We start from the raw sequence: 919926 nt of genomic DNA on the forward strand, positions 1-919926 counted from the left end.
GCAACTTCTATACCGAGCTCAATCCCATCGAGGCCCGGTATCACGTCGATCTCTGGGGGCGGGACGCCGATCTGGTGCGGGCGGCGCGGGGTCGTCTGGCCATGGTACGAGCGCAGGCCGCCCAGACACGCTTGCTGCTCAGCACGGCCATAGCCCTGCATTATGTGGCCCTGCAGGGGGACACGCAGCTCCTGCGAGAGGAAAGACGGCTGCGTCACTGGCAGAAGGCAGCCCTGCAGGTGGCCGAGCAGGCGTACCGTAGCGGCCTCGAGGATCGCAGTGCCGTGGACGGGGCGAAGGTGACTTTGCAACAATCTTCCCAGCGCTGTGCCGCCCTGGTAGCTGCCATCGCTGCCCAGAAACACGCACTGGCAGATCTGGCGGGGCAGGGGCCCGATGCGGTCATCGACGTGAACGCAGCGGATGCTCGCCAACCCCTGCCGGACGTGGGTGTACCCGCGCAGCTGCCCATGGGGCTTCTCGGTCGACGACCCGATATCGTTGCCGCGCGCTGGGCTGTGCGCGCGGCCGCCGCCCAGGTTGGGGCCGCGCGTGCGGCCTTCTATCCCAACATCAATCTTCGGCTTCTGGCCGGGTGGAACAGCATTCACCTGGCGGATCTCTTTGACCCCGGCAATTTTGCCCACGCCGTCGGTCCCGCCATTACTCTGCCCATCTTTGAGGGGGGCGCGCTCCGGGCTCAGCTGAGGTCGCAGAATGCGGTTTTTCTGGCAGCACAGGACCACTATCGAGCGACGATCCTGAATGCTTTACGGCAGGTGGCCGACGTACTCAGCGAGGCCCAGCGACTGCAGCGCGATGCCGCAGCCTTGCGTGCCCAGTGGCGGTCGCAGCGAAACCAATGGCTCCTGCAGCGCTCGGCCTGGCGCAGTGGTCTGGCATCTCGGCTTCCCAGTCTCGAGGCGCGCATTCAGTTGCAGCGCACCAGGGAAGCAGAGACGGTAGATCGAACCCGGCGCCTGCAGAACTGGGTATTATTGGAATCGGCCTTGGGCGGCGGTTATACCTTGGCCCATGAGCAGCAGACAAAGGAGCACGATGGCTGAAGCAGAAGGGCAGGTACGTCCGTCCCGTTCCCGTAGTAATTTCGCGATCTTTGCCGTGGTTCTGCTGCTGCTCGCGGCGGGCTGGGGTATCTGGTGGATGTTGGTGGGCAGCCAGCGCATCCGCACCAACGACGCCTACGTGCAGGGTAACATCGTCCCCGTACAGGCGCAGACGGAAGCTACCGTCCGCCGCGTCTATGTAGAGGATACCGAGTACGTCCATGCGGGAGCACTGCTCGCCAGTGTCCAGGGCGATCGCAGCTACCTCGCCCTGAAGGCCAGCGAGGCCGCCCTGGGCCGGACGGTACGCGAGTTACGCCGGGAGTTCGCCGAGGTGCAGCGCCTGCAGCACAGCCTCGACGCGCAGAAGGCAGAGTATGCCAAGCTGGGCGAGAATCTCTCACGCTATCGCAAGGCGCAGGCAGGCGGTGCGGTAGCCACCATCCGCATCACCGATACGCAAGCGGACATGCGCGTGTTGCGGGCCCAAATGGGAGCGACACGGGCCAAATTGGCGGCGGCGCTGGCCCTGGTGGGTAACACCAACCTGAGCGACAATCCTCTGGTACGTGCGGCGGTTACCCGGGTGGAGAGCGCTTATCTTTCCTGGGCCCGCCGGGATCTGCGCGCTCCCGTCAGTGGCTACGTGGCACAGCGCCACGCCTACCCCGGTCTGCGGATCCACCCGGGTCAGCAGCTCTTCAGCATCGTACCCCTGCATGGGCTCTGGGTGGTGGCCAATGTCAAAGAGACGGAAATGGCCCAGGTTCGGCCGGGCGATACCGTCCGTCTCACCAGCTATTATTACGGTGATTCGGTTGTCTATCGTGGGGTCGTGGAAGGCTTGGTGCCCGGCGCCGGCAGCGCCTTCTCCATATTGCCGCCAGAAAACGCCACCGGAAATTATATCCACATCGTCGAGCGTGTTCCGCTGCGCATCTCTCTGCCCGCCAAGGCACTGGCGAAGCATCCCCTGCGTCCGGGCTTATCCATGGTGGCACGTATCGACATCGCGGGGAAGGGTAAACGCAGTGTGCTTGCGCCCCTCACCAAGACGCCCGTCGAGGGCTACGAGACTGGCATCTACCGTCGCGAGCTGCAAAGGGCGCGCCAGCTGGCGCAGAGGATCATTGCCCAGAACGCGGGCTGAAGAACCTGCACTGCGCCACATGACCCAATGGGCACACAGCCGATCGACCGCGACAGCGGCACAGAGGGCGCCATTTTGGGAGGACTCCATGGCCTATCCCTCTACATCCAGGCGCCGCCGACCCCGAGAAGCCGTAGGGACCGTTGCTCGGCGTCCGACGGGAAAAGCGGCTCGCCGGTGGGATCCGTTTTCCGGTTCAAAACATCGGTGTCGACAAGGGTGTCCCCGCAAAAACGAGGGAGCCGACGATCATTCTCAGGATGAAGTTGATCACCAAGGCGATGACGACGATCACCGCGGTAAAAGCGATGCTTTTGTCCGCAGGGCACTGGAGGGTCTGCGGCAATGCCAGATAGAGCAGGTAGATGGCGTAGATGGCAGCTATCAGAACGGCGATGGCGCCCAGGGGCGGTATGATGAGCAGAACCCCGGCAATCCAGATCGGAGCGATGGCGTAGGCGACCGTCTTGGTGGCTTGCACGAGATCGGCTGAGCACTGGAAGGATGGGCTCAGTGCCTTGATTATCCAGGATAGCAGAACGACCAGGGCAATTCCCGTCACATAACTGAGGATGGCACTGGTGACCAGAATACCGGTCCCCATGAGCATATAGGGTTTGAGCATCCCAGACATGCGCCCGACCCACCAGAGGCTGCCCAGAAGACCGGCGACGGCAGGCACGGCGGCGAGCCAGACTACCCAGCCCAGATAAAGGCTATTGATGGATGTTGCTTCCCCGGCAATCTGCGCCCAAAGTTCGCGGGGGTTGGTGAACATTAGTTGAATACGTTGAAATATGGAATTCATCGTCTTATCGCTCCTGCCCCGGTGGGGCCTTAAAGTCTAGTATCCCATGGGGTCATCTACAAGTCTGTTTTACGGGGCGAAACCCTGGTGTGAATTTCCGTGACATGACCTTTTCCCACACGCTTGGCCGGCCTGTGGTCCCATGGATTCCGAGGTAGCCCAAGCGCTTTCCCGACGTTTTCAGAATTTGGAGCTTTGCGCGAATCTTGGCATACGCGGATGCCACGACCACATCGGGCCCGGGCTTTAGGCGAGTGTCCGACGAAGGTGCCGCCCAAAAAACTAAACCTTACAATCGCTTCACGGTTGTCGGATTGAAAGGTCTGCTCTAGAGTGGTCGATAACCCGTTGCACGAGGATCCTAGCCATGCCGCACCAGCGTGTATCTTCACAATCCCGCTCCACCTCCCGTCGCCTTTTCCTGCGTGAGCTTGCCGCCGCCGCACTTCTGGCCGGCACCAGCAACTGGGTGCGGGCCGCTCATATGGCGGGAATGTCCATGGCAGCGGGATCCGAATCCATGGGCATGGGGGCCATGGGTTCCATGTTGGCAACGACTCCGATCCTCAGGCACACACCGAGCTTTGCGGGGCCCTTGCCCATCCCGCCTCTGTACGCCGGGCAATCGCGCCGCCGATGGCGTGCGTGAATACCGTCTGGCCATAGCGGCAGGGCAAGCCCAGCTGAGTGCTGGGCTGGCGCCAACCCCAACCTGGGGTTATCGCGGTGCGATCCTGGGGCCAAGCCTGCGCATTCCCCGGGGAGAACCCATACGGATCCTGGTCCACAACGGTCTCGATCAGAGTACCACCACCCACTGGCACGGCGCGCACGTGCCCGGCGACATGGACGGTGGACCGCAGAGCCTGATCGCCCCGGGGCGGACCTGGCACTACCACTACACCATCGATCAGCCGGAGGCGACGCTTTGGTGAGCTATGCTCGAATCTGGTGTACGGGAGGTCTACAACTAGCTTGAGGAGGGTGGCGCACTGTTGCTAGAAAAGGGTTTCTGGATCCGATTCGCAACGAATGAGGAGTGCGCCATGCAAGAGAGTACTGGTTTCGACGGAGGAATGGGAGAGTTGGGCCTGAACATCGAGGGCTTATTGCGGCGGTCCGCGCGCCAGCTGATCCAACAGGCCATCGAGGGCGAGGTGCAGGTGCTGCTGGAGGAGTATGCCGCGGTACGCATGGTCGATGGTCGCCGGGCCGTCGTGCGGAATGGATATCTGCCGGAGCGGGAGATCCTGACAGCGGTCGGCCCCGTGCCTGTACAGGTCCCCAAGGTGCGAGACCGCTCCGGTTCGGGCGTGGTCTTCCGTTCTTCCCTGGTACCGCCCTACGTGCGCAAGTCGCGGACCGTGGCCGCAGCGCTCCCCTGGTTGTACCTGCACGGGGTATCGTCGGGACGGATGCACGAGGCGCTGTCTGTTCTCCTGGGCGAGGAGGCCAAGGGGCTTTCTCCGGCCGTGCTGGGACGCTTGAAAGTCGAATGGGCGCAAGAGCATGCCCAATGGCAGCGCCGGTCTCTACAGGGAAAACGCTACGCCTATTGGTGGGCCGACGGGGTCTATACCCAGCTGCGGGCGGAGGACGATCCCCGGATGTGTCTCTTGGTCATTATTGGCGTGACGGCCGAGGGCAAGAAGGAGGTCGTGGCGGTCACCGACGGTTTACGGGAGTCCAAAGCCTCCTGGCTAGAGATCCTGCGGGACTTGCGCGACCGCGGGCTGCAGGAGGCGCCACTACTGGCCATAGGAGATGGGGCGATGGGTTTCTGGGCCGCCCTGGACGAGATTTACCCACAAACCCGTCATCAGCGCTGTTGGGTGCACAAGACGGCCAACATCCTCAACGAGCTACCGAAGCGCCTTCAGGGGAAAGCCAAGGCCGCCCTGCAGGCGATCTGGATGGCCGACACCCGTGAAGCTGCGGAGAAAGCCTGGCAAGCCTTCGTGCGGGACTACCAGGCCAAATATCCCAGAGCGGTCGCAAAGCTCGAGAAGGACCGGGACGTGCTGCTGACCTTCTTCGACTTCCCGGCAGAGCACTGGCGGCATATCCGCAGCAGCAACGCCATCGAATCGACCTTCGCCACCGTACGGCAACGCAGCAGCCGCACTAAAAACTGTGTCTCTCGAGCCACTTTCCTTGGCCTGAGCTACAAGCTCATCCAGCAGGCAGAGAGACACTGGCGCGGGATTCAGCATCCGGAAAGACTGCGCGAGCTCTTTGCCGGGGTGACATTTGTCGATGGGATGCCTGCCAACGAAACCCGGCTGGATCCTCAACAGGACGCCGCCTGAATCGTGTTAGCAAATGCTCATACACCAATCTTGACCATAGCTCCGCTTTGGTACCACCCGCACCCGAACGGCCGCACCGGACCGCACGTTTACGCTGGCCTTGCCGGACTCTATCTGGTGCAGGACGGTAGCGCGGAGCGCCTCGGCCTACCGCGGTACTACGGTATCGACGACGTGCCGGTCATCGTGCAGGACCGCCTGCTGGATGCACACGATCGCCTCGTGTACATGCCTCAGGTCATGGACGTCATGGGCATGAAAGGCAATCGTTTCCTCGTCAACGGTCGCGAGTCGCCGGTACTCGAAGCGCCGGCGGGATGGCTGCGGCTGCGGCTGCTCAACGGCTCCAACGCGAGGCTCTACAATTTCGCCCTCTCTGGGGATCGGACTTTCTATCAGATCGCCACGGACGCCGGCTTTCTCGAAGCGCCAGTCGCCTTGCAGCGTCTCTTGCTGGCACCGGCGGAGCGTGCCGAGATCCTGGTGGACCTGCGTCACCTCGATGGCAAACGCTTGTGGCTACGCAGCGATTCCGCCGCCGTGGTCCCGAGCCTCAGCACCATGCCCATGGACAGCGATGCCTACGATCGCAGCGTTTTCGATCTGCTGGAGATCCGGGTTGGTCCGGCCCGAGCGCCCGGTGGGCGCCTGCCGGAGCACCTCGCCACCCTGGCGAATCTGCCCGAGATCCAGCGGGAGCGGCATTTCAGTTTGCAGGGGATGATGGGTGGCATGGGCGGTGGAGGGATGGCTGGCATGGCTGCCCTGCGCAAGGCGGCGGCCAAGGCCCCACGCAACGGTCCAGGGGGTATGTCCATGGGCATCGGGAATCTCCCGCTGTTCACCATCAACCATCTAGCCATGGACATGCGGCGCATCGATTTCTCCACCACCCTCGGCAGCACGGAGCTGTGGGAGGTCGTCAATCGGGCGCACATGGCCCACACCTTCCACGTTCATGGGGTGTCCTTTCGCATCCAGAGCCGCGATGGACGTGAGCCGCCACCGTGGGAGCGTGGCTGGAAGGACGTCGTCCTGATTCGTCGCGGTGAGAGCGTGCGTCTGGCGATGACCTTCACCCAGCCCGCCAGTAAAGCCTTCCCCTTCATGTACCATTGCCACATGCTGGAGCACGAGGACAATGGCATGATGGGGCAGTTTACGGTCGTGCGCAGCTGAGTCTCTTGCGGAAAACCGGGTAAAAGGCGTTTGGGTTTTCCCCGGCCGCTGACCGCGCGGGTAACGCTGAAAAGGCCTGGCCTCATCCGAGCCTAAAATTGCGGGCAAGACATGCCGGTGCTAGTCTATGCACGCTTTTACCTTTTGGCCCCATTGAGGATTTTATGGCAGTTGAGCGCACCCTTTCCATAATCAAACCCGACGCCGTCAAAAAAAACGCCATCGGCGCCATCCTGTCCCGCTTCGAGCAGGCTGGCCTGCAGGTGATTGCTGCTCGGATGCTACAGCTGAGCGCTGCCGATGCGGGAGGCTTTTACGCCGTGCACAAGGACCGCCCCTTTTACGGTGAGCTGTGTGCGTTCATGAGCAGTGGCCCGGTATTGGTCAGCGTCCTGGAAGGGGAGGGTGCCATTGCCAAGAATCGCGAACTCATGGGGGCCACCAATCCCAAGGATGCGGCGCCGGGGACCATTCGCGCCGATTTTGCCGAGAATATCGACGCCAACGCCGTACACGGATCGGACAGCGCCGAGACCGCAGCCTGGGAGATAGCCTACTTCTTCTCAAAGAGGGAGTTGTGTCCGCGCTCATGAGCGAACCGCTTGCTACCGCCGGCCCGGTGGGCGCAATGCCCCACCTTCTGGGCTTGGATCGGGCGGGGCTGGTGGCGCTTTTGCAGGAGTGGGGCGAGCCTCCCTTCCGGGCGAGCCAGATCCTGCAATGGCTGCACCAGCGCCAGGTAGACGATTTTGCCGCCATGAGCAACATCAGCAAGGCCTTGCGGGCTCGGCTGATGGCCGAGACCCGCTGGGACGAGCCCGAGGTCATTGCCGATCAGCTGGCCCGCGACGAAACCCGCAAGTGGCTTCTGAGGTTGCCCGATGGTAATGCCATCGAGACGGTCTTCATCCCAGAGGAAGATCGCGGGACGCTCTGCATTTCCTCGCAGGTGGGTTGCTCATTGGCCTGCAGTTTCTGCGCCACCGGTGCCCAGGGGCTCAATCGCAATCTCAGCAGCCACGAGATCGTCGCCCAAGTGCGGGTGGCGCGCCGTCATCTGGGTCTGGATGCGATCACCAATGTGGTTTTCATGGGTATGGGCGAGCCCTTGCTCAACCTCAAGCAGGTGATCCCGGTCATTCGTCTGCTGCTCGACGATTTTGCCTACGGGCTCAGTTCGCGTCGGGTGACGGTGAGCACGGCCGGGGTTTTGCCGGGCCTTGAACAGTTGGGGCGGGAGACCCCGGTCAACCTTGCCATCAGCCTGCACGCCAGTCGGAACGATCTGCGCGACGAGCTCGTTCCCATCAATCGCCACTATCCACTTGCGCAGCTCATGGCGGCCTGCCGAAGCTATCCGCTGCCGCCGCGGCGACGCATCACCTTTGAGTACGTCATGCTGGATGGAGTCAACGACAGCGATGCCGATGCCCGTGCCCTGGTGCGACTGCTGCGTGGACTGCCGGCCCTGGTGAATCTGATTCCCTTCAATCCCTTTCCCGGCAGCCCCTATCGGCGCTCCAGTCTGGCCCGCATCGACGCCTTTCGCGAGATTGTTCTGAGCGCCGGAATCATGACGGTGACGCGGCGACCACGTGGTGACGACATTGCAGCGGCCTGTGGTCAGCTGGCGGGACAGGTCCACGCTGGTCGGCGCGCCCTGGTGCCGATGCCTGCCCGCCGGGTGGAGCTGCGACCATGAGGCGTAGCGCGTGGCGACTTCCCTTGGCGCTGATCCTGGTCGCCGGTACGCTCTCGGGCTGCGGACTTTTTTCCAGCAAGCGCAGTAATCTGGCGCCAGCAGAGCTGGCGGCGCAGGAGGCGCGACAGAACGCCGCCGCGGCGGAATCCCGCGGCCTGCGCGCGCCGCCCACCGACAAGGCTGCCATCTACACGTCCTTGGGGGCCGCCTATCTGCAGGACGGCCATCCGCGGGAAGCCATCCGGCAACTGCAGCTTGCCCTGAAAGAACCGGGCAACCACGGTGAGGCCTACAATGTCATGGCCTTGGCCTATGCCAATCTCGACCAGACCGAGGCGGCCTCCCAGGCCTTTTCCAAGGCCCTGGCGGCGGATCCCAAGAACCCGGAGTATCTGAACAACTACGGCGCCTTTCTAGTGCAGCACAAGGACTACGCCAAGGCCATCCCCTACCTCAAGCGCGCCACGGAAGACCCCTTGTACGCGACGCCTCAGTTTGCCTGGACCAACCTAGGGCTTGCCTACATCGGCCTGAAGGATCAGGCGGCGGCGCGGGCTGCGCTGGCGCGGGCGCTGTACCTGAAGCCGGCCTACCCACCGGCGCTGCAGGTTCTGGCGCAGCTGGATTTTACGGCGGGCGATCTTCCCGCAGCCTACTCCCACGTACGCGAAGTCTTGGCGCAGGAACCCCAGGAACAGCCGGCACTCCTGCTTGCCGGCCGTATTGCAGCTGCCCAGGGGCAGCGACGAGAGGCAGAGGAATATTGGCAGCGCTGTGTCAACGCCAATCCGTATTCGCCGGCGGGCAAGGAAGCGCAGCGTTTGCTTCTGGGAGGAGGGTGACCGTCACGGCATGAGTGCAGATCGCCAGGAAGCCACCGACGATTTCGACGTGTTGCGGCGCGTGCGGGAGCAACGCGGCTGGACTCCTCAGCAGGTGGCCGAGCGTCTGCACATACGTGCCGCGCAGGTAGAGGCTCTGGAGCAGGCCCGCTTCGAGGCGCTCCCGGGAGCGGCTTTCGCGCGCGGCTACCTGAAGAATTATGCCCGCCTGCTGGATCTCGACCCGGAACCGCTGCTGGACCTCTTCGATCGGCGCAGCAATGGCGCCGGACTGAAGCCCACGGATCACGTGTTGCCGGACTCGGAAGATCCCCTACTCGATTACCGTTGGCCCATGCTCCTGGTGTCGCTGGTATTGGCCGCCGCCATTGCCGGTATCGCCTGGTGGCTTTGGGGAGGGGAGGCGGCCGCGCCGGCGACGACAGAGTCGATGTCGGCGGCAGGCCCCAGCACGAGCGCCCCCGCCGCAAGCTCCATCTCCAGCGCAGCGGCCAGTGCTGTGCGGCTGGCGGTGCCGGCGCCGGCAGCCACGGCCAGTGTTGCATCGGTGGCCGCGGCAACTGGCAGTGCCATCGTGGCGCCGTCCCAAAGCGCGGCCACGGCAGCCACGGGCCTCCATTTCGTCTTTACCGGTCGCTGCTGGGTGCAGGTTCAGGATGCACGGGGCCAGACGCTCCTTGCAGAGCTTGCCGAGGCGGGGCAGACCATCGTAGTGGACAAAGGGCTGCCGCCCTACCGGATACTGGTAGGCAAGGCGCAGAACGTCCGGATTTCCTACGATGGCAAGTCGATACCCCTGCCCGTGAATGCCCTGGGTGTTGCGCGACTGCAGGTGGGGACCGCACCGGCCGCCAGCGCAGCCGCCGCGCCTGTGCAGAGTGGCAATGCCGCAGTCGCCGCAACCGCCAGCCCGGCGCGAAAACCACGGCGGCAAACGCAAAATTCCGGTCCTGCCACTGCGGGGATGGATTCGTCGGTGGCCCCGGAGTTATCATCCCCACAGCCCAAAGCGTCAAGCCACGGGGAAACGCCCTCGGGCGAGCTTCACGGCGGCGCGCCCGCTTCCGCACCGGCAGCATCCTGAGCGTAATCACCAGCGAGGTTTGTCATGCACCACGAATCGCCCATCCACCGTCGCCACAGCCGTCAAATCCACGTGGGCAAGGTCGCCATCGGCGGCGGAGCGCCCATCAGTGTGCAGAGCATGACCAATACGGAAACCCGTGACGTGGCGGCAACCGTGGCGCAGATTCGGCGACTCGAAGCCGTGGGAGCGGATATCGTACGGGTCTCGGTACCCAGCATGGAGGCTGCCGAGGCCTTTCGCGCCATCCGCGCGCAGGTGGAGGTACCCCTGGTGGCGGATATCCATTTCGATCACCGCATCGCCCTGCAGGTGATGCGCGATGGCGTGGATGGTCTGCGCATCAATCCCGGCAACATTGGTTCGGTGGACAAGACCCGGCTCGTCGTGGAGATGGCCAAGGATCGCGGCATCCCCATCCGCATCGGGGTGAATGCCGGTTCCCTGGAAAAGGACATTCAGGAAAAGTATGGCGAGCCCACTCCCGAGGCGCTGGTGGAGTCTGCCCTGCGCCACGTGGCCATTCTGGACGAGCTCGATTTTCACGACGTCAAGATCAGCGTCAAGGCCTCGGACGTCTTCCTCGCCGTGGGTGCCTATCGCCTCTTGGCGCAGAAAGTGGACTACCCCTTGCACCTAGGCATTACCGAGGCAGGGGGGTTGCGCTCGGGTACCGTCAAGTCTGCCATAGGCCTGGGTCTGCTGCTCAATGAGGGTATCGGCGATACCATCCGGGTGTCCCTGGCAGCGGATCCCGTGGAAGAGATCCGGGTGGGTTTCGATATCCTCAAGAGCCTGCACCTGCGGCAGAAGGGCATCAACCTCATCGCCTGTCCCTCCTGCTCGCGCCAGGAGTTTGACGTCATCAGCACCATAAACGCACTGGAAGAGCGGCTGGAGGACATTCTCGAGCCCATGGACGTGTCGGTCATCGGCTGCGTCGTCAACGGTATTGGCGAGGCGAAGGAGGCCGATATCGGTCTGGCCGGCGGTGACAAGCGCAGTATTCTGTACTTCAAGGGAAAGCAGGTGGACCGGGTCGAAAATCGGGACATCGTGGACGTGCTTGAAGAGCGTGTGCGCGCGGAAGTGGCCCGCCGTCGCGCCCGCGCCTCCGAGGCCTGACCCCATCCCATGGCCCACAAAGGTTTGCAGGCCGTTCGCGGCATGAACGACCTGTTCCCCGAGGATACTGTTGCCTGGCAGGCTTTGGAGACGATACTGCGTGAGCAGCTCCGTCGCTACGGTTTCGGTGAGATCCGGCTGCCCTTGCTGGAGCACTCGGAACTCTTCGCCCGCGCCATTGGCGACGTCACCGACATCGTCCAAAAGGAGATGTACACCTTCCTCGATCGCAACGGCGATTCCTTGACCTTGCGTCCCGAGGGTACGGCGGGGGTCGTTCGCGCGCTCATCGAGCATGGCCGCCTGCGCGGCACCCAGGCGCGGCTCTACTATGTCGGCCCCATGTTTCGCCACGAACGACCGCAGAAAGGTCGCTATCGGCAGTTCCATCAGCTGGGCGTGGAGATGTTCGGTCTGGCCGATCCCAGCAGCGACGCCGAGCTCATTGCCCTATCTGCCCGCCTTCTGAACAGTATCGGCGTGCGGGCAGAGCTCCAGATCAACTCCCTGGGTACCCCCGAGGCGCGTGCGCATTACCGTGAGCTTCTGCGCCAGTATCTGCGTCCGCAGACGGAGCGTCTATGCCCGGACTGCCGTGAACGCCTGGAGCGTAACCCCCTGCGCGTTCTCGACTGCAAGGTAGAAAGCTGTCGCACCGTGGCGGCGGACGCACCGCGGCTCCTGGAGCATCTGGACTCGGAATCGGCGGCGCACTTCCAGCAGCTGCGCTCCTACCTCGATGTCCTGGGCATCCCCTATCGCGTCAACACCAGCTTGGTGCGAGGACTGGACTACTACCATCGAACGGTCTTCGAATGGGTGAGCGATGCCCTGGGTGCCCAGGGCACCGTTCTCGCCGGTGGCCGTTACGATGGCTTGGTGGAACAGCTGGGAGGGCCGGCGACGCCGGCCTTGGGTTTCGCGGCTGGACTCGAGCGCCTGCTGGCCTTGCGAGCTCTGGCGGGCAGTGCGTACCCCGCAGCTCGGGTGCAGCTCTTTCTGGGGGCTCTGGATCCTCAGGCGATGGCGGCGGTGCTGCAGCGGGCAGAGGCCTTGCGTGTCGGCGGTGTTGCGGTGGTGGTCGGCGGACCGGCCAGCCTCAAGGTCCTGCTCAAGCAGGCGGAGCGGAGCGATGCCCAGATGCAAGCCATCGTCGGCGCGGCGCAGCTCTCCGGCGACGACGCACCGATTCGTCTGCGGGAGCAGGGTGGATCCGGCACTTGGGAGGGACCGTGGTCCGAGCTGGAGTGTGGTTTGCGTTCCCTAGGCGTTGATTTCGGAACGCCGCCTCCGCATACTGAGCGCAATCCGATGGCTACCCGAAGTGTGACGTGACCGGTCCAGAACTCTCCGATTATCTTTATCGCCACCGTAAGTCCCTCATCCTCGTATTTGCGCTCGTCGTGTTGGGCGCTATGGGTTTTTTTGGCTACGCGAAATATCAGCGGCATCAGATGGCCCAGGCTGCGGCGGTCTACAGTGAACTGACGCAGTCCATGGCCGCCAATCAGCTGGCGGCAGCCCAGGTGAGCGCGCAGACCCTGCTTCAGAAATACCCCGACACGCCCTATGCGACCATGGCGCGTTTTTTCACGGCGCGCATGGCGATGATGCAGCACCATGAGGCGCAGGCGCAGGCACAGCTCGAGGCAATCCTCAAGAAGGACCATCTACCCACGGGGATGGCGGGGCTGGCCCGCTTTACCCTGGCCGAGCTCCAGCTCGATCAGGGACAGGCCAAGAAGGCTCTGGACACGCTGGGCGCGCCCGGCACGGTGTATGCGCCCCTCTACTGGGAGCTGCGCGGCGATGCGCACGAATACCTCAGAGCGTGGCCCAAGGCGCGGCAGGATTACCTCAAGGCGGAGCAGGCACTGCCTGCCACCGATCCCTACCGCGCCTATCTCCAATTGAAACTGGCCAATATCGGAGTGCATTCGTGAGCTCGCATCCCTCAACCGCACGCTGGCCTGGGCGATGGATTCTCTTGCCGGTGCTGCTCTTTTCCCTGTCGGGCTGTGGCATGCTCTCCTGGTTCTCGCCGTCGCGGCCCAGTCCCAAGGCCGTTGCGCCTCTGGCGAAGCAGGCCGTGAAGGTGGAGGTGGATACGGATTGGCAGGCCCGCCTCTATGGTACCTGGCGCCTGCAACCCTATGAGACCTCCAATATTGCCGTGGGTGAGGGACACATCTATCTGGTCGATGCTTCAGGACACCTTTTGTGCCTCGACCTGGGTGGAAAGCAGGACTGGATGGTGCGCCTGGACGGGAAGAGCGCGCGTGGTCCTACCCTGGCCGACGGCATCCTCTACGTCGGTACCGACAGCGGCAAGCTGTATGCCTTTTCCGCCAAGAACGGCCGCCGTCTGTGGGTGACGCAGTTGGACTCGGAGGTTTTGAGCCCCATTACCGTGAGCAAGGAGGCTGTCCTAGCCCAGTTGGTAAACGGTCAACTGGTGGATCTCCAGCGTGGCGATGGCAAGCTGGACTGGACCTTTTCCATGAACCAACCGTCCCTGCTCCTGCGTACCCTGCCGGCGCCGGTGGTGCATGGTGACGTGGTCTATGCCGGTTTTGCCGACGGCAATCTGGTGGCCCTGAACCTCAGCAATGGCGCGGAGCTGTGGCGGGCGGCGGTGGCCATACCCCATGGCAACAACGAGCTGGCGCGGATGGTGGACATCGCAGCCAACCCCATCGTGGATGGTGACCGGATCATCGCTGCCGCCTACCAGGGTAACCTCGCGGCTTACGCGCGCAGCGGTGGCAGTGAGGAGTGGTCGGTGCCCATGTCGACCACCCTCACGCCGGTACTGGCGGACGGACACCTCTACGTGGCTCTGGCGGACGGACGGATAGCTGCCGTGGACCCCCATTCCGGCGTGGTCTTGTGGCGCAGCGATGTGCTCAAGGGGCAGTACCTCACGGGTATCACCCACTGCGGCACGGATCTGCTGGTGAGCGACGACGCCGGATCGGTCTACGTCTTTGACCCGCGGTCGGGGCATCGCGTAGGCCAGAGCCATGTCTCTTCCAGCGGCATTCAGAGTGCGCCCGTTTGCCTTGGCCAGGACCGATTCCTCGTGTTGAGCGGCGCCGGTACGCTCTATCAGCTGCACCTGCGTCCGCACTGATCCATGGCCGCCGTCATTGCCCTGGTGGGGCGGCCAAATGTGGGCAAGTCGACCCTGTTCAATCGCCTGACCCGCAGCCGTGAGGCGCTGGTGGCGGACCTTCCGGGGCTCACCCGCGACCGCCACTACGGCGTGGCCCAGCACGGCACCCAGCGTTTTCTCGTCATCGATACCGGTGGTTTCGAACCCGAGGAGCGCGAGGGCCTCGTGGCGGCCATGGCGGCGCAGACGCGTCAGGCCATCGCCGAGGCCGATGCCGTCTGTTTCCTGGTGGACGCCAAAGAGGGCCTGTCGGCTCAGGACGAAGAGATTGCGGCGGAGCTGCGGCGTAGCGGCAAGACCGTCTACCTGGTGGTCAACAAGATGGACGTGCGTGGAGCCGTGGCAGAATTGCCCGAGTTTCACCGCCTCGGGCTGGGTATGCCTTATACCATTGCGGCGTCCCATGGCCACGGAGTAGAGACGCTACTGGATGCCATCTTTGCCGATCTCGCGGTCCCGGAAGAGGCGGCTGCCGAACTTTCCCTATCTGGTCCACGTATCGCCGTTCTGGGTCGGCCCAACGTCGGTAAGTCCACCCTCGTCAATGCCATGCTCGGCGAGCAGCGCGTGATCGTCTACGACGCCCCCGGGACTACCCGAGACAGCATTCGCATTCCCTACGAGCGCGCTGGTCGACCCTACGTCATGATCGACACGGCGGGTATCCGGCGCCGCGCGCGGGTTGGCGAAGGGCTGGAAAAACTCAGTGTGCTCAAGACCCTGGCAGCGCTGAAAGAGGCGGACGTGGTCCTCATGGTGTTGGATGCGCGGGACGGGGTGACGGATCAGGATGCGCACCTGGTGGGGGTGGCGGCGGAACTCTGGCGTCCCATGATCCTTTTGCTCAACAAATGGGATGGTCTGGATGCCCGGGCCCGGCAGATGGCCAAGGCCGCCTTGGAGCGACATCTGGGTTTTCTCTCCTACGCGCCGGTTTATACCATTTCTGCCCTGCACGGCAGCGGCGTCGGCGATCTCTATCCCAGTATCGATCGGCTTTGGCGCGATGCGCGGCGGCATTTTTCCACGGCTGAGCTGAATCGCGTCCTGGCGCAGATCATCGAGAGCCATCAGCCGCCCATGGTCGGTGGTCGCCGCATCAAACTGCGCTATTGCCATCAGGGGGGCGAAAACCCCATCACCCTGGTCTTCCACGGCAATCAGTTGAATCGCTTGCCCGGTGCCTATAAGCGTTATCTCGAGTCGGCTTTTCGTAAGGCCCTCGGCCTCGGGCCCGTTCCCTTGCGTTTACTCTTTCGTCAGGGAGAAAATCCCTACGATCCGCAGGCGAAGAGGCGTGGCTGAAATGCTCCAGAACAAAGCGGCGTGGTGGCCTTGGACACTGGCGGCGCTCCTGTGTTACCTGGTCGTTGCCGTCTTCGGGCGTCTGTATCCTTTGGTCCTTGGCAGTCTCTGGTGGGGCGCCTCTGCCTATGCCCTGTGGGCAGCCCTGGCGCTGGGCGCCATCGCGCGGCGCTGGCCCAAATGGACGGCCTATGGCTGGCGGCCCGCTACCATCCTTCTGGGGGCGCTGCTCTCGGCCCTGGCTATTTTCGTCCGTAACGATGCCCCGAGCCGTCTGCTCATCGACAGCTGGATGACCGCACTCATTGGTATCGCCGTGGTTACCATCATCGCCCGTTTCGTTCCCGCCGCCCTTGCCCGGCGCTGGTTTGGAGGTGAGTCGTCCCATGGACATTCTGCTCATCCGCCACGCTGAGGCGGAGGATGCCCGAGCTCCCGGCGGCGATCGCGAACGTGCGCTCACGGAGCGCGGTCGTCGCGATGCCGCTCTGGTGGCCGCTTCGCTGCGTGTTCTGCTGCCCACGGGACCGGTGGGGCTTTGGTACAGTCCGCTGCGACGCACCCGGGAAACGGCGGAATATATCCAGCAAGCACTTCCTCTCGAGGTCAGCGAGCCGCATGAGGCCATTGCCGAGGGCGATCTCGAGGCTCTGGAGCACCACTGGGAGGGTCTCGGCAGGCAACCGGCTGCGGCCATAGTGGTCGGGCATCAGCCGCATCTGGCGCGTTGGATCGAGACGCTAACGGGAACTCTGGTGGGTGTGCCCAAGGCCTCCGTAACCTGTCTGCGCCGGGCGGGCGCGCGCCAGCGCGGCGAATTGTTGGCACACCTGCGCACCGAAGTCCTGGAGCGCCTCTGCCGGCGCGGCTGATGGGATGTGGCGCCGGTCCTGAGTGCGCGCCTGGCCGGGGTCCCGGGCAAGCCGGGATTCTGCTAATATGGACGGAGTTCCCGTTCGTTCACCTGAAAGGAGAGTACCATGGCAGATAATCAGGCTCCCGACCTCGTCATCATCCTCATCACTGGCCCGGAAAATCCCAAGCGTCTCCCCTCCGCCTTCTTTCTGGCGTCCACCGCGGCGGCCATGGAGCAGAAGGTGGTCATGTACTTCACGGGGCCGGCCACGGAGCTGCTGGCCAAAGGCAAGGCCGAGAGCGTCTTCCCCATGCCCGGCGGCAAGAGCGTGGCGGATTTCATGAAGCTTGCCGAAGACAACGACGTGCAGATCATCGGTTGCCTGCAGTCTCTGGAACTGAACGGCATGACCAAGGACGATCTTGCCAAGGAAATCCCGCTGCTGAATCCCAGTGCCGCCATGCCGACCCTGGGTGCTGCCGGGCGTGTCCTGACCTGGTAGGGTCTGCGCGCGGATCGCGTGAAGAAAAGGCCCGCCTTGGCGGGCCTTTCTTGCATCCGCCTTCGCGACGACAACGTAAAGAAGGTGTTGGTCCACCACGTCGGGAGGAGTCATGGCCGTCCTCAGTTCGACCCATCCGGGTACTCGGGAAGAGCGGTCCCTCAGGGAGGACGGGGCCTATCCGCGCTGGGCCAAGATCCTGCACATGGGTCTCGTTCTCGCGGTGACCTTTGAGCTCTACAACAGCCTGGCGGCCTTGTGGTTCGCGAATTTTCAGTGGTTCCCGCTGCACGTTGCCACCGGTATTTTTCTGACCTTCTGGCTCGTGCTGTGCTGGGCTTTCTATCTTGGCACTCTCTGGGGCCGTGCCCTTTTGTGGTCCTGGTTTTTTCCGGCGCACCTGCCAGCCATCATCCGAGATCTGCGCGCGCTCTTTTTGGGTCGTTTGCCTGCCGCCGGCCCGGTTCCCGGCCTGTCCAGTCTGTGGCAGGGGGTCTTCTTCCTTGGGGTATCCTTCGTCACCTTCACCGGTTTTGCTGCCTGGCTGGTACTCGAGGGGTACATCAGCTGGCCAGGGGCAACGCACCTTGGGCTGCATGCCATGCGTCTGGGCACACCGCTGCTGGCCTATCTCTGGTTCGGTCACGGTTTCATGGCTTTTTTTCATGCCCTGCGGCGTCAACCGCTGTGGGGCATTTTTGCCTTTTGGCGAGGAGCTTGATCATGCCTTTGTCACGGCGTTCATTTCTGACCCATTCCACGGGCCTGTTCTTGGGAGCTGCCAGCGCATCGCTGTGGCTGCCGGCGGCGGCGCGCGCAGACACCATTCCGGTCTTCCCGGAGTACTATACCTACGCCGGCTTCTATCCAAAAATCGAGGCGCAGGACTATCGTCTCAACTGCGATGGCCTCATCGCCGCACCCCGGGTCTTCACCCTGGAGCAACTCTATGGGCTCAGCAAGCACGCCGAGGTGGAAACCTTCCACTGTGTTACGGGCTGGAAAGTGCACCACGTCGCTTGGCGCGGTATCGATCTGGCTTCGTTCCTGGATAATCTGCGGCCGACTGCGGCGGCGCGCTACGTCGTCTTTCACAGCGCCGATGGCGTCTATGTGGACAGCCTGACCCTGGAGCAGGCGCGGGCACCCGGCGTCATCCTGGCGACGCACATCGCCGGACAGCCTCTGCTGCGCAAGGGCGGTTATCCCCTGCGCTTGCTGGTGCCGCAGATGTACGGTTACAAGAGCGTCAAGTGGGTCAATCGGGTGAGTCTCAGCGCGGTTCGTCCCGAGGGGACCTGGGAGCGCGACGGGTACGCAGCCAACGCCTATATTCGCAAGGGGTTCAGCTGGAGCGACCTGCTCTGAGCTATACTCCAGAGTTCGTGCAGGTGCCGACAAGGCCTATTGTCATAAAAGTGTCATAAAAGCTTCACAATAGTGTCATAATCCTCTGCTATCGTGGGCGTCAGGTCCAGGTATTGGATCTGCACACTACACGGTATCGCAACGCTTCTGCACGAAAACTACCTTTGGAGGTTACCTATGTTGTTTCGTTCCAAGAAAGCCTTGTCCCACGCCCTGAAAGGCGCGTTGGTGGTTTCCGCCCTTGGGCTTGCCTCTTTGAGTGCCGTTCCGGCCTCGGCGGCGCCCACCATCTCCCTGCTGGAGACGGGTTCGACCCTCCTGTACCCGCTCTTCAACCTGTGGGTTCCGGTCTACACCAAGATGAACCCGGACGTGCGGATCACCACCCAGGGTACGGGTAGCGGCACGGGTATCGCCCAGGCCATCTCCGGTGTGGCGCAGATCGGTGCCTCGGACGCCTACATGTCCGACGCGCAGGTGAAGGAGCATCCGGACATGCTCAATATCCCCCTGGCCATCTCCATCCAGATGATCAACTACAATGTGCCTGGCCTGAACAACAAGCACCTCAAGCTCTCCGGCCCGGTGCTGGCCGGCATCTACTCCGGTACCATTACCAACTGGGATGATGCCGCCATCGCCAAGCTGAACCCCGGCGTCAAACTGCCCAACCACAAGATCGTGCCCATCCACCGTACCGACGGTTCCGGCGACACCTTCATCTTCACCACCTACCTCTCCGACACCACCCCTGAGTGGGCGCAGAAGGTGGGTTACAGCACCACGGTCAGCTGGCCCAACGTGCAGGGCGGCATCGGTGCCAACGGTAACCCCGGCATGGTCGAGGCGCTGAAGAGCACCCCCTACGGTATCGCCTACATCGGCATCAGCTGGAAGAAACCTGTGGAGCAGGCCAAGCTCGGTATCGCCATGCTCGAAAACAAGGCGGGCAAGTTCGTTCTGCCCACCGTGCCCAATGCCAAGGCTGCGGCGGCGGAGATGGTTGCCAAGACCCCTGCCGATGAGCGTATCAGTCTGGTCTACGCGCCCGGCGCCAAGTCCTATCCCATCATCAACTACGAATACGCCATCGTGAAGAGCGATCAGCCCAATGCCGAAGTGGCAGGGGCCATACGCAAGTTCCTGACCTGGGCCATCAGTCCCAAGGGCGGTAATGCTCCGCACTTCATCGAGGCCGTCAACTTCGTGCCCCTGCCCGAGAGCGTGGTGAAGCTCTCCCAGGCGCAGATCGACAAGATCAAGTAAGGCGCACTCCAGGGCTGGCTTCGGCCAGCCCACCTGCTATCATTACGACACCATTTTCGAGTGCTTATCGTCGCCCGATAAGAGCCGCTCGCCGAGCGTAGGTATTTTCGAGGGGTACCTGTGAAGATTCCGGTATTTCGCACGAGTCTCGTGGCCACGGCCAGCTTCTTGCCTTTGTCCCTCATCGCACTCATTGTCTTTCTGGTCATCTATTCCTGGCCCGCCATCCAGTACAATGGCGTGCATTTCCTGTGGACCAACAACTGGAACCTCGGCAATCTGTATGGTAACCCCGTGGATGTGCACGGGCAGCAGATCATGCCGGGAGCCGCCTATGGCGTCTGGTTCCTGGTGGTTGGAACCTTTCTCAGCTCTTTTCTGGCCCTGATCATCGCCCTGCCTTTGGCGGTGGGGGCAGCCTATTTTCTGGCGGAGTCCCTGCCCAAATGGCTGGCGAGCCCCCTGACCTTGCTGGTGGACCTCCTCGCCGCCGTCCCCAGTGTCGTGTTTGGTCTGTGGGGCTATTCGCTGCTCATTCCCCTCATGGGGCAGAAGGTCTATCCCTGGCTGGCCGATGCCCTGCAGGGCGTGCCCTTTCTAGGGGGGTCTCCCGGCAGCGGCTACGGTCTGCTGACGGTGGCCATCGTCCTGACCTTCATGGTGGTGCCGCTCATCTCCGCCACCATGCGCGACGCCATCGCCTCGGTGGATGCGCCACTCAAGGAGGCGGGCCTCAGTCTAGGGCTGTCGCGCCTGGAGGTGTTCTGGCACATCATCCTGCCCAAGCTGCGCAAGGTGCTGATTGGTGTGTCCATTCTTGCGCTCGGGCGAGCCATCGGGGAGACCATGGCGGTGGCCATGGTCAGTGGCAATGCCCTCAACTACCTACCTAACAACATTTATACGCCCATCTCGACCATGGCGGCTTTCATCTTGACGCAGCTGGAAAGCGCCCTCCAGGACCCGACCAATATGGCCGTAGAGGCCCTGTCGGAAATCGCTTTGGTGCTTTTGGCCATCTCCGTGTTGGTCAATAGTGCGGCCCGTCTCATTTTGTGGATGTCCAAGGTGCGCTGATGAGTATTGTTCAAGCGAAGACGACCGTGGTTCCCGAGTCCGCCTCCCTGAGTAACCGGCGTTTGCGTATCTCCTGGCGTCGACATGCTTTTCGCTTTCTGGGCGGTATTTTTGTTGGCGCGAGTTTTTTCATTGTCGCCTTTGCCTTTCTGTCCATCATCGGGGACGTGCTCATCCGTGCCTTGCCGGCCCTGCACTGGAAACTCTTCACGGAAGTCAGCACGGGGATGGGCGGCGGGCTGAAGAATGCCATCGAGGGCACCATCGTCCTGTCTCTGGGGGCGTTGTTGATTTCGGCTCCCATTGGGATCGCCGCCGGCATCTATCTGAATGAGTACGGCGACAATCTGGGCGGTCGCTCCCTGCGCTTCTTGTCCGACGTGCTGGTGGGGGTGCCCTCCATCGTCCTCGGTTATGTGGGCTACATCACCATGGTGGTGTACCTCGGCTGGCAGTTCTCCGTGGCGGCGGGCATGTTGACCCTGAGCGTGATGCTCCTGCCCTATATCGCGCGGACTACGGAACTGGCCTTGAGTGCCATACCGCCAGCGGTGCGGGAGGCGGGTTTCGCGCTGGGGGCGGGGGACGGGCGCGTGGCTTTCAAGATTCTTCTCCCCGGTGCGGCTCCAGCCATCATGACGGGTCTGTTCTACGCCACGGCCCTTTCCATGGGGGAAACGGCGCCGCTCATCTACACGGCGGGCTGGTCCAACTACATGTGGGACGGCAAGTTCACCAACGAACCCATCGGCTACCTCACCTACGTCATCTGGACCTTCATCAACGAGCCCTTTGCCGAATCTCATCGGTTGGCCTTCGCCGCGGCCTTCTTCATCACCGCTGGCGTGCTGTTGCTCATCCTCACCGGCCGCTGGTTGATGATCCGGCGGCTACGTCGCATGGGCAGTTACGCTGGTTAACTTGTCCGGGCCAATGCCACCCAACGCAGCGGCCCCGATCAGCCAGCCAGAGAATTATCGCTGAGGCATTGCGCGGGTGGGCGTGGTGTGCCTGTGGGCACCCTCGGTCGCTGCACCCATACATTCCCTAAGCGTTTGTTTGGCTATTTTTCGGGGCAATGGGCAGATCCGCCCCTTCTAAGCCGGATGTTGGGCTTGCCTCCGCTGGGGTTTCTGCCTCCGGTGTTTCGCTGTCGTGGGCCTCGGCGCGGTGCAGCAAAAAGGCCTTGAGATAACGCGCCTCGGGTACCGCCGGGGGGTAGGGGTGATCCAGATCCTGGCCGGCCTCGGTCAGGACCCGATAGCTGCCACGGGAAGCGCCCCGGGCGACGGCCTGGAGCAAGGCGTCTCGGCTCAGGTGGTAGGAGCAGGATGCGGTGAAGAGCAATCCGTCCGGGCGGAGCAGACGCAGGGCCAGATCGTTGAGGCGGGCATAGGCGGCGGTGCCGTCCCGTACATCCTTGCGGGACTTGATGAGGGCGGGCGGGTCGAGCAGGATGAGGTCGAAGGATTCGGCGCGATCCCGCAGTTGACGCAGGGTTTCCAAGGCTTCGCCCTCGTGGCCGTGTACCTGGCTCAGCCCATTGCGGCGCGCATTCTCCTCCAGCAAGGCCAGAGCCGACGCCGAGCGGTCCACGGCCAGTACCTCGACGGCGCCCGCGCGCGCCAGGGGCAGGGCAAAGCCGCCCAGATAACTGAACAGGTCCAGCACCCGCCGTCCGGTAGCAAATTTCGTGAGTTCGTGACGGTTGCGGCGATGATCGTAGAACCAGCCGGTCTTTTGTCCCTGCCGCGGGTCGATGAGGAAGCTGCAGCCGTTTTCGAGGACTTCGAGATGCTCTGGAACCGCACCAGCGAGCACCTCGATGCGCTCCGGGAGGCCCTCGATGCTGCGGGCGACGCCGCTGCCCTTGAGGAGGATTCCCAAGGGACGGATGAGTTCCACCAAGGCAGCTACGATGAGGTCGAGATCCTGCTCCATTCCGGCACTCCCGGTCTGCAGCACCAAGTAATCGCCATAGCGGTCCACCACGAGTCCTGGCAGTCCGTCCCCCTCGCCGTGGACCAGCCGGTAGTAGGGCCCGCTGAACAGGGCCATGCGCAGTCCCAGGGCATCGCGCAAACGGCGAAGGTAGAAGTCGACATCGATCTGGGTGTCGGGGTCGCGGGTCAGGATGCGGGCGCAGAGGAGGGCGTGGGGATTGACGTGGGCAAGCCCAAGGGGTTGGCCCCGGTGATCCTCGATGCGACAGACACTGCCCGGTGCGACGGCGACGAGCGGAGTGCGGCTGACGTCCACCTCATTGCTATAGATCCATGGGTGCCCGATGCGTAGCCGCCGGTCCTCGTTCTTTTTCAGGCGTAAAGGGGGAGTGGGGCGGGTCATGAGCGTTCCTGGAATGGTTGTGATCCGCGCATTTTACAGTTTGTGGGGCCTTCCGTATATTGCGGGAAAGTCGACATACATTGGAGAAAGGCATGCCCATTGCCGACCAGATTCGCCCCATTCGCTGGCAGAACGACGCCCTCGAATTGCTGGATCAGCGCCAGCTGCCTGCGCAAGAGCATTACCTGCGTCTGCAGGAGGTGGAGGCGGTGGCGGCGGCCATCCGCGACATGGTCGTACGCGGCGCGCCGGCCATCGGTATCACCGCCGCCTTTGGCATGGCCCTGGCGGCGCGGGCGATTGCGGGTACGGCCGACTGGCGCGAATCCTTGAATCGCAGCGCGGAAGTGCTCAAGCGGGCGCGGCCAACGGCCGTGAATCTGGCCTGGGCGGTGCAGCAACAATTGCACAATGCCGGACTCTGTGACGACGTTACCACGGCAAGTGAAGCGTTGCTGCGCTGGGCGCAGGAACTGCTGGCGCAGGACATCCGCGACAATCAGCGCATGGGCGCCCTCGGTGCCGAGGTCCTGCCGCCGGAAGGGGGTATTCTCACCCATTGCAACACGGGTAGCTTGGCCACCGGTGGCTACGGTACCGCTTTGGGGGTCATTCGCGCCGGTATCGCGGCGGGACGGAACTGGCGTATCTATGCCGATGAGACCCGTCCCTGGTTGCAAGGCGCGCGCCTGACCGCCTGGGAACTGCAAAAAGACGGCATTCCCTTTTCCCTGAATGTCGACGGCGCGGCGGCACACCTCATGGCCCGGGGAGAGATCCAGGCCGTGATCGTCGGTGCCGACCGTATCGCTGCCAATGGCGACACGGCCAATAAGATCGGTACCTACGCTCTGGCGGTACTGGCCCACTACCACGACATTCCCTTCTTCGTGGCGGCGCCTGTGTCGACGGTGGACTTTGCCATGCCCCACGGCAATGGCATCGTTATCGAGGAGCGCCCTGCCGAGGAGGTGCGCCAGTGCGGTGGACGGGAGCTGACCCCCGCCGGGGTCGCGGTACGCAATCCCGCCTTCGATGTCACGCCCGCAGCGCTCATTGCCGCCATCATCACCGAAAAAGGCGTGGTGCGTCCGCCTTTTCTGGAGGGGCTTGCCGCCCTGGGCGGTTGATCCGGCACCGGACTGCGGGATGCTCTGGCCCCGCAGCACTTGGCCGCAGATCCAGAAAATTATATAGTACGGGTATAAACGATCCGGATGTTCGGGGAGCGTAGCGATGGGTGCAGCACGGAGTTTTCTCGGGGCGTTGGTGGTGGCCCTATCCCTTACCGGTTGTGCCCATGTGGCTGTACCCAAGGCTCCGGAGCAGCCTGCTCCCATGGCCTTTGCCGAGCCCCAGCCGACGACGTCTGCAACTACCTCGGCGCGACCCCTCAGCCAGCGACTGCCAACGGGGCAGGTGGTGCGGCCCGCCGGGGACGCCGTCGTCTGGGGTGATAAAGCCCTGGAAAATCACGTCGTGGATCTTGCCTTGTCCCCCGATGGCCGGCAGGTGGCGGTTCTGGGGCGTTTCGACGTCACTCTGCTCGATGCCAGCAGTCACGAAATACTGGCCAGCTATGCCCTGGCGACGGATGTGCAGGGTCTTGGAACCTACGGCGGCGTCGTCTGGAGTAGTGACGGTAGCGAGTTCTATGTGCCCGTGTCGCAAACGGATCGTAAGTTCAAGACGCCGAGCGACGGTGCCATCCTGGGCTTTCGTCCGGAACGGGATGCCCAGGGGCGCTGGCGCCTACCGCTGCCGCGCTTCGTCGCGGTTTTTCCACCGGAGCGGGATCGCCCGGCCTTGCCCACGGCCCTGACATGGGCGGCGGACGGGCGCCACCTCATGGTGGCCCTCAACGGCCATGCCGCCATCGCCCGGGTCGATCCACAGACGGGCAGGATCCAGCGCTTGCCCCTGGAGCAGGGGCGCTGGCCCAGCAGTCTGACGGAAAAGGAGGGTCGCATCTTTGTCAGCGAATGGGCCGGACTGCCGCCCAAGGATCTGCGCGAGACGGGTTTCGGCGGCTGGAACGATTATGCCCTCAAACTGCAGGAATCAGTCCTGGTGGACGGAAAGACCGATGTCACGCGGGAGGGCTTCGTCGAGGTGCTGGATACGCAGGGGCATAGTCTCAAGCGCCTGTCCGTAGGTCTCTCGCCCATTGGCCTCGCGCACCATCCCAAGCGCCCCTTCGTTTACGTGGCCGATGCCGGCAGCGATACGGTGACGGTCATCGACGCCAAAAGTCTCGCGGTGGTGGAGCGCATCCCCATGGGGCTGCCGGGCACCGCCTACGGGGTCGTGCCCACGACCATCCTGCCCAGCGCCGATGGCGAGCACATCCTGGTGGCTCTCGGTCGCCTCAATGCCCTGGCCTGGGTTCGCCTCGCCCGTGGCAGCGGGGGTGATGCTGCTGGGAGCAGCCGGGTGGAGGGCTATATCCCTGTAGGGGAATATCCCACGGGGCTTGCCTGGGCCGACTCCGGGCGGGTGCTGTGGGTGGCCAATCTCGAGGGTTTCGGCCCCTATGCCACCATTGCCAGCGGTTTCGACAAGGCCTTTCGCAGCGATTACCCGCGGCCGGGGGAGCGCGAGGGTTTCAGCACCGACGGCAACTACAATGCCCATCGCCAGCAGAATGTGCTGTCGGTGCTGCCCTGGCCGCCCAGTGCAGCCCAGCTTGCCCAGTGGACCCAAGAGGTGACGGCCGACCGTTTCCTGCGTGCCGCTCAACGGAACGCCGAGGCCCTGCGCGCGGCGCCGCGACCGGGAATCCCGCCTCGGCCCATCCCGGAGCGCTTGGGCGAACCCTCGGTCTTCCGTCACGTCGTCTACATCATCAAGGAAAACCGCACCTACGATCAGGTTTTGGGAGATCTGCCCCAAGGGCAGGGGGATCCCAGGCTCACGGTCTTCGGACGCAGCATCACCCCCAATCACCACGCCCTGGCCGAGGAATTTGCGCTGCTGGACCAGTACTATCTGCCGGCCAAGAGTTCGGCCGAGGGGCACCCCTGGGCGACCACGGCCTTCCTGTCCGACTATGTGGAACGCAATGTGCGCGCCTGGTTCCGGGGGTATCCCCACACCATCCTCGACGCCCTGGTGCCGCCCAAGACCGGCTATCTCTGGGATGCCGCCCTGGCCAAGGGGCTCGACGTGCGCATCTATGGCGAGGCGACGCTGCCGGTGATGGCGCAGAAAAATCTCACCTGGCTGGATCTTTGGCAGTTGCGGGAGGAGCACACCCTGCCGGCCGGGCTCGGCGTGGAGGGGACCATACCTTCCGTACTCCAGCACAGCAACCCGCGCTACCCCGGAGAGGATTATCGCTTTTCGGATCAGCTCCGTGCCGATCTCTTCCTGGAGGATCTGGCGCGTTTCGAGGCTCAGGGAAAGATGCCCAATCTCCTGATTCTCGCCCTGCCCAACGATCACACCGCCGGCATGAAGCCCTATTTTCCACAGCCGCAGGCGATGATGGCGGACAACGATCTGGCGCTGGGGCGCATCGTCGAGGCCCTGTCGCGCTCGCGTTTCTGGCCGGAAACGGCCATTTTCGTGACGGAGGACGACGCGCAGGACGGCTGGGATCATCTATCGCCCTTTCGTAGTCTGGGCTACGTCATCAGTCCTTATTCGCGCCTGGGGCGGGTGGAGCACCACTTTTACAGCCAACTGGACCTGCTGCGCACCATGGAGCAGATCCTCGGAATCGCGCCCATGAACCTCATGGATCTCGCGGCGCGACCCATGGCAGAGCTCTTTGCTGATCGTGCCGACCTGCGGCCCTATCGTCTGCGTCCGGCGACCCTCCCCCTGGATACCATGAACCCGGCAGCACCCTTGGCCACCCAGAGGGCGCCCTACGGCGATCCACTCGGACGTGAACTCTACGGTAAGGCGCTCAAGATGGCGGCACGTATCGATGACCCGGATCAGGATGAGCTCATGAACCGGATGATCTGGTACGCCGTCAAAGGCCCGGCGCCCTACCCAGGTCCGGTGCAAGGAATGGTTACCAAAGACTGAGCTCGACGCAGCTTCGCATTGCCACCCCAGCAGTCGCGCCTGGGGGGGGAACATGGCATACTAACGGGATGCTCTGTGTAGAAGGATAAGCAGCGTCCATGGTGGACTTCGCCAAAGAAACCATCCCCGTCAGCCTCGAAAAAGAAATGCGTCAGTCCTACCTCGATTACGCCATGAGCGTCATCGTCGGTCGGGCCTTGCCGGATGCCCGGGATGGGCTGAAGCCGGTGCATCGGCGGGTGCTGTATGCCATGCACGAGATGGGTAACGACTGGAACAAACCTTACAAGAAGTCGGCGCGTGTAGTGGGTGATGTGATCGGCAAGTACCATCCCCACGGCGATGTCGCAGTCTACGACACCATCGTGCGCATGGCCCAGGATTTTTCCATGCGCTATCCCCTCATCGACGGCCAGGGTAACTTCGGTTCGGTGGATGGCGACAGCCCCGCTGCCATGCGCTACACCGAGGTGCGCATGGCCCGCATTGCCCACGAAATGCTCGCCGACATCGAGCGCGAGACGGTGGATTTTGGACCTAACTACGACGAGAAGGAGGTGGAGCCGCAGGTTTTGCCGGCGCGCATCCCCAATCTGCTCATCAACGGCTCGGCCGGTATTGCCGTGGGCATGGCCACCAATATACCGCCCCATAACCTCACCGAGATCCTCAATGCCTGCATTGCCCTGGTGGATGACGACGATCTGCCGGACAGCGAACTGTTTCGCCTGGTGCCGGGCCCCGACTTCCCCACGGCGGGGATCCTGTTGGGGAACGAGGGAGCCATCGAGGCCTACCGCAGTGGACGTGGGCGGGTGGTCATGCGCGCGCGGGCCGAGATCGAGACGGATGCCAAGAGCGGGCGGCAGACCATTGCCGTCAGCGAGCTCCCCTACCAGGTGAACAAGGCCAAGCTCATCGAGCGCATCGCCGAAATGGTCAAGGAAAAACGCCTGGACGGTATCAGCGACCTGCGCGATGAATCGGACAAATCGGGCATGCGCATCGCCATCGAGCTCAAGCGCGATGCCAATGCCGAGGTGGTGCTGAACAACCTTTACCAGCACACGGCCCTGCAGAGTGTCTTCAACATCAACATGGTCGCCCTGCTGGACGGTGCGCCCCAGACGCTGGGGCTGCGCGATGCCTTGAAGGCTTTCCTGCGGCATCGCCGAGAGGTGGTGACCCGGCGCAGCATCTTTGATCTGAAAAAAGCCCGCGATCGTGCCCACATCCTGGAAGGTCTGGCGGTCGCCCTGGTCAACCTCGATCCCCTCATCGCGCTCATCCGCGCCGCCGCAAGCCCCGCCGAGGCCAAGGCGCAGATGCTGGCGCGGGTGTGGGAGCCTGGCTTGGTGGCTGCACTTCTGGCCGAGCGCGGTGAGCCCTCGGCGGGCCTGCAGGCCGATGGCTATCATCTGTCCGAGGCCCAGGCCCAGGCCATCCTCGACCTGCGCCTGCATCGTTTGACGGGGCTGGAGCAGGACAAGATCCGCGAGGAGTATCTGGGGCTGTTGGAGCGGATTCGCGAGCTTCTGGAGATTCTGGGTTCCGATGCCCGCCTCATGGCGGTGATCCGCGCCGAGCTCGTGGCCATTCGCGACCAGTACGGCGACGCGCGGCGCAGCGAGATCGTTGCCGACACCGGTGTCATCGCCAACGAAGACCTCATCGCCGAAGAGAACATGGTGGTGACCTTTACCCACGCCGGTTACATCAAGGCCCAGCCCGTCACCACCTTCAATGCGCAGCGGCGGGGCGGGCGGGGCAAGGTGGCGACGACCACCAAGGAAGAGGATTTCGTCGAGCGCATGTTCTGTGCCTCCACCCACGCCACGGTGCTGTTTTTCAGCAACCTGGGCAAGGTCTTCTGGCAGAAGGTCTATCAGTTGCCCCAGAGCGGCCGCAGTGCCCGCGGCAAGCCCATCGTCAATCTCCTGTCGCTGGCGCCCAGTGAGGGGATTACCACCGTGCTGCCGGTGCGGGAGTTTCAGGAAGGTCAGTATGTCTGCATGGTCACCGCCCACGGCGTGGTCAAGAAGACTCCGCTCATGGAATATTCCCGTCCCCGTAGTCAGGGAATCAACGCCATCAATCTCGATCCCGGCGATCGCCTGGTGGCCGTTTGCCTTTCCGATGGTCAGCGTGAGTTCATGCTCTTTACGCGCAAGGGAATGGCGGTGCGTTTCCCCGAGGACAAGGTGCGCCCCATGGGGCGTACGGCGCGCGGGGTGCGCGGGATCTCCCTGGATGCCGACGACCGCGTCATTTCGGCGCAGATCGTCGATCCGGATCAGGTCATTCTCACGGCCACGGCCAAGGGTTATGGCAAGCTGACCAATGTCGAGGAGTATCGACGCACCAACCGCGGCGGCAAAGGGGTCATCGCCATTCAGACCAATGCCCGCAATGGACAGGTGGTGGGTGCCTTGGCCGTCAAGGAATCGGATGAACTCATGTTGGTATCCAACGGCGGCACCCTCATTCGCATTGCGGTGCAGGGCATCCGGCGCACCGGCCGCAATGCCCAAGGGGTGCGTCTCATTCAGCTGGCGCCGGATGAGCAATTGGCTGGCCTCGCCCTCATCGCCGACGCCCAGGAAGAGGCCGGACAATGCGACTTTGAGCTGGAGGGAGAATGAGTCGGCGGATCTTCAATTTTGGTGCAGGGCCGGCGCTGCTGCCAGCGCCGGTCATGGCGCGCGTCCAGGAAGAACTGCGCGACTGGCACGGCAGCGGCATGTCGGTGATGGAGATGAGCCACCGCGGCAAGGAATACCAGGGCATAATCCAGCAGGCGGAGCAGGATCTGCGCGATCTGTTGGCCATTCCCGACCAGTATCGGGTGCTCTTTCTACAGGGGGGTGCGAGCCTCCAGTTCGCCATGGTCCCCCTGAACCTGTTGGCCGGACGGACGGCAGCCTATGTCGAGACGGGGGTCTGGTCGCGCAAGGCAAGTCAGGAAGCGCGGCGCTTTGGCCAGGTGGAGATCGCCGCCAGCAATAGCGATGGGGCAGCCGAGGTGCCGCCGCAGGAGCAGTGGCGGCTGCCCCGGGATTGCGCGTACCTGCACATCGCCGGTAACGAGACCATCGACGGCATCGAGTTCGACTTCGTCCCGGAATTGGGCGATATACCGCTGGTGAGCGATGCCTCCTCCCATCTCTTGTCGCGGCCGTTGCCGGTGGAGCGTTTCGGGCTGATCTACGCCGGTGCCCAGAAGAATGTCGGGCCGGCGGGCCTGACTCTGGTGATCGTGCGTGAGGATCTGCTGGGGCGAGCGGACCCGCACACGCCCACCATGCTCGACTACGCCGTGCACGCGCGCGAGCATTCCATGTACAACACGCCGGCTACCTTCGCCATCTACGTCGCTGGCCTCGTATTTCAGTGGCTGAAGGATCTCGGTGGCTTGACGGCCATGGAAAAGATCAACATGGCCAAGGCAGAGCGACTCTATGGGGCCATCGACGATTCCGGAGGCTTTTACCGAAATTCCGTGGCCCCGCGCAACCGTTCGCGCATGAATGTACCCTTCTTCCTGCACGATGCTGCGCTGGATCCCCTGTTCCTGGAAGAGGCACAGGCGGCTGGGCTGCTCCAGCTCAAGGGTCACCGACTATTGGGTGGCATGCGCGCCTCCATCTACAATGCCATGCCCCTGGAAGGTGTAGAGACCCTGGTGGCATTTCTGCGCGACTTCGCTGCGCGCCATGGCTGAGGAAGCCACCGGCCTTCCCGCGGAGCTCGCGCGGCTGCGCGCCGAGATCGATCGGGTGGACGCTGCGATCCTGGGGCTTCTGGGAGAACGTGGGCGGCTGACGGCAGAAGTGGGCAAGATCAAGCACGCCGCCGGAACTACCCAGTACTACCACCCGGATCGGGAAGCCGAGATCCTGCGGCGGGTCATGGCCGAGAATCCCGGCCCCTTTTCTGACCAGCAGGTGGCACGGGTATTTCGTGAGATCATTTCGGCGGGTCTGGCGCTGGAGGAACCCCTGCGGGTGGCCTATCTCGGTCCCGAGGGGACCTTTTCGCAGATGGCGGCGGAAAAACATTTCGGACGCTCGGCGCAGTTCCATCCCGTCTCCAGCATTGCCGAGATTTTCCGCGAAGTGGACAGCGGACAGATCCCCTTTGGGGTTGTGCCCGTGGAAAACAGCACCGAGGGTTCGGTCAACCTCAGTCTCGATCTCATGCTCGACCATCCCCTGCAGATCTGTGGCGAGGTGCAGCTGCGCATCGTCCACAATCTCGTGGGCCGCGGTCCACGAAGCAGTATCCGCCGTGTACACGTCCATTATCAGACTCGCGCCCAATGCCGCCTGTGGCTGGCAGAGCAACTGCCCCACGCAGAGCTTTGCGACGCCCCCAGCAATGCCGAGGCAGCCCGTCGTGCCGCTCTGGATCCCGAGAGTGCAGCCATTTCCACTCGGCGCGCGGCGGAACTCGCGGGGGTGGAGATCCTGGTACCCAGCATCGAAGACCAGCCGGATAATACCACCCGTTTCTGGGTCATCGGCCGTATCGCCACCCGACCCACGGGCAGCGACAAGACCAGTCTCGTAGTCGCCGGAGCCCACCGCGCGGGCAGCCTCCATCACCTCCTGTCTCCCTTTGCCGAGGCCGGGCTCAACCTCACACGGATCGAGTCACGACCAGCCCGTGCCAATATCTGGGAGTACGTCTTCTATCTGGATTTTCTGGGCCATCGTCTTGAACCGCAGGTGGCCGCAGTCCTCGAGCGTATCGAGGCCCAGGCATCCTTCTATCGGTGTCTGGGGAGTTATCCCCGGGCGGTGTTTTGATGCAGGACAATCCCTATCTGGAGTGGGCCGTGCCGGCATTGGCGCAGCTGCGTCCCTATCAACCGGGCAAGCCCTTGGCGGAACTGGAGCGCGAGCTGGGCATCCGCAACGCCATCAAGCTGGCCTCCAACGAAAATCCCTTGGGCCCGAGCCCCCTGGCCCTTGCCGCCATCGACCAGGCTCTGCCCAGCCTTGCGCTCTACCCCGAGGGTGGCGCGCCCCAGTTGCGAGCAGCCCTTGCTGCGGGTCTGGGGGTGGACCCCCGGCAGCTGATCTTCGGCAATGGCTCGGATCAGATCATCGAGCTCCTCTGCCGTTGCTTTGCCGGACCGGGCAAGGAGGTCATCGTTTCCCAGTATGCCTTCGCTGCCTATGCCATTGCCGCCCGCGCCGTGGCGGCGACGGTCCGGGAGGCTCCAGCCCGGGCCTTTGGCCACGATCTGGACGCCATGGCCGGCCTCATCAACGGCCATACTCGGCTGATCTTCATCGCCAATCCCAACAATCCCACGGGTACCTGGTTGCGGACGGCGGAGCTCGAGCGCTTTTTGGCCAGCGTCCCGGCTCACGCCCTGGTGGTCATCGATGAGGCCTATGCCGAACTCATGGAAGACCCCGATTATCCCAGCGCCCTCGACTTTCTGTTGCGTTTCGAGAACGTGGTGGTGCTGCGCACCTTCTCCAAGGCCTACGGACTTGCTGGCCTGCGTTGCGGCTATGGCGTTGCCCGGATGGCCCTCATCGAACTGCTCGAGCGCATGCGCCAGCCCTTCAATGTCAACAGCCTGGCACAGGTGGCGGCGCTGGCAGCCCTGGGTGACCACGAGCACCTGGCGGCCACCCGGGACAACAATCGTAGCGGTTTGCGTGCGCTGCAGCGCGGCCTGCTCGCCCTGGGATTGACAACCCTGCCGGCGGCAGGCAACTTTATCACCTTTTTTGCGCCCGGGGGCGGGCGGCAGGTCTACGAAGCCCTGCTGCGGCGCGGTGTCATCGTCCGTCCCCTAGAGCCCTATGGTCTGTCCGAGTACCTTCGCGTGAGTGTCGGCACACCAGAGGAAAATCAACGCTTCTTGCAGAGCTTGGGCGAGGTGCTTGCATCATGATCGTCATTGTCAAACCCGAGGCCAGCGCGGCGCAGCTGGAACAGCTCTTGAACCGGATTCGCGAGCTGGGCCTGACGCCCATGGTCAGTCAGGGGGCCGAGCGCACCGTGGTGGGCCTCATCGGCGACGAGCGCCTGGTGGGTGATGGCGTTCTCGAGTCCTTGCCCGCCGTAGAACAGGTCATGCCCATCTTGAAACCCTATAAACTGGTCAGCCGAGAGTTCAAAAAGACCGACAGTATCGTCGAGGTGCGGGGGATTCCCTTTGGTGGACCCGAGATTCAGGTCATCGCCGGGCCCTGTTCGGTGGAGACGGCGGAGCAAATGCGGCAAGCTGCCGCGGCGGTGCGGGCGGCGGGCTGCCGTCTGATGCGTGGGGGTGCCTTCAAGCCGCGCACGAGCCCCTATACCTTTCAGGGCGTGGGCGATGAGGGCCTGGATTTTTTCCGTGAGGCGGCAGATGCCTATGACCTGCCCATCGTCACCGAGCTCATGGATGTGCGCAAGATCGATGTGTTCCTGGAAAAGCGGGTGGACGTCATCCAGATCGGCACCCGCAACATGCAGAATTTCGATCTGCTGAAAGAGGTGGGACGTCTGAATGTGCCCGTCATTCTCAAGCGGGGTATGAGCGCCACCATCAAGGAGTGGTTGATGGCGGCGGAGTACATTGCCGCCCACGGTAACCACCGCATCATCTTTGCTGAGCGCGGCATCCGCACCTTCGAGACCCAGTACCGCAACGTGCTGGACGTCACGGCGATCCCGGTGCTTAAAAAGGAGACCCACTTGCCCGTCATCGTCGACCCCAGTCACGCCGGTGGCAAGGCGGCGCTGGTGGCCCCCCTGGCCAAGGCGGCCATTGCTGCCGGAGCCGATGGCTTGCTCATCGAGTCCCACCCCTGCCCCGAAGAGGCCTGGTGCGATGCCGATCAGGCCCTGAGCCCCGAACAGTTGACCCAGCTCATGGGGGAACTGCGCCGGGTTGCCGAGGCCGTCGGTCGTACCCTGTAAGGCGCGGAGCACGCCATTTCCATTCAGTGGTCATATCGCGCCATCGCCATCCTGGGCCTGGGCCTCATGGGCGGGAGTCTGGCCCTGGCGCTACGCCATCGCGGGTACGCTCATCGGCTCTTCGGGGCCGGAGGCAGTCCAGAGGACCTGCGCCTTGCCGCTGCCGCAGAGTACCCGCGGGGGGACGGAACGGCTCCGATTTTTGACCTCTGCCGCGAGGATCCCGCCGAGCTACCTTGGGCGGAAGTGGATCTCGTGGTGGTGGCGACACCACCGGCCACGCTTGCGGAGATTTTCGGGCAGTTGCGGGAGTGGATTTCTGAAACCTGCGTCGTGACGGATCTGGCTAGCGTCAAAGGGGATCTGGTGGCCTCGGGTACCGCACTGCTGGGCGGGCGTTACCTCAGCGCCCACCCTCTGGTGGGCGGCGAGCGTCACGGTTTTGCGGCGGCCACGGCGGAACTCTATGTCGATGCCCTGATTCTGCTGACACCGGGCGGTGAAGAGGTAGACCCGCGTGCCCTCGCGCTGCAGCAGCTCTGGGAAGCACTCGGCTGTCGGGTGCGGATGCTGTCTCCCGGCGAGCACGACGACGCCCTGGCGGCCACCAGCCATCTGCCGCACCTGCTGGCCTATGCCTTCATGGCCAGCCTCGACGACAGTGACGCCCTGCGGGATCTGGGCGGCAGCGGCCTACGCGATTTCAGCCGAATCGCCGAAAGTGATCCCGCACTCTGGACGGATATCCTGCTCCGCAACCGTGAGGCGGTACGCCGGCGCCTGCAGACCTTGCGCCACACCCTCGATCATCTGGACGGTTTGCTTGCGCAGGGAAGCGCCGCTGTTTTGGGGGACATCCTTGCCACGGCGCGAGCGCGTCGGCAACAATTTCGTTTTCCACCTCGTACGTGAGTACCATGGACTATCGTGTCAATCCCGGTGGCTGTTTGCGCGGCCAGATCAGTGTTCCCGGCGACAAATCCATTTCCCACCGGGTCGTCATGCTCGGCGCCATCGCCGACGGTGTGACGGAGGCGGAGGGTCTGCTGGAGGGGGCCGACGTTCTTGCCACCATCGCCGCCTTCCAAAGCATGGGCGTGCACATGGAGGGACCGGACCGTGGCCATCTGCGTATCGAGGGTGTCGGCCTGCGCGGTCTGCGCGCCCCGTCCGACATCATCGACTGCGGCAATTCGGGCACGGCCATGCGCCTGCTGGCGGGACTGCTGGCGGGTCAGGAGTTCAGCTGCACCCTGACGGGCGACGCGAGTCTGCGGCGGCGCCCCATGGGACGGGTACTCGCGCCGCTGGCGCAGATGGGTGCGGCCATCGAGGCCGAGGATGGGCGCGCGCCCCTGCACATCCACGGTCGCCCACTCCAGGGTATCCATTACGACCTACCCGTGGCCAGTGCCCAGGTCAAGTCGGCCATTCTCCTGGCGGGTCTTTACGCCACGGGCGATACCTGCGTGCGTGAACCGGCCCCCACCCGCGACCACAGTGAGCGCATGCTTCAGGGCTTTGGCCAGCCGGTGCGTGTGGAGGGTGCGCAGCGTTGTCTGCGTTCCGCGGGGCATCTGCGCGGGCAGAGCCTGCGTGTGCCGGGGGATATATCTTCGGCTGCCTTCTTCCTCCTGGGTGCCAGCATTGCGCCCAAGTCCGATCTGTTGCTGGAGGGCGTGGGTATCAATCCCACGCGCACCGGTATCGTCGAGATCCTCACGCGTATGGGGGCACGTATCGATCTCCTGCGCTTGCGTGAGGTAGGGGGGGAGCCCGTCGCCGATCTGCGTGTGCGCTATGCCCAACTGCGTGGGATCGACATTCCCACCCGCCTGGTGCCCCTGGCCATCGATGAGTTTCCGGCCATCTTCATCGCCGCTGCCGCCGCCGAAGGCGTGACCCGTATCCGTGGCGCCGAGGAGCTTCGGGTCAAGGAAAGCGACCGCATCGCCGTCATGGCGGCGGGCCTGCGCACGCTGGGTATCGCGGTAGAGGAACTCGCCGACGGTGCCATCATCCACGGGGGCGTGCTCGGTGGTGGTGAGGTGGCCAGCCACGGCGATCACCGCATCGCCATGGCCTTCGCCATGGCCGGGCTCGTGGCCCGGGAATCCGTGCGCATCACCGATTGCACCAACGTCGCCACCTCTTTCCCCAATTTTGCGGAGTTGGCCCGGACGGCTGGCCTGGACCTCGAGGTGCAGACGTCGTGACGGCAGCGGCACCGGTCATTACCCTCGATGGACCCGGTGGTGTCGGCAAAGGCACCCTCGGTCGCCATCTTGCCCGACGCCTGGGTTGGCACCTCCTGGACAGCGGCGCCATCTACCGGGCCACGGCCCTGGCCGCCGTGCGGGCTGGGCTCGCGCTGGACGACGTCGACGGCCTGGCGAGCCTCGCCCGCGAACTCCCCCTGCGCTTCGTGGAGGCCGGGGACGAGACGGAGATCTGGCTTGGTGACGAACGCATCGACACGGCCATCCGCACGCCGGAGGTGGGGCAATGGGCCTCACGCATTGCCGCACTCGCGCCCCTGCGGTCGGCTCTCCTGCAACGGCAGCGGGATTTTCAGCAGGCGCCGGGTCTGGTGGCCGATGGCCGCGACATGGGTACCGTGGTGTTCCCCGATGCGCGACTCAAGATCTTCTTGACGGCGAGTGTCGAGGTGCGTGCCGCGCGCCGCCTAAAACAGTTGATGGAACAGGGAAGTAGTGCTAGTCTAGCCACCATTGCAGCAGAGATCGCCGAGCGGGATCGTCGGGATCGTGAACGCAGCGTCGCCCCCTTGGTGGCGGCTCCCGACGCGCGGATCCTCGATACCAGTGCGTTGAGTGTTGCAGAGAGTTCTCGGGTCCTTGAAGGTTGGGTAGTCGACGCCTTCGGGGAGATTTTCGTCCGCCAGTCCGCTGGCATTTGAGCAGGTTGCGGGGCAGGAGCATCTGTCCCGGCACATGAGGCCTATCGAACCCTATGACCACCCCACAAGCAGAAGTCCTGTCTGAACCCAGTTTTGCCGAGCTGTTTGAACAAAGTCAGAGCACCCAAGGCATCAAGCCTGGAGACCTTCTCACCGGCGTCGTCACCCGCGTGGATAACGATTTCGTCGTTATCGACGTCGGTCTGAAGTCCGAGGGCCCGGTGCCTGCGGAGCAGTTCCGCAACAGCGAGGGCGAACTCGAGGTCAAGGTGGGCGATCGGGTGGAAGTATGCCTGGAGTCCGTGGAAGACGGCATGGGCGAGACCAAGCTCTCGCGCGAGAAGGCGCGGCGCGCCAAGACCTGGGAGGATCTGGAAAAGGCCTTCGAAGAGGGCGCCGTGGTCCACGGGTTTCTCACTGGCAAGGTCAAGGGTGGGTTCACGGTCAGCATTGATGGCGTGCGCGCCTTCCTGCCGGGCTCCCTGGTGGACGTGCGTCCCGTTCGCGATGTGGCCTACCTCGAGGGCAAGGATCTCGAGATGAAGATCATCAAGCTCGACCGCAAGCGCAACAACGTCGTGGTATCGCGGCGCGCCGTGGTCGAGCAGGAACAGAGTGCCGAGCGTGGGGCCTTGCTGGAGAGCATCCAGGAAGGGGCCATCCTCGAGGGCGTGGTCAAGAACCTGACGGACTACGGCGCCTTCATTGACCTGGGCGGTATCGATGGTCTCTTGCACATCACCGACATGGGCTGGCGCCGCGTCAAGCACCCCAGCGAAGTCGTCAGTGCCGGCGACGAGGTGCGGGTCATGGTGCTCAAGTTCGATCGCGAGCGCGGTCGTATCTCCCTGGGCATGAAGCAGTTGGGTGAAGATCCCTGGCAGGACATCTCGCGCCGCTACCCCGAAGGTACGCGGATCTTTGGCAAGGTCACCAACATCACCGACTACGGCGCCTTCGTCGAGATCGAAGAGGGAGTGGAAGGCCTCGTGCACGTCTCCGAAATCGACTGGACCAACAAGAACCTCAATCCCGCCAAGGCGCTGCACCTGGGGCAGGAGGTGGAGGTCATGGTCCTCGACATCGACGAGGAACGGCGGCGCATCTCCCTGGGTATCAAGCAGTGTCTGCCCAACCCCTGGGAAGAGTTCGCCCAGAACTATCAGAAGGGCGATCGGGTGTCCGGCCAAATCAAGAGCATTACCGACTTTGGGGTATTCATTGGCCTCGAAGGTGGAATCGACGGACTCATCCATCTGTCCGATCTGTCCTGGGATCGCCCGGGCGAAGAGGCGGTGCGGGACTTCAAGAAGGGAGACGAGCTGGAGGCCGTGGTCCTCAGTATTGATCCCGAGCGCGAACGCATCTCCCTGGGCATCAAGCAGATGGAGACCGACCCCTTCATCCAGTTCGTCGTCGCCAACGACAAGGGCAGCCTGACGGAGGGTGAGGTCATCTCCGTGGACGGCAAGGGTGCGGTCATCAAGCTGGCAGAAGGCGTGGAAGGATTCCTGCCGGCGCGGGAATACGCGCGCGGCAGTGCGCCCGAGGTGGGGGATCGTATCGATGTGGCCATCGCCAGCATCGACCGCAAGAACCGCACCCTGACCCTGAGTACCAAGGCCCAGGCGGCACGGGAAAGTGGTCACGGCGGCGGTCACGAGGATTCCGCGGCACTGACGCAGCAGTACGCGCGCAGCGCAGCCACCGGAACCACCAGTCTCGGAGATCTGATCAAGGAACAGCTCAAGCGCAAGCAGGAAGAAGAGAGCTAATTCCGCGCCGCACTCCCCGTCTCAGGCCGGCACCTTGCCGGTGTGAGGCGGGGTTTCCGTTCATAAGAGAGCCCATAATCATGACAAAATCGGACTGATCAAGCTCATGAGTGCCCAGTACCCGCATGTCAGCATTCGCGATATCGAACTCGCCACGCGGCACATGCTGGATTACCTCAGTGACGCCCTGCGCGAGAACGAGCGCATCGAGATTCGTGGTTTCGGCAGCTTTTCCCTGCATATCCGACCGGAAAAGCAGGGGCGTAATCCCAAAACGGGGGAACCGGTCTGGGTTCCGGAAAAACGCGTGCCCCATTTCAAGCCGGGCAAGGAATTGCGAGAGCAGGTGGACTATGCCCGTGCCGATGCGCAGCGCTGAGTCCGGGCTCTGAGCGGCGCCGTCGTGGCAGCGTCCTGGTGGCTCGTCTTCCTGGCCGGGGCGCTGGGTATGGCGCTGGGACTGGTGGTTGCGGTTTTCTGGCGTCCGCGACGCGCGCTTCTGGTTCCGGAGGTCTATGTTCAGGGGCTGAACCACCTCCTCAGCGACCGCAGCGACGAGGCGGTAGAAGCCTTCCTGGAGGCCCTGCGTCAGCATCCCGAGAGCACGGACATTCTCATGGCCCTCGGTCGTCTGTTCCGCCGGCGGGGAGAGTTGGAGCGGGCCTTGCGTGTGCATCAGTACCTGCTGGAGCAACCCGGACTGAGTCTCTCGTTGCGTCAGGAGGTGCTGCTGGAGATCGCCCGGGATTATCTCAAATCCGGGATACTCAATCGCGCCGAAAGTATCCTCAAGGAACTGCTGCAGCGTGACGACCGCTACGTGGATGGTCTGCAGGCCCTGGCGGAACTCTACGAACTGGGTGCCGATTGGCCTCAGGCAGTGGCCGTGCGTCGTCGTCTCAAAGCCCTGGGACGTGAGGGTCAAGAAGCCATCATTGCCCTGATCTGCGGCGAGATGGCCGAGGCAGCCATCGGTCGCGGCGACGTGACGGCGGCGCGGCAATACCTGGCCGAGGCTCGGGAGGTGGACCCGGACAGTCCGCGCACGCAAATCATCGAGGGACGTTTGGCCTTTGCCGAGGGAGCCTGGGAGCGTGCCGCAGGGACGTGGGCGAGGCTCCTGGATACGGGTGCCTACCCGGCACTGCTGCTGGTGGTGCGACCCTTCCTCGAAGCCCTGAAGCGCTGCCTCGACCAGCCTTCCTGCCGTAGTTGGCGGGCGCGTCTGCTGGATCGCTTCGACGATACCCTGACGGTTTACCGGGTGGCCCAGGCTTTACTGGAGGTGGATGGCACGGAGGCTGCGCGGGACTATCTGCGTCGCGCCCTGAATGCACGCAAGGGTCTGCCCGTAGTACAACTGCTCTTGCGTCTGGAGACTCCGACTCCGGAACTGCTGCCGCAGTTGGTTCAGGTCATCGGTGATTTACCCATGCCCAATCCTCAGTTTCAGTGTGCGCAGTGTGGTTACCGCACCGGCGAACACCATTGGCGCTGTCCCAGCTGCAGAAGCTGGGGCAGCTTTACGGGCGGAACCCTATGGACATGACACCCCTCATCGTTGCCCTGGATTGCGCCGACGCGCGCACCGCATTGGAGCTGGCCGCAGGCCTCGATCCACGGCGTTGTCGCGTGAAAGTCGGCAAGGAACTCTTCACCAGCGCTGGGCCGGCCTTGCTGGAGGACTTACGGGAACGGGGTTTCGAGATCTTTCTCGACCTCAAGTTTCACGATATACCGCAGACCGTGGCCAAGGCCTGCGCCGCTGCCACCCGTCTGGGGGTGTGGATGCTCAATGTGCACGCCAGCGGTGGTCTGGCCATGCTGCAGGCGGCGCGCGAGGGTGTGGAGGATGCTGCAGGTCCGACGCGACCCAAACTCATCGCCGTCACCGTGCTCACCAGTCTGGACGATGGGGCTCTGGCGGAGCTGGGCTGTCGGGACGGCGTGGACGCCCAGGTGGAGCGGCTCGCCAGCCTGGCGGCCAAGGCGGGTCTGGACGGTGTCGTCTGCTCTGCGCGCGAAGCGGCGCGTCTCAAAGGGCTAGAGCCCGGCCTGCTGCGCGTGACGCCGGGTATCCGCCCGGCGCAGGCGGCTGGTGACGACCAGAAGCGCGTCATGACGCCGGCTCGGGCCCTGGCCGCCGGTGCCGACTATCTGGTGGTGGGTCGACCCATCACGGCCGCCGCCGACCCGGCGCAGGCCCTGGCGGCCCTGCTCGCAGAAATCGAGGGCGCCACCGCCACCCATTTCCATGATCACCCTAGCGAGGAATCCGCATGAGCCACGATGCACTGGCCGCCGACGCCGTCCTGGCACTCTACGAGGAGGATGGCGCTCTGTTACACGGGCATTTCCTGCTCTCGTCGGGTCTGCACAGTGACACCTACCTGCAGTCGGCGCGCGTTCTGCAATACCCGGCGCACGGCGCCCGCCTGGCCAGCGCCATGGTGGCGGGAATTCCGGAGGCCATCCGCAGCCAGCTGCGGGTGGTCGTCGGCCCGGCCATGGGCGCCGTATTGGTGTCCTACGAATGCGCCCGCAGCCTTGGGCAGCGCAGCCTGTTCACGGAACGCGAAAATGGCCAGATGCGGCTGCGCCGCGGTTTTGCGCTGGAGCCCGGCGAAGGCGTCTTGGTGGTGGAGGATATCACCACCACGGGCGGCTCCACTCGCGAGTGCATGGACGCAGTCCGCGCCGCTGGTGGGCGGGTGCTGGCGGTGTCGGCCATCATCGATCGCAGCCCTGGCGGGATTGCAGACTTCGACGGGATACCCTATTTTCCTCTGTTGCGCCTGCCGGTGCAGACCTGGCGTCCGGAGGAGTGCCCCCTTTGTGTCGCCGGCACGCCGGCGGTAAAACCCGGTAGCCGCGCTTTGCGCTGAGCTTCGACCGGCCGTTCCCTCTGTTGAGATCCACGTCAAGGTTTGAACCGAATGCAAAAAAAGGATGAGTATATGACCCTGCGCACCCCGGAAGGGGCCCCCCTGGAGCGTCAGATCCAGATCACCGTCCCCGCCGCCGAAGTCGATGCCCAAGTCACGCAGCGCCTGCGGCAGAAGGCGCGCAGCGCGCGTCTGCCGGGTTTTCGGCCCGGCAAGGTACCGCCTGCCGTCATCCAGGGGCAGTTCGGCTCGGAGGCGCTCATGGAGGCTTTCGACCATCTGATCAACCAGTACTATGTCGAAGCCTTGCGTACGCACTCCCTGCGACCGGTGGCTCGGCCTGAGGTGCAGGTGGACCAGGGCGGTCGTGGTGAGGATCTTATCTTTACGGCCACCGTCGAGGTCTATCCCGACTTTACCCCCGTCGTGCCCGAGGCGGTGGTGACGCGCAAGACCGCAGAGATCCTGGACAGCGATGTGGATGCCACCCTGGACATCATGCGCCAGCAGCGGCGCGACTTTGTCGCTGTGGATCGCCCAGCCCAGAGCGGCGATCGGGTGACGGTGGATTTCATCGGGCGCCGCGGGGGTGAGGTCCTTCCCGGGGGCGACGTAAGCGACTACGGGGTCGTGCTCGGCAGCGGCCGCTTGCTGCCGGAGATAGAGCAGGCTCTGGAAGGTCTGCGGGCAGGGGATGAGAAGCAGGTGGAGGTGACCTTCCCGGCGGATTATCCCAACCCCGAACTGGCGGGCCAGAAGGCGGAGTTCGCGCTGAAGGTCAAGGCGGTGGCAGAACCGCGCCTGCCGGAGCTGGACGCCGATTTTGCCCGAGAACTGGGCATCGAGGATGGTGACGTCGCCACCCTGCGGCGTGAGGTTCGGGAAAACCTGGAACGCGAGGCGCAGCGAATCAGTCGCGTGCAGGTCAAGGCCCAGATCCTCGACCTGCTGGTGGAAGCCAACCAGCCCGAATTGCCAAAGCAGTTGCTGGCCCAGGAGCGTGAGCGCCTGAAGCAGGAACGCAAGGTGCAAGAACTGGACAGCGAGGGCGAGTCCCTTGCGCGGCGGCGTGTGGTGCTGGGTCTGGTGCTCTCGGAGATTGCCCGGCAGCAGAAACTGGTTGCCAGTGCGAGCGCAATGGACCGTATGCTGCGCGATATGGCGGAGCAGTACGAAGACCCCGGGCAGTTCGTCCGCTGGTATCGTCAGGATGAGCAGCGCCTGGCGGAACTGGAGGCCATGGTGCTGGAAGATCAGGTGGTGGAATGGTTGCTGGAGCGTGTTAAAGTGTCGGAAGTCCCCGTCAGCTTCAATCGCCTGATCGGGCGTGAGCCGGAGCCCGCCGACGTCAGCGCGTGACCGGCAGCGAGTATAACAGCGAGAAGGAGCAGCACATGAAGCAGTCCATGCAGGAATCCCGTGCCCCCGAGATCCACAACCTCGGCTACGTGCCCATGGTCATCGAGCAGACGGGCCGCGGGGAGCGCGCCTTCGACATATACTCGCGCCTACTCAAGGAACGGGTGATATTTCTGGTGGGTCCGGTGGAAGACCTGATGGCCAACCTGGTGGTGGCCCAGCTACTCTTCCTGGAAGCCGAGAACCCGGACAAGGATATCGCCCTCTATATCAACAGCCCCGGTGGTTCGGTAACGGCGGGGCTGGCCATCTACGACACCATGCAGTTCATCCGTCCGGCGGTGAGTACCGTATGTATAGGACAGGCCGCAAGCATGGGAGCGGTCCTGCTGGCGGCGGGTGCGGCGGGCAAGCGTTACGCCCTGCCCAACGCCCGTATCATGTTGCATCAGCCCTCGGGCGGTTATCAGGGTGTGGCCCACGACATCGAGATCCACGCCAAGGAAATCCTGCGTATCCGGCAGCGCCTCAATGAGATCCTGGTGGAGCATACCGGGCAATCGCAGCAGCGTATCGAGCAGGATCTGGATCGAGATTTTTTCATGTCTGCCCAGGAGGCCAAGGACTATCACTTGGTGGACTCCGTGATCACGCACCGGGGCGACAACGAAGACGCCTGAAGACAGGCAGGAGTATAGCGATGGCAGGTAAAAACGAAGGTGGTGGCGAGAAGACCCTCTACTGTTCATTCTGCGGCAAGAGCCAGCACGAAGTGCGCAAGCTCATTGCCGGTCCTTCGGTCTTCATCTGTGACGAATGCATCGAACTCTGCAACGACATCGTCAAGGACGAGGTTCTCGATGCCCAGGACGAGCAGGGCGGCAGCAAGCTCCCCAAGCCCATGGAAATCCGCAAGACCCTGGACGAGTACGTCATCGGTCAGGACGCGGCCAAAAAGGTCCTGTCCGTGGCGGTGTACAACCACTACAAGCGTTTGGAGCACGGCGGCAAGGGCGGGCGCGACAACGATGTCGAGCTGGACAAGAGCAACATCCTGCTCATCGGCCCCACGGGCTCGGGCAAGACTCTGCTGGCCCAGACCCTGGCGCGGCTGCTCAACGTGCCCTTTGCCATGGCCGACGCGACGACCCTGACGGAAGCGGGGTACGTGGGTGAGGATGTCGAGAACATCATCCAAAAACTCCTGCAGAAGTGCGATTACGATGTCGAGAAGGCGCAGACGGGCATCGTCTACATCGATGAAATCGACAAGATTTCGCGCAAGTCCGAAAATCCGTCCATCACCCGCGACGTTTCCGGCGAGGGAGTGCAGCAGGCACTCCTGAAGCTCATCGAGGGGACGGTCGCCTCGGTACCGCCTCAGGGTGGCCGCAAGCATCCGCAGCAGGAGTTCCTGCAGGTGGATACCCGGCACATCCTCTTCATCTGTGGCGGCGCCTTTGCTGGGCTCGAGAAAGCCGTTGCCAGCCGGGTAGAGAAGGGCGGTATGGGTTTCAACGCCCAGATCAAGCGGACGGACAAGCAGAACAGCAGCAATCTCATGATGGAGAACCTCGAACCCGAGGACTTGGTTCGCTATGGCCTCATCCCCGAGTTCGTGGGCCGTTTGCCCGTCATTGCCCTGCTGGAAGAGCTGGACGAGGACGCCCTGGTCTCCATCCTCACGGAGCCACGCAACTCCTTGGTCAAGCAATACCAGAAGCTCTTTGCCCTGGAGGGCGTGACCCTGGAGTTCCGCCCCGAAGCGCTGCGCGCCATTGCCAAGAAAGCCCTGACGCGCAAGACCGGAGCCCGTGGCCTGCGCTCCATCCTCGAGCAGATTCTGCTGGACAGCATGTACGAGCTACCCTCTCTGGTGGGCGTCAAGAAGGTGGTGGTGGACGCCGCCGTCGTGGAGAGTGGCGGCAAACCCCTGCTGGTCTACGACGACGCCAGCAAGAAAGATGTGTCTCACCCGGCCTGACCAGGCTGTGGCCGACATTGAAAAATCCCGATGTCGGCCATATCTATAACGAGTCTGGGGATGTCCTGTCCCCACCCAATGAATGGAGTGAGCCATGGCGGATATAGAAAATCGCGGCCTTGAAGGCCTTACGGAAGGAGAATCCCTGCTGGTACCGGTCCTGCCCTTGCGGGATGTGGTGGTATTTCCTTTCATGGTGATTCCCCTGTTCGTCGGCCGGCCCAAATCCATCCGCGCGCTGGAAGATGCCATGGCGGGCGAGAAGCAGGTACTTCTGGTGGCGCAGAAGAATGCCGCCGATGACGACCCGCAGCCGGACAAGATCTATCGCATCGGCACCCTGGCCACCATCCTGCAGCTCCTGAAGCTGCCCGATGGCACCGTCAAGGTCCTGGTCGAGGGGACGGAGCGGGCCAAGATCCAGTCCTTCATCCCCGTCGACGACTTCCTGCGCGCGCAGGTGCAGATCATCCGCAGCGGGACGAGCAACGATCGCGAACTGGAGGCCCTGATGCGTTCCGTCAGTGCCCAGTTCGAGTCCTACGTCAAGCTCAACAAGAAGATTCCGCCGGAGATCCTGGCTACCCTCGCCAGCATCGACGACCCCAATCGTCTGGCCGATACCGTCGCCGCGCACCTCGGGCTCAAGCTCGAGGAAAAGCAGGAGATCTTGGAAAAAGCCGACACCCGCAGCCGCCTGGAGCACCTTCTGGGTATGATGGAGTCGGAGATCGACCTCCTGCAGGTGGAAAAACGCATCCGTGGCCGGGTCAAGCGGCAGATGGAAAAGAGTCAGCGCGAGTACTACCTCAACGAGCAGATGAAGGCCATCCAGAAGGAGCTGGGTGACCTCGGCGAGGAAGGCGCTGGCGAGGCCGATGAGCTGGCACGCAAGATCCAGAAGGCCGGTATGCCCAAGGAAGTGCGCGCCAAGGCCGAGGCCGAGCTCAAGAAGTTGCGGATGATGAGCCCCATGTCCGCCGAGGCCACGGTGGTGCGTAACTACATCGACTGGCTGGTGGCGGTGCCGTGGAAGCGGCGCAGCCGCATCACCAAGGATCTGGCGCGGGCCAAGGCCATCCTCGATGCCGACCACTACGGCCTGGAGGACGTCAAGGAACGCATCCTGGAATACCTGGCGGTGCAGGAGCGGGTAGGCAACAGCCGCGGCCCCATCCTCTGTCTGGTGGGCCCGCCCGGGGTCGGCAAGACCAGCCTCGGTCGCTCCATCGCCCAGGCCACGGGCCGCAAGTTCGTGCGCATGTCCTTGGGCGGCGTGCGCGATGAGGCCGAGATCCGCGGTCACCGGCGTACCTACATAGGCGCGCTGCCGGGCAAGATCATCCAGAGTCTGGCCAAGGTGCAGACCCGTAACCCCCTCATGCTTCTGGATGAGGTGGACAAGATGGCCATGGACTTCCGCGGTGATCCGGCCTCGGCCCTGCTGGAGGTGCTGGATCCGGAGCAGAACGCCACCTTCAACGACCATTATCTGGAGGTGGATTTCAATCTCTCCGATACCATGTTCGTGACCACGGCCAACACCCTGAACATACCGGCGCCGCTGCTGGACCGTATGGAGGTGATCCGCATCTCCGGCTACACCGAGGATGAGAAGACCCACATCGCCATGCAGTACCTGCTGCCCAAGCAGATGGAAAAGACGGGCCTCAAGCCCGAGGAGATATCCATCTCGCAGACGGTGATCCGCGACATCATCCGCTACTACACGCGCGAGGCGGGGGTGCGCAATCTGGAGCGGGAGCTGGCCCGGATCTGCCGCAAGGTGGTCAAGGAGCTCCTCCTGGACAAGAAGCGCAAGAAGGTACAGGTCAGCGAGCGCAATCTGGACAAGTACCTGGGTGTGCGGCGCTTTGACTTTGGCAAGGCGGAAAAGGAAAACCGGGTTGGTGAGGTGACGGGTCTGGCCTGGACCGAGGTGGGCGGTGAACTCCTCAGCATCGAGGCCGTGGTGGTGCCGGGGCGCGGTAAGCTGCTCATCACCGGTAAGCTCGGCGATGTCATGCAGGAGTCCATTCAGGCGGCCATGAGCGTGGTCCGCGCCCGCTCCACGATGCTCGGGATCGCTCCGGACTTTTACCAGAGTCGTGATGTGCACATCCACGTTCCCGAGGGTGCCACGCCCAAGGATGGTCCCAGCGCCGGCATCGGCATGGCGACGGCCCTGGTCTCGGCCCTGACGGGTATTCCGGTGCATGCCAGTGTCGCCATGACCGGTGAAATCACCCTGCGTGGCGAGGTGCTGCCCATCGGTGGTCTGAAGGAAAAGCTCCTGGCGGCACACCGCGGCGGTATTGCCACGGTGGTGATACCTGCAGACAATGAAAAGGATTTGCAGGATATTCCCAAAAATGTCCGCGATGCGTTGACCATCAAACCCGTACGCTGGATCGATGAGGTCTTCAGTATCGCCCTGGAGCGTATGCCTACGCCCTTGCCCGAGGGTAATGAGCCCGGGGCTCTGGTGGGCAGCGTCAACCCCGTGGGCGACAAAAAAGGAGAAGGTTCGGCGACCACCGCGCACTGATCCGGTAAAAGTGGCAGACTCTCTCCGATCGTGGGATCGGAGGGAGTTTTTTGTGGCCGCGCAAGTATCCGTGCGGAATAAAAAGCTTTTCAGGTCCGCCTTTTTTATGCCGGCTTTCTTGACAGGACTTTTTTTTGCCTGCTATAACGTCTCCCACCTTGTGCAGTATACCGTCTCGAAGCGTACCGTGGCCCATAACAGGAGAAAGGAATATGAACAAATCCGAATTGATCGAAAAAATTGCAGAACACGCCGATCTGAGTCGCACGGCAGCCGGCCATGCCCTCGATGCCGCCCTGAAGGCCATCACCGAGGCGCTCAAGGAAGGTGATCAGGTCACCCTGGTCGGCTTTGGTTCCTTTCTGGTGGCCGAGCGGGAAGCACGCAAGGGACGTAATCCGGCGACGGGTCAGGAGATCATGATCGCCGCGAGCCGCACACCCAAATTCAAGGCTGGTAAAGCGCTGCGGGATGCCGTAAACTAGCGCGTCTGGTTGGGGCGGTTAGCTCAGTTGGTAGAGCGTCGGCTTTACACGCCGAATGTCGGGGGTTCGAGCCCCTCATCGCCCACCAAAAACATCGCGGGGTGGTAGTTCAGTCGGTCAGAATGCCGGCCTGTCACGCCGGAGGTCGCGGGTTCGAGCCCCGTCCACCCCGCCATATACCTAAGGCGACCCTTTTGGGGGGCGCCTTTTTTCTTGTCGTGCTTGGCGCTACCATGGCCGGGGCCGCAGAACTGCCGGTCTGCGGCTGGCGTGGAGATCAATGATGCTGGATGCGTTTCGAAAGCTGAGTCAATCCTGGGCCGCAAAGATCGTGCTCGCGGTCATCGCTCTGTCCTTCGTGCTGTGGGGAGTGAGCGGTTACCTCTTCTCCAACGATTCCGGGGAGCAGGTGGTAGCCAAGGTGGACGGGGACAAGATCAGCGCCGCCATCTTCCAGCAGCGGCTGCACGATGCCCGGGAGCACTATGCGCAGGTATTCGGCCCCGAGGCCGCCGCGCAGATGGCCAAGGACCCAAGCTTTGCCCCGGATGTGCTGAACGGTCTCATCGACAACCTGCTCCTTGCCCACGAGGCGCGCAAGCTCGGCCTGCAGGTACCGGACTCGGCACTGGCGCAGAAGATCGAAGGCATATCGGCCTTTGCCGACAAGGGCAAGTTCTCCCGCGCCAAATACCAGGAAGTGCTGCGTGCCAATGGTCTGACCCCGGTGAAGTTCGAGGCCATGCTGCGCGACAGTATGCTGTTGGAGCAACTGCAGGCGGTGCCGCAGATCCTTGCCGTGGCAAGCCGAAAGGATGCGGAGTCCGCCTGGTCCTGGTCGCAGGAATATCGGGATGCGCGCGTCGTACAAATCCCCGTCCGTAGCTTCCTGAAGGCTGCGACCCCGACGGATGCCGAGGTTCAGTCCTATTACCAGCAGCACCAGTCGGACTACGCGCTTCCCGCCCAGGTGGAGGTCCAGTACGTCACCTTTGGCCCCAAGGACTTTGACCAGTCGCATGGATCTGGGACGGCAGCAACGGCGAGTGCGAGCTCCCCGGCGCCCAGCCAGGGATCGCCCGAGCTTGCCTTCGAGAGCCAGATCGAAAACTTCAAGGACAAGCTCTTCAGCGACTCAGGCAGCCTGGCTGGGGTCGCCAAGGCCTACGGCCTGAAGATCGAGGACAGCGGCACGCTCACTGCCGGCAAGACCCCGTCCAGCGGTGTCTTTGCCGACCCCAAGGCCCTCGACCTCGCCTTCAGCAAGGCGGTGCTGGCCGGCAAGAACAGTAGTGCCCTGCGCCTGCCCAATGGCGACCTGCTGGCCGTACATCTGCTGCATTACACGCCGCCACGATCCCAAGACCTGCAAGCGGTGCGCAGTGAAATCGCCGCTACCCTGGCAGAACGAAAAGCGCGACGGCTGGCCAAGGCGCGGGCGCAGGAGTTGCTGGACGCGGCCGAGAAGAGTCGGGATCCCAAGGATCTCGACCCCGACGGTAGCTACCCGGAAAAGCGCTACAGCGATCTGGCGCGCCACTCCGCCGCAGGGCTCGATCCGAGCCTCATGAATGCCATTTTCCTGGCACCGGCTCCCGAAGGGCAGGGCGCGCCGTCCTTCGGCATGGTGGAACAGAAGGTTGGCTACGCCCTGTATGCCGTCACCCGGGTGATCCTTCCCAACCAGGCCTTGCTGAACCCTTCCGTAACCCAGGAAATTCAGCGCTCCCTGGAGGAACAGCGGGCTCGGCTCCTCACCACGGGCTACCTGCAGGCGCTGCGGCATAAGGCGCATATACGCATCCATGAAGACGTACTCAAGCACTTCGAGTAAGGGGCTGGCGCGACGGGCCAGCTCCAGGCTGCGGTCGCTACCGATGGGGGAATCTTGAACCGTGTCGGAATCCTTTGCTGAAGCGCGTCACCGGCTCTTTGAAGAGCGTTACGCCCTGAGCTCCCAGGTCAAGGCCATGCACGTGCTGGAGGAGCTGCGCCGCAGCCACGCCTTCTGCACCCTCTGGTTCGATGGACGGGCCCAAAGTTACAGCACCATACTCCTCGACCGGCAGGAGGATACCCTGATGGTGGATCTGCCGGTGGGTTATGACGGTCGCGTCGCCCCAGGCGTGGAAGTGACGCTTCTGGCGCGCCTAGAGGGAGTGATCACGGGCTGTCGGACGATCCTGCGCGAGGTCAAGGACGATGGTCTCGTCCTCAGCACGCCGGAACAGGTGTATCAGCTGCAGAGGCGCCAGCTCTACCGCGTCCCGCCCGCGGTGGACGATCCCACCGATGTACAGATCCAGCGAGATGGCGCACGGCCGCTGGTCGCCATCATGCAGGACATCAGCGCCGGCGGCCTGCGTATCCTAGCCCCCAAGCCTGAGGACTATCCCTTTCAGGCAGGTGAGCATCTGCCGCGACTGCTTTTTCGTCTGCGCGACAGTGACGAGCTATCGGCAGCGGCGGTGGTGCGTTTTGCCGAGCAGCAAACGGGACACAACGGTGGTGTCGTGCTTGGACTGGAGCTTCAGGAGCTATCGTCGACCATCCGCGAGACCATTGCCCGCTACGTCCAGACCCGGGATCGGGAAATCCTCAAGAGCCTGGGTCTTGGCATGCAAAGTCTGGCTCCGGCCCGCCCGGAATCTTGGTCGCGCCGAGTGCGCCGCTGGTGGCGTGGCTGACATGATCGGGGGTGCGCCGTGATCCTGCTCTCCATAGTGCTTCTGCTGATTCTTGTGGGGCTGGAGCTCTGGTCCTGGCGCTTGCAGCGCGAGCAACGCCAGCGTGCGCATGCATTGGAAGACCGCCTCGATCACCTGGAGCATGCGCTACGGGAGCTGGCCTCGGCGCAGGTGGATCTGCATCGACGCGTCCTCGCGGGCGGTCCGGACGGGGCCGCCAGTCTATCCGTCGCCACGCCCGCTGCGTCGCCCGCCCATGCGCCGCCCGTGCCCCAGGTCGCTGCCGAGCTTGGGGATCCGCCGGCGGGACTCGAAGACGATCGCTTCACGGACGATGAGCGTTACGCCAAGGCGCAGCGTCTGGCCATGGCCGGCGCCTCGGCGCGAACCATCGCCAGCCAGTGTCGCCTCAGCGAAGAGGAGGCCGAGTTGCTGCTGCGCCTGCGCGGAAGGCCATCCGCGGCGGTACCCCTACAATCGTGAGTGCTGCCCCTGTCCCCGGTATTGGTCGCCTTCTGGCGGATCCAGCCGCGGGCCAGCCCTCGGCGGATTACACCAGAACCTTTACCCCGGGTGTGCTGATGGAGGGGCAGGTCCTTGGCCAGCAAGGTGCCAGTACCCTGGTCCGAGTGGATGGTCGTGTGCTGGCCTTCACCCTGCCCGGCAGTTGGGCCGCTGGTACTCGGCTGAGCCTCCAGTATCTGGGTAGTGGGAGCGATGGCCTGCGTTTTTTGCTGCGCACCGCGCCGGCAGCGGATGCTGGGCCAGAGCAGGTAAGCTTGTCCCGCGACGGGCAATCCCTGCAATCTCTGCTGGCCAAGGCGCCGGCGCAACTGCAAAGCCCGGCCCCTCTGCTGGCGCGGCCCCAGATCGATCCTCTGCCCATCGCCGCCGCCCTGCAGCGGGGACTGCAACAGAGTGGTCTCTTCTACGAGAGCCATTTGCTCGCCTGGACACAGGGGCAGTGGTCCCAGGCGGCCCTGCTTCAGGAACCGCAGGGCCAGCTTTCCAGCCTGCTACGCGGCGGCGCCCTAGCCAACCCGGAATCCGGCGCCACCGCAGGTGCAGCCTCTGGCGGCCCGGTGGCCACAGAAAGTTTTGCCGAGGCAAGCCTCCCGCCCGTAACCGCCGTCCTGGCCGGGCGCGCTTCCATGGCGGCGACGGGCATGGCCCAGAGTACCCCAAACGCGGGCCAGAAGGCGGCGGATGCGCTCGCGCGAGCCGTTATGCCCAATGGCTCAGTGGAGCAGGGCACACCGCAGCTTGCCTCGGATACCTACCGCCAGATGGCGTTACTGGCGGGTACCCCGAGCAGCGCTGCCACCAGCCAGAACCTTGTCGCCAGCCACCTCGCGCCGCTGGTGGGCCAGCAGTTGCAGACCTTGGCGCAGCAGCAGCTGCAGTGGAGTGGAGCCCTGTGGCCTGGACAGTGGCTGGAATGGAAGCTGCGCCGTGGTACCGACGAGGCGCCAGGCGAGGACGACGGCGGGGCGAAGCAAACCGCAGCCGAGGCAATCCACTGGGATAGCACCCTGCGCCTGCAGCTGCCGCACCTCGGCGCGGTGGAAGCCCGGCTACGGTTACATGGTCAACGTCTGTGGCTGGATCTCGATGGTGACCAGGCAGCGACGCTGCAGGCCGCCTACGGCGAGTTGCATCAGGCGCTACAGGCTCTGGGGCTCGAGGTGTTCCGTTCGTGAGCAAGCGCAGCCCGCCACGGCAGGCCGTTGCCTTACGCTACCAGGAGGGCGGAGCAGCCCCCCAGGTGGTGGCCAAAGGCCGTGGCCTGGTCGCCGAGCAGATCATTGCCCGCGCCCGGGAAGCCGGGGTCTATATCCACGAATCCCGGGAGTTGGTCAGCCTGCTCGTGCAGCTGGACCTGGACCAGCAGATCCCGCCGCAACTCTATCGGGCTGTGGCTGAGGTGCTGGCCTGGGTGTACCGTCTGGAAGAGCGGCAGCGTGAGCCGGCAGAGCCACCGGCGTGAGGGCCAGGTGGACACTGCGCGGGCTGGACTGCTGCGGTACCACCCGATAGGTCCAATGCAGACTGGGTAGGGCTGCGATGGTCTTCTCTCCCTGCGGCTTTGCCGCACCCTTGGCCGATGCCGGCGCATTCCAGGGGCCCGGCGCACTGTGCGCCACGGTGACGGGGGTACCGTAGTGGAGGATGGCAAAAGCCTGTTGCGCCGCCTTGCGCGGTAACTCCACACAGCCCGCGCTTTGGGGAAAGCCGTAGGCAGCACGCGGGTAGAAGTGAACGGCGCGCCCGCGGTCGAAGTAATTGACCCAGCGGATATCGGGGTCGTCGTAGGGCTGGTAGCGCACCCAGTGGTGGTGGTAGCGGCCAAAATCGATAGCGGCGACGTGAAACCCCGCCGCCTTGGCCGCATCGTAGAGGCGCACCTGCCGTGCCGGCACCGGGATGGGGAAACTGCCCACCATGCTGGTGTGTTCATCTCGGGCGTAGACGGGCCAGGTCCCGTCGGGGGTGCCGTGCAGCACACCGGTGTTGCAATCGCTTTGCAGTACCCAACCCTTGCCGGCAACAAAGATGTGTATGCGCTCCGGCCGCGGAAACTTGGTCACCAGGACCCAGGTCCAGGGCAGGGGATCGGGTTTGCGGGCCGCCAGCAGGGCCATTTCCACCGATACCGGCAGGTCGCGCAGTCCCACCTTGCCGGGCTCTACGGGCAAGCCGTGTTCGTGCTCAAATTGATAAAGTGCCCCCAGGACCAGGGGATTCCAGGGGTCTTGCCAGGAGTCTTGACGGCTCAAGGCCAGCAGCGCCCGCGGCGGCACAAAGTTCCAGGTGTACTGACGCTGCACCTGACCGTTTCGCCCCAGATAGTTTTCCGCGGTGAGTGGCAGATAGCCCAGGCGTATGAGAATGTGGCGGGTTTTGCTGGCCGTCAGCAGAGGCTGGCTCGCTGCCGCGGGCGCAGAGACGACCGCAGCGGTAACCGATGGTGGCGGCAGGCTATTCATAAACAAAGTTTAACATTCCCCCGCGCTCATCGCCTAGTTGCGGTAACCGTGCCGCCCATCCCTCATACCGCCGGCGCCCGGCGCATCCCCTTGCCGAGCTCTGGTGATATACTTCGCACTATTCAGACCCATGTGGGCAGAGCCACCCTGCCCAATCGCAGAGAGCGCACCGACACCCATGACCGCACCTCCCGCAGATCCGCCGCCCGACGGGCAACGCCCGCGACGCAGCCTGTTTCCCTGGCGGGAGGGTCAAGCCAATGCCGCGGTTCAGCGTCAGCGCCAGCTCATGAACCTGCGCGCGGCCCTGGCCTTGCAGATGGTTCAGTCGCCGCGCGATCTGGACATCCTGCAGCAGTTTTGTGAGCTGGTTCTGCAGCACAAGGTCGCAGAGCATGCCTGGATTGGCCGCCCCGATGCCGAGGGCAGTTTCCAGACCCTTGCCGTAGCCGGCTCCCGCAGCATCCTCGGCAGTCTGTCCGCTCCCCTGAATGCCCCGGACGCGCAGGAAAGCACCCCCATCGCCCTGGTGTGGCACGATCAGAAGCCCTACTACTCGCCAGCACTGCCCGCTACCGGTGCCTTTGCCGCCTGGTACGCCCAGTTGCGCCAGTATCGGCTGCAATCGGCGGCCGTGTTGCCCCTGCCGCGTGGACCGCAGAACTGGGCGCTGCTGCTCCTCTTGCACCGCGATCCGGAGGCCTGGACGGGCGATAGCCAGATGCTCCTGGAGGGCGTCGTCCGTGGCCTGAGCGACATACTGGAGGACTGGGATACCCAGCAGCGGCAGATGGTACTTGGCGCTGCCCTGAAATCGGCCCTGGAGGGGGTGGTGCTTTGCGATGTCCAGCGGCGGGTGCTCTACGTCAACCAAAGCTCCTTTCTGATGACGGGGTATCATCAGGACGAGCTGCAGCGTCACGGTATGTCCGTGCTCCAGGGCCCCGAAACCGATATCCAGGAACTGGCCCGCATCGATCGCGCCCTGGCCGAGGGCAATTTTTACGACGGTCGGCTCATCAATTACCGGCGTGACGGCGAGACCTTCTGGAATCATCTGAGTATCGTGCCCATCCGCAACCGCAATGGTGAGTTGACCCACTTCGTTGGCATTCAGCGCGACGTCAGCCGCGAGATCCAGCTCCTGGAGCAGTTGGAGTACGAATCGCGTCACGACTGCCTCACGGGCCTGGCCAACCGGCGCGCCCTGGACGATGAGCTGGAGGTGGCCATGGCGCGGGCCGGGCGCAACGGAACGCAGCTCGCCCTGTGCATGATCGACCTGGATCACTTCAAGCCCGTCAACGATCTCTATGGCCACGAGGCCGGCGACGTGGTGCTCAAGGTGGTGGGCCGCCGTCTGCGCGATGCCCTGCGCCGCACCGATTACGTCGCACGCCTGGGGGGAGATGAGTTCGTCCTGCTCATCGAGGGCTACCACAATCTGGAGGAACTGGGCCTGATCCTGAGCAAGATCGAGGCGGTGGTCAAAGACCCCGTGCAGATTCGCCCGGACACCGTGGTGGGGGTTCGCCTCAGCATGGGCGTGTGTATCTATCCCCACCCCAGGGTCAAGGATATGGCCGATCTCCTGCGTTTTGCCGACCAGGCCCTGTACGCCAGCAAGGCGCGCAAGACCACGCGGCAGCGCTACTGGGTGCTCTTCGATGAGGCCTTGACGGCCCTATCCGACGCCACTACCAAACCCCGCCGCGGTAGCCGCAGCCAGCGCGACCCAAGGCCCTGAGGCCAAGCTGCACGGGTGTTTTACTGCCCCTGTGTGGCCCGCACGGACTGGAGGGTGGGGCGCTACAGGGCCGCGATCTTTTGCAGGGCCAAGGCGTGCCCCCGCGCCGCCGCCTCGCCCAGCCACTTCAAGCCCAGGGCGGGATTGCTGGATACCCCGATCCCCATGAAGTAGCAGCAGGAAAGCCAGTCCATGGCGTCGCTGTCGCCCTTGGCGGCGGCGGCTTCCAGCCAGAGCAGGGCGGTGGCCGCCTGATCCTCCGCCAGGAAATACAGCCCCACCTCGCGCAGGGCGTCGGCGGCGCCACCATCGGCGGCAACGATGGTGGCCATGCGCCCGCCATCCAGCGCAATACTCAGGTGGGGGATGAGGCTCGGCAGTTCGATGAGGAGCTTGACCCCGCCGGCGCCGCGCCGCTCGCCGGCCTTTTCCAGCCCGCGGATATTGCCTTCCTCCGCCCAGCGCTGCAGGGTGCGCACGCTCTTGCCCGTGAGCAGGGCGGCGGTCTGGGTGCTGATGAGGTACTGCTCTGGACTGGCTTTGCTGGGCACGACGCATTTTCGCAGCGGCAACGCCCCCAGTATAGCATGTCGCCCTGGAACCGCGACAAGGCCGAAAAGGAAAAAGCCTGTAAAAAAAGCTGGTTGGGACGGATGACGTCCATCATGGGCGACGCCGTATGGGCGTGCCGCCCTTCAAGGACGTCATTTGGCGTGGGTGGGGGATTTTGGCAATGGGGATCTGGGCGGCGAGAGGGGCCCACGATGCTGCATATTTCCTGAGAGGATAGCAATAAAAACAATGGCTAACGAGTTGACCGAAGCGAGCGCCCGGTAAGTGGCGCTTCTCTGGCACGATAAATGCCTTGGGATGGGCGACCCCGGCATGGTGCCATGGGGCGGGATTTAGGAACACCGAAGGAGACAGCTCATGAGCATGTTGGTCAAGAAGGCGCAGGCCAGCGCCGAAGCCGGTTTCACCCTCATCGAACTGATGATCGTCATTGCCATCATCGGCATCTTGGCGGCCATCGCTATTCCGCAGTATGAGCAGTATATCGTGACCTCTAAGGCGACTACCGTTGCGCAGGACCTGCACCAAATCATCACTCAGGCTTCTGCAGCGCAAGCGGCGGCAGCGGCTGGGCAGACGACAAGTGTCGGTATTCCCGCTAATAGTGTTGCCGGATGTGTGACATTTACCTCAACACCTAGGGAAGCTCTGACCTAGCCTAAAAAGGTGCGCCTTGTCCCCAGTATTGACCTAAGCACGTTGCTATCAGGTCACTTATCCGTCAAATTCCCCCATTTTCTGGAGAATTATTGGATATTGGGCACACCACTCCCTACGCGGCCAGGAGATATCTCCTCAGCATGTACAGATTGGCCAAGGCAAAGAGCGTGGTCAGTTGAGCACCGTTCTTGGCCAGACCCCGATATCTGGTTCGCTGATAACCGAATTGGCACTTCAGCACCCGGAAGGCGTGTTCTCCCCGGGCACGGATCCGGGCAATGGCGCGGTTGTAGCGCTTGAGGGCCGCCAAGCCGGTTTTCTGCCCAGGATAGCGTCGCCGCGCTACCGCGTTCCGTATGCCTCGGGCCACCAGCGTGTCATGCACCTGGGGATAGTCATAGCCCCGGTCAGCGAGGACCACCGACTCCTCTCCGGTAAGGAGCCCCTCCAGCCGCTGATGATCCGGTACCTTGGCCGCCGTGAAGTCCACCGCCTGTACGATACCTTGGAGATCCGTTGCCACATGCGCCTTCATCCCGAAATACCACTGATTCCCTTTCTTGGTGGAACTCATCTCTGGATCCCGCTTGCGGTCTCGGTTCTTGGTGGAGCTCGGGGCGTGAATCAAGGTGGCATCCACGGTCTTGCCTTCCTGCAGCAAGAGCCCTTTCTCCTGCAACACGGACTGCACCTCGGCAAAGATGGCCTGGGCAAGCGCATGGCGCTCCAGTAAGCGGCGGAACTTCAGGATCGTGGTCTCATCGGGAACGAAGTCCCGACCCAAGTCGATACCGACGAATTGACGGAGCAGAGGAACCTCGTACAGGGCCTCTTCCATCCCCGGATCGGAGTAGCCGAACCATTGCTGGAGAAAGTGGATCCGCAGCATCCGCTCCAAAGGCATAGGTTTGCGGCCGCTGCCCCCCTTGGGGTAGTGCGGCTCGATCAAGGCCACAAGCCTGGCCCAGGGAACCACGGCATCCATCTCGGCCAGAAAGCGTTCTCGCTTGGTCTGCTTGCGGCGTCGCGACAGGCTGGGCTCCTCGGCAAAGGTTATCTGTCCGGACATGGATAGCATCTCCTCGCTACTCGGTCAGCCCATTGTATCAGATGGCTAAATCAGAGACTCCCTAGTGGAACAGCAGGCACGGGTGGGTCTGCAAACACGACGTACGTGAGCATATCGCCAACTACTGGTACTTTTAGCGTTAAGGCTTCCTACAATACTTGCTCCACTAATTTGAAAAACGCCATTAATTCCGCGCTGGTAGCGCAGAACATATCGGCTTCTGGCACTACTATTACTGGTACCGTTACCGCCAATGGGAACGTGAGTTACCAGTGATTTGAGGAATGGTTCGCACCCTGGATCATCAGGGTGCGCCTTTCGGACAGTGTTTTGGGCTCACCAGAACGTTTTCGGAAAGGTGGCAGACATGTTCACGTATTCACCTGACAGCATCTCGATTGGGAGTGCGCAGAGGGATTGTCAGGAGGGGTTCACTTTGATCGAGTTGATGATTGCTATCGCCATCATCGGGATACTGTCCGCTATAGCCATACCCCAGTATTTTCGATATATCGAAACAGCCAAGGCGCAGGCGGTAACGGCCAATTTCAAGCTGGCGGTGGGTGCCGTAGCCAACGCCTATGCCGCCACCAATAACGGTGTCGTCAGCAATGTCTACACCACCTTGAATGGCCAGAGCGCTAAGGATATTGCCGACCCCGTCTACGGTCGGGGTACGCCGGCCTTTCTGGTGACGGGTGGGGCGCCGGTCTGCGGGCAGGTGGCCATCACGAGTTCCGTCATCAGTGCCGCGGGTCCGGCCAGTGTCACCCTGACGGTGGGCACGACGGGCTGCAGTGGCAGCCTGGGTACCAGTATCGCCGCGGCCCTGTCCGCCGCCCAGTTTCCCCACGCCGCCAGCAGCGGTGTGGTCGTCCAGCAAAACGGTAGTGTTCAGAACTAGCTTCACCAAAGGAGTCCATGTCATGAATACGCAAGACCGCATCCGTAACCTGCAGCAACGCCGTCGTCACCTTCTGGCCCGTCGGGAGTGCCGTGGCGCGCCCATCGCCGCCCTGGATCTGGAACTCACGGTGGTACGCAGCGAACTCTTGGCCCTCTACGCGAGTCAACGGGCCAACCATGTCGCCACTGCGGTCATCCAGGCGAGCTGAGCCGCTGGCTCCGACCAACCGCGCCCAGGCGGCGTGGCGACGGTGGAGCTTTGCCTGCGATGCGCAAATCCGATTCCCACGGCCGCCCAAAGGGCAAGACGCTGCGCCGCTTTCTGGGTCTGACCCCAAGAGCCGGGGAACAGGCCCGGGAGCGTCAGAGCCATCTGTTGGCGCTGCGCGATGCCCTGGCGCTCCTCATGCCGCCACGGCTGTCGGAGCCGGAGCTCTTGGCGCAGTTCTGTCATCTGGTGCTGGCCCAGGGGGTGGCGCAGCTGGCGGCCATCGTCCGCCCCGATGCCGAAGATCATATAGATATCCTGGCACTGGCGGGCTCCCGCGCGGTCTTGACGGATCTGCCCCATTCCTCCCAGGCCGACAGCCCCGGCGGCAAGACGCCCCTGGCGCTGGCCTGGCGCGAGCAGCGGCCCTTCTACTCCAACCCACTCTTTCAGAATCCCTCCCTGCAGGCCTGGCACCGGCGTCTGGCCGCTTACGGTCTGCGCTCCACGGCCGTCTTGCCCCTTACCCGGCGCGGTCGCCCTTGGGCCTTGCTGGTCTTGCTGCAGCGCGAGGAAGTGGACTGGCCCAGCGACAGCCAGATGCTTCTGGAGAGCATCGCGCGTACCCTCTGCGGTGCCCTGGACGATTGGGAAAATGAAACGCAGCAGACCCTCCTGGGTACGGGGCTCATGGCCGCCTACGAGAGCGTGGTCCTCACCGACGCGCAGCGGCGGGTGCTCTACGTCAACCAGAGTTTTCAACTCATGACGGGCTACGGGCTGGAAGAGGTGAGTCGGCGCGGCCTGCGGGCGCTGCAGGGGCCGGATACGGACGTCCACGAGCTTGCCATCATCGACCAGGCCCTGCGCGATGGCCACGCCTATAGCGGCACCATCCTCAACTACCGGCGCAACGGCGAGCCTTTCTGGAATCACCTCAGCATCGTGCCGGTGCGGGATCGGGAAGGACGCATCGGCCACTATGTTGGTATCCAGCGCGATATCAGCGCCGAAAAGGACCTCATGGTCCAGCTGGAATACGAATCGCGCCACGACCGCCTGACGGGGCTGGCCAATCGTCGCGCCCTGGACGATGAGCTGGAGGCGGTGATGGCGCGGGTGGATCGCTACGGCACGCGCCTTGCGGCCTGCATGATCGATCTGGATCACTTCAAGCCCATCAACGACCTCTACGGCCACGATGCCGGTGACCATGTGTTGCGGGTGGTGGCGCGCCGACTGCGCGACAGCCTCCGGCGCACGGACTATGTCGCGCGCCTGGGCGGTGACGAGTTCGTCTTGCTGCTGGAAGGGTTCAGGACCATCGATGAGTTGGAGCAGTTGTTCCTGAAGCTTGAAGCCACCATCAACGAGACCATCGCCCTGCGCAACCAACAGCTGGTGGGCGTGCGCCTGAGCATGGGCGTCTGCATCTATCCCGAGCACCATGCCCGGGATGCCGGTGAGCTTTTGCGCTTTGCCGATCAGGCTCTCTACCAGAGCAAAGCCTATAAACAGACGCGCAAGCGCTTCTGGACCTATTGCGATGAGATCGCAGCGACCAAAACCCGTTCAAAGCCCACACCATCGGGAATTTCCCAAGGATTACCCTCGTGACAACGGAAGTATCTACGGACCAGGTGCCAATGCCGGACCACGTCAACCTCCAGCGATTGCTGCCCTTGCGGGCCGGACTCAACATGGCCGACTACCATCTGCTTCTGCTGGGGGAGTTCGAGCGGCAGATCGTCGATCTGCTGCCGGAGGATCTGTGTACGGCGGTGGATGCCGAGGCGGTGATCTTTGCCGCTGACCCGGACGACGACGGGCACCGTTTTCGGCTGCTAGGCTGTGATGCCGAGAGCCTGCGCTTTCGCGCAGCGGCGTCCACGCCCTGGCCCAGCTACGGCAAGAGCCTGATCTTTGTGGAGTTGCCGGGGCACTCGGGGATCTATTCCTTTTTCAGCGAGTTCCGCGACCGCGACGAGGATGGGGTCTACCGCTTCAAGATCCCGCCGCTCCTATACCACCGCCCGACGCGCCTGTCGGCACGTCTGCGTTTGGAGGGGGAGGTGCTCATCCGCCGCAAAGGGGGCGTGGAGTGCCGGGGACGGGTACACGATTTCAGTCTCAACGGGGCCAGCTTCTTTACGGATCGTGCCGATCTCTGTCCCGGCGAGGCCTTGCTGGTGGAGTTCGATGTCGTCGACTGCGGCCGCTGTGAGACCGTGGTGACTACGGTGCGGCGCGAGGCGCGCGGTGGGCCCGAGGGCAATCTGGTGGGAGTGCGCCTGATGCTGACGGAGGCGCAGAGGCGGCGGCTGGAATACCTCTTTCACTGTCGTCGCGACCCCGAGCGCTCGCGTACGTGATGCTCAAGCGTGTGGCGACCTGTGTCGTATCGACTAATTAGGTTCCAAGAATGGAACAGGGAGTAAAGCATGGCGACGGCGCTGGGACGTAGCAAGGATAGGCTTCAGGAGGCGAAGGCCACGGAGTTCATCTGGGAGGCCAAGTCCCCCGATGGCAAGCGCGTGCTCAAAGGAGAAATGAGCGCTGCCTCTGCCAACGTCGTGCGCGCCTCGCTACGGCGTCAGGGCCTGGTGCCGACCGTGGTGCGCAAGGTTCCGAAACCCCTCTTTGGCGAGAAGAGCGTCAAGGAGGCCCAGATCGTGGTGATGGTGCGTCAGCTGTCCACCATGATCAATGCCGGAGTGCCGTTGGTGCAGTCCTTCGAGCTGCTGATCTCGGCCACCTCCCAGCCGGGCATGAAAAAGCTGCTCAAAGGCATCCTGAAGCACCTCAATGAGGGCGAGTCCCTGTCCCAGTCGCTGGCCCACTATCCCAGGTATTTCGATAGGCTCTTTGTCTCTCTGGTGCAGGCGGGCGAGCAGGGCGGTATCCTCGATACCATCCTCTTGCGTCTGGCGGACTATCGGGAAAAGAGTCTGGCCCTGAGCAAGAAGGTCAAATCCGCCATGTTTTACCCCGCCGCCATCATCAGCGTGATGATCGTGGTGGTGGTGATCCTGATGATCTTCGTGATCCCCGTTTTTTCCAATCTCTTCAAGAGCTTTGGTGCAACGTTGCCTTTGCTTACACAGATGGTCATCAATCTATCCGATTGGATGAAGGGGCATTGGTACATTGTGGTGCTGCTGCCCATCGCCGCGGTTTGGGCGTTTATCTACCTCTATAAACGCAATTATCGCTTCAAGACGGTGGTGGATCGCTACAGTCTGAAGATTCCGGTGTTGGGCGATATCCTCTTGAAAGGCGCCGTGGCGCGCTTCAACCGGACCCTGGCCACTATGCAGGCGGCGGGTGTACCCATCATGGAGGCGCTGGAAACCCTCTCGCGGGTATCGGGCAATGCCATCATCGAAAAGAGCATTCTGGATGCCCGCGATGATGTGGCCAGAGGCGGTCGCATTACCACCAAGCTCAAGGAAGACGGCATTTTCCCCCTCATGGCCACACAGATGCTGGCCATTGGTGAGGAGACGGGCGCCATCGAGACCATGGCCAGCAAGGTGGCGGACTTCTACGAGAACGAGGTCAACGAGTCCGTCAACCGCCTGTCTACCTTGATGGAGCCGGCCATCATGGTGGTGCTGGGTATCATCGTGGGCACGCTGGTGATCGCCATGTATATGCCCATCTTCAAGATGGGGGCGGTGGTGACCCATGGAGGCTAGGCTGGCAATCCCCCGGCCTTCGGTAGCGGGCTTCACTTTGGTGGAGCTCCTCATCATCATTGCCGTGCTCGGGATTCTGGCGGCCATTGCGGTACCACAATTCAATATCTGGTTGGTTCGGTCGCGGATACAGGCGGCCTCGGGAAATCTGCAACAGGATCTTGACTGGGCCGAGGGTTATGCCATCCGCTCGGGGTATCCGGTTTTGGTGCAGATACGAAGCGGCGGAGCCACGGGCTGCTCCTGGACCCTGACGCCCGCGGCGCCCAATGTTTCTCAGACTGTACCGCAGATGACCGCGGCCAGCTTTGCCAGCCAGTATCCCAACACGAGCTGTGCTGTATTGACGGGGACCACCCTCAGCAGTGTGGTCAATGTCGGTCCCACGGGCATGGTGTACACCCCCAGTGGGACCATCACTAGTGCCGCCGTTACCTTTGGTACGGGCGGTGCCAATGCCAGCAGCTACGGATACTGGCTGGTGCAATTGAGCGGCGCGGGCAACCTGCGCAACTGCGCCACCAGCGCCCCCACCAGCAGCGTGTGTAATCTGCAATGAGCAAAAATATGCCCAGGAATCGTGCTTTCCCGTGTATACGCTCATCGGAGCGGGGATTCAGCCTTATCGAGGCCATGGTTGCGCTGGCCATCTTTGCCATCGGCTCTTTGGGTATCCTCAGCCTTTTTCTGGGGAGCTTCAGCAGTTCGGCGGAGAATCAGAACCTTACCTCAGGCTATGAGATCGCGCAGAGCGCCATCGGGGTGCTGCGCGCCAATGGCAGCAATGCTCTGGCCATGAATGGTGCTACGGTGACGCCTTCGGGAGCCAGCAATGTTGCCCTGGCGCCGGTGGCTTCGGTCATGAGCGCCTATGGCATGGCGCCGCAGGCGCAGGTAAGTCTTACGGTGAGTTCGCTGCTGGGCTCACAACAATGTCCATGCTCGGCAACGGTGTCGGTGAGCTGGGGTGGTGGCGCCCAGACCTATCAGAGTCAGACGGTGGTGGGGTACTGACATGTCCACACAAAACATGGGTCGCGTTGGCGCAGATCGTCTAGCCGAGGCCGGAATCAGCCTGGTAGAGCTGTTGGTGGGGTTGGTGGTAACCAGCTTGCTCGCCATTGCCGTCTTCAGTTTTTTCCTGAATACCAGCCAGGGGATAAGTCAACAGAATGCCTCGGGAGAAATGTGGCAGCGGGGCAGGAATGCCCTGGCCTTGATGCGCCAGGCCATCGAGTCGGCCGGTTATGGCTTGCCGAGCTACAGTCAATGTCCCAATGGCGTGGTTGGTTCTACGACCAACGGTGTCGGAACCGCCGGCGCACTGGTGGCCATTACGGCTTCTACGCAGAGTTCCGGCAGCGGCTACGATCCCTCGACTACGGCGGGGATCAACACCTATGCCTTTTCCACGGTTATTGGCGGCGGTGCTTTTGGTGGTGCGCCCACCACCACGGTCAATTCACAAAGCGGTGTGAACCTCAAGGTTCAGAGTCTCAACAATCTACAGCCAGGCGATTTAGCACTGATTGCTTTGCCCGGTACGGGCGTCTGTGTCTTTGGACAGATGACCAATGTTGCTGGCAAGGGTACGCTCAACTCCGACTGCTCTGTGACGGGCGGGGGCAACTCTCAGGGCAGCAGTGGTACAGTCGTTTTTAACTCTGGGAAAGGCAATAGTGTTTGTTTCCAGGCCAACCCCAATCAGATATTCAGCCAGGTGAATCCGACGACCGGCGGCACGCTCAATTCTGCAGCGTTTCAAGGTGCATCTCTCTACGATCTCGGCGCCAGTCAGTTCCTCTTTGAGACCTTTGCCATCCAGGAGAATCCGGCGGGCAGTACTCCAACTTTGGTCATGACGCAATACACTGGCCTGCAGGCGACACCGCCAACACCGCAGCCGCTGGCCACGGGTGTGGTGGATATGCAGTTGCGCTACGGTGTGGGTAGTAATGGGCAGGTGCAGAACTGGATTCGCCCAGAAAACTATGCGCCCAGCGCGACCCAACAGATTGTGGCGGTGCAGTTGGCCATGCTCATTCGCAGCGATCGCTACCTGCCAAATAGTTTGAGCCCCGCAAGTTTCAATATACTGGGAGATACTTATACAGTGCCCACCCAAAACGGGCCGGGCTGCCTCCAGGGAAACTGCCGGCATTACAGTTACCATTTATTCCAGACGGTCGTGCCCGTACGTAATGGGATTTGGAGCACGCAATGAAGAGCCCGTTTTTGTCCGTAAAGGATTCGTCCGGAGAACGTGGCGCCATTCTGGTCGTTGTCCTGGTGCTGGTTTTTGCCGTCACCTTGGCACTGCTGGCCTATCTGTATCTCAACAACAACAATACCCTTATCGCCAGTAATCTTGCGGTTCAGAACATGGCTCAAGAGGCGAGCGATGTTGGACTGGACGATGCGTCTACCTGGCTCAATCAGCTCCCCACTGTTCCTGAGATTCTGGCGACCAGCAACAGCCAGGCGCTTGCGCCCCGATTTTTCCTCACCATGCCGACGAGCGGTTATCTTGCCAGCAACGTAAATGCAACAACGGCACCAATCCAGCCGCCCACTGACCCCCAGTTTTGGAGTCAGTGCGCCGCCAACAATCAGTGTTACCAGCTACCCCAGCCCGTTACCGTGGGTAGCCAGCAGTTTCAGGTGGAATATGTGATCTTCCCCAATGGCTCGCCTAACCAGCCACTCGCAGGGTACGAGCAAAATCAGTCTCGTGCTGGTTCTGTCAGCGCATACTTTTACGTAGCCTATGTTCACGTCGCCCGGGTCAACGGTGGTGGTTTGGGTGTAACTATCCAAGCGGTATTGCGCAAGGTGCTCGCGTCATGAGAAAACTTTCCCGAAAAATACTGTCGGCGATGCTTGCTGTGGGGCTGAATCTTTTGCCTTTGCAGGGTCTCATCCCACTGGCGGAAGCAGCGGGTGGCCTCAATATACCTAGCAAAGATCAGCCGCAGGTGCTGATTATTCTCGATAACTCTCAGGGTATGGCGGGAGTATTGCAGGGCACCGATGGCCTGTCCGGCGCCATCATGACGGGATCCGGGACAGTCGCAAACAACACGAGTTCCAGTTCACCCACAGCCTATACCGTCAGTAATTTTACGCCCCCGGCTTACCCGACAACACCGGTCAGTAATGGTGCGTCTGTACCCTATACGGTTGCTTGCGGTTCGTCCGGACTTACGGCGGCTGCCCAGTCTGCCTGTGCCACAATTGGCAATGGTGGATATGTTGACAATTCGCCATCTATGCTCAACGCTGCAGAGTCTGCAGTGCAGGGGATTGTCAGCAATCCGACCTACGCTGGCAATATCCAGTTTGGTTTGGCCACCTATCAAACGAGCGGTTCCATTCAGCAGTTTAATACTTGGGTATATTACATGAGTGCCAATAATGGATTTTCATTTGGCAACTCGGAAACGGCGCCTACAGGGTTAATCGCCGTTCCCAATCCGTGCTATGGTTCTGTATCTGGCAATTACTTCACGCGAAATTCTTGCGCCAACATCTACTTTAATCGGAACCTTCCTAATCTTTCCTACAACGCTCAATTATACCAGAGTCCGTATTTATACATTCAGGATACGAGCGACAATCCTATCATTAACGACGTGTTATATGCCAATGGGTTCGGATCGGGAAGCGAAAACTCTGCTGCGGCCTATCCATCCCCCTACAATCTGGGAAATCTACAGGCATACATGCAGCAAAACACTGGGGTAAATTACGGCGCCTACAGCACATCGCTCAGTGCCGGAATGACCCCTACCAGCGCGGGCTATGTTCCACAATCCTTTGAGGTTTGGGAGGCGCAACGGGGCTTTGGTTTCAATGCACCTACCGTTCCCAATGCAGGTAGGATTGTTGTGTCCATCACCCGTAGTAATAGTAATAATGCGGCCGCTATTCGCAATGCGACGGTGCCTGAGGTATTTCTGAAAAACGGGGGTAGTCTACCGAGCAATGCGCCTATCTCGGCAGCTGCCGGTTATTCTCCCGTGGCCGGCGCTTTCACCACAGCACTGCAATACCTTAGCGGTCAGACGAATAATCCGCCGCCGACTACCTGCGGAAAAAAATATGTGATCTTCATTACCGACGGTCAGCCTACGCAGGGACTCGGAGGTAACGTTTATCCGCCCCTGGGGAGCGCGGCAGCTGGGATATTTGGTGTCACGAGCATCACGGCGAGTACTTGGAGTAGCACCAATAACCGAGCAGTGACGGAGGCCATTCAGGCGGTCCAAAATCTGCAAAGTCAAGGCATCAATACCTACGTCCTTGGGGTAGGTTCTGCCGTTAACCCCAACATTCCGGGGACCACGGCCGCGCAGCAGGCTGAGGCCCAGCAGGGTTCCTATGTGCTGCAGGCGATGGCTCAGGCCGGCGGCACCCAAAATTATTATTCGGCAACGACTCAGGCCGATGTACAGTCCGCCCTCAATAACATCATTGCTAATATCCTGGGCAAGAGCGTGGTATCGAGCTACGCGGCACCGCCAACCGTAACTGTGGGGTCGTTGGAGTTCCAACTCAAGAATGTCAATCCGGTTACCGGTCAAGGCGATTTGTTTGCCTATCCCCTGACGGCAAACGGCAGTCTGTCAACCACCCCTGCCTGGACAGCCAATGGGATCATGAATCAGTCCAACCGTCAGAGTGCGCTGTACACGACTCCTGTGGGAGCCACGTCAACCAATGGCGGCTCGCCGCAAGCGCTTACTGCGGTAGCCTCAAGTAATTCAGCTGCATTTGCGATCACCAATACCAATTTATCGGCTGCCACCGTGGCAGGCTATACCATCAACCCCTCCTTCAACAGGAGCTATGGTCAAGATTGGTGTATGAGCATTTGCTAACACGATTCAGGCGGCGTCCTGTTGAGGATCCAGCCGGGTTTCGTTGGCAGGCATCCCATCGACAAATGTCACCCCGGCAAAGAGCTCGCGCAGTCTTTCCGGATGCTGAATCCCGCGCCAGTGTCTCTCTGCCTGCTGGATGAGCTTGTAGCTCAGGCCAAGGAAAGTGGCTCGAGAGACACAGTTTTTAGTGCGGCTGCTGCGTTGCCGTACGGTGGCGAAGGTCGATTCGATGGCGTTGCTGCTGCGGATATGCCGCCAGTGCTCTGCCGGGAAGTCGAAGAAGGTCAGCAGCACGTCCCGGTCCTTCTCGAGCTTTGCGACCGCTCTGGGATATTTGGCCTGGTAGTCCCGCACGAAGGCTTGCCAGGCTTTCTCCGCAGCTTCACGGGTGTCGGCCATCCAGATCGCCTGCAGGGCGGCCTTGGCTTTCCCCTGAAGGCGCTTCGGTAGCTCGTTGAGGATGTTGGCCGTCTTGTGCACCCAACAGCGCTGATGACGGGTTTGTGGGTAAATCTCGTCCAGGGCGGCCCAGAAACCCATCGCCCCATCTCCTATGGCCAGTAGTGGCGCCTCCTGCAGCCCGCGGTCGCGCAAGTCCCGCAGGATCTCTAGCCAGGAGGCTTTGGACTCCCGTAAACCGTCGGTGACCGCCACGACCTCCTTCTTGCCCTCGGCCGTCACGCCAATAATGACCAAGAGACACATCCGGGGATCGTCCTCCGCCCGCAGCTGGGTATAGACCCCGTCGGCCCACCAATAGGCGTAGCGTTTTCCCTGTAGAGACCGGCGCTGCCATTGGGCATGCTCTTGCGCCCATTCGACTTTCAAGCGTCCCAGCACGGCCGGAGAAAGCCCCTTGGCCTCCTCGCCCAGGAGAACAGACAGCGCCTCGTGCATCCGTCCCGACGATACCCCGTGCAGGTACAACCAGGGGAGCGCTGCGGCCACGGTCCGCGACTTGCGCACGTAGGGCGGTACCAGGGAAGAACGGAAGACCACGCCCGAACCGGAGCGGTCTCGCACCTTGGGGACCTGTACAGGCACGGGGCCGACCGCTGTCAGGATCTCCCGCTCCGGCAGATATCCATTCCGCACGACGGCCCGGCGACCATCGACCATGCGTACCGCGGCATACTCCTCCAGCAGCACCTGCACCTCGCCCTCGATGGCCTGTTGGATCAGCTGGCGCGCGGACCGCCGCAATAAGCCCTCGATGTTCAGGCCCAACTCTCCCATTCCTCCGTCGAAACCAGTACTCTCTTGCATGGCGCACTCCTCATTCGTTGCGAATCGGATCCAGAAACCCTTTTCTAGCAACAGTGCGCCACCCTCCTCAAGCTAGTTGTAGACCTCCCGTACACCAGATTCGAGCATAGCTCCTTCAACAGTGGGCAGTATCTAGGGGGCAGAGCGTCTGGCTGGTTCCTGGGTCTACCAAGTTCCGCGCCAGCTGTGGTCTTGACACCCCCAGCCAATGCCGGGCTGCTGAGCAACGGTGGCAGTTACCTCACCTACGCGGCAAAGCACTCCGCTCGACAGAATGCCGTTCTCTTCTCGGATAACGATGGCTTCCTCTACGCCCTGGGCTACAACCAGACCGGCAATCCAACCCTGCTCTGGGCCTGGATGCCGGGCTACCTGCTCCCTAGCCTTCAGAATTACAATACATTTTGGCAGGGTAATAACATGGGACCCTTTGCTACCATCGATGCGAGTCCAGACGGTGGCAAAAACTGGCACACCTACGTGGTCGGCAGTGCCACGGCCAATGGGTTCGTGGTCTACGATCTGCAGCTCAAGGGGACATCTGCGCCCAATTTGGGTTCGGTGGTGGCCCAGTATCAGCAGACGGGCTACTCGCAAACGCTCAGCAGTCCTCCGGTCTTCTATCAGGTGCAGAATGCCGGGCAAAGTAACTATGGGGCTACCTGGGCCATCTACGCCCTCAGTGGTTCATCGGGATCGGCTCTGGGTATTCTCAATGTGACCACCGGCACCTGGATGGTAGATCCCTTGCCCTTCACCAACACCGCCACGCCCTATATCGACAGTAGCGGCAACCTTTTCTTGGGCGACGCTAACGGCAATGTCTATGAGATGAGCGCGGCAAATTTGCAGACCCTGCTCGCGCAGAAGAAGGACACCTCCATCCCCCTGAGCTCCTCCGGATTTGTTGCCATCGGCAATTATGCTCCATGGAGTAGTGGCAGCCTAAGCGCCGCGGTTCAGTATATCGGCGGGACCATCTATCAGGGTTTTAACTACCTGCGCGTTCAAGGTGCCAATGGTATTACGGTGTTCAAACAGAGCAATGGTGTCTGGTCGCCGGTGTGGACTTCGTACACGGGAGGTGCAGGCACTTGGTCCGGTGGTACCCTGACACCATCTACAGGAGGTCCCAATGGTGTCAGCGCTCTCCCGAGCGGCTCTGCCATTACCGATCAGGCACTTCTGGTCGGCGGGCAAGTGATCGTGCCGGTAACGGTACCACCTGCCAGCAGCGATACTTGCGGTGTGTCTCTGGCCGAATATTATGTCTTCCATCTCACCAGCGGTGTTTTTCCGTCCGGGAGCTTTGTTTCAACGAGCGGGGCGCCAATCACCCAAGGTTTTGTCGTGGGTCAGGGTACGGCCTATCGTCCGTCCTTGACGGTGTTCAATGGGCGGGTGTTGCTACAGGGTGGCGCAGCGCGCAACCGTACGGGCGGCACGACCGGATTTCCCGGCATATTGGGAGGTGGCCTACCAGCGGGTGGCCCCATGGCCTGGCGACTGACCCTCAGCCCGTAGCAACACACCTCAGCGCAATGAAAAGGCCCCCGAATTGGGGGCCGTGTTTCTCTCGTCCGCCGATTACTTATTAAATATCTGCAGGGTTTGATCAGAAAGTTAACGGATAGATAGCCAGCCTGCGCTCAGTGGGCGTGTGCCACTTCACCCAGCACCTTGAACACTTCGTTGAAATCCGCCTTGGCGGTTTCTACGAAGACGCCAACGTGGCCCATGGTGCAGACGGTGTAGTCGCCTGCGGAGACGGCGAAGCCGTGGAAGGGAGCCCAGTGCATCTGGCTGTGCTTGCTGAAGTTTTCAGCCTGCATCTTGCCCATCATGGTGTTGGCAGCGCACATCATGGCGACCATGTGCGCGGTTTCGTCGTCGATGTGGCCTTCCTTGGCCAGCATCTTGCCGTCGGCACTGAACTGTCCGGCAGCCACTGCACCCGCCAACTGCATTACCTTATTGAGATCAGCAGACATGATTACCTCCAAGTATAAAAACATCGATTAGACAATAAGTTAGGCCAGTTTCCTGGCCGCTTGAGCAACGCTTATTTAGGAAATCAGGTCAATCTGTTGGAGGGGAGCGTGAGCACACGCCCGTCAGCGCGGCCCGCCGTGAAGTGGAGTCGGTCGCTCTCAGTGGGGCAGGTGGGCAAGGGCGGCTTCGTAGTTGGGCTCGTCTTCGATTCGGGCAACCATCTCGCTGTGTACTACCTTGCCCTGAGGGTCGAGGACGATGACGGCGCGGGCCAGGAGTCCCTGAAGGGGTCCGCCAGCGATCTCCACCCCGTAATCCGCGCCGAATTCCGGGTGGCGGAAGCAGGACAGGGTGTGAACACGCTCCAGACCTTCGGCGCCACAGAAACGTTGCTGGGCAAAGGGTAGGTCGGCGGAAATGCACAACACGCTGCACTCCGGATGTTTTGCGGCGAGTTCGTTGAAACGGCGCACGGAAGCGGCGCAGGTGGGGGTATCGATACTGGGGAAGATGTTCAGCACCCGCCAGCCGGTGAAGCTGTCCAGGGCCTTGTCCTCTAGTTGCGCGTTGGTGAGGGTGGCCGGCTTGGCGGTAGCGCCAGCCTCCGGGAAATGACCCTTGAGGGGGACGGTGTGACCTTTGAGTGTGGGTTGCATCCTTCGGACTCCTTGGGCAGTGCGATGGGTACCGTCTGCCATCCTAACCACTGGCGGCCATTCGGGTCAAAGCAAAGGCGCGCCCGGCTCGGATCGGGCGCTGTGGGGTGGCGGCTGCGCGTGGTCAGAACAGATTTTTGATGGTCTCGATGAGCTTGCTGCCGGAATCCGTGGCACTGCCCTCGCCACTCTCGCTGGAAGCGGTGGCGGCCACGGGCGGATAGGCAGCCAGGTAATCGGCGACGCCAACGGGGCTCGCGCTGCTCTCCGTCGGTCCTGCCACATCGGGTGGCCGGAAAAAGCCGCCCTGGGGTCGGGTGGAGATGGCCGTGCGCATGTAGTGGATCCAGATGGGCAGGGCCTCACGTGCGCCCGCTGCCCAACGGCCCATGCTGCGATTGTCGTCGTAGCCCACCCAGACCGTGGTGGTGATCTTGGGGGTGAAGCCGTTGAACCAGGCGTTGGTTTCGTGGTTGGTCGTGCCGGTCTTGCCGGCAATGTCGTTGCGCCCCAGGCTCTGTGCGGCAACGCCGGTGCCGATCTTGATGACCTGCTGCATCATCTCGGTCATGAGGTAGGCAACCCCCGGTGGGATGGCCGTCTCATCCGGTGGCGGTGCATAGCCCAATGGGCAATTCAGCAGGGAAATCTGGGTACCGTTGGAATTGACGATCTTGCGGATGAGGTAGGGCTTGGGCAGGAATCCGCCGCTGGAAAACACCGCGTAGCCACGCGCCATCTGCAGGGGGGTGTAGTCGCCGGAACCCAGGACCATGGAGGGCACCATCGGGATCTGCTTGGGCGGAAAGCCAAAACGCTGCACATATTGGGCCGCGTAGGGTATGCCGATGTCCATGAGGATGCGGACGCTGGGCACGTTGTGGGAGTAGGCGAGGTTGGCCCACACCGGGATGGGTGTGCTGGAAAACTTATTGCTGTAGTTGGTGGGGCTGTATACCTGACCGTTGGGCAGGGTAATGGACAAGGGCGTGTCGGCGATGAGGCTCTGTGGCGTCAGGTAGTGGTCGTGGCCGGCAGCGAGGAGCGCTGGGGCGTCCATGGCCGCGGCGTAGACGAAGGGTTTGAAGCCCGACCCCGGCTGGCGATAAGCGTAGATGGCGCGGTTGAAGTGACTCATCTCGTAGCTGAAACCGCCGACCAGGGCGGTGATGGCGCCGGAGCGACTGTCGAGACTCACGAGAGCACCCTGTACCTGGGGGATCTGGGTGAGCTGCCAGCCGGCATGGGGGCCGGGTGAAGACCAGACGTTGGCTCCCCATTCCTGCCCGGCACCGGCGGTGCTGGCCTCGACGTAGGGACGCAGCCAGATGAGATCACCGGGATGGAGTACGGCATCCACGCTGCGGGGCTTCGGTGCGCCGTAACGCGGTCGTGCCCAGCTGACGTCCTTTAGGGTCAAGGTTACCGTCTGCTTGCCCTCCAAGGAAACCTGGGCCGATTTGGCGGTGCTGCTCTCCACCACGCCCCAGCGCAGGTTGGCTGGATCCCGCGCGGGCAACATACTGGGACGTTTGCCCTTGAGCGCATCTTGCAGGGCAGCGCCGGATAGGGTAGCAATGGGCCCGCGATAGGCCTTGGGGTCGAGGCTCGATAGGCCCATGTCGTAGTTTTCCAGACCAACGGCCACGGCACGGTTTGCGGCGATCTGGTCCTGAGGCACGATGGTGGTATAAACCTTGAGCCCAGAGCGGAAGGTAAAGTCGCTGCCAAACTGCTGGCTCAGCCAGTCGGCAATCCATTCCGTCACGTAGGGCGCGGAATTGCTGGCGGTGGTGTGGTACTGGGAGAGGATGGGCTCGGCTTCGGCCTTTTCCACCTGGGCGCGGTCGATGTAACCGCGAATCTCCATGCGTTTCAGTACGTAGGCGCGCCGCTTCTTGGCCAGCTCCGGATTGACCACCGGGTTGAGGTAAGAGGGCGCGGGTGGCAGGCCGGCAATGGTTGCCATCTCGCCCAGGGTCAGTTGGTCGACATTCTTTCCGTAGTAGGTACGCGCCGCCGCCTGCACACCATAGGCGCCCTGGCCCAGGTAAATCTTGTTGAGGTAGAGCTCGAGGATCTGCTTGCGGCTGAAGTGCTGGGCCAGTTTGTAGGCGAGGAGAATTTCCGCCACTTTGCGGGTGATGGTCTTTTGGGGCGTGAGGTAGAAGTTGCGCGCAACCTGCTCGGGGATGGTGCTGGCGCCCTGTACCGGCGCCATGTGGATGAGGTCGACCCAGGCCGCGCGCAGGATGCCCGGGAAGCTCACGGGATAGTAGAGGGGGTTTTCGCTATAGAAGCGGGCGTTTTCCGCCGCGATGAACGCTTCCTGCAGCTTGACGGGAATGCGGTCCAGGGGTAAGGCAAAGCGAGTCTGGGGCCCGACGATCTGCAACAGCGAGCCATCGGCGGCGTAGATGCGCAGAGGCTCGTCGGGACGCCACTCCTTGAGTTCGTGCACTGGCGGCAGGGTTTCCCAGATACGGTAGAGGTAAATGCCGACCCCGATGAAGAGGTTGGCGAGAATGAGCAGGACGATGATGAGCACCCAGCGGCCGATGTGGCGCTTGGGTTTTTGCTGGCGCGCAGCAGGCGTTCTGGCCTTGGCCATGTTTCTCCCTTGGTGTAACTGCCTCTTGGCGCTGGAGCGCGTTGCCGAGGACCCTCCAGCCGCCTATGATACCACGATGATTCAGAAGAGTCGCTTTGCGCCCAGCCCCACCGGATACCTGCACCTCGGCAATGCGCGCACGGCCCTCTTTGCCTGGCTGGCGGCGCGGCACGATGGTGGACATTTTCTGCTGCGCATCGAGGACACCGACCGAGAGCGCTCGCCGCAGCAATACGAAGATGCCCTGCTGGAGGATCTGCGCTGGCTTGGGTTGGACTGGGATGAGGGGCCGGATTGCGGGGGTGACTTCGGTCCTTATCGGCAGATGGAGCGGTTGGGGATCTACGGGGAGCTTTACCAGCGCCTGCTGGATGCTCACTTGGCCTACCCCTGTTATTGCACGCCCGAGATGCTGGCGGCTGAGCGGGAAGCGCAGCGGGCGGCTGGCCGTGCGCCGCGCTACTCCGGCCGTTGTCGCGAGCTGGATGCCGCCGCGCGGGCCGAGCTCGAGGCCCTTGGTCGGCAACCCAGTCTGCGCTTTCGGGTGGCGTCGACCGGTCGCCTGCGCGTGGATGACCTCATCTGGGGTGAACGGGAATACTCCCTGGAGGACCTGGGGGATTTCGTCATTCGCCGCAGCGACGGCTCGCCAGCCTTCTTCTTTGCCAACGCCGTCGACGACGCGCTCATGGGTGTCGATCTCGTTCTCCGCGGAGAGGATCACCTCAGTAATACGCCGCGGCAGATTCTGATTCTGCAGGCCCTGGGGATGAAGGCACCTACCTACGGGCACCTGCCGCTGCTCTTGGGCAGCGATGGTCAGCCCTTGTCCAAGCGCCACGGCGCCGCCAGCCTGCGCGATCTGCGCGCAGAAGGCTTTTTGCCCGAGGCCGTGCGCAACTATCTGGCGCGGCTGGGGCACCATTATGGCGAGGCGGATGGTCGACTCCTGACGGACGAGGAATTGCGTCGGGAATTTCGCCTGGATGCCATCGGTCGCGCTCCGGCGCACTTCGATCTGGCCCAGCTGGAGCATTGGCAGGCGCAGGCCGTTCAATCATCGACCACGGAGCAGCTGGCACAATGGCTTGCACCGGTGCTGGACGAGTCCTTGTCGCCCGCCGAGCGTCTCGCCTTTGTGGAACTGATCCGCCCCAATATCCGTTTCCCGGCGCAGGCGCGGGATTGGTTGCAACGCTTTGTGCGTGACCCCGAGCCCGACGAGGAGGCGCTGGACGTGTTGCGGGAGACCCCAGAGGCGTTCTGGATGGTGGCGGCAGCGACCTTCGAGGCGGAAAATGGTGACTGGAAAGACTGGGTCACCGCCTTGCAGGAAGCCAGCGGGCGCCGCGGGCGTGCCCTTTTTCAGCCCCTGCGTGCGGCGCTTACGGGGCGCCTGCACGGTCCAGAGCTTGCCGGCTGGTGCAGGCTGCTGGGGGCGGAGCGCTGCCGGCAGCGCCTGTCCCAGGCAGGGCGCCGAGCACGGGTAGCGGTCTGAGTTTCTGTCCTTTCGAGGTCTGCCATGAGCGAGAGTCTGCCCCCCATCCACATTCACGACAGCATGGAGGGGCGCAAGCTGCCCCTGAGTCTCGTGCAGCCCGGCAAGGTCGGTATCTATGTCTGTGGCATGACGGTCTACGATTTCTGTCACCTGGGCCACGCTCGGGTCATGGTGACCTTCGATACCGTGGTGCGCTACCTGCGCGCGCGCGGCCTGGAGGTGACCTACGTGCGCAACATCACGGATATCGACGACAAGATCATCCGGCGGGCGGCGGAACGGGGCGAAGGCTTGGATAGCCTGACCCAGCGCTTCATTGACGCCATGCACGAGGACGAGGTGGCCCTGGGGTGCATTGCACCCACCGTGGAACCGCGAGCCACCCAGCACGTGGGCCAGATGCTGGAGCTCATCGAGACCCTGGTGCGCCGTGGTCATGCCTATGCGCCGGGTAATGGCGATGTCTACTATGCCGTGCGCAGTTTTCCCGCGTATGGTCGCCTCTCGGGTCGTAGTCTGGAGGAGCTGCACAGTGGTGCGCGTGTGGAACCGGGTGAAGACAAACGCGATCCCCTGGACTTTGCCCTGTGGAAGGCTGCCAAGCCCGGCGAGCCGGCCTGGGATTCCCCCTGGGGCCCGGGTCGACCGGGCTGGCACATCGAGTGTTCGGCCATGTCCCAGGAGACCCTGGGCTGTCGTTTCGATATCCATGGCGGTGGCGCCGACCTGCTCTTTCCCCACCACGAGAATGAGATCGCGCAGTCTCAGGGGGCAGGTTGCGCTTTTGCCCAGCATTGGATGCACAACGGCTTCGTTCGCATCGACGAGGAGAAAATGTCCAAGTCGCTGGGCAACTTTCGTCTGGTGCGGGATCTTTTACCGATCTACGGTGGTGAGGTGCTGCGCTTTTTCATCCTCAACAGCCACTACCGCAGCCCCCTCAATTTCAGTGAAAAACTCCTGGAGCAGGCGCGCTCGGGGCTGACGCGACTGTACACGGCCCTGCGCGAGCTTCCCGATGACGACGGCTCGATCCTGCCCGAAGACTCATGGGGCCCGAGATTTCACAGTGCCATGGCCGACGATTTCCATACCCCGGAAGCGCTGGCGGTGCTCTTTGATCTCGCGCGCGAGATCAACCGCCGCCGCGATGCCGGTGAACCTTTCGCGGCACTGGCGAGGCGCCTGCGCGAGCTGGGCGCGGTGCTGGGTATCCTGCAACGGCGGCCGGAGGATTTCTTGCGCGGCGACGCCGCAGGTATCGATGTGGACTGGATCGAGGGCCGCATTGCCGCCCGCGCTGCGGCACGCCGGGAACGCAACTTTGCCGAGGCCGATCGTCTGCGCAAGGAGCTGGAGGAGTGCGGTATCCTTCTGGAGGACGGGCCCGGGGGCACGACTTGGCGTCAGGCTGGAGGTCGTGGCGGAGTGGCGTGAGGGCAGGGCCCCCTCCAGCGGCCCGGCGGGAGGCGCCCGGTCGCGGGACTCAGGAAAGGGCAGCTTGCCCGTGCACCGAGCCCGGGGCCGACGGCCTCGGTCTCTTAGCCGGTCCCCTGCTGCTCCGAATCCTGGCCTGCGGCGGCGCTACCAGGATGCTCCTCGACCGTCTCCACGACCTGCTCCAATAGGCTTTGTTGTTCACCTGCCACCGTCTGCATGTTGCCGGGACCAGGCTCAACCGAGGTGGAGGCAGTGTCCGTTAGGTTCCGCGCGGTGCCATGCTCTGCGCCTGGGGCAGATGCTTCGGCGGTCTCCGCCAGGGTGTGTGCCGCTGCCAAGGGAATACTGGCAGGTGCCGCGGCGCCGTCGACGGCGGAGGCGGGAACCATCATCTAGTGCCAGTCGTCGGCGCGAGGAATCCGGGTCGCGGGGTAGCGCAGGGCTTCGTCGGCGGGAGGCTCCGGGCTCGATGCGGGGTCACTCCATTCCAAGGCTTCCTTCGGGCGGCGTACCTCTCTCCCCGGCGGAGCGACTTCCAAATCCATTGCCGTGGTCGGGGGCGCTGCATCGGCCTCGTCGTTGCCGTCATGGGGACGCTCGTCCTGCCCACTCTGGCGCCGCGCCCGTGCCCGCCGACCACCTCGGCGTCTGCGCCGACTGCGTCCGGATGGAGTTTCCGTATCCCCAGAAGCTTTGGTCTCCACGTCGCCGCTCACGGGTTCGGCAGCAGGGGGGATGGCCTCCTCGCCCAGGGCGCGGGTAAGGAAGGTCTGGGAATCCACGGGTTCGTAGCGCGACACCAGGGCCCGAACGAAACGAGCAAGGATGCCCTCGCTGGGGGGCGTCGCCGTCTTGGATGCGGATTTGTCCCGCTGCTGTGGGCTTTGGGGCAGCGTTTTTGGAGGCGGCAACACGCTGGGTGGTGGCGGTGCCGTCAGAGGATTGAGCGCCGCCTGGGCCGCCCCGTTCTGGGCTCGGGCCGGGCGGTTGGGCAGGTCGCGCAGGTTGCGGCTGCTGTTGGTCCGTTCGTTGTGGGCCGGCGTCGCTTCCGCCTTGACCCGCTGGATCTCGTAGTGCGGGGTGAGGAGGGCGGGATCGGGAATTATAGTGATGCGGGTGTTGCTCTTGGCCTCCAGCTCCAGCAGCGGGAGCCGTTTTTCATTCAGGAGATAGACGGCCACGTCCACGGGCACCTTGCACTCCACCTCTGCCGCCCCGGCCTTGAGCGCTTCCTCGTGCAACAGGCGCAGCACGTGCAGAGCCGTCCCTTCGCAGCCACGGATCTGGCCCGTGCCACTGCAACGGGGGCAGGGTTCGTAGGAGGCCTCCTCCAGACTCGCGCCGAGCCTTTGGCGCGACATTTCCAGCAGACCGAAACGGGAGATGCGCCCCACCTGCACCCGGGCGCGGTCCAGCTTGAGGGCCTCCTTCAGACGCGATTCCACCTCGCGCTGATGCTTGGGCGATTCCATGTCGATGAGATCGACGACGATGAGACCGCCCAGATCGCGCAGGCGGATTTGCCGGGCGACTTCCTCCGCCGCCTCGAGATTGGTCTGGAAGGCCGTCTCGGCAATGTCCTGGCCCTTGGTGGATTTGCCGGAGTTGACGTCGATGGCAACGAGGGCCTCGGTGTGGTCGATGACGATGGCACCGCCCGACTCCAGACGCACCTCGCGGCTGAAGGCCGACTCGATCTGCTGCTCGATCTGGTAGCGGCTGAAGAGGGGGATGTCGTTGTCGTAGAGCTTCAGCCGATTCAGCACCTTGGGCATCATGGCCGTCATGAACTGCTGGGCCGCCTGGAAGGCACTCTCGTCGTCGATGAGCACCTCGCCGATGTCCTCGGAGAAATGATCGCGCAGGGCGCGCACCACGACGTTGCCTTCCTGATAGATGAGGAAGGGCGCAGGCGCTTTCTCCGCCGCCTCGACGATGGCTTGCCAGATTTGCTTGAGGTACTCGAGATCCCGCTGCAGGGCCTCGAAATCCTGGCCGATACCGGCGGTGCGGGCGATGACCCCCATGTTGTCCGGAATATCCAGCATCTGCAGGTGCTGGCGGATCTGGGTGCGGTCTTCGCCCTCGATGCGACGGGAAACCCCGCCGGCGCGCGGATTGTTGGGCATGAGCACGAGGTAGCGCCCCGCCAGGCTGACGAAGGTGGTCAGGGCGGCACCCTTGCTGGAGCGCTCTTCCTTGTCCACCTGCACGATGACCTCTTGTCCCTCGCGCACCAGGTCCTGGATACGCTTGCGTCCTGGCTGCTCGGGTTGACTGAAGTATTCCCGGGAGATCTCCTTGAGGGGAAGGAAGCCGTGGCGCTCGGCCCCGTAGTCGACGAAGGCGGCTTCGAGGCTGGGCTCGATGCGGGTGATACGCCCTTTATAGACGTTGCTCTTTTTCTGTTCCCTGAAGGTGTGTTCGATATCGAGATCGAGGAGTTTTTGACCATCGACGAGGGCCACCCGCAACTCCTCAGGATGGGTGGCATTGATCAGCATGCGTTTCATTATGTTCTCTCTTCTCCCGCGCTCGACCCCGTTTGGGGGAGCGCAGCGTATATGTATGGGATCGACGGGTGGCCCGACGATGACGACGAGGGGATGGTGCACTCTCACTGCACGGCATCCCGAGTCGAAATATATGTCATAAGAGAATAGAATCGCAAACGCACGGGGCGGGAGGTGAGCATGGTGGACAATGGCGTACGCCATTGGCAGGTAACGGCGGAGGAGGCGGGGCAGAGGCTGGATAATTTCCTGCTGCGGGTGCTGAAGGGGGTGCCGCGCTCGCATATCTATAAGATCCTGCGCAGTGGCGAGGTGCGCGTCAACAAGGGGCGAGCGCGTCCCCACTACCATCTCCACCTGGGCGACGTCCTGCGTCTGCCGCCGGTGCGCAGCGCCGATCCTGCGGCCGTCCCACGCCTCCCGGAACAACTCGCCGTCGACCTGCGCGAGCGGGTGCTCTTTGAGGACGATCGGGTGCTGGTGCTGGACAAGCCTGCGGGTATGGCGGTACATGGCGGCTCCGGCATCCGCTACGGGGTCATCGAGGCACTGCGTCAACTGCGTCCCGATCTGCGGGAGCTGGAGTTGGTCCACCGTCTGGACCGCGACACCTCCGGCTGTCTGCTGCTGAGTAAACGCCGTTCGGCCCTGCGCAGCCTGCATCAGGCACTGCGCGAGGAGGCCATGGACAAGCGCTACCTGGCCCTGGTGGGTGGGCGCTGGAAGGGCGCGGAGCGGGTGGTGAAGCTACCGCTGCGCAAGAACATTTTGCAGTCCGGCGAGCGCATCGTGCGGGTGGATGAGGACCAGGGAAAGCCTGCCCGGACCCGTTTCTATCGCGAGGAGGACCTGGGTATCGCAACCCTCTTACGGGCGGAACTGGATACCGGTCGAACCCATCAGATCCGCGTGCACCTACAGGCCATCGGGCACCCCACTGCCGGGGATTCCAAATACGGTGACGAGACCTTCAATGGGGCCATGCGCGCTCTGGGTTTGCGCCGCCTGTTCCTGCATGCCGCCTTTCTCGCCTTTCCGCATCCGCGGGATGAGCGGATCGTCCGCGTCGAGGCGCCGCTGCCGGCCGATCTGGATGCCGTCCTTCAGCGTCTGCGGGTGGCGGAGCCATGACGGCCACGCGGGCGGAACGCCCCAGTCTTTTGATTTTCGACTGGGATGGGACACTCATGGACAGTGTCGCCCTGATCTGTCGCTGTCTCGAGGCGGCCTTCGCCTATGCCGGGCTGCCCGGCCGTAGTCTGGCAGACTATCGCAGCATCATCGGGCTGGGCCTGGGCGACGCCCTTGCCCGTCTTGCTCCCGAAGCGGACGAGCGGGCGCGCAGCCGCATTCTGGAGGGTTATCGACGCTGTTATTTTGCTGCGGACCCGGAGGACACGCCCCTCTTCCCGGGGGTAGAAGATAGCCTCAAATCCCTGCGGGAGTCGGGCTTCACGCTCGCGGTGGCCACGGGCAAGGCGCGCCGCGGTTTGGATCGCGCTCTCGACGCTCACCCATCCCTACGCCCACTGTTTGCCGCGACGCGCTGCGCCGATGAGAGTCGCTCCAAGCCCCACCCGCAGATGCTCATGGAGATTCTCGCGGCCACGGGCAGAAAGGCCTCAGAGGCGTGGATGATTGGCGATACCGTCCACGATGTGGCCATGGCCCGCGCGGCTGGGATGGCAGCCCTGGGGGTATCCTGTGGGGTGGACGATGTCCATACCCTGGAGCGGGAGGGAGCCTTTGCCGTGCTCTCGGGACCTGCGCAGCTACCGGACTTCATCGCTAGAACCTGAGGCAGTCGAGGCCCACCAGCTTTCTAACCGCGGCTCCGGGCATTGACACGGCCCGATGGGACCGTAATCATGTTATATATGCATATACATAGCGTTCCTCCTCCGCCTGCGCACTTTGCCCGCGGGGATTCGTGATGGAGGCCAGGGCTCATTTCCGGTCCCGTCGCGTCCGTCGCGGTGCAAGCGACCAGTACGCCATCCTCAGGCGATGGGATGTGCGGGTGCGGCGCTGGGCTGCTGGATGGATGGGAACAGCGTGAGTGGCGGAGGCAGGGCGGGGAGCCCGTCGCGAGGCCATGCGGCCAGTGGTGGACATCTGCCTCTGGCGCTGCTCAGCGCACTGGCACTGTTGTTCATACTGGCGCCGTTTTCGGCCCTGGTTTTTGCCACCGACTGGCGCCATTTTCACTTCGTCGTGGGGGATCTGCGCGCCGCTCGAGTTTCCTTCCTTTATAGTACGGTGGCAGTGGTCATCGTCGTCGTTTTGGGCACACCGCTGGCCTGGTGGCTGGCGCACCGGCGCTCCCGCTGGTGGCTGGATGCCTTGGTCCTGATGCCGCTCTTGACGCCGCCCCTGGCGCTGGGCATTCTGCTGGCCTCCTTCTACGGTCCGTACTCCCTGTTGGGCTTGCAACTGTCCCGCCTTGGTCTGCAACTCTCCAATTCCGTTCCCGCCTTCATCCTTGCGCAGATCTACGGGGCCATGCCCTATTTCGTTCTGGCGGCACGAGCCGCCTTCGAGGCAGTCCCCGGGGAACTGGAAGACATCAGCCGCAGCCTGGGCCGCAATGCCTGGTATACTTTCTGGCACGTCACCCTACCGCTGGCCCGGCTGGGACTCGCGGCCGGTATCGCCCTGGCCTGGGTGCGGGCCATGGGCGAGTTTGGAATCGTCCTGATCGTCGCCTACTTCCCCCAGGGCATCCCGGTGAAGCTCTGGGTGAACCTACAAGATATCGGATTGTCGGCGGTCTATCCTCTACTCTGGTTCTTTTTCTTGGTGGCCATCCCGGTCCCACTGTTTCTGGGCCTGTACTCCCGCCGACGCGTGCTGGTCTGATGGTGGATATCTCCTACCGCCTGGCGGAACCCATTGCCCTGCAGATATCCCTACAGGTAGAAGGCTTCACCGTGCTGCTCGGCCTGTCCGGCTCGGGCAAGAGCACTCTGCTGCGCGCCATTGCCGGTCTCACGGCAGCCGAGGGCGAGCCTTACGCCGGCCTGCCGCCCCACCGCCGCAGGGTCGGCTACCTGCCCCAAGGCTACGCACTTTTTCCCCACCTGCGTGCCTGGGAAAATGTAGCCTACCCGATGCCCCGGCAGGGTGCTCGGCAACGCGCCATGGAGCTTCTGGAACGGGTGGGGCTGCGCGAGTTGGCGCAACGCTATCCGGCGGAGCTCTCGGGTGGTCAGAAGCAGCGCGTCGCATTGGCACGAGCCATGGCGCGCGGCCCCGAGATATTGCTGCTGGATGAGCCGACTTCGGCCCTGGATGTACCGACCCGGGACGAGATCCTCGCAGAACTCCTGCGTGAGGTACGGGATTTTGGGGTGCCGGTCCTCGCCGTCAGCCACGATCCACAGCTCTGTCTCTATGCCGATCGGGTGGCCGTTCTGGCGGACGGCGTCATAGCCCAGGAAGGAACGGCGCAGGCCCTCATGGAGAAACCCCGCAACGCGCAGGTCGGCCGCTTTTTTGGTTACGTCGAGGTCGGCCGTGGCCGGATCGCGGCGTTGGGGCAGAGTGCGGATACCGCAGAAGTCGTCGTCGACGCACGGCGTCTCGATGCCCGTCTGGCAGTCCCGAGTCTGGGTGAGGGGAGCCTGGTGCGCCTCGGCTGTCGCCCGACGGAGGTGCGCTTGGCAGGCGAGGGGGCCATCCCACCCGGTTATCAGCGCCTCGAACTCACGGTCCGCAATGCCCACCGAGAAGGATCTTTTTGGCGGCTGGATGGCACTGCCCCCATAAACCTCCCCCTACGCATCCCGCAGGCGCTCTGGCGTGCAGGCCCGCGCCGGCACCTCGCGGTGGATATTGCCAGCAGCGAGCTCTTGCTTTGGTCACTATGAAGAACTCACCGACGGGGCGGGCTACATAGCTGCCGATGCGGACCCAGCGATATTCGTCGTGCCGATGATATCTGACCGAGAGGACAGATTATCGGATGCATATGGCCATTTTGGCTGGTCAGCCTCCTCATGTCTTCTCGGCAGTCCGAAACGCGAATCCTTGCGTAACGCCAAGTTGGCCCGCCGTTAGTCTTACCCAGCCTCTTGTGTTAATGTACCGATATCCGCCGCATTTAGTGATTATAAGTATTATGTTGGACGTCTTTAAGCATCGGGCGATGGCCGTGGTCCTGCCTGACCTGTCATGACCGCTCGTTTTTTCTGTACGGTAGATCAAGTGCCCGAGAAACGGGTACAAAAATCTGGGGGCAATCTGGCGCTGCCGCTGGTAGCGCTTGCCTTGATCTTTGGCTTTGGGCTATTGCAGCCGGCCACAAGCTTTGCGAAACCCATCATTCGCTTGCGCAGCCTTGAATCCCGGATAACCGAAACGCCAAGACTGAAAGAGCAAAATAACGACATTACGGCAGCAAAAGAAAACATCAGGATGCTCAAGGCGGAGAGCTCGGCGATTTTTCAGGGACGAATCAAGGTGGGGCACTACAGTCATTTCAATTACGATGGAATCCCGCGCAACTATATTGCCAAACCAAAAATTGGTTTCAAATATTACTTGTTCGGCGGAAACAAATACCTTAAGCACATAATTGATCGTGCGCAGCCTCGTTATTACCTCGATATATCGAGTTACGATAGCGCTTTTCGAGAAACAAAAAAGGAAGTCGCCAAATATTATTTAAGCTACTGGAGCCATTATGAAGCCGATGCCATGCTGTCGAGAGTGTCAAGAATCAAAAAATACGAGAATAGGCTGTCAAAGCTCTGTCATTCACAGTTCCGACGTTTTCAGTTGACCGTGTATCTGGAGAAGATGCATGCGCAGATAGCGAGGCGAAAACTGTCCGAACTGCTGGGACGAACATTGCCAGCATTCATTCCCCGGCTGCCCGGTCGTGGCGTAGCCGAAAAAATCCATAAGAGCTCGATTTTGCAAAAACATCCGGGCATAGCAGGGCTCATACGTTACTACAGTGATCAGAAGAAACTTGGATGGTTGCGTTTCGTGAACGTAAAATTCAAGGCGTTCCTTCGTCCCTCCTATTATCCCAGCGCAGGTCGCACAAAGCTTGCCGTAATCGGCGGAGTTTATGTAAATATACCTTTTGATATCCTTGGCGCAGAGAGGCACGCAAACGCTCAGCTCGCTGCGCAAAGGGAGAATATTTTGCTCAAATTACAGCAAGACGGTTACAAAGAGAAGGAGCAGGAGCGTATCGAAAAGATTAGAATGCCTATCTATAGCAGAGAGGTTCGGTTCTGGAAGCATCGTGCTGAACACTATTATCGTCGGCTGATACGGCAAGAACCCATGACCCTGGCAAAATCTTCAGAGGCCGGAGAATTGGCAAGAACGCTTGTCCAGTACCGCAAAGCTACATTGAAGTGGATAGCGGCAGCGGCGCATCTTGCACTCATTCGCTTTGGCTAGAGGGCAGTGAGGCGTGTTGGTAAACACGCCTTTTTTCACTGCGAGGCCGTCCAAGCGACGACCTGCCCCGTTTCCGGGTGCGATGGTCTTGGGCTCTTGGTCAGAGCACAAGTTTGCGCCGCCATTGCCCCTGCTCCATCATGGGTGCGAAGAAGAGGTAATATGGGCCGCGATCCAGGTGTGCGAGTACCCCATGGTTGTGGATTTGTCGCAGTTCATAATCCACCATGGCATAGCCGATACCCATGTGCGCCATCTCCGGGGATTCCCACTCCATGTGTACCAGGTACTGCGTTGGCCGTTGACCAGGGATCTGTGGCTTGTCCGGTATGGCCGTCCCGTGGTTGGTGGCATAAGCCGGTGGATTCGCTCCTAAAGTCGCCTTCATCATTCCTTCAGGATCCAATTGGAAGGAACCGATAGCCGATACGCCGAACTGTTTGAGAATCATCCATCCGACCATGCCGGGGATATTCTCCTTCATCCAGGTGAGGGTGGCGACAGCGCCCTTCTCAAAGTCTTTTTCGTGTCCATCCGACACCCAATGATCACCAAGGGCGATACACCGTTGGCTGGCCAGGGCAACTTTAGAAACCGGCTTCTGGGCAGCGAAAGCCGCGCCTAACTGTGCCGGCACGTCCGTCATACCCATGATCCTGGGTAAATCGGAACGTACAATTTCATAATATGGCTCCCACGGCCCTTCGATGACCATATCGAGACAGCTGCCACATAATTCATAAATTTCCTTGAAGTTGTCGTGGTGCATTTCCTCGTGCGATTTGACATCCTGCCACACCGTATACTGATACATTGCCATGGGGTTGATGGTGTCGCGCATGTCCACCGCACCACCGCCATAACGACCGGCCATGGGATGCATACCCGTCTGCAGGAGTTGCTCGAAACCCAGAAAGCCCGGGTGAGAGGCAGTGGTGATACATACCTTCGGGCCTACTTTCATCATGGTTGCGAAACTTTCGGGACGGTTGACGACCTTGGATTGATTGATTGCGACGATAGGATTTTTGTCCACATTGCCTCCAAGCTGATAGCCAAAAAAATTACTTCCCTTTTCATCCTAGGCGCGGTTATTATTTCTGTCAAACCCTTACGTCAAATATTTTTCGCGTAATTCAATATGTCCTTTTTAAATTTTGCTTCCGACTTAAGGATATTCGCAAATTATTACAAAAAGAATAAGAATACCGGCATATATCCTGAGGTCAGGGTGCATTGGAACTTTGCAAGTTCATGGCGGTCTCACTGGCAGTGAATGATTTACAGGCGCTTTGCTCTAAGACGAATCCGGTCTAGAGTGAGTGAGGCGTGACGGTTTGATGCAGTGATACAACAGACAGGAGGATGTGATGAGCAACAAGCCTCATGTAGTGGTTTTGGGGGGAAATTTCGCCGGGCTGGGTGCGGCCCAGAAGATTCGGGAATTTGCCGGCGATGCCGTGCGCATCACGGTCATCGATCGGAAGAATTTTCTGTTGTTTGTTCCGAACATTCCAGCGGAGGTCTTTGAAGGACGCGATCCGGCCAAGACGCTGAGCATGGATCTGCGCTCGACATTAGCAGAAGACGATATCGGTTTTATCCAGGCGGAAGTGCAAGCCCTGGATCCCGACGCCAAGCGGATCGATTTCGTGCCGAGTGAGCGACCGGGAGCGGCGCCGGAGTCCATGCACTACGATTATGTGGTGGTCGCCGTGGGTAATCGCCTTGCTTTCGATCGGATCGAGGGTTTTGCCGAACACGGTCATACCTGCACCGATTTCTACTATGGGAACAAGCTCCGGCATTTTCTCGAGCACGAATATCGGGGTGGCCCGGTGGCCATCGGGTCGGCGCGCTTCCACCAGGGCGATGGCACCAAGGACATCAAACTCTATGGTGGTCATGCCTTCCCGAGTGCCGAGGCCGCCTGCGAGGGTCCGCCCGTCGAGACCATGCTGTCCATGGCTACCTGGCTCAAGGAGCACGGCAAGGGTGGTCCGGACAAGATCACGGTGTTCACACCCGCCAAGCTCATCGCCGAGGATGCCGGTGAGCAGGTCGTGGGCAAGCTGCTGGAGATCGCCTCGGGCATGGGTTTCCATTACCTCAACGAGACCCAAGACATTACCCGCATCACCCACGAGGGCGTGGAATTTGCCAACGGCAAGAGCGTGGAAGCCGAACTCAAGCTCGTTTTCCCGGACTGGGTACCCCACGATTTCCTGAAGGGCCTGCCCATCAGCGACAGCGAGGGATTTGTGGTGACCGACGTCACCATGCGCAATCCCAAGTACCCCAACGTGTTTGCGGCGGGCGACGCGGCGGCCATCACCGTGCCCAAGCTGGGGGGCATCGGCCACGCCGAGGGCGAGATCGTCGGCAAGCAGATTGCCAAGGACGTGGGGCGCATGGCGGCGGAGGAGGCGGACAAGCCGCTGGAGCCGGTGGTCTACTGCATTGGCGACATGGGGGCCAACCAAGCCTTTTACATCCGCTCCAACAGTTGGTTTGGCGGACCCGACCAGGTGCTGAAGATGGGGCACGTGCCGTTCTTGTTGAAGATGCAGTACAAGAACCTCTTCTTCAAGACCCGGGGTAAGATGCCGGAGTGGGGCCTGGACGCTTCCAAGCTGCTGGCGGAGAAACTTTTCGCCGCCTGACGCTGCCTTGGGTCCGCCCGGGAGGCGGCGCAGTCGGTATCCGCAGGCGGACCCGGAGCATCTTGGACCGAGGGGAGGGTCGCAAGACCCTTTCCTTCCGGTTTTGCCTAATCCAAACAGGGAGAATTGCCATGGCAGTAACCGAAGAAAGCCGAGCGGCCCCCAATCTGACAGCGGAACAATGGGCGGGACTCGCGCGCCTGGGGGATCTGGCGCAGGGAATGGAGGCGTTGATGGGTAGCCCCGTCGCGGCGCTGCCCATGCGTCTGGCCGTGCAGGCAGGCGACTGGAACGAGCGCTACGCGCTGGACGAGAGCCTGCGTGAGTTACTGGAGACGGTGCAGGCCCTGCGTGCGGCTGGCGTATTGCGGCTGCTGCGGGAGAATGCGGCATTCGTGATGGAGAGCCTGGACCTTCTGCGTCCCCTCCTGCCCAAACTCCTGGAGATCTTGAAATCCGTGCCGCTGGAGGAGCTCGTGGCGGCGGGGCGGAGCCTTGCCGACCTCCTGCCCAAGGTCCAGGCTTTGATCCACTTTCTCCAGGGTGCCGCAGGTCAGGATCTGGCGCGCGCCCTGCGCCGGGCTGGCGATCTGTGGGAAGAGACCCGCGCCGATGAGTCCGTCGTCGCGACCTTGAAGCTTCTGCGGCGCTTGCAGGAGGACGGCAATCTCGAGCGGCTTGCCGATCTTAGCGAGCAGATCGGACTACTGGCGGAAACCATCGATCTGTCGGCTCTAGTCGGTAATCTCATCGAGGAAAATCGCGAGAATCCGCTGTTGAATAGTTTTGCTGCGCTCGTGCATCTGGGCAATTCCCTCTCCCACGCCCTGGCGGAGAGCGCCGAGCACGCGGCCAAGGGGGATCATCGCGGTGGAATCAGTGGGCTGTACCACATGCTCAAGGACCCGGAGGTTCAGCGCGGTATGCGGGTCGTGGCGGCTCTGCCCGTCTATCTGGAAAAGTCGGGGGTAATCCGAGCCCGTTCCCCTGCGGCAGGATAGTCTAGACTGAAGTGGAGTCTTGGCCACCGAAGAGGTCCCCATGTCCGCGACAGAACCCGCTCCCCATGCGCAAAGTTCCCATCCGGTCTGGGCCACGGCGCAAAAAAGCCTGGTAGGTACCGCCCTGGGCCCCAGTCGCCTGTGGTTTACCATCGGGCGTGGCATTGTCACGGAGGTCTTTTACCCGCGCATAGATGTTCCTGCCATTCGCGATCTGGGTTTTTTGATCAGCGATGGTGACGGTTTCTGGCTGGAAATCAAGACGAATCCCAACTGGAACCAAAGTCTGGCCGACAGTCAGGTACCTTTACCGGTCATCGAGCACCTTCACGAGCGGTTTCGTCTGCGTTTTTCGGTGGTAGCGGATCCCAAGCGGGATGTGCTGCTGTTGGATTACGATCTGGAGGCCGAGCCCTCTCTCCAGTGCTTTGCGCTCTGCGCCGCTCGACTGGGTGGTGATGCGACGGCCAATCGTGCCTGGACGGGGGAGTGGGAGGGCCGGGAACTCCTCTGGGCAGAGCAGGGGCCATTTGGACTCGCCTTGCTCTGTCGCGATGCCGAGGGTAAACCGGCCTACGGGCGCCGCAGTGTCGGTGAGGTGGGCGCCAGCGACCTTTGGCAGGACTTTGCCCAGCACAGTGGCGTCATGACCTGGCACTACGATGCGGCAGGCCCCGGTGAGGTGGCCATGGCCGGAGAGCTTCCTCACCGTGGTACCCTGGCCCTGGGTCTAGGGACGAGCAAGGAGGCAGCGGCCACCAATGCCTGGGCAAGCCTCACCCAAGGTTTCGCTGAGATTCGTGAGCAATATCAGGGTGCTTGGCTGCAGTGGCACAGTATGCACAAGACGCCGCGCGGTTTTCGGCGCCGCTTCTCGCCGGCCATGCAGAATCTTTACCGCCGCTCCAAGAATGTGCTCAAGGTGCACGCCGACCGCACCTTCCCCGGGGCGCTGGTGGCCAGTCTTTCGGTACCCTGGGGTGAGGCTAGCAGTAGTCGTGGTGGCTATCATCTGGTCTGGTCTCGGGATCTCGTGGAAAGCGCCGGGGCGGCGCTGGCGGCAGGGATGGTGGAGGAAGCACGGGAGGTGTTGTGCTACCTCATCAGCACCCAGCAGGCCGATGGCCACTGGTTGCAGAATCAGTGGCTGGGCGGTAAGCCCTTCTGGCAGGGAATTCAACTGGATGAGGCCGGCTTTCCCGTCATCCTCGCGGCACTCTTGCGGGACCAGGGGGCGCTGGGCGAGATCCTGGTCGACGACATGGTGCGCAGGGCGCTGGCCTTCATCCTGCGGGAGGGGCCGACGACCGGGCAGGATCGCTGGGAAGAGGACGCCGGCGTAAACCCCTTCACCTTGGCCGTCGTCATTGCCGCCCTGATCGAGGGGGCTGAGTTTCTGGGGGGCAAGGCGGGTGCCTGCGCGCAGATGGTGGCCGATTACTGGAATGCCCGGCTCGAGGACTGGACCTTTGTCCGCGATACCGAGTTGGCCCGGGTCCACGGCGTCCGCGGTTATTATCTGCGCATAGCACCTGAGGATATCCTGGTACAGGATGGCGCCAAGGACGAATGGGTACAAATCAAGAATCGTGCCCACGATCCTCACCTGCCGGCCAGTGAGCAGGTTGCCACAGACTTCCTCCAGCTGGTCCGCTTCGGCCTACGCACAGCGGACGACCCGCACATCGTCGACTCGGTCAAGGTCATGGATGCGGTGTTGCGCTGCGACACCCCCAATGGACCGGTATGGCATCGCTACAACGGCGATGGCTACGGCGAGCACGCCGATGGCAGCCCCTTCGACGGCACCGGCATCGGACGTGGCTGGCCGCTTTTGGTGGGTGAGCGCGGCCACTACGCCCTGCTTGCCGGAGAGGATGTCCGCCCATACCTGCAGACGATGACGGCCATGACCGGTGTGGGGGGGCTGCTTCCGGAACAGGTCTGGGACCGGGATCCCATCCCCGAAAAGGGGCTTTTCCCCGGTCAGCCCAGCGGTTCGGCCATGCCGCTGGTCTGGGCCCACGGCGAATTCATCAAACTCTGCCATAGCGTCGTTGCCAAGATGCCGGTGGATCGGCCCTCGGCCACCTGGGCTCGCTATCAGGGAAAGCGGCCCGAGTTGTCCTATCGCCTGTGGCGCCTGCGTCAGCGTCCGCGTCGCCTGCGCGTGGGGCAGGAATTGCGGGTGTTGTTGCACCGACCTTTCCGGGTGCACTGGGGAATCAACGGTTGGCGCGAGATACAGGACACCGTCAGCGAGGATTGGGATCTGGGCCAAGTGGCGTTCCTGGCCACAGAGAAGTTGCCTGTAGGTACCGAACTGCAGTGGACCATCCAGTGGCAGGACGACGGTTCCTGGCTGGGCGAGGATTTTTCCTTGAGCGTCGTGGAGGCTGAAGATGCTGAACATTGACCTGCATGGGCGGGTAGCTCTGGTGACCGGTGCCAGCGGTGGCCTCGGTCGGGCCATCGCCACGACCTTGGCGGCAGCAGGTGCGCGGGTGGCCGTCCACTATGGCAAGGACGCCAAGGGTGCGGCGGGCGTCGTCGCAGATATCCGCCAGCAAGGTGGCGAGGCGGAGGCTTTTGGTGCCGATGTAGCCGATGCGAACGCCGTCGCGGATCTCGTCGGCGCCGCGCACCGGCATTTCGGTGCGCTCGATATTCTGGTCAACAACGCCGGGATGGACGGACCGCGCCAATTGGTGGGTGCGGACAAGCCCGACGCCTGGCAAAAAGTCATCGCCGTCGATCTCCTCGGTCCGTACTACTGCGCCCGTGCGGCCGTCTCCCTCATGGAGCAGGCAAGACGGGGGGTGATCATCAATGTCACTTCGGTACACGAGTTCATCCCCTGGGAAGGCTACAGCGCCTATGCCAGTGCCAAGGCGGGGCTATCCATGTTCACCAAGACTCTGGCTCAGGAAACGGCAGACAGGGGTATACGCGTCGTTGCCATTGCCCCCGGGGCCATCCAGACGCCCATCAATGCCAGCGTCTGGGGCAATCCCGACAGCCTCAAGGATCTGGACCAGAAGATCGCCATGGGGCGGCTGGGAAGGCCGGAAGAGGTGGCTCAGGTCATTGCCTTTCTGGCCAGTGACCTCGCGAGCTATATCACGGGTACTACCTTGGCGGTGGATGGCGGCATGCTCATTTATCCCGACTTCCGCCACGGTGGCTGAACACCGAAGCGGATAGCCACCCTCCCGATCTCACCCCAACGACTTCGACAGACCATGGCCCTACAGTGGCCACCGAGTGCAAGGCCCGATCCGTGCCTCCTGGCTATCAGTGAATGGTGGGGTCCAGGGGTAGGTACGAGAAGAATCCGTAGGGCCGTGCCGCCATGAGCAGGGTACGCATCTGCGTGAGTTCGCTATCCTTCCATAGGGCACTGCCCCCGAGGCCCAGATCCAGCATCCCCTGGGGCAGGATGCCCAGGGCGAGATTCCCCAGCAGGTTCTGCACGGAGATCTTTTCGGGAATGGGTAGATAGCGCACATCGTAATGATGAGGCTCGAGTTTGGCGAGCTTGGCGGCCTCGGCTATGGCCTCCTGCAGGCCACCCAACTGGTTGACGAGGCCCATGTGGTAGGCGGCTATACCGCTCCAGGCGCGGCCTTGGGCATCTTTTTCGGCCTGGGCAAAAGGTAGGTGGCGCGCCGTGGCCACGAGACTCACGAAATGGTGGTAGAGGTAATCCACCACGGCCTGATAGGCCTTCTGCTCGCTATCCGTCAGGGGCATCATGGGCGAGGGGTGGGCACCGCCGGCAGGCATGCTCACACCCGATACGGTGATACCCAACTTGTGCAAGGTGCCGGAGTAATCGGGAAAGAGCATGAAGACCCCGATGTCGGCGGTGATGGTGGTGGGCTCGGCGAAGATCTCGTCGGCGCCCGTGGACAGCCAGTAGGCCCCCGAGGCGCCCAGGCTACCCATGGAGACCACCACGGGCTTGCCCGCCTTGCGCAGACGCAGGATGGCCTTGCGAATGGCCTCGGCCGTCGTCACATCGCCGCCGGGGCTGCTGACCTGCAGGACCACAGCCTTGACCGCCTTGTCCTTGCGTAGGGCGTCCAGTTGGGCGACGGTGGGTTCTGTAGCGACGACGCCCGCTTTTTCGACGTCACCCGGTACCAACATACCGTCGATGGGGACGACGGCAATCTGGTGCTGCGGATGGTTCGCCGATGGCGGCACATTCTGCAGAAAAGCGTCGAGGCTGACCCGTTGCAGATCTTTTTCCGGTTGCTGCAGAGCCTTGGCCATTGCAGCCTCAAAATCCTGCTTGTCCCCCAGTCGAGTGATCAGGCCCTCCGACAGGGCTAGCTGCGCAGCATTCCCCTTGCTCGTTTGGATGAGCTCCGGGAGCTGAGTGGCGTAGCGATCCACCTGCGTCACCGGAATGTGACGGCCCTGGGCGATGCCCTCGGCATAGCTGTGCCACCAGACCCTGAGCCACTCCTCGTTTTCTTCCCGCGCTGCGGCGGACATGTCGTTGCGGATGAGAGGTTCCATGGCGGACTTGTACTTGCCCTGGCGGAAACTGTAGACCCTGACGCCGATCTTGTCGAAAAAGTCCTTGAAATAGAGTCCCTTGGTGGTAAATCCGGTGAACAGGACGACACCGAGGTGCGGCAGGAAAATCTGGTTGGCCTGGGCTGCCAGAAAATAGCTGGCCTGACTGTAATTGGGCGCAAAGGCATAGATGGGCTTGCCGCTTGCGCGGAAGGTTTGCAGCGCCTTGGCCACGGTCTGGAGTTGGGTGATACTGCCGCCGCCAAAATCGCTGAGGTTGAGTTCCAACAGGCGAATGTGGGGGTCCTTGGCCGCTGCGTCGATGGCACGGACCAATCGGTGCACCACGACATCCTGAGCTTGGTTTTGGCCCAAACCCGGGAAGGAGTCCGCCCAGGGACTGGCCTCGGCATAGCGCAGGGTACCATGGGGCGCGATCGTGAGGATGCCGTCCTTGGGCAGGGGGGCTACCGGCTGCAGCAGCTTGACCACGACGACGGCAGCAATGACCAGGATGAACAGCGTGAGGAGGTTGAGCAGGGTCAGACGAACCCAGTGCAAAAAGCGGCCGATCCAGAGGAAGGGTTTGCGCCAGCCGGACATCGGGGTCTACCTCCTTGCAGCCATTCGTTTTGGTGGATCTGGGAATCGCCAGGACGCCATCAGCCCACAGCATAGTGGAAGCCGGCAGGAGCGGGCAAGGAAAAGCCCCCTGACGCCATGCCGCCCACGGCGCTTATGCCAGGATTCCTCAGTACCAGGCAAGACGCCTACCCCGTCGTGCCCCCATGCTCTGGTAAAGACGTGCCTACACTGCGCCCGGTCCCGTATTTACGCGGCAGCTCTGGGACATCAAAGATCTGCGGGGCGTTCCTCCGGCGGTGCCATGAATTCCGGCCCGACGGGATCGGGGATGTTTTTCTGGAGGATGTCGTCGATTTCGCGGAGATTATCGGCGTCCAGGTGCCAGCCCAAGGCCTCCTCCAGATTTTCTAGCTGTTCCGGTCGCCGTGCGCCCCAGAGGGCACAGACTACATCTGGCTGATCCAACAGCCAACGCAGCGCAAGACCAAGCAGACTGTGGCCGAGGCGATGGGCGAGGGTGTCCAGCTGCCCTGCCGCCGCCAGATAGTGCTGAAAATGTGGAGCCTGAAACTTGGGGTCGACACGGCGCAGGTCATCCCCGTCGAAGGTGCGCCCCGCGGTCATCTTGCCCGATAATAGACCGCGACAGAGCGCGCCGTAGGCGACGATAGGGATGCGCCGCTCATGACAGAAGGGCAAGATCTCTTTTTCTATTCCGCGCTCAAATAGATTGTAGGGTAACTGGTTGGCGGCGATACCTGTTCCCTGGAGAAATTTCTGCATATCCGCAGGCTGAAAGTTGCTGACTGCGATCTCTCGAATTTTGCCCTCGCGGCGCAAGGACTCCAGGGTTTGCGCCGCTTCCGCAAAATCGCTTTGACGATCGGGCCAATGCACGAAGTAGAGATCGATGTGGTCGATCCCCAGGCGGCGCAGGGAGTCCTCTACCTCCTGCCGCAGTCGCGCCGGGCGGCTGTCGCGGAAGACCTTGCCATCTCGCCAGGTGAGGCCAACTTTGGTGGCAACGTAGGGCCGTTCTGAGACAGGAATCTGACGGATCGCCTTACCCACGATATCCTCGGCGCGGCCAAAACCATAGACGGGGGCCGTATCGATGGCGTTGATGCCAAGGTCCAGGGCGCGATGAATGGTAGCCATGGCGTCTCGCTCATCGCTGCCCCCCCACATCCAGCCACCAATGGCCCAAGTGCCCAGGGCGATCTTTGATACTTGGTGCAGAGAGGCGATATCGGCGTATTCCATAATGGCTCCTCTATCCCGTAAAACACAGTTCGGTATCTACCGTTATCCGGATAACGGTATCCTAAGTATAGCAAAAAAGATGAGGCACCGCTGCCCATCGCTGGACCGGCACCACGCACGACACGCTAACCACCCGGATTATCCCGATCAGAGAATCAAAATACTCCTATATTAGATGTAGTAAAGTACCCTATAATTATTATCTTATATAAAAGAAATCTTTGTTATGAAGCTTATTTTAGGCTTGCTCATTGGACAATGGGACGACTACACTAAAGGCAATCGAAAGCGCGTCATGACGGCAATCGCAAGTGGATATGCGGTATAGGTATGGTCCCCGTGATGCTTTTGCTTTCGGTAGCCGTGTCAAAGTTCTTCGGCTCGTGCAGGTTCGAGGAGTTCAGGTTCAAATCAGGAATGGTCAAAGTCGAGGTGCAACATGAACGATACAATTACATCCTCATCACCAGCCTTTGTGCGGCGTAGTGGTGGTTTCTATTCAGCCCCGCTCTTGGCGCTGCGCGGTTTAGCCGCATTCGCCTTCGTTCTGGCGGCACTACTGGATTTCAGGGATACCATCCACCTGCTGGTATGGTTCTTCTCGATTTATGTATTCTTTGATGGCGCCTACGCGCTGACCGTTGCCGCTGGTCACTCTCCGGGCAGCACGCTCAATCGGATTGCCATTGCTTTCAAAGGGGTCATCGGCATCCTCGCCGGAATCGTTGCCATCTCCCTCTTTTTGCAGGGCGGCTCCATGACGACCATACTCCTTACGGTCTTCGTCTGGGTGGCCCTCGCCGGGGTGATCGAAGGCGTATGGGTGTTCAAGATGGTGAAGAACAAGGAACTCTTGCTCATCGTCGGTTCCGGCGCTTACCTTGCACTGGCCGTTGCCCTGCAGTTCATGTTCGCCGTAGCGCCAAGTGAGGGTACTGCCGTCTATAACTGGATCATCATCGGTTTCTCGGCAGCCTTCGGTCTGGGCATGCTCATCATGAGTTGGCTCCTGCGCCGGGCCATGATGGCCTGACGGGCTGCGGGTTGCCCCATACGCTCCTGGCCTCGATCTATTCGGACCGCCACTGGTTTATCAGGTGCAGGGCGATACGGATGAGGATGTGAGCGCAGAACCACAGTAGGAAAAATCGCAGCGTTGCCAGCAACAGCCCTCCCCACCAGGGGAGGGTTTGTAGCGTTTGGGCGTCGACGGCCAACCAGGGACCGTGCGCCAGCGCGATGGCCAGCGCCAGAGTCAACGCCCACCCCTTTACCGCCGGCCGCAGTGCGCGGCGATCGCTCGGGTTCTCGTCGGGCGGTGTTTTTTTCTTGGCCACGCGCCACCCTGCCAGAGATTACAGGCTCACCAAGACACGCTCGCGCCACTGCAGCCACTGCTGCTGCAGCTTTTGCTCCAGCTTTTGCAACTGGGTTAGGCCACTGGCACTCGCATCCGGTTCTTTTGCGACTTTGGCGACGGCCGCTGCAAGCTGGCGAATCTGTTGCTGCAATTGCTGTATAGCGACCAGTTCCGGGGCCTGCTTGCCACGCTCGCCGGCCATGGCAGCCTGCAGCTCCTGAAAAAACGCATCACCGGAGCCAAGCAGTCTGTCCACACTGCCATCACCATGGCCGAGTAGGGCCGCACGCAGCTGCCAGAACCACAGGGCCTGCGCCATGCCTATCTGGTTGAGGCGCAGGATCAGCGGCATGTCGCTGTGCTCGGGACCCGTCCCGAGCTGTTGCAACTCCTCATCCATGCCAGCGAGTTCCGTGGCCAGACTGGCGTAAGCGCTGCGCAGCGCTTCGGTAGTCCGCTCCAGGGCCTCCAGATGACTGGTCATGAGCTCGGCCGCAGCGTTGTCCTGAGCTCGGGAGAGGACGATGGCGGCCATGTCGTCGCTGGTCTTTTGCGCCGACCGATTGGCCATGCCCAGAACCTCCGCCACGGTCTCCAGAGAATCGCCGCCCCGACGTAGGTGGAGGATGCTGGTACTCACGCCCTGATCAACGGAGGCAGCGCCTTCGCTGATGGCGGCGGCGGAATTCCGGATTTCGCTAGCCGCAGCGGCGGAGCTTTGCGCCAGTTTCTTGACCTCGTCCGCCACCACTGCGAAGCCACGACCGTGCTCGCCGGCGCGGGCTGCCTCGATGGCGGCGTTGAGTGCGAGCAGATTGGTTTGCTTGGCAATCTCCTGAACTTTGAGCGCCAGGTTGGTGATGGTCCGGGTCTGCTGAAGGAAGGCCTGAACCGTTTTCCCCATGGCCACCACGCTCTGCTCGACGAGGTCCATTTCGCCGATGAGCTCAGACAGGCGCTCATTGCCGAGACGCACGTCGCGCACGGTCTCCGCAGCTAGCTCCTGACTCTCTTCTAGCTTGTGTGCCGTTTCTTGGATGGAGGCCAACAAGGCATGACCCTGGGCTTGCAGGGATTGCAGATCCACCTCAGTTTCCCCCAGGTTCTGATCGCAGGTGTGATCCAGGTCGTGGATGGCGCCGAGACGTTCCAGCACCTTCAACAGGCGATCGGTGGTGCGACTGTCGCGCTGCAAGGGTCCGCGCTGCCAGCGGCACAAAGGCAAAAGACTGTTCTGCAGTTCGGGATCTTCGCGAACGAGCGCCGCGGCATCGTCATCGCCGTCGAGACAGGCGAGGAGCAGGGACAACAGAGAGCTGGTATCGGTGGGCATGGTGCGTCTCCTTCAAGATGCTATGGCGCGGACGACTGCCCGGGCAAGATCGTCCGGCGAAAATTTGGCGACGTAGCCATCGGCGCCCACACCGTGGGCATGCGCCTCGTTGGCACTGCCCGAAAGGCTGGAGTGAATGACCACCGGCAAATCGCGTAGGCTCTCGTTTTCCTTTATTTTTCGGGTCAGGGTGAAGCCGTCCATCTCGGGCATTTCCAGATCGGTGAGTACCATGGCAACGCGGTTACGAATGGGGACACCGGCGGACTTGGCGGCGCTAGCCAGTTCCAGGAGCCGGTCCCAGGCCTCACGACCGGTCTTGGTGGCGATGAAGGGCAGGCTCAGCGCCGTAAGTGCCTTTTCGATCTGGTGGCGGGCGACGGCAGAATCGTCGGCGTAGAGAATGACGGAGCCCGGCGGGATCTGCACGGCGCTGTGCGTGCTCAGTTCATCGCCACTGCGAAAACGCGACGGCAGCACCTGCCGAAGAATCTGCTCGACGTCGAGCACCAGGGCGAGACGCGAGGTCTCTTCATCCTCGTCGAGTCGTGCCAGGCTCGTCACCAGGCCACCCACTGCGGCACCTTCGGCGGAGAGCACTCGTGACCATTCCAGACGCACGATCTCGTCTACGTCCTCGACGGCAAAACCCTGTACCGAGCGCTCGTATTCCGTCACCAGCAGAATATTGCGTTCTTCGACCTTGCAGCCCACCACCGCCGGCAAATCGATGACGGGCAGGATCTGGCCGCGAATGTTGGCCACCCCCAGGACGTGTTGTGGTGCGCCCGGCATAGGCGTGATGCGCGGCATGACCAGGGCTTCCCGCACCTTGAACACATTGATACCGAATAGCTCCCGGCTGCCACTGTGGGCATCGTTACCCAGACGGAATACCAAAAGTTCAAACTTGTTGGTGCCCGCCAGCTGGGCACGCTCATCGACATCGCGTAGGACGGGGTTCATGGTTCGGGCTCCAGATATCAAATGGAAAGGGCGCTTCCCACATCCAAGGCCTCGAACCAGTCGAGAAAGCGCTCGACGTTGGCCCCGCTGTAGATGGCCCCGTGCTGTGGGCAGAGGTGGTCGATATCCAGTTTGCGTACCCGCTCTATCCAGTCTTTCTTGGCAGCGTTGGAGGGCATCCACCGACGGTGAAAATACTCGGCGCGGGCGATGTGTTCGGCAAAGGCCTTGCCGGACTGATCGCGGCGATCGACGTAGGGACCGTGTCCGGGGCCCAATAGGGCAGCGCCCACATCGCCCGAGAAAAGCACCTTGGCCTCTGGATCGTAAACGTGGAAATTGGCCGAGGAGTGCAGGTAGTGCGCGGGGATGAATTCCAAACGGCGACCGCCGATGACCAGATCTGCGCCCTCATCGGGAATACCGTGCAAAGGTGCATCCAATGCCCCGTAGTGACGGATGAAGCCCTCCCAGAGTCGCGGCACATGCCACTGAATCTGGGCGTTGCAGGCATTCCACAGGGGCAGACTGGAGGCGATGTCCGGATCCTGGTGAGAGACAAATGCGGCACGCAGACTGCTGGGGGGTAGGATTTCCATGAGGGCTGCGAAAACCTGGGGGAAGATTTCGAAGCCGCCTGGGTCGAGGATGAGCGCTTGACCCTTGGATTCCATGACGTAAACATTGGAATCGATGACCCGGCGCTCCTCCTGGTCATAGATGATCCACCAGCAGTGATCGTGAAACTCAAATACGGGGGCTGCTTTCATAAGCCAGATTCTCCAATTGGGTCTTGTAGCGCCGGATGGCATCGGCGACCGCCGCTACCGCCTCACCCATGTCCCTAGATACGCGCATCAGCGGGGCGCCAACGGCTTCCACCAGTGCGGCCTCGATGCGACCGTTGGTAACCACGTATTCCTGTTCCTCGATACCTTCCAGTAACTTTTCTACCGTTGCCAGAAGTCGGCGGAGGATGAGGTGGGCCTGTTCCTCTTCCCCAAGGATGCGCTCTGTCCAGGCTTTTCGGCTGTCGCTCAGTGACGCACAGCGAGTGCCGCGGATGCCGAGCCGGCGCTCCATCTCCAGAATGCTGTCCTGCAGCCGACCGTGTTGGAGTATGCGCATCTGCACTTCGATGAGCGGAGCGATGTCCGCCTGCAGCCGGGCTGCGGCTTCCCGAAGCCTGGCGGCGCGCTCGCGAAAGGCCTGCGCGACGACGCCGTAACCGGCCAAGGCCTTGCCGTGGCGTTTCACCAGTATCATGGCGTTAAGGGCCCTCCGATCGATGTCGCGCAGGGACTTTTCCATGTCCCGCTGGGCTTGAAAGGAGGCATCCACCAGTTGCAGCACGGCATCCATCTTCATGGCAGGGTCTCCCGCGTGTATTGCACCGTGGCGGCTTCCAGCGCCTTCTGAACGATGCTGGCAGGGTCAAGAATGAGAACCACCTGGCCTTGTCCGGAGATGGTGGCACCCTGATACCAGTTGGGATCCGAGAGAAAATCCAGAGCTTTGACTACCGAATCCTCGGTACCGAGGACTTCGGAAACCAGCAGGAGTCCTCGGTCCGTCAGCACCCCCTCACTGGCTTCCACGCCCAGTCGCAGTGGCCGCTGGTGCAAGATTTGGCCGAGATCCACCAGAGGCACGACGTTATCGCTGTCCACCCGGTAGACGCTCTGCCCCCCCAGGTGATGTTGCCGCCGCGGATCGATATCCAGAAGACCGTTGATACTGGAAATGGGTAGGGCATAGATCTCGCGCCGCAGGCGCAGATAAAGCACCGGTAACACCGCCAGAGTGAGCGGAAATTCCAGCGCTACGGTAGTACCCTGTCCGGCCTGGGTGGTGAGATCGAGACGTCCGCGCAGGGCACGGGTGGTTTCGCGGACTACATCCATGCCGACGCCGCGGCCAGAGATGTCCGTCACCCGCTCGTTGGTGGAGAAGCCTGGCCGAAAAATCAGCTCGATGGCGTCCTGCTCGCTCAAACGTGTTGCCTGCTCCGCTGTAATCAGGCCCTTTTCCACGGCCTTGGCGGCGACCTTTTGGGCGTCGATGCCGTGTCCATCGTCGCTGACCTCGATCCGGACCTTGTCACCAAGATGGACGGCAGCCACGCGAATTCGAGCTTCTCTGGGCTTTCCCAATGCTTCGCGCTCGGCTGGGTATTCGATGCCGTGATCGAGACTGTTGCGCAAAAGATGGGTGAGGGGCGCAGACAGGGCGTCGACAACGGTCTTGTCGATCTCCACCTCCTCACCGACGATTTCCAGACGAACCTCTTTACCCAACTGCCGGGAGGCGTCCCGAACGACCCGCGGTAGCTGTTGAAACAGCCTCTTGCAGGGCTGCATGCGCAGCCGCATGACGGTGTTTTGCAGATCGTTGACGGTGAGGTCCATTTCGCGAGCGATCCGCGCCATATCCTCGTCACCGTCGAGGATCTTGGCCGCCGCCGCCGTCAGGCGATTGCGCAGAAGCACCAGTTCCCCGACCTGATTCATGACGGCATCCAGGCGCTGCGCATCCACGCGCAGGGTACTTTCGCCAAATTCATTGGCTGTGGGGGGCGAATGCACGGCTTTGGCATGGCTTGGTGGCGAAGCGTTTGCCTGCTCATCCCGGACCAGGGCGGCAGGCTCTGGGCTCGGTGCCGGCGATGGGGATGGCGAGGCTCCACCCAGCCCCGGGGCGCCGTCGCCATAGAGCTTATCTAGGTAGGCCTCGAATTCCTCCTGAGAGATCTCGTCCGTCGTCTGACCTTGCTCTTCGCTGGCGTGGGCGGTTTGGAGTCGCCCCAGTGCGGCCGCAAGATCGGCGGTGGAAATTTCGTCACTAGCCGTCGTCGTTGTTCCTGGCGCGGGTGCGTCGGCGACTGCAGGGGTTTGCTGTGCCGCGTTCTGTGCGCGTGCGGCAGTGAGCTCGCGTATGGTCCTGGCCAGTTCCTCGGGTCCAGGGCTTGGCTCCTCTCCCAGGGCCAGGGTGTTCAACATGTCGGCGATGACATCTATGCCGCGCAGGATGCCATCGATGACCGCCGGGGTTACGGCCACAGCATGCTCCCGCAGCCGATCGAGCAGGTCCTCCAGGTGGTGTGCCCAATCCACCAAGGCAGTGGCCTCGAGAAAGCCAGCGCCGCCCTTGAGGGTGTGGAAAGCACGGAAAAGTGACGCCAGAATATTGTCGTCCTGCGGGTCCGCTTCCAGCCGCAAGGCCATATCCTGAGCCTGTTCCAGAAGCTCACGGGCTTCCGGCAGGTAGTCTTCGAGGATTTCCCGATCCACCCTAGATTCCTAGATCGCGCAGAATGGCGTCCACGTCATCCTGTCCCATGGCAACGGTATCGGCCTGCGTATCGTTGACGTCTGTTGGCGCGGCGACACCAGCGTCGGCGAGCAGCAAACGTATTCGGTGCTCCACCATTTGCAGAAGCGCCAGAGCCTGCTGCAGACGCTGACCCGCCAGATCTTGGCCCTGTTGACTCGCCACGATCTGTCGGAACACCGCCTCCAGCTCGTCATAGGCGGAATCTGCAGGGATGTTTCCCTGGCGCAGGTCCCTCAGCAGCGCCTGACCGTGTTCTACGTAAGCGATGGTCGCCAGAGTCTGTTTCCCTGTGAGTTCCAAAGCTTCCCGCAGAGGTTGATGGGCTCCCGATAATTCCGCGCTGGCCCCCAAGCGTCGCAGCCCCTCCCGTAGCAGGTTTTCGGTCCCTCCGAGCAGATCACCCGAGCTTCCGGAAGTCATTGCTGCACCTCCGCCGCCGCCTGTTGCAGGCGGCGAAAAATGGCATCCAGCTTTTCGCGGAGCGTTTCCGCATTGAAGGGCTTGACGATATAGCCGTTGACGCCCGCCTTGGCCGCTTCCAGTATGTTTTCACGCTTGGCCTCGGCGGTAACCATGAGGACGGGTGTATGCCGGAGCCTGGGATCGGCACGGATGGCGCGCAGCAGATCGATGCCCTGCATATTCGGCATGTTCCAGTCGGAAACGACGAGATCGAAGGGCTTCGCCCGAAGCTTCTGCAATGCCTGGACCCCGTCCTCGGCCTCGTCGAAATTACTGAAGCCCAGTTCGCGCAGCAGGTTGCGGATGATGCGCCGCATGGTGGAGAAATCGTCCACCACCAGGATCTGCATGCTCTTGTCTACTTGGTCGAGCCCCATACTGCTCCTGCTCCTCCTCGATTTCCGGTGTGTTGAGCCGGCGTCCACGGGTGATAAGCAACTTCCATTCCCCGTTCTCGACGCACCTTCCTGTCACGCTTTGTAAAAACGACACGAACGTCAAAAAACTGAAGCCGCCCGTGGGCGGCTTCGCTCGGGGCCTCGTTTGCCTCACTGTGGCGGCGACCAATACTGGGGGTAGCCCATATCCCGGGTCAGCTTGTCCTGGTGAATACGGGCGGCAACGGCGGCTGCCGCTTGCCGGTTCGGTAGGGGTCCCACCAGCACCCGATACAGGGCGTTGGCGGGCAGATTGCCAATGCAGACACTGAAGTTGCCTTGACGCAAACGATTGCTCAGGTCTGTGGCCTGACTGAGGCGTCCAAAGGCTCCCTGCTGCGCGTACCAGCCGGCAACGCTACAGGTGGTTCCCGGTAAAGCGACGGACGTCTTCTTGCTGGCCGCAGTTTTCGCGGTATGCTCCGGCGCCGGTGCTTGCATCGGGACTGTGGCAGGAGACGGTACCGTCGTGGTCTTGGTGGCGGGGGAACGCAGTGGACTCGCTGGCTGAGTTTCCGATCCTGCGACGGCGGGCTGCGACGAGGTCGTTGCAGCGGTCCCGCCCACCGCGACCGAGCTTTCGCTAGCCGCCGTAGAGGGTGTGCGCGCGGCGGAGACCGGCGGCAACTTCAGGTATACGCTCGAGCTGGCCGTTCCCTGCGCCGCCCGGACTGGGGGATTTTGACGATGTGGCCAGGCATTGAAGATCCAGATACCCAGCACCAGGAGCATCAACCCCAGTATGGCCCAGCGCAGACCTGCCTGACGGCGCTCCAGAGTCGATTCCCCCTTACGCATTCCCTTCCTCCTCAGCGTCAGCCGCGCTGCTCGATGTTTCCAGCCATTATCGGATCTCGGCCCAGTTTACTCGGATTTTGCGGCGCGACCACCACGATGCTCACACGTCGGTTCATGGCCAGCCCGGCAGCGGTGTTATTGGGTTCGATGGGATGATACTGGCCGTAACCTGCCGCGACCAGATGTTCCGGATTGACACCCTCAGCGATGAAGAGCTCCGTCACCGCCACCGCCCGCGCCGCCGAGAGGTACCAGTTGGAAGGAAACTGCGCCGTGCGGATGGGTAGATCGTTGGTGAAGCCATTGACCTGGATCTGGTAGGGCACGGTTTTGAGAATTTTTGCGATGGCCGCGAGATTTTGCTGGGCTTCGGGCGTCAGCGTGGCTTGGCCGGAGGGAAAGAGTATCTTGGCATTGAGATCGATGACGACGCCCAGTGCGCTGCTGTGTATGGCCACACTCCCGTCGCGTATGAGCGGCTGCAAAAGCTTCTCCATCTGCTTTTGGAGTTGCTGCAAGTCCGTGTTGCTCTTGGGAGCTTGGGCCTTGGGGCTGACCACTCCTTTGGCGACGCTCGGAGTTGCCGCAATCTTGGCGACGGCGGGCAGCGGCGGCAACTTCAGAACCGAAGTGGGGCCCGCGCTCTCGGCTGGATTCTGCACTGGTGTGATACTCATGGGATGGCCGGTAAAAGCGGAGACCAGCGTCTCGGATAGCACCCGGTACTTGCCCTCGTTGACGGAGGAAATGGCATACATGACGACGAAGAAGGCGAAGAGCAGGGTAATGAAGTCGGCGTAGGAAACCAGCCAGCGCTCGTGATTTTCCCACTCTTCCTCTTGCTTGCGACGCGACATATCCGGATCTCCTGTAGGGATGCAACGATGAAGTATTAGACGGTGCTCGGGATTTTTCCAGAACCGCAACCGGTGGATGGCACGAATGCTGCTTTGACACCGCCATCGTCATCGTAGTAGGGAGCCTGGTCATGGATACACATCCGGACTTCATCAACGCCTTGTTCTCGCCCGCTCAGCGGCAGGAAAGGACGCAAGGTCCACGCCTTCTTGCCGACCTGCAGCAGCATCGCCATCTGCAGGCGCTCGTCACTCGGCCCATGTGCTATGCGCAGACGGAGTTGCTGAGTGTCTCTGAGCCCGACGGCCCAGTCATCGATGAGCTGCGTCCCGATGCCGCGCAGGCGGCACTCCAGGCGGGATCGGAACTGCTGTTGTGGGGATTGGCCCGTGGCATTCCCACGGGTATTGCCGTGCGGATGGTGCGCCACGAAGTCTGGCAGGGCTATGGCGCATTCCGTCTGCTGTTGCCGGTACAGATCTACCAATTGCAACGCCGTCAGAGTCTGCGCGCTGAAGCGCCATCGGATATGCGCGTGACCTTGCAGCGCCGGGGCGCGAGGACCCTGGACGGGGTAGTGCGAGACGTCAGCGCGGGCGGCCTGTCCTGCCGTGTCGCGGTACCACGCGACTATCCCCTGAGTGTGGGCGAGGTTTTGGAGGCCGTGCATTTCGATTTTGCGGGCGAACGCCAGGTCGTGCGGGCACAGATACGTCACCTGCAGGGCCCCTTGCGTCACTCCGGCGCGATCCAGCAGGACCTGGGTCTGGCCTTTGCGGCCGCCCCGGCACAACTGCAAGAGCGGATAATCCACTATGCCATGCGCTGCAATCGTCAAGAATTACGCCGCGCCTACCTGTAAGGAGCCATCGTCGTCGCGACGGTATAGTTGTAGGCAGTGGTCGTGCAGGGTCACCGGGAGCCCTGCTGCAGGCTCTGTGGGCAAGCCCCTGGTGGGTGCGCGTTCCAGGATGATCTGGTGGAAACTGTGCCGGGCCGCGTCGAAGAGGAGGGGAGCCTGATGGTGGGCCCGTAACTCCTCACCCGGTGCCTGGGGGAGAATGACCATGACTAGAACCGTGGGATCGACGCTGCTCTGACCCGGTATCTGTTTTCTGTCGTAGGTCAGGCCAAAGTTTAGCGGGTCCGTGAGCAGGAAGGAAACGTTCGCGTCTGCCAGAGACTGTAACCAAACGAAAGGTCCCTGCTCGCGTAGATGCAACAGGGCATAGTCCGTGTACTGTGCAAAGCCCAGAAGGGGCGGATCACTGCGCCAGCGACAGCGCTCCGGAATGCACAGGGGGCCGAAACGGGTAGAGAATGGGGTATTCATGACCTGTCCTCGTGCGGGATGGCTTCCGTGCCGGACTCTGCTGCGGGGATAATCTGCTCCCGCAGCGGGTGCTCCTGAAGCCAGCGGTCCAGATCCGCGGGATTGGTGTGGGCGGCGCGATTGCCCTCACGCACGCTTTCGCGTAGTTCCTCGCGGAGGATCAACAGGTCTCTGCGGCTTTCGATGCCGATGCGAACCTGTCCATCCTCGATCCGAGTCACCACGATACGGATGTCGTCGCCAATACAGATGGCTTGACCACTGCGACGCGTGAGTACCAGCACGTCAGGCGCTGCCCAGATGATGACCCTGGGACGCGGTCATGACCTGGCCGATCCCATCATATAGCGGCAAATCCCCGCCGAAGAGCACTTGCCAGGCGCCCTCATGGAAGCGTCGCAGGGTAGCGATGAGTCGTCCGTTGTGTTCGTTCTGGCGCCGGAGTTCAAGGAGCAGATCCTGTCGGACGCGCCAGAGATCATCGTCGGTGGGGGAAGTGTGCGACCAGCGTGTCGCCGAGCTCTGGAGTTGGTCGTACAGCCGCAGCTTTTCGGCGGAGAGTCGTTCCACCTCGCTCCAATTGCCGTCTTCCAGCGCCTGCCGCTCCTCAACCATCAGGGTCAGCGCTTGCCGAAGCAGGTCGACCTGTCGCTGCAGGCTGGGATCGGGTGTGGTGCTCATGCACCGGAGGCCTTGTTCTTGGGCAACATCTGCAATTGATCCTGACGCAGACCTTTGGCTATCTCGGCGGGTGATGCACGGTAGCTACCCGCGGCGATGGCGGCCTGGATGGCTGCCAGGTCGACCCGGGCGGGCCGGCTGTCGCCCACCTGCAGCGTCTGCGCTGCTGCCGAAAGGGTAACCTGGTCCTGTATCGGCGTGTTGGCGCCAGCCGATCCCTGGGCGCGCGCGGTGCTCTTGTCGCCGGCCGTTCCGGACCGCTTGGCGTCGCCGGGATTCTGCACTTCACTCGGTGTCACAGCACCGTGGTAAGGCGTAATGCTGGTCATGACGGATGTCTCCACTCGGGCTTCACCAGTGTCTACGACACATTGAAGCAAGAACTTGAGTTGAATTCAAAAAAGATCGCTCCTCAAAAGGGCACCCGCACCGTCGCCACGGCAGTGACCGTCCCCCGGACGACGCGACCGGACTGCAGGTTGCGCACCAGGATACTCTGTCCGGGATGGCCGTTTTCTATGGCTTGCGCCAGGGTGGTAATGCGTACCCCGTCACCCTCTGCCACCAGAGTGACGTTGTTACCACCGTGCACCCAGATGGGTGCGGCCAGCATGCTCTGGGTGATGGGCTGTCCGGCCACGGTGCCGAAACGCAGGGTCCGCCCCGTGGCTTCGCTGAGGCTGGACAAAGGCGTGCCAGCCAGGCTTGCCGCATTTCCAGGCATGAGAGCAAGATCGCCGGCGGTGAGCACGGTTCCCGCCGTCAAGGAGTGGGCGGCGACGACGATTTTCTGGCTCTGTACGATCCGCACGGGCACGTAGACGGTCCAAGGCACCGGTTTGGCGCACTGGACCGCAACGGTCTGCGCGGAGTACGGGTCGCCGGTGCCGAAGAAGCTCAGTTCGAGCCGCTGGCAGGAAGGATACTGGACACCCGCGGGGGGGCCGCCCAAGCGCAGATCGGCGGGCGTCGGGTGATTGGGATTCTGTTCCCCGACAAAACGCTCGACGGCCTGGCGAATGGTCGCCGCACTTTCACTGGTGGTCGCGGCGCCAAAGACAGGCCATGTGAGTAGGGTCACCGCCAGACCCATCCAGCGGCAAGCGGAGAACCAAGTCAGCACCTTTCTGTAACCTCACGCACATTCCTGTATCGGTCCAAGCTCAAGCAAAACACGCGCCAGGATTTTTTCTCGACGACGAGGACGCCTGCTACGTTTCGTGCCTGGCCTCGCACGGCAGCGGCAAAGCCTTGCCGCCAGATGCCCCGTTTTTGCCGCCGGACCGGCAAAGCGGCTTTATGACCTCGACATAAGCCCATATCTGCTTGGGCACGCTCCTTGCTATGTCGCTGTAGGTAGTTTTCTGGAGTTCTGCCCATGACGAGCTTATTGGATCAAACGCTGGACCCACTGGCGGATGCCCTCAAGGTAAGTGGTTATCGTCAACAGCTCTTGGCGGCGAACATAGCCAATGCCAACACCCCGAACTATCGGGCTGTGGATATTCCCTTTGCAAAGACCTTGGCAGCCGTACAACGGGGTGCTGAGGGCAGTCTGCCCATGAAGACCGACAGTACTCGCCAGTTTTCGGGCATCGCCCCTGGTCAGAATCTTGCTGCCTTCGTCCAGTATCAGCGCGGCAATGCGGTGGGGCTCGACGGTAACTCGGTGGATATGGATCGTGAGCAGGCGAGTTTTCTGAAGAACAGTATTGGTTATCAGGCGGACGTCACCTTCCTCACGGGCAAGATCAAAACCTTGCTATCCGCCATAACGGGTACCACGCAATAAGTTTCAACGCTTCGGGGGGTGTACGAATGTCTCTATTTTCCGTATTGGATGTTGCAAGTTCTGCACTGACGGCGCAGAGCTATCGGCTGAATGTCGTGGCCAGCAACCTGGCCAATGCGAATTCCGCCACCAGTTCCGATGGTCAGCCCTATCGCGCGCGCGAGGTGGTATTCGCGGCGACGCCGCTGCACTCCGGTCAGGCGCCAGCGGGGGTCGAAGGTGTCCAAGTGGCTGGCGTCGTTGAAAAACCTGGCCCTTTGAAATTGGTATACGAGCCAGGCAACCCCGCTGCCAATGCCGAAGGCTACGTGCAAATGCCCAACGTCAATCCGGTGGATGAGATGGTCAACATGATTTCGGCATCGCGGGCCTATCAAGCGAATGTGAATGTCATGAATACCACCAAAGCTCTGCTACAGAAAACGCTGACCCTAGGAGCATGACATGTCCATCAGCCAACTTACCTCCGCTACCAATCCCTTTTATGCCTCATTGCAGGGTTCTGGCACTACCAGTTCTGGAAGCGCGAGTTCCGGTAGCAGCGGCCTGGCCAGTGCCAGCACCTTCTACAATTTGCTCGTCACCCAACTGACCAATCAGGATCCGCTCAATCCCCTGAGCAATCAGGACCTGTCGGCACAGCTTGCACAATTCAGCGTTGCCAACGGGGTCCAGGCCATTCAATCGTCTTTGACCGGCCTCATGAGCCAGATCAATCAAAATCAGGGTCTGCAGGCTGCCTCGCTCATCGGCAAATCGGTCACGACCTCGGGAAATCGGTTGCAACTTAGTGATGGCTCGGCGACGGCCGCCTACGATCTGGCCTCCCCAGCCAACTCGGTGAACGTGCTGGTGCAAAATACGGCGGGGCAGACTGTGGCAGTGCTGCCCCAAGGCCCCCAGGGCGCTGGTCTGCAAAGCTTCAGCTGGAATGGTCAGGACAATCAGGGCAATCCCTTGCCAGCCGGTGCCTATCAATTTTCGGTGCAAGCGACAGGGGCCAATGGCCAGCCCGTGAGCAGCACGAGCTATATGTCGGGCGTGGTCCAGAGTGTGACCCTTGGCAGCAGTGGGCCAACCTTGCATTTGAGTGGAGTCGACGGTTCTGTCCCATTCAACGCAGTTCAGAACATTCTTTGAGGAGAGGGATCATGGGTGCTTTTTCTACTGCCTTGAGCGGACTGCAAGCGGCCAATACCGATCTGCAGGTGCTTGGAAACAATATCTCCAATGCCAATACGGTAGGATTCAAGAGCTCCAACGCAGAGTTTGCCGACGCCTACGGCGCGGCGCTGGTAGGCTCGGCACCGACCTACGGACAGGTGGGTATAGGTACGCGGGTCATGACCGTAGCTCAGCAGTTTACTCAGGGCAACATTCAAACCACCAATAATCCGCTGGATGTGGCCATCAATGGGAATGGTTTTTTTCAACTGAATTACAACGGCGATATTGTCTATAGTCGTAATGGGCAATTCCAGCTGAATTCCGGCGGGGTGATCGTCGACGGTAATGGTGCCGAGCTTTTGGGAATCCAGGCACAGAATGGAAAGCTGACGGGTGCTACGGGCCCTCTGACCGTCAGTCAAAATGCACTGCCACCGCAAGCGTCATCGGGAATCACGCTGGCCTTGAACCTCAATTCTACCAACCAGAATCTGTCCGGTGCTGCTTTCAATATCAACGATCCCAATACCTATAATTACTCCACCAGCAACACCATCTACGATAGCTTGGGCACCCCGCAGCTGGTAACGACCTACTACCAGTTGGTTTCGGGTGGTACCGGGTCCACCACGGCGACCTCCGGCGAAACCTGGAATGTCTATTACTCTGCCACCGGCACTACGGGCAGCGGGGGAATTACCTCCGGCTCACTCGGTCAACTGGTTTTTTCCAGCACGGGGCAGCTGGTTTCTGGCGGTCCCTTCAATGTCAATCCGCCCCTCAATTGGCAAGATGGGGCGCAAAGCAGCACGCTCAATGTATCCTACAGCGGCAGTACGAATTACAACGCGCCCAATGCCGTAGTGTCGGCTACCACCAACGGTTATGGCGTTGGCCAATTGACGGGACTATCCATTGACCCCGGCGGTAATATCTACGCACGCTACAGCAACGGCCAATCGCAGGTGCTTGGGCAGATTGCCCTGACTCGGTTTGCCAACAACAACGGCCTGCAGAATCTGGGGAACAACTACTGGGCGTCCAGCTACTCCTCCGGATTGCCGTTGAGTGGTGCTCCCGGTAGCACCAACCTGGGGGTCCTGCAGTCCGGTGCGGTGGAGCAGTCGAATGTCAATCTATCTCAAGATCTCGTCAACCTCATCGTCGCCCAGCAGGCCTATCAGGCAAACGCCCAGACCATCAAGACCCAGAATACCGTCGTCCAGACCTTGCTCAGTTTGTGACCGGTAGGTCTCCATGGATACCCTATATATTGCAATGACCGGCGCCAAGGCGATTCTGGAACGCCAGACCGCCACGGCAAACAATCTGGCCAACGCCAATACCACGGGATTTCGGGCGGAAATGGCGCAATTTCGCGCTCTGCCCGTATATGGCCAGGGATTGCCGACCCGGGTGTATACCGCCACCACCGGGGAAAGCTGGGATTTTCGCAGTGGTCCCATCGTGCGCACGGGCCGGGCCTTGGACGTCGCGGTGAACGGTCCGGGCTGGATGGCGGTACAGGCACCCGATGGAAAGGAGGCCTATACGCGAGACGGCAATCTCCAGGTCAACGGCCAAGGCCTACTGGTTACGGCAACCGGGCATCCGGTTCTGGGCGTCAATGGGACGCCCATATCCTTGCCGCCCATGAGTCATCTCACCATTGGCGCCGATGGCGTGATCTCGGGTATTCCGGCCGGTAATCTGCCGGACGGCCTGATGGCCATCAATCAGATCAAATTGGTCAATCCTCCCGCCAATCAGCTGCGCCAGAGTAGCGATGGCCTGTTCGTCAACGTCGATGGTAAGGCCGCGCCTGAGGATGGGAAGGTAGTGCTCGAAAGTGGCGCTCTGGAGGGCAGTAATGTCAATCCCATCCATGCCATGGTCCAGATGTTGCAAGACAGTCGCCAATTCGAGATGCAGACCAAGTTGATGCAGACCATTTCGCAGGATCGGGATGCAGCCAATCAGATCCTGATTCTCTCCTAGGAGGAGTTTTTACCATGATGCGCTCCTTGTATGTAGCAGCAACTGGGCTTGAAGGTGAGCAGACGAAGATGGATGTCATTGCCAATAACCTGGCGAACGTCAATACCACCGGTTTCAAGCAGTCACGCGCTGTGTTTCAGGATCTCCTTTATCAGAATCTACGCCAGCCCGGTGCGCAATCGTCCCAAACGACCCAATATCCCTCTGGGCTGCAATTGGGTACCGGAGTGCGGGTGGTGGCGACGGAGCGTCTCATGACCCAGGGTAATCTCACGAGCACGGGCAATGCCCTGGATCTCGGTATCAATGGGCAGGGGTTTTTCCAGATCATGCAGCCGGACGGCACCATCGCCTATACCCGCGACGGTACCTTCCAGCTCAATAATCAGGGCCAATTGGTCACCAGCAATGGGTATCTCCTGCAGCCGCCGGTGACCATCCCTCCCAACGCCCAGAGTATCACCATCGGCACCGACGGTACGGTATCGGTGGTTCTGCCGGGACAAAGCCAGCCGCAACAGGTGGGGAGCATACAGCTTGCCAATTTCATCAATCCCACGGGCTTGCAAAGCATCGGAGACAACCTGTACCTACAGACGGGTTCATCGGGTGCACCGCAAACGGGACAGCCCACCCTCAACGGACTGGGCTCGGTGCAACAGGGCTATCTGGAGTCTTCCAATGTCAATGTGGTATCGGAACTCGTGGACATGATAGCGACCCAGAGGGCGTACGAAATCAACAGCAAGGCGGTGTCCACCTCGGATTCCATGTTGGGTTACGCCATCCAGAATCTCTGAAGAATCCCGCCCTGGAGGGAACTCGTGAACGCGACACCGTCTGGCTCAGCCGCCTGGCTCCGTGGAATTCTGCAGCTGACGACGCTGCTCTTGGCCGTCCTGTATCTGTCGGCCTGTGCCGAGATGGGTGGCGGTCATCGCAATCTCAAGCCATTGCAGCCCCTCGCCATTCCGGCGGAGCCTGCATCGCTGAATGCCCATCCGGCCAATGGCGCCATCTGGCAGGACGGCACCAATGTCTCCTTGTTTTCGGATAATCGAGCAAACCGGGTGGGTGACCTCATCACCGTGTTGATTCAGGAAAACTCCAGTGCCTCCAACAACACCAACACGGCCATCAATACGTCCGACAGCCTGTCGGCGGCACTCACGAATTTCTTTGGCATCACACCGGCTTTTGGCAGTGTAGCGGGGAAGGCTTTCAGCCCGAGCATGGGTGCTACCAGTGGCCAGAAATACGGTGGCACCGGTGCGACGACCCAGAGCAACACCTTTACGGCTACCCTGGAAGCGACGGTGGTGCGCGTCATGGGTAACGGTAATCTGGTCATCGAAGGCTCGAAGGAAGTCATGCTCAACGGCGGCCATGAGTTCATTCGCGTCGCCGGGGTGGTGCGTGCCGCCGACGTTACCCCCCAGAATACCGTTTACTCCACACAAATTGCCGATGCACGGGTGGAATACAGCGGCGATGGGACCATATATTCCGCCGCCCGCATGCCGTGGCTGGCACGATTCTTCCTTTCTCTCTGGCCGTTCTGAGAGAGGACATGGCTATGCTTGGAATACTTCGTGGTGCCGGGGCGACGCGATCGCTGGCGTTGCGGATATTGCTCCTGGGCGCTCTGGTGGGCTTTGGTATTGCCCCCGTGGCGGCAGAGACGGTGCGCAACCTGGTCTCCGTGGGTGGTGTCCGCAGCAATCAGCTGGTGGGTTATGGATTGGTGGTGGGCCTCAATGGCACAGGCGATCAGGCCACTCAGGTCCCCTACACCACACAATCCCTGCTCAACATGTTTCAGCGTCTGGGGATCAATCTGCCACCTTCCGTTGCCACCAATCTGCAACCCAAGGACGTCGCTGCGGTCATCGTGACGGCGCACCTGCCGCCCTTTGCACAACCGGGGCAGACCATCAACGTCACGGTATCGGCGGTGGGTAATGCCTCCAGCCTCGCGGGGGGTACCCTGTTGATGACGCCCCTCAAAGGCGCTGACGGGCAGACCTATGCCGTCGCTCAGGGGAATATCATCGTCAGTGGATTTGGTGCCAGCGCCAACGGAAATTCGACTCAGGTGAACGTGACCACTGCGGGCACGATTCCCAATGGAGCCAATGTCGAGCGTGCCGTGGCCAGCGGTTTCGATCAGCCCGGTCCATTGCAGTTGCAGCTGCATACCCCGAGCTTTACCACGGCAGCACGCATTGCCGATGTCATCAATCAGCGCCTCGGCTATGGCGTCGCGCAAGCGGTCAACGCCGGGGTGGTACAGGTTCAGGCGCCGGCGGACCCCAATGCGCGCGTCAATTTTTTGTCGATCATCGAAAATCTGTCGGTGGATCCCGAAGCTCCCATTGCCAAGGTGGTGGTGGATGCGCGCAGCGGCACGGTGGTGCTTGGACAGAACGTGACTCTGGGGGCCTGCGCCGTCGCCCATGGCAATCTCTCCGTGACCATCTCCCAAAAGTATCTGGTGAGCCAGCCCAACCCTCTGGGTGCCGGGCAAACGGCGGTGGTGCCGGATACCAACGTCAAGGTGAAGCAGCCTCAGGCAAAGCTGCTCATGTTCGAGCCTGGGGTAACCCTGGAGGCCGTGGTGCGCGCGCTCAATGCCGTTGGCGCAAGTCCGAGCGATCTCATCGCCATTCTGCAGGCCATGAAGGCAGCAGGTGCGCTGCACGCGCAGTTGGAGGTGATCTGATGTCCGGATCTGCTGTCTTGCCTCAGACGACCACCACGGTTGCCGGCAATGCACTGAGCTTTTCCGGCCTCGATCGCTTGCGCGAGGAAGCGCGCGCCCACGACCCTGCCGCCATCCTGGCCGTGGCCAAGCAATTCGAATCGGTGCTCTTGCAGGAACTCCTCTCCAGCATGTCCAAGACCTCCTTTGGGCCCGATCTTCTGGGAGAAAATGCCGGCCCCATGTACCGCTCGCTCTTCAACCAGCAAATTGCGCAGAACATAAGCGAGGGCAAGGGAATTGGCCTAGCCAGTACGCTCGCCAAAGAAATAGGCAGTCGTTATGGTCTTCATTGGGGTCGGACGGAGTCGGGTGATAGAGCGAGTGCTGCGGCGGATGGCACTTTTGCCGCACCAGCGCGCAACCTCGGGCTAGCCTCGCCTACTCCCGAGTCCGCAGCCATGGCCAATGCCCAGGATGTCGCTCAACCCTCTGCGAGCCTGGTTCAGCGCGCCAAGGCCTTCGTCCAAAGGATTTTGCCGGCGGTGCAGAGTGCTGCGCAGCAGCTGGGGGTATCGCCCGTCGCCATTCTTGCCCAGGCGGCTCTGGAGACGGGTTGGGGTAGCCACGCCATGGGCCACAACCTTTTTGGTATAAAGGCGGGGGGTGACTGGAAAGGGGCGAGCGCCAGCAGTTTGACCAGCGAGTTTGTGCAAGGCATGCGCCAGGTGGAGCAGGCGAGCTTTCGCGCCTACGACTCGTTCAAGGCCAGTGTCGAAAACTATACGAACTTGCTGCTGCACAGTCCGCGCTATCGTGAGGCCCTCGGCCAGGGCCAGGATATCGCTGCCTTTGCCAGCGCCCTGCAGGCTGGGGGCTATGCCACGGATCCCCACTATGCCAGCAAAATCGTGGCCATTGCCCAGAGCCCGTTGATGCAGCAAGTCCTGGCACAAACCGATTTGGCGGAGAGTCCTTGAGTTTTCATTACAGCGTGACGTTAAACCGTATGTGGTCCGGTAGGGAGGAATGGTCTCCATGGATGCGGAGAAAGAGGAGCTGGAGACGGTCCTGGCGCTGACGGCGATACTCCGGGATCGTTTGGCGCGGCTCGACGATGCGGCGCTCACCTCCGCATCCGGGTCGGCGCAGGAGGCGGCCTTGCTCCTGAAACTCGGCTCATTTGCTACCCCGCGGCGATCTCCTCCTTCTCCCGCCTTGCAGAGGGCCGTGTTGGAGTTGCAGGAAAAGGTTCAGGGGTTGGATCACCAATTGCGCCTGCGAATGGCGGCGGTGACCGCCGGCCTGAAAGCGCTGGCGAATGGCGTGGATGGACCGTCCAGTCCATCCCGGGGCGTGGGCCGATCATTGGGGAGTGCCTAACATGTCCGGTGTCAGCGGAATTCTCAGCAGCGCCTTGAGTGGCTTACAGGTGGCTCAGGATGCCTTGCAGGTTACCGGCAACAACATCGCCAACGTCAATACGCCCGGTTACAGTCAAGAATCCGTGGTCCAGTCCAGCCTGCCGACGACCTTTCTGGGCGGGCAATACTACGGTAACGGTGCGCAGGTCAGCTCCGTTCAGCGCGCCTACAGCAGTTTTCTTCAGTCCCAGGTCTGGAGTGCCACTGCCCAAGCCAGTGGCCAGAGCACCCTGTCCACTTCTTTGCAAGGATTGCTGGGCACCCTGAGCGGCGGTGCCATCGCATCCTCCATCAACCAATTCTTTTCCGGCGCGGCTCAGGTGGCGGCAAGCCCGGAGAGCGTCCCGGCGCGTCAGGCTTTGCTCAGTAATGCGCAGTCCCTGAGCCAGACCTTCAACTCCCTGGCCCAGCAGCTCGACTTCATCAATACGGGAGTCAATCAGCAGATTTCCCAGTCGGTGCAGGAAATCAATACCCTGAGCAATGGGATTGCCCAGCTCAACAGCCAGATAGCGTCCTTGCAGGGGCAGGGAAACGGTAACCCCAACAGCTTGTTGGACCAACGCGATCAGCTCATCACCGAGCTCAATGCCCAGGTGGGGGTGCAGGTCCTGCCCCAAAGTGGCGGGCAGGTCAACGTCTACCTCAGTAACGGCCAGGTACTGGTGGCCGACAGCAAAGCCTTTTCCCTCCAGACCCAGCCCAATCCTTACGACGGCCAGTCCCTGAACGTGGGCTATCTCGGCCCCAATGGTGGACCCGGCGCCGATATCAGCACGGGACTCTCGGGGGGTGTCCTGGGAGGACTCCTGCAGTTTCGCAGTCAGTCGCTCATACCCGCCCAAAATGGTCTCGGTCTACTGGCCGATGGTCTGGCGGCCTCCGTCAATGCGCAGCAGGCCCAGGGCCTGGACCTCAATGGCAATCCCGGTGCGCCACTTTTCCAACTCGGGGGAGTGCAGATTTTTGCTCACCAAGGCAACACCGGCAGCGCCAGCGTTTCGGGACAGATCCGTGATGTCGCCGCACTGACGGCAGACAACTACATCGTGAGCTACCAGGGCAGCGGGCAGTGGTCCGTGCAGGATCAAAGCACTGGACAGATCTTGAGCAGCTATAGTGGCTCGGGTACTCCGCCATCCGGGACTTTTTCCGTACAAAGCTCGGGGGGCGCGCAGGTATTGTCCTTCGCGGGGGTACAGGTGAGTGTGTCCGGCAACCCAGGCAATGGTGACCGCTTTCTGGTAGAGCCCACCCATCTCGGTGCGGTTTCACTGCAAACGGTGCTGAGCAATCCGGCGCAGATTGCCGCAGCCAGCCCCTATGTCTCGAGCCCGGGTGAGTTGGTGAATGGTGCTTTACAGAACGCCAATCTGGGTAATCTCACGCTGTCCAGTGGGAGCTATGTCTCGACGGCGCCTTCGGGATCGACGGTGGTGTCCGGCCTTGCCAGTTTCCCGACTCCCTTGCAGATTACCCTGAGCTCTGGAGGCAGTTCCGGAAGCTCGGTGAGCTACGTCGTCAGCAGCGGCTCGGGAACGAGTTCCGGTGTAATCGCCACGGGTTCCGTTACCCTGGGCGGGAGTGGAAGCTTCATCGACATTGCCTACCCCGGAACCCCCGGGGGGTACTGGCAGGTAAATCTCTCGGGAAGCATGGCCGCTTCTGGTGATGCCTTTACGCTCAGTCCGGGCGGTCCTGGGAGCAATGGCAACGCCGCTGCCCTGGCGGCATTAGGCACAGACAGTATCCTCGGCAACGGCCAGAGCACCTTCAATGATCAGACGGCGCAGTTGCTGACTCAGGTGACTACCCAGGCCCAACAGGCCCAGAGCAATGCCCAGGCCCAGGGCAACCTGCTCAGTCAGGCCCAGGCGGCCCAGCAGTCGGTGTCTGGGGTGAACCTCGACCAGGAGGCCGCCAATCTCATCCAGTACCAGCAGGCTTATCAGGCGGCGGCCAAGGCCATATCCGTAGGCAACAGCCTGTTCCAGTCCCTCCTACAGGCTTTGTGAGGAGCGAATCATGCGCGTGAGTACCCCCGAGTTCTACCAGAGCAGCCTTTCTGGCCTGCTCAATCAACAGAGCACGCTGAACAATTTGTCTCAGCAGCTTTCCACCGGTAACGTGCTGATCGATCCCAGTAGCAATCCCGTGGCCTATGCCCAAACCTTGAATCTGTCGGCACGTATCGCCAATCTCAATCAGTACCAGCAGAGCAACAATTACGCCCAGCAAAACCTGCAACTGAGCAGCAGTACGCTACAGAGTGTGAGTACCCTCATCAATCAGGTACAGCAACTTGCCGTTCAGATGAACAACGGTACCGTCAATGGCAACGACCTACAGAATGCCGTCACGGCCATGCAGGGCAATCTTCAGCAATTGGTGCAGCTGGCCAACACCCAGGACGCTAATGGGAGCTATATCTTCGGCGGTTCCGAAAGCAATCGCCCGCCTTTCCAATTGCAGAGCAACGGCAGTGTGCAATATCTGGGGGACTCGGCCCAGAAGACACTGCAGATTGGCCCGGGGCTCAGCGTCCCGAGTTCCCAGGCAGGCAATGCTATTTTCATGAATGTTCCGGCGGGTAACGGCACCTTTACGGTGGTGCCCTCGGGCAGCAACTATAGCGCATCCTCGGGAGCTAGTAGCGGTAATGTCGGGACAACCACCTTGGGGCCGGGTGCGGTGGTGGATGCAAAGGCCGCCAACGATTTTTTTGTAGCCCAAGGCGGACAACTGGTAGTTACCATCAGTAACGGTACCTCCGGTCTCACCTATAGCGTGAGCAGCGGTGTGGGTAGTGGGATGGCGAGTTCTGGAATAGTCGCCTCGGGCACCTATACACCCGGTATGAGCATTTCCGTCCCCTCCGCCGGGGGCGCTAGCCCCATGCTCAGTGTGAGCGCGGCGGGTGAGCCGGCACCCGGACAGAGCGCGACATTCACCCTGCAGCCGGCAGGTACGCAAAGCATATTTCAAACCTTTCAGAATCTTATCCAGGCCCTGCAAGCGGGAAGTGGTTCTCCTGGAGCTAACACCCAGCGTGCCCAAGGCATCAGCAACGCTCTAGCAAACCTGAGTCAATTTCAAACCACGCTCCTCAGCACCCAGGCCACCATCGGCAGTGAATTACAGCAGGCGCAAAATGTCAGCAACCTCAACACCAATCTACTGCAGCAGTTCCAGACGACCCAAGGCAATCTGCAGGATGTCAGTTACCCTCAGGTCATAACCCAGTTCCAGCAGAGCAGCACAGCGCTGCAGGCGGCGCAGAAGGCGTTTGTGCAGGTGCAGGGGTTGAGTCTCTTTCAGTATATATGACGCCGTGTTGGTAACGCATGAGGGTGCGAGTAATGGCTGAGCAATACTTGTGGCAGGAACTCGACGCAAATCCCACGGACACAGTTTTGGATGCCTATCACAGCAATCCACGCACTGATCTTTTGAGCCTCCTGAAGAGAGAACCAAGACGAGTGCTGGACATTGGCTGTGCCGGCGGGGCTACTGGTAAACTGCTTATGCAACGATATAGAGCAGTAGAACTGTGGGGTATTGAGGCAAATCCTGCCATGGCCCGGATTGCGGCGCAGCATTACCATCGGGTCATTCCCGAACCGTTCGATAAGGTTGATCTCTGGGCGTATGGACTTGACTCAGAATCAGTTGATACGGTATTGCTCGCAGATGTTCTCGAGCATATGGCCAATCCATGGAAAGCGCTGGTCGCTCTGCGTTCGTGGCTTACCAGCGATGCGCAGATCTTGGTAAGCCTTCCAAATCTGAGAAATGCATGGATATTGGGTCAATTGGCAGCGGGAAGATTTCAATATGAATCCTCAGGAATACTGGATATTACACACCTCCGCTTTTTCACAAGAATTGAGGCAATCAGGATGCTTTCAGAAACGGGTTATAACATTGAGGATGTTCGATATGGCCCGGATCAGCGATTCCTGTCAACTCCGAAGCCATCGATATATCCCTCCGAAGTTTCCGCCGGGGGCATGACCATCCATGTGCAGTCGGAGGAGGAATATGTTGAACTAACGAGTCTGCAGGTATTTATTCGCGCTGGGAAACATCAGAGAGCATTGACAGAGGATTCTTTGTCCGGTACCTCGGATATTAGTGTCTTGCCTTGGGAGGTACTACACCAGGGCTCCGTAAAGGGCTCCAGTGTAGCCGTTCTGCTGCATCTATTTTATCCAGATCTTTGGCCGGAACTTTTTTCCCAGTTGCGCACAATTCCTGGCGCACCCGATCTGTACATATCGCTGTGTTCTGAATCGCGCCATGCACTCGTTGAAATTACGCAAGATTGGCCTTCGGCGAAGGTTATTTTGGTTCCCAATCGCGGGCGCGATATTGCTCCTCGCTTGCAACTGGCCAAACTGGCACAGGCGAGCGGTAGCGAATTATTACTGTTTATCCATGGTAAGCGATCGCCACACCTCAAGGACTTAAAGGAAGAGCATGTTAAAGGTACTTTCCTGGAGCATAGAGACGGAGATCGTTGGCGCCGGGAGCTTATCGGTCCACTTTGCCATAATGCAGCAGAAATCCTAGAGAAGTTTCGGTGCGAGCCACAGCTCGGAATGGTTGGTCCGGCCGGTTTCTGGATAAATTTGATGCCCGACGCGAATTTTTTGCTACTCCAGCAACTGACACAGAAACTGGGCCTGAGCATTTGTTTCGGACAGGATGGATTTTTTGCGGGAAGCATGTTCTGGGCGCGCGTTTCGGCCCTAGCGCCTGTATGGTCTGAGGTTGACCTTTCCTCGCATTTTGAAGACGAAACCGGGAAGCTCGATAAAACCCTGGCCCACGCCTATGAGCGAGTTTTTGCAGCTCAAGTTAGCAGATCTGGTTTCAGAGTGGAGGACAGCGATGGCAAACTTATGCTTGAACCAAGCCCCGACCCCCGTCCTTGGTTGACCGTTCGGCGGTGTCTTGAAGCAGAGCGGGTGTGGTCGCGGGATTGGCATCCTAATAGACAGATTAAGTTGGCTTATGTGTTATTGATTGGTGATAATCGAGGTCTGGAAAAGACGAAGCAAAGTATAGAACAGCAGTGGCTTGCGGTAGGCGATACTGCCTTGGTTCGCGCCGATGAGAGCGGACTGTTGGCTACGTTAAATATGATAGCAGCCTCCGAGGTCTGGGACTGGATCGCGTTCATTGACGCCGGGGATACGCTTTCGGCTGATGCCACGTTTCGTGTTGAACGAGCCATCGCTGATCACCCTGAATGGCAGGTCATCTACAGTGACGAGGACTCGCTCACAGCGGATGGGGAGCATGTAAATCCGCACTGTAAGCCTGACTTCAATATCGACTACTTGCGCAGTCTGCCCTATGTGGGTGGGCTTCTGGTCATTCGACGAGACCTTTTTCTGGAGCTCGGTGGTTTTGATCCGGCGGCGGATGGTGCGGAGGACTACGACCTGGTATTGCGGGCCTGGGAACGTGTTGGGGACGCTGGGATCGGTCATATTGCGGAGGTCTTATACCATCGACGTCAGGGAGGCGGGCATTGTCTGCTGTCCGTCCAGGAGATCCTTGCGGCGAGCAAGGCAGCGCTGGAACGGCATTTGCGGCGTTTGAACATCGCAGCGGAAGTTCTGCCTGGCCCCTTTCCGCCAGCCACCCGCGTGCGCTATCCGCTGACGTCGACGCCCGTGGTCTCCATCGTGATCCCTACACGCAATCAGTTGCCCATGCTGCAGCGTTGCGTAGAATCCGTGATCGAGAAAACGCGCTATCCCCACTACGAGATACTCATCGTCGACAACGATAGCGATGAACCCGAGGCGGTGAAGTATCTGGAGCTTTTGGCGGCCCAGGAAGAAAGTTTCGGTGGCAGGCTACGTGTTATTCGACATCCCGGAGCCTTCAATTTCTCAGCCATGAATAATCGTGCTGTGGACCTCGCACGCGGCGAGTACATCCTTCTGCTCAATAACGACACGGCCGTTTTGCACGAGGATTGGCTGGACGAGATGGTCAGTCAGGCACTGCGTCCGGAGGTGGGTATCGTTGGGGCAAAGCTGCTTTTCCCCGATGGTCGGATCCAGCATGCTGGGGTCATTTTGGGTTTGTGCGGTCCGGCGGAGCATCCCTTCATTGGTCAGCCCGCGGAATACCGCGGTTATTTTGGTCGTGCTATGCTCACCCAGAATCTATCGGCGGTGACTGGGGCATGTCTGCTGATTTCCAAAGCACTGTACCAGGCCGTTGGTGGACTGGACGAGCACGATTTTCGGGTGTCCTACAACGATGTGGATCTATGCCTCAAGGTTCGGGAGCAGGGCAAAAAGATCGTATTTACTCCGTGGGCGATCCTACTTCACGAAGGTTCGGCAAGCCAGCGTGGGGGGGTGGAAAATAAGCCGAATCCGGAGAAAGAGAAACGTTTTGCCGGCGAAAAGATGGCTTTTTACCGCAAATGGTTGCCGCAACTGGCTTTTGATCCGGCGTATAATCGGCACCTGAGTCTTGCGGGCAGTGGATTCCTTTTGGAGGATCAGGCGGCGCTCACCTGGGATCCCGCGTGGCGGCCGCGTCCGCGAATTTTAGTGCATCCGGCCGACCGGGAGGGCTGCGGCGAATACCGCATCATCGCACCCATGCGTGCCCTGCAACGCGCCGGACGGGTTCAGGGGTGGGAGACCATGCGCATTTTCGAGCCCGCAGAAATGGAGCGCTTTTCGCCAGAGAGCATTGTCGTGCAGCGGCAGATGGAATGGCCCCAGATCGAGGCCTTGGAGCGACATAAGGCGCTGAGCAGGGTGTTTCGGGTCTTTGAGATCGACGATCTGATCACCAATCTGCCAGTGAAGAGCCTGCACAAGGCCCATATTCACAAGGATATCGCCAAGCGCTTTCGCAAGGCTGCGGGTCTCTGTAATCGCCTGGTTGTGGCAACGGAACCCCTGGCCGAAGCTTATCGGGGTTTCAGCGACGAGGTCCGAATCCAGCCCAACTGTATCGAGGACGCCATATGGGGTGGCTTGTCCCCCAGGCGGCGGGGTGACAGCAAGCCGCGCGTGGGCTGGGCCGGCGGGATCGGGCACACGGGCGATCTGGAGCTGGTGGCCGATGTGGTCCGGGATTTGTCGAGCGAGGTGCATTGGGTGTTTTTCGGTCTCTGTCCGGATGCCTTGAAGCCCTATGTCCAGGAATTCCACCCCGGTGTGCCCTTGGCCCAGTACCCGGCCAAACTGGCGAGCCTCGATCTGGATCTGGCCATTGCACCGCTGGAGGACAATCCCTTCAATGAGGCTAAGAGCCATCTGCGGCTTCTGGAATACGGGATTCTCGGTTATCCCGTGGTCTGTTCCGATATTTTTCCGTACCAGGGCGACTATCCCGTCTGGCGGGTTGCCAACCGGTATCGGGACTGGATCAAGACCATCCGTGAGGTTCTGGCGGATCGAGAGACTCTTGCATCTGCTGGGGATGTGCTGCGGGAGTATGTGCGCAAGCACTGGTTGCTGGAGTCCCGTCTGGACGATTGGCTCGGCGCCTGGCTGCCGTGAGGCCCGCTAAAGTTTCCGTGCGGTGGTGTCGTTAAGGGGAGTGTAGGGAGGTTCCCTACGGTTTCGGCAAGGATGCCGGCTTATCCCTAAGAAAGGAGCACGACCATGTCTATTTCCGGTATCATCAACACCAACGTGTCGGCATTGAACACCCTCAATGCCCTCAACGGCACTCAGGGCAGCCTCAATACCTACCTGCAGCAGCTGTCCACGGGCAAGAGCATCAACGGTCCCCAGGACAATCCGGCGGGCTATGCCATTGCGCAACGCTTTCAGACCCAGATCAATGGTCTGAATCAAGCCATCTCCAACGGTAATCAGGGCGTTTCGCTGGTGCAGACGGCGACCGGGGCGATCCAGAATCAGACCAGCCTCTTGCAGCAGATTCGCACCACGGCGGTGCAGGCTGCCAACGCCTCCAACACCACTCAGGATCGCCAGGCCCTGCAAGGTGTCGTGAGCCAGTTGCTGGCCCAAGTACAGACCATTGCCACCCAGACCCAGTTCAACGGTCAGAACATCCTGGACGGTACCTTCGCCGGTGCTGCTTTCCAGGTGGGTGCGAACAGCAACCAGATCATCAATGTGTCCGTGGGGAATACCCAGAGCAATGCCATGGGGAATTACACCACGACCACATCCGGCACCATTTACGGCAGCAGCTCTGGTGCTTATGAAATGAATGGTTATGCGGCCGGTGGCGCTTTTACCGTCAGCTCCGGCGCGGTTGGTGCTGGTGGAGCGGGTAATTTCGTCAAAGGCACCACCCTGGGTGTCTCGGGATCGGTTGGATCTGCCGCAGTGACCGTCACCTCTGCCGATGAGTCGGCTTATAGCTTAGCCCAGAGCGTGAATCAGGTTTCGGCACAGACGGGTGTTTCCGCCTCCGCCTACACCAGCACGGCTTTTACTGTGACTACTACGGGCAGTATCAGCTTTACACTCAGTAACGGGAGCAGCGGCTCACCGACCAATGCCGTGAACATCTCCGCTACTGTCACCGACGGTCAGAGCGGCTTGAGCTCTCTGGTCACGGCCATCAACAACCAGGCGGCGATAACCGGGGTTTCGGCCTCGACGCAGACCGTCAATGGCACGCAGGAACTCGTATTGACCCAGAGTCAGGGGCAAAACATCGTCATCCAGGCGAGTTCAGGAGCAGCAACCAGCGGCCTGTCTTCGGGCTCCACGGCCGTGTTGCAGGCCGTCAACGGAACGACTGGTGCATCCATCGGTGGCACCCTGAGTTCCGGTGTCGGCGGCATGCTGATACAGGGTGTCGTGCAGTTCCAGTCCAGCTCCTCCTATGCGATCGGTAATGCCTCCGGTATCGGTTTCAGCTCGCAGGCAGCGTCGCTCAGCGGTTCCGCCATCGCCAATATCAATGTTTCCACGGCAGCTGGTGCGCAGCAGGCCATCTCCATCCTGGATCAGGCCATCAACTACCTGAATCAGCAGAACGGTGCTCTCGGCGCCATTCAGAACCGGATTCAGGCGTCCGTGAGCAACGATCAGACGACGGCAACGAATCTGCAGTCGGCGCAGTCGGTGGTGCAGGATGCCAACATCGCCCAGGCGACGTCGCAGTTGACCAAGTATCAGATCCTGCAGCAGGCCGGCATCTCGACCCTGGCTCAGGAAAATGCCTTGCAGCAGAGCTATCTGAAGCTTCTGCCCTAAGGGTAGTCGGAGTGTCTTTTCCTCCCGACCCTTGGTCGGGAGGATGCTGGCAAGAAGAGGTGTTTCATGGAGCCTTTATCGTTTACGGGGATAAAGACTAATCCGGATGCTGGATCGACCATATCGGCAATGGCGACGGTACGTCCCACACAAACGGCAGGATCTGTCTCTAACGCCGGCAGCGGCACATCGGCTGATGTCAACGGAGCGCAGGCAAGCGGTGATGGTGGACCGAAGTCCAGCGTTCAGCAGGCCATCTCGGCCCTACAGCATAAGCTAGCCCAGGAAAATCCCAGTGTGACTTTGGAAGCGGGTCTGGACCCGACAGGGAACCATCCCAATCAAGTACTTTTAAAATTGAGCGATTCCGTAACCAAACAGGTATTTTACGAATATTACGTACCGGCACAGCAGGTGGTGAAAATGGCGCAGTCCGGAGAGAGCATCCTTCCGGGGACGCTGATGAGTGAGAAAGCCTAAGGAGGTGTGGTCGTGTCTGTGTCCCTGTCGGGGCTGGTCAGTGGTATCGACGTCCAGAGTCTCATCAGCAATCTGAGTGCGGCCTATCAGCAGCCCATTACCCTCCTGCAGAAACAGGAGCAATCGTACCAGACGAGCCTTAGCGCCTGGGGGACCCTGCAGAGCAGCCTGTCCAGTCTGCAATCGGCGCTTGGGGCATTGCAGAATCTGGGTAGCAGCAATAATCGCAGCGTCAGCCTTTCCAACGCTGGAGTAGCCACGGCCTCCGTCACCAACGGGGCCCAGTTGGGCTCCTACAGCCTTAGCAATATCGTTCTTGCTCAGTCCCAGAGTATCTACTCTTCGAGTTTCGCCAGTGCCAGTAACACCGCCGTGGGTACGGGTACGCTGCAGATTCAGGTCGGCAGTGGTGCGGTCAGCAATATCGTCATCAACGGCGGTAACGATACCCTGAACGGGATCGCCAGCGCCATCAATCAGGCCAATCTCGGCGTGAACGCGGCAGTCATCAACGACGGCAGCGGCTATCGCCTCACCCTGACTGGGACCGGGACCGGAGTGAACAACGCTTTCACGGTCGCGGTGAGCGGCGCCTCGGGCTCTCTCGCAGAGCTCAGCTACAGCCCTGGGGCATCGGGGGGGATGACCCTGAGCCAGGCTGCGCAGAATGCCAGTCTCAGCATCAACGGGCTGGCGGTGACCAGTTCCAGCAATACGGTCTCTGGGGCCATTCCCGGTGTGACCCTGAACCTGCAGACGAGCGGTAGCACTACCCTGCAGGTCTCTGCCAGCAATTCGGCCTTTGTCTCGGCGGTGCAGAGTTTTACCTCGGCCTTCAACAAGACCATGGGGACCATCAACCAACTGACCGCATATAATGCCCAGACGGGCTCCGGCGGGCCGCTGTTGGGCAGCGCTGCGGTGCAGGGATTGCGAACGCAGTTGTTGAACCTGATCTCTGGACCTGGCCTCGGCGTGAGTGCCGGCAGCGCGTACAACTCCCTGGGCGCCGTTGGCCTGGGTCTGACCAGCAGCGGCACCATTACCCTCAATACGGGCACCTTGAGTACAGCGCTCAACAGCGACTACCAGACGGTGTTGGGGCTCTTCAGCCAGGCGGGCTCGACCAGTAGCAGCAATGTCCAGTTCGTCTCTGCGAGCGGCAGTGTGCAGGCTGGTACCTACGCCGTAGCGGTCAGTCAACTGGCAACCCAGGCCACCGTCATGGCCAGCAGCCCGGTACCCAGCGGCGGTATTGCGCAGTCCGAGAGCCTGACCATCGGCTCTGGATCCAGTTCCGTGGTGGTCTCGCTGGCCTCCGGCAGCTCTTTGAGTCAGATCGTCAATACCATCAACGCCACCCTGCAGCAGTCGGGTATGACGGGGCTGACGGCGTTGTCCAACAACGGTTATCTGGAGCTGCAATCCAGCGGGTACGGCAGTAGCCAGAGCTTTACCGTGGTCTCCAACGTGGCGGCGGGGGCCTCGGGCACGGGCATTGGCACCAACACCCTGTCGGCTTCGGGCACGGACGTGGTGGGTACGGTCAATGGTCAGGCGGCTTCGGGGAACGGCCAGCAATTGACGGTAACGGGCCCCGGCCCTGCCCTTGGACTGCAACTTCAGATCAGCGGCACCCAAACTGGCAACCTCGGTACCGTCGTTGTGAGCCAGGGACTCTACCAACAGATGCACAGCCTGCTCAGCCAAGCCCTCGATAGCCAGACTGGCTTTGTTGCCGCAGCGCAGAACGGCCTCAATGGGACGATCAACGGGCTCAACGCGCAGATCACCACGCTGCAGCAATCGGCCAGCAACCAGACGGCACTGCTGACCCAACAGTTTGCCGCCATGCAGTCGCAGCTGTCGCAGCTGCAGTCCATTGGCCAGTACATCAACGCATTTTACAACACGGGTTCTAGTTCCAGCAGCAGTTCAGGGGGCTGAGGAGAGATCGCATGAGCGTCGCCGCATCGGCAGTACAGGCATATCGGCAGGTGGGACAGCAGGGTTTGAGCGTGGACAGACGCGTGCTGCTGGGATTGGAGGGTATCCTGGAATACATCCGTCGGGCACGTCTGGCCATGGAGCAAGATGACCTTCTGGCAAAGGCCGAGGCCATGGATAAGGCCTACCAATTGACGGCGCATCTCCTTGCCAGCGTGGATCTGGAGCACGGAGGAGAGATCGCCGTCAATCTCGAGCAGCTGTATCGCTTTCTGCTGGAGCGGCTGGCCCTGGCAAATATCTTTGACGAGGTGAACCATCTCGATGCCTGTACGCCGGTGGTGCAGGACCTGCGCGATGCCTGGCGTGGTTTGCTCGAAAGGGGATGACGTTCTATCCTCCCATCGGGAGGAGACATGGGTATTGCGGCGGTAGAACTCTGTGGGCGTTTCCCTCTGGCGTGGTACAGCGCTCCCGAAGACGATCCGGCCTGCGCCGCGATCATGGACGCTAATCTGGTCTTGCTCAAAGCGCTGCTGCTGGATGGGGATGGCCCGACCAAGGAAGACGATGAGCACGGAGTGCTACCGGCGCTGCACACCAAGATCGATCTGCTGCTGCTCATGATGAGCAAAGGTTTGCGGGGCCTCGAGCCGCTCCCCGAGTCGGTGTACTGCTGCATGGACGCCCAGCAGTTGCGTTGGCGCGGGCAGCCTGCCGGAACGCCACCTTCCCCGGAAGGGCCCGGTGCCCTCGCCCTCTACCTTCGGCCGAACATGGCCATCCCTCTGATTCTGCCCGGTTCTCTCATGAAGGACCTGCCCGGGTCGGAGGGCGATTGGTCCGGGCGGTTTGCCCATCGCTTGAGCGAGACCGTGCAGGAATGCCTGGATCGTCTAATATTCCGGTATCATCGGCGCTCCGTTGCGCGCAGTCGGGAAAAACCCTAAAGATCGGATGGACGGCCCTGGAAACCTCAGTGATTCGGTCGTGACGCAGGACGGCGGACACGATCGACGCAGCATCTCCCGTGAGCGTTGTGGTCTGATCGGGACGAGCACTGCCATGCGCGAGGTCACGCGCGTCCTCGGCAAGGTGGCACAGAGCGACAGTACGGTACTTCTTCTGGGTGAGTCGGGCACTGGGAAGGAGGTAGTCGCGCAGTGTCTGCACCAGCATTCGAGTCGCCGCAACGGTCCCTTTGTCGCCGTCAATTGCGGCGCCATCCCCGCTGAACTCATGGAGAGCGAGCTCTTCGGACACGAGAAGGGCGCCTTCACGGGGGCTCTGGTGGCGCGCAAGGGACGTTTCGAGCTTGCCGAGGGGGGCACGCTCTTTCTCGATGAAGTGGCGGAGATGAGCCCGCAGATGCAGGTAAAACTGCTGCGCGTGCTGCAGGAGCGGCGCTTTGAGCGCGTCGGTGGGTCGCGCAGCCTCCACGCCAACGTGCGCATCATCGCCGCAACCCACCGTAATTTGGAGGACCGGATACGAGAGAATCTTTTCCGGGAGGATTTGTACTACCGTCTGAATGTGTTCCCTGTGGATCTACCGCCGCTGCGCTGTCGCGAAAACGACGTGCGTCTCTTGATGGAATTTTTCCTCAAGCGCCAGGCGGCCGAGACGGGGAACCTGGAGGTCCGTTTGACGGAGGCGGCCTGGCGTGTGTTGCGCGATTACCATTGGCCAGGCAACGTGCGCGAATTGCAGAATCTGGCGGAGCGTCTGAGCATTCTCCATGCTGGTGAAGAGATCGATGTGGAGCAGTTGCCAGAGCGTCTACGCCGCCATGGTGCGGCGAGCCAGGCAGAGCAGGAGCAGCAGAGTCTGAGGGCGATATGGTCCGAGGGATTCTCCCCTCAGCCGGAACTCCCCTTCGATTTGAAGAAGCATATGGAAGCAGTGGAAAAGGAATTTTTGCTGCGCGCCCTGGATGAGTGCGACCAGGTGGTGGCGCGGGCTGCGGAGCGGCTGGGTCTGCGACGCACGACCATGGTGGAAAAGCTCAAGAAATATGCCCTATTGCCGGGGCGTTTCTGACCGTGGGGAAGTCTCCGGCAACGCAGTCGAAGCCCGACTCGGCGCAGCTTCTGGAAGCTTTTTCGCTCTTCAACGAGACCTCGCGCGAACTTACCGAGGCCTATGGTACCTTGCAAGCGGAAGTGGCCCGGCTTGGAGCCGAGTTGGCCTCGGCCAACGCGCGTCTGCGTGCAGAACTGCGTGCCAGGGAGGCCCTGAATCAACGGCTTTCCCTGCTCCTGGAATTGCTCCCAGGGGCTGTCCTCGTTGTCGACGATGCGGGGGCCATCCTGCAGATGAATCCTGAGGCGAGTCGCTTGCTCGGGTCGGACAAGGTGGGGTCGGTTTGGCATGGTCTGGAGGATCTGAGACTGGGAGAGAGTGGTGAGGAATGGCTGCTCCAGCAGCCGGGAAAGCCCATCCGGCGCTTGGCTGTCGCCATCAATGCCTTGCCCGATGAAGGGGGGCAGATCGTGCTTCTCCAGGACGTGACCGCAACCCGGGCGCGGCAGGCGGCGGCACAGCAGCGCGAGCGACTTGCCGCCATGGGGGAGACAATGGCCGGGCTTGCCCATCAACTGCGTACGCCCCTGGCAACGGCGCTGCTCGCCCTCGAGCAGATGTCTTGGGAGCGGGGTCCCGAGCATATACACAAGCAACGACAGCGCGCCCTGCAGCGCTTGCGCGCACTGGAAACCACCATCGACAAGATGTTGCTTTTTCTGCGCAGCGGCGAGGTCGAGGGAGGGCGGATCGGGGTCGCGGATATCCTCGACGGTCTGCGCGAGAACTTCGCAGAGCTGTACCGTCAAAAAAATGTCGACCTGAGGCTACCGACCCTGAGTGCCGACCTTTTCTTGACGGGAAGTCGCGAAGCCTGGATCAGCATACTGGGCAATCTGTTGGAAAATGCCTTGCAATTCAGTCCGGAGGGAGGCACGGTCCGGGTGGACGTGGCGGGTGTGGCAGGAATCCTGCATTGGACCGTTTGCGATGAGGGACCTGGGGTGCCCACGGCCGAGCGGGGGCGAATCTTTGCTCCTTTCTACACTCGCCGTCGTGGCGGTACCGGTCTTGGCCTCAGTATCGTGCGCAATTTCGTGGAGAGCATGGGGGGGAGTATTCAGGTGATGGATACCGCGCAAGGCGCTTGCTTTCGGATTCAGGTGCCCGTCTGGACGCAGCCGGAGCCCATTCTGCGTTCCTCGACTGCACAGGAGCCGCGCTGATGGGTGCGGCGGGGGCGCGGGTATTGCTGGTGGAGGACGACGTCGACTTCGCCGAGGTCTTGGCCGAGGGCCTGGAAGAGGCCGGCATGGAGGTGCAGCAGGCCGCAGACGGCAAAGAGGCGCTGAACCGTCTGCGCGATGGCCAGTTCGACCTGATCCTGAGCGATGCCCAGATGCAGCCCATGGATGGCTACGGGCTTCTGGCAGCCCTGCGTGCGCAGCCAGGTCATCCTCCCGTCGTCATGATGACGGCTTGGGGCACCATCGACGAGGCGGTGCGCGCACTGCAGAATGGCGCCGTCGATTATCTCGTGAAACCCTTTGCCATGCAGGAACTCCTGACCAAATTGCAGCGACACGAGCGCCTGCAGCCGGGTGCGGAGTTGGAGCCCCTGGCCCACTCGCCGGTCATGCTGGAAACGCTGATCAAGGCGCGGCGGGTCGCGCAGACGGAGGCGAGCGTCCTGCTCACCGGTGAAAGCGGCGTGGGGAAAGAGGTGCTTGCGCGCTTCATCCATCGCGAAAGTAACCGGGCACGTGAGCCCTTTGTTGCGGTGAACTGTGCCGCCATTCCCGAAAGCCTTCTCGAAGCCACCCTCTTCGGTCATGAAAAAGGCGCCTTCACCGGGGCAAGCCAGAGCAGTCCGGGAAAGTTTGAGCAAGCCCAGGGCGGTACCCTGTTGCTGGACGAAGTTACGGAGATGGCCCTGCCACTCCAGGCCAAGCTCCTGCGGGTCTTGCAGGAACGGGAGTTGGAGCGTGTCGGCGGTCGGCGCACCATTCGTCTGGATGTGCGGGTCATCGCAACCAGCAACCGCGATCTGCGCCAAGCAGTGAGCGAGGGTAAGTTTCGCGAAGATCTGTACTACCGCCTGCAGGTGATCCCCCTGTGCGTGCCGCCCCTGCGCCAGCGTCGAGAGGATATCCTGCCCTTGGCACAGCGACTGCTTGCCAAACACTGCGAACGCATGGCCATCGCGCCCAAGAGCCTGGATCCCGAGGCGCAGGCGGTTCTGCTCAGCTATCCCTGGCCTGGTAACGTGCGGGAGTTGGACAATGCCCTGCAGCGTGCAGCCATTTTTTCGGCGGATACGGTAATTCGCAGCGACGATCTGGGTCTTGAAATTCGGGGCACGCTGGATGACGCCCGCTCTGAGGGTTCCTCACGTCCCATTCTCGAGGATGTGCGCAGCCGTCAGGAGCAAGAGACCATCGTCAGCGTTCTGCGCGAGTGTCGCGGCTCGCGCAATGAGGCGGCAAGACGTTTGGGAATCAGCCCGAGAACCCTGCGGCACAAGCTGCAGCGGTATCGCGAGATGGGGCGGGATCTCGGCGATATTTAGCACGAATTTTGCTAGCATTTTGCAGTCTATCTTTCTGGGGTATGGGTCATGAGCAGCGTCGAATCTTTGGATGCACTCCTCAGCCAGTTGCGCAACCTGGCAGGTCAGGCACAGGGCCTGAAGGTACCGGCAGCCTCGTCCGCGGGGGCGACGGGTTTTGCCGAGACCCTGAAAGGCATGGTGGAGGGCGTCAATCAGGAGCAGGCGCAGGCGAATCAACTGCAGAATAGCTTCGCCAGCGGTGATCCGGCCGTGAGTCTCAGTCAGGTGATGGTGGCTTCGCAAAAGGCCGATCTTTCCTTCCAGACGATGCTGCAGGTGCGAAACAAGCTGGTCTCAGCCTATCAAGACATCATGAACATCCAGGCCTGAGGCCGAGTCGACGAGGAGCGGATCACTGAGTGACGGCCATGGAAGCTACTCGCCCCGATACTCCGCCCCTATCTTTCCCCGCGCAATGGCAACGCCGTTGGCAGGAGCTGCCTGGCAATCGTCGCTTTGCCATTCTGGCCGTTCTGGCCGCGATCTTTGCCGGCATCGTCGTCACCCTGTTGTGGAGTCGGCCACAGGGCTACGGTGTACTCTACACCAACTTGTCCAACCGCGATGGCGGTGAGGTGATTGCCCAGCTGCAGAAGCTGAACGTTCCTTTTCGCATCACCGACGGGGGCGCCGTCATTTCCGTACCGGCCAACGAGGTTTACGCCACCCGGATGAAACTCGCTGCGGTCGGCCTGCCGCGCGGAGAAGGGGTGGGCTTCGAGATCCTGGACCATGAGCCCATGGGTACCAGCGACTTCGTGGAGCACGTCAATTATCAGCGGGCTCTGGAGGGCTCGCTGGAGCGGACCATCGCCTCGTTATCGGCGGTGGAGCGGGCCAAGGTCCACCTGGCCATTCCCAAGCCTTCGGTCTTCCTCAGTCAGGAGGAGAAGCCAACGGCATCGGTGCTCGTGAGCCTCTATCCAGGGAGAGAGCTGAGCGCTGCCCAGGTGGCGGGTATCGTCCATCTGGTGGCTGCCAGTGTCCCTGGGCTTACCGATAAAAATGTGACGGTGGTGGACCAGCAGGGCAATCTGCTGAGCGCACAGGGCGGCAACGATCTCGGTCTGCAACCGGGCCAACTGGCCTATCAGCGGGCAGTGGATCGCGCTTACGAACACCGTATCGAGCAAATTCTGGCACCCATCGTCGGTGCCGGTGGGGTACGGGTGGCGGTGTCTGCGGACATCGATTTTTCCCACAGTGAGAGCAGTTCCGTTACCTACGGCAATCACCAGATTCTGAGCCAGCAGCAAAACGTCCGGAGCAGCACGGGCGGGGGCGGCCCTTACGGTGTTCCGGGCGCACTCTCCAATCAACCGCCGGGAGTGGCCATTGCACCGTTGACGGCGCCCACCGTTTCAACACTGTCGCCTGGCGATCTCATCGCCCTGGCACCGACCCTGAAGGCTCTGGCGCCCACGGAGAGCAGCAGCGACAGCACCACCAACTTCGATGTCGATCAGACCATTGTCCACACGGTGAATCCGGTGGGTTCCGTCAAGCGCCTGTCGGTGGCGGTTCTGGTGAACGATCGTCTCGAAGGCACTGGTCTGGGGGGTGCGAAGCAGGCAAAACCCTTGACGGCAGCGCAACTCCAGCAGATACAGCAGCTGGTGGAAGACGCCATTGGCTACGACGCCAAGCGCGGCGATACCGTGAAGGTCGTGAACATGCCCTTCAGCGGCACGGAGGCGGTGAGCAGCCATTTGCCCTGGTGGCAGCAGGAGTGGTTTCTGGCCCTGTTGCACGGCACGTTGCGTTACCTTGTACTGCTGTTGCTGGCGATATTGCTCTATTTTGGTTTGATACGTCCCTTATTGCGTATACGCGGTCGGCGTGAGCCCACATTGGCCGCCGATTCCGTCGCCCGGGACGGCGGTCAGGGCGAGGCAGGGGAGGTAGCCGCAGACCGGGGACAACCGGGCCCGACGACGGCTCGGGAACCTGTCTCCATGCCCGCCAATCCCCTGGAGACGGACCTATACGTGGCCCGGCAACTGGTCATGCAGGATCCGGGTCGGGCGGCCCAGGTCGTCAAGGAATGGCTGAGCAGTGAGCGCTGAAGCAGAGGAACTCAGCGGCATCGACCGCAGCGCCATCCTGCTCCTGAGCCTGGGCGAGGACGAGGCGGCCGAAGTCATGCGCCACCTGGGTCCCCGCGAAGTACAAAAGCTGGGCGCCGCCATGGCTCGCCTGTCGCACGTCAGCACCGAGCAGGCGCAGACCGTACTCGCCGACTTTCGATCGCGCCTCGAGCGGCAAACCTCCCTCGGGGTGGGCAGCGATCAATACATCCGCACCATGCTCACCAAAGCCCTGGGGGCAGACAAGGCTGGTACGGTCATCGACCGCATTCTGCACGGCGGTGAGGCTAGTGGTCTGGAGAATCTGAAGTGGATGGACGCTCGCTCCATCGCCGACCTCATCAAGCTCGAGCATCCCCAGGTGCTTGCCATGATCCTCGCCTACATGGAGCCTGAGCAGGCGGGTGAGGTCATCCATCATCTGCCCGAGCGGGTAGTGAGCGAGGCTATGATGCGTCTGGCGAGCCTCGAAACGGTGCAGCCCGCTGCCATCCGGGAACTCAACGAAATCCTGGAAGAGCAATTGTCGGGAGAGTCGCAGAGTCTGCAGGTCGCGAGCCTGGGCGGCGCCAAGAGTGCGGCGGACATCCTCAATCGTCTCGAAACCAGTCTGGCTACCAGTATTCTCGACAAGATGCGGGAAAGCGATGCGGAGTTGGCGGAGAAGGTACAGGAAAAGATGTTTGTCTTCGACGATCTCATCAAACTGGACGATCGCAGCATGCAGATCCTCCTGCGAGAGGTGCCCGCTGATGGCCTGGTGACGGCACTCAAGGGTGCGGCGCCAGCCTTGAAGGAAAAGTTTTTTGCCAACATGTCCAAGCGCGCGGCGGAGATGTTGCGGGACGACCTAGAGGCCAAGGGACCAGTGCGCATCAGCGAGGTGGAGGCGGCACAGAAGGCCATCCTCCAGGTCGCCCAGCGCCTGGATGCAGCCGGTCAGATCAGTCTTGGGGGTGGTAGCGGGGAGGCTATGCTGTGACGGTGAAATCGTTCGGATCGCCGCCGCAGATCATCCCCGCCGAGGGATCCGCATCCGCAAAACGCTGGGAAATGCCCGAATTCAGCGAATCGGCAGTCGCGACGGAGGCCCCTGGCCTGGGTGAGGCGGAACCGCCGGTGGAGGCGTCGGAATTGCGCTTGCCCACCACGGCCGAGATCGAGGCCGTGTACGCCAAAGCGGCGGAGGAGGGGCGAGCGGCAGGCTATGCCGAGGGTCAGCAGTTGGGCAGGCGTGAGGCACTGCAGGCAGCGGCCACGGATATCGAGCGCTTGCGGCAGATTTTGCGAGGCCTCGCGGCACCCGTAGATCGACTCGATGCCGCCGTGGAACAGGCGCTTTTGAGCCTGGCACTGGAGATCGCCCGGCAGGTGATCCGGCACGAGCTGACCACCCAACCCGAATTGATCCTGCCGCTGTTGCGGGAAGCCCTGAAAGCGCTCCCGATTCGCAGTCGTCGGCCGCTGCTGCGCCTGCACCCAGAGGATGTGGCATTGCTGCGAGAGGCCCTGCCGGAGCTGGCCGATGAGGGCGTCGAGACCGTTGCCGACCCGGACCTGGAGCGTGGCGGACTGATCCTTGCGGTGCCTCTGGAGGGAGAACCCGTCGTGCCCGACCGCCGCTGGGGACAGCGCAGTGAGGCAGCCGTAGCCACGGAATTGGATCTGAGCCTTGCGACGCGCTGGCGCCAGGTGCTGGAACAGCTTTTTGGAGATCTGGCACGATGACCCACACGCTCCCGGAACGGCAGGCGTCGTGGGCAGAGTTTCTTGGACAGTGGCACGATCGTTTGCCAAGGACCTTGCCCCCTCCCTTGCCCAGCGGGCGGCTCGTGCGCATGGTGGGTCTCGTGCTGGAGGCGGAGGGGATGGAGGCCAGCGTCGGTAGCCGTTGCCGGGTCATTGCCGCCAATCAGCGGGGCATCGATGCCGAGGTGGTGGGTTTCCACGGCGAGCGCCTACAATTGATGGCGGCAGGGGATACCCATGGCGTGGCCTTAGGGGCGCGGGTTCAACTTTTGCCCGGGGAGGCCCAGGGTAGCGCCAGTCCGGCGCTCCTGGGACGGGTCATCGATGGTCTCGGGCAGCCATTGGACGGTGGCGATGCCGTTCCCAATCGGACTCCCATACCCCTCATGGGAACTCCCCTCAATCCCATGAACCGTATGCCCATACGCCATCCCTTGGACGTTGGGGTACGCAGTATCAACGCTCTGTTCACCGTGGGGCGTGGCGCGCGCATGGGTCTTTTCGCCGGTAGTGGCGTAGGCAAAAGTGTATTGTTGGGCATGATGGCGCGGAATACGGAGGCCGACGTCATCGTCGTCGGCCTGATCGGTGAACGCGGCCGGGAAGTCAAAGAGTTCATCGAGGATATCCTGGGCGAAGCGGGCCTGCGGCGTGCCGTGGTGGTTGCCGCCCCCGCCGATGCCCCGGCCCTTACCCGTATCCGTGGTGCCCATCTGGCCACGGCGTTGGCGGAATATTTTCGCGATCGCGGGCAGCATGTGCTGCTGCTCATGGACTCCCTGACCCGTTATGCCATGGCGCAGCGCGAGATTGCTTTGGCCGTCGGCGAACCGCCTGCCGTGCGCGGCTACCCACCCTCGGTGTTTGCGCGCTTGCCCGCCCTAGTCGAACGCGCTGGCAATGGCGGTCGCGATGGGGGAAGCATCACCGCCTTCTATACGGTGTTGATGGAGGGGGACGATCAGCAGGATCCCATCGCCGACAGCGCGCGCGCGATTCTGGACGGCCATCTGGTTCTGTCCCGCAGTCTTGCGGAGCAGGGCCATTATCCGGCCATCGACCTAGAAGCCTCCATCAGCCGGGTCATGCCGAATATCGTCCCCGCTGCCCAGCTGCAAGCGCTGCACCGGCTCAAGCGCCTTTATGGTCGCTATCGCGAACAGCGGGATCTCATCGCCGTTGGCGCATATTCGGCGGGACTCGATCCCGTGCTGGATCAGGCAGTGCAGGCCTATCCTGCCATTGAGGCATTTCTGCAACAGGATCAGCGGGAGTCCGTCGATCTTGCGCAAGCGCAGGCAGCGCTGGCGGCACTCATGGCACCCTATCTCGGAGGCACCGATGGCACCACGTCCTGACGGGATCCGGTATGGTTCGGTGGACGGATCCCATGAGCCGTGAAGAAACGCTGCTGTCCCTGAGTCGTGCCAGCCAGAATCACGAACAGATGCTGCGCCAGGAGCTCGCTCGCCAACAGCAGTTTCTGGCGGACCTCGGGGCAAAAATGCAGCTTTTGCAGAATTTTCTTGCCCAGTATCGTGCCGAGTGTGCGCGCTTGGAGGGGCAGGGCGTGGAAGTGACGCGTGCTCTGGATATGCGGCGGTTCATCGCTCAACTGGAGCAGGCGATGCAATTTCACGAGTCCTCGCTGCAGGGACACCGGCGGCGGACGGCAGCTCTGCTGGAAGAGTGGAAACGGGCCCGTGGCAAGGAAAAAGCCTTGGCAAAGATCCTCCAGCATCTGCGCGACCTGCAGCAGCATCAGGAGCGTAAGCAAATGCAGAAGGAGATCGAACAATGGGTTGCCCGCAGTGCCGGGCGCGTACACGGATGAGCGCGCGGCGCAGCGGGGTACGGTAATTGCTTAGGAGAGCCTGTCCAAGGTGGTTTTTTCCTGGAGCCAGCTAAACCCATGGAACTGTCTAATATACCGGTTTTGCCGCTGAGTACTTCAGGTTCCTCGACCTCGTCCGTGTTGCCAAAGGCGGGTACCGCGTCCCCGGCTGCTCCGACCTTTGACAGCGTGATGCAGGCGCAGCGCGCTTCTGTGAGCCCAAACTCCGAGGCACCCGCGCGCCCGGAACCTGGAGGCGGAGGGACGGTGCGGGAGGAACCCACGGCCCAGGGTGCGGATCCGCAGGAGAAAAAACCAGAGAACCGCGGGGAGCGCGGCCCGTCCTCCGTCGCTGCAGCGCCACCCAGCGTGGCCGCCGCGGCGTACGCCGCCGGCGCTGAAGGCAAGGACTCGGTGAGGGGGGTAGGGGCAGAGGGAGTGTCCGTTGACCAGAAAGCCGAAAAGACGCCGACAGCCAAGTCGTCGCCGAGTGGAGAGGGTGACGGCAAGGATTTGCCGCCGGCGTCTGCCGCTTTTCCGTTCCCGGCACTGCTCACCCTCGCAGCTTCGCTCTCGGGCGTGAATTACCCGGGCGAGGACCCATCCACGACGACCAGTGCTGGGGATGGTCCCAAGTTTACCGGAGTTTCCACAGGGCAGGTCCTGGGCGGTAACGACGAGCACGCCCAGGAGACCCAGCAGGTTTTGCATACGGCCGTGGGGCAGACCGGATCTCTGAGCAATATGCGGCGGGAGGTGGCCAAAGGCTTGGCCAAGGAGGCGGTGACTCCCGGGAAAGATCCGCAGCAACAACCATTCGAGGCGGGGAGTACTACACGGGTAGCTTCTTTATCCGCAACGAAGGCACTGGCTTCTGCCTCAGGCCCCGCGATCAGGGCCTCGCTGGCCGCGTCATCGCCGATACCGAGCGCTGCTTCCGGGCAGGCGGCGGCTACCACGACCGGCGGTATCGCTGCGACCATGGCTTTGCCGGTGCCCATGGCTCCGGTGTCCGCGGCACCCTCTGCCCCACCGGCCATTCCGATCCCGGTATCGGCACAGGCACCCTGGGGCGCGGCCCTGGGGCAGCAAGTTCAATGGATGCTGGGACAGAATGTGCAGCAGGTGACCTTACAGTTGAATCCTGCGCATCTTGGCCCGCTGGAGGTGCACCTGGATCTGCGCAGCGGTGGCCAGGCCAATGCGCTCTTCATTTCCGCCCACCCGGAAGTGCGTGCGGCCATCGAGGCCGCCGTGCCGCAGCTGCAGCAGAGTTTCGCGGCCATGGGTTTGCAGCTTGGCCAAGCCAGTGTGGATTCCGGCGCCGCATCGAGTCGCCGGTTCAACGATGGTGGAAGATCGTCCCGTGCGGCGGCGATTCGCCTCGATCCCACCGGGGAGCCGGGGACAACGGCCCCAGTGGTGGCGCTCCAGGGGCTGGTAAACACCTTTGTCTGAGCAATGTCGATAATGCCTGGGGTATCGCATCATGGCTGAAGAGATCCTCTCGCAAGACGAGGTGGATGCGCTTTTTCAGGGCATGGCCGGCGGCGAGGTGGAAGTGGAGGCGGAGCCTGCGGCGCCTGTGGGTTCCGTGCAGCCCTACGATCTTGCCAATCAGGACCGGATCGTACGTGGACGTATGCCCACCCTGGAAGTGGTCAATGAGCGCCTTGCACGTCTTTGGCGGGTCAGCCTGTTCAATTTTCTGCGACGCAGTGCGGAGATCTCTGTGGGCCCAGTGCGCCTTGTCAAATACAGTGAATTCATTCGTAGCCTGATGGTGCCCAGCAACATCAATATCGTCCAGGTGAAACCCCTGCGCGGTTCGGCGCTGTTCGTCTTCGATGCGAGGCTCATCTTTGCGGTGGTGGACAACTATTTTGGTGGCGACGGCCGCTTTCATGCACGGATCGAGGGGCGCGAGTTTACGCCTCTGGAACAACGTATCATCAAACGGTTGCTGGATCTCGTCTTCAAGGATTTCAAAAGTGCGTGGTCACCGGTGATCGATCTGCAGCCGGAGCTTTCCCGCTCGGAGGTCAACCCGCAGTTCGTCAGCATCGCCACGCCGACGGAGGTGGTCATCGTGAGCACCTTCAATATCGAGCTCGAGTCCGGTACCGGCAGTTTCCAGATCTGTCTGCCCTACGGCATGGTAGAGCCGGTTCGGGATCAGCTCACGGCCGGAACGACGGCAGACCGTTCCGAGATCGACAAGCGCTGGGTACAGTCGCTCCACGATGAATTGCGGGAGGCCACCCTCGAGCTACGCGTCGAGTTTGCCCGCCTGCCCATCAGTGTCCGCCAATTGCTGGCACTGCGTGTGGGCGACGTCATTCCGCTGGAGAGGCCCGAAACCCTCGTCGCCCGCGTCGATGGGATCCCGGTGTTCCGCGGTCCCTACGGCGTACACGGGGGCAAATACGCCATTCAGTTCCACGAAGCACTGCCGCCCGAGACCGAATCCGGACAAGCCGCGTTGGCGGCCTGGGAGAAATGAGCAATGGCTGACGACGACAACCAGGATGCAGGAACCATGGACGACTGGGCAGCCGCCATGGCTGAGCAGGCGGCGGTCACCGCTGCCGGCAAAACGGACAAGGACACGCCGCCCTCGGCGGAGCCAGTGGCTGCCGCACCGATGCCCGACCTGGAGGAGACCAGCCCGGCGGGGGGCGCGCCGGCGGGGGGCGCGCATGCCAATCTCGACATGATTCTGGACATCCCCGTGAACCTGTCGGTGGAGTTGGGGCGTACCAAGATCCAGATCCGCAACCTTTTGCAGCTGGCCCAAGGATCGGTGGTCGAACTGGAGCGTTTGGCGGGAGAGCCCATGGATGTGCTGGTAAACGGCTATCTCATCGCTCAAGGCGAGGTGGTTCTGGTCAACGATAAATTCGGGATTCGCTTGACGGACATCATCAGTCCGGCAGAACGGGCCAGGAAACTGCGCTGATGGGACGTTCTACCAGCGCCGGCATCGCGCGCCTCCGGTCGTTCCCGTCATCGAGCGTCAAGCTTTCGCTGCGCGATCCGTCAAAAAATCGACTGCGCGGGTTGGTGTCGTCGCCATTGCTGCTGGTGTCGGTTGCCGCCCAGGGAGCGACGATGCCAGAGGTCTTCTCCTGGCGGTCCGGTTTGCAGCTCGTCCTGGCCCTTTTGTTGGTTCTGGCTGTCTTTCTGGTTCTGGTCTGGTTGCTGAAACGCTTCCAGCCGGGACTGACCGGCGGTTCAGGATCGGTCATAAAGGTGGTTGCATCCCTGCCTCTGGGAGCGCGGGAACGCCTCTTGCTAGTGGACCTCCAAGGTCAGCAGTTGCTCTTGGGCGTAAGCCCGGCAGGGATCTCCCTGCTGCAGGTGCTCGAGCAGCCCTTGACCCTTCCGCAACGCAACCTGCCGACGGATTTTTCCGGCTGGTTGCGCCAGTCGATGGAGAGGCGCAAGACAGGCACATGGCGACAAACACCGGCTTCCGAATCCGCAGCAGCAAAGCAGCGCAGCGAATCCTCACCTCCGCCATCGGCGGAATAGCCACCTTTTCCCTTGCTGGACCGACCTGGGCGGCCGGTTTGCCCGCATTGACGGCAAGTCCCGCGCCGGGTGGCGGTACCGAGTACAGTCTCAGCATTCAGACGCTGCTCTTCATGACGGTGCTGGTCTTCCTGCCGGCACTGCTGCTGATGATGACGGCGTTTACGCGCATCATCATCGTCCTGTCGCTGCTCAAACAGGCCTTGGGATCGACCCAGATGCCCCCGAGCCAGGTCATGGTGGGACTGGCCCTTTTCCTGACATTCTTTGTGATGGCTCCGGTGTTCCAGCAGATCAATACGGAGGCCTTGCAACCCCTCAACGATAATAAAATCGACCTGGTACAGGCGATGGCCAAGGCAGAGGGACCCTTGCGCAACTTTATGCTCTCGCAGACCCGTCCCGATGATCTCGCCCTCTTCGTGAAACTCTCCGGCCACAAGGCTCTGGAAAAACCCAGCGATACCCCTCTGAGTCTGTTGGTGCCAGCGTTTATTACTTCCGAGCTGAAAACCGGATTTCAGATAGGTTTCCTGATATTCATTCCCTTCGTCATCATCGATCTCGTGGTAGCAGCGGTGCTCATGTCCCTGGGCATGATGATGCTGTCTCCGGTGACCGTATCCTTCCCGTTGAAACTCATGCTGTTTGTATTGGTGGACGGCTGGGATCTGGTCATCGGTTCCCTGGTTCAGAGCTTTGTCCACTGAGGTAGACAGATGAGCCCTGAGAGTATCGCCAGTATTTCCCAACACGCCCTGTGGACGGCCCTGCTGTTGTCGGCACCACTCCTGGGCGTCGCGCTCGTGGTGGGTGTTCTGGTCAGTGTGTTTCAGGCGGCCACCCAAATCAACGAGATGACTTTGAGTTTCGTGCCCAAGGTGCTGGCCATGGCCCTGGTCCTGATCATTGGCGGACCGTGGATGCTGGGCCTGATCATGCACTTTACCATCCAGCTCTTTCACAATATTCCACACCTCATCAATTCATGATCAGCCTGACCAGCGGACAATTGGAACACTGGATTGGGGCCTTCTTCTGGCCCTTTGTCCGGATTCTGGCGCTGTTGTCCACGGCACCGGTATTCAGCGCCAGTGCCGTACCCATTCAGGTACGGGTGGGCCTAGCTGCAATCATCAGCGTCGCCATTGCTCCGGCTTTGCCGACTCTACCCGCCGTGCACTTTTTGTCTGGGGCAGGGCTCGTGCTGCTGGTGGAACAGATCGTCATTGGCACCGCCCTGGGCTTTGCGGTCACGCTGATTTTCAGTGCCGTGCAATTTGCGGGGTCCGTCATCAGCCTGCAGATGGGTCTTGGATTTAGCAGCTTTTTTGATCCGACCACGGGTGTACAGGTGCCGACCCTGTCCAATTTCCTCAACCTTGCCGTGCTGCTTTTTTTTATGGCACTCAATGGACAGCTCCTGGTTTTGGTCGTGCTGATGCGTAGTTTTACGGTATTGCCGGTAGACCCGAACCTGGTGGTACACGCAACCGCCTGGCACGTTTTAGCGGCGGCTGGAGCCGCGGTGTTTTCTCTGGGAATGGCCATCGCGGCACCAGTCCTGGGGGCGCTGTTTCTGGTGAACATCGCTTTGGGTGTGCTCAGCAAGCTCGCACCGCAGCTCAATCTTTTTGTCGTCGGTTTTCCCTTGCTGATCGGCGTCGGGCTCATCGGCCTTTACCTTCTGGCGCCAGCTCTGGAACTCGTCGTGCGTCAACTCCTCGATCTCGCCCTGAATCTCAGTGGCCGCTTTATGATCTCGGCAGGGGGCTGAGGAATGGCCGAAGAGCAGTCCCAGGAACGCACCGAAGCGGCGACGCCCAAAAAAAGGGAAGACGCGCGAAAAAAGGGGCAGGTTCCCCGCTCCCGAGAGTTGTCCACGAGTGCCTTGCTCTTGCTCAGTGCAAGCCTGCTCTATGGTCTCGGCAGTGAGATCCAGACGATGGCAACGGATTTCCTGCGCGCTGGATTACGGCTGACACCCGCGGTCATGTCGAACCACCAAGACCTTTTGCGTCACCTTGTGCAGATGGCTGGGCTTGCGCTGAGCGATGTGCTGCCTCTATGGCTCGCGCTGATGCTGGTCGTAGTATTGGCCAGTATCGCCCTGGGGGGCTGGAATTTCAGCACAAAGACCCTGATTCCAAACTTCAGTCACCTGGACCCCATAGAGGGAATACAACGCCTCTTTTCTCGACGCGGGTTTCTGGAGCTTGTCAAGGCGGCACTCAAAACCTTGGTGGTGGGTGGCATCGGTGTGACGGTGATCTGGGCACAGCGCGGGGAATTGCTTGGGCTCATCCAGATCAGCCCCAAAAGTGCCATGGTTTCGCTTCTCTCCATGAGCGGTCTGGTTTTTTTGATCATGGCCGTCGGCACCCTGCTTATCGTCCTGTTCGACGTACCTTTTCAGCTCTGGAGCTTCAACGAAAAGCTCAAGATGTCGCGCCAGGACATCAAGGACGAGATGAAGGAGATGGATGGCAATCCCCAGATAAAGACGAAGGTGCGCTCCATGCAGAGGGAAATGGCGCGTCGGCGCATGATGGCGGCCATACCCAGTGCGAGCGTCGTGGTAACCAATCCAACGCACTATGCCGTGGCTCTGCGTTATGTCGAAAGTGAAAACCGTGCGCCCGTCGTTCTCGCCAAAGGTGCTGGTAATGTGGCCCTGCGTATTCGCGAGCTGGCTCAGGAGCACGGTGTGCCGCTGGTAGAGGCGCCACCCCTGGCGCGCGCCTTGTATCACCACGTGGAACTGGAGCAGGAGATCCCGGCACTGCTGTACCGGGCCGTTGCCGAAGTCCTGGCCTATCTCCATCAGCTGCGTCTGGCCCCGCCTGGGCAGGCACTGGAATTGCCTGAGCAGTGGTCGGTACCGCCGGAACTGGATCGAGGGGGTTGATCGTGGATGCCTTCATACGGCTCTTGCAGAAACTGAATTGGCATACGCTGGCAGCACCCGTTCTGGTAATCCTGATTCTGGCGATGCTCATCATCCCGTTGCCCACGTTTTTGCTGGATCTCCTCTTTACCTTCAACATCACGCTGGGACTGATCATTCTCCTCGTCAGCCTGTATATGACCAGGCCACTGGAATTTGCCGCTTTTCCCACGGCACTGCTGTTGACTACCTTGCTGCGCCTATCCCTCAATGTCGCTGCTGCCCGGGTGATTCTGTTGCACGGGCAAAATGGGCCCGGTGCCGCAGGAGTCGTGATCGAGTCGTTCGGTGAGTTTGTGGTGGGTGGCGACTATGCCGTGGGTATCATCGTCTTCGCCATTCTCGTCATCATCAATTTTGTGGTTATTACCAAGGGCGCTGGACGAATTGCCGAAGTAAGCGCCCGCTTCACCCTGGATGCCATGCCCGGCAAACAGATGGCCATCGATGCCGATCTCAATGCGGGAATCATCGATCAGGAAGAAGCACACCGGCGCCGCGTGGAAATCGCCCAGGAGGCCGATTTCTTCGGTTCCATGGATGGTGCCAGTAAATTCGTGCGCGGAGATGCCATTGCCGCCATTCTCATCCTTTTCATAAATCTTATCGGCGGTCTGGTCATCGGCATCTGGCAGCACGGTCTGAGCCTTGGAACGGCGGCACACGACTATACCCTGCTCAGCATCGGCGATGCCTTGGTGGCGCAGATACCGGCGCTGGTCATATCCATTGCCGCCGGCATCGTGGTGAGTTCCGTCAACACCGGGCAGGATCTGGGCCGCCAACTCATCGGTCAGATCTTTCAGCATCGCGATGTACTGGTCATCGTCGCTGCCATTTTGGGTTTGCTTGGCCTCATTCCGGGGATGCCGCATCTCCCGTTTCTGACGGCGGCGGGCGTTTTGGCTGGTGTGGTCTGGTACCAGCGGCGCCGGGCTCAGCAGCAAGCCACGGAAACTCCCGTGGTGGAGACCACTGCCGAGCCCGAGGAAATCGGCTGGAACAGCGTGGAGCCACTGGACCCTCTGGGATTGGAGGTTGGCTATCGTCTCATTCCCCTAGTCGACAAAAATCAGGGGGGTGAACTACTTGCCCGAATCCGGGGGGTCCGCAAGAAATTTGCCCAGGATATCGGTTTCCTGGTTCCGGCAGTGCATGTGCGGGACAATCTCGAGCTCCGCCCTACCGCCTACCGAATCACCATCCGCGGGGTAGACATGGGGGGTGGGGAGGTCTTTCCCGATCTCTTGCTGGCCATCGACCCCGGGAATGTCCTCGGCAAGCTGGAAGGAACGGCAACCCGTGACCCGAGTTTCGGGCTGCCGGCCGTCTGGATCGAGCCGCTCCAGCGCGACAAAGCCTTGGCACTGAACTACACCGTGGTCGATCCTGCCACCGTCATTGCGACCCAGTTGCACCAGATTCTGCAGCAACATGGCGCCGAACTCCTGGGACGGGAGGAGGTGGAGGGCTTGATTTCACACCTCGCAAGTCGCTCGCCCAAGCTGGTGGAGGATGTCATTCCCAAGCTCATCAGTCCAGATCGCCTCAAACGCGTCCTGCAAAACCTGTTGCGTGAGGGCGTATCCATCCGCGATATGCGAACCATCGTCGAAGTTTTGGCGGAGGAGGCGCCCCAGAGTCAGGATGTCGACGAACTGACGGCGACGGTGCGCCGCGCCCTCGGGCCATTCATCGTGCAGGGGTTGTTCCCCGGGCAGAGTGAATTGCCGGTGGCGGTGATCGATGGGCAGCTGGAACACTTGTTGCAAGAAAGTCTGCGTAACGGCAAGGGAGAGAGTCTCGAACCCGGACTCGCCCAGCGTATCCTGGAAAAGGCGAAGGAGCTCATGCAGCAGATGGAGGCAGGTGGATTACCACCGGTACTTTTGGCTATGGCACCCATGCGGGCTTTCCTGGCCCACTTCCTGGCGCGTAGTGCCCCGCGACTGCGGGTTCTGTCCTATGCGGAAATACCAGAAAATAAGAAAATTCGAGTGGTGGCCACCCTTGGCGCCGGATGACTCGCGACCAATAGAGGAAACTGAGATATGAAAATCCGGAGATTCCACGGCGCGACCACGCGCGAGGTACTGGCCCAGATCCGTAGCGCCCTGGGCGCCGAAGCGGTGATTTTGTCCAATCGGGATGTGGCCGGTGGGGTAGAAATCGTTGCCGCCGTGGATTTTGATGACCGCGAGCTACAAGCGGCTGCAGCCACGGCTCCGGAGTCTCGTCAGACACCAGTGCCCGAGAACAAGGCCCAGCAGCGCCAGGATGCGCCAGTGCCGGCAGGGGAGCGGATGTCCACGCAGATGCCCCAGGCCTCGACTCTGGGAGAAGATCTGCACAATCTCCGACAACTCGTGGAAAAACGCTGGGGTCAGCGGCGAAAAGCAACCCCCACGTCCCTCCTGAGTGAGAGTAAAAACCTGGGTCAGTGGGGTTTTTCACCAGACTGGCTGGAAAAGCACGGTCTGCAGAACGCTCTGGACGCGGCCAACACATCTGTGCTCCAGCAGCGCCTGGACCAACTCATTCCCTGCCGACCCATGGGCGATGGCGAGGGCGGTCTGCTCGCCTTGCTCGGACCAACGGGTGCCGGCAAGACCACCACCATCGCCAAGTTGGCCGCCCGCAAGGTATTGCGGCACGGTCCCCATGCGGTAGCGCTTTTCACCACCGATACCTATCGTATTGCTGGGGTGGAGCAACTGGGGATTTATGCACGTATCCTGGGCGTACCCTTGGAAGTGGTACACGATGCCCAGGATCTCCTGCGCGGCTTGCAGAAGTATGAGGATCGCCCGTGGATCTTCATCGATACCATGGGCTTGAGCCCAAGAGACCCACGCCTGCGCCAGCAACTGGAATGGCTCGAAGCGGTTGGTCCGGATCTGCACCGCTACTTGCTGCTGCCGGCAGGACTCGACAGGCGTGGCCTGGGCAGCATGCTCGCCCCGTACGAGCAGCTGTCTTTGAGCGCGGCCATTCTGTCCAAGGTCGATGAAGCCCCGGCCTGCGGCGCGGCCCTGGAATGGCTCGAGCAGCATCACTTGCCGTTGGCGTATTTCAGCGATGGGCAAAAGGTTCCGGAGGATCTGCACGAGGCACGCTGGAGTTATCTCCTCGCGAGCATGGGCGTGGATCCCGACGGCGCCCTGGACTTCACGCCAGCGAGCGCGAGCCGATATCATGATGTCTGAGGGGCGCGAGGGAACTGCCATGGATGGGGTCCAAAGAGCGGATCAAGCGGAGGGCTTGCGAAAAATGCGGAAGGACAACACGGTGCGTGCAATCGCCATTGCCAGCGGCAAGGGCGGTGTGGGAAAGACCAACGTCGCCGTCAATCTAGCCGTCGCGCTGGCGGATCTTGGCTCCCGGCCGCTGCTGCTGGATGCGGATCTCGGGCTGGGGAACGTGGACATACTTCTGGGCTTGAGCCCCCGATTCAATCTGTCGCACGTGCTCTCCGGTGAAAAAACCATGGCGGATATCCTCATCAAGGGGCCCCACGACATCCATATTCTGCCGGCTGCCAGCGGCGTTGCGGGCATGGCCGACCTGGATCTGGGGCAACGCGCGGGGCTCATTGAAGCAGTCAGTAGTTTGGATGCCGATGTGGATCATTTGCTCATCGATCTTGCCGCCGGCATCGCCACCGATGTGCTCACCTTCAGCAGGGCGGCGCAGGAGGTCCTGGTGGTCGTCTCCAACGAGCCGGCCTCCATTACCGACGCGTACGCCCTGATCAAGGTGCTGAGTCGTGACCACGGTCTGCGGCGCTTTCACGTTTTGCCCAACATGGTGGCCGATGCCCGTGAAGGCCAAATCCTCTTTCAGCGCCTGTCGGCGGTGGCGGAACGTTACCTTGAAGTACAACTGGACCTCGCCGGCATCATTCCCTTGGATCCGGCCATGCGCAGCGCCGTGCGGGCACAGCAATGCATCTTCGATCGCTACCCAGGGAGTGCTGCGGCACAGGCGTTCCGGACACTGGCGCACACGGTCCGTGCTTGGCCTCGACGTACCGAGGGCCGGGGGGAGATGCGCTTTTTTCTGGAACGTCTTTTTGCCGATATGGCGCCGGCGCTGCGTGCATGATAGCGCAGCGTGCCTGGGATCAGGATCCGCAGCGCAGCGCCCTGGTCGCGCGCTACGTGCCGCTGGTTCAACGTATAGCGCAGCGATTGCGAGCACGATTGCCAGCCAATGTGGACTTGGGAGATCTTATCCAGGCAGGACTCATCGGTCTTCTGGATGTTCTCGAGCAATACCCTGAGCCCGATGACTCCGACGCCTTTTTGCGCTATGCCACACTGCGTATACGCGGCAGCATGATTGATGAACTGCGCGAGCAGGACTGGTTGCCGCGGCGGGCCCGTGCCAAGGAGCAGCAGGTCAGCCGAGCCATGGCGCAACTGGAGCAGCAGTTGGGGAGACCGCCCAGCGATCAGGAGGTGGCAAAGCACCTGGGCTGGGATCTGGACGATTACCAGAAAGCCATCGCCGACAGTGGTGGTCAGCTGGTTTACCTGGAAGATCTCGCCGCCGACAACGATTCCTTCGTCGGACAGTACCTGCGCGATCGTCACGCAGATATCAGCGAGGTCTTGGGTTCGCTGGAGTTCGATCGGCATCTGCAGGAGGCTATCACGCGACTGCCCGAGCGCGAGCGCCTGGTCCTGTCGCTCTACTATCGCGAGGAGCTGACCTTGCGGGAAATCGGCGAGGTGCTGGAGGTCACGGAGTCGCGCGTCAGTCAGATCGTGCGTCAAGCCGTCCTGCGATTGCGCGCTAGCCTGCAGTTAGGGTCGCTGGGGTAATGGATATCCTGACCCTGTTGGGCTTGCTGGTTGCCTTGGGCGGCATCCTGCTTGGCCAGTTTCTCGAGGGTGGGAAGATTGCTTCCGTCTTGCAGCTTACTGCCTTCGTCATCGTCATCGGTGGCACCACCGGCGCGGTCATGGTGCAATACACGCTGCCGGTTTTTTTACGTTCCGTCAAAATGTTGCCGTGGATCATCAAGCCGCCGCGCAGTGACCCGCAACCCATCATCGCCGAGATCATCGAGTGGAGCACTCTGGCGCGCAAGAACGGGCTTTTGGCCCTGGAAGGGCTAATCGACGGCATCACCGATCCCTTTCTGCAAAAAGGCCTGCAGATGCTCGTGGATGGCACAGAGCCCCACAAGATTCGGGATACCCTGGAGGTGGATCTGGAGGCCCGCGACAGTATGGAAAGGCAAGCTGCCAAAGTCTTCGAATCCGCTGGAGGTTACGCGCCCACCATCGGTATCCTGGGTGCTGTGCTCGGCCTGATTCATGTCATGGAAAACCTGGCCGATCCGGCAAAGCTTGGGGCGGGCATTGCCACGGCGTTCGTTGCCACCATCTACGGTGTCGGGTCCGCCAATCTCTTCTTTCTGCCCGTCTCCAATAAAATCAAGGGAATCGTGCACCAGCAATCGCACCTGCGCGAGATGATCATCGAGGGCCTGGTCGCCATCGCTGAGGGCGAAAATCCCAAGATCATCGAAGGGCGACTTCAGAGTTTTTTCGTACGCTGAGATGTCCCATGGCCGATGATCCACTGACGCCTGCGCCCGGAGTGACGGGACCGGTACAACCGTCCATGCCGCCGGGGCGGCGACGAGAGGAATCTCAGTCTCCCCGACCGTCGCCAAAGCCGAAACGGAAAGATCCGCCGGGCAAGGCGCCGGGACATGGGATCGATGAATACGCCTGTTCAGACTCGATGCCCGACCTTCTCTGCCGCGAGTAGGTCGCGCGTGGGGGCAGGATGTGTCCGCCATCGATCGGCCGAGTGCGGGTGTCCGGCCGTCGCTACGGGTCTTGGGGAAACTCAGTCCTGCTGGGCCAATGCCTGCAATTGGTAAAGCAGTTCCAGCGCTGCCCGCGGACTCAGTGCATCGGGATCCAGATCACGCAGGCGCTGTAGTGCTGGGTGAGGGCTCTCGGCAAAAAGGGATAGCTGGCTTTTGGCGTTGGCGTCTGCGGCCGGTGAGGGTCGGGCGGGATCCTCGAGTTCCGCGAGGTGGCGTCTGGCGTTTTCCAGCACCGTTTCCGGTAATCCCGCCAGCCGGGCCACGGCAATGCCAAAGCTCTGGGTAGCAGGGCCAGGCTCCACCCGGTGCAAAAAAACGATGTCCTTGTCACGGGTCATGGCCGTCAGGTGGGCATTGTGGACGCCCGGGTATTGCAGTTCCGTCAGTTCAAAGTAGTGCGTGGCGAAGAGCGTGTAGGCGCGTTTCTCCGCCAGGCTTTCAAGACAGGCCCAGGCGATGGCAAGACCGTCGTAGGTAGAGGTTCCACGACCGATTTCGTCCAGGAGGACCAGACTGTGGTCCGTGGCCAGATTCAGGATCCGGGCGGTCTCCTGCATCTCCACGAGGAAGGTGGAGCGTCCGCCGGCCAGATCGTCGCTGGCGCCGATGCGGGTAAAGATCCGGTCGATGGGGCCGAGCCGTGCCCGCCGTGCAGGAACCCAGCTGCCGATATGGGCCAAGAGGACGATGATGGCCGTCTGCCGCATATAGGTCGACTTGCCTCCCATGTTGGGACCGGTGAGGAGCAGCAGCCGATGCTCGTCATCAAAGCGCAGGTCGTTGGGCACGAATCCAGCACCCAGCTGCATCTCCACCACAGGGTGTCTGCCCTCATCGATTTCCAGCACCGGCGCATCGCAAAAGCTGGGTGCAGACCAGCGCAAAGCCAGGGCGCGCTCGGCCAGGTTGGCGCAGACGTCCCACTGCGCCACCCGCTGACAGAGCCACTGGAGTTCCCCGATACGCTCGGCAAGTTGCCTCAGGATATCGCCAAAACAGGCGCGCTCCAGGGTCTTGGCGCGACTCTCGGCAGCAAGGCTCTGGGTCTCCAGCTCTTTCAGTCGGGGGTTGCTGAAGCGTTCGGCATGTCTGGTGCTTTGCCGACGCTGGTAATCCGCGGGCAGGGGGCCTGTGTAGCTGCGCGGGATCTCGATGAAGAGCCCCTGCACGCGATTGTACTGTAACCGCAGCTGCGGGATACCGCTGCGCTCGCGCTCGGACTGTTCCAGCTCCACCAGAACCTGTTGCAGGTTTTCGCTCAACTGACGATGGTGATCCAGATCGGCGTTGAAACCGGTACGAATGTAGCCGCCATCGCGCAGCGTCGCCGGCAAATCCTCCTCGAGGGCCTGCTCCAGGAGGCGGCACTGCGCCGACAGATCGGGCCAGGGGAACTCGCCCAGCTCGGACTCCCCTCCCAGCGCCGTCGCCAGCGCCGTTTGCAGTGTCGGCAGTGTCTGCAAGAATTGACGAAGTTGCCCAAGGTCGCGTGGACTGGCGCTGCCCAGAGCAACCCGGGTGACGATGCGTTCGGCGTCGGGCAGGTGGCGTAGCTGCTCCTGTAAACGCAGATGGCCGCGCTGGGCAATCAGGGCAGCGAGGGCGCGGTGGCGTCGATCCAGTATGGGTCCGGGTCGCAAAGGCCGCGCCAATTGTGCGCGCAAGAGCCTGGCTCCCATGGCCGTACGGCAGTGCTGCAATATCTGGTAGAGCGAAGGACCGCCCTCGCGTCCCCCCAGCACTTCCAGGGCGCTGAGACTCTCGCCGTCGAGACCGAGTTCCTCCTCGTCGTTCTCGGGCAGAATCTGCCGCACCTGGTGGAGGGGGCTTTTCAGTCGATTCTCGGCATAGTCCAGTAGGACGGCGGCGGCTTGCAGGCCGATGGGATGCCGCTCGCCGTCGACGATCTGCCCCGGCTGCGAAAAATAGCGCTGCAGGATGGGCTGGGTCTGGCGACGTTCAAACCGCTCCGCCTTCAGAAACGTGGGGGAGGGCAGGCTCCGCGGCAGATCCCGAGGCAGGGAACAGCCCTCGGGCGCCAGGATCTCCGCTACCGGACGCCGTACCAGCACCTCCAGTAAGCGATCCGCACGGACATCCCGGATACCCAGGCGCCCGCCGGCCACGTCCAGGGTGGCAAGGCCCCAACGATCTTTCTCGGGCAGCAGGGCAAGGAGTAGGGCCTCGCGGTCGGCACTGAGGAGAGACGCGTCCACCAGGGTTCCCGGGGTGATGACCCGCCGAATTTCCCGCTCCACCGGTCCCTTGCTAAGGCCCGGGTCCCCAACCTGTTCGGCAATGGCGACGCGCTCGCCGGCCTGGATGAGGCGGGCGAGATAATTGTCGACGCTATGCACCGGTACCCCAGCCATGGGCACCGGCGCACCGGCGCTCTGGCCGCGACTGGTCAGGGCAATGCCCAGGATGGCCGCAGCGCGCTGCGCATCTTCGTAAAAGAGTTCGTAGAAGTCGCCCATGCGAAAAAAGAGCAGGGCGTCGGGGTGCTGCGCCTTGAGATCGTGGAACTGCCGCATCACTGGGGTGTGGGCAGTGCTGGCATCGCCTTTGGCTGTGGACATGGATAGAGTCTTGTCACAAAAAAGACGAAGGGGCAAGGAAAGCCCTTGCCCCCTGACCGGGTCTGTGCAGCACTATTGGCGATTGCCGCCAAAGATCTCCAATAGCGCCATGAATAGGTTGATGATGTCCAGGTAGAGACCAACCACCAGGAGCACCGGCTCCTGAATACCACCGTGAATCATCCGCTGGGTATCGAAGATGATCAATCCACTGAAGACCAGCACCAGCACGCCGGCAATGGCCATTTGCAGGGCTGGGATATGCAACAGGAAGATGTTCAGCAAGGAGACCACTATGGCGACGATCAGACCTGTCAGCAAAAAGCCACCGATATTGCTGAAATCCCGTCGCGTGCGCATGGCGTAGATGGACAGCCCGACGAACATGGCTGCCGTCGTCCCCAGAGCCTCTGCGATGACCGTGGGGCCACCGGGCATCTTGAGATAGACGGCAATGGCAGGACCCATCATCATGCCCATGCCAGCGGCGAAAAGGAAAACCAGGGGCACGGCAAAGGGACTGCGGTGGGCACCGGTATACTGCACCGCAAAGAGTAGGGCAAAGGAGCCGATCATGAGAAGAATCGGGTGCTCGTAGGCAAAGGGAGAGGTCATGCCCACGAGGGAACCGATGGTGGATACCACCAGGGTCGCAGCCAGCAGGGCGTAGGTCTTGCCCATCACCGCACCGATGGGATTGACAGCACTCTGTCCGGCAGGGTTCATGCCATCGGGAAACTGGTAGGGATTCTGATTGAAGTCCATGAAACGTTCCCACAGTTGAAAAACCTATGGATACTATGGGGACTAACACCCCGTTTTGCAAGGTCAGTCTTCACCTGGCAAAGGAAGGCGACCGCTTGTGGCGGGCTGGTGGCATGGCAGGGACGCCGGCAGGTCGCTTTTGCTGGCGATCTTACCCGCCTGGTGACCAAGGCCGAAGGCATCTGCACACCGGAAAGCACACGCTCCGGCGGTGGAGTTCGGTCAGGTACGGCAGTCGTGGAGGATGGTTGCCCCGGAACTGCCGAAGCATTACCCTTCAGGCCTTGATCTGGGCGGGGGTTGGGCGTTTATGGCGGCACTGATTTTTGATACGGAAACCACCGGACGGATCGCTCCGGAACTCATCGAAGCTGCCTGGTTGCGCGTGGGCGAGTTGCGCACGCTCGCGGTAGAAGAGGAATTCGTGCGCCGCTACCGCCCGAGCAAACCCATCGAGATGGGTGCCATGGCGGTGCACCATATCCTCGATGAGGATCTGGAGGACTGTCCGCCGGCATCGGAGTTTTCCCTGCCGGCCGATACCGAATACCTCATCGGCCACAGCATCGATTACGACTGGGAGGTCATCGGTAAACCGGAGGTAAAGCGCATCTGCACCTTCGCCATGAGCCGCAAGCTCTGGCCTGAGGTAGACAGCCACTCGCAGTCGGCCTTGCTGTTTTATTTCAGTAAAGACCGGCGCAAGACCCGGGACAATCTCAAGAATGCGCACTCAGCCCTGGCCGACGTCAAATTCTGTCGCATCATTCTCAATCGCATCCTACTGGCCGTACGGCCTGCCAGCTGGGAGGCACTCTGGGAGTTCAGTGAACGGGCGCGAATCCCCGAAACCATGCCTTTCGGCAAGCACCGCGGGGTACGCATCGTCGATCTGCCCGACGATTATCGCCGTTGGGCCCTGAGCAATCTGACCGAGATCGATCCTTACCTGCGCAAGGCCCTGGAAGGCTGAGGGGGTATCTCGGCGGCGGCCTCGGCCATGGCGCGCAGCAGGGCACGACCGGTGCTCTCGGCGTTGGAGCCAATGGCGAGCATGCCATCTTCGTGACCACGCATCTGCAGGATACACGGTAGTGCGGCAACGGCGACGAGTTCGGCAACGGCTTCCGCCATGGCCGGGGTTCCGTAGGCAATGTCTGCGGCCGTAGCGGGCAAACCCAGACGTGGCGCCGCTCGCCAGAGCTCTGGTGCATGCACGTGGAAGACCCAGGACGCCTCCGGGCGCCGGTCGTAGGCAGCGGCGTGGCTCATGGCTTCCGAGGATGGCCGTGCCGGACCCGTGGCCCAGACCGCATTGGCAGCCAAATCCCAGGATTCCACCCGGCTGTACCCACCAGGTCCCAACTCAGGCAATGCGCCGCTCTGAGTGGCGGTGATCCAGAAGCCCGCGCCATTGCGCCGGCTGAGATTGCCAAAGCCAACCCCGCCATAGCGATCCGGCTCCTGCCCAAGCACTCCCAGCGCCCGAAAACGCCGCCGCCAAGCCTCGAGTTCGGCTATCTCCAAGGCGCTCGCGGCGGAACCTGGACGCCAATACAGCTGAAATTTGGTGACCCCTTCCGCTTCCATCACCTTCGCTTCCCCAGAAACAGGCGCTGCAAGAGACGATACCACCAGGGCGGCGGCCCACCTTCGTCGTCGGCCCGAGCCGGCGCCGTGCGGGTCGGTGGATTGACCTCGGGCGGATAGAGATCCACCAGCGTCGCCCCCCAGGAACTGCGATCCGAGGCCAGGCGAAAATCCTTGACGATGGCCTCTTGCATCAAAATGGTGTGGACGGTGCGCCGCAGTACCCCTTTCCCCTTGCCGTGAACGATACGTAAGTGCAGCACATGTTGCGCGCGGCAGACACGCAGATATTCGCGCACCAGATCCGGCACCTCGCGTGGAGCAAAGGCATGGAGGTCGAGGATGCCATCGATGTTCAGCGGATGCGGCAGGTCGTGGTGCGTGCCCATGGTCTCACAACAGGACGCGTTCGATGCCGCCCTTGCGCGCCGCCGCCAGGAAGCGCTCCTGCCAGTCCTCGCCTACGCGATGGCGGGCTATTTCCACGACGATGTAGTCGGTATCGAGTCCCGTATCCAGGCGATAGCGCTCCAGGCCCTGCTGGCAGGCGGGGCAACTGGTGAGGAGTTTGACGTTGCCGTCCTTGGCCTTGTCGGCGCCGGTGAGGGCGCGAATCCCCTCGTGGAGCACTTCTTCCTTGCGATAGCGAAGTTGGGTGGCGATATCGGGGCGGCTGGTAGCCAGGGTACCCGCCTCACCACAGCATCGATCCGAGGCGCGCACGTCCTGCCCCAGAAGCTGTCCAGCCACTTCCAGCGGTTTGTAGGTCTTCATGGGAGTGTGGCAAGGGTCGTGGTACAGATACTGGACGCCTTCGACACCGTCCAGGGCAACGCCTTTCTCCATCAGGAACTCGTGGATATCGAGCAGACGACAACCCGGAAAGATCTGCTGAAACTGATACTTGAGCAGTTGATCCATACAGGTGCCGCAGGACACGATGACGGTTTTGATGTCCAGATAGTTGAGGGTATTGGCAACGCGGTGAAAAAGCACCTGATTGCGGACGGAAATCTCCTGACCCTTGTCGTCCTGTCCAGCGGCGGACTGAGGATAGCCGCAGCACAGGTATCCGGGCGGCAGGACGGTCTGTACCCCGACCTCGTACAGCATCGCCAGGGTTGCCAGACCAATCTTGCTGAAAAGGCGCTCGCTGCCACAACCCGGGAAATAGAATACGGCCTCGCTGTCCTCCGATGTCTTTGCCGGGTCGCGAAGGATGGGCACCATGCCGGGATCGACCAGGCCCAGCAACTGCCGCATGGTCTGCGCACCCATGTCGGTGGGCAAGGGTTTGCGCAGAAAGTGGATGATCTCGGCGCGTAGGCTCGATTTCCCCGTGGTGGCCGGGGGCGGCGTCTTGGGGATGAGGGGCTGGGCCAGTTCGCTGGCCAGTGCCTGCGCCTTGTAGGCCGTCTGCAGCACACCGCGCCGCAGGAAGTGCACGGTCCGGGCGTCGGAACTGTTGAGATAGGCCATGGCCAGCCGAGTGCCGGCGCTGCTGTGCTTGTCGCCGCGGGCGCGAAGAATGTTACGCATGTGCACCGACACCTCGCCGAAGTCGATGTCGACGGGGCAGGGCGTCAGACACTTGTGGCAGGTGGTGCAATGTTCGGCTACATCCTCCAGAGCGGCAAAGTGCTGCTGGGAAACGCCGCGACGGGTCTGCTCTTCGTAGAGAAAGGCCTCGATGAGCAGGCCGGTGGCCAGAATCTTGTTGCGCGGCGAGTAGAGGAGATTGGCCCGAGGAATGTGGGTCATGCATACCGGTTTGCACTTGCCGCAGCGCAGACAGTCCTTGATCTCACGGTTGAGGGCGCCGAGTTCGCTTGCCTCCAGCAGCAGCGCCTCCTGCTCGACCAGTTGCAGGGAGGGCGTGTAGGCCTGCTCCAGACCGGAACCCGCCTGCAACTTGCCGGGGTTGAAAAAGTCCGTGGGATCGACGCGCTCCTTGTAGGCCGCAAAAGCGGCGACCTTCTCGGGTTCCAGCCAGCGCATCTTGGTGATGCCGATGCCATGCTCCCCGGAGATGACGCCGCCAAGATCCTTGGCAATGCCCATGATCCGATCCACCACCAGATCGGCCTCGTTGAGCATGGCGCGGTCGGAAGACAAGACCGGTATATTGGTGTGCACGTTACCGTCGCCAGCGTGCATGTGCAGCGCGACGAAGATACGACGACGGCGGATCTCGGCGTGGCGCCGGCGGATTTCGCCCAGCACCCCGGTGAAGCGTTCACCGGCAAAAAGCTCTTCCAGGGGTTTGCCCACGGATTCCCGGTAGCTGATGCGCAGATCCCGCTGGAGCAAGAGCTTGAGCAGGCTGTCGTCCAGGTCCACCTGGGCAGCCTCGGCATCGGACAAATGCTCTCGCAGGGCGCGTGCCGGCGCGTCCAGCAGGTCCAGGCAGGCCTGCCAGCGCGCGCGAACGGTATCCAGCAGAGCGAGGGCGGCCGCCCGCTTGGAGGCGACGATGGCCTGTTCTTCCGTGCTGTCCTCGTAGTCCTTGACGCGTTTCAGCTCGGGCAGGTCCCCCTGAAGGTAGTCCACCAGGACGTCGACGATGGCGATCTTGTTGGCAATGGACTGCTCGATGTTGATGCGCTCGATGGCGCGGCTGTATTCCCCCAGGCGGTCCAGGGGAATCACCACGTCCTCATTGATCTTGAAGGCATTGGTGTGGGCAGCGATGGCCGCCGTGCGGCTGCGGTCGGCCCAGAAGCGCCGGCGCGATTCCGGGGTGGTGGCAATGAATCCCTCGGCACCGCGAGCATTGGCCAGGCGAACGATGGCCGAGGCCATGGCGCCCACGGCGTCGCTGTCGTCGCTGGCAATATCCGCCATCAACAGCATCTTTGGACGCTCGCGCCGTGGGGCCTTGTTACTGTACTGAATGGCCTTGAGATAGCGCTCGTCCAGGTGTTCCAGGCCCGTCAGCAGGACATTGGGGTGGGCTTCCACCTGCTCCTTTACCTCGACAATGGCGGCGACGGCCTGATCCAGATCCTTGCCGTAAAACTCCAGACATACCGTGCGCAGGTGCGTGGGCAGACGATGCAGGAGAAAGCGGGCAGAGGTGATGATACCGTCGCTGCCCTCTTTCTGGATGCCGGGCAGCCCACCCAGGAACTTATCGGTGACGTCCTTGCCCAGTCCCGGGTGGCGCAGGCTCCGACCGGGCATCTCGAGAAACTCCGGAGCGCCCAGCGGGGTGTGGCCATCCTCCGCGAAATAGCTCAGGCGGAAGCGGACCGTTTCCTGCTCGTGAATCTTGCCGAGATTGTGGTCGATACGCTCCACCTCCAGCCACTGGCCAGCGGCCGTAAACATCCGCCAGGAAAGCAGATTGTCCAGGGCCGTGCCCCAGAGCACGGCCTTCTTGCCACCGGCATTCATGGCAACATTGCCGCCGATGGTGGAAGCGTCCATGGAGGTGGGATCCACGGCGAAGACGAGACCGGCCGCCTCGGCCCGCTCGGCCACGGCTTTGGTGACCACCCCGGCGCCCGCCACCACACTGGGTACCGAGTGATCGAGACCGGCGGGGGTATACTCCTCGATGGCCGACAGGTACTCCAGCTTTTCCGTATTGATCACCGCGCAACGTGGTCGCAGTGGCACCGCGCCGCCGGTATAGCCCGTGCCACCACCTCGGGGAATGACCGAGAGCCCGAGCTCCCGGCAGGCCTGGACCATGGCGGCAAGCTCATCTTCCGAGGCTGGGTAGAGGACGACGAAAGGCAACTCCACCCGCCAGTCGGAGGCGTCCGTCACATGGGCAACCCGGGCATAGGGACTGAAGTCCACATTGTCCTTGGGACAGACCTTGAGCAGTCGCTTTTCGGCACGCTGGCGTAGTGCTCGTCGCGCGTCGAAATCGGCAATGAAGTCGTGGACGGCGCGCCGTGCCCGTTCCATGAGGCGCTCCACCAGCCGGTTCCCTTGGGCGCGGCTGGCGATATCGTTCAGACGGTGCTCCAGAGCCTCCCACAGGGCTTGGCGGCGCTTGGGGTGGCGGGCCAGATCCTCCTGAATGTAGGGATTGCGGGAGACGACCCAGAGATCACCGAGCACCTCGAACAGCATGCGGGCCGACCTGCCCGTCACCCGCTGCTCACGGAGATCTTCCAGGATGCGCCAGGCCTCTCGTCCCAGGAGCCGCTGGACGATCTCGCCATCGGAGAAAGAGGTGTAGTTGTAGGGAATTTCCCGTACCGTGTCCGCCATGATCACACCCCGACGTTGTCGATGAGGCGGGTACCGCCGAGACGCGCTGCAATGAACCAGCGGCCACCCGCCTCCACTCGGGACAGCGCACGCAGGTCGTCCTCTGCCCGAAATTCCAGGTATTCCACGGCAATACCTGCCTGCACGAGACTCGCCGCAGCGCTTGCTGCCAGATCCGCCGCCATCGCCCCGTGGCTTTGGGCGAGTTCACGCAGGGCCGCAAAGATTCGCGGCGCCAGACTGCGTTCATCGGGTCTGAGGTAGCGGTTACGGGAGCTCAGGGCCAGACCATCCGCGGCCCGCTGGGTAGGGCCCGCCACCACCTGTACGGGCAGGTCCAGATCCGTCGCCATGCGCTGCAACACCCGGTACTGCTGATAATCCTTTTCACCAAGCACCAGTAATTGCGGTTGGCTCATATGCAGGAGCTTGGCAACGACGGTGCAGACCCCCGCAAAATGACCGGGCCGATGGGCACCGCAGAGAACCTTGCTCAGGCTTCTGGCTGGCATGACTAGGCTCAAATCGCGCTTGCCACGGGGGTACATGACCGAATCGTCAGGAGTAAAGATGGCGTTGCAGCCAGCCTCCTGGAGCTTGGCCAGATCCTGATCCAAGGTGCGCGGATACGCTGCGAAATCCTCGCCGCGCCCAAACTGCAGGGGGTTGACGTAGATACTGACCAGAACGTGATCGGCGCGGGTCTGCGCCAGACGAACCAAGGAAAGGTGCCCCTCGTGCAAATTGCCCATGGTCGGCACCAGGGCCAGGGAACCCCGAAGTCCCTGCCGCCAGTGGCGCAGCGCGGCGAGATCGCGGAAAACGGCCATCAGTCCGATGCTCCGGTGGCGGGTGGGAAATGCCCCTGGCGCACGGCATCGGCATAATTGCGCAGTGCGTCGGTGACGATCTCAGCACCCTCCATGAAGGCGCGGGCAAAGCCCGGCGTGTGCTCCGAAAGGCCGAGCACATCGTGCAGGACGAGAACCTGCGCATCGGTATCGGGACCAGCACCAATGCCGATCACCGGCACCGGGCTGTTGCGGGTGATGCGCGCTGCCACCTCCTGCGGTACGGCCTCCAGGAGCAGGAAGGCCGCACCGGCCTCGGCCAGGAGGGCGGCATCCGCCTCCAGACGGGCGGCCTCGTCCGCGGTCTTGCCGGCCCGCCGAAAAGTCCCCCACCGCCGCACGCGTTGCGGAGTGAGACCCAGGTGCGCACAGACATTGATGCCCCGCTGTGCACAAAAAGCCACGGTATCGGCCATTTCCGCGCCGCCTTCCAGTTTGACCACGTCTGCTCCGGCCTTGAGCAGCGCCACCGATGCGTCCCATGCCTGGGCGAGACTGCCCTCGTAGCTGCCCAGGGGAAGATCGGCAAAAACCAGGCAGTTGCCGGCGCCGCGGGCCACCATGGCGGTGTGGTAGCACATGGTGTGCAAATCGACGCCAAGGGTATCGCTCTGTCCCTGCACTACCATGGCGAGGGAATCGCCCACCAGCACCCCATCCAGGCCCGCACGCGCGGCAAGACGCGCAAAGGCGTGATCGTAGGCCGTCACCAGGGAAAGCTTTTTCCCTTCGGCTTTACCTCGCCGCCACACTTCCAGTTTCTTGCTCACCAGTCCTCGCCCAGTTCCGTGATTTTATTCTTGACCATTTCAGTCAGGATTTTAGCATGTTCACTGTCGGCCACAAAATCGCCAGCCACTGTCGACAGATCCAGTACCTGCCCCGGATAGTGCCGCAACCATTGCCGGTAGGCGTCCTGGACGCGAAGCACATAGGCGCGTTGCATGGACGCTTCCCAGGGATCCTGGCGGGCACGGATGCGCTCCAGAAGCACATCCACCGGACTATCCAGATAGATCAGAAGCGGCACACGGGGGGCATTATACGATAATGCGGCACGAATCTCTCGAAATAGGCGCAGAGTCTCTGCCTCGAGGGTCAGCGGCGTGAAGATCCGATCCTTTTCCGGACCGTGGTCAGCAACGTAGAGTCGATCACCTTCCAGACCGTCCCAGGTCTTTCGCCGCTGCATCAGGAAGTACAATTCCGTAGCCAGGACGTGCTGCTGGTGCCGGTAAAAGTCGCCGAGAAAGGGATTGTCCGCCGGTCGCTCGAGAACGGCAGGGATGGCCATGGCCGCGGCGAGAAGGCGCGTGAGACTGGTCTTGCCCGCTCCCATGGGGCCTTCCACCACGATCAGTCGCGCCGCCTTCATTCCTCCTTCCCCCAAAAGGAGGAATACTGCAGGCTCTGCAGGTTCCGGTTTTTGCCCGGGGCAAGGCGCTGGATCGGCTGATCCGCCACTGCCGCAAGAAACTGGGATAGGGGCCCCTGGCCGGGGATATGCCATTCCGGGTCGAATTCGCTGAGGGGCAAGAGCACGAAAGCGCGCTCGTGCAGACGCGGGTGGGGGAGAACGAGATCGGCGCGGGTCACCCGACAACTACCGTGGCTCAGGAGATCGAGGTCGAGAATGCGCGGACCCCAGTAACGTTCCTCGGCACGCTGGCGTCCTGCACGTTGCTCCAGTTCGTGGAGACTGGCCAGCAATTCCGCCGCACCGAGCCGGGTCCACAGAGCAGCCACGGCATTGATGAAAGGTGGCTGCACCACCCCACCGACGGGCGCACTGAGGTACAGCGACGATTGCCAGATCAAGCGACTGCCCGGAAGCTGGGCCAGGGCGCCCAGCGCACGCTCCACCTGACCCATGGGATCCTCGAGGTTGCTGCCCAGAGCGACAAAGGCAAGCACTGCCCGGCGACTCACCGATGGGATGGCTGCGTTTTCTGGCGGCCGATGGCGGCCCAGGCTCTGGCCGGCACCGGTTTCCAAGCGCCGGAAGTTTGTGGACAGCTCAGTGGACGTGACGGGCATGAGCGAAGGGGCGGCTGCGTTATTGCCCAGCAACTAGCCCGTGGTCCCGTTTCCGGAGGCGTCGTCTGCGGCACTGGGGACGCGTGCCAGTCGCGACGGCTTGCGCCGCCGCCGCCGGGGACGGCGGCGTAGGCCGTTGCTGGGCAGGGGGCCGAGGGGCGCTTCGGGAGCCGCATCCTCACGACGCGCCTGTTCCATGAGGGCCTTGCGTCCCTCGCTGTCGGCCTCCTGAAACTCCGTCCACCAGGTCCCCAGTCCGGCAAGCTCTGGGTGGTCGACGAACTCTCCGGATTGCTGGCGTAGCAGAAGGAAATCAAAGGCGGCGCGAAAGCGCGGATGCGCCAGAAGGGCGTAGGGCCGACGTCCACCGCGGCGGGTGAAACGGGGCTGGAGATCCCAGATTTCCCGCATGGGTAAGGCAAAGCGCCGCGGAATCGCCACACGCCCGCGGCTCTCTTCGAGAAGCTCCGCAGCCGCCTGTTGCAGGGCCACGTTGGCGGGTTTGTCCTGGGCCTCCAAGTGCTGCCGCTGTGCCTGCAGCGCCGACCACAGGAGTGCCGCAAAAAGGAACGCTGGGGTAACGGATTTGCCGAGCAGGACGCGCTGATCCGTCCCCTCCAAGGCGAGGCGCAGGAGCTCACGGGCGCTCTCGGCATCCGCTGCATCGAGCACTCGGTCCAGTTGCGGGAAGAGCGCCGCAAACAAGCCCGTGCGTCGCAACAGATCAAAGCTGGACTGGGCATGACCCGTGAGGAAGAGCTTGATGGTTTCCTCAAAGAGGCGCGCGGAGGGTACCTCCAGCAGCAAATCGCGGCAGGGCGCAATGGCGGCCTCGACCGCCGCATCCATCTGAAAACCGAGCTTGGCAGCAAACCGCACGGCACGCAACATGCGCACCGGATCCTCACGGTAGCGCTGTTCGGGGTCACCGATCATGCGCAATCGCCCGGCCTGCAGATCCGTCAGGCCATCGGCAAAATCGAGGATACTGCGGTCGGCAATATTGTAGTAGAGGGCATTGGCCGTAAAATCGCGGCGCCCGGCGTCCTCCTCGAGGCTACCGTAGACGTTGTCGGCCAGTATGCGACCGCTGGCGCTGCGTTCACTGGTCTCTTCGGCGGATTCGCCCTGCCCGCGGAAGGTCGCCACCTCGACGATCTCTGGACCGAACTGCACGTGTACCAGGATGAAGCGCCGACCGATGAGACGGGCATTGCGGCGAAAGAGCTTGCGCACCTGCTCGGGACGGGCATCGGTGGCTACATCGTAGTCTTTGGGCTCACGTCCCAGCAGAAGATCACGGACGCTGCCCCCTACGAGGTAGGCCTGATGTCCGGCCTGGTGCAGGGTATTGAGCACCTGCAAGGCGCCGCTGCTGATCTGCCGGCGCGACAGACAGTGTTCCTCCCGAGGAATGCGCCGTGCCCCCACAGGCACCGCTGGGGCAACTACCATTGTTCCCTCGGGATCGGGTTGCGGTGTCTCGATCGCCGATTGCAGGACCTCGTCCGTGAAGCGTTTCAAGGAAACCAAGGATCTTCTCGTTTGGATGCGGAGCGAATGGGCGCTAGTCTAACCGAAAAACTGGCTACAGTGCAGCCAAAATTGCGGACGATGGCCAACGGCCTCGGGTTCACGGGTGACTGGTCAGGAACGCGCACTTGCGGTTATCATTGGCTCTGCCTTCATGAAATGGGGCTGGGCGGTTTTCCCGGCCCCTTTTTGCTTTGATGGACGATACCTATGCAGCTGATTGGCGAAGCCTTGACCTTTGACGATGTCCTGTTGGTGCCGGCACATTCCGCCGTCTTGCCGCGCGAGGTGGCCATCGGTACGCGCCTCAGTCGGCACCTTAGCCTCAATGTTCCGCTGGTCTCTGCGGCCATGGATACGGTGACCGACGCCGCCATGGCTATCTGCATGGCGCAGGAGGGCGGGATCGGCATCATCCACAAGAACATGACCGCAGAAGAGCAGGCCGCCGCCGTGCGCCGGGTCAAAAAATTTGAAGCCGGGGTCATCAAGGACCCCATCACCACCAAGGCCGATGTCAGCATCCGCGAGGTGCTGCTGCTCATGGCGCAGCACGGTATTTCCGGGGTGCCGGTGGTGGACGGCAATCGGCTCGAGGGCATCGTCACGCACCGCGACCTGCGCTTTGAAACGCGCATGGAGGCGCCGGTACGCAGCGTCATGACGCCGCGCGAACGCCTGGTAACGGTGCCCGAAGGAACCAGCCTCGAGGCGACGAAGGCGCTGTTGCACCAGCATCGCATCGAAAAGATCCTCGTCGTCAACGACCAATTCGAATTACGCGGCCTCATTACCGTCAAGGATATTCGCAAGGCGACGGAACATCCTCTGGCCTGCCGCGATAGTCAAGGGCGCCTGCTGGTTGGTGCCGCCGTCGGCGTAGGGGCGGGCACCGAGGAGCGCGTGCGGGCGCTGGTGGCGGCGGGTGTGGATGTCCTCGTCGTGGACACGGCCCACGGCCACAGCCAGGGCGTTCTCGATCGGGTGCGTTGGATCAAGGAACAATTTCCCGGGGTGGACGTCATCGGCGGCAATATCGCCACCGCCGAGGCTGCCCTGGATTTGGTCGCGGCGGGAGCCGATGGGGTCAAGGTCGGAATCGGTCCGGGTTCCATCTGCACCACGCGCATCGTCGCTGGTGTCGGCGTACCTCAGATCACGGCCATCAGCGATGTCGCCAAGGCCCTGGCGGACAGCGACGTGCCCCTCATTGCCGACGGTGGCGTGCGCTTTTCCGGTGACTTCGCCAAGGCCCTGGCGGCGGGCGCGCACAGCGTCATGGTGGGCGGCCTGCTGGCGGGCACGGACGAGGCCCCCGGCGAGATCGAGCTGTATCAAGGGCGCTCCTTCAAGGCCTATCGCGGCATGGGTTCGCTGGGGGCCATGCAGCAGGGCTCGGCGGATCGCTACTTTCAGGAAAACAGCGCCAATCCCGAGGGTCCGAAACTTGTCCCCGAAGGTGTGGAGGGCAGGGTGCCGTACAAGGGTCCGGCGGCGGGCGTCATTCACCAGCTCCTGGGCGGACTGCGGGCCAGTATGGGATACCTGGGTGCCGCGGATCTCCAGACCCTGCGGCAGAAGGCGCGCTTCATCAAGATCACCCAGGCGGGCGTGCGGGAAAGCCACGTGCACGATGTCCACATCACCAAAGAAGCACCCAACTACCGGGTGGAGTGAATCCCCTACATGTCTGAACGCATCCTGATCCTGGATTTCGGCTCGCAGTTCACCCAACTCATCGCTCGGCGTATTCGCGAAGCGCAGGTGTACTGCGAGATCCACCCCTACAACCTGAGTCTGGCAGCCATCCGCGCCTGGCAGCCCAGTGGCATCGTTCTCTCGGGTGGCCCCAGTTCCGTGGCCGATGCCGATGCGCCGCTGGTGGATGCCGAACTCTTCGCCCTGGGCGTCCCGGTGCTGGGCATCTGCTATGGTTTACAACTCATGACCCACCTGCTGGGTGGGCGAGTGGCCAAGTCGGATCATCGTGAGTACGGACGCGCGCGCCTGGAGATCCTGGAGGCGGAGGGTCCCTTCCAATCCCTGGTTGCGGGAGGTACGGAAGAGGTATGGATGAGTCACGGTGACCGCATCGAGACCCTGCCCGAGGGATTCGTCGCCATCGGCCGCAGTCCCGGGTCGCCCCTCGCCGCCATCGCCCACCGGCAGCGTCGGCTCTTTGGCGTGCAGTTTCACCTGGAGGTTGCCCATACGCCCGCCGGTGCGCAAATGTTGACGGATTTCGTCCGCGGTGTCTGCGGCTGCAACGGCCAGTGGACCATGCACTCCTACTCCGAGTCCGCCATCGCCGCCGTTCGCGCTCAGGTGGGGCAGGGCCGGGTGATATCCGCCCTCTCCGGGGGAGTCGACTCCGCCGTCGCTTCGATACTGGTGCATCGTGCCGTGGGGGAACAGCTGCACTGCATCTTTGTGGACAATGGCCTGTTGCGCTTTGGTGAGGTGGAGCAGGTCAGTCAGGTCTTTCGCCAATACTTCCACATCCCCCTGCACGTCGTGGATGCCCGCGCGCGTTTTCTCGACGCCTTGGCGGGGGTAACGGATCCCGAGCGCAAGCGCAAGATCATCGGTAATCTTTTCATCGAGGTCTTCGATGAGGAGGCCAAGGCCCTGGGCGGTGCCGACTTCCTGGTTCAGGGCACGCTCTATCCCGATGTCATCGAATCCGTCTCCTTCAAGGGACCAAGCGCCACCATCAAGTCCCACCACAATGTTGGGGGACTCCCGGAACGCATGCGTCTGCAGTTGGTAGAGCCCTTGCGCGAGCTCTTCAAGGACGAGGTTCGTGAGTTGGGACGAGAGCTGGGGATGCCCGAGGAAATCGTCCGGCGCCAGCCCTTCCCGGGCCCCGGGCTTGCCATTCGCTGCCTGGGCGAGGTCACCGGGCCGCGCCTGGACGTCCTGCGGCGCGCCGATCGTATCGTTCAGGAAGAAATCCGGGAGGCTGGCTACTACGACCGCGTCTGGCAGGCCTTTGCCGTACTCCTTCCCGTCCGCAGCGTTGGGGTGATGGGCGATGGCCGCACTTATGAAGAGACTCTGGCCATCCGCGCCGTCGAGTCCAGCGACGGCATGACCGCCGACTGGGCACACCTGCCCCACGAACTTTTGGCCCGAATGTCCACGCGTATCATCAACGAAGTCGCGGGCGTCAATCGCGTTGTCTACGATATCTCCAGCAAACCGCCGGCGACCATCGAGTGGGAGTGATCTCCGCGCAGTCGATAGGGTAAATCCCCACGGGTGATCCTGCTCCAGATGCGGGCTACGTCCATGTCAACCACAAGCACGTTGTTTCAGAATATCCATATCCAGAATGCGTAGGTGTCGGCCTTCAATGGCAATGATCCCCGCCTCCCGTAGTCGTCGCAGTACCCGGGACAGGGTTTCGGGCGTGATCCCGATGCGTCCGGCAATGGTTGCCTTCTTGGCCGGCAAGGTGACCCACCCCGGTCTGGCCTCCGCAGTCTGCCCCAACTCCAGCAAATAATTGGCCACCCGGGCGTCTGCGGACTGGACACTGAACTGGCGCAACTCCTTTACCAAAAAGTGTAAACGCATGCTGAGCTGGGCAAGGATGCGGCGCATGAGTTGGGGATTGGCGTCCAGGGTGGCCACCACCGGCGCAAAAGGGATCCGCAATACCCGTACTGCCCCGCTGCAGCGCGCGCTGACTGGGTAGCGACCGCCCATGAAGGCCACCCCTTCGGCAAAGAGATCCCCAGCCTGCATGATTTCGACGACTTTTTCCTTGCCCTCGGCACTGCTGCTGACGAGTTCCACCACGCCCGATTCGAGCCAGAAAAAGTCCGCCGCAGGGCTCTGCTCCACAAAAAGCAGCGCTCCATCCTCCCAATTCTCCATGTGGGTAGATGGCAAAAGCGCATTGAGTAACGCGGGCGGCCAGGCACTGAAAATCGGCTGTTGACGCAACCGTGCGGCCAAGTCGGAAAGTTCCACGCGGGCTCCGGAAGGTTTGCTGGATTCCGGGCCGCATTCTACACGCGCAAGGGCTGCCCCAAAAACTTGACACAGATCAAGGACGCCACCATGCCAGCGGCGCAGACTCGTTCCTGCCGTTTGCGGCAAGGCTAGGCAGCATTACAGGAGCGAACTATGACCATCGACATCGATTTGATCAAAAGCAGCGGTAAGGCCGTACAGGATCTGGGGGTGCAGGTCGCCCAGCACTTTTACGACACCATGTTCAGCCACTACCCGGAAGTCCGCAAGATGTTCCCCGGCGACATGAGCGAACAACGGGTTCGTTTGTTCCATTCCGTCATTCTCATCGCCAGCAACATCGACAATACCGATATGCTGGTTCCCTACCTCAAGGAGTTGGGGGTGGGACACATCCGCTACGATACCCGTCCTGAGCACTATCCCATCGTCGGCAAAAGTCTGCTGCTGACCCTCAAGCACTTCTTGGGACCGGCTTGGACGACGGCCATGGCGGAATCCTGGATCGAAGCCTATAACCTTGCCTCGACCATCTGCATCCAGGCGGCCGCCGAGGCCATGGCCCCGGAGCGTTACGTGCCCCTGGTCCTGGACGATGTTCCCCCGGTCACGCAGTGAGCCCTCCCGCGTAAATCGGATGCGCTGGGTCCAGCCACGGGCCCAGCCCTAAAAACCCAGGAGTTTTTCATGGAACATGAGGTCATTCTGGAGCCGTCCGGGCACCGTCTGCAGGTGCGGGAAGATCAATGCATCGTCGAGGCCGCCCTGGAGCAGGGCGTGGCCATCCACCACGGCTGCGGCAACGGCTCCTGCGGCGACTGCAAAGGACGGATCCTCAGCGGCGAGGGTGTGCAACTCCCGTTCATGCCGCTTCTGCTCACGCCGGAAGAGCGCGTCCATAAGCAGGCCATCCTTTGTAAACTCCAACCCCGCAGCGCCATGCGCATCGAAGCACAGGTGGATGGTGCTACCGAGCTGTGGACCGGGACGGTGATTTCCCTCCAGCGTCTGGCCAACACGGTAATGGAACTACGTTTGCGCTGCGATCGCCCCTATCCCTTTCGCGCCGGCCAATACGCACGGATCGCGGTCCCTGGTCAGGCAGGGCAATGGCGCTCCTACTCCATGGCCAGCCTCCCCGACGAAGGCGAATTGGTCTTCCACATCCGTGCCGTGCCCAATGGGGCTTTCTCCGGATGGCTTTTCGAGCAGGCGCGGGTGGGGGATAGTCTCCAACTGGGTCCTGCTCAAGGGGAATTCATGCTCCAGAGGGATACGGAGCGGCCCTTGCTGTTGGTGGCCGCAGGCACGGGCCTGGCCCCCATCGAGGCTATCCTCAGGGAACGACGGCAACGGTCGTGGACGGCTCCCGTCTTCCTCTATTTCGGTACCCGACGCGTGGAAGATCTTTATCACCTGGACTATCTTCAGGAGCTGGCCATTTCCTGGCCCGATCTCCATCTGGAGGTCTGCTGCTCCGATCCCGCTTTTTCTGGTTTCGCCGGACCCCGGCGTCTTTTGCCCAGCGTAGCTGAGCGTGGTCCATGGTCCGAACACGAGGTCTATCTCTGCGGCAGCCCCGGCATGATCGAAGCCGCGGTGGACCTTCTACTCTCCCACGGCGTTTCCCATGAGCACATCCATTTTGACAGTTTTGCCCCCAGTGCCGGCTGAAATCTCAGGCGATATATGTCAAAGTGCCTGACCTTCAGTGTATGTGCGGTTCCGACTCGTCATGGGTTATTTCGCTCTTCGTCCCCATCCACCCTTCCGCCTGGACCTCACGGTTTGGGGATTGCGCCGTCAGGCCCACAATGCGATGGACGTCTGGGAGCAGGACGCCTACCTACGTACCTGGAACTATGGAGAGACACGGCTGGCCCTGCGCTTGTGGCAAACCCGAGGTGTGGAGGAGCCCATGCTCGAGGGAGAAATTTACGCAGGCCCCGATGACGACCGTGCCATCGCCTGGGTGTGCGAACGCCTGCAGTGGATTCTCGGCCTCGATCGTGACCTGACCCCCTGGTATGTCTTCGCGGCCGAGGACCCGCGCCTGGCGAGCCTCCGCGAGCGTTACCGAGGATTTCGCCCGCCGCGCTTTGACTCCCTCTATGAGGGACTCATCAATGCCGTCGCCTGCCAACAGGTGAGCCTGCAGGTAGGCATCCTCTTGCTCAATCGCTTGTGTCGGGTCTGCGAAGGGGATAGTGGGGGCCTAAATCAAACCCTTCTTTTTCCAACCCCCCAGCAACTTTTGGAGCAAGAGCCGGAGTTATTGCGAAGCCTGGGCTTCAGCCGGCAAAAAGTGCGGGGCTTACGCGCCGTGGCGGAGGCCGCCCGCGCTGGCGATTTGGACGAAAGGGCGTGGCAAGGAATGCCCACAGAAGCGATCCGGGACCGATTGACGCAGATTCCCGGAATTGGACGCTGGTCGGCGGAATATGTGCTTCTACGGGCCTTGGGCCGCCTCGATGTATTTCCCGGCGACGATGTAGGCGGACGCAAGGGTCTCCTACGCTGGCTCGGCGAAGACCCTGAAGGTGCAGGCTATGAGGAAACACTCAGATACTTAGCGCCTTGGTCGCCCTTCGCTGGTATGATCTACTTGCTCATGCTCCTGCGCCGACTCGAGGCCGGCAACCACATCCAGCCTAAGGAGTCCTTCACCCGCTAAACCCCACCGGGTGAGGAGCTCGCCATGCGACGCCGCTGCATGGCGGTGCCCAATTCCCTGGCCGTCTCTGGGTCGAGCAAGGCCTCGGCCAACGGAAAAATCTCCGTGTTCTCGCAAAGCAGGTGCGCCCGATTGCTGGACAGAAAAGGCTCCAGGCGTAGGGGACAAACTACACCCTTAGTCAGTACATGGCGCAAATCGCAGGCAAGGTCGTACCAGTTTTGCTCTAGCTCCGTATGTTGATGGCGCAAACGCTGCAGCGTGCTGCGCAAAGCAGCCGACAAACCGGGGTGAGCGAGCAACCAGGGAAAGAGCGTGGCCTCTTCGTCCATGTGGTGGGCCGGAGCGGCCTCGTCGAAGTAGCGCAGCACACGCATGGCTGCCTGCGCAAAATCCGCATCTGCGCCATGCTGCTCCAGGTGGGTGGGGAGACGTTCCAGCGTAAGCGCATGCCGCAGCATTTTTTCGTGGCAGGCACGCAGGAGCCCAATGGGGTCATGGAAGGATGGCGCTGGTGCAGGAAAAAAATCCATGATGACAAGTTCCTATGGTACAGGGACGGTGCAGGATTGCAGACGACGACAGGACCGTCCTTGACCCGCGTCAAGACCGTGGCGCGATCGCGAAGCCACTGCGTAACCGGGCGCAGTGTGGCTCACGGCGCCGGCAAACTGCGCAGGAAATCCGCCAGAACCAGTGCCCCATTGTGCGCCGTATCGTGGGCGGCGTAGAGCAGGAGCAGGGTATCCCCTTTGAACTGAGAGGTGAGGGCCGATACTGCCTCGGGGTGCGCCTGCAGTTCCGCTAGATACCGTTCGCGAAACTCGACCCAGCGTTCCGGATCGTGGTGAAACCACTGTCGTAACTTCGTTGATGGTGCGAGATCCTTGGTCCAATAATCCAGCGCCAGATCGGTTTTGCGCAGACCCCGGGGCCACAAGCGCTCGACCAAAACCCGATAGCCTTCGGGAAAAGGACGATCGTAGACTCGCCAAGGACGAATTTCCCGGCCACCCATGCGTTCTCTCCCGCCCCTATCCGGGGCCTGTCCCATGCGGATCAGCCCAGTGGCCCGCGCGTTTTTGACCAAGCCCGGCGTCCCCGCAACACGGCAATGAGGCCGGCGATGGCACACCGCGCCAGCTTCCGATCATGAAATTTTTCTTGCATCTTCCGCCTGGATGCAAATCGTCGATGTCCTTCTCCGAGCAGCGGGTAGTATCGTCGAGGCTGTACACATCGTCATGGCTCCACCAGTTCCGCAATGGCCGTTTGCTCCGCGACACTCTCCGTGCTCCTTTCCCTGGGCACTCGAGCAAGGATACTCCAGAGCGCAAGGACCAGAAAAATCCAGGCGGCAAGATAAAAAATCTCATTGAAAGCAAGCATGGCTGCGTGTTGGCGTATGGACTCCGCGAGGATACCGGGCAAATGCGCAAAGTGGCGCTGGGCAGTATTCCAGAAACTCAGATTACTGCCCCGAACCTCCACCAGAAAATGGCGGTGGAGGTCCAAGCGGCGTTCCCACAGAGCCGCCACCAACGGAATTCCCATGGCCTGACCGGTGCTGCGCAGAAGATTCAGCGTTAGGGCTGCGCGTTGTTCTGCGGGTCCGGAAAGTCCCCACAGACCAATGCGTGCCCAGGAGCCAAAGGCCCCGCCAAGACCCAAACCCACCAGCATGGGTGGCTCGGCGATACTGCTTGGTGAAACCGGCAGGTCGTAACTGCAGAGCCAGAAGGCACCTGCGGCCAGAAGGAGCAGAGACGCCACGGCCAGGGGGCGCGGGTCGAATCGCCCAAGGTACCAGTGGGTGAAGGTGGCGCCGACAGGCGCAAAAATGGCCAGGCTCAGAAGTATCTCACCGATAGCGCGGGCACTGTAGCCAAAGCTCAACTGATACTGAACAATGAGCAAGGCCAAGGTACCCTGGAACACCAAGGCGGTCACAAAAATCCCGATGGCCGCCACCCGAAAATTGGCGTAGCGAAAACTTCCCAGATCCACTGCAGGCAAGCGCTGTCGGCGTAGCCACCAAATTGCTGTCAGGCCCAAGACCAGCGTGAGGGCGGCAAGCAGGCGAATCTCCGATGCACGCCACCAGTCGTCCTTGCTGCCAAGGTTGCAGAGCATTTCCAGACTCAGCAGGCTCGCTACCAAGAGGGCGTAGCCCAGCCAATCCATGGACGCCGGCTCCCCTTTGGCCGCGGGCGGTTCCCACAGCCAGATCCCGAGAAAGCTCAGGAGCAGTACCGGTAAATTGAGTGTGAACAGCCAGCGCCAGCCCCAGCTATCCACGATCCAGCCACCCAAAAATGGCCCGAGGGCAAAGGGCGTAATGGCGGCCAAGCCCCACAGGAACAAGCCGAAGCTACGGGCATCGCTGTGGTAGTGGCGGAGGAGGATGTTGAGGGAAAGGGGGATGCTCAGGCCGCCCGCAAGACCGGCGACGATTCGAGCGGCCAGAAACGGCAGGTAATCTCGGGTGGTGGCACTTACGAATGAGGCGAGGAAGATGGTTGCCAGGCAAAAAAGCAGCCCGTTGCGGTCACCATGACGTTGGCTGACCCAGCGTCCAAGGGGCAGACCCAAACCCAGAGCCAAAAAGTAGAGATCTTGGCTCCAATCGCCATAAAGGGGATTGCGTCCCAACGAACCAATGATACGTGGGATCATGGGTAGATAGGCGCCGCCATTGAACAGTACCAGAAAATGTTCGAGGCCAATGGCCACGTTCAGGGCCAAAAAGCGATCTGGAGCAGAGTGTATGCCGGCTAGCCGCCGACGATAGAGGAAACGCACGTTTTGCCGCCGGGAGAAAAACAATGCTCGAAGCCTAGCAAAGGGGTGCCTTAGGCACAATAAACGGAGTGAACGAGATGCTCGTTCATAGGTCCGCGGTGACTCATAATCCGTCGGCCGTCGCAGTGTATATCCAAAAGATAGATGCTATCCGCGATCCGCTGCCGAAGTTCGAAGTGGTTTTCAACCTCTTTACTTTGGCGCAAGCATTGAAGCCAATGCCCATCGACCGGGAGTGGTTGTCCGTCTCCAGATAGCGGAGTGCTTGTATGACTGGTTGGAGTATTATGTTGAACAAAGAGTCTGCTGCATCGTCAGAAATAATGGATGGGGAATGAAAGCAGCGCCAAATTAAGCGTATATTATCTCCCATCATTGTTCTCCAAAACATAATGATTTTCCTGTATTTTTACCCCGCGTCTGCGTAGAGGTAGCGTATAGATGCTGTCTTTCATGAACATGCGACGTACAGCGAAAGCGCTTACAGCAGTGAGTATTGCCGGGAGCAGCGCAGCATAATTTCCAGTCAATTCTATGACCATTATCGGCGCACTCAGGAGAGCGCCAGTGCTGGCAGCAATCATACCTGCCATTCCACATAGGCCTATCGTACCCATTAAGTGCGGTGATAGTACATGCCATTGTGTTAGGCAATATCCGTAAAGCATAGCAATGGCAGCACCAATGAATAACGAGGGTGAGAAGATACCCCCCGATCCACCCGAGCCGATGGTAAGGCTGGTAGCTATGAGCTTCAAAACGAGGAGTATAAGCAAAACGTTGGTATCGGTGAGTGTGCCACGGAGGATATCGCCGGTACCGACATAGCTACCGCCAATCAAATAATAATGTCCGGTAACTGCAAGGCTCAGCAAAAGCAGTAGGCCTACCAGGAACATCCCCAATGCATGACGCACGTACGCATTGGGAAGCAATCGCTCACTAATGTGGGTAGTCGTACTTAAGGTAACAATAAAAATGATGCTCCCGAGGGCTTCTACCAAACCCAAGCCGGCAAAGATGAGTAACGGCATCGTCTGATTCACCGGCGTACTTATGACCGTAGGCAAGAGGTGAAAATTACCAAATACCATTACGGTGACTTGGCTGGCGACGATGGTAGCGACCAAGGTGGAAAGAATAGTCCAGGGCCGCCAGTCCGGCAAAATGACTTCCATGGCGAGAAACCATCCTCCCAGAGGCGCGTTGAACACAGCCGCAATACCAGCACCGATACCACAGCCGAGCAGATGAACGCGGCGATGGGTAGGCAAAACCATGATCGTATCCAGCCAGGAGGTAATGGCTGCTCCAAACTGCATGGCGGGTCCCTCTCTTCCCGCCGATCCACCTGTACCAATGGTTATGGCGGTGGCAAGCGGACGCAGTAAGGCTATGGAGCGTCGCATACGACCCTCACGCGTATGAATTGCCTCCAAGACTTGGCTCACCCCAGCCCCTTGTATTTCAGGGGCATAGTGACGAGCCAGGTAGATCACGATGAGTCCCCCAAGGGCGGGTAGGATGGGTAATGCCCAGCCCCAAATCGAGGGCTCGGTATGCACATTGAGATTCTGGTCAAATTGCAATTTGCCGGTTATCGCGACATTGTGGATAATCGCAACGAGAAAATGGAAGGCGATGGCCCCCAGGCCAGTTAATAGACCGACAAGTGCTCCCAAGAGAACGAGGAACACACCCTCCCTCGCTTGCGGGTAAAGAATACTACCCACGCGCCGTGGGCGGGGCTGTGGCTCTATGGACACGTCTTTCCTGGGTGCATCTTCCGAGGCCGGCAAAAATTTTCATTCATTTTGCCCCCGTAACAGACGGTCTGGCAAACCGGTGTCTGCGAGCACGTCTTCGACGGAGACAATCGCCAGCACATCCTCCGCGCGCGTGAGTCCCTTCCCGTCTCGGCAGAGTAAGGCGATTTCGGTTGCACTGCGGCGAAACTCTCCCACTAATTCATAGAGTTGCACATCACCGCCAACGACGATCCAGTCGGTGCTCGCGAGCTCCAACAAGGGCGTACTGCCGGGGATGTCTCGCCGATGCAGTAGCTCGTTCAGTCTGTGGGCGGCGAGTACCGCTATGGGCTTGCCCTCCCGCACGAGCAGAGCGTGGGGCACACGCGGATAGCGGCTCATTAGTTTTTTCAGATCACTGAGGCGGCGATGGTCGTGCAGGCGCAGAAAGGGTGCTTCGCTGAGGCTGGCTACGCTGCGCATCAGGTAGAGATTGCTGTGGCGCGCTTCCGGGATGTAATGGCCGCGACGCAGTAGCTTGAGAGTATAGATGCTCTCGCGAGTGATCATCCGGCGTATGCCAAAGGCCAGAGAAGCTACCAGAATCAGTGGTACGATGATGTGGTAATCGTTGGTCATCTCAAAAATCATCACCGCTCCGGTGACCGCGGCGCCAGTCGATGCCCCCACCATACCCGCCATGCCCAAGGCAGCACCGGTAGCCAAATGTAGGTGTAGGGAGGGAAACAACAGATCCACGAGCAGAACGAAGGCGCCTCCCACCAAGGCCCCAACATACAGCGAGGGGGAAAAAACGCCGCCGGAGCCACCAGCACCCAGGGTGGTGCTGAAACTGAGAATCTTCAAAAGTGCCAAAAGGAGAAGGAATGCGGGGTTGAGTAGTGTGGAATGGAGCACATCCTGCACCGTAGCGTAACCCACGCCTTCCACGTAGTAATGCCCGGTAGTGATGGCCAGGATGTAGATGGTTGCTCCCACCGCCGCCATGCCCAATATCGCCCGGAGGTAAGGGTGCGGCAGCCACTTTTCCATAAAGTCCTCGGTCCAGTAGAGCATCCGCGTAAAAAAGAGACCGACCGCACCAACGAGGATACCGAGGATGGCAAAGAGCAGATAATTGATGGTATTCATGTGCGCGGTATGCGCGATGATGTTGGGTGGAATGATGAAGGAGGGATAGTTGCCGAGCAGCAACCGGGAGATCAGGGTTGCGGTACCGGTAGCGATCATGACCGGTACCAGGGTACGCGCGCTGATTTCCACCAGCATAAGCTCGACGGCAAAAAGCACGCCACCCACGGGGGTGTTGAAGGTCGCGGCAATTCCTGCACCGGCCCCGGCGGCGATGAGCCCCAAACGCTGCCATTCGGGAAGGCGAATCCACTGCGCCAAAGCGGAGCCAAAGGCGGCGCCGATCTGGATGATGGGACCCTCGCGCCCCACCGAGCCGCCGCTGCCGATGGTGATTGCCGACGCCAGCGCCTTGACCAGTACCACCACCGGACGAATGATCCCGGCGCGATAGTAGATGGCATCCATGACTTCGGGAACGCCATGGCCTTTCGCCTCTGGTGCAAAGTTGCGGACCAACCAGACGACAATGACGCCGCCCAGTACGGGTGCCAGGATAATGCCTGCTCCCCACGGACTGAGGGCACTGTGGTGCAGATCGTTGAAATTGATGTCGAGACGGCCGTAAAAAAAGAAATTGTGCATGAGGCCAATGAGGCGGCGAAAAACGACCGCACCCAAGCCGGCAATAATACCGACGAATATTGCCAATAGAAAATGAAAAAATGGATTTTTCCGCACCCGTTGCCAAAGTATGCGGCGCTCTTCTAAGTCGACCGAGTCGCCACGCTCGGCACGTGACTGCGTAGGAACTATGGTAGACAATGGCTACGCCTGCGTAAGCACGGCATGTGCGCTGGCCTCGTCGAAGATTTTGCTGTCCACTTTGCAATATATGGCCTTTTCATCTACAAAGATGGCAATCTCGGCGACGCCGGGCAGGGCCAACAAGCGTTCTCGAAGCGTGTCGGTAGCGTCGTCGGGCAGAGGAAAAATGCGCGTCAATAAATACGGCGGCCGCTGCATGCCCAGGCTCACCACAAACCAAACGACAAAGATGGCGGTTACCACCCAAAATATGGTGCTGTAATTGCGCGTTTCCGGAATATACAATAAACCGCCCAGGAGGCCACCGCAGAAGGCGCCCAAAAATTCCGAAGAGGTATACACCCCGGTTGCCGTACCTTTGGCGCCGGGGTGACTGAATTTGGCAACCAGAGAGGGCAGACTCGCCTCAAGGACATTAAAGCCCACAAAAAACAGAAAAAGGGCGATAGCGATGATGGCGAGACTTTGTGCTGAACTCGCGAGCAACACCGCCGCGATGATCAGCAAAACAATGGCCAAGAGAAAAACTTCCTTGAGCTTACGTTTTGCCTCACCAACGGCGATGAGCGGAATCATGAACAGAAACGAGAGCAACATGATAGGGAGATAGAGCTCCCATTGGGCAGAAAGCGGCAGAATCGGATGCGCCGGATCGACCAATACCAATGGCAGAACCACAAAAATCGAGGTCAACCCCGTATGCAGTGCAAAGATACCAAAATCGAGGCGACGCAGATTGGGATCCTTCAACACCTGGGAGAGCATTGCCGGATTGAGTTCGGCATCGCGATGAAACTTGGCAGGAACGCTGGGAATGATGAGGTACAGCACCGCAATGGCTAGCAGGGACAATACGGCCGTCGCCCAGAATATTCCAGATACGCCAATGAGGTGCGCGAGGGGCGCTGAGAGCACCAAGGAGATGCTGAAACTGACACCAATCGTGATACCGATAATGGCCATGGCTTTGGTCCAGCGTTCTTCCCGCACGAGGTCGGCAGTCAAGGCAATGATGGCTGCGGCGACGGCGCCAGCGCCCTGGATGATACGACCGATGAGCAGTCCGTCGACACTGGTGGCCACCGCCGCGACAACGCTTCCCGCGGCAAAAATCAGGAGGCCAAGGGCGATGACTGGCTTTCTGCCAATGCGGTCCGAGAGCTTGCCAAAGGGAATCTGAAAGATGGCTTGGGTCAACCCGTAGGCCCCCAAGGCGATGCCAATGAGCGCGGGATGATCCGCCGCCCCCTTGAGGCTGTGGGCGTATACCGAAAATACCGGTAGCACCAGAAACAATCCCAGAAGGCGCAGACCAAAAATACCCGCGAGCGAGAACACTGCGCGACGTTCTCGCTGATCCAGGACAGAGGAGGTGGGAGTTTTCGGCATGGATTTTTCCTGTTTTGCTGAGGACGCGCGGCGTACAGCAGCATCCGTAGAGTCGGCTATTGATTTAGTTGAACTATACCTTCGAGTGTGGCATCATTCAAATCGATATAAATGATATATATATTGATATAGATGATATATGAAGCTGGACGCGGATCAATTGCTTACGCTGCTGACCATTGCTGAGACAGGCAGTATTTCCGAGGCCGCTACTCGCCTGGAACGAGGGCAGCCGGCTGTCTCTGAGCGCATGCGACGTTTGACCAAGGTGGTTGGCGAACCGCTGTACCGACGCGAGTTTGGGAGAATCGTGCTGACTCCACTTGGGCAAATGCTGTTACCCGAGATACAGCAGTTGAGATCGCAATTGGGCAATATCGAAAAAATTCTTGAGCGTCACCGCTCGCTCACTTCGGGTGATTTGCGGATTGCAACCACCAGTCTGATCGCAAAGTATTTCTTGCCTACCTACTTGAAAAGATTTCAGGAGGCGCACCCAAATATAAATATCTACATTAAGAGTGGGGTGACATTCTGGGAGCGTATCAGTCTTTCGGATCTTGACGCGTTCTTTTTTGAGGGTGGTATGGAAATACCCACTATTCCTCAAAGTTTTGAGATCATTCCCTGGATCCGGGATGAGATCGTTGCCATTCTGCATCCTGAGCATCCGCTGGCAAACCAGAGCTCGTTTTGTCTGACCGATCTGGAGAATTTTCCGCTCATTTGGAGGGAGCCATCCTCCGGTGTGCGAAAGATTCTAGAGGCGGCGCTTTTGGAGAAACGAGTGCAACCCATGCACTTGGTAGAGGTCGATGATGTTGATTCGGTGGGCGCGATGACAAAAGCGGGAATGGGTATCGGTTTTATAGATAAATCCGTTTATCTGCAACGGCCTGATTGGGGTCTCTATCACCACCGAGTGTCGGATGCGACTCTTGTTTGGGAGAGTTTTTTGGCAATACCCAGAAAAAGTCTTCGATCTATTGTTCTTGAGAAATTCCTTGAGGCGGTATCGCTTCCTTGATATGCACGAGTTAGGAGTCTTGAAAAGTTCGGTAGTCGTGGTTTCATGTATCCATCCGTCCTTCAATCTCACCGAAATTTCTCCTGCGGGCTCCAAGGCTGTCCGCGATCTTCCAGAGAAACCAAACAAGCCCGTGTGCTGGAAGGCTGGCTATCCACACTTTACTCGATAGGCTCGAGCCACCCGACCTACTTGCCCGGGCGCAACTGGTCGATTCCGCTCTCATCTTCCAGCGTACTGATATCCTGGGTAATTTCCTCGCCGCGGGCGATGGCGCGCAGGATACGACGCATGATCTTGCCGGAGCGGGTCTTGGGTAGGGTGTCGACAAAGTGAATATCGTCCGGACGGGCAATGGGGCCGATGAGTTCCGTGACCTGGGCGCGCAGGGCGGCACCCAGCTCGTCACGGTCATCGCCGACGTGCTCATGCTTGAGGATGACAAAGGCGCAGATGGCCTCGCCTTTGATCTCGTGCGGGATGCCGACCACCGCCGCCTCGGCAACGGCGGGGTGAGCGACCAGCGCCGACTCGATCTCGGCCGTACCCAGACGGTGACCGGAGACATTGAGTACATCGTCGATACGCCCCATGACCCAAAAATAGCCATCGGCGTCCCGCCGAGCGCTATCGCCGGCGATGTAGTAGCGGTCATCGAACTTTTGCCAGTAGGCGCTGCGATAGCGCTCGGGATTGCCCCACACACCGCGGAGCATACCGGGCCAAGGTTCTTGGATGACCAGGTATCCACCTTGGTCCGGACTGTGGATCTCCACTCCCTGCTCGTCCACGATATGCGCAGAGATACCGGGCAGGGGTAGGGCACAGGAGCCCGGCTTGTTTGCCGTGACACCCGGGAGGGGAGCGATCATATGTCCACCCGTTTCCGTTTGCCACCAGGTGTCGACGATGGGACAGCGACCAGCGCCGATCTTCTCTCGATACCAGACCCAAGCTTCCGGATTCAACGGCTCACCGACGCTACCCAGCAGGCGCAGGCTGGACAGGTCGTGGCGCGCCGGCCACTCATCTCCTGCTTTCATGAAAGCGCGGATGGCCGTGGGCGCGGTGTAGAGGACGGTGACCCCGTGACGCGCGATCATTTCCCAGAAGCGGTCGGGACGGGGGTACATGGGCGCGCCTTCGTATAGAAAAACGGTGGCGCCGCAGGCAAGCGGCCCATAGACGACGTAGCTGTGGCCGGTGATCCAACCAACATCGGCAGTGCACCAGTAGACGTCCTCGGCCTTGAGGTCAAAGCTCCACAGGCTCGTCAGCTTTGCCCAGAGCAGGTAGCCGGCGCTGGAATGAACGATTCCCTTGGGCTTGCCGGTGCTGCCCGAGGTGTAGAGGATGAAAAGCGGCTGCTCGGCCTCGAAGCCTTCGGCGGGACAGTCGGCGGGTTGGCCGGCCACTGCGTCCTCCCAGCGGATATCGCGCCCTTCGACGATATCCACGTCCTGGCCCGTGCGCGTCAGGACCACGACGTGCCGGACCTTGTGCTCGTGTTCCCGCAACAATGCCTGATCCACATGACGCTTGAGAGGCACGAGCTTGCCGCCGCGCCATGCGCCGTCGGCCGTGATGAGCAGGGTCGCACCGGTATCCTCCAGACGATCCTTGAGTGCCTCCGCCGAAAAACCACCGAAGACGACGCTGTGAATGGCACCGATGCGGGCACAGGCGAGCATGGCGATGACGGCTTCGGGCACCATGGGCATGTAGATAGCCACGCGGTCGCCGGGACCTATGCCCTGCCGCTTCAGGGCGTTGGCAAAAATGCAGACCTCGCGGTGGAGCTGGGCATAGGTGAGGGTACGGACCTCTCCCTTTTCGCCCTCAAAGATCAAAGCCGCCTTGTGCCGCTGCGCACCGTGCAGATGCACGTCCAGGCAATTGGCACTGACGTTGAGCCTGCCATCGGCAAACCAGCGATAGAAGGGGGCCGCTGAAGCATCCAAACCCTGCTGAAAAGGAGTGATCCAGTGCAAGTGCTCCCGCGCGAGGCGCTTCCAGAAACCCTCCCGATCCTGCTCCGCCTCGGCCTTAAGGGCGTTGAACCGTGCCTCGTCGATGTTGGCCTGGGCAGCAAACTCCGCTGGCACAGGAAAGACGCGGTTTTCGAGGAGGTGCGAGTCGATGGAAGAGGCAGACATGGAAGCTCCCTGGCGATGATGATCAATAGGCTAGGCGCCATCTTACAAAAAGCCACCCGGACGCGCACCTCATCGGTACCAGAGTATCCGCGAATTCTCCAGGGGCACCCGAACCAGGGGGTGCTTTGGGACGATTCTGGGCGTGTAGTCCTCGGCTGGACGCTGCGTCGTCACGTCGCAAAAATAGGTAAAACTGTTGATGGCGCCCGTCAGGGCCTCACCGCGCTCCATGGCGTGTATTTCCGGTTCCGCGGTCCCTTCGCCATTGGCAAAGAGCTGTACCTCGATGGCGTCGGCCTCGAGATCGTCCAGATAGATGTGTACCTGGAAGTGGAGGACCCCATCCCGGGACTGGGCATGTAATTCACCGAAGCGTAAACCCTGCCAGTGGGCAGCCAGTTGGTCGTGCCAGCGACAGATACTTTCGGTCTGGGTACGCTGCTGACGCGCCCTGAGGTACTGCGCCGCCGGCAGGTAGAGCTTCTCGACGTATTCCTGCAGCATACGGTTCGTGCTGAAGCGGGGCGAAAGCTGAGCCATACTCTGCCGCATGCGCGCCACCCAACCGCAGGGGCAACCGCTGTCGTCACGGCCATGGTAGAAAAGCGGCACGATCTCCTCTTCCAGCAAGCGATACAGTTCCTCGGCCTCGCGCCTGTCCCACTCGGGGTCGTGGTCGTGCTCACCACGGTCACCCAGGGCCCAGCCCACCTCCGGGGTGTAGGCTTCGGCCCACCAGCCATCCAGTTCCGAGAGATTGAGCCCGCCGTTGACCAATACCTTCATGCCACTGGTACCACTCGCCTCCCAGGGGCGTCGTGGCGTGTTGATCCAGAGATCCACGCCCTGAACGAGGTGGCCGGCCACCAGCATGTCGTAGTCGGCAATGAACACGACTCGGCCAAAAAGATCCGGATGCTGGCGCAGGAAACGGGTCCATTCCTGAATCATGGCCTTGCCCGCACCATCGCGCGGGTGCGCCTTGCCGGCGATGAGCAACTGCACGGGATAGCGGGGATTACGCAGAATGCGATACAGACGGTCCGGATCCGTAAGCAACAGATTGGGACGCTTGTAGGCAGTGAAACGGCGGGCGAAGCCCAGGGTCAGGGTATTGGGATCCAGAGCCGTGCGCGCTGCCTGGCACTCCTCGGCGGGACGGTGGGCAGCGGCCAGTTGCCGCTGTAGGGCCTCGCGCGCGAAGTGGATCACGCGCTGACGCGCCACACTGCGCAACTGCCAGAGCTCGGCATCGGAGGCCTGCTGGAAGCGCTCGGGCAGGTCGCCGAGGTCGCCGCGCCAGCGATTCTTGCCACAGCGGCGCGTCCATAGGGCATCGGCCTCCGCCGAATCCCAGGACGGCACGTGGACGCCGTTGGTGATGTGCGTGACAGGCACCTCCGCCTCCGGCCAACGCGGAAAGAGGGGCTGGAAAAGGCGCCGGCTCACGGCCCCGTGAAGGGCGCTGACACCGTTGATGAGGATACTGCCGCGAATGGCAAGCCAGGCCATGTTGAAAGGTTCGTGGGGATCGTCCGGATGTTCCCTACCCAAGGCAAGGATGGTCTGGACATCGATGCCGAAGGCCTCCGGCGCACCCTCCACATAGCGCGCCAAGAGCTCCGGGGCAAAGCGGTCGAATCCCGCGGATACCGGTGTGTGCGTGGTAAAGACATTCCCAGCGCGGGTGGCGTTCAGTGCGCAGGGGAAGTCGGTACCGTGATCGCGCATGTGGCTGTAGGCCCGGGCGAGGATGGCAAAGGCGGCGTGGCCTTCATTCAAATGGCAGATTTCCGGTTGAATGCCCAGGCGACGCAAGAGAAACCAACCGCCAACACCCAGACAGATTTCCTGCTCGAGGCGCATTTCCGCGCCGCCCCCGTATAGTTCGGCCGTGATTCCTCGGTCCGCCGGGCTATTGAGGGGGTCGTTGCTGTCCAGCAGATAGAGGGTTACGCGGCCTACCTGCGCTTGCCAGGCGCGCAGGATCACCTCTCGACCAGGAAAGGGGAGGCTTAAACGCAACCATTCGCCATCGGCATCGCGTACGGGGGTGACGGGCAATTGCGTCGGATCGTTGTAGGGATACAACTCCAGTTGGCGACCACAGTCGTCCAGGCTCTGGCGAAAATAGCCCTGCTGCCAAAGCATGCCGATGCCGAGCATGGGAACGCCCAGATCGCTCGCGGTTTTGAGGCAATCGCCGGCGAGAATACCGAGACCGCCGGAATAGATGGGCAGGGCCTCCGAGAGCCCGAATTCCATACTGAAGTAAGCAATCTTCTGAAAAGGCGCTTTGGGATATTTCTGCTCAAACCAGCCCGGATCGGTCAATTCGTTGCGGTGGCGCTGCAGGTGGCCCTCCAGCAGCGCCAGAAAGGCGGCATCCTGCGCCAGTGCTTGCAGCGTTTCACCAGAGATATTCTGCAGGATCAGCCAAGGATTGCGCGTGCGCGCCCAAAGCTCCGGTGCCACCTTTTGCCAGACGGCATCGGCGGCGTAGCTCCAGGACCAGCGCAGGTCCAGTGCCAACTCGGCCAGTCCGGCCAAGGATTCCGGCAATTGCGGCAAGAGATAGCAGGGGGCGATGCTCATGAACACCTCGGATCGTTGCGGGCCAGGGAAATTCAGTAACTCCGGCTGGAAATACGGTGGTGTCGCGTCCTTCTATCGAGCGCGACAGCAAGGGGTTTGCTCGAAGGAACGCTGGCGCGGACGGGCATAACCTCCCCGAGATAAACTTCATACTTAATCTTAGGATTATATCTTAACTTAATGATAACATTGATGTTATTTTCATTAATCCAGGAGCTCATGGGGATCCCTGGGTAGGTCGATTGCGGTGGATTCGAGGTCGATGATTTCCAAGCGATTGGTACCGCCCGGGTGCCCTTGGCTTGGCCCCTGGGTGAGCAGCATGCGACCGCGGACCTTGCCCTGCTGGCGCAGCCAGGCGCGCGCGGCGAACTCCCAACCGGCACTGGGCGAGGCCATGTGCACCCCATGGACGCCGTAGCTGAACGCCAGTTCCTGGCAGACTTTTTCACGGGGACACAGAGCGATGATCCAGGGGCGCAAACGGTAGCGGGCAACGCGCCGAGCGCTGGCTCCCGATTCCGTGGGGGTAACGATACACAGAGGCTTCAGGACTCGGGCGGAATTGGCAGCCTGCAACGCCACCACCGACTCCACGTCCGGCGCCGTTGGCACATCGTCATCGTCCCCGGGCGCGTAGAGCACGCGGGTGTCTTCAACGGCCTGAGCGATGCGCGCCAGCATGCGTACCGCCAGCACGGGATGTTCGCCCATGGCCGACTCTTCCGACAGCATGACGGCGTCGGTCCCGTCGAGGATGGCATTGGCCACGTCGGTGGCCTCGGCGCGGGTGGGTCGAGGCTGCTGCACCATGGATTCCAGCATCTGGGTTGCGGTGATTACCGGCTTGCCGTGGGCACGTGCCTTGCGAATGAGGCGTTTCTGCAGGATAGCGATGCCCTCTATGGGGGTTTCCACCCCTAGGTCGCCGCGGGCCACCATGATGGCGTCGGCGGCCTCGAGAATCTCATCGATACGCTTGCACGCCTGTTTTCGCTCGATCTTGGCAACGATGAAGGGATCGTGTCCCAGTTGTCGGCAATACCTTCGCGCCGCCTCGATATCCTCACGTTTTTCGACAAAGGATACGCTCAGAGCATCGACCCCCGCAGCGAGGGCAAAGGCAGCCAGATCGCGATCGCGGTCGGTAAAGGCACCGCCTTCCAGTTGGACCGCCGGGAGGTTGACCCCTTTGTGGGACAGGAGCACGCCGCCGTTCTGTACGCGACAGAGCCAGTGCCCGTCCTGTTCCTTTTCCACGTTCAAAACGATGAAACCGTCGCTGAGAAAGACGCTGTCGCCAGGGCGCAGAGGGCGGGCCAGGGGCGGCAGCTCCAGGGGAATGTGCAGGGCCGTGCCGCGCGGCAATACGGTGGCAGCGGGAGCCGTACTCCGCAGGCGGTCATTGTGCTTGTCCGGGTTGGCGTCGGGTGGCGCCAGCAGGACGCGATCGCCGCGTTTGAGGCGCATGGGTTCGGGCAGCACACCGATGCGGATCTTGGGACCGGGTAGATCGGCAAGAATGGCCAGGCGACAGGATTCGGCGAGAGCGGCCCGGCGAATGCGCTGGATACGGGAACCGTGCTCCTCTGGCGTACCGTGGGCGAGATTGATCCGCGCCACCCGCATGCCCGCCTGGATCATTTTGCGCAGCGTCGCTTCCTTGTCCGAGGCGGGACCGATGGTGCAGACGATTTTGCTGCGACAGCCGCTCCAGCGCATCACGCCGAACGGACCAGCAGCTTTGCGGCGGTGTCCACGTCCTGATTCTCGACGACGATGGCGTGGATGGCCTTACAAAAAGCGACGGCCTCGGGCTGACTGCGTTGGTGCACGTTGCGCCCGGTGGCACAGCCAGCGGTGTTACCATCGTGGATCTGCCCATACAGACGCTTGAGAAAATCCTCGGCAGAGGTTTCTGCGCCACCGGCACAGACGACCTGAGTGCGTCCCGCCGCCGCCACCGCCTCACCCAACAGTCTGGGATCTTGCACTCCCTGACTGTCGCGGGGCGGGTTGATCTTCACGAAGTCGGCGCCCAGACAGGCGGCAAGGCCCGTGGCCCCGGCCGTAAGATGCGGATCGTGCTCGCGTTCGCCCACTGCCTGCCCGCGCGGATAAGCCCAGATGACCGCAAGCAGACCCAAGGCATGGGCGTCGGCAATGAGCCGTGCCGCTTCCGTCAACATCTGCGCCTCATGGCGCGATCCAGGGTAGATGGTGTAGCCAACTCCCACCACATCCAGGCCGGAGTAGTGAATGAAATCGGCGAGCTGGGCCATGGTCTGCCACTGCAGGCTCAGGGGATCGTGTTCGGGGCCTTTGAGCAGATGGGTCTTGCTGTTGAGCTTGACCAGGTAGGGCACGTCCGGATAGTCGTTGCCGTAGCGCGCGAGAAGGCCCAGCTGTGTCGCAAAACAGCCCACGGGGGCGGCACTGGCGATGCGAAAGAGATGTTCCGGGTCGGCGTCGTCGCTGGCGACATTACCGCCCACGAAGTCGTCGTTGAGGTGTTCCACCTTCTGGTCGCCGGCCATAAGGAAAAGGCGACCGCTCCCTTGGGTGACGCGTTCGTAGTGCGCTTGCCAACGTTTGGCACTTTCGGCGGAAATGCCCGCCGGGGCAGACGGTTTAGAGGGATGCATGGGAATCTCCAGAAAGGCAGGGGTGTTGAAGGGCATAGTGCCGGCGCAGGGCATCACCCGTTGCCGCTACCATGGGGTGCAGAGCGGGGGTCAGGCGCGGCTGGCTACCAAACTGCATGCTGGCCAGATCCGGCGCCGTGGCATGCATCTGGATGGCAAGGCCCATGGTATTGAGCAGTTCCCCCGTGGTCCTGCCGCCCAAGACCTGGGCCCCCAGCAGCTGCAAGGTATTGGCAGAAAATATGAGGCGGCAATAGATTTCGGTAGTATCGGGCATGGCCGCCGGATGATGGTCCGGCATCCGTGCCTCGCCTACCAGGATGGGAAAGCCCTCGGCGCTCGCCTGCGTCTGGGTCATTCCCGCCACGCCGAAGGCCAAGCCGTCGATCTCGCTGGCATAGATGCTGACGGAACCCGCGTTGTAACGCAGCTCCCGCAGACCGTAGAGGTTCATCCCCGCGATGCGACCCTCGGCAGCGGCCTGTGAGGCAATCATGGCGTGGTTGGCCTTGCGTGTAAAATAGTCCTGTTTGTGGGCGCAGTCTCCCACGGCAAAGATGGCCGGATCCTCACGACTGCGCTGGAAGGCGTCGACCCAGACACCGCCGGAACGACTCAGGGTCAGCCCCATATCCTTGGCCAGGGCCACGTTGGGGCGCACACCGATGGCGATGAGCACGGCATCCACCGAAAGTGGCTCCCGATCGGCGATCTGCACTTCGCCCACACGCCGGCCGTCCGCTCCCGGGCGCAGCGCTTCCACCCGTGCCTCGGTGTGGATGTGTACGCCGTGCTGGCGCAGTTGCTTTTCCACGGCCACACAGGCATCGAGATCAAAGGCCGCCTGCATCAGATGGGGAAGCATCTCGATGATGTGCACTTCGATCCCGCGTTTGCGCACCTCGTCGGCAAATTCGACGCCGATGAAACCGCCACCGATGATGGCCAGACGATGTACATCCGGGATGATCTGACTGAAGAGCCGGTCGAGATAGTCGTAATCCTTGCGAATGCTGAAAACGCCATGGAGATCCGTGCCGGGTATAGGTGGGATGAAGTTTTCCCCACCGGTGGCCAGTACCAGGCGCTCCCAGCCGATGATACGACCATCCTCCAGTTGCGCCTCACGCCGTTCACGATCGACGCGCTGGACCAGGCCATTGATGAGTTTGCCCCCGGCGGCAAGCAGCGGTGCACGGCCGGCCATATCCTCCTCGGTACCACCCAGGGTGCCGAAAATGTAGGGGATACCGCAGGGGATCACGGCGTCCGTTTCTGGGCGCAGCACCGTGACTTCCTTGTGCGGCCAGAACTGCGCGGCGGTGATACCGGCCATCATGCCTGCTGGGCCACCGCCGACGATGAGCACATCGGTCTTGCTGCTGTTCATGATCCACCCTCGCGCCAAAATGGTGTTTTCAGTATAGACAGATTCAGATATCCAGAGGCGTCACCTCGATCTGTTGCAACAGGGCGCCCAGATCGTTGTAAGAAAAAATAGCCGTACCCGGTTGTGCTGCGGTACCGGAACCACAGGCGACGGCCAGGCGTAAGGCTTCCTCAGGCCGCTGCCGGCGGGCAAAGGCGGCAACGAGTCCAGCAACCATGGAATCCCCGGAGCCCACCGTCGAGCGCACGGCAATGGCCGGCGCGCGAGCATAAAAACTCCCCGCTGGTCCCACCAGAAGCGCCCCCTCGCTACCTAGGGAGACGCAGATATATTCCACGCCTTGGCGCTGCAGTCTGCGGCTTTCTTCGGCAACGTCTTCCAGACGCGTCAGCTCGCGGCCGCAGAGCAGACCGAGCTCGTAGCGATTGGGCTTGATGATGAACGGTTTTTCGACGATGGCCGTGTGCAGCAGGGTACCGTGAGCATCCACCACACCAAAGCCGCCCTGGGCGCGAATCTCCCGCAACAGCTCGGCATAGATGTGCTCGTCCACCCCCGGCGGCACGGAACCCGTCAGCACGCCGAAGCCCTCCTTGCACAAGCCCAGGAAACGCTCGCGCACGGCAGCCAGTGCCAGCGCCGATACCCGCGGGCCGATGCCAGTCACTTCGTATTGCACCGGCGGCTCGGCCTGAAGGATGGTAGCGTTGATGCGCGTCTCACCCTCCACCTCGACACAGTGGGGATCGTCCAGGTGATGCTGAAGGAGGCGCTGCAGCAGCGCCCCCACATTGCCTGCCACTATGCAGCAACTGTGGGCGCACACCATGAGTTCCTTCAGCGCCCGCGCCACATTGATGCCATTACCGCCGGGATCATAGCGGGTGGTACGCGCATGGGTTTTCTGATCGTCGACGAGCCGGTCCACCTCGTAGGCGATATCCACGGCAGGATTCAAGGTCAGCGTGGCAATGGCTTGACAGGGTCGATCTAGGGTGAGGGCGTCAGCCACGGGCCGGCTCCTGGGTGTGGTGTACCAGGGCCGCCAGGGCGGCGGATACCAATCGGGCACGGGCTGGGTCGGCGCGCGAGGTCAGTATGATGGGTACGCGTGCGCCATAGACGATGCCGCCCAGGGTAGCGCCACCCAGATATTCCAGATCCTTGGCCAGAATGTTACCGGAGACGAGATCCGGTACCAGCAGGATATCGACATCGCCGGATACTGGACTATGAATACCCTTGATACGAGCGGACTGTGCCGATATGGCATTGTCGAAGGCCAATGGTCCGTCCACCAGGACGCCGGCTATCTGGCCGCGATCGGCCATCTTGGCAAGACAGGCAGCGTCCACCGTCGACGGGATTGCCGGATTTACCACCTCCACCGCCGACAGTGCCGCCACCTTGGGCGTTTCCACCTCGAGCACACGGGCAATGGCTGCGGCATTGGCGATAATGGCAGCCTTGGTCATCAGATCCGGAGTGATGTTGATGGCGGCATCGGTGATGAGCAACAGCTTGTGGTAGGACTGCAATTCGCAGACAAAGACATGGGAAAGACGACCGTTACCGCGTAATTTGGCCAGAATGGGGTGGAGAAAGGCGTCACTGTGGATATGGCCTTTCATCAGCGCTACCGCGGCTCTCTGTAGCACGAGATCAACCCCTTTCTCTGCCGCCTGTTCGGCACTGTCGCTGTGGACGATCTGAAAACTCGGACATTGACCAGAGTCTGCGCCCAAGGCACGTAAAAGACCGCGGATGTGCTCACTGTCACCAATGAGGATTGGATCGATGATGTGGCGCGACTTGGCCTCGCAGGCACCGCGCAACACGAACTCCTCGCCAGCATCCACCACCGCTACCGGAATGGCACCCAGGGGCTCCACGCGCTGCAGTAGTTCGTCGAAATGGGCAAAAGCCATTTTTCTCTCCTCGCCAGACCGCAATGGTCACTGACAGTGTAGGCAAGGCCCCGAGCTCCTGCCAGAAAAACCATCGCCAGGGCGTTGGCAATCGACTTCCACAACCAGCCTCTTCCCGCTGGACGCGGCCGCGTTTGACAGCGTCCAGGCTGCGTGCTAGGTTCTTGCCACTTTCATTGGCAGGAGGTTCCCCCGAACTTGGACAGTAGCCCTGGTTCAACGGTCAGCATCTGACTGGGTGTCCTCTGGCAGTTCCTGCCTTGGTCGCCCGGTTCTCGGGTGGCCGTAGAAAATTTCCTGTTTTGTGGTTGGGCCGCGCCTGGCGCGGAATTGTGCCCGCTTCGGTTTTCGCCGAACTCGGGTATTGCGTCTTGAGTCGTCTGGAGAAAATGGCGGTGGATCCGGATCCTGAACCGGAACCCATGGCGGTCGCGGTGGCGGCCGGGGTTCCTGTGGTCAACATCTTGTAAGCGCTCCCTCGGCCCGCGACCGCGCATGCCGATGGGAGCATCGGGAGGCGTCATGCGCTGGTATGGCTGGGTAATGAGGCTGGCACTGTTCTGTGCCGTGTGGCCAAAGGTAGCATTGGCGGCCAACTTTTGGTCGGGGTTTTCGCCGCACGCCCACTTCGCGGGAGAGTTCGTCGGCAACTTTGCCGGTGGACTTGCGCGCGGCGGCACCGGCACGGCCTATTTCGATGGTGGCCTGGATTGGGACAGCACGGCCGCCGGCGCTTACCCAGGCGGCAAGTTCGTCCTCCGTTATCTCGCCGTCGATACCGGCGAGCCCGATCAGCTCTACGTAGGGGATGTGCAGGGGGTGAGCAACCTCACCACCGATTACAACATCAGCCGGCTCTATAAGCTCTATTATCGTCAGAGCCTAGGCCCGGTAACCGCCCGTCTGGGGCTGCTCAACGCCAACGACTATTTCGACACCGTCGGTACCGCTAGCTATCTGCTGTGTCCGTCCTACGGCATCTTCCCCGTCTGGAGCAGCAATCTGCCGGGCTCGAGCACCTACCCCTTTTCGAGCCTCGGCGCGATGGTAGCCCTTGGTGGTGACCATCACCTGCTGGAAGCCGGCGTCTTCGGTGCCGATGCCATGCACCCTTATCGCCAGCCCTTCACCCATGGTGCGCTCATGCTGCTGCAGTACACCCAGGCTGGCAAACTGGGGGCAGGCGACTACACCATCAAACTCGGTGCTTTTCGCAACCGCCAAAACGCCCAACTTGCTCCCCGACTCGGACCGCAGACCAGCGGCTTTTTCGGGGCGATGGAGTATCGCTTCGACGCGCTGGGCCTCAATTGGGGGGCTTTTCTGGTGGGCGGTGGCGCACCCAAGCCTGTCAATGCCGTGCCATGGTATGCAGGGGCGGGGCTGCGTGTGAAAAATTGGTTCCCGAACCATCCCGACGACGTGCTCTCGGCGGGCGCTTCCCGCGTCAGCCTGCGTGGTCTGCCCCATGCCGAAACCAACTACGAAGTGACGGGTATTTTCGCGCTCGGTCCGGGGGTGAAGCTGCAACCGGATCTGCAGGTCATCGTGCATCCGGGAGGTCAGCTGCCCACAGCCCTGGTGGGCATCCTGCGCGTCGATATCGATCTGGTCCAGTGGGCAAAAAGTCAAGGAGTAGCGCTATGAGCACCGTGCTCAAGGACACGCCAGAGGCCTTTCCACAGGGCCCGCAGCGCCTGACGACGGCAGGCTGGATCTGGCTGTATCAGCCCGATCCCGTCAGCATCCAGAGGCTTGCCGCCGAGTTGGATGTGGACGAGGACTTCCTCTTCGATGTCCTCGACCCGGACGAAAATCCGCGCCTGCAGCGGGAGGAAGATCACCTTCTGGGAATCCTGCCAGTACCGGTTCGTCGGGACGAGGACGGTGGCTGGCTGTTGCGGCCCATGGGCTTCATCCTGCAAGAAGAAACCCTGGTCACCATCAGCACCGTCCAATGGACCTTTCTCCAGGATCTCTTTTCGCGAGCGAGCACCGAGGCCGGGTCTGCCGGCGGACAACGGCGTAACCTCCTGCGTATCGTCCAGGCCATCACGGAAATCTACGAGCATGCTCTGGATGACCTGGTCCAACGGATGGCGCAGCTGGAAGATCTGCTGGACAGCACCCAAAGCAACGACGACCTGTTCCGGTTGCTGGAGGTGGGGAAGGCCGCCCTGCAGATGCACGCGGCCCTGGCCGGCAACGTCGCCGTGATCTTCAAGCTCTCGCGCCACCACCGATTGGCCTGGAAAGACGAAGAAAAGCGTCGCCTCAATCTGTTGGTAGCCGATCTGCAGGCAGTACATGAACGTGCCGAGGTGCTCTCCCGGACCATGAACAGCACCATGGACGCCTATGGTGGCATGGTGCAGAACAACATCAACCACGGCCTCAAGGTACTGACCACCCTGGCGCTGGTGCTCTACATCCCCGCCCTGATGGCTACCCTGTACGGCGTCAACCCGCCCATACCTTTGCAGGACAAGCCCTGGATCTTCTGGGTCGTCGTCCTGGGCAGCTTCGCCCTGTCTGGGCTGATGGCTGCGGTATTCCGTTATCGTCTCCGCTGGATCTGAACGCTGGGAGCACACGCCATGTCGGAAACCCTCAAACTCGTCGCCAACCGTAGCAACACCGAGGAGGGCTGCGCCAATTGGCAGCATCGCAACCTAGCCGATGACCAGAGCCTTGCCGCCACAGCAGAGGAATTCCGTCTCAGTGAAGCCTTCCTGCGCCAGTGTCTGGATCCCGACGAGATTCCGCACATCGATCGCGAGGGCGAACACATCCTCCTCCTGCTCCAGGCGCCTTGGATCTACGAGGAGACCACCGCCGCCCTGTTCGTGGATACGGTGCCCCTGGGAATTCTTCTGCATCCGGCAGAAATCGTCACCATCAGCGCCAAGCCCCTGGCCCTCTGGGATCGACTACACCGGGAACTGTGTGATGACGCGGCACCCAAACTGCAGAGAGAGGCCTTTCTCGCGCGTTTCTTCACGGTGCTCGCCCGAGAATTCCTGCATGCCATCGATCGTCTGGAGGCGCAACTGGAAACGGCCAAGGAGCAGCTGCGTCGCTCCCAGAGCAATGCGGAATTCTTCCGCCTGCTGTCTTTGCAGAAGAGCCTCATTTATCTGACGGCAGCGCTGCGCGGCAACCTGGCCACGGGAGAGCGCCTGCTGCATTCCCCGCGCTGGCAAGGCAGTGCCGAGGAGCAGGATCAGCTGCGCGATGCCCTGGAGGATCTGCGTCAGGCACGGGATACCGCCGAGCTCATGGCCAGCACCACCACGAATGCCATGGATGCCTTTGCCGGCACCCTGCAAAACAACATCACCGTCGCCATTCGCGTGGTGACGGCCTGGACGGTGGTCATTACCGTCCCCATAGCCGTGATTTCCATCATGGCCATGAACACGCCCTTGCCCCTGCACGACTGGCCCTATGCCTGGCCTGTGCTCATGGGCGGTTCCTTTGTGGCTTCGGGTCTGCTCTATATCGCCCTACGCCGCAGTCACTGGCTGTGAGCGCAGCTGTTCTGGAGGAGTGACGATGCAGGAAAGAAAACACGACGGCCTGGATGCCGGAGCGGAAATCCCCCTCAGCCCCGATCCCACCGGAAAGGAACGGCGCTGGCTCAGCATATCCCAACCGGAACCGGCAGAACTCGGCCGGCTTGGGCAGCAATTGGGGGTAGACCCGGGCTTTCTGGGTGATACCCTGGATCGGCACGAGCGCCCTAGCCTGCACCGGGAGGGAGAGACCACCATCCTTCTGCTGCGCGTGCCACGAATTTCCTCAGCGCCGCCGGACCCCTCTTGGGAAACGGTACCGCTGGGCATCCTCCTGCAGAAGTGGCAACTCGTGACCATCGAGACCCGACACTTTGGCTTTCTGGAGCAATTACGCGTACGACTCGGCAAGCGCGCCCGTCGCATCCGTCTGCGCGAAGCCATGGCGGAACTCCTGCAGGCCATCGCCCAGGAATACTTGCGCTCACTGCACCAGGTAAAAAAGGGGATGGACACGGTGGAGCACGATCTGCGTGCATCCCAGAACAACGACGACTTCTACCGCATGGTCTCGTTGCAGAATGCCCTGACCCACTTTGCCGCCTCCCTACGCGGTAACATTGGTGTGTTGCAGCGGCTCTTGCAGATGCCGGTCTTCCGGGACGACCAGGAAGATCTTGAGGATGTCGCCGATGCCCTCGTGGACCTGCAACAAGCCCGAGAAATGGCCGAGCTCTACGCCGCCACGCTGACAGATCTTCTGGATGCCTACGTGGGCGTGCTGCAGAACAATATCGCCAACCGCGTCAAGAAACTCACGGCCTGGACGGTGGTTTTGGCCGTATCCCTCATGTCCACGAGTCTTTATGGCATGAATGTGCCTCTGCCCTGGCAGCATTGGCCATATATCACGCCGACCTTGGTGGGTGGGGGCTTCCTCATCGCCGCGGCAATCTACGTCTATTTTCGTCGTCACGACTGGATCTGAGGAGGATGGTCATGAGCGCCTGGTTCTTTCACGACGACCAAGGTTGGCAGGACGTGGACGCCTATGCGGGCCCCGGGGTTTATCTGCTGGATCCCGCCGACAGCCAAATGGCCGCGGTGCTGGACGCCGCCCTAGGTGCCGAGCTGCCGCAACTGGCACTGCCCGTCCAGCCTGGGCGCCGGCCGCCGCGTCTGGTCTTGGCTGCCCACGGCGTGTTGGCTCTGCGCCTGCACGTGGTCTTTCCCCGGCGTGAGCCGGAACTACGGCGCAGCGAGGAGGAGCAGCTGCAGACGCGTCTCGTCTGGGGTCGCGATCATCTGATTCTGGTAGCCCCGCAACAGCACTGGCGGCGCATCGTCCGCGACAGCCTGGAGCTGGACCCCCATGCACCCCAGGACAAGATCCTGCAGAGGATATTGCTGACGGCCATCTACAGTCACGACAGCGCAACCCAACGCATCATCGCGGAGCTACGCGAACTGCGAAACGCCTTACGCAGTTCCCTGAACAACCGGGAGATGCGGCGGATCGTGGTCCTCAATCGTCGTCTGGGAGAACTCGTGGTTTCCATTCGCGACCTGGGCCTGACGCTGCGCAGTCTACGCGCAGAATTGGGCGACGCCGACCCCTTGCGCGACCGTATCGACGAGATTTACGACGAGCAACGGCGCATCGAGGAGATTCTGACCCTGATCTGGGATCGCTACCTTGGAGTAACCAACGCGTACGCCGGTATCATCCAGAACAACGCCCACACCATCATGAAGGTCATGACCGCGTACCTTGCCTTCCTGATGGTGCCCATAGCGCTGATCATGCCCTTCCACATGAACACCGTACTGCCCATGGAGCACTTCCACTATGCCTGGTATGTGCTCCTGCTCTACAGCTTCGGGACCTCGGGCTGGTTCTTTTTCCAGTGGGGACGCAAGCGCGGCTTTTTTCATCTGTGAGGAGTGCGACATGCTTGAGATCGTTCGCAATGCTTTTCTGACGGGTAACGACCGGGCGCGCGACTGGATGAAAATCGCTGCACCCTCGCCCACGGAGTTGAGCCAGGCGGCCACGACCATCCGGGCGGAGGAAAGCTTCCTGCGTCGTCGCCTCCAGGGCGGACCGGTGCGCCCCGTGGTGGAAGACTCGGGCTTTCTGACTTTTCAGATGCTGGTACCGGCCCATGCGGCTCGGGCGGAGGGTGTGGATTTTCACCTGGTTCCCCTCAACATCTTTCTGGTGCCCCACTATTTCGTGACCTTGAGTGCAGAACCCCTCGCTTTCCTCGATACCATCATCCGCCCCGAGGCGCCCATCCGCCGTTGGGAACTCATCCTGCGTATCGCCAAGGAAATCGCGCTACGTTACGTGCATATGGCCAGGGACGTAGCCCGGGAAACCGAAAGTGTCGAGGCAGAGCTCAAGGTGGCACAGCGCCACCACGTCATCTACCGGGCGCTGGCCATCAACGACCGCCTGCTGCAGCTGGACATGGGCCTGCTGCAGCTGGAATACGTCATCGACGAAATGCGCGAGCGCATGCCCAAGGACTCGCCAAGCTTCATGGAGGAGTTTACCGATGCCCGCATCGAGATCCGGCAGGCGCGGGAGCAGGTGGATCTGGAACAACAGACCCTCAACGAAATCATGGATGCCTACACCTACATCATCCACAACAACGTCAACCATATTTTCAAATTCATGGCGGCGTTGATCATCCTCGCCTCCATACCCATCATCGTCTGCGATTCGGCTTCCATGAACGTGCCCTTGGGCAGCTTTCGGACCTCGTCCTGGGGCTTTCCCCTGGATGTCGGTTTCCTGCTGCTGGTAGAGGCCATCACCGCCTGGCTCTTCTACCGCAAGGGCTGGCTTACCCTCGGCTGAGCGCGCCTGGCCGTGGTAGCCTCACAGGCCCGGGATACTGCTGATTCCGCCATAAACGCCCAGGCCCGCGGTGAGGATGCTGACCGCGACTACCAGCCAGAGATACCAGCCACGCAGACGGTGCTCCGGCGGCAGGGCGTAGATGGCCAAGGCGACCAGGAATCCCAGCACCAAAGGCAGCAGCAGCGCATTCATCACCTCCACGGCGATATCCAGGGCGACGAGATTGGGAACCAAGGCGACGGCCAGAGCACCGGCCAGGACGATGAAGGTGTAGGTTCCGTAAAACCAGGGTGCCTCGCGGGGATGATACTCCAGGGAATGGCGAAAACCCGTCACCTCGCCCCAGCCCCAGGCACCGGCCAGCGAGGCGACGATGGCCGCTACCATTCCAGCGCCGACAATGCCCACGGAAAAGACCAGGTAACCCCAGGCACTGCCCAGGAAGGGCACGATGGCCTCCGACAGCTGTTGCACCGTATTCAGGGGAGCGTTGGGATTACGCAGGGCAATGGTGGCCGCGACGGCCACCAGCACCGCGGCCATGACGGCCTGGGTGATGACGGCACCAAAGGCAGTATCCCAACGGGCCTCGCGGTATTGCTCCGGGCGCAGGCCTTTGTCGGCAACGGCCGACTGCTGGTAAAAGACCATCCAGGGCATGATCACGGCGCCGATATTGGCGGCAACCAACATCATGTAATGGCTGTCGGCTACCGGGATCTGCAGGATGTCCCGCCCCATCTCGTGGATGTCGGGATGACTGACGATGGCAATGGCAAAGAACACCAGCTCGAACAGGCCAAGGATCAGAGCGATGCGCTCCACCCGACGGTAGGAACCCGTCCACACGATCAAGAGCAGGGCTGCCGCCGCCGTGGCGATGCCGACAGCGCGCGGCAAACCGTAGAGTTCGCTCACACCCGCCATGCCCGAAAATTCCGTGAGCAAGGCGCCGGTGGTGGCGATGGTCAGACCACTCACCGAAAGATAGGCCCAGCCGCTGCCAAAACGCTCCCGGATCAGCTCGCCGTGACCCTTGCCGGTAAAAATGCCCAGGCGAACCGTCAGTTCCTGAACGATGAAGAGAATCGGCATGAGGATGAACTGCAGCAACAAGAGCCGGTAACCCCACTGCGCGCCACTTTGTGCGGCGGTGATGATACTGCCCACGTCGGTGTCGGCGAGCATGACCACGAGACCCGGACCCAGCACGGCCAGAAAGGTTCTCCAGTGCCGGTGGGGAAGGGACCTGTGGGAATTTTTGGCGGCAAGAACCATGGCGTAGGGCCCGACGTTTTAAATGAGAATGCGAATGATTACCGAACATCTTCTCGGTGTCAAGCCGTCACCGCTGCAATTCTGGCCGTCAGCGACCGCATCGCCACCATCCCCAGGGGTGCGGACAGGCCGGCGAGTTTCTTCCCGTAGTTGGAGAAAATCGGGCCACGCCAGGGAAAGGCAAGCAGCCGCCCTATCCACCCCCAGGATTCTGGTTCCAGAAAATCTGTTGGACACCGGGAATCTGTTCCAGGGCCTGGATTGCCCTGTCCAGTTCATCTTCTTCAATGTGACTGGGCAACAGGGTTGCCCGCATTTCCGTTTCCACCGTGCCGAAGGGACGCATGCTGAATTCGCGCACGGGATAGCCGGCGGCGTCGAGGATATCCGAGGCCTGCTCCTGAATATCGCCTTCGAGACCGCGGCGAACGATGAGAAAGACGGTGGCTGTAGTCTCGGTGCTGTCGCCCGTGGGTAGCCGATTGATCTGGTTGGCTACGGGACGCAAAAGGGTATTGGCGGCCAGGACAAAGGCCGCGGCGATGATGGCCGGCGCCCATTGCCCGGAGCCCGCACAGGCACCCACCGCTGCAGATCCCCAAATGGTGGCGGCGGTATTCAGACCGCGAACGTTGACCCCTTCCTTCATGATGGTGCCGGCGCCCAGGAAGCCGATACCCGAGATGACATAGGCGACGATGCGTGCGAGTTCTGGGTCGCCGCCGATACGCCAGCCCAGATTCACGAAAATGGCGGCGCCCACGGCCACCAACGTGTTGGTGCGCAGACCGGCCGTACGCTGACGCCACTGACGTTCCACACCGATGAGCGCACCGAGAACGAAGGCCAAGGCGAGATCGGCCGTAGTGGCCAGGAGTTCCTGCTGCGCTGCCATCAACATGCTAGACCTCGGGTGTTTTCCCGCCATTATGGCACGGTAAGGATCGAAGGGAAGTGACTGCCATCACAGCTCAGCCCACAAGACGACACTTGTCGCCAGCGGGATGAGATTCAACAGCGCACCGTGTCGGTTGAGCCAAGTCGAGCGCCAGCACAATCCGAGCGTCGTCACAAAACCGACGAAGACCACGATCGGCTTAACGGTGGTCAGTGAATGGACCAGTAGCACCGATGCCATCGCCCAAGCACCCAAGGGCAACGCGGCGATGGGCACTCAGTGATCGGGCAGAATGGCGTGGGGTAGGGCGACCAGAAAGGCCGCAGCGAGGAGCATCCAAAGTGCAGACATCAACCGCCTAGGACCCGGTGTCGAGGGCATGGACGCGCTTCGGCGCGGGTGAAAGCTTAGGCGAAAGAGCGGCCGCGGAGCGCACCATGCCTTGCACGCCCGAGGCTACTCCAGTATAGTTCTGCGCTCACCGAAAGGTGCACGCTCCCATCGTCTAGTGGTCCAGGACACCGGCCTCTCACGTCGGTAACAGGGGTTCGAACCCCCTTGGGAGCGCCATCTGCCCCCCCCTTTTATCTCCGGCCTCGATCTTGTAACTCACGATTGCAAAGAATTTTTTGGGTCCAGGGGTATCCGGTCGACGATTCCGCGCCAACAGGTTCTTCACGGCAACGTCGTCGCTCCCCTCAACAGACGCAATGAGGTTGTTCAGGGCCCGCTGCACATCCGCCACGCTCATGTGCCGAAAAGTCCTCACCATGGATTCCTCGGCTTCGACAGACTCTGAGGTAGCCAGAGTCTTGTAGACACTCTCGATTGGATACCATGGATCGAGGAGGATGTGATGACTAGGAAAGTACCGCCGTACCCAAAGGAGTTGGAGTCTGGGACATAAGCTGTCCCGCGCCAACGGCATACTGGCGGGCTCAGTGGCCAATGCCCGATGTGCTGCTGCGGAGCGTGGGGCCCCAAAGAGCCTTTTCCAGCCGAGGTCGATATCCTGTCGGCCCGTCGCCTTCCACGATTCGCCGCCGAGGGCGATGGTGGCCGATTCAGCAGCGCCCCGATCGTGGCTAGTTGGTCCTTGGCATCCCGTTTGGGAAACTTCTTCCACTCCGTCGGCCGGATGGGCAGGTCCTGCATGCGCCAGATCTTCTTCTCCCTGACGGTCTTCGGTACGTCGCCGGGCAAATGGCGTCTGGCTCCGCCTGCTCCAGAATGTGTCCAAAGGCGTTGGTGATCTCATAACGGCTGGCCTGCAGTCCCAGCCCTTTCCGGATGGCGCGGGCCATGCTGGGCTTTTTGGCAATGATGACGGTGGTCAAGGGTGTGCTCCTCGCTTCTCTGCTTGCGCAGGTATAGCGAGGGGCGCCGGCAATAGTTTGGATTGACAACTGTGGTTGACATGCACCGTGAGTGTCAACTATAGTTGACACATGAAGGAAATCATCAAATCCGATATTTTCGATCGCTGGCTTATCGCACTTCGTGACCGACGAGCCCGAGCAAGGATCGAGGTGCGAATTCGGCGATTGAGCCTTGGTAATCCCGGAGATGTAAAACCAGTAGGGGAAGGCGTATTGGAAATACGGATTGATTACGATCCAGGTTACCACGTCTATTTTATGAGTCGTGGCCCATTGGTCATAGTACTGCTTTGTGCTGGCGACAAAAGCAGTCAGGACCGGGATATTGCCTTGGCCAAGAACATTGCAGCACAGTGGAAGGAGTGACGACGATGGACATCCAATTCAGTCGCTATGACACGGTAGACTACCTTCAGACCGAGGAAGACATGGTGGCTTATCTCGATGCGGTGATGGAAGACGGCGACCCTGCATTGATTGCCGCAGCGCTGGGGGACATAGCCCGCGCCCGCAATCTCAGCCGCCTCGCCCGAGAAGTCGGAATGAGCCGCCAGGGGCTGGACAAGGCCCTTTCGGGCAAAGGCAACCCCAGCTTGGCTACGGTCCTCAAGGTCGCCAAGGCGCTCGGGCTAAGACTGGCCTTTCAAACAGCCAGACAAGGTTAATTTTCCCGAAGGCCCCAGATAGAGAGCAGTGAGCGAACGATTGCGCCAATGCTGGCATCGTCAACGCTGGCGCTAGATGTCGCACAATACCATTTCGCCGAGTACTACTTCAAAATGGTGTTCGGCCTACTAAGGAGTCTCTGATTTAGCCATCTGATAGAATGGGCTGACCGAGTAGCGAGGAGATGCCATCCATGACCGGACAGATGACCTTTGCCGAGGAGCCCAGCCTGTCGCGACGCCGCAAGCAGACCAAGCGAGAACGCTTTCTGGCCGAGATGGATGCCGTGGTTCCCTGGGCCAGGCTTGTGGCCTTGATCGAGCCGCACTATCCCAAGGGTGGCAGTGGCCGCAAGCCCATGCCCTTGGAGCGGATGCTGCGTATCCACTTTCTCCAGCAATGGTTCGGCTACTCCGATCCGGGGATGGAAGAGGCCCTGTACGAGGTTCCCCTGCTCCGTCAATTCGTCGGTATCGACCTGGGCCGGGACTTCGTTCCTGACGAGACCACGATCCTGAAGTTCCGCCGCTTACTGGAGCGCCATGCGCTTGCTCAGGCCATCTTTGCCGAGGTGCAGGCGGTGTTGCGGGAGAAAGGGCTCTTTCTGCAGGAGGGCAAGACCGTGGATGCCACCTTGATTCACGCCCCGAGCTCCACCAAGAACCGAGACCGCCAGCGGGATCCGGAGATGAGCTCCACCAAGAAAGGGAATCAGTGGTATTTCGGGATGAAGGCGCATGTGGCAACGGATCTCCAAGGTATCGTACAGGCGGTGGACTTCACCGCGGCCAAGGTACCGGATCATCAGCGGCTGGAGGGGCTCCTTACCGGAGAGGAGTCGGTGGTCCTCGCTGACCGGGGCTATGACTATCCCCAGGTGCATGACACGCTGGTGGCCCGAGGCATACGGAACGCGGTAGCGCGGCGACGCTATCCTGGGCAGAAAACCGGCTTGGCGGCCCTCAAGCGCTACAACCGCGCCATTGCCCGGATCCGTGCCCGGGGAGAACACGCCTTCCGGGTGCTGAAGTGCCAATTCGGTTATCAGCGAACCAGATATCGGGGTCTGGCCAAGAACGGTGCTCAACTGACCACGCTCTTTGCCTTGGCCAATCTGTACATGCTGAGGAGATATCTCCTGGCCGCGTAGGGAGTGGTGTGCCCAATATCCAATAATTCTCCAGAAAATGGGGGAATTTGACGGATAAGTGACCTGATAGCAACGTGCTTAGGTCAATACTGGGGACAAGGCGCACCTTTTTAGGCTAGGTCAGAGCTTCCCTAAACCCCCGCCTCGCTCCGATGATCGGCCGAAGGGTACCAACCCACAGGATCTGGCGCCAAGACATAAGAGGTTCCCTAGTCCCCGGATTTTTATAAGATTTGCTCATTTTCTCAAGCTTTTTCCCGCTAGCCGAAAAAGAGCACCCCAAAAATCCCCGATATCAACCAATTTTTTATCATCACCGACTTTGCGTATGGCTGCAAAGACGGCATTGGAATCAAGATTCTGGCTCCAATCGGAATGGAACTGTTTTTCCAATTTCAGAGTGTCCCATCCTTTCAATAACACACCCATTTCCCGATTGTCTTCCAGACTGGTCTGGGTAAAATTCTCCGACCCAATGAAGGCCAGATGGTTGCCAACGATCATCTTGGCGTGCATGTAGATGGGTTTCTTGGGCATCAGCCGCACCTGGCAGCCATGCTGCTCCAAGAAAGCCACATCGCGGCGATCCTCGGTACTGATGGTGGCCGGCAAAATCATCCGCAGATCCTTCCCTTTTGTTGCCAAGGCATCGAGGATGGTCTTATAGGGCCCCAATTCTTCGGACTCCACATCAACCGTCCCCGGCTGATCGATGACCTGTAAAAGCTGCGATGCCGAAGTGCCAGGCGAAAGGACCAGAACCCGATGCGTCCAGGCGGGCGCATGCTGGCGGTTCCAATCCGCGTCGAACACCGCTTGCACCGCGCGAACGATCGTCGGATTGGTCGTGTCATACAGATACTCCCGATTCCGGTGGAAAGCCGACCAGTCCATGTTGGCCGTGCCAATCTCGGCCTCGTGGCCATTCACACAATACTTGGCATGGTAGAACCGATAGGCGCCGTCGCCGCTCACGAACCGAGTGGGGACGTAGCGAAAATACGCCCCCGTCGCTTCGATGGCGCGAACTTCCTTTTGCACCTGCCAGGGCTTCATCCCGTAGGGCTTCGGCTCCACCATGATGCGGACGTCCACGCCTCGGTGCTCGGCATCCCGCACCGCGGCCAAGATTCGGCGATCGTCGAGGTAGTACACCCCGATATCGAGTTGATGACGGGCGGAGTCGATGACGTTCAAAATCGGCGCTGGGCCGGCGTTCGGTTCGATATACAAAGGCACGCGCAACCTCTAGGGATCCGGGAAACCTTTTCAGATTTTAGGGGAAGAGCACGGAAAATGCCCTCCTGCCCATAGCACCGATGGTTTCGTCTGTTGCTGGATAGAGGTATAGCCAAAGGGCAGGGCGGAAAGCGCACAAACCAGCGCAGCCCCAGTTTGGCTCAAGAAGATGTGCCCTTGCGACGCTGGTTGTGGCGAATGACTGTGGACTGAACGGCGAGGAAAGGGGAGAGCGACGCGAACCCCTCGGGCGCGCCAACTCAAGAGCCATCGGTAAACTCTCAGAGTTCGTTGCTCAAGAAGACCCTCCGGCGCCCGGCGGCTTTTGCTGCGTACAGTGCCTTATCGGCGTCGATGATGCAGTCCTCCAGTTCCATGCCCGAACGCCACTGCGTGATTCCAGCGCTGAAGGACACCGTAAAGCTCCCGTCTCGGACCATCGTGGGTTGTCTATCCAGCTCGTCCTGCACGCGCTCCAGGACACTGCGGGCCTTTTCTGCGGTGGAGTTGGGTAACAGGGCGACGAGCTCCTCGCCGCCGTAGCGGGCAAAACTGTCCGTCGCGCGCAAGGCGCGGCGAAAGGTTTCGCAAAAGTTGATCAGCACACGATCGCCCAGATCGTGTCCATAACGATCATTGATCCGTTTGAAGCGATCCAGATCCACGAGGGCAAGGACGAGGCTCTGGTTATGCCGCTCTGCACGGGCCTTTTCCCGCCGGAAGACCTCTGCCAGACCGCGACGGTTGAGCGCGCCGGTGAGTGGATCGACGTGCACCAGAGCGCTGACCGTCGCGAGTTCTTCCTCCAGTTCGTGGATCTTGTTCTGGGCCCGTCGCAATTGCTCGCGCGCATCCTTGAGAACAGCCAGGGAGCCGGCCGTCTTTTCGCGCAGGCGCTGACTGGTCTCGAGGACGCCGGTGACGATTCGGCGAATCTGCTGCCAGTCCTCTGCTACTTCCAGGTTTTGCGAATAGACCGCCAGCGCATTCTGTGCCTCGGCACTATCCTGACTGAAGTTCTCCAGGCTCTCGAAGATCAGCGTCATCAGATCGTGCAGGGCACGACGGGCTGCACCAATGCTGGATTGCCGCTGCTCCTGCTGCAAAACCAGAGTCTTCAGACTACCAACCCCAGTTTGCACACGCTGCAGGCGCAAAGGCGGATGCAGGCTACTCTCGAGAATTTCCATCTGTCCCAAAAGCCAACGATCATCCTCGACCAGGCTCTTGATATTGCGCAGAAAAATATGGACGAGTTCAGACAGGGCGGCACTGAGGCGCGCGCCATCGGTCTCCAGTTGGTCGAGGCGTTGCCACAGTTGGCGGCTGCCCTGGAGCAGCTGCTGGAGATCGGGGGCATCTGCATTCAGTTCGGCTTCGAGTTGTCGAAGGATGGGGGCGGCCTCCCCATCCTCGCGCAGGCTCGCGGCGAGCCCCTGAAAAATGCTGCGGCGCCAGAGTTCCCGCCAGGCTTCCTGGGATCCTCGCGCAATCGGATCCTCTTCCACGCCGGCAGTGGCTGGCGGCACCCGGCGCGTGGGCTGCTTTTCCCAATTTTTCACCAAAGCCGTGAGCTTGTGGTACAGGGTGGTGTTGCTACTGTACTTCAAAACCTGCTCTCGGCTCATGATCTTTTGCAGGTGTGTGAGATTTTCCTGGTCGCGCTCCCACTCCCGGAACCAACGACTCAGGAGCGTTGCCCAGTGGTATTCCGTTTCATCGCAGGCATTCGCGGCAGACGTGTCGGCGGCTGTGGCCGAGGTTTCGGATACGGCTTCCGGACCAAGCTTTTCCGTGCAAACCTCGTGGTAAACGCGGGCATAATTCTCCGGAGTTGGTGCCGCCTTGCGATTGGCCAGATGGCGCAGGGTCTCGCGAGCGATCTCGGTGGCGTTTACGGTCGACATGGTGAATCCCGCTGTGGCTTTTTCTATCGGCTTAGAGTAAGCCAGGATCAGCCCATGGAATAGCTGACTACGGCGCGGTTTCTGCCCGTTTCTTTAGCCTGATACAAGGCCTGATCGGCAGTCTTGAGGATAGCCTGCGGATCGCCACCTTTCTGCAGCGGAGCAAGGCCCACCGATACCGTGATGCTGAGGCCAGATCCATCGTCCTCACGCAAACGCTCGATGGCACGGCACAGTCTGTCTGCCATGCCCACGGCACACTGTGGATGCAGTTTCGGAAGGAGGGCGATGAATTCGTCGCCGCCGAAACGATAAAGGCCGTCATAGCGGCGCAGCGACTCGCGTAAACGCTGGGCGACCCGAGTGAGCAACCGATCTCCGAGGAGATGGCCGTGTCGATCGTTCAAAAACTTGAAACCATCGACATCGATCATGGCGACAAAGCAATCCTGGCCACGATCCACCAGCGCCTGCTCGCGCAGCAGATCGCGCTCGAATTGCCGACGGTTGGGAAGGCCCGTCAGTGCATCACGCTCGGCAAGGTACTGGCTGTGCGCAATGACCTGGTCGCTGACCGTCTTTCCAAAGGCGGAAACCTGGCGCAGCGTGCCCTTCGCATCGGGTAGACGACAAAAACTTGACGGATCAGCACCAGCCAACTGGTGCAGGAGATGATGGCACTCGTGTTGCAGCTCGTGCCAGAGCGTTTTGTGTTCTGGCGGTAGTCGCGTTTCTGGATCGTGCAGGGCGGCAAGAAGTCGCCGCTCGCTTTGCCGTGTCGCGGTCAAAGGCGGATCGTCTGCAAGCCACGTCTGCCAGAAATCCTGCCAGGCCCCGTGAAGTTCAAGCAGATCCTCAAAAAACCGCGAACTGTCGTCCGCCAAGCCCATAGACGGCAACTCAGACGACAATAGTTTGGTTCGGACCATGTTCCAACCTCCTATGGTTGGTACATATATAGCAAAAGGCGTGCCCGGCCGGATTCCGAGATGCAGCGAGCCACCCTTCAGAAAAACGGATCGTGTGTCGTAGAACCAGCTGTTGCTGGCCAACAGGATACGTCCATGACCACTCTGTCGCCAAACCGTCCCTGTTCCGCGGGTGTCTCGCCGAGGGCGGGCACGCTGCATTACCTCGCGCTGGACTCCATCGCACGGGTGGTCGAGCGACTTGCGGGCAGCACTGACCTACGTGAGCGTCAACTCCTGCTGCAACGTTTGACGCGCTTGGAGGCGCTCATCTATTGGCAGCTTTTTCACCTGGGAAAGAGCTCACGGCAGGATCTGGCCATCCAGGGCGATCGCCTGCTGCGGCTGCTCCTCCTGCGGCTGGCCCACCTGCGGATTTTTGGTGATTACGGTGTGCTCGGAGAATGTCGAGACATCCTCTCGGCGCTACAGCGTTTTTTGCAGGCATGGACAATGGTTATACCCGATCTTGCGGATTACACCGTCGACTTCGAGCGCCTGTGGTCGGGTCAATGAACCGAGCATACCTCAAGGGGCAGCTGTATCCATCGCGAAACGCTTCGCAGGCCTACACGGTTATGGGAAGATACCGCGCTTTTCAACAAATGGGGCATTGAACAAGGTAAAAAGCCATGGCGGTAAACAAAACATCGGGTAAGGGTAAATGGATTCTCATCGCAATCATCGTGATCCTTGTGCTGCTCCTCGCCAGTGCGGCGGGCTGGTGGTTCCTGCTACGTCCCTCGGCGGCACCCACGCCAGCGCAAATTGCGAAGGAGCGCGAGGCCAAGGTCAAGTTCATCGATCTTGGCTCTTTGGTAACCAATCTGCAAAGCAGCGATGGCAGCACCCACTATATCCAGGTCGAGGTGCAGCTGAAGACCTACGATCCTTCCATAGACGCCAAGGTCAAGGCCCTGATGCCGGAAATTCGCAATAGCATCCTCCTTCTACTGGCCGCGCAGCATGCCGACCAGGTCGGGCAACCCCAGGTGCGCACGGATCTGCTGAACGAAATCAAAAAACGGGTGAACGGCATCCTCGACAGCGACGGCGGCACCTTGCCAGCGGCGCAGACCAGCGCCAAGCAGCCCATCGCGGCTGTCTACTTCAGCAGTTTCGTGATCCAGTAAGGCGCAGCCATGTTTCTGATTCTTGGTTATCTCATCGGCCTCGGCGCCATATTTGGGGGCTTCGTTCTGGAGGGTGGTAGTATCTCCGCATTGATCCAGCCTTATGAGCTGCTGATGATTGCCGGCGGCGCTTTTGGGGCGTTCTTTGCGGCCACCTTCCCGCGCAGCTTCAAAGCGGTTCTGCGAACCCTACCCATGGCCTTGAAGGGTTCCAAATACACCAAGGTAGCCTACCTTGAATTGCTGAGCCTGCTCAACGAACTTTTCTGCGCATTCGCCAGGGTGGCTTGATGTCCATTGAAGGAGATATCGACGATCCCGCTGCCAGTGAACTCTTCAAAAAGTATCCGGTGCTGCTTGCCGACCACAGTGTCCTGGAGTTTCTGACGGACTACCTGCGCCTCATGATCGGCGGCAATCTGGGTGTTTTCGAGATGGAAAATCTCATGGATCTCGATATCGATACCCACCACCGGGAACTGGAAGTACCCGTTCATGCGCTGACGCGGGCAGCCGATGGCATGCCGGCCTTTGGTATCGTGGCGGCCGTGATGGGTGTGGTGCACGTGATGGCTTCCGTAGACAAGCCGCCGGCCGTATTGGGAGAACTCATCGCTGCTGCCTTGGTAGGAACCTTCCTCGGCATTTTACTCGGTTACGCTGTCGTATCGCCCATAGCCTCACGCATTGAAGATCGGGTGGCGGAAGGCACAAAAATGCTGGAGTGCATCAAGGTTGCGCTGTTGGCCACCATGAACGCCTATCCTCCGCAAGTGGCCGTGGAATTCGGGCGTAAGGTACTATTTTCCACGGAGCGGCCAAGTTTCCAGGAACTGGATACCCATTTACGGGAAATGAAGGGTAAGTAAATGGCGGCAAATGAAAAATCCCAGCCCATAGTCATCAAACGCATAAAAAAAACCGCGGGCGGCCACGGGGGTGCGTGGAAGATAGCCTACGCCGATTTCGTCACTGCCCTGATGGCATTTTTTCTGCTCATGTGGCTCCTGGGTTCGACCACCAAGGCTACACTGCAAGGTATTGCGCAGTGGTTCAAGAATCCGGAACAGGTATCGCTCATGGGAGGACCTGGCAGTGGTTCCTCAAACTCGGTGCTCAATGGCGGCGGCAGCAACATCAACAAGACGGTGGGTGAGGTACAACGAGGCCAGAAAAAACAGAGCATGCCTACCAACGAGGCGCCCGCCGATCGGTCGCAGACGGTCGATCAGCGCAACCTCCGGGAGTTGAAGAACAAGTTGATGGCGCAGATCAAAAGCAACCCGGAGCTTGCTGCCTTTCGCCATCAATTACTCATCAGCATCACTCCGGAGGGTCTTCGAATCCAGGTGGTAGACAGCAGTAAACGGCCGATGTTTGCCAACGGTAGCACGGTGCTGGAGCCCTATGCCCGCACCATTTTTTCTGCCATTGCGCCGACGCTGGACGAATTGCCCAATCGTATTAGCATCACGGGACATACGGATGCACTGCGTTACCTGAACGAAGGCAGGGGCTACAGCAATTTCAATCTGTCTGCTGGACGCGCCAATTCGGTTCGGCAGATCCTGGTACAGAGCGGTTTGGCCGAGAACAAGGTATTGCGGGTGGTGGGGATGGGCTCGGCGGTTCTCTTCGTACCCAAGGATCCGGACTCACCATTGAATCGCCGGGTATCCATCGTCGTGCTGAGCCGTGCGGCCGAACAGCGTATCATCCGCGATCAACAGGTTGAAGATTCCGTCGAGAATGCGTCTTCTGCCCAGTCGTTGATCCACGGCGCCCCCAAATAGGCGGACGACCAACATCGAAAGTACGGATGGCCGTATCTGACCGCTAGTGCAAGCGGGGGAGAATTGGTTTATCTTTCTCTCGACATGCGCTCCGATTCCGATGAAGATTCCAGCGAGGCGACAGAGGTCCAGCTAGCGCAGCTCTGCGCCGTTGGCCTCGCGCTGATTCGCTACCCAGAGGTGGTGATCGAAACCGCCAACCCGATTTTTTTATCCCTTCTGGGCGAGCGCAACCTCGAGGCGGTGCGAGGACAGAGTCTGCGCCGGTGGTTCCCGGAGATCCCTCGCTCCGCACTGTTGCAGACGGAAACTTCGGAACGTCCGGGAACACGGCGGTCTTTTTGCCTGAGGCGCCTGCGTTCGGATGGCAGCTGGCAGATCGTCGATGTGGCGGTCTGCCCAGTACACGAATCCCCAAGCGTGCCCAAGGCAGTCTGGACGATGGCGGAGCGGATAAGCGATCCCGCGGGAGGGCAGCCCTGGTGTCCGCAGGAACACCGCGATCCCCTTACCGGACTCTACAATCGCCGAGCCCTCGATGCGCGTCTGGATGCCGATGTGGCAGAGGATCGCGATGTGCTTCTCTGCATCCTGGATCTGGACGATTTTGCCGCGGTCAATCAACGGTACGGTCATGAAACCGCAGACGCGATGCTCCGGGAGGTGGCGCATCGTCTGGAAACCGTCGTACCGTCCCACGCGCTACTTGCCAGATTGGGGGGCGACGAGTTTGCGGTACTGCTGGACCGGGACATGGAATCGCAGGCAGTGGAAGCGCTGTTGTGGAACATAGAGTCCGCGGTGGGTGAAGCGATAGTGCTCGAGGGTGCCGCCTGGTCGTTCAGTATCAGCGCCGGGGTCTGTCACCATCGATCGGGGAGTGGGCGAGGGGCAGAGAGCATTGTCCGCCGCACGGACCAGGCCCTCTATCTCAGCAAAGCCCACAAACAGGATCGCAGCCGCTTCTGGACGGTCTTTGGCGATGGCACGCCGGTTCGCCCCAATCTCTGTCAGATTCTCCTCGGTCAGGGTGCGAGCTATGGTCAAGATTGGTGTATGAGCATTTGCTAACACGATTCAGGCGGCGTCCTGTTGAGGATCCAGCCGGGTTTCGTTGGCAGGCATCCCATCGACAAATGTCACCCCGGCAAAGAGCTCGCGCAGTCTTTCCGGATGCTGAATCCCGCGCCAGTGTCTCTCTGCCTGCTGGATGAGCTTGTAGCTCAGGCCAAGGAAAGTGGCTCGAGAGACACAGTTTTTAGTGCGGCTGCTGCGTTGCCGTACGGTGGCGAAGGTCGATTCGATGGCGTTGCTGCTGCGGATATGCCGCCAGTGCTCTGCCGGGAAGTCGAAGAAGGTCAGCAGCACGTCCCGGTCCTTCTCGAGCTTTGCGACCGCTCTGGGATATTTGGCCTGGTAGTCCCGCACGAAGGCTTGCCAGGCTTTCTCCGCAGCTTCACGGGTGTCGGCCATCCAGATCGCCTGCAGGGCGGCCTTGGCTTTCCCCTGAAGGCGCTTCGGTAGCTCGTTGAGGATGTTGGCCGTCTTGTGCACCCAACAGCGCTGATGACGGGTTTGTGGGTAAATCTCGTCCAGGGCGGCCCAGAAACCCATCGCCCCATCTCCTATGGCCAGTAGTGGCGCCTCCTGCAGCCCGCGGTCGCGCAAGTCCCGCAGGATCTCTAGCCAGGAGGCTTTGGACTCCCGTAAACCGTCGGTGACCGCCACGACCTCCTTCTTGCCCTCGGCCGTCACGCCAATAATGACCAAGAGACACATCCGGGGATCGTCCTCCGCCCGCAGCTGGGTATAGACCCCGTCGGCCCACCAATAGGCGTAGCGTTTTCCCTGTAGAGACCGGCGCTGCCATTGGGCATGCTCTTGCGCCCATTCGACTTTCAAGCGTCCCAGCACGGCCGGAGAAAGCCCCTTGGCCTCCTCGCCCAGGAGAACAGACAGCGCCTCGTGCATCCGTCCCGACGATACCCCGTGCAGGTACAACCAGGGGAGCGCTGCGGCCACGGTCCGCGACTTGCGCACGTAGGGCGGTACCAGGGAAGAACGGAAGACCACGCCCGAACCGGAGCGGTCTCGCACCTTGGGGACCTGTACAGGCACGGGGCCGACCGCTGTCAGGATCTCCCGCTCCGGCAGATATCCATTCCGCACGACGGCCCGGCGACCATCGACCATGCGTACCGCGGCATACTCCTCCAGCAGCACCTGCACCTCGCCCTCGATGGCCTGTTGGATCAGCTGGCGCGCGGACCGCCGCAATAAGCCCTCGATGTTCAGGCCCAACTCTCCCATTCCTCCGTCGAAACCAGTACTCTCTTGCATGGCGCACTCCTCATTCGTTGCGAATCGGATCCAGAAACCCTTTTCTAGCAACAGTGCGCCACCCTCCTCAAGCTAGTTGTAGACCTCCCGTACACCAGATTCGAGCATAGCTCTCAGGGTGCGGTGGAAGTACACTACCAGCCCATTCTCGACACCTTCAGCGGCCGTATCGTTGCCATCGAGGCCTTGGCACGTATGCGCGAAGCAAGCGGCACCATCTACCTTCCGGCACAATTCCTGCCGCAGATGAGCGTCGAAAATGGGGCCGAACTCAGTCGCGTGGTGCTGACTCGGGCACTGTCCGATCTGGCGCGCCTTGACCAAGGCGGATATCGCCTCGGCATATCCTTCAACCTGTCGCCCCTGTCTCTGGATCGCGAATGCGTGAGCTGTTTACGAAAAGTGGTTCAAGAGTCAGGGATCGAAGCACATCGAATAACGGTGGAGATCCTGGAAAGTAGTGATTTCAGTGATATAGATCGGGCTATTGAAACCTTGCGAGAAATCCGGGAATTGGGACTTGAACTCGCTTTGGATGACATGGGCAGCGCCTATGCATCGCTGCTACGTCTAAAGAATCTGCCCGTCGGTAAGATCAAACTCGACCAGAGTTTCGTGAGCTCTCTGGAGCGCACTCCCGAGGATCTCCACATCGTCCGTGCCATTCAGGACCTTGCCGCCGATTTGCGCCTCGATCTGGTTGCCGAGGGGGTGGAGACCGAGGCCGTCCTGGATACCCTGGTTACCATGGGCATTCCTGCAGTTCAGGGCTTTGCCGTCTCGCATCCCTTGACCCTGGAACGACTGCAGGCTTTTTTGCAGGAATTTCACTTTTCTCGTGAGCCTCTGCCGCGCACACTTTTTGGCTTCTATGCGGGCACCATGGCGTCCCATGCCACCATCTGCCGTATGCTGACCATCAATCCTACGGAGCTGAATCTGGAGCACCTGCCGCTGGCCAGTCACTGTCGCGGCCACGCGGTGCTGGAGCGTCTTGGCCACCCCCACGACAGCCCCCTGGGAGTCATGCATCAGCGTTACCACGAGGCGCTGGGGAAGACATCGGAGCTGGGCTTGGGCGCGTGCCACTCCCGGCAGTGGGAACAGATGCAGGAGATCTTTGATACCTTTATGGCCATGGTGCTCTCAGCCTGGCGCCGAGAGCAAAGGGGCAGCAAAGGATGACCGAAGCTCAGGAAACACCACCCACCCTCACGAGGGCAAGCGACCAGACACCGAGCCCGGCGCTGATGTCCGATTTGTTCATGAACTATCCTACGGCGCACACCCTGGTGCGCGATGGCAAGATAATCTTTCTCAATCCAGCAGCCATACGCCTCTTTGGCGGCGTCCATGCCGAGCAATTCATTGGCCAGCCAGTGCTGGACTTCATTCATCCCATGGACCGGGAATACGTCCGCCACAGAATAGCCCTGTTGGGTCCAGACCGACGGCAGAATGAACCCACGGAGATACGTATTCTTACCCTGGATGGCCAGGTGCGCATTCTGGCGACGGCATCGGCGGTAGCCTTTGCTGAAGATGGAGGGCAGGTGATCATTGCCACCGGGATAGATGTCACCTCCTTTCATCGTCTGCAGGACGAACTACGCAGTTCTGAAGAAACCTTTCGACGACTCTTCGAGAACATGCACGATCTTTTCTACCGAACCAATGCGGCGGACGAGCTGACCCTCATCGGACCTGGTGTCGAGCGCGTGTTCGGTTACCGCCAGGCTGAGGTTTACGGTATGCCAGTAGCCAATGCGTACGTAATCCCGGCCCAACGTACACAGCTCTGGGCTCGTCTGAGAAAATATGGAGAGATAAACAATCGCATCGTGAAACTGCGACACAAGGACGGTCACGCCCTGGATATTGCGATCACCGCCAAGATGATTTTCGACGATACCGGTCACTTCCAGGGGGTCGAAGGTCTGCTCCGCGATGTCACGGAAGAGTTACGACTGCGCCGTGAACTGCAGATTCTTGCCACCATCGACAACCTTACGGGCCTACTGAATCGACGTACTTTCCTGGAACAGGCGAATCAGGCCGTGGGGATCGTCTCACGCTATCGAGAGCCGATGGTGTTCCTCATTGTGGACATCGATAATTTCAAGGAGATCAATGATAATCTGGGCCATCTCCTGGGTGACGAGGCGATTCGCAAGATCGTTGCCGCGGGACGCTCCTGCTTGAGGGAAAACGATATTTTTGGCCGACTTGGGGGCGATGAGTTTGGCATCATCCTGCGCCAATGTGAACCCACCGAGGCGCTGCAAATTTGTCAGCGAATCCTGGCGCGCGTACGCGAAGTGCGGATTCGTCTGCGGGGCAAGGGTGCCGATACACATATGTCCGTGAGTCTGGGCGTCACACCCGTCTGCCGTACCGATCGTCCCTTCGCGCGCGCCCTGGCCCGCGCCGATCGTGCCCTTTACCTGGCCAAGAGTAGCGGACGCTGTTGCTGCGCGTATCAAGCACTGGAGGGCAGTCCCGTATTGCCGCTCCAAGCAGCGGACAGCAATCTGGACTTGGGAGCGATCCGAGATCATGTTTGAAATGTCCCCAAAATCCGAAGCCCCATCCATGCTGGAAGGAGACTGGGTAGAACTCGACGGCACTCAGGTTAGCGAGTATCTGTTGGATCTCCGGACGACTGCCATGGGTATCGGCGCCATCCGAAAAAACGACGGATGCCGTTTTTCCCTGCGCATGGCCCGCCTGACGGAAAGCCGGATAGAAATGGTCATCGACCACGTGCCAGCGGGCGATCCCGTGCGCATCACCCCGGGTGAGACGATCTGGTGCTTTGTCTACGCGCAGGAATACGCTCTCAGTTTTGTCCTGATGGTGGAGGACGCTCTCGGCGAAAGCTTCCATACGGGTTATCCTGTCCGCATGTGGATTCGCAAGGATCGTCGCCACAAGCGCTTCATTCCGCGGGTGCCGATGCAGGCGACCTGGCACCGGGAGGGCGCGCCGGACATCACCGGGGATGTCATGGACATCGGTCTGGGTGGCTTTCTCGGCGGCGTCAACGTCGTCACCAAGGCCGAACGCGATCCAGTGCTCAAAGAGGACGATTATGGCCTAGTGCGTCTAAGCCGAGACGAAGGGACGATTTGGTCTGGAGAGGGCGTATTACGGCGAATTTCCTGGGTCGGAGATCGGGACCACGGCGAGTTGTCTGCATTCCTGCTGTTGGGATTTGCTTTCGTCTTCCGCGACGAAAAGGGCATGCGTCAGCTGACGGAGTTCCTGGATGGTTTGCTGGAATCCATGTAACCATTACATTTCTATACATATAGTAGGAAGCGCTACGCCCGTCGATATTCCCGCGCGACGGAAGGGCTGATACACTGCCGCGTCGGCCGCCCCCGGAGTTTCCTCTGCCTGCCTCGCTTTGTCACCGCCAGCCATGATCGCACGCGCGCCCTTGATCCTCGTCTTACGTCTTCTGCTCTCGGCTACGCTGCTGTCCATGGCTTCCTGTGCGCAACAGACGCCGGTGCCGCGGAACCCGCCTGCAGCCGTCACCCCGGTGTCCAAATCGGTGTGCCCTCGGCAGTCCTCGCAGTCCACTGTCCGTGGAGCGCCCCAGAATCGCTATCTCGACCGTATGGCTATCGTCGACGCCCAGAAGGATTTTACCCAGGCGCCCGAGCCCGATTATGTCCTGGATGCCGATTCAGTCGTGCGTTTTCCACGAATCGAACCCATCGGTGTCATTTTTATTGGCGACAGCATTCTCACAGGATGGTCGGGATACTTTGCCAAGGTTTTTCCCAACGCTTTCCTTGATGGTCGGGTCGGTCGTCAGTTCTCGTCCATTCTACCCATATGGAAAGTACTGACGGAGTGTCATACCACGCAGGGTGTGCGTACCGTAGTCGTCGAATTGGGTACCAACGGTGAGGTATCGCCGGCAGATATGGACGCCTTTTTGCATATGGCGGGTGACCGTCAGATTTTTTTAGTGGTCCCTGAAATGCCACGTCCATGGGCGGCGGAAGTGCGCGATCTCTACCTGAAAACCGCAGCTTCCCATCCCAACGTACACCTGATACGTTGGGATCTGCTGAGCAAGGATCATCCGGACTATTACTGGTCGGATCGCGTCCACCCCAATTGGCTAGGGATTCAGGTCATGGTACAGGCCATCGCCAAGGCACTACGCAAAGACTGAGTCATAAAACGCAATCTTATTTTTTTGGAGTCGTCGCGATGTTGTTCCTCGATTATCTGCGTTTCCTGGCTATCTTTGGCGTCATTGCCTTTCATCTGCACGATACCGTAGCCTATGCCACGCCTTGGTTTTCGGGCGGCTATCTCGGTGTCGATATTTTTCTTTTTCTTTCCGGATATTTTATAGAACGATCGCTATCTGGCATTCGGGATCAAGAATTGCTGCCGGCCGGTCGTTATTTCTTCAGCCGGCGTTTGTTGCGCATCATGATACCGATGCTTTTTGTCACTGCCGTGGTTGGTGGATTTTCCTATAGCCAGAATATGCCGCTATGGAAGGACATGCTTTACTCCTCCCTCTTTATTTATAATTTTTATCTGGTCTTTCATCATATCCCTTATTTTCAGGTATACTCTGCTCCACACCCATTCATGGGAATGTGGTTCATTGCCATGCTGGTGCAGCTCTATATCGTGCATTTTCTCCTGTCGCGTTTGGTAGCCAACACCGTTGTCTATCGTCTCATACTGGTGATTCTGGGTGCGGTGACTTTGGTCGGGACCTCGCTGCTCATACAGCAGCATGAGACCAACATGGCCTATGTATTGCCCTGGCATGCCTTCTCCTACATTGGCGGAGCGCTGACCATGGCGCTCATGGGACAACCGGGCGAGACGGTTCGGGATCGCAGTCAGGATCTGGTGGTCTTGGTGACTGTCTTCGCTCTTTTGCTGCTCATGTTGCTCGCGCCCTACCGCGATTTCCTCGTCTACTCCGTGGCTACCGTGGTGTTGACGGCACTGTTCGTCGTGGCGGCACAACAATCCTCCATGCTGCAGGATAAGTCGTGGCCACTACTGGGCAAGCTGGGTGAGATGGCGTACTCGTTGTATCTGTGGAATGTCCCCGTCATTTCCTTTGTGCACTATTTCTACCCCCAGAATCCGGTTTTCGTCAGTGTCTGTCTATCTATAATTCTCATTCTTATTCTCTCGTTGATAACTTATTCTGCCATAGAAATGCCGGTACAAAAATGGTTTGGGAAGGCTCCACGTCATGGAAGCGGCAGCCTTGTCAGTGCACCGGTGATGCTTCTGCTTTTGCTGGCGGGCTGGGGTTGGTACGCGCTGGCCGGTGCCCAATCTCAGAATGTCCATCAACGTGAACAGATGCAGCACGACGCACTGTACCGCGACTATCTCTTGCAGCAGGTAAAGCAGCTTCAGCAACAGGTGCGCGACGCACATCACGCTGCGCGCGTCGCCCGTGAGCTGAGCAAGGAACAATGGGTTCAGTGGCAACCGAGGCCACGTGCCGGTTACCTCTACGACGGCAAGGACCTGCGCGGTAATCCAGAATTTCCACAGAAAAAAGTGCTGTTCATCAGTGATTCCGTTTTGCTTGGTTGGTCTGGCTACGTGGTTCACCAGGTTCCCGACGGCATTCTCGACGGCAAGGTTGGACGTTCCTTTCCGCAAGCAATGCCCGTACTCACAAGCATGCTAAGTCAACCGGAGAATCGCCACATAAAGGATATCGTTGTGGAATTGGGCACTAATGGGTATGTCGAGTGGCCAGAGCTGGAGGCCTTCATCCAGGCGGCTGGAGATCGACAGATCTTTTTGGTAATGCCCAGTGTACCGCGCCCCTGGGCGGCGGAAGTACGACAGACTTATCTGCGCGCCAAAGCGAAATACGGCAACGTTCATCTGATACCCTGGGACGACATCAGTCGTGATCATTTCAATTATTTCGTGGCGGATCAGGTGCATCTCACCTGGGACGGGATCCAGGCGCTGATGCGCGCTATCCTAGAGAGTTTGTGGAAGCACGGATACACCTTGCCGAAGGGTGCGCCCAGAGCCAGCGGCCCGTCGCCTGCGTTAGTACCCACCACCGCAACCCAGAGCAGCGACATGGCCCAAGCGAATCCGCCACGATCGGAAGACACCCAGCTCGACCCGCTCAAGCCCACACTCCCGACGCATCCCACCGCCCTCGTCGCCAGTCAGCACACCAACATTGGGAATCCGAAACCCACGACCACCGAGACACCATCACCTTCCGGGGAATATGATTTTCAAGAACCAATGGTCGCGGCTCCAGCGACCTCGACACCTTGATCTCCCGCGCAGAGGGTACGTCCGCCAATTCTAACGCCCAACTGAATCTCTCGCTGCGTTTTTTGATCGCACCGTCGCGGCGGCGATGGCGATCGTGCTGGACAAAAGGATGGCCGAATGCGTGTGGTGCCTGGTCCCGTATCGGTCTCGCGACAGTTCGGAAAAGGGAAGACTAGTTTCTGTCGCCGCTTTTCGGCAGAACACTGCCTGAAGTCCGGCAAGAAACGAAAAGCGAGGTTCGGAGAGCTATTCTGAGCGCCCGTTTTACTTGGTGCCGGCAAGAGGAGTCGAACCTCCGACCTACTGATTACGAAACAGTTGCTTGAGCATTTTTCTCCTACCCAGCGTTTTAATTTTAGCATATAACATCCTGGTTTCAATAACAAATCACTATTATTAATATATCCTTCAATGGGTTGCTTTGGCCCGCGTTTCTGGCAGAACTAGAGCCAGACTAGTGCCAGAATTGCGCCATGAGCAGCTGATTTGATCAGTTGCTCTATCGCATTATGCCCATCTATATATCATCAGATATAGATGTAACAACCTGATATAAAAATGATATAAGCCGTTCGTTTAACTCGTAGAAATTGTGATAACCGTTCTTGTTTGGGCAGAACTAGAGCCAGACTAGAGCCAGAAAACTAGGTCTAAGCAACTGAGTTTTCATCAACTGCTCTGAAGTTCCCTCCAAAAGTTGGATAGGGAGCCAAGCTCCGGGCTTCTGAACAGGGAGTCGGAGATGAAGGGGAAACGCGAGCAGTACAGGCCGGAGTTTAAGACGGTGATGAAAAAGTCGGTGGTATACTGGGCGAAATGGTACAGCGGGGGTTGGAAAGATGCGTGGAGCGAAGGTAGAGACCCAAGGGTTGTTCAGCTACGTTTCCCCGGAGCAACGGGTGCCCCAAGACCATCCGCTGAGAGCGATCCGGGCTATCGTGGATCGCTCCCTGGCGGAGATGGATAGCCACTTCAGCACGATGTACTCGACCTACGGTCGCCCCTCCATTCCACCGGAGTTTCTCCTGCGGGCGCTACTGCTGCAGGTGTTTTACAGCATCCGCTCGGAACGGCAGCTGATAGAGCAACTCAACTACAACCTGCTGTTCCGTTGGTTTGTCGGTTTGGGAATGGACGACGACGTCTGGGTGCCCACGGTCTTCAGCAAGAATCGGGATCGATTGCTGGATCACGGGACGGTGCGGGAATTCTTCCGATCCGTACTGGAACAGGCCCGCGGCCAGAATCTGCTCTCCGAAGAGCATTTCTCCGTCGATGGCACCCTGCTGGAAGCTTGGGCTTCGCAGAAGTCTTTCCGGCCGAAAGATCCTGAGGACCGTGAGGGCGATGGTTCCGATTTCCGCGGCCAGACGCGCAGTAACGAGACGCACGCCTCGGTGACCGACCCCGATGCCCGGCTCTACAAAAAGGCGCCCGGCGAAGCTTCCCGCTTGGCCTATCTTGGGCATGTGCTCATGGACAATCGCCACGGGCTCATTGCCGGAGAGCAGGTCACCACCGCCGACGGCACGGCGGAAGTCGACGCCGCCGTCCAACTCGTGGACGATCTGGGCGGGAACCAGCGCATCACCCTCGGTGCCGACAAGGGCTATGACCGCCACGGCTTCGTCCAGAATCTCCGGGATCGGAATGTGACCCCTCATGTAGCCCGCAAGCGGAAAGGCTCGGCCATCGATGCCCGGACTACTCGCCACTGGGGCTATGCCATGAGCATCCACGTCCGGCGGCGGATAGAATCCATCTTCGGCTGGATGAAGACGGTGGGAGGGATGCGGAAAACCCGATTCCGTGGCTTGGAACGGGTCGGTCTGCACTTTTCCTTGGTCACTGTCGCCTACAACCTGGTCCGCATGGTGCGATTGGGGGTGGCCTGATGGGAGTACTGCGTCTGGAATCCGAAAATGGCCCCAAAAAAGACTGCAACAGCGGGCAAAACAGGCCTGATAGGGCTGCCTATTCCGCAATTTTTGACCAAATCGGATAGCGCCTCGGCGTTTCTACGGATTTTTTCCGCATCCTCTTAAAGCCAATACTGTTTACTTAGGGAAGCTCTGCACAGCCTGAGCTGGTAGAATGAGGGGGTACGCACAAGGCAGGAGGCGATCATGGCAGGTCAGATGACATTTGCGGAGACAATGGGGCTGTCGCGCCGACACAAGGAGACCAAGCGGGAGCGTTTCCTGCGGGAGATGGACCAGGTGGTGCCTTGGCAGGCTTTGATTGAGTGCATCGCTCCCTACTACCCCAAAGCTGGACCGCGTGGCGGTCGCAAGCCCATGCCGATAGAGCAAATGCTGCGTATTCACTTCCTGCAGCAATGGTATGCCTACTCGGACCCGGGCATGGAAGAGGCCCTGTATGAAATTCCCTTGCTACGGGCCTTTGCCGGTATCGACTTGGGCCGCGACCTGATCCCCGACGAGTCCACTATCCTGCGCTTTCGTCGCCTGCTCGAGCAGCACGGCTTGGCGCAACAGATATTTGCCCAAGTACAGGAGCTGCTGGAAGCCTCCCACTTGATTCTGCAGGAAGGCAAGATGGTGGATGCCACCTTGATTCACGCCCCCAGCTCGACCAAGAATCGAGACCGCAAACGGGACCCCGAAATGCATCAAACCAAGAAGGGGAACCAATGGTATTTCGGCATGAAGGCCCATGTCGCGACGGACACGCAAGGCCTGGTTCAGGCCGTCGAGTTCACCGCGGCCCATGTTCCGGACCATCGGGTGCTGGAAGAGCTGCTGACCGGAGACGAGAAGACGGTGCTCGCCGATCGTGGCTACGATTACCCGCAGGTCCATGAATTTTTGCGCAAGCAGGGGATTCAGGATGCCGTGGCTCGACGTCGCTTTCCCGGCCAGAAGACGGGGCTACAGGCACTCCAGCGTTTCAACCGCCGTGTAGCAAGCATCCGTGCGCGGGGTGAACATGCCTTCCGCGTCCTGAAGTGTCAGTTTGGCTACCGCAAGACCCGCTATCGGGGCTTAGCCAAAAACGGTGCGCAACTGACCACCTTGTTTGCCCTGGTGAACCTCTACCTGGTTCGTAAGGAGCTCTGTTGGTTACGGGCGTAATCCGTCACAAAGACGAAAATCGGGTGATTTCCGTGGGCACCATGCGCTCTTTGGTGTCTCTGGGGAGGAAAAATGAGAATTTTGGTCGCCAAATCGATTTTGCGAGACAAACTCGCCCCAAATCACGACGATTTTACTACCAGTTCAGAGGTTCCCTAGGAGATGCCACCATGTCTGGACAGATGACCTTTGCCGAGGAGCCCAGCCTGTCGCGACGCCGCAAGCAGACCAAGCGGGAACGCTTTCTGGCCGAGATGGATGCCGTGGTTCCCTGGGCCAGGCTTGTGGCCTTGATCGAGCCGCACTATCCCAAGGGTGGCAGTGGCCGCAAGCCCATGCCCTTGGAGCGGATGCTGCGTATCCACTTTCTCCAGCAATGGTTCGGCTACTCCGATCCAGGGATGGAAGAGGCCCTGTACGAGGTCCCTCTGCTTCGGCGATTCGCCGGTATCGACCTGGGCCGAGACTTCGTTCCTGACGAGACCACGATCCTGAAGTTCCGCCGCTTACTGGAGCGCCATGCGCTGGCTCAGGCCTTCTTTGCCGAGGTGCAGTCTGTGTTGCGGGAGAAAGGGCTCTTGCTGCAGGAAGGCAAGACCGTGGACGCCACATTGATTCATGCCCCGAGCTCCACCAAGAACCGAGACCGCCAGCGGGATCCAGAGATGAGCTCCACCAAGAAAGGGAATCAGTGGTATTTCGGGATGAAGGCGCATGTGGCAACGGATCTCCAAGGTATCGTACAGGCGGTGGACTTCACCGCGGCCAAGGTACCGGATCATCGGATGCTGGATAGGCTCCTTACTGGAAAGGAGTCGGTGGTCCTCGCGGACCGGGGCTATGACTATCCCCAGGTGCATGACACGCTGGTGGCCCGAGGCATACGGAACGCGGTAGCGCGGCGACGCTATCCTGGGCAGAAAACCGGCTTGGCGGCCCTCAAGCGCTATAACCGCGCCATTGCCCGGATCCGTGCTCGGGGAGAGCACGTCTTTCGGGTGCTGAAGTGCCAGTTCGGCTACCGACGCACCCGCTATCGTGGACTGGCCAAAAACGGTGCTCAGCTGACCACGCTCTTTGCCTTGGCCAATCTGTACATGCTGAGGAGATATCTCCTGGCCGCGTAGGGAGTGGTGTGCCCAATATCCAATAATTCTCCAGAAAATGGGGGAATTTGAGGGATAAGTGACCTGATAGCAACGTGCTTGGGTCAATATTGGGGACAAGACGCACCTTTTTAGGCTAGGTCAGAGCTTCCTTAGATCACTACGGGTACTGGTGGGCGGCTCGAAAAACCTCATGGCCACTCGGGGTTTGATAGAATAGCGGTAGGCCGGTGTTAATCAGCGTGTAAAAGTGAACAGGTGCAGGTAGGAATCAGCGTCGAAAACTGAACACCTGCTACCCTCTCGGGATTTGGCCCGGAGGAACCTGGAGTGCTTTGCATGGAAACGATTGCCAAGATTCGTCTGCTGTATTTCACCAAGAAGAAGACCGTCAGTGAGATTGCCCGTCTCGTGCGTATGTCGCGCAACACGGTGTACAAGTATCTGCATCATGATGGAGATGTCCCCAAGTACAATCGCCGGTCCTCGGCGAAGCCCCAACTCGGGCCGCAGGAGGCCATTCTGCAGAAGTGGGTGGAGACCGAGTCGCATCTGCCCCGCAAGCAGCGTCGGACGGCGCGCCGACTCTTTGAGGATCTGCGCAAGGAGGGCTATACCGGGGCCTACGATAGCGTCCAGCGCTGGGTGAAGCACTGGCCGTGGAGCATCCGCGCGCGCAGAAGGCCTATATCCCGCTGGTCTTTCGCCCGGGCGAAGCCTACCAGTTCGACTGGAGCACCGAGACCGTCCTCTTGGGCGGTGTGACGTGCCGGGTGAAAGTGGCGCACTTTCGGCTCACCCATAGCCGGATGTCCTTTGTCCGGGCCTATCCCAGGGAAACCCAGGAAATGGTCTTTGCGGCCCACCAAGAGGCCTTTGCCGCCTTTGGCGGGGTGCCCGAGCGGGGGATCTATGACAACCCCAAGACCATCGTCGACGTGGTCTACAGCAAGCTCGTTGAGGGGCAAGATCGGGAGTTCAATCCTCGGTTCCTGTCGCTGATGAATCACTATCTGATCGATCCCACCGCCTGCACGGTAGCCGCCGGCTGGGAGAAGGGGCAGGTCGAGAATCAGGTGGATACGCTGCGCTCGTGGTTCTTCACCCCCACGCCGCGCTTCGATGACCTCGACCAGCTCAATGCCTGGCTGTGGCAACAGTGCCTGGAGCGCGCACAGACCGCGGCCCACCCCGAGCTGCAGGAGCGCAGCATCTGGGAGGTCTTCCAGGAAGAGCAGCCCTCCCTGCGCCCCTTCCGGGCGACCTTCGATGGCTACGTCGAAGTGCGAGCACGGGTGTCCAAGACCTGCCTGGTGACGGTGGATCGGAACCAGTACAGCGTGCCGGCCCAATACGTGGGCCAGTACCTGCAGGTACGACGTTATGTGGACCGTATCCTGGTCCTGCACGAAGGCCAAGGGGTGGCCAGCCATCGGCGGCATATGGGGCGCAATCAGGTCTTCACGGATGTCATCCACTATCTGGATGTCCTGGAGCGCAAGCCTGGTGCCTTGCGTAACGGACGTCCCTTCCAGGAACTGCCGCGCGCCATCGCCGCAGTGCGCCAACGGCTGCACGGCAAACCATTGGGGGATCACGAGTTCGTCACGGTGCTCCTGATGGCTCGGGAATACGGTATCGACAATCTGGAAACAGCCTGCGCCATGACCCTGGAGCAGGGTGCTGTGAATGCCGCGGTCGTGCTGAACGTCATGCATCGTCTGGCGAATCCACTGCCTCCAGCGCCGCTGTGCACGCCGGAAGCCCTGCGTCTGCAAGAGGAGCCACAAGCCGACTGCGCCCGCTATGACCGGTTGCGGGGGAGTGCCTATGTCCACTGACCTGCTGCAATCCCTGCGCGCCCTGCACCTCTATGGCATGGCTCTGGCGGTAGAGGATTGGATGGATCAGCGCCTACCTCAGGATCCCGAGGCGTGGCTGGCACAACTCATCGCCGTAGAGACCCAGGAGCGCGCCCATCGTAGCCTCCTCTATCAGATGCGTACCGCACGTTTCCCGGCCCAGCGCGGCCTGGAAGACTTCGATTTTACCGAGAGTCCCGTGGACCAGAAGGCACTACAGCGGCTTGCTGAGGGTCACTATCTGGGCGCTGCCCACAACCTTATCTTCGTCGGGGGTACCGGGACGGGGAAAACCCATCTCGCACTGGCCCTGGGCCATGCCGCCATCTACCAGGGGCACCGCGTGCGCTGGTTCAACGTCGTCGATCTGGTCAATCAATTGGAGCAGGAAAAGACCCGTGGCCAGAGTGGCCGCCTGGTCAAAACCCTACTGAACATGAACCTCGTCGTTCTCGATGAGCTGGGCTACTTACCCTTCTCTGAGTCCGGTGGCGCCTTGCTCTTTCACCTGATCAGTAAGCTCTACGAGCACACCGCGCTGATCGTCACCACGAACTTCTCCTTCGGGGAATGGGTCCAGGTCTTCGGCGACGCCAAGATGACCACCGCCATGCTCGATCGCCTCACACACCACTGCGACATCATCGAGACAGGGAACGACTCCTACCGCTACAAACAGCGCCGTTCTCTCCCCCTCTGAAACTGTTCAAAATTGGACGCTGACACCTGTTCAAATTTCGCGCTGATTGACAGCCAGTCCACGATAGCGCGTGCGTCGGTAGCCGAATTGGCACTTCAGCACCCGGAAGGCGTGTTCTCCCCGGGCACGGATCCGGGCAATGGCGCGGTTGTAGCGTTTGAGTGCCGCCAATCCGGTTTCTGCCCAGGATAGCGTCGCCGCGCTACCGCGTTTCGTATGCCTCGGGCCGCCAGCGTGTCATGCACCTGGGGATAGTCGTAGCCCCGGTCAGCGAGGACCACCGACTCCTTTCCAGTAAGGTGAATCCCCCCGGTTTTCGTGGAGGCTCTGAAGTGTGAAAAAATGGAGCCATGGATACCATGAAATCGAGTCAAAAGTTTTCGCAGGAAGTACGTTCTCGCGCAGTGCGATTGGTGGAGGAGCATCGAGAGGAGTATCCCTCCCTTGCGGCCGCGCTGCAGTCGATTGCGCCGAAGATTGGTTGCACCCCCAAGACGTTGCGGGTGTGGGTGAATCGAGCCGCAGTAGAGGCCGGCAGCCGGCCCGGATGGTAGCGACCGCAGGTGGGGGAGCGATGAAGGACGCGCCATATCGAGGAAGGATAGATTTTGGGATCGCATGGTCCAATTGCGCTGCAACCGCGGTCATCCAGTAGCAGACGTCCGCAGGAACCAGCAGCTGTACAAATCACGCCCTCCATCCAATCATTAGCAAGGCAATTTCTGGGCTACGGATTCATGGTCAGAAAGCATATTGCAGCATCAAACGATCGTCGATGAAGGTACCGTGATAGTCTGCGTAGGGATTACTATGATCCACCGCCAGACGATTACGTAGGGAAAGTCCCTTCCAGAACCCTCCCGGACTGTAGGTCACGTCGAGGTAGTTGGCATCGACATTGGGCGCATAAGGGGCAGTGATATACATGCTGTAACTGTACTTGACACGCAGTTGCGGCAGTGGATGGATCAAGAATCCAAATTTCCAGGCATGCCCCGGTTGGGATGCCGACACCAGACCGTAATCCATGATACTGGTATACAGCGGATCAGCGCTGTACTGCTGGGTAAAGGGAGAGACGAATCCACCGTTGTACAACTCTGCACCGCCGGCAGAGAACGGCGAGCGGGCAGGGATCGCATTGTAAGCCGCAAAGATGGTGCCAATTGGACTATGTAGTCCCAGCATCCCGCCAAAGATCGTTGCATCCACTGGTCCCGCGTATTGAGCACCGTCCGCCCACTCCCGAGCGTACTGAAAATCGGCAAAGGGTTTCACATCCCAGGAAAGGGTGGGAGCCCCATAGTGCACTGTTCCATAAAACAGGTTGGCAAGATCATAGAAATGATAGAACCAAGCACTGGAGTGCAGCCCATGCCAATGACCAGACAGTCCAAAGGCCAGGGTTCCGTTGAGATGGTCTGGCATACGGGGATAGAGTGGATTCTCATTCAACAGGGTCTGCCGATAATAGTTTTCCTGTATGCGGTTCTTGTAGCGGAACTCTCGCAGAGCAGTGAACCGTAGATCGCGAATCGGTGTGATCTGTACGAGAGCCGCCTGGTAGGTGTTGGGAATCATAAAGGCGTCTGCCGTTCCCATCCAAGGGGTACGCAGGAGCATATCCCCAGCCTTTACCCGCAACCACGGGTTGCGATATTGCAAATAAGCCTGTCCGAGTACGTTCAAACTGTTACGATTGCCCATAAGCAATGCATCGAGATGCACGCCGTTGAGATCGTTTGCGCCCAGGCCATTGGCGGTATAAAACGCTACCCCCGCGTTGAAGCCGTAAAGGGATGCCGTCTGAACTTTGAGCATGCCGCCAAGCGAGTAGGCCCAGCGGTTGGGAACCGAAGAACCAGAAAATATTTGATTGAAATAGTAGTTCCGAATATCCCCGGTTACTGTAGAATTCAGCAAAAACTGCTGAATACTATTGGCTCGAGCCGCCTCTGAAGTGGGAGTTCCTCCGTAGACCAAGGGCGCCGCCAACATCAACGTCGCCATCGTTAACCCGTATAGATGCTTCATTACGACCTCCTCGAACGTCTGTTGTAGAAGTATTGTTTAAGCTCACCAGCGTAAGGCTGGGAAGTTATAACATCGTCTTCACCATGGTAGTGCCGTGGACATCTTCGGAGCAGTCACGGACCATTCCCGTCTCCTCGGAGAGGCAGGGGGCTCGGAACAGCGCGCCGGTCCACATCCCCACAAAGCTACGCTGCGTGACGACGATCCAGAACCCCGCCAGCAGCACCGTGAAAACGGCACCGAGCACGGTCAGCGGGCCAAAATCCGTCACCTCGCCAAGGCCGTAGGTGGCAGCGTCGAACACCCCCAAGGGAAAGGTGAAGCCCCACCAGCCCATGTTGAAGGGCAGACCCTCGCGCAGATAACGCAGGGTGAAGGCGACGGCCATGACCATCCACCACAGGCCAAAGCCCCAGAGCACGAGGGCAACCAGAATACCCGCCAGCTGGCCGAAGTTCGCCATGGAGGCCAGCGGAGTCCCTGCAAAAGCCAGGACATCGGCCTTGCCCAGGGTAAGCATGGCGAAGGCGCCAGTCCCCAAGGGACCCAGGGGTAGCCAGGTGGACACGGCCATGTCGCGGTGGGGAAGCTTGTGCAGGGTCAGGCGAAGCAGGAGGATGGCCAGCACCGCAAGGGCCAGGAGCACGGAGATGCTCCACAGCACGTAACTCACATAGACCACGGGTCGCGCAAGGGCGGGAGACAGGTGCTGGGCCAAAAGGCCGCCGCTGGCCGCACTCACCTCCGGCGGAACGATGGGAAGCAGCCACGCGGCGGTCATCCGCTCGATACTGTGCTCGTGGGCCGTAAACATGAAAAAGGGAATGAGCAAGGCGGAGATCAAGGCCATCAGGACATCGACCCACCACAGGCCCTGGGCAATGGCGAGGGTCTGCGGAGTGATCGGCCAAAAATCCAGCAACCCGTTGATGATGGTTGCAAATCCCATGGGAATGGCGCCGATGAAAAGCGACTGCACCGGATGCTCGAAAAGCTTCGCAAAACTGCGGGGGTAAAACAGCGCCCGCCCCGTGAACAGGGCAGCGAACAGGACGAAGAAGAAGACGTTGACGGCCCAGAGCCCGCGGGCGATCTCCAGCTGTCCCCAGTGGCCATAGGGAAAGGCCGCCAGCATCAACGCGAGGATACCTGTGCCCATGTTGGCGGCAAACCAGTTGGGGGTGAAGTGACGAACGATTTCCCGAGGATCCCGACCGGGGGCGGCGGACAGCAATCGCATGGATGCAGCACTCCCTTAGCGAAGGACTGAGCAGAGCATAGACACTTGCAATACGCCAAGCCAATGACGAATATGGATTCATGAAATTCGTTTATTTTATTTCTGGCATGCTCGCACAGGTTGGTGCATGACGCGTATAGCAAGGGCCTGGAGGACTAAGCCGACGGCCGCTTGAATCGCGGCCAGGCCCCACATTTTCTCTGAGCGCATCGCGTTTTCATGATCGTACGGAGCTGAGGGTGCGCATGAATATCAAAAAAATACATGGCGGCGAACCAGTTGAAGGGATATAGATAGCCGCCTCCTAGCTCATGACTAGTCGGCAGACGACCAGCCTAGTCCGTACGATCACTATCTCGGAAATCATCCGAACAGTTTGCCGACCCTCCGGACCGAGTCACTGTCATTGTCTTTTACAGTACGAGGAACACCTGCATTCTCTACGTACGCGTTACCGAGCAACTCAGTTTCTAACGGGCACCGAACGTTTCGAACTATATACACGACGATGAAGGTTCGTGTTCATCAGTTATAGGCAATTGAAAGCCCGCTGAGGCCGCGATCTTTTATACTAATCCTCATGCCGTCAATTTTTACTGTTATACGCAGTCTAGAGCTCTAATAATAGCTGTCGTTCCGTCCGTAGTATCCGATCTCGCACCAGCAGTAGGTACCGGCGATAGCGCGCCAACTCGGTATCCATTACGATTTTCTGCTGGTCCAGATCTTCGGTGCATCCATCCGGAAGCATTCGGATTACCTTTTCCCAACTTTCCCGGACAATTTGATGGCGTTCTTCCAAGACGTCTAAAAACTCTACCAGGCGGTTTTCCTGGGGTGGTTCCTGGATATTTAGGTGATCGAGTCGACGTGCGTGCATGCCATTATCCCCTGGATTGCCGTATTGCGTCCCCAGGACGATCGCCGGATGGTTAGGCGACGTCCGGGAAGTGAGAGCTTAGTGACCCATGTAGCTCGCCTTCTTGGTATACCGTCCCCGGAATACCCAGATCTGGTACCAGTTGTACAGGATCATTACGGGTACGAAGCCGGTCATGAAGAGGGTAAAGACCGCGATGGAGTCGGCAGGGTTGGCGGCCGCGCTTATCGTCCAGGTATTCGGTACGATGTAGGGGTACATGGTAGCCCACATGGCGAACCAGAGCACAGCGACAACTGCCTCACCCCAGAGCAGTGCGGTAAAGTCGCGCTGCATTGTATGTGCCATCATGGACTTGTACGCGGCAAAGAGAACGACCATCAATACCAGCGCCCAGTTCCACCAGTTGGGTCCGGTCCACTTTGCGGCCGCCCAGGGAAAGATCGCGTAGGACCAGACGATGGTGACGACAATGGTCACCAGGGCAAGATAGGAAAAGAAGGTTGTCCAGGTCTGGGCTTTTTTGTTGATGACATCGCCAGGCTCAAATCGAGCGCATAGATAGAGACCACCAGCCAGACACGCCGCAACCACTGCTCCAAACCCGGTAAAAAGTGAGAAGGGGGTGAGGAATGTCAAGGCATTCCCGGAGAAGTGTGGAATCGGTGAGTCGACAAAAAGGCCAGGTGAATGCACTGCCATTGCCGGCCCGGTACGCATGGGAAATCCTTGCAAGGTTGCACCGAGAGCAAGTCCTGCACCAAAAGGGGCCAGCAGGCTACCGAAGGCGAAAGCCCAGCCCCAAAGGCGTTTACTCCCCGTAGCGTGGACGTGAAATTCAAAGGCAACGGCGCGCGAAATGATACCCCAAAGGGCCAGCATCAGGGGGATCATGAGGTAGTTGAAGGCTGACCCGTAGACTAGGGGAAACGCCCCAAACAGTACGCCGCCGGCTACGACCAGCCACGTTTCGTTACCGTCCCAGATGCCCGCCATGGATGCCATGATCGCCCCGCGCTCCTCCTCATCGGGAGAAAACAGGGCAAAAATTCCAGCACCCAGATCGGCACCATCCAAGCCGATATAGAAGAGAAAAATGAGACAGAGCAGTAGCCACCACCAGGTGGTGAGCGTGGTGGCAATATGCGTAATATCCATCGATAGCTACTCCTTGTGGATACCCCGGAGACACCCGGGGTACGATCGTTACGGTTCCGGATGCAGAATCGGTTTCGCAAAGCTTGGTCGGACCATGCCGCCGCCAGCCTCAACGGAAGCGTCCGTGTCGGAGCTGACGCCGGGCAGCGGACTATCCAGATCGGGTCCTTTCCGGATGACCTTGCTGAAGAAGTACCAGGCTCCCGCCCAGACACTGAGTTCGAAGACGATGTAGCCCGCAAACCACGCGATCTCCTGACCGACACCCATGTGGCTGACGCCTTCATAGGTACGCATGATGTTGTAGACCACCCAGGGCTGGCGTCCCACCTCGCGCGTCCACCAGCCGGTCCAGATAGCGAGGTAGGGCAGGAAGCCACTAAACACCATCAGACGCAGGAACCAGGGGCGTTGCCGAAGTTCCTGAACGGTAAATTTACCGCGCAGCATCAAGAGCGTTCCCCACAGCGCCATGAAGAACAAGAAGAAACCAATGGCCACCATGATGCGGAAGGCGTAGAAAGGCACCCAGACATCGGGGCGATCTTTGGCCGGGAAGCTGTCCATACCCGTTACCTTGCCATTCCAGGTATGCGTTTCCAGCAAGCTCAGCACGTGGGGTATGGTGATGGCGAACACGTTACCGTCGTTTTTGGCATTCGGGATAGCAATCAGATGCCAGCCCGTATTGACTTTGCCATTGGGAAGGTAGGTGTGGTAATGCCCTTCCATCGCCGCAAGGGAGGTTGGTTCGCTATGCGCAACATCCACGCCCAGACTATCACCCAACCAGATCTGAATTGGCGCACAGATCAATAAGGCCAACACAGCAGGTTTGAGCATCTTGATGAAGAGATCGGCATGTCGATTCTTGAGGATATACCAGGAACTGACGGCGGCGAGCACGAAAAATCCTAACAACATCGTAGCCATCCACATGTGCGGGAATCCCCAGATGGCGTTGTCGTTGAAGATGGCATGCCACCAGTTGGTGACCTGAAAAATGCCATCCTTGAGCACCACCCCGTTGGGGGTTTGCATCCAGGAGTTGGCTACCAGGATCCAATAGGCCGACAGACTGGAGGCAAAAGCGACGTTGAAAGTCGAGAAAAGATGCATGCCTTTCCCGATCTTATTCCAGCCAAACACCATGAGCCCGATAAACCCGGCTTCGTACATGAAGGCGGTGATGGTCTCAAACCCGAGAATATTGCCAAAGAATGGCCCTGCGGCTTGCGAGAAAGGTCCATAGAGAATGCCGAAGGCCATCTCCATGGTGACACCGGTAGCGACACCCGCACCAAAGTTTACGATAAATATTTTCTCAAAGAAGCGTTCCAGCCGATACCAGCGTTCATCGCCGGATCGGAGCCAGGCTACTTCGAGCCCAAAGAGAATCCAGGATACGCCAATGGTAAGCGGTGTCCAAAGGATATGCATGGAAGTGATCCATGCAAAGTCCAGCCGACTCAACAGAATCGGCAATGTATTTTCCATAAGCATTCGGGTTGTCCTCCTAGAATACAGAACCCATGTGTCCCGGGCTAAAGAAAGCATGCTTCGTGCCTAACTCTTGTGCTACGATAAAACAATCGGTTAGGCTGAATCGTTGTCAAAACGCAATAACCCTGCTGGGGGCTTTGACCCATATATCTCACCGTTGTAGTTTCTTTTGGTGCGGTGTTGATAATTCGCAATGCGCTTCAGAGTGCTTGCATTCGGACGGATTCGCGTTAGGCTGGTCGGGGTATCGTGGAGCGCACCACTGGAGACGATAGATGTCCGGCTTGCTGACAGACCAGGGTCTGGCCCCTTGTACCACCTGCCCGATCCATCGCTGGAGTATTTTTTCTGGGCTGAACGATGCGGACCTGGAACAGCTTCCCATGGCGGTCCACGATCTCGCCGTTTCTGAGGGTGCCGTACTCAGCGTGGAAGGGCTTCCCAGCGACAAGGCATTTGTGGTCCGGCAGGGAGCGGTCAAACTGGAAAGGGCGGGACCAGATGGGCATCACTTGGTACAGCTACTGCGCAGTGGAGACATCTGGGGATTCGAGGGATTAGATCAACTTCCGTATCGGCACACGGCCACAGCGTTAGAGGCGGCTCGGATCTGCTGTCTGGAAGTAGAGGCCTTGCAGCATTGGTGTGAGCGCGACGCCCGTGTCCGCCAGGCCATACGCCGGCGGCTACAACAGGCCCATCAGGAGACCGAAGATCACTTATTGTTATTACTCTCTTCGAGTGCTGAGGTTCGCGTAGCGGGTTTTTTGTCGCGCTGGTGTCGAGACTATCCCGACGGTCAAAAAATATCGCTCCCGCTCAGCCGGCAAGAAATGGCGAACTACCTTGGCATGTCCAAGGAGCATCTGAGCCGAATCATGGCGAAACTGAAACGCGATGGCGTGGTACGCGAGCGGCACGGTTGGATTCAGGTGAATTATCAGCGCGTGCGCGCAATATATTCTGGTGTGTTACAAGCCACCGATGCCGAGAAGGACAGCTCATGATCACCATCGTTGAGCATTAATCACCTTCGCCATATCGATTGGCCAATTGGTATCGGGTTGGCCGAGATGCTCTGTGGTTTCTTCCCCGCTGATATCCTCGAGGGTACGGCCGGAGGGCTCCTTGAGGCAGAAGGCGGTGAGGAGGAGGCCAGCGAGGGCGAAGAAGAAGGTGATCATGAGGGTGCCGTGGAGGCCGAACTTGGCCAGGAGGATGGGGAAGACCAGGGCACCGAGGAAGGCGCCGACCTTGGCGGTACCGGCGGACAGGCCGTGGCCGGTGGTACGCAGGTTGACGGGATAGAGTTCACCGGCCAGTACGAAGGTGGTGGTGTTGGGGCCATACTCGGCGAAGAAGTAGGACAAACCGTAGAGGACCAGGAAGACGGCGATGGACTGGGTGAGGATGGGGAAGGCGCCGATGAGCAGGAACATCAGGCCCATCATGAAGAAACCCAGCATCTGCAGGGTCTTGTGGCCGACGCGGTCGATGGTGAAGGCGGCCAGGAAATAGCCGGGCACGGCGGCCACGGCAAAGACGATGAGGCTCAAGGCCGTACTCTGGATCACGTCGGCGTGGGGCGCCAGGTGGTGCATGACCATGGGGGTGGAGATGGTATTGCCGTAGTAGGCGTAGTCGAACATGAACCAGGAGCCGGCGGTGCCGAGCAGGGTCAGCCAGTACTTGGACAGGGGCTGCTTGACGACCTTGTCGTTTTTGTTGGCGACGGCGGTGCCGAGGCTGAAGGAAGCCAACTGGCGCTCGGCGGTGGCGCTATCGCCCTTGACGCGGGCAAGCCAGCGTGGGGACTCGGGGAGGGTGCGGCGGATGTAGATGACGGCCATGGCGGGCAGGGCACCGAGGCCGAGCATCAGGCGCCAGGCGGCATCGTGGTTCATGCCGGCGGCGAGGAGGGTGAGGGCGACGACGGGGCCCATGACGAGGCCGATGGCCTGTGCCGAGAAGACCAGGGAGACCATGCGGCCGCGGGATTTGGCGTTGGCGTACTCGGACATGAGGACGGCGGACATGGGGTAGTCGCCGCCAATGCCGAGGCCCAAGATGACGCGGGCGATGAGGAGGACGGTGACGTTGGGGGCGACGGCGGAGAGCAGGGCGCCGATGGTCATGAGGATGGCCTCGAGGCCGTACACTTTCTTGCGCCCGAGTTTGTCGGCGAGGATGCCGAAGAAGTAGGCGCCGGCGAAGGTGGCGATGAGGGAAATGGAGCCGATGAGGCCCACCTCGGAGGCGCTAAGATGCCATTCGGCCTTGATGAGGACGAGGGCGGTACCGATGATGAAGAGATCGTAGGCCGAGGTGAAAAAGCCCATGGAGGCCGCCCACATGGCCTTCAAATGAAACGGACTGAATGGAGCTGTGTTGAGGGTATGGGCAACAGTGTTATCGTGCATTCCATCGGATGCGGATGCCATGAAGAGGCTCCTCGCTTTGTGGTTAACGGGTTGGCTGCATGCGCATACTAACAAATCTATGTGACAGTTTTATGACATAATGATAAAAATATTTTATTGCCTCCGTGGGTATGGGCTATCGAACGCCTCCGCCTGGACTCAGTCAGTTCCCGAACTCTGGGATTGTGTGCTGTGCCCTCTAACGTCCTCTTGCGGAGGTATCTGGATCGCCATGCCGGGGCGTTTCTGCCGATAGTGGGCGCGGTGCTGGCCCGACTGCTGCAGAGGGTTCGGGCATCGATCAATCCGCTGTCCTGTGGCTATGTCCCTCTGGATCTGAACGTCTTTACCCTCGACAATTCCAGTACCCGGAAGGAAGGGATTGGCTGGATCTACGCAGGTTTTGTCGGCTTATGCCCCTATTGCCGTTTACCTGGGGCAGGGGGGCGAACGTTGGCGTGGAACTGTGGGAAGGAACACGGCACAGCGCCGAAGCGAATACAAGACCTTGGACCGCGACCCGCCCAGAACCCTGAGCCTCACCAGGCAATCGATCTTCATATGCATGGACGCCGGCTTTCACAGCAAGACCATCGCCGCGACTCTGGCTCGCTATGCCGACACACATCGGCAGCAAGAAGCGAACCTGGCTTTCCTCATCGAGTGGAAACGGCGCGGCCATGACCTGGATCGGCTCATCGCCGCCAGCCTGGAGGATTAGGAAACCTGCTGGGCACGGCACCGGCATGCACGGGGTCTTCGTCTTGAGGAACGGGACGACGCTTGCAAACAGCAAACAACTCCTGATGCCAGAAAGTAGCCTGGAAGGCTGTGACACGACACTGCCCGAGCGTTTCGCCCCATAGGCCAGCACCGCGATATACACCGAGTGACGAGCGGTACCGTGCCGGGATGGTATGCGCGAAGGTGACGGGTTCGGGTTGAGTGATCGTTAGCTTACGATAGACTGTAGCCTCGGGGGCACGGCCATGACAAGAACTTGGGCGCCTCGAAAAACCCCATGGCCACTCGAGGTTTGATAGAATGGCGGTGGGCCGAATTGCAACGGAGTAGACGGGATGATGGCGCGCAGGACTGCGGTCAAGAACGATCTGTTGGCCGATGAGGGTTACGCCCACAAGGTGGATGCCATCGGTGACCCCTTGCAGAAGATCGAGGCTGTGGTTGATTTCTCTGCTTTGGCGCAGGCCGTAGAGCGGATCTCCCCGCCCCCGGAGCAGCCCAAAGGTGGGCGTCCTCCCTATCCTACTGAGATGATGGTTCGGGTCTTGGTGGTCAAACGCTTGCACGGCCTTTCTGACGAGCAGACCGAGTTTCAACCGCTGGATCGTCGCAGTTTCCGGCGTTTCTGTGGCCTGGAGCACTCCCGCAACATTCCCGACCGGACCACGATCTGGAACTTTGAGAATCGGATCGGAGTGGACGGGGTCAACGCACTGTTTGCTGAGCTGGATCGTCAGATCCGTGCGCGCGGCCTGGAGGCTCGTGCAGGGCAAATCGTCGACGCCACCTTGGTGCCCGCGCCCAAGCAGCATTTCACCCGGGAAGAGAAAGCAATCCTGGATCAGGACGCTATGCCCGCGGACTGGAAGCCCGCCAAGCGACGGCAGAAGGATGTAGATGCCCGATGGACCAAGAAGCATGGTAAATCCCATCACGGCTACAAATTCACGGTGAGTGTGGACCGTAAACACAAATTCATTCGCACTTGGGTGCCCGACACGGCGTGTGTGCACGATTCCCAACATCTGGAAGCGGCGCTCGAGGAGTGGAACACCAGCGCCGAGATCTATGCGGACAAAGGCTATGTCGGTGCCGAACGGGAGGAACGCCTTCGGGAGCAAGGCTATCGCCCGCGGATCCAGCGCAAGGCGAAGCAGGGCAAGCCGCTTTCTGCCTGCCAGGAGCGGCGGAACCGGCGTATTGCCAAAGTGCGTGCGCGGGTAGAGCACGTCTTTGCTGCCATCACCCAGTGGGGTGGTAAGCGTATCCGCACCATTGGTCAGGACCGCGCCAACTTCGCCATGGGCATGATGGTGCTCGTTTACAATATGCATCGCCTGGCCTTTCTGGGGCCGTAATGCGTCCAGAGCTCAGAAAACCGGGCTGAAAAGCCTAAAACAGAGGAGAAACCGGCTCAAAAAGGCCATTTCTGAGCCCCAGGCGGATTCGTCATGCCGCGTGGTCAGTTTTTGGCGGTTGATCGAGGTGCCCACCTGTATGGACGCAACATAGTGTAAGTATGTATTGAACTGCTATACACTTCGCATGGTTTCGAACAATCCTTATCATTTAAGTAGGAGATGTATAGCATGTTGAGAAACATTTTACTCGCTGGTTTTTCTGTAGTTTTGACTGCGTGTTTTAGCGCCCCATCATTCGCGCTGACGGCGTCACAGCTATCGCACATGACCAAAGAACAAAAAATCCAGGCTCAGAAATATTTTAGGGTTCTTCGACGTTTCATGTGGGTAGCCGGAGATCGAGCTTACCCAGGATGAGATAGGCCATATTGATGAAGTTCTTGTGGGTGCGGTAGCCACGGGCCTTGGCCTTGGCAGACTGCAGGAGGCTGTTGAAGCCCTCCAAGATACCGTTGGTGATCTGGCTCTCGAACCAGCGGAGGATGCCATCCCAGTGGTTCATGAGGGTGTAGGTGACTTTGACCAGAGGGGGTAGTCCGCTGGCCTTGGCGTTTTCCATCCAGGCCTTGAGGAGCACAGCGCCCTGGTGGCGATTCTGGATCGTGAAGATTTCTTGGAAGGTCAGGCGGAACTGGTAGGCCTGGGCCGTCTTGAGGTTCTGGTTCTTGAGGAGCTCCTGGAGCTTGGCGCTCTGCTTGGCCGAGAGCTTTCCTGGATTCTTGAGCCAAAGCCAGCGGCTCTTCTTTAGGTCGGGTTGGGAGTACACCTCTCCCTTGCGCACGACGTCCACGGCCTCATTGATGAGCTTCATCAGGTGAAAGCGATCGAAGGTGACCTGGGCGTTGGGTAGGTGTTCTGCGGCACCTTTTTGGAAGGCTGGAGAGAGGTCCATGCTCACCTCCGCAATAGCCTCGGAGTTACCACCATGGGCCTGCAGATCTTCGCAGAACTTCTCAAAGGTCTGAGCATCCTTGCCTGGGGTGGCGAAGAGTAAGCGCTTGGCCGCCAGGTCCACGAACAGGGAGATGTAGTCGTGGCCGCGCCGGCTGCTGGTTTCGTCGACACCGATGGCCTGAACCTCCGACATGTCCACCGCCTCGCGGGCTTTGGAGACATAATGGTCGATCACCCGCCAGAGTCGCTGGTCCGTCTCCCGGACCAATCGGGAAACCGTCAACACCGGCATCTCCCGGACCATGGCCATGACGAGAGCCTCGAAGAGCAGTGTGAATCCTGAGCCTTCCCGCGCCCAGGGGACGGGCACCAAATGCACACCGTGTTCCGGGCACTGGACCCGCGGCACCCGAGCATGGAGGTAGGCCGCATGCTGGAAGAAGTCGAGGTGGCGCCAGACCTTCTCCTGCGTGTCATGGACGGGACAATCCTGACCGCAGACCGGACAAGGGAAGTGGCTACCTCTTGAGAAGTTCACATAGAGGTCCAGGCGCTTCTCCTCCACCGTAAACCGAACCACGTCCACCGCCCACGGTGGAACTAGGCCCAATGCCAGCGTGAACAGCTGATTCCCTTGGTCCATAAATCCCCTCGGCTTGCTGACCGCTCCACTAGGCAATCATACCGCCTTACCCACTCAAAATGTCGAAGAGCCTATTTTAGATCTCACTCATTGTGATTCTCACGGATTTTTAAAAGGTATCATCCTGGACCCTATTGGATACTGAAAAATGCAAAGAAACTCGATTTTACAAAAAACCAGATTGCTCAGGAAGCAAAGCTTAAAGATGGTATGGCAATTAGCACCATTACCGATGACAAAAACTACAGAACGCCTATGCCATATATAAAGAAAATGCAGCGGCCGCACAACCGAAAGCTTCGGTCATAAAACGTGATATTTACAATGTTGGCAAAGCGGAAACGCTTTTGGCTTGGGAGATGGTTCCGTATCATCTGAAAGGGTATTCAATACTCAATCGAGATCAGAAAAATGAATATCGTATACTTGCAAGTGAAGCATGGTCAAAGCATGCTAGCATGAAGAATGACTAGAATCGCGCGAGTGCTTAGGACTGCTCGCATTTGATAAGAATGTTGGCCGCTTCGCGCTTGCTGGGCAGAAGCGGCTCATCTATTCTAACGAGTAATCCTATTCTGGCGTCGACGGACAGCGGATCCCCAGTCGCTGCGTAGGCTTACTCAGGCCGGATCCAGAGCACCAGATATGACGTCCTTATGGGCAGGCTCTTCCTGAACACGGCGCTGCTTGCCGAACCATACATAAAATGCAGGTATAACGTATAGAGATACCAACGAGCCAAAACCCAAGCCAGAAACAATCACGAGCCCAATAGAGAATCGAGCATCCGCGTTTCCCCCAGTAGCAAAAAGCAGCGGGATAGCTCCCGCGATCATTGCGGATACGGTCATGAGGATAGGACGCAACCGCAGAGATGCCGCGTCAATCACAGCACTTCGTTTATCTAGACCTTTTTCCTGCTGTATAGTGCTGGCAAACTGTACAATCAGAATGCCTTGCTTTGCAATCAAACCAATAAGCATCACCATCCCTACCTCAGAGTAGATATTGATGCTCGACACCCCGAGTGCGATAGGCAATAACGCGCCAAAAAGCGCTACCGGAACGGCGGTCAGAACGACCATGGCATCGCGAAACGTGTTGAACTGTGCCGCTAGTAGTAGCAATACCATGAGCAGGGCAAAGGCAAAGGTGATGGCAAGCGTATTCCCTTGATGCACGTATTGGCGGGAAACTCCGGCATAGTGTACTTCAACCCCTTTGGGCAGCATCTGCTTTGCCGTTGTTTTTAAGACAGATAAGGCCTGTCCCAAGGACACTCCTGGTGCAGGATTTGCCTCTATCGTCACTGATGGCAATTGGCCAAACTGGGGTAGATACGTGGGTGCGGTATGGGCCTTTAATGTGACCAGTGTGGACAGTGGAATTTGTGCCCCGGTAGCCGTTGCAATCGTATAGGACTTAAGAAAGTCCGGATTAGCACGGAGAGCGGGGGGAACCTGTGGAACCACACGATAACTGAGTCCCTTCATATCAAAATAATTTACATAGTTGCCGCCAAGCAAGGTCTCTAGGTTCTTGCCTATATCGGCCATGCTCAAACCAAAGGAAGCGGCCATAAGACGATTGATGCGAATCGTATCTATCTGATTGTTGTACTTGAGATTCTTGCAGATAAACGCGAAATCCCCGCTGGCTTTGGCCTTGTCGATGATTTTCCGTGCCAGACCATCGAGCTCATGGTAGTTGCCGGAGGTGCTCGTCAAGACAAACTGCACCGGCAGTCCTACGGCAGATCCTGGTAAAGGCGGCAGGCCGAACGCGGATAATTTCATTCCGGGGACTTGACTCGCAAGCTGTTGTACTTTTTGACGCACCTGCTGCGTCGTGACACCGTCCCGATGCGGCTTCAATACCACACCGGCCATTACCTCGTTATTTAGAAGCATGCCGCCAATACCGACACCGTTGACGGCAAAGCTAACGGCCCGACTATTGACTTTGTCGAAATCGGTCGTGGTAAGGTAGCGGTCGTAGGCATTCATGTACTGCAAGGTTGCTGTGGGCTGGGCAACGCCGTTGACGTAGACGATTCCCTGATTCGCTGGCGGTGCGAGCTCGCTGGGTGCTATCGCGAATAACCCGTAGATTCCTGCCGTGAGTGCGACGGCCAGCACAATGACCGCCGGCCAGACCGTGAGGACCCGCGATAAAGAACGTCCATAGACGCCTTTCAAGCGGTTGAAGGCATGTTCGACCGCGACGGCGATACGACCTTCATGCCCTGGCTTCAAGACGCGCGATGACAGCATCGGTGCCAAGGTGAGCGCGACAATCATGGAAAGGGCCACGGTCGCGACGATAGTCAGGGCGAATTCACTGAACAAATGACCGACCAAACCGCCGATGAAGGCCATTGGTGCAAACACGGCCATCAACGTGGTCGCCATGACCAGGATAGGGCTCGCGAGTTCCTTGGCGCTGGCCAACGCGGCATGTAGCGGTGTCGCGCCATGTTCCATGTGACGATGCACGTTCTCCACAACGATAATGGCGTCGTCAACCACTAAGCCGATGGCGAGCACCATGGCCAAGAGCGTGAGTAAGTTGATGGTAAAGCCCATGGCATGGAGCAGAGTCAAGGCACCGACCATCGCAACCGGTAACGCGACGGCCGGAACGATGAGCGCTCGCCAGGTACCCATGAAGAGATAAATCACCAGTACGACCGCAAGCAGCGCCAGTGCGATGTCGGTGAGCACCTCGTGAATCGAGCTTTGAATAAATTGCGCGCCATTGTAGATGACCTGCTCGTGCATTCCGGCGGGCATGGTCGTCTGTAGCTGTGCGAGCACCGTTTTTACACCCGCGGCCACTTGTAGAGCGTTGCTTCCTGGTGCCTGCTGGATACCTATGTTCACCGCAGGCTTGCCATCGACCAGTACGGAGGAATCGTAGGTCTGCGCTCCCAACGAGACCTGGGCCACCTGATCGAGGTGAATAGGCACACCATCCCTGGTCGCGACAACCAGTTGACCAAACGCTTTCGGTGTGTGCAGGGCGGTAGACGCGCTTAACGAGACGGCGGTGTAGTGACCGCGCAACCGGCCCACCGCCGCGACGAAGTCGTTTTTTTGCAGAGCACTATCGATCTCCGCTGGCGTTACCCCGTATACGGACATGGCGTGCGGATTCAACCAAACGCGCATCGCATAGGTATTACCATTGGGACCTGTGCCGGGGGGCAGGATGGAGGTCAATCCGATCCCCGGAACTCCCTCTATCGCGGGCTGAACGACTCGGGTGAGGTAGTCGGTAATCTGCTGCTGGTTATATCCTTTTCCCTGAAAACTCAGCAGCATCAAGTAGGCGCCTGAACCCGGCATTTCTTCAACGATCGGTTGCATGACCCCTTTGGGCAGCTGATTAAGAACGGTGTTGACCTTGCTCTGAACCTGTGAAAGCGCCGCATTTGGATTCACGCCCATGCGCATGTACAGGGTGATGATGGACACGCCATCTTCACTCACGGCCGTCATATAATTGATACCCGGGGCCTGACCCACAGCTTTCTCCAGGGGTGCCGTGATAAAGGCGTTCACCGTCTTTGGTGTCGCTCCAAAATAGTGCGTTGTCACCGTAACCATGGAACTCTTGGTCGGGGGATACTCGGTAATAGGCATCAATCCCAGGGAGCGAAGCCCAAAGAAAAATAATACCAAAGCAAGACTGATTGCAAGAATGGGGCGGCGAATGAAAGGTTCAGTGAAATGCATCGTCAAATATCCTCTGGATGCGCGTCAAATCTTGGCAGCGTTATTAATACGAACCGTGTCTCCACTACGTAGTTTTACCTGGCCCGCCGTAACAACTTTCTCTCCAGGCTTCAGCCCTGACGTAATGGCCACATCTTCACCAAAATGCGGACCGGTTTTTACCATAACCTGCTTGGCCACAAGCGTATGATTTCTTCCCGCGGTAACAATATACACAAAATCGCCATAAGTATTGAAACTGACGGCTACGGTCGGTACGAGCAACTGCGGAAGCGGCGCACTTTTGGGTACCACGGCGAGTGCAAACATTCCCGGCTTTACCGGCGCGTCCTTAGGTAGTTCTGCGCGGACCTCGAGTGCGCGATTCTTCGCATTCACCTCGTTCGATAACGCCTTTATGGTCGCATCAATACGGTGAACCTTGGAGCCCAGCCGCAGTTTTACCTGGATCGGCATTCCTGGGTGAACCAGGACACTATCTTTTTGCGGCAAAGTAAAGTCCAAATAAAGGTGGTGGAGATTTTCCAGAACCACTGCCGGTTGGTCTTTTTCTAAGTATTGACCAAGATTTACCTTGCGCAATCCGACAAGGCCAGAGAACGGTGCGATTATCTTGGTGTCATTCAGGCTTTCTTGTAAAGCCGTGACCTTTGCGCGAGCTGCCGCAGCGGTATATTTTGCTTTATCCAGGGCAGCCGTAGAGATGCCGTGAATTGCGTATACCTTTTCTGCGCGCTGATAATCGACTTGTGCGAGGCGCGATTCGGCGAGTGCCTCCTGAAGCTCTCCAGGAATTGGGCCGGGATTGAGCTCCACCAGCAACTGGCCACGGTGGACCAGTTGGCCAGAGTGAAATGAGATCTTGGTGACAATACCGGAGGCCTGCGCGCTCAGCATTGCGCCCTGTTGAGCCACCACCTGTCCCACTTCCGTTAACCGCTCCGTCACCGGCTTGCGAATCACATCCGCGACGGATACCGTGACCGGTGGATTGGCAGAAGCTTCCAGTCGCTTCTTCAAGCGTTCTTGTGCCAGGCGATAATACGAACCGACACCAATTGCCAGGAAGGCAATGATCAGGAGAACGAGTATCAGAGCTTTTTTCATGTGCGATTCCCAGGATGATGTTGTACTTGCGTATCGGGGCGTTGGTTGCCGTCTTCGTGCGGTTTTACCTGAAGATCCGGACCCTCGCCCATAGCGACAAAGAGGGCCACGTTGTCGAGATACAGAGTGCTCCGCGCCTTGATGGCCGCGACGGTATCTTCTTGATACGCAATCTCGGCGTTCAGGAGTGCGTTGTAATCGACAACCCCGTCACGATACTTCGCAACGGCGAGTTTCAGCGCTTTTGCTGCAGCCTTTGCCGACGCTTTACTGTGCTTACACGCGGTGTGCGCAGACTGGAGTGCACGGAGCGCGTCAGCGGTTTGGCGAAAGGCATCGAACACGGTGGCGCGGTATCGGTTCGCAGCTTCGTGGTACGCGTCCATAGCGGCCTGGCGCTCGGCGGTCAATGCACCACCTTCATAAATGGGCGCGACGAGGCTGGCGCCCAACGACCACAAGGTGGAGACCGGATTGAAGAACAGCATCCCCGTTTGGGCGGCTTTGCCGATACTGCCGGTGATATCCAGTTGAGGGTAGAGATTGGCGGTCGCGACATCGGCGTTTGCCGAAGCCACGCGAACTTCCGCCCGGGCGGCCTCAATATCCGGACGAGTTTTTAGTAAGGCCGACGGCACGACTACGGGGATGTTTTGGGGAAGATGCAGGCGCTTGAGTGCCGGCAGATTGACGGGACGATTCGGCATACTCCCTAGCAAGGCATCGAGCGCGTGACGCGCCGCTGACACCGATGCTTCCAAGGGAGCGAGGCGCGCCTGCGCGGCGTCGGTGATGGCTTGCTGTTGTTCCACATTCTGCAGGTTCTGATAGCCCAGTTTATATTCGGCGCGCAGCAAAGTGAGCAAACGTTCATCCGCACGGGCTATGTGCTGTGCGGCCTGCAACTGGGCTTGTGCTTGCGCACCATCGATGGCCGCATTCATGGTGGCCGCGATGACGAAAATCTGCGCCTGTCGTAACTGTGCGCTTTGTACTTCGGTTCTCGCTTTGGCTGCATGGACCAGGTCTTCCTGACCGCCGAAGACATCGGGGTTGTACTGCACCGAGACGGTTCCCAGAATCAGGCTGTACAGATTGCCAGGCACCTTGTACTGCGAGCCCCCATCCGCTCCTGTGCGTAGAGCTTTGCTGCGGTCCGCACCGAGGTTTGCACCGATGCTGGGCATCAACCCGCCCTGGGCTGCGGCAACCAGTGCTTTGGCCCGTGCGAGCGATGCCCGATCCGCGGCAAGATCGGGATTGTGTTGAAGGACTTGATCCACGATCCGATCCAGCCCGGGCGACGCAAAGGTGGTCCACCACCGTGCATACGCCTGGTCGGACCAGCGCAAACGCTGTTGCCCGCCGATCTTTTGCGGGAGGGCCTTTTGGGTATACCGCGCCGGCTGCGGTATCGTCGGCGGCGGTAGATGCGGGCCGACTGCGCAACCCGTCAAAGCGGCACCAATGAGCGCGCTTGCAGCAACGCGAGACATCCGACGGGAAGGCTCTGTCGTTCGAAAAATAGCTTGGATTCCGCTCATACCCAAAGCACCTGCGTGGTCGTGCACGTTCCAGCCGCCGTTACACTGGGCAAGGTGTGTGTGGGGATGACGAACGCTAGATGGATCGTGGGCGGGGCAACATCTATGTTGGTCTCGACGGCATTGTTCAATACAGACAACGATTTTCTGCCAGAACGGCCCTTGACGGATCCGATTATTCTGGCGGATGAGATTCTAATGAGACCGTACCAATCCTCATGCAACGCCCATCCTTTACTCCAGTCCATCTGCACAACTCCTATCTAGACCCCGTCGCGCACTCGGGCATGAGCACGTGACCATAGCTTTTGCCATCGCTTTAGCTTGGCATGTGATCGAAAGCATAAGGGAAAGTTGTGTAACAATCTGTCAAAATTGGGCGCTTTTTTGTAACAAATCGTAAAATATGTAACATCCTGGTAGATCTGTTACAAAATACCCTTGCTGGAGGCACGGGTTGATGTTCCTATATATTCGGCTTTGTACTCCTGTGTCGGCCAGCCTGGCGATGGCCACCGGCATCTGCCCGGTAATTGGGCCAGGCTCGAATCAGGTTGTGCGAGGATTACAGCGAACGTGTGGATTACTGTTGCCAGAAAAAGGCTTTTGGATCTGATCAGCAACGGGTAAGGAGAGGGCCGTGGAACAGGGTAATGCCTTTGCGAAGGGAACGGGAGAGTCGGGCCTGGACATCGAAGGGTTGCTGCGGCGATCTGCTCGCATATGGATGGATCAGGCAATCGCGCGGAATGGGGTACCTTCCGGAGCAGGAGATCCTGACGGTGGTCGGCCCCGTGCCCGTACCGATCCCCAAGGTGCGAGACCGGCCCAGTTCGGGCGTGGTCTTCCGTTCTTCCCTGGTACTGCCGTATGTGCGCAAGTCGCGGACCGTGGCCGCCTCGCTCCCCTGGCGGTATCGACACGGGGTATCGTCGGGACGGATGCAAGCGGCGCTGTCCGTCCTCCTGGGCGAGGAGGCCAAGGGGCTTTCTCCGGCCGTGCTGGGGCGCTTGAAAGCCGAATGGGCACAGGAGCATGATCGATGGCAGCGCCAATTCCTACAGGGAAAGCGCTATGCCTACGGGTGGGCCGATGGAGTCTGTACTGACCTGCGGTTGGAGGACGATCCCCAAAATGTGTCTCTTGGTCATCCTTGGCGTGACGGCCGAAGGCAAGAAGGAGGTCGTGGCGGTCACCGACGGTTTACGGGACTCCAAAGCCTCCTGGCTAGAGATCCTGCGGGACTTGCGCGACCGCGGGCCACAGGAGGCGCCCCTACTGGCCATAGGAGATGGGGCGATGGGTTTCTGGGCCGCCCTAGACGAGATCTGTCCGCAAACTCGCCATCAGCGCTGTTGGGTGCACAATGCCGCCAATGAGATGGTTGGGTAAGTAAGGTGGCCGTTTCCAGCCCAACGGTGGAGAAGAGGTGACGCATGGAAATCAAATCTTCCGCACACATTCTGGTGGTTGACGACGATTTACGGCTACGGAGTCTGGTGGAAGCACACCTCCGTCAGGTGGGGTTTACTGTCGACGGAGTGCGTGATGGCCAAGGACTCGATCATAAACTTCACGGGGGGGAGGTAGATTTGATCATACTCGATTTGGGCTTGCCCGATGAGGATGGTCTGCAGATTTGTCAGCGCCTACGCCTGACATACGATACCCCTATCCTGATACTGACGGCCCGTGGGGATGAGGTGGATCGCATACTTGGGTTGGAGATGGGCGCCGACGATTACCTATCAAAACCTTTTCATCCACGGGAGTTAATCGCTCGTGTTCAGGCTATACTGCGAAGAACAAAGCCCATGAACAGGGGTCGCCAGCACGCCGATGAGCCAGAAATATGTATGAAGGGCGCTTTTGTGGTGGACACGCGCCGTCAAAAAATTCTGTGGCGGGGAGAACCGTTAGAGTTATCACAAGCCGATTTTCAGACACTTTCTACGCTTATCAAGCACGAGGGACAACCGCTCAGTCGGGAACGGCTCATGCTTCTGAGTCGGGGCCGAACCTATGCGTCGGATGACCGAAGCATAGACATGCAGATCTCGCGATTACGAAAGCTACTCGATTCCAAAACCGACGGTGCTCAGCACATTCGCACAGTATGGGGTAGCGGATACATGTTTCTCTCCGAACCATGATACGCTTAGGTGGCTGGCCTCGGAGCACATTGGGTCGAACGTTATTGTTGTTGACCGCTCTACTCCTCGTCTCTCAAGGTACCGTGTATGTCCTTTACCATCGCTACGTACTGGACCCCGCCGCTGATCGTTTCGCACAACTGCTTTGGCGAATGACTACCACACTTGAGAACAAGGCATTTACGCAGGCCCGGATTACCGGGTTCGATTATTTACCGCCGAATGATAAACCCGGTCTACCACCAAACGATTACTTTCTTCGACGCACGGCCAATTCTTATCGTCGTATTTCTCCAGGGGCATCGTTCAGGGCAACGAACGATAAAGGTCATCGCGTCTGGATTTGGATTCGCCCAAACCGTAAAGACCAGTGGATTGGATTTCCTATGGGAGCTATGGATTTTGTCACCCAAGGTTTCTTGTTCGCCAAGCTTGGGTTGTTGATGTTATTTACTTTAGTTGGTGCCTGGCTGATTGTGCGCCAAATAAATCGGCCCCTGTCCTTGCTTTCCAGGCAGGCCGTACGTATTGGTAAGGGAGAGGTGCCTGCCGCAACGGAACTGAACCATGCTCCAGTTGAAGTACAGGCTCTAGGGGCAGCCATTCAGCGTATGGCAGAGGATATTCATAGGCTGCACGAAGATCGCAGCCTATTGTTGACAGGAATATCGCACGAATTACGTACGCCGCTATCTCGTCTTTTGCTGACTTTGCATTTGGATGATGCAGAATTGCTGAAGCAGAAGTCGGAAATGCAAGAGGATGTCGCCGAAATGGACGAGGTACTCGATAAGTTTCTCACATTGGTTCGGTCGGGAGAGCATGAGCAACCGGTGATAGCAGAGGGCCAGGCGTGGTTGCGGCGCATGTCCGCTCTGGCACAAACAAAATACCACTTAGATGTGAGATGCCAACGCTTTGACGCAGCCTCCACAGGATCCCCCCTTATAAGGGTTCGACCGTTATCGTTGGAGCGGGTATTTCGCAATCTGTTCGACAACGCGAAAAAGTATGGCAGTGGCGTTCTGGATATGACCATGGAGACGGATGGTTCCGAGGTCCGGTTTCTTCTTGTTGATCGTGGTACGCATCTCGAAGCGCCGATTGTGTACAGAATGAACAGTGGCGAGTCTGCTCGGCAACCCGGACATGGGATGGGAATCGGGTTGATGATTTGTCATCGCATCATGGCATTGCACAAGGGCTCTTTGCATTTCACATCAGAGGATGGGCTGGCGGCAACCATTTGCCTTCCGAGAGTACAAGATGGAGTAACATCGGCACAGAGACAGGAATTCAACGCACGTAAATTGTAACACCTGTTACACCTGTTACAACTTGTTACATAAGCTAAAACTTATATGCAATTGTCTCCTATGGGCCCCGAGTATACTATCCGAAGCGCGGCGTAGTTATGCCCCTAGACAACGTATTAGCGATTCGGAGATTATATATCATGATTAAAAGATATTACGCGATCGGTATTGCCGTTACCGCAACCCTCTTGATTCCGACCGAGGCCCTTGCATCGATCACCCCCGTTCTGCAACCGGGAAACCCGTTCGATCCGGACAGTCCTTTTGCGCGTTTGTACCTACCCCAAAATGCGCCCAAAGGCAAGGATAAGGTAGGTCCCGCGGAATGGACACACGCGTATGGAAGTCCGACACACAATGCCGGATTTTCGGTGAGCGCGCACGCACCAGCCTGGGTCCGACGCGGTGTTCAGTGGAATTTTCCAGAAGCCCGCGCCTGGCCGTTGACGGATCCTACTCCTTTCGGAGCTCAAGTAGACGGCGTTAAGGAAGCACTGCCTGTGCAAACTCAATTTTATGGTAATGCCTTGGGTGTCTCAATGGTTCGCGGCGTTGTCTATGCCGAAAGTGACGACATGTTCGCCTATGCGATTAATGCCAGAACCGGAAAATTGATATGGCGCACTAGCCCTGTTGGCAATAATCTGATGGGTAATCCACTGGTTATTGGTAACCGCGTTTTCCTTTCTGCTGGAAGTGTATCGTTCAACTTTGCGAACGTAGTGGAGTTTAAGACGGATCCAGATAAAGCAGGCCGCGGAAAAGATATAAGCTATAACGGTATCTACTGCCTAAATAGCAAGACTGGTATGCTCGAATGGTACTTTCCGACGGCTGGAGACGCAATGCCGACTCCGGCCTATGCGTATCATTCGTTATACATTAGTACCGGTGATGGTAATGTATATCGCATCAATGCCAGCGATGGAAAGCAAATCTGGAAAACCCACGTGGGTGGTATCGCAAATATGTCGAGTCCCGCTGTTTGGCATGGTCGCGTTTATGTTGGCATGTCCGTGGTTCCCGGCCTGTATGCGCTGAATGCGCGCACCGGCAGTGTGGACTGGAAAGGGGAGATTCCCGGTGCAGTGAACACCGGCATGGGCGACGTGTCGCCTGCTGTGGCTCACGGGATCGTGGTCATGGATGCGGTTGCCAATCCAAAGATTGTGGACGGAAAGCCCACCATGGTGACCCTCGTGCGTGGCTTCAACGCCAAAACTGGAACCGCGTTGTGGACGGACAACATGGGACGAGGCGCAAAGATCCCGGCATTCAAAGGTGGTGTTCCAATGATCCACGGAAATGTCGTGTATGTTGGGTCACCGGTGACCTCGGACTACGATGCCATCAATCTGGATACCGGTAAGGTACTTTGGACCTGGCATGTGCCGCATCCGGGTCCTGCTGGCGCAGCCAGGGGAGCCCCAACCTACTATCAACATATGCTGTACATCTCAACGGGGCCCGATCTATACGTGTTGAATCCAAAAAATGGTCAGGAAGTTGGACATTACCATGTGGGGGGACGGTTTGGAATTGTCAATCCCACTATCGTTGGTGGCACCATTTATCTTGGGAACTCGTGGGATTGGGTCAACGCGGTGCCGGTAAAGGACGTATACTCCGGGTTCAACACGGCCAAAGATTGAGAGGAGACGGACGATGACATCGATCGTAGATAAGGAAATCTCGAAAAATGCACAACCTCACAGCAAACGGAGTTGGTGGATATTGTCGGTAGGCTTATTGGCAGTACGGTTTGTGCAGGGGTGGATTTATTGGGGTGGGGGATCCAGGCGATTCATATACGGTCCACAAAAACTTAATCCACACGATCACTGGATGGCCTATAAGTTTCAAACGGCTATGCCCGGCGCAATTCTCGGGACGCAGCATATTATCGCCTTTTTGCTGCATCATTTTACGCTCTTGTATGCTTGCGTCATTATCTTTAGTGCCGTCGAGCTCGTTTCTGGCCTAATGCTCCTTACGGGATTTCTCACGCGACTGGCCGCATTTTTGACGCTCGGACTTTCGTTTACGCTCATGCTGATGTTTGGTTGGCAAGGTGCTACCTGTATTGACGAGTGGACCATGGCAGCCTCTAATTTCGCTATGGGGATCACCCTCGTACTCCTCGGCAGCGGAGCGTATTCGCTAGATAACTGGGTTGCTCGTAAGAATCCGGTACTGGCGGAGAAGGGATGGTTTCGCTGGCTTGGTGGCAGCACACCATTACCGCTATCCGATGGAGCATTTAAAAAGCTGTCCTTGGTTCTATTCTGGATTGGGGTAGTTTTCATTGTTGGGACGTATTCCTATTACCGTGGCTCTGTTGTAACGCCTTTTCATGGTGATCCCACTGGAGTAAAGGCGCACCACATCGCGTTGACCAAAGGCCGGATCGTGGATCATAAAACCTTGGACGTAACAATGTACGTGGACGCGGGGACTCCGACCGTGCCGGCACATATTATTTGGATTCGGTTGGAGAATGCGGCGGGAAAGACGCTGGACAGGTGGAATGCAAAAACTCTGTCTCACCTGAATCCGAAGGCTATCCACAATATTTTTGCGTACCAGAAGGTTGCTCCGGATCCATTGCTCGGCCTAGAAGCTGGACTTGCGGCCAAGGCGACACTTGAACTTCCACTGGTTAGGCCCTTGAATAATCCTTCGGCCAATTCGCATGACAAAATTGTGATGCAGGGAATTAATGGGGTCGTTTCGACCGGAATGGTCTCCTGAAGAGGTTGCACCGTGTGATTTGAGGGACAGCAATCTTTCCCTCGCATGAGGGATAGTATACTCGACTGGCTCTAGGAGGTCGCTGAAAAAATATTGAAAAATCTCTTTTATTAACCAGGCCCCTAAATATCTAACATCGCGTAGCGTGCTGCGGGATGGTGGAAATAGCGCGCGACTTTCTCGGGCAGTTGGCGTAGCCCGTTCATGAAAGTGGTTGCCTTCTCCAGCAAGCTTTGGGTATCTGTGCTCATGGGGCCCGTACGCAGAGCGGTTTTGAAATCGCGATTGAGATACTCGTCGGGGTTGGACTCTGGCGCATAGGGCGGCAGAAATACGAGCTCAATGCGGTCCTGTTTGTCGGCCAGCCACGCGCTTACCACCTTGGCGTGATGTACCCGCAGGTTGTCCACTACCAGGAAGACCTTCTGCGGCGCGCCGGTGATCAGCTTTTCCAGAAAGGCGATAAAACGCTCCGCATGGATGCTGCCCTCCACGATCTCGAAGGCGATCTCTCCGCGCGGGGAAATTGCCGAAATCATCGACAGGGTGGTCCAGCGTGCCGGATGCTCGAGGATGGGGGTCTGCCCCTTGGGGGCATATCCCCGGACCCAGTGGGCATCCTCTTTGACGGCGGTTTCGTCGCCCCAGTAAATGACCGCACCTTCCTGCAGGGCACGCGCCCGAAGCCTGGGGTACTCCACCTCCAGCCACTGCCGTACAGCTTCCGGGTTCTGTTCCAGCGCCCGTTTGACCGGACGTTGGGGAGTAAACCCCCAGCGCTTGAGATATTTGCCCACCAATCGCACCTGCAAATCGATCCCGAAACGCTCCCGAATCAGTTGCCGGATGGCAGGCCGCGTCCAGAGCGCAAAAGGCATCTGCAACTGCCGTGGATCCTTTTGCACGATCTGGTCCCGAATCCAAGCCTCTGCCGCCAGAGTCAATTTACGGCAAGCCCCAACCGGCCGCCCCCGCGGGCGTTCCTCAAGGCTCTCGGTTCCTTCTCGTTTGGCTCGCGCCAACCAACCGCGAATCGTCGAGGGATGGGCACCAGACACCTTGGCCAAGTCCTCTACTCGCATGCCCGACTGTTGGCGCAACCGCACCACCATCTGCCGCAGTATGTTGCGCCCATCCACCGTCAATTTACGCACATCTACCCGCTTCATGACCCTCAGCATAGCAAACTACTATCGGATATTTAAGGGCCTGGTTAATAATCGGGATATTCGGTCAAAAAACCCCGGGAAACAGGCGCGGGCGCAGCTGTTTTGTTGTATTTCTCAGCTTTTGGTAGCCCTTGGACGGATTCCGGACGCACGAATCCCATCAAGTTGCTCCCAGTCGCGCCATCCGCACGAGGACGTACGCGGTCGCCGTGAGATGGACCGTTAGTGGTGGGTAGGCCGGACCGCCGGGGCGTCCAGCCCCAGGTTCAGGCGGTCCTCATCGTTCAACTCAAGGCTGACGGCCGCCAGTCCAGCGCGAGCCCTCTCATCTCCTTGCGCTGCAGCAGATCGAAAGAGCTCGTACGCGTAGACGAGATTACGCGGCAGCCCCAGCCCCTGGTAAAAGAGTAGACCCAGATTGAACTGGGCTTGCGGGTCTCCCTGGTCGGCGGCAGCGCCGTACCATTTGGCGGCTTCCAGAAAATCTTGGGCAACACCGCGACCCTCCGCGTAACGCACCCCCATGTTGAACTGGGCTACGGGATCACCGGCTAGAGCACGCTGCCGCAGGGCTTCCGGTTCGTCTCTGAGTCCGGCCAACTCCAATAAGTCCAGAGGTTCTCCGTTCCAATCCATCTCGATGCTACCCCCAAGAGCGGCTCTCGGTGCGCACCGAAGCCGGTACTTCGGTCGCCCGGTTCGCACCTACCGACGCCCTCCAAGATAAGGCGATGTGCGTGCTGAATCAAGCAGACCGCCGCTGCGCTGGTCTGGTAGTTTGTGCTGGAGACCGGCACATTCTAATCGTCCACGCCCAGTTTCTGCAAAGGGATGGCCTGTAGATACCCGCTGTTAGTACCAATGAAAAAGGTTTTCCCGAGCGCCACTCCATTTTGTGGACCGTATCCCCCTTGGTGCAGATTAGCGACGTGTATGACCTTTCCATTGGCTCTGTCCAAGGTAAAGAGGTTACCGTTACCCGTAGGCTGAATTACAGTATTTCGCACGATGGTGGGCGCCGCTTTCATGCCCACCTTAAGCGGGGTAGTCCAGAGGATTCGGCCATTGCTAACGTTTATGGCATATTCTCGATGGGTCACCGGGCTGCCCGTATAGATCACCCCGTGGTCAACTGCTGGTACAGCATCCTTGTTTCTGGGCGGTGTCTTCCCGGTACCCAGTGTGGTCGACCAGACCACTTTCCCGGTCGCTATGTCGATGGCCAACTCTTCCGAGTTCGAGACCGACTTTTGTCCTTTGGTCCTGGTCTCGATCTGCCCAATCGCCAGTCCGTCGGCTACCGCCCAGGTACCGTCGCCACCGCTGCTGGAGAAAATATGGGCAGGATGCACTTTCCACAAAAGTCTGCCCGTTGTAGCGTCGAGCGCGTAGATGTTACTTGGATGGGTTCCGCCGACAATGACTACGTTGTTCTGGGGATCTAAGGCGGCGGAAGACATGCTGACAAACGATTGGATGGCGGTCTTCCATTTCAGGGCACCGTTGGCAGCATCCAAGGCGTAGACATGGCCGTCGCCGTTACCAAAGATGAGCATGCCGTGATCGAATACCGCGCTGGGCATGTCCTCTCCCTTTGTCCGGTAGGTCCATACGAGTTTTCCGGTTGCCGCATCGACGGCATCGATTGCCGACACATCGCTGCCCCGGATCACCTGAGCGTCTTTCATGCCGAATTTCCGGGCGTGGCTATAGGTGAATACCGAATTTCCGGCACCCACGAACACCAGCGTTTTACCAGCGACGCGAGCCACTACCGGTGTGGTCATCAACTGGTTGTAGGCGTCGAATGCCCAATCGAGTTTGCCGCTTTTTGCCTGGAGCTTATACAAATAGCCGTTGTCATTGGGCGCAAAGACGGCATGGTCCGCTACAGAAACCCCGATAGGAAACCCCACGAGGTCACGGATGGTGGTGTTATTGAGAACCGCTTTCCGCGCGGCCGCCGCCCCGGGCACCTCAAAGGTCCACGAAACCGCAGGAAATGGTAATTTGATGAAGGCATTATGGCCCGGTTGAAACGCATACATGGGCCACAGTGTGGGTGTTATCCCTGCCGCGGCGGTTGGTACGTACAGGAAACTGCCGGTGATTACCGCGGAAATTAGCCTGAAAATAGTCGGGATCGTGTCCGAATCATGGTAGGTTCCTTGTCCATACAAGTATTCGCTCGTGCGCACTGAAGCATTATTTATGCCCGGCAAAACCCGGAGGACCGCGCCCCATATGGCGCGCAATGGCACACCGGCATGCCGGGTTTATGGGCAATACGGAACAGCGTGGTGCGCGTCTTATGCTTTTCACAGGACGCTCGAATGGCGCGAGATCGGTGCCCCATCCGCCTGTTGATGGCTATGGGTTGCGGGGTCTTCGGGTTCCTGCGAATAGCGGGCCGTATCGCTGCATGAGCATTAATTATTTCTTTAATATTTTCAAGTTCTGAATTTCTTCCGTCTGCATACAGGCGGTTTAGATATTATAAAAAATATCTGGAGTTCGGGGCAATCGTCGTCTATAGGTAAGGATACGTTGACACTGAGGAGTAAGCTATGACGATAGATAAGACCGAAAGACCCGGCAGGTTGACCCTGTTCTCCTGGAAGCTGTTGTTCTTTCGTGGGCTGGCGGCTTTGGGATTTGTTTTGGCCGCGCTTTTGGATTTCCCGGCCACGATGTCGCTGTTGGTGTGGTTCTTCGTTGGTTATGTCTTTTTTGACGGGGTATATTCGGGGTTACGGCTGATGCAACGAGGTACGGGCGTTTGTCCGCGCGTCCTGGTCGGCGTTAAAGCGATCCTGGGTATTGGTGCGGGTTGTGCCGTGCTGGTGCTCGCGTTGCGTGGTGCGCAGGTGCCCACCCTGATCACGATTTTTTCCTGGATTGCACTGGTTGGGGCGGTCGAGGGTTTGTGGGTACTGCGGAATGTCCAAAACAAGGAGCTCGTGCTCATCATTGGTTCCACGGCCTATTTGGCGTTGGCCGTTGCGTTACAAATGGTATTCGCCGTAGCGCAGACCGCCGGGGTCGAAATTTACAGTTGGATCGTCATTGGATTTTCGGCGGCATTCGCTGCGGCAATGTTCGGTATGAGCTGGGCCATGCACCGGAATGCCTTGCATCGTAGTCCATTGGCGGGTAGGGGGACGCGGGCGCCGGTGGCTTAGGGGTCATCGCGCATCCGCTGCGCAGGTCGTTCAAGGCGTCTGGTTGGGTACGTCCCCGACGGGACGTTCGGTGAAGCCGGTACGTAGTGCGCCGTCGCAATCGGTTGAGCGGCGGCGTTTTGCTTTTGCAGCCGGGTGTGGCGCTTGGCGGTACGGCGCAGGGTTTGTTTGGATGCTGGGATCTGGGTTTGGCGACAGGCGAGTTCCGCTCGATGCGGGCTGGCACCGAGGGGGCGGTGTCAATGAGCTATGCTCGAATCTGGTGTACGGGAGGTCTACAACTAGCTTGAGGAGGGTGGCGCACTGTTGCTAGAAAAGGGTTTCTGGATCCGATTCGCAACGAATGAGGAGTGCGCCATGCAAGAGAGTACTGGTTTCGACGGAGGAATGGGAGAGTTGGGCCTGAACATCGAGGGCTTATTGCGGCGGTCCGCGCGCCAGCTGATCCAACAGGCCATCGAGGGCGAGGTGCAGGTGCTGCTGGAGGAGTATGCCGCGGTACGCATGGTCGATGGTCGCCGGGCCGTCGTGCGGAATGGATATCTGCCGGAGCGGGAGATCCTGACAGCGGTCGGCCCCGTGCCTGTACAGGTCCCCAAGGTGCGAGACCGCTCCGGTTCGGGCGTGGTCTTCCGTTCTTCCCTGGTACCGCCCTACGTGCGCAAGTCGCGGACCGTGGCCGCAGCGCTCCCCTGGTTGTACCTGCACGGGGTATCGTCGGGACGGATGCACGAGGCGCTGTCTGTTCTCCTGGGCGAGGAGGCCAAGGGGCTTTCTCCGGCCGTGCTGGGACGCTTGAAAGTCGAATGGGCGCAAGAGCATGCCCAATGGCAGCGCCGGTCTCTACAGGGAAAACGCTACGCCTATTGGTGGGCCGACGGGGTCTATACCCAGCTGCGGGCGGAGGACGATCCCCGGATGTGTCTCTTGGTCATTATTGGCGTGACGGCCGAGGGCAAGAAGGAGGTCGTGGCGGTCACCGACGGTTTACGGGAGTCCAAAGCCTCCTGGCTAGAGATCCTGCGGGACTTGCGCGACCGCGGGCTGCAGGAGGCGCCACTACTGGCCATAGGAGATGGGGCGATGGGTTTCTGGGCCGCCCTGGACGAGATTTACCCACAAACCCGTCATCAGCGCTGTTGGGTGCACAAGACGGCCAACATCCTCAACGAGCTACCGAAGCGCCTTCAGGGGAAAGCCAAGGCCGCCCTGCAGGCGATCTGGATGGCCGACACCCGTGAAGCTGCGGAGAAAGCCTGGCAAGCCTTCGTGCGGGACTACCAGGCCAAATATCCCAGAGCGGTCGCAAAGCTCGAGAAGGACCGGGACGTGCTGCTGACCTTCTTCGACTTCCCGGCAGAGCACTGGCGGCATATCCGCAGCAGCAACGCCATCGAATCGACCTTCGCCACCGTACGGCAACGCAGCAGCCGCACTAAAAACTGTGTCTCTCGAGCCACTTTCCTTGGCCTGAGCTACAAGCTCATCCAGCAGGCAGAGAGACACTGGCGCGGGATTCAGCATCCGGAAAGACTGCGCGAGCTCTTTGCCGGGGTGACATTTGTCGATGGGATGCCTGCCAACGAAACCCGGCTGGATCCTCAACAGGACGCCGCCTGAATCGTGTTAGCAAATGCTCATACACCAATCTTGACCATAGCTCTTGGTGTCAATGATATAACTGCAGAGAATATCGGCTTTCAATAATAGAACTTGCCTGCCCGTGGACCGAGGACAAAACTATCACCGTGTTCAAGCAGCACGTGCTGCAAGCGGAGTCGGCAGGTGCATTTCGTGCCTGTTTGGTGTGTTTTGCGCGAACCCGGAAATAGGAGGTTGTATGCTACTGGAAAACACCATGCCCGTGCTCCTCAGTCGTCTGGACTTTGCCTGGATCACGTCCATGCATATCCTCTGGACGCCGATGACCATCGGTATGTCCTGGCTGCTCTTCGCCCTGGAGATGGCCTGGCTCAAGACCGGTGACGAGCGCTGGTACAAGCTCAACCGCTTTTTCGAAAAGATCTTCATCATCAACTTCGGGGCCGGTGTGGCCACCGGTGTGACCATGGAGATGGCCTTCGGCATCCTCTACGGTCCCTTCTCCCAGGCCGTGGGGCCCTTCTTCGGCAACATCCTGGGCTTTGAGACCATCACCGCCTTCATGTACGAGGCTGGCTTCATCGGCCTCATGGTCTTCGGCTGGGGCAAGGTGAGCAAGGGCATGCACGCCTTTGCGACCTTCAACGTGGGCCTGTCCTCGACCCTGTCGGCCATGTGGATCCTGGTGGCCAACTCCTGGATGCAGAGTCCCAACGGTGTAGTCCTGAAGCATGGCCTGTTTCAGGTGACCAACTGGTGGCACGCCATTCTCAATGACAACTTCGTCTGGGGCTTTCCGCACATGTGGGTGGCCTGCTTGGAGCTGGCGCTGTTCGTCTTCGCGGCGGTCTCTTCCTGGTTCATCCTGAAGAACCGCAATGCCGACCTCTTCACCAAGTTGCTGAAACCCACGCTCCTGGCGCTGCTCATTGTCACGCCCATCCAGATCTTCATCGGTGATACCCTGGGGCGCGATGTGGCCATGACGCAGCCGACCTCCCTGGCGGCCATGGAAGGGCACTACCATACCTACCTGCCCAACGGTAAGGTCAATACGGGCTGGCACCTCATCGCTTTCCCCAACGCCAAGAACGATGGCAACAGCTTCGCCATCACCATTCCCCACGTCCTGAGTCTCTTGGAGACCCACACCTGGAACGGCAAGGTGACGGGCATGGACAGCTTCCCGGCCAAGGATCGCCCCGATGTCTGGGTACCCTTCTATGCCTTCCGGGCCATGGTGGCCATTGGCTTCTTCCTGTTCTTCGTGGCCCTGTGGGGCAACTGGCTGCGCCTGCGTGGGCAGTTCAACGCCCAGGCCCTGCGCAAGCATCCCTGGTTCTTGCGTTCCGTGGTGTTCTCGGGCTTCCTGCCCTATCTCGCCATCTGGTGCGGTTGGTGGACGCGTGAAATCGGTCGGCAGCCCTGGGTCGTCTACAACCTCATGCGCACCTATCAGGGCGTGAGCCACATGTCCGTGGGGCAGGAGATCTTCTGGTTCACGGGCTACATCGTCTTTGAGCTCGTCGTGTGGAGTGGCGCCTGGTACTTCTTCAGCCGCGTCATTCGCAAGGGTGCAGACGACATCGCGCCGTCGGAGTCCTTGTTCCACCATCCGGATGCGGGGGAGACCGATGCCGGTCGGGCAGGAGGCGGCTTTGCCAAGCCCACGTTTGCCAAGCCCACGATGGATAAGAGCCGCTAACCGCGGCGTGGGGCAGTTCCGGTCGGGAGGCATCGGTGAGGTGCCCCCGGCCACACCAGAATACGGAGGAATAGCAAATGGGAATTGCAGGTCAAGTGACGCATATCGTTTCTGCGCTGTCGACGTGGTGGTGGTTACTGCTCTGTCTGATGTTCCTGTTGTACATTGGTCTCGATGGGGCCGATCTGGGCGCCGGGATTTTCGCGCTCTTCTCCAAAGATGAGGAAGAGCGGGGCGCCATCATGGCCTCCATGGCCGGCTTTTGGGACGGTAACGAGACCTGGCTCGTGGTAGCCGGCGGGGTCCTTTTCGGCGCTTTTCCCTTGGTGTATGGATCGGCCTTCAACTACCTCATGATTCCGCTGGCGGTTGCCTTGTGGGCGATCATTTCCCGCGCCATTGCCTTTGAATTTCACGTGCACGCCATCGGCTCCAAGCGGTTTTGGGGATGGATGTTTGCCGGTGGTAGCCTGGTGGCTCCCTTTGGTGCTGGCGTGGCCCTGGGTGCTGCCTTGCAAGGCTTTCCTATGGCCCATGGTATGGCGCTCGAGTCGGTTCCCGGGGCCCATGCCAGCGCTTTCGATGCGGTACCGCACTTCTCGGGCAATGCGCTGAGTTTTCTGTCGCCCTTTTCGCTGTGGACCGGCGTTGGGGCTGTTGTCGCCGCAAGCCTCGCGGGTGGGCTCTATCTCTGCGCCCGATTCCTGCCTGGAGATCCCATTCACCAGCGGGCCAAAGCCTGGACCAGCGGGTTTTCGCTGGTGGCGCTCGCGGCAATCGCCGTAACGCTCATTTGGTCCTACGCCATCTTCCCCTGGGCGGCAGCCAAATGGACCGGTCCCGACTGGTGGTTTTGGCTTGCCTGGCTGGTGATCATCCTGGGGTTTGCCTACAAGTCCATGATGGCCCACGCAGAACAGCGCGACTTTACCGCACTGCTCTGGGGGGAAGGGGTGGTCGCCCAACTCTGGATTGCTCTGTGGGCGACGATGTACCCCTACATCGTGCCCGAAACCTGGACGATCCAGTCCGCAGCGAATCCAGCCAATTCCTTGGCCGTCTTTACCCTGTTTATGACCGGATTCGTCCCGGTGATGATCTTGTACAACTGGTATCAGATCTGGGTTTTCCGCGGGCGTTTCACCAAGAAGAGTGTGTACGGAGGGCACTGAAGGCTGGTGATCTGGTGGACAGTACCGGGCCGTTTTTCCCGGGGCTTCGGAACCCATGGGCTGTCCATCCGGTCGTAGCCTGAGCACACGACGACCCATGTGCACAATCCGTGCTCCCATCCTATCGTTGAGGTGACCCATGCAGTTGCCGTATTTTCGCTTCGATCCGCACAGCTTCATTCTGCGGGACTGGTTGGCGCTGGACCGAACCGTATTGGCGAATGAGCGGACCTTTTTGGCCTATACGCGTACGGCACTGACCTTGGTGCTTGCGGGCCTCACCTTCATTCGGTTTTTCGGTCCCGATTTTTGGGCGATTTTGGGCTACGCCGCCTTGACCGTGGGTGTGGCGTTGTGGCTGCTCGGGTTAAAACGCTATCGCACGATGCTGGAACATTACCGGGCGCTCCTCCCGGAAGAGGAGCGAGCCCTGAGCCCCGAATCCCAACGGCAGGGGATTTCGTGAACGAAACGGAGCAGCGGTCGTGGGTACGTGCGTGATATTCGAAATACGAAAGGCTACATTCTCAGATCGAATTGGCAATATGTAGTCATCTGCACCACAATGCAACCTATATGCAAAGGAGACGTAGTCGATGAGCGAAACGATCACCGTATTTGAGGACCATTCCAAACAACGGATCGAGTATTCGACGTGTTACATGTGTGCCTGTCGCTGTGGCATCAAGGTGACCGTAGAGAATAACAACATTCGTTTCATTCAGGGTAATCGTGAGCACCCAACGAACCGTGGGGTGCTCTGCGCAAAAGGTTCGGCGGGCATCATGAAGCAGAATTCGCCCGCCAAACTGCACCATCCCTTATTGCGCAAGCCGGGGACGGCCCGCGGTGCGGGTGAGTTCGTACCCATATCCTGGAATGAAGCTCTGGATATGCTGACCAAACGGTTGCAACATATTCGCTCCACCGATCCCAATCGTCTCGCTTTCTTCACCGGGCGCGATCAAATGCAGGCGCTCACCGGCTTGTGGGCACAGCAGTTTGGCACACTCAATTGGGCTGCGCACGGCGGATTCTGTTCCGTCAATATGGCCGCTGGCGGACTCTATATGATGCCGTTTGCGTTTTGGGAATTCGGGGATCCCGATTGGGACCGTACCAAATACTTCATGCTGTGGGGAGTGGCGGAAGATCACGCGTCCAATCCCATCAAAATCGCGTTGGAGGGGCTGAAGCGGCGCGGTGCCAAATTCGTTGCCGTCAATCCCGCACGCACCGGGTATCAGGCGATTGCCGACGAATGGGTCGCCATTCGCCCCGGTACCGACGGACTGCTCGCATTGTCCATGGTGCACGTACTCCTCAAGCACGAACTGTTCGATTGGGATTTCCTGATTCGCTATACGAACGCTCCGTTCCTGGTCATTCAGCATCCCGGTCACAGCGATGACGGGCTGTTCTGGCGTACCGAAAGCGGCGAGCCCTATGCCTGGGATATGTGCCAGAAAACGTTTGTGACCGGGACGGATGCGGGCATCGCGCCCTCGCTGTTGGGGGATTATCAAACCCCGGATGGGAAGACGGTCAAGACGGTCTTCTCCGTGCTCGCGGAGAAATATCTGGACGAAGCGTACGCGCCGGAGCGGGTTGCCGAGACCACGGGGGTTCCGGCGGAAACCATCGAACGGTTGGCGCTCGAGATGGCGCACGTGGCGTTCGAGGAGACGATCGAAATCGCCTGTGAGTGGACCGACTGGGCAGGGCGCAAGCACGATCGCTTCATCGGGCGTCCCGTCTCGATGTACGCCATGCGCGGTGTGTCGGCCCACTCCAACGGCTTTCAATCGGCTCGCGCCATTCACCTGCTTCAGATTCTATTGGGCACCATCGACTGCCCTGGGGGCTTCTGTGCGAAGCCGCCGTACCCCAAGCCTGTTCCGCCGCCCATCAAGCCTGCGCAGCACAGCGCGCCGAATACGCCGCTCAAATCCTCTCCCTTGGGCTATCCCACGGCACCCGAGGATCTCGTCATCGACGAACAGGGCCGTCCGAAGCGGATCGACAAGGCGTTTTCCTGGGAATCGCCATTGGCCATTCAAGGCCTCTTGCACATGGTGATCACCAACGCCCACAACTACGATCCCTATCGGATCGATACCTTGATGTTGTTCATGGCGAATATGGCCTGGAACAGCAGTATGAATACCGCAGAGATCCAGAAAATGCTGGTGGCGAAGGATCCGGAGGACGGGGAGTATCGCATTCCGTTCATTGTCGTATCGGATGCCTTCCATTCGGAGATGGTCAACTTTGCCGATCTCGTGTTGCCGGATACGACCTACCTCGAGCGGTACGATACGCTGTCGATGCTGGATCGTCCGATTTCCGAGACAGACGCTGTCTGCGACTCCATACGCCATCCTATCCTAGAGCCCAATCGGGATGTGCGTGCTTGGCAGGAGGTGTTGGTGGATCTCGCCGGGCGACTGGGTTTCCCGGCGTTCGTCAATGCCAAGGGTGAGCCGCGTTATAAGGGGTATAAGGACTTCATCGTGTACTACGAGAAGGAACCCGGTATCGGATTTCTTTCGGGGTGGCGGGGAGAGAAGGGGGACCAGCATCTGCGCGGTGCGCCCAATCCGAAGCAGTGGGAGGCCTACATCGAGCACAAAAGTTTCTTCCAGTATCACTTGCCGATGTCCCTACGCTACTTCCGCTCGGCGAACAAGGATTATCTCGAGTTTGCCGTAGAGGCCGGATATATCCCCGAGGCGAAGCCCATTCTGATCGAGCTCTACTCGGAGCCGCTGCAGAAATTCCGTCTGGCGGGGCTCGGTCTCTACGATGGTCCGCAGCCCAAGGATCCCGTGGACCGGGAGCGTTTGGCGACCTATTTCGATCCTCTGCCGATCTGGTACGAACCGCTGGAGCAGCAGCGAGTCGATGCCGAGGAGTATCCCTTCTTCGCCGTCAACCAGCGGCCGATGATGATGTACCACTCCTGGGACAGTCAGAATGCCTGGCTGCGGCAAATCATCGCGCAAAATTATCTGTACATGAATCGGGAGCGCGGTGAGCAGATGGGCATCAAAGACCAGTCCTGGGTTTGGGTGGAGAGTCACAACGGCAAGATCCGGGTGCAAGTGAAGTTGATCGAGGGGTGTCAACACAACACCGTGTGGACGTGGAATGCCATTGGTAAGCAATCGGGCGCCTGGGGCTTGACCCCCGATGCACCGGAAGCGACTCGGGGATTTTTGATGAACCACCTCATTTCGGAGCTCTTACCGGATAAGCAGGGAGAACGCCGACTGACGAACTCCGATCCCATCACGGGGCAGGCGGCGTGGTACGACCTGCGGGTGCGGGTCTATCCGGCAGCTCCGGGCGAGGAGGGGGTGTGGCCCACATTCCCGACCATCAAACCGCTGCCGGAGGAACCGAAACAGCCGGATCGGTTGCGTTATCACACCCACAATCCGGTCAACCTCAAATCCTGACCGGGATCTGAGGGACCCTGGCTCCCCAGAGGGGAGCTCGATGGAATCATGGAGGTTCGTATGCGATTGGGATTGGTTATCGATCTGGACACCTGCGTGGGCTGTCACGCCTGCGCGGTGGCCTGCAAGGAATGGAATACCAGTGGCACCACGGGTGCGCTCACGGACTACCAGCCCTACGGGGCCAAGCCCTCGGGCGTGTGGTTCAACCGCATTCGCCACTACGAGATCGGCGATTATCCCCACAATAAAACCATCAATTTCCCGATGTCGTGCATGCATTGCGAGAACGCGGAGTGCGTCACGGTGTGCCCGACGGGGGCGAGCTACAAGCGCGCCGAGGACGGCATCGTGCTGGTGGACCAGAGCAAATGCATGGGCTGCAATTACTGCTCCTGGGCTTGCCCCTACGGCGCCCGTGAGCTGGATCGCGCCTCCGGCACCATGAAAAAGTGCACCCTGTGCATCGATCGTATCTACGACATGGAGATCCCGGAAGAAGAGCGACAGCCAGCCTGTGTGCTGACCTGCCCGGCGCACGCCCGTATGTTCGGCGATTTTGACGATCCCGAAAGCCCGGTGAGCCGGGCCGTGCGCGAGCGCGGCGGCTATCAGCTCATGCCCGAACTGAACTACAACCCCAGCAATCATTACCTGCCGCCGCGGGTGCACGCGCCCATCGACACCGAACGCATGCGCCAAAAGGGCTTGCGAGCGGTGAAGGACTGGATCCATCGGGCGGTGGAACGTTAGTTCAGGAGCAATACTATGCATCCGGCACTGGCAGTTATTTTTCTTACCTTGTTTTCGGGTGGGGGCTTTGGGCTGATGGCACTAACCGCCATCGTCAACGATTTTCAGATCGACGGCGGACTCAATCCGTTACAGACCATGATCGCTTTGTTGGTGTCCTTGGCGTTCGTGAGTATCGGTCTGCTCTCCTCCACTGCGCACCTGGCCAATCCCAAGAATGCCTGGCGTGCCTTCACCCGCTGGCGAACGTCCTGGCTGGCGCGCGAGGGGGTGTTCGCGGTGGCCTATTATCCCTTTGCCATGCTCTACCTGATCTGGGTTTTTTTCACGGGGCATCCGGCCGCACTCCCGGGGCTGGTGCTCGCGAATATGGCGGCGTTGATCGGCCTGATCACCATCTTCTGCCAAGGCATGATCTATGCGGTACTGAGAACCATCCGGCAATGGAATACGCCGTTGGTCCCAGCCAACTTCTACCTGATGGGCCTGGCCATCGGTGCCACCATTTTGGTCGCCATCCGGTGGGCCACGGGTAACCCAGCGCCGGCGCTTCTGGGCACGGCCGCAGCGCTCTTGGTCCTTTCCGCGGTCTTCAAGGGAATTTACTACTTTTGGATCAGCCGTCCCGCTGGGCCTACGATTCGCACGGCAACGGGATTCAATCGCCTGAATGTCCGGATCCTGGATCCCGGGCATACCTTTGGGACCTTCCTCACGGAAGAGTTCGGACATACCCTCGCCCCGGCAAGCGCGCACCGTATCAAGGCCCTCATGTACACGATCGCCTATGGGGTTCCCCTGATTCTGCTGGCGACGGTCGCGCAGAGTAATGCGGCGATACTCGCCATCCTTGCGGCGGTACTGGTGGTAGGGGGGATTGGTATCGAGCGCTGGCTGTTCTTCGTCGAGGCCCAGCACGTGATCAACCTGTACCACGGACGGCAGCACTGTTGAGTCGCTTTAAGAGCCAGGAGAAACATCATGACTAGACGCATCACGCTTATAGGTGGCACGGGCTTTTTGGGCAAGCAGCTCTGTCGGGTACTCGCCGGCTCGGGCGATAGCGTTCTCGTCACCAGCCGCAACGTTGCGACACACCGCTCCGCCTTCGCCTCCTTTCCAGGAATTCAGCTCTGGCAAGTGGATCGATACGACGCGCTCACCCTGGCCGACCTGTGCCGTCGCTCCGACGTGATCGTGAATTTGGCCCACATCCACAAGGAGCAACACCGAAGCCGGATCGATCTGCCCCCGGCACGGCGGGGCGATTTTGAGGAGGTGTTCATCGAATTGCCGCGTCGACTGATCCATGCGGCAAGCGGTTGTGGTGGGCTGCATATCCTGCAGATCAGTTGCACCGGGGCGAGTCCGCTGTCGTCCTCGGGTAAACATCGTGCCCAGGGGTTGGGGGAGATCCTGATGGTGGAGGCGAGTCGAGACAGCCAGGCGCAGGGACATTTCACCTACCTCGACGGCCCCAAATTCGTGTGGGGCGATCGCCTGCACACCACGGTGTTACGCCTGCCCGATCTGAGTTCCGGCAATCTTGCGAGATTGGCCGGGGTGGTGGTGGATCGGCTCACGCCCCGATCCGAGGAGGTTGGGCGTATCCTCGAGGCTTCCCCAGAGGGTCGCGTGTCCGTGGTTTATCCCCGTACCTCGGCACAGCCGGTAGCCGCCCATGCGTAGGTTGCCGTACGACGACTTCAGTCGCGCGGAACTCATCTTGCGCGATTGGTTGGCCATGGATCGCACGGTGTTTGCGGGCACCCGGACCTTTCTCGGATATATCCGGGCAGTCGTTACGCTCGTGATCGCGACCACGATATTCGTGGCGGTTTTTCACCGGGAGGCCTGGGATGCGCTGGTGTATGTCGGCTTCCTGGTGGCGGCGGTACTGATGCTGGTGGGTGTCCTGCAGTACCGGGCGATTCGCCAGCACCATCGCGATCTGCAGGCGCTGGAACGCTGTGCAAAACTGGACGCATCCGAACGATGACGGCGAGCACTCACCGGTTTCGGCACCTGGATCGGCATCGGTGGCACATGCACCGCTATCCGGCCACGAAGCTCGTCCTGCGGGACTGGCTGGCGGCGGATCGCACCGCGGCCGGCAACCGGAGGACTTTCTACTCCTATTTACGCACGACGCTGGATTTCAACATCGCCGGGTTGGTGCTGATCCGCTTTTACGGGTACGGCTGGATCATCGTCCTGGGGGTGTGTTTTTTAGCGGCATCGGTGTTCTTGGCCGCTTACGCCGTGCATCGCTTTTTTACGGTGCGCCGACACTATTTTCAATTCCAGCGGGAATTTGCCAACGCTTTTCCCGCATGTCTGGTGCGAGTGGATCATTCGGTCCAAGCTCAGAAGTAGTCACACAGGAGATTAGGCCATGCAGCATATCGATCACGCGCGTGCGGTAGAACGGGCCCGTGCCCTGAACTTGCACAGTCCCCTCGATGCCGCGTTTCTCGCCATTATGGAGCAGATAAGCCCAGTGAAGCCGCTGACCCTCGATGCGGCCGTGGCGGCGCTGGACAACGATCAGATCCTCGAATACGCCGCTTTTCTCTTTCAGAGCCGAACGCACGAGGATCTCGAGCGGCCTTGTCGCAGCCAACCCCCGAGCGCCGAGAGCGAGCGGGAGTGGCTGCTGACCGAGGATCAGGCGTGCCTCGCCCGGAAGATTGCTGCGGTGGCCAGCGACCTCGACAGCTAATCCCGTCGTCCGTCACCGTGGTGCCCGATAGACCACATGGGGTGGTCAAAGGAGAAGTTGTGGCCTACTTTCGCATTCCAGAAGAGACCTCCCTTCTGGTCGATACGGTACTGACGCACTTTCAGCGCACGGCCGCCGAGGACACGCGGGTCGTTCTGATCTGCGTGGACGATGGTGTGCAGGTTGTCTGTGGGCAATCGCAAATCCGTCGCCTGGGAAACAGTACCTGGGACCACGTGCTCGCCGTCTACGATCGCGCCGTCCCCATCGAGTTCGTATGGGAGGATCTCGTGTACTTTCAGCAGCACCGGGAGCAGCGTGCACCGGCCAGCTCCAAGTCGCGCACGCCGGCTACCGAGTCGGCCAGGGTGTTGGTGCATCCATGAGTTCCCTTCTGCGCGATGGCGTCGGCCGCTCCATCACCTATCTGCGGCTATCCCTTACCGAGCATTGCAATTTCGCCTGTCGCTATTGCAGCCCCGAGGAGGGTAGCCCCTATTTTGCCGGCGCGGACCACCTGACACTCACCGAGTACGGACGACTACTCGCGATATTCGGCGGGCTCGGCGTTCAGCACGTAAGACTGACCGGCGGAGAACCCCTGATCTATCCCCGTCTGGCTGGCTTGCTGGAAATGCTTCCGACCTTGGCCATTCCCCAATGGAGTGTGAGTACCAACGGGGTCCTTTTGCCGCGGTGGGCGACGCCGTTGCGGGAGGCGGGCGTGCGCAAGGTCAATATCAGTCTCGACACCCTGGATCCGCAGCGCTTTGCCTGGTTGACCCGTGGCGGATCCTTGGCGAAGGCCTTGCACGGCATCGAGGCCGCTCTGGACGCTGGCTTTGATTCCGTGGCTATCAACGTCGTTCTGCTGGACGCACACAGTGTGACAGAATCGACCCGCATGGTGGAAACCTTTGTACCTCAGGGAGCGCAGGTACGTTTTATCGAGACGATGCCACTCGGGCCCGCCGGGGTCGCGGCAATCCACGCCGATTCGCCTTCCGTCGACGCGGTGCGCGAAGCGCTGGAAAACCGGTGGGGGGCACTCGAACCCGCACCCTCTCCAGACCATCACGGTCCAGCCACGTTCTATCGTTTGCGCCAGTGGCCTGGGATGGTGGGCTTCATCGCTCCGTGGAGCGCCGTGTTTTGCGATACCTGTAATCGCGTGCGGCTGACTGCCTCGGGACGCTTGCACTACTGTCTGGGGCAGGAGCGGGGTTTGGACCTGCGCGCCTTGCTGCGGTCCGGTGCCCAGGACGCGACCATCGCTCATGCGATTGCGGTGGGAATCGCCGCGGACAAACCGCAGCGGCACCACTTCCACGAAGACCTTCGACCCTCGCGCGCCGTGTACATGATGCAGCTTGGTGGCTGAAATCCATGGTGTTGGGCCTATTGAGGACGTGGTATCTCGCGTCCTCTTTTTTTAGCGGGGACGCTGCGTTGACGGCGATACGGAAAGGGTACAGCACATGAGCGTCGATTGGCCCTTGATCCTGGTGGTCATGGGGATCGCCAGCATCATCCTCATCGGTTTTGTGGTCTTCCTGCGGGTGGAGGCGCGCGGCCACCGCGGGCGGGAAAAGGCCCTGCTGATCTGGATCGAGGGGATTAGCGCTGGCCTATTTTTGGGGTTGATCGGGCTGTCCATTTGGGTGCTCGGTCATACCGCCTTGCTGTGATTGGAACGACAGGATAATACGAATGGAACACTTGGATCCCGAACTGCTGCTTACGTGGGCTAAGGTGGCGCGAGCCGGAAACCTCAAAGCCGTCAGTCAGCAACTCTTCATCTCCCAACCCGCGTTGTCGCACCAGATGCGCAAGCTACAGGACTGGTTTGAGGAGCCCTTATATCAGCGCACGACCCATGGGATCGAGCCGACCGTCATTGGACGAAGACTGCAACGGATCGGTGAACAGATCGAAGCCCTGATCCAGGAGGCGCGCCTGCTGCGTCAGCATACCCACGATCTGATCCTGGGAAATCTCAAGATCCTCGCAAGCCAAACGAACGCCGAGTTCATTCTGCCTCGCCTCATCAGCGCGTTTCATGAGGCCTATCCTGCCGTGAACGTGGAGTTGACGACGGTCAATAGCCGCGAAGCATGGGCGAACCGGGCCGAAGCCGATCTGGTGTTCTTAGAAAACTCGCAGAACGTCTTGAAGCCACCGGCCGAGTGGCAACAAGACCATCTGATCGAGACCGAGATCGTCCTGATCGCGCGACCGGATCATCCCCTCGCGCAGCAGGATGTGGTGGCATTGGACGTTCTGCGCGAAGAGACGATTGTTTGGAGAGAGGAGGGGTCGGGCATACGCGAACACGCCCTGAATGCTCTGCACCAGCAAGGGATCTTCCCCGAGGTGCACTACGCACTCAGCGGCCTGTCCGCAGTTCGCGATGCCGTACGGTACGGTTTGGGAGTCGCCTTTGCGTCGGCTCTGGTCTCCCCGCATCAGCAGCAGGATCTTGCCGTCATCCGCCTCTGTCCGGCTATTCCCCATACCTTGAGCATGGTCTATCGCACCCCCGGAAGTACTGCCTTGGAAGCCTTTGTCCATAAAACTCACGAACTGCTGATGGGCTATAAATCGGCCTAGCTGAGCCAAAAGCCCGGATGACGAAAGAAACACGCTGGCCCTGGGGCGGAACGGCACGACAGATATTCGCGCAGAGAATGGCGAGTTTCAATCTTAGCATTTGTCGGCCACGCGAAAAGAGTCTAGTGTTCATTTCGGTATCTTAACCATCGGAATGCACGCTTGGAGGCTATCGTGAAATCGCTTATCGCCGTTGCCGCACTACTTACCGTCAGCTCTGTTGCCTATGCGGACATTACCACCAGTCCAACCATGCCGTATGGTGGACCCATCGGTCAAGACCAAAAACAGGTCAGTTTAAGCTAGTGCTGGCGTCCTCATTCGCAGCGGATTGGCGCTGCCCCACGACCTCCTCGATGACCTTTCGGTCCGCTTTTGGATACTTGTCCACAATACAGGCACCACCGCCCTGCCCAGTCCGATAGACGAGATCGGGAGTGGCGTAGCCCAGCGATTGATGGGGGCGAAGGGTATTGTAGTGCTCGAAATACTCGGTAAGCCCTATCAACAACTCCGGCACACCCGCGTAGGCCTTCAGGTAGATGTCCTCGTACTTCACGGATCGCGCTCCACAAAGACATTGTCCAAGGCTCGGCCACGCCCGTCCATGCTGATCCTCACATCGTGGGCCTTGAGCACGCCGACGAAGGCCTCGCTGGTGAACTGGCTGCCTTGATCCGAATTGAAGATCTCCGGGGCTCCGTAACGCTGTAGCGCTTCTTCCAGGCAATCGACACAAAAGGCCGTGTCCATCGTGTTGCTGATTCTCCAGCTCAAGACCTTGCGGCTATACCAGTCCATGATGGCGACCAGGTAGACAAACCCCTGCTTCAGCCGAACGTACGTGATATCCGTGCTCCACACCTGCCCAGGCCGCTCAATCACTAAGCCCCGCAGCAGGTAGGGATAGACCTTGTGCTCGGGGTGTGGCGTGCTGGTATGTGGCCCTGGCGCCATGCCCGCGAGACCCATCTGGCGCATCAACCGCTGCACCCGCTTGCGATTGACCAGGAAGCCCAGGTTCCGCAAGCAGACCGTCATCCTGCGGCTCCCAAAATAGGGGGTCTCCGTATACAAGGCATCGATGGCGTTCATGAGCTCAACATCCTCCGCGTTGGGCTTCACCGCTTTACGCTGAGCATAAATCGTGGCCCTGGCCACCCCAGCCAACTCACATTGCCGACGCAATGAGATCTGGCCGTGCCGCGCAATCCAGCCCCTACGCACCCCTACTGGGAAAGCCCCGACTTTTTTTGAGCCAGTCCAGCTCAACCTTGAGACGCCCGATCTCGCTATACAGATGCTCTGGGTCACTCTGAGCATCCACGCGCCGCGGTCCCCGCTTGCCGTCAAACAGCGAGCCCGCCTGTTCCTGGATGTGGTGGCCAGGCATTCAGACATAATTTCTTTTGGATAGAGAGGTCCACTACAGGAGTGTAGCGAGCGGCTGCTTACGCTGCAAACCACCCATTCATGCACCAGAGCGTACTGTCAATGCAGCGTGATTATATTCCCATTTGCAGGTCTGTCGATGACTACGGTGAAGTTCAGCCGTTCCAGAACCTGCCGGAGTTTGTCCACGAGGTGATCGCGTGGCACTTGAGCGGCCTCGTAAGCCAGACCGCAGAGCAAATGCTGGGCTCGCCCCTGGGGTTGGATGAAAACATGGAGGGTAGCATCCGCCCCCTCCTTCACCTGGATCTGGCAACCCTCAGCACCCACCCCCGACTCTTCGACCCAATGCTTTGCCGCGGACACAGCCGCAAGGATCATCTCCATCGTGCGTCCTTCTACCGAATCGGGCTCGGCAATATCTCGTTCCAGGAACCATCGCAACGGGGCACAGGCGTCCATGGTATTTGGGGGCCATCCAAGCGCCTCGGACTGCGCGCGAATCAATGTGTCGGGATGGGGCCAAATCGGTATATGTCCCATCGGAAACTCCAATCGCCCGACCAGCAGGTAGACGGTTGGCGTTGTCGTGCGGCCATAGTTCCAGGTATATGGCTCTCTAGCACCCGGGGTATTGAACGTCCAGAGCTGCAAAGGGCTGGCATCCCGTAGCACATATATCGACTGTGGCTTCTGTACCCAGTAGACCTTACCGCCCCGGGGGAGGATCTCCTGTTCTCTGAGCACCCGCGTAAGGGCCTTGCGGTCTGCTCCCCGGCACTCCCCGGTCCAGGGAGCGAGGAAGGGAACGGCGATCAAAAGGCTTTGATAGTCATCTTCGTAATTTTTCGTGCAGGCCATATCCAGAGCGCGGTCCCAGAGAAATTCCCAGATCGCTCTAAGGCCTTCGGCACGGAGCGTTTCGAATACCGTCGTAAAGGCGTGACTGTCCTGATCGACAAGCACCTCATAAAGCCAGTCCAACAAACGGGAAATGTCTGGGCCGGGTTCCAGATTGTCGGACACCGCGTGTGCCAAGGGCATCAGCTCGCCCAATAGTGCTTCCATGCGGGCACTGCGTTTTTTCATGGCAGACTCCCAATATCCGCTCGCCTTACAGGGCGATACGTGGTAGCGGAATCCAGGAAACACATCCCGATTTTCATCTCAGGGCCGGTCCACGGTACGCGATCTGGTCAGACCGCTCATTTTTTGGGATGCCCATGTGCCCTTGTACCCGTTCCAGTGTTAGCATGCGCCTACGATACTCCGGGTGCCGCTGTTGCTAAAGTTCCTGATTCAGCACCAGTGATGCCAATCCCATTTTTCCGCTTTTCTTGATCCAGCCCGAGAGCCATTCGCTCAGCCACTCAAGGGTCTACTGGCTCTCCGGGCACAACCACACTTCGGCACATCCTCCGGGAATCCGCTGCAGGGCTTCGATGTCTTCCGCAATGCTTGCGGCGCTTTCCGGACGAAGGTTCAATCACCGCTTCCCAGGCGCAAGAACCAGAATTCCTGGAACCACAGGAGCCATCGCCCCATAGCTTATACGTGGTCGCGAAGGCTTTCGCCAGTTCTCGTGACGCCTTGCCCGACAGTTGGCGCCCGGGTCATGGCCGCGCCACGAGGAGTAATCCCATCCCTTTCAGAAAAGGGTTATGCCCGGTCTGTTGCCTCGGGCGTCTTTGGCTCCAGATTTTAGCCGAGTTTTCCTATGCCTATCCGTCCCGCGCATCCTTCCAGCCTCCGAGGAACTGTTTCCCCGAAATCGCATCGCCTATTTCTCCAGCACCCCCCCACCCGGTGGTAACAGGACTGCTGGCATCAAGTCTACGCCCCTAGAGGGCACCAGGGTCAACTGCTCGAAGGTAACGTGCCCGAGGGAAGGATGTCAAAATACACGGACGCCACACTGGCGCTCGAGGCCACGGCATCGGTCGAGATAGACGCCGCGATTACCATTTTTTAGCGATCTTCTGATCTTGCCGCTGCGGGTTCCAAGCGACCTTACAGGCGGGCGTTCAATTGTGTGTGCCAGCTTACCAGCGCTCCGGATTTTTGTCTTTGCCGCCTCAGAGAGCGCACGCCACAGGGTATGGTCTTCTCCTTGGTAACGCTGATCTTGGTCTCAAGGGGAATCCGGATGTGACGATGCCCCTGGTTGTACCGAGCGAAAGTTCCATCACGCTTTACGGGGCCGGACGAAGTGGGAGCACAAAGTAAAGCGTCGCGGTCCGGATGAGCGCACCCAATACTATCGCGGAAGGGCGACGGTCCCCCATAATGTTTTTCTTCGAAAGGCATATTTGCAAAAAGCCAAAGTGGGTTTATCCTGACCTTTTTGCCAAAGAAAAGGATGGTTATGCAAATGGAAAGGAAGCGTCATCGCCGGACAGCGGAAGAACGGTTGGCGGACCTGGAAGCCAAACGCCAGCAGACGGAAGCAAAGCTGCGTGAGCAGTTGGCGAAAATCGACGAACAGAAGCGGCGTTTGGCCCAGAGCCCCGCTGTGCGCAAAACGCAGGTGGAAAACCAGAAGCGTTTTGAGCGCGCGGTGCAGAAACTGGCACCGGACCTGGATCACCGGCATTTCATCGCCATCATTGCCGATGCCGTGGATGGTGGTTTCGACGCCGATGCGCTGGCTGAGAGGGGCGAGGCGCTGTTGGCCGAGCACGGCAAGTCCCGGCGTGGTCGTCGGCCCCGTTCGGCGGTAGGATTGTAGCGCAGTTTTTGGGAACCCGGGCGTAAGCACGATATGCCCCCTTCGGGGGGAGAGCTAGGCCGGATCGAGTGCAGACGTCGTGCCAGATCGATCCCTGTGGGTTCCTCCTATTTTTGGCTTTCTGAAATTTGAAGAGGCGATCATGGATATTCAGACAGTCGATCAGCAGTACCAGCAGTTGCAGCAAGAAGCCCAGGGCGTCATGCAGAGTTTGCAGACGCTGGCTGGCAAGCTCAAGGCCGCCGCTGACGGGGGTAACCAGGATGCTCGGGAGTGGCTCTTGGATCTCAAGGAGCTTGCGCTCAACGTCCAGCAGGAGCAGCAGCAGGTGATGGCGGTGATGCAGGCGCTGCATCAGGCCATGCAGAATGCGCAGAGCCAGTGGCAGCCCGGCTATCCGCAGACACCGCAACCGCAGGGATATGGCCAGTCTGGTATGCAGACGAGGCAGGGGGGTGGTTTCCTGTCGAACTTCCTGAATTCCGGCTTTGGCCGCGCCATCGAGCTGGGGGCGGGTTTTGGTATTGGGGATGACCTGATCAACAGTATTTTCTAGGTGAGCTGTCGTTTCACGGAATACGTTTTCTCAGTAAGGTGTCCTGGCTGTCGGTCAGCGTGGAAAAATGAACAGGATGCTTGCCAAATCAGCAATTCATTTGAACACCTTGCTTGATGGGCGATCGGCGGCTCTTTTTGTTATGTATCAAATTAGTATGTCGACGATCGCTCTGCTGGCATGTTTTCACGCCCGGATGCTGACGATTGTTCAACCCATGACGCTCTGATTAATAGTCCTTCGTCTGGTCAGGATATACGCGTGCTTCAAAATCTGCAGGTCTTCGTATCCAACCAGTAGCGCCGAATCGCCGCAGGGAATAAGGTAAAACCAACCATAAGACCCAAGATCTAGGCCAGCTACCGATGATCGGGTTTCGGGAGCGAATGCTTCTCGTATTACGTAATCCGGCATGGTCAACTCATCGACATGTTACCCCATCGGGCGCTCCCAGGGGATGTGTTGCCTTATTACCCGGCTCTGGTCCATCCCATGGAGACCTATTACGTGTCTAAGGAACCTCTGAACTGGTAGTAAAATCGTCGCGATTTGGGGCGAGTTTGTCTCGCAAAATCGATTTGGCGACGAAAATTCTCATTTTCCCTTCCCAGAGACGCGAAAGAGCGCATGGTGAGCACGGAAATCGCCCGCTTTCCGTCTTGGTGACGGATTACGCCCGTAACCAACAGAGCTCCTTACGAACCAGATAGAGGTTCACCAGGGCAAACAAGGTGGTCAGTTGCGCACCGTTTTTGGTCAGGCCTCGATAGCGGGTCTTGTGGTAGCCAAACTGACACTTCAGGACGCGGAAGGCATGTTCACCACGCGCACGGATGCTTGCCACACGGCGGTTGAAACGCTTGAGTGCCTGTAGCCCCGTCCTCTGGCCGGGATAGCGACGTCGGGCCACGGCATCCTGAATCCCCTGCTTGCGCAAAAATTCATGGACCTGCGGGTAATCGTAGCCACGATCGGCGAGCACCGTCTTCTCGTCTCCGGTCAGCAGCTCTTCCAGCACCCGATGGTCCGGAACATGGGCCGCGGTGAACTCGACAGCCTGAACCAGGCCTTGCGTGTCCGTCGCGACATGGGCCTTCATGCCGAAATACCATTGGTTCCCCTTCTTGGTTTGATGCATTTCGGGGTCCCGTTTGCGGTCTCGATTCTTGGTCGAGCTGGGGGCGTGAATCAAGGTGGCATCCACCATCTTGCCTTCCTGCAGAATCAAGTGGGAGGCTTCCAGCAGCTCCTGTACTTGGGCAAATATCTGTTGCGCCAAGCCGTGCTGCTCGAGCAGGCGACGAAAGCGCAGGATAGTGGACTCGTCGGGGATCAGGTCGCGGCCCAAGTCGATACCGGCAAAGGCCCGTAGCAAGGGAATTTCATACAGGGCCTCTTCCATGCCCGGGTCCGAGTAGGCATACCATTGCTGCAGGAAGTGAATACGCAGCATTTGCTCTATCGGCATGGGCTTGCGACCGCCACGCGGTCCAGCTTTGGGGTAGTAGGGAGCGATGCACTCAATCAAAGCCTGCCAAGGCACCACCTGGTCCATCTCCCGCAGGAAACGCTCCCGCTTGGTCTCCTTGTGTCGGCGCGACAGCCCCATTGTCTCTGCAAACGTCATCTGGCCCGCCATGATCGCCTCCTGCCTTGCGCGTACCGCCTCATTCTATCAACTCAGGCTGTGCAGAGCTTCCCTAATTCGTGCAGAAACTAGAGCCAGCAAGGGTTAGAAAAGTTTTTGTCATGTTTTGCCATGTGATGTCATCCGCAGCGCCGGCGCGCGAAAACTAGAGCCAGCTGGGAACATTGTAGCCAGCATCTGGCGTGAGGCGTTGGCAGAACTAGAGCCAGACTAGAGCCAGATAAGCAAAAGGCACTTAGGTAATATTCCTAAGTGCCTGATTTTCTTGGTGCCGGCAAGAGGAGTCGAACCTCCGACCTACTGATTACGAATCAGTTGCTCTACCAACTGAGCTATGCCGGCGTATTGGTGCATTATATCTTTGGCGCCTCGGCAGGACAAGAATCCGCCTCCTTGAACGGCCGAAGTGCCGCGGGGACATGGGCGAGACCAAGGCGCCATGGATGTCCTCACAACGACCTGGCAGTTTCCCCACAAACCCCACAGCAACCATCCAAACACAGAGAAATGTCCGACACTCGATGCCTTGGGATGGTTTGGGTGCATGAAGAGGCCAGCGAAACGCGCGCAGGCCCTGAGTGGGCATTAATGCGCCAGAGCCCCGCATTCAAAGAGGCCGACCGGCACCGAGACCTGGCACCAGTCGGATTCGAGCCGACGAACCGTCCGGGGCATCAGCTCTGCGGAGCAAACTTGATCTGCTGAGACACTTCCATGCGTGAGGCAACGCCCCACGGTAGAAAAATGAGCAGCGAAAGCAGTACCACGATGCCGCTGGCCACGGGCATGCTAAACACCTTCAGTGCTCCCTGACTCCCCAGATAGGTCATCAGAGACAGGAACACAATGTAGGCGATGTACCAGATGGAATTGCTCATTCCTTTCTTTACCCCGCTGAAGTAGCCGAAGACTACGGATAGCAGCAGAACCAGCACGGCAGCGTAAGGCACGGACGGCCAGCCGCTCCAATAGATGATCAAGGACGCCGAAGCAAAAGCCAGTGCCGCGACGACGGTACTGACGGTTTCCGAGCGGAATTTCCCATGCCGGCCTTGCTTGCGTAGAGCAATCATGATGGGCGGATTGATGGCAAAACCGATATAACCGGCGACGACGGCATCGCCGATGAGGTTGTAGATAGAGGGCAGTGGTGCGGCAATAAAGGCGATGATGATACCGATCACCGTCGTAACCACCAAGGACTTGGCCGGAATACCATGGGTATGGCTCAATTCGACCATACGCCTGCTCACGATCTTCGACCTGCCCATGGCAAAGAGAATACGGCTACCCGCTCCCTGATAGATATATCCCGTCACGAAGGGGCCGATGATGACGATAAGTATGACCAAGCCGATGAGCCATGCTGCGTCGGTGTGCTTGGCAATCTGTAGAAAAGGATTTCCTGGAATGGAAGAAAGACCACCCCAGTGCCCGGCTGTGATGTCCAGATGACCCCAGTTGAGCGCAAAGAGCAGCGCGATCCCAAAGAGTACGTAAAGTAGGGTTTGCCCAAAAAGCGACCAGAGAATGGCACCAGGAATAGCCGATGGATACTTCGCCTCTTCGATGTAATCGGGAATCACACGCAAGCTCCCGAAGGCAAACATTCCCAAGGGAATGGCGACAAACACGCCTTCGAGACCGTAGGGTAGGGCGCCCCCGTAGGAGTACATGTTGTGCACATGCCAGAAAGAAATGAAGCCGAAAGCCACCAGAAAATAAATGAGCAGCTTCACGCCACCGAAAAGGTTGGTGCTTTTGGAAAAGGCCTTCACTCCGTAGTAATTGAAGGGAAAGAACAAAAGCATCAACAATACGCCCAATAGACCACCGAGCATGGTCGGGTCACCAGAGCTATTCACAAAATGTGGATAGAAAAAATTCAACCCCATGACCACACCCAGTGCTTCTATGGGGGGAATGAAGAGATACCACAATAGATCAGATATCGCATTGATCATATTGGCGATGGGCCCAAAGGTATAGAGGCTATACCGCGAGGGTCCACCCTCTTCGGGATAGAGCTCATTGAGATCGATATAGGTTAGACCCACGGTGAGATACATCAGCGCACCGATCAACCAGGCCAAAACTACACCTGGCCCTGCCGCTGCAGCCATACCTGCAGTTCCAAAAAGCACACCGGTGCCTACGGCACCACCGATACCGATGATTATCAAATCGAGTTGGCTGAGCTCACGATGCAATCGAGCTTTGGATTGAGCCATGGCTAAACTCCTTCAGATTGTTGGTGTGAGCGCAACAAAAAGGTTGCAGGCGCTCAACATCGTCGTGGTCATCCAAGCTGTTGATAGACCTGCTTGGCGATACACCATCATGCGGCTGAGTGCAATTTTTACTACACCAGCATAAAACTAGCATAGGTTACCGATTACCGCAAGAAAATGCTGATGCTCCTAAATCATGGATGGGCAACCCCATGTAAATCAAAAATATTTATCAAATACGGCGTTTCCAGATCAGACGGTTTTTTTGAGAAGTACTTGTGAGTCGCTCATGGAAGCGCCTGAAGAGTGTGGTGTCGGCAACAGCATTTAAAAGTGAGATCTCCATACCCTCCACAACCGGAGCTCGATGTAAGCAAGTCCAGATGGACTGAATCATGATCGCCCGCAGCGTATTAATGTCTCTTCATACACTGATGCCTTGCGCGAGCCTCGTCGAGACGCTACGATCTCGACGACATCGGAAGCCAGCCGAATGCTTCGCGAGACAGCAGCCGCATGCACATGTTGATGGAGTTCAAACGCCTCCGCAGGTCGGCGGTAGCCCATGACGGTAAGCTCCCACTCGGGCTCGCGGGGTTCGTGGTCTGCCTTGGATTGGCGTGTCCCGCAGCCGCATACGGGGCGATTTTCCAGAAACTGTATCACGATCCCTGGGGCATCGAGCGCGGCGAGGTGCCCAACCGAATTGGTCATCCCTGGACTCGTCTGCCGCGCGACCTGCCCCAAGCGAGGGTACCGAAAGCGACGGCGACAGCGCCAAAGTTCAAGAATCTCTGGAGCCTCACCCAGTACGCGCTCGCCCACAATCCGCAGTCGCGAGAAGCCTATGCGAATCTGCAGGCGGCGGCCGCAGGGCTTGGCGTCGCTGACGCCGCTTATCTGCCCACCCTAAGCCTGCAAAGCACGGCAGCACGATCGGAAGCCAACACCACCGCCGGTTTTTCGATTCCCGTCCAAAACAACGACAGCACCAATCTCACCTTCAGTTACATCCTGCTGGAATTCGGCGAGCGCCGTGCTGCACGCGCGCAGGCCTTGGCCCAGATCTATCTCAACGGTTTCGATTACAACGCGGCCTTGCAGAGTGTGGCGCTGACGGTCACCAAGGCCTACTACACCCTCATCGGTGAGGAGGCTCTGGTGCGCGCCTATGAGCGGACCGTGGCGGAGGATCGCGCCAGCCTCGATGCCGCCAAGATCAAGAGGCATGCCGGCATGGCGACGGTGGCAGATGTGCTGCAGGCACAATCGGCACTGGCCCAGGCACGCGCCAATCTCCTTTCAGCCCAGGCGCAAGTGCAATCGGACCGCGGCGCTCTGGCGGTGTCTTGCGGTCTCGCGCCAACGGCGAAGATCGTGGTGCCGCCCCTGCACACCCATGCGCAACCGCCGACTCTGGCTCCCGGACTGCATCGCCTCATGGCGCAGGCTTTGCGGAACAACCCGTCTATCCGCGCAGCCGCCGCCAACGTGCTGGAGAGCCAGGCCAGTGTGCGGGCCGACGAGGCGGCAGGCATGCCGACACTCAGCTTCCAGGCCAGTGGCGGCAAACGTTTCCAGAACGGACTGCTGCCCTCGGAGAATTGGTCCATTGGGGTCAGTCTCAAGGTTCCGCTGTTCACCGGTTTTCAGGACAGCTATCGCATCAGCGAGGCGCGGGCACAGGAGCGCTCGTCCCAGGCGAGCCTCGACAATGAGGCCGCCACCATTCGCAGTACCGTCTATCAAGACGCACAGCAGCTGGCCGGGGCGCGCACCGCAGCGCAGGCGGCACGTCTGGCCGTGGCCAGTGCACGCGCCTCGCTAGCGGCGGTGCAGGCGCAGTACAAGGTAGGGCTGGCGACGATGATCGACGTACTCACGGCGCAGGCAACGCTGACCACGGCGGAACAAACGGAGATCCAGGATCTGACCACCTCGTATACGGACCTGGCCAATCTTGCCGATGCCTTGGGCTACATCGCCTTGCCGCAAGCACTGGATACTGGGGCGGGCCCGGAAAAGGAGATGCAGCCGTGAGCTTTTGGTCTTCGACGCCGCTCTACCGATCCCGGGGTCGCGGCAGCTTGGCGGCTGCGGCGTTGCTTTTACTCGCTGCTTGCGCCAAATCGGCTCCGCCGCCTGCTCCCAAGCCATTGGATGTGGAGGTCGAGCCGGTGCGCATGGGCAATCTATCCCTGTCGGTGCCTACCCTGGGGACCGCGCAGGCGGTACACACCGTCACTCTGATTCCCCAGATCTCGGGGATATTGCAGCACGTTCTCGTCCACTCGGGGCAGATGGTGCACCGCGGTCAGCTGCTCTTCGTCATTGACCCAGCGCCGGAGCAGGCAGCCCTTGCCGAGGACAAGGCCAAGCTCAAGGGAGCACTGGCGGATCTTGCCTACGAGGAAGGGCAGGTGCGCGCGTATCGACCGCTTTTGCCCAAAGGCTATGTCACCACGCAGACCTACGATCAGACGGTGTCTCAGGCGGAGCAGGCGGCGGCTTCCGTTGCCGAGGACCGCGCAGCCATCGATAGTGCTCGTCTGCAGCTCGGTTACACGCAGATCCGTGCGCCCATCACGGGGCGCCTCGGTATGTTGACGACCAAAAGTGGTAATCTCGTCTCGGCTAACAGCAGCACCCTGGCGACCATCACCCAATTGCAGCCCATCCACATCCAGTTCAGCCTCCCGCAGCGCTACCTGCCGGATTTGTTGCAGGCGGAAAGGTCGGGCAAGGCGCGCGTGCGCCTCTACGGCAACGATGGCCAGAACCTCCTCGGGCAAGCACCCGTGACGGCGGTGGATAACAGCGCCGACAGCAGTTCCGGAACGATATCGGCCCGCGCTACTTGGCCCAACGCCCATTTGCAGCTCTGGCCGGGAGACTACGTCCAGCTGCGTTTTCAATACGCGACCCTGAAGCGCGTGGCGCTGATACCGCGAAACGCCCTGCAGGAAGGGGTCAACGGCCCCTTCGTCTACGTCCTGCGCAAGGACCATGCGCAGATGACCGCGGTGCACTATCTGGGTACCGAGGGGAACCTGGTGGCCGTATCCGGACTGTCGCCGGGAACTTTGGTGATCTACGACATACCAGCGCACCTGCATCCGGGTAGCCTGGTGCGGGAGCTGGCGCGGCCACCCAAAGCCCTGCCACAGGCCCACGAGCATGACCGGCCAAAAGCTGAGGGTGTGGTACCGTGAATCTGTCGGCACCATTCATTCGCCGCCCCGTGGCAACGACGGTGCTGGCCTTTGCCATTCTGATTTTGGGTACCGTGGGCTATTTTCAGTTGCCCGTCGCGCTCTTGCCTAATGTGAGCTTTCCCACGGTGGCCGTGAGTGCCAGTCTGCCCGGCGCCAGTCCGCGCACCATGGCCAATTCCGTTGCCACGCCCCTGGAGCGGCAGTTCACCAGTATCCCCGGCATCAACTCCATGACGGCGGTGAGTCAGAACGGTTCCACCCGCATCACCCTGCAGTTCAACCTTGGGGTATCGGCCACCGCGGCAACCCAGGAGGTCTCGGACGCGGTGGCCGACGCTCAGGGACTCTTGCCTTCGGACCTGCCGCAGCCGCCGAAGGTGCGCAACATCAATCCATCGGCGGCACCCATTCTGTTTTTGGCGGCCACCGCTCCGGATATGCCCCTGTCCCGCCTGGATCGCTATGCCCAAACGCGGGTCGCCACCGAACTCGCCACCATTCCCGGGGTGGCGAGTGTCCAGCTTTTTGGTGCGAAGACCTACGCAGTGCGTATTTACGTCAATCCCTTTGCCCTGTCCAGCCGCGGTCTAAGCCTGCAAGATCTGCAAACGGCCATTGCCGATGCCAATGTGGATTTGCCTCAGGGCACCATCGAGGGGAGCAGGGACAATATCGAGACGGATGTGCACGGCCAACTGCACACAGCAGCCGCGTTCAACCGCTTGACCATTGCCTACGTGCACGGGCACGCCGTGCCGCTGCAAGCGGTGGCCAGGGCCCACAACAGCACCGAGTATAACGAGCAGCAGACGTGGTTTGACACCACCCCAGCCATTGGCATGGCCATCATTCGCGAACCCGGCAGCAGTACGGTGGCCATTTCCAGGGCGGTTCGGGAGATGCTGCCCCGGCTCGAAGCGGCTGCCCCAGGGGGTGCCAAGCTCCACGTGCTTTTCGACGACGCCGATTACATACGCGCCGCCGTCCACGAAGTGCTGCTTACCCTGGCCCTGTCCAGCCTGCTGGTGGCAGGGGTCATGTGGATCTTTCTGCGCCGCTTTTGGGCAACGGTCATCGGTGCGCTGGCCATTCCCTTTTCCTTGCTCGGCACCTTTCTGGTGCTCTGGTTACTGGGCTACAGCATCAACACCCTCACACTTTTGGCCCTGACGCTGGCCGTGGGTTTCGTGGTTGATGATGCGGTGGTCATGCTCGAAAACATCAACCGGCACCTGGACTGGGGCGAGGAGGGGAGGCAAGCGGCCCTGGAGGGGAGCCGCGAGATCAGCTTTACCATTCTCTCCATGACCCTGTCCTTGGCCATTATTTCTCTACCCTTGCTCTTTCTCGGGGGGTTCGTCGGGCACCTGTTCACGGCCTTTGGGGTGACCATTGCCGTGGTGATTCTGGTGAGCGGCCTGGTGGCGCTGTCCGTGACCCCGGCATTGGCAGCGCGTTTCCTGCGCCGCGATAGCGCTGGAGTGGACAGCGGCTTTCAGCGCCTCTTCAACCGCAGTCGCGACGCCTACGTACGCAGCCTGGCCTGGTCGCTGCGCCACAAGCTCTGGATTCTGGGACTGGCCGGGCTTACGCTCGTCGGCTGCTTCGTGTTGACGGCGGCGGTACCCAAGAGCTTTCTCCCGACGGAGCAGAACGGACTCATCAACGTCAATGTCGATTATCCACCCGGAATGAGCTTTGCCGAGGTCAAAAAGGAGCAGGAGGCCATTGCTGCGGCGGTGCGCCGCAACCCGGCGGTCTTGCAGGTGGTATCGTCGGCGGGGCAGGGGCCGGGAGCCTTCGCCGGACCCACGAACGGGCACCTCTTCATCCGCCTCAAAAATGCGTACAGTCAGGATGCCAGCCAGGTGACGCAGCAACTGGAGCGGTCCGTGCGACCCTTCCGCAACGCCGAGATCGTCTTTGTGGGCCAAAAGGGTGCCCAGGCGGGGACGGCAGCGGCCAACGGCGCCTACGTCTATGAGGTGACCGGAACCCGCTGGAGTGACGTGAATCGGGCCGCCCACCGGCTCGCCGACGCCCTGCGCGCCTCGCCGCTACTGCAATCCGTCAACACCGACCTGCACGACCATGACCCGGTGCTGGCCATCCACATCCGCCGGCAAGAGGCAGCGGCTTATGGCGTGAGCAGCCAGGCCATCGAGGAAACCCTGAATCTGGCCTTTGGCGGTCGCAAGGTGGGGACGATCTACGGCTCCGCCGACGAATACGAGGTGCTCATGGAGATCGACCCGCGCTATCAGAACAGCATCGCGGCCATGGACACCCTCAGCGTTCCCAGCAACAGCGGCAGCCTGGTACCCTTGTCGGCTCTCGTGCGCATGCACCTGGCCGCCAGCGCCCAAAAACTGCATCAGCACAACGGGCTCCCTGAGGCCAGTGTGTCCTTCAATCTCGCCCCCGGGCACAGCATCGGCGACGTCGTGCCAGCGGTACAACGCATTGCCCATCGCGTGCTGCCCAATGGCATCAGCGGACAGTTTGGCGGCAATGCCCGTCTCTTCCAGGCCTCATTCAAGGAATTACCCATACTGCTCCTGGCAACGATACTCCTCATCTACGTCGTTCTGGCCATCCTCTACGAGCATTTTCTGCACCCGTTGACCATCCTCACGGCTCTCCCGCTGGCTGCCTTTGGCGCACTTCTATTCCTCTATCTGCTGCATTTGCCCCTGGATCTGTATAGTTTTATCGGCATCATCATGCTCCTTGGGCTCGTCAAGAAAAATGGCATCATCCTCCTGGACTTCGCCATAACCCGCCGACGCGACGGACTCACGGCGGAAGAGGCCATCGTGGACGCCTGCTCCGTCCGCTTTCGCCCCATCATGATGACTACCATTGCCGCCATCCTGGGAGTGCTGCCCATAGCCATCGGCTTTGGTACCGGCAGCAGCAGTCGCGTACCTCTGGGTGTTGCCGTGGTGGGCGGTCTCATCTTTTCGCAGTTCCTGACGCTTTATGTCACGCCGGCATTTTATGTGGTCATGGATGGATTGCATGATCTACCCAAGCGTTTTCGCCGGCCATTGCCGAGCCCGTGATGGGCTCTCTCTTGCCGGTTCTGGATGCCGAAGCCTATCCTTGGGGTAATACCGCGTGACGAGGCAGCAAATAGCATGGATCCCGAGAGCCATTGGCAGAATATATACGCTGAAAAATCAACGAACAGTGTGAGTTGGTTCTGTGCTCACGATACACCGTCTTTGGCGATACTGGATACCCTCCAGCTAAAATGTACTGACCCGATCATCGATATCGGGGGCGGTGCCTCGACTTTTGTTGACGATCTTCAACAACGAGGATTTCGGGATATAACGGTGCTGGATATTTCCGCGACAGCGTTGGACGCGGCGCGGGCCAGACTTGGACCGCAGTCCGGCACAATAAAATGGGTAGTCGGTAATGTTCTTGATATCGACTTGCCCAAACGACACTATCGTCTGTGGCGCGACAGAGCCGTGTTCCATTTCCTCATCGAGGCAAAGGACAGGGCTGCTTACCTGGATCAACTCAAGGGATCCCTCGTCGCTGGCGGTGATATCATCATCGCCACTTTCGCCAGTGATGGGCCGGAACGGTGCAGCGGTCTGCCCGTTGTCCGCTACGATGCAGACGACCTGCACAGGGAATTGGGCAAGGACTTCGCCTTGATGACGAGCAGGAAGATTTTGCACAAAACCCCGGCGGGAAACGATCAATGGTTCACGTATTGTCACTTTAGGCTATCGGGCGGCGCGCACGACGAGCGGTCGGTATAGGAGCCCCACCAAACCCACGGCAAGCCGCGGGGATGGCTCTGGAAACCGGGTGTACTTGTACGTCGCATAATACCTATTATGTTAAATGATAAACACGGCAAAGGCGTAAGGGGTGCTCACGGTACCCTAGACCGTCTTCCCCCATTCGAGCTACAGAGACCCAGAGACCCGCGGACGTCCGGCCGCTTACCGTGGGAACCTTGTGCTACCCTCAGGGTCCACCACTGAAGTTACGGACAACTGTCCTTCTGCCGGGGAGCATGGATGATGCGGATCAACCATTTTCAATATCGGGCTTCACACTGGTGGCATCGCCTGCTCTTGAGTTTCTTTGCCCTTCTCTTGCTCCTGGCGTTTTTCTTTTTCGCGATTTTTGCTTTGATTGCCGTTGGCATCCTAGGCCTGGCATGGAGCGTTCATCTCTGGTGGCGTCACCGGAGCCGAAGAAATTCCGTGCAACAGGATATTTTTGTCAAGGAATATCTGGTCTTGAGAGACAATTCAGAAGCACTTCCCAAAGATGAAGCGGATGGCCGACATTAAGGTAAACGGTTCACTCAGCACTCCGCGCAGCAAACCAGAAAGACCCGGCGACCATCGAGCCAGAGCCAGGCATTCTGTCGCATTGCCCCGGCAAGCCAGCAGGCCGTGCGCGGATCGAGCCCAGCGGCAAAGTAGTGTTGCTCCCACCACGAGGCACAGCCACCCCAGACCGTCACGGGCGCACCGCGGCCTACCCGCCGCAGCCGCCTTTCGAGTTGCCGATCTGCGCGAAGATTCCGCCAGAGGCCCTGGCGCTGGGAGTGGGGATTCCAGGCACCGAGAATCGCGCCATGGCGCCCGTGACACGACCCGCCAATCCTCCAGTTGAGTCTCAGGCTCGGACAGACGTAGCTGGAGCGCTGGTATGCTGAGATGAGTTCAGCCGTGTGGGCCGGCAGCGGAACGGACCGTTTTCGGGTAGTCCTGCGCTGCCAGGGCGAGGGCACGCGCCCATCCTTGCACCAGACGATCCAGGACTCCGCGCAGGGCTGCTCGTGACAGGGAAAAATCATTGACCAGAATCGCGAATACATAGGCCTGCTCGGGTTTGATGTAGAGGATGCCGGCAAGGGAGATGGCATCGGATAGGGTTCCCGTTTTCGCCAAGAGCATGCCGGCGTCCAGAGTGCGGAAACGATGGCGCAGGGTACCGTCACTGCCTGCTTCCGGTAAGGAGGCGGCATACTCTGGCCACCAGGGTTGCTGTGTGGCCCAGTTCAGCAGGCGCACTAGGTCGCTGGCACTGAGCCGATCGTCCCGCGACAGGCCGCTGGCATCCACGAAGCGCGTCTGCCCAGCCAACAGTCCCCGCTCCCGTGCCCAGGTCTCTAGGCCTGCCACTGCCGAACTTCGGGTACCGCTGCGCCCCTGAGCGATGTCGGCCAGCCGCGTGAGGGTCTCGATGTGGGTATTCTGACTGACCTTGTTGATGACCTGAATTTCCTCGGCCAGCGGCGGTGACCAGTGCTCTGCCAGGAGGAGCCTGGCGTGGGTAAGGACCGATGCCTGTTCGGGAATTCCCGACTCCTCCAAGCCCGCATCGCGGTTGCGCGATAGCCCTCGGACTCGAATGTCCCCGGAGACGGCTATGCCCCGCTCCCGCAGAACCTCGGCCAGGGTAATGGCGGCAAACCGCGGTGGATCGGGCTGTGCAAGTCCGGCGACCAAGGTACGTGACCCCGCACGCACGCTTCCGGACAGCCGCCAACCCGTAGTATCGGTCACGAGGCGCACGGGCTCCGTGGGCTGCCTCTTGCCCACCGTGCGCACGGCGTTACGGATGAAACCTTGCGGATTCGGCGTGATCTGCACCGTCGCCAGAGCACCGGGTTTCGCCGCTGGCCGGACGCGCACCAGGACACTGGCATCGTTGATATACAGCCCGTGGATGGGAGCACCGTACCAAAAACGCTGGTCATCCTCTGTCCAGCCCGGTGGCGAGCCTGTTTCTGCCGGAAAGGGGCCGTCCACGGCGACGATGCCGTCTGGTACGCGCCGGACACCCGCCTGCCAGAGTTGTTCCGCCAGCTCCCGCAGGACCACAAGGGAATCCGCCTCGTGCTCCGAGTTACCCGTGTACGGAAACCGGCGAGACGAAAGGTTGGGATCTCCACCACCCACAAAAACCAGTGGACCTTGGAGCGTGCCCTGATCCAGGCCACGCGCCCGCAACTGCGTACATTGCCGTGCGTCGGCGCCAAGGCGGTCAAGAATGTAGGCGGTGCTGAACAGTTTGAGGACGGACGCGGGCGCCAGCAAGGCATCTGGCCGATGGGCTACGAGAGGATGGGAGTCGCCGATTTTCTCAAGAAGCACGCTCCAGCGGCCATCGGTCGAGGCTGGTGGCGCGAGTAATGGCATCGCCTGCGCCCGCGCAACGCCCAAACAGATAACGCACAAAAGGAGCATGCGCAGGTGCCGGAGCACGGGGCTGGGCCCGAGCTTCGCCGGATCATACTGGGGTACACGCATGGAAACAAAACCAGGCATCGCCAGTCTCCTTTGGGCCTCCCTCAGACCCTATGACGGTGTTCCGGGAAAAGATCGCGGGGTAAAAAATAGGCAAGTATGAGACTAGGGAGCGCGGCGATGAATGCCAAGAGAAAAAACGCGGTAAAACCCACTTTGGCTGCCAGAAATCCGCTGAAACTTCCGGCCACCGTGGACGCAACGGACATGAGTGCCGAGCCAATGGCAAAGTGGGTTGCCTCGAAGCGCTTCTGGCAGCGCTGCATCAAAAACACCATGAGCACCGCCGTACCCAGGCCCGCCGCCGCCTGTTCAAAGGCCACCACAAGGCCCACCCAAGGCAGGTCTGGTGTCACCCACGCGAGCCATGCGTAGGCCGGAATGGCGAACGATTGCACCGTGGCCAGGGGCAAAAGCGCGCGGCGCAATCCCCAGCGGGCGATGATCAATCCGCCCAGCAGCGCCCCGCCGATGCCCGTTACCGTACCCAAGGCACCCGTGAGTAGGCCGCGGGCCACCAGACCATAACCCAGATGATTGAGAAAAGGCGTGACCATGGCAAACATCAAGGCGTCGCCGGCACGAAAAAGCAGGATGAAGGCCAGCGCCCAAAGGACGTGTTTCTGCCCAAAGTATGAGCGAAAGGCCTGTACCGTAGCCGTGCGACGGCTTGCGCCGGGTGCCCTGGCAACGGGCCGCGGAAGCATCCAGCGATGAAAGCCGGCAAGCAGCCACAGCATCCCCGCCGCGGTGAGAAAGCAGGCAGTCCAAGATACCCAGCCGGCCAGGACCACCAGCCCGCCGTTTCCCACCAGCATGGCCACCCGATAGGCAGCAACGCGCAGACCGGAGTAGGCCGCCTGCGCATCCACCGGCAAGGTCTGAATGTAATAACCGTCCACGGACATATCGTGAGTAGCCGACAGGAAGGCCATGAGCGCAAAAATCTTGAAGGCGAGATCCAGATCCAGCGTCTGGGCCGGCCATATCAATAGGATGGCCACGGCGCCCAAGAGTAACTCCATCGATACCAGCCAACTTTTCTTATTGCCGAAAAGATCGATGAAGGGACTCCAGAACCATTTGACATTCCAGGGCAGGCCCAACAGGGATAGCAGACCGATGGTCTGGAGGCTGGCACCAGCAAAGGTAAAAAATTGGACGGATACCTGCTGTACCAGGGAAAAAGGCAAACCCTCAGCGTAATAGGTGCTGGCAATCCAGGAGAATTTCTTCAGGCGATCGTGAATGCGCATATCGTAAAATAAAAACCCCCGCCAAGGCGGGGGTTGGTCGCTGGTCGGAGACTCAGGAGGCCTTTGGAGGGGCAATGGGCTTTTGGGCCAGCACCCAACTAGCCAGCTCCTTGGCCTGCTCGGGCGTAACATTCTGGGCCGGCATGGGCATGCCACCCCATACGCCAGCAACACCGTGCTCGATGGCGTGACTGACGGTGGAGAGTGCCTTTGGGTCGCCCTTGTACTTATAGGCCACCCACGCAAAGGCAGGACCAACCACCTTGGCTTCCACCTGATGACAGGCAAAACATCCCTTGGCTTCCGCCAGAGATTTGGCCTTGGCCATCTGATCACTACTCATGCCCGCTGCCACCTTTACCAGGTGACCGCCCCCGCTCTCGGACTGGAATGCCGCAGGCGAGTTGGTCGCGGCAGAGGAGCCAGCGTCGGTGGAGGAACTCGAACTGGTCGCACCGGAATCACTGCGGCCTCCGCTGGACTCGCTCTGCTTTCCCTGACCACAGCCGGCAGCCAGTGCAACCACGCACGACATGGCGAGGATGCGAAGCCAGGACGCCCGAATGTTATCTGCACGAATCATGATGCCCCTCCCTGTTCAGAGGACTCTGACTAGCGTTATCGAAGACCGATTATCAGTCGGAACTGCCGTTGCCGCTGCTGCTGGTCTCGGCGCTGCTGGACGAGCCACTCTCGTCGGAAGAAGCGGAAGATTCCATGGGCGCGGTGGAGCTGGAGGACATATCGCTGGAACTGCTGCTCTCGGTTGCGGCGCTGCCGTTGTCCGAAGAAGCGGCGGAGGAGGAGGATTCGGTGGTGGCGGAACTGCTCGCCGGAGCGCTGGACTCTTCCTTCTTGGCACAGGCGCTGGCCAGAGCGATGACGCCGGCGATGAAGACGACGCGAGCGACGGGCTTGAATTTGGCTACGTCTAACATGTTTACACTTCTCCTTGCACGATGGATGAACAACACAATGGCTACTAAACAAAGGTCGCTGACATACCTCTGAGAAAGAGTAGCACCTTCGGCGCCGAAAGGGGAAGAGTCCTCTGTGCGGATCGCGCAACCCATCTCGGGGCCAGAATGGCCACAAGGGCCCTACCCCGCCTGGACATTGCCGGGCGGACGGGTGTCGCGCAGCAGAACCTCGAGGCTCTGGGCTTGCCTCGTATGCCCCATATAACTACAATCGCATCTGTAACTCGTTATTAATGCGCTCACCCTCCAGGAGGCGACACGATGTCGGACACCCCATCGCATCAGGACTGGGAAACCTTGCACTCCGTAAAGCTGCAGGACCTACGCAGTACCATCTCGCCCGAGCGCTACCGCCGTTCGCCGGCGCGCGCACTGCTTTGGTACGGCATCGATGGAAGCCTTTATCTGCTCAGCATCGCCGGCGCACTCCTGCTCCCCTGGTGGTGGGCACAGATACTGTGCGGTCTGTTTGCGGGTTCGGCGGTGGCATTCATGTTCGTCTGGGCACACGACGCCGCCCATGGCGCCCTCTTCCAAAGCAAGCGCGTGAGTGAGATCCTCGGCACGCTCTTCATGCTGCCATCCCTGAACATGTATCGACTCTGGGCATTTGGCCACAATCGTGTGCATCATGGCTTCACGAGTCTTGTCTCCCTCGACTGGATATGGCGTCCCTGGACACCTGCGGAATACCGCGCCAAAAGCGCATGGCAGCGGCTCCTGTATCGACTGGAGCGCAGTCCCTATGGTTGTGCCCTGCACTACCTCCTGCGGGTATGGTGGCCGGGGATGGTCCGCTTTCGTGCGGATCCCAAAAGCCGGGACAAAGGCGCCTTTTTCCTGGCAAAAATGTCTACTCTTCTGTTTTTTTTGTTGTTCTCTGCCGTGGCGCTGGTACTGTCGGGCTGGCTCGGCTGGTTTGCGGCCATTGCGCTGCCTTTTTTGGTCTTCAATTACTACATTGCGCTGTTCGTCTTTCTTCACCATACCCACCCGGACCTTCCTTTCTTTACGGATAAAGAGGAGTGGAGTCAGAGTATTGGACAGATGTATTGCAGTACCGTGGTACGTTGCTCGGCACTGAGCGAGGCCTTGATCCACGGTATCCTGATCCACGCCCCACACCACGTGGACCCACGTATCCCCTTCTATCATCTGCGTGGCGCCTACGACGATCTGCGTAAACACTATGCCGCCTATCTGCACGAAAGTCGCTTCAGCTTTGCTCTGGTACGAAGGATTTTCCGCCAATGCCAGCTTTACGATTACGAGAATAAGCGGTGGTTGAGCTTCCGCTCGCTGAGACAGTCGGTGCTCACCCCCGGTCTGGCGGAGGAACCACGGGTTGGAGTAGCGACCAACCTGCACTAGTGGAACAAGGCGAGCAAGCGGACCCCTGCCCGAAAGGGCGGGGGCAGCTCTGCGGCCAGAGCCTGGTGGATTGTTCTGGAGGGCGGCGACGCCGCATGACGGACGTTCAGGCAGTACCGTAGTACTGCCGGTACCAGCGCACAAACTCGGCAAGCCCCCGCGCCAATGGGGTTCGCGGGGCAAAATCGACGAGGGCAGCCAGATCGTTCACCTCGGCATAGGTGGCCAGGACGTCACCCGCCTGCATGGGCAGAAGCTCCAATTGTGCCTTGCGACCGAGACACTCCTCCAAAGTCGCAATGAAGTCCAGGAGCGCTACGGGCTGATGGTTTCCGATGTTGTAGATTCTGAAGGGTGCGGCACTGGTGGCAGGATCGGCGGGCCAGTCCACCTGCCTCTGGGGCGGATGATCCACGAGCCGCACGACGGCCTCGACGATGTCGTCGATGTAGGTAAAATCGCGCTGCATCTGGCCGTGGTTGAAAACGGGAATGGATTCCCCGGCCAGGATCTTGCGGGTGAAACTGAAGTAGGCCATGTCGGGCCGTCCCCAAGGGCCGTAGACCGTAAAAAAACGCAGACCCGTGACGGGGATATCGTAAAGATGGGCGTAGCTGTGGGCCATCAACTCCCCTGCCCGCTTGGTGGCCGCATACAAGCTCACCGGGTGGTCGACGGGGTCGTGTTCGCTGTAGGGAAGTCGGCTATTGGCACCGTAAACCGAACTCGAGGAGGCAAACAGCAGATGGTCGACACCTTGATGTCGGCAACCTTCGAGCAGGTTCACAAAACCCAGGAGATTGCTGTCGGCATAGCTGTGGGGATGTTCCAGGGAGTAGCGGACACCCGCCTGGGCGGCCAGATTGACCACCACGTCAAAACGTGACCCCGTAAACAGGCGGTGCAGGTCATCACGCTGGGCAATGTCCAGATGCTGAAAGGTGAAGGCGGGATGTCCTTCCAGCTGGCTCAGGCGAGCCCGCTTGAGGGCAGGATCGTAGTAGTCGTTGAGGTTGTCGATACCCCTCACGGTCCAGCCCTCGGCCAGCAGACGCCGACAGAGGTGAAAACCGATGAAACCAGCGGCTCCAGTGACCAGCAAGCGACCGGGCGTCACTCAGGCTGCTCCTCGAGCCAGGCGATATAGCGGGCAACCCCCTCCTCCACCGTCAACATGGGCGCCTGGTATCCCGCCGCACGCAGTTGACGCGTATCGGCCTCGGTAAAGCTCTGGTATTTGCCGTGCAGACTTTCGGGCATGGGAATGTAACGGATGATCTCAGCCTTCTGGAGCTTCTCCAGCTCCCGAATCGGCCCGTCACGGCGCGCCTCGATCCCGTTGATGACGGCAACCGCCATGGCATTGAAGCTTCGCGCCACACCCGTGCCAACGTTGTAGATGCCCGAGCGCGGGTGGTCGAGAAAATGCAGATTGACGGCACATACGTCGTCTACGTGGATGAAATCTCGACGCTGTTCGCCATCGGCATAACCCCCCGAGCCAGCAAAGAGATGCACGTGCCCATCGAGTCGGTACTGGCGGGAAAAATGCAGGGCGACGGAGGCCATTCGCCCTTTGTGGAACTCCCGCGGCCCGTAGACATTGAAGTAGCGGAAACCATGGACCGGGGCCCGTAACTCCTGCCAATGGCGGCGCAGGTATTGATCGAACTGAAATTTACTGAAACCGTAGATATTGAGAGGGTCTTCCGACTCCCGCGCCTCGGTGAAGCTACCGCTGCGACCATAGACCGAGGCGCTGGAGGCATAGAGCAAGGGCACGTTTGCCTTCTGCGCCCAGTGCAGCAGGGTTTTGCTGTACTCGAAATTGTTCGTCATGACGTAGCGACCGTCGCTGGCCATGGTGTCGGAACAGGCGCCCTCGTGGAAAATCGCCTCCACCGGCCCAAAGCTGCCCGCCTCGAGGCGGGCAAGAAAGGGCTCTGCCTCCAGGTAATCGGCAATGTCGAGTCCAGAGAGGTTGCGGAACTTGTCCGCCTGCTGGAGATGGTCCACCACCAGGATGTCGCGCTCGCCGCGCCCATTGAGAGCGGCCACCAGATTGGCACCGATGAACCCTGCCCCGCCCGTAACGATGATCATAAAGTCGTGCTCCTTTTGCGCTATGATACCAAAAAGACCTGCCCAGGAGACCCCTCAGCCACCATGCCCGACTCCAGCCTGCTCATCGTCGTGGTATTACTGGCAACGACGGTCGTCCTCGTCGGCCTCCTGAAGTGGCTGCGCCTGCCGGCCATCTTTGCCTATCTCTTGACGGGCGTCCTTCTGGGACCGCATGCCCTGGCTTTAGTGCCCGATCTCGAGCGCACACGCCAGTTAGCCGAATTCGGTGTGGTCTTTCTCATGTTCAGCATTGGTCTGGAGTTCAGTCCGGCCCAGTTCATGGCCATGCGCCGTCTGGTATTCGGCATGGGCAGCCTGCAGGTCCTGGCTTCCCTGTTGCTCTTTTTGGCCATTGCCACATTCCTGGGTCTAGGCTGGCGCTCTGGAATCATCGTCGGCGGCATTCTGGCCATGTCGTCGACGGCCATGGTTGCCCGGGTGCTTTCGGAAAAGATGGAAACGGCATCCCGCCACGGCCGTATTGCCATCAGTATCCTGCTTTTTCAGGATCTTGCCGTGGTGCCGTTGCTGGTACTGATTCCCGCGCTGGCCGGGGACCGCGCTGCCCTGCCCGCCGCCCTCGCCCTCGCCGCCTTGAAGGCAGCGGTGATACTGCTGGTCTTATTGGTACTGGGGCGCCCGATCGTTCGCCCCTGGTTTCAGCTCGTAGCTCAGCGCAAGTCCAGTGAGCTCTTTATGCTCAATGTCCTCTTCGTCACCTTGGGACTTGCCTGGATCACGGAGGCCGCGGGACTGTCCCTGGCGCTCGGCGCCTTCGTGGCGGGCATGCTCATCGCTGAAACGGCCTATCGTTATCAGGTGGAAGCGGATATAGCCGCCTTTCGTGATATTCTCCTTGGGCTTTTCTTCATCACCATCGGCATGCTGGTGGATCTGCACCAGATCCTGGCCGATTTTCCCGAGATCCTGGTAATTCTCGTGGCGATCCTGGTGATCAAGGGTATCGTGGTCTGGGCCAGCTGCCGTCTGTTCGCCTTTGAGCAAGGGGTGGCCCTACGCACGGCCCTGGTGTTGGCGCAGGCGGGCGAGTTTGGCTTTGTTCTTCTGTCGCTGGCCAACCAGTTCCGCCTCCTGCCGGCGGCGGTATTGCAGCCGCTTCTCGGTGCCATGCTGCTTTCGCTGGTGCTTGCACCCATCTTTCTCGAACATAACGGTTGGATAGCACAGCGGCTCGTGCGCTCGTACCGGCGCGGGCGCGAGCGTTCGTTGCGGGCGATTCGCAGCCTGCAACTAAAGGAACACGTCATCCTTTGCGGTTACGGGCGAGTGGGTCAGAGCATCGCGCGGGTGCTGGAGGAAGAAGGCATCCCCTACCTTGCCCTGGACCTCGATCCGAGTCGCGTGCGTCAGGCACAGTCTGCGGGCGAGTCCATATTCTTTGGCGATGCCAGTCGGCGCGACGTTCTGCAGGCTTCTGGCCTGGCCGAAGCGCGGGCGCTGGTAGTGACCTTCGGTGATGTGGCCACTAGCCGGCGGGTGCTGGCCGTGGCCTCGGAACTGCAACCGCGGCTACCGCTTCTGGCCCGCGCCCACGACGATAGTCAGATTGCCGCATTGGAGGCCGCTGGTGCCGATGAGGTCGTACCGGAGGTAACGGAGGGTGCTCTGATGCTCGCCTCCCAGACCCTTTTGCAGCTGGGTTTCCCCTTGAGCCAGATCCTTCGCCGTGTGCGTCGTTTTCGCGAGGAACGCTATCGGGTTTTTCGCGGCAGCTTTTGGGGTGGATCGGAGCCGGGCGAGGATCAAGGTTCACCGCGGCTGCTCTCCGTCTCCCTGGGGGACACCGGCTGGGCCATAGGCAAGACATTGGCCGAACTGAATCTGCCGGCACTGGGGGTACAGGTCACGGCCCTGCGTCGTCAGGGGATCCGCGGGCGCGATCCCGCCGACACCATGCGTTTGCGTGCCGACGACGTGCTGGTTATTTTCGGGGATCCCAAAAGTCTGCAGGCGGCCCAGCAGTGGTTGCTGGAAGGCCCAGACGCAGGCGCATTCGTGACGCAAAACCGCGAGTAGGAGGTGTGTCTTGCAGTGGAGCCGTTACCGTCGAGAGGGCGTCGTGGAGTGGGGAGTGTGGCTCGATGAGGAGCTATTTTCCCTGGAATCCCTGGACGATGGCCTGAATCCGTCGCAGTTACTGACCTCAGATCCCGTCGCCCTCCTCCAACATCTGCGCCGGCGACGGAGTGCACGGGTGTGCCCCGTTGCGGTGGAGCGCATCCATTTCCTCCCGCCCACGCAACCACAGAAAATACTGTGTGCCGGCCTGAACTATCGCGATCATGCGCGGGAAACCGGAGCAGAACTGCCAAGTTCCCCCACCTTCTTCATCCGCTTTCCCGACACCCTTTGCGGAAGTGGCGAGGCCATACCGCACCCAGTCCAGTCCGATGCCATGGACTTCGAGGGCGAACTATTGGTGGTACTCGGTCAGGCCGTCCATGGCAAGCTCCAGCGCCATGAGGCTCTCGCAGCCGTCGCGGGCTACGGAATTTTCAACGATATCAGTATGCGCGACTACCAGTTTCGTACGAGTCAGTGGACCATGGGCAAGAACTTTCCCCACAGTGGTTCCTGCGGCGCGCGGGTGACGACCACAGACGAGCTACCCGAAGGGGCCAACAACCTCTATTTGCGTACCGAGGTCAATGGCGACAGGCTGCAGGACGGTAACACCGCCGATCTCATCTTTGACGTCGCCGCACTCATCCAGACTCTGGCGGAGGTCATGCCACTGCACCCCGGCGACCTCATCGCCACCGGAACCCCAGCCGGCGTGGGCTTTGCCCGCAAGCCGCCCCGCTATTTGCAGCCGGGGGATACCATCCGGGTAGAGATCGAGGGACTGGGTGTTCTCGAGAATCCCGTGATACCTGCACGCCTTGACACCGTCGAACGGCCTGCCTAGCTTTAAACAAACGTACTGGACGGTTTGCTAGCTGCCCATGTGGGGGTGATCGATGGCGGAGAAGACGAAACTGGTCAAGAAGGCCCGGGTGGGCGCAGCGGGTGGATGGGGTTCCGTGCGCGGTATCGTTGAAGTCTACGGCGCCGAGCATCCGGTACCGGGTGTATATCGGACCCTGTTTCAGCTCAACAAGCCCGGCGGCACCATGTGTACTTCCTGTGCCTGGGGCAAGCCAGCCAAGCCGGGGCTGTTCGAGGTCTGCGAAAATGGTGCCAAGGCGACCATCTGGGATCTGACCTCGGATCGCTGTACGCCGGAGTTTTTTGCCGAGCACAGCCTTGCGGATCTACGCAGCTGGTCCGACCACGACCTGGAGATGCAGGGTCGTCTCACCGAGCCCTTGCGCTACGATGCCGGCTCCGACCGCTACGTGCGCTGTGGCTGGGATGAGGCATTTGCCGGCATAGGCGCTGCCCTGCGCCGACTCGAACCGCAGTCGGTCGTTTTCTACGCCTCTGGTCGGGCGTCGCTGGAGACGTCCTATCTCTACGCCCTTTTTGCGCGGCTATACGGCCACAACAATCTGCCGGACAGCTCCAACATGTGTCACGAGACCACCTCCGTCAGCCTCAAGGAGCATATCGGTACGCCCGTCGGCACCTGCGTCCTGGACGATTTCGAGCATTGCGACGCCATTTTCTATTTCGGTCAGAATCCCGCCACCAACAGCGGTCGCTTCCTTCACCCCTTACAGAAGGCCGTGCGCCGCGGCTGTCGCCTGATCGTTTTCAATCCCGTGATCGAGAAAGGCTTGCTGGAATTCATCGATCCGCAAAATCCCGTGGAGATGCTCACAGGCACTGGCACACGGCTCGCGCACCAGTACCTTCAGGTCAAGGCCGGTGGCGACATCGCTGCCATAATCGGTGTCTGTAAACACCTGCTGGAACGGGACGAAGCGGCCCTGCAACAAGGCAAGCCAGGTATTTTGGATCGCGCCTTTCTGGAGGAGCACTGCCATCGATCCGAAGCCTTCCTTGCCCAGGTACGTGCCACGGCATGGGAGGACATCGAGGCGCACTCGGGACTCAGCCGCGACGATCTGAGCCAGGCGGCGACGGTCTATGCCGAGGCAGAACGGGTGATCGGGGTGTACGGTATGGGCCTGACCCAGCACGTGCACGGTTCCCAGGCCATTGGAACGTTGCTGAATCTACTATTCTTGCGCGGCAACATCGGCCGCCCGGGTGCCGGTATCTGTCCCGTGCGCGGACACTCCAATGTCCAGGGACAGCGCACCGTGGGCATCTCGGAAAAACCCGAATTGGTACCCCTGGAGCGTCTGGCCGAACTTTTTGATTTTGAACCCCCGCGGGAGCATGGACTTGCCACGGTGGACGCCTGCGAGGCCATTCGCGCGGGTACGGTCAAGGCCTTCGTCGCCCTGGGTGGCAATTTTCTGCGTGCCATCCCCGAGCAGGAGGCCATGGAGCAGGCATGGGTCAAACAGGAACTGACCGTCAGCATCGCCACGAAGCTCAATCGCAGCCATCTTTTTCCGGGCAAGGAGGCCTGGCTCCTGCCCTGTCTGGTGCGCTCCGAGATCGACGTGCAGGCTAGTGGTCCCCAGGTAGTTACCATCGAGGATAGCTTCAGCCACATCCACGTCTCCAGCGGACGGCATCCGCCCGCCAGCCCGCACCTCCGCTCCGAGTTGGCCATCGTGGCCGGGATGGCCAAAGCCACGTTGACACCCAATCCACGCTGCGACTGGGATGCCTGGGTGGCCGATTACGGCAAGGTGCGCGATCTCATCGCCGCTACCTATCCGGAGTTTCACGACTTCAATGCGCGGCTGCAAACGCCTGGAGGCTTCTACCGCGGCAACCCCGCCCGCGAGCGACGCTGGCAGACCGCCAGTGGTAAGGCCGAATTCACCCTGCCCTCGGTACTCTCCTCCCTGGGCATCGGCGACGCACCCGGACGCTACCACCTCATCACCATGCGCTCCAACGATCAGTTCAATACCACGATCTACGGATACAGCGATCGCCTGCGCGGTCTCGAAGGCTCGCGTATGGTGTTGCTAATGAATGCGGACGACATGACGGCAGCCGGTCTGTACGAGGGCCAGGAGGTCAGCCTGGTTTCCGATGCGGGGGACGAAACGGCACGCCAAGTGGATGGCTTGCGCGTTACCACTTTTGCCCTGCCGTGCGGTTGCGTAGGCGGTTACTATCCGGAACTCAACCCACTGATACCCCTGTGGTATCACGATGAACTCTCGAAAACCCCCGCCGCCAAGGGGGTACCGGTCCGTATCCAGATTGGCGGCGTGCACGGGAACGGACGTGCCGCAGCACGGTGAGCCTTTGCCGGCCCCGGATCGTATCGGTTCGACCCAGGCGAAGCGGCCCAGGGCGCCCATGTCCGCGCCCGGGGGAATGGACAGGTGAATCGCGATCCACACATCTCTGGCGTCTTGTGGTCGTCGGCCCACTGCCTGGACAACGACAAGGACCTTGGGATGCACGAGGAGGCTATCCTGGAAGAAGCCGCCGTCTCCATCGTCATCCACGGTGCCGTTTATGGGGTGATGATGCTCACCCCCCACGACCTGGAAGACTTCGTAACGGGATTTCTGTGGACCGAGGATGTGTTGCGCTCGCCCGCAGACATCCTCGCTTGTGAGCACGAGAGCAGCGCCGAGGGTGAGGCCCTTTACCTGCAGCTTCGTGCAGAGGCCGCCGAGCGAGCCGAGACCCGGCGCCGCTGCCTGCCCGGTGGCAGCGCCTGCGGCCTGTGCGGCGTGCCGGACTTTCACGGCTTGCAGCCCTTCCCGCCCATCCGCGACGGCCGGCGGATTTCCTGCACCGCCATCGCGCAGGCTCTGCAGCACCTCTGTGCCGAACAAGAGCTCAACCATCACACCGGAACCGCGCACGCCGCGTGTCTGTGCACGGAAGACGCTGTCATCGTGCGCGAGGATATTGGCCGGCATAACGCCGTCGACAAGGCCATAGGTGCAGCACTGCGGCAGGGCTGGCGAAGCGGCCAGGCGCGCCTGCTGGCGGTCTCCTCCCGCCTCAGTTTTGAAATCGCTCAGAAGGCCTTGAGCTTTGGTATCCCGACCGTGGTAGCCGTGTCCGGCGTCAGCAGCCTCGCCATCCAGCTTGCCCAGAATTGCGGCTTGACCGTCATCGGCTATGCCCGCAATGGGCGCCTGACCGTCTACGCCAATGCCTGGCGTCTTGCCCGATCGAGCAGCCGCCCGGAAGATACGGGTGCGCCCAGCGTACTGGAGATGCCGCGCTGCGCTCGCGGTTGAGGTGCCGCGGCACGCCCTTTACACCGTGTCGTGGATCCTACTCGAGGTAGGTGTAGCCCTTCAGTCCCTCCGCATAGTGGCGAAGAAAGTCTCGGGCCTCATCGGCACTGAGGTTGGTGCTCGCTGCTATCTGCCGGCCAAACCCTTGGGACAGGGATTCTGCGGAAAACTGCACGTAGGCCAGAACCTCCTCGACGGTGTCGCCAGGCACGGGTTCCTGCAGCTGAAAGCCGCCGTCGTCGGTGCAGAGGACATTCACGGCATCGGTATCGCCGAAAAGATTGTGCATATCGCCAAGGATCTCCTGGTAGGCACCCACCAGGAAAAAGCCGATGTGGTACTCCTCACCGCGCGTCCAGGGATGCAGGGGTAACGTCGGCCCCACCCCATCCGCAAAGACGTAGCTGTCGATGCGTCCGTCCGAGTCGCAGGTGATATCCTCGAGTCGACCACGGCGGTTGGGCTCCTTATCCAGGCGGTGAATGGGGAGAATGGGAAAGACCTGGTCGATGGCCCAGACGTCGGGCAGAGACTGAAAGAGAGAAAAGTTGACAAAATATTTATCTACGAGCTTTTCTTCCAGTTCGTCCAGAATCTCACGATGGGCGCGTTTGGCGGGATCCAGCAGCGCCCGCACGCGCCACATCAGATGCGCGTAGCTGTTTTCGGCAAGGGCGCGCTCGGGCAGGCGCAAGAGCCCGAGCCGAAAGGCCTCCTGATTCTCGGCCAGGAGGAACACCGCTTCCTGGTAGATCTCCATGGCTTCGGTGGCACTCGCCCCCGGGAGTCGATCCAAAAGCCGCTGCCATGCGCCCAGGGCCGGACTGCTGCCTTCAAGCACCGGCCGTTGTTCGCCCGGCGCGCGCTCCACATCGATGATGTTGCTGATGAGGACTGCGTGGTGCGCCGTCAGGGCACGACCGGACTCGGACACGATCTCCGGATACGGCAGATGCTCACGCTGGCAGAGCTCGGCGAGTATCCCCACCACGCTCTGCGCGTAATCGCTGACGCGATAGTTCACGGAACAATAGGCGCGGGAGTGGGTGCCTTCGTAATCGACGCCAAGGCCACCACCCACATCCACCACGCGAATGTCGGCGCCCTGGTGGCGCAGCTCTTGATAAAGTCGTGCACATTCGCGCATACCGCCCTGAATATGCTGTATATTCGGGATCTGTGAACCCAGATGAAAATGGAGCAGTTGCAGATTCTGCAAGGCATCTGCTGCACGCAGGTCCTCTAGAAGCTGGAGGATCTCGTGGGAAGACAGGCCAAACTTGGATTTTTCGCCCCCGGTATTCTGCCATTTGCCGGCACCCGCCGAGGCGAGCCGAGCGCGGACGCCGATGCGGGGCTGTACCTGGAGTTCACGGGCAATCCCCAGGATCAATGGCAGCTCCGAGCTTTTTTCCACCACCAGAAAGACCCGTCGACCCAGGCGCTCGCCCATGAGCGCCAGACGGATGTACTCCGCATCCTTATAACCGTTGCAGACGATGGTGGCTTTTTCGGGCGAAAGGGCCAGTACCGTCAGCAATTCCGGCTTACTGCCCGCCTCCAGACCGACGCCGCCGTCGCCCGCCTGCAGGATACTCTCCACCACGCGACGGTGCTGGTTGACCTTGATGGGATAGACAGCGGTGTACGGCGCTGGATAGTTCCAGGCAGCCATGGCCGCGGCAAAGGCCGACTGCAGGCTCTGGACGCGCTGGGCAAGGATCTGCGGGAATCGCAGCAGACAGGGGAGCGCAAGACCTTGCTCACCCAGAGCCGCCACGACATCGCTGAGGCGCACCCCCCGAGCACCCGGCGAACCCTCGGGAAGTACCCGCAGAAATCCAGCCTCGTCGATATCGAAGAACCCTGCGCTCCAGTGGGCGAGATTGTAGAGCTTACGACTATCGGCAACGGTCCAGGCTGGCATGGTGGTGGCTTCCGGAGGTGGCGCGGGATGGGAGCCCACAAGATACCGGACTGGCGCGGAGAATCAAGAAATAGCCGTAAAGTTACGGGTGCCCGGCTTCAGCGATGCTGGGGCGATGCCTTACAGGGCCTCGTTGGCAAAATCCGCCAGACGCGAGCGCTCGCCACGGCGCAGCGTAACGTGCCCGCTGTGCTCCCACGACTTGAAACGGTCCACCACATAAGTCAGACCCGAGGTGGTTTCCGACAGGTAGGGTGTGTCGATCTGGGCAATATTGCCCAGACACACGACCTTGGTGCCGGGCCCGGCCCGGGTGATCAGGGTTTTCATTTCCTTGGGAGTGAGATTCTGCGCTTCATCGATGATAACGAACTTCTCCAGAAAGGTACGTCCGCGCATGAAGCTCATGGACTTGATGCGAATGCGCTTACTCACCAGATCCTGGGTGGCGCTGCGTCCCCAGCTGCCTCCCTCATCGCCACCCCGGGCGAGGATTTCGAGGTTATCCTCGAGCGCTCCCATCCAGGGCTGCATCTTTTCTTCTTCCGTGCCCGGCAAAAAACCGATTTCATCGCCGACGGGTACCGTCGCACGGGTGATGATGACCTCGGAATACTGCTTGTTCTCGAAGATCTGATGCAGAGCCGCCGCCAGGGTCAGCAAGGTCTTACCCGTCCCGGCCGAGCCGATGATGCTGACGAAATCGATGTGCGGATCCATGAGCAGATTGAGGGCGAAGTTCTGCTCCGGGTTGCGCGCGCGAATACCCCAGACGGAATGCCGTTCGCTGCGAAAATCGCTGACCCGCTCGATCACCGCCTGCTGCCCCTCGATACGCCGAACGATGGCGGCAAAGCCCTCCTGGGCATCATCGCTCTGGGGCAAAAACAGAAACTGATTGGGATACCAGTGCTGCGCCGATGGACCCGTGATCCGGTAGAAGCTGCGCCCGGTCTCCTGCCAGGCATCCAGATCGCGGCTGTGGACCTCCCAGAAATCGGGACTGAGTATCTCTACGCCGGTATAGAGGAGGTCGACGTCTTCCAGGGTCTGATCGTTGCGGTAATCCTCGACGCGGATCGCCAGCGTGCGCCCCTTGATGCGCAGATTGATGTCCTTGCTGACCAGCACCACATCCTTCTCGGGGTGACGGTTCTGCAGGGCGAGGGTCACCGCCAGGATCTCGTGATCCGCCTTGCCTCCGGCAAGATCCGCCGGTAGAGCCTGCTCGTAGGCGGCGGTCTGGAAAAAGAGCCGACCCTGGGCGTGCGGCAGGGGCAGGCCTACTTCGAGATCCTCGTGGCCCACCAGGAGATCGTCCAGGGTACGACTGACCTGTCGGACATTGCGCGCCTGTTCGCTGAGCCCCTTCTTGTGCTGATCCAACTCTTCCAGCACCACCATGGGGAGAAAGATGTCGTGCTCCTGAAAGCGGAACAGCGCCGATGGATCGTGCATGAGCACGTTGGTGTCGAGCACGTACAGCCGGGATTTCGGTGCTGCCGTCAGCGAGCTGACCACAGCGGTCATGGCAGGGACTTGACGATATCGAGAATGTGGGCGGCGTGCCCGGCGACCTTTACCTTGCGCTCCATATGGGCAAGGCGTCCAGTACGGTCCACAACAAAGGTGCTGCGCTCGATGCCCAGGTAGGTCTTGCCGTAGTTTTTCTTCTCCTGGATGACGTCGTAGGCCCGACAGACCGCCTCGTCGGCGTCGGTGATCAGCGGAAAAGGCAGCGAGAACTTATCAATGAAACGCTGGTGACTGGCCAGCGAATCGCGTGACACACCGATGACCTCGGCTTCCGCCGCCTGAAACTCGGGATACAGGGCAGCAAAATCTTGGGCCTCGACACTGCAGCCTGGGGTATTGTCCTTGGGATAAAAATAGAGGACCACCTTGCGACCCTGAAGGCTCTTGAGACAGAGCTCGCCTCCACTGGAAACGGGTGCACAGAATTCCGGAGCCGGTTCGCCGACGGTTAGGGATTTTACGGTAGTCATGGTCACTCCCACAGAATCTCTCCTGCAATCTAGCGCGCGCCGCCGTGCCTTGTCCAGCCGCCTGGAAGGATGTCGTCGTCTGCATCTTGGCCCTTGCCCCCACGGTGTTGGCGCGCCTACACTGGGCCATGGCAGACGGTCGGCATGGACAAGGTCCAAAACTCTCGGCAGCGGTCAGGATTCGGGCTTCGGGGAGCCGGGCGACCCGCTGGCGCATCCGCATCCTGCAGGCGCTTCTGGATGCTGGCAAGCCCGTTAGCCATCAGGAGTTGCAGGAAAGTCTTCGCCGGGACACTGGGGAGGTCGTCGACCGGGTGACCCTCTATCGCAATCTCGACTGGTTACTGCAGAAGGGTCTCGCCCATCGCATCACCACCGACGATCGGGTCTGGCGTTTTGGCGTTGCCGACGACGCGGCCCACCCCCCACACCCCCACTTCCGCTGTCTGCGCTGTGGCGAGCTGCTCTGTCTCGCTGATACGCAGTTGCCGCGACCCGAGCTTCCCCAAGGCTATGCCCTGCGCGATGTCGACATGGTCGTCAACGGTATCTGCCCACACTGTCAGGTTCAGGCGACCGTTGGGGACCACGATAGTCGCGACACAACAGCATCGTCACCCGATGCCAAGTCACCTCGGCAGAGGCAGCGTTGACGTTCTCCGGCGTGCCGCAGCTCCGGAACTGCCGTATCCACGACTTGGGAATGGGCGCATCTTCGCCGTCCAGTACGAGCAAGGCATTCTGTCCAATCCGATGCTCGTAACCTGGCCACAGGAGATACTGGTTGCCGTGAATACTGCACTTGCTCGGCTCGCCGGAAAAATCGTGGTAGTACACGAAGGGATGCGTAGGCAGGTAAAAGGATAGCGTAGCACTGTACTGATAGAAGTTGGTCACCACAAAAGCCGGTTGGGCGCGCTCGAGTCGGTCCTGTGCTGCTGCGGCGAGTTCACGCCAAACGCGGGTCTGCTTGAAGGGAACATACCATTTACTGGGCAAGGGTATCCCGAGCCCGTGCAGTTGCGGGAGTGACAGGACCGTGCCGATGAGCACGGCGCAGACCGCGATGGATGCCAGAGCCAGTCGCCGCCAAGGCGCTCGACTCAGGGGACCAGCCGCCCAGATCACCAGGCCAAGGTACGCGGCTATGGGCCAGTTGGCATCCACCTGACCCGAAAAGCTCTTTTGCGCGTAAAAAACCCAGGTGATCAGACTGGTCCACACCAAGATAGCGCCGCGCCCCGTCGGCCAGGAACGCCGCTCTTGCCAAAGCGCCACCACAAACAAGAGAAACGGGAATACACCGAGGATACCCAGTTGTCCGCCAAGAAAGCTCCACCAGGACGACCAGCCGCCCTCTCCGCCAGTAACATTACCCCAGGTGGCGCGCACGGTCGCCCAATGGTGCTGCGCGTTCCACCAGAGATTAGGCGCCAGGATCAAAAGCGCCACGGCCACACCGAGCCAGGGCCAGACGGTTTGCAGATGGCGGCGTCCGGCGCCGTGGCTCAGCAGGTAAAGCAAAACAGCCGCCGGTAGTACGCCCATGTTGTATTTGGCCAGCAGCCCCAACCCCACTATCGCGCCAGCCAGCAACCAAGCCTGCCGCTGCCGGCACACCGAGGCACGCCAGAAAGCCCACAGCGCCAGAAGCCAGAGCAACAGCATGGGCACGTCTGTGGTCATGACCAGCCCACCCAGGAAATAGACAGGAATGCCGGCCATGAACAACGCCGCAAGGCGTGCCGAGTGCAGATCGCCGTGTACTTCTCGGGCAAAGCCGTAGGCCACACCGGCCAAGGCCAGAGCAAACCACGGGGCCAACAGGCGCACGGCCAAAAGACTGTTGCCGGCTACCCAGGTGCTGAAAGCCAAGATACCGGCGATGAGCGGAGATTTGGTGTAGTAGCCCCAGGCGAGATGGCGCGCCCACAACCAGTACTGCGCTTCGTCGCCGGAGATGCCAAAAGGCCCCCAGAGAATGAGTGCGTAGTGCACGATAACGAGCAGGCCGAGAGCCGCCCACAAGAGCGGCGATTCTGCCAGGATGGTCCATGACAAGGCAGCCCGAGGCTGCCGGGCGTTGATGTCGACGCCCTCGTTTATCGTCTGCATGTCGTGTGTTCGTCCACGTATCCCGGGGAGTGGCTACTGAAGGGAGCAAGTCCCAGAATGCATGGGGAGCAAACGCATTACCCGTTGCGGAGCGTTCCCTTGCCCTTGTGCGCCTCTTCCCACCAGGCCTGAAGTTCCTGGAGTCCAACGCAGACCGAAGTATCGCGCTGCATACCTTCGATAATACGGGCCGGCGCATCCGGCTCCCCGAGGCAGTCCAGAACCCGCACCGCACCGGTAAAATCCTGGCCCCGGGTATAGTCCGTCTGCGTTACGACCGTAGTGAGCCCCGCCGCCAAGGCAGAACGCAGGCCATTTTCAGAATCCTCCAAAGCCAGGCAATCCTCGGGATTCGCCCCAAGGGCGTCGAGCACATGCTCGTAGATATCGGGCGCCGGTTTTTTCTGGGGGACGATATCGCCGGCACCGATGTAGTGGAAAAAACTTTCGCCCATTTCCCCCAGGGTGCTCGCCAGAAGCGCCTGGACGTTGTCCGGGGTCGTCGTGGTGGCAATGCCAAGGCGCCAGCCCGCCGCCCGCGCCGCCCGCAACAAGCGCGCCACGCCGGGGCGCAGGGCCACCGCTCCGCTCTGGACGATCTCGACGTACAGAGCGGTCTTGCGGCGATGGATTCGCGCAATATCGGCATCGCTCAACTGCGGGTATTGGGGATGGTCGTCGAGGAAACGACCCAGACGTTCCTTGCCTCCAGTAACCTTGAGGTATCGACCATAGGTTTCCACATCCCACGCAAAGTCGAGGCTCATTTCCGCGAAGGCGCGGTTGAAGGCCACGCGATGGGCGTCCCTCTCCGTGTCGGCCAAGGTACCGTCCACATCAAAGATCAAGGTATTCAGGGGCATATTCTGGCGCCACTCCATTTCTGAGCTCGATTACATTCTGCACACGCCCAGGGCGGTTACCTTCCGTCCGGTCGGTCGAGACGCAGTATAACGGCCATCGCCGGAATTGCCAAAGCCCTAGTTCTCTGTTAAACGTAGCGCCATTTACCGAGAGGACAGGAACCTTTCCATGACCGACCAACGCTCTACTCCCGTCGCATCTCCCTCCAGCAGCCAGCAATTCACTGCCTTCAATCCCTACCAGCCGGCTCCGAATGAGCCCTACATGAGCCCGGCGCAACTGGCCCATTTTCGGAAGATTCTGGAAGACTGGCGTGACGAACTGATGACGGAGGTCGAGCGTACGGTCCAGAACATGCAGGTGGAAAACGTCAACTATTCTGACCCCAACGACCGGGCCAGCCTGGAGACCGACATGGGTTTGGAGCTGCGGGCGCGCGACCGCGAACGCAAACTGATCCGTAAGATCAATCAGGCTCTGGCGCGGATCGATGCGGGCGAATACGGATATTGCGAAAGTTGTGGTGTAGAAATCGGCTTGCGCCGACTGGAGGCGCGCCCAACGGCTACCCTGTGCATCGACTGCAAGACGCTGGAAGAAAAGCGCGAAAAACAGATGGCACAGGACTGATCCTGCCGACCACTGCCACAGGTACCCTCCAGTGGTCCCTGAACGGTGTTGGTAAAGCGTGATCCCGCGCCAGTGAAGCAGAGTACCCGGCGCAGAGCCGGGCTCTTTGCCACTTCCCTACCACGCCAGGCTGCTTCCAACCTTGGTTATGCGAGGCCGAATCGGCATCGCATGTCGCAGCACGGGATCCTTTCGGGACGATATCAATAGGCCGGCAAACTACACCGTTCCGCCGCCGACAAGGCCGTTGCCATGAACACCTCCGGACTGAGATGCTCGGGATGGTATGTCACGCCGAGTTGGGTTTTCCAGCGGTAGAAGGCCCGCAAGTGATTCCGAGAGCCGCGTTCCAACTCGTCGTACACGGCGCGAATGGCCTGCTGGTGGGTGCGTCGCGCCGCTTTCTGCAGATCATCGATGTCCAATTCTTCAATGAGCAGGCCGACTCGGATAGCCTCCTCCGGACTACGTTCGCCTTGTGCTATCAGGGTATCGTACAGGTGCTGCAGCTTCGAATTGTGGAACTGCCCCACCGCCAATCCGGCAGCGGGATCGGGCAGACCGAAATGCTCCAGTAGGGCCAGTATCGCATCCATATGTGCCTGCTCTGAGCCGCTGATATTGGCAAAGGGTTGGATATTCCAACGATCGTAGAGCCGAAGATAGACATCTCGGGCAATTTTCTCCTCTTCCCGCATATGCAGCAGATCCTCCTGCTCTGCCAGGCTTAGCGGCAGGCGGGGACTTGCAGCGATCCGAGCGCGCATGGCGGCCACGTGTTGTTGGCGCTCGGCGTCGCGTTCGGGTGTCTCATCCAAGCCAGTTTCCTGCCTTCTCCCCAATCCTTGACCCTGGGCCATCTCGGGCATGCCTCGCTGTATGCTACTGCGTCTACGTCCTCTTCCCATACCCCGTCCTTGCCGGGAGGTACCACAACATGGCGTATTCATAACTACTCTCCTTTTCCGTTCAATATGTTACAGATCACAGATTGCGAACCTGTTTCAGGGCGTTTTCAAGAATTTCTTCAAGCCGTGCCACCACTTGACGCTGCCCATGGGCCACAGCGACACGTTCGTGGACTGCATCCCGCAGTCCTTGCAGGTGACGACGCATATTTTCCCAATCGTCCTTCGCCAATGCTTCCAGGCGCTCTGCAACGGCCTGCGTAAGCGCTCGATTCTCATCCAGAAAATCTTTGCCACGGTCCGTTAGACTATAGCGCCGCTTGTTGCCCGATTCCGTCACGAGCACGAGTCCCAATTCCTCCAACATCGTGAGCATGGGATAAATCATCCCGGGACTTGGGCTGTATATCCCTCCGGACCGCTCCGTCAGGCGCTTGATGAGTTCGTAGCCATGGCAGGGCTCTCGATCGAGCTCCTGCAAGACCACGAAGCGCAGCATTCCCTGATCCAGGAGCCGACGCCTTCTCCCGCCGCGCCCTTGGCGGCAGCCCTTGCCGGAACACTCACTCCATGGGTCGCTATCCACACCACCTCCAAGCATTAGCCATCCTTAGATACATCTAAGTTCGATATATCGTATAAACTTTCCGCTCCATGTCAAGGGCTGGCCGGCGTCGTCGCAAGGGCGCAAGCTCCCGAACCGACGATGGGCTTCGTCTACTGCCGAGCAATCGGCGCCCATTGCCCTGACTGCCCGTTAGGGTAGAGGTATCGGAGGCAGCGTATAAACCCGGGAGCGACTTTAGGGCCATCGAGATGCTTCTGAAACCGGGATGAATGGCAGAACATATTCTGTTCTGCAAATTATATATATATAAAATAATCGTTTTTACAAATAGATCGGTCGGGTTAGTCTACGGCGGTTTTCGATGCCACCTGGAGTTCCGCATGGACCAATCCTCTCGCTATGCCGATCTTTCACTGAAAGAGGAAGATCTGATCAAGGAAGGCAACCACATTCTGGTCGCTTATAAAATGCAACCCAAGGCAGGCCACGGTTATCTGGAAGCCGCGGCGCATTTTGCCGCCGAATCGTCTACCGGCACCAACGTGGAGGTCTCCACAACTGACGATTTCACTAAAGGTGTCGACGCCCTCGTCTACTTCATCGACGAAGCACGGGAAGACATGCGGATTGCGTATCCGCTGGAGCTTTTCGATCGCAATGTCACGGACGGGCGAATGATGATCGTTTCCTTCCTGACCCTAGCCATTGGTAATAACCAGGGAATGGGGGATATCGCCCATGCCAAGATGATCGACTTCTGGCTGCCGCCGCGAGCCATCCAGCTCTTCGATGGTCCCGCCAAAGATATTTCCGATTTATGGCGTATTCTCGGTCGGCCCATCCAGGATGGCGGCTACATTGCCGGGACGATCATCAAGCCCAAGCTTGGTCTACGCCCTGAACCCTTTGCCGAGGCTGCGTACCAGTTCTGGCTCGGCGGCGATTTCATCAAGAACGATGAGCCCCAGGGTAACCAGGTTTTTGCGCCGTTGAAAAAGACGATACCGCTGGTGGCCGACGCAATGAAACGGGCGATGGACGAAACCGGTCAGGCCAAGTTATTCTCGGCCAACATCACCGCCGATGATCACTACGAAATGTGTGCCCGAGCCGATTTCATCCTCGAAACCTTCGGTCCGGACGCCGACAAGGTGGCCTTTCTGGTGGATGGCTTCGTGGGCGGCCCCGGTATGATCACTACGGCCCGCCGTCAATATCCCGCCCAGTATCTGCATTACCATCGCGCTGGTCATGGCATGATCACCTCCCCGAGCGCCAAGCGTGGTTACACGGCCTTCGTGCTCGCCAAGATCGCCCGTCTCCAGGGTGCATCGGGTATTCACGTGGGCACCATGGGTTATGGCAAGATGGAAGGAGAAAACGACGACCGCATCATCGCCTACATGATTGAGCGCGATGAGTGCCAGGGCCCGGTGTACTATCAGAAGTGGTATGGTATGAAGCCCACCACGCCCATCATCTCCGGCGGTATGAATGCGCTGCGTCTGCCGGGCTTTTTCGAAAATCTGGGCCACGGCAACGTCATCAACACCGCAGGTGGCGGCTCTTACGGCCACATCGACAGCCCCGCTGCCGGTGCCATCTCCCTGCGACAGGCCTACGAGTGCTGGAAGGCCAAGGCCGATCCCATTGAATGGGCCAAGGAGCACAAGGAATTCGCCCGTGCCTTCGCCTCGTTTCCACACGATGCCGACAAACTCTACCCAGGCTGGCGGGAAAAGCTGCAGATACACCAGTAAGGCTACGGGCTATCACCAACCCCTGCCCGATTCGCTGAGCCTCTGCTCGGGACGGGCATGGACCCCGAGGCGGGGCGTAGCTTGCCGCGCTTCTCCTTTTGTCGACGCCATCGCCCCAGCCCTTGGGACGATACTCCATGCGGAGATTCTCAGGAGCCAACGTGACCGATCTATCCGAATATCGCGTCCGCAAGGAACCTTTCTATCAGCCACAGGGTCATGAGGTTTCTCTCTTCGCCGCAGCCTACCGCCGGCGCCTACCGGTCATGGTGAAGGGCCCGACGGGCTGCGGCAAATCACGCTTCATCGAGTATATGGCGTGGCAGCTCGATAGGCCGCTCATTACCGTTGCCTGTAATGAGGATATGAGCGCCAGCGATCTGGTAGGCCGCTACCTGCTCGATGCCGGCGGTACCCGCTGGATCGATGGTCCCTTGACCGTGGCCGCGCGTCTGGGCGCCATCTGCTATCTGGACGAAGTGGTGGAGGCACGGCAGGATACCACCGTGGTCATCCATTCCCTCACGGACCATCGGCGGGCACTCCCCCTGGACAAGAAGGGGGAACTGGTACGCGCACATCCGGACTTCCAATTGGTGATTTCCTACAATCCGGGTTACCAGAGCCTGATGAAGGATCTCAAATCCTCCACCAAGCAACGTTTTGCCGCGTTCGACTTCGCTTATCCCCCGCCGGAACTGGAAACCGAGATCCTGGTTCGGGAAGCCGGAGTGCCGGCCCATGTCGCCGCGCAGCTGGTGTGTATTGGTGGCGTGGCACGGAAGCTCAAGGGGCATGGCCTGGATGAGGGTATCTCGACGCGGCTTCTGGTATACGCCGGCGTGCTGATCCAGGATGGGGTGACGCCGCAGGATGCCTGTCGCATGGCCTTGGTAACTCCCATAACCGATGACGCCGACATCCGTGCCACCCTCGAGCACGCCATCCGCGCCACCTTTGTCTGAAGAATCATGAACAATGGGTTCTCCGAGGCGGCGCAAGAGGTCGTGCGTGCTCAGGCGTGGGAACGCCTGGATACGAGCTTTGCCGAGGTCCGTGCGGTATTTGACGATCTATTCAACGCGGCTCTGAGGATACTCAGCCCAGCGGACATCGATGCCTATATCGAGGCAGCCCGACAGATCGCCAAGTTAGGTCGCGGCTCCGAACCGCTGCTGCTGTTCCTCGAGGCCTGGCCAGAGCTGGCCGGTCTGCTGGGTGGGCACGCTTTGGCGCCGGTGCTGGAGACTATCCAGCGCATGCAAAAGTCACCCAACGGCCGCGCCATCGCTCCCTTCTTGCAAAGTCTGATCCCCGTGGCACGCCGCTTGGAATCCACCGAGCTGGTGCGCGACTACCTGGAGGTCGTCCTCGACCTTATGGTGCAAACCTCGGGGACCATCCACGGCCGGCAGGCCACGATTCCCAGTCCCGTCATGGCCGAGTTCTTCGTCCAGGCCCCGTTGTTGTTGGATCAGGTCTCGCTGACCGGACTTGCTAGATGGGTAGATCACGGAATACGCCACTACGCCAACAATCCAGATCGGCAGAAGGACTATTTCGGCCTGCACTCTGCCGACAGTCATGCCGTGCTTCGACGCGAACGCCACGGCACCTTGCTGGCGGACGTGGAACGGCAGCTTGGTCTGTATTTGCTCGGGCTCTGGGAGGATGTCGCGCCCCTCGTACCCTATTCCAGCGGTTTTCACCAGTTACGCCAGCCCATCCCCTATTACGATAGCCAGGGCTTTCATCTGCCCGATGCCTATGACGACGCTCGTGGGGTGGCGGCGATCGACCGCTATCGCCTGGCCTTGGCACACATGGCCGGTCATCGACGCTGGAGCCAACCCTCCATCGCCGACAATTGGAGTCCGTTTCAACGGCTCACGGTGGAGTGTTTCGAGGATTGCCGCATTGATACCCTGCTGTTGCGCCGGTATCCCGGCCTACGACCAATCCTGCTCGCACTGCATCCCCAACCCGATGAGGACGATTGCAACGATGCCACCACCTCATGCCTGCGCCACCGCTTGGTCATGCTGTCCCGTGCCCTGCTCGATCCCGCGTGCTCCTACCGCCATCCCGTCATTCGGGAGTTCACGGTACGGTTTCAGGCGCTGCTGCGGACTGGTCCCAGCAATAGCAGCGAGATTGCCGCCCTGGCACTGGACTTCGTGACCCGCACACGCTTGCCCAGTGACCAGTTTGCACGCGTGCATTTTGCCGACACCATAGTGGATTATCGGGACGACAACCGCCATTTTTGGCGCTTCATCGAGCCGGAGGGTGGAGAAACATCCACCAGCGATACGTTCAGACCCAGCTCCAGCCCAGGGGAGCAGAGGCTGCCTCCGCGTCACTATCCCGAGTGGGATGAGCACAGCCGTAGCTACCGTCCCGACTGGGTCAGCGTTTACGACTACCTCCATCCCACTGGCGATGCCGCCCTGATCGATGGTCTGCTCCAAAAGCATCGCGTATTGTCCAATCGGCTCAGAAGACTTTTCGATCTTCTGAAACCTCAGGAGAGGGAACGCATCCGCCGCCAGGAGGACGGCAGCGAGCTTGATCTAGATATGGCACTGCGTGCCCTCATCGATTACCAAATGGGGATGGTCCCGGACCCACGCATCAGCCTGAGCCATCACAGCAACGGACGCGATCTAGCGGTGCTCCTGCTGCTGGACCTGTCGCAGTCCCTCAACGAAACCGTTGCCGGCACCGGTCAGACCGTGCTTCAGCTCAGTCAGGAGGCGGTATCGATGCTGGCCTGGGCTGTTGACGGACTGGGCGATCCCTTTGCCATCGCCGGCTTCCACTCCAATACCCGCCATGACCTGCGTTTTCTCCACATCAAAGGCTTCAGCGAGGCCTGGGACGATACCGTCAAGGCACGACTGGCCGGGATGCAGGCGCGTTGGTCCACACGCATGGGGGCGGCGCTGCGCCATGCCACGCACTTCCTCGAAGCACGCAAGACGAGCAAGAAGCTCTTGCTCATTCTCACCGACGGCATGCCTTCGGATGTAGACGTGGCGGATCCACAGCATCTCATTGCCGACGCTCGGCAAGCGGTGCGCGAGCTGGAGCAGGAGGGTATCTACCCCTACTGCATCAGCCTCGATCCCCAGGCCGATAGCTATGTGGCGCAGATTTTCGGAAGGCGGTTTTCTGTTGTCGACCGAATCGAACACCTGCCGGAAAAACTCTCTGAAATCTTCATTGGGCTGACGCGATAAACAATATTGCACAGGATGTGCAGTATTCTATACAATTGGCCCATGGAACAATTGGGACGACAACTGCAGAAACTCCGGGAGGAGCGCCAGCTCTCCCTGCGCTCGCTGGGTGAACTGGCGGGGGTATCGGCCAGCGCCATTTCGCAGATGGAGGCGGGCAAGGTGTCCCCATCCATCGCTACCCTGGAAAAGATCTGCAACGCCTTGGGAGTCCACATCGCGAGTCTTTTCGATGAACCACAAGGCGATCAGGGACCAATCCTGTTGCGTACAAACGAACGGCGACGCGTTTACAGCGCTGACTCCCACGCCAGCATTGAACCCTTGGCTCGGAATTTTGCGGGCAAGAAGATGCAGCCGATCCTCATCAGCCTGGAGCCCGGAGGGGTCTGCGGGGAGCATCCCTACACGAGCGCCGAAGGTGAGGAATTCGCGATGCTCATTGCGGGAACGGCCGAGTTCGAACAGCAAGACAAGCGCTACCAGTTGAGCCAGGGCGATGCCGTCTACTACGACCCACGCCAACTGCACAATTGGCGAAATCTCGGCCAGGATATGGCAGTGCTCCTCATCGTCGTCGCCCAATGACGCTGCCATCTGCTTTGGCCTGGGGCCTGATTGCCGCCGCTCTGGGCCCTGTGGTAACGATCCTCGCGTTTGTACCGGCGTTGGACGCGAAGGCACTGCGACTTGGGGGTTTCCTCACCAGCACGATCATGGCCGTCATCAGCCTCGGCGCGGGGCTCTACGCTTTGTTGCAGCCCGGATCAATCCCTGCCACGACTTTCGGCACCCATATTCCCTGGCAATTCCACCTGGATCCCCTCTCGGGCTTTTTCCTGCTCCTGTTGGGTGTGGTTGGCAGCACCGCATCCCTGCACGCCATCGGTTATTTTCGCGCCACCCAGAGCGGGGAGTTGCGAAGGGTCCTCATCCCCTACCCCATCTTTTTTTCCGCCATGATCCTCGTCGTCCTGGCGGCGGGCGTGTACACATTCATGGTGGCCTGGGAACTGATGGCCTTGAGTTCCACCTTCCTCATCCTCAGCGCGTCCCGGGCAATGGCGGCGCGTCGGGCGGCATATCTCTATCTCCTCATAGCCCATTTGGGCGCACTCTGCCTGTTGGGGGCCTTTATCCTCCTCGCCCGGGGTAATCCCCTGAGCGGCGGGAGCTTTGCGGTTATGGCCGCAGCTCAGCAATCTTTGTCCCCATGGGCGACTCAGGCAATCCTGGGCCTCAGCCTGCTGGGCTTTGGGGCCAAGCTCGGGATGGTGCCTCTGCACATCTGGCTGCCGGAGGCCCATCCCGCCGCACCCTCACCCGTTTCTGCCTTGATGAGCGCTGCCATGCTCCCCATGGCTATCTACGGTCTGTTGCGGCTGGACTGGCAGATTCTGTCGGCCCCGGGCATCGGCTGGGGAGTGATCTGGTTGGCTTTTGGTCTGCTAACGGCTGGTTTTGGGGTACTTTTTTCCACCCTGCAGAGTGATCTGAAACGGCTCTTGGCCTATTCCTCCATGGAGAACATGGGCCTGGTTCTCGTAGCCCTCGGGCTGGGACGGATTTTCGTGGCGGAGGGTTGGTTGAGTCTGGCCGGCCTTGCGCTTTGTGCGGGTCTCTTCCAACTGCTGAACCATGCGCTTTTCAAGAGTCTGCTTTTCCTCGGTAGCGGCAGTGTCCTGCACAGCACAGGCAGTGTGGACATGAATCGCCTGGGGGGGCTGATTCGCTCCATGCCCCAGACCACCCTACTCATGCTTATCGCTACCCTGGCCATTGCCGGTCTGCCTCCGCTCAATGGCTTCGCCTCAGAATGGCTGTTACTGCAGGCCTTTCTTCTCGCTCCTCAGGCTGCCTCGGGGAGCTTGCAGATCGTCTTGCCGCTGGCAGCGGCTGGAGTGGTGTTCGTCTTGGCTCTATCGAGCTTTGCCATGGTCAAGGGCTTCGGTCTGAGTTTTCTGGGACGGCCGCGCTCCAATTTCCATGCCCATGAGGCCAGCCTTTGGGAACGTACAGCAATGGGGTGCCTAGCCCTGGGATGCGTCGTGCTGGGCATACTGCCGGGGATGGTGACCAATGGCCTCATGGCCGTCGGGCGCCTGCTATTACGAAGCGATGCACTCACGCTGCAAAGTCCCTGGGCCCTGACTCCCATATCCGCCCAGCGCGCCAGCTATTTGCCCGGCACCTTTCTGGTGGGCATAACTCTGGCCGTAATCCTGACCTTTTTGCTGGTCTGGTGGCGCTTTGGCCGGCCGCTACGGCGGGTACCCGCCTGGGCTTGTGGGTTTGCCGGCAGTGCAACCTCACGGATGCAGGATAGCCCTGCCGGTTTCAGTCAGCCCTGGCTGCGCATCTTTGCTCCTATCCACAGCGGTCGCCTGCAAACGCGGGAAATACCCGAAAAGCGTGCACCGGAGTGGTTCGTGCACTTCCAGGATCCTTTCTGGCATGGGCTTTATCTACCCATACAAAAAACGGCACTCTTGCTCTCCAAACAATCCTTACGTTTGCAACAAGGCAAAATCACCATTTATTTGCTCTATGCCTTTATTACCCTAATAGTGCTGCTGGCGGTGATCCAATGAACGCTGCCGATTTGACCGTACAGTGCCTGCAGGTATTGCTAGCGATGGCGGTGGCACCACTTTTTGCTGCCTGGCTGCAGATGCTCCGCGCCCTACTGCAAAACCGAAGGCCAGCCGGTCTCAGCCAGGCATATCGAGATCTCGCGCGACTTTTCCGCAAAGAGTCGCTGGTCCCGGAGGACAGTTCCTGGCTCTTTCGCTTCACTCCCTATGTGCTTTTTGGGACCAAAATCATGGCTACTGCCCTGGTACCCATTCTGGCCTTGGATCTGCCCTTGGCCCACGCTGCCGATGTCATTGCCTTGGTGGGTCTGCTGGCTGTTGCCCGGATTTTTCAGGTGCTGGCGGCTCTGGACAGTGGCACCGCGTTTGCCTACATGGGGGCGCGACGCGAGATGATGGTTTCGGCTCTGGCGGAACCGGCCCTGCTGACCACCTTTTTCATTGCCTCCCTGCTGGCCGGTTCTACCTCTCTGTCCGAGATCGCCCGCCATGCCCAATATGGGGCCCTCTCTCTGCATCCGAGCATGGTCTTCGGCGCGACCGCCTTCTTTCTGGTACTCCTCATCGAGAATGCGCGCATTCCCGTGGACAATCCCGCCACGCACCTGGAACTCACCATGATTCATGAGGCGATGCTCCTGGAATATTCAGGCCGCCATCTCGCCCTCCTGGAGTGGGGTGCACAGCTGAAGCTAGTGCTCTATATAAGCGTCGGCATCGCCGTGTTCTTTCCCTGGGGTATGGCCGACCGTCCCAGCCCTTTGGCGCTCGTTCTGGCGGTGGGGATCTTTGCCGCCAAGCTGCTTTTGGCTGCCCCCATCCTGGCACTGGTGGAAACCCTTTTGGCGAAGAAGCGGCTGTTCCGGGTACCGGAGTTTGCGGCCAGCGCTTTTCTCTTTGGCGTAATTGGATTGCTCACCCATTTCATTTTGGGCGCCTGACAGGGGGGTGAGATGACCATCGCGGTGCTCGTTCCTATTCTGAAGTTTCTGGCGGCCTGGATACTCCTCCTGAGTTTCGCCCTACTTGCGCAAAGACGACTTCTGAGTCTTACCCATCTGTTGGCCTGGCAGGGTGGGACGCTCGCCTTGAGCACAGCGCTGGTTGCCGTGCTCACGGGCGATGGGCTGCTTTGGGTCTCAGCAGGTCTAACCTTGCTTCTCAAAGCCCTGCTCATTCCCGCCATCCTTCATCGACTGCTGCGCCGACTGCAAGTTCGGGGGGATGTCGAAATGACTCTCAATGCCACCAGCACCCAATTGCTGGGAATTGTTGTCGTGGTCTTTGCCTTCGCGCTTGCCTCACCCTTGGCCGGCAGCCTGCCGGTGGCCACCCACGGTATGCTGGGAATCGCCTTGGCCAGTTTTCTCATCGCCTTTTTATTAACCAGGCCCCTAAATATCTAACATCGCGTAGCGTGCTGCGGGATGGTGGAAATAGCGCGCGACTTTCTCGGGCAGTTGGCGTAGCCCGTTCATGAAAGTGGTTGCCTTCTCCAGCAAGCTTTGGGTATCTGTGCTCATGGGGCCCGTACGCAGAGCGGTTTTGAAATCGCGATTGAGATACTCGTCGGGGTTGGACTCTGGCGCATAGGGCGGCAGAAATACGAGCTCAATGCGGTCCTGTTTGTCGGCCAGCCACGCGCTTACCACCTTGGCGTGATGTACCCGCAGGTTGTCCACTACCAGGAAGACCTTCTGCGGCGCGCCGGTGATCAGCTTTTCCAGAAAGGCGATAAAACGCTCCGCATGGATGCTGCCCTCCACGATCTCGAAGGCGATCTCTCCGCGCGGGGAAATTGCCGAAATCATCGACAGGGTGGTCCAGCGTGCCGGATGCTCGAGGATGGGGGTCTGCCCCTTGGGGGCATATCCCCGGACCCAGTGGGCATCCTCTTTGACGGCGGTTTCGTCGCCCCAGTAAATGACCGCACCTTCCTGCAGGGCACGCGCCCGAAGCCTGGGGTACTCCACCTCCAGCCACTGCCGTACAGCTTCCGGGTTCTGTTCCAGCGCCCGTTTGACCGGACGTTGGGGAGTAAACCCCCAGCGCTTGAGATATTTGCCCACCAATCGCACCTGCAAATCGATCCCGAAACGCTCCCGAATCAGTTGCCGGATGGCAGGCCGCGTCCAGAGCGCAAAAGGCATCTGCAACTGCCGTGGATCCTTTTGCACGATCTGGTCCCGAATCCAAGCCTCTGCCGCCAGAGTCAATTTACGGCAAGCCCCAACCGGCCGCCCCCGCGGGCGTTCCTCAAGGCTCTCGGTTCCTTCTCGTTTGGCTCGCGCCAACCAACCGCGAATCGTCGAGGGATGGGCACCAGACACCTTGGCCAAGTCCTCTACTCGCATGCCCGACTGTTGGCGCAACCGCACCACCATCTGCCGCAGTATGTTGCGCCCATCCACCGTCAATTTACGCACATCTACCCGCTTCATGACCCTCAGCATAGCAAACTACTATCGGATATTTAAGGGCCTGGTTAATAATGATGATTACGCGGCGCAAGGCGGTCTCCCAGGTTGTAGGTTTTCTTGCCATGGATAACGCCGTCTTTTTTGCCGCTACCAGTGCGACCTTGGGGATGCCGCTCATCGTCGAGCTGGGGGTCGCCCTGGATGCACTCATCGGTCTCGTCATCTTTGGTGTTTTTTTCTTTCACATTCGGGAAAATTTCGAAAGCCTGGATCTGCACTGGCTCGAGCGCCTGCGGGAGGACCAATGATTCTGGTAGGACTCTTGGCTTGGGTGGTGCTGGGTATTCCAGTATTGGCGCTTTGGGGTGATGGAAAGCGCGGCAGAAGGCTGTTCATTCTCATTCAGGTAGGCGTCTTTCTTCTGGCTGTGGCACTGGCCGAGCGCTATCTCGACCTCGGTACACTGACGGCATTTGGCGCGGAACTGCGCGTAGACGTGCTTTCCCTGATTCTGATCCTCCTGAATAGCGTGGTAGGCCTGATGACGGCATGGTTTTCTGCTTCCTACTGGCATACGGAAGTACAACGTCATGACTTTGGCGTTGCCCGCCAACGGCTCTACCACGCCATGTTCCAGAGTTTTTTGGCGACCATGCTCTTGGCTTTGCTAAGCAATAATCTGGGTATTCTCTGGGTAGCCCTGGAAGGTGCTACCCTATCTACGGTGCTTTTGGTAAGTCTCCAGCGCAGCGGCGAGAGTCTGGAAGCGGCGTGGAAATACTTCATCCTCTGCGGCGTTGGCTTGGCCATGGCGCTTTTCGGCACAGTGCTCCTCTATTTCGCTGCTCAACCAGTACTGGGAAGCGGCGCCCAGGCACTGCTCTGGTCCAGCCTACATCAGCAGGCCTGGAGACTGAATGGCACGGCAATGGCCATCGCCTTCGTCTTCATTCTTGTGGGTTACGGGACCAAGATGGGACTTGCTCCCCTCAACAATTGGCTGCCTGACGCCCATGCCGCCGGTCCCAGCACCGTCTCAGCTGCCCTCTCTGGTCTACTCCTCAATGTTGCTCTCTATGCCGTCCTGCGTTTCAAAAGTCTCGCGGATGCAGCCCTGGGAGGCGATTTTGCGGCCCATCTTCTCATGGGCTTCGGGCTTCTTTCGCTCCTTCTGGCGAGTTTGTCCATGCTTCGCCAACACGATGTCAAAAGGCTTTTTGCCTATTCCTCCGCAGAACACATGGGGCTGACGACCTTTGCCTTCGGTCTTGGTGGACCCGTGGCCACTTTTGCTGGAATACTTCACCTAGTAGGTCACAGTCTGGCCAAGTCCTCGGTATTCTTCTCTGTGGGGCGAGCGACGCAGGAGGCACGGTCCCGTGAGTTGGCGGATTTGCGGGGATTTCTAAACAGGCGACCGGTACTCGGCTGGTCCATCCTGCTGTCGGTCCTGGCCATTTTAGGAATGCCCCCAGGGTCTCTATTCTTGAGTGAATTTTTGATTCTGACGGTCAGTCTGGAAAAGGCCTGGATAACCACTCCATTGCTGTTGCTCGGGCTCGGAATGGCATTTGCCGCCATCTTTCGTGCCCTGCTTCCTCTACTCTACGGCGAGGGTGGAGGCCCCTGTAGTGCACTTCCCCTGCGTGGACTGACTCCAGTATTTCTCCAACTGTCCCTGGTGCTGCTCATGGGCATCGCGATTCCCTATCCCCTGGATCCATGGATGCAGGCCGTGGCTGGGGTCCTATCATGATCAAGCCCTCCTGGTTTTCGGAAACCATGGGTTCTTTTTGCCTCATACTGGCTCAGCCCCCCATCTGGCGAGGCCGCCTGGCTGCTGATTATTGGCAGCAACTTGGGCAACGCATTCGACAGCAGGGAGGACGCTTGCTCGGTATCTGGGGCGAGCACCAAGATACTGCTGGGGCAAACATCCATGCCTTTTTCTTAACGGAGTCTGGTTATTTGTGGTGCACATTGCCCTTACCGGCAAACCTGCGCGAATTCCCAAGCTTGAGTTCGGTGTTTCCCACGGCCTGCCGCCAGGAGCGTGCCATCCGTGATCTTCTGGGACTGGAGCCGTTGGGCAATCCCGATATGCGTCCCTGGTTACGCCATGCCGCTTGGCCTGCCAATATACATCCTTTGGCCATGAGCGATATTCCGGAAGATATCCTTAGTTGCGCCGGCGAAATCGATTATTCCTACCGCGCTCCAGCAGGTCAGGATCTTCACGAAATTCCAGTGGGCCCGGTTCATGCCGGGACCATTGAGCCGGGGCATTTTCGCTTTACGTGTCTTGGTGAGCAGATTGTCCAACTCGAAGAGCGGCTGGGTTACTGCCATAAGGGTATAGAACGTCTTTTCGTCGGGCAGCCACCCGATGCCGCGCTCCGTCTGGCGGGACGTGTCAGCGGTGACAGCAGCGTCGCTTACGCTTGGTCCTATGCCATGGCCGTGGAGAGCGTCGCTGAAATTGAGCTTTCGCAGCGAGCCCTAGCTCTTCGTGGGCTGTGTTTGGAGCGCGAGCGGCTGGCTAATCACCTAGGCGATTTGGGCGCCCTTGGTAACGATGCCGGACTGGCGTTTGCACTCACCCAATTACTGGCCATCAAGGAAGAACTACTGCGTGAGAACGCCGAGATTTTTGGGCACCGTTATCTGATGGATGTCGTCCAACTCGGTGGAGTGGCCGTGGACCTCGACGGCAGAGCATTGCAGCATATCGAGCAAAGCAGCAAGGCGTGGCGCCGACGCCTGGAAACGCTGGATTTGCTGCTCCAGGAACATGCTGGTCTGCGGGACCGTCTAGTCGCTACCGGCCCCATCACGGCGGAACGTGCCGCGTACTGGGGCATGGCAGGTCTTAGCGGTCGCGCCAGCGGCCAAGCCTGGGATTTACGGACGCATTTTGCGCCGCCGCCATACGATCGCTATCCCATGGAAATCTCCCTCGCGCGCCGCGGTGATGTGGCGGCCCGTTGGGCTGTACGTTTCGCCGAAGTCTTCCGCTGCCTGCGGTGGCAGGAGAACGTCGTGGCGAATCTACCGGGCGGCAGCCCACGGGTCGCTCTGAAGGCTTTTCCTAAAGATGGTGAAGGTCTGGGAATCTGTGAGGGCTGGCGGGGGGAGGTTTTTGTAGCCTTACGTCTGGAAGATGGACACATTGCCCGCTGTCATCCTCACGATCCCTCCTGGTCTTTGTGGCCGGTCCTGGAGGAAGCGGTTTGTCAGGATATCGTCGCCGACTTCCCCCTCATCAACAAATCCTTCAACCTAAGCTATAGCGGACAGGATCTGTGAAAGGCGATCTGTCCCGAGGAGAATTTAACCAATGTACCGTATTCTCAAGGAAGCTTGGCGTCTGGGGAAATTAGGTGAACGCCATCAGTCCGATTCGTTACAAGGACAAAATCCCTTTTTGCAGAGTGCCGCTATACGTCACGTGGACGCCGGTTCCTGCAACGGATGTGAGTTGGAGATCCAGGCGCTGGGTGGACCACACTACGCGCTTGAACAGGCCGGGCTGCATTTCGTGGCCTCCCCGCGCCATGCCGATGTTCTGTTGGTCACCGGCCCGGTAACTCGTCATATGGCAGCCGCACTCAAGGACACCTATGCCGCCATGCCGCAGCCACGCGTTGTGGTCGCTTTGGGGGATTGCGCATGCGGCATAGGGCCATTCACATCGAGTTACGCTACCTTGGGTGCAGTAGACCGACTACTGCCAGTGCACTTGGCCTGCCCCGGCTGTCCACCGCCACCGACGGCCATTCTCGCTGCCCTGGAGCGCGCCATGATGGAACTGGGCGTAACAAGCCGCAGCACTGCAAAGAGCGATTTGCAGACCAAGCACGATACACATCGATAAAACGCGGAATAGAACTTGCAAAATCTCACCCTTCGCCAGTTGGACATTCTCCGTACATTGGCGCTCACTCACTCCTATACTAGGGCGGCTCGAACGCTGCATCTCTCGCAATCGGCCGTTTACTTGCAGGTGCGCAAGATAGAGGAAGAAATTGGTTTAGCCGTTACGGAACAGATGGGAAAGAAGGTCTTTTTGACCAAGGCCGGGGAAGAAATCCTGGCTGCGAGCCAGCGCATTCATGGCACACTCGAACAACTCTCCCGCGCTCTGGAACACCTGCGCAGGTTGGACGACGGCCAGTTACGCATTGCCGTGACCTCTGCTGCCAATGCCTTTGCTGTCGATCTGATAGCCCGCTTCCTGCAGCAGCATCCCCAATTGCAGGTTATTCTGAACATTGCCAACCGACAAGAAGTTCTAGCCTCCTTAGAACGCAATGACATCGATATGGCCATCATGGGTGAGCCACCGCAGACCCTTGGTCTGGTCGCAATGCCATTTCACCGGAATGACCTCATTGTCATTGCCGCAGCCAGTCACCCGCTCCGCCACGAACTGAATATCCCCCTGCAACGCATTGCCGAAGAGCCCTTCGTTCTGCGCGAACTGGGATCTGGGACGCGCGAGGCCATCCTACGCTTTTTTGGCGAACGCGGCCTGCAACTGCGGCAGAGCCTGGTCATGAACAGCAACGAAGCCATCAAACAGGCAGTGAAGGTAGGAATGGGTCTTGCGGTAGTCGCGCGGCATAGTGTAATCGTAAAAATGGAATCTGGATATCTCTGCAGCCTGTCCGTTGACGGATTTCCCTTGCGGCGCGCCTGGCACCTCGTCCATCGTAAAGGTAAGCAGCTGGCCCCCGCCCCTCGGGAGTTCAAGACCTTCTTGATTGAACATCAATATGTTCAGCATACGGATGGAGCCGAGGAGCTACTTTAGGAAAAATCACATATCATGGCGCCAGTCCTGGTGGATTGATACCCTTTGTCGGCTGATCCCTGAGGCGAGGTGGGCAGGATTGTGGAAACTCTAGGGACTTCATCCTGAGGATCAGAGGAATCACTCACCTCAACTTTGCCACGCCTACTTACACTATGGCTGGTTCGCCTATAATTTTGGCAAAAAGTACCATCGACAACAGATAAAATTCGGGCTTTTCCATGAACCCTTTGGCAATCTTCCCTATGGTTACGATTCTTTCGGGGTAGTCTGGCCTATTATGCCGGGTTTACCGATCATCAGGCGGCAGGGATCGGATATCGCCTGGAGGATGGTCCTTGGCAGGTGAATCTTGGGGCCTTCAAGAACGACAATCTGGGACAGCCCAGCACCTATGCAGGTGGTGTGGCCACGGATGGTTACCACAGCGACAACGGTGGTGCTCTCCGTCTCGCCTACCATTGGCACGGTAGCACAGGAGAGCGTCACGCGGTCTTTTCCGTCGCAGCCAAGGGTGGACAGCTGCAGGCGGGAGATCGCCAGGGCACGCGCTGGGCGGTGACCGCTGCTATGAACGGCACCTGGGGCCCCTGGAACCTCAAGCTACAGGCGGTGGACTACGCCTATAACGTGCCGCGCAACGCCAGCTATGGCGGTGTGATCCTGCCGCGTAGCTCCATCATCGCTGAGAACTACGGTTTCGCCTATCGTATGCCGGCCAAAGGGCAGCTCTACGGTGCGAGCCTCAAACGCAGTTTTTCCGTGCACTGGGGTCCTGTACACACGGTCAGTCTCTAAGATGACTACAGCTATCTGCATGTCGGCACCAGCGGCGGCTTCAAAGACGGCACCGTCACCCGTCCACACCGAGTCGGCGACGTGCAGCTGAATGTGGCCGGCATCGAGTTTGCCGCCAATCCCATTTACGTCTGGGCCGATGTGATCAGCGGTCGCAACGCGACCATGGCCTTTACTGGACCCGACGACGGCGCTTGGCACACCCGCTTCAACCTGGCCATCGGTGCGTATTTCGATAGCACCATCAAAAACTGAGAGACAAGCGGCGGGCAATCCGTAGCGGAATGCCTGCCGTGATGGCTCTCAGTTGTGATGAAACACAGGTTTGTGCACCCGCGCATGGGCGTTACCGTGATCGAGCTCGTGCACGGCTTCCTTGAAATCCTTGAGCAACAATTCGGCAAGATCGCGACTGAAACCTTCGCGAATGACGAGGCGCAGAATAGCGATATCCTCGCAATCCGCGGGCAAGGTGTAGGCTGGCACCTGCCAGCCGCGCCGCCGCAGGGCATCGGAAATGGCAAAGACATCGTAATGGCGGACATCCTGGCGTAGGCGTAGGGCGATGACGGGGATGGTGTCGCCACCACCGATGACCTGGAATATTCCCATCCCTTCCAGGGCCTTCGCCAACCACAGAGCCGTATCCTGCAGATTTTTCAGGATCCGAGTATAACCTTCTCGCCCAAGTCGCAGAAAATTGTAATATTGGCCGACGATCTGGTTACCAGGACGGGAAAAATTCAAGGTAAAGGTGGGCATATCGCCGCCCAGATAATTGACGTGAAAGATCAGTTCATCGGGCAGAAAGTCGCGATCGCGCCAGAGCGCCCAGCCAACTCCCGGATATACGAGGCCGTATTTGTGCCCAGAACAGTTGATGGACACCACCTGGGGTAAACGGAAATCCCAGGCCAGATCCGGCTGCAAAAAGGGGGCAACGAAGCCGCCACTGGCGGCATCGACATGAATGGGCACAGGGCGGCCCAGTTTCTCCGTCAAGGGCACCAGGGCTTCGTGGATAGCCGCGACGGGATCGTACTCGCCGGTAAAGGTCGTTCCCAGAACCGCCACCACGCCGATGGTATGCGCATCCACGGCAGCGACCACGGCCTCTGGCGACAAGGTATAACGGCCTTCTTTCATGGGCAGGTAGCGCGGCTCCACCTCCCAATAACGGCAGAACTTTTCCCATACCACCTGTACATTTCGCCCGAGAACCAGATTGGGTCTTTGTGCCGACTGACCTGCCTTTTCCCTTTCCTGTCGCCAGCGCCATTTGAGTGCCATGCCCGCCAGCATGACCGCCTCGCTGGAACCAATGGCAGAGACACCGACGGCCTTCCCCTGCTGCGGCGCGTGAAAAAGGCGCGCCAGCATGTTGACACAGCGGCTTTCGATTTCTGCCGTCTGGGGATACTCGTCCTTATCGATCATGTTCTTGTCGAAGGTCTCGGCCATGAGGCGTTCGGCCTCCGGTTCCATCCACGTGGTCACGAAGGTTGCGAGGTTCAGACGCGCGTTACCATCGAGCATGAGCTCGTCGTGGATGAGCTGATACGCGGTGCGCGCGTCCATTTCTTTATCCGGCAAGCGATATTTGGGTACGGAGCAATCCATGCTGCGACTGGCAAAAGCCGGCTGTAGCACGCCATCTTCCTCTTGCCACGATTTGACCATGTCCGTTCTCCTGCGTGGGTCTATGGGCGGATGTCCCCTAAACGAAGACACAAAATCCGACCCTGCGTGGAGGCAGAGGTTCCCGACCCAGTGGCTTTATGCAGGCAGGGCGCTGTGCGGGTAACCCCAGGTCTCGTCGCCACGATTCGGGTGCGCCCCAGCGCACATGGGTAACTACCGCTTGGTATCGCCCTGCGCGGACGCCTCAGAGACCCCACTGCGGACCGAAATCGCGGCCAAGATCCAACTGATCCAAGATGCGCGCGACGACGAAGTCCAATAACTCGTCGATACTCTGGGGCCGGGTATAGAACCCGGGACTCGCCGGCAGAATGGTCACCCCCAGACGAGCGAGCTTCAACATGTTTTCGAGATGAATGGCGGAGATGGGGCTTTCGCGCGGGACGAGGATGAGCTTGCGCCCTTCCTTGAGCATGACATCGGCGGCCCGTTCCGCGAGGTTGTTGGACAGGCCCTGGGCGACGGCCGCAAGGGTCCCTCCGGAACAGGGGCAAATGACCAAGGCTTCGGGCGCGTGCGATCCCGACGCCAATGGCGAAAACCAGTCGCGCTCGTCGTAGCAGCGCAGCGTGCCGGTGCGCGGCAGACCGGCACGGAGACTCTCCGTCAGTGCTTCCATGGGCGTTGGCAGCTCCTGACCGAGTTCCTCGCGCCAGACGATGCGCGCTGCCGCTGAAAATACCACGGCCACATCGCAGTCCGCCGCCAGGAGCCGTTGCAGGAGCCGCTGGGCGTAGGGGGCGCCAGAGGCACCCGTTATGGCCACTCCGATGCGCCGAGCCATCTGCCTATCCGCCACCACCGTGCACCGCCGCACAAGTGCTTTGACGCGCTTCCAGGGCGCGGAGCAGACGCTCGTGGATGCCGCCAAAGCCGCCGTTGCTCATTACCAGGATATGATCGCCCGGGCGTGCGCTGGTGGCAACGGCATCCACCAGCATGTCGAGATCCGAAAACACGCGCTCCGGCTGCCCCAGCGCTGCGGCGACATCCCAGGATAAATCCGGAGGCGCGTAGACGAAAACGGCATCGGCTGCGGCCAGACTTTCCGCCAGCTGGCCGCGATGCACACCCAGGCGCATGGTATTGGAGCGGGGCTCCAGTACCGCCAGAAGCCTTCCATGGGGCTGTCGGGCGCGCAGGGCCCGCAGCGTCGCGGCAATGGCCGTAGGATGATGGGCAAAATCGTCGTACACCCGAATGTCCGCCACCCTGCCCCGTTCTTCCAGGCGGCGGCGTACGCCAGCGAAATGCGCGAGCGCGGCGCAGGAGCTCGCCACGGGCACGCCCACGTGGCGCGCGGCAAGAATGGCCGCCAGCCCGTTTTCGGCATTGAAACGGCCATAGAGGTCCCACTCCACCTGGCCCACCGCGCGCCCGTCTTCCAGAATTTGCCAAGCGGAACCCGCGGGATCCTCCAGCTTCAGGTCCCAATCGGCGCCATCGGCGAAGGGAATAGCCTCGGACCAACATCCGCGCGCCAGCACCCGCTCCAGAGCCGGAATCCCGCTGCGATAGAGTACTTGCCCGTTGGCCGGCACCGTACGCAAGAGGTAATGAAACTGGGTCTCGATGGCGGCAAGGTCGGGGTAGATATCGGCATGATCGTATTCCAGGTGGTTGAGAATCACGGTGCGGGGACGGTAGTGGACAAACTTGGCCCGTTTGTCAAAAAAGGCCGTATCGTATTCATCGGCCTCGATGACGAAAAAAGGGCCGCTGCCAAGCCGCCCGGACTCCGGAAAATTCCTGGGCGCGCCGCCAATGAGAAAGCCCGGCGCAAGGCCGGCATACTCCAGAATCCAGGCCAGCATGGATGTCGTCGTGGTCTTGCCGTGGGTTCCGGCGACGGCCAGGATCCAGCGCCCCGCCAGCAGTTCCCGCGTCAACCAGGCGGGGCCAGAGTCGTAGGGAATTCCTTCCGCGAGCACCGCCTCCACGGCCGGGTTGCCGCGCGACAGGGCGTTACCCACCAGCACGAGGTCGGGCCGCGGCGAAGGCAGCGCCTGCTCATACCCCAAGGTCAGCTCGATGCCCGTGGCCGCCAGCAAGTCGCTCATGGGCGGGTAGATGTTGGCATCCACCCCCGTCACTCGGTGTCCTGCGGCCTGGGCGATCCGCGCCAAACTGCCCATGAAGGTGCCGCAGATACCGAGGATGTGGATGTGCATGGCTAGTGCATGGTACCGAGACGGGGTGATTCCAGACGCTGATCGAAAAGCCGATTGGCGAGATCGTAGAGGGCGTTGAAGCGTTCTTGGATTTCCTGATACTGATTGCGCAGTTCCGCTTCGGCAGCCAGTACGGGATGGTCCTCCAGGGCACGGCTCAAGAAGTCGCGGGCCATACCCAGCCGCTCCAGCACCTCGAAATAGGCCCAGGCATCGGGTGGTTGTGCATTGGCCGAACTCAATTCCTGTTGGTAATACCAGACCAGGGCTGCGCGGGTGACGGCGCGTGCTGCCGTAGACTCCTCCAGATCCACCATCTGCCATTCGAGGCTGACCGCGTCCTGCCAGTCCAGATAGCAGCGCCAGCGGCCGCCATGTTCGTCCACCACGTGCTCCAGACGCACGCCCACCCCTTGATCGGCCAGACGGGCGATGAGCCGCTCGGCTTCCTCCCAGTCCTCGGCGTAGGCCGGCGGCGCGCCAACGCTTACCTGTCCCATCACCAGTCGTTCCACGGCCTCCAGAAAATGGCGGTCCAGATCGGCATGGCGAGCGTACTCCAAGGCGTCTTCGGCCTGCATCAGAAGAAGGTTCCTTCCAAAGGACTGCTGGCATTGGCGTAGAGCTTGCGTGGCATCCTTCCGGCGCGAAAGGCGGCGCGCCCCGCCTCCACCCCCAGCCGCATGGCCTGGGCCATGAGCAGGGGATCGCGCGCGGCGGCAATGGCCGTATTCAGAAGTACGCCATCACAGCCGAGTTCCATGGCCACAGCGACGTCCGAGGCCGTGCCCACCCCCGCATCCACGAGAATGGGTACCGTCGCCTGTTCGAGAATGATGCGCAGATTATAGGGATTGCGGATACCAAGCCCAGAGCCGATGGGTGCCGCCAACGGCATCACGGCCACGCAGCCCATGCTGGCAAAGGCCTTGCAGGCTACCGGGTCGTCGGTGCTGTACACCATCACCTGAAAGCCCTCGGCAATGAGCTTTTCGGCGGCGATGAAGGTCTGCCGCATATCCGGGTACAAGGTATCGGCATCGCCAATCACCTCCAGCTTGACGAGATCCCAACCCCCCAGTTCACGAGCCAGACGACAGGTGCGAATGGCATCCTCCGCCGTATAGCAGCCCGCAGTATTGGGCAGGATGGTGAAGCGATCCGCCGGCAGAACATCCAGCAGATTGGGTTCCTTGGGATCTTGCCCGAGATTCACCCGGCGCAGGGCGACGGTGACGATCTGTGCACCCGCTGCGTCGATGGCCGCTCGGGTCTGCGCAAAATCTCGATACTTACCCGTGCCCACCAGAAGACGGGAACGGAAACTGCGTTCACCGATACGAAGTAGATCCTCGTCGTGCATGATTTTTCCCTGAAGGATTGAGCGAGTGGGAGCGGGTCACCCGCCGCCGACGGCGCGAATGATCTCTAGGCGATCGCCTTCGCGCAAGCGCGTTTGGGCGTGGAGACTTCGGGGGAGGACTTCGCGATTCAATTCCACCGCTACGCGCTGGCCAGCAAAGCCGAGATTCTGCAAAAGCTCCGCAACGTCCGTGCCGTCGCGCGCCTCGTAAGCTTGATCGTTGACTGTGACAATCATCCGCAGATGCTAGAACTCCCACCAGAAAGCGTCAAGGGCAAAGGCACGGGATCTTGGGGTGCTCGGTGCCTGAGCCCCCCGCCGCACACAAAAAACGCCCCAGAGGGGCGTTTGCTTTGGGTCCGGAGTCGCTCAGCTCGGCATGGCCGAAATGAACGCGGCAGGGACCGGGAACTCTCCCAGGGCATTGCGCAACACCGCAAAATGCATGGCCTCGTCGCCCTCGATATTGGCGGCCGCATGCGCGAGCTCCGGATTGCTGAACTTGGGAACCACGCTCAGGTATGCCTTGGCCGCACCAATTTCGAGACCCGCCGCAAACTCGAGGACGTCCTTTTGCGTCTTCAGCTTGTCCACCGGGAAGTTCCAGGCGGCGGCGAGCTTGGCCATGGGCTCATTGAGGGGTGCCTTGGGCGCCACCGGCTTACCGCCCAGCTTTTCGATGGTCTCCTGCAGGATGGCGGCGTGGGCCTCGTGGTCTTTCTGGAAGGACAGGGCCACCTTGAGCACCGCTGGCTCCAGCAGTTTGCTCTCAGCCCCGACCTGGTACGCGGCGATGGCCTGATGTTCGGCATTCAGGGCAAAGTTGAGAATATCCAGATCGCCTTTGGGACTAGGCTTGGCCATGGAACCGGCAAGGGCCACACTGGGCAGGAGGCTGCCGGCAGCGGCGAGTCCGAGGGAAAAAAGTGCACTCTTCTTGAAAAAGTCGCGACGGTCGTGGGTGTTCAGCATTTCGGACGACATGGTTTTCTCCTTGTGCATGGACCTACTCCAAATGGGGTGAAAAACCGCAGGGCGCGTCACGGGCCCCGCACATCTTTACGCGGGTGCACCGGATCCGGATGCACTAACCCAAACAAGCCCACCAAATCTCAGGAGCGGACGAGATAGGCCTTGAACAGGATGGGACCGGTGGGCTGCCCCGTGGGCGAGCCTCCGGCGGGCTCCATGGTCACCGCCACCAGTTCCACGGAACGCATATCGATATGATCTGGCGCCGGCAGCACGGGCGATTCACTGGGCGAGGTCGGCAACAGGCCCATGGAGATGGGCTTGTGGTCCGGTACCAGAGCCCAAAGCTGATAACTGCGTCCGCGCGGCAGGGCGACATTTTCCAATGTGCGCAGGCGCATGTCGTGGGCATTGGCCTGGATCACCCAAGTGGGCTTACCCTGCGGGTTGGTGAGTACCGCCATGTAGGGCATCGGTGCCGGCCCAGGCCAGAGCCAAACCACCAGCAAGGCCACCGTCAACGCCGCGCTCAGTGCCGGCCACCAGGACGCCCGCCACCAGGGCCGGGTGGATGACGCATCCTGGATCCGCGACGGCACATGTCCGGGCAACTGCGCTTCCACGGCGTGCCAGACGGCCGCTGGTGCCTCCCGCGTTGGTCCCACCAGGGCCTTGGGCAAGAGTGCATCCTCCCAGCGTGCGACGATGCGGGCAAGCCAGGGCCGCTGGCGTATCAACTGCGCAAACCGCAGCCGCGCCCTTCCCTGCAGCGTGCCCAGCACATAGCTGGCAGCCAACAGTTCGGCAAGCTTCGGAGATTTACGCAGCTCCATGTTCCAGACACTCCCGCAGGGCCAACAGTCCTCGACGAATCCAACTTTTCACGGTGCCCAGCGCCGTCCCGGAAAACTGCGCCACTTCCTCATAGGTTGCGGCACGGTAGAATGCCTGGGATATGGCCTGGCGTTGATCCTGGGGCAGCTGCGCCAGACACTCCTCCAAGAGCCGCCGTTCGCGGGCACAGGGACCAGAGCCGCTGTCGGCCGAAAAATCCGCATGTTCCCAGTCGGGCTCCTCCCACTCCGGCAGATCCTTGGGCAGACGCCGCAAAAAGTCGATGGCCTGATAGCGCACGATGGCCGCTGCCCAGGCCAGCGGTGAGCGCCCCTTCTCGTAATCCGCTGCCCGCAGCCAGATTTTGAGATAGGCCTCCTGAAGACATTCTGCGGCTTTGCCTTCCTCTCGGAGTATACGCAGGGCAACCGGGTATAGATGCGCCGAGCTGCAGTCGTAAAAGCGCTTGAAGGCCTGCTGATCCCCACGGGCAGTGGCGAGCAGCAGCTGCTCCAGCGCTTCCGTATCCTCTGCAGGTCTGCTCATCCCGGGCGAGTTCCTCGTCAATTTGGGTGCATTCGTTTCAGAGCATACCCACTGTCGCCGATCCGCACCAGTCGCATCAGAACCATCTCAGGCGGCGGACAGTCGCTGCTCGAGCCATGCTCGCGCCAGGGCAAAGGCTGCGGTCAACTGCTCGGGATGCTCCGCCCCTGCCTGCGCCAGATCGGCCCGACCACCGCCCTTGCCGCCCATCACCTCTGCCACGGCATGGACCAGGGGTCCCGCCGCTACCCGATCCGTTAGCTCCTTGCTGACGGCGGCAATGAGCGCGACCTTATCGTTTTGCACACCCGCCAGGAGCAGGATGCCATGGGGGATCTGGCTGCGCAGACGATCCACGAGTTCGCGCAGGCCCTTGCCGTCCATGCCGTCGATCTGCTGCACCAGCACGGGTACTCCGGCGATGTCCTCGACAGCAGAAGCCAGCCGCTCCCCTGCCTGAGCCGCCAGTTTCTGACGCAAACGCTCCAGTTCCTTTTCCAGCTGGCGTTGGCGCTCCAGAGTCTGTGCCAGACGCTGATCCAGCTCCGCCGGAGCGACGTGCAGCAGGGCTGCGGCTGCGCGCAGACGCTGTTCGTCCAGCTGCACGGCGGCAATGGCCGCAGCACCGGCAGCGGCTTCGATGCGCCGGATACCAGCGGCGACGCCACTTTCTGCCAAGATCTTGAAACAGCCGATATCACCCGTGGCCTGCACGTGCGTACCGCCGCAAAATTCCAGGGAATAATCGCCCAGACGCAGCACCCGCACCTCCTCGCCGTATTTTTCACCGAACAGGGCCAAGGCGCCCAGGGATTGGGCCTGGGCAATGGGCAGGACCTGGACGTCGGCGACGACATTGGCGCGCACTGCGGCATTGACCCAGTTTTCGAGACTCTGTAGTTGCGCCAGTGTCAGTGGTTCCGGATGGCTGAAATCGAAGCGCAGACGCTCCGGCGTCACTAGCGAGCCTTTCTGCTGCACGTGGCTGCCCAACAGAGTGCGCAATGCCGCATGGAGCAAATGCGTCGCCGAGTGGTGGGCGGCGGTGGCGGCACGTGCGTCGCTGTCCACCTCGGCATGGACGATGTGACCCAGACGCAGTTCGCCAGACTCCACACGACCCAGATGCAGATGCAGGCTGGCCACGGGTTTCTGGGTGTCCTGGACCACAAAGCGCAAGCCCGCGGCATCCGTCAGGAGACCCCTATCGCCCACCTGGCCGCCGGATTCACCATAGAAGGGCGTCTGATCGAGAATCACGCTGCCCGTTTCGCCCGCCCGCAGCACATCCACGCGCTGCCCATCGCGAATGAGTGCCAGTACCCGACCGGCACCGCTGCAGCCGCCGTAACCGAGAAACTCCGTCGCCGGCAGTTCCATGGCAAGATCGTGATACAGCCGATCGGCCTTCACTTCGCCGCTGCCCACCCAAGCGGCTCGCGAGCGCTGGCGTTGCTCGGCCAGAGCCGCCTCAAAACCCGGCATATCCAAAGCGAGACCACGTTCCCGGGCAATGTCGGCCGTAAGATCCACCGGGAAGCCGTAGGTGTCCGAAAGGCGGAAGATGACCTCTCCCGGAATGGGCGCGCCGGGAGCGAGGCCGCCAATGGCCTCCTCGAGCAGCTCGAGCCCGCGTTCCAGGGTTTCGCGAAAGCGCGCCTCCTCGCGCCGCAGATGTCCCTGGATGTCCCGTTCCGCCCGGCGCAACTCGGGGTAGGCCTCACCCATGACGCTCACCAGTGGCGGTACCAGACGATGGAAGAAGATATCGCCAAGGCCCAGTTTGCGGCCGTGACGGACGGCGCGACGGATGATTCGGCGCAGCACATAGCCACGCCCTTCATTGCTCGGCAGGACACCGTCGGCCATGAGAAAACTACAGGCGCGAACGTGATCGGCCAGGACGCGCAGACTCGTATCTGCCGCTGGATCGGCACCATAGACCTTGCCAGAGATGTCTGCCGCTGCCTGAATGAGGGGTTGGAAGAGGTCGGTGTCGTAGTTGTTGTGCACACCCTGGAGTACCGCCGCCAGGCGTTCGAGGCCCATGCCGGTATCGACGGAGGGTTTCGGCAATGGCGTCAGACGGCCGCTGGAATCGCGATCGTACTGCATGAAGACGAGATTCCAGATCTCGATATAGCGATCGCCGTCGGCGTCGGGGCTCCCGGGCGGCCCTCCGGGGATTTCCGGACCGTGATCGTAAAAGATCTCCGAGCAGGGACCGCAGGGACCGGTGTCGCCCATGCTCCAGAAATTGTCCTTTTCGCCACAACGGGAAAAACGTGCCGGGTCGATGCCCATTTCCCGCAGCCAGATGTCTTCCGCCTCTCGATCCTCGGCAAAGACCGTCACCCAGAGGCGCTCTGGTGGCAACTTGAGCACTTCCGTGAGAAAGGTCCAGGCATAGCCGATGACCTCGCGCTTGAAGTAGTCGCCAAAGGAAAAATTGCCCAGCATTTCAAAAAAGGTGTGGTGGCGCGCGGTGTAGCCGACGTTTTCCAGATCGTTGTGTTTGCCGCCGGCGCGCATGCACCGTTGTGCCGACACGGCCCGGCGATACGGCCGCTGCTCCAGCCCCAAAAAGGTATCCTTGAAGGGCACCATGCCGGCGTTGGTGAAGAGCAAGGTGGGATCGTTGCGCGGCACCAGCGGGCTCGAGGGTACGATCTCGTGGCCGCGGGCAGCGAAAAAATCGAGAAAGGCTTGGCGTATGGCTTGGGATCTCATGATGCTTCCAGTCGGGTGGTAATGGAGGATTCAGTCCGCCGGAAATTCCGGGTGGTGGGTACCATAATGCGCTCGGAGGACGGCTGCGATGATCTCTCCGGGAAATCCGCGCGCCTGCAGGAAGCGGGCGCGTCGGCCCCACTCCTTGGCGGAATCCGGAGCCACGCTGCCAAAGCGTTTTTCCAGGGCGACGCTGGCGATCTTGTGCCAATCGGTCTCCGCCACGAGCGATTCGCTGTCCACATCGGCCCCGGCACGCTGCAGATCGTGGCGCAAGCGCCAGGGACCGAAACCACGCTGGCAGGTGCTACGCAAACGTGCTTGCCCAAAACGCAGATCGCTCAGCAGAGCTTGCGCCTCCAGCTCATCGAGAACGGCGTCCACCACGGCCGGGTCGGCACAGGTGCGCTGCAGGAGCCGACGCAATTCCGCCCGCGCATACTCGCGCCGCGCCAGGTGGCGCAGCGCGCAGGCTTCCAGAGTGGCGCGGGAGCAGGGCTCGGCACGGTTCAATCGCCCGCCTCGGCAGCGACGACGGGTCCTTCCTCGGCAAAGGCCAGGGGGTGACCGTTGGCGGCAGCGCGAACCCGCTCTTCGATTTCCTTGGCCATCTCGGGCCGTTCCTTGAGGAATTGGCGCGCGTTGTCCTTGCCCTGCCCAATCCGCTCACCCTTGTAGCTATACCAGGCGCCACTTTTCTCGATGATATCGAACTTGACACCGAGATCCACCAACTCCGACAGGCGCGAGATCCCCTCGCCATAATAAATGGCGAACTCGGCCTCGCGAAAGGGCGGCGCCACCTTGTTTTTTACCACCTTCACCCGCGTGTCGCTGCCCAGGATCTCATCCCCTTTCTTGATGGTACCGATACGGCGGATATCCAGGCGCACTGAAGCGTAGAACTTGAGGGCATTACCACCGGTGGTAGTTTCCGGACTGCCGTACATCACTCCGATCTTCATGCGGATCTGATTGATGAAGATGACCAGGGTATTGGTACGGGAGATATTGGCCGTGAGTTTGCGCAAGGCCTGGCTCATGAGGCGTGCCTGTAGACCGACGTGGGAGTCGCCCATTTCCCCCTCGATCTCGGCCTTGGGCGTCAAGGCTGCCACGGAATCCACGACGATGAGGTCGACGGCCCCGGAGCGCACCAGCATATCGGCGATTTCCAATGCCTGTTCACCGGTGTCGGGCTGGGAGATCAGGAGATTTTCGAGATCCACCCCCAACTTCTGGGCATAGCTTGGGTCCAGGGCGTGTTCGGCATCGATGAAGGCTGCCGTGCCACCACTGGCTTGGCAACTGGCAATGGCGTGCAGGGTGAGGGTGGTCTTACCCGAGGATTCGGGACCGTAAATCTCCACCACGCGTCCGCGCGGCAGGCCACCGACCCCTAGCGCCAGGTCGAGTCCCAGGGAACCCGTGGAGTACACCTGGATATCCTTGACGGCGCTCTGCTCCCCCAGGCGCATGATCGCACCCTTGCCAAACTGTTTATCGATCTGTGACAGGGCGGCGGCCAGGGCCTTGCTGCGATGTTCATCCATGGGTCACTGCTCTCCTATGTGAGGGATACGCCGAAGACCGGACTTCGGCGGCGCGACACTGCGCCGTGTGCTTGCCGCATTCTAACCGAGGCGCTGACAATGACCAATGGAAAGCGCCCCACGCTGCGTGGAGCGTTTCACTCCATCAGCATGGCGATGAGCCTGCCGAGGGCCACACTACCGGCGGCGTACTGTACGGCCCAGCGGTCGCCGGAAAAATGGTGGACGGCGGCACGGCCGGGACCACCACGCCGTCCCCAGGCGATACAGACGGTGCCCACGGGCTTGCCTGGGACGGCGCCCCCAGGACCGGCGATACCGCTGATGGCCAGGGCCATGTCGCCGTGCTCCAGGGCGCCTGCCAGCATCTCCAGAACCACCGCCTCGGAAACGGCACCGTGGCGCGCCAGGGTCGTCGCCGCGACACCCAAAAGACTCTCCTTGGCGGCATTGGCGTAGGTGACGAGGCCCGCACGCAGGACCGCAGAAGAACCTGGCAGGGCGGCAACACGGGCGGCCACGCTGCCGGCAGTGCAGGACTCGGCGGTGGCTAGCGTCACCCCATGCCGCAGTCCCAGTTGCAGCAGCGCCCACTCCGGGGGGGCAAGATCCAGGGCGAGACCCTCATCCCGGCGCCAGTCCTCCCCGGGTAAAACGCCCGGCGCATCGCCAAAAAAACTTTTCGGCATGTCGGTCAAAGGCCAGTGGCGCTGGCCCCACTGCGCCATGGCCGGCCAGTCCAGGGGATCGAGGGCGTGCCGGTGGGGGCCGCCGTCGAGCCAACGCTCGCGCTCCGGGAAATCCCCCAAAGCCAGGGCGAGGCCCGATACCTCGGGCAAATGCTGGACAAGTTCCAGACGCACCCGCCAGCCTGCCCGTTGCCCCCAAGCGGCTAGCCGCTGTGCGGTGGGCAAATGGGCCGGCCGCCAGGGTAGGAAGATACGGGCTTCAGAAGACATGTTGGTGCCCTCCGTGTCCGTCGATTCGGCGAAGCTCTCCGCGCCAGCGCAGCTCGAGCCCCACCTCCGCCGGGGCGATCTCGCCCACGCGCGTGAGCGGTACGCCGGTCTCGCGACCAATCCCACGCAGCGTATCTTCTAGCTCCGGGGGCACACAGAGGATGAGCTCATAATCGTCACCGCCCGTCAGCGGCCAACGCTGCCAGGCCTCCCAATCCTCCCCCAGGGCCGGGCGCAGGGCAACGCTGATGGGCAGGTCATCGACGCAGATCCGTGCACCGACCCCAGAAGCCTGAAGGATGTGGCCGAGATCGGCGACGAAACCGTCGGATATGTCCTGGGCACAGGCCACCCCACAACGCGCCGCTGCCTCCCCCAGGGCCGTCCGCGGTGTCGGGCGCAACCTGCGCTGCTCCAGTGCCCATTGGGCCTGCGTGCTCAAGCCTGCGGGTGGGCGCGCCGGCAAAGCGCGGGCGGACCAGGCGATGTCCAGGGCGGCGGCGGCGTCTCCGATGCAACCACTGACCCAGACACCCTGGCCGGGGCGGGCGGCGTCCCGGCGCATGGGCGCATCGCGCTGGGCGCCCAGCACGGTGACGGTGAGGGTGAGCGGGCCGTCCGTTGCGACGGTATCGCCGCCGATGAGGCGCAGTCCACTGGGCTTGGCCAGGGCGCGCCAACCCGCAGCAAAGTCCTCCACCCAGAGGCCCCAGTCGCAGTTTTGCCCCGCGGGCAGACTCAAATTCAGCAGAGCCCAGCGGGGTATGGCACCCATGGCCGCCAGATCGCTGAGATTCACCGCCAAGGCTTTCCAAGCAAGATCCGTGGCAGCCACATCGGCAAAGAAATGACGACCCGCCACCAGGGTGTCGCTACAGATGGTCACCGGTTCCCGGCAACGCACCACCGCCGCGTCATCGCCCATACCCACGAGCAGGTCGGGATCGGTTTCCCCCAAGGCGCTGCGGAGTACTTCGATGAGGCGAAACTCGCCCGGCTGCATGGTCCATCCTCCTCCCAGACCGTCAACGTTCTCTCGGTAACACCATACCTGGGCCCACCATTTCCCTTGGGCAGGTTTCACCAATTCACTATAGTGCGAGCATGCCGCCGTCCTCCACGCAAACGCAAGTCAGCCCTTCCGTGCCGTCGCCGGTTCGTGGTCGTTTTGCCCCCACTCCCAGCGGTCCGCTCCACGCGGGCTCCGTGCTCGCCGCCATCGGCAGTTACCTGTCTGCCAAGGGAGCTGGAGGACTGTGGTACCTGCGCATGGAGGATCTGGATCGCCCACGCCTGCAGCCCGGCGCCGCCAGCACCATCCTCGCCCAGCTGGAAGCACTGGCCCTGGAATGGGATGGCGCCATTCTCTGGCAATCCCAACATCTGGAGCGCTATGGCGCGGCATTGAACCAGCTCATGGCGACCGGTATCGCCTATCCCTGCGGGTGCAGCCGCGCGGCTTTGCAGCAAAGCGCCGGCAACTGTCCCTGTCTGGAACGGCCGCCAGCCAAGGCGCGCGCATGGCGGCTTCGCCCAGGGCCACGGGCCATGGAAGCTTGGGAGGATCGGTGGCGCGGCCCACAGCATCCCACAGTCCAGCACCCTCCACCCGCCCTGCTGCGCGCCGACCAGATCATCGCCTATGTCCTCGCGTCGGTGGTGGACGACGGTTTTCAGGGGGTAACGGAGGTGGTCCGCGGTGAGGATCTCCTGCCGCTGACGGGGGTCCAGCGGCAGCTGCAAGCCGCCCTGGACCTGCCGCATCCCGGGTACGCCCACCTGCCTCTCATCCGCGATGATCGCGGGCGCAAGCTCTCCAAGAGCGCCGGGGCGCCAGGCGTTGCCGGATCACCGGGTAGAGCCTGGGAATTCTGCCTGCGCTACCTCGGCTGGGATCTTCCCGCCGATCTGATGGGGGCAGATGCCACCACCTGGCGGAATTGGGCAATCCAGCGCCTGCACTGCGGTGCACCGCTCTGGCCGCAGGGTTGAGGCACTCGGCCTGCAGCCGTACCACCCGGAATGCCATTCGCCATTCCAAAAATAATACGTTAGACTATTTAGGTACCATTGTTCCTAATCAGGGAGCTAGCTCAGGTGTCTACCGTTTTGTATGCCGACACGTCTCACAAATGTATCGCTTTTACCGACCTCGTGGAGGGTGACGGTATCCAGGCCAACCAATTCCTCATCGTCCATGAGGGGGAAGGGATGCTTCTGGACCCGGGTGGCAACCTGACCTACAAGCATCTCCTGGCAGGCATGGCCGAGCACTTCTTGCCATCCCACCTGGATTACGTCTTTGCCTCTCACGAGGACCCGGACATCGTTGCTTCGGCCAACGGTTGGCTGCTCATCACCGAGGCCAAGATCCTCATTGCCGAGGAATGGACCCGTTTTCTGCCACATTTTTGTACCAAGGGCATGACGACGGGCCGGGTCATTGGTATTCCCCCTGCTGGCATGTGGGTCGAGCTCGGGGGACAGGAGTTGGCCATCGTTCCTGCCCACTATCTGCACGCGGTCGGCAATTTCCATGTGTACGATCCCATATCGCGCATTCTTTTTTCTGGAGATGTCGGCGCCAATCTGGTCTCCGGCAGTGGGGCGGCAGCGGTCATCGAGGGTACCGCAGCCTTTGCGGCGCATCGGGCAAGTGCCGGGATGGAGGCTTTTCATCGTCGCTACATGGGGGGACGCAAAGTCTGTGCGCTGTGGGCAGAGATGGTGCGCGGCATGGATGTGGAATGGATCGTGCCGCAGCACGGCGCCTCATTCCGCGGCAAGGAAACCGTTGCCGCCTTTCTGGACTGGTTTGCTGAACTCGACAGCGGTCCCGATCTGGTGGATGCCGCTGACTTTCACTATCCGCCACCGCGTTGACGCGCCACCAACTGACCCAAGGAGCCTCCCATGTCCCCGGAAGCGTTCAATTCACTTCATCAACGCCTGCAGAGTATCTGCCCAGAGATTTTGGGTCTTGCCCTCATCGCCGGCGACGGGACCCTCCTCCTGGAAGGCGGGCGTACCGTCGGCGATGCCCGCCTGATCGGGATTGCCGGTGCTGCACTGGCACGTCTGGCCGGGCATATCAGCGATGAACTGGGTGAGTGTCGGGAGCAGGAAATCACGATCCGCTGCCAACAGCACCGTGCCTGCTTCTATCCCCTGAGCAACGATCGCATCCTGATGGTGGTCACGCCGGCGATGGTGGTTCTGTCCGATGCCTGCACTGCCCTGATTTGGGAGATGAACAGAATCTAGCAGGTCTGGTACGGGTCTGCGTCCGCCGCGCTATACTTCCGGCCATGGACCTGCCTGCCCTGATCCCCGCCACGCTACTGCGCCGTTATCAACGCTTTCTGGCGGACTGTCGCCTGGAGGACGGCCAGACAGTCACCGTACACTGTCCCAATTCCGGCAGCATGCGCAGTTGTGCCACACCGGGGCAGCCGGTACTGCTGTCCCATCAGCCGTCCTCACGGCGCAAGTATCCCTGGACCTGGGAGCTCTACTGGAGCGGAAGCAGTTGGGTGTGCATCAACACCCAAAGGCCCAACGCCGTCGTCGCGGAAGCCATCGCAATGGGCAACATCCCGGAACTTGCCGGTTATCCGCTGCTGCGGCGTGAAGTGCCCTACGGGGATCACGCCCGCGTCGACATTTTTCTGGAGGGGTCGGACAAGCCCCCCGCCTATGTGGAGGTAAAATCCTGTACACTCCTGGACGCCGATGGCGTCGTGCGGTTTCCCGATGCGGTCTCCCTGCGTGCGCGACGGCACCTGCAGTCGCTACAGGAAGTGGTGACGGCGGGCGCACGGGGGGTTCTGGTTTTTCTGATAGGGCGGGAGGATGGCCAGGGTTTCGCGCCAGCGGAAAGCATCGATCCCCAATACGCCGAGGCCCTGCGCCGGGCGCGGCAAGCAGGGGTGGAGATTCTTGCCTACCGCACTCGGGTCAGTCCTGATAGAATGATTCTAGATGCGGCAGAGACCCTACTTTTATAGCCGCGCGAGGAGTTATGCATGTTGCGTCGAAGTCAGGAACGCCCCCCCGTACACATTCACAGCCCCGAAGAAGTGGAAAAGATGCGGGTAGCGGGCCAACTCACGGCCCAGGTCTTGAAAATGATCGCACCTTACGTACAGGCGGGCATCAGCACGGGCGAGTTGGACCGGATCTGCCACGATTACATCGTCAACGATCTCGACGCCATTCCTGCGCCCTTGAATTACCAGCCAAGCCCGGAATATCCGCCCTACCCCAAATCCGTCTGCATTTCCCTCAATCACGTGATCTGTCACGGCATACCCGGTGATCGCGTGCTCAAGGATGGGGACATCCTCAACATCGACGTGACGGTCATCAAGGATGGCTATCACGGCGACAGCAGCAAGATGTTCCTGGTGGGCAACGTACCCTTGAAGGCGCGACGGGTGGTGGAGGTGGCGCACGAGAGCATGGTCCGCGGCATCGCCCAGGTACGTCCGGGAGCGACCCTGGGCGATATCGGCCATGCCATCCAGAGCTACGCCGAGGCCCAGCACTGCTCCGTGGTACGCGAGTTCTGCGGGCACGGCATCGGCCGCGTCTTCCACGATGAGCCACAGGTGCTGCACTACGGTAATCCCGGTGAGGGGCTGCGTCTGGTACCCGGTATGACCTTTACCATCGAACCCATGATCAACGCCGGCAAGCGCCACATCAAGGCTCTGCCCGATGGGTGGACCATCGTCACCAAGGATCACAGCCCCTCGGCGCAATGGGAACACACCATTCTGGTCACGGAGGATGGCCACGAGGTGCTGACCCAGTTGCCGGGCGATCCCCTCTGAAGGTGACGGCCACGCGGTCCACGGCGTCCACTACCACCCCGCGCGCCGGGATGGAGCCTATAGCGGCAGTTGCCCCGGTTCGTCCGCCCTTGCGCCAGCGCGCCAGGTTGCACGATGGGATCCTGCGGCAGCTCTGGCGCGACGCCAACGACGGGCGCCAACGTCACGATGCCAGCCTCATTGCCGTAGGTGGCTATGGCCGGGGCAGGCTCTTTCCAGGCTCCGATCTGGATCTTCTGGTGTTGGTGGAGGATGGCGACGATCCCCAACGGGATGCCTTCGTCAGCCGTTTTTTCACCCTGCTCTGGGATCGGGGCTGTCCCGTCGGTCATAGCGTGCGCACGGTAGCACAGTGTCTGGCTGAGGCGCGCGCCGATCTCAGCATCGCCACGACCCTGCACGAGATGCGCTTTCTGGCGGGCTCCAGGGGGCTGTATAGAGCCCTGCAGGCGGACCTGCGCGCGCAACCCCCCTGGGATCCCACGTCCTTTTATGCCGCCAAGATTGCCGAGCAGGATCAGCGTCACCGGCGTTTTTCCGACACGGCCTATCACCTGGAGCCGAATATCAAGGACGGCCCCGGCGGACTGCGCGACATTCACCAGCTGCAATGGCTCGCCGCCCGTCTTTTCGGGCAGGCCAGCCTTGCCCCACTATACCGGCACGGCCTGATGCGGCGGGCAGAATATCGCCAGTTGTTACGCGCTCGGCTTTTTCTGGAAACCCTGCGCGAGCACCTGCACCAGCGCGCTGGACGGGGCGAGGATCGTCTGCGCCTGGAATATCAGGAGGCTCTGGCCGAAGGGCTCGGTTTCCGTGGACACGGTGGACGCAGCGCCGTGGAACGCATGATGCAGCGCCTTTACCAAGTCTTTGCCGACGTGCTACGCGTCTCAGCCATCGTCCAGGAGAGCATCGGTCAGTTCCTGAGCGAGGGGGGTCATCTGCGCGGGAGCTCCGAAACACGGAACGAGCCAGTGCCACCGGAGCCCGTGGCCGTGCCGCTGGTGCAGTTACTGACCCGGCTCGCGCAGGTGGCGGCTCAGGGCGATGGCGATGCGCTGGAGGGCAGCCTCTGGCGCGATGTCCACGCCATCCGGCGGCGTTATCACGCCCGTGACCTGACGGGCAACGCCGAGGCTCGGGCCGTCTTCCTGGAGGCGTTGCGCAACCCGACCCAGGCCACACGCTTTCTGACCCTGCTCCACCAGACGCGGCTCCTGGGACGGCTACTGCCGCCCTACCGGGCCATCACCGGCCTTATCCAGCACGATCTATTTCATGTGTATACCGTCGATCAGCATACGCTTTTTGTCCTAGGAGAGCTGGCGCGCCTATGGCAGGAAGCGGACGATCCCCAGATCCGCAAGGCGCGCCTTGCGGTGCGGCATCCAGAGATTCTGGTGCTGGCCGCCCTATTTCACGACATTGCCAAGGGACAGGGTGGGGATCACTCCAGCAAGGGAGCGGGGCTCGCGCAGCGTTTTGCGCACGCCATGCAGCTGGAGCCGGATGCCGGCGCACTGCTGGTGTGGCTCGTCCACAATCACCTGCTGCTATCCACGGTGTCGCAACGCCGCGACCTCGAGGACCCACAAGTCATCCGCAACGTTGCCGAGCGCATGGGCGATCAGCGTCATCTCGCTTACCTGTTTCTGCTGACCATCGCCGATATGCGCGCCACCAATCCCGAGCTGTGGAACGACTGGAAGGCGAGCCTCTTGCACAAACTCTTCGACGCCAGCTGGGCGGCCCTGGAAGGTGGCGATGCCGTTCTTGCCGATCACGGCCCGGTCATCCGCGCGCGTCAGGAAGCGGTACTGGCCAAACTGGAGCCCGCCGCTCGCGAGCAGATTCTGGAGCTGTGGCAGGAGATGCGCCCCAGCTATTTTCTGCGCTACCGCGCCGACGAACTGCTTTGGCAGGCGCACGAGATCCACGCATACCATGGTCGCGGGTATCTGGTGCGCCTGCGCGAACACCCCGTGGAGGGCAGTGAGATCCTCATCTACGGACCCGACAAGGCAGGTCTGTTCGAGGAAATCACCGCCACCCTGGACCGCCACTCCCTGAACATTCTCGATGCCCGCATCGACACCAGCCACGATGGTCGTGCCCTCGATACCTTCGTGGTCCTCGATGAGTCGCACAGCTACGCGCGACCGGCGGCGGCACAGGAGATACTGCGCCGCGACCTGCGCGCCGTCCTCCATGGTGAGGTACCGCGCAAGCCCCACTTTGGCATGCGCCATCGCGACCTGCGCCATCGTTATTTTGCCGATCTGCCGCTGGAAATCTTTGTGGACAACCACACCCTGGCAGAGGACACCCTGCTGGAGATCCGGGCGCCCGATCGCCTCGGTCTCCTCTACCGCGTCGGCGGTACCCTGCGCACGCTGGGCTTTACCATCTTTGGCGCCAAGGTCTCTACTTTTGGGGAAAGCGTGGAGGATACCTTTTTCATCCGCAACGCCCAGAACCGCAAGCTTCGCGACAACGAGATCGCAGCACTCACCGCCGCACTGCAGGATGCCCTGAGCAGCGACCACGCCGCGGAGGACCACTAGGTATGGCCATGTTCATCAATCCAGCGCGGCGAGCAGACCGCACCCTGGCCCTTGCCGGTATCCTGCGCGCCGCTCAGGAAGTGCAGGACGCGGCCCGCCGGGGAATCCACGACAATAGCATGCTCGGCTCCTGCGTTCAGAGCATCCTGAGCCTCGATGGGCGGGACAGCGCTGCCGTTCTGGGTGGACTGCCGAGCCTGCGGCGCGCATTGCAAGGCCTTTGTCCCCTGCTCCAGCGTGGTCCCGGAAGTGCCGAGGAAGCCGAGCAGATGCGCTATGCCCTGTCCTTGGCCAAGCTGGGCAAGGCCTTGATCCATAATCACGCCGCCACCGAGCGCGTGCGCCGCGGCATCGATGAGGCCCGGCGTCAGATCGAGCATTTCGGCGACGCCATTCACCCCAGTGTGCTTGGCGGCCTGGCCAACACCTACGCCGAAGGCATCGGCATCCTGTCACCACGGATCATCGTCAGTGGCGAGAGTCGTTTTCTCACTCAGGAAGAAGACACCGTGCGCATCCGCGCCCTGCTTCTGGCGGGCGTGCGTGCCGCCGTGCTCTGGCGTCAGGCGGGGGGATCCGTCTTCACGACCTTCTGGGAGCGCAGCGCGCTGTGTCTGGAAAGTCGTGACCTGCTGGCGCATCTGAGTTCCTGAATTTCACTTCACGGCTTTTGCGCAGCCGCCGTGGTGGTTTCATCCTTCAGCTGCCCATAGATCTGTTCGAGAGCGAGGTTTGCGGCTTCGATGGATTGCGCCAGATCCTTGCCATCGTCCACGCCAACCTGGAGCAGGAAGGTATTCATGGCATTCGTCTTGTTCACCAGATTGACCTTGAGGCCCTGCTTTCGCGCGGTATCGAGTATGCGCGCGGAGGGCACGTCGATGGGCAGACCCAGCAATACGGGATAGCTGTCGGGTACGCGGGCGAAATACGACGGACCGTAGAGTGTCACGCCATTCTTTGCTTTCCAATAGGCGGCATCGATGATGCGGTTAGCCTCATCTATCCGGCCATTCAATTCCGTGACGTTCTGGAAACGCAACATGAGATGCAGGGTATTGTTGAAGCCGTTGCGCGACTGGATGAAAATGTCACAGTGCTGGAACAAGGACGCCTTTTTGGCTTCGGTAATGACCAGTTCCATGGGGACATCGGCATTGACCATAGTCTCCACCGGATAGATATAACTGTTGTCTTCATGGGCATACTCCACCAATGCGCTACTGCCCAGAAGCACGGAATTGGGGATACTGATGAGTGCCCCGTCCTGCGTCAGCATTTTGGAGAACAGCGCCTTTATCTCGACGATCTGTCCGACGGTATTGACATTCCACACCCAGGAATTGACATAGACGACATCGCCATAGTTCAGGGCGCCGCTCGCCGTTGCAAAGATTCCCGTGAGCAGATTGGAAGCAAAGGTATGTATGGCAAAGCCGAGGACCACGCCACCAACGGCACTACCAGCCAGTATCCCAGCGATACTGATGTGAAAAATCGAGAGAATGACGGCCAATAATACGATATAGACAGCAATTCTTATGAGCAGGGTTAGACCGTAAAGGTCCTTGCGCGTACGCGCAAAGCGCCTTTCGGCATAGGCCACCAGGTGACTCGCGATCCAAAGACCGATGATCAGGACGATCAGGCTCCAGACAATCTCGCGCACCAAGGGAGCGTAACTCAGATATTGTGGGAAATACTGTTTGAGGGAAAAATTTATGAGAAAGCCTGCAGCAATGACCAGAAGCAGCCCCAGGAGCATCTGCCACAGCACCTTCGTGAACAAATGGCGTCCCTGCCCAGGTGTCTGTACCATTACACCTCCGGATGATTACCTCGCTGCCGATATTTTTAGTCTAGAAACATCGTCGAGAATTGGCAAGCTTGCGTCGGGAAAGATTGACGAGTTGGGAGATACACAACGGATATTATCATCCGGTCGGAATAAAAAGGATTCGCCAGCGCACCAAAAATCGGCGCGAAAATCAGTCCTCCAGGGCCTCGACGTGGATCTTCGGTGCCGCTTGCGGTGCAGGACGCTGCCAGTCGTAATATTGCACTTTACCTTCCTGCGCCATTGCCCGATAACGCTCGAAGGCCCCAAGCTTGGCGAGTTCCCGTTGCAGCTCCAGCTCGGCCTTGGCGAAATCCATTTCCGAATGGCCGCGATGATCCTTGAGCGCCCGTTGGGCTGCGGCAATGCGGCTTTCGCTGAGCTTGGGGTCGATATCCGTGACGCGCAGGCTGTTGTCGGCCAGCACCGTAACGACAGCGGGCTGGACCTCAACCATGCCGCCCTCCAGGAAAAGGATCTGGGGGTGTCCTTCCACAGGCGTTATGCGTAACTCTCCAGCCCGCAAAATACTGATCAGCGGGGCGTGTCCCGGCAGGATACCCAGTTCGCCGAGCATCCCGGGAACCACGACGAACTCCACGAGTCCCGTGAATACCTCGCCGTGTACATCGGCCACATTCAAGCGCATGCTGCGCTTTCCACTAGACATCCTCTCCTCCTTCGGCCAGCAGTGCCAGGAATGCCGCCTCGTCCAACTGGGGAATACCGAGAGCTTGCGCCTTGGCCAGCTTGCTGCCGGGTGCCTCGCCCACGATCACATAGTCCACCTGTGCCGAAACTGCCGATACGACCTTGCCACCTGCGGCCTCTATCTTCTCCTTGGCCGCCTCGCGGCTCAAGTGGGGAAGACTGCCCGTCAACACGAGACGCTTGCCCTGGAGCACGCCGCCTTCCCTTTTTCGGACCTTGGGCCAATGCACTCCCGCAGCCAGCAGGGCCTGAATGACCTCACGGTTGTGCGTCTGGGCAAAGAAATGGAGGATGGCTTCGGCAACCACCGGCCCAACATCGGGAACTTCCTGGAGATCTTCGGCGGACACGGCCATGAGCGTCTCCAGATCACCAAAATGCTGCGCCAGGGCCTTGGCGGTACTCTCGCCCACCTGGTGTATCCCCAGCGCGTAGAGGAATCTGGCAAATTCCGTCTGGCGTGAGCCGGCAATCTCGTCCAGCAGCTTCTGCGCCGATCGGTCACCCATGCGTGGCAAGGCCAGCAAGGTATCCCTGTCCAAATGGTAGAGGTCCGCCACGGTTTTCACGAGCCCCTGCGCCACGAGTTGGGCGACCAGTTTTTCTCCGAGCCCGCGGATATCCATGGCGCGGCGCGAGGCAAAGTGGAGAATGGCGCCCATGCGTTGGGCCGGACAATAGAGACCGCCGGTGCAGCGATGCGCTACCTCATTGGGCAGACGCAGAATTTCCGACCCACAGACGGGGCAGCGGGTGGGCATGCGCCAGGGCTGGCTGGCGGCGGGCCGCCGATCGCGCAGCACCGTGACGATTTCGGGAATGACGTCGCCGGCACGGCGTACCAGGACCGTGTCCCCTACCCGAACATCCTTGCGCCGGACCTCGTCTTCATTGTGCAGGCTGGCGCGACTGACCATCACCCCAGCCACCGATACCGGTTGCAGCTGCGCCACCGGCGTCACCACGCCCGTGCGTCCCACCGACGCGACGATATCCTCCACCAGGGTGCTGGCCTCGTGGGCTGGGAACTTCCAGGCGATGGCCCAGCGCGGCGCCCGCGCCGTGAAACCGAGACGCTCCCGCAGGGCCAGATCATCCACCTTGAATACCAGGCCATCGATCTCGAAGGGCATGCTTTCCCGTCGCGCGGCAAGGTCCGCGTGATACGCCAGGGCCTCGTCCAGGCCGTGGATGGGACGCAGGAATTCCGTCACGGAAAAACCCCAGGTCGCAAAACGTTGCAGGATGTGGACGTGGCTATCCCCCAGCGGTTCTGAGCACTCACCAAAACCCCAGGGGAAAAAGGCCAGGGGACGCCTTGCCGTTATTCGCGGATCCAGCTGGCGCAGGCTTCCCGCGGCAGCGTTGCGCGGGTTGGCAAAGGGCGCCTCGCCGCGGCGCTCGCGCTCGCGATTGAGCCGGCGAAAGGCGGCCACGGGCAAGACTACCTCGCCGCGCAGTTCGATGAGTTCTGGCCAGCCCGAACCCTGGAGTTGAAGCGGAACGTTGTGAATGGTTCGGACGTTATGGGTGACATCTTCACCCTCCACACCGTCTCCGCGGGTGCCGGCCCGCACCAGTCTGCCTCCCTCGTAGCGCAGATTGACAGAGAGGCCGTCGAATTTGGGTTCACCGCTCAAGACCGGGTTGGAGACCTCGGGCAGCGCCCGGCGCAGACGCTCCCACCAGTCCCTAAATTCCTCCTCAGAGAAAACGTTATCGAGGGAGGTCATGGGAATACGGTAGTGCACCGCCCCGAAGGCCGATACCGGGGCTGCCCCTACCCGTTGCGTCGGCGAGTCGGCCACACGCAATTCCGGATGCGCATCCTCCAACGCACGCAGCTCGCGAAGCAGGGCATCGTACTCGGCGTCGCTCATCACCGGTGCGTCGTCGCGGTAATACGCGCGATTCGCAGCCTCCAGCAGCACACGCAATTCCTGCGCGCGCGCCCGTGGGTCGGTCGAAGCGGTCATGATCGGGTCCGTGGCGGCAGGGAACACATGCCATCAGCATAGCGCAAAGGACTTTTACGGTATAATGCCCGCGGCACCTGCCCTTAGGAGACTGCATGGCACTGGCTTTGTTTGACCTGGACAATACCCTGCTCGCCGGCGATTCGGATCACGCCTGGCTCGAATTCCTCAGCGAACAGGGTGTCGTGGATGGCGATACCCTGCGCGAGGCCAACGACCGCTACTACCGGGCGTATCTAAACGGTACCCTGGACATCGAAGCCTTTCTGTCCTTTGTCCTGGCGCCCCTGGCCGAGCATCCGCGCGAGCGCCTGGAGACCTGGCACCGCCAGTACATGGAGGCGCGGATCGCGCCCATGATCACCGATGCAGCACGCGCCCTGGTGGAAAAACACCGTGAGGCTGGCGACACCCTCCTCATCATCACCGCCACCAATCGCTTCGTGACGGGTCCCATTGCCGCAGCCCTGGGGGTACCGGAACTCTTGGCTACCGAAGTGGAGACCGACGCCCATGGTGCCTTTACCGGTCGCAGCCGCGGGGTGCCCTGCTTTCGCGAGGGTAAGGTCCAACGCCTTGCGCAGTGGCTGGACGAACGCGGCTGGGATTGGCACGAGAGCATGGCACAGGCCACCTTTTACAGCGATTCCCACAACGATCTGCCCTTGCTGGAAGCTGTGGCGCAGCCCGTGGCCGTGGATCCGGACCCGGAGCTGCAGACCATTGCCCAGCGCCGCGGCTGGCCGATCCTCCATCTGCACGGTGCCTGCCGGCCCGCGGTCTGAACCGCGACGCAAAGCCCCACCCCTACGGGTGCCGGGCTTGCTGCGCCAGTACCTCGGCCACGCTCACCGGCACCACCCGCGATATGCCGGGATCGGGCATGGTCACCCCCAGCAGTTGCGCCGCCACCTGCAGCGTCAGGTGGCGGTGGCTGACCACCAGAAACTGCGTCTGCTGCGCAAGTTCCGTCAAGAGTGCGCAGAAACGTCCGACATTGGCGTCATCCAAGGGCGCATCCACCTCATCGAGGACGCAAAAAGGTGCCGGATTCAGAGCGAAGAGGGCGAAAACCAGGGCCAGCGCCGTCAGCGCCTTCTCACCCCCGGAAAGCTGCTGCAGGTGGGCATTGCGCTTGCCCGGCGGGCGCGCGCGCAGGAGCAGGCCAGCCAGCAGAGGGTCATCTCCGTCCAGCTGCAGCTCCGCTTCCCCTCCGCCGAAAAGGGTGGCAAAAATTCGCTGCAGGTGTCCGTTGGCCTGCTGCAAGGTATCCTGAAAACGCGCACTGGTTTCGCTGTCCATGGCGGCCATGGCGCTCTCCAGAGCGGCCAGCGCCGTCTCCACGTCGGTAATCTGGGCGGCGAGATCACCGCTACGCGCCTCGGCTTCACGCAGCTCTTCCTCCGCAGCGAGGTTGACGTTGCCCAGGGCGGCAATGGCGCCTTCGATCCGGCCCAGCTCTGCTTCGGCGCTGACGCCCTCGGGGGCGGCGCCCGGATCGTGGCCCAGTTCGTTGGCCAGCTTAGCGGCTTCAGCCGCTAGCGCCTGCAACTGCGCTTCCAGCGTCTCACGCTCGACTCGCGCCGCCGCCAATCCCTGCTCCAGACGGCGCAGCGCGTTGTCGCGGCGCTGAATCTCGCTCTGGGACAGACGCCAGCTTTCCTCCACCGCATCGAGCTCAGCCTGTGCCGCCTGCACGCGCTTGCGGTTCTCGGCACGACCCTGCTCCAGCAGCGCAAGGCGCTCCTTCAGGGGCGGGAGTTTTTTCTGACGCTTTTCGAGATCCTCCGTCAGGTGCGCCAGCGTGCGTTGCAGCTCTGCCTCTTCCGCTTCCCACTCACGTAAGCGCTCCTCGACCGCCGCACGCTGCGCGCCAAGGCGCTCCTTTTCCAGCGCCAGGGCCTGCTGTTGCTGGCGCAGACGGCCCAACAGACTGCGCTGCTGCGCCTGTCGCGCGCGCAGGGCATCTTCCTCCCGACGCAGGCGCTGCTCCCCATCCTCCGTCGGCGCATTGCGACGAAGTTGTTCGAGTTGCTCATCGACGGCGGCCAACTCCGCACTCAGGGTCGTCCGCTCAGACCGCAGACGGGCGAGGTTTGCCTCTGCCTGGCGCTGGGCTTCTTGCTCTGCCTGCACCCGACTGCGTAGGCTGGCCAGCCGTTCCCGTAGGGCGAGTTCGGCCTGCTGTCCCTTGCGTTCTGCCTGTACACAGCGCTGGCGTTCTTGCAGGCGAGCGGCGACGCGCTGCTCCAGCGTCACCAGCTCGCGCTGCAGATCCTCGAGCGCGGTTGTCGCAACGCTTTCTTCGCGCTGCACTAGCTCGAGCTCACGCCGACACTGCAACAAGCTCGTCTCCCCGCTTCCCTCGGCTGGACTGAAGGCTTGGGGGCGCAGAATCTGTCCCGCTGGCGTGATCCAGGCCTCATCGTGGCTGAGCTCGTGTCGCCGGGCCCAGGCTTCGGTAATGTCGCTGGCGCAGCGCAGGCCCCACAGCCATTGGTGGAGGGCAGCGCGCCAGGATTCCGGAATGGTCAGTCGCGCGAGGAGGGCATCTTCCCTGGACCCCGTCGCCGTGCCCAGATCGGCATCGGTATCGGCGAGGATCCAGGGATGCTCCCAGTCGACATCACGGACAGCATCGTCCGCCGCCCGCAGCCGAGCCCCCAGCAGCGGCCCCAGTATGCGCTCCACGGCAAACTCCCATGGTGGGTCCACGCGCAGATGCTCCAAGAGTCCCGTGCCCGGTCGCGCTGGCGTTGGCAGACGCGCCAGGAGACCGGACTGTAGACGCTCCAGGGCCTGGCGTCGGGCGCGCAGTTCCTGCTGGCGGGCACGCTGCTGCCCATGCTGTGCACGGCGGGCCTCCAGCTGCTCCTGATCGGCTTCCAATGCAGCGCTGGCCTCGGCGAGCTCTACGGCTTGTTGCCGCCGTTGCGCCTCGAGCTCCGCCCAGGCAGTCTCCGCGGCGCTCAGCTCCGCCGCTGCCGAGGAATCAGGACGCGGCTCCAATTCCCCGATCCGTCGATGCAGGGCATCCAGGCGAGACGCCAGTTCCCGACGCCGCGCCGTTGCCACTTCACGCTCGCGGCGAGCGTCGGCACGGCGCTCCCGTTCCGCCGCCAGTTTGCGCGCGCTCTCCTCCAGCTCCGTTTCCGTCTGCCGTAAACCGGCGCGGCAGGTCTCGAGTTCGGTGGCAAGGCGCTCTTCTTCGTGGTCGATGGAGGCACAACGGGCTTCGGCTTCCTGGGCCGTGGCCTTGCGCCGGACACTATCCTCGTGCAAGTCGTGCAAGCGTCCCCGTTGCCTCTGCAGGGCCGCCTCCGTCTCCCGGCAACGCTCCTCCTCGTGGCGGAGTTCCTGGGCCAGCGTCGACTCCTCGGCCTGCAGGCGATAAAGCGCTTCCTGCGCCTGGCGCAGATCTTCGCTGCAGTTCTGACGCCGCTCTTGCAGGCCCTCCTGTTGGCGGGACAGTTGGGCAAGCTCCCGCTGCAGGGTAGCTGCCTGCTCTTCCTGACGGCTCATCCGCTGGCAGAGACGCTCGTGCGCCACCGAGGCACCCTCGAGCCTTGCCAGCAACTGCCACCACCGCCAGCGCCTCTGTTCCTGCCACAAGGCCCGCAAACTCCGAGCGGACTCTGCCTGACGCTGCAGGACGGCAATGCGCTCGCCGAGCCCTCCGTGGAGATCGTACAGGCGCTGCAGGTGCTCGCCGGTCTCCTGGATACGTTGCTGACTTTCCCTTCGCCGTTCCTTATACCGGCTGACCCCCGCCGCCTCTTCGAGAATGGCGCGCAGCTCTTCGGGGCGCGCCTCGACGATTCGGCCGATGGTTCCCTGCTCGATGATGGCGTAGGCATTGCTGCCCAGGCCCGTACCCAGGAAGAGATCGGCAACGTCGCGGCGGCGACAACGGGCATCGTTGATACGGTACTGACTATCACCGTCGCGGCTCAGACGCCTTCCCACACGAATCTCCGGAACCGGCGTCCAGGGTGCCGGCGCCTTGGCGGCGCTATTGTCAAAGGTCAGTTCCACCATCGCCTCGCTGGCGGTGGCGCGGCCATCGGCGCCATTGGAGATGACATCCACCATCTGCGCGCCCCGCAGTTGCCGGGCTGAGGACTCCCCCAGCACCCAGCGGATGGCGTCGACGATATTGGACTTGCCGCAGCCGTTGGGTCCGACGATGACCACCGGATTGGCTTCCAGCCGGATCTGGGTGCGTTCGCGAAAGGATTTGAAGCCGTGCAGACGAATGGCGGAAAGGCGCATGGGCGCAGGTTTTTGCTATAGTGGTGGGTTACTGGAGGCTGCATATTGAGGAGAAGTCCGTGCCCAGTCAACCGAGTCGCGAGCTACAGCATTTTGCCAATCCCCACCCCGGGCGGGATTTTCTCATTCACATGGATCTGCCGGAGTTCACCTGTCTCTGCCCGCTGACGGGTCAGCCGGATTTCGCCCACTTCCTGTTGGACTACATTCCCGACGAACGCTGTGTCGAACTCAAGGCGCTGAAAGTCTATCTGTGGAGCTTTCGCGATGAGGGCGGATTTCACGAGGCCATGACCAATCGCATTGCCGACGACCTCATCCGCCTCCTGTCCCCTCGCTATCTGCGGCTGTTGGGACGCTGGTACGTGCGCGGCGGCATCAGTACCGACGTGCTCGTGGAGCATCGCGCTCCCGGCTGGGACAATGCCGCCCTGCTGCAGCAGCTGGGCCCGGCCAGCTTCACCCGGCATCAGCCCGGCTACTAAGGATCTGTGCAACCGCCAGCGACGGCGCCGAGCCGTCGGGTCAACGCGAAAAACGCGCTGGCGCGTAGGGCGTGGGATCGGTGAAGGGCGCCTCACCTCCCATGAGCTGAGCCAACAGGCGACCCGTCGTTGGGCCGAGGGTGAGTCCCTGGTGGCAGTGTCCAAAATTGAGCCAGAGCCCGCTACCCTTGGGGAAAGGCCCGACGATGGGCAGCATGTCGGCGGTGCAGGGCCTTTGTCCGAGCCAGGGTGCCGGGTCCAGGCGCGCTCCCAGGGCGGGATAGAGTCGTCTTGCCGCCGTCTCGGCGCGATCCAGGGCAATGGGGGACGCTGGCGCATCCCTGGGTGCGAACTCGGCGCCCGTGGTCAGGCGCAGCCCCTGGCGCATGGGCGCCAGGACATAACCGGCATCGGCATCCAGCAAGGCCATGGCGGGCTCGGCAGGCGCCGTCGGTGCGTAATGCATGTGATAACCGCGCTTGACGAAAACGCTCGGATGCCAGCCCAGACCCTGGGTGAGGTCGGGCGTCCAGGCGCCCAGGGTCAATATCACATGGGCTGCCGTCAGACGCTCCCGCGCGCCGAGCAAACACCAGCCCTGGCCTTCCGCTTCCAGCGCTGTGGCGGCAAAAGTACGGAATTCGCCGCCCTGGGCCAGAAAATAATCCAGATAGGCCAAGGTCAAGGCATGGGGATCAATTACCGCCAAGGGCTGCTGCCAGTGGATTCCGCCCGCCAGCCCCGCTTGCAAACCCGGTACGCGGGCCTGCAGTCCGGCATCGTCCAGAACGGTGTACTCCACACCAAAGTGTTCCTCTTTGTAGCGTGCCGCCTCGAGCTCGGCTTCCAGGCTGTGGCGATGTCTGTGCACCTGAAGATAGCCGCCGGGACGGAACAGGTGAGTGGCCCCGGCCAAGGCCGCCACGGCCAGATGATCCTCCAGACAGTGGCCGATGAGCGCCGCGTAGTGGCGGGCAATCTGGCGATGGCGCTCGGGCTGCGAATTCCACCAGTACTTCCAGAAGGGAAAGCCCAATCGCGGCAGCATGCTGCTCTGGTAACGCACTTCCGTCGCCCGGTTGCTCGCATAGTGCAGGATGGTCCCGAGGGCGCGGGGAAAAGCGTGAGGGAACACCGCCTCGCGCTGGATGAGACCGGCGTTGCCAAAAGAGGTGCGCTCGCCAGCACCCTGGCGGTCCAGCAACAATACCTGCCATCCGCGCAGCTGTAGCTGCAGGGCGGTACTGACCCCGACAATTCCCGCGCCAACGACGATGACTTCACGACTCATCTGGAATCTCCCCGAACGCCTGCTTTCAGTCTAGCCAAAGACCTGCGCCATGCGCTCTCATTTCAGTGCTCTGGCGATCCTACCCGGTCGCCCGCACGATGATGCGCCCCGCTGGTCACCACGCTACCGTGACGACAATCCCGAAGCAGTGGACAGTCCGCGCAGACGGGACGACTGCGGCAGTAGGTTTTACCGTGTACGACGATGAGGGCGTGCAGCTCTTGGCGCCCACGGACGTCGTTACGACGCAACTGCGCTTCCATACGACTTTGCAAAGCGGCGTAGGACACGCGGGCGTCTGCCCAACCCAGACGTTGGGCCAGACGCTTGGTGTAGGCATCCACCACGCTTATGGGGCGTTGCAGGGCATACAGCAGGATGGAATCGGCCGTCTCCTCGCCCACGCCGTAGACACCCAGGAGTTTGCGGCGCAGGGTGGTGAGATCGTCCCGAGCGCCGAGGTGCTCGGGCCGCCCGAGGCAGCCTTCACGCTGCAGAAAGGCGCAGAGGGCAAGGAGGCGACGGGTCTTGAGGCGATAATAACCGGTACAGCGGAGCAGGGGCTCCAGCACCTCGGGCGGCGTGTGCAGCAAAGCCTTTCCATCCAGGAGCTGGGCCTTGCGCAAGCCAGCGATGGCCTTTTCCACCTGGGTCCAGCTGGTATTCTGGGTGAGGATGGCGCCCACCATGACCTCAAAGGGGCTATCCGCAGGCCACCAATGCTGCGGACCAAAGGCCTGCTGGAGCCGCGCGAGGAGCTCCCGCCAATCCTCAGGCATGCCCGGAACGAGGCCCTCCCTTGCCCCGCTGAAGTTCGGTGCGCAGTCCGTGCCGATGCTGGCGTGATCTGTTGGGCCTGCGATCCTCTGGCCCATGCTCTGCTGCTGCAGTCGCCTGGGGATCCGACCATTGGACGGCGTCCAGCAGAACGCTGCGCTCCGCATCGCTCAATTCTTCAAAGTAGCCCAGCTTCAGATGTCGGGGCATGTCGATGGGGCCGTAACGGATGCGAATCAAGCGGCTGACACTGAGATGGACGGCCGCCAACAGTCGCCGGACCTCGCGATTGCGCCCCTCGGCAAGGCTCACGTGATACCAGCGGTTGCTCCCCTCGCCGCCGGCCTCCTCGATGGCCAAGAAACGCGCAGGGCCATCCTCCAGTTCTACCCCCGCCAAAAGCGCTGCCTTCTGCTCATCGCTCAGGCTGCCGAGGACACGCACGGCATAGACCCGCTCGAGTTCCGCCCGTGGGTGCATGAGGGCATTGGCCAGGTCGCCATCGTTGGTAAAGAGCAGCAGCCCCTCGGTGTTGAGATCCAGCCGACCCACCGCTACCCAGCGGCTTCCTCGCAGGCGCGGCAGACGATCGAATACCGTCGGACGACCTTCGGGGTCCTGCCGCGTGGCCAGCTCCCCCGCGGGCTTATGGTAGCGCAGGACGCGCAGGCGCGGCCGTACCCAAGACGGCACCCGCAGGGGTTTACCGTCCACGGAGAGACGATCCCGGCTGGTGACGCGGTCACCGATGGTCGCCGGGCGATCGTTGATCTGCACCCGCCCGGCGCGAATCCACGCTTCCATCTGCCGCCGTGAGCCCAGACCGTGGCGCGCCAGGACCTTTTGCAGTTTTTCGTCCACCCATCGCTCCTAAAAAGCTGAAGGCCCCGCCGCGAGGCGAGGCCCGAGTGCTGCCCGAGGGTATAGCGACCAGTGCCTCCTCAGGAGGCCTTGCGCTGCTCCATCGGTTCTTCCTTGAGACGGGTGATGCCCATCATCTTGAACAGCACCTTTTCGTAGAAAGGCTCGGACACACCCATCTTCATCTTGCGGATGAAGTACTTCTCGAAGGCCACCTTGGCCAGATGCACCCAGCGTCCGTAAGCAAAGACATCCACCTTGCGGGGTTTGAGCTGGGGCAGAGCAACGAAGGCGGCACCGCGGTCACCCATGTCGGCAAAGCACACGGCGTTCCAGGTGCCCATGGTGCGCTCGCCCTTGCGCCCCTCCATATCCGCCTTGATGTTGTGCACTGCCGCCGAGACCATGGACTCGATCATGTAGCCGGTCTTGGGCGCCCCGGTGGGTACTGGAGTCTGCTCCACGGGCGGGATGGCAATGGCGATGCCGGCCGCGTAGATGTTGGGATACTTCTTGCTGCGCTGATTCTCGTCCACCAGCACGAAACCACCCGGGTTGCACAGACCTTCCACACCCGCCACGGCCGGTACGCCCTTGAAGGCCGGGATCATCATGCCGAACTTGACGGGCAGGGTGAACTCCTTGACCGTCTCGCCCTGATCGTTGACCTGGGTGATGTACATCTGGCCGTTTTCGACCTTGGTTACCTTGCAGTTGGTGTACGCCGTGATGCCCTCTTCTTCCAGGCCGCGCGTCAGGATGCCGCGAGAGTCGCCAACGCCCTGGATGCCCAGATGGCCGATGTACGGCTCGCTGGTCACGAAGGAGAAGGAGGGAATCTTGTCGCGCATGCCACGCTTCTTGAGGTCGGACGCGACGATCATCGCATACTCGTAGGCCGGTCCGAAACAGCTGGCGCCGGGCATGGCACCGATGACGATGGGGCCGGGATTGTCCAAAAGCTCCTGGTACTTGCCGTAGGCCATTTCGGCGTGGTCGGCGGTACAGACCGACTGCACGGGACCCTCGTGCGGATCGGAACCCGGAACGTTCTCGAAGGCGAGCTTGGGACCGGTGGCGATCAGCAGATAGTCGTAATGGACGCTGCTGCCGTCTGCCAGCTGGATTTCCTGCTTTTCCGCATCGATCTTCTCAGCGCGCTGCGGAATGAAGTGGATACCCTTGCGCTCCACGTAGGGGCGGATCGGAAAAGTGATATCTTCGCGCTTGGACCAGCCCACACCCAGCCAGGGGTTGGAAGGAACGAACTGGAAATAATCGTTGGCACTGATCAGGGTCACCTCATGATCCTTGCCCAAAGCATCCTTCATCTCATAGGCCGCCGGCATGCCGCCAGTTCCCGCCCCCAGAATCACCACGTGTGCCATGTCATGCTCCTCAAAGCGTCGATCGTATCGGTCTTGGGTCGGCAAGCCACCCTGCTCTCCCGCGCCAGTGCCAGGCTCACCCACTTCCCAGCGCAACTATCGCCGAGAGTGTACACAGCGTCAAATCAGATTATTGTTCCAACAACATTATCTTATTTTATGAGTTACTGAGGTTATCCGCAGGCAGAAAATCCGGCGCGACCCTGGGTAAATCGTCCAGCGTATTCAGACCAAAATGGCGCAGGAATCGATTCGTAGTCGCCCACAGCGCCGGACGACCGGGGCTGTCGCGGTGTCCGACCACGGTGATCCAGTCCACCTCCTGCAGTTGCTGCAGGATGGGTGCACCGATACTGACACCGCGCCACTGCTCCATCTCCGGGCGGGTAATGGGTTGGTGATAGGCAATGACCGCCAGAGTTTCCATGGCCGCACGGGAAAGTGGGCGTGCCTCGGTCTGCCGCAGGCGGATGAGCAGGGGGTTGTAGCGGGAACGGATTTGCAGGCGGTAACGCCCGCCCGTCTGCACCAGTTCCAGCGGGCCGAAACCCTCCCTCGCGAGGCTCACCAGGGCTTCGTCAAGCCCGTCGGCCGCATTCTCGGCAAACACCTCCGCCAGCTGGGCGTGCGCGAGTCCACCTTCGCTGGCCAGCAAAAGGGCCAGTACGCCTTCCTGCGAGACCTTCGTCACCGACTCACTCCACCCCACTCACCATCCAGGCGCCCGCTTCGTCGCCGGTATCCCAGAGGAGACGCAGCGCACGTTGGCGCAACAATTCCAGGACGGCAAGCAGCGATAGGCCTACCACCATGGGGTCTGCGGCACCATCCGGGAGCAGCTCGGCCAAGGTCAGCGGTCGCAAGGCCGATCGACAGCGCTGCAGCACTTCCAACATGCGCTGGCGCAGGCTCCAGCGCGGGGGGCGTGGCGTCGCAGCAGCGAGCTCGGTCCGCCCTGCCCGCGTGGCTCCACGGGTCTGCAGATCCGCCCAGCAGCGGCAGAGCTGCTCCAGACTGAGGATGGGTATGGGTGGCGGCAGATCCGCCACGTCGAGATTCTGCGCCAGCCAGAAATCCCGGCCTTCCTGGGGAAGATCGGTCAGGGCGCGGGCTTCCGCCTGGATCTGCGCCAGGGACTGCAAGCGTTGCGCCAGCTCTTCCCGTGGGTCCAGGTCCTCGGCTTGCGTGCTCGAAGGCAGAGCCGGCAGAAGAAGGCGGGCCTTGATCTCCACAAGCCAGGCCGCCATGAGCAGATAGTCCGCTGCGAGGGGCAGGTTGCGCCGTTGCGCCTCTTCCAGATAGGCGAGGTATTGTCGGGTGACCTCTGCCACCGGGATGTCGCGGATGTCCATGCGATTGCGGCGGATGAGCCAGAGCAGCAGATCCAGAGGGCCGGCGAAGCGATCGAGGATGAGTTCCAGGGCATCGGGCGGGATGTAGAGACCCTCGGGGATTTCCACCTCGACGCGCTGATCGACGGTGGCCACGGCACTAGCGGGGATGCTCATCGCCCAAGACCAGCCCCATGGCGGCACGCACGCGGTCCAGGGTCCCCTCGGCTCGCTGGCGTGCCCGGACGGCGCCCTGCTTGGCCAGATCGCGTAATTCCGCAGGCCGCGCCGCCCAAAACTCCGCCCGTTCGCGGATGGGTGCCAACTCTTCCAGAACGCTGTCGATGAGGGGACTCTTGCACTCCAGACAACCAATGCCGGCGCTGCGGCAACCCGCCACGACCCACTCCCGCCTCTGGGCATCGGAGTAGACCTGGTGCAGGGCAAACACCGGGCACTTGTCGGGGTCCCCTGGGTCTTGACGGCGCACCCTGGCAGGGTCCGTGGGCATGGTACGCAGTTTCTGGCGCACACTGTCGGGATCCTCGCGCAGGGCTATGGTATTACCGTAGGATTTACTCATTTTCTGGCCATCCAGGCCCGGCATGCGCGCCGCTTCCGTGAGCAGTGCACGCGGTTCCACCAGTATCTCCCGTCCCCGACCCTGCAGTTCACGCAACAGCAGAGCCCGATCGTCGGCCGACAGACTGCAGGCCTCGGCCAGCAGCGCTTGCGCCTCTTCGACGGCCTGCACATCGCCCGCCGTCCGATAGCGTTGGACCAGATCGCGATAAGCACGCGTCCAGGCCTTGCCCATGCGCTTTTCGGCGTCCGCTACGCGCGCCGGTGCATCGGCCTCGCGTCCGTACAGAAAATTGAAACGCCGCGCCAGCTCCCGACTGATTTCCAGATGCGCCACCTGGTCCGCTCCCACGGGCACCTCCTCGGCCCCGTAGAGCAGGATGTCGGCGGTCATCAGCAGGGGATACCCCAGGAAGCCATAGGTGGCCAGATCCCGCTCGCGCAGTTTTTCCTGTTGATCCTTGAAGGTAGGGACACGCTCCAGCCACGACAACGGTGTGAGCATGCCCAGAAGTAGCGCAAGCTCCGCGTGCTGCGGTACCCAGGATTGCAGGAACAGGGTCGCGCGCTCCGGGTCGATGCCCACTGCCAACCACTCCGTGAGCAGATCCCAGCTGGCCTCGGCAATACCTCCTGGGGTCTCATAGTGGGTGGTCAGGGCGTGCCAATCCGCCACAAAAAAATAGCACTCCGCGCTGTTTTGCAGGCGCAACCAATTTTTCAAGACACCGTGGTAATGACCAAGGTGCAGGCGCCCCGTCGGACGCATGCCCGAGACCACCACGGGACTCACGGCATGCCTCCGAGGTGCAAGAACAGTCCGCGCACGACGACGAAGGCCGGCCCCAATACCGTCCACAGGACACCCGTGAAGAGCAGGACGATGAGGATGAGGAATCCGTAGGGCTCGACCCGGCTCAAGGCCATACTCGGCCCCGCAGGCAGCAGACCGACAGCCACCCGTCCGCCGTCCAGGGGCGGAATGGGTATGAGGTTGAAAAGGAAAAGGACCACGTTGATGAGGATGCCCGCCTGTCCCATGAGCTGCATGGGTTCCGAAAGGTAGGCCAAGGGCCCAGGCAGGTGTGCACCCAGCCAGAGGACAAAGGTCCAGATGAAGGCCATGAGCACATTGGCCAGAGGTCCCGCCAGCGCCACCAGCACCATGTCCCGTTTGGGATCGCGCAGACCGGCAAAATTCACCGGTACCGGTTTGGCATAGCCGAACAGGAAGGGCGAGTGCAGCAGGAGCAGCATGCCCGGCAAAAGGATGGTCCCGAAGGGATCCACATGCTTGAGGGGATTGAGAGTCAGGCGGCCCATGAGCATGGCCGTGGGATCCCCGCGCTTCCAGGCGACCCAGCCATGCGCCACCTCATGAACGGTGATGGCGAATAGTACGGGAATGGCCCAGATGGCGAGACCCCGGATGAAACCGTCGATATCGTTCATGATCCGAGTATATCAGTCCAAAGAAGCGCCACCTATAGCCCGAGGGCCGCGCGCAAGGCGCCACCATCGCCCAGGCCCTCGCGGAGGACCTGCGGTGGCCAGACCGTGCAATCCACCACCGTCGAGCAGACCGTCGAGCCTTCGCCGCCCAGCAGGATACCATCCACCCGTTTTTCCATGCGCGCGCAGATGACTTCGGGGTCGTGCAGAGGCAGGTCATCGCCGGGCAGGTGCAGGGTCGAACTCATGAGCGGTTCGCCGAGCTCCGTCAGGAGTGCCCGGCAGATGGCAGAATCGGGGATACGCGCACCGATACTGCGCCGCTTGCCATCGGCGAGCCGACGCGGGACGTCGTGTGTGGCCGGAAGAATCACGGTATACGGGCCGGGCAATAGGCCCCGCAGCAAACGATAGACACGATCGTCCAGTTTGAGATACTCGCTCAGCTGCGACAGATCCGCAAAAAGGAGGGAAAGGTCGTGCTGGATATCCAATTGCCGGATGTGGCGCAGGCGATCCTGCGCATCCTTGGCCCACAGACAGCAGCCAAGGGCATAACAGCTGTCCGTGGGGTAGATCAGCAATGCACCGCGGCGCAAGGCATCCCCTGCCTGGGCGATCAGGCGGCTTTGCGGGTTCACCGGATGCAGCTGCGTGCAGGGTGCCACGATCTCATTCCTCCCTCGGGGGCGGACCGCCCAAACCGGTGGGGGCATGATAGAACATAGGGCCATTGCCGCGCCACGACCGCCATTGCCGCAACCGGAGCGCTCGCTCCTCCTCTGTAGCGGCGGCGTCGAGAGCTTTACCCTGACCCACGCCTTCGGGACCGATTCCGGGCTGTACCTGTTCTTCCTGGATTACGGCCAGCGCGCCGCCGCCGAGGAGTGGAAACGGGTGCAGAATCTCGCCCGAAACCTGCGGCTGGAGCGGGAGCGCTTTGATCTACGGGACTTTGGTGACGCCGTGGGCAGGCTCCGCCCCCAGCGCTACCACGTGCCGACGCCCCACCGCAACCTACTGGCGGTGGCGGCGGCGGCCAACGTTGCCGAGAGCCTCGGGCGCAATACCGTCGTCCTTGGTACCACCGCCGACGACGGACGGACGGATCGCAATGCCAACCGTGCCTTCCTGTCGGCATTGGCTGCCACCCTGAGTTCCTCGGGTCTGTACCTCGCCTTGCCACTCGCCCAGTACCGCAAGGCGGCGGTGATCCGCCTTGGTCAGGACTTGGGCGTCCCTTGGGAAATGTCGTACAGTTGTATCGTGGGATATGAGGCGCAGTGTGGCCGTTGTCCACAATGCATCCGGAGGCGAGAAGCCTTCCGTGAAGCCGGACTCAGTCACCGCGATGTCGTTTACTCCGGTCATTGAAAACCCCTCACATACAGGAGACTATATGACCCCTGCAACACCGCAACCGCGTTGGTCACTGCAGGATATTTCCTTCGACCACATTCAGAAGGAACGCATCGTGCAGGACCAGGACTGGTTCTACCTGCTCGCCGGTGCCTCCTTTGTCGAATCCTTGGCAGATCTGTACGCCCATAACCTGGTCGCCTACTACGACGATAATCCCTCGGCGCAGCACTGGCTTGGCCGGGAGTGGGAACCCGAAGAACTGCAGCATGGACGTGCTCTGCGTGCCTACGTTCTGGCCGTCTGGCCAGATTTTGACTGGGAGGCGGCCTATGCGGCCTTCGAGCGCGCCTATCGCCCCCTCTGTGCCGATGGTCTTCTGGGGCCGACCAAAGCCCTGGAGATGGCCGCCCGCTGCGTGGTGGAGACGGGTACCTCGAGCTTCTACGGGATGATTCAGGCCGCCAGTCCCGAGCCCGTACTGCGCGATCTGGCAGCCCGCATTCGCGCCGATGAGGTGCACCACTATAAGTATTTCTACCGCTATTTTCGCGAGTACCAGCAGCACGAGCGCCTTTCGCGCTGGCGTCTGTTGCGCGAGCTCCTGCGCCGCATAGCGGAGGTGGATCAGGAAGACGGCTTTCTGGCCATCAAGGCGGCCTACGAGACCCACAACCGCGGTCAGACCTTCAGCCGCGCCGATTTCGATGCCTATCGCCGGCGCATGGGCAACTGGATCCAGCGTTACTACCCCTTTGAAATGGCGGTAAAGATGCTGCTGAAGCCCATGGATCTGCCGCGCTTGCTGCAGCGGGCGGCGGTGCCCTTGCTCACGCGCAAGGCACGCAAGGTGCTGGCGAATTAGGTCCGGTTCCAGCAGGGGCAGGAGTGCCGCCACCGGCTCTCGCTGCGGAGGCAGGCGCAGGTTGTGGGAGAGGGCTGTGAACGCAAGGGGAGTACGAATCGGCATCGGCCTTGCCTGGATCGCCCTGCTCCTGTGGGTGGGTATCACTGCGGTCTACGCTGAGAACGCCCAATTCACCAGCGACAGCCTGGAGCTCAAACGCATTCACGAGTCTCTGGCGCACTCCACCGATCCACGGCAGTTGGGGCCCTGGCGCAACGAGGTGCAGGGAATCATCCATCAGGCCAATGTCTGCATCCAGGAAGAGACTGCGGATCTGGACAACATCGACAAAGGCCTCAAGGTGGTCGGTCCCTTTGTGGCGGGAGAGCCCAAGAGCCTGACCCAGCTGCGAGACAGCCTCCTGCGGCAGCAACGTCGCGCCAGCGGCCGGCAGGCAGCCTGCAAGGTGCTCTATGTCGGTGGCAACGACATTCTCAACAGCATCCACAAAAAGGAACTGGCGCTGCGCACGCGCTACCTCTTCCAGCGCGGCGCCGACATCTTTGGACAGTGGCAAGGATTGCGGGCTCTGCCGGCCAAGGTCTGGGACCAAGAGCGGGATTTTTGGCTGTATCACGACGGTAAGCCGATCCTGGAGCAGAGCCCCGTCCAGGGCGCCCTGGGCGTCGGCCTCGCCTTGTATATCGTGTCTGCCCTGCTGCGCCGGCGCAGTCGCCGTCAGCAACGTCATCTCTATCCCTTGGTCGCGCCTTTTGGACTCGGCCTTCTGGCTTGGTCCTTGGGCGTGTTCTATCCCTTGATGGTCCTGCTCGCGGGCGTCTGGACGAGTTTCATCGTGCTCACCTGGGCGTTCAAGGCACTGCTGCGCCACCTGCAGGGCCTGCCGACGCGGGCGCAGCGGGAGGCCGTTCTGCTGCGCGTGCTCTGGCGACCACTGCGCTTCGTCCTGACCCTGGCGAGCTTCATTGGCCTCTACGAGCTGCTGGATCGGCAGGCAAGCCGGGCCGTTCTCGACAATGTGGCCCTGCTCACGGTATTTCATCTCCTCGTGGCCGTTGCCCTGCTCTGGCTGCTGTGGCGAGCGCGGCGCTTCACTTTTTTTCGCCGGCACGTTCTGTCGCAGTTGCTCCTCGTTCTGTCGATCCTGGCGACGGTCGCCCTGGATCTTCTGGGCTACGTCAATCTGGCAGACTTTCTGTTCTTCGGTCTCAGCGTGTCCGTGGTCAGTCTCCTGCTGGCCCTCATCCTCACCTGGATCGTCGAGGATCTATCCGAGAGCGAAAACGACGACTCTGGCGTCATCGGCGACTTTTTGCGCCGGCGCCTGGGTTTCAGTCCTGCCGAAATCATTCCCTGGGTGACCTGGATCAAGGCTCTGTTGTTTGTGGCCATCTGGCTGGGTGCCCTGATAGCGACCCTCTTTGGCTGGGGCCTCAGTCACAGTGGTCTGGCCCTGGTCTGGCATTACTTCGTGCAGGGGTACACCGTCGGGGGAATGCATGTGGAGCCCTTCCGCTGGCTCATAGCCCTCGCTCTGCTCATCCTGCTTTTCAATATCAATAATTGGTTGCAGCGACAGTTATCCAACCGGTCGCGTCTGTTCCGCCACATGGACGTGGGTTCCCGCCATTCGGTATTGGCCATCCTCCGTTATCTCGGCTTTTTGCTGGCCATACTCGTTGCCCTTTCCACGGCGGGCGTAGCCCTGCACAATCTCGCCATTATCGCCGGTGCCCTTTCCGTCGGCATCGGTTTCGGCCTGCAGAACATCGTCAACAATTTCGTCTCGGGCCTCATCCTGCTCCTGGAACGTCCCATCCGCGTCGGCGACTGGGTCAAGGTGGGTAACACCGAAGGAACGGTGCAACGCTTGAGCATCCGCTATACCCTGATCCTCACCTTCGACCGCACCGAGGTCTTCGTCCCCAATTCCGAACTCATATCCGGTCAGGTCACCAACTGGATGTATTCCAACAGCGTGTTGCGCTTGATGATTCCGCTGCAGATCGACCACGACGCCGATATCGACAGGGTACGCCAGATTCTGGAGGAGGTCGGTCGCAAGCATCCTGAGGTTCTGCAGGAAGATGATCCCCGGGGCCTGCCGCCCACCGCCCTGCTCTTGGACGTCAGCCCCAGCGCCCTGGTGTTTTATCTGCGCGTCTACATCTCCGACTGCAATCGCAGTTTCCTGACCCAGACGGAGCTCCGGGCCATGGCGGTGGAAGCCTTGCACCGCAACGGTATTCGCCTGGCGCACCCGCAGCAGGATGTGCATCTGGTGACCGAAGTTGGCGAACGCGGCACCAATCCCTACTCCGTCGCGCCCCCTTCCTGAGGCTCCTGTCCCGGGTTCGGAACGGAAACTGGCGGCTGGCGGCTGCTCTGTCTGGGCGTCCAATCGCCCGTCGGGTCCGCCAGAACGAGGTTGTCGCGGTGGATGACGACGCTGTCGGCGATGGTGGGGTCCTGCTCCAGTTCCGCGCGGCTATGACCCAGGATGCGGCGCATGACGCTGGCATCCAGATCGATGAGACCGCGGGCGATCTCGCGTCCATCCTGGGCACGACAGGCGACCAAATCGCCGCGATGAAATTCCCCCTCCACCCGCAGCACGCCGACGCTCAGCAGACTTCGCCCCTTCTCCCGGAGGGCGCGCACGGCACCGTCATCCAGAATCAGGCTGCCGGGCACGCGCAGGTGATCCGAGAGCCAGCGTTTACGCGCCTTCAGTACCGGTCGCCGTACCCGGAAGAAGGTACCGATGGCTTTTCCCTCAACCAGTTCGGGGAGGATATCGGGGTGGCGACCGTGGGCGATCACCGTCGCAGTACCCGATCGCGCTGCGCGGGCTGCCGCTTTTACCTTGGCCAGCATGCCTCCCGTTCCAACGCCTGAGCCACCGCCTCCGGCGATGGCCTCGAGGCGCGGGTCGCCAGCCGTCACCTCTGCCAGAAAGCACGCATCGGGATCTCTGCGCGGATCGGCGCTGAAGAGACCATCCTGATCCGTCAGCAGCACCAGAAGGTCGGCATCCAGAAGATTGCAGACCATGGCCGCCAGGGTATCGTTGTCGCCCAGTTGGATGGGTCGGTAGGAAATGGCGTCGTTCTCGTTGACCACCGGCAGTACGTTACGATCCAGGAGCACCCTGAGAATGTTGCGGGCGTTGAGATAGCGCTTGCGGTTGCGCAGCTCGTCGTGGGTAAGGAGCACCTGACCGCAGTGCAGCGGCGGATCTTCAGGGCGAGCCACCTGCTGCAGGATCTTTTCGTAGTGGTGGATAAGAGCGGATTGCCCAACGCTGGCTGCCGCTTGCCGGGAAGCGAGATCGCCGGGTCGCTGACTCCACCCCAGCAGGGCCGTCCCGGCACTCACCGCGCCGGAGGACACTAGCACCACCTCCTTCCCTGCGCGGTGCAGGTGGCGGATCTGCTCCATCCAGCGCGCAATCCAGGCGAGATCCAGACCGGTGCCATCGTTGGTCAGCAGACTGCTGCCGATCTTGACCACCCAGCGCTGGGCCTGGGCCTGCACGTCCGCCCGTGGCGTCGGCACTGCCTCGTGCTGGCGCTGCCTCATGGCGCGCCGACACCTTGGCTACCGAGATTGCGCATGTACAACCGTATGGTGCGATCGGATACGGCACTACGCAGGGCCCAATAGAAGATGATCAGGCTCAACAGCGCCACAATCCCCATATCGGGGAAGAAACCCAGCAAACCGATGCCTTGCAGAGACTTGGGACCAATCCACGCAGCCCCCCAGAGCATCAGGAAGTAGGGAATGATCCACCACATATATTCCCAACCCATCTCCCGCAGCTTGGTCTTGCTTAGCCAGCCCCAGAGCGCATAGACGATGAGTAGGACAAAAAGCGTCCCGAAGATGAAATTGAGCGTATGCAGACCCGACCAAAAGACGATCCAGCTACCGGCGACGAAGGCCAGAGGAGCGATCACGGGCGCCAGCGGCAAGCGAAAGGGTCGCTCCAGATTGGGCATGGCCTTGCGCAGTTGGAGAATGGCGATGGGACCGATGACGTAGGACAGGACCGTCATGGAAGCGATATAACCCACCATCTTCTGCCAGGAAGGAAAAGGCAGAAAAAAGACGGCACCCACGGCATAGAGCAGCAGCAGGCTCGTCCAAGGAACGCCGAAGCGATTGACCTTACTCACCCACTGGGGTGCCGCACCAGATTCGGCCGTGGCGAGGGTCACCCGGGAAGCTGTCGCCGTGTAGATGAGGGCCGTCCCCGCCGGCGACACGAAGGCGTCGACGTAGAGCAGCACCGACAACCACGTTGCCCCAACCGCCGCCGCCAGGGCCGCAAAGGGCCCGTTGATGCCCTTGAACTGGAGATTGGACCAGCCACCCTGTGCCAGATCCGAGGGATGCACGGCGCCGATGAAGGCCACCTGCAGAGCCAGATAAATCAGGGCAACGATGAGCACCGAGCCGATGGTCGCCAAGGGAATGTCGCGGCTGGGATTCTTGCTCTCCCCGGCCAGATCGATGGCATGACGAAAACCCAGGAGGCTGAAAATGACCCCGCCTGTTGCCACCGCCACGAACATCCCCTGAAGATCGGCACCACCATGGCCTTGCTGAATCTGGAAGTTGCCTGGGTGCCAGGCCAAGCTGACCAGGATACCGACGGTCAGCAGCGGTACCACGATCTTCCACCAGGTCGCGCCGTTATTGATGCGCAGCACCCAGCGCACCACCAGAAAGTTGATGCCGATGAACAGCCCCAAAAAGACCAGGGCAATGAGAAATCCCCGCGTACTGAGCAATGCCGTATGCGGCTGCAGAAAAATCGGCAGATAATTGTTGGCATAGGTCAGCAGCGCAGTCACTTCGATGGGTGCAATGGTGGCGTAGGACAGGAAAAGAATCCAGCTCCACATATTGCCGACGATGGGCCCATTACCCACACCGGCCAGATGGATGACCGCGCCTGCCTTGGGAATGAGCGGTCCGAGCTCGGCAAACACCAGGGCAAGCAACAGGATGGCCACGGCGCCGATGATCCAGGAACCCACGGCATAGGGTCCGGCAATTTGTGCCGTATAGAGCGGCCCGAACAACCAACCAGAACCAATGGAGGCTCCCACACAGGCAAGAATCAAACCTTGCAGAGTACCTTCTCGACGAAGATAATTCTTGAGCTTTGCCACAAGATATCCTTATTCTATGAAGGGCTTTTAAGAATGACACGATATGGCCTTGCCGTCAACCTCACGATTCTGCAAAGCACAACGGGATACCTGTTTTTATTTCGCAAATACAGAACGTTAATGGATCTGTAAAAATTACATAAAAAATAGGTAAAATCTTTGTAAAATCGTGTAGACGATACCGTGCTCGCGCGCACCGGCGCGCGTACGACCATCAAGATTTAGGAGGAAATGCCGCGAGCCAAGCCAGAAGATCCGGCTCCGATAGCGGGCGCGAAAAATAATATCCCTGGGCGATGGCACAAGACAAATCGCGCAAGAGATCGAGATCGCCTAGCGTTTCGACCCCCTCAGCGACACTGACAAACTTCAGATCCCTGGCCAGATGGAGGATATTCGAAAGGAGAAAGGCCTGACGGGAATCGCGCGCTGCACCATCGACGAAGGATCGATCGATTTTCAGGGTATTGATGGGAAGATTGCGCAAATAGGACAGGGAGGAATACCCCGTGCCAAAATCGTCCAGAGCCACGCCGATAGCATTGTCGCGTAACTGCTCCAGTTGCGTCACCAGCCAGTCGAAATCCGTCAGCAGGCTCGATTCGGTGATTTCGAGCTCAATGAGTCCCCTGGGGATACGGTAATGCGCCCTCCGGGTCTCGATGGCATTCACCAGACTCATGCCGCGGGCGCGCATGAGCTCAAACTGGCGCGCCGAGACATTTATGGCGATGGGCAAGGTCCAGGGCCCGTGCTGCAGCCGCCTGGAAAGAAACGCGAACACCCGGTCCATGACCAGCAGTCCCAGGATTTCAATGGCCCCGGTATCCTCGGCGATGGGGATGAATTCTGCGGGACTGATGGTGCCCAGGGTCGGGTGATGCCAACGCAGTAGTGCCTCACAGCCAACGACACGGTGACCGTGGATATCGACCTTGGGCTGGTATGCCAGTTGGAACTGCTCCGCCTGCGTTTGCAAGGCTTCCTGCATGGCCCTTTCGATTCGGTGCCTTCGCGCAAAACGCTCGGCCATGCGCGCGTCGTAGAGCAGGGCCCGGTTACTCAGGCGATGCGCCGAGGCCAGGGCAAGTCCAGCGGCGCGCAAGGCGGCATTGCTCTGCTGGATGTCGATTCCACTGCCCTCGTCGGTCACCAGCGCATAGCCGCCGCGTCCGTGCAGAACGACGTGGGATCCGTGGAAGGGCAAAGGCGCGAAGATAGTATCGAAAATTCGGTCCACCTCGAGTTCGAGGTCCGCCGTCTGTGGAAAGACTGCAAGAAACGTTTGCCCGCGCCAGACGCCACAGAGTCCGCCCCGCTCACCCACCAGCGACGCCAGCCGTGTGCCCGCTTCCCGCAGCAGGTAATCCACCGATTGCGTACCCTCCAGCAAAATCAACTGGTCGGCATCGCTCAACTCGATGAGGAGAAAAACCAGGGCCTTGTGACCTTCCCGGGTGAGGCTTTCCAGTCCACGACACAGACCATGGCGGTTGAGGAGTCCAGTGATGCTGTCGTGACTGGCGAGGTAGGCGATGTCGTGCTCGCGAGCGGCCAGTGCCTGCTGTTGAGCGCTGATGGTCTGTCCGTAGGCATCGAGCCGCTGTCGCGCCTGGCGATGCAGCAGACGGGTCTGCAGGGCATTGCGAATGCGCTTGAGGGCTTCGTCCAGGTCGAAGGGTTTGAGAATGAAATCCAGAGCGCCGGCGTCCAGGGCGGCGGCCCGGGTCTCCGGGTCTGTCTGTGCCGTCAGCACGATGCAAGGCAAGTAATCCCCATCGGCTATCTGCGTTCGCAGCCGGGCCATGACCTCTAGACCATCCAGTCCGGGCATCCGCATGTCCAGCAGCAAGAGGTCGTAGGGGTGAGCGAGCCAGCGTTCCACGGCTTTCTCTGGTGAGGATTCGACATCCACGGAGCGGAATCCTGCCTCCGCCAGGAGTTCGGCCAGTACCGCAAGATTGGAGGGATTATCGTCCACCACGAGAATCCGAGCCTCGGCCATTGCTTCGGGCAAAGCTTTCGGCTCGAGGTCGTCCAATTCGCTCATGACTGCCCCGAGAGGTCCGGACGAACATCGTCCGAAGCGAGCTGAAGCCCGTCAAAAACGGCATGAACCTGCGCCAGATCGATGGGTTTGGTCAGGTAACCCTGAAAAAGGCCGCTTTCCTCCGCCTGCTGGCGTGCCGGCAGGGTAGCGTCGGCGGAAAGGGCAAGAATGGGGATGGCCGCCGTCTCCGACCATTTCTTGAGGCGTGCTGCCACCTGCTGCCCCGAGATACCCGGCAGATTGAGATCCATGAGGATGAGATCGGGCTGGTGCAAAAGCGCGAGCTCCAGACCGCGCTCGCCATCCGTGGCTCGCAAAAGCCGTAGATCGTCCCGCTCCGCGACGATTTCCTCCATGAGGGCGGCGTTGGCTGGGTTGTCTTCCACGTAGAGCACGAGGCGACGGCGCGGGCCCGACGCAGGGGCAGCGGTAGCAGCATCCGCCAGCGGAGAACGGGCGTCATTCTTCGGCGACGTCCCCGCCTCGGCTCGATGCGCCGGCAGAAAGACGAAAAAGGTCGTACCTTCGCCTTCGCGACTTTCAAACCGGATTTCACCACCCATGCGTTCCACCAGCTCCTTGGTAATCATGAGGCCGATGCCCGTACCTTCGATCGGACCATTTTCCTGGCCCAAACGTTCAAAGGGCCGAAAAAGACGGTGCTGCCGGTCCGCCGGAATGCCGATGCCCGTATCGCTGATGGCTATACCCAGACACACGGGCCGCTCTGCGCGCTCCGGTATCGGCGCCAGGCTGCGGATCAGAACGCGACCGCCGGGACGATTGTACTTGATGGCATTGCTCAGCAGATTGAGCAGGATCTGGCGCGTGCGGGTCAGATCGACACAGACCCACAAGGGATCATCGCCCAAGGTCTCCAACAACTGCACGTCCCGCTCACGCGCAAGGTCCGCCACCATCTCGCTGGTCTCCCGCAGCAGGGCAGCCAGACTCAACACCTCGGGCGAAAAGGTCAGTTCACCCGCCTCGATTCGGGCCAGATTGAGCACGTCGTTGATGAGGCTGAGCAAATGCTGTCCGGCATCGCGAATGTGCTCCACGAAGCCTTGTTGCCGCGGGGAGAGAGGCTCGCGGCGCGAGGTAGACAGGAGCTGGGCAAAGCCCAGAATGGAGTTCAGGGGAGTGCGCAGCTCGTGGGACATGGACGACAAAAATTGCGACTTGGCCTGATTCGCACGCTCCGCCTGCTCCTTGCTCTCCACCAGACGCTGTTCATACTGGCGCTGCGCCTCGCGCTGGCGCAGGGTGACGATCATGATGGCGCAGGTACTGAAGAAGGGTTCCAGCAGGTTCAAGAGGGACTCGTCGATGCCTTCCTCACGGTTCGCCACACCCACCACGCCCACCAGCTCCTCCCCCTGAAAGAGCGGAATACCCAGGTAATTGTGCAGTTCCGGGTGGCCTGGCGGAGTGCCACCGCAGCGCTGCTCATGGCGCATGTCGGGAACGATCACCGGGGCACGGCTACGCATGACGGCACCGATGAGATTATCGGGATTGCAAAAGAGCATGTCCCCAGCCAGCACCTGGGCGTAGAGGGCATCGGACGCGGGACTCCAGGACAGATTGGTGATCGCGTGAATCTTCAGGCAGGGGTCCGGCTTGATCCCAAAAAGCACCTCCCCCAGAAATCCATAGCGTGCGCCCGTCATCGCCAAGAGCTGGTCGAGCATCCGATCCCAGACCATGCGGGAATCCACCTCCCGCAGAAAGGACTGCACCGTCTCATTGAGTCCCGCGAGCAGTTTTTCCTGACTCTCCCGGAGTTGGCGCGCTTCCAGCTCTGCTGTTATATCCTGGGTGATGCCCACCATGGCCACGACCTTGCCGTCGTCGTCGTGGACGAGATCCCCACGAGCGCGCAGCCAGGTACGCGGCCCGTTCCCCTGACGGACCAGGGGATAATCGAAACGAAAGGCACCACCGTCACGCAAGGACTGCTGCAGGGCGGCATCGATGGCCGCATGGTAGGCAGGATCGATGCGCCGACGCAGCTGCGACTGAGGTATCGACCGTGTCTCTGGCGGCAGACCCAGGAGTCGGGCAAAACCCTCGCTGATGGTCATCTCACCATTGGCGAGATTCAGGGACCAGGCCCCCTGACGCGCAAATCGCTCGCCGCGCCGCTGAATGTCCTGGAGGCGATGGAGATCGGCGTTCAAGGCATCGATCTCCGTCATGTCCTGGACGACGACGACGAAGCCGACGCGCTGGCCATCCGGACCCAGCAATGGCGCCATGGTGGTCAGCAGGTGCCACTGCCGTTCTCCCAGGGGCAGCACCAACTTTTCGCGGGCAGGCTTGCCGGTGCTGCGGATCTGCGCCTGAAGCGCACCGTAGGCCACCAGCACCGGGGTGGGGAGCACGGCGCGCAGATTTTCCCGAGACAGCGCTTCGGGGGACTTTCCCAACAGCTGGGCAAAGGCCTTGTTGACCAGGATGAAGCGCTGCTCGTCGTCGATGGCAGCGATGAGGCTCGGCGTGCTGTCGATGACCGTTTGCAGTAGCGCCCGCTCGCGCGTGAGTTCGACCTCACGCGCGCGCAGCTGCGTTAGCAGGCGCTCGGCATCGACCCGGGCCTGCAGGGTGGCAGAAAACTCCAGGGCATAATCCTCCAGGAGCGAGAGCTCGTCACCCTGCCAGGCACGAGAACGAGTGTCCAGGACGCACAGGACGGCCGCCGCGACCTCACCATCCACCACCACCGGCGCACTGGCAAAGGAGCCAACCCCAGCCGCGCGAAAGCCGCTGCTGTCGGCGGCATCCGGCACAGCGTGGTGTGGGCGCCCGTGCAAGAGGCTGTAGCGGCAGACATGCTCCACCGTATCGCGAGCGATGGCCGCCTCTGGGCTGCGGATCAGGTGGAGGATGTCGGTGCCACGCAGGGCCAGTGCCACCTCGGCCACATCGAAACTCTTGCGCACCATCGCCACACCGCGCTGGAGAATGTCGGTGGAGGCCAGATACGCGTTGTGCAAGGCTTGCGCCGCCCCGTACTGAGGATCGGTTTCCTCGATGTTTACGGCGCCCACAAAGTCTCCTCATCACCCGTTCACGGCTCTAGATAGTCGATGTTCGGCGACTTCGCAGGGTTTGGGTCGCTGGTGACGACGACCCCATCAGCAAAAATCCCGGGATGAGGTGGCCAGTTTCCCCAACCAGTGGCTGTAGTCCTCCAGACGATGGGCAATGAGGTGGCGGACCCGCCCTTCCCGCTCCAGGGTACCGCTCACCACCAGCAGCCGTCCCTGCAGGATGGCCCGACGCCAGGGCTCCACTTGGCTAGGCCAGACGATGACGTTGATCCGGTCGCTTTCGTCTTCCAGGGTCAGGAATACCGTTCCGTGGGCCGTAGCCGGGCGCTGACGATGAGTGACGAGGCCAGCGATACGTCTCGCCCCTCCAGCAAAAGCGCGCCCTAGCTCGGCGATGGGACGACACCCCTCTGCCTGCAGGTGCGGTCGCAGGAAATGCAGAGGGTGGGGTCCGAGACTCAGACCCAACTGGGCATAGTCGATACGACACCGTGTCGCCGCCGGCGTTGCCGCCAGTGCCATCTTTGGTTCTGCAGCGGGAGCCAGGGGCAATGGCGTCGCTGCACGCACCGCCGCAACCTGCCAAAGGCTCTGGCGCCGGTCCAGGCCCTCCTCCTCCCAGGCCCCTGCCCGGGCGAGTCGCTCCACCTCGGCGCGGGGGCAGCCCAGTTCCTGCACCAGAGCTACCGGATCCAGGGCACCACCCTGTTCGCGCCAGGCGACGATCCTTTGCGCCACCTCCCGTGGCAAGCCACGCAGCTGGTGAAAGCCCAGGCGCAGCGTGCGCCCATGGGCGCGGCTGTCCCAGACACTGTGGCGGATGGACAGGGGCAGCACCGTCACGCCGCGCTCGCGCGCCTCGCGCACGATCTGTGCGGGGGCGTAAAAACCCATGGGCTGGCTGTTCAGCAGCGCCGCGCTGAAAACGGCTGGGTGGTGGCATTTGAGCCAGGCCGAGGCATAGACCAGGAGGGCGAAGCTCGCGGCGTGGGACTCGGGAAAGCCGTACTCGGCAAAACCCTGAATCTGTTGACAGAGCTGCTGGGCGAAGGTGTCGTCGTAGCCGCGCGCCCGCAGTCCCTCGCGCAGACGCTCCTGGTAGGGGCCAAGATTACCGTGCCGGCGCCAGGCGGCCATGGCGCGGCGCAGACCGTCGGCGGCGTCGCCATCGAAACCCGCCGCCTCCATGGCGATCTGCATCACCTGCTCCTGAAAGATGGGCACACCCAGGGTTCGCTCCAGAACCTTGCGCACCTCCGGGCCCGGATAGTGTACCGGCTCCAGACCTTCGCGCCGGCGCAGGTAGGGATGCACCATGCCCCCCTGGATGGGGCCTGGGCGGATGATGGCCACCTCGATGACCAGATCGTAAAAACAGCGGGGTTTGAGGCGGGGCAACATGCTCATCTGGGCACGCGATTCCACCTGAAAGACCCCCAGACTCTCCCCCCGTTGGAGCATGGCATAGACCGCCGGATCCTCCGGCGGAATATCGGCCAGGGTGCACCCTAGGTCATCCAGGGCCCGGCGCAGCACGCTGAGCATGCCCAGAGCGAGCAGATCCACTTTCAGGATACCCAGGAGGTCGAGGTCGTTCTTGTCCCACTGGATGACCGTTCTGCCGGCCATGCGGGCGGGCTCGATGGGGACCAAGGCATCCAAAGGCTCAGCGCTGAGCACCATCCCACCCACGTGCTGAGAGAGGTGGCGCGGCAGCCCCACCAGAGCATTGGCCACCACCAGCAGACGCTGCACCGCCGGGCTCTCGGGATCGAAACCCGCTTCCCGCAGGCGTTCTGGCCGCAGACGGCGGCCATCCCACCAGGCCAGACCACGCCCGAGGGCATCCTGCTCCGCAGTGCTGAAGCCCAAGGCCCGGGCTGCATCGCGCAGGGCACTGCGCGGGCGATAGTGGCGCACACTGGCGGTCAGGGCGGCGTGGCGGCGGCCATATCGAGCAAAAACAAACTGGATGACCTCCTCGCGGCGCTCGTGCTCAAAATCCACATCGATGTCCGGCGGCTCTCCCCGTTCCCGCGACAGGAAACGGGAAAAAAGCAGATTGCCACGGGTGGGATCCACCTCCGTGATGCCCAAGGCATAACAGAGCACCGAATTGGCCGCAGATCCCCTTCCCTGGCACAGAATGCCCCGACTTTTGGCAAACTGGACGATCTCGTGCACCGTCAGAAAATACGGGCCATACCCCAGTTCGTGGACGATGCGCAACTCTTCCTCCAGTTGCCTCGCCACCTTTCCGGGAATGCCGTCGGGATAGCGCAACCCAAGCCCGGCTTTGGCCAGGAAGCGCAGATGCTCCTCGGGACTGCGCTCCAACGGGCAGGTACCGGGCGGGTAGCGGTACCGCAGGCTGTCCAGAGAAAAGGTGCAGGATGCCGCCACCGCCAAGGTTTCCGCCAAAAGGTTCTGAGGATAGAGGGTATCCAGTTGCGCGCGGGAACGCAGATGCGCCTCACCGTTGGCTGCCAGCGCCCAACCCAGTTCGCTCAGGGGACGGCCCAGACGAATGGCGGTGAGCACATCCAGGAGAAAACGCTCGCGACGCCGGGCCATGGTCACCGCCCCGCAGGCCAGCCCGCGGATCCCCGTCCCTTCCATCCAGCGGCGCAGCCCTGCCAGACGCTGGGAGTGGTCCCCCCGATAACGGAGGACGAGGCCAAGGCGCAGACGCTCCCTCCCCCAGTGCCGAGACAGTTCGGCCAGGATCGCGGGCGGCTCCCCAGCTCGTCCCCAGTCCGGCAAAAGGATGGCCAAAAGCCCTGGGCAAGGAAAAAGATCCGCCCACTCCAGTCGATAATCGCCCTTGCCTGCCCGTCCCCGCGCCAGGCCGATGAGCTGCGCCAAGGCGGCATAGCCGCGGGCATCCTGCACCAGGAGCACGAGCTCCTGGCCGTCCACCAGCCGAAAGCGGCTCCCCAAGATGAGTTTCAGACCCGCCTCCCGGGCCGCAACGTGCGCGCGAGGGGCACTGATGAGGCTGCACTCCTCGGTAATGGCAAGGCCGGCGTAGCCGAGTTGCGCCGCGCGCTCCACCAGCGCCTCCACCGTTGCAGTAGCCTGAAGAAAACTCAGGTTGCTCTGACAGCACAGTTCGACGTAGGCCGGATGGGTCTCAGTCTCAGGCAAAGTAGCCATGCAGAAAAACCCCACCGCGGCGACGATCACGGAAGACCCAGCAGCGCGCGCCATCGCCACGACGCCACAGGAAATAGTCGCGGTCCACATCCGCACCGTCCCACCACCCCCCCTGGATGCGCTCCACCTCGCTGTGGGGACGGACATCTCCGTCTTCCAGAGCCCGGGGTTCGGGCAAGAGCCACAGAGGACGGCGATCCGGACCCTCCCAGGACTGCGGGCGGCCGCGGGCGGGCAGCAGGCGGTAGGCGTGTTCGGGCCGATGATCGGGCCAGGGGCTGAGGATGTACACGGCCTCCGGACCAAGACGGGCCTGCCACTGCTCCAGGAGCCGCTCCTGACGTTCGGCCAGATCCTCCCGCCAGAAATCCCGTTGTTGCCCCTGCCAGGGACAGGTATCCAGCGCCTCGAGCACGATGGTCTCGGCGGCAAAGGTCCAGGGACGGCGCTGCAGACGTCCCTGCCAGAGCTCCAGAAAGAGCTCGCGATCGCTGAGGATTTCCCGACTTTCCAGACAGTCCTCGAAACGTCCCTCCCGGCCTTGCAGGCGCAGTTGCCAACGACGCGCACCAAGTCCAGCCCGCGTCAGCATCTTCTGGAGTTCCCGAAAGAGCCGGGCCAAAGGGAAACGCAAGGCCGGCCAATCCCCCGCCGGCTGCACCAGTTCAAGCTCCCGCCGTGGTACTTCGGGGAAGGCAAAATACGGGCGTGGATCGGGACGCAGGCCCGCCACGATCTGCAGGAATTCTCCCCAGTAGGGACCAAAACGCTGGGCACGCGCCGCATCGTCCAGGGCCGCCAGATCTCCAAGCGTACCCAACCCCAGACTGTACCAGAGCTCCTGGACCCTGGTTTCGGCAGGGAGTGCGCTCAGGGGCAAACGCGGCCAGACCTGCGCCCACTGCTGCCGGCTCACCGTCCAACCGGCCCCGTCCGCTGCTCCCAGGGCCAGCAGCACAGCGCCCGTAGCCGTGGGCGCCGCTCCCCAGCGCCAGCGCGGGCCACCTTCCGCGCGTGCCCGCAGGGCCTCGAGAAAGGCCTGGCGTCCCGCGCGCCAGCGGGGATTGCTGCCCACTTCCACACCCAGGGCCGTTGACCAGGGTTCGAGGATAGCCACCTGCGGTCCCCAGCCGTAGAGCCAATGCGCCCAGTCCCGCAAAAACTCCAGCCGCCGCTGCGGTCGTTCAGGGCGCAGCCGCAGAGCGGGACAGAGGGCCCTGGCCTTGGCCAGACTCATCCCAGGCGCAAGCCCGCAGTGTATGGCCATGGGCCCGCGCTGCTGGAGACGGTGTCGGCCATCCGCCAACACCACCGGAGCCATGCCCTGCTCGTCCTGCTCCCAGAGGCCAGCATCCAGCTCCGGGAAATAGACCGCCACGTAATAGGAGGCCATGGTCACGGCTTCTGGCCATCAGATGGCCAGAGGGAGCTGCTCCCCTTCGGGCAAGGAGACCACTCCACGGCCCGGCATGCCGCCTCGCCTTTTCTGCACCGTGACGGCCACCCCCCGACGGTCGGGATGCAGTTGCAGGCGCAGCGCCGCCCATCCTGCTCCCTGCTGCTCTCCCTCGTTGAAAAAGAAAAAGGCTGCCGTATCCCCTGCTTGCGCAGCCAACTGCAGACGCCGCCAGGCCGTCGTATCCAGGGGTGGCGGCCAGGCCAGCACGGCACTGCAGGTGCCAGAACGCAAGGCACTCTCCAGGGCCCAGAGACGATCCTGCCGCTGCCGTGGGTGGAGGCAGAGCATGCGCTCCAGACGCAGACCAGCAGCGGCCAGGGCCGGAGGATAGGGCAGATAGGGCGGTGTCACCCAAAGGATCCAGCGTTTTTGCTGCTGGCTCAGGCTCGCCAGGACAGGCAGCAAAAGGCGCAGTTCGCCAATGCCCGGCGTGCTGCTGTGGATTTCGGTGATACCTCCCCGCGGCCAGCCGCCCAGCAACCGATCCAGTTCTTCCTGACCCGTCTTCAGGAGTGCAGAGTCACCACCCCGCGCCGTGGCTTCATACCCCGGGCTGTGCAGGCCACGCCAAAGACTCCGCGGATGCTCCCGGAGCAGGGATTCCAATGCTGGCTTCATAGTTTTCCTCCTCGCCGTATGAGGCCTACCACCACTCCTTCCACGCTCAGGGCCTGACGCCCGAGATCCACCTGAATGGGAGCAAAATCCGGATTTTCCGGCAGTAGCCAGAGCCGTTCGCCTTCGCGCTGCCAGCGCTTGACCGTCACCTCATCTTCCAGGCGTACCACCGCTATCTGGCCGTTATGCACCTCCGCACAACGCTGCACGGCCAGCAGGTCGCCATCGAGGATGCCCGCATCCCGCATGCTCATCCCCTGCACCCGCAAAAGAAAATCCGCCTCTGGAAAAAGGCGGTCAGCTGCTGGCAGATAAGCCTCCAGATGCGCTTCGGACAGGATGGGCTGACCGGCGGCCACACGTCCCACCAGCGGCAGACCGTCCTGGGGTAGTGCCTCGGTGAGGCGAATACCGCGCGCCCTGCCGCGCTGCAATTGCAGATAGCCCTTGCGCTCCAGGGTACGCAGGTGGGATTCGGCCGCGTTGGGCGACTGGAAGGCAAAGGCCTGCATCAACTCTACCCGCGTTGGTGGTGCATCGTGTTCCTGCACATAGCGATGCAACCATTGCAGGATCTCTGCCTGCCTTCTGCTCAGTTTTTCCATGGCATCGGATCTCCCCGTTTCTATGCTGTAAATTTATACAGTTTTATGACGGAAAGCAAGACGGCACCAATAGAGGGTGTATCGGGTAGTGGTCCAGACAATGGGATCATCCAGTCCTATACTGGATAAAGGTGGGTCTTACCCACCGGAAGCGAACAGGGCCACACAGAAAAGGAGCCTTCCATGACCAAGACCTGGATACTCGTCAGCAACGGCAGCCACGCCAAGTTCTTTCTCCACCACGGTTGCGGCAAAGGACTGCAACCCTTGGCCGAGCGTCACCACGACAGCAGTCGTCTGAAGGCGGCGGAACTGGTCAGCGACGGTCCTGGACGGGTGCAGCAGAGCTTCGCCCACGGGGCACGGCCGGCTCTGGACGGAAAAAGCTCGCCCAAGGAGCAGGAACTCCAGCAATTTGCCCGCGAGCTTGCCCAGACCCTGCGCGAGGGGCGGGTCAATACGGAATACGACGACTTCGTTCTGGTGGCACCCCCGGCCTTTCTCGGCCTGCTGCGCGAGGCCCTGGACGAGCCCACTATCAAGCTGCAGCGCGCCACCATCAACAAGGACTATATTCAGGCAGATCTAGCGCAGCTGCGCGAGCACCTGGGGCGCGTGCTCTGCGTGTGAGAGCGACGGGGCCCTCAACGGGCCCGCGGCAGACTCCAGTGCCGGTACAAGGCCATGGTACGCAGAAAAAAGGTCAGTGCCGCCCCCGCCAGGGTGCTTTCCAGGGGCGGCAGGCGCAGCGCATCTCCTGCCAGCACCAGAACGCAACCCAGGGCCGCTGCCGAAGCGTAGATTTCGGCCCGCAGTACCACCGGCACCTGGCCGCTCAGAACATCGCGGACCATGCCCCCACCGACCCCGCTGATCACCCCCAACACGGCAGCCATGAAGGGACTGAGGCCAAAAGCGAGGGCCTTCTGCGTTCCCGTCGCCGCAAATACCCCAAGGCCGGCGGCATCGAAGAGCAGCACGGGATGCTGCAGACGGTCAAAGAAGCGATGGAAGAAAAATACGAAGACACCTGCAAAAACCGCCAGGGCGACGCTGTGCCAGTCGGCAATGGATTCCGGCGGAATGGCACCGATGAGCACGTCGCGGACGATTCCGCCAAAGACCGCCGTTACCACGGCCAGGACGATGATCCCGAAAATGTCCAACTGGCTACGCACACCGCGCATGGCCCCACTCACGGCAAAGACAAAGATGCCGATGAGGTTGATGGCGTGCAGGAACAGCACTGGGGCGTCGGTGTGCATGGTCATCCGTGAGAAAACGCGGATTTTAAATAAGTCGTTCCGTCCACCGCAAGAAAAAATACGGAACTTGACTCCGTACCAAGGTACGGCAGGTAGAATGCAGAGTTTATGGGGGGATGACAGCGCAAGACCCGCAGCCGAGTCAGACCCCGCAAGCTAACCCACAGGAGCACTGCGGCATGACCCAAAATCTCGATCTCGGCATCACCGGAATGACCTGCGAGCATTGCGCCCGCACGGTGGAAAAAGCTTTGCGTGCGGTCCCCGGCGTCCTTGCGGCGGAGGTCTCCTGGCCAGAACGCCGGGCACGCATCCAGGCCAGCGCAGATCTCGACCCGGCTGCCCTGGGCCGCGCCGTCACGGCCGCCGGTTACGGTATCGGCGATGGCGACTATCACGGCGGGAGTCTGCACGTCGCCATCATCGGCTCCGGTTCCGCCGCTTTCGCCGCCGCCCTCCGCTTGGTGGAAGGGGGCGCGCGGGTCACCATGATCGAGGCCGGCACCTTGGGGGGCACCTGCGTCAATGTCGGTTGTGTGCCTTCCAAAATCTTCATTCGCGCGGCGCAAACCGCCCACATCCTGCAAGCGCATCCCGTCGCCGGCTTGGAGCATCATCGATCCCGTGTCGATCGCCGCGCCATGCAGGCGCAGCAGCAGGCACGCGTGGAGGCCCTGCGCCAGGCGAAGTATCAGCGGGTTCTGGAGGTCCATCCGCAAATCACCCTGCGCCGGGGACGCGCCCGCTTCCTCGACAGACAACACCTGGAGATCGCTGACGGCAGTGGCAGAAAAGACGTCGTCAGCGCCGACCGCGTGCTCATCGCCACGGGCTCGCGTCCTGCCATTCCGCCCATTCGGGGTCTCGACCAGACTCCCTACTGGACCTCTACCGAGGCGCTGGCTGCAACCGAGATTCCCCGGCGTTTGCTGGTCATCGGCGCTTCCATCGTTGCCCTGGAACTGGCGCAGGCCTTTGCGCGCCTCGGCAGCAGCGTTACCATCCTCGCACGCAGCACCCTGCTGTCGCAACTGGATTCAGAAATCGGAAAAGCGCTCAAGACCATACTCGAGGGCGAGGGTCTGGATATCCGCCTGCACAGCCAGCCCGATAGCGTCCACTACCGCGATGGCCAGTTCCACACCCGGCTCGGCGAAGCGGACCTGATCAGCGATGCCCTCCTGGTGGCCACGGGCCGACGCGCCAATACCGACGATCTCGGACTGGAAGCGCTCGGCGTGGCCTGCAACGCCCAGGGCGCCATCGCCGTCGATAGCGCAATGCGCTCCACCGTTGCGGGGATCTTTGCTGCTGGCGATTGCAGCACCCTACCACAATACGTCTACGTAGCGGCCGCCGCCGGCACCCGGGCAGCGGTCAATATGCTCGGTGGCGATGCTCAGCTGGATCTCGCGGTATTGCCGGCGGTGGTCTTCACCGATCCTCAGGTGGCCACCGTCGGGCTGGATGAGAAAGCCGCCCGCGCCGCAGGGCATCGAGTAACGGTGCGCCGTCTGAATCTGGATCAGGTGCCCCGCGCTCTGGCCAATTTCGACACTCGCGGTTTCATCAAGATGGTGGCCGATGCCGACACGGATCGCCTCTTGGGCGTACAGGTTTTGGCCGCCGAAGGCGGCGAGCTCATTCAGACCGCCGCCGTCGCTCTGCGGGCGGGCTGGCGGATCGAAGACCTTGCCAGCATGCTCTTTCCCTATCTGACTATGGTGGAGGGGCTCAAGCTGTGCGCCCAGACCTTCACCAAAGATGTCTCGGAACTCTCCTGCTGCGCCGGCTGAGGAGCCCATGCACCGAGAACCGCGCAGCACCGCACCACGCTCTTCTGCTAGCGGCGGGCTCAGTATCGGCCAGGCGGCCAGGAGTGCGGGCGTGCACGTAGAGACCATCCGCTTCTACGAGCGCCAGGGTTTGATCACCCAGCCGCGCAAACCGAGCATGGGCATCCGCCGCTATCCCCGTGACATCGTGCATCGCATCCGCTTCATCAAACACGCCCAGGTCCTGGGCTTCAGCCTGCAGGAATGTCGCGAGCTCCTCGATCTGCGCGGCGACGATCCCGCGACCTGCGCCCTCATGCGCCACCACGTCGAGGACAAACTGGCTGCCATCCGCAGCAAACTCCAGGCGCTGACGCAGATGGAGGGTGTCCTGACGGCGCTTCTGGAAGCCTGCCAGCAAGGCCGAGCCGCGGACGACCCCTGCCCTATCCTGAAAGCGCTGGACGCGGACGACGGATTGCCTACTCCATCGGCACGGCATGGGCCAAAGGCCGCCACTGCAGGTGCCGAAACATCTGCAGATAACGCTCCATAACCTGACTTTCCCGATCCAGGACAAAGCGCCAGAAGCCAAAGATGCGGGCAATGGTCATCAGCCGTTCGGCGTAGCGTTCCCAGGTATAGCGCTCAGCCACCCGCGCCAGCGCCGCGTCGGAAATCTCCAGCCAATACTTGGGGCGCTCCCGGGCCGCCTCCAGAAAATCGGCCAGGCGCTCCGCCGTGGCCTCGTGATCGTTGGGATCGATGTGAAAACCGGAGACACCATCTTCGATGATCTCCAGGGGGCCGCCAAAGCGGGTAGCGAAGACCGGCAGGCCCGAACTCATGGCCTCGATGACGGTCAGGCCGAAGGCCTCGAAAAGGGCAGGCTGGACGAAGACCCCCCGGCCATCCGCCACCACCCGGTACAGTTCGCCAGCGACGGTCTTGTCCAGCAGTGCACCGACCCAGCGCAACTGCCCATCCAGCTGGTAATGGTCCATGATCTCGTGCATCCGGCGGATCTCCTCGCGCTCCTCGGCATCGCGGGAGTTACCCACATCCACGTGGCCGCCGATGATGACGAGATTGGCCAGACCGCGCAGGCGCGAGGAGCGTCCATAGAGTTCGGCCAGGCCACTCAGATTCTTGATGCGATCCATACGCGCCATGCTCAGGAGCAGAGGTTTTTGCCGATCCTCCAGCACCCCGCGCCGGTCAGCGCCGGGCTCACGGCCAAAAAGCAGCGACTCGATCTCCGGTTCGAGGAAGCTAGGACGCTCCTCGGTTCGGGCGTATGAAAAGTAAAAACGCGGATCCGCCCCCGGCGAGACGATGTTGAACTTGCTGTCGAAGACGTCAATACCATTCTCCACCCGATACAGACCCGGCAGGGTATAGTCCTGATGCCCCTCGTACTGGCCGATTTCGCGATCGTTACCGGCAATTTCCTGGTAGGTGCTGGTGACGATGATGTCGGCGGCATTCATGGCGATGAGATCGGCGGTGAACTGGCAGGCAAAATGGTGATCCTGCTCGTGATCGCGCCAGTGCAGATCGCTGTAGAGGTACTTGCTCTTTTCCAGGGCGTGGGCGATGTTGCACTGGGTCACCCCAAGGCGCTCACTGAGCAGGGTCGCCACGAGATTGCCATCGGAATAGTTGCCGATGATGAGATCCGGGCGGCTGCCCAGTTCCGCCAGGACCTCCCGCTCCAGATCCTGCGCGTAGCGCTCCAGCCAGGGCCAGATCTTGAAACGGGAAATCCAGTGGGGGTGGATACGGCCATCGGGATAGCGGAAGGGTACGCGCAGAATCTGCACGTTCTCCGCCCCCACCACCGGCTCCAGACGCTGGTCGCAGGTGGTACCATCGGACTCGGGTATGAGGCGGGTAGCGATGAGGATGCGCGGTTCCACATCCACGCCCTGCTGCCGCAGCCGGTTGCGCATTTCCCGTTCCAGGGCGCGGGCCTGATCCAGGATATAGACCACCTGCCCCCCGGTATCGGGCCGTCCCAGCACCTTGTCCTGAGCAAACCAACCGTGGATGGAGACGATGAGGATCCGGGAAATCATGGGAATGCGATCGAGAAAGGACTCCAGCGCAGCGGGCGAGGGGCTGTCCAGGAGGTCCATGAGCAGGCGCATGGTCTCCCGCACGCGGCCCGCCGTGTTCCCCCAGCCCGGGGCAAAGCCACGGCGGCGCATGTCCTCGCGAATCTCCGCCCAGGGCGTCTCCCGCGGCAGGGTGCCGAGGTACTGCACCGTCTGACGCAGACTGTCGAAATCGGTGTTGCCATTGCTGAGCATGAGGTTCTGGCCATCCAGGCGATGCAGGCTGAGAAATTCCAGAATCTGACTGCGGCCCGCGGCCAGATCGCTGAAGATCCGCCCAGCCAACCGCCGGTTGAGGTGGGTCAGCCCATCGCCGATGGTGCTCTCGTCGCGCAGGCGTCGGCTCACGGGCCGAAAATCGCGGAAATCCACGGTCAGAACCGCCTCACCCTCGGCCCCTAGGCCGACAATGCCCTCCTTGGCCTGCAGATAGGCATCGGTACTGAGCTCCTCCAGCGCCAGTTGCTCGCGGTGGATGCGCACATAGATCCAGCGGCCAGGACGTGGACGCCAGGCAAAGACCATCCAGGGATCGCGAAAGATGACCTCCTGGGTGTGCGCGACGAAATCCTCCAGCGGGCCGATACCTTCGGCATAGCCCTCCGGGAGCTGCTCGCGAAAGTCGGCACAGGCCCGCTGCAGGTCCGTGTAGAGCCAAGAGTCGCGCTGACTTGCCACCAGATGGCGGAGAAAGGCATACCAGGAACGGGGGTCGTCCAGAAGCTGCTGGCGTAGGGCTTCAATCATCTTTGGCTCCGGCAAAACGGTAGTGATGGATGCCCTCCAGGATTCCCCCGGCATAGGCAGCCTTGGCAAAATAGACTTCTGCGCGTCCACGAAGTTCGTCGAGCTCCGGCGCGTGGTTGCCCACCACGACACTGCGCAGGCCGCCACCGAGCATGTCCAGGTCGTTACCCGAATCCCCCGCCGTCAACACACAGTCCAGGGGCAGGCCCCAGCGAAAGCACAGGAAGCGGATGGCGTGCCCCTTGGAAGCGCGACTCGGCAGAATATCGAGGTAGCGCTCGTGCGAAACGATGGCTCGGGCAGCGATGCCTTTGCCGCGCAGGGTCTTGAGCAGGACGGGCAGGGATGGCGGTCGCTGCGGTTCAAAGTAGTAGCTCACCTTGAACTCCGACTGCGCCGCCTTCTCCTGCAGACGCAATTCGGCGTGACTGCGCAAAACCTCCACCACCCCATCGCGCCACCAACGATGGCGCAGATGGGCTGCCCAGGCCTGATCCTCGTGCAGTCGCTGACGATAGGTGATCCGGGTGCCGACGTCGGTGATGAAGATCTCCGGGTTAGGTACCCCGTGCTCCACCAGAACCGCCAGAGTCTGCTCCAGGTTACGTCCCGTCGCCACGGCCAGGGCCACCCGCGGCTGCGTCTTCAGCCAATCGATGAGCTGGTGCAGCGCCCCATCATCCCCCACCAAGGTGTTGTCGATATCGCAGACCAGCAGGTAATCGGCCTTGGGCAGGAAGCTCGGACTTTGTTCCAGCACCATGCGTCGGCGCCGCCGCGCCTTGCGCTCGCGATGGAGGATGCGCTCGACCCGGCGCAGATAGGCGCGGGCGTGGGCCTCCCAGCTATAGACCCGCGTTACCCCACGCAGACCAGCGCGGCTTGCCTGCTGCCAGCGCCGCGCATCCGTCAGCAGAGTCTCCACGGCGTGGGCGATCTCCGCCGGCTCCATGGGGTCCACCAATAGCCCATTGCGACAATTCCGCAGGATATCCTGAGGACCCCCATTGCGAGTGGCCACCACCGGCAGACCCGAGGCCGCCGCCTCCAGGAGCGTCAAGCCAAAGGGCTCGGTGAGGGCAGGATTGACGAAGACCCCACGGTACTGACTGGCAAAACGATAGTATTCCGGAATATCCTCGGCACCGTGGGTTTTGGGGATGGCCACACTGCCGTGGAGGTCGTGGTCGTCGATGCCGTGGAGGATGTCCGTGACCACCTCTCGGGCTCCCGCCTCCAGTGCCCCCAGGCGCTCCCTGTGCCCCATCACCAAAACGAGATTGGCTTTTTCGCGCAGCAGCGCCGAACCCGCATACGCCTCCAAAAGGCGTTGCAGATTCTTGCGCCCGTCGGGACGGGCGATGGCGAGGATGGGGGGTTTGCGTGGGTGCTGAAGAAAGCGACGCAAGTGCACTAGCAAGGGCGAGGGACGCCGCCGATCCGATGGCGGCGAAAAACGCGCAAGGTCTACCCCAGGGGGCAGGATCTCGAACCGTGCCCGTTGGCGATTCTCGTAGAGGCCGTATTGACGCTCCACTTCCTGGCGGGTACTGGCAAAAATGAGGGAAGATTCCACCAGAATCTCTTCCTCAGCCTCGATGCGCCGCGCAAATCGGTAACGGCGGTCGATGCTGGCGGCCTTCTCACCCGCCGCCAGAAGACGCTCGCGCTTGTCCCGCCCCAGGGAATGGCCGGTATGGATGAGCGGTATCCCGAGGAGCTGCGCCAGGCGCACGCCCACAAAACCGGCGTCGGCATAGTGGCTGTGCAACCAATCCGGTACCTCGCCCGTCTCGCGCAGCCACTGCAGGGTACGATCCACCAGGGACGGAAGGTGATCCCAGAGCTGCTCCTTGGGCAGGTAGCGGTCGCGCGGCCCAAAAGGGAGCCGGACGATACGCACGCCGTCTCCCAAATCCTCCACGGGCTCGTCGTGGATGGGAGGAAGACGGGGATCGGCAAAGCGGCGGGTGAGCAGATCGACACGGCGCACCCGGGGATCGCGGGCCAGTGCCCGCATCTCCTCCAGAACGTAGGTGATCTGACCGCCGGTATCGGCATCGGCGCCCAGTTCCGGATCGGCACAGACCCGTCCGTGCAGACTCAGCATCAAAACGTAGTAGCCTTCTCGCTCGCCCACGATTTTGCCTCCTTACGCCCTCACTGCTCCTTTGGCTGCTACCCCCAGTTCCGCGACAAAGGCGGGGTAAAAGGACTGTGGATCTTCCGGCAGGGCTCCTTCCAGAGCGCAGACCCTGGCCGCCAAGCCATGGGCCACCTGCAGTGCCTTGGCCACGGTGGCGCCGAGCCTGCGGGCGTAGAGCCACCCGGCGCTGAAGGCATCTCCAGCGCCGACGGTATCCACCACGGATATGGACAGGGCGTGGCTACGGGTCAGGGTCGCCCCGTCCCAGTGCATCGCTCCCTGGGGCCCACAGGTCAGGACGATCTCAGCCACGCCAAAACGCTGCGCCAGGGCCGGCAAGATCGCTTCGGCATCGCCACGCCCCAAGCCAAACTCACGCTGCAGGACACCCAGCTCTTCGTCATTGCATTTCAGGGTGTCGGCACCCTGCAGGAGCTCTGCCAGCCAGGGGCGCTGCCAGCAGCCGTCGCGCAGGTTGATGTCCACGAACCGCCCCCAAGCCCGCGACGCCAGGAAACGCCAGGTTGCACGGCTCGGCCCTTCCTCGCGCAATGCGAGACTACCGTGATAGAGGAGGTAGGACGTTTCCAGGGCCCTTACCCGCAGCTCCTCGTCTGCGTCGATGGCGTCGTAGGCCTGATGCGGCAAGATCTCGAAGCGGTGCATGCCGGTTCCGAGCCGCTGCACCAGAATCCGTCCCGTTGGCAGCTGCGCGTCTTCCTGCAACCAGGCCGCGGCACCTGGCCAGCGCCGCAACAGCCCGCGGATTTCGGCCGCAGGTGCATCCCGGCCCACGCGGCTGATGAAGCGCGCCGTCTCCCCCAATGCCCAAAGGTGACACGCCACGTTGAAGGGAGCGCCGCCCAGGCGCTTTGCGTCGCCAAAATCGTCCACCAGACATTCACCGAATACCCAGATGGGCTGCGCCGCCCGGGTATCGCTCACGACTTGTCCTCCAGCGGCTCCCGTCGCACCACGCGCTGAAAAAACAGATTGTTGGGGATCACGACAACCCGCCCGTCCTCCTGTCTGAGCTCGGTGAACATGAGGTTTTCTTCGATGACCTCACCACTGAGCCCCTCGGGAAAAATCTCGATACGCTGGCCCATCTGCAGGGGTCGCCAAAACCAGATGAAAAATCGCGCGGTGACGTTGCTGACCATGGTCCAGACCGCCAGCAGACCCACTCCGATGACCGCCAGCATACTGACAAAGGTCGTCCAGATGGCCGATACATCCAGACCCCACAGTCGCAGCAATACCACCGCCACCAAGAGCCACAGGAACCAGCCCGTCACCCGCCGCAGGATGGCAAGGTAAGCGCGCGAGACCCGCCGTCGACTCTCCAGCAGAACGAAGAGCTTGGCAAAGATCCCATTGAGAAAGCGCGATACCAGCACACCCAGAGCCAGGAGTACGACGGAATAGGCCAGGTGCATCAGGACCCACTGGCTATCCACGGGCAAGGTGGACCAGAACGACGACACGTTTTCCCTCCCAATTGCTAAAGGACTTCCCGGGCCGCGGCGTGGAGCGCCGCGGCACTACTATTACCTATGGAGTATAACACAAACTAATGACAGGCGCTGATGTGCCTCATGAACGTCCGGCGCGACGCAGGACGTAGCGCGCACCAAGGCTCAGGATCAAGATGAAGAGGACCGTGACCAGGGCGCCGGCCCAGGCCAAGGCCTGGAGATCGGCGTAGGGGGACATGGCAAATTGGTAAATGGCGATGGGCAAACTGGCAATGGGACGGTTGAGATCCGTGGACCAGAACTGGTTATTGAGGACCGTAAAGATCAACGGCGCGGTTTCACCGCTGATGCGCGCCAGGGCCAGCAGGATGCCCGTCAGAATACCCGCCGCCGCCGCCCGGTAGGTAACCCGCAAAACCATTTTCCAGTGGGGTGCGCCCAAAGCCAGGGCGGCCTCCCGCAGGCTCCCCGGGACGAGCTGGAGCATCTCGTCGGTGGTACGCAGCACCACGGGGATGAAGATGATCGTCAGGGCAAAGGCACCGGCCCATCCCGAATAATGCTCCATGGGATAGACCACGATACTGAAGGCAAAAAGGCCGATGACGATGGAGGGCGCGCTGAGCAGGATATCGTTGAAAAAACGGACCACCATCCCCAGTCGTTTACCCCGCGAGAATTCCGCCAGAAAAGTCCCGGCAAGCACACCCAGGGGGGTACCTACGAGGACTGCAAGCCCAACCAGGAGCAGACTGCCGACGAAGGCATTGCGCAAACCGCCGACATTGCCCGGCGCCGGCGTATCCAAACGAAAAAGGGACAGATTCAGCGCCGCAACCCCAAACTTCAGGGTGGTGAAGAGAATCCAGCCCAGGACGAAGAGCCCGGCGAGGGTCACCAGCAGGGACATGGAAAAATGAAAGCGATTCCAGAATCGTCGCCGACGGTAAAGGGTATTCATAGACCAGACTTCCCCTGGGCATTTTCCAGGCGCCACAACAGCAGACGGGCGCCGATGAGGATGATCAAGGTCATGGCAAAGAGCAGAAAACCCAGTGCCAACAGGGAAGATTGGTGCAGCGGCGTGGTCGCCTCGGCAAACTCATTGGCCAGCAGTGCGGCAATGGAATTCCCTGGCTTCAGCAAAGAGGCGCTCAGCTGATGGGCATTGCCGATGACGAAGGTGACCGCCATGGTTTCCCCCAGGGCGCGACCCAGACCCAGAAAGATTCCCCCAAGCACCGCGCTGCGCGTGTACGCCAGCACGACGTGGCGCTGTACCTCCCAGGACGTGGCACCCAGGGCATAGGCCGACTCCCGCAGCATGGGCGGTACCACCGTGAAGACGTCGCGCATGATGGAGGCGATGAAGGGCAAGACCATCACCGCCAGCACGAGGCCCGCCGTAAGCATACCGATGCCCATGGGCGGACCCCGAAAAAAGATACCGATGGCGGGTAAAGTGCCCACGTGGGCCGTGATCCAAGGTTCCAGCTTCGCGAACCAGGGAGCAAAGACGAACAGGCCCCACATGCCGAAAACGATGCTGGGGATGGCGGCGAGCAACTCGATGGCACTGCCCACCGGTCGCCCGAGCCAGGCCGGTGCCAGATTCGTCACGAAAAGGGCGACTCCATAGGCTACGGGTACCGCCACCAGCAGGGCAATGGCCGAGCTGATGAGCGTGCCGGCAATGGGAATCCAGCCGCCAAAAAGTTCGCGCCCGGGATCCCAACGGGCCGTCCACAGAAAGGACCAGCCGAAATGGTGAAAGGTCGGCCAGGATCGCCAAAAGAGCGTGACCGCGACACCCAGGAGTACGAGCAAGACCGAAAACGCCGCAAAGCGGGCGAGATTGCGAAACACGACGTCCCCCACTCCCGAGCGGGGGGATCCAGGACTAGACGCAAGCATGGGAAGACTCCATGGACACGGAAAGGCCGCGTCCTGGCACAGGACGCAGCCCGGAAAAGGCCGGACAGTGGGCACCCACCGTCCGATCCCGCCTCAGACAGGCTTACAGACCCAGCTTACTCTTCCAGTAGCCCTGGATCTGCTTCACCGTCCCATCGGGCAAGGGCACATAGGCCAGCTGTTCCGCCTCACGCTTCGCCTCGGGCGCCGTCAGCGACCAACGGAAGAACTTCACGACCTCCTCATTGGTCGCCTTGGGCGCATCTTCCCGGAGCATGACCCAGGTGGTAGCCGTGATGGGCCAGCTCTCGGCACCCTTCTGGTTGGTCAGGATCAGGTAGAAGTCCTCGGTCTTGCCGTAGTCCGCATTGGCCGCCGCCGCCTGGAAGGTCTTCAGATCGGGCAGGACCACCTTGCCCGCCGCATTGCGCATACGGGTGTAGGCCAGCTTGTTCTCCGAGGCGTAGGCCTGTTCGACGTAGCCTATGGATCCCACGGTTTTCTGGACCAGGGCGGCAACACCCTGATTACCCTTGCCACCCGCTCCCACCGGCCAGGGTATTTCGGTGTTTGGCTTGCCCACCTTTTCGGCCCACTCTGGGCTCACCTTGGACAGATAGTCGGTAAAATTGAAGGTCGTACCGGAACCGTCGGAGCGGTGTACCACGCTGATGTCCAGATCCGGCAGCTTCAGGCCCTTGTTGAGGGCAACGATGGCAGGATCGTTCCACTTGGTGATCTTGCCGAGATAAATGTCCGCCAGGACCTTGCCGTCCAGGACCATCTGCCCAGGCTCGATGCCCGGCAGATTGACGATGGGGGCGATGCCGATGATGATGGCGGGGAACTGGATCAGGTGATCCTTACGCAGCTCCTCGCTGGTCAGCGGCTTGTCCGTGGCCCCGAAGCCCGCCAGCCCGGCCTTGATGTCCTTGATACCCTGGCCCGAGCCACCGCCGCCGTAGTTGGTCTCGACACCGGTCTTTTCCTTGTAGGTGGCGGCCCACTTGGTCAGTACCGGCTGGATGGCCGTACTGCCGGAACCCGTCAAGGTTTCTGCCGCCTGCACCGCTCCCGCCATACCCAGGGAAAGCAGACTCACGCTCAGAGCAACTACTTTGATATTCATGATGTTACGCCCTCTCTATCGGTTATTCGTCAAAGTACAGCGTACAAACTATAGCAGGCGAATATGACAGTATGATGACAGTCGGCAGAAATCGCAGGATGCGGGGGCCTTTGCCCCCCCATGCAAGACGGGTCGCTTTGGGCTAAGATAGCGGCCACTTTGTGCCCGTGGAATACTGCCTGTCATGTCCGGTCACCTTGAGACCCCGGCGCTGCGCCTGCACCGTCTGCGCCGGCACGCTCCACAGCCGCGCGCCACCGCCCTGACCATCGGCAATTTCGATGGCGTGCACCGTGGCCACCAGGCCCTGATTACCGCCATGGATGGGCCGGTGCGCAGCGTGCTGACCTTCGAGCCCTTACCGCGCGAATATTTCCACCGCGAGCAGGCACCGGCACGGCTCAGTTCACTGCGTGAAAAAGCCAGTGCGCTCAGCCGGACCGGGGTCGACGAAATCTACGTTGCCCGCTTCGACGGGGCCCTGGCGAGCCTGAGCGCCGAGGATTTCGTCCGCGAGATCCTCCATCGGCGCCTCGGCGCCCAGAGTGTCCACGTTGGCCACGATTTCCGCTTCGGCGCGGGTCGCCGAGGCGATTTCGACCTCCTGGCGCGCATGGGTCGGCAGCTGGGCTTTCGCGTGCAGGAGCAGCCGCCTTTCTGTCTGGACGGCGAGCGCGTCAGCAGCACCGGCATTCGCCAATTCCTACACGCAGGAAAGATGGACGCGGCGGCTCGGTGGCTCGGCCGACCCTACGCCATCTGCGGGCGCGTGGTGGGTGGCGATCGCATCGGGCGCGAGCTGGGCTTCCCCACGGCCAATATCGATCTGGCGCGCCGTCCACCACCGCTTCGCGGTATCTTTGCCGGCGTCCTGCACACCCCCCGCCAGTCCTGGCCCGCCGCCATCAGTATCGGCCTACGACCTACCGTCGGCGGAAAGCGCCTGCTCCTGGAAGCCCACTGTCTCGATGTGACGGTGGATCTGTACGGGCAACGGGTGGAAGTCCAACTCCTGCACAAATGGCGGGACGAAGCCCATTACGCCCAGCTGGACGAGCTCATTGCCGCCATAGGTCAGGACGTCGCCAAAACCCGCCAATATTTTCTCGATCACCCCGACGCTTTGGGACACCCATGGATTACAAGAACAGCCTGAACCTTCCCCAGACCGATTTCCCCATGCAGGGAAAGTTACCCAGCCGCGAGCCCGAGTTCCTGGCGCACTGGCAGAGCATGGGCCTCTACCAGCGCCTGCAGGAGGAGCGCGCCAACGCCGAGAGCTACATCCTGCACGACGGCCCGCCCTACGCCAACGGCAAGATCCACATCGGTCATGCCGTCAACAAGGTGCTCAAGGACATCATCAACAAAAGTCGGCTGATGGAAGGCATGCGCGTTCCCTACGTACCCGGCTGGGATTGCCACGGTTTGCCCATCGAGGTGCAGGTAGAGAAGGAGTTCGGTCGCCCGGGCGAGAAGTTGAGCCCCGCAGCCTTCCGCGAGGCCTGCCGCGCCTATGCCGAGAGCCAGATTGCCGGACAGCGCGCGGACTTTGAGCGCCTGGGCATCCTCGGCGACTGGCAGCACCCCTACCGGACCATGGATTTCCGCGCCGAAGCCGACATTCTGCGTGAGCTCGGGCGCCTGACCCTGGCGGGTTTCGTCTACCGCGGCGCCAAACCCGTGCACTGGTGCGTCGATTGCGGTAGCGCCCTGGCCGAGGCCGAGGTGGAATACCAAGAACGCAATGATCCGGCCATCGACGTCACCTTCGTCGCCGCCGATCTGCCGCGCTGGCGCGAGCGGCTCCACCTGGCCGCCGACGTCGTCCCGGAAGTGGTCATCTGGACCACCACGCCCTGGACCCTTCCCGCCAACCAGGCCGTGGCGGTGCACCCGGATTACGAATATCGGCTGCTGCGCGAAGGCGGGCGCTGGTTCATCCTCGCCACCGAACTTGCCGAGACTGCCCTGGCCCGCTATGGCCACCCTGCGGTGGAGACCGTCGCCAGCTTCCCCGGCCGCGCGCTGGAGGGGCTCATGCTCCAGCACCCCTGGGAAGAACGGCAGGTTCCCATACTCACGGGCGACCACGTGACCCTGGAAGCCGGCACGGGCTGCGTCCATACCGCTCCTGCCCACGGCGTCGACGATTACCTTCTCGGCTTGCAGCACCATCTGCCCACGGATAGCCCGATGTTGGGTAGCGGTCGCTACCGCGCCGATCTCGGCGCGGGGCTCGGCGGCTTGAGCGTACAGGAGGCCAACGTGCGCGTGCCGGAACTGCTCCACGCCCGCGGGCGCCTCCTGCACCGTGAAAAGATCCACCACAGTTATCCCCACTGCTGGCGCCACAAGACCCCCCTGCTCTTTCGCGCCACCCCGCAATGGTTCATCCGCATGGATGAGGGTGGGCTGCGGCAGCAGGCCCTGGCCGCCATCGCTACCACCCGCTGGATTCCCGAGTGGGGCCGCGAGCGGATCCAACAGATGGTGGCACAGCGGCCGGACTGGTGTATTTCGCGGCAACGCTCCTGGGGAGTACCGGTGGCCCTTTACGCCTGCAGCCATTGTGGTGAGCCCTTGCGCGATGCGGCGCTCTTCGAGCGCATTGCCACCCTCGTCGAGGCCGAAGGTGTCGAGGCCTGGTATCGCCATCCCGACAGCGACTTTCTCCAGGGGGACGAGCGCTGCGCCCGCTGCGGCCACCGCCATTTCGACAAGGTCACCGATATCCTCGACGTCTGGTTCGACTCCGGCTCTACCCACGCCTTCGTCCTCGAGCGGCGACCCGAACTGCGCAGTCCCGCCGATCTGTATCTGGAAGGCTCGGATCAACACCGTGGCTGGTTTCAGTCTTCCCTTCTGGAATCCGTCGCTTCCCGTGGGCGCGCACCCTATCGCGCCGTTCTCACCCACGGCTTCACGGTAGACGCCGAGGGTCGCAAGATGAGCAAATCCCTGGGCAATGTCATCGCTCCGCAGCAGATCATCGACCGCTACGGTGCCGATATCCTGCGCCTGTGGGTGGCCTCCGAGGACTATCGCGGCGAGATACCCATTTCCGACGATATCCTCGCCCGCCTGGGCGACAGCTACCGGCGCATCCGCAACACGGCCCGCTTCATCCTCGGCAACAACCACGACTTCACGCCCAGCCGCGATACCCTTGCCCCAAGCGAACTGCTGGAGATGGATCGCTGGATGCTGGCGCGACTGGGGGATCTGCAGGAGCAGATTCGCGCCGCCTACCACGATTTTCAGTTCGTCAAGGTCGTCCAGGGCTTGCATCAGTTCTGCAATCTGGATCTGGGCGGGCTTTATCTGGATGTGCTCAAGGATCGCCTCTACACCACCCCAGCGCGTTCACGGGCGCGCCGCTCGGCGCAAACGGTCCTGCAGTACATCCTCGAGGCCATGGTGCGCTGGATGGCCCCCATCCTGAGCTTCACGGCCGAAGACATCTGGCAACATATGCCCGAGCGACCCGACGCCAGCGTATTCCTGAGCAGCTTTGTGGAGCTTCCACAGGTAGCCGATGCGGCAGCCTTGGAGACGCGCTGGCAAGGCCTGCGCAGTCTGCGCGAGGCGATCAATACCCTCATGGAACCCCTGCGTCGTGACAAGCGCATCGGTTCGGGTCTGGATGCGCGGGTTCGAATCGATGCGTACGGCGACTGGTTCGCCAACCTGCGTGGTCTGGCGCAGGAATTGCGCTTTTTCCTCCTGTGCTCCGATGTCGAGCTGCGCGAACTCAGCTCGGCGCCCGCTGCGCAGGAGGGTGTACCCGCCGGGCTGCATATCGGTGTGGAGCCCGACACCGACCGCAAGTGCGCGCGCTGCTGGCACCGTCGACCCGATGTTGGACAGCATGCCCTACACCCTGAGCTCTGTGGTCGCTGTATCCAGAATCTTGGGGACGAGGGCGAGACCCGGGAGTTTTGCTGATGCTACGTTACCTTTGGTTGTCCCTGGCCGTCATTGTATTGGACCAAGGCGTCAAGCTGTGGCTGAGTCACATCTGGCGAGTCGGTCAGGGAATCGTCCTCATTCCCGGCCTTCTCGATCTGCGGCTCGTCCACAATACCGGCGCCGCCTTCAGCTTCCTGGCGGGCGCCGGCGGCTGGCAGCGCTGGCTGCTGATCCTCATTGCCCTGCTGGTCGCCGTAGTCATTGTTGCCATTTTGCGACGGCTCAAGGCCGGCTCCCACTGGACCGCCACGGCTTTGGCGCTCATTCTCGGCGGTGCCATGGGCAACCTCATCGACCGCATCCGCCTGGGCTACGTGGTCGATTTCATCGGTGCCCATTGGGGCCACCTCTATTGGCCCTACTTCAACATCGCCGACAGCGCCATCAGTATCGGGGCGGTGATGCTGGTCATCGACGCCTTCCGTCGCCATTGAGTCGATTTTTTTCCGGATCTGTCGTGCGGCGGTGACAAATGCCGACCCCACAGTCGATCCAGCGCCGAGTGCGTCTTTTGCTTTCAAAGGATTAAGCGTATGGCATGGCTTTTGCCTCTGTTAAGCGAGACCCTTTTCGGAGCATGCCATGGACACCACCAACAAACTCCTGGCCGCCTTGCGCAGGGTGCGTAACTTTCCCAGTTACCACTCCTTCATGGCCGAGCACGAACGTCAGCGCATCAAGCGCGACTTGCAGTTGCGTCTCCTGCAGCTGCGCCGGCAGCGGCAGCGCGCTGCTGCGGCTCGCTACCAGGGGATCCGGGCACGGCGGCCCTTCTTTCTGCGCACCCTCTTCCACTGAGTGACAGGCGACCTCGGCGGCAGTCGGTCCCTGGGGACACTAGACCAACTGCCGCTGTAGGTCCTTGGCCCACTCGCCCAGCACCTGCCAGCGACCAACCCACTCCGACAGTGGATAGAGGCTGGCACCCGACATAGCTTGGCGAAATGCAGCGAAATTTCGCTCCATCTCCGCCAGCCCTCCCAGAATCCGACGCAATCTATTGGCATCGTCGCGTTTCTGTGCCTCACCGATGCGCTCCTGTGCCACGATGAGCGCTCGCGGAAAATCCATGGCCAGGCGCAGTACCGCCTCGCGCCGCTTGCGCTCGCCATTCTCGCGATCCTGCAGGCGGCGTACCCGCTGCTGCCACTCGTTGATGAAATCCAGAGTTTGGCGCTCCAGCTCAGCCCGCTGCTTCTCCGCAACCTGCGCCAGCAGTTTGGCGGCGCGGCGACGACGCTCCATGAAAAGGGAGCGCGCCTGGCTACTGAGGCCGAGGGCAAGATCCTGTTCCGCCACCACACCATCGGCAATGAGCAACGCCCCCAGACGCTGGTGTGTGGTACTTTGACGCGCCAGCGCCCTTTCCAGCTGCGCCTCGGAAATGAAGCCGCGGCGCAGCAGAATCTGTCCGATACGGAGCTTTTCGCGGCTTGCCGCGGTGCTCATGGGCTTCAGTCCGCTGACGCGTTACCGGCTCGCCACTTGATACTGCAGCCCATGCACGGCGTAACCTGGCTAGGCGGCGCGCGGTGCTGCAAGAGCGCTTGGACCGCGTTGTCCAGGTCGGCACCGGTTACCGGTTCCGTATTTTTGGGGCGGCTGGAGTCGAATTGCCCGTGATAGAACAGCCTGCCCGCCGCATCGAACAGAAAGATATCCGGCGTGCACACCGCGTGAAAGGCCTTGGCCACTTCCTGACTGGCGTCAAAGAGATAGGGGAAGGTATAACCCGCCCGCTTGGCCTCCGCTGGCATCCGTTCCGGCGCATCCTCGGGGTAGGTTTCCGGATCGTTGGCATTGATGCCCACCACCACTAGGCCCTGCTCCTGCCACGTGCGGGCCAGGGTCCCAAGCTTGTGGGCTATGTGCAGGACGTAGGGGCAGTGGTTGCACAGAAAAAGTACCAGAAGCGGCTTTCCTGCCGCGTCGGCGCTGCGCCAGCGCCCCTCGCCACCACCCACGGGCAGGTCAAAGGATGGCAACGTGCTCCCCAAGGGGAGATCCTTACCGGTCATGGCCACGATACTTCCTCCTCAATCTACGATACAGAGCGTCCTACGGGATTATCCCGGATGCGGCTGCAAGCGCAAGGCCAGGCCGGTCGCGGGGGCGTTGATGGGCTCCATGGTCCAGTTGCCCCGACCGTCCAGCCTCAGGCAGCGCTCGTGGAAGGCGAGCAGGCTGGAGCGATGGCCGACGCTGACGATGGCGGTATCCGGCAGCTGCTCCAGGAGCAGTCCGTAGAGGGCCTGCTCCGCCGGCTCGTCCAATGCCGACGAGGCCTCATCCAGAAACAACCAGGGTGGGCGGTGGATGAGCACGCGGGCAAAGGCCAGGCGCTGCTGTTCGCCGAGAGACAAGGTGTGTGACCAGAGCTTGACCTCATCCAGCTGATCCGCAAGAGTCGCCATGCCCACCAGATGCAGGGCCTGGCGCAACCGCTCGTCGTCCGGGGCGGCCATGCCGAAGGGATAGACGAGCACATCGCGCAGACTACCCATGGGCAGGTAGGGGCGCTGGGGCAGGAAAAGCGGTCGATCGCCGGCGGGCATGGTCACCCGACCATCGCCAAAGGGCCAGATGCCGGCCAGGGCGCGAATCAGCGTGCTCTTGCCACCGCCCGACGGACCCATGATCAATAGGCGCTCGCCACGGCGCAGCGCAAAGTCCAGATCGCGAACCAACTCGCGGCCATTGGGCAGACGCACCGTAAGCCCGTCGACGCGCAGATACGGACCGTCGCGGCGCTCGATGTGGTAATGATTATCCTGGATGCGATGGACCTCCTCCATGGACTGCTGAAAAAAGCGCAGTCGATCCACCACCGCATGCCAATTGGCCAGGCTGCTGTAGCTGCTGACGATGAAGGACAAGGCTCCCTGCACCTGACCAAAGGCCGAGGCGATCTGCTGTAGCCCGCCTATACCAATGGCCTTGTTGACGAAATAGGCGGGCAGGCTGACCAGGATGGGGAATATGATGGCGGCCTGACCATAGCCGGAGCTCCACCAGTTCAGGCGCATGGACCGCCAGATGATGCGCCAGTAGTTGGCATAGACCTCGGCAAAGCGGCGCAGGAAGTGGTGCCGTTCTTCCCCTTCGCCGCGGTACAGAGCGACGCTCTCGCTGTTTTCGCGCAGGCGCATCATGCTGAAACGGAAGTCCGCCTGATAGCGCTCCTGGTTGAAATTGAGCTGGATGAGGGGCTTGCCGATCCTCGCCGTGATGACGGTACCGAACACGGCGTAGATCAGCGCCGCCCAAACCAGATATCCGGGGATGGTAAACGTGTGCCCCTGCCAGGGGATGGTAATCAACGCCGACAGTTCCCAAAGCATGAAAACGAAAGCAAAAAGGGTGGTGATGGAACTCAGCAGACCGATCGCGATATTGAGGGTCATGCTCGTGAAACTGGCCAGATCTTCGCTGATACGTTGATCTGGGTTGTCCGTCCCATCCCCCAGAACCTGCATGTGATAAAAGGTGCCGCGCGCGAGCCAGGCGTCCAGGTATTCCACCGTCAGCCAGCGCCGCCAGCGGATCTCCAACATCTGCGTGAAAAAGGTCTGGGACACCGCAGCGATGATGTACAGGGTGGCCAGACCCAGGAAGATGGCCATCTGGGTCCAGGCTGCCTGCACCTGAAAATGCTGCAGGGCATTCCAGAACACCGCATACCATTGGGTGATGCGGTAGGAGATGAACACCATGAAGAGATTGAGCGCAATGATCAGGGCAAACACCCAGCGCGCCAGCCAGCGCTCGGGCGAACGCGACCAATAGGGTTTGATGATCTGCCACAGATCGCGGAAAAAGGCTCGGTTGAACTGCTGCATCGATCACTCCAAATGCTGGACGACGCCCCCGTGGAGGTCCGAATCGCGGTCCTCGATGGCCCGCTTATTGCTATGCTTGGGATAGGGATCCCTCACGCAAGCAAGGAGCATAACATGGCCGAAACCAAAAACCATTCCCGTCGTCAGTTCATCGGTAGCCTCGCCATCGCCAGCGTCGGTGCCATCGCCGCGAGCGCCCAGGGTGGCGAAATGGGCATGGGCATGGGCATGGGCGGTCCCAGCAAGAACAAGGTCGTCTATCAGCTCAACAAATCCGACCCCGCCTACATCCTCGACATCCTGCACAGCGCCGCCGTGGTCCTCGGTCATTTCAACAACGATGTCGACATCGTCATCGACTGCTTTGGTCCGGGTATCTGGCTGCTGGTCAAGGACGAACACAACAAGCACCACTACGAGGCCTTCATCCGCGAGCAGGTGTCGAGTCTTGCCATGTACGGCGTGGTCTTCAATGCCTGCGAGCAGACCATGAAGACCATCAAGATCACCGCCAAGGAACTCATCCCGGAAGCAAAGCAGGTTTTCAGCGGCGCCGTGGATCTGATGCTTTTGCAGCAGCAGGGCTACGCCTACATCGCCTGGTAGGAATCCGGCCGCTCCTAGAGCCGCCGGTGCTGCCACACCGGCAGGCTGCGGCGTTGGGCCTGCTGCCCATCGAGGTCACATTCGGCCACCGCCACCCCCGGATGCTGGTCCAGGTGGACCAGCACTTGTCCCCAGGAGTCGACGATGGTGCTGCCACCGAAGGTCTCGCGCCCGTTGGCATGACGGCCACCCTGGTCGGCAGCCAGCACGAAGGCTTGGTTCTCGATGGCACGGGCACGCAGGAGCGCATACCAGTGTGCGGCTCCGGTCTGGGCCGTAAAGGCGCTGGGCACCACCAGGAACTCCGCGCCGGCGTAGGCCCGAAAGAGTTCCGGAAAGCGCAGATCGTAGCAGATGGACAGACCCACCACACCCCAGGGGGTGGGCACGGCAACCACTTGCCCGCCAGGGGCGATGGTACGGGACTCTCGATACTGCTCACCCCCCGGCAGATCGACATCGAAGAGGTGCATCTTGTCGTAGCGCGCCCGACAATGGCCGTGGGGATCCATGACCAGCAGGCTGGCGAAGACCCGCCCGTCGGGACTGCGCAGCGGGATGCTCCCACCGAACAACCACAGCCCATGCTGCCGGGCCTGGGTGGCAAGCCACTCCTGGATCTGGCCGGAACCTGCCTCCTCGGCAATGGCGAGTTTGTCGCTCTCGTGCCGCCCCATGAAGGCGAAGTTCTCGGGCAAGAGTGCGAGCTGCGCACCCCGCTCCGCCGCCTCGCCCAGGAGCTTCTGCGCCATGGCGAGATTGACGTCCACCTCGGGGCCGGAACAGAGCTGGACGACCGCGGCCTTGACCATGGTTCCTAGGCGTGCAGGATGGGGACGCGCAGGTAGCCCCATGCTGGCAGTTGCGCGGAGACGAGGCCGTTGGCTAGCCGGAGGACGTTGGGCCGCACGCCATAGCGTGCCGCCAGCTCACTGAGGGTCTCCCCCGGGGCGATGGCGTGTCGTGCCGAGGACCAACGCGAATCGCTGGGGGGCGCCTGGACGAAATGGGCAAGGACGGCATCGCTGATGCTCTGCGCGAGGAGCGCACGAAAATCGGGGTCTCGCAGTCTTTTCTCTTCCTCGGGATTGCTGAGAAAGGCTGTTTCCACCAGCAGCGAGGGTACGTTGGGCGCGCGCAGGACCACGAAATTCGCCTTCTGCACCTGAGCCGCGTGCAGATCCTCCACCTCCGCCAGAGCGCGCAACAGGAGTTGGGCGGCGCGCGTGGCCGCACTGCTGGCCGCGCTGCGACTGAGATCCAGCAGCACGTCGTGTAATTCGCGACTGCCAGCCAATGCCGCGCTGCTGTCCCAGAAATCGCCATTTTGGCTCTGCGCTAACCAGCGTGCGGCACTACTGCTGGCCCCCCGCTCCGAGAGAATCCACACACTAGAGCCGCGGACGTCGCGCTCGGGGAAGGCATCGGCGTGAATGGAAAGGAAAAGGTCCGCCCGCTGCCGTATGCCCAACTGCAGGCGCTGCGCCAGCGGGACGAAGACATCCGTGCGTCGGCTGTACACCACCTGCAGACCGGGTACCGCCTCCAATAGCGCCCCCACCCGTAGCGCGACATCCAGAACCACATCTTTCTCGCGCAGCCCTTTGGCGCCGATGCAGCCCGGATCGTGGCCGCCGTGGCCCGGATCGATGCAGACCACCACCGGTCGCAAACCCTCGGCTCGCGCCCGACCCAGACCAAGCCCAGCCGCAAGGCCAAGGCCCAGCGCCGCGGCCCCGCCACGTAAAAAGCGACGACGGCCTGGATCGCACCTACTGGGAATGGACAAGCAGCCCTCCTAGCTCAGGGAACTCAACGGCTTATACCGACAATCTAAAGCGTTCCCAGAGCAAGTCAAGGGGGTCTAGACCGCAACCCCCTGACGACGCAGCCAAGCTTCGATCTCCGGAGCATTCACCGCACCGGATTGCCGGGCCAGCTCGCGGCCGCCGCGCAAGAGCACCATGGTGGGTATGGAGCGGATCTGGAAGCGCGCAGCGGTCGCTTGGTCCGCTTCCGTATTGAGCTTGGCGAAAAGGCAACGGCCGCGCAGGCGACGTGCCGCCATTTCGAACTGCGGTGCCATGGCGCGACAGGGAGCGCACCACGGAGCCCAGAAGTCCACCAGGACCGGCAGGTCGTTCTTTTCCAGAAAACGCGAAAAAGCCGGACCCGCCAACTCCACGGGATGATCGGGCAAAAGCGGCTTGTGGCATTTACCGCATTTGGGCTCTTCGCCCAGACGTTCTTGCGGCAACTGATTTACGGCACCACAATGTGGACACACTACATGAATCGTCGCCATGTAAACCTCCGAGCTCAGGACGCCTCGGCATCCGCCAGGAGGGCATCGAGACGCCCCTGGCGCTCCAAGGCCGAAAGATCGTCATACCCACCGATATGCCGTTCACCGATGAACACCTGGGGCACGGTGCGTCGACCTTTACTCAGTCTCAGCATCTCCTGGCGCAGCGAAGGACTGTGATCCACGCGCAGGATACGCGGCTGTACGCCCTTGCCACGCAGCAGATTTTCAGCCATGTGGCAGTAGGGGCAGCTACCGGTGGCGTAGATGCGAACGTCCACGGGCGATGCCACTCAGTCCTTTTCCACCGGGAGGCCAGCGCTGCGCCATGCCGCGATGCCACCCTTGAGGCTGTAGACCTTGGTGAAACCGGCCTTCTTGAGGATGCCGGCGGCACGCGCCGAGCGCATCCCGCTGGCGCACTGACAGATGACGTGATGCTCCTGGTGCTTACGCAGATCCGGCAGATACTTACCCACCTCGCCCAGGGGAATGTGGCGGGCGCCAGGCAGGTGGCCGCGCGACCACTCCCCCATTTCCCGCACATCGATCACCACAGCATCGTGGTCGTTGATGAGCCGCACCGCATTCTCCGGCGCGATCTCTTCGATCCCGGCGAGCTTACGGACGATGGGTCCCTTGAACAGGAGCGCCAGAACGGCCAATACCACCAGTATCAGTGGCCAGTGTGCGGACAGATAGCTACCCAGATCGGCCATCCTCTCACCTCCCGCAGACGCGGGCATCGCGCACGCCGAGCTTCAGAAGCATCTTCTCCAGGGGACAGAAACAACTCAGCCCGCTCTGCAAGAGATTAAACCCGACAAACGCGGTAAACGCCAAAAACCACTCGCTGACAAATATCGGGCTGCCGGGGATGCCCAGCGCCAGACTGAGCAGGATGAAAAGTCCGGCAACCACTCGCACCCAACGTTCGCTATTCACGACCGTACCTCCAGTTTTCTTTCCAGACGCCGCTCCCAGAGATAGTACAGCAGCGGAATCACGATCAATGTCAGCATAGTGGAGGCGAAGGTCCCGAAAATCAAGGATACGGCAAGTCCACCGAAGACCGGGTCCGTGACCATGATGGCCGATCCAAACATGATAGCTAGAGCCGTCAACAGAATCGGACGGAAACGCACGGCACCCGCCTCCAGCACGGCATCTTCAAGGGCGTATCCCTCCCGGCGATACTCGACGATGAAATCGATCAACAGGAGAGAATTTCGCACCACCACACCCGCCAGTGCGATGACACCGATCATGGAGGTCGCATTGAAAGGAGTGTTCAGCAACCAATGGCCGGGGAAGACGCCCACCAGGGTCAGCGGAATGGCCCCCATGACGATCACCGGCATGATGAAGGACTGGTAATAGGCCACCAGCATCAGGTAGATGAAAACCAGAGCGACGATGAAAGCGGCGCCAAGATCGCGGAAGACGTCCAGGGTCAGGCGCATGTCGCCTCCCCAGAGGATCTGGTAGTGGGTGATGTCCTTCGGCTGGGCTGGCATGAAGCCCAGATTGCCCGTATGCAGGCGGACGCCGTCCAGGGTCTTGCCGTCGAGCCAATGATTGAGGGATAACACCGCATAGACCGGACTCGAGCCCAACAGGTCGCCGGTCACGTAGACCACCCGATGCTGATCTCGGTCGATGATGGGTTTGTCCTCGTGGGTATCCTGGATCTCCACGATACTGGACAGAGGCACTTCCTTGCCCATGCGATTACGAATCTGCAGATCCAGGATCTGCTGCTTCCAAGCCCGGTCGGCGGGAGGTACCCGCAGGATGATGTCCACCGGCTCCCGCGCATCGGGTACGGACAGGGCGCCGATTTTGGTGCCGGCAATGTAGTCGTGCACCAGCTCCGCCACCTGCGCCGGCGCCACCCCCGCCAGCATGGCCTTGTCCTGCTCCACGTGAATGCGATATTCGGGCACCGTCGCCGTCACCGAGTCGTCGACATTGACCATACGGTAGACCTTGCGGAACTCCGCCTCCACGGATCCCGCCAGCTGACGCAGCTTGTCGTAGTTGGGGCCATAAAGCTCCGCCACCACCTGCGCCCGCACCGGCGGCCCCGGGGGTACCTCAAAGATCTTGATAGTGGTCTGCGGGAAGCGCTCACGCACCGACTTCAGGGCATGATAGACAGCGACGGCAACCGCGTGGGACATGGGTCGCTCATCCCGCGGCACCAGGTTCACCTGGATCTGGGCATAGTTACTGCCCTGGCGCATCATGTCCCCGCGCACGAGACCCGCAAAATCCACGGGTGCAGATCGTCCCACGTAGCTCTGGAAGTTTTCCACGTAGGGATTCTCGGCCAGGACGTCGCCGACGGCCTGCACCACCCGTCCGGTTTCATCCAGAGCCGTGCCCGCTGGCGTGTCCACCTGGATCATGAAATCGCTGACATTGCCCTCGGGCAGCATCTTGACGTTGACCCCCAGCGCGCTGAGCGGACCGTTCATGCCCGAGGGACGAATGAACTGCCAAGCCGGCATGAGCATAGCGAGGAAGAGCAGGATCAAAACGACGATGAAGAACAGGTTGCGCTTAGCGCCAGACTCCAGCAATGGCTTGAATATCCGGATATAGCCCTTCTGCAGGGCATCGCGCTGCTGGCCGTGTTCCGTTTGCGCCCCGGATCGCCGCTGGTGCGCCTCGGCCTTGCGCCGCAGAAAACGGTAGGCGCCCCAAGGCACCACGGTGTAGGCCAGCAACACCGAAGCGATCATGGCGATGGGCACGAAGATGGGGATGGGCAACATGAAAGGACCCATCATGCCGGTGACGAAGGCCATGGGAATGAAGGCCAGGATCACGGCCAGGGTGGCGATGTTGGTGGGATTGCCAATCTCGTTGGTGGCGCGCACCACCCGCTCGGCAAAGGACAGGCGTCCACCACCACCGCTGATATGCCGATGGATGTTCTCGATGACGACGATGCCACCGTCCACCAGCAGTCCCAGGGACAGAATCAGCGCAAAGAGGGTGATGCGATTGATGGTCTGCCCCAGCAACCAGCCAATACCCAGCACCACGCCCAGGGTGAGCGGCACGGTGAGGATGACGATGGCCGCCTCTCGCCAGCCCAGAAAGAGCAGCAGAATCACCGCCACCACGCCGATGGCGATACTGAGGTGCTCAAAGAGGGTACTGACGGCATCATCGGCCCGCGCCCCGTAGTCTCGGGTCAGGGTGACGTGGATACCCTCCGGCACCGCCTCCTGCTGCAGGCGCTGCAGCTTTGCCTTGACCGCGTCGGCCACAGTCACCGCGTTGGCGCCCGGACGCTTGGCCAGGGTGATGGTGACGGCAGGCATGCTGGTTCCTGCCGGCAATCCCAGGGTATTGGCCCGCCCCAGGGTATCGCTGACCGCGGTATCCAGCTCTGCGGGGCCTTCCTCGATGCGGGCGACATCGTGAAGGAAGATGGGACGGCCATCGTGACTGCCGATGATGACGCGACCCACCTGCTGGGCGGAGCCCACCGCCGCGTTGACGCGTAGGGGTATTTCACGATTATTGTGAACGAGGTGACCCGCGGGCAGGATGACGTTGCTGGCTTCGAGGGCCTGGCGAACCTGCTGCAGACCGAGACCAAGGCTGGCGAGCTTACCCGGCTCAAGCCAGACATTGACCGCTTCGGGGCTTCCGCCGATGACCTCAGCGTTGGCCACATCCGGCACACTCTGTAATTGTTCCATCAAGCGCAGCCCGACCTGACGCAATTGTGCCGGACCATAGCGATCGCTGCTCAGGGTGACGGTAACAATGGGCACATCGTTGATGCCGATGGATTTCACCAGCGGCTGCCGGGTTCCCGGCGGCATGCGATCGATGTTGCGACTCAGTTGGTTGTAAACTTCCAGCAGGCTCTTTTCTTCGTTGGCGCCTACCTGGAACTCCACCGTGACGATGCCCATGTCGTTCATGGCATAGCCGTAGGTGTGGTGCACTCCCGGCAGGGAGGCCATGAGCGCCTCCAGAGGCCGGACCACGAGGTTGTGTGTCTCCTGACTGTCGGAGCCCGGTCGCATGACAAAAATCTCCGCCGCCGGCACCACGATCTCGGGATTGTACAAGCGCGGCGTAACCAGTACCGCCAGGGCCCCGAAGAGCGCAATGGCGAGCATGATGAGGACGGTGATCTTGGAGCGGTAGAAGCCCTGTGCCAGCCGACCCGCAAGATTCAGGGACGATGCTCCCTCAGCCATGCTGCGCTCCCGCCGGCACCACGCGACTGCCGTTGATCAGGTCGGCACTGGGGTCCACCACGATGCGCTCCCCCGCTACGAGACCCGCCAGTATCTCCACCTCGGATCCCACCTCAGCACCCGGGCGTACCAGGCGGTAGTGTGCGATGCCTTTGGCATCGACGACAAAGACTCCGGGGATACCGGCACGGTCTAGCAGGGCGCTGCGCGGGACCGAGATACCCTGGCGACTGGGGCTCGGGATCTGCACCTGGACATAGTCGCCCGCCTGCACGGGGCTGTCCGCAGGCAGCGTGAGCTTGACGAGATGCGTGTGGGTCTCGCTATCGGCAACGGCAACGAGGTCCAGCACACGCGCGTCGATGGTATGTCCGTCCGCAAGCACCGGGACGGTCTCGCCCTGCCGCAGAGCGGCAAAGAGACGGCTGCCAACGCTGGCCTGCACCTCCAGGTGACTGGGGTCTGCCAGGGTCAGCACCGGCCGACCCGGAGCCACCAGATCACCATTCTGCAGAAATTTTTCGGTGATGACACCAGCAAAGGGTGCGGTCACGCGGGCGTAGCCCAGATTGGCCTGGGCGCTGGCAATACCAGCACGCGCCGCCGCAGCCTGGGCTTCGGCCATGCGATACTGCGCTTGCACCTCATCCCACTGCTTGGCGGGAATGGCCCCCTGGGCATAGAGATGCTTGAAACGCTCGTAGTTGGATCGCGCGTTGGCGAGATTCGCCTCGGCCTGGGCGAGACTCGCCCGGGCCTGCTGCACCTGACTGTCGGCAGTGGCAGGATCCACCTCGAAGAGGAGCTGACCGCGCTGCACGGCCTGGCCAACGCGCAGATCCAGGTGACGCAGATAGCCGCTGAGGCGCGAACTCAACTGAACCTGCTGCGCCGCGACCACCGTCCCTGGTACCGAACTGTAGCCTTTTTCGGCGCTGCTCTTGAGGGTCAACACCTGGGCCTGGACCGTCGCACCTGCGGTTGGCGCCTCCCTTGGGCTCTTACCACAGGCCGCAAGGCCCAGGGACAGGGCGAGCACCAGCCCGCCCGCTAACCACGGTCTCTTCGCTGCATTCATCCCGTTGCTCCTTCCTGCGGCACGGACGCTCCCGTCACCGCCACTATATGCGCTAGCTCAAGCTTCCCGAGGGCGAGCCATAGGGCTGCACGCTCCACCGCTTCGTCGTAACGTGCCTGCACCAGCTCTGCCCGAATGCGATCCAGCTCTGCCTGGCCGCGCAAGAGGCCCGTCAGGGTTTCGACGCCGTTTTCGTAGCGTAGACGCAGGAGGCGCTGCGCTTCTTCCGCCTGCCGTACGGCGAGCTCCCGACTCTTCACGCGCGCCGATGCCTCGTGGGCGGCACGCCAGGCCTGACCCAGTTGTACCCGCAAGTGGTCCTCGGCCTGCTGCAATTTGGCCAGCTGCAGCTGCACCTTGGCCCGGGCGCTGTCCACCTGACCGCCCCGCGAAAAATCCAGAGCCGCCCAGCTCACCTCGCCACCCACGGTATAGGAGGGCGCGCCATTGCCGATGCCCGTGCCGTTCCACTCCTGGTTGGCCATGGCATTGACGTGGGGCAGGTAGGCAGCACGCGCCACCGTCACCCCCGCCCGCGCGGCCTTGAGCTGCTCACGCAGGGCCTGAATCCCGGCATTGTCTGCCAGGGCTTCGGCCTGCAACTGCTCGAGGGTCCCCTCGGGAAAGGCGGGCATCACCGGCGCTCCCACTTCCAGCCCTTCGGTTTGGGCGCGCCCGATGAGCACCGCCAGATTCTCGAGGGCGTTTGCTTTTTGATCCCGAGCATGGCGAAGCGCCAGTTGCGCCTCCTCCTGATGCACCTCGGCACTCAGCAGATCGCTTTTGACGATGACGCCCCGGGCCAGTAGCTGCCGGGAGGTCTTGACGTAGGCCGCGGCCGCCTGCTGCGCTTTTTCTGCCACCTCGATGGCAGATTGAGCCGCCACCACGCCGTCGTAGGCCTGCAAGAGCGCAAAGATGAGCTTCTGCTGCGCCGCCCGGTCGCCGTTCTGCGCGGCGCGCAGCATCGCTGTGGCCTGATCGATGCCGCCACGGATGGCGCCGCCATTCCAGATGGGAATATCCAGCTGCAGCTTGGTGCCAAAGTTGTGGTAACCACTGGGATGATCGAGATTGCCCGGGGCTATGTCGAGACCGGCGGCGCCCAGATTGGGGTCAAACTGGTTGGCACCAAAGGAGTTGAAGGTGGCGCGCCGCTGCGACAGCTTCATACCGAAGACGGTCAGGGCGTTGTTGGACTGGGAGGCGGAAAAAGATGCCGTGAGCTTCGGCAACAGGTGCCCCCGCGCCGCCGAGACCGCGCCCTTGGCCTCGGCGCTCTCAGCGTGCGCCTCGAGCATTGCCGGATTCTGCTGCAATGCCGCCTTGACGCAATCGGCAAAATCCAGGGCCTGCGCCGCAGGACTCAGCACTGCCGCCAGCAAGACGATGAAGATACGGCGTGCGCCGCGCAATGAACCGGACATGTATACCCTCGCCAGAAAACCGGGTTTCCCGACCTGATGAGCCATAAACGGGGGCGCCATCGGCCCCGCGTGTTAAACTATAATTATATGCTTATACAACTCGAGAGTGAAGCCGTTGGGTCAAACGCCGTGCAGATTGCAGAAAACCTCGGACATCATGGAGATCAGACGCAGTGTCCGGGGGTCACCGACGCGGTAATAGACCTTGTTGGCATCCTTCCGGGCGCGCAGGATGTCCTTCTCGCGAAGAATGGCCAGATGCTGGGAGATGTTGCTCTGGGTGGTGCCGACGGCGGCGACGATATCCTGTACGCTCATCTCGTCCGATCCCAATACACAGAGCACCTTGAGGCGCAAGGGGTGGGCCATGGCCTTGAGTGAGCGGGAGGCCTGTTCGATATCCTCTTCTCGGGTTGGTAGCTGATCCATGATGTGTCCTCTAATTAGCGGATGTTGTTGAGCTTATTGCCAACATGCAAGATCGCCGCGCCGGCCAGATGCTTGTCATGGATGCTCAATCCCCATAGAATCCAACATATGCGGGTGTAGTTCAATGGTAGAACCTGAGCTTCCCAAGCTCATGACGTGGGTTCGATTCCCATCACCCGCTCCAACTTCCCATGGAGTTTGCCCTTCTGACCGCGCGGCCGGGTTGCAGGCTCAGTAGAGCGGTCGATCCAGTTGCGCGAGAATCGCATCCACACGGGCGCGCACGTCGTCCCCCATGCGGATGGGGCGCCCCCACTCCCGCTGGGTTTCACCCGGCAATTTGTTGGTGGCATCGAAGCCGACCTTGCCCCCAAGGCCTGCCACCGGCGAGGCGAAATCCAGGTAATCGATGGGGGTGTTGTCCACCAGCAGCGTGTCGCGCACGGGATCCATCCGCGTGGTCATGGCCCAGATCACATCGGGCCAGCTGCGCGCGTCGATGTCTTCGTCCACGACAATGATGAACTTGGTGTACATGAATTGCCGCAAAAAGCCCCAGACGCCAAACATGACGCGCTTGGCGTGGCCCGGATAACCCTTGCGGATGCGCACCACCGCCAGGCGATAGGAGCAGCCCTCCGGGGGCAGATAGAAGTCGAGGATCTCGGGATACTGCTTCTGGAGCAACGGGACGAAGACCTCATTCAGCGCCACCCCAAGAATGGCAGGCTCATCGGGCGGACGACCGGTGAAGGTGCTGTGGTAAATGGGATCGCGGCGGTGGGTGAGCCGCTCGATGGTGAGAACGGGGAAACGCTCCGTCTCGTTGTAATAACCGGTGTGGTCGCCAAAGGGGCCCTCCACGGCAAAATCGTCCGGATAGATATGCCCTTCCAGCACCATTTCGGCGTGGGCAGGAACCTGCAGAGGTACCAGAGTGGCGTCGGCCAGATCGGTACGGGCACCGCGCAGGAGTCCGGCGAACTGGTGCTCCGAGAGGGTATCGGGAATGGGAATCACGGCCGCCAGAATAGTCGCCGGGTCCGCACCAAAAGCCACGGCCACGGGAAAAGGCTCGCCAGGATGCTGCTTCTGAAATTCCCGCAGGTCCTGGGCCCCACCGCGGTGGGCCAGCCAGCGCATGATGACGCGTCGCGGTCCAAGGAGCTGCTGCCGATAGATGCCCATATTGGCGCGCTTCTTGTGGGGGCCACGGGTGATGGTCAGTCCCCAGGTCAGGAGCGGGCCGACATCCTCGGGCCAGCAGGTCTGCACCGGCCAGCGCGTGAGATCGATCTCATCACCCTGCAGTACCACCTCCTGGCAGGGCGGCTGACGCAGGACATGCGGGGCCATGTGCAACACCTTGCGCAGAGTCGGCAGCTGGTTCCACAGGTCGCGCAGGCCCTTGGGCGGGTCCGGTTCCTTGAGGTAGGCAAGGAGCCGCCCTATCTGCCGCAGATCCTCCAGGGACTCTCCGCCCATACCCAGGGCCACTCGCTCCGGGGTACCGAAGAGGTTGCCGAGGACGGGAATATCGAATCCCGTCGGGTGCTCGAAGAGGATGGCCGGTCCGCCGTGGCGCAGGCTGCGATCGCAGATTTCCGTCATCTCAAGAACCGGCGATACGGGAGTCGCGATGCGCCGCAACCAGCCCCGGTGCTCGAGGTCAGCGAGGAAGGCACGCAGGTCACGATAGCTCATGAACCGATTCTAATCCCTTTCACCCGACCCTGTCGCCTGCATCCTTCAGGCCTCGGGCGGGTCTTCCCGCGCCACCACGAAGGCTGAATCGTCCACGGCGACGGAGGAGGTGGCGCGGATATCGATGGCCTCGTGGCCGCTGATGTACTCCTCGGCGAGGACGGTCAGGCACTCCACCTCGCTGTCCTCGACCGGAGCAAAGCTGGAGAAGCCGAGGTCGGCCAACAGGCGCCGCCCGCCCTCCGCTTCCGTCATGGCGCAGAGAACGCGCACCACGGTTTCCCGCTGTGGCAGCAGACGTGGCCCGGCGCAGAAGGCATGAAAGGCAAAGGCGTCGTCGGAGCGGGCGATGACCCGCAAGCCCTTGCGCACCACACTGCTGGCCGCCTCGAACACTTCGTTGAAGATGAAACCCAGGGACGCTTGCCCCTGCAGCAGGGCCTGGAGCGCCGAGCGATAGCTGCCGGTGAAACGAAAATCGAGGCGCGCGCGATCCACCTCGGCGCGATCCAGGAGGAAGAGACCGACCATGTGCACCAGGGTCTCCGGGCTAGCGGAAGCAATCCGTAGACGCTCGGGAAGATCGGCCAGGCTGTGTATGTCGCTGTCTTCGCGCACACAAAGATAGACTTCATCGTAGTGTTCCCGCGGCTTGACCAAAGGCTCGAATCCGGCCTTCTCGCGATACTGGACCCAGTCGAAGGGATTGGCGTAGACCAGATCGTACTGGCCACGGAGAATCGCTTCCCGACAGGCATGAAAATCCTCGAAGGGCGTAAACCGCATACGCAGGCCCAGATGTTTTTGCAGATAGGTGTTGAGCAGAAACCAGGCGGGTAGATTCTTGCCGGAGTAGTTGGGATCCACCGTCAACGCCAGCGGTTCACCATCGCCGCGCGGCTCCTCAGTATCTTTCATGTGTCCCCTCTCAAATATCGAAATCCACCGGAATTTCTCCGAGGATATTGAGGTGAATGTTGAAGGGAGTCATGTATTTCATGGCCGTCATCATGGAGCCCTTGAATTTCAATTTGCGGGTCATGAGCGCCGCCTTGCCGCTGAGTTCGCCACTCAGAATCTTCTTCCAGTTGTCCAGGGTCGTCCACATGATGAAATCGCGACGCCGACCATCCGAGGGGCCAGCGTAGATGACCTTGCCGGCCTTGCAAAACAGCATGACGTGGGGAATATCGGGACGATCCTCGATATAATATTCCCAGGTCGCATTGAAGTTTTTCAGGTCCTTCTGGATCTCTGGATGGTTATCCCACTGCTTTCCCACCAACCGAATCCACTCGGTGCTCATGAATTTCGCCGCCATCGTCTCACCACCATAATTATATTCGAATATACTTTCGTATAACCCATCTGCCCCACTTCTCCAGAGCATTTAGACGATCTGTGAAAATCCGCCCACCCGCAAGGCATGACGGAGAATGGCCGCGCTGAGCCAGAGTCCGAAGAAGGCAGGCATGTAGGAGATGGTGCCGTTGACCGTCTTTGCCCGTCCCCCGGGGCCGGTACCACTGGTCTGCGCCGGTGCCGCCGGTCGCGGCGCCTCCCGCGAATATACCGTCCAGAAATCCAGGCTTCCGCCAGCCTTGCGCAGCAGCGCGCGAACCTCTCGCGCCAGTGGGCAGCCCTCGGTCTGATTCAGACGCGCCAAGCGGATCTGCGCCGGATCCAGCCGGTTGCCGGCGCCCATGCTCGAAAAAATCGGCAGGTTCAGCGTTTGTGCCGCCAGGATGAGCTCGACCTTGCAGGCGATGGCGTCGATACAATCGGCGAGAATGTCCGGGGACAGCTCTGCCAGCAGTGGGCGCACGTTTTTTCCATCGAGGAAGGTCGCATGACCCTCGACCCGGCAGTCCGGGGCAATATCGGCAATGCGTTCACGCATCACCGCCACCTTCGCACGACCCAGGGAAGAGTGCAGCGCCACCAGTTGGCGATTGAGATTGCTCGGGCCCACGGTATCGTGGTCGATGAGGGTAAGTCGACCAACGCCAGCACGCGCCAGGTTTTCGGCGACGTAGCCACCGACACCACCCAAGCCGGCCACAAGCACGTGGCATTGCGCAAGATAATCCAACGCGTCTCTTCCCAAGAGAATTTCCGTACGACTGAAAGCGGTTTCCATGGCGTCAAACATCCGGTAGCGAGAAAAGGGAGCGCGTGGCGGCAGCGGTGATGGCAGAGAGGCTGTCCATATCGGTGTCGCGCAATGCGGCCAGAGTGGCAAGGACCGAGACGATACGCGCCGGCTCATTGCGCTGGCCCAGGCCATCGGCCGGGGCCTGCCAGGGAGCGTCGGTCTCCACCAGAAAACTACCCTCGGGCAACCGCGCCGCCAACGCGCGCAGCCGTCGCGCGCGGGGGTGGGTAAGCGCACCACCGAGCCCGATGTACAGGCCGATATCCAACGCCTTCTGCGCCTGTACCCAGCTGCCGGAAAAACTGTGGAGGACACCACGCAAGCCAGAGCGGTGGCGCAGGTTTTGCAGGAGATCTTCGGTACTGCGGCGGGCATGAAGGATGACCGGCAGGCCAAGTTCCTCCGCCAGATCCAGCTGGCGATGCAAAAAATCCAGCTGTATGGCCCACGGTGAGGCGTCTGGCCCGCGGTCCAGACCGATCTCGCCCAGGGCCACGGCCGTGCGCAGATACCGACGCAGACGCTGCTCCCAGGACTGGCCCGGGGATCTGTACAAGTCAGCGAGATAGCAGGGGTGGGCGCCAAAGGCGGCAAACCAAGCCGTGTTCGTGGCCGCAAGCTGTGCCAGTCGTTGCCAATGTTGGGGATCGTAACCCGGGAGAATCAGGGCGTCGACACCGGCGGCCACGGCTCTGTTCCAGACCTGCGCACGGTCGGGCGCAAACGCCGGAGCGTCAAAATGGCAATGGCTATCGATGATTCCCTGGACCATGACGGGAGAGTACGGCAAGGGCACTGGGTGGACAACGTTTGCCCCTTGCCCTGGTCCGGGCTTTGCTCTTAAATGGCAGCATGAATCCTGCAACGGCCGAGGTGAGCGAGAACGCGGAGATCGCGATACTGGGCAACGGCCCGGTGGCGCAGAGTCTGGTCCTCGCCCTTGGCGAGCTTGGGCGGTCTTGTCTCCTGGTGGACACCCGTCCCGCGATGGCCCACAGCCCGGAACAGAACGCCGAGAGAACGGTGGCCCTCGCCGCGGGGTCGCGCCGTCTGCTGGACGCACTGGGCGTGCGGCTGGGTGATCCAGGACTTGGCGCCATCGCCCGGGTACAGATCTCTCAGGCGCGTGGAGGCCCCAGGGTAGAGCTCTCTCACCGCCTGTTGGCCATCCCGGAAAAACGCCTCGGCGAGGTGTGGCCATTATCCACCCTGAGTGCAACCATCGCCCAGGGTCTCGAGCGGCTGGGAACGGTGAAGGCCAAGCCCTGGGGACCGCTGCAAGGCTTTTCCTGGCACCCAGACCACGTGGAGCTGCAGTGGCCCAAGGCCAGGATCCAGGCTCGGCTCGTCGTCCTCGCCGATGGCGGACACGGACATCTTGGCCCTCTGCTGGGTCTGCAGCGCCGCGGCTGGGACCATAATCGTCAGGCCCTCGTCGCCCGGGTGCGGGTGGCCAGCGAGCCCAGTGGAGAGCGCTGCGCCTATGAGCACTTTCTGGCCAGTGGACCGCTTGCCTTTCTGCCCGTAGACGCACCCCGGGAATTTTCCCTGGTGTGGAGCCTGTTTCCGAGCGAGGCGGCAGTCCTGCTCCGTGCCAACGATGTGGTCTTCCTGCAGAAGCTCAACGCCGTCCGGCCCCAAGGTCTTGCCGCCGTGACCGAGGTGCATAATCGCGGCTTCTATCCCCTGTACTTCCAGCAGTACACGGCCGCGCCCGAGAGTCGCGTCGTGCTTTTGGGCAATGCCGCCCAGACCCTGCACCCCTTGGCCGGCCAAGGCTACAATCTCGGTCTGCGCGACAGCATCACCCTCGCCGCGCTGCTGCGGGAAAGCCTCGAGCGTGCCGAGGATCCCGGCGCAATCCAGCTGCTCCAGGATTTTCAGCGCATCCGCAGGCGCGATCGGCTGGAGATCATCGCCTTTACGGAGGGTATGAACCGTCTCTTCGGGCTTCGCTCCGCCCCCGTGCATCTGCTGCGCGCCGCAGGTCTGGCGGCATTGCAGATGTCGCCAGGAATCAAGGCCCGCCTCGCGGCGCGCCTTGCGGGTCTGCGTCTGCCTTCGGCCAGTCACATTCCCGACCTCGACGTGGAGAATGCTGCCTATGCCCGAACGTGACCACTATGACTTGGCGGTATCCGGGGCCGGAATGGTCGGTGCCGCCCTTGCCCTAGCACTGGCGCGCGAACACTGGCGAGTGGCCATTGCCGAGCGCCGCAGCGCCAGCGATTGTGCAACGCACGATCCCTACGAGCGCATCAGTCTCATCAATGCCGCTGCCTCAGAGTTTTTGGCGGATCTCGGCATCGATATTGCGCGTCTGGGCACACCCGTGTTGCGGATGCGGGTCTGGGATCACCAATGGCCCGGGAGCATACAACTGGACGCCGAGGATGAGGGTTTGCCCCGCCTTGGCTACATGGTCGAGAACCGAGCACTGGAACAAGCCCTGCACGCGGCTCTCAAGGACGCGGGCGTGGCCATACACTACGCCACCCAATGGCAGGCGGGCCCGCTGCAAGACCATCACCGATTGCTCTACGATGGCCATGGTGAGGCCATCGCCACGACGCTCCTTGCCATTGCCGAGGGTCGTGAATCCAGGCTCCGGGATCGCTGTGCGCCGGCCCCTATCTGGCGTGAGGACTACCGGCAGCAGGCCATCACCGCGACGGTGTGGATGGAAAGGCCGCACACTGGCACCGCTTACCAGCGTTTTCTCCCGACAGGACCACTGGCCGTCCTGCCCTTCAGCGACGACGCTGGTGGCCAGCCGCGGGCAAGCATTGTCTGGAGCGCGCGTAACAGCTTGGCGCGGCGGTTGCTGGCACTGTCGGACGCTGAATTTCTGTGTCGCATGCAGGAAAGTTTTGGAGCCCAGCTGGGGCGCTTTACGGCCGTCGGCAAACGCGGTCACTACCCCCTGTCGGCCCTGCACCTTAGCCGCTACCGCAGCGAGCGTGCCGTCGTTCTGGGCGACAGTGCCCACGGTGTGCACCCCCTTGCCGGGCTTGGCGTCAATCTGGGTTTTCGCGATGTTGCGGCCTTGCGCCAGATTCTCGTCGAGGCGCAGCGGCAGCGCCGGGATTGGGGCTCGGCTGCGGTACTGGCACAATACGAACGCCAGCGTCGTCCCGACAATCTGGTCACGGTACTGACCTGCGGCGCGCTCAACCGGCTTTTCTCCAACCGCAGTGCTGCCCTGGCTGGCCTGCGCGACATCGGGCTCATGGGCAGCAACCTGATTCCACCCGTCAAGGCTTTTTTCATTCGACAGGCCACAGGCCTCTGAGGAGTCCGTCATGCAGAACCGTATTGCCGACAACATTGCCGCCGCCCTAGGCGACACCCTCGCCCGCCTCGGCTCCGTCAAGGAAGACGTGGACCAGCAGCTGCGTGCGGCGGTGGCCAACGCCCTGGATCGCCTGGATATCGTCACCCGCGAGGACTTCGACATCCAGCAGGACCTGGTTGCCCGCCTCGGCGCGCGGCTGGCGGCCCTGGAGGAGCGCGTCGCCCGTTTGGAGGAAGAACAGACCGGCGAAGCCACGCCCTCCGCGCCCAGTGCCGCGGACTGAAGCGTGCCCCTGGCAATCGTTCAGAGTCGTGCGGTTGCCGGCATTCAGGGCGCCGAAGTGGTGGTGGAGTGTGATCTCGGACCGGGTCTGCCCACCTTTGCCGTCGTGGGGCTTGCCGAAACGGCGGTGAAAGAGGCCCGCGACCGGGTGCGCTCGGCCATCCAGAACAGTGGCCTCGATTTTCCGGCGCGGCGCATCGTCGTCAACCTCGCCCCGGCGGACCTACCCAAGGAAGGGGGTCGCTTCGATCTACCCATCGCCCTAGGCATCCTCGCTGCCAGCGGTCAGATCCCCATGGCCGCCCTCACGGCCATGGAGTGCATCGGTGAATTGGCTCTGGACGGTGGTCTGCGCCCGGTGCCCGGTGCCCTGAGTGCTGCCCTGGCGGCCAGTGGTGCGGGCCGGGAATTGCTCTTGCCTCGGGCCAATGCCGATGAAGCCGTTCTGGCCGAGGGTGCGGTCATCCGCGCTGCGGCCACCTTGGCACAGGCCGTAGCCCATCTACGAGGACAGCGGCATCTGCCAGCATGGGAAGCCAGCCATGGCCCGGCGGGGGAACCCGAAGCACTTGCCGAGACCTTGCCGGATATTGCCGATGTGCGGGGCCAGGAGATGGTCAAGCGGGCGCTGGTGGTCGCTGCCCTGGGTGGTCATCACTTGCTTTTGTCGGGTCCTCCGGGTACCGGCAAGAGTATGCTGGCCATGCGCTTACCGGGCCTCTTGCCACCCCTGCAACGGGACGAGGCCATGGAGGTCGCTGCCCTACACAGTCTGCACGGCAGCTTCGAGAGTCGCCACTGGCGACGCCGGCCCTTTCGCAGTCCACACCACAGTGCCTCCGTTGCGGCGCTGGTGGGCGGCGGATCGCGTCCCAAACCCGGCGAGATCAGCCTCGCCCACGGCGGTGTACTTTTTCTGGACGAACTGCCAGAATTTCCGCGGGCCGTCCTCGAGGCCCTGCGGGAGCCTCTGGAAACGGGTGAGATTCACATTTCCCGGGCCAATCGGCATACCTCCTACCCGGCCCGCTTTCAGTTGGTGGCGGCCATGAATCCCTGCCCTTGCGGTCATCTGGGCAACCCGCGGGAGGCCTGCCGCTGCACACCCGCCCAGATTCAGCAGTACCGCGGCCGGCTCTCGGGGCCGCTTTTGGATCGTATCGACATTCAGGTTGAGGTACCCGCTTTGCCCATCGAAGCACTCCAGCAGAAGGAATCGGGCCCGGATTCGGCGTATTGGCGCGAGCGCATCGGTGCTGCTCGTGAGCGGCAGATGCTGCGTCAGGGCTGCCTCAACGGACAGCTCCAGGGCAAGGCCCTGGATCGGCAGGTGACTCTGGCACCGGCAGATCGCAGTTTTCTGGAGCGTGCCGCGCAGAGCCTTGCATTCTCGGCACGCGCCTACCATCGGGTGCTGCGGGTGGCACGCAGCATTGCCGACCTGGAGGCAAGGGACTCGATACACCGGGAAGACCTGGCCGAAGCCATCCAGTACCGCCGCCTGGCTCTGAGCCTTGGGCACTGACGGAGCCTAAACCCCATGATGTTGCTGCGGCGCTTGCCCACTGCCCGCGAGCCGCGTCTCTATATGGCGCTGGAACGCACTTACCTTGGCTACTTCAAGTTCCTCTTTATTGCCATCGGCACGGGCCTCCTTTCCGCACGCCTTGCCGTGCTTTTTCACGCTCTGCACTATGGCCACCTGGCCCATTTTTTTACGGAGCTTTTTCGCCTACTCACCTGGCCCGCCATCATCCTCGTCTTTTTGGTGGGATTCTGGTTCATGACCGACCTCGAACACATCGGTAAAGGAATCACTGTGGCAGCTAAAGAAATCATCGACCCGCGCATCTACATGGCAGCGGAGCGTACCTTCCTCGCGTGGGTACGGACCGGCATCGGCCTCATCGCCTTCGGCTTCGTCATCGAGAAATTCGACTTCTTCCTGGAACAGTTATCGGTGATGTTGCACACCAAACTGACCATGGGCGAGGGCTTCTCGGGCATGGGTATCGTCTTCATCCTGCTGGGCGTCACCAATCTCGTCATCGGCGGTATCAACTTCATCCGTACGGTGCGTAAGGTGGATCAGGGGGAGTATCACATCAACAAGTTTCTGTACGGCCTGTACGGAGTGATTCTCCTGACCATCACCGGCGTGCTTGCGGTCATGATCATTCGCGTCTCGCCCTAGGATGGAGGCACTCAGCGACTGCCGTGACGTCGTCGTAGCAGACGGTGCTGGCGCATCTGCCACAGGGTGAGCAGAGGGCCGCTCAGGGTGAAGAGCAAAGCCGCACCGAAGAGTACCAGGGGTGGGTGAATGGCAATGAGCGCCAAGATCAACACGAAGCCGATGGCCAATGCGAAAGGTACCCGTCCGTGCAGGTCAAAGTCCTTGAAACTGCGGTAACGGATGTTGCTGACCATGAGCAGCGCCAGCAGATAGACGAGCACGAGGGCAAGCACCTCCGCCACGCGCGTCAGCCAGGGATGGCGCTCACCCACGGCAACCCACACCAAGCTGGTCAGCACGGCGGCGGCCGTGGGGATGGGCAGGCCCTGAAAATAGCGCTTCGAAGCACTGTGTACCTGACTGTTGAAGCGCGCCAGACGCAAGGCACCGCAGGCGGTGTAGACAAAGGCGCCGAGCCAGCCGAACTTGCCGTAGTCCTGTAGGCCCCAGAGCAGCACCAGCAGCGCTGGAGCGACACCGAAGGCGATGACATCGGCCAGGGAGTCGTACTCGGCACCAAAGGCGCTCTGCGTACCGGTCATGCGCGCTACCCGCCCATCCAGGCCGTCCAGGATCATGGCTATGAAAATGGCGATGGCCGCCACCCGGAAATGTCCGTGAACGGAGGCCACGATGGCATAGAAGGCCGCAAAAAGACTGGCGGTAGTGAAGAGATTGGGGAGGAGGTAGACGCCCCGGCGTGGGTAATGCGCTTTCACGCCTGGGTCTCGGGCAAAACGGCCAGCCACTGGGCTCCCGAACGCACCTTGTCCCCCAGACTCACCCGCAGCTGGCTACCCAGAGGCAAATAGGTATCGACCCGAGATCCAAAGCGAATGAAGCCGAGTCTTCCGCCCAGTTCCGCCACATCACCCTGACGCAGGTAACACAGAATCCGCCGAGCGACGAGGCCTGCAACTTGCACCACGGTAACATCCTGCCCGAACTCACTCTGCAGCCACAGGGCGTTACGCTCGTTCTCCAGGGATGCCTTGGCCAGAGCAGCGTTGAAGAAGCGCCCGGGAAAGTACCAGACACCCCGCACCAATCCCGCCACCGGTGTACGGTTGACGTGCACATCAAAGACGTTCATGAAAATACTGATCTTGATGGCAGGCCGCTGGAGATAGGGATCTTCCACCTGCTCGATGGCGATGACTCGCCCATCCGCTGGACAGAGTACGCCGCCAGCCAGCGCCTCGGGCAGTGGGCGCTGCGGATCTCGAAAGAACTGGAGGCTGAAAAGGCTGAGCAGTAGCATGGGCAGGCTCCACCACAAACCCGCCAGGCACCAGAGCAGCGCAGTAAGGGCGAGGAAGGCCAGGATGAAAGGCCACCCCTCCAGGGCAATGCCAAGAATCCGAGCTTTCCGGTTCATGGCAAGTCTGGACACATGCAGCGACGCGACCCAGGAGCGAAGGGTACAGGAAGCACTCCGCCCCGACCACGCTGCCCAAGGCCTGCTGACAAACGGGCCCGCATGTGCGAGCTTCCCCTAGTTGCGGGAGCGATCCACGATACGGTTCTGGCCGATCCAGGTCATCATGGCGCGCAACTTCTGTCCCACCACCTCGATGGGATGCTCGGCACCGAGCCGCCGCATGGCCTGCATTCTGGGGGTCCCCGCCTGATTTTCGAGGATGAACTCGCGGGCGAATTCGCCCGTCTGGATCTCCTTGAGAATCTTGGCCATCTCCGCCTTGGTGCGCGCGTCGATGATCCGCGGGCCACGGGTGAGATCACCGTATTCCGCAGTATTGGAGATGGAATAGCGCATGTTGGCAATGCCACCCTCGTACATGAGGTCGACAATGAGCTTGAGTTCGTGGAGACACTCGAAGTAGGCCATCTCCGGCGCGTAACCCGCCTCCACCAGCGTCTCGAAACCTGCCTGTACCAGGGCGCTGACGCCGCCACAGAGCACGGCCTGCTCGCCGAAGAGATCCGTTTCCGTCTCTTCACGGAAACTGGTCTCGATGACCCCCGCCCGCGTGCCGCCGATGGCCTTGGCATAGGCCAGGGCAAGGTTCTTGGCATTACCACTGGCATCCTGATGGATGGCGATGAGGCAGGGAACACCACCACCCTGGGTATAGGTGGAGCGAACCAGATGACCAGGGCCTTTGGGCGCTATGAGAAAACAGTCGAGATCGGCCCGCGGGTGCACTTGCCCAAAATGCACGTTGAAGCCATGGGCAAAGAGCAGTGCCGCACCCTGACGGATGTGCGGGAGGATCTCCTCCCGGTAGAGCCGTGCCTGACCCTCATCCGGCGTGAGCACCATGACGAGATCCGCCGCCGCCACCGCCTCCGGCACATCCCGCACTTCCAGACCAGCCTTGGTCGCCTTCTCCCGCGAAGCCGAATCCGGACGCAGACCCACCACCACATCGACGCCAGAATCCTTGAGGTTCAGAGCGTGCGCGTGTCCTTGGGAACCGTAGCCCAGGATGGCCACCTTTTTCTTTTGGATCAGGGCAAGATCGGCGTCGTTGTCGTAAAAAACTTTCATGAGGTCCTCAGTAGCTGTGACGATGAAAAGGCGATGACGGAATCAGATGCTGCGGGAGCCGCGGGCGATGGCACTGGCGCCGCTGCGCACTACGTCGATGACCATACCCGGGTCCAGGGCACTGAGAAAGGCGTCCAGCTTTTCTCCGGTGCCCGTGAGCTCGATGGTGTAGGAGCGGTCGGTAACGTCGATGATGCGCCCGCGGAAGATGTCCGCCAGGCGCTTGACCTCTTCCCGGTCCGGACCCACGGCGTGCACCTTGATGAGCATGAGCTCGCGTTCGATGTGCGGCCCGTCCGTCAGGTCGTGGACGCGGATCACTTCCACGAGCTTGTTCAACTGTTTCAGCACCTGCTCCATGATTTCTTCGGAGCCACGGGTAACCACGGTCATGCGCGAAATGCTGGCGTCGTGGGTGGGCGCTACGGTCATGGCTTCGATATTGTAGCCCCGCGCCGAGAACAGCCCGGCGACCCGGGACAGGGCGCCGGATTCGTTTTCCAGAAGGATCGAGATGATGTGGCGAGGACTCTGCATATCAGAGGAGAATCATATCCGAGAGGGCGGCGCCGGCCGGCACCATGGGATAGACATTCTCCGTGGGATCCACCTGAAAGTCCATGAACACCAGGCGATCCTTGAGACGCAGGGCCTCGCGGATCACCGGCTCGACATCGGCGGGACGATCGGCACGCAGGCCGATGTGCCCATAGGCCTCCGCCAGCTTGACGAAGTCCGGCAGCGCATCGACATAGCTCATGGCATAACGGCTTTCGTAGAAAAACTCCTGCCACTGCCGCACCATGCCGAGGTAATGGTTGTTGAGACAGGCGATCTTGATGGGCAGACGATGCTGCAGGCAGGTGGAGAGCTCCTGGATGTTCATTTGGATACTGCCCTCGCCCGTGATGCAGACCACCGTACGCTCGGGGTCGGCAAGCTGCGCCCCCATGGCAGCCGGCAGACCATAGCCCATGGTACCGAGACCACCACTGTTGATCCAGCGACGCGGCGCATCAAACCCGTAGAACTGCGCCGCCCACATCTGGTGCTGACCGACGTCGGAGGTGACGATGGCGTCACCGCCCGTGAGTTCGTGGAGCTTCTGCACCACATACTGGGGCTTAATGATGTCCTCGCCCTGCTCGTAGCGCAGGCACTCCCGCGCCCGCCAGGAGGCAATCTGCTCCCACCAGGCCTTGAGTGCGGCCGGATCGAGACGGTGCCCCCCCTCACGCCAGGCCTGGTCCATTTCCGCAAGTACCACGGCCAGATCGCCGACGATGGGAACGTCCACCTTGACGTTCTTGGAGATGGACGAGGGATCCACATCGACGTGGACGATGCGCGCGTGCGGGGCAAAGGCCTCGAGATTCCCGGTCACCCGGTCGTCGAAGCGCGCACCGAGAGCAACGAGAACGTCGCTATGCTGTACGGCCATGTTGGCCTCGAAGGTGCCGTGCATGCCCAGCATGCCCAGAAACTGCGGGTCACTCGCTGGAAACCCGCCAAGACCCATCAAGGTATTGGTAATCGGCGCGCCCAGGTGCCGGACGAAGGCCGTCAAGGCCTCGGCGGCATTGCCGAGGATGATGCCGCCGCCCGTGTAGAACATGGGTCGCTCGGCGCTGGCAATGAGCTGCACCGCCTTACGCACCTGACCAGCGTGCCCCTTGACCGTCGGCTTGTAGGAACGCAACTGGACCTTGTCGGGATAACGATAGACGCAGCGTTTGGCCGTGATGTCCTTGGGGATGTCCACCAGCACCGGACCGGGCCGCCCCGAGGCCGCGAGGAAGAAGGCGGTCTTCAGGGTGCTGGCCAGGTCCGCCACATCCTTCACCAGAAAATTGTGTTTGGTGCAGGGCCGGGTGATACCCACCGTGTCCACTTCCTGAAAGGCATCGTTGCCGATGAGTGCCACGGGCACCTGCCCGGTAATGATCACCAAGGGCACGGAATCCATGTACGCCGTAGCGATCCCGGTGACGGCGTTGGTGGCGCCGGGTCCACTGGTCACCAGCGCCACACCGACGCGGCCCGTGGCCCGGGCGTAGGCATCGGCGGCGTGCACCGCAGCCTGCTCATGACGCACCAGGATGTGCTTTAGCTCCTCCTGCCTGGCCAGTTCGTCGTAGATGTAGAGGACCGCGCCGCCGGGATAACCGAATACGAACTCGACTCCCTCGTCACGCAGCGCGCGCACGACGATCTCTGCACCCGAGATCTCCCGCTCCAGTTCGGCGCTGGAACGATCCATGGTCGTTTGGAGGCCAGTCATGTTCTACTCCTTCAGGAATAAAAATCCGCGAACCCACGCTATGCATTTTTATCCATAAGGTCAAATAAAAAAGCTTTGGCGCCCGCCGAGCGGGGTCTATGCAGACAGCGCCGCAGGGCGCGGTCGGCGCCGCTGGATTCAGGCGCCCCCGCTGTGTAATTGTTCGAGGTAGGTGCGCGCCTGGGCGACCAGATCGGAGGGCAGACCGCGCTTTTCCGCCACCAGCAACCCCAGAGACTGGCCGGCTACGCCGATCTGTAGTTCGTAGGTGGGTTCGAGACGCTGATGGTCGAAACGCATGGAGGCATTCTGCAGTCCTGCGTGCGCCTCGGCAAAGGCCTTGATGGGCGTGAGGTGGGTGGTAACCATCCCACGCACTCCCCGGCGCGCCAAATGATCCAGCACCGCCATGGCCAATGCCGCCCCCTCCTCGGGATCGGTGCCGGTGCCCAGCTCATCCAAGAGGATGAGGGTATGGTCATCCGCCGCCTCCAGAAGCCGCTTGAGCACCTCCACGTGACCGGAAAAGGTGGACAAGGCAAAGGCAACACTCTGCGGGTCGCCCATATCCACGAACACCCGCTGGAAGTTGCCGACTACCGCTCGCCCCGAGACGGGTAGATGCAGACCACAGTGGGCCATGACCGTGAGCAGACCAACCGTCTTCAGCGACACGCTCTTGCCCCCGGTATTGGGGCCCGTGACCACCAGAATGGGGCATTCGGCGTCGATACGGACATTCAAGGGACGGGGCTCTGGCCCGTGCCCTTCGGCGTGGGCGAGGATCAGCTGCGGATGCCGAGCGCCTTCCAGCACCAGTATCGGGTCGTCCACGAGTTCGGCGGGCTGCGCCTGCAGGTGTATGGACAATTGCGCTCCGGCCACCGCCAGATCCAGCCAGGTCAGACTATCCACGAGCTGCTGCAGTGCCTCCAGATGGCCGCGCACCTCGTCCGTCAGCGCCCGCAGCAGTGCCTGATTGTGCTGCTCCACACTCCCGGCCAGCTTTTCCAGGCGGTTGTTGCCGGCCACGAGTTCCATGGGCTCCACCAGAAATCCGTGCCCCCCTGGACCGGCACCGCGACGAACGCCGCGAATCTCTTCGCGAAAGCCGTCCGGTAGGTGCAGACAAAGGCGTTGGCCAGCCCAGTGGGCCTTGGCCCCGTCACTGCGCAGGTGGGAAGCCAGGTCCCGCTGCACTCCTTCGCGTGCCGTCTTCAGTTCGCCGTGGAGTGCGCGCAGCTCCGGCGATGCATCCTCGCGCACGGCGCCGTTGGGCAAGAGCTGGGCATCTATGCGGCCGATGAGTTCGGCAGCACCATCGAGCCGCGCTGCACCGGCGGGCAGGAGTAGCGGTCGCCTCTCGACGAAGGGACGGAGTTCCTTACCAACGCGCAGTACCCGGTGCAGATTGCGCAGGGCAGCGCCGGACAGGGCGGCACCGGGCGTCGCCGCTTGCCGGAGCGCTGCGCGGATGTCCGGCAGTTCGGGCAATACCGGGCCTTCGCCACTTTCAAGCCCCAGGCGGGCAGCACCGATGGCCTGCTGGAGCTGCCGTGCCGCCGCCACGCTGGGAGCCGGTGCCAAATTTCGGGCAGCATCGGCGCCATAGGGGGTGGCGCACAACTTTTCCAACAGCCGTCGGATCCCCTCGAACTCCAGTTTCTTGAGATCGGCTTCCATGCCCTCTCCTCACGAATTGAACAGCGTTTGCCACCATCGCCGCCTTCCCTCGGGAATCACGGGCGGGGCCTGGAGCGCCTGCGGAGCGCACTTCGACAGAATCCAGCCCGGCGGGATGTGTTTGCCACTACTGCCGCAGGAGGCCCCCAGATTGTTGGGATCGTAGATCTTGATGAACTGTGGGTGGTCGCGATCGTCCACATACACGATGCCGAGATAGCGTTCGTGGTGATCGCGCCGCAAAAGCAGATCCATTTCCTTGAGGAAACGGCGAAACGCTTCGGCGGAGAGGGGCTTTTCCGGCACATCCATACCCACGAAGTAGGCGTACCAGCCCTCGCCCTGGGCTTCCAGCCGCGTCACGAAGTTCTCCCAGTCCGACCACTCGCGGATGGCCCAGAGCAAGCCCTCGTATTTTTTTTGGAATTCCGACATCTCTCCCTCGTAGGTTCAGCGCTGGGCGCAATGGCCCGTGAAACCGACCCACAGGTGCCGTTGTTGCGCCTGCTGTCGATGCTCGATGAGATACAGCCCTTGCCAGGTACCCAGCTGCAGGACGCCATCGCGTACCGGAATGCTCAGGCTGTTCTGGGTCAGTACCGTGCGGATGTGTGCCGCCATGTCGTCCGGACCCTCGTTCCGATGACGGTAGCGCGGGTCGCCGTCGGGCACCAGGCGGCCGAGGAAATCCAGCAGGTCACGCTGGACGTCGGGGTCGGCATTCTCCTGCAGGATGAGGCCCGCCGAGGTATGCGGCAGAAAAACCTGCACCCATCCGGCCAGGGCCGCATTTTCCCGTAGCCAGGAGGCGACGCGCCCATCCAGGGGGTACAGACCGCGCCCGGACGTGGCAATGCGCCACTGCACATCCCGTTGCTCCAAAATTGCGGTACTCACGCTTCCCGACCGCCCTTGCCGGCCCGTCGAGCGCGAAAAAAATCCTGCAGGAGGGCTTGGCTTTCACGGGCACCAGGGCCCTCACGCCAACGCAGACGATGGAGCCTGGGTTCGGCGTCGAGCACCCCGAGACGGCTGACCACCGCACCCCCTTTTGGATCGCGGGCAGCGAAGACGAGCTGCGCCACCCGCGCCTGCAGCATGGCCCCGGCACACATGGCGCAAGGTTCCAGGGTCACATACAGGGTCGTTCCCAACAATCGATAATTTCCAAGGGCGCGCGCCGCCTCGCGCAGGACCAGGATCTCGGCGTGGGCACAAGGGTCCTGCATTGCGATGGGGCGGTTGTGGGCACGAGCCAGCAGTGCGCCGCTGGCGCTGAGCAACACGGCGCCAACGGGCACTTCGCCGACCAGGCTCGCGCAGCGCGCCTGCTCCAGGGCAAGGCCCATCCAGTGCCGATCGTCCGTCTCGGCCGCCACCGGTCCACCGGCCACCGTCGCCGCCAAGCTGTCGCAGGGTTCCAGGATCATGGTTCGGAGTTTACGCGCAAAGACGGCACTCGGCCAAACCACCGCCGCGGCGGCACCGGAGGATTCGGCCTTGCGATTTACCTTGACAGGGCAAGGAATGCTGCTAATTTCCCACCCGAGTTGTAAAAAACAGACGTGCCCGAGATCCACGGCCCGCGCGGTGGCGGTCCCGAAGCGGGCGAATGAAGCTCAACCACAGCTTTGAAGGAAGATGACGTGCTGCGCTTGCCCAGTCCTCCGCTGCTCGGTCTGGATATATCTCCCGAGGCAGTCAAAATCGTCGAACTGTCGGCTTCCCGAGGACGTATCCGGGTCGAGAATGCCGATTCCGAAAGTCTACCCGCCGGCGCCGTCAACGATCGCGAGGTACTCGACGTCGACGTCGTGACCCACACCATCCGCAGCATGCTCGAGCGCTCACGCATCCGGACCAAGGCCGTGGCCACGGCCCTGCCCAGCAACGCCGTCATCGTCAAGGTCATCTCCCTGCCCGCCGATCTCAATGACGAGGGTATCGAGGAGCAGATCCGCTTCGAGGGCAGCCAGTACATTCCCTACAGTATCGATGCCGTCAACTTCGATTTCGCCGAACTCGGACCCGATGAGCAGCGCCGCGGCTACAAGCGGGTGCTGCTGGTGGCCTGCAAAAAAGAAACCGTCGAGGATCGCGCGGCCATCCTCGAGGCCAGCGGTCTGAAACCCAAGATCGTCGACGTCCAGCAATTCACCCTCTGGGGCCTTTTTCAGCATCTGGAAGGCCCGCAGGAAAAGTCGTCCGTGGCCTTGCTCGAGGTCGGGAGCCTCACCACCGCCCTCCACGTCTTCGAGGAGGGTCAGCCCATCTATTCGCGCGAGCACAATTTTGGCAGTGGGCGGCTGGCCGAAGAAGTGCAAAGGCGCTACAGCCTCGAGCCCCAGGACGCCCAGCGCATGCTGCGCTTTGGTGGGCTGCCGCAGGACTATCCCAAGGACATCCTGCAGCCCTTCGTTCGCAATCTGGCACAGGAAATCTTCCGGGCCGTGGATTTCTTTCAGGCCAGCATGCCGGACGTACAGCTGGCGACGGTGCGACTCTTCGGCGCTGGTGCCATGCTGCCGCAGCTGGACGCGCAGTTGCAGCAACTGGTGCACATCCCCGTTGCGGCACCCGATCCCTTTGCCGGCATGGAGATGGCGGCACAGGTCAGCCGCCGTTTCCTTGAGGCCGACCGCTCTTCCCTAGCCGTCGCCTGCGGCCTCGCGCTTCGGAGGCTGCCCGCATGATCCGCATCAACCTGCTGCCCTATCGCGAGGCGACCAGGGCTCGCCGCAGTCAACTCTTCGTTCTTGGCCTGGTGGGGGTGTTGCTGCTCGCGACCCTGCTCTACTACGGCATTTACAGCATTTTTGCGGCGCGCGTGGCCAACGAACAAGAGAAGGTCAACTACCTGCAGGGCGTGACCAAGGAACTCGATGTGAAAATCGCCTCCATTGCCGATCTGCGCAAGAAACGCGATGAGCTCCTCGCCCGCGAGGGCATCATCACCCGACTGCAGGACCAGCGTGACCTCGTCGTGCGGCTCTTCAATACCCTGGCCGCCATTACCCCGAAGGGCGTCTTCCTGACCCATCTGCAGCAGACGGGCAGCACCATCACCGTCAACGGGTACGCCCAGGCCAGTGACCAGGTGGCCGCCTTCATGCGCCACATCGAAGGTTCCGGCGTCCTCACCAAACCAACCCTGGACATCATCAGCAAAGCGCAACTGGCCGGGGATACCGTGGAACAGTTCACCCTGCAAATGCAGGTCGTATCCCCCACCGCCGCCACGGACAGCACCGCAAAGGATGCAGGAGCGCACCCATGACCCTCGATGAACTGCGCCACCTCCAGGTGGAGGACATCATGCGCTGGCCGACGAAGACCAAGGCCATTGCTGCACTCGTGCTGATCGTCCTGCTCGGTATCGTCGCCTGGATCTGGTTCATCTCGCCCGAGAACGACCGCTACAACACGCTTCACGCCCAGGAAGAGTCCCTGAAGAACGCAGTGCGGGAAAAGCAGTTGCTGGCGGCGAACCTGCCGGCCTACCAGGCCCAGATCCAGGAGATGAATCTGCGCTTTGAACGCTTCCTGCAGCAGCTACCCAACCGCAGCCAGATCCCCTCGCTGCTGGATGACGTCACCTTGGCTGGGCGGAGCCGGGGGCTGGAGTTTGAACTCTTTCAGCCACTGCCCGAGACCAACAAGGATTTCTACGCCGAGATCCCTGTGAAGATCAAGGTGGTGGGTAGCTACGACGAAATCGGTCGATTCGCCGCAGCCGTGGCGGCCATGCCGCGCATCGTCACCATCAACGACATCGACATCAGCCGTGTGGCCAACACCGGCTCCCCCGCAGCTCGGGCGGCGGCTACGCAAAAGCTCGTGATGCAGTGCACCGCCACGACCTACCGCTATCTGGCGGAGCAAAATCAGCAGACGGAGGGCAAGAAACCGTGAAGACGCGCCTACCTGTCCTGTTCCTGCTCAGTGGTGCGTTGCTGCTGACGGGCTGCTCCCACGAGGATAACCTGGCCAAGCTCAAGGCCTTCGTGGCCGCCGAACCCCACACGGAAGGCCACATCCCACCCTTGCCCAAGATTACACCCTACGTCGCCACCCAGTATGAGAATCCCCTCGGCCGGGATCCCTTTACCAGTTTCTCGGAGTTGCAGCTGCGTGCCGAGGCAGCCAATGCCAGCACCAGCCCTGTACCGGAGCACAAGGGACCGCTGCAACCGCTGGAAAAATACGACCTCGGCAGTCTCACGCTCACGGGTATCGTCCAGACCAGCAACGGCCAGTTCTGGGGCGTGTTCCGTACCCCCGATGGCAAGATCTACCGGGCGACCCTGGGCAATGGCATCGGCGACAAGAACGGCCACATCGTCGCCATCGATGCCAAGAAGCGGCAGGTCGTGGTCGAACAGTTCCTGCCCAACGCCTTTGGTGGCTATCAAAAACAGAAGACCGTGATGCAGATGCAAAGCAATGACTGAGCAGGCACCCAGTCCAGGACGAGGAAAGGATCACCCCATGATGAGCAGAGCAGCCCCCATGCAGCAGCCCAAGATCATCCACCCCAAACGCCCGAGCCTGCGACAGGCCTGCCTGCTGGCCCTGACCCTGGGGCTCGGACTGAGCGGCAACGCCCTGGCCGAAAGCCTCATCCGTTCGGTGAAGGTCCAGCCGGACGCTACCGGCACGGCCATCTTCGTGGACAGCGACAGCCGGCCGGCGTACGACGTCAACAGCTACGACGGCGGCTACCGCATCCGCATCGACTTTGACGATGCCCACTTCCTCTCCTCCGTGGGCAATGTCAATGGCGAAGGGGCCATCCGCAACGTGCTGGTGGAAAACTCGGGTAAGAGTGCCCACCTGGATCTGCTCCTGAAAACACCCCAGGCGGTCATGGTAGAGCCCGCACCCAAGGGCTACCGCATTGGCCTCGTGTCCCTCAAGGAACCGGCGACAGCGGCTGCCGCGCCAGCACAGACGCCGGCCAGCACTGCGCCTCAGGCACCCGAGCCCACGCCGGTAGCCGTCACCAGTGGCACCCAGATCGACAATGTGTCCTTCGAGCGTGGCAAGAACGACTCCGGTGTCTTGAACCTGTCCATAGAGGGGCCCCAACCGCAGATGAATGTCACCCGCGAGCCTGGGCGACTCATCGTGGAATTGCGCGATACGGCCATTCCTTCCGCCTACACCCATCGCTTTGGCGTGACCCAGTTTGGAACACCGGTGGATTATGTGGATGCCTACCCGCTGGGGCATTCCACCCGCCTGGTCTTTGCCATTCACGGCCCCTTCGAGTATTCCGCCTATCAACTCGGGCAGCGCACCATGATTGCCGTGCGCCCGCGCGCCGAAAATAGCGAAGCCAGCAATCCGGAAAAAAGTGCGCGGCTGAGCATGGATTTCCAGAATATCAGCGTGCGCGATGCCCTCCAGGTCATTGCCGACTTCACCCACCAAAATATCGTCGTTTCCAACAGCGTCACCGGCACCATCTCCATCCGCCTGAAGAACGAACCCTGGGAGCAGGCTTTCCGGGTCATCCTGGAATCCCAGGGTCTGGCGGTGAAGCACATCGGCAATATCCTCTGGGTGGCTCCGGCCAGCCAGATCACCAGTCAGGAGGAGGCCGAACTGAAGGCCGCGGCGAGCAAGCGCAAGCTCGAACCCCTGGTCACGGAACTGATCCCCATCAAGTACGCCCAGGCCAGCCAGATTGCCGATCTGTTGCGCGGGTTTTCCAAGGAGATGAACGAGCAAGAGGGACTGAATCCGACCCAAAGCACCGCTCTGGCAACGGCTTTGGGTATCCCCAGCAGCAATCTCATCGGCAATTCCCTGCTCGGCCCGCGCGGTTCGGTGGCCGTGGTGACGCGTACCAACAGCCTGCTGGTGCGGGACACTCCTGAGGACATCGACAACATCAAGAAACTCATTGCCAAGATCGACCGCCCCGTGCCCCAGGTGCTCATCGAGGCGCGCATCGTTCAGGTCACCACCAATGCGGCGCAATCTTTGGGTATCCAGTGGGGTGGGACCTACACCTCCAACGGCGGCGGTGGTGTGATCAATCTATCGGGCACGGGAGCGTCGCAATATACCTCCAGCCAGGGTGGTTCCTATCCCATCGGCGCCACGAGCGGCGCCTCCGGAGGCACCAGCACAGGCAGCGGGATTGGTGTCCCGGCCGTGGTGAATCTGCCCGCCTACGCGCCTGCGGGTAGCGCCCTCACCGGCCTCAATCCGGCATCCCTCGGCTTTGCCCTGGGCACGGCGGCTGGCAATCGTATCCTCAATCTCCAGTTGCAGGCCCTGCAGGCCAGCAACCAGGCCAAGATCATCTCCAGCCCCAAGGTCCTCACCCAGGACAACGAAAAGGCGGTCATCGAGCAGGGTCAGGAGATCCCCTATCAGCAGGCCACCAGCAGTGGTGCCACTTCCGTCTCCTTCAAAAAGGCAGAACTGAGCCTGGATGTCACCCCCCACATTGCCCCCAATGGCAAGGTCACCCTGGACGTGGATGCCAAAAACAATCAGCCCAACTACGCCCAGACCACGCCCTCGGGGGTACCCATCAACACCCAGGAGGTGAAGACCAAGCTGCTGGTGAACAATGGCCAGACCGTCGTCATCGGCGGTATCTACACCGACAGCAAGAGCCACTACGATACCGGCGTACCGGTCCTGAAGGACATTCCCCTGCTCGGCTGGCTCTTCAAGAGCAAGACCTACAACGACTCCCAGTCCGAGCTTCTGGTTTTCCTGACGCCGAAGGTCGTGGGCGGCCAGAGTGAGGACGATCTGGCCGGGGAGGACTCCGGTAACGGCTCCTGAGCATGGGGGATCGGATCGTCCTCATCGGTCCCATGGGCTGTGGGAAATCCACCATCGGGCGGCTGCTGGCCGCCCGCCTGCGTTGTCGCTTCCTGGATTCGGACGCCATCATCGTGCGTCAGACCGGGGTGGATATCCCCACGATTTTCGCCATCGAGGGGGAATCGGGCTTTCGCGCGCGGGAGCACAAGGTCCTCGTGGAACTGTCCCAAAGTGACGAGCGCTTTGTGCTGGCCACCGGCGGCGGCGCCGTTTTGCTACCCGAAAACCGCCCTCTTTTGCGGAGTATCGGTGAAGTCATTCATCTGGACATCAGTATCGACGAGCAGTTGAAACGCATCCGCCACGACCGCAACCGGCCCCTGCTGCAGGTGGACGATCTCCCCACCCGCCTTGCGGAACTGGCGCAGGCACGCGCGCCCCTGTACCGCGAGGTGGCGCACTGGCGAGTGTTCAGCGATGGTCTGCGCGCCGATCAGGTCCTGAACCGGATCCTGCGGCACCGGCGTGAGCGCGCGCGATCGCCATCGGGATCCACACCGCGTCGGTAAATCCGTGCCCGGACTTGCCAGTGAAGCGGGGAAGCCTAACAATGACGGGAATCCATCATCCGTGAGTTTTCCATGCCCAGCCTGCACGTCGACCTCGGCCCGCGCTCTTACCCCATCCACATCGGTTCTGGCCTCCTGGCGGACGCCGAGCTCTTCCTGCCCCACTGCAATTCCGGGCCAGTCGCCATCTTCAGCGACGATCGCGTCGCCGCGCTGCACCTTCCTGCCCTGCGTCGAACGCTGACGGAGGCGGGCAAGCCCTTCATCGAGGTGATCGTCCCCGCAGGGGAGGAGAGCAAAAGCCTGCAGCAGGTGGAATCCGTCTGCGGTCGGCTGCTGGAAGCCGGCTTCGGCCGCGACAGCACCCTGTTTGCCCTGGGCGGTGGCGTGATCGGGGATCTGGGCGGCTTCGTCGCCGCCATCTATCAGCGGGGTATTCCCTTCCTGCAGATACCCACGACGCTGCTGGCCATGGTGGACTCTTCCGTGGGCGGCAAGACGGGCGTCAATCACGCCCTTGGCAAGAACATGATCGGGGCGTTCTATCAGCCGCGCGCCGTCGTTGCCGACCTGGACACCCTGGATACCCTGCCGGAGCGGGAGTTTCGCTCCGGTCTGGCGGAGGTGATCAAGTACGGACTCATCAGCGATCCCGGTTTCTTTGCCTGGCTCGAGGAGCACCTGGACGCCGTGCTGGCAGAGGACTCGGACGCCCTGAGCCACGTCATCGCCACCTCGTGCAAGGACAAGGCCGAGGTGGTGGCGCGCGACGAACAAGAAGCGGGACGGCGCGCCATCCTCAATTTTGGTCACACCTTTGGCCACGCCATCGAAGCCGCCAGCGGCTACGGCCACTACCTGCACGGGGAGGCCGTGGCCATCGGCATGATCATGGCCGCCGATCTGTCCCGGCGACTGGATCTGCTGCGCGAGAGTGAACAGCAACGGATCTACCAGATCGTCGAGGGGGCTGGGCTGCCTACCCTTTGTCCACGCCTGCCGGCGGAGGAATATCTGCGCTACATGCGCGTGGACAAGAAGGCCAAGGGGGGGCAGATCCGCTTCATTCTCCTGCGCGGGATCGGTGCCGCCACCATCACCGGCGATGTGCCGCAGGCGGCCCTGATTCAGACCCTCAACGCCTTCATGGAGCCCTGACATGTCCGCCCGCAACCAGTCCACCACCGAGATCGCCGAGGAAATGGAGCAGCGCCTGCGTATGAACCCGCAAGGCTGTCGGCGCATCGGCAATTTTGGCTTCATAGAGCTCGAGGACAGTTGGGGCGACGAGGCCACCATTCTCAACACCGCCCGAATCAGCACCACCAACAATCGCCTGCATTCCGTGGCGGATTTCAGCGATCGCGACCGCCGCCTGCTCTATCAGCTGCTGCGCGATCAGCACGGCACGCCCTTCGAGACCGTCTATTTTCGCTTCCGCTTCATCGCACCCATCTTCGTGCTGCGGCAATGGGTCAAACACCGCATGTCCAGCTGGAACGAGTTCTCCATGCGTTATCGCAAGCCCATCTCCGAAGCCTATGTGCCGGACCTTGCGGCGCGTAGCGTGGACGGTTTTGCGGTGCTGGATGGCACGGCCATGGCCGAGTACAGTGCCCTGATGGAGCAGCTTTTCCAGTGGTACGAGGCCCAGTACGACAAGGCCTGCGCACGCATCGAACTGGCCCGCGCGGAAGGCCTCCTGCCACCCAAGCAGGGCGGCCGCGATCCCTACCGCGGACGGGCGCGTGAACTTTTGCGCAATGTTCTGCCCGTGGCCACCTACTCCGACGTCTACTGGACCGTGAATTTTCGCAGTCTCATGAACTTTTTCCGCCTGCGCCGTAAGCCCGATGCGCAGTACGAGATCCGCGAGTACGCCGATGCCGCCTACGCGCTTTTTGCGGCACGCTATCCCCTTTTGAGCGAGACCATGGAAAGCGTCCTCAGGGAGCAGGAGCAGCATCTCGCGAGCGAGGCGCCGTGAGCACGGATGGTGGGCCCGCGCCGCGGCGGGCGCCCTATGCCGCACGGCCGCAGCCACAGGGAGGGCGACGCTATCGCGAGGAGCCACCCACGGGCGGTCGTAGCGACTACCAGAGGGACCGCGATCGGGTCATCCATTCCACGGCGTTCCGCCGGCTGGAATACAAGACCCAGGTCTTCGTCAACCATGAGGGCGACCTCTACCGGACGCGCCTGACGCACAGTCTGGAGGTGGGCCAGGTGGGCCGCTCGGTGGCGCGCCAGCTCGGCCTGGACGAAGATCTGGTGGAGGCCATCGCCCTCGCCCACGACCTTGGCCACACCCCTTTTGGCCACGCGGGCCAGGATGCGCTCAATGGCTGCATGGGCGACTATGGCGGTTTCGACCACAACATCCAGTCGCTGCGGGTGGTGGACGTGCTGGAACGGCGCTACGGCGATTTTCCTGGCCTCAACCTGAGCTTTGAGACCCGGGAAGGGATCCTCAAGCACTGCAGCAAGGCACGGGCGGAAAAGCTCGGGGACGTGGGTCGACGCTTTCTGGAGGGCACCCAACCCAGTCTCGAGGCGCAGATCACCAACCTTGCCGACGAAATCGCCTACAACAACCACGACATCGATGACGGCCTGCGCGCTGGCCTCATCGACCTCGAGGAACTCTGTGCGGCCACGCTCTTCGGCGATATTTTTCGCGAAGTCCAGGCGCGTTACCCCCATGCCGACGCCAAGATCCTGCGCCACGAGACGGGTCGCCGACTCATCAATACCTTCATCATGGACCTGGTCCACACGACCCGTGCGCGGGTGGCACAAGCCCAGGTGCAAAACCTGCAGGAATTGCGTGCCCTGTCTGCACCCCTGGCTGCTCACAGCGCGCCCATGGCAGAGTCGATCCGCCAGCTCAAGGCCTTCCTGATGCGCAGACTCTATCGCCACCCCCAGGTTCACCGTCAGGCGGAGAAGGCCAAGCGACTGGTGCGCGACTTGTTCACGGCGTTTTTTAGCGATCCCCGGCTCTTGCCTCTGGACCACCAGGCCCGCCTCTTGGAGGACGACAGCCCTTCCCGACGCGCGCGCGTGGTGGCGGACTACGTGGCCGGCATGACCGACCGCTACGCCATCGCCGAGCACGCCCGGCTTTTCGATCCGCGCTTTGGTACCGATACCCCCTGAGGGCCGGGTATGGAAACCGACGGGCTCCAGTATCGGCGGCGCACCACTCCCATGCCTTCCATCGCGATGTCCTGCCACGCCGGCGTCGACCACCGCTCTACACGCTGCCGTGAACCCTGGGTCAGCCCCTGCGCGCCGGTGTCAGGCCTTGGATGCCTGTCTTGAGCAGGATATACTGATCGACCCTGCGATCATCGTCGCGGGGGTATCCGGCAGCCGGTGAGGACGACGATCATGAGCCTTTACTCCCCCGATTACGAAAAGGATTCTTGCGGTTTTGGCCTCATTGCCCAGATGGACAATCGGGCGAGTCACGCCATCGTCGCCACCGCAGTCCAATCCCTCGCGCGGCTGACCCATCGCGGTGCCGTTGCTGCCGATGGCAAAAGCGGGGACGGCTGCGGTCTGCTGGTGCAGATGCCCCGGGACTTCTTCCGCGCCGTGGTGGCGGAGGAAGGCGGCGCCATCCCCCCGGACTTTGGCGTAGCCCAGATTTTCCTGCCCCAGGACACGACCCGCATCGCCGATTTTCAGGCGAGCTTTGCGACCGAAGCCGGGGATCTTGGCCTCCAGCTCATCCACTGGCGTGCCGTACGCACGGACGACTCGGTCTGCGGGCGCGAAGCCCTGCGCACCCTGCCCTCGGTCTGGCAGGCCTTTATCGGACTACCGGCAGAGGTCGATGGCGCCGAGCAAGAACGCTTGCTCTATCGTTTGCGCCGGCGCGTGGAAAAGCGGTACGCCCAGGATCGGGACATCTTCGTCGTCAGCTGCTCCAGCCAGGTCATCGGCTACAAGGGCATGGTCATGCCGGAACATCTGCCCGATTTTTACCCCGACCTGCGCGACGAGCGCTTCAGTTCCGCTCTGGTCACCTACCACCAGCGCTTTTCCACCAACACCTGGCCGGAGTGGCGGCTGTGTCAACCCTTCCGCATCCTCGCCCACAACGGTGAGCTCAATACGGTACAGGGCAACCGTATCTGGGCGCGGGCCCGGGAATCCCTGCTGCATTCCGAGCTCCTACCCATGGCTGAGGTGCTTCCCGCCGTCGGCGATGGCAGCGACTCCTTCAGCCTCGACAACATGCTGGAGCTCCTGGTACGGGGCGGGATGGATTTCTTCAAGGCCCTGCGCCTGCTGGTGCCACCGGCCTGGCACAACGTCCCGCGCATGGATCCGCGCCTGCGCGCCTTTTACGAATACCAGTCCATGCGCATGGAGCCCTGGGATGGTCCCGCTGGCCTCGTACTCAATACCGGACGGATTGCCGCCTGCGCTCTGGATCGCAATGGCCTGCGTCCGGCGCGCTACGTCATCACCCGCGACCGCGTCATCAATATCGCCTCGGAAGTGGGCGTTTTCCCGTACGACCATCGCGACCTCCTGGTACAAGGACGGGTGGGCCCGGGACAGATGATCGCCGTGGATCTGGAGTCCGGCGAATTTCTGGATAGCCAGGCCATCGATGCCCGGATACAGGATTCCGCTCCCTACGCCGAGTGGCTGCGCGCCCACGCCCGCCACCTCGAAGTGGAGGAAGATCCCGATGTCGTCGCCACCGTGGTGGACGACCTCCTGACCACGGAAAAGGCTTTCGGCGTCACTTTCGAGGAGGAGGATCAGATCATCCGCGTGCTGGCCGAGGGTGGACAGGAGGCCGTCGGCTCCATGGGCGACGATACCCCCATTGCCGTGCTTTCCCGCCAGCCCCGGCACCTCGCGGATTATTTCCGCCAACAGTTCGCGCAGGTGACCAATCCGCCCATCGACCCCTTGCGCGAAGCCTTGGTCATGTCGCTGAACACGGCCATAGGTGCCGAAAGCAATCTCTTCGAGGAGCGCCCAGAGTACGCGCGGCGGCTGGAGGTACACTCGCCCGTGCTCTCGGACGCTGCCTTCCTGGCACTGCTGCAGCAGACGGATCCCGCCTTCCGTAGTCAGACCCTCGATCTGTGCTTTGCATCCGACACCACCCTCGAGGAAGCCGTGCGCACCCTGCGTGCGGCTGCGGTGGCCAGCGTTCGCGAAGGTGTCGTGGTCCTGGTGCTATCCGATGCCAACCTGGGTGCCGATCGCCTCTACATCCCCGCGCTGATGGCCGTGGGTGCCGTGCACCATGCCCTCATAGACGCCGGCTTGCGCAGCCGCTGCAACCTGGTGGTCGCCACGGCCCACGCCCGCGATCCACACCACTTTGCCACCCTCATCGGCTACGGCGCGACGGCGGTCTACCCCTATCTGGCCTATGCCATCATTCGCAGCCTGCGGGAGCGCCACGCCTTCAGCCAACCGGTGACCCTGGCGCAGGCCCTCACGAACTACCGCAAAGGCATCGACAAGGGTCTGTACAAGATTCTCTCGAAAATGGGCATCTCCACCCTCGCCTCGTACCGCAGCAGTCAGCTCTTCGAGGCCCTGGGTCTCGCCCGCGAGGTGGTGGATCTCTGTTTCCCCGGAACCCCCAGCCGCATCGAGGGTGCCGGCTTCGCCGAGTTGGAAGCCGACCTGCGTCGTCTCGTGGCAGACGCCCACAAAGCGCGCAAGGGTCTACCCCTGGGCGGCCTGCTGAAATACGTGAACGGTGGCGAATATCACGCCTACCACCCCGAAGTCGTGCGCAGCCTGCAGGCGGCGGCGCGCTCGGGCCGCTATGAGGACTACCAGGAATTCGCGCGGCTCGTCAACGATCGCCCCGTCACCAATCTGCGGGATCTGCTGGCCATCCGTCCGGGCAAGGCCATTCCTCTGCACGAGGTAGAGCCCATCGAGGCCATCACCCCGCGCTTCGATACCGCCGCCATGTCCCTGGGCGCCCTGTCGCCCGAGGCGCACGAGGCGCTGGCCATCGCCATGAATACCATTGGTGGCCGCTCCAACTCGGGCGAAGGTGGCGAGGATCCTGCGCGCTACCACGACCGGCGCGTGAGCAAGATCAAGCAGATCGCCTCCGGTCGCTTTGGGGTGACCCCCGAGTACGCGGTCAATGCCGAAGAGCTGCAGATCAAGATCGCCCAGGGTGCCAAGCCTGGCGAAGGCGGTCAGCTGCCTGGGCACAAGGTCAGCGGCATCATCGCCCGCCTGCGCTATGCCAAGGAGGGTGTGGCCCTCATCAGTCCGCCGCCCCACCACGACATCTACTCCATTGAAGACCTCGCCCAGTTGATCTTTGACCTGAAGCAGGTCAATCCCGAGGCCTATGTCTCGGTCAAGCTGGTTTCCGAGGCGGGAGTGGGAACCGTGGCCGCGGGGGTCGCCAAGGCCTATGCCGATCGCATCACCATTGCCGGCTACGATGGCGGCACCGGCGCAAGCCCTCTGACCTCGGTCAAGTACGCTGGGGCTCCCTGGGAGCTGGGTCTCGCCGAGACCCAGATCACCCTACGCCGCAATCAGCTGCGTCACCGCGTGCGTCTGCAAGCGGATGGCGGCTTCAAGACCGGCCTCGACGTCGTCAAGGGCGCCCTGCTGGGCGCCGAGAGCTTCGGTTTCGGTACGGCTCCCATGATCGTGTTGGGCTGCAAGTACCTGCGCATCTGTCACCTCAACAATTGTGCCACCGGCGTTGCCACCCAGGACGAGAAGCTGCGCAAGCACTTCCTTGGACTTCCGGAAATGGTCATTCACTACTTCCGCTTTGTCGCACAGGAGGTGCGAGAGATTCTCGCCTCGCTGGGCATGCGGCGCTTCGACGAGTTGGTGGGACAAAGCCAGCACCTGCAAATCCAAAAGGGGACGACCCCAAAACAGGAAGCTCTGGACCTGCGCCCGCTGCTGGCCAACGCCGAGCTCGTGGATGCCGACGCCCAGGTCTGCACCGCGCCACGCAATCCGCCTTTCGATCGCGGCGAACTGGCCGAAAAGATCTTGTTGGATGCGGCTCCCGCCATCGATGGACGCATCGCGACGCGCCTGCACTACCCCATCGACAACACCCAACGCAGCATTGGCGCCCGCCTTGCCGGTGAAATAGCGCGCCGTTACGGCAACAGCGGCCTCCCGGAAGGCTGTCTCGAGATCGATTTCCACGGTACGGCGGGCCAGTCCTTCGGGGCCTTCCTGGTGCCGGGCGTGACCCTGAATCTGCGCGGTGACGCCAACGATTACGTGGGCAAGGCCATGCACGGCGGGCGCATCGTCATCGCTCCGCCCGAGGGGGTGCACTATGCCTCGGAAGCGTCGGCCATCATCGGCAATACCTGCCTCTACGGTGCCACCGGTGGTGTACTCTACGCCGCAGGGCGGGCGGGCGAGCGCTTTGCCGTGCGCAACTCCGGTGCCACGGCGGTTGTCGAAGGTGCGGGCGATCACGCCTGCGAGTACATGACCGGCGGCCAGATCGTCATTCTCGGGCGGATCGGTCTCAACTTCGGTGCCGGCATGACAGGCGGTCTCGCCTTCGTCTATGACCCATTGCAGCGTTTCCCCGACCAGGTCAACGGCGAACTGATCAACAGCCACCGCATCGATACCGAGGCCATGCGCGGGTACGAGGCCTTGCTGCGTCGCCACGTGGAAAACCACGTCCAGTGGACGCAGAGCCGTTATGCCGCTGCCTTGCTCGCGGACTGGTCCAACTTCCTGCAAGACGTCTGGCTGGTGGTTCCCAAGGCGGCACGCCTCGACGTGCTCCTGGAAGAGGCCAGCTGATGGTCTGCCCGTACCCTTGGTCAAGGTGACCCATGAATAACTTTGCCTTTCTCGAAGATCCCCGTAACGATCCCGAAAAGCTCCCGGTGGAAGAGCGGCGCGAGCTCTTCCGCGAGATCTACAAAAGCTTTGATCTGGCAGGCGCGCAGCTGCAGGCGGACCGTTGCCTGCACTGCGGCAATCCCTACTGCGAGTGGAAGTGCCCAGTACACAACTACATTCCCAACTGGTTGCAGCTCATCGTCGAGAACCGCATCGAGGAAGCGGCAGAGCTGTCCCACAGTACCAACACCCTTCCGGAGATCTGCGGGCGCATCTGCCCACAGGATCGCCTCTGTGAGGGCGCTTGCACCCTCAACGAAGAGTACGGCGCGGTGACCATCGGTCATCTGGAAAAATTCATCACCGAAGAGGCCATCGCCCGCGGCTGGCAGCCAGAAAAACCGCGCCTGCCAGCCAACGGCAAGCGGGTCGCCGTGGTGGGCGCGGGCCCGGCGGGGCTCGGCTGCGCCGACATCCTCAACCGCGCCGGTACGGAGGTGGTGGTCTACGATCGGTATCCGGCCGTGGGTGGGCTGCTGACCTTTGGCATTCCCCCGTTCAAGCTGGAAAAGGAGGTGGTCGCTCGCCGTGCGACGCTGCTCGCCAATATGGGCATTCGTTTCGAATTGGGTGTCGAAGTGGGCCGCGATATCTCCCTCGAACGCCTGTTGGCGGACTTTGACGCGGTCTTCCTGGGCATGGGTACCTATCGCGCCAAGACCGGTAATTTCCCCGGTGAAGATCTCCCGGGCGTCATCAAGGCCCTGGACTACCTCATCGGCAACATCGGTCACTTGATGGCGCTGCCGGATCCCATCCACCCCTACCAGAATCTCGCGGGCAAACGCGTCGTCGTATTGGGCGGTGGCGATACCGCCATGGATTGTGTACGTACCGCCATCCGCCAAGGTGCCACGGCCGTCACCTGTGTCTATCGTCGCGATGAGGCGAACATGCCCGGCTCGCGCCGGGAAGTCACCAATGCGCGCGAGGAAGGTGTCCGCTTCCTATTCAACCGCCAGCCCGTGGAAATCCTGGGGGATGCGTCCGGACCCACCGCCGTGCGGGTCGTCCGAACCCAGCTCAGCGAGCCCGACCGCCACGGTCGACGGCATCCGGAAGAGGTTCCGGGCTCCGACGAGCTGCTTCCCGCCGACGCCGTCATCGTGGCCTTCGGCTTCGATCCCTCGCCACCAGCCTGGTTCTCGGATTTCGACATTCGCCTGGACAAGGCGGGACGGGTCATTACCAATGCCCAGTTCCAGACCAGCAACCCCCGTATCTTCGCCGGTGGCGACATGCGGCGTGGCTCCGATCTCGTCGTCACCGCCGTCGACGAGGGCCGGCGTGCCGCCGAGGGTATTCTGGAATATCTGGGCGTCTGACCATGACCTCCCCGGCACCCGCCAACGATCGCTTCTTGCGGGCCTGCCTGTGCCAGCCTGTGGAGCAGATCCCCATCTGGTTGATGCGTCAGGCTGGGCGCTACCTGCCGGAATATCGGGCAACCCGGGCGCGGGCCAAGGACTTTCTGACCCTGTGCAGCACCCCGGAACTGGCTTGTGAGGTGACCCTGCAGCCCGTTCAGCGCTTTCCCCTGGACGCCGCCATACTGTTTTCCGATATCCTGACCATACCCCACGCCATGGGCATGGACCTACAGTTTCTGGATGGCGAGGGCCCGGTGTTCTCCTCGCCCCTGCGCGACACCAAAGCCATACGCGCCCTGCCCGTCCCCGACCCGGAGACGGAACTGCGCTACGTCATGGATGCTGTGCGCCTGATCCGGCACGAACTTGCCGGCCGCATCCCCCTTATCGGCTTTGCCGGCAGTCCCTGGACGCTGGCCTGCTATATGATCGAGGGACGGGGGAGTCGCGATTTTCAACACATCAAGGCGATGCTCTACAGCGATCCCGAGCTTCTGGAGCAACTGCTGGATACCTTGGTGCGGGCAGTGGCCCAATATCTCAACGCCCAGATTCGCGCAGGTGCCCAGGCGGTAATGCTCTTCGACAGCTGGGGTGGCGCCTTGACCAGCGCTGCCTATCGGCGCTTCTCCCTCAAGCCCATGACCCGGATCATCAGTGCCCTGGAGCGTACCGGCAGCGATGGACAGAAGGTACCGGTGATTCTCTTCACCAAAGGGGGCGGCAATTGGCTGGAAGCCATGGCCGACAGCGGCGCCGATGTGCTGGGTCTGGACTGGACCGTGGACATGGGCGAGGCCCGTCGTCGTCTGGGGCCCGCCTTGGCTTTGCAGGGCAATCTCGATCCCATGGCACTCTACGGCAGTCCCGAACTTCTCGTCCAGGAAACCCAAGCCATCCTGGAGAGCCATGGCCCGCAAGCGGGGCACATCTTCAACCTCGGCCACGGCATAACCCCACAAACCCCCGTCGAGCAAGTGGCACGGCTGGTGGAGACCGTACACAACTGGCGCCCCTAGGGTAAAAGATCCTGGCGTTGGGGTCATTCCCCAACGGGATGAGCTGCTAGGGCTTCGTTCGACGTAGTCAGGCCCCTAACCAACAAAGCAGCACCCCTGGACCGCACGGATCAGCGGTGCAGGTGCACTGCGCGCAAAAGGGTCGGATTCAGGCTCCGTGCCCGCGTCGCCAGGAATTCCAGGCATCGCGCAGGGGGTGACGGCGGGATAGCCCGCGCGAGGAGGACAGGTAGGTTACGGACGCCCCCTGCTCCATGCGCCGCAGGGCCTCGGAAATGGCCGCGTGGGTCTTGCTGGCTAGTTGTCTGCGCCCCAGATCGGCAGCCAAGGGCGGACAGAAGGTCAAGCGCAGGGTCAAGGGTGCCGCGGCAGCCAAACGCCACAGATGCCGCAGCAGACTGTCGTCCCCCACGAAGGGACACAGACGATCGGGCTGACCCGGGCGAAGCGTGTCCTCATAGCGCAGGGCAACGGGCACGGTGGGCACACCCGCCGCCGCCGCAGTCTCGAAGGGCGCACCATAAAACTCGCGCACGATCTTTCCGTCGCTCGTGGTACCCTCCGGGAAAATCAGGACGATGCGACCCCGCTCCAGCACTTTGGTGGCTTCCTTGAGCACCCGCTGACTCGCTCGCGCATCCTGCCGGTCAATGAAAAAGGTACCCAACCATTCGCCCATGAAGCCGAAGAAGGGCCAGGACCGCATTTCCCGCTTGGCAACGAACTGACCTGGCGCGACGCTGGCAAGGGCAAGGATGTCCAGATAGGACACGTGATTTGCGGCAACGAGCACGGGAGCCGTGGGAATTTCCCCCTCCACACGCAAGCGGATGCCAAAAATCCCAAGTACTCGCCGACTCCACCAGCGAAAGGCCGCAAAACCCTGGTTATCCGGCTCCGTCTTGCGCGCATAGGTCCACCACGCCAAGGGGAAGGCAAGAACGAGATAAGCGAGAAGCAGTGGAAGGCGCCAGATACGGCGATACGCCTGGGGCCGGGAGCGTCGCCGTACACGGCCGGGATACGGAATGAGTGTGGGCGCCTGGCGCCGACGTCGGATCATTTCTTCAGGCTGTCGACGGGATCCAGGAAACGTTGCTGGTAGCGGGGCGTGATTAGACTGGCCTCGCACCACACAAAGAGGTCGGAACAATGAAATTGTGGATCCCAGAAAGGCTCGCCGCCAATGCGCACACCAGCGCGCAGATAGCCCTTGAGTAGGCTGGGCAAGGTCGCCGGCGCAGCCGTGGATTGCGGGTCGAACCCGGGCACGGCGCGCAGCGGAAACACCCGTTGCTCCGGTACCGTCAGGTGCTTTTCGAGACTGCGGTAGAGGCTTCCCAGTGCTGCGCCGTCGGTACTGTGGATGCTGGCACAACCCATGAGGTAATCGATATCCCACATGCTCATGGCCTCGGCAAGTCCCGACCAGAGCAAGGCGATGACTGCCCCCTGCCGATAGTCCGGGTGCACGCAGGAGCGGCCCAATTCCAGGATACGCACACCCAGTGCCATCAGGCGCGACAGATCGAATTCCGTCTGCGCGTAGTAGCGCCCGACCTTGTGCACCTGCTCGGGCAGGAAAAGTCGATAGGTACCAACCACCTCCTGACGCTGCTCGTCTTCGACGATGAGGTGCTCGCAATGGGGGTCGTACTCGTCCTGATCGAGGCCAGGAGCACCACTCAACTGGGCGCCATATTCGGCGCTGAAGACGCGATGGCGCAGGCGCTGCGCCGCCTCTACCTCATCCTGATGGCGCGCGAGGTAGAGGCGCAGGGAACGCTCGCCCTTACGGGTAGAAAGCTGTGAACCGCTCTGAGACTGGGTGTCGAGCATCGTCGGCTCTCCCTGTGTTATGCAATGACTTTACTATTATGACCCGGAAATATGACAATAGTGCGACATTTTCATGACACTTTGATGACAGTTACCCGGCAAGTGCTTACCCCATAGGATACAGAACTTTTATAGGTAAATTCAAAGCCCACCATCCGTGGCCATCCCCGGGAGGAAAATGGTCACACGATCTCGGCACGCAAAATGGTATGTTCGCGATCGGGGCCCGTGGACACCACCGCCAGGGGACAATTGGCTTGCGCGGCGATGGCCTCCAGGTAGTTGCGGGCATTGCGCGGCAGATCCTCCCAGCGACGCACCCCCGCCGTGGACGTGTCCCAGCCGGGAAAGGTCTCGTAGATGGGCTCGCAGGCCGCCAGGGCCTCGGCCCCGGCCGGGAGATCCTCCTGGGCCACCCCGTCGACCCGATAGCCCGTCGCCATCCGGATCTCGGCCAGACCGTCCAACACATCCAACTTGGTCATGCACAGACCACTGACCCCATTGACGCGACAGGACGCGCGCAGGGCCACAGCGTCAAACCAGCCGCAGCGCCGGGCGCGGCCGGTGGTAGCGCCCACCTCGGCACCCCGTTGCGCCAAGAAATCTCCTGTCTCATCAAAGAGTTCCGTTGGAAACGGCCCGGAGCCCACGCGGGTGGTGTAGGCCTTGGTGATGCCCAGCACATAGCCCAGCTCACCTGGGCCGACGCCGCTTCCCGCCGCTGCCGCCCCGGCCACGGTATTGGACGAGGTGACGTAGGGATAGGTGCCGTGATCGACGTCCAGAAGGGTACCCTGAGCCCCCTCGAAGAGTAAGCGTCCACCCTGGTCCTGTAGGCGACGCAGGCGGCGCGAGACATCCGTGGCCATGGACTTCAGACGGTCGGCATAGCCGAGGTACTGTTCCAGAACTCGGTGAAAATCAACGGGCTCCTGCGCAAAATACTGCTGGAGCACGAAATTATGGTAGTCCAGCGCCTCACCCAGCTTGGCGGCGAAGCGTTCGCGGTGGAAGAGATCGCCCACGCGCAGGGCTCGCCGCGCCACCTTGTCCTCGTACGCCGGGCCGATGCCGCGCCCCGTGGTACCGATCCGCGCCGCCCCCTTGGCCTGCTCCCGCGCCGCATCGATACGCTTGTGATAGGGCAGGATCAGTGGACAGGCATCGGAAATCCAGAGACGCTCCTCGGCATCGTCCACGGCGGCTTTCAGGGTATCGAGCTCGGTGAAGAGGGCCTCGGGATCCAGTACCACGCCATTACCGATGAAGCATTGCACCCCGGGACGCAATATCCCCGAGGGAATGAGGTGCAGAATGGTCTTGCGCGCACCGATGACCAGGGTATGGCCAGCGTTGTTTCCACCTTGGAAACGCACCACGCCCTGACAATGCTCCGTCAACCAGTCCACGATCTTGCCCTTGCCCTCGTCACCCCACTGGGTGCCGATCACCACGATATTCCTCACCATAGGATGGAGGTCTCCACTCACTCAGCCAGCGGGAAAACGAAACTCGGGGGCGTCACCCACCAGAATCCAGGACCCATCGCGTGCCTCGAGCCAGCCATCGTAGCCCTCCTCGGCAGCGCCCGCCTCCGGCCCGGGGCCGCCCTGAACGACGATGTAGCCTTGCGCGCGCAAATCCGATATGGACCGCCAAAGGGCCGTGTCCACGGACGCCGGTGCCCAGATCCGCGGCCCTCTGGCGGGCTCCAGACTATCCCGCAGGAGCGGCTTGAGATCCAGACTGAAGCCCGTGGCCGGGCGCTCGCAACCAAAGCTGCGGCCAATGCCATCGTAGCGCCCACCCTGGGCAAGGGGTTCACCCCGCTGCGGGCCATACACGGCGAAGAGCATGCCCGTGTGATAACGGTGACCGTGCAGTTCCGCAAGATCACATTGGATAGCCAGGTGAGGATAGCGCCCATGCAAGGCTTCCCAGACAAAGTCCAGTTCTTCCAGGGCACGCCGTACCACCGGACGGTGACCTAGCAGGCTCCGCGCGCGCTCGAGGACCTCACGGCCTCCATGCAAACCGGCCAGCACGGTGAAATCCGCCCGTGCACTGGCACGCTCCGGCACCCCCTCCAGCAGCGCGTGCAGATCGGGCCAAGCCTTGCGCTCCACGGCCGCCAGCACACGCGCCTCCAGCGTCTGCTCCAGGCCCAGAGCGGCAACCAGCGAGCGCGCCACCGCCACATGCCCCAGATCCAGAACGCAGCCCTCGGTATCCTGACAGAGGGCGACGCTCTCGATGAGGAGCGACAGGATTTCGAGGTCGCCCTCGGGCCCCGCCACGCCAAAGCACTCCGCCCCTACCTGATAGGGCGCCCGACTGCCGCCCAAGGCATCGGGCAGAGCTCGCAGGACGGTGCCCGCATAACAGAGTCGGCGCTGGTCGTGATCGCGGGACATCTGGGCATCCATGCGCGCCATCTGCGGCGTCATGTCCGAGCGAAAGCCCAACAGACGACTGCTGGCCTGATCCAGCACCTTCCAGGTCTGCAGATCCAGATCGGCGGCGCTACCCGTCAGCAGACTCTCGAGATGTTCCAACATGGGCGGGATGACGAGACGATAGCCCCAGCGCGCAAAGAGGTCCAAAAGCGCCCGCCGGTGCTTTTCCAGCGCCTCGGCCCGTGCTGGGCCCAGATCTTCGAAGCCCGCCGGCAGCAACCAGGCAGGCGAATGACCTCCGATCTTCATCGCGACGTCGACTCCATGCCGTGCTGCAGCACATCAAAGAAACGAGAATTGGCCGGCAATACCAGCACATCCTGGGAACCAAGACTCTGGCGATACGCCTCGAGGCTCCGGTAGAAGGCGTAGAACTTGGGATCCTTGTCCGAGGCAGCGGCATAGATGCCGGCCGCCTCGCTCTCCGCGGCGCCCTTTATGGTCTGGGCTTTACGGTAGGCTTCCGCAAGGATCTGCGCCTTTTCGGCATCGGCCTGGTCCCGGATCTGTGTCGCCTTGGCCTTGCCGCTGGCCTCGATGGCCTTTGCCCGATCTAGGGTGGCCTGCTCCATGGCCGAATAGACGGTGTGCAACTGCGCCTGCGGCAAGCCCACCTTGAGGAGTTGCAGGCCTTCCAGAGCGATACCCTCGGCCTGCAAGGTGCGCGCCAGTTCCTGCTTCAACCCATCGAGGCTCCGTTGCAGTTGCACCGGTGTCATCCGCACGGGATCCGCATCGCGAAATGCATTGGCTGCCTTCTCCTTGAGCAGGTCGTCGATGCGTTTCTCGGCAAGGGCGGCGTCGAGGCCATGCCGATAGAATCGCGCTGGATCCGTCACCCGCCACTGTTCAAAGAAGCTGAGTTCGAGGCGATCGTGCGCGGCACTGGGGACGGTCACGGGTTCGGAACTGCCATTGCGCAGTCGCGTGTCGATGATCTCGATCTTCTGCACGAAGGGCCACTTGAAGTAAAGACCCGGCTCCTGCTCGACTGCCGATTCGTGGCCAAGGTTCAGCACCACGGCAGCCTGGCCGATGTGGAGCACATAGAAACTCGACGACACCAGAAACAGCACCGCGACAACGGCAAGGGTCACGGCACCCCAACCCCAGTTTTTCATGAGCCTCCTCCCGAATTGGACGCCGCGCCATCCTCCGGGCTTGCCCCATGGGAGGTCGTGCTGGCCACCACTCCCCCACTCTGGGTTGGTGCCGCAGCGGCGCTGGCCGTAGGTGGAGTGATCTGGATTATCGCACCCTGCTTGTCGCCAACGATCACCTTGTGGGCATGAGCAAGAATGTCTTCCATGGTTTGCAGGTACAGTTGCTGCGCGATGACCTGGGGATGCTTCTGGTAGACATCCAGCAACGAGAGGAAACGTGCCACGTCGCCCTTGGCCCGGGTCACGGCAGAGTCGCGGTACGCCTGTGCCTCACTGATCATGGCCGCCGCCTCCGTCTTGGCCCGTGGCAGCAGTGCCGCTGCGTAGGACTCGGCATCCCGCCGCTCCAGCTCGGCCTGGGCGCGAGCCTTGTCCACCGCCTTGGCCACCCTGTCGAGGTCGCTGGGCAGGGCCGTTTGCAACACCTGCACCGACTCCAGTTTCACGCCCAGATGATCGGCGCCGATGCGCTGGCGGGTTGCCTGGAGCACGTCCTCGGCAAGGCGGCTGTGATCGCCCTTGAGTAGCGTGTCGAGACTGCGCTGGGCTACGGCTTCGCGCATGGCACTCTCCAGGGCAAAGGCCAGGATCTGGTTGGGATTCTCCGCAGCGAAAAGGTAATGCTCGGGATTTTCGACCCGGTAGCGCAGGGCGTAACGCAGTTCCACGACATTCCCGTCCGCCGTCAACATGCGCCCCGGGCCCAGCTGCTCGCCAGCGCCGCTGTATCCGAGGACCAGACGCCGATCCTCCTGCAGGTTGACGACGGCGACGGATTCGATAGGGTAGGGCCAGTGGTAGTGCATGCCGGCCTTGACCACGCCGACGGGGGCACCGAAACGCAGCACGACCCCTTCCTGCTGCGGATCCAGAGTGTACACACCGGAAGCCAGCCACAGCACCAGTGCCCCCCCCAAGACCCACAGCGGGACCCAGCGCAGGTGCTGTGCGAAGGGTTGCGGGCCGCCACGACCGCCGCCGAAGCGCCCGGCAAACTTGCGCAACTCGCTGGTAATCTTGGTCAGGTTCCACGAGGGTTGCTGTTGACCCGGACGCCGTCCCCAGGGGTTTGGATTACCGCCTTGTTTCCCATTTCCGCCCGGATCGCTCCACGGCATCCCGCTCTCCTTAGCTCAGTGTTCCTCATGCATTGTAGGGGCCGCCCTGCGGCGCTGACAACTGTGCTGACCGTACTCCCGCTGCAATCGCTGCAAGGCCGCGGAATCCAGTTCCACCAGCAACTGATCACGACCCGCCTCATCAAAACGCTCGTCCAGAACCTCGCCCAGGGCGTAGAGCTTCGCCCGCAATGCCCCTTCCTCAGGCCCCAGACTCCAATGCGAGCGCAGACGCGCCGGCGCAATGCGCTCCCGCACCGTCGCTACCAACTCCGACAAACCTTCCCCTGTCACCGCACTCAAGCGCAAGGCCTGGACGGCTCCAGAGGAATCCCGCACCGGCCCGACACGCTCCCCGGTGCGATCCACCTTGTTGTACACCACGAGTCGCGGAACCTCGGCAGCACCGATTTCCGCCAGCACCGCATCCACGGCCGCCATCTGCAGCTCCCGGTCCACGGCGCTGGCATCCACCACGTGCAACAACAGATCGGCGCGATTGACCTCCTCCAGGGTGGCCCGGAAGGCAGCGATGAGCTCCGTTGGCAGATCCCGCAGGAAACCCACGGTGTCGGCCAGAAGCCACTCGCCTCGACCCTTGCCAAACTGCAGTCGGCGCACGGCAGGATCCAGGGTAGCGAAGAGTTGATCGGCCACATACTGATGGTTGGCGGTTAGCCGGTTGAAGAGAGTCGACTTGCCCGCATTGGTGTAGCCGACGAGGGCCACCGTCGGCACCGGCGCCCGCTGCCGCGCCCGCCTTTGCGTGGCGCGCTGCGACTGAATACGTAAGAGCCGAGCCCGCAGAGCGCGGATGCGTTCGCCAATGAGCCGACGGTCCGTTTCCAACTGCGTCTCGCCGGGTCCGCGCAGGCCGATGCCGCCGCGCTGCCGTTCGAGGTGCGTCCAACCCCGCACCAGTCGGGTGCGCAAACGGTCCAGTTGCGCCAGTTCCACCTGCAACTTGCCCTCGTGGGTGCGCGCACGACGGGCGAAAATGTCGAGGATGAGCCCCACCCTGTCCACCACCGGTCGCCGCAGTTCCCGCTCGAGGTTGCGCTCCTGCACGGGGCTCAACGGTCGGTCGAAGAGCACGAGATCGGCGGAGTGCGCGTCCGCCAGCGCCCGGATTTCATCGATCTTGCCCCGACCGATACAGGTCGCGGGATCCAATCGCTGGCGTTGGGCCGACAGGAAAGCAACCACCTCCGCCCCGGCACCTTCGGCCAGGTGGCGAAACTCTTCGCCGTGGTCCTCGCTCTGCTCCGATGCCAGCGGAACGTGGACCAGGACCACCCGTTCGACGTGGGACCGACTGGTAGCGGATTCCAGTGTCAGGCCTCGGCCTCAGGGCTTGCGGCGGCTTCCTCTTCCGGTAGGGGCAAGCGAACGTCGCGGCTGGGCACCACCGTGGAGATGGCGTGCTTGTAGATCATCTGACTGACGTTGTTACGCAAAAGCACGACAAACTGATCGAAGGATTCGATGAAACCCTGCAGTTTGATGCCGTTGACCAGATAGATGGCGACAGGAACGTGTTCTTTACGCAGCAGATTGAGGAAGGGGTCTTGCAGAATCTGCCCCTTTTGTTGTCCGGCCATTTTGGTCTCCTTTTCACTCATGCATTATGGCGCTTATGACGGAAAGTCTCATGACGTTTCCATGGAGCCTTAGACTAACTCAAAAGGCGATGAGACGCCATGGGGCGGAGGGCATTCCGCAACGCCGCCGACTCGGGCTCGCGCAGGCCCCGGCCACCGCACCGGTTACGATTTTGACGTTTGTCGCTTTTCCCTTTAGCTTTAAGATGGCGTCGGGAAGCCGCGTCCGTACACTACCGGCGTCCCTTGCTACCATTACTGACGGGAGAAACAGGTCGCGTGGAAAACAAAAAGGTACCCAACGATCGGGCCCTGCGGGCGCGAGTCAAGCGTCTCGGCAACCTGCTCGGGGAGGTGCTCAAGGAGCAGGCAGGTGACCGCGTCTTCAACGCGGTGGAGCAGTTGCGCCAGGGCTATATCCGCCTGCACCGCCGGGAAGACCCCAAGCTACGCAAGCGTCTGGCCCGCTTCATAGACGCCTTGCCCCAGGACGACCTGGTCCTGGTCATTCGCGCCTTCAATACCTATTTCAGCCTCGTCAACATTGCCGAAGAGGAGTTTCAGCACCTGCAGCGCCGCCGCCTCCTCCAACGCAGTGAGGCACTCTGGGTGGGCTCCTTCGAAGAGACCTTCCGCGCCTTGCAGCAGCAGGGCATCCACTCCGGCCAGTTGCAGTATCTGCTGGGTCAGATCCGTTACCTTCCGGTTTTCACCGCCCACCCCACGGAGTCCAAACGGCGTACGGTGCTCCACGGCCTGCGCCGCATCTTCCTCACCAGCAAGATGCTGGATGACCCAAGCCTGTCCCAGGAAGAGGAAAACGACGTTCTCCGTCAACTGAAGGCGCAGATCCAGATTCTCTGGGAAACGGAAGAGGTGCGCAGCAACCGACCGCAGGTACAGGACGAGGTGGAAAACGGCCTTTTCTACTTTCGCGACAGCCTCTTCAATGCCGTGCCCATGTGCTATCACGCTGCGCGCCGTGCAGTGCGCCGGGTCTACGGCAACCCCAACGTGGATATTCCCGCCTTCATCCGCTTTGGCTCCTGGATTGGTGGCGACCGCGACGGCAATCCCAATGTGACGGCAGCCATCACCGGCTGGGCGCTGCGTACCCAGAGCATGGAGGTACTGCGGGAATATCAGCGGCGTCTGGCCGACCTCTATCAACTCCTGGGCCATTCCAGCCGTTTCTGCGCCGTATCCCCCGTGCTGCTGGCCTCGCTGGAACGCGACGCCGACGATTTTCCAGAACTCGCCGAGTGGGTCAATCAGCGTTTTCCCAGCGAACCCTACCGGCGCAAACTCCGCTACATGATGACCCGTCTGGATCTGCGCCTGCGCCAGCTGGAAAACGGTCAGATTCTCAACGAGGCAGCCGGACCCGGCTACAGCAGTGCGAGCGAGTTCCTCGAGGATCTGCTGCTGGTGCGCGACTCTCTGCGCGGGCACCGCGACCACTACATTGCCGAACACGATGTCCAGAATCTGGTCTGGTTGCTGGAAACCTTCGGCTTCCATCTGGCAGCACTGGATATTCGCCAGGAATCGACGGTCCATGGCCAAACCATTGCGGAACTCTTTCGCGACGTAGCGGGCTTTGCCAACTACCTGGAACAGCCAGAGGAGCAGCGTCTGCTCACCTTGGCCGAGGCCCTGCGCCGTCCCGGTTGTCTGGTCACGGAGACGCCGGAGCTGAGCCCTCTGGCCGCGGAAACCTGTGCGATGTTTCGTTGCATTGCCCAGCTGCGCCGAGAGGTCAGTCCAGAGGCCTTCGGCAGCTACGTCATCTCCATGACCCACGAGGCCAGTCACATCCTCGAGGTGCTCCTCCTGGCCAAGGAGTTTGGCCTGGCCGGCTGGTCGCGCGAAGGGCTGTACAGCGAAATCGCCGTAACCCCCCTCTTCGAGACCATTCACGACCTCGAGCGCATGGAGGCGGTCATGAGCCGGCTCCTGGACGACCCGGTCTACGCCGAAATCCTCCGCAGTCAGGGGAACCTCCAGGAAGTAATGCTCGGCTACTCCGACTCCTGCAAGGACGGTGGCATCCTCTCTTCCAGTTGGTCCCTGTATCAGGCGCAGATTCGCCTGGCGGAGCTTGCCGATCGCCGCCGCATCCAGATCCGCGTGTTTCACGGCCGGGGCGGCAGCGTCGGTCGCGGGGGCGGGCCCACCTACGAGGCCATCATGGCCCAGCCTCCGGATACCGTTCGCGGCCAGATCAAGATCACCGAGCAGGGTGAGGTGCTGTCCTTCAAGTACGCCAACCTGGAGACGGCGGTCTACGAGCTGACCGTGGGGGTTGCCGGCCTCATCCGTGCCAGCGTCGGGCTGGTCCGCCGGGTTGAGCTGGATCGACCAGACTACCTGCAGGTCATGAGCGAGCTCGTGGAGATCGGCGAGGCCGTCTATCGCGATCTGACGGAGCACACCCCGGGCTTCATGGACTACTTCTACGAGGCCACGCCCCTCAACGAAATCGCCCACATGAACATCGGTTCCCGGCCTTCCCATCGCCACCGTGGCGATCGCTCCATGGCCTCCATCCGCGCCATTCCCTGGGTCTTTGCCTGGGCCCAGTCGCGACACGTTCTGCCCGCCTGGTATGGCCTGGGTTCCGCCCTGGCGCGTTGGCGCGGCGATGACCCCGACCGCCTTAATACGCTCCGCGACATGGCAAAACACTGGCCATTTTTTCGCGCACTGCTGGGCAATATCTCCATGGCCATGGCCAAGACCCATCTCGACCTGGCCCGGGAATACGCCGGTCTGCCCCAGGATCAAGAATGCGCCCAGAAGATCTTCGCCAAGATCCGCGCGGAATACGAGCTCAGTCTGGCGGAGCTGCTGACTGCCCTGGACCTCCCGGCCCCCCTGGCCGACAACCCCACCCTCGCCTTCTCCCTGCAGCGCCGCAATGTCTATATGGAGCCCCTCAACCACATCCAGTTGGCCCTGCTGCGCCGCTACCGCAATGAGGATACCCCCCAGGAATTCCGCGAGACCTGGCTCGATCCCCTCCTGCGCACCATCAACGCCATTGCCGCCGGCCAACGCAACACCGGTTGACGGCATGGAACTCATTCTGGCTTCATCCAGCCCCTACCGGCGCGAGCTTCTGGAACGTCTGCGCTTACCTTTTCGCGTCGAGAAACCGCAGGTGGACGAATCGGCACTTCCGGGGGAGCCGCCTCGGGAACTGGTAACTCGGTTGGCCGAAGCAAAGGCGCGCAAAATCGCGGGCACTCAGCCAAGTGCCTGGGTCATCGGCGCCGATCAAATAGCCCTCTGTGACGGTGAGATTCTGGGAAAACCCGGCACCGCGGACAAGGCCCGAATGCAACTCATGCGCATGCAGGGCAAACGCATCGATTTTCTCAATGGATTGAGCCTCATCGGGCCCGATTTCTGCCGCACCCGCTGCGAGGTCTACTCCATCTGGCTGCGTCCTCTGGATGCGGCGAGCATCACCCGCTACCTGGAGGCGGACAAGCCCTGGGAATGCGCCGGGAGTTTTCGCTCCGAGAGCCTGGGCATCAGTCTGGTGGAGCGTATGGCCGGAGACGACCCCAACGCGCTCATGGGCCTACCGCTCATAGCGCTCTGCGCCATGCTGCGCGAGGCGGGTTGGCAACTTCCCTGATCATTGGGGTCGCCACAACCGTCACGACCAGCGGAAAAGCGCGCGTTTCCGATCTTTGATGAGGATGTTTTAACTATCGGAAACTTGGCTGTCATTGGCGGAGAGGGTGGGATTCGAACCCACGGTACCCTTTTGGAGTACACAGCATTTCCAGTGCTGCACCTTCGGCCGCTCGGTCACCTCTCCAAGGCCGCTGAGTGTATCCCAGCGGGAAGTGGCTGGCAATGGCCGGAAAAGCCACGAGAACGGCGGAGATACGCACGCGCTTCCGGCGCCAATGACGCACGTCCCACCAACACGAAGGCTTAGCCCAGGATATGGCCGTCAACGTCGCTCTTTGCGGTTCAGAACCCAGGTCGCAGCGTTCAGATAGAGCGCAATCAGGAGCCAGAAACCGTAAGGCAGAAGCAGCAGAGCGGCGGGGGTTGCGATCGCGGCGAAGACCAGGATGCAGGCCAGCACCAAGAGCCAGAGCAGGATGAGATCCCACAGGGCCCAGAGTGGCCTGTGCAATTTGAAAAACAGCCAGGACCACAGAGCGTTGGCGATGAGCTGCAGGGCGTAGAGTGTCAGTGCCCAGGGACGCAGGGGAGCGTCGTAGTGGACAAAGATTTCGGCCGCAGCCAGGGCCATGAGGACGTACAACACGGTCCAGACCACGGGGAAAACCCAACCCGGAGGCATCAGCCTTGGCTTGCGCAAGCGTTCGTACCAGGCATCGGGCCGAAACAGGGAGCCGGAGCTCGCCACGGCCAGGGTCAAGGCAAGGCTGATGGTTGCCACCAAGGGAAAGGGAAGTACGATCACCGATATCCCCAGACAGGCAGCCCGCCGAGCGAGGCGCTCTCAGATCGCGCCGGAGGATGGTCGAGGTGTGGAGGCTGGGCCCGGAATCGAACCGAGGTACGCGGCTTTGCAGGCCAATTCATACACCCAACACTTTCAATAAGATACTGAATATTTATAGAATACACAGTAATTTAGCTTCCCTGCCGAACCCGAAAGATCCCTTTCATTCCCGCCCGAAGTGCAGCATAAGTGCAGCGCAGAGACCCTGTGCTATTCTACCCATCGCTACCTTATTTTATGAAAATTAGAAAATACTGTTGATCAGATCATCCCCAATGCCAAAACCCGCCCCCAGCTCGATGGCGCGGCCAAAGCCGGAGTTCAGGAAGCTCGACAGGAAACCACTCCCCTGCCCCGGCTGCATTCCAGACTGGCCATATCCCTGCGGCTGCGGTGCCTGCGGATAGCCAGGCTGCCACTGGTTCTGCGCATTCTGCATGGCCTGGTGCAGCGCCTGCATCACCGCCATCACCTGCTGCTGCTCCTGCTGGATGCTGAGTGCGAGTTCCTTGAGATCCAAGAGCCATTCCCGAGCATCCTGGTTGCCGCCGTCAGCGGCGGCCTTGAGCTTGCCAGCCAGCGTCTGCAGGCTCTGCATGACGCCCTGGGCCTCTTGCTGCAACTGCTGGTACTGCTGATCGACCGTCTGGATATCCATAAGGAAGCTCTGACCTAGCCTAAAAAGGTGCGCCTTGTCCCCAGTATTGACCTAAGCACGTTGCTATCAGGTCACTTATCCGTCAAATTCCCCCATTTTCTGGAGAATTATTGGATATTGGGCACACCACTCCCTACGCGGCCAGGAGATATCTCCTCAGCATGTACAGATTGGCCAAGGCAAAGAGCGTGGTCAGTTGAGCACCGTTCTTGGCCAGACCCCGATATCTGGTTCGCTGATAACCGAATTGGCACTTCAGCACCCGGAAGGCGTGTTCTCCCCGGGCACGGATCCGGGCAATGGCGCGGTTGTAGCGCTTGAGGGCCGCCAATCCGGTTTTCTGCCCAGGATAGCGTCGCCGCGCTACCGCGTTCCGTATGCCTCGGGCCACCAGCGTGTCATGCACCTGGGGATAGTCATAGCCCCGGTCAGCGAGGACCACCGACTCCTCTCCGGTAAGGAGCCCCTCCAGCCGCTGATGATCCGGTACCTTGGCCGCGGTGAAGTCCACCGCCTGTACGATACCTTGGAGATCCGTTGCCACATGCGCCTTCATCCCGAAATACCACTGATTCCCTTTCTTGGTGGAGCTCATCTCCGGATCCCGCTGGCGGTCTCGGTTCTTGGTGGAGCTCGGGGCGTGAATCAAGGTGGCATCCACGGTCTTGCCCTCCTGCAGAAAGAGCCCTTTCTCCCGCAACACCGCCTGCACCTCGGCAAAGATGGCCTGAGCAAGCGCATGGCGCTCCAGTAAGCGGCGGAACTTCAGGATCGTGGTCTCGTCAGGAACGAAGTCCCGGCCCAGGTCGATACCGACGAATTGACGGAGCAGGGGAACCTCGTACAGGGCCTCTTCCATCCCCGGATCGGAGTAGCCGAACCATTGCTGGAGAAAGTGGATACGCAGCATCCGCTCCAAGGGCATGGGCTTGCGGCCACTGCCACCCTTGGGATAGTGCGGCTCGATCAAGGCCACAAGCCTGGCCCAGGGAACCACGGCATCCATCTCGGCCAGAAAGCGTTCTCGCTTGGTCTGCTTGCGGCGTCGCGACAGGCTGGGCTCCTCGGCAAAGGTCATCTGTCCGGTCATGGATGGCATCTCCTCGCTACTCGGTCAGCCCATTCTATCAGATGGCTAAATCAGAGACTCCATAATTGCCTCTCCCAATATCCGAAAGAAAAAAATAAGGGGGAACCCGCAGGGATCGATCTGGCACGACGTCTGCACTCGATCAGGCCTAGCTCTCCCACAACAGGGGCATATCGTGCTTACGCCCAGGCTCCCGAAAACTACGTTGTGTTCACGCCGCTGAACGTGGCCGGCGGCCACGCCGCGGCTTGCCGTGCTCGGCCAAAAGCGCCTCACCCTTCTCAGCCAGAGCATCGGCATCAAAACCACCATCCACGGCATCGGCAATGATGGCGATGAAATGCCGGTGATCAAGGTCTGGCGCCAGTTTCTGTACCGCGTGCTCGAAACGCTTCTGGTTTTCCATCTGCGTTTTGCGCACAGCCGGGCTCTGGGCCAAACGCCGCTTCTGTTCGTCGATTTTCGCCAACTGTTCACGCAGCTTGGCCTCTGTCTGCTGGCGTTTTGCTTCCAGGTCCGCCAACCGTTCTTCCGCTGTCCGACGATGACGCTTCCTTTCTGTTTGCATAACCATCCTTTTCTTTGGCAAAAAGGGTATGATAAACCCAATTTGGCTATTTGCAAGTACGAGTTACGAAGAAAAACATTACGGGGGACCATCAGTTTTCTGCGATACTATTCGATGCGTTCATCCAGACTGCGACGTTTTACCTTATGCTCCCACTTCGTCCGGCCCCGTAAAGCTTGATGGAACTTCCCGCTCGGTACAACCAGGAGCATCATCACATTCGGATTCGTTTCGTGACCCGAGATCAGCGTCACCGGGAAGAAGACCATGCCCTGGGGAAGAGCGGCACGCGCTCTCTGATGTGGTAAAGACAACAAAACCGGAGCACTGGTAAGGTGGCGCACGCAAATGAACGCCCGCCTGTAAGGTCGCTTGGAACCCGCAGCGGAAAGTTCAGAAGATCGCTAAAAAATGGTAATCTCGGCGTCTATCTCGACCGATGCTGTGGCCTCGATTTGTGGGTTGGTGTCTGTGTATTTGTCCATCCTTCCTCTCGTGCACGATTCCTTCGAGCAGTTGACCCTGGGGCTCTCTGGCATGATGGCTCCTGTGGTCTGAAGGATTCTGCCCCTGCGCCTCGGAAGCGGTAATTGAATCTTCGTCTGGAAAACGCCGCAAGCAGTGCGGGACCACCAAAGCCCAGAACCGGATTCCCAAAGGAGCCAAATTAACGCTATTCTTGGTCGGTCGGTACATTGTGAAGGCCCAGGCGAAAAGTTCCCAGTCTGAATCCAAAAGGGCTTGGAAACGGTCTCAGGCTCGCTGGTACTGGACCAGGAACTTTGGCAGCAGCGGTATCTGGAGTAACATGGGCGCATGCTAACATTGGAATTGGTACGCGGGCACATGGGCATCCCCAAAATGAGTAGGCCGACCAGGTCACGAACCGTGGACCGGCCCTGAGATGAAAAGTGGGGTCTGCCATGAGAAAACGTAGTGCCCGCATAGAAGCACTATTGAGCGAGCTGATGCCCTTGGCCCATGCGGTGTCCGATAATCTGGAACCCGGCCCAGACATGTCCCGTTTGTTGGTCTGGCTTTACGAGGTGCTTGTCGATCAGGACAGTCAAGCCTTTACGACGGTATTCAAAAGGCTCCGCGCCGACGGCCTCACAGCGGTATGGGAATTTCTCTGGGATCGCGCTCTGGATATGGCCTGCACGAAAAATTACGAAGATGACTACCAAAGCCTTTTGATCGCCGTTCCCTTCCTCGCTCGCTGGACCGGGGAGTGCCGGGGAGCAGACCGCAAGGCCCTGACGCGGGTGCTCAGAGAACAGGAGATCCTCCCCCGGGGTGGCAAGGTCTACTGGGTACAGAAGCCACTGTCGATATACGCGCTACGGGATGTCAGCCCTTTGCAGCTCTGGACGTTCAATACCCCAGACGCCAGAGAGCCATATACCTGGAACTATGGCCACACGACAACGCCAACCGTCTACCTGCTGGTCGGGCGATTGGAGTTTCCAATGGACCATATACCGGATTGGCCCCATCCCGACACCCTGATTCGCGCTCAGGCCGAGGCGCTTGGATGGCCCCCAGATACCATGGACGCCTGTGCCCCGTTGCGATGGTTCCTGGAACGAGATGTTGCCGAGCCCGATTCCGTAGAGGGCCGAACGATGGAAATGATCCTTGCAGCCGTATCCGCAGCAAAGCATTGGGTCGAAGAGTCGGGGATGCGTGCTGAGGGTTGCAAGATCCAGGTGAAGGAGGGGGCGGATGCTACCCTCCATGTTTTCATCCAACCCGAAGGGCGAGCCCAGCATTTGCTCTGCGGCCTGGCTTACGAGGCCGCTCAAGTACCACGGGATCACCTCGTGGACAAACTCCGGCAGATTCTGGAACGGCTGAACTTCACCGTGGTCATCGACAGACCTGCACATGAGAATATAATCACGCTGCATTGACCGCACGCTCTGATGAATGAATGGGAAGTTTGCAGCGGAAGCGGACCTTCCCGCGCAGCTTGATGAGGAGTAATATTGAACAAGGGTGTTCAAAGGCAGGATCTGTGTGAGTAGCAGTGATTAGGCTCGTGTCGGACAGCAAACTATATGTTGGGGCGCCTCGAAAAACCCCATCGCGCCTGTGTTTTTGATAGAATATCGGGCAGTCAGATGGCATTGGGGTAGACGGGATGATTGCGCGACGGGCGGCGGTGAACAACGATCTTCTGGCAGACGAGATCCATGTCCAAAAGGCGAATGCCATCGGTGACCCCTTGCAGAAGATCGAGGCGGTGGTCGACTTCTCTGCTTTGGCACAGGCGGTAGAAAAGATCGCTCCCCGTCCGGAGCAGCCCAAAGGTGGGCGTCCTCCCTATCCTACCGAGGTGATGGTTCGGGTCTTGGTGGTCAAGCGCCTGCATGGCCTCTCTGACGAGCAGACGGAGTTTCAGCTCTTGGATCGGCGCAGTTTCCGGCGTTTCTGTGGCCTGGAGCACTCCCGCAACATCCCCGATCGCACGACCATCTGGAGCTTTGAAAACCGGATCGGGGTAGATGGGGTTACGGCTCTATTCAACGATCTGGACCGACAGGATTCGTGCCCATGGTCTGGAGGCCCGTGCCGGTCAGATCGTGGACGCCACCTTGGTTCCGGCACCCAGGCAACATTTCACGAAAGAGGAGAAGGCGCTGCTGGAACAAGAGGCGGTCCCTGCGGACTGGAAGCCGGCCAAGCGACGGCAGAAAGACGTAGATGCCAGCTGGACCAAGAAGCATGGGAAGTCCCACCACGGCTACAAGTTCACCGTGAGCGTGGATCGCAAGCACAAGTTGGTTCGGACCTGGATTGCCGACACCGCCAAGGTCCATGATTCCCAGCACTTGGAAGCAGCGCTGGACGAGTGGAACACCAGTGCGGAGATCTATGCCGACAAAGGGTATGTTGGGGCCGATCGAGAGGAGCGTTTACTCGGGAGCAAGGCTATCGCCCGCAGATCCAGCGCAAGGCAAAGCCCGGCAAGCCTCTCTCGGCCTGTCAGGAGCGGCGGAACCAGCGCATTGCCAAGGTGCGGGCGCGGGTGGAACATGTCTTTGCTGCCATCACCCAGTGGGGCGGGAAGAAAATCCGCACCATCGGTCAGGCCCGCGCCACCTTCGCCATGGGCATGATGGTCATTGTCTACAACATGCGTCGTTTGGCCTTTTTGGGGGCGTAGTCTGTCCGAGCGGCAGGAAATAGGGCTAAAAAGCCCACAATAGAGGGAAATATCAGCTCAAAACCGACGGATTTGAGCCAGAGAGAGCTTCGCCGTGCCAGTCGGTTGTGTTTTTGGGGGTTAATCGAGCTTCCCCATAGAGACGACGCCTACGGTCTCTGCCGACCGGATTCGCGAATTCGCGCGGCGACGCTTGCGCCCCAAGCAACCTACCCGTACCGACGGCTTGATAGCGCTGCGGGTTCTCGGAGAGAGCCAGGAGCATGAGGGGCGCGTGACCAAACCGCATCAGGTGGACGAGTGGTTGCCGTGGGTACACACCGCCATTGGTAACCTCAAGGCCTTTCTTTTGGGCACATTCCATGGGGTATCCGGAAAATATCTGCAGGAATATCTGAACGAGTTCGTCTATCGCTTCAATCGCCGTTTCTGGGAGCCAGAACTGCCGCTGAGGTTGCTCAATGCCTGTATCGACCACCTCCCCGTCCGGCTGGTTGCTGAGAAAGGTTAACAGGCATGTTTTTATATGCGCACACAGAGGCCGTCACGGTTCCATGCCATGGTGCATGTTTTGCCTTTAGCCTAAGCCCGAACCCCATCCCATCCCCCTTGGCGTACCCCGACATTCGCACCTGCGTAGGCCCTGGCACACTACGGCACCAAGTTCCTGGGCAATGTTGGTTCATTACGCAGGAGACTTAGTATGGAAGCCTTTGAATTCATCCAACAAGCAGAGCTTGCAGCGCAACTCGCCTGGGAAGCCGCGAAGGTCGCCAACCCCGCACAGCTTGGCACCTACCAGAAGCACCCAGACGTTCCCGATAACCAACACCACTATGCACGCGATCTGCTGGCCAGAGGCATGCAGGGCCAGCCCGTGACCTACGATGGCCATCGGCTCGATCCCGAATTCATTCTGGCGGCGAACAACGTCAAGAATTTCTTTGAGTCTGTCGGTTGGGGCGGAACGTCCGTCGCCAGCAGCGAGCCGGCCAGCAAGGAGTGTGCGATGGCCGTATTTCTGAAATACCAGGATCGGGTTCGCGAACACGTCGGTGGGGATTGGGATCTCGGAACCCGTGCCGAGGCCGGCATGAAAAAACTCCTGCATCGCTTCGGTTTGTTTTATACGCCGGACCCGGAGAAACTTGCCGAATTTGTGCGTGAGCGCCTCGATCCCCTCTTTGAGGATGGTACCCGCCTTTCACAACACCGCAGCACGACATCCGCTCCATCCCGATCTGACCCACGAGTCGATCAGCTGGCCCATAGCCTTAGCCATCGATTTGCTCAAGAATCGGCTGATAGGAACACCGCAAACCAGCTCGCTTCCCGGTCCGGATCGTCCTGGGGAATGGGTGGACCTTCCTGATTTTCTCTACGCAAAACCATCTCAATTGCCCATCTGCATACCAGGTGGCACTTTTTTTGACGCTTTTCTTTACCATAGGGCAATCTGTCTGGGTTTGGATTTTCCGGTTTTCCGGGAAATGGCGGGGAGATGCGCCGACTGGTTCACATCCGATGCCGAGCGTATCGGTGTCCGCCACGTCTGGATTGAAGGACTCGACGGCGACCGATGAGTTTCATCGTAGACTCGCTTCCTGGCGGCCTCTTGGATGCGATCGCGGTCTGAGCGTCGGTATAAACAGATCGAGGCTTCAACCATACGGTGTGCCCAATCGACGGCCAGACGATCTTCGGTGGGCTGCATGGCGAGGAAATGCCGATACCACGCCGAATAGGCCGCAACCCAGCTGTCGTAACTATCGCTCGGTTGCGGATTTATGAGACCAAGGCTTGCCAAGATTACAGACCGCCTCGATACTTGAAAGAAACCTCCTGGCATTGCGGGCAGACGAATACTTGAACTGCCAGCTTCTTCTCAAAGGCCTCTTCCCCGTCCTCGGCCAACTGCCCACCGACGAGGGCAGCGCCTGCCCCCAACATCCCAGTCAAACCGCCCATACGGATACNNGTCGCCAGCAGCGAGCCGGCCAGCAAGGAGTGTGCGATGGCCGTATTTCTGAAATACCAGGATCGGGTTCGCGAACACGTCGGTGGGGATTGGGATCTCGGAACCCGTGCCGAGGCCGGCATGAAAAAACTCCTGCATCGCTTCGGTTTGTTTTATACGCCGGACCCGGAGAAACTTGCCGAATTTGTGCGTGAGCGCCTCGATCCCCTCTTTGAGGATGGTACCCGCCTTTCACAACACCGCAGCACGACATCCGCTCCATCCCGATCTGACCCACGAGTCGATCAGCTGGCCCATAGCCTTAGCCATCGATTTGCTCAAGAATCGGCTGATAGGAACACCGCAAACCAGCTCGCTTCCCGGTCCGGATCGTCCTGGGGAATGGGTGGACCTTCCTGATTTTCTCTACGCAAAACCATCTCAATTGCCCATCTGCATACCAGGTGGCACTTTTTTTGACGCTTTTCTTTACCATAGGGCAATCTGTCTGGGTTTGGATTTTCCGGTTTTCCGGGAAATGGCGGGGAGATGCGCCGACTGGTTCACATCCGATGCCGAGCGTATCGGTGTCCGCCACGTCTGGATTGAAGGACTCGACGGCGACCGATGAGTTTCATCGTAGACTCGCTTCCTGGCGGCCTCTTGGATGCGATCGCGGTCTGAGCGTCGGTATAAACAGATCGAGGCTTCAACCATACGGTGTGCCCAATCGACGGCCAGACGATCTTCGGTGGGCTGCATGGCGAGGAAATGCCGATACCACGCCGAATAGGCCGCAACCCAGCTGTCGTAACTATCGCTCGGTTGCGGATTTATGAGACCAAGGCTTGCCAAGATTACAGACCGCCTCGATACTTGAAAGAAACCTCCTGGCATTGCGGGCAGACGAATACTTGAACTGCCAGCTTCTTCTCAAAGGCCTCTTCCCCGTCCTCGGCCAACTGCCCACCGACGAGGGCAGCGCCTGCCCCCAACATCCCAGTCAAACCGCCCATACGGATACCGTGTTCGCCCTTGTCCTCCATGGGCGTTTGACAGCAGGGGCAGGTGGCGTTTTGTACTGCTTGGTGCTCTCCGAATCCAAACACGATGGCCTCCTATTGCTGGTCTGGTACACAAGTATAGCCCGCCGGACATACCGGATTGTTGGCCGGTGGCGCGTAGTACCCGGGCAGTGGAACCTGGTTCTGGGTTTGCTGCCCATGGCCCACGGCATACCCGGCGAGTCCACCGACTCCCGCGCCGATGGCGGCTCCCGCCAGGGGCGCACCGGTCTGGTTGCCGATCACGGCCCCGGCCAATGCACCCAGGAGCGCCCCGCCGCTGGCGTCGGCGGTCGTGGCGTTGCTGGCATAGGGATTGTTGGCACACCCAGCCAGGGCCAAGGTACAAAGTAAGAGAAAGTATGTTTTACGCATGGTGATCTCCTGGTAAAAGATGTTTCGATAATAAAATGATGTTGTTAGTTACTTATCCTCCCTATCCATTCAGTTAATGGTATGCTAACCAGCAAAGATAACAAAACACAAGGAACTCCCATAAAGACGTAATCAAGAAAACCGAGAGGATGACTTGCCGGTAACACTGGTACCCATAAAGCCAGATACCAGTGTTTTGTCGAAAGTAACCATCCACATCCTGCCGTTAAAGGAGTTATGACATAGAAGGATAAAAGAATAAAGATAACTAATACTTTGCTTTTGGAAGAACTGTTACTGGTCATAAGTAAATCCTCACTTTTCCATCTTTACGAGATACCGGCCATGACCCATGCTGGTAATTTTGGCATTACCAGTAATTGTTTCTTCTGACACCTTTCCAATATATTTGCCGGTGTTGTGCGTAGTCACCATCTGCATAAGCACCTTTTCATGCTTTTTTATCGGATGGAAAACTGGCGGTGGTGGCGGGAAAGTGGCATGATTCACCACACTGCCTTCATGACCAAAGAATAACAGAGCGACAAAAGTCAACAAAATCGGCATAGCGATCAATGAGGCCAAAAAGCTGCTTACCCATGATTTTGTGATTTTTATGGTACAAATCAAAAAAGTATAAAATACAAAAACAATCCAGAACGCATCCAAAAAACCTTGCGCAGACCCGACTGGATGAAAAGCGATGAGGCGACCAAGTGAAGGAATCTGATGTGTGAGAGCCACAATCACCAGGAACAGGCCAAAGATCAATATCGTCGCGCCGAGGGCTTCTAACATCCAGCGAAAGATAGACCGCATGGCACCCCATGGTTTTACCCACAGTGGGCTAATCGTGTTTGCTTGCGTTGTCATAGCGAACTCCTACAAACAGAACATATTGAACTTTTCTGTTTTTTCAGGTACAAAAGAACCAGCAAACCAAGGAACGCCCTGATGGAAAACGGTCTACGTTTGCACCCACCCCCGGTCGTGCGGCGGCCCGGGGGATTTCTTTTGCCTCACCCCGCCTGCTTCCGTTCCTGAAGTATCCGCTGCGCGACAAACTCCTTCCAGATGGCTACCAGACGATCCCCTACGGTTTTCACATCCGGGTCTATTCCACCCGATGCTGCTTCCTCCTGCATCATCTGCTGAATATCTTTTTCGTTCTCGATACCTTTCACATCGGCAATCTCCTTGACGGCAGAACCGCCGGGATAGCGCACGGACAGGAGATCCAGCGTATCCTCCAGGCCGAGCTGCGGCGTCAGGTAGCGTTGGAGCGCCCGGTCCTTGGGCGTGGTCGTGTAGGCCCACAATTCCGCCGGGGGAGCCACGTTGAACGCCAACTGCCGGAAATCCCCGCCGGTCTTGGTGCGCCACATGCAGTACACACCAGACCCGCCTTCTGCGCCACCCACGCAATATTTCTTGATGATGCTGGCCTCTTTCTTGCTCAGGGAAAATTTTTCCAACAACGGATTATCTTCATCCCCAAAGGGATTCGTCAGGATGTAAATGCTGGTGGCAATGTTCGCCAAGGTTTTGCTGAAATCGTCCGGCATCTGCGAGGCCAGCATCAAGATACCGTTATTCTTGCGCCACTCGCGCGCATCTTTCTCGATCTGGTTGGTGATGGCTGGCAAACCATTGGTGTTGTGCAGCTCGTCGTACACCCCGAGCTTGGGCGTCGTCAGAATCCGCTCAGCGCGAATCTCGTGGTAGCGACGGTACAGGTCCGGCGCGCTCTGAGCATCCAGCGGGTGAAAGAGAAAATCCTTAGTCAACAGGAACCGGGCCATGAGGTACATGATGCCGGCCTGTTTCTTCCCCGTGTCGGAACGGTCCCGAACCACATGCTCCAGATTGATCGCCACCATGCTGGCCTTGCCGATACTGAAATCGCTGTGACCGGCCAACATCGGCCACCGATCCACCGCTTGCGATACCGACAACGCCACGCGATCCAGAATCCGCATCCCAAGCCGGGGGTGCATCACATTACCAAACTGCGAGGCAATGGCCGGATCTTCGTTGATCACCGTAATGACATCGCTCAAGGTTGGCATGGCAAACCGCTGCGCCGACGCGGCCAGATCGATTTCCTTCTTGCGAAACAGCAGATCCACCACATCCCACCACCGCGTGCGGTTATCGACGGGCTCACCCTGGAGTGCCTCGTCGATTCGCCGGTCTTTTCCCGGAACGTACAGGTGCGGCCGGCTGTTGGGTTCGTCCGCCCGGTACCGGTACACCGCGCCAATGACCGCCTCGGCCACTTCATCGACCATATCTTCTTCTTCGACCCCAGGCCGGCGCACGATCATGACCAGCAGATTGATAAGAAACTCCTTCTGGGAATTCAGGGGATACCGGTATCCGAGCTGCGTATCGAAGGGGTTGATGGTCTTTCCCTGCTTGTGCAGATCAAACCCCAGAATCCGGTCGGTATCCTTGAGGTAGTGCCGCAGCAACTCCATGAGGGCCATGGCCCCATAGCCGACATCGATCATCGCGAGATATGGCAGCTTTTTCTGGGACAGCATGTAGGCAATGATGGCGTTGGCGATCAGTACCGACTTACCGTATCCCGACAGCCCGAAGATCAGCGAGATGAAGCTGTTCTGCACCCTGGAGTCGCCAAAGGCCACCGGCATCGTCTTCCGCTGTAACGACCGCATCCAGAACGTCGCCTTTGCGGGATCTTCCCCGGACCAGGGCGAAGTTGCCATCCCCAGCGGCATGAGCTTGAGCGCGTCCGACAGATTGATGGGGAGCACCGGTATCGAACCCGCAGCGAGAAATCCCGGTTGCGCCAAAAGGTGGGCCTGGATCGGATCGGCCACCATCTTCTGCACCTGTACGCCCCAGATGGTCCGGAATGCCCCCTCCAGCGTACTGGCACGTCGCGCTACCAGCGTTTGCTGGTCTTTTTCGTCCTTCCAGGCCCAGGTTTCGATGACCATCTGCAGGGCACAAACCGGATCGTGGTGATGCAGCTGGGCATCCACCAGATCGACCACGGCATCCTGAATCAGCCCATTTGCCGTCTTGTTGAAAAACTTCATCATCGTGGCGGCAAACTTTCGGGAATTCGCCATGGACATGGCCCCGCCCTGCAATCGCCAGGTAATGCTGAATGGGATGTCCGAGCGCAGATCGTTCAGCAAGGCCGCCAGGGTGGCGTTGTGCGGATCCTTGACCCCCAGAGACACCGCGATGGGCGCAAAAATGGCCTGACCGGAGCGCACGTATCCCCCCCGAAGATTCTCCATATCTTCCGGAAGCACCGCCTCGGCGATCCGGGACGGCAAGACGTGCAGACCGCCTTGGATAAACCGCGGCGAAGGTCGGGTATCCACAGCGAACGGCCTCTGCGGGTCCACCACCGGATCGATACCCACCTGATTCCGCAAAACGGAGACGGCCTCGTCCACGGTCAGCGGGTTCAGTGTCAGGTTGATCAACGGATGCGCAAAGACCGATTCCACCGAGGCCACGGTACCGCGATGCGTCATATCCATGTCGGCCACGATCTTGAACGGATTTTGCCCCTGCTTGAGCGCCCACAGGGGAATGCCGGATTTGCGAATGCGTTCGCCGTTTTCCTTCAACGCCGACTTGACGACGCGATTGTCTATGGCGCTCAGGTGCGTTTCGATGCAGAGAATAGCCCCTTGCGGAACGAAATACTTGGACAGCACCTCGCGCTTGCGCAGAAAATCCGCGAAATCTCGCTTGAATCCCAGTGCCTCCACCTTGTCGGTGATCGCTTCCAGATTCTTGAGAAACTGCTGCCGCGATCGCGTGACATCCCGAAAATACCGAACCGTCAGTACCCGCCCCGGATACTCGAACAGGCTCCCCAACATGCCGCCAAGATGGGATACCATCTGCGTCAGATCGTCCAGGTCCAGCAGGTTTTTCGATCCATCCAGCCAGAAATAGGAGGCGAGACCGCCCCCTTCCAGGACCATCGCCTCACGGGTTTCCTCAAAGGTCTTGACGACACTCCGAAATCCACCCTCGGATTCGGGATCGTATTCGTCCTCGATCTGCTGCGAAAGCACACTCCACTGGTGCTTTCCGTGCAATTGAACGGTTTTTTGCAGCATGGTTTTTTTCCACCTTCTTTGGTAAATGACCCCGGCAGAACCGGGGTCAAAGCGTCATCGCGGGCTCAGGGAATGTTCACCGACTGACTGGTCGTGCCAACAGTAGCCTTGGCACCCTGGGTATCGTTGAAGAAGGTTTTTTGAACCGAACCCGTTAAAAACGGGGCTCCGAACAGTGCCGCCGAGGCCAGTGCGGGGAAGGCGATATGCTTCACCGTGACTGGCCGTCCCTGCTGCTCGTATTCTCCCTTCTTGTGGAGCATGTACCCCGTGTACACGATGGCCACTGTTCCCAAACCGAAACCACCATAGGTGATGAGACCCGGCGTGTAGCTGAAAAACTCGGTTACGTTCTTGACATCTTGAATCAAGCCCGTATTTGCCCAGGCCGGCGAGGTCCCCATCAGCGTCACCGCGACAGCATACCCCACGCGCTTTACCCACCTCCAACTCTGCTTCACCATAACAACCTCCATTCGGACATTCGGGATTCCCCCTGGGCTTGGTGCCGTATCCGTTTTCTCCGGTTTTTCAGAACGGTAGCTGCGTCCCGGCAAGGTGGGCCAAAGCCATGGCCACCCCAGCCACATCGATCAGACCCAATCCCCCCAAGAGGTGGGTCCACGCCTTGCCGTGAAACTCGCCCTGACGCGGATTATTCGTGCCCAGCCGGTACATCATGCGCAGCCCATGGGCAAACCAGATCACCCCCAGGAGCTGCAGAAAGTGCAGGATGTCCACAATGGCGGTGGCCACATCCTGTCCACCCGGACCCGTGTACGCCAGCGGACTGGGCTTGGGCGATCCCGTAAGGGTCAGGAGACTCGACCCCATCAGCCAGGCCATACCCACCAGCGCCGCACCGATCAGAAAGGAAAACACCACACTCTTGAAATCCAGCTTGGGATCTTCCACCGACAACTGCCCAAACCGGAAAATCCGCCACCCACCCATCACCACCATCCACAGGCCTATGCTGATGGAGGCCAGGAAAACCAGCCCCATCAGCGGCGTGATGATTCGACTGGCGTGCTCGATCATCGAAATGGGCGACAGCGGCGTATTCAGTAGCGGCATGACGGTTCCTTTATTTCAAATTTGCAAAAACCCATTTTCAGGGCAGGCAAATGCGGAGCGAGAGCTGGCCACCATGCTATAAGTTCTTCCGTATCCTCACCCAGCAACAGCCAATCCCCGCAATTTCCGATCTCGACCGGCGTCAACCTGGCTCTCGCCTCTCTACCCACCACCAACAGGCACTTTCCGGAAAGCTGTTTCCAGGTACTCGTTTCCGGCTGAACCACCTGCACATTCCCCACTTTCCGCGCCCATGCCGCATCGCTGCTCAACAGTATGGGCGTCCCCTCTGGGTGGTGCCGTATCCAGTTTTTTGCGTAGATTTCCAGAAATCCCGCGAGGGAAGGACCGGGAAACCCTACGAGTATCGCCAGTTCCATGTCACCCAAATCCCTGGCTGGGCAGCGCCGGGCGGGACGGCTGCGCATCCTCTTCCGGGGGCAACCGGTTGGGCTGGCCCCAGGCCGTCTCCGCCAATCCCGAAGGCGGCTTCCCGGTATCGCGAAAATCCGTTACGGAAGGTTCCGGCCAGCCGCCCTCGGACACCGGCTCGGCAGAACCTGCGTTGCGGACGATCTCCTGCGCAAAAGCGGGGATCGGCGGAAAGCTCGGTGGCGCGGATGGCGGACGCCCCCACGGGTCCGACGCTGCGGACAACGGCGGGTTGGCTTCCGCAGGCTTCGGGACGGTCGTTGCTGGCGGTGGCGTCGGGGATTGCGGCACCGAAGGCGGTCGTTCCGGATTGCCCGGCGCATCCAGCCGCACATCCAGCACCCCTTCGTGCGCCAGGCGATACAGCAACTGGTACACCGCCCGGTCCAGGGGATCGGGACTGCTCCCGGTCCGCTGTACCCAGGCCGACAGCAACCGTTCCTCATCCAGCGAAATGTCCATCTTCGCCCTCCCAGACCATTGCCAGCCATCCACCATCCACTTGCCGGAGCGACCCGACCAACGCATCCGTACCGCATACGGCTGGTACGCCAAAAACCCCGTGGTCGCCCGGGTCATACGCTGCACCGCTTCCGCCCAGGCTTCCCCTTTATTCACGGTGCCGTATCCCGGAACCTTCACCCCGGATAACGCCGAAAACCGGCGCAACAGCTGTTGCAGGGCGGAATCCCACAAATGGAGCTTTTGCTCGACCGACAGGGGCTTGGGGCCACCGCCCGGATCGTCCACCCAGAATTTCAGCAGATAAAAGGCCCGATTCCCCCGTACCGGCAGCGGAATCACCTGCATCCTTTGGACACGCACACAAAACCCGGCTTCGGCTTCGGTGAAATCGGGTACCGCATCGGGTTCGCCGATCCAATCCGCCGTGTGCGCCGCTTCCGCCAGCGAACGGCGCAAACGCCGACTACGCCAAGACTTGGGCAGCGCATTGCGGCCCCGCGCCGCCTCAATGGGCCCCAACCGCTCGACGTGTTGCCCAAAATCGACGATGAGGCAATCGGCTCCACGACCACCCGGACGCAATCCCCGTCCCGCCATCTGCAGATAACGCACCACCGACTGGGTACGCCGATGCAGCACCACCGCATCGATTTCCGGCACGTCCAGCCCTTCGGTGAACACATCGACATTGACGAGATACTTGAAATCCCCTGCGCGAAACTTCTCGATTTCCCGGTTCCGTACCGACTCTGGATGCTCTCCATGCAAGACACACGCGGATTCCCCCAAAAGTTCCAGTGCCTTGGCAATGGCTGCACTTTCCGAAAGGCTTTCGGCGAAAACCAGCACCCGGTGACGGTCTTGCGTGAGGCGGACCATTTCGTCGATACGCAAAGCAAAATCGGTTTTTTTGTAGTCCGTTACGTTGGCTGTGGCTATTTCCCCATGCGGTAGCTGCACCCCCGTGGCCGGCAGGGGATGACGGACGGTCGCCAGCGTCGGCGATAACAAAAACCCCTGGGCGATGAGCTCGTCGGGATGAATCCAGCAGGACGCCTTTTGAAAGATGCTTCCTTCCCCAAAAATGGGTACGTGGCGGTTGCCTTTTTCGATGCGCCAGGGCGTCGCCGTCATGCCGACGATGGGCGGATCGCTCCGCGCGGCCAGGGCATCGAGGAAGGTCCGGTATTGCCCGGATTCTTCATTATCCATCCCGACCCGATGTGCCTCATCGACCAACACCAGCGACCACGGCACGTCCCGGATCTCCGGCATTCCGGCCAGGGTCTGGATGCTGGCCACCGTCACCGTACCGGGCTGTGGGCGCTCGAACAATCCGAGCCCGGCACTGACGACCTGAACAGGAACCCCGGCAAAGCGTTCCTGCGCTTGCGTCAGTAATCGGGTGCGATGTGCCAGCAGCAGAAGGTAATCCTGGGGGGACTGCCGTAACCATCGGCTCGACAGCTCCCGCATCACCACGGTCTTGCCGCCTCCCGTCGGGATCACCCCCACCGGGCAGATCCCCGTGCGCGCATCCGCCAGCAAAGCGGAAACCGCTTGCTCCTGGTAAGGACGCAGCACGACGCTCATGCCGGACCCAGGTTTTCCCGGACCGGCGTGGATGCGGAAAGCGCGAGATCCCGTTGCTGGGCCGAAGGCTCAGCCAAAGGCTTCAACCGATAGCGCAGATTCGCCTCAGCCACCGGGATCGTCCGCCATTGCGGAGCCGGCACCGGGGGGAATTCCAGACTCTCCCAGGCCGCTCGGGGCTGGGCATCGACGGCATACCGATCCAGATTGTGGATGGCGGCCACGACCGCATCGGGCAGCTCCTGCACATTCGCCAACAGGACGTTGGTCAGTCCGTTCAGGTACAAGGTTTCGTGCGGCCGCGTACAGGCCACATAGAGCAGACGCCACACTTCCGGCACAATGTCCCCAAATTTGGGTTTATTACCATCGTCGTCCAGTTCAAACGGCTTCTGCACGCCCGCATCCAGCATCACATGGGCAAACTCCAGCCCCTTGCTGCGGTGCATGGTGGACAACACGTAATCCGCATCCTGGCAAAACGCGGATCGCTGCAACAGCTCAATCTCGCGGCGCAAGTCCCCATGCGCGTTTTCCACCATGCTTGTCAGGAATTTGAGATTTTGACCCTCTCTGGTTTCCGTATATTTTTTGAGTTCATCGAAGCTATCAAAAAACTTGAGTTCCGGGTGTGTGGTAAATTCTCCGCGATAAAACTTGCAAGCCGCTTCGAGAAAATCGACGATCTCTTTGGCCTGATCGCCGGCCATGTACACTTTCTTTCCGCGATCCAGGCCAGCAATGGCCGCGCCAACGAGCGGCGCATTACTCCGAAACAGGTAGGCCGTTGGCGAACGGTTTTCGGCAATCCGGTCTCCCAACTCCACCCGCGAATCGTAGTTTCCCAATCCCTTCAGAAAGGCCCGAAACTCGTGTGGTGTTTTTTCTCTTTCATACAGCGCGGTCAAAAACACGTTTCCGGCGTCGGCAACCGCCTGACCAAAACGGTAGGACGACTGCAAAGGCAGCACCACCGTGTCGGGATAGCGCCTTTTGAGCTCCTGCATGGCATCCACCGCACCCCGCCATCCATAGATGCTCTGGTGCGTATCGCCAATGAACACCAGCTGCGCATCCTGCTTCAAAATGCCTTCCATCATCGGCAACGACGCATCCTGCGCTTCATCAAACAGAATATGATCGGCAGGAATCCGGGGGTTTCCCAACGACCAGATTTTCAGATACGCATCGTGCGTGACCTGCATCGTGCCGTTCTTATCGTACATCATGCCAAACAGGGCGTTGGACATCCGTACCGCGGCGTCCATCGCGGTATCAAAGAACCGTTCCGTTCCCCGGCGAATCATGCGCAGGGATATTTTCTCTGCCAGGTCGGAACCGATATGACTTTTGGTGATGGTCTCGTCCGGGGATTGGCAGAAATTGCGAAGAATATCCTGCACCAAAAAGATGGCTTGCGCCTTGGTGATGGACACGTCTTTCAGGGAGTCCACATAATCCAGAAAATCTCGGTCGCGAAGATTCTTCAAATGGCCGTAGAGACTGCCATGCATACGATTGCCATAGGCGGCGCGAATAAGGCCACCCTCGGGATGCTGCCCATTCCAGGCCAGACCGTGCGCGGTATCGACCTTGACGAATCCCGGCAGTTTTTGCTTGGCTTCTTCGGCGTTCTTGCGGTTGAACACGACATACTGCACCGCTTTCCCCTGCAAGGGACCCCCATCGACGGAAAAACGGACGGTGGTGGATTTACCCGTTCCGGCCAGCGCGTTTACCGCAATGTGCCGATGCCCCTCATAAATCGCCTGTAAGATGGCCATTTGTTCTGGATTCGGCTGCATGGGTTCTCCTGGCAATTATCCGTTTCTTGGATTACCCCATAGTAAAAAGGGGTATTCCAAGGAAAAGACTGCGGGATGGTATATCGGGGGATCGTTGCGACCCCCCCCGGTTTTTGCTATCAGGACGGACCAGCGCCCCAGGTGCTCTGACGCTGTGGCGCGGCAGCCTGGGGGCCGTTCGGCGCACCGGCGGCCGGCTGCTGCTGCGCCGCGTAAGGCTGCGCCGGGGCTTGCTGCGCTGGTGCATTTCCCCAACCACCTGCGGCGGGCTGCTGTTGGGCCGGAGCCTGCGCGGGCTGCTGGCCACCCCAACCGCCAGCCACTGGCTGCTGTTGCGCGGGGGCTTGCTGTGCCGGGGCATTTCCCCAGGCACCTTGCGTTGCCGGAGCTTGCTGCTGGCTGGGTGCGGGTTCCTGGAACAAGTACTTCATTTTCTCCCAGTTCTCTGGATTCTGCGATGCGCCCACCGGCATATAGGCTTTCACATCGACATAGCGCGGATCGTCCCGTTGCGGACCCAGCACCACACTCAGGGTACGGCCCATCAAGTTGTCGATGGGGACCGTCTGCTGATTCAGGACCGCGTGTTCCGGAACGCCGGTCGCAATCGCCAGACCCGCCAGCCGTTCCAGAGAAATCGTCCGGTTCTTCTCCGAGACGGCCTCGACATTCAGCAGCTCCCCAACCTCGCGGCCCTTCATTGGTCCTTCGTTCAGGATCTCGAAGTGGAACTTGGCCCCATAACCCGCCGTACCGTTTTTCAGTGCGATGCGCTCGATGTCCTTGATGATCACTTCATAGATGCCCGGTTCAATACGCTCACCGACACCGGTAGACGACTTGTTGATACCGAGGGTACTTACAGGTGCTCCATACGGCATGATCGTTACTCCTTTTCAGTTGAGGAAAAATGTACTAGAGACAGGGGGTGCCTATTTCTTCCCGTACACCCCCTTGGTGCCGTATCCGTTTTGGACGGCTACATCGTGGGTCCACCGCTGCCATTCGGTCGTGCAGAAGGCCAGGAAGCAGGCTGTGCTGGTTGCTGCGGCCTGGGTCCTGTACTCCCCACTGCCGGCCATCCCGATGACTGCACTGATGGAGTCGGCTGTCCCGGCGCAGCCGTATTGCTCGGTGCAGCCGGTTGCACCGGGGCAGCCGTATTGCTCGGCGCGGCCGTATAGCCCGGCGCAGCCGGTGGTACCGCAGGTGACGCGCCCCATCCCGCCGACGCGGGCGCGGGAGCTGGCGGAACAGGTGCTGGTGGTGTGCTCCAGGCGTTTTGCGGCTGCGCAAACCGGGCTGGATCGAAAGGCCGCTTGAAAGCCTCTTTGATGGCGTTTTCCACCGCCACCCACGATAAAGGCAGCTCCGGCGGAAGATCAAAACGGTTCTTGGCGTCGAACGAGGCGCTGGGCGCGGTACTCAAAATGCGCGTACCGTCCGTCTGCATCTTCAGCAGCTTTCCGTCTTTGTCCATGATCGGGAAGGCCTTCAGCTGCGCAAAACCGACGAAATCCGCCCAATCCCGTAAAACTCCAGCCGCCCGCTTGTCCAGCCGCATCGTGAAAATGTCCCGCATCCCATTGATCGGGTCCGGGATCGTCCTGGCCTCGGTCTGCGCTATCAGCAAGACATTGGCGTTCAACTCATAACGAAACCGCTCCATGAGGTTGCGAAATTCCTCAAACTTCTGCTTGAACAGGTCGTACCCTTTTCCATAAGAAAAATCGTTGAGCGATTTCTTGTTATGCTCCCGCAACACCTGTTCGATGATCTTGCTTTGTAAGGCATCCACCGAATCGATGATCAGGCTTTGAAACTCGCCCCGCTGAAAATAAGCACCGACCTCCAGAAGATCGGAGACAATTTCCGAATAGGCCTCGTGACTGGCGCGATGGTAGGTTACGGGCATGACACCGATACCGTCTTCCACCGCCAGGATAAATGGCTTTGGCATCCCCGCGCCAAACGTGGTCTTGCCGATACCGTTTTGGCCGTACAGCATCATGCGAATCGGCTCGAACTGACCGCCTTGCTGAATTTTTAGTGCCATTTACAAACTCCTTGTCTGTCGAAAAATCAGGGGCCAGACGGTCCCGCACTCTGCGGCGCAGTCCGAAAAGATGAATTCCGTGCGGGCGCGGGCGGTAACTGGAGACTTTTCAGCAGGGTGGTTTTCGCATCCTGCAGAATACCGTGAACGATCAGGCACGCCTGGATTGCTCGGGACACACCCCGCTCAATCGACCCCTCTGCCCAATGGTCCCCCATATTCCCCGCTACCTGCCACACATTTTTCAGAAGCTGGGCGTTTACCGGTTGACCGATACTGTTGGAAATATAGGCACCGATTCGCTCACAATCGGTTTTTCTGGAGGCGATAATCGGCTCGGACGCATAGTGCAAAATCAGGTCGCGGGCCGTGGCTTCCAGCGCGTCGATGGCGGCAACGGCATCTTGCAGATACGTTTTTGTGTGCGCATCGATCCGGTTTTCGGCGAGCATGGCGATGGCCAGATCGGTCGCCTCGCGCAGCTCTTGCGGCAGCCCAATCGGATTACCCGCCACGCCAGACCGCTTTACCACCTGTCCCCAGGCGGCAACGGTTTCCGACAACCGACGATCCCACGCTTTGCCGGGATCGCGTACCGAGTACGCATAGGCGGTTCCCCCCAAACCCAGGTGCGCACCGTGTATGCTGGCTCCCAGGATGGCCTGACTGACGGTTTTCGTGTATTCCGCTTCCTGCGGTGGCGTAAACCCCAAGCCATCCAGAAAAAAGGCCAGGGATTCCAGGGTCTTTTTCAAACGTTCTCGGTCCTGGGACCAGAGCAGTACCGCACGACGCGATTCCCTTTCCCCGATATTTTCGAGACTGGCCTGCACCCCGCTGGAAAACGACGTTTCGCGCAGCAGGAATCGCAACAGACCGTCCTGCACCCGGGGATACCGATCGGCCAGGGGCACCAACGCCGCGTACAGCCGAAACCCGATGGGCAACGGACGCTTGGCCCCGCCCGCCCGGGAGATCTCGTAAATGGCCCGGGACAGGATCGCGGAAGAACGCATGTGCTCCACCACCAGCGCCTTGATCTCGTCACTTGAATGCATTGCGGCGGCCTCCTTACGCGCCGGGCGATGCCCCATCGCATCGCGGTGTTAGGGACGATTCGGACGTCAGGGCAACGACCGGTGCGGGTGCCGGGTACGCGCTGTGTATTTGCAGCTGCAACGCCTCGCGACCCTGCCAGCGGTTGACCTGCAATCGGTACTGCGCACGGATACGCAAGCCCGACGGCGGCGGCTCCGGCGCCACTTCCTTGCCGTCCAGAAAATGTACGGCCTCGACCAGATTCGTTGGAACCGATGAGGAATCCTCCAAACGCAAGTGCAACTTCCAGTGCCCCCCTTTCATCGTCCTGGCCGATTCCACGACAAAAGTGTTTTCGAACAGCGGCTCGGGGAACCCCTGACCCCAGGGACCCGCCGCTTCGATGGCGCGTGCCATCTCCAGGGTGCATTCCGCCGCCGACAACGGGCCATCGCAATGCACCTGACGGTGCAGCGCGCCCGTGGGTACCTGCTCCAGCAACACGCCATTGATCCCCGCCCGAAAGGCGTCAAAGCGGGACTTGGGTATGGACAGCCCTGCGGCCATGGCGTGACCCCCATAGCGTTGCAGGATTCCGGGATGCTCCGTATCCAGCCGGGCCAGGGCATCGCGCAAGTGCCAGCCATCGAGGGATCGACCGGAGCCCTGCGCCAGATCCCCCTCGCCCGTCGCGGTCAGGACGAAGGCCGGGCGCTCGAAACGTTCCTTGAGCTTGCCGGCCACGATCCCCACCACACCGCTGTGCCAATGGTCGCTGCCGACGCAGAGGACCGGATCGCCCGAGTCGCTCATACCATTGACGATCTCCACCGCTTCCTGTTCGATCTGCGCCTGGACTTCCTTGCGCTGGGCGTTGACGGTTTCGAGGAAACGGGACCACCGTTCCACCTGCTCGGCATCGCGGCTCAACAGCAGATGGATTCCCGTCTGCATGTCCGCCAGGCGTCCCGCCGCATTGAGGCGTGGACCGATCTTGAAGGCGAAATCCTGCTCGCGGATGGTGGACAGCTCGATCTGGGCCATGGTCGCGATGCCCGACAATCCGGGGTTGATTTTCCCCTCGCGAATGCGCCGCAGACCGTTGGCCACCAGCACCCGATTATTCCGTTCCAGCTTCACGAGATCGGCCACGGTCGCGAGCGCCACGAGGTCGATCTGCGATTCCACCTGTTCCCGGCCGATCCAGTGCGGATGCGTCTGATGCAGGGCCAGGACCAGATACCACGCCACCGCCGTCCCGCACGTGGATTTCCACGGAAAAGGACAGCCCGGCTGGTTGGGATTGACGATGACATCCGCCGGCGGACGCAAGGGCCCCGGCAAATGATGGTCCGTGACCAGGACGGTCATGCCCCGTTGCTTGGCCGCAGCGACACCGGCGTGCGCGGAAACGCCATTGTCCACGGTGATGACGAGCTTGGTTTCGGGAGCAATCCGGTCCACGATGGCCGGCGTCAGGCCGTAGCCCTCGGTAAAACGGTTGGGCACGATACTCGTCACGGGCAGGAGCCCGCTCAGACTCCCCCGCAGGATGGCCGACGCACAGGCCCCATCCACATCGTAGTCCCCCACGATGACCGTGGGCCATTGATGACGCACGGCGTACGCGATCCACGCCACCGCCTCCTTCATGCCCAGGAATCCTTGCGGCCCCAACGGGGGCGAGATGGTGGACAGATCGAGCGCGTCGTCGGGGTCCGCCCCCCGGTCCTGCAACAATCGCCGAATCAGCGGTGGATACATGGAACCTCCTGTTATCCCCTTGGTGCCGTATCCAAAACAAACACCAAACATACTTACCTGTAAGTGTGTAAATGCAAACCCGGACTGTCAAGCCAGAGCGCCTTTTTCTATGTTTCAGAAAATGCTTTGGCCAGGGCTTCGGCTACGATCACCCAGATCGGTTTGTTCTCCTGCTTAGCCCGTCGGGCAATGGCCTTGTGCAGTGCCTGGGGGATCCAGACGTTGCTCAGCAGCACGTATCCCGCCTCGCGCATCCGGGCGCGATGCGTGTTGACGTGTTCACGGTTTTTTTCTGGGGTGGAGCTGGGCATGAATATCCGGAAGCATACTCACTTATCTGTAAGTATCGTCAATTCCACTCTGGCGTGTCAAAACTTTCTTGCTTTGTATGGACGAAGCCCCTGCAACGGCCATAGGGTCTCTGCGCCCGGATTGACGACGAGCCAATCTTGCAAGTACGAAGCCCCTGCAATGGCCTCAGCAGTGTACTGTAATAGCATGAGCGAAACAGAGCACTTGCAAGTACCAAGCCCCTGCAATGGCTAGTGCCACCCGCGCTTCTTGCGAGGTCGCAGCAATGTGGACGCGCTTGCAAGTACCAAGCCCCTGCAATGGCTATTGCTACTCTACCTCCACATCCTGTGGCTTTGCAACTCTTTTCCTGCCACTTTCCGCGAACCGGCATCCACAACACCAACGGGCTCGCCCATACCCCGCATAAAATCGTCTAACCTCTTGATTCCTCACACGCGCGAATCTGCCGACTCTGCGCCGTCGACTCCCTTTCGCGCGGCTGCACGCGCTTTCCGACCCGCCGCCATCTTCTGCGCCTTTTCCACCTTACGCTGCGCCGCTTCCTGCGTTTTGGTCAGCACGGTTTCCCAATACTCCGTCACCAAAGGCTCCAGATTTTCCTTTGCCAGCTTCCAGGCATTGGCCGCACCGTTCTTCTTGCGATCTACCGTGCTGCCGCAGTCTTCGCAATACAGCATCTGGCCATCTTCTGGGTCAGTAACCATCGACACGCCGCGACACAGCGCACAGGATTTGACCGTTTCCTCTCCCGACAAATGCAAAACTGCCGTCCCACACTTGCAAGCCGCCCAATGCAGCGCCGATTCCAACGAGTACAACGCGGCAATCACCCGCCCCGCTCGCGCCTTCTTCGCCAGATCCGTCTTTTCGCCGGTCAATTCATTCAGCTTTTCCGCCGCCTTTTTCAGGTCCGGCATCTCCAGCACCATAGCCTCATAGCGCCGCGCCAGATCCAGCGCCGTTTGACGGTAAAACGTCCCTCGCCGGTTCCGTGCCGACTTCGCCAAGTGTACCTGCTTCTGCCAACGCCGCTTGTCGGCCTTGCGCCAAAGCTCGAACCATTCCGGCATCGCATCCCGCAGGGCCAGTAAACCCGCCAGATAATGCAATCGATTGGCCGAGATATGTTGCGCTGGCAACCGGCGTAACTTCTCCCACAGCACCCGCAACGCATCTTCCTCTGGCAGATCGTCCGGCAATACCAGGTCCGCTTTCAGTCGTTGTACGATCGCATCCCGATTCGCGTCTCGGATTGCCTGGATCTCCGTGGATCTCCGCAAATCCTGCTCGATGGAAACGGGCAACGACAGAATGCTGGCATCCAGCGCGTCCCCGTTGTCCGACAGTCCGGCCAGACGCCGTCCAGCTTCATCAAAATTCCAGCCGATGTGGATAGCCAACAGCGGCTTGCGTCGCGCAAAATGTTCTACTCGCACGGGCTCTGGCAAACTGAGCAACAGTTGGAGACTGTACCGATATTTTGGCCCCATCACCTTGCGCACCAGACGCACCAGGGCGACACGGGCCCCCTGGGGCGGCTCCCGATCCACCTGTACCGTCCCTTGCGCGTAAATTCCATCCGTCGCCGCCCCCAGTCGAAACACAAAAGGCGTGTACGACCGTTTCCGGAACCCTTTCTTGGGATACTGGATGGAAAAATCTTTGCGCTTTCCGGTGAAAATATCCTCGACCGCACAACCGCCAGCATTACTAAATTGAATGGTCAACGTGTCCTGCGACTTCTCGGCACCCACCGCAAAACGGGGCGGACGCCCGCGCTGCATGGACTTTTGCCAGGCATGCAGCGCGGCTTCCAACACCTTAGGGAAGCTCGATTAACCCCCAAAAACACAACCGACTGGCACGGCGAAGCTCTCTCTGGCTCAAATCCGTCGGTTTTGAGCTGATATTTCCCTCTATTGTGGGCTTTTTAGCCCTATTTCCTGCCGCTCGGACAGACTACGCCCCCAAAAAGGCCAAACGACGCATGTTGTAGACAATGACCATCATGCCCATGGCGAAGGTGGCGCGGGCCTGACCGATGGTGCGGATTTTCTTCCCGCCCCACTGGGTGATGGCAGCAAAGACATGTTCCACCCGCGCCCGCACCTTGGCAATGCGCTGGTTCCGCCGCTCCTGACAGGCCGAGAGAGGCTTGCCGGGCTTTGCCTTGCGCTGGATCTGCGGGCGATAGCCTTGCTCCCGAAGGCGTTCCTCTCGTTCGGCCCCAACATACCCTTTGTCGGCATAGATCTCGGCACTGGTATTCCACTCGTCGAGCGCTGCTTCCAAGTGCTGGGAATCATGGACCTTGGCGGTATCGGCAATCCAGGTCCGAACGAACTTGTGCTTGCGATCCACGCTCACGGTGAATTTGTAGCCGTGGTGCGATTTGCCGTGCTTTTTGGTCCAGCTGGCATCTACGTCCTTCTGCCGCCGCTTGGTGGGCTTCCAGTCCGCAGGGACCGCGTCTTGTTCTAGCAGCGTCTTCTCCTCTTTCGTGAAATGCTGCTTGGGTGCCGGTACCAGAGTGGCATCCACGATCTGTCCCGCACGAGCCTCCAGCCCATGGGCACGAATCTGTCGGTCCAGATCGTTGAATAGAGCCGTAACCCCATCTACCCCGATCCGGTTTTCAAAGCTCCAGATGGTCGTGCGATCGGGGATGTTGCGGGAGTGCTCCAGGCCACAGAAACGCCGGAAACTGCGCCGATCCAAGAGCTGAAACTCCGTCTGCTCGTCAGAGAGGCCATGCAGGCGCTTGACCACCAAGACCCGAACCATCACCTCGGTAGGATAGGGAGGACGCCCACCTTTGGGCTGCTCCGGACGGGGAGCGATCTTTTCTACCGCCTGTGCCAAAGCAGAGAAGTCGACCACCGCCTCGATCTTCTGCAAGGGGTCACCGATGGCATTCGCCTTTTGGACATGGATCTCGTCTGCCAGAAGATCGTTGTTCACCGCCGCCCGTCGCGCAATCATCCCGTCTACCCCAATGCCATCTGACTGCCCGATATTCTATCAAAAACACAGGCGCGATGGGGTTTTTCGAGGCGCCCTATGGTAATAAAGCCCGCCTTCTTGCCCCGGTTTTCCACGGCAACCAGGATCGGTGTCTTGCCTTCGGCCCCTCGACCGCTCTTCCCGCCAGACCGGCGTCCACCGACAAAGGCATCGTCCAACTCCACCAGCCCTTCCAAGCGATACAGACTGTCGCGATCGCCCATGGCGCGACGCATGCGGCGCAACATCCGGTGAGCCGTGATCCAGGAGACCCCAATTTGCTTCGACAGCCGCAGGGCCGACAGTCCGCCCTTGTCGCTCGCCATCAAATAGATGGCCAGGAACCATTGCACCAGGGGCACATTGGACGAATGAAAAATTGTGCCGGCCGTCACCGACGTCTGATGGCGACAGTGCCCGCACTGAAAGAGTTTTCGTTCGGCAATCCAGTACCCGCGGTCATGGCCGCACTTGGGACATTGAAACCCCTCGGGCCAGCGCTTTTGTTTCAGCGCCTCCAAGCAGGCTTTTTCCGTGCCAAACCGCGCTTGCCATTGCAAAAGGTTCGTCGCTTCAGCTTTCATCTCAGATATCCTTTATCTATGTCTAACAAATAGTTGGAGCTTGTTTGCTGAGAATCGTTCAGAGGCATGTATAAAAATGACTACGGGTGACCGGTTTCTAGATCCACGGTTCTCCAAGCAGGATGATTTTTAAGCAGCGTCCGCAGGCGGAGCCTGATCCTGAGGTAGCTTTGCCATTCATGAGGTTGCGGGGTATCCTCCGACTGAGGAATAGCCGCAGGAGGCTGTAAGTGGGCGTTGCTGGACTCTGCTATCGGACTGCCCTATTCGTGGTCTCAAAATCCCTCGAGGGGCTACGAAAAGCTGGGAAGAGAGCAAAAATAGCTGCGCCTGCGCCTGTTTCTCGAGATTTTTTGCTCGAATTTCCCGATCAAAAGGGATTTCTCAATAATTTTCGGTGCCCTCTCAACCTCTAGTCCAACTTTTGGAGGCCCATTCAGACGCAGACCTAGGTGCTTCCCCTGATTCAGGACGGGAGTGTTGGGCAACGCTATCAGCCGCTTCTCCTTCCGCATACCGGACATTCTGCTTCAAGTAGATAGCCGAACCAAATGCCTTGACAATAGCTGCACCAATGTCCGTGAAAACCCACCCCGACACGGGAACCTGCGGCCAGGTGGCGGGCCATGGGTGAGTAGCCCAACTCCCGAAACGGCTGAGCTATGCTCGAATCTGGTGTACGGGAGGTCTACAACTAGCTTGAGGAGGGTGGCGCACTGTTGCTAGAAAAGGGTTTCTGGATCCGATTCGCAACGAATGAGGAGTGCGCCATGCAAGAGAGTACTGGTTTCGACGGAGGAATGGGAGAGTTGGGCCTGAACATCGAGGGCTTATTGCGGCGGTCCGCGCGCCAGCTGATCCAACAGGCCATCGAGGGCGAGGTGCAGGTGCTGCTGGAGGAGTATGCCGCGGTACGCATGGTCGATGGTCGCCGGGCCGTCGTGCGGAATGGATATCTGCCGGAGCGGGAGATCCTGACAGCGGTCGGCCCCGTGCCTGTACAGGTCCCCAAGGTGCGAGACCGCTCCGGTTCGGGCGTGGTCTTCCGTTCTTCCCTGGTACCGCCCTACGTGCGCAAGTCGCGGACCGTGGCCGCAGCGCTCCCCTGGTTGTACCTGCACGGGGTATCGTCGGGACGGATGCACGAGGCGCTGTCTGTTCTCCTGGGCGAGGAGGCCAAGGGGCTTTCTCCGGCCGTGCTGGGACGCTTGAAAGTCGAATGGGCGCAAGAGCATGCCCAATGGCAGCGCCGGTCTCTACAGGGAAAACGCTACGCCTATTGGTGGGCCGACGGGGTCTATACCCAGCTGCGGGCGGAGGACGATCCCCGGATGTGTCTCTTGGTCATTATTGGCGTGACGGCCGAGGGCAAGAAGGAGGTCGTGGCGGTCACCGACGGTTTACGGGAGTCCAAAGCCTCCTGGCTAGAGATCCTGCGGGACTTGCGCGACCGCGGGCTGCAGGAGGCGCCACTACTGGCCATAGGAGATGGGGCGATGGGTTTCTGGGCCGCCCTGGACGAGATTTACCCACAAACCCGTCATCAGCGCTGTTGGGTGCACAAGACGGCCAACATCCTCAACGAGCTACCGAAGCGCCTTCAGGGGAAAGCCAAGGCCGCCCTGCAGGCGATCTGGATGGCCGACACCCGTGAAGCTGCGGAGAAAGCCTGGCAAGCCTTCGTGCGGGACTACCAGGCCAAATATCCCAGAGCGGTCGCAAAGCTCGAGAAGGACCGGGACGTGCTGCTGACCTTCTTCGACTTCCCGGCAGAGCACTGGCGGCATATCCGCAGCAGCAACGCCATCGAATCGACCTTCGCCACCGTACGGCAACGCAGCAGCCGCACTAAAAACTGTGTCTCTCGAGCCACTTTCCTTGGCCTGAGCTACAAGCTCATCCAGCAGGCAGAGAGACACTGGCGCGGGATTCAGCATCCGGAAAGACTGCGCGAGCTCTTTGCCGGGGTGACATTTGTCGATGGGATGCCTGCCAACGAAACCCGGCTGGATCCTCAACAGGACGCCGCCTGAATCGTGTTAGCAAATGCTCATACACCAATCTTGACCATAGCTCGAAACGGCTTCGTCTCTTGATATCCCTTTGTTCGCAGAGAAATGACATTACATGCAGATACCTTCTTCTCTCTTTTCATCGGAGCAACCTCCAAGATTGTCATGGCAACCACTATGGCAACATCATAGTCGCTCTGTCGTAGTAGTTCCATGCATTGAATACGTCCGCCGTCTTTGGCTCCCGGGTTGATGGAGCACCCGGAAGAACCCAGCCAGCGGGTTTCGTACGAGATCATCTACCGGTACATCTATGCGCACCCGGCGAGTGAACTCAAGAAGCTGCTGGTGGAATCCTTGCGACAAGGCCACCAGAAACGCCGTCCACGCAGCCGGGGCAAGGACCGTCGTGCTGGACTTCGGAACCTGCGTTCCATCCGTGAGCGGCCACAAGAGGCACAGGCTCGGGAGATTCCTGGCCACTGGGAGGGAGACCTCATCAAAGGTGCCTACAATGGGAGTGCCATTGGTACCCTGGTAGACCGTAGCACCCGTTTCGTTATCCTGGCCAGGGTGGACGACTTCACGGCCGAGGCTGTGCTGGAGGGCTTCACCAGACGCCTGCGTACCTTACCAAAGGCGCTGCGCAAGACCTTGACATACGACCAGGGCAAGGAGATGGCGCGACGTAAGCGGTCGCTACGCGGCGTTCTTCAGTGACGGCCGCGGATGCGATACAAATCCGATCGTAGGGGATTTGGGGCGAAGCGTTCTTTCCACCATCTCGGGGTAAGTTGGGCCACATCCTTGGCGGGGTGTGTGGCAACGCGCTGCAGCACGTCGACGAGGTAGTCGTAGGGATCGATGCCCTGGAGGCGACAGGTGCTGAGGAGGTTTTGGACGATGCCGAGATGCTCGGCCCCTAATTCCGTCCAACAGAACAGCCAATTTTTCCTTCCCACGGCAATGGGTCGAATCTGTCGTTCGATGGCGTTGGTGTGTGTGCCTTTCTAAGGCACGGTTGTTCCGTCGGTAGCCAATCCGACCCGGCTAACTCTCGCTCCAGCCGGAAGCACTTGGGGCGGTCCAGGAGGTAACAAATGGGCTGAAGCACTCCAAGAATGAGCCTCAATAGGAGGTCAGCGGACCCTGCGGGCCGCAACGTGAGTAAACACTGAGCAGGCCTCGAAAAATCGTTGCAGAAGCCGACCCGCCACACTAACGGGGAAGGCCGTGGTTCCTTGGGAAGCGAGCGGGAAATGCACTAAGGGATTCTGCCGGGGTAGTGGTGGCAGCACGCAGGGTAAAGAGCAGCTGTGCAACAAGGGAAGTCCGCCTGGGTTCCCCACTGGTAATGAGGAAACGTTGGCCCCGTGAGGGGCGGGAACGGCCCAGCGGATGGCGGATGGGCCCGCAGTAGCGACGAATCCTGGTAACGCGGGTGGAGCGAAGGGGCCCTGTTCTGGAAGAGGTGCAACAAGTGGCAAGAGCAGGAAGATTGGCCAGTGGCCTAGGAACTTCTAGTAACGCCGTTCAGACGCTACAGACGGCACTACAGGCGAAAGCCAAGGCAGAACCGACCTTTCGGTTCTACAGCCTCTGGGACAAGATCTTTCGTCAGGACGTCCTTCGGGAGGCCTACCGTCGCTGCCGTGCAAACCACGGCGCGCCGGGGGTCGATGGAGTCAGTTTTGCGCAGATCGAGGAAAGAGGTGCGGAATCGTGGCTGGGAGAGGTACGGCAGGAGCGGATAGACGGGAACTACCGTCCGACAGCGAAAGGCCAAGCCAAGGAAAAGAACGCCGTCCGGCGATCGCTTACGCGCGACACAAAGAGCTGGAGAAGCGAACCCACCTGCGGGAGTACTATGCCGACCCGCATGGGCCCTAGTAGCGGCCTACGAATGAAAACACCAATGGCCTGCTGCGTCAGCACATCCCGAAGGATACGGACATATCGGTATCCTCCCAGCGGCGTTTGACCAACGTGGCAGAGGAACCGAATAATTGTCCCAGAAAATCTATGGGGCTTCGAAAACCAGCCGAAGTTATTGCCTTGAAAATAATAGAGTTAACTAGCGGTGGTGCGCGTCAGAATTGAAACCGCTAACCCAAACCCTGCGGCTACCAAACCAACACGAAATACATCAATATGGCTTATCAGATCTTTGGTAAGCTGGATCTCAGACACCCACATGAAACGCCGAGTAACCTGATTAATTATCTAGCTCGGGATATTATACCTCTTTATTTTATTTGCCAGCCCAACCCGTGACAAACCAAGATAGTTGGCTGCTTTGCTCTGGTTCCCGTGGAATCGAGATAACGCAGATGAAACCAACGTTTTTTCCAGGGATTCCACTTGCTCTTTTAGGGATCCCGATAATTCGGACGTTGAGATGACCCGATTGTGCTCGATGTTATTACGAATGGCGGCAGAGAGTTGCTGGGGGCCAATTGGCTCACCATTTGGAGTTAGAGCAATTGCTCTGCGCACTTCGTTTTCCAATTCTCTAACATTTCCAGGGAATGCATAATCGCGCAGCATTTCTTGTGCTGCGTTCTCGAAGCCTACATATTTTTTCCCAAGAGAGGCGGCGAATGATCGTGCGAAGTGTTCGGCTAGCATCAGTATATCGGCAGGTCGTTCGCGTAAGGGTGGAATCTTTATTTCTATTCCTTTAAGTCGATAGTAGAGATCTTTCCTAAATTTCCCTTGATCTACCAGGATTTCTAACGATACATTGGTGACCGCGATCACGCGGACATCCGCTTTATGAGCGCGATCGCTCCCTACTGGCTTGATTTCTCCTGATTGTAAAAAACGTAGTAAACTTGCTTGTAGATGTTCGGTCATACCTTCAATTTCATCGAGCAATACCGTCCCGCCATCGGCAGCAGAAAAGAGTCCCAAACGATCACTGATAGCCCCTGTGAATGCGCCACGGCGATGGCCAAAAAGCTCAGAATGGAGTAATTCCGGGGGGATGGAGCTACAGTTTTCCGCAATAAATGCTTGGCTTTGCCGTCTACTATGGTAGTGGATACCACGCGCAAGCAGCTCCTTTCCGGTTCCAGTCTCACCGTATATCAGCACTGGAAGGTCAGTTGCTGCTGCCTGTTTGGCCAGATTACAAACATCCGCCATTGCTCGACTACAGTAGAACAGATCGCTGAATTTTTCTTGCGGATTGGACTCATCCGAATCCGTGATGTTAATATTCCCGGATTTTAGCAGTAACTCATGGCTTAAGCGTCGATAAGAGCTTGCTAGTTCGTTATATTCAACTGCACGTTTAAGGCTGATGGCGACGAGATCCGGAATAAGCGGTTTGCGTAGATATTCATATACCGCCGCGACATAAAGCGCATCGTGGATGGATCGTGAGTCGGCAGCCATTCCAGATAAAAACCGAAGTGTTGCAGGCTGCTTTGTGCGCAGGGCAAAGAGGCATTCACTTCCCGTCATGTCGGGCAATTCTTCATTGCAAATAACCGCATCGACATGTCGTGTCGCTATGATTTGTAGAGCAGATGCCGCGTCATTGGCGACGACACACTCGTAGTGTGCTGACAGCTGCAACGACAGGTTCCGCGCCTCTTGGTCATCGGGGAAGACCAACAAGAGTACGGGAGAAAGGGGGAGGATAGGAGTCATCACCGTTCCGACTGTAAAGACTGTTTGCAAACATCATAGCAACTTTCTTTGCTGCAAGGCAAGAAGACGGGCGGATGAGCAGATGTAGCTCATAAGAAACAGATAGTTACAATATGGTATCGTTCTTGCATTACCAGTTGGGCACACCAATGGTGGTGATTGCGTCGATAAGGAGGACTTCCCATGGCAAACCTTCTCTGGCTTCAGGGTGGTGCCTGTTCTGGAAACACCATGTCGTTCCTAAATGCCGAAGAGCCTAGCGCCTGCGACCTGGTAACCGATTTTGGTATCAATGTGCTTTGGCAGCCGTCGCTTGGAATGGAATTGGGCGACAACGTGCAAAAGATTTTGCGCGATTGTGTCTCCGGGGCTATTCCGCTTGATATCTTTGTTTTCGAGGGTACGGTGGTCAATGCACCTAACGGGACGGGAACTTGGAATCGTTTCGCAGGTCGGCCTATGAAAGAATGGGTCAAGGAACTTGCGGGGGCTGCTCAGTATGTTGTAGCACTTGGTGACTGTGCCACATGGGGTGGTATTCCGGCGACGGCACCTAACCCTAGTGATTCTCAGGGGTTACAGTTCCTAAAGAAGGCGCATGGGGGATTTCTGGGCGCCAATTACCGCAGCAAGGCGGGTCTCCCGGTCATCAACATCCCTGGCTGCCCCGCTCACCCTGATTGGGTTACTCAAGTATTGGTTGCGGTGGCAACAGGTCGAGCCGGAGAATTGGCCCTAGACGACTTGCAACGGCCAAAGACGTTTTTCAAGAGCTTTACTCAGACCGGTTGTACTCGCAATATGCATTTCGCCTATAAGGTATCGGCGACAGAGTTTGGGCAACGCAAAGGATGCTTGTTCTACGACCTGGGGTGCCGAGGCCCGATGACCCATTCGCCCTGCAATCGTATTTTATGGAATCGACAATCTTCGAAGACGCGGGCTGGTATGCCCTGTCTGGGCTGTACGGAGCCGGAGTTCCCTTTCTTCGACCTCGCACCTGGATCGGTATTCAAGACGCAAACCGTTATGGGTGTGCCGAAGGATCTCCCGGCTGGTGTTGATAAGGGCGCCTATATTAAGCTTACCGCGGCCGCCAAGAGTGCATCTCCGGCTTGGGCTGAGCAAGATATTTTCGTGGTTTGATCTCTGACGGGAGAATGCAATCATGGCAACAGCAGTTGAAACACTAGATATCAGTCCGGTCGGCCGGGTGGAAGGCGATCTCGATGTACGCGTAGATATCCGTGATGGTGTCGTCGTAGAGGCCTACACTCAGGCCGAACTTTTTCGTGGATTTGAGGTAATTCTGCGGGATAAAGATCCACAGGCGGGCTTAGTTGTCACCCCGCGAGCTTGTGGCATCTGCGGTGCGTCCCATCTGACCTGCGCTGCATGGGCTCTAGATACGGCATGGAAAACCCAAGTGCCTCGTAACGCAATCTTGGCACGCAATATTGGGCAGCTGTCCGAGAGTCTGCAGAGTATTCCCCGCCACCACTACGGCCTTTTCATGATCGATGCCGTGAACGAAAACTATCGGCACAGCAAGTACTATGAGGAAGCGGTAAAACGTTATGCGCCATTCACTGGAAAAAGTTATGAAATCGGAGTGACTATTTCTGGTAAGCCGGTAGAAATCTATGCGCTATTCGGAGGGCAGTGGCCACACTCCAGTTATATGGTTCCAGGTGGGGTGATGTGCTCGCCCACGCTTTCGGATATCACACGATCCTGGTCAATCCTTGAATATTTCCGGACAAACTGGCTGGAGCCGGTGTGGCTAGGATGCTCGATGGAGCGCTATGAAGCAATTAAATCCTATGACGACTTCATGGCTTGGCTCGAAGAGCGGCCTGAGCATGCAAATTCGGATTTGGGAATGTATTATGGTATCGGTAAGGACATTGGCCTGACGAAATTTGGCGCGGGTTTGGGGAAATACATTACTTGGGGTTATTTGCCCGACGAGGATCGCTATCAGCGTCCGACGATTGAAACCCGGCAGCAATCTGTGTATATGAAGGCCGGAGTCTACGACGCCAAGACCGACAAGTTCTATCCAGTGGACCAAGGAGTTACTCGCGAATCCACAACCCACGGATGGTACGACGAAGGCGCAGATCCCGTACATCCATTTAACCGCACAACTCGGCCGATGCAGGCGAATAATCGAGATTTTAATGGTGCATACAGCTGGTGTACTGAGGTAGCTCATGAACAGCTTGGCCGTCTTGAAGCTGGTCCGCTATCTCGCGAGTTGATCGCGGGCGGCAACCTTGGTGAGTCTTGGCAACATTCGGATCCCTTGGTGCTGGACATGTACAAGAAGATGGGACCGAGCGTATGGCTTCGGCATTTTGCGCGGATGCACGAAGCGTGCAAGATCTATCGCCGGATCGAACATTGTTTACGGGAATTCCGGCTGGATGAGCCCTTTTACATCAAGCCTAAAGAGCAAGATGGTCAAGGATGGGGAGCGACCGAGGCGATTCGTGGAGCGTTGGCCCATTGGATCGAGATCAAAGGTGGTAAGATCAGCAACTACCAGATTATCGCTCCAACGACGTGGAATGTCGGGCCGCACGACGCTCGTGGCGAGCGCGGGCCAATAGAGGAGGCTTTGATCGGTACGCCGATCNNACGCCAAGACCGGTAAGGAACTAGCGCGATTCCGGACAGCATAGCGGTATCCTGTTCCGTCTTTACGCTCTTGACCCGCATAGCTGGTCAAGAGCGATCAACGGCAAAAAAAAGGACCGCGATCATGAAAGACAACTTTCAAAACGAGGAACGAATCCGAAGGGAAATAGCTCGGTTACTGAAATCTGGACTAAAAACAGAAACGGCGCCGTTTCCAGAAGATAGCGTGGCGTTCGCTGCTATTCTGAGCCGTATTCGAGATGAAGCGGGCAATGATCTTGAAAAGAAACTAATCATAGGTGGCTTTACGAATTATCCAGTAGGAGAGGATAGACAGCGCTGCCAAGAATGTATGTATTATCTAGTGCATCGACGGTGGTGCGATCTTCCGGAGTTGGATGTGCCAGTGGAGCCGGATTGGTGGTGCAGGTTGTGGCGGATCTGACGCGCGATCGAAGATTTGTCGGAGACGCGATGCTTGGTGTAAGTCTAAAAACTGGAGACATTAATGAGCGATGAACCTATGCCTAATAGCGCAGAAGATAGTCGATTGCGGCAGGAAATAGGAGAGCTTCTGCACGCCGGCTTAACGACGGAAGTTGAACCTCGGGCCTATGAATTTGAGTTGATTCAGAGAATTGTGGCAGAACTACAGGACCTGCCCCGATCCGATCTCAGAGGGAAACTTGTGAAAGCTGGATTTACCGCAGAGCCATATCGCGGTGACGAAGGGATAGAAGAGGCTTGTGAAACCTGTATGTATTACCTATCGCAAAGGCGATTTTGTCAGTTACCAGAATTAATGCTACCAGTTGAGCCGAACTGGTCCTGTCGCTTGTGGCGAATATGAAAAGACGTATGGTCATTGGTTGCGGTAATCTATTTCGGCGGGATGACGGGATTGGGATTCACGTCATAGAGCGACTACGTAAGGAGCAGGTTCCGAACGATGTCGAGCTCTTCGATGCTGGAACTTCCGGACTAGAGATCCTTTTCCAGGCTCGTGACTGTCATGAACTAATCATCATTGATGCATGCCGCAGCAAGAGCGAACCGGGTGCTGTATTCAAGGTGCCTGGGAGCGAGCTGCCGCTGTCTTACACACCCACGCTTACCTTGCATGACTTTCGCTGGGATCATGCCTTGTACGCAGGTACGCGTCTATTCGGAGAGAACTTTCCGAAATCCGTCACTGCATTTCTCATAGAAGGAAGTGACTTTGGTTTCGGTGATAACCTCAGTAAGGAGGTTCGTCATGCGCTTCCTATAGTGGTCCAGCAGGTTTTAGCCTTTTTGGTAGCTCCTCAAGAGACTTGCAATGGAAGACTTGACCCAAGTGAAACTTGAACTGCCGCTTCGCCGGGGGTTCCTTCAAATCCCGTTCCAACCTCATCAACACTACCTTGGGGGGTGTGAGGTAGTGGCTTTCCTTTGGTGTGACCCGTGGATTGAATGTATTCCGTTGCACAACGAGGCGGTGGGAGGATTCCTGTTGAAGGTGTGCAACCGAGACGGGGACCGGGCGGTAGATCTTCGTGGCTTTCTCCGCGAATGCATGCTCGATGACTCTGTTGATCAGATATTGTCTTTTTCTTGGAACGCCAATCACGTCGCGTGGCGAACGCGATGGATTTCCGGAACCAAGCGATCGCCGGGCCCGGCGGACAAAAGATAGTTTTCACTATATGCAACCCTAGTTGACACGCGACTTTTCTTCGAGTAACCTTTTACTGAGGGCTTTGTTTTTCAGGACCGGGCGTTACTCATGGGGTGCAACATGCCGGAAACACGAGCAACTACGGACTTCAACTCTGCAATTCGAATAGCGCGGGATCCCCGGATTCCTGCTGGGGAGCGTGCAGAGATGCTGATGGAGATTGCGCTTGGTCTGCAGCGGAGGCCCCACGAACCTACCGATCTGGCCTATGCAAATGATCTTTACAATGAAGCTTTGCAGATCTGTCCGAAGGATGACCGGCTTCTTTATGGCCGCCTTCTGGCCGGCCAGGGCAGCGCGTTAATGGCTATACCAGAAGGTCATGAACTTTTGCAGCAGGCTCTGGAGCGATTCCAGTCGGCAGAGGTGACGCTGCGGGATCTGGCGACACCGGAGGAACTTGCTGAATTGGAGATGAATATAGGCTTGGTTTTGCAGACCTTGGCGGTGGAAGGTAAAGCCCATTTTGCAGATGCTGTTCGTCGCTATCATAGCGCACTTAAGATATTTACTGCGGAAAATCATCCCCGAGAATTTGCGATTATTCAGAACAACATAGCAACCGCTTATCTGTCGATGACCATGGGAGAAGAGGCGGGTAAAATGCGCGAGGCGCTTGCTGTGCAAGCCTACGAAGCGGCTCTCAAAGTCCTTCGATTGGAAGACCATCCTAACGAATATGCTATGCTACAGAATAATCTAGGCAATGCGTTGCAGTATGCGAGCAGCTCCCACCCTGTAGAGAATAATCTCCGAGCGGTGCAGTGCTATGAAGAGGCGCTCAAGGTGCGTACTGCCACCGATCGTCCACTGGAATATGCAAATACGATAAGCAATCTAGCAAATGCGTTAAGTAATTTACCCGACGATTCTGAACGACCAGAACTTGGACAGTCGAAAAATCTTGACCGAGCCCGGTACCTCTATGCTGAGGCGGAAGCGATATTTCGAGAGCACGGTGAAGTAGCTAAAGCTCGGCTGGTAGCCGAAACGCTCCAAGAGATCCGAGAGTATATGTTTGGCGCAGACCGTGTACACTAAGTGAAAGGAGAGTGTCTCTATGTTTATATATCCCTTGAGTTTTTCCGGAATGACCATAGCCTGGATCATGGTTGGCACACTTTTGGGCATGGTTGCGGGCGCTGTATCGGGAATGGTAATTGGGGGAAAAGCCTTGGGAGATTATAAACTAGCAGCAATGATGGGCAGCATGTACTCCACTATGCCCGTGTTACCTGGGATAGTAATCGGCGTTATCGTTTTGGCCATCTGTTAAATCATCTGATTGCCGGAGATCGCAAAAATGTGGGATATGGTTTGGAATTCTGCGGGATTATTCCTTAGGGGAAAACTGTTTAAGGATACGCGGAAGGTCTTGTTGCTACTGCTGGCCAATATCGTCCTTGCCGCGATTCTGACCGTAGCGGTCTATGTGGCTACCAGCTCGTTTGCTTTGGCATGCATTATCGCAGGAGTCATATCCGGGGCACTGCAGCCGTTGTTGTTCGCTAAACTGAAGTACGCTTAGTATGGATGCGCGGCCTCAAAATGCCAACACGTCGCTGTCTGAACCATCCGGACAAGCCCGGGTCGGTGAGATGATCGATTGCCGAGATCTTGACGTAGATCTGGCTCAGATTGGTAGCCTCGAAAAGGTACTGGATGGGTGGGATGAAACCCAGAAGCGCACTGTGAACGCGTTGCTGAACGCGTGGGAGGATGTCTACCGAGAGGCCTTTCGAAGACTAATTCGTAGCCTTCGTGAAAATCCTGAGACGTTGGTCGTGCTACGGGGCGCAGCGCAGGATCCATATCTTTATGCCGTGTTGCGTAGCCTTGGTCTAGTTAAAGCTTCCTTGCAGGAACGTATTGAATCAGCGCTGGATGGTGTGCGGCCAAGTCTCGAAGGGCATGGTGGTAACGTGGAATTGGTGGAAGTGCGCCCTCCAGATACCGTCGTCTTGCGGCTGCTGGGCTCTTGTCACGGTTGCCCGTCCTCTTCACTTACCCTCAGCGAAGGTGTGGAGCGGGCGATTCGAGAAGCCTGTCCAGAGATTGTTCATATTGAAACAGCCAACCAAAATATCACCAAGACAGCGGAACCCTCCTCCGGCATACAATACATTAGTCCCTTCGCGATCACTGGTCGACATCGCTGGGTTTCTCTCTTTCCGCTAAGCGATCTGCCCGTCCGCCAGACGATTTCTCGCGAATTTGGTCGAGAATCCCTAATTTTCTGGAGAAATAAACAAGACGTGGTGCGTTGTTACCGTAATGCTTGCGGACATCTAGGATTGCCGTTAGATGGTGGCGATGTTAATCGCGACGGAGTGCTTACCTGCCCGGCCCATGGCTTCCGCTTCCACTTGGATAGCGGGGAGTGTTTGACGGTACCCGAGATCCAACTTGATGTTCGCGCAGTGCGTGTGCTGAACGGAATGGTTCAGGTGCGGAAGGAGGATTAGGTATGGAGCAGTTCGTATCCTTGCGCCAGAAACACATATCTGCACGGTCAGGAGGTCGTGCCGCAAGCGCGGCTTTTTTGCTCTCGAGTGGTGCGCGAGTTATTCTCGGTGAACAAATGCAGCCGAAGGGTGTTGTAGGTGCTGTTGTGCCTAGTCGGGAAACCCTCTTTGGGCCCAGAGGTGCGGCTGTCACAGCGGACGGCGCTCTTTGGGTATGCGATACAGGTCATCATCGCCTCTTGGGTTGGAATGCGTGCCCGAAGGTAGATGGACAGGGTGCCGATCATATAATTGGACACGCCGATTTTTCTTCGGAAGGGCGTAATGGGCACAGTGATGTAGGTGTGACTACACTTAATGTCCCCACGGGTATAGTCGGTATTGGACAGGGCTTGGCGGTAGCCGACGCTTGGAACCATCGTGTTTTGATCTGGCGAGAAGCACCGCGCAGAACCCAGCAACCGGCTGATTTGGTCCTGGGGCAAGCCGATTTTTCGGGATCAGAGATAAATCGTGGGAATAATCATCCTTCTGCGAATACCTTGTTCTGGCCATACGGGGTGCACTGGGATGGCGAACGCCTTTACGTCGCGGACACCGGGAATCGACGGGTGCTTTGGTGGGACGGATTGCCCGTTAGAAACGGCCAGGCTGCAGACGGTGTGCTCGGCCAGCGTGACTTTGTTTGCCGCGACGAGAACGCCGGTGGTGCTCCCTCCGCTATGAGTATGCGGTGGCCGCACGCAGTCACGCGACTCGGTTCATATTTAGCTGTCGCTGACGCTGGTGACAATCGTGTTCTGATTTGGTCCCACCTACCTGCTACCAATGGACAGTCCGCGGATTTTGTTCTCGGACAGCGCGACGCTACAGCGGATGCGCATAATCAGGGGGAGTACTATCCAACCGCATCCAGCTTCAATATGCCCTACGGAATCAGCGCCTTCGCTGATCTTCTGGTTGTGGCGGATACTGCGAATAGTCGCCTATTAGGTTGGCGCGTGGATGAGATAGCAGAAGGAGCTCCGGCATCGGTATTGGCTGCTCAACCAGATTTTGGTAGCAAAGGTGATAATCGTTGGGGGACCCCCCAGCGCGATAGTTTATGTTGGCCCTACGGTATTCAGGCTGCAGGCTCCACTCTTATTGTGGCCGATTCCGGTAACAACCGAGTACTGCTTTGGGATCGACTAGCATGAATACCGTATTTGCTGATGAGCCGCATGGTGAGTGCATCCGTGTGCGTGGTCTGGTGCAGGGGGTGGGATTTCGTCCTACCGTCTGGCGCTTGGCGCAGGAGCTAGCTCTTACTGGAGAGATCCTTAACGACAGCGAGGGGGTCCTTATTCGAATCTGGGGTGAAGCAGAAGATCTGAAACGTTTCCTGCCGTCCTTGTTGGAATCTCTCCCACCTCTTGCACGCATAGACAAACTCGAATGCTCTGACTGGGTGGTTGGAAAACCGCCAGACTCTTTTCGGATTATAGCAAGTGAACGTGGAGCTATCCATACTGGTGTATTACCGGATGCGGCGAGTTGCGACGATTGCGTGCGCGAGACTTTGGATCCTTTCAACCGGCGCTATCGGTATCCCTTTACTAACTGTACCCACTGTGGTCCTCGGTTTTCTATTCTTCGTAAGATCCCCTATGATCGTGCGAACACATCTATGGCGCAATTCCCTCTGTGCGAGGATTGTCGATCTGAATATGAAAACCCTGACGATCGGCGCTTCCATGCTCAGCCTACTGCTTGTCATGTTTGCGGACCCAAAGCAAGATTGCGCCGCCAAGATGGTTCGCCTTTCAGTCTGGATCGCTTTACGTCCCTTGACGATATAGACGCCGCCGCAAATCTCCTCCGCACTGGTGAGATCGTGCTTATCAAAGGGATTGGCGGTTTTCATCTGGCTTGTGATGCAGCGAACGCAAGTGCTGTAAACAGATTGCGTGAACGCAAAGGTCGTCCGCATAAACCTCTGGCGTTGATGGCTCGGGATATTGAAGTCATCGCGCGTTACGCCGAGGTTGGCGAGTTAGATAGACGGGCTCTGCTCTCTAAAGAGGCCCCTATAGTTCTACTCAAAAGACGAGAGCCGTTATCGCTCCCCGACAGTGTTGCTCCTGGGATGTGTCGGCTAGGGTTCATGTTGCCGTACACACCGTTGCACCACCTCCTGTTACGCCGCTGGGAGCGTCCCATTGTCTTAACCAGCGGCAATCTGACGGATGCGCCCCAAATCACAGATGAAGTTGAGGCCATCGAGGCGTTGGACGGTATTGCAGATTGGATATTGTCTCACGACCGGACGATCGTAAACCGAGTAGACGATTCAGTCGCAGTCGTCGCCGCAGGTGAGTTGCGTCTCCTGCGCCGCGCACGCGGATACGCTCCCGCCCCCTTGTCCCTACCGGAAGGTTTTTCCGGACTGCCGCAGATCTTGGCGCTCGGATCTGAGCTCAAGAACACTTTTTGTTTGATAAAGGACGACCAAGCCATTCTTTCACAACACATGGGTGACCTCGCCGATGTTCGGGTATGGGAGGAATACCAAATCCAATTGGCTCGCTATAGGGATCTCTTTGCTCATGAACCCGAGCGAATTGCTATTGATGCACATCCCGGCTATCACGCTAGCCAGTTGGGTCAGAAGATATCTGAGGAATTGGGCTTACCCTTGGATCAAATCCAGCATCACCACGCTCATGCGGCAGCCGTCTTAGGTGAACGAGCTATTCCCATTGATCATCCACTAATTCTCACCGTGGCTCTGGATGGTCTGGGTTATGGTCTGGACGGCGCTTTATGGGGAGGAGAGTTGTTTCTAGCTAATTACCATCGTTGTCAACGTATAGGTCGTCTGCTTCCGAGTGCTCTACTTGGTGGTGAGCAGGCCATGCGTGAACCATGGCGCAACACTTTGGCTCAGATCTTTTTGAGTATCGGATTAAAGAACTTTATCGAGGAATTCCCTGATCTTGCGATTACCGATTGGTTGAAGAAACAGCCGCTTGCCGTCTACGAGCACATGTGGCGGCAAGGAACCCGAGCGCCAAGTTGTAGCTCCATGGGACGGCTTTTCGATGCGGTTGCGGCAGCCTGCTCGTTAGCTCCAGAGCGTCTTAGCTTTGAAGGGCAGGCAGCCATGCTTTTGGAGGCAGCTATCGCCCCGGGGATGATAGAGAAAATCGACGACGGAGCATACCTATTACCGGTTGTGACCGATGGGGGGCTCTTAGGCCTTGATCCCCGCCCATTATGGCAGCCGTTACTTAGTGATCTTCGCCGAGGTCTCGAGTTATCCGAGATATCTGCGCGCTTTCACGTAGGCCTAGCGCGGTCGTTGTATTCCTGGATAGAGGAGGGCTTTCAGCGTGCGAACCCAGACAGTCGAAAAATTGTGCTATGCGGTGGAGTATTTCAGAACGTAACGCTCTTGGAGCTCCTGCAGACCCAGTTGCAAGACAGTGGTTTTGAGGTCCTGGCTTCCGCTCGGCTGCCCGCCAATGATGGCGGACTTTCTTTCGGCCAGGCATTGGTCAGCGCTGCCCGCGCTTTATCTGATAAGCGCGCCCAAACAGAAAGGAGAACGCCATCATGTGTTTAGGTATCCCTGGAAGAATTACCCGTATCGTCAGTACACATGAGAAACGAGCCGAGGTAGATATCAATGGTGTGCGACGTGAAGTAAATGTGGCTTGTATTGTCGATCACGATCATCCGCTGGAAAGCTGTATAGACGAGTGGGTCCTCGTCCATGTCGGTTTTGCGATGAGCCGGATCAGTGAGGAAGAGGCTCGTTTGACCCTGGAAGTATTAACCGAACTTGGAGAGGCCCAAATAGAGATGGATCGTATACGAGACAGTCAATCGGTGGGATTGGCGAGGTAGAATGATCGCATGAACCAGGATGAGCCCATCCGCGGCCTATATCCCTTCCTATATGGAAATAAAAAAGATCCAGTGCGGGAACGTGAAGCTTTGCTTGCGTCGGTTTCTCATAAGGTAGAGGAGAGTATCACAATCAAGCAGAAGTTTTTCGATCAATACGGGTCCGAACTGGTCGTAATGGCCGAAGCGTTGGCTGGAGTGTTCGCACAAGGCGGAGTTCTTTTCACTATGGGTAATGGCGGATCTTCCTGCGATGCGGATCATTTGGCCGTAGAGTTTATGCATCCCATAACCACGGGTAGGCCAGCCTTGCGGGCCCATAGCCTGACCGTCGACCAAAGTATGCTTACGGCCGTAGGTAATGACATCGGATTTGCTCACGTATTTCTTCGCCAGCTTTCTGCGTTAGGCCAGACTAAAGATGCCATTTTTGGATTTTCGACTAGTGGCAATTCAAAAAACCTGATAGTCGCTTATCAGAAAGCGCGGGATCTGGGTATGCGTACTTTTGGTCTGGCTGGAATGGAGGGCGGAGCGATGCGCGAAAGCCGCTTGGTGGACCACCTTTTGGTTGTTCCATCGGATAGTGTGCACCGGATCCAAGAGAGTCATGTGACGGCATACCATATTTTGTGGGATCTAGTACATACCCTGTTGGCGGATCATCGCGGAAAACTAGATAAGGAGATATGAACATGCGCTATGTCGACGAGTTTCGGGACCCGAAAAAAGCATCCATTCTTGTGGAAGACATCCATCGTCTCGTTCAGCATGTTCCCCAAGCACGAAACAGGCCGCTACAACTCATGGAATTTTGTGGTGGACACACGCATACTATTTTTAAATATGGCATAGAACAAATGTTGCCGGAATCCGTGGAATTGGTACATGGGCCGGGTTGCCCGGTCTGCGTGCTGCCCATGGGACGGGTAGATGACTGTGTGGCCATTGCCGAGTGTCCGGGGGTGATATTCACCACCTTTGGCGACGCCATGCGGGTTCCCGGCTCGCGCAAGAGCCTGCTGCAGGCCAAGGCCACGGGCGCTGATGTGCGGATGGTCTATTCGCCGCTGGATGCGCTGGCCATCGCCAGAGATAACCCGGACCGGGAAGTGGTGTTTTTCGGTCTCGGTTTTGAAACGACCATGCCGGCGACGGCGCTGACCATTCTCGCCGCAGAACGCCAGCGGGTGGCCAATTTTTCCGTATTCTGCAATCACATCACGACGCTGCCCACCATCAAGGCCATTCTCGACTCCTCCGATATGGAGCTGGACGGCTTCCTGGGCCCCGGCCATGTCAGCATGGTGATCGGTACCCACCCCTATCACTTTATCGCCGGACATTACCATAAACCCGTGGTGATCGCCGGGTTCGAGCCTCTGGATATTCTGCAGTCCCTGTGGATGCTGCTGAAACAACTGGCCGAGCGGCGCTGCGTGGTGGAAAACCAGTACGCGCGGATCGTTCCCGAAGCCGGTAATATCCAGGCGCTCGACGCGATCCAGCAGGTGTTCGAGATTCGCGAGTACTTCGAGTGGCGGGGGCTCGGTTCCATCGATCACTCCGGGGTCAGGATCCGCGATTGCTTTGCAGGCTACGACGCTGAGCGCCGCTTTGCCGTACCCAATCTGTCCATTGCTGACCCCAAGGCGTGTCAGTGTGGAGAGGTGCTCAAAGGGGTTATAAAACCCTGGGAGTGCAAAGTCTTTGGTAGAGCCTGCACGCCCGAAACGCCGCTGGGCTCTTTGATGGTTTCCTCGGAAGGGGCGTGTGCCGCCTATTTCAATTACGGAAAAATATCGGCAGAGATCCCCGCTGCCACAGAGGAGGTGTTCTGATGGCTGCAAATCCGCAACCTCGCGTCAAAAGACCCCATGGTGATGCAGTCAACCTTTCCCATGGCAGTGGTGGCAAAGCCATGCGGGATCTGATCGAAGGATTGATTCTGCCCGCCCTGGGCGCCTCCAGCACCACGCCGCTGGAGGATCAGGCCCGCATCGATGTGCCGGAAATCGTCGGGAACGGTGGCCGGATCGCCTTTACCACGGATTCCTACGTCGTCGATCCTCTCAGCTTTCCGGGCGGCGACATCGGCACCTTGGCCATCAACGGTACCGTAAACGATCTGGCGGTGGGCGGCGCACGGCCCACCGTGCTGAGTTGCTCCCTGATCCTGGAAGAGGGGCTGCCCTTCGCCATTCTGGAGAAGATGATGTGCAGCATGGCGCGAGCGGCACAGGCCGCAGGGGTTAGGATCGTCACGGGGGATACTAAGGTGGTACCGCGGGGCAGCGCGGACAAGCTGTTCATCAACACCGCCGGCATTGGAATTATCCCGAAGGACGTCAATCTGGAGATTGCCCGGATCCGACCGGGTGACCAACTGCTGTTGAACGGCCACCTCGGGGATCATGGCGCCGCCATTTTGAAGGCGCGCGGTGATCTGGCGCTGGACGCCGATGTGCAGAGCGATTGCCAGCCGTTGCATAGGATTATCGCCGCACTGCTAGCGGCGGCACCGGGTACCCGCTGCATCCGCGATGTGACCCGTGGCGGGCTGGCTACGGTACTCAACGAGTTTGCCCAGGGGGCGGGCGTGGGTATGCGCATCGTGGAGGATAGTATTCCGGTCCGTCCCGCGGTTAGAGGCATCTGCGAAGTGCTGGGCCTGGATCCCCTTTATCTGGCCAACGAAGGTAAACTCCTTGCGGTGGTGCCTGCGGAAGAGGCCGGGGCTGCCCTGGAGGCACTGCGAGCTTGCCCGGAAGGCACCAATGCCGAGATTATCGGCGAGGTGCTTCCGAACCCGCCGGGAAGGGTCGTTCTGAGCAGTCATTTCGGCGGTGAGCGCATCGTCGATATGCTGGTGGGCGAACAGTTGCCGCGAATCTGTTAGGTGAGGGACGGCGATGCACGAGCTCGGGATCACCCGCAATATTGTCTCCATCTGCAGTGAGCAGGCCCATGGTCGCAAGGTGACCAGGGTACGGCTGGAAGTGGGGTTGTTATCGGGGGTGGTGCCGGACGCCATCCGCTTCTGCTTCGACGTGTGCAGCCAGGGCACGCCGCTGGAGGGCGCCGACCTTGAGGTATTGGAGATTCCCGGTGAGGGTGAATGCCGGTCCTGTGGCAAACGTGTCCCTCTCCGGCAGGTATTCGAGCATTGTCCGTGTGGCGCGGGCGACCTGATCTGCGTGGCCGGCAAGGAACTCAACATCAAGGATATGGAGGTGCAGTGATGTGTAAAACCTGTGGATGCTCCGATGGAGCACAAACGCGGATAACGCACCTGGATGTTTCGGGAGTTGCGGTTGTCGATACCTCGGGATCATCGGGCGATGTGCTCGGATATGCCCATGAGCACCGGTATGGCGACGAAGCGGAGCATAACCATGGTGTGCATTCGCATGCCCATGGCGGCGCGGGCTCCCATCTCAACGCCCACCCCCATGTACCGGGGGACGGGGATGCCCACGTGGTATCCCTGGAGGCGCGGATTCTAGATAAGAATGATCGCCTTGCAGAACGCAATCGCGGCTGGCTGGCAGGACGTGGCGTGTTTGCCCTGAATCTCATGAGTTCACCGGGAGCCGGGAAGACGACCCTGCTGGAAAAGACTCTGGGGGAACTCGCGGACGAGTTCCCCCTGGCAGTGGTGGAGGGTGATCAGGAAACTTTCCACGATGCGGAACGCATACGCAAGGCGGGTTGTAACGTCGTGCAGATCAATACCGGCCAGGGCTGTCATCTGGAGGCGGATATGGTGGCGCAGGGACTGCAGGAAATCGACCCGGCCGCCGGCTCCATCGTCTTCATCGAGAACGTGGGAAACCTGGTATGCCCGGCCCTCTTTGATCTCGGTGAGGCGGCACGGGTGGTTATCCTCGCGGTCACTGAGGGCGAAGACAAGCCAGCAAAGTACCCCCACATGTTTCACGGCGCCGACCTGATTCTGATCAACAAGATTGATCTGTTGCCCTACCTCTCCTTCGATCTGGAACGTTGCCTCGGTTACTTGCACGAAGTCGCGCATCATGCCGAGGTGCTGCAGATCTCCGCCGCCACGGGAGCGGGTCTGGAGCCCTGGTTTTCCTGGTTGCGCGCGCATCGTGAAAAAGCGTTGGCGGGTTCCTGAGCCACCTTGTGTCCAGGAGGCGGTCATGCTCGCGGACGCCCGTCAGACGTTGCACAACACACTTCAGCTCGTTGATTTGTCCAGATTGTCCATCTCCAGCGTGGGGCCGATCTTCAGCGTGACGGCGGCAGAGTCGGCCATGGTCTAGGCAGTGGGCAAAACCTTAATGTGGAAAAACTGCAGAACGCTGGGCACACTTACCCTGCAGACCTCACCAGAGGCTTGCAAAGAGAAGAGAGAGATCGACCATAGACCCGCAGAAGCCAAGCACCGCCCGGTTATGGTGCCTCTAACGACTGGCAACGCCGATGGTCAGGATCATTTTTCATCATCAAGGGTGGGGCTGCAATACCCATGACTGTTAGATAGATTCAATCTTAAAGCGAGCGGCATCACACAACGCGTGTTCATTTGGAGAGTTGACCATGAGTAGTTTGCACCGTTTTTTTCAACTTTTCGACTTGGGAACCTTGTCCGTGTCGAGTGTCGCTCCTATATTCAGCGTCGCCGCCGCTGGTTCGGTGATGGCCCAAGCTGCAGGTGCTGCAGTTCCGCTCGCCATTGTTTTGATTGCCATCCCATTCATTCTCTGCTCCTGGATCTTCCTGTCCCTGAATCAGCATTTCCCGAATGCCGGCGCCTCATACCACTGGTCGAGGCGCATTATTGGTATCGATTTCTCCAATTTCCAGGCCTGGATCATCATCCTCGCCTACTTTTGGTCCATACCTCCCATTCTCATACCCGCTGCTCAATTTACCTACAGGGCCTTAGGCATTCCTCATCCTGGTAATCTGCTGCAGATCCTGGGTGCCATATTCTGGGCAGTATTTGCTCTGATTGTGCTCTTGTTTGGAGCGCGAATGACGGCCCGCGTGACGCAAATCTTTCTGGTGATAGAAGTCCTGTCGGTGGGGTTCATGGCCGTGATCGGCTACGCGCATTGGGGACCAGCTGCCGTCGGTGCCGCAGACTTCTCATTCAGTCACCTCAATTGGGGAGGGATTATCGTCTGTATGGTAGTAGCGGCTACCATAGTAGATGGCTGGGAAATAGACTCCTATGCCTCTGAAGAAGCAAAAAAGCCACGCATTACCCCTGGCTGGGGAGGGATCATCGGTGCGGTGTCCGTAGTGGCGTACTACCTGCTGATCTGGCCCTTGCTCCTGCATCAGCTTCCCCTGGATAGGCTGTCCACTACGTCGGACACCTTGAGCCTCTGGGCCGGCACGGTTGCTCCGGGATTGCTTCCATACTTCCGCATTGCCATCATCTGCTCGACGGCTGGGAGTCTCTGGCTCACGACCTTCATCCTGTCCCGCGCTTTGTATGCCATGGGGCGGGATGGCGTCATGCCCAATTGGATGGCAGGCTTGAACAGATTTGGGGTTCCTCGTTGGCCAGTAGTGCTGCCAATGGGGCTCTCCATGATCGTTGTGGCGCTGCAGATGTTCTTCCCCAGTACACGCGATCTGTTTAGTTTGGTGCTCAGTGCCGCAGGTTTCTTTCTGGTCGGAGAATTCTTGTTGGATGGCATCAATATGCTCGTGTTCCTCATCCGCAAACATGATGCCGTCCATCGCCAAGTGAAAGCACATCATCATCTTGGTCTGTTTGTCGCGGCTGTGTGCGTCGTAACAAGCCTGACGGCAGTAGAAGTCTTGTTTTTGATATGCGGTCCAAAATATGTTGCCGCAGGCATTGACCAGACCGTTCTCATCCTGCTTGCCTTGGGCGTAGTCTATGTGCTTTGGCTGAAGTGGCGCGGAAAAGCAAGATCGACACACTGCTTTACTCCAGAAGAGCTGGATAACATAGCGGCTGTTGGCCCCGCTTTGGTAAGGGAGTAACTCCTTGTCTGATAGGAATAATATTGGCCAAGTGACTTGGCCTTGCAGCGCCACCGACGTCCTGGTCTCTTTACGATAGATCTATGCCGCACACGAAACTGCACGAGCAGGCTTTGCTTGTTAAGCGTAATGCCTTGGGCAATGTGGAGATTGGAGAAAAGCCTACCTGTAAATGTGCAGGTAATGGCCAACTGATATTGGTACCAGAGCTCACCAAGCCGGACTCGTGTCTGGTCTGGTCACTCGGTGTATGTCTGACTGAGTTCACCGCGCGATTTATGCGCCGTCGCCAGTATCCGCCTTCGTGTTCTGCGCTTTTGCGATGGATAGTGGATTATGGCCCTCGTTGCCATATTGTCAGTATAGATGTGCAGTTAGTGCTGACAGTTTCATTATCTGATGCAGATCGCAATACCTTGCGCCTTATGCTGGAGCAATGCCCAATTCATAAGGCTATCCATGATAATGTACAGTTAGGAATAGAAATAACCACGTGCTGATCCAGCTACTCTTGCATCCGTGGTTCGATTTATGAGCATGTGCCGTCTGGATTGGTCCCTTGTACCGCTTGCACTGGATGCCGCGCCAGCGATTGTCCATGAACACCTTGCCGTCCAAACCACCATCGCCGCTATAGCGGCGGTTGCGCTCCACGATCCAGCCCTTTTTCTGGAAAGCATCCAAGACCAATTCCTCGAACACCAAGGGATCGAGTGTACGCAGGTACGCCATGCGCCGGGCGAAGGTTTCTCCAGCATCGGCACCGACGATCTCGGCTAGGCTACACTCCCGACGCCGGGCCGCATCCTGGCGTTTGCGATGACTGCGGCTGCGCCGGGACTGGATGCGCGACACCCAGGCCCGGCCACGGGCAAGAATACCGTTCAGCACGACCGCTGTGGCCCGCATGACCGTTTCTGCCGACGCTCTGTTTCCAGCAAATGAACCGCATCCCGCAGAGCAGCGCGCAGTTCGTCCAACATTCCCGGATACAGCCGTGGATCGGGGCAATCCTGGTGGGACAGGCTGCGCCAATAGCTCAGTAGGCGCTGTTGCTGAGACGCTGACGATGGGGATGATAAAGCGTCCATTGATGCCCCTCTCGAATGAGTTCAATGACCCGAGCATGCCCACGGACGTGATGCAGCTCCCGGAAATACATGGAACAGGCCCAGACATCCGGCTTGCTCGTGGGACGGCAGTGCTGAATGCGCGACCGCTCCAACGCTTTGTAGATGAACGTCCGGGCGCCTCGAAAAACCCCATCGCGCCTGTGTTTTTGATAGAATATCGGGCAGTCAGATGGCATTGGGGTAGACGGGATGATTGCGCGACGGGCGGCGGTGAACAACGATCTTCTGGCAGACGAGATCCATGTCCAAAAGGCGAATGCCATCGGTGACCCCTTGCAGAAGATCGAGGCGGTGGTCGACTTCTCTGCTTTGGCACAGGCGGTAGAAAAGATCGCTCCCCGTCCGGAGCAGCCCAAAGGTGGGCGTCCTCCCTATCCTACCGAGGTGATGGTTCGGGTCTTGGTGGTCAAGCGCCTGCATGGCCTCTCTGACGAGCAGACGGAGTTTCAGCTCTTGGATCGGCGCAGTTTCCGGCGTTTCTGTGGCCTGGAGCACTCCCGCAACATCCCCGATCGCACGACCATCTGGAGCTTTGAAAACCGGATCGGGGTAGATGGGGTTACGGCTCTATTCAACGATCTGGACCGACAGATTCGTGCCCATGGGCTGGAGGCTCGTGCGGGACAGATCGTGGATGCCACTCTGGTACCGGCACCCAAGCAGCATTTCACGAAAGAGGAGAAGACGCTGCTAGAACAAGACGCGGTCCCTGCGGACTGGAAGCCCACCAAGCGGCGGCAGAAGGACGTAGATGCCAGCTGGACCAAAAAGCACGGCAAATCGCACCACGGCTACAAATTCACCGTGAGCGTGGATCGCAAGCACAAGTTCGTTCGGACCTGGATTGCCGATACCGCCAAGGTCCATGATTCCCAGCACTTGGAAGCAGCGCTCGACGAGTGGAATACCAGTGCCGAGATCTATGCCGACAAAGGGTATGTTGGGGCCGAACGAGAGGAACGCCTTCGGGAGCAAGGCTATCGCCCGCAGATCCAGCGCAAGGCAAAGCCCGGCAAGCCTCTCTCGGCCTGTCAGGAGCGGCGGAACCAGCGCATTGCCAAGGTGCGGGCGCGGGTGGAACATGTCTTTGCTGCCATCACCCAGTGGGGCGGGAAGAAAATCCGCACCATCGGTCAGGCCCGCGCCACCTTCGCCATGGGCATGATGGTCATTGTCTACAACATGCGTCGTTTGGCCTTTTTGGGGGCGTAGTCTGTCCGAGCGGCAGGAAATAGGGCTAAAAAGCCCACAATAGAGGGAAATATCAGCTCAAAACCGACGGATTTGAGCCAGAGAGAGCTTCGCCGTGCCAGTCGGTTGTGTTTTTGGGGGTTAATCGAGCTTCCCGTTGTTTCCCCTATTACACATGAACATGGATAGGTTGGAACGATTGATTATGGTTAATCATCCATGATGCCGGTCTTTATATTTATTCTAGGGCTGAGAAATGCACACTAACGGAGATGAGATCGTGAGATATCTGGAAGATGCAATTTCCGACCTGAGTAGGCTGCCCTACCGAATATACAGCCCAACAGATATCAATGGAATCATGTCTGCCGTTGGCGCTAAACTGGAGCTTTATTTCAAGGCAGTCATTTTCCCAAAGGAACCTCCAAGGCACGCTTTCGTGCATTTCATTGGCTGCCTTTCTGGCCAAGCCAGTCAGCAAGACATCGGTGCTCTTCATGATTTTAGAAAAACCTACAATTCTGCCAAGCATGATCCTGCATTTGAGATTCCGCTACTAGAGGCGCAGAAGAAATTGCATTCTGTCAAGGATGCTCTTGTGCGAATCAGTGATCTTTCACTTGGTTTGACAAAACAGCCTCACGCATCTTCCACTAAGCGAGTATATTGGTTAGCAGCTTGGGACCATTATATCGGAGGTGACACAGAGATTCACATTATGGTGCCTTCAATATCTAAGTGCTTCATGGGGCCTCTCGGATTTGACATGATCTACATTGAGGGATCAAAATGGGACGAGGCAAAGTCTGCTTTAGCAGGCGCTGGGCATCTAGATAACTGGGAGGGTCATATACCCGAGTCATATGTCTCTGCGTGGGAGAGCGAGGGAGAGTTTTTGTCGGCGAACATATTCGAAGGTGAATACCGAGATTTAATTACCAGTTTGGGGAAATTCGAAAAGAGACAAGATCTGATTTATGGTCTGAATAGAGCTGATAGTGCACAATACGTCTTCATAGCCTGTTTAATGGCATTGGCTGATATTTCGGCCTCATTGGTAGAACCGGGGGATATGGATTCAGAGGTGGTTCAACAAGTCACCTCGACATATTCACTCCCTGCGACAGCCCTCGGCTTGACTAAGATTGCGAGAGATTTGGTGGCAATGTTACGGAAGGCAGCGTGGTCAGATTTGACTCCTCTCATTGGTCCCTTGTGGGCAACAAGCGACGAGTTCTTGCAACTAGCATCTGCTGCAATTGTAAGATCCGATACCCTGCCGGTAATGGTTGATTCAAACCGCCGTCTAATCGCCAGACATAATTAAATCTTTAAAGTGCATGAACTAATTGCTATGGATGAATTGCCAAACAGGAAACTAAAGATCATGCCCTTAAAGGGATTGCGTCAACTGATTTCTTTCGGTGCACTCCTTCTCGCTCTAGCCCATATCGTTTGGCCGCAACTAACTATTGATTCAGTGACGCTTGCTCTCATCGTTATTGCCATCCTTCCTTGGCTCGCACCGCTGGTTAAGTCACTTGAGTTACCGGGTGGTTGGAAGATTGAATTTCATGAACTTCTGAAAGCAGCATCGCGTGCAGAATCGGCTGGATTACTAGCAGTCACACCATCGGAAAAGGAAGCCATATACTCTTTTCAATCTATTGCTACTCGTGACCCAAATTTAGCGCTTGCAGGGTTGCGCATTGAAATCGAAAAGCGTCTTTCTTCGCTGGCTGAAATGTACGGTTTAAAGTCAAGTCGCGCAATGGGGGTAGGACAGGCTCTTCGAGCACTTGCGCGGGCCAAAATTCTAACCGCCGAGGAAAGGTCAGTTCTATCTGATATGGTGAATATTCTTAACGCGGCGGTTCATGGCGCAGAGGTTGATTCGCGTGCTTCTGCATGGGCAATTGATGTAGGTCCTCGCCTTCTCACCTCGCTCGACGAGCGTATTTCAGAAGGTAAATCGCGATCAGTTTAATAGCAAACTTATGGCTATCTCAGGGCTAACAATGACCTGAAATCGTGACATGCCAAACGATGCTGTTGAAATACGCCGATGACTGATTTGGTTCGGATGATGTCATTTTCTTTCTTCTGCTGAATGTCTGCAATCAGTCTGTTTGCGACCATCGCGCCCCTCCCGACTACCGCATCCATTCCCACAACTTTGACCACCGCCGTCGCCCGGACCCATTCCGGGCGGCCATGGCCACGGCTTTCTTCTGCCCCAGGAGCACGACCAGGGCCTTGCCCCGCGTCACCGCCGTGTAGAGCAGATTGCGCTGCAGCATGGGGTAATGCTGCGTGCTCATGGGGATCACCACGGCAGGGTACTCCGAACCTTGGCTTTTGTGAACGGTGATCGCATAGGCGGGCTGGAGCAGGTCCAATTCGCCAAATCCATAGCTGACGATCCGACCTTCGAAATCTACGGTCAGGGCGCCCTCCTCGATATCCACGTCCTGCACAGTGCCAATGTCACCGTTGAATACCTCCTTCTCGTAGTCGTTCTGGATCTGCATGACCTTGTCCCTTGGTGCGAAGCGACGGCCAAACTTTTCGACAACGGGCGTGCTGTCGCCGTTGAGGGCAGATTGCAGCGCATCGTTGAGCGCCCGAGCTCCGAGTGCACCGCGATTCATGGGGCACAGCACCTGGATGTCCTGCACGGGGTCTAGGCCGAAGCGGCAAGGGATATGGGTGGTGACCAGCTTGACGAGCTTGTCGGAGGCCTCGGCTGGATCGTCCGCGGCGATGAAGTAGAAATCGCTCTGCCCCTCCGGCTTGCTCAGGTCCGGTATGTAGCCGGCGTTGATCCGATGGGCTGCCTGGATAATTCGGCTTTGCGCGGCCTGGCGAAAGACTTCCGTCAGATGGACCTCGGGGATGGTTTTGGCCGCAATGAGATCGGCGAGTACTTGACCAGGCCCCACCGAAGGCAATTGATCGGGGTCACCGACCATCAAGAGCCCTGCGCTTCGGGGTAGAGCCCTGAGGATGGCGTGCATCAGCGGTACGTCGATCATGGAGCATTCGTCCAGAACCAGCAGATCGATATCGAGGGGATAATCCTCCTTACGCTTGAATCCCCCTCCCTGGGGATTGATCTCCAGGAGCCGGTGGATCGTCTTGGCTTCTTTGCCGGTGGTTTCGCTCATGCGCTTGGCTGCACGCCCAGTCGGTGCGGCCAGGGCAATGCGCAGTCGCTTGGCGTCGAGAATATGCAGGATGGCATTGACGAGGGTAGTCTTTCCCACCCCAGGGCCACCGGTAATGAGGGCCACCTTTTCCCGGAGTACCATGCGGATGGCGGATTGCTGGCTCTCCGCGAGCGCAATGCCCAAACGATTTTGCACCCAACCAATAGCCGCATCCGCGGCAATACCTGCCCAGGGGGCCGAACCGGTACGGAGTTGGTGCAGGAGCTCGGCTATCCCCTGCTCGTTCCGGTACAGCGAAGCGAGAAAAACGCATTCCGCGTCCTGCACCCGATCGGCGACGATTGCCCCATCCAGCAATTCTTCCTGAATGGCGCTTTCGATGGCCGTCGTCGAGACTTCCAATAGCTTTTCGGCAAGTGGAATGAGTGCTTCCCGGGGCAATCCGCAGTGGCCCTCATCCCGCGCCTCCATCAGGGCATAGGAAATGCCCGCCCGGACCCGTATCGGGGCATCGCGTTCGATGCCCATTTTTCTGGCAATCTCGTCAGCCGTTCGGAATCCAATTCCGTGAATATCCCGGGCCAGCCGATAGGGATTTTCGGTCATGACCCGCACCGCATCGGTGCCATAGGTCTTGAAGATGCGGACCGCCCGAGCGGTACCCACCCCGTGGGTATGCAGAAAGAGCATGATCTCGCGAATGACCTTTTGGTCCGCCCAGGCGCTGACCATACGCTCCCGGCGGATGGGGCCGATGCCCTCTACCTCGGCCAACCGCTCTGGCTGCTCTTCGATGACGGTGAAGACCTGGTCGCCAAAGGCTCTTACCAGTTTTTTGGCGTAGACCGGGCCAATTCCGCGGATCATGCCCGAACCCAGATACTTCTCGATCCCCTCCAGGCTGGTCGGCGCAGAGGTTTTCAGAAAGGCCGCTTTGAATTGCTGGCCATGGTCCCGATCGGTGACCCAGATGCCCGAGGCGGTGATCCATTCCCCTGCGGTGACCGCAGCGGCATGCCCGACCACCGTGACCAGTTCCCGATGGCCGCGGGCTTTGACCCGCAGTACGCAGAATCCATTACCCTCGTTGTGGAAGGTGACCCGCTCGATCAATCCACCGAGCAATTCATGGGGAGCATCCGTTTGCGGAGCGCGCGGCTTGGTCACTCGCTTTCCGGAGACTCCCGGCCCCTGTGCCAATCCTCGATGGCGGCACATACCCGATCATCGAAGGCCTCGACCGGCGCTTTCTGGATCCAGCCCTTTATCCGCTCTACCCGCTCGGTCTGCCGAAACCGCAGGGCGATACTCTGAAACAGGGGATCTTCCTCCACATAGCAGTCGGGTTGCTCAGCCGTTTTACGGAACGACCAGCGCTTTTTTCGTCCCGCGAGCTGGCAGTACACCCGCTTGGCATCGATGGCTATCACCTCTGCCATCTCCAGAGCACAAACTCGGTTCCCGTAGGGCGTATGGCGGACGCGGCAAAAGCGATCCCCCGGCTCGGCGTCCTGGAAATCCAGAAACCGGTAGTGCGCGTTGCCCTGCGTGCGGAGCATATCGCTCTTGTGACCTGACGGATTCTACCAAAGACCACATTCTCCTCTGGGAACCGTGGTCTTTGGTGGTGGATTTCCGCGGAGCCGGCTCAGTCGGCGTCTTTCTTGGATGCCGAATGCGCGCTGCTCGTGGCGGAGGTGGCCTTCGCCGACGTGGTGGCCGCTGCGGACTTGGTGGCCTGGGCCGCCGACTCGGTGACCGCCGTGGAGGTGGTCTTGGCAGCGCTCTTGACCGCTTTGGCACTGCTGGTCGTCTTCGATACCGCCGCCGATGCGGTACTGCTCGTGGAACTCGTGGTCGGTGTGCTCTCTTTCTTGGCACAACCCGCCAAGGCGATCACGCCCAGAGCGACAAACGCAGCGCGTAGGGCATAGGCCCCAGGGTTGTGTTTCCGATCGTCGGCTCGATGAGAAATGAACATAGCTGTGTCTCCTTCGTGATTTGGGGAAATGGGCAAACCGGCGTCTGCCGCGTTAAGCCTACCCAAGAACAACCCCCGGGGGAAGCAAGGAGGATACCCTGAGGCCCGTTAGGCCATCCAAAAACGCATAAAGAAGGCCAGCAAAACGGCTGGCCGAGTCGTCCATACAACGTGCAAGGTAAGAGACTACACCAACCCGCAATGGTTCCGCAGCCGTCATCGGGATAAGGACTCCAAGCGCTTGGTACACGTCCAGCACCGAATTTTGGATGACTCCGGGTTACCCGTCAGGTTTCGGCGACCACCGAATCCATCGCACCTGGAAATCGCTCCTGCGGAATCTACTTCTGCCAACGCGAGCGGCTCGACGCTATCGACTCGGGTAGAACCCCTCACTGTCTTTGCTCGTGCAACACCAACCCACTGCCAAAGGGGATGAACGCATACATCCGGTTGTGATCAATCCCGATCTCACGGTAGTATCCGAAGGCGGTTATCGGAGTGTTTGCGTGTCCGTCAAGTCGAAGGTGCTGTTTCCCGATTCGCTCTATGCGAAGGATCCTGCCCGCTGGCGTTTTGCCCTACTGCGCGACGCGGTAGGCTTCGTGGTTTTCTGGATACTGGCCTGCTGGCTGCCCTTTCCGTGGAGCCTATTGGCCGGGGTTCTGTGCGGTGGCGCCATTGCCGCACTTTTCGTGCTCGGCCACGACGCTGCCCACGGCACGTATTCTACAGACGCACACAGAAATGCACGGGTAGCGCAGCTGCTGCTCCTCCCCTCCTTGACGCCCGTGCCATTGTGGAAGCTGGGGCACAATCGTATTCACCATGGACTCACCGGCTTGCCAGCAGACTGGATCTGGCATCCAGCCTCGCCGGCAGACTACAAAAACATGAATCCCGTAGAAAGGGGCTGGTACCGGGTCTGCCGAAGTCCTTGGGGTTTTTGGTTGTACTACACCGTCGAAGTGTGGTGGCGCGGAATGGCATGGTACAGCATCCGGAATCGAGAGCACCGGAACGGATGGATTCCCGTACTGCTCTTCCTGGTTGCCTGGTTTTGGCTCTCGGCGATGGTGGGAGGGCTGTCCGGAGTCGCGACGGGACTTGTACTCCCGCTGCTGGTCTTTCAGGAAACCATAGGCTTTGTGGTGTTCGTCAATCACACGCATCCCCGGGTCGGTTTCCATGCGTCCCGAACCGGATGGAACGCAGCGGAGGTTCAACTGCGGGACAGCACGACTTACAAAAGCAGGTTTTTCGGGTTTTGGCTGCACAACATCCTCTACCACGTACCTCACCACGTGGATACGCGGATTCCCTGGTTCGCCCTGCCAGAGGCACTCGATATCCTCGCGCAAGCGTTTCCCCATCTGATTATCGAAAGGGAATCGCCTGTCCGGTCCGCCTTTCGCTATGCCAGAGCCTGTTTCTTGTACGACTTTGATCGAAAACTGTGGATTCCCCGGTCGCCATCCCAGTGGCGTACGCCAGAACGACCGCCAGAGGGAAACCCGGTGTAGTTCACGGGGCGGCAGCCGTCGCTGCTCGTGTTTTGCGCGGTCGCGGTCTCCACATCTGTCGCGCGCTGGGTACCACGGTTGGATCGATCGGAGCGGCCTCTCATAACCAGGATAGGGTCATGCGCGCAGAACGGAACGGTACCAGCTTGGGCGACGGCGGTCGCAAAATCCTCGAGGCAGCCGAAGGGCTTTTTGCCGATCGCGGTTTCGAAGCGGTTTCCATGCAGGCCATCGCGCACGCGGCGGGGGTATGTAAAGCGAACATCTATCACTATTTCCCCGACAAAAATGCCCTGTATCTGGCGGTACTCCGCTCGGCCAGCGAGAACCTGCGCGCGCTCTTGCAGGAGGCGATGGAGACAAACGGCAGCGTTCCGGAGATTTTGCACCAGTTCGCCCGCGGTCACCTGCAAGCCCTGCTGGATCGACCCCGATGGGTCCGGCTGGTGTGGCGGGAAATCCTCGAAAAGGGCGCACCCCGCTCCAGGGAACTCGCGGAACAGGGATTTGGCGAACTGTTTGGAACCCTGGTACGGCTCATCGAGCGGGGACAGCGTTGCGGTGAACTGCGCAGCGGGTTTGATCCGGCCCTCGCAGCAACCCTGCTCATCGCGGGTAACGTATTTTTCTTCCAACACCAGGACGTCCTGCGACACTATCCGGCCGTGACCTGTGTCGATGCACCGGAGACCTTTGCTCGTGCCCTGGTAAATCTACTCCTGCTTGGGATCGGCTCATCCCCTTGATTTCGGGCAGACCGGGTCTGTGCCATGCCACAACTTGCCGCTCAACCGGTATCCACTCCGGCAATGGCGCGCAGCGTATCGGCGTGAGCCATCGTGTAAGCCCGCGCGGTCTCGACCAGCGTACTCGACCGAGCGTACCCGAAGCACCCAGGATCCTCGGCGATGGGATCGAGACAAAGCGCCGGAGGGGTCTCGCGCAATCGCGATTCGGAGAGCTCCCAGATGCTTATTTCGTTGGCGAAGCGCCCTACCCAGAACCAGGACCAGGGGGAGCGAAAACGCCAGGACCGTGCCAAAAAACGGCGTTTGCTGGGAGGAACCTGCACGCGAACGGCCACGATGGGCCAAGGAAAACGCTCCTGTGCGACGTCAACCGGGACAGGGTCCACCACCGCGGCATCGACCACGTAGCGCCGACTTTGCAACCGATACGGCGCGAGCAAGGTCGGCATGGAGATACTCGCGCGCACCGCAGGCCAAACCATACCCCGATCGATGACGATGCGCTCCCCCGTTCGCAGATCGGTGGCTACCGCGAGAAAGGGCAAGCGCAGGTTTTCGAACGCAGCGTGCGCAAAAAGCTCCTCCAACAGGGCACGAATACCCCAGTTGCCGAGCAAACCACCACCCCAGGGGAAAGGGAAAAAGACCCGCGCGCGGTATGCGCGCACCGTGTCGGGCAGTCGCTCATGCAGCTCGTCGGCGCTCCACCCCGCGGCATACAATCCGCCAATGAGCGCGCCAATGGAGGCTCCCACCACAGCGCGTACCGGAATCCTGAGCTCGTCCAAAGCCTGCAACACACCAATATGGGCGAGCCCTCGCGCACCACCGGCACCGAGAACAAGGGCGATGCCGGCCGGAGGGAAAACGGGTGGAGCCGTTTGTCTTACGGACGAATGCTCGGGATCTGGAAGGAGGTGGGGAGACACCGGACCGCTCCGTTGCCGTCTGTCTGCAAGGGAATTGGAGCTATACTGCCCGGAATGGTTCAGCCAATCCCCTCCAAAAACGGTGTTGCGCGGCTTCGCGGGCTCGGGTATGGCTTCGATGATTCCGGCACTATGGACGCCTTCGTAGACTGGAGGACATCGCAGTGATATCCCGGCTGGTCGACCTACACCAAAAACGCCAGGGTCCCCAACCCATTCGGCGCGCACTGTGGTCTGCGATGTTGGGCATGGGGCTGGACGGGTACGATCTCAGCATCATGGCCGTGGCCTTATTGTCTCTAACCCCAAGTTGGGGCCTCTCGCCCTGGGAAACGGGCGTGGTGATGGCCATGCCCTTACTGGGCTCTTTCTTTGGGGCGCTGCTGGGTGGCGCTGTCATCGATCGATGGGGTCGCCGCCGGCTGTTGCTGCCCAACGTGGTACTCTACGCGCTCGGCGCGGGTTTGAGCGCCATCAGTCCGAATCTGCTAGTGCTCAGTGTCGCGAGGTTCATCGTCGGCTTGGGTATTGGTCTGGACTATCCCCTGGTATCCACGCTCGTAGCCGAATATCGGCGAACCGCCGACCGCGGCCAGGGATTTGTGTGGATCAACCTTGCCTGGGAGTCGGGCGCACTCCTGTCGAGTCTGGTCGGTTGGTGGTTCTTCGATTTCGGTCCCGACGCGTGGCGGTGGATGCTGGGGAGTGCGGTAATTCCCGCTGTGCTGTTGCTGCAGGTGCGTCGCAAACTGCCCGAATCGCCCCGCTGGCTGGCACGACACGCGCGGCTTGAGGCGGCAGATCGTGCCTTACGGCTTTTGCGCCCAGAATGGCAACACTCCGAGAGGATGACCGCCCTAGGGCTTTATGCCGGTCAATGTCGGCATTGGTCGGATCTCTTGCGCAAGCAATGGCACCGACGGCTTTTTCTCGGGGTGCTCCCGTGGTTCTTTCTGGATGTCGTCGGCCTGGGTGTGGCGCTGTACTTCCCCACCGTGTTGCGATCCGAGGGTCTTGCGACGACCGATGCCCAGGCGGCCGTGATCAACGCGATATTCATTGGCTTGAGCATGGCCGGGATGGCACTCATTCTTCCACGAATCGATCGTGTGGGGAGGGTCCGGCTCCAGTGGATGGGCTTTTTTGCTATGGCGTTTGGCTTGATCACCCTTTCCCTCGCCCTGTTGTCCCATCGGAGTTGGGCGGTTTTCCTGGGAGCCGGGGTGTACTGTCTCGGTATCGGCATGGGACCTGGCGTGACCGTATTTGCCTTAGCCGTTGAGCTGTTTCCGACGGATTTACGCGGTAGCGCCTCGGGACTGGCGGCGGCTGTTGCCCGGATAGGCGCCTTGCTATCGGCCGTGGGCTTTCCGCTCATGGAGGCTGGCATCACCATTCCTGGTGTGCTCGCGATTCTGGCGGTATGCGCCATTGCAGCAGCATGGGTGACCTGGCACTACCAACTCGAGACCAAGGGGCTGAGTCTGGAGTACCTGGAAACCAGCACGAAGCCCTGACCTATGGTTCGACTGGAAGGCGGCCCAATGGTATGGGCACACCCGAACTCTAAAAAGACGTCTAAGCCAGGAAGGGTGCAGAAAAGCCGCAGCTGGAGCCCTGTGCTGGGGGATTTTCTCCGGGGTTTGCTTGTCAACGGCGGGTACGCAGCGGAAGCAGTCATTCCACTCTGTCGTAAGACGTTTCCATTGGTGCAGGTGAATCAACAATAAGGAGGACTTTGGATGTTTCATCTGCTTGTGGCATATAGCGGTTGGCCTCATGGTGGTGGGTCTATCTCAAATCGTCGGATCTACATTAAATCTGACGAGGAGTCCGGACAGCTTGTCCTGAACGAAGGCGGACGGCTTGATGCCACAAAGGTCAGCAGATTCCCTGCACTCCTCATGACCGAAGTAGGCGGCGATGGTCCGCAATTAGCTCGTGTCGTCTATATAACCTCCGTTGTGCAGGGACCAACAGAAACCGCTATCCAATACGTCGCCGAAAACGGCATCAAACCAATACCGAACGAGGACATCGAAAGCTTTGCTTCACAGCTCGGCATTAGCAGGAACGCCCTCACACATACGCATTGGGAAGTAAAGCAAGCAGACCTCTTCAAGTTCTTGTTAATGAATCAGCAAAAGGCTGAACCAACCTCTCAAGTCTTTAGTCTTGAGGCCATACATCAGCCTCAGCCAAGTCTCGTTTCAATAATGATGCCATTTGCAGCGGAGTTCGATCCAGTTTACGCAGCAATACAGTCAGCGGTAAACTCCCTTGGACTCAAGCCAATGCGCGCAGACAATTTCTGGGAACATCACTACGTAATACAAGACATTGTGAACCTGATCGCCAGAGCGCGAGTTGTGATATGTGATCTTTCAAGCAGAAATCCCAACGTGTTCTATGAGGCTGGCATTGCGCATGCACTTGGAAAGGAAGTAATACTGATTGCGCAGTCTCAAGATGATGTGCCATTTGACCTTAGGCACATTCGTTATGTTAAATATCTCAACAATGCGCAAGGACTTTCGGTGCTATCTGATGCCATCGCGTCGAGGATACAAACGGTTATCGGCCAGTAGAAAACGTGCGAATGCGCATAACAACGCGCCATAGGAGCCACGGCCCTAACGGGCCGCAACCTGATCTCAAATTTTAAATGCTAATGAATGCCAATCAGCGCTAACACTTCATCAACTATCCGCACAAAATACTGATCATCTATCCGATGGCCTGTCGACATGGCAACCCATTGACGCGATATCGGAAATACTAAGCACAGGTAATCGATTAACTTGGTCAATCATGCTACTGATTTCATCCACAAACTGTTCAATATGGACCGCTATTTGACAGGCTAACGTGCGAGCTCTAGCCGCAAGTGAGCGAAGCCCCGCCGGAGCTTGTCCGCTGGAGCGTTGGTTAGGCCTCAATTCGCTCATGAAAGCTGCATCGCACAGTTCGCCTTGATAGCGGCTGTGATGTCAGGGCGCTCTGGAGTGATGACTTCGTTGAAAATGTCTTGGATAAACATGCCTGTTAACCTTTCTCAGCAACAAGCCGGACCGGGATATGTTCCATACAGGCATTGAGCAACCTCAGGGGCAGTTCTGGCTCCCAGAAACGGCGATTGAAGCGATAGACAAACTCGTTCAGATATTCCTGCAGATATTTGCCGGATACCCCATGGAATGTGCCCAAAAGAAAGGCCTTGAGGTTACCAATGGCGATGTGTACCCACGGCAACCACTCGTCCACCTGATGCGGTTTGGTCACGCGCCCCTCATGCTCTTGGCTCTCTCCGAGAACTCGCAGCGCTATTAAGCCGTCGGTGCGGGTAGGTTGCTTGGGGCGCAAGCGTCGCCGCGCGAATTCGCGAATCCGGTCGGCAGAGACCGAAGGCGTCGTCTCGATGGCAATAAAGCCCGCCTTCTTGCCCCGGTTTTCCACGGCAACCAAGATCGGTGTTTTGCCTTCGGCCCCTCGACCGCTCTTCCCCCCAGACCGGCGTCCACCGACAAAGGCATCGTCCAACTCTACCAGCCCTTCCAAGCGATACAGACTGTCGCGATCGCCCATGGCGCGGCGCATGCGGCGCAACATCCGGTGAGCCGTGATCCAGGAGACCCCAATCTGCTTCGACAGCCGCAGGGCGGACAATCCGCCCTTGTCGCTCGCCATCAAATAGATGGCCAGGAACCATTGCACCAGGGGCACATTGGACGAATGAAAAATTGTGCCGGCCGTCACCGAGGTCTGATGGCGACAGTGCCCGCACTGAAAGAGTTTTCGTCCGGCGATCCAGTATCCGCGGTCATGGCCGCATTTCGGACATCGAAACCCCTCGGGCCAGCGCTTTTGTTTCAGCGCCTCCAAGCAGGCCTCTTCCGTGCCAAACCGCGCTTGCCACTGCAAGAGGTTCGTCGCTTCAGCTTTCATCTCAGACCTCCTTTCTCTATGCCTCACAGAGAGTTAGAGCTTGATTGCTGAGAATGATTCAGAGGCATGCCGCGTAGAATGCTCTTCCGTTGGAAGAAGGCCTTCCAGGAGGGTGGCGGCAATCCGGCGGCACGGACGGCAAAATCCTCGGCCCCCATGCGAAAGAGAAGGCCCCGAACTGAGCCTCGCTCGTGGCTGAGATAAGACGGGCTGCGTAGGCTGTATCCTAACCTGGGCAAGGAGAAGCTTCACGTGTCGTGCTGTAAGCAGTTGCTACGCGGCGTTCTTTAGTGACATCTAAGAGCCGCTTCGCCCAGAAAAATCACTGCTGGAGTCGATCGCGCCCGCGATCGGTCAGGCTTCAGCGTCCGAGTCAATCGTTCTTACGACGATAGGAGCCCGTACCATGGGGCTTATCCACAACTTTCCATCCCCTTCAATGCCGGTTCGGGCATGCGTCAAGACCACAGCAATCGCCTGGGGCACCAGCTTCTGCGGCATCACGACATCCAGCCGGACCTTCGGATGACTCTTCGACTGGTACCAAACCCCACTGGGCAGTGTCGAGAACCCCTGCTGCCGGCCGACTCCCTCGACATCGCTCAGGGTGATCCCGCTTACCCCCAATTCCACCAGGGCATCGCAGAGGGGGTCCAGCCGATACATCCGAAGCACGACGGTCAGTTGCTGGTATGCCATGGCGATGCCTCCGGTGTATCGCAACGCATCCGCACAGAACGCAACCACGGCCCGAAAAGCTGCTGCCGCACCTGCGGCAAAGCAGCCAGAGGGGTTGCCGATAGACGAGATATTTCTTCGGGCGTTTGGATCTTTCCGGAATCTGCTGGCGGTGTCCCCATAAGAAGCAGCCAGCGCTCGAGAAGCTCAGGGGTCAGTTCGGCGTGTGCCTGTATCGCAAGCACATGCTCGCCCACGGCAAAGGCTTGGCAGTCCGTATGCGCACTGGTGAGCAAGGGCGTCGCGGTGAAGGGGCAGGCGCATTGATCCTCGTGCCAGTGGAACAGGAAAAACTCCGGAGGAAGCTGTGTCACGGCCGGGTGCTGCCTTCCCGATGGACGGACACGCACCGGCCACCAGCCGATTTCAGGACCATTGGGATGCCGGTGTACCGGCGCGCCGCAGACCTGCGCGATCAATTGTGCGCCGAGGCAGATGCCCAGGGTTGGCAACCCCGCATCGATGGCTTCCGCGAGGCAACGCCGCTCCAGGTTCAACCACGGGTAGTTCCCCTCATCGTGCACACTCATCGGTCCACCGAGGCTGATGACACCGCCAAAGCCGCGCAGCGAAGAAGGCAGGGGTTCCTCGAGATCCAAACGGCGCACCTGTACCGGGATACGTTCGGCAATGAGCATCTCCCGAAGGGCACCGAGGTCCTCGTCTGGATGGTGTTGTACGACCAGTAGGGGTTTCATCGATCATGCCCGTAATGCGGTGGCGGTTTTTGCGCGTTCAAGAAGGCGACCACGACCGATAGGCGGTCGCACGGCGCAACCATCGGCAGTAGACTCGAGCCGCGCCGTGCTGCGCCGTAAAATCGGGGACGATATTCCGAGCCCAGTCGTACGCAAGGCATTCAAATTGGGGGGCATATCGTCGCAGAGCGAGTACCTGCCAGAGAGCACCCCAAAAACACCCCGTTGCCAGTCCCGCATCCAAGAGGCGAGCGCACCCACCCCACTGGGCATACAGCAGAACCATATCCAGCGCCGCGCTCAGGGAAAAACCCAAGACCGCCCATCGCCAGCGCCGACTACGCTCGCGAATACTTGCAAAACCGAGGCTCACGGCGACCAGAACCGGTACGAGTTCCGGCCGATCGCGCAGCAACACGGGCGATACCAGCACGCGATTGGTAACGGGCTCGTGCACAGCTCCCTGACTGTCCGCAAGACTACTGACGCGAACGGTAGCTCTACTTTTGGTTATCGAGGCGACCGTCTTTTCCAGAACCGAATCGCGCCGATAAAGGTCTTTCCACTGTGCCACGACTGCAACTCCTTGGGGGCCAATGCCCCCTCCGCTTCGTCAATTCAATTCGTCATAGGGTCTGCGCGTTCCGATCCCCCGCGGGGACCGGAACGCTATCGCATCAGTCGCCCAGCACCGGTTGCCGTTCACCCTCTCCGAAGAAGGCATAAGCTTCTTCTCCGTGAACCGCATCGTCACCGATGAGCAGGGTTTCTTCGTCCATACGCAAGGGAACGACGAGACTGATCACCTTGAGAATCACGTAGGTCATGACGAGGTTCAGGGCAATGATGAACGCGGCACCGATCAATTGGAGCCATACCTGGTGCCAGTTTCCGTCGATACCCCCACCCGGATTGCTCAGACCATAGGCTACACACCCCGCCTTGGTGGCTAGAACACCAGTCAAGACTCCTCCAAGCAATCCGGCCACCGCGTGGGTATGAAAGACGCCCAAGGTGTCGTCCACCTTACGAAAGAACGACAGCCGTTTGCCCAGGATGTTCATGGTGAACCAGGGGATGATGCCCGTGGCGAGGCCGATGGCGATGGCGCCGAAGCCGTCGACGACGCCAGCCGCCGGGGTGATCCCCACCAAACCCGTGATCATGCCCTGGACCGCTCCGATGACCGAGGGTTTCTTGAAGTAGAGGATATCCATGGCGGTCCAGGTCAGCACACTCATGGCGGTGGTGATATTGGTGTTGAGCACGGCTGCACCGGCATCGCGACTGGCCGCATAGGGATCCCCGCCATTGAAGCCGTTCCAACGTAACCGTCCAAACTAGACCGCTATTGTCCCAAGCGAGGTTATCTGAGTCGTTTTTTATCGGCGGTCGGCTGGTGGGGTTGGGTGGGTCTGGCGTCCTTTACCGGTGAGAGCAGATGGGGTGGGACATTCCAGCTCTGGCGGTTGTCGGTGACCACGGTGACGGTCTTGCGGTTATACTTGACCACCGTGCCCATCAAGCGTCCCCCCTGGTGGGCAAAGCTGACGCGCTGACCGGGATGGAAGCGCATCATCTCCAGGTGCGCCTGCATCGACTCGAGCATTTTCAGGCGCGCCACCACGCGCTGGTTGAGTTCCAGCAGTTCCTCGAAGCTCAGGCCGTCAATGTCCATGGGCATGGTCGAGATCCGAGCGCAGCGGGTTGTTGGCAAAGCGGTCTTTCCAGACCCGTGGGGTCAGTGCTTCCACATCTCGGGCCGGGTGCAGGGCGACCCGTTGCAGGACATCCACCAGGTAGGTGTAGGGATCGACGTGATGTAGTCGGCAGGTGGTCAGCAGGCTCTGGATGATGCCAACGTGCCTTGCCCCCACCTCGCTCCAGCAGAACAGCCAGTTCTTGCGCCCCATCGGGATGACCCGCAGGGCCCGCTCCAGATGATTGGTATCGATGGGCACCTCGGGATCGTTCAGGTAGACCTTGAGCTGAGCCTGGTGATTCTCGGCATAGACCAAGGCCTTGGCCAAAGGATCGCTGTTGAGCAGATCCATGCGTTGGCGTTGCTGGTGACACCAGCTGAAGAAAGCCTCGGCCATCGGGCCGGCATGGCGGCTGCGGTAGTCGCGCTTCGGTTCGCCTTCGAGTCCCTGTTCTCGAATCTGCTGTTCGACCCGGTACAGTGCGCCGATCCGGGTGAGGGCCTCCTGCGCCGCCGGGTCCTGGTCCTTGGCCCGCTCAAAGTAGCGCCGGGTGTGTGCCCAACACTGGGCCCGAGTCACCTGTGGTCGGGATTTGGCATAGCGGTCGTAGGCCGCATAACCATCACTGAGCAGCACGCCGGCAAAGCCCGCGAGCTGTTGCTCCACGTGGGCGCTGCCACGGCTCGTCGACCAGGTAAAGCACAACTCGTCGTCCTCTCCATGGATCGGCCAGTACCAGGTGGCCTGCAGCTGACCCGGCTTCTTGCGCCCCGCCTTGATCGGCGTCTCGTCCATCGCCAGCACACGGCTCTGCAGGATGTGCCGCCACTGAGCATCGTAGATGGGGCGCAGGAGCTCAATGGCCCGTTGGGTGTAGTTCGTCAGCGTACTGCGACTCAGGGTGATACCGGCGTCCTGGAGTCGCTGGTGTTGACGATAGAGCGGGAGGTGGTAGCAGAATTTGTCCACCAGGATGCCGGCCAGCAGGCTGACATCGGCGAGGCTACCCGCGAACACCGCGGCAGGGGCCGGCACTTCCCGCAGGCTGGAGGAGGCCTTGTGCCGCCATACCGGGCGGCGGTACTCGAGCACCACGTAGCTGCCGGGACGCTGGGCCAGACGGCGGGTGATCTGGTAATCGATCACCTCGTACTGATCGGCATCGGGGCCATGGAACTCGGGCGCGGAGAGTTCGATCACCTCGACGGGGACATCGGGGCCGAAGCGCAGACCGGCATCGGTCACATCGTCGGCGTTGCGCTGCTTTGGCTTGCGCCGCCGATAGCTGATCTCTTCGGTGGGCGTAGGATCGGCCGCCGGTGGGGCATCGCCCAGCAGAGTGCTGAGATCGAGCTGATTGGGATGTTCGAGGATCCGCTTCTCGGACTTGCGCCCGAACAGCTGCCGCTTGAACCAGTCGAGTTGCTGTTTGAGCGAGGCGATTTCGGCGCGAAGGGCCTGGATGACCGCGGTCGGATCTCCCCCAGGGGAGAAGGTATTTTTTGCTGTGCAGTCCGACAGTTGCATGCACGGCATTATACCTTTTCGGGTCTCCCGAGGCTATGATTTCTGCATTTTTCGAAGCGTTTGAAGCGGCGCAGCGAGGACAGATCGATGCCTTCGATGATCAGCTTCAGCTCCGTCCAGCTCAGCATCCGCCTGTCACCGCCCTGGCCATCCACATAAAAGCGGCCCGCTTCCAGGCGCTTGCTCCACAGGCAGTAACCGCCCTGCTCGAAGTACAGCACCTTGAGCTGCGTGCGCCTGCGGTTGATGAACACGAACAATTGGCCGCTGGCCGGATCCTCGGCTAACTTCTGTCGCACCAGGGCGCTGAGCCCATCGAAGGACTTGCGCAGGTCCGCAGGCGGCGTATACAGCCATACCCGGAGGACGGCCGACCCGGGGACCAGCATGGTCAGCCTTGGCGTAGCCGCAGACACACCCCATTGCCCAGATCGAGCTCGATGTGCCAGCCACGCGCTGGCTCAGAGACCTCGGGTGCCAGCTCGAGCCAATCGTTCAATGAGCCGCCTCGGGCACTGGCGGGATCCTCGGCTAAGCCTGCACTATCGGCCCGCAGCTTGCGCTTCCAATAACCAAAGGTCGCCACGGCTACACCGGCTTGGGCACAGAATGCTCTTTGCGTCAGGCCGCTGACCCCTTGTTCGTCGATCAGTCGTTGCCAGTCGGCCCTGCTGTACCGCTGCTTCATATCGCGCTCCTGTATGTAAATGCAGGAACAGGTTATGGCGCGCAGGTCAGGCCGGGAAGTACGGTGCGGTTTGAACGGTTACATGGGGCGTACGTTCAAAACCCTTCTTGATGATATCGGAGCGCATAAAAACCTCGTCAAGGTGATGGATCAAATGGCGGTGGCGGGCAGCCGCCGACGCGCAGGGCCGCTGCAAGATGGGAGTATAAGCCCCGAGCCGGTTCAGGCCAAACGGGGGCCCGCGTTCTGATCCCTGTCGAACTTTTTGAGGTGCTTGCGCTGACGACGGAACACGCCTGCCTTCGCCGACAGCTTTCCGCATCGAGCTCCGGGACGATGGACCGATGGACAAGCCGATCTATCACTGCCACAGTCATGACCTCCTCCTCCCGGAAGACCTGCTCCCAGGCCGAGAATGGTTGACTGGCGGTAATGGCCAAGCTCTGCGGAACGACAATTTGAATTAGGTCAGAGGCTCCCGAGAATCATCGAGTCGATATTCTTGCAAATTGATACCGAGCAATTTAACCTTTTGATAAATTGCACGTGGTGTAACCCCAAACTCAAGCGCCACATCGCTCACTCGACCATTATAACGACGTAGGCTTTCGTGCAGCAGTCGAGATTCCGCAATATCCCCTTTCTGACGCCTTAGCGCACGAAGCGAACAACAATCGCTCATGGTTTGCGGGGCTTCCTGTTCAATCACAGTGTCAATGATTTCTCCTGTATTCAACAAAAAAGCCCGCTCTAGTAAGTTTTCCATTTCACGCACATTTCCCGGCCAATCATATGCGAATATTTGCTTCCAGGCGCGAGAAGATAATATTCTAATGGGATGATGATGTTTTTCGGATAACCGTCTAAGAATATGATCAACCAAAGCGGACATATCATCGGGTCTCATACGCAACGGTGGCAAATGAATATGTACGACATTTAGCCGATAATACAGGTCCCTACGGAATTTTCCATTTCGCACAAGCAAATCCAAATTTTCATTTGTTGCTACAATGATACGTACATCAACCTTTAAAGGTTCTTCTCCACCAACTCGTTCGAACTCTCCTTCCTGAACAACCCTCAACAGTTTAACTTGAGCCGCGATAGGTAAGGAGTTGATTTCATCGAGAAACAATGTACCACCATTTGCGCGTTCAAAAAAACCATGTCGAACCTGATAGGCATTAGTAAATGCCCCGCGCTCGTGGCCAAACAGTTCGGTCTCAATGAGACTTTCGGGAATGGCGCCGCAGTTGATCGCGATAAAGGGTTTTTCGCTTCTGTCACTTAATGCATGTATAGCTCGAGCAATAATCTCTTTACCTGTGCCTGTTTCACCAGAAATTACAGCACTAGCGGTAGTCGGCGCAACAATTTCGACGGTCCGGAATGCTGCACGCATAGCTGTAGATTGAGCAATGATACGCGCCCTAGCCCTTTGTTGGGACGCTCTGTTAGACAGATTATTAGTGCACCTAGTACTAACCAAAGCCTGTTGTATCTGATCATCTGTACTTGCTAGCGATGAATAGACTTGACCATTTTTTATTTGATATTCATCCCCAGGTTGTTCGTGAGCGACGGCGGGATCCGTGTAAACCAATACTTCGCATACGCCATCGTTAGCTGCGATGCGTTTTCGCAACTCAACTTTGGCATAGCCGAAACTACGTGCCGCAATAGCTCCAAAAACGCTGGAAGTCATCCGACACAATTCCGGCGCCTCACGCACCGCCTCTCCAAATGGACAGCGATGATTGATCACACGCACACAGGGAGCACCGCTTGATGTACTAGAAAATTCTCCCCCAATCTGGTTTTTTATATCCACAATCAGGCTCGCATATTGTTCTTGATTGAGTGGCATATCCTGCGGCAAGGAACGTTCGGCACGAGCTGCAGTTTCCAAGCAACTCGCAGCAGCCAATCCCATGCGCTCAATGTAGCGCACCCTATCATGTTCCTGGCTACAGCCAAACTGGCCGGCCACCTTAATGCTTTGTACGATGAATGCTTGCAAGAAGGAAAGTGGGTTTAATTGTCCTAACATAGGATAACCAGATTTTGACATCAGCGACTCCTATAGCAATCCTTTTTATTATTATAGCACATTTATTGATTCCATAAGGCCCATTCACTTGGGGCCATGCACATGTGCCCGGCCGGCAGCACATGCTGGACACGGACCAGTTTTGGTCTTAATGGATCGTACAGCAAGCTCACGCCCCCGGCTCATACTCCCGTGCACCGCTGGTGCGCCCAAAAGTCGAACAGCACGCTCATGGCAATTAGGACAATCCGGACTGGGGGCATCATACGGCTGCATGGCTTCAAGCCGATAGCCGCAGCTCGGGCACTGAAAATCATATGTAGGCATTGGATATAACTCCTATTGTGAGAATTGAAGCGTGCGCTATCTGCAACCGATGGCATGAGGCTATTTAGCGCCCATGGCCTTGTTGGTATTAACCTTTTCTCCTATCCTGATGTGAGGCGGACGCAAATGCCCTGTTTCAACCTCCCAAATCCAGCCACTAACCGTTACATGTTTGGGAATCAGCGGGTGGTTACGGACATACTCCACCTGCCGAGCGCAGGTTTCGTCGACGTCGCTGTACATTTTTATCCACTTGCCAAAAGCACCGGCCTTAATAGTTAACTCTGGCAAGTCAGGATCGAGTTGGATATTATCCAAGTCAATGCCTTTATCCTTCAAGGCCTTCACAATCGTATCCGTGTGAGCCGACATCATACCGCATTCGGTATGGTTGATGATTACAATTTCTTCTGTGCCAAAGAAGTTGCAGGTAAGCATGGCTGAGCGAATGGCATCATCGGTGATAAGTCCACCTGCGTTCCTGAACACATGTGCATCACCCTGATCTCCACGAATGCCGAGTGCTTCGTCCACTGGTAGGCGTTCGTCCATGCAAGCACATACCCAGAGCCGCCGGTTGTTGGGAATACCCATCTGGCGCCGTAAAGCCCATCGCTTATGACCTTCAAAATCGCTCTCAAGTTGTTGTTTCAAACTCATGGTATCTCTCCTTTCTCTCTACTGGAAACATCCTACCGGACAATTGCAGATAGCGCCCATATCTCAGCAAAATGCGTGCCCACAATAATAACAAATAGAAACAGCATGTTGTATCGTTCAATGAATTGACTATTGAAGTCACACTTCTAAACAATATTATTTGTTCTACTGAATAGTTTTTATAATCATTGAGTTATATGAGTGAAGCGATGCTTCATACGATTTGCATGCCTGGTTCTTGATGGTCTTGGCACCGGAAGGATCGCCACATATTGGTCTTCGATCTCTCTCGCCACTTTGGATTGCGGCTTGCAGGGCAAGGAGGCGGCACCGGTCGCCGACACCGCTTGCATGGCACCACAACAACGTTATAAGGGTCTAATCAACCGTAACCGTTCAAACCGCACCGTACTTCCCGGCCTGACCTGCGCGCCATAACCTGTTCCTGCATTTACATACAGGAGCGCGATATGAAGCAGCGGTACAGCAGGGCCGACTGGCAACGACTGATCGACGAACAAGGGGTCAGCGGCCTGACGCAAAGAGCATTCTGTGCCCAAGCCGGTGTAGCCGTGGCGACCTTTGGTTATTGGAAGCGCAAGCTGCGGGCCGATAGTGCAGGCTTAGCCGAGGATCCCGCCAGTGCCCGAGGCGGCTCATTGAACGATTGGCTCGAGCTGGCACCCGAGGTCTCTGAGCCAGCGCGTGGCTGGCACATCGAGCTCGATCTGGGCAATGGGGTGTGTCTGCGGCTACGCCAAGGCTGACCATGCTGGTCCCCGGGTCGGCCGTCCTCCGGGTATGGCTGTATACGCCGCCTGCGGACCTGCGCAAGTCCTTCGATGGGCTCAGCGCCCTGGTGCGACAGAAGTTAGCCGAGGATCCGGCCAGCGGCCAATTGTTCGTGTTCATCAACCGCAGGCGCACGCAGCTCAAGGTGCTGTACTTCGAGCAGGGCGGTTACTGCCTGTGGAGCAAGCGCCTGGAAGCGGGCCGCTTTTATGTGGATGGCCGGGGCGGTGACAGGCGGATGCTGAGCTGGACGGAGCTGAAGCTGATCATCGAAGGCATCGATCTGTCCTCGCTGCGCCGCTTCAAACGCTTCGAAAAAGGCAGAAATCATAGCCTCGGGAGACCCGAAAAGGTATAATGCCGTGCATGCAACTGTCGGACTGCACAGCAAAAAATACCTTCTCCCCTGGGGGAGATCCGACCGCGGTCATCCAGGCCCTTCGCGCCGAAATCGCCTCGCTCAAACAGCAACTCGACTGGTTCAAGCGGCAGCTGTTCGGGCGCAAGTCCGAGAAGCGGATCCTCGAACATCCCAATCAGCTCGATCTCAGCACTCTGCTGGGCGATGCCCCACCGGCGGCCGATCCTACGCCCACCGAAGAGATCAGCTATCGGCGGCGCAAGCCAAAGCAGCGCAACGCCGACGATGTGACCGATGCCGGTCTGCGCTTCGGCCCCGATGTCCCCGTCGAGGTGATCGAACTCTCCGCGCCCGAGTTCCATGGCCCCGATGCCGATCAGTACGAGGTGATCGATTACCAGATCACCCGCCGTCTGGCCCAGCGTCCCGGCAGCTACGTGGTGCTCGAGTACCGCCGCCCGGTATGGCGGCACAAGGCCTCCTCCAGCCTGCGGGAAGTGCCGGCCCCTGCCGCGGTGTTCGCGGGTAGCCTCGCCGATGTCAGCCTGCTGGCCGGCATCCTGGTGGACAAATTCTGCTACCACCTCCCGCTCTATCGTCAACACCAGCGACTCCAGGACGCCGGTATCACCCTGAGTCGCAGTACGCTGACGAACTACACCCAACGGGCCATTGAGCTCCTGCGCCCCATCTACGATGCTCAGTGGCGGCACATCCTGCAGAGCCGTGTGCTGGCGATGGACGAGACGCCGATCAAGGCGGGGCGCAAGAAGCCGGGTCAGCTGCAGGCCACCTGGTACTGGCCGATCCATGGAGAGGACGACGAGTTGTGCTTTACCTGGTCGACGAGCCGTGGCAGCGCCCACGTGGAGCAACAGCTCGCGGGCTTTGCCGGCGTGCTGCTCAGTGATGGTTATGCGGCCTACGACCGCTATGCCAAATCCCGACCACAGGTGACTCGGGCCCAGTGTTGGGCACACACCCGGCGCTACTTTGAGCGGGCCAAGGACCAGGACCCGGCGGCGCAGGAGGCCCTCACCCGGATCGGCGCACTGTACCGGGTCGAACAGCAGATTCGAGAACAGGGACTCGAAGGCGAACCGAAGCGCGACTACCGCAGCCGCCATGCCGGCCCGATGGCCGAGGCTTTCTTCAGCTGGTGTCACCAGCAACGCCAACGCATGGATCTGCTCAACAGCGATCCTTTGGCCAAGGCCTTGGTCTATGCCGAGAATCACCAGGCTCAGCTCAAGGTCTACCTGAACGATCCCGAGGTGCCCATCGATACCAATCATCTGGAGCGGGCCCTGCGGGTCATCCCGATGGGGCGCAAGAACTGGCTGTTCTGCTGGAGCGAGGTGGGGGCAAGGCACGTTGGCATCATCCAGAGCCTGCTGACCACCTGCCGACTACATCACGTCGATCCCTACACCTACCTGGTGGATGTCCTGCAACGGGTCGCCCTGCACCCGGCCCGAGATGTGGAAGCACTGACCCCACGGGTCTGGAAAGACCGCTTTGCCAACAACCCGCTGCGCTCGGATCTCGACCATGCCCATGGACATTGACGGCCTGAGCTTCGAGGAACTGCTGGAACTCAACCAGCGCGTGGTGGCGCGCCTGAAAATGCTCGAGTCGATGCAGGCGCACCTGGAGATGATGCGCTTCCATCCCGGTCAGCGCGTCAGCTTTGCCCACCAGGGGGGACGCTTGATGGGCACGGTGGTCAAGTATAACCGCAAGACCGTCACCGTGGTCACCGACAACCGCCAGAGCTGGAATGTCCCACCCCATCTGCTCTCACCGGTAAAGGACGCCAGACCCACCCAACCCCACCAGCCGACCGCCGATAAAAAACGACTCAGATAACCTCGCTTGGGACAATAGCGGTCTAGTTTGGACGGTTACAATCAACCCACCTTTCTGAATTTTTCGTCTGCGCCGCCCCGAGACGGATTCAGCGGCGACAACTATCCGGCAAGGGGAACGCCTTCTGTGGCCATGCCTTTGTCTTCCGTAATCGACGAGCAGTCCGGCTCAAACTGCTGCTCTGGGACGGTCTTGGCTTCTAGCTGCTCTATCGCCAACTGGTTCAGGTTTTTGCCCTGGCCGAAGGCGGTGGCGGGGCCCGTCGAGTTGTCGGCGGCGCAGTGGGCGATGCTGGTGGAGGGCGGCCGTGGACACCGCTGCCAGCCCTCGAAAAATGCGCGCCGAAGATACCCTGATGGTTTGTATCGGTCTTCTCGGTTCTGATAAATACTGAGACGCTCCCTGGAGGGAGGTCAAGATCGGCAAATACTATGGGCTGGTCTGCAGGAGGGGACGAACCAGGATCTCCTCCGCCAAGACATTGTCTGGCTGGGCGAAGCTGTAGACGAGGGCTTGGGCCACATCTTCCGGATGAAGCGCGTCCAGGGACCTGCGCCGTTCGCGCATCGCTTCCGCTGGGACATTGTTACCCCATTCGGTCCATACTGCGCCGGGCTCGATCAGCGCCACGCGGATGCCCTCTGCGGCAAGCTCTTTGCGCAGGGCATCGTGAAAACCGACCACGGCAAACTTTGTGGCGTTATAAACCGACCATCCGGCAATGCCATAGCGGCCACCGCCGCTGGATACCGTGGAAATCACGGCGCCGGGGCGTCCCCTGAGCCAGGGGATCGCGGCATGGGTGCAATGCAGTATTCCGTAGAGATTGGCGTCGATGGTGCGCTGCCATTCCTCTGCCTTGCTCACGGCAAAATGAATTACCGCAGACCCATCCACGGTCGCCTATCACCCGGACGCTACCCCGGATGTCGCCCTCTCACTCATCGCTGTTCTGTCTGCTTACCATCCATTGCGGGTAGAGAGGGGCCGGGGCGGTTATTGCCGATAGGCGCGCCACATCTTCTCCGGTCAATCGGACCTGAACGGCCCCGAGATTGTCTTTCAATTGTTCCATTCTTTTTGCCCCGATGATCACGGAGCTGATTCCCGACTGGGCGAGGAGCCAGGCGATGGCTACCTGGGGAATGGTCGCACCGATCTTCTGGGCGATGGACTCGGCGGCTTCAACGGCGTCATAGCCATGCACCTGGTCGATGGGCGGGAAATCAAAGTCCTTCCGTCTGCCGTCCGCAGGCGCGGATGTATCCCGACGATACTTGCCGGTGAGAAAGCCGCCGGACAGAGGCGACCAAGGGAGGACTCCAAGACCCTGCTCGCGACACAGGGGGAGCAGTTCGTGTTCCAGATCTCGTCCGACCAGAGAGTAGTAGGCCTGCAAGGAGGAGAAACCCGTCCATTGGCCGGCATCCGCTAACGCCTGCGCCCGGGCGATGTGTCGAGCCGGCCAGTTGGAGCAGCCCGCATAGAGCACTTTGCCGCTGCGCACCAGGTCATCGAGGGCACGCAGCGTTTCGTCCATGGGTGTATGGCAATCCCAGCCATGGACCTGGTAGAGATCGATACGGTCCGTGCCCAGGCGGCGCAGGCTGGCATGGCAGGCCGTCATGATGTGCTTGCGGGAAAGGCCGGTTCCATTGGGGTCCACATCACTCATGCTGCCGCGCACCTTGGTGGCGATGACGGCGGCGTCTCTCTCTATCCCTATGTTTTTCAGTGCTTTTCCCAGAATCTCTTCGGACTCTCCACGGGAATAAATGTCCGCGGTATCGAAGAAATTGATGCCTGATTCCCAGGCGCGGCGCACGATCTCGTCGGCCTCCTTCTGGGCAACCGTTGCGATATGGTAAAAATCGGAGCCGAAGGTCATGGTTCCTAAGCAAAGAGTGGAGACCTTCATACCGGTACGGCCGAGTTGACGATATTCCATAGGTTCACCTCGCGAATGGAAAGCTACGAACTTTGGGGCAGGCAGAGGAAGTAATCTCATCCTCCACTACCAGAGATTGGCGATATCCCCGGCACTTGTGCCATGAGGGTCACGCAGATATCCGGTGATCGTAGTGAGTGAATGTAGATTTAAGCGATGCTACCTTTGCTTTGTGAATCCTCCTTGCAAGCATACCAACCGATCGGTATGAAAACAATGATGACAATGGGGTGGCGGCCCTGACCGGCAAATCCTTGGCTCCCGTCGCAAGCGACTGCAAAACAGGCAAATCACCCGCCACGGCGAGCATGCGTCTGCGAAGAGATCAGGAATACCGGCTTGCCTTCCCTAGCCCTGCCGCAACCAGCGATACACCGTCCGTTCACTCACCCCCATGGCATCGGCGACCAGACGCCGGTTCCCGCCGAAGCGCTGCAGGAGCGCCGGAAGGGCCGCTGGACCGGGACGCCCATGGGTAGGACCGGTAGGGCATCGGACCGCGGCGATCGGAACCGAAGGGGTCGATCGCCCATCCTCCAAGTCCAGATCGAGGTCCTCCACGAGGATAACGGGCCCAGCCGCCAAGGCTGCGGCCTTTTGCAGGATGTTGCGCAACTCCCGCACGTTGCCGGGGAAATCATAGGCACAGAGCCGGATCTCCGCCTCCCGCGACAATTCCCAGCGCCCGCCCCAACTGGCCCCGATCCGCTGCAGGAGCACCCGGGCAATCCCCGGAATATCCTCCCGGCGTTCCCGCAGCGGCGGCAACGAGACGGTGATGGCGGCCAAGCGATAATAGAGATCCGCCCGGAAGCTCCGCGCCGCCACCATCTCGCGCAAATCGCGGTTGGTGGCCGCCACCACCCGCACATCGGCATGGAGGGTTTCGGCGCCCCCCAGGCGGCGGAAGGATCCGCTTTCCAGCACGCGCAAGAACTTGGCCTGCATCGCCAGGGGCAGTTCGCCAATCTCATCCAGAAAGAGCGTCCCGCCATCGGCTGTTTCAAAGAGGCCCCGCTTGCGCCCCAGACAGCCCGTAAAGGCCCCCCGCTCATGGCCCAGGATCTCGCTTTCGAACAGGGTATCGGGTAAAGAGGTGCAATCGACCGTAATGAAAGGCCCCCTCTGCCGCGCCGAAAAGTGGTGGATGGCACTGGCCGCCAATTCCTTGCCTACCCCGCTTTCCCCATGCAGCAAAATGCTGGCCTCCGTACGCGCCGCCATTTCGATATGGTGGAGGCAACGCAGAAAGGCCGGTGAACGCCCAACCATCTGCATCTCGCCGCAAGTAATCACTTCGTCCTGATCCACCAGACGGATAATCTCCTCCCCCAGATAGCGCTGTCCCGCCATGCCCATGATGGCGTGGCCGCGGATGCGCACATGCTCGGCACGGTTGCTGGGATCAAAATGGACATGGCGCACCTCATGTGCCTGCCCCGTGCTGAACACCGCCTGATGCGGGCAGTCTTCCCCGCGCTGGTGGCAGGGCATTGGTGAATGATGGGAAATCTCATGGCAGTGCCGCCCGACGATATCCGCCGCAAGCACCCCATAGGCTTCCTGGTAGGCATGATTGGCGGCCACGATCCGATAATGCTCATCGATGAGCACCATGGGATTCTCATGCATGTCCAGCACGCTGGAAATCTGTAATCCATCCGTTGTCGTGTCCGTCATGGTATCCATTTTTCCGTACTCCTGAAAAAATCGCTACGCCCTGTCTCAGATACGCCTTCCTGCCATGGAACCCACCCGATAGCGATCTGCCATGTCATGACAATAATGGAGGACTTCTGTCATGACAAGAGAAAATGTCAGGTCATAAATCACTATAATATTATTAACTAATTAACTAATTACATGCCTGTTAACCTTTCTCAGCAACAAGCCGGACCGGGATATGTTCCATACAGGCATTGAGCAACCTCAGGGGCAGTTCTGGCTCCCAGAAACGGCGATTGAAGCGATAGACAAACTCGTTCAGATATTCCTGCAGATATTTGCCGGATACCCCATGGAATGTGCCCAAAAGAAAGGCCTTGAGGTTACCAATGGCGATGTGTACCCACGGCAACCACTCGTCCACCTGATGCGGTTTGGTCACGCGCCCCTCATGCTCTTGGCTCTCTCCGAGAACTCGCAGCGCTATTAAGCCGTCGGTGCGGGTAGGTTGCTTGGGGCGCAAGCGTCGCCGCGCGAATTCGCGAATCCGGTCGGCAGAGACCGAAGGCGTCGTCTCGATGGCAATAAAGCCCGCCTTCTTGCCCCGGTTTTCCACGGCAACCAAGATCGGTGTTTTGCCTTCGGCCCCTCGACCGCTCTTCCCCCCAGACCGGCGTCCACCGACAAAGGCATCGTCCAACTCTACCAGCCCTTCCAAGCGATACAGACTGTCGCGATCGCCCATGGCGCGGCGCATGCGGCGCAACATCCGGTGAGCCGTGATCCAGGAGACCCCAATCTGCTTCGACAGCCGCAGGGCGGACAATCCGCCCTTGTCGCTCGCCATCAAATAGATGGCCAGGAACCATTGCACCAGGGGCACATTGGACGAATGAAAAATTGTGCCGGCCGTCACCGAGGTCTGATGGCGACAGTGCCCGCACTGAAAGAGTTTTCGTCCGGCGATCCAGTATCCGCGGTCATGGCCGCATTTCGGACATCGAAACCCCTCGGGCCAGCGCTTTTGTTTCAGCGCCTCCAAGCAGGCCTCTTCCGTGCCAAACCGCGCTTGCCACTGCAAGAGGTTCGTCGCTTCAGCTTTCATCTCAGACCTCCTTTCTCTATGCCTCACAGAGAGTTAGAGCTTGATTGCTGAGAATGATTCAGAGGCATGTCAAGTATTGATAGTTTAGATGGAAAGCTAAGGTTTTATTTGTTTCCAAAAAATACACAACGTCCATATCCATTGCCAAAATTTATCGTTCTGTGCTCAGTATTAAACTCAGAGAAAATTCGAACAAATGATGCTATAAAAAGGCTGACTCTTGAACACGTGAAAGACCCATATTACAGAAAGTGGCTCGATATGCAGTACAACATTAATTAATGGTCGTCTAACGAAAATATGCACCCGGAAGCAAAAGGTGGAGCTCGTTTCTCGCTCTGCAGTTTCCTTTTGTTGAATGCGAGACGTTCAGTTTCCAAGGTGAATGAGCACAAGTTGCTGTTGTTGCATTAATCAGACGAGGGAGCGTTCCAATCAGTCGCGGAAGGTATCTGGAGATATGGAATTTAGGTCATCGATTATCCTACATAAAAAAAAGCATTGAAATCGATGAGTCTACTTGTATCCAAACGATGATTGGGTGTCAGATTATACAGGCTCGCTATATCAAAGAGCCAATATTTGTCGGGCACGGAGGACCCTGCCTGGACATCTGCTCCCGCTGCATCACTGCCCGTTCCACATTGAATCATGCGGCCTCGTGCTGCAAGGATTCGTAGCCGATGCAGGCAAGCCAAACCGTCTTCGTTATGGGTCGGGCGCCACTTTTGTAGTAGGCAATCATGCGCCGGGTCATGCCAATCGCCTGAGCGGCCTGACTCAGGCTGAGTCGGTTACGCTCCATCCATGCGGTGAAGTCCTCGCGCGTGGGCAAGCCTGCCTGCTGACGTCCCAGGCTGTAGAGGAGATCTGCTCCCAGGTCCAGGCCGCCGGGCCAACTCAGTCCATCTCCCCAATCATCAATCTGCGCCTGCGCGAAAATCGCGGGATCGTGGAGGGCGATAAAGGGGTCTCCCTCCCGTTTTGGACCGATGGTACTGCGCAAATCCGTCACAAAGGTCTCTCCGGTGGACCATTCGATGGTAGTCTGGAATGGCCCGGTGATCTCGGCCTTGCGAATCTGTGGTGCATGGTTCATGGGTTCAGCCTCCGATATTCCGCCAGCAACGTCTCCCGACGCGCCTCTATCCAGGCGCGCACAGCTACCAATCGTTTCTGGGGTGTCACAAAGCCCGAGAGTAACTGCCCGGTTTCGATGGCCAAGGACACCCGCGACCCATCCCGGAATTGGACGTGGACGTGCGGCAATGGATGAGGCTCTCGTCCGTTGATGCGCACGCGCCAGTCGTCCACCGGGGGATAGGTTGTCATGGGGTTAGAGTAGAGCATATATTGCACTATCTCAAGGAATGGTTCTGTCTACACCTCCATTTGTTCCGCGATCTCCAGGGTGTCGTCCACCTCAATGCCTAAGTACCGAACCGTACTCTCGAGTTTGGTGTGTCCCAACAAGAGCTGAACGGCCCGAAGATTCTTGGTGCGTTTGTAGATCAGTGTGGCCTTGGTGCGCCGCAGAGTGTGGGTACCATACTCGGCAGGATCCAGTCCGACGGACCGTGCCCATCGCTCCACGATCCGGGCATACTGTCGCGTCGACAGGTGTGGTGAGTTGTGCTTTCTGCTGGGGAAGAGGTAATCGTTTTGTCGCAGGACTGCCTTTTCGATCCAGGCGGCTACCGCCAGTCGGGTGGGTTCGGTGATTTCGAACTGGACGGAGCGCTGCGTCTTGCGCTGGAGGACTATCGCACGGTGTAAAATGCTTTGTCCGTGAGCAACATCACTGACGCGTAGGGCCACCAGATCGCAGCCACGCAGTTTGCTGTCGATGGCGAGATCAAACAGGGCGAGGTCGCGGATTCGGGACGCCAGTTGCAGGCGGATGCGGATGGCTCAGACCTCCTGCAACTTGAAAGGGCGTTTTTGGCCGACGATCTTGCCCTTGTTCCAGGGTATGGAGGATGATGAGGTTGAACGGTTTCTGGCTTGCATGACACAATCTCCCGTGTGAGGCGAGGTAGAGGGTCATTCTCTCATCACCGCCCGAAAGGGCGGTATCCAGACTGGAAGCGGATCTTGAGCGAGGCAATCTATGTGATCTCCTCTCGACCGAAATGTTGCTATTTTTAACTGTTATGGTTACCTTCAAGTATCTATATTTCAATGGAGGCAAAGTCAATGGGCGAGACTGAACTTGAGAAAAGAATTGACGAACAATTTCAAGAGTGGTTTCAGCTCCTGAACAAATCCTCTATAACAATTGGCTTTCTTTCCGCCATTGCGGCGTTAAGCGTTGAATCTGTACCCTTACTTATCCTCTCGTTCGTTGCCTGGATGTCGTTCATTCTCTATAATAAAAATGAAGCATTCCCAAATATTCTGAGAATTCTAAGAAAAATTGATAACGGGCAAAATAGTGTTGTCACAAATATCAGAACTAAATATGAAAAAAACTGACGCTACACGCCTCGTATTTTCACAACTGGCTTTACTGGGGTATGGTGCTTGTGTACGTACTTGGTATAATTGTGTTGCTTTCTTGTCCGTCTGTTTTAGTGTGGCACTAAATGGGCGCAGTTAAATTGGGCGCAGCGGAGGTTGGAGTGATGCGTGGAGCCAGAGTAGAGACCCAAGCGATGTTCAGGTAAATATTGCCGTAGCAACGGATGCCCTAGGATCATCGGCGGTTCGCGGAATAGCCGGCAAAAGACAAAAAAGTTAAGAAACACTCATGGGAAACCTGTTTTGTGGAATACCTTTAGGATCTGAGGATTGCGCTAGATGTTTAGAATCGCCCCTGACAAACCAATAACCTATTTAACTAATTGGGTATGATGCCTTATTTGTGGAAAATCCGTCTTAGTACTTCCTCTCCTTTTCGGCATTTCCTGGGAGTCTTGTATAGGTAAAACCAGAGAGTGTGGCAACCATGGGAACAAACATGAATTTTTCTTACACAAATAGGGCCATGTTAGAACAATTTGACGCATCCTGTATTCAGTATGGAAAATCTGTTCGCATCCTTACAGTTGATTGTCCAGCGCTAAGACTATTATATGATGCCCTCACAGCCAAGTCTTTTTCTGAGCAAGAGGTGTCACGCGTGATTGCCTTGGCGATGGAAATTAAGTTGTCACTTTTGCACACACATTATGACCTTACAACTCTTGCTGGCATTGAAAATGAAAACATTGTACCAGAATTAAAAAAAGTGGCTTATATGCCGCTGAAGGATCACGTATCATTTGCACTAGCGCTTCGAAGATCACGCACCGCGTTTGCTCTCGTCACCAGGATTCGCTCATTATGGGATAAATTATTCATATACGTAGTGATGACTAATGAGTCCCATGATATTCTGCATGATCTCGATAATGCAAAAAGCAAAAGACGCTTCTTTTTTAAAAGGTATAAGTTCGGCGTAGCCAATTTGCTGCCAGATGAACTTCATGAGGCCAATAATGATATTAAGATATTGGACGAGAAATATCGCACACCGGAATTGCATGGTTATGGTTCAATCCGGGGATGGGTTTTCGACACGCCTGCTGAATGGGGGACTCCTTACGTAAGTGGCATTATGGCACATTGGAATATGGTGTCAAAATTCGCCTGGAAAATCTTTGAAGATGTTAGCACTATAAAATCATCATTTGACTGACCAATCGATTGGCATGTAATTCGGGCGTTTGGTCATCTATAATGAAAGCTCATCTATATTGTTTTTCGGTTTCATCACCTAACTACACAGGGCATCATTTTATAATACGGTATATACTTAAATAGAAATTCTGCTACCCACTCATGCAGTAGCCCGGTGATGCTTCATGAATCGCGTAGTCTCAATGACCGCTTCCGCTGCTCACCAGCCATCGACTTAACCGACAGATGAGCGTGACTTATCAGACTGCTCAATCTACGACGGCGTCCTGACGATTCGGGGGAGCCCCTTCGGTTGGATCCTCCTGCCCGACGCGATCGTTCCGATGTCACGTAGCTCTTCGCTGGGGAGCGGCGCTTTGATCTGGGATATAAGGCTCCGGACGCGGGACGGTAAAAGGAAGCCGGATTTTGGAAATCTCCGTCTGCAGCACTTCCAGGGAATAGCCCTCGCCGTATCGATCCCCCACCGATCCTGATGCGTGACCGGTGAGCTGGTGGTGCACGTCGCTGACGATTCCGGCATTCCGGCATAAGTCTTTGAAAGTATGCCGCAGGGAATGAAACACCACGGTTCGCGGAAAGCCCAGACGCTCGTGGACGTACCGGTTGAACCATCGGCCGATCATTTCACTATCTGTATGCAAGGCTCCGCGACTGCGCAGCAGGGGCCAGAGCCGGGAATGCCCAGCCGCCTGGATGGCCTCGACATAGTCCAGGAATCCATGTTCGATCAGCTGCGGATGCAGGGGCACCGAGCGTAAGCTCTCGCTGTTTTTCGCACGGCGAATACGAAAATGGGGTACCGGCTCCCGCTGTACGTCGTCTACCGTGAGGCGTCCCAGCTCGTCGAGCCGCGCACCTGTGAAAAGCCCCAGTAGGGGAATCCAGACCCTGGCGTAATACCCTCCCCCTCCGTTGCCTTTGCTCTGCGCAAACAGACCCTCCGCCGAGAACAGTGTCTGCAACTGGGCCAAGGAAAAGGGCTCTCGGCCCGATTCCGACTGTACGCCAATCTTCAGAGCAAGGCGCTTGTAATCGAAACCGGTGAACGGATTGCTCGGCAGAAGCTCGTCTTTAACCGCCACCGAAAACAGCGCTCCCATCAAGGTGCCTTTCTTTTCGAGGGTCTTGCCGCTATTGCCGCGACTATCTCGCTCGTGCCGGAGCCAAGCCGTGACATCTTGCTTGGACATGTCAGCAGGCAGCTTGCCCCGCAAAAACTGGGACAGAGACTGTACTAGGGTCTGCATCTCCCGGACCGTGCGGGGATGGCGGGGACAATCCCGGATCCAATACTCCAACAGCTCCTGCCAGCCGAAAGTCGGCTTGCCCTTTACCGCAATCTCCGGCACGGGGGGCGTCGGCACCTCTTCTCCCTTCTGGCGCCGCTTTAGATCTCGGGACACGGCCCGGAAGGCGGCGGCAAATGGTTCATAGCCCTCTCCTAAGCGCCAGAAAGAGGTATCCCGGCCGGTAGCCAAGTGTAGGTGTTGGGCAATATAGGGTCTCAAGGCTTTTAGCAGGGCAACGTCCCCGACCAACCCCGCCGGCGGGAGCTTACCCACGAAAAAGGGATTCTCCCGCGGCATTAGCCAGCGCTCATCCGTGTCTTTTCCGTCCGAGTCCGGGGCCAGGAGCGAGGCGACCAGCTCCCGATATTCCTGCTCGTCCTGCTGCAGGATCGTCGCATACATGAGTTGCGCAGCTTTTTCGATTTCTTCCGCAGAAAATGTTGGACGGGGTATTGGGCGGGCAACCTCGAGGATTTTCGCCTGCTGATCCGGCGGCAACTCATCAAAGATGTCTTTGAGAATCACTCCCTGCGGCTGACCCTGTTTCTCCAGCGCTGGAGCGACGATCCTTTCCCAGGCTGCCTTTTTAGCCGCGAGGAATTCGTCGACCTCCACCGCCACCCGCCGGGCTAGGCGCTCGGCTTCCTGGCGGTTGCCGGTGCCGAGGGAAAAGCGCAGATAGCCATTGGTGCCGACCTTTCTTGGGCCGGAGGCCAATGGGATTTCCTTACCGCGGAGGGAGTCCGGGAGCTTGCGAGAAAAGTGGTACAGCGACCCGCGACGGATAATGTACATGGGGGTATCGACCTCACTTTTAGCTACACGTCTAGCCACAGTGTTTAGTCGCAACCCATTGAAATGAAAATTCCTTTTTTAACTATCAGGAACTTACCTATCATTGGCGGAGAGGGTGGGACACTCCACAAATAATATTTGTTCATTGTTTAACAGCAAGTTACAAAGAACCCGTTTTGGCTTTTTGTACCACCTCGTTGTACCAGAAATCCGGTCCAACACCGAAACGGAGTATAGTGCCCTTACGGCAATCATTTCAACTTCTGCGCTAAGACCTTGCACCGAGCAGGGCAAAAGAGCCCTGCTCGCCACCCCATTCCCCATGTTGTATCATTGGCTATATGCAAAATCTGGTTGGAAACCTATGGCCTCAGTGTCCAAAACCCTGACGATACTTGCTGCACCATGGGTTGGAAGATGTAATGTCTGTGAGGAATGTGTGCAGAAGCTTTCTGGTTGGAGTGAGATGGTATACAGTTTGTGAAACTTTTACCTGAACTCTCTCCGGTTAGATACCTCCTGTAGAGTTTTTCTGCCGAAGGGCCGGTCCAGACTTATTCTGTTGAAAAACTCCCTTGAGCGGTTGTGGAGCAGTAATTATAAAAATTTCGGCCTCCTAGATCGCTCTAGGATCGACGATCGCCACCTGGATAAGGGGTCGATGACCCCTCGAAAGGCTCCCGAATTGGCAAATCCGGAGTTTTTCAACAGAATAGACTGGAAGCGGACGTTCAGGGATGTCCACCTTGCCGCCGGCCTCGGGGGTGTGCCAGTAGTGGCTGCCCCGGTCGGTGTAGAGAGAGGAAAACAGCCCCCGCTGCCCGTCCTGTAGGGGGAGGCATCCATTACATCTCGTCCTATCCGCGCTTCGCCGCCTGCAAAAGCTCCCCCACATCGTTGCCGGGTCCTTCCGTCATCCCCGGTGTCTCTACGCCATCAGTTAATGGCTTTACTTTCTATAAAATTAGTAAAGTGGGATCTGTCCGGCATGCCTCGTGCTCCGACCGATGACCGATAGGAGAAGGGGCGGCTGGTGATGGCCTCTCGCCGGGACTCTGGAAATGCCAGTCGGGTGTACCAGATCCACCAGTTGTAGACTAACCCTACCGCGCGTGCAGAGAGTCGGCAACGCGCCAGATCCCGGGTGGTGTACCCGCCCCAACCTCATTGATTCTCCTGATTAGCAGGATGACGGCGTTGAAGGCAACACCAAATACAGGGAAGAACGCACTAATCAGATTTTGTTTTTTAAGAGCGGTGACAATCACTCCACCAACAACAACTTTCACAAAGAGAAGCAATAGTAGTAAATATAAAATATACTTAAAAATGAAAAATATATGATTACTCCGACCGCCGGAGTGATGCTGAAAAACAAAAGATACTTTATTACCTTCGCTGTGGCTTTTGACATTCATTTTTCCCTTTTTATTTGTAGATTTCTTTTTCAGAGATTTTTTTTCGGTTGCCGTAAAGAAATATGCCCAGGGCTGTGACCATGACGCCGGCGATGATCGCAAACGCGCTGCGATAACCAATCCATGCGATAAAAACCCCCGAAATTAATGGGCCACAGGCATGTCCCGCATCCCATATGCTACCGAATACGCCCATGGCCGCACCGAAATCCCGGCACCTGACGAGATCTCCTAGCATCGCCGTCGTCGCCGGTGTCACCATGGCCGTGCCTAACCCAAATAACGTGCTTAGGCCGAGTAATGGCAGGAACTGCCCCATATGAGGGATTGTTGCCAGCACCGTTGCACACAGGCCGATCCCAGCGACGATAAAAGGCCCCCTCCCAACGCGGTCAGAGGCCATTCCAAAGACCGGGCGGAAGAGAATCGACGCTATCCCCTGAGCGCCAAATAAGAAGCCGATGTTCAGGATAGGGATATGCTGATCCAGCGCATACAGCGGTAGATACGCCTGCAGCGTACCTACGCCGAAATAGAGGGCGGCTTCTATCAGGCCCACCAGACGAATAGCCGGATCGCCGATGATCTGACGTACACCTTGGGCGGCTACGCGGAGGACTTCACCGGTAGACCACCGACCATCATGAACCAGCGCATCCCGTGGAAAAGGCAGGATCGTCAGAAGCGCAAGAAGGCCAATGCCTCCCGAGACGACAAAGGCCGCGGCAAAACCCAAATGAGCGAGTGCAGCAGCGCCAATTACCGGTCCCAATACGACCCCGGCATTTTCGGCTGCCCCATAAAGACCGAGCCTGCGCCCACGCTGCGCCGGAAAGGACTTGGCTACCTGCGCCGATGCGGCGGGGGCGTAGAGCGCCGTGGATAGACCATGGAAAAAGCGAACGGCCAGCAATTGCGGCCAAACCCACACCAGCAGATACAAAAACGGCCCGACTGCGGTCACCATCATTCCGGCCAGCATCAACCGCCGAAAACCAAATTGATCCGCCAGACTACCTGCAGGCAGCTTGATAAAGATCCCGGTGATGGTCACCGCCGCGACCAATAGGCCGATGACCGCCGTTGGCGCCCCCAGATGCCGGGCATAGAGGGAGGTCAGGGGACTGCGGATCATTTCGTAGCTTAGTCGCCCCCCAAAGCCCGCGCCGCACAAGAGCGGGAACCACCATGATGGGCCATCCGCCAGAGGCGGCATGCGCGCGCCCTCTGACCTGCCGCCATCATCGGCCATAGGCGCACCTGGAAAAGCGATCATGCCTTGCCTGCGGCATAGAGGGTTTTCGCGGAAACTTCCGGTTGCCACCATAGCGGTATCTTTCGGCCCGTCCTTTGCCCATCGCCGACGAACCAGATGACATCCAGAATATCCCATTCGCGGCAAGACACCCGATAAGTGCTGACCAAGATGCTGCGTGGGCTAACGAGCTGACAGTTGAATGGGCGTTCCGGTAGCACATGCGCGGAAGCATTGGGACAGATCCGCAGATGTACGCTATGTCCCACATATTCCTATGCCTTCCGCAATACATGCAGAGCTAGGGCATCGACCGATTGCTTGAGTGCCACGTCTTCGCCTCCCTCCCGATACAAAGGAACAGTTCGGAGCACCAAGGCTACCCACGGAGCAGCTCCAGACCGTTGGCATCTTCAACCACCTGGTCAGGCATGCGTGGCATTGGCCCGCGCCAGATCAGCCAGGATCATGGTGCGCGCATCTTCCGTACCCTGCCAGCCTTGCAACCTTACCCATTTGCCCTGTTCCAACTCTTTGTGATGTTCAAAGAAATGGAAAATCTCGTCGCGTAGATAGCTGGGTAGGTCACCGATATCCTCTATATGATCATATCCACCAGCCACCTCGTGGTAAGGAACGGCGATAATCTTGCAATCCGTACCATGCTCATCCTCCATAAACAGAACGCCGATGGGGCGCGTGCACATGATGGCGCCTGCCTGTACCGGCTGGGGGGATACCACCAAAATATCGGTAGGGTCCCCATCTGTAGAAAGCGTATGGGGGATAAAGCCATAATTCGCCGGGTAGTGCATGGCGGTAAAAAGGAAGCGATCCACCACAATCACTCCAGAGGATTTGTCGAGCTCATATTTGACGCTCGAACCCTGTGGAACCTCGATCACGGCGTTGACGTCAGCCGGCACATGCCGGCCAGTTGCTATATTTTTCAGATTCATGATTCACCTTTCTGGATAAATGAAACCCGTATGCTTCGGCCGATTCCGGCTGACGCGAGGGCCGGTTAAAGGTCACCCCACTGGGGTTCGGCCAAGCGGAAGCCGTCGTCCTGGTATTGATAGCGCCGCTCCCATGGCCGAGGCGTGAGTTCCGATCGTGTCTGTTTCACCGCCGGCACCTGATGCAGCGCTTCAGAAAGCCCACCGCGACCATATCCCCCATGAAGGCAAAAAAGAGGGGTAGGCAGTCAGCGCCGGAATCAGCAGCACCACAAACATCGGCATGACAAAAGCGACAATCGGCGCGAAACGGAATACCCAGGTAGACTCTTCGGAAATGGCTTCATCCTTGCCGAATAGCTTTCAGATATCCCGGTAGGTCTGCCAGATGCAGGGTCCGCGTTTGCCCTGAATGATTTCTTCCAGGCGATGCAAAACGCCTTCGACCAAGGGCGCAAAATCAGCAAAAAAGCGACCTGCGCGAGGTTTAACGCGAAATGCGTCCACAGGGCTGTCATGGGTGCCGCCTGCAGATCATGAGAAACCCACCTTGTAGCCCAGCACCGCCAGCACATCGCCAATGCCCATCAGTCCCAGCGCCCATTTCCAGCGTGCGCCTTGTACCCAGTAACCGAGCACCAGACCCACCGCCATCAGGGTGAGATTGGCAGCAAAAAGTGGCAGATAAATCCACTGCGGAAAGAGTACGGCCAGCGTCAGCGGTATCGCCGCGCCGCCGAAACTGCTGGTGGTGGCGAGGCTCGCCATAAACCAGGAATTACGCAGGGTTTGCAAGCCCAGATCGCTTTTTTGCAGGGCGTGCGCGGAAGCCATATTCAGCTGCTTCGCCATCCTGACCAGATCGCTGCGTAGTCCCGCATATTCCGCCATCCATAAGGGCAAAAAGCCCGATGCCGAGGTGATGATGCCAATGCGAAAGGCCTGCCAGACATCGATACCACCGGTCATCATCTTCTGGCTGGCCAGCACCAGCGCCGTGCAGGTTCCGTCGGCGAGACCGAGCACTATGGGGAATATCTCCCGACGAGTGATATTCATTTGCTGGCCCGTCGCCGGTAATCGACCATGCGATCACCGACGACAATTTCCTCGACACCATGCACGGCAGCACCACTTTTTTCGATGGCCGCAAGCAGACCGGCGTAATCGATATTGTCACCTTCCACATTGATCAGTGTGCCGACCGTTTCCTGATCGACTTCTTCCACCGAAATATTAAAACCCTCCACACCGCTGACTTTTTCGATAGCGGCGGCAATATCGAACAAACTGGGCTGAGCAAAAGCCTTATCGACATCCAGTACAAGCCTTCTGATACGCATTTATAAAGTGCTCCCTGTGATTCTAATTTAGCTGTCCCATGCGAACGGCACGTACCGCCCACTCGATATCTTCGACAATATTTTCAGGTTCACAAGGTGCCCGATAATGACCAATCAACAGGCAGGGTCCAGCAAAGCCTGGGCCGGACAGTACGGAATCCTTCAAAGGCACAACATGGGCTGATCCGTTGTGGCATATCCACAGCGCTACGCCGATACGCGGGTATTCACCGATTTTACGGACGACGCGCTCTGCCAGTGCATCCACTGACTGTTTAAGTCGAATGACCATAGTGATCTGCTCCCTTCTTTGCCAGCAGTTCTCCTGCAGCAACACGTATTGCATGGGCTTCATGTTGCTGTAATTGCCGTAAGGCAGCGGTTTTCTCGGCGCCGTCCGGTAATTTTGCGATGGCGGCGACTATCGCCATCCCCTGCACGACATCAATCGGCCAGCCCATAGCGCATTCCGCCAGTGGCCCTGCGGCAGCTTCCCGTCCATGATTCTGTAGGCTGAGAATAGCTCCCATCCGTACTTCGGAATGGGGATTTTTCAGCGCCCAGATTAAGCGGTCGTAATATGGCGTGTGGCGTTCCCAGTCCTCAATATCCCGCCCACAGGCCGGACAAACGATCGCACCAATGGGAATCTCCGCATAACAGAGTGGGCAGTAATGATGGTTCATTCGCAACCGCAATCGGCTTCCCAGCGCAGAATGTGGCCCGGTGGCACCAATTCCCGCAGGTGCGGCATTACCGCATCCACGGTCTCCGGTTCGTCAAAAAATTCCAGTACCAGCGGCAAATGCACATTGAGGCGCAGAACATCGTCGGCATGCACTACCCCTTTGCTACCAAAGCCCGCGATACCGCGAAAGGCGGTAACGCCATGGACCTTGTATTGGTCGTGAAGCATGCGGAAGATCTCCTCCATGAGATTGTGCCCGCCATGCTTGTCACCTTCCTTAATATAAACGCGTACTACGGATACGGTCGTCATGATGCACCTCTCAGATACTGCGGGAAATCCAGGCCCCGGCAAAAGCGGCACCGACGCACAGAAACAGCGACGTGAACATATATAGCAGACCCTTGACCGCCTCGCCATTTTCAAAAAGCACCAAGGTTTCTAGGGAAAATGTCGAAAAAGTGGTGTAAGCACCCAGGCCGCCTGTGAGCATGCCCGTGCGCAATTCCGGACTCACAGAAATCCGTTCCAATGTCTCAAAAAACAGAAAACCCATGATAAAACAGCCCAGAACATTGATACTCAGGGTGGCCCAGGGGAAGTCGCGGCCGAATACCGTCTGCACCAGCAGGGTCTGTCCATAACGCGCCCAGGCGCCGAGTACGGCGAACAAGGCAATGAAGCCGAAAGTGGCGAACATCTCTACTCCTTATACATTACAAATAAAAGACACTAGCAAAAATAACGATCAACAATATTCCGATATAAGTGAGGTAGGCATTGAGTGAGCCATTCTGCAAAACCAGACCGATCCGGTCGCTGAGCTTCTGTACCAGGCGCACCGCCGGGCGAAATAACCAGGGTCCGAAGACGGGCGCTTGACTGTAGTTAAACTGTAGAGTGTGCACGAAATATTCGCGTTCCGTATGCTGTTTTCGCGTGTTAGTGCCGGGTCGGTACACAAAGCTGTAAAACTCCCGCAACGCGTTGGAAAACGCCAGCGCGGTGATAGCGTTCTCCGCCGGTATACGGCGCAGGCCGTGACCCCATACCGGTACCCGGCGGCGACCGTGACGACGATGGCTCCAGCCGAGCAGACCCAAGGGAATCAGCGCCAGCAAGAGCCCCATGAGCAGCAGCAGGGGCGGCGAAATGAAGGCGAAATGGGGCGTGAGTGGCACCAGAATCGGGCCACGCACCATGGCGGCTATCGTCGCGGGGTTTGCCGGCCAGTTGTCCCGGGCCAGCGCCGCCAATGTCCAGGGCAGCGCCACGGCATAAGCCAGCACCAGCAGTCCCAGGCCCAGAACCGGCCAGCGTCCCGTGACCTTGCCCGGATTTTCCTCACGCCCCAGCAGGCCGATGCCGAAGACTTTGACCATGGTCGCCAGGGCGATGGCCGCCGTCAGGGCCAGACCGGCACCCCCCAGCGCCAGGCTTACCTGCGCGGCCGAAGAGGTCAGATGGAAACCCTGAAAAATGGTCTGGAAGAGATACCATTCACTGGCAAAGCCCGCCATGGGTGGCATGGCGGCGAGGCTCATGGCCCCGAACAGGGCGCCGATGCCCAGGGTCCAGGGAGCGAGAGCCAGTACCCGGCTCTGGGCGATCTGGTAGTTGCCCCGCACTGCGGCCACCCGATCGGCGCTGAGCATCATCACTCCTTTGGCCAGGCTGTGACCGCCGAGGTGAATCAGACCTACCGTCCATGCCAGAGTCATCAGCATGATCAGGCCGTCGGCCCGGAAGAGGGAGGCGGCACCCAGAGCGACCACCGCCAGCCCCGCATTTTCCGCTGTGGAAAAGGCCAGCAGGCGCCGCCAGTCTTCCTGTTGAAAGGCGTAGAGAATGGCGAGGATGGCGGATATCGTCCCCAGGGCCACCAACAGAATGCCCACCCCAGTGGCGGCACTGACCGGCAGCCAGTCGAGCATGGCCCGTCCCAGGGCAAAATACGCGACGTTCAGCACCATGCCGGAAAGCAGCGCCCCGGAGGCGCCGCTGCCACTCCCGTAAGCACCCGGATACCATTCATAAAAGGGTAGAATACCGAGTTTGGCGCCGAAGCCGATAATGAACAGTACCGCCACCCCGAAGGCCGCCCCGCCGTAAGTGGCCCAGCTCGCCGCCCAGCCCGTAAAGTCCGTATCCTGCGCACCGAGCAGGACCAGGCAGAGCAACAGTGCCACCGCACCGATTTCCAGCAGGGCCAGCATATAAAGACTGGCTTGCCCACCGCATTGGGTTTCCTGCAGGCCGTCGGCGAGGAGTATGACCGCCCCGCCAAAGCTCAGAAACTCCCAGGCAATCAGGAAAGAGATGCCTTCTTGCAGGCCGGCAACGCCCAGGCTGCCCAGCAGGGCGACGGCCGCACCCGCCATCCAGATGGCGGGTTTTTGGGCGCGGCTGGGAGAAAGAAAAGCCGCCAGCGCCGCCAGTCCACCCCAGAACAGTAACCAGGCCGCAGCGGGCTGTAACTGCCAGGTCACGGCAATATCGCCTAGCGACCACATCGCACCGGTCGCCGAACCACCCGGCAGACTGGCGGCGCTGCCGATGAGCGTGGCCAGCGTACCCAAAATCAGGATCAACCGCGCCAGCCAACCCTGCCGCAAGACACCGAGGGCGATAGTCAGCACAAAAAGGCTGGCGGCGACACAGAAACTATCCAGCACCATAACGTCCTCCCTGGACCCGTTGCGGCATCCGTTCCAGCAGCAGGAGCAGTGCGTGGATGAGCGCCGCCGGATTGGGCGGGCATCCGGGCAACCAGACATCTACCGGCAAAAGGGCGTTGAGTCCCGAGCCACCCGCGTAGCCGCCATCCATGGGCGCGCCGGAGACGGCGCAGGTGCCCGTCGCCAGCACCATGCGCGGTTCCGGCATGGCCTCCCAAGTGGCCAGCAGCGGTCCGTGCATGGGCGCTGTCACCGGACCCGTGACCATCAGCAAATCGGCAAAGCGCGGCGAGGGCGTAAAGAAGATACCCAGGCGGTGCAGGTTATAAAAGGGATTGTCGAGGGCGCCGATCTCGGATTCGCAACCATTGCAGGAGCCCGCATCCACATGGCGGATGTGCAGGCTGCGGCGCAGGCTCCGCGCCACCCGCTTGCCCAGGTCCTGTCCTACGCGGCTGTCCAGCGCCTCTTTCCAGAGCAGATCTTCGCGCCGCCGCACGCCGAAAGCCCAGTCGTAAGAGCTGGTCATCGCCCCTTCGGGACAGTCTTCCACACAGCGCTGGCAGACGATGCAGCGTCCATAATCGACCTCCGCTTTCCCCGCGTTCACCTGGATAGCACCCGTAGGGCAAGCCGCTACACAGGCATCACAGCCCGTACGGCAGGCTGCGGGGCCCCAGCGCGGCATGCCCAGCACGCCATCCTGCCCGTCGGGACCGCGCTGCGGCCAGCGGGTGGCGGCTTTGCCTGCCTTCAATCCTGTCCAGGTCCATACCGGCATTCTGTCCTCCTAACGGTCGCAACCGGCGATGGTGAGGCCGAAACTGGCCTCATTGATGGCGTAGTCCATCATGTTGGTACCATGCACCGTAAGCGGAAAGACTCGCCAGTTGGAAAATGAGGGTGATTTGATCTTCACCCGTTTGAGGCGGCCATCACGGATCCGCACGGAGTAATACAGAGAACCGCGCGGGGACTCCGTCCAGCCCAGCCCTTCCTGCTCTCCATTCGGCACAGCGAATGGCGCACGTACCGGCCCCGCCTGGAGATGCCCGGAAGCCTGCACCAGCAAGGCGATGGCTTCACGTAAAGACTCGGCGCGGACTTCACTGCGGGCCATGGCATCGCCTTTCGCGCGCACCGGTACAGCAAAGCGCAGATGATGGTAGGCCGCGTAGGGATGGTCGCGGCGCAAGTCCCGGTCGAGGCCGGAGGCGCGCGCCACCGGCCCGGTCGCCCCCTGGTCGAAAGCGGCTTCTTTCGACAATATGCCGGTACCCATGAGGCGATCCAGATGGCTGGCGGTCTGCTGCAAACGCGTCAGATACGCTTCGCCCTCGTCGATGATGTTTTCCAGCGCGCTCGCCAGGTGCTCCGCGGGGAGGTCGCGGCGCAGCCCGCCCACAGTCAGCAGGCTGCGCAGGAAGCGCGATCCGGTCAGTTGTCCGGCCACCTGCTTCACCCGTTCTTCCAGCAGAAAACCCGTCGCCGAGCCCACTTTCAGCGTCGTCGTCTTGGCCAGCAGACCAAAATAGTGGAAGTGATTGTAGAGGCGCTCCAGTTCCGCGAGGATCACCCGCAGCAGTTGGGCCCGTGGCGGCACTTCGATGCCCCAGGCCGCCTCCACCGCCTGACAATAGGTAAGGGCATGGCAAACGCTGCCGACGCCCGACACCCGCTCCGCCAGAAAGACCGCGGCATCTGCCTGCTGGCCCACGAAACGCGCCTCCAGCCCACGATGTTTGAAAAAGAGCCGGGGATGGTAGTGGAGGATGGCCTCGCCGATGTAGGAATAATGGAATTCTCCCGTCTCCACCACATCGGCCCGTATTGGCCCCCAGTAGAGGTCCTGCACCTGATCGCCCTGTACTTCCGGCATGGTGGGGGGCATATATTCGCCGCTCAGGCGGCCCTCCGCCCCCGCCCGACCCAGGGGCGGGCGCGGCAGCGAAAAACCCTCGTGGATCACCAGTGGAAAGGGCTCGGGATGATCCGTAAACGTCAGACCACCCAGATCCTGCATCTCCCGCTCATACCAGCCGAGCAGAGGCACGATGGCCGCCAGCGACGGCAGCGTTTCCTCGCCACGGATCTCCAGCAGCAGGAAAGGCACGCGGTTGCCTTGACTGATCAGATAGCGCACCACGCATTGACCTTCTACCCAGTCGTGCCAGGCCATCTGAAAACGCATTCCCGCCGTGACGCAGTCCTGTGCCACCGCGGGTAAATCAGCGGCACGGAGCGGGCGCAACGCGCAATCGTTGTAAGTCGTGGCCGCACTCATGGTTGCACCACAAAAGTGTGCTGAAAGAAAGTCCACAGCCCTTCCGGCCACCATAGGCCGAGCACCAGAATGGCCACAAAGGCCAGCCACATGGGCAAGGTATTCCAGACGGACAGCTCCAGGGTCGGCTCCCCACCAGGCTCCGGTTCCGGCCCCCAGATCATGCGCCGGAAGTGATTCATGAAGGCGACGAAAATAAGGATGAGCAATGTCGCCATCAACCACACCGCCCAAGGGTTGGGGCTCAATATGCCGCCACGCAGGATGGTGATTTCCGAGAGAAAAAGCCCGAAGGGCGGTGCCCCGGTAATGGCCACCGCGCCCAACAACCAGAGTGTGCCGCTGACCGGATAATAACGCAGCACCCGCCGCATGTTGCTCATGGATTTGGTGCCATAGGCGCGCATCATGTTGCCGGCGCCAAAGAACATCATGGGCTTGGTCAGGGAGTGGTTGATCATGTGATACATGGCCCCGGCGAAGGCCATGGGACCGCCGAAACCAAAGCCGATGGCCAGCACACCCATGTGCTCCAGGGAGGAATAGGCCAGCATGCGCTTGGCTCCTTCCTGACGGACGATGAACAGTCCCGCCACCAGGAGGGAGATTACCCCCAGCACCAGCAAGGCCGTATGCCCCATCACGCCATAGCCGCCGCTATCGACGATGGACAGAAAGCGGTAAATGCCGAGCAGGGCGATGTTCAGCAGGGACCCGGAGAGCATGGCGGAAACGGGTGCCGGCCCTTCGCTGTGGGCGTCGGGCAACCAGGTGTGCATGGGCGCCAGACCCACCTTGGTGCCGAAACCCACCAGTACCAGCAGGAAGGCTAGAAAGAGCAGCGTCTCCGGCATCCGTGGTGCCACCGCCCGCAGGTTGCCCCAGGTCAGGGCGTAAGTCGGCCCCAGGGTGAAGGTCCCGCCCCAGTAGAAGAGAATGATGCCCAGCAGGGCCAGCGCCAGACCGGCAGACACCAGGATCAGATATTTCCACGCCGCCTCGATACACTCCGCCTCACGCTCGAAGCCCACCAGAAAGGCGCTGACGATGGTGGTGAAGTCGATGGCAATCCAGAAAATGCCGGGATTGTTCATCAATGGCGCAATCAGCATGGTCAACGCAAAGCCGACCTGCAAGGCATAATATTTGTGGAGACGGGGCTTTTCCTCGGGAAGCAGACGCATATAGCCGATGGCATAGAGAGACGCCAGCAGATAGACCAGCCCGACGCAGAACAGCACCCAGGCCCCCAGCGGCGTCAGCAGAATATAGCCTGCGCCGGTCACCAGCGCCTTGCCGGGCGCCGCCACCAGAATGGCCAGCGTAAGGCCAAAAACGGCCACCGATGACGTCAGATTCAGATACTCCGCCCAGTGCGGGCGGCGTATGGCCATAATCAGCACAATAGCTACCGCGGGGACAATCCACAGGGCAGCAATGAGCGCCGTAAAATCCATCTCAGCCCACCAGTTTTTGCAGGCCGCGACTGCTGGTCGTCCCGGCGTGGGCCTGCAGGAGGCGCACCAGCATGCCGAAGGTCATGACAATGATCAGCAGATCGAAGATGATCACCAGTTCCATCAGGACCGGCATACCGGGCACCAGAATCTGCGACCCCAGAAATATCCCGTTCTCGATCACCAGCAAGCCGAGGATGTGACTGATGGCCTCCGAGCGCAGGATCATCATCAAAAAGCCGATCAGCTTGAGGCTGAACATGCAGGTCAGGGCCAGCACCGCAATGTTGTCGGTCAGGTGCAGCGCCACCCCCAGTTGCCGTGCGACCTCGTAGGAGAAAATCACCAGTACCGCACCGAGGATCATGCTGGAGGAGGGCTTCAGCAATGGCGTAAATTCGCGCTGAACCCCCAAGCGATCGACCAGACGCAGCACCAGATAGGGCAGCAGCGACCCGCGAAAAAGCGCCGTCAGGATGGCGATGACATAAAGCTCCGGGTAGTGCCCGTAATAACCGATGGATGCGGAAATCGCGGCAATGGTCCAGGACTCCGCGGCAAAGGCATAGACGTGATTCTTGAGCCAGTACGACGCCAGCATCACAAAAGACAGCACCAGCGCAATGATGGCCAGCAGACTGAAAAGAGAGGTGGCCAGGGGGCTCAGATGAAAGATCAGCATCGCAGCCTCCTAGAGTTGGTCGGCCACAATGGCCAGCACCGCAAAGAGAAAAGACAGTGCCAGGGGCTCCTGATAACGGTAGAAGCGCAGCCGCGATTGCAGGGTATCCACTGCCACCATCGCCAGCCCCACCGCCCCGTACTTGGCCAGAATAATCAGCATGGCCAACAGCACCGAGCCAAAACTTCCCGTAGCGGACAATCCCCACGGAAAGAAAAAGACGTTAAGGAAAATGGTGTAGAGCAAAAACTGCTTCATCCAGCTTGCCCATTTCAGCAGGGCCAGCAGCGGCCCGGAGTATTCCAGAATCCGCGCCTCGTCGATCATGTAGATCTCGTAGGGGATGGTGGAGTGGATGGGCAGGCGGTCGGTCTCCACGGTCAGCAGAATGAAAAAGGCGAAGATCAGGAAGATATGCGCCGGGCTCCAGTAGGCCACCGGATCTTGCGCCAGCAGGTGATTGGCGACGAAGGGCAGCATGGAGTGATCGAGAAAGGTGATGCCCACAAAGACCAGAATCAGGGTCGGCTCGGCGAGGATGGCGAGCATCACCGCGCGGCTGGAACCCAGTCCGCCGAAGGGTTGCCCGGTATCCAGTCCGGCCAGCAGGATGAAAAAGCCGCCGAGGGTCAGGATGAGGCCGCCACCGAGAATATCGCCCATGTCCGAGAGCGGCAGGGGGAAATTGGTCAGCACCGGAATCAGCATCGGCACGATGAGCATGGCGGTAAAGGCCACCACTGGCGCCCAGAAAAACACCCAGGATGCGGATTCCGGTATCAGCAGGGTTTTGTGGAAGAGTTTCCAGAGATCCCGATAGGGCTGGAATATGGAAGGACCCTGTCCGCGCTGAACGCGCTCTTCCATGGTGACCATGAAGCCGTGCAAGAGCGGTGATAACAAAAGCACCGCCAAGACTTGTCCACTCTGCAAGACGATATCGCCGAGCATGCCTTCCCCCTTTATATGGCTTCCATAACATCCCACCGCCCGACCTTGCGGTCAGGATTGGTAGCAGTCATTAGCCTATAAAGGCGGTTATTGGGCGGACTCCATCGCCACTCAAGTTAACTATAGTAGTAAAGTATAATGGCTGGGTCAAGCAGTTGTTGTATGAGTGTTGCGAGCACATAAACTGTCCGGGTTTGTAGCACACGATCTGTCCGGTTTTATCTGTAGCCGAAGGAGGGCCACGGATGAGACGGACGGAATGGCTACAGGAGACACGGAAGGTGAGATTTGCAGAGGCATACGAAGGTTGGCGGGAGCGTCGGCTCACGCAGGAAGAAGCGGCGCGGTTGCTGGGGGTGCATGAGCGGACCTTCCGCCGATACATCGACCGCTACGAGGAAGCGGGGCTGGATGGGCTGTTGGACCGGCGCCTGTCCCAGGTCTCGCAGCGGCGGGCGGCCGTGGATGAAGTGCTGCGGCTGACCGAGCTGTACCGCAGCCGGTACGAGGGCTGGAACGTCAAGCACTTCCACAGCTTTTACCGCCGCATCCATGCGGGCGTCCGCAGCTATACCTGGGTGAAACAGCGGCTTCAGGAGGCGGCGTTGGTGCCGAAGGCCCCGGGGCGGGGCAAGCACCGCAAGCGGCGCGAGCGGGCGCCGCTACCCGGCATGATGCTGCATCAGGACGGCTCGACCCATGCGTGGGTGGCCGGACGGCAGTGGGACCTGATCGTGACCATGGACGACGCCACCAACGAGCACTACGCGATGTGCTTCGTCGAGGAAGAAGGGACGGCCTCCAGCTTCCAGGGCGTGCAGGAGGTGATCGGGCAGCGGGGGCTGTTTTCCTCTCTCTACACCGACCGAGGCAGCCACTACTGGCACACCCCCGAGGCCGGCGGCAAGGTGGACAAGAACCATCTCACCCAGTTCGGGCGGGCCATGCGCCAGTTGGGGATCGAGCTGATCCCGGCCTACTCCCCCGAGGCGCGCGGACGCAGCGAGCGGGCCTTCCAGACCCACCAGGGGCGACTCCCGAAGGAACTGGCGGCACAGGGGCATCACGGACCTCGAGGCCGCCAACCGCTATCTCCGGGAGGTCTATAGGCCGGCCTTCAATGCCGAGTTCCTGCAGCCTGCCGCCGAGGAAGGTTCGGGCTTCGTGCCGCTGATCGGGCAGGACGTGACCGACATCCTCTGTGAGCAGTACGAACGGGTCGTGGGCAAGGACAACTGCGTGGCCTTCGAGAGCCTGAAGCTACAGATCCCCGCCGACCGCCACCGCCTGCACTATGTCAAGATCAGGGTACGGGTGCACCGCTATCCGGATGGCCGGTTGGCTCTGTTCCACGGCCCCCGCAGACTGGCCGACTACGATGCCAACGGGCAACCGACCCCGCCTGGCATCCAGGCCGTAGCGTAACGTCCGCCGCTCACGGCCGGGCGGCCTTCACCGCCCCAACCAAAGCGGACAATTCATTTGCTATAAAACCGGACAGTTCTATTTGTTGCTAACAGCAGTTGTTGTATGAGTGTTGTTGTATGAGTGCAGCAGTAAAAAGTCATATGGCGGCACCAAAGGCGCATAAACGTAGCAGCCGGTACGTGATCCTGGCGCGGATGGACGATGCCTCTGCGGAATCGGCCCTGGAGGGCTTCAGCCGACGCCTGCGTCCTCTGCCCAGAGCCTTTCGGCAGACGCTCACCTACGACCAGGGACGGGAGATGGCAGTACTTCCCCAAGGGCACGGATTTGTCCGTATATTCCCAACGCTATTTGACAAAGATCGCGGAAGAACTCAACAATCGACCCAGGAAATCCTTGGGATTTCGTACGCCGGACGGAGTCATGGCCGAGCAAATCAAGCAGTTAAACAATCGTGTTGCAGTTCAAACTTGAAACCGCCAAAATGTAACCAGATGAAGGTTTCCTGAACACCATGTTTCTGGACACTTTTCGGCTCGTTTCGGTGGGCCAAAGCGTTCGTTTACCCATCCAAATTTCAACGTTCAGAAAACCTTGGCCAAGGAGCCGTTGCTGGCCATCTGCCCCCGCGCCACTAGACATCCGGTGCAGCCGGTAAGGCCTCAGTCAGGTGGTGCTTCGACCTTGCTCGCGCGCGACTTGAGCTGCTCCAGCTCGGCGCTCAGGCGGCGGACGCGCTCTGTCAGCGCAGATTCCGTGGCGGAAAGCCGCCTTCCTCTCCAGTTCTCGGGTGGAAACAGCAATGTTCCGACCTGTTCCAATCCATCCCATCGGCCGCGCGCCGTCTGATGCGCCCTGTANNTTCCCGGCCAAGCGCTGGACGCGCTTGCCTGCCCCCTTTAGAGCGGTCCCCCGGGCACTGCGCGCCCGGCGGCAACCCGCTCACTCGGTGCCGCTGAACGCGCACCGGCTTCGTCGCCTGCGGCTCCTCGGGTTCCGCCGCTGCGCGCCTCCACCTGAGCAAGTTGCCCCCGGCCTTCGGCCCGGGGGACGGGGCTCCGCCCCCCGACTCAAAACCGGCACCTGGGGGTGCCTGGCCACACGGCTCCCGCGCTGAACGCGCGTCGCTTCGTTCGGCCTTTTGATCGGCGCCCCCCGGCCTCTGTCCGTTCCGCGCTGCACGCGCGAACCGTTCAGAGGGGTTCCGCAGGTCGGCTGCGCCGCCCGCTGCACCCCGCGCTTCCTTCCTTGTGTCGGTGGCGCGGCTCCCGCCATGCGCGCCAGGGCGTCTTCCCGGCCCTGGAATCCCTGTTTGGCCTCTGGGTGCCCCCCCCCTTCCCCCTAGCCATTCGGCCAGATGGGCGCCTGGGCAATCTGGCGGCCTTTCGGGCACACCCATGGGGTGCCCTTCTGCAAGCGTTTTGTGCGCAGGGTGTTTAGACCGAGGCACTTCCCGTAAATGCCAGCGGTCGGGGAATATCCAGTGGAAGCGTGATCTTCGCCATTTGCTCGAGCTTGATCTCCAGCGCATAGCCATCGCCATACTCGTCTCCCACGTTGCTGGCCTCGCCAGGATTGGAGTGGCCGGTCAGGGCGTGGTGCAGATCCCGGGGGATCAAGGCATTGCGACAGAGATCCTTGAAGCTATGGCGGAGTGAATGGAAAACCACTGTTTCAGGCATCGTCAATTTGCCATGAATAAACCAACTAAACCATTTGCCCAGCAGCTCACTGTCTTCGTTGATCTTTCCCCGGCTACGCAGGAAGGGCCAAAGGGTGGTATGTCCGGCATGACGGATGGCCTCGACATAGTCCAGGAAACCCAGCTCGATCAACTTGGGATTGAATTGGCACATCTCGGATGCTTGACTGATTTTTCGCGTGCAGAATACGGAAATGGGGTACGGGATCAAGCACAAGATGGGATAGGGTGAGTTGGCCGATTTCGTTCAGTCTGGCACCGGAATACAGGCCCACCAAGGGCATCCAGACGCGGGCGTGGTAGCCTCCCCCACCCTTTCCTTTGGTGACACCCAAAAGCCCTTCCGGGGAGAAAATTCGGGCCAATTCCTCCATCGAAAAGGGACGCCGCTCTTCCTCAGGGGCGATCCCTGCTTTGGCGGCAAAGCGGCGATAATCGAAGCCAGAGAAGGGGTTCTTGAGCAGCAGTTCGTCTTTGACGGCGACGGAGAAGAGCGCCCCTACCAGGGTGCCTTTCTTTTCGAGTGTTTTCGCACTATTGCCGCGCTGGTCCCGTTCGTTGCGCAGCCATTCGGTGACCTGGGCGCGGGTCAGGGTGCTGGGGGTGGCTTTGGGAAGGAAAGTGGAAAGAGAATGCACCAGTCTTTGGATTTCGTGGTCGGTGCGCGGCTTACGTTCGCAATCCTCGCGCCAGTGTTCCAGCAAGGCTTCCCAGTTCGGGCCAGTGGCGGCTGGGGCTGGGGTGGGCTCCCAGACGGCGGGTAATGGGATGTTTTCCGTAGGGGAAAGTACGGGCTGGACCAGCCGCCCGGCCTGGCGCTGGGCCAGGATGTCATAGCCTTCCTGCAGGGCGGGCAAGACGTCCAGGACGAGGCGACATTCTTCCTCGGGGGATACGGCCAGTTGGTAGCCTTTGCCCACCAGCAGGGTGCGCACGACGGGCAGGAAGGGCTCGGGTTTGCCCCGCGCCAGGGCTTGGGCGATCTTTGCCTGGACCTGAGTGATGTTCTCCTGCAGCTCTTCGTATTCGTCGTCGTCAATCCCTTCGCGGCGCCAGGCGAGATCGGCATCGAGGCTGGAAAGCCACAGGGCACGCAGTCCGGAGACGAGTTCCGGGGTGACCTGAACGATGGGCTTCAGGCGTTGTTCTGGTGGACGAGCGACGTAGCGCAGAAAGGCTTCATCATAGTCCACTTGCCGGGCGGTCTGTTGCCGCAGGGTGTTGAATTGCTGGTCGGTCTGCAGCGATAGAAGGCGGGCCTGGCTGACGGCTTGGTGGTAGTCTCTACCGAGCGATTTCTTAATCTCGCGTTTGCCGATGGCTGGGCGCAGAGATTCCGGCACGACAATGCGGAAGATAAATCCATGGGGGGTCTTGTAGCAATTGCTGGGCAGGGCGGGCATTGATTTCTCCTCGTCCCCCTGACTCCGTTTTGTACCGGCTTTTTGTACCACTGAGCCTCCTGAATGCCTTGATACTATTGTCATTCAGTATATTAGTACAAATTGGCGGAGAGGGTGGGATTCGAACCCACGGTACCCTTTTGGAGTACACAGCATTTCCAGTGCTGCACCTTCGGCCGCTCGGTCACCTCTCCAAGGCCGCTGAGTGTATCCCAGCGGGAAGTGGCTGGCAATGGCCGGAAAAGCCACGAGAACGGCGGAGATACGCACGCGCTTCCGGCGCCAATGACGCACGTCCCACCAACACGAAGGCTTAGCCCAGGATATGGCCGTCAACGTCGCTCTTTGCGGTTCAGAACCCAGGTCGCAGCGTTCAGATAGAGCGCAATCAGGAGCCAGAAACCGTAAGGCAGAAGCAGCAGAGCGGCGGGGGTTGCGATCGCGGCGAAGACCAGGATGCAGGCCAGCACCAAGAGCCAGAGCAGGATGAGATCCCACAGGGCCCAGAGTGGCCTGTGCAATTTGAAAAACAGCCAGGACCACAGAGCGTTGGCGATGAGCTGCAGGGCGTAGAGTGTCAGTGCCCAGGGACGCAGGGGAGCGTCGTAGTGGACAAAGATTTCGGCCGCAGCCAGGGCCATGAGGACGTACAACACGGTCCAGACCACGGGGAAAACCCAACCCGGAGGCATCAGCCTTGGCTTGCGCAAGCGTTCGTACCAGGCATCGGGCCGAAACAGGGAGTCGGAGCTCGCCACGGCCAGGGTCAAGGCAAGGCTGATGGTTGCCACCAAGGGAAAGGGAAGTACGATCACCGATATCCCCAGACAGGCAGCCCGCCGAGCGAGGCGCTCTCAGATCGCGCCGGAGGATGGTCGAGGTGTGGAGGCTGGGCCCGGAATCGAACCGAGGTACGCGGCTTTGCAGGCCGCTGCATAACCACTCTGCCACCCAGCCGTAAAGGAAAAGGGGAAAGACGCGCTTTCCCCATGAAACTGGAGCGGGAAACGAGGCTCGAACTCGCGACCCCAACCTTGGCAAGGTTGTGCTCTACCACTGAGCTATTCCCGCGATGGAATGTAAAAGTACGGATTTTAGCTCTCCTTGTCAAGATGGCTGGCTTGCCCCAACAGACTCGGCCAGGCTGCCTGCAGGTAACCAACCATGCTCCAGAGGGTGAGCGCTGCTGCCACCACCAGCAGGACCATGCCCACGAGACGGGTGGAAATGGGCCCGAGCGGCTCGCGGTAGACTAGAAAGAGGATGGCCAACATCTGCAGGGTGGCCTTGAGTTTGCCCAGCCACGATACGGCCACTCGGTGACGTTGCCCCACTTCCGCCATCCACTCCCGCAGGGCCGAGACGGTGATCTCACGGCCCACAATGATGCTGGTAAGAATGCCCGCCAGTACCACCGGCATCTCCTGCGTCGCGCAAATGAGAATGAGCGCCGTCGCCACCATGATCTTATCGGCGACGGGGTCGAGAAAGGTGCCGAAGGGAGAAACGCCCCGATAGCGACGGGCAAGGTAACCATCGGCCCAGTCGGTTATGGCGGCAATGGCAAAGACCGCGGTGGCGCCATAGGTCCGGGAGGTACCGCCCAGAAAGAAAAGCGCCACGAAGACCGGCACCAGTAGGATACGCAACATGGTGAGGAGATTGGGTATTCGCGCCATCATGCGCCTTTGCCTCGCGCGTGAAAATGCGCATAGATCCGTTGCGCAAGCTCAGCGTGGATGCCTTCTACCCGCTGCAAATCCTCGACGCCAGCATCGCGGATGCCGCGCAGCCCGCCAAAGGCACGCAACAGCGCCACCCGCCGCTTCGGACCGATGCCACCGATGCTGTCCAATTCCGACTCCTGCCTCGCCTTGGAGCGGCGCGCCCGATGCCCGGTGATGGCAAAGCGGTGCGCCTCGTCGCGAATCTCCTGGATCACCAGCAGCGCCGGATCACCGCTGGAAAGCTGCCGCGGCTGAGTCCACAGCGTCGTGTGCAGCCATTCGAGACCCGGCCGACGGCTCGTGCCCTTTGCCACCCCGCACAGCAGGATCTCGCGAATGCCCAGATCGTCCAAGGCGGCCTGTGCCCGTGCCACCTGCGCTGGACCCCCGTCGATGAAAACGATGTCGGGTAGGCTCAGACCCTCTTGCAGCAAACGTCCGTACCGTCTGCTCACGGCCTGCTCCATGGCCGCGTAGTCGTCTCCTGGCGTAATATCGCGTAGATTGAAGCGGCGATATTCCGCCTTGAGCGCGCCATCCTCGCCAAACACGACACAGGAAGCCGTTGCTGCCTCACCGCGCGTGTGGCTGATGTCGAAGCACTCCACTCGCTCCGGCAAGCGGTCGAGGGAAAAAAGCTCCTGCAAAAGTCGCATGCGCCGCCGACCGCCATCGGCACGCTGCGCCCGCTGGCGCAGGGCCTCGTTGGCGTTGGCAACGGCCATGGCGAGCCAACGCCTGCGTGGACCGCGTTGCGGCTGCTCCAGAAGCACCTTGCGTCCCGCATTCTGGCCAAGGGCGGACGCAAGACTCGCCGCTGCCCTCGGCAGGACATTCACGAGCACATTGCCGGGAATCTCGCGATCGGCGTAATACTGCATGAGAAAGGCCGCCATGACCTCACTGCCGCGGGCCGTGTCCGGATGCTGCGGAAAGATGGCCCGCCCCCCCAGCTGGCGTCCGTGGCGGATGAAGGTAACGAAGACCACCCACTGACCGTCCGCCTCCACCGCCGCCAATACGTCAAAATCCCCGCCACCGGCCTGGGCAACGTACTGTCGCTCCTGGATCTTGGACAAGGCCGCGATCTGGTCACGGCGCCGGGCCGCCTCCTCAAAATCCAGTCGCTCCGCCGCTGCCAGCATCCGTTGCTGCAGCGTGCGAATGGCCTCATCGCTCTTACCTTGCAAAAATCGTAGGGCGTCCTGCAGATCCCTGTGGTAGCTCTTCTCATCGATGTGTCCCACGCAGGGGCCGCTGCAGCGCCGGATCTGATAATGTAGGCAGGCACGACTGCGATTGTGAAAGACGCTGTCCTCGCAGGTGCGCAGACGAAAGGCTTTCTGCAAAAGCACCATGCTCTCACGCAGGGCCGAGACGGCCGGATAGGGACCGAAATAGTGGCCCTTTCCGCGCTGAGTACCGCGGTGCAGGCTCATGCGCGGGAAAGCGCTACTGGTGTCGATGTAGAGATAGGGATAGCTTTTATCGTCGCGCAGCAGGATGTTGTAGTGCGGCCGGTGCTTTTTGATGAGCTGCGCTTCCAGCACCAAGGCCTCGGTCTCGGTGTGGGTGACCAGCACCTCCACCCGCGCTACCTGAGCGAGCATGGCGAGGGTCTTGGGGCTGTGTCGAGTTTTCTGAAAGTAGGAACTCACCCGCCGCTTGAGGTTGCGGGCCTTACCCACGTAGAGGATGTGACCGTCCGCTGCCAGCATTTGGTAGACCCCGGGCTGACTCCCCAGGCTGCGCAGAAAGAGCTTGAGATCGAAGGGTTCGTCCTGGATCTCGGGACGCTCGGATCGGGCCTGCACCGGTTCGCTCATGCTCCCTCGCCAGCCACGCCCTCAGGCCGACTCCGCGCGGTCGGCCAGCAGGCGCAGATATTCCCAGGTGTAGATGCCGGTACTGTGCCCGTCACTGAAGAAGAGCTGAACCGCATAGTTGCCCACGGCCTGGATATCCGTCAGATTCACCTCCTCCTTGCCGGTGATGATCTGGGCCTGCTCCGGCGTGTGTCCCTTGCACTCGGCGCAGGGGCACTCCACCCGCAGGGTCTCGAAGGACACGCGACTGGTACTGCCATCGGCCCAATCGATCTCCAAGACCCGACTGATGGTGAGGGGGCGCAGCTCGGTGGGTTGTGTGCGGGCATCGGACATGGCGGATATCGCCTCCACTGGTCATGGTTCAATCCCCTAGGGTACAATCCGACGCTCGCAAAGGGAATGCTTCGCAAGGATCACACATGAAAATCTCTGCTTTCGACATCCGTCCTGGCAATATCCTGGAATACGAAAAAGGCCTGTGGCGTGTGCTCAAGACAGATTTCGTCAAGCCCGGCAAAGGTGGAGCCTTCATGCAGGTGGAGATGAAGAATATCGAAACCGGCACCAAGACCAACCAGCGATTCCGTTCCGAAGAGAAAATGGAAAAGGCTGTGGTGGAGCCGCGGACCATGCAGTTTCTGTACGCCGACACCAGCGGCTATGTCTTCATGGACAACCAGAGTTTCGAGCAGATGACCCTGAGTGAGGATCTCCTGGAAGGTCAGACCGGTTACCTGCTGCCCAACACGGAAATCCAGGTCAATTTGCACAACGATCGGCCCATCGGCGTGGAACTTCCGCCGGTGGTGGTCCTAGAAGTGGTGGAGGCAGAGCCCTCCATCAAGGGGCAAACGGCCACCAGTTCGTACAAGCCCGCGCGCGTGGAAACGGGCATCACGGTCATGGTGCCGCCCTTCGTCAATGCCGGTGAGAAAATCCGCGTCAATACCTCGGACGGCAGCTACGTCGACCGCGCTTGAGGGTCAACTCGGTGCTTCGATTCCTAGCAAATCTGCTCTGGTTCCTGCTGGGGGGCGTGTTGATGGGCCTTGGCTGGTGGTTCGCCGCGCTCCTGGCAGCCATCACCATCATCGGCATTCCCTACGCCATCGCCGCCTTTCGCATCGGCAGCTTTTCCTTTTGGCCTTTTGGCCGCGCCATCGTCGATCGACCGGGCTCCGAACTGGGACGGGGCATCGGACTCATCGGCAATGTGATCTGGGCGATTTTCCTGGGGTGGTGGCTAGCCTTAGGACATTTGGTCAGTGCCCTACTCTGCGCTATCACCGTTATCGGTCTTCCCTTTGCCTGGCAGCATTTGCGTCTTGCGGCCCTGTCCCTCGCCCCCTACAGTAAGCAAATCGTCACTACCTGAAAGGCCTCAGGATGGCTTCTGAGCCGGCGACGGTGCGTCGTGGGGGATGACCCACACGAATATTTCGTTCTTTCCAATCAAACCGAGATGCCGACGCGCCAGATCGGCAATGGCGCCCTCGCTGTGCTCCAGGCTCTGCACTTGTGCCGCGAGCTTGGCGTTACGCTGCTCCAATTTCTGCAGATGGGCCTCGCGTTGGTGTAGCTCGCTCTGCAATGTCGCCACGTGCCACCAGCTTCCCGCCCCAAACCACAGGGGATATTGGAGCAACAAGAGAACGAGAAACAGAACCATGTCCACGCGGCTGAAACCAAAGGCTCGCCAACGCGCGACGATGCGGTGGGTCTCCAATTTTCGGGAAGATATTGCGATGGCCACGGATTACCTTGCCTCACTGCACGCACGCCTTGGTTATACGCTTTTTAGTCGAGATTGTAAAAAGCGCCGAGGCCAGGGAAACGCGCATTATCGCCAAGCGCTTCTTCGATGCGTAACAAGCGGTTGTATTTAGCCACCCGATCGGTACGCGAAAGGGAACCGGTTTTGACCTGACCACAACCCGTGGCCACGGCCACATCCGCCAGCGTGGTATCCTCGGTCTCGCCGGAACGGTGCGACACCACCGCGGTGTAAGCGTGCGTCTTGGCCAGTTCAATGGCCTGCAGGGTCTCAGTCAAGGTACCGATTTGATTGAGTTTGATAAGAATGCTGTTGGCAACGCCGCGGTCGATACCCTCGCGTAGGATATCGACATTGGTCACGAAAATGTCGTCGCCCACGAGCTGGATACGATCCCCCAGACGATCCGTGAGTGCGATCCAGCCGTCCCAGTCGTTCTGGTCCATGCCGTCCTCGATACTGATGAGCGGGTAGCGATCCACGAGATCGGCTAGGTATTGCACGAAATCCCCACTACCGAGGCTGCGCTTCTCGCTGGCCAGATGGTATTGGCCATCGCGGTAAAATTCACTGGACGCCACGTCCATTCCCAGCCAGATATCTTCGCCGGCGGTGTAACCGGCTCGCTCGATAGCCTCCAGCAGCAGCTCCAGTGCCGCCTCATTGGACGGGAGATCGGGGGCAAAGCCGCCTTCATCGCCCACCGTCGTGGCGAGACCGCGCCCGTGGAGTACCGCCTTCAAGGCATGAAAGGTCTCGACCCCCATCTGCAGGGCCTCGGAGAAGGACTCTGCCCCCGCTGGGATGATCATGAATTCCTGCATATCCACATCGTTGTCGGCGTGGGCGCCCCCATTGATGACGTTCATCATGGGTACGGGCAACAGCAGCGGGCCGAGGCCGCCGATGTAGCGATAGAGGGGCTGCCCCAGGCTACGGGCCGCGGCCTGGGCACAGGCCAAGGACACGCTGAGGATGGCGTTGGCGCCCAAACGCGCCTTATTGGGCGTGCCATCCAGGGCGCAGAGGGCGGAATCGATGGCCTCCTGATCCTCAACCTCCATACCCAGCAGACTGTCCTGAATTTCTCCGCGCACATGCTCCACGGCGCGGCGCACACCTTTGCCATCGTAGCGGTCGCCGCCATCCCGCAGCTCGACGGCCTCGCGCTCGCCGGTGGAGGCACCGCTGGGAACGATGGCCTGGCCGACCACACCGTTCTCCAAAGTAACCTCAGCCTCCACCGTGGGATTGCCACGGGAATCCAATACTTCGCGGGCGTGAATCTGGACGATGGCGGTCATGTCAACTCCTCGGGGTGGTTTTCGGGAAAATCGTAGGCCTTGACCGCGCGATCCAGATCCTTGAGCACGCGCAAAAGGGCCTCCATGCGCTGCAGGGGCCAGGCGTTGGGACCGTCGGACAGGGCGCAGGCCGGATCGGGATGGGTCTCCATGAATAGGCCGGCCACCCCCGCCGCCACCGCGGCCCGAGCCAGGACCGGGACGAATTCGCGCTGGCCGCCGGAACGGTCGCCCTGCCCACCGGGCAGTTGCACCGAATGGGTGGCATCGAAGACCACAGGGCACCCGGTCTGACGCATCACCGCCAAGGAGCGCATGTCGGAAACCAGGTTGTTGTAGCCGAAACTCGCTCCGCGCTCGCAGACCAGAATCTGCTGGTTACCCGTCTCCTGTGCCTTGCGCACGACGTGGACCATGTCCCAGGGCGCCAGAAACTGACCTTTTTTGATATTGACGGGTTTGCCGGCCGCCGCCACTGCCTCGATGAAGTCCGTCTGCCGACAGAGAAAGGCCGGGGTCTGCAGCACATCCACCGCCTGGGCGACGGCGGCCACGTCCTCTTTTTCGTGGACGTCCGTGAGTACGGGAACACCCATCTCGCTGCGCACCTTTTCCAGAATACGCAGGCCCTCGTCCCGACCGGGCCCGCGGAAACTTTTGCCCGAGGACCGATTGGCCTTGTCGTAGGAGCTTTTGTAAATGAAGGGAATGTGAAGGCGCGCACAGATGTCCCGCAGCCTTTCGGCCGTGGACAAGGCAAGGGTTTCGCTCTCGATGGCACAGGGGCCCGCAATGAGGAAGAAGGGCCGATGGAGACCTACTTCAAAGCCGCACAGGTTCATGCACGATGCTCCTGGATATGGCGCTGCGCCGCTGCCAAGAACGCATCGAAAAGGGGATGACCCGCGCGCGGGTTACTGGTGAACTCCGGATGGAACTGACACCCCAGAAACCACGGATGATCCTCCAGCTCAATGACCTCCACCAGTTCGCCGTCGACGGAACGACCCGTGAAGCGCAGCCCCGCCGCCGCCAGGGGCGCGAGGTAGCGATTGTTGAATTCGAAGCGGTGGCGGTGTCGCTCGCGGATCTCCGTCGTCCCATAGGCTTGTGCCGCAAGACTCCCCTCCACCAGACGGCAGGTCTGCTCGCCCAGGCGCATGGTACCGCCCAGATTGCCCCCGGCCTCGCGATAAGTCACGCGCCCCTCGGGATCGGTCCATTCCGTCATCAGCGTGATGACGGGCGCCGGCGTCTGCGGGTCCAGCTCCGTACTGTTGGCCTCGGCCAAACCCGCCCGGTGACGGGCAAATTCCACCACCGCCAACTGCATGCCCAAACAGATGCCCAGATAGGGAACCTTCTGCTCCCGCGCGTAGCGGATAGCGGCAATCTTGCCCTCGGTACCACGGCCCCCAAAACCGCCGGGGACCAGAATCGCGTCGGCGTCCTTCAGCAGGTCCTGGGCACCACGGTTTTCGATGTCTTCTGCGTCCACGTAGAGGAACCGGATTCGCCGGCGCGCGCGCAGACCCGCGTGCAACAGGGCCTCCGAAAGCGACTTGTAGGATTCCGTCAAGCCCACGTATTTGCCCACCAGGGCAATGCAGACCTCCCCTTCTGGGTGCATCATGGCGTCGACGATACCCTGCCAGACCGAAAGATCCGGCGGCGGTGTCTGCAGACCGAGGTCCTCCACCACCAGATCGTCCAGACCCTGTTGATGGAACAGCAAGGGGATACGGTAGATGCTGTCGGTGTCGATGGCCGAGATGACGGCACGCTCCGGCAGATTGGAAAAAAGGGCGATCTTGGCGCGGTGATCCGCGGGAATGGGGCGGTCGGCGCGGCAGAGCAGCACGTCGGGCTGGATACCAATGGCCCGCAGCTCGCGCACGGAGTGCTGGGTGGGCTTGGTCTTCATCTCACCGGCCGACGGTAGGTAGGGGACCAAGGTCAGGTGCATGAAGAGGCTGTTGCCCCTGCCCTCCTCCACGGCCATCTGGCGAATGGCCTCGAGAAAGGGCTGGGATTCGATATCGCCCACGGTGCCGCCGATCTCTACCAGCGCCACGTCGGCCTCACCTGCACCCAGACGAATGCGGCGCTTGATTTCGTCGGTGACGTGGGGAATGACCTGCACGGTGCGCCCCAGATAGTCGCCGCGCCGTTCCTTTTCGATGACCGTCTGATAGACCAGCCCCGTGGTAAAATTGTTGCGCTTGCTCATCTTGCTGGAGAGGAAGCGCTCGTAGTGGCCGAGATCGAGATCGGTCTCGGCGCCATCGGCGGTGACGAAGACTTCGCCGTGCTGGAAGGGGCTCATGGTGCCTGGATCGACGTTGATGTAGGGATCCAGCTTGAGCATGGTCACCGTCAAACCACGCGCTTCCAGAAGGGCTCCCAAGGCTGCTCCCGCAGCGCCCTTACCCAGGGAAGACACCACACCTCCGGTGACGAAAATGTACTTGCTCATGCGCCTCGCCACAGCCCCGACAGACCGACGCATGGTAGCCAATTCAGGCTCCCGGCACAATTGGAAACGGGAAGGTCGCGTCTAGCGCTGCGAGTGAAACCCGAACCAACGGCGTCAATCCGCCACCAGGTCCACCTCCACATCCAACCCAAGGATTTCCGCCTCCAGGATCCGGATCTGGTCGCGAAGGGCAGCGGCCTGCTCGAATTCCAGATTGCGCGCGTGGCGATGCATGGTCTCTTCCAGCTCACGGATGCGTTTGGCCAGGGCCCGCGGATCCTTTACGTCGGCATAGGTCGGAGTGGGCTCCGCCGCCTTGGTGCGTGCGCCACTGCCATTGCGGCGGTAGACGCCTTCCAGGATATCCGCCACCGGTTTGACAATGCCCTTGGGCGTGATGCCATGCTCGGCATTGAATCGAATCTGCTTGTTGCGACGCCGCTCCGTCTCTTCCATGGCGCGAGCCATGGAACCGGTGATGGTGTCGGCGTAGAGGATGGCGCGCCCGTGGAGGTTGCGGGCAGCGCGCCCGATGGTCTGGATGAGGGAACGTTCGGAACGCAGGAAGCCCTCCTTATCGGCGTCCAGAATGGCTACCAGAGCCACCTCCGGCATGTCCAGGCCCTCGCGCAGGAGGTTGATGCCAATGAGCACGTCGAAGACCCCCGCACGCAGGTCGCGAATGATCTCCACCCGCTCCACCGTTTCGATGTCGGAGTGTAGGTAGCGGCACTGGATGCCCAGCTCGTGTAGATAATCGCTGAGATCCTCCGCCATACGCTTGGTCAAGGTGGTCACCAGTACCCGCCAGCCGCTGGCGATGACCGCGTGGATCTCGCTCACCAGATCGTCCACCTGCCCTTTGGCTGGACGCACCTCCACCTCCGGATCCACCAGGCCCGTGGGCCGCACCACCTGCTCGACGACACGCCCGGAACGGGACAGCTCGTAGGGTCCGGGGGTGGCCGAGATGAAGATCGTCTGGGGCATGAGGGCTTCAAATTCCGGAAACATCAAGGGCCGGTTGTCCAGTGCCGAAGGCAGGCGGAAGCCATATTCCACCAGAGTTTCCTTGCGCGAGCGATCGCCTTTGTACATGCCGCCAATCTGTGGCACGGTCACGTGGGACTCGTCGATGAACAGCAAGGCATTGGCCGGCAGATAATCCATCAGCGTCGGCGGCGGCTCGCCGGGCGCCCGTCCCGACAGGTAGCGGGAGTAGTTCTCGATACCGGAGCAATAGCCCAGTTCCGCCATCATCTCCAGATCAAAACGGGTCCGCTGCTCCAGCCGCTGCGCCTCAACCAGCTTGTTTTCACGACGCAGCACGTCCAGACGCTCGCGCAGTTCGTCCTTGATCTGCTCGATAGCGGCCAGAATCTGCTCCCGTGGCGTGACATAGTGGCTCTTGGGGTAGACCGTATAGCGCGGCAAGCGAGTGATGGTCTTGCCCGTAAGGGGATCGAACAGGGAGATGCGCTCGATCTCGTCGCCAAAGAGCTCCACCCGTACCGCCTCGTCCTCGCTCTCGGCCGGCCAGATATCGATGACATCCCCGTTCACCCGAAAGGTACTGCGCTTGAGTTCCATGGGATTGCGGCTGTACTGCATGTCCGCCAGACGGCGGAGGATGGCCCTTTGGTCCATGGCGTCCCCCTCCCGCAGATGCAGAATCATGTTGTGGTAGGCAGCGGGATCACCGAGGCCGTAGATGGCCGATACCGTGGCCACGATAACGACATCGGGACGCTCCAAGAGGGCCTTGGTCGCCGACAGCCGCATCTGCTCGATGTGATCGTTGATGGAGGCGTCCTTCTCGATGAAGGTATCGGACGAAGGCACATAGGCCTCGGGCTGGTAGTAGTCGTAGTAACTGACGAAATACTCCACCGCATTGTGCGGAAAGAAGGCCCGTAACTCGGCATACAGCTGCGCCGCCAGGGTCTTGTTGGGCGCCATGACGATGGCCGGGCGCTGGGTGCGGGCGATGACATTGGCCATGGTAAAGGTCTTGCCCGAGCCCGTGACCCCCAGCAAGGTCTGAAAGGACTCCCCCGACGCCAAACCATCCACCAGTTCGGCAATGGCCACGGGCTGATCCCCACAGGGCGGAAAAACACTCTCCAGACTCAGGGCTTTTTCCATACCTCCCTCCTATGGTTCAACCGACTCAGGATACACAGCCCCCACGCGCACCGAAAGGCTTTTGCTCCTCCGCTCGTTCGATCATAGAATGGTGTCCGGGCGCCCATAGCTCAACCGGATAGAGCAACGGCCTTCTAAGCCGTAGGTTGCAGGTTCGATTCCTGCTGGGCGCGCCAATCAAAACAGGTGGTTGCATGTTTTCAGACCGTCCCAGTCTTCGCTTATCCGAGATCTTGTCCCCGTTATGTCCCCTTTGGGCGCGAAGTTGACGATCTAGGGATCAGCCGAAACACCACGCCACCGACAGCGCACCCCCACCACGGTTTGCGCCTGCACCAGCGAACCGATCCCGCGAGGGTGCCGAACGGCAGGAACGCCCGCGAAGGCCCTATGATCGATTTGCGCGGGTGAGTGGTAGGGTAGCCTATCCCGCGTCCTGATCGTCGCTCCTAGGCCAAAAGAAAGCCCCCAGGACGGGGGCTCGTGCGGGTCGGTGGGCAGACGCTAGGCGGCAGGCTTTACCGCCTCTGGGTTCTGGAGCTTGGCGCGTATGTCCTCGATGCCGCGCGCAAGGTCCGACACCATAGCCAGATGCTCACCAGCGGTGAACAGGTTTGACTCCTGCCAGGCGTCGCGGCTTTCGTTGGTGTAGAACATGATTTGCCCGAAGACTCCAACAAAATCCCAGAGGGCATCCACCAGCGCGCGCAGGTTCGTGTCCATATTCTCCATCTCGGCCTTGGTGTAGCGTTCCGGGTGCTCGGTCATGTCCTTGGCCTTGTAGATGTCCTCGTACAGATGCGAAAACTTCATGCTGCACCTCCTTGAACGGCGCGGGAGTGCAAGAGTTGGCTCTTGGTTTCCTCGATGCCGATAGCGATGTCGGCGACGGCGGCAAGGCCCTCTCCGATGTGGTGGATGTTGCCATCCGTCCAGGCGTGCCGATTGTCGCTGGCGTAGGCCATGATTTCGCCCAGGGCACTGACGAAGGACCACAAGCCCAGTTGGGTGCTGTCGAGTTGGTCCATTGCGCTGAGGATGTCGTCGCGCGTGTGCTGCTCCCGGTTCTCGGCCATCTGCCGAAACTTGTAGATGTCGCTGCTAAGTGTGGTGTACGCCATGATATAGCCCTCTAGCTTCAATGCCCGCCAACGGCGACGGGCGGCCAGGGGCTGAAAAGTGCTACAGGGACACCGGGTTTATTTCCCGAAGGTATTGTATTCGCCCACCCCCGGCCATCGAGGACACGCCAGCGCAGGACGCTGGGCATAAAAAATCCCGCAAGTCTGACGGGGCGGATTACCGCCTGTAGGTGTTTTCAGCACCATACTCGCGAGATTAGGACGGGTTGGTCGTGGCGTCAACCATCAATGCGCCGCCATGTGGATCTGTGCGCCCACGGAACTCGCTGGTGTGCCGCTGTTGGTTTCGCGATGGGCGTCGATGAGGGCCCGCTTGATGACCTGGTACAGCTCCTGCGGGCTGCGCTGCATGGGTTGCTCTCCGATGCGCAGGGCCTCGACGATCTTGGCGAGCGTGGAAGGATTGCTTAGGCTCAGATGCGCCGTTGGGCTGCTGATTCCGGCTGCTTTCGCCATCTCGTCCAGCTTGCGCGTGGTTTGGGCGGATCCGGTGTAGCGTTGCGCAATGGCCGCCAGCGTGTGCAGACCGTATCCCTGGACCGATTGCGCTGCCTTCCGGTATGCCTGCGCATTGCTGGCAAACCGCGCATACCGGATGCCGTTGCCTGGGTTCAGATAGCTGGCGTCTCCCTTGTAGGACTCGATGTCCATGGGGTTGTGTATGCGCTCGTACCAGGGGCCAGAAGCAGCCTTCACCGAGGCCATGTACCGCTTCTCCGCCTCAGTTTCCATCTGGTAGGACTTCTGCGCCCGGCGATAGAGCCAACTGCCCTTCGGGAGCAGGTCCATCATCTGCTTGTCCATCCAGGCCTGACTTTTTGCTGCCTGAGCGTTCCCGTAGGACCACAGCTTGCCATGGCGTGCCGCGTTGTAGACCTTGCCGGCCGCTCCCATCTCCGGGCCTTTTCCCGTCGCCACACCCTTGAGCGCGGCATTGATGCGGTTGGCGGCCCAATCCACGGAGTTGACGAGCTTGTTGAGCGCGGTGTTCATCAGCGGCGCGCCCTTCGCCAGCGTGCGGCTCAGGTCCGTGCTGAGTTCCACTTCCTTCTGCGAGATCGTGATCGCCAGCTTCGTCATGTCGCGGCCCGTCTTGGCCGAGAAGTTCATGGCAGCGGCCTGCTTGTGCGCGTTGGCGATGTCGGCGTTGAGGGTGGCCCAGCTCGTGCGCTTGAGGATGGAAAAATCTTCGGGGCTGAAAATGTGTCGCATCCCCTTCATGTTAATATAGGTATGGTACAAATAACTGGGCACGGTGTCGGCGATTTTCTTGGCGTTCAGAAGCATCTTGTCGAACCGCTGCATCTGCGTCATGTGCTGCCAGCCTTGGCCGACTGCACGCGAAAACACAGAAATCGCTGACGTCTGAAACTGCTCCTGCCGCATCTGGGCAAGGGATGCTGCCGGGTTCACCAAAATGCCCCGGAACTGCGTGTCCACAGCTGACACTTGGCCCGGCGTCATATTCATGATCTTGGCCGTCTTGTAGCGGTCCAGTATGGTGTTGCTCTGGTGCCGGTACAGCTCGACTGCAGCCAACCCTGCCCCAGCTGCAGCACCACCGATCAACGGAATGGCCGAGAACAAATCCTTGCCCGCTTGGGCGATGATGCCGAAGGTCTTGCGGCCCGTCTCGCCCAACTGGGACAGTTCCTTGCGTCCCTGGCTCACGCGCGCCGTGAGTGTTGCCATACGCTGGCCAGCATGGTGCAGTTCGACGGTGAAGTCCTTGGTCGCCCCCGCGCTCTCGCGCATGTGCCGCTTGAGATGGCCTCCCAGTTTGCTGAAGTGGTCGCGGGCCGCCTCTATGCGCCGGTCCATCTTCTTGAACGGCTCGGGGATGTCCTTGGCGTCCTTGGCGAACTTCTCGAACCGGGTCAGGAACTCGGAGAACTTCTCGTCCTGAATGTCGATGTCGATGATGCTCCTAAATGCCATGGCTGGCCTCCCGAATCAGGTTTTCGATGATGTGGCGCTGGGGCTTCCCCAGGGCTTTGGATAGGGCCTGCAGCCGCTGGCGGGTGGCAGGGGTGACCTCCAAGGAGAGCCACGCCATGCGGTTCTCCTGCAGGAGCTTTTGACGTCGTTGGTGCTGGTAATGGGCTTGCACGGTTGTCCTCCCTTCTTACACTGTAATTTTATTCAGTATTGGCATCGAAGTCCATTTCTGGTCAGGCTATTACTGTTCGCCACAGCCAGACAGAGATCATGCCGAGAAACCTATCGCCTCGAACCCAAGCCATTCAGGCTGCCAAGGCAAAAATTGGGGAGATCCTGACCGGCTATGCCAAGTCCAAGGATCCGTCGCAGGCGCCCACAACAAAGGAGCAGGTGCTTCAAGTCATGGCGGGTGTGCTGATGACGCCAGAAGCGGCAACTGCCAAGTATCGTCAGCGTTGCGAGAGCTATCTGGAGAGGGTCATCGCCGTACGGGGGATACCTTTTGTCGCGGTGGTGGGGTCCGGTGAAGGCCAGCCAGTGCATTCGTGCAGCGGAGAATGGGTGGCGGACAATTTTGACCTTTTGTTGCCCGAGATCAGGCAACAGCTAGATGCCTCTGTTGGCCGATTTTTCTCGTATGCAGAAACGGTTTTTGCTCACTATGAAGCCGACTTCCTTTCCCTACTGGATGATTTCCTGAGCGACCCTCCACGCTTGGCCAAAGAAATTGGTCCCAGGGTCACACCAGTGAAACGCGAGCTTGGCTACTATACAAAATGGGACCGGCTTTTAGGAGTTCTGACCAGCTTCGCCTTCTTGAATGAGGTGGAGTACATATTTCATCGGAGAGAAGGGAGATACATCGCTGTTGAGTGGCGATACAGCGAGGCAGATAAACAGATGGATTTTGCCTCCGAATCGGACCACCCAACGCGAGATGGCGCGATCTATGCGGTCAGGGATAATTGGGCCATTCAAAAGGGCATGATCGTTCCCGGTAGTGTTGGGTATATTGACGACACCGATATCCCTGGTAGGCAACTGGGCTGTATGTGCGACTTGAGATGGATATCATCCCTGGATGAGTTGCCAGAAGACATGCTGACTGACGCCGGCCGAGAAGCTGTCAGGATATCCAAGGAGCAGTTCCGGCAGTTCATGACCGGCGGGTGGGAGAAGCAAAGCCAATCATGGATTGCGCGCATGGTCGCCAAGATCTTCGGTAAAAAGCCCGATTAGGGAGCCTGATTTAGCCCTCTGATGCAATGGGTTGACTGACCAAGCTATGCAAGAGTGGCTTCGTGAGCGGTTTTCCTGTAATCGCCTGTAGTTTGCAGGTCATTGCCGCCCCCCCGGTCGATACCCGCCGTTCTGTTCTGGCGTCGCTGGTGGGTAGCCCTTGAGCAAGGGATCGTTGGGGTCCAGCTCGACGGGGCCATCCTTCGTGTAGCGCAGATAGCCTTGTGTCGAGCCGTCAGGACGGATGATCTGCAAGACTATCGTCATCGGTTCCTGCACCCCCGCTAGCAACATATCCATCTCGGCGCGCTCGTCCGGCGTCAAGAATTGCAGCAATTCGGGCACGTCGTTCTTCGTCTGTGAGTTCATTCGTGATCTCCATCTTGGTGGCGGTTTCCGTGGGTATCAGCCGCGACAACAGGCTGGCGAAGGTCTTGGGCTCATCCTTCATGAGCGCCAACAGCCAATCGACACCGCCGCCACGGTCAAAGGCTTCGAGCAAGGCTTCCTTGAGCGCTGCCGTGGTGCGGTTCACCGCTCCGGGCGGCCTGCCCTTGCCTGCGTTCGGCGGCAGGCGCTTCCCTGTAACCGGCTGTAATTTACTGCTGCTCATGCGTCACCTCCTTCAGTCGTGCCATCGTTCGCAAATCGGGACCCACTTGGCGCCGTCCTTTACCTCGGCCAGCATCCTGAAAACTGTCAGCCGCCCTCGCACGCGATGGCCGCGCCAGGTGATTACCGGATGCACGGTACGCGGGTGTTCTCGAAACGCTCGATCTATGGCCGTCATCAGATCGCGCCGCAGGGCAGGGCTGAAGCGAAGCAGGGAATCGACGCTAAGGGCCTTTTCTTGGGCTCTGACGGGTTTTTGCATTGCCGGTGGTGTCATCGTCCACCCCCAAGTGCAGAACGGCCTAGAACGCCGCGCATGACGGGTGTGCCGCGCCGCTGGCAATCGATCTCATGATCTATGGTCTCATCATGCTCGTTCGTCAAAGCATTGGTGCATAGCAAATGCAACGTCTTATAGACGTTTGCATCATTTGCTACCCTAGCACTGGCTGCAAAAGCAGCATTTGCTACATTTGCTATTTGCTTATTCGACATCGTCTGCCCCTCCATCAGACAGGGTCACAAAGAATCCGTTTTCTCTCACAAGGCCGCGCTCCATGAGCGAGTTCATGGCGCGGGTGAAGCTCTGGCCTTTCAAGTCGCTTTCTGCACACGCTGCCCGCCAATCCTTTGCGGATACCTTCGCTTCGTTCGGATCGCGGCCACCTTCGGCAAGGTTTGCGCGGTGTTCGGCCGTCAGCTTTTGCAGGATCAACAGCGCGGTCTTTTGGTTCTGCTTTAACCCTTTCAGCGCAGAGGCAGGCGGGGGAGCATCGGCAGGGGCCAGCACGCTCACGGTGAATTGATGGCCGTCAAAATCATCCGGCCACCATTCCGGGGGCATCTCGACGCGCTCAAAAGCAAAGGCAATCCTCGGCGGCAGGTCGCCTGATCTCTGCTTGGTGCAGGCGACTGTAATGCCCTTGGCGTTCGCCTCGACCAACATGACGGAATCGACAGCGCCACGGATCGCCCCGCTACCGCGCAGTTCTTCGGGATTGCTTTTGCTCGGGTGGTGCAGCACCAGGACAGCACAGCCGAGTCTTTCGCGCAGGGTATCAATGGCCTGTACATAGGCGGTCGCGTCTGCCGTCGAGTTTTCATCTCCGGTCTGCGTCCTGTTCAGGGTATCCAGCACCATCAGATCGGGCCGGTGGTCAGATCGCTCGATCTCGTCTATCAGGCCGCCCAGATCATCGGGGAGCCTGATTGCGCCATTGCTGATGCGTAGGTTATCGGACTCGCGCAGAGCGTGTTTGTGCCGGATGTCCCAAGCAAGTGCACGCCGCAGCAGGGCACTCCTGCCCTCACCGGCGACGTACCACACACAGCCTCGGCGTGCTTGGTGCCGGTGCCACTTCGTGCCGGTGGCGATTGCGGCAGCCAGAGATAGCGCCGCGAAGGTTTTGCCCGATCCAGGCAGCCCCACCATCGCCGCAAAAGTGCCAGCTTCGATCCAGTCGGATACTAGCCAGCGCAGCGGCTCCGGTGTCTGGAACAGATCGGCAACCGGCCTGAATCGTGGTTCTGGTGGCGGGACAACTTCATCGGCCTTGATCGGCTCGGGTCTGGTCAGAGTCTTGATGTCGAACGTCATGCCGCCACCTCCCGCCGCAGAGCGGCAACAGCCTTGCGCCGGTCGCCGCCGTGCCAGAGTCGAGCGAACACCTCGAAAGCATCAACGCCGTGGGGGTCGTAGAGCGGGTCTGATGTGTGGTGACAGAACACGCGGCCACCCTCGAACTGCACAATGCCAGGAATCCCAGAATGTGAGCTTGGGCTTAACCACTTCTTCCCGCGCCGCCGGTAGCCAGCCTGCTCAAGTAGCTGGGCAATATCCGCCTGCTCGTTGAACGACTGGATAACGCTGTTGCCGTTATACTCGCGCGGATTTACTCGCTGGCGCTTGGCCTCAGCCTGCCGCCGTTCGTCGTCCTCGATGGCCTGTACTGCCTCGGCTAGTCGATCAGCGCGTAGCCATTCGCCGTAGACGTTGGCGTGCATGGTGTATTCACCCTCGCGCCCAGGTGAAACGCATGGCAGGAAGAACAATCGCGCAGCGTGAAAACAGGACGTATCGACTACCCCTGCAAATGTCTCCAGAGAAGCCGTTAACAGCCCGTAGGCGCGCTTTACGTTGTGCGGTGGTAGTACCCCATCCAAAGGGAACAGAACGCGGTATCGTGGCGTTTTAGGCCGGTTGCTGAACGTGCTCCATAAAGCAAAGCTCAAGCCGGTTTCTGCCAAGTATTCGTCGGCATCATCAACCGGCATCGGTTGGGGTCCGTCGCCGTGCTGCTCGATGTCCAACACCATCGCCGTGAGCCCTGTTACATGCTCGTTCTTAGCGTAAGCCGTCGAGAATGTCGCCGGAACGATGGCCCGTGACTGCTTCTTGTCGGCTACGATAACTGGCGCTTGGAGCTTCGAGACAAACTCCGGCCACGGCATCGAGTATTCCTTGATGCGGTGGGCGAGGGCATTGCGGCAGACACCGAACCGAAAAGGTTTTGCCCATGCCTGGCTATCTTCTGGAGTGTCGGGATCGGGGATGATTTCAATCATGGCCGTGCACCTCGCTTCATGCGCCGCATCGTCAATAGCATGCGTGCTAGGTTGCGCTGAATCTGCCGGACCGTGGCGTTCAGATCTGGGGCCATTCGACACCTCCCAATCTTTCAAGGTCAGACGCTATCCGCGCCAGCAATAGGCCAGCAGCCTTGCGGCCATCGAGGGGCAAATCAGCTAGATCGTGCAGATGTTTCGATGCGTGCAGCAGATGGTGCAAGGCTTTGAATCCTTGCGGGAATATGCGATTATTTAGCTGTTCGTTACGGTCGTTGCTCTCGCGGGTGGCGGCCTTTTTCATGACTGTCCCTCCGCGATCACGTTCTCGTCAATCCACTTCTGCACATCGGCAGTTTTCCAGACGGTGCGGCTGGTGCCCTTGATTCGATAAGGCTGAGGGAATCTCCCCATTTTGGCGAGGGCGTAAATGGAACTGCGTGACAAGGTTGTCAGGCGCTTTACTTCTGCAAGATCAATAATGGTTGGTTGCATCGTAGGGACTCCGTTGCTAGTGAACGGTCCCTATTAAATGCCTACAGAGTCCCTACTCCTTGGCGAGTTTTAGGCGCTTTCTTCTAAAACTTGACAACTGGCAAGTTATAAACGATTTAGCCGGAAACTTGCCACCCAATCCGAAAAGATTTCAGCAGCTCGGCATCTTCGCTTCCAGGATTTTGTCCAGTAACGATAATGACGATCTCGCGCAACCGTTGGATGCCAGGACGCTCAAGCCCAGCGCGTCGCCAGTGCCGCCCAAGGAATGTCAGGAAGTGGCGGTTATTGCGCTCGGTGAAGTCAATGTTGTGGGGACGCTCTAGCCAGTCGGCATGATCTCTTATGACGCTGAACACGGCATCCAGCACCACGCCGGAACCGACAGGGCTCTCGTCTGGTAGCAGCCAGGGTGCAAGTGTGAGTGATTTTCCTGTCATCGGATCGTGGATGGCTAGCCCGCCAAGATTATGTTCCAGCACTTCGCGCGTTCTGGGGTCGGACAATACCCTCAGAGCGTTGCAGAGCACCGCCGCATCTTGCTCGTTCTTGCTTTGCGTCTTTTGCTGTCCCTTGTGCAGATAGTCGATGTACGCACCCAGAACAGCGTTACTCTCCCGCACCCCCAGAGCCAGCCATCGAGGATCCTGTTTGATATCCTCCAGCGGCCTCACGATGCCGCCCCGTGCAGGGATACCACGTTCCCGGCTTGCAGCCCGTCGAGATACGCTTTCCAGGTCATCAACGCTTGGCGCTTCTCGTCGAGGTAATGGTGCCGGTCGTAGTGACGGGCCTGAACACCACCAAGCTCATGGCTCAAGATTTGGGCCCGGATGTCTTTCGCTACTCCCAGGCGAGCAAGCTCCGTCTCGCAGGTCCGGCGAACGTCGCGCAGTTGGTACTTCCCGCCGCTGATCTCATGGATCGTCTTGCTCAAGGTGGTCACGTGGGGGATGGTCTTGCCGTCGCTGGAGAATACGCTTGGCGCGTTTGCGTTGATCTCCAGCAACTCGGTCACGATCCCGGTCACCGGTTCCAACGGCAGGACGTGCAGACGGGGATGCTGCCGCCGTCCCTTGCCATCGCGCAGGGTGATCGTGCCGCGCTCGATATCCACGTCCTCGGCCCTTACCCGCACCAATTGCGTGGGGCGTTGCCCTCCGAGATAGATCCCCACAAGCAATGCCCTGGCGGCCATGCTATCGCTTTCGTGAAGATGCTCCAGCAGGTGCCGAAGCTCTGCCGGGGTAAGGACGCGATCGCCCGGCTTGCTCAACGCCGAGTAGGTCGGGAGCACGGCCACCGGGTTGGTGCTCACTTTGAACAGTCGAAAGGCTGGCGGGATGGTGCTATCGAACTCGCTCTTGGCCGCCAAGTTGTAGGCGCTGTGCAGGGCTGCTCGCGTCTTGCCGAGGGCGCGGGTGTAGCCCTTGTCCTGTAGCCGGTCGAAGATTGCCCGCAGGTCTTTGGGGGTGATCTCGTTGGCGCGAGTCTGCGCCAGATCGGGATAGGGCTCGACGATGTGCAGACGGAAAATGCTCGCCACGTCTTTCCAGGATGGCTTGCTACGGTCACGGAGATAATCGGCATAGATAGACAGCAGCGCAGCCAACGAACCAGCCTCCTGGCGCTCCTGTTCCTCTGCCTGCCGCCGAAGTTCTGCCGCCGCTGCTCTCTGTTCGGCCTCCAGGTGCAGGCGAATGTCCTTGACGCCGGAGCGGTAGATCAAGGATAGCTGCTCTGCTCGGTCTCTGGCCTGCTCTAGCGTCATGCCGCCTTCACCCGTGGGAGAGTAGGCCCCCAGGGCAAGATCGTCGCGCTTGCCGTCGCTGTCGGTGTAGCGAAAAAAGAACCTGATCGTGCCAGATACCTGAGCGCGGATGCGTAGCAGGCCAGCACCGCGACGCCCCTCGGTGGCGTAGATCGCGTCCTTGCCCTCTTTGGCCGCCTTGCGCGGGAGTGCTTCAAGCTGCTTGACCGTGAGTTTCATATCCTGTCCCCGTTCTGTCCCCATTTATCGGCGGCTGGCGATGGAATCCTTCGGACATCTTAGGACAGAGTATATGCGGTAGATCATCATGTTACAAGACTTTCGGGGATGGCAACGGATTTTCTCGGACGTGAAAGTATCAGACTTCTAAGCCGTAGGTTGCAGGTTCGATTCCTGCTGGGCGCGCCAGTAAAATCAAGGCGATAGGCGATTGCCTGGGGCGTTTTTCTTTGCTGGATTGATTTTCCGCGACACCGGCGCGACCCTGCGCGCAGAGCGATCCGCTCTTTAGAACGCGCGTCTGGCAGACGGATAAGGAAGCGGGGTTACCCCCAGCCGGTCCAAACCTTTCGCACCAAGGCTGAAGCCAAGGCATGGGCCCGTTCCGTCGAGGGCGGGAGTTCGGGACTACCTGCGAGGCGACCCACCTGTCTTTTGCGAGGGCCTGCATGAGGGGAGGCAGTATGGGACCTGCGCTTTCATGACCTGCGCCACGGGGCAATGAGCAGCTTGTTCGAGTGTGGCCTAAATCCCATGCAGGTGGCCGCCATCATGGGACACAAGACCTTGCCGATGTTGAATCGCTATACTCATCTTGGAGCCGCAGCTTAGGGGAAAAGACTAGGGTGCCGATCGTCGGCCCTACTCTGAATGGCGTGACGGTTACGATCGGCTCAATGATTCTTGTTCTGGCAGCCTTGAAGAGGCAATGCACGAGCACGTTGAGGCAAGGAGATGTCCGATGGAAGAAGAGCAAAAGTATTGGTTTCCAGCTAAACGCTATGGGTGGGGATGGGGCTTGCCGATCACTTGGCAAGGGTGGCTGACCCTCGTAGTCTTCATTCTATTAACCAGGCCCCTAAATATCTAACATCGCGTAGCGTGCTGCGGGATGGTGGAAATAGCGCGCGACTTTCTCGGGCAGTTGGCGTAGCCCGTTCATGAAAGTGGTTGCCTTCTCCAGCAAGCTTTGGGTATCTGTGCTCATGGGGCCCGTACGCAGAGCGGTTTTGAAATCGCGATTGAGATACTCGTCGGGGTTGGACTCTGGCGCATAGGGCGGCAGAAATACGAGCTCAATGCGGTCCTGTTTGTCGGCCAGCCACGCGCTTACCACCTTGGCGTGATGTACCCGCAGGTTGTCCACTACCAGGAAGACCTTCTGCGGCGCGCCGGTGATCAGCTTTTCCAGAAAGGCGATAAAACGCTCCGCATGGATGCTGCCCTCCACGATCTCGAAGGCGATCTCTCCGCGCGGGGAAATTGCCGAAATCATCGACAGGGTGGTCCAGCGTGCCGGATGCTCGAGGATGGGGGTCTGCCCCTTGGGGGCATATCCCCGGACCCAGTGGGCATCCTCTTTGACGGCGGTTTCGTCGCCCCAGTAAATGACCGCACCTTCCTGCAGGGCACGCGCCCGAAGCCTGGGGTACTCCACCTCCAGCCACTGCCGTACAGCTTCCGGGTTCTGTTCCAGCGCCCGTTTGACCGGACGTTGGGGAGTAAACCCCCAGCGCTTGAGATATTTGCCCACCAATCGCACCTGCAAATCGATCCCGAAACGCTCCCGAATCAGTTGCCGGATGGCAGGCCGCGTCCAGAGCGCAAAAGGCATCTGCAACTGCCGTGGATCCTTTTGCACGATCTGGTCCCGAATCCAAGCCTCTGCCGCCAGAGTCAATTTACGGCAAGCCCCAACCGGCCGCCCCCGCGGGCGTTCCTCAAGGCTCTCGGTTCCTTCTCGTTTGGCTCGCGCCAACCAACCGCGAATCGTCGAGGGATGGGCACCAGACACCTTGGCCAAGTCCTCTACTCGCATGCCCGACTGTTGGCGCAACCGCACCACCATCTGCCGCAGTATGTTGCGCCCATCCACCGTCAATTTACGCACATCTACCCGCTTCATGACCCTCAGCATAGCAAACTACTATCGGATATTTAAGGGCCTGGTTAATAATGACGGTGATATCGATCTATCTGATACGTTCACATATCTTTGCAGGGGACATCCTCTTGATTCTGTCTCTTGCCGTATTCCTCTGGATCGTCGCGTGGAAGGGGGAGCCCCCAACCTGGCGCTGGGGCGGAAAATAGCTAACCCCGTATGTGCGGGCCTTCGCGTCTCCCCGCAAGCGCCCGGGAGAGTATATCGTTTCAGGCATTACCTACTGTCGCGGCCTTTTCTGGTTCGCGCGACTGCCTTTCCCGCTAGGACATCGCTAAAAAATATTGAAAAGTTGCTCTAGATCGGGATATTCGGCCACAACATCCCGGGAAACAAGCGCGGGTACAGCTGTTTTGGCTTTACTCCCAGCTTTTTGCAGCTCTCGGACGAATTCGGGGCACACGAATTCCATCAAGCCACCCTCCGTCGCACCATCCGCACCAGGTTGTAGGCGGTGGCCGCCAGGGAGAAGTGCAGACTCACCCGATCCAATCCACGGAATCGCGTCTTGCGCATTCCTCCCACGGTTTTCATCCCGCCGAAGATGGACTCGATCCGCCGGCGTACGTGAATACTCCTGGCATAACCGTCGAGCAACTTCATCGGGCGCCTTTGTACAGAGCCGGGCATCGGGGTCGGTCACCGCGGCGTGGGTCGCATTACTGCGCGACTGGCCGCAGAAATCGGAGCCTTCGACCTCACGGTCCTCAAGATCTTCCAGCGGGAAGGATTTCTGCGAGGCCCAGGCTTCCATATGCCCCACCGCCTTTATCAGCGTCGTCCTAGACTGGCCGCCCACACTCACCACAGAACTTATCGTCTGGAGAAAGGCTTGCACCACAACCGCGGCAAAAAGCGGGATGCGCCATACTGCCCTCCCCGTTATTTGGTTCGGCCTGTTCTGGAGGCCTCGGCGTCTCGGTGCGTTTTGCTGCCGCCCGTCGGGATGCTTCGCGAGCAGCTTGGCGCGCCTGCTCTGCAGCTTGACGGGTGCGCTCTGCCACCTGCGAGACCCGGCTCATGACACCATCGACGAAAACCGATCCATCGTCGGAATCCACGAGCTTTGTATTGACGTCATAGAGATAGGCCAATCCGAGCATGAGGACATTGTTGGGAATGGCGATTACCAGGACAACAGAACAGGCGACGGTCAGTAATGCACTAACGGGGTAGAGATGATCGTTGAGGGTAACGTGGTATGGATAGGCGAATGCGCCACCCATGGCAGCGACGGCAAAAGGATTGACAAGGCTTTGCATGAACTCCGTAATGACGCCGAGCAATTGTGAACCAAGAAGACCAACGTATCCCGCCATCAAGGTCAGAACGTAGGCCGCGACGGCAAAAACGAACAATCCAATGAGAGCGGCAAGTGCGGCCAGGCTGAAGAGCAGGAATATCACAGGCCCCGGCCGTCGCCGGGCAACAGCCACCACATGACGAAAAGCACCGGAAATGGTTTCGCCGAACCAAAGGGCTGGGCCGGTAAGATTGAACATGACAAAAAATAACATGACGAAAACGATATTCGCGAGGAATATACCCGGAAAGACTGCCAGAGAAAGTATCCCACCCAGTACTGGGATTCGACAAAACTCGACCAGAATGACCTCGACGATGATCACCGCCAGGATCGACAGATATTCTAAAACATGCCTGTTAACCTTTCTCAGCAACAAGCCGGACCGGGATATGTTCCATACAGGCATTGAGCAACCTCAGGGGCAGTTCTGGCTCCCAGAAACGGCGATTGAAGCGATAGACAAACTCGTTCAGATATTCCTGCAGATATTTGCCGGATACCCCATGGAATGTGCCCAAAAGAAAGGCCTTGAGGTTACCAATGGCGATGTGTACCCACGGCAACCACTCGTCCACCTGATGCGGTTTGGTCACGCGCCCCTCATGCTCTTGGCTCTCTCCGAGAACTCGCAGCGCTATTAAGCCGTCGGTGCGGGTAGGTTGCTTGGGGCGCAAGCGTCGCCGCGCGAATTCGCGAATCCGGTCGGCAGAGACCGAAGGCGTCGTCTCGATGGCAATAAAGCCCGCCTTCTTGCCCCGGTTTTCCACGGCAACCAAGATCGGTGTTTTGCCTTCGGCCCCTCGACCGCTCTTCCCCCCAGACCGGCGTCCACCGACAAAGGCATCGTCCAACTCTACCAGCCCTTCCAAGCGATACAGACTGTCGCGATCGCCCATGGCGCGGCGCATGCGGCGCAACATCCGGTGAGCCGTGATCCAGGAGACCCCAATCTGCTTCGACAGCCGCAGGGCGGACAATCCGCCCTTGTCGCTCGCCATCAAATAGATGGCCAGGAACCATTGCACCAGGGGCACATTGGACGAATGAAAAATTGTGCCGGCCGTCACCGAGGTCTGATGGCGACAGTGCCCGCACTGAAAGAGTTTTCGTCCGGCGATCCAGTATCCGCGGTCATGGCCGCATTTCGGACATCGAAACCCCTCGGGCCAGCGCTTTTGTTTCAGCGCCTCCAAGCAGGCCTCTTCCGTGCCAAACCGCGCTTGCCACTGCAAGAGGTTCGTCGCTTCAGCTTTCATCTCAGACCTCCTTTCTCTATGCCTCACAGAGAGTTAGAGCTTGATTGCTGAGAATGATTCAGAGGCATGTTCTAAAATGATAAGCCCGATGAAGCGCGGTAGCGTGAAGAGTCCAAAACTGAGGCTCTGGACCAGTGTCGGCGGATTACGATCCTGTGCGACGGCGCTGAGAAAGTGTCCGGCGCCAAGATAACCTGCACCGAAGAGGGCCACTAGCAGCAAGGCCCCGACGAGTTCCGCAAAAATGCTGTGTGTCGCTGAAAGTAGACCAAAAAAAATCAGGCCGATAAGATAAGCAGCACCAAAGATGGCAATGGGTTGCCAGAGCGTAAGCCCCTGCAGCGATTTAGTAATGATACCAAAATCCAAGCTCGCGACATCCGTTTTCACGACGATGGCTCCTTTGACTGTTTGATGAGTACTTTAGGTCAAGCGCTGGCCGCAATGACCACAGAACGCATCACCTGCGCTGATGGGTTGCTGGCAATTAGGGCAGAGCTCAGCCTTGGACGGGGCTCCTGTCGGCTGGTCTGTGGATACGGAACCTGCATCCCGTTCCGGTGCGGAAGCCGCTACTGTTCCAGCGTTGGCCGTGAAGATCCGGGTGTTTCGCTCGACCTGTACCAGAATGGGAACAATGATCGCCAATACAAAAATCATCAGTGCTGAAAATGCCATGAAAAGATCTACGGCGTGCTGAATGCGCTGCCCACTTTTGCCACGCTCGGCGTTGTCGACGGCGTTGGAGTAAGCACTGAAATACTGTTGAGTGAGCATGTCCGCCGTGGCAGGTTGCTGGTTGAAAAGCCCGTTACTTGTGGCTACGGCCTGAAATATTCCGGCCTTCTTGGCATAAGCGATGCCGTTCTCGAGATAATCTTTCCAACCAGAGACAAACGCAGCGCGGTAGGCCCTTGGCAACTCTGCCAATTGCTTGATCACTTGCTGCTCGTTGACGGTGGAAACGTTATACTTGGAAATGATCGAGATGACATTGCTGCCATATTCCTGACTCAACTTCAGGTTCATCTTTTGCTGGGCAACGCTTGCCTTATTGCTGGGTAGATTCCCCAGCAGTACCATGCGCGCGGCTGAATCGAAACGGGGTACCTGGAAACTTCTCTGACTCGTGAAAGAACTTAGTGCGAAAATACCCGCGGCTATCAATGCGAGGATGGCAATGGCTAGGGAAATCCATTTAGCCAAAGAAAAGAGTCCCGCACTCAGGGAAAGAGATCGGACGGTTTGCGACATGGGCGGAATTCCTTATGTGCGTGAGCGATCGTCGCGTGCGATCTACTGATTGGAAGCGTTGATTGCCGGGCGATTGGCAGCCGGGGGCACCATGTTCGGGTTCTGTAGCTGCTCGAGATTATCGTTCACGGCGTTGTTTTCGTAGCGCAAGGAATTGCCTTGACTAGGAACCACGCTTGCGTGCATGAGGTAGTCGTCGACGGCCTTGCGTTCGGCATTCATACGCATGCGCAAGTCGTTATTGTGCAAACAACTCTGGGTGCTGATACTGCAGTCGCTGGCGTAGCTTCCGCTCAGGTGGAAAAAGTTCACGGCCGCCTGTTGGGCAAGGCTGAAACTTCGCTCTTGTGCTGGAGTCAGGCCGCCGACGGTCATGCCCGCGAATTGATCGGCGTAGTTTGTGGCCTGGGTTTGCATCCGCTGCCAACAGTGTTGCTGGCTGCCGTAGCCCGAACCGGCGGCAAGAGAGCACTGCTCCAGAGAATTTTTCATGTTGCTCTTGGCTGCCTCCCACGCCGTTACAAACTGACGCGAGACGTTGATTCCCGCCTGGCTGATGTTGGCTTGTGCCTGTGCCTGACCCATGGATATGGGCATTGACGGTACCTGTGTGCCGTACTTGGCCGAGCATCCTGCGAGCAAACCCACGGTCAGAGCGATGAGCATGCCGGCGCGGTGAGAGGATCGAAAGATACGTTGCATACAACCTCCGATGTGTCGTCAAGGATTAATCATTGCCACCGACTGGCGAAAGCAATTTTTTCATTTGTTCCGCAGTCATCCCCTGCTGTTTGGGGATAGTGGTTGCTTCGTGGACCGGGTATCGCTGCCTTGAGGTTGACTGCGGCAGTGCGATCGCGGCAGCGTGGCGAGGTTCCCGAGACGCTACGACTGGCGCCTTGACCAATGGCGTTTTTGTGACGGGCGTCTCGCTGACGAGTTTGGCCGTGGATGAGCTTGGGACGTTGGCGATGGGTGCCGACGGAGACTGGACCGTCGCGGTTGCCACCCCGACGGACGCGCTACTGGCCGTAGATTTGGCTGGTGCGGCAGCTACGGTGCGGTTTGTCGGGGCTTTAACGGCCGGCGTAGCAGAGCGTGGTTGAAGAACGAAATAGTACACGGCAAAGGCGGCGGCGAGGGCAAGTATCGACGCGAGTGTGATCCAGATGTAAGTGCGTAACCTTCCCTGCGGAGGTGGATTCCGACCAATGGCTTCATTGTCTGCGCTGCCGGGTAAAATTCCCTTACCACACTGACGACAAAACGCACCGTTGCCATATACGGCACCACAGATCTTGCAGAACTTTTCCGCTTCTGGGCCCAATTCAGGGCCGTTTTCCGGGGTTTCGTGTTCCTCGTCGCTTACCGGAGAGTTCTTGGGAGGAGATACTTCAATATTCATGCCTGTTAACCTTTCTCAGCAACAAGCCGGACCGGGATATGTTCCATACAGGCATTGAGCAACCTCAGGGGCAGTTCTGGCTCCCAGAAACGGCGATTGAAGCGATAGACAAACTCGTTCAGATATTCCTGCAGATATTTGCCGGATACCCCATGGAATGTGCCCAAAAGAAAGGCCTTGAGGTTACCAATGGCGATGTGTACCCACGGCAACCACTCGTCCACCTGATGCGGTTTGGTCACGCGCCCCTCATGCTCTTGGCTCTCTCCGAGAACTCGCAGCGCTATTAAGCCGTCGGTGCGGGTAGGTTGCTTGGGGCGCAAGCGTCGCCGCGCGAATTCGCGAATCCGGTCGGCAGAGACCGAAGGCGTCGTCTCGATGGCAATAAAGCCCGCCTTCTTGCCCCGGTTTTCCACGGCAACCAAGATCGGTGTTTTGCCTTCGGCCCCTCGACCGCTCTTCCCCCCAGACCGGCGTCCACCGACAAAGGCATCGTCCAACTCTACCAGCCCTTCCAAGCGATACAGACTGTCGCGATCGCCCATGGCGCGGCGCATGCGGCGCAACATCCGGTGAGCCGTGATCCAGGAGACCCCAATCTGCTTCGACAGCCGCAGGGCGGACAATCCGCCCTTGTCGCTCGCCATCAAATAGATGGCCAGGAACCATTGCACCAGGGGCACATTGGACGAATGAAAAATTGTGCCGGCCGTCACCGAGGTCTGATGGCGACAGTGCCCGCACTGAAAGAGTTTTCGTCCGGCGATCCAGTATCCGCGGTCATGGCCGCATTTCGGACATCGAAACCCCTCGGGCCAGCGCTTTTGTTTCAGCGCCTCCAAGCAGGCCTCTTCCGTGCCAAACCGCGCTTGCCACTGCAAGAGGTTCGTCGCTTCAGCTTTCATCTCAGACCTCCTTTCTCTATGCCTCACAGAGAGTTAGAGCTTGATTGCTGAGAATGATTCAGAGGCATGTCAATATTAGACGGTGAAGCTGGCTGATTCGGGATGACCGGAGCTTCCGATCCGGTAGGAGCTGTATTTTCTGACTGCCTAGGCTCAACCTGTGTAGTAGCGGTGTCTGCCTTGTGTGTCGGTGTGTACTCCTCTTCCGTATCGGTTTCGTCTGCTGCCGAAGCGGGTGTGCTCTCGGATTGCTCGTCGGTTATGATCGAGGTGGGCTTTGGTGCCGGGTGCTCGCTGGCCTCAGAATCGGGAATAGCAGCGATATTTTCCAGGGTAGATTCTGTGCGTTCCGGAGCCGGGATGGAAGTACCTGGAGACCAATTTGGGGCCGGCTGTACCGCTTCCGGTTGCGGCGCGGGGGGTCGTTCTTCCGTAGACTTATGGGATATGTCTTTGCGGTTTTCGACTCCACACTGCGGGCAAAAACGCTTGCCATTCAGTGTAGCGCCGCAGGAGCGGCAGAATTGGGGAGGACCCGGGTCGTGCGCGGGGACTTGCAATGGCGCCCCACAGTGAGCACAGAACTTCTTTCCGGGCAAGTTGTCCTGCCAGCAAGCGGCGCAACGCATTTCTTCTCCTTTGATGTGGCTCGAACAGCGTGAACTTCCGAGCTTCAAAATTTGCTGTGAATTTTATCCCGGCAATCCCGAGTCGATCAAGGCTCAGCGGATAGGATCGTATTCCATGGGTTGCGCGCCCTCCCAAACAAAACCGGACAAGTTCATCTAGAGCTTCCAGAGTGCGCAAATCACGTTGGCGCCGAGAAGGATCCGTATCGTCCCATCCACCCGCCAGCGATTCACTGAGTTGTCCCCCCTCCGCCGCCGGTTTGGACAGCCTGTGAGTGCGATGGCTCCGATTTCCGCCGCCAGTCGCGCCGTAATGCGACCCACGCCGCGGTGGCCGACCCCGATGCCCGGCTCTCCGTAAAGGCGCGCGGCGAAGCTGCTCGCTTGGCTTCTCTCGGGCATGTACCCTTGGACAATCGCCACGGGCTCATTGCCGGAGAGCAGGTCACCACCGCCGACGATACGGCGGACGTCGATGCCGCCGCCCAACGCGTGGACGATCTGGGTGGAACCAGCGCATCACCCTGAGTGCCGACCAGGGCTGCGACCGCTGAGCGGCTTTGTTTAGGCTCTGCGGGATCGGGATGTAACCCCCCCTCCCCCCGCACGTTGCCCGCAAGCGCAAAGGTTCTGCTGAGGTACGCACAGCGCGGTGGCGCGCATGCAAACTTCTCCTTCTAAGGATCCTTGGGGGTGTCCTGGTGCGATAGGTCTTATTGGCTGTGCGCAGCAGTTACGGCGTCCCGATGTCATCGAACACTGCGCGGAGCGTGTCTACAAACATTGGAGCGGGCTGCGCCCCGGGTCTTTGGGTAGTGGACGCGCTCAGAATTAGGATCGTGGCAGGATACTCTGTTACACTGCCGTGGTCGCGATTCAGTCTTCGCGGTGTGTTGCCCGACTTTCTTGAGATCTGCCGTGGACTGGCGCCGACAAGGCGCGGCCGATCCTGCCACGGAGATTCCCTTGACATTGTTTACCGAATTGGGGCTGGACCCGGCCCTCTGTGCTGCTGCCGTTGCCCGCGGTTATGAGCAGGCCACACCCATACAGGCACGCGCCATCCCCGAGATCCTGAAGGGTCACGACATCCTCGCCGCTGCCCAGACTGGTACGGGCAAGACCGCTGCTTTCGCTCTACCCATTCTCCATCGTCTGGCCCGGGATCCTGTGAGCTCCGGTCCGCGTCCCGTGCGCGCGCTGATTCTCGTGCCCACACGAGAATTGGCGGCGCAGGTAGAAGACAACATCCGGCTCTACAGAGGGCAAATGCCCGTACGTTCCCTGATGCTCATAGGTGGCGTCAAGATTGGCCCGCAGATGGAGCAGCTACGCAACGGTGCCGATATCGTCGTGGCGACCCCCGGACGACTGCTGGATCACCTGCAACAGCGCAGCCTGCGTCTGGATCGCGTCGAGACCTTGGTTCTGGACGAGGCCGATCGCATGCTGGATATGGGCTTCATCCGCGATATTCGTCGAATTATCGGGATGTTGCCGGCAAAACGGCAAAATCTACTCTTCTCGGCCACCTTTTCGCCAGAGATTCGGCAATTGGCCGAAGGACTGTTGCACCAGCCCATCGCCGTTGAAGTGACACCCGCCAACGCCACCGTCGACAGTATTACCCAGCGGGTGATTCGCGTAGACCAGGAGCGCAAACGCGATCTACTGCTGCACCTGATGGATGCACACCAATGGCATCAGGTGCTGATCTTTACCCGCACCAAGCACGGTGCGGATCGACTAGCGCGTCAGATGGAGCGGGAGGGTTTTTCGGCCATGGCCATCCACGGCAACAAAAGCCAAGGAGCCCGAACCCGCGCGCTGGCCGAATTCAAGTCGGGAAGCCTGCGCGCGCTGGTCGCCACCGATATCGCCGCGCGCGGCATCGATATTCAGCGGTTGCCGCGGGTGGTCAACTTCGAGCTACCGCAGGTTGCCGAGGACTACGTCCATCGTATCGGCCGCACGGGTCGGGCCGGCGAAGATGGCGAGGCCGTCTCCCTGGTCAGTGGCGAGGAGCGTAGCCAGCTCCAGGCGGTCGAGCGGCTGCTGCGTCGCCGCTTTGACCTGGAACAGGTGCCTGGATTCGAGGCAAAAGGGCACGGCCCGGACCGTGGTGTCGGCAAGCCCGTCCCGGCGCGTGGTCACAGTCTGGCTGCCCAGGGCTCCAGACGGCCAAGACGACAAGCCGGCGCTAACTGAGAGCGATGCGGCAGAACCTGTGACGGGACATCCCGGCACTAGAGGTCTATACTAAACTTGGTAGTAGACCAATGACTCATGTGGAGGTTATCGTCCATGGCAGAACACGATTCTCGCAATACGCAGAAGATCACTCGTCGACACTGGCTGCGCAGCACCGCGCTCATGGTGGCGGCGGGAGCCGCAGCTCCCCTTGTGTTTGTCGGGAACGCCGAGGCCGCGAGCAAGATGGCCAAGACGGCGGTGGATTATCAGGATCACCCCAAGGGCAAGGAGATGTGCAGCAATTGTCGCCTCTACATTCCCGGCTCCAATCCCAAAGGACCGGGCGCCTGCAAGGCGGTGGCCGGCGCTATCAGCCCCGATGGCTGGTGCAATATTTACATCCCCAAGGCCTGATCGCCGAACATCCAAAGGCGGTGTGGGCACTTGGACCGCCTCTGGAGCCGCAGTCTCATGGCTGCGGTTTTTTTATGGCCACGGTTGATCCGATCCTTGCCGAACCGTCCGTTTGTGGTCATTCCACAACGCTCATGAACTAAAGGCAATTTCCGTTCCGCACGGACATACTTTACATCTACCGCGCCATTCAGGACGCGTCCACCCCCTGAAGATATTTACCATAAACGGTCATGAACGATTCCTGCACATGACCTACCACGCCTTCTGAGAGTACGCACAATTCTTATACGCTTCACTATGGTTTATGCGATACAGGGTTTTTACAACAGAGTTTTCATTAACTGCTTATGGAATTTACATTATTTGACATAGGCAAAACAGATTTGTTAGGGTTTGGTCAGCATATTCAATTATGCGCTTGAAGTTTTCGCAACGCTTATATCGCAAAATGGTCAAGGAGATATTAATGCCATCCTCTTTACGTGGTGCACTCATCGGATTCGTTCTTTTCGGCGCCGGCAGTAGTCTTGCCTTCGCCAGCATGACACCAGCCATGAATGGCAATGGCGCTGAGTCGCGTTCTGGAGGAATGATGGGTCCGAGTCAACAAAACGACAATGGGGCAATGGGAGGCAGTATGGGACAGGGCTCCACGACCATGGGTGGGGGCCCAGCTGGCGGCACCAGCATGCAGGGCAATGGGGAAGGAGGCACGCAAAACGGAATGCCCATGACCGCGCCCAGTAGCGGCCCACACGTCAGTCATCAGAAACTGCAGAATTTTGCTGCTGCCATCAAGGATATACAGCCCATTGACGAAAAGGCCCATCGAGTGCTTGCCGACAAATCGCTTTCGAACAGCGCGCGCAAGGCGAAGCTGACCAGCTACGACAAAGAGATCGTGACGATATTGCATCGCCATCACCTCTCGCCCGTGGACTACGAGATGCTTTTGCGCAAGGCACAGACGGATCCGAACTTTGCCAAACGCACGGAAGCGGCATTGCGCGCCATGCATTAGGTCGTCTTGCCGTATTGACACCTTGAGCATATCCCGACCCTCGCTGCCAAGCCGGGGGTCATTTTTTGGGAGGGGACTGACCAGCAGCGCGCCAGTGGACAGGAAATGGGTGTGCCCTTCGGTCTACTGTCGGTCCGCCAGACAAAAAAAGAGCTGCACCGGATTCGGAGCAACTCTGTGCTTTGTTTGGCTCCCCGGGACGGGCTCGAACCGCCGACCTAGTGATTAACAGACATGAACCCATATATTTTCATGATACTTCATATGCTGTTACATACAACTATAACTAATTGTTTATCTGAGTGATACCACCCGATCTTGTTGATAAGCAATGTATTTATTAGAGTCTGTTCGTTTGGCAGAACTAGAGCCAGACTAGAGCCAGCAAGAAGAGCCGGTATCGGTGATCTTTTATCACCGACATCCATGGAGGAGAAATGAAGGTAAGTGATCGCCAGACGGCGTTCTTTCCCTTGGCCTGGCCTTTCGCCAGGATATTGACCACGACTTTTTTCTTGGAGACAGATCATGGATCAGGGAAAGGGAGTGCACCGGCGCAGAGTAAACCACGGGCAGGCGACGGTGGACGCGCTGGGAAACAGCGGGTTGTCGGCTCGCCGTTTCTGCGCCGAGCGAGGATTGTCCCATTCGCAATTCTACTACTGGCGTCAGCGCCTACGTGCGGTGGGGATAGAAAATCATCCGAGCGAGGTGGATACCTGGGTGCCCAACACGGTGTGTGTGCACGATTCCCAGCTAGTGTCACCGAAGACCTGAACCCTTATGGTGCACCATGGATCTTTATGGTGACCGGCTACTCCTCACGATCCGGCGGATTTCTGGCGGGAATGTGCCACGCTGGAAGCAATATGTTGGGACTTTCTTGGGTCAGCTTCGGCCGGCTGAATCCAGCATGAGGTGATGGCCTGAGTTGGCCCGACTGCCTGGCTCTCCAGAGCTATGGTCAAGATTGGTGTATGAGCATTTGCTGACACGATTCAGGCGGCGTCGTGTGAGGATCCCGCCGGATTTCGTTGGCAGGCATCCCGTCGACAAATATCACCCCAGCAGAGAGCTCGCACAGTCTTTCCGGATGCTGAATTCCCCGCCAGTGTTTGCTCGGCCAGGAATCGATACATGGCGTTTCCGCGATTTGTTAACATCTAAGAGCCTCTTCGCCCAGAAAAATCCCTGCTGGAGTCGATCGCGCCCGCGATCGGTCAGGCTTCAGCGTCCGAGTCAATCGTTCTTACGACGATAGGAGCCCGTACCATGGGGCTTATCCACAACTTTCCATCCCCTTCAATGCCGGTTCGGGCATGCGTCAAGACCACAGCAATCGCCTGGGGCACCAGCTTCTGCGGCATCACGACATCCAGCCGGACCTTCGGATGACTCTTCGACTGGTACCAAACCCCACTGGGCAGTGTCGAGAATCCCTGCTGCCGGCCGACTCCCTCGACATCGCTCAGGGTGATCCCGCTTACCCCCAATTCCACCAGGGCATCGCAGAGGGGGTCCAGCCGATACATCCGAAGCACGACGGTCAGTTGCTGGTATGCCATGGCGATGCCTCCGGTGTATCGCAACGCATCCGCACAGAACGCAACCACGGCCCGAAAAGCTGCTGCCGCACCTGCGGCAAAGCAGCCAGAGGGGTTGCCGATAGACGAGATATTTCTTCGGGCGTTTGGATCTTTCCGGAATCTGCTGGCGGTGTCCCCATAAGAAGCAGCCAGCGCTCGAGAAGCTCAGGGGTCAGTTCGGCGTGTGCCTGTATCGCAAGCACATGCTCGCCCACGGCAAAGGCTTGGCAGTCCGTATGCGCACTGGTGAGCAAGGGCGTCGCGGTGAAGGGGCAGGCGCATTGATCCTCGTGCCAGTGGAACAGGAAAAACTCCGGAGGAAGCTGTGTCACGGCCGGGTGCTGCCTTCCCGATGGACGGACACGCACCGGCCACCAGCCGATTTCAGGACCATTGGGATGCCGGTGTACCGGCGCGCCGCAGACCTGCGCGATCAATTGTGCGCCGAGGCAGATGCCCAGGGTTGGCAACCCCGCATCGATGGCTTCCGCGAGGCAACGCCGCTCCAGGTTCAACCACGGGTAGTTCCCCTCATCGTGCACACTCATCGGTCCACCGAGGCTGATGACACCGCCAAAGCCGCGCAGCGAAGAAGGCAGGGGTTCCTCGAGATCCAAACGGCGCACCTGTACCGGGATACGTTCGGCAATGAGCATCTCCCGAAGGGCACCGAGGTCCTCGTCTGGATGGTGTTGTACGACCAGTAGGGGTTTCATCGATCATGCCCGTAATGCGGTGGCGGTTTTTGCGCGTTCAAGAAGGCGACCACGACCGATAGGCGGTCGCACGGCGCAACCATCGGCAGTAGACTCGAGCCGCGCCGTGCTGCGCCGTAAAATCGGGGACGATATTCCGAGCCCAGTCGTACGCAAGGCATTCAAATTGGGGGGCATATCGTCGCAGAGCGAGTACCTGCCAGAGAGCACCCCAAAAACACCCCGTTGCCAGTCCCGCATCCAAGAGGCGAGCGCACCCACCCCACTGGGCATACAGCAGAACCATATCCAGCGCCGCGCTCAGGGAAAAACCCAAGACCGCCCATCGCCAGCGCCGACTACGCTCGCGAATACTTGCAAAACCGAGGCTCACGGCGACCAGAACCGGTACGAGTTCCGGCCGATCGCGCAGCAACACGGGCGATACCAGCACGCGATTGGTAACGGGCTCGTGCACAGCTCCCTGACTGTCCGCAAGACTACTGACGCGAACGGTAGCTCTACTTTTGGTTATCGAGGCGACCGTCTTTTCCAGAACCGAATCGCGCCGATAAAGGTCTTTCCACTGTGCCACGACTGCAACTCCTTGGGGGCCAATGCCCCCTCCGCTTCGTCAATTCAATTCGTCATAGGGTCTGTGCGTACCGATCCCCCGTGGGGACCGGAACGCATCAGTCTCCCAGCACCGGTTGCCGTTCACCCTCACCGAAGAAGGCATAGGCTTCTTCTCCGTGAACCGCATCGTCGCCGATGAGCAGGGTTTCTTCGTCCATACGCAAGGGCACAACGAGACTGATCACCTTGAGAATCACGTAGGTCATGACGAGGTTCAGGGCAATGATGAACGCGGCACCGATCAATTGGAGCCATACCTGGTGCCAGTTTCCGTCGATAGCCCCACCCGGATTGCTCAGACCGTAGGCTACACACCCCGCCTTGGTGGCCAGAACACCAGTCAATATACCACCCAGAAATCCGGCCACCGCGTGGGTATGAAAGACGCCCAAGGTGTCGTCCACCTTACGAAAGAACGACAGCCGTTTGCCCAGGATGTTCATGGTGAACCAGGGGATGATGCCCGTGGCGAGGCCGATGGCGATGGCGCCGAAGCCGTCGACGACGCCAGCCGCCGGGGTGATCCCCACCAAACCCGTGATCATGCCCTGGACCGCTCCGATGACCGAGGGTTTCTTGAAGTAGAAGATATCCATGGCGGTCCAGGTCAGCACACTCATGGCGGTGGTGATATTGGTGTTGAGCACGGCGGCACCGGCATCGCGACTGGCCGCATAGGGATCCCCGCCATTGAAGCCGTTCCAACCAAGCCACAGGATACCGGCACCAACCAGCATGAGGAGAACGTTGTTGGGCTGAAAATTCTCCCGATCGCGAGCCAATCGCGGCCCAACCACTGCAGCGGCCACAAAAGCCGCGATACCGGCTGACAAGTGGATGACGTAGCCGCCGGAGTAGTCGATGACCCCCATCGTGGACAAAAATCCACCGCCCCAAAGGCTAAAGGCGCCGACGGTGTAGGAAAAGGTCAACCACAACGGCACAAAAAGCATCCACGCCTTGAAGTTCATCCGTCCCAACACGCCACCAGCGATGAGCACCAAAGTGATGGCCGCAAAAACGAACTGGAAGTAGACCATGGTCGCCATGGGGAAGTTGGCCGTGGTCTTGGACGTCGGTAACAGGGCCTGCGTCAATTCGTTCTGCATGCTGATGATGGGACCGGGGTGCCCCAGAAACGGAAACCATTGATTCCCAAAACCCATGTTATAGGCCCACAGGACCCAGGCAATGAGCACGGCGGCAAACGCATAAAAAGCCATGAACGCCGAATTGATCGCCCACTTCTTCTTGACGATACCGGCATAGAGGACAACCAGGCCGGGAACACTCTGCAGACCGACAATAGTGGCTGCGGTCAGCTGCCACGCATTATCGCCGGTGTTAAGCCAGGCTACAGACATGGGGAAACTCCTTTAGTGGTGGGATGAGAACAGGGCTTGAGAGAACAGAGCTCACAGAGCTTCATCACCGCTCTCCCCGGTACGGATTCGCACGGCGTCCAATACCTCTGTCACGAAGATCTTGCCGTCGCCGATCTTGCCGGTGCGCGCGCCTTTGATGAGTGCGTCCGTAGCGATATCCACGAGATTGTCTGGGACAACGGTTTCAATCTTGACCTTGGGTAAAAAATCGACGACGTATTCGGCACCTCGGTACAATTCCGTGTGCCCTTTTTGCCGTCCAAAACCCTTGACCTCGGTCACGGTGAGTCCCTGTATGCCGGCCTGGGACAGGGCCTCACGAACGTCGTCCAACTTGAACGGTTTGACGATGGCGGTGATGAGTTTCATGACGCGAACTCCTGTATGGACCCAAAGCATTTTGGCGGCAGGCAGTCCTTCCCGATGGTGGCCCTCATAGCAAGAACCCCGTCTCGATGAGTCCCCGCAACTGGGTAGTTCCCTGGCCCGTAGCCCCTGAGAAGCCAAGGCCCGTCGGACACGACGCGGTGACATAGGACAATTCCCCGCGCAGGAAGAAATCCCCGGCCTGATAGGTGGGCGTCAGGGTCACCGACCAAGCGTGGGAATCCTCGGGTAGATCGGTGACGCCGCTGGCATAGGACTCCTGTCCCAAGCCTGGATGGCCCGACACCCCGAGGTACTCCACCCGGCCAGTCAGACTGAACGTCGGAGTAAAGCTGTAGCTCGCGAGCACGGCGCCTCCGTAATTGGAAAAGCCGTGATTCAGATCAATCCCCGGCTGGGCGGGAGTGCGCATGTACTGCAGGTAGGGCTCGATCGTCAGCGGACCGTGGTTGTAGGTGTAAATCAGTCCGTAGATCGTGCTGTCGTCGGCCCCGTCGGCGATATTCGCCGCACCGTAGGTATTGTTCGTGCTGCCACCGGCTTTACCGAGGTTCCCGCTCGCGTAAAACTCCAGACTGTTGCTGCCATCGATGGTCCAGGTCAGGTCGCCGCTGACCGTGTTGTAGCGGTTGGAGTAATAGCCATCGTTCCAGGACAACGATGCGCTGAGCGGACCCATGCTGTAATTGGCCTGCACACCGCGGCTGACGATGGGCTCCACATCCCACAACAGTCCCCGTTCGATGTTGAGGTTCTGAAAGGTAAACCCGTCCTCGGCACCGATGAGGGTGGGCAGTTTACCGATCTCCACGGAGAACGCCTTGCTTGGCGCGAGCGTCACATAGGCAACCGGCAGGGCCCCAAAGTCGTTGATGGTTTGGCTCGCCGAAGTGAACCCCGACGCCAGGGTCGGGAAGCTGTAGGCCCCGGCCTCGAGGGTGAATTGCACGAGGCCACTGCTTTTCTGCACGATGACAAGGCCGTTACTGATATTGGCACCGACATGCTTACTGGCCAGGGTTCCGGCAACAGTCCCTTGGGGATTATCCTGATAAAACCCAAGACCACTGACTACCCCCTGTACGCCGATCTGGCCCAAGGGGCCTGCAGAGACCATATAGGGGCTCGGAAGGGTCAGAGCGCTGGCGGATACGGGAAGCGCCATCCCCAAGGCCAGACCAACGGCAAGCGGTACGGTCGACTTTTTCAAACTGCGTTTTGCGAACATAGGTTTCTCTCCTGGACAAAATGCGAGAAACCTACAGCAAAGCCGATGCCAGTTTTAAAAAAGACCAACTACTACCAGTAGTTACGTTGATTTTGGGGTAGCTTTACCCATATTCGCATTGCCAATATGCGACCAGTTTTGGTGCAACTGGTCCATATCCGTGCATTGTTGCACTAGCCTGGTGCGCAACATCCGGGAAAGGACTCGCATATTCACGGATCCATCACGTGGAACGCGATTTGCCTAGAGACGGAGGTGCCCCGCAATCAACGGGGTAAGATACGCGCGAGGATTCTACGAGGAGCCCCATGACCTATACCGCTGCAGACGTCATCAAGCTGATTGAAGAAAAGGATGTGAAGTTCATCGATTTCCGTTTTGTGGACACCAAGGGCAAGGAGCAGCACGTGTCCGTGCCGGCCCACACCATCGACGAGAAAACCTTCGCCGAGGGCAAGATGTTCGACGGCTCCTCCATCACCGGCTGGAAGGGCATCGATGCCTCCGACATGATCCTCCTGCCCGATGCCGATACCGCCGTCCTCGATCCCTTCACCGATGAGACCACCCTCAACCTGCGTTGCGATGTGGTGGAGCCCGCCACGGGTCAGGGCTACGAGCGCTGTCCACGCTCCCTGGCCAAGCGCGCCGAGGCCTACCTCGCCAGCACCGGCATCGCCGACAGCGCCCTGTTCGGCCCCGAGAACGAGTTCTTCGTCTTCGACTCCGTCACCTGGAAGATCGACATGAGCGGCTGCTCCTACCGGGTCGATGCCGAAGAGGCCGCCTGGAACTCGGGCAAGGAGTACGAGTCGGGCAACATGGGGCACCGCCCCGGCGTCAAGGGTGGCTACTTCCCCGTACCGCCCGTGGACTCCGCCCAGGATCTGCGCTCGGCCATGTGCCTGGCGCTGGAAGAGATGGGGCTCACCGTCGAAGTCCACCACCACGAAGTGGCTACCGCCGGCCAGCACGAGATCGGTGTGGGTGCCAATACCCTCACCAAGAAGGCCGATGCCGTCTTGATCTTGAAATACGTCGTGCAGAACGTTGCCGCGGCACACGGAAAAACCGCTACCTTCATGCCCAAGCCCGTCGTCGGCGACAACGGCAGCGGCATGCACGTCCACCAGTCCCTGAGCAAGGATGGCAAGAACCTCTTTGCCGGCGATCTCTACGGTGGATTGTCGGAGACGGCGCTCTACTACATCGGCGGCATCATCAAGCACGCCAAGGCCCTGAACGCCCTGACCAACCCCAGCACCAACAGCTACAAGCGTCTGGTGCCCCACTTCGAGGCCCCGGTGCTCTTGGCCTACTCGGCCCGCAACCGTTCGGCCTCCATCCGCATCCCCTACGTCACCAACCCCAAGGGTCGGCGCATCGAGGTGCGCTTCCCCGACTCCACGGCCAATCCTTACCTCGCCTTTGCCGCCATGCTCATGGCCGGGCTCGATGGCATCCAGAACAAGATCCACCCCGGTGAGGCCATGGACAAGAATCTCTACGACCTGCCGCCGGAAGAGGAAAAGCAGATTCCCCACGTGGCCTCTTCCCTGGAGGAAGCCCTGCGCGCCCTGGAAGCCGATCACGAGTTCCTGATGAGGGGCAACGTCTTCAGCCAGAGCTGGCTCGAGGGTTACCTGGATGTGAAGTGGGCAGAGGTCCAGGCCATGCGCATGACCACCCATCCGCTGGAATTCCAGATGTATTACAGCCTCTGACAGACCATCGTCCCTCGCCCTTGGACCCGCACCTCACGCGGGTCTTTTTTTGCGGGTATGCCGAAGGCTGCGGATGGCGGCGAGGTTGACCACCTGCTGGCCGTGGAGGCTCTGCCACTCCCGCCATAAGATGCCTTGTGATGTCGAGTCCAGTGCGAATAGGCGGGTGTGGGGTGACAGGCGACGCAGGAATCGTTGGCCCAGGGCGTCCCCTCGCCAACGCCCGTGCCCATCCCAAACCTCGCCGCAGAGACAGTAGGTCGGTCTGTCTTCATCGCGCTTTCGGGAATGTCGACAAAGGCGGCTTCGCAACGGCTGGCATCCCACAACACGCGATAGACATCGGTTCCCGACGCTGGGTCATGCCAAGACAATATCTGCACCGATCAACCTCCCGACGGCTGCCAAAGGACTATCCGGGGTTCCTTGAGCAGTTGCGTCGACCAGTAGCTCAGGGTCTGTTCGCCCACCGCTGCTGCCGCATTGGGACGAAAGGTTTCCAGCGTCTCGCAGCGACGCCCGTGACACCGCAAAAAATGAAAATACTCCTCGCCGATCCACAGCTGCACGGTGTTGCCGGCGCACACGTCGGGGCCTGGGGGCGCTTGAATATATTTTTGACCACGAGAGGTTTTCATCCAACACCCCGGAGGAAGCTTTGGACTGTGCTGCAGCATACCGGCGCGTGCCAGATCTTCGGGTACGTGGTGGTCATTGGGATCGTTTGGGGGGGATAGCGATGATTTTGCGGGTATGCGTGGTCGGCAGTGTCACGGGTGAGCCTGCGGCCCACGCGCCTGGGATACCGATTCCCACGAACGCCAGGGCGACGAAGATCGAAAGCGCAATCATCGGTAAAACGGGGTCACTACGCACGCTACCATTCCTCCAAGGGAGACTCGCCTTAGACTCGAGAAACACGCTCGCGCTCCCGAGAGACTACCGCTATGGTTCTATAGGGTATCGTCTGCCTCTACGTCGATCCCCAATTCCCGCAGTTTGCGGGTGATGGTGTTGCGTCCCCAGCCCAATTTTTGGGCCGCGCGCTGTTTGTGTCCCCGGGTAAAGCGGAGCGCCGTTTCCAGGCAACAGCGCTCAAATTGCGCGCCGAGTTCGTCGAGGATCTGGTCGTCGCCTCGACGCAGTCGGCGCTCGAGCTCCTCGCGCAATTCCTTCAGCCACCCGTCGATCCTACCCATCGGGCCGTCCGATGTATCGTGGACAGAATCTCCCGGCCGATGCCGCAATTCTGGCGGCAGATCGGCCACCTCCACCTGCGGTGCCGGCGCCATGACCGTGAGCCAGCGGCAGACGTTTTCCAGCTGCCGCACGTTCCCGGGCCAGTGCCATGCCTCCATCCAGACCTCGGCCTCTGGGGCGAGGCGCTTGGCTTCGGTACCCAGCTCGGTCGCAGCGCGTCGCAGAAAATAGCGAGCCAGCAGCGGAATATCCTCCCGTCGCTCCCGCAAGGGTGGGATCTGAAGGCGAACCACGTGGAGGCGATGGTACAGATCCTCCCGAAAACTCCCGTCCCTGACCTTGCTTTCGAGATCCTGGTGGGTGGCCGCCAGCAGACGTACGTTAGCCTGCAGCACCTGTTGGCCACCGACTCGGTAATAACTGCCGTCGGATAAGACACGTAATAGGCGCGTCTGCAGGGCTGCCGGCATATCGCCGATCTCATCGAGGAACAAGGTACCACCAGCGGCCTGTTCGAAGCGGCCCTTACGACTTTGTACCGCGCCGGTAAATGCACCCCGCTCGTGACCGAAAAGCTCCGACTCGAGCAATTCAGCGGGGATCGCCGCCGTATTGATGGCAATGAACGGCCCACTGGAACGTGGGCTGTGCCGATGCAGTGCGCGCGCAATCAACTCCTTGCCCGAACCCGACTCACCCAAGATCAGAACGGGAATTTCCGAACGCGACAGGCGGCCAATGGCTCGGTACACAACCTGCATGGCCGGGGCCTGACCAATGATCTCGGCGTCGGGTTCTGCGTCATCGGCCTCCTTCGATTCCGCCATGTTGCCCAGTCGTCGACGCAATGCGCGCTGCACCAACTCCACGGCGTCGGCCAGGTCAAAGGGTTTCGCCAGATACTCAAAGGCCCCTCCAGAAAAAGCCGTGACCGCATTCTCGAGATCCGAGTGGGCGGTCATGACGATAACCGGGAGTTCGGGATGGCGCTTTTGTAGCGTCTCCAAGAACGCAAATCCCTGGGTCCCTGGCATGCGCAGATCCGTCAGCACGACGTCCGGCAATTCGGTCCGATTCCGTTGCAGCGCCGCGTCGGCGTCGGCAAAGCTCACCGTCTGCAAATCAGCCTTCTGCAGGGCCTTCTCCAGCACCCAGCGTATGGAGGGGTCATCGTCGACGATCCAGACGCATCCCTTCATGGTCTGCGCTCCAGCGGAAACCATACCGAGAATACCGTCTCACCCGGGCGAGATCGGCAGTGCACGGCGCCACCGTGCGCCCGAACGATGCCTTGCACGATGGCCAGACCCATGCCCATACCCTCGGGCCGAGTCGTGATCAGCGGTAGAAAGATGCGCGGCAAGAAATCGGCGGGGATTCCGGGCCCGTCGTCCACCACATCGACGCGCACAGCCAGAGAATGGATGCGCTGCATCCAGGGGACCTGGCGCTCGATTCGGGTGCGCAGAAGCACCTGTCCACGCCCCTGCACGGCCTGCTCGGCGTTGCGCAGGAGATTGAGAAATACCTGCACCAATTGTCCCGGATCGGCCTGGATCTCCGGGAGTGATGGATCGTAATCGAAACGCAAGACCATCCCCTCCGGCAAATCGGTCTGCAATAAGCGACGACAGTGCTCCAACACGGCATGGATGTTTACCGACTGCAGCACCGGGGCACCCGCCGGCCCGCGCAACCGATCGACCAGACCACGCAAGCGATCCACTTCGTGCAGAATAATGCGCGTATACTCGCGCAGGTCCGCGCGCGGTAACTCGGCGTCCAGAAGCTGCGCGGCTCCGCGCAGACCGCCAAGTGGGTTCTTGATTTCGTGTGCGAGCCCCCGCAGCATCTCTTGGGCCGACAGGTAAACACGCTCCTGCAAAGCCTCTTCTGTCTGCCGGAGGGAAAGCTCCACCGAGCGCAGCTCGATCAACCAGCCGGATCCCTCCAGTGCGCTGATCACCATGTCCAGGACTACGAGATCCCCATCCACCCGGTGCAGGGGCAAGGCGCGCCGATACTGTATCCGACCCGACGCCACCGCGGCATCGAGCATCGTATCCAGGCCCTCCGGTCCCTCTGGAACACACAGCTCTGCATAGGCGCGCCCCCGCGCCTGCGACAGACTGACCTTCAGTAAATGCTCCGCGGCCGGATTGAGGTAGAGAATCCGTCGATCTTCGTCCAGATGTACTACCCCCGAATCCAGCGCTTCGATCAGCCCCGCTCCGGTAAGTGTCGAGCCCGATCGTGGTGATGTAAGGATGGCGCGGTAGTCCATGGCTTCTCCTACAGGTCCTGCAATCCGATAAGCAATTCACGCGCCAGAGGCATGCCGGCGAGTCCGGGGCGACTCGCACCATGACGGTGCAATGATACCGCCCAAGTCCGATGGCGCCCAGCCCGTTGCCTCCTTCCCAAGCGGGGGGAACTGCGACATCATTCCGGGACATCCTCAGCAACCCACACCGTGATGACCTATTGCCTGGCTATACGGGTCGATACTGGGCTCGTCTTCTGCTCCGATTCCCGAACGCATGGGGGTATCGACAACGTCGGCACCTACTCCAAAATGCACCGATTTGGTTGGTCGGCTCAGCGCCATTTCTGCCTCTTGTCCGCAGGGAACCTCGCTACCACCCAAAGCGTGCTCCACCGCCTGCGTCAGGACATACAACGGGACCAGAGGATTTCCTTGCGCACCGTCCCCAGCCTGGATCTTGCCGCCGATTATGTGGGCAGCATCCGCGCCGAAGTACAGCAGAGGCATGCCCGCCGACACTCGGAACCCACCGATTTTACAGCAAGCTTCCTTCTGGGCGGACAAATCGGATCGGCACCCCCGGGGCTGCGATTGATCTACCCGCAAGGCAATGCCATTCACGAATCGTCCGAACACCCCTTTCTGCAGATGGGTGAGGTTCAGTACGGCAAACCCCTACTCGACATGGTGACAAGCCAATGGTCCCTCGAGGCGGCAGCCCGCTGCGCGCTCGTATCCATGGACACCACGCTGCAGAGCAATCTCTCCGTGGGACCACCCGTGGAATTACTCATCCTGACAGGAGATCGTCTCGACGGGGGCCGGCATCTGCGCTGGGGAAGCGAGCACCTTTTCTTGCGCGAACTGCGCAGCCAGTGGCACCAGGGGTTGGCCGCAGCCATCGGCAGATTACCGCCGTTTCCTTGGGAAGAATCCTCCCTGAACCGCGAGAAAACCTATAAAAACGCTCGCTAGCCGTTTTTCCCCGGGGATCGCCCTCTCCAGCAAGGTGCATCGCGCACGGTTATGAGGATTTCTGCACGAGTTTGATGCATGATCGATCGAGCTATATCCCAAGCTCGGCGGCTTCCTGGCCACCAGCGAACCGCGCATAGCCGATTGGGTGCGCCCCAGAGGTCTCGTCCGGCCCCTGCACCTTTGGGAAACCCTGCACGGGGATCTGCAAAAGAAAATGGGCGGGATACCCGCCCAAAACTACCTGAGGAGGAGTGACCACCATGACCCGTAGTCACGGTAGACTACGCAATCGTCGTGCCACCCGTTACCGCTTCTGTTTGAAAAATACGGCATAGGTCTTGCTTACTTCCACGCTGCACGACCTTCCCCCGAGAGGCACGCCAGATGAACCGTTTCGAGCACTTCCGGGAACTGCGCAGCGATATACTGCGATTGATCGCGGGCCCACTGGAATCCATCGCCCAACCCACACTGTTTTCCTGCGATGCAGAAACCCAGCGTAGTATCCTCCGCCCGCTCCTCGATCGGCATCCCTTTATCGAGCTCGTGTATTTGCTCGATCCTGAGGGTAGGCAGATAGGCGATAACCTTGCCAGTTACCGGCGTCGAGGGACCCAAGGTGGAGCCGGTGCCGATCGCAGCCATCGACCCTATTATCGTCTCGCCATGGCAGCCGATGACGCCGTGCTCACCGATCCGTATCTCTCCTCGGCCAATAACCGGGTATGCGTTACCGTTGCCATCGCGGTGCGGGACGCCCAAGGAGCCGTGTTGGGGATTGTCGTTGCCGACAGCGAACTGGATCGTGCCCTGGCACTGTTGGAGGAGGACGATACCCGACGCCTCGCCGAACCCTACTTCAAGATGGTTTATGCCCTCTTTTCCCTCGGATTGCTGATCGTGAGCCTCTCACTGGGCCTGCATGCCGGCCTTTCCCTCGAGCGCATTTGGTCACTGCACGCGCAACTACCACATTTCAGTGCGCCGTTTCAGGCCACGATCCTGTTTACCCTGGCCCTCGCCGTCTTCGATCTGGCCAAAACGATCTTTGAAGAGGAGGTACTGCTGCGAAAAGATATTCGCCGCCACAGCAGCACCCGCCGCACCTTGACACGCTTCATCGCTGCCATACTGATTGCCGTCTCCATCGAAGGGCTCATGCTGGTGTTCAAATTTGCCCTGGACGATCCCCCCGATCTGTGGCTCGCGGTAGCCTTGCTCGCAGCGGCCGCCCTACTCCTGCTATCGCTCGGTGGCTACGTCTATCTCGGTGCTCGCGCAGAGACTCTGTTGCTTGCACAGCGGGCACGGACACAACGGTCGTGAGATTTTTCCCCGTGATTGCGAGCTATGGTCAAGATTGGTGTATGAGCATTTGCTAACACGATTCAGGCGGCGTCCTGTTGAGGATCCAGCCGGGTTTCGTTGGCAGGCATCCCATCGACAAATGTCACCCCGGCAAAGAGCTCGCGCAGTCTTTCCGGATGCTGAATCCCGCGCCAGTGTCTCTCTGCCTGCTGGATGAGCTTGTAGCTCAGGCCAAGGAAAGTGGCTCGAGAGACACAGTTTTTAGTGCGGCTGCTGCGTTGCCGTACGGTGGCGAAGGTCGATTCGATGGCGTTGCTGCTGCGGATATGCCGCCAGTGCTCTGCCGGGAAGTCGAAGAAGGTCAGCAGCACGTCCCGGTCCTTCTCGAGCTTTGCGACCGCTCTGGGATATTTGGCCTGGTAGTCCCGCACGAAGGCTTGCCAGGCTTTCTCCGCAGCTTCACGGGTGTCGGCCATCCAGATCGCCTGCAGGGCGGCCTTGGCTTTCCCCTGAAGGCGCTTCGGTAGCTCGTTGAGGATGTTGGCCGTCTTGTGCACCCAACAGCGCTGATGACGGGTTTGTGGGTAAATCTCGTCCAGGGCGGCCCAGAAACCCATCGCCCCATCTCCTATGGCCAGTAGTGGCGCCTCCTGCAGCCCGCGGTCGCGCAAGTCCCGCAGGATCTCTAGCCAGGAGGCTTTGGACTCCCGTAAACCGTCGGTGACCGCCACGACCTCCTTCTTGCCCTCGGCCGTCACGCCAATAATGACCAAGAGACACATCCGGGGATCGTCCTCCGCCCGCAGCTGGGTATAGACCCCGTCGGCCCACCAATAGGCGTAGCGTTTTCCCTGTAGAGACCGGCGCTGCCATTGGGCATGCTCTTGCGCCCATTCGACTTTCAAGCGTCCCAGCACGGCCGGAGAAAGCCCCTTGGCCTCCTCGCCCAGGAGAACAGACAGCGCCTCGTGCATCCGTCCCGACGATACCCCGTGCAGGTACAACCAGGGGAGCGCTGCGGCCACGGTCCGCGACTTGCGCACGTAGGGCGGTACCAGGGAAGAACGGAAGACCACGCCCGAACCGGAGCGGTCTCGCACCTTGGGGACCTGTACAGGCACGGGGCCGACCGCTGTCAGGATCTCCCGCTCCGGCAGATATCCATTCCGCACGACGGCCCGGCGACCATCGACCATGCGTACCGCGGCATACTCCTCCAGCAGCACCTGCACCTCGCCCTCGATGGCCTGTTGGATCAGCTGGCGCGCGGACCGCCGCAATAAGCCCTCGATGTTCAGGCCCAACTCTCCCATTCCTCCGTCGAAACCAGTACTCTCTTGCATGGCGCACTCCTCATTCGTTGCGAATCGGATCCAGAAACCCTTTTCTAGCAACAGTGCGCCACCCTCCTCAAGCTAGTTGTAGACCTCCCGTACACCAGATTCGAGCATAGCTCGTGATTGCTGGATCCGCCCACAGCGCAGGGTCTCTTCGAAGGTCGTTTTTTGAGTACACCGTGTCCGGATTCTCTCTCCCTTCAACATAGGAAATACGCGATGACTTACTGTTGTGCCATACGTCTGGATGCAGGGTTGGTGCTGTGTACCGACTCCCGCACGAATGCCGGGACGGACCAGGTCAACACCTATTCCAAGATGCACCGTTTCGTCTGGCCAGGGAACCGGGTGCTTCCTCGGGGAATTCGGAGAGCAGCCCCTAACCCTGGGAAGAACGCAGTAAACCGGGGAGTTACCTTGCACATAAGCCCTCCCAGCCGCTGACGTTACGATCAGCGCTCCGGACATCCCGTCGTCGTACACTTCTGGTATAGGCGATGCATGTTCTGCTCCACCTGCTCTAAATTACTGAAAAAGCGAGAAAGTGATACGGTCTTGCGGCCACCGAACGGTAGCGATACACGCAATTCCACTTCACCACGCCGGGAAAATCTCTGCTCCCGTAACCCGCATGGGGCCAGCCGACCTGGGGCAATCCGGGAGTGTAGATACCCATGGCGTAGCGATGGTCCGCTGTGCTCCGGATGACCGGATAGGGCTGCTCGCTGCGGCGACCCTGAACGGCTATCCAGCGCAGGGATCGCGGGTGAAAGGCGAAGACCTCGGAGAACGCGGGCGGCATGTAGCCCGTCAACACCTCGAAAGTGGCGCTCTGGTAGGGGGCCGGCACGTCGAAGGTGAGCGATTCGCGTAGCACGTTGGGGAAGCCAGGGAGGCCCACCGTCAGGTGTTTGTGCAGAATCACCCGGGAAAGCGCCGCCCGATTCACGGCACGATGCAGATCGGTGAGCCTGCCACAGACATTGGGGTAGGACGACTGTCCCGGTTGCAGCCAGAAAGCCAACTGCGTAACGGACCACAGCTGGTTACCGCGCACCCGGATGGCGCGCAGCACGCTGCTGCTGCGATCCCCCGCACCGTTCGCCTGAGAACCGGCCTCCGTCGGGTTGTAGCAGACGCCATAATGGTCGAAGACCACGTCGCTCTGGAGTTCACGGCCGTGATCTCGACTATCGATAAAAGACTGCCCGTTCCAGGTTATGGAACTGATGGCCCCCGCAAAGCGATTACGCGTCTGCACGGTGAGGGTGGAGCCCAGCATGGGCACAGAGATCGTCCGATTTCCATCGGCGCCCTCGGCTATCGGTGAAAAAAGGAGTCCTGCCGTAGACAGGAGGAATGGAAACCAGAGGATGAGAAATCCGCGCATGGGATTGCCTCACCGATACCAGTAACCGCGATGCCAGCCCCACGGCCCCCACCAGCCAGGATGCCAATACCCGTAGGGACGCACCACCGCATAGGGGCGAACGACCACCGGTCCGGGCTGCACGACAGCGACCGGCCCGCGCGGGGGAACGACGTAGCAGCCGGAAAGCGTGAGCATCACGCCGATAAGGATGCCCAAACGTGCACTACTGGGGACGGTTTGCATACGCTTTGGCCTCCTGGAGTTGCTGGTCCGCGGCCGCCAACCAGCGCAATGCGGCCGCTTTATGCCCGCCAAAGTCGCTGGCGGCGCGATCTCGGAGGATCGCCGCAGCGCTTTGGATGTGCGCTTGCGCCGCAGCGATGGCCGGATGCGGGTAGGCCGCGGGCGGGGGTGGGCCAGGGGGTGCGGCAACGCAGCCCGTCAGGGTCATCAGGGCGATCCCCACCGCCATTGCCCGCCAATGCCGGTCAGCGGACATCGGCGCGCTCGGCAAGGATCAGCTGCTGGCGGGCGTGTTGCAGTTGACGGATAGCAACGACGCGGTGGCCTCCGAAATCGTGGGCCGCCCTATGCTGCAAAATAAACAATGCCTGATCGATCTGCTGAATGGCCGCCTGGATGGCCGGACGGGGCTCGGCCTGGGCCGTGCCAACGCCAGCGAGTACCAGTGCGGAGGTGAACACCAGTGTGCGTACGAAGGATCGTGTCACGATACGGCTCCTTAGGGATGTTCGGGGTGGGACTGCCGATATTCCTGCCACAGGCGCTCCTGTGCCCGCGGCGGGAGTTTTTGAAACCGTTCGGCGCGCCGCAGTATCTGGGCACGACGCTCGGGGGAATACTGTCGCCAGCGCTGTTCTTCCCGTTGCCAGCGTGGCGGTGGTGGGGGTCGTCTCCAGGCGGGTTCGACTCGGGCAACGGACAGCACTTGCGGATCCAAAGCACGGGGATGGTCGGTTGCCGCAAACGCCGTGCCGGACAAAGTCCAACCAACCAAGGCCAAAATCACCCCGATCGTTCTCCTAGAAACCATGTTCCACCTGCTGCATCCGCTCCGGATGGTCGGCGAGCCACTCATAGAAACCCAGGTGCCCGACCACCTCCCGCTGCGGTGGCCCCTGGATTGCGGAGAGCGCTTCGCTGCCTCCGCCGGGTCTGAAGATGGATAGCTGAGCGCCAATGAGTACGGCGGCGACGACCAAACCCGCGAGAACGGCACGAAACCACGCAGCCGTATACAGACGCCGATCCCTGCGGGAAGGACGAACCCGTATCGCTGGCTCGAATCCCGCCCAGGCCAGCACGAGCTGGGGCGCAAAGGCAGCACTCCGGCGACATTGTGAGCAACCGTCCACGTGCACGCGGACCGCTTGCGCCACGGTTTCGGAAAGTAGTCCCGCGCGCCAGCGATCCAGAGTCTCGATGTCTGGATGCTCCTCGAACCAGCGATACGGTGGCACCCTAGCCTCCTTCATAAGCCCTCCTCAAATCTATCCGCCAGCAAGCTGCGCAGCTTACGCAAGGCACGGAAATGATGGACCTTGACACTCCCTGGACTGCAGGCCATGGCCAGAGCCGTTTCCTCCACGCTGAGCTGTTCCCACTCTCGGAGCAGGAAAGCCTCTCGTTGACGCACCGGGAGTTGTGCCAAAGCCCACTCGATGTGTGCACCCAATTCTTGACCGGACGCCCGCGCCTCCGGACCGGCCGACGGGTCTACGGCTCCTTCCAGGTCGCTCTCCATGCCTTCGGCCTGATCGCGCCACGGGCCGAGAAACTTTTCCAAGCGAAAGCGCCGTTGTTGATCGCGTATGCGGTTGCGCAGAATGCTATAAAAGAGCGGTACCAACTCGGCAACGGGGTGCTGCGCGTAGTGACGAAGCAGAGCTTCACTCGTCTCCTGCACCACGTCCCAGGCAAGCGCTGAATCGCGCAAATCGAGCAGCGCCATCCGATAACCCCGCGTGTGCAGGTCACGAAATAACACCCTCTGCGCCTCAATGTCCACGAGCGAGGTCGTACCGAACCGCAGTGTACCAGCAGGAATCATGTGCCAACCTACTTCCTTGCGATGAAATGGCGCCAACAGACACTATAACGATTCAGCCGTGGAAAAGGTTGACAGCGCAGGCAGGCCGGACCACGCGCCAGTACTTCGCCGCACGGATGGAGCGCAACCAGCTCAGCCTGAGGCAGGCCACTCAGGCGATCGGCATGACCCGGCGCATGATTACCTACTACAAAAGTCGCGCCCGACCCATACCGAAGACGGTTTGACTGGCCTGCATCGCCCACGGAGCCTTGCAGCACAGGGCCGCATGATCCAACGCGGAATGGGCGGTGATGCAGCGGAAGCTGCCGTTCATGAGATCCACATTATCGACTCAGGAGTACGCTATTTCTCAGGATTGTCCAACATAGAATACCACTTCCGAAAGGCCACCAGACTCCAGATGGATTCCACGATGCCAAAGGGCCACGTTCCGGCGAGAAACCCGTAGATCGCAGAACCGATGCAGCTTATACCAAATGCTAGAGTAAACCACGATGATTTTTGCTCCAGAGCATAAAAAATCATCATCAGAGTGACCACCGATGCGCCGTATATCGTCAGGAGAGTCACATTTTTCTCCCGTTCTGCGTATCAAAGCCCTACCACTAAGACGAGCCCTAGAATCATGAGAATGAGCGGGCTCAATCGTTCGCCATTACGATCCAGCCAAGCCCACCGCCAGCGCAATCCCAACCACGTAGCGAGCCAGACCAAGAGTAGGATAAGGACCAGCGTCGCCAGGGAATAGGTCAGCAGCACCGCCGTAATGGCCAGCGTTCCCAGCGGTAGTGCTGCGATGAGCACCGGGACAAAAGCCCCATCCGGAGAGGCCGCAACCCCAGCGACCATCAAGGTCCACCAAGAGCGTCCCAACGATACATGCCCTGTGTGGTCATGCCCATGATGGTCGTGGTCGTGGTCGTGGTCGTGAAGGTGAGGGTGAGGGTGAGGGGCGCCACGTATCATCTGCCAAAGCAGAAGCCCAGCACCGGTTATGAGTAAGATGCCTCCCAGGATCTCGTCCTGATACCGAGCAAAATGCGCAAAGTTTCTCTCAAGGCCGTATCCCAGCGCCAAAAGAATGACCCCAAGGATGAGAGAACCCGCGATGTGACCGAAACCGGCCCACGCCGCAACCCGCAGAGCTCGTCGCATGGGCCATCTTTGGGTGCGTGCGAGCATCGCAATGGGCATCCAGTGATCGGGAAGGATCGCGTGAAAGAGGGCTACCAAAAAAGCGGCCAGCAGGAGCAACAGCAGCGTAGAAGACATGAAGAGCTCCCGTGATCAGGGCAAGAAATAACGGGCGAAGGCCGCTTTGATACTCGCTATCGGTTCGTCTGCATCCCCGTCCCGGATAACATCTACCAAGCAGTGATCCAGGTGATCTTCAAAAACCATCCGGGCGACCTTATCCAAAGCGGCGCGCGCTGCGGCCATCTGATTCAGGACTTCTGGGCAATCGCGGTCTTCCTCCAGCATTTGCCGGATACCGCGGACCTGGCCTTCCAGACGGGCCATGCGCTGCAGGATGGCCCGTCGATCGTGTGCCGACATACCTATACCCCCTATGTGTATAAGGGGCCAATTGTATGTCTGCCCACAAGAGCCCGTCAAGACACCCCATCAGCAGCTGCTTTGCCCCAGACCGAAGTGGTACGGGGAGAAACACCAACGATAGGCATCCCAAGACCTTTGGGGATGCCGTCATACGCTTATCCCATCATGCCCCGCATCATGGCCGGCATTCCATCCTGGACGAAGCGGGTAATTTCTCGGGCATGCGCGTGGATCACCCGCACCATCTCCGGATCACTGGAGGTTTCGGTGACCGCCACCCCATCCTTCAACAGCGTAAGCTTGCGCTGATACAGCGTGGGATGAGCAAACATCACCGGCACGCTACGACTCATCGGGTAGGGAAAGGGACGATCCTCTGCCAGCCGGGCATACATCTGCTCTACATGGGCTTGCAGCAGTATTGCCGTCTCGGGTACATAGGAGATGGTCACGGCATGGATGCCATCGGGCAAAAAGGTCACCTTGCGATGCACCTGCGCATGCCGCTCAAAGAGCTCCATACCCGTGCGCATCGGCCCTCGATTCTCTGGAGACATCATCGCCCGCATCCCCTCCTCGTCTGGGCCATTCCCCATCATGCCTCCCATCATCCCACCCATGCCCGAGGCACTGGCGACATCCAGGCGAACATAGCCCAGCAGGGCCAGGGCCGAAAAAATAGACTTCATCACTTGTCTACGCTTCAATGAAATTACATCAGTTTCCAGCGTCGCCGCTGCCATAATGCATACAGCGCCGGAATTACCAGTAGCGCCAATAACGCTGCACTGAACATCCCGCCGACAACCGGGGCCGCAATGCGGCGCATCATGTCTGCTCCCGTCCCATGGCTGAACATGATTGGCAGCAAACCGACAACCACCAAAGTAAGGGTCATGACCAAAGGCCGCAGTCGCAGCATGCTGCCTTCTACCACCGCCAGTTGCAGGTCATGCCAATTCTCCAGGGCGTTGCGCGCGCGTCGGCGATACACCGCTGCATCGAGATATAAGAGCATGACCACGCCAAATTCTGCCGCCACGCCGGCGAGCGCAATGAATCCAACGACCACGGCTACCGATAACTTGTAGTGCAGCAGGAAGACCAACCACAGCCCCCCAAGGAGAGAAAAAGGCAGGGTCACCAATACGATCCCCACTTCCACTACGTTACCGAAATTGAAATAGAGCAGCACCGTAATCAACAACAGGACCGCGGGTACCACTAACAGGAGGCGATGATCGGCACGTTCCATACTTTTGTACTCGCCGACCCAACCGATGGTATACCCAGGAGGTAAATGCACATGTTGAGCCAGCGCCCGTTTGGCAGTCGCAACATAACCACCAATGCTGGTACCAGGCTTGAGGTCAATGGTTACCCAGGAGTTCAGCTGACTGTTGTCGCTCGTCAGCATCGCTGGACCTTTCTCATAGCGAATACGTGCCACCTGCGCGAGCGGAATCTGGGCGCCATCGGGCGCGGTAACATAGGCGTTCTGCAAGGCCGCAAGGGACTGGCGCTCAGCGCGCGGATAACGAAGATCGACTGGAAAACGCTGCACTCCCTCCACAGCGGTGGTCAGGACCTTGCCGCCAATCGCCGTTTCCACAAGCTTGTTCACATCTGCGACCGAAATGCCATAGCGCGCTGCGGCCCGTCGTCTGGTGTGGATGACGATATAGCGTCCACCCAAAGCATGTGCAGCGTACACCGACTGGGTACCAGGGACAGACGCCAGGACTTGCTGTATTTGCTGACCGAGTCGATTCAAGGTAGCCAAATTCGCCCCGGTGACCTTGATCCCTAAAGGGGTCTGCAAACCCGTCGTCAGCATGTCTACGCGCCCCTTGATAGGCTGCGTCCAGTCGTTGCTCAACCCAGGAATTTGCAGCGCTCGATTGAGCTGGTCTCGTAGCCGATCGAGGGTCATCCCCGCTGGCCAGTGGATTCTGTTGCGTAGGGTCACAACCGTATCGAACATGGAAATCGGCGACTGATCCGTTGCGGTTTGTGCCCGCCCGGCTTCGCCGAACACCGTTTTGACTTCGGGAAAGCTTTTGAGGATGCGATCGGTCAACTGCAGCAAGCTTCCCGCCTCGCCATAGGAGATGGCCGGGTTCTGGGCGACGGGCATATACAGCAGGGTGCCCTCGTCAAGGGGCGGCATGAGCTGGGTGCCGAGCCGCTGCCAAGGATAGATCATGGTCAACGAGAGCAACCCGGCCAACAGCAGAATCAGCCATGGTGCCCGCAATACCGCATGGATAATGGGACGGTACAGCGACGCCAAGACACGATTGATCGGATTCTTGCGCTCGGCGGGAATCCGTCCCCGGATGAACCAGGCCATGAGGAGCGGCACCAAGGTGATCGACAGCAGAGCCGCTGCCCCAATGGCAAAGGTTTTGGTAAAGGCGAGTGGCGCAAAAAGTTTGCCTTCCTGACCACCAAGGGCAAAAATCGGAAGAAAGGATACCGTAATGATCAACAGCGAAAAGAACAATGCCGGTCCGACTTCGAGTGCCGCCTCGCGCGCTGCGATCCAGGGGTTTTGCTCCCTGCCCTCCTCCATCCGCTTGTGCATGTTCTCGATCATGACGACAGGGGCGTCCACCATGACCCCCACGGCGATGGCGATTCCGCCAAGAGACATGATGTTGGCCGAGATTCCCAAGCCATACATGATCGCAAAAGCGGCCAGAATGCCGACCGGCAGGGTGATCAGCACCACCAGAGCGGAACGAGCGCGCAGCAAAAACAGGAAAGTAATCAGGAGGACGGCAACACACTCTTCCAGCAGCTTGCCACTGAGCGTGGCAATACTGCGTTGGATGAGGGGACGCTGGCTGTACGTGGTGACGATCCGCACCCCTGCGGGGAAGGAGGATTGTAGGCCATGCAGCTTTTGCGCCACCTTCCGAATCAGTGCGTTGGCATTACCGCTCTGATTCATCATGACGATCCCTCCCACTACCTGCCCTTGTCCGTTCAGCTCGGCGATGCCACTCGGCAGTACGGGGCCTAGCTGCACCCGAGCAATTTGCGCCAAGGTGATCGGTACGCCATCCCGAACGGCCACGGGGACTTGCCGAAGATCCTGCAGCGAATGGATGTAGCCCGAAGTGCGCACGATATAGCGGGACTCCCCCAGGTCAATGACAGAGCCGCTGGTTTCACCGTTCGCCGCACGAACGGCCGCCTCCACCTGCGGCAAGGTGATTTTGTCGGCAATCATGCGCTGCGGATGGACGACGACTTGATACTCTTGCTCCATTCCCCCCACCGTGGCTACCTGCGCCACCCCCGGTATTCCCTGCAGAGCGAATTTTAGAAACCAGTTTTGCAGCGTGGTCAATTGCGCAAGATTCAAGGTCCCTTTGGGGTCGGTCAGGGCATATTCATAGATCCAGTCGACGCCCGAACTATTTGGGCCCAGTGCCGGTGTCACGCCGCTCGGCAGTTCGCCCTGCGCTTGCTCGAGATACTGTAAAACCAGATTGCGTGCCTGAAAGATGGAAGTACCGTCCTTGAACAAGACGTAGACATAGGAATCCCCGAACATCGAGTAGCCGCGCACCGCCTGGGCACCCGGAACCTCCTGCAAGGTCGTCTCGAGGGGATAGGTGACCTGGTCCTGTACGACCTGGGGTGCTTGCCCCGGGTAGCTGGTCTTGACGATGACCTGAGTGGGAGAAATGTCGGGGATGGCTTCCAAGGGAATGGCGCGCACCGCGAGAATACCGGCCACGGTCACGATCAGGGTAGCCAGAACGACGAGAAGCGGATTATCGAGGGAGGCGCGAACGATGGCCTTAATCATGTCCGCCGCCTCCCATGTGCATGCCCGCCATCGATCCCGATGCCGACGAGTTTTTTGAGGTCGGGGCGGTAGGAGAGGCATGTTCCGCCGTAGTGCGTGCAGTGTGCTTGGAGCCTAAATTTCCACCCAACATGCGCGCTCGCACGGACTGAAACTGGGACTCAGAGTAGAGTAGGAACTGGGTGTTATCCACGACCTTCTCGCCGGCATGCAGGCCCCGTGAAATTGCGGTCCAACCGTCGGCTGTGGGTCCGACTTCTACCTGCACAGGCAGGAAATGCCCGGCGGCTTGTTGCAGCATCACAAAATTCCCCTGCTCGGTTCGGAGAATGGCACTGTCGGGTACGGCGAGGACTCGGTGTGCCTGAGTCCATACCTGAGCCGTCACGTACATGCCTGGGCGCAGCACGCCATCCGGATTGGCAAACGACAACCGTGCCGTGACCGTACGACTCTGGGGATTTTGCGTCGGATACAGAAAGCTGAGTCGGCCCTGCCAAAGCTTCCCCGGGAACTCCTCGGAGCGCAGTTCCACGCGATCACCGATGCGCACCCAAGGGAGTTGGTAGCCATAGAGTGCGACCTGTACCCAAACCCGATCGAGATTCGCGATCTCCATCAGGCTACTTTGTGCGGAGAGGTATCCGCCCTGGTGAAACGCTAACTGCTGTACTACGCCAGAGGCGGGGGCATAAATGGTTACCTGCCGCTGTGCTACCCCGCTGCGACGCAAGGCGGCGATCTCCGCCGACGACAGTCCGAGCAGTCGCAAGCGCTCTGTTGCCGCCGCAGTTAGTCCCATGCCCCCAGTGTTTTCTGCCGAGCCACTCCTCTGGGCGAGCAGATATTCCTGCTCGGCATTGTAGACCTCTGGCGAATACACCCGTGCCAACACGCTTCCGGCAGCAACCGGATCCCCCACTGCACGAACCGCCAGGTTGGTGATCCAACCGGAAAATCGCGGAGTGACGGAGTACACGCGGTTTTCGTCCACGGCCACCGTGCCCACGGTGGTGAGGACACGGCCAATCCGTCGACGCCGTACCGTAACTACGCGAACACCAAGTTGCTGTACCATCCGCGCATCCACCGAGAGTCCCGCTGGAGAAACCGCGGGTGCGTGGGCATACACGGGGATATAGGCCATGCCCATATTGTCTTTCATGGGATGCGACGCGTGGATGGCCGGGTTCATGGGATTGGCCCAGTAGAGAATCCGCGGTTTGGCGTTTTTGTGGTGGACCGTCTCCGGATACTCCTTCGCAGGAGGCGATTTGCTCACGGGCGATTGGACGGGTAACCACAGCACCAGCGCGACCCCGATTCCGGTACCGACTAACAACGAAATGAGTGAAAACCCCCAAACACGCTTATTCATGGTTGCACCCCGCGATATTGCGTTGTCAAATAGTCCAACTGCGCGATCGCCAGCGCCCGATCTCGGCGGGCAGTGAGGGTTTCCAGTGCGGTGGTGAGTACGGTATTTTGCGCGCGCAATACCGATTGGAATCGGCCCCGGCCGCCGCGAAAGTCGTTGAGTTCGGCAGAGTAAGTTTGGGTCGCCAAGAGGGTCAAATCCTGCTGGCCTCGCTTGTACTCAGCGTCTGCGGCCTGATATTGGGCGTAGGCGCTGCGCAGCTCTCGCGCAATACGCAGGCGCTGTTCGTCATAGTCATCGACGGCAGCCATCTCCTGTTCTTGCGCGGCAGCAATGGTCTGGTCCTGCCGGTCACCGGGAAAAATCGGCAGGCTGAGATTGACGCCCACCGAGAGCCAGTTCGGGCTGCCCGGCATGAAGTCCTGTCCGTAGGACGTGCTGACCGTAATCGAAGGGAGCAGACTGCGGTGGGCCACCTGCACGCTCACCCGCGCGGCACCCTCGTTCGCCGCCGCTGCCTGCAGTGTCGGTTGGCCAGGAATCCGGGCGATCAAAAGCGACAAGGCCGGTGGTGGGGCGGCATGCGGCCATCGCCAGACCAATTGCGGTGGAGCGGAAAGCCCGAGGAGTTCGGTAATGCGCGCAAGAGCAACAGTCTGCTCGGAGCGGATCTGGTCTTTTTCGTTTTCGAGAGCGACGCGGGCCAGACGGCTGCGCAATACGTCCGCTTCGTCGGCGCGCCCGGCGCGGTAAGCAGCTGTCGCCGCTTGCTCCGTCAAACGCGCCAATTGCTCCTGACGAACGAGGATCCGCATCTCGTCGTGCCCTACCAAGGCCTGTATCCAGCTTTGCTGCAAAAGCCAGCGGAGCTCTGCTGCTCGCTCGGCTTTACTGGCTGACGCCGCACGCGCCTCCATCCGTAACTGGCGGCCGCGTAATGTGAGTTGGCCAAAGGGAGGAAATGTCTGGCTCAGGCCGACGCTCAGCATGCTCATTTGCTGCTGATTCATGGAAAAGTTGTTGGTGGGAAGATCGACTGCACCAAGGCTGAGATGCGGATCCGGCAGCTGCGCTGCGGCAATGGCCTGATGACGCAGGGCAAGAATCTTTTGCCGATAAGCGGCCAAGCTGGGATTTTTGGAAATCCGGTGTTCTGCGTCGGCCAGGGTAAGGGTTGTGGTCGCTTCCGCAGTAGCTGAGGCCAACACGCTCAGGATGGAAGCAAGTGCTACGGGCACGAGGCCGCGTAGCTGCGAACGCAGGCGGGTGCACACTGGATGGTTCGATTTCATGGAATGCTCCTGAAAATAACGCGAGGAAGCCCGTCCAGCGGACGGGAGGCGCTAGTTTTCAGAGCAACTCAAATCAGAAGACGGACCCGCGAAAGTGGTGGAGGGTGTGCCCAAACCACCAGTAGATTCCAACAAGGCACACAGACAAAGCCCTGCAGTAGCAGGGCGAACCAAGCCAGTACCAAGGTGAGGATGGCTGGCAAGAACAACTGCCCGAAAGTAGTACCCTTGGGAGCGTGCGCCAAGGCGCAAAGCGCCGAACAAGAATGGGCGCTCATACCGGCCATCGGGCAGTGGCTACCCATACCCATCATAGAGCACCCATCTCGCATCATCCCACTCATCGAGCGCATAGGCATTCCTGCCATCATGGGGCAGCGGCACCAATCGGGGAAAATCGCATTGGAGAGGAGCAGGAACACCAGGAGTCCACTCACGAACAGGCGTAGCGAACCACGAAGCCCACGAGCCAACGGGACACGTTTGCGTGGCAATATCGCGATTTCCCTGGCGGCATCCGGGAACACGGCGAGGATGGGCCTCCTATTCGGCAACCTTTAGCGAAAGCTAATATACTGCCAGTTTAGCACTGCAGTTGGTTTTAATGTCAAGCAACAGACTCTTAACCGTCAAGGACAGCATCGAGTCGCGATTTCTGGTCGGCAAAGGTGCCATACAGCACGTTGCCGTCGATCACGGTGATCGCGCGCAACGCGCACGCCGTAGTGGGACTTGGCTTCCTCGGCCACACCTGGGGCCGTGACATCGCGTTCTTCATAGGCGATGCCGCGGGTCTGAAGATACTGCTTGACCGCCGCACAATCTGGACATCCAGGGCTGGTATACAGCAATACCTTTGCCATGCTTCAGCCCTGCACCTTGGCGTCGTATCCTTCTTCGTTGAGCGCGGCGATCAGTTCGTCAGCATGAACCTGACCATACACCACCGCCATACCCGATTCCAGGTCCACCTCTGCTTTGTCCACTCCCGGGATGCGCTCCAGGGCCGTGGTGACGGCGCGGACACAATGTTGGCAGGTCATTCCGGTAACTTCGAGCTTGATTTCACGCACCTTCGATCTCCTGAAAAAAGGTTGTTTGGAATAGCGCTCTCCCGCAGGAGAGCCATCACTTCCCCACCATCCTGGCCACACGATGCAGCTTTTCAGCTACTTCCCGTCCGACCTGCTCCACCCTGGGATCAGCAATCAGTCCGAGAACCGATTCGGGATCCATGAACACTACGCTGACACGGCCGTCTTCCTCCTCCCGAACCACCACGTTACAGGGCAGTAGGGCGCCGATGTCCGATACCGCTTGCAGAGCCTGATGGGCATAATGCGGATTGCAGGCACCAAGGATGATGTATGGCTTATGCTCCACCCCGAGCTTGGCTTTGAGCGTGGCTGCGACGTCAATGGTGGTCAGAACGCCGAAACCCTCGTGTTTGAGCGCTTCGGTTACAAGCTTGACGGTGGTGGGATAGTCGCTTGGGCTCGTGACGGAAAAGACGATTTGACTCATGGTAATTGCTCCTTTTCGTTGGGATGGATACTCAGGCGGCAGTGGGCTGCCAGGCGTGGAGATGCTTCAGGCGCAAGCTATTCCCCAGCACGAAAATTGACGATAGGCCCATAGCGACACCTGCCAGCATGGGGTTGAGATGGATGCCGAGCGGCGCGGCCACGCCGGCGGCGATCGGGATCAGCAGAATGTTGTAGAAGAACGCCCAGAACAGGTTGCCGTGGATGTTGCCCAGCGTCTTGCGCGCCGCCGTCAATGCGGTGACCACCTCGCCGAGCTGGCCACGGGTCAGGGTCACGTCGGCTGCTTCAATGGCGATGTCGGTGCCGCTGGCCAGCGCGATGCCCACATCAGCCTGCGCCAGCGCCGGGGCGTCGTTGATGCCGTCGCCGACGAAAGCCACGCGCCGCCCCGCCTGCTGCAGTTCGGTGACCACGCGCGCCTTATCCTGCGGCAGCACCTCGGCATGCACTTCCTCTATGCCCAGCCGGGCGGCCACCGCCTCGGCGGTGCGCCGTGCGTCGCCGGTGACCATGGCCACGCGCAGGCCATGACCGGCCAGCGCCTGCACCACCGCCCGCGCCTCCGGCTTGACACGGTCGGCGATGGCAAGCAGCCCCAGCGGCTGGTCATCGGCGGCCACGAACACCACGGTGCCGCCTTCGGCTTCCAGGGCCGCCGCGCGGTCCGCCAGCGCGGCGAGGTCCACGCCTTCGCGTTCCATGAAGCGCCGCGCGCCGACGATCACCGGCTGCCCCTCGACGCGCCCTTCGATGCCGTAGCCGGCCACCGCCTTGAAGTCTTCGACGCCGGGCAGTTCAAGCCCGCGTTCCCGGGCCGCCGCGACGATGGCCCGCGCCAGCGGATGTTCGGAGGCCGCCTCCAGCGCCGCGGCCAGGCGCAGCGCTTCCTCGGCCTGCGGTCCTTCCGCCGCCGTCAGCGCAGGCTTGCCTTCGGTCAGGGTGCCGGTCTTGTCGAACAGCACGGTATCCACATGCGAAAGCGTCTCCAGCGCCTCGCCCTTGCGGAACAGCACGCCGAGTTCGGCGGCGCGTCCGGTGCCGACCATGATCGCTGCCGGCGTCGCCAGCCCCATGGCGCAGGGGCAGGCCACCACCAGCACCGCCACCGCCGTCACCAGCGCGACGCTGATGTTCGCGCCCAGCCCCAGCCACACCGCGAAGGCGGTCACGGCGATGGCGATCACCGCCGGCGAGAAGATGCGCACCACGCGGTCGGCTACGCCCTGGATGGGCAGCTTGCCGGTCTGCGCGCTTTCCACCAGCCGCACGATCTGCGCCAGCACCGTGTCGCGGCCGACCGAGGTCGCCTCCACCACCAGCCGCCCGTCCACAGCCACGGTGGCGCCGACCACGCTGTCGCCCGCCTGCTTGAGCACCGGCAGCGGCTCGCCGCTGAGCATGGACTCGTCCACGTGGGCGCGGCCCTCGACCACTTTTCCATCCACCGGAATGCGCCCGCCGGGGCGCACCGCCACACGGTCGCCGACCCGAAGCTGGGCCGCCGGCACTTCCTTTTCTGTGCCGTCGTCCTGCAGCTTGCGCGCAGTCTTGGCCTGCAAGCCGACGAGCTTGCGGATGGCCGAGGAGGTTCGGCCCTTGGCTAGCTCTTCCAGGTATTTGCCGAACAGCACCGCCGCGATCACCACCGCCGCCGAGTCGAAGTACACATGCCGCGCCTCGGGCGGGAACAGGCCCGGCGCGATCAGCACCAGCGTGCTGTAGGCCCAGGCCGCACCGGTGCCAGTGGCGACCAGCGAATTCATGTCCGGCGACAGGTGCCGGTAGGCAATCCAGCCGGGGCGGAAGAAGCGCAGCCCCGGCCCAAACAGCACCACGCTGGAGAGCAGCCATTGCACCCAGTCCCAGAAATGTGGAAACGGGCTGGCCGCCGGCAGGGCATGATCGAAAGCGGGAATGAAGGTACCCCCCATGGACAGCACCAGCACGATCACGGCCAGCGCCGCAGCGATGGCGACGTCCCGCCCCATGGCGCGCAGCGAAGCGCGCCGCTGATCCGCCGTGTCAGCGCCGGCCTCACTCACCGGCTGCGCCGCGTAACCGGCCTCGGTCACCACCGCCGCCAGCGTTTCCGGATCGGTCATGGCGGGCAGATAGCGCACATGCGCCCGTTCGGTGGCGAGGTTCACGGAAGCCTCCAGTACGCCGGGCGCGCGCTTGAGGGCGCGCTCGACCCGGCCCACGCAGGAGGCGCAGGTCATACCTTCGATCGCAAGATCGATCTCGCGCGTCACCGGTGTGTAGCCGGTGTCGCGGATCGCCCCCAGGATCTTCCCGGTTTCGAGCAAGGCCGGGTCGAAGCGCAGTTCGGCTCGTTCGGTGGCCAGGTTCACCGTGGCCTCGGCCACGCCCGGCAGTTTTTGCAGGCCGCGCTCGACGCGCGCGCTACAGGAAGCACAGGTCATGCCGCCAACGTCAATTTGCAGTTCTTGCAATTTCGTAGATGAATTCATCAAACCTCCGAGTTTGCTGTTCTGCGCCAATTGCTGATGCTCGTGCGTAGCGAAACCCTCGACTCAGAAATGCGGATTTTTACCCGTGAAACACGTGATCTCAGCCTAAGCCTATGGTGCATTGTAATGTCAAGCGCAGCTGCGGTCGGCTGCCTCCGGGTTCGTTCTCGGGTAGTGTCCGGGATCCGCGACTGATCTCGAGCCGTTCAGCTTTTGCTGGGACGCACCAAGCTGGAGAGTACCGTCCGGCACTTGGGCATGGAGGTGGACGACGCCCTGGAGATCGCGGAACAAATGGAGGTGTAGACAGGACCATTCCTTGAGATAGTGCAATATATGCAGGACCATTCCTTGAGATAGTGCAATATATGCTCTACTCTAACCCTATGACGACCTATCCCCGGGTGGACGACTAGCGCGTGCGCATCAACGGTCGAGAGCCTCATGCATTGCCGCACGTCCACGTCCAATTTCGGGATGGGTCGAGGGTGTCCCTGGCCATCGAAACCGGGCAGTTACTCTCGGGCTTTGTGACACCCCATAAACGATTGGTACCTGTGCACGCCTGGGTAGAAGCGCGTCGGGAGACGTTGCTGGCGGAATATCGGAGGCTGAACCCATGAACCATGCACCGCAGATTCGCAAGGCCGAGATCACCGGGCCATTCCAGACTACCATCGAATGGTCCACCGGAGAGACCTTTGTGACGGATTTGCGCAGTACCATCGGTCCAAAACGGGAGGGAGACCCCTTTGTCGCCCTCCACGACCCGGCGATTTTCGCGCAGGCGCAGAGCGATGATTGGGGAGATGGACTGAGTTGGCCCGGCGGCCTGGACCTGGGAGCAGATCTCCTCTACAGCCTGGGACGTCAGCAGGCAGGCTTGCCCACGCGCGAGGACTTCGCCGCCTGGATGGAGCGCAACCAACTCAGCTTGAGTCTGGCCGCTCAGGCGATTGGCATGACCCGGCGCATGATTGCCTACTACAAAAGTGGCGCCCGACCCATACCGAAGACAGTTTGGCTGGCCTGCATCGGCTACGAATCCTTGCAGCACGAGGCCGCATGATCCAACGCGAAATGGGCGGTGATGCAGCGTAAGCAGTCGTTCGCGAGATCCATATTATCGACCCAGGAGTGCTCACATTATATCAGGAAGATAAATCAGAGTGTCCTTTATTTATTCGCTTTTAAACTACAGAAAGAGATTCCACAATATCCCCAATAGAAGCGCCAGGGTCATGACACAGCAGGCGTACAGAATGGCAACGCGGGTTCCCATTTCGCGATAAATTGGGCCGAGCGTGGCGATATTTGAGCCCACACCGGCAATGAGCAAAATCATGCCATTCCCAGGCCCCAATCCTTTTTGCAACAGCGCGTTGACCAGCGGTAACGACCCCAGGCTATCTGCATAAAGTAGCGTCGCGAAGCTCAGAGCCAGTACAGGAGTCAGCCAGTCACGGGCCTCCAGGGCACTGATCCACGCAGTGGGTAGCCAGGTCTTGACCGTAGCGCCAATCAATATTCCGGCAACAATCCAGGGTAAAAGCTCCCGTGCCAAAGCCCAGGCGTTAGTCCCGGCCATCTGTAGTTTTTTCCACGGGTGAGAGAAGTCGAAGAACTTTCCACTCCCAACAACATCCACGGTAGAACAACAGGCAGAACCACTTTTGACGGAACAAGACGTTGTCGTACAGACCGTTTCTGGCACCTCTGTTGCCAGCGATCGAGCGGTGCATCTGTCGGTAGACTGCCAATCGATGATCATCCCCGTGAGAAAGGCGATTAATACACCCGAGCCGGCGACAACCAATGCCATTTGCCAGCCCAGAAATATCCACAGGGCTACCAGCCCATACCAGTTGAACCAGGGCGTCGCAATTAAAAAGGCGCAGGCAGGCCCGGGTCGACTACCTCCACGCCAAAGTGCCAGCGCGGTAGGAATCGCAGTGCAACAACACAAGGGGGTAAAAAATCCAACCGTAGCGCCGATCGCGTTGGCGCGCCACAAAGAGTATCCCGATAAATACCTGGCCACCACCGTAGGTCTTGCCACAGCCTGCAAAAAACCTGCAAACAAGAATCCAAAAACCGCGACTTCTCCGAACTCTTTGGAATAATCGAGTACTGTACCCAACCAATCCATGCAGCCCCCTATCCTGCTTTCTGCTGCGCAATCCGGGCTTCTAGGAAGGCGTTTGTCATGCTGAGAAGTTGTTTTACTTTCTGAGGATCGGTGCGGTAGTAGACCATCTTTCCATCATTACGCATACGCAACCAGTCCCGGTCGTGTAATGCACGTAATTGATGAGAAGCTGCACTGATACTGAGGTTGAGCGCGTGCGCAATGTCACAGACGCAAAGCTCTTCGGACGCCAAAGCAAGCAGGATGCGCAGACGCGTTCGATTTCCCAGCACATCAAATATGCGCACAACCGCTTTGATATCGGATTCATCTTGTTCCAGACGCATGCGCGCGGCAGCGACTTTGCCGGGTTCAAAGCAGTTGACGAGACAACGCGGATCAGTATCTTCTATTCTCATTTGAACAAATATAGTAATGATCGGGTCACCTGTCAACAGGAGCGCACGCGCAGTTTCTCCCTTACTTACCGGCCGTCCGCGGGCCGCTTTGACGACTACCGATGATTCACGAACAAAGCCAAGCCGTCTTTGCTATCCCCGGGTGGGCAGAAGCGTGGTCTGGGCAGCAGCTTCCACGCGTGCGAAGTATGTGGTCAGTTCGGGTGGCAACTGGATGTCCTCCAGTAGGCGTAAGCCGGTCAAATCGCCGGTAATAAGCGTGTCGGCCACAGAAAACATGGGAGTATAGAAGCCGTGGACGGCGACGCGCGCGGCAACGTCCTGGAGATCGGCCTCCATTGCGGCATACCACTCTTTACGACGCTCCTGCAGCCCCTCCAGCGTATCTCCCAGCCAACTCTCCATACGGTTCCGGTAATAGGTCATTGCGCGGGGATCCTGTCCGAGACTCGCATATTGCGGCAATGTGGGTGCGATCAGGCGAAATAGCATGTCACTGATGCGTGCACGCCACGCCTGCACCCCTTCCCACTCCTTGTCGCTAATGGCTCCGCGGCAGAGCGGCGGTGTCTCAGGAAAACGGCGATCCAGTTCTGCGATGATCTCCAGAGATTCGCCCTGGCGACTTCCATCGGGGTACTCGACAACAGGCAGTCGATCAAAACCGCTAATCGATTGGAAGTGTTCTGGACCATAGAAGCGCGCTGGCTGCTCGTTAAAAACGATTCCCTTGTAACCCAGTGCCAAACGCACCCGCTGGCAGAAAGGGCAGAAGTCAAAATGAATGAGCGTCAGCATGAAAATCCTCCCAGATGGCAGCACGAAAGTGGAACCTATTGACAACTGCATGCGCTATCATCAATATGAGCAACTATACATGTGTGAGCGTGCTCATATCAAGGAGAATGTTATGCCGGAAGCGTCCTGCCCCGCTCGATTGCTCAGCCCGATTTTCAAAGTCCTGGCCGAACCAAACCGGCTGTCCATCCTTTGTGCGTTGGGGACGGAATGCCGACCAGTGACCGACATCATCCGTGCCACCAAGCAACCCCAGACCAATGTCTCCTTCCACTTGCGCATTCTGCGGGAAGCTGGACTGGTGCGCGCCGAACGGCGCGGGAGCTTCGTGTACTACTGCCTTCCCGACCCAGACTTGTTAGGGATTCTGGAGTCGTTGCAGGCTTGGATAGGGGCTCATACTCCGTTGCTCAGCCCCGATGAGGATGTTGACGGCAGTACTTCCCCATTAGACCGGAGGACAAGGTCATGTGGATGAATGGAGGGTGGGGCTGGATGCCATGGGGGTGGATCTTCCCGCTGATTTTTTTGGTGCTGATGGTGGTTTTTATGGTTTTCATGATGCGCGGTGGCATGGGAGGCGGTCCCATGTGCGGTGGTTCCCACAAAACGTCCGGATCCGCAGAAACGCCGCGAGAAACTCTGGACCGGCGCTATGCCCGGGGGGAGATCACTCGAGAAGAGTACCAGCAAATGCGCAAGGATCTGGAAGGGTAAGAAGGAAGATTACATGAACGTTGATAAGCAAGAGGCTTTATTCCCAGCGACAATCATGCCTGACCCAGACTGGTGGCAAGCGCTGTGGCCCGATCCCTTGAGGGTCGTTCAGGATCTTGGCGTGACAACAGGAATGTCGGTCTTGGACCTTTGCTGCGGCGATGGTTATTTCACTGCTGCCCTCGCCAAACAGGTGGAAAACGGTGAAGTCTTCGGTCTTGATCTCGACACGCAAATGCTTGCTGCCGCTGAATCGGCGTGCGCCGGGTTGAGGAACTGTTCTTTTTTGCAAGGCGACGCCATGGATCTGCATCAACTGCTCCCGAAGCCGGTAGATTATTGCCTCATGGCCAATACCTTTCACGGCGTGCCCGAGCAGACAGCGCTGGCCCGGGAGATCGCCCGCGTCCTCAAGCCCGGCGGGCTTTTTGCCGTCGTCAACTGGCATGCCCGCCCGCGGGAAGAAACTCCGGTCCTGGGACAGGCACGCGGACCGCGCACGGAACTGCGCATGACGCCGGAGCGGGTGCGAACTGTGGTAGAACCCGCTGGCTTCCAACAGGTAGACGTGATTACGTTGCCCCCCTATCACTACGGTAGCCTTTTTCGACTTCGTGGATAACGGAGAACCCGGAACTGCCCAGGAATTCTGTTGGCAGTGACAAATCTGAGTAATTTAGGAGAGTGGTCATGGAATCAGCAAAACCCGATGAACCGGAAAAAAGTGGCAACGAAAAAGGCGATTCTGCAAAGTCCGGGAGTGGAAACCCCATGGAGATGGGCATGGGAATGATGAAAAAAATGATGGGGCAAGGCGGTGGGGGTCCTATGGCGATGATGCAGAAGATGATGAACCAGCACGGGGAAGGCGCGGAAGGGGGCAATCCCATGCAACAAATGATGGGATCGTGCATGGCGATGTGTTCGGAAATGTTGGAAACCATGCAGCGCACCACCGCGCTCGCGGCCTATGCCCAGCCGGAGCTGTACCAACTTTTTGAAGAATGGCTCGCGGCCCGAGAGGATGAAGTTTTCCATCGGATTGAACAAGCCGGCAGCCAGGATCCAGACGCCCTGGCGGAGATGCTTTCCCTGAGTTCGGCAAGTGTGACGGTATTGCTAGCTCGCCTACAAAATCAGGGAAAGATTCATCTCAAAGCGGAGAGTATCAAGGCATCTTGATTTCCCAAGTGGACGTAGTGTGTCGGTTCAACCACTTGGTGGATATCCCGGGGAAATGGGTGCTGACTCTTGATATTTGCCCAAGCGCCTCTTGGCGAGGATATCCACCATCATGCTTTCTTTTCTGAAAAAAAGACGGTTTTGGATAGAGTTTGTTATCTGGATCGGGTTGCTGATTGGAGTCTATGCGTTTACGCAATGGCGAGGCAGCCCTATGGCGGCAAATATCCCCCATCAACTACCGAGTTTAGTCGTCCGAAGCCTGAGTGGTCGGCTTATTGACCTGCCAGCGGTACCGAAGAGGATGATCCTTATCAACTTCTGGGCCCCAGACTGTCCGGCTTGCTTGGCCGAGACCCCAGCGTTGGTGCAACTGCAGCAGTGGTTCGGCGGGAAGTCCTTTAGCATTATTGGAATTGGCGTAAATGGAAGTACAGCGAAAGCCGTACGTGCGAGGATGCGCGAGTTGGGCATCAACTATCCGGAGTATCTGGCCGCCGGCCAGGGTGTCAGCCAGGCGCTAGGCGGCGTTATCCTGACTCCGACCAGTATACTCGTCAATGGGAAGGGGCGAATTGTTGGACGCTATGTCGGGGCCATAGCGCTACCCGTGATTGTTTGGAAGTTGTTGTGGACATGGGTTTAGGAAGTATCCATCGAGCAACGTGCGCATATTCCTGATAGGGATGTCTGGCGCCACGGCGTTGTCGATTGCACCCTACCGTTCGCTGCCCTGCAGTCCTCACCGGGACAGCGCTCCATCTCTGTTTGGATATCGGCGGCCACCTATAGCACCACTGGCAGCATAGGGCGCGAGCTTGACAGGGCTGAAGATTTTACCTACCTTTTATTTGCATTATTTCTTAACTTCGGAATGCTGGAGGTGAACCATGTTCTTCAAACAACGCGCAAGCGCCGACGGTACCTTGTCCTACTTCTACGGGTGCGGAGGCAAGGGCTTCGCGGTAGCCGTGGATGTGGTAGCGGGCGACGAGGACTGGTTCCTCGAAGAGGCACAGAAGGCTGCAGTTGCCATTAGCTTCGTCATCGACACCCACATTCACGCCGATCACCTATCTGGCGGGCGGGCCCTGGCGGAACGGGTTGGCGCACCGTACTGCATGCACGAAAGCGATGTAGACTTGGTGCAGTTTGCGATTCGCGGCCTTCACGACGGCGAAGTCCTGGAAACCGGAAATGTCGTAACGCAAGTGCTCTACACCCCCGGTCATACCCTGGACAGCCTCTGTCTTCTGGTCAGCGATCGGCGAAGAAGTGCCGATCCCTGGTTTGCCCTAACCGGTGACACGCTCTTTGTTGGCGGAGTGGGACGCCCAGATCTGGGTGGAACGCCGGAGGAAATGGCGGGAAAACTCTTCGACAGCCTCCACCAAAAACTGCTCACCCTGCCCGATGACTTGGAGATTTTCCCAGGGCACGCGGCCGGGAGCGTCTGCGGTGCAGGCTTGTCCGGGAAGCCTTCTTCGACTCTGGGTTTTGAAAAACGTTGGGACCCTTACCTCACCATGGAGCGCGAGGCTTTCGTTCGTTCGCTTACCACGGACGTTCCCGAAAAGCCCGCCGATATGGCGCGCATGGTTGCCATCAATCTGGGGAAAGCAGCATGAAGAATGATACCGTTCGGTATGCGCTTTTTTCTGAGGTATTTTCTGCCCTTGCGCACCCCAAACGCCTGGAGATCATCCATTATCTGGGCGAGGGACAGAAAAATGCCGGTGAATTGGCAGAACTCATCAGCCTCTCCAAAGCCAACCTTTCCCAGCACCTGAGCGTGCTGAAAGCTCGGGGCTTGGTGCATTGCGAAAAGTGCGGGACCTTCTGTCACTATCGTCTGACCAGCCCCAAGGTTCTGGAAACGTGCGAGATCGTCCGCGATCTCATCCTGGACCAAATGCAGACCACTACCCAGCTTCAAGAGGCATTAGCGACGGTGGTGCCTCTACGCAAGGGCCATCAGGGATGAGCTCCGAGGAGACCACGACCTATACTCGAGGAATTGGCGTCAATCGAGGTCAGTTCCTCCTGCAAACGGTTCAGGTCTTTTTCGTAGGCTTGATCATCGGCATGGAGAGAAATGTCCTTCCTGCCATGAGCCACCGTTTTGGCGTAGATAGCCACGCCTTCCTTTTTCTCGCCTCCTTTGTGATTTCCTTTGGTCTAGTAAAAGGGGCTCTCAACTTTGTCGCCGGCGGGCTATCCGATCGAATCGGTCGCAGGCGGGTGTTATTCCTGGGCTGGTTGGCGGGGATTCCTATTCCGCTAATGATCTTTTTTGCTCCCAACTGGTGGTGGATCATCGGCGCCAATGTTTTTTTGGGGGTAAATCAGGCCTTCACCTGGACCATGACCGTCACGAGCCAAATCGATCTGGCCGATAACCACCAGCGCGGTCTGGCTGTTGGCATCAATGAGGCAGTGGGCTACATCGCGGTGGGTTTGGCGGGCCTCGCAACGGGCTATCTTGCCGTCGTCTACGGTCCCCGTTGGACACTGTTGGCTTTCGGACTCGTGGTCATTGCGCTTGCACTACTCCTACTATTGGGGATCCAGGATACTATCCATTGGGTTCGCGCAGAGCATGCACAGCGTCAGCCATCGGCAGAAACCACAAAGACGGCTTCTCAGGTCAGCACCTGGGCGACTTTCCTGCACGTTTCTTTTCGGGACGCCACCTATCGGGCCCTCTGCCAGGGGGGGGTCGCCAACAAGATTGCCGATACCCTGGTTTGGGTCCTCTTCCCGGTCTTTTTCCGGTTTCACGGCTTGAGCGTCGTGCAAATCGGCTGGATCACCGGTGTCTATGCGATGGTCTGGGGGCTCGGTCAATTTGGGACCGGACATCTCGCCGATCGCATCGGTCGCAGACCGCCCATCCTGGCAGGCTTCGCCCTGCTGGCTGCGGGGCTTGCAGGCACTGCGCTGGTCGGCCACTTCACCGCGTGGATTGCTACGGCCGCGGTCATGGGCCTGGGCATGGCCCTTCTCTATCCCAACCTGATCGCCGCCATGTCCGATGTGGCGCCCCCACTGGAGCGTGGACGCATCCTGGGCACCTATCGATACTGGCGAGATACGGGTTATGCCATTGGTGGCCTGGTGCTCGGCGTGGTCGCACAATGGAGCGACAAGATTCTTCCCGCCATCTGGTTCACCGCCGGCATCGTCGCGTTTTCTGGCTTGTGGATCGCGCTTTCCGTACAAGAAACCCACCCGCGAACCCACGCCGCTTCTACAGGAGTATCTGGATGACTACTGCTCTCATAATTTTGCATGCCGCTCCGGAACGGGCAAACCCCAGGGCCGACACCGCTGTCCGACTCGCTGGGGCCATGCTGGCTGACGGAAAGGACGTGCGCCTGTTTCTTGCGGGAGAGGGAGTTCTCTTGCTGAAAGGTACCGAGACTGCAGGGGATAGCACGCATGCCTTGCTGAACGAACTGCTGGAGTTGGGACTGAAGGTCCAGTGTTGCGGAAGCTCCTTGCAAGCCCAGGGGATCGACGCCCTCCCAAAGGGTGTCGCTAAGAGCTCCATGAAAGGCCTCTCGGCTTGGATCAGTGCCGTGGATGAGGTGGTCTGCTTTTGATGGGAACAAATGGTGCGCTCTCTTTGTCTCACGGTTTAGCAATTTCTGAATCTACTGATTACCCGGAGGAAAACGCATGGACTCAACCCCAGTGAACGGTGTGGACGTTGCGCAACTGATGGCAACCATTGATGCCGTGAAAGGAGACCCCGAACTTGCGAAGTTTGTCTTCCGCGCCCACACCGAATGGCAAACCGGGGCCCACGTGCGGACGCAGATTCAAGGATTCAGCGGGGTCAAACAGGAAGATTCGTCGCGTACACAACCCTTTGTGCTCGAAGGAGATGAGCCGCCTGTGCTGCTGGGAAGCAATCGGGGGCCCAACGCTGTGGAATTGTTGCTTGCGGGACTGACGGCTTGCCTTTCGGTGGGGATTTCCTACAACGCCGCCGCGCGTGGAATCACCATTGAGACAATGACCCTGGACGTCACGGGGGATATCGATCTGCAGGGGTTTTTGGGAATCTCGGAATCGGTGCGACCTGGGTGTCAGGAGATCCATATTGCCTGCCGGATCAAAAGCCCTGCATCGGACCAGGAAATCGCCGATCTCCTGGATCACGTGCAACAGACATCCCCCGTCACCGATATGGTGCGCTATCCCACTCCGGTGCAGGTGCGATTTATTCGGGATTCCTGACGATCCAGACGGAATCGTAGCCCTGGTTGGGACCGTAATGGTCGCGACGCGTTCTGGAAGATGGGTGACCTGAGGGCCTCGCACCCAATGGATAGTAAAACGCAGGAAAGAGGGTCCGTGGTAACCAGAGAAGGATCCAGCCTCTTCAGGAGGTGGTTCTTTCTGATTACCCAGATTTCCTGACCGGACATAGTTTCCCTGTTTCTTGAAAGATTGGGAGTGGAGAGGGTGGCAAAGTGCGCAGTTAAACAATTTACTAGGGGAGTTTTGATCCTCCTGATCACTTTGCTGTGTCTGCCCCCCGTTGCTCTGGCGGGCGAAGTCTTCTCCCCCCTGATGGGGAGTTCCTCTTCGTTTCTGGCTCCAGCCAAAGCCTTTCAATTCCGCGCGCACATGGCACCACAGAACGAACTGGTGCTGCAGTGGGTGGCAGCCAAACACTATCACCTATATCGCAACCGGATTCAGGTGCACGTGACACCTGGCACCGTACGGCTGGGACCCTACACCCTGCCACCAGGAAAACCCATGCACATTCCTGGGGTGGGCACCCTGGCCGTCTACGAGGGAGACACCACCACCGTTCGCGTGCCGCTCCATTTCCAGGGTCAGCCCCCGAAACAGATTCAGGTGACCAGCAGCTTTCAGGGTTGTGCCAATGCTGGCGTCTGTTATCCGGTAGAAACCAAGACCTATACGCTTGTGCCTAGCATAGCAACACCCAGTACAGCGGCCGTGGCCACGGTGTCACCTCCGGAGAAGCCACCACTGGTCAAACCCGTAGCGCCCCAGCAGTCGCATGCGGCTTCCGGTAGGTATCGCCAGTTCGCTGCAGGGCTACTCGGTAGCCATGCTTTTTGGACATTACTGCTCTTCTTTGTCGCTGGCCTGGGGTTGGCTTTTACCCCCTGCATTTTCCCCATGATCCCGATTTTGTCCTCCCTGGTGGTCGGGCACGTAGAGGACCAGATGACGGCAAGACAGGCCAGACGGCATGCCTTCTGGATTTCCTTGGCATACGTGCTGGGGATGTCCCTAACGTACGCCATTGCCGGGGTACTGGCTGCGGTTACGGGATCCTATCTGCAGGCATTCTTTGAAAGCCCATGGGTACTCGGGAGCTTCAGCGCCCTATTCGTCTTGCTGGCATTGTCCATGTTCGGCTTTTACGAACTGCAGATGCCGACTGCCATCCAATCCCGTCTCTCCCGCTATGGAAAGGGTGGGCATTTTACCGGCGCTTGGCTAATGGGGGTCCTCTCCGCGCTGATCGTCGGCCCCTGCGTTGCCGCACCGTTGGCCGGCGCCCTCCTGTTTATTGCCCATACTGGCAATGTGTTACTGGGAGGCTTGGCACTGTTTCTTCTTGCCTTGGGGATGGGGGTTCCCTTGCTGGTCATCGGGACTTCGGCCGGGCATTTCCTACCCAAGGCCGGTGCCTGGATGAATGGAGTCAAGGCCATTTTTGGGGTCGTTTTGCTCGGGGTGGCGATCTGGTTTCTCACGCGCATTGTGCCCGGTAATGTCGCTCTTGCCCTGTGGGCAGCACTGGCGATCGTTTCCAGCGTCTATCTGGGTGTATTTGGTTCTCACTCCGCACCTACCGGATGGCAACAGTTCCGCCGAGGACTCGGATTGCTGGCCTTGGTGTTCGGGGTTGCCCTGTTCATAGGTGCTTTGGGGGGAGGTTCTCAGGTGCTCCAGCCGCTCGCACCGTTCGTACAGCATGACTTGCCACTCCCGGGGGAGCAACAAACCAGTACGCCGCACTTCACTTTGGTTCGCAGCTTGTCGCAATTGCGATCGGCGCTGGCCGCAGACAAGGGCCATCCCGTCCTGGTGGACTTCTGGGCAAAATGGTGCGTGGAGTGTCAGCGGATGGATGTGGAAACCTATGACAATCCCCGAGTGGAGAGCGCGTTGCGGCCTTTGTCCCTGATTCGTGTGGATGTAACGGCGAATGACAGCCAGTCATCCGCACTCCTGCACCATTTCCAACTCTTCGGCCCACCAGCGGTTTTGCTGGTAAACCCAGACGGTCATCTCGTCGGGCAATATGAGGGCTATGAGGGTCCTAACACGTTGCTACGCCATTTGCAGGAAAAGTTGGGGACAACGGGGAATGACCGTTGATTTTTATGTATGCACAAGGAGCACAACCATGCGCAAACACTCAGTGATAACAGCCGTCGTAGGCACGATGCTGGCGGCAGCTTTTTCTTCTCCGGTGGCACTGGCAGCGACCGTTTCCAGCTCCCTGCCACCCATGGCCCAAGCCAGCTATTGGGCAACGATCGGACAGCGTCTCACCTACATTCAGGAAGGGCACAGAGGGCCCATCATTTACGATTTCTTTGACCCGAACTGCCCTTATTGCCATGGCATGTACAACGAGGAGCAGCCCCTGATTCGCTCCGGGAAGCTCACGGTACGCTATGTTCCGGTGGCCTATTTGATGCCCAGCAGTACACCGGAGGCGGCCGCGATTCTGCAGTCTTCGCATCGATTGTCTGCGCTCCGGCATTTCGAAGTGCTGGCGGGTAAAAGTTTTGCGGCTCCCTTGGCAGCGAGCGGGCCAGTTGGTCTTCCCACAGCCAAACCGACTCCTCAGACCATTCACGCGCTGCAAGTCAACATGGCCGTGCTGCAAAGCACCCATTCCATGGGGGTCCCAGCCATTCTCTATCAGCGCAAGAGCGGTGCCACGGGCTTACTGCCCGGCATGGTTTCCCGCGGGGAACTGCTGACCCTACTTCCTAATCTCAAATAGAACTTCCGGGAGACGTGAATGCGAATGAATCGATGGATGAACAATCAGCGGGCGCAATGGATCTTGGGAGGGGTGCTCATCTTCGGCTTCTTCCTCCTTACCCCAAACCTCGCCTTTGCGAAGACTTCGGGTACTGCTCCCAAAATGACAGCCAGTTCTTTTTGGAATCAGTTTTTACCGCACCACGTCACCTATATTCAGGACGGCCATGCAGGTCCGATAATTTACGATTTTCAGGATCCCAATTGCCCTTATTGCCATGTGATGTATGAACACGAGGCACCCTTGATTCGGGCTGGACAATTGACGGTACGATATGTACCGGTCGCCTTCCTCACCCCCCAAAGTCCCGCCGAAGCGGCGGCCTGGCTGCAGTCACCGCACCCGTTGCAGGCCCTCAAACACTTTGAAACCATTGTTGGTCCAGCGTTACGCAGCGGGAGTTATCGTTCCTTGCCGAAGGTAACCCCAACCGCTGCAACCCGGAAGAACCTGCGGCAGAATCTGGATATTATGGGCGAGACGGGCTTCGAAGGTACTCCCGCGATCTTGTTTCGTGCCAAAGATGGAGCTATCGGACGCATCCCAGGGGCCATTTCTGAAGCCAGCTTGAAAAAACTGTTACCACATTTATGGCACGGGCACGATTAACCCAATCTACCCCGTTATATCGACAACACGCAAGAAGGAGTAATACCATGGAACACAGCAAAGTAGCCAAGACAATCGCCAGTACGTTTCTCGCCAGTTGCTTGGCCGGTGGCACCATAACCACATTGGCTAACGCCGACACCATGGCCCCGCCCATGGGCAAAACGCAGTCCGCAGCAAAATCCCAGGGAGGTATGATGCGCCATGGCTGCAGCGGTAAACGCAAAGCCTATGAGAACAAAGGGGGAATGATGCGTCATGGTTGTAGTGGCGTAAAAAAGAAATCCACCATGTAAGGTACTTTGCCGGATTCCGGTTCTCGCAGAAATCCGGCGACGAACTGGTTTAGAGTACCATGCACGCTTCCACAGGAATCGGGCTTCGGGCTCCTCACGTCGAGGGGATTCTGCTCACGCAGCCCGACGTTAGTGTCCTGGAGGTCTACAGCGAGGATTATCTGGGGGCCGATCGAACCTGGCTGGCAGAGCTGGAGGCGGTGCGCTCGCGTTATCCGATCACCCTGCACGGAGTAGGACTTTCCATCGGCTCCAGCGACCCATTGAATACGAGCTATCTAAAGAGACTACGTACTCTAATCCATCAGATAGATCCTCTTCGGGTCTCGGACCATCTTGCTTGGTCTTCACTGGATGGCCAGTATTTCAGTGATCAGTATCCCCTTCCTCGACAATCCGTTGTGTTGCGGCACCTGGTGTCTCGCATAGGAATGGTACAGGATTTTCTGCAATGTCCTTTGCTCCTGGAGAATATTGCTTATTATCTCCCGCCGAATGGACGAGACGACTACTCAGAGGCGGATTTTTTGCGGGAGTTGGTATCGCAGTCCGGCTGCCAACTGCTGCTGGACGTCGAGAACCTGCGAATCAATTGTGACAACCATGGAGGGGATCCATGGGCTTTGCTGGGTGGTTTGCCCATACCAGCAGTTACCGAAATTCATGTTGCCGGCGGTGAGCAAGTGCAGGGGGATGGAACGGTTCTCTCCGTCGACACCCACAGTCGTGACCCCGGAAAACAGGCCCGGACTCTCTTTGCATTCGCATGCGCGCGCTTTCCCGATGCCATTCGCATTCTGGAATGGGATGCCGACCTGCCCTCGTTGTCCGAGTTGGTAAGGACAGCACAATCTCTGGAATCCGCAGTATGAATGGTAATAGGGAAGCATTACTTCGCTGGCAGCGAGATTGGGCTAACCGAATTCTGCAGTCGGTAGACGATGAACCCTCTGCTCCGGCGTTGTCTTTCTACCGACAAAGTATGCAGAACCGATTGGCGGATTCCTTGGCCAACATTTACCCAGCGGTTGCCGACATGGCCGGCGTCGGCCCATTCAACCAGTTAGCAGACAGCTATCGAGGACTCTATTTACCCAGTGATCCGGACCTGATGCTCTACGGGGAACACTTGGGTCCTTTTCTGATTTCTCGTGGGAAAAGTCTGCAACATCTTGGGGAGATTGCGCGTCTGGAATGGTTTCTTCATCGATGCAATCTGGAATGTTGCCACCCATTGGTTCCGCGAGAACGAGAACCCGCGCTGTTCCTGGGACGTGCATCTGGTCACGCCATTTACCTGGATCGCCTCCCACGCCTGTTTCGCTCCCACTGGGTAACCTACGAAGAGGTGACTCGTTATCATGATCTCCCGGATTGGACTCAAGGAGATTTACACAGACATGCTTGGTTGGGTATCGGCATGATTCCCACAGATCAGGGACCAATCTATTGGATTTTGCCTGCCGGGTCCTATGTTTTTCTAAACCAGCTTTGTACCGGGAAATCACTCGAAGACGCTCTGCAGTGGGGACTCTATGCTGATCCCGGTGGACAGTACCAACAAATTCTCGAGTCTTGCCAACGTGCTGGACTCATTCGAGTCGGTTGATACCGAAACGCTCTGCCACGATCCGTAATCTTGGAGGACAAATGAACAAGGCCTGGTTTTTTTAACATTTCCGGGTGGATATCAATTGTTTCTCTTGGTCTGACGTTCTTTCTGTCGTCATCAGCAATTGCAGCTACGCCTCAAAGCGCTTTTGACCACATCGAACACTCCTTCGATCTCCCGCCGAAAGCCCTGCCCATTCAGACTATCGTCCAAAAATTGCGCCATGCGGATACCTTTCTCGTGGGCAACCGTGGTCCAGAGCTGACCGCTTTCATGGATCCGAACTGCATCTGGTGTCACCGGTTCTACGAAAAGGCCATGCCCCTGGTACGCTCTGGGAAACTCCATCTGCGGGTGGCTCTCGTTGGCTATCTGAAGCCCACCAGCGCTGCCAAAGCGGCGGCTATTTTAGCTGCCGAAAACCCAGCGCAGGCGCTAGCTTTCGATGAATCGCATTTCAACGTTATTACCGAGGAAGGGGGCATTCGTCCTGACTACCAAGCACCCTTGGCGATCCGTCGAGCGGTGTCGGACAACACACAGCTGCTTGCCGAAACCGGCGAGGAGGCGACCCCAACGCTGCTCTATTATACCAAGGCGAAACGATGGCACCTCCAACATGGGCTCGGGCTGCTCGGACTGCATAACATTCTGGCAACGATCGCATGAAGAAGGGCCTCCGCCTGCGATGGCGTTGGGGACTTGCTGTGGCATTGGGTGCTTGTTGGCCATTAGCCTTCGCACCCTTTGATCTCTCCTTCCTGACCATTGCCCTCCTGCTGGCCCTATTTTGGCTCATTGATGGGGTCACACCAAGCGCTGCCGCAACGATAGGATTTGCGTTTGGCTTCGGGGCCTTTGCAGCCGGGATCTATTGGTTAGCTATACCGCTTCATAATTATGCGCACATGAGTTGGTTGTTGTCTGCGGCCGCCGTTGCTCTGCTGGCACTCTACTGCGCTATTTATCCAGCCCTTTCCCTGTGGGTAGCCGCGAAGTGGTGGGCGCATAGCAGACTCTTCGCGCTTCCCTTTCTGTGGATAGGAGCGGAGTGGCTTCAAGCCCATCTCTTCACCGGGTTTCCCTGGCTTGCCACCGGATACAGTCAGACCTGGAGTCTCCTGGGGGGATGGGCTCCGCTCCTGGGCCAATACGGCGTGGGCCTGGCAACTGCCGGCGTGGCTGCTTTGCTTCTTTTCCTTATCCGCCATCGGGCTAACCGCAGGAAGGCCGTCGCCGCAATCGGTGGAATTGTCCTGCTCTATACCGGAGCGGCGTTTAGTCAAGACATTCAACGGACTGCACGGATGCATAAGCAGCTTACGGTACGACTCATCCAGGGCGATGTTCCAGTAACAGAAAAATGGAATGTAGCAAAACTCAGCGCGGTGCTTGATACCTACGTCAAGCTCATTCTTGCCACGCCAAAAGGCACGAATCTGGTCGTCTTGCCGGAAACCGCCTTCCCAGTTTTTCAGACGCAGGTTCCTGGCTTGCTCCGCAATCTACAAAGATGGTCTGCAGAACATCACACAAACATCATTCTCGGAATTGTCGAGTACGCAAAACACCACTACTATAATGCGGCGTTGGATATCGATGGATTGGCTCCATGGCATTGGTACCGAAAACAACACCTGGTTCCCTTTGGCGAATACATTCCATTTCCGCAATTGCTTGCGCCTTTGGTGCACCATTTCTTGCCGGGATTGGGCAGCTTTACTCCAGGCGACGGGCCTTCCACGCTGAACGTTAAGGGCTTAAAAGCAGGAATGACGATATGTTACGAAGAGTCCTTTTCTCGGGACGTGCGCAAGGGGGTTACACAGGGAGCTTCTTTTCTGACGAACATCAGTGATTACTCCTGGTTCGGACATAGCACGGCATTACCGCAGAGTTTGCAAATGGCCGCCATGCAGGCACGCGAAGAGGAAAAACCCGATATTCGATCCACAAATACTGGGGTGACTGCGATTATTTCTCCTGGCGGAAAGATACAAGACAAACTTCCTGCATATTTTAGAGGGGCTTTAAATGGAAAAATATCTCCAAGGAAAGGAAAGACTCCTTTTGGAGACTACGGTGACTGGCCATTTTTAATTGGCAGTTTTCTTGTGCTCACAATTCTGCGGGTCGGATGGAAAGATCATCAATTACTGCATCTACGTAGAAAAGAGAGTAAGTAATATGCCGCACGCGAAATACAATAGCTATTTGAAGTCTGTTTCTAACGTCCGCTTACAGTCTCTTCCCGCCCATGGCGCAGCATCTTGGTTGAATTTACCGCTTTCCCTTGACGGAAGGCAAGCATAGACGTCCTATGGCCGTCAGTCCGAGATCCTTGGTCTATAGCCGCCCTCGTTACACGCCATCTGATAGACTCTCCAGATCAAACGAGGAGGTTATCGATTGCCCAGCCCACTAGGGAACCTCTGCACTGGTGTAAAATTCTCGTGATTTGGGGCGAGTTTGTCTCGCCAAATCGATTTGGCGACGAAAATTCTCATTTTCCCTCCCCAGAGACGCCCAAGAGCGCATGGTGAGCACGGAAATCGCCCGCTTTCCGTCTTGGTGACGGATTATGCCCGTAACCAACAGAGCTCCTTACGAACCAGATAGAGGTTCACCAGGGCAAACAAGGTGGTCAGTTGCGCACCGTTTTTGGTCAGGCCTCGATAGCGGGTCTTGTGGTAGCCAAACTGACACTTCAGGACGCGGAAGGCATGTTCACCACGCGCACGGATGCTTGCCACACAGCGGTTGAAACGCTTGAGTGCCTGTAGCCCCGTCCTCTGGCCGGGATAGCGACGTCGGGCCACGGCATCCTGAATCCCCTGCTTGCGCAAAAATTCATGGACCTGCGGGTAATCGTAGCCACGATCGGCGAGCACCGTCTTCTCGTCTCCGGTCAGCAGCTCTTCCAGCACCCGATGGTCCGGGACATGGGCCGCGGTGAACTCGACAGCCTGAACCAGGCCTTGCGTGTCCGTCGCGACATGGGCCTTCATGCCGAAATACCATTGGTTCCCCTTCTTGGTTTGACGCATTTCGGGGTCCCGTTTGCGGTCTCGATTCTTGGTCGAGCTGGGGGCGTGAATCAAGGTGGCATCCACCATCTTGCCTTCCTGCAGAATCAAGTGGGAGGCGTCCAGCAGCTCCTGTACTTGGGCAAATATCTGTTGCGCCAAGCCGTGCTGCTCGAGCAGGCGACGAAAGCGCAGGATAGTGGACTCGTCGGGGATCAGGTCGCGGCCCAAGTCGATACCGGCAAAGGCCCGTAGCAAGGGAATTTCATACAGGGCCTCTTCCATGCCCGGGTCCGAGTAGGCATACCATTGCTGCAGGAAGTGAATACGCAGCATTTGCTCTATCGGCATGGGCTTGCGACCGCCACGCGGTCCAGCTTTGGGGTAGTAGGGAGCGATGCACTCAATCAAAGCCTGCCAAGGCACCACCTGGTCCATCTCCCGCAGGAAACGCTCCCGCTTGGTCTCCTTGTGTCGGCGCGACAGCCCCATTGTCTCTGCAAACGTCATCTGGCCCGTCATGATCGCCTCCTGCCTTGCGCGTACCGCCTCATTCTATCAACTCAGGCTGTGCAGAGCTTCCCTAGAACACAGCCTCGCTATCCGCAAAATTATCCACGTGGACATGGACGCCTTCTTTGCAGCGGTCGAGCAACGCGATCGGCCAGAGCTCCGTGGTCTGCCGGTGATTGTCGGTGGCGACCCCAATGTCCGGGGCGTCGTTGCGACGTGCAGCTATGAGGCACGACGATTTGGTATCCGCTCGGCCATGTCAGCAGCTAGGGCACGTTCTCTTTGCCCCCAGGCCATCTTTGTCCGCCCCCGCATGGATGCTTATCGAGAGGTTTCCCGCCAAGTGATGACCATCCTGCGCAGTTACACTGCGTTGGTCGAACCCCTATCGCTAGATGAGGCTTTTCTGGACGTGACTGCCGCCACGACCGACGGAACCCTGGCAGTCGAGATTGCTCGGGAGATCTTGGATCGCATCCATCGCGAAACGGGGCTGACGGCTTCAGCCGGGGTCTCCTACAACAAGCTGCTGGCCAAGCTGGCTTCCGACTGGCGTAAGCCCCACGGGCTTTTTGTCATTCCACCTGAGCGCGGCCTCGCTTTCTTGGCGCCGCTGCCCGTTGGCAAGCTACATGGCGTGGGTCCGGCCACCGTCAAAAAGCTCTCGGCGATGGGCGTGGAAACGGTCTTGGATCTACGGAACCTCTCGCTGGAGTTTCTTGTGACCCATTTCGGCAAGTCGGGAGGCTGGTTTTACGACGTGGCGCGGGCGATTGACGAGCGGCCGGTACAGCCGTCCCGCCAGCGGAAGTCGGTGGGGACCGAACGCACCTTTTCCAAAAACTTGGCGGATCGAAGCGTCATGCTTACTACGCTACAGGAAATGGCAGCGCAAGTTGCGGCCCGTCTCCAGGTCTTGCACCTAGCGGGCCATACCGTGCATATCAAAGCGCGCTTTCCCGATTTTACCACGGTCACCCGAGCATATACGGCGACCGAGGGCATCGGAAGCGCGGATGCTATCGCGGCATGGCTACCAGAGTTACTCGACCGAGCCGTTCCCAAGAGCACGTCCGTCCGCCTGCTGGGGATCACCATGAGCGGCTTGGTCAACGTACTAGCAGCGAGTCGGGTAGCACACCAGATGAACTTGCTCGACGGGATCCTCATCCAAGGGTAAGAATATGGCCAGGGAATGGGCGGTGATGCAGCGGGAGGGGCTATGGTCAAGATTGGTGCATGAGCATTTGCTAACACGATTCAGGCGGCGTCCTGTTGAGGATCCAGCCGGGTTTCGTTGGCAGGCATCCCATCGACAAATATCACCCCGGCAAAGAGCTCGCGCAGTCTTTCCGGATGCCGAATCCCGCGCCAGTGTCTCTCTGCCTGCTGGATGAGCTTGAAGCTCAGGCCGAGGAAAGTGGCTCGAGAGACACAGTTTTTGGTGCGGCTGCTGCGATGCCGCACGGTGGCGAAAGTCGATTCGATGGCGTTGCTACTGCGGATATGCCGCCAGTGCTCCGCCGGGAAGTCGAAGAAGGTCAGCAGCACGTCCCGGTCCTTCTCAAGCTTTGCGACCGCTCTGGGATATTTGGCCTGGTAGTCCCGCACGAAGGCTTGCCAGGCTTTCTCCGCCGCTTCTCGGGTATCGGCCATCCAGATGGCCTGCAACGCGGCCTTGGCCTTCCCCTGGAGCCGCTTTGGTAGCTCTTTGAGGATATTGGCCATCTTATGCACCCAACAGCGTTGGTGGCGGGTTTGCGGGTAGATCTCGTCCAGGGCGGCCCAGAAACCCATCGCCCCATCTCCTATGGCCAGTAGTGGCGCCTCCTGCAGCCCGCGGTCGCGCAAGTCCCGCAGGATCTCTAGCCAGGAGGCTTTGGACTCCCGTAAACCGTCGGTGACCGCCACGATCTCCTTCTTGCCCTCGGCCGTCACGCCAATAATGACCAAGAGACACATCCGGGGATCGTCCTCCGCCCGCAGCTGGGCATAGACCCCGTCGGCGCACCAATAGGCGTAGCGTTTCTCCTGCAGAGACCGGCGCTGCTACTGGGCATGCTCCTGTGCCCATTCAGCCTTCAGACGCCCTAAAACGGCCGGAGAAAGCCCCTTGGCCTCCTCGCCCAGGAGGACGGACAGCGCCTCTTGCATCCGTCCCGACGATACCCCATGCAGATACCGCCAGGATAGCGCTGCGGCCACGCTCCGCGACTTGCGCACGTAGGGCGGTACCAGGGAAGAACGGAAGACCACGCCCGAACCGGAGCGATCGCGCACCTTGGGGATCGGTACGGGCACGGGACCGACCACCGTCAGGATCTCCCGCTCCGGCAGATATCCATTCCGCACGACGGCCCGTCGACCATCGACCATTCGTACCGCGGCATATTCCTCCAGCAGCGCCCGCACCTCGCCCTCGATGGCCTGTTGGATCAGCTGGCGCGCGGACCGCCGCAACAAGCCCTCGATGTTCAGGCCCAACTCTCCCATTCCTTCGTCAAAACCGGTACTCTCTTTCACGGCGCACTCCTCATTCGTTGCGAATCGGATCCAGAAACCCTTTTCTAGCAACAGTGCGCCACCCTCCTCAAGCTAGCTGTAGATCTCGCGTACACCATGTATGAACGTCTCCGGCTTTACAAGATGTCGTAGATATTGGATGAGATCGACTGCAAACATGTATTCGGCCTGTTTATGGGCGTGCCGCCCTGGCCCCGATGGACTATCCGCGCACCGACTCCTCATCAGATTCACGGCTTCAAACAGCCTCTGGTGTATTCAGGTTCAGTTGGTGCCGGTCCGACCTATCCGCCATCATTCGTCATCAAGCAAATCGAGAAACTGTTGACCTCCTCTTTCCTGCAATCACTTGTTCTCTATTACACGGCTACGGCCATTCGATAGCTCTCTCCACGAGCCATCAGCACCCAGGCCGTGCGTACCGTTTTTGCTGCGAGGGCGACAGCCGCCTTTTGGATGCCGCGTCGTGCCACCAACGCTCGAATCCATTCAAAGCGTGGACCCCCTTTGTCACCCATATGGTGGATGACAGCCATCGCTCCCTGTACAAACAGGGTACGAAGATAGCTATCTCCATTTTTGGTGATCCTTCCCAACCGGGTCTTCCCCCCAGAACTCGATTGTCGGGGTACCAACCCCACCCAAGCAGCGAGTTCTCGGCCATTGCGAAAGAGCCTGGCATCCCCGACAGTTGCTACTATCGCGGTGGCGGTAACAGGTCCTACCCCAGGAATAGTGACTAGGCGCTGGGCCGTCTCTTCTCTAGCCAAGCGCGCGATCCTTTGGTCGCACTCCGCTAGTCGCTCGTTCAACCGCATCAAGTCCCCACGCAAGGCGGCGAAGATGCCAATGGCATCCAAAGGCATGTCAGCATCAGTAATCGCTTCCAGCAATCTTTGCGGGAATCTTGCCGCCCCTTGGGGGAGAACGATGCCGAACTCTTGTAAGAGACCTCGAATTCGGTTGATCAGCGCAGTGCGGTCCGCCTTGATGGACTCCCGCACTCGGTGCAGAGTCAGCACTGCCTGTTGTTCGGGTGTTTTGATGGCTACGAAACGCATATTGGGGCGAGTCACGGCCTCACAGATGGCTTCGGCATCATTGGCATCGTTTTTTCCGCTCTTGCGGTAGGGTGCCACGAATTGGGGGGCGATCAGGCGCACAATGTGTCCCATCTCCGTAATCTTGCGAGCCCAATGGTGTGCGCCTCCGCACGCTTCCATCCCCACGAGGCAGGGTGACAAATTGACGAGCGTCTCCAAGAGTTTTCCCCGGGTAACCGTCTTCCTGAGCACAGTCCTGCCCTGCATATCCACACCGTGGATCTGAAATACGTTCTTTGCTAGATCAATACCGATGGTCGCAATCTCTTTCATGGAATGAAACTCCTTGTTCAATAGGCCCCCCCATCGTGGCATCTGACCACGGCTGGGGGAAGGAGACGTTCATCCCATTAGATTCGAGCATAGCTCCAGCGGGAGCGGACGTTCACACCTCCTCGTTCTTTGAATTTATATTGCGCAATACTTGTTCATACCCGAAGAGTCCAATACGACCATGTCAACCACAAGCACGTTGTTTCAGAATATCCATATCCAGAATGCGTAGGTGTCGGCCTTCAATGGCAATGATCCCCGCCTCCCGTAGTCGTCGCAGTACCCGGGACAGGGTTTCGGGCGTGATCCCGATGCGTCCGGCAATGGTTGCCTTCTTGGCCGGCAAGGTGACCCACCCCGGTCTGGCCTCCGCAGTCTGCCCCAACTCCAGCAAATAATTGGCCACCCGGGCGTCTGCGGACTGGACACTGAACTGGCGCAACTCCTTTACCAAAAAGTGTAAACGCATGCTGAGCTGGGCAAGGATGCGGCGCATGAGTTGGGGATTGGCGTCCAGGGTGGCCACCACCGGCGCAAAAGGGATCCGCAATACCCGTACTGCCCCGCTGCAGCGCGCGCTGACTGGGTAGCGACCGCCCATGAAGGCCACCCCTTCGGCAAAGAGATCCCCAGCCTGCATGATTTCGACGACTTTTTCCTTGCCCTCGGCACTGCTGCTGACGAGTTCCACCACGCCCGATTCGAGCCAGAAAAAGTCCGCCGCAGGGCTCTGCTCCACAAAAAGCAGCGCTCCATCCTCCCAATTCTCCATGTGGGTAGATGGCAAAAGCGCATTGAGTAACGCGGGCGGCCAGGCACTGAAAATCGGCTGTTGACGCAACCGTGCGGCCAAGTCGGAAAGTTCCACGCGGGCTCCGGAAGGTTTGCTGGATTCCGGGCCGCATTCTACACGCGCAAGGGCTGCCCCAAAAACTTGACACAGATCAAGGACGCCACCATGCCAGCGGCGCAGACTCGTTCCTGCCGTTTGCGGCAAGGCTAGGCAGCATTACAGGAGCGAACTATGACCATCGACATCGATTTGATCAAAAGCAGCGGTAAGGCCGTACAGGATCTGGGGGTGCAGGTCGCCCAGCACTTTTACGACACCATGTTCAGCCACTACCCGGAAGTCCGCAAGATGTTCCCCGGCGACATGAGCGAACAACGGGTTCGTTTGTTCCATTCCGTCATTCTCATCGCCAGCAACATCGACAATACCGATATGCTGGTTCCCTACCTCAAGGAGTTGGGGGTGGGACACATCCGCTACGATACCCGTCCTGAGCACTATCCCATCGTCGGCAAAAGTCTGCTGCTGACCCTCAAGCACTTCTTGGGACCGGCTTGGACGACGGCCATGGCGGAATCCTGGATCGAAGCCTATAACCTTGCCTCGACCATCTGCATCCAGGCGGCCGCCGAGGCCATGGCCCCGGAGCGTTACGTGCCCCTGGTCCTGGACGATGTTCCCCCGGTCACGCAGTGAGCCCTCCCGCGTAAATCGGATGCGCTGGGTCCAGCCACGGGCCCAGCCCTAAAAACCCAGGAGTTTTTCATGGAACATGAGGTCATTCTGGAGCCGTCCGGGCACCGTCTGCAGGTGCGGGAAGATCAATGCATCGTCGAGGCCGCCCTGGAGCAGGGCGTGGCCATCCACCACGGCTGCGGCAACGGCTCCTGCGGCGACTGCAAAGGACGGATCCTCAGCGGCGAGGGTGTGCAACTCCCGTTCATGCCGCTTCTGCTCACGCCGGAAGAGCGCGTCCATAAGCAGGCCATCCTTTGTAAACTCCAACCCCGCAGCGCCATGCGCATCGAAGCACAGGTGGATGGTGCTACCGAGCTGTGGACCGGGACGGTGATTTCCCTCCAGCGTCTGGCCAACACGGTAATGGAACTACGTTTGCGCTGCGATCGCCCCTATCCCTTTCGCGCCGGCCAATACGCACGGATCGCGGTCCCTGGTCAGGCAGGGCAATGGCGCTCCTACTCCATGGCCAGCCTCCCCGACGAAGGCGAATTGGTCTTCCACATCCGTGCCGTGCCCAATGGGGCTTTCTCCGGATGGCTTTTCGAGCAGGCGCGGGTGGGGGATAGTCTCCAACTGGGTCCTGCTCAAGGGGAATTCATGCTCCAGAGGGATACGGAGCGGCCCTTGCTGTTGGTGGCCGCAGGCACGGGCCTGGCCCCCATCGAGGCTATCCTCAGGGAACGACGGCAACGGTCGTGGACGGCTCCCGTCTTCCTCTATTTCGGTACCCGACGCGTGGAAGATCTTTATCACCTGGACTATCTTCAGGAGCTGGCCATTTCCTGGCCCGATCTCCATCTGGAGGTCTGCTGCTCCGATCCCGCTTTTTCTGGTTTCGCCGGACCCCGGCGTCTTTTGCCCAGCGTAGCTGAGCGTGGTCCATGGTCCGAACACGAGGTCTATCTCTGCGGCAGCCCCGGCATGATCGAAGCCGCAGTGGACCTTCTGCTCTCCCACGGCGTTTCCCATGAGCACATCCATTTTGACAGTTTTGCCCCCAGTGCCGGCTGAAGTTTCGAGCGATCTGTGCCAGCGGCTTCAGGTATCCAGCAACTGCAGGACCTGGGAGAGCGGCTGCACGCCCACGGCTTTCAGGGCGCCGTCGATGACCACGGCCGGCACGGTTTTGATCCGTAGCCGGCTCACCACTTCCCGCCCGGCCTTATCGGCGACATCGAGAATTTCGAGATCCATAGGCCGTTTTTCGGCGGCCTCTTTCCAGATGATTTCCGCCTGGGGGCAACTCGGACACCACTTGGAAACGAGCAATTGTACTTTCATGGGGTTCGTCCTGTTCACACAAGAGCCGTCGTCTAGTCTAGACTTCTTGGATGTCATCTACCAACAACGCTGAGCAGCAAGGAGCAGCCACCATGGCGCACGATATCGCCAACATTCTGCAGCAGGACCACGAACGTCTCGATCGCATGTTGGAAGACGCAGCCCAGGCCGTGCAAGACGCGCGCTGGGAAGAGGCGACAAAAACGCTGGAAAGCTTCCGCCGTGGCATCGTCGAGGGACACATGGCGGTGGAAGAAAGTCTGCTGTTTCCGGCCTTCGAGGCTTGGGAAGGCGGTGAGGATCATGCCCTGACGGCATTGTTGCGCAAAGGGCATCGCGATCTACAGGTGTTTTTCAGTGAGATGGCCGACGCCATTACCGCCCACGACGCGGAAGAATTCGGCGATCTGCTGAGCACCGTGCAGACCATTCTCAAACAACACGATGCCAAGGAGGAGAGCGAGGTCTATCCCCATCTGGCTGAGGCGGTAGCCGATGGCGGCGAATTGGCGGCAAAACGGTTGCTTGCGGGGCAGGAGCAAGGGTCATGAGCGAATTTCGTGGCTGCGAGCTGCCGGAGGAACTGTTCTATGATCTGGATTATGTCTGGGTACGCCCCGAGGGCGAGGGGATCTTCACCCTTGGCGTGACCGATCCCGCCCAAACGATGTCCGGACGCCTGCAAAAGGCGCGCATCAAAAAGCTTGGCACCAAAATCGACGCGGGCAGACACGTCGCGACCCTGGAGAGCGGCAAGTGGGCCGGTGGCGTTCCTGTTCCCTTCGCCGGCGAAGTCGTCGATCGCAACGATGCCCTCATCACCGATCCCCACCTCATCAACATCGACCCCTATGGCGATGCCTGGATCGCGCGTGTCCGTGCCGACGACCCGGAGCATGCCCTGGATACGCTCCACACCGGCGTCGAGGCCATCGAAGCGCTCAAGGCCTGGATTCAGCGCTACGACGTTCAGTGTATGCGCTGTTCCGACTGATCGTGGGCTATTTCTCTCTCCATCCCAGCCCACCCTTCCGCCTGGACCTCACGGTTTGGGGATTGCGCCGTCAGGCCCACAATGCGATGGACGTCTGGGAGCAGGACGCCTACCTACGTACCTGGAACTATGGAGAGACACGGCTGGCCCTGCGCTTGTGGCAAACCCGAGGTGTGGAGGAGCCCATGCTCGAGGGAGAAATTTACGCAGGCCCCGATGACGACCGTGCCATCGCCTGGGTGTGCGAACGCCTGCAGTGGATTCTCGGCCTCGATCGTGACCTGACCCCCTGGTATGTCTTCGCGGCCGAGGACCCGCGCCTGGCGAGCCTCCGCGAGCGTTACCGAGGATTTCGCCCGCCGCGCTTTGACTCCCTCTATGAGGGACTCATCAATGCCGTCGCCTGCCAACAGGTGAGCCTGCAGGTAGGCATCCTCTTGCTCAATCGCTTGTGTCGGGTCTGCGAAGGGGATAGTGGGGGCCTAAATCAAACCCTTCTTTTTCCAACCCCCCAGCAACTTTTGGAGCAAGAGCCGGAGTTATTGCGAAGCCTGGGCTTCAGCCGGCAAAAAGTGCGGGGCTTACGCGCCGTGGCGGAGGCCGCCCGCGCTGGCGATTTGGACGAAAGGGCGTGGCAAGGAATGCCCGCAGAAGCGATCCGGGAACGATTGACGCAGATCCCCGGAATCGGACGCTGGTCGGCGGAATATGTGCTTCTGCGGGCCTTGGGCCGCCTCGATATATTTCCCGGCGACGATGTAGGCGGACGCAAGGGTCTCCTGCGCTGGCTCGGCGCTGAGGCAAGGGCTGTCGGCTACGAAGACACCCTGGCCCATCTGAAAGCCTGGGCACCCTTTGCGGGTATGGTATATTTTTTCATGCTGTTACGCCGCTTGGAGGAAGCGGGCTACATCGCTTGAAACTCAGAAGCATGCTACGATCATACCACGCTCGTATGGCGCGTAACTTGCGACGAAGCGCGCGGGTAGTGAACAGAGAGAACTGCAGAGGGATCCCTGGTGGCAAGCAACCCACGATTCCACATTGGTGATCGTGTGATCTGGAACTCAGAGGCCGGCTGGGTGACCGGAAAAATCATCGCGATTCACGAAAACGATTTCCCCGTTCATGGATATATCCATCATGCCACGCCCGACGCACCCCAGTATGCCATACGTAGCGATAAAACTGAGCACGTGGCATATCATAAAGGGAGCGCCCTGCAGCGGTTGGAAGCCGGCGAATGTCCGTCTACCTGAAGGCGTTTTCCTTTCGGCTCGATCTGGCTGCACAGGATTTGGCGCCAGCCTATTTTGCCTTGGTCATGGCCACCGGCGTGCTGTCTCTGACCAGTAACACCTTCGGTTTTCATCTTCTTGCCCGCTATCTTTTCATACTCAACATCTTCTTCTATAGCATCCTATGGATTCTTACCTTATGGAGATTCTTGTATTTTTCCAAGCGCTTGTGGAATGACGTTCTCGACTATCAACGCGGCCCTGGATTTTTTTCTATGGTGGCCGCCTCCAGCGTGCTTGGCAGTCAATTTATTTCATTGGATGGATTTCATAGCGTCGCCCAGGGACTCTGGCTTTTTGGTGTTGTGCTGTGGTTGCTTTTGAATTACGGAATTTTTACGCTCTACACAATACGGGTGGACAAGCCCAAACTAGAACACGGTATCAGTGGGATTTGGTTGCTTGCGGTGGTCGCAGTACAGTCCTTGGCCGTACTGGCGTTACAGCTGGATAGCCCGTGGAGCGCGTTGCATCGTCTGGAATACAACTTTATTGCGCTATCCTTATGGCTATGGGGAGGCATGCTATATATCTGGATTATGGTATTAATTTTTTATAGATACAACTTCTTCCGATTTTATGCAGAAGATCTGGTTCCACCCTACTGGATCAATATGGGTGCCATGGCTATTTCTACCTTGGCTGGCTCCTTGCTCATAGAACACGGGGGAAGTGCATCTTACCTCCATTCCTTGCTTCCGTTTGTCAGAGGATTTACTGTTTTCTATTGGGCTGCAGGCAGTTGGTGGATACCGCTGCTGATTGCTCTAGAAGTCTGGCGTCACGGTCACCATGGCCTGCCCTTCCGGTACGATCCCCAGTATTGGGGCATGGTCTTTCCCTTGGGCATGTACAGTCTGGCCACGCATGACATGGCAAAGAGCATGACGCTGCCGTTCTTGCAGCCGATTTCCAGCTTCTTCTTTATCTTGGCCTGGTGTGCCTGGATATTTGTTGTCATCAGTATGCTACGACGCTATAGCGTGTCCATTGCCTCAAACTGGTAGATTGCCAAGGCCCCAGAGTGGTAAGCGACCTGACGTGTAATCGTACCGCAAACCTGCGTGAACGACTGGGCAGCCATTCTTGTGGCATATGGGTCTAGTAATGTATGCCGGTCTCGCTGGAACGCGGATGCAAGCTCGCGTTTGCCGAAGGGCGTTGCGAGACCTCCACCAACCAATGCTGAAGCGCACAGAGATCCTCCGGAATCCCCAGCCCAACGCCATTACCGAAATCTACTGCGGCATAAAGCACGATATCTGCCACGGTAAAACGCTGAGGCACGATGGTGGCGCGTTCGGACAACAGAGAATTCAACCAGTACATACCGTCGCGCATCAGCGTCGTGAGGCCAGGCACACATTCTGGGAGAACAACCATGCGTTCTTGATACATGGTCAAGCCTTTTCCATAGTGAAAAGCGGCATAGAGGGGTTCGGTGATACGTCGCTCCACTCGCCGCTGCCACATTCGTGTTTCGGCTCGCTCTTGCGCGGTATTGCCAATGAGTGCGGGTTCCGGATGAATATCCTCCAGGTATTGAAAGATGGCACCGCTTTCTGCGAGCCAGAAGCCGTCATCTAGTTCCAACACCGGAACCTGGCCAGAAGGATTACGAGCCACGAACTCTGGCTTGCGATTCTCGCCCTTGTCGATATCTAGATCACGCATGGGAATAGTTATCCCCTTTTCGAGCAGAAACATACGTACTGCGCGTGGATTGGGGCGTGCGCCATGGTATAACAGCATAGATAGCCTCCAGAATGTCGCTTTCGAAATGCCGAATCCTAGTGCCAAAAACTCAGATAGAAGCGCGTCGGCCCCATGAACTCTACGCGGTGGGGCACATCCGGTGGGATCCAGACCGAATCATCGGCTCGGAGAACCCAGTGGCGTCCGCTTCCGTCTTCCAGGCAGTAACGCAACGCCCCCTCCAATACGGTGAGCCTCCCCCAGACCCCCGCCTTGACGCGGTGGTTGTGTTGCAATCCCTTAGGAGCGGTAGCCTCTGTGAATTCCGGCGTGCGCTCCTGTTCGTGCATGGGCGTCTGGGGTTTTAGAAGTGGATCCATATCGTCGTTTGCGCCCATATCCAAAAACTCCCTTTTTGGCATTACGTGTCGCCAGCGTTCAGCCTCTGGCAGAGCCGCTTTCTTTTGAATGATCACCGGCCATATTTGGGCCAATTGCGCATTCAGTTCCAGATATCCTTCACTCCCGTCCGGCATATCGACATCGCGAAAGATAGCATCGACCGGACACTCTGCAACACAAAGCGTACAATCGATGCATTCGCAAGGGTCGATCACCAAAAAATTAGGCCCCTCATGAAAACAATCGACCGGACAAACCGTAACGCAATCCGTATATTTGCACTGGATGCACGATTCCGTAACGACATGGGTCATGATGTCCTCCTGGGTTTATTCGAACGACTCGGCCAATGGTCCCAAACACTGAGCGCCAGGTGGACTAGCCAGAGCAAGGCCAAGATCCAGGCCAGTATGCGATGTGCCATGAGGCATATGCCGCAGCCGCGCCAAAGCGCAATCCCAAAAATGACCGTGACCGTGGCGGCTACCAGGAACCAACCCTCGAGCGCGGCATTGAGTCCGTCGCGCAGGGGAGCGTCATCGCTTCCCTGCAATTGACGGCGGAAGCTGTCACGATATGCTTCCGTGAGCAGGAAAATACGACGCAGATGTACCCGCCCGAGTTTTGTACCCAAAAGCCATGTCCACTCCCCCAGCAAAAAAAGGCTGGCAGCCAGGCCGTCCGCTATGTGCCAGGACAACGCGGCCGTCACACCCATCGCAAAAGCAAACCCGGAGATCAACTGGAAGGTAACGGTCAAGACCATACCCAACAGGAAAAGCCATGCCCAGAGAGGGCGTTGACTAACCCACGTACCGCCGTTCATGCACCGTTGTCCTCGGCACGCCGCCTTAGTGTCATGGCTGCACCCAGGGTTTTGGCCGACTTCGGGTTCAGGAGTTGCCGGGCGAGGGGGAAAATCTCGCCATCCTCCAGGGCAATGTGGGCGCGGTTCATCGTGATGAAGGGCTCAAGTCGCAGTGTACGCAGCTTTTCGGCAGAGATAAGGTCGCGCAGATCCTCCGCAAGATTCTGCCAGGCCGCTTCCAACTGGCGGTGTTGATCCGTTAAGTTGCGTAGGGGGGCGCGCAAGGCCCCTGGGAAGTCGGGCTGCGCTAAAAGCCAGGGAAAGAGCCCGAACTCCTCATCGGCATGGTGGGCTGGGCCGGCAAGATCAAAATAGCGCAGGATGCGCGCAGCGGCTGTCCGAAGTTCACTGTCCACCCCGTACCGTTCCAGATGCTCGGGAAACCGCTCCAGGATGTCGCAGTGCTTCTCTATGCGCCGGTGGCAGGCCAACAAGAGCCCTACCGGATCGTCAAAGGAAGGTGCGGGTGTATCCATCAAATCCATAGCATGACTCCCATCGAGCACACCGAGATCCTCTAATCATCGCGCGCTGTCGTTGGCGTTCAGCAAACGCGACGCTCCGACCCCCTGGCCTGCCGCCGAACCCGGCAATCAGTCGCCCCGTTCCCGCCACGATGAGGCAACACCTCGATCCTTGCCTTGATTTTGGTCAAGAATCATCGCTCACCGCAGTTGCCCGCCAGCAACATCGCCACCCCTGTCTCATCGTAGTCTACACTCAATGGAGATGCGAGACGTCGGGGGGTGTCCTCGCGTGGGTGAAGCCTCGCGAGTATGAGTTTTTGATCTCGTGGAATTGGAGGAGGACTATGAGTCATCTATTGGATCGGTTGAAATTTTTGGTGCGAGATCAAGAAACCTTCGCCGATGGCCACGGTGTAAAATTGCGCGACGACCGTCAGTGGGAAGACGCCTACCGTCATCGTTGGCGCTACGACAAGGTCGTGCGCACGACCCATGGGGTCAATTGCACCGGTGGATGCAGCTGGAACGTGCACGTCAAAAATGGCCTCGTGGTGTTTGAGATGCAGGCCCACGACTATCCCGAAACCCGCCCAGACCTTCCCAATCACGAGCCTCGCGGGTGTCAAAGAGGTGCCAGCTTCTCCTGGTACCTCTACAGCCCACATCGCATCAAATACCCCATGGTGCGCGGACGATTGCTGGAGCTCTACCGCGCTGAGAAAGCGCTGGGTAAGGATCCGGTAGAGGCTTGGCGGGCGATTCAGGAGGATCCTCGCAAGCGGAGCAGCTACGTTGCCGTACGCGGCTTGGGTGGCTTCGTTCGCAGCTCTTGGGACGAAGTCAATGAGATCATCGCCGCTGCCAATGTATATACCATATTGCAATATGGACCCGATCGCATTGCCGGATTTTCCGTTATCCCGGCCATGTCCATGATCAGTTATGCTTCAGGCGCCCGTTACCTCTCCCTCATCGGTGGTGTACCGTTGAGCTTTTACGACTGGTATTGTGACCTCCCGCCTTCTTCCCCCCAGGTCTGGGGAGAGCAAACCGATGTGCCAGAATCGGCCGACTGGTTCAACTCCAGCTATATCATCGTCGCGGGTACCAATATCCCCGCAACTCGAACACCGGACGCCCACTTTTATTCCGAGGTACGCTACAAAGGGACCAAGGTGGTCGCGATGGCACCGGACTACGCTGAATACGTCAAGTTTGCTGATGAATGGCTCCCCGTTCGCGCCGGGACCGATGCGGCATTCTTTTTGGCTATGGGGCATGTCGTGTTGCAGGAGTTCTATATCCAAAAAGAAGTACCCTACTTCATGGACTACGCTCGCCGTTTCACGGATCTACCCATGCAGGTAATGCTTCGGGCTCTGCCGGATGGACGCTATGCAAGTGACCGGTTTCTGCGTGCGAGTGATTTCGCGGACCAGCTGGGACAGTACTCCAATCCAGACTGGAAAACCGTTATTTTCGACGAGCTAAGCCATACTTACCGTTGTCCAAAAGGATCGATAGGATTCCGGTGGGATGAAGCTGAAGGCAACTGGAACCTGCTGCAAGAGGACGCCAGCAGTCATACATCCATTGTTGCCGAACTCTCGGCGCTGGGAAAGCCAAATATCGAACTCGTAACTGTGGTTTTTCCGCACTACGGCAAACGCGGCGAGGACACACCTACCTTGATGGAACGCACAGTTTGCGTCCGGCGCCTGCAGACAAAAGGGGGAGAATCCCTCGTCTGTTCGGTTTTTGATTTGTTACTGGCTCAGTATGGTGTGCTCCGACCTGGTGTGGAAGTAATGGAGGAGGATGAACGGGTTGCGGACTACAGGGATCCTGACCATTGCTTTACGCCGGGTTGGCAAGAGTCCATCACCGGTATATCCCAGGACGTGTGCGTGCGTATTGCTCGAGAGTTCGCGCAAAATGCTGCGGCAACGCAAGGTCGTTCCATGGTCATAGTGGGCGCGGGTACCAATCATTGGTACCACAACGACATGAACTATCGTGCGATCATTAACCTGGTACACCTTTGCGGTTGTGTCGGGCAAAGTGGCGGTGGCTGGGCGCATTATGTCGGACAAGAGGCGCTTCGCCCCCAGGCAGGATGGCTTCCCTTGGCCTTTGCCGGCGACTGGTATCCCCATGCACGCCAGGCCGCCGGAACGAGCTATTGGTATCTTCACACGGATCAATGGCGATACGAACGTGTGCATCCAGAACAGCTCCTGCAACCGGCTGCCAAGGCCAGCTATCGAGGCCACACGCTCGCGGACTATAATGTCGTCGCCGAGCGAATGGGTTGGTTGCCCGCAGCGCCGCACTTTGATCGTAATCCCCTGGAGATTATGGCGGACCTGGAACGGGAGGGACATTCTACGAATGCGGAAGCCACCGAGGCCGTTGTCACGGCCTTGCAAAGCGGTGAGCTACGATTCGCGAGTGAGGATATCGACCACCCCAATAATTGGCCACGCAATCTTTTCGTGTGGCGCAACAACCTGATTGGCACCAATGCCAAGGGACACGAGTATTTCCTCAAACACTTGCTAGGTGCGGAGAATGCCGTGTTGGGACAGGACGATGCAGGCTCTGCCAGTCAAGAGATACGATGGCGTGAGCGCGCGCCCATAGGCAAGCTGGATCTCATGGTCGACATCAACTTTCGCCTAAATAGTACCGGTGCCTACTCCGATATCATCTTGCCAACCGCTACCTGGTATGAAAAAAACGATCTCAACACGACCGATATGCATCCCTTCGTCCACCCTTTGGGGGCAGCGGTCGACCCGGGATGGGAAAGTCGCAGCGATTGGCAGATTTTTCGGCATATTGCGCAGCAGTTCTCCCAACTTGCCCAAAAGCACCTGGGTACCCGAAAAGATCTTTTGGCGCTAGCTCTACTGCACGATAGCCCCGATGAACTAGGTCAGGCCATAGGCATCGACGACTGGAAAAAGAAGGGCACACGTCCAGTACCGGGGCGGAATTGCCCTCGTTTAGAGATCGTGACGCGAGACTATACCCAAGTTTACCATCAATACTGCAGTATCGGGCCACGACTGAAAGACTCGGGCAACGGTGCGAAAGGGGAGCATTGGGAAGCCGGACAGGAAATAGAGGAATTGCTGCATATTAACGGTGCATTCCCAGATCACGGCAAGGCCGAGCCACCGCGTCCATCCCTCAGCGCAGATATACACGCCTGCGACATGGTCCTACACCTCTCTCCGGAAACCAACGGTGAGGTGGCATACAAGGCCTGGCGTTCCCTGGAGAAGAAAACGGGTCTGGAACTGACTCAACTCGCGGCGAACCGACGCGATGAGAAATTCCATTTTCACGATCTTCAGGTACAGCCTCGGAAAGTCATTTCCTCGCCCACGTGGAGCGGGCTGATGTCTGAGGAAGTGAGTTACAATGCAGGACACATCAACGTGCATAATGCCGTTCCCTACCGAACGTTGACAGGGCGAGGCCAATTTTACCTGGACCATGAATGGTTTCTGGATTTTGGTGAGGGACTGTGTACTTACCGCCCACCGCTACCCACTCTAGCGGTTCACGGCTTACCTGAACGCTTCGATACCACGAATGGCCTTGTGTTGCGGTTCCTCACCCCTCACGACAAATGGGGCATTCACAGTACCTATCACGATGATCTACGTATGCTTCACCTCTCTCGAGGCGGCCCACATATCTGGATCAGCGAAAGAGACGCGGAAAGCCTGGGGATTGCCGATAACGACTGGCTCGAAGGGATCAACGAAAATGGTGCATTGATGGCCCGCGCGGTGGTCAGCCAAAGGATTCCCGAAGGCGTGGCCATCATGTACCACCAGCAGGAAAACACCATCAACGTCCCGGGCTCTCCGAGCACGGGCAAACGTGGTGGTATCAACAACAGCGCCACTCGCGTCATCGTCAAACCTACCCATATGGTTGGGGGCTATGCCCAGCTGGCCTGGACATTGAACTATTACGGCCCCGTAGGTAGTCAGCGCGATTCAGAAATTCTCATCCGCAAGGTGAGTGACGCACAAATTCACTGGCTGGAAGCGCCCTTATCGGCACGGGACGAGGCCAATCTTAGACAGGCCGTGGAGGATTCTCAGTGAAAGTTCGCGCGCAATTTGCTCTGGTTTTTAATCTCGACAAGTGTATCGGCTGTCATACCTGTTCCGTAACCTGCAAGAATACCTGGACCAACCGTCGCGGCACTGAATACATCTGGTTCAATAATGTCGAAACCAAACCCGGCATAGGCTACCCCAAAAACTGGGAACATCAGGATCACTGGCGCGGCGGCTGGGTGCGTAAGAACGGCAGGTTGCAGTTGAAGCAAGGCGGACGCTTTTGGGAGTTGATGACAATATTTGCCAACCCACACCTTCCAGAAATTCTCGACTACTATGAGCCGTTTTCTTTCAATTATAGCCATCTAGTCGATAGCGCACTTGTGGAAACGGCACCTGTGGCTCGACCCGTATCCCTGGTGAGTGGACGCACACTAGACAAGATCGAATGGAGCGCCAACTGGGAAGACCAACTGGGCGGAACGTATAAAACCCGCTCAGTAGATTACAACCTGCGGGATGTGCCCGATAGCGAACTGCTTGGCGAATTCGAAAAAACCTTTTTTTTCTATCTACCGCGCATGTGCAACCATTGCCTTAATCCGGCTTGCGTAGCCGCATGCCCGTCGGGCGCGATCTATAAGCGAGGAGAAGACGGCATTGTGCTTATTGATCAGGATCGTTGTCGGGGATGGCGTATGTGCATTTCCGCCTGCCCCTACAAGAAAGTATATTTTAATTGGGAATCTGGGAAGTCGGAAAAGTGTATTGCGTGTTATCCTCGAGTAGAGTCCGGTCTACCGACTATCTGTTCCGACACGTGCGTCGGCCGTATCCGCTATAACGGCATCATGCTGTACGACGCGGACCGTATTGCCGAGTACGCCAACACCGAAAACCTCGAAGACCTTTATGAAGCACAGCTCAAGATCTTCCTGGATCCACACGATCCCGAAGTTATAGCCCAGGCTCGCTTGGATGGCATTCCCGATTCATGGATCGACGCAGCTCAACGATCGCCAATTTATAAAATGGCCGTCGACTGGAAAATAGCACTTCCCCTGCACCCAGAATTTCGCACCTTGCCCATGGTTTGGTACGTTCCGCCACTGTCGCCCATGGGCCGTGAGATTCATCCCAAGCGCATACCGCAAAGCGCAGAGGAGGTGCTTCCTCGATTGGAATCGTTACGGATTCCCATCGACTATCTGGCTAGCCTCTTCACCGCAGGCAAGCATGAACCAGTAATCGCGGCGTTGACCAAACTGATCGCGATGCGTGCCTATCAACGCAGCCTGCATGTAGACAAGCGCGCTAATTTAGAGGTTTTGGCGGGCGCGGATCTCGATGCTGCTACGGCGCACGAGATGTATCGCTACCTTGCCCTTGCCCATTACCAAGATCGTTTTGTCATCCCCACAAGCCACCAGGAAACCATGATGGACGATCCGTACGATTTCCAGGGGCAGAATGGTTTTGTCTTCGGTAACGATAGCAGCACCGGTATCAGCGGGGCTGAGATTTTCCCCAAGCGCCGCAAGGAGAGCCCCGGCGCAAACGTGCAACCCTTACACTTCCGTCCCCATCGATAGAAACCAATATGATTCGCCAACCTCTGTTTCACATCCTCGCCCTGCTGTTGGACTATCCGGACAACGCGCTGCGCACCGCCCTTCCGGAACTCCGCACGGACCTGCTTGCAGAAGTCCGTCTGCTCTCATCTGAGCGAAGCGTGGTACTACAGCATATCGACTGGATGGAGATGCAAGAGCCGCTCGCACTGGAGGCGAAGTATGTCGAGACCTTCGACTGGACTCCAAGCTGCGACTTGCATTTGAGCACGCATCTTCTACCAGAAGACGACCGCGGCCGAGGGTCTGTGCTATTACGTTTACTGGAGCACTATTCGGCCCACGGTTGGATCCCCAGTAATCACTGTCTGCCCGATTACCTACCGGTGATTCTTGACTTTGCCGCCACACTCACCACGGAGGAGAGTCGCGTCTTTCTGGCGGGCGCGCAGGAGTCGATCTCGATCCTTGAGCGAAATCTGCGCGCCGTTCACAGTCCATATGCAGATCTGGTGGCGATAATCCTTCCGTATGCACAACTCGTTGACAAGCTTCGAGCAGGAGTGGAGTCATGATCTGGTCTTGGAATTATTTTTTCTTTGGCGTCTATCCTTTCATTGCCGGGACGACATTCCTTGTCGGATCGGCAATCCGTTATGAGCGTGAGCAGTACGGTTGGTCAAGTTTCTCCAGCCAGATACTTGCATCAAAACGCTACATGATGTGGGCAAGTAATCTCTGGCATGTCGGTATTCTCACCCTCTTTCTTGGCCATTTTACTGGGTTTCTCACGAACATTCTCGAGTGGTTAGGGGCTGATCCTGTCGAACACCAGTGGATTGCCGCCAGTGCTGGAATCACCGCAGGTGTGCTTGCCATGATCGGGGGGCTCATGCTCCTGCTTCGGCGGCTTCTCGATCCCAAAGTCCGGTATGCTAGCCGCTTTATGGATATTTTTATTCTCGTGTGGTTGTTGATTACTCTGAGCTTTGGGCTGGGTACCCAGTTTATCAGCGTCCCGGACGCGGTATCGGGGCACGTTCAGAACATGCAGATCTTGATCCAGTATGTGCGGAGCATAGCGACATTCCAGCCGGATCCCGCTCTTATTCGCACTATTCCCATTATTTACAAGATCCATATGTTTTGTGGAATGACCGTCTTTCTGCTTTTTCCTTTTAGTAGACTGGTACATATCTGGACTGTGCCCTTGAATTACGCTATACGACCTTATCAGCTGGTGCGGGCCAAAATTCGTTCGGTCATATAGGGATACGAAATGAACGACAAGAACGTACGAGGACTCCAGCAATGGGTGAGTTCAATTGGTCCAGACGTGCTCGTTACGCGGATGGAAGCGCAACTGGAGAAATCTCGATTCACACTCTTTGGTCGTATTGATCACGCGCATGCTGCAAGGAGTGCCGGTTTGTTCCTTCCTTTTTGCACAGTGCTCATATTTGGCAGGCCAAGCGGTGGTACCGAACTCATGCGGGTTTTTCCAACACTCGCAATCGACTTGCCGAGCAAGATCCTTGTCTACCAGCGTGAGGCCGACGTATCCGTAGTTGCGTTTACCGATTTGTCATATACTGTCGAGCGCCATGGACTCCAGGGTGACAGGCTCCTGGCTCAAGTGGACGCCTTCGACCGAGAGGTTCACACCATTATTTCGACTGTCCTAACCGATTCGGGATGAATAAATCGATACGGTAGGGTACAAACACCGGAGGAACAATTCATGGCGCAGAATGACGTGAACATTCAGGGTTCACCACGTAGCGTTCTGGCTGGAGCGACTATCGGTTTCTTTATTGGTGCGGGATCGGTATCTCTCTACGGGCCAACCGCACACATCTTTGTGCAAGCCATGCATCTATCTCCCACTCAAATTGGCTGGCTCGTCGGCATGCCTATGCTAACCGGTGCTCTTCTTCGCATACCGTTTGGTGCCTCTGTTGATCATAACGGGGGACGTGTCCCTTTCTTGGTCCTGCTCGTGGCGTCTTTGGTTGGGATAGCTGGACTCTACTGGATGCTATTGACCTTGTATCCGAATCATCTTGATGCACACTCTTATCCCTACTTGCTAGCGCTCGGCGCGCTTGCGGGCAGCGGTATTGCCACATTCTCCGTAGGCGTTGGACAGGTGTCCTACTGGTATCCGAGAAAAAAGCAAGGCGAAGCTTTGGCCGTTTTTGGCGGTTTAGGAGATTCATCTCCTGGATTTGTTGCACTCATTCTGCCAAGTGTGATACTGATGACCGGACTCTGGTCTGGTTATTTATTCTCCCTGGCCATGATTATCTTGGGAATTTTGCTTTATTATTTCCTGGGCAAAAACGCACCGTATTTTCAGTATATTCACCATATGGAGAAAAATGCAGCGATAGATCATGCTAAAGCGAATGGCGAGGAATTATTTCCTACAGGAGGTGTTTGGCATTCACTCAGTTTATCTGCGAGTCATTGGCGCACCTGGCCTCTAGTCGGGCTGTACTTTACCAATTTTGGCGGCTTTCTTGCGCTTACGGTCTGGCTTCCCACCTTTTGGGAGAGCTATTATCACACCAAGACCATGACCGCCGTCATTCTTACAGCATCCTTCTCTTTACTCGCTGCTTTCATTCGCGTCTGGGGTGGAGCGCTCGCGGATCGGGAGGGTGGTGAGAAAATTGCGATTATTTCGTTAACCATCTTACTCGGTGGTGCGGTCATCATGACCCTTTCACAAACCTTCTGGTTGACGGTAATCGGAGAATTCCTCGTGGGAGCCGGCATGGGCATAAACAACGGTGCCGTTTTCAAGCTGGTGCCCCATTACGTACCAGATGCGGTTGGCGGTGCGTCGGGTTGGGTTGGCGGTCTCGGCTGTCTGGGCGGCTTCGCGGTGCCTCCGCTCCTGGGAGGATTCGTCGATCGCTTTGGCACTCAGGGATATCCTCTTGGGTACAGCGTATATATCGGCCTGGCAGTCGTGAGCTTACTGTTGGTCTGGATTTTGGTTAGGACGCGAGACCACGTAGCTGGAGGACACTCCATTTCTCCGATGCATTGATCGGATGACACGTTTTAGTTTCCGAGTTTGGTCGCCCGATGTTGCTGATCGTGAGATTCTTGTACGAGACCACGCAAAAAGTCAGCCAGGACCAGAGCGCCGTTGTGCTGCTGGTCGTGGGCCGCATAGAGGAGCACCAGGTCCTGACCCGCGGCGGCCGTGAGCAAGGCTTGCGCTTCCGGTACACGATCTTGCAGTTCCGCCAAGTAGCGCTGCCGGAACTCCTCCCAAAGGGCGGGATCGTGGTGGAACCACTGCCGTAGCGCGGTGCTGGGGGCAAGATTCCTGGCCCAATTGACCAGAGAGAGATCGGTTTTGCGCTGCCCCCGTGGCCATAAGCGCTCGACGAGGACGCGGTATCCGGCCGGAATGGGCTTGTCGTAAACATGCCAGATTCGAATGGCAAGAGGCCCGGACGACCCCGGATGTTCCGGTTCATGGAATGTGTTCTGGCTGCTTTCTTCGTGGTTAATCAAGGGCAACCCTCCTCATGCGACTCTCATGCCGGCAAAGCATTTTCAGCTCCTGTAGCGAATCCGCACGCCCAGCACGTTGCGCTCAGTCTGCCTTTGGGTTCGATGATCATCACGTCTCCAGCGTTTCTACCCAGTGAAGATCCATGAGAGGTCGATGAGCGGCTATCCCTTCGCGTGCAGCATCGGCTTTTCCCCAGACATTCCAGAGCAGCACACCCTCCACCCAGTCACCATCCCCATAATAGACTACCGCCTTCCCACCCCCTGGCGGGGCGGCTACGCGTAGTACTCGCTGAGAATCGCAGCGTCCCACAGCTTCGAAACCCAGTTCGAAAAGGTCACTGAAGAAGAGGGACTGATGTCGGAAGGGTTCCGACCTACCGGCCATAGCTCGCCCCGCCGCCCTTCCGGTCGCCTCAGCATTGTCCCAATGTTCCAGACGACAAGGTTCTTGCCACACTGGGTCAGGATAGGTGGCTAGATCCCCAGCAGCCCAGATGCGGGAGTCACTGCTGCGCAACTCCGTATTGACCAGAACTCCGCCCTTGTCCAGAGTAAGGCCCGCCTGTTGGGCAAGCTCGAGATTACTCTCCATGCCCAGAGCATAGACCAGGAGATCGCAAGCTATGGGTGCCTGGGTTGTGAAGTGCGCCCGCACACTTCCATCCTCCCAGTCGAGACCTTCCAAGCGGTGTTGTGGATGGAGTTGAACTCCTGCCTTGCCGTAACGGGCAAGGACCACCTTTTGCAAAGTTGGGGGTAAAACATGGGCTAAGGGCGCGTTTCCAGCAAAAGCGTGGTGGACTTTCAGGCCCTCTTGCCGAGAGAGCGCTGCGGCCAGTTCTGCACCGAGGAAACCTCCCCCTACCACCAGCACGGTGAGGCCCGGTCGAGCAGCAGCTTGTAGCCGTTCGTAGTCCTGGAAGTTGCGCAGCGTGAAGACGCGATCCCGCAAGGTGGCGATGGCGAGCTCCGGCTGTCGCGCACGGCCCCCGGTCGCCAGAAGGAGTCGCTCGTAGCGGTAGATCCTTCCCGAGGCACTGGTGAGGGTCCGCGCTCCAGCATCCAGTTCGATCACGGCGTCTCCCAAGTGTATCTGCACCGAAAGGCCGTCCCATTCGGCGGCAGATCGTAGGGGCAACTCCTCTACGGTGTCTTTGCCCGTCCAGAGTCCTTTGGATAAGGGCGGCCGCTGATAAGGCAACTGCCTTTCAGCACCGAGCATTAGCAGCTTGCCTCTGTTGTCCAGCTCACGGATGGCCACGGCCGCCTCGGCAGCAGCTGGACCCGTGCCAACGATGACATAATCCCAACTGGAAATCTCGTCCATTACCTCGGCCTTATGAACCCTCGGTTTTTGTGTGCTGTCCCCATACCGATCCACAGCCTCACACGCTCCAGTATAGACTGCATGTTGACAACATGCCGGAGCTCCCTAGCTACTTGCCACAGTACGGATCGCTAGCTATTCCTGGCGATTATCCTCTGTGCCAATCGCCGCGCTCGCTTGAGTTCTCCCGCGTAGATGCGGCTCTCATATCCGCGTGTCGGGGTAGTTGTGATGGGCTCGAGGACGTTTTTCGGGCCCTCTTGGTGGATGTCGATGTGCGCGATCATGGACAGGCCCGGGCGCAAGGGGTAGCGGCGGATCTCTGCCCGCCGCAAGCTAATTCGAATCGGCACCCGCTCAACGATATGGATGTAGTTGCCCGTCGCGTTTTCTGGAGGCAGAACGGCAAAGGCACTGCCGGCGCCGGGCAGGAGCCCCTGAACGGTGCCGTGAAAGATGACACGGTCGCCGTAGTAATAGCTCTCCAGTCGCACCGGTTGCCCTGGCCGCAGATGGGCCATCTGGGTTTCTTTGACGTTGGCAACTACCCAGAGATCATCCAAGGGCACGATGGTGAAGAGCCGCTCTCCCGGGTGAATCATCAGACCGGGGTAGGCGCTGCGCTGGACTACGAAACCACTGATGGGAGCCCGCAGATCGCGCCTGGCCCAGTCGATATAGCGGCGCTCTAGATCGGCCACCGCCGCCCGCACCTGCGGGTTATTTTGCAGGGTGGTGCCTTCCACCAGTGCTTGTGCTGCCTGGAGTTTGGCCGCCGTTGCGGCGATCTCTGCCTGCAGTGCGTTTACGTCCTGCGTAGTGTCAGCAATCTGAATGGTGGCTACGGCGCCGCTCGCCTGCGCGCCACGGTACCGCTGGAGATCATCGCGTAGCTTCGTCAATTGTGCCTGTTGGGCGCGGAGTTTTGCTTGAGTTTCCTGTACTGCGGCAAATTCCTGGCGCAGTTGTCGCACCGTGCGTCCCAAGGCGGCCTCGCTGGCTTGCAGAGCCAGCAGACTACGGTCTCCCTGGAGACTCGCGAGGATGGTGCCGGCGCGCACATATTCGGTGTTTTCCACATATACCCGCCGGATCGTCCCCGCGCTTTGCGCCTGGACGGGTGTGACATTCCCCTCGACGTAGGCATCGTTGGTAGCAATACGCCGACTGCCTACCAGCACCCACCACGCCGCCCACCCCATCAGCAGCAAGGCGAGAATGAGGCCAAATACGAGGTAATTACGACGGGAACGAATAGGCGTTTGGGAAAGGTCTTCTGACAACTCAGCCATCCTTTATCGTATGTCGATATCCTCCGCCCAAAGCGGACTCCAGTAGCGCCCAGTTTTGCCAACGTGCGGTGGTAATAGCCGTTCGCCGTTGGCGAACCTGAACGCAGGTGATTTCTGCCGCGATGCTGGGCAGAGCATCACTCAGGCCCTGGCGCCAGGCTTGCTGGCGCAACTCCCACTGTGACTGCGCCGCTGCCGCGGCGTGGCGCTGGGCCCGTTCTTGGCGTGCTAGCTTCTGCGCCGTGCTCAGGCGATCGGCAATTTGGCGTAACGCTGCCAAGAGGGTGCTCCGATAGCGATCCTGGGCAGCAAGAAAGACCGCATTCTGCGCCCGCAGGTGGGCACGTAGGGCTCCTCCCTCGAAAATCGGCAAGGTAATGACCGGACCGACGGCATGGGCGAAATTCCCCGGATTAAATAGATCGCCCAGGTGGATACTGTTCCAACCGGCGAGCAGACGGAGATTGATGTTTGGGTAGAAGGCAGCCCGTGCCGCCCCAACCTCTGCCGCTGCCGCTTGCACGGCCCAGCGGGCGGCGACGATGTCGGGGCGCCGAGCAAGCAATCGCAATGGGAGATTCTTCGGCAACCCCAGTGCTGGGGAGAGCGCCTGCTTCGTGATGGTAGCGGACCCTATCGTCATGGAAGGCCCTTCGCCGCAGAGTGCGGCCAGGGCATGCTTCTCGGCAGCAATGGCCGCTTGCAGCTTGGCGATGCGCTGGGCGGACTCGGCTAGGGCTAGATCTTCGGCATGGATCTGGCTGGCATTGAACAAACCTTGTTGAAAACCACCCTCTGCCACGGCCTTGGCCTGCTCTTGCAGGGTATGCAGATGTTCTGTCTGCTGGAGCAAGCGTCGGTCACCTTCGAGAGCGAAATACTGGACGACGACCGCCGTACTGACCAATAGCCGTGCCTGGGCTGCCTCCGCCTGGTTCATGGCCAAGCGACCGCGAGCTGCCCGCACCAGATCGCGATCCTGCCCCCAAAGATCGACGTGATAGTGGATGTCGATGGGATTCAGTGCGCCAAAAGTATTGCTCGTGCCATTGGCGCTGAGATGCAGACCTTGGGCGGAAAAATATTGCTGCGTGAGTGCAAAATCGGCATCGAAATGGGGCAAGAGCCGTGATCGCGCAGCGCCGACATCGGCTTGTGCCAGCAGTACCTTTGCCGCTGCGGCTCGTAGATCCGGATTCCGCGCGAAAGCGATCTGTACCAGACGGTTAAGTTCCGGATCGTTCGCACTCCGCCACCACTCTTGGGCGGGCCAGGGTGCCGCGGCTATCCCGGTGGGTCTGGGAATGTCTAAATCCACCTGATCTTTCGGATTGTTGGGTAGCTGCTCAGGTAGGCGCGCGCAGCCGCCCACCACGAGCGAGAGGCACAGCACAGTCGATGCAATTCGTATATTCATGGTTCCACCAGCTCGGCGATGGCCGTCTGCTCCGCAATACTCTCGGAACTCTTTTCCTTTGGCACTCGTGACAGCAGGCTCCATAGGGCCAGCCCACCAAAAATCCCAGCAGCCAGGTAAAAAATCTCGTTGAAGGCGAGCATGGCAGCGTGTTGCCGCACCGACGCCGCGAGCAAGCCGGGAACATTAGCAAAATGGCGCTCGGCGGCATGCCAAAAGAGCAGATTACTGCCCTGCACCTCCACCAGAAAATGGCGATGGAGATCCAAACGCCGTTCCCACAAGGCTGCTACGAGGGGAATTCCCAGGGCCTGACCGGTACTGCGGAGGAGATTCAACGCGACCGCAGCACGCTGTTCCGACGGGCCAGAAAGCCCCCAGAGCCCGATCCGTGCCCAGGCAGCAAACGCCCCACCAAGACCCAAGCCCACGAGCATGGGCGCCTCGACGAGGCTACTAGGCGAGACCGGAAGGTCATAACTGGAAAGCCACCACGCAGCCCCACTGAGCAAAAGCAAGGAAATTAGCGCCAGTGGGCGAGGATCGTGGCGGCCCAAATACCAGTGCGAGAAGGTAGCGCTTGCGGGTGCAAAAATGGCCAGACTGAGAAGAATTTCGCCAATGGCGCGAGCACTGTAGCCAAAACTGAGCTGATACTGAACGATGAGTAACGCCAGCGTACCCTGAAATACCAGAGCGGTGAGAAAAACGCCGAGGGCTGCAACGCGAAAATTGACATAGCGAAAACTGCGCAAATCCAACGCTGGCAGGGTCTGTCGTCGCAGCCACCAGACGGTCGCCCCCCCCAACACCAGAGTCAGCACCGCCAGCAGGCGAATCTCCGGCGAGCGCCACCAGTCGTCTTTACTCCCCAGATTGCAAAGCATTTGCAGGGTTACCAGGCTCGCCACCAAAAGGGCATAGCCCAACCAGTCCATCGATGGCCGTTCCTCTTGGCGCTCCGGCGGCTCCCACAGCCATATACCCAGAAAACTCATCAGCAGAATGGGTAGATTGAGGAGGAATAACCACCGCCACCCCCATGCATCGTCAATCCAGCCACCAATAAAAGGCCCAATGGCAAAGGGCGTGATGGCGGCGATGCCCCAAAGAAATAAGCCGTGGTCGCGCCGGTCACTGTGGTAGTGGCGCAAGAGCAGGTTGAGGGAAAGGGGGATACTCAGCCCCCCAGCGAGGCCGGCGACAATGCGAGCGGCCAAAAACGGCACATATTCGCGCGTTGTGGCATTGACCAGCGACGCAAAAAAAATGGCTGCTAAACAAAAGAGTAGGCTATTACGATTGCCAAAACGTTGGCTGGCCCAGCGCCCCAGCGGCAGGCCCAAGCCCAAAGCCAGGAAGTACAGGTCTTGGGTCCAGTCACCATAGATCATATTGCGCCCCAAGGAGCCAATGACCCGGGGGATCATTGGCAGGTAGGCACCACCATTGAAGAGGACCAGGAAATGCTCCAGGCCAATAGCCAAGTTGACCGCAAGAAAGCGGCTAGGAACCGAATGAGCGCTGACACTTCGTAGTTGGCGATGAAGGATCCGAAACATGGTAGCTCTGAAAAATCCAGAGCGGAGCCTAGCAATGGTGAAGCTATAGAACTAATAGGAAGTAATGATAGAATCTATCGATCATGGCGATACCTACCCCTTCTCTTGAACTACTCGAAACCTTTCTCGTCGTAGCCGAGTGCGGCAGCGTGAGCAAAGCGGCCCACATCCTCCACCGCAGTCAGCCAGCCATCAGTGAGCGTCTGCAACGACTTACAGAACTTGTGGGAGAGCCCTTGTACTATGGCGTGGGCCGCGGCGTTCGCCTAACAGCAGCGGGTGAAGCCTATCTCGCCCCTGCCCGCCGCCTCCGGGATCTCAAACGGGAATGGTCAGACATGGTCCAGCGCCGGCGGCAGTTGCAGGAAGGCGTTCTCAAGATCGCCGCCACCAATACCGTAGCCAATTACTTTCTACCGCAGTATCTCGTGCGTTTTCGGCAGGACTACCCTGAGGTGGAACTGCAATTGCGCGGAGGAATCACCGACTGGTCCCAGTACTCTCTGCTGGACTGGGATCTCTTCTTTCTCGAGGAGGGCACACCGATGACGGGGCTGCCGCCCCACTATGCGGCTAGCCCCTGGCTCGAGGACGAGATTCTCGCCATTTTCCCCAGGGGGCACGCCTTTGCGGAAAAGCCTAATCTGGATTTAGCAGATCTGGCCAGCCAACCGCTGGTCTGGCGGGAGACGCAGTCGGGCATTCGCCAGCGTATACTGCAAGAGTTCCGTAAAATTGGCATCGAACCCAGCATTCGTATCGAAGTCAACGGTGTCGAAGCCATGGGGACGGCCGTAGCCGCAGGGTTGGGTATCGGCTTCATCACCAGTACCGCCTTGCGCCATCGCCACGATTGGGCAGTCGAGAGTCGCCGAGTTGGCGATCCGATCCATTGGACCCTATATCTGGTCGCCCCCAAAACCCCCTATCGCTCTCACACCATTGCTCGTTTTTTAGAATGCCTAGATCCAGCCAAATAAAAAACACCAAGGCGATGGCAGAGATTATTTTAAGTTATTAGAGGCGTTTTTAGAGGGGCACCTCGATCAACACCTAAAAATTCGATCCCGTGATGTGGCGAAGCCAACCACGGTTCAAAATGACGATTTCGAGCCGGTTTCTCCCACCATTTCAGGCTATTAGCCCGATTTTCCGATCTCTGGGCGCATTACGCCCCGAGAAAGTCCAAGCGACGCATGTTGTAAACAATGACCATCATGCCCATGGGAAAGTGGCGCGGGCCCGACCGATGGTGCGGGTCTACTTCCCGTCCCACTGGGTGATGGCAGCAAAGGCATGATCTTCCCGCGCGCACCTTGGCAATGCGCCGGTTCCGCCGCTCCTGGCAGGCAGAAAGCGTCTTGCCCTTCTTCGCTTTGCGTTTATGCGGGCTATAGTCTTGCTCCCAAAGGCGTTCCTCTCGTTCGGCCCTAACATACTCTTTATCGGCATAGATCTCGGCACTGGTATTCCTCTCGCCGAGCACTGCTTCCAAGTGCTGGGAATCATGGACTTTGGCGGTATCGGCAATCCAGGTCCGAACGAACTTGTGCTTGCGATCCAAGCTCACGGTGAATTTGTAGCCATGATGTGATTTGCCGTGCTTTTTGGTCCAGCTGGCATCTACGTCCTTCTGCCGCCTGCTCGGCGTCAATTAGCTTGTCCGCCAGGACAAGATAATTGTCGCTAAGCAGCCGCCGCTTGGCGGGCTTCCAGTCCGCAGGGACTGCATTTTGCTCGAGCTGTTCTATATCTTCCTTCGTGAAATGCTGCTTGGGGGCGGGTACCAAGGTGGCATCGACAATTTGCCCTGCATGGGCCTCCAGGCCGTGCGCGCGGATTTGCCGGTCCAACTCGGCGAAGAGTGCGCTAACCCCGTCCACCCCAGTTCGGTTCTCAAAGTTCCAGATCGTGGTCCGATCGGGTATGTTGCGGGAGCGATCCAGACCACTAAAGCGCCGGAAACTGCGACGATTCAGCAATTGGAACTCGGTCTGCTCGTCCGACAGACCATGCAGACGCTTCACCACCAAGACACGGATCATCGCTTCCCTTGGGTACGGCGGCCGACCACCTCTCGGCTGCTCTGGACGGGGAGCAATGCGCTCGACCGCTTGCGCCGAAGCAGAAATCGACCACCGCCTCGATCTTCTGCAGCGGATCCCCGATGACGTCCACCTTATGGACGTACCCCCCATCGGCCAGTAGGTCCTTCTTCGCCGCACTCCAGCGCGCAATCATCCCGTCTATCTCACTGCAATTCGGCCTACCGCCATTCGACCAATACCCGCGGGCATGGGGTTTTTCGAGCCGCCCCTCTCAAACAACGCTGCGATCGTGCTGTTGGTCGGCAAGCTGCTGGCCGAGCAGACGGAAGAGTGGCAAGTAATTCGCCGCCACATGAACCAAGAGTGTTTGGTGCAGGTCGTAGGCTCTGACATCCTGACGGCCCAGGTACTGATCAACGATCCGCAGACCGCGTGAGATGACGACATTGGAGATCCACTTTTACACCTCTTGACGGGACGCAACTGAGCTCATTATGACTTTTTTTGTGTAAGGTTGTTCTAGTGCGTCAGCAGCTCCACCCATCGGGCATATAACTGACGAGAAATATCGGCCAAACTGGCACATTTCTGAGCTAAATCGCGTGTGATCTCATCGACCGATTGTACGCCAACCCCGGTGTTTTTCAAGTCTTCCGCCATTGCCAACGTCCACGATCGAACAATGGTCTCGGTTACCTCGGGATGACCCTGTAGAGCCAAACAATGCTGCCCAATAGAAAATGCTTGATTGGCACAAATGGCGCTAGATAAAATAGGTATGCCACCCTCTGGTAGCATGAAGGTTTCCCCGTGCCAATGAAAAAGGAGAAATGATTCCGGTAGCCCTTTCAGCCATAAACTTCTGCGTCCCGCAACGGTTTTCTGAACCGGAAACCATCCTATCTCTGGCCCGGATGGATTTGCAATAACTTGCGCACCCATAGCCTTGGCGATAAGCTGAGCACCCAAACAATGTCCTAAGGTTGGTTTCTCAGCTTTGATGGTCGCCCTAATTAGTTGCATTTCATCTGAAAGCCATGGGTATCGATCTTCATCGTTTGCACTCATGGGGCCACCCATAATTACTAGACCGGAATAAGCATTAGAATTTTTAGGTACGGGCACTCCAAGATCAAGCCGATGGATGGTGGGATGATGATCGCTTTCCAAGAATATCTCTTCTAAAAGCCCTAATCCTTCCTCAGGATGATGTTGTAACACAAGAATATTGCTCACAAGAGACCTCTACCTGATTAATCAAATTAATATCGATTCGAACGGTTACCAAAATCCGCTTCCAGTCTTTAACCTTCATCCCTCCGTGAGAGGGTATCCCTCCGAATCCTGCGTGGCAACAACGCTCTACTGTCGTCCGCGCACTGCAGCACCTTCACGGTCCAGTAGCGACACCACGCGATTTGAGGTAATCATACATCAGGGAGCGATTCTCAACGCTAGAGCCGCTCACTCTCCGGGAGCAAGGACTCCGCAGCGTCGATCAGGTCTCGCTCGGCCGCAAGCACATCCCCCCGAGCGCGCTCCCGTTCCACAAGTGGAGATCAAGCGCGAGATGTGCGCGGGTTTTACGTCAAGATAGTCCGCTAGAGCTTTCAGGTCGTCCTTGATCTGCGCCTGCATGGACTGAATGCCTTGCCGACGATGGTGAATGTCTTCAATGACTTCACGGGCTTTGTGGTCAAGTTCCAGCGTATTTTTCCTTGGTGTTGCAACTCAAACGGTAGGGGCAGGTGTGGAGCACGGATATCACGTATGTTCGGCTGAAGCAGGGGTTTGTCTACCTGGTCGCCATCATGGACTGGTATAGCCGCAAGGTCTTGAGCTGGAGAATCCGCAACACGATGGACACGGCCTTTTGTGTCGATTGCCTGGAAGAAGCGTTACCGCGTTACGGAGCCCCGGAGATCTTCAATTCGGATCAAGGCAGCCAGTAGTTCACCAGCGCGGCCTTCGTCGGCGTGCTCAAGGCCCGCGATGTGCGGATCAGCATGGATGGGCGTGGCCGAGCCTTGGACAATGTCTTTGTGGGGCGCCTGTGGCGATCCGTGAAGTACGAGGACATCTACCTGAAGGGCTACGCGGGTGTGCCGGACTTGTTGCTAGGGCTTACCGAGTACTTCGGGCGCTACAATACCCTTCGCCCCCATCAATCGCTGGGCTACGCCACCCCCGATCTCGTCTATCGGACTGGGCAGGGCGGTGGTGCCTGTATCGTGGACAAGTATCCAAAAGCGGACCGAAAGGTCATCGAGGAGGTCGTGGGGCAGCGCCAATCCGCTGCGAATGAGGACGCCAGCACTAGCTTAAACTGACCTGTTTTTGGTCTTGACTAATGGGTCCACCGTAACACACCAACCGTTGCCCTCGCGGCGCGACTGGCCGGTTACGTCCTGTTTGGCGCCGGATCCACCCCAAAAGGCACCCATTTGTGTGACCAATTCGCGCACAAACTAGAGCCAGCACCGCCTACAAAGTTTTTTGTCATGAGTTGTCATGTGTTTTCAGAGTCGGCTTCGTGGCGCACGAACTAGAGCCAGAACTAGAGCCAGGGGGGGTCGCCCGGGGCAGGTCGTTTGGCAGAACTAGAGCCAGACTAGAGCCAGATAAGCAAAAAGCACTTAGGGATAAATCCTAAGTGCTTGTTTTATTTGGCTCCCCGGGACGGGCTCGAACCGCCGACCTAGTGATTAACAGTCCCGGAAGCGTAACATAGGACTTAATTTTTCAATCGGTTAGCTCGTCTGCCAACAGCAAAACCGGCCTCAAAAGACCAGAAGCGGGCCTTGCACGGCCTCACCATGGTACATATTCGTCACACCCAGCGCCCTGCCCTTCGGCTATACCTATCCAGCAGCAGACGAGACAATCCGTGCTTTAGGCAGGAAGGCATTTTCTTGTGCCCTTCCCCTAGAATCCCAATAGGTTTCCCGGATCCCTGGAGGTAGCGCATGCCTTTGTACATCGAACCGAACGCTGGCCCAGCGCCGATTCTGAATATCATCGACTCGGCCCATCACCAACTCGATATCGGGGTGTACTACCTCGACGATCGCCGAATCCTGGCGGCGGTACGGGATGCCGTGCGTCGTGGTGTGGACGTGCGGATCATGATGGAGCCGAAGCCCTACGGGATGAAGCCTTGGCAGGTTCGCAAGGAGGTCCGCGCCATCGAGGCAACCGGGGCGCATTTCCGTTATGTGCCCAACCGGTTTGTGAGCCACGGCGACCGCTATGCGTTCTACCACGCCAAGTACTGTGTCAACGGCCATGAGGCCGAAATCGGTACGGCAAACTTCGATTGGTCGGCTTTCCACCGGAACCGTGAGTACCTGTACGACACGACCAATATGACGATCGTGCGCGCGGTGCAGGCGGTGTTCGATGCCGACTGGAACCGCCAGCATGCGTCGGCGTGGGCGCATCCGGTGCTGGTCCTGTCTCCTGGCACGTCCGCGGATCAGCTCTTACGGGTCATCGAGCAGCCGGGGCCGATCGATGTGGAGAGCGAGGAACTGGGGCCCTATCGTCCTATCCTCGATGCTCTGGCGGCCAAGGGGAAAGACCTGCGGATGATTTTGCCGGCCACCATCAGCGCCGAGGATCGCCGCGATGTGGCTTTCCTGGAGCAGCACGGCTGCCAGGCGCGGCTGATGCCCAAGAAGCCTATCTACATGCACGCCAAGATGATCGTGGGCAACCATCTGGCGTTCATTGGTTCTGAGAACTTCACACGGACGAGCCTGGAAGACAATCGAGAAATGGGGCTACTGCTGAACGGCAGTGATCTTGCCCATCTGCAAGCGCAATTTGACAGCGATTGGGCGATGGCAGGAGGACATCCCACGAGTGGCGTTTTGGGCAAGCTCAAGGGCTGGTTTTCCCGGTTTTGAGATGCGCATTGCCTTTGCCTCCGATATCCATACTGAGATAGTCGCTCTCGACTATTACCGGCAGACTGTCTTCACCAAGATTCTGCAGACGGCGGACGTGGTGATCCTGGCCGGCGACATCGCGACCACGCCGGATGGACTGAGGGCCGTTGCTATGTGGCTGCGAGCCAAAACGCGCGCCCCGATCCTCTTTGTGCTGGGCAACCACGAGTATTACCAGCAGGTCTTTCCGTCGGCCCTGCGCGACTACCACGCCGCGCTGTCCGATGTTCCGGCAGCCTATCTTCTGGAGAAATCCAAGATTCGGATAGGAGGCGTGCGCTTTCTGGGGTGTACGCTTTGGACGGACTTTGCGGGCGGGAGACACCTCGCTACCTGCGAAGCGGGGATGAACGACTTTGCCTTGATTGTTGACGTGGAGACCAACAAGCCGATCCGAGCCGCCCGTATCGCCATGGAGCACGCCGCATCGGTTGATTGGCTTGACACCCGGTTTCCCGATCCGATGCCGACGGTAGTCGTCACCCACCACGCGCCGATCTTCCTGAGCAATCATCCCCGATTTGCTGGCTCGTCTATTGCCGGAGGGTTTTGCGCCAATCTGGACGACCGGATCTTGTCTTGGCGACCCAAACTCTGGATCCATGGCCACCTGCACGATGCGGTGGAGTACACCATCGGCGAAACGACGGTCGTCTCGCATCCGTGGGGATATCCCAACGAGCGCGGCCGCATTCCTTGGTTCCGAATCCTCGATCTCGAAATCTGACGAGACTATCTGTGCTATGGGTAAGAACGGGATTTGGGGGATCTTATGAAGCGCAAGACGATGTATCAAATCCGCGAGTATCCTTCGGATGTTGCCTATTCCAAGCCTTTGGGCTTCAAGCTGCGCTCGCGCCAGCGTGCTGACAAGCTTCGGATAAGGCTTTCCAATCGGGGGCGTGACTGTTTTTTGGTGAAGTTTATTGTCCACTGTTAGGAGGATCCATTGTTGCAAGGTGACGAGGGCGACATCGCCTCTCAGTTTAAAGAAGCAGAGCGTGTCGCGGCCATATCGCGTTTACGTCTGGAGCCACAGGAAGAACCCGACGAAGACGACCAAGGCAATCGGTATTGCCTGGACTGCGGGGAAATGATCCCGCAGGCGAGGGTTCAAGCGGTGCAGGCCGTCCGTTGTGTGGACTGTGCAAGCCGGTTGGAGCGAGGAAAACCGCGTGTCGGTGTCGGCGGCATTTCCAGATACCTGCGTGTGGAGAACGATGGCCAGCAGACTGGTTCATCGGCTTTGGATGACGATCTGCACGTCGAGGATATCGGCATCGCCAAGCTGTAAGGCTATACCAGAGAGAGCCAATTTTGGCCATCAAGGAGATTTGTCATGAGTGGTTTGAACAAGGTGATTTTGTTGGGGTACCTGGGCGCTGACCCGGAAATGCGGTACATGCCCGATGGTACGGCAGTGGCCAATCTTTCCATTGCCACATCGGAGTCCTACAAGGACAAGGAGGGGAATCGGCAGGAGCGCACGGAATGGCATCGTGTATCTCTGTACCGTCGTCAGGCTGAGGTTGCCGGAGAGTATCTCAAGAAGGGCAGCATGGCCTACGTCGAGGGCCGTCTCCGTACCCGGAAATGGACCGACAAAGAGGGCCAGGAGCGCTATACTACCGAGATTGTCGGCGATCGTTTGCAGTTGATAGGCGGACGCCGGGATGGTGATGGTCAGGAATCTGTGAACGGCGGTTCCAAGACTGGTCGTACGGCTCCCAAGGGTTCTGGTGGTGGTGCCAACATGGATGTACCGCCGGACGATTTTGACGACAAAATTCCGTTCGCGGTCGCCGCGGATATCGCGCGTCGGGGATTGCGGCGGGTTCGTTTCTGAGCAGCCTGAGTCTCCGCCCCATCGGGCGGGGATCTATCGAGGGATTGGCCGTTGTCCCAGTGTAGCGAAACAACGGCCTTTGCACGGTTGGCTGAGCGGCAAGGCAACGGTCTGCAAAACCGTTCCAGACCGGTTCGACTCCGGTACCGTGCTTCAATATATCGGAGGGTTTGGTATGCGAAAGGAAAAAATCGTTGGAAGGTTGGAGCGATTCAAGCCACGCTTCGGCGTGCTCCAGACTCGTGTGGAGCGCGATCGGACCAAGTACACGCGCAAGGTCAAGCATCGTAACCAAGAAATTTCTGGAGATCCGCGAGGAAAGCTTTGGGTTTTCCTCGCGGATTTCGCAAGCATGCAAGCACACGTTCGTCTTCGAGATTGGAAGCATTGATGTTTTTCTGCGCCCGCTGCCCCGCGCTGTGCGCCTCGCGTAAGCAAATCGTTTTGCCGGACGTGTCGGACACGATGCGCCATCTGCCTTTGCTGGTCATTGGAGAGGCTCCGGGTGCGGACGAGGATGTGCAAGGTCGTGGATTCGTCGGGCGAGCCGGGCGCACCTTACATCGGCTACTGGAGTCTTTTGGTCTGGTTCGGTGGTATCAATACGGGTGCGCCAACATCGTCCGCTGCCGACCGGAAGGGAATCGCCGACCCACAGCGGAAGAAATCTGGAATTGCGGTGATTATCTCCTGGAAACGCTGGAGCGATCCGAGCCAGAGGCTATCCTTCTGGTCGGCGGTACGGCAACATCGGTCTTCTGTGGCAGCGGTCCACTCCACACGCACATAGTGGATCTGCGACGTGGTGATCATCAACTGAATCTCGATTTGTGCCACCCACGGCTCAAGCCCTTTTTCGAGCAAAGGGCTGTTCGAGTGTTTGCCATACCGCACACCTCCCCCCTTTCATGGAACCGAAACGCTCCGGATGGGCGGAAATGGTCGGAGTGGGCCAAGGAAGAAGTTCGTGTGCTTTCTGCGGTTTTTGCAAAGCGATAACTTTTCGGCTATCTTCGTCTATATCCTGGTAAGGGATATATAGAAACACTTTTTTGGGAGAAAGATATGGCAGAAGTTCAGGTGAAGCGCCGTCGTCGGACGGCGGAAGAGCGGTTGGCGGATCTTGAGGCCAAGCGTCAGCAGATGGAAGCCAAGTTGCGCGAGCAGCTGGCCAAGATCGACGAGGAAAAGCGGCGGCTCGCGGGAAGTCCCTCGCTGCGCAAGGCGCAGATGGAGAACCAGAAGCGATTCGAGCGTGCCGTACAGGAGATCGCTCCGGATCTCGATCATCGGCATTTCATCGCCATTATCGCCGATGCGGTAGAGAGTGGTTTTGACACCGATGCCATGGCGGATCGTGGTGAGTCGCTCCTGCAAGAGCATGGCAAGGCCCGTCGTGGCCGGCGGCCACGCTCGGCGGCGTAAACGTAGCGTAGTTTTTGGGAACCCGGGCGTAAGCACGATATGCCTCTTTCTGGGGAGAGCTAGGCCGGATCGAGTGTAGACGTCATGCCAGACCGATCCATGCGGGTTCCCCCTTATTTTTGGCTTTCTGATATTGGGAGAGGCAATCATGGATATTCAGACGGTCGATCAGCAGTACCAGCAGTTGCAGCAAGAGGCCCAAGGCGTCATGCAGAGCTTGCAGACGCTGGCGGGCAAACTCAAGACGGCGGCGGATGGCGGAAATCAGGACGCCAGGGAATGGCTTCTGGATCTCAAGGAATTGGCCCTCAACATCCAGCAGGAGCAGCAGCAGGTGATGGCCGTTATGCAGGCGCTGCACCAGGCCATGCAGAACCAATCGCAGCCTCAGTGGCAGCCGGGTTACCCGCAGACGCCTCAGCAGCAGGGCTATGGCCAGCCCGCCATGCAGCAGGGCCAAGGCGGTGGGTTCCTGTCGAGCTTCCTGAACTCCGGCTTTGGCCGTGCCATCGAGCTGGGGGCAGGCTTCGGTATCGGGGATGACCTGATCAACAGCATTTTCTAGCGGATCTCCAGCCACCCTCACTGAGCCGGCCTTGGGCCGGTTTTTTGTGTCTGCAATTCCATGGGATAGGGCCGTTTCGCCCATGTGATCCGATCACATGGGCAGGAATGCCCTAACTATAACTGAATAGAATGAACGCAAGATAAAGGGGGTTATCCCTGGTATAGCGTGCGTATCCATTGGTTTCTCTAGGTGGATGGCATCTTATGGTCTGCTTCTTGGCCCTGTCCTGTGGCCTCTCACCCGATGCACCCTGCCCTTTGTCTATACCCAATGGTGTGAACTATCATCCGTCTCATGATCCATCCCTATCTGCGCGTTCTCTCCGATCTGCATGTGGACGTCAATCCGCCGCATCTGGTGCGTCTGGCTCCTTTGACCACGGACGCCGAGAGCATTCTCGTGCTTGCCGGCGACTACGGATCTCCCAAGAAGTTGGCCGACTGGCTGAAGCTGGCTGCCGGTTCTTTCCTGCACACGGTGGTCATTCTGGGGAACCACGATTACTGGGGAATGTCGGTCGAGAGGGCGCCGGAAAAATGGCGGGAATCCCTGGCCAACCATCTGCCCGAATCCATCTTTTCTCGTGTGACCCTGCTGGAGCGAGATACGGTGGACGTTGCTGGCATCCGTTTCATTGGGACGACTTTGTGGTCGGATTTTGATGAAGGGGATCCCTGGGCTTTGCGTGCGGCGCAGGAGACAATGCAGGACCACAAGCGTATCCGCGCCCGTGGTGGCACGAAAAGATTCCTGCCCCAGGATGCGTTGCGCTGGCATCGGGACTCGCTGCGCTGGTTAGAGAGGTCCATGGCAGAGCCTTGGGATGGCCCCAAAGTCGTTCTCACGCACCACGCGCCCTAATGGGCGTCCCTGCATCCGCATTTTCGCGCGGACGATCTGGCGGGTGCCTATGTGAGCCGGTTGGACGAGACCATCCGGACTGCTGCACAGCGTGGAGTCCGTCTCTGGGTGCATGGGCACACGCACCACGCGGTCGATTACGTCCAGGATGGGGTTCGTATCCTATCCAACCCCTTTGGCTACCCGTCGGAAGGGACTGGGGTAAAACTGGACATTGCAGTTGCGACATAACGTGGCATTTTTGCTGCGGATGCTCTGCTAGTCCGACTTTCCCACGGATTCCCTCCGGGAGCCGCCCACAAACGGCGAGTATGGGCTGGAAGTTTACCCGCGTTGTGGGTTGAGAGCGTCACTCCAGGCTCAGCACCAGCCGCTTGCCCAGCGCCGCAGCGGCCCGCTCCAGCTGCTTGAGGGTTGGGTTGCCCGGTTTCATCAGCCGCTGCACGGCGGGCCAGCTCGTGCCCATGGCGCGGGCTAGCTCCGAGAGGGTATGCCCCTGCCGGGCGAAGTGCAGCAGCAGCGCGGCCTGCACCGGCGCATCTGGCACGGCGACGGGCCGTCCCTGCGCCTCCTGTGGCAGTGGGATGGCGTCGCCGTCTTCGATCCGCTGCGCCAGCACGGCGGTCAGAACCTCGGCGGCATTGAAGGCCGCCTGTTCTTCGGTTTCACCTTCGGTGAAGGCTTCTTCCAGATCGGCGAATTGCACCAGAAATCCGCCTTCGGGCTGAGGTTCGATGGTGTAGGGGTAGGCGATATTCAATTGATCTTGACTCCGATTTGCCGTTCGATGGCCTTGGTATATCATATATGATAGATACACAAGTGCCCACTCCCATCCTTTACCAGCCCGACTTCCTCATGTGCCTGTGCTTTTCCGCCTCTGACGAGACCATCTGTGCTTAGGTTGGGATCGAATGCACGGAGGTGACCCATGAGCGTGAAGCAGGAGAATCGGTATCGCCGTTCGGTGATTGAATCCGGTCGGCTTCGGGAGGATCGGATTCGCGAGATGGAGGCTTTGCATTGGCCGAGAGGTAAACGGCCAGCGCGTCGCGATGTGGAGGTGCAGACCGCCAGTCGCCTCGAGGTGCGTCGATGGATGCGCGCGGTGGCCCGGGATTACGATACCGCCACGGAATTGGCGGAGGCTGCCGGCGCTGCATTCCGGCTGCCCGGGAGAGGGCTCGACGACGAGACGCACTGGGTGTGGGACGAGGCCCTGGTAGCGGTGCACGGATTCTGAAAAGCTGCAGATCGGTTGTGCTTTACCCCTTTGCCCTCCCACGTCGCTATACCTGTCCAGGACTTCTGGATAGGTAGGCGTCCTTGCGTTATTTCTCTTTGTTTTCCGGCATCGAGGCGGCTTCCGCAGTCTGCGATGTGATCTTGAGGATTTGCAGGAGGTAACTCCAGCCTGGTTGGATTCTGGAAAGTGGGCCAAAAGAAAGTGGAATGCTGCTATTGCCTGGGATGGTGCCAAGCCCAATTTCTGCGCGGTGCGTGAGCAGGGCCGTGGTATAACGCGCAAAGAGGTCTACCTTCTTGTGGAGGAGGCGGAGCGCGCGAAGATGGAGGATCTGATTTCCAGGGCATACGAGCACTGCATGTGACGAGACAATCTGCGCAATTCGTGTCGGAACGGGTTGTCCGTTTCCCTAGGCCAGCAAGGAGACAGAAGATGATTTTTCACGTATGGAGCCATGGAGACCCAAGTGTAGGTATTCCTGGAAACAATGCAGAGGTGGATATATCTTCTGTAGAAGATTTTGATCCCGAAGACCGGAAAGAATACATAGACACCATAAAGAAATGCCTGAGCGCCGCCTTTTCTGAAATATGGGACGAACCTGTACATATTGCGAGCGATGAAGAAGTTCGAGATATATGAGAGGTCTGAAATGAAACTGCAACGCTATGACGTATTTGATGATAATTATCGCCCGAACGATGATGGCGACTGGTGCGCTGCTGAAGCGGTTGAAGAACTGGAGGCTGAGAACGAAACCCTTCTCGCCGAAATAGAACGGCTAAAATACTGCTTTGGCGTTCTGTTCATTGACTCTCTTGGGGCCAAACGTAAATCGGTTGATGAGTGCCGAGGAAAAGTGGAATATGTTGAAATTGGTGGCACTATCTATTGGCCTCTGTCAGAACGAGACAAAGAGCGCCTTATTGCTGCCTCCTGTGGAAACGGAATTTTTGATGGACCATCGAAAGCGCCGCCACAAGAAGTTGATCGCTGAGGAAGCGACATGGCTGGGGTTTTAGGAAAATACATCGGCCACTTGGCGTATTCGGAGGTGTGACATGGGCCTATCCTGCGAATGTGCTTGTGATTACGGCAACTGTGGATGGTGGTACGAGGTCCACACCATAGCGAAGCCGTTGGCAACCAAGCGGACCAGAAAGTGCGTCTCATGCCGTAGGCGAATTTCGGTAGGCGATCCGGCGTACCGGATCCGTCGTTGGCGCACGGCCTCTGGTATGGTTGAAGAACGCATTCACGGCGAGGGTGGCGAGGTCCAACTAGCCGATTGGTATTTTTGCCCTGAGTGCGGCGTTCTCTACCATGCTCTGGAAAAGGTCAACATGTGTTTTGATTTGGGAACCGATGATCTGCGGGACGTTTTGCGTGAGTTCAATGCCGAGTATGCCCCGAAGGGCTTGCCTGGTTTCGCACTGAAATTGCCACCGCTGGCTATGGGTCGATAGACGGACGTGAGTGCGCGATATGCAAAAAACTGGTGCGCGAACCCTTCAAGCACGTCGCTGTCGTGCTAGACGGTGGCGAGCGGTGGGCCACGCAGAAAGACATGGACGACCCAAATATGTTTAGGGATCCAGGGTATATGGGAGAGTTTCCCATTGGGCCGGATTGCCACAAGCGGTATCTCTTGCCGGATGAGTGAGGATCGCGTTGCGGCGGTCGGGGTCGACATTGGCTGCGGCATGTGCGCCGTCCAGACCAGTTTGTCGGCGGAGGATTTGCCCGATGTTGTGCACACCCTGAAGCAGGTGTTGTGCGTCAAGGGGTGAAAAGCACGTAAACTGCTTTGGAGGTCTCGTGGTTCAGATATTAGCCATTGATGGCAATAACATTGGCTACGCCAGCATGTACACGCCCGCTCTGTCACGGCTTTCTCACGATGGCCAGCCGACGGGCGGCATCCTGGGGCTGGTGCAGTCGGTTATCCGCATTGCCAAACGCTATCCCGAAGCGGTGCCGATCGTGCTCTGGGACGGCCACGCGGCCTGGCGCAAGGAGCTCTGTCCCGAATACAAGGAAAACCGTCGCGACCGCCCCGACAAGGTGGCCGTAGCCGAATCCTGGAAACGGCAACAGCCCTGGGCCAATCTCTTTCTCCTGCAAATGGGTGTACTCCAGATGCGGGCACCCGATGCCGAAGCCGATGACCTCGCCGGCCGCCTTGCCTTCGCGCACGAGCGCTTCGCCGATTTCGGTATCGATGGTATGACGCTGGTTTCGGGCGATACCGACTGGTGGCAGGCCCTGTCGCGTCACGTGACGTGGTTTACCCCCATCACGGATGGGGAAATGACCCTTGCCGATCTCCAGACCGACAAGGCCAAGGACGGTCCCTTCTCGGGTATCGAGGAATACCTGCTGGCCAAGGCCATGGCGGGAGACCCATCCGACAACATTCCTGGCGTGCAGCGCGTGGGCATACCCACGGCGCTCAAACTGCTGCGTTTGCACGAAGGCCTCGACGGTATCGCCGCCGCCGTCGCTTCCGGACGGGCCAAAGACAAGGCGTCTGCCGCCATTGTCGACGCCATCGACCTCATCGAACGCAACCGGCGCATCATGGATTGGCGTTTGGCGCCGCCGAGCGCCGAGACCACGGGGATTGCCCGATTGTCGTTCTCTCCGGACGATTGCCGCGACTTGTGTGCCCACTTTGGTTTCGATCGTCTGGCCCATCGCCTCGAACCAGGCGGGGAGTGGGATACCCTGCAGCGGTCCTTTCTTCCGGAGGTTCCGGCGGCCTTCGATTTCGCGGAGTTTACAGCCTAACGGGATTCGATTTGGACTGCCACAGCGACTTATTGCCTACCCCCCTCGCTATACCTAACCAAGCACAGCAGCGAGGAGCACACCTTGACCACCGTCGTCATTGCCGAAAAGCCGTCCATGGCCCGCGCCATCCGGGAAGGGCTGGGGCCGCAGGCCAACCGTTACGAGATCACCAATGCCTTTGGGCACATTCTGGAGCAGGCGGAGCCCGACGCCTATTTGCCCGGGGACGTACCGAAAACGGCCAAGGGAAAGAAGATCTGGCGCATGCAGGACCTGCCCATCCTGCCGGCGGAGTGGAAGAAGTTCCCCAAGCGGGACGCCAAGGACCAACTGGCCAAGATCGGGGCGCTACTGAAATCCGCAGACACGGTCATCAATGCGGGGGACCCGGACCGGGAAGGCCAGTTGCTCATCGACGAGATTCTCGAGCATTTCCATTACCGCGGTAAGGTCCTGCGGGTGTGGTTGAAGGCCCTGGACGCCGAGAACGTCCGCAAGGCCTTTGCCGCCTTGGAATCCAACGAGAAATACCGGCCCCTCAAGGATGCTGCCGAGGCCCGCAGCCAGTCCGACTGGGTGGTGGGTATGAACCTCACCCGGGCGGTCACCGTCAAGTCGGGGGATCTGTTCTCCATCGGGCGGGTGCAGACCCCGACCCTCGCCATCGTAGTGCGACGGGATCTGGAGATAGAAAACTTCGTTCCCAGGGACTATTTCGAGGTCTTTGCCCAGTGTCGGCATACTCAGGGTGCGTTCCTGGCGAAGTGGGAGCCATCCTCGACGGACGGGCCAGGTTTCGATGAGGAGGGCCGCCTCATCGACAAGCGACTTGCCGAGGCGGTTGCCCAGAAGGCCAAAGGCGCTGGCAAGGTCGCCCGCTTCGAAGCCAAAGAGCAGAAGCAGTCTGCTCCCCTGCCCTACTCCCTGTCGGCCCTGCAGAAGGTCGCCAGCAGCCGCTTTGGGATGAGTGCTCAGCAGGTGCTCGACACCTGTCAGAGCCTCTACGAAAAGAAAATCACGAGCTACCCCCGCACGGACTGCCGGTATCTGCCGGAGGAGCAGTTGGTGGATGCTCCCCGGATTCTGGGGAAATTGCCGATACCGGACGGTATCCGCCCCCTGTTGAACCCCAGGCAAAAGCACGTGGCCTGGAACAACGCCAAGATCACGGCCCACAACGCCATCGTTCCGACGGGCGAGCCGGCGCGAGGGCTGTCGGACGCGGAGGCCAAGCTCTACGATCTCATCTGGAGGTCGTATGTCGCCCTGTTCCTGCCGGATTACCGCTATCGGGCGCTGTCGGCCACCATCGCCCTTGGCGGCGAATCCTGGAAGGCGACGGGTCGACAGGATATCGACCTCGGCTGGAAAAAGCTTTTTGGGGCGCAGGCGCTCGAGGACGACGAGGACGCGGATGGGGGCAAGGCACCGCTTCCGGTGATGCAGACGGGAGACCCCGTCCAGGGCGATGGCGGCAAGGTCGAGGCCCGGCAGACGAAGCCGCCGGCGCGGTTCACCGATGGTTCGCTCATCGACGCCATGTCCAACATCCACAAGTTCGTGACCGACCCGCAGGCGAAGGCGAAGCTCAAGGAAACCTCGGGGCTCGGCACGGAAGCGACCCGGGCGAGCGTTCTGGAGACCCTGCTCCAGCGGGAATATCTCCAGAAAAAGGGCAAGCAGTTGATCTCGACGCCCAAAGGCCGCGCCCTCATCGCCTATCTCGAGAAGCAGCGATTGGGCAGTTTTGCCGACCCCGTCACGACCGCCCGCTGGGAGGATGTGCTGGGCATGGTGGCCGAGGGCAAGGTCCCGATGCAGAAATTCACGGCGGCGGTGACCCAGGAAGTAGCCAAGGCCATCGAGGTGCTCAAAAGCGGTTCCGCCATGGCCGGCGGCGGAAGTTCCTCTCAGCAGCCCTTGCGGGCGCAGCCCTGTCCCATTTGCGGTGGGGATGCGGTGGTGCGGCGGCTGCAGTCGAAGAAAAACCGCAAGGTCTTTTTCTGGTCCTGCTCAAACCGTGACGCCCATCCCCTTTTGCAGGACGACAACGGCAAGCCCGACAAACCCTTTGCGGAGCGCAAGGAGGACAGCGGCCCGCCCGGGCCGGAGTGTCCCCATTGCGCCGGCACGGCGACCCGGACAAAGACCACCTCGACGGGCAAGACCTATTACCGCTGTCCGTCCTGCCAGGCGGCCTTTTGGCCAGATCGTGAGGATCCGCAACGGCTGGGGGCTCCCTGGCTACCGGCGGAAAGCGGTGGACGGCGAGGGTCCAGCACGAAGTCCTACTCCGGTGCGAAGCGATCTTCTGGTGGCGCCACATCTGCCCCGAGAGCCCGGAGCGGTGCCGGCGGCAAAAAGTCGGCTTCGTCCGGCACCAAAGGCGGCAAGGGACGGAAGGCCGGATGAGACGCACGTCCAACCTGGCGGTCAATACCCGATTTTCGCAGCGCACGGGGATCCTGTTTCCGGCTCCGGGGAGCGCGGTGCGGTTTGCGCGGGATTGGGACAATCCCGTCGATCGGGACGCCGTCGGTATCTATCTCCCCGATGTGCCGGTACCCCTGGGTTGGCTGTACCGGAAGGACGCCAATCGTCGGACCGTGCTGGCAGCACTCGATGCCGGCAAGACGGTGGACGGACGGCTCATTGTCGCGGGCTCTGGTGCGAAACCGAAGGTGGAGTTTTGGCTTTAGGATCGGGGCGATACCGCAGGGTCTGACGCTATCGCCAAGGGCTTTGGCTATACCATTTTGCCGAGGTTTTTCTGGGAGACGGATATGGTGGATGAAATCAAACGGGTACGCCTCACCCTGGCGGGAGATCAAGCCGATTATGTGGACGAATTGGCGCAGCGGTATGGGGTTACGCGCACCCAGGTTATCCGGGTGATGGTCGATTGCATGAAGCAGCCGGAATTGGGCAGTGTCGAGGAACAGTTGCAGATACTGCAACAGTCCGAATTGGCCCCGCAATCCGGGAGTGAAAATCCACCTACGGTTTTCCTGGAGCAATTGCGGCAATTGTCGGGTCGGGTAGAGTTGATCGCCCGGCAGATCGCGGATCTGCAGCGTGGCCCCGCGCCCGCAGGGGCCTTGCAGGCGGCGGGCTGCGCCCCGCAGGGGGCCTTGCAGGCGGCGGGTCCTGCGGGTCCTGAGGACGGCGGTATGCCCCCCGCGGGGCCCGTGCCGGGCGCAGGGCTGCCGCCCGCAGGGCCTGCGGATGGCGACGATTCTGCCTTTGCTGGTGGTAGCCAGCCACCGTCTTTTGACGATGTCGATTTCTTCGATGGCCAGGAATCCGGTAGCGGCAATGGGTCGGGGATGGATGTCCGTCCCGAAGCCGTTGCCGATATTCTGCGGGCCGTTGCGGACCTGCGGGAAGACGTGCAGGAGCAGATCGAGGGCATGCGGGCAACGCTGGCGGCTTTGGGGGAGCGTGTCGATCCCGATGTGTCGGTTTTGTTGAACGCCATCCGTGACCATCTTCAGGAATCCTTCAATGGGCTCGTGGATGCAATGTCCAGTTCGGTGCCGAAGGCCATTGCGGAGTCGGTATCGTTGGAGATGCAGCCCGGCAGTGGTGACCTGGAGACCAAGGATCTGCTTGCGGGGCTGCATCGGCGCATGGACGCCCTGACAGAGTATGTCGATGGGGTCCGCGAGAGTCTTTTGCGCATGGAGGAGGCCCTTGGCCAACTGGGGCGCGCGGAGGTTTCTGCCGCTGTGGAAGAGCGATTGACGCGCCTTGGGACAGCGTTCAATGGGCTGGCGGCGGATTTGCGCCCGCTGCTCGATAGGGGCGATGCGGAGTCCCGCATGCAGGCCATCGAGGAAAAGGTGGGCCGGATGACGGACCTGTTGGAGTCGCTGCTGGCGGAATCCTCGCGCAGTTTCGTGCTGCTGCCGTCCAAGGGTTTGGGGAAGGCCCTGGTGGGGCAGATCCGTCTGGTCAAAGAGGACTGAGTTGGCCGGTCTGTTGGTCCTTGTCCGTCCGCACACCTCGTTACTGGACGGCCCGCGGGTGGCGTGGTGGCTGGGGCGCCACCAGGGGATACGGGGGGCGGTGTTCCCCGTCGATCCCGATTATGCCCGTCATCCCCTGTGGTCCTGGGCGTTGCGTCGCTACGGGCGTTTGGCCGGTGGCCACCGCATGATCCCGCTCGATTCCCAGAGTCCTTTTGGTTTGCGGCATTTGGCCGCCTGTCTCCATCGTGGGCAGGCGGTGGTGCTCTTTCCCCAGGGGACGGGAATCGACCAGCCGGATCGTGCCGATCGCGGAGGCTATCGCTGGCTGGTCCGTCGGTGCCGGCCCCAGGTGTTTGCCGTGCGGATATCGGGTTGGAGCATCGGGGCCGATCTCTTCCCCGGGGCGGTCGATCCGCTGTTCGAGGAGGGTACGGGGCGTGGATGAACTCCCTATCAAGCCCAAAAAGCTTCCCGAAGCCCTGTTGCCGGAACCCCTGCGCGAATCCGGAATAGCGTCACGCAGGGCTGCGCCCGGCAGGACTGGCCCTGCGGACGGCAGGGCTGCGCCCCGCAGGGGTCTTGCAGACGGCAGTCTTGCAGACGGCAATATGCCCCCCGCAGGGGGTCCTGCGGACGGCGCGGCGGGTGAGCGTGGGACGTATCGTCTGTCTGGAGGGCAGACGGTGCCGTTGCCGACCGCGCTGTGGGAGCCGCGCTGGAAGTGGGTGGGGAAACTCCTGGGGAGGCAGGTTCCCACACCGACAGTCTGGCTTTTGCCGCAGGATGCCGAAACCGAGCTATGCTCGAATCTGGTGTACGGGAGGTCTACAACTAGCTTGAGGAGGGTGGCGCACTGTTGCTAGAAAAGGGTTTCTGGATCCGATTCGCAACGAATGAGGAGTGCGCCATGCAAGAGAGTACTGGTTTCGACGGAGGAATGGGAGAGTTGGGCCTGAACATCGAGGGCTTATTGCGGCGGTCCGCGCGCCAGCTGATCCAACAGGCCATCGAGGGCGAGGTGCAGGTGCTGCTGGAGGAGTATGCCGCGGTACGCATGGTCGATGGTCGCCGGGCCGTCGTGCGGAATGGATATCTGCCGGAGCGGGAGATCCTGACAGCGGTCGGCCCCGTGCCTGTACAGGTCCCCAAGGTGCGAGACCGCTCCGGTTCGGGCGTGGTCTTCCGTTCTTCCCTGGTACCGCCCTACGTGCGCAAGTCGCGGACCGTGGCCGCAGCGCTCCCCTGGTTGTACCTGCACGGGGTATCGTCGGGACGGATGCACGAGGCGCTGTCTGTTCTCCTGGGCGAGGAGGCCAAGGGGCTTTCTCCGGCCGTGCTGGGACGCTTGAAAGTCGAATGGGCGCAAGAGCATGCCCAATGGCAGCGCCGGTCTCTACAGGGAAAACGCTACGCCTATTGGTGGGCCGACGGGGTCTATACCCAGCTGCGGGCGGAGGACGATCCCCGGATGTGTCTCTTGGTCATTATTGGCGTGACGGCCGAGGGCAAGAAGGAGGTCGTGGCGGTCACCGACGGTTTACGGGAGTCCAAAGCCTCCTGGCTAGAGATCCTGCGGGACTTGCGCGACCGCGGGCTGCAGGAGGCGCCACTACTGGCCATAGGAGATGGGGCGATGGGTTTCTGGGCCGCCCTGGACGAGATTTACCCACAAACCCGTCATCAGCGCTGTTGGGTGCACAAGACGGCCAACATCCTCAACGAGCTACCGAAGCGCCTTCAGGGGAAAGCCAAGGCCGCCCTGCAGGCGATCTGGATGGCCGACACCCGTGAAGCTGCGGAGAAAGCCTGGCAAGCCTTCGTGCGGGACTACCAGGCCAAATATCCCAGAGCGGTCGCAAAGCTCGAGAAGGACCGGGACGTGCTGCTGACCTTCTTCGACTTCCCGGCAGAGCACTGGCGGCATATCCGCAGCAGCAACGCCATCGAATCGACCTTCGCCACCGTACGGCAACGCAGCAGCCGCACTAAAAACTGTGTCTCTCGAGCCACTTTCCTTGGCCTGAGCTACAAGCTCATCCAGCAGGCAGAGAGACACTGGCGCGGGATTCAGCATCCGGAAAGACTGCGCGAGCTCTTTGCCGGGGTGACATTTGTCGATGGGATGCCTGCCAACGAAACCCGGCTGGATCCTCAACAGGACGCCGCCTGAATCGTGTTAGCAAATGCTCATACACCAATCTTGACCATAGCTCGCCGAAACCGCAGAGGAAACTCAGGAAGCCGGATCGGTGTCGACGGAGAAATCTCCACCAGCGGTTGCACCGCAGCAGGCGGTGGCTGCGCCACAGCAGGCGGTTGCACCGCAGAATGGGGCTGCTGCGCCGCAGTCCAGCCCGCCGCAGGCGCCGCAGGCAGCGGATGCGTCCTGGAAGTCGTGGGCGTTCCCGCTGATTACGGTGCTGGCTGGGCTTGCGGTCGTCTTTGGGCTGGGTTTTCTGTTGGGGGCGGATAGGGCGTTGGGGCGGACGCCAGCAGCACTGCGGTCTGGCCCGGTTGCTGTCTTACTGGACGTGCCAGTGGGTGGGCTCCTGTTGCTGCTTGGAAGTTTTGCCTGTCTGGTGCAGGCCCACGACGACGCGAAACTCCGTTGGGTCTGGCGGGTGGCCGCCGTGCTGCTCGCGGCTTTTGCTGCGTGGGTCTGGCTTGGAGGCTGGCTTTGAGCGAAAGGCGCTCCGACACCTCCGTCTCCGGCAAGAGTTTCGTCCGCGGCAAGACCATTGACGAAGATGAGCGCCTGCGGCGGCCGCAGGCGGCCCGGGTGGTGCGCCGGGTGGTGGCCGAGCGGCGGGCCTTGCCGGTGGGTGCGGCGGGGAAAATCGCCAGGGCGGCGTCCGTCGGCGGCGGGCGGCTGTTCCGACCGCTACCCAAAGGGGTTCCGCACAGCGAGGCGGCGCGCCGGGTGACGGTCAAGCTGGGCTATGTCCCCAATCGCAAGATCGGTCAGTGGGCAGCGCACGGGTCCTATCTCGAGCGCGAGAATGCCCAGCAGGAGGGTGAAAAAGGCTTGGGGTTCGATGCCCAGGACGATGAGGTCTCCATCAAGGGTCGGCTGCAGGAGTGGCAGCTGTCGGGTGATCCTCGCCTGTTCAAGATCGTGCTGTCACCGGAGGATGGGGACCGACTGAATCTGCGGGAGGCGACGCGGGAGACGATGGCGCGCATTGCCCCGCACATGGCCGAGGATCCGGCGTCGGTCGAGTGGATGGCCATCGATCACTACAACACCGGACATCCGCACGTGCACGTGCTGATTCGGGGCAAGGCGGATTTTCGCATCCCGCGGGAGATCGTGAAGCGGGGCATGCGCGATGTCGCGTCGGAAGTGGCGACGGAGCGTTTGGGCTACCTGTCGCCGGCGGAACTGGCCAGACGGCAGGAACAGCAGATCGAGGCACGCCGTTTCACGCCGCTGGATCGGGAGATCGAGCGGATGACGAAACCCTTGCCGGATGGACGCGCGGTCTTGTCGGAGGTCGTTCGCCGGCCCAGGGAGTCTGGGTATGCGCAGCAGCGTATCCGCATGCGGCGGCTGGAGGCCTTGGAGCGTCTGGGACTTGCGGAGAAGGTCGGTTCGTCCACCTGGGCACTGGATGCCGGTTGGACGAAGGCACTGAAGGAGCTGGAGATCGTGCGCACACGCACGAAGATGGTGGCGGAGTCCAGGGCGCTCATGACGGAGCCGCGGTGTCTGCCGCAGGTGACGAAGCTCGGCCCGGGGCAACGGATCGTCGGGCGGGTCCTCGGAACCGGGCTCGATGAGCGATTCGACCGCAGTTTTGTGATCCTCGAAGGCACGGATTACCGGGCGCACATCGTCTATCAGACGGCGGGCATCGAACAGGCCCGTGCGGCGCAGCAATTGCAACTGCGGCATCTCGTGGCCATCGAGGGGAAAAGCTTCGAGAAGGACGGTCGCCGGATCCCCTACACCGCCGTAGAGGACTATGGGCTGGTGATCCCCGACAAGCCCAAGGAGGTCCGGATTCCCGAGAAAGCCCTGGACGATGCCCTGGATGCCGGCATGACGGCCCAACCGGAGGCATCGACGACGGGTTTTCAGCGGCTCTGGCACGAGCAGTTGCTGGAGCGGATGCGGCGGCGGGAGCGCGAGAAAAGGGAGCGTGAGCGTGACGCATCTTTGCCGGTGGAATCGGTGCGCGAGGATGCTTCTCCCGTCGCACCAGAGCCGGCTCAGCCGGAGCGTACACCGCAGGATCTGCCGCCAGAGGTTTCGCCGAAGGCTTCGCCGGAGGCTTCGCCGGAGGTTCCTGCCGAAAAGCCGACTCCGTCGCCCAAACGTCCAGGACGTGGCGAACGGGGTGGTCCGGCCAGGGGATCGAAGAAGCCAGGCAAGGGCCGTGGTGACGATCTCGAATAAGGGTCGCGCGTCGCGAGTCGCGCGTCATGCGTCTATGACCGTAACGGAAAAAAGGAGGCATCATTTTTGAACGCAGAACCCGCGACTCGTGACCTGCGACTCGGGATTCCTCGGATGCGTCGTGTTCTGGTGGTGACCGTTCACGTCCTGATGAGCCTGTTGATGTTGCTGGTGCTTGCTTTTCTTGCCTTATTGACGGTCGCCCGGGCGCAGCACTGGGTATTCAACGGGACGACCTGCATGCCGCTGGGATTCTATCGGTTAGGGCCAAAGCCGAAGGTGGTGCGCGATGGCGATTACGTGATGCTCTGTCCGGAGCTGGGGAATCCGCTGCACCTGCGTTTTGCCGGTGCGCAGGCCTACCAAAAATCGCTGCCGGCAGACACAAATCCCGCCATGGCGCAGGCCATTTCCGGGAACTGGCTCGAATTCTCGCCTAAGGGGCCTTGCGCCAAAGGCATAATGCCTTTTGCCAAGGTGGTGGCGGCGATACCCGGGCAGCAGGTGATGGTGGCGCCACAGGGCGTCCGGGCCAATGGCCGGTGGCTTCCCAATAGTGCCGTGGTAACCCGGGTGGATGGGATTCCGGTCATCCACGTGGCCTACGGTCGGTATGTGGTTCCCAAGGGCTACTTTTGGGACTACGCCCCCGGGAATTTCGCGTACACCAGCGCCTATTATGGGCCGATCCCGGAGGACCATATTTTGGGCAGCCTCAAGCCCGTGCTGGTGATTCCCGGAAGCGAGTATTGGTACCACCCGAAGGTTCGGCACGGATAATCGTCCTCCAATCTTTGAATTTTGTTGAACTTTTCTTTTGGAAAGCGTACAAAATGCGTGCAGGCCAAGAGACGCCCTCAGGGAAAGCGGCTCGCGCCTGCAAGCCCAAAACGTGAAGCCGGCGCGTTTGGGCTTTTTTTGTGCCCTACACCCACCCCTGCAGGGCGCAGCCCCCGCCGCTGGCAACGCTACCGACCCGCGACGCGCGGAAGTGCCAAGGCGCATTGCTATACCCAAGGGAAGGTTTTCCTGGAGGGTTCCATGTTCAAGAAACTTGTGCTGCTATCCACACTGACACTGCTTGCCGGCTGTTCGACCCTGCCGGCCAATTACGATGCTGGTCTTCCGTCTGGACCGTCTGCGACGGCTTCGGCTCCTGCTGTGCCGCAGCCTGCGGCGCGGCCACCGGCGAATCCTGCAGCGAAGACGGCGCCATCCCCCCACACGCACCGCATGTGTTCCGCCCGTCTGGGCCAGGCCCAGGGCTATCTGCGGGGGCTGCTCGCGACCGACAGCCAGCTCGCAAAATCCTGTTTGTCGGCGAATCCCGCCGCGGTCTGTTGGGGGAATCTCGCCAGCACCTTGGTGCAGCAACAGCGGGGCTTGTCGGATTTGGTGCAGGACTCCGGATCCTGCCCGCAACTGGGATCCCTGCGTCAACTGGCGGACGCCTATTTCCGTGCGGCTGGTGAAGTGGCGCAGGGTTGTGCCGATACCGGTGCGCCGCGTTGCCTCGAGGGGGATGCGGTGCAGGAGGCGTCCCATCGGGGTCAGGCCCTGCGCCAGGCCATCGGGGTGGCCCAGTGATGTACCCGACCGTCGCTCTCGACCTGGACGGGGTGCTGCTCGACTTTGAGGCGGCCTGGAAAACCTGTGCTGCCTGGACCCTGCGCCGGCCCGTGGAGCGGATTACGGACGACTACGCTCTGGAGGACCGGTTTGGTCTCAGCCGGCGGGAGGTGGCCAAGGTCTGGGATGCGTTCCACCAGGGGAACTGGTGGGAACGGGTGCATCCCTATCCCGAGGCCTGGGACCTGATCGAACACCTGTCGGGACTCGGGGCGTGCGTCTGGGCGGTCACCAACGTCGATGCCCGCCATCTGCACGCGCGGGCCCTGTCTCTGGAGGGCATGATCCCCGAGTCGCGGATAATCACGCTGGGTGCCAAGGCGATGCCCGAAGATCGGGTGGCTATCCTGCGGGATCTTCGGGCGACGGCCTTTTTGGACGACCGCTTGGACAACGTGCACGCCGCCCTGCCCTACGTGCCGATCTGTTCCTGGATTCACCGGGACTATCGCGGGTTCGGGGAACCGGAAAACGGGGTCCTGGTGATCGACGACCTGCGCGATTTCGGCACGGTGCTCCAGGATTTTCTGTATCCGGTGTTGGTGGCCACCGCATGAGGCGGACGCTGTCTGGCCTGCTGGTGGGCCTTTTTGGTTTTACTGCTGCTGCAGCTTACGGTTCTGGAGCAACGACCAATGCGGTCGCCATGCAGCGTATTGCGCAGGATCGGCAGATGGCCCCGAAGCCCAATTACGCCTGGACGCATCCCTACTGCCTGCGCTACCGCAGCGCGCATCCCGATCTGCTGATACTCGGGGATTCCATTTTCGACGGGTGGAGTGGCTATCTCCTGCACGTGTTCCCTGGTGCCTTGGTGGACGCGCGGGTTGGGCGGCAGTTTGCGTCGGCCATTCCGATTTACCAGAAGCTACGGGCTTATCCCGGGGTGCGGGCCATCGGCACGGTGGTGGTGGAGCTGGGGACCAATGGGCCGGTGACGTCGGAACAGGTGGACCAGTTCCTGCGCCTCGTGGGGCCTCGCCGGCGCGTGGTGTTCATCGTGCCCGAGGTGCCGCGTCCGTGGGGCCCCGAGGTACAGGATCTCTATGCGAGCCTGCCGCAGGCCTACCCGAACGTCCGGCTGGTGTACTGGAACCGGATCGCCTCGTTGCCAGACGGGCGGGAGAACGGGGCGTATTTCTGGGGGGATGAGGTGCATCCCAACTGGCAAGGGATACGCGCTCTGGTGGGTGGATTGGGGGCGGTGTTGGAGGGGGATCGGTCATGAAATCCAAAGACACCTCGATGATGCTCCCGATTTTCGCGGAGCCGGAAGCAGAGAGTCGATATGCCATCCGGGTTGGGGATCTGCTGGACGTGTTGCCAACCTTGCCGGAAAACCATTTCGACGGGGTGTTGTGCGATCCGCCCTACCATCTCACCCAGAAGTCGCGCGGGGGGAGCACACGCAAAGCCAATGAAGATGATCCCTACGGTCGGCACGGTGTCGGTACGGACCGCGGATTCATGGGGGAGACTTGGGACGGCGGGGATATCGCCTTTCGCCCGGAGACCTGGCGGGCGGTGATGCGGGTGATGAAGCCCGGCGGTTACCTGATGGCTTTCGGAGGCAGCCGCACCTTTCATCGGCTGGCCGTGGCCTTTGAGGATGCAGGGTTTGTTTTGGCCGATACCCTGATGTGGCTATATGGCAACGGATTCCCCAAAAATCTCGATTTGAGCAAGGCGATGGATCGGCATTTTGGGATGCAGCGTCCAGTAGTCGGCAAGCGCAAACATCCGACCCTGAAAAATTCGGACCTCGTTGAGGAAGCGGCAAACGCCGCCCATGGGAAAAATTTCTGGCGTCGGGAGTGGGATGTCACCCTGCCTGGACATGCGGATTCTGCGCGGTGGAACGGCTATGGTACGGCTCTGAAACCCGCCTACGAGCCCATTCTGCTCTGCCGTAAGCCCGGAGAGAAAACCTACGCCGAAAATGCGCTGAAATGGGGTTGTGGGGCGCTGAACATCGATGGGGCGCGCATACCGGTATCCGAGAGCGAGGGCGAGCGGCCATTGCGGGAGGTCACGTGCGATCCCGACAAAAACGGCATGGTTTACGCCGGGCGACGTAATGCGGGTGGCGGTTTTGACGGCGGATCCCGAGCCATAGGTTCCACCAGCGAAGGCCGCTGGCCGGCCAATGCGATCCTGGACGAGGAAGCCGCAGCGATGCTGAATACTCAGGCAGGCCCACGCAAGAGTGGGGCCATGCCGAAAGGGACCCTGCGCCGGGCGCGACAGGGGAACGCTTTTGGACGTTTCCCGGGGGTGGCGACGCACAAGGACATCGCGGCGAGTGTGGGGAATGCCAGCCGGTTTTTCTATGTCTCCAAGGTGTCCACCAAAGAGCGGCAGGCGGGGGTGACTTCTGGTGAGCCTAGGTATGCGCATGGAACCACCTTGCGCAGGATAGAGAACAGCGAAAAGGTTGGGAACGATCACCCGACCCTCAAGCCCATCGACCTTACCCGATATCTGGCCAACCTGATTTTACCGCCATCCAGGGGAGACGATTCGCGTCGACTTTTGGTGCCTTTTTCGGGGGCTGGGTCGGAGATGATCGGTGCCTTGCAGGCTGGGTGGGATACGGTTTTGGGAATAGAGCAATCGGAGCATTACGCCGAGATTGCGCGGAAACGCTTGATTTATTGGATAGGAGGATAAGCTGCATGTTGCCTATGTCGAAGAAGATGGCGTTGTGGTTTGGCTGGACGGGTTTTGTGGGAATGGGGGTTCTGGCCGCAGGAATCTGGACGGTCGACCTGTTGGGTACGGCCCATGCCCAGACGAATCCCGCCGCAGCAGCGGCGAACTACCGTCCTCTGGTGGACAAACTGAGCGCGGGGCGCGCGACGGTCCTGTCCACCTTTGCCGGACCCGATGGCTTGACGGGTCTGGTCGTTGGACCAGCAAATGGCGCTGGCCCCAAAAGCATCGCCTGGGGTATCGATGGCGAGAACGGTCCCGTGCTGATCCCGGGTCCAGTGCTCGACTCTCAAGGAAAGAATCTCTCCCAGCAGGCGGCCGAACGGCATGGCGTAATACCCAAACCCATGGCCGGTGGGAAACTCGCGCAGGCGATGTTGGCGGCTCCTGGGTTCACGGTGGGCACCAAGGGACCGTTGTTCACGGTATTCCTCGACCCCAACTGCATTTTCTGCCACGACTTCTGGACCAAGGCGTATCCTTTGGCCAAGGAGGGCAAGTTGCGGTTCAAGGTCGTCCCTGTGGGATTCCTGAAACCGTCCAGCCTGCCCAAGGCGGTGACCATACTGCAGAGCAAGGATCCGATGGCGGCCTGGGCACAGAACGAGGTGATTTTCAACGTCAAGACGGAAGCAGGCGGAACCACGCCGGCCAAGGTGCTGGACCCCAAGGTGCTGGCCGAGGTGAAGGCCAACACGGAACTGCTGGCCAGGACGGGTGAGGTTGCCACGCCCACGATTGTGGCCTGCCTCAAGGGCGACAAGACGCCGCAGGTGTTTCACGGCATGGCGCCCGGGATGATGGCGGATCTTGGGCGGGGTGCGAGCATTAAGGGGGACGGAACATGCTCCTGACGACCCAGGAAGATGCTCGAATGATGGAAGCCGATCGCTTCCTCGATACCCAGATCGAGGTGCTCGATATCGCGCGGGATATGCTCGTCAAGGAAGGCTTGCCGCAGGACGATCACCATCTTGACCTGGCGCTACATGCCCTGGTGCGCGGAGTCGAGATTGGACTCATGGACAGCCAGCTGGCCGACCGCATCGTGCGTTTTGGTGCGGCGCATGCGCGGCAGTATCCCTCGATCGGACGAGACTATCCGCGCTAAGGATGGAACCACCGCATAGGAGATGCCCCATTGGTCACCCTTTTTATTCTCGTTGCCTTCCTTTTCGCTGCCTTCTACTTTTTGCCGACAATACTGGCCTATCTGCGCAAGAAGTCCAATCTCGTGGCGATTTTCGTCATGAACCTGTTGCTGGGCTGGCTTTTTGTGGGCTGGGTCATCGCCCTGATCTGGGCTTTGTCCAACGACAGTCCGACGACCATCGTCATCCATAGCGGGAAAGAGGATCGCTAGTTTGCTCCCCAGGGATCCGGGGCCGGTAATACCGGATAGGGATCCACAGACCAGCCGACGGTGTCTGTTTGAGAAAAAACGGCGGCAGCGCGGGATTGGGTTTTTGCTTTAACTCCGCTCAAGGGACCGCGCCGTACCCCCCCCGACGATATGGGGGATTTTATTTTTGCTCAACGCTGAATTGTACTGAAAGCCACGAAAGATTATGCGGGGATGATCTAGCAATACCATTTGGGCCTATTGGTTATCACCCCATAATCCGTAGTGCTGTACTCGGATAGAGATTTTCCTTGTGCGCCACGACCCCTCGCTATACCAGATAGGCGATGTTGCCAACGATCTTCTGCGAGGTATGGATATGAAAAAGATGCTGCTGGGTTCGGTGCTCATGGCGATCTCCACTATGGCTCTGGCCGGCACGGCGTCGGACGGGATTTCGTCCATCGTGGCCACCAACAACGAGGCCGGTATTGCCGTGACGGGCAATCTGTTCAACTACCAGGAGCACATCACGCCCGGACCGTCGGATACGGAATCCGGCTGGACTCCCGGCTTTCAGGTGAAGGCCAGCGTTATGCGTGATCTGATGGGCCTTTCGAACGTCTATGGGCAGGTCAAGTTCAGCTACAATTCGGGCGGGATCGATTACCACGGTGCGGTAGAAAACCTCAGCACCGGAACGGCCACCCCTTACGACACCACCGACGATTCCACGCAGTACCGCATCCTGGGCCGTCTGGGCAAGGGTTTTGCCATCACGGACAACGCCATGCTGACGCCCTATGTGGCCATCGGCTATCAGCACTGGAATCGGCATCTGGTTGGACCCTACGGCTACACCGAAGACTATTCGGCGGTTCTGACTGGGCTTGGGGTCAAGGGCCAGTATGCCCTCACACAGCGTCTCGTACTGGGAGCCAATGCGGAATTCCTTGCGGTGGTGGATGGCCAGATGACGCCGAATCTGGACGGTCTGCCTCTGGGAACAGCCAACTTCGGCACCACCGGCGAAGAGCGGGTAGGCATGGATGCCGACTATCGTTTGATGGGCGGCCTCCACCTCTTTGGCAACCTGGACTACACCCACTACGACTACACGGGCGGCAACCTGAATTACGGCTTCTATGAGCCGTTCAGCGCCAGCAACCAGTTTGCCGTCGGTGCCGGCCTGGCCTACAGCTTCTGATCGATGTTCCCTTCTCCTCCTCTCTTCGGCGCCCTTATGGGCGTCTTTTTTTTGGTCAGTCGCGCGTCCATCGAGGTTGATGTTTTGCAGTAGGGGGTGGATGCGCGGCGTGACGAGACTATCCGCGCTATGAGCGCAGGGATGGTGTGCCACGGCCTTTGGCTATACCTCATCGGGCAACAGAAAAGGATTGGATATGAGCAAGCTATTCACGTTGGACCGCTTCGCTGGAGCGGGGCTGCGCCTGCGGTCCTTGCAAATCCGTGTGGCGCAGGATGTCGATCACTGTCTGGTGGAACCCCTGCCGGAACCCGAAGCCATCACAAGCCGTGATGGGGAGGCGCTGTCCTGCCGGCGCAGCCTCTGCGGGTTCATCGAAGCGGGTACGGGGGTCGGGAAAACCATCGGCTATCTCGTTCCGCTTTTGGAGTATGCCAGCCAACACAAAAAGCGGGTGGGCATCAGCACCTACACCCGCTTTCAGCAGCGGCAGGTGGCCAAGGATCTGGCTCTGGTGCAGCAACGGATTTTCGACGGACTCGATCTCCAGGTCGCCATCCGGCTGGGTCGGCAGAACTTTGTGAGCCGCGAGCGCGTCGCGTTCTGGCGGGAACGTCTGAAAGGAACGGATTTGCCCAAAGCGTGGGAGGATTTCTTCGCCTGGGTGGACCGTTGGGACGAATCCACCGATCCGCTGGACACCACCTTTCTCGCCTGGCGGGAGATTTATCCGGACATGCCGGAGTTTTCCGGCCTGGCGGAAGAGGATTTTGCGTTGCGGGAGGACGAGCCGCATGCGTGGTACGAGGCGCACGCCAAGGCGGCCCAGTCCGCCGATGTGGTCATCACCAACCACGCCACGTTGCTCATTCACGGTGCCCTGAAGACTGGGCTTCTGGGCGATCTCGACGCGGTGGTCGTCGATGAGGCGGATCAGCTGATCTCGGCGGCCCAGTCCCTGCTGTCCCGCCGCCTGCGGGCCTCGCTCGTCGTTCGCGACCTGCGTCGTCAGTATCCCGATCCCAGGGAGTTCGATTTCGCCGAGGCCCGACAGGAAGCTGACGCGATTCAGGACCTCCTCCGGGAACTGGGGGAGACGCTGGAGTATCGGGAAACCCTGCTGTCCGAGTGGCTAGCGCGTTTTCCCGAGGAAAGCGCGGCTTTACGTGGTCATCTGGATCGATTGATCCCGCTGCTGCCCAGTCCGTCTGCGCGCCGGAATTTTCAGCGGGTGCTGGCGGGCCTCGACGGCGGGGAAACCGTCGATGTCGTCTATTCGCCCATCCGCCATCTGCCCGCCTTCCATATCGACGATCTGGAGCCGGAGCGTTTCGTCGGGAAGCTGTTCGTGGCTTTTGGTGAGGACGAGGTTTTTCTCCCCCGCGTCGTCCTGGTATCGGCCACCCTGTCCGATCCCATGACGGAAAAGCTGGATTTCGTTCACCAGACTTTTGGTCTTTTTCGCCAGCCCTTCTTGACGAGCCGCTACGAACCGGACCGGTTTGGCTCCATGACTTTCGTCCTGCCCGATCCCCGGGTCGGTGCGCCTTTCCTGGTGGACGATGAGGACCTTTCCGAGCGGATGTGGAATCCCGAGTGGCTGGCCTATGTCGAGAACGCTCTCGGCATCGACGATCACCACAAGCTCCTGCTCACCCCCTCTTTCGAGGACATCGCCCGATGGATGGAGCGACGCGGGCTGGAAGTTGGGAAAACGCGGCTGCACGATGGCATCCTGTACCACCAGCCGGACGTGCCCGGAGCGAAGCTCGTGCAGCGCATCGAACAGGACCCGGACGTTCGGGTGGTCATCACCCCGAGCCTGTGGGAAGGCGTCAATCTGCGCCTCGATGGAAAGCCCTGGATGCAGGACGTGCTCATTTCGAGGGTTCCCATTCCGCCCTACTCGCCTCTGCTTCAGGAGCGGAAAATCGCCTGGCGGCTCGCGCGGCAGGCCGAGCAGGCCCGCAAGAAGCGGGAGCGTGGCGAAAAGGCCGTCTGGCGCACCGAAGAAGAGGTTCGTGCCGAACTCGTGTGGGAGTCGGCCAAGAAGGCCTTGCGGCGTCTGCGCCAGGGTCTTGGGCGCGGTATCCGCGACGAACGGGATACCGTTCGGGTGTGGATGCTGGATCCCCGCGTGCTTTTCCCAACGGACGCCTTGAACGGCCTGCTGTTTGTCGCCGCCGGTCTGGAGGACGGCGAGCATCTGGTGCAGGCCGCCGAAAAGATACCGGCGCATCCCGCCCTGCGGCGGTGGAGCCAGTCCGTGCCGGCGCGGTTCCGCGGGCAGCTATCCAATGCAGACATTTTCCTGCGCGACGGAACCCTATCGTCGCTGGTTGAATCGGAGGGGGCGCTGCTATGCACTACGTGCTGAAAGTGCGCTGCAAAACGCCCATCGCCATGGGCAAGGCGGGTTTCTACTCCGGTCTGGACGCCGTGCTGCTGCATCGCCTCTGCCTCTGGACGGGGGGAGATACCGATGCGGCGCGGGAGCGCATGCCTCTGGAAAGGGACGGCGAACTCTGGGCCTGTGGGGGCGGCTACAATCCCCAGGACGCCCTTTTTCTCTCCCGCACCGCACCCAGGCGGGTGCCCGTCTTTCGGCTTTTCCTGCGGGATGGTGGGTTTCGTGAAATGGCGGACTTGTCTCCGGACGAACTGCAAACGCAGATCAACGCCTTTTTCGGTCAGGAAACCGAGGCGACGGGGGACGCCTATGCCGTCGTGCGCAACGCGCGGGAACTGCATTTCCGCTTCCGTTCCACGGATCCCGAGCGGGTTTTGTATCTCCTGCGTGTCGAGCCTTTCCTGGGGCCAGGGCATTCCGTGGGTTGGGGCGAGATCGAGCACGTGGAACTCGAGGAAAAAGGCGATGCCGATGCGCTCTGGGTGTACACCGATCCCCTGAACCGCTTGACCCGTCCCGTGCCCATGGACTGGACGGGTGTGGATGGTCAGGAATCCCTGTCGGCGCTGGAGGCCCCCTACTGGAGCATGCCCAAGGTGCCCGCTCGGGTGCCCTATCCGGTGGGGGTGCGCTGATGGAACGGACACCGTTACAGGAAGCCGTGTGGTTCTTTTACGAACGGCTGGGACATCGTTTTCCGGCCCCCGACTGGGGGGAGCAACGCGAGGACGTGTGCTCCATCTGCGGCACGGAGGGGCGGGGCTACGACGATGAACGCCCGAACCATCGGATTTTCCGGTGTCTCGCGTGCACGTCTTTCTATGCGCCGACACCCGACCATTTTCTCACCACGGGTAAGGACCGGTCTTTCGCGGGCATCGTGAAGAATCCCTGGGTGCTGGACGCGAACGGACGTTTTCGTTCACCCATTGGCAAGGCGAGCCGCAAGGACGACGCCTTTGTGGTGAACGCCCGTGCCCATGGGATGGATTTTTACCCTGCGGAAAACCCATTTCAGACCTTGTACCGGGGAATCTACGATGGGGAGTTCGCTTTCCCGCTCCTTTTCGTCCGCCTTGGGCAGAACAAGATCGAGTCGATGCGGATGATGCGTTTGTCCACGTCCGACATGCTGTTTTTCTGGGACAAGAGCGAAATGCGGACCTTCGATCTCGCGCTCGTCCGCGAGGCGGGCCGCTTGCCTTTGGGGGAAAAGCCCTGGTCCGACTGGGCGAGGTGGGGTATTCCCGAGGATCTTGCCGAGCGTGTGCGTTTTCTCAAGGACGTGCGCGGAAAAGCCCCTTTCCGGGTGCTGACCATGCACGGCGACAACCGGCTTTTCCTGCGGCAGGTGGTGGACCGCGAAGAGGCGAAAAGACCAAGGCCGAGAAGAAAAAGAGGAGCAGAAAATGAAGATTCTGGACGGAGAAGCACTGCACAAGAAGGCCTGGGATATCTGGGCGGGTAAGGCTTCGGTGGACGAGCGGGATTTCCTGTTCGCGCCGTACAGGGACGCCATCGTGTTCCGGTCCCGCTCGGAGCCCTTGCCGGCCACGCCGGAGGTCTGGCGGATGCGGTCCCTGCTGGCCCCGGTGATGCGCCGTGAGCATCGGGAGCGGGTCGTGAAGCCCAGGGAATTTCGCGGGTGGCTCGCGTCCCTGCTGGAGCGCCACGGCTGGGTCCTACGCTCCATCGAGAAGGTCGAGTCGATGGAGATGACCATCCGTCACGGTCGACGTCTCACGGTCGTCGATACGGTGTTCACCGCGCAGGTGGTGGATCGGGAAAACGCCGACCAGTCCTACCGGAGCGGCATCGGTCGGTACAAGGCTTTTGGCTGCGGAATGCTGATTCCGCAGGGTTGATCGCGGCTTTCCGTCGATCGGCGGAAAGCGAACCGTTCTTTCAAAATCGAGCGTGCGTTTGTCCGATAGGATTTTCCTAACGGAAACCGTGTGTTGCGCAATAGGGTCGTCCCCGCGTGTGCGGGGGAAATCCGAGGTGCAGTCGAGGCTCCCGCTACCAGCCGACGTCGTCCCCGCGTGTGCGGGGGAAATCCTAATGATGCTGAAAAGTTGGGGCAGGTCTGGTCGTCGTCCCCGCGTGTGCGGGGGAAATCCTCCTTGCAGTCCGCATTTCGCATTTGCTGCGTTTTCGTCCTCGCAATGTGCGGGGGAAGGCTTCGCATTTCGCATTTGCCGCGGGCATGGTCGTCCCCGCGTCGGCGGGGGGATTCGCACCGAAATCGGTGTTTTTTGTTCGTTTGATAAGAGGAGACACGATATGTCGATGTTGGAAACTCTGGATGTTTCGGGAAAACTGCTGGCCGTTTCGCCTATCGCGGTGTCGCCGCCCGGAGCGGCGTTTTCGTCGGACGACAAGGGGGCACCGCAGCGGCTTCCTTCGGTCGGCAAGAACCGCTACCTGCCGGCATCCACCTTTCGTCACGTCCTGCGCTACGGGACCATACGGGTGGTGCAGGAAGCCATGAAAGCGCAGGGGAAAAGCTTGAGCCTGGACGCCCTGCTCATGCTGGACAAAGGGTTCTTTGCGCAGCGGAAAAAGGACAAGGGAACCCTCCCAGGCCGGAGCAACGGCAAAATGAAAGCCAAGGACGTCCTGCGCATGGAACAGGAAGTGCGGGAAAAGAACCCGCTGCTGGGTCTCTTTGGGGTGTGGACCATCCCGTCCATGCTGCGGGTGCGCAACGCCTTCCCGATCCCCAACGCGCAGGGGCAGACCTACACGGTGGCGTCGGGCCTCGTGCGCAAGGCGCTGGAAGAGGATCTGGTGGACGCCTTGACCAAGGAGGATGCGGAGGACTATCTCCAGCGTCTCGACGACTGGTCGGAGGCCGACAAGGAGACCACGGGCCTCAAGCACATCAGCGAGCGCCCCTGGGAGGAGATCGTGGCTGGTGTGGAGTGCGAATGGGGCTACCAGATCCACAGGTTTACGCCCTTCCAGTCCGGCGCGGTACTGGCTGGTCTGCGCTACTTCGCCAGCGATCCGGTCATCGGTGCGCACAAGGCGGTCGGGCGCGGTGAGCTGGCGATGGAACTGAACGCCAGCGTCATCCGCCAGGATATCCTGAACGGCCCCCAAAGCGCGGAAGCCGGAACGCTCACCCTGCGGCGCGGAGAATTCCGTGTGGATGGTCTGCTGGCCGAGCATCTATCCGAATTCGACCGGCTGGCGAAGGCGGGTTTTCCGGGGATGGATTTCCATTGCCTGCCCGCGCTGGTGGAGGGGGAGTGAGTGTGGAAAATCGCATAAAAACAGAGTGTTGAGAGATAGAGTCGTCCCCGCGTGCGCGGGGGAAAACCGTGGGCATCTCCCAATCGCGCGCGCAGGTGTGCGTCGTCCCCGCGTGCGCGGGGGAGAACTGGCTTCGAGACCGACGCGACCGTGGTGCAGGCCGTCGTCCCCGCGTGCGCGGGGGAAAACCGGGATCAGCGGCGTACTCATCCACTTGTGGGCCGTCGTCCCCGCGTGCGCGGGGGAAAACCTTACAGTATGGCGCGGAACGCAGCCGGTGGCGTGTCGTCCCCGTGTGCGCGGTGGAAACCTGATCACCGGGACAAAACCGGGCGGCGGTCGTCCCCGCATGTGCGGGGGAAACCCGCTCCGGACTCCGCTCGTACCCGTCATTCACCGGCGTCCCCGCGTGCGCGGGGGAAAACCTCATCGCTATACCAATGCGCAAGGGGCGGACCCGGCGTCCCCGCGTGCGCGGGGGAAAACCCGCCTTGAGCTCCCTGTTCCGCCATGTGGAGGAGTCGTCCCCGCGTACGCGGGGGAAAACCGGGCGCTGCGGTGGGGGATGACATTTCCCAAAAGTCGTCCCCGCGTACGCGGGGGAAAACCGTACGCGGCTCATGCACACCATTCCAGCGATGGGTCGTCCCCGCGTGCGCGGGGGAAAACCGAGAAAGCAGGAGATTGGAGAGCGTTCTCTATTGTCGTCCCCGTGTACGCGGGGGAAAACCCCGAGCCAGCACCCGACTCTTGATAGCGAATCTGTAGTCCCCGCGTATGCGGGGGAGAACCGCAACCGTACCGGACCCCGCGCCGCCCACGCTAGTAGTCCCCGCGTATGCGGGGGAGAACCAGTCGATATCAGCGGAAACGCTTCGGACATTGCGCCGTCCCCGCGTATGCGGAGGAGAACCACAAGCGGCCAGGTCTCCCGTCATGCTCAAGAAGTCGTCCCCGCGTACGCGGGGGAAAACCGTACACCATGGCGCAAATAATCGACTTTCTGGCCGTCGTCCCCGCGTGCGCGGGGGAAAACCGGAACCCGCGACGGGCCTTTCAGGCCGTTTTCCGCCGCAGGGTTCCCTCGTCCTTTCCTCGACAGACCGCCCGGCCCGGTTTAGCCAATCGCCCACGAATCCAGGTGGGGAGGTCCATGTCCCGCGTGAGCATTATGCCTTTGGGGCTGTGGCCCAGGTGAACGACCGGCGATTCCGAAAGGGAAAAGTGGTCGCACTCCACCCAACGGGCGAAGGCCTGTTGGAAAAACCGGGAGAGGAACCGGATTTTGTCCCGTTGGCCGATCCGGCGGAAAAAGGCCGCGTGCACCTGCAGGTATTCCTGGTCGTGCTCGACCAGAAGCATCCCGTAAACCTGCAGGGGCTGGCCTTCGGCGTGGGAAATGCCGGCCCAGGCGGACCGTGTTGCGGACGTTTGCCCGAGCACGCGAACACCGTTTTCTTCGAGCATCTGCACTCCCCGACGATACGGCAGATGTACCCATTCGTGATGCGACCGCTTTTCCATGGTGGCCTCCTTTTTTCCACCAAAATCGCAAGGTTAGAGTAACATAAAACGCTTTTGTTCAAAAAGTCGGGATTTTGTGCATGGAATGGTCACCGCCTTGCGGGTTCGCTATACCCAGGAATACGCGAACGACGATCGGGTGCTGCTTCCGCTGACGAGACGATCTGCGCTATACGGGAAAAGACGGACAGGACGAGCAGGACCAACACGATGCAATTGACCGACGAACAGCAAAAGGCCGTTGCCATGGCCCAAAAAATGGAAAGCTTCAAGGTGTCGGCTCTTGCCGGTACCGGCAAAACCTCGACGCTGGTGGCTATCGCCAAGGCCATGGGCAATCGCCGAGGGCTGTACCTCGCATTCAATGCCGCCATCGCTGCGGAAGCCAAGCAGCGATTCCGGGGTACGCAATGCGAGAGCCGGACTTTCCATTCCTTGGCCTATCGGGAGTGTGGCTACAAGTACAAAAACCGTATGCATGCGCGGTTGACGGGGAGTTTCTTGCGCCGGCGTTTTGGGGTGAACGAGCTATGCTCGAATCTGGTGTACGGGAGGTCTACAACTAGCTTGAGGAGGGTGGCGCACTGTTGCTAGAAAAGGGTTTCTGGATCCGATTCGCAACGAATGAGGAGTGCGCCATGCAAGAGAGTACTGGTTTCGACGGAGGAATGGGAGAGTTGGGCCTGAACATCGAGGGCTTATTGCGGCGGTCCGCGCGCCAGCTGATCCAACAGGCCATCGAGGGCGAGGTGCAGGTGCTGCTGGAGGAGTATGCCGCGGTACGCATGGTCGATGGTCGCCGGGCCGTCGTGCGGAATGGATATCTGCCGGAGCGGGAGATCCTGACAGCGGTCGGCCCCGTGCCTGTACAGGTCCCCAAGGTGCGAGACCGCTCCGGTTCGGGCGTGGTCTTCCGTTCTTCCCTGGTACCGCCCTACGTGCGCAAGTCGCGGACCGTGGCCGCAGCGCTCCCCTGGTTGTACCTGCACGGGGTATCGTCGGGACGGATGCACGAGGCGCTGTCTGTTCTCCTGGGCGAGGAGGCCAAGGGGCTTTCTCCGGCCGTGCTGGGACGCTTGAAAGTCGAATGGGCGCAAGAGCATGCCCAATGGCAGCGCCGGTCTCTACAGGGAAAACGCTACGCCTATTGGTGGGCCGACGGGGTCTATACCCAGCTGCGGGCGGAGGACGATCCCCGGATGTGTCTCTTGGTCATTATTGGCGTGACGGCCGAGGGCAAGAAGGAGGTCGTGGCGGTCACCGACGGTTTACGGGAGTCCAAAGCCTCCTGGCTAGAGATCCTGCGGGACTTGCGCGACCGCGGGCTGCAGGAGGCGCCACTACTGGCCATAGGAGATGGGGCGATGGGTTTCTGGGCCGCCCTGGACGAGATTTACCCACAAACCCGTCATCAGCGCTGTTGGGTGCACAAGACGGCCAACATCCTCAACGAGCTACCGAAGCGCCTTCAGGGGAAAGCCAAGGCCGCCCTGCAGGCGATCTGGATGGCCGACACCCGTGAAGCTGCGGAGAAAGCCTGGCAAGCCTTCGTGCGGGACTACCAGGCCAAATATCCCAGAGCGGTCGCAAAGCTCGAGAAGGACCGGGACGTGCTGCTGACCTTCTTCGACTTCCCGGCAGAGCACTGGCGGCATATCCGCAGCAGCAACGCCATCGAATCGACCTTCGCCACCGTACGGCAACGCAGCAGCCGCACTAAAAACTGTGTCTCTCGAGCCACTTTCCTTGGCCTGAGCTACAAGCTCATCCAGCAGGCAGAGAGACACTGGCGCGGGATTCAGCATCCGGAAAGACTGCGCGAGCTCTTTGCCGGGGTGACATTTGTCGATGGGATGCCTGCCAACGAAACCCGGCTGGATCCTCAACAGGACGCCGCCTGAATCGTGTTAGCAAATGCTCATACACCAATCTTGACCATAGCTCGGGGTGAACGGGGATCTGGCTGCCGCCATTGCGGAAACGGCCATGCGCACCATCCGTGCCTTTCTGCGCACCGTCGACCCGAAGATCGAAGCCCAGCATGTGCGCAGTAGCGATTATTGCCGGGTTATCGACAGGAAATTCCGTCTGGCCCTGGAGGAATATCGGTACATGCCGGATGGGGAAGATCGGGACCATCTGCGGCAGTATATCGCGCTTCTGGAGCAGCATCGGGCCACTTGCCATCAGATCGGAAAAGAAGGGCTATCGCTCGCACGGCGGGTCTGGGACGATATGGAAGACCCAAAAGGGGAAACCCCCATCGTCCACGACTTCTATCTGCGCGAATACGTGCTGTCGCAACCCGATCTGGGGCGCTGGTATCGGTATCTGCTTTTCGATGAAGCGCAGGACGCGGATCCGCTCATGCTCTTTCTCACCCAGTCGCAAAAGATCCCCGTGTTCTATGTCGGGGATGCGTACCAGCAGATCTACGAGTGGCGCGGTGCGGCCAACGCCATGGAGAGCCTCGACCTGCCTGAATCGACGCTGACCCTGTCCTTTCGCTTTGGTCAGGCGGTGGCGGACGACGCCAACGAGGTACTGGATTTGCTCGGTTCCAGGCTGTATCTGCGCGGGAATCCAGAAAAATCGTCGCTGGTCCGGATGGGGAAATGCGGAGAACTACCGTCTGCTGGGGGGAACGGTAGCCGCGCCATTGTCGTTCGCACCAACGCCGAGGCGGTACAGCAGACCCTGAGTGGGCTGATGTCGGGTCGCCGTGTAGGGCTGTGCGGTGCATCCTCCATCCGCAGTTTCCTGAAAGGATATCAGGACCTGATCGAGGGCAATCCCAGTGGCGAATTCGTGTATTTCCAGAATGAGCAGGAACTTCGGGAATTCGCCCAGACCGACATGGGCCAGGATCTGCGCATGCTGGTGAAGCTGGTCGATGAATACGGTATCGAGGAACTGGAGCGCATGGTGGAACGGGCCGTGGACCTCGACCGGAGCACGGGGCGTGTGGATATCTCCGTGACGACGGCCCACAAATCCAAGGGCCTCGAATTCGATCGGGTGTTCGTGAGCGAGGAACTGTTCAATCCCAAGCGCCTGGAAAGCGATGAGGAAAAGCGCCTTTTGTACGTCGCCAAGACCCGCGCCAAGCAGGTGCTGTGCAACGCCCGTCCTTTGGTAGCGGCGTAAGCACCATCGCCCCGCCCTCGCCTTCCGCTATACCAGACAGGAATCGGTAGCGCAGGAGTTGCCCGTGAATAATCCACACGTACATGAGCAAAACCCGGGGGACCGCTGCCCCGTATGCGGGAGACGGGATTGGGAGCGCGGGGGCTGGTATCGGCTGGCCGACCGCAAGACGATTCACGTCTTGCGTTGCCGAAACTGTCGGACGGTGCATCGGGTTCCCAGTCACCGGTTCTTCCAGGTCGCCTCAATATCCGATCGGGAGACCGTCCGCTAGTGCTCCCCCTCGATACCCTCATCGCGCAGTGCGCGCCCTTTGTGGCCCCGAAAACGATGTCGGCCATCGTGCGGGTCGAGTCCGGTGGCAATCCACTCGCCATGTGGAACAACACCACAGGGCAACGCATCCTGCCGCCCAACCGCGCGGCGGCGATTGCCTATCTGCAGGGGGCCATTGCCGCCGGCCAGAAGGTGGACGTGGGGATCGCCCAGGTGGATACGGAAAACTTTGCGGCCTATGGGCTGACGCCGGAAAATGCCTTCGATGCCTGCACCAATCTTCGGGTTGGGGCGAAGATACTGCAATCGGACTATGCCCGCGCAGCAGCCCGCTTCGGCCCGGGTCAGGTGGCCCTCTACCACGCCTTCGAGGCCTACAATTCTGGCCACCTCTGGGGTGACGCGCACTATGCGAACACCGTCCTGCGCTCGGCGGGGATCCCGGTCTACGTCCAATCTTCCGGGAAAATGGTGTATCGTCCCCTCGCGACCGTCTTTAGCTGGTCGACAGCGCCTACGGTATCTGCGGCGTCGCCACCCAGAGCTTCCGTGTCGGCGGCGTATGTTCTGAAATGGTAGTCCAGAAAAGGATCACGACTTGGGCTTTCTCACCAATCCAAAGGTTCAGCGCCACGAGGTCAACGCGCGAGGACGAGACTTCATCGTCGGTGATCTTCACGGTTGCCGGTCGATGCTGGACACCATGCTTTCCCATGTGGGCTTCGATGGTGCCCAAGACCGGCTGTTCTCTACCGGCGATCTGGTGGACCGTGGGCCGGATTCCGAGGGGTGTCTCGAACTGCTGCGGGAGCCTTGGTTCTACCCGGTTCTGGGTAACCACGATGCCATGCTCATCGCCTGGATATACGGTGGCCGAATCGATGCGCGTTGCCGTCGGTATGAGGATGCTTTCGTCAACAACAAGGGCTGGAAGTGGGTCCGCCGTTTTACCCGATCCAGCGAATTCCTGCCGCTTCTGGAGCGGGTTCCGTTGGTGCTGGTTGTGGGTTCCACCATACAGGATTCGCCATCGGAACGCTTTCATGTCGCGCACGCAGAACTTCTGGGAAGCAGTCCCTGGAGCGATGCCTTGTTGGATGCTCCCGAGGAAGAGCAGCAGAGGATCTGGTCCGAAAAGCGATTCATCGCTGGTTTTGATGGAATCGGCGACGGAATCGATGCCGTGCTTTGGGGGCGAGAACTGCGGATCTGCGGCGACGATTTCCCCGATCGCGACGATCCGGCCCTCTCGACCACCTATGTGGGTCACACCATCACGGTATTGCGGGAGAACCCGCCCAAGCTTTTGCGCCGGGCGTCCCACGTCTTTCTGGATACTGGGGCCTATCGCGCCGAAGCCGAACCCAATGGGCGCCATGGACTGAGCCTGTGGTGTCATCGGGAACAGCGAGGCTGGCACTTCGATGGGAAAGCCTTCTCGAGTATCACGATAGCCTAGACGGTGTGCCCTGCCCTTTGGCTATACCGGACGAGACAATCTGTGCTCGGAATAGAAACCATCGCCAAGGAGCTTTCATGGAGCGGCAACTCAGCATCGACACCCTGCGGAAAATCGCCACGGCGTCGGCTGCCCTGGTCAAGGGCAATTCGGTACAACCCATTTACGATCACGTACTCATCGAAGACCAGCGGGTGGTCCTGGGTAATGCGACTACCCAGCTGGAGTGGTTTCTGGACGAGGAGGAGCGCAGTTTTGGGTTCGCGCCAGAGGCTTATCCCGCGCGGGATCTGGAGCGCATCGCCAAGAGCCTGCCCGACGGTGCCCTGGTGGAGTTTGGGGAGCAGGGACAGATTCGTTGTGGGCGGTCACGTTTTCGTCTGCCCGTCTACGACGGTGCGCAGTATCCGGTGAAGGCAGAGCCTCTGCCGAGTGCCTGGATCCGCGTACAGACCCAGGATCTGGAGCGCATTTTCCCTTCCCTGCGCCGCTGTGTCGCCAAAAACGATACGCGCACGTACCTGAACGGTATCCATTGGCAGATTCGTCGTGTTGGCGAGCAGGAGGCAAGCCTGTTGGTGCTGGAGGCGACGGACGGCCACCGTGCTGCGCGGTTTTCTCTGGAGTACACCCCGCCTTTGGATTCCGCAAACGACGATAGCGCAGCCTCGCAGGGGGATTGCTCCCCGCAGGGGGATTGCTCCCCGCAGGGGCTGGACGCCATCCTGCCGGTGGAGGGGCTTTCCGCCTGGATGAAACTCCTGTACAGCCAGAAGATTGCGGAGTTTTCCATCGCGCAGACCCGGTCTGGGGTGATTTTTCAGGGGGGTGGTTTGCGCCTGTGGCTGACCTCTCTCGATGGGCGCTATCCGAGTCTGGACACGATTCTGGCGCAACTGGAGAAAAGAAAGGATGTGCTATCCCTGTCCATCGCCGATTTTCAGCGGGCCTTGACGCTCGCCACCATCGGTGTGGGCGAAAGCCAGGCGGTCACCCTGTCCACGGCTCCCGATCACCTGCTTTCCGTTGCAGCAAAGGGTGAGGAACGCCAGGCCGAAGACCAGATTCCCGCCCAATGGTCGGGTTCCCTACCCCTGCGATACAGCTTCAACGTCCAGTACCTCATGGATTTTGTGGATTCCGTCAAAGAGACCACGAAGGGTTCCGAGGATACGGAGGATCCGCAGATGGCGCTGCGTTTCGATGTGTCCGAGAAAGACCCGACGTCGACCTTTGCGGAAGTGCCCGGTGGCGTGCTGGTCGTCATGCCGATTCGGGAATAGGAAGGTCGACGTACTGCAGCAGGTTTTATTAGCAGTTTGCCGAAGGAGATTGAAAATGAAAATCGACATTGTGCTTGAAGACGACCTGCCCCTTTCCGAAGCCTCACGGATCGTCCGGCGTATGGCGTCCACCATCGGCTGGGACGTGGAGTGGAAAGGGGATAACACCTTTCAGTTGCGTCGTGGCCCCGCGGAAGACGAGCAGGACGGATTTGGCCGGGTCGCGCCCATTACCGATGGGCTCAGAGCGTCTGGATAATGACTGACCTGGACGATCGTCGAAGAATGGTTTGTGACCAGCGGTTCCTGCAACGAATTTTCAGGAATCGCTGGATTCTGGCGTGTGTGTCATGGCCGCTGTTCAGCCTTTTTCTGTACGCCTTTGGCACCCTGGTCGTTTATCTGTTGGCGACACACCAGACAGGAACCTATTTCGGATCGCTGCTCAAACCCAAAAACTTTTCCTTTCTTTATGCCGTCCTGGAGGTCCTGATGCGCATGGTGATCGGCTGCCTTTCCAGCATCTTTCTCCTGCTGTGCAGCACGCTGGTCGAGTATTCCTGTAGTAGCCTTGGGGACGTTTTCCGATAATCTCGGCGGCTATCCTTTCAGCATCCCGCTCAACTCCGACTTGTCGGCGCGCCGGTCCAGACGTTGGGTATCCTGCATCCAGGCGTCGGCACCGCCGCTGGCTTCCAGTAGCCGCGCCGGCAACTTCTCGATGAAGGACGCGCGAATTTCGGTGAGATCGGTAACGGAGTCGGAGACCTCCACGTCCAGGGTTCCGTCCTCAGCATCCTCGTCCGCACCCTCTTCCAGTATCGTCCCGGTATCCAATCCACCACCGCCGCCACCATTCTGATCGCCACTGCGCGTGTCAGACGTGCCGTCGGCACCGCTGCGCGGGGCACCGCTGCGCGGAGCAGAACTGCCGTCCGCACCGCTGCGCGGGGCGGTATCGCTATTCGTAGGATCAAGACTGCCGTCCGCAGGACCCGCAGGACTGCCGTCCGCAGGACTGCCGTCCGCAGCACTGCTCCCCGCAGGGGGGGTGTCGGTGTAGTCGGATTCCTCGAAGGTATCGAAGTCCGGTTTGGTGGATTCGATGGAGGTAGGTTTGTCGTGGCCCAGGAGTTTGGCGTAGTAGTCCTTGGCGCGGGCGCTGATTTCGTCCGAGGTTGCCGGTGGTGGGATCTGGGCGCGTTCGAGGAAGGTGGGATTCTTGAAGTAGAGGATCTGGCGCCCATAGACGGGGGCAAAGCCTGCGACCATGACGATCATGTCGCCGGCCTTGACGATGTTGGAACCCCTTTTGATGGGGCCGCGCAGGCGCAGCACTTCGTCTGGGGTGAGCAGGTCGCGGGCCTGGTAGTTGAGGCTGCGGCTCTGACCCTTTGGCGATGGGAGGACGCTGCCCTCGAGGCTCTGGGTGACGTTTTCGAGGACGACGGTTTTCTTGCCGAGCATCTTCGAGAGCCATTCGGCGGTGGTAACGTCGTTGGGTGCGTAGAAGATGCGGACGTGGCAGTTCTCGATGATGACCGAACCGCCCGACTTGCCGTAGCCCCGGCCCTCGTCTTCCAGCTGCGATTTGCTCTGGGTGATGAGAAAGAGCTTGACGTTGTAGCCGGCGAAGAAGGCGATGGCGTCCTGGAAGATATCCATCTTGCCCAGGGAGGGAAACTCGTCGAGAAGCAGGAGCAAGGGATGTTTTCCCTTGCAGATCATACGTCCGTCCTTGGGGATGAGGCGGTCTTCGGCGGTGAACTTCGAGGCGATGAGGTTGATGACCAGACGAATGAGGGGTTTGAGGCGGTTCTTGTCCTCCGGGCTGGTCACCAGGTACAGGGAGACGGGAGCATCGGCGTCCTGCAGGTCGGTGATGTGGAAGTCGGAGTATTCCGTCCACTCGGCGACGATGGGGTCGCGGTAGAGGGAGAGGAAGCTCATCATGGTCGAGATGACGCCCGACTTTTCGTTGGGGGCCTTGTTTTTCATTTCCTTGGCCGACTGGGCGATGGCCGGGTGGACGGTGGCATTGCCGTAGAGGGCGGTCCACTGTTTCAGGAGCACCGGATTGCTGGGCCGGTGCTGGGTATCCATCATCTTGTCGAAGGCCTGATCGACGTCCTCGAGTTCGGGGTCGTTCAGGAAAGCGGCGACCCCGCGCATGGTCTTGTCCGGCTCAGCGTACAGGACGTGCAGGATGACGGAGGTGAGCAGGGCAAAGCCCGTTTTCTGCCAGTGGTCGTTGAGACCCTTGCCGTCGGGGTCGACGATCATGGTGGCGATGTTCATCACGTCCTTGACCTCGAAGGGGGTGCCGACCCGCACCTCTTCGAGGGGATTGAAGTGGCAGCACTGTTCCTTCGTGCCCAGGTCGCCGTTGTTGTCGGCTTCCATACCGTTCAGGGGATCGGCGGCCATGCCGAAGCCCGGGTTGAATTTCAGGATCTTCTGGCCGATGGATTTGCGCCAGCCGGCGGTGAGCAGATAGTTTTCGCCCTTGATGTCGTGAACGACGACGCTTTCCTGCCAGCCGCCCAGGAGGGTGGGCAGCACGAGGCCCACGCCTTTACCGGAGCGGGTGGGGGCGAAACAGATGATGTGTTCGGCGCCGGCGTGCTGCAGGTAGTCGGTCTCGTCGCGTTCGTTGGGGATGCCGCCGACGTAGCAGACCCGCTTGGAGGGTTTTTGTCCCTTTGCAGGGTGCAAGCCCTTATCCGGGAGCAAAGCCATCTTGACGATTTCGTCGCGGCTTGCCCAGTGCGCGGAGCCGTGCAGGTCGGTTTGGTACTGGGATTGCCAGAGGCGCTGGGAGCGGACGAATTGCCATATCCCCATGGCCAGGGTCGGCACGGCCGCAATGGCGCCGGCAATCTCCGTGGCCTTTTGCATCATGGGGTATTGCCATTCGGCGTAGGCCATTTTGCCGAGTTCCCAGGGGGAGAAGACCGGTAGCCCCAAAAAGGGCTTGGCGACGTATCCGGGGAAAAAGTTGGGATCGTAGATCTCGGGGATGGCTATATGCACTCCGAGGCTCGCGCCCAGATAGGAAGCAAAGAACCCGGTCATGGCGGTAGCAAACAGCCCCAGCGTGGGGGCATTACGGATCCTCTGCTGGGCGCGGTAATCGAGGATATTCTGTTCGGGTCTGTGGACAACGCTGGCCATAGTTCATCCAAAAAAACGCATCTTCTTTGGTATAGCCGAATACCCGCGATATAGCACCGCTGCGCGGGGCAGACGTGCCGCCGGCAGGACCCCCTGCGGGGGGCATATTGTCGGGCGCAGCCCGCCGTCCGCAGGACCAGGACTGCCGTCCGCAGGACTATCGTCCGTAGGACTGCTGCGCGGGGCGGGCGTGCCGCCGGCAGGACTGCTCAGGGGGGTTGCTATACATAGACGGCTCAAGGATGCAGCAGAAGGAATGCCGAATGGGAGATGTGTTTCCTGTGGTTCGCCGGAAGATTGGTGATGAGGAAATGCTCGTTGTAAACGCGCGGGATCTGCATGGGTTCCTGGATGTGGGTAAAGTCTTCGCGGCCTGGATTCAAGAACGTATCAAACAACACCGCCTAGTTGAAAACATCGATTTTTCTATATCAACGTGCTCAGCTGGTGGCAAAGGTTCCGCTGGGGGGAGACCAAAAACCGAATATCATCTATCGTTGAAATCGGCTATTTTCATCGTTGCTCAAGAAAAAAATTCGCGTCCTCTGGTTGTTCAGAAATTTATCGAATCCGTGCAGGATGTTTGCGCTCTGTGGGACGCCATTCGGAACATCGAACTGCCGGAGGACATTCCTCATCCCATGTATGTGTATGCCATAAAAAACCCGGATACGGGCAACATCAAGATTGGTATTTCCAAAGACCCGGAGGCCCGGCTGAAACAGCTACGGGTCGGTAACGACGCCGACCTGCGCCTGGTCCTCGTGGAAAAGATCGAGGCTCCAGACCGATTCCAGGACGAGCGATTTGCCCATCTGAAAAACCAGTACCTGCGGATCCGTGGGGAGTGGTTCCGATCGGGAGCACGGTTGACCACCCAAAACAGGAAAACGGTGAAGTGACGAGACTATCCGTGCTTTATCTGAGAGGTGACTGTACGTCGGCCATTCTTGCTCAGGGGGTTCGCTATACCTAGACGGCCCGATTGTTCTATGGAGGAAGTGCGGATGGAAGCGTTGGTTCCGGTAACCCGGCAGATGATTGGTGGCGAAGAGGTCTTTGCGGTGAACGCGCGGGACCTTCATGCCTTCTTGATGAACCGAGACAAGTTTGCTACCTGGATAAAGGACCGTATCGCGCAATACGGATTCATTGAAAATCATGACTTTATAGGTTTTTCGGAAGTTTCCGAAAAACCCAAAGGTGGTCGTCCCAGCAAGGACTACCTGCTCACCCTCGACATGGCCAAGGAACTCGCGATGGTCGAGCGCACCGAGCGGGGCCGGCAGGCGCGGCGGTACTTCATCGCTTGCGAAAGGGAACTGCACCGGCTCCAGGCGCAGACGAAAGGCCGTGGGCTCATTACCGAAAGTCCGCTGGACCAGTACCTGCACGGCATGGACCGCGATCTCATCGTGCGCGAGTTGCGCTTTCTCACCGAGGTGCAGAAGACCGTCCCCGGGATGCACGAGAACCAGGCTTTCCTGAGTGCGCTGGCCTACACCGAACTGCGGCTCGGTATCGAACTGACTCCCCTCTTTCCGCCCGAGGCCCTCGCCCTGCCCTGCCCGCATCAGGAGGTCGAGTTGCGGCCGACGGACATCGCCAGGCGCTTTGGTGTTGTCTATGCCAGCGGCAAAGAGGACGGTGCCACCGTCAACCGGATTCTCGCGGATCTGGGTTTTCAGACGCACACCAAAGGCGAACCGCTCGACTGGACCCCGACGGACAAGGGCTGGCCCTTCGCCGTGGTCAAGGAGGTACCGAACCGGTCCCTCAAGGCGGGCCGGACGATTCGCCAGTTATTCTGGCGTATAGGGCTCATTGAACATGCCGACGTGCGCGAGGCGCTCGATCGCAAAGGCCGCGAGCGGCAGGCGCGGTTGGCCTCGAGCCGCAAGCGCGGGCAGCGTGCGTTGGATTTGCACTGACTACGTCAGATCGAAAAGGAGGAAACAATGGAAATGCGTTTCGTGGTCACTGGATTGGAAGAGACTCCGTTGGAAAAACTGGATCGACTCATATCCGATGCGTTGCCCAGGCAACTGGCGCTCGCCAAAGATTTTGTTACCTTCCATCCCAATGTCTTCCAGTTTCAGGAAATCGTCGAGGATAGCAATGGGTCAAAAGACCTTTTGATCAAGGGAGAGATCGCAGGACACGCTTTCGAGGCCCTATTCGAAGAATCGGGCATCTATCTCCTGATCCGGAAGGGCGAAACTTGCCGGTCTTTGGCCCTGCGGTATATGACCGTGGACACGGCTCAGTTATTGTACGATTGGGCATTGCAGAAATGAACGATCCTCGTTTGCCCTTGGGGAATTTGTCCATTGACGAACTGGTGAACCTTGGCCGGGATAGCGACGATCCAATTCTAACGGAGTTGTGCCGCCGCCTGTCTCCCGATTGCTCTGCCAATTCTGGTGGCCAGCTTGAGCTTCATCAGTGTAAAGGGAAAACCATCATCGATGTCCGGGAAGCGGGAGACCGGCTGGTTTTGCTGTTCGATGGTGGTAACTATTTCGTGGTTGGCGCAGAAATTAGCTGTCTGGACGGTGGTGACGCTTACCTGGATTTTGGCGCTCCACTAACCATGCCGGAGAAACATCGTTTGGGATTGATTTCTCCCAGTGAATGGGATGCGCATCTCAAAGCGTTGAAAGAGCAGGAACGGAAGAACCGCGAAGCAGAAATAGAGCGGTTGGAAGCTCGGTTGGCGGCCTTGCGTGAGCATGCGGAGTAAACGATTTTTTGATGGTAAATCTTGGTGTATTCTGACTTGCAATTATCCGTAAGACACTCGGTCGAGATTTCGGTGCTCTTGTAGTTTATTTTCCAACACGGCTATTCCAGATCCATATCGTTCCTGTTGTACTGTCGATTTTTGCTTTTAGGTTTATTTTCTGGCATCGTGCTATCGTGTATTTTGGCATTTGTATTCCAGCTTTCAGAGAGCATATCTATCACCCCGCGCGGAAGCGACTGCCGAATGGCATTTAGCGTTTTTTCAGGGGCGACATCAAAAAGCGACTGCACATGAGAAACCAATCTGTCTGAAAATCCCAACAAGGCGTTTCGATCGGGTACCCAGCGCACAACCTCAACAAACCTGGCCCACAATTTTTCTGCGGACGTTGATTTGGCGATTAGCTCCAAATCCGCCTCATCTTTTGCTCTCCCAGACTCCATCTTTACCAAAAACAACGTTTCCGGGGATAGGCAGCGTATCGTCCAACATCCGCTCTCCGTTTGCATCTTATCGATGACTGGGGAGTTTTCCAGTATGTCACGTATAAGTATACTCCCCCAAATGTTTTCTGTTGGAGTGTGGTCTATTCTAAAACTATCCCCCAGGGAGCACTGATACTTTTTCTCTATATCCAAGGTTAAATCGGGGTCGATCTCCGGCGAAAATATATCTATGTCACCGGATGAAATGCGGATATCCATGGCGAGCATGGCGCTGCCACCAACCAGCACCACCTGCCCCCCACTTTTAACCCCTTTGTGAGCGTCCAATAAATCCCGGAGTATCTCTTTGGTTTTCCCCCAGTCCACAGCCGATCGATTATTTTCCACGTTTTCTACCCTGCGCATAAAAGCGAATCAGACCCTCCAGAAAATCCGCCAATATCCGGTCCCGGTTGTACGCCGTTTGTTCTGGATCGGGATCGGGAGTCTTTTCCTGGGGTACGGAAAGATCGAGCCCCCAACGCGGCAATATGGAGGACATGGTACGGGCACTTTGGGCCGACGTCCGATTGGGACTCCGCACTTCGGCCAGGGCTGCCGTCATGGCACGGCGATGCCTTTCCGGCCAGCGTGTCACGGGAACACGCTTCCAGGCCAGTTCCAGAGATTCCCGCAATACCGTATCGGACTCCAGAATACGGCGCTCATGTGCGGAGATCCTTTCCGGGTACATGACACTCTGCTCCCTTTCCGAACCCAGATTTTGGGGCTGGGAATAAGCGTATATTTTGTGCTCGTTTCGCTAAAATATCCAGCAAGATGGACCTTCGACCTCACTGCACCGAAGCCATCCGCTGCAAGGCGTCCAAAAGCCGTTCCGCCGTCACTTCCCCACCTTCGCCGTCCACCTGCGCGACGATCGCTGCGGCCAGAGCGTAGGGGACGGTCAGGGTGATGGTCCTGGTGTCGGCATCCCCGACCACCGGCGCTTCCTGGACACCATCGGGCCGGTTCCGGGACCGTTCCTCGTCCAGATGACCCGCACCGTCCGATTCCTCGTCCTGTTCTTCCTCCCCAACTTCGGTGGTATCCGGTTCTGTCGGCGGCTGCGCCGCAGCAAGCGGCTGCGCCGGGCACGATTGCGCCGCAGCAGGCGCTTGCCCAGCAGCAAGCGGCATCGCATCCCGACCGGCATCCTCTACCGGTTCCGATACGGTTTCCGCCGCGCTGTGGCTGGGTGTGGCGGAATCGCCGGACACGGCTTCGTCGGATACGACTTCGTCGGACACGACCTCGCCGGTATCGCCATCCGGTGCGCCGGGCTTGTCAGAATCCGGATCCCGGGATACCGGATCCCGGGATACCGGATCTGGATGCAGATGCCGGTTTTCGATCTCCGTCATCAGCGTGCGGCTGAATGGTGTCCCGTCGCGGATGGCCTCAGCCAGGTCGTCCAACCAGCCATCCTTGTCGCCACCCTGCCAGGAGAGCAGCTTGTTCAGTTCGAAGGCCCCGATGTCCGGAAGAGATATTCCGAGACGAGCCGCCAGGGCCTTGGCCTCGGGGTTGGTCCTGGAAAGGATGCGGCTTACCCAGGCCCGGTCTCGCCCCAGACGCCGGGCCACATCGGCTTTGCTCATTCCGCAGGTATCCATGAGGATATGCAGGGCTTCGGCTATATCGTCGTCGCTCATGTCTTCGCGGGCGATGTTTTCGACGAGCTGCATCTCCAGCCGGTTCTGGCCCCCCTGGGTCTGGATGACGATGGCGGGAATCTTCGTCAGATCGTATCCCGCGCGGGCGCAGGGCTTGCCGCTGTCTCGGGCAATAGTGGCCGCGCGGTAGCGCCGCTCGCCGGAGACGATGCGGTACCGGTTCTCACCTACCTTCTCGACCGTAATTGGGTTGAGAATGCCGTGTTCCAGAATGCTCTCGGCCAGGTCCTCGAGGCGCTGGCCGTCGCCGCTCGCTTCCATCTGCCGCCGCGGCTGGTTGGGATCCGGCTCCACCGCGTCCAGGGCCAGGGAAAGGACCTGCATCCCCCCGTTTTCCGGCGATGGGGCCGTGTCCTTCTTGAGTACGGAGCGGATCTCGCTGAGATCCAGGCCACTCATCAAGTCGGTATTGGCCTTGCTCATTCCGTGCCTCCTTCGGCTTCGCGACTCAACTGGTCCAGAATGTCGTCCTGGGAGTCCGCTTCCCCAGACGTTTCTTCGCCATCGTCCTCGCCTATCTGGGCCGATGCTTCCTCGCCATCATCGTCGTCGGGTATGTACGTGTCGTGGGTCACTTCCCCATCCTCAGGCTCAGCCACTTCGGGGTCTCCCCCTGCCGTAGGCATATTGCCCCCCGCAGGGGCCGCAGGACTGCCCCCCCCAGGGGCCGCAGGACCGCCACGGGCGGAGAACTGGGTGTCGAGGATGGCGTCGGCGTTCTCTGGTTCCGGGACTTCGGTGCCGATATCGGGTATGGGAGTCGATTCGAGCAGGGCCAGGAACAGTTGGTACCAGGCGGTTTTCTGGGCCTGGTCGCGGCAGACTTCCCAATAGGGCTTGCCGATACGCAGGGCGGAGCGCACGTCCTCGCGGTCGAAGAGGATGTAGGGGAAGGTGAACTCGGGCAGGCTTTTCAGGATGTTGTCGGCGATGGCCTTGTTCTTGGTGGAGTTGGCCTTGAGGCGGTTGATGAGGATGCGGACCTTGAGGTCCTCGTTGATGGGGAGCACGTCTCCGAGGCTCAGGGAGACCATGGACTTGAGCCCCTGGGTACCCAGGGCGTCCGGGGTCACGGGAAGGGCGTGGACGTTGGCGACAAAGAGGGGAGCCAACTGGCGGGTGTTGGGTGCCGGGGGGCAATCGATGACGACGACGTCGTAGGGGCCGCTGCCGCTTTCGAGCAGGTGCAGGCGCTTCAGGGCGGCGAGGGCGGCGTTGAAGTCGCGATCGACCCGATCGAGGCCGATGGACGCCTGCAGGAAGTCGAATCCGAAGATGGGGGACTCCTGCAAAGGCGCCCGTTTCAGGGGATCCCAGATATCGAGCACCGTCCCATCGAGGGTGTGGTGGCGGCTACCATCGCCCGTAACCAGAAAGGTGGCGCTACCCTGCTGGTCGAGATCGACGAGCAGGGTATTGAAACCCAACTGGTGCGCGAGTATGGCGAGGTGGACGGACAGGGTGGTCTTCCCTACCCCGCCCTTCTGGTTGGCAAAGGCATAAATCTGGGCCATGGTTTCACTCTCCCTTGAGAATTTCCTGGACGATGGCGGAGATGCTGATCTGCTTTCCCATTTCCGCTTCCAGCCGGAGGAGCTTTTCCTGGGCGGCTGGGGTGATGGAAATGGCAAAGGGTTCGTAGGGCGGCAAGGGGTGGATGCGGCTTGCCCTGCGCAGCCCGATACGCACCAGATCCGTGAGGCTGGCTGCTTCGAGGGCTGTGCTCACTCGGTGATTGCGCGCTTCGGGATCCTGTCGCCATTCCTCGGCGATGAGGTCGCGGCGCAGCCGGGGATGAATGTAGGAACGCATGCTCGTCTCCCTTTACGGTTCTGGATACGGATCGATGGTGGTGGGTTGGGCTGGCGATCGGGGATTGGCCGAAGTCGCCACGAGATTGGTGCCGTGCCGGTAGGGACCGGGGAACACCAGGTCCTTGGTGACCACCACATTGAAGGCGTATCCGGGCCGGATGGTCAGGGTAGGCGCGATGTTGACGTACTTCTGGAACATCTGCGCCTCCGCCTGCCCAAAGGTCTGGGCGAGGGCCTGTTCGCCGTCCTGCAGGGCCTGGTTGCCAGTCACCCCCGTCGTATTCGTGCTGGTGCTCGTCGGGCTCGCAACGGCCATGCCCACGTCGATGAGCGACAGCAGCAGGGCATTCTTGAAGATCGTCCAGGTGTGGTTGTTCACCAGATCGTGGAAACCGGCGTAGCCATCGGGCGCGGTCCCCGGCATCTTGGACAGCTGGATATAGGTGCCATTGGGGAATTCGATGCGGGTCCAGGCGACGTTTACCCGGGTCTGTCCCATGGCACTGGAAGCTGCGTATTGGCCGATGAGCCGGGATCCCGCCGGGATGAGGACGTAGGCGCCGTTCAGGCTGTTGTAGACGGGATGGGGAACCACGGCGGTGACCTGGCCCGGGATGTCCGATTTGATGCCGGTCGTAAGAATCCCCGGAATGACGGTTCCCTGGAGGAGTTCGTAGGGACTCACTTCCTTGCGCACCAGGTGCGTGCTGTAGACGCTTACCGATGCATCTGAAGGTTTCTGGCTTGCGGCTTTTGCCATCGCCAGGGACTGTGCCAGGGCATCGGACGCCGTCATGCCGGTAGGCTGCAAGGACAGCGGCTCACCGGCTGACGGGCCGCTCCAGGAAATCACCTTTCCGCCGGAGCCACCCTGCTGTCCGAGCGCCTGCTGAAAGGCCAGCATCTGCGGACTGGGCCGTGTGTTTTGCGGCGCATTTACGGGTGGTACTTCTGCTGGAGCAGAAGCGGCACTCGCCTTTGAAACAGCCGATTTGGCCGGAGCCGACGGCGTGCTGGGCTTCGGGGTCGATATGCTGGGAGCGGACTTGGGCTGTGGCGCTATTTCTGGCGCCTTGTGGGGATGCATGGGCGCCGGTTTGGCAGCACCACCAAAACCGTGCAGCGCACCGATGGCCCAAAAGCCACCGGCGGCGATGGCGACGACCCCCACGACGGTGAAGGCCGCGATCTTGCCCGATCGCAGGTGGGCACCCAGTTGGGTTTTGTCCGGGATCAGGTTTCCCCGGACCTTTTTGGAGCGTTCGCCAGCAGGCGTGCTGTTGTCCGCCATGGGTCAATGTCCCTCGTGCACGATTTTGACGACCTTGCCGGAATCGCCTTTGCCGGCAATGAGCAGGATTTTGGGCGGTACCCCATCGACGATGTAGTACCCATCGCGGAACGTGGTATTCACGATGGCGTTTTGTCCTGCGGCGTTCTCGGCCAGTATCGAGGGGATGCCGCCGTGGCTTCCCTGCCCCGGTCGGAATTGGATGAAGGTCTGTTTGCCGTCGTCAAAGACCCGCTCCGGCAGGATGGACCGGCAATCGCTGTTGCTGAACCAACCCCCGCCAGCGCAGCGCATTTTCCAGCGAAAGTCGAGATCGCTTGGATCGATGGAAGGCAGTACGGCTACCGTTTCGGCTTGGACCTTTTTCTGGAAATTGGCCTGGCGTTTAGCCGAAGCCTGCCAACGTATCAGGATGTCCTCGGGATAGTAGAAGCCGACCATGGGGGTATAGCGGTTTTTGTCGCTCACCACCTCGATGGGGTAATTCATCGGCTTGCCGGAGGGCGACGTGCCGGTGATGATGAGGTTCCCGTGCAGTCCGGCAAACCGCGGCGTGATGGCAAGTTCCGGCTGATTGCCGACCATCAGGGTGTTCGTTTGCCAATAGGCGGGAGAGAGGCCAACCCCCTTGGGGTCTTGCATGCCTCGCTGCAGCACGATGATGGACGTATGCAGGGGAGCCGTGACCAGGGTGGGATAAGACTGGCCATAGGCGTAGAGGATCTCGCCGTTGGTGCCAACGATGGGCGGAAGGTTACGCAGCCGTCCGGCCTGGTAGGCCTGCATGAGTGCCTCTTCCGCAGCCTGCTTGCTGAGCTTCGAGATCTTCCCTTCCGGGGGTGCCTGAATAGCCTGCTCCCAGACCTCCGTCGAACTCTCGGGTTTCCCTACCGTCGGCTGGGCATTCGGTTGCTGGACAGTGGCCACGCCTGGATTCCCGCCCGAAGGGTTTCCACCCGATGGCATTGCCTGAGCCTGGCCAGATATCGGAGGCACTTCACCAGGGATCCCATTGGGGGCGGCAGGTCCTGCGGACGGCAGTCCTGCGGACGGCGAGTTGCCCCCCGCAGGGTTATTGCTGCCCGCAGGGCCCGCAGGGGTGCTGCTTTGGGGAGGAAGGGAGGAAGACGGGGAAGTCACCACCCCCGCGCTGCTCGAGGCGCTGACCAGTAGAGCAACCGCTGCCGATACGACCGGGAGAATGTGGGTTTTACGCATGCCCTGCTCCATTAGGGAATCCGGTTCCAGTTGAAGTTGGTGATGAAGATGCCGAAGGGATCGACCTTGAGGATCTTGGGGTTATTGGAAACGGGCTCGATGCGGTAGGTGACGTTCCCCTCGTAATCGCGTTGCCACTGGATTTCTCCGCCAGAGCCATACTGGGTTTCCGTCCACTGCACCTGCATCGTGCCGCCCTTGGCGGTTGGGGTACCCAGGGGCAAGATCGAGGTGATCTCCACCGTTCGCCCGCCCAGGTTCTTGCTGTAGTTGGAGTACGGGTTGTGGCGCTGGTAATAGGCCGTCAGCGCCTGACTCTCCTTGTTTCCGACGATGTCGTAGGTGGAGGTATAGATCTGCTTTTCTGCCGCGACGACGGGGAGCCGTTCGCGCACCCGGCGCACCCAGTTGGCGATGACGTGGCGCACGACCGGCAGGTCGTAGGTCCCGGCCCGCACGGCTTCGGCCAGATGCACGGTGTCGCCCATCTTGTCCACTTCGACCACGTAGGGGACCACATGCACCCGATCCGCCTCGTACACCATGCCGGCACCGAACACCAGAGCGATGCCGATGGAGACGAAGGCCATGGTCCGCCAGTTGCGGGCCTGAGCAATGTAGTCCCCGTAGCGTTCGAGCCATTCCCGGCGTGCGAGGAGGTATTCCTCTTTGGTCTTACCGGTTTCCTTGCCTTGGTCTGCCATACCTGCCCCTGAAACGTTCCGTTCGCCTTGGTATAGCAGAGGGGGGTAACGATAGGTCGCGAGTCCCCCTGCGGGGCGCACCGCTGCGCGGGGCAGAATCGCCGGGCGCAGACATACCGTCCGCAGCCCTGCCGTCCGCAGGACCCCCTGCCGGGTGCAGCCCCTGCCGTGCGCAGGCGTGCCGCCGGCAGGGCCCGTGCCGGGCGCAGCACCCCACGAGGCGCACGGGCTACGCCGCGCGGTATTGACATTAACGGGCGATCGACCTATCGTTTCATCCAGCCGCGGGTAATTCCTGAGCCACTCCGGACCCCGATGCAAAGGGCTCCTAAGCGCGGTGTGAACGCGTGGAACTCAGGGTCTGCCACCCTATCACCAAGGCTCCGGCTTACGGGTCGGAGCCTTTCTGTTTAGAGCGGGCAATTTCGACTTCAGCCCGAAGGGCACCTGCTACTTCGTGCTGACCAGCGTAAGCACGCGGCGCCCCTTCACCGCGCATGGTCCGCTGGATGACTACAAGCACGATTGCCTGGAATTCGGGCTCGACACCGAATATTTCCACTGCGCTGAGGACAATCCGCGGGTGCGCGGCCGTGTATTCGAGTTGATCGCCGGGCATCTGGACGGTCTGCGCATCGACAGTCTGATCGTGGAGAAGCCCAAGACCGTTCCGGCATTGCGCGAGGATAGGCGCTTCTACCCGGAGATGCTGGGCTACCTGCTCAAGTTCGTCCTGCCCAAAGAGATCGAGTCGGGGGCGGAAGAGGTCATCGTCATCACGGACACCGTTCCGGTTCAGAAGAAGCGGCAAGCCATCGAAAAGGCCATCCAGCAGGCATTGGCCAAGATGCTTCCGGCGGGGATGAGTTACCGCATCCTGCATCACGCGTCACGCTCGCACTACGGCTTGCAGGTGGCGGACTATTGCTGCTGGGCGGTGTTCAGAAAGTGGCAGCGGAGTGAAACGGAGCACTACGACCGGATCAGAGCTGCGGTGCGCAGCGAGTTCGACATTTTTCGCACCGGCACGAGGTACTACTACTGATGCCAAGTCTTGCCCGGAAAAAATTGACCCCCCCGACTACTCCGTCGCCGGAGAGAGCCCCTTGGGCTCTTGTCATCGGGGGGGAACCTTTGATCGGAAGTTTACCCTCTTCCCCTGCAGGACGCAAGGGAGCTCTTCGGGTGCCGGAAACCGTCGGGGTGCGCCATGGGTCAGGCGCTCGCCCAATGAAAACGGCCGCCCCCGGTTACACCAGGCGACGACCGCCGAACGGGCATTCCCGTTCCCGACATTAGGCTAGCACAATAATGATCCAACAAGCAACTAGCGCGGAAAAACGGAGCACAACAACCGGGTAAGGCCCGCCGTGCGGAGCGGATTCAAAACCACAAGATTTTTCTGGGAAAATCCCCACCGGGAGTACTCGCCCCTACGGCGAGCAACCGACCCGCGACCCGTGACCCGTGACTCGGGACTTACCTATTTTCCGCCTCGATCTCCGGCGCTCCCAAAAGCCTTCCCCACGCCCAGGCGGTGTTGCGCTGCACCAGAGGAATCCCGGTACCCTGCGCCCACCACTCGTTGTTGGTCAGCAAAACCACCTGCGGTTGCTGAATCAGGGCTTCCATCCACACGAAGGGCAAGAGCTGGTCGTAGCAGATACTCGCCCAGGCCCGCACACCGTCGATCTTTCGCACGGGTTCCCACCAGGCGGCCCGATACCCCACATTCTGGCTGTCGACGTAGCCTGTGCCCCGCGACCAGGGGTGCCACATGGATACGGGTACCGGAAAAGCGGAATCGAACAGCACCTCAGGGGCCTTGCCTTTTTGAAAGGCAACGATGGAGTCCGTCAATAGGCCGACCTGTCGCGGTACCGACAGGCCCATGAGCCAAATCTGGCCCCTGGGCACCGCCTGTTGTATGGCCCAGGCATTACCGGCCCAATCGGTCTCCAGGGTTTCTGGGAGCAAGAGCACCCGTGCTCCCCGCCCCTTCGCCAGGGTCTCTTCCAGAATGCGCCGATGCCGCGCCAGATTGGCCTGCACGTTGGGGACCGCCGGCCCCATGTCGAGGTCGATACCTCGCCACCCTGCAGGCACCATACCCGGACGGAACCACAGGAGATTGAACCCCAGAAGCAGGGTGAGTAGTGCCAGTGCCAGCCAATCCAGGCGTCGCCCGAGTCCGATGACGACTGCCAGCAGAAGCCCTATTCCCCATACGCCGGATCCCGGAAAGAAGAACCCGGCGGACGCGAGCGGTGACATCCAGTCGAAAAAGGCCATGGGCGGCACCAAGGCATCGAAGAGCAAGACCAGCGCCGCCTTCCACGGACGGTCGGCAACCGTCCACCCCATGGCCAGGGCCGTGGCGGACCCAAGCCACAAGGCCGCTCCCTCCCAGATGGGCGCGTGGCTACCGAAAAACACCGCCACCCCGCGCACCAACCCAATGCTGCCCGCAGCATAGTAGGACAGGGCGACGGCAAAGCGCATCCAGGTTTTTCCCTGAATCCGAACGAGCCAAACCAGGACGATCGACAGCGCGGGTCCAACCCAGTGCAGCGGCAGCATCCACGACGCTCCCAGCGCCGCCGCCACCGCCATGGAGCCCAGGACCTTGAGGAAAGCATCCCTGTGCTCAGCCAGCATCCGACGCAAGTGCTGCTTCCTGGGCCACCTTTGCGGCGATGCTCTCCCATTTCCGGCGAAACGCCGGGTCGGCGGATTCGACCAGAACCGTCCCAAAGGCAATGGCGTTGCGGATACGGGACGCAAACTGGTCGTACTCGCCCGCTACGATCCTAGTCTCTCCCGACCAGGACAACACGTTCCAGACCCGTCCCGAACGGGAACGGATGGTGGCGATGGGTTCGACTGCTCCGGTTTTCTCGATCAATGCAGCACCTCCACCTTCTTTTGGCTCCCATCAATCCGCGCCCACTTGACCTGCAGCCGTTCGAGTGCCGCATCGGGGGAAATGTCGAGCAGCAGGAAAAGCCGGCAGGCCAACCAGCCATGCAACCACTTCCGTGCTTCCAATTCGCCCGGTCGAAAAGAGGTCTCGACCGCATCCAGCAGCACCGACGCGATGAACTGCCGGTCGCGTAACACGTCCTGCTCCAACAACGAATCCGCAACCCAATGCACCAGAATTCCTCCTTCACACGGCTTCTGCATCGGTATAGCGCATCCCCTTGGCAGGCCTTGCAGGCGGCAGGCCTTGCAGGCGGCGGGCTGCGCCCCGCAGGGGGTCCTGCGGACGGCGGTCCTGCCGGCGGCACGCCTGCTGGCGGTGGGGCGCGGTGGTGAAAGCTATATCCACGAGAAGGAGCTATACCAGAACAACCATTGGCTCAGGACCAAAGCTTGGGAATGCTATCCACGGAGAAGGAGGAAATTACGGCGGGCTGCGCCCCGCAGGGGGGCCTTGCAGACGGCAGCCTTGCAGGCGGCGGGCTGCGCCCCGCAGGGAGATTGCGCCCCGCAGGGAGATTGCGCCCCGCAGGGGGATTGCTCCCCGCAGGGGGCCTTGCAGGCGGCGGGCCTGATAATGCAACTGCTGCCGGCGGCCCGGGTTGCGCCACGACCCGTATCGCCGGAGCGGTTGCCAGCGCTATTACCATCCTCTGCGCATTGCTACTTGCCCTGGACGGCAACCCACCCATGCGCTGGCTCTTCGTGGGCTGGAGCGTGGCCAATACCCTGTGGGTCTTTTATGCCCTGCGCCTGCCCTCGATGTCCCTGCTCTCGAGTCAGATCGTGTTTTGCCTGATCGATGTGGCCGGGATGCTGCACTACTGGATTCTTTGAACCCGAAGGAGTACGCATGTCGGATGCCGCAAAACCCACAAAGCCGGGAATTTCTGAGCCATTACGGAATTTTTACGCCCACCTGTTCGAGGCGATGGAAATCCTGATTGGAGAACACCAGAGTTTCGGAAACTGGGCCGTTGGGGGTATTCCCGATCTGCGACCGCAGAAGGCGCAGAAATCCCTGGGGCTGTGGTATGCCGATGGCGCGATTCCCGGTATCGCCGTTCCCGGTGCTGTGAGCCTGGCTCTGGTGCCGGGAGACACGCGCGTGGGACTCTTCTTGCCCTGTGCGGCCTTGCAAGGGAAAAACGGGATCACCTGGCTCGAAGATGTCCTGGCGCAGTCGTTCAATGGGGAGCGATGTTCCATCGTGCGCCGGGATGCCAACCAGGTGCTGTTCGATTACCACTTTTCGGGTGAACCCTTTGACCCGGCCAGCCTGCACGCCGCCATGCTGGAACCCGATGGCCCCATGGCGCAGATACTGGCCCAGCGGCTGGCCTACACCGTCTCGACCCTGTGGGTCAATGCCATTCGGGTGCTGTACGCCGATGGCAAGGTGGGGTCGGACGATTTTCTGGTCCGTTCGATGCGACCGCTTGCTCCGGACGATCTGCGGGATTTGCCGTCTGGAGTGCTGGTGCAGAGCAACGAGATTGGGGACCGGGTGTACGTGAGCTACATCCGGGCACAGGCGACGGAAGCGCAGATACTCGACTACCTGCGCAAGATCGGGGTAGCTGGGGATCCGCTCACCGTCGAGCGACTGGAGGAGTCCGCGCTGTGACCCTCAGCCCTTCCAGTATTGCCTTTCGCCGTGAACCCATCGTCCGGCTGCGCGATGGGGCCATTCTGGGCGAAGAATGGCTCCTGGATCACCGGCCCCTGCCCGACCGTAAGAAAGACTGGCTGGTCGTGGTCATGGCCATGGTCGAGAAGGTACCGGTGGCCAAGACCCCGGACGACCGATTCATTTCCGTCAACGCCGACACCGGGCAGTTGTCCTGCTCCCACTTCCAGCCCTTGTGGGTGGCGCTGGCGCGGCGCTGTCGGGAGACACATCGCCGGCTGGTCATCGAGTGGACGGAAAGCGCCAAGGTAATTTCTCGCGACGCCGTGAATCTGTTTGCCTGCTTGCGGGAAGATTTTGGAGTCGAGATCGCCATCGACGACGTGGGCTCGGCGGGCCTCGACAGCCTCTGGCGCATCACCCAGATCCGGCCCGACTGGATCAAGGTGGACGGCAACTTTTTCCATCGCGCGCTCACCGATCCGCTCACCCTGGATGGTTTGCGCCGCATCGTCGATATGGCCAACGAAAACCGGATGGGCTGCATCGTCGAGTGGATCGAAAAAGCCGAGCATCTGGACGCTGCCCGGGAATACGGTGTGGGTTATGGGCAAGGATTTTGGTGGACCAAGCCAATCGCGCAAAAACGGACTCCGCGCAACGTGCTCTGAGCGACACACAAGTAAGGACGGATATCGTCTCTATCTGTCCTCCTGGCGGTCCTTCCTGGACGCCTTGGAGGGGCGATGGCCAGACGCCAAGCATCGGTGCTAAAGTGCTCTTATGTGGACGCGCGACGACTACTGGCTGGCTATACACTTCAAGCTGCAACTTTATGAAGCCATGGGCGAGGCGTTCCAGCGTTTGGTGGCCGATGTGCTGATGGCACACTACCAGGATTTCGTGCCGGTTCGCCCGTCTGGATCAGTGGGCGATCACGGCAATGATGGCTATGTGCGCAGCCTTGGCGTTTTTTTTCAAGTCTATGGGCCGGCTAACGTCCAGGAGCGGGAAGCAGCGCGCAAGGCACACGCGGATTTTGCCAAGTTGCGACGGCATTACCCTGACTTGAAGTCCTACCGCTTCGTGCTCAACGACCGCTTCCGGGGGATCCCCGCGAGCGTATTGGATGAGCTGAACGCTATGCAACGCGAAACCGGCATCGATTGCCAGGCCATAGGCGCTGGCCATCTCCTCGGTCTGTTTCGCGGGCTTGCGGCCGAGGCGCGTACGCTGATCGTACAGGGTGTGCCAGGGGATCTGCCCGACTGGATCGACCCCCGCGCCGTGGCTGAGGTGCTCGAACATCTCGCGCGCTACGATGCAGGCTGGGGTGACATCTCCAAGCGCCTCGCGCCGGACTTTGACGAAAAAATCCGCTTCAACGGCCTCGATGGTTTCGCCGCCGACAGGCTGCGCAGCCTGTCCTATCAGGTCGGCAGCGTCGATGCCTTCTTCCAGGTGCGCGACCCGGCACTTGCGCAGGCGGTAGCGCAAGAGCTGCGCGTGCTGTACGCCAAAAGCCAGCAAAGCATTGCGGAAGTTGACGAAGACGCCGCAGCGCTGCGCTATGTCTGGATGATCAAGCGCATCATTCCGCCTGACGCGCGGAAGCGCCCGATCGTGCTCAAGGCTTACCGCGAGGCCGCCGAAACGGTGCTGGCCAAGTATTTTGAAACCTGCGACGTCTATGACACACCTGGAACTAGCGGTCGCACCGCATGAGCACATCCGCTTTGCCGACAGCCTGGTCGGGCTAGCGGGGTATGTTCGCACGCTGCTTGCCGATGCGCCACGCACACTCGACGAGCTGCTGGCGCAGCTTGAGCGGCCGGACAGCCTTTTGCCCTCGCGGCCCGACATGGGCGAACTTGCTCTGGCGGTGACGCTACTCTACGCCATCGGGGCAGCCCGCCTGACGGACGGTGACCGTGTGGAGCTTGTGGCATGAGGCTCATCTGCCTCAGCTGCGACCGGCCAAGCTTCAAGCCTCTGGTGTTTCGACCCAGCGGCCTGTCCGTGCTGGTGGGCGACGCGCAGCAAGAGCAGGGCAGTTCCAATGGCGTGGGCAAGACACTAGCGCTGCGCCTGGTGCACCACTGCCTAGGGGCGCACCCTCGTCAAGAGCTGAAACATGGCGTTGGCGACTGGCGCTTTGCACTGGAGTTCGAGATCGGTGCTCAGAAACACCGCATTGAACGCAATGGCGATGGGTCCGACATCACCATTGACGGCGAGTCGCTGAGCGTGCGTTTGGTGCGCGACTGGCTCAACTGCCACGGTCCGTTCGTGCTGCCGCAACGGGGCGGCTTGACCTTCCGCAGCCTCTATCGGCGTTTTGCGCGCGTGGAGCGTCAGGATTTACTCGACCCCGTGGCGCTCGGGCATGAGGAGAAACATCAGGGCCTCGTGCATACCCTCTACTTGCTTGGGCTCGACATCGATCTGGCGCTGGGCAAGATCGCGCGCCGCGAGCGCCTGTTGCAGCTCGACGCCAACCTGAAGCTGCTTGCCCAGGCCGACAGCCGCCTGCGTGACCTGCTGCGCACTGGCATGGCGACGCAGGCGCAAATTGCCGAACTGAAAAGAAATATCGATGAGTGGCAGCGCCGACTGGATGCCATGCAGGTCGCCGACGACTACGAGCAGGTGCGCCAGGATGCCCAGCGATTCACCGAAGCACTGCGCCAGCACGAAGCGCAGCTTGCGCGCATCGATTTTCAGCTCAAGGGCATCGAGCGGGCGCTCGACAGAAGGCCAGACATCACCCGTGAAGCCTTGCTGAGCTTTTACCGGGGCCTTGAGCACGTGTTCAAGCCCGAGATGCTGGCGCACTTCGAGGCAGTCGAGTCGTTTCACCGCTCGCTAGCCGAACAGCGCCAGCGGCGGCTCGAACGCGACCGCATCGCGCTCACCCAACAGCGCCAGCGCATCGAGCAGGAACGCCGCGAAGCCGCACGCCAACGCGACGAGGCGCTTGCCTATCTGGGTAGGCACCACGCCATGGACGATTATGTTGCAGTGGCGCAGCGCTTGGCGCAGATGCGCGCAGATGTCGAGCGGCTGTGCCGCTACGAGGACGCCAAGTCTGCTTGGGAGAGAGAACGCATCGAGATCCAGGAACAGGATGCCGAGGACAGCCGCCGCGCCAGCGACTACTTGGCCACACGCCCCATTGACTGGGCCGACCGACGCTATCGTGAGATGATCCACACCCTCTACCCGAATGAGCCCTGCGGCATCACGCTGGAAAACAACCTAAACCCGAACAATAAGTTGCGCTACAACCTGGCGGTGCAGGTGCAAAGTCAGAACTCCGACGGCATCAACGCAGTGCGCGTCATGGCGTTCGACTGGCTCATCTACCGCTACGGCGCACACCACACCATGCGCCACCTGTGGCACGACAACGGCCTGTTCGACCCCGTGGATCCACACCAGCGCGCTGCCTGGCTTAGCCTCACGATGCGCGAACTGCAAGCCTCGGACATGCAGTACATCGTCTCGATCAACACAGAAAACTTCGCCTCCACGCGCGAGATGCTCTCGCCGCAGGAGGCGCAGGCGCTGGATGAGGCTGTGATCGTGCGTCTCTTGGGTGATGCCGACGAGCACAAGCTGCTGGGGGTACGCTTCGGCGTGGGAAGCCGGACCGCATGATGATTAAAATGCCACGCGCTCAGCGTCGTCCCCGAGACCTGGGGAGTCTTCCCAGCTAGTCGAAAAAATACCCGAGCAACTCTATGCCATACTGCATCCCGCCTCACCCAAGGGACTCGCGCGGACCCAGACCTGGGAAGCCGACCCAGGAAGGACGCTCCTTTTCTTTCGGAAAATCGCCGAAGCCGGGGTGGGAGCAGTCGAGTCTTAGCTTGGCTCAGCGGGCACAAAAAGCGCCGATTCGAACGCGGCCCAGGCAGATTGACGCAGAGTGGCGGCCTCAGAGCGCTTCGCCTGCGCACTCGTGTCAGCCGCACTCAACTCCGAAATCAGGGCCTTCTGAACTGCAATGGACGGCAGGGGAATCGGGGCTGTCCGAATGACGCTCGAGTTGATCGTTCCTAATCCGCTGGTGGTCTTGCCAGACTTGAAGAAGTGATCGCGGCCGGCCTCGCTGTTGAACCACGCCATGGCGAACTCCGGCAGCAGAAGGGACTGTTGCGGCCGGGCTTTGATGATGTGGTTTTGGTGAACACAGTCCGTGATCTCGCCGTTCCAGAGCGCCACCCGGCCAAGCTCGGCGCGACTTCCGTTTCCTTCGACAAACAAGATGTCGCCGACTTCAAGACGCAGGCTCGCCATGTCGGCATCGGGGACATTGATCGTCTTTATCTTGTCCAGGATCAAGCGTCCGCGCTGCACGTTCGCCACGCGCAGGTAGGGGCGCGCGTGCGTCCCCGGACGATTTGTTGGCGACTTCTGAAGACCATAGCTGACGGCTGCGACGGTTCCGAGTTCGACAATGGGGCACGTCGCAACACGTACCCCTTGATCGCCCACAGTAGCGCGCAACATGCCCTCGTGGCTCCATAGCTCCACGTCCTTGAACCGCGCCACGAATACCGGACGATCCGGCAAGGGCGGTGGCGGAGCCACGCCCAAAGCGGTCTCGAAGGCCAGCCAGCCAGCGCGCTCGATGGCTTCGGCCTCCCGTTCCAGTTGCTCGGCGCGGGTCAGTGCGTCAGCGTAGGCGGTAATCAGCACATCCTGTTCTGCCAGCGAAGGGACGGGAATTTCGAGACTCAGGAAACCTTCCGGCGTGACGCGCTTGCGGCCACTGGTGCCGGATGCTTTGCGCTGCAGCTCGCCCTTGAAGTGATCCGCCCGCAGCAAATGGTGCAGGTATGCGGGGCGCAGCTTATCTGCCCTCGGTGTAAAGACCGGATATTCGCTAGTGACCACCGCCTTGGGGATGCTCGATGGAATTAGCCCGACCGCACCATTGCGCGCATCGATTTTCGAGAACACGAGGTCTCCAGGATAAGCAGCGAACATCGACCCCTTGAAGGCCTCGGCACGCTCGCGCGGCAGCACCTCGCCCGAGAACTTGATGGTGATGGACTGCCAGTCGCCGAGCGCACCATTGACACGCACCGGCTCATGGCGCGGGATAACGACATCCCTCAGCGGTGACACAGGGAAGCCGCTGGCCCGTACCGAGCCAGCTTCATCTTCAATCCAGCGTTCTATCTCCCTCCACCGCCGGATTACGCAGTGGAGGGCCCCGGAAAATTTGGCGTTGCCTCCGGCTGCGCGCCTTGTGCTAACCAATGCGCGAACTCTCGATAGGCTTTGAGCAGCTCGGGCAGATCGTTTGCCACACCCTCGCCGGTTTCCCCGGTGGAGGTGATGCCAACGCTCTTGGGTGCGGCAACGAATACGGGATAGTCAAACCGCTCGCGCACCCGCGCCCACAGGGCGGCGGTGTGGGCTTCGTCGATGGCCTTGTACTTCGCCTTCAGCTCCGAGAACAGGGCGTCGCTGCGCTTTCGCACGGCGGCCAGCGCGGCGTCGGCCTGTTTCTTCAGTTCGGCGGCGGCCTTCTTGTGTTCCTTGTGTTCCTTGGCGGCCTCGCCAGTCCATGCCGGCTTGTTTTGCACGGTTGGCCTGGCTTGCCGTGGATAGGCAGGCGCCTCGCCGTGCTGCCAACGCAGCAGCGTGCGTTGTATGCCCAGAGCCGCCAGTTCGTCGAGCAGGCGTTGCACTTCGGCATCGTCCCCGCAGACGATGCGCGGCGCGTATGCAGCATGGGCTTCGTCGCGCTGCTGGTCGAAACGGGCATCCAGCTCCGCATGCGCTTGCGCCCAGGCAGCCTCCCATTGCGCAGCCTCCGCTTCCGTGAACTTGCGCAGGAACACCAGCGAGGCTTTGACCGTGGCGTTGCTGGAGCGGAAGGTTGCTTCCGGCAGGCTGACCACGGCCAGCAGCTTGGCTTTGCCCTCGGCCCAGCGGCGCAGCCAGGCGAGCGAAGGATTGTTGAGATTTCCATCGGGCAGCACGATGCCCATGCGCCCGCCGGGCTTGAGGAGATTCAGGCAGCGCTCGACAAAGATCAGCTCGGTTGGGCGGTTTTTCTTGCCCTTGCCGATCTCAAACAGATCCAGGATGGGCTTCCTGGCGGCAGCGGCGGCGAGCAGGCTCTGATGGCTTTCTTCCCAGGCTGGTCCGTAGCCGCCCTCGCGGCAGCGTGCCAGATAGGCTTCGTCTTTGGGCACGCGGGTTTCATCGCTGCCGCCGACCTTCTGGTCGCGCCCAACGTTGGAGCCAAACGGCGGGTTGGTGAGCACCACGTCGAACCGCCCACCGAAGATACCGTTGATGTCGAGCAGACCGTCGTGATAATGGATGCCACCGTGCCCGTCGCCATGCATGATCATGTTCATCTTGGCGGTGCGGGCGGCACGCGGTTCGGCATCGGTGCCGTAGATGCATTGCCAGGCAAGACGCCCGACGCGGGTGTCGATGGGCTTATTGTTGTCGTCGCTGGGAAGCAGCTCGCGGTTCAGGCGCGAAAAGGCTTCCTCGATCTGCCGTTCTTCCTCCTCCTCGGGCAGGCCCAGCGCTTCGATGCGGGCACGCTCTTCATCCTTCTGGCGCTGGATGTCGGCCACGATCTGGGCGCGCACGTGCTCGAAGGCGCGGATCAGGAAACCGCCGGAGCCGGAGGCCGGATCGCAGATCCGTTCGCCTTCCCGCGGGTTGAGCAGATCGACCATGAACTCCACCACTGGGCGTGGGGTAAAGAACTGACCTAATTCGCCACGGAAGGTGGTGCCAAGGAACTTCTCGAAGGCGAGGCCCTTGATGTCGTCTCCGGTCTTGGAGAGATCGAAGCGTTCCAGTTGCTTGACGATGCGACGGAAGGTTTCCTCTGAGATGTCGAGCTTGTCGGATGCGGCAAAGAGATCGTCCGCTTTGTAGTAAGCCTTGGTCTGCTCGAACAGTCCGTCGTGCACCGCTGGGTCGGTAGGCAAACGGACGGCGGCGCGGCGGTCGATGTAGTCTGTGGTGAAGGTGCCGTGCTGGCCGGAACGCTCCACGTACATCTTGATGAACAGGATTTTGGAGATGGTGTCGAAGGCGCGGCCCGGGTCCATTTTGTGTACGTCGCGCAAGATGCTATGGCAGACGAACAGCAAATCCTGAAACTCCTTGCGGTTGAAGGCGCGCAGGGATTCGCGGATTTCCTTCAGCCGGCGGGCCGAGCCCCAGTCCGTGGCCTTGGGAATCTCGTTGATGGCAACGAATTCCCCCGGCAGACCAGGCACCAGCTTGAACACGGCTGTGTGCCGCGCATTGGTGGCGATGAAAAACTCGCAGCCGGTGGCGCGGGTGTAGGACTCGCCCTGGTAGTAGTCGCGCTCCTGAATTTCGATGGTGTCGGTCTTGCATTCGACGACCAGAACGGGCGTGCGTCCGGCTTCCTTTTCCATGGCCGTTTGCCAGACTACGATGTCGGCACGCGGGCTTTTATGGCCATGCTGCGTGCGCCGCTCCTGATCCATCTGCTCCAGCACGTAGCCGTAATGGTCCACCAGCGTGCGGATGAATTTCTGCCGGACGATTTCCTCTGGCTTGTTGGTGACGTCACGCCACTCCTTGCACAACGGAATCCACAGCCAGTTGCCTTCCTGATGGAGTGCATCGGACTCGTTTGGGAACGACGATCCTGGGATATAGGTGGGCTTTCTGGTATCTACCATGGGTGGTATTCGCTCTTTTTCCTGCAGTGGTTCGAATGCGCTATTCAGACCTCTGGACAACGATGTTATTCAACATCGCCGTTAGAAGATGGTCTTCCGGTTCCACTCTTCTCCGAGATAAAGGTCGATTCGCCATTAGCCGCAATTTCCTTTTTTTTCCTTTATCCAGGGTAACCAACCAAGGTTCGAAATCGAGTTCCCGATAGACCACCTGGAACGGAGAATCCTTTATCCCCATATCCATTAAGCGGGTGTCGCACGTTTTCAGGAAACGCAGGATTTGATCCTCAACGACCCGAATGGGCAAAATGACTGAAGCGGTATTGGTGTACTGAACCGGGTCAAGATTCCGAACCTGCGTCCTGTTGATGCGCAGCGTCACTCTCGCTCCATTCGAATAGATACGCAGTGGCGGCCAGATAAAGCCGTCACCCACATAGGCCATATCGTGGGCCATAAGCCATTCCAGAGCGAGTTCCCGCCCTTGGGTTTCTGGCAACGGTTCGTACAGAAGCCGATAGAAGTTCCAGGCGAACCAATGGGCCAAAGGGTGCATACAGAGTCGCACCGTTTCTCGCGCGTACCATTCTCCGTTATCCAAGATCGTGTTGCGCGTCAGACACAACGAACCGACCTGTATAGCCAGATCGGCCAATGTCGCTTCGCATGGTTTACCCTCGTACCGGGAGAGGCCATGGGCACCATCCAGCCAAGTCACCTGGAAAATCTCTTTCATCAGTTTGCGCGGGAAACCCCGGCATTCATGCCGGGGAGGGATAGCGCGGCAGGCGTAGCCTGCCCCAGTCCCGCATCTCCTCTGTCGAGTGCTATCTTGGTCCACAAATATCCATAACCGTCCGCCCGCTGAATCAGCGCGCAAAAGCGGTGATGGATACCCTGCACCAGACCGTTTCCGGTCTGGAGGTTGAAGCTGCCACTGGCACGGATAGCGACGCGGCCCAGATAGGTGCCCGTTTTCTTTCCGGTCGTGACGATGGCTTTCACCAGGTCACCCGTCTGGAAACCAAAGACGCTTTTGCTTCGGGTCAAGTACCCGCGCGGAAAACCGTGTTTCGTCAGCCGCGTGCGCTGATAGCTGCCGCGTCCGGTGGCTTTAATGCCGAGAACTGGTTGCTGCCAGTTTTGGATGGCGTCAACACACCCCACGCAAGCCGCATCGAGACAATGGGCTTTGGGAATGGACATCTGGTGTCGGTTCCACTTCGTTCTGCCGCCACTGGCGACTTCCACGTCCAGACCCGTTGCTTTAAGGCGTTGGAACAGTGCCCAGCGAGTGCTGTTCACCGCCGCCGCATCTTTTAACGGCGCTTTGGCCTGGGCCAGTATCTTGCGGACTCGCTCCGGAGCCTTCGCCAGAAACTGTTCCAATGGCATATTGCCTTTGGCCTGATTGCAGTCGCGACAGGCGATGGTGAGGTTGCTCACACGGTTGCTGCCGCCTTTGGATCGGGGATGAATGTGATCGATTTCCAGAGGTGTGTTTTTCGCTCCGCAATAGGCGCATTCCCGTCCCCATTTCTCCAGCAGATACTCCCGGACCTCGTATCCGGCCAGGGTGCCTTGTTGGTACTCGCTGCCTGCGATTTCCGGATTCTGCAGGGCCTGGGTGTCGAACCGCACCAGTTCCTGCGACAGCGCCGTCACCGGCGCCAGACGCATCAGCCGGTTTACCCAGGCCAGCATCGTATCCACCCGATGCTGTAAAGACGGCGCCAGCCAGCCTTCCGGCTTCGTCCGGTTGTCAAACCGGGCGGGACGGTAGCGCAGGTTCCCGCGGCGGCGGCGGCGAAATGCCCGGCGCTGGGTGAGGGCATCGCGGATCGCGTGCCCCCGGTGCTTCAGTTCCAGCAGCATCAGCACCGTGAAAGTGCGGAGAATTTCGCCCGTGGTTGCGTCAACGGTTTCTTTCTCCCGCACCAGCGCCATCCCAGTGGTTTTGCTGCCGGGATGCAGTTTCAGCCGCAGCGGCTGCAGGACGGATTCCGCCTGCAACCTGTCCACCAGCCGGATGGTGAACGGGACCATGCGATGCACCCGTGCCCGCCCGCTCTCCAGCAGCAACCGTGCCCGTTTCTCCGAGCACGGCATGAGTGGTCTCTTCCGTTTGTCCAAAACAAGCACCGCCATTTTAACCTCCTATGCCCTTACGGGCCTTGTGACGCGGAGACTTCCGTCTCCGTCTCCCCTCGGGGTGGTGTGGCACCGGCTCCCGTGGTTTCCCACGGCGGAGAGAGTATTCGGCGCTTTGCCTTTCACCAGCATTGCCCTCTCCTTCCAGTGTCCGGGACTGAGGAAGCATCCCGGAGTGGGTCTCAACGACCTGTACCACACGTCTGCCGGATCACTCCGGCCCCCTGGTCAACCGAGCCTGCGTCACCGCAAGCTCCGCCCTTCAGGGCGGGGTAGTTGACATCAATCCAGAATCAAGACTCTTGATGACATCAATGATTTTCGCCGATTTTTTAACACAAAGCATCGAGTCCGTTCGATGAACGGGCTCGCGAAGACGATAATCCGCCTGAGCACGCTTCTTTCTTAGCTGATCCAACTCCAGACCAACTTCCGCGATCTGAAGCTTTGTTTCGTCATCACTCTCCCTGCCTTCACGCATCCACGAGATGAGTTTTTCGTGTAGATTGGCACGGGCATTGCGAATATGATTAGGAGAAACCTCTAAACAAGCGTGAAATGCCGCATAATAACCCCTGGAAACAGCGCACCTCCAATACGCCTCCCCATCAATGCGAGATAATTCTTCCGCGAGGCGGACTAAATCCTCAATGCTCACAGACATCAGAACACCATTTCTGCGGAGAAAAGAACGTTTTTCAATATACTTGTTGGAATATTTTTATCTCTAATCAGCCTCTTTACAGCAAGATGGTCAGCGCGCAAAAAAGCGTTTTCTTCAGCTACAACAGAAACGGTAAAGGAGAAAGGATAACCAATTTCCTTTATATCTATTTCTGCCCATGACATGGACTTAATCCGGCAATTACCATTTGCTAATTCTTCTACATAAGAACTTACAGCATATTGCAAATCTTTTTCACAAATACCAGACTCTTCGAGGAATGTACTCAGGTCCTTGATAATTTCTGGATGATAATCTATAGTATCCATGTCCACTCCTGAAGCGGAAAGTTTTTCTGCCAGTTGAGTTGTATTCTCCATATCTGGAATAGTCATATACAACATCAGCGCTAAAGCAAGAAGTCCAGGATTCCCTTCCCCATGCGTTGCCAGGAATTCTCTGGCTTTTTGTGCGGCAAAAGAAATCTGTCCAACGGCCATTAAGCAGGAGAGAAAGTTTTGCATTGTGATGGCCGGTGTTTGCGAATGGCGCAACGCCGTAGCAAAGCTTGACAGCATGCCTTCCACATCGTTCTTCATAACTGCCAGAAAGCCCATCGCCTCAGCGCTGTCCGCAGGATCCCTGTGTCTACATTCATCGGCCAATATACGAACGCGGTCGAGCATTTCCCCGCTGGGCAGCGTATCCGCATTAAACAGTTTAATAGCGAGCCGCAACGCTTCTCTGGATTTTCTCTGCGGGAGATGAATAATCGTCACCTGTGCACTCCCAATGTCCGACTAGCTGTTCCGCCCGTTGTTATAGCCGTTGTTGTACCCCTGCTGGCGCCCCTCTTCACGAGCCTTCTCGATATCCCAACATGCCTGTTAACCTTTCTCAGCAACAAGCCGGACCGGGATATGTTCCATACAGGCATTGAGCAACCTCAGGGGCAGTTCTGGCTCCCAGAAACGGCGATTGAAGCGATAGACAAACTCGTTCAGATATTCCTGCAGATATTTGCCGGATACCCCATGGAATGTGCCCAAAAGAAAGGCCTTGAGGTTACCAATGGCGATGTGTACCCACGGCAACCACTCGTCCACCTGATGCGGTTTGGTCACGCGCCCCTCATGCTCTTGGCTCTCTCCGAGAACTCGCAGCGCTATTAAGCCGTCGGTGCGGGTAGGTTGCTTGGGGCGCAAGCGTCGCCGCGCGAATTCGCGAATCCGGTCGGCAGAGACCGAAGGCGTCGTCTCGATGGCAATAAAGCCCGCCTTCTTGCCCCGGTTTTCCACGGCAACCAAGATCGGTGTTTTGCCTTCGGCCCCTCGACCGCTCTTCCCCCCAGACCGGCGTCCACCGACAAAGGCATCGTCCAACTCTACCAGCCCTTCCAAGCGATACAGACTGTCGCGATCGCCCATGGCGCGGCGCATGCGGCGCAACATCCGGTGAGCCGTGATCCAGGAGACCCCAATCTGCTTCGACAGCCGCAGGGCGGACAATCCGCCCTTGTCGCTCGCCATCAAATAGATGGCCAGGAACCATTGCACCAGGGGCACATTGGACGAATGAAAAATTGTGCCGGCCGTCACCGAGGTCTGATGGCGACAGTGCCCGCACTGAAAGAGTTTTCGTCCGGCGATCCAGTATCCGCGGTCATGGCCGCATTTCGGACATCGAAACCCCTCGGGCCAGCGCTTTTGTTTCAGCGCCTCCAAGCAGGCCTCTTCCGTGCCAAACCGCGCTTGCCACTGCAAGAGGTTCGTCGCTTCAGCTTTCATCTCAGACCTCCTTTCTCTATGCCTCACAGAGAGTTAGAGCTTGATTGCTGAGAATGATTCAGAGGCATGTATCCCAATGAGTGTATCTAGTAGAAATTGCTGGTTGCGAGTCAAGCCAACGCAGGAACCAGAAGATCACGGGTCCACCCACCCAGACGGCGTAGATCCACAGACCAGCAACCGGCAGCGCAGCGCGAACGACAGGACCGATCACAACGCCGGCAAGCCAGAACAGAAACAGTTTCGTATTGAAGCTCATGGCAACCTCCTTGGCAGTGCCGAGAACCTTACCCTCACACCTCCAGCGCGGATAGTCTCGTCAGCTAACGGGCAGCGCAAGGAATGGCCAGCCGGAGAGACAGAAAGGGAACCCCACCATGGCGGGGTGCTTCTTTTTGCCGTCTTCTAGCTATTCCGACCGTGGTGATAGCCTGCCTGATAGCCCTGCCTGCGAGCCTGCTCCACCTTCTCCTTGGTAAAATCAATGCCGGCATAGCCGCCCGCACCAAGCTTCTTCAGAGCAAACACTAAGATTGGCAGGCCTCCAAACAGGACAACAATCCAGATACCGAAAGTCGGGATCTGCACCAATTGTTTGCTGAACAGCACGACTAGAAGCCAAATCAGAAAGATGGCGAGTTTCAGATTCTTCATGATCAGCCCCTTTTGCGGAAAGCTTCTACACCCTGAGCGCAGATTGTCTCGTCACAGCCCATCATCCATGATCATTCACTGTGTTTCAACCCATGATTAGCCGCCTGTACACCTTGATTCTCAGGCGACCCAGGGAAAAGAAAGCGTTCGGCTAGGTCACTTGTCTCTTTGTAATCTTTGAATATTTTTTTGAATGACCCATCGGACTGATTTTCCTGCTGCCCCGCCGCCAGGGTCTCGTTGAGCTTGCCCAGGCTCTCCTGCATGGGGGCGAAGGCCTGCTGTATGGACTGCTGCAAGGCGGCGCGCAAGGCCTCCTGGGGCGTTGGTGCCTGTTGCCCAGCGGATGGGGTAGCCGATGTCGTCGGCGTTTCCTGAGACGCAGACGTACCACCACCAGAGGCTGGCTTGGCGGACTCAGTGACCCGGCTTGCGCCGACATCCGTGCCCAGGTCATCCGAACCACCCGCACCTTGGGTAACCTGCGCGGGACCACTCTCGGCCCCGGTATCGGTGGCCACGGCATCGCCTGGAGCAGGCGTGGCGCCCGCAGGCGTGCCGCCCGCAGGACCGCTGTCCATAGTATTGCTCCCCGCAGGGGCAGGGCTGCGCCCAGCGAGGGCTGCACCCCGCAGGATGGCTGCACCCCGCAGGGGGCTCGACGCAGACGATCCCGGCGCGGGCTTGGGTGATGCGGAAGGCGAAGCCCCCCAGTTGGATGGGGGTAACACAAATCCAGCGTCTTGGCGCTTCGCTTTCAAGGTTCCGGGATCCGGTGCGGGTACGGCGTTCTCCGCGCCAGGGAAATCTTCCATGTCACGAACGCCACCGCCACCAGATCCGCTCAAGCCACCCGCAATGCCACCGCCGCCTCCGGGGAAGGGTCCACCGCCACCTGCCCCTTTCAGTTCGCCGGCAGCACCACCCATATTGGCGGCCTGCGCTCCGGTCAGCGCACCGGCACCACCGCGACCCGCCAGGGCCGCGCCTCCCATCAGGGCTGCGCCACCGGCGAGGGCGACTCCGGCAAGAAAGGCCGTTCCTTCCGCACCGCCGGACAGGCTGGACGCACCGCTCATGATGCTCGACGCGATGCTCGGCAACTTCTTCGTCATCCAGGCGATGAGCAGCACAAAGATGAGCACTTCGCCGTAAGCAACGATCGCCCCACTCAGGTTGGCTGTCGGATGGTTGCTATTGACCTGACTGAGGATCTGGGTGATAACCGTGCCCGCGCTCTTCTGCAGGAATCCAATCCATAACAGAATGACGAGGAACCTTACGCCGACCGACAGCGCGTACTTGAGATAGCCCTCGGCGTGTTGGACGGTCCAGCGGCTACCCGCAAAACCCATCAGGATAATGCCGACACTGGCTACCATGGCGGCTTCCAGCTGTATGGCGATGTACTCCAGCGCCAGGTAAATCATCGCCAAAAGGGCAATGATACCGACCACCAGACCCACCAGCATGCCCAGAACATCCGACAGGAGCACCGTCGGACCGCCCGTAATAGTCTGCCAGATACTTTCCAAAGCACCAGTGCTCTTATCCGGAATTCGTGGCCCCACGAGGCAGGCCATGAACACCTTGCTCGCTGTCCCAAAAATCCAGGACAACAGGCCACCGCTCGCACCCGTCGCCTGAATAGCGCTTTGCTGGAATCCGTTTTCCACCCAGCCAATGAGTTTGTGGCCATTGAGCAGGAGCGTGTAGAAGAACGCAAAACTCATCATCTTCTTGATGAAGGACGTGAAAACTTCGTGGACGTCCTTGCCACCAATGAGCCATTGGGAGACGAGATAGACAAAATCCAGACCAAAGAGCATGTAGAAAATTTCTTCAGCGTCGGCCTTGAGGCTTTGGTACCATCTCAATGTCTCGCTATCAAAAGCGTTGAGGATGACCCCGGCACCAGATCCGTTAATGGATGGCGCGGGTGCCGCCAATACGTCTGGCGACACGAACAAACATAAAAGCAAAAATAGACACCAAATCCCGTATTTCTTCATGGTGTTTCCTCAATTCACGCTAGCGGTCAGCGCATTGGAGGTGGCGTTTAACGTCCCACCATGTGTGGTAATCCTTTCATCCAGCGGATTGGACCCAAAGAGCATCTGGCTTCCGGTCTGGTTCAACTCGTCTTGGTGTGTCGTATGCTCCAGCTGCGCCTTCCGCCAGTCCGCCTCGGTCTGCGCTTCGGCTCGGGTGAGGTTATACAGCTGCGTGAGCGATGCCGTGGTCTGCTGGCCAACGGCGACGGCCCCCTGCAACAGGGCGTTGCGGCTGTTGGGATTGGCCATGGCGTTGGCAATGGCCTGCTGCGCCTGCGCCTGATTGGCGAAGTCGTCCGGGTTGAGCCCCGCCGTCTGGATCAGTGTGTTGAGCGCGTTGTTGAGCCCTTGGCTGATACTCTCGTACTGGCTGCTGTATTCCGCCGTGATCTGCGGATTGAAGCCCGCATTCAGGTTCTGGAACTGCTGGGAGATGTTGATGGCATTGGTCGTCAGCGCCTGCGCCTGGCTCACCAGACCATACAGCTGGTCGACGGGCTGCAGGACCTGGTTCATCAGGGTCTGCGGCAGCGTCACCATGTTCTGTACCATGTTCTCGTACTGCTGGATCTGCTCCACCAGACGCTCGGCACCCGAAATCTTGGACTGAATGAGGGTCGCCTCCTGGACAATCTGTTCGGGTAGCGTCGCCCCACCCGTCAGTCCACCGCCGGCGTCGGCGCACACCGGCAAGACCAACATACCCCCCAAAAGGACAGAAACGATACGACGAACTCGCGTGGACATGGGAAACCCTCCGAAAGCAAAAGGCTTTCTTGGGTATAGCCAAGGGGGGGTGGGGATAGCGTTGGGGAAGTCGCTAGTCGCGGCAGGACCTGCTGTCCGCAGCACTTGCCGTGTGCAGCACTTGCCGTGCGCAGCACCTGCAGCCAGCAGGGCCAGGCGCTCACCCGCTTTGGCGGGTTGAGAGTGTCACTAGGGGGAACCGAGCGCAACGTCCCCTTTTTTCTGCCTATTCTCTCGGGGCCGTAGCCCGAACAATCATGTCCTGCACGTCCGAAACCGCGTTCACAACGGTCAAGCTGACCTCTGGATGGGCCGCAGCGAAGACGCGAAACACCTCATCAGCAAAGGCTTGCCCTATCTCGGCCACGCCGGTGAAGTCCAGGTATACGGTGCGGAACATCTCAAACCTCGCCACCAAGCGTTTTGCCTGGGAGCGGGAGACCAGTTTTTCACCCTCGTGCCTGGCAAGGCGCACGGGAACCACGGTCTTACTGAAATCCAGGCTGTTCGGGTCCGAGAACTCAGCGTACACAGCTCGCATGGTTCTTTCGGTATCGTTTAGCAGGTTGAGATGCACCAGCGTGCCGGACACCGCTCCGTGGTCGTGATCCAGCAGCCAGTCCGCGTCGTGGTGGTGCGTGAAGAAAAGGTCTCCGGACAAGATGTAGAACTTGTCAAAGGCGCGTGACGTGAAGAAGATGCCTTCGCCAGAGTGTCGCTCCGGATCCGTAGTAAACTTTCCCTTGGCCAAGTCCAGCAGGGCTTCTCTAGGGTCGTAGTAGCCTGCCAGTCTCTGAATCCTTCGGAAGATACCCTCTCCGTTGTCCTTGATGGACAAGGAAGCGTCAATGGCAGTGCGGGCGAATACCAGATCTACCGAAGCGCCGCCGGAGTGGTCAATCGCGTTATTCACCATCTCCGTAAATCCTGTCATCCAGATGGCCCGGACGTTTTCGGGCAGGTCGGAGACGGCAGGGGCGACTGTTTCTCGCCACGCAATGGTTTCGTCCAAGCCTTGCAAGGTAAGGTTCCATACGCGCCGCTCAGTAGTCTTCAATGCCAGTTTGCGGAAGCGTGACCGGCCCGATTCTTCCAGCTCACCATCCTCAATCATCTTGCGTATGCGGCGCGCAATAGCCTGGCGCGACACGCCAAATTCCTTGGCCACGGCTATGGATGGAGAGATTTCCCCCCGCCGCACGGCCTTCAGGATTCCCGCATGGATGGCTCTAGACTGTGCTTTCGTGGTCATTGGTAAACTTTTAACTCGGAGTCGGTAAACTTTTCTGCGATCAATGTAAACTTGTCGACCGCCAATGTAAACCTTAACCGGGAAGCTGGAGCAGGTAGGTGGGGTCGAGCAGGCCGCCGTGGAGGCCGTCGACGATCGCTAAGATTGCTTTCGTCACCACCGTCGCCCTCGCCGCCCTGTGGGGCGGCTTGGACCTGAGCGAGCACCGTCAAGCCTATGCCTGAAAGCCGTGGCCCGCCAGGCAAGCCTGGTCAGGTCACGTTGTCCTGGTGATCCACAGCGTTGCAGAGCGCTTTGAGTACCGGGCTTGCGTGAAAGGTGACCACCCGGCGGGCGGAAATCTCTACCAGTTCCCGGGTCCTGGGATTACGTCCAGGACGGGCCCGCTTGTCTCGAAGCGTGAAGTTTCCGAAGCCGGAGAGCTTGACCTCCTCCCCCCTGGCCAGGGTTTCCCGAATCGTATCGAAGAAGAGATCGACCAACTCGGCGGCCTCGGCTTTCTTGAAACCGATGGTGTCGTAGAGATGATTGGTCAGGTCCAGTTTAGTGACGGTCATACCGGCTCCGATGGCTTCCGGGAGCGCAGCTCCCACAGGTTCACGTTGCGCCCGCGGGAGTTGCGGACACAGCACGGCGTATGAATGTACCCGCGCCGACGCAAATCCTCCAGCAGCCGGACCGCGCGTGCTGAGGCCAGATCGAGTGTGCAAGAAAGTTGCTCAAGGGTGTGTGGCCCCCGTTCCAACAGGCTGAGTAGTCTTCGGCTATCCTGGTCCAGAGCGTTTCGGGTCATGGAAAAAATCTACGACAATTGGCGGTCGATGGCAAAATGCCTAGTCATCGCCGGAAGCTACTTCTTGGAGGATCCGCTGAACCTCCCCGTTGTATTGGCTCAGTGGGCCAGAAATCGGGGCCATATACCCGGCAATCCCCGTCTCGTCCGCCGCCAGGGCCGCTACCAAACGTTCCCTGGCAGGATGGATAGCAACTCCGCCAAATCCATAGAAGATGGCTGGTGCCGTCCAGGTACTCCCAGACTCCAGGGGCTGAACCACCTGCCCCAGAGACGGTTCATCCACCAAGGCCTGTTGCACCGCTTGTTCTACCTGCGCTTTCAGCGGCAAGATGGGTAGGGAAGCCGTGCCCGTTGGACAAATATCCTCCAGCCGAATCCAGATCGACGACGGGGCCATACCCGCATACCACCCAATGGGCGCTCCATCGTTGGGTCCCGGAAGGTATCGGACCTGCGCCAGATTGGGCGCATCGCCAATACCGGCTTGCCAATGGGAAATGGGCAAGGGCTGCAAGTCCGTCGAGGGGCCCATGGCGTCACTCAACTGATTCGCCGTTGTATTCAGCAACGCGGTGAGCGTATCGAGCGATTGGAGCAAAGGCCCTTTCTGGGCCAGGATTTCGTTGGCAAGAGCCTCTTCTTGCGGATTTCCGGATTGTGCCAACGTGACCAAATACTGAGACAACTGCTCCTGGAAATCCGTCGCCACCGCCTGAATGGCGTAGGCTTCCGCTTCCGCATCCCCGCCGATGTTGAGCCCGCCCGTCACCAGATATTGCGTGGTGGTATCCCAGCGCGTGTTGTGGCACTGCTCGCGATAGCCCCAAGGGGTGGTGACCACAGGACCGGGACCTGCCCACATCGCGGACGCATACGGTGCCAACTGTCCATAGGATTGCGCCGCCGACTGTAACTGCGGCCAGGTCTGCGCCATCGCGTTCAGCGCCTGCGCATCGGCTTGCATGGCAGACAAAGGATCGGCATGGGCAATCGGCGCACACCACAGAGCCAGAGCCGGTAGTAAGGGGAACAGGATACGACGTAATTGCATCGGAAAACCTCCAAGCCTGTTTGCTTCCCGCGGGGGCCCTGCCGGCGGCAGGCCTTGCAGGCGGCAAGGCGTGCCCCCGCAGGGGATTGCACCCTGCAAGGGCTGCACCCTGCAAGGGGTCCTGCGGACGGCACGTCTGCACCCTGCAAGGGGTTGCACCCTGCAAGGGCACTTTGTCTTTACAGGTATAGCCAGAGGCGTTCGTGATACGTCTTACAGACGGCAGGGGTTGCACCCTGCAAGGGTATTGCAGTCCGCGGGTTTTGCAGACGGCATGAGCCTATTCGATTCCGGGGTCTGCCCTGCCCCGATCTTTTTTCACCTTGCGAAAACGTCCGCGAATCCCGTTGCGAACGATCTCCTGTTCCTGCGGTGTGCAGTTTGGAATCTTTGGCACCAGATGCAACACGGTGGATTCCTCCACAATACCGTGCTCGATCATGGCATCGAGGAAAGGCCCATCCTTGGGACGCCCGGCCATCGTTTTGGCGATGAACAGGTCCGCCGGGTGCATGCAGTAACCCACGACACCCTGGGTTCGCTCGCTCTTGAGGGGGTAACATCGTGCCTGCCAACCCTCAGGAGCCCTGGCGGTTTCCATCGAAACGCCCTGCGCGAAATAGCCATAGGTCGCGTGAAAATAGGAATCCTCGCCCAGCACACCATCGATCAGATCCGATTTCTTGCTATCGTTGTCGATCGGGATGATGTCCGCCTCCGTCGAGAGCGTGAACACCCCTGGCCATGCCCGGGGCGGCTTGCCGGCCCACTTCCGCAGCCAAGGTAAAATCGACTGGCTGCCGATTATCAGGATCTCGGAATCGCCTAAAATCGCACCGGATGAACGTATCAGATGCTCAAGCTGCTCCTCGGTCATTGCCAGCCCCCCGCTTCCCACTGGCGCTCAAACTCCTTGAGCACCATGGTCCTCTCCTTACTGGTCAACACCATCGGAAACGGCGAGCTGCTGCGCATGTCGATAGCGTGCTGCGCCGACGAAAGCATCAGCCGATAGAGGTCTTCACGCTCTGCCTCAGAGGCGATAGCGCGATCGAGCCGCCCAACCCACTCGGCAAGCCAGATATCCTCAGGACGCTCCGCCGAAAAACGCGCCGCCCAATCCCGCGCCGCGCGCAGATACGGCAGGGGATCACCGGCGGTGATTTTCCGGTGGATGGCGCGATAGAGCGCCAGACTCTTGGCGTCGTGGCGAAACATTTCTCCCCTGTCTCCTTGCCCAGGAAAGCAACACACTCCGGTCCCGATGGGTCCAGTCTAGGTAATACAGCCAGAGCGTAATGGGAACGATGGATTCCAGTACGACGAGCCCCCAGACCACCAGAATCTGCCAAAACCCCTCGACAGACAGGCGCGAACCCGACGCATAGGAAACATACAAGACCACCGCCACCGAAGCCAGAAAACCACCCAGGAAGACAAGCATCCGCAAGACCGTCTCCGCACTACCCCGATCGATCCAAAACCACCACGGCAGCCTTGCAGGCGGCGGGCTGCGCCCCGCAGGGGGATTGCGCCCCGCAGGGGGCCTTGCAGGCGGCAGCCCTGCAGACGGCAGGCGCAGCGGTGCGCCCCGCAGGGGCCGCAGGGGATGGGCGGCGAGCCATGCGAGTTTTCGTGTGGTTGAACCGATCGGCGTTTTGGCGCGCCAGAGCAGGATCGTTTCCGCCAGAAAAAGAAACGACAATAGCAGTTGGAGCATCCCCCAAGCGGGGAAAACCAGACCAGCCAGGATCGATGGGCACAGCCCCACATCCGATAGGGAAAGCACCACCGCCAAAACCAACAGCAGGAACCATTCCCACGTCGCCGTGCGCACCAGCGCACGCTGGATCCATCGTGGTACCGCATCGGGAGAAAAGGTCGCCCGATAGAGATCCATCGCCCACCGCTCTTCCGCACTCTGGGGAGGAGAACCATCGGCGAGCAGCAGGCGCACGAGCGCATCCCCGTCGGGAAACCAGATAAACTGTCCCATCCAGAATATCGCCAGAAGCATCGTGGCGCTGAGAATACCCGCAGACATGGCACGTTTCCGGCAAAGAGGCGTCTACACGATGGTATAGCTTCCGCAGACGGCAGGCTTCGCCCCGCAGGGGGTCCTGCGGACGGCAGTCCTGCCGGCGGCAAGCCTGCTCCGCGCAGCGGTGCGGACGGCAGGACTTGCAGACCTCCGGGAACCGTCCACAAACCGTGCGTATTGGCTAGAAGCTTACCCGCGTTAGCGGGTTGAGCGTGTCACTTCAGCAGCCGTAACACGAGATGCGGGAAGAGCGCCAAGAGAAAAAATCTCTTGCTCGGTGAGCCGCTGAGGCACCGTGGTTGCCCGCTGGCCATGACCCGAAAAGGATAATCGAGTTTCCAGCATCTCGGACAAGGGAAGCTCAGAAAGCATCCCGCCTTGGAACCTATCCAGGCAGTCCAGTGCATTTACCGTTTTCGGTATAAGGATTGCTACTGCTCCGCCAGAATGAATCACACGAGACAAGCCTTGGATCAAGTGATCGTCCTGAGGCTGCATCTGTACATACATTCCCAGCGGTCTCTGCCTCTCCAGCGGAAATATATATAAAATCTTCCTGTCAGGCGTCACCCGAATCTCAATGTTGTCCCTTATGTTCATGTAACGAGCCAAAAAAGCCAGGTGTTCCATTGCCAATCGCACACCAACCAGTAGCACGGCCAGATTCGACCCTTCAAGAACGGAGATACCAATAGTACCCCTAACGTCCATTCCACCATCGGACTGGCGTCTTATCCAAGGCGGTTGCTTTCCGAAAGACCGGTCGATCCGCTCCAGGGTGGCTCGATCCAAAGCGCTCAAAGGGTCCGCTGTTGGCCGCGCAAAACTGGGAAATCGGGAAAATGCCTCTGGGTTGTGGCAGTGCACCCATGCGGATGCGATGGCATCATCCAGGTCATCCTGCGTTTCGAAAATCATGGATAGACGAGGCTTGGCAAGGTCAAGAGGTCTCCGTTCGTCGCCAATCAACGCAACCTCCCTGGCCTTCTTAAAAAAGGCTTCCGCTGTACCTACTCGCAGGCTGATTTCCATCAGTTTGCGCGGGAAACCCCGGCATTCATGCCGGGGAGGGATAGCGCGGCAGGCGTAGCCTGCCCCAGTCCCGCATCTCCTCTGTCGAGTGCTATCTTGGTCCACAAATATCCATAACCGTCCGCCCGCTGAATCAGCGCGCAAAAGCGGTGATGGATACCCTGCACCAGACCGTTTCCGGTCTGGAGGTTGAAGCTGCCACTGGCACGGATAGCGACGCGGCCCAGATAGGTGCCCGTTTTCTTTCCGGTCGTGACGATGGCTTTCACCAGGTCACCCGTCTGGAAACCAAAGACGCTTTTGCTTCGGGTCAAGTACCCGCGCGGAAAACCGTGTTTCGTCAGCCGCGTGCGCTGATAGCTGCCGCGTCCGGTGGCTTTAATGCCGAGAACTGGTTGCTGCCAGTTTTGGATGGCGTCAACACACCCCACGCAAGCCGCATCGAGACAATGGGCTTTGGGAATGGACATCTGGTGTCGGTTCCACTTCGTTCTGCCGCCACTGGCGACTTCCACGTCCAGACCCGTTGCTTTAAGGCGTTGGAACAGTGCCCAGCGAGTGCTGTTCACCGCCGCCGCATCTTTTAACGGCGCTTTGGCCTGGGCCAGTATCTTGCGGACTCGCTCCGGAGCCTTCGCCAGAAACTGTTCCAATGGCATATTGCCTTTGGCCTGATTGCAGTCGCGACAGGCGATGGTGAGGTTGCTCACACGGTTGCTGCCGCCTTTGGATCGGGGATGAATGTGATCGATTTCCAGAGGTGTGTTTTTCGCTCCGCAATAGGCGCATTCCCGTCCCCATTTCTCCAGCAGATACTCCCGGACCTCGTATCCGGCCAGGGTGCCTTGTTGGTACTCGCTGCCTGCGATTTCCGGATTCTGCAGGGCCTGGGTGTCGAACCGCACCAGTTCCTGCGACAGCGCCGTCACCGGCGCCAGACGCATCAGCCGGTTTACCCAGGCCAGCATCGTATCCACCCGATGCTGTAAAGACGGCGCCAGCCAGCCTTCCGGCTTCGTCCGGTTGTCAAACCGGGCGGGACGGTAGCGCAGGTTCCCGCGGCGGCGGCGGCGAAATGCCCGGCGCTGGGTGAGGGCATCGCGGATCGCGTGCCCCCGGTGCTTCAGTTCCAGCAGCATCAGCACCGTGAAAGTGCGGAGAATTTCGCCCGTGGTTGCGTCAACGGTTTCTTTCTCCCGCACCAGCGCCATCCCAGTGGTTTTGCTGCCGGGATGCAGTTTCAGCCGCAGCGGCTGCAGGACGGATTCCGCCTGCAACCTGTCCACCAGCCGGATGGTGAACGGGACCATGCGATGCACCCGTGCCCGCCCGCTCTCCAGCAGCAACCGTGCCCGTTTCTCCGAGCACGGCATGAGTGGTCTCTTCCGTTTGTCCAAAACAAGCACCGCCATTTTAACCTCCTATGCCCTTACGGGCCTTGTGACGCGGAGACTTCCGTCTCCGTCTCCCCTCGGGGTGGTGTGGCACCGGCTCCCGTGGTTTCCCACGGCGGAGAGAGTATTCGGCGCTTTGCCTTTCACCAGCATTGCCCTCTCCTTCCAGTGTCCGGGACTGAGGAAGCATCCCGGAGTGGGTCTCAACGACCTGTACCACACGTCTGCCGGATCACTCCGGCCCCCTGGTCAACCGAGCCTGCGTCACCGCAAGCTCCGCCCTTCAGGGCGGGGTAGTTGACACTTCCTCCGACGGCCTAGGGCAATCCAATTGTTGCATCAGCGCCATGGCTTCCTTGCAAAACCTCGCTAAAACCTCTGTGAATCGACAGTCTTGCAGGGCAACGGGTTTCGCCTGATCCTTATGATGCCGGTGGCAAGGCCCGTATCTATGATTGTGGGCAGTATCATAGCCGAGCACCCTGTCATTATCGCGAGGATTATGCTCAAAACAGATCAAGGATAAACGGAATGAAGTCACCAACCTCTCACGACCAACCCGGTATTCCAGATTCACCATCCCAGCGCGATTCCGACCGCTGCCCAACATGAAGGAGACTAGCTCGCCACTCGGCGCTCGTCCATAAGGCGACGCTGTCTGCTTCCCTCTTTTCCTCTTCCCCATTCAATTACTCCGTATGTTAGGGCTGAACGTGATACATTTGGAACCAAAGTTTTCACGAATGTGGTTCGCCCATTATTGCACAGCGCGCCAGATAGCCTGAGCGGGATTCTCCGGCAGCCCGGGCCGCCGCATCGATGCGGCGCAGGACCCGGGCGGGCAGCGTGATGTTGACGCGCTCCACCCGATCGGACAACTTCGCCAGATCCACCGGTACCACAGCCCAGATCCATCCGGAAAACTCCGGCTGCTTCTGGAGCGACTCCACGGAGGATGGCGCAGGAATCGTACCGCCGTCATCCATCACGGTTTCCAGCCACAACGCAATAGCCTCATGGGCGTTGGCAATCGCTTCGTCCAACGTATCTCCCGCCGAGAAGCACCCCGGCAGGTCGGGGACGACCACGCCATAAGCGTGGTGGTCATCCCCAGGTTCGATGGCAATGGGATAATTCATGATTCGCTCCGTTTCAGGCCAGCCTGTTTCAGGATCTTGTTGACCAAGCCCACCCCGAGATCCTTCTTGGGATGCGGCACAGTGATATGCCCTGGCTTGTTCGGATGAATATAAATGTGGTGCGAGCCTTTCGTGGCTCGCACCACCCATCCATCGGCCAGCAACTGCTTGATCAGATCACCGCTGTTCATGTGTGTATTATACACACTTAGCGAACGAAAGGGCAATCTCTCTTCGGGGGCTTACAGGCAGCAGCACGGGCGGCGATATGCCCCCCGCAGGGGCTGCCCCGCGCAGCGGTGCGCCCCGCAGGGGGTCTTGCAGACGGCAGGTCTTGCAGACGGCAGGTCTTGCAGACGGCGGATGCTGCACACGGCAATGTGCTCACCGCAGGGGGCCACGCAGGGGATTGCGCCCCGCAGGGGACCCGTGACTATTCGGTGAACGCGCGCACCCAACTGTCGCGAACCGTCGCGGGGAGACGCTCGGCCAGCCAGAGGCGTCGCCACTCGTCGCCGTACTGTGCCTTGAGTTCGGCCACCCGCTTCACGTCCCGGGGGTCGGAGACGCCGCAGAAGGCGAGTGCGACGGGGCCAAAAGCAAAGGACACGAGCCGCTGGCCGTCAGGACTGCTGACGTAATACTCCCGCTTGGGCGTGGCCATCTGCAGCAATTCGATTTGCCGGTCCACGAGACCGAAAGACTCGTACATGGGCATGAGATTCTTGGAACCCGCCTCGACGTTGGGCAGGAAGATCTTCGTCGGGCAGCTCTCCTGCAGGACCGGCAACAGAGGATTGTTCACGATGTCCGCCAGCGACTGCGTGGCAAACACGACCGCTGCGTTCTTCTTGCGCAGCACCTTGAGCCATTCGCGGATCTTGTTGAGAAAGAGCGGATTGTCGAGCAGGGACCAGGCTTCATCGAGGACGATGAGGGTTGGACGACCGTCCAGCATCGACTCGATGCGATGGAAAATGTACAGGAGAATCGGTACGACAATACCCTTGGCCGATTCTCCCTGCGGCAGGCTGTCCATCTCGAAGGTGACGAAGTTGGCGTGCATATCCAACCCGTCGTGGCGGGCATCGAGGATGTCGCCGTACTTGCCCGTGCCGGTGTACACCTCGATAGCCTGCTTGATCTGGATGCTCTGCACGAGGTTCACGAAGTCGGCAATGGACCGCCCGGATTCCTGCGCAAGGCCTTCCACCGCCCGGTGGATGACGGCCCGCTCCTGCGCCGACATGGGGACCCCCTGGAGTATGGCGAGGCTCTCCAGCCACTCCTCGGCAAACACCCGTTCGTTCGGGCTATCGATGCGCTCCAGGGGCGCAAAGGCCAACTGGCTGTATTCCCCGCCAATGTCGTAGTGCTGCCCACCCACGGCTTCCGTCAGGGCGTACATCGAGCGCCCCTTGTCGAAGCAGATCACCCGCGCGTTGCGGTAGCGCAGCCATTGGGCGGCGAGCAGATTGAGAATGGTCGATTTGCCCGATCCCGGTGGGCCCAAAATCAACGAGTGCCCCAGATCCGATACGTGCAGATTGAGCCGGAAGGGCGTGCTTCCCGTCGTCTGCCCGTAGAGCAGACAGGGTGCCGGCTTCCCGTCTGCTTTCATGAGCGCGCTCGGGCAATCGGCCTTGCCGGCCCAGACCGCCGTCTTGGCGGACAGATCGGCGAAATTCATGGTGCTCAGGACCGGGCGCCGGACATTCTCCCAGGTGTGCCCGGGAAGGCTCCCCAGAAAAGCCTCCACCGCATTCACGGTTTCGCGCTTGGCGACGAAGCCCAACTGGTTCAGCAGGTTCTGAACCACACGCATCCGTTCTTCGAGCACCTTGGGATCCCTATGCCGCAGGACCACCGTAAAGGTGAAAAGGCCCAGACGCACGGCACCACTCGACACGTCCCCGTCGGCGAGCGCCGTTTCCTGCTCCATGGCCTGCTTGAAGGGATCGGCCCGATCCGCACGCAACTGTCCCTGACTCATGGCCGCGGAAATGTAGTCCCGCAGGGTGAACTTGGATGAGGCCCATTTCTCCCGGTAGCTCGTGATGAGCTTCTTGGACTCCAGCGGGTCCAGCAGCACCATGCGTGTCGTCATCCGCAGGGGGAACGGCAGATTGTGCAGGTCTTCCAGAAGCAGGGGATTGGTCCGGTCCGGGAACCCGGTGACGGTCACGACATCGATGTGCTCACCGTCGATGGAGGGTTCCACTCCCGCGATAAAATCGTGGTGGCCCAACACCACATCGAGGTAGGCGGGAATGGCCGGCGGATTCACGGGATGGGAAAGCCCCGTCAGGCACTCGTGGTAATGGGTGAGCAGTCCCCGGGCATCCAAAGGCTCGATGGAGAAAGACGCGCGCAGGATCCCCACGGCACCCTGCAGCGTATCCTCGAACTTGCGCAGGAGGACATCGAAGCTGTCGGACTCATGGCCCTTCTTCGTCTCGATGAACATCTGCCCGGCGGAGACCTGCGACTCCGGCGGCGTCTGCCAGGTGAAGACGGCGTAGTAGGTGGACAGAAAATGGGCACCTTCCTGCTCGAACTGCATCCGTCGTTCCAGATCGATGATCTGGGAAACAGGATCCGGGAAATAACAACGATCCTCGGTCACATAGTCGTCCGCCGGCGTCCGGATGGCCGTCCAGTGCACGCTCCAGCCGGCGTCGAGCCGGGAGACCGCCTGGTTCACGATGGCTGGCAGACGGTCGATGGCCGCATGGGACAAACTCTCGCGGTCGGGGCCGGCAAAGCGGATTCCCGCCGATAAGGACCCGTCCTTGTTCAGGAGAACCGCACAAGGCACGTTCATCAGGGTGATTTCCCCGGCCAGGATCGCCGGGTTCAACAGATCCGGCAGAGCATGTTCTTTGGATCGAAATTCCCGAATATTGAGCACGCTTAGGCCTCCGCTTTAGCGCCTTGGTTTGTGGTTTTAGCCTTGCCAGTCCTGGTGAACCAGGACAGGAGTTTTGTGGTGGGTGCCACGGGGTGAAACTGGGGAACGTCCCGGTAGGGCGCATCGAGGCTCGCCCCATCGCCATAGAAGGGTTGGTATTTGCGCGAACGCTGGACAATGGCGATCATCTGGGCGTCGTTTTTGGCCAGATGCTGCAACACCGCCTGGGTGATGGAAAAGAGCACGACGGCGACGACGATGCCCGGAAGGGACATGGTGAAAAAGTACACGAGCATCGCAAAGCCCGCGTTCAGCAGGGTCGCCTGGCGCTCCGCCCCCATCAGGAGATGGGGACGGACCAGGGACTGGTACAACCGCGCTTCCCGCACGGTTTAGAGCAGCCCCAAAGCGTGGCCCAGGGCGGCCGCGACGGTGATATGGCCTCCCAGAGTTGCGGCCTGGATACCGGCCTGCTGACCGAACCAGCCGTACTGACTGATCAGGAACCCGCCGCCGGCAGCCGTGCCGATGCCCATGATAGCCTTGCCGTAATCGTGCTTGAAGGCATGTATCGCGCCGTAACCAATACCACCGGCGATACCAATGGATCCGATGGCGGGCATGAAATTCTGCTGAATGAAGTTGCCGATGGCTCCAAAAGGCCCCCCCGTCGCCGCCAGCGCCACGTCCGCCACGAGCAGGGCCGCAACACCCGCGGCAAGCGGAACCCACTTGCGCGCCCGATTCCCCAAAAACTGCTGCTCACTACGCACCATCTCGGTCATGACCGTCTCCTTCGTGCTTGCCAAAACACTCCCCTGGTATGGGCATCCCTGCGGGCGGCAATCCTGTGGGGGATCGCCCGTTCACGGGACTCGACTTGGTATAGCGAGGGGAGAATGGGATAGCGTTGGGGACCATTGCAGGGGGCAGTATCGCCGTGCGCATCACCCCTGCGGGGCGCACAGCTGCGCCGCGCAGCGGTTGCACCGTGCAGCGGTTGCACCGTGCAACGGTCCTGCGGACAGCACGCCGGCTCCATGTGGGAGGTCACACATGTCGGCGCCTTGACGCAACTAAACTTTAGTTGCAAAGTAGCCCTGAGAGATGCGGAGACACGATGTCGCAAGCAGAAAAGCTCAAGAAGCGATTTTTGTCCACTCCAATACCCAAGAACTTTCGATGGGAGGAATTGGTGAGGCTAATGGAAAATTTAGGCTTCGCGATAGAGTCTGGGAGCGGGTCCGCTCGGAGATTTGTTTCCAGAGAGAGGCCAGAACTCGTCCTATTTATCCACCAACCGCACCCACAGGCAACACTAAAAGAGTATCAGATACGACAAATTCGGCAGACATTGAGGGAAAACGGCATACTGCAATGAGCAACATTCTGGAATACAAGGGTTATCAGGCAAGCGTCGAGTACAGTGCTGAGGATGGCGTGCTTTTTGGGAAAATCCTGCACATCCCGAGCCTGATTCTCTTTGAGGCGGAAAACGCAGCGGACATCGTCTCCGCATTTCACAAGGCGGTCGATGACTACCTTGAGTATTGCGGTAAGAAAGGGCTCGAACCGAACAAAGCTTTTAGCGGAACACTGAACGTTCGGATTGGCCCAGAGCGGCATCGAAAGATCGCGGTGTATGCCACAAAAAACGGACTCAGCCTGAACGAAGCTATTTGCGATATCATCGACGCGTTCTTTTCAGAGGAGCTAGAGGAGAATAAGCACCATCCGGTTATTCTAAGCCCATGGAAAGAACCGGAATCTGACTGGGCATTTGGTAATCAGGTTCCGTGGTCCATGCTGACACATGGAGGAACAAAGAATGAACGACGTCACTAAAAATATTATCACCAGGAGACCGGTATCTGATCCTCTTACCATCAAGGAGCTAACCGCCATACTCATCAAGCATTATAAGAAGAAAACCGGACACTATGAGATAGGCCCAGAATTTGCGTTCACTGTTGGTCAGGGAGGGCCAAGCTCAGACAAAATCATGCCAACGGTCATGGTTGGATTGTCCCGAATTGCCTTGGTCGAAGTATCCGAGCCTACGCCAATGAGCGTGGATGCGGAATTGGCCCAAAAGAAAAAGTGACGCTCTCAACCTTAAGACTGTGGAGAGGAAGATGAATCTAGCCAAAGAAATAGTTGAAATGAAACTGAATGCGCTGGTATGGAACCTGACGAACTCAAACGATACAGTAACCAGAGAGATGGCGATAACCAACGCATATGAATACGATTTGTCGGATTACGAAATAATTATGGCAAGTCAAAAGTCGAATGACTTAATTGATTTTGAGGTGACGCTGGATCTATCTGGAGAACAGGATCCAGAAAGACCATTCTGTGGTTCAGAAATCGCCGTGAGCGTTTCCGGGACTATTCGCAAACAAGAAGATGGATCGTGGGAAATTGAAAGCTATGATGTCTTATCATGCTCTCTAGAAGATTTCTAACCCCACTCCCCCTGATAATGGAATATTGTAACATGTTCGGATGCAAGCACAAATACTGGCTCATGATGAGCGTTTTTCTACTGTCTGGCTGTGCAATACGTGCAGAGGCAGGCTTGTCGACTTCATATGGACTTTATGTCGGCAAATCGACGATTGGGACCGTATCCAGCAGCCGTTCATCATTAGCTAGCGGGTGTGCAATTTCGTTCGTCATAGGAAAATTTCGATATAGAATAAGTAACGTTAGCCACCTTAATCAATGCACGACGTCTGGCTATATTTTTCTATACAGAAAAGGAAAAGGATTTACGGCGTGCATTCATGGAAGTCATATTCGTTGTTATCCTGCACAACAAATTGGCAATCTCATTCAATGAGGAGGATATACTGATTTCTTTGACGCTTGAGACCCTTTATCCGCAGACGACAAAAAATCATTGTTTCAACAGCGCCATCAATTTCTCGTTTTCCCGTTCCAGATCCATCCCCTTCTGCAGGGCGCCCTTCTTGTCGCCTGCATCGTACAGGGCTTTGGCCTCACGGGCCAACGCATGCAGGCGCGCGTGCCGTTCCTGCAACTGCCGATAAAGAGCCGCGTTCCCCCCGTACTGGAGTTTGCCCTCCCCCAACAGCCAAAGCCCCAGGTGACAGGAATTTTCCGCGTCCGGTTCCGTTACCAGGGCGGGGAAAGGCGCTGAACTGTGCAGCGCGCCAATAAAGCTTTTGACCCGCTGATTATGAATGACAATCATTCCCACCTTGGGGGGGGGGGGGGGGGGGGGGTAGAAAATCCGTTGTTAACCAACGGGTTATACCGTATTATCCAATCGGGGATCGCCTCCGGTGCCATCGGTCTGGCAATCGCATAGCCTTGTAGACAATGGCACCGCAAGTGGCTGAGCAGAACGGCATGCTCGGTGGTCTCCACCCCTTCGGCAATGACTTCCAGGCCCAGGAGTCGGGCGCTGGCAACCACACCCGTAACAATGGCGTAATCCTTGGGATCGTTGATGATGTCGCGTACAAAACTCTGATCGATCTTGATCGTCTGGGCAGGGAGCTTCTGTAGATACGTCAGCGAGGCGTTGCCCGTGCCAAAGTCGTCGAGGGCAATGCGCACTCCCAAGCGGTTGCAGGCTGCCAGGGTATCCTGTGCCACGGCAAAATCCAGCAGAGGTGCCGTTTCGGTGATCTCGATCTCGACAGACGATGGGGGCAGATCCGGATGGGCATCGAGCGCAGCCTGCAAATCGGCCAGGAAACGTTGATCGAGCAGATGGTGGGCGCCGATATTGACCGAGACACGCAACGGTAACCCCTGCCGATGCCAGGTCTGCGCCTGGGCGAAGGCCGAGGCGAGCACGAAGCAGCCAATGCGCCGGGCCAAGCGCGGTGCATCGAGCGCGCTCGCAAAGGCGGCGGGAGACAGGAGGCCACGCTCGGGATGGTCGAGACGGAGTAGGGCTTCTACCCCAATCGGACCGTTGTCGATCTCCACCACGGGCTGATAGTGGAGCAGCAGATGCCCCCTATCGAGCGCGTTTTCCAACATCTTCCGCACCTCCATGGCCTCTTCCTGCCGCTTGTCCATCGGCCAGTCGAACCATCGGAAGCAATCCCGTCCGGCGGCCTTGGCCGCATAGAGCGCGAGATCCGCATGGCGGAGAAGATCTGCGGGCGAGCTGTCGTCCAGAGGGTAACTGGTCAAGCCAATACTCGCGGACAGTGGGACTTCCTCACCTCCCGGCAGATGAAATGGTGTACGGAGCGCCTCAAGCATACGGGCGCAGGCATGCTCTACCTCGTCGATTTGGGTAATATCGGTGAGAAGCAACCCAAACTCATCGCCACCCATCCGCGCCAGGGTGTCTCCAGAGCGCATTTTCGTCTGCAATCGTTGGGCCATCTCTTGCAGCAGGGCATCGCCAGCGGCATGTCCGAAACGGTCGTTGACCAGTTTGAAGCCGTCCAGATCCAGGATACCCACGGCTAGCTGGCGTTCGTGACGCGTCGCCTGAGCCCGGTCATGGGCCAGCCGGTCCAGGAAGAGCGTCCGGTTGGGCAGCCCGGTAAGGGCGTCGTGGGTGGCCTGATGGGCCAGTTCTGCCGTCAGTCGGCGTTTCTCCGTGACATCGTGGAAGACCAGGACCACGCCCAATAGGGCGCCTCGCCGATCCCGAATGGGCGCCGCGCTATCCTCAATGGCGCGCTCCTCTCCGTCCTTCGTAATCAGGACGGTATGGTTCGCGAGGCCGACGACCTTCCCCTCCTCCAGAACGCGTCGGACGGGATTGGCCACAGGGGTATGCGTGCCTTCCTGGACGATATGAAAGACGTCTTCCAGGGCTGTGCCCAGCACTTCGGACCGGGCATAGCCCAATAGGGCTTCGGCGACGACGTTCATGTCCGTCACCCGGCCTTGGGTGTCGGTGGTAATCACCGCATCCCCGATAGAGTGGAGCGTAACCTCGGCCCGCTCCTTTTGCTCCCACAGGGTTTGTTCAGTTCTCTGTCGCTCCGCTTCCAGTTCCCGGCCAGCCCGAAACAGGTAAACGTAACCGAAAGTCGACAACAGCAGTAGAGCGAGCGCACCGGCAATCGGCTCTTCGAAACCAGCCCACCATTCCGACCACACCTCCGAACACGGAATGCCCACTCCTGCCACCAGGGGATAGCCCGCCACCCGTTGCACAGCACCCAGACGCCGCTGGCCCACGGCTGTGGATAGACCGGAAAAAACGCCAGATTGCAGATCTGGGTGCGCCAGGACATAGCGTGCGGCAATCCCATTTTGCCGGAATGCATACGTAGTACGGCTGGGCGGCGGAAAACGACTCTCCAGAAAACCATCCTGCCGCAACAGGAAGATGGACATCCGCGAGGGCAGCGGAAGTCCCTGCCAGGCTGGTAGGCGCCCGTCCGCGAGGGGCAATAAAGCAACGAGGGGCCGGTCGCCACCCCCGGCCGGAGCGGGCTCAAAGACCGGGATCATCCAGACATCCTGAGCGGGCCCGGCGAGAGGGTCATACACGGGAGGGCCCAAACAGAAAGTGGAGGAACGCAGGCACTGCGCCAACGCGCTTCGTTGCTGAGAATCCAACTTTACGCGGGAAGCATCCGCAGGGTTATCGACTGCAGTCAGAAGGTCGGCCAGGAAGCGTCGGATCTTGCCGACCGCGAGCACCCTTCCGTCCGGCAAACGCGTACCCACCGCGGCCAGTTCCGGCTGCAACGCCAAATAGTTCTGAAGCATTTTTTCTGCGCCGGGCTCCAGGTACCGATGGTCCACTGCCATCTGTTGTCCGAGCAGTGCAAGCGAAACCTGAGTGCCATTCAGCAACCCCTGCGTACCTTCCGCCACCGCCGCCGCCAGCGTCCGGAGGTCAGCGATTTCCCGATCCCGGGTTTGATGCCAGTCAAACCAGCCTAACCAAGCCGTGGCTATCAGCACAACTGCCATGAACCCCCACCACAGCCGATGCAGCCAACGCGGGAAATAGGCGACGTGCTCGGCCGACCCAAGGTACGGTTGATTCACGATGCTCCTTTGATTTGTTGGCGTCCACCTACGTTGTTACATATATAGGACAAATGGCCTAATTCCGCCAGCGCACCGAACATCCTGGCCGCAGAACAATGGCTTCGATGCCGAGTCTCGTTCCACCAGGATACTGACTTCAGCTATGTGAACGGCAACGCGTTAGCATTTGTTCCACTAACGGCTACCGGAGACTGACGGGGATTCTACCGAGGTTCGGAATCTGGGATACTGCGTGCACGATAGCCGGTGATTTGTTACCTGAATCCGTGAGTTCTCTCTGATGGTCACGATTGCCAGCTGTTGTGGTTGCGATTTGTTGGCAAATCGTCGGGCACTTGCCTGCCAGGATGGAGAATTTTCGGCTCGAAGGGTGGTTTTTGCCGCAGGAACCGGGGTTTTTCGACGCGATGGCGCAGTTGGCCCTGCCGATCAGCGGCATTCTCAGTGGGGTTGATACTCAGGAGGGCTTTAGGGCGTGGACCAAGCCGTGTGGAGGCGGGTGAAGGCTGCAAATGCCACGGTGTCTGCTGGGAAAGCGAGGATCCATTGCCGCGCATGACGCTTGATCCGGGCCGCGAGGGTGATGATCTCCTGGATGACGGTTTTCACCCGTCGCCGCTTGGCCGGATGCCGTGGTGGGGCATCTGGTCCGAGCAGGGTTTCCTGGCCGATCATGCGCAGGATGTTGTAGGCCAAGGCACCCAGGGTAAGGAGGAGATCGTTGGTGGCAAACTTCCCCGAAGGCAGACGCTCCAGATCCAGATCCGTCTTGATCTCTGCATGGAATTGCTCATGGGTGGCATGATCGGCGTACAACGCGAGGATCGACTGCGGGTCGAAACACTCGGGCAGCGTTGTGTCCCAGCCTTCAAGGGTATATTCCGGCATCAGCAGCTGTTGGCCGTTGGCGAGGGACGTCCGTTCCGTCAGGCGCAGGATCCGGCGTACCGGGACCGTGCCCAGCGTTTCCGGGCTTTCCCAAAGCGTGATCCGCTTCCCCTGCCGCGGACTCTCCCAGCAGGTTCCCGAATCCTCCAGGCGGGCGGCGATGAGCCGATCCAGGTCGTGGCCGCGGCGATTCCATTTGATGAGGAAAGCCAGATCCGCCCCTTGGGCCTGGTGTGCACAGGCATAGCCCGCCAAGGTGGCGGCGATGGTCTTGCTGTGAAAGCCGGCATCCATGCGTACCAAGATCGGTTGCCTGGTGAGGCTCAGGGCTCTGGGCAGAACACGGTCCAAGGTCTCGTCGGTCGCTTCAGCGCTGTGCTGGGTTCCTTCCCGCAGTTCCATGCCAAGGTTCCAACCCTCCTGCCCCAGGTAAGCGGCAATCGGGGCATAGCCGACAAAACCCGCGTAGGTCCAGCCGATCCCTTCCTTTCGGGTGTTGGAATGGTCGAGGGTAAAGACATCCAGATCCAGTGGGACATAGCCACAGGACAGCGGGGTGATCGGCGCCCGAGCCCTCTGCAGCAGCCGGGTCAGCGCCGTGTCTACTATCGGCAGAAATGCCTCGGCATGGCGATCCAGGCGCTGCCGCAAGGTGGCACTGGAAGGTACGCCTCGCAGTCCCAAGGCGCGGGCGAAGAATCCGTCCTGGCGGAATCGTTCGATGGCCTCAAAGTCGCTCTTGCCCTGGCAAAGCAGGCCCACCAGGGCCATGAGGACGTCGCTGTTGGGAATGCCCGAGCGCACGGGCAAGGACGGGTCTACGAGTTGCGGCACTTGTGCGAAGCGATGCAGGGCTTGACCGACGAGGCTCAGTCCAGCCAAGGAGGTCAGCGTGCCACCACTTTGCTCGAGGACAAATTTTGTGGGTTCCATGTGCACCCATTGGGTGAAATGAGAATAGGCGCATTATACCATGCAAAACAGAATGTTGCTCCGCTTTCTCGGGTGCAAACTCACGGATCCAGGTTGTTACCCAAGCTCATGAGTACGGTAGAAATCTTGTCAGCCATTCCGCAACCGCTCGACCTTCCCAAAGCCGGCATAGTCTCTCGTCATCCCCTGCCACAACGAATCGGAGAGCCTCTCCGCCCTGTACGTCCGCGCGGCCGCCGTCATGGAGCGGATCGCCGAATCCTGGGAAATGGTCCGCGTCAACGATGGCAGCACCGACGACACCCTGGTGCGACTGCCGGCCCTGCATCGGGAAGATCCGACATCGTGGTGATCGATCTCTCCCGCAACTTCGGCAAGGAGGCGACGTTGACCGCCAGACTAGATCCCGCTTGTGGGGACTTGTACTATTCTGAGCCCAGCGCTGTGGCTGGGAATAGAATCGTTGTAGTATGGACAATCTGATCAATTAAAGCACGTGAACCACTGATAGCCGGATCCCGATTCCGATATAATCCAGTCCCACTGTCCTAGTGCGTTTTGGCTGCCGTTGGTAGAAACCATAACGAAACCACCTCCATTATTAGACCTTCCTGATATTGTGCACAATCTCCAATAGCCAACGTTTTCTGACCCACTTATATTCGGTAAAAGAAAGGTAGCTTCCTGTGTGTATACTGGCGCGGACTGAGGTTCCTGCCATGTCCCATTGACACAAGCCAGCAGCTGCCCACTCCCATTTGCATTCGCTGCGATCGCCCCGTTCGGGCCACATCCCCAACCTATGTTGGCCGCGCCATTGGCCGTACCCAAGGTAACGTCATAATTGGCTTGAACTTGCCCACTGGCATTGATGTTCCCGTTGGAGTAGATGTAGTTTGCACCGAGCACATTGGCCGTAAAGGTGTTCGCCACCGCGCCATATCCACTATCGGTGATGTAGCCACCACCGCCGGCCGTCAAGGCGTTCTGTGCGTTGACATTACCCGTACTGTTGACGTATCCGCCCTGAACGGTGCCATTGGCGACCACACTGGAACCGTTGTTATTGGACTGCATATAGGCGTAGTTCGCACCATCCGGAGAATTGGTCACGACCTCACCACCGCCACCAATTCCGCCGTCAAAGTCGTTTATGTACGCATTCAGGCTGCCATTCTCACCGGCGCCAAAAGTACCGTTGGCATAGATGTCCCACGTATGGATACCGCCACCCCATCCACCGGGGAAACCTTGGCCTGCGGGTTCATCAACGCCCAACTGACCTTGCAATCCAGCGGGATTGCCACCTTGCGCAGAGCCAGGGTTACCCAAGGTTACGTCGTCGTTGACGTTCACGTTTTGGGCGTTGTTGATGTTGTTGTTCCCCATATCCAGATTCGTCTGCATCTGGTTCAGCTGAGGCTGCCCAGGCACCGAGACGCGATACAGGTAATCGTTCTGGATCTGGCCGTTACTGTACTCGATGAGCGCGGCAAGGTGGCCGGGTTGGGCATTGAAACCCGAAGTGGGAACCTTCCACCCGGAGTACACACCACAGGCTTGCCCAGCACCACACCCAGGTACCGCCGATGTCCCCGATCCACCGCCGACGACACCACCGGCGGCCCCCGCAATCTGTGCCGCCAAACCGAGACTGCGTGTCGGAACGGTATTGCCGCCCGTCGAAAGCACCAGCGCCTGCAACTGCCCAGGACTGGGCTGCAAAACCTGCACTTCCCAGGTTTGCCCGTAGGGATTGTTGGCCTGAAAACCGTTGGGCAAATAGCCGGTATTGACCAGCATGGGGATCGTGATGGTCGCCGGATTGGTCGAGGTCGCAGTCCCCTCGATGGCCACCGCGTTGGCGGTAATGTACCCTTCCGCCGCTTTCTGGATGCGCGCCATCTGCAAAGCCGCGACCGTCGCCATCGTCTGGCGGCTCTGATCGTTCAGGACATGGATACCAACGGGGACCATCAACGCAATGGCCATCAAAGCGAAAATGATGGTAACGGGATTCATGACAGCCCCTCCTCAATTATGCGGCACAGCAATAGTCCAGATGGGCGTACCATTGGACAGACTCGTGGGTGAAACTCCCAATACTGCTCCAGGACAATTTTTCGAGGACGATACGATCTGTCCATTTTCGACAGATCCATACGCACAGTCTCCATCCGTCAGGTTTTGTATCTCAGGGGTAATCGCATAACCTCCAGAATTGGTCCACGCATACACAAGACCATTCTGCACGCTGGCTCCCCAATAAGGGGGAAAGGCGTTGTTCCCCATGTATGGACCCAACTGTGCCGCCGTCAGCGGGCCAGAAACACCCGGGTTGTTTTCCGTGTAGGCCAAAGCAGCCTTCGAAAGCGACACGAAATCGCTGGCAAAAGCCGATCCGCCCGGGTTCTCCGGACTGTATCCGGAGTTCGACGGAAACACCGCATTGCTGTTCAAGGGAATTTTCGTGGAAACCGCCATGAAACCCACGAACATGAGCAGTAGAAAAGGAAGGATCATCGCGACCATGACGATACCCAGAGCCCAAAAGCCAAGAACCACGCTCGCCGTTCATCGGGATCCCACAAGAACCGAAGCAGCCGGCCCGTACCGTCCCGCTTACACGACCACGACGCCAAGATAGCAGAAATTCCCCAACCAAGGAAAAGGATCGTCTGTCCCACGTGAGCCTGCCAAAAGGCAGCGCCAAAACTCACCACAGCACAAAAGCCATCGAATAGTCGACCAGCCGAAACCATCATCGAAGTATCCCACCTCTGGTGCTCGATAGACCTGCAGCCGAGCCCATCACAGCACGATTGCGTTGCATCTCAATGTCCGAGTTGATAGATGCAAGGTTGCCTTCGCGGATCTTGATGCGCAAGGCTTCATCTTCAACAAAGAAAGGCTGAACATACAAAACCTTTTGTGGCCCGTTGGCCGTCATACGATTATCCAGGCGCAAGGTCACGACCGCTTTCAGGGATTGCGCGATGCTGTCAAAACCCGCAAGCATCCCAATCTTGAGTATGGCCTGCTGCGGATTGTCGGCATGCAAGGTGCTCACCACCAGCATGCCGCTGGCCGCCGCAAGGCACGCCGCCTTGGCCGATTGCTCTTCACGGATTTCCCCGATGTAGAAGGTGTCGGCCCCGCTGCGCAGGGTGTCCATCAACACCCGCATAACCTCGCCATCTTCGTTGATCTCTTCCTGATAACACTGCCCAGCTCCGTGGGGTCCCTGCAAATCGAACTCGACGGGGTTTTCCGCCGTCCAGGTGAATCCGCCGATCTTTTCCAGACGGTCCATGAGCAAGGCGCAAGCCGTCGTGGTTTTGCCAGATCCTGGCCCACCCGAAAAGATGACGAATCCGGCGCGCAATCTCGGATCGCGCAGGGCGGAAAGAATAGGCCCAGGCAATCCTATATCGTCTATCCGGCGCAGCACCTGCGCAATTCGGCGCGCGATGAAAACGGGTCCGTATGGCGTTTGACGACGCTGAACCCGCAGACGCATACCGTGAAACTCGATGCGAAACCGGACGGAGTCCACTGCCAGAAGCGTTTCTCTCAGGGCTTGCAACTCCGGCCAAAGGGCTTGCGGTACTACCTGCACCGTCAAATCCTCAGAGAACCGCTTGAAGCGACAGGAGGCGGGCTCCGCCTCGATGGCGATATCCGAAAACTCGATATCCGCGAGCCCGCCCATAAACGACCTTACTGACCGTTGCTGAACACGAAAGCCAGAGAAGTCGCCCCATTGGCGCAAGCCGAAGAAGCCTGCGCGCCGGTCGGCGTAGCATTGCTGTTACCGACCGCCGTCCCATTGACCAAGGTCGAAACCGTATCCACCTGCGACACGATCTGACGACAGATAGACGGACTGATGTTGATGTTGTTGGCTTCGATCTGATACTCATAGGAGGGAAGACCCGCACTGCCCGAGGCCACGGCAAAAGTACCGCCCACCGGAGTCGATCCTTGGAGCGACTTGGGGATCACGCCAGAAGTGGATACCCCGGAATAGTTCCCCTGAACACCAAAAACGCTGTTTACCGCACCCTGTATGGTGGTGATGTCCTGAGTAAACGCACTGGACTCACTACCGTGAAGCAGAAAGATACCCGCCACGACGCCGGCGATCACAAAGACCACGACGACAATGGCGATGAAGATCATCGTCACTGGATTCATAACCTAAAACCTCCTCGTTGAGAAAAAAACCAGAGACTCAATGTGCTGCCGCCGTCAACAGGTTCTGCAACTGCGTCATGCCTACCACAGCGATGAGAAACACGCCGTTTACACCCAGGGTTGCCCCGATGGTGATTACCGTGACCAAACCCTGAATCTTGCTCTCCGTTTCTTCCAGCCATTCCCTTGCCAGCTTTTCCACCAGCAACGGAAAAGTTGGCGAACCGGAAAAGGCCGACAGATCGTCGGCCACGATGCGATCGGGGAAACCGTAACCACTGTCGATAAAAGCCTTCCCGATCTCGGATCCGTTCTTCACGCGAATCATGGCATCCCGCAAGCGTTCGGCCATCCACGGCGACGCCATCTCTGCCTGTAACTGCAAGGCTTCGGCTTGCGGTATCCCTGCGCGAGACAACTTGGAAAACGCCAACATCCATTGCGCACCCTGCAATCGACGGTAAATGCTCCACGGCGGAACGTTCTCAACCCACACACGGGATCGACCAGACCATCTCGGCAAAGAGATGAAAGCGGCTATACCCCCGAAGAACAGCAACAGCAAAACGGCATAGAAAATCGGGCTCGTCGCCATGGACCCGAGAGGCACCATCAGCTTTGCCAAGAAAGGCCAGGTCGATGGCGACGCAATCTGGGCAATGGGCGGCACCATCTTGGTCCCAATGATGTATAGCAAGTACAACAGCAGCAAGGACATGACCGCCGGCTCAACCAGGGAGAAAACGACCCGCGTAATTACCTTGGCCACAATGTTGCTGCTGGCAAGCACGCTGCGCAGCGCATCCGGCAGTTCGCCGGCCCCCTCGCCCGCCCGGAGCACGGCCAGTTCGGACGCCGGGGCCCAGCCGACGATGGATTGGGAAAACAGCTCGCCGTTGGCCAAACGATCGTGGATTTCCGTCAGCGCCAGCCGATCCACATCCATGGATGCAAAAAAACTGTCTGGATTGGAATACCGCCCCTCGATCTGGCTCAACAGCCTTCGCACGGCCTGCCTTGGAGGCATCCCGTTATCGATGAAAACCGCCAGACGCCGGTAAAAAGCAGCCCTTTTCTTGGTACCCCAGCTTTTCCGGGCCAGTGCCCGCAGACCATCCTCCAGCCAATCCATCGCCATCAAATATCCTCCTTCTTGGTACCCCAGCTTTTCCGGGCCAGTGTCCGCAGACCGTCCTCCAGCCACACCGGGGCCATCAAAGATCCTCCAGAGTGAAAGCCCGGAGATCTCTCGGTCTTTCCTCAATTGGTCCAAGCATCTCCGCGACAAACCGTGGATCGGTTTTGCCCGAGAGGATTTTGAGCACCGCATGCGCTTCCATGGGCAACTCGGCATCGGGATTGGCCAGGTATTTCCGGCGCGCCGGCATCGGGCCCTCGTTCACCATGGTGATGAGCAATTCCTCGTCGGTGGGAATCACCTGCGACACGACGGTTCGACCAGAAATGCCCGTGCCCCGGCAATGCGCACAACCTGGACCCTTGAGGCGAACCCCTTCCATGGGAAACTCCGGGGTTGCCCAGGTTTTGAGCTTGGCCCAGTCCTCAGGGTCCACCCCCTGCTCCAGAGCCAAACGATCGTCCACCGGGATAGAACAATGCGGGCACAAGGTTTTCACCAAGCGTTGCGCAATGAGCGACGAGAGCATCTTGGGATCCTGAAGATAAAAGCCGTCCACCCCCATGGCGACCAAACGCTGGATGATCATGAACGGATCGGAGACGTGGAGCGTCGTCCAGACCTGGTGCCCCGTAATGGACGCATTGATGGCCTCCTTGGCCACCTCGAGACCACGAATTTCGCCGACCATGATGATGTCCGGATCTTGACGCAAAGCCGTTTTCAGCTTGCCGGAGAAAGCCCGGTTTTTTTCTTCGTCGGTGTTCGCGTTGGCAATGCGGTATTGCCAGACGAAGTCGCTGTCGAAGACGTATTCCACAGGATCTTCGATGGTGATAATGCGCACCCCATGACGCATCCGCAGAATGCTGTGGATCATTTGCGCCAAGGTCGTAGACTTGCCGGACCCGGTGGGCCCGGTGAACGGATTGATCCCCATGGTTTGCCGGGCAAGCCGATACAGAATGCGCCGCTGACGGCCAGAATACCCCAACTGGGCCAGAAGGTCGGCATCCTCGCGCGGCTTTTCCAGGCGGTACAGAAGTCGTGCCGCCAGGTTCATGCCGTCGTACAGAGGCGCCCGAGCCAGACGGATACCAGAAAGCCCCAAATCCTCTCCAGAATCCGTGCGCAGGAGCGCGGGGTTCACAATGACGGCATGCTGATCTTCCGTCTCACGAAACGAGGCATCGGTCACCGCCGCCATGCCCTGGAACATGGCGCGGATCATCTGGGATCCCTCGGAATAGGGGAACTGCAATCGATCCTCTACCGTGCCACGCACGCGAAACTGCACCGACAAATAGCCTTTTCCGTCTTCCCCGTGGAGCGAAAAATGGATGTCGCTGGCCTTTTCCGAGACCGCCTGCGCCACGATGCGGCGCACCTGACGAATGGCCGAGAGATTCGCTTCAGAAGCATGGGATGTGGTTTGCCGCACCTGATCGAGGACTTCCATGTCGCATTCCGTCACCTCGACCGGGAACCCTGCGCGCGCCATTTCTGCCCGCCAGGATTGAATGACCGGAGTCCCCTGGCGGCCACGCAGCACATACAGGCGACTACCGTCCACCACTGCATATTCTTTGGCCGACTCCGGGAACGGATGAGTCGCCAGGATCTCCTCAAAGGTAGGCGCAGAGGGCTCCGGTTTTTCCGGAGAACGCCTACCCAACGGGCTGCCACCCACAGAGAAACCGGCCATGGCTCAATCTCCCTTGCCAGGTAGCATCGGGGGCACAGACGAGACATTCGAGGGCGGCGGCCCGAAGTTCCGTGGGGCAGACGTTATCGGCGCAGGCGGATTCAAAGTCGGAATCGCGCCAGGTGTGGCAAACGTATTGCCCAAATCAGACACGTTGGCAATGGCCCCACCAGAAACCGCAATCGGCAGAACCCGCCGCTTTCCGTGAGCAGAAAAGTACACGCCGTTGCCGGAAACACGCTCAACCCGGCCATAGGGGGCGAGATTCATCCCAGAGTGGACCAGTACCGTCCCGCCATTGGGCAGAGCAAGCTCCGCTACATCCTGGCCATCGCCCTTGCCATAAATACTGAGGACTTTGGGCATGCCCGTTTTGCGCGCCTTGTCCATGGCGCCATCCAAGGTAGCCTGTCCAGCCGGAAACCCCGAAGACAGGTAGGGCTTCGGGGCAGAAGCGTTCTCGCCGGTACTTTTCCCCTCTTTCGCCTTGCGGATTTCTTCCTTGAGCTTGGCGATATCCAGCTGCACCCGCAGGAGCGCCGCCTCATTCTGGGCCCGAGCCAGTGCCGCCAAGGTCACGGAAGTTGAGTCGCCGCCGTCGGAGACGGACGAAGTTTCGGGCGAGGATGAGGCAGATGAAACAGGCACAGACGAAGGCATAGGGCCGGCCCACGCCTCTATGCCCGCCATACCACAACAAATCGCGGCGGAAACCGCCAGGACCAGAGGGACACCCTTAACGATGCGCATCACCGCTACCTCTGAATGGGTAAAAACACGTTGCGACATGATCGTCCTCACTTACGCACAGAAAAATGGGCCGGAATGCCTGGCTTTGGCAGGATCCTGGTTTCAGGAACGGGCTCCCTGGCCGCATTCGCCCGCAATACATACAAATTGCCCAACGCCTTGATCTGTATGTCGCCGGTTTTGGAAGGCGAAAAGGTCAGACTCAAAAATCGCAGGCCAGGTATATTCCAGTCGCGCGGGGATCCCCAATGGGATAGATCTCCAGATACCGAAAATGCCAGATGAGTCCAGGGATGCGCAGGCGGCTTGGGGGGAGAAGATTTGGCCCCAGGAAGCGGGCGCGGCACATTGGGTTGTGCAGCCGACAGACGGACTTTCAAGGAAAGGGCCTGCGATAACCCGTAGATTTTCCGCTCGGCCAATGCCTCGGGCAAGACATTCCCGTCACGGGACGGAGCAACACGCCCAACCGATTCGTGAGAGAGTATTTCCTGCCCCTGATCCGCCAAAACCCCGTCAGGGGCATCCAAAGCCGTAGCGGAAGGACCAATCTCCCACGTGTTTTGCAGGACCACACGCCCATTCGCGGGTTCGCATAGGGTGCTCTTGAGCAGCCAGCCCAAATCGGAAGGGGATACTTTCTCCAAGGCTGAAGTACACGCGCGAACGAAGTCCGAAGGGAGCGGTTGCGCTGCCCAAGGCAGCACCGCGCTCGCCGCACGGCGCGCTTCGATGGCGCGCTCGATGGCAAGCCGCCGCTCTTCCGCGGCAAGCCGTTCTTTCTGCACCTGGACCTCGTGAACATGCCAGGCCACCATGCCACCGACGACAACAGTCGTTGTTATCCCGCCCCAGACAATGACCGGCAAGACCGGATTTTTGCGCACATCCACCAGCGGACGTATCTTGGGGCCCCGCTTCAAAATCTCGGCAATCTGCTCCAAGCCGCCGTCTTTGAAGGTAGTAGGCTCACCATACGCCGCATGCTGACGACGTAAAGCGTCTACCGCCTCCCAATCACCCACGGCATCGCCATCGGGCAAGATTTCGTAGCTATCGCGAACTGCAATGTACCAATACAAGCCATTGCCCAGGTCAAAAATCCCCAGCCACGGCTCCTGGATCACGTCTGCCACCGCTGCCGCCAGGGAATACACCGTGCCACGGTATGCTCTTTCCAGCGGTAATTTCTTCGGAGCGCCAACCAGAAAATCCGAACCCAAGAGTGGCCGCGAGAACCCGCTTTGCAGGGAGCGGCTCTGCGTCCTCCTCTGAACCACCCAAAAATCCTTCCCCCGGCTTCCGGCCAGAAGATCTTTGCGCGATGGCTTGCGATCTTCGTGCCGCCAATAGAGACCTGCGGCAAACACCCGCTTGTCTCCCGGAATCTTGAGCAATACGGGCATCAGAGAATCCTCGCCGTGATCACAATGGCAATCATCTGCCTGGACAGGGACGCATCCGCACCACCACCGAGGAGCGGGAAATAAGGACTGCCTACCCCATTGTGGGTAGTGCTCCCCTGACTCTGGGAATACCCGGTCAACAACAAGGTCTGCCCAGGCTTCAGCTTGACCGACTGCTGGAACGTACTGCTATCCACCGTCGGCACCTGGATACTGCTGCCCCCGCTGCTGATCGTCTGGATGCCCACCAGATTGCTGATGGTCATATTCATGCCCAACAGGATCCGTCCGTCGACGATCTTCGGCAGAAACATCGCCGTAAAACCCGTGGTCACGGTCCCAGGAATCAGGCCACTGGTCGTGCCCACATTTGCCGTGGTGGTATTGCTGCTCTCCGCCAGATAACCCGTCTGCTGCGCCACCTGAATCGGCGTTGGTTCGCCGTTCAACGAAATCGCAGACCGGCTGAACACTTGGGTGACGTGACCCAAAGTCGCCAGCGCCTGCACGGCAATGCTGCTGCCTTGCCATTGCCCCAGCGCACCCGTTGCCGAACTCAGGATGTTCGCACCCAAAGACAAGGGTGCCGGGCCACCGGAAGACACAGACGGCGGAGCAACCCCTTGCAAGGTAACGCCATATTGCCTGCCCAGAGACTGGAACGCGCCACTCAGGTTAAGCCCGTAGTTTTGCTCGTTGTTGAGATTGACGTTGTAGACGTGCACGGTAATCGCCACCTGACGCTGCAACTGACGCGCCAGTCCTTGCACCCAATCCCGCACCCGGCGAACCTCCGGAGGGGTACCGGTGACCGTAACCGTACCTGTGGAAGCATCGACTACCACCTGCCCGCCACCCGCGACCGTCTGCGCCACCTTACTCAGATTTTTCCAAACGTCGATCTTCGAGGTGTTCGTGATACTGGTCATGCCGGTAGACGTGTTCCCGTTATTGTTACCACTGGAACCGCCGGTAGATTCGCCGATTCCACCAACCAAGCTACCAGAAGATCCAGAACTGTTGCTGTCCGCGCCAGCGGAGGCAACAATAGAACCCGAAGAATTGGTGGCCCAATCCAGAGCCGGTAACGAGAACGTCCGCGTTTCGGTCTTGAAAATGCGGATGGCACCGTTTCGGTAATTCCACCAAACACCGTTCTTTGCGGTCACCATATCCAGCAACCCAGAGAGACTGCCCGACCAGTTCAGAGGAATTGCCAAAGCAGAATGCGAGCCCGAAGCAAGCCCGATACCAGATCCGGTCTGGCTAGGCAACGGCGGCAAAAACGTTCCTGGACGACCGGGCGCAGAACCTTGCGAAAAATCCTCAACATGCACCGGAATGCCGGAAATCTCCGTGATTTTCCCGGCGATTTGCCGAAGCGTCAGAGGAGCAGAAGAAACCAGGGTGATTTTTTGGCGCAACAACGACGGGACGCGATGACGAACCTGTACTTCGTCCCCCAGCAGATAGGGGGTGGTTACCGTACTCACCACCGGAGGACTGCTTGGAAGACGAGCCGACCGGACGGACTGCTCTGCGCTGTCCTGCATCTCGTGCACTTGATGGAAAGTCGCACAGCCAGAAAGCAACACGGGAACCGCCATCCCTACCGCACGCAGCACACGACGCATGAGCAAACACCCCAAAAGGACAATCTTGCCTTGGTATAGCAAAGCGGTTTTGCGATATGGGAGAAACCATCCCTGCAGGTCCTACAGACGGTAAAGGAAGTCGCAGGCCGCGGGTCAGTTGGGTCCCATGCAGGGAGCACCTGCCGTGTGCAGCACCTGCCGTGCGCAGCACTTGCCGTGTGCAGCACCTGTCGGCGGCACGCCTGCGCCGTGCAGCGGTTGCGCCGTGCAGCGGTTGCACCGTGCAGCCGTGCAGCGGTGCAGACTGGTTCGCAACCTGGTTTATTTGGCCCGCGACTCGGAACCCGCGACCCGCGACTGGAAATACTGGTACCGCGCAAGCACCGCCGGAACGTATCGCTGGGTCTGCCGAAACGGCGGGACCCGATACCCCGCATTCACCACCGCCTGACCACCAGCGTTATAGCCCGCAATGGCGAGTTTCCAACTACCGAGTTTTCCAGCGAGGTAACGCAGATACCGGGCGCCGGCGAAGATGGCGGCCTTGGGATCAAAAGGGCTGCCCTCCCCGAATCGGTCCCAGGTCCCCGGCATGAACTGCATGAGTCCCTGCGCTCCTTTGGGGCTCACCGCATCGGGATTGAATCCCGACTCCTGAGCCGCCACGGCAAGAATCAACGCCGCAGGAACCCCGGTGGACGCAGAAGCCCGATTCGCCCACTGCACATATCGCGTTGGAATGGAAGGTAACACGCCAGGATAGACGAAATGCCCACGCGCGGAGACTCCATTTCCGCCGCCCGCGTACATTCGCTCCACCGCCAGGATCCACGCGCCGGCCGCGATGCCCCAGCAGGGGTCCTTGCGCACGTCTTGCAACGAGAATCCGTATGCTGCGAGCACCGGCAGCCATTGACCAGGAATTCCCATGGGACCAACTCCCGCGGAGGGCGAAGATCCCGCAGAGCGGGAGACCGACGCCAGTACCCGCTCGATTATGGGGATTGGGACATGATAAGCGGTGGCGGCTTCGGCTACGCAGGCGAGCATGTGTAACCCTGGCGTAAAATGGCGGGAGACTGTGGTCTCTTGTATCTTTGAAGTTCCAGGTCCGGATACTTGAGAAAGGGGTTGCTCCCATGAAAACAGCGCTTCACCCGTACAACGTCAAAAAAGAGGTCACCGTCCAAACGTATACGGCGGAATTTGGTCCAAAATTGGATCCCCAGAGCCGCCATCAAAACCGCCCAAGAGCGCGTTGTCCCGGATGCCTGGAGCCAATGATCGTTGTGGGAAATGACCGGCCTCTTCACGATCAGATTTTTTCTCATCCACGTGATGCGAATCCGCCGCCATGCCCGTTGCGCAACCGTGCGGATCACAAGTACGTGTTTCTCCACGATGTGCCAGTAGACACGGCACGCGGTCGGGCTCTTCGCGCCGATTTTTTCGAGCACTGGCAAACCCACTACGCCCATATGCGCAAGCTTCTCAACGGCTATATGGATGTCGACGACTTCATTGCCGTCATCAAGGAAGCAGATCATTCCCGCCTCTGGAGCCGCGGCAACCTCCAGGAATGGGAGGTGCCTTATATCTTCCTCGCATGGAAGGAGTGGGCCCCGGTGATAAAGAAAAAAGGACAGCTCTTGCGCCCAGTCTGGCTTCGTTTCTGGTTCGACTCCCGAGTTCGAACGCTTGATGATATATGGATTCGCACCCAAGGCGATCCCAGAATCATAAAGGCCATATATAGGAACCCCGCACGTGGCGGATCTCCCACCCTGCGCCACCTCGTCGATACAAAAACCCTCTATATCGACCAGGCATTTCTTCAGGCACAGTACCGACCGCCTGTCGATTATGTGGTCCTGAAAATGCGTCAGGCTTTCCCCAGGGATTTTCCCTGACGATTTTCGAGTCTGCGTTTGACCCATGTTTTCGCCTCTTCCAGGGTCTGAAACGGCATATATTCTTCCTCGGAAATGAGACTATCGTTCCAGAACACGGCGCATAGCCCGCCGAACGGCCCAGATGAGATCACCATCAGATATCCAGGCTCGTTCTCCTCGATCCATACGGAGGACATCCACTCGACAAAAACCTCGTCCAAGCGATGAGGACGGTACGCCTTGCCAGATCGCTGGTACCAGCGAGACCAATATCCGCCAGGCCCCTCTGGAATTCGCTGGCGGGTCTCCTTCGCCCGCACTGCCCGTAGCGTTGCCCGGTCGCGCCGCGCTACCCACCTCAACAAGTGTTCCGTTTCCGCCGGCTTCATTTCCAGGAGCGGAAACACACCCATTACGGCGTTAAATACAGCGCTCGCCTGAATTTCCCATGGAACCATTATCTTTTTTGCCCGAGGATCAGAAGTCATTCCCCACCCCCAGCACCATCGATCACCACGGTATTATTCGCCGTGTGGAAAACCGCATGAATATTGGCCCCGTTGGCGGCCAGCGCCTGCACGACCTGCGTCACCGCCTGCTGGAAATCCCCAGTGAAGGTCGTCGTGTTCGGCACCATCCAGTCTTCCGGCACCTGCCACACCACCGTCCAGTCCGATTGCGCGGCCCACTTCTGCAACTCCGTCAAAATGAGCCGCCCCTTGGTGAGCACGAAAACCGGCTGCGCCGTAAGATTCGCGGGTTCTGCGGACGCCAGTCCTGCCCCGCGCAGCGGTCCTGCGGACGGCAGCGGTCCTGCGGACGGCAGGGCTGCGGCCGGCAATATGCTCCCCGCAGGGGGCCTTGCGGGCGACAGCTCTGCTTTCCGATACCCGCCCAGATTGGGCGCAGGTGTGACTTCAGGCGAAGCCTTCGGCGGAGCCTTCGGCGAGGCCTTCGGAGCAGCCGACGGCAAGGACACCGGCACAGGCGGCGGCGTCCACAGGGTCAAGGTCTGCTGATCCCACCACAAGGCTCCATGCAAGCCCGCCTGCTGGATCTCCTCCTTCAATGCCAGCGTCCACCGCTCCCGGGTCATGGAACCCGTAACGACCACCGGGAGATCGAGCGTCACCCCGGGCTTGGTGTACACCGTCCACCCCGTCGGCAAAGTCTCCCGCAGCGCCTGCAGGAAATTTACGGTGCCGCGCTGCAGGCGATCGCTGCGATGCGCCACCCCAAAGCCGTGCTGCGCCAACACCGGCTGCACCTCGAGACTTTTCCGGTAGCCGGACAGATCGGGACCTGGCGATACCGGCGCTGGCGCCACAACGGCGGGAGGATTCACATTTTCTGGGGGGACGACGAACTGGTACATGCTGCCTCCAAAAACCGATTCTTGCCTTGGTATAGCCAAGCCAAAACGGGATACGATATTCAGTCGAAAAAGCGAATCTCGGTGATCCGACGACCGGCAGGATGATTGGGATCGCGGGCAATCTGCACGACGACGTCGACGGCTTCTTCGATCAGATGCCTCTGAGACGGAACACCAGCTTCCTGGCAGAGCTGGTCGAGGCGAGTGAGCGCGCCTTCCGCGTCATTGGCGTGCAAGGTCGCCAAACCACCTGGGTGACCTGTTCCCCAGGCTTTTAGCAATGCCAAAGCTGAACGATCTCTCACTTCACCCACAAAAATCCGGTCGGGACGATACCGCAGGGTGAGCTTGAGCAGACGGGTCATGTCGATACCGGAATCGGGATCGGTGAGCATCTGCACGACGTTCGGCGCGTTGCATTGTATCTCCCGCGTGTCCTCGATGATGACAATGCGCTGATCAAGACCGGAAATGCGAGCCACGTAATCGGAACAGGCGTTGAGTAGGGTGGTTTTGCCGCTGCCCGTCCCGCCACTCACGACAATGTTCTTCCGATCCCGAATCGCCGTAGTTATCTTTTCGTACTGCGCGTCCGTCAAAATCCCCCGCGACACGTAATCTTCCACCGTAAAAATCGACCGCGCCGGCAAACGTATAGCAAAAGTCGGCGCCGGCGTGAGCGGCGGAATACACCCCGCAAACCGCGCCAGCAGAAACTCGGGCGGCATCGCGCCCTCCACAATGGGATGCGCACGATCCACCACCGTCTCCCGATAAGACGCCATGAGCCCCAAGAGATTGAGCGCCTTGGCCGCGGGCATGGTGGTCAACGGCGTAATCCCTTCCCCATGCCGCTCTACCAGAACCTCCCCATTATCGTTGAGCAGAATCTCAACTACCTTGGGATCCTCAAAGGCCTTGCAGATATCCTCTCCCAGGATACGTCGCATCTGCTCGATAAGCCGCGCATGCGCCTCCGCCTTGGCCTTGTCGATGGCGTGCAGGGCTGCGCCCGGCACGGGACCTGCGGGCGGCAGGAGGGCTGCACCAGGTAGAGACTCGCTCATCTGCCCGCCTCCTTCGCCTCTGCATCCATACGCTCCGTCAGGAGCTTCGCAATCCGGCGCAAAGCCCGCGGACGGTTCGCATCAAACCCCTGGGCTGCCACCTGCCGCAAAAACCGCTCGTAGCGCGTCAGCGCCGACGACTGCACAGCCTCCGCCTCATCCAGCACCGGCTCCGGTAAGTGCAACAGCATGAGCTTCGTAAACAGATCGAACATGGCCGTGAGCGTATCCACCTCCGCCTGTACCCCATCGATGCGATCGAGTAGCTTTTCCTGCCCACCCAAAAGCCGCATCTCCAACGCCCGCAAGGAAGCATCCGGCGCACGGGATAGCTCCATCCCCAACACCGCGTACTTCGCAACCAACTGGTTGATGGACCGCGCCTGACCCTGCCGAACCTCGTCGCGAATCCGCTGCGCATAAGGACCAACCAGCTTGACACTACTGGCGTACACCGGCTTATCGGGTCCTGCGGACGGCAGGGCTACGGGTCCTGCGGACGGCAGTTTTGCCCTACGCAGTGGGGCGGACGGCGGCACGCCCATCGCAGGAGAATTACCGCCCTCAGGGACAGGGCTAGACATGGAAACCCTCCTCGGAAGCTTCCAGACCGAAATGCGCCACCAAGTGGTCGACCGATTCCTGCAGCCGCTCAACCTCCCCCCGCATGGCCAGCAGGGTCGCCGACAGACGCCGCTCCATCGCCCGCGCCTCCACATCCTCCACGGACTGCGCGGCATCCATGCCCCGCATGGCGTAGTCGGCAATGAGCGCCGGACGCGACACCCCGCGCTCCTGCGCCTCCGCCTCGATGCGCTCGGCATATCGCCCTACCAGCTTGACGTTGGCCAACACCTCGGATCCCGACATGATGCTGCTCCCAAAACGCTTGCTTCGTTTTGGTATAGCGAGAGGGGGTGAAGATAGAGGAGAATGCTCCGACATCCCCTTGTGCCAAAAAAGGAATGGCCGTTATAATGACCAGTCAGACTAGATAGGAGATCAACGATGCCAGTTTGGGCATTGCAAGACGCCAAAGCAAAATTCAGCCAGCTAGTTCGCCGCGCCCAGTCGGAGGGTCCGCAAACCATCAGCGTGCGTGGCGAACCGGCAGTGGTGATGCTCTCCGTAGAAACCTACCGTCGGCTCCAACCGAACCGGCGGAGCTTCGTGGAGATCGTCCGTAGCGGTCCAGATACCCAGCTGGATCTGCACCGCGAACAGACAACCGTTCGGGATATCGAGTGGTGACCGTCGGCGGCTATTTGCTGGACACCAATATCGTGTCCGAATTACGCCGTAAACGGCCTGAGCCGAAATTGCTGCAATGGTTCGAAGCGGTCGATGACGATCAGCTGTACCTCAGCGTGCTGACGACAGGGGAAATCCGTCGGGGCATCTCCAGGGTAAAAGACCCAGAAAAACAGAAAGAACTCTCTGATTGGCTGGAAATCACCCTGCTTCCCTGGCTGGGTTCCCATCTTCTGTCCGTGGATCGGCATGTCGCCGACGTTTGGGGCAACCTGTGTGGAATCGCCGATCGTCCATTACCAACGATTGACAGCCTGTTGGCGGCAACCGCCATGGCCCATCATCTCGCACTGGTCACCCGGAACACATCCGATTTTCAATTCCCCGAATTACCGATTATCAACCCCTGGGACAGCAATTTACGATGACCATCACCGTTATCCTCGCCATCGGCACACGGCGCGGCCAGGCCGAGACCTGGATTCAGCGCCTACCCGAGCGGTTCCCAGCCCTCGACATCCGCACCATCGGAAAGCATGCAATCGACAATATCGCAACAGGGGCGAAGGAAAGCGATGCAGCCGTTTTCGTGATCGACACGCCCTACACCGATATCGAGGAATTCCGACGGGACGCGAAAAGCATCCTCACGCAGGGGGCGGAAATCTTCCTGGAGTATTTCCCTGCCGAACCGCTCATCGTCCTCATCCAGAACGACCAGCGCAGCGGACAACTCCTGGGAGCGGAGGAATTGCGCGAGGACCTGCGGAAGTTACAGGAGTCGAGGCAGTACGAACAGGCGCTTGATAAAGCCGAAGCGGAACAGGCACGAAGCCGAGCGATGGCAACCGTATAGGCTGCTACTTGATCGTCCTTGAAAAGATGACACCGCTGGCAATTCGGTTCCCAAAGCAGCGCCTTGATGGCTGACAAAGAGATAAGAAACTGATGCTGACCCAAGATAATCTGGCCGACCTGCTTAATGCGCTCGGTTTCGAGAAGAAAGGCGCGATTCATCGCAAGCTGTTCGGCTCAGCCGTCCTCGAGGTGAACTTCGCCAAGAAGGAAATCCATTATCCGGAGGCGGCAGGTTTGATCATCAATGAGCGGCAAACCTGCAACTTCGACGCCAACGAAAATTTCGTTGTGCTCGAATGCGTACACCGTCTGTTGGAAAAGGGCTATAAGCCTGAGCACATTGAACTAGAGCCCAAGTGGAAACTGGGTCGCGGTGCCAGCGGCGGGTGCGCCGACATTCTGGTCAAGGACAACGAAGCCAGGCCCTTGCTGATCATTGAATGCAAGACAGTCGGGACCGAATTCAAACGCACCTGGAACAAAACCCTGCAGGATGGCGATCAGCTATTCAGCTACGCGCAGCAAATCAGCGAAACCCGGTTTCTATGTCTTTACACCTCGGATTTGGATGCGGGCACGGTCAACTACACCAGCCACATCATCGCGCACCGCGACAATGACAAATATCTTGCTGATAACCCACTTTTCAAGAGCTTCAAGTCGGCAACGGACGTGAAAGATCGCCATGCCGTTTGGCGCGATACCTGCAAGCTCGATTACACAACCAAGGGAATTTTTGAAGAAAACATTCAGCCATACCATATCGGCAAGGACAAATATTCGGTAGCGGATTTGCACGCCATCTCGGCCAGTGATCAGCAGAAGAAGTATCACGAGTTCGCCACCATCCTGCGCCAAGACAATGTGTCCGGCCGTGAAAACGCCTTCGACAAGCTGGTCAATCTGTTTCTGTGCAAGCTGGTCGATGAAATTGAAAACCCATCAGACCTGAAGTTTTACCATGATGCGGCGTAAAGCCCCTGCCTTTAGGCATGGGGATATGAGCCGCACATCTTGCAATGCCTTGTAGTATTGCTATGCTAAGCATGTGGCAACACTGGTCAAGACCATCAAGCTCCCCTTTCTACGCCTGAACCAAGCCAAGGCGGAGGAGTTTGTGCGTCTTGAGCGGATAAACACAGACGTTGCCAATCGCATCCTGGCGCTACCCAAGGAAGAACGTCGCAAGCTCACCAGCAAGAGTTTTGCCGATGTGGAGATCGGCAGCGCCTGGATCAACCAAACCATCCGTAACGCTAACGCCAAAACCAAGACCAAACGGTTTCGGCGGCTTCCTCTGGAAACCAACAACCAGAACTGGACGCTGCACCGTGTGGGCAATACGTTCAGCGTCTCATTTGGCTTGCTGCGTGGAATCAAGAAGCGGGTCCCGCTACAGGTTCATGTTGCCTCGCACCAGCGTTTGTTGGAAGCGTTGCTGGATGGGAAGGCCAAAGCCGAAAGCATCAAACTCTCTCAATCCCGCCGTGGGATCTGGTACGCCTTGATTTCGGTGTCGATGGAGGTTCCCGACGCCGCGAGTACGGGCCGCTGGATTGGCGTGGACAGAGGATAGAATGTGCCGATGGCGGCGGCGACTCCAGACGGGCCAGTGGTCTTTTGGAAGGCGGCAAGGATACGGCACATACGCCGGGTTTTTGCTGAGCGCCGGAAGAAACTGCAAAGTCTTGGGAAACATATGGCGGTCAGGAAACTCGAAAACCGCGAACGGCGCATTGTCACGCATATCAACCATTGCATCAGCAAGGAACTGGTGGCGATGGCCGTTCGCCTTGGGGCGGGAATCCGATTCGAGGATTTGTCCAGCATTCGACAGACCACGAAGCAGCGGAAACAAACCAAGTCGGATGCAGGACAAAATCGAGACTATTGGCCGTTTTATCAGCTGGAGACGTTTGTGCGCTACAAGGCCTTGGCCTCTGGCGTAGCGGTGGACAAGGTACGTCCCCACTACACCAGTAAAAGCTGTCATCGTTGTGGCGCGTTAAACAAACGTCATAAACATGCCTACGTCTGCACCCGGTGTGGACATAAGGCGCACGCCGATGCCAACGCCGCGATGAATATCCGGGATTGGTATGGGCTGTGCTGCCCGTTGGTCCTTGAGGTTCCAGGGGGCGGGCCGCATGAACCGGCCCCAAACCCGATAAGCCAAGCTGCGGCGTTTGCCGCAGCGTAACGAGAACGGGAATCCCCTGGTTTTAGCCATGGGGAGGTTCAAGACCTGGGTTACCTCAAGATGGTGCAGCCAAGGCTGACTTTCGTTTCTTTGTTCGATGACACTGAAGACGTATGGCAGGATGAGGATTTTCGCCTGGTGCAAGATTTGTCCACTGTGGCTCGCTGGTCGCGCCCGGACGAGTTCGAGACAGATTTGCGGGCAGCGTGAGTGATCAATAGTGCGCTGCCCCTACCAGTGCTTCCTTCCCATGCTTGTCCATCGCCACATGCGCCGTAAACGCCGAAAAACACTCCATGGAATGCGCGCCAGGCAATCCGCCATCACCCTTTTCCCAGAATACCTTGGGCTTCCATCCTGGTTTGCCCAAAAACTTATCCCCAATGCGTTCATAAAAAACCGGCATGCAAACGGAACCATTCTTCAGCAAGGATTTAATCGATATGCCCAGCTATCTCCCCGAAAATTCGACCGGAAGCATCGCGCAAGCACAGAACTCCAGAACGATGCGTCGCTCCGAAGCCATACGGAGAATCCCTGCTCCTCAACCCATCAGATATCCGTCCGCTTTCTTGAATCACGGTTAACCAATGCTGGAGCGGGCGGAGTCCACAATTCGCTTCATAGATTCTGCCTTCTTGCAAAGATATAGTTGTTCAGCTTTTTTGCGTTGAGCGGATGTTAGTTGCATTTTTACTCCGACAACAAAGCGATACGGATTCCCAAGAGACAGGATATCTCGGCGAACAACGGTAACGACAGTTTCGCAAACGCCGCAGTCAGGTATCTCAAATTCAGCCAAAAGCGTTTCTCCAAAAACAAAAGCTTCATCCGTATAAAAACTGGCTCCGGATGGACTAAAATCGTGCAACCTAGCGATTGTCGATCTCCCGTCCCGCCGCCGCAGGAAAATGAGTCCATCTATCAAGACGCGCCTATCTCTCCGCGTTTTTCTCTGATAGATTGGGCCACGCGGCAAAAAACAATCCTGCCCGTGATGTCGATTCTGAAAACTCGACAGCCCCATGCTTATATGTCCACTATGTTCAATAACAAATAACGCCTGTCGATAGACCTCATCACCCAACAGATTTCTGCGAAGCGGAGTAAAATATAGAATTTGGTGAGCCGTGTCACAACCTTCAAAGAGGTATGGGTGTCCACTATCGTTGCGATCTGCCGAATAAATAACTGCCGAACCTCGCCCCTCAGTGCAAATCTGGCTATCGCTAAAGGCCATAGAGGTCTGAAATCCGGCAATCAGGATCTCTAAGTAGGACGCCAGATCTATCTCTGCTCTAAAAGGTAGCAGCATGCCTAGATCGGTATCCACATGTGTGGTAATCATAAGATCGTTCTATCCTGCATAGATAATTGCGTTATAATAATACCCAAAAAGTGTGTAGTCGGCCGTAACAGATGCAGGAAATGGTAGCCATGCCCAGACCCTGGATATCTACACAGCCATACCAATACCAAGCTATTGCACATAGGGCTCTCTCACTCCGTTACGCTGCCTGTGCGCATCAGCACTGGACTACTGTTGCCCACTATTGGCGAACACGCTTCTGAAAATATGAAATACAAGCACCATTGACCGTTATAATATCGCACCTTTAACCCTCCCTGTTTTCGGACATTGAATTTATGAAACTTAGTTACTACCGAAACTTGTACAGTTTCTTGTTCGCCCGGACCCAACATCTCTCGTGATATTGGCGAGCGGCAATTGTTAATCCCAGCAAATACGTTGGTTTAGATCCATCCACTGGTTTCCAATAGGCGCAACCACAAATAAATTTCTGACATATTGACCCTTATTAACCAAACAGGATAACGCCCATCCATCATCGTCCAAGTCTCAGGCCATCTTTTACACTTTTCAGCGCAGTAATCACGCTACTTTCCATCTCCTTCAGTACGTTTCGGCTTTGTTGCTGTTGCTGTGCGTCGCTCTGGATCAAAGCAGTAAGGAACTGTTTCCCGGCAAGGTGGAGATCCTGGTGCAGCGTCGCGATTGCCCGAAACTCCGGGCGGTTGCCGAGCTGCTCCTGGCCCAAGGTATCGTACCACTGGCCACAGGCACAGTGATGATGGTCGGGGAGCTCCTCCGCACGCGGGGTGGATACCGGCAGACTCGCTTGTTCCAGGATATTGGCCACAAAGAGCTCATGATCGCCCGTGCCCGCTTCAATGGACAAGGTGCCGGCGATTCCGCTCAGGCTCTTCAAGATCGTGGCCAGTTTTTGGGTGACGGCTTCTGCACCTTCTGCCCGATTTCGCGCCTTCGTGCTCGATTCACCCATAGTGGTTGTGGAGCTGCTGATGGTGGCAATATTCTTTTGGACCTCTTCGGTGGCCTCCTGTACGCGTTTGGACAGGTTTCTAACCTCATCGGCGACGACCGCAAAGCCTCGCCCTGCTCCCCAGCCCGGGTGGCCTCGATGGCAGCATTGAGAGCGAGGAGGTTGGTCTGATAGGCAATCTCACGGATATTCTGGGCATTACCCCGGATCGCTCCGACCTCTTGCTTCAGACCCTCGCTCGGCCTGTGATTCTCCTGGATCAGGCTACCCACCTCATGCACCGAATGCTCGACATCCTGCATGGAAGCGAGCGTCTCGCGAGCGGTCTTGGAAAGGGTCTCGGCATTTCTTTTGGCGTTGTCGGAAATTTCCGTCACCGACTGCTGGATGAACGCCGATTTCTGTTCCGCGGCGGTAACATCCTTGGCCACTTTGGGCCAACCTGTACATGCTGAGGAGATATCTCCTGGCCGCGTAGGGAGTGGTGTGCCCAATATCCAAAAACTCTCCAGAAAATGGGGGGATTCGCGGGATGAATGACCTGATAGCAGCGCACTTGGGTCAATATTGGCGGAAAGACGCACCTTTTTAGGCTAGGTCAGAGTTTCCTTTGATGACCATCTCGACGGCCCCGTCCGCAGCCTGGATGGACATATATTGTACCTCAAAAACAAGGGTGTACCGGTTTTCGTTCGCCGCTCAAAGATCCCTCGCTGCGGCTTGCCTGCAGCGAGATCTTCCCAGAATTGCTGGTAGGCTGGGCTCTGAGCATAGGCCAGCTCGCAAAGTATCCAATGGCTGCCCAATCAGCTCGGAGTGTGTATAACCCGCCGCCTGCAGGAAGTTCCCATTGGCATCCAGAATAGTGCCGTTGGGGGTAAAGGCGATGATAGCCGAGGCCCGGTCGATACTCTGCCAGAGCTGTTGCAGGGTGGTATTGTCTATATTTTGAAGGTTCATGCGTTTTCTCCGGATTCCAGGGCGCGGGAAAGGGTCTGAGCCAACTCTTCAGGGACGAACTTCGCAACGTAGCCATCGGCACCGACGCTGTTGGCGTGCGATTCGTTGGCCGAACCAGAAAGAGAGGAATGGATAACGACTGGAATGTTTCGGAGCAGATCGTGTTCCTTGATTTTTCGCGTCAGGGTAAAACCATCCATTTCCGGCATTTCAAGATCCGTCAGAACCAGGGCCACCCGATTCCGAATCGGAATATCGGCCGCGCGCACCTCACGCGCTATCGCCTCCAAACGTTCCCAAGCTTCCTTGCCCGTCTTCGTTGCAATAAAGGGAAGCTGCAATTTTTTGAGGGTCTTCTCGATCTGGCTTCGGGCCACGGCTGAGTCATCGGCGTAGAGCACGACCGATCCGGGTGGTATCTTGACTTCGGGAGCGTGCTGCATCTCATCACCGGCGTGAAAGCGTGCCGGCAGTACCAGGCGTAGCACCTGTTCGACATCCAGAACCAAGGCCAATCGGCTATTTTTCTCATCCTCATCAATGCGCGCGAGGCTGGTCACAAGACTCCCAGCGGCTGAAGTCTCGGCAGAAATCACCCGATTCCAATCGAGGCGACGGATCTCTTCCACATCCTCCACCGCAAAACCTTGAATGGAGCGTTCGTATTCCGTAATCAGTAAAATTTTGAGCTCATCGGGAACACAACCCACCACCGAAGGAAGATCTACGACCGGTATGATTTGACCGCGAATGCTGGCAACTCCGATGACATGCTGAGGCGCTCCCGGCATCGGAGTGATCTTCGGCATCACCAAGGCCTCCCTAACCTTGAACACGTTAATCCCAAATATTTCTCGCTCACCCGACTGCTGATCCTTCCCCAAGCGAAAAAGGAGCAACTCAAAACGATTGGTTCCTGCCAGCTGCGTCCGCTCGTCAACATTCTGTAATGTCGTACTCATAGAATCCCCCTTAATTCTCAAAACACCACCTGCAAATGACTAGTATTCTCCCGCGAGCAGTTGTGCGCGCTTAAACACCAATCGCCCTTGCTAGGTTTACTAATGCGGCATCAAAACGATCTCGGTTGTTCACTAAATTAGCTATCAGATCCCGACGTTCCGTTACGGATAACGATCGATCAAGGATCTTACAGGCTAACTCGTGTACCGCTCTATGCGGCGCTTCCAGTTCTTGAAACTCCTGCAAACTGCCAAAAGCCTTTTTTCCGTCCCTATCGTACCATTTACCCAATCGGCATTGATGATGATTCGAGGGTAATGGCAGATTCTCACAGGACATAGAAGAGTCCTTTTTTTCAGCCTCATCGATCGCGACCTGAACAAAATGCTCATGCGTCTCCGATGTTGCCTTTAATTGAAGAGCGGTTGTCATTAATCTTAGTTGATGGACTTTCTCTCCGAGATCGTTCACAACGCCATCTATCACCGATGATTGTTCGCTGAGCACCGTTTTTTGATCGGATATTTTTTTCCCCACGTCCTGAAGCTCTGAAATGTTCTTATGAATGTTGTCTGTTGCGGTGCTTACCAAACCCGACAAGTTACGAACCTCATCGGCAACGACGGCAAAACCGCGTCCATGCTCGCCTGCACGCGCCGCTTCAATAGCTGCATTGAGTGCCAACAGATTGGTTTTATAGGCAATCGAACGGATATCTTGAATGGTCGCCTCCATTACCTGCAACTGTTTGTAAAGCCGATTAACCAAAGTTTCATTTTCCCGCACAAGCGAGTTCGTTTCTTGAGACGCCACAGCGATCTCATGAACAATACTTTCAATAGATTCGGCCGATTGATCCACCTGAAATGTTACAGAACGCATACCCTCGATGGAGTTGTGCAGTTTCTCTTCCAGGGCATCGAGACTCTGAACCTGATGTTTGGCATGACGAACCGCATCTAATACGGAAGAATCATGTCCTAACTCTTCGGCCAATCGATGCTCACAGACGTCCACATCGTTTTGGTTTGAACAATTGAGGTATTCGGCTATCAAGTCCAGTATTTGAATGTTAGATTCCATAATATCCCCTGACTGAGCGGTAATCGCTGAAACTATAAGGTATGCATACAACCTATGGTAATAGGTGACTTATTCAATATCGCGGACATTTGTCGCCACCCTGCTGAGGACAGCAGTGACTACGCTTCGTGCCCGCGAGATTAATCAAAGTTCACCTTTTCATTTACCGTCTACTCGACCTACAGGCAACGCTTCAAACCAGTCAAGGAAACGCTGAACGTGCTCACCTTGATAGATTGCCCCATGCTGTGGACATAGGTATTGAACATCCAATTGCCTTACCCGGTCACACCAATCACGCTTAGCCTCATTGGACGGCATCCAACGCTCATGGAAATATTTAGCGTGAGCGATATGCTCACCAAAGGCCTCCGGACGACGTCGATCCAAGAACGCCGAATGTCCTTTGGGTAACAGTGCGGCTCCGACATCCCCCGAGAAGAGCACTTTCGCCACTGGATCGTAGACATGGAAATTTGCTGAAGAGTGTAGATAATGTGCCGGAAGTATCTGGAGTGTCTGACCACCGATCCTGATCTCCATACCCTCATCGGGAATATCCACAAAAGTGGCATCCAAGGCTCCATAGTGGCGAATAAATCCGTCCCAGAGTTTGGGAATGTACCATTGAATCTTCGGGTTGCAGGCATTCCAGAGTGGTAGGCTAGAGGCGATGTCCGGATCCTGGTGAGAGACAAAGGCAGTCCGAATGGCGTCGGGCGGAATGGCTTCTACAACAGCGGCGAAAACCTGAGGGAAGATCTCGAATCCGCCCGGATCTAAAATGAGAGCCTCCCCATCCGACTCCATGACGTATATGTTTGAATCGATGACGCGCTCTTCGTCTTGGTCGTAAACAATCCACCAACGATGTTTGCCCAACTGAACGACGGGTGCAGATTTCACGACAATACTCCTCCCAGGATGGTATGGAACTGACGAATACCGATGGAAACGGTTTGAATAGCTTGGCCCATATCCGCCGATACTCGATTAAGCGGGGCTCCTACGCTCTCGGATAACGCCGCTTCGATACGCGCATTTATGACCACATACTCCTGCTCAGCTACTCGCGCCTCCAAGACCTCAACAGACCGCAATAATTGCAATAAAATCTCGTGCGCTTCTTCCTCATCTTTACGGACACGAGACCTCCACTGGTCCCGACTTTGCGTAAGTCCCGCACAGCAATTACGTCCACAAGATGAGAGAACCTCCAGATTCATGCTGGCGAGATAGTATTGATGCTGCACAGCCCGCATCTGCACTGCGATCAACCGCGGGAGGATAGCCCGCATATCGGTAGCCGCTGCTTTGAGCGAGTTGGCCTGCTCCCGGAAGGCTTGAGCAATGACGCCATATCCGGCCAAGACTGTCCCATGCCGCTTGACAAGCACCAAAGCGTTAAGAGCACGGCGATCGATCTCACGTAATGATTGCTCCAATGTCCGGTCTAGAGCATAGGCCGCATTAACTAGGCGCATGACGGTACTGACGTGCATCAGGCCACCCCCCGTTTTGGTTCTGCTTGACTGTGTTTCAAGTTCGCAATATCGAGAATGAGGACCACTTCTCCCTTTCCCGAGAGAGTCGCCCCTTGATACCAGTGGCTTTCGGAAAGAAAATCGATAGGCTTAACAACCGAGTCTTCATTTCCAAGCACCTCCGAAACCACCAGTAGTCCGCGCTCAGTTAAAATGCCGTCCGTTGGTTCCGTTCCCAGCTGTATAGGGCGCTGATGCAAGATCTCTCCGAGATCCACAAAAGGGACGATTTGCTCGGGGCCAGCTTGATATAGCGCCCGGCCTTGAACCTGATATAGGCGTTGAGGATCCACGTCGATGAGACTGGAAACAGAGGAAATAGGAATCGCATACACGTCGCGGCGCAAGCGCAGATACAAGACCGGAAGCACCGCCAGGGTCAATGGGAATTCCATCGCGATGGTTGTACCGGTACCTAAGTTTGTATGCACATCGAGCCGGCCTCGTAGACTTTGGGTGGTTTTCTTTACAACATCCATGCCCACACCTCGTCCAGAGTACTCTGTGACTACATCATTTGTAGAGAAGCCCGGGCGAAAGATGAGGTCTATGGCGTCACTTTCGGTCAAGCGTGCAGCCTCTTCCTGCCCGATCAATCCTTTTTCCACAGCTTTTTGCTTAACCTGTTGCGCATCGATACCGTTGCCATCGTCGCTTACTTCGATGCGGACCTTATCTCCCAGGTGGACGGCGGAAATCCGCAGTGTAGCTATTTCGTTTTTCCCCAACATCACCCGATCGGCAGGCGTTTCGATACCGTGATCGAGGCTATTACGGACAAGATGGATCAAGGGCGCAGAAAGTGCGTCTACCACTTTTTTATCAATTTCAACATCTTCACCAACGAATTGTAAGTTCACACGCTTCCCAAGTTGGCGGGAAACATCGCGGACCACTCGGGGGAGTTGCTGAAAAAGTCGTTTGCAAGGCTGCATGCGCAGTCGCATGACAGTGCTCTGCATATCGTTGACCGTTAGGTCCATCTCCCGCGCAATGCGCGCGAGATCCTCGTGTTCCCCGATCGTGGTTTGCATGGCTGAAAGGAAACGATTACGCAAAAGCACCAATTCACCGACTTGGTTCATTACCGAATCCAGACGAGCAGACTCTACCCGCAAAGTGCTCTCTGGCGTCTCCGACGTCGAGCTGGGCCGCTCAGTTTTTACGGCAGCAACCGAAGTGACCGGTGCGGGAGCCGTGGCTTGGGGCAAAGCGCCAGGTAACACGGCAGTGGATGCGACCTGAGAATCCATTACTCGTCTTTCGGCAGGAGGCACCACACCTGGCGCCTTATGCCCATAGAGCGCATCGAGCACTTGCTCAAATTCCTCATCGCTAATGGTATCGGAGGCAGCATCATCCCCGGCTTTTGAGGCGCTCTCAACGCATACCGCACCCTTGTCCTTGCCTTCGCTTACTCGCTCGACATACACGCCGACCTTTCCATCGGGTTTAAGCTTCTGCCAAGCCTGCAAGGTGCCACTCTCGGCAGATTCCACACCGGTGGGCTGCTCAGCAATGGGCCGGACGTTCTCGCTTGCGCTTTCTGGAGGGGAAGTATGCACATCCTCAACAGAGGCAAGTGCGCAGATTCGCTGTCCCAGATCGCTTGGCCCAGGGTTGGGATAGACTCCCCGACCAAGCTCATCCAACATGCACTGGATGACGTCCAGCCCCTTCAAGATCACATCGATCGTTGTCGGAGTAACCGGCAAAACGTGAGACCGCAGTTTATCCAGCAAATCCTCCAGATGGTGCGTCCACTCCACCAAGGCGTCAGCATCAAGAAAACCCGCACCGCCCTTCAAGGTGTGGAACGCGCGGAAGAGCGAGGCCAGAACGGCATCGCTGTCAGGGGCGCATTCAAGAGCCAGCGCGTCACTCTGGGCCTGCTCCAGTAGCTCACGTGCCTCAGAAACATAATCTCTAAGAATATCGGGATCCATGCTCATATTCCCAACTCCGCCAACAAGGCATCCACGTCATTTTGACCAAAGCTTGTCATTGCATCGGCCGAAGCGGGGATATTTTCTGCTGGAAGCGAATCAATACCGAGATCTTTTACCGTTCGACAAATCCGTTCTTCTACTGCACCCAAAAGCGTAATCGCCTTCTTAAGCCGTTGCCCAGCCAAGTCTTGTCCCTGCTGACTGGCCAGAATCGTCCCAAGAGCCTGGTCGATACGATCCAGATAACCGTCAATAAAGACTCCATCAGCGTTACGGATATCCGCCAGGGCTTCCTGTGCTCTTTCGACGCCGGACAGCGTCGTCATCGCCTGTTCTTCCGTCAGCCGCAAGGCCTCCTCCAACGGAGATTGCGCCGTTGGAAGATCCGACTGCACCTGGGCAATACGTTTCATGCCCTCTCGCAACAAACGCTCTGTTTCCCGGAGCAATTGCAAAGTCTCATTCGTTGCCAAATCCGTCATGGTCAAGCTCCTTGTAGCCGTTTGAAAATAGCATCGAGCTTCTCCCGCAAAGTATCCGCGTTGAACGGCTTAACTATATAGCCATTCACGCCGGCTTGAGCGGCCTCAATAATGTTCTCACGCTTTGCTTCGGCAGTAACCATGAGCACCGGGATCGCGTGCAGCGCACTGTCTGCGCGAATTGCTCGCAAAAGATCTATGCCTTGCATGTTCGGCATATTCCAATCAGTCACGACAAAGTTAAAAGGCTTGCTGCGAAGCTTCTGAAGCGCATCCACCCCATCTTCTGCTTCTTCCACCTTATTGAACCCCAGCTCGCGCAAAAGATTGCGCACAACTCTACGCATAGTCGCAAAATCGTCCACAACGAGGAATTGGACTTCTTCTTTATTTACATTTTCAATTGCCACTCTGTACAGCCTCCTCCCCCGGTTCAGAAATCGTATCGAGCATCACGGTCTCCGACTTCGGGTACAATAAGTTCGGATAATTGATGTCCAGGAACTGCGCGAGGTACTCGCATAGTTTTAACTCGCTCCGCATAACAGCCGTGGCCTTCGCTCGTGTACACTGAATAATCTCCTCAGTCTTATTTAAACATTCCAAAACATTCCGCATGTCGTCATTAATCCTACTAGTCAGCGAAAGTCGCGATCTGGCAGTGGACGATAATCCAGAAGCACCATCGAAAAGGTCGGCCATCGCCGACGAAAGCATCTCAACTCTCTCACTATCCGCCTGGCCATCCTTGATACGTCCATGAATAAGACTACGGAACTCAGCGACATAAGATGACGCTGAAACAGTCTGAGAGTGGACCTTCTGAACCCATAAGCAAATGTCGTCCGTTGCTCCACGGGTCTTAATAGCCAATTCGCGCACCTCGTCTGCAACTACTGCAAATCCCCAGCCAGACTCACCGGCTCGAGCAGCTTCGATAGCAGCGTTAAGACCCAACATGTGGGTCTGCCTTGCAATCTCTTGAATAACACCAATGATGCTATCTATATGCTCACTCGCCGCGACGATATGAGCAATCGATCCTGCTATGTGTTCGACCGGCTGTTCAAACGCACGAATTGTATCTATGGTATTATTACAAACGTCACTATTTGATTCTGTCAGAGCTTTGGCCTGAAGAACACCGCTGGCAAACTCTTCGACCAGGTGGAAATCGCGTTCGACGGTTTCCACAATCTCACCCAAAGATGCATTAATAGACACCAAATGATCCCGACAAAAAGTCATTCGTTCCGAGAGCCCCGATGTCTCCGCCACAATATTCTGGCTCTCGCAAATCTGCAAACGTATCGCAGATGACGTCTTCAGGCTCATCCTTTGGAGCTGATCCGCCAACATATTCATTGCATCAGCAATCCCACCAACCGTATTTACCGTCTCCAACGGTAGCGTCGCCATGTATTTTCCATCGACGATGGATCGGATGGCACTCTCCACTCGTTTAAGATGTTGTTCGATCCTGCGTACTGTGAAACTCCCCAAAAACCAGATCACAGAAATTGCCAGAAACCCAGCAAAGATCAGAGTCCAAAACATCCAGTCATAAAAACCCGCTGAACTGGAAGTCTGCCGGGATAATACTCGTTTTTCGGAAGTGATTGCGCGCGCCCAACGCATGCGCAGTACCTTGAACAATGGCCTTAGATGATTATAATATACGTACCGTGCAGTGTGGATATGCCCACGCTCAACCAAGTTCACCACACTATTCAGACGGGAATTAACCTTAGATAAAGTTAAACCGAGCGTAGGTAGCGCCTGGTTCGATATCACACCCCCTATCCGATCAACCTTTGTTGAGAGGCGGTATAGATTCGCCGTTCGTTCCAACGTACATGCAGTATCACAGCGGCCTGCAACCAGCAGGTGCGTTTCCGATACCAATTCATCGAAGAGTAGCTCGGATCCGTACAGTCTATCTATAGATCGTTGTGCCGAGGTCTCGCGTTGAAGGTGCACGTTCAAAGCATATAGTGCCAGCAGTGCTAGCAGGGTCACAACGACTATGGCGCCGATGGCAAACCATCGGAGCACATTTATTCGTAGAGACAGATGCCATCGGCGAGACATTAGCGTGTACCAGTCGATTAAAAATAATTTCTTAGTCCATACCACCCTACACATTAAGTCCCGATAATAGGGCTGTGAGCTTTTTCTCCGTAGCCCGCGCAGCGGCATTGGCATTTCCCAAAACGTCAACTACCGCTTCAAGTGCAGCCTGCTCTTGAGCTAAATGTTGAAATCCATCGGCAATGCCTGCCTGAACTTCGGAGTCCATATCCGCCACGCCTTGCGCGATTCCCTCGATTTCTCGCGCGGCCTTATTTGATCGCTCCGCCAACTTCTTAACTTCATCAGCCACGACTGCAAACCCACGCCCCTGTTCGCCCGCGCGAGCGGCTTCAATAGCCGCGTTCAATGCCAATAGGTTAGTCTGTGCCGAGATTTCTCGCACGCTCGCCGTCAGTGTTGTAATGGATCGTATACGAGCGAGAAAACTATGCACTAATTCGTCCAGCCGACGTATAGCTTGCTCCACTAAATCCATCTCCCCAATCATCTCCGATAGGTACGCATTGCTTGCCCCAACCTGTTGCAAAGCTTCACGAGCTAACTGCAAGCTTCCTTCCAACTTGCCAAGCATATCCTCCATTGTATTCGAATTGGTAGAATTATCGTCCATGGTCATCTCCGTGTATTATGCCTAATAAAAGCAATTTTCCGCTGCACCAACGCGTCAATGGTTTTCATAATAACCGCAGTATTTGCCTGGACAAATATAGTGACGCGACGATTTTCGATCAACGCTTTGTTAATCAACTTCGGTGAATAAGGAACTGCGGGATGGGTCGGGCCATATCCCGTGGCGCGCAGCAAATCTGGACGAATACCATCGTGCAAGAAGCGATTCAATACCGATAGCGACCTAGCAACCGACAAATACCAGTTAGAGGGATATCGGGCGGTGTGTATCGGCACCCTATTTGCGTACCCATCTACAGCAATAGGATAATGAAATCTACTTAGAATCTTACCTATTGCATCAACTATGGCAAGCGCTTTGGGCTGCAATCGGGCGCTGCCATTTTTAAACAGTACGTCTGCATTGATCCGAATCCGCGTTCCAGTCGGGGTAGCAATAACGTGGATTTCGTGCGCTTGAATTAACGGCGCCAGAGCTTTGCGCAACTCGGAGCGCATTCGCGCCATGATTTGGGTTTGCCGTAATATAGCGCTCCTAATAGCAGGCGGCACCGCAACCAATGGAATGGGGCTCGGGAGATGGTGAAATGGTTCGTTGGCTTGTGGTGGCGCGACGCGAACAACCGGAGGTTTGCCGCCGAACGCCATATTTACGGACCGCTCAAAACCCTCAACTTTCGCCTTATTAATCTGTGAAATTGAGAACATAACAATAAAAAACGCTAATAACAGAGTAATAAAATCAGCATAGGATATAAGCCACCGCCCACTTCCAGCTGCCGCATCCTGGCTTTTACGTTGGTGCTGCTCAAGTTCCTCCAGATCGTCTTTCTTGCTCATGCGGGTTCCATTGCGGTACTGTCTTCTGTTTCTCCCGACTTTTTGTTTGGCAGGTAATAACTCTCTAGAATAGTCCGTAACTCCAAGGTATTTATCCCAGTAACGATACCATGCAGCGCATCCATGAAAACATTTCTAGCCACTAGTTGCTCAGCAATAACCGTACGTAAGCGGTTGGCGGTGGGGATACAAAAAACGTTAGCGAGTACCAATCCATATACCGTAGATACGAATGCCGCGGCTATTCCCATTCCCAACTCGGATGGATGACTAAGATGATGCATGACCTCGATGAGCCCGGTGACGGCACCCATAATGCCGAAGGTGGGAGCATAGCCTCCTGCGGCTTCGAATAGTCCAGCTGCCATCATATCGAGCTCGGTTTGGGTATGCAGACGCAGACGTAAGGTACGCATGATGGTGGTCGTACCTGTGCCGTCTACTGCCATACGTAAGCCATTGCGCATAAATGGATCCTCAATATCGTCAATTAAAGCGTCCAGCGATAGTAATCCGTATTTTCGAGATTTGTGCGCCAATTCGATCAGCTGTTCGATAAACACGCTGGGTTCATAATAGGGTGGAGTGATCGCCCACCGAGCATGGCCAAACTGCGAACCACAACGCGCAAGGGATGCTGCACGACGGTGGCACTGATCGTGCCCCCGAAGACAATGCATAGGGCCGCGAGGTTTACAAACGATAGAGGGCTCGTCCCATCAACAAGGCCGGCTCCAATCAGAGCCATGACGCCGCCAAACAAGCCCAACGGATACAATGCATCCAATTTACTTTTCTCTGTTTTTGACTTTTCAGCATCCGTGTTGACGTTATCAGCATTTGACATGATTATCTAATTTCCCAACTATTGTAAAATGAGCTTAGTGATATAGACGTGCACTTTTACGAGGCGCGGGTTGGTACTGATCGCGTGGCTTATTTTCTTAGCAACAAGCATACGAACCTGCGTACGCAGCGCGCTACTTTTCTCGACATCGCCGAGATCTTTCATGTTCAACAGAGTAGACAGGATTTCCGCACGTATTTGCGCATCGTGCTGAGCCATCCAGGTCTTTGGGAGGGCATGCAATGTTGTCACTTTGGCGGATAGCCCGAGAACAAGAAAGGTGGAGTTGCCCCCCGGCTGCGGTACGGCTACCGTTGTCTCTGGTAACGCGAGAATCGCGGTATGTCGCAAATGGATGGCAGAGGACTGGGACGGAGGCACGCTCTGGCGTTCCAGTATCCATCCTGCCCCAGCTGCGCCAAGCGCGGCGATAGTACCTGCGATCAACCAATACTTTTTCTGCATCCATCTCCCTCGTCAGCGAATTTCAACGGCACTTTTCACCTGAATCTCCCCTGGTACTTCCGCAAAGCCGAGCACAGGTACCACGATCCCGGCCGAGCGAAGCCACCCAGACAGCGCATAGCGGATAGCATCGCGGACGAGAATGACCGGACGCATCGACTGGCCCTCCATCTGTGTAACCGCCTGCCTTACAGCCTGTGTAAGGTGCAGCAAGACCGACGGTTCCAACGTCGGTGCAGTGCCGGCCGCTGCTGCCGTTTGTATGGCAGTCTGGAGCACGGAATCCATCTCAGGGCTCATCACCGCAGCCTGAAGCGGCGCACCACGATCCCTACCTAGCAGCAAATCCGTTACGATCTGCCGTCCCAACCTAGAACGGATCATTTCGACTAATTGTTCGGTGGGAAGATTTTCCTTCCCGTCCTCCGCGAGGCTTTCCAAAATTGCCGTGATATCGCGCAGCGATACCTGCTCCCTCACCAGGTCGCGCAACACCTTGGTGAGTTTCGGAGCCGTCACGATACGCGGAATCACGGAATCGAGTAACTTCTCATTCCGCCTGGCAACGACATCGAGCAATTCCTGAGTTTGCTTCAACCCAAAGATGTCGGCTAGATGTTTCTGCAGAACCTCGTGCAAGTGCGTGGTCACCACAGTCGCCGCATCGAGTACCGTATACCCCAGCAGCTCCGCATCGTCGGCGCGCTCCCGCGCAATCCAGAATGCTGTTGCGCCGTACACAGGATCGGTTGTGCGTGAGCCTGAGATCGGCGGTGTGTCCGAACCCGAAGGAATCGCCAGCAACTGGTCTGCGTGCACTTCTCCATGCGCCTCTCCGATCCCATGAATTTCGATGCGGTACCCTCCTGGACGCAACGTAAGATCGTCAGTAACATGAATCGCCGGCAAAACAAAGCCCGCGCTTTCCGAGATTCTTCGACGTAAAAGATTAAGCCGCTTCTGTAACTCTCCATCCTTCTGCATGAGCGGAATCAATTGATAGCCAATGGCTAATCCTATGGGTTCGACTCGCTTTAACACCCGGGCGTCAATGGGCTCTTCAACGACAGCAGGAGCCTCGGCCGCTGTGGTAGCGGATACCTGCTCAGCTTCCCGCACCTTTGATCTCTGGAGCACGTACCAGATGCTACCCGTGAGCAAGGCGTATAACAAAAACGCCCAATGTGGCATCCCTGGAATAATTCCCGTAATCCCTAGAATGATAGCCGTAACCAGTAACCCATAGCGATTATCGTAAAATAACTGCCTGGAGACCAGGTGTCCCATTTCCGCATCATCGCTTCCGCGACTGACGAGCAATCCCGCTGCAATGGATATCACCAAAGACGGAATCTGCGCGACCAGTCCATCGCCTATGGACAACAACGTATACGTGTGCGCGGCGCTGGATAGGCTCATACCATGTTGGAAAACACCAACTATAAGACCACCAATCAGATTGATGATAATAATCAGAATGGCAGCAATCGCATCACCTCGTACGAATTTGGAGGCACCATCCATACTCCCGTAAAAATCTGCCTCTGCAGAAATGAGTTCACGGCGTTTTTTTGCCTGCTCCTGATTGATCATTCCCGCATTCAAGTCTGCGTCGATCGCCATCTGCTTGCCAGGCATGGCATCCAATGAAAAACGTGCAGTCACCTCAGCTATCCGGGTTGACCCCTTGGTGATCACAACGAAATTAATGATAACTAAAATCGCAAATACGACGATGCCTACCACGTAACTTCCGCCAACGACAAATCGACCGAAACTTTCTATCACCACACCGGCCGCCTGATCGCCACGATATCCGTCCAACAGGATTACGCGAGCCGCTGCAACATTCAAGGCCAGACGTAGGAGCGTTGCAATCAATAAAACCGTTGGAAAGGCGGAAAAATCTAAAGGCTTTTTGGTGTAGAACGCAGCAAACAAGATTAGCAAGGAGAATGTAATGTTGAAGGTAAACAGAACGTCAAGCAGAATCGGCGGCAATGGTACCACGATCATGGTAAGAATCATTACCAGAACGATTGGACCTAGCAAGGTTTGTAGATTCGACCACTTCGATTTTACAACCGAGGCGTCTGTCTTCGTAGTTACTGTTGCGTCCCTCACGAATCCTCAACTCCTATCTCGCGCGCGAACTCAACCCCTAACCGTTTGCCCAAGCCTGTATGTTCCCAATCCTTGGGTAAAGGCTTGTTCCCAATTTTTGCTTCATGCAAGTGATCAATATAGGCTAGCACAATCGCGACGGCTTCATATAGCCCGGCAGGAATAAGGTCACCGATATCGCATACTTTATACAACGATCTTGCCATGGACGGCGCCTCCAGTATTGGTACGCCATGTATTTTGGCAATTTCACGTATTTTCAAAGCAATTGTATCGATCCCCTTAGCCGTTACAATGGGGACGGTCATCGATTCTGTGTATCTCAGGGCGACCGCGTAATGCTCCGGGTTAATCAACACAACGGAGGCCTTCTCAACGGATTTCATCATGCGCATGCGGGCGATTCGTCTTTGCAAACGCCGTATACGCGATTTGATTAAAGGGTTTCCATCCACCTCTTTGTGCTCATCCTTGATGTCCTGTTTGGACATCTTTTGACTTTCCAGAAAGAAACGCCTTTGCAAAAACCAGTCGATTGCCCCAGGCACTAGAAGTAACGAGGCAAAGATAAAAAAGTCCTTAACTAGAATAGCGGCACCAAGGCTGATAGCACGTCTTGGTGGTATATCTAGCAATGCAAACCAAACTCCTTTCTGCCCCCAAACGATAAGCCCCATACATACTCCGAGAAGACCGGTCTTTACTGAGTCTTCCCACAAGACCGAGAAGCCCTTCTTAGTAAATGGGCGTTTTAGTCCGCTAGTCCAGGAGAGCCGATCCCATTCCCAAAGCTTTCCCGGACTCCACACCCAGCCACCGACGAGCAAAATACTCGCGATGGCCGATACCAAGATCACACCCCCAAACATCAAGAAAACTACAAATAGAGGCGCAGCCTCCTGTAATATCGTACGCTGCCAATCGGCGCGAAAATGCAATGACGATACCGAAAGTCCGACTACCATCCGACTCAAAATTTCCGTTCCCCAGGAACCCGACGCAGCCCAGAGCAACGCCGTCGCAGCGAATAGTACTAAACTGGCCGTCCAGTCCTGAGAGCGGGGAACCTTCCCGTCTTTCTTGGCGTCATCGAGTCGTTTCTGCGACGCCTTTTCGGTTTTTTCTTCTGCCTCGGACATGTATCAGTTCCTCACATATAAATTCTTAGTAAAGAAAAAGAATATGTGATTAACCGCGGACGGAAAATACGGTATTAGCATCAGCAATCCAAAGAACCCTGCCACAATCAAGGCAGGGAATCCGATTGCAAAAATATTAACTTGCGGCGCAATTCGCGCTATGATTGCCATGCCTAAATCAACCACCAGCAACAGTAAAACAACGGGTATTGCTATTAGCACCCCGTCGGTGAAAATCGCTTGACCAAGATTTGCCCAATAAAGCCAATTCCACGATGACCAGGTATATCCTATCGGAATTGCTTGAAAACTTTCTGTAAGGACTTGGATCATCCCAAGCATTCCACCGTCGGCAATGAGAAAAAAGATAACAGCGAATTCAAACAACATACTCAACGTATTATTCTGCTCCCCATATTGCGAAGATATGGTAGTAGCGAATCCGAGGCCCATGGAAATTGCAATCCAGCCAGCGGCAACCTCGAAGGTTCCAACCAGAAAACGGAAGACTAGGCCGAGTGAAATTCCAATGACGACCTGTGCGAACAGTATTATTATCGCTCCACCCATACCTGGCCATGAAGGCAGAGATGAGAGGGCGGGCAGTATGGCCCACGCACAGACCAGGCCGAAACCGAGTCTCCACAATGTTGGCAACCAACTGAAGGAAAACAAGGGTGCTGTAGCGATGAACGCAAGTATCCGAGCAGTAGGCCAAACAATCAATTCTACTAAATGATCGGCCTGCGCTTGTGTGAAGGCGAGCATCCCTGCGGTCATGGCAGTAAGATCCTCGCCGTTTCTTGGAACCATCGCGCGAAGTGATCGGCAAATCCAAGCCAGCCAATTACCAAGATTCCGATAACGAATAGCAATTTAGGGATAAATGCGAGGGATACGTCGTTCCAATGTAGCCACGATTGCAGCAATGTGATTCCTAACCCAACGACCATCGTACCGATCGCGATCGGTAACAGAGCCATCAGCAGGAAATGCAAGGCGCTGGTAAATAGCACGACACCTTCCGATGATGTCACCATTTCGTTCTCAGATGGCGATTAGCCGTATGATTATCATGAATCGCTTGCTCTCTACGACGCGATTGTTCTGCCGCACGCGCCTCACGGCGTTTGGTAAGGCTCTGCATTCGTTTCTGTTCGAGGCGCTCTGCCTGCAAATGGCGATATGCGTCCTCCCGGGTTCTTTCCACCTGCTCTACCACGCGTCTCTGCGTGTTCGCAACAGATCGTACGGTATCTTGAAAGTGCTGCACTCCCGACAACAAAAAAGCTGGGCACCCGGAGCTTTCTTTCATCCACTCTGCTGAACGAGATTGAATCTGCAAAATATATTGGTCCATAGTTGCCAATTGACCTTTCGCATAGCCAAGTCGATGTTCCTGCTCGGCAGCCTGACGCGCTGCCAACGCCACCCGATGAGCACTGTATCGATCTAATACGTCCCAGACATTCATCTCACGGTTCCTCAACTAGTTGGCGTAGTGCTGAAAGACTGGCGGAGAAATGGGACGATTCCTCTGGATGTTGCCGCAAGAAATCCAAAATTGCGGGATACTTCTGCATTGCCATGTCAAGAGTAGGATCGCTTCCCTGACGGTATGCGCCTATGGCAATCAGATCGGACTTTTCCCGATAGTTTCCCCACCACGACATAACCCTTTGGACCAGCGCCAAGTGTTCCGTGTCAACGATGCTACGCATAACTCGACTCGCGGAGACTGCCGGGTCGATCGCCGGTAGCACCCCCGCTGCAGCCAAATCCCGCGACAGCACGATATGGCCATCCAGAATGGAACGCGCCGCATCCGCCACGGGGTCTTGAAGATCATCCCCTTCAGTCAATACCGAATAGAATGCCGTAATTGCCCCATTCTCCGCAGTGCCGGCCCTTTCCGTCAACACGGACAATGTCGAAAATACGGAAGGTGGGTACCCTTTTGTTGCTGGCAATTCGCCTGCCGTTAAACCCACTTCTCGCGCAGCCATGGCGTACCGGGTCAGCGAGTCCATAATAAGCAAAACTCGTTTCCCTTGGTCTCGGAAGTGCTCAGCTATGGCGGTTGCGTATTCCGCCCCGCGCATTCGCAAGATTGGCGGAGCATCTGCCGTCGCAACCACCAACACTGAATGCGACAGACCATCGCCGAGAATATCCTCCACGAATTCCCGCACTTCACGTCCGCGCTCACCTATGAGGGCTATCACAACGACGTCTGCCTGGGTATGTCGTGCCATCATCCCCAACAGCACACTCTTCCCCACCCCACTCCCAGCAAACAGTCCTATGCGCTGCCCCTCGCCTACGGTCAGGAGCGCATTAATGGCTCGCACACCCACGTCCAGCGGTTTGACAATACGCGCACGATGTAAAGGGTGTGGAGCGGGTTGTCGCAAGGGACGACGCTGCGTTGCTAGCAATGGACGACCATCCAGAGGACGACCCTGTGCATCGATTACCCGCCCCAGTAGCGCATCACCGACCGCAACCATGGAGTCCTGGTCTGCCAGAATCACCGACGCACCAGCAAAAACCCCTCGCAACCCGCCGAACGGCATGACCGCAGCGCGGTCGCCGTGGAAACCGATAACCTCACCTAGGCGCCACCCCTCTGGGGTTTCGATCCGCGCACCCTGACCAATCATCGCCGGGACGCCAACGGCCTCCAACGCAACTCCCATCACACGAAGCACGCGACCGGATGGAGACAGCGGAAACATCACATCGAGGCTCGCCGACAAGTCTTCGAGATAGCGCTGCGCAATAGTTAGACTTTTTGGGGGCGATGCGGTGGATCGTGTCATCCGCCCCCCTCCAAGATGCGCGAAACGACCTCAGACCATCGAGTCTCGATCCGCGCATCCCATTCTTGGGCTGCAACGACGCCGTCAAATCCCTCCGGCCATTGCACACGCACGCGCACGCCGCCCAATTCCATACGAGCATCGGGGTGCAGGTTCCACGGAGCTATGCTCGAATCTGGTGTACGGGAGGTCTACAACTAGCTTGAGGAGGGTGGCGCACTGTTGCTAGAAAAGGGTTTCTGGATCCGATTCGCAACGAATGAGGAGTGCGCCATGCAAGAGAGTACTGGTNNCCAACGCAACTCCCATCACACGAAGCACGCGACCGGATGGAGACAGCGGAAACATCACATCGAGGCTCGCCGACAAGTCTTCGAGATAGCGCTGCGCAATAGTTAGACTTTTTGGGGGCGATGCGGTGGATCGTGTCATCCGCCCCCCTCCAAGATGCGCGAAACGACCTCAGACCATCGAGTCTCGATCCGCGCATCCCATTCTTGGGCTGCAACGACGCCGTCAAATCCCTCCGGCCATTGCACACGCACGCGCACGCCGCCCAATTCCATACGAGCATCGGGGTGCAGGTTCCACGAGTCTGGCAGTGCATGCAGATGCTGCCGCAATAGCGTGACCTGATCTGGATGCAAGGCAAAGGTTACTAACAAATTGTCAAGGCGCAGTGCATCGACGAGACCCTGCAATCGGGCACGGAGATCGTCGGCGGTTTCCTTCGCCAGATCACGGCGAATGACCTGACGGGATACTGCCAACGTGAGTTGCAAGACTGCCCGCTCAAAAAAGTCCGCAACCTGTGCCTCAATCCCAGCCCATTGCTGGGCAGCCTCTCGAAGTAGTTGTGCGGCACTTTGCGCCTCCTTCAAACCATCGCGGTACCCTTCCTCGCGGCCGGCGGCGTAGCCCTCCTCTCGTCCCAATTTCTTGCCGGTCTCCAACCCTTCTGTGTGCCCCAGCGTGTATGCCTCACGCCGGGCCGCCTCTCGGATCTTCGACAGCTCCTCCTGCAGGGCGGAATGCGCGTCTGCGTGTCGGGACTCAACATCTTGCGTAATATCCCTCCCTGGCCCAGATATTGCTGAATCACCCTTGGGTGCTTCCGTATCGAGTCGTTCAAAGCGAAATGAGGAAATCGTTTCATGCGTTGCCATGAGCCATTGGTCAGCAAAAAACGTGCCGTCTTAGCGTTCACATTCATGAGCAGCGTCCTCATATGTCCCATCGGGCATGCCGAAACCTGGGAGTCACAGCCCGCCGTCCTACAAGCTGCGCAATCCGTACTTCCCCGGGCGCAGGGAGATCATTATCGAGGCAACCCACCCACCACGGCAGGCTGGGTCCGGGCGTGCCCGCAACCGCTCAAGGCGCAGATCTCCAGTCAAAGCCAATGGGCGCTCACCGTACGCGTTTCATGCGAAGCTCCAACCAGCCGATGGTCGCTTTACGTTCCATTCGAACGGAGCTACACGTCCACGATCGTGATTGCACGAAACTTTTTGGCTCCAGGTACCGTAATACAGAGCAATAGCGTTGAGGTGAGGCGAGAACGGATCGATGCCGAGACAGGCTCTGTGTGTACAAGCATCCACCAGGTCATTGGCGATACCGTCAATGCCGGCATCGCCAAAGGCATGCCGATACGCCCCGAGAACTTACTTGCTCCATTGATCATCCGACAAGGAGAACGAGTCATGCTGAAAGCGCGGCAACACGGAGTCGTGGCAAGTGCCATGGGGATCGCCATGGAAAATGGTCGCGCCGGAGCCAGCATTCTGGTACGCAACACGACCAGCCATAAGCTGCTGACGGGTGTGGTATCCGCCAACGGGACCGTATGGGTCTCTCCGTGGAGGTCACATGCTTCTTGACTCCGAGAACCTCCTCAACGAATTTGAGCAGTTACTGGACAGCGAGCGGGAAGCGCTTAGCAGCGGAAACTATGAGGCCCTGACGCGGATATCGCAGCGCAAGCTGCAACTCCTGAAACTCTTTCAAAATCGGCAGGACTATACCCAGTATCGCACGGCATTGATGCGTATCCTGGATAAATCTTCCGAGAATGGACTCATGGCCGAATCCGCGCTCCGTTTTTGGCGTAACGCCCATCAAAAATTGCTGCATATCCAGGGACTCGGTTATGATCCTGTAGACCGGGATGAGAATGCGTACGAGCGCTATCGCGAGGTATGAGATGATTAGTGAAACCCAGATTTTTCAGCACGTATCAACAGACAACCCTGTCTCGAACGAGAGGGACACCGTTGCAACCACTCGAATACCAGCCGCTGGTTTGCCGGATCCAGCAGGCTCGGTCTCGGACATACAAGCACCACCACCAGATACTGCACATCAGCAGCGCATTGCCGAATTGAAGCAACAGGTGCAGTCGGGGACCTACGCCGTGGACAGCGGCAAGTTGGCCCGCGCCTGGCTAAAAATCGACTAACGACAAAGACTGCTCCGCAAGATACGAGCGGCACTTGAAAATGGCGGCATTGACGACACGCAAGGCGCTACTCTTGCTCCCACACCCTAAAACTTCCGCCACCTCTTCCAGCGTCAATCCTTCGAGGATATATAGCGAAAGAGCGACACGCTCGTTTTCTTGTAGACGATTGATGGCACGCTCCAGAATGACCGCCCATTCCTGTCGAACAGCATGAACGTCCGGACCCGCTTGTCCTGGCTCTGCGGCCAGTTCAACGCCGTCCATCAAATAGTCTTCAAGATAATCCGGCGCCGCTCGGGACGCGGCGATGAAATGCGCATGCAATGCATCCAGATCCATACCCGCCGCCTCAGCCAACTCCCGATCACTGGGCTCCCGCATCTCCCTAGACCGAAATTGAGCAGCCGCTCTTTCTAGTTTCCGACTTTGGTCCCGCAACCTTCGCGGAAAGGGATCTTCATCACGCAAAAAATCCAACATCGCGCCACGAATACGCACAAACAACCAACGTCGAAAACTCTCCGGGTCAGAATGGCGCAAGTGATGCTCATAATGCTCCCAAGCAACAGTTACACCAGTCTGAACTAAGTCATCCAGATGATCCACAGGCAACGTGTCCTGAATACGTTTGGCAACCCGCAGGATCATCGGATGCAACGCTCGAAGATAGCGGCCAACATCCCGATCATTGACCTTATCTGATCCGAGTCCGTACATTTTCAGTGAAAACGTATCCAATGAGGAATTTCCTCGTACCAGTGCACAAAAAAATGGATATACCACCCAACGATGCTACCGCCAAACAGAACCACGACAAGGACGAACAACAGGAACTTAGGTACAAAACTTACACTCATGTCATTCAATTGAGAGGCGACCTGAAACAGACCTATGAAAATCCCGGAAAATAGGAGCACACCAAAGAGGGGTGCACCCATCAACAGTCCCGTCTTGGCAGCCTGAGTCAACGCTTCCAGCATCCAACCATCGTGAATCATTTAGCCCACCGAAAAAAAACTCCGAACTAACGTTCCGGTCACCAAAAGCCAGCCTCCACCAAGAGCGAATAACAATAATTTAATGGGAATCGAAATGGTTTGCGGAGATACCATCATCATGCCCATCGCCATTAACACCGCCGCAACCAATAAGTCGATGATCAGAAAAGGTAAATACACCAGAAACCCGAGCTCAAACCCCGATTCCAGTTGAGACACGGCGAAAGCAGGAATCAAAACCCGCATTGGGATATCCTTTTCCGAGCGTAAAGTCTTCTTAATGCCGTCCATACGAAGAAATTGTGCTACTGAATCCTTGGTCGTGTTGTTTCGCATAAATATCCGAAGCGGCTTTTCCGCGATCGCTAGCGCCCTAGTCACAGACACCTTCCCCTGCTCCAAAGGAATAAGCGCTTGATGATTAATGGATGACCAAGTTGGCTGCATAACGAAGAACGTCAGAAACAACGCAAGACCAATCAAAACAATATTCGGCGGCATTGTAGATAATCCGAGACCTTGCCGCAATAAAGACAGAACGATGATGATTCGCGTAAACCCAGTCATCATTAAGACGATAGCCGGCAAAAACGTCAGCACGGTCATTAGAATGACCGTTTGTACGGGCAGGCTATACGTGATACCTCGACCCTGCGTTACCGCATGCAACACATCCAAGCCACCAGGAGCCATCATGGTTCCCGTGGATTCTGTATCAGGTCTTCCTTGTTCACCAAAGCTGTCAAGCGCACCCCAAATCGTTCCTGGTTTACAAGTACCGCCTCACCATACGCAAAGATCTCCCCATTTATATATATTGTCAGCGGCTCACCCACCGCACGATTCAGCTCAATCACCGATCCCTGTGATAATTGCAGAATATTTTTAAAAGGCATTCTGGTTCGTCCCAATTCTACCGATATCCGCATGGGAACGTTCACTAACAAATCGACCGATGGAGAGCCCGGAGTTAGCAACTTTTCGTTAGTCTCATCCGATGAATCAAAATGCTCAATTGGCAATGGATTGGTTGCGTCATCGGTTGAATCACTCATTGTTAATTCCCTCCTTTTTCAATCGGATACTTTGCAGAACATCCTCCTCGCTGGGCGTACGATACGAAACCAGCTTTACAGCGTACTGATTTTTGAACGCACCATATCGCCCTTCGCCAATAAGAATATCCTCTACATACACACGTGCATCTTGTACCCGATCGAAGCTCAATACGTCCCCCTTCTGCAATGTCCGTGCCCGACTCAACGGGATATCCTGGGAGGCCAGGATGACCGACACATCAACCATGGCGTTCTGTATATCCATATGTAGCATCTGCTTCCAGGAAGGGTCCATTTCCGACTGATCGGCAGCTACGCCGGATACTAGTTGTTCGCGCAGTGGTTCAACGGTGTTGTACGGTATACACGTATAGAGCTTTCCGCTCCAACGTTCCATCTCGATTTCAAACACACTTCCCACGACGCCTTCGGTGCTGGATGCAATACTGACGAACTGGGACTTTACATCGGAACGCAGTACTTTTGGGCGTAGCTTGATGATTGGTTCCCACGCAGATGTAAAGTCCTCTACAGCATGGTCGATGATCTTGTTGAAAACCCTTTGCTCGATGACACTAAAATCTCGGCCTTCGAGTTTTGGCTCTAAGCGCCCATTACCTCCAAAAAACGCCTCAATGACTGCGTAGCATAAATAGGGGTCCATGATAAAAAGCATGCTTCCGCGCAATGGTGTCAAACTCACCATAACAAAATACGAAGGCAGGGCGATTTTCCCAATATATTCCCCGTATTTTTGAATCTGCGCGGACAGCGATATAATGTCCGCATTAACGCGTAAGTAATTGAAAAGACTGCCGCGAAACGATCGCGCGAAACGGTCGTTCAGCACCTCCATGGTCGGCATTCGACTACGGTTCATCCGATCCTGATTTAATAGGTCCAGAGGAACGATCGTCGGTCCAGACGACGTCGGTGCCTGAGAAGTCGAAGCTTGATCCGTACGGCGCGCCTCCGTTCCCACCGTTTTTCCTGGGCCGTCATCGGCATCTGTATTTTTTTCCGATGGGCTACCGCCGCCCATCATGGCGTCTATTTCCTCCTGGCTTAATCCACCGTTTTCTGGATTCATGTTCTAAATCCTTACACCCACGACTCGAAAAACCGGACGTCCGTTGTTACGACATTTCCAGCATCCGCAGCATCTGTCGGGATCTCCATGGAGTCGGTACTCGAAAAAGTCTGCCCGGCCGACGCGGTATACGGGGTACCTTGGTGATTTTCAGGGTTTCCGCCCATGGAGCCAAACCCACTTGCAAGTGCCGCGTTCATTTGTACCGACACACTCACTGGCGCTGATGGTGTGGTTTGCATAACCTGAATCTGACTGGCAACCATACCGATGTTCTGTTGCAATATTTGCTCTACCTGCGGATGAGTTACCGTTAGATGAATGGCGAGCCCCCCGACACCCTGAGTCGCACGCACCTCGATCGGGCCGAGACGTTCCGGATGTACACGTATCACCATGCTGTGCCCCACGGTAAGGCGAGCAACTTGCCCCGCCAACACAGATGGCCATCCGGTTCCACCGAGGTGCAGGACGGGGGACGAAATTTGCTGCGGAACCACCGCTTGAGCTTCTCCGTCATTGACCGCAACAAGGCCCGGTTGCGCCACACCCATCGCCGGTTGCGTCCCAGCGTTCAGGGCATCGGTATTCTTGGACGCGGAATCGAGCGCTGCATAGGTATGGGTGGTAGCAGTACCAGCCAGTGACCGTGCCCACGACACAGAAGCGTGTTCTGCCATATTCCGCCGAGAGTTGGTTGTGAGTAGCCGGAATCTAACCGACTCCACCCCATCCGAAACCACCCGATTTTCGCCAGATACGGCCAAACGTTGCCGGTTCTTGGACTGCTCCACAACGAAATCGGCCCTGGCATAGGGTAGAGTCACAGAGAGATCCATTCGTCCAGTGCGATATGTCGATTTTTCGACATCATCGGCTGACGACTTCTCGACAACCGATGGCTGTACTCCTTTATTAGATATCGATTGCATCTCTGCCAACGGTGTCGAGTATTCGACATCTGGCACGGCTCTAGAGGTCAGCTTTCCTCCAACCATTGTACCGAGTCGGGTTTCCTCTGGGTGAGCTGGGCGGAGGGCAATGGTCTCGGTTTTCTGGCTTCCCGCTTCCGTATTCGGTGCCGATGGTTGCATTCCTAGAAGCAGACTGAATAGGCTACCCAAAGCCGGTCCAGACAGGGTATTGGTAGTCGATTTGGCAACCGCGTTGTGCGGTCTCGTAGCAGCTTGCGCCGAGGCGGGCCCAGCATGAGTCTCTACCCCAGAAACACCGTCTAGCGACACCACTTGAGTAGCCCGCATCAACTCAACCATGGACGACACTAAAGAGGCTGACGGCGGCATCACACGCGCTTTGGGATGGGCCCGGCGCGCCGCCGAGGGCCTTTGCTCCTGCGCAGATTGGCGATCCGTGATCTCCTTGGATATGCCCTGAAAAGTCAACGATGGAGCATTTCCCGACGCTGTAGCCCCGGGGCCGGTCGAAAGCCTTTTCCCCGACGCCTCATTGGCCAGGGATTCCGATGGCGATATGACCGTGCCTGTACTCATTCCAGCACCTCGTCATCTTCTCCACCCCTAAGGATAATGGCACCTTCGCGGTCCAGCTTCTGCGCTGTCGCCAAGATTTCCCGTTGCGCGCTTTCCACCTCGGAGAGACGTAACGGCCCTTTGCTTTCCAGATCCTCCTGGAGCATCTTTGCTGCGCGTTCCGACATGTTTGCAAAAACTCGGCTGCGCAAATCCTCCGAGGCATTCTTCATAGCAATCGCCAGTGTATCACGTTCGATATCACGGAAGAGTACTTGCAACGAGCGGTCATCGAGTTTCCTGAGATCTTCAAAGGTAAACATATAATCCTCGATCTTTTGTGCCAAGGTCGGATCGATTGCGCGAACGTGTTCCATGGACACCTTGGTGCGGCTCGTTTCCAGATGGTTAAGCAACTCGGCTGCGGCTTTCGGCCCACCCGCATCTCCTTGAACAATGGTATTCGTAATTTGACCAGACAACTGCTGATCAAGAACTTCATTTAATTCGCGGATGGCGTTGGGCGGCACCGGTGCCATGGTGGCCAGACGGTAAATGATATCGGGAATAATCTTGTCTGGCAGATTGTGTAGCACGTTCCCCGCCTTTTCGGAATCCAGGTGCGCGAGGATCGTCGCGAGAATCTGCGGGTGCTCGAAGCGAATCATTTCGGCAATGGTTTTGGGATCAGCCCACTTGATAATCTCCAATCCGGCGTATTCGCCTCCAGTAACGATACGATCCAGAATCTCCGAAGCCTTGTCCCGGCCCATGGCCATGGCCAACACCTCTCGCAGATAATGCTCAGGACGCCCACCGACCGACGTTTGATGCTTCAGACGATCAACGAAATCCTGCATCACGATCTCCAGCGCCTCACGGGTAATCTTTCGTGGCCGTGACATGGCTGCAGCAATGCGCTGGATCTCCCTCGGATTAAGCTGTTGGAGGATCAAAGCCGCGTCATCCGGCCCCACCCCAAGCAGGAATACGGCGGCGTAATCTAGCCCAGCATTCAAAGACGCTGGTCCTCCAGAACCGGACAAATCAGCCATTACCGTCTACCTCCCCAAGGTTACCGATCCACTCACGAATAACCTCTACCGCCCGAACTGTATCGGAACGAATCAGCTCTTTGATCGTATTCAGATTTTCTTCAAGACTTGCCTGACTGACCCCGTTAAGATCGAGCGTAGCATGATCCAGGGGGATGGATGGAGAAACATTCTGTACCGGCGGCACATTGCTGCGTCCCTTATCCGGCGCATCCTCGCCAGAACTCGACGCATCGCTTGACGGCTGTTGTGAGAAGATAGTTTTACGCTGTTTCATAAACTCCACCGCCAGCTTCCGGAATAAGAGCAAAGCGATCAATCCGAGGAGAAACCACTCTAAACGGCTCCACACCACCCACGGGGAAATCCGGCGCCACCAAGGTAGATGGGGAATCGGCGCTGGGCGCTCGTATGGTAGAACAGACAGCACGACTGTCCCCTGAGGTGCCGATGCATGGATCGTGTTGGTAACCATCCTCTTCAGCTGCAAAAGCGTCTTGGGACCGTATTCCGGTATGCCTGCAAGCGTCCGGCGTTTGCTTGCGGGTCTAACCGCAGACGTTGTAGCCGCGCTGACACCGCTCACAGTGCTTGCGCTGACCGGCTTTGCAGAAACCGCACTCGTTGGCGAGATGGACTTGCCATTGATGAGCACCGATACGGAAAGACTCGTCAGCCTCCACGGCTCTCCTTTGGTAAACCCTACCGTCTTATCCAGGACATAATGAAACCGTTGGTTGGCCTGGCTGGATCTGGGTATCATCGCCCGGATCTCCTGTAGCGTCAGCCCCGGTGCTGCACTCGTTGCAGGAGCGGTGATCGGTGCCTGTGGGTTACCAGGAGGCTGATTGGATAGCGCTCCAGGGATACCAAAGGTAGAACTCGATGCACTGCCTTTCGTGCGCGAAGATTCCACAGCAGCAGTAACCACATGGCCCATTCCATACGTGACAAAACTTTTCTGGGTATGGGATAGATCGATATTTGCATCCACGGCGACCCGTAGGTTCCGTTTTCCGCCAACGATAGGAGCAAGCAGATCAACGATCTGCTTGCGATAGGCGGATTCGACTCTTTGTTGTAACCGCAAGATAGCGGACGATTGCGATCCTGTAGGCTTTGCTGTCAATGCCCGGCCATATTGGTCGACCACGGTCACAGAACCCGCCTTCAGTCCAGGCACGCTCGATGCCACGAGATGCGTAATGCCATAAACCTGCTCCTGCGTCAGCATCATACCTGGTGCGAGCTTCAGGGTAACTGCAGCCTTAGGGCTCGGCATACGCTCCAGGAAAGGTGTGCGATTGGGGATGGCGAGATTGACGGTTGCTGCCTCGACCCCCTGAATCGATTCAATATCCTTGGATAATCCAGCTTCCAGAGCGCGAATATAGGTCGTATGCTCCACAAAACTGGAGGTGCCCAGCTTCTCGTTCTGCAATTGATGCCAGAGCGCACTCGTCGCCTGAGCGGGCAATCCTTGTTCGGCTAACTGTAAGCGCACCCGTGCTGCATCCGCTTTCGGCACCTCAATCACGTTGCCATTGTCCAGCAGCCGGAACGGTATACCGCCTTTCTGCAAGGCAGCTATAACGCTCCCCCCTGTCTGTGGACTGAGCCCGGAATAGACGACGGCGTAGCTGGTATGGCTGACGGCCTCCCCAATCCCCAGGGACGCGGCCAATACCAAAGCTATCCCACCCAAAATGGTGAGACGCTGACGTTGGTTCCGGGAGTGCCACCAGTTCCGAAAATCACTCGGACCGTTGGTTACGGAAAACGGTATCCGCATCGTGTCAGACCGGCATGGAGATCAATGTCTCATAGCCGCGCGTTAACTCATTACGAATAGCGATAAGTTCTTGGAATGCGATATCACTTTTCTGCATGGACAACATGGTCTGCGCTAACGATGGAGCCTCCGGACCTCCGGCCGCAAAGGCGCGCTGTTCGGCATTGGACGCGGCCTGTGCAGACGAAACTTCTGCCAATCCCTTACGAATCAACTCGGAAAATCCAGACCCGCTTGCATCGGAACGCCATGCAGTTGCAGGGACCAACGGGGTCTGCCCCGTCTGCGGGACCGTCAGAGCACGCAACTGCTCCAGCATGTTCGCCATGGTGGAGCTTGTCAAAGAAATCGCGGGGATGGGCACAAGCTACTCCTCACTGTTGAATCGTTCCAGCAATGAGGCAATAAACGTGCCTATTCTCCGACACCTTCCTCTTTACGGAAGACCTGCCGCAGGTGCTGCAGCATCTTCAGGGCTTCCTCAAGGTCTTCTGGCTTATTGTTGAGGTTCGCCTTGACGATACGATGCAAAACAAAGGTATACGCAGTACGCAACCGCGCTTGGAACGAGGGATTCGTGGATGCGGTGGATTCCGCATCATCTGGAGGGAGAGCTGCCAACCAAAACTCCACGATAGCAAAGGCGTCGTGGAGTAAACGGGCCTTTTCCATGAGGTCCGCGGGATCACGGCTGCTCATCAGATGCTTCGCTCCCTGAAGCAGGGCGACGCAACGACGATAACCCCGATCCCAGAGATCCAGTGGGGTCGCTGTCTCGTTGCGAACCAAAGCATACGGATTAGCTGCCACTGGAAGACCCCCCGAAGAGACTAGAGAAGATAGCATTCAAGTCGTTTGCCGTAGTAGAAGCCTGGGCCGATACATTCTCGTAATTACCAAACGCGCTGACCATGGCCGAGATTTGCTCTTTGGATGCCTGCTGATACTGAGTGATTTGCGAATTCATATTGGTCAATTGCGATTGCAAATCGTTTTGCGCTTGCTGAATGACCCCGTTGCTCCCCAGGACGCCATCCAGCAGAGATGCCATGGAAGACGCGATACCTTGATTGAAAAATACCGATGCAGATGGTAGCGTCCCCGTTCCGATAGACAACGTCATTCCGGCTGCCGGTCCACTGGTTACCGTCATCATCCCATTGCTACCGGACGCTACATAGCCATTGACCGTACCCGATGTCAGCGACGACGAATTCGCCGTTACGTTAACATCGTACACTCCGGCAACCGTTCCAGAGGTCGCCCCTGAAAATTGAACGCTCGGGTTGTTCGAACCACCCATCGCTCCAAACAAACCCATGACTTGCGCATAATTACTGCTTAATGCGCTATTCAAAGCAGACTGGTCTACCGTAATGGTGCCACTGGACGTGAGCGTGATACCTATGTTCCCAAATCCAATAGCATCTGCAGCCCCACCAGAACCAATAGCCGTTGCCGTGGATATTATGGACAGCAACTGGTTCTCAATACCTTGAACTACAGGATCACCAATCAGCGGTCCTGCAGTCCCAGAAGCAACGGTTCCCGTCGCAGACACCGCTGCCGTCCCGCTGGCCGGCGTATACGCGGTCGCTGACTGAATGAAGCTGGAAGCCTTATTGAAGGCTTGCACGAAATCCTGAATGGCCGATTGCGCATCTGAGGTCGAAACCCCAACCGATATACTGGTGCTGCCGGTTGCACTTACCGTAAAACTCACGCCAGGAATTGCGCCAGAAAACGTATTGCTTGCTGAAGTTAGAGAAATACCATTTACTGACGCTGTAGCATTTTGTGCCGCCTGACTTTCCGTCATACCAGATGCACCGGACGCATAAGAAAAACCCGAAAGCGCCGAACCTGTGGTGCTGATACTAAACGCGTTGCCCGAGCCCGTCTGGTTTCCGATCACTGTCAGCCGATATCCCGTACCATCGTACACCACACTGGCAGTGACTCCGGCACCCGACTGATTGATGGCATTGGCTAAGCCATCTAACGTATCGTTGCTGCTGGTCACATCAATGTTTACCGCAGCACCATTACCCACCTGAATCGACAGTGTGCCTGTGCCAATGGCCGACGTCTGGCTGGAGTAGTCGCTACTGTACAGGGATTGCGCCGTAGCCAGGCCAGAAACCGTTACCGAATAGCTTCCTGTCGGCGCCGCATTACTGGCCGTGGCACTCAGGATCGCGCTGTTCCCCACATTGGCTTGCACCTGCGTCAAACTGGACAGGTCCATCAACCCCTGTACGGCACTCTGCAGCCCCCCCAGCACAGAAGACAGGTTGCCGTACGCGCTGATCTCCGTCTCCAATGGCTTGGCCTCGGCCTGGAGGGTGGCGATAGGTGCGTTGTATTGGTTTTCGGCAGCCTTCACCAACGATTGGATCTGGCTGGAACTCAACACTCCGGAAATAGACATGCGAACCTCCCTACCCTGATCTTTTCCCTACCGCCTCTCGAAGCGACAGGGAAAAAACCTGCGGACCCACCTAATACCGACGGGTCCACAGACTGGGTTTCCCACTTGGGATGAGTACCAAGCCCTTTTAAGGCAAGAGCTTCAAGTAGGCCTGCTGCGTCTGACTCGAGGCGGCGAGTGCCGCAATACCCGCCTGCTGCAACACCTGCGCCTGGGTCAACTGTGTGCTCACTTGCGGAATATTCGCATCCTGAATGACGGACTGGGCAGACTGATCGTTGGTATTGGTCGTCTGCTCATTGGACAGAGCCGACTCCACACGCTGCTGGACTGCGCCCAATTGCGTGCCCTGCTCGTTCAGCTGCTGGATGGCATAACCCACGATGGTAATCGCTTGACTCGCACCGTACTGGGTCGCCACATTGACCTGATTCAGGTTCAAGAGGGAGCTGCCGCTAGAAACGCCCACATCCGACCCTCCGGATACCGTGAATGCGCTTGCCGACTGGAAGGAAACCACGCCCTGAATAGTGGCACCCGAGGTCGCGCCGGCAGCAAGCGTCAATCCACCAGCACTGTCGGTCATCGACACCGACCCACTGAAGTTATTGATGCTGATGTTGTTCCCATTAACATCCGTCAGCACCAGCTGATTCTTCGTGTTCACCGATGCACTAATACCCGTGGTAGACGTACTGGCATTGATACTTTGCACCAAGCTCGACATCCCAGAAGCGCTGGAGCTAGTGACGTCCGCAGAAATGGACACCGCGTTGTTGAGACTGCCACTGGTACCATTGCCCAGCGAGAAACTGATATCGCCTGTGCTCGTCACGTTAAACGCGACGCTGGTATAGGCTTGGGCGTTCACACCGGTCAGATTGGCAACCTGGTTGACGCTTTGCGCCACGCTGGCCGCAGACTCCCCAGAGGACGATACCGTGACAGCACCACTACCCTGGCTACCATAGATGGTCATAGTGCCAGAGCTGAAGGCACCGGAGGTAGAAGCGACGTAGGCCAGTCCATTGCCATAGGCTCCGGTGCTGCCGCCGTAAACCGAACCGGACGGCGTGGTGGTATACATACCGAGATTTTCAGCGGCGGTGCTGCCAATGCTGGCCGTGATCACCTGCCCCTGATTAGCGCCCACCTGGAACTGCGCTCCAGAGAAGCTACCGTCCAGCAGGTTAATGCCATTGAACTGGGTCTGCTGGGAAATGGTAGTAATCTGGGCCACCAGGTTGCCGACAGTAGACTGTAGAGACCCAAGATCGGCGGTGGTATTGGTACCGTTTGCCGCCTGCACCGCTATGGTGCGGATGTTCTGCAAAATACTGGTCTGCTGTCCCAGGGCACCGGTGGCCGTCTGCAGCAGAGAAACCGCCTGATTGGCATTCGAAATCGCCTGGTTCGAACCGTTGATCTGGGTAGTAAAGCCCTGCGCAATGGTGTACCCGGCAGGATTGTCGGCTGGACTGTTGATCGCAAGCCCCGTAGACAATTCGTTCTGCAGATGGTTAATGGTCTGGTTGGTATTACCCAAGCTATTCAATGCATCCAATGCGGACACATTGGTATTGATAGAGCCGAATGCAGTAGACATGACAAACCCTCGTCTGAATAAAACCGGATGGAAACGCCACAGGCGCCTCCTGCTTATTCTTAACGGTACAAGCGGAGAAAAAGTTTCAGGTCCAAGCCGATTCCCACAAGTCGAGATGGTCCTCCAAGATCCAATGCTGCTCTATGTGCTCACGTAAAATGGTCCCAGCACGGCGTAAGGCATCGCGGTCGGCCAGCAACTCCTTGATTGTGTTGAGCCAGTCCCGATACCGGTTTTTTACCATCCAGATCGGGAAGCCCCGATAGGGAAGAATGTCTGTCGCCAAGACCGGAATCCCAAGAATACCCATTTCCAAAACGCGCAGGTGACTCTTGCCAAGATTAAAGGGATGATCTTCCAACGGGGCCAAAGCCAAGTCCAGGCCAAGCGATGCAACTTTAGCCGGATATTGATCAAAGGGCACCGGCTTGACAAAGGTGACGTACGGTTGCAGAGACTCCGGACACATCCCCATGAAAACCCAGTCGATCTCTTTCCTGGTTGCTTTAACAACATCTTGGATGAGTTCCAGGTCACCCAGATGGCTCACCCCGCCAACCCAACCAACACGAGGGCGCTTACCCTCGTTGATTGCCGTACGCAGTGCTCCCCATCGTGCCCGTTCCACAAAATTGGGGACGACACGGATGTCGGCATTCCATCCACGGTACTGTTCTGCCAAATACTCCGTCGTTACCACCATCCGATGCATCCTTTCAGCAGTATGCCGCAACCGCTTGACGATGTCGGGGTGAATATGCGGACGATGAGCATTTTTCATCGGCAAGTGAATGACCAAATCGTCGATCTCAAAGACGCGCAGGGTGTCCGGGCAATACTCCGTCCACTGCCGGATAACAACCGACTGGTGATCTTCCATTTGCAGCTGAAAGATCACGCTGTCCGGCTGGGATTGTAGCATTTCGGGTGGGGTGAGAAGTTGCATGGTCTCTTGCGTCTGCAGCCGCCCAGCCCTCGATAACGCCCGTGCCGGAGCAATAATCCGGTATTCTCCCGTTCCTTCCCGATTCACCGGATGTGCAAACACCCGCTTGCGGGGTCGCCATTCCGGCTGCCAGCACAATGCCGGAATCGACTCAAACTGAAATCCTCGTCCGTGGCGCGTGAAGTTTGGGTTGTAGGCGCGATCCCGCGCTATCCGCCTCGACCATTTGCGAAACAGCGCATCGTTAGCCTCTGCCATTATCCGACGCGACTGTACGGTTTTCTCTGGGTTGCCTTGTACTTCAGCACGTTGACTGGCCGATCCGTGATGCAGCAGCACAACGTCAGGTGTCCAAACGATGCGAAGCCCTTGCTCTCCCAACTTTAGACAGAGATCCACATCATTGAATTGAACTGGAAACTCCTCCGAAAATCCGCCGACCGCATCGAAATCCGCCTTACGTACTGCCATGCAGGCAGCGGTCACGGCCTCGTAATTTTGTGTCAGAATAAGACGCCCGAAATACCCACGATCCTGCCCATGGCTTCCCAAGAACGGATGATCTGCCCCGCCACCCGAAAGACCCAGGATCACGCCAGCATGCTGCACTTTCCCATCGGCGAACAGCAACTTTGCCCCGACCGCCCCAACCTGAGGGCGCAGTGCATGACGCACCAAGTTCCGCATCCAGTCGGCGTGCAGAATCGCGGTATCGTTATTCAGAAAGAGCAGCACATCTCCCCGAACCGTTTCCCGTATGGCTGCATTATGCATGGCCGCATAATCGAACGGCCCAACCCAGGAGAATACGCGGATGCGATTTGCAAAGAGCTCGGGCTTGGAGCGTATTGCATCTAAATATTGGACCGCATCGACCTCACATGAGCCATTGTCGATGATGATTACTTCAAAATTTGGGTAGTCCGTTTTTTCAAACAGCGTATCCAGACACGCATTCAGATATGCCATCTGGTTTTTCGTAGGAATAATCACGCTGACCAGTGGAAGCTCCTCAGGCAGAGCATACTCCACACGATACGTTGCCGGAGCGGGACCAAAATCCACACGCCCCCTTTCTCCACTGCGCTCTAGATGAGACGCCAGGGCGTACTTTCCCGAACGCACGATGGTTTCCACCGCAATTCGGTCACTCCCAGACTGCGGACAACGATGATACAACACCCGTGCCACATGCCCAATGATCCGTTCGGGATTCGGCACCACTTCCGCCGCGCGAAGCACAAGGTCATACTCCTCTGCTCCGGGGCAGCCCACTGGCATGCCGCCAATACTCCGCAGAAACTCCTGGTCTATGGCCAGCATACCACCAATATAGGGGACACTCCGCAAGGTATCGAGCAAAAAATCCGGTTTCAGATGCGGCTGACCACGATGGCCTTGATCATCCACTTGGTCTTCGTCGGTGTATACGACACGCCACGCAGGGTGACTGCAAATGGATATGCCCACACGCGCCAAGGCATCGGACTCCAGAAAATCTCCGGAATCCAGCAGAACCAGCCACCGGCCACGACCGCGATCACCCCCTTCGCGCAGGTATTGGTTCAGAAGATCCCAATCGTCGCCATCCAAAATCGTGACCGGGATACCACTGAGACCTTGCGGCAATTCCGGCCACAATACCGAGGCAGCCGATTTCCCGGATTCGCGCAAAATCACCAACGCGTGGGGACGTACCACCTGGTCCGCAAGGCTTTCCAAGGCGCGACGCGCACGAACGCTATTGCGTACATTCTGACGCATCACGACAATAAATTTCGGAAAATCCTCCAAATGTGCTACAGATTCTTTCAGCCATGCCACTTCCTGAGTCGATAACATTTGTCCCTGGCGCCAGACTTCTTCCGCTGTCGGGGTCAACTGCCAACGCCAGGACAGGGAAGATTTGTCTTCCGGAGCCGCGGGAATCTCCGCAATCTCCGCCACCGGTTTCCAGTTCGCGCTCACTCGTGCCGTGAATATATGCTGCAATGCCACAAGGTCACTCAACTGCGCCGGCGACACCCCCGAAAGTGCACACGCGCCAATCTGAACCGAAGAAGTAAACACCGGACGTCCGGCCTGAAGCAGACGCACATCCTCAACGGTTCGCCGCTGAATCACTTCGTATCCACAGGATGCCAGCAAGGATAATGCCGATTCCTTGGTAAAAAAACGAAGGTGCGTAACATCCAGAATCCCACTTTGCGCGTAGTGCCATTGTCCGGCCCGTAGCCGCCCAAGCACACCAAGATTTTGAACGTTTGGCAACGATACGATGATCTGCGCGTCGTCTCGCAGATACTGCCGTAACCAGCGCAGAGTTTTCCATGGATTTTCCAAATGTTCGAGCACATCGGCAAGAATCAACGTATCGACAGACTTTTCGGCAATCCACCGAAACAAAGGAGTATCGGAAGGATCTTTTTCACTGAATATAACGCCATCCAGAACCCGTGCCGCAGTGTCCAGACTGACGGGATCGAGATCCGCGCCAAAGACCCGCGCTGAGGGCCAACGCTCCTTGATTAGACGACCTGTTGCCCCGGCCCCACACCCCCACTCTAGCACCACACCTGGCTTACGGAAGAATGCCTCCAACAACTCATGCCGCGGACGATTAAAATATTCAGAAAAATCTTTACCGTTCGATTCAGTGCCTTCAACAACATCGACGCCCTGTTCCAACATCCGTCCATCCTCATACTAAATCCTTAGGCATATACAAGCAGAATCCATGCCCAATACTAGCTCGTCGGTAACCCCAATGCGAGCTTCAACCTTACATTCTCATTACGGAGAATGGCAGTCGCATCTTGATACACACGGTTAGCCCTAGACAGGCGCTGCAGCTCACCAGAAAGCAACCGAACCAACAATACAAGGGTGCTCGCGCGATCGGGCAGCGCGACAATATCGTACACTTCTGTCACGGGCAGCGCCCGCTCACCAATGCGTGAACCGGTCGAAATATCGAAGGCAACAATTTTCCCGCCCCCCACACGCGAATCGAATGTATCCGCATTGCGGCTCATACTAACACCGACATAAAGGACATTTTCGCGTATAGCAAGACCGCGAACATATCCTCCGATGTAGATACGTTCCGTTTCCCCTTCGGGTCGCTCCCACCATACTTCACCCAACTCCGAGTTACACACAAACCAGCCATTCTCGTCCTCTATCAACGAATGTGGTTGACTCAATCCAGTCAGTCGATGGAGCCCGCCTTTTTCGTTTATTGCGCGCACAAATCCCCTACTGCGCGTGCCTTGTTTATAACCCCGAATTTCATCAAATTCACCAAACGCCGAAAAACAAAGCGCTCCACACCGTTTCCCTAAACAGTTAATATGCCAAGAGTCCTCTGCTACAGATAATTCTATTCGCTCTTGCTCCCCGTTATTTGTGAGACTCCATCGAACGACGGCATTATGCCTTGTAGAAACCACGTACAGATCGTCTCCATCAATCAACACATCATGCAAATCTCCCCAATCTCCAGAAACTTCACTAGTACCCCGGGGGGTTGTAATTACCACGCGATCTACGCCTTGAACCGCCCTGACGAAAATTTCTTGCGATGGATCCCAGGACATACCACAGGTCGCACGATCATCGATAACCAACTCATCATTACCCAACAACGCCAAAACGCAACCGGCCTGGTTCGGAGCGCTAATAATTAGGTTATCAAATATAGCATTCATATTCTCTCAAGCATTTCCCGCGTGCGGGTCAAAATATAGCTTTCCAATCTGTCCCGAAGGTCTAGTGTTATTCCTGAGAATTGTATGCCAAGCTCCCAACGTTCTTGTCCGCGCTCATGCTCAATTAGACACTTCGTCGGAAATTTTCTTCTTATCGTGCCATCAATACCGATCGGATCGCCGCGTAACTGCAATTGCATGAATATAGCATGCCCTGTATTGGGCAAATAGTCATCCTGGCCTAAAGGCATCACCAATGTCACCTTGGCACCCGATGCGCTGATATCTTCAAGGTACCCTTGAGCTTCTCTGCTCTTGCCAGAATGTTCCCACTTCAGTAACAGCTGAGCGTCGCTTGGGGGCACGTTAACCCGAAATGACTGACGCCTCTGCGCTCGCTCAACGAACCTCGGCATCGAAAATGCCAGTGCTTGAAGCCCATCACAGTGCTCAACATACTTGGGATGCGCCGCGACGAAACGATAATGGTATCCGTCCTTTGCACGCAACCATGTTACAGAGGCATCCCCGGTTAGAAAGCACTTTAGATCGGGTTCTGGATGCGGAACATCAAACCATATTTCATCCTGCTGGAGCGCCCTCAGAAAGCGGGTTTTACTACAATAGGTGCCTATAGTTATCTGCGCTAAATTCTCTGCCTCGATGGCTTCCGCCAGGACACGCTCAGACGCCGGCCGAGAAATTTGCTCCCATTCAAGATCACCGTATGAGGCCCATTTCACATGAGCCTCCTCAGAACTTTAGGGTAGCAAATAAATTCAGATTTTGCATAGCGCTGAAGGCCGACAATGCCGCCTGGAGCGAAGCACTCCCTTGCGCAAACTGTGTCGCTACTGCTGGCAAGTTCGCCGAGATTAAGGAACTCTGGGCGATTTGATCGTTACTTGATTCGGTCTCATTCACCTGGGTGATCGCCTGAATCTGGGCAAGCGAACTTCCAACAGCAGCCTGCCCCGTCAGTAAACGGGTGAGCCCTTGATTGAGATTGGCAATGACGTTGCTCATCCCTTGCTCATATTGTGCACCGGCAGCGCCGTTCGAGACGCCGGTTGAAAGCAGAGTCAACATACTCTGAACCGTCTGAAATAAGCTTTGCTGTCTGGCCGGATCAATAGAAAAACTATCTCCATTAGCCGGATTACCGTTAATGGTAAACTCGCTACCAGCCACATCAATACTGGTCCCCGGCGTGTAGACCCCGCTACCGACCACGGTGCCAGACGCATTGGTAATAGCGTAACTGCTTTGCGCTACTCCAGAGGTCGCGACAGAAAAGGTCACGGAGTACTTTTGATGGTTGGCATCCATTTCAGCAGCTGCAGCAGGATCGGTTACTCCCCCCACTGAGATAGTCGCCGTCCCTTGGTTTCCGCTGCTAGCGTTGACTACAGCGTAACCATTCCCGGTAGGGATATCCATCAAAAGAAATTGCCCAGACAAGGACGTGGGGATCGTCAATCCAGGGGCTATCTGCAACGTATTCGTCCCCGCATCTCCCTGGTAGGTTACCTCCGATCCGGAATCAAGAAACGGCTGCGTATTGCTCTGACTTCCCGACAATAGGTAGTTTCCATCCGGAGTCTGACTATTACCTAACTGTAGCAGTTGCTGGAGTTGCTCTTGGACAGAGTCGGCAAGTGCCTGACGATCCTGACCATTCGTGGTAGCATTCGCAGCGGCCAAGGCCGTCTGCCGAAGCGACTGCACCAAGGTACTAATGCTACCTATCGTTGACGACAAATTCTGAAGATCCGATTGCCCTATACCAGCCGTCGTGCCGTCAAGACTCAATGCGGACAATTGTTGTCCGATCTGCAGACTCTGCGCTGCCGCCGCCGGATTATCCGCGGGCGAGTCGACTGCGAGACCTGTAGCCAACTGCCGATCTAATGTCGTAAGTTGGGACTGGTCTTGCAGGATCGCATTGGTCGGAATTAGGTAACTTACCGGTGTGCTGATGGGAGAAATGGACATGGAAGCATTCCTCAGACGGCTTGTAGTAACGATTGGAATAATGTGTTCGTTGTTTGGATAATGGCGCTAGCCGCCTGGTACGCCTGCGTGTAGTTTACTACCTGCGCCGCTTCTTCATTGAGATTTACTCCAGATATATTCGATAACGCCGTAGTCGCTTGCGAGAGCACCGCGTTCGCTGCGGATTGGCTTTGCTTCGCCACTTGCGTAAAATTTCCGTAGGTACTCGATAAATCCGCGATAGTCTGATTGATCGATCCGTTTTGCAGAACGGCCTGATCCGATACTTGCGCCATGGTTACGGCATTAGCATTATCCCCGGGCGCTCCAGAGCTAAAGGTGAAGCTATCCCCAGCCACTGGCTGACCTCCATCCCATGAAAAACTCATGGCGGATCCCGATGCCAAACCGTTGGATGGATAGGGGATAACCACAGCCGTGGAACCCGGTCCACCCCAGGATCCCGAAGCTATCACCACCCCACCAGAGGTCAATATGTTATATTGCGTGGCGCTTGTGAATGTCAAAGAAAGAGATTGAGGCGCTATTCCTGAGGGAACGACGGCAACCCCAGAACCATAGTTGCCAGTTGAAACCACCGTACCAGAAGACAAGGATTCCGTGCCAATATTTTTATTGACCAGCCCGCCAGAGGACGAAACCGTGCCCGGGCTTGCCACATAAGGGAATGCAGCGGCAATCTGGTTGGGGTCCGTCATCACCGTCTGAAATGCACCGGCAGTGGCCCCAGCTGGGTCGAGCAAAAAACTATCTCCTGCGGCTGCAGTACCGGAGACCTGCACGGTCATTCCACCAAATTGCAACGTACCGCCACTACTTGCTGTCAAAGTCTGTGAGGTTCCGTTCGCATCGTTGATGACATTCCATTGTGAGCCGTTATATTCCAGCGTAAAAGTTGTGGGAGGTACCGAAGACAAGTCCGTCACCGATGCTGTGATCAGCGCATTCCCCTGATTCGTATCGGCTGGGAAAACCTCCGGTCCCTGTACGGAAAAAATTGGAGCCCCGAAATTCCCGTTGAGGTCCACGCCCTTTGCTTGCTGACTATTGGTTACCGCGACAATACCTTGAGCAAGCAGACCAAGCTGTAACTGGATCTGGTTGACACGGGCTTGCGCGCTCAGCGCGCCACCTAGAGCTCCACCCGCAATCTTTGCGGTGAGGTTTTGTCCTGTGGGTTGATAGACGATCCCCCCTTGGCCTGGCTGTTGGAATTGCCCCCCTGCTTGCACCGCAAGCTTCATGCTTTGTGATCCATCGACCAACGTCGCTCCACTTTTCGTCGTGACGATAAGCGTACCATCTGAGGTCGTTATCGTATTGATACCGATCTGCTTGGAAAGTTGATCCAACGCGGCAGCCTGACTATCCAACAAGCTATTGGGAATAGAGGAGCCGCTAGGTGTTGCCAGTATCGACTGATTGATCTTGGCTAACTGGGAGGAAAGGGCATTAATGGTACCTACCGACTGCTGCATCTGCTGGACTAGTCCGTTTTTAACACTCGCAATCGTATTAATGCTGTTCTGATATTGTGCCGTGAGGCTCTGCGCTTGCGACAACACACTCTGCCGATCCGGAATACTCGACGGATTCGTCGACAGCGTTTGAAACGCCGCGTAGAAATTCGAAATAGCGCTACTCAATCCCGATTGGCCGGAAGTGACCGGAAACAGGCTCGACAATTGTTGCAAGGTGTTCACTTCCCCGCTAGATGCCGCAGCCATGGAAGTTGCATTCATGAACTGTGTTTGCGCAAACTTGCTGAAGTTACGGCTGATAGAAGCCGTCTGCACCCCCTCTCCCAACCCGCCGGGAAATGTGGTTGGCTGGGATGGGTTGGTCGCCAGATTGGCCACTTCCGAGACATATCCAGGCGTGTTTTCATTGGCGATATTGTTAGATACCGTTTGTAACGCGTTTTCACTAGCAAGTACACCAGAGAGTCCGACCTGTAGAATACCGTTTAAAGACATATGTGCCCCACCCTTTCGATCCGAAAACGGCTGCCGTCAGTAGTTTATTACGGCACAACAGACAGAAAAGTACACACCTAGCTCCTCGGCGAGGTGGTGCTCCCGCCCCGAAAACTGTCCTGGATGGGGACTTGGCTGCCTTGGGCAGACAAACGATCCGCATATCGGCCGACCACAATCCCAGACGTGACTGCCGCCGCCGCATCCCCGCCGAGACGCCGTGCCCGTCTTCCGGTCGGTGTACGAACAGATGTGGAGGATATGGCGGTGCGATGCGTGGCCAAGCCGGTCTGTACACCCGTCGCCGCCGCGACAGCTACGCCATAGCCCAAAAGAAAGAACCATGACCAAAAGCACCATGCTTGCCTCATTGGATGCCCGCCAAAGCAGGCGACTGCACAATACGCAGCAGTTTTTGCGCGTAATTTGGATCCGTCGCGTAGTGTCCTGCAGCAAGCCCGCGCACAAACGCCTGGACATTATCACCCGCGCCAACCACCCCAGGATAAGCCGACTTCATCAAATCCACGTAGTGCTGAACACACGAGGCCATATCGGGATAGTCACGAAATGCCGCCATTGTCCAGTACAATGTTCCGTGCGCATTCGCCTCCTGCGTCGGCGATAACACGCTGGGAGCCCCCGGCGTCGCCTTGATGCCAAATAGATTATTGCCGACCACAGAGCTTCCCCACCCCGTCTCTAGCGCCGCCTGAGCCAAAATAAATTTCGCCGATACGTCCAGCTGTTTTGCCGCCTTCTGCACCAACGGCCAAATCGTCCGCACAAAACTTAGCGGATTCTCCGAGATAGCGGTAGATCCGGCCACGCTTCCTGAACCCTGCCCCATTGCCGATATACTCGGGTGATTCTCCAAGGCTTGTACTGCACTCTTAGGAATATGAAGATTTTTCTCCAAAAGTTCCATCAAACCCATACTCCCGTTTGGTGATTGCACCATCTCCTGGGAAAACGACTGTAAAAACAAGGTCTGATAGGTTTGTGCACCGAGGACACCCCCAAAAAGATTGGGCATGGTTTCCCCCAACACTTCATCCAAAAACATCCCAACGAAACGCTGCGCTGCCCGCGCCTCCTCTAGGAAGTGATTTGCTGCCTTTTGGCTGCCGCCATTCAATGTCTCCGGTCGCCGATGTGTAGCAACAGGCGTTCCGACCGTTACTTTCTGCGACGCCGTAATAGCCGCCAACCCTTCGATATTCATCAGATGACCTTGATGCGCGCATGCAATGCCCCGTCCACCTTCATTGCGCGCAAAATGGATATCAGCTGCTGGGGTGTCGCACCAATCGTGTTCAGAGTGCGCACGATGTCCTCCAATGAAGCGGTATGGCTCATTAAAACCAAGTGCGCCTTGTGCGTTTTTATCTTCGCCTTGCTTTTGGAGACGACCACCGTGACACCCCGTCCAAACAGATTAGGTTGACTGACCTCCGGAGTGTTCTCTACACTCACGGAAAGGCTTCCTGTCGCGACAGCACATGGGCTCACACGGACGTTTGCACTCATAACCACAGTTCCGTCTTGCGCGTTAATAACAACCGTAGGGACCGGTTTCGGCGCATGCACAGGTATTTGCTCCAATGCAGCCAGAAAACCCACCCGACTATTACTTCCAAAAGGAGCACGGACTTGAACTACTCCGGGACCCATCGCCGTAGCAGCTGCGGGAAATACGGCGTTAATAGCCTCTACCATACGTGCAGCAGTAATATAATTTGGCTTACGCAGCAGCAATGTCACACCCGAGTTACCGGATGACATCGGTACCGGTGGCACCTCAACCACGCCACCATTTTCGATTTGCCCCACATCGGGATTGTTGATTCTCGTAGAGGCCGTCACACCCTGTGCAGAGATCCCACTGACCAGCAAGGGGCCCTGCGCCTGGGCATAAACCCTCCCGTTAGCGCCATGCAGTTGGGTCATGAGCAATATACCACCCTGCAAACTAGTGGCATTGCCCATCGCCGATACGGTCACGGTAAACTTTTGTCCGGGCTGTGCGTCTTGCGGGATATTCCCCGTAACCATCACCGCCGCAACGTTATTGGGTTGCATGAATTGCCCTGGCGGCAGAATAACACCCATATGCCGGAGCATATTCGTGATCGTTTGTGTCGTGTACGGGATTTCTGTAGTTTGATCGCCTGTCCCTGGCAGTCCCACCACAAGTCCATATCCGATAACACGATTGGAACGAACGCCACCAATACGCGCCAGCTCGCCGATGGTATCCGCGGATACCACCTGCAGGAGGCTGACACAGAGGATACCTAGCCCGATCAGAAGTTGACCTATCGTGCGCATGCTGCGTGAATGACCCCTCAAAATGGCCACAAATCTAAAAAGAAACGCGCCAGCCAGGGCATTCTGGCCGCCTCATATCCTTGCCCACTCCCCCGATATTCAACCCGGGCATTGGCGATCTCGGTCGACGGAACTGTGTCATCCACTACGTCCTCCTCGCGAACAACCCCAGACACCCGTATCCATTCGGCACCTGTGCCAGCGCCCGAATTAATTTCGGTCTGACCCACAATAGCGAGATTACCATTGGGCAGGATCTGAGTTACTGTCGCGGAAATCGTGCTGATAACCGTATTACTTTGTTGAGACGCCCCGGCCCCGGCACTACTAATGGAAGAAGATCCGGATACATTGGGCGCAATCTTTGCACCTCCCACATTACCGAAAGACAATGGCAATCCAAAAAAGCTACTGATTGCGTCGCCAATGGAGCTCTTGCGGCTCGTCGTATTTTGGATCGCATTGCTGGCGGTGGCGTTTTCTTGAATATCGACGGTAACCACATCGCCAACACGCCAATTTTGATGATCCGAGTACCAGTTCTCCGCTGTATCTTGCTGGTACACCTGCCCTGGGATCGACGGACCAGACGGACTGGTGGTCGGCGGCAAGGGCAGCGGTGTAAATGGCTTGCTCCGATGAAAAGGCATGCCCGCCGCACACCCGGACAATACCAGTATAACTAGCGGTCCGCCGACAGCGAAACACCACCTCCGATCCGGAAGCCCGGGCTGTGGGTACCGCATCACATATTCGCCAAATAACCCAACATCTGGTTCGCAGTGCTCGCCAGATTAGTGCCCAACTGATAGGCACGCTGTGCAGTGATCATATCCACCATAGAATTTACTACGTTGGTGTTCGACGACTCTAGATAACCTTGCATCACCGCGCCCGTGCCATTAATAGTCGGCTGCTGCACATTGGGTGCCCCCGATGCCCCGGTTTGCAGCAATAGGTTATCCCCAATCCGTTCCAGTCCAGCCGGATTCTGGAACGTCGCCAATTGCAACTGCCCAACCTGCGTAGCAGCCGCCTGCCCAGGCAGCTGCACGGTGACCGTACCATCCTGTGCGATGGTGACAGATTGTGCGTTAGCCGGGATCGTAATCGGGGGCTGCACAAGATATCCATTGGCCGTTACTAACTGGCCGTTCTGATTCAATTGAAAGGACCCATCGCGGGTATACGCCATCGTTCCATTCGGCTCGAGCACCTGAAAAAAACCATTTCCATTGATGGCTACATCCAGACTGTCTCCCGTTTGAGACAGGCTTCCTTGCGTTTCTATGGGCTGCGTGCCTACCACCTGAACACCCGTGCCCAATTGCAATCCTATAGGCAATCGTGTCTGCGTTGAGGACAACGCGCCCGGTTGTTGTACCTCTTGATAAAGCAGATCCTGCATCAGCGCACGCTGGCGTTTAAAACCCGTTGTATTTACGTTGGCCAAGTTGTTTGCGATAACGTTGATTTCCGTTTGATCCGCTTCTAGCCCGGTACGAATGGTCGATAAAGCTCCTAACATGACAAATAGCTCCTATAAATTTGTGGGAATGGTTTCAGCGTCTTTCTGGTTCGCTGCGATACTTTGCTCAGCCTGAGTTTCCCATTGAAACAATCGGGCATCGGAAATCATGTGCACCATACAAGACACGGGATTGACATTACTACCCTCAAGCGCTCCAGGTATCAGATTCGCCGGAATAGCATTTTTCATTGAAACCACTCCGGCGATTGGCACAAACTCTCCAGCACCAGCGATCTGCAAATTACTGGGGTTCGGATTCACCACAAGTATCTGCCCAACATCAGCCGCCTGAGAATTCGGTGTGTCCGGGACCACCGAAACCGTTCCATCAGAGGCAATACGCACATTTGCGTTAGGTGGAACAAATATTGGGACACCCCCCGCCCCAAGAACGGCCTGTCCTTGGGCATTGACTAACATTCCGTGCGCGTTGATATCGAGATTTCCATCGCGAGAATACGCCTTCGTGCCCCCAGCATCCTGGACCACAAAAAAACCCGGTCCATTCACCGCGACATCCAGCGCCCGGCCCGTCTGCTCAATAGGCCCTTCCTGCCAGTCAACGCCGTTTTTTTGGGCTACCGTGTCCACCCGGTTGGGCAAACCCTGATAAAAGAAGGGAACGGCACGATACGCAACGCGCTCGGCCTTGAATGCCGTGCTACTCGCGTTGGCCAGGTTGTTTGCGGTGACATCCAGGATATTGGCAGATGCCATCATGCCCGTCATGGCAATGTACTGAGTACCTTCCAATCCAAGCCCTCCTTAGTCGCCTTATCACAACTGCAGCAAGGATTGAGTATCCTGCTGCTCAGTTTTGATCGTACTGGTGTTTGCCTGGTACGCCTGCTGCGCCACAATCATATCCACCAACTGTGAAGAAAGACTTACATTCGAGGATTCCACAGCGCCAGACTGAATCACTCCAAGGCCTGCCGTTCCTGGCGAGTTCACCAATGGATTACCGGCGGTAGCTGTGGCGCTCCACAGATTTCCGCTGATCGGGGCCAGCCCTTGCAAATTGGCAAAATTGGCGAGCGCTACTTTACCGATTGCTTTCTTTTGTCCGTTGGTATAGTTGGCGTCAATTTCGCCGGTGCTTTGCACGGAAATAGAGGAATACGTTCCCGGAGCATAACCGTTTACGTTTTCTGATGTTACCGCAAACGGTGAATTGGTGAGTGTACTCCCAGAAAGATTTACCGAAATGGTACTTGAGGCAGATCCATCGCCCCATCCAGAGACGGTAAAACTTGCTGTACCACCCGAAACTAATTGACCGGTATTACTGAATTGTAATGTCGTCAGCGAACCCGTTGCTACCGTAGTGCCCGAAGAGTTACCGGCTGAATAATAGACGTCCCATTGGTTCGGCTGATTCGCACTACCGGTACCGGAAGCCTGAACAAAATACAGCGTAATATCCTGCGCGTTCCCCAGGCTATCATAGACCTGAAACGTCGTGGAGTCGTTGTAACTATTGGGATTACTTGCGCTAAAAGGAGTGACAGAAGGAGGAACATCGTTGGCATTTAGATTGGCAACCAACGCTGCCTGAGACGTAGCTTGCGGGGGCATCGCCGATTCACTGATGGTAAGATTGCTCAATATGGTCGAAAACCGTCCATTGCTGCCGGGCACTGGCTGAAAGCCCTGCACCGGCAAATCCCCGTTGTTCTCCAAGACACCGTTACTAGACACATGGAACTGTCCATTTCTGGTATAATCCATCGTACCATTATTGTTAACGATAAAAAAACCCGGCCCATTTATTGCCATATCTAAGGGATTTCCGGTAGTTTGAATGTTCCCTTGCGTAAAGTTCTGCGACAGGTCAACTGTCGAAACACCAATGCCTGGTGTTGTACTGGCACCAGCGGAGCCTGCGAGCGACGCCGCATAAAGGTCCCCAAATTGCGCATTAGACTCCTTAAAACCTACCGTATTGACGTTGGCAATGTTGTTGCCGATGGTATTGAGATCTGTTTGTGCGGCATCCAGGCCGCTAATAGCTGTATTGTAACCCATATCCTTTTAACTCCTCATGCAACCGTCGCAGAACCTGTGGAAGCCACACCACCAGACACGCCAATACCCAACGCAGAATTCAGGCTTGTTACACCATCATTAATCTGCTGCAGCAAAGTGTCCGCGCTAGTTATCCCATTGGCCGTAGTGAACGCAGCCATCTCCTCCGCCAGTTGAGTATCACTCGCGGGATTTGCAGGATCCTGGTTTTGCAACTGGGTTATTAATAGCGTCAAGAAATCCTGCTCCGTTAGGGTTTGTCCCGATGCCCCAGAGGTGCTCACGCTGGATGAATTCCCAGTAATCGCGCTCGCCGGAACCGAAGATGGCGTTGCTTGACTTGAGTTTAAAATAGACGTTATAGACATGACAGCTCCTTTAACTCATAAGCTCAGCGTTTTCATTGCGATGGTTTTCAAGACGTTCGCCGCCGTAACGTCGTCCTGGTAGGCGCGCGACGCCGAAAGCATATCCACCATGCTTTCGATGGGATTGACATTCGATCCTCTGACGTACCCTGCTTTGTTTGCGAGAGGATTGCCAGGCTCATATAGCAATGGCGACGGAGCCTGACTCTGCACAACTCCCGCAACCCGTACACTCTCCAACGGAATCCCACCACTGGCCGTACCATCGGGAACTGCTTCAAAAACTACTTCCCGTGCCTTATAAGGCGTTCCCGTGCTGGAGGTAACACTGTTGGCATTTGCGAGATTACTAACTACTGCACCTAACCGTGCATTCTGCGCAGACATCGCAGCTCCGGTAACCGACAACGCATTGATGATTGACATGGTACAAACCCTCAATAGACAGTCGACGTGTTGATGGCATCGATCATGCCCTGGATGGCGTTTGCCCCAAACGTCTCGTCGGCCTCACTATCCAATGCAGTTTGCGTGATCTGCATCATCACCCGCTGCGGACTAACCGAATTTCCATCCAGCCCGACCGGGTTCCCTCGCTCGTACCGAACATACCTGGACAGATCCCCCAGCTGATCTCCGGGAGCAGCCAGCGCACTTCGCAGCGCCCTAGCGAAATCCAGATTTGTCGCCTTATATCCCGGCGTCGAGGCGTTGGCGAGGTCACTGGAGAGCACATCCAGCTGCGCGTTGCGCAGCGCCAGGGCTTTCCCTAGGTAGGTAATATTTTCCAGCACGAGCATCCCCCTTTCCAAAACCATAACACCGAGATACATGCAATTAACATGCCTACTATTATGCTTATAAATCAATCACCTGTGTCATCCTCCGTGAACACACCTCTCTTTATCGAGCTTCAGGCTCTGCATACGCGAAAGCAGAGTGGTCCTCGGCATACCAAGTTCACGAGCAGCGCGGCTCAGATTACCCCCAACGGCGCGCAAGGTCGTCGAGATAATTTCTCGTTCAATGTTTTCCAAATGTTGAGAAAGCGTCCTTCCCTGTGGCAGGCGTGCAGAATCGCCCCCTACCAGCACATCCGGCAACACCGTTTTCGAACTCTGTTTTTTTAAAGTCTCTGGCAAGTCGTTGAACGCAACCTCTCGCTTTTCCCTCTGGAGGGCCTGGACGGCCATACGCTCTACCAAATTGACCAGTTCGCGCACATTACCCGGCCATGCACAAGCCTGCAAAGCTGCCATTGCTTCGTCGGTAAATGACAACTCAGGATAACCCCTTTTACGCAACTCTCTGGTAAAATGTTTAACTAGTAGCGGTATATCTTCTTTCCGGTCGCGCAGTGCCGGTAACTCTATCGGATAAACATTCAAACGATAATACAGGTCCTCACGAAACTGTTTTTTTAGGATACGCTCCTGCAGATCACGATGCGTCGCAGCGATAATTCGCACATCCACAGGTACCGAATCCCGTCCACCAACACGGTCGATTTTCCTTTCCTGCAGAACACGCAACAACTTAGCTTGCATAGATAAAGGCATTTCGCCAATCTCATCCAGCAATAAGGTCCCACCATCAGCCTGCTCAAATTTTCCTGGACTTCTGGCATATGCACCGGTGAAGGCACCTTTCTCATGCCCAAAAAGCACAGACTCCAGAAGCTCTGCCGGGACGGCAGCGCAGTTAATAGCAACAAACGGCTTCCCTGCACGATCTGAACTATCGTGAATAGCCCGCGAGACCACCTCCTTCCCAGTCCCTGTTTCACCGGTCAACAAGACAGTCGCTGACGATGGTGCGTATGATAAAATCTCAATTTCATTCAAAACTGCGATCCAAGCAGGAGACTCACCTACAACATTACTTATTGACTTTGGCCGACTCTTTTCCGCATGCAAGCATGTACGCTCAATTGGAGCATCTACAGCATCTAATATGTGGATATTGGTCGACATGACTCAAAGAGATTCTCGTTGTCGATCGCGCCAGGGCTTGACGGCAGCGATTCGATCAACATCTACCATGCCAGAAAGATATCTACAAATTGAAGATATACAAGCATCCGCGAAGATATATTTTTGGACCATCCTATTTCCCATTTCGGCCCTACAAGACACCAGTACAAGCTTCTCTTCTGCATGCTTCTTTTTATATCGTCTATCTATACTACGCAGAATTGTTTGACAGCCATTTCGACGCCCTGAAGAAGAATCATGTTTTTTCTTCAATAGGTTACTTGTTATGATCTTTTCCAACTTATCCAAAAACCATTTTTGATCCGCACAATATCCGCCAGCCATATTTCGACGCAACATTCGCTTACCAAAAAATAAAGTCGATATTTGTATATAACAATCAGTTCTGCCAGAAAACCCGTCAATCATCACCAGCAGGACTCCGATTCCATACATCTCCGCCAATCACTGCATGACTCTTTAAAATCACCGTGCCGTCTCGCAGTCTATCTCTTTTCATATCAACGCCGTACACATAAAAAGATCTGTTGTATCGTTCCACTAAAAGTTCCGATGGCTAGCGTTCACGGTTGATACCATGAGAGCTATGGTCAAGATTGGTGTATGAGCATTTGCTAACACGATTCAGGCGGCGTCCTGTTGAGGATCCAGCCGGGTTTCGTTGGCAGGCATCCCATCGACAAATGTCACCCCGGCAAAGAGCTCGCGCAGTCTTTCCGGATGCTGAATCCCGCGCCAGTGTCTCTCTGCCTGCTGGATGAGCTTGTAGCTCAGGCCAAGGAAAGTGGCTCGAGAGACACAGTTTTTAGTGCGGCTGCTGCGTTGCCGTACGGTGGCGAAGGTCGATTCGATGGCGTTGCTGCTGCGGATATGCCGCCAGTGCTCTGCCGGGAAGTCGAAGAAGGTCAGCAGCACGTCCCGGTCCTTCTCGAGCTTTGCGACCGCTCTGGGATATTTGGCCTGGTAGTCCCGCACGAAGGCTTGCCAGGCTTTCTCCGCAGCTTCACGGGTGTCGGCCATCCAGATCGCCTGCAGGGCGGCCTTGGCTTTCCCCTGAAGGCGCTTCGGTAGCTCGTTGAGGATGTTGGCCGTCTTGTGCACCCAACAGCTCTGATGACGGGTTTGTGGGTAAATCTCGTCCAGGGCGGCCCAGAAACCCATCGCCCCATCTCCTATGGCCAGTAGTGGCGCCTCCTGCAGCCCGCGGTCGCGCAAGTCCCGCAGGATCTCTAGCCAGGAGGCTTTGGACTCCCGTAAACCGTCGGTGACCGCCACGACCTCCTTCTTGCCCTCGGCCGTCACGCCAATAATGACCAAGAGACACATCCGGGGATCGTCCTCCGCCCGCAGCTGGGTATAGACCCCGTCGGCCCACCAATAGGCGTAGCGTTTTCCCTGTAGAGACCGGCGCTGCCATTGGGCATGCTCTTGCGCCCATTCGACTTTCAAGCGTCCCAGCACGGCCGGAGAAAGCCCCTTGGCCTCCTCGCCCAGGAGAACAGACAGCGCCTCGTGCATCCGTCCCGACGATACCCCGTGCAGGTACAACCAGGGGAGCGCTGCGGCCACGGTCCGCGACTTGCGCACGTAGGGCGGTACCAGGGAAGAACGGAAGACCACGCCCGAACCGGAGCGGTCTCGCACCTTGGGGACCTGTACAGGCACGGGGCCGACCGCTGTCAGGATCTCCCGCTCCGGCAGATATCCATTCCGCACGACGGCCCGGCGACCATCGACCATGCGTACCGCGGCATACTCCTCCAGCAGCACCTGCACCTCGCCCTCGATGGCCTGTTGGATCAGCTGGCGCGCGGACCGCCGCAATAAGCCCTCGATGTTCAGGCCCAACTCTCCCATTCCTCCGTCGAAACCAGTACTCTCTTGCATGGCGCACTCCTCATTCGTTGCGAATCGGATCCAGAAACCCTTTTCTAGCAACAGTGCGCCACCCTCCTCAAGCTAGTTGTAGACCTCCCGTACACCAGATTCGAGCATAGCTCCGGCAACCTCAGGGTTCCTCGCCGCAAAGCGACGGACGAACTCCTCTGCCGTGGCCACACGATCTCCACCAAGGCCAGAAGGTAAGCCACCAGGCCAGTCATCCCCAAGACCAGCCGCTTTGGTCGAAACAACACCGCGGTTGCCTTGCCGGACCTGCTGATAATCTTTCAGAAAACCAACCAGCTCCGGATCCAAGGCATTCACCGGAGTCATCACGCTGTGGTATTCGGTGAGCCCATGGTCGAAGACCTCTTTCTGGCGGGCACTGGGGCCATTCCCAAGCTTCTCCAGTTCATCGCGCAGATGGTTGGCGTCATCCCCTTGGAGATACACTTCCGCAGCCGGAACACCATCTTTCAGTCTGGTCAGGGTGATATTCCCCATGCGGTCTTCGGCAATGACGTGCTGCTTGGATTCGAACAGGATGTCACCACTTATCGTCGTGATTCGGTTTAGCTCTTGCGCCGATTGCACGGTCAACATGCCTTGCTCATCTGCCGATACCAAAACTTCCTTGCCACGAAGTTCTTTCATGGGTCCAAGGTCGCGGTTGGCCGGGCCGCCGGCACTGACGTACACGTGCGCACCATCCTTGGTCAGCACTTCAACCTGATTTACGTCATAGACTTCAACCAGCATCCCCTGGATTTTTGCCCCTTCCTGCTTGGGCGAATTGAGGTAGGCAACGGAGTCCATGAGGGCAATAGGCCGGGCGGGCACGTCGTGGACCGTGGAAAACGCTTTGCCGCGCACATTGGCATCTTCGAGCGTCGTGACCAAGCCATCGTTGCTCACCGAAACCACCACCTCGGTGCCGTTCTTCATGGCTTCGAACGCAAACTGGATCAGCGGGTCCTTGTCCTCGCTGGCCAGGCGAAAGCCCGTTTCCACCCACACCGGACCATATTCCTTGGTATCGATCTGGTAGGCCGATTGGGAGAAGTTCAACAGCTTGCCCTGCGCTCTTTGCGCGGGAACATGGAGCGTTACTTCCCGCTTGGTATCGTCCATGTATTCTTCGTGCTGTGGCTGCAGATCCTGTCGGTGCGTGAGTACCAGGCGAACTTCGTCAACACCCTGTGGAAGACGTTGTGTGTTTTCCAGATTCTGTGTTTTTTCGTTGTGCAAACGAATGGCCTCGTGACCAGACTCGATGGCCGCACGAATGTCCTTGTCCCCATCAAAAAGGCTCTCGGATGCCTCCATTTCATCCAAGGCAGAAATGAGTAAATCTACGGCATCGGAAACATCTTTCTGTTTTATTGCGGAGAACAAGGACTCCATGGCCTTATTGAACCCGGGATCATCAACCACGCTGTGCATCTGGTCCATCTGCTCGTAGACCTGGAGCATGGCACTGTCCAAGGTCGGAGCCTCCATCTCGACCTTCAATTCCGGAGTCCGCTCGATCAGGTAGTCGCTGATCCCCTGGGCGTCCTTGATGGTCTGCACCATGATCTGCTTGCGCTCTTTCTCAGGCAGGGCACCGAGCCAACTGGCCAGGTACGCCGCCGTGTTGCCCATCTCCCGGCCTTCCTCGATGTTCTGCGACTGCGGGTCAAAACCAATACCGAGCGACGCCGCCGTCATGGCCGCCGCCATTTCGGCACGCAATTCCTCGATGGCGTACTTCTGGCTTCCGAATCCACCACCCATCTCGCGATGAAGTCGGCTCTCGTGACCGGTGGCGTGGGACAGTTCGTGCAGGAAGGTCGTGTCGTGGCCGGTCGCCGACTGAAAATCGGCAACGTTCGGCATCTGGATGTGATCCCGGGTTGAAGAATAGAACGCGCGGTCACCGCCGCGGCCAACGGACACACCCATGGCCTTGGCCAATTCCTCGATGCGGGGATCCGGTTCACCTCCTATCTGTTGCTGCGGGGCGGGCCGCTCCAGTGGAGGGATCCCGTCGATCTGGGAGGCATGGAAAACGGTGTAGTAGCGCACACCCAGGCGCTTCTCGGTTTCCGCTATGGGCTCATCGGGATTCAGGCCACCCTCGGCGCGGCCCGAGCGGATGTTCTCCAGTTCTTCCTCGGTACGCTTGTGCTCGTACTCTTTCCAGACTTCGATGGAGATACCTCGGGAGCCCTCGCGGACCTGCCAACCCTGCTTTTTGGCCTGGTTATAGGTGCACCAGCGCGGATCCGTGGGGTCCGGCGAAAACATCATGAGGTTTTGGCGGTTCACCCCCGTGTAGGGGTTGCCGGTGACCGCATTGATGGGGAGAGTTACTTCTCCGGCGTTCCATGGCTTCTGCCACGGAGCCGTCCCAGCCTCGATGCGCTTGATGAGTTCGTCTGCAACCTCTAACCGAAGATCCCGCTTGGCCATGGCGTACACCCTCCTCTGCCCGTGTCGATGAGGTATAGCCCCTGGCCGACTGGTATAGCTTTGCCTCAGGCAACGCTAGAAACCGGTTCCAGAAAAATCGACTGTTGCCGTCCTCGGCTGCGTTCCCGGTAGTCCACGAGCAGGGGATTGATCCACACCGACTCCGTGCGCTGCGCGTCCAGTTCCGGGTTTTCCCCACCTTTGGTGTTACGCACGGTATGGCAATGCCAGGGGAAGTCGCGGCGCTCCCAACCATCGGACTCCAGGAGATCGGCGTAGAGTTCGCTGGCGTAGCCCGACAGGGCGACAAAGCCCGGGCTCTCCTTGAGTCGCAGGAGCAATCGCTCGTGATCCTCGACACCGTATTCGTGCGCATAGCCAATCCCGTTGTGGCCGATGGCCTTGCGGGTATCCGGAAGATACGGCGGGTCGCAATAGAGGATGGTGTTCTCGCTGTCGTAGCGGTCGATGACCCCCAGCGCATCATCGCATTCGATGACGACGTGGCGGAGCCGATCGCGGATCTGCGGGAGTTCCTCATCGACCTTGTTTTGCATGGACCGCGCACGGTTGTCCCGGAATCGCGCTACGGCAAAGCCGGCTACGCTGCGGTCCTCGGGGCGCTGGGTTGCCGACATAAACGTTGCCCGAGCCAGAAAAAAGGTCCGAGCGGCCCGCTCGATATCGTCCCGGGAGACATAGCGCGGATTACTCCACTCGTCGTAGATCGAGCGGGCGTAGGGGACGTTTTGCAGGTATTCCCGCAGTTCGTCCCCCCGGTCCCGCAGGATGCGGAACAGGTGCACGACATCCCCGTTGCGGTCGTTCAGGACCTCGATGCCGATGGGTTTCCGGGCAAAGAGCACACTGGCACCGCCACAAAACGGCTCGACATAGGTGTGATCCCGGTTTGGCGATGGCAACAGAGGCAATATCCGGTCGGCCAGCCGGCTCTTGCCCCCAAGGTAGGGAATCGGGCCTTTCACTATGCTACCCCAAGGCGCAGTTCGATCTGTCCGGGTGCTACCCGCGGCGGGAATCCGCGACGGAAGGTCCGCTGCGGTAGCGTCTGGACGCTCGCTCTGACCCTTTCTGTAGGTTTCGGCTCTGGCTCTTCGTCGAAGGACGGCGGGGCCTCCTCCATACCTGGCTTGCGCGGCGGCGTCCGCCCCTTGTACAGGTCCTTGGGGTCGATGAGTTCCCCGAGATCCTTCACCTCGGAATCCTCTTTTTTGCCAGCAGCCACGCAGACCGCTTCCCCGAATCTGTCCACTTCGTGGTTTACCACTTCGTGGGCTACCACTTCGTGGTTGACCGTCTCGCCGGTGTCGGACTCTGGGACCGCGTCCTGCTCGCGCTCAGCGAGGATATCCAGAGCGGCCAGAATCTTGGTGATGAGTGCCGGACTGTTTTCCGGGTCCAGGAGGGTTTCCGCCATACGTTCCAACAGCACCCGGGAAACGGCACAGCCCGACCTGGCCCTCGACATCAGCCGTTTGGCAATATCCGCAAGCGAAGCGCTGCTCACGGCGCGAATCTGCCGCAGTATCTCTGCCGCGCGTTCCGACAGCGCGGTTTCCCCAATCTCGGCGCTACGCACATAGGTAATGGTCATGTCCACCCAGGCCGACAGCGATACCGGGGTACTGCGCAGATCCTGCCAATCCACCTCGTCCGATGCGGGTTCCTCCATGGCCTCGACCACCATCTCGGTGCTGTGCGTCAAGGCATAGTAAGGGTCGATATCGTCCTCACGGATATCGGCACAGGCGTCCATATCCCCATCGACATGGACCTGCGATACCGCTTTGGGTTGGGTATCCGGGCTGCCATACACGGATTGGGTGAGGTAATCCCGAGAATCGAAACCACACTCCGTCATCCGTTTGGAGAAGCTCAGAAAATCGCGGTGCTTGAGCAGATACGCGCGAGCGATGTTGTTCAGATACCGGCTGAAAGACGGCATTTTTTCCGCGTCGTATTGCGTGCAGCAGAAGTCCACCAGTCCGGTAATGCAGTCGGTGACCATGTCCTCATCGAAGAACCCTGCTTTTCTCGCAATATTCCAGACGATGCGCGAAGCGGTCTGAAAAATCTCCGCATGAAAAAGCGCCAGTTCCGCCTCTTCGCGCGGTGTACGATCCGGCTTGCGATAGATGGCACAGAAACGTAGGACTTTCTCGCTGTCCAGTTGGGTGATTTTGTTTTTTTTACGATCTTGCACGGGTAGCCTCCTTGGCGGTTATGGATAAATCACGTGATGCCCCCATCGAATGGGGTCCATTCGACGAAAACGGCGCCTTCCGGAACGGGCTGACCACGCTCCAGCACCATGCGCACGATTTGCTTATCGTCCTCGAAGGCCACGCCCTGCAGGGCATCGACTGCAGCTTTTTCGGCGTTGGCCAGATCGATGCATCGCAATTCCAGGTGCCAGTAATCGCCCCAGATCTGCCGGCGCTTCTCGGCGTCTTTCGGGAGCACGGGGTGCAGCACGATGCGAACGGCAACCGGCCCCGTGAGCGGGGGCCGATCGCGCATCGCCATCTTGGCAACCCACGCAGCGCGGCGTTTGTAGTCCGCGACCTTCGCGGGCAGGTAGGTCTTCCCGCCGGCGGTGCGCCATATCCGGTTGGTAGACGGCGGGTACGGGAGGGTTATGGACGGCACGGTTCCCCTCCCCGATTCTGCCTCTGCCCCGAAGTCGATGGTGAGCTAGGGTTGCCACTGGACATGCCCATTGCCGGGCCGTAAATGCCCATAGAATCGATTTTCTCTGGTGTGGTGCTAGTGGGGTAGCACAGAGGCTCATAAAACGATTCTGGAGCATCTATGCCCCGTTCCCGACGCAGGCGCTGCTGGTCCCAGCGGTTCCAGGCATCTTTGCCGTACTGGGCCAGGCAGGATTCCCAAAGCCGCTCGGTCTCCAGGGACTCCAGGACCCCGCGGGGCAGGCCAGCGTCGAGGTACAGGAGCATTACTCAGAGTTCCCAGCCGCAACAGCCTGGGTATCCGATGCCCCCATCGTCTCCGCCAGGCTCTCGGCCTGGGTAACGATCTGGCGCTTGCGGTCCTGCATCGCCTGGCGCCGTTGCTCGCGCAGAGCGTCTTTGGCCGCCATCTGCGCCTTTTCCTCCGCATCCACCTTGGCTAGGGTTTCGCGCATCAGGTCGGCCAACCGCTTGGCATTGGCCGACGGATGCTCGACGACGTTGCCAGTAATCAATCCAACGATCGCCCTGGCATCCTCCTTCATGCCCTGGGAATTTTCAGCCAGCAGGCGATTGGCACGATCGGCAGGCAAGTATCCTTGCGCTTTGGCTTGCTGAATCGCGTTGATACGCCTTTGGCGATCGAATCCGAGCGAAACCGTGTATTCGGGAACCCGGCGATCCTCGATGGCGGCTTCCACCAGACGTTGGTAGGCCTTGATGAATGCCGCTCTTGCTCCGAATTCATCGCCCCGTTCCAGAGCGATGCGCGCTTCGCCAAAAGCAGTGGCAGCTTCGTTGGTCCAGACGACCGTCTCATCTTCATCGGCGGCCTTGAGTGCGTGCACCCAGGCTTCGTCTGGAGACCACCAAAGGCTCCGGTATCGGTCAAGGATGACCGTGTACAGATCGGCAGGCTTGGGTGCGTACTTCCCGGTTTTCAGGTACTGGACTACCGATGCCTCGATTGCCTCGAAGGGAAACTCATTGAGCACCACCCACCAGATATCGAAATCCGTTGCATCCAGTTCCAACCGGTAGGGCTTGCACAAAGTGCGTATCAGATCGTTGAAACGCTCACGGTCGTTTGCCTGCATGTCACTTCTCCCCGACTGCTCTGTTCAGAACGACGCCATCGATGGGTTCCTTACCCATCCACCGGCTCAAGGTGTTCGAGATACCGTTCTCGGTCTTGTTTTCGGAATGGTTCATTGCCAGGAACCGCTCAAACTTTTCCGAATCCCGGAAGATGAGCGTGATGTCGTTATATTTCAGCCCGCGGTCGTTCTGTCCCATATGCCACTTGGATCGCGCGCATCCATCGATAGCAGCAATGCAGGAATCCAGATCGTAGGTCTTCAGCCCCCATTCGATGCGGGTCTTACGCTTGTTGTCCAACTTGGCCTTTGGGCAGTTCATGGTTTTCTGCCAATGGACGAAAACCATGCGGACCTGTTCCGCAACAGGGAGCGGCTGAGCCGAAGGCGAAGCGAAACTTGACAGATGTTTGTTACCAAGAGATCCATGATTATTACTAACAGGATCTATATTACCTATAGGTAGTAATATTGAATATTGATTATTGATATCTGCCGGGTTTTTCGATTTTTTGCTTGCCGGGTTCTTGCCGTGTTTCTTGGCGCTCGTCTCGTTACTCATTGAATTATCTGGGTTTTCATCGAATTTGCTCTGTTCGGGATTGCCTTGCCGGGTTCTTGCCGGGTTCTTGCCGGGTTTATTTTGGACAGAGAAATCCGTAGGAGCCAATGACAGTTTAAAAACAATGGCTTCTCCACGTTTTTTGGATCCGATGTCCTCGACAAGCCCTTGCCGCTTTAGCCACTCCATGGCCCGACGTACCTTCCCTAATGAAGGGGTGCCGGTCTCTTCGAACCCTTGATGCTCCTGTACGTAAAGCATGGTGCGAAGCGTCATCCAGGAAATTCTTTGGGAGGCTCCAACAATCCCCGTTTTAAAGTCCATGAATTGCTTCAGGCAAAGATAGAGCCGAAAGACGATATGTGGCATACCCTCCAATGCCTGGAGTTCTTCGCCGGAAAGATAAATATGCGCATTCATATTCTATACCCCTTGGAGAGGAATTCCTGTCTCTTCTTTTCGAGCCATTCCTCTACGGAGCGCGCATGGTCTCGTCGGACGATGTCCAGATTCCTTTCCAGAGATTCGCGCACGGCACGTTCCGCATCCTCTCTTGTAGAGCGATGCTGGACTTCGAGCTTCTTGCGCCAATCGGTGGTTTTCACGCAACGTCCTCCAAGCGTGAAATTCCCCGCTGAACGCCGTACATCACGGCCCCAATGGAAAGGAAAACCGTCTTGAACCGGTCTACGTGAGGCCCGAAATAGACCAGCATTTGCCCCTGGGACGGGAGACCGCTTTTCCCTTCTGGCCGGCGAAACTTTAAGCGGGACGCGGGAAAGCAGGCCGCGGATCCGTGTGAGAGCAGCATCTGTCCCCATTGGGTTTCCGTACCGCTGTTCACCAGCACGATGGCTTCCGTGACGCTGCCATCGGCATATCGCTGGACCAGCGCCTCACAGAAGTCGAGAATCTGGGGGTAGCTGTAGGGTGGATTGAGCCAGACCTTTCCTCGCCATGCCTGCTGCAGACCATCCTGCTCTTTGGCGAAAAATCGTTTCGCCTGCACGGCTTCGTTGGCGGCTGCACAGGAGGCGGGATCGAGGTCGATGTCTCCCAAGACCGCGCGCGCCGCATCGAGGATGTAATCGGGCGTGTACCACTCATCGCTCCACGCGGGGTCTGCGACGGCACGCAAGGCATCGGTTGGCTTCTCGCCGGCCTGGATGGCCTCGACGATTTCCACCTGATCTTGCTCATCCAGGTCCGCGATCCGAGCGGCGGTGTGGATGCTGACCAACCCGTCGTCCAAAATTTCCACGAGGTCAGGGATTCCTTGTTCGACGGCGTTCCTGGCGGACTCGTAGGTTTTGCCACAACCAAAGCCCGACCGTTCGGCAACGATATCGCGAGTTTCCCCAACCTCTTTCAAGCCGGAAATTTTTCCGTTTTGAAAATCCTTGCTCCGACGGTCTCCGCCGTGACGACCGGCCAACTGCTCCTCGATGGCCTTCGCGATCGCCACGCGCTCAGAGACGCTGAAATCCTTACGAATGGAGTTTTCTTCAAACTCTCCCTCGATAAGACTATCGATACGGAGAATCTTGATGGGTATGGTCTCCCACCCCAGAAGACGGCATGCAGCGAGGCGGCGCTGACCGAAGATCAGACGATACCGCTCATCGACCCCGATGGGTTGGAGTAGCCCGAATTTCTGGATCGACTGAGCAAGAGCCCCAATATCACCCAGGTCCTGACGGAAGCGCTGGCCAACGGATATGTCCGTAATTGTTGCTTGGGCAAGTTCTGGCGCAGACAGGGTAGTCATAACCAACTCCTCACAGGGCACCGAAGACCGAAAGCACCTGGGTCACCACTACCGCTTTCCCATGCGATTGCGCTATATTTGCCACTCCCAAAGAGACTATGCCTGGCAAACGAGTTCCAAATCGTCCTTAACACTTTAACAGGAGCCTGAGATTGACAAAGGAAACTCCAAAAAATATTCCCATTACAGACGAACGCAAAAGAAACGTTGAAGACCTGGAAACCTATGAGGCGATTCTGAAATCTATTTCCTGTCCGCCAAGAAAACCGCTCTATCCGAAGCGCGAACAGAGCATATGGATGCGACTGCGCACGAAAATGATACCGGCCAAGAAGCTCCCGGAAATTGAAATGAAGTTGTGCTGGGTGGCCAGCAGACCGGGCAGTCTTGAAGCTCCGAACCCAAAAGTCTGCGAGATTGCATTCCTTAACTCGCATCCCGTCGGCTGTATAAAATACGCGGTATCTCCGTTGCTGGATTGTATCTACTGCTATAAAATTCACGTAGAAAAAAACGCTCGAAGACGCGGAATAGGCACAGCGATTCTCCTTGTTGTTAGCCAGAAATATGGAGGGTTGCCCATCGTGCCGATTTACATCTCCAATGCTGCGCATCACTTCTGGAATGCTGCAGCGCGATGGGACCAAAGCCGCCTCTTGATTTATGAGGATGTGCGAAACCTTGACAACGAACAGGAGCGGTTCAGCCATTTGCATAAACCCCGCTGGCGATTCTATCAGCTACGTTGTCACACGATCCCAAAAGAGGTTTTCTTCGAAGAATACGCACAGGGAACTCCAGGTTGCAGTCCCTGGGGAAAAACCAAAACCCATCCTGAACCGACCGATGCCGGTGCTCCAGGAGATACCCAAGATTCAGGAGAATCTCCTCCGCGGACAGACCAAACCGTTTCCAGTGCCGGAGATAGGTGCTCTCTGGCGCAGAATGACCCGGATACCTCCCCAACTCCGTAAAATAGACTCCTGCCTTTTCCGCAAAGAACGCTCCTTCCTTTCTCCTGAAATTCTCTTTTCCCTCATCTTGATAAGGGGAAGATTCGAATATCCGGATTTTCTCCATGGGGACAGGAAAATACACCCAGCCCTTCTGGTCGCCTTCTTCGTCATTGCAGCAACCGGAGTGTTCTGTCAGAAATGGGATGGGTCCATCTGGCCTTTTTTTCTCGACTCTTATTCTTCTTCCGCGTTTATCGTTTTCATAATCGTAAGGCAAAGCCCAATAGTCGTAGACATGTACGTATCGTAGTGGCTCGTTCAGGTACTCATCGATGGGATACCCGGCAGCGCGCAGACGACGCTCAAAGGCTTCTTGAGCCTTACTGATGATGGAGGTGTTCCCAGGATATTCCAGCCACAGCCGCACAACCGGCAGGACTCTCTGCAAAATAGCATCGGGCTGGAGCCCTTGCCGCCTGGCTTCCATTATGGCCTCGTCCAGATTCACGGGCAGGGGCTTGAGCAAGTAGGAGAGATAGGGTCGGCTCACAGACAGACTCCTTCCTCCATGGCCGCTCGCGCCAATATCCTGAGCGCCCTGAGGTTTTCTGCCTTGATGGTGGTCTTCTCACCATCGCCAAGGTACTCGGGGTGAATATCGAGATAGCTGAATAGATCGCAGATCTGCTCAAACTTGAGGCCACCATCCCCGGCCACGAATCGGGATAGCGCCGACTCGTGTACGCCGATAGCCTCCGCTGCTTTGCGCTGCCCTTTCTGGGCGAGTGCCCGCAGGATGAGGGACTGCATTTTCTGGCTGGGAGAGGGTTCCATCAGCGAATCTCCTTGCAAGTTCCCACAAATTTTGCAGGCTGCATTTCATTTCCCTTGCGGCGACTGGCGGGCACACTGTGTCCATCAACAAAAGTGGAGACGGAGGCCACCCATGCACCAAAAGACAACACGCCAAACCTCACCTCGGGCCGCGGCTCTTCATGGGTATAGCAACCGCCTCCAGAGATACCGTCTCGAAGCTGGCCGAGCAGCCGAAGGATCGGGAGAAGTTGGGCCTCGCGTGTCATGCTGCCCCCCGTCGATCGTCCTGGGGGCGGGAGATGGGGCCGAAGATGTCGGGACGAAGGTCCTCTCTGGTTATAGCTCTTTGGGTAGCGACTTCTATGCGGATAGATGCTTTTGTACCTGGAGCAGATTTACCCGCGAACCACTTATGGACCGCTGGTTGTGAAACGCCAGCCATCCTCGCCAGAGCCCTTTGGGATCCAGCAATACGCAAAGCTGCGAGCAAAGCAGAGTTCGGTTTCATAACCCAAGTATAACCCTGGTTATGCGAGTGTCAATAACCCGGGTCTGTTCCAGAGTGATAACTTTGGTTATAAGGTAGACACCATGGAGACGTTCTCAGATCGCGTTAGAAAAGCACGAGAGCACGCCGGGCTGTCTCAGGCTCAGCTCGCCGAGAGGGTGGGCATGTCCCAACCGGGAATTCAAAAATTGGAGCGCGGAGGCTCGTCGTCAAAGTTTACTGCCCAGATCGCCAGTGTTTGTGGCGTGAGTGGCGAGTGGTTGGCTACCGGTAAAGGCCAAATGCTTGGGGACATGCGACCTGGCCAGTACGACGTCAACGTTCAACCCATAGATGAACCTATCCGGACGGTCCCTCTCATAAGCTCTGTAGCTGCTGGTTTGATGACGAATGTTATGGACCCTTACGCCTTGGGAGCTTATGAGAAGAAGGTTCCCGTGCTTGTCGAAGTGTCCAAGTTTGCCTTTGCTCTTAGGGTGTTAGGCAACTCGATGATGCCAGACTTCTCCCCTGGCGACATTATCATCATCGACCCGGACGTGACGCCCCATCCCGGGGATTTTGTTGTAGCAAAAAATGACGAAGAGGAAGCAACTTTCAAGAAGTACCGGCCACGAGGGCGCAACGAGAAGGGCGAAGAGTATTTTGAGCTTGTGCCATTAAATCCGGACTATCCAATACTTAGATCAGATTTAGAGAACATCTATATCATTGGCACCGTGGTTCAACATAACAGGATGATGAAAAATAACAACAAGCTATGAAGGAAGTGCGCGAGCATAGCTTGGGTTATTGACAACAAAATAACCATGGTTATATGCTTACCCCAGTCGCCACCCCACGGTGGCATGCTGGGAGAGCACGATGCTTGCCAAGGTCACCCCGAAACGCCCTGAACCATCCCCGTTGGTCCGAGTCGATGTCGCCTATGCCGACGGCGACACCCTGGCCTACCTCTTTCCCCGATCCATCCGCATCGTCGACCTGAACACCAGGATCGCGCGGGCTGGTCGTGTGCACAGGGTGGTGCTTCCCCGATGAGCCCAGCCTATAGGAAAGATGAAAATAATAACTCTAATAAACAATGCGATGACTTTCTCATAGGTATTTTACTTTGGGCGCTGGTTGATATAATGGTTTTGGGCTTTATTTACAATTTGGTTGTTGCCATATTAGACCCGAGGGAATCCCTTAAGACTTTTTTATGCTGGATAGGGATATCCTATTTGATTTACGGGATTCTTAACCACAGAGAAAAGAAAGTTATGGGGGAAAACACGGACACGGTCCTGTTCGCGTCTCTCGCTATATTTAGTATCGGGCTTATTTTTTCTCCGTTCATTAATGCTTCCTATTTTGATACATACTTATTGTCATTAGTGATCGTCTCTATCGGATTGTCTGCATGGAGGATCTTCTTCCAATCTAAGAGAGAGGATGGCGCCGGAGAAGACATAGCTCTCGATCACCATAAGGGCGATCGCAATCAACATTACGAAGCTCACTTTCCGAAAAACAACCATAAGGAAGAGCATCGTGCAGATTGCTAAAGCTGAGAATCTTATGATGCTCCTTGCTGCTTCTTCAATGGATAGATTCATAAAAGAGATGGCGCGCTTGCTCTTCTCCCTGAGAAGGCAAAAAGAACCCGCAACCATTAGATTAATTGCGATCGGAACAGAAAGGATCAATGGCGAGATATTTTCCTTCAGAAAGTTGTCCACGACATCTAGTGCAGGAGTTTGCTTATTAAAAAATCCGTTGACATATACCACATACAAAATTCCGAACAGAATGGACCAGAATAATAGATGGTACGCCATGTGCAGAAGAAAACATTTGTTCTTATCCCAGATGTTTTTCAAGAAACACATTGCACAACCCATGTCGTATACCGGTTGCGTGATGATAGCCAGACGCGCAGAAGCTGTCTATACGCAATCCAGTGAGCAGAATCCTTTCTATCCTACCCTATCCTACCCTATTGATTGGAGGAGTTGATCGATGACCGACACGACCAACTGGCCACTGGCCAAGATCCGTAAAAGTCTGGCGGAGAACCCCTTCACGGTTCCTTGCCTCCTATTCCGCGAACGCCTGCTCGTCACCGAGCACGGCCCGATGTCCGACGACAACGATAAAGAGCTTTTGGTGCTTGTGGACGGCGGAATTCAAACTGAATACGTCTACGGACACGTTCTCAAGGTTAAAGGACGCAAGGGCGAAGACTTTTGGGTGGCGCTGCTGGTGCGAAGCGGTGAAGCGATAGACGCGCCGACCATTCCGCTCGTCTTCGAAAGATACTACAACTATATGCGCCTTCGGTCTGAATTTTATCCGATGTATGCGCAGGATCGGGAGGACCTTTTTGCCTCTCGCACCAACTTTGAAGATGCTTGCTTGGCGCTCGCAGAAATGATTCGTCGATTTGATCCAGGAAAGCGGTTCGAGAAAGAAATAGGTTTGGCAGAATATCAGGCTCCAGAGGGTATGTGCGACCTCCGATTTACCGATATTTATGGATTGTGCGGAAATATGGACGAGAACGGTGGCTTCCCGCCCATTCCCAAATACGTCTATCCGGAAACGCGGGATTGACGGCCATGTTCCTCGCAACACGCTTTCAAGATGTCGTACAGGTTATCACTAATCCAGCCCGTATTAGTTCTCGCCTGTTCTGCTGGGGGGCAGGGTATCGACAACTCTGGTCGTTGCATTGGCCTGCCGGTATCTGCGAAATAAAACCGCAACGAGCATTGCTCTGGGTGAATCCACAGGTCATCAATGGGTCCTTTGGGTTTGGAAAGCACTACACGGACGGGGAATTCCCGATCCTTGCTGATAGGAAGGTCCACCAGCGTAACCAAGATGTACGGGAGTATTGCAAGCGAGAGTCCTTGATAGGAAAAAATATTTCGGTTCACGGCCTGCTGGCACATCCGCAAAAACTCTTTCCCTGTGAGTTTGCCAATAATCGCCCAACACACCATGTATGCGCTCTTGAGATTCTCAGGGCGACAGAACTCCGCATAGAGTCGTTCCCCTTGCTCCAGATCCCAGTCCGATGGGCACAAGTGCGCGTAGCGTCGGTCGGGCGTGGAGGACAGGGGGCAGACGCTTCCGTTGGGATGGTCGAATCGCGACTGCACTTTCGTGGAGTGGACACCATAGGGTTCCAGCCGCACTTTACAGGATGGACAGGTGGGATAATCGTTCCGTTCCCGATAGTGCGGACCAGCCATGGCCATAAACGACTCTGGGGTCACGATCTTCCTGCGATATACAGCGTGTCTGGTCATGGCTTGCCTCGCGCCTTCGCTATACCGACCAGAGGGATGCTAGCACCGGAGACGATGCAGTCAAGACGTTCGAAATCTATCTCAAGACCCACTTTTCATCTGACGAGACTATCCGCGCTATAGGTGTATCCATCCGATAGGAGAGTTTTATGAACGCTGTAGTCCAATCCAAGAAATCCCAGTCCATTACCACGGTTCCCGTCCTGGAAATGTCCGAACAGGAACTGATCTCTGTTCTGGAAAACAGCATCTATCCCGGCGCATCTCGGGAATCCATCAAGATGGCCATTTCCTACTGCGCTGCAGCCAAGCTGGATCCGTTGCAAAAGCCCGTGCATATCGTCCCCATGTGGGACACTAAAGCCAAGAGAATGCGGGACGTGATCATGCCTGGTATCGGGCTATACCGTACTCAGGCGGCCCGTTCCGGAGAATATGCGGGGGTCAGTGAGCCGGAATTCGGTGAGGACGTGACCGAAAACATTGGTGGTGTGACCGTCACGTATCCCAAGTGGTGCAAGGCCACGGTCAAGCGGCGTCTACCCAGTGGGGAGATCGTCGAGTTTTCCGCCAAGGAATTCTGGAAGGAAAACTATGCGGTAAAGGGCGGTCAGGAAAAAAGCATCGCGCCTAACGCCATGTGGGCGAAACGCCCCTATGGGCAACTGGCCAAGTGCGCTGAGGCCCAGGCCTTGCGGAAAGCCTTCCCGGAACTGGGGGCACAGCCTACTGCAGAGGAAATGCAGGGGAGCACCATCGAGACCTCTGAAGTCATCGACGGCCAGACCGGGGAGATTATCCAGGTCCAGAAAAGCCCAGCCCGTCCAGCCCTTGAGCCGTATTCCCAGGAGCATTTCGAGCAGAACTTCCCCAAGTGGAAGGATCTGGTGGAAAGCGGAAAGCGTAGTGCGGAAGACATCCTCGCCATGATCCGTAGCAAGGCCACCCTCACCGAGGAACAGGAGGCGGCCATCCGCGCTCTTGGGGAAACGGCGAACGATTTTGCCGAGATCGCTGAGGGATAATCCATGCTCCGCTACCATCGCGTCGAACAGGGTACTCCAGAGTGGCTGTCTCTGCGCCTTCGGCACTTCACCGGAAGCGAAGCGCCGGCCATGATGGGCGTGAGCCCCTATCTGGGGCGAAATGAACTCTTGCGCCAGAAGGCTACGGGTATGGTCCCGGAAGTCGATGCCACGACCCAGGTGATTTTCGACGCGGGGCATGCTGCGGAAGCCGCCATTCGTCCAGCGGCGGAGCGGGTGATCGGGGAAGAGCTTTTCCCGGGCACCTGCAGTCGCGATGTCGATGGCTTGCCACTGCTGGCCAGCCTCGATGGCCTCACCATGGACGGGTCCATTGTCTGGGAAAACAAGCTCAAGAACGAAGAGACCATTGCCCACATCGCCGAACATGGAGAGCCTCCCCTGCATCACGTCTGGCAGCTGGAGCACCAGCTGCTGGTGACCGGAGCAGAAAAGGCGCTTTTCACCTGCGGCACAGACGGTGAAGACTTTGTTCGCTGCTGGTATGAGAGTCGCCCAGAACGCCGCGAGGCAATCCTGGCCGGCTGGAAGCGGTTTGCGGAGGACTTGGCAAACTACACGCTGCGCCCAGACGAATACGAGTTCATTGGAGTGGCGCCGGATCGTTTGCCGGCACTGCACGTTGCGGTATCTGGTCGTATTCTCGCCAGCAATATTGCCGAGTGGCGCGACCGGACTCTGGAGATTCTGGCCGGCATTCCTCGCGACCTGCGCACCGATCAGGATTTCGCGAATGCTGAGGAGACTATCCGGTGGGCCAAGGAAGCCCTGGATCGCATAGCGGTGGTCAAGGATGCGGTACTCGCACAAATGCCGGACGTAGAACAGATGTTTCGTTCACTCGACGATATCGGCGAGGCATTGGGCCGTACCGTGAAGGATCTGGACGGGCTCGTGAAGGTGCGCAAGGACAATATCCGGCTCGAGATGGTGCAAAAAGCCGCCGAGTCGGTCCGCGCCCACTACGACGCCCTGGCACTGGAACTGGGGGCCTATGCTCCGACGATGCCGTCGGCTCTGCTGGCCGAACTTGGAGCGAGCATCAAAGGCACCCGTACGGCAAAGGCGGCGGCAGCGAAGCTGGATAGCGCCGTTGCCCAGGCCAAAATCGCTGCGGATCGGGACGCAGATCGGCTGCGCACGGCTCGGCGTCTCTTTGCCGATGCCGCTGCCCGGGTTGGAGTCGATCTCTGGCCGGACGGGCCAGCCTTGGCCCAGACTATGGACGAGGACGCTCTGCTCGGGGTCATTGCCCGGCGGGTGAATGCCCACCGCTTGCAAGGTTCCCGTCCCACGTCCAAGGCATCCAAAACCTTGTCGCTCGAAGCGATCTGTGCGCGCATCTCGCCGCTGGGCATTACCAAGGCAGGGCTCGCGCAACTCGGTTTTGCCCCGCTCCCGGACGGAGGGTATCTCGAGGCGGATTTCCCGAAAATCTGTGCCGCACTTGTGGCCACCTTGCAGTCTGCGGCCAAGAGCGAGATGGCCGATGCCGCTTGAGGCAAAGGATTCCCCGTGCCGTGGATTCTGTACGACGGCTCTGGGAGACGACGTGTGCCGGTCCTGCGGCCGGACCTTCGAGGAGGTCACCGGCTGGATCGGTTACAGCGAGGAACAGAAGCAGGCTTGTTGGGAGCGATTGATTCGTGAAGGATGGGTCGATCTGGATCGCACCCCCCTCCGTGGTAAGTGAGGAGTACCCCATGACGAGGACACTAGACCTGGAAGAAGCGGCCCAGTTTCTCCATCTGCATCCGGACACGGTCCAGCGCCGGGCAAGGGCGGGGGAGATACCCGCGGCGAAACCGGGGAAACTGTGGGTCTTCCTCGAAGACGACCTTGTCGCTTACCTCAAAAGCCTACAGAATCGACCCCGGCAGACGGGCAAAGGAGAGGATCACCAATGCTCTATAAGCGTGGTAAAACATGGTGGGTTGACTTCGTCGATGCAAGCGGCCAGAGAGTTAGGCGCTCGGCTGGCACGACGGACAAAGCGGCCGCGCAGGAACTGCACGACCAGCTGAGGGCCGAGGCGTGGCGACAGTCGAAACTCGGAGAAGCCCCGGCGCGCACCTGGGACGAGGCTGCGTTACGGTGGCTTGAGGAAAAAACGCACAAGGCAACCTTAGAGAAAGATGAGCAGCAGCTGGAGTGGTTGCATCCCTACCTATCCGGGAAAAAGCTGAAAGACATCTCTTGGGAGACGATTCGAGGCATTCTCGAAATAAAGAAGAAAGAAACGTCCGCGAGCACGGCCAATCATTACCTGGCTTTGATTCGCGGTATTCTACGGCGTGCAAACAAATGGGGATGGCTGGAAGTTTTGCCATCCTTTGAACCGTATCCAGTAAAAAACCAGCGGTTACGCTGGTTGACCCAGGAAGAAGCGGCCAGGCTGTTGCAGGAACTTCCACCGCATTTGGCAAGCATGGCGGAATTTTCCTTGCTGACCGGGTTGCGTCAATCCAATGTGACCGGATTGGAGTGGTCACAGGTGGACATGCAGCGCCGTTGTGCCTGGATCCATCCGGACCAGGCCAAAGCCAGAAAGCCCATACCCGTGAGCCTCAACGAACAGGCCGTGCAAGTGTTGCTGCGCCAGATTGGGAAGCATCCCCGGTACGTTTTCACGTACAAGGGCCGACCCGTAACGCAAGTCACAACCAAGGCTTGGCGGAACGCGCTCCAGCGGGCTGGTATCGAGGACTTCACGTGGCATGGCTTACGACATACGTGGGCAAGCTGGCACGTCCAGGCAGGCACCCCGCTGCTCGTCCTGCAGCAGATGGGTGGCTGGGCATCGCTCGACATGGTGCAGCGGTACGCGCATTTGTCCGCCGACCATGTGGCGCAGTACGCAGGGAATGTGTCGGTTCATGGTACAAAAAAGGCACAGTCCCCATTGAGAGTTGTGCCGAGTGTCGTGTAAGTCGTTGATAATTTGGCTCCCCGGGACGGGCTCGAACCGCCGACCTAGTGATTAACAGTCACCCGCTCTACCGACTGAGCTACCGGGGAAAAGTTCGCGTAGGATACCTACTCGGCGCGCAGGGGTCAAGAAAATCAGCCTGCGGACCGGATCTGGAGGCCATCGTAGGCCGGCGCCATGCCCTCGGGCAGCCGCTCGGCCAGGCTCGCAAAACCGAGGTCGTGGGTCATGTGCGTAAAGTAAGTATACCGCGCACCGATTTCCTTGGCGAGCGCTATGGCTTCGGTCACATTGATGTGGGTCGGATGTTCTTCTTCGCGCAAGCAATCGAGGATGAGGATATCGAGCTTTTGCAATAAAGCCATGCTGCTTTCGGGTATGCGCTTGAGATCGGTAAGATAGGCCACGTCGTTGAAACGGTAGCCAAAAATCTGGAGATGGCCGTGCAGCACCGGCACGGGAGTCACCCTCAGCGGCCCAAACTCCCGTGGACCATCCAGGTGGTGCATGCGCAAGGAGGGCTTTGCCCAGGCGGGATCGGGTGGCAGGAAACAGTAGCGAAAACGCTCCTCGAGCTCCTTGCCCGTTCGCACATCGCCATAGCAGTCGAGCACCTGTTTTTGCAGGAAGTTGAATGCCCGGAGGTCGTCGATGCCGTTGATGTGGTCGGCGTGAAAATGGGTGTAGAGCACCGCTGTCAGCGCGCGGACGTTTTCCCGCAGCAGTTGCTGACGCAGATCCGGGCCAGTATCCACCAGCAGCGCCACCCCCTCGGCCTCTACGAGGATGCTGGCACGACTACGGCGGTTGCGCGGGTCGTCACTGCGGCAAACGGCGCAATCGCAACCCACCTGCGGAGTTCCGGCACTGGACCCCGTACCCAAGAAGCGCACCCGCACACTCATGCCGCCATTCCTGCCGCAGGAAAACATCGGAAAAAATTGGCGTGGGTCTGGGCAGCCAGTGCTTGCGGTTCTTCACCACGCAGCTCTGCCAAGAAACTGGCGACGTGCGCCACATAAGCCGGTTCATTGCGGCGACCCCTCTGCGGTACTGGTGCCAAATAGGGAGCGTCGGTCTCGATGAGCAGGCGATCGGCCGGGATTTTTTTAGCGACTTGCTGAAGCTCCGTCGACTTCTTGAAGGTAACGATACCCGACAGGGATATGTAAAAACCGAGATCCATGGCCTGACAGGCAAAATCCCAATCTTCCGTGAAACAGTGGATCACACCGCCCACATCTCGGGCCTTTTCGCTGCGCAGCAGGTCAAGGGTATCGGCGGCAGCCGCCCGGGTATGGACGATGAGGGGTTTGCCACTCTGCCGCGCCGCGGCAATGTGCAGGGCGAAGCGTTGACGCTGCCAGGACAAGTCCCCTTCGCTGCGGAAATAATCGAGCCCCGTCTCTCCCGTTGCCGCCACTCTGGGTGCGGCCAGGGCGCGGAGCAGTTCGTCCAGCTCCGGGGTGGTTGCCGGGTCCTCATTGGGGTGGACGCCGGCTGCAGCCCAGATACCCGCGTGCTCCGCTGCCAGCGACTGCACCCGCGCCCAATGGCTTGGCGTCACCGCCGCGATGAGCAGGTGCTCGACGCCCGCCGCCCGGGCGCGTGCCAATACGGCATCGCGATCCTCGGCGAAATCGTCAAAATCCAGATGACAGTGGGAATCTACCAAGGCCGCCTGCAAGACTTGCTCCTCCGTCGTGGGAAGCCCCATTTTAGCGCAGTTCGTCCGGCTTTGCCTGCGTTCGTCGCTGCCGCCGCGCTTCGAAGAGCGCCAGCGCACCGGCAACGGATACATTGAGGCTCTCCACGGCCCCGCACATGGGGATGTGCCAGAGAAAATCGCAGTGCTCGCGCACCAGGCGACGTAGGCCTTTTTCTTCACTTCCCAGGACCAGAGCCAGAGGACCACGCAGGTCCGCCTCATACAGGTCTTGACTGGCCTCGCCTGCAAGTCCGGCAATCCAGTAGCCGTACTCCTGCAGGCCGACCATACTGCGCACGAGATTGGTCACCACCACGATGGGCAGGCGGGAGGCGGCGCCGGCCGCGGCCTTGCGTACGGTGGCATTGACGGGACAGGCGTGATCCTTGGGCAGCACTACCGCATTGGCGCCGGCGGCCTCGGCACTACGCAGGCAGGCACCCAGATTGTGTGGATCAAGGATACCGTCCAGTATCAGCAGGAGCCCAGGCGCTGGAATGTCCTCCAGCACTTGCGCAAGCGTGGGTGCGGGCCGCGCCAGCAAGCGGGCCACGAGTCCCTGATGCTGGGGACCGCCACCGAGCCGATTGATCTCCGCCGTCGCTGCCCAGCGCGGACGGATGCCGTGCAGTTCGGCCGCAGCGACCACCTCTCGGATACGCCGATCTTCCTCGCGCTCTCTGGCAACCCAGAGCTGCTCCACTTCACCGGCGTCGATGGCAGCGGCAACGGCATGGACACCGATTGCCCAGTCTTCAGCCACAGGCACCCTCGGGGTGGAACACCGGCGAGGGGCAGATCCGGGCCGAAGCCATCAGAAGGAATTGAAGATATCGTCGACTACATTCTCCGCAATGCCGAATCCGGCGCCAAGTCCAAGGCCCGTGGCGACGTTACCCAGGAAGCTGCTGCCCATCCCAGGCTGCATGGGCTGGTTCCAGGCGCGCTGCCCCATGACGTTGGGGTTGACTCCCGTCTGGCCCATGGACTGTAACTGCATCTCCAATTGCTGAATGCGCATGCTCAACTGCTGCAGCATCATGGCCGTACTCTGCTGTTGCTGCTGGAGATTCATGGCAAGATTACGCAGATCGAGGATCAGCTCGCGCGCCGTGGTATTGTCCGGGACCACGGCCTGCACCCGCTGTGCCACCTGCTGCAGAGCCTGAATGTTGTTCTGCGTCTGTTGCTGGAGCTGATTGTACTGTTGATCCAACACTTGATAATCCATGGTACGACCCCCTTGTAAACCACCCGACACCGATCGAATCAAGCGCCGAGGCGCACCCGCCGCTCCCAGGAACGCCAGATACCTCGAGCCATCAACACTAAAATAGGGCCGATGATGAGCCCAATCAAGCCAAAGGCTTGAGCCCCACCGAGAATGCTGAAGAACACCAGAAAAAACGGGGCCCGAGTCTGCGATCCCGTCAGCAGCGGACGGATCACGAGGTCGGCCACGGTAATGACCACCAGGCCCCAGGCGAAGATGATGAGTCCGACCAGCCAGTGGCCGGAAAATGCCAGCCACAGGGTTGCTGCTCCAACCACGGTGGTCGCGCCAAAAGGGATGGGCGATATGAGGGCCGTTGCCACCAGCCACAGCGGCCACATCTTGAGACCGGCCACGGCGAAGGCAATGCCGATGAGAATCCCCTCGATCACTCCCACGCCGATCAGGCCGATGAGGACCGAACGGGCCGCCTCACGCGCCGCCAGCAGGAAGCGCTCACCACGGTCGCGCCCCCACAGCTCGCTGGCGCCAAGCTGCAGCATTTCGCGGATACGCTCGCCGTGCAAGGTCAGGGCGAACACCGTCAGCGCGGCAAAAAAGGTGTGCAGAGTGAAAAACCAGAGTTGCCCCAGAGAACTTGTGATGATGTCCGCATGCTCGCGAAAAAAATTGGACAGATAGGCACCGTTGATCTCGGCGAGGTGCGTGGACAACCAATGCCCCACGAAAGGCAGCTGTTGCACACTCAGTGGCAGGGTCAGCAGCGGCATGCCGGTCTGCCAGCGCAGCACCAGCAGGTGCAGTTCCGGTAGTACCGAGTCCACTATGGCCACCGCGGGGATGATGATCACGGCGACCCAGGCCGTGGCGTGGAGTAACGCTCCAAGCCACCGCGGCAGACGCAGGTAACGTTCCAGACGCAGCTGCCAGGGCCAGCCCACCACGGCCAACACCGCACCCATGAGCAGCGGCCCGGCATAGGGGCTGAGGGCGTAGGCGGCTCCGGCGTAGATCAGAAGCAGCACCAGGGTCCCCCAAGGACCATTGCGGACCTGCCCGGCGTTCACCGCCCTGCCCTCCGAGCGATCGTCACTCAGTGGCTGGGGAAAGGCGTCGCCACGGTCACCCCAAGGCGATCCCATATGGCCTCGACTCCATCGGGCAGGGGCAGCAGCTGGCCAATCTCGGCGTGGCCAAGATGCGGACCGTGGAAGTCGGAACCGACGGAACCTGCCATGCCCAGACGCAGGGCGAGCCGCCCGAGGTGCTCCCGATCGGCAGCAGCCTGGGAGCCGGAGCAGATTTCCAGTCCCACACCACCGGCGGCACGAAAATCCTCCAGCAGACGTGTGAGGCGAGCACCACTCAATTTGTAGCGACCTGGGTGCGCCAGGACCGCCTCACCACCGGCACTGCGAATCCAGCCAACGGCCTCCACCATGGGAATCCAATCGCTGGGAACGTAGGCCGGCTTGCCCCGTCCGAGATAGCGCTGGAAAGCCTCCTGGGTGTCCTGGCAGTGTCCGGCCTGAACTAGCCACTGGGCGAAATGGGCACGTCCCACCAGCGGACTACCGGCAATGGCGCGGGCGCCCTCCCGGGCTCCGGCGAGGCCTTGCCCGTGCAGTCGCCTGGCGATCTCCAGTGCCCTTTCATCCCGCAGCCGCACGATACGCTCCAGACCGCCCTGCAATGCCGGGTGCGCGATGTCCATGGCGAGACCAACGATGTGGATTCCCTGCTCTTCCCAGACACTGGAGATCTCCACTCCGCTGATGAGGCGCAGGCCATGCCGTTTGGCTTCCCTTGCTGCCATCTCCACACCTGCAGTATTGTCGTGGTCGGTGAGGGCCATGACCTCGACGCCAGTGTCGGCCACCCTGGCCACGAGTTCGGGTACCGAAAGACTGCCGTCGGAAAATGTGGAGTGCATGTGCAGGTCGACGCGGGAGCGCGATGACGACGGTACTGCGCTATGGACGGAAGGCATGGGCAAATCGCGAGTTCCTGGGATTCGTAGACGTCGTCTAGGATAGCACCACCCAGCGTCTAGCCATAATCCTATCCTTCCTGACACAATGACGAGGTCCTCGACCTCGTCGCAGCAAAGGAGCATGACGTGGCATCCGTTCTCGATATTTCCGCCGCCAGATCGCGATTCGAGCAATTCGCTCAGCCGCTTCTGGTCAAATTTGCTGAAAGTCGCATCGCCACGGGCGAGCAGGTCACCCCGCCGCAGCTGGTGGACGCCCTGCGCCAGCTTTTCCTGGTTTTGGAGAGGGACGTGGCAAACTGGGATCCATCCCTGCCCGAGGACGAGCCGGAACGGATTGGCGATCTGACCATCGGTCTACTCCTGGATCTGGCAACCTGGGCCGATCGCCTGGGTGAGCGTCCAGCCAAGGCGGCCATGGAGATCGTCAGTGTGGCCGTCGCCGCTTGGCTGGTCCAGAACGGACAACCCATCCACACCCTCGAACCGGTAGTCAATGGCCTGGCCATCCTGGCCAACGCCGAAAAGGACGCGGAACCGCTGCAGAGCCTTGCCCGCCTCATGGGTGCCGTGGCCGAGGCGGCAGCCACCGACTTTGCCGCCGACCTGGAAAGTCAGGATCCCCAGCGCCCATGGCGTATCCTGCTGTTCAACTGGGCCATCACGGCTACCCGTGCCCAGGACCCGGAGCAAATGCGTACGGCCTTTGCCGCCCTGCAACGCTATCTGCCGGCGGATGCGCCGCTGTTCTTTCAGGAAGGACGGCAGCAGGTACTTCAGGGGGACTACACGCCAGAGGTGCGCGAGACCATGCTGGCGGCGGCCGAAGCGGCTGGCCACGGTCTACACTGAGGGAACCTGCCCGTGACTGCAGGAGAGAATCCCGCTGGCGCACTGCAACGGCTGTATGTGCTTGCGGCGCTTGTGGTCGCCGCCTACCTGCTCTACCGTCTGGGCGCGGTGCTCACCCCTTTCCTCATCGCGGGCATCCTGGCTTATCTCGGCAATCCACTGGTCAGCCGACTGCAACGCTGGGGGCTCTCGCGCACTGTCGGCACCACACTGGTTTTCGTCCTGGTATTGCTGGTGGTGGCCGGGATCGTCACGGCCTTGCTTCCGGCCATCCGCCATCAGGCGCTGCTCTTTCTGGACTACACGCGTCAGTATGCGGAGCTCCTGCAGCGCCAGATCGTACCGGAACTCTCAGCGCGTCTGGGTATCCAGCTGGATAGTCAGACCATCACCCACTACGCCTCGGCCAACGCGCAGAAACTGGCGGACTGGCTGGGCAAGAGTCTGCGCATTGCCGTCAGTTCCAGTAGCGGAATCCTGGCCACCCTGTTGGATATCGTGCTCATTCCGGTGTTGGGATTCTACCTGTTGCGCGACTGGCCGCAGCTTTTGGAGCGCATACGCGAACTGATCCCGCGCCGTCGCCTGCCCACGGTGGAGCTCCTCGCTCGCGATGCCAACACCATGCTCATGGCCTTTTTGCGTGGCCAGATCCTGGTCATGCTGGCTCTGGGTACCAGCTATGCCATTGGACTATCCATCGTCGGCCTGCAGACTGCCATACTCATCGGCCTACTCGCCGGATTCCTGAGCTTCGTTCCCTATCTCGGCGTGATCAGCGGGATCAGCATGGCCACCTTGGCCATGTACATACAGACTGGAGCTTTTTTGCCCATGGTCGGGGTGTGGGTGGTCTTTGGCATCGGCCAGATTCTCGAAAGCATGGTCTACACCCCCTACCTGGTGGGTGAGCGTATCGGCCTGCACCCGGTGCTCGTCATCTTCGCGGTCCTGGCCGGCGGCGAGCTCTTCGGCTTTGTCGGCCTACTGCTTGCTCTGCCGGTGACTGCAGTGCTCATTGCGCTGTTGCGTCACGCACAGCGCTGGTACCTGGACAGTACCTGGTACGGCGGTCATGCCCCATTGCCCGCGGCCGAAGAAGAGGTGAACGGATGTCCAGCGAAGCAGTGATCGTCGTCGGTGCCGGCCTCACCGGACTGAGCGCCACCTGGTATCTGCACCAGCGCGGCATACCGGCTCTGCTGCTGGAGGCAGAAGCCGAGGTGGGCGGCAACCTGCGCAGCCGCTCCGAAGACGGCTTCCTCCGCGATCTCGGACCCAACTCACTGATGATAAAAGGCGATCTGCTACCCGACCTGATCCGGCAACTGCAGCTGGAGGACCGGGTAGTGGAAGCCAACCCGCTGGCACGCCGCCGTTTCGTGCTGAACCGCCGGGGTCATCCCGTGGCGCTGGGGCCGGACGTGCTCTTCTCCTCGTCGCTGCTGAGCCTGTCGGCGCGCCTGCGCCTACTGAGCGAGCCTTGGCGCCCGCGCCGCCCCCAGTCCCAGAACGATGAGAGCATAGCGGACTTTGTGCGTCGGCGCTTGGGACCAGAAGCCCTCACCTGGATGGTGGATCCTTTCGTTTCCGGTGTCTTTGCCGGTGATCCGGAAAAACTGTCCGTAACCGCCGCTCTGCCCCGCCTTGCAGCCATGGAAGCGGAGTCGGGCTCGTTGCTGCGCGCTGCCCTGCGCAGGCGGCGTGCCGGGAAGAAGGAGGGCAGCAGTCGACTGGTCTCCTTCCGTGGAGGTCTGCAGGAATTACCTCGGGCGCTGGCCGCGCGTCTGCCACCAGATCGCCTGGCCTTGTCCCGACCCCTTACCCACCTGCAGCGCCGCGGGGAACTCTGGCACCTGCAGACGCCCGCGGGCGACCTGGAATGCCGGCGGCTGGTGCTCGCCCTGCCCGCTGCGGAGAGCGCCCGTCTGTTGCGCGCCGAAGCCCCGGAGCTTGCCGCTGAACTCGAGGCCATCGTCTATCCAGCGGTGGCCACCGTTGCCTTGGGCTTCCCCCGGGAAGCCGTGGATCATCGCCTGGATGGCTTCGGCTTGCTCATTCCCCGCCGGCTTGGCATCGAGACCCTCGGTGTGTTGTTCTCTTCTACCCTGTTCCCGGAGCGCGCACCGCCGGGCATGGTCCTGCTCACGGCCTTCCTTGGTGGTGCCCAGCAGGACATATCCGGGCGCAGTCCCGCCGAACTGGAGGCGCAGGCCCTGGCGGATCTGCGCCCCATCCTCGGCATTCGCGGTGACCCCGCCTATCACCGCTGTGCCCTGTGGCCGCGGGCCATTCCCCAGTATGCCCTCGGCCATCGGCAGCGTGTGGAGCGCATTCACGAATTGCGCCGCCAACTCGCGGGGCTGGAACTGCTGGGGAACTGGCAGGGGGGTGTGGCGTTGGGCGATTGCGTTGTCCAGGCCGATGCTTTCCAGCGCACCTTTGCGCAAGTCGACACGGCAACGGGCCCAAGCTAGTACCCACCGCGTTGGCCGGATCACCACGACCAGTGTTCCTCAGGGATAGGCGGGTTGCGGCGCAGAGGTGGAACCGTGCTGCAAGGCGGCCAGGAGATGGTCGAGATGCCCCTCTGGATTATCGGCTACACTCTGAAGCCCAGCTGGGCGCCGCTGCGCTGGTGTGCCGCGGCGATATCCCGGTACCTCACCAACGATGTCCACGGGTGTGCCGACGCGCACCAGGGTCGCTAGTTGCCGGGCGTCCCAGTTGGACAGGGCGACGCAACCCGCCGTCCAGCGACCCGGGAATACCTTGGAATCCGGATCGTCCGCAAACTGCGGACCCATGCCGTGGATACCGATATAACCACCCAGTGGCGTATTCTGCGGCGGGGCCTCACCACGATCCAGGGCACTGATGATGGCGTCGTACTGACGCTGGGTGATGATACCTTCACGCAGACCCCAACGGGCGTCGTCGCGATTGGGATAGGTCAGCAGCATGAACGGGCCATAGCGGGTACCAAAACGCACGTAGCCGATGCGATACTTGCCTACGGGGGTGATGTCGTCGCCACGGGTACGCCGCGGTGCAGCACCATTGAAACCGATGGCCACGGGAAAGGTTTCCAGCAGGGCGTCCCCCTTGTACACGCGCAATTGGCGGTCGCTGGTGTCGACGACGATGTGCAGTTCCTGAGGCGCCGGGGCTGGCTGGACAGACTGTGTGGGAGCACTTACCGTCGGTATCACGGGCGGGGGAATGTGGGCTGCGTACCAGGCAACGGAATGCACCTGCGGCGCAGGGGCCTGCGTGGTGCAGCCGACGAGAAGCATAGGAAAGGCACACAGCCACAATGCGCGCCACCAGAGTGTGGCCTTTTTCATGAACCGTCTTCCTCCACTATCCTTGCCTACCCCACGTCGCCGTAGGCGACGGAGCTGCCGAGCCAGCGCCGTATCAGGACACCTGCTGCCTCGGGCTGCGTGCGCAGCAGATTCTCGCCCAAATCCGGAACAATCTCCAGTAGTGCCTCATCCCGCAACGGGTCGGCAACACGCAGGGCGCGTTCGCCGCTCTGTCGCACCCCCAGCAACTCTCCCGGACCGCGCATCTCCAGGTCCTTGCGGGCGATGAAGAAACCATCGTGACTGGAACGAATCACCTGCAGACGTTGCCGCGCTCGCGCCGATAACGGTGGCCGATAGAGCAATATGCAGGCGCTCTGCGTCGCGCCCCGCCCCACCCGTCCGCGCAATTGATGCAACTGGGAAAGGCCAAGGCGTTCGGCGTGTTCGATGATCATGAGGCTCGCCGCCGGTACGTCCACCCCCACTTCGATCACCGTGGTAGCCACCAGGATCTGGGTAGCGCCGCCGACGAAATCGCGCATCCGCCGCTGCTTTTCTTCGGCGGGGAGGCGCCCGTGCACCAAACCGATGCGAACCTCGGGCAAAGCGCGACACAGTTCGGTGTAGCTGTCTTCCGCTGCCTGCAGTTCCAGTAGTTCGGAATTTTCGATGAGCTGGCAGACCCAATAGATCTGGCGGCCCTCCGCGAGGACGTTGCGCATGCGCGCGATCAGCTCGTCCCGCCGGGTGTCGGGCAGGACCACCGTCGCCACGGGTTGACGCCCCGGGGGGAGGGAATCGATGACGGAAAGATCGAGGTCGGCGTGCAGGGTCATGGCCAGGGTGCGCGGGATGGGGGTCGCCGTGAGGATGAGCAGGTGGGGCATGGATCCCTTGGCCATGAGCCGCCGTCTCTGTTCGACGCCAAATCGGTGCTGCTCATCGATGATGACCAGACCAAGGCGAGCGTAGTCCACCCCTTCCTGGAACAGGGCCTGGGTACCGCAGACGATGGCAAGCTCGCCGTCGGCCAAGGCCCGGAGCAAGGGTCGTCGCTCCTTGGCGGAGCAACTCCCGAGGAGCAATCCTGCGCGCAGTCCGAGATTCTGCAGCCAGTCCTCCAAGCGCTGATGCAACTGACGCGCGAGAATCTCCGTGGGCGCCATCAAGGCAACCTGATAGCCTGCCTCTACCGCCTGCAACAGTGCCGCCACGGCCACGAGGGTCTTGCCCGAGCCCACATCCCCTTGCACCAGGCGGCGCATGGGTGCGGTGGCACCCAAATCCGCTCGGATCTCGGCGATGACCCGCAGCTGCGCCGCCGTCGGCACGAAAGGTAAGGTCTGGCGCAGACGTTCCCAGTATGCACCGGGCGCTGCGAGGACCGGTGCGGGAAGGCATCGCCGCAAACGACGCTCCTCGCGCAGGGCCAGATAGTGCGCCAAAAGCTCATCCAAAGCGAGACGTTGGCGGGCCGGATCCGCATCGCCGGGCACCGCATCGGCACTGCGATGCAGCCGGTACAGACTCGCCTTGAGACTGGGCCAGCCGGCCGGAAGGAGGTGTAGGAGGGGATCCAGCAGCTCGTCCGACAACGCCAATGCTGCGTCGGTCCAGGCGCGCCAGTGCGCCTGGGTGATACCCGCCACGCTGGGATAGAAGGGCGTGAGCCGATCGGGCAGGCAAAAGTCCGGGGTGTCCGCCAGCTGCCACTCGGGGTGCACCATCTCCAGCCCGTTGCCACCGACGCGTACTTCCCCAAAACACCACAGACGTCGGCCGGGGCGCCACTGACTGCGCATGACCCCCACCCAGTGAAAGAAACGCAGTTGCAAAACGGCGCCCCGATCGTCGCCGAGGACTACGCACCATTGGGGTCGACGACCAGGCTGTGGCCGGATGTCCAGAATCTCGCCGAGCACCGCCGCCTCTTGACCCGCTTGCAGCCTGCCCATGGCATGAAGCTGCCGGCGATCCTGATAGCGGCTGGGAAGGTGAAAGAGGAGATCCTCGACGCGGACGATGCCCAAGGGCGCTAGGCGCGCCGCCATGGTTGGGCCGATCCCGCGCAGCGCGGTTACCGGGCTATCCAGCGAGACGCGAGGGGAAGCCGGGCGGGTTGGCACGGAATTCAGGAGGTAGCGGGCGAACCCGAGCCGGCATCCAGCTCGCGCAGGAGTTCCTGCAGATCGAGGTCGTGCATGGCCGCCATCCCGGCCAAGGTCTCGCGCTCAGCGATGAAACACTCGTCGCAATGGATACCGCGCCGAGCGAGCAGCTGGCGCAGTTCGGGATAGTCCTGCAGAAGCTCGCCGATGGGCCGATGCAGTTGGGCAGGTTCCAGGATCATCCGGCACTCGACAGGGCCACGATACCGTCGATCTCCACCTGCGCTCCACGCGGCAGGGCCGCCACCTGAATCACTGCCCGCGCCGGGTACGGTGGCGAGAAGACCGCTTCCATGGCCTGATTGATTTCCGCGAAATGGGCGAGATCCGTCAGATAGACCTGCAACTTGACGGCCGCCTGCAGCTCGGTACCAGCTGCCTCACAGACCGCCTGCAGATTATCCAATACCCGCCGTATCTGGAGCCCGATATCGCCCTCCACCAGCTTGCCCGTCGCCGGATCCAGGGGAATCTGCCCAGACAGATAGAGCAGATCCCCGTGGATCATGGCCTGGCTGTAGGCACCGATGGCCTGGGGTGCCTGTTTGGTGGTGATGGCTTGTGCTTTCATGGGACGATCTTCCTCGGTTGCTCTTGGTGGATTCCGGCGTGGGCAGAGGCCCTGGGCTTAGGCTCCGCGCCCTTCATCCTTTGACGCGCTGTACCCGCGATATGCTGGGCAGGGTGCGGAGATTGCGCTCCACCCGGGCTAGATGGGTGCGGTCGTGGACCAGGATGGTAAAGGTGATCCCGGTGTAGAGTCCATCCTGGGGCTCGATATCCACCCGATCGATGTTGGCGTCGGCATCGGCGATGTGGGTAGCGATTCGCGCCAGAACCCCGCGACCGCTCTCTGCCACCACGCGGATGGTGACGGGAAATTCTCCCTGGACCTTGGGATCCCACTGCACGTCCACCCAGCGATCGCGGCGCTTGCGCCACTCGCGAATGTTGTGGCAGTCGTGGGTGTGCACCACGATGCCCTTGCCCGCGGTGATGAAACCCAAGATGGGGTCGCCGGGGATGGGTCGGCAACAACGGGCCAGGGTGACGGGAAGACCCTCGGTGCCGCGGATGAGCAGGGGCTCCCGCACCGCGCCACTGGAGACGCGCCCCGGCAGCAGCTGACTGACCGCCTGCCCAAGGCGTCGGGCCGTCTGCTTGAGGCGACCCTGGTCTTCCACCGGCAGGAGCTTGTGGGCGAGTACCAGAGGGAAGATCTCGCCCATACCCACGGCTGCCAGGAGTTCACCCTCCGAGCCCTTGCCAAAGGCCTTGGGCATATCCCGAAGGGCCCCATCGCCCAGATCCGCGAGGCTGCTACCGAGGCCCTGCAGGGCTTTGTCCAGGAGATTACGGCCAAGCATCTCTGCCTCGTCCTGCTGGATGGTCTTGAGGTGGGCGCGGATACTCGTACGCGCCTTGGCCGTGACCACCACATCGAGCCAGCCCGGTTGCGGCCGTGCCGATGCGGCGGTGATGATCTCGACCTTGTCGCCGTTGTTGAGCAGCGTACGCAGGGGCGCGAACATATCGTTGATGCGCGCCGCCACCGCCCGATTGCCCACATCCGTGTGCACGGCGTACGCGAAATCCACCGCCGTGGCCCCCCGCGGCAGGCTGAGAATCTTGCCCTTGGGCGTAAAAACATAAACCTCGTCGGGGAAAAGATCGAGCTTGATGTTCTCCAGGAACTCCTGCGAATCTCCCCCTTGCGCCTGTAGCTCTAGCAGACGCTGAAGCCAGGCCCGCGCCTGGGCTTCGGCGTGGGCATTCTGGGCGCCGCTCTTGTAGAGCCAATGTGCTGCCACTCCCGCCTCCGCCACCCGGTGCATATCCTCGGTGCGTATCTGAATTTCCACCGGATGACCAAAGGGGCCCAGCAACACCGTGTGCAGGGACTGGTAACCATTGGATTTGGGGATGGCGATGTAATCCTTGAAACGTCCCGGCAGCGGCCTAAAGAGGCTGTGGACGATGCCGAGTACGCGGTAGCAGGTGTCCACATCCTTGACGATGATCCGAAAGGCATGCAAGTCGTGGATGGCACTGAAGGGCAGCCCTTTGGCCTGCATCTTTCGGTAGATGCTGTAGACGTGTTTCTCGCGGCCGCTGACCTCACCGACTATGGCCTCCTGGCGCAGACGCTCGGCGATGATCTGCTCGATCTTCTGCACTGCCTCCTTGCGGTTGCCACGCGCAGCCTTTATCGCATCGCTTAGGGCATGCCAGCGCTTGGGATAGAGGTGGGAAAAGGCCAATTCCTCGAGCTCTATGCGGATGGCCTGGATGCCCAGGCGCTGGGCTATGGGCGCGTAGATATCGAGGGTCTCGCGGGAAATACGGCGGCGCTTCTCGGCACTCATCACGCCCATGGTGCGCATGTTGTGCAAGCGATCCGCGAGTTTGATGAGTACCACCCGGATGTCGCGGGACATGGCGAGGAACATCTTACGGAAATTTTCCGCCTGCGCCTCTTCCCGAGTTTCGAAGCGCACCTGTCCCAGCTTGCTGACCCCATCCACCAGCTCCGCCACCTCCGCGCCAAAACGCTCGGCGATCTCCTCCTTGCTGACTCCGCAATCCTCGATCACATCGTGGAGCAAGGCCGCCTGAACGCTGGCGATATCCAACCGCAGTTCCGCGAGGATACAGGCGACGGCGACGGGGTGATGAATGTAGGGCTCACCGCTGCGCCGGGTCTGCTCACCGTGGGCCCCGGCCGCAAATTCGTAAGCCTCCCGCGCTCGCTGTACCTCGGCGGCGGGCAGATAACCGCGCAACAGCTCGCGCAGGGGCGCACACGGATCTTCCAGCACCGGCCGCACCGGCGGAAGGCGCAGCACCGCACCGGGCCCGTCCGCGACGGGCTCCGGTTCGGGGTCGCAACGCTCAGTCGCCGGTTGCATCCTCTACCCGCAGGGCTTCACGGCGACTGGCGCCGGGGAAGCTGCTCAAGGGCGGTGGATCCTGCTCATCCAGAATCGAGCGACCCACCAGACCCTCGGCAATCTCGCGCAGGGCCACCACCGTATTCTTGTCCCGCCCCACCTCGACGTAGGGCGTCGCACCCCCAGCCAGCTGCCGCGCCCGCCGCGCCGCCACCAGGGTCAATTCAAAGCGATTGTCCAGATTGGCCAGACAATCTTCCACCGTGATTCGTGCCATGATCCACTGCTCCACAGATAGGGGTGGCTATTGACCACCCAGAAGATGTTTCAGACGTTCTCCCTCGGTGAACTGCTGCTGCTCGCGCCGCAGGTGCGCCGCCCGTAGGATGCTGCGCAGATCGGCGAGTGCCGCCGCAAAGTCTGCATTGACCACCAGATAGTCGAACTCGTCGTAATGTAACAATTCTTCACGCGCCGCGGCCAGTCGCCGGGCAATCACCTCGGCGCTGTCCTGACCGCGCCCGCGCAGACGCTCCTCCAGGGTCGACAGGGACGGTGGCAGGATGAAGATGCTCTGGGCGTAGTCCGGGAGCCGCTCCCGCACCAGCCGCGCGCCCTGCCAGTCGATCTCCAGCAGGCAGTCGGCGCCCTGGAAAAGCTGCTGCTTGACCCAGCTCTCGCCCGTGCCGTAGCTGTTGCCGTGCACCTGGGCATATTCGAGGAATTCGCCCCGCTCGGCCATGGCGGCAAAGGTCTCCTTGCTAACGAAATGGTAGTCGACCCCATCCTGCTCACCCGGACGTGGCGCCCGGGTGGTGAAGGAGACGGAAGTGCGCAATCCCGGCACCTCCGCTACCAGCGCACGGGCCAAGCTGGTCTTGCCCGCACCGCTCGGCGCCGACAGTATCCACAAGATTCCCGCCGCGTGCGTCACAGCTCTGTAGCCTCCATAGCCGTCCTTACGCCAGCGACGGCTGAGCGTCCACGCCCCTCATTCCACATTCTGGATCTGCTCCCGTATCTGCTCGATCAAGACCTTCAGTTCCACCGCCGCGTGGGTGAGTCGGTTGTCACCGGCCTTGGCACCCAGGGTATTGGCCTCGCGATTGAGCTCCTGGACCAGAAAGTCCAGGCGCCGTCCCACGGGCTCCGCCCGCCGCAGGATGCGCGCCAATTCTTCCACGTGGGTATCCAGACGGTCCAGTTCTTCGGCGACATCTTGGCGCTGCAAGTAGAACAGCAATTCCTGCTCCCAGCGACCGGGCTCCACCTGCTGCGCCAGTTCCTGCAAACGCGCGCGCAGACGCTCGCGCAGGAGGGTTTCGATCTCCGGCAGGACGGCGCGCAGCGCCGCACTCTGCGCGCGCATGGCGTCGAGACGCTGCAGGATCAGTTCCTCGAGGGCTTTTCCTTCGCGCGTGCGCGTCTCCTGCAACTGTGCGAGAGCCGCATCGAAGTAGCGTAGCGCGAGATCCGGAAGCTCGGACGACCCGGGATTCCCGGACTGCACGACTCCCGGCCAGCCCAGCACTTCCAGAGGCGACAGACGGTAGTCCGACAGATCCCAGAGATCCGCCAGCTCGCCCAGAAGCCCGCGCAACTCGGCGGCCAGGGCGGTATTGAGTTGCAAATGGACACCCGCCGCCGTCTGATGACGCAACCACACGTCCACCCGTCCGCGCGCCAAAGCCTTACCTACCCGGCTGCGCAGCTCTCCCTCCAAGGCATTGAGGGTCTCGGGCAGGTGCATGGAAACCTCCAGGAAGCGATGGTTGACGCTGCGCAGCTCCCAGGCAAGGCTTCCCCAGGAGCCTTGAGCCTCCACTCGCGCAAAACCCGTCATACTCTTGAGCATTCCTGAACCACTCCTGAGGTCCGCTGGAACGCAAGAAGTTACCACAAGGCGAGGCGCGCCGGTATCGCCGGCAAACGCCAGCGAGATGCAATCGCGCGGCACGCGCCTTGCCTCTTGCCCACCCCGCGCCCGCCTGCGACCATGGCTTCCATGACCACTGCTCACCCTCCTCTGCCAGAGCCCTGCCGTGTTGCCGCAGGGGCGCTCGTCACCGACGGGCCCCTGGTACTGGCGGCAATGCAGTCGGCCTGGGATGCGCTGGACGATACGGAGCGCGCGACCCTGACAGCGCGCCTCAGTACCGAGTTCTGCGCCCATTGGGCCCAGGTAGCCTGCGCCAGTCCCTACTGGCGTCGCCTTATGCAGCGCCATCCGCAGTGGCTACTCGACCTCGACGCGGAACCCGTAGCCCTCGAGGCCGGTGCTGAGGCAGGCGACGAGGACAGATTCTTACGAGCACTGCGCCGCGACCGGCAGCACGCCATGGCACGCATCATCTGGCAGGATCTGTGGGGGCCAGAGCGTCTGGACGCGACCCTGACCGCCCTCACGCGGCTCGCCGAGGCTTGTCTGGCCAGCGCCCTGGATTTTGGCCAGAAACTCCTCGCCCAACGCCATGGCCTGCCGCGCAATGAGGCCGGCGCCATCGTTCCCTTTGCCGTCCTCGCCATGGGCAAGCTGGGTGGCTGCGAGCTCAACCTCTCTTCGGACATCGATCTACTCTTCGTCTACGGCGAGGGCGGGCAAAGCGACGGCCCTCTGCCCCTGGACCTCGGCGAGTATTTTCAGCGCCTGGCGCGCTGGCTCATCCGCGCTCTGGACACGAACACCGACGAGGGCTTTGTCTTTCGGGTCGATACGCGCCTGCGACCCTTCGGCGACGTCGGCCCCCTTTGTGTCAGTGCAGCCGCGCTGGAACAGTACTACCAAGCCCACGGTCGCGACTGGGAGCGCTTTGCCTGGATCAAGGCCCGACCCGTCGCCGGCGATCTGTCCTTCGGCAAACAAATCCTCGCCGATAACCTCCACTTTGCCTATCGCCGCTATCTGGACTTCACGGCCCTGACCGGCATGCGCGAAGTCAAGGCACTGATGGATCTGGAACAAGGGCCCAACAGTCGCAATCTCAAAAAAGGCCGCGGCGGGATTCGCGAAATCGAGTTCATCTGCCAGGCGCTCCAGCTCATTCACGGCGGTCGCCTGCCTGCCCTGCGTCAGCACAACACCCTGGCCGCCCTGGCGGCACTGCGCAGCGCAGGCCTCTTGACACCGGCCGATGCCGATTTCCTGGAGTCCAGCTATCGCCTGTGGCGCCGTGTGGAACACGCCCTACAGATGGTGGAGGACCGGCAAACCCAACAGCTGCCGGACAACGATGCCGCCTGGCAGCGCCTTGCCTGCGCCCTGGCATGTGGCGATCCGGCAAGGCTTCGGGAAGCGATTCGTACGAGGCGGGAGCAGGTCCACGCCCTTTTTCGCGATCTGCTGCTGGAGGACCCGGAACCTGAGGACAACCCAAAGAAAGCAGAACTCTGGCAGGCGGCGCAGGCAGCCGCCCCGGACTTCGACGCCCGTACTCTGCTGGCGCCCTGGCAGTTTGTGGATTCCGAAGCCGTCTGGGAACGCTTGCACCGCTTTGCGCAGTCGCGCAACGTCGCCGTGCGCTTGTCCCGGCGTGGACGCCAGCGGCTAGACCAGCTCCTGCCCCGCTATCTCGATCTCTGCCAAGGCTTCAGTCCCCCCGATGTGGGCTTGCAGCGCCTGCTCGATCTCACCGAGGCCCTGCTGCCCCACGCCCACTACCTGGCGCTGCTGGCCGAAAATGCCGATTTTCTGGCAACCGTAACCCATCTCTTGCACAGCCCCTGGCTTGCCCAGGCCCTGGTGCGCCATCCCATCCTGCTGGACGATCTGCTCAGTCGACAGGACCGCAACCCCAGTCTGTGGCGCCAGGAGCTTGCCGCAGAGCTCGCCGGTGCGACGGACACCGAAGAACGCATGGACGCCCTGCGTCGCTTCAAGAATAGTGAAACCCTGCTGCTCGCCGCCGACTTCTGGACGGAAGGGCTGGATGCCGCAAGCCTTGGCGGGCACCTCAGTGAACTGGCCGAAGTGGCCATCCAGCAGGCGTTGCAATGGGCCGAGGCCGACATGCTGGAGCGACACGGATCGCTACCTGGTGGCGATGGCAACTCCAGCACCGATCCGGTTCCCGCCTTTGCCGTCATCGCCTACGGCAAGCTGGGCGGGCGCGAGATGGGGCTTGCCTCGGACCTCGACCTCGTCTTTCTCTACGATGCCGCGGACGATGGCGAGAGCAACGGTCGCATCCCCCTCTCCAGCAGCGCATGGTTCGCGCGCCTGGGGCAACGTCTGATCCACATCCTGACCCTCCCCACCCGCGCTGGGATTCTCTACGAGATCGACATGCGCCTGCGTCCCTCGGGGCAGTCGGGCCCCCTGGTCAGCTCCTGGACCGCCTTTGCTCGCTATCAGCGGGAGTCGGCCTGGACCTGGGAGCACCAGGCCTTGTGCCGGGCCCGGCCCATCGCGGGCAGCCCGGAGCTTTGTCAGCGCTTTGCCCAGCTGCGCCGCGAGATCCTCTGCCGGTCGCGCCAAACGGACGCCCTCGCCCGGGATATCGTCGCGATGCGCCAGCGCATCCACGCCACGAAAAAGATCCCGGCCGGCCGGTTTGACCTCAAGCTCAGTCCCGGCGGACTCACCGATATCGAATTTCTCGTCCAGTTTGCTATGCTGTCGTCTTGCCCCACGGCGCCGCAGCTCAGTGAGCAACACAACACCGGGGTCCTCATCGCCGCATTGCGGGACGCGGGTATCTGGACGGCGGCCCAGGCAAAAATCCTGGAAGAGGCTCTGGGTCTTTTCCGTTACAGCGAGAATCGCCGCTGGCTCGCCTTGGCTAGCCGCAGCGTGGCCGATACCGATCCTGAGTCGGGCGCGTTGCACGAAGCTGCCGAGGGTGTGCTCCGAGCGTGGCGCGAAATACTTGGCCTGCGGGCCGCACAGGAGAGTTAAACGATGTCGATGGCAGATCGCGACGGTTTCATCTGGATGGACGGCAAACTGTTACCCTGGCGTGAGGCCACGGTGCACGGGCTCACCCACACCCTGCACTATGGTCTCGGCTGCTTCGAGGGCGAGCGTGCCTACGCAACCCCACGTGGCGCCGCCATTTTTCGCTTGACCGAACACACCAAGCGTTTGTTCAACAGCGCCAAGATCTTGCAGATGGAGATTCCCTTCAGCCACGCCGAAATCGATGCTGCGACCAAGGAAGTCGTGCGCGCCAACGGCCTGGAATCCGCCTACATACGACCGCTCGTCTTCTATGGCGCCGAAGGCATGGGTCTGGGCGCCAAGGGCCTCAAGGCGCACGTGCTCATTGCCGCCTGGCCCTGGGGCAGCTACCTTGGACAGGAAGCCCTGGAACACGGTATTCGCGTCAAGGTCAGCTCCTACAGTCGCCACCACGTCAATATACACCTGTGCAAGGCCAAGGCCACCGGCAATTACATGAACTCCATGCTGGCACACGGCGAAGCCCACCGCGGCGGGTACGACGAGGCGTTGCTCTTGGACCGTGAAGGTTACGTGGCCGAGGGTTCGGGCGAAAACGTCTTCATGGTGCGGGACGGCGTGCTCTACACCCCCACCCTCACCAGTGCTCTGGAGGGCATAACCCGCGATACCATCCTGCGCTTTGCCCGCGACGCGGGCCTGCCCATCGTCGAAAAACAGCTCACGCGCGACGAGTTCTATATCGCCGACGAGGCCTTTTTCACCGGCACCGCCGCCGAGGTCACCCCCATTCGCGAGATCGACGATCGCATCATCGGTAACGGCCGTCGCGGCGAGATCACGGCCCTCCTGCAGAGCCGCTACTTCGACACCGTTTCGGGTAAGCGCGACGATCATCCCGAGTGGCTGCACCACGTGGGCTGACATGGACCAGAACCTACGCTGCTGCGCCGAAAAACTGGTGGAGGTAGAACCCAGGGATCTCCCCCTGTATTGTCCGCGGCCACCGAGTTGGGACGGTCATCCTCGCGTTTTCCTTAAGATAGCCGAGACAGGCGAGGCACGCTGTCCCTATTGTGGCACGCTCTACGTCCTCAAGGGTGGAGTCATACCCAACAGCGGTCACTGAGGGACCGGCTGGAGCCGGATCGAGGCACCAGTCGCACCATCCATCTCCCAGTTCGGGTTTATCCCATTCAGCGAAAACGCTTTGGCCACGGACTCGACGGATCAGGCATCCAGCCAGCGCAGGAAGGCCTCGGGACCGAGGTAGCCCTCCTGCACCTTCTCCACCTGCCCGCTGGCATCCAGGCGGATGAAGGCAGGCGGACCGACCAGATGGAAGCGCTGCAAGAGCGCCTTGCTCGCGGCGGTGTCGGCGGTAACGTCCACCCGAATCAAGGCATCGCCCGCCAGCGCCCGGCGCACCTTGGCATTGGCGAAGGTCACCTTGTCCATGCGCGCGCACTCGATGCACCACTGTGCCCAGTAGTCTATGAGTACCGGCTTGCCATGGGCAGCGGCCAAGGCGCTTTCCAGCTCCCTCGGGCTTTTGACGACGGTAAAGTGCAGCTCGGCGGTGCCCGCGGTCTGGACCGCGGAGGTCGACGCTGGCACAGCGGTGGCAGGCCTTCCCAAGGGCTCCAAGGGATCGCCGTGGCCGGTGAGGGCACCGTATCCAGCCAACAGGCCATAGGCCAGAAGGAGCACGGCGATACCTTTGCGCAGATAGTGCCAGCCAGGGGCGGCGGACGGTATGGGCTCCAGCGCGTGGAGATACACGGCACAGACCACGGCCAGAGTGGCCCAGAGCAGCAGGCTGATGTCACCGGGCAGTATGCGCGCCAGCAGCCAGATGGCCACGCCGAGCATGAGCACACCAAAAACGGCCTTGGTGGCATCCATCCAGGGACCGGCCCGAGGCAGCAGGTGTCCCGCCGAGGTACCGATGACCAGCAGCGGCAGCCCCATGCCGAGGCTCAGCACCAAAAGCGACAGGGCTCCCAGAAGCACATTGCCCGTTTGAGAGATGAACAACAGCCCACCTGCCAAGGGCGCGGCGACACAGGGCCCGACGATGAGGGCCGAGAGAACCCCCATGACGAAACTACCCACGAAGTGCCCGCCCCTTCCCACCGTCGATAGACGACTCTGAATGCTGCTGGGCATCTGCAATTCGTAAAAGCCGAACATGGATAGGGCCAGAAGCACAAAGATCGCGGCAAAGGCAGCCAGAACCCAAGGACTCTGAAAAAAGGCCTGAAAGTAGGCACCCGTCAACGCCGCAAGGACGCCCGCCAGCGTGTAGGTCAGGGCCATGCCCAGCACGTAGGCAAGGGACAGGAAAAAAGCCCGCGCGCGACCGGGGTGATCCTTCTGACCGACGATGAGGGCCGAGAGGATGGGGATCATGGGAAAAACGCAGGGGGTAAAGGCAAGTCCCAGGCCCGACAGAAAGAAGAGCCCCAGCGTCAGCCAGAAACGATCCTGCAGATCACCGGCCAGCGCCCTAGCATTGCTTTGCGCCGTGGGGGCGACGCGCGTGGAGGGGACTGCGGAGCTTGCCGAGGCTGCGGTAGCGCTGGCCGTCGGCGCCGCTGTTGCCGCACCCAGGTCGACGTCGATGGTCTCGTGTTGCTCGGGATAACAGACGCCGGCATTGGCGCAGCCCTGGAAGGTGCTGCTCACCGCGATCACCGAGGGCAGAGGGCCATCGCTGGTGTAGTGGGCGACGACGGTATTCTTACCCTCCAGCACACGTACCTTACCAAAGGCAGGGTCATCCAGCTCCTTACCCGGGGGCAGATCGATCTTTTGCAGGTGCAGCGTATCCGGCGCGATGGACACGCGGATGCGATCGCGGTAGAGGTGATACCCCGGCGCCACGGTCCAGGTCAGTTCCAGGCGCCCGGGTCCGTCGGCCTTGGCCGCAAAGCGAAAAGCCTGATCCGGAGGCAGGAAAGCGGCACTGGCAAAGAGCGGGATCAGCAGCAGAATCAGAAGGAGCAGCATCCCAAGCCCGTTGTGCCAAAAGGCACGCTCTCCATCCGCCCGAGATGCCATTACGCTCATTCTCCACCCCTCCTGGAACCTATTCTGGCGACTATGCACGATACCCGCCTCTGCAGCAAAATCCACGCCAGCGCCCGACGAGTCCGCCAGCGTTCAGTGCAAGGCATCCCCCAGCCAGCGGGCATAGGCACCTAGTGCCGCGTCCGCACGGAAAGCGAGGATCTCCGGCACCGCATAGGGGTGCAGGGCCAGCAGGGTCTGTTCCAACACGGCATAACGCTCGGCCTCGGTTTTTATGAGCAGAATCCGTTCGCGCTGCTCCTCACGCTCCCCTTTCCAGACGTAGATCGAAAGCCCGGCGGGAAGGCAGTGCACACAAGCGGCAAGCTTCTGCTCCAAGAGCGCTCCGGCGATCTCCCGCGCCAGGGTATCGGAATCCGGAATGCTGCACAGCACCAGAAGTATCGATTCAGCCATGGATGTCTAGATCTCCCTCATCTCCAGAGAAGGACGACACTGCGGCACCCTGTTTCGGCGGCAAGTCCTCGGCATTGGCAAAGCACCAACTGCACTCACGCCGTCCCTTGGACGCCTTGGCCTTGTAGAGCGCCATATCCGCAAGTCGCAAAAGTCGCTCCGCATCCTGAGCAGGATGGTCCACGGCAAGGGCAACTCCCATGCTGGCCCGCATCGACCACTGTCGATCTGCCAGGGCAAGGGGGCGTGCCAGTGCCGCCTCCAGGCGAGAGAGCACCTCTTCCGCATTGCGCTCGGCGCAACCGTGCAGCAAGAGCACAAATTCGTCACCACCATAGCGCGCCACGAAATTCTCCCGCCGCAGACTGGCACAGAGGCGCTCCGCCAGAGCACGCAACATGGCGTCTCCGGCTTGGTGCCCCAACTCGTCGTTGATGGCCTTGAAGTCGTCCAGATCCAGCATCACCACAGCCGTGCGCCCCGCCCCATCGAGCGCCCTCGGCGTCACCAGCACACGTTGCAAGGCGCGCCGATTGGGAAGATCCGTCAGGGGATCCCGCTCGGCCACCTGCCGCAGTTGCCGGTGTAGGTCCTGGGTCCGCCGCTGCGCCTCCCACAGATCGAGACTATCGGCCATGAAGCGGGCAAGAATGGTGGCGGCCAGCTCCAACTCGGCGGGCGGCAGATCCCGGGTTCCGGCGAGCACCAGCACTCCCCAGGCAGTCCCCTGCCTTTCCATGGGCGCGGCAGCCAGCCAGCGAATACCGATCCTCGCCAGAGTCTCGCGCCAGCCTGCGAGATTTGGGTGCTGCAGGTACTCGCTACGCGGGTAATCCGCCACCACCAGGGTGCGGCCTTCATGCAGGGCGCGTACCGACACACTGCGGGCATGGGGATGATCCGGCGCAAAGAATACGCGGACGTCGCTCAGGATATGCTCGCGGAATGGCCCACCTGCAGCCACCGGCCGCAGGACACCATCGGCGTCAGCGCGCCCCACGGCTACGCTGTGCAGGAGCGGGTTTCCCTCCAGACAGTTGGCCATGCGCCCAAGCAGATCCAGATCGGTCGATTCCGCAAAACGCTCCGGTTCGGCAAAGGGAACACGGCTGACGCACGAAAAGGTTCCCAACCACGCCCGCAGATCATTCACCCAGTACGCTCCTTTTTGCTCCCTCTCGGGCCTCAAACCGGGTATTCCGCTGGCGCGACCGCCAACGTACCGTGCTTGAGCCTAGTGGCGCACCGTCAAGGTGGCAAGCGCCGGGACAGAAAAAGGGATGCCCACAGGCATCCCTTCTTCGCGGCAAAATGGATGAAATCTTGTCTCAGCTGCCCATGGGCGTGTAGGCGTAGCAGTAGCCGTGAGGGCTGATCTTGCCGGCCACCACCTTACAGGTGCCATCGGCCGTCGGCTTTGGCCCTGGGACGAAATGGGCGCAGTTGCTGCACATATCTTTGCCCTCGGGCTTGTCCTGGTAGCTCACGGAGGCCTTGCTCTGCAAGTCGCTGTCGGAGGCATCGGCGCGCGCGGTAAAGACCAGAGGAGCGACGACAGCAACGGCGCTGATCTTGGCCGCGGACTTCAACCATTCACGACGGGATACGGATTTCATGGCTATCTCCTTGCGGGTGTGTGGAAGAACACCAGTTACTACGCGGTGGCGCACATCGTGGATGCAAAAAAGAGGGCGCGAGGCCCTCTGAAAACCCAAAATCAGCTCTGGGTGAGGAGGAGTTGCGTTCCGACTTCCTTAACCCAGCGGTCCATTGGCCGTGACGATCTCTGGCTCCATGGGAGCGAGGAGGGACAGCAGATAGTTCTGGGCGCCGATGGGAATGCGGTGGGCGTCCATGGCATCGATCATGTCTTGCGCCAGGTAATTGAAGGCCGCCGTGGTAACCTGCAAGTGCTTGTGCGCCTCGACCATGGATTGACCCGTATATTTGCAGGGACCACCCACAGCCATGCACACCTGCTGCACCAATTCGTACTTCAGGTGCGGAATATTGGTGTGGGCGAAGTAGTAGTTGATGTGCGGATCGTTGGCGACGTTGTCCACAAAGGTGTTGATCAAGGCGGTAATGCCGGCCTTGCCGCCAAACTGATCGTAGTAGTTCTGCGCCTGCGCCTGTCCGCTGTACAGAACACCGAACGCACTCAAACTCAAGGCCAGAATACCGCCCTGAAGCCAGCGTGCGGGCCGAAAGTGCTGCATTGTCATGATGACCTCCATCAATGGATAAAGGGACTGAACCGCGCCTCTTAGAAACTCGTGGTCAAGGAGAGATACAGACCGCTCTGGTTCTTCTCCGTGGCAATGGTCCCGAGGTTGACATAAGCCGCCGTCAAGGAGAGCGCCTTGTAGGGGAACCAGGCCACATAGACATCCTTCCAGGCGCTGGTCTTGGATACCGCGTCGCCCACCGCCCCAAAGTTAAGCCCTTTGTACGGTCCCGAAGCGGGCACGAAACCCGACGGAGCAATCAACTGATTCTGGGGCATACTGCGATACTCCGCACCCAGTACGACGTGGCGATTGAGGAATATCCCGACCGAGGCTGCCGGCTCTACGGAGTAACCCATTCCGTTGACACCGCCAAACCCCAGCAGACCCTGCTGATTGGCATTGGTGACATCGATGTTGACGTTAGCAAGGGTCGTGAGGCCGAACAGACCATCCAGCCAGACCTTGGTGGCGGAAACGTAGTAGCTCACGCCATTACGCTTGACACCGAGGGTCGCGGCGAGGTTCTTGGGCATCTCGTTGTGGTGGAAATCCACCCCCACAGACACCTCTGGCTCCCACCAGTTCTGGTCATACACGATGTTGCCAAAGAGACGTACCTTCAGGCCCACGATATCTTGGTTCAGTTGGTAGTTGTCACCAAAAAATTGTGGCCCTGAAAGGCCCAACCCATTTGGTCCTGACGCCGTGTAAGGTGCGCCGTATGGAACCGGACCACCCGTTGCAGTTTCAAGTATGCGCTGGTCCAAGACTTGCCCGGTGCTACCGAGGCTAAAACTCTGGCGGGCGAAAGATAACTCAATCCGATTGAAAATGCCCAGCGAGGCACCGTAGGCGTCCATGTTGTAGTTGTTCAGCAGAACGTGGGAATAGAAAGCCGTGGCGCCGATCTGCTGGTTGGTGCCATAGCCCGAGATGACCGCCCAGGGATTGATACCGCCACCGGCCGCACCATCCACCGCCGTCACCGCACCCGTGCCCAGAATCCGACCCTGACCGAAAAGACTGGCAGCACCAATGGCGCCGTGTGCCGCGAAGGGAAGACTCAGCCCAAGCGCGCAGGTAATCGCCGCAAGTCGACAATGGCGCACCCATTTTCTTTTAGGAATATTCACGATGACCTCCTCATGGGTTGAAGTTCAGGAACAGCAAATGCTGCTCTACCCACCGTCAGCAATAGTCATTCCACGCCATGAAACAGAATCTCGAGACCACCCCAACATTCGCAAACAACTTTCAATACATTGATTTTTTTATTATTTATTTTAAGGTTGACTGGTTGGCTCTGCATTATTTTGTCATGACAAACACCGCGGTCATGACTATCTCGGTCATGACCCAAATACGCCATCGCAGATATTTTCCTACGAAGCCCGTCGACGACACCCAGATGCCCAGCGCGCCGCCGCGGGTTCCGGTTGCCAAGGTCTGCATAAGTTCACAAACCTTTGGCACTTCTTTGGCGAGGGAGGAGTGCCATGCAGGTTCAACATGTCGGGTACCGGATCCGAGGGTTTTACCGGGTAGCGGGCTTGGGGCATCGTTGGGAGATGACTCCGAAAGATGCGCAAGAGCGACTCAGAATTGTACAGTTCTGGGACAAACACGGTTTGGTGGCCGCCTGCGATGCCTTTGGGGTGTCCCGAAGGACGCTCTATCGGTGGCGAGCGGCCTTGAAGGCCGAAGGCGGCAATCCCGCCGCCCTGGCCAGCCAGTCCAGCGCGCCCAAACGCCGACGCAGGCCCAAGACCGACCCCAGGCTGGTAGCGGAAATTCGGCGGCTACGTACCCTTCACCCCAATCTCGGCAAGGACAAGCTGCACGTCCTGCTGCGCCCCTGGTGTGCGGAGAAGGGTATCGCGCTGCCATCGGTGTCCACCCTCGGCAGAATCATCGCCCGTGCACCGGATAAAATGCGCCACAGCCCCGCGCGCCTCGATGCCCGTGGTCGCGCCAAGCCTGTGCGGCGTTCTCGCAAGCCGCGCAAGCCCAAGGGGGTGGCCACCACTGCCTTGCAGTGCCTGGCGGTGGACACTATCGAGCGGGTTCGCGACGGGCTGAAACGCTACCTCGTCACCTTCATCGACCCAGCCAGCGCCTTTGCCTTGGCCGTCGCTTTACCCAGCAAAGCCACACGCCACACCCAGGCGGCCCTCGCCGCCGTCCCAAACCCTCACGGAACAGCAGATCGCCCGTTGGTATACCTACCCCAAGACCCCAAAAATGAATGCCCATGCCGAACGCTTCAATCGCACCATCCAGGAATCCTTCGTCGACTACCACGAAGACCTGCTCTTCACCGACCTCGCCCGCTTCAACCAAAAACTCGCCGAGTGGCTCGTCTTCTACAACGCCGAACGACCACACCATCGACTCGGCCAACAACCACCGCTATCCTTCCTCCTGCAACATCAGCCCCAGTGCCAAAGGTGGTGGACGCATACAAGGCGTTGACAAAAATCGCATCCAGACATAGCCTTTCCAACGGCGATGAGGTCCGCCTGGAACCGCCTTCGTGGCTAATGACTTCTACCGAATCCGCCAAAGCGGAAGGTAGAGGGTTCAAATGCGATGCAAGGGGGTGTTGTGGCCAAGGTGACGTTCATGCGGGTGACTTCCGTCGCTGCAACATTTTTCTACCCCCGGCAAGCACCGCATTTTCGAAGCCGTCCTGTACCCTACGCTTCCCGGCTTTCGGGAGCGTGCCCAGGGCGCGCGAACAGCCCCGTATCGTCTCCCGCTGGCATGGTGATTTTCGCTGCACCATACCCGGTGAGCAGGACAGTGTGCTCTTCCCCGTGCTTCGCACCCTTGCACCGCAGCGTTGCTGCGCCGCCGCTGCTGCCGAACCACAGCCACCCCCTCTGCGCAATGGTGCAAAGCATTCCTGTCCAAGATCTGGACGCCTTGTCGTCGCCCCCAGGCTGCGGGTATTTTTCTGTCGTGATACGAGGAGAATGATACATGTTCGGGACCTTAGGGCTCATAGCGGTCTTCGCCGTGCTCGGTGCCTGGGCGCGCTATGGCCAATCGATTCTGGTACAGATGGTACTGGGCCGCGGCTTTCCCTGGGCAACCTTGAGTATCAACGTGCTCGGCTGTTTCCTGATGGGATTTCTGTTCTTCGAAACCCTGGAGCGTAGCGCTCTATCGCCAGAGCTGCGCACCGGTATACTGACTGGCGGACTGGGGGCTTATACCACGTTTTCTACTTTTTCCCTGGAGACCCTGGTACTATTTGAAAACGGAGAGGCGATCAAGGCTTTCGCCTATATGTTTTCTTCACTGTTTCTCTGTGTGGCGGCAGCCTTCATGGGGGCTTGGGTAGCGCGCAGCATCTAAGGGATAAGCCATGACAAAAGTCTCGGTAGTTCGTGTATACATCCAGGAAGGAGAAAAGCATGGGGGTCATAATCTCATGGAAGAAATCTTCCGCATGCTCCACGATCAGTACAAGGTGCACGGGGTAACGGCTTTTCGCGGCATTGCGGGTTTTGGCAGTAAAGGCGTCGTCCGCGCCGACGATATCCTTCGCCTCAATGTGCATCTACCCCTGGTGCTGGAATTCTTCGACAAGCCAGAAACGGTTGATGCCGTCCTGCCTCGACTGCAGGAATGGGTTCCTGCCAACCATATCCTGCGATGGGAAGCAGAGTGCGGTTGTCCCTGAGATTCTGGCTTCGCACTTCCGCTGGACAAGTCAAACGAAGCTTGCGCTCCGCGACTGGGTAAAGATGGCACCCAACAGCTGGCTGATCCCAGAGGACTCCACCTCGAATGGTCCTGAGTACTAGTCCCTAAGCCACAGCTTGCGACGGCGAGCAGTTTTCGCCCGCGACTCCGCCCAGAGGCACGCGGATACGTCGGTTCATGGTCGCAGGAGTCGCCACACCGGTTTAGTGTAACGCCCGGGAAAACGAAACCATCTGGCGCCGCCCGTTCTTGGAAGAACCACGCACGGGCCAATCCTTAGTCCCTGCCAGGCCGCGGCAGACCTGGACCCGTGTGAGGAGGTCTTGTGGGAACGAAATCCCTTTCCGGGCGTGAACATGGATCAGAAAAAATTAAAGGCACCTAGCTTGCTTCGCTAAGTGCCTGTTTTTATTGGTGCGCTCGGAGAGATTCGAACTCCCGACCTACTGATTCGTAGTCAGTTGCTCTATCCAGCTGAGCTACGAGCGCTTCGAGCCGCGAATCCTATCAAGACGGGGCGATTCGGTCAACATCATCCCCAATCGCCGCCATCGCCACCATCGCCAAGGCCAAAGTCGTCGTTGCTGGCGACCTGGTTCTGGTCGCCCCAGTCATTGTTCAGTAGACCGAGATCGCCATTATCACCGGCAGGTGCGGAGGCATTGCCACCGTCTCCGTGGTGGAAAAGTCCATTGGCCAGGGCCGAGCCGGCGGCAACGCCGGCGCCGATCCCAAGGCCGGTGGCGAGCCCAGAGGCGAGTCCCGAACCCATGCCTGGCCCTGCCATGGGGGCCCCACCTGGCATTCCGCCTGGGTTAGGACCCATGCCGGGCCCGTAGTTTGGTCCGTAGGGATTACCAAAACCCGTAGCGCCGTTGTTTCGTGCCATGAGGATCTGCTGCTGGCGGCGGCGGCGCATGAACCACGCAATGGCAGCAATGATGAAGACGAGTCCCAAGAAATAGACCAGAGCCCGTCCCGCCCCACCGCCTTGCCGAGTGGCCACGGGCAGGGTAGCCGTACTCGCGACCAGGGCACCATGCTTTTTCAGTTCGGCACGGTACTGAGCAAGCGCCTTGGGCGCCACAAAGGGCATGCCGGGCGACAGGGTTTCGGCCCGGTGCAGGGCCTGACCGGCGGCAGTCCACTGACCCTGGCGCGCGAGCACACGCGACTCCAGGTAATAGGCTTCGGCCGAGTTGGGGTGCTTGGCCAAGACCTCCTGAATCATGTTTTGGGCCTGATCCAGGCGCCCGGACTGGATGGCCTGGGTCACCTGGGTTACGCTGGGCTCCGCCAGAGCAACACCGGTTGCGGTCAAGAGGCCAATGCCCACAGCGAGTACCACACCGCGAAACTGCATACGCTCCTCCGAGGAAGGTTGAGATGTTTGTCATGATGGGGGCAAGCTCACTGGAATTCAAGAGCCTACACAGTTCGTTGGGGCACCAGCGGATTGACAGGTATCGCGCTTGCCGGCACTATACCGAACGGTCGGTCCAGCCCTGGAGGGGGGTCAGCTTTGTATAGTCTCCGAAAATCGACACTGGCAGCCCTTGGCACCGCGGGGCTTGCGTCACTCCTGGGCGGCTGCAGCTTTGAGCCTGCACTGCGTGTACCGCACAGCCCCTCGGACCAGGTGCCGTACACGGCGGGACCCAGCCCAAAACAAACGGCCACCGCACCTGGGCCGGCTGGACACGCCCAGACCCTAGAGTACGGCCAGGATCTGGATCGGGAGTGGTGGACCCTTTTCCACTCCAAGGCTCTGGACACCCTCATCGCCGTGGGCCTTAAGAATAGTCCTACCGTGGCCCAGGCCCAGGCACAGCTGGAAGAAGCGCGCGCTGTGGCGCGGGAAAATGCCAGTATATTTTTTCCCCAGGTCTCCGGCAGCCTGAGCGCGGAGCGGGCGAAGTCCTCATCCGCGGCCTTCGGAGGCAACAAGGGCGGGTTTCGCTATTCCCTGGTTACGGGCAGCCTCAATGTGAGCTACTACCCAGACATCTTTGGGGTGAATCGTCTGGTGTACCGCAACAGTGAGGCTCTGGTGCGTTATCAGCAATGGGAGTTGGAGGCGGCACGACTCACCCTGACGGGCAACATCGTCACGGCGGCCGTCAATGTGGCCGCAACGCAGGCGCAGATCGAGGCGACCCGGGCCATCATCGCCCAGGAGCAGAAGCTTTTGCAGTTGACGGAGAACCAGTACCGCGCGGGTGCCATTACCTACCTGAGTGTCGTCAACCAACGCAGCCAACTGGCCGCGGAGATGGCCACGCTGCCGCCACTGGAGCAGCAATTGGCCGTGTATCGACACCAGTTGGCGGTACTGGTGGGCCAGTTTCCCGCCGAGGCCAAGGTTCCGGACTTCCGGTTGAGCGATCTGCACCTGCCCGAGAAGATTCCCGTGAGCCTGTCCTCCGAACTCCTCAAGCAACGCCCCGATATCCAGGCGGCGATGGCACAGATGCAGGCAGCCAATGCCGTCATCGGTGAGGCGCGGGCGCAGTTTTATCCGACGGTAAAACTCACGGCGGCGCTGGGCGACACCGCCAGCAACCCCAACCTGTTCTTCAACCCCATCAGCAGCATCTGGAGCCTGGTGGGGAGCCTGTCGCAGCCCATTTTTCAGGGCGGCAAACTCCGCGCCCAGGAAGCTCAGGCAAGAGCCGCTTATGAAGTGGTCTACCAACAGTATCGCAGCACGATATTGGGGGCCTTCGAGCAGGTGGCCAATGCCCTGCGGGCCCTGGAGCACGACGCCGAAACCCTGAAGGCGCAGCAGGAGGCACTGGAGTCGGCACGTAGCGCCCTGCACCTAGCGGAATCCAGCTATCGGGCCGGGGCGACGGATTACCTCAGCCTGCTGACCGCAGAAGTTCAGTACGACAACGCCAAGATCGCGGTCATCAAGGCGCAGTCCCAGCGCTATCAGGATACGGCTGCCCTGCTGGTCGCCCTGGGTGGGGGCTGGTGGACGCAGAAAAACGACATGCCAGCGCCCGTCGCGGAACCTTCCAGCGCCGCCCAGGCCCCTGCCAGTACATCCTGAATGGATCGTCCCTTGCCCTCGAAGCCCCACTTGTCCGGTCGTGGAGACTGAGCATGAAAAAAGCGTTCCTCATCGTCATTCTGGTCCTCGTCGTCCTCTTCGGCGGGATCTTTGGTTTCAAGGCCTTTGGCAATTACATGATGCACAAGGCCCTGGATCATATGCCGCCGCCGACCTTCAGCGTGGATGCGGCCAAAGCGACGGTGCGGGAATGGCATCCGCGTCTTCAGGCGGTGGCCTCTCTGACGGCCATCGAGGGCACGGCCATCAGCACTCAGCTGGCGGGCAACGTCACGGGCATCTACTTCCACTCGGGCGAATTCGTCAAAAAGGGTAGCCTGCTGGTCCAGATCGACAACAGCAACCAGTTGGCCCAGTTGGCTTCGGATCGGGCCAGTCTGCATCTGGCAGAGGTCAACTTGAGACGTACGGAAAAACTCATGGAGACGAACGCTGCGAGCCAGTCCCAGCTGGATACGGCGAAGGCGAATTTCGAGACCGCCCGTGCGGCCATCCGCAACGACGAGGCCACCCTGGGCAAGCTGGCCATCAAGGCACCCTTCAGTGGTTATCTCGGCATCCGTAAGGTCAATCTTGGGCAATACCTGACCCCCGGTACGGAAATCGTGGATCTGCAGTCCTGGGACCCGCTCTACGTCAATTTCACCCTACCGCAGGGAGATCTTCCCAAGCTGCAGGTGGGCACCTTGGTACGCGTCACGAGCGATGCGGCGCCGGGCGAGACCTTTGTGGGCAAGATCACGGCTTTGGGGGCGGCGGTGGACGGTACCACGCGCCAGATCGCCATTCAGGCGACGCTGCCCAACCCCAAGCACGTCCTGCGCCCGGGCATGTTTGCCGAGGCCGAGGCGGTCCAGAAGGCGACGCACAAGGTCTTGACCGTGCCGGTCAGTGCCGTGTCGTATAACACCTACGGCGATTACGTCTACCTCATCCACTCGGAAAAGAAAGACGGCAAGACGGTGCAGGTGGCCACGCAGCAGGTGGTCAAGCCCGGCGAGCAGCGGGATGGGCAGGTGGAGATTCTGCACGGACTGAAACCCGGGGATCTGGTCGTCACGGCCGGTCAGGTAAAACTCAGCAACAACAGTCTGGTCACCATTCACCACAGCGATGCCAAATCCTGAGGGCCGGACCATGAAATTTACCGATACCTTTGTCCGTCGACCGGTACTCGCCACCGCGCTGAGTCTGGTCATCTTCCTGCTGGGTCTGCACGCCTACACCATGATGACCGTGCGCCAGTACCCGGCGCTGGTGAATACCGTGGTGACGGTAACCACTCCCTACCCCGGCGCGAGCCCCAGCACCATTCAGGGCTTCATCACGACACGCCTGAGCAAGGTCATCGCCAGTGCCCCGCACATCGATTACATGACCTCCAACAGTTCCGAGGGTCAGTCCACCATCACCGTCTACATGGATCTGAACACAGACCCGAGTTCGGCGGTGGCCAATATCCTGGCCAAGATCCAGCAAGTGTCGAATCAGCTGCCGGCGGGGGCGCAGCAGCCGACCGTCAATGTCACGGTGGGCAATACCACGGACCTCATGTACATCGCGTTCTATAGCGATAGCCTGAGTCAGCAGCAGATCACGGACTATCTGTTGCGGGTGGCGCAGCCGCGTCTGGCGACCATCCCGGGCGTGGGTGAGGCGCAGATCCTGCCTCCCGGTGCGGGCAATGGTAACACCTATGCCATGCGCGTCTGGCTGAATCCGCAGAAACTGGCGGCGCTGGGGGTGAGTGCGGCGCAGGTGGCGACCGCATTGCGGAACAACGATTTCATTTCCGCCGTGGGTCAGACCCGGGGCAAGATGGTGCAGAACACCATCGTCGCCACCACCAACCTCAACAACGTCCAGGAATTCCGGAATCTGGTGATCAAGCAGTCTGGGAACACCCTCATCCGGCTGAAGGATGTCGCACGGGTCGAGTTGGGTGCGCAAGACTATACCTCCTACGCCTTTTTTGACGGCAAACCCAGCGCCTTCATCGGTATCCAGGAATCGCCCTCGGCCAACTCCCTGACGGTGGCGAGCAAGGTCCGAGCGGCCCTCAAGGAGTTGGACAAGAGTCTGCCTCCGGGGCTGCACGAAGCCATTCCCTACGACGCCAGCGTTTTCATCAAGGCGTCCCTGGATGAGGTGCTGCTGACCATCGGCATCACCCTGGCCGTGGTGGTCCTGGTCATCTTCCTGACGCTGGGCTCGCTGCGGGCCGTCATCATTCCCGGCGTGGCCATACCGCTATCCATCGTTGGTGCTGGCTTGGTCATGTGGGGCATGGGCTTTACCATCAATCTGCTCACCCTGTTGGCCATCGTTCTGGCCATTGGTCTCGTGGTGGACGACGCCATCATCGTCGTGGAAAACGTCCACCGCCACATCGACGAGGGTAAGTCACCCTTCGAGGCCGCCCTGATGACGGGTCGGGAACTGGGCGGCGCCATCGTCGTCATGTCGACGACCCTCATCGCCGTCTTCGCGCCCATCGCCTTCATGGGGGGGCTCACGGGCAGTCTTTTTGGTGAATTCGCCTTTACCCTGGTGGCGACGGTGCTGATTTCCATGATCGTCGCCCTCACCCTTTCGCCCATGCTCTCGAGCAAGGTGCTGCGACCCAAGCAGGAGCACGGCTTCGAGCATTTCGTCGATCAGCGTTTCGACGGATTGCGTCGCTTCTACGATCGCCTGCTGCGCGGATCCCTGAACTTTGTCCCGGCAACCATGCTCTTCGCGGCGGTGGTCTTTGGCAGTATCTACTTTCTGTACAGCACCTCGAAGTCGGAACTGGCACCGCAGGAAGATCAGGGCGTCATTTTCAATGCCGGTACCGGCGGACCCACGATCACCCCCCTCGAGCTCGTGAAATACGGCAAGGAAATCCTGAAGATCCTGGATCAGTATCCAGAGAAGGCAGCCACCTTCATGGTGACGGGCATTTCCGTGGGGGCTGGTGGTGGCTCCAATAGCCTCTTCGCTGGCATGCGCATGACTCCCTGGAGTGATCGCAGCACCACGGCCATGGAGCTGCAGCCCAAGGTACAGCAGGCGCTGCAGGCCGTTCCGGGTCTGCAGGTGGCCTCTTTCTTGCCACCGCCCTTACCCGGATCTTCCGGAGGTCTGCCCGTGCAGTTCGTATTGCAGAGCCCGGGCAGCTACGCGCAACTGGACAAGGTCGCCGAGCAGGTCATGGGTGAGGCCTACAAAAGCGGACTGTTCTTCTATGTCACCAAGGATCTGCGCATCGACAATCCAGAGCTCGTCTTGAAGATCGATCGCAGTCTGGCGGGTACTCTGGGCATCAGCATGGCGGCCATCGCCCAGGACCTGCAGCCCCTCTTGGGCGGCAACTACGTCAATCGCTTCGACATGGAAGGCCGCAGCTACAAGGTCATCCCGCAGGTTCCGGATAAATTCCGCGCCGATCCCAATGCGCTCAAGCACTACTACATCACTACCGGAAGCGGTGCCTTGATTCCTCTGTCCACCATCGTTCGGGTAGAGACCAAGATCGAGCCGCAATTTCTGCCGCAGTTCGATCAACTCAACTCCGTCACCATTCAGGCGGTGCCCAAGCCGGGTGTGAGCATGGGTCAGTCCCTGCATTTCTTCCGCACGGCAGCCGAGAAGATCATGCCCAAGGACTTCTCCATCAACTACGCCAGCCAGTCCCGCGAGTATGTGCAGGAATCGGGTGGTCTGCTGCTGACTTTCTTCCTGGCCATCCTGCTGATTTATCTTCTACTCGCCGCGCAGTTCGAGAGCTTTACCGATCCTTTGATCGTGCTCATCACCGTACCCATGTCCATCAGCGGCGCCCTGATCTTCATCAGCCTTGGGCTTGCCTCCATCAACATCTATACGGAGGTGGGCCTGATCACCTTGATCGGCCTGATCGCCAAGCAGGGCATCCTGATCGTGCAGTTTGCCAATCAGATCCAGATGGATGAGGGCCTCGACAAGCGGGAGGCCGTGGAGAAGGCGTCGAGTATCCGTCTGCGCCCAATTCTCATGACCACGGGTGCCATGGTCTTGGGCGTGCTGCCTCTGGTACTGGCCACGGGCCCTGGAGCGGTGGCGCGACAGCAGATGGGCCTGGTGATTTTCACCGGGCTTGCCATTGGCGCGCTCTTTTCCCTCTTCGTGGTGCCGGCCATGTACATGGTCCTGGCCAAGGACAAGCGGGCACAGGCGGCTCGCCTGAAAGGCACCGACGGCTCTGGCGAGGAGCCGGTGGCGGGCTGACGTCGCTACCTTGACAAGGGCCCCTCGGGGCCCGAAGAATAAAGCGCTTAGCGGCGCCCTCGGGTGCCATCTCCAGACAAGGCAGGCCATCATCATGTGCGATATCCCCGCATGGAGCTCGTGGGAACCCCGGCGGGGGCTGGCATGAGTGCCCAGATCATCGACGGAAAAGCCGTAGCGGCAGAGATCTTGGCGCAAACGGCCCGGCGCAGTCGGGAGTTCTCCGAGCGCTACGGTCGTCCACCAGGTCTCGCCGTGGTACTGGTGGGTACGAATCCCGCTTCACAGATCTATGTCCGCAAGAAGAAGGATAGCTGCAGCCAGGTGGGCATCCGTTCCTTTGGCCGGGAATTCCCCGCGGATTGGCCTGCCGAAGCCTTGCTCGAGGAAATCGCCGAGCTCAATGGGCGCGCCGATGTGGATGGCATTCTCGTGCAACTGCCGCTGCCGCCACACATGGACCCCGAGATCATCATCGAGGCCATTTCCGTGGATAAGGATGTGGATGGCTTCCACCCCTATAATGTCGGGCGCCTGGCCCTGCGTGCCCCGACCCTGCGTTCGTGCACGCCAGCCGGCATCATGACCCTGCTGGAGCGCTACCACATCCCGCGCAAGGGCAGCGAGGCGGTCGTCGTCGGCGCGTCCAACATCGTCGGTCGACCTCTGGCGCTGGAACTGCTGCTGGCTGGCGCCACGGTGACCGTCTGTCATCGCTTCAGCCGGAATCTCGAGGCGCATGTGCGCTCGGCGGAGATCCTGGTGGCGGCGGCCGGCAAACCTGGGCTCATTCCGGGGGAATGGGTGCGCGAGGGCGCCGCGGTGGTGGATGTCGGTATCAATCGCCTGGACGATGGGCGTCTGGTGGGTGACGTGGACTTCGAGCGCGCACGCGAACGGGCCGCGTGGATCACACCGGTACCGGGTGGAGTTGGGCCGATGACCGTCGCCACCCTCCTCCAGAACACGGTGCTGGCCGCAGAACGACGGCAGGAGCGCACCCATGCGGCCCAGCAGCCCGCCTGAGTCCGTGGCGCCTTCGCCCCCGGCTGTCCCCGAGACTGCGCGTGCGGAGGCGCTGGACCATCCTTCCCTGTATTTCAATCGCGACCTCAGTATCCTCGAATTCAATCGTCGCGTGCTGGCGCTGGCGGACGATCCGCAGGTGCCACTTCTGGAGCGCCTGCGCTTTCTGACCATCGTCTCCAGCAATCTCGACGAGTTCTTTGAGGTTCGAGTGGCGGGCCTGATGCAGCGGCGCAAATACAACGCCGGGCCTCTGGGCCCGGACATGCTTGGCCCCGAGGACGAGATTCGGGCCGTCGCCAAGGTGGCGCACGAGCTCATCCAGGCTCAGTACACCTGTCTCAATGAACGCATACTCCCGGCGCTGGCGGCGGCGGGGATTCGTCTGCGCCGCCGCGATACTTGGCGGGCGACGCAACGGCGCTGGATCGCCCAGTATTTTCAGCAGGAGGTTCTGCCCCTGCTCACGCCCTTGAGTCTTGACCCGGCGCATCCCTTCCCCAAGGTCCAGAACAAGGGGCTCAACTTTGCCATCGTCCTCGAGGGGCAGGATGCCTATGGGCGGCATAGTCCCATCGCCATCGTCCAGGCACCGCGCATTCTCCCGCGCATCATTCAGTTGCCCACGGACATCGCTGGTCCTGCGGATTTCGTTTTCCTGTCTTCGGTGATTCACGAGAATATCGAGACCCTCTTTCCTGGCCTCCACGTCAAGGGTTTCTATCAGTTTCGTGTCACCCGGAACAGCGAGCTCTTCGTCGATGAAGAAGAGGTGGACAACCTGCTGGACGCCCTGGCGGATGAACTCACCACCCGTCCCTTTGGCGAGGCGGTGCGTCTAGAGGTTGCCAGCAATTGCCCGGCAGAGGTCTATCAATACTTGCTGCGCCATTTCGATCTGCAGGAAGAGAGCCTCTACACCTTGCCGGGACCGGTGAATCTCTCACGCATGGCGGCCATCATCGATATGGCGGCGCGACCAGATCTGCTGTATCCGCCCTTCACGCCGGGCTTACCCGACCGCTGCCTGCGCAGCGAGGAGATCTTCAGCCAGTTGCGCCGGGGTCCGATACTGCTGCACCATCCTTATCAGAGTTTCATGCCTGTGGTGGACTTCATCCGCCAGGCGGCCAGCGACCCAGCGGTCCTGGGTATCAAACAGACCCTCTACCGCACCACGCCCGACTCCCCCATCGTGCAGGCCCTGATGGATGCCGCAGTAGCCGGCAAGCAGGTCACCGCGGTCATTGAACTCAAAGCCCGCTTCGACGAGGCCAACAATATCCGACTGGCGGAACAGTTGGAGGAGGTGGGCGCGCAGGTCGTGTATGGGGTCGTCCACCACAAGGTGCACGCCAAGATGGCTCTGGTACTGCGGCGTGAAACCGACGGCATTCGCCTGTATGGACATCTGGGCACGGGTAACTACCACGCCCGCAACGCCCGCATCTACACCGATCTCAGCCTCCTCACGGCGGATACCCAGATCACCGCCGACATGAATGCCCTGTTCATGCACATCACCGGCATGGGACGGGCCCCGACCCTGACGAAGCTCCTGCAAAGCCCCTTCACCCTCTTCGCTGCCCTGCGCGAAAAGATTGCCGCCGAAACGGCCCTCGGCACTGCCGGGCGCATCATCGCTCGGGTCAATGCCCTGGTGGAGCCGGATCTGATCCGCGACCTCTATCTGGCGTCGCAGGCAGGAGTCCAGATCGATCTCATCGTCCGTGGTCCCTGTACCCTGCGCCCGGGCATTCCCGGCGTGTCCGAGAACATTCGGGTACGCTCCATCGTCGGCCGCTTTCTGGAACACAGCCGCGTCTATTACTTTGGCCGCAATGGCGACCCGGAACTGTGGATGGCCAGCGCCGATTGGATGAGTCGCAACCTTTTCCGTCGCCTGGAGACAGCCATCCCCATCGAGGATCCGGATCTGCGCCAGCGGCTCATACGGGAGACCCTGGAGTTCTATCTCGAGGACGACTGCAACGCCTGGGCCATGGGTAGCGACGGTTCCTACAGTCACCTGCGCGATCCCAGCCAGGAGCAGCCCTGTCGCTCCGCCCAGGATCGCCTGCTTGCCCTCTATGGTCGCGGCGGTGTGGGCAATGGCTGAGGCAGAACAGCACTCGGTCCTGGTCCTGAACAGCAAGGGCGGTGCTGGCAAAACCACCGTGGCCACCAATCTGGCAAGCCTGCTTGCCCTGCGCGCCTCGGTGCTCCTGGCCGATCTCGATCCCCAGGGTTCCAGCAGCCACTGGTGGCGGCGACGTCCGCCGCAGTTGCCGGCCATCTCCCTGGTGAGCGATCCCCAGCGCAAGTTTCGCGACTATCCGCCGGCACAGTGGTTCATTCTGGATGCTCCGGCCGGATTAAAGCGCAGCCGGCTCGAGGAAATGCTGGATGAGGTGAGCACCCTCCTCGTGCCCATCACCGCCTCGGCCTTCGACATGGACGCCAGTCTCGTCTTCCTCGAGCGACTTCAGGAAATCAAGCGCTTTCGCAAGGGACGCGTCCGCATCGGCATCGTCGCCAATCGCGTGCACCAGGGCACGCGGGCGAAGCAGGCGCTGGAGGCCTTCCTCCGCGATCTGGATCTGCCCGTCATCGCCTTCCTGCGCGACAGCCAGATCTACGTGCATGCCGCCGCCGCGGGCGTGGGCATAGCCGACCTGCGCGCCAGCGAGACCCGATCCGAACTGCCACAATGGACCCGTGTGCTGCAGTTTTTGGGAGAAGTGGACCGTGGAACGTGAACTGAAACTGCAGGTGCTCGAAGCCGACGCCTGGGAAAACATCCTGAGTCACCCGCTGGTGGATCTGGCTGCGGTGACACCACGTCCGATGCATGCCCGCTATTTTGATACCAGCGACCACAGTCTACAGCGCGCCCGCATCGCCTACCGCGTGCGCCTGGAAGGCGAGCAGTGGGTAGCGACCTTGAAATTCGCCGGGGCAGCCAGTGGCGGACTGCATGAGCGTCCCGAGTGGAATGTACCGGTAGCCGGGCCCCAAGCGGATCTGGGCGTTTTCGACGACCCGGAGTTGGTCCAGATCCTGCGTCCCTACCTCCATCTACCCTTGGCGGTAGTGCTGGAAACGGTCTTTGAACGGCGTGAGCGCAGTCTGACCGGGAGTCAGGGGGAACATCTGCTCCTCGCCGCCGATCGCGGCGAGATCCGGGTCAAGGGAGAAACCCTGCCCATCCTGGAACTGGAGATCGAACTGGTCAGGGGCAGCGTGGCCGCGATTCTGAAGCACGGCGCCGACCTCTGCGCAGCACTGCCCCTCTGCCCCGAATCCGAAAGCAAGTTTCAACGGGGAATGGGCTTGCTACGGTCCACGACGCGCTCATCCCCAGAAACCCAGCAGCAGGCCCAGGCACCCAAATTACCGGGCCGCGAACCTGCTGCCAGCGCCCTGCGCGAGATACTCATTGTCGAGATCCAGGCCTGTCTGGCGGCCCTGCGGGTGGAGACGCGTGAGGGCAGCCGCAGCAATTTCCACGATCTGCGCCGTTGCGTCCGCCAGTTACGCGCCCTGCTGCGTTTTTGCAAACCGCTAGAGACGGACACGTCCACACACGCTCTACGTCTGGAACTTGCCACCTGGTTTCATCGGCAAAGTGGCCGCCGTGATCGCGACGCCCTGCTCGATCATTGGCAAAACCACGCGTCGGAGTTTCAGCTCTCGCCAGCGCCTTTGACCGACGCCTTGCTGAAAAGCGACGGCGAATCGGCAAATTCCGCCGGGAGCCTCGCCGCCACGCTCCTGCGACTCTGGGCGCATCTCGAGGATTCCGACGGGTTTTCTGGAAGTCTCAGCCTGCGGGAATTTGCCGAAAGGCATCTGGCCCAGATGGATCGTAAACTCCGACGCGCCGAGATCGATACCGACAGCGCCGAGGGTCGCGCCGAATTCCATCGGCTGCGCATCCAGATCAAGAATTTCCGTTATGTACTGCACTGCCTTGCCGGCCTCTGGCCTGCCAAGGATAGCAAGGGCCTGATGAAGGTACTGAGTCACCTGCAGGAAAGTTCCGGCCTCATTCGCGATGCGCAGATGGCCGCCAGTCATCTCTTGCCCCTGGGGCTCGAAGCACCATCGGAGCTGGCACTGCATGCCGGCGTATTGTGGGGCTACCTGGTGGCCCGCAAGCAGCGGGAAGCGAAGAAGTTTCGCAAGTCCTGGGCCCGGTTCCTGGAAGTCTCCCGGCCCTGGGACTGAAGACGGAAGTCGGCGGACACCCCGCCGGTTTTCACGGTCAACCGGTTTACCGAAAGGTGGTGGCAACTCACGGCTGCGGCGCCATCTTTCAGGGAAGCGCTCTGGGGCAGCTCAAGATAGCATGCCGGCGAGTGCCCCAGACTAGTTGCCGGACCCTTAGCAGGGGCCGAGTCTTTCCCGTTCGCGCTCGATCTTGTGCGCTACCAGGGCGATGGCCAGGGCGAGCTGGTACTGATCGCGGTCCAGTCCCCATTCGCGTGCCTGCTCGGCATCAAAGTGCTGGCCGGCGCAGCAATCCTGCAGGGCCTTGCAATCCATGCTGTCCCACAGGAAACCCGCCAGTTCGCTAACCTGATCGGATCCAAAAACGGCGGCCGCCGCCTTGAGATCGGGGATATCCTTTTGTGCCAAAAGCTCCGCCACCGCCAGGGCGGCGGCGTCGAGGCACTTTTCGTCCTCTTTTTCCAGACCGTGCTTCACTGCGGATTCGATATCGACCTGCATCTCGAGCGCTCCTCAAGGGTAAATGAAAAGGGATGGTTTTCCATGGTACGGCTATGCGGACGACGCCGCCGCGTCCTGACAACGGCTCAGCACCTCGGCAAGATCCCGGGACAAGGCTGGCTTGCGGGCAAGCTCGGCAATGACCCCTTGCATGTGCCCACGCCGCTGCGCGTCCAGACGCGGCCAGCGGCTCAGTACCGTCGCCAGACGCGCGGCCGTCTGGGGGTTGATGCCGTCCAAATGACGGATCTGTTCTCCAAAGAAACGGTAACCGGAGCCGTCGGCCGCGTGAAAGACCGTGGGGTTGGCGGCAAAGGCTCCCAGAACGGAGCGCACCCGGTTGGGGACACGCCAATCGAAATCGGGATGCACGAGGAGGTTGGCCGCGCGATGGAGAGTCGCTGGCTCTTCCCGCCCGAGCTGGGTACTGAACCACCGATCCAGGACCAGGGGATGGTGTCGCCAAGTCTGGTAGAAGTCCATGAGCAGGTCCTCGCTGTCGTGGTGGATGTCTTGCACGAGCAGCGTGTAGGCGGCCAGGCGCTCGCTCATGTTGTCGGCTTCAGCATATTGCAGGCGCGCCAGGGCGATGGCCTCCCAGCGCAGACGGTCGTTGACCAAAAGGTAGGACAGCATGACCTGGCGCAAGCGTCGACGTCCCATGGAAAGACCATCCAACTGGTAAGTACCGGCAAGGCCTTGGTACCAGGCCATGAAGGTATCGCCAAATACCATGGCGAGGGCCCGGCGCAGGCTTTCGCGCGCAGCGTGGATGGCATCCACCTGGATGATCTCCATCTGCTCGCCCAGGTAATCTTCCGTGGGCAGCGTGAGCAACTCGGCACAGAAGGCCGGGTCTTCCGGCCACTGGGAGGTCACGGCCGCTACGGCCTCGCGCAAGTCCCCGCTGGGCAGGGCTCGCGTCGGCTCGGCGATGTATCCGAGCAGCTCGCGGATGGCAAGAGCCTGAAAATTCTCCCAGCGGCTGAAGGGATCGTCGTCGTGACGGGCGAGGAAGGGTTCGGCAAGGACCGCATCGCTGCGCTCGAGGATGATGGGGGCGGAAAAGCCGCGAAAGAGTGAGGGCACACAGGGCTCGTGAAGCCCGGTGAAAGTCCAGTCTTGCTGCGGCTGCGTCAACATCAGGACCGTCTCGGTGCCAAGGTCATCGTTGCCTACGCGCAAGGGCTGACGTCTGCCAGCGCGGTCGAGGAGGGCCACGCGCACGGGAATGGGCAGCGTCGTCTTGTCGGCCTGGCCTGGTGTTGCCGGAGTGCGTTGGGAAAGCTCCAGACTCAGGCTACCGGTCTCCAGATCCTGTTGCCATTTGGCCTCGACGCGCGGGGTACCCGCCTGTGCGTACCAGCGCATAAAGGCTTGCAGGTCGCAGCCACTGCCGGCTTCGAGCGCCGAGAGAAAATCTTCGATGGTCACCGCCTGGCCATCGAAGCGGGAGAAATACGCATCCATACCGGCTCGGAAACGCTCCGGACCCAAGGTGGTATGGATCATCCGCACGATCTCCGCACCCTTTTCGTAGACCGTCGCGGTGTAGAAGTTGTTGATCTCGGCATAGGCATCGGGTCGCACCGGGTGGGCCAGGGGGCCTGCGTCCTCGGGGAATTGCGCGGCGCGCAGTCGCCGCACATCGGCAATGCGCTGCACCCCCCGGGAGTTCTGATCCGCCGAGAATTCCTGATCGCGAAAAACGGTGAGGCCTTCCTTCAGGCTCAGCTGAAACCAGTCGCGCAAGGTGACGCGATTGCCGGTCCAGTTGTGGAAATACTCGTGGGCGATGACCGATTCGACGTGCAGGTAGTCGTCATCCGTGGCGGTCTCGGGACTGGCCAGCACGTATTTCGTGTTGAATATGTTGAGGCCCTTGTTTTCCATGGCCCCCATGTTGAAGCTGTCGGTAGCGACGATCATGTAGCGTTCGAGATCGTATTCTCGCCCATAGACCCGCTCGTCCCAGGCCATGGCACGCTTCAAACTGTCCAGGGCCCGTTGACAGGCATCGCGATAACGCTCGGCGACGTAGACTTCCAGAGCCACGGAGCGACCGGACTGGGTAGTGAAATGGTCGCGCTCCACCACGAATCGACCCGCCACCAAAGCAAAGAGGTAGGAGGGCTTGGGGAAGGGATCGTGCCAACGCGCCCAATGCCCACCCTGACCGTCCGTGCCCGTCGCCTCGAGATTGCCGTTGGCCAGAAGCATGGGATAGTGCTCACGGTCGGCATGGAGGGTGACGGTGAAGGGCGCCAGGCAGTCGGGCCGATCCAGGTAGTAGGTAATGCGACGAAAGCCCTCGGCCTCACACTGGGTCAGAAGTACACCATCGGCGGCGTAGAGGCCGGACAATTGGGTGTTGGTCGCCGGATGGACGCGCACCCGACTGTTCAGGGTAAAGGCTTGGGGGGGATGGTGCAGACGCAAACCCTCGTCCAACAGATCGTAGCGGTCTGCACCAACCACCTGCCCATCGAGGCGCAATTCCAGAAGGTCCAGAGACTCTCCCTGGAATATCAGATACTCCGGCGGTTCGGGCAAGCGACAGCGCAGGCGCAGTTCCGCAAGGACTTCGGTGGTATCCGCATCCAGCCAAAACTCCAGGGCGGTGGCGACGATTTCGTAATCTGGGGCTCGATAATCCTCATGCCGGACGAGCTGGATGCTGGCCATGATCGCCGCCGTCAACTGCCCTGGCAGCTACCGTGGTCGAGGGAATGGATTTCCTTGAGGAAAGACTCCAGATCCTTGTCCGGTAGCCCGTGCTTGAGCACCACGGTATTGTGATCATTGCAGTAGAGCAGGGTCGGAGTGGCCACCTCGCCGCTCTGCTCCAGCAGCTTGGTGTTGTTCTGCACCGCAGTGACCGTCGCAGTCGCAGGGTCCTTGGCCGGTTCGATGCCGCCCTCCTCCGTCGCTTCATCAAAGCCTTTTTCATTCTCTGCCATGGCCGCCGCGGGATCCTTGGCTCCCAGAATGGCTTCGGCCTTACCGGCGCTGCTGGACTTGAGGAAAGCGACGACGACGAAGCGCACCCGCAACTTGCCAGCGGCAATCAGCGGCTTGGCCTCTTCGTAGAACTTGTGGCAGAAAATGCAGTTGGGATCGACAAAGGCCGTGATCTCCGGGCCTTTGGTGCCCAGCACGAAGCTATCCGCGGCCGCCGCCTTTTTGGCCAGGGCTTCCGGAGTCTCGGGCTTGGGGATGAGGCCGAGCTGGATCGCCTCCTCCCGCATCAGGTTCTCGCCAGCGGCATTGAAGACCGTGCCGGCGACCAGGTACTTGCCGTCCGGGGTGAGGTACAGGATGTTGGGGTGGCCATCGATCTGCACCAAGGCCCCCGTCAGGCCACCTGGACCGGCGAAGGTCTTTTCCACCTGTCCCTGGCCGTGGGCCAGCCCATCCACCAGTTTCTGCGCCTTCGCTTGCGAAACGACGGCCGCCTTGGCAACGGAAATGGGTAAATACCTACCGGCGAACACGCCTCCCAAGGCACCCACCACGAGTAAACCCACCGCCAGCGCCACCGTTTTTGTCTGCATGCCATACCCTTTCTGTGTTCAGAATCCAGCCCGAAGCCCGCATAGTAACGCGCGGCGCTCCGTGCTTCCAGTCGCGGGCAACGAAAACCCCCGGGCAATCATCGCCCGAGGGCTGCTCTCGTTCTGCTCAGTGCAGGGCGGAGGGACCGAAGACGAATTGGCCACCCTGGGCATCGACGTGGATCACCTGACCCGGAGCGAATTCGCCCCGGAGCAGGCGCTGCGCCAGCGGATTCTCGATCTCTCGCTGAATCACGCGCTTCAGCGGACGTGCACCATAGACGGGGTCGAAGCCCGTTTCCGCAAGCAAGTTCACCGCGGCGTCGCTGAGAACGATGTCCAGATCGCGTTCACGCAGGCGGGCGCGCAGGGAACCCATCTGGATCTCGGCAATGGCGCGCAACTGCTGTCGACTGAGGGGCTGGAAGATGACCAGTTCATCGATACGGTTGAGAAACTCGGGTCGGAAGTGTCCCTGGACCACTTCCATGACCGCCCCCCGCATGCCTTCCACATCCCCGAGCCGCCCATACTCTTGAATCCGGTCGGAACCGAGATTGGAGGTCATGACGATGACGGTGTTGCGAAAATCCACCGTCCGCCCCTGCCCGTCCGTCAGGCGCCCATCGTCCAGTACCTGCAAGAGGATATTGAAGACCTCGGGGTGTGCCTTCTCCACCTCATCCAGCAGAATGACGGAATAGGGCTTGCGCCGCACCGCCTCGGTGAGATAGCCCCCCTCCTCGTAACCGACGTAACCCGGAGGCGCGCCGATGAGTCGGGCGACGGAGTGTTTTTCCATGAACTCGCTCATGTCGATGCGTACCATGTGGTCCTCGGAGTCGAAGAGGAACTCCGCCAGGGCCTTGGTCAGCTCGGTCTTGCCCACACCCGTCGGTCCCAGGAACAGAAAGGAACCGATGGGTCGCCGTGGATCCGCGAGACCTGCGCGGGAGCGGCGGATGGCGTTGGCTACTGCCGTGACGGCCTCGTCCTGGCCCACCACCCGAGCGCGCAGACGCTCTTCCATTTTTAGCAGCTTTTCCTTTTCTCCTTCCAGCATCTTGGAGACCGGGATGCCAGTCCAGCGCGAGATGACCTCGGCGATTTCCTCTTCGGTCACCTCGGTGCGCAGCAGTGTCGGCGCCTTACGCTGGCCGTCGGCTTCCTGCTTTTCCGCCTCGCGCAGCTTGGCCTCCAGGGCTGGAATCTGCCCATATTGGATCTGCGCCATGCGCTCGAGATCGTTGGCGCGCCGCGCATTGTCCAGCTCCACCCGCAGCCGATCCAGCTCCTTCTGGATCTGGGAGGTACCTTCGATGGCGAGCTTCTCGCTTTTCCAGATTTCCTCCAGTTCCTGGTACTTGCGCTGCAGTTCGGCAATCTGGCTTTCCAGGTTTTCCAGACGCTTGCGGCTCGCTTCATCCTTCTCCTTGGCGAGGGCGACCTTCTCGATGTTGAGCTGAATCAGCCGGCGCTCCAGCTCGTCCAGTTCCTCAGGCTTGGAATCGATCTCCATCTTGATCCGCGAGGCCGCCTCATCCACGAGGTCAATGGCCTTGTCCGGCAGGTTCCGGTCGCTGATGTATCGGTGCGAGAGCTGGGCCGCCGCCACCAGAGCGGGGTCGGTGATACGTACGCCGTGGTGGGCCTCGTAACGCTCCTTGAGGCCACGCAGAATGGCGATGGTGTCCTCCACGCTGGGCTCGTCCACCAGGACGCGCTGGAAGCGCCGCTCCAGGGCGGCGTCCTTTTCGATGTACTTGCGGTATTCATCCAGAGTGGTGGCGCCAATACAGTGCAACTCGCCGCGGGCCAGGGCCGGTTTGAGCATGTTGCCCGCATCCATGGCGCCATCGGCCTTGCCAGCGCCCACGAGGGTGTGGATCTCATCGATGAAGAGGATGATCTTCCCTTCGGCTTTGGCCAGATCGTTGAGGAGGGCCTTGAGGCGTTCCTCGAACTCGCCGCGAAACTTGGCTCCGGCGATGAGGGCGCCCAGATCCAGACCCAGCAGACGTTTGCCGCGCAGGGATTCGGGCACCTCCCCGTTGACGATACGCTGGGCAAGGCCCTCGACGATGGCGGTTTTACCCACTCCGGGCTCGCCGATCAGCACCGGGTTGTTCTTGCTGCGGCGCAGAAGCACCTGAATGGTGCGCCGGATCTCGTCGTCGCGACCGATGACCGGATCCAGCTTGCCCTGGGCGGCGCGCTCGGTGTAGTCGAGGGTATATTTTTCCAGAGCTTGACGCTGCTCCTCGGCATTGGGGTCGTTGATCTTTTCGCCCCCATGCAGTTCCTGGACAGCCTGCTCCAGATCCTTGGACGACGCGCCCGCCTCCTTGAAAAGGCGTCCCGCCTCACCGCGGTCTTCCAGCAGTGCCAGCAGGAAGTGCTCCGTGGAGATGTAGCTGTCGCCCCGCTTCTGGGCGATCTTGTCGGCCAGATTGAGGAGGTTGCCGAGATCCCGCCCCATCTGGACCTCCCCCGGGACGCCCTCGACCTTGGGCAGGGACTCCAGCGCCCTGCCCAAGGCATTGCGCAGGGCGTCCACGCGCACCCCAGCCTTGGCGAGGAGCGGTCGGGCGATGCCGCCGTCCTGATCCAAGAAGGCAAGGAGCAGGTGGACGGGCTCCATCTGCTGATGATCGCGGGCAAGGGCCAGACTCTGGGCCTCTTGCAGGGCTTGTTGAAATTTGGTGGTCAGTTTATCGACACGCATGCGGTTTTTGGCTCCAAAAAAGGTCTCCCCCTTTAAATGATAGCCGCAACCCCCCTTTTCAAGGGGCGCAGGGCTGGAATAAGCCCCAGGAGACCGAGCCAGGCCAGGATGCCGGCGGCGGCAAAGGCCCAGAGGCTCCCCCAGTGCCCCCAGGCCCAGCCCGCCGCCAGCGCGCCGAGACCGCCACCGAGGCCGTAGACGAGGCTGGCGTAGAGGGCCATCCCACGGGAACGCAGGTAGGCGGGGAAACGGGCAAAGATCCAGTGCACCGCAGCCAGATGAAACGCGCCGTAACTGAAGGCGTGCAGACTTTGGATCAGGAAGATGGGAATGAGGCCGGGCCAGGCGGCGATCACCAACCAACGGGTTCCGGTGAGCACGAAGGCGCTGATGAGGACCATACGCAGGCCGAAGCGACGCAGGATGCGCTCGCCAAACCAGAAGAAAAGCACCTCACAGATCACGGCCCAAGACCAGAGCAGCCCTACCCAGCCCGCGTTCAGGCCATGGGCCTGGGCATCGATGGAAAAAAAGGCGTAGTAGACCCCATGGCTGGCCTGTTCCAGCGCTCCCGCCGCGAGAAAGGCCCACAGGCGCCAATCGCGCAGCTGCGGCCCGAGGGATACGCGCTCCGGTCCGGACGATCGGGGTGGATAGGGCAGGCGCCGGCTGAACCACCAGGCGACCGCCAGAAAAGTCGCGATACCCGGCAAGAAAACATCCAGGCCCCAGATCTGGACCAACAGTCCCATCCCCAGTGCCAGGGCAATGAAACCCAGAGAACCCCAAAGACGGATACGGCCATAGGCCCGCCCCTCGCGCTCGGCCCAATCCAGAGTCGTGGCGTCCACGAGCGGCAGAGTCGCCGCCCAAAAGAAGGAGAAGGCCAGGGTGATGAACAGCAGGCCCCAAAAGTTGCCACGCACCAACTCCAGGGCCAGAAAACCCGCCGCCGTAAGCAGGGCCGCCAGTGGCACGATGCGGGCGCTGCCAAAGCCCTGAGCGAGCCAGCCCCATAGATTGGGTCCAAGGACCTTACTGAATTGCACGGCGGCGGTGAGGATGCCGATGGACAGCGCGCCCTGACCCACGCTGGCGAGCCACGGGCCCCAGTAGGGCATGAAGGCACCAAGGGCACAGAAATAGAAAAAATAGAAGGCGACGAGGGACCGGGCCTCGCGACCGACCATCAGCCTGCCGGAATGGGCGGAATGGGGGCCTGCACCTCGGCATTCTGCGCCCGCTGGCGCAGGACGTGATCCATCAGAACCAGGGCCAGCATGGCCTCGACGATGGGTACCGCACGAATCCCCACGCAGGGGTCGTGGCGTCCCGTAGTAGAAACCTCCACCGGCTGACCGTGCACATCGATGCTCGGCCGCGGGATGCGGATGCTGGAGGTGGGCTTGATCGCCACGGAGACGCGCAGATCCTGGCCGCTGGAAATGCCCCCCAGGACTCCCCCGGCGTGATTGCTGAGGAAGCCTTGGGGACGCATGCCGTCTCCGTGCTCGCTGCCTTTTTGCTCTACCACGGCAAAGCCGTCGCCCAGGGCGACGGCCTTGACCGCATTGATGCTCATGAGGGCCTTGGCCACATCCGCTTCCAGGCGGTCGAAAACTGGCTCACCCAGTCCTACGGGCATGTGCCGCACCCGCGCATCCACCCGCGCACCAATGGAATCTCCCGCCTTGCGCAGTGCATCCAGATAGTCGGCCATCCGGGCAGCCGCCGAGGCGTCGGGGCAGAAAAAGGGATTGCGCTGGATCTCGTCGCCATCGAAATGCTGTGCTGCGATGGGGCCCATCTGCGCCAACCACGCCTGAATCTCCACGCCCAGACGATGGCGCAGGTACTTGCGGGCGATGGCTCCCGCCGCCACCCGAGTGGCCGTCTCCCGCGCCGAAGAACGCCCACCCCCCCGATAGTCGCGCCGGCCATACTTCATGAGGTAGGTGTAGTCGGCATGTCCGGGCCGGAAACGGTCGCGGATCTTGGTGTAGTCTTGGGAGCGTTGATCGACATTGCGGATGAGCAGGCCGATGGGCGTACCCGTGGTCTCGCCCTCGAAGACCCCGGAGAGGATCTCCACCTGGTCCGCTTCCTGACGCTGGGTAGTGTGGCGGGACTGGCCAGGGCGACGGCGATCCAGATCCTGCTGGATATCCTCCACCGTCAGGGGCAAGCCTGGCGGACAGCCGTCGACGATACAACCTATGGCTGGCCCATGGCTCTCGCCAAAGGTCATTACCCGAAAACATTCGCCGATGCTGCTTCCCGCCACGCCTCAGTTGTCCATGTGGATCTCGGCGTAGGCCGAATGGTTGTGGATGGACTCGAAATTCTCCGAGGACACCGTAAAACGGCGGATGCGCGGATCCTTGTGCAAACGCAAGGCGACATCCCGAACCATGTCCTCGACAAATTTTGGATGGTCGTAGGCGTATTCCGTCACGAACTTCTCATCGGGACGCTTGAGCAGACCATAGAGCTGACAGGAGGCGACGGACTCCACTACGTCGATGAGATCCTCGATCCACACCGTCTGTGCGAGCTGGGCACGCACCCAGACGTGGGAGCGCTGATTGTGAGCACCGTAGTCCGAGATGCTCTTGGAGCAGGGACAGAGGCTGGTGACGGGCACCATCACGCCCAGATCCAGCTGTAAGCCGCTGGCGTCGCGATCCGCCAGAATCTCCACCTCATAATCCAGCAGGCTCTCCACCCCGGACACGGGCGCCCGCTTGTTGACAAAGTAGGGAAAGCGTAGCTCCACACGCGCCGCTTGCGCTTCCAGACGCTGGCGCACCTCCTCCAGAAAACCGGCGATGGTCCTCACCCCCAGCGGATCGGGATAGCGATTGAGGATCTCCAGGAAGCGGGACATATGTGTGCCCTTGAGGTGTGCAGGCAAAGCCACGTACATGTTGCACAGAGCGATGCTGTGCTGGACCCGATCGTCGCGGTCGCTGATGCGCAGGGGGTGGCGCACCGCCTTGACGCCGACGCGCTGAATGGCGATGGCGCGGGGATCGGCACGTCCCTGCACATCTTCCAGGGTTTCGGCAGCACAATCTCTCACAGTGGGCCTCTCCGGATAAAGCCTGACCAAATTGGTCAAATATTACGCCTCTGGGGCGGGGGGGGCAAGGCGCTCCAGCAGCTCCCGGCCCGCGCCGACGATACCGGCGGCGTCCAGGCCAAGCTCCGCAAGCCAGGCTTCGGCATCCCCCTGCTCGATGAAGCGGTCGGGCAGACCAAGGATACGCATGGACGGTCGCAAACCCAGGTCCAACAGGGCCTCCGCAACCCCGGCACCGGCACCGCCCAGCGTGCAGCCTTCCTCCACGGTCACAAAGGCCTCATGATCCTGGGCAAGGGTGCTGAGCAGCTCCGTATCCAGGGGTTTGACGAAGCGCATATTGACGACTGTGGCATCCAGCGTCTCTCCGGCTTGCAGCGCCGCTGCGGCACGGGTCCCAAAGGAGAGAATGGCCAGACGCCGACCTCTCCGGAGCAGCTCCGCCTTGCCCACGGGAATGGTACGGCCGAGATCGCGGTCCAGGGGCACCCCCACCCCGGCACCTCGGGGGTAACGCACCAGCGCCGGGCCGGGGAGCGCAAAACCGGTATTGAGCATGTCGCGCAGTTCCTGCTCGTCTTTAGGCGCCATGATGGTGAGATTGGGAATGCAGCGCGCGTAGGCCATGTCGAAGGCGCCCTGGTGCGTGGCACCGTCGGCTCCCACGAGCCCCGCGCGGTCGATGGCGAAGAGCACCGGCAGATTCTGGATGGCGACATCGTGCAGGAGCTGATCGTAGGCCCGCTGCAAGAAGGTGGAGTAGATGGCGACGACGGGACGCTGACCCTCGCAGGCAAGCCCGGCGGCGAAGGTAACGGCATGTTGCTCGGCGATACCGACATCGAAGTAACGCTCGGGATACAGTTGCTGAAAACGCACGAGTCCGGAGCCTTCGCGCATGGCCGGGGTAATGGCCACGAGGGTACTTTCGGCCGCTGCCTTGTCGCAGATCCAATCGCCAAAGACCTGGGTGTAGCTGGGCGCGCCACCGCTTTTCTTGACCATCCGCCCGTCCTGGCGATCGAAGGGGGTCACGCCATGGTAGGTGCAGGGATCCGCTTCCGCCGGGGCAAAGCCCTTGCCCTTGCGGGTGATCACGTGCAAAAGTCGCGGCCCTTTGATCTTCTTGAGATTTTCCAGGGTCGGGATGAGCACGTCCAAGTCATGACCGTCGATGGGTCCGTAGTAGTGAAAGCCCATCTCCTCGAACAGCACTCCCGGCGATACCAGTCCCTTGACCCCCTCCTCTGCCTTGCGCGCCAGCTCGCGCAGAGGCGGTACGAGACTGAGGGCCTGACCAGCCCCCTCGCGCATGCTGTTGTAGAAACGGCCCGAGAGTATGCGCGTGAGATACTGCGACACCGCGCCCACATTGGGCGAGATGGACATCTCGTTGTCGTTCAGCACCACCAGGAGATCGGCATCCAGCACCCCGGCGTTGTTGAGGGCCTCGTAGGCGAGCCCCGCGGTCATGGCACCGTCGCCAATGATGGCCACCACCTGCCGTTGCCGCTGTGTGAGCTTGGCCGCCACGGCCATGCCCAGTGCAGCACTGATGGAGGTGCTGGAATGACCGGCGCCGAAGGCATCAAAGGGACTCTCGTCGCGTTTGAGGAAACCCGACAGCCCGTCCTTCATGCGCAGGCGCGGGAAGAGCGGCCCGCGCCCCGTCAGGATCTTGTGGGGATAGGCCTGATGGCCGACGTCCCAGACCAGGCGGTCTTCCGGCGTCGCAAAGACGGCGTGCAGGGCGACGCTGAGCTCAACGGTCCCGAGGCAAGAGGCCAGGTGACCACCGGTCTGACTCACCGTCTCCAGCAGAAACTGCCGTACCCACCGCGCCACCGCTTTCTGCTCGCTGCGGCTCATCCGCCGCAGGCCTTGGGGATCGGGTATCTGCTCCAGCAAAGGATTCATCGGTTACGCTCGACGATAAGGCGGGCCAAGGCCCGCAAGTGATCGCCCTCGGCGCCCCAGGGGGAGAGGGCATCCAAAGCATCCTCCAGCAAACGCTGCGCGTACCGTTGCGCTTCAGTGAGGCCCAGGAGACTGACGAAGCTGGGTTTCTGCCGACTGCGATCGGCCCCCTGGCGTGCCTTGCCCGTCTCGCGGATATCGCCAATCTCGTCTAGGATATCGTCCTGCACCTGGAAGGCGAGACCAATGCGATCGGCATAGCGGAGCAAGGCCGACGCCACCGAAGCATCCGGAGCGATGGCCGCCGCCTGCAGGGGAAGTTGCAGGGCGCAGCGGATGAGCATGCCGGTCTTTTGCAGGTGCATCTGCTCCAAGGCGGGCTGGGCCAGCTCATGACCGACGGCCGCAAGATCGATGGCCTGCCCCCCCACCATGCCCCGTGAGCCCGCGGCGCGCGCAAGGTCCAGCGCCATGGCCAGCTGTTGTGCCGGAGCCAGGCCGGGGACGGGCTCGGCGAGCACCTGGAAGGCATGGGTCAACAGCGCATCGCCCACGAGGATGGCCGTGGCTTCGTCAAAGGCCTTGTGGCAGGTGGGCCGACCACGCCGCATATCGTCGTTGTCCATGGCGGGCAGATCGTCGTGCACCAGGGAGTAGGCGTGGATCATCTCCAGGGCCGCCGCAGCCCGGTCCAGGAGTTCGTCGGCGAGGCCCAGGCATTGCCCACCCGCGTATACCAGCAAGGGGCGCACCCGCTTGCCGCCCCCCAAGGTACTGTAGCGCATCGCCTCGTGCAGGCGCCCCGGGAGAATATCCGCCGGCGGCAGGAGCTCATCCAGCACTTTTTCGATACGCTCGACCCGACGCTGGCGAAATTCGGCAAAAGACTCGACTGCAGGAGCGCTTGGCAAAATCAGGGTTCCTCATCACTGATCATGGGGACGGGCGTCTCTTCGGAGCCCAGAAGTATGGAAACTTTCTGCTGCGCATCCTGCAACTGCGCCTGCGCCCGACGCGCGAGTTCCATGCCACGCTGAAAAAGCACCACGGAATCCTCGAGCCCCAGTTGCCCAGACTCCAAGCGGCGCACGGTCTCCTCCAGAGACGCCAGGGTAGCGGCAAAATCCGGCGTCGGCTGCGCCTCCGCCGTCTGCACTGGACCGGATTCTACTGTCATCGTACCTCCATTAAACCGTAGTGCGCCGGAGCGAACAAGGGCACCACGCTGCACTGGCCGCGACCTTGGCGACCACCCTCAGAGCGTCGCACCGTCCTTCCGATCCTTGGCGCTGATAAACTGCCGTTTGAGAACGTGCTCGCGCTTGAGACCCAACCACAGGGCAATGGGACTGGCGATGAAAATGGACGAATAGGTACCCACCACCACACCGATCACCAGCGCCGTGGCAAATCCATGAATGACGGGACCGCCAAAGAGGAAAAGCGACATTGCCACCATGAAGGTGATGAAACTCGTGATCAGGGTACGCGACAGGGTCTCGTTGATGGCGATATTGAATATCTCGGCCACCGAACCGCTGCGGCTTGCCCGCAGATCCTCGCGCATGCGATCGAAGACCACGACGGTGTCGTTGAGGGAATAGCCCATGACCACCAGCAGGGCGGCAATCACCGTCAGGGAGAACTCCTGCTGCGTCAGGGCAAAGAAACCGACGACGAGAATGGGATCGTGCAACATGGCGGCCACACCCCCCACGGCAAAGCGCCACTCGAAGCGAAAACCGACGTAGATGAGAATCCCCAAGGTGACGATGATCAGGGCCATGATGCCCTGGTTGCGCAGGGCCTTGCCCACCTCCGGCCCCACATATTCGGTGCGGCGCAGCTCTACTCCGGGAAACTGCCGCTGATCCTTCTGAAAAACCTGCAGGATACGGCTCGCCACGGCACTGCTTTCGCCCGGCTGGGTGCGCAGACGGATGAGCAGGTCGCGATCGCCGCCAAAGGTCTGCACCACGGCGTCGTGGTAACCGGCCTTGTCCAGGGTGCCCCGTACGGCGGCAAGGTCCGGAGTCCGGGTAAAGCCCAGCTCCACGAGGGTGCCGCCCGTGAAGTCGATGCTGTAGTCCAGGCCGCGCACCAGATAAGCGGCAATGGAGGCGACGATCAGGAGTGCCGAGATCCCCAGAAACAGGAAACGGCGCGACATGAAATCGACGTGGGTTCGGGTTTTGAGCAGTTCCATCTTGGCCTCAGATCCAGAGTTTCTGCACGCGCCGCCTGCCCAGGGCAAACTCGACGATGCCGCGACTCATGAGGGTGGCGGTGAACATGGATACGAGCACACCGATGGTCAGGACCAGGGCGAAGCCCTTGATGGCACCCGTGCCGAACTGGAACAAGGTCAAGGCGGCAATGAGCACGGTGATGTTGGAGTCGACAATAGTGGCAAAGGCCCGCTTGAAACCGGCATCGATACTGGCCCGCGGGCTCATGCCCCGGCGCAGCTCCTCGCGGATGCGCTCGAAGACCAGCACGTTGGCATCCACGGCAAGACCAATCTTCAAAACGATACCGGCAATGCCCGGCAGGGTCAGCGTGCCCCCCATGAGGGATAGGACCGCAAGGATGAAGAGGACGTTGACCAGGATGGCGAGGTCAGCGATGAGACCAAAGGCGCGGTAGTAAAAGGTCATGAACAGGACGACGAAGAGCATGCCGAAGATCACCGCCATGACGCCATCGTGGATGGAATCCTGGCCCAGGGTCGGACCCACGGTGCGCTCTTCCGAGACGTGGACCGGTGCCGGCAAGGCGCCGGCGCGCAGTTCGATGGCCACGTTGCTGGCGTCCTTGAGGCTGGAGAAACCGTCGATCTGAGCGCGCCCGCCGGTGATGGCCTCGCGGATGACCGGTGCCGTCACCACCTTGTTGTCCAGAAGGATGGCCATGCGCTGGCCCACATGCTTGCTGGTGAGGTCGCCAAAGATGCGGGTGCCGACGCTGTCAAAGCTGATGTTGACGATGGCCTGTCCCGTATTGTTGTCGATACCGGCGCTGGCGCCATTCAGATAGCGGCCGGTGAGCACCGTCTCCTTGTGGAGTACATAGGGCGTACCGTCGACGCCGTAGTAGAGGGCATCCCCCGGCGGAATCTGCCCCTTCAACGCCGCCGCCATGTCGACCCGTTCGGCCACCATCTTGAACTCCAGCTGGGCGGTGGAGCCGATGATCTCCTTGGCACGCTGGGTGTCCTGCACACCCGGCAACTGCACGGCGATGTGTTCCTTACCCTGGCGCTGGATCTGCGGTTCCGCCACACCCAGTTCATCGATACGGTTGCGGATGACGACGATGGCCTGCTGCAGGGCGTCGTCCTGCATTTTTTGCGCTGCCGCCGGCGTCAGGCTCGCCTGAAGGATACCTTGACCCTCGGGCGCGAGCGCCAGATCCGGAAACTCCCGGGCAATGGCGGCCTGTGCCTCCCGCGCCAGCTGCTCGCTGGCCATCTGGACGGACAGGGTGTCGGGCCCCGTCTGCTCCACATTGAGATACTGCAGGTCCTTTCGGCGCAGGAAGCTACGCAGGCGATTGCGGTCCTCCTCCAGGGCGTGCTTGATCACCGCGTCCGTATCCACCTTGAGCAGCAGATACACACCTCCACGCAGATCCAGTCCCAGATTGACGGGCTGCGCGCCCAAGGCAGCCAGCCAGTCGGGTTCGGCCGGCTTCTGCGACAGAATGACCTGGGCATTACGGGGCAAACGGTTCTGCAACAGGGTCTCCGCAAGCCCCTGGGCGTTGTCGTTGGGAAAGAAAAAGGTAATCCCGGAGGCATCCGTGACCGTCCGGGTGACGGGGATGTGGGCGCTGGCAAGCCATCCCTGCATCGTAGCCACTGGCGGCAACTGCGTACCCACGGGAGCGCGCACTTCCACCGCCGCATGCCAGCCGAAAAAATTGGGCAGAGCATAGAGGAAGGAGGGCAGCACCACCGCGAGGATGATGAGGTATTTCCACCAGGGGTAACGGGTCATGACCAGGCCTTAGAGTTTTTTGAGGGTACCCTTGGGAAGCATGAGCGACACGGCGTTGCGTTGCACCTTGACGACCACGCCCTCGGCCACCTCCAAGTGCAGGTACTCTTCACCGGCCTGCATGACCCGTCCCGCCAGGCCGCCATTGGTCACCACCTCGTCACCCTTGCTCACCGCCGCGATGAGCGCGCGCTGCTCCTTGGCCCGCTTCATCTGCGGCCGGATCAGCAGGAAATAGAATATGCCAAAGATGACGATCAGCGGCAGGAACTGCACGATCATGGCTTCCGGGCCAGCCGGGGCCGCCGCGGTATCGGCATAGGCCGTGGCGATGGGGGACAGGTTCATGGGCGCTCCGATGGAATCCGAGGGCCGCCATTGTAGCCCCTAGCTCAGGACTTGGGAAACTTTCGGCGCCTCGCTGCCCCGTGCCGCATAGAAATCCCGGCGAAAAACCGCCAGGCGCCCCAGTTCGATGGCCTGGCGCATTCCCGCCATGAGCTCCTGATAGTAGTGCAGGTTGTGGATGGTGTTGAGGCGGGCGCCGAGGATTTCCTGACTGCGCTGCAGGTGGCGAAGGTAGGCGCGACTGTAGTGGCGGCAGGTGTAGCAGCGACACTCGGGATCGGGCGGCAGCACATCCCGCTCATACCGGGCATTGCGCAGCTTGAGGACACCGTGACGGGTAAAGAGCCAGCCGTTACGCGCGTTGCGGGTGGGCAGCACGCAGTCGAACATGTCGACCCCACGCCACACGCCTTCCACGAGATCCTCCGGCAAGCCCACGCCCATGAGATACCGCGGTTTGTCCTGGGGCATCTGCGGCAGAATATCGTCGAGCACGGCGAGCATCTCCGCCTTGCTCTCACCGACGGATAGCCCCCCCAGCGCCAGGCCGGGAAAATCCAGGGCCTTGAGCCCAGCCAGGGAACGTCGGCGCAGATCGCCGTACATCCCCCCCTGGACGATCCCGAAGATCTGGCCGGGTCCCGCGTAGGCGGCGCGGGAGCGCGCCGCCCAGCGCAGGGACAGCTCCATGCTGGCCCGTGCCTCGTCCCAGGTAGCCGGATGCGGGGTGCACTCGTCAAAGACCATGGCGATGTCGGAACCCAGGCGTCGCTGGATGTCCATGGACTCCTCGGGACCAAGGAAAACGGGGCGGCCATCCACCGGCGCCCGAAAACGGACCCCTGCCTCACTCAACCTGCGCAGAGCACCGAGACTGAATACCTGAAAGCCTCCGGAATCCGTCAGGATGGGACCGTCCCAGTGCATCATCCCATGCAGGCCGCCGAGGGTCTCGATCACCTCGAGACCGGGTCGCAGGAAAAGGTGAAAGGTATTGCCGAGAATGATCTCGGCACCGGTCTCCCGCAACTCTTCCGGGGTGACCGCCTTGACCGTGCCGTAGGTGCCCACCGGCATGAAGGCGGGCGTCTCGACGCTGCCGCGGTCAAAGTGCAGCCGCCCGCGGCGGGCAGCACCATCCTGTGCCAGCCGTTCGAAGAAAGTCACGCGCGCCCAACCCCCCCAGGCAGAATGAGCATGGCATCGCCATAGCTGAAAAAGCGATACTGCTGTGCCACGGCGTGGGCGTAGGCCGCCAGAATCCGTTCGCGCCCGGCCAGCGCCGATACCAGCATCAAGAGGGTGGACTCCGGCAGATGAAAATTGGTGAAGAGCCCGTCGATGACGCGAAAGGGCCGCCCGGGGTACAGGAAGATATCGGTCTCGCCCGCAAAGGCTTGCAGGGATCCGGAACGGGCGGCACCCTCCAGGGCACGACAGGCCGTGGTACCGATGGCAAAGATCCTCCCGCCCCGGGCCTGGGCGCGGCGGACCTGCTCCACCGTTGCCGCCGGCACGGTGACCCGCTCACTGTGCATCCGGTGCTCCTCCACCTCCTCCGCCTCGACGGGCAGAAAGGTTCCCGCACCTACGTGCAGGGTGATGTGGGCGCGCTCCATACCTGCGGCATCCAGTCGGGCCAGCAGATCCGCATCGAAATGCAGTCCGGCCGTGGGGGCGGCCACGGCTCCCGGATTGCGCGCGTACACCGTCTGATAGCGCTCGCGATCCGCCGCTGCCGGGGCGCGATCGATGTACGGCGGCAGTGGCACTTCGCCTTGGGCCTCGAGAATGTCCAGCCAGTTGCCGCCACCCGGAAGCCCCAACTCCACCATCCGCCCCTCCCGCGCCAGGAGCTCCACTGCCTCCCCGCCGGCCAGGGTGATGCGCGCACCCGGCTTCAGGGTCTTGGACGAGCGCGCTAGGAAGCGGGCCCGATCCGGTGCGAGGAGACGCTCCAACAGGAGTTCCACCGCTCCCCCGGTGGGCTTTCGCGCATGTAGACGTGCGGGCAGCACCCGGGTGTCGTTGAACACCAGAAGGTCGCCCGCACGCAGAAACTGCGGCAGTTCCCGCACAGAGCTGTCGCACAGGTGGCCCGTGCGCGGGTCGAGCACCAAGAGACGGCTCGCGCTACGCTCGGGCAAGGGCTCCTGGGCAATGCGTTCGGGCGGCAGATGGTAGTAGAAGTCGCTTTTCTTCATGATCCAGAAAACCAGTCCTCGAGATCCGGCGCAGCATGGGGGAAAACCTGCACCAGCGCAATCCGCGGTCCCTGGCGCTCGCGCACCAGCACGTCGAAATCGCGAAAGGATACCCGCTCACCGCTTTCGGGCAGGCGTTCCAGACGTTGCATCAGCAGGCCGCCGATACTGTCCGCCTCCCCCGCCTCGTCGATGTCGCGTCCCAGGACCCGCTCCAGGGAGTAGATGGACAGGCTGCCGGCGCCGAGCCAGGAGCCGTCCGGCTGCGCCACCCACTCGCGCCGGCGATGCCCGAACTCATCGGGAATGGGCCCCAGCAGGGCCTCCAGCACATGATCCAGGGTAACGAAACCCGTGATGGTCCCGAGATCGTCCACGACCAGGGCAAAGTGGGGCTGACCGGAGCGAAAATGCGTCAGCAGATCCAGGGCCGGGAGGTCCTTGTGCACCGACGGCAGCGGTCGCAGTATGCGCTTCATGTGCAGGGTCGCCGTCGGTCGGCTCAGTTCCACCAGCAGGTCCTTGACGTGGACCAGCCCGACGATGTGCTGCCGATCGCCGGCGCAGACGGGATAGCGGGTAAAGCGGTGGGCAATGAGCTCGGCGCGAATGGCATCCATACTGGCGTCCTGCTGCAGGCAGACCATGTCGGCGGCTGGCCGGGCCAGATCACCGGCAGACAGCTCGTTGAAGTCCAGCGCGCGTTCCAACAGATCGCCGCTGCGCCGTCCCAACACGCCCTGCGCCTGGCTGAGCGCCAGAATCATGGCCAGTTCGTCGCGGGAGTGGGGCGCATCCCCCACGGGCTCCTGCCCGCGTAGGGAAAAAATGCGCAGAATCCACTGGCTGCTGGCGTTGAGGATCCAGATGGCCGGAAACATCAACCAGTAGAACGCGTACAGGGGTACGCTGACCCACAGGGCAACGGGCACACTGCGGCGGATGGCCAGGGATTTCGGTACCAACTCACCCAGGATGATGGTGAGAAAGGCGATGAGCGCAAAACCCACGGTCAGGGAGACCGAGTACAGCACGGCGCCGTCGCCAAAGCCCAAGGCAGCGAGCGCGGGGGCCAAAAGATGCGCCGTCGCTGGCTCGCCGATCCAGCCCAGGGCGAGGGACGCCAGGGTGATACCCAATTGGGTGGCCGAGAGGTACGCGTCCAGCTGCCGATGCATGCGCGCCAGAAGACGCCCGCGCAGGCCTTTGCTCTGCGCAAGGCTGCGCAACTGCGTGACCCGCAGGCGCACCAGCGCGAATTCGGCGGTGACAAAGAAACCGTTGAGCAGGATCAGGGCAGCAGCGAGGGTGAGCCCCCAGGCCTCAGTCACTGGCCCGCTCCATCCGAAAAGTCGAAGACCAAACCTCGGTGTTTCAGTGGTCGCCCTGGGTCAGGAATTTTTCCAGCTCGGCAAAGGTCTGCGCCGTTCCCGTCGTCTCGATCTTGACTCCCAGCTGTCGCCCAATCTGGCTGATGGAGAATATGCCGCAGATCTCGGGGACACTCCCTTCCGCTTCCACCAGGGCATGCTGCCGCCCCACTTCCTTGAGGGTGACGACGATATCCCCGACGGTGGACCGAGCCACTTCCGCATAGGGGAGGACCTCGATGCGTCCACGACGGATCATGATGTCCTCCACCAGCACCTGGTCCCGCGGGATCTGTTTTTCGGCGGCGATCTGCACGGGCTTCTCACCAAGAATGTCGCGGGCGGTGATGATGCCCACCACGACACCGAAATCGTCCAGCACGAACAGCAGGCGCACGCCGACGTGGATCATCTTCTGCATGGCCGCGTCGATGCTGACCTCGGGATGGGTGGTCGCCGCCGGTACCCGACGCAGATCGGTCATGACCTTGAGGGCATTGTCGTCCATCCCCACGGGGCTCGAAAGACCACTATCGAAGACGCAGAGGCGGGTATCCGGCCGCAGGTGGCGATGGCTCAGGGGTCGGTATCTGGTCATTTTTCGTTCTCCCAAAGTAAGTTCAGAAAAAACCGGTTCAGGCGCCCGAAGACGCTGCAGCAGTTGCCGCCGCCTCAAGACCGCGCGCGAGATCCGCGCGCAGGTCGTCCACGTGCTCGAGCCCGACACTCAAACGCAGCAGCCCGTCGCCGATGCCCGCCGCCGCCCGCGCCTCGGCACTCACCCGGCCGTGGGTGGTACTGGCGGGGTGGGTGATGGTGCTCTTGGCGTCGCCCAGGTTGGCCGTGCGCGAGAAGATCTCCACGGCGTTCATGAGCGCCCAAGCGGCCGCCTGACCGCCGCGCAGATCGAAGGACAGGATGCCGCCCGGCAAGCGTTGCTGACGCTCGGCCAGCACTTGCTGGGGGTGGCTGGCGAGGCCGGGGAAATAGACCCGCGCCACCTCCTCACGCTGCTCCAGCCAGCGCGCCAGTTCCAGGGCATTGTGGCTGTGGCGCTCCATGCGCAGGGCCAGGGTCTCCAGCCCTTTGAGCTGGACCCAGGCATTGAAGGGGCTGAGGCTTGGGCCGGCGGTACGGACAAAGTTGCGCGGACCGGCCAGGAGTTCCTTGCGCCCGCAGATGGCACCACCCAGGGTACGTCCCTGACCGTCCAGATACTTGGTATTGGAATGGATGACGAGATCGGCACCCAGAGCCAGGGGCTGCTGCAGGACTGGGGTACAGAAGCAGTTGTCCACCACCAGGCTTGCGCCATGCTCCCGCGCCATGGCCGCCAGGGCGGAAATATCCCCGATCTCCGTCAGGGGATTGGATGGCGTCTCGAGGTAGAGCAGGCGAGTATTGGGACGCAGAGCGCGGCGCCAGGCCGCGAGGTCGTCCAGGGCGACGAAGGTCGTCTCCAGACCGAAACGGCCAAGGATGTTCTGCAAGAGCTGGATGGTAGAGCCAAAAATGGAGCGCGAGGCGACGATGTGATCCCCTGCCTGCAACAGCCCCATGAAGGTCGTCAGACAGGCTGCCATGCCCGAGGCCGTGGCCACACAGTCTTCCGCACCTTCCAGGGCCGCCAGTCTTTCCTCCAGCGCCCGCACCGTGGGATTGGTGAAACGGGCGTAGATGTTTCCGGGACTGGTCCCGGCAAAACGCGCCGCCGCCTCCTCCGCAGAGTCAAAGACGAAGCTCGAGGTCAGAAACAGCGCTTCCGCGTGTTCCTTTTCCGCTGACCGGTGAACGCCGGCACGGATGGCGAGGGTTTCCGGGCGCCATTTGCCATGCGGTTCGCTTTTTTCCGTCATCGCAATTCCTTCATCAAAAAGAGCTGTCGCGTACCGTGCCCTTCCGGCGTCGGCAAAGGGTAATCGTCGCTGAAGCACGCATCGCAAAAGCCCAGGGCCCGGCCGCCCACCGCTTCGAACAGGGCATCGAGACTGAGATAACCCAGGGAATCGGCACCGATCATCTTCCGTACCTCGTCGACACTGTGCTGGGCAGCGATGAGCTGCGCCCGATCTGGCGTATCAATACCATAATAGCAGGGGCCGATGGTGGGCGGCGAACTCACCAGAAAATGCACCTCCCGGGCACCGGCGGCACGAATCAGGTGGACGATCTTGGCGCTGGTGGTACCGCGGACGATGGAGTCGTCCACGAGGATCACCCGCTTGCCCTTGAGGATCTCGGGTTGGGCATTGAGCTTGACCTTGACGCTGAAATCTCGGCCACGCTGGGCCGGCTGGATGAAGGTCCGACCCACGTAGTGATTGCGGATGAGGCCCAATTCGAAGGGCAGACCGGAGGCCTCGGCATAGCCCATGGCAGCCGCCACACCGGAATCCGGCACCGGCACCACCACATCGGCGTCGCGGGGATGGATGCGCGCTAGGATCCGACCGATGCGCTTGCGCGCCGAATACACGTGGACGCCATCCAGGACGCTGTCGGGCCGGGCAAAGTAGATGTACTCGAAGACACACATACGCCGTCCCACCGCTGGGAAGGGAAAACGGCTCTCGATACCCCCCTGGGAGATGATCACCATTTCTCCCGGAGCCACGTCGCGGACGAATTCCGCACCCATGAGGTCCAGGGCACAGGTCTCCGAGGCGAGCACAAAACCGCCGGAGTCGATGAGTCGACCCAGCACCAGCGGCCGGAAGCCCATGGGATCGCGCACACCGATCAGGCGCGTTTCCGTCAGACACACCAGGGAGTAGGCACCGCTCACCTGGGCAAGGGCGGCGGCCAGACGCTCACCGGCGTCCTGACCTGGAACCCGGGCCAGAAGGTGGACGATGACTTCGGTATCCATATCGGTGTGGAAGATGGCACCTTCTCGCTCCAGTTGCTCGCGCAGGGCGCCGGCGTTCACCAGATTGCCGTTGTGGCCCACGGCAAAGGCGCCATGGCGGTAATTGATGAAGATGGGCTGGGTATTGCGCAGCACCGATCCCCCCGCCGTGGAGTAGCGGACGTGGCCAATGGCTTGCTGTCCCGGCAGTCGCTCCAGCTCCTGTGCACCAAAGACTTCGGCAACCCGACCCATTCCGCGCTGGGTGTAGAGTTGTCCCTGATCGGCAGAGACGATACCGGCGGACTCCTGCCCGCGATGCTGCAGGGCATAGAGACCAAGGTAGGTGAGGTTGGCGGCCTCGGGATGACCGAATACCCCCACGACGCCACATTCGTCGTGAAAGTGCTCATCATCGGCGTCCACCACCGGGCTTGCGCCCGCCCGTGAACACTCAGAGTGGCTCATGCACAGCAGTTGCTTTGACACGATGTTGCGACTCCCAATAGGAAACGGCCGGGGCCGTGATGGACTGCGACAGAGTGGTCACTTGCGGTGAGCCAAGCCAGGACGTCTGCCACCAACTGGATTGGGCAAAACCCGCCGCCCTGGCGATGAAGATGAGAACGAGCAGGATCACGCCCCCGCGCAGGAGACCGAAGACCCCACCCAGAAGCCGGTCCGGCCCGGAAAAACCGATGGGATACAGGATTTTCCGCAAGAGAAAGGCCATCAGGGTGGTC

Annotated in this window: 880 protein-coding genes, 13 tRNA genes, 24 pseudogenes and 2 riboswitches (2 of these 919 cut by a window edge); of the genes and pseudogenes, 432 read left to right on the forward strand and 485 right to left on the reverse strand. The window is 59.7% G+C overall.

The features are described 5' to 3' along the window. Positions 1-1067, forward strand: the 3' portion of a protein-coding gene (locus ACAty_RS05575; RefSeq protein ID WP_193787416.1) for an efflux transporter outer membrane subunit. It extends 403 nt beyond the left edge of the window; 1067 of the gene's 1470 nt are visible here — the last part of the coding sequence; its start codon lies off the left edge, out of view; the stop codon is at positions 1065-1067. Continuing rightward, on the forward strand, positions 1060-2217 hold the full coding sequence (locus ACAty_RS05580; protein WP_004871756.1) for an efflux RND transporter periplasmic adaptor subunit: 1158 nt from the start codon (positions 1060-1062) through the stop codon (positions 2215-2217). Before ACAty_RS05575 ends, ACAty_RS05580 begins: the two co-directional genes overlap by 8 nt. A gap of 196 nt (positions 2218-2413) precedes the next feature. On the opposite strand, the gene ACAty_RS05585 is transcribed toward ACAty_RS05580, so the two are convergent. After that, positions 2414-3025, reverse strand: coding sequence for a Yip1 family protein (locus ACAty_RS05585; protein ID WP_004871761.1), 612 nt, complete (start codon positions 3023-3025; stop codon positions 2414-2416). A gap of 367 nt (positions 3026-3392) precedes the next feature. On the opposite strand from ACAty_RS05585, the gene ACAty_RS16290 reads away from it, so the two are divergent. The 21 genes from ACAty_RS16290 (at position 3393) to pstA (ACAty_RS05690) (ending at position 21735) form a co-directional block, all read left to right on the forward strand. Next, a complete protein-coding gene (locus tag ACAty_RS16290) occupies positions 3393-3674 on the forward strand; it encodes a twin-arginine translocation signal domain-containing protein (RefSeq protein WP_038471752.1) in 282 nt (93 codons plus the stop codon). Continuing rightward, complete coding sequence (locus tag ACAty_RS16295; protein ID WP_038471754.1) at positions 3667-3960, forward strand: multicopper oxidase domain-containing protein; 294 nt, start codon at positions 3667-3669, stop codon at positions 3958-3960. The genes ACAty_RS16290 and ACAty_RS16295 overlap by 8 nt, the downstream gene beginning before the upstream one ends. Positions 3961-4071: 111 nt before the next feature. Next, entirely contained in the window at positions 4072-5334 is a 1263-nt protein-coding gene (locus ACAty_RS05600; protein WP_004868469.1) for an IS256 family transposase, read from the forward strand. Between the two features lie 30 nt (positions 5335-5364). Next, entirely contained in the window at positions 5365-6513 is a 1149-nt protein-coding gene (locus tag ACAty_RS05605; protein WP_226859578.1) for a multicopper oxidase family protein, read from the forward strand. 164 nt (positions 6514-6677) lie between these two features. Next, the gene (gene ndk / locus ACAty_RS05610) at positions 6678-7106 is read left to right on the forward strand and encodes a nucleoside-diphosphate kinase (RefSeq protein WP_004871770.1); all 429 of its coding nucleotides are present in this window, start codon (positions 6678-6680) and stop codon (positions 7104-7106) included. After that, positions 7103-8215, forward strand: a complete 1113-nt coding sequence (gene rlmN, locus ACAty_RS05615; RefSeq protein ID WP_051620747.1) for a 23S rRNA (adenine(2503)-C(2))-methyltransferase RlmN — start codon at positions 7103-7105, stop codon at positions 8213-8215. The genes ndk and rlmN overlap by 4 nt, the downstream gene beginning before the upstream one ends. Then, positions 8212-9057 carry a type IV pilus biogenesis/stability protein PilW gene (gene pilW, locus ACAty_RS05620; RefSeq protein ID WP_038471758.1) on the forward strand — a complete coding sequence of 282 codons (846 nt, stop codon included), beginning with the start codon at positions 8212-8214 and terminating at the stop codon, positions 9055-9057. Before rlmN ends, pilW begins: the two co-directional genes overlap by 4 nt. Before the next feature lie 10 nt (positions 9058-9067). Continuing rightward, positions 9068-10141 (forward strand): helix-turn-helix domain-containing protein, encoded by a 1074-nt coding sequence (locus tag ACAty_RS05625; RefSeq protein WP_004871775.1) that lies wholly within the window; start codon positions 9068-9070, stop codon positions 10139-10141. A 24-nt stretch (positions 10142-10165) separates the two neighbouring features. Next, the gene (gene ispG / locus ACAty_RS05630; protein WP_004871776.1) at positions 10166-11266 is read left to right on the forward strand and encodes a flavodoxin-dependent (E)-4-hydroxy-3-methylbut-2-enyl-diphosphate synthase; all 1101 of its coding nucleotides are present in this window, start codon (positions 10166-10168) and stop codon (positions 11264-11266) included. A gap of 9 nt (positions 11267-11275) precedes the next feature. Next, the gene (gene hisS, locus ACAty_RS05635; RefSeq protein ID WP_004871777.1) at positions 11276-12601 is read left to right on the forward strand and encodes a histidine--tRNA ligase; all 1326 of its coding nucleotides are present in this window, start codon (positions 11276-11278) and stop codon (positions 12599-12601) included. Further along, complete coding sequence (locus ACAty_RS05640; RefSeq protein WP_004871778.1) at positions 12598-13209, forward strand: YfgM family protein; 612 nt, start codon at positions 12598-12600, stop codon at positions 13207-13209. The genes hisS and ACAty_RS05640 overlap by 4 nt, the downstream gene beginning before the upstream one ends. Next, entirely contained in the window at positions 13206-14399 is a 1194-nt protein-coding gene (bamB, locus tag ACAty_RS05645; protein ID WP_038471764.1) for an outer membrane protein assembly factor BamB, read from the forward strand. Before ACAty_RS05640 ends, bamB begins: the two co-directional genes overlap by 4 nt. A gap of 3 nt (positions 14400-14402) precedes the next feature. Beyond that, entirely contained in the window at positions 14403-15746 is a 1344-nt protein-coding gene (gene der, locus ACAty_RS05650; RefSeq protein ID WP_004871782.1) for a ribosome biogenesis GTPase Der, read from the forward strand. A 1-nt stretch (position 15747) separates the two neighbouring features. Further along, positions 15748-16161: a hypothetical protein gene (locus ACAty_RS05655; RefSeq protein ID WP_004871783.1), complete on the forward strand. Its 414-nt coding sequence runs from the start codon at positions 15748-15750 to the stop codon at positions 16159-16161. Continuing rightward, complete coding sequence (locus ACAty_RS05660; RefSeq protein ID WP_004871784.1) at positions 16133-16618, forward strand: SixA phosphatase family protein; 486 nt, start codon at positions 16133-16135, stop codon at positions 16616-16618. The genes ACAty_RS05655 and ACAty_RS05660 overlap by 29 nt, the downstream gene beginning before the upstream one ends. A 108-nt stretch (positions 16619-16726) precedes the next feature. Beyond that, positions 16727-17104, forward strand: coding sequence for a DsrE family protein (locus ACAty_RS05665; RefSeq protein WP_004871786.1), 378 nt, complete (start codon positions 16727-16729; stop codon positions 17102-17104). Between the two features lie 112 nt (positions 17105-17216). After that, positions 17217-17825, forward strand: a complete 609-nt coding sequence (locus tag ACAty_RS05670; protein ID WP_004871788.1) for a hypothetical protein — start codon at positions 17217-17219, stop codon at positions 17823-17825. 2 nt (positions 17826-17827) lie between these two features. Further along, positions 17828-18472: a molybdopterin-dependent oxidoreductase gene (locus ACAty_RS05675; protein ID WP_004871789.1), complete on the forward strand. Its 645-nt coding sequence runs from the start codon at positions 17828-17830 to the stop codon at positions 18470-18472. A gap of 177 nt (positions 18473-18649) precedes the next feature. Beyond that, complete coding sequence (gene pstS / locus ACAty_RS05680; protein WP_004871791.1) at positions 18650-19738, forward strand: phosphate ABC transporter substrate-binding protein PstS; 1089 nt, start codon at positions 18650-18652, stop codon at positions 19736-19738. A gap of 120 nt (positions 19739-19858) precedes the next feature. After that, positions 19859-20815, forward strand: a complete 957-nt coding sequence (gene pstC, locus ACAty_RS05685) for a phosphate ABC transporter permease subunit PstC (RefSeq protein WP_004871792.1) — start codon at positions 19859-19861, stop codon at positions 20813-20815. Further along, the gene (pstA, locus tag ACAty_RS05690; RefSeq protein ID WP_004871793.1) at positions 20815-21735 is read left to right on the forward strand and encodes a phosphate ABC transporter permease PstA; all 921 of its coding nucleotides are present in this window, start codon (positions 20815-20817) and stop codon (positions 21733-21735) included. The genes pstC (ACAty_RS05685) and pstA (ACAty_RS05690) overlap by 1 nt, the downstream gene beginning before the upstream one ends. A gap of 127 nt (positions 21736-21862) precedes the next feature. Here pstA (ACAty_RS05690) and ACAty_RS05695 read toward each other — a convergent pair whose 3' ends face one another. Further along, on the reverse strand, positions 21863-23161 hold the full coding sequence (locus ACAty_RS05695; RefSeq protein WP_004871794.1) for a class I SAM-dependent rRNA methyltransferase: 1299 nt from the start codon (positions 23159-23161) through the stop codon (positions 21863-21865). Positions 23162-23253: 92 nt separating this feature from the next. Between ACAty_RS05695 and mtnA the strand changes: the two genes are divergently transcribed. From mtnA to ACAty_RS16375, 27 genes and pseudogenes are all read left to right on the forward strand, one after another. Further along, positions 23254-24291 (forward strand): S-methyl-5-thioribose-1-phosphate isomerase, encoded by a 1038-nt coding sequence (gene mtnA / locus ACAty_RS05700; protein ID WP_004871795.1) that lies wholly within the window; start codon positions 23254-23256, stop codon positions 24289-24291. 106 nt (positions 24292-24397) lie between these two features. After that, positions 24398-27199 carry a bifunctional YncE family protein/alkaline phosphatase family protein gene (locus ACAty_RS05705; protein ID WP_004871796.1) on the forward strand — a complete coding sequence of 934 codons (2802 nt, stop codon included), beginning with the start codon at positions 24398-24400 and terminating at the stop codon, positions 27197-27199. A gap of 98 nt (positions 27200-27297) precedes the next feature. Next, positions 27298-29841 (forward strand): DNA gyrase subunit A, encoded by a 2544-nt coding sequence (gene gyrA, locus ACAty_RS05710; protein ID WP_004871797.1) that lies wholly within the window; start codon positions 27298-27300, stop codon positions 29839-29841. Beyond that, a complete protein-coding gene (serC, locus tag ACAty_RS05715) occupies positions 29838-30920 on the forward strand; it encodes a 3-phosphoserine/phosphohydroxythreonine transaminase (protein WP_004871798.1) in 1083 nt (360 codons plus the stop codon). Before gyrA ends, serC begins: the two co-directional genes overlap by 4 nt. After that, the gene (gene pheA, locus ACAty_RS05720) at positions 30913-32007 is read left to right on the forward strand and encodes a prephenate dehydratase (RefSeq protein ID WP_004871799.1); all 1095 of its coding nucleotides are present in this window, start codon (positions 30913-30915) and stop codon (positions 32005-32007) included. The genes serC and pheA overlap by 8 nt, the downstream gene beginning before the upstream one ends. Beyond that, complete coding sequence (gene hisC / locus ACAty_RS05725) at positions 32007-33113, forward strand: histidinol-phosphate transaminase (protein ID WP_004871801.1); 1107 nt, start codon at positions 32007-32009, stop codon at positions 33111-33113. Before pheA ends, hisC begins: the two co-directional genes overlap by 1 nt. Continuing rightward, complete coding sequence (gene aroF, locus ACAty_RS05730) at positions 33110-34126, forward strand: 3-deoxy-7-phosphoheptulonate synthase (RefSeq protein ID WP_004871804.1); 1017 nt, start codon at positions 33110-33112, stop codon at positions 34124-34126. Before hisC ends, aroF begins: the two co-directional genes overlap by 4 nt. Positions 34127-34177: 51 nt before the next feature. Further along, a complete protein-coding gene (locus ACAty_RS05735; RefSeq protein ID WP_226823294.1) occupies positions 34178-35038 on the forward strand; it encodes a prephenate dehydrogenase in 861 nt (286 codons plus the stop codon). A 5-nt stretch (positions 35039-35043) separates the two neighbouring features. Then, positions 35044-36342: a 3-phosphoshikimate 1-carboxyvinyltransferase gene (gene aroA, locus ACAty_RS05740; protein ID WP_004871806.1), complete on the forward strand. Its 1299-nt coding sequence runs from the start codon at positions 35044-35046 to the stop codon at positions 36340-36342. Then, a complete protein-coding gene (cmk, locus tag ACAty_RS05745) occupies positions 36339-37046 on the forward strand; it encodes a (d)CMP kinase (RefSeq protein ID WP_004871807.1) in 708 nt (235 codons plus the stop codon). Before aroA ends, cmk begins: the two co-directional genes overlap by 4 nt. Before the next feature lie 53 nt (positions 37047-37099). After that, positions 37100-38821 (forward strand): 30S ribosomal protein S1, encoded by a 1722-nt coding sequence (gene rpsA / locus ACAty_RS05750; protein ID WP_004871808.1) that lies wholly within the window; start codon positions 37100-37102, stop codon positions 38819-38821. 94 nt (positions 38822-38915) lie between these two features. Then, positions 38916-39200, forward strand: coding sequence for an integration host factor subunit beta (locus tag ACAty_RS05755; RefSeq protein WP_272945201.1), 285 nt, complete (start codon positions 38916-38918; stop codon positions 39198-39200). 24 nt (positions 39201-39224) lie between these two features. After that, entirely contained in the window at positions 39225-40370 is a 1146-nt protein-coding gene (locus ACAty_RS05760) for a tetratricopeptide repeat protein (protein ID WP_004867596.1), read from the forward strand. Beyond that, positions 40361-41104, forward strand: a complete 744-nt coding sequence (pyrF, locus tag ACAty_RS05765; protein ID WP_438263542.1) for an orotidine-5'-phosphate decarboxylase — start codon at positions 40361-40363, stop codon at positions 41102-41104. The genes ACAty_RS05760 and pyrF overlap by 10 nt, the downstream gene beginning before the upstream one ends. Beyond that, the gene (gene pyrE, locus ACAty_RS05770; protein WP_004867591.1) at positions 41101-41706 is read left to right on the forward strand and encodes an orotate phosphoribosyltransferase; all 606 of its coding nucleotides are present in this window, start codon (positions 41101-41103) and stop codon (positions 41704-41706) included. The genes pyrF and pyrE overlap by 4 nt, the downstream gene beginning before the upstream one ends. A gap of 72 nt (positions 41707-41778) precedes the next feature. Then, complete coding sequence (gene tig / locus ACAty_RS05775) at positions 41779-43065, forward strand: trigger factor (protein WP_226824291.1); 1287 nt, start codon at positions 41779-41781, stop codon at positions 43063-43065. A gap of 35 nt (positions 43066-43100) precedes the next feature. Beyond that, positions 43101-43745 (forward strand): ATP-dependent Clp endopeptidase proteolytic subunit ClpP, encoded by a 645-nt coding sequence (gene clpP / locus ACAty_RS05780; protein ID WP_004867586.1) that lies wholly within the window; start codon positions 43101-43103, stop codon positions 43743-43745. A 20-nt stretch (positions 43746-43765) separates the two neighbouring features. Beyond that, a complete protein-coding gene (clpX, locus tag ACAty_RS05785) occupies positions 43766-45049 on the forward strand; it encodes an ATP-dependent Clp protease ATP-binding subunit ClpX (RefSeq protein ID WP_004867581.1) in 1284 nt (427 codons plus the stop codon). Between the two features lie 94 nt (positions 45050-45143). Next, on the forward strand, positions 45144-47597 hold the full coding sequence (lon, locus tag ACAty_RS05790; RefSeq protein WP_004867577.1) for an endopeptidase La: 2454 nt from the start codon (positions 45144-45146) through the stop codon (positions 47595-47597). Between the two features lie 212 nt (positions 47598-47809). Continuing rightward, positions 47810-48082 carry an HU family DNA-binding protein gene (locus tag ACAty_RS05795; RefSeq protein ID WP_014002867.1) on the forward strand — a complete coding sequence of 91 codons (273 nt, stop codon included), beginning with the start codon at positions 47810-47812 and terminating at the stop codon, positions 48080-48082. 12 nt (positions 48083-48094) lie between these two features. After that, a tRNA-Val gene (locus tag ACAty_RS05800) sits at positions 48095-48170 on the forward strand. Between the two features lie 10 nt (positions 48171-48180). Beyond that, positions 48181-48257, forward strand: a tRNA-Asp gene (locus ACAty_RS05805). 105 nt (positions 48258-48362) lie between these two features. Beyond that, complete coding sequence (locus ACAty_RS05810) at positions 48363-49916, forward strand: peptidylprolyl isomerase (RefSeq protein ID WP_226047596.1); 1554 nt, start codon at positions 48363-48365, stop codon at positions 49914-49916. Positions 49917-49977: 61 nt separating this feature from the next. Then, positions 49978-50769: a flagellar brake protein gene (locus ACAty_RS05815; RefSeq protein WP_004871817.1), complete on the forward strand. Its 792-nt coding sequence runs from the start codon at positions 49978-49980 to the stop codon at positions 50767-50769. A gap of 18 nt (positions 50770-50787) precedes the next feature. Continuing rightward, positions 50788-51252, forward strand: a complete 465-nt coding sequence (locus ACAty_RS05820) for a DUF2802 domain-containing protein (RefSeq protein ID WP_004871819.1) — start codon at positions 50788-50790, stop codon at positions 51250-51252. Further along, a complete protein-coding gene (gene fliK, locus ACAty_RS05825) occupies positions 51249-52469 on the forward strand; it encodes a flagellar hook-length control protein FliK (protein WP_004871820.1) in 1221 nt (406 codons plus the stop codon). The genes ACAty_RS05820 and fliK overlap by 4 nt, the downstream gene beginning before the upstream one ends. A gap of 68 nt (positions 52470-52537) precedes the next feature. Beyond that, a pseudogene (locus tag ACAty_RS16375) lies at positions 52538-52648 on the forward strand (EscU/YscU/HrcU family type III secretion system export apparatus switch protein); the annotation flags it as partial. Here the strand turns inward: ACAty_RS16375 and ACAty_RS05830 are convergent. Beyond that, positions 52626-53756, reverse strand: a complete 1131-nt coding sequence (locus ACAty_RS05830; RefSeq protein WP_004871825.1) for a L,D-transpeptidase family protein — start codon at positions 53754-53756, stop codon at positions 52626-52628. The pseudogene ACAty_RS16375 and the gene ACAty_RS05830 overlap by 23 nt on opposite strands. Before the next feature lie 178 nt (positions 53757-53934). On the opposite strand from ACAty_RS05830, the gene ACAty_RS05835 reads away from it, so the two are divergent. Further along, positions 53935-55503, forward strand: a complete 1569-nt coding sequence (locus ACAty_RS05835) for a sensor domain-containing diguanylate cyclase (protein ID WP_004871827.1) — start codon at positions 53935-53937, stop codon at positions 55501-55503. A gap of 62 nt (positions 55504-55565) precedes the next feature. Here the strand turns inward: ACAty_RS05835 and ACAty_RS05840 are convergent, their stop codons facing one another. Next, positions 55566-56054 carry an SEL1-like repeat protein gene (locus ACAty_RS05840; RefSeq protein WP_004871830.1) on the reverse strand — a complete coding sequence of 163 codons (489 nt, stop codon included), beginning with the start codon at positions 56052-56054 and terminating at the stop codon, positions 55566-55568. Positions 56055-56433: 379 nt separating this feature from the next. On the opposite strand from ACAty_RS05840, the gene ACAty_RS16685 reads away from it, so the two are divergent. After that, positions 56434-56733, forward strand: coding sequence for a prepilin-type N-terminal cleavage/methylation domain-containing protein (locus ACAty_RS16685; RefSeq protein WP_004871832.1), 300 nt, complete (start codon positions 56434-56436; stop codon positions 56731-56733). 115 nt (positions 56734-56848) lie between these two features. Here the strand turns inward: ACAty_RS16685 and ACAty_RS05850 are convergent, their stop codons facing one another. Next, the gene (locus ACAty_RS05850; RefSeq protein WP_004871535.1) at positions 56849-57805 is read right to left on the reverse strand and encodes an IS5 family transposase; all 957 of its coding nucleotides are present in this window, start codon (positions 57803-57805) and stop codon (positions 56849-56851) included. 436 nt (positions 57806-58241) lie between these two features. On the opposite strand from ACAty_RS05850, the gene ACAty_RS05855 reads away from it, so the two are divergent. The 10 genes from ACAty_RS05855 to ACAty_RS05900 all read left to right on the forward strand — a co-directional run bounded on the left by ACAty_RS05855 (position 58242) and on the right by ACAty_RS05900 (position 67497). Beyond that, complete coding sequence (locus ACAty_RS05855; RefSeq protein WP_004871834.1) at positions 58242-58709, forward strand: type IV pilin protein; 468 nt, start codon at positions 58242-58244, stop codon at positions 58707-58709. Between the two features lie 22 nt (positions 58710-58731). Further along, a complete protein-coding gene (locus tag ACAty_RS05860) occupies positions 58732-58920 on the forward strand; it encodes a hypothetical protein (protein WP_004871840.1) in 189 nt (62 codons plus the stop codon). Between the two features lie 59 nt (positions 58921-58979). Beyond that, the gene (locus tag ACAty_RS05865; RefSeq protein ID WP_004871847.1) at positions 58980-60536 is read left to right on the forward strand and encodes a diguanylate cyclase domain-containing protein; all 1557 of its coding nucleotides are present in this window, start codon (positions 58980-58982) and stop codon (positions 60534-60536) included. Next, a complete protein-coding gene (locus tag ACAty_RS05870; protein ID WP_238323819.1) occupies positions 60533-61291 on the forward strand; it encodes a PilZ domain-containing protein in 759 nt (252 codons plus the stop codon). The genes ACAty_RS05865 and ACAty_RS05870 overlap by 4 nt, the downstream gene beginning before the upstream one ends. 69 nt (positions 61292-61360) lie before the next feature. Then, a complete protein-coding gene (locus ACAty_RS05875) occupies positions 61361-62617 on the forward strand; it encodes a type II secretion system F family protein (RefSeq protein ID WP_004871851.1) in 1257 nt (418 codons plus the stop codon). Further along, positions 62607-63176, forward strand: a complete 570-nt coding sequence (locus tag ACAty_RS05880; protein ID WP_051620749.1) for a GspH/FimT family pseudopilin — start codon at positions 62607-62609, stop codon at positions 63174-63176. The genes ACAty_RS05875 and ACAty_RS05880 overlap by 11 nt, the downstream gene beginning before the upstream one ends. An 8-nt stretch (positions 63177-63184) precedes the next feature. Beyond that, entirely contained in the window at positions 63185-63631 is a 447-nt protein-coding gene (locus ACAty_RS05885) for a type IV pilus modification PilV family protein (protein ID WP_038472680.1), read from the forward strand. Position 63632: 1 nt separating this feature from the next. Beyond that, positions 63633-64841 carry a PilW family protein gene (locus ACAty_RS05890; protein WP_004871861.1) on the forward strand — a complete coding sequence of 403 codons (1209 nt, stop codon included), beginning with the start codon at positions 63633-63635 and terminating at the stop codon, positions 64839-64841. Next, positions 64838-65464, forward strand: a complete 627-nt coding sequence (locus tag ACAty_RS05895; RefSeq protein WP_004871864.1) for a hypothetical protein — start codon at positions 64838-64840, stop codon at positions 65462-65464. Before ACAty_RS05890 ends, ACAty_RS05895 begins: the two co-directional genes overlap by 4 nt. Further along, a complete protein-coding gene (locus ACAty_RS05900; protein ID WP_004871866.1) occupies positions 65461-67497 on the forward strand; it encodes a hypothetical protein in 2037 nt (678 codons plus the stop codon). The genes ACAty_RS05895 and ACAty_RS05900 overlap by 4 nt, the downstream gene beginning before the upstream one ends. A gap of 6 nt (positions 67498-67503) precedes the next feature. Here the strand turns inward: ACAty_RS05900 and ACAty_RS05905 are convergent, their stop codons facing one another. Then, positions 67504-68766 (reverse strand): IS256 family transposase, encoded by a 1263-nt coding sequence (locus ACAty_RS05905; protein WP_004868469.1) that lies wholly within the window; start codon positions 68764-68766, stop codon positions 67504-67506. 192 nt (positions 68767-68958) lie between these two features. Between ACAty_RS05905 and ACAty_RS05910 the strand changes: the two genes are divergently transcribed. Continuing rightward, positions 68959-70290, forward strand: coding sequence for a hypothetical protein (locus ACAty_RS05910; RefSeq protein WP_193787417.1), 1332 nt, complete (start codon positions 68959-68961; stop codon positions 70288-70290). Between the two features lie 125 nt (positions 70291-70415). On the opposite strand, the gene ACAty_RS05915 is transcribed toward ACAty_RS05910, so the two are convergent. The 3 genes from ACAty_RS05915 to ACAty_RS05925 form a co-directional block, all read right to left on the reverse strand. Beyond that, positions 70416-70757, reverse strand: coding sequence for a DUF2173 family protein (locus ACAty_RS05915; RefSeq protein ID WP_004871871.1), 342 nt, complete (start codon positions 70755-70757; stop codon positions 70416-70418). Positions 70758-70916: 159 nt separating this feature from the next. Continuing rightward, the gene (gene tpx / locus ACAty_RS05920; protein WP_004871873.1) at positions 70917-71414 is read right to left on the reverse strand and encodes a thiol peroxidase; all 498 of its coding nucleotides are present in this window, start codon (positions 71412-71414) and stop codon (positions 70917-70919) included. Between the two features lie 124 nt (positions 71415-71538). After that, entirely contained in the window at positions 71539-74025 is a 2487-nt protein-coding gene (locus ACAty_RS05925) for a penicillin-binding protein 1A (RefSeq protein ID WP_004871878.1), read from the reverse strand. Positions 74026-74101: 76 nt separating this feature from the next. Between ACAty_RS05925 and gltX the strand changes: the two genes are divergently transcribed. Then, positions 74102-75523, forward strand: coding sequence for a glutamate--tRNA ligase (gene gltX / locus ACAty_RS05930; protein ID WP_004871882.1), 1422 nt, complete (start codon positions 74102-74104; stop codon positions 75521-75523). Between the two features lie 24 nt (positions 75524-75547). Then, positions 75548-76963, forward strand: a complete 1416-nt coding sequence (cysS, locus tag ACAty_RS05935) for a cysteine--tRNA ligase (protein ID WP_004871887.1) — start codon at positions 75548-75550, stop codon at positions 76961-76963. A 104-nt stretch (positions 76964-77067) separates the two neighbouring features. On the opposite strand, the gene ACAty_RS16385 is transcribed toward cysS, so the two are convergent. Beyond that, a complete protein-coding gene (locus ACAty_RS16385; protein WP_238323820.1) occupies positions 77068-77358 on the reverse strand; it encodes a hypothetical protein in 291 nt (96 codons plus the stop codon). Further along, entirely contained in the window at positions 77359-79479 is a 2121-nt protein-coding gene (locus tag ACAty_RS05940; protein WP_238323821.1) for an Rne/Rng family ribonuclease, read from the reverse strand. It lies immediately after the preceding gene. A gap of 180 nt (positions 79480-79659) precedes the next feature. On the opposite strand from ACAty_RS05940, the gene rluC reads away from it, so the two are divergent. The 5 genes from rluC (at position 79660) to ACAty_RS05965 (ending at position 84897) form a co-directional block, all read left to right on the forward strand. After that, positions 79660-80610, forward strand: coding sequence for a 23S rRNA pseudouridine(955/2504/2580) synthase RluC (rluC, locus tag ACAty_RS05945; RefSeq protein WP_004871895.1), 951 nt, complete (start codon positions 79660-79662; stop codon positions 80608-80610). Further along, positions 80607-81278 carry an HAD-IA family hydrolase gene (locus tag ACAty_RS05950; RefSeq protein ID WP_004871899.1) on the forward strand — a complete coding sequence of 224 codons (672 nt, stop codon included), beginning with the start codon at positions 80607-80609 and terminating at the stop codon, positions 81276-81278. The genes rluC and ACAty_RS05950 overlap by 4 nt, the downstream gene beginning before the upstream one ends. A 256-nt stretch (positions 81279-81534) precedes the next feature. Next, positions 81535-82338: a molybdate ABC transporter permease subunit gene (locus tag ACAty_RS05955; RefSeq protein ID WP_004871900.1), complete on the forward strand. Its 804-nt coding sequence runs from the start codon at positions 81535-81537 to the stop codon at positions 82336-82338. Then, positions 82338-83348, forward strand: coding sequence for an ABC transporter ATP-binding protein (locus ACAty_RS05960; protein ID WP_004871903.1), 1011 nt, complete (start codon positions 82338-82340; stop codon positions 83346-83348). The genes ACAty_RS05955 and ACAty_RS05960 overlap by 1 nt, the downstream gene beginning before the upstream one ends. A gap of 337 nt (positions 83349-83685) precedes the next feature. Beyond that, entirely contained in the window at positions 83686-84897 is a 1212-nt protein-coding gene (locus ACAty_RS05965) for a hypothetical protein (protein ID WP_038471775.1), read from the forward strand. Positions 84898-84997: 100 nt separating this feature from the next. Here the strand turns inward: ACAty_RS05965 and ACAty_RS05970 are convergent, their stop codons facing one another. Then, the gene (locus tag ACAty_RS05970) at positions 84998-85933 is read right to left on the reverse strand and encodes a sulfur oxygenase reductase family protein (RefSeq protein ID WP_004871908.1); all 936 of its coding nucleotides are present in this window, start codon (positions 85931-85933) and stop codon (positions 84998-85000) included. Between the two features lie 334 nt (positions 85934-86267). On the opposite strand from ACAty_RS05970, the gene ACAty_RS05975 reads away from it, so the two are divergent. The 4 genes from ACAty_RS05975 to ACAty_RS05990 all read left to right on the forward strand — a co-directional run bounded on the left by ACAty_RS05975 (position 86268) and on the right by ACAty_RS05990 (position 91749). Continuing rightward, positions 86268-87560, forward strand: coding sequence for an NAD(P)/FAD-dependent oxidoreductase (locus ACAty_RS05975; RefSeq protein WP_004871912.1), 1293 nt, complete (start codon positions 86268-86270; stop codon positions 87558-87560). Positions 87561-87691: 131 nt separating this feature from the next. Continuing rightward, positions 87692-88561 carry a DUF1641 domain-containing protein gene (locus ACAty_RS05980; RefSeq protein ID WP_004871915.1) on the forward strand — a complete coding sequence of 290 codons (870 nt, stop codon included), beginning with the start codon at positions 87692-87694 and terminating at the stop codon, positions 88559-88561. Between the two features lie 40 nt (positions 88562-88601). Next, positions 88602-90977 (forward strand): glycoside hydrolase family 15 protein, encoded by a 2376-nt coding sequence (locus ACAty_RS05985; RefSeq protein WP_038472686.1) that lies wholly within the window; start codon positions 88602-88604, stop codon positions 90975-90977. Beyond that, positions 90964-91749 (forward strand): glucose 1-dehydrogenase, encoded by a 786-nt coding sequence (locus tag ACAty_RS05990; protein WP_004871920.1) that lies wholly within the window; start codon positions 90964-90966, stop codon positions 91747-91749. Before ACAty_RS05985 ends, ACAty_RS05990 begins: the two co-directional genes overlap by 14 nt. Positions 91750-91855: 106 nt before the next feature. Here the strand turns inward: ACAty_RS05990 and sppA are convergent, their stop codons facing one another. Further along, positions 91856-93691, reverse strand: coding sequence for a signal peptide peptidase SppA (gene sppA, locus ACAty_RS05995; RefSeq protein WP_004871922.1), 1836 nt, complete (start codon positions 93689-93691; stop codon positions 91856-91858). A gap of 249 nt (positions 93692-93940) precedes the next feature. Beyond that, complete coding sequence (locus tag ACAty_RS06000; RefSeq protein WP_004871925.1) at positions 93941-94936, reverse strand: aldo/keto reductase; 996 nt, start codon at positions 94934-94936, stop codon at positions 93941-93943. A 439-nt stretch (positions 94937-95375) separates the two neighbouring features. Between ACAty_RS06000 and ACAty_RS06005 the strand changes: the two genes are divergently transcribed. After that, the gene (locus ACAty_RS06005; protein ID WP_226047749.1) at positions 95376-95969 is read left to right on the forward strand and encodes a hypothetical protein; all 594 of its coding nucleotides are present in this window, start codon (positions 95376-95378) and stop codon (positions 95967-95969) included. 37 nt (positions 95970-96006) lie between these two features. Here ACAty_RS06005 and ACAty_RS06010 read toward each other — a convergent pair whose 3' ends face one another. The 10 genes from ACAty_RS06010 to motD all read right to left on the reverse strand — a co-directional run bounded on the left by ACAty_RS06010 (position 96007) and on the right by motD (position 104482). After that, the gene (locus ACAty_RS06010) at positions 96007-96273 is read right to left on the reverse strand and encodes a hypothetical protein (protein ID WP_004871928.1); all 267 of its coding nucleotides are present in this window, start codon (positions 96271-96273) and stop codon (positions 96007-96009) included. Positions 96274-96291: 18 nt separating this feature from the next. Then, positions 96292-97629: a methyl-accepting chemotaxis protein gene (locus tag ACAty_RS06015; protein WP_004871929.1), complete on the reverse strand. Its 1338-nt coding sequence runs from the start codon at positions 97627-97629 to the stop codon at positions 96292-96294. A 12-nt stretch (positions 97630-97641) separates the two neighbouring features. Further along, positions 97642-98595, reverse strand: a complete 954-nt coding sequence (locus ACAty_RS06020) for a chemotaxis protein (RefSeq protein ID WP_004871931.1) — start codon at positions 98593-98595, stop codon at positions 97642-97644. Between the two features lie 17 nt (positions 98596-98612). Further along, complete coding sequence (locus ACAty_RS06025; protein ID WP_004871934.1) at positions 98613-99365, reverse strand: oxygen-binding di-iron domain-containing protein; 753 nt, start codon at positions 99363-99365, stop codon at positions 98613-98615. Beyond that, the gene (locus ACAty_RS06030; protein ID WP_004871936.1) at positions 99343-99963 is read right to left on the reverse strand and encodes a hypothetical protein; all 621 of its coding nucleotides are present in this window, start codon (positions 99961-99963) and stop codon (positions 99343-99345) included. Before ACAty_RS06030 ends, ACAty_RS06025 begins: the two co-directional genes overlap by 23 nt. After that, positions 99960-101885 (reverse strand): chemotaxis protein CheA, encoded by a 1926-nt coding sequence (locus ACAty_RS06035; RefSeq protein ID WP_004871938.1) that lies wholly within the window; start codon positions 101883-101885, stop codon positions 99960-99962. Before ACAty_RS06035 ends, ACAty_RS06030 begins: the two co-directional genes overlap by 4 nt. Before the next feature lies 1 nt (position 101886). Beyond that, on the reverse strand, positions 101887-102348 hold the full coding sequence (locus ACAty_RS06040; protein ID WP_004871940.1) for a hypothetical protein: 462 nt from the start codon (positions 102346-102348) through the stop codon (positions 101887-101889). Then, entirely contained in the window at positions 102345-102767 is a 423-nt protein-coding gene (cheY, locus tag ACAty_RS06045; RefSeq protein ID WP_004871942.1) for a chemotaxis response regulator CheY, read from the reverse strand. The genes ACAty_RS06040 and cheY (ACAty_RS06045) overlap by 4 nt, the downstream gene beginning before the upstream one ends. A gap of 171 nt (positions 102768-102938) precedes the next feature. Beyond that, the gene (locus ACAty_RS16390; RefSeq protein WP_226047750.1) at positions 102939-103625 is read right to left on the reverse strand and encodes an SPOR domain-containing protein; all 687 of its coding nucleotides are present in this window, start codon (positions 103623-103625) and stop codon (positions 102939-102941) included. Between the two features lie 17 nt (positions 103626-103642). Continuing rightward, entirely contained in the window at positions 103643-104482 is an 840-nt protein-coding gene (motD, locus tag ACAty_RS06055) for a flagellar motor protein MotD (RefSeq protein ID WP_004871945.1), read from the reverse strand. A 131-nt stretch (positions 104483-104613) separates the two neighbouring features. On the opposite strand from motD, the gene ACAty_RS06060 reads away from it, so the two are divergent. Beyond that, complete coding sequence (locus tag ACAty_RS06060; RefSeq protein ID WP_004871946.1) at positions 104614-105345, forward strand: flagellar brake protein; 732 nt, start codon at positions 104614-104616, stop codon at positions 105343-105345. Here the strand turns inward: ACAty_RS06060 and fliW are convergent. From fliW to flgA (ACAty_RS06085), 5 genes are all read right to left on the reverse strand, one after another. After that, the gene (gene fliW / locus ACAty_RS06065) at positions 105325-105816 is read right to left on the reverse strand and encodes a flagellar assembly protein FliW (protein WP_004871948.1); all 492 of its coding nucleotides are present in this window, start codon (positions 105814-105816) and stop codon (positions 105325-105327) included. The genes ACAty_RS06060 and fliW overlap by 21 nt on opposite strands. After that, positions 105813-106100 carry a carbon storage regulator gene (locus tag ACAty_RS06070; protein ID WP_004871950.1) on the reverse strand — a complete coding sequence of 96 codons (288 nt, stop codon included), beginning with the start codon at positions 106098-106100 and terminating at the stop codon, positions 105813-105815. Before ACAty_RS06070 ends, fliW begins: the two co-directional genes overlap by 4 nt. A gap of 1 nt (position 106101) precedes the next feature. Further along, positions 106102-106497, reverse strand: coding sequence for a flagellar export chaperone FlgN (locus ACAty_RS06075; RefSeq protein ID WP_004871951.1), 396 nt, complete (start codon positions 106495-106497; stop codon positions 106102-106104). After that, entirely contained in the window at positions 106494-106826 is a 333-nt protein-coding gene (locus ACAty_RS06080; protein ID WP_004871952.1) for a flagellar biosynthesis anti-sigma factor FlgM, read from the reverse strand. The genes ACAty_RS06075 and ACAty_RS06080 overlap by 4 nt, the downstream gene beginning before the upstream one ends. Before the next feature lie 83 nt (positions 106827-106909). Further along, positions 106910-107620 carry a flagellar basal body P-ring formation chaperone FlgA gene (gene flgA / locus ACAty_RS06085; protein WP_226047751.1) on the reverse strand — a complete coding sequence of 237 codons (711 nt, stop codon included), beginning with the start codon at positions 107618-107620 and terminating at the stop codon, positions 106910-106912. A 255-nt stretch (positions 107621-107875) separates the two neighbouring features. Here flgA (ACAty_RS06085) and flgB point away from each other — a divergent pair, with 255 nt between their 5' ends. The 40 genes from flgB to ACAty_RS06285 all read left to right on the forward strand — a co-directional run bounded on the left by flgB (position 107876) and on the right by ACAty_RS06285 (position 149583). Beyond that, on the forward strand, positions 107876-108289 hold the full coding sequence (gene flgB / locus ACAty_RS06090; protein WP_004871956.1) for a flagellar basal body rod protein FlgB: 414 nt from the start codon (positions 107876-107878) through the stop codon (positions 108287-108289). Positions 108290-108315: 26 nt separating this feature from the next. Beyond that, positions 108316-108732 (forward strand): flagellar basal body rod protein FlgC, encoded by a 417-nt coding sequence (gene flgC / locus ACAty_RS06095; RefSeq protein WP_004871957.1) that lies wholly within the window; start codon positions 108316-108318, stop codon positions 108730-108732. Between the two features lies 1 nt (position 108733). Then, a complete protein-coding gene (locus ACAty_RS06100; protein WP_004871959.1) occupies positions 108734-109429 on the forward strand; it encodes a flagellar hook assembly protein FlgD in 696 nt (231 codons plus the stop codon). An 11-nt stretch (positions 109430-109440) separates the two neighbouring features. Beyond that, positions 109441-110700, forward strand: coding sequence for a flagellar hook protein FlgE (flgE, locus tag ACAty_RS06105; protein WP_004871961.1), 1260 nt, complete (start codon positions 109441-109443; stop codon positions 110698-110700). Positions 110701-110713: 13 nt separating this feature from the next. Continuing rightward, positions 110714-111454: a flagellar basal-body rod protein FlgF gene (gene flgF, locus ACAty_RS06110; RefSeq protein ID WP_004871962.1), complete on the forward strand. Its 741-nt coding sequence runs from the start codon at positions 110714-110716 to the stop codon at positions 111452-111454. A gap of 14 nt (positions 111455-111468) precedes the next feature. Next, a complete protein-coding gene (gene flgG, locus ACAty_RS06115; RefSeq protein ID WP_004871964.1) occupies positions 111469-112254 on the forward strand; it encodes a flagellar basal-body rod protein FlgG in 786 nt (261 codons plus the stop codon). Between the two features lie 24 nt (positions 112255-112278). Next, positions 112279-113016 carry a flagellar basal body L-ring protein FlgH gene (locus ACAty_RS06120; RefSeq protein ID WP_004871965.1) on the forward strand — a complete coding sequence of 246 codons (738 nt, stop codon included), beginning with the start codon at positions 112279-112281 and terminating at the stop codon, positions 113014-113016. Positions 113017-113030: 14 nt separating this feature from the next. Continuing rightward, on the forward strand, positions 113031-114176 hold the full coding sequence (locus ACAty_RS06125) for a flagellar basal body P-ring protein FlgI (RefSeq protein WP_004871966.1): 1146 nt from the start codon (positions 113031-113033) through the stop codon (positions 114174-114176). Next, a complete protein-coding gene (gene flgJ / locus ACAty_RS06130) occupies positions 114176-115135 on the forward strand; it encodes a flagellar assembly peptidoglycan hydrolase FlgJ (protein WP_004871967.1) in 960 nt (319 codons plus the stop codon). Before ACAty_RS06125 ends, flgJ begins: the two co-directional genes overlap by 1 nt. 58 nt (positions 115136-115193) lie before the next feature. Further along, entirely contained in the window at positions 115194-115538 is a 345-nt protein-coding gene (locus tag ACAty_RS06135) for a hypothetical protein (protein ID WP_004871968.1), read from the forward strand. 1 nt (position 115539) lies between these two features. Beyond that, the gene (gene flgK / locus ACAty_RS06140) at positions 115540-117594 is read left to right on the forward strand and encodes a flagellar hook-associated protein FlgK (protein WP_004871969.1); all 2055 of its coding nucleotides are present in this window, start codon (positions 115540-115542) and stop codon (positions 117592-117594) included. A 10-nt stretch (positions 117595-117604) separates the two neighbouring features. Continuing rightward, positions 117605-118906, forward strand: coding sequence for a flagellar hook-associated protein FlgL (flgL, locus tag ACAty_RS06145; RefSeq protein WP_004871970.1), 1302 nt, complete (start codon positions 117605-117607; stop codon positions 118904-118906). A gap of 32 nt (positions 118907-118938) precedes the next feature. Then, positions 118939-123123, forward strand: coding sequence for a rhamnan synthesis F family protein (locus ACAty_RS06150; RefSeq protein ID WP_077272792.1), 4185 nt, complete (start codon positions 118939-118941; stop codon positions 123121-123123). A gap of 105 nt (positions 123124-123228) precedes the next feature. After that, entirely contained in the window at positions 123229-124803 is a 1575-nt protein-coding gene (locus tag ACAty_RS06155) for a flagellin N-terminal helical domain-containing protein (protein ID WP_004871972.1), read from the forward strand. 66 nt (positions 124804-124869) lie between these two features. Continuing rightward, entirely contained in the window at positions 124870-125283 is a 414-nt protein-coding gene (locus ACAty_RS16395; protein ID WP_226047754.1) for a hypothetical protein, read from the forward strand. A 12-nt stretch (positions 125284-125295) separates the two neighbouring features. After that, entirely contained in the window at positions 125296-127230 is a 1935-nt protein-coding gene (fliD, locus tag ACAty_RS06165) for a flagellar filament capping protein FliD (RefSeq protein ID WP_004871974.1), read from the forward strand. 11 nt (positions 127231-127241) lie between these two features. Then, the gene (fliS, locus tag ACAty_RS06170; RefSeq protein ID WP_004871975.1) at positions 127242-127619 is read left to right on the forward strand and encodes a flagellar export chaperone FliS; all 378 of its coding nucleotides are present in this window, start codon (positions 127242-127244) and stop codon (positions 127617-127619) included. 27 nt (positions 127620-127646) lie between these two features. Further along, a complete protein-coding gene (locus ACAty_RS06175; RefSeq protein ID WP_004871976.1) occupies positions 127647-128180 on the forward strand; it encodes a PilZ domain-containing protein in 534 nt (177 codons plus the stop codon). Positions 128181-128220: 40 nt separating this feature from the next. Then, entirely contained in the window at positions 128221-129270 is a 1050-nt protein-coding gene (locus tag ACAty_RS06180) for a sigma-54 interaction domain-containing protein (protein WP_226047755.1), read from the forward strand. Positions 129271-129272: 2 nt separating this feature from the next. Further along, entirely contained in the window at positions 129273-130478 is a 1206-nt protein-coding gene (locus ACAty_RS06185; protein ID WP_004871978.1) for a sensor histidine kinase, read from the forward strand. Next, positions 130478-131821: a sigma-54-dependent transcriptional regulator gene (locus tag ACAty_RS06190; RefSeq protein WP_004871979.1), complete on the forward strand. Its 1344-nt coding sequence runs from the start codon at positions 130478-130480 to the stop codon at positions 131819-131821. Before ACAty_RS06185 ends, ACAty_RS06190 begins: the two co-directional genes overlap by 1 nt. A 48-nt stretch (positions 131822-131869) precedes the next feature. Next, entirely contained in the window at positions 131870-132193 is a 324-nt protein-coding gene (gene fliE, locus ACAty_RS06195; RefSeq protein WP_004871980.1) for a flagellar hook-basal body complex protein FliE, read from the forward strand. Between the two features lie 38 nt (positions 132194-132231). Next, entirely contained in the window at positions 132232-133929 is a 1698-nt protein-coding gene (gene fliF / locus ACAty_RS06200) for a flagellar basal-body MS-ring/collar protein FliF (protein ID WP_226047775.1), read from the forward strand. After that, the gene (gene fliG, locus ACAty_RS06205; protein ID WP_004871982.1) at positions 133919-134932 is read left to right on the forward strand and encodes a flagellar motor switch protein FliG; all 1014 of its coding nucleotides are present in this window, start codon (positions 133919-133921) and stop codon (positions 134930-134932) included. Before fliF (ACAty_RS06200) ends, fliG (ACAty_RS06205) begins: the two co-directional genes overlap by 11 nt. Then, on the forward strand, positions 134929-135678 hold the full coding sequence (locus ACAty_RS06210) for a flagellar assembly protein FliH (RefSeq protein WP_004871983.1): 750 nt from the start codon (positions 134929-134931) through the stop codon (positions 135676-135678). The genes fliG (ACAty_RS06205) and ACAty_RS06210 overlap by 4 nt, the downstream gene beginning before the upstream one ends. Beyond that, positions 135675-137057, forward strand: coding sequence for a flagellar protein export ATPase FliI (fliI, locus tag ACAty_RS06215; protein ID WP_004871984.1), 1383 nt, complete (start codon positions 135675-135677; stop codon positions 137055-137057). Before ACAty_RS06210 ends, fliI begins: the two co-directional genes overlap by 4 nt. Positions 137058-137089: 32 nt before the next feature. Continuing rightward, positions 137090-137533: a flagellar export protein FliJ gene (locus ACAty_RS06220; RefSeq protein ID WP_226047756.1), complete on the forward strand. Its 444-nt coding sequence runs from the start codon at positions 137090-137092 to the stop codon at positions 137531-137533. Between the two features lie 267 nt (positions 137534-137800). Beyond that, positions 137801-138991, forward strand: a complete 1191-nt coding sequence (locus ACAty_RS06225) for a flagellar hook-length control protein FliK (protein ID WP_038471782.1) — start codon at positions 137801-137803, stop codon at positions 138989-138991. Positions 138992-139022: 31 nt separating this feature from the next. After that, entirely contained in the window at positions 139023-140036 is a 1014-nt protein-coding gene (fliM, locus tag ACAty_RS06230) for a flagellar motor switch protein FliM (protein WP_004871987.1), read from the forward strand. Positions 140037-140039: 3 nt separating this feature from the next. Beyond that, a complete protein-coding gene (fliN, locus tag ACAty_RS06235) occupies positions 140040-140492 on the forward strand; it encodes a flagellar motor switch protein FliN (protein ID WP_004871988.1) in 453 nt (150 codons plus the stop codon). Then, entirely contained in the window at positions 140492-141067 is a 576-nt protein-coding gene (gene fliO, locus ACAty_RS06240; RefSeq protein ID WP_049784661.1) for a flagellar biosynthetic protein FliO, read from the forward strand. The genes fliN (ACAty_RS06235) and fliO overlap by 1 nt, the downstream gene beginning before the upstream one ends. Continuing rightward, on the forward strand, positions 140989-141777 hold the full coding sequence (fliP, locus tag ACAty_RS06245) for a flagellar type III secretion system pore protein FliP (RefSeq protein ID WP_187288597.1): 789 nt from the start codon (positions 140989-140991) through the stop codon (positions 141775-141777). The genes fliO and fliP (ACAty_RS06245) overlap by 79 nt, the downstream gene beginning before the upstream one ends. Before the next feature lie 9 nt (positions 141778-141786). Next, the gene (gene fliQ, locus ACAty_RS06250) at positions 141787-142059 is read left to right on the forward strand and encodes a flagellar biosynthesis protein FliQ (protein ID WP_004871991.1); all 273 of its coding nucleotides are present in this window, start codon (positions 141787-141789) and stop codon (positions 142057-142059) included. After that, entirely contained in the window at positions 142056-142844 is a 789-nt protein-coding gene (fliR, locus tag ACAty_RS06255; RefSeq protein WP_004871992.1) for a flagellar biosynthetic protein FliR, read from the forward strand. The genes fliQ and fliR overlap by 4 nt, the downstream gene beginning before the upstream one ends. A gap of 3 nt (positions 142845-142847) precedes the next feature. Further along, the gene (gene flhB, locus ACAty_RS06260; RefSeq protein WP_004871993.1) at positions 142848-143975 is read left to right on the forward strand and encodes a flagellar biosynthesis protein FlhB; all 1128 of its coding nucleotides are present in this window, start codon (positions 142848-142850) and stop codon (positions 143973-143975) included. A gap of 2 nt (positions 143976-143977) precedes the next feature. After that, on the forward strand, positions 143978-146038 hold the full coding sequence (flhA, locus tag ACAty_RS06265) for a flagellar biosynthesis protein FlhA (protein WP_226047758.1): 2061 nt from the start codon (positions 143978-143980) through the stop codon (positions 146036-146038). 27 nt (positions 146039-146065) lie between these two features. Next, positions 146066-147220 carry a flagellar biosynthesis protein FlhF gene (flhF, locus tag ACAty_RS06270; RefSeq protein ID WP_004871995.1) on the forward strand — a complete coding sequence of 385 codons (1155 nt, stop codon included), beginning with the start codon at positions 146066-146068 and terminating at the stop codon, positions 147218-147220. A gap of 82 nt (positions 147221-147302) precedes the next feature. Beyond that, on the forward strand, positions 147303-148118 hold the full coding sequence (locus ACAty_RS06275; protein ID WP_226047759.1) for a MinD/ParA family protein: 816 nt from the start codon (positions 147303-147305) through the stop codon (positions 148116-148118). Then, positions 148115-148840, forward strand: a complete 726-nt coding sequence (locus ACAty_RS06280) for an RNA polymerase sigma factor FliA (protein WP_004871997.1) — start codon at positions 148115-148117, stop codon at positions 148838-148840. The genes ACAty_RS06275 and ACAty_RS06280 overlap by 4 nt, the downstream gene beginning before the upstream one ends. Next, complete coding sequence (locus ACAty_RS06285) at positions 148840-149583, forward strand: flagellar motor protein (protein WP_004871998.1); 744 nt, start codon at positions 148840-148842, stop codon at positions 149581-149583. Before ACAty_RS06280 ends, ACAty_RS06285 begins: the two co-directional genes overlap by 1 nt. Before the next feature lie 296 nt (positions 149584-149879). Here the strand turns inward: ACAty_RS06285 and mutS are convergent, their stop codons facing one another. Next, positions 149880-152441, reverse strand: coding sequence for a DNA mismatch repair protein MutS (gene mutS, locus ACAty_RS06290; RefSeq protein WP_004871999.1), 2562 nt, complete (start codon positions 152439-152441; stop codon positions 149880-149882). Positions 152442-152513: 72 nt separating this feature from the next. Then, the gene (locus tag ACAty_RS06295; RefSeq protein WP_004872000.1) at positions 152514-153206 is read right to left on the reverse strand and encodes a Bax inhibitor-1/YccA family protein; all 693 of its coding nucleotides are present in this window, start codon (positions 153204-153206) and stop codon (positions 152514-152516) included. Between the two features lie 310 nt (positions 153207-153516). Between ACAty_RS06295 and ACAty_RS06300 the strand changes: the two genes are divergently transcribed. Beyond that, positions 153517-154179 carry a putative quorum-sensing-regulated virulence factor gene (locus ACAty_RS06300; RefSeq protein ID WP_004872001.1) on the forward strand — a complete coding sequence of 221 codons (663 nt, stop codon included), beginning with the start codon at positions 153517-153519 and terminating at the stop codon, positions 154177-154179. Here the strand turns inward: ACAty_RS06300 and ACAty_RS06305 are convergent. The 8 genes from ACAty_RS06305 to pcnB are packed head-to-tail and all read right to left on the reverse strand — an operon-like array spanning position 154152 to position 163444. Next, positions 154152-154796, reverse strand: coding sequence for a class II aldolase/adducin family protein (locus ACAty_RS06305; RefSeq protein ID WP_004872002.1), 645 nt, complete (start codon positions 154794-154796; stop codon positions 154152-154154). The genes ACAty_RS06300 and ACAty_RS06305 overlap by 28 nt on opposite strands. Beyond that, complete coding sequence (locus tag ACAty_RS06310) at positions 154796-155185, reverse strand: Smr/MutS family protein (RefSeq protein ID WP_004872003.1); 390 nt, start codon at positions 155183-155185, stop codon at positions 154796-154798. Before ACAty_RS06310 ends, ACAty_RS06305 begins: the two co-directional genes overlap by 1 nt. A 4-nt stretch (positions 155186-155189) precedes the next feature. Then, complete coding sequence (locus tag ACAty_RS06315) at positions 155190-159023, reverse strand: DUF3683 domain-containing protein (protein ID WP_004872004.1); 3834 nt, start codon at positions 159021-159023, stop codon at positions 155190-155192. Positions 159024-159025: 2 nt separating this feature from the next. Beyond that, entirely contained in the window at positions 159026-159853 is an 828-nt protein-coding gene (gene panC, locus ACAty_RS06320) for a pantoate--beta-alanine ligase (protein WP_004872005.1), read from the reverse strand. Next, the gene (gene panB / locus ACAty_RS06325) at positions 159853-160644 is read right to left on the reverse strand and encodes a 3-methyl-2-oxobutanoate hydroxymethyltransferase (protein ID WP_004872006.1); all 792 of its coding nucleotides are present in this window, start codon (positions 160642-160644) and stop codon (positions 159853-159855) included. Before panB ends, panC begins: the two co-directional genes overlap by 1 nt. Then, positions 160641-161249, reverse strand: coding sequence for a deoxynucleoside kinase (locus ACAty_RS06330; RefSeq protein ID WP_004872007.1), 609 nt, complete (start codon positions 161247-161249; stop codon positions 160641-160643). Before ACAty_RS06330 ends, panB begins: the two co-directional genes overlap by 4 nt. Next, positions 161246-161911 (reverse strand): 2-amino-4-hydroxy-6-hydroxymethyldihydropteridine diphosphokinase, encoded by a 666-nt coding sequence (gene folK, locus ACAty_RS06335; protein WP_226047528.1) that lies wholly within the window; start codon positions 161909-161911, stop codon positions 161246-161248. Before folK ends, ACAty_RS06330 begins: the two co-directional genes overlap by 4 nt. A gap of 33 nt (positions 161912-161944) precedes the next feature. Then, positions 161945-163444, reverse strand: a complete 1500-nt coding sequence (pcnB, locus tag ACAty_RS06340; RefSeq protein WP_004872010.1) for a polynucleotide adenylyltransferase PcnB — start codon at positions 163442-163444, stop codon at positions 161945-161947. Between the two features lie 210 nt (positions 163445-163654). On the opposite strand from pcnB, the gene guaB reads away from it, so the two are divergent. Both guaB and guaA read left to right on the forward strand, forming a co-directional pair. Beyond that, complete coding sequence (gene guaB / locus ACAty_RS06345) at positions 163655-165121, forward strand: IMP dehydrogenase (protein WP_004872012.1); 1467 nt, start codon at positions 163655-163657, stop codon at positions 165119-165121. A gap of 9 nt (positions 165122-165130) precedes the next feature. Next, positions 165131-166672 carry a glutamine-hydrolyzing GMP synthase gene (gene guaA / locus ACAty_RS06350; protein WP_004872014.1) on the forward strand — a complete coding sequence of 514 codons (1542 nt, stop codon included), beginning with the start codon at positions 165131-165133 and terminating at the stop codon, positions 166670-166672. Between the two features lie 66 nt (positions 166673-166738). On the opposite strand, the gene ACAty_RS06355 is transcribed toward guaA, so the two are convergent. After that, positions 166739-167422, reverse strand: a complete 684-nt coding sequence (locus ACAty_RS06355; protein ID WP_004872762.1) for a Crp/Fnr family transcriptional regulator — start codon at positions 167420-167422, stop codon at positions 166739-166741. 156 nt (positions 167423-167578) lie between these two features. Here ACAty_RS06355 and ACAty_RS06360 point away from each other — a divergent pair, with 156 nt between their 5' ends. The 3 genes from ACAty_RS06360 (at position 167579) to ACAty_RS06370 (ending at position 170099) form a co-directional block, all read left to right on the forward strand. Continuing rightward, a complete protein-coding gene (locus ACAty_RS06360) occupies positions 167579-168043 on the forward strand; it encodes a globin domain-containing protein (RefSeq protein WP_004872763.1) in 465 nt (154 codons plus the stop codon). A 69-nt stretch (positions 168044-168112) separates the two neighbouring features. Further along, the gene (locus tag ACAty_RS06365) at positions 168113-169099 is read left to right on the forward strand and encodes a 2Fe-2S iron-sulfur cluster-binding protein (RefSeq protein ID WP_004872765.1); all 987 of its coding nucleotides are present in this window, start codon (positions 168113-168115) and stop codon (positions 169097-169099) included. A gap of 61 nt (positions 169100-169160) precedes the next feature. Then, on the forward strand, positions 169161-170099 hold the full coding sequence (locus ACAty_RS06370; RefSeq protein ID WP_014002906.1) for a DNA-3-methyladenine glycosylase family protein: 939 nt from the start codon (positions 169161-169163) through the stop codon (positions 170097-170099). Here the strand turns inward: ACAty_RS06370 and ACAty_RS06375 are convergent. The 6 genes from ACAty_RS06375 to ACAty_RS06405 all read right to left on the reverse strand — a co-directional run bounded on the left by ACAty_RS06375 (position 170096) and on the right by ACAty_RS06405 (position 177958). After that, entirely contained in the window at positions 170096-170632 is a 537-nt protein-coding gene (locus ACAty_RS06375; RefSeq protein WP_004872028.1) for a hemerythrin domain-containing protein, read from the reverse strand. The two genes, ACAty_RS06370 and ACAty_RS06375, sit on opposite strands and share 4 nt — an antisense overlap. Positions 170633-170754: 122 nt before the next feature. Next, on the reverse strand, positions 170755-171117 hold the full coding sequence (locus tag ACAty_RS06380; RefSeq protein WP_004872030.1) for a DUF488 domain-containing protein: 363 nt from the start codon (positions 171115-171117) through the stop codon (positions 170755-170757). A 224-nt stretch (positions 171118-171341) separates the two neighbouring features. Continuing rightward, positions 171342-172901, reverse strand: a complete 1560-nt coding sequence (locus ACAty_RS06385) for an MFS transporter (RefSeq protein ID WP_226047533.1) — start codon at positions 172899-172901, stop codon at positions 171342-171344. Between the two features lie 362 nt (positions 172902-173263). Next, positions 173264-174598: a chloride channel protein gene (locus tag ACAty_RS06395; RefSeq protein ID WP_226047532.1), complete on the reverse strand. Its 1335-nt coding sequence runs from the start codon at positions 174596-174598 to the stop codon at positions 173264-173266. A gap of 108 nt (positions 174599-174706) precedes the next feature. Continuing rightward, the gene (locus ACAty_RS06400; protein WP_004872034.1) at positions 174707-176422 is read right to left on the reverse strand and encodes a chloride channel protein; all 1716 of its coding nucleotides are present in this window, start codon (positions 176420-176422) and stop codon (positions 174707-174709) included. 147 nt (positions 176423-176569) lie between these two features. Then, positions 176570-177958, reverse strand: coding sequence for an MFS transporter (locus ACAty_RS06405; protein ID WP_004872036.1), 1389 nt, complete (start codon positions 177956-177958; stop codon positions 176570-176572). A gap of 139 nt (positions 177959-178097) precedes the next feature. Between ACAty_RS06405 and ACAty_RS06410 the strand changes: the two genes are divergently transcribed. After that, complete coding sequence (locus tag ACAty_RS06410; protein WP_038471787.1) at positions 178098-178985, forward strand: LysR family transcriptional regulator; 888 nt, start codon at positions 178098-178100, stop codon at positions 178983-178985. Between the two features lie 188 nt (positions 178986-179173). Here ACAty_RS06410 and acs read toward each other — a convergent pair whose 3' ends face one another. The 7 genes from acs to ACAty_RS06445 all read right to left on the reverse strand — a co-directional run bounded on the left by acs (position 179174) and on the right by ACAty_RS06445 (position 189699). Further along, positions 179174-181141, reverse strand: coding sequence for an acetate--CoA ligase (gene acs / locus ACAty_RS06415; protein ID WP_004872038.1), 1968 nt, complete (start codon positions 181139-181141; stop codon positions 179174-179176). A gap of 69 nt (positions 181142-181210) precedes the next feature. Next, positions 181211-183736 carry an alpha-glucan family phosphorylase gene (gene glgP, locus ACAty_RS06420; protein WP_004872040.1) on the reverse strand — a complete coding sequence of 842 codons (2526 nt, stop codon included), beginning with the start codon at positions 183734-183736 and terminating at the stop codon, positions 181211-181213. A gap of 204 nt (positions 183737-183940) precedes the next feature. Next, complete coding sequence (gene pyk, locus ACAty_RS06425; RefSeq protein ID WP_004872041.1) at positions 183941-185458, reverse strand: pyruvate kinase; 1518 nt, start codon at positions 185456-185458, stop codon at positions 183941-183943. Then, positions 185458-186381 (reverse strand): beta/alpha barrel domain-containing protein, encoded by a 924-nt coding sequence (locus tag ACAty_RS06430; RefSeq protein WP_014002911.1) that lies wholly within the window; start codon positions 186379-186381, stop codon positions 185458-185460. The genes pyk and ACAty_RS06430 overlap by 1 nt, the downstream gene beginning before the upstream one ends. Further along, positions 186368-187771 carry an FAD-dependent oxidoreductase gene (locus tag ACAty_RS06435; RefSeq protein ID WP_004872044.1) on the reverse strand — a complete coding sequence of 468 codons (1404 nt, stop codon included), beginning with the start codon at positions 187769-187771 and terminating at the stop codon, positions 186368-186370. The genes ACAty_RS06430 and ACAty_RS06435 overlap by 14 nt, the downstream gene beginning before the upstream one ends. Before the next feature lie 43 nt (positions 187772-187814). Next, entirely contained in the window at positions 187815-188783 is a 969-nt protein-coding gene (locus ACAty_RS06440; RefSeq protein WP_004872046.1) for a 1-phosphofructokinase family hexose kinase, read from the reverse strand. Further along, positions 188776-189699, reverse strand: coding sequence for a bifunctional enoyl-CoA hydratase/phosphate acetyltransferase (locus tag ACAty_RS06445; protein ID WP_004872047.1), 924 nt, complete (start codon positions 189697-189699; stop codon positions 188776-188778). Before ACAty_RS06445 ends, ACAty_RS06440 begins: the two co-directional genes overlap by 8 nt. Before the next feature lie 332 nt (positions 189700-190031). Between ACAty_RS06445 and ACAty_RS15800 the strand changes: the two genes are divergently transcribed. From ACAty_RS15800 to ACAty_RS06475, 7 genes are read left to right on the forward strand one after another with little or no spacing between them, the layout of a single operon-like run. Continuing rightward, positions 190032-190169, forward strand: coding sequence for a hypothetical protein (locus ACAty_RS15800; protein ID WP_004872048.1), 138 nt, complete (start codon positions 190032-190034; stop codon positions 190167-190169). A 52-nt stretch (positions 190170-190221) separates the two neighbouring features. Continuing rightward, entirely contained in the window at positions 190222-191346 is a 1125-nt protein-coding gene (locus tag ACAty_RS06450) for a carbohydrate porin (protein ID WP_004872050.1), read from the forward strand. Next, positions 191343-192278, forward strand: coding sequence for a magnesium transporter CorA family protein (locus tag ACAty_RS06455; RefSeq protein ID WP_004872052.1), 936 nt, complete (start codon positions 191343-191345; stop codon positions 192276-192278). Before ACAty_RS06450 ends, ACAty_RS06455 begins: the two co-directional genes overlap by 4 nt. 18 nt (positions 192279-192296) lie before the next feature. Beyond that, positions 192297-193229 (forward strand): magnesium transporter CorA family protein, encoded by a 933-nt coding sequence (locus ACAty_RS06460; RefSeq protein WP_004872054.1) that lies wholly within the window; start codon positions 192297-192299, stop codon positions 193227-193229. Positions 193230-193254: 25 nt separating this feature from the next. After that, positions 193255-194202, forward strand: a complete 948-nt coding sequence (locus tag ACAty_RS06465) for a magnesium transporter CorA family protein (protein ID WP_004872056.1) — start codon at positions 193255-193257, stop codon at positions 194200-194202. 11 nt (positions 194203-194213) lie between these two features. Beyond that, on the forward strand, positions 194214-195155 hold the full coding sequence (locus ACAty_RS06470) for a CorA family divalent cation transporter (RefSeq protein WP_004872058.1): 942 nt from the start codon (positions 194214-194216) through the stop codon (positions 195153-195155). Between the two features lie 10 nt (positions 195156-195165). After that, a complete protein-coding gene (locus ACAty_RS06475) occupies positions 195166-196083 on the forward strand; it encodes a CorA family divalent cation transporter (RefSeq protein ID WP_004872060.1) in 918 nt (305 codons plus the stop codon). 21 nt (positions 196084-196104) lie between these two features. Here the strand turns inward: ACAty_RS06475 and ACAty_RS06480 are convergent, their stop codons facing one another. The 3 genes from ACAty_RS06480 to ACAty_RS15230 all read right to left on the reverse strand — a co-directional run bounded on the left by ACAty_RS06480 (position 196105) and on the right by ACAty_RS15230 (position 198538). Then, complete coding sequence (locus ACAty_RS06480) at positions 196105-197298, reverse strand: NRAMP family divalent metal transporter (RefSeq protein WP_004872061.1); 1194 nt, start codon at positions 197296-197298, stop codon at positions 196105-196107. 259 nt (positions 197299-197557) lie between these two features. Next, positions 197558-198265 carry an MgtC/SapB family protein gene (locus ACAty_RS06485; RefSeq protein ID WP_004872063.1) on the reverse strand — a complete coding sequence of 236 codons (708 nt, stop codon included), beginning with the start codon at positions 198263-198265 and terminating at the stop codon, positions 197558-197560. A gap of 63 nt (positions 198266-198328) precedes the next feature. Further along, positions 198329-198538, reverse strand: a complete 210-nt coding sequence (locus tag ACAty_RS15230) for a hypothetical protein (RefSeq protein WP_103415044.1) — start codon at positions 198536-198538, stop codon at positions 198329-198331. A 218-nt stretch (positions 198539-198756) separates the two neighbouring features. Between ACAty_RS15230 and ACAty_RS06490 the strand changes: the two genes are divergently transcribed. The 4 genes from ACAty_RS06490 (at position 198757) to ACAty_RS06505 (ending at position 201457) form a co-directional block, all read left to right on the forward strand. Next, positions 198757-198832 (forward strand) — tRNA-Glu (locus tag ACAty_RS06490). A gap of 878 nt (positions 198833-199710) precedes the next feature. Beyond that, positions 199711-200007, forward strand: coding sequence for a type II toxin-antitoxin system RelE/ParE family toxin (locus ACAty_RS06495; RefSeq protein WP_014002921.1), 297 nt, complete (start codon positions 199711-199713; stop codon positions 200005-200007). Between the two features lie 5 nt (positions 200008-200012). After that, complete coding sequence (locus ACAty_RS06500; protein WP_004872065.1) at positions 200013-200306, forward strand: addiction module antidote protein; 294 nt, start codon at positions 200013-200015, stop codon at positions 200304-200306. A 206-nt stretch (positions 200307-200512) separates the two neighbouring features. Then, the gene (locus ACAty_RS06505; protein WP_169737325.1) at positions 200513-201457 is read left to right on the forward strand and encodes an IS5 family transposase; all 945 of its coding nucleotides are present in this window, start codon (positions 200513-200515) and stop codon (positions 201455-201457) included. A gap of 237 nt (positions 201458-201694) precedes the next feature. On the opposite strand, the gene ACAty_RS06510 is transcribed toward ACAty_RS06505, so the two are convergent. From ACAty_RS06510 to ACAty_RS14845, 3 genes are all read right to left on the reverse strand, one after another. Further along, positions 201695-202696 (reverse strand): phospholipase D-like domain-containing protein, encoded by a 1002-nt coding sequence (locus ACAty_RS06510; RefSeq protein ID WP_051620848.1) that lies wholly within the window; start codon positions 202694-202696, stop codon positions 201695-201697. A gap of 281 nt (positions 202697-202977) precedes the next feature. Then, the gene (locus ACAty_RS06515) at positions 202978-204603 is read right to left on the reverse strand and encodes a GGDEF domain-containing protein (RefSeq protein ID WP_004872068.1); all 1626 of its coding nucleotides are present in this window, start codon (positions 204601-204603) and stop codon (positions 202978-202980) included. A 47-nt stretch (positions 204604-204650) separates the two neighbouring features. Beyond that, on the reverse strand, positions 204651-205532 hold the full coding sequence (locus tag ACAty_RS14845; RefSeq protein WP_070122140.1) for a GGDEF domain-containing protein: 882 nt from the start codon (positions 205530-205532) through the stop codon (positions 204651-204653). Positions 205533-205667: 135 nt separating this feature from the next. Here ACAty_RS14845 and ACAty_RS06525 point away from each other — a divergent pair, with 135 nt between their 5' ends. The 6 genes from ACAty_RS06525 to ACAty_RS06545 all read left to right on the forward strand — a co-directional run bounded on the left by ACAty_RS06525 (position 205668) and on the right by ACAty_RS06545 (position 209568). Then, positions 205668-206087: a hypothetical protein gene (locus ACAty_RS06525; protein ID WP_038471791.1), complete on the forward strand. Its 420-nt coding sequence runs from the start codon at positions 205668-205670 to the stop codon at positions 206085-206087. A gap of 116 nt (positions 206088-206203) precedes the next feature. Beyond that, positions 206204-206704, forward strand: a complete 501-nt coding sequence (locus ACAty_RS06530) for a flagellar basal body-associated FliL family protein (RefSeq protein ID WP_004872071.1) — start codon at positions 206204-206206, stop codon at positions 206702-206704. Positions 206705-206713: 9 nt separating this feature from the next. Beyond that, positions 206714-206995 carry a motility-associated protein gene (locus tag ACAty_RS16400; protein ID WP_004872073.1) on the forward strand — a complete coding sequence of 94 codons (282 nt, stop codon included), beginning with the start codon at positions 206714-206716 and terminating at the stop codon, positions 206993-206995. Continuing rightward, complete coding sequence (locus tag ACAty_RS06535; protein WP_004872076.1) at positions 206995-207573, forward strand: MotA/TolQ/ExbB proton channel family protein; 579 nt, start codon at positions 206995-206997, stop codon at positions 207571-207573. The genes ACAty_RS16400 and ACAty_RS06535 overlap by 1 nt, the downstream gene beginning before the upstream one ends. Next, positions 207574-208497 (forward strand): flagellar motor protein MotB, encoded by a 924-nt coding sequence (gene motB / locus ACAty_RS06540; protein WP_004872078.1) that lies wholly within the window; start codon positions 207574-207576, stop codon positions 208495-208497. It abuts the gene before it with no gap. Between the two features lie 63 nt (positions 208498-208560). Then, a complete protein-coding gene (locus ACAty_RS06545; RefSeq protein ID WP_153801807.1) occupies positions 208561-209568 on the forward strand; it encodes a sensor domain-containing diguanylate cyclase in 1008 nt (335 codons plus the stop codon). Positions 209569-209574: 6 nt separating this feature from the next. Here the strand turns inward: ACAty_RS06545 and ACAty_RS06550 are convergent, their stop codons facing one another. Next, on the reverse strand, positions 209575-210837 hold the full coding sequence (locus tag ACAty_RS06550) for an IS256 family transposase (protein WP_004868469.1): 1263 nt from the start codon (positions 210835-210837) through the stop codon (positions 209575-209577). Positions 210838-210960: 123 nt separating this feature from the next. Between ACAty_RS06550 and ACAty_RS06555 the strand changes: the two genes are divergently transcribed. The 11 genes from ACAty_RS06555 (at position 210961) to istB (ending at position 223915) form a co-directional block, all read left to right on the forward strand. Continuing rightward, the gene (locus tag ACAty_RS06555) at positions 210961-212022 is read left to right on the forward strand and encodes an EAL domain-containing protein (RefSeq protein WP_004873226.1); all 1062 of its coding nucleotides are present in this window, start codon (positions 210961-210963) and stop codon (positions 212020-212022) included. Beyond that, positions 212019-213401, forward strand: coding sequence for a sensor domain-containing diguanylate cyclase (locus ACAty_RS06560; RefSeq protein WP_226822969.1), 1383 nt, complete (start codon positions 212019-212021; stop codon positions 213399-213401). The genes ACAty_RS06555 and ACAty_RS06560 overlap by 4 nt, the downstream gene beginning before the upstream one ends. Next, positions 213394-214128 (forward strand): hypothetical protein, encoded by a 735-nt coding sequence (locus ACAty_RS06565; protein ID WP_226824347.1) that lies wholly within the window; start codon positions 213394-213396, stop codon positions 214126-214128. Before ACAty_RS06560 ends, ACAty_RS06565 begins: the two co-directional genes overlap by 8 nt. A 133-nt stretch (positions 214129-214261) precedes the next feature. Then, positions 214262-215029 (forward strand): SGNH/GDSL hydrolase family protein, encoded by a 768-nt coding sequence (locus tag ACAty_RS06570; RefSeq protein WP_038472712.1) that lies wholly within the window; start codon positions 214262-214264, stop codon positions 215027-215029. 38 nt (positions 215030-215067) lie between these two features. Beyond that, a complete protein-coding gene (locus ACAty_RS14850) occupies positions 215068-217152 on the forward strand; it encodes an acyltransferase family protein (RefSeq protein ID WP_004873222.1) in 2085 nt (694 codons plus the stop codon). Positions 217153-217991: 839 nt separating this feature from the next. After that, a complete protein-coding gene (locus ACAty_RS06580; protein WP_014002833.1) occupies positions 217992-219047 on the forward strand; it encodes an IS5 family transposase in 1056 nt (351 codons plus the stop codon). Between the two features lie 231 nt (positions 219048-219278). After that, positions 219279-220247 (forward strand): IS5 family transposase, encoded by a 969-nt coding sequence (locus ACAty_RS06585; protein WP_038471793.1) that lies wholly within the window; start codon positions 219279-219281, stop codon positions 220245-220247. A 182-nt stretch (positions 220248-220429) separates the two neighbouring features. Beyond that, a complete protein-coding gene (locus ACAty_RS06590; RefSeq protein ID WP_169737326.1) occupies positions 220430-221374 on the forward strand; it encodes an IS5 family transposase in 945 nt (314 codons plus the stop codon). A gap of 318 nt (positions 221375-221692) precedes the next feature. After that, a complete protein-coding gene (locus ACAty_RS16300) occupies positions 221693-222118 on the forward strand; it encodes a transposase (protein WP_004872096.1) in 426 nt (141 codons plus the stop codon). After that, positions 222013-223194 carry an IS21 family transposase gene (istA, locus tag ACAty_RS06600; RefSeq protein WP_198408167.1) on the forward strand — a complete coding sequence of 394 codons (1182 nt, stop codon included), beginning with the start codon at positions 222013-222015 and terminating at the stop codon, positions 223192-223194. The genes ACAty_RS16300 and istA overlap by 106 nt, the downstream gene beginning before the upstream one ends. After that, complete coding sequence (gene istB, locus ACAty_RS06605; protein WP_004872099.1) at positions 223184-223915, forward strand: IS21-like element helper ATPase IstB; 732 nt, start codon at positions 223184-223186, stop codon at positions 223913-223915. Before istA ends, istB begins: the two co-directional genes overlap by 11 nt. 30 nt (positions 223916-223945) lie before the next feature. Here istB and ACAty_RS15805 read toward each other — a convergent pair. Then, positions 223946-224214: pseudogene (locus ACAty_RS15805) on the reverse strand (transposase); the annotation flags it as partial. 60 nt (positions 224215-224274) lie between these two features. Here ACAty_RS15805 and ACAty_RS16405 point away from each other — a divergent pair. Beyond that, positions 224275-224463: pseudogene (locus tag ACAty_RS16405) on the forward strand (IS3 family transposase); the annotation flags it as partial. A 193-nt stretch (positions 224464-224656) separates the two neighbouring features. Here the strand turns inward: ACAty_RS16405 and ACAty_RS06615 are convergent. The 4 genes from ACAty_RS06615 to ACAty_RS06635 form a co-directional block, all read right to left on the reverse strand. Further along, the gene (locus ACAty_RS06615) at positions 224657-225949 is read right to left on the reverse strand and encodes an OprD family outer membrane porin (protein ID WP_004868266.1); all 1293 of its coding nucleotides are present in this window, start codon (positions 225947-225949) and stop codon (positions 224657-224659) included. A gap of 64 nt (positions 225950-226013) precedes the next feature. Then, positions 226014-227189, reverse strand: coding sequence for a TDT family transporter (locus ACAty_RS06620; RefSeq protein WP_038471796.1), 1176 nt, complete (start codon positions 227187-227189; stop codon positions 226014-226016). Positions 227190-228147: 958 nt separating this feature from the next. Then, the gene (locus ACAty_RS06630) at positions 228148-229227 is read right to left on the reverse strand and encodes a cytochrome d ubiquinol oxidase subunit II (RefSeq protein ID WP_004872104.1); all 1080 of its coding nucleotides are present in this window, start codon (positions 229225-229227) and stop codon (positions 228148-228150) included. A gap of 48 nt (positions 229228-229275) precedes the next feature. Beyond that, positions 229276-230730: a cytochrome ubiquinol oxidase subunit I gene (locus ACAty_RS06635; RefSeq protein ID WP_038471800.1), complete on the reverse strand. Its 1455-nt coding sequence runs from the start codon at positions 230728-230730 to the stop codon at positions 229276-229278. A gap of 275 nt (positions 230731-231005) precedes the next feature. On the opposite strand from ACAty_RS06635, the gene ACAty_RS06640 reads away from it, so the two are divergent. After that, on the forward strand, positions 231006-231737 hold the full coding sequence (locus tag ACAty_RS06640) for a Crp/Fnr family transcriptional regulator (RefSeq protein ID WP_014002944.1): 732 nt from the start codon (positions 231006-231008) through the stop codon (positions 231735-231737). On the opposite strand, the gene ACAty_RS06645 is transcribed toward ACAty_RS06640, so the two are convergent. Next, complete coding sequence (locus ACAty_RS06645) at positions 231738-233171, reverse strand: MFS transporter (RefSeq protein WP_014002946.1); 1434 nt, start codon at positions 233169-233171, stop codon at positions 231738-231740. A 361-nt stretch (positions 233172-233532) separates the two neighbouring features. Here ACAty_RS06645 and ACAty_RS15810 point away from each other — a divergent pair, with 361 nt between their 5' ends. Further along, positions 233533-233871 carry a hypothetical protein gene (locus ACAty_RS15810; protein ID WP_070118376.1) on the forward strand — a complete coding sequence of 113 codons (339 nt, stop codon included), beginning with the start codon at positions 233533-233535 and terminating at the stop codon, positions 233869-233871. A 361-nt stretch (positions 233872-234232) separates the two neighbouring features. Further along, the gene (locus tag ACAty_RS06655) at positions 234233-235252 is read left to right on the forward strand and encodes an IS5 family transposase (protein WP_038472722.1); all 1020 of its coding nucleotides are present in this window, start codon (positions 234233-234235) and stop codon (positions 235250-235252) included. 382 nt (positions 235253-235634) lie between these two features. Here ACAty_RS06655 and ACAty_RS06660 read toward each other — a convergent pair whose 3' ends face one another. The 4 genes from ACAty_RS06660 to ACAty_RS06675 form a co-directional block, all read right to left on the reverse strand. Beyond that, the gene (locus ACAty_RS06660; RefSeq protein WP_012387028.1) at positions 235635-236852 is read right to left on the reverse strand and encodes an ISL3-like element ISAtc2 family transposase; all 1218 of its coding nucleotides are present in this window, start codon (positions 236850-236852) and stop codon (positions 235635-235637) included. Between the two features lie 620 nt (positions 236853-237472). Continuing rightward, entirely contained in the window at positions 237473-240589 is a 3117-nt protein-coding gene (locus ACAty_RS06665) for an efflux RND transporter permease subunit (RefSeq protein WP_004868230.1), read from the reverse strand. A gap of 24 nt (positions 240590-240613) precedes the next feature. After that, positions 240614-241696, reverse strand: a complete 1083-nt coding sequence (locus ACAty_RS06670) for an efflux RND transporter periplasmic adaptor subunit (RefSeq protein ID WP_004868233.1) — start codon at positions 241694-241696, stop codon at positions 240614-240616. Next, the gene (locus tag ACAty_RS06675) at positions 241693-243240 is read right to left on the reverse strand and encodes an efflux transporter outer membrane subunit (RefSeq protein ID WP_226824366.1); all 1548 of its coding nucleotides are present in this window, start codon (positions 243238-243240) and stop codon (positions 241693-241695) included. The genes ACAty_RS06670 and ACAty_RS06675 overlap by 4 nt, the downstream gene beginning before the upstream one ends. 700 nt (positions 243241-243940) lie before the next feature. Between ACAty_RS06675 and ACAty_RS15235 the strand changes: the two are divergent. From ACAty_RS15235 to ACAty_RS06705, 5 genes and pseudogenes are all read left to right on the forward strand, one after another. Next, positions 243941-244617, forward strand: a pseudogene (locus ACAty_RS15235) (IS256 family transposase); the annotation flags it as partial. Positions 244618-244676: 59 nt separating this feature from the next. After that, a complete protein-coding gene (locus tag ACAty_RS06690; RefSeq protein ID WP_004873218.1) occupies positions 244677-245393 on the forward strand; it encodes a response regulator in 717 nt (238 codons plus the stop codon). 50 nt (positions 245394-245443) lie between these two features. Further along, positions 245444-246709, forward strand: coding sequence for an ATP-binding protein (locus tag ACAty_RS06695; RefSeq protein ID WP_226824367.1), 1266 nt, complete (start codon positions 245444-245446; stop codon positions 246707-246709). A gap of 140 nt (positions 246710-246849) precedes the next feature. Further along, positions 246850-248361: an outer membrane protein assembly factor BamB family protein gene (locus tag ACAty_RS06700; RefSeq protein WP_038471812.1), complete on the forward strand. Its 1512-nt coding sequence runs from the start codon at positions 246850-246852 to the stop codon at positions 248359-248361. Positions 248362-248374: 13 nt separating this feature from the next. After that, the gene (locus ACAty_RS06705) at positions 248375-249460 is read left to right on the forward strand and encodes a TQO small subunit DoxD (RefSeq protein WP_004873215.1); all 1086 of its coding nucleotides are present in this window, start codon (positions 248375-248377) and stop codon (positions 249458-249460) included. 122 nt (positions 249461-249582) lie between these two features. Here ACAty_RS06705 and ACAty_RS06710 read toward each other — a convergent pair whose 3' ends face one another. The 3 genes from ACAty_RS06710 to ACAty_RS06720 form a co-directional block, all read right to left on the reverse strand. Then, positions 249583-250629, reverse strand: coding sequence for an IS630 family transposase (locus ACAty_RS06710; protein WP_004872674.1), 1047 nt, complete (start codon positions 250627-250629; stop codon positions 249583-249585). A 222-nt stretch (positions 250630-250851) separates the two neighbouring features. Further along, complete coding sequence (locus tag ACAty_RS06715; RefSeq protein ID WP_014002954.1) at positions 250852-251265, reverse strand: tetratricopeptide repeat protein; 414 nt, start codon at positions 251263-251265, stop codon at positions 250852-250854. 164 nt (positions 251266-251429) lie between these two features. Further along, the gene (locus ACAty_RS06720; RefSeq protein ID WP_226824195.1) at positions 251430-252809 is read right to left on the reverse strand and encodes an outer membrane protein assembly factor BamB family protein; all 1380 of its coding nucleotides are present in this window, start codon (positions 252807-252809) and stop codon (positions 251430-251432) included. 420 nt (positions 252810-253229) lie between these two features. Between ACAty_RS06720 and ACAty_RS06725 the strand changes: the two genes are divergently transcribed. From ACAty_RS06725 to ACAty_RS06800, 16 genes are all read left to right on the forward strand, one after another. Beyond that, positions 253230-253811 (forward strand): hypothetical protein, encoded by a 582-nt coding sequence (locus tag ACAty_RS06725; RefSeq protein ID WP_226830143.1) that lies wholly within the window; start codon positions 253230-253232, stop codon positions 253809-253811. Positions 253812-254168: 357 nt separating this feature from the next. Then, positions 254169-255431 (forward strand): IS256 family transposase, encoded by a 1263-nt coding sequence (locus ACAty_RS06730; protein WP_004868469.1) that lies wholly within the window; start codon positions 254169-254171, stop codon positions 255429-255431. 220 nt (positions 255432-255651) lie between these two features. Beyond that, positions 255652-257118, forward strand: coding sequence for a cytochrome ubiquinol oxidase subunit I (locus ACAty_RS06735; protein WP_004872144.1), 1467 nt, complete (start codon positions 255652-255654; stop codon positions 257116-257118). A 149-nt stretch (positions 257119-257267) separates the two neighbouring features. Next, positions 257268-258290, forward strand: a complete 1023-nt coding sequence (locus ACAty_RS06740) for a cytochrome d ubiquinol oxidase subunit II (protein ID WP_004872147.1) — start codon at positions 257268-257270, stop codon at positions 258288-258290. A gap of 139 nt (positions 258291-258429) precedes the next feature. Continuing rightward, positions 258430-258756: a DUF202 domain-containing protein gene (locus ACAty_RS06745; RefSeq protein ID WP_004872149.1), complete on the forward strand. Its 327-nt coding sequence runs from the start codon at positions 258430-258432 to the stop codon at positions 258754-258756. A gap of 130 nt (positions 258757-258886) precedes the next feature. Next, positions 258887-261751, forward strand: a complete 2865-nt coding sequence (locus ACAty_RS06750) for a molybdopterin oxidoreductase family protein (RefSeq protein WP_038471816.1) — start codon at positions 258887-258889, stop codon at positions 261749-261751. 60 nt (positions 261752-261811) lie between these two features. Beyond that, on the forward strand, positions 261812-262504 hold the full coding sequence (locus ACAty_RS06755; RefSeq protein ID WP_004872152.1) for a 4Fe-4S dicluster domain-containing protein: 693 nt from the start codon (positions 261812-261814) through the stop codon (positions 262502-262504). A gap of 15 nt (positions 262505-262519) precedes the next feature. Continuing rightward, on the forward strand, positions 262520-263458 hold the full coding sequence (locus tag ACAty_RS06760; RefSeq protein WP_004872154.1) for a dimethyl sulfoxide reductase anchor subunit family protein: 939 nt from the start codon (positions 262520-262522) through the stop codon (positions 263456-263458). A 27-nt stretch (positions 263459-263485) separates the two neighbouring features. After that, positions 263486-264193 (forward strand): NAD-dependent epimerase/dehydratase family protein, encoded by a 708-nt coding sequence (locus ACAty_RS06765; protein WP_014002960.1) that lies wholly within the window; start codon positions 263486-263488, stop codon positions 264191-264193. After that, entirely contained in the window at positions 264186-264503 is a 318-nt protein-coding gene (locus tag ACAty_RS06770; RefSeq protein WP_038471818.1) for a hypothetical protein, read from the forward strand. The genes ACAty_RS06765 and ACAty_RS06770 overlap by 8 nt, the downstream gene beginning before the upstream one ends. Continuing rightward, the gene (locus ACAty_RS06775) at positions 264500-264880 is read left to right on the forward strand and encodes a DUF202 domain-containing protein (protein WP_226047551.1); all 381 of its coding nucleotides are present in this window, start codon (positions 264500-264502) and stop codon (positions 264878-264880) included. Before ACAty_RS06770 ends, ACAty_RS06775 begins: the two co-directional genes overlap by 4 nt. A 19-nt stretch (positions 264881-264899) precedes the next feature. After that, positions 264900-265226 (forward strand): hypothetical protein, encoded by a 327-nt coding sequence (locus ACAty_RS06780; protein ID WP_004872163.1) that lies wholly within the window; start codon positions 264900-264902, stop codon positions 265224-265226. Positions 265227-265285: 59 nt separating this feature from the next. Further along, positions 265286-265612 (forward strand): hypothetical protein, encoded by a 327-nt coding sequence (locus ACAty_RS06785; protein ID WP_004872164.1) that lies wholly within the window; start codon positions 265286-265288, stop codon positions 265610-265612. After that, complete coding sequence (moaA, locus tag ACAty_RS06790; RefSeq protein WP_004872166.1) at positions 265609-266607, forward strand: GTP 3',8-cyclase MoaA; 999 nt, start codon at positions 265609-265611, stop codon at positions 266605-266607. Before ACAty_RS06785 ends, moaA begins: the two co-directional genes overlap by 4 nt. A gap of 97 nt (positions 266608-266704) precedes the next feature. Continuing rightward, positions 266705-266914, forward strand: a complete 210-nt coding sequence (locus tag ACAty_RS06795) for a hypothetical protein (protein WP_004868279.1) — start codon at positions 266705-266707, stop codon at positions 266912-266914. Between the two features lie 22 nt (positions 266915-266936). Continuing rightward, positions 266937-267836: a LysR family transcriptional regulator gene (locus ACAty_RS06800; protein ID WP_004872168.1), complete on the forward strand. Its 900-nt coding sequence runs from the start codon at positions 266937-266939 to the stop codon at positions 267834-267836. 292 nt (positions 267837-268128) lie between these two features. Here the strand turns inward: ACAty_RS06800 and ACAty_RS15240 are convergent. After that, a pseudogene (locus ACAty_RS15240) lies at positions 268129-269214 on the reverse strand (IS3 family transposase); the annotation flags it as partial. A gap of 113 nt (positions 269215-269327) precedes the next feature. After that, positions 269328-270317, reverse strand: a complete 990-nt coding sequence (locus ACAty_RS06810; protein WP_014002967.1) for a hypothetical protein — start codon at positions 270315-270317, stop codon at positions 269328-269330. 1276 nt (positions 270318-271593) lie between these two features. Here ACAty_RS06810 and ACAty_RS06815 point away from each other — a divergent pair. Beyond that, a complete protein-coding gene (locus ACAty_RS06815) occupies positions 271594-271956 on the forward strand; it encodes a hypothetical protein (protein ID WP_014002968.1) in 363 nt (120 codons plus the stop codon). 142 nt (positions 271957-272098) lie between these two features. Next, positions 272099-272512: a hypothetical protein gene (locus ACAty_RS06820; RefSeq protein WP_004872175.1), complete on the forward strand. Its 414-nt coding sequence runs from the start codon at positions 272099-272101 to the stop codon at positions 272510-272512. A 670-nt stretch (positions 272513-273182) separates the two neighbouring features. Here ACAty_RS06820 and ACAty_RS06825 read toward each other — a convergent pair. From ACAty_RS06825 to ACAty_RS06835, 3 genes are all read right to left on the reverse strand, one after another. After that, positions 273183-274151 carry an IS5 family transposase gene (locus tag ACAty_RS06825; protein ID WP_038471821.1) on the reverse strand — a complete coding sequence of 323 codons (969 nt, stop codon included), beginning with the start codon at positions 274149-274151 and terminating at the stop codon, positions 273183-273185. Positions 274152-274426: 275 nt separating this feature from the next. Next, a tRNA-Thr gene (locus ACAty_RS06830) sits at positions 274427-274502 on the reverse strand. A 332-nt stretch (positions 274503-274834) separates the two neighbouring features. Continuing rightward, positions 274835-276391: an APC family permease gene (locus tag ACAty_RS06835; protein ID WP_038471823.1), complete on the reverse strand. Its 1557-nt coding sequence runs from the start codon at positions 276389-276391 to the stop codon at positions 274835-274837. Here ACAty_RS06835 and ACAty_RS15815 point away from each other — a divergent pair. The 6 genes from ACAty_RS15815 (at position 276390) to ACAty_RS06860 (ending at position 283931) form a co-directional block, all read left to right on the forward strand. Beyond that, the gene (locus ACAty_RS15815) at positions 276390-276536 is read left to right on the forward strand and encodes a hypothetical protein (RefSeq protein WP_153801808.1); all 147 of its coding nucleotides are present in this window, start codon (positions 276390-276392) and stop codon (positions 276534-276536) included. The genes ACAty_RS06835 and ACAty_RS15815 overlap by 2 nt on opposite strands. A gap of 371 nt (positions 276537-276907) precedes the next feature. Continuing rightward, positions 276908-278431, forward strand: coding sequence for a TolC family protein (locus tag ACAty_RS06840; RefSeq protein ID WP_226823034.1), 1524 nt, complete (start codon positions 276908-276910; stop codon positions 278429-278431). Next, on the forward strand, positions 278428-279603 hold the full coding sequence (locus ACAty_RS06845) for an efflux RND transporter periplasmic adaptor subunit (protein ID WP_051620750.1): 1176 nt from the start codon (positions 278428-278430) through the stop codon (positions 279601-279603). The genes ACAty_RS06840 and ACAty_RS06845 overlap by 4 nt, the downstream gene beginning before the upstream one ends. After that, a complete protein-coding gene (locus ACAty_RS06850; protein WP_004872184.1) occupies positions 279600-282671 on the forward strand; it encodes an efflux RND transporter permease subunit in 3072 nt (1023 codons plus the stop codon). Before ACAty_RS06845 ends, ACAty_RS06850 begins: the two co-directional genes overlap by 4 nt. Before the next feature lie 75 nt (positions 282672-282746). After that, the gene (locus tag ACAty_RS15245; RefSeq protein ID WP_187288603.1) at positions 282747-283388 is read left to right on the forward strand and encodes a class I SAM-dependent methyltransferase; all 642 of its coding nucleotides are present in this window, start codon (positions 282747-282749) and stop codon (positions 283386-283388) included. A 264-nt stretch (positions 283389-283652) separates the two neighbouring features. After that, the gene (locus ACAty_RS06860; RefSeq protein ID WP_004872186.1) at positions 283653-283931 is read left to right on the forward strand and encodes a hypothetical protein; all 279 of its coding nucleotides are present in this window, start codon (positions 283653-283655) and stop codon (positions 283929-283931) included. 14 nt (positions 283932-283945) lie between these two features. Here the strand turns inward: ACAty_RS06860 and ACAty_RS16410 are convergent, their stop codons facing one another. Genes ACAty_RS16410 through ACAty_RS16215 form a run of 5 tightly spaced genes read right to left on the reverse strand, consistent with a single transcriptional unit; the run spans position 283946 to position 288093 of the window. After that, the gene (locus tag ACAty_RS16410; RefSeq protein WP_226047615.1) at positions 283946-284377 is read right to left on the reverse strand and encodes a DUF3293 domain-containing protein; all 432 of its coding nucleotides are present in this window, start codon (positions 284375-284377) and stop codon (positions 283946-283948) included. Next, the gene (dacB, locus tag ACAty_RS06865; RefSeq protein ID WP_004872191.1) at positions 284310-285920 is read right to left on the reverse strand and encodes a D-alanyl-D-alanine carboxypeptidase/D-alanyl-D-alanine endopeptidase; all 1611 of its coding nucleotides are present in this window, start codon (positions 285918-285920) and stop codon (positions 284310-284312) included. The genes ACAty_RS16410 and dacB overlap by 68 nt, the downstream gene beginning before the upstream one ends. A 23-nt stretch (positions 285921-285943) precedes the next feature. Continuing rightward, positions 285944-287155 carry an MFS transporter gene (locus ACAty_RS06870; protein WP_004872193.1) on the reverse strand — a complete coding sequence of 404 codons (1212 nt, stop codon included), beginning with the start codon at positions 287153-287155 and terminating at the stop codon, positions 285944-285946. A 52-nt stretch (positions 287156-287207) separates the two neighbouring features. Further along, a complete protein-coding gene (locus ACAty_RS16415; protein WP_226047616.1) occupies positions 287208-287738 on the reverse strand; it encodes a c-type cytochrome in 531 nt (176 codons plus the stop codon). A 52-nt stretch (positions 287739-287790) separates the two neighbouring features. Further along, positions 287791-288093 (reverse strand): hypothetical protein, encoded by a 303-nt coding sequence (locus tag ACAty_RS16215; protein ID WP_187288605.1) that lies wholly within the window; start codon positions 288091-288093, stop codon positions 287791-287793. 303 nt (positions 288094-288396) lie between these two features. On the opposite strand from ACAty_RS16215, the gene ACAty_RS06885 reads away from it, so the two are divergent. Continuing rightward, on the forward strand, positions 288397-289506 hold the full coding sequence (locus ACAty_RS06885; protein WP_004872199.1) for a fatty acid desaturase: 1110 nt from the start codon (positions 288397-288399) through the stop codon (positions 289504-289506). A gap of 106 nt (positions 289507-289612) precedes the next feature. Here the strand turns inward: ACAty_RS06885 and ACAty_RS06890 are convergent, their stop codons facing one another. Together ACAty_RS06890 and rfaD are read right to left on the reverse strand one after the other, a co-directional pair. Continuing rightward, a complete protein-coding gene (locus ACAty_RS06890; RefSeq protein ID WP_004872201.1) occupies positions 289613-290623 on the reverse strand; it encodes an NAD-dependent epimerase in 1011 nt (336 codons plus the stop codon). Further along, entirely contained in the window at positions 290620-291609 is a 990-nt protein-coding gene (gene rfaD, locus ACAty_RS06895) for an ADP-glyceromanno-heptose 6-epimerase (RefSeq protein ID WP_004872202.1), read from the reverse strand. The genes ACAty_RS06890 and rfaD overlap by 4 nt, the downstream gene beginning before the upstream one ends. 63 nt (positions 291610-291672) lie before the next feature. On the opposite strand from rfaD, the gene ACAty_RS06900 reads away from it, so the two are divergent. From ACAty_RS06900 to fdhD, 4 genes are all read left to right on the forward strand, one after another. Then, the gene (locus ACAty_RS06900; protein WP_004872205.1) at positions 291673-293667 is read left to right on the forward strand and encodes a monovalent cation:proton antiporter family protein; all 1995 of its coding nucleotides are present in this window, start codon (positions 291673-291675) and stop codon (positions 293665-293667) included. Positions 293668-293677: 10 nt separating this feature from the next. Further along, positions 293678-294559 (forward strand): fumarylacetoacetate hydrolase family protein, encoded by an 882-nt coding sequence (locus tag ACAty_RS06905; RefSeq protein WP_226047617.1) that lies wholly within the window; start codon positions 293678-293680, stop codon positions 294557-294559. A 52-nt stretch (positions 294560-294611) separates the two neighbouring features. Continuing rightward, positions 294612-296927, forward strand: coding sequence for an FdhF/YdeP family oxidoreductase (locus tag ACAty_RS06910; RefSeq protein ID WP_004872210.1), 2316 nt, complete (start codon positions 294612-294614; stop codon positions 296925-296927). Between the two features lie 84 nt (positions 296928-297011). Then, entirely contained in the window at positions 297012-297887 is an 876-nt protein-coding gene (gene fdhD / locus ACAty_RS06915; RefSeq protein WP_004872212.1) for a formate dehydrogenase accessory sulfurtransferase FdhD, read from the forward strand. Between the two features lie 37 nt (positions 297888-297924). Here fdhD and speA read toward each other — a convergent pair whose 3' ends face one another. The 3 genes from speA to ACAty_RS06930 form a co-directional block, all read right to left on the reverse strand. Then, positions 297925-299814: a biosynthetic arginine decarboxylase gene (speA, locus tag ACAty_RS06920; RefSeq protein WP_004872214.1), complete on the reverse strand. Its 1890-nt coding sequence runs from the start codon at positions 299812-299814 to the stop codon at positions 297925-297927. A gap of 120 nt (positions 299815-299934) precedes the next feature. Further along, positions 299935-301344, reverse strand: a complete 1410-nt coding sequence (locus tag ACAty_RS06925; protein ID WP_038471826.1) for a PhoH family protein — start codon at positions 301342-301344, stop codon at positions 299935-299937. After that, complete coding sequence (locus ACAty_RS06930) at positions 301341-301820, reverse strand: peroxiredoxin (RefSeq protein WP_226047618.1); 480 nt, start codon at positions 301818-301820, stop codon at positions 301341-301343. The genes ACAty_RS06925 and ACAty_RS06930 overlap by 4 nt, the downstream gene beginning before the upstream one ends. Positions 301821-301864: 44 nt before the next feature. Here ACAty_RS06930 and ACAty_RS15255 point away from each other — a divergent pair, with 44 nt between their 5' ends. Beyond that, on the forward strand, positions 301865-302473 hold the full coding sequence (locus ACAty_RS15255) for a Fur family transcriptional regulator (protein WP_226047619.1): 609 nt from the start codon (positions 301865-301867) through the stop codon (positions 302471-302473). On the opposite strand, the gene ACAty_RS06940 is transcribed toward ACAty_RS15255, so the two are convergent. Continuing rightward, on the reverse strand, positions 302361-303935 hold the full coding sequence (locus ACAty_RS06940) for an ArnT family glycosyltransferase (protein WP_004872219.1): 1575 nt from the start codon (positions 303933-303935) through the stop codon (positions 302361-302363). The two genes, ACAty_RS15255 and ACAty_RS06940, sit on opposite strands and share 113 nt — an antisense overlap. Positions 303936-304012: 77 nt before the next feature. Beyond that, positions 304013-304798 (reverse strand): HAD-IA family hydrolase, encoded by a 786-nt coding sequence (locus ACAty_RS06945; protein WP_004872221.1) that lies wholly within the window; start codon positions 304796-304798, stop codon positions 304013-304015. Positions 304799-304967: 169 nt separating this feature from the next. Here ACAty_RS06945 and dksA point away from each other — a divergent pair, with 169 nt between their 5' ends. After that, positions 304968-305429 (forward strand): RNA polymerase-binding protein DksA, encoded by a 462-nt coding sequence (dksA, locus tag ACAty_RS06950; protein WP_004872222.1) that lies wholly within the window; start codon positions 304968-304970, stop codon positions 305427-305429. 203 nt (positions 305430-305632) lie between these two features. Here dksA and ACAty_RS06955 read toward each other — a convergent pair whose 3' ends face one another. Next, complete coding sequence (locus tag ACAty_RS06955) at positions 305633-306247, reverse strand: DUF2202 domain-containing protein (RefSeq protein WP_004872224.1); 615 nt, start codon at positions 306245-306247, stop codon at positions 305633-305635. 166 nt (positions 306248-306413) lie between these two features. After that, a complete protein-coding gene (locus ACAty_RS06960) occupies positions 306414-306923 on the reverse strand; it encodes a PadR family transcriptional regulator (RefSeq protein ID WP_226047620.1) in 510 nt (169 codons plus the stop codon). Positions 306924-307285: 362 nt separating this feature from the next. Here ACAty_RS06960 and ACAty_RS06965 point away from each other — a divergent pair, with 362 nt between their 5' ends. The 7 genes from ACAty_RS06965 to ACAty_RS06995 all read left to right on the forward strand — a co-directional run bounded on the left by ACAty_RS06965 (position 307286) and on the right by ACAty_RS06995 (position 315907). After that, complete coding sequence (locus ACAty_RS06965) at positions 307286-308665, forward strand: ribulose-bisphosphate carboxylase (protein WP_004872227.1); 1380 nt, start codon at positions 307286-307288, stop codon at positions 308663-308665. A 137-nt stretch (positions 308666-308802) separates the two neighbouring features. Next, positions 308803-309630, forward strand: a complete 828-nt coding sequence (locus ACAty_RS06970; protein WP_038471830.1) for a CbbQ/NirQ/NorQ/GpvN family protein — start codon at positions 308803-308805, stop codon at positions 309628-309630. Positions 309631-309636: 6 nt separating this feature from the next. After that, positions 309637-311907 carry a nitric oxide reductase activation protein NorD gene (locus ACAty_RS06975; RefSeq protein ID WP_004872230.1) on the forward strand — a complete coding sequence of 757 codons (2271 nt, stop codon included), beginning with the start codon at positions 309637-309639 and terminating at the stop codon, positions 311905-311907. A gap of 42 nt (positions 311908-311949) precedes the next feature. Continuing rightward, a complete protein-coding gene (locus ACAty_RS06980; RefSeq protein ID WP_004872232.1) occupies positions 311950-312495 on the forward strand; it encodes a helix-turn-helix domain-containing protein in 546 nt (181 codons plus the stop codon). Next, positions 312492-314498, forward strand: coding sequence for a proton-conducting transporter transmembrane domain-containing protein (locus ACAty_RS06985; RefSeq protein ID WP_004872234.1), 2007 nt, complete (start codon positions 312492-312494; stop codon positions 314496-314498). Before ACAty_RS06980 ends, ACAty_RS06985 begins: the two co-directional genes overlap by 4 nt. After that, complete coding sequence (locus tag ACAty_RS06990; RefSeq protein WP_004872235.1) at positions 314495-315442, forward strand: respiratory chain complex I subunit 1 family protein; 948 nt, start codon at positions 314495-314497, stop codon at positions 315440-315442. Before ACAty_RS06985 ends, ACAty_RS06990 begins: the two co-directional genes overlap by 4 nt. A 12-nt stretch (positions 315443-315454) precedes the next feature. After that, a complete protein-coding gene (locus tag ACAty_RS06995; RefSeq protein WP_004872237.1) occupies positions 315455-315907 on the forward strand; it encodes a hypothetical protein in 453 nt (150 codons plus the stop codon). Here ACAty_RS06995 and ACAty_RS07000 read toward each other — a convergent pair. Continuing rightward, on the reverse strand, positions 315896-316942 hold the full coding sequence (locus ACAty_RS07000) for an IS630 family transposase (protein WP_004872674.1): 1047 nt from the start codon (positions 316940-316942) through the stop codon (positions 315896-315898). The two genes, ACAty_RS06995 and ACAty_RS07000, sit on opposite strands and share 12 nt — an antisense overlap. 101 nt (positions 316943-317043) lie before the next feature. Between ACAty_RS07000 and ACAty_RS07005 the strand changes: the two genes are divergently transcribed. The 7 genes from ACAty_RS07005 (at position 317044) to ACAty_RS15820 (ending at position 322787) form a co-directional block, all read left to right on the forward strand. After that, the gene (locus tag ACAty_RS07005; RefSeq protein ID WP_226824159.1) at positions 317044-317229 is read left to right on the forward strand and encodes a hypothetical protein; all 186 of its coding nucleotides are present in this window, start codon (positions 317044-317046) and stop codon (positions 317227-317229) included. Further along, positions 317226-318677, forward strand: a complete 1452-nt coding sequence (locus tag ACAty_RS07010) for a hydrogenase 4 subunit F (protein ID WP_004872250.1) — start codon at positions 317226-317228, stop codon at positions 318675-318677. The genes ACAty_RS07005 and ACAty_RS07010 overlap by 4 nt, the downstream gene beginning before the upstream one ends. Continuing rightward, entirely contained in the window at positions 318674-320227 is a 1554-nt protein-coding gene (locus tag ACAty_RS07015; RefSeq protein ID WP_226824162.1) for a hydrogenase large subunit, read from the forward strand. Before ACAty_RS07010 ends, ACAty_RS07015 begins: the two co-directional genes overlap by 4 nt. A gap of 31 nt (positions 320228-320258) precedes the next feature. Further along, positions 320259-320795 (forward strand): NADH-quinone oxidoreductase subunit B family protein, encoded by a 537-nt coding sequence (locus ACAty_RS07020; RefSeq protein ID WP_038471832.1) that lies wholly within the window; start codon positions 320259-320261, stop codon positions 320793-320795. Positions 320796-320810: 15 nt separating this feature from the next. After that, entirely contained in the window at positions 320811-321734 is a 924-nt protein-coding gene (locus ACAty_RS07025) for a LysR family transcriptional regulator (RefSeq protein ID WP_038471834.1), read from the forward strand. A 345-nt stretch (positions 321735-322079) separates the two neighbouring features. Beyond that, entirely contained in the window at positions 322080-322532 is a 453-nt protein-coding gene (locus tag ACAty_RS07030) for a hypothetical protein (RefSeq protein WP_004872258.1), read from the forward strand. A gap of 81 nt (positions 322533-322613) precedes the next feature. Further along, positions 322614-322787: a hypothetical protein gene (locus ACAty_RS15820; protein WP_004872261.1), complete on the forward strand. Its 174-nt coding sequence runs from the start codon at positions 322614-322616 to the stop codon at positions 322785-322787. A 48-nt stretch (positions 322788-322835) separates the two neighbouring features. Here ACAty_RS15820 and ACAty_RS07035 read toward each other — a convergent pair whose 3' ends face one another. The 14 genes from ACAty_RS07035 to thiL form a co-directional block, all read right to left on the reverse strand. Further along, positions 322836-324212, reverse strand: a complete 1377-nt coding sequence (locus tag ACAty_RS07035; RefSeq protein WP_004872263.1) for a glutamate decarboxylase — start codon at positions 324210-324212, stop codon at positions 322836-322838. 205 nt (positions 324213-324417) lie between these two features. Next, positions 324418-325017 carry a UbiX family flavin prenyltransferase gene (locus ACAty_RS07040; RefSeq protein WP_004872265.1) on the reverse strand — a complete coding sequence of 200 codons (600 nt, stop codon included), beginning with the start codon at positions 325015-325017 and terminating at the stop codon, positions 324418-324420. A gap of 4 nt (positions 325018-325021) precedes the next feature. Continuing rightward, positions 325022-326404: a UDP-N-acetylmuramate:L-alanyl-gamma-D-glutamyl-meso-diaminopimelate ligase gene (gene mpl, locus ACAty_RS07045; RefSeq protein WP_004872266.1), complete on the reverse strand. Its 1383-nt coding sequence runs from the start codon at positions 326402-326404 to the stop codon at positions 325022-325024. 2 nt (positions 326405-326406) lie between these two features. Beyond that, positions 326407-326985 carry a hypothetical protein gene (locus ACAty_RS07050; RefSeq protein WP_004872268.1) on the reverse strand — a complete coding sequence of 193 codons (579 nt, stop codon included), beginning with the start codon at positions 326983-326985 and terminating at the stop codon, positions 326407-326409. Further along, positions 326985-327767 (reverse strand): thiazole synthase, encoded by a 783-nt coding sequence (locus tag ACAty_RS07055; RefSeq protein WP_004872270.1) that lies wholly within the window; start codon positions 327765-327767, stop codon positions 326985-326987. Before ACAty_RS07055 ends, ACAty_RS07050 begins: the two co-directional genes overlap by 1 nt. Positions 327768-327803: 36 nt before the next feature. Further along, the gene (thiS, locus tag ACAty_RS15825; protein ID WP_004872271.1) at positions 327804-328004 is read right to left on the reverse strand and encodes a sulfur carrier protein ThiS; all 201 of its coding nucleotides are present in this window, start codon (positions 328002-328004) and stop codon (positions 327804-327806) included. A 132-nt stretch (positions 328005-328136) separates the two neighbouring features. Beyond that, positions 328137-328751 carry a ferritin-like domain-containing protein gene (locus ACAty_RS07065; RefSeq protein ID WP_226047625.1) on the reverse strand — a complete coding sequence of 205 codons (615 nt, stop codon included), beginning with the start codon at positions 328749-328751 and terminating at the stop codon, positions 328137-328139. Positions 328752-328879: 128 nt separating this feature from the next. Beyond that, on the reverse strand, positions 328880-329572 hold the full coding sequence (locus tag ACAty_RS07070) for an anti-sigma factor (protein WP_004872276.1): 693 nt from the start codon (positions 329570-329572) through the stop codon (positions 328880-328882). Next, positions 329559-330119, reverse strand: a complete 561-nt coding sequence (locus ACAty_RS07075) for a sigma-70 family RNA polymerase sigma factor (RefSeq protein ID WP_004872277.1) — start codon at positions 330117-330119, stop codon at positions 329559-329561. Before ACAty_RS07075 ends, ACAty_RS07070 begins: the two co-directional genes overlap by 14 nt. Positions 330120-330206: 87 nt before the next feature. Next, complete coding sequence (gene alaS / locus ACAty_RS07080; protein WP_004872279.1) at positions 330207-332849, reverse strand: alanine--tRNA ligase; 2643 nt, start codon at positions 332847-332849, stop codon at positions 330207-330209. 30 nt (positions 332850-332879) lie between these two features. Further along, complete coding sequence (locus ACAty_RS07085; protein ID WP_004872281.1) at positions 332880-333362, reverse strand: regulatory protein RecX; 483 nt, start codon at positions 333360-333362, stop codon at positions 332880-332882. After that, positions 333359-334402: a recombinase RecA gene (gene recA / locus ACAty_RS07090; RefSeq protein ID WP_004872284.1), complete on the reverse strand. Its 1044-nt coding sequence runs from the start codon at positions 334400-334402 to the stop codon at positions 333359-333361. Before recA ends, ACAty_RS07085 begins: the two co-directional genes overlap by 4 nt. A 137-nt stretch (positions 334403-334539) precedes the next feature. Beyond that, positions 334540-335361 (reverse strand): CinA family protein, encoded by an 822-nt coding sequence (locus tag ACAty_RS07095; protein WP_226047624.1) that lies wholly within the window; start codon positions 335359-335361, stop codon positions 334540-334542. Continuing rightward, a complete protein-coding gene (gene thiL, locus ACAty_RS07100) occupies positions 335351-336364 on the reverse strand; it encodes a thiamine-phosphate kinase (protein ID WP_004872288.1) in 1014 nt (337 codons plus the stop codon). The genes ACAty_RS07095 and thiL overlap by 11 nt, the downstream gene beginning before the upstream one ends. A 140-nt stretch (positions 336365-336504) precedes the next feature. Between thiL and gluQRS the strand changes: the two genes are divergently transcribed. The 7 genes from gluQRS to hflD all read left to right on the forward strand — a co-directional run bounded on the left by gluQRS (position 336505) and on the right by hflD (position 343416). Then, positions 336505-337353, forward strand: a complete 849-nt coding sequence (gluQRS, locus tag ACAty_RS07105; RefSeq protein WP_188092789.1) for a tRNA glutamyl-Q(34) synthetase GluQRS — start codon at positions 336505-336507, stop codon at positions 337351-337353. A gap of 105 nt (positions 337354-337458) precedes the next feature. Then, positions 337459-338244: an oxygen-binding di-iron domain-containing protein gene (locus ACAty_RS07110; RefSeq protein WP_038471839.1), complete on the forward strand. Its 786-nt coding sequence runs from the start codon at positions 337459-337461 to the stop codon at positions 338242-338244. 30 nt (positions 338245-338274) lie between these two features. Further along, the gene (locus ACAty_RS07115) at positions 338275-338625 is read left to right on the forward strand and encodes a hypothetical protein (protein WP_004872295.1); all 351 of its coding nucleotides are present in this window, start codon (positions 338275-338277) and stop codon (positions 338623-338625) included. A gap of 44 nt (positions 338626-338669) precedes the next feature. After that, positions 338670-339368, forward strand: a complete 699-nt coding sequence (sfsA, locus tag ACAty_RS07120) for a DNA/RNA nuclease SfsA (RefSeq protein WP_014002995.1) — start codon at positions 338670-338672, stop codon at positions 339366-339368. Positions 339369-339386: 18 nt separating this feature from the next. Next, complete coding sequence (map, locus tag ACAty_RS07125) at positions 339387-340196, forward strand: type I methionyl aminopeptidase (protein WP_004872299.1); 810 nt, start codon at positions 339387-339389, stop codon at positions 340194-340196. A gap of 2 nt (positions 340197-340198) precedes the next feature. Beyond that, positions 340199-342763 carry a [protein-PII] uridylyltransferase gene (glnD, locus tag ACAty_RS07130; RefSeq protein WP_238323789.1) on the forward strand — a complete coding sequence of 855 codons (2565 nt, stop codon included), beginning with the start codon at positions 340199-340201 and terminating at the stop codon, positions 342761-342763. 2 nt (positions 342764-342765) lie between these two features. Beyond that, positions 342766-343416: a high frequency lysogenization protein HflD gene (gene hflD / locus ACAty_RS07135; RefSeq protein WP_004872302.1), complete on the forward strand. Its 651-nt coding sequence runs from the start codon at positions 342766-342768 to the stop codon at positions 343414-343416. 8 nt (positions 343417-343424) lie between these two features. Here the strand turns inward: hflD and ACAty_RS07140 are convergent, their stop codons facing one another. From ACAty_RS07140 to ligA, 3 genes are all read right to left on the reverse strand, one after another. Then, the gene (locus tag ACAty_RS07140) at positions 343425-344582 is read right to left on the reverse strand and encodes a mechanosensitive ion channel family protein (protein WP_004872304.1); all 1158 of its coding nucleotides are present in this window, start codon (positions 344580-344582) and stop codon (positions 343425-343427) included. A 169-nt stretch (positions 344583-344751) separates the two neighbouring features. Then, the gene (atpC, locus tag ACAty_RS07145) at positions 344752-345270 is read right to left on the reverse strand and encodes an ATP synthase F1 subunit epsilon (RefSeq protein WP_226047622.1); all 519 of its coding nucleotides are present in this window, start codon (positions 345268-345270) and stop codon (positions 344752-344754) included. Further along, positions 345263-347287, reverse strand: coding sequence for an NAD-dependent DNA ligase LigA (ligA, locus tag ACAty_RS07150; RefSeq protein WP_081254395.1), 2025 nt, complete (start codon positions 347285-347287; stop codon positions 345263-345265). Before ligA ends, atpC begins: the two co-directional genes overlap by 8 nt. A gap of 95 nt (positions 347288-347382) precedes the next feature. Between ligA and ACAty_RS07155 the strand changes: the two genes are divergently transcribed. Next, the gene (locus ACAty_RS07155) at positions 347383-348072 is read left to right on the forward strand and encodes a histidinol-phosphatase (protein ID WP_004872308.1); all 690 of its coding nucleotides are present in this window, start codon (positions 347383-347385) and stop codon (positions 348070-348072) included. Between the two features lie 22 nt (positions 348073-348094). On the opposite strand, the gene smc is transcribed toward ACAty_RS07155, so the two are convergent. Continuing rightward, a complete protein-coding gene (smc, locus tag ACAty_RS07160) occupies positions 348095-351559 on the reverse strand; it encodes a chromosome segregation protein SMC (RefSeq protein ID WP_004872309.1) in 3465 nt (1154 codons plus the stop codon). Positions 351560-351618: 59 nt separating this feature from the next. Here smc and queF point away from each other — a divergent pair, with 59 nt between their 5' ends. After that, entirely contained in the window at positions 351619-352044 is a 426-nt protein-coding gene (gene queF, locus ACAty_RS07165; protein WP_004872311.1) for a preQ(1) synthase, read from the forward strand. A gap of 40 nt (positions 352045-352084) precedes the next feature. Here queF and ACAty_RS07170 read toward each other — a convergent pair whose 3' ends face one another. From ACAty_RS07170 to ACAty_RS07210, 9 genes are all read right to left on the reverse strand, one after another. Then, complete coding sequence (locus tag ACAty_RS07170; protein WP_004872312.1) at positions 352085-353335, reverse strand: NAD(P)/FAD-dependent oxidoreductase; 1251 nt, start codon at positions 353333-353335, stop codon at positions 352085-352087. Positions 353336-353397: 62 nt separating this feature from the next. Next, positions 353398-354114 carry an endonuclease III domain-containing protein gene (locus ACAty_RS07175; protein WP_004872315.1) on the reverse strand — a complete coding sequence of 239 codons (717 nt, stop codon included), beginning with the start codon at positions 354112-354114 and terminating at the stop codon, positions 353398-353400. After that, a complete protein-coding gene (rluB, locus tag ACAty_RS07180) occupies positions 354107-354973 on the reverse strand; it encodes a 23S rRNA pseudouridine(2605) synthase RluB (protein WP_004872317.1) in 867 nt (288 codons plus the stop codon). The genes ACAty_RS07175 and rluB overlap by 8 nt, the downstream gene beginning before the upstream one ends. 80 nt (positions 354974-355053) lie before the next feature. After that, on the reverse strand, positions 355054-356361 hold the full coding sequence (locus ACAty_RS07185) for an NAD(P)/FAD-dependent oxidoreductase (RefSeq protein WP_004872318.1): 1308 nt from the start codon (positions 356359-356361) through the stop codon (positions 355054-355056). 157 nt (positions 356362-356518) lie between these two features. Next, complete coding sequence (scpB, locus tag ACAty_RS07190) at positions 356519-357052, reverse strand: SMC-Scp complex subunit ScpB (RefSeq protein WP_004872320.1); 534 nt, start codon at positions 357050-357052, stop codon at positions 356519-356521. A 4-nt stretch (positions 357053-357056) separates the two neighbouring features. After that, positions 357057-357869: a segregation and condensation protein A gene (locus ACAty_RS07195; RefSeq protein ID WP_004872321.1), complete on the reverse strand. Its 813-nt coding sequence runs from the start codon at positions 357867-357869 to the stop codon at positions 357057-357059. Further along, complete coding sequence (locus ACAty_RS07200) at positions 357853-359067, reverse strand: tryptophan--tRNA ligase (RefSeq protein ID WP_004872322.1); 1215 nt, start codon at positions 359065-359067, stop codon at positions 357853-357855. Before ACAty_RS07200 ends, ACAty_RS07195 begins: the two co-directional genes overlap by 17 nt. Beyond that, positions 359064-359726 carry a site-2 protease family protein gene (locus ACAty_RS07205; protein WP_004872323.1) on the reverse strand — a complete coding sequence of 221 codons (663 nt, stop codon included), beginning with the start codon at positions 359724-359726 and terminating at the stop codon, positions 359064-359066. The genes ACAty_RS07200 and ACAty_RS07205 overlap by 4 nt, the downstream gene beginning before the upstream one ends. 32 nt (positions 359727-359758) lie before the next feature. Then, positions 359759-360394: an L-threonylcarbamoyladenylate synthase gene (locus tag ACAty_RS07210; protein ID WP_004872324.1), complete on the reverse strand. Its 636-nt coding sequence runs from the start codon at positions 360392-360394 to the stop codon at positions 359759-359761. A gap of 46 nt (positions 360395-360440) precedes the next feature. Here ACAty_RS07210 and ACAty_RS07215 point away from each other — a divergent pair, with 46 nt between their 5' ends. The 3 genes from ACAty_RS07215 to ACAty_RS07225 all read left to right on the forward strand — a co-directional run bounded on the left by ACAty_RS07215 (position 360441) and on the right by ACAty_RS07225 (position 364291). After that, complete coding sequence (locus ACAty_RS07215) at positions 360441-361100, forward strand: 7-cyano-7-deazaguanine synthase (protein WP_014003007.1); 660 nt, start codon at positions 360441-360443, stop codon at positions 361098-361100. A 25-nt stretch (positions 361101-361125) separates the two neighbouring features. Next, positions 361126-361950 (forward strand): ferritin-like domain-containing protein, encoded by an 825-nt coding sequence (locus tag ACAty_RS07220; protein WP_004872326.1) that lies wholly within the window; start codon positions 361126-361128, stop codon positions 361948-361950. Between the two features lie 76 nt (positions 361951-362026). Next, positions 362027-364291 (forward strand): mechanosensitive ion channel family protein, encoded by a 2265-nt coding sequence (locus ACAty_RS07225; RefSeq protein ID WP_004872327.1) that lies wholly within the window; start codon positions 362027-362029, stop codon positions 364289-364291. Here the strand turns inward: ACAty_RS07225 and proB are convergent. From proB to lexA, 8 genes are all read right to left on the reverse strand, one after another. Next, positions 364267-365535, reverse strand: coding sequence for a glutamate 5-kinase (gene proB, locus ACAty_RS07230; protein ID WP_004872328.1), 1269 nt, complete (start codon positions 365533-365535; stop codon positions 364267-364269). The genes ACAty_RS07225 and proB overlap by 25 nt on opposite strands. Continuing rightward, positions 365532-367136: an APC family permease gene (locus ACAty_RS07235; protein ID WP_004872329.1), complete on the reverse strand. Its 1605-nt coding sequence runs from the start codon at positions 367134-367136 to the stop codon at positions 365532-365534. The genes proB and ACAty_RS07235 overlap by 4 nt, the downstream gene beginning before the upstream one ends. 214 nt (positions 367137-367350) lie before the next feature. Next, the gene (locus ACAty_RS07240) at positions 367351-369186 is read right to left on the reverse strand and encodes a putative bifunctional diguanylate cyclase/phosphodiesterase (protein WP_004872331.1); all 1836 of its coding nucleotides are present in this window, start codon (positions 369184-369186) and stop codon (positions 367351-367353) included. Beyond that, positions 369183-372239 (reverse strand): ATP-binding protein, encoded by a 3057-nt coding sequence (locus ACAty_RS07245; RefSeq protein WP_004872332.1) that lies wholly within the window; start codon positions 372237-372239, stop codon positions 369183-369185. The genes ACAty_RS07240 and ACAty_RS07245 overlap by 4 nt, the downstream gene beginning before the upstream one ends. Positions 372240-372326: 87 nt before the next feature. Next, entirely contained in the window at positions 372327-375398 is a 3072-nt protein-coding gene (locus ACAty_RS07250) for an error-prone DNA polymerase (RefSeq protein ID WP_081254404.1), read from the reverse strand. Beyond that, a complete protein-coding gene (locus ACAty_RS07255; protein WP_038472742.1) occupies positions 375382-376791 on the reverse strand; it encodes a DNA polymerase Y subunit UmuC family protein in 1410 nt (469 codons plus the stop codon). The genes ACAty_RS07250 and ACAty_RS07255 overlap by 17 nt, the downstream gene beginning before the upstream one ends. An 18-nt stretch (positions 376792-376809) precedes the next feature. Then, complete coding sequence (imuA, locus tag ACAty_RS07260; RefSeq protein WP_004872335.1) at positions 376810-377475, reverse strand: translesion DNA synthesis-associated protein ImuA; 666 nt, start codon at positions 377473-377475, stop codon at positions 376810-376812. After that, complete coding sequence (gene lexA, locus ACAty_RS07265) at positions 377472-378080, reverse strand: transcriptional repressor LexA (protein ID WP_004872336.1); 609 nt, start codon at positions 378078-378080, stop codon at positions 377472-377474. The genes imuA and lexA overlap by 4 nt, the downstream gene beginning before the upstream one ends. Positions 378081-378263: 183 nt before the next feature. On the opposite strand from lexA, the gene ACAty_RS07270 reads away from it, so the two are divergent. Further along, on the forward strand, positions 378264-378710 hold the full coding sequence (locus ACAty_RS07270; RefSeq protein ID WP_004872337.1) for a host attachment protein: 447 nt from the start codon (positions 378264-378266) through the stop codon (positions 378708-378710). 14 nt (positions 378711-378724) lie between these two features. Here ACAty_RS07270 and ACAty_RS07275 read toward each other — a convergent pair whose 3' ends face one another. Beyond that, positions 378725-379345: a trimeric intracellular cation channel family protein gene (locus tag ACAty_RS07275; RefSeq protein ID WP_004872338.1), complete on the reverse strand. Its 621-nt coding sequence runs from the start codon at positions 379343-379345 to the stop codon at positions 378725-378727. A gap of 179 nt (positions 379346-379524) precedes the next feature. Here ACAty_RS07275 and merA point away from each other — a divergent pair, with 179 nt between their 5' ends. Together merA and ACAty_RS07285 are read left to right on the forward strand one after the other, a co-directional pair. After that, complete coding sequence (merA, locus tag ACAty_RS07280) at positions 379525-381141, forward strand: mercury(II) reductase (RefSeq protein ID WP_004872339.1); 1617 nt, start codon at positions 379525-379527, stop codon at positions 381139-381141. A 7-nt stretch (positions 381142-381148) separates the two neighbouring features. Next, on the forward strand, positions 381149-381676 hold the full coding sequence (locus tag ACAty_RS07285; protein WP_103415057.1) for a MerR family DNA-binding protein: 528 nt from the start codon (positions 381149-381151) through the stop codon (positions 381674-381676). Here the strand turns inward: ACAty_RS07285 and ACAty_RS07290 are convergent. The 7 genes from ACAty_RS07290 to pstS (ACAty_RS07320) form a co-directional block, all read right to left on the reverse strand. Further along, positions 381603-383984, reverse strand: coding sequence for a sucrose synthase (locus ACAty_RS07290; protein WP_004872341.1), 2382 nt, complete (start codon positions 383982-383984; stop codon positions 381603-381605). The genes ACAty_RS07285 and ACAty_RS07290 overlap by 74 nt on opposite strands. After that, positions 383977-386124, reverse strand: coding sequence for an HAD-IIB family hydrolase (locus ACAty_RS07295; RefSeq protein ID WP_004872342.1), 2148 nt, complete (start codon positions 386122-386124; stop codon positions 383977-383979). Before ACAty_RS07295 ends, ACAty_RS07290 begins: the two co-directional genes overlap by 8 nt. A 12-nt stretch (positions 386125-386136) precedes the next feature. Then, positions 386137-387075, reverse strand: coding sequence for a PfkB family carbohydrate kinase (locus tag ACAty_RS07300; protein WP_004872343.1), 939 nt, complete (start codon positions 387073-387075; stop codon positions 386137-386139). Further along, positions 387072-387617, reverse strand: a complete 546-nt coding sequence (locus ACAty_RS07305) for a mechanosensitive ion channel domain-containing protein (protein ID WP_004872344.1) — start codon at positions 387615-387617, stop codon at positions 387072-387074. Before ACAty_RS07305 ends, ACAty_RS07300 begins: the two co-directional genes overlap by 4 nt. A 109-nt stretch (positions 387618-387726) precedes the next feature. Next, positions 387727-388569, reverse strand: a complete 843-nt coding sequence (pstA, locus tag ACAty_RS07310; protein WP_004872345.1) for a phosphate ABC transporter permease PstA — start codon at positions 388567-388569, stop codon at positions 387727-387729. After that, positions 388566-389474, reverse strand: coding sequence for a phosphate ABC transporter permease subunit PstC (gene pstC / locus ACAty_RS07315; RefSeq protein WP_004872346.1), 909 nt, complete (start codon positions 389472-389474; stop codon positions 388566-388568). The genes pstA (ACAty_RS07310) and pstC (ACAty_RS07315) overlap by 4 nt, the downstream gene beginning before the upstream one ends. 151 nt (positions 389475-389625) lie before the next feature. Further along, positions 389626-390651 (reverse strand): phosphate ABC transporter substrate-binding protein PstS, encoded by a 1026-nt coding sequence (gene pstS, locus ACAty_RS07320; protein ID WP_004872347.1) that lies wholly within the window; start codon positions 390649-390651, stop codon positions 389626-389628. Between the two features lie 184 nt (positions 390652-390835). Between pstS (ACAty_RS07320) and ACAty_RS07325 the strand changes: the two genes are divergently transcribed. The 4 genes from ACAty_RS07325 (at position 390836) to ACAty_RS07340 (ending at position 395421) form a co-directional block, all read left to right on the forward strand. After that, positions 390836-391807 carry a bifunctional riboflavin kinase/FAD synthetase gene (locus ACAty_RS07325; protein WP_004872348.1) on the forward strand — a complete coding sequence of 324 codons (972 nt, stop codon included), beginning with the start codon at positions 390836-390838 and terminating at the stop codon, positions 391805-391807. Next, on the forward strand, positions 391786-394599 hold the full coding sequence (ileS, locus tag ACAty_RS07330; protein WP_004872349.1) for an isoleucine--tRNA ligase: 2814 nt from the start codon (positions 391786-391788) through the stop codon (positions 394597-394599). The genes ACAty_RS07325 and ileS overlap by 22 nt, the downstream gene beginning before the upstream one ends. Then, positions 394599-395057 (forward strand): signal peptidase II, encoded by a 459-nt coding sequence (gene lspA, locus ACAty_RS07335; RefSeq protein ID WP_004872350.1) that lies wholly within the window; start codon positions 394599-394601, stop codon positions 395055-395057. The genes ileS and lspA overlap by 1 nt, the downstream gene beginning before the upstream one ends. Before the next feature lie 148 nt (positions 395058-395205). Then, positions 395206-395421 carry a hypothetical protein gene (locus tag ACAty_RS07340; protein WP_004872351.1) on the forward strand — a complete coding sequence of 72 codons (216 nt, stop codon included), beginning with the start codon at positions 395206-395208 and terminating at the stop codon, positions 395419-395421. A gap of 39 nt (positions 395422-395460) precedes the next feature. On the opposite strand, the gene ACAty_RS07345 is transcribed toward ACAty_RS07340, so the two are convergent. From ACAty_RS07345 to ACAty_RS07355, 3 genes are read right to left on the reverse strand one after another with little or no spacing between them, the layout of a single operon-like run. Beyond that, on the reverse strand, positions 395461-396072 hold the full coding sequence (locus tag ACAty_RS07345; RefSeq protein WP_004872352.1) for a hypothetical protein: 612 nt from the start codon (positions 396070-396072) through the stop codon (positions 395461-395463). Between the two features lie 5 nt (positions 396073-396077). After that, on the reverse strand, positions 396078-396641 hold the full coding sequence (locus tag ACAty_RS07350; protein WP_226824364.1) for a thioredoxin family protein: 564 nt from the start codon (positions 396639-396641) through the stop codon (positions 396078-396080). A gap of 48 nt (positions 396642-396689) precedes the next feature. After that, positions 396690-398462, reverse strand: a complete 1773-nt coding sequence (locus ACAty_RS07355) for an ABC transporter ATP-binding protein/permease (protein ID WP_004872354.1) — start codon at positions 398460-398462, stop codon at positions 396690-396692. A 114-nt stretch (positions 398463-398576) separates the two neighbouring features. Between ACAty_RS07355 and ACAty_RS07360 the strand changes: the two genes are divergently transcribed. Further along, a complete protein-coding gene (locus ACAty_RS07360; protein WP_004872355.1) occupies positions 398577-399068 on the forward strand; it encodes a DsrE family protein in 492 nt (163 codons plus the stop codon). Positions 399069-399082: 14 nt separating this feature from the next. Here the strand turns inward: ACAty_RS07360 and ACAty_RS07365 are convergent, their stop codons facing one another. The 10 genes from ACAty_RS07365 to ACAty_RS07410 form a co-directional block, all read right to left on the reverse strand. Further along, positions 399083-399880: a carbon-nitrogen hydrolase family protein gene (locus ACAty_RS07365; protein ID WP_004872356.1), complete on the reverse strand. Its 798-nt coding sequence runs from the start codon at positions 399878-399880 to the stop codon at positions 399083-399085. Positions 399881-399885: 5 nt separating this feature from the next. Beyond that, complete coding sequence (locus ACAty_RS07370) at positions 399886-400857, reverse strand: N-acetylmuramoyl-L-alanine amidase (protein ID WP_004872358.1); 972 nt, start codon at positions 400855-400857, stop codon at positions 399886-399888. A 75-nt stretch (positions 400858-400932) separates the two neighbouring features. After that, on the reverse strand, positions 400933-401373 hold the full coding sequence (trxC, locus tag ACAty_RS07375) for a thioredoxin TrxC (protein ID WP_038471845.1): 441 nt from the start codon (positions 401371-401373) through the stop codon (positions 400933-400935). Between the two features lie 14 nt (positions 401374-401387). Next, entirely contained in the window at positions 401388-401666 is a 279-nt protein-coding gene (grxC, locus tag ACAty_RS07380; RefSeq protein WP_004872360.1) for a glutaredoxin 3, read from the reverse strand. After that, entirely contained in the window at positions 401667-402092 is a 426-nt protein-coding gene (locus ACAty_RS07385) for a rhodanese-like domain-containing protein (RefSeq protein WP_004872361.1), read from the reverse strand. A gap of 4 nt (positions 402093-402096) precedes the next feature. Continuing rightward, positions 402097-402318, reverse strand: a complete 222-nt coding sequence (locus tag ACAty_RS07390; RefSeq protein ID WP_004872363.1) for a YgaP family membrane protein — start codon at positions 402316-402318, stop codon at positions 402097-402099. Continuing rightward, positions 402315-405602: an efflux RND transporter permease subunit gene (locus ACAty_RS07395; RefSeq protein ID WP_004872364.1), complete on the reverse strand. Its 3288-nt coding sequence runs from the start codon at positions 405600-405602 to the stop codon at positions 402315-402317. The genes ACAty_RS07390 and ACAty_RS07395 overlap by 4 nt, the downstream gene beginning before the upstream one ends. Continuing rightward, entirely contained in the window at positions 405595-406680 is a 1086-nt protein-coding gene (locus ACAty_RS07400) for an efflux RND transporter periplasmic adaptor subunit (RefSeq protein WP_004872365.1), read from the reverse strand. The genes ACAty_RS07395 and ACAty_RS07400 overlap by 8 nt, the downstream gene beginning before the upstream one ends. Beyond that, a complete protein-coding gene (locus tag ACAty_RS07405) occupies positions 406677-408107 on the reverse strand; it encodes a TolC family protein (protein ID WP_038472747.1) in 1431 nt (476 codons plus the stop codon). Before ACAty_RS07405 ends, ACAty_RS07400 begins: the two co-directional genes overlap by 4 nt. A 120-nt stretch (positions 408108-408227) precedes the next feature. Continuing rightward, entirely contained in the window at positions 408228-408536 is a 309-nt protein-coding gene (locus ACAty_RS07410; protein ID WP_004872367.1) for an ArsR/SmtB family transcription factor, read from the reverse strand. Positions 408537-408646: 110 nt separating this feature from the next. Between ACAty_RS07410 and ACAty_RS07415 the strand changes: the two genes are divergently transcribed. Beyond that, positions 408647-408720, forward strand: a tRNA-Gly gene (locus ACAty_RS07415). Positions 408721-408767: 47 nt separating this feature from the next. On the opposite strand, the gene ubiD is transcribed toward ACAty_RS07415, so the two are convergent. The 5 genes from ubiD to ACAty_RS07440 all read right to left on the reverse strand — a co-directional run bounded on the left by ubiD (position 408768) and on the right by ACAty_RS07440 (position 413167). Beyond that, positions 408768-410240 (reverse strand): 4-hydroxy-3-polyprenylbenzoate decarboxylase, encoded by a 1473-nt coding sequence (gene ubiD / locus ACAty_RS07420; RefSeq protein ID WP_004872368.1) that lies wholly within the window; start codon positions 410238-410240, stop codon positions 408768-408770. A gap of 45 nt (positions 410241-410285) precedes the next feature. Continuing rightward, complete coding sequence (locus ACAty_RS07425) at positions 410286-411158, reverse strand: phosphate/phosphite/phosphonate ABC transporter substrate-binding protein (protein ID WP_004872369.1); 873 nt, start codon at positions 411156-411158, stop codon at positions 410286-410288. 10 nt (positions 411159-411168) lie between these two features. Beyond that, on the reverse strand, positions 411169-411561 hold the full coding sequence (locus ACAty_RS07430) for an SCP2 sterol-binding domain-containing protein (protein ID WP_004872370.1): 393 nt from the start codon (positions 411559-411561) through the stop codon (positions 411169-411171). Positions 411562-411630: 69 nt separating this feature from the next. Then, positions 411631-412380: a tRNA threonylcarbamoyladenosine dehydratase gene (locus ACAty_RS07435; protein WP_014003026.1), complete on the reverse strand. Its 750-nt coding sequence runs from the start codon at positions 412378-412380 to the stop codon at positions 411631-411633. A 4-nt stretch (positions 412381-412384) separates the two neighbouring features. Next, on the reverse strand, positions 412385-413167 hold the full coding sequence (locus tag ACAty_RS07440; RefSeq protein WP_004872372.1) for a TatD family hydrolase: 783 nt from the start codon (positions 413165-413167) through the stop codon (positions 412385-412387). Positions 413168-413247: 80 nt separating this feature from the next. On the opposite strand from ACAty_RS07440, the gene ACAty_RS07445 reads away from it, so the two are divergent. The 5 genes from ACAty_RS07445 to ACAty_RS07465 are packed head-to-tail and all read left to right on the forward strand — an operon-like array spanning position 413248 to position 418166. Next, positions 413248-414513, forward strand: coding sequence for an FAD-dependent monooxygenase (locus ACAty_RS07445; RefSeq protein ID WP_038472750.1), 1266 nt, complete (start codon positions 413248-413250; stop codon positions 414511-414513). Further along, positions 414500-415687, forward strand: coding sequence for an FAD-dependent monooxygenase (locus ACAty_RS07450; protein ID WP_004872376.1), 1188 nt, complete (start codon positions 414500-414502; stop codon positions 415685-415687). Before ACAty_RS07445 ends, ACAty_RS07450 begins: the two co-directional genes overlap by 14 nt. A 10-nt stretch (positions 415688-415697) precedes the next feature. Further along, complete coding sequence (locus ACAty_RS07455; RefSeq protein WP_004872378.1) at positions 415698-415973, forward strand: accessory factor UbiK family protein; 276 nt, start codon at positions 415698-415700, stop codon at positions 415971-415973. 3 nt (positions 415974-415976) lie between these two features. Further along, the gene (locus tag ACAty_RS07460; protein ID WP_004872379.1) at positions 415977-417497 is read left to right on the forward strand and encodes a YifB family Mg chelatase-like AAA ATPase; all 1521 of its coding nucleotides are present in this window, start codon (positions 415977-415979) and stop codon (positions 417495-417497) included. A gap of 15 nt (positions 417498-417512) precedes the next feature. After that, positions 417513-418166, forward strand: a complete 654-nt coding sequence (locus ACAty_RS07465; protein ID WP_004872380.1) for a YidH family protein — start codon at positions 417513-417515, stop codon at positions 418164-418166. An 11-nt stretch (positions 418167-418177) separates the two neighbouring features. On the opposite strand, the gene pssA is transcribed toward ACAty_RS07465, so the two are convergent. The 9 genes from pssA to tadA all read right to left on the reverse strand — a co-directional run bounded on the left by pssA (position 418178) and on the right by tadA (position 426114). Then, positions 418178-418927 (reverse strand): CDP-diacylglycerol--serine O-phosphatidyltransferase, encoded by a 750-nt coding sequence (gene pssA, locus ACAty_RS07470; RefSeq protein ID WP_004872381.1) that lies wholly within the window; start codon positions 418925-418927, stop codon positions 418178-418180. Further along, complete coding sequence (locus ACAty_RS07475) at positions 418924-419586, reverse strand: phosphatidylserine decarboxylase (protein ID WP_004872382.1); 663 nt, start codon at positions 419584-419586, stop codon at positions 418924-418926. The genes pssA and ACAty_RS07475 overlap by 4 nt, the downstream gene beginning before the upstream one ends. Before the next feature lie 117 nt (positions 419587-419703). Then, the gene (ilvC, locus tag ACAty_RS07480) at positions 419704-420720 is read right to left on the reverse strand and encodes a ketol-acid reductoisomerase (RefSeq protein ID WP_004872383.1); all 1017 of its coding nucleotides are present in this window, start codon (positions 420718-420720) and stop codon (positions 419704-419706) included. 42 nt (positions 420721-420762) lie between these two features. Then, positions 420763-421257 (reverse strand): acetolactate synthase small subunit, encoded by a 495-nt coding sequence (ilvN, locus tag ACAty_RS07485; RefSeq protein WP_004872384.1) that lies wholly within the window; start codon positions 421255-421257, stop codon positions 420763-420765. Position 421258: 1 nt separating this feature from the next. After that, on the reverse strand, positions 421259-423001 hold the full coding sequence (ilvB, locus tag ACAty_RS07490) for a biosynthetic-type acetolactate synthase large subunit (protein WP_004872385.1): 1743 nt from the start codon (positions 422999-423001) through the stop codon (positions 421259-421261). Between the two features lie 138 nt (positions 423002-423139). Beyond that, positions 423140-424684: an endonuclease MutS2 gene (locus ACAty_RS07495; RefSeq protein WP_004872386.1), complete on the reverse strand. Its 1545-nt coding sequence runs from the start codon at positions 424682-424684 to the stop codon at positions 423140-423142. A 9-nt stretch (positions 424685-424693) separates the two neighbouring features. Further along, complete coding sequence (locus ACAty_RS07500; protein ID WP_004872387.1) at positions 424694-425119, reverse strand: hypothetical protein; 426 nt, start codon at positions 425117-425119, stop codon at positions 424694-424696. Between the two features lie 15 nt (positions 425120-425134). After that, entirely contained in the window at positions 425135-425581 is a 447-nt protein-coding gene (locus ACAty_RS07505) for a secondary thiamine-phosphate synthase enzyme YjbQ (protein ID WP_226047637.1), read from the reverse strand. Next, positions 425578-426114 (reverse strand): tRNA adenosine(34) deaminase TadA, encoded by a 537-nt coding sequence (gene tadA, locus ACAty_RS07510; protein ID WP_004872396.1) that lies wholly within the window; start codon positions 426112-426114, stop codon positions 425578-425580. Before tadA ends, ACAty_RS07505 begins: the two co-directional genes overlap by 4 nt. A 216-nt stretch (positions 426115-426330) precedes the next feature. Between tadA and pilM (ACAty_RS07515) the strand changes: the two genes are divergently transcribed. The 12 genes from pilM (ACAty_RS07515) to hemE all read left to right on the forward strand — a co-directional run bounded on the left by pilM (ACAty_RS07515) (position 426331) and on the right by hemE (position 442342). After that, complete coding sequence (gene pilM / locus ACAty_RS07515; protein ID WP_004872398.1) at positions 426331-427377, forward strand: type IV pilus assembly protein PilM; 1047 nt, start codon at positions 426331-426333, stop codon at positions 427375-427377. Then, complete coding sequence (locus ACAty_RS07520) at positions 427374-427961, forward strand: PilN domain-containing protein (RefSeq protein WP_004872399.1); 588 nt, start codon at positions 427374-427376, stop codon at positions 427959-427961. The genes pilM (ACAty_RS07515) and ACAty_RS07520 overlap by 4 nt, the downstream gene beginning before the upstream one ends. After that, a complete protein-coding gene (locus ACAty_RS07525; RefSeq protein WP_004872400.1) occupies positions 427958-428596 on the forward strand; it encodes a type IV pilus inner membrane component PilO in 639 nt (212 codons plus the stop codon). The genes ACAty_RS07520 and ACAty_RS07525 overlap by 4 nt, the downstream gene beginning before the upstream one ends. After that, positions 428593-429135, forward strand: coding sequence for a pilus assembly protein PilP (locus ACAty_RS07530; protein ID WP_004872401.1), 543 nt, complete (start codon positions 428593-428595; stop codon positions 429133-429135). The genes ACAty_RS07525 and ACAty_RS07530 overlap by 4 nt, the downstream gene beginning before the upstream one ends. A 37-nt stretch (positions 429136-429172) precedes the next feature. Then, positions 429173-431491, forward strand: coding sequence for a type IV pilus secretin PilQ (locus ACAty_RS07535; protein WP_004872402.1), 2319 nt, complete (start codon positions 429173-429175; stop codon positions 431489-431491). Positions 431492-431493: 2 nt separating this feature from the next. Continuing rightward, positions 431494-432042 carry a shikimate kinase gene (locus ACAty_RS07540; protein ID WP_004872403.1) on the forward strand — a complete coding sequence of 183 codons (549 nt, stop codon included), beginning with the start codon at positions 431494-431496 and terminating at the stop codon, positions 432040-432042. A 72-nt stretch (positions 432043-432114) separates the two neighbouring features. Beyond that, complete coding sequence (gene aroB, locus ACAty_RS07545; RefSeq protein WP_004872404.1) at positions 432115-433200, forward strand: 3-dehydroquinate synthase; 1086 nt, start codon at positions 432115-432117, stop codon at positions 433198-433200. Position 433201: 1 nt separating this feature from the next. Continuing rightward, the gene (gene thyX, locus ACAty_RS07550; protein ID WP_004872405.1) at positions 433202-434029 is read left to right on the forward strand and encodes an FAD-dependent thymidylate synthase; all 828 of its coding nucleotides are present in this window, start codon (positions 433202-433204) and stop codon (positions 434027-434029) included. Beyond that, on the forward strand, positions 434026-435201 hold the full coding sequence (locus tag ACAty_RS07555; protein WP_004872406.1) for a deoxyguanosinetriphosphate triphosphohydrolase: 1176 nt from the start codon (positions 434026-434028) through the stop codon (positions 435199-435201). The genes thyX and ACAty_RS07555 overlap by 4 nt, the downstream gene beginning before the upstream one ends. A 234-nt stretch (positions 435202-435435) precedes the next feature. Then, positions 435436-439851, forward strand: a complete 4416-nt coding sequence (gene gltB, locus ACAty_RS07560; protein WP_004872407.1) for a glutamate synthase large subunit — start codon at positions 435436-435438, stop codon at positions 439849-439851. 32 nt (positions 439852-439883) lie between these two features. Beyond that, the gene (locus tag ACAty_RS07565; RefSeq protein WP_004872408.1) at positions 439884-441278 is read left to right on the forward strand and encodes an FAD-dependent oxidoreductase; all 1395 of its coding nucleotides are present in this window, start codon (positions 439884-439886) and stop codon (positions 441276-441278) included. Positions 441279-441280: 2 nt separating this feature from the next. After that, positions 441281-442342 (forward strand): uroporphyrinogen decarboxylase, encoded by a 1062-nt coding sequence (gene hemE, locus ACAty_RS07570; protein WP_004872409.1) that lies wholly within the window; start codon positions 441281-441283, stop codon positions 442340-442342. A 148-nt stretch (positions 442343-442490) separates the two neighbouring features. On the opposite strand, the gene ACAty_RS07575 is transcribed toward hemE, so the two are convergent. The 8 genes from ACAty_RS07575 to hfq all read right to left on the reverse strand — a co-directional run bounded on the left by ACAty_RS07575 (position 442491) and on the right by hfq (position 450522). Beyond that, on the reverse strand, positions 442491-443405 hold the full coding sequence (locus tag ACAty_RS07575; RefSeq protein ID WP_226823172.1) for a lysophospholipid acyltransferase family protein: 915 nt from the start codon (positions 443403-443405) through the stop codon (positions 442491-442493). Next, positions 443402-444181 (reverse strand): GNAT family N-acetyltransferase, encoded by a 780-nt coding sequence (locus ACAty_RS07580; RefSeq protein ID WP_004872412.1) that lies wholly within the window; start codon positions 444179-444181, stop codon positions 443402-443404. Before ACAty_RS07580 ends, ACAty_RS07575 begins: the two co-directional genes overlap by 4 nt. 182 nt (positions 444182-444363) lie before the next feature. After that, positions 444364-445653 (reverse strand): adenylosuccinate synthase, encoded by a 1290-nt coding sequence (locus tag ACAty_RS07585; RefSeq protein ID WP_004872413.1) that lies wholly within the window; start codon positions 445651-445653, stop codon positions 444364-444366. Between the two features lie 21 nt (positions 445654-445674). Next, complete coding sequence (locus ACAty_RS07590; RefSeq protein ID WP_004872414.1) at positions 445675-446889, reverse strand: ATP phosphoribosyltransferase regulatory subunit; 1215 nt, start codon at positions 446887-446889, stop codon at positions 445675-445677. Next, positions 446886-447761 (reverse strand): protease modulator HflC, encoded by an 876-nt coding sequence (gene hflC / locus ACAty_RS07595; RefSeq protein WP_004872415.1) that lies wholly within the window; start codon positions 447759-447761, stop codon positions 446886-446888. The genes ACAty_RS07590 and hflC overlap by 4 nt, the downstream gene beginning before the upstream one ends. Beyond that, complete coding sequence (hflK, locus tag ACAty_RS07600) at positions 447758-448921, reverse strand: FtsH protease activity modulator HflK (protein WP_004872416.1); 1164 nt, start codon at positions 448919-448921, stop codon at positions 447758-447760. Before hflK ends, hflC begins: the two co-directional genes overlap by 4 nt. Before the next feature lie 15 nt (positions 448922-448936). Then, positions 448937-450217 (reverse strand): GTPase HflX, encoded by a 1281-nt coding sequence (gene hflX / locus ACAty_RS07605; protein WP_004872417.1) that lies wholly within the window; start codon positions 450215-450217, stop codon positions 448937-448939. Positions 450218-450255: 38 nt separating this feature from the next. Further along, positions 450256-450522, reverse strand: coding sequence for an RNA chaperone Hfq (gene hfq, locus ACAty_RS07610; RefSeq protein WP_004872418.1), 267 nt, complete (start codon positions 450520-450522; stop codon positions 450256-450258). Between the two features lie 279 nt (positions 450523-450801). On the opposite strand from hfq, the gene ppc reads away from it, so the two are divergent. Next, positions 450802-453594: a phosphoenolpyruvate carboxylase gene (ppc, locus tag ACAty_RS07615; RefSeq protein WP_004872419.1), complete on the forward strand. Its 2793-nt coding sequence runs from the start codon at positions 450802-450804 to the stop codon at positions 453592-453594. 4 nt (positions 453595-453598) lie between these two features. Further along, complete coding sequence (locus ACAty_RS07620; protein ID WP_014003043.1) at positions 453599-454168, forward strand: Maf family protein; 570 nt, start codon at positions 453599-453601, stop codon at positions 454166-454168. A 95-nt stretch (positions 454169-454263) separates the two neighbouring features. Here ACAty_RS07620 and ACAty_RS07625 read toward each other — a convergent pair. The 5 genes from ACAty_RS07625 to ACAty_RS07645 all read right to left on the reverse strand — a co-directional run bounded on the left by ACAty_RS07625 (position 454264) and on the right by ACAty_RS07645 (position 457333). Beyond that, positions 454264-454354, reverse strand: a tRNA-Ser gene (locus ACAty_RS07625). A gap of 138 nt (positions 454355-454492) precedes the next feature. Next, positions 454493-454975 (reverse strand): TspO/MBR family protein, encoded by a 483-nt coding sequence (locus ACAty_RS07630; RefSeq protein ID WP_004872644.1) that lies wholly within the window; start codon positions 454973-454975, stop codon positions 454493-454495. A 286-nt stretch (positions 454976-455261) separates the two neighbouring features. Then, positions 455262-455675, reverse strand: a complete 414-nt coding sequence (locus tag ACAty_RS07635) for a hypothetical protein (protein WP_004872494.1) — start codon at positions 455673-455675, stop codon at positions 455262-455264. A gap of 133 nt (positions 455676-455808) precedes the next feature. Beyond that, positions 455809-456753 (reverse strand): IS5 family transposase, encoded by a 945-nt coding sequence (locus tag ACAty_RS07640; RefSeq protein ID WP_169737325.1) that lies wholly within the window; start codon positions 456751-456753, stop codon positions 455809-455811. A gap of 223 nt (positions 456754-456976) precedes the next feature. Next, positions 456977-457333: a hypothetical protein gene (locus ACAty_RS07645; RefSeq protein ID WP_038471849.1), complete on the reverse strand. Its 357-nt coding sequence runs from the start codon at positions 457331-457333 to the stop codon at positions 456977-456979. A 923-nt stretch (positions 457334-458256) separates the two neighbouring features. Here ACAty_RS07645 and ACAty_RS07650 point away from each other — a divergent pair. The 5 genes and pseudogenes from ACAty_RS07650 to ACAty_RS15830 all read left to right on the forward strand — a co-directional run bounded on the left by ACAty_RS07650 (position 458257) and on the right by ACAty_RS15830 (position 462879). Then, a complete protein-coding gene (locus ACAty_RS07650; protein ID WP_038471851.1) occupies positions 458257-459246 on the forward strand; it encodes a hypothetical protein in 990 nt (329 codons plus the stop codon). 233 nt (positions 459247-459479) lie between these two features. Further along, positions 459480-460502: pseudogene (locus tag ACAty_RS07655) on the forward strand (IS5 family transposase). A 136-nt stretch (positions 460503-460638) separates the two neighbouring features. Continuing rightward, positions 460639-461013: pseudogene (locus ACAty_RS07660) on the forward strand (IS1595 family transposase); the annotation flags it as partial. A gap of 192 nt (positions 461014-461205) precedes the next feature. Then, positions 461206-461874 carry a hypothetical protein gene (locus tag ACAty_RS07665; RefSeq protein ID WP_004872422.1) on the forward strand — a complete coding sequence of 223 codons (669 nt, stop codon included), beginning with the start codon at positions 461206-461208 and terminating at the stop codon, positions 461872-461874. A gap of 642 nt (positions 461875-462516) precedes the next feature. Beyond that, positions 462517-462879, forward strand: coding sequence for a hypothetical protein (locus tag ACAty_RS15830; RefSeq protein WP_038471853.1), 363 nt, complete (start codon positions 462517-462519; stop codon positions 462877-462879). 437 nt (positions 462880-463316) lie between these two features. On the opposite strand, the gene ACAty_RS07675 is transcribed toward ACAty_RS15830, so the two are convergent. The 17 genes and pseudogenes from ACAty_RS07675 to ACAty_RS07755 form a co-directional block, all read right to left on the reverse strand. After that, entirely contained in the window at positions 463317-463568 is a 252-nt protein-coding gene (locus ACAty_RS07675) for a hypothetical protein (RefSeq protein ID WP_038471855.1), read from the reverse strand. Between the two features lie 9 nt (positions 463569-463577). Beyond that, positions 463578-463898, reverse strand: a complete 321-nt coding sequence (locus tag ACAty_RS07680) for a glycine zipper domain-containing protein (protein ID WP_004872425.1) — start codon at positions 463896-463898, stop codon at positions 463578-463580. A gap of 315 nt (positions 463899-464213) precedes the next feature. Further along, positions 464214-464771: a hypothetical protein gene (locus ACAty_RS07685; protein ID WP_038471857.1), complete on the reverse strand. Its 558-nt coding sequence runs from the start codon at positions 464769-464771 to the stop codon at positions 464214-464216. Between the two features lie 146 nt (positions 464772-464917). Further along, positions 464918-468013, reverse strand: a complete 3096-nt coding sequence (locus ACAty_RS07690; RefSeq protein WP_004872427.1) for a hypothetical protein — start codon at positions 468011-468013, stop codon at positions 464918-464920. Positions 468014-468078: 65 nt separating this feature from the next. Beyond that, positions 468079-468477, reverse strand: a complete 399-nt coding sequence (locus ACAty_RS07695; protein ID WP_038471859.1) for a hypothetical protein — start codon at positions 468475-468477, stop codon at positions 468079-468081. 67 nt (positions 468478-468544) lie between these two features. Further along, positions 468545-469090 (reverse strand): hypothetical protein, encoded by a 546-nt coding sequence (locus tag ACAty_RS07700; protein ID WP_004872430.1) that lies wholly within the window; start codon positions 469088-469090, stop codon positions 468545-468547. Further along, positions 469078-469470, reverse strand: coding sequence for a hypothetical protein (locus ACAty_RS07705; RefSeq protein WP_038471861.1), 393 nt, complete (start codon positions 469468-469470; stop codon positions 469078-469080). Before ACAty_RS07705 ends, ACAty_RS07700 begins: the two co-directional genes overlap by 13 nt. Position 469471: 1 nt before the next feature. Then, positions 469472-471580: a DEAD/DEAH box helicase gene (locus tag ACAty_RS14860; RefSeq protein WP_051620751.1), complete on the reverse strand. Its 2109-nt coding sequence runs from the start codon at positions 471578-471580 to the stop codon at positions 469472-469474. Then, on the reverse strand, positions 471577-473385 hold the full coding sequence (locus ACAty_RS07715; protein WP_004872432.1) for a UvrD-helicase domain-containing protein: 1809 nt from the start codon (positions 473383-473385) through the stop codon (positions 471577-471579). Before ACAty_RS07715 ends, ACAty_RS14860 begins: the two co-directional genes overlap by 4 nt. A gap of 119 nt (positions 473386-473504) precedes the next feature. Next, positions 473505-474266, reverse strand: a complete 762-nt coding sequence (locus tag ACAty_RS07720) for a DUF669 domain-containing protein (RefSeq protein WP_004872433.1) — start codon at positions 474264-474266, stop codon at positions 473505-473507. 98 nt (positions 474267-474364) lie between these two features. Further along, entirely contained in the window at positions 474365-475441 is a 1077-nt protein-coding gene (locus ACAty_RS07725; RefSeq protein ID WP_004872434.1) for an ATP-binding protein, read from the reverse strand. Between the two features lie 26 nt (positions 475442-475467). Next, on the reverse strand, positions 475468-476499 hold the full coding sequence (locus ACAty_RS07730) for a hypothetical protein (RefSeq protein WP_004872435.1): 1032 nt from the start codon (positions 476497-476499) through the stop codon (positions 475468-475470). Between the two features lie 13 nt (positions 476500-476512). Further along, positions 476513-478243: a single-stranded-DNA-specific exonuclease RecJ gene (gene recJ, locus ACAty_RS07735; RefSeq protein ID WP_082179245.1), complete on the reverse strand. Its 1731-nt coding sequence runs from the start codon at positions 478241-478243 to the stop codon at positions 476513-476515. Positions 478244-478350: 107 nt separating this feature from the next. Continuing rightward, positions 478351-478554, reverse strand: coding sequence for a hypothetical protein (locus tag ACAty_RS07740; protein WP_004872438.1), 204 nt, complete (start codon positions 478552-478554; stop codon positions 478351-478353). 432 nt (positions 478555-478986) lie between these two features. After that, entirely contained in the window at positions 478987-480378 is a 1392-nt protein-coding gene (locus ACAty_RS07745) for a transposase (RefSeq protein WP_004872439.1), read from the reverse strand. Between the two features lie 139 nt (positions 480379-480517). Further along, complete coding sequence (locus ACAty_RS07750; protein WP_153801847.1) at positions 480518-481537, reverse strand: IS5 family transposase; 1020 nt, start codon at positions 481535-481537, stop codon at positions 480518-480520. A gap of 47 nt (positions 481538-481584) precedes the next feature. Then, positions 481585-482145, reverse strand: a pseudogene (locus ACAty_RS07755) (IS1595 family transposase); the annotation flags it as partial. Between the two features lie 770 nt (positions 482146-482915). On the opposite strand from ACAty_RS07755, the gene ACAty_RS07760 reads away from it, so the two are divergent. Then, complete coding sequence (locus ACAty_RS07760) at positions 482916-484178, forward strand: IS256 family transposase (protein ID WP_004868469.1); 1263 nt, start codon at positions 482916-482918, stop codon at positions 484176-484178. A 231-nt stretch (positions 484179-484409) separates the two neighbouring features. Continuing rightward, positions 484410-484868, forward strand: a pseudogene (locus tag ACAty_RS07765) (IS30 family transposase); the annotation flags it as partial. Between the two features lie 2 nt (positions 484869-484870). On the opposite strand, the pseudogene ACAty_RS15265 reads toward ACAty_RS07765, so the two are convergent. Then, positions 484871-485155, reverse strand: a pseudogene (locus tag ACAty_RS15265) (transposase domain-containing protein); the annotation flags it as partial. Between the two features lie 790 nt (positions 485156-485945). Here ACAty_RS15265 and ACAty_RS16420 point away from each other — a divergent pair. Continuing rightward, positions 485946-486257, forward strand: a pseudogene (locus ACAty_RS16420) (transposase); the annotation flags it as partial. 123 nt (positions 486258-486380) lie between these two features. Here ACAty_RS16420 and ACAty_RS15270 read toward each other — a convergent pair. After that, positions 486381-487814: a sigma-54-dependent transcriptional regulator gene (locus tag ACAty_RS15270; protein WP_004872443.1), complete on the reverse strand. Its 1434-nt coding sequence runs from the start codon at positions 487812-487814 to the stop codon at positions 486381-486383. A 183-nt stretch (positions 487815-487997) separates the two neighbouring features. Here ACAty_RS15270 and ACAty_RS07775 point away from each other — a divergent pair, with 183 nt between their 5' ends. The 13 genes from ACAty_RS07775 to ACAty_RS07825 all read left to right on the forward strand — a co-directional run bounded on the left by ACAty_RS07775 (position 487998) and on the right by ACAty_RS07825 (position 501772). Then, positions 487998-488960: an NADH-quinone oxidoreductase subunit B family protein gene (locus ACAty_RS07775; protein ID WP_004872444.1), complete on the forward strand. Its 963-nt coding sequence runs from the start codon at positions 487998-488000 to the stop codon at positions 488958-488960. Between the two features lie 22 nt (positions 488961-488982). Continuing rightward, positions 488983-490473 (forward strand): nickel-dependent hydrogenase large subunit, encoded by a 1491-nt coding sequence (locus ACAty_RS07780; protein ID WP_082179247.1) that lies wholly within the window; start codon positions 488983-488985, stop codon positions 490471-490473. 108 nt (positions 490474-490581) lie between these two features. Further along, positions 490582-490902 (forward strand): hypothetical protein, encoded by a 321-nt coding sequence (locus tag ACAty_RS15275; protein ID WP_082179248.1) that lies wholly within the window; start codon positions 490582-490584, stop codon positions 490900-490902. Positions 490903-491303: 401 nt separating this feature from the next. Further along, positions 491304-491804, forward strand: a complete 501-nt coding sequence (locus tag ACAty_RS07785) for a hydrogenase maturation protease (protein ID WP_051620752.1) — start codon at positions 491304-491306, stop codon at positions 491802-491804. Positions 491805-492321: 517 nt separating this feature from the next. Next, positions 492322-493215 carry a hypothetical protein gene (locus ACAty_RS07790; protein WP_226830127.1) on the forward strand — a complete coding sequence of 298 codons (894 nt, stop codon included), beginning with the start codon at positions 492322-492324 and terminating at the stop codon, positions 493213-493215. 488 nt (positions 493216-493703) lie between these two features. Then, positions 493704-494639, forward strand: coding sequence for a NifU family protein (locus ACAty_RS15285; RefSeq protein WP_082179249.1), 936 nt, complete (start codon positions 493704-493706; stop codon positions 494637-494639). Positions 494640-494755: 116 nt separating this feature from the next. Further along, the gene (locus ACAty_RS15290; RefSeq protein ID WP_226824490.1) at positions 494756-495838 is read left to right on the forward strand and encodes an NHL repeat-containing protein; all 1083 of its coding nucleotides are present in this window, start codon (positions 494756-494758) and stop codon (positions 495836-495838) included. Continuing rightward, complete coding sequence (gene hypF, locus ACAty_RS07805; protein WP_004872449.1) at positions 495835-498246, forward strand: carbamoyltransferase HypF; 2412 nt, start codon at positions 495835-495837, stop codon at positions 498244-498246. Before ACAty_RS15290 ends, hypF begins: the two co-directional genes overlap by 4 nt. Further along, on the forward strand, positions 498237-498530 hold the full coding sequence (locus ACAty_RS15295; protein WP_004872450.1) for a HypC/HybG/HupF family hydrogenase formation chaperone: 294 nt from the start codon (positions 498237-498239) through the stop codon (positions 498528-498530). The genes hypF and ACAty_RS15295 overlap by 10 nt, the downstream gene beginning before the upstream one ends. A gap of 9 nt (positions 498531-498539) precedes the next feature. Continuing rightward, complete coding sequence (locus tag ACAty_RS07810) at positions 498540-499223, forward strand: D-sedoheptulose-7-phosphate isomerase (protein WP_004872451.1); 684 nt, start codon at positions 498540-498542, stop codon at positions 499221-499223. 2 nt (positions 499224-499225) lie between these two features. Then, positions 499226-500371, forward strand: a complete 1146-nt coding sequence (gene hypD / locus ACAty_RS07815) for a hydrogenase formation protein HypD (protein ID WP_004872452.1) — start codon at positions 499226-499228, stop codon at positions 500369-500371. Beyond that, positions 500371-501429, forward strand: coding sequence for a hydrogenase expression/formation protein HypE (gene hypE, locus ACAty_RS07820; RefSeq protein ID WP_004872453.1), 1059 nt, complete (start codon positions 500371-500373; stop codon positions 501427-501429). The genes hypD and hypE overlap by 1 nt, the downstream gene beginning before the upstream one ends. Before the next feature lie 13 nt (positions 501430-501442). Next, positions 501443-501772, forward strand: coding sequence for a hydrogenase maturation nickel metallochaperone HypA/HybF (locus ACAty_RS07825; RefSeq protein ID WP_004872454.1), 330 nt, complete (start codon positions 501443-501445; stop codon positions 501770-501772). Between the two features lie 89 nt (positions 501773-501861). Here ACAty_RS07825 and ACAty_RS16425 read toward each other — a convergent pair whose 3' ends face one another. Beyond that, a complete protein-coding gene (locus ACAty_RS16425) occupies positions 501862-502008 on the reverse strand; it encodes a hypothetical protein (protein ID WP_004872455.1) in 147 nt (48 codons plus the stop codon). On the opposite strand from ACAty_RS16425, the gene hypB reads away from it, so the two are divergent. The 3 genes from hypB (at position 502009) to ACAty_RS07835 (ending at position 504518) form a co-directional block, all read left to right on the forward strand. Beyond that, positions 502009-502668, forward strand: coding sequence for a hydrogenase nickel incorporation protein HypB (gene hypB / locus ACAty_RS07830; RefSeq protein ID WP_004872456.1), 660 nt, complete (start codon positions 502009-502011; stop codon positions 502666-502668). A 25-nt stretch (positions 502669-502693) separates the two neighbouring features. Beyond that, on the forward strand, positions 502694-502816 hold the full coding sequence (locus tag ACAty_RS16625; protein WP_264317450.1) for a hypothetical protein: 123 nt from the start codon (positions 502694-502696) through the stop codon (positions 502814-502816). A gap of 277 nt (positions 502817-503093) precedes the next feature. Beyond that, a complete protein-coding gene (locus ACAty_RS07835) occupies positions 503094-504518 on the forward strand; it encodes an APC family permease (RefSeq protein WP_004872457.1) in 1425 nt (474 codons plus the stop codon). Between the two features lie 453 nt (positions 504519-504971). On the opposite strand, the gene ACAty_RS16110 is transcribed toward ACAty_RS07835, so the two are convergent. After that, positions 504972-505427, reverse strand: coding sequence for a restriction endonuclease (locus ACAty_RS16110; RefSeq protein WP_051620753.1), 456 nt, complete (start codon positions 505425-505427; stop codon positions 504972-504974). A 416-nt stretch (positions 505428-505843) separates the two neighbouring features. Here ACAty_RS16110 and ACAty_RS07845 point away from each other — a divergent pair, with 416 nt between their 5' ends. The 3 genes from ACAty_RS07845 (at position 505844) to ACAty_RS15835 (ending at position 508829) form a co-directional block, all read left to right on the forward strand. Next, positions 505844-506863, forward strand: a complete 1020-nt coding sequence (locus ACAty_RS07845) for an IS5 family transposase (protein ID WP_153801847.1) — start codon at positions 505844-505846, stop codon at positions 506861-506863. Between the two features lie 259 nt (positions 506864-507122). Continuing rightward, positions 507123-508169, forward strand: coding sequence for a hypothetical protein (locus ACAty_RS07850; RefSeq protein WP_153801810.1), 1047 nt, complete (start codon positions 507123-507125; stop codon positions 508167-508169). 27 nt (positions 508170-508196) lie between these two features. Beyond that, on the forward strand, positions 508197-508829 hold the full coding sequence (locus ACAty_RS15835; protein WP_153801811.1) for a hypothetical protein: 633 nt from the start codon (positions 508197-508199) through the stop codon (positions 508827-508829). Positions 508830-508995: 166 nt separating this feature from the next. Here ACAty_RS15835 and recD2 read toward each other — a convergent pair whose 3' ends face one another. From recD2 to ACAty_RS16220, 3 genes are all read right to left on the reverse strand, one after another. Further along, a complete protein-coding gene (gene recD2 / locus ACAty_RS07855) occupies positions 508996-511179 on the reverse strand; it encodes an SF1B family DNA helicase RecD2 (RefSeq protein ID WP_038471879.1) in 2184 nt (727 codons plus the stop codon). Continuing rightward, positions 511176-511571, reverse strand: coding sequence for a hypothetical protein (locus ACAty_RS07860; protein WP_038471882.1), 396 nt, complete (start codon positions 511569-511571; stop codon positions 511176-511178). The genes recD2 and ACAty_RS07860 overlap by 4 nt, the downstream gene beginning before the upstream one ends. An 89-nt stretch (positions 511572-511660) precedes the next feature. Then, positions 511661-511993 (reverse strand): hypothetical protein, encoded by a 333-nt coding sequence (locus ACAty_RS16220; protein WP_193787405.1) that lies wholly within the window; start codon positions 511991-511993, stop codon positions 511661-511663. Positions 511994-512502: 509 nt separating this feature from the next. Here ACAty_RS16220 and ACAty_RS07870 point away from each other — a divergent pair. Together ACAty_RS07870 and ACAty_RS07875 are read left to right on the forward strand one after the other, a co-directional pair. Beyond that, on the forward strand, positions 512503-513516 hold the full coding sequence (locus ACAty_RS07870; protein ID WP_004872464.1) for a fatty acid desaturase family protein: 1014 nt from the start codon (positions 512503-512505) through the stop codon (positions 513514-513516). A gap of 119 nt (positions 513517-513635) precedes the next feature. Then, the gene (locus ACAty_RS07875) at positions 513636-514262 is read left to right on the forward strand and encodes a TetR/AcrR family transcriptional regulator (RefSeq protein ID WP_004872465.1); all 627 of its coding nucleotides are present in this window, start codon (positions 513636-513638) and stop codon (positions 514260-514262) included. A 41-nt stretch (positions 514263-514303) separates the two neighbouring features. On the opposite strand, the gene ACAty_RS07880 is transcribed toward ACAty_RS07875, so the two are convergent. Beyond that, positions 514304-515194, reverse strand: coding sequence for a patatin-like phospholipase family protein (locus tag ACAty_RS07880; protein WP_004872466.1), 891 nt, complete (start codon positions 515192-515194; stop codon positions 514304-514306). A gap of 164 nt (positions 515195-515358) precedes the next feature. Here ACAty_RS07880 and ACAty_RS07885 point away from each other — a divergent pair, with 164 nt between their 5' ends. Beyond that, the gene (locus tag ACAty_RS07885) at positions 515359-516711 is read left to right on the forward strand and encodes an MFS transporter (protein WP_004872468.1); all 1353 of its coding nucleotides are present in this window, start codon (positions 515359-515361) and stop codon (positions 516709-516711) included. Between the two features lie 225 nt (positions 516712-516936). Next, complete coding sequence (locus tag ACAty_RS07890; RefSeq protein WP_038471885.1) at positions 516937-517782, forward strand: hypothetical protein; 846 nt, start codon at positions 516937-516939, stop codon at positions 517780-517782. A gap of 457 nt (positions 517783-518239) precedes the next feature. Here ACAty_RS07890 and ACAty_RS07895 read toward each other — a convergent pair whose 3' ends face one another. From ACAty_RS07895 to ACAty_RS07950, 13 genes and pseudogenes are all read right to left on the reverse strand, one after another. Continuing rightward, positions 518240-519139, reverse strand: coding sequence for an IS1595 family transposase (locus ACAty_RS07895; RefSeq protein WP_014002140.1), 900 nt, complete (start codon positions 519137-519139; stop codon positions 518240-518242). Between the two features lie 354 nt (positions 519140-519493). Beyond that, a complete protein-coding gene (locus tag ACAty_RS07900; protein ID WP_038471888.1) occupies positions 519494-519838 on the reverse strand; it encodes a P-II family nitrogen regulator in 345 nt (114 codons plus the stop codon). After that, the gene (locus ACAty_RS07905) at positions 519820-520575 is read right to left on the reverse strand and encodes a type 1 glutamine amidotransferase (RefSeq protein WP_004872118.1); all 756 of its coding nucleotides are present in this window, start codon (positions 520573-520575) and stop codon (positions 519820-519822) included. The genes ACAty_RS07900 and ACAty_RS07905 overlap by 19 nt, the downstream gene beginning before the upstream one ends. A 37-nt stretch (positions 520576-520612) precedes the next feature. Continuing rightward, complete coding sequence (locus ACAty_RS07910; RefSeq protein ID WP_082179252.1) at positions 520613-521149, reverse strand: hypothetical protein; 537 nt, start codon at positions 521147-521149, stop codon at positions 520613-520615. 103 nt (positions 521150-521252) lie between these two features. Next, positions 521253-521888, reverse strand: a pseudogene (locus ACAty_RS07915) (ammonium transporter); the annotation flags it as partial. A gap of 53 nt (positions 521889-521941) precedes the next feature. Continuing rightward, entirely contained in the window at positions 521942-522253 is a 312-nt protein-coding gene (locus tag ACAty_RS07920) for a hypothetical protein (RefSeq protein ID WP_004870122.1), read from the reverse strand. After that, a pseudogene (tnpC, locus tag ACAty_RS07925) lies at positions 522243-523890 on the reverse strand (IS66 family transposase). The gene ACAty_RS07920 and the pseudogene tnpC (ACAty_RS07925) overlap by 11 nt, the downstream one beginning before the upstream one ends. Further along, entirely contained in the window at positions 523814-524221 is a 408-nt protein-coding gene (tnpB, locus tag ACAty_RS07930; protein WP_169737312.1) for an IS66 family insertion sequence element accessory protein TnpB, read from the reverse strand. The pseudogene tnpC (ACAty_RS07925) and the gene tnpB (ACAty_RS07930) overlap by 77 nt, the downstream one beginning before the upstream one ends. Beyond that, complete coding sequence (gene tnpA, locus ACAty_RS07935) at positions 524197-524493, reverse strand: IS66 family insertion sequence element accessory protein TnpA (protein ID WP_004867952.1); 297 nt, start codon at positions 524491-524493, stop codon at positions 524197-524199. The genes tnpB (ACAty_RS07930) and tnpA (ACAty_RS07935) overlap by 25 nt, the downstream gene beginning before the upstream one ends. Before the next feature lie 137 nt (positions 524494-524630). After that, a complete protein-coding gene (locus tag ACAty_RS16735) occupies positions 524631-524933 on the reverse strand; it encodes an ATP-binding protein (RefSeq protein ID WP_169737313.1) in 303 nt (100 codons plus the stop codon). A 23-nt stretch (positions 524934-524956) separates the two neighbouring features. Then, positions 524957-526567, reverse strand: coding sequence for a sigma 54-interacting transcriptional regulator (locus tag ACAty_RS15310; protein WP_004872635.1), 1611 nt, complete (start codon positions 526565-526567; stop codon positions 524957-524959). A 63-nt stretch (positions 526568-526630) separates the two neighbouring features. Continuing rightward, on the reverse strand, positions 526631-526873 hold the full coding sequence (locus tag ACAty_RS16740; RefSeq protein WP_082179254.1) for an FmdB family zinc ribbon protein: 243 nt from the start codon (positions 526871-526873) through the stop codon (positions 526631-526633). Positions 526874-526933: 60 nt separating this feature from the next. Continuing rightward, positions 526934-527533 carry a beta-class carbonic anhydrase gene (locus ACAty_RS07950; protein WP_038471897.1) on the reverse strand — a complete coding sequence of 200 codons (600 nt, stop codon included), beginning with the start codon at positions 527531-527533 and terminating at the stop codon, positions 526934-526936. Positions 527534-528003: 470 nt separating this feature from the next. Here ACAty_RS07950 and tnpA (ACAty_RS07955) point away from each other — a divergent pair, with 470 nt between their 5' ends. The 5 genes from tnpA (ACAty_RS07955) to tnpB (ACAty_RS16745) all read left to right on the forward strand — a co-directional run bounded on the left by tnpA (ACAty_RS07955) (position 528004) and on the right by tnpB (ACAty_RS16745) (position 530758). Continuing rightward, positions 528004-528300, forward strand: coding sequence for an IS66 family insertion sequence element accessory protein TnpA (gene tnpA, locus ACAty_RS07955; RefSeq protein WP_004867952.1), 297 nt, complete (start codon positions 528004-528006; stop codon positions 528298-528300). Then, positions 528276-528683 (forward strand): IS66 family insertion sequence element accessory protein TnpB, encoded by a 408-nt coding sequence (tnpB, locus tag ACAty_RS07960; RefSeq protein WP_153801812.1) that lies wholly within the window; start codon positions 528276-528278, stop codon positions 528681-528683. The genes tnpA (ACAty_RS07955) and tnpB (ACAty_RS07960) overlap by 25 nt, the downstream gene beginning before the upstream one ends. Before the next feature lie 8 nt (positions 528684-528691). Next, the gene (tnpC, locus tag ACAty_RS07965) at positions 528692-530254 is read left to right on the forward strand and encodes an IS66 family transposase (protein WP_004870123.1); all 1563 of its coding nucleotides are present in this window, start codon (positions 528692-528694) and stop codon (positions 530252-530254) included. Next, positions 530244-530555 (forward strand): hypothetical protein, encoded by a 312-nt coding sequence (locus tag ACAty_RS07970; protein ID WP_004870122.1) that lies wholly within the window; start codon positions 530244-530246, stop codon positions 530553-530555. Before tnpC (ACAty_RS07965) ends, ACAty_RS07970 begins: the two co-directional genes overlap by 11 nt. An 86-nt stretch (positions 530556-530641) precedes the next feature. Further along, positions 530642-530758 carry an IS66 family insertion sequence element accessory protein TnpB gene (tnpB, locus tag ACAty_RS16745; RefSeq protein WP_082179290.1) on the forward strand — a complete coding sequence of 39 codons (117 nt, stop codon included), beginning with the start codon at positions 530642-530644 and terminating at the stop codon, positions 530756-530758. 226 nt (positions 530759-530984) lie between these two features. On the opposite strand, the gene ACAty_RS07975 is transcribed toward tnpB (ACAty_RS16745), so the two are convergent. From ACAty_RS07975 to ACAty_RS08005, 7 genes are all read right to left on the reverse strand, one after another. Next, positions 530985-531452: an SDR family oxidoreductase gene (locus tag ACAty_RS07975; protein WP_004873293.1), complete on the reverse strand. Its 468-nt coding sequence runs from the start codon at positions 531450-531452 to the stop codon at positions 530985-530987. Between the two features lie 40 nt (positions 531453-531492). Further along, on the reverse strand, positions 531493-532563 hold the full coding sequence (locus ACAty_RS07980) for an aldo/keto reductase (protein WP_319025211.1): 1071 nt from the start codon (positions 532561-532563) through the stop codon (positions 531493-531495). A gap of 288 nt (positions 532564-532851) precedes the next feature. Continuing rightward, positions 532852-534192, reverse strand: coding sequence for a sigma-54 interaction domain-containing protein (locus ACAty_RS07985; RefSeq protein ID WP_004873296.1), 1341 nt, complete (start codon positions 534190-534192; stop codon positions 532852-532854). A 181-nt stretch (positions 534193-534373) separates the two neighbouring features. Continuing rightward, a complete protein-coding gene (locus tag ACAty_RS07990) occupies positions 534374-535273 on the reverse strand; it encodes an IS1595 family transposase (RefSeq protein WP_014002140.1) in 900 nt (299 codons plus the stop codon). Positions 535274-535922: 649 nt separating this feature from the next. Further along, positions 535923-536372, reverse strand: coding sequence for a DUF2442 domain-containing protein (locus ACAty_RS07995; RefSeq protein WP_004872470.1), 450 nt, complete (start codon positions 536370-536372; stop codon positions 535923-535925). Next, positions 536369-536623 (reverse strand): DUF4160 domain-containing protein, encoded by a 255-nt coding sequence (locus tag ACAty_RS08000; RefSeq protein ID WP_226824504.1) that lies wholly within the window; start codon positions 536621-536623, stop codon positions 536369-536371. Before ACAty_RS08000 ends, ACAty_RS07995 begins: the two co-directional genes overlap by 4 nt. 30 nt (positions 536624-536653) lie before the next feature. Then, positions 536654-537181, reverse strand: coding sequence for a tyrosine-type recombinase/integrase (locus ACAty_RS08005; RefSeq protein WP_198408170.1), 528 nt, complete (start codon positions 537179-537181; stop codon positions 536654-536656). Positions 537182-537469: 288 nt separating this feature from the next. On the opposite strand from ACAty_RS08005, the gene ACAty_RS08010 reads away from it, so the two are divergent. Both ACAty_RS08010 and ACAty_RS15840 read left to right on the forward strand, forming a co-directional pair. Beyond that, the gene (locus ACAty_RS08010) at positions 537470-537748 is read left to right on the forward strand and encodes a hypothetical protein (protein ID WP_038471905.1); all 279 of its coding nucleotides are present in this window, start codon (positions 537470-537472) and stop codon (positions 537746-537748) included. Positions 537749-538232: 484 nt separating this feature from the next. Further along, the gene (locus ACAty_RS15840) at positions 538233-538952 is read left to right on the forward strand and encodes a hypothetical protein (protein WP_153801813.1); all 720 of its coding nucleotides are present in this window, start codon (positions 538233-538235) and stop codon (positions 538950-538952) included. A 328-nt stretch (positions 538953-539280) separates the two neighbouring features. Here ACAty_RS15840 and ACAty_RS14870 read toward each other — a convergent pair whose 3' ends face one another. The 16 genes from ACAty_RS14870 to ACAty_RS08090 all read right to left on the reverse strand — a co-directional run bounded on the left by ACAty_RS14870 (position 539281) and on the right by ACAty_RS08090 (position 554756). Further along, positions 539281-541041, reverse strand: a complete 1761-nt coding sequence (locus tag ACAty_RS14870) for a DUF6538 domain-containing protein (protein WP_004872474.1) — start codon at positions 541039-541041, stop codon at positions 539281-539283. A gap of 1103 nt (positions 541042-542144) precedes the next feature. Then, the gene (locus ACAty_RS16115) at positions 542145-542459 is read right to left on the reverse strand and encodes a hypothetical protein (RefSeq protein WP_169737307.1); all 315 of its coding nucleotides are present in this window, start codon (positions 542457-542459) and stop codon (positions 542145-542147) included. Positions 542460-542469: 10 nt separating this feature from the next. After that, positions 542470-543711 (reverse strand): MFS transporter, encoded by a 1242-nt coding sequence (locus tag ACAty_RS08030; protein WP_153801814.1) that lies wholly within the window; start codon positions 543709-543711, stop codon positions 542470-542472. Positions 543712-544139: 428 nt separating this feature from the next. After that, positions 544140-544673: an inorganic diphosphatase gene (gene ppa, locus ACAty_RS08035; RefSeq protein ID WP_038471911.1), complete on the reverse strand. Its 534-nt coding sequence runs from the start codon at positions 544671-544673 to the stop codon at positions 544140-544142. 534 nt (positions 544674-545207) lie between these two features. Continuing rightward, the gene (locus ACAty_RS08040) at positions 545208-545732 is read right to left on the reverse strand and encodes a hypothetical protein (protein WP_153801815.1); all 525 of its coding nucleotides are present in this window, start codon (positions 545730-545732) and stop codon (positions 545208-545210) included. Continuing rightward, positions 545729-546016 carry a DUF211 domain-containing protein gene (locus ACAty_RS08045; protein WP_038471914.1) on the reverse strand — a complete coding sequence of 96 codons (288 nt, stop codon included), beginning with the start codon at positions 546014-546016 and terminating at the stop codon, positions 545729-545731. Before ACAty_RS08045 ends, ACAty_RS08040 begins: the two co-directional genes overlap by 4 nt. A 22-nt stretch (positions 546017-546038) precedes the next feature. After that, positions 546039-546371 (reverse strand): hypothetical protein, encoded by a 333-nt coding sequence (locus ACAty_RS15845; protein ID WP_404813537.1) that lies wholly within the window; start codon positions 546369-546371, stop codon positions 546039-546041. Then, positions 546292-546702, reverse strand: coding sequence for a HEAT repeat domain-containing protein (locus ACAty_RS08050; protein ID WP_038471916.1), 411 nt, complete (start codon positions 546700-546702; stop codon positions 546292-546294). The genes ACAty_RS15845 and ACAty_RS08050 overlap by 80 nt, the downstream gene beginning before the upstream one ends. Then, positions 546699-547016, reverse strand: a complete 318-nt coding sequence (locus ACAty_RS08055; RefSeq protein WP_038471919.1) for a DUF190 domain-containing protein — start codon at positions 547014-547016, stop codon at positions 546699-546701. Before ACAty_RS08055 ends, ACAty_RS08050 begins: the two co-directional genes overlap by 4 nt. Before the next feature lie 10 nt (positions 547017-547026). Next, positions 547027-547404 carry a fluoride efflux transporter CrcB gene (gene crcB, locus ACAty_RS08060; RefSeq protein ID WP_004872482.1) on the reverse strand — a complete coding sequence of 126 codons (378 nt, stop codon included), beginning with the start codon at positions 547402-547404 and terminating at the stop codon, positions 547027-547029. Between the two features lie 16 nt (positions 547405-547420). Beyond that, positions 547421-549382, reverse strand: a complete 1962-nt coding sequence (locus ACAty_RS08065; protein ID WP_038471922.1) for a proton-conducting transporter transmembrane domain-containing protein — start codon at positions 549380-549382, stop codon at positions 547421-547423. Further along, positions 549369-550163: an NADH-quinone oxidoreductase subunit B family protein gene (locus tag ACAty_RS08070; protein WP_004872484.1), complete on the reverse strand. Its 795-nt coding sequence runs from the start codon at positions 550161-550163 to the stop codon at positions 549369-549371. The genes ACAty_RS08065 and ACAty_RS08070 overlap by 14 nt, the downstream gene beginning before the upstream one ends. A 9-nt stretch (positions 550164-550172) precedes the next feature. After that, the gene (locus ACAty_RS08075; RefSeq protein ID WP_038471925.1) at positions 550173-551666 is read right to left on the reverse strand and encodes an NADH-quinone oxidoreductase subunit D-related protein; all 1494 of its coding nucleotides are present in this window, start codon (positions 551664-551666) and stop codon (positions 550173-550175) included. Continuing rightward, positions 551663-553123, reverse strand: coding sequence for a proton-conducting transporter transmembrane domain-containing protein (locus ACAty_RS08080; protein WP_038471927.1), 1461 nt, complete (start codon positions 553121-553123; stop codon positions 551663-551665). The genes ACAty_RS08075 and ACAty_RS08080 overlap by 4 nt, the downstream gene beginning before the upstream one ends. 1 nt (position 553124) lies before the next feature. Then, positions 553125-553805 (reverse strand): hypothetical protein, encoded by a 681-nt coding sequence (locus tag ACAty_RS08085; protein WP_004872487.1) that lies wholly within the window; start codon positions 553803-553805, stop codon positions 553125-553127. Positions 553806-553814: 9 nt separating this feature from the next. Continuing rightward, positions 553815-554756 carry a respiratory chain complex I subunit 1 family protein gene (locus tag ACAty_RS08090; RefSeq protein ID WP_004872488.1) on the reverse strand — a complete coding sequence of 314 codons (942 nt, stop codon included), beginning with the start codon at positions 554754-554756 and terminating at the stop codon, positions 553815-553817. A 54-nt stretch (positions 554757-554810) separates the two neighbouring features. After that, a riboswitch (Fluoride riboswitch) is annotated at positions 554811-554874 on the reverse strand. Between the two features lie 127 nt (positions 554875-555001). Here ACAty_RS08090 and ACAty_RS15330 point away from each other — a divergent pair. From ACAty_RS15330 to ACAty_RS15850, 3 genes and pseudogenes are all read left to right on the forward strand, one after another. Further along, on the forward strand, positions 555002-555865 hold the full coding sequence (locus ACAty_RS15330) for an ISNCY family transposase (protein ID WP_215881134.1): 864 nt from the start codon (positions 555002-555004) through the stop codon (positions 555863-555865). Positions 555866-555920: 55 nt separating this feature from the next. Beyond that, positions 555921-556181 carry a hypothetical protein gene (locus ACAty_RS16305; protein WP_004872490.1) on the forward strand — a complete coding sequence of 87 codons (261 nt, stop codon included), beginning with the start codon at positions 555921-555923 and terminating at the stop codon, positions 556179-556181. A gap of 164 nt (positions 556182-556345) precedes the next feature. Further along, positions 556346-556658 (forward strand): annotated as a pseudogene (locus tag ACAty_RS15850) (transposase); the annotation flags it as partial. Between the two features lie 962 nt (positions 556659-557620). Here the strand turns inward: ACAty_RS15850 and ACAty_RS16435 are convergent. The 9 genes from ACAty_RS16435 to ACAty_RS08140 form a co-directional block, all read right to left on the reverse strand. Continuing rightward, a complete protein-coding gene (locus ACAty_RS16435; RefSeq protein ID WP_238323791.1) occupies positions 557621-557866 on the reverse strand; it encodes a site-specific integrase in 246 nt (81 codons plus the stop codon). 73 nt (positions 557867-557939) lie between these two features. Continuing rightward, the gene (locus tag ACAty_RS08105; protein WP_238323792.1) at positions 557940-559289 is read right to left on the reverse strand and encodes a DUF6538 domain-containing protein; all 1350 of its coding nucleotides are present in this window, start codon (positions 559287-559289) and stop codon (positions 557940-557942) included. Positions 559290-559392: 103 nt separating this feature from the next. After that, a tRNA-Ser gene (locus ACAty_RS08110) sits at positions 559393-559483 on the reverse strand. 138 nt (positions 559484-559621) lie between these two features. Further along, positions 559622-560104: a TspO/MBR family protein gene (locus ACAty_RS08115; protein ID WP_038471930.1), complete on the reverse strand. Its 483-nt coding sequence runs from the start codon at positions 560102-560104 to the stop codon at positions 559622-559624. A 68-nt stretch (positions 560105-560172) separates the two neighbouring features. Then, positions 560173-560246: transfer RNA gene (locus tag ACAty_RS08120), tRNA-Cys, on the reverse strand. A gap of 39 nt (positions 560247-560285) precedes the next feature. Then, positions 560286-560360, reverse strand: a tRNA-Gly gene (locus ACAty_RS08125). A gap of 23 nt (positions 560361-560383) precedes the next feature. After that, positions 560384-560971 carry a CDP-diacylglycerol--glycerol-3-phosphate 3-phosphatidyltransferase gene (pgsA, locus tag ACAty_RS08130; protein ID WP_198408157.1) on the reverse strand — a complete coding sequence of 196 codons (588 nt, stop codon included), beginning with the start codon at positions 560969-560971 and terminating at the stop codon, positions 560384-560386. Continuing rightward, positions 560968-562842: an excinuclease ABC subunit UvrC gene (gene uvrC, locus ACAty_RS08135; RefSeq protein ID WP_004872646.1), complete on the reverse strand. Its 1875-nt coding sequence runs from the start codon at positions 562840-562842 to the stop codon at positions 560968-560970. The genes pgsA and uvrC overlap by 4 nt, the downstream gene beginning before the upstream one ends. Before the next feature lie 21 nt (positions 562843-562863). Continuing rightward, positions 562864-563178, reverse strand: a complete 315-nt coding sequence (locus ACAty_RS08140) for a gamma-butyrobetaine hydroxylase family protein (RefSeq protein ID WP_004872647.1) — start codon at positions 563176-563178, stop codon at positions 562864-562866. A gap of 86 nt (positions 563179-563264) precedes the next feature. Between ACAty_RS08140 and efp the strand changes: the two genes are divergently transcribed. Continuing rightward, positions 563265-563825 carry an elongation factor P gene (gene efp, locus ACAty_RS08145; RefSeq protein ID WP_004872648.1) on the forward strand — a complete coding sequence of 187 codons (561 nt, stop codon included), beginning with the start codon at positions 563265-563267 and terminating at the stop codon, positions 563823-563825. 11 nt (positions 563826-563836) lie between these two features. After that, positions 563837-564220, forward strand: coding sequence for a YccF domain-containing protein (locus ACAty_RS08150; RefSeq protein ID WP_038471933.1), 384 nt, complete (start codon positions 563837-563839; stop codon positions 564218-564220). Positions 564221-564226: 6 nt separating this feature from the next. Here ACAty_RS08150 and ACAty_RS08155 read toward each other — a convergent pair whose 3' ends face one another. The 5 genes from ACAty_RS08155 to uvrB form a co-directional block, all read right to left on the reverse strand. After that, positions 564227-564598, reverse strand: coding sequence for an FtsB family cell division protein (locus ACAty_RS08155; RefSeq protein WP_014003067.1), 372 nt, complete (start codon positions 564596-564598; stop codon positions 564227-564229). A gap of 44 nt (positions 564599-564642) precedes the next feature. After that, positions 564643-565923: a phosphopyruvate hydratase gene (eno, locus tag ACAty_RS08160; protein WP_004872654.1), complete on the reverse strand. Its 1281-nt coding sequence runs from the start codon at positions 565921-565923 to the stop codon at positions 564643-564645. Further along, positions 565920-566765 (reverse strand): 3-deoxy-8-phosphooctulonate synthase, encoded by an 846-nt coding sequence (kdsA, locus tag ACAty_RS08165; protein WP_004872655.1) that lies wholly within the window; start codon positions 566763-566765, stop codon positions 565920-565922. The genes eno and kdsA overlap by 4 nt, the downstream gene beginning before the upstream one ends. Beyond that, on the reverse strand, positions 566762-568399 hold the full coding sequence (locus ACAty_RS08170) for a CTP synthase (protein WP_004872657.1): 1638 nt from the start codon (positions 568397-568399) through the stop codon (positions 566762-566764). Before ACAty_RS08170 ends, kdsA begins: the two co-directional genes overlap by 4 nt. A gap of 114 nt (positions 568400-568513) precedes the next feature. Next, positions 568514-570544 carry an excinuclease ABC subunit UvrB gene (gene uvrB, locus ACAty_RS08175; RefSeq protein ID WP_004872658.1) on the reverse strand — a complete coding sequence of 677 codons (2031 nt, stop codon included), beginning with the start codon at positions 570542-570544 and terminating at the stop codon, positions 568514-568516. A 99-nt stretch (positions 570545-570643) separates the two neighbouring features. Here uvrB and ACAty_RS08180 point away from each other — a divergent pair. Then, positions 570644-570720, forward strand: a tRNA-Arg gene (locus tag ACAty_RS08180). Positions 570721-571048: 328 nt separating this feature from the next. Here ACAty_RS08180 and ACAty_RS08185 read toward each other — a convergent pair. From ACAty_RS08185 to ACAty_RS08200, 4 genes are all read right to left on the reverse strand, one after another. Beyond that, positions 571049-571357, reverse strand: a complete 309-nt coding sequence (locus ACAty_RS08185; RefSeq protein ID WP_004872659.1) for a hypothetical protein — start codon at positions 571355-571357, stop codon at positions 571049-571051. Next, positions 571354-571665: a hypothetical protein gene (locus ACAty_RS08190; protein WP_004872660.1), complete on the reverse strand. Its 312-nt coding sequence runs from the start codon at positions 571663-571665 to the stop codon at positions 571354-571356. The genes ACAty_RS08185 and ACAty_RS08190 overlap by 4 nt, the downstream gene beginning before the upstream one ends. Before the next feature lie 246 nt (positions 571666-571911). Further along, the gene (locus ACAty_RS08195; RefSeq protein WP_004872661.1) at positions 571912-573624 is read right to left on the reverse strand and encodes a hypothetical protein; all 1713 of its coding nucleotides are present in this window, start codon (positions 573622-573624) and stop codon (positions 571912-571914) included. Further along, positions 573614-573796 (reverse strand): hypothetical protein, encoded by a 183-nt coding sequence (locus ACAty_RS08200; protein ID WP_004872663.1) that lies wholly within the window; start codon positions 573794-573796, stop codon positions 573614-573616. Before ACAty_RS08200 ends, ACAty_RS08195 begins: the two co-directional genes overlap by 11 nt. A 98-nt stretch (positions 573797-573894) precedes the next feature. Between ACAty_RS08200 and ACAty_RS08205 the strand changes: the two genes are divergently transcribed. Continuing rightward, on the forward strand, positions 573895-574866 hold the full coding sequence (locus ACAty_RS08205) for a hypothetical protein (protein WP_038471937.1): 972 nt from the start codon (positions 573895-573897) through the stop codon (positions 574864-574866). Between the two features lie 99 nt (positions 574867-574965). Here ACAty_RS08205 and ACAty_RS15855 read toward each other — a convergent pair whose 3' ends face one another. The 8 genes from ACAty_RS15855 to ACAty_RS08245 form a co-directional block, all read right to left on the reverse strand. Continuing rightward, positions 574966-575133, reverse strand: a complete 168-nt coding sequence (locus tag ACAty_RS15855; protein WP_014003072.1) for a hypothetical protein — start codon at positions 575131-575133, stop codon at positions 574966-574968. Next, positions 575102-575479, reverse strand: a complete 378-nt coding sequence (locus ACAty_RS15860; RefSeq protein WP_148262212.1) for a hypothetical protein — start codon at positions 575477-575479, stop codon at positions 575102-575104. The genes ACAty_RS15855 and ACAty_RS15860 overlap by 32 nt, the downstream gene beginning before the upstream one ends. A 483-nt stretch (positions 575480-575962) precedes the next feature. Beyond that, complete coding sequence (locus ACAty_RS08220; protein ID WP_004872666.1) at positions 575963-577075, reverse strand: AAA family ATPase; 1113 nt, start codon at positions 577073-577075, stop codon at positions 575963-575965. Continuing rightward, complete coding sequence (locus tag ACAty_RS08225) at positions 577072-578043, reverse strand: hypothetical protein (RefSeq protein ID WP_038471943.1); 972 nt, start codon at positions 578041-578043, stop codon at positions 577072-577074. The genes ACAty_RS08220 and ACAty_RS08225 overlap by 4 nt, the downstream gene beginning before the upstream one ends. Positions 578044-578122: 79 nt before the next feature. After that, complete coding sequence (locus ACAty_RS08230; protein WP_004872669.1) at positions 578123-578347, reverse strand: hypothetical protein; 225 nt, start codon at positions 578345-578347, stop codon at positions 578123-578125. Beyond that, positions 578344-578538 carry a helix-turn-helix transcriptional regulator gene (locus tag ACAty_RS08235; RefSeq protein ID WP_014003076.1) on the reverse strand — a complete coding sequence of 65 codons (195 nt, stop codon included), beginning with the start codon at positions 578536-578538 and terminating at the stop codon, positions 578344-578346. Before ACAty_RS08235 ends, ACAty_RS08230 begins: the two co-directional genes overlap by 4 nt. A 116-nt stretch (positions 578539-578654) precedes the next feature. After that, positions 578655-579212 (reverse strand): hypothetical protein, encoded by a 558-nt coding sequence (locus ACAty_RS08240; RefSeq protein ID WP_004872671.1) that lies wholly within the window; start codon positions 579210-579212, stop codon positions 578655-578657. Next, the gene (locus ACAty_RS08245) at positions 579209-580528 is read right to left on the reverse strand and encodes a tyrosine-type recombinase/integrase (RefSeq protein ID WP_004872672.1); all 1320 of its coding nucleotides are present in this window, start codon (positions 580526-580528) and stop codon (positions 579209-579211) included. Before ACAty_RS08245 ends, ACAty_RS08240 begins: the two co-directional genes overlap by 4 nt. Positions 580529-581029: 501 nt before the next feature. On the opposite strand from ACAty_RS08245, the gene ACAty_RS15335 reads away from it, so the two are divergent. Continuing rightward, on the forward strand, positions 581030-581140 hold the full coding sequence (locus tag ACAty_RS15335; RefSeq protein ID WP_081254384.1) for a hypothetical protein: 111 nt from the start codon (positions 581030-581032) through the stop codon (positions 581138-581140). A gap of 247 nt (positions 581141-581387) precedes the next feature. Here ACAty_RS15335 and ACAty_RS08250 read toward each other — a convergent pair whose 3' ends face one another. The 10 genes and pseudogenes from ACAty_RS08250 to ACAty_RS16750 form a co-directional block, all read right to left on the reverse strand. Next, positions 581388-582434, reverse strand: a complete 1047-nt coding sequence (locus ACAty_RS08250) for an IS630 family transposase (RefSeq protein ID WP_004872674.1) — start codon at positions 582432-582434, stop codon at positions 581388-581390. 450 nt (positions 582435-582884) lie between these two features. Beyond that, a pseudogene (locus tag ACAty_RS15865) lies at positions 582885-583227 on the reverse strand (transposase); the annotation flags it as partial. 28 nt (positions 583228-583255) lie between these two features. Then, positions 583256-584155 carry a zinc ribbon domain-containing protein gene (locus ACAty_RS08260; protein ID WP_193787406.1) on the reverse strand — a complete coding sequence of 300 codons (900 nt, stop codon included), beginning with the start codon at positions 584153-584155 and terminating at the stop codon, positions 583256-583258. Then, positions 584136-585035: an IS1595 family transposase gene (locus ACAty_RS08265; protein ID WP_014002140.1), complete on the reverse strand. Its 900-nt coding sequence runs from the start codon at positions 585033-585035 to the stop codon at positions 584136-584138. Before ACAty_RS08265 ends, ACAty_RS08260 begins: the two co-directional genes overlap by 20 nt. A gap of 33 nt (positions 585036-585068) precedes the next feature. Next, a complete protein-coding gene (locus ACAty_RS08270; protein ID WP_004872681.1) occupies positions 585069-585425 on the reverse strand; it encodes a hypothetical protein in 357 nt (118 codons plus the stop codon). Between the two features lie 33 nt (positions 585426-585458). Then, entirely contained in the window at positions 585459-586289 is an 831-nt protein-coding gene (locus tag ACAty_RS08275; protein ID WP_038471947.1) for a zinc ribbon domain-containing protein, read from the reverse strand. 42 nt (positions 586290-586331) lie between these two features. Further along, positions 586332-586991, reverse strand: coding sequence for a hypothetical protein (locus ACAty_RS08280; protein ID WP_004872684.1), 660 nt, complete (start codon positions 586989-586991; stop codon positions 586332-586334). 25 nt (positions 586992-587016) lie between these two features. After that, positions 587017-587694: a hypothetical protein gene (locus ACAty_RS15870; protein ID WP_153801817.1), complete on the reverse strand. Its 678-nt coding sequence runs from the start codon at positions 587692-587694 to the stop codon at positions 587017-587019. A 5-nt stretch (positions 587695-587699) separates the two neighbouring features. Beyond that, complete coding sequence (locus ACAty_RS08290) at positions 587700-588599, reverse strand: IS1595 family transposase (RefSeq protein ID WP_014002140.1); 900 nt, start codon at positions 588597-588599, stop codon at positions 587700-587702. A gap of 23 nt (positions 588600-588622) precedes the next feature. Beyond that, the gene (locus ACAty_RS16750) at positions 588623-589228 is read right to left on the reverse strand and encodes a double zinc ribbon domain-containing protein (protein WP_082179255.1); all 606 of its coding nucleotides are present in this window, start codon (positions 589226-589228) and stop codon (positions 588623-588625) included. A gap of 279 nt (positions 589229-589507) precedes the next feature. Between ACAty_RS16750 and ACAty_RS15345 the strand changes: the two are divergent. The 5 genes and pseudogenes from ACAty_RS15345 to tnpA (ACAty_RS15875) form a co-directional block, all read left to right on the forward strand. Then, a pseudogene (locus ACAty_RS15345) lies at positions 589508-589881 on the forward strand (IS5/IS1182 family transposase); the annotation flags it as partial. Between the two features lie 313 nt (positions 589882-590194). After that, positions 590195-591436 carry a DEAD/DEAH box helicase gene (locus ACAty_RS08300; RefSeq protein WP_226047647.1) on the forward strand — a complete coding sequence of 414 codons (1242 nt, stop codon included), beginning with the start codon at positions 590195-590197 and terminating at the stop codon, positions 591434-591436. 96 nt (positions 591437-591532) lie between these two features. After that, positions 591533-591835 (forward strand): high-potential iron-sulfur protein, encoded by a 303-nt coding sequence (locus ACAty_RS08305; protein ID WP_004872690.1) that lies wholly within the window; start codon positions 591533-591535, stop codon positions 591833-591835. Positions 591836-592250: 415 nt separating this feature from the next. Beyond that, the gene (locus ACAty_RS16440) at positions 592251-592859 is read left to right on the forward strand and encodes a DUF4168 domain-containing protein (RefSeq protein ID WP_226047648.1); all 609 of its coding nucleotides are present in this window, start codon (positions 592251-592253) and stop codon (positions 592857-592859) included. A gap of 528 nt (positions 592860-593387) precedes the next feature. Continuing rightward, positions 593388-593636, forward strand: coding sequence for an IS66 family insertion sequence element accessory protein TnpA (gene tnpA / locus ACAty_RS15875; RefSeq protein WP_014003084.1), 249 nt, complete (start codon positions 593388-593390; stop codon positions 593634-593636). Positions 593637-594079: 443 nt separating this feature from the next. Here tnpA (ACAty_RS15875) and ACAty_RS08315 read toward each other — a convergent pair whose 3' ends face one another. The 6 genes from ACAty_RS08315 to ACAty_RS08340 all read right to left on the reverse strand — a co-directional run bounded on the left by ACAty_RS08315 (position 594080) and on the right by ACAty_RS08340 (position 598776). Then, the gene (locus ACAty_RS08315; protein ID WP_038471888.1) at positions 594080-594424 is read right to left on the reverse strand and encodes a P-II family nitrogen regulator; all 345 of its coding nucleotides are present in this window, start codon (positions 594422-594424) and stop codon (positions 594080-594082) included. Then, on the reverse strand, positions 594406-595161 hold the full coding sequence (locus tag ACAty_RS08320; protein WP_004872118.1) for a type 1 glutamine amidotransferase: 756 nt from the start codon (positions 595159-595161) through the stop codon (positions 594406-594408). The genes ACAty_RS08315 and ACAty_RS08320 overlap by 19 nt, the downstream gene beginning before the upstream one ends. A 37-nt stretch (positions 595162-595198) precedes the next feature. Continuing rightward, the gene (locus ACAty_RS08325; RefSeq protein WP_082179252.1) at positions 595199-595735 is read right to left on the reverse strand and encodes a hypothetical protein; all 537 of its coding nucleotides are present in this window, start codon (positions 595733-595735) and stop codon (positions 595199-595201) included. A 97-nt stretch (positions 595736-595832) separates the two neighbouring features. Continuing rightward, a complete protein-coding gene (locus ACAty_RS08330; RefSeq protein WP_038471955.1) occupies positions 595833-597140 on the reverse strand; it encodes an ammonium transporter in 1308 nt (435 codons plus the stop codon). A gap of 51 nt (positions 597141-597191) precedes the next feature. Then, positions 597192-597530 carry a P-II family nitrogen regulator gene (locus ACAty_RS08335; RefSeq protein ID WP_004872123.1) on the reverse strand — a complete coding sequence of 113 codons (339 nt, stop codon included), beginning with the start codon at positions 597528-597530 and terminating at the stop codon, positions 597192-597194. 64 nt (positions 597531-597594) lie between these two features. Further along, positions 597595-598776, reverse strand: a complete 1182-nt coding sequence (locus ACAty_RS08340; protein WP_004872124.1) for a porin — start codon at positions 598774-598776, stop codon at positions 597595-597597. A 308-nt stretch (positions 598777-599084) separates the two neighbouring features. Between ACAty_RS08340 and glnA the strand changes: the two genes are divergently transcribed. Next, positions 599085-600500, forward strand: a complete 1416-nt coding sequence (gene glnA, locus ACAty_RS08345; RefSeq protein ID WP_004872125.1) for a glutamate--ammonia ligase — start codon at positions 599085-599087, stop codon at positions 600498-600500. Positions 600501-600886: 386 nt separating this feature from the next. Here the strand turns inward: glnA and ACAty_RS08350 are convergent, their stop codons facing one another. The 3 genes from ACAty_RS08350 to glnL all read right to left on the reverse strand — a co-directional run bounded on the left by ACAty_RS08350 (position 600887) and on the right by glnL (position 603984). Further along, the gene (locus tag ACAty_RS08350) at positions 600887-601138 is read right to left on the reverse strand and encodes a hypothetical protein (protein ID WP_038471958.1); all 252 of its coding nucleotides are present in this window, start codon (positions 601136-601138) and stop codon (positions 600887-600889) included. Between the two features lie 315 nt (positions 601139-601453). Beyond that, the gene (gene ntrC / locus ACAty_RS08355) at positions 601454-602899 is read right to left on the reverse strand and encodes a nitrogen regulation protein NR(I) (protein ID WP_038471961.1); all 1446 of its coding nucleotides are present in this window, start codon (positions 602897-602899) and stop codon (positions 601454-601456) included. Next, positions 602896-603984, reverse strand: a complete 1089-nt coding sequence (glnL, locus tag ACAty_RS08360) for a nitrogen regulation protein NR(II) (RefSeq protein ID WP_004872130.1) — start codon at positions 603982-603984, stop codon at positions 602896-602898. The genes ntrC and glnL overlap by 4 nt, the downstream gene beginning before the upstream one ends. Positions 603985-604176: 192 nt before the next feature. Here glnL and ACAty_RS08365 point away from each other — a divergent pair, with 192 nt between their 5' ends. Both ACAty_RS08365 and ACAty_RS08370 read left to right on the forward strand, forming a co-directional pair. After that, positions 604177-604941: a hypothetical protein gene (locus tag ACAty_RS08365; protein ID WP_038471964.1), complete on the forward strand. Its 765-nt coding sequence runs from the start codon at positions 604177-604179 to the stop codon at positions 604939-604941. A gap of 387 nt (positions 604942-605328) precedes the next feature. Further along, positions 605329-606270 carry a PDC sensor domain-containing protein gene (locus tag ACAty_RS08370; protein ID WP_038471967.1) on the forward strand — a complete coding sequence of 314 codons (942 nt, stop codon included), beginning with the start codon at positions 605329-605331 and terminating at the stop codon, positions 606268-606270. Positions 606271-606332: 62 nt separating this feature from the next. Here ACAty_RS08370 and ACAty_RS08375 read toward each other — a convergent pair whose 3' ends face one another. The 18 genes from ACAty_RS08375 to ACAty_RS08475 form a co-directional block, all read right to left on the reverse strand. Continuing rightward, positions 606333-607595, reverse strand: coding sequence for an IS256 family transposase (locus ACAty_RS08375; RefSeq protein WP_004868469.1), 1263 nt, complete (start codon positions 607593-607595; stop codon positions 606333-606335). Positions 607596-608109: 514 nt separating this feature from the next. Further along, a complete protein-coding gene (locus ACAty_RS08380) occupies positions 608110-608979 on the reverse strand; it encodes a hypothetical protein (RefSeq protein ID WP_004872694.1) in 870 nt (289 codons plus the stop codon). Between the two features lie 9 nt (positions 608980-608988). Continuing rightward, on the reverse strand, positions 608989-609204 hold the full coding sequence (locus tag ACAty_RS08385) for a hypothetical protein (protein ID WP_004872695.1): 216 nt from the start codon (positions 609202-609204) through the stop codon (positions 608989-608991). Beyond that, the gene (locus ACAty_RS08390; protein ID WP_226047658.1) at positions 609185-609460 is read right to left on the reverse strand and encodes a hypothetical protein; all 276 of its coding nucleotides are present in this window, start codon (positions 609458-609460) and stop codon (positions 609185-609187) included. The genes ACAty_RS08385 and ACAty_RS08390 overlap by 20 nt, the downstream gene beginning before the upstream one ends. Then, positions 609450-609692: a hypothetical protein gene (locus ACAty_RS08395; RefSeq protein WP_004872699.1), complete on the reverse strand. Its 243-nt coding sequence runs from the start codon at positions 609690-609692 to the stop codon at positions 609450-609452. Before ACAty_RS08395 ends, ACAty_RS08390 begins: the two co-directional genes overlap by 11 nt. A gap of 11 nt (positions 609693-609703) precedes the next feature. Next, entirely contained in the window at positions 609704-609991 is a 288-nt protein-coding gene (locus tag ACAty_RS08400) for a hypothetical protein (RefSeq protein WP_004872701.1), read from the reverse strand. Positions 609992-610004: 13 nt separating this feature from the next. Beyond that, entirely contained in the window at positions 610005-610457 is a 453-nt protein-coding gene (locus tag ACAty_RS08405; RefSeq protein ID WP_014003097.1) for a cupin domain-containing protein, read from the reverse strand. Continuing rightward, positions 610454-611032: a sigma-70 family RNA polymerase sigma factor gene (locus ACAty_RS08410; protein ID WP_226047657.1), complete on the reverse strand. Its 579-nt coding sequence runs from the start codon at positions 611030-611032 to the stop codon at positions 610454-610456. The genes ACAty_RS08405 and ACAty_RS08410 overlap by 4 nt, the downstream gene beginning before the upstream one ends. 594 nt (positions 611033-611626) lie before the next feature. Beyond that, the gene (locus tag ACAty_RS16445) at positions 611627-612307 is read right to left on the reverse strand and encodes a hypothetical protein (protein WP_226047656.1); all 681 of its coding nucleotides are present in this window, start codon (positions 612305-612307) and stop codon (positions 611627-611629) included. Positions 612308-612322: 15 nt separating this feature from the next. Beyond that, positions 612323-612592 (reverse strand): metal-sensitive transcriptional regulator, encoded by a 270-nt coding sequence (locus ACAty_RS08430; protein WP_004868027.1) that lies wholly within the window; start codon positions 612590-612592, stop codon positions 612323-612325. Between the two features lie 158 nt (positions 612593-612750). Next, positions 612751-613284, reverse strand: coding sequence for a hypothetical protein (locus tag ACAty_RS08435; protein ID WP_226047655.1), 534 nt, complete (start codon positions 613282-613284; stop codon positions 612751-612753). 23 nt (positions 613285-613307) lie between these two features. Then, positions 613308-616418, reverse strand: coding sequence for an efflux RND transporter permease subunit (locus ACAty_RS08440; protein ID WP_004872713.1), 3111 nt, complete (start codon positions 616416-616418; stop codon positions 613308-613310). Next, positions 616411-617796, reverse strand: coding sequence for an efflux RND transporter periplasmic adaptor subunit (locus ACAty_RS08445; protein WP_004872714.1), 1386 nt, complete (start codon positions 617794-617796; stop codon positions 616411-616413). The genes ACAty_RS08440 and ACAty_RS08445 overlap by 8 nt, the downstream gene beginning before the upstream one ends. After that, the gene (locus tag ACAty_RS08450; protein ID WP_004872717.1) at positions 617793-619088 is read right to left on the reverse strand and encodes a TolC family protein; all 1296 of its coding nucleotides are present in this window, start codon (positions 619086-619088) and stop codon (positions 617793-617795) included. The genes ACAty_RS08445 and ACAty_RS08450 overlap by 4 nt, the downstream gene beginning before the upstream one ends. Before the next feature lie 629 nt (positions 619089-619717). Next, the gene (locus ACAty_RS08460) at positions 619718-619951 is read right to left on the reverse strand and encodes a glutaredoxin family protein (protein WP_226047588.1); all 234 of its coding nucleotides are present in this window, start codon (positions 619949-619951) and stop codon (positions 619718-619720) included. Positions 619952-619954: 3 nt separating this feature from the next. Further along, entirely contained in the window at positions 619955-620161 is a 207-nt protein-coding gene (locus tag ACAty_RS08465) for a CopZ family metallochaperone (protein WP_004872719.1), read from the reverse strand. Between the two features lie 55 nt (positions 620162-620216). Continuing rightward, positions 620217-620612, reverse strand: a complete 396-nt coding sequence (locus ACAty_RS08470) for a DUF302 domain-containing protein (RefSeq protein ID WP_004872720.1) — start codon at positions 620610-620612, stop codon at positions 620217-620219. A 31-nt stretch (positions 620613-620643) separates the two neighbouring features. Beyond that, entirely contained in the window at positions 620644-623136 is a 2493-nt protein-coding gene (locus ACAty_RS08475; RefSeq protein WP_309221289.1) for a heavy metal translocating P-type ATPase, read from the reverse strand. Between the two features lie 389 nt (positions 623137-623525). Between ACAty_RS08475 and ACAty_RS15365 the strand changes: the two genes are divergently transcribed. Both ACAty_RS15365 and ACAty_RS08485 read left to right on the forward strand, forming a co-directional pair. Next, a complete protein-coding gene (locus ACAty_RS15365) occupies positions 623526-623729 on the forward strand; it encodes a DUF4160 domain-containing protein (RefSeq protein ID WP_272945165.1) in 204 nt (67 codons plus the stop codon). Beyond that, positions 623726-624175: a DUF2442 domain-containing protein gene (locus ACAty_RS08485; protein ID WP_004872723.1), complete on the forward strand. Its 450-nt coding sequence runs from the start codon at positions 623726-623728 to the stop codon at positions 624173-624175. Before ACAty_RS15365 ends, ACAty_RS08485 begins: the two co-directional genes overlap by 4 nt. A 126-nt stretch (positions 624176-624301) precedes the next feature. On the opposite strand, the gene ACAty_RS15370 is transcribed toward ACAty_RS08485, so the two are convergent. From ACAty_RS15370 to ACAty_RS08500, 3 genes are all read right to left on the reverse strand, one after another. Beyond that, complete coding sequence (locus ACAty_RS15370) at positions 624302-625255, reverse strand: permease (RefSeq protein ID WP_082179256.1); 954 nt, start codon at positions 625253-625255, stop codon at positions 624302-624304. An 8-nt stretch (positions 625256-625263) separates the two neighbouring features. Continuing rightward, positions 625264-625689, reverse strand: coding sequence for an ArsR/SmtB family transcription factor (locus ACAty_RS15375; protein WP_226824494.1), 426 nt, complete (start codon positions 625687-625689; stop codon positions 625264-625266). A gap of 96 nt (positions 625690-625785) precedes the next feature. Beyond that, positions 625786-626451 (reverse strand): glutathione S-transferase, encoded by a 666-nt coding sequence (locus tag ACAty_RS08500; protein WP_004872729.1) that lies wholly within the window; start codon positions 626449-626451, stop codon positions 625786-625788. Here ACAty_RS08500 and ACAty_RS08505 point away from each other — a divergent pair. The 18 genes from ACAty_RS08505 (at position 626438) to lnt (ending at position 640110) form a co-directional block, all read left to right on the forward strand. Next, the gene (locus ACAty_RS08505; protein ID WP_004872730.1) at positions 626438-626929 is read left to right on the forward strand and encodes an ArsR/SmtB family transcription factor; all 492 of its coding nucleotides are present in this window, start codon (positions 626438-626440) and stop codon (positions 626927-626929) included. The two genes, ACAty_RS08500 and ACAty_RS08505, sit on opposite strands and share 14 nt — an antisense overlap. Before the next feature lie 110 nt (positions 626930-627039). Beyond that, positions 627040-627168, forward strand: a complete 129-nt coding sequence (locus ACAty_RS16450) for an SHOCT domain-containing protein (protein WP_226824497.1) — start codon at positions 627040-627042, stop codon at positions 627166-627168. 133 nt (positions 627169-627301) lie between these two features. After that, positions 627302-627790 carry a class I SAM-dependent methyltransferase gene (locus ACAty_RS08515; RefSeq protein ID WP_238323828.1) on the forward strand — a complete coding sequence of 163 codons (489 nt, stop codon included), beginning with the start codon at positions 627302-627304 and terminating at the stop codon, positions 627788-627790. A gap of 68 nt (positions 627791-627858) precedes the next feature. Further along, the gene (locus ACAty_RS16455; RefSeq protein WP_038471987.1) at positions 627859-628350 is read left to right on the forward strand and encodes a cyclic nucleotide-binding domain-containing protein; all 492 of its coding nucleotides are present in this window, start codon (positions 627859-627861) and stop codon (positions 628348-628350) included. Between the two features lie 112 nt (positions 628351-628462). After that, positions 628463-628996, forward strand: a complete 534-nt coding sequence (locus ACAty_RS08525) for a TlpA family protein disulfide reductase (RefSeq protein ID WP_038471990.1) — start codon at positions 628463-628465, stop codon at positions 628994-628996. Positions 628997-629240: 244 nt separating this feature from the next. After that, complete coding sequence (locus ACAty_RS08530; RefSeq protein ID WP_004872737.1) at positions 629241-629978, forward strand: MBL fold metallo-hydrolase; 738 nt, start codon at positions 629241-629243, stop codon at positions 629976-629978. Next, positions 629975-630334: an ArsR/SmtB family transcription factor gene (locus ACAty_RS08535; protein WP_004872738.1), complete on the forward strand. Its 360-nt coding sequence runs from the start codon at positions 629975-629977 to the stop codon at positions 630332-630334. Before ACAty_RS08530 ends, ACAty_RS08535 begins: the two co-directional genes overlap by 4 nt. Further along, complete coding sequence (locus ACAty_RS08540; protein ID WP_004872739.1) at positions 630331-631620, forward strand: MFS transporter; 1290 nt, start codon at positions 630331-630333, stop codon at positions 631618-631620. Before ACAty_RS08535 ends, ACAty_RS08540 begins: the two co-directional genes overlap by 4 nt. Next, entirely contained in the window at positions 631617-631955 is a 339-nt protein-coding gene (locus ACAty_RS08545; protein ID WP_004872740.1) for a DsrE family protein, read from the forward strand. The genes ACAty_RS08540 and ACAty_RS08545 overlap by 4 nt, the downstream gene beginning before the upstream one ends. A gap of 76 nt (positions 631956-632031) precedes the next feature. Continuing rightward, a complete protein-coding gene (locus ACAty_RS16460) occupies positions 632032-632595 on the forward strand; it encodes an OsmC family protein (protein WP_226824495.1) in 564 nt (187 codons plus the stop codon). Positions 632596-632862: 267 nt separating this feature from the next. Next, on the forward strand, positions 632863-634728 hold the full coding sequence (gene dsbD / locus ACAty_RS08555; RefSeq protein ID WP_153801819.1) for a protein-disulfide reductase DsbD: 1866 nt from the start codon (positions 632863-632865) through the stop codon (positions 634726-634728). A 28-nt stretch (positions 634729-634756) separates the two neighbouring features. Then, positions 634757-635365, forward strand: a complete 609-nt coding sequence (locus ACAty_RS08560; protein WP_226047687.1) for a thioredoxin fold domain-containing protein — start codon at positions 634757-634759, stop codon at positions 635363-635365. A gap of 18 nt (positions 635366-635383) precedes the next feature. Further along, the gene (locus ACAty_RS08565; protein ID WP_082179259.1) at positions 635384-636016 is read left to right on the forward strand and encodes a thioredoxin fold domain-containing protein; all 633 of its coding nucleotides are present in this window, start codon (positions 635384-635386) and stop codon (positions 636014-636016) included. A 47-nt stretch (positions 636017-636063) separates the two neighbouring features. Then, positions 636064-636312 carry a hypothetical protein gene (locus ACAty_RS08570; protein ID WP_004872749.1) on the forward strand — a complete coding sequence of 83 codons (249 nt, stop codon included), beginning with the start codon at positions 636064-636066 and terminating at the stop codon, positions 636310-636312. A 59-nt stretch (positions 636313-636371) separates the two neighbouring features. Next, a complete protein-coding gene (locus ACAty_RS15385) occupies positions 636372-637184 on the forward strand; it encodes a DUF692 domain-containing protein (protein WP_038471996.1) in 813 nt (270 codons plus the stop codon). Further along, positions 637181-637921: an HvfC/BufC family peptide modification chaperone gene (locus tag ACAty_RS15885; RefSeq protein WP_169737314.1), complete on the forward strand. Its 741-nt coding sequence runs from the start codon at positions 637181-637183 to the stop codon at positions 637919-637921. Before ACAty_RS15385 ends, ACAty_RS15885 begins: the two co-directional genes overlap by 4 nt. A 243-nt stretch (positions 637922-638164) precedes the next feature. Then, positions 638165-638593, forward strand: a complete 429-nt coding sequence (locus tag ACAty_RS08585; protein WP_051620762.1) for a thioredoxin fold domain-containing protein — start codon at positions 638165-638167, stop codon at positions 638591-638593. Next, the gene (lnt, locus tag ACAty_RS08590) at positions 638590-640110 is read left to right on the forward strand and encodes an apolipoprotein N-acyltransferase (RefSeq protein ID WP_004872753.1); all 1521 of its coding nucleotides are present in this window, start codon (positions 638590-638592) and stop codon (positions 640108-640110) included. Before ACAty_RS08585 ends, lnt begins: the two co-directional genes overlap by 4 nt. 393 nt (positions 640111-640503) lie before the next feature. Here the strand turns inward: lnt and ACAty_RS08595 are convergent, their stop codons facing one another. After that, positions 640504-641472, reverse strand: a complete 969-nt coding sequence (locus ACAty_RS08595) for an IS5 family transposase (protein ID WP_038472002.1) — start codon at positions 641470-641472, stop codon at positions 640504-640506. On the opposite strand from ACAty_RS08595, the gene dinB reads away from it, so the two are divergent. After that, the gene (gene dinB / locus ACAty_RS08600) at positions 641471-642643 is read left to right on the forward strand and encodes a DNA polymerase IV (protein ID WP_004872756.1); all 1173 of its coding nucleotides are present in this window, start codon (positions 641471-641473) and stop codon (positions 642641-642643) included. The two genes, ACAty_RS08595 and dinB, sit on opposite strands and share 2 nt — an antisense overlap. Positions 642644-642723: 80 nt before the next feature. Here dinB and ACAty_RS15400 read toward each other — a convergent pair. From ACAty_RS15400 to ACAty_RS08620, 3 genes and pseudogenes are all read right to left on the reverse strand, one after another. Further along, positions 642724-643986, reverse strand: a pseudogene (locus ACAty_RS15400) (IS256 family transposase). A gap of 359 nt (positions 643987-644345) precedes the next feature. Further along, the gene (locus ACAty_RS08615) at positions 644346-645362 is read right to left on the reverse strand and encodes an IS110 family RNA-guided transposase (RefSeq protein WP_038472005.1); all 1017 of its coding nucleotides are present in this window, start codon (positions 645360-645362) and stop codon (positions 644346-644348) included. A gap of 184 nt (positions 645363-645546) precedes the next feature. Beyond that, entirely contained in the window at positions 645547-646230 is a 684-nt protein-coding gene (locus tag ACAty_RS08620) for a Crp/Fnr family transcriptional regulator (RefSeq protein WP_004872762.1), read from the reverse strand. A gap of 156 nt (positions 646231-646386) precedes the next feature. On the opposite strand from ACAty_RS08620, the gene ACAty_RS08625 reads away from it, so the two are divergent. Beyond that, positions 646387-646851 (forward strand): globin domain-containing protein, encoded by a 465-nt coding sequence (locus ACAty_RS08625; RefSeq protein WP_004872763.1) that lies wholly within the window; start codon positions 646387-646389, stop codon positions 646849-646851. 69 nt (positions 646852-646920) lie between these two features. Beyond that, positions 646921-647907, forward strand: coding sequence for a 2Fe-2S iron-sulfur cluster-binding protein (locus ACAty_RS08630; RefSeq protein WP_004872765.1), 987 nt, complete (start codon positions 646921-646923; stop codon positions 647905-647907). 27 nt (positions 647908-647934) lie between these two features. Here the strand turns inward: ACAty_RS08630 and ACAty_RS08635 are convergent, their stop codons facing one another. After that, complete coding sequence (locus ACAty_RS08635) at positions 647935-648177, reverse strand: thioredoxin family protein (RefSeq protein ID WP_004872022.1); 243 nt, start codon at positions 648175-648177, stop codon at positions 647935-647937. Between the two features lie 92 nt (positions 648178-648269). On the opposite strand from ACAty_RS08635, the gene ACAty_RS08640 reads away from it, so the two are divergent. The 5 genes from ACAty_RS08640 to ACAty_RS08655 all read left to right on the forward strand — a co-directional run bounded on the left by ACAty_RS08640 (position 648270) and on the right by ACAty_RS08655 (position 651476). After that, on the forward strand, positions 648270-648728 hold the full coding sequence (locus tag ACAty_RS08640) for a hemerythrin domain-containing protein (protein WP_004872023.1): 459 nt from the start codon (positions 648270-648272) through the stop codon (positions 648726-648728). Beyond that, a complete protein-coding gene (locus tag ACAty_RS08645) occupies positions 648725-649171 on the forward strand; it encodes a glycine cleavage system protein H (RefSeq protein ID WP_004872024.1) in 447 nt (148 codons plus the stop codon). Before ACAty_RS08640 ends, ACAty_RS08645 begins: the two co-directional genes overlap by 4 nt. Further along, positions 649150-650091 carry a DNA-3-methyladenine glycosylase family protein gene (locus tag ACAty_RS08650; protein ID WP_153801821.1) on the forward strand — a complete coding sequence of 314 codons (942 nt, stop codon included), beginning with the start codon at positions 649150-649152 and terminating at the stop codon, positions 650089-650091. The genes ACAty_RS08645 and ACAty_RS08650 overlap by 22 nt, the downstream gene beginning before the upstream one ends. Positions 650092-650226: 135 nt before the next feature. Continuing rightward, entirely contained in the window at positions 650227-650430 is a 204-nt protein-coding gene (locus ACAty_RS15405) for a hypervirulence associated TUDOR domain-containing protein (RefSeq protein WP_226047789.1), read from the forward strand. Further along, entirely contained in the window at positions 650415-651476 is a 1062-nt protein-coding gene (locus tag ACAty_RS08655; protein WP_014003116.1) for a tellurite resistance/C4-dicarboxylate transporter family protein, read from the forward strand. Before ACAty_RS15405 ends, ACAty_RS08655 begins: the two co-directional genes overlap by 16 nt. Positions 651477-651570: 94 nt before the next feature. Here ACAty_RS08655 and ACAty_RS08660 read toward each other — a convergent pair whose 3' ends face one another. Genes ACAty_RS08660 through ACAty_RS08675 form a run of 4 tightly spaced genes read right to left on the reverse strand, consistent with a single transcriptional unit; the run spans position 651571 to position 653919 of the window. Then, positions 651571-652221, reverse strand: a complete 651-nt coding sequence (locus ACAty_RS08660; protein WP_004872770.1) for a glutathione S-transferase family protein — start codon at positions 652219-652221, stop codon at positions 651571-651573. 38 nt (positions 652222-652259) lie between these two features. Then, positions 652260-652880: a ferredoxin FdxA gene (fdxA, locus tag ACAty_RS16845; protein ID WP_004872772.1), complete on the reverse strand. Its 621-nt coding sequence runs from the start codon at positions 652878-652880 to the stop codon at positions 652260-652262. After that, the gene (locus tag ACAty_RS08670) at positions 652877-653392 is read right to left on the reverse strand and encodes a hypothetical protein (protein WP_038472009.1); all 516 of its coding nucleotides are present in this window, start codon (positions 653390-653392) and stop codon (positions 652877-652879) included. Before ACAty_RS08670 ends, fdxA begins: the two co-directional genes overlap by 4 nt. Further along, the gene (locus tag ACAty_RS08675; protein WP_004872774.1) at positions 653389-653919 is read right to left on the reverse strand and encodes a hemerythrin domain-containing protein; all 531 of its coding nucleotides are present in this window, start codon (positions 653917-653919) and stop codon (positions 653389-653391) included. The genes ACAty_RS08670 and ACAty_RS08675 overlap by 4 nt, the downstream gene beginning before the upstream one ends. A 326-nt stretch (positions 653920-654245) precedes the next feature. Between ACAty_RS08675 and ACAty_RS08680 the strand changes: the two genes are divergently transcribed. Genes ACAty_RS08680 through ACAty_RS08705 form a run of 6 tightly spaced genes read left to right on the forward strand, consistent with a single transcriptional unit; the run spans position 654246 to position 662615 of the window. Then, positions 654246-658028, forward strand: coding sequence for a nitrate reductase subunit alpha (locus ACAty_RS08680; RefSeq protein WP_004872776.1), 3783 nt, complete (start codon positions 654246-654248; stop codon positions 658026-658028). Further along, entirely contained in the window at positions 658025-659578 is a 1554-nt protein-coding gene (gene narH, locus ACAty_RS08685; protein ID WP_004872778.1) for a nitrate reductase subunit beta, read from the forward strand. Before ACAty_RS08680 ends, narH begins: the two co-directional genes overlap by 4 nt. An 8-nt stretch (positions 659579-659586) precedes the next feature. Next, entirely contained in the window at positions 659587-660132 is a 546-nt protein-coding gene (gene narJ / locus ACAty_RS08690; protein ID WP_004872780.1) for a nitrate reductase molybdenum cofactor assembly chaperone, read from the forward strand. Continuing rightward, a complete protein-coding gene (gene narI / locus ACAty_RS08695) occupies positions 660129-660827 on the forward strand; it encodes a respiratory nitrate reductase subunit gamma (RefSeq protein ID WP_004872781.1) in 699 nt (232 codons plus the stop codon). The genes narJ and narI overlap by 4 nt, the downstream gene beginning before the upstream one ends. A 9-nt stretch (positions 660828-660836) precedes the next feature. After that, positions 660837-661256: a DUF302 domain-containing protein gene (locus tag ACAty_RS08700; protein WP_038472013.1), complete on the forward strand. Its 420-nt coding sequence runs from the start codon at positions 660837-660839 to the stop codon at positions 661254-661256. A 42-nt stretch (positions 661257-661298) separates the two neighbouring features. Then, positions 661299-662615 carry an MFS transporter gene (locus ACAty_RS08705; protein ID WP_004872782.1) on the forward strand — a complete coding sequence of 439 codons (1317 nt, stop codon included), beginning with the start codon at positions 661299-661301 and terminating at the stop codon, positions 662613-662615. A gap of 14 nt (positions 662616-662629) precedes the next feature. On the opposite strand, the gene ACAty_RS08710 is transcribed toward ACAty_RS08705, so the two are convergent. The 5 genes from ACAty_RS08710 to ACAty_RS08730 all read right to left on the reverse strand — a co-directional run bounded on the left by ACAty_RS08710 (position 662630) and on the right by ACAty_RS08730 (position 668692). Beyond that, a complete protein-coding gene (locus ACAty_RS08710) occupies positions 662630-663091 on the reverse strand; it encodes a DUF488 domain-containing protein (protein ID WP_198408158.1) in 462 nt (153 codons plus the stop codon). A 109-nt stretch (positions 663092-663200) separates the two neighbouring features. Next, positions 663201-664421 carry an NAD(P)/FAD-dependent oxidoreductase gene (locus ACAty_RS08715; RefSeq protein ID WP_226047659.1) on the reverse strand — a complete coding sequence of 407 codons (1221 nt, stop codon included), beginning with the start codon at positions 664419-664421 and terminating at the stop codon, positions 663201-663203. Positions 664422-664552: 131 nt separating this feature from the next. Then, positions 664553-665713, reverse strand: coding sequence for an efflux RND transporter periplasmic adaptor subunit (locus ACAty_RS08720; protein ID WP_038472016.1), 1161 nt, complete (start codon positions 665711-665713; stop codon positions 664553-664555). Continuing rightward, positions 665706-667130, reverse strand: coding sequence for an efflux transporter outer membrane subunit (locus ACAty_RS08725; protein WP_070114521.1), 1425 nt, complete (start codon positions 667128-667130; stop codon positions 665706-665708). The genes ACAty_RS08720 and ACAty_RS08725 overlap by 8 nt, the downstream gene beginning before the upstream one ends. Continuing rightward, positions 667127-668692: an MFS transporter gene (locus ACAty_RS08730; protein WP_038472019.1), complete on the reverse strand. Its 1566-nt coding sequence runs from the start codon at positions 668690-668692 to the stop codon at positions 667127-667129. The genes ACAty_RS08725 and ACAty_RS08730 overlap by 4 nt, the downstream gene beginning before the upstream one ends. Before the next feature lie 83 nt (positions 668693-668775). Here ACAty_RS08730 and ACAty_RS08735 point away from each other — a divergent pair, with 83 nt between their 5' ends. Continuing rightward, entirely contained in the window at positions 668776-669672 is an 897-nt protein-coding gene (locus ACAty_RS08735) for a LysR family transcriptional regulator (RefSeq protein ID WP_038472022.1), read from the forward strand. A gap of 188 nt (positions 669673-669860) precedes the next feature. Here ACAty_RS08735 and ACAty_RS08740 read toward each other — a convergent pair. After that, positions 669861-670933: pseudogene (locus tag ACAty_RS08740) on the reverse strand (IS5 family transposase). Positions 670934-670987: 54 nt separating this feature from the next. Between ACAty_RS08740 and ACAty_RS08745 the strand changes: the two are divergent. Next, on the forward strand, positions 670988-671176 hold the full coding sequence (locus ACAty_RS08745; RefSeq protein WP_038472026.1) for a hypothetical protein: 189 nt from the start codon (positions 670988-670990) through the stop codon (positions 671174-671176). Between the two features lie 83 nt (positions 671177-671259). On the opposite strand, the gene ACAty_RS15410 is transcribed toward ACAty_RS08745, so the two are convergent. Continuing rightward, the gene (locus tag ACAty_RS15410; protein ID WP_082179262.1) at positions 671260-671976 is read right to left on the reverse strand and encodes a type 1 glutamine amidotransferase; all 717 of its coding nucleotides are present in this window, start codon (positions 671974-671976) and stop codon (positions 671260-671262) included. A 509-nt stretch (positions 671977-672485) separates the two neighbouring features. Here ACAty_RS15410 and ACAty_RS15890 point away from each other — a divergent pair. The 6 genes and pseudogenes from ACAty_RS15890 to ACAty_RS08780 all read left to right on the forward strand — a co-directional run. Further along, positions 672486-673070: pseudogene (locus tag ACAty_RS15890) on the forward strand (transposase); the annotation flags it as partial. A gap of 636 nt (positions 673071-673706) precedes the next feature. Further along, a complete protein-coding gene (locus ACAty_RS08760; protein WP_004872796.1) occupies positions 673707-674648 on the forward strand; it encodes a phospholipase D-like domain-containing protein in 942 nt (313 codons plus the stop codon). A 1-nt stretch (position 674649) separates the two neighbouring features. Next, on the forward strand, positions 674650-675417 hold the full coding sequence (locus ACAty_RS08765; RefSeq protein ID WP_004872797.1) for a metallophosphoesterase: 768 nt from the start codon (positions 674650-674652) through the stop codon (positions 675415-675417). A gap of 222 nt (positions 675418-675639) precedes the next feature. Next, the gene (locus ACAty_RS15425) at positions 675640-675984 is read left to right on the forward strand and encodes a TraR/DksA C4-type zinc finger protein (RefSeq protein WP_082179264.1); all 345 of its coding nucleotides are present in this window, start codon (positions 675640-675642) and stop codon (positions 675982-675984) included. A gap of 45 nt (positions 675985-676029) precedes the next feature. Continuing rightward, positions 676030-676536, forward strand: coding sequence for a single-stranded DNA-binding protein (gene ssb / locus ACAty_RS08775; RefSeq protein ID WP_004872799.1), 507 nt, complete (start codon positions 676030-676032; stop codon positions 676534-676536). Positions 676537-676617: 81 nt separating this feature from the next. Further along, positions 676618-676689: transfer RNA gene (locus ACAty_RS08780), tRNA-Cys, on the forward strand. 125 nt (positions 676690-676814) lie between these two features. Here the strand turns inward: ACAty_RS08780 and ACAty_RS16125 are convergent. Further along, the gene (locus ACAty_RS16125) at positions 676815-677027 is read right to left on the reverse strand and encodes a hypothetical protein (RefSeq protein ID WP_051620766.1); all 213 of its coding nucleotides are present in this window, start codon (positions 677025-677027) and stop codon (positions 676815-676817) included. Here ACAty_RS16125 and ACAty_RS15435 point away from each other — a divergent pair. From ACAty_RS15435 to ACAty_RS08805, 4 genes are all read left to right on the forward strand, one after another. Then, positions 677002-677535 (forward strand): uracil-DNA glycosylase, encoded by a 534-nt coding sequence (locus ACAty_RS15435; RefSeq protein WP_238323829.1) that lies wholly within the window; start codon positions 677002-677004, stop codon positions 677533-677535. The two genes, ACAty_RS16125 and ACAty_RS15435, sit on opposite strands and share 26 nt — an antisense overlap. 66 nt (positions 677536-677601) lie before the next feature. After that, on the forward strand, positions 677602-677961 hold the full coding sequence (locus tag ACAty_RS08795; protein WP_038472035.1) for a hypothetical protein: 360 nt from the start codon (positions 677602-677604) through the stop codon (positions 677959-677961). 148 nt (positions 677962-678109) lie between these two features. Next, complete coding sequence (locus ACAty_RS08800; protein WP_004872813.1) at positions 678110-678526, forward strand: hypothetical protein; 417 nt, start codon at positions 678110-678112, stop codon at positions 678524-678526. Positions 678527-678823: 297 nt separating this feature from the next. Then, positions 678824-679390, forward strand: coding sequence for a metallophosphoesterase (locus ACAty_RS08805; RefSeq protein WP_004872814.1), 567 nt, complete (start codon positions 678824-678826; stop codon positions 679388-679390). A 349-nt stretch (positions 679391-679739) separates the two neighbouring features. Here ACAty_RS08805 and ACAty_RS08810 read toward each other — a convergent pair whose 3' ends face one another. Continuing rightward, a complete protein-coding gene (locus ACAty_RS08810) occupies positions 679740-680150 on the reverse strand; it encodes a type II toxin-antitoxin system HicB family antitoxin (protein WP_004872815.1) in 411 nt (136 codons plus the stop codon). Between the two features lie 171 nt (positions 680151-680321). On the opposite strand from ACAty_RS08810, the gene ACAty_RS08815 reads away from it, so the two are divergent. From ACAty_RS08815 to ACAty_RS08940, 26 genes are all read left to right on the forward strand, one after another. Beyond that, entirely contained in the window at positions 680322-680633 is a 312-nt protein-coding gene (locus ACAty_RS08815) for a hypothetical protein (RefSeq protein WP_004872816.1), read from the forward strand. Between the two features lie 435 nt (positions 680634-681068). Next, a complete protein-coding gene (locus ACAty_RS15895) occupies positions 681069-681278 on the forward strand; it encodes a hypothetical protein (protein ID WP_141738322.1) in 210 nt (69 codons plus the stop codon). A 10-nt stretch (positions 681279-681288) separates the two neighbouring features. Further along, the gene (locus ACAty_RS15900) at positions 681289-681633 is read left to right on the forward strand and encodes a hypothetical protein (protein WP_141738323.1); all 345 of its coding nucleotides are present in this window, start codon (positions 681289-681291) and stop codon (positions 681631-681633) included. Positions 681634-681874: 241 nt separating this feature from the next. Beyond that, complete coding sequence (locus ACAty_RS08825; RefSeq protein WP_004872818.1) at positions 681875-682102, forward strand: hypothetical protein; 228 nt, start codon at positions 681875-681877, stop codon at positions 682100-682102. A 352-nt stretch (positions 682103-682454) separates the two neighbouring features. Further along, positions 682455-683426 (forward strand): 5'-3' exonuclease family protein, encoded by a 972-nt coding sequence (locus ACAty_RS08830; RefSeq protein WP_004872821.1) that lies wholly within the window; start codon positions 682455-682457, stop codon positions 683424-683426. Between the two features lie 84 nt (positions 683427-683510). Continuing rightward, positions 683511-685841: a DNA topoisomerase 3 gene (locus ACAty_RS08835; protein ID WP_004872822.1), complete on the forward strand. Its 2331-nt coding sequence runs from the start codon at positions 683511-683513 to the stop codon at positions 685839-685841. Next, positions 685838-686128: a hypothetical protein gene (locus ACAty_RS08840; protein WP_038472042.1), complete on the forward strand. Its 291-nt coding sequence runs from the start codon at positions 685838-685840 to the stop codon at positions 686126-686128. The genes ACAty_RS08835 and ACAty_RS08840 overlap by 4 nt, the downstream gene beginning before the upstream one ends. A gap of 84 nt (positions 686129-686212) precedes the next feature. After that, a complete protein-coding gene (locus tag ACAty_RS08845; RefSeq protein ID WP_004872824.1) occupies positions 686213-687397 on the forward strand; it encodes a hypothetical protein in 1185 nt (394 codons plus the stop codon). Position 687398: 1 nt separating this feature from the next. Further along, positions 687399-687845 (forward strand): 1-acyl-sn-glycerol-3-phosphate acyltransferase, encoded by a 447-nt coding sequence (locus ACAty_RS08850; protein WP_226047539.1) that lies wholly within the window; start codon positions 687399-687401, stop codon positions 687843-687845. 462 nt (positions 687846-688307) lie between these two features. Then, a complete protein-coding gene (locus ACAty_RS08860) occupies positions 688308-689570 on the forward strand; it encodes an IS256 family transposase (protein ID WP_004868469.1) in 1263 nt (420 codons plus the stop codon). A 79-nt stretch (positions 689571-689649) separates the two neighbouring features. Further along, on the forward strand, positions 689650-690081 hold the full coding sequence (locus ACAty_RS08865) for a hypothetical protein (RefSeq protein WP_038472048.1): 432 nt from the start codon (positions 689650-689652) through the stop codon (positions 690079-690081). Then, complete coding sequence (locus ACAty_RS08870) at positions 690078-691799, forward strand: DUF3363 domain-containing protein (RefSeq protein ID WP_004872833.1); 1722 nt, start codon at positions 690078-690080, stop codon at positions 691797-691799. The genes ACAty_RS08865 and ACAty_RS08870 overlap by 4 nt, the downstream gene beginning before the upstream one ends. Positions 691800-691913: 114 nt before the next feature. Next, on the forward strand, positions 691914-692579 hold the full coding sequence (locus ACAty_RS08875; protein WP_004872835.1) for a S26 family signal peptidase: 666 nt from the start codon (positions 691914-691916) through the stop codon (positions 692577-692579). A 261-nt stretch (positions 692580-692840) separates the two neighbouring features. Then, on the forward strand, positions 692841-693386 hold the full coding sequence (locus tag ACAty_RS08880; protein ID WP_038472055.1) for a hypothetical protein: 546 nt from the start codon (positions 692841-692843) through the stop codon (positions 693384-693386). Next, positions 693386-693985: an HAD family hydrolase gene (locus ACAty_RS08885; RefSeq protein ID WP_004872840.1), complete on the forward strand. Its 600-nt coding sequence runs from the start codon at positions 693386-693388 to the stop codon at positions 693983-693985. Before ACAty_RS08880 ends, ACAty_RS08885 begins: the two co-directional genes overlap by 1 nt. Continuing rightward, on the forward strand, positions 693982-694656 hold the full coding sequence (locus ACAty_RS08890; protein ID WP_004872842.1) for an SGNH/GDSL hydrolase family protein: 675 nt from the start codon (positions 693982-693984) through the stop codon (positions 694654-694656). The genes ACAty_RS08885 and ACAty_RS08890 overlap by 4 nt, the downstream gene beginning before the upstream one ends. Further along, positions 694653-696098: a DNA methyltransferase gene (locus tag ACAty_RS08895; RefSeq protein ID WP_004872844.1), complete on the forward strand. Its 1446-nt coding sequence runs from the start codon at positions 694653-694655 to the stop codon at positions 696096-696098. Before ACAty_RS08890 ends, ACAty_RS08895 begins: the two co-directional genes overlap by 4 nt. Positions 696099-696103: 5 nt before the next feature. Beyond that, a complete protein-coding gene (locus ACAty_RS08900; protein ID WP_004872846.1) occupies positions 696104-696994 on the forward strand; it encodes a thioredoxin fold domain-containing protein in 891 nt (296 codons plus the stop codon). Positions 696995-697014: 20 nt separating this feature from the next. Then, complete coding sequence (locus ACAty_RS08905; RefSeq protein WP_004872847.1) at positions 697015-697251, forward strand: hypothetical protein; 237 nt, start codon at positions 697015-697017, stop codon at positions 697249-697251. A gap of 30 nt (positions 697252-697281) precedes the next feature. Then, complete coding sequence (locus ACAty_RS08910; RefSeq protein WP_004872849.1) at positions 697282-697503, forward strand: superinfection immunity protein; 222 nt, start codon at positions 697282-697284, stop codon at positions 697501-697503. Between the two features lie 358 nt (positions 697504-697861). Beyond that, complete coding sequence (locus ACAty_RS08915) at positions 697862-698689, forward strand: hypothetical protein (protein WP_051620770.1); 828 nt, start codon at positions 697862-697864, stop codon at positions 698687-698689. A 196-nt stretch (positions 698690-698885) separates the two neighbouring features. Beyond that, positions 698886-701066 (forward strand): ATP-dependent DNA helicase, encoded by a 2181-nt coding sequence (locus tag ACAty_RS08920; RefSeq protein ID WP_004872853.1) that lies wholly within the window; start codon positions 698886-698888, stop codon positions 701064-701066. After that, entirely contained in the window at positions 701051-701734 is a 684-nt protein-coding gene (locus ACAty_RS08925) for a hypothetical protein (protein ID WP_004872854.1), read from the forward strand. Before ACAty_RS08920 ends, ACAty_RS08925 begins: the two co-directional genes overlap by 16 nt. Then, positions 701734-702567 (forward strand): hypothetical protein, encoded by an 834-nt coding sequence (locus ACAty_RS08930; protein ID WP_004872855.1) that lies wholly within the window; start codon positions 701734-701736, stop codon positions 702565-702567. Before ACAty_RS08925 ends, ACAty_RS08930 begins: the two co-directional genes overlap by 1 nt. Continuing rightward, the gene (locus ACAty_RS08935; protein WP_070114635.1) at positions 702509-702964 is read left to right on the forward strand and encodes a type I-E CRISPR-associated protein Cas6/Cse3/CasE; all 456 of its coding nucleotides are present in this window, start codon (positions 702509-702511) and stop codon (positions 702962-702964) included. The genes ACAty_RS08930 and ACAty_RS08935 overlap by 59 nt, the downstream gene beginning before the upstream one ends. A 418-nt stretch (positions 702965-703382) precedes the next feature. Next, complete coding sequence (locus ACAty_RS08940; RefSeq protein WP_004872861.1) at positions 703383-704357, forward strand: hypothetical protein; 975 nt, start codon at positions 703383-703385, stop codon at positions 704355-704357. Positions 704358-705413: 1056 nt separating this feature from the next. On the opposite strand, the gene ACAty_RS08945 is transcribed toward ACAty_RS08940, so the two are convergent. Beyond that, a complete protein-coding gene (locus ACAty_RS08945; RefSeq protein WP_004872862.1) occupies positions 705414-705881 on the reverse strand; it encodes a hypothetical protein in 468 nt (155 codons plus the stop codon). Between the two features lie 210 nt (positions 705882-706091). Here ACAty_RS08945 and ACAty_RS08950 point away from each other — a divergent pair, with 210 nt between their 5' ends. From ACAty_RS08950 to ACAty_RS08985, 8 genes are all read left to right on the forward strand, one after another. Continuing rightward, positions 706092-706475 (forward strand): AAA family ATPase, encoded by a 384-nt coding sequence (locus tag ACAty_RS08950; protein ID WP_004872864.1) that lies wholly within the window; start codon positions 706092-706094, stop codon positions 706473-706475. Positions 706476-706519: 44 nt separating this feature from the next. Beyond that, positions 706520-707782: an IS256 family transposase gene (locus ACAty_RS08955; protein WP_004868469.1), complete on the forward strand. Its 1263-nt coding sequence runs from the start codon at positions 706520-706522 to the stop codon at positions 707780-707782. 85 nt (positions 707783-707867) lie between these two features. After that, on the forward strand, positions 707868-709028 hold the full coding sequence (locus tag ACAty_RS08960; protein ID WP_169737315.1) for a 3'-5' exonuclease: 1161 nt from the start codon (positions 707868-707870) through the stop codon (positions 709026-709028). 273 nt (positions 709029-709301) lie between these two features. Next, a complete protein-coding gene (locus ACAty_RS08965; protein WP_004872869.1) occupies positions 709302-709883 on the forward strand; it encodes a lytic transglycosylase domain-containing protein in 582 nt (193 codons plus the stop codon). Between the two features lie 19 nt (positions 709884-709902). Beyond that, positions 709903-710763 carry a metallophosphoesterase gene (locus ACAty_RS14900; protein WP_004872871.1) on the forward strand — a complete coding sequence of 287 codons (861 nt, stop codon included), beginning with the start codon at positions 709903-709905 and terminating at the stop codon, positions 710761-710763. 77 nt (positions 710764-710840) lie between these two features. After that, complete coding sequence (locus ACAty_RS08975; protein ID WP_004872872.1) at positions 710841-712046, forward strand: beta clamp domain-containing protein; 1206 nt, start codon at positions 710841-710843, stop codon at positions 712044-712046. A gap of 55 nt (positions 712047-712101) precedes the next feature. Further along, positions 712102-712305: a hypothetical protein gene (locus tag ACAty_RS08980; protein ID WP_004872874.1), complete on the forward strand. Its 204-nt coding sequence runs from the start codon at positions 712102-712104 to the stop codon at positions 712303-712305. Further along, positions 712305-712637 carry a hypothetical protein gene (locus tag ACAty_RS08985; protein WP_226824381.1) on the forward strand — a complete coding sequence of 111 codons (333 nt, stop codon included), beginning with the start codon at positions 712305-712307 and terminating at the stop codon, positions 712635-712637. Before ACAty_RS08980 ends, ACAty_RS08985 begins: the two co-directional genes overlap by 1 nt. Before the next feature lie 9 nt (positions 712638-712646). Here ACAty_RS08985 and ACAty_RS08990 read toward each other — a convergent pair whose 3' ends face one another. Further along, the gene (locus tag ACAty_RS08990) at positions 712647-715220 is read right to left on the reverse strand and encodes a type IV secretory system conjugative DNA transfer family protein (RefSeq protein WP_004872878.1); all 2574 of its coding nucleotides are present in this window, start codon (positions 715218-715220) and stop codon (positions 712647-712649) included. Positions 715221-715483: 263 nt separating this feature from the next. On the opposite strand from ACAty_RS08990, the gene ACAty_RS14905 reads away from it, so the two are divergent. The 4 genes from ACAty_RS14905 to ACAty_RS09010 all read left to right on the forward strand — a co-directional run bounded on the left by ACAty_RS14905 (position 715484) and on the right by ACAty_RS09010 (position 717963). Then, positions 715484-716122, forward strand: coding sequence for an antA/AntB antirepressor family protein (locus ACAty_RS14905; protein WP_051620772.1), 639 nt, complete (start codon positions 715484-715486; stop codon positions 716120-716122). Between the two features lie 105 nt (positions 716123-716227). Continuing rightward, positions 716228-717151 (forward strand): phage antirepressor Ant, encoded by a 924-nt coding sequence (locus ACAty_RS09000; protein WP_004872883.1) that lies wholly within the window; start codon positions 716228-716230, stop codon positions 717149-717151. A gap of 27 nt (positions 717152-717178) precedes the next feature. Continuing rightward, positions 717179-717517 carry a hypothetical protein gene (locus ACAty_RS09005; protein ID WP_004872885.1) on the forward strand — a complete coding sequence of 113 codons (339 nt, stop codon included), beginning with the start codon at positions 717179-717181 and terminating at the stop codon, positions 717515-717517. After that, complete coding sequence (locus ACAty_RS09010; protein ID WP_038472060.1) at positions 717514-717963, forward strand: hypothetical protein; 450 nt, start codon at positions 717514-717516, stop codon at positions 717961-717963. Before ACAty_RS09005 ends, ACAty_RS09010 begins: the two co-directional genes overlap by 4 nt. Before the next feature lie 101 nt (positions 717964-718064). On the opposite strand, the gene ACAty_RS09015 is transcribed toward ACAty_RS09010, so the two are convergent. The 8 genes from ACAty_RS09015 to ACAty_RS09050 all read right to left on the reverse strand — a co-directional run bounded on the left by ACAty_RS09015 (position 718065) and on the right by ACAty_RS09050 (position 725154). Beyond that, positions 718065-718799 (reverse strand): hypothetical protein, encoded by a 735-nt coding sequence (locus tag ACAty_RS09015; protein ID WP_153801822.1) that lies wholly within the window; start codon positions 718797-718799, stop codon positions 718065-718067. Beyond that, a complete protein-coding gene (locus ACAty_RS09020; protein WP_004872889.1) occupies positions 718789-719145 on the reverse strand; it encodes a hypothetical protein in 357 nt (118 codons plus the stop codon). The genes ACAty_RS09015 and ACAty_RS09020 overlap by 11 nt, the downstream gene beginning before the upstream one ends. 100 nt (positions 719146-719245) lie before the next feature. Further along, positions 719246-720550, reverse strand: coding sequence for a ParB/RepB/Spo0J family partition protein (locus tag ACAty_RS09025; protein WP_004872891.1), 1305 nt, complete (start codon positions 720548-720550; stop codon positions 719246-719248). After that, positions 720547-721641, reverse strand: a complete 1095-nt coding sequence (locus ACAty_RS09030; protein WP_004872893.1) for a ParA family protein — start codon at positions 721639-721641, stop codon at positions 720547-720549. Before ACAty_RS09030 ends, ACAty_RS09025 begins: the two co-directional genes overlap by 4 nt. Positions 721642-721645: 4 nt before the next feature. Beyond that, a complete protein-coding gene (locus ACAty_RS09035; protein WP_004872895.1) occupies positions 721646-721939 on the reverse strand; it encodes a hypothetical protein in 294 nt (97 codons plus the stop codon). Between the two features lie 12 nt (positions 721940-721951). Then, positions 721952-723232: a TraB/TrbI/VirB10 family type IV secretion system protein gene (locus ACAty_RS09040; RefSeq protein ID WP_004872896.1), complete on the reverse strand. Its 1281-nt coding sequence runs from the start codon at positions 723230-723232 to the stop codon at positions 721952-721954. A gap of 3 nt (positions 723233-723235) precedes the next feature. Continuing rightward, complete coding sequence (locus ACAty_RS09045; protein ID WP_038472066.1) at positions 723236-724159, reverse strand: TrbG/VirB9 family P-type conjugative transfer protein; 924 nt, start codon at positions 724157-724159, stop codon at positions 723236-723238. A 302-nt stretch (positions 724160-724461) separates the two neighbouring features. Beyond that, entirely contained in the window at positions 724462-725154 is a 693-nt protein-coding gene (locus ACAty_RS09050; protein WP_004872901.1) for a VirB8 family type IV secretion system protein, read from the reverse strand. A gap of 406 nt (positions 725155-725560) precedes the next feature. On the opposite strand from ACAty_RS09050, the gene ACAty_RS09055 reads away from it, so the two are divergent. Continuing rightward, positions 725561-726199, forward strand: a complete 639-nt coding sequence (locus ACAty_RS09055) for a DUF3800 domain-containing protein (RefSeq protein ID WP_169737327.1) — start codon at positions 725561-725563, stop codon at positions 726197-726199. Between the two features lie 434 nt (positions 726200-726633). On the opposite strand, the gene ACAty_RS09060 is transcribed toward ACAty_RS09055, so the two are convergent. Genes ACAty_RS09060 through ACAty_RS09070 form a run of 3 tightly spaced genes read right to left on the reverse strand, consistent with a single transcriptional unit; the run spans position 726634 to position 728310 of the window. Continuing rightward, positions 726634-727812 (reverse strand): carbon-nitrogen hydrolase family protein, encoded by a 1179-nt coding sequence (locus tag ACAty_RS09060; protein ID WP_004872904.1) that lies wholly within the window; start codon positions 727810-727812, stop codon positions 726634-726636. Continuing rightward, a complete protein-coding gene (locus ACAty_RS09065; protein ID WP_004872905.1) occupies positions 727802-728059 on the reverse strand; it encodes a hypothetical protein in 258 nt (85 codons plus the stop codon). The genes ACAty_RS09060 and ACAty_RS09065 overlap by 11 nt, the downstream gene beginning before the upstream one ends. Then, entirely contained in the window at positions 728056-728310 is a 255-nt protein-coding gene (locus ACAty_RS09070; RefSeq protein WP_004872906.1) for a hypothetical protein, read from the reverse strand. The genes ACAty_RS09065 and ACAty_RS09070 overlap by 4 nt, the downstream gene beginning before the upstream one ends. A 219-nt stretch (positions 728311-728529) precedes the next feature. Between ACAty_RS09070 and ACAty_RS16475 the strand changes: the two genes are divergently transcribed. From ACAty_RS16475 to ACAty_RS09095, 6 genes are all read left to right on the forward strand, one after another. After that, positions 728530-728973: a hypothetical protein gene (locus tag ACAty_RS16475; RefSeq protein ID WP_226824382.1), complete on the forward strand. Its 444-nt coding sequence runs from the start codon at positions 728530-728532 to the stop codon at positions 728971-728973. Positions 728974-728989: 16 nt separating this feature from the next. Next, positions 728990-729763 carry a hypothetical protein gene (locus ACAty_RS09075; RefSeq protein ID WP_004872909.1) on the forward strand — a complete coding sequence of 258 codons (774 nt, stop codon included), beginning with the start codon at positions 728990-728992 and terminating at the stop codon, positions 729761-729763. Beyond that, entirely contained in the window at positions 729760-730437 is a 678-nt protein-coding gene (locus ACAty_RS09080) for an EAL domain-containing protein (protein ID WP_004872912.1), read from the forward strand. The genes ACAty_RS09075 and ACAty_RS09080 overlap by 4 nt, the downstream gene beginning before the upstream one ends. A 112-nt stretch (positions 730438-730549) precedes the next feature. After that, the gene (locus ACAty_RS09085) at positions 730550-731491 is read left to right on the forward strand and encodes an ABC-three component system protein (protein WP_004872914.1); all 942 of its coding nucleotides are present in this window, start codon (positions 730550-730552) and stop codon (positions 731489-731491) included. Next, complete coding sequence (locus ACAty_RS09090; RefSeq protein WP_004872917.1) at positions 731457-731717, forward strand: ABC-three component system middle component 6; 261 nt, start codon at positions 731457-731459, stop codon at positions 731715-731717. The genes ACAty_RS09085 and ACAty_RS09090 overlap by 35 nt, the downstream gene beginning before the upstream one ends. Then, positions 731714-733426 (forward strand): DUF2326 domain-containing protein, encoded by a 1713-nt coding sequence (locus ACAty_RS09095; RefSeq protein WP_004872918.1) that lies wholly within the window; start codon positions 731714-731716, stop codon positions 733424-733426. Before ACAty_RS09090 ends, ACAty_RS09095 begins: the two co-directional genes overlap by 4 nt. Positions 733427-733633: 207 nt before the next feature. Here the strand turns inward: ACAty_RS09095 and ACAty_RS14910 are convergent, their stop codons facing one another. The 24 genes from ACAty_RS14910 to ACAty_RS09215 all read right to left on the reverse strand — a co-directional run bounded on the left by ACAty_RS14910 (position 733634) and on the right by ACAty_RS09215 (position 757927). Continuing rightward, positions 733634-734860, reverse strand: coding sequence for a restriction endonuclease subunit S (locus ACAty_RS14910; protein WP_004872920.1), 1227 nt, complete (start codon positions 734858-734860; stop codon positions 733634-733636). 113 nt (positions 734861-734973) lie between these two features. Beyond that, a complete protein-coding gene (locus ACAty_RS09105; protein ID WP_051620774.1) occupies positions 734974-737469 on the reverse strand; it encodes an N-6 DNA methylase in 2496 nt (831 codons plus the stop codon). A 40-nt stretch (positions 737470-737509) separates the two neighbouring features. Further along, positions 737510-738205: a hypothetical protein gene (locus ACAty_RS09110; RefSeq protein WP_038472071.1), complete on the reverse strand. Its 696-nt coding sequence runs from the start codon at positions 738203-738205 to the stop codon at positions 737510-737512. Continuing rightward, on the reverse strand, positions 738205-739617 hold the full coding sequence (iscB, locus tag ACAty_RS09115; RefSeq protein ID WP_038472074.1) for an RNA-guided endonuclease IscB: 1413 nt from the start codon (positions 739615-739617) through the stop codon (positions 738205-738207). Before iscB (ACAty_RS09115) ends, ACAty_RS09110 begins: the two co-directional genes overlap by 1 nt. A 265-nt stretch (positions 739618-739882) precedes the next feature. Next, positions 739883-740284 carry a hypothetical protein gene (locus tag ACAty_RS09120; protein ID WP_038472077.1) on the reverse strand — a complete coding sequence of 134 codons (402 nt, stop codon included), beginning with the start codon at positions 740282-740284 and terminating at the stop codon, positions 739883-739885. Continuing rightward, positions 740284-741063 (reverse strand): hypothetical protein, encoded by a 780-nt coding sequence (locus ACAty_RS09125; protein WP_038472080.1) that lies wholly within the window; start codon positions 741061-741063, stop codon positions 740284-740286. The genes ACAty_RS09120 and ACAty_RS09125 overlap by 1 nt, the downstream gene beginning before the upstream one ends. 108 nt (positions 741064-741171) lie before the next feature. Then, positions 741172-742071, reverse strand: a complete 900-nt coding sequence (locus tag ACAty_RS09130; protein ID WP_014002140.1) for an IS1595 family transposase — start codon at positions 742069-742071, stop codon at positions 741172-741174. 58 nt (positions 742072-742129) lie between these two features. Then, a complete protein-coding gene (locus ACAty_RS09135; RefSeq protein WP_038472083.1) occupies positions 742130-742330 on the reverse strand; it encodes a hypothetical protein in 201 nt (66 codons plus the stop codon). Between the two features lie 146 nt (positions 742331-742476). Then, a complete protein-coding gene (locus ACAty_RS09140; protein ID WP_038472085.1) occupies positions 742477-742725 on the reverse strand; it encodes a hypothetical protein in 249 nt (82 codons plus the stop codon). A 71-nt stretch (positions 742726-742796) separates the two neighbouring features. Then, on the reverse strand, positions 742797-744737 hold the full coding sequence (gene trbL / locus ACAty_RS09145) for a P-type conjugative transfer protein TrbL (protein WP_004872933.1): 1941 nt from the start codon (positions 744735-744737) through the stop codon (positions 742797-742799). A 9-nt stretch (positions 744738-744746) separates the two neighbouring features. Next, on the reverse strand, positions 744747-745526 hold the full coding sequence (locus ACAty_RS09150) for a TrbJ/VirB5 family protein (protein ID WP_038472088.1): 780 nt from the start codon (positions 745524-745526) through the stop codon (positions 744747-744749). Between the two features lie 226 nt (positions 745527-745752). Next, positions 745753-746778: an STAS-like domain-containing protein gene (locus tag ACAty_RS09155; RefSeq protein ID WP_038472089.1), complete on the reverse strand. Its 1026-nt coding sequence runs from the start codon at positions 746776-746778 to the stop codon at positions 745753-745755. Between the two features lie 251 nt (positions 746779-747029). Continuing rightward, complete coding sequence (locus tag ACAty_RS09160) at positions 747030-747335, reverse strand: integration host factor subunit alpha (RefSeq protein ID WP_004872939.1); 306 nt, start codon at positions 747333-747335, stop codon at positions 747030-747032. A gap of 276 nt (positions 747336-747611) precedes the next feature. After that, positions 747612-748625 carry a hypothetical protein gene (locus ACAty_RS09165; protein WP_153801823.1) on the reverse strand — a complete coding sequence of 338 codons (1014 nt, stop codon included), beginning with the start codon at positions 748623-748625 and terminating at the stop codon, positions 747612-747614. A 280-nt stretch (positions 748626-748905) separates the two neighbouring features. Then, positions 748906-749502 carry a DUF6036 family nucleotidyltransferase gene (locus ACAty_RS09170; protein ID WP_038472092.1) on the reverse strand — a complete coding sequence of 199 codons (597 nt, stop codon included), beginning with the start codon at positions 749500-749502 and terminating at the stop codon, positions 748906-748908. Next, entirely contained in the window at positions 749499-749843 is a 345-nt protein-coding gene (locus ACAty_RS09175) for a hypothetical protein (RefSeq protein WP_004872943.1), read from the reverse strand. The genes ACAty_RS09170 and ACAty_RS09175 overlap by 4 nt, the downstream gene beginning before the upstream one ends. Continuing rightward, positions 749776-750669 carry a hypothetical protein gene (locus ACAty_RS09180; RefSeq protein ID WP_038472095.1) on the reverse strand — a complete coding sequence of 298 codons (894 nt, stop codon included), beginning with the start codon at positions 750667-750669 and terminating at the stop codon, positions 749776-749778. The genes ACAty_RS09175 and ACAty_RS09180 overlap by 68 nt, the downstream gene beginning before the upstream one ends. 195 nt (positions 750670-750864) lie before the next feature. Further along, a complete protein-coding gene (locus ACAty_RS09185) occupies positions 750865-751698 on the reverse strand; it encodes a hypothetical protein (protein ID WP_004872944.1) in 834 nt (277 codons plus the stop codon). Further along, positions 751698-753110 carry an RNA-guided endonuclease IscB gene (gene iscB / locus ACAty_RS09190; RefSeq protein WP_038472074.1) on the reverse strand — a complete coding sequence of 471 codons (1413 nt, stop codon included), beginning with the start codon at positions 753108-753110 and terminating at the stop codon, positions 751698-751700. Before iscB (ACAty_RS09190) ends, ACAty_RS09185 begins: the two co-directional genes overlap by 1 nt. Positions 753111-753829: 719 nt before the next feature. Further along, on the reverse strand, positions 753830-754231 hold the full coding sequence (locus ACAty_RS09195) for a type II toxin-antitoxin system HicB family antitoxin (protein WP_004872948.1): 402 nt from the start codon (positions 754229-754231) through the stop codon (positions 753830-753832). Then, positions 754228-754422 carry a type II toxin-antitoxin system HicA family toxin gene (locus ACAty_RS09200; RefSeq protein WP_014002702.1) on the reverse strand — a complete coding sequence of 65 codons (195 nt, stop codon included), beginning with the start codon at positions 754420-754422 and terminating at the stop codon, positions 754228-754230. Before ACAty_RS09200 ends, ACAty_RS09195 begins: the two co-directional genes overlap by 4 nt. Positions 754423-754664: 242 nt before the next feature. Continuing rightward, complete coding sequence (locus ACAty_RS09205) at positions 754665-757142, reverse strand: TraG/VirB4 family ATPase (RefSeq protein ID WP_004872954.1); 2478 nt, start codon at positions 757140-757142, stop codon at positions 754665-754667. Between the two features lie 2 nt (positions 757143-757144). Beyond that, positions 757145-757516, reverse strand: a complete 372-nt coding sequence (locus ACAty_RS09210; protein WP_004872955.1) for a VirB3 family type IV secretion system protein — start codon at positions 757514-757516, stop codon at positions 757145-757147. Between the two features lie 18 nt (positions 757517-757534). Then, entirely contained in the window at positions 757535-757927 is a 393-nt protein-coding gene (locus ACAty_RS09215; RefSeq protein ID WP_004872956.1) for a hypothetical protein, read from the reverse strand. Between the two features lie 335 nt (positions 757928-758262). Here ACAty_RS09215 and ACAty_RS16755 point away from each other — a divergent pair, with 335 nt between their 5' ends. The 4 genes from ACAty_RS16755 to ACAty_RS09235 are packed head-to-tail and all read left to right on the forward strand — an operon-like array spanning position 758263 to position 759610. After that, positions 758263-758523 (forward strand): type II toxin-antitoxin system HicA family toxin, encoded by a 261-nt coding sequence (locus ACAty_RS16755; RefSeq protein ID WP_038472100.1) that lies wholly within the window; start codon positions 758263-758265, stop codon positions 758521-758523. Next, positions 758520-758987 carry a type II toxin-antitoxin system HicB family antitoxin gene (locus ACAty_RS09225; RefSeq protein WP_226824314.1) on the forward strand — a complete coding sequence of 156 codons (468 nt, stop codon included), beginning with the start codon at positions 758520-758522 and terminating at the stop codon, positions 758985-758987. Before ACAty_RS16755 ends, ACAty_RS09225 begins: the two co-directional genes overlap by 4 nt. Further along, complete coding sequence (locus ACAty_RS09230; protein WP_051620776.1) at positions 758971-759246, forward strand: hypothetical protein; 276 nt, start codon at positions 758971-758973, stop codon at positions 759244-759246. The genes ACAty_RS09225 and ACAty_RS09230 overlap by 17 nt, the downstream gene beginning before the upstream one ends. 31 nt (positions 759247-759277) lie before the next feature. Beyond that, a complete protein-coding gene (locus tag ACAty_RS09235; protein ID WP_038472102.1) occupies positions 759278-759610 on the forward strand; it encodes a hypothetical protein in 333 nt (110 codons plus the stop codon). Between the two features lie 434 nt (positions 759611-760044). On the opposite strand, the gene ACAty_RS14915 is transcribed toward ACAty_RS09235, so the two are convergent. The 3 genes from ACAty_RS14915 to ACAty_RS09245 form a co-directional block, all read right to left on the reverse strand. Next, the gene (locus tag ACAty_RS14915; protein ID WP_004872957.1) at positions 760045-760362 is read right to left on the reverse strand and encodes a CZB domain-containing protein; all 318 of its coding nucleotides are present in this window, start codon (positions 760360-760362) and stop codon (positions 760045-760047) included. Then, entirely contained in the window at positions 760359-763148 is a 2790-nt protein-coding gene (locus tag ACAty_RS14920; protein WP_051620779.1) for a putative bifunctional diguanylate cyclase/phosphodiesterase, read from the reverse strand. Before ACAty_RS14920 ends, ACAty_RS14915 begins: the two co-directional genes overlap by 4 nt. 471 nt (positions 763149-763619) lie before the next feature. Then, on the reverse strand, positions 763620-764972 hold the full coding sequence (locus tag ACAty_RS09245; RefSeq protein WP_038472104.1) for an IS1380 family transposase: 1353 nt from the start codon (positions 764970-764972) through the stop codon (positions 763620-763622). Positions 764973-765189: 217 nt separating this feature from the next. Here ACAty_RS09245 and ACAty_RS16480 point away from each other — a divergent pair, with 217 nt between their 5' ends. Further along, positions 765190-765324, forward strand: a complete 135-nt coding sequence (locus tag ACAty_RS16480; RefSeq protein ID WP_226823392.1) for a glycosyltransferase family protein — start codon at positions 765190-765192, stop codon at positions 765322-765324. Positions 765325-765455: 131 nt separating this feature from the next. On the opposite strand, the gene pilV is transcribed toward ACAty_RS16480, so the two are convergent. The 10 genes from pilV to ACAty_RS09295 all read right to left on the reverse strand — a co-directional run bounded on the left by pilV (position 765456) and on the right by ACAty_RS09295 (position 776693). After that, a complete protein-coding gene (pilV, locus tag ACAty_RS14925) occupies positions 765456-766994 on the reverse strand; it encodes a shufflon system plasmid conjugative transfer pilus tip adhesin PilV (protein ID WP_051620782.1) in 1539 nt (512 codons plus the stop codon). A 12-nt stretch (positions 766995-767006) separates the two neighbouring features. Continuing rightward, a complete protein-coding gene (pilM, locus tag ACAty_RS09255) occupies positions 767007-767504 on the reverse strand; it encodes a type IV pilus biogenesis protein PilM (protein WP_153801824.1) in 498 nt (165 codons plus the stop codon). Between the two features lie 229 nt (positions 767505-767733). Beyond that, the gene (locus tag ACAty_RS09260; protein ID WP_004872967.1) at positions 767734-768684 is read right to left on the reverse strand and encodes an ATPase, T2SS/T4P/T4SS family; all 951 of its coding nucleotides are present in this window, start codon (positions 768682-768684) and stop codon (positions 767734-767736) included. 8 nt (positions 768685-768692) lie between these two features. Then, positions 768693-769169 carry a hypothetical protein gene (locus ACAty_RS09265; RefSeq protein WP_004872969.1) on the reverse strand — a complete coding sequence of 159 codons (477 nt, stop codon included), beginning with the start codon at positions 769167-769169 and terminating at the stop codon, positions 768693-768695. Positions 769170-769206: 37 nt separating this feature from the next. Then, positions 769207-770307, reverse strand: coding sequence for a type II secretion system F family protein (locus tag ACAty_RS09270; RefSeq protein ID WP_004872971.1), 1101 nt, complete (start codon positions 770305-770307; stop codon positions 769207-769209). A 76-nt stretch (positions 770308-770383) separates the two neighbouring features. Beyond that, on the reverse strand, positions 770384-772012 hold the full coding sequence (locus ACAty_RS09275; RefSeq protein ID WP_038472108.1) for a GspE/PulE family protein: 1629 nt from the start codon (positions 772010-772012) through the stop codon (positions 770384-770386). Positions 772013-772015: 3 nt separating this feature from the next. After that, the gene (gene pilP / locus ACAty_RS09280; RefSeq protein WP_226824368.1) at positions 772016-772801 is read right to left on the reverse strand and encodes a type IV pilus biogenesis protein PilP; all 786 of its coding nucleotides are present in this window, start codon (positions 772799-772801) and stop codon (positions 772016-772018) included. 8 nt (positions 772802-772809) lie between these two features. After that, positions 772810-774168: a type 4b pilus protein PilO2 gene (gene pilO2, locus ACAty_RS09285; RefSeq protein WP_004872977.1), complete on the reverse strand. Its 1359-nt coding sequence runs from the start codon at positions 774166-774168 to the stop codon at positions 772810-772812. Further along, positions 774168-775802, reverse strand: coding sequence for a PilN family type IVB pilus formation outer membrane protein (pilN, locus tag ACAty_RS09290; RefSeq protein WP_004872978.1), 1635 nt, complete (start codon positions 775800-775802; stop codon positions 774168-774170). The genes pilO2 and pilN overlap by 1 nt, the downstream gene beginning before the upstream one ends. Before the next feature lie 282 nt (positions 775803-776084). Then, positions 776085-776693: a lytic transglycosylase domain-containing protein gene (locus ACAty_RS09295; protein ID WP_051620784.1), complete on the reverse strand. Its 609-nt coding sequence runs from the start codon at positions 776691-776693 to the stop codon at positions 776085-776087. 209 nt (positions 776694-776902) lie between these two features. On the opposite strand from ACAty_RS09295, the gene ACAty_RS15910 reads away from it, so the two are divergent. Then, positions 776903-777673, forward strand: coding sequence for a hypothetical protein (locus ACAty_RS15910; protein WP_153801825.1), 771 nt, complete (start codon positions 776903-776905; stop codon positions 777671-777673). Here ACAty_RS15910 and ACAty_RS09305 read toward each other — a convergent pair. Genes ACAty_RS09305 through ACAty_RS09325 form a run of 5 tightly spaced genes read right to left on the reverse strand, consistent with a single transcriptional unit; the run spans position 777646 to position 780967 of the window. Continuing rightward, positions 777646-778143: a hypothetical protein gene (locus tag ACAty_RS09305; protein WP_038472112.1), complete on the reverse strand. Its 498-nt coding sequence runs from the start codon at positions 778141-778143 to the stop codon at positions 777646-777648. The genes ACAty_RS15910 and ACAty_RS09305 overlap by 28 nt on opposite strands. Further along, positions 778140-779030 carry a toxin co-regulated pilus biosynthesis Q family protein gene (locus ACAty_RS09310; protein ID WP_004872983.1) on the reverse strand — a complete coding sequence of 297 codons (891 nt, stop codon included), beginning with the start codon at positions 779028-779030 and terminating at the stop codon, positions 778140-778142. The genes ACAty_RS09305 and ACAty_RS09310 overlap by 4 nt, the downstream gene beginning before the upstream one ends. A gap of 59 nt (positions 779031-779089) precedes the next feature. Next, on the reverse strand, positions 779090-780097 hold the full coding sequence (gene trbB / locus ACAty_RS09315; RefSeq protein ID WP_004872984.1) for a P-type conjugative transfer ATPase TrbB: 1008 nt from the start codon (positions 780095-780097) through the stop codon (positions 779090-779092). Next, positions 780094-780681: a hypothetical protein gene (locus ACAty_RS09320; protein WP_226824369.1), complete on the reverse strand. Its 588-nt coding sequence runs from the start codon at positions 780679-780681 to the stop codon at positions 780094-780096. The genes trbB and ACAty_RS09320 overlap by 4 nt, the downstream gene beginning before the upstream one ends. Continuing rightward, positions 780674-780967 (reverse strand): hypothetical protein, encoded by a 294-nt coding sequence (locus ACAty_RS09325; RefSeq protein ID WP_004872987.1) that lies wholly within the window; start codon positions 780965-780967, stop codon positions 780674-780676. Before ACAty_RS09325 ends, ACAty_RS09320 begins: the two co-directional genes overlap by 8 nt. Positions 780968-781105: 138 nt before the next feature. On the opposite strand from ACAty_RS09325, the gene ACAty_RS09330 reads away from it, so the two are divergent. From ACAty_RS09330 to ACAty_RS15920, 6 genes are all read left to right on the forward strand, one after another. Beyond that, a complete protein-coding gene (locus tag ACAty_RS09330) occupies positions 781106-781348 on the forward strand; it encodes a type II toxin-antitoxin system Phd/YefM family antitoxin (protein WP_038472114.1) in 243 nt (80 codons plus the stop codon). Beyond that, positions 781342-781776: a type II toxin-antitoxin system VapC family toxin gene (locus ACAty_RS09335; RefSeq protein ID WP_198408160.1), complete on the forward strand. Its 435-nt coding sequence runs from the start codon at positions 781342-781344 to the stop codon at positions 781774-781776. The genes ACAty_RS09330 and ACAty_RS09335 overlap by 7 nt, the downstream gene beginning before the upstream one ends. Continuing rightward, entirely contained in the window at positions 781773-782204 is a 432-nt protein-coding gene (locus tag ACAty_RS09340; protein WP_004872993.1) for a hypothetical protein, read from the forward strand. Before ACAty_RS09335 ends, ACAty_RS09340 begins: the two co-directional genes overlap by 4 nt. Positions 782205-782296: 92 nt before the next feature. Next, the gene (locus ACAty_RS09345; protein WP_004872994.1) at positions 782297-783181 is read left to right on the forward strand and encodes a type I restriction enzyme HsdR N-terminal domain-containing protein; all 885 of its coding nucleotides are present in this window, start codon (positions 782297-782299) and stop codon (positions 783179-783181) included. Between the two features lie 73 nt (positions 783182-783254). Continuing rightward, on the forward strand, positions 783255-783782 hold the full coding sequence (locus tag ACAty_RS15915; RefSeq protein WP_004872996.1) for a hypothetical protein: 528 nt from the start codon (positions 783255-783257) through the stop codon (positions 783780-783782). 9 nt (positions 783783-783791) lie between these two features. After that, positions 783792-784406, forward strand: a complete 615-nt coding sequence (locus tag ACAty_RS15920) for an RNA-guided endonuclease TnpB family protein (protein ID WP_051620788.1) — start codon at positions 783792-783794, stop codon at positions 784404-784406. Between the two features lie 214 nt (positions 784407-784620). On the opposite strand, the gene ACAty_RS09355 is transcribed toward ACAty_RS15920, so the two are convergent. The 25 genes and pseudogenes from ACAty_RS09355 to ACAty_RS09465 all read right to left on the reverse strand — a co-directional run bounded on the left by ACAty_RS09355 (position 784621) and on the right by ACAty_RS09465 (position 805820). Next, the gene (locus ACAty_RS09355; RefSeq protein WP_153801827.1) at positions 784621-784836 is read right to left on the reverse strand and encodes a hypothetical protein; all 216 of its coding nucleotides are present in this window, start codon (positions 784834-784836) and stop codon (positions 784621-784623) included. A gap of 153 nt (positions 784837-784989) precedes the next feature. Continuing rightward, the gene (locus ACAty_RS15455) at positions 784990-785754 is read right to left on the reverse strand and encodes a PilZ domain-containing protein (protein ID WP_082179270.1); all 765 of its coding nucleotides are present in this window, start codon (positions 785752-785754) and stop codon (positions 784990-784992) included. Positions 785755-786253: 499 nt separating this feature from the next. Then, positions 786254-786637, reverse strand: a complete 384-nt coding sequence (locus ACAty_RS15925) for a CZB domain-containing protein (RefSeq protein WP_038472118.1) — start codon at positions 786635-786637, stop codon at positions 786254-786256. A gap of 27 nt (positions 786638-786664) precedes the next feature. Further along, positions 786665-787296, reverse strand: a pseudogene (locus tag ACAty_RS16690) (methyl-accepting chemotaxis protein); the annotation flags it as partial. Between the two features lie 115 nt (positions 787297-787411). Beyond that, positions 787412-787672: a PAS domain S-box protein gene (locus ACAty_RS16760; RefSeq protein ID WP_038472122.1), complete on the reverse strand. Its 261-nt coding sequence runs from the start codon at positions 787670-787672 to the stop codon at positions 787412-787414. Continuing rightward, positions 787669-788634, reverse strand: a complete 966-nt coding sequence (locus tag ACAty_RS09375; RefSeq protein ID WP_038472124.1) for a chemotaxis protein — start codon at positions 788632-788634, stop codon at positions 787669-787671. Before ACAty_RS09375 ends, ACAty_RS16760 begins: the two co-directional genes overlap by 4 nt. 70 nt (positions 788635-788704) lie before the next feature. Then, a complete protein-coding gene (locus tag ACAty_RS16765; RefSeq protein ID WP_404813530.1) occupies positions 788705-789067 on the reverse strand; it encodes a CZB domain-containing protein in 363 nt (120 codons plus the stop codon). Between the two features lie 45 nt (positions 789068-789112). Continuing rightward, positions 789113-789718, reverse strand: a pseudogene (locus ACAty_RS16770) (methyl-accepting chemotaxis protein); the annotation flags it as partial. Between the two features lie 159 nt (positions 789719-789877). After that, positions 789878-790624, reverse strand: a complete 747-nt coding sequence (locus tag ACAty_RS09385) for an oxygen-binding di-iron domain-containing protein (RefSeq protein ID WP_038472128.1) — start codon at positions 790622-790624, stop codon at positions 789878-789880. Beyond that, positions 790621-791220: a hypothetical protein gene (locus ACAty_RS09390; protein ID WP_038472130.1), complete on the reverse strand. Its 600-nt coding sequence runs from the start codon at positions 791218-791220 to the stop codon at positions 790621-790623. The genes ACAty_RS09385 and ACAty_RS09390 overlap by 4 nt, the downstream gene beginning before the upstream one ends. Continuing rightward, on the reverse strand, positions 791220-793214 hold the full coding sequence (locus ACAty_RS09395; RefSeq protein ID WP_004873005.1) for a chemotaxis protein CheA: 1995 nt from the start codon (positions 793212-793214) through the stop codon (positions 791220-791222). Before ACAty_RS09395 ends, ACAty_RS09390 begins: the two co-directional genes overlap by 1 nt. Beyond that, positions 793211-793693, reverse strand: a complete 483-nt coding sequence (locus tag ACAty_RS09400) for a hypothetical protein (RefSeq protein ID WP_004873007.1) — start codon at positions 793691-793693, stop codon at positions 793211-793213. Before ACAty_RS09400 ends, ACAty_RS09395 begins: the two co-directional genes overlap by 4 nt. Before the next feature lie 2 nt (positions 793694-793695). Next, a complete protein-coding gene (cheY, locus tag ACAty_RS09405) occupies positions 793696-794103 on the reverse strand; it encodes a chemotaxis response regulator CheY (RefSeq protein WP_004873008.1) in 408 nt (135 codons plus the stop codon). Continuing rightward, positions 794093-795331, reverse strand: coding sequence for a methyl-accepting chemotaxis protein (locus ACAty_RS09410; RefSeq protein WP_038472132.1), 1239 nt, complete (start codon positions 795329-795331; stop codon positions 794093-794095). The genes cheY (ACAty_RS09405) and ACAty_RS09410 overlap by 11 nt, the downstream gene beginning before the upstream one ends. A 499-nt stretch (positions 795332-795830) precedes the next feature. Then, positions 795831-796403, reverse strand: coding sequence for a methyl-accepting chemotaxis protein (locus tag ACAty_RS16315; RefSeq protein ID WP_004873011.1), 573 nt, complete (start codon positions 796401-796403; stop codon positions 795831-795833). Beyond that, positions 796400-797257 (reverse strand): flagellar motor protein MotB, encoded by an 858-nt coding sequence (locus ACAty_RS09420; protein ID WP_038472134.1) that lies wholly within the window; start codon positions 797255-797257, stop codon positions 796400-796402. The genes ACAty_RS16315 and ACAty_RS09420 overlap by 4 nt, the downstream gene beginning before the upstream one ends. Next, positions 797254-797820 carry a MotA/TolQ/ExbB proton channel family protein gene (locus ACAty_RS09425; RefSeq protein ID WP_169737316.1) on the reverse strand — a complete coding sequence of 189 codons (567 nt, stop codon included), beginning with the start codon at positions 797818-797820 and terminating at the stop codon, positions 797254-797256. The genes ACAty_RS09420 and ACAty_RS09425 overlap by 4 nt, the downstream gene beginning before the upstream one ends. A gap of 302 nt (positions 797821-798122) precedes the next feature. Next, the gene (locus tag ACAty_RS09430; protein WP_038472136.1) at positions 798123-798569 is read right to left on the reverse strand and encodes a hypothetical protein; all 447 of its coding nucleotides are present in this window, start codon (positions 798567-798569) and stop codon (positions 798123-798125) included. Between the two features lie 12 nt (positions 798570-798581). After that, positions 798582-800693, reverse strand: coding sequence for a flagellar biosynthesis protein FlhA (gene flhA, locus ACAty_RS09435; RefSeq protein ID WP_004873016.1), 2112 nt, complete (start codon positions 800691-800693; stop codon positions 798582-798584). Then, positions 800690-801832 carry an EscU/YscU/HrcU family type III secretion system export apparatus switch protein gene (locus tag ACAty_RS09440; protein WP_004873017.1) on the reverse strand — a complete coding sequence of 381 codons (1143 nt, stop codon included), beginning with the start codon at positions 801830-801832 and terminating at the stop codon, positions 800690-800692. Before ACAty_RS09440 ends, flhA (ACAty_RS09435) begins: the two co-directional genes overlap by 4 nt. A gap of 3 nt (positions 801833-801835) precedes the next feature. Then, a complete protein-coding gene (locus tag ACAty_RS09445) occupies positions 801836-802612 on the reverse strand; it encodes a flagellar biosynthetic protein FliR (RefSeq protein ID WP_038472138.1) in 777 nt (258 codons plus the stop codon). Then, complete coding sequence (locus ACAty_RS16775; RefSeq protein WP_082179272.1) at positions 802609-802872, reverse strand: flagellar biosynthetic protein FliQ; 264 nt, start codon at positions 802870-802872, stop codon at positions 802609-802611. The genes ACAty_RS09445 and ACAty_RS16775 overlap by 4 nt, the downstream gene beginning before the upstream one ends. Next, positions 802866-803306, reverse strand: a complete 441-nt coding sequence (locus ACAty_RS09455) for a flagellar export protein FliJ (RefSeq protein ID WP_038472142.1) — start codon at positions 803304-803306, stop codon at positions 802866-802868. The genes ACAty_RS16775 and ACAty_RS09455 overlap by 7 nt, the downstream gene beginning before the upstream one ends. 1 nt (position 803307) lies before the next feature. Further along, on the reverse strand, positions 803308-804654 hold the full coding sequence (locus tag ACAty_RS09460) for a FliI/YscN family ATPase (RefSeq protein WP_004873019.1): 1347 nt from the start codon (positions 804652-804654) through the stop codon (positions 803308-803310). 428 nt (positions 804655-805082) lie between these two features. Beyond that, positions 805083-805820, reverse strand: a complete 738-nt coding sequence (locus tag ACAty_RS09465; protein WP_070114113.1) for a FliH/SctL family protein — start codon at positions 805818-805820, stop codon at positions 805083-805085. A 45-nt stretch (positions 805821-805865) separates the two neighbouring features. Between ACAty_RS09465 and flgA (ACAty_RS16780) the strand changes: the two genes are divergently transcribed. Genes flgA (ACAty_RS16780) through ACAty_RS15470 form a run of 3 tightly spaced genes read left to right on the forward strand, consistent with a single transcriptional unit; the run spans position 805866 to position 807115 of the window. After that, entirely contained in the window at positions 805866-806537 is a 672-nt protein-coding gene (flgA, locus tag ACAty_RS16780; RefSeq protein WP_226833415.1) for a flagellar basal body P-ring formation chaperone FlgA, read from the forward strand. After that, the gene (locus ACAty_RS09470; RefSeq protein WP_004873020.1) at positions 806527-806859 is read left to right on the forward strand and encodes a flagellar protein FlgN; all 333 of its coding nucleotides are present in this window, start codon (positions 806527-806529) and stop codon (positions 806857-806859) included. Before flgA (ACAty_RS16780) ends, ACAty_RS09470 begins: the two co-directional genes overlap by 11 nt. 1 nt (position 806860) lies before the next feature. Continuing rightward, positions 806861-807115, forward strand: coding sequence for a flagellar biosynthesis anti-sigma factor FlgM (locus tag ACAty_RS15470; RefSeq protein ID WP_158007130.1), 255 nt, complete (start codon positions 806861-806863; stop codon positions 807113-807115). On the opposite strand, the gene ACAty_RS09475 is transcribed toward ACAty_RS15470, so the two are convergent. From ACAty_RS09475 to ACAty_RS09645, 37 genes are all read right to left on the reverse strand, one after another. Next, positions 807101-807856: a sigma-70 family RNA polymerase sigma factor gene (locus ACAty_RS09475; RefSeq protein ID WP_141738432.1), complete on the reverse strand. Its 756-nt coding sequence runs from the start codon at positions 807854-807856 to the stop codon at positions 807101-807103. The two genes, ACAty_RS15470 and ACAty_RS09475, sit on opposite strands and share 15 nt — an antisense overlap. Further along, complete coding sequence (locus ACAty_RS09480; protein ID WP_051620793.1) at positions 807838-808116, reverse strand: flagellar biosynthetic protein FliQ; 279 nt, start codon at positions 808114-808116, stop codon at positions 807838-807840. Before ACAty_RS09480 ends, ACAty_RS09475 begins: the two co-directional genes overlap by 19 nt. Next, positions 808117-808812, reverse strand: a complete 696-nt coding sequence (gene fliP / locus ACAty_RS09485) for a flagellar type III secretion system pore protein FliP (protein ID WP_004873023.1) — start codon at positions 808810-808812, stop codon at positions 808117-808119. Next, a complete protein-coding gene (gene fliN, locus ACAty_RS09490) occupies positions 808809-809171 on the reverse strand; it encodes a flagellar motor switch protein FliN (protein ID WP_004873025.1) in 363 nt (120 codons plus the stop codon). The genes fliP (ACAty_RS09485) and fliN (ACAty_RS09490) overlap by 4 nt, the downstream gene beginning before the upstream one ends. Continuing rightward, entirely contained in the window at positions 809164-810264 is a 1101-nt protein-coding gene (gene fliM / locus ACAty_RS09495) for a flagellar motor switch protein FliM (protein ID WP_004873026.1), read from the reverse strand. Before fliM (ACAty_RS09495) ends, fliN (ACAty_RS09490) begins: the two co-directional genes overlap by 8 nt. A gap of 11 nt (positions 810265-810275) precedes the next feature. Next, positions 810276-811232 carry a flagellar hook-length control protein FliK gene (locus ACAty_RS16135; RefSeq protein WP_158007527.1) on the reverse strand — a complete coding sequence of 319 codons (957 nt, stop codon included), beginning with the start codon at positions 811230-811232 and terminating at the stop codon, positions 810276-810278. Positions 811233-811771: 539 nt separating this feature from the next. After that, on the reverse strand, positions 811772-812809 hold the full coding sequence (gene fliG / locus ACAty_RS09505; protein ID WP_070114110.1) for a flagellar motor switch protein FliG: 1038 nt from the start codon (positions 812807-812809) through the stop codon (positions 811772-811774). Beyond that, positions 812802-814601, reverse strand: coding sequence for a flagellar basal-body MS-ring/collar protein FliF (gene fliF, locus ACAty_RS14940; protein WP_004873032.1), 1800 nt, complete (start codon positions 814599-814601; stop codon positions 812802-812804). Before fliF (ACAty_RS14940) ends, fliG (ACAty_RS09505) begins: the two co-directional genes overlap by 8 nt. Positions 814602-814605: 4 nt before the next feature. Then, entirely contained in the window at positions 814606-814965 is a 360-nt protein-coding gene (locus ACAty_RS09515; protein ID WP_038472150.1) for a flagellar hook-basal body complex protein FliE, read from the reverse strand. 50 nt (positions 814966-815015) lie between these two features. Beyond that, complete coding sequence (locus tag ACAty_RS09520; protein WP_077272769.1) at positions 815016-815447, reverse strand: flagellar protein FliS; 432 nt, start codon at positions 815445-815447, stop codon at positions 815016-815018. Beyond that, positions 815401-817032, reverse strand: coding sequence for a flagellar filament capping protein FliD (gene fliD / locus ACAty_RS09525; protein ID WP_004873034.1), 1632 nt, complete (start codon positions 817030-817032; stop codon positions 815401-815403). Before fliD (ACAty_RS09525) ends, ACAty_RS09520 begins: the two co-directional genes overlap by 47 nt. Positions 817033-817159: 127 nt before the next feature. Next, positions 817160-818638 (reverse strand): flagellin N-terminal helical domain-containing protein, encoded by a 1479-nt coding sequence (locus ACAty_RS09530; RefSeq protein WP_004873035.1) that lies wholly within the window; start codon positions 818636-818638, stop codon positions 817160-817162. Positions 818639-818723: 85 nt separating this feature from the next. After that, a complete protein-coding gene (locus tag ACAty_RS15480; protein ID WP_004873037.1) occupies positions 818724-822275 on the reverse strand; it encodes a glycosyltransferase in 3552 nt (1183 codons plus the stop codon). Between the two features lie 56 nt (positions 822276-822331). Continuing rightward, positions 822332-823294 carry a DUF4915 domain-containing protein gene (locus ACAty_RS15485; RefSeq protein WP_082179273.1) on the reverse strand — a complete coding sequence of 321 codons (963 nt, stop codon included), beginning with the start codon at positions 823292-823294 and terminating at the stop codon, positions 822332-822334. Then, positions 823291-824037 carry a flagellar brake protein gene (locus ACAty_RS09545; protein ID WP_038472154.1) on the reverse strand — a complete coding sequence of 249 codons (747 nt, stop codon included), beginning with the start codon at positions 824035-824037 and terminating at the stop codon, positions 823291-823293. The genes ACAty_RS15485 and ACAty_RS09545 overlap by 4 nt, the downstream gene beginning before the upstream one ends. Before the next feature lie 10 nt (positions 824038-824047). Further along, a complete protein-coding gene (flgL, locus tag ACAty_RS09550; protein ID WP_004873038.1) occupies positions 824048-825289 on the reverse strand; it encodes a flagellar hook-associated protein FlgL in 1242 nt (413 codons plus the stop codon). An 11-nt stretch (positions 825290-825300) separates the two neighbouring features. Further along, on the reverse strand, positions 825301-827286 hold the full coding sequence (flgK, locus tag ACAty_RS09555; RefSeq protein WP_004873040.1) for a flagellar hook-associated protein FlgK: 1986 nt from the start codon (positions 827284-827286) through the stop codon (positions 825301-825303). A gap of 367 nt (positions 827287-827653) precedes the next feature. Continuing rightward, complete coding sequence (locus ACAty_RS14945) at positions 827654-828511, reverse strand: glycoside hydrolase family 73 protein (protein ID WP_051620796.1); 858 nt, start codon at positions 828509-828511, stop codon at positions 827654-827656. Next, complete coding sequence (locus ACAty_RS09565; RefSeq protein ID WP_004873043.1) at positions 828511-829617, reverse strand: flagellar basal body P-ring protein FlgI; 1107 nt, start codon at positions 829615-829617, stop codon at positions 828511-828513. Before ACAty_RS09565 ends, ACAty_RS14945 begins: the two co-directional genes overlap by 1 nt. A gap of 17 nt (positions 829618-829634) precedes the next feature. After that, positions 829635-830267 carry a flagellar basal body L-ring protein FlgH gene (locus ACAty_RS15490; RefSeq protein WP_169737317.1) on the reverse strand — a complete coding sequence of 211 codons (633 nt, stop codon included), beginning with the start codon at positions 830265-830267 and terminating at the stop codon, positions 829635-829637. A 95-nt stretch (positions 830268-830362) separates the two neighbouring features. After that, positions 830363-831145 (reverse strand): flagellar basal-body rod protein FlgG, encoded by a 783-nt coding sequence (gene flgG, locus ACAty_RS09570; protein ID WP_038472159.1) that lies wholly within the window; start codon positions 831143-831145, stop codon positions 830363-830365. Between the two features lie 12 nt (positions 831146-831157). Further along, on the reverse strand, positions 831158-831901 hold the full coding sequence (locus tag ACAty_RS09575) for a flagellar basal body rod protein FlgF (RefSeq protein ID WP_038472161.1): 744 nt from the start codon (positions 831899-831901) through the stop codon (positions 831158-831160). Positions 831902-831925: 24 nt separating this feature from the next. Then, positions 831926-833176: a flagellar hook protein FlgE gene (gene flgE / locus ACAty_RS15495; protein ID WP_004873047.1), complete on the reverse strand. Its 1251-nt coding sequence runs from the start codon at positions 833174-833176 to the stop codon at positions 831926-831928. A 14-nt stretch (positions 833177-833190) separates the two neighbouring features. After that, positions 833191-833544 carry a flagellar hook capping FlgD N-terminal domain-containing protein gene (locus ACAty_RS15500; protein WP_082179275.1) on the reverse strand — a complete coding sequence of 118 codons (354 nt, stop codon included), beginning with the start codon at positions 833542-833544 and terminating at the stop codon, positions 833191-833193. A gap of 15 nt (positions 833545-833559) precedes the next feature. Then, on the reverse strand, positions 833560-833970 hold the full coding sequence (gene flgC, locus ACAty_RS09585; RefSeq protein ID WP_082179276.1) for a flagellar basal body rod protein FlgC: 411 nt from the start codon (positions 833968-833970) through the stop codon (positions 833560-833562). A gap of 11 nt (positions 833971-833981) precedes the next feature. Then, the gene (locus tag ACAty_RS09590) at positions 833982-834344 is read right to left on the reverse strand and encodes a flagellar basal body rod protein FlgB (RefSeq protein ID WP_004873050.1); all 363 of its coding nucleotides are present in this window, start codon (positions 834342-834344) and stop codon (positions 833982-833984) included. A gap of 78 nt (positions 834345-834422) precedes the next feature. Beyond that, positions 834423-835517 (reverse strand): sigma-54 interaction domain-containing protein, encoded by a 1095-nt coding sequence (locus tag ACAty_RS09595; protein ID WP_004873051.1) that lies wholly within the window; start codon positions 835515-835517, stop codon positions 834423-834425. A 3-nt stretch (positions 835518-835520) separates the two neighbouring features. Next, positions 835521-835982 (reverse strand): hypothetical protein, encoded by a 462-nt coding sequence (locus ACAty_RS15935; RefSeq protein WP_153801829.1) that lies wholly within the window; start codon positions 835980-835982, stop codon positions 835521-835523. Between the two features lie 180 nt (positions 835983-836162). Continuing rightward, entirely contained in the window at positions 836163-837425 is a 1263-nt protein-coding gene (locus tag ACAty_RS09600; protein ID WP_038472163.1) for an IS256 family transposase, read from the reverse strand. A gap of 72 nt (positions 837426-837497) precedes the next feature. Next, on the reverse strand, positions 837498-839873 hold the full coding sequence (locus ACAty_RS09605) for an ArdC family protein (RefSeq protein ID WP_004873065.1): 2376 nt from the start codon (positions 839871-839873) through the stop codon (positions 837498-837500). A 65-nt stretch (positions 839874-839938) separates the two neighbouring features. After that, entirely contained in the window at positions 839939-840859 is a 921-nt protein-coding gene (locus tag ACAty_RS09610; RefSeq protein WP_004873066.1) for a DNA adenine methylase, read from the reverse strand. Beyond that, complete coding sequence (locus ACAty_RS09615; RefSeq protein WP_004873068.1) at positions 840859-842097, reverse strand: hypothetical protein; 1239 nt, start codon at positions 842095-842097, stop codon at positions 840859-840861. Before ACAty_RS09615 ends, ACAty_RS09610 begins: the two co-directional genes overlap by 1 nt. Before the next feature lie 29 nt (positions 842098-842126). Next, on the reverse strand, positions 842127-842543 hold the full coding sequence (locus ACAty_RS09620; RefSeq protein ID WP_038472165.1) for a RusA family crossover junction endodeoxyribonuclease: 417 nt from the start codon (positions 842541-842543) through the stop codon (positions 842127-842129). Between the two features lie 307 nt (positions 842544-842850). Next, the gene (locus tag ACAty_RS09630) at positions 842851-843681 is read right to left on the reverse strand and encodes a hypothetical protein (protein ID WP_004873071.1); all 831 of its coding nucleotides are present in this window, start codon (positions 843679-843681) and stop codon (positions 842851-842853) included. 1 nt (position 843682) lies between these two features. Then, the gene (locus ACAty_RS14955; protein ID WP_051620799.1) at positions 843683-844663 is read right to left on the reverse strand and encodes a hypothetical protein; all 981 of its coding nucleotides are present in this window, start codon (positions 844661-844663) and stop codon (positions 843683-843685) included. Beyond that, positions 844660-844848, reverse strand: a complete 189-nt coding sequence (locus ACAty_RS09640; RefSeq protein ID WP_038472169.1) for a hypothetical protein — start codon at positions 844846-844848, stop codon at positions 844660-844662. The genes ACAty_RS14955 and ACAty_RS09640 overlap by 4 nt, the downstream gene beginning before the upstream one ends. Next, complete coding sequence (locus ACAty_RS09645) at positions 844845-846011, reverse strand: DNA N-6-adenine-methyltransferase (protein ID WP_004873073.1); 1167 nt, start codon at positions 846009-846011, stop codon at positions 844845-844847. The genes ACAty_RS09640 and ACAty_RS09645 overlap by 4 nt, the downstream gene beginning before the upstream one ends. Positions 846012-846361: 350 nt before the next feature. On the opposite strand from ACAty_RS09645, the pseudogene ACAty_RS16785 reads away from it, so the two are divergent. Next, positions 846362-846568, forward strand: a pseudogene (locus tag ACAty_RS16785) (GNAT family N-acetyltransferase); the annotation flags it as partial. A 145-nt stretch (positions 846569-846713) separates the two neighbouring features. Here ACAty_RS16785 and ACAty_RS16495 read toward each other — a convergent pair. The 3 genes from ACAty_RS16495 to ACAty_RS16790 form a co-directional block, all read right to left on the reverse strand. Beyond that, positions 846714-847517 carry a hypothetical protein gene (locus ACAty_RS16495; protein WP_038472171.1) on the reverse strand — a complete coding sequence of 268 codons (804 nt, stop codon included), beginning with the start codon at positions 847515-847517 and terminating at the stop codon, positions 846714-846716. Beyond that, positions 847514-847801: a helix-turn-helix domain-containing protein gene (locus tag ACAty_RS09655; protein ID WP_004873074.1), complete on the reverse strand. Its 288-nt coding sequence runs from the start codon at positions 847799-847801 to the stop codon at positions 847514-847516. Before ACAty_RS09655 ends, ACAty_RS16495 begins: the two co-directional genes overlap by 4 nt. A gap of 244 nt (positions 847802-848045) precedes the next feature. Continuing rightward, positions 848046-848291: a transcriptional regulator gene (locus ACAty_RS16790; RefSeq protein ID WP_082179278.1), complete on the reverse strand. Its 246-nt coding sequence runs from the start codon at positions 848289-848291 to the stop codon at positions 848046-848048. Positions 848292-848374: 83 nt separating this feature from the next. Here ACAty_RS16790 and ACAty_RS09660 point away from each other — a divergent pair, with 83 nt between their 5' ends. From ACAty_RS09660 to ACAty_RS09695, 10 genes and pseudogenes are all read left to right on the forward strand, one after another. Continuing rightward, positions 848375-849055, forward strand: a complete 681-nt coding sequence (locus tag ACAty_RS09660; RefSeq protein ID WP_038472173.1) for a LexA family protein — start codon at positions 848375-848377, stop codon at positions 849053-849055. A gap of 100 nt (positions 849056-849155) precedes the next feature. Next, positions 849156-849332 (forward strand): hypothetical protein, encoded by a 177-nt coding sequence (locus ACAty_RS16140; RefSeq protein ID WP_004873075.1) that lies wholly within the window; start codon positions 849156-849158, stop codon positions 849330-849332. Further along, the gene (locus tag ACAty_RS16145) at positions 849329-849841 is read left to right on the forward strand and encodes a hypothetical protein (RefSeq protein ID WP_169737318.1); all 513 of its coding nucleotides are present in this window, start codon (positions 849329-849331) and stop codon (positions 849839-849841) included. The genes ACAty_RS16140 and ACAty_RS16145 overlap by 4 nt, the downstream gene beginning before the upstream one ends. Continuing rightward, positions 849828-850292, forward strand: coding sequence for a hypothetical protein (locus tag ACAty_RS16150; protein ID WP_169737319.1), 465 nt, complete (start codon positions 849828-849830; stop codon positions 850290-850292). The genes ACAty_RS16145 and ACAty_RS16150 overlap by 14 nt, the downstream gene beginning before the upstream one ends. Positions 850293-850295: 3 nt before the next feature. After that, positions 850296-850889 carry a hypothetical protein gene (locus ACAty_RS09670; protein WP_004873077.1) on the forward strand — a complete coding sequence of 198 codons (594 nt, stop codon included), beginning with the start codon at positions 850296-850298 and terminating at the stop codon, positions 850887-850889. 850 nt (positions 850890-851739) lie between these two features. After that, a complete protein-coding gene (gene bet / locus ACAty_RS09675; RefSeq protein ID WP_004873078.1) occupies positions 851740-852615 on the forward strand; it encodes a phage recombination protein Bet in 876 nt (291 codons plus the stop codon). A 3-nt stretch (positions 852616-852618) separates the two neighbouring features. Further along, entirely contained in the window at positions 852619-854136 is a 1518-nt protein-coding gene (locus ACAty_RS09680) for a YqaJ viral recombinase family protein (protein ID WP_051620800.1), read from the forward strand. Continuing rightward, positions 854126-854329 (forward strand): DUF1289 domain-containing protein, encoded by a 204-nt coding sequence (locus tag ACAty_RS09685; RefSeq protein ID WP_038472177.1) that lies wholly within the window; start codon positions 854126-854128, stop codon positions 854327-854329. Before ACAty_RS09680 ends, ACAty_RS09685 begins: the two co-directional genes overlap by 11 nt. 10 nt (positions 854330-854339) lie before the next feature. Beyond that, positions 854340-854483: pseudogene (locus ACAty_RS16795) on the forward strand (helix-turn-helix domain-containing protein); the annotation flags it as partial. Positions 854484-854539: 56 nt separating this feature from the next. After that, the gene (locus ACAty_RS09695) at positions 854540-855565 is read left to right on the forward strand and encodes a tyrosine-type recombinase/integrase (RefSeq protein WP_004873090.1); all 1026 of its coding nucleotides are present in this window, start codon (positions 854540-854542) and stop codon (positions 855563-855565) included. A 13-nt stretch (positions 855566-855578) separates the two neighbouring features. Here the strand turns inward: ACAty_RS09695 and ACAty_RS09700 are convergent. The 7 genes from ACAty_RS09700 to ACAty_RS09730 form a co-directional block, all read right to left on the reverse strand. After that, positions 855579-855654, reverse strand: a tRNA-Asn gene (locus ACAty_RS09700). Between the two features lie 45 nt (positions 855655-855699). Next, a complete protein-coding gene (locus ACAty_RS09705; RefSeq protein ID WP_004873091.1) occupies positions 855700-856470 on the reverse strand; it encodes an MBL fold metallo-hydrolase in 771 nt (256 codons plus the stop codon). Next, positions 856467-857252 (reverse strand): TatD family hydrolase, encoded by a 786-nt coding sequence (locus tag ACAty_RS09710; protein WP_004873094.1) that lies wholly within the window; start codon positions 857250-857252, stop codon positions 856467-856469. Before ACAty_RS09710 ends, ACAty_RS09705 begins: the two co-directional genes overlap by 4 nt. 31 nt (positions 857253-857283) lie before the next feature. After that, entirely contained in the window at positions 857284-858036 is a 753-nt protein-coding gene (rlmB, locus tag ACAty_RS09715; RefSeq protein WP_004873095.1) for a 23S rRNA (guanosine(2251)-2'-O)-methyltransferase RlmB, read from the reverse strand. 51 nt (positions 858037-858087) lie between these two features. Next, the gene (locus tag ACAty_RS09720; protein WP_187288615.1) at positions 858088-858504 is read right to left on the reverse strand and encodes a hypothetical protein; all 417 of its coding nucleotides are present in this window, start codon (positions 858502-858504) and stop codon (positions 858088-858090) included. A 38-nt stretch (positions 858505-858542) separates the two neighbouring features. Then, positions 858543-859649, reverse strand: a complete 1107-nt coding sequence (locus ACAty_RS09725) for an AI-2E family transporter (RefSeq protein ID WP_226824207.1) — start codon at positions 859647-859649, stop codon at positions 858543-858545. Beyond that, a complete protein-coding gene (locus ACAty_RS09730) occupies positions 859601-860497 on the reverse strand; it encodes a PHP domain-containing protein (RefSeq protein WP_051620801.1) in 897 nt (298 codons plus the stop codon). Before ACAty_RS09730 ends, ACAty_RS09725 begins: the two co-directional genes overlap by 49 nt. A gap of 129 nt (positions 860498-860626) precedes the next feature. Here ACAty_RS09730 and ACAty_RS09735 point away from each other — a divergent pair, with 129 nt between their 5' ends. Genes ACAty_RS09735 through hemG form a run of 3 tightly spaced genes read left to right on the forward strand, consistent with a single transcriptional unit; the run spans position 860627 to position 863829 of the window. Beyond that, complete coding sequence (locus tag ACAty_RS09735; RefSeq protein WP_004873103.1) at positions 860627-861352, forward strand: hypothetical protein; 726 nt, start codon at positions 860627-860629, stop codon at positions 861350-861352. Positions 861353-861364: 12 nt separating this feature from the next. Beyond that, complete coding sequence (locus ACAty_RS09740) at positions 861365-862483, forward strand: AI-2E family transporter (protein WP_004873104.1); 1119 nt, start codon at positions 861365-861367, stop codon at positions 862481-862483. Beyond that, entirely contained in the window at positions 862465-863829 is a 1365-nt protein-coding gene (gene hemG / locus ACAty_RS09745) for a protoporphyrinogen oxidase (protein WP_004873106.1), read from the forward strand. The genes ACAty_RS09740 and hemG overlap by 19 nt, the downstream gene beginning before the upstream one ends. 39 nt (positions 863830-863868) lie before the next feature. Here the strand turns inward: hemG and ACAty_RS09750 are convergent, their stop codons facing one another. The 8 genes from ACAty_RS09750 to ACAty_RS09785 all read right to left on the reverse strand — a co-directional run bounded on the left by ACAty_RS09750 (position 863869) and on the right by ACAty_RS09785 (position 871577). Then, positions 863869-864699 carry a L,D-transpeptidase family protein gene (locus ACAty_RS09750; protein ID WP_004873108.1) on the reverse strand — a complete coding sequence of 277 codons (831 nt, stop codon included), beginning with the start codon at positions 864697-864699 and terminating at the stop codon, positions 863869-863871. Positions 864700-864725: 26 nt separating this feature from the next. Continuing rightward, entirely contained in the window at positions 864726-866789 is a 2064-nt protein-coding gene (recG, locus tag ACAty_RS09755) for an ATP-dependent DNA helicase RecG (RefSeq protein WP_081254332.1), read from the reverse strand. A gap of 5 nt (positions 866790-866794) precedes the next feature. Then, the gene (locus ACAty_RS09760) at positions 866795-867013 is read right to left on the reverse strand and encodes a DUF1858 domain-containing protein (RefSeq protein WP_004873111.1); all 219 of its coding nucleotides are present in this window, start codon (positions 867011-867013) and stop codon (positions 866795-866797) included. Then, a complete protein-coding gene (locus ACAty_RS09765) occupies positions 867010-867402 on the reverse strand; it encodes a Rid family detoxifying hydrolase (RefSeq protein WP_004873114.1) in 393 nt (130 codons plus the stop codon). The genes ACAty_RS09760 and ACAty_RS09765 overlap by 4 nt, the downstream gene beginning before the upstream one ends. 73 nt (positions 867403-867475) lie before the next feature. Next, positions 867476-869740, reverse strand: coding sequence for a RelA/SpoT family protein (locus tag ACAty_RS09770; RefSeq protein WP_226047710.1), 2265 nt, complete (start codon positions 869738-869740; stop codon positions 867476-867478). After that, positions 869724-869999, reverse strand: coding sequence for a DNA-directed RNA polymerase subunit omega (rpoZ, locus tag ACAty_RS09775; RefSeq protein WP_004873116.1), 276 nt, complete (start codon positions 869997-869999; stop codon positions 869724-869726). Before rpoZ ends, ACAty_RS09770 begins: the two co-directional genes overlap by 17 nt. Before the next feature lie 27 nt (positions 870000-870026). Further along, positions 870027-870656, reverse strand: coding sequence for a guanylate kinase (gene gmk, locus ACAty_RS09780; RefSeq protein WP_004873117.1), 630 nt, complete (start codon positions 870654-870656; stop codon positions 870027-870029). A gap of 57 nt (positions 870657-870713) precedes the next feature. Then, a complete protein-coding gene (locus ACAty_RS09785) occupies positions 870714-871577 on the reverse strand; it encodes a YicC/YloC family endoribonuclease (RefSeq protein ID WP_004873118.1) in 864 nt (287 codons plus the stop codon). A 150-nt stretch (positions 871578-871727) separates the two neighbouring features. On the opposite strand from ACAty_RS09785, the gene glnE reads away from it, so the two are divergent. From glnE to ACAty_RS15515, 3 genes are read left to right on the forward strand one after another with little or no spacing between them, the layout of a single operon-like run. Further along, on the forward strand, positions 871728-874616 hold the full coding sequence (glnE, locus tag ACAty_RS09790) for a bifunctional [glutamate--ammonia ligase]-adenylyl-L-tyrosine phosphorylase/[glutamate--ammonia-ligase] adenylyltransferase (RefSeq protein ID WP_226047709.1): 2889 nt from the start codon (positions 871728-871730) through the stop codon (positions 874614-874616). A gap of 3 nt (positions 874617-874619) precedes the next feature. After that, positions 874620-875543, forward strand: coding sequence for a branched-chain amino acid transaminase (locus ACAty_RS09795; RefSeq protein WP_004873120.1), 924 nt, complete (start codon positions 874620-874622; stop codon positions 875541-875543). Position 875544: 1 nt separating this feature from the next. Further along, positions 875545-875748: a zinc-finger domain-containing protein gene (locus tag ACAty_RS15515; protein ID WP_077272734.1), complete on the forward strand. Its 204-nt coding sequence runs from the start codon at positions 875545-875547 to the stop codon at positions 875746-875748. Positions 875749-875849: 101 nt separating this feature from the next. Here ACAty_RS15515 and dsbD (ACAty_RS09800) read toward each other — a convergent pair whose 3' ends face one another. The 7 genes from dsbD (ACAty_RS09800) to ACAty_RS15945 all read right to left on the reverse strand — a co-directional run bounded on the left by dsbD (ACAty_RS09800) (position 875850) and on the right by ACAty_RS15945 (position 881791). Then, positions 875850-877691, reverse strand: a complete 1842-nt coding sequence (gene dsbD / locus ACAty_RS09800) for a protein-disulfide reductase DsbD (protein WP_004873121.1) — start codon at positions 877689-877691, stop codon at positions 875850-875852. A 93-nt stretch (positions 877692-877784) separates the two neighbouring features. Beyond that, a complete protein-coding gene (cutA, locus tag ACAty_RS09805; protein ID WP_004873122.1) occupies positions 877785-878108 on the reverse strand; it encodes a divalent-cation tolerance protein CutA in 324 nt (107 codons plus the stop codon). Further along, entirely contained in the window at positions 878101-879261 is a 1161-nt protein-coding gene (locus ACAty_RS09810) for a GGDEF domain-containing protein (protein ID WP_004873123.1), read from the reverse strand. The genes cutA and ACAty_RS09810 overlap by 8 nt, the downstream gene beginning before the upstream one ends. Before the next feature lie 175 nt (positions 879262-879436). Next, positions 879437-879724, reverse strand: coding sequence for a high-potential iron-sulfur protein (locus ACAty_RS09815; RefSeq protein WP_004873124.1), 288 nt, complete (start codon positions 879722-879724; stop codon positions 879437-879439). A gap of 138 nt (positions 879725-879862) precedes the next feature. After that, entirely contained in the window at positions 879863-880327 is a 465-nt protein-coding gene (locus ACAty_RS09820; RefSeq protein ID WP_004873125.1) for a group I truncated hemoglobin, read from the reverse strand. Positions 880328-880374: 47 nt separating this feature from the next. After that, positions 880375-881472: a DUF3034 family protein gene (locus ACAty_RS09825; RefSeq protein WP_004873126.1), complete on the reverse strand. Its 1098-nt coding sequence runs from the start codon at positions 881470-881472 to the stop codon at positions 880375-880377. A 175-nt stretch (positions 881473-881647) separates the two neighbouring features. Then, positions 881648-881791, reverse strand: a complete 144-nt coding sequence (locus tag ACAty_RS15945; RefSeq protein ID WP_153801832.1) for a hypothetical protein — start codon at positions 881789-881791, stop codon at positions 881648-881650. A 44-nt stretch (positions 881792-881835) separates the two neighbouring features. Here ACAty_RS15945 and ACAty_RS16850 point away from each other — a divergent pair. The 3 genes and pseudogenes from ACAty_RS16850 (at position 881836) to ACAty_RS09845 (ending at position 884027) form a co-directional block, all read left to right on the forward strand. Further along, positions 881836-882811 (forward strand): annotated as a pseudogene (locus tag ACAty_RS16850) (integrase core domain-containing protein). Between the two features lie 23 nt (positions 882812-882834). Continuing rightward, positions 882835-882896: riboswitch (Fluoride riboswitch) on the forward strand. A 425-nt stretch (positions 882897-883321) separates the two neighbouring features. Further along, entirely contained in the window at positions 883322-883699 is a 378-nt protein-coding gene (crcB, locus tag ACAty_RS09840) for a fluoride efflux transporter CrcB (RefSeq protein ID WP_038472186.1), read from the forward strand. Between the two features lie 10 nt (positions 883700-883709). Then, positions 883710-884027, forward strand: coding sequence for a DUF190 domain-containing protein (locus ACAty_RS09845; protein WP_014003140.1), 318 nt, complete (start codon positions 883710-883712; stop codon positions 884025-884027). 435 nt (positions 884028-884462) lie between these two features. On the opposite strand, the gene ACAty_RS09850 is transcribed toward ACAty_RS09845, so the two are convergent. Together ACAty_RS09850 and ACAty_RS09855 are read right to left on the reverse strand one after the other, a co-directional pair. Further along, positions 884463-884539, reverse strand: a tRNA-Arg gene (locus tag ACAty_RS09850). Between the two features lie 43 nt (positions 884540-884582). Continuing rightward, positions 884583-885413 carry a tetratricopeptide repeat protein gene (locus ACAty_RS09855; RefSeq protein WP_014003287.1) on the reverse strand — a complete coding sequence of 277 codons (831 nt, stop codon included), beginning with the start codon at positions 885411-885413 and terminating at the stop codon, positions 884583-884585. Positions 885414-885572: 159 nt separating this feature from the next. Here ACAty_RS09855 and ACAty_RS09860 point away from each other — a divergent pair, with 159 nt between their 5' ends. The 7 genes from ACAty_RS09860 to ACAty_RS09890 all read left to right on the forward strand — a co-directional run bounded on the left by ACAty_RS09860 (position 885573) and on the right by ACAty_RS09890 (position 896633). Continuing rightward, complete coding sequence (locus ACAty_RS09860; RefSeq protein ID WP_014003288.1) at positions 885573-887105, forward strand: efflux transporter outer membrane subunit; 1533 nt, start codon at positions 885573-885575, stop codon at positions 887103-887105. Positions 887106-887158: 53 nt separating this feature from the next. Then, complete coding sequence (locus tag ACAty_RS09865; protein ID WP_004873131.1) at positions 887159-888253, forward strand: efflux RND transporter periplasmic adaptor subunit; 1095 nt, start codon at positions 887159-887161, stop codon at positions 888251-888253. A gap of 10 nt (positions 888254-888263) precedes the next feature. Continuing rightward, positions 888264-891377, forward strand: coding sequence for an efflux RND transporter permease subunit (locus ACAty_RS09870; protein WP_004873132.1), 3114 nt, complete (start codon positions 888264-888266; stop codon positions 891375-891377). Between the two features lie 144 nt (positions 891378-891521). Next, the gene (gene folD, locus ACAty_RS09875) at positions 891522-892403 is read left to right on the forward strand and encodes a bifunctional methylenetetrahydrofolate dehydrogenase/methenyltetrahydrofolate cyclohydrolase FolD (RefSeq protein WP_038472189.1); all 882 of its coding nucleotides are present in this window, start codon (positions 891522-891524) and stop codon (positions 892401-892403) included. Then, on the forward strand, positions 892381-894522 hold the full coding sequence (ppk1, locus tag ACAty_RS09880; RefSeq protein ID WP_004873134.1) for a polyphosphate kinase 1: 2142 nt from the start codon (positions 892381-892383) through the stop codon (positions 894520-894522). Before folD ends, ppk1 begins: the two co-directional genes overlap by 23 nt. After that, positions 894515-895162 (forward strand): ParA family protein, encoded by a 648-nt coding sequence (locus tag ACAty_RS09885; RefSeq protein ID WP_004873135.1) that lies wholly within the window; start codon positions 894515-894517, stop codon positions 895160-895162. Before ppk1 ends, ACAty_RS09885 begins: the two co-directional genes overlap by 8 nt. Next, positions 895152-896633, forward strand: coding sequence for a CYTH and CHAD domain-containing protein (locus ACAty_RS09890; RefSeq protein ID WP_004873136.1), 1482 nt, complete (start codon positions 895152-895154; stop codon positions 896631-896633). The genes ACAty_RS09885 and ACAty_RS09890 overlap by 11 nt, the downstream gene beginning before the upstream one ends. 156 nt (positions 896634-896789) lie before the next feature. Here ACAty_RS09890 and ACAty_RS09895 read toward each other — a convergent pair whose 3' ends face one another. From ACAty_RS09895 to ACAty_RS09990, 20 genes are all read right to left on the reverse strand, one after another. Next, positions 896790-897137, reverse strand: coding sequence for a hypothetical protein (locus tag ACAty_RS09895; protein ID WP_004873137.1), 348 nt, complete (start codon positions 897135-897137; stop codon positions 896790-896792). Positions 897138-897188: 51 nt separating this feature from the next. Further along, a complete protein-coding gene (pepN, locus tag ACAty_RS09900) occupies positions 897189-899822 on the reverse strand; it encodes an aminopeptidase N (protein WP_004873138.1) in 2634 nt (877 codons plus the stop codon). 11 nt (positions 899823-899833) lie between these two features. Beyond that, positions 899834-900691 carry a thiol:disulfide interchange protein DsbG gene (gene dsbG, locus ACAty_RS09905; RefSeq protein ID WP_004873139.1) on the reverse strand — a complete coding sequence of 286 codons (858 nt, stop codon included), beginning with the start codon at positions 900689-900691 and terminating at the stop codon, positions 899834-899836. Positions 900692-900818: 127 nt separating this feature from the next. Further along, complete coding sequence (gene clpB, locus ACAty_RS09910) at positions 900819-903416, reverse strand: ATP-dependent chaperone ClpB (protein ID WP_004873140.1); 2598 nt, start codon at positions 903414-903416, stop codon at positions 900819-900821. Between the two features lie 32 nt (positions 903417-903448). Continuing rightward, positions 903449-904606 carry an MFS transporter gene (locus ACAty_RS09915; protein WP_004873141.1) on the reverse strand — a complete coding sequence of 386 codons (1158 nt, stop codon included), beginning with the start codon at positions 904604-904606 and terminating at the stop codon, positions 903449-903451. Continuing rightward, complete coding sequence (gene aroC / locus ACAty_RS09920; RefSeq protein ID WP_004873142.1) at positions 904606-905700, reverse strand: chorismate synthase; 1095 nt, start codon at positions 905698-905700, stop codon at positions 904606-904608. The genes ACAty_RS09915 and aroC overlap by 1 nt, the downstream gene beginning before the upstream one ends. A gap of 3 nt (positions 905701-905703) precedes the next feature. Continuing rightward, positions 905704-906498, reverse strand: coding sequence for a GTP cyclohydrolase FolE2 (gene folE2 / locus ACAty_RS09925; protein WP_004873143.1), 795 nt, complete (start codon positions 906496-906498; stop codon positions 905704-905706). Positions 906499-906540: 42 nt separating this feature from the next. After that, a complete protein-coding gene (gene dxs, locus ACAty_RS09930; protein ID WP_004873144.1) occupies positions 906541-908415 on the reverse strand; it encodes a 1-deoxy-D-xylulose-5-phosphate synthase in 1875 nt (624 codons plus the stop codon). Further along, positions 908412-909326 (reverse strand): polyprenyl synthetase family protein, encoded by a 915-nt coding sequence (locus tag ACAty_RS09935; protein WP_004873145.1) that lies wholly within the window; start codon positions 909324-909326, stop codon positions 908412-908414. Before ACAty_RS09935 ends, dxs begins: the two co-directional genes overlap by 4 nt. Before the next feature lie 2 nt (positions 909327-909328). After that, on the reverse strand, positions 909329-909592 hold the full coding sequence (xseB, locus tag ACAty_RS09940; protein WP_004873146.1) for an exodeoxyribonuclease VII small subunit: 264 nt from the start codon (positions 909590-909592) through the stop codon (positions 909329-909331). A gap of 78 nt (positions 909593-909670) precedes the next feature. After that, positions 909671-910621: a protein translocase subunit SecF gene (secF, locus tag ACAty_RS09945; protein WP_004873147.1), complete on the reverse strand. Its 951-nt coding sequence runs from the start codon at positions 910619-910621 to the stop codon at positions 909671-909673. 7 nt (positions 910622-910628) lie between these two features. Next, positions 910629-912413 (reverse strand): protein translocase subunit SecD, encoded by a 1785-nt coding sequence (secD, locus tag ACAty_RS09950; RefSeq protein ID WP_004873148.1) that lies wholly within the window; start codon positions 912411-912413, stop codon positions 910629-910631. A 9-nt stretch (positions 912414-912422) separates the two neighbouring features. Next, a complete protein-coding gene (gene yajC / locus ACAty_RS09955; RefSeq protein ID WP_004873149.1) occupies positions 912423-912761 on the reverse strand; it encodes a preprotein translocase subunit YajC in 339 nt (112 codons plus the stop codon). Between the two features lie 39 nt (positions 912762-912800). Beyond that, complete coding sequence (gene tgt / locus ACAty_RS09960) at positions 912801-913928, reverse strand: tRNA guanosine(34) transglycosylase Tgt (RefSeq protein ID WP_004873150.1); 1128 nt, start codon at positions 913926-913928, stop codon at positions 912801-912803. Beyond that, a complete protein-coding gene (gene queA / locus ACAty_RS09965; RefSeq protein WP_004873151.1) occupies positions 913925-914965 on the reverse strand; it encodes a tRNA preQ1(34) S-adenosylmethionine ribosyltransferase-isomerase QueA in 1041 nt (346 codons plus the stop codon). Before queA ends, tgt begins: the two co-directional genes overlap by 4 nt. After that, positions 914962-916296, reverse strand: coding sequence for a hemolysin family protein (locus tag ACAty_RS09970; RefSeq protein ID WP_004873152.1), 1335 nt, complete (start codon positions 916294-916296; stop codon positions 914962-914964). The genes queA and ACAty_RS09970 overlap by 4 nt, the downstream gene beginning before the upstream one ends. A gap of 43 nt (positions 916297-916339) precedes the next feature. Beyond that, positions 916340-916933, reverse strand: a complete 594-nt coding sequence (locus ACAty_RS09975; protein ID WP_004873153.1) for a CBS domain-containing protein — start codon at positions 916931-916933, stop codon at positions 916340-916342. A gap of 37 nt (positions 916934-916970) precedes the next feature. Further along, positions 916971-918191 carry an O-succinylhomoserine sulfhydrylase gene (locus ACAty_RS09980; protein ID WP_004873154.1) on the reverse strand — a complete coding sequence of 407 codons (1221 nt, stop codon included), beginning with the start codon at positions 918189-918191 and terminating at the stop codon, positions 916971-916973. Continuing rightward, on the reverse strand, positions 918188-919651 hold the full coding sequence (gene purF, locus ACAty_RS09985; protein WP_049784692.1) for an amidophosphoribosyltransferase: 1464 nt from the start codon (positions 919649-919651) through the stop codon (positions 918188-918190). The genes ACAty_RS09980 and purF overlap by 4 nt, the downstream gene beginning before the upstream one ends. Continuing rightward, positions 919638-919926, reverse strand: the 3' portion of a protein-coding gene (locus ACAty_RS09990) for a CvpA family protein (RefSeq protein ID WP_004873156.1). It continues 230 nt past the right edge of the window; 289 of the gene's 519 nt are visible here — the last part of the coding sequence; the start codon falls outside the window, past its right edge; the stop codon is at positions 919638-919640. Before ACAty_RS09990 ends, purF begins: the two co-directional genes overlap by 14 nt.

The sequence above is a fragment of the Acidithiobacillus caldus ATCC 51756 genome (genome assembly GCF_000175575.2).
In the GTDB taxonomy this organism is placed as follows: Bacteria; Pseudomonadota; Gammaproteobacteria; order Acidithiobacillales; family Acidithiobacillaceae; genus Acidithiobacillus_A; species Acidithiobacillus_A caldus.

What these genes read in the sequence shown, in the direction of transcription:
- ACAty_RS05580 (WP_004871756.1), top strand. Translation starts at nt 1,060, where the DNA reads ATGGCTGAAGCAGAAGGGCAGGTACGTCCGTCCCGTTCCCGTAGTAAT.
- ACAty_RS05585 (WP_004871761.1), bottom strand. Translation starts at nt 3,025, where the DNA reads ATGAATTCCATATTTCAACGTATTCAACTAATGTTCACCAACCCCCGC.
- ACAty_RS16290 (WP_038471752.1), top strand. Translation starts at nt 3,393, where the DNA reads ATGCCGCACCAGCGTGTATCTTCACAATCCCGCTCCACCTCCCGTCGC.
- ACAty_RS05600 (WP_004868469.1), top strand. Translation starts at nt 4,072, where the DNA reads ATGCAAGAGAGTACTGGTTTCGACGGAGGAATGGGAGAGTTGGGCCTG.
- ndk (WP_004871770.1), top strand. Translation starts at nt 6,678, where the DNA reads ATGGCAGTTGAGCGCACCCTTTCCATAATCAAACCCGACGCCGTCAAA.
- rlmN (WP_051620747.1), top strand. Translation starts at nt 7,103, where the DNA reads ATGAGCGAACCGCTTGCTACCGCCGGCCCGGTGGGCGCAATGCCCCAC.
- pilW (WP_038471758.1), top strand. Translation starts at nt 8,212, where the DNA reads ATGAGGCGTAGCGCGTGGCGACTTCCCTTGGCGCTGATCCTGGTCGCC.
- ACAty_RS05625 (WP_004871775.1), top strand. Translation starts at nt 9,068, where the DNA reads ATGAGTGCAGATCGCCAGGAAGCCACCGACGATTTCGACGTGTTGCGG.
- ispG (WP_004871776.1), top strand. Translation starts at nt 10,166, where the DNA reads ATGCACCACGAATCGCCCATCCACCGTCGCCACAGCCGTCAAATCCAC.
- hisS (WP_004871777.1), top strand. Translation starts at nt 11,276, where the DNA reads ATGGCCCACAAAGGTTTGCAGGCCGTTCGCGGCATGAACGACCTGTTC.
- der (WP_004871782.1), top strand. Translation starts at nt 14,403, where the DNA reads ATGGCCGCCGTCATTGCCCTGGTGGGGCGGCCAAATGTGGGCAAGTCG.
- ACAty_RS05655 (WP_004871783.1), top strand. Translation starts at nt 15,748, where the DNA reads ATGCTCCAGAACAAAGCGGCGTGGTGGCCTTGGACACTGGCGGCGCTC.
- ACAty_RS05660 (WP_004871784.1), top strand. Translation starts at nt 16,133, where the DNA reads ATGGACATTCTGCTCATCCGCCACGCTGAGGCGGAGGATGCCCGAGCT.
- ACAty_RS05665 (WP_004871786.1), top strand. Translation starts at nt 16,727, where the DNA reads ATGGCAGATAATCAGGCTCCCGACCTCGTCATCATCCTCATCACTGGC.
- ACAty_RS05670 (WP_004871788.1), top strand. Translation starts at nt 17,217, where the DNA reads ATGGCCGTCCTCAGTTCGACCCATCCGGGTACTCGGGAAGAGCGGTCC.
- ACAty_RS05675 (WP_004871789.1), top strand. Translation starts at nt 17,828, where the DNA reads ATGCCTTTGTCACGGCGTTCATTTCTGACCCATTCCACGGGCCTGTTC.
- pstS (WP_004871791.1), top strand. Translation starts at nt 18,650, where the DNA reads ATGTTGTTTCGTTCCAAGAAAGCCTTGTCCCACGCCCTGAAAGGCGCG.
- pstA (WP_004871793.1), top strand. Translation starts at nt 20,815, where the DNA reads ATGAGTATTGTTCAAGCGAAGACGACCGTGGTTCCCGAGTCCGCCTCC.
- ACAty_RS05695 (WP_004871794.1), bottom strand. Translation starts at nt 23,161, where the DNA reads ATGACCCGCCCCACTCCCCCTTTACGCCTGAAAAAGAACGAGGACCGG.
- mtnA (WP_004871795.1), top strand. Translation starts at nt 23,254, where the DNA reads ATGCCCATTGCCGACCAGATTCGCCCCATTCGCTGGCAGAACGACGCC.
- ACAty_RS05705 (WP_004871796.1), top strand. Translation starts at nt 24,398, where the DNA reads ATGGGTGCAGCACGGAGTTTTCTCGGGGCGTTGGTGGTGGCCCTATCC.
- gyrA (WP_004871797.1), top strand. Translation starts at nt 27,298, where the DNA reads ATGGTGGACTTCGCCAAAGAAACCATCCCCGTCAGCCTCGAAAAAGAA.
- serC (WP_004871798.1), top strand. Translation starts at nt 29,838, where the DNA reads ATGAGTCGGCGGATCTTCAATTTTGGTGCAGGGCCGGCGCTGCTGCCA.
- pheA (WP_004871799.1), top strand. Translation starts at nt 30,913, where the DNA reads ATGGCTGAGGAAGCCACCGGCCTTCCCGCGGAGCTCGCGCGGCTGCGC.
- hisC (WP_004871801.1), top strand. Translation starts at nt 32,007, where the DNA reads ATGCAGGACAATCCCTATCTGGAGTGGGCCGTGCCGGCATTGGCGCAG.
- aroF (WP_004871804.1), top strand. Translation starts at nt 33,110, where the DNA reads ATGATCGTCATTGTCAAACCCGAGGCCAGCGCGGCGCAGCTGGAACAG.
- aroA (WP_004871806.1), top strand. Translation starts at nt 35,044, where the DNA reads ATGGACTATCGTGTCAATCCCGGTGGCTGTTTGCGCGGCCAGATCAGT.
- rpsA (WP_004871808.1), top strand. Translation starts at nt 37,100, where the DNA reads ATGACCACCCCACAAGCAGAAGTCCTGTCTGAACCCAGTTTTGCCGAG.
- pyrF (WP_438263542.1), top strand. Translation starts at nt 40,361, where the DNA reads ATGGACATGACACCCCTCATCGTTGCCCTGGATTGCGCCGACGCGCGC.
- pyrE (WP_004867591.1), top strand. Translation starts at nt 41,101, where the DNA reads ATGAGCCACGATGCACTGGCCGCCGACGCCGTCCTGGCACTCTACGAG.
- tig (WP_226824291.1), top strand. Translation starts at nt 41,779, where the DNA reads ATGACCCTGCGCACCCCGGAAGGGGCCCCCCTGGAGCGTCAGATCCAG.
- clpP (WP_004867586.1), top strand. Translation starts at nt 43,101, where the DNA reads ATGAAGCAGTCCATGCAGGAATCCCGTGCCCCCGAGATCCACAACCTC.
- clpX (WP_004867581.1), top strand. Translation starts at nt 43,766, where the DNA reads ATGGCAGGTAAAAACGAAGGTGGTGGCGAGAAGACCCTCTACTGTTCA.
- lon (WP_004867577.1), top strand. Translation starts at nt 45,144, where the DNA reads ATGGCGGATATAGAAAATCGCGGCCTTGAAGGCCTTACGGAAGGAGAA.
- ACAty_RS05795 (WP_014002867.1), top strand. Translation starts at nt 47,810, where the DNA reads ATGAACAAATCCGAATTGATCGAAAAAATTGCAGAACACGCCGATCTG.
- ACAty_RS05810 (WP_226047596.1), top strand. Translation starts at nt 48,363, where the DNA reads ATGATGCTGGATGCGTTTCGAAAGCTGAGTCAATCCTGGGCCGCAAAG.
- ACAty_RS05830 (WP_004871825.1), bottom strand. Translation starts at nt 53,756, where the DNA reads ATGAATAGCCTGCCGCCACCATCGGTTACCGCTGCGGTCGTCTCTGCG.
- ACAty_RS05835 (WP_004871827.1), top strand. Translation starts at nt 53,935, where the DNA reads ATGACCGCACCTCCCGCAGATCCGCCGCCCGACGGGCAACGCCCGCGA.
- ACAty_RS16685 (WP_004871832.1), top strand. Translation starts at nt 56,434, where the DNA reads ATGAGCATGTTGGTCAAGAAGGCGCAGGCCAGCGCCGAAGCCGGTTTC.
- ACAty_RS05850 (WP_004871535.1), bottom strand. Translation starts at nt 57,805, where the DNA reads ATGTCCGGACAGATAACCTTTGCCGAGGAGCCCAGCCTGTCGCGACGC.
- ACAty_RS05860 (WP_004871840.1), top strand. Translation starts at nt 58,732, where the DNA reads ATGAATACGCAAGACCGCATCCGTAACCTGCAGCAACGCCGTCGTCAC.
- ACAty_RS05865 (WP_004871847.1), top strand. Translation starts at nt 58,980, where the DNA reads ATGCGCAAATCCGATTCCCACGGCCGCCCAAAGGGCAAGACGCTGCGC.
- ACAty_RS05875 (WP_004871851.1), top strand. Translation starts at nt 61,361, where the DNA reads ATGGCGACGGCGCTGGGACGTAGCAAGGATAGGCTTCAGGAGGCGAAG.
- ACAty_RS05880 (WP_051620749.1), top strand. Translation starts at nt 62,607, where the DNA reads ATGGAGGCTAGGCTGGCAATCCCCCGGCCTTCGGTAGCGGGCTTCACT.
- ACAty_RS05885 (WP_038472680.1), top strand. Translation starts at nt 63,185, where the DNA reads ATGCCCAGGAATCGTGCTTTCCCGTGTATACGCTCATCGGAGCGGGGA.
- ACAty_RS05890 (WP_004871861.1), top strand. Translation starts at nt 63,633, where the DNA reads ATGTCCACACAAAACATGGGTCGCGTTGGCGCAGATCGTCTAGCCGAG.
- ACAty_RS05895 (WP_004871864.1), top strand. Translation starts at nt 64,838, where the DNA reads ATGAAGAGCCCGTTTTTGTCCGTAAAGGATTCGTCCGGAGAACGTGGC.
- ACAty_RS05900 (WP_004871866.1), top strand. Translation starts at nt 65,461, where the DNA reads ATGAGAAAACTTTCCCGAAAAATACTGTCGGCGATGCTTGCTGTGGGG.
- ACAty_RS05905 (WP_004868469.1), bottom strand. Translation starts at nt 68,766, where the DNA reads ATGCAAGAGAGTACTGGTTTCGACGGAGGAATGGGAGAGTTGGGCCTG.
- ACAty_RS05915 (WP_004871871.1), bottom strand. Translation starts at nt 70,757, where the DNA reads ATGTCTGCTGATCTCAATAAGGTAATGCAGTTGGCGGGTGCAGTGGCT.
- tpx (WP_004871873.1), bottom strand. Translation starts at nt 71,414, where the DNA reads ATGCAACCCACACTCAAAGGTCACACCGTCCCCCTCAAGGGTCATTTC.
- ACAty_RS05925 (WP_004871878.1), bottom strand. Translation starts at nt 74,025, where the DNA reads ATGGCCAAGGCCAGAACGCCTGCTGCGCGCCAGCAAAAACCCAAGCGC.
- gltX (WP_004871882.1), top strand. Translation starts at nt 74,102, where the DNA reads ATGATTCAGAAGAGTCGCTTTGCGCCCAGCCCCACCGGATACCTGCAC.
- cysS (WP_004871887.1), top strand. Translation starts at nt 75,548, where the DNA reads ATGAGCGAGAGTCTGCCCCCCATCCACATTCACGACAGCATGGAGGGG.
- ACAty_RS16385 (WP_238323820.1), bottom strand. Translation starts at nt 77,358, where the DNA reads ATGATGGTTCCCGCCTCCGCCGTCGACGGCGCCGCGGCACCTGCCAGT.
- ACAty_RS05940 (WP_238323821.1), bottom strand. Translation starts at nt 79,479, where the DNA reads ATGAAACGCATGCTGATCAATGCCACCCATCCTGAGGAGTTGCGGGTG.
- rluC (WP_004871895.1), top strand. Translation starts at nt 79,660, where the DNA reads ATGGTGGACAATGGCGTACGCCATTGGCAGGTAACGGCGGAGGAGGCG.
- ACAty_RS05950 (WP_004871899.1), top strand. Translation starts at nt 80,607, where the DNA reads ATGACGGCCACGCGGGCGGAACGCCCCAGTCTTTTGATTTTCGACTGG.
- ACAty_RS05960 (WP_004871903.1), top strand. Translation starts at nt 82,338, where the DNA reads ATGGTGGATATCTCCTACCGCCTGGCGGAACCCATTGCCCTGCAGATA.
- ACAty_RS05975 (WP_004871912.1), top strand. Translation starts at nt 86,268, where the DNA reads ATGAGCAACAAGCCTCATGTAGTGGTTTTGGGGGGAAATTTCGCCGGG.
- ACAty_RS05980 (WP_004871915.1), top strand. Translation starts at nt 87,692, where the DNA reads ATGGCAGTAACCGAAGAAAGCCGAGCGGCCCCCAATCTGACAGCGGAA.
- ACAty_RS05985 (WP_038472686.1), top strand. Translation starts at nt 88,602, where the DNA reads ATGTCCGCGACAGAACCCGCTCCCCATGCGCAAAGTTCCCATCCGGTC.
- ACAty_RS05990 (WP_004871920.1), top strand. Translation starts at nt 90,964, where the DNA reads ATGCTGAACATTGACCTGCATGGGCGGGTAGCTCTGGTGACCGGTGCC.
- sppA (WP_004871922.1), bottom strand. Translation starts at nt 93,691, where the DNA reads ATGTCCGGCTGGCGCAAACCCTTCCTCTGGATCGGCCGCTTTTTGCAC.
- ACAty_RS06000 (WP_004871925.1), bottom strand. Translation starts at nt 94,936, where the DNA reads ATGGAATACGCCGATATCGCCTCTCTGCACCAAGTATCAAAGATCGCC.
- ACAty_RS06005 (WP_226047749.1), top strand. Translation starts at nt 95,376, where the DNA reads ATGAACGATACAATTACATCCTCATCACCAGCCTTTGTGCGGCGTAGT.
- ACAty_RS06015 (WP_004871929.1), bottom strand. Translation starts at nt 97,629, where the DNA reads ATGCCCACCGATACCAGCTCTCTGTTGTCCCTGCTCCTCGCCTGTCTC.
- ACAty_RS06020 (WP_004871931.1), bottom strand. Translation starts at nt 98,595, where the DNA reads ATGAACCCCGTCCTACGCGATGTCGATGAGCGTGCCCAGCTGGCGGGC.
- ACAty_RS06025 (WP_004871934.1), bottom strand. Translation starts at nt 99,365, where the DNA reads ATGAAAGCAGCCCCCGTATTTGAGTTTCACGATCACTGCTGGTGGATC.
- ACAty_RS06030 (WP_004871936.1), bottom strand. Translation starts at nt 99,963, where the DNA reads ATGAAGATGGATGCCGTGCTGCAACTGGTGGATGCCTCCTTTCAAGCC.
- ACAty_RS06040 (WP_004871940.1), bottom strand. Translation starts at nt 102,348, where the DNA reads ATGACTTCCGGAAGCTCGGGTGATCTGCTCGGAGGGACCGAAAACCTG.
- cheY (WP_004871942.1), bottom strand. Translation starts at nt 102,767, where the DNA reads ATGGGGCTCGACCAAGTAGACAAGAGCATGCAGATCCTGGTGGTGGAC.
- ACAty_RS16390 (WP_226047750.1), bottom strand. Translation starts at nt 103,625, where the DNA reads ATGCGTAAGGGGGAATCGACTCTGGAGCGCCGTCAGGCAGGTCTGCGC.
- motD (WP_004871945.1), bottom strand. Translation starts at nt 104,482, where the DNA reads ATGTCGCGTCGCAAGCAAGAGGAAGAGTGGGAAAATCACGAGCGCTGG.
- ACAty_RS06060 (WP_004871946.1), top strand. Translation starts at nt 104,614, where the DNA reads ATGGATACACATCCGGACTTCATCAACGCCTTGTTCTCGCCCGCTCAG.
- fliW (WP_004871948.1), bottom strand. Translation starts at nt 105,816, where the DNA reads ATGAATACCCCATTCTCTACCCGTTTCGGCCCCCTGTGCATTCCGGAG.
- ACAty_RS06075 (WP_004871951.1), bottom strand. Translation starts at nt 106,497, where the DNA reads ATGAGCACCACACCCGATCCCAGCCTGCAGCGACAGGTCGACCTGCTT.
- ACAty_RS06080 (WP_004871952.1), bottom strand. Translation starts at nt 106,826, where the DNA reads ATGACCAGCATTACGCCTTACCACGGTGCTGTGACACCGAGTGAAGTG.
- flgB (WP_004871956.1), top strand. Translation starts at nt 107,876, where the DNA reads ATGACGAGCTTATTGGATCAAACGCTGGACCCACTGGCGGATGCCCTC.
- flgC (WP_004871957.1), top strand. Translation starts at nt 108,316, where the DNA reads ATGTCTCTATTTTCCGTATTGGATGTTGCAAGTTCTGCACTGACGGCG.
- ACAty_RS06100 (WP_004871959.1), top strand. Translation starts at nt 108,734, where the DNA reads ATGTCCATCAGCCAACTTACCTCCGCTACCAATCCCTTTTATGCCTCA.
- flgE (WP_004871961.1), top strand. Translation starts at nt 109,441, where the DNA reads ATGGGTGCTTTTTCTACTGCCTTGAGCGGACTGCAAGCGGCCAATACC.
- flgF (WP_004871962.1), top strand. Translation starts at nt 110,714, where the DNA reads ATGGATACCCTATATATTGCAATGACCGGCGCCAAGGCGATTCTGGAA.
- flgG (WP_004871964.1), top strand. Translation starts at nt 111,469, where the DNA reads ATGATGCGCTCCTTGTATGTAGCAGCAACTGGGCTTGAAGGTGAGCAG.
- ACAty_RS06125 (WP_004871966.1), top strand. Translation starts at nt 113,031, where the DNA reads ATGCTTGGAATACTTCGTGGTGCCGGGGCGACGCGATCGCTGGCGTTG.
- flgJ (WP_004871967.1), top strand. Translation starts at nt 114,176, where the DNA reads ATGTCCGGATCTGCTGTCTTGCCTCAGACGACCACCACGGTTGCCGGC.
- ACAty_RS06135 (WP_004871968.1), top strand. Translation starts at nt 115,194, where the DNA reads ATGGATGCGGAGAAAGAGGAGCTGGAGACGGTCCTGGCGCTGACGGCG.
- flgK (WP_004871969.1), top strand. Translation starts at nt 115,540, where the DNA reads ATGTCCGGTGTCAGCGGAATTCTCAGCAGCGCCTTGAGTGGCTTACAG.
- flgL (WP_004871970.1), top strand. Translation starts at nt 117,605, where the DNA reads ATGCGCGTGAGTACCCCCGAGTTCTACCAGAGCAGCCTTTCTGGCCTG.
- ACAty_RS06150 (WP_077272792.1), top strand. Translation starts at nt 118,939, where the DNA reads ATGGCTGAGCAATACTTGTGGCAGGAACTCGACGCAAATCCCACGGAC.
- ACAty_RS06155 (WP_004871972.1), top strand. Translation starts at nt 123,229, where the DNA reads ATGTCTATTTCCGGTATCATCAACACCAACGTGTCGGCATTGAACACC.
- ACAty_RS16395 (WP_226047754.1), top strand. Translation starts at nt 124,870, where the DNA reads ATGGAGCCTTTATCGTTTACGGGGATAAAGACTAATCCGGATGCTGGA.
- fliS (WP_004871975.1), top strand. Translation starts at nt 127,242, where the DNA reads ATGAGCGTCGCCGCATCGGCAGTACAGGCATATCGGCAGGTGGGACAG.
- ACAty_RS06175 (WP_004871976.1), top strand. Translation starts at nt 127,647, where the DNA reads ATGGGTATTGCGGCGGTAGAACTCTGTGGGCGTTTCCCTCTGGCGTGG.
- ACAty_RS06190 (WP_004871979.1), top strand. Translation starts at nt 130,478, where the DNA reads ATGGGTGCGGCGGGGGCGCGGGTATTGCTGGTGGAGGACGACGTCGAC.
- fliE (WP_004871980.1), top strand. Translation starts at nt 131,870, where the DNA reads ATGAGCAGCGTCGAATCTTTGGATGCACTCCTCAGCCAGTTGCGCAAC.
- fliF (WP_226047775.1), top strand. Translation starts at nt 132,232, where the DNA reads ATGGAAGCTACTCGCCCCGATACTCCGCCCCTATCTTTCCCCGCGCAA.
- fliI (WP_004871984.1), top strand. Translation starts at nt 135,675, where the DNA reads ATGACCCACACGCTCCCGGAACGGCAGGCGTCGTGGGCAGAGTTTCTT.
- ACAty_RS06220 (WP_226047756.1), top strand. Translation starts at nt 137,090, where the DNA reads ATGAGCCGTGAAGAAACGCTGCTGTCCCTGAGTCGTGCCAGCCAGAAT.
- fliM (WP_004871987.1), top strand. Translation starts at nt 139,023, where the DNA reads ATGGCTGAAGAGATCCTCTCGCAAGACGAGGTGGATGCGCTTTTTCAG.
- fliN (WP_004871988.1), top strand. Translation starts at nt 140,040, where the DNA reads ATGGCTGACGACGACAACCAGGATGCAGGAACCATGGACGACTGGGCA.
- fliO (WP_049784661.1), top strand. Translation starts at nt 140,492, where the DNA reads ATGGGACGTTCTACCAGCGCCGGCATCGCGCGCCTCCGGTCGTTCCCG.
- fliP (WP_187288597.1), top strand. Translation starts at nt 140,989, where the DNA reads ATGGCGACAAACACCGGCTTCCGAATCCGCAGCAGCAAAGCAGCGCAG.
- fliQ (WP_004871991.1), top strand. Translation starts at nt 141,787, where the DNA reads ATGAGCCCTGAGAGTATCGCCAGTATTTCCCAACACGCCCTGTGGACG.
- fliR (WP_004871992.1), top strand. Translation starts at nt 142,056, where the DNA reads ATGATCAGCCTGACCAGCGGACAATTGGAACACTGGATTGGGGCCTTC.
- flhB (WP_004871993.1), top strand. Translation starts at nt 142,848, where the DNA reads ATGGCCGAAGAGCAGTCCCAGGAACGCACCGAAGCGGCGACGCCCAAA.
- flhF (WP_004871995.1), top strand. Translation starts at nt 146,066, where the DNA reads ATGAAAATCCGGAGATTCCACGGCGCGACCACGCGCGAGGTACTGGCC.
- ACAty_RS06280 (WP_004871997.1), top strand. Translation starts at nt 148,115, where the DNA reads ATGATAGCGCAGCGTGCCTGGGATCAGGATCCGCAGCGCAGCGCCCTG.
- ACAty_RS06285 (WP_004871998.1), top strand. Translation starts at nt 148,840, where the DNA reads ATGGATATCCTGACCCTGTTGGGCTTGCTGGTTGCCTTGGGCGGCATC.
- mutS (WP_004871999.1), bottom strand. Translation starts at nt 152,441, where the DNA reads ATGTCCACAGCCAAAGGCGATGCCAGCACTGCCCACACCCCAGTGATG.
- ACAty_RS06295 (WP_004872000.1), bottom strand. Translation starts at nt 153,206, where the DNA reads ATGGACTTCAATCAGAATCCCTACCAGTTTCCCGATGGCATGAACCCT.
- ACAty_RS06300 (WP_004872001.1), top strand. Translation starts at nt 153,517, where the DNA reads ATGGCGGCACTGATTTTTGATACGGAAACCACCGGACGGATCGCTCCG.
- ACAty_RS06305 (WP_004872002.1), bottom strand. Translation starts at nt 154,796, where the DNA reads ATGGAAGCGGAAGGGGTCACCAAATTTCAGCTGTATTGGCGTCCAGGT.
- ACAty_RS06310 (WP_004872003.1), bottom strand. Translation starts at nt 155,185, where the DNA reads ATGGGCACGCACCACGACCTGCCGCATCCGCTGAACATCGATGGCATC.
- ACAty_RS06315 (WP_004872004.1), bottom strand. Translation starts at nt 159,023, where the DNA reads ATGGCGGACACGGTACGGGAAATTCCCTACAACTACACCTCTTTCTCC.
- panC (WP_004872005.1), bottom strand. Translation starts at nt 159,853, where the DNA reads ATGGCCGTTTTCCGCGATCTCGCCGCGCTGCGCCACTGGCGGCAGGGA.
- ACAty_RS06330 (WP_004872007.1), bottom strand. Translation starts at nt 161,249, where the DNA reads ATGAAGGCGGCGCGACTGATCGTGGTGGAAGGCCCCATGGGAGCGGGC.
- folK (WP_226047528.1), bottom strand. Translation starts at nt 161,911, where the DNA reads ATGCCCGTCACGTCCACTGAGCTGTCCACAAACTTCCGGCGCTTGGAA.
- guaB (WP_004872012.1), top strand. Translation starts at nt 163,655, where the DNA reads ATGCAGCTGATTGGCGAAGCCTTGACCTTTGACGATGTCCTGTTGGTG.
- guaA (WP_004872014.1), top strand. Translation starts at nt 165,131, where the DNA reads ATGTCTGAACGCATCCTGATCCTGGATTTCGGCTCGCAGTTCACCCAA.
- ACAty_RS06360 (WP_004872763.1), top strand. Translation starts at nt 167,579, where the DNA reads ATGACCATCGACATCGATTTGATCAAAAGCAGCGGTAAGGCCGTACAG.
- ACAty_RS06365 (WP_004872765.1), top strand. Translation starts at nt 168,113, where the DNA reads ATGGAACATGAGGTCATTCTGGAGCCGTCCGGGCACCGTCTGCAGGTG.
- ACAty_RS06370 (WP_014002906.1), top strand. Translation starts at nt 169,161, where the DNA reads ATGGGTTATTTCGCTCTTCGTCCCCATCCACCCTTCCGCCTGGACCTC.
- ACAty_RS06375 (WP_004872028.1), bottom strand. Translation starts at nt 170,632, where the DNA reads ATGGATTTTTTTCCTGCACCAGCGCCATCCTTCCATGACCCCATTGGG.
- ACAty_RS06380 (WP_004872030.1), bottom strand. Translation starts at nt 171,117, where the DNA reads ATGGGTGGCCGGGAAATTCGTCCTTGGCGAGTCTACGATCGTCCTTTT.
- ACAty_RS06405 (WP_004872036.1), bottom strand. Translation starts at nt 177,958, where the DNA reads ATGCCGAAAACTCCCACCTCCTCTGTCCTGGATCAGCGAGAACGTCGC.
- ACAty_RS06410 (WP_038471787.1), top strand. Translation starts at nt 178,098, where the DNA reads ATGAAGCTGGACGCGGATCAATTGCTTACGCTGCTGACCATTGCTGAG.
- acs (WP_004872038.1), bottom strand. Translation starts at nt 181,141, where the DNA reads ATGTCTGCCTCTTCCATCGACTCGCACCTCCTCGAAAACCGCGTCTTT.
- glgP (WP_004872040.1), bottom strand. Translation starts at nt 183,736, where the DNA reads ATGAGCATCGCCCCCTGCTATCTCTTGCCGCAATTGCCGGAATCCTTG.
- pyk (WP_004872041.1), bottom strand. Translation starts at nt 185,458, where the DNA reads ATGCGCTGGAGCGGCTGTCGCAGCAAAATCGTCTGCACCATCGGTCCC.
- ACAty_RS06430 (WP_014002911.1), bottom strand. Translation starts at nt 186,381, where the DNA reads ATGCATCCCTCTAAACCGTCTGCCCCGGCGGGCATTTCCGCCGAAAGT.
- ACAty_RS06435 (WP_004872044.1), bottom strand. Translation starts at nt 187,771, where the DNA reads ATGAACAGCAGCAAGACCGATGTGCTCATCGTCGGCGGTGGCCCAGCA.
- ACAty_RS06445 (WP_004872047.1), bottom strand. Translation starts at nt 189,699, where the DNA reads ATGGCTTTTGCCCATTTCGACGAACTACTGCAGCGCGTGGAGCCCCTG.
- ACAty_RS06450 (WP_004872050.1), top strand. Translation starts at nt 190,222, where the DNA reads ATGCGCTGGTATGGCTGGGTAATGAGGCTGGCACTGTTCTGTGCCGTG.
- ACAty_RS06455 (WP_004872052.1), top strand. Translation starts at nt 191,343, where the DNA reads ATGAGCACCGTGCTCAAGGACACGCCAGAGGCCTTTCCACAGGGCCCG.
- ACAty_RS06460 (WP_004872054.1), top strand. Translation starts at nt 192,297, where the DNA reads ATGTCGGAAACCCTCAAACTCGTCGCCAACCGTAGCAACACCGAGGAG.
- ACAty_RS06465 (WP_004872056.1), top strand. Translation starts at nt 193,255, where the DNA reads ATGCAGGAAAGAAAACACGACGGCCTGGATGCCGGAGCGGAAATCCCC.
- ACAty_RS06470 (WP_004872058.1), top strand. Translation starts at nt 194,214, where the DNA reads ATGAGCGCCTGGTTCTTTCACGACGACCAAGGTTGGCAGGACGTGGAC.
- ACAty_RS06475 (WP_004872060.1), top strand. Translation starts at nt 195,166, where the DNA reads ATGCTTGAGATCGTTCGCAATGCTTTTCTGACGGGTAACGACCGGGCG.
- ACAty_RS06485 (WP_004872063.1), bottom strand. Translation starts at nt 198,265, where the DNA reads ATGTTGATGGCAGCGCAGCAGGAACTCCTGGCCACTACGGCCGATCTC.
- ACAty_RS06495 (WP_014002921.1), top strand. Translation starts at nt 199,711, where the DNA reads ATGAAGGAAATCATCAAATCCGATATTTTCGATCGCTGGCTTATCGCA.
- ACAty_RS06500 (WP_004872065.1), top strand. Translation starts at nt 200,013, where the DNA reads ATGGACATCCAATTCAGTCGCTATGACACGGTAGACTACCTTCAGACC.
- ACAty_RS06505 (WP_169737325.1), top strand. Translation starts at nt 200,513, where the DNA reads ATGACCTTTGCCGAGGAGCCCAGCCTGTCGCGACGCCGCAAGCAGACC.
- ACAty_RS06515 (WP_004872068.1), bottom strand. Translation starts at nt 204,603, where the DNA reads ATGTCGACCGTAAACGCCACCGAGATCGCTCGCGAGACCCTGCGCCAT.
- ACAty_RS14845 (WP_070122140.1), bottom strand. Translation starts at nt 205,532, where the DNA reads ATGGTCCGAACCAAACTATTGTCGTCTGAGTTGCCGTCTATGGGCTTG.
- ACAty_RS06525 (WP_038471791.1), top strand. Translation starts at nt 205,668, where the DNA reads ATGACCACTCTGTCGCCAAACCGTCCCTGTTCCGCGGGTGTCTCGCCG.
- ACAty_RS06530 (WP_004872071.1), top strand. Translation starts at nt 206,204, where the DNA reads ATGGCGGTAAACAAAACATCGGGTAAGGGTAAATGGATTCTCATCGCA.
- ACAty_RS16400 (WP_004872073.1), top strand. Translation starts at nt 206,714, where the DNA reads ATGTTTCTGATTCTTGGTTATCTCATCGGCCTCGGCGCCATATTTGGG.
- ACAty_RS06535 (WP_004872076.1), top strand. Translation starts at nt 206,995, where the DNA reads ATGTCCATTGAAGGAGATATCGACGATCCCGCTGCCAGTGAACTCTTC.
- motB (WP_004872078.1), top strand. Translation starts at nt 207,574, where the DNA reads ATGGCGGCAAATGAAAAATCCCAGCCCATAGTCATCAAACGCATAAAA.
- ACAty_RS06550 (WP_004868469.1), bottom strand. Translation starts at nt 210,837, where the DNA reads ATGCAAGAGAGTACTGGTTTCGACGGAGGAATGGGAGAGTTGGGCCTG.
- ACAty_RS06560 (WP_226822969.1), top strand. Translation starts at nt 212,019, where the DNA reads ATGACCGAAGCTCAGGAAACACCACCCACCCTCACGAGGGCAAGCGAC.
- ACAty_RS06565 (WP_226824347.1), top strand. Translation starts at nt 213,394, where the DNA reads ATGTTTGAAATGTCCCCAAAATCCGAAGCCCCATCCATGCTGGAAGGA.
- ACAty_RS06570 (WP_038472712.1), top strand. Translation starts at nt 214,262, where the DNA reads ATGATCGCACGCGCGCCCTTGATCCTCGTCTTACGTCTTCTGCTCTCG.
- ACAty_RS14850 (WP_004873222.1), top strand. Translation starts at nt 215,068, where the DNA reads ATGTTGTTCCTCGATTATCTGCGTTTCCTGGCTATCTTTGGCGTCATT.
- ACAty_RS06580 (WP_014002833.1), top strand. Translation starts at nt 217,992, where the DNA reads ATGCGTGGAGCGAAGGTAGAGACCCAAGGGTTGTTCAGCTACGTTTCC.
- ACAty_RS06585 (WP_038471793.1), top strand. Translation starts at nt 219,279, where the DNA reads ATGGCAGGTCAGATGACATTTGCGGAGACAATGGGGCTGTCGCGCCGA.
- ACAty_RS06590 (WP_169737326.1), top strand. Translation starts at nt 220,430, where the DNA reads ATGACCTTTGCCGAGGAGCCCAGCCTGTCGCGACGCCGCAAGCAGACC.
- ACAty_RS16300 (WP_004872096.1), top strand. Translation starts at nt 221,693, where the DNA reads ATGGAAACGATTGCCAAGATTCGTCTGCTGTATTTCACCAAGAAGAAG.
- istB (WP_004872099.1), top strand. Translation starts at nt 223,184, where the DNA reads ATGTCCACTGACCTGCTGCAATCCCTGCGCGCCCTGCACCTCTATGGC.
- ACAty_RS06615 (WP_004868266.1), bottom strand. Translation starts at nt 225,949, where the DNA reads ATGAAGCATCTATACGGGTTAACGATGGCGACGTTGATGTTGGCGGCG.
- ACAty_RS06620 (WP_038471796.1), bottom strand. Translation starts at nt 227,189, where the DNA reads ATGCGATTGCTGTCCGCCGCCCCCGGTCGGGATCCTCGGGAAATCGTT.
- ACAty_RS06630 (WP_004872104.1), bottom strand. Translation starts at nt 229,227, where the DNA reads ATGGATATTACGCATATTGCCACCACGCTCACCACCTGGTGGTGGCTA.
- ACAty_RS06635 (WP_038471800.1), bottom strand. Translation starts at nt 230,730, where the DNA reads ATGCTTATGGAAAATACATTGCCGATTCTGTTGAGTCGGCTGGACTTT.
- ACAty_RS06640 (WP_014002944.1), top strand. Translation starts at nt 231,006, where the DNA reads ATGTCCGGCTTGCTGACAGACCAGGGTCTGGCCCCTTGTACCACCTGC.
- ACAty_RS06645 (WP_014002946.1), bottom strand. Translation starts at nt 233,171, where the DNA reads ATGGCATCCGCATCCGATGGAATGCACGATAACACTGTTGCCCATACC.
- ACAty_RS06655 (WP_038472722.1), top strand. Translation starts at nt 234,233, where the DNA reads ATGGCGCGCAGGACTGCGGTCAAGAACGATCTGTTGGCCGATGAGGGT.
- ACAty_RS06660 (WP_012387028.1), bottom strand. Translation starts at nt 236,852, where the DNA reads ATGGACCAAGGGAATCAGCTGTTCACGCTGGCATTGGGCCTAGTTCCA.
- ACAty_RS06665 (WP_004868230.1), bottom strand. Translation starts at nt 240,589, where the DNA reads ATGCATTTCACTGAACCTTTCATTCGCCGCCCCATTCTTGCAATCAGT.
- ACAty_RS06670 (WP_004868233.1), bottom strand. Translation starts at nt 241,696, where the DNA reads ATGAAAAAAGCTCTGATACTCGTTCTCCTGATCATTGCCTTCCTGGCA.
- ACAty_RS06675 (WP_226824366.1), bottom strand. Translation starts at nt 243,240, where the DNA reads ATGAGCGGAATCCAAGCTATTTTTCGAACGACAGAGCCTTCCCGTCGG.
- ACAty_RS06690 (WP_004873218.1), top strand. Translation starts at nt 244,677, where the DNA reads ATGGAAATCAAATCTTCCGCACACATTCTGGTGGTTGACGACGATTTA.
- ACAty_RS06700 (WP_038471812.1), top strand. Translation starts at nt 246,850, where the DNA reads ATGATTAAAAGATATTACGCGATCGGTATTGCCGTTACCGCAACCCTC.
- ACAty_RS06705 (WP_004873215.1), top strand. Translation starts at nt 248,375, where the DNA reads ATGACATCGATCGTAGATAAGGAAATCTCGAAAAATGCACAACCTCAC.
- ACAty_RS06710 (WP_004872674.1), bottom strand. Translation starts at nt 250,629, where the DNA reads ATGAAGCGGGTAGATGTGCGTAAATTGACGGTGGATGGGCGCAACATA.
- ACAty_RS06715 (WP_014002954.1), bottom strand. Translation starts at nt 251,265, where the DNA reads ATGGATTGGAACGGAGAACCTCTGGACTTATTGGAGTTGGCCGGACTC.
- ACAty_RS06730 (WP_004868469.1), top strand. Translation starts at nt 254,169, where the DNA reads ATGCAAGAGAGTACTGGTTTCGACGGAGGAATGGGAGAGTTGGGCCTG.
- ACAty_RS06735 (WP_004872144.1), top strand. Translation starts at nt 255,652, where the DNA reads ATGCTACTGGAAAACACCATGCCCGTGCTCCTCAGTCGTCTGGACTTT.
- ACAty_RS06740 (WP_004872147.1), top strand. Translation starts at nt 257,268, where the DNA reads ATGTTCCTGTTGTACATTGGTCTCGATGGGGCCGATCTGGGCGCCGGG.
- ACAty_RS06745 (WP_004872149.1), top strand. Translation starts at nt 258,430, where the DNA reads ATGCAGTTGCCGTATTTTCGCTTCGATCCGCACAGCTTCATTCTGCGG.
- ACAty_RS06750 (WP_038471816.1), top strand. Translation starts at nt 258,887, where the DNA reads ATGAGCGAAACGATCACCGTATTTGAGGACCATTCCAAACAACGGATC.
- ACAty_RS06755 (WP_004872152.1), top strand. Translation starts at nt 261,812, where the DNA reads ATGCGATTGGGATTGGTTATCGATCTGGACACCTGCGTGGGCTGTCAC.
- ACAty_RS06760 (WP_004872154.1), top strand. Translation starts at nt 262,520, where the DNA reads ATGCATCCGGCACTGGCAGTTATTTTTCTTACCTTGTTTTCGGGTGGG.
- ACAty_RS06765 (WP_014002960.1), top strand. Translation starts at nt 263,486, where the DNA reads ATGACTAGACGCATCACGCTTATAGGTGGCACGGGCTTTTTGGGCAAG.
- ACAty_RS06770 (WP_038471818.1), top strand. Translation starts at nt 264,186, where the DNA reads ATGCGTAGGTTGCCGTACGACGACTTCAGTCGCGCGGAACTCATCTTG.
- ACAty_RS06775 (WP_226047551.1), top strand. Translation starts at nt 264,500, where the DNA reads ATGACGGCGAGCACTCACCGGTTTCGGCACCTGGATCGGCATCGGTGG.
- ACAty_RS06780 (WP_004872163.1), top strand. Translation starts at nt 264,900, where the DNA reads ATGCAGCATATCGATCACGCGCGTGCGGTAGAACGGGCCCGTGCCCTG.
- moaA (WP_004872166.1), top strand. Translation starts at nt 265,609, where the DNA reads ATGAGTTCCCTTCTGCGCGATGGCGTCGGCCGCTCCATCACCTATCTG.
- ACAty_RS06795 (WP_004868279.1), top strand. Translation starts at nt 266,705, where the DNA reads ATGAGCGTCGATTGGCCCTTGATCCTGGTGGTCATGGGGATCGCCAGC.
- ACAty_RS06800 (WP_004872168.1), top strand. Translation starts at nt 266,937, where the DNA reads ATGGAACACTTGGATCCCGAACTGCTGCTTACGTGGGCTAAGGTGGCG.
- ACAty_RS06810 (WP_014002967.1), bottom strand. Translation starts at nt 270,317, where the DNA reads ATGAAAAAACGCAGTGCCCGCATGGAAGCACTATTGGGCGAGCTGATG.
- ACAty_RS06815 (WP_014002968.1), top strand. Translation starts at nt 271,594, where the DNA reads ATGCAAATGGAAAGGAAGCGTCATCGCCGGACAGCGGAAGAACGGTTG.
- ACAty_RS06820 (WP_004872175.1), top strand. Translation starts at nt 272,099, where the DNA reads ATGGATATTCAGACAGTCGATCAGCAGTACCAGCAGTTGCAGCAAGAA.
- ACAty_RS06825 (WP_038471821.1), bottom strand. Translation starts at nt 274,151, where the DNA reads ATGGCGGGCCAGATGACGTTTGCAGAGACAATGGGGCTGTCGCGCCGA.
- ACAty_RS15815 (WP_153801808.1), top strand. Translation starts at nt 276,390, where the DNA reads ATGGCTAAACTCCTTCAGATTGTTGGTGTGAGCGCAACAAAAAGGTTG.
- ACAty_RS06835 (WP_038471823.1), bottom strand. Translation starts at nt 276,391, where the DNA reads ATGGCTCAATCCAAAGCTCGATTGCATCGTGAGCTCAGCCAACTCGAT.
- ACAty_RS06840 (WP_226823034.1), top strand. Translation starts at nt 276,908, where the DNA reads ATGCACATGTTGATGGAGTTCAAACGCCTCCGCAGGTCGGCGGTAGCC.
- ACAty_RS15245 (WP_187288603.1), top strand. Translation starts at nt 282,747, where the DNA reads ATGGATCCCGAGAGCCATTGGCAGAATATATACGCTGAAAAATCAACG.
- ACAty_RS06860 (WP_004872186.1), top strand. Translation starts at nt 283,653, where the DNA reads ATGATGCGGATCAACCATTTTCAATATCGGGCTTCACACTGGTGGCAT.
- dacB (WP_004872191.1), bottom strand. Translation starts at nt 285,920, where the DNA reads ATGCCTGGTTTTGTTTCCATGCGTGTACCCCAGTATGATCCGGCGAAG.
- ACAty_RS06870 (WP_004872193.1), bottom strand. Translation starts at nt 287,155, where the DNA reads ATGCGCATTCACGATCGCCTGAAGAAATTCTCCTGGATTGCCAGCACC.
- ACAty_RS16415 (WP_226047616.1), bottom strand. Translation starts at nt 287,738, where the DNA reads ATGATTCGTGCAGATAACATTCGGGCGTCCTGGCTTCGCATCCTCGCC.
- ACAty_RS16215 (WP_187288605.1), bottom strand. Translation starts at nt 288,093, where the DNA reads ATGTTAGACGTAGCCAAATTCAAGCCCGTCGCTCGCGTCGTCTTCATC.
- ACAty_RS06885 (WP_004872199.1), top strand. Translation starts at nt 288,397, where the DNA reads ATGTCGGACACCCCATCGCATCAGGACTGGGAAACCTTGCACTCCGTA.
- rfaD (WP_004872202.1), bottom strand. Translation starts at nt 291,609, where the DNA reads ATGATCATCGTTACGGGCGGGGCAGGGTTCATCGGTGCCAATCTGGTG.
- ACAty_RS06900 (WP_004872205.1), top strand. Translation starts at nt 291,673, where the DNA reads ATGCCCGACTCCAGCCTGCTCATCGTCGTGGTATTACTGGCAACGACG.
- ACAty_RS06910 (WP_004872210.1), top strand. Translation starts at nt 294,612, where the DNA reads ATGGCGGAGAAGACGAAACTGGTCAAGAAGGCCCGGGTGGGCGCAGCG.
- speA (WP_004872214.1), bottom strand. Translation starts at nt 299,814, where the DNA reads ATGCCAGCCTGGACCGTTGCCGATAGTCGTAAGCTCTACAATCTCGCC.
- ACAty_RS06925 (WP_038471826.1), bottom strand. Translation starts at nt 301,344, where the DNA reads ATGACCGCTGTGGTCAGCTCGCTGACGGCAGCACCGAAATCCCGGCTG.
- ACAty_RS06930 (WP_226047618.1), bottom strand. Translation starts at nt 301,820, where the DNA reads ATGACTACCGTAAAATCCCTAACCGTCGGCGAACCGGCTCCGGAATTC.
- ACAty_RS06940 (WP_004872219.1), bottom strand. Translation starts at nt 303,935, where the DNA reads ATGCAGACGATAAACGAGGGCGTCGACATCAACGCCCGGCAGCCTCGG.
- ACAty_RS06945 (WP_004872221.1), bottom strand. Translation starts at nt 304,798, where the DNA reads ATGCCCCTGAATACCTTGATCTTTGATGTGGACGGTACCTTGGCCGAC.
- dksA (WP_004872222.1), top strand. Translation starts at nt 304,968, where the DNA reads ATGACCGACCAACGCTCTACTCCCGTCGCATCTCCCTCCAGCAGCCAG.
- ACAty_RS06965 (WP_004872227.1), top strand. Translation starts at nt 307,286, where the DNA reads ATGGACCAATCCTCTCGCTATGCCGATCTTTCACTGAAAGAGGAAGAT.
- ACAty_RS06970 (WP_038471830.1), top strand. Translation starts at nt 308,803, where the DNA reads ATGCGGAGATTCTCAGGAGCCAACGTGACCGATCTATCCGAATATCGC.
- ACAty_RS06975 (WP_004872230.1), top strand. Translation starts at nt 309,637, where the DNA reads ATGAACAATGGGTTCTCCGAGGCGGCGCAAGAGGTCGTGCGTGCTCAG.
- ACAty_RS06980 (WP_004872232.1), top strand. Translation starts at nt 311,950, where the DNA reads ATGGAACAATTGGGACGACAACTGCAGAAACTCCGGGAGGAGCGCCAG.
- ACAty_RS06985 (WP_004872234.1), top strand. Translation starts at nt 312,492, where the DNA reads ATGACGCTGCCATCTGCTTTGGCCTGGGGCCTGATTGCCGCCGCTCTG.
- ACAty_RS06990 (WP_004872235.1), top strand. Translation starts at nt 314,495, where the DNA reads ATGAACGCTGCCGATTTGACCGTACAGTGCCTGCAGGTATTGCTAGCG.
- ACAty_RS06995 (WP_004872237.1), top strand. Translation starts at nt 315,455, where the DNA reads ATGACCATCGCGGTGCTCGTTCCTATTCTGAAGTTTCTGGCGGCCTGG.
- ACAty_RS07000 (WP_004872674.1), bottom strand. Translation starts at nt 316,942, where the DNA reads ATGAAGCGGGTAGATGTGCGTAAATTGACGGTGGATGGGCGCAACATA.
- ACAty_RS07005 (WP_226824159.1), top strand. Translation starts at nt 317,044, where the DNA reads ATGGATAACGCCGTCTTTTTTGCCGCTACCAGTGCGACCTTGGGGATG.
- ACAty_RS07010 (WP_004872250.1), top strand. Translation starts at nt 317,226, where the DNA reads ATGATTCTGGTAGGACTCTTGGCTTGGGTGGTGCTGGGTATTCCAGTA.
- ACAty_RS07015 (WP_226824162.1), top strand. Translation starts at nt 318,674, where the DNA reads ATGATCAAGCCCTCCTGGTTTTCGGAAACCATGGGTTCTTTTTGCCTC.
- ACAty_RS07020 (WP_038471832.1), top strand. Translation starts at nt 320,259, where the DNA reads ATGTACCGTATTCTCAAGGAAGCTTGGCGTCTGGGGAAATTAGGTGAA.
- ACAty_RS07035 (WP_004872263.1), bottom strand. Translation starts at nt 324,212, where the DNA reads ATGGTCAAATCGTGGCAAGAGGAAGATGGCGTGCTACAGCCGGCTTTT.
- ACAty_RS07040 (WP_004872265.1), bottom strand. Translation starts at nt 325,017, where the DNA reads ATGGCTCGGCGCATCGGAGTGGCCATAACGGGTGCCTCTGGCGCCCCC.
- mpl (WP_004872266.1), bottom strand. Translation starts at nt 326,404, where the DNA reads ATGCACATCCACATCCTCGGTATCTGCGGCACCTTCATGGGCAGTTTG.
- ACAty_RS07050 (WP_004872268.1), bottom strand. Translation starts at nt 326,985, where the DNA reads ATGCAGGCCGAAGACGCCTTGGAGTACGCTCGCCATGCCGATCTGGAC.
- ACAty_RS07055 (WP_004872270.1), bottom strand. Translation starts at nt 327,767, where the DNA reads ATGCACGACGAGGATCTACTTCGTATCGGTGAACGCAGTTTCCGTTCC.
- thiS (WP_004872271.1), bottom strand. Translation starts at nt 328,004, where the DNA reads ATGATTGTCACAGTCAACGATCAAGCTTACGAGGCGCGCGACGGCACG.
- ACAty_RS07065 (WP_226047625.1), bottom strand. Translation starts at nt 328,751, where the DNA reads ATGTCGTCCGAAATGCTGAACACCCACGACCGTCGCGACTTTTTCAAG.
- ACAty_RS07070 (WP_004872276.1), bottom strand. Translation starts at nt 329,572, where the DNA reads ATGGAGCTGCGTAAATCTCCGAAGCTTGCCGAACTGTTGGCTGCCAGC.
- ACAty_RS07075 (WP_004872277.1), bottom strand. Translation starts at nt 330,119, where the DNA reads ATGAGCAGACCTGCAGAGGATACGGAAGCGCTGGAGCAGCTGCTGCTC.
- alaS (WP_004872279.1), bottom strand. Translation starts at nt 332,849, where the DNA reads ATGAGATCCCAAGCCATACGCCAAGCCTTTCTCGATTTTTTCGCTGCC.
- recA (WP_004872284.1), bottom strand. Translation starts at nt 334,402, where the DNA reads ATGGATGAACATCGCAGCAAGGCCCTGGCCGCCGCCCTGTCACAGATC.
- ACAty_RS07095 (WP_226047624.1), bottom strand. Translation starts at nt 335,361, where the DNA reads ATGTCTTCTGAAGCCCGTATCTTCCTACCCTGGCGGCCGGCCCATTTG.
- thiL (WP_004872288.1), bottom strand. Translation starts at nt 336,364, where the DNA reads ATGCAGCCGGGCGAGTTTCGCCTCATCGAAGTACTCCGCAGCGCCTTG.
- ACAty_RS07115 (WP_004872295.1), top strand. Translation starts at nt 338,275, where the DNA reads ATGTCCCCGGAAGCGTTCAATTCACTTCATCAACGCCTGCAGAGTATC.
- sfsA (WP_014002995.1), top strand. Translation starts at nt 338,670, where the DNA reads ATGGACCTGCCTGCCCTGATCCCCGCCACGCTACTGCGCCGTTATCAA.
- map (WP_004872299.1), top strand. Translation starts at nt 339,387, where the DNA reads ATGTTGCGTCGAAGTCAGGAACGCCCCCCCGTACACATTCACAGCCCC.
- hflD (WP_004872302.1), top strand. Translation starts at nt 342,766, where the DNA reads ATGGCCATGTTCATCAATCCAGCGCGGCGAGCAGACCGCACCCTGGCC.
- ACAty_RS07140 (WP_004872304.1), bottom strand. Translation starts at nt 344,582, where the DNA reads ATGGTACAGACACCTGGGCAGGGACGCCATTTGTTCACGAAGGTGCTG.
- atpC (WP_226047622.1), bottom strand. Translation starts at nt 345,270, where the DNA reads ATGTCTAGTGGAAAGCGCAGCATGCGCTTGAATGTGGCCGATGTACAC.
- ligA (WP_081254395.1), bottom strand. Translation starts at nt 347,287, where the DNA reads ATGACCGCTTCGACCGACCCACGGGCGCGCGCGCAGGAATTGCGTGTG.
- ACAty_RS07155 (WP_004872308.1), top strand. Translation starts at nt 347,383, where the DNA reads ATGGCACTGGCTTTGTTTGACCTGGACAATACCCTGCTCGCCGGCGAT.
- smc (WP_004872309.1), bottom strand. Translation starts at nt 351,559, where the DNA reads ATGCGCCTTTCCGCCATTCGTCTGCACGGCTTCAAATCCTTTCGCGAA.
- ACAty_RS07170 (WP_004872312.1), bottom strand. Translation starts at nt 353,335, where the DNA reads ATGAGTCGTGAAGTCATCGTCGTTGGCGCGGGAATTGTCGGGGTCAGT.
- ACAty_RS07175 (WP_004872315.1), bottom strand. Translation starts at nt 354,114, where the DNA reads ATGCCTGAGGATTGGCGGGAGCTCCTCGCGCGGCTCCAGCAGGCCTTT.
- ACAty_RS07185 (WP_004872318.1), bottom strand. Translation starts at nt 356,361, where the DNA reads ATGGCACACGTGGTGATTCTGGGGGCGGGAACTGGCGGCATGCCGGCG.
- ACAty_RS07195 (WP_004872321.1), bottom strand. Translation starts at nt 357,869, where the DNA reads ATGAGCATCCCCGCTAGTGCCGTGGCCACCGTCGATCAGCGCGTCGAG.
- ACAty_RS07205 (WP_004872323.1), bottom strand. Translation starts at nt 359,726, where the DNA reads ATGAACGATATCGACGGTTTCATCCGGGGTCTCGCCATCTGGGCCATT.
- ACAty_RS07215 (WP_014003007.1), top strand. Translation starts at nt 360,441, where the DNA reads ATGATAGAACATAGGGCCATTGCCGCGCCACGACCGCCATTGCCGCAA.
- ACAty_RS07220 (WP_004872326.1), top strand. Translation starts at nt 361,126, where the DNA reads ATGACCCCTGCAACACCGCAACCGCGTTGGTCACTGCAGGATATTTCC.
- proB (WP_004872328.1), bottom strand. Translation starts at nt 365,535, where the DNA reads ATGAGGCAGCGCCAGCACGAGGCAGTGCCGACGCCACGGGCGGACGTG.
- ACAty_RS07240 (WP_004872331.1), bottom strand. Translation starts at nt 369,186, where the DNA reads ATGAGCGAATTGGACGACCTCGAGCCGAAAGCTTTGCCCGAAGCAATG.
- ACAty_RS07250 (WP_081254404.1), bottom strand. Translation starts at nt 375,398, where the DNA reads ATGGCTACTTTGCCTGAGACTGAGACCCATCCGGCCTACGTCGAACTG.
- ACAty_RS07255 (WP_038472742.1), bottom strand. Translation starts at nt 376,791, where the DNA reads ATGGCCTCCTATTACGTGGCGGTCTATTTCCCGGAGCTGGATGCTGGC.
- imuA (WP_004872335.1), bottom strand. Translation starts at nt 377,475, where the DNA reads ATGAAGCCAGCATTGGAATCCCTGCTCCGGGAGCATCCGCGGAGTCTT.
- lexA (WP_004872336.1), bottom strand. Translation starts at nt 378,080, where the DNA reads ATGGAAAAACTGAGCAGAAGGCAGGCAGAGATCCTGCAATGGTTGCAT.
- ACAty_RS07270 (WP_004872337.1), top strand. Translation starts at nt 378,264, where the DNA reads ATGACCAAGACCTGGATACTCGTCAGCAACGGCAGCCACGCCAAGTTC.
- ACAty_RS07275 (WP_004872338.1), bottom strand. Translation starts at nt 379,345, where the DNA reads ATGCACACCGACGCCCCAGTGCTGTTCCTGCACGCCATCAACCTCATC.
- merA (WP_004872339.1), top strand. Translation starts at nt 379,525, where the DNA reads ATGACCCAAAATCTCGATCTCGGCATCACCGGAATGACCTGCGAGCAT.
- ACAty_RS07285 (WP_103415057.1), top strand. Translation starts at nt 381,149, where the DNA reads ATGCACCGAGAACCGCGCAGCACCGCACCACGCTCTTCTGCTAGCGGC.
- ACAty_RS07290 (WP_004872341.1), bottom strand. Translation starts at nt 383,984, where the DNA reads ATGATTGAAGCCCTACGCCAGCAGCTTCTGGACGACCCCCGTTCCTGG.
- pstA (WP_004872345.1), bottom strand. Translation starts at nt 388,569, where the DNA reads ATGAATACCCTTTACCGTCGGCGACGATTCTGGAATCGCTTTCATTTT.
- pstS (WP_004872347.1), bottom strand. Translation starts at nt 390,651, where the DNA reads ATGAATATCAAAGTAGTTGCTCTGAGCGTGAGTCTGCTTTCCCTGGGT.
- ACAty_RS07325 (WP_004872348.1), top strand. Translation starts at nt 390,836, where the DNA reads ATGTCCGGTCACCTTGAGACCCCGGCGCTGCGCCTGCACCGTCTGCGC.
- ileS (WP_004872349.1), top strand. Translation starts at nt 391,786, where the DNA reads ATGGATTACAAGAACAGCCTGAACCTTCCCCAGACCGATTTCCCCATG.
- lspA (WP_004872350.1), top strand. Translation starts at nt 394,599, where the DNA reads ATGCTACGTTACCTTTGGTTGTCCCTGGCCGTCATTGTATTGGACCAA.
- ACAty_RS07340 (WP_004872351.1), top strand. Translation starts at nt 395,206, where the DNA reads ATGGACACCACCAACAAACTCCTGGCCGCCTTGCGCAGGGTGCGTAAC.
- ACAty_RS07345 (WP_004872352.1), bottom strand. Translation starts at nt 396,072, where the DNA reads ATGAGCACCGCGGCAAGCCGCGAAAAGCTCCGTATCGGACAGATTCTG.
- ACAty_RS07350 (WP_226824364.1), bottom strand. Translation starts at nt 396,641, where the DNA reads ATGACCGGTAAGGATCTCCCCTTGGGGAGCACGTTGCCATCCTTTGAC.
- ACAty_RS07355 (WP_004872354.1), bottom strand. Translation starts at nt 398,462, where the DNA reads ATGCAGCAGTTCAACCGAGCCTTTTTCCGCGATCTGTGGCAGATCATC.
- ACAty_RS07360 (WP_004872355.1), top strand. Translation starts at nt 398,577, where the DNA reads ATGGCCGAAACCAAAAACCATTCCCGTCGTCAGTTCATCGGTAGCCTC.
- ACAty_RS07365 (WP_004872356.1), bottom strand. Translation starts at nt 399,880, where the DNA reads ATGGTCAAGGCCGCGGTCGTCCAGCTCTGTTCCGGCCCCGAGGTGGAC.
- trxC (WP_038471845.1), bottom strand. Translation starts at nt 401,373, where the DNA reads ATGGCGACGATTCATGTAGTGTGTCCACATTGTGGTGCCGTAAATCAG.
- ACAty_RS07385 (WP_004872361.1), bottom strand. Translation starts at nt 402,092, where the DNA reads ATGGCCGATCTGGGTAGCTATCTGTCCGCACACTGGCCACTGATACTG.
- ACAty_RS07395 (WP_004872364.1), bottom strand. Translation starts at nt 405,602, where the DNA reads ATGGCTGAGGGAGCATCGTCCCTGAATCTTGCGGGTCGGCTGGCACAG.
- ACAty_RS07400 (WP_004872365.1), bottom strand. Translation starts at nt 406,680, where the DNA reads ATGAATGCAGCGAAGAGACCGTGGTTAGCGGGCGGGCTGGTGCTCGCC.
- ACAty_RS07405 (WP_038472747.1), bottom strand. Translation starts at nt 408,107, where the DNA reads ATGTCCGGTTCATTGCGCGGCGCACGCCGTATCTTCATCGTCTTGCTG.
- ACAty_RS07410 (WP_004872367.1), bottom strand. Translation starts at nt 408,536, where the DNA reads ATGGATCAGCTACCAACCCGAGAAGAGGATATCGAACAGGCCTCCCGC.
- ubiD (WP_004872368.1), bottom strand. Translation starts at nt 410,240, where the DNA reads ATGAGCTATCGTGACCTGCGTGCCTTCCTCGCTGACCTCGAGCACCGG.
- ACAty_RS07425 (WP_004872369.1), bottom strand. Translation starts at nt 411,158, where the DNA reads ATGAAAGATACTGAGGAGCCGCGCGGCGATGGTGAACCGCTGGCGTTG.
- ACAty_RS07430 (WP_004872370.1), bottom strand. Translation starts at nt 411,561, where the DNA reads ATGGCGGCGAAATTCATGAGCACCGAGTGGATTCGGTTGGTGGGAAAG.
- ACAty_RS07435 (WP_014003026.1), bottom strand. Translation starts at nt 412,380, where the DNA reads ATGGAAACCGCTTTCAGTCGTACGGAAATTCTCTTGGGAAGAGACGCG.
- ACAty_RS07440 (WP_004872372.1), bottom strand. Translation starts at nt 413,167, where the DNA reads ATGGTCCAGGGAATCATCGATAGCCATTGCCATTTTGACGCTCCGGCG.
- ACAty_RS07445 (WP_038472750.1), top strand. Translation starts at nt 413,248, where the DNA reads ATGAATCCTGCAACGGCCGAGGTGAGCGAGAACGCGGAGATCGCGATA.
- ACAty_RS07450 (WP_004872376.1), top strand. Translation starts at nt 414,500, where the DNA reads ATGCCCGAACGTGACCACTATGACTTGGCGGTATCCGGGGCCGGAATG.
- ACAty_RS07455 (WP_004872378.1), top strand. Translation starts at nt 415,698, where the DNA reads ATGCAGAACCGTATTGCCGACAACATTGCCGCCGCCCTAGGCGACACC.
- ACAty_RS07465 (WP_004872380.1), top strand. Translation starts at nt 417,513, where the DNA reads ATGATGTTGCTGCGGCGCTTGCCCACTGCCCGCGAGCCGCGTCTCTAT.
- ACAty_RS07475 (WP_004872382.1), bottom strand. Translation starts at nt 419,586, where the DNA reads ATGAACCGGAAAGCTCGGATTCTTGGCATTGCCCTGGAGGGGTGGCCT.
- ilvC (WP_004872383.1), bottom strand. Translation starts at nt 420,720, where the DNA reads ATGAAAGTTTTTTACGACAACGACGCCGATCTTGCCCTGATCCAAAAG.
- ilvN (WP_004872384.1), bottom strand. Translation starts at nt 421,257, where the DNA reads ATGCAGAGTCCTCGCCACATCATCTCGATCCTTCTGGAAAACGAATCC.
- ilvB (WP_004872385.1), bottom strand. Translation starts at nt 423,001, where the DNA reads ATGACTGGCCTCCAAACGACCATGGATCGTTCCAGCGCCGAACTGGAG.
- ACAty_RS07495 (WP_004872386.1), bottom strand. Translation starts at nt 424,684, where the DNA reads ATGGAAGCCGATCTCAAGAAACTGGAGTTCGAGGGGATCCGACGGCTG.
- ACAty_RS07500 (WP_004872387.1), bottom strand. Translation starts at nt 425,119, where the DNA reads ATGTCGGAATTCCAAAAAAAATACGAGGGCTTGCTCTGGGCCATCCGC.
- tadA (WP_004872396.1), bottom strand. Translation starts at nt 426,114, where the DNA reads ATGATCCTGGAACCCTGCGACAGCTTGGCGGCGACGGTGGCCGGTGGA.
- ACAty_RS07520 (WP_004872399.1), top strand. Translation starts at nt 427,374, where the DNA reads ATGATCCGCATCAACCTGCTGCCCTATCGCGAGGCGACCAGGGCTCGC.
- ACAty_RS07525 (WP_004872400.1), top strand. Translation starts at nt 427,958, where the DNA reads ATGACCCTCGATGAACTGCGCCACCTCCAGGTGGAGGACATCATGCGC.
- ACAty_RS07535 (WP_004872402.1), top strand. Translation starts at nt 429,173, where the DNA reads ATGATGAGCAGAGCAGCCCCCATGCAGCAGCCCAAGATCATCCACCCC.
- ACAty_RS07540 (WP_004872403.1), top strand. Translation starts at nt 431,494, where the DNA reads ATGGGGGATCGGATCGTCCTCATCGGTCCCATGGGCTGTGGGAAATCC.
- aroB (WP_004872404.1), top strand. Translation starts at nt 432,115, where the DNA reads ATGCCCAGCCTGCACGTCGACCTCGGCCCGCGCTCTTACCCCATCCAC.
- thyX (WP_004872405.1), top strand. Translation starts at nt 433,202, where the DNA reads ATGTCCGCCCGCAACCAGTCCACCACCGAGATCGCCGAGGAAATGGAG.
- gltB (WP_004872407.1), top strand. Translation starts at nt 435,436, where the DNA reads ATGAGCCTTTACTCCCCCGATTACGAAAAGGATTCTTGCGGTTTTGGC.
- ACAty_RS07565 (WP_004872408.1), top strand. Translation starts at nt 439,884, where the DNA reads ATGAATAACTTTGCCTTTCTCGAAGATCCCCGTAACGATCCCGAAAAG.
- hemE (WP_004872409.1), top strand. Translation starts at nt 441,281, where the DNA reads ATGACCTCCCCGGCACCCGCCAACGATCGCTTCTTGCGGGCCTGCCTG.
- ACAty_RS07575 (WP_226823172.1), bottom strand. Translation starts at nt 443,405, where the DNA reads ATGATCCGACGTCGGCGCCAGGCGCCCACACTCATTCCGTATCCCGGC.
- ACAty_RS07580 (WP_004872412.1), bottom strand. Translation starts at nt 444,181, where the DNA reads ATGCTCGACACCCAGTCTCAGAGCGGTTCACAGCTTTCTACCCGTAAG.
- ACAty_RS07585 (WP_004872413.1), bottom strand. Translation starts at nt 445,653, where the DNA reads ATGGTGAGGAATATCGTGGTGATCGGCACCCAGTGGGGTGACGAGGGC.
- ACAty_RS07590 (WP_004872414.1), bottom strand. Translation starts at nt 446,889, where the DNA reads ATGAAGATCGGAGGTCATTCGCCTGCCTGGTTGCTGCCGGCGGGCTTC.
- hflC (WP_004872415.1), bottom strand. Translation starts at nt 447,761, where the DNA reads ATGAAAAACTGGGGTTGGGGTGCCGTGACCCTTGCCGTTGTCGCGGTG.
- hflK (WP_004872416.1), bottom strand. Translation starts at nt 448,921, where the DNA reads ATGCCGTGGAGCGATCCGGGCGGAAATGGGAAACAAGGCGGTAATCCA.
- hfq (WP_004872418.1), bottom strand. Translation starts at nt 450,522, where the DNA reads ATGGCCGGACAACAAAAGGGGCAGATTCTGCAAGACCCCTTCCTCAAT.
- ACAty_RS07620 (WP_014003043.1), top strand. Translation starts at nt 453,599, where the DNA reads ATGGAACTCATTCTGGCTTCATCCAGCCCCTACCGGCGCGAGCTTCTG.
- ACAty_RS07635 (WP_004872494.1), bottom strand. Translation starts at nt 455,675, where the DNA reads ATGGATATCCAGACGGTCGATCAGCAGTACCAGCAGTTGCAGCAAGAG.
- ACAty_RS07640 (WP_169737325.1), bottom strand. Translation starts at nt 456,753, where the DNA reads ATGACCTTTGCCGAGGAGCCCAGCCTGTCGCGACGCCGCAAGCAGACC.
- ACAty_RS07645 (WP_038471849.1), bottom strand. Translation starts at nt 457,333, where the DNA reads ATGCAAACAGAAAGGAAGCGTCATCGTCGGACAGCGGAAGAACGGTTG.
- ACAty_RS07650 (WP_038471851.1), top strand. Translation starts at nt 458,257, where the DNA reads ATGAGAAAACGTAGTGCCCGCATAGAAGCACTATTGAGCGAGCTGATG.
- ACAty_RS07665 (WP_004872422.1), top strand. Translation starts at nt 461,206, where the DNA reads ATGGAAGCCTTTGAATTCATCCAACAAGCAGAGCTTGCAGCGCAACTC.
- ACAty_RS15830 (WP_038471853.1), top strand. Translation starts at nt 462,517, where the DNA reads ATGGCCGTATTTCTGAAATACCAGGATCGGGTTCGCGAACACGTCGGT.
- ACAty_RS07680 (WP_004872425.1), bottom strand. Translation starts at nt 463,898, where the DNA reads ATGCGTAAAACATACTTTCTCTTACTTTGTACCTTGGCCCTGGCTGGG.
- ACAty_RS07685 (WP_038471857.1), bottom strand. Translation starts at nt 464,771, where the DNA reads ATGACAACGCAAGCAAACACGATTAGCCCACTGTGGGTAAAACCATGG.
- ACAty_RS07690 (WP_004872427.1), bottom strand. Translation starts at nt 468,013, where the DNA reads ATGCTGCAAAAAACCGTTCAATTGCACGGAAAGCACCAGTGGAGTGTG.
- ACAty_RS07695 (WP_038471859.1), bottom strand. Translation starts at nt 468,477, where the DNA reads ATGGTGAAGCAGAGTTGGAGGTGGGTAAAGCGCGTGGGGTATGCTGTC.
- ACAty_RS07700 (WP_004872430.1), bottom strand. Translation starts at nt 469,090, where the DNA reads ATGCCGCTACTGAATACGCCGCTGTCGCCCATTTCGATGATCGAGCAC.
- ACAty_RS07705 (WP_038471861.1), bottom strand. Translation starts at nt 469,470, where the DNA reads ATGGAACTGGCGATACTCGTAGGGTTTCCCGGTCCTTCCCTCGCGGGA.
- ACAty_RS14860 (WP_051620751.1), bottom strand. Translation starts at nt 471,580, where the DNA reads ATGAGCGTCGTGCTGCGTCCTTACCAGGAGCAAGCGGTTTCCGCTTTG.
- ACAty_RS07715 (WP_004872432.1), bottom strand. Translation starts at nt 473,385, where the DNA reads ATGCAGCCGAATCCAGAACAAATGGCCATCTTACAGGCGATTTATGAG.
- ACAty_RS07720 (WP_004872433.1), bottom strand. Translation starts at nt 474,266, where the DNA reads ATGCCGTATGGAGCACCTGTAAGTACCCTCGGTATCAACAAGTCGTCT.
- ACAty_RS07725 (WP_004872434.1), bottom strand. Translation starts at nt 475,441, where the DNA reads ATGGCACTAAAAATTCAGCAAGGCGGTCAGTTCGAGCCGATTCGCATG.
- ACAty_RS07730 (WP_004872435.1), bottom strand. Translation starts at nt 476,499, where the DNA reads ATGCATTCAAGTGACGAGATCAAGGCGCTGGTGGTGGAGCACATGCGT.
- recJ (WP_082179245.1), bottom strand. Translation starts at nt 478,243, where the DNA reads ATGTATCCACCGCTGATTCGGCGATTGTTGCAGGACCGGGGGGCGGAC.
- ACAty_RS07740 (WP_004872438.1), bottom strand. Translation starts at nt 478,554, where the DNA reads ATGCCCAGCTCCACCCCAGAAAAAAACCGTGAACACGTCAACACGCAT.
- ACAty_RS07760 (WP_004868469.1), top strand. Translation starts at nt 482,916, where the DNA reads ATGCAAGAGAGTACTGGTTTCGACGGAGGAATGGGAGAGTTGGGCCTG.
- ACAty_RS15270 (WP_004872443.1), bottom strand. Translation starts at nt 487,814, where the DNA reads ATGACTCCTATCCTCCCCCTTTCTCCCGTACTCTTGTTGGTCTTCCCC.
- ACAty_RS07775 (WP_004872444.1), top strand. Translation starts at nt 487,998, where the DNA reads ATGGCAAACCTTCTCTGGCTTCAGGGTGGTGCCTGTTCTGGAAACACC.
- ACAty_RS15275 (WP_082179248.1), top strand. Translation starts at nt 490,582, where the DNA reads ATGAAAGACAACTTTCAAAACGAGGAACGAATCCGAAGGGAAATAGCT.
- ACAty_RS07785 (WP_051620752.1), top strand. Translation starts at nt 491,304, where the DNA reads ATGAAAAGACGTATGGTCATTGGTTGCGGTAATCTATTTCGGCGGGAT.
- ACAty_RS07790 (WP_226830127.1), top strand. Translation starts at nt 492,322, where the DNA reads ATGCTGATGGAGATTGCGCTTGGTCTGCAGCGGAGGCCCCACGAACCT.
- ACAty_RS15285 (WP_082179249.1), top strand. Translation starts at nt 493,704, where the DNA reads ATGGATGCGCGGCCTCAAAATGCCAACACGTCGCTGTCTGAACCATCC.
- ACAty_RS15290 (WP_226824490.1), top strand. Translation starts at nt 494,756, where the DNA reads ATGCAGCCGAAGGGTGTTGTAGGTGCTGTTGTGCCTAGTCGGGAAACC.
- hypF (WP_004872449.1), top strand. Translation starts at nt 495,835, where the DNA reads ATGAATACCGTATTTGCTGATGAGCCGCATGGTGAGTGCATCCGTGTG.
- ACAty_RS15295 (WP_004872450.1), top strand. Translation starts at nt 498,237, where the DNA reads ATGTGTTTAGGTATCCCTGGAAGAATTACCCGTATCGTCAGTACACAT.
- ACAty_RS07810 (WP_004872451.1), top strand. Translation starts at nt 498,540, where the DNA reads ATGAACCAGGATGAGCCCATCCGCGGCCTATATCCCTTCCTATATGGA.
- hypD (WP_004872452.1), top strand. Translation starts at nt 499,226, where the DNA reads ATGCGCTATGTCGACGAGTTTCGGGACCCGAAAAAAGCATCCATTCTT.
- hypE (WP_004872453.1), top strand. Translation starts at nt 500,371, where the DNA reads ATGGCTGCAAATCCGCAACCTCGCGTCAAAAGACCCCATGGTGATGCA.
- ACAty_RS07825 (WP_004872454.1), top strand. Translation starts at nt 501,443, where the DNA reads ATGCACGAGCTCGGGATCACCCGCAATATTGTCTCCATCTGCAGTGAG.
- ACAty_RS16625 (WP_264317450.1), top strand. Translation starts at nt 502,694, where the DNA reads ATGCTCGCGGACGCCCGTCAGACGTTGCACAACACACTTCAGCTCGTT.
- ACAty_RS07835 (WP_004872457.1), top strand. Translation starts at nt 503,094, where the DNA reads ATGAGTAGTTTGCACCGTTTTTTTCAACTTTTCGACTTGGGAACCTTG.
- ACAty_RS16110 (WP_051620753.1), bottom strand. Translation starts at nt 505,427, where the DNA reads ATGCGGGCCACAGCGGTCGTGCTGAACGGTATTCTTGCCCGTGGCCGG.
- ACAty_RS15835 (WP_153801811.1), top strand. Translation starts at nt 508,197, where the DNA reads ATGGATGAATTGCCAAACAGGAAACTAAAGATCATGCCCTTAAAGGGA.
- ACAty_RS07860 (WP_038471882.1), bottom strand. Translation starts at nt 511,571, where the DNA reads ATGCTCCGCACGCAGGGCAACGCGCACTACCGGTTTCTGGATTTCCAG.
- ACAty_RS16220 (WP_193787405.1), bottom strand. Translation starts at nt 511,993, where the DNA reads ATGTTCATTTCTCATCGAGCCGACGATCGGAAACACAACCCTGGGGCC.
- ACAty_RS07875 (WP_004872465.1), top strand. Translation starts at nt 513,636, where the DNA reads ATGCGCGCAGAACGGAACGGTACCAGCTTGGGCGACGGCGGTCGCAAA.
- ACAty_RS07890 (WP_038471885.1), top strand. Translation starts at nt 516,937, where the DNA reads ATGTTTCATCTGCTTGTGGCATATAGCGGTTGGCCTCATGGTGGTGGG.
- ACAty_RS07895 (WP_014002140.1), bottom strand. Translation starts at nt 519,139, where the DNA reads ATGAAAGCTGAAGCGACGAACCTCTTGCAGTGGCAAGCGCGGTTTGGC.
- ACAty_RS07900 (WP_038471888.1), bottom strand. Translation starts at nt 519,838, where the DNA reads ATGGCATACCAGCAACTGACCGTCGTGCTTCGGATGTATCGGCTGGAC.
- ACAty_RS07905 (WP_004872118.1), bottom strand. Translation starts at nt 520,575, where the DNA reads ATGAAACCCCTACTGGTCGTACAACACCATCCAGACGAGGACCTCGGT.
- ACAty_RS07920 (WP_004870122.1), bottom strand. Translation starts at nt 522,253, where the DNA reads ATGGACATTGACGGCCTGAGCTTCGAGGAACTGCTGGAACTCAACCAG.
- tnpA (WP_004867952.1), bottom strand. Translation starts at nt 524,493, where the DNA reads ATGAAGCAGCGGTACAGCAGGGCCGACTGGCAACGACTGATCGACGAA.
- ACAty_RS15310 (WP_004872635.1), bottom strand. Translation starts at nt 526,567, where the DNA reads ATGTCAAAATCTGGTTATCCTATGTTAGGACAATTAAACCCACTTTCC.
- ACAty_RS16740 (WP_082179254.1), bottom strand. Translation starts at nt 526,873, where the DNA reads ATGCCTACATATGATTTTCAGTGCCCGAGCTGCGGCTATCGGCTTGAA.
- ACAty_RS07950 (WP_038471897.1), bottom strand. Translation starts at nt 527,533, where the DNA reads ATGAGTTTGAAACAACAACTTGAGAGCGATTTTGAAGGTCATAAGCGA.
- tnpA (WP_004867952.1), top strand. Translation starts at nt 528,004, where the DNA reads ATGAAGCAGCGGTACAGCAGGGCCGACTGGCAACGACTGATCGACGAA.
- tnpC (WP_004870123.1), top strand. Translation starts at nt 528,692, where the DNA reads ATGCAACTGTCGGACTGCACAGCAAAAAATACCTTCTCCCCTGGGGGA.
- ACAty_RS07970 (WP_004870122.1), top strand. Translation starts at nt 530,244, where the DNA reads ATGGACATTGACGGCCTGAGCTTCGAGGAACTGCTGGAACTCAACCAG.
- ACAty_RS07980 (WP_319025211.1), bottom strand. Translation starts at nt 532,563, where the DNA reads ATGAGATTACTTCCTCTGCCTGCCCCAAAGTTCGTAGCTTTCCATTCG.
- ACAty_RS07985 (WP_004873296.1), bottom strand. Translation starts at nt 534,192, where the DNA reads ATGGATACCATGACGGACACGACAACGGATGGATTACAGATTTCCAGC.
- ACAty_RS07990 (WP_014002140.1), bottom strand. Translation starts at nt 535,273, where the DNA reads ATGAAAGCTGAAGCGACGAACCTCTTGCAGTGGCAAGCGCGGTTTGGC.
- ACAty_RS07995 (WP_004872470.1), bottom strand. Translation starts at nt 536,372, where the DNA reads ATGAACCATGCACCACAGATTCGCAAGGCCGAGATCACCGGGCCATTC.
- ACAty_RS08000 (WP_226824504.1), bottom strand. Translation starts at nt 536,623, where the DNA reads ATGCTCTACTCTAACCCCATGACAACCTATCCCCCGGTGGACGACTGG.
- ACAty_RS08010 (WP_038471905.1), top strand. Translation starts at nt 537,470, where the DNA reads ATGGGCGAGACTGAACTTGAGAAAAGAATTGACGAACAATTTCAAGAG.
- ACAty_RS15840 (WP_153801813.1), top strand. Translation starts at nt 538,233, where the DNA reads ATGAATTTTTCTTACACAAATAGGGCCATGTTAGAACAATTTGACGCA.
- ACAty_RS14870 (WP_004872474.1), bottom strand. Translation starts at nt 541,041, where the DNA reads ATGTACATTATCCGTCGCGGGTCGCTGTACCACTTTTCTCGCAAGCTC.
- ACAty_RS16115 (WP_169737307.1), bottom strand. Translation starts at nt 542,459, where the DNA reads ATGAATGTCAAAAGCCACAGCGAAGGTAATAAAGTATCTTTTGTTTTT.
- ACAty_RS08030 (WP_153801814.1), bottom strand. Translation starts at nt 543,711, where the DNA reads ATGGCCGATGATGGCGGCAGGTCAGAGGGCGCGCGCATGCCGCCTCTG.
- ppa (WP_038471911.1), bottom strand. Translation starts at nt 544,673, where the DNA reads ATGAATCTGAAAAATATAGCAACTGGCCGGCATGTGCCGGCTGACGTC.
- ACAty_RS08040 (WP_153801815.1), bottom strand. Translation starts at nt 545,732, where the DNA reads ATGAATATCACTCGTCGGGAGATATTCCCCATAGTGCTCGGTCTCGCC.
- ACAty_RS08045 (WP_038471914.1), bottom strand. Translation starts at nt 546,016, where the DNA reads ATGCGTATCAGAAGGCTTGTACTGGATGTCGATAAGGCTTTTGCTCAG.
- ACAty_RS15845 (WP_404813537.1), bottom strand. Translation starts at nt 546,371, where the DNA reads ATGAAGCCCATGCAATACGTGTTGCTGCAGGAGAACTGCTGGCAAAGA.
- ACAty_RS08050 (WP_038471916.1), bottom strand. Translation starts at nt 546,702, where the DNA reads ATGAACCATCATTACTGCCCACTCTGTTATGCGGAGATTCCCATTGGT.
- ACAty_RS08055 (WP_038471919.1), bottom strand. Translation starts at nt 547,016, where the DNA reads ATGACGACCGTATCCGTAGTACGCGTTTATATTAAGGAAGGTGACAAG.
- crcB (WP_004872482.1), bottom strand. Translation starts at nt 547,404, where the DNA reads ATGTTCGCCACTTTCGGCTTCATTGCCTTGTTCGCCGTACTCGGCGCC.
- ACAty_RS08065 (WP_038471922.1), bottom strand. Translation starts at nt 549,382, where the DNA reads ATGGTGCTGGATAGTTTCTGTGTCGCCGCCAGCCTTTTTGTGCTGACT.
- ACAty_RS08070 (WP_004872484.1), bottom strand. Translation starts at nt 550,163, where the DNA reads ATGCCGGTATGGACCTGGACAGGATTGAAGGCAGGCAAAGCCGCCACC.
- ACAty_RS08075 (WP_038471925.1), bottom strand. Translation starts at nt 551,666, where the DNA reads ATGAGTGCGGCCACGACTTACAACGATTGCGCGTTGCGCCCGCTCCGT.
- ACAty_RS08080 (WP_038471927.1), bottom strand. Translation starts at nt 553,123, where the DNA reads ATGGATTTTACGGCGCTCATTGCTGCCCTGTGGATTGTCCCCGCGGTA.
- ACAty_RS08085 (WP_004872487.1), bottom strand. Translation starts at nt 553,805, where the DNA reads ATGCTGATCTTTCATCTGAGCCCCCTGGCCACCTCTCTTTTCAGTCTG.
- ACAty_RS08090 (WP_004872488.1), bottom strand. Translation starts at nt 554,756, where the DNA reads ATGCTCGGCGATATCGTCTTGCAGAGTGGACAAGTCTTGGCGGTGCTT.
- ACAty_RS15330 (WP_215881134.1), top strand. Translation starts at nt 555,002, where the DNA reads ATGAGACGGACGGAATGGCTACAGGAGACACGGAAGGTGAGATTTGCA.
- ACAty_RS16435 (WP_238323791.1), bottom strand. Translation starts at nt 557,866, where the DNA reads ATGCCTGAAACAGTGGTTTTCCATTCACTCCGCCATAGCTTCAAGGAT.
- ACAty_RS08105 (WP_238323792.1), bottom strand. Translation starts at nt 559,289, where the DNA reads ATGCCCGCCCTGCCCAGCAATTGCTACAAGACCCCCCATGGATTTATC.
- pgsA (WP_198408157.1), bottom strand. Translation starts at nt 560,971, where the DNA reads ATGATGGCGCGAATACCCAATCTCCTCACCATGTTGCGTATCCTACTG.
- uvrC (WP_004872646.1), bottom strand. Translation starts at nt 562,842, where the DNA reads ATGAGCGAACCGGTGCAGGCCCGATCCGAGCGTCCCGAGATCCAGGAC.
- ACAty_RS08140 (WP_004872647.1), bottom strand. Translation starts at nt 563,178, where the DNA reads ATGTCCGATGCCCGCACACAACCCACCGAGCTGCGCCCCCTCACCATC.
- efp (WP_004872648.1), top strand. Translation starts at nt 563,265, where the DNA reads ATGAAAATCTCTGCTTTCGACATCCGTCCTGGCAATATCCTGGAATAC.
- eno (WP_004872654.1), bottom strand. Translation starts at nt 565,923, where the DNA reads ATGACCGCCATCGTCCAGATTCACGCCCGCGAAGTATTGGATTCCCGT.
- kdsA (WP_004872655.1), bottom strand. Translation starts at nt 566,765, where the DNA reads ATGAACCTGTGCGGCTTTGAAGTAGGTCTCCATCGGCCCTTCTTCCTC.
- ACAty_RS08170 (WP_004872657.1), bottom strand. Translation starts at nt 568,399, where the DNA reads ATGAGCAAGTACATTTTCGTCACCGGAGGTGTGGTGTCTTCCCTGGGT.
- uvrB (WP_004872658.1), bottom strand. Translation starts at nt 570,544, where the DNA reads ATGGAAAAAGCCCTGAGTCTGGAGAGTGTTTTTCCGCCCTGTGGGGAT.
- ACAty_RS08185 (WP_004872659.1), bottom strand. Translation starts at nt 571,357, where the DNA reads ATGAAGTTTTCGCATCTGTACGAGGACATCTACAAGGCCAAGGACATG.
- ACAty_RS08190 (WP_004872660.1), bottom strand. Translation starts at nt 571,665, where the DNA reads ATGGCGTACACCACACTTAGCAGCGACATCTACAAGTTTCGGCAGATG.
- ACAty_RS08195 (WP_004872661.1), bottom strand. Translation starts at nt 573,624, where the DNA reads ATGGCATTTAGGAGCATCATCGACATCGACATTCAGGACGAGAAGTTC.
- ACAty_RS08205 (WP_038471937.1), top strand. Translation starts at nt 573,895, where the DNA reads ATGCCGAGAAACCTATCGCCTCGAACCCAAGCCATTCAGGCTGCCAAG.
- ACAty_RS15855 (WP_014003072.1), bottom strand. Translation starts at nt 575,133, where the DNA reads ATGACGATAGTCTTGCAGATCATCCGTCCTGACGGCTCGACACAAGGC.
- ACAty_RS15860 (WP_148262212.1), bottom strand. Translation starts at nt 575,479, where the DNA reads ATGAGCAGCAGTAAATTACAGCCGGTTACAGGGAAGCGCCTGCCGCCG.
- ACAty_RS08220 (WP_004872666.1), bottom strand. Translation starts at nt 577,075, where the DNA reads ATGACGTTCGACATCAAGACTCTGACCAGACCCGAGCCGATCAAGGCC.
- ACAty_RS08225 (WP_038471943.1), bottom strand. Translation starts at nt 578,043, where the DNA reads ATGATTGAAATCATCCCCGATCCCGACACTCCAGAAGATAGCCAGGCA.
- ACAty_RS08230 (WP_004872669.1), bottom strand. Translation starts at nt 578,347, where the DNA reads ATGAAAAAGGCCGCCACCCGCGAGAGCAACGACCGTAACGAACAGCTA.
- ACAty_RS08235 (WP_014003076.1), bottom strand. Translation starts at nt 578,538, where the DNA reads ATGCAACCAACCATTATTGATCTTGCAGAAGTAAAGCGCCTGACAACC.
- ACAty_RS08245 (WP_004872672.1), bottom strand. Translation starts at nt 580,528, where the DNA reads ATGAAACTCACGGTCAAGCAGCTTGAAGCACTCCCGCGCAAGGCGGCC.
- ACAty_RS15335 (WP_081254384.1), top strand. Translation starts at nt 581,030, where the DNA reads ATGAGCAGCTTGTTCGAGTGTGGCCTAAATCCCATGCAGGTGGCCGCC.
- ACAty_RS08250 (WP_004872674.1), bottom strand. Translation starts at nt 582,434, where the DNA reads ATGAAGCGGGTAGATGTGCGTAAATTGACGGTGGATGGGCGCAACATA.
- ACAty_RS08265 (WP_014002140.1), bottom strand. Translation starts at nt 585,035, where the DNA reads ATGAAAGCTGAAGCGACGAACCTCTTGCAGTGGCAAGCGCGGTTTGGC.
- ACAty_RS08275 (WP_038471947.1), bottom strand. Translation starts at nt 586,289, where the DNA reads ATGTCGCAAACCGTCCGATCTCTTTCCCTGAGTGCGGGACTCTTTTCT.
- ACAty_RS08280 (WP_004872684.1), bottom strand. Translation starts at nt 586,991, where the DNA reads ATGCAACGTATCTTTCGATCCTCTCACCGCGCCGGCATGCTCATCGCT.
- ACAty_RS15870 (WP_153801817.1), bottom strand. Translation starts at nt 587,694, where the DNA reads ATGAATATTGAAGTATCTCCTCCCAAGAACTCTCCGGTAAGCGACGAG.
- ACAty_RS08290 (WP_014002140.1), bottom strand. Translation starts at nt 588,599, where the DNA reads ATGAAAGCTGAAGCGACGAACCTCTTGCAGTGGCAAGCGCGGTTTGGC.
- ACAty_RS16750 (WP_082179255.1), bottom strand. Translation starts at nt 589,228, where the DNA reads ATGCGTTGCGCCGCTTGCTGGCAGGACAACTTGCCCGGAAAGAAGTTC.
- ACAty_RS08305 (WP_004872690.1), top strand. Translation starts at nt 591,533, where the DNA reads ATGGCAGAACACGATTCTCGCAATACGCAGAAGATCACTCGTCGACAC.
- ACAty_RS16440 (WP_226047648.1), top strand. Translation starts at nt 592,251, where the DNA reads ATGCGCTTGAAGTTTTCGCAACGCTTATATCGCAAAATGGTCAAGGAG.
- tnpA (WP_014003084.1), top strand. Translation starts at nt 593,388, where the DNA reads ATGGATCAGGGAAAGGGAGTGCACCGGCGCAGAGTAAACCACGGGCAG.
- ACAty_RS08315 (WP_038471888.1), bottom strand. Translation starts at nt 594,424, where the DNA reads ATGGCATACCAGCAACTGACCGTCGTGCTTCGGATGTATCGGCTGGAC.
- ACAty_RS08320 (WP_004872118.1), bottom strand. Translation starts at nt 595,161, where the DNA reads ATGAAACCCCTACTGGTCGTACAACACCATCCAGACGAGGACCTCGGT.
- ACAty_RS08330 (WP_038471955.1), bottom strand. Translation starts at nt 597,140, where the DNA reads ATGTCTGTAGCCTGGCTTAACACCGGCGATAATGCGTGGCAGCTGACC.
- ACAty_RS08335 (WP_004872123.1), bottom strand. Translation starts at nt 597,530, where the DNA reads ATGAAACTCATCACCGCCATCGTCAAACCGTTCAAGTTGGACGACGTT.
- ACAty_RS08340 (WP_004872124.1), bottom strand. Translation starts at nt 598,776, where the DNA reads ATGTTCGCAAAACGCAGTTTGAAAAAGTCGACCGTACCGCTTGCCGTT.
- glnA (WP_004872125.1), top strand. Translation starts at nt 599,085, where the DNA reads ATGACCTATACCGCTGCAGACGTCATCAAGCTGATTGAAGAAAAGGAT.
- ACAty_RS08350 (WP_038471958.1), bottom strand. Translation starts at nt 601,138, where the DNA reads ATGAAAACCTCTCGTGGTCAAAAATATATTCAAGCGCCCCCAGGCCCC.
- ntrC (WP_038471961.1), bottom strand. Translation starts at nt 602,899, where the DNA reads ATGAAGGGATGCGTCTGGATCGTCGACGATGACCCCTCCATACGCTGG.
- glnL (WP_004872130.1), bottom strand. Translation starts at nt 603,984, where the DNA reads ATGGACTACCGCGCCATCCTTACATCACCACGATCGGGCTCGACACTT.
- ACAty_RS08365 (WP_038471964.1), top strand. Translation starts at nt 604,177, where the DNA reads ATGACCTATTGCCTGGCTATACGGGTCGATACTGGGCTCGTCTTCTGC.
- ACAty_RS08370 (WP_038471967.1), top strand. Translation starts at nt 605,329, where the DNA reads ATGAACCGTTTCGAGCACTTCCGGGAACTGCGCAGCGATATACTGCGA.
- ACAty_RS08375 (WP_004868469.1), bottom strand. Translation starts at nt 607,595, where the DNA reads ATGCAAGAGAGTACTGGTTTCGACGGAGGAATGGGAGAGTTGGGCCTG.
- ACAty_RS08380 (WP_004872694.1), bottom strand. Translation starts at nt 608,979, where the DNA reads ATGCGCGGATTTCTCATCCTCTGGTTTCCATTCCTCCTGTCTACGGCA.
- ACAty_RS08385 (WP_004872695.1), bottom strand. Translation starts at nt 609,204, where the DNA reads ATGCAAACCGTCCCCAGTAGTGCACGTTTGGGCATCCTTATCGGCGTG.
- ACAty_RS08390 (WP_226047658.1), bottom strand. Translation starts at nt 609,460, where the DNA reads ATGTCCGCTGACCGGCATTGGCGGGCAATGGCGGTGGGGATCGCCCTG.
- ACAty_RS08405 (WP_014003097.1), bottom strand. Translation starts at nt 610,457, where the DNA reads ATGAAGGAGGCTAGGGTGCCACCGTATCGCTGGTTCGAGGAGCATCCA.
- ACAty_RS08410 (WP_226047657.1), bottom strand. Translation starts at nt 611,032, where the DNA reads ATGATTCCTGCTGGTACACTGCGGTTCGGTACGACCTCGCTCGTGGAC.
- ACAty_RS16445 (WP_226047656.1), bottom strand. Translation starts at nt 612,307, where the DNA reads ATGTCTTCTACGCTGCTGTTGCTCCTGCTGGCCGCTTTTTTGGTAGCC.
- ACAty_RS08430 (WP_004868027.1), bottom strand. Translation starts at nt 612,592, where the DNA reads ATGTCGGCACACGATCGACGGGCCATCCTGCAGCGCATGGCCCGTCTG.
- ACAty_RS08435 (WP_226047655.1), bottom strand. Translation starts at nt 613,284, where the DNA reads ATGAAGTCTATTTTTTCGGCCCTGGCCCTGCTGGGCTATGTTCGCCTG.
- ACAty_RS08440 (WP_004872713.1), bottom strand. Translation starts at nt 616,418, where the DNA reads ATGATTAAGGCCATCGTTCGCGCCTCCCTCGATAATCCGCTTCTCGTC.
- ACAty_RS08445 (WP_004872714.1), bottom strand. Translation starts at nt 617,796, where the DNA reads ATGAATAAGCGTGTTTGGGGGTTTTCACTCATTTCGTTGTTAGTCGGT.
- ACAty_RS08450 (WP_004872717.1), bottom strand. Translation starts at nt 619,088, where the DNA reads ATGAAATCGAACCATCCAGTGTGCACCCGCCTGCGTTCGCAGCTACGC.
- ACAty_RS08460 (WP_226047588.1), bottom strand. Translation starts at nt 619,951, where the DNA reads ATGGCAAAGGTATTGCTGTATACCAGCCCTGGATGTCCAGATTGTGCG.
- ACAty_RS08470 (WP_004872720.1), bottom strand. Translation starts at nt 620,612, where the DNA reads ATGAGTCAAATCGTCTTTTCCGTCACGAGCCCAAGCGACTATCCCACC.
- ACAty_RS08485 (WP_004872723.1), top strand. Translation starts at nt 623,726, where the DNA reads ATGAACCATGCACCGCAGATTCGCAAGGCCGAGATCACCGGGCCATTC.
- ACAty_RS15370 (WP_082179256.1), bottom strand. Translation starts at nt 625,255, where the DNA reads ATGGATTGGTTGGGTACAGTACTCGATTATTCCAAAGAGTTCGGAGAA.
- ACAty_RS08505 (WP_004872730.1), top strand. Translation starts at nt 626,438, where the DNA reads ATGAGCGTCAGCATGAAAATCCTCCCAGATGGCAGCACGAAAGTGGAA.
- ACAty_RS08500 (WP_004872729.1), bottom strand. Translation starts at nt 626,451, where the DNA reads ATGCTGACGCTCATTCATTTTGACTTCTGCCCTTTCTGCCAGCGGGTG.
- ACAty_RS16450 (WP_226824497.1), top strand. Translation starts at nt 627,040, where the DNA reads ATGTGCGGTGGTTCCCACAAAACGTCCGGATCCGCAGAAACGCCGCGA.
- ACAty_RS08515 (WP_238323828.1), top strand. Translation starts at nt 627,302, where the DNA reads ATGTCGGTCTTGGACCTTTGCTGCGGCGATGGTTATTTCACTGCTGCC.
- ACAty_RS16455 (WP_038471987.1), top strand. Translation starts at nt 627,859, where the DNA reads ATGGAATCAGCAAAACCCGATGAACCGGAAAAAAGTGGCAACGAAAAA.
- ACAty_RS08525 (WP_038471990.1), top strand. Translation starts at nt 628,463, where the DNA reads ATGCTTTCTTTTCTGAAAAAAAGACGGTTTTGGATAGAGTTTGTTATC.
- ACAty_RS08530 (WP_004872737.1), top strand. Translation starts at nt 629,241, where the DNA reads ATGTTCTTCAAACAACGCGCAAGCGCCGACGGTACCTTGTCCTACTTC.
- ACAty_RS08535 (WP_004872738.1), top strand. Translation starts at nt 629,975, where the DNA reads ATGAAGAATGATACCGTTCGGTATGCGCTTTTTTCTGAGGTATTTTCT.
- ACAty_RS08540 (WP_004872739.1), top strand. Translation starts at nt 630,331, where the DNA reads ATGAGCTCCGAGGAGACCACGACCTATACTCGAGGAATTGGCGTCAAT.
- ACAty_RS08545 (WP_004872740.1), top strand. Translation starts at nt 631,617, where the DNA reads ATGACTACTGCTCTCATAATTTTGCATGCCGCTCCGGAACGGGCAAAC.
- ACAty_RS16460 (WP_226824495.1), top strand. Translation starts at nt 632,032, where the DNA reads ATGGACTCAACCCCAGTGAACGGTGTGGACGTTGCGCAACTGATGGCA.
- ACAty_RS08560 (WP_226047687.1), top strand. Translation starts at nt 634,757, where the DNA reads ATGCGCAAACACTCAGTGATAACAGCCGTCGTAGGCACGATGCTGGCG.
- ACAty_RS08565 (WP_082179259.1), top strand. Translation starts at nt 635,384, where the DNA reads ATGCGAATGAATCGATGGATGAACAATCAGCGGGCGCAATGGATCTTG.
- ACAty_RS08570 (WP_004872749.1), top strand. Translation starts at nt 636,064, where the DNA reads ATGGAACACAGCAAAGTAGCCAAGACAATCGCCAGTACGTTTCTCGCC.
- ACAty_RS15385 (WP_038471996.1), top strand. Translation starts at nt 636,372, where the DNA reads ATGCACGCTTCCACAGGAATCGGGCTTCGGGCTCCTCACGTCGAGGGG.
- ACAty_RS15885 (WP_169737314.1), top strand. Translation starts at nt 637,181, where the DNA reads ATGAATGGTAATAGGGAAGCATTACTTCGCTGGCAGCGAGATTGGGCT.
- lnt (WP_004872753.1), top strand. Translation starts at nt 638,590, where the DNA reads ATGAAGAAGGGCCTCCGCCTGCGATGGCGTTGGGGACTTGCTGTGGCA.
- dinB (WP_004872756.1), top strand. Translation starts at nt 641,471, where the DNA reads ATGATCGCCTCCTGCCTTGCGCGTACCGCCTCATTCTATCAACTCAGG.
- ACAty_RS08595 (WP_038472002.1), bottom strand. Translation starts at nt 641,472, where the DNA reads ATGACGGGCCAGATGACGTTTGCAGAGACAATGGGGCTGTCGCGCCGA.
- ACAty_RS08615 (WP_038472005.1), bottom strand. Translation starts at nt 645,362, where the DNA reads ATGAAAGAGATTGCGACCATCGGTATTGATCTAGCAAAGAACGTATTT.
- ACAty_RS08625 (WP_004872763.1), top strand. Translation starts at nt 646,387, where the DNA reads ATGACCATCGACATCGATTTGATCAAAAGCAGCGGTAAGGCCGTACAG.
- ACAty_RS08630 (WP_004872765.1), top strand. Translation starts at nt 646,921, where the DNA reads ATGGAACATGAGGTCATTCTGGAGCCGTCCGGGCACCGTCTGCAGGTG.
- ACAty_RS08635 (WP_004872022.1), bottom strand. Translation starts at nt 648,177, where the DNA reads ATGAAAGTACAATTGCTCGTTTCCAAGTGGTGTCCGAGTTGCCCCCAG.
- ACAty_RS08640 (WP_004872023.1), top strand. Translation starts at nt 648,270, where the DNA reads ATGGCGCACGATATCGCCAACATTCTGCAGCAGGACCACGAACGTCTC.
- ACAty_RS08645 (WP_004872024.1), top strand. Translation starts at nt 648,725, where the DNA reads ATGAGCGAATTTCGTGGCTGCGAGCTGCCGGAGGAACTGTTCTATGAT.
- ACAty_RS08655 (WP_014003116.1), top strand. Translation starts at nt 650,415, where the DNA reads ATGTCCGTCTACCTGAAGGCGTTTTCCTTTCGGCTCGATCTGGCTGCA.
- ACAty_RS08660 (WP_004872770.1), bottom strand. Translation starts at nt 652,221, where the DNA reads ATGCTGTTATACCATGGCGCACGCCCCAATCCACGCGCAGTACGTATG.
- fdxA (WP_004872772.1), bottom strand. Translation starts at nt 652,880, where the DNA reads ATGACCCATGTCGTTACGGAATCGTGCATCCAGTGCAAATATACGGAT.
- ACAty_RS08670 (WP_038472009.1), bottom strand. Translation starts at nt 653,392, where the DNA reads ATGAACGGCGGTACGTGGGTTAGTCAACGCCCTCTCTGGGCATGGCTT.
- ACAty_RS08675 (WP_004872774.1), bottom strand. Translation starts at nt 653,919, where the DNA reads ATGGATTTGATGGATACACCCGCACCTTCCTTTGACGATCCGGTAGGG.
- ACAty_RS08680 (WP_004872776.1), top strand. Translation starts at nt 654,246, where the DNA reads ATGAGTCATCTATTGGATCGGTTGAAATTTTTGGTGCGAGATCAAGAA.
- narJ (WP_004872780.1), top strand. Translation starts at nt 659,587, where the DNA reads ATGATTCGCCAACCTCTGTTTCACATCCTCGCCCTGCTGTTGGACTAT.
- narI (WP_004872781.1), top strand. Translation starts at nt 660,129, where the DNA reads ATGATCTGGTCTTGGAATTATTTTTTCTTTGGCGTCTATCCTTTCATT.
- ACAty_RS08700 (WP_038472013.1), top strand. Translation starts at nt 660,837, where the DNA reads ATGAACGACAAGAACGTACGAGGACTCCAGCAATGGGTGAGTTCAATT.
- ACAty_RS08705 (WP_004872782.1), top strand. Translation starts at nt 661,299, where the DNA reads ATGGCGCAGAATGACGTGAACATTCAGGGTTCACCACGTAGCGTTCTG.
- ACAty_RS08715 (WP_226047659.1), bottom strand. Translation starts at nt 664,421, where the DNA reads ATGGACGAGATTTCCAGTTGGGATTATGTCATCGTTGGCACGGGTCCA.
- ACAty_RS08720 (WP_038472016.1), bottom strand. Translation starts at nt 665,713, where the DNA reads ATGGCTGAGTTGTCAGAAGACCTTTCCCAAACGCCTATTCGTTCCCGT.
- ACAty_RS08725 (WP_070114521.1), bottom strand. Translation starts at nt 667,130, where the DNA reads ATGAATATACGAATTGCATCGACTGTGCTGTGCCTCTCGCTCGTGGTG.
- ACAty_RS08730 (WP_038472019.1), bottom strand. Translation starts at nt 668,692, where the DNA reads ATGTTTCGGATCCTTCATCGCCAACTACGAAGTGTCAGCGCTCATTCG.
- ACAty_RS08735 (WP_038472022.1), top strand. Translation starts at nt 668,776, where the DNA reads ATGGCGATACCTACCCCTTCTCTTGAACTACTCGAAACCTTTCTCGTC.
- ACAty_RS08745 (WP_038472026.1), top strand. Translation starts at nt 670,988, where the DNA reads ATGGGGTTTTTCGAGCCGCCCCTCTCAAACAACGCTGCGATCGTGCTG.
- ACAty_RS08760 (WP_004872796.1), top strand. Translation starts at nt 673,707, where the DNA reads ATGCCTTTGTACATCGAACCGAACGCTGGCCCAGCGCCGATTCTGAAT.
- ACAty_RS08765 (WP_004872797.1), top strand. Translation starts at nt 674,650, where the DNA reads ATGCGCATTGCCTTTGCCTCCGATATCCATACTGAGATAGTCGCTCTC.
- ssb (WP_004872799.1), top strand. Translation starts at nt 676,030, where the DNA reads ATGAGTGGTTTGAACAAGGTGATTTTGTTGGGGTACCTGGGCGCTGAC.
- ACAty_RS15435 (WP_238323829.1), top strand. Translation starts at nt 677,002, where the DNA reads ATGCGCCATCTGCCTTTGCTGGTCATTGGAGAGGCTCCGGGTGCGGAC.
- ACAty_RS16125 (WP_051620766.1), bottom strand. Translation starts at nt 677,027, where the DNA reads ATGACCAGCAAAGGCAGATGGCGCATCGTGTCCGACACGTCCGGCAAA.
- ACAty_RS08795 (WP_038472035.1), top strand. Translation starts at nt 677,602, where the DNA reads ATGGCAGAAGTTCAGGTGAAGCGCCGTCGTCGGACGGCGGAAGAGCGG.
- ACAty_RS08800 (WP_004872813.1), top strand. Translation starts at nt 678,110, where the DNA reads ATGGATATTCAGACGGTCGATCAGCAGTACCAGCAGTTGCAGCAAGAG.
- ACAty_RS08805 (WP_004872814.1), top strand. Translation starts at nt 678,824, where the DNA reads ATGATCCATCCCTATCTGCGCGTTCTCTCCGATCTGCATGTGGACGTC.
- ACAty_RS08815 (WP_004872816.1), top strand. Translation starts at nt 680,322, where the DNA reads ATGAGCGTGAAGCAGGAGAATCGGTATCGCCGTTCGGTGATTGAATCC.
- ACAty_RS15895 (WP_141738322.1), top strand. Translation starts at nt 681,069, where the DNA reads ATGATTTTTCACGTATGGAGCCATGGAGACCCAAGTGTAGGTATTCCT.
- ACAty_RS15900 (WP_141738323.1), top strand. Translation starts at nt 681,289, where the DNA reads ATGAAACTGCAACGCTATGACGTATTTGATGATAATTATCGCCCGAAC.
- ACAty_RS08825 (WP_004872818.1), top strand. Translation starts at nt 681,875, where the DNA reads ATGGTTGAAGAACGCATTCACGGCGAGGGTGGCGAGGTCCAACTAGCC.
- ACAty_RS08840 (WP_038472042.1), top strand. Translation starts at nt 685,838, where the DNA reads ATGAGACGCACGTCCAACCTGGCGGTCAATACCCGATTTTCGCAGCGC.
- ACAty_RS08845 (WP_004872824.1), top strand. Translation starts at nt 686,213, where the DNA reads ATGGTGGATGAAATCAAACGGGTACGCCTCACCCTGGCGGGAGATCAA.
- ACAty_RS08860 (WP_004868469.1), top strand. Translation starts at nt 688,308, where the DNA reads ATGCAAGAGAGTACTGGTTTCGACGGAGGAATGGGAGAGTTGGGCCTG.
- ACAty_RS08875 (WP_004872835.1), top strand. Translation starts at nt 691,914, where the DNA reads ATGCGTCGTGTTCTGGTGGTGACCGTTCACGTCCTGATGAGCCTGTTG.
- ACAty_RS08880 (WP_038472055.1), top strand. Translation starts at nt 692,841, where the DNA reads ATGTTCAAGAAACTTGTGCTGCTATCCACACTGACACTGCTTGCCGGC.
- ACAty_RS08885 (WP_004872840.1), top strand. Translation starts at nt 693,386, where the DNA reads ATGTACCCGACCGTCGCTCTCGACCTGGACGGGGTGCTGCTCGACTTT.
- ACAty_RS08890 (WP_004872842.1), top strand. Translation starts at nt 693,982, where the DNA reads ATGAGGCGGACGCTGTCTGGCCTGCTGGTGGGCCTTTTTGGTTTTACT.
- ACAty_RS08895 (WP_004872844.1), top strand. Translation starts at nt 694,653, where the DNA reads ATGAAATCCAAAGACACCTCGATGATGCTCCCGATTTTCGCGGAGCCG.
- ACAty_RS08900 (WP_004872846.1), top strand. Translation starts at nt 696,104, where the DNA reads ATGTTGCCTATGTCGAAGAAGATGGCGTTGTGGTTTGGCTGGACGGGT.
- ACAty_RS08905 (WP_004872847.1), top strand. Translation starts at nt 697,015, where the DNA reads ATGATGGAAGCCGATCGCTTCCTCGATACCCAGATCGAGGTGCTCGAT.
- ACAty_RS08915 (WP_051620770.1), top strand. Translation starts at nt 697,862, where the DNA reads ATGAAAAAGATGCTGCTGGGTTCGGTGCTCATGGCGATCTCCACTATG.
- ACAty_RS08920 (WP_004872853.1), top strand. Translation starts at nt 698,886, where the DNA reads ATGAGCAAGCTATTCACGTTGGACCGCTTCGCTGGAGCGGGGCTGCGC.
- ACAty_RS08925 (WP_004872854.1), top strand. Translation starts at nt 701,051, where the DNA reads ATGCACTACGTGCTGAAAGTGCGCTGCAAAACGCCCATCGCCATGGGC.
- ACAty_RS08930 (WP_004872855.1), top strand. Translation starts at nt 701,734, where the DNA reads ATGGAACGGACACCGTTACAGGAAGCCGTGTGGTTCTTTTACGAACGG.
- ACAty_RS08935 (WP_070114635.1), top strand. Translation starts at nt 702,509, where the DNA reads ATGAAGATTCTGGACGGAGAAGCACTGCACAAGAAGGCCTGGGATATC.
- ACAty_RS08940 (WP_004872861.1), top strand. Translation starts at nt 703,383, where the DNA reads ATGTCGATGTTGGAAACTCTGGATGTTTCGGGAAAACTGCTGGCCGTT.
- ACAty_RS08945 (WP_004872862.1), bottom strand. Translation starts at nt 705,881, where the DNA reads ATGGAAAAGCGGTCGCATCACGAATGGGTACATCTGCCGTATCGTCGG.
- ACAty_RS08950 (WP_004872864.1), top strand. Translation starts at nt 706,092, where the DNA reads ATGCAATTGACCGACGAACAGCAAAAGGCCGTTGCCATGGCCCAAAAA.
- ACAty_RS08955 (WP_004868469.1), top strand. Translation starts at nt 706,520, where the DNA reads ATGCAAGAGAGTACTGGTTTCGACGGAGGAATGGGAGAGTTGGGCCTG.
- ACAty_RS08960 (WP_169737315.1), top strand. Translation starts at nt 707,868, where the DNA reads ATGCGCACCATCCGTGCCTTTCTGCGCACCGTCGACCCGAAGATCGAA.
- ACAty_RS08975 (WP_004872872.1), top strand. Translation starts at nt 710,841, where the DNA reads ATGGAGCGGCAACTCAGCATCGACACCCTGCGGAAAATCGCCACGGCG.
- ACAty_RS08980 (WP_004872874.1), top strand. Translation starts at nt 712,102, where the DNA reads ATGAAAATCGACATTGTGCTTGAAGACGACCTGCCCCTTTCCGAAGCC.
- ACAty_RS08985 (WP_226824381.1), top strand. Translation starts at nt 712,305, where the DNA reads ATGACTGACCTGGACGATCGTCGAAGAATGGTTTGTGACCAGCGGTTC.
- ACAty_RS08990 (WP_004872878.1), bottom strand. Translation starts at nt 715,220, where the DNA reads ATGGCCAGCGTTGTCCACAGACCCGAACAGAATATCCTCGATTACCGC.
- ACAty_RS14905 (WP_051620772.1), top strand. Translation starts at nt 715,484, where the DNA reads ATGGGAGATGTGTTTCCTGTGGTTCGCCGGAAGATTGGTGATGAGGAA.
- ACAty_RS09000 (WP_004872883.1), top strand. Translation starts at nt 716,228, where the DNA reads ATGGAAGCGTTGGTTCCGGTAACCCGGCAGATGATTGGTGGCGAAGAG.
- ACAty_RS09005 (WP_004872885.1), top strand. Translation starts at nt 717,179, where the DNA reads ATGGAAATGCGTTTCGTGGTCACTGGATTGGAAGAGACTCCGTTGGAA.
- ACAty_RS09010 (WP_038472060.1), top strand. Translation starts at nt 717,514, where the DNA reads ATGAACGATCCTCGTTTGCCCTTGGGGAATTTGTCCATTGACGAACTG.
- ACAty_RS09020 (WP_004872889.1), bottom strand. Translation starts at nt 719,145, where the DNA reads ATGTACCCGGAAAGGATCTCCGCACATGAGCGCCGTATTCTGGAGTCC.
- ACAty_RS09025 (WP_004872891.1), bottom strand. Translation starts at nt 720,550, where the DNA reads ATGAGCAAGGCCAATACCGACTTGATGAGTGGCCTGGATCTCAGCGAG.
- ACAty_RS09030 (WP_004872893.1), bottom strand. Translation starts at nt 721,641, where the DNA reads ATGGCCCAGATTTATGCCTTTGCCAACCAGAAGGGCGGGGTAGGGAAG.
- ACAty_RS09035 (WP_004872895.1), bottom strand. Translation starts at nt 721,939, where the DNA reads ATGCGTTCCTACATTCATCCCCGGCTGCGCCGCGACCTCATCGCCGAG.
- ACAty_RS09040 (WP_004872896.1), bottom strand. Translation starts at nt 723,232, where the DNA reads ATGGCGGACAACAGCACGCCTGCTGGCGAACGCTCCAAAAAGGTCCGG.
- ACAty_RS09050 (WP_004872901.1), bottom strand. Translation starts at nt 725,154, where the DNA reads ATGGCAGACCAAGGCAAGGAAACCGGTAAGACCAAAGAGGAATACCTC.
- ACAty_RS09060 (WP_004872904.1), bottom strand. Translation starts at nt 727,812, where the DNA reads ATGCTGGCTGAGCACAGGGATGCTTTCCTCAAGGTCCTGGGCTCCATG.
- ACAty_RS09075 (WP_004872909.1), top strand. Translation starts at nt 728,990, where the DNA reads ATGTCGGATGCCGCAAAACCCACAAAGCCGGGAATTTCTGAGCCATTA.
- ACAty_RS09085 (WP_004872914.1), top strand. Translation starts at nt 730,550, where the DNA reads ATGTGGACGCGCGACGACTACTGGCTGGCTATACACTTCAAGCTGCAA.
- ACAty_RS09090 (WP_004872917.1), top strand. Translation starts at nt 731,457, where the DNA reads ATGACACACCTGGAACTAGCGGTCGCACCGCATGAGCACATCCGCTTT.
- ACAty_RS09095 (WP_004872918.1), top strand. Translation starts at nt 731,714, where the DNA reads ATGAGGCTCATCTGCCTCAGCTGCGACCGGCCAAGCTTCAAGCCTCTG.
- ACAty_RS09105 (WP_051620774.1), bottom strand. Translation starts at nt 737,469, where the DNA reads ATGGTAGATACCAGAAAGCCCACCTATATCCCAGGATCGTCGTTCCCA.
- ACAty_RS09110 (WP_038472071.1), bottom strand. Translation starts at nt 738,205, where the DNA reads ATGAAAGAGATTTTCCAGGTGACTTGGCTGGATGGTGCCCATGGCCTC.
- iscB (WP_038472074.1), bottom strand. Translation starts at nt 739,617, where the DNA reads ATGGCGGTGCTTGTTTTGGACAAACGGAAGAGACCACTCATGCCGTGC.
- ACAty_RS09120 (WP_038472077.1), bottom strand. Translation starts at nt 740,284, where the DNA reads ATGTCTGTGAGCATTGAGGATTTAGTCCGCCTCGCGGAAGAATTATCT.
- ACAty_RS09130 (WP_014002140.1), bottom strand. Translation starts at nt 742,071, where the DNA reads ATGAAAGCTGAAGCGACGAACCTCTTGCAGTGGCAAGCGCGGTTTGGC.
- ACAty_RS09135 (WP_038472083.1), bottom strand. Translation starts at nt 742,330, where the DNA reads ATGAGCTTCAATACGAAACTGTTTCTGTTCTGGCTTGCCGGCGTTGTG.
- ACAty_RS09140 (WP_038472085.1), bottom strand. Translation starts at nt 742,725, where the DNA reads ATGAAGAATCTGAAACTCGCCATCTTTCTGATTTGGCTTCTAGTCGTG.
- trbL (WP_004872933.1), bottom strand. Translation starts at nt 744,737, where the DNA reads ATGAAGAAATACGGGATTTGGTGTCTATTTTTGCTTTTATGTTTGTTC.
- ACAty_RS09150 (WP_038472088.1), bottom strand. Translation starts at nt 745,526, where the DNA reads ATGTCCACGCGAGTTCGTCGTATCGTTTCTGTCCTTTTGGGGGGTATG.
- ACAty_RS09155 (WP_038472089.1), bottom strand. Translation starts at nt 746,778, where the DNA reads ATGACCACGAAAGCACAGTCTAGAGCCATCCATGCGGGAATCCTGAAG.
- ACAty_RS09160 (WP_004872939.1), bottom strand. Translation starts at nt 747,335, where the DNA reads ATGACCGTCACTAAACTGGACCTGACCAATCATCTCTACGACACCATC.
- ACAty_RS09165 (WP_153801823.1), bottom strand. Translation starts at nt 748,625, where the DNA reads ATGCAATTACGTCGTATCCTGTTCCCCTTACTACCGGCTCTGGCTCTG.
- ACAty_RS09170 (WP_038472092.1), bottom strand. Translation starts at nt 749,502, where the DNA reads ATGACCGAGGAGCAGCTTGAGCATCTGATACGTTCATCCGGTGCGATT.
- ACAty_RS09175 (WP_004872943.1), bottom strand. Translation starts at nt 749,843, where the DNA reads ATGTTTCGCCACGACGCCAAGAGTCTGGCGCTCTATCGCGCCATCCAC.
- ACAty_RS09180 (WP_038472095.1), bottom strand. Translation starts at nt 750,669, where the DNA reads ATGTCTGCGGGTATTCTCAGCGCCACGATGCTTCTGGCGATATTCTGG.
- ACAty_RS09185 (WP_004872944.1), bottom strand. Translation starts at nt 751,698, where the DNA reads ATGGAAATCAGCCTGCGAGTAGGTACAGCGGAAGCCTTTTTTAAGAAG.
- iscB (WP_038472074.1), bottom strand. Translation starts at nt 753,110, where the DNA reads ATGGCGGTGCTTGTTTTGGACAAACGGAAGAGACCACTCATGCCGTGC.
- ACAty_RS09195 (WP_004872948.1), bottom strand. Translation starts at nt 754,231, where the DNA reads ATGAATTATCCCATTGCCATCGAACCTGGGGATGACCACCACGCTTAT.
- ACAty_RS09200 (WP_014002702.1), bottom strand. Translation starts at nt 754,422, where the DNA reads ATGAACAGCGGTGATCTGATCAAGCAGTTGCTGGCCGATGGATGGGTG.
- ACAty_RS09215 (WP_004872956.1), bottom strand. Translation starts at nt 757,927, where the DNA reads ATGACCGAGATGGTGCGTAGTGAGCAGCAGTTTTTGGGGAATCGGGCG.
- ACAty_RS16755 (WP_038472100.1), top strand. Translation starts at nt 758,263, where the DNA reads ATGTCGCAAGCAGAAAAGCTCAAGAAGCGATTTTTGTCCACTCCAATA.
- ACAty_RS09225 (WP_226824314.1), top strand. Translation starts at nt 758,520, where the DNA reads ATGAGCAACATTCTGGAATACAAGGGTTATCAGGCAAGCGTCGAGTAC.
- ACAty_RS09230 (WP_051620776.1), top strand. Translation starts at nt 758,971, where the DNA reads ATGAACGACGTCACTAAAAATATTATCACCAGGAGACCGGTATCTGAT.
- ACAty_RS09235 (WP_038472102.1), top strand. Translation starts at nt 759,278, where the DNA reads ATGAATCTAGCCAAAGAAATAGTTGAAATGAAACTGAATGCGCTGGTA.
- ACAty_RS14915 (WP_004872957.1), bottom strand. Translation starts at nt 760,362, where the DNA reads ATGATTGTCATTCATAATCAGCGGGTCAAAAGCTTTATTGGCGCGCTG.
- ACAty_RS09245 (WP_038472104.1), bottom strand. Translation starts at nt 764,972, where the DNA reads ATGGAACCCACAAAATTTGTCCTCGAGCAAAGTGGTGGCACGCTGACC.
- pilV (WP_051620782.1), bottom strand. Translation starts at nt 766,994, where the DNA reads ATGAATCCCGTTACCATCATTTTCGCTTTGATGGCCATTGCGTTGATG.
- pilM (WP_153801824.1), bottom strand. Translation starts at nt 767,504, where the DNA reads ATGGTCGCGATGATCCTTCCTTTTCTACTGCTCATGTTCGTGGGTTTC.
- ACAty_RS09260 (WP_004872967.1), bottom strand. Translation starts at nt 768,684, where the DNA reads ATGGGCGGGCTCGCGGATATCGAGTTTTCGGATATCGCCATCGAGGCG.
- ACAty_RS09265 (WP_004872969.1), bottom strand. Translation starts at nt 769,169, where the DNA reads ATGAATCCAGTGACGATGATCTTCATCGCCATTGTCGTCGTGGTCTTT.
- ACAty_RS09270 (WP_004872971.1), bottom strand. Translation starts at nt 770,307, where the DNA reads ATGGCGATGGATTGGCTGGAGGATGGTCTGCGGGCACTGGCCCGGAAA.
- ACAty_RS09275 (WP_038472108.1), bottom strand. Translation starts at nt 772,012, where the DNA reads ATGGCCGGTTTCTCTGTGGGTGGCAGCCCGTTGGGTAGGCGTTCTCCG.
- pilP (WP_226824368.1), bottom strand. Translation starts at nt 772,801, where the DNA reads ATGTCGCAACGTGTTTTTACCCATTCAGAGGTAGCGGTGATGCGCATC.
- pilO2 (WP_004872977.1), bottom strand. Translation starts at nt 774,168, where the DNA reads ATGCCCGTATTGCTCAAGATTCCGGGAGACAAGCGGGTGTTTGCCGCA.
- pilN (WP_004872978.1), bottom strand. Translation starts at nt 775,802, where the DNA reads ATGCGTCGTGTGCTGCGTGCGGTAGGGATGGCGGTTCCCGTGTTGCTT.
- ACAty_RS09295 (WP_051620784.1), bottom strand. Translation starts at nt 776,693, where the DNA reads ATGGGAATTCCTGGTCAATGGCTGCCGGTGCTCGCAGCATACGGATTC.
- ACAty_RS15910 (WP_153801825.1), top strand. Translation starts at nt 776,903, where the DNA reads ATGAAAACAGCGCTTCACCCGTACAACGTCAAAAAAGAGGTCACCGTC.
- ACAty_RS09305 (WP_038472112.1), bottom strand. Translation starts at nt 778,143, where the DNA reads ATGACTTCTGATCCTCGGGCAAAAAAGATAATGGTTCCATGGGAAATT.
- ACAty_RS09310 (WP_004872983.1), bottom strand. Translation starts at nt 779,030, where the DNA reads ATGTACCAGTTCGTCGTCCCCCCAGAAAATGTGAATCCTCCCGCCGTT.
- trbB (WP_004872984.1), bottom strand. Translation starts at nt 780,097, where the DNA reads ATGAGCGAGTCTCTACCTGGTGCAGCCCTCCTGCCGCCCGCAGGTCCC.
- ACAty_RS09320 (WP_226824369.1), bottom strand. Translation starts at nt 780,681, where the DNA reads ATGTCTAGCCCTGTCCCTGAGGGCGGTAATTCTCCTGCGATGGGCGTG.
- ACAty_RS09325 (WP_004872987.1), bottom strand. Translation starts at nt 780,967, where the DNA reads ATGTCGGGATCCGAGGTGTTGGCCAACGTCAAGCTGGTAGGGCGATAT.
- ACAty_RS09330 (WP_038472114.1), top strand. Translation starts at nt 781,106, where the DNA reads ATGCCAGTTTGGGCATTGCAAGACGCCAAAGCAAAATTCAGCCAGCTA.
- ACAty_RS09340 (WP_004872993.1), top strand. Translation starts at nt 781,773, where the DNA reads ATGACCATCACCGTTATCCTCGCCATCGGCACACGGCGCGGCCAGGCC.
- ACAty_RS09345 (WP_004872994.1), top strand. Translation starts at nt 782,297, where the DNA reads ATGCTGACCCAAGATAATCTGGCCGACCTGCTTAATGCGCTCGGTTTC.
- ACAty_RS15920 (WP_051620788.1), top strand. Translation starts at nt 783,792, where the DNA reads ATGGCGGCGGCGACTCCAGACGGGCCAGTGGTCTTTTGGAAGGCGGCA.
- ACAty_RS15455 (WP_082179270.1), bottom strand. Translation starts at nt 785,754, where the DNA reads ATGATTACCACACATGTGGATACCGATCTAGGCATGCTGCTACCTTTT.
- ACAty_RS16760 (WP_038472122.1), bottom strand. Translation starts at nt 787,672, where the DNA reads ATGAACCTTCAAAATATAGACAATACCACCCTGCAACAGCTCTGGCAG.
- ACAty_RS09375 (WP_038472124.1), bottom strand. Translation starts at nt 788,634, where the DNA reads ATGAGTACGACATTACAGAATGTTGACGAGCGGACGCAGCTGGCAGGA.
- ACAty_RS16765 (WP_404813530.1), bottom strand. Translation starts at nt 789,067, where the DNA reads ATGACAACCGCTCTTCAATTAAAGGCAACATCGGAGACGCATGAGCAT.
- ACAty_RS09390 (WP_038472130.1), bottom strand. Translation starts at nt 791,220, where the DNA reads ATGCACGTCAGTACCGTCATGCGCCTAGTTAATGCGGCCTATGCTCTA.
- ACAty_RS09395 (WP_004873005.1), bottom strand. Translation starts at nt 793,214, where the DNA reads ATGAGCATGGATCCCGATATTCTTAGAGATTATGTTTCTGAGGCACGT.
- ACAty_RS09400 (WP_004873007.1), bottom strand. Translation starts at nt 793,693, where the DNA reads ATGACGGATTTGGCAACGAATGAGACTTTGCAATTGCTCCGGGAAACA.
- ACAty_RS09410 (WP_038472132.1), bottom strand. Translation starts at nt 795,331, where the DNA reads ATGCGTTGGGCGCGCGCAATCACTTCCGAAAAACGAGTATTATCCCGG.
- ACAty_RS16315 (WP_004873011.1), bottom strand. Translation starts at nt 796,403, where the DNA reads ATGACCATGGACGATAATTCTACCAATTCGAATACAATGGAGGATATG.
- ACAty_RS09420 (WP_038472134.1), bottom strand. Translation starts at nt 797,257, where the DNA reads ATGAGCAAGAAAGACGATCTGGAGGAACTTGAGCAGCACCAACGTAAA.
- ACAty_RS09430 (WP_038472136.1), bottom strand. Translation starts at nt 798,569, where the DNA reads ATGCAGAAAAAGTATTGGTTGATCGCAGGTACTATCGCCGCGCTTGGC.
- ACAty_RS09440 (WP_004873017.1), bottom strand. Translation starts at nt 801,832, where the DNA reads ATGTCCGAGGCAGAAGAAAAAACCGAAAAGGCGTCGCAGAAACGACTC.
- ACAty_RS09445 (WP_038472138.1), bottom strand. Translation starts at nt 802,612, where the DNA reads ATGACCGCAGGGATGCTCGCCTTCACACAAGCGCAGGCCGATCATTTA.
- ACAty_RS16775 (WP_082179272.1), bottom strand. Translation starts at nt 802,872, where the DNA reads ATGGTGACATCATCGGAAGGTGTCGTGCTATTTACCAGCGCCTTGCAT.
- ACAty_RS09455 (WP_038472142.1), bottom strand. Translation starts at nt 803,306, where the DNA reads ATGAATGTCTGGGACGTATTAGATCGATACAGTGCTCATCGGGTGGCG.
- ACAty_RS09460 (WP_004873019.1), bottom strand. Translation starts at nt 804,654, where the DNA reads ATGACACGATCCACCGCATCGCCCCCAAAAAGTCTAACTATTGCGCAG.
- ACAty_RS09465 (WP_070114113.1), bottom strand. Translation starts at nt 805,820, where the DNA reads ATGGCAACGCATGAAACGATTTCCTCATTTCGCTTTGAACGACTCGAT.
- flgA (WP_226833415.1), top strand. Translation starts at nt 805,866, where the DNA reads ATGAGCAGCGTCCTCATATGTCCCATCGGGCATGCCGAAACCTGGGAG.
- ACAty_RS09470 (WP_004873020.1), top strand. Translation starts at nt 806,527, where the DNA reads ATGCTTCTTGACTCCGAGAACCTCCTCAACGAATTTGAGCAGTTACTG.
- ACAty_RS15470 (WP_158007130.1), top strand. Translation starts at nt 806,861, where the DNA reads ATGATTAGTGAAACCCAGATTTTTCAGCACGTATCAACAGACAACCCT.
- ACAty_RS09480 (WP_051620793.1), bottom strand. Translation starts at nt 808,116, where the DNA reads ATGATTCACGATGGTTGGATGCTGGAAGCGTTGACTCAGGCTGCCAAG.
- fliP (WP_004873023.1), bottom strand. Translation starts at nt 808,812, where the DNA reads ATGATGGCTCCTGGTGGCTTGGATGTGTTGCATGCGGTAACGCAGGGT.
- fliN (WP_004873025.1), bottom strand. Translation starts at nt 809,171, where the DNA reads ATGAGTGATTCAACCGATGACGCAACCAATCCATTGCCAATTGAGCAT.
- fliM (WP_004873026.1), bottom strand. Translation starts at nt 810,264, where the DNA reads ATGAATCCAGAAAACGGTGGATTAAGCCAGGAGGAAATAGACGCCATG.
- fliG (WP_070114110.1), bottom strand. Translation starts at nt 812,809, where the DNA reads ATGGCTGATTTGTCCGGTTCTGGAGGACCAGCGTCTTTGAATGCTGGG.
- fliF (WP_004873032.1), bottom strand. Translation starts at nt 814,601, where the DNA reads ATGCGGATACCGTTTTCCGTAACCAACGGTCCGAGTGATTTTCGGAAC.
- ACAty_RS09520 (WP_077272769.1), bottom strand. Translation starts at nt 815,447, where the DNA reads ATGCTATCTTCTCTAGTCTCTTCGGGGGGTCTTCCAGTGGCAGCTAAT.
- fliD (WP_004873034.1), bottom strand. Translation starts at nt 817,032, where the DNA reads ATGTCTATTTCCGGAGTGTTGAGTTCCAGCCAGATCCAATCGTTGGTG.
- ACAty_RS09530 (WP_004873035.1), bottom strand. Translation starts at nt 818,638, where the DNA reads ATGTCTACTGCATTCGGCTCTATCAATACCAATGTGTCCGCATTGGAT.
- ACAty_RS15480 (WP_004873037.1), bottom strand. Translation starts at nt 822,275, where the DNA reads ATGTTGGAACAGGGCGTCGATGTTGTTGAAGGCACTGAATCGAACGGT.
- ACAty_RS15485 (WP_082179273.1), bottom strand. Translation starts at nt 823,294, where the DNA reads ATGAATGCTATATTTGATAACCTAATTATTAGCGCTCCGAACCAGGCC.
- flgL (WP_004873038.1), bottom strand. Translation starts at nt 825,289, where the DNA reads ATGTCCATTTCTCCCATCAGCACACCGGTAAGTTACCTAATTCCGACC.
- flgK (WP_004873040.1), bottom strand. Translation starts at nt 827,286, where the DNA reads ATGTCTTTAAACGGTATTCTACAGGTCGGACTCTCTGGTGTACTTGCT.
- ACAty_RS14945 (WP_051620796.1), bottom strand. Translation starts at nt 828,511, where the DNA reads ATGAATATCGAAGGGTTGGCGGCTATTACGGCGTCGCAGAAAGTAACG.
- ACAty_RS09565 (WP_004873043.1), bottom strand. Translation starts at nt 829,617, where the DNA reads ATGCGCACGATAGGTCAACTTCTGATCGGGCTAGGTATCCTCTGTGTC.
- ACAty_RS15490 (WP_169737317.1), bottom strand. Translation starts at nt 830,267, where the DNA reads ATGCCTTTTCATCGGAGCAAGCCATTTACACCGCTGCCCTTGCCGCCG.
- flgG (WP_038472159.1), bottom strand. Translation starts at nt 831,145, where the DNA reads ATGTTAGGAGCTTTATCGACCATTCGTACCGGGCTAGAAGCGGATCAA.
- flgE (WP_004873047.1), bottom strand. Translation starts at nt 833,176, where the DNA reads ATGGGTTACAATACAGCTATTAGCGGCCTGGATGCCGCACAAACAGAT.
- ACAty_RS15500 (WP_082179275.1), bottom strand. Translation starts at nt 833,544, where the DNA reads ATGTCTATAACGTCTATTTTAAACTCAAGTCAAGCAACGCCATCTTCG.
- flgC (WP_082179276.1), bottom strand. Translation starts at nt 833,970, where the DNA reads ATGTCAATCATCAATGCGTTGTCGGTTACCGGAGCTGCGATGTCTGCG.
- ACAty_RS09590 (WP_004873050.1), bottom strand. Translation starts at nt 834,344, where the DNA reads ATGCTCGTGCTGGAAAATATTACCTACCTAGGGAAAGCCCTGGCGCTG.
- ACAty_RS09595 (WP_004873051.1), bottom strand. Translation starts at nt 835,517, where the DNA reads ATGTCGACCAATATCCACATATTAGATGCTGTAGATGCTCCAATTGAG.
- ACAty_RS09600 (WP_038472163.1), bottom strand. Translation starts at nt 837,425, where the DNA reads ATGCAAGAGAGTACTGGTTTCGACGGAGGAATGGGAGAGTTGGGCCTG.
- ACAty_RS09605 (WP_004873065.1), bottom strand. Translation starts at nt 839,873, where the DNA reads ATGGCCAAGCGGGATCTTCGGTTAGAGGTTGCAGACGAACTCATCAAG.
- ACAty_RS09630 (WP_004873071.1), bottom strand. Translation starts at nt 843,681, where the DNA reads ATGCAGGCAAACGACCGTGAGCGTTTCAACGATCTGATACGCACTTTG.
- ACAty_RS14955 (WP_051620799.1), bottom strand. Translation starts at nt 844,663, where the DNA reads ATGAATGCGCATATTTATCTTTCCGGCGAAGAACTCCAGGCATTGGAG.
- ACAty_RS09645 (WP_004873073.1), bottom strand. Translation starts at nt 846,011, where the DNA reads ATGACTACCCTGTCTGCGCCAGAACTTGCCCAAGCAACAATTACGGAC.
- ACAty_RS09655 (WP_004873074.1), bottom strand. Translation starts at nt 847,801, where the DNA reads ATGGAACCCTCTCCCAGCCAGAAAATGCAGTCCCTCATCCTGCGGGCA.
- ACAty_RS16790 (WP_082179278.1), bottom strand. Translation starts at nt 848,291, where the DNA reads ATGAAACCGAACTCTGCTTTGCTCGCAGCTTTGCGTATTGCTGGATCC.
- ACAty_RS09660 (WP_038472173.1), top strand. Translation starts at nt 848,375, where the DNA reads ATGGAGACGTTCTCAGATCGCGTTAGAAAAGCACGAGAGCACGCCGGG.
- ACAty_RS16140 (WP_004873075.1), top strand. Translation starts at nt 849,156, where the DNA reads ATGCTTGCCAAGGTCACCCCGAAACGCCCTGAACCATCCCCGTTGGTC.
- ACAty_RS16145 (WP_169737318.1), top strand. Translation starts at nt 849,329, where the DNA reads ATGAGCCCAGCCTATAGGAAAGATGAAAATAATAACTCTAATAAACAA.
- ACAty_RS09670 (WP_004873077.1), top strand. Translation starts at nt 850,296, where the DNA reads ATGACCGACACGACCAACTGGCCACTGGCCAAGATCCGTAAAAGTCTG.
- bet (WP_004873078.1), top strand. Translation starts at nt 851,740, where the DNA reads ATGAACGCTGTAGTCCAATCCAAGAAATCCCAGTCCATTACCACGGTT.
- ACAty_RS09680 (WP_051620800.1), top strand. Translation starts at nt 852,619, where the DNA reads ATGCTCCGCTACCATCGCGTCGAACAGGGTACTCCAGAGTGGCTGTCT.
- ACAty_RS09685 (WP_038472177.1), top strand. Translation starts at nt 854,126, where the DNA reads ATGCCGCTTGAGGCAAAGGATTCCCCGTGCCGTGGATTCTGTACGACG.
- ACAty_RS09695 (WP_004873090.1), top strand. Translation starts at nt 854,540, where the DNA reads ATGCTCTATAAGCGTGGTAAAACATGGTGGGTTGACTTCGTCGATGCA.
- ACAty_RS09705 (WP_004873091.1), bottom strand. Translation starts at nt 856,470, where the DNA reads ATGAGTGTGCGGGTGCGCTTCTTGGGTACGGGGTCCAGTGCCGGAACT.
- ACAty_RS09720 (WP_187288615.1), bottom strand. Translation starts at nt 858,504, where the DNA reads ATGGATTATCAAGTGTTGGATCAACAGTACAATCAGCTCCAGCAACAG.
- ACAty_RS09725 (WP_226824207.1), bottom strand. Translation starts at nt 859,649, where the DNA reads ATGGGATCGCCTTGGGGTGACCGTGGCGACGCCTTTCCCCAGCCACTG.
- ACAty_RS09730 (WP_051620801.1), bottom strand. Translation starts at nt 860,497, where the DNA reads ATGCCTTCCGTCCATAGCGCAGTACCGTCGTCATCGCGCTCCCGCGTC.
- hemG (WP_004873106.1), top strand. Translation starts at nt 862,465, where the DNA reads ATGTCCAGCGAAGCAGTGATCGTCGTCGGTGCCGGCCTCACCGGACTG.
- ACAty_RS09750 (WP_004873108.1), bottom strand. Translation starts at nt 864,699, where the DNA reads ATGAAAAAGGCCACACTCTGGTGGCGCGCATTGTGGCTGTGTGCCTTT.
- ACAty_RS09760 (WP_004873111.1), bottom strand. Translation starts at nt 867,013, where the DNA reads ATGATCCTGGAACCTGCCCAACTGCATCGGCCCATCGGCGAGCTTCTG.
- ACAty_RS09765 (WP_004873114.1), bottom strand. Translation starts at nt 867,402, where the DNA reads ATGAAAGCACAAGCCATCACCACCAAACAGGCACCCCAGGCCATCGGT.
- ACAty_RS09770 (WP_226047710.1), bottom strand. Translation starts at nt 869,740, where the DNA reads ATGCAACCGGCGACTGAGCGTTGCGACCCCGAACCGGAGCCCGTCGCG.
- rpoZ (WP_004873116.1), bottom strand. Translation starts at nt 869,999, where the DNA reads ATGGCACGAATCACGGTGGAAGATTGTCTGGCCAATCTGGACAATCGC.
- ACAty_RS09785 (WP_004873118.1), bottom strand. Translation starts at nt 871,577, where the DNA reads ATGCTCAAGAGTATGACGGGTTTTGCGCGAGTGGAGGCTCAAGGCTCC.
- glnE (WP_226047709.1), top strand. Translation starts at nt 871,728, where the DNA reads ATGACCACTGCTCACCCTCCTCTGCCAGAGCCCTGCCGTGTTGCCGCA.
- ACAty_RS09795 (WP_004873120.1), top strand. Translation starts at nt 874,620, where the DNA reads ATGTCGATGGCAGATCGCGACGGTTTCATCTGGATGGACGGCAAACTG.
- ACAty_RS15515 (WP_077272734.1), top strand. Translation starts at nt 875,545, where the DNA reads ATGGACCAGAACCTACGCTGCTGCGCCGAAAAACTGGTGGAGGTAGAA.
- dsbD (WP_004873121.1), bottom strand. Translation starts at nt 877,691, where the DNA reads ATGAGCGTAATGGCATCTCGGGCGGATGGAGAGCGTGCCTTTTGGCAC.
- cutA (WP_004873122.1), bottom strand. Translation starts at nt 878,108, where the DNA reads ATGGCTGAATCGATACTTCTGGTGCTGTGCAGCATTCCGGATTCCGAT.
- ACAty_RS09815 (WP_004873124.1), bottom strand. Translation starts at nt 879,724, where the DNA reads ATGAAATCCGTATCCCGTCGTGAATGGTTGAAGTCCGCGGCCAAGATC.
- ACAty_RS09820 (WP_004873125.1), bottom strand. Translation starts at nt 880,327, where the DNA reads ATGCAGCACTTTCGGCCCGCACGCTGGCTTCAGGGCGGTATTCTGGCC.
- ACAty_RS15945 (WP_153801832.1), bottom strand. Translation starts at nt 881,791, where the DNA reads ATGCAGACCTTGGCAACCGGAACCCGCGGCGGCGCGCTGGGCATCTGG.
- crcB (WP_038472186.1), top strand. Translation starts at nt 883,322, where the DNA reads ATGTTCGGGACCTTAGGGCTCATAGCGGTCTTCGCCGTGCTCGGTGCC.
- ACAty_RS09845 (WP_014003140.1), top strand. Translation starts at nt 883,710, where the DNA reads ATGACAAAAGTCTCGGTAGTTCGTGTATACATCCAGGAAGGAGAAAAG.
- ACAty_RS09855 (WP_014003287.1), bottom strand. Translation starts at nt 885,413, where the DNA reads ATGCAGTTTCGCGGTGTGGTACTCGCTGTGGGCATTGGCCTCTTGACC.
- ACAty_RS09865 (WP_004873131.1), top strand. Translation starts at nt 887,159, where the DNA reads ATGAAAAAAGCGTTCCTCATCGTCATTCTGGTCCTCGTCGTCCTCTTC.
- ACAty_RS09870 (WP_004873132.1), top strand. Translation starts at nt 888,264, where the DNA reads ATGAAATTTACCGATACCTTTGTCCGTCGACCGGTACTCGCCACCGCG.
- folD (WP_038472189.1), top strand. Translation starts at nt 891,522, where the DNA reads ATGAGTGCCCAGATCATCGACGGAAAAGCCGTAGCGGCAGAGATCTTG.
- ppk1 (WP_004873134.1), top strand. Translation starts at nt 892,381, where the DNA reads ATGCGGCCCAGCAGCCCGCCTGAGTCCGTGGCGCCTTCGCCCCCGGCT.
- ACAty_RS09885 (WP_004873135.1), top strand. Translation starts at nt 894,515, where the DNA reads ATGGCTGAGGCAGAACAGCACTCGGTCCTGGTCCTGAACAGCAAGGGC.
- ACAty_RS09895 (WP_004873137.1), bottom strand. Translation starts at nt 897,137, where the DNA reads ATGCAGGTCGATATCGAATCCGCAGTGAAGCACGGTCTGGAAAAAGAG.
- pepN (WP_004873138.1), bottom strand. Translation starts at nt 899,822, where the DNA reads ATGGCCAGCATCCAGCTCGTCCGGCATGAGGATTATCGAGCCCCAGAT.
- dsbG (WP_004873139.1), bottom strand. Translation starts at nt 900,691, where the DNA reads ATGCAGACAAAAACGGTGGCGCTGGCGGTGGGTTTACTCGTGGTGGGT.
- clpB (WP_004873140.1), bottom strand. Translation starts at nt 903,416, where the DNA reads ATGCGTGTCGATAAACTGACCACCAAATTTCAACAAGCCCTGCAAGAG.
- ACAty_RS09915 (WP_004873141.1), bottom strand. Translation starts at nt 904,606, where the DNA reads ATGGTCGGTCGCGAGGCCCGGTCCCTCGTCGCCTTCTATTTTTTCTAT.
- dxs (WP_004873144.1), bottom strand. Translation starts at nt 908,415, where the DNA reads ATGAATCCTTTGCTGGAGCAGATACCCGATCCCCAAGGCCTGCGGCGG.
- xseB (WP_004873146.1), bottom strand. Translation starts at nt 909,592, where the DNA reads ATGACAGTAGAATCCGGTCCAGTGCAGACGGCGGAGGCGCAGCCGACG.
- secF (WP_004873147.1), bottom strand. Translation starts at nt 910,621, where the DNA reads ATGGAACTGCTCAAAACCCGAACCCACGTCGATTTCATGTCGCGCCGT.
- secD (WP_004873148.1), bottom strand. Translation starts at nt 912,413, where the DNA reads ATGACCCGTTACCCCTGGTGGAAATACCTCATCATCCTCGCGGTGGTG.
- yajC (WP_004873149.1), bottom strand. Translation starts at nt 912,761, where the DNA reads ATGAACCTGTCCCCCATCGCCACGGCCTATGCCGATACCGCGGCGGCC.
- queA (WP_004873151.1), bottom strand. Translation starts at nt 914,965, where the DNA reads ATGAAGAAAAGCGACTTCTACTACCATCTGCCGCCCGAACGCATTGCC.
- ACAty_RS09975 (WP_004873153.1), bottom strand. Translation starts at nt 916,933, where the DNA reads ATGACCAGATACCGACCCCTGAGCCATCGCCACCTGCGGCCGGATACC.
- ACAty_RS09980 (WP_004873154.1), bottom strand. Translation starts at nt 918,191, where the DNA reads ATGACGGAAAAAAGCGAACCGCATGGCAAATGGCGCCCGGAAACCCTC.
- purF (WP_049784692.1), bottom strand. Translation starts at nt 919,651, where the DNA reads ATGAGCCACTCTGAGTGTTCACGGGCGGGCGCAAGCCCGGTGGTGGAC.